Here is a 905,018-nt window from a genome sequence, read left to right as displayed (position 1 = left end):
GGCTACTCGATCCGCGCATCCGAATCGAAGATCAGCCGCTTGGAGTTGGGAAGGGTGAGCTTCAAGGCCAGAGACGTGGAGGACCTCCTGACGCTCTACGGGGTCACGGACACCACGGAGCGCGAGTCGCTGCTCGGACTGGTCCGGGAGGCCAACGCGACCGGCTGGTGGCACAGTTACGGCGACGTGCTGCCCGGCTGGTTCCAGACCTACATCGGCCTGGAGGGCGCCGCCTCGCTCATCCGGATCTACGAGGTGCAGTTCGTCCACGGCCTGTTGCAGACCGAGGCCTACGCCCACGCCGTCGTCAGCCGCGGCATGCCCGGCGCCACCGCTGCCGAGATCGACCGCCGCGTCGCCCTGCGGCTGGAGCGGCAGAAGGTCCTCGTCTCCGAGAACGCCCCGATCTTCCACGCCGTCCTCGACGAGGCCGCGCTGCGCCGCCCGTACGGCGACCGCGACGTCATGCGCGGCCAGTTGGAGCACCTCATCGAGGTCTCCCAGCGCCCCAACGTTCAGCTCCAGGTGATGCCCTTCTCCTTCGGCGGCCACGCGGGCGAGAGCGGAGCCTTCACCCTGCTCCGCTTCCCCGAGTCGGACCTGCAGGACATCGTCTATCTGGAACAGCTCACCAGTGCCCTCTACCTGGACAAGGACGAGGAAGTGGGGCAGTACGGGAGGGCGATGGAACGACTCCAGGCCGACTGCCCGGACGCCGACCGCACCCGGGATCTTCTGCGTGGACTGCTCCAACTGTCTTGATTCGCACGTAGTATGACGGCTGATCAGTGCATGATGACCGATCGGTCTCCGGTGCAGCGCACGGGTGCGCGCTCGCAGTAAGGGATGGCATGTCCATATTCAGCGACCTGGCTCACCAGTACATCGACGGCGAATGGCTGGCCGGTACCGGTTCGTGGGACATCATCGACGTCAACCCGTACAACGGGGAGAAGCTCGCGGCCATCACCGTGGCCACCGTCGAGCAGGTGGACCAGGCCTACCGCGGCGCCGAGCGCGCCCAGCGCGAGTGGGCCGCCACCAGCCCGTACCTGAGACGCGCGGTCCTGGAGCGCGCCCTGCGGATCACCGAGGAGCGCGAGAAGGAGATCGTCGAGGCGATGATCGACGAGCTCGGCGGGACCCGTCCCAAGGCCGAGTACGAGGTCTACCTCGCCAAGGAGTTCATCCGCGAGTCGATCCAGCTCGCCGTCCGGCCGGAGGGTCGGATCCTGGCCTCGCCGGTCGAGGGCAAGGAGAACCGCGTCCAGCGGCTCCCCGTCGGCGTCGTCACCGTGATCAGCCCCTTCAACTTCCCCTTCCTGGTCACCCTGAAGTCGGTCGCCCCGGCCCTGGCGCTGGGCAACGCGGTCGTCATCAAGCCCAACCAGAACGCCCCGGTCGTGGGCGGCGGGGTGATAGCCAAGATCTTCGAGGACGCGGGACTGCCCGCCGGCCTGCTGAACGTCCTGGTCACCGACATCGCCGAGATAGGCGACGCGCTCCTGACCCACCCCGTGCCCAAGGTGATCTCCTTCGCGGGATCGGACCGCGTCGGCCGGCACGTCGGCGCCGTCGCCGCCCGCCACTTCAAGCGGACGGTCCTGGAACTCAGCGGCAACAGCGCCCTCGTCGTCCTCGACGACGCCGACCTCGACTACGCGGTGGACGCGGCCGTCTTCAGCCGCTTCGTCTACCAGGGCCAGGTCTGCATGGCCGCCAACCGGATCCTGGTCGACGCGACCGTCGCGGACGAGTTCACCGAGAAGTTCACAGCCCGCGTGCGGAGCCTGAAGACCGGCGACCCCCACGACGCCGACACCCACATCGGCCCGCTGATCAACTCCTTCCAGGCCGACGCCCTGACCGCGCTCGTCGACCAGGCCGTGGAATCCGGGGCGCAGGCACTCGTACGGGGGTCTACGCGCGGCAACCTCGTCGAACCGACGGTGCTCGCCGGGATCCCCGAGGACTCCCCGCTGCTGGGCCAGGAGATCTTCGGCCCGGTGGCCCTGCTCGTGGTCTTCGACGGCGAGGACGAGGCCGTACGGCTGACCAACGCGACCCCGTACGGGCTCAGCGGCGCCGTGCACACCCGGGACGTGGAACGGGGCGTCCGCTTCGCCCAGCGGATCGAGACGGGCATGATGCACGTCAACGACTCCACGATCGGGGACGAGCCGCTGGCCGCCTTCGGCGGCGAGAAGGCCTCGGGCCTCGGACGGCTGAACGGCGAGGCCACGGTCGAGGCCTTCACCACGCAGAAGTGGATCTCCGTGCAGCACGGCCGGAGCCGCTTCCCGTTCTAGGGGTCCCGAAGGGCCCCTAAACTCAACCGGGCGTACGGCATGCGTTCCGGGGGAGACAGAGTTGAGCAACATACCGGAGACCGGCCGGACCCCTCGGGTCCAGAACCGTCTCGTCGTCATCCAGATCGTCGTCTTCTCCCTGCTGCTCACGCTGGGCGGACGCCTCTGGTACCTCCAGATCCGCAATGGCTCGGAGTACACGGACGAGGCGAAGAACAACCACGTCCAGCAGGTGGTCCAGCCCGCCGTGCGCGGCTCGATCCTCGACTCGCGCGGGGTGCCGCTCGCCGACAACGCGACCCACCTCGTGGTCTCCGCCAACCGCACCGAGCTGCTGACCATGAAGGACAAGGGCAAGTCCGTCCTGACCCGGCTCGCCGGCGTCCTGGGCCTGGACCCCCAGGAGGTCGTCGACAAGGTCCGGCTCTGCGACTCCAAGACCAAGCAGCCCTGCTGGAACGGCTCGCCCTACCAGCCGATCCCGGTCAGCGACGAGGCCACCACCGAGCAGGCCCTGCAGATCCGTGAGCACCCCGAGGACTTCCCGGGCATCACGGCCGAGGCGACCGCCCTGCGCCGCTACGCCGCCCCGGACCAGGCCAACACCTCCCAGGTGCTGGGCTACCTCTCGCCCGTCACCGACGAGGAGATCGCCAAGGCGAAGAAGTCCGACTCCCCGTACCTGCGCTCCGACCAGGTGGGCCGCTCCGGCCTGGAGCGCACCTACGACAAGGAGCTGCGCGGAAAGGCGGGCATCACCCGCTACGAGGTGGACAACCTCGGCCGGGTCATCGGGCAGGGCGAGACCGACCCGGCGAAGCCCGGCTCGAACATCGTGACCTCGATCGACTCCCGTGTGCAGGCGGTCGCGGAGCGCGAGCTGAACAACGCGATGATCGACGCCCGCAAGACGTTCGACGAGAACAACACCCGCCGGAACTACGAGGCCGACTCGGGCTCGGTCGTGGTGATGGAGACCAAGACCGGCCGGGTCGTGGCGATGGCCTCGAACCCGACCTACGACCCGAACGCCTGGGTGGGCGGCATCTCCGCGAAGGACTACGCCGGCCTGACCGACAAGAAGTCGAACTACCCGCTGCTGAACCGGGCGATCCAGGCCCAGGCGGCGCCCGGCTCCATCTTCAAGGTGGTCACCTCGACCGCCGCGGTCAACGCCGGGTACGCCTTCAACAACCGCTACCCCTGCCCCAGCTCGTACTCGGTCGGCAACCAGACCTTCACGAACTTCGAGTCGCAGGGCCACGGCGACATCACGATCGGCCGGGCCCTGGAGGTCTCCTGCGACACGGTCTACTACCTGATCGCGGACCAGGAGTGGAAGAAGGACGGCGGGATCAACCCGAAGAAGAACCCGAACGACTGGTTCTTCAAGACCGCCCACGAGTTCGGGCTGGGCAAGCGGACCGGCATCGACCTGCCGAACGAGGTGCCCGGCCGGATCCCCGACCGCAAGTGGAAGCAGGACTTCTTCGAGGCGAACAAGGACGCCTGGTGCCGCGACGGCAAGAAGAGCGGCAGCTTCGCCGAGAAGATCGCCTACGAGAACTGCCGCCAGGGCAACCAGCTGCGCGAGGGCGACGCCATCAACTACTCGATCGGGCAGGGCGACACCCTCGTCACCCCGCTCCAGATGGCCTCCGTCTACGCGGCCATCGCCAACGGCGGCACGCTGCACCAGCCCAGCGTCGGCAAGGCGGTCGTCAGCGCCGACGGGACGTCGGTCCAGGAGATTGCGCCCAAGGTGCAGGGCAAGCTGCCGATGGACGCCAAGACCCGCAACAACATCGACCAGGCCCTCGCCGGCGTGGCCACCAGCGGCAGCGCCGCCTGGCGCTTCGGCGGCTGGCCGCAGAAGCAGATCCCGATGCACGCCAAGACCGGCACGGCCGAGGTCCAGGGCAAGCAGACCACCTCGTGGTTCGCCTCCTACACCGAGGACTACGCGATCGTCATGACGATCTCGCAGGGCGGCACCGGCTCGGGTGCGTCGGGGCCGGCCGTCCGCAAGATCTACGAGGCGATGTACGGGCTCGACCCGACGGGCAGGCAGGACCTCGCCAAGGCCCTGCTCCCGCAGCCCGCCACGGCGCTGCCCGCGATTCGCCCGGACGGGGAAATCTCCCCGCACTGAGCGGCCATCTAGGACAGAGACTGACCGCAAGGCTCCGTAGCGTGTGGGTTGTCGGGGGGACGGGCTCCCCGGCACCCCACACAAAGGCGGTCGGTCATGGCTCAGATTTCCACCGAGGTCCTCGGCGACGAGCGCGGCACGCTCCTCGCCTTCGTCGAGGCCCAGCGCGCGGCGATCCGCGAAACGGTCCTCGGGCTCGACGAGGAGCAGGCGGCGAGCCGCCCCACCGTCAGCGAGCTCACCCTGTCCGGCGTGCTCAAGCACGTGGCCGAGGTCGAGCTGGGCTGGCTGCGGATGGCCCAGCAGGTCCCGAACGAGCGCCAGCGCACCGAGGAGACCTGGAACGAGGCCTTCCGGCTGGTCGAGGGCGAGTCGATCCCGTCCGTCCTGGCCTTCTGGGACGAGGTCCGGCAGGAGACGGAGGCCTTCGTCGCCGGCCTGCCGAGCCTGGACGACACCTTCCCGCTCCCGCCGGCGCCCTGGTTCCCGAAGAACGGCAAGGTCTCGATGCGCTGGATGCTGCTGCACCTGGTGGAGGAGTTCGCCCGGCACGCGGGCCACGCGGACATCGTCCGCGAATCCCTCGACGGCACCCGCGCCATGGGCTGACCATGCGGTGAGTAGCGTCTCTGATCAGCTTGATGATCCCGTGTCGGACACGGTGTCCGAGAGGATCTCCCATCGTGGAGGGGTGGCATGGGCGTGGAGGTGGAAGCCCGCGCCCAGTGCTGTGCCTCGTGGCCGGTGTCGGCTGGTGGTGGGTGTGCTGGTCGTTGTCACGTCCTGGTGCCGGTGGGCTGCGCGGGGCAGTCGGGGCCGGTCCGTGTGAGCGTGTCCCTCCGGACGCTTGCCCGCCGGGCCTTGGGGCCTGGTGGGGGAGGGTGCCCTGCGTCGCCTGGGCGCGGGGCTTGTTGCCTCGTGCCGGGTGGGTCCGGTCTTGGACCTGTCCCGACTGGTCTTTGGTGCGGACGGTGTGATGACCGCCGCTTTTTCGAGTGTGTCTACCACCGAGCGGATGACCATGGCGCCGTTGGCCCGTTCGGTCACGGTCTTCGCTTGGTGGGTGAGGCCGCGTGCGACGATGCGATTCCGCGCGCCCTGGTCGCGGTCCCCCTGGTATCCGCAGGAGCGGCAGACAGCCCACTTCCATCCCGGAGTGGTGGGCCGGTCCGGGGCCTTACGGTGCCACAGCGGTACGAGGCACCGCGGGCAGTGCTTGGAGGTGTTCTTCGCGGGCACCATGACCACACTGATGCCCACCTCGGCGGCGAGGTGTCGCATGCGGTCCACGATCTGCCCTCGTACCGTCTGGGACAGACGGGTGTTCATGGTGCGGCCCATGCCGCGTGCTTCCATCGACCGCAGGTCTTCGAGGTAGATGACACTGGCCCCGGCGGTGATGGCCTGGTCCACCGCCCATCGCGCCGCAGCCCGCGCCAGGGCATCGCCCAGGTTCGACCGTTTGTCGGAGATGCGTCGGATCTGGTCGGCCAGGACTGCGTGCCTGGCCGCCAAGGGGTGTTCGGTGTCGCTGCCGGTGAGCCGCTGGTAGCGATGGGCTTTCGCGTGCAGGAGTTCACTGTGGCGGCGGAGCAGGTGCTGTTTGGCAAGGACACCGGCCGCCCGGAACATGCCCCCGGCTCCGAGGGCGGTGATCGTGCCGTCATCGTGGAGACGGGCGGCCCCGGCACTGAGCAGGGTGTTCAGGCCCCAGTCCACGCCGAGCGCGACCGTATGCCCGGTGCGGGCGGTCCTGGGAACGGCGTGGGTGTAGGCGAGATCCGCTCGCACGCGGCCGCCCGTCACGCGCAGGGTGGGCAGGTGCAGCACCGCCGAGGCCGGAATCGTCGGCGGAAGCGAGATCGGGCAGGACACCCATGTCCAGTCCTTGTACGACTGCGGATCAGGCCGGGCCGGCAGTTGCAGCCGCAGCAATGCCCAGCCCGGATCACTCTCGTGCCGTTCGATGGTTGCCTGCTGCCCGTCACACGCCGACAACAGCAACATGTGAGCGGGTCGGGGGACGTCTTCCGCCTCGAACACATCGACCGGTAGTCGCCCGTGCTCTCGGACGAACACGGCGACCTGCCGGGTACGGCCCTTGATGACACTGGACGGCAGATGCTGGCCGCCGGGCGCGGCAGACCGAACGGCGTCCCACTCCTCGGGTGTGCGCTTGGACGGATCAGCAGGCCAGGTCGCGAGCACGGCGGCGGTCAGGTCGGCGCGCCACTTCGCCGACCGCAACGTGCGCCCGGCCGTCTCCTGGGCCATGCGAACGATCCGGTCGTTGACACGGATGCCGTCCAGGGTGGTGACGCTCCAACCGAGCCGGCGCAGAGCCATCCACGCGTTCGACGGCAGCGTCCGCCCGCCCGCGTCCTCACCGGATGCGAGGATGGGCCTTGACCCCGGATGTTGGACACCGGAGAGACTTGGATCTTGATGGTCCAGGAGAACGGAGTCCCCGTGGGGATGAAGCATTACCCCGCCGAGTTCAAGGCGGACGCGGTCGCGTTGTACCGGTCGAGGCCGGGGGCGACGATCAAGTCGGTCGCCGGTGATCTCGGGGTGAACACCGAGACGTTGCGGAACTGGATCCGGGCCGCCGACGGGCGCCGGCCCGGCGCCCACTCGACGCAGCCGGCCGCCGCGCTGGCCAGCGGTGACGACGTTCAGGCGGAGCTGGCCGCGGCCCGGAAGAGGATCCGCGAGCTGGAGGAAGAGCGCGACATTCTCCGCAAGGCGGCCCGATATTTCGCGACGGAGACGCGCTGGTGACCCGCTGCCAGTTCGTTGAGGATCACCAGCGCCGTCACGGCGTGAAGCGGCTCTGCGACATCCTCGGCCTCTCCCGCTCGAGCTTCTACTACTGGCGCCGCACCGCGGCAGCAAGGGCGGCCCGGCAGATCGCCGAGGCCGGGATCGCGGCCCGGATACGCAAGGCCCACCAGGAATCCGACGGCACTTACGGAGTCCCCAGGATCACCGCCGAGCTCCGTGACGAAGGCGGCCCGGCGGTCAACCACAAGCGGGTCGCCAGGATCATGCGGACCATCGGGCTCGAGGGAGTCCGCCTGCGCCGCCGGCACCGCACCACCCTCGCGGACCATGCGGCGCCGAAGGCACCAGATCTGATCGGCCGTGACTTCACCGCGTCCGAGGTGAACACGAAGTACGTCGGCGACATCACGTATCTGCCGGTGAGCGGCGCGAAGCCGCTCTACCTCGCGACCGTCATCGACCTCGCCTCACGCCGGCTGGCCGGATGGGCCATCGCTGACCACATGCGGACAGAACTCGTCACCGACGCCCTCGCGGCAGCCGAGCGGACCCGCGGGAGCATGGCCGGAGCAGTCATGCACACGGATCACGGCTCGCAATACACGAGTAGGGCCTTCGCTGAAATCTGCAGGTCAGCAGGGGTCCGGCAGAGCATGGGCGCGATCGGGTCCAGCGCGGACAACGCAGCCGCGGAAAGCTTCAACGCCGCCTTCAAGAGAGAAACGCTCCAAGGCCGCAAAGGCTGGTCGAACGAGCATGAAGCGCGACTCGACGCCTTCCGCTGGCTGACCCGATACAACACCCGCCGCCGGCACTCCCGCCTCGGCCAGCGATCTCCGATCGCCTACGAGAACGACCTCCAACCAGCAACAACTACCCTGACCCAAGCCGCATAGATGTGTTCAAAATCCGGGGTCAAGGCCCGATGTCGACGTCGGCGGTGTTCCAGTGCCCGGCCAGAAGCGCATCCACCATGCCGCACACCAGGTCAGCGGCCCAGCCGACCCGCTCAGCCAACACGGAGACGGGCAGTGGCTCACCGGTCCTCTCGTCAACTCCGATATGCAGAACGGCACGGGCGCAGGCGATGCGGGAAGTCTCGCCATTCGCGAGCAGTAGCTTCCGACTCAACGCCCACCCACCCCCTGTCTCCCGTGTGCTCTCATCCGATCAACGACTGTCTCGGTGCAAGGTCACTCATTCGACTCGTGAACTCATCTTCGGCACCCCGGCGCGGACGCCATGGGCAGACACACACGATCACTTTGGATACCCAAAGAACTGTGTGAGCCTGGCCCCATGTCAGCGATCCGGCTTCTTGTCCTCGGTGCGGTCCGCCAGCACGGGCGGGCCCATGGGTACCAGGTGCGCAACGACCTGGAGTACTGGGGCGCCCACGAGTGGTCGAACACCAAGCCCGGATCGATCTACCACGCGCTCAAGCAGATGGCGAAGCAGGGCGTCCTGCACGCTCACGAGGTGGCGCCGAGCGTGGCGGGCGGGCCCCCGCGCACCGAGTACGAGCTGACGGACGCCGGGCGCGAGGAGTACTTCCGGCTGCTGCGCGAGGCGCTCGCGGCGTACGACCAGAAGACGGACGTGCTGTCGGCGGCGATCGGCTTCATGGTCGACCTCCCGCGGGAGGAGGTCCTCGCGCTGCTCCGGGAGCGGCTGGCGAAGCTGGCGGGCTGGCGGTCGGCGGTGACCGAGTACTACACGCCGGAGGGCGGGCCGCAGGCGCTGGGCCACATCGGCGAGATCATGCACATGTGGGTCCACTCCGGGGACGCCGAGGCGGAGTGGACCCGGGGGCTGATCGCCCGGATCGAGGGGGGCGCGTACTCCTTCGCGGGCGAGGGCGGCGAACCGTTCGTGGGGGTCCTGGCGGACGGGCAGGAGAACCCGTACGCGACCGGGCCGGACCCGCGAGACATGTAATCAAGTTTGACTAGCCGGAGATCCGGGCATACGTTTGCCGCCCTGCTACTCAAATTTGACTAATCGAGGAGCGAAGTGATGGCGGCGATCTCCGCCGAAGGCGTCCACAAGCGGTACGGCGACAAGCCCGCCCTGGCCGGGCTCGACCTGGAGGTGGCACGCGGAACGGTGCACGCGGTGCTCGGCCCCAACGGAGCCGGCAAGACCACGGCGGTCCGCATCATGAGCACCCTGCTGCGGCACGACGAGGGCGCGGTGCGGGTGGCGGGCCACGACGTACGGACGGACGCGGCGGCCGTCCGCGCCCGGATCGGCCTGCTCGGCCAGCACGCGGCGCTCGACGAGGAACTGGCCGGGCGGCAGAACCTGGAGATGTTCGGGCGCCTGCACCACCTGGGCGCGCGGCGGGCCGGGCTGCGGGCCGACGAACTGCTGGAGCGGTTCGGCCTCGCGGACACCGGCCGCAAGCCCGTGAAGCAGTACAGCGGCGGCATGCGCCGCCGCCTCGACCTCGCGGCGTCCCTGATCACCGAGCCGGAGGTGCTCTTCCTGGACGAGCCGACCACCGGGCTCGATCCGCGCGGCCGCGCCGAGGTGTGGAACGCGGTCCGCTCACTGGTGGGCGGCGGCACGACGGTCCTGCTGACCACCCAGTACCTGGAGGAGGCCGACCAGCTGTCCGACCGCATCGCGCTGATCGACGCCGGGCGGGTGGCCGCCGAGGGCACGGCCGACGAGCTGAAGGCCCTCGTCGGGGCGGACCGGATCGTCGTCGTCCTGCGGGACGCGGCACGGCTCGGGCAGGCGGCGGCGCTGCTGCCGGACCCGTCCGTCGACCCCGACTCCCTGACGCTCAGCTTCCCGGTCCAGGACCGCATGGCGGGCCTGACCCTGACCCTGCGCGCGCTGGAGGAGGCCGGCATCGAGGCGGCGGACCTCTCGGTGCGGCGGCCCACGCTCGACGAGGTCTTCCTGCACCTGACCGACCGTACGAACACCGCGGAGGTGGCCGCATGAGCACCAGCACCAGCACCAGCACGGGCACGAGCACGGGCACGAGCACGGGCACGAGCACGGGCCTGGGCCCGCACACGGGCGTGAGCACGCACACTGGCGTCCCCTGGGTGCTCGTGGACTCCTGGACGATGACCCGGCGCGAACTCGCCCACTGGGCGCGCCAACCGGTCCAGATGGTCGTCGGACTGGTCTTCCCCGTGATGCTGCTGCTGATGTTCGGCTTCCTCGTCGGCGGCGGGCGCGGCATCGACGGCGAGTACGTCGAGTTCCTGGTGCCCGGGATGCTCGCGCTGACCATGGCCTTCGGACTGGAGGCGACGATGACGGCGGTCACCCAGGACCTGGGCAAGGGCGTCATCGACCGCTTCCGCGCCATGCCGATGTCCTCCTCGGCGGTCCTGGTCGGCCGCAGCGCGGCGGACATGCTCCAGTCGGCCGTGGGGCTCGCGGTCCTGGCGGGCGTCGGCCTCCTCCTCGGCTGGCGCTGGCACGGCTCACCCGCGGCCGCCCTGCTGGCCTTCGCACTGCTCCTGCTGCTGCGCTTCGCGATGCTGTGGATCGGGATCTGGCTCGGCATGGTCGCGGGCCGGCCCGAACTGGTGCAGGCGGTGCAGATCCTGGTGTGGCCGGTGGGCTTCCTCTCCAACGCCTTCGCCACGCCGCAGTCGATGCCGGGCTGGCTGGGGGCGGTGGTGGAATGGAACCCGATGTCGGCCACCGCGACGGCGGTCCGCGACCTGTTCGGCAACCCGGCGGCGGCGCCCCCGTCCTGGGCCTCCGACCATGCCGCACTGCTCGCCGTCGCCTGGCCGGTCCTGCTGCTGGCGGTCTTCTTCCCGCTGGCGGTGGCCCGGTTCCGCGGCCTCAGCCGTTAGGCGGACCCCGCCGGCGGCAGAGGCGGAAGAGGACTTGCACCTCACGCCGCGTGAGGGACCACAGTGAAGGGCGTACCCGAACAGAGGAGGGAAGCGATGGGCCACTCCGTGGGCCAGGTCGCCGGATTCGCCGGAGTGACGGTGCGCACCCTGCACCACTACGACGAGATCGGTCTGCTCTGCCCGAGCGGCCGCAGCCACGCGGGACACCGGCGGTACGACGACGCCGACCTGGACCGGCTGCAGCGGATCCTGTTCTACCGGGAGCTCGGCTTCCCCCTCGACGAGGTCGCGGTCCTGCTGGACGACCCGGAATCGGATCCGCGGGAGCATCTGCGCCGGCAGCACGCCCTGCTGACCGACCGGATCGACCGGCTCCAGCAGATGGCCAAGGCCGTTGAGCACGCCATGGAGGCGAAGAAGATGGGCATCAACCTCACACCCGAGGAGAAGTTCGAGGTCTTCGGGGACAGCGACCCCGAGCAGTACGCGCAGGAGGCCGAGCAGCGCTGGGGCGGCACCGACGCCTACGCCCAGTCGCAGCGCCGCGCGGCCTCGTACACGAAGGACGACTGGCAGCGGATCCAGGACGAGTCCGCCGGCTGGGGCAGCCGGTACGCGGCCCTCATGGAGGCCGGTGAGCCCGCGGAAGGCGAGCGGGCGATGGACCTGGCCGAGGAACACCGCCGGCACATCAGCACGTGGTTCTACGAGTGCCCGTACGAGATGCACACCTGCCTCGGCGAGATGTACGTCACGGACGAGCGGTTCACGGCGTTCTACGACGCCGTCAAGCCCGGCATGGCCGCGCATCTGCGGGACTCGATCACGGCCAACGCCGTACGCCACGTGTAGGCGCGGACGTCACGCACACGCCCCCTCCGGGCCCTGGAACCGGGCGGGGGTCGTGTGCGTTGATAATTGAGACCGCCCGCCCCCCGCACCCCCTCGATCCAGGAGAGCCCGGAACCCGTGGAAACGCTTGCGCTCGGCCCTGAGTGGCTCAGTCCGGACTATCTGATCTCGCACTTCGGCCTGATCGGCATCCTGGTCATCGTCTTCGCCGAGTCGGGGCTCTTCGCCTTCCTGCCGGGCGACTCGCTGCTGTTCACGGCAGGTCTGCTGGTCGCGGACGGGCAGTACATCAAGCAGCCGCTGTGGCTGGTCTGCACGCTGATCGTGGCCGCCGCCATCATCGGCGACCAGGTCGGCTACATGATCGGCAAGTTCTTCGGCCCGAAGCTCTTCAACCGGCCGAACTCCAAGCTCTTCAAGCGGGAGAACCTCGACAAGGCGCACGAGTTCATGGACCGGCACGGCCCGAAGGCCATCGTGCTCGCCCGGTTCGTGCCGATCATCCGCACCTTCGCCCCGATGGTCGCGGGCGCCGGCTCGATGAAGTACCGCACCTTCCTGACCTACAACGTCATCGGCGGCGTCGCCTGGGGCGCCGGTGTCACGGTCGCGGGCTACTGGCTCGGCCAGATCGAGTTCATCAAGACCAACGTCGAGCCGATCCTGGTGGGCATCGTCCTCATCTCGGTCATCCCGGTGGTCTTCGAGGTCCTCAAGGCCCGCAAGGAGAACAAGGCGAACAGGGCGACCGCCGGCCAGGCGCCCGCCGCGCCCGGCACGGTCGAGGACTCCGGCCCCCAGCGCGGCCGCCACGCCAAGCGCTGATTCAGCCTCGCCGGCGATTGAGGCGCGGGGTCCGGGGCGGAGCCCCGAATCGGTGAGCCGCGCTCGGCTACGCCCCGCAGGCACGCGAGAGCCTGCGGGGCGTACGCGTGCCCAAGCCGGTCAGAAGCCGCGGGTCCGCTTCGCCGCACGGCGCTTCGCGGCGCTCGCGGCTCCCGGGATCCGCATGAACAGCCGTGAGGTCTCCGACCCCAGGTTCACCCCGATCGCGATGGCCAGCGCGATGGCCGCGGCGTTCACCAGCGAGCCCAGCCCCTCGTTCAGCCGGTCCTCGGCGATCAGCAGCAGCCCGTAGTAGGTCGCCGAGCCGGGCAGCAGCGGGCCGATGGCGGCCGTCACGTACGGCAGCGCGGACGCGAAGCGGTAGCGCGAGAAGAGCTGCCCGAACAGCCCCACCAGCCCCGCCGCGACGGCCGTGGACGGCACGGGCGGGATGTTGCCCGCGTAGTGCATGGCCCCGAACGTCACCCACGCCACCGCGCCGTTCAGCGTCACGATCGCCACGGTGGAGCGCTCCTGCTGGAGCAGGATCGCGAAGGTGAACACCAGCACCATCGAGGCCGCGATCTGGATCAGCGGCCGCTCGGTGATCTCCAGGACCTCCTCCGGCTTCGGGGAGGCGTCGAACTGGAGCCCGATGTAGAGCACGACCAGCACGCCCATGATGATGCCGATGAAGAGGTACATGACCTCCAGCAGCCGGGCGGAGGCGGTGATGTAGAAGCCGGTCAGGCCGTCCTGCACGGCCGCGACCAGGGCCCGCCCGGGCAGCAGCGCGAAGAGCCCGCCGGTGATCACGGCGGAGGCCTTGACGTCGATCCCGGTCATGTTCAGCGCCACCCCGATCGCGGCCGGCGGCATCGCCGCGACCACGAACTGGTAGAACTCCGGCAGCCCGCGCCCGGCGCACAGCCATGCCAGCCGGTCGCCGAGGACCGCGCCGAGCGCCGCCGCGATGAAGACCAGCACTCCGCCGCCGACCAGGGTGGAGGCGGCGCCGGCGAGCAGCCCGGCGGCGGAGGTGAGCATCCAGCCGGGGTACGGGTGCCGGTTGCGGCGGATCTCGGCGAGGCGCCGGTAGGCCTCCTCCAGCGAGATGTCGATCTCGGGGGCGCTGATGTCGTCCACCAGCCGGTAGACGGCCGAGAGCCGGTTGTAGTCGGGGCCGCGGCGGCGCACGGTCCGGTTCGCCGAGACCGGATGGTCCACCAGCGAGGGCTGGTGGGTGATCGACAGCAGGGTGAAGGTGACGGTGGGCTCGCAGCGGTCCAGCCCGTAGGAGCGGGTCACCGCGAACATCGCGGCCTCCACGTCCTCGGCGCCCTCGCCGCCCGCGAGCAGCAGCTCGCCGATGCGCAGGGTCAGGTCGAGCACGCGGCCCACGGCGGGCCCGGCCTCGCTCGGCCGCTGCACGAGATCCGGTACGGGGCGCACGTCGACCGGCATGCGCAGCATCGTGCGCATGCGGTCCTGCCAGGGGGATTCCTTGGGCCCGCCGAGGGGGAAGTCCTGGCCGGGGGTGTAGGCGGGCGGGGAGTGCGCGGCGCTGTAGGTGGCCGGCATCGCGAAAGCCGATCCCTCAGGCTCGGGCTGCACCATCTCGGCGCCCGCCGGACGGACGAATTCCGAGGTGGGCTGGTCCTCCTCGGGAACCTCCGGCTCCATCCCGGGCGGGACTGAGAAGGCGCTGTGCGCCTCGTCGGACTGGGGCTTCCTGTCCTCGGCCCCGTCGGCCTCCGCCACGCGTCCTCCCGTCCGTGATCACCTGCCGTATCAGTATGCGGAACCGTTTCCTCCCCGGCGAAGGCAGGCCGCCGCGCCGTTCAGCCTCGCCGGCGTTTGAGGCGTGGGGTCTGGGGCGGAGCCCCAGGTCCGGGCGCAGCCCGGCTCCGCACACGACAGTGGGCGGCACCCCCGCGATGGAGTGCCGCCCACTGTCGAAGCCAAGGGCCCGGGGGATCCCCCCGACCCTGCCCACCGGCGGAGCCTAGTGGTGGCCGCCCTGCGCCTCCAGGCGCTTGTACGAGGCCTCGATCTCGGCCTCGGCCTCGGTGCGGCCGACCCAGTTCGCGCCCTCGACCGACTTGCCCGGCTCCAGGTCCTTGTAGACCTCGAAGAAGTGCTGGATCTCCAGGCGGTCGAACTCGGACACGTGGTGGATGTCGCGCAGGTGCTCGACACGCGGGTCGGAGGCCGGCACGCACAGCAGCTTGTCGTCGCCGCCCGCCTCGTCCGTCATGCGGAACATGCCGATGGCGCGGCACTTGATCAGGCAGCCCGGGAAGGTCGGCTCGTCAAGGATGACCAGCGCGTCCAGCGGGTCGCCGTCCTCGCCCAGGGTGTTCTCGACGAAGCCGTAGTCGGCCGGGTAGCTGGTCGAGGTGAAGAGGCGACGGTCCAGACGGATCCGGCCGGTCTCGTGGTCCACCTCGTACTTGTTCCGCGAACCCTTGGGGATCTCGATGGTGACGTCGAACTCCACGTCCTGCTCCTCCATGATCAGCTTCATTGCTTCGAGACTGCGTTGGTGCGACTGCATGCGCGTCCGGCCCAGCCCTGCCGGGTGGGGTGCCATGCTCGCGGCAAGACGCAGTGGTTAAGTGTCCCTCACGCATATGTGTGATCGCGAAAGGGGCTGGTCCGAGGTGCCATTGGACAAGACGTGGCAGCTCATCGCAGGTGCGGCCGTCGCCGGCCTCGCCCTGTCGGTGGCAGCGGTGGCCGCCGCCGGTCCGTGGGACTCCGGCCAGCGTAAGGCCGAGCGGGACAGCGCCGCCTCCTGGGGCCGTACGGGTGGCGCAGATCACGGCGCCGGACCCGGCTCGGGAGCCCTGCCGCAGGCCGCGCCCAGCGCCCCCGGCGTACTCGGCGCCATCGGCCCCGCCGCCCCGGGCAGGCAGCCGGCCGCCCCCGCCGCCTCCGGGAGCCTCGCCGCCGCGCTGAAGCCCCTCCTCGCCGACCCCGCGCTCGGCACCGTCCGTACCGCCTCCGTCGTCGACACCGCCACCGGACAGGTGCTCTACGAGACCGGGGCGCGGGACGCGATGACCCCCGCCTCCACCGTCAAGATCGCCACCGCCGCCGCGGCCCTGGCCGCCCTCGGGCCCGAGCACCGCATCAGGACCACCGTCGCGCCCGGCACCGCCCCCGGACACATCGTCCTGGTCGGCGGCGGCGACCCCTCCCTCACCGCCAAGGAGAAGAACCCCGCCGGATCCGGCGGCAGCCTCGTCGTCCTCGCCGCCGACACCGCCCAGGCCCTCAAGGCCGCCGGCACCGACACCGTGACCCTGGGCTACGACGACAGCCTCTACACCGGCCCGGCCCGCCACCCGATCGGCGTCAACCCCAACATCGCCCTCGTGACCGCCCTGACGGCCGACGAGGGCCGCAGGGGCGACTCCACCTCCGGACCCGCGGAACGCACCGAGGACCCCTCCAAGGACGCCGCCCGCACCTTCCGCACCCTGCTGACCGAACGCGGCATCAAGGTCACCGGCGAACCCGGCCGGGCCAAGACCGCCGCCGGCGCCCAGCCGCTGGCCGTCACCCTCTCCACCCCCGTGGCCGGACTCGTCGAGCGGATGCTCACCAACAGCGACAACGACATCGCCGAAGCCCTCGCCCGGCAGACCGCCCTCGCCTCCGGACAGCCCGCCAGCTTCGAAGGCGCCGAGAAGGCCGTCACCGCCAAGCTCGCCGCCCTCGGCGTCGACGTCACCGGCTCCCGCTTCGCCGACGGCAGCGGCCTCAACCGCGCCGACAAGATCAGCGCCGGCCTCCTGACCGGACTCCTCACCAAGGCCGCCGACCCGCAACGCCCGGAGCTGCGGCCCGTCCTCACCGGACTGCCCGTCGCCGGATTCACCGGAACCCTGCGCGCCCGCAACTCCGGCAGCTCCCCCGCCGCCGGCCTGGTCCGGGCCAAGACCGGCACCCTGACCGGCGTCAACTCCCTCTCCGGCACCGTCGTCGACTCCTCCGGCCGACTGCTCGCCTTCGCCTTCCTCACCGCCGGCACCCCCGGCCCCGAGGGAGCCGAGAAGGCCCTCGACAAGCTCGCCGCCGCCGTCGCGGCCGCCTCGTAGGGGGTCCGCGGGAGGGCTGGTCCACGTACGGTTGACGCATGACGAGCATCAGTGGTGCGGAGATGGTCGACTGGAACCTCGCGGTGGCGACCGCGACCCGGCTGGTGCGACCCGGCCCGGAGGTCACCCGGGACGAGGCCCGGGCCGTCGTCGCCGAGCTGCGCAGGCACGCCAGGACCTCGGAACGGCACGTACGCGAGTTCAGCCGCATGATCCCGGAAGGCTCCGCGGTCCCCGACACACCCGTCCTGGTCGTCGACCGGGCCGGCTGGGTCAAGGCCAACGTCGCCGGCTTCCGCGAACTGCTCCAACCGCTCCTCGGCAAGATGCAGGACCGCCGCGCCGGCGCCCCCGGCGGAGCCGTCCTCGGCGCCGTCGGCGGCAAGGTCACCGGCGTCGAGCTCGGCATGCTGCTGAGCTTCCTGGCCTCCCGCGTCCTCGGCCAGTACGAGACCTTCGCCCCGGTCTCCCGCGACCTGCCCGCCTCCGCCGCGGGCGGCCGCCTCCTGCTCGTCGCCCCCAACATCGTGCACGTCGAACGCGAGCTGGAGGTGAGCCCCCACGACTTCCGGCTCTGGGTCTGCCTCCACGAGGAGACGCACCGTACACAGTTCACGGCCGTCCCGTGGCTGCGCGACCACCTCGAAGGCGAAATCCAGACGTTTCTCGGCGCCACCGAAGTGGACCCGATGACCGTCCTCGAACGCATCCGGGAAGCCGCCCAGTCCTTCGTCGGCGCCCGCCCCGACGCCGAGCGCGGCGACGAGGGACGCTCCCTCGTCGAACTCGTCCAGACCCCCGAACAGCGCGAGATCCTGGGCCGCCTCACCGCCGTCATGTCCCTGCTGGAGGGCCACGCCGACTACGTCATGGACGGAGTCGGCCCCCAGGTCGTGCCCACCGTCGCCGAGATCCGCGAGAAGTTCCAGCAGCGCCGGGCCAGCGGGGCCGGCCGCCTCGACGCCGCCCTGCGCAAGCTGCTCGGCCTCGACGCCAAGCTGCGCCAGTACCGCGACGGCGAGCGCTTCGTGCGCGCCGTCGTCGGCCAGGTCGGCATGGACGGCTTCAACCGGGTCTGGACCTCGCCGAACACGCTGCCCACCCGGGCCGAGATCGCCAAGCCCGCCGACTGGGTCGCCCGGGTCCACAGCACGGGGCGCGAAGGGAGTGAAGAAAGGTGACCCAGGGGGCGTAAACATGTCTCACTGGGGGAAGCAGCGTCACCCGTCCGAGGGACCGTGGGCCGTGGAAGGGCGTGCGATGCTCGGGGAACGGCTCGGTTCTGTCACCATCGACGCACTCTGAGTGACATCCTCCCGTTCTGCGGGGGCAGCCGGACAACACCCCCAGCACGCACCCCGAAAGCCTCCGAGGCATCCGAGGCATCCGAACTCCATCGAAGGGCACCGGACATGGGTCCCCATCCTGCGGTCGCGGCGATACGCCTGGCGGTCCGCCGCGTACTCCACGACGTCCTCACCGACCTCACCGACCACTCCCGGACGCCGTCCGGGCGCGCCCCCCACGCCGACCCTCGCACCGACGGCGGCAGCCTGCCACTCGTCCTCGTCGCCTGCTCCGGCGGCGCCGACTCCATGGCCCTCGCCTCGGCCCTCGCCTTCGAAGCCCCCAAACTCGGCATCCGCGCCGGCGGCATCACCATCGACCACGGACTCCAGGCCGGCTCCGACCTGCGCGCCGCCGAGGTCGTCACCCGCATGACCGCACTCCGCCTCGACCCGGTGGAGTCCGTCGCCGTGCGCGTCGGCCGCGACGGCGGACCCGAGGCCGCCGCCCGCGACGCCCGCTACGGGGCCCTGGACGAGGCCGCAGACCGCCTCGGAGCCGCCGCCGTTCTCCTCGGCCACACCCGGGACGATCAAGCCGAAACCGTCCTGCTGGGCCTCGCCCGCGGCTCCGGCATCCGCTCCCTCTCCGGCATGGCGGAAGTCTCCGGCGGACCCGGCCGCAGCAACCGCTACCGCCGCCCCTTCCTCCAGCTCGACCGGCAGACCGCCCGCAAGGCCTGCATGGTCCAGTCCCTCCCCGTCTGGGACGACCCGCACAACATCGACCCCGCCTACACCCGCTCCCGGCTGCGCCACGAGGGACTGCCCGCCCTCGAGAAGGCGCTCGGCAAGGGAGTCGTCGAGGCACTCGCCCGCACCGCGCAGCTCTCCCGGGACGACGCCGACGCCCTGGACGCCTGGGCCGCCGACGCGGAAGCCGGTGTGCGCGACGAGGACGGACGCCTGGAGTGCGCCAAGCTGTACGCCCTGCCCCCGGCCGTCCGCCGCCGCGTACTGCGCAGGGCCGTGGTCGCGGCCGGTTCCCCCGCGGGCTCCCTCTTCGCCCGGCACATCGAAGAAGTCGACCGTCTCATCACCGGATGGCGCGGCCAGGGCGCCATCAACCTGCCCGGCCGCGTCGAGGCCCAGCGGCAGGGTGGCAGACTTGTCATCCGGCAGGGCTGATTGGTGCTGAAACACGGCTGAGTCCTCCGGGGCACCCCCGGAGCCCCGGCCGACAACGAAAGTGATGCGGGTGGACGAGAAGGACATGGGCAACGACCTCCAGTCGGTGCTCATCACCAAGGAAGAGATCGACGCGAAGCTGGCAGAGCTGGCCGCGAAGATCGACGCGGAGTACGCGGGCAAGGACCTGCTCATCGTCGGTGTGCTCAAGGGCGCCGTGATGGTGATGGCGGACCTGGCGCGCGCCTTGTCCACCCCGCTCACCATGGACTGGATGGCGGTGTCCTCGTACGGCGCCGGGACCCAGTCCTCCGGTGTGGTGCGGATCCTCAAGGACCTGGACACCGACATCAAGGACAAGCACGTCCTGATCGTCGAGGACATCATCGACTCCGGCCTGACGCTGTCCTGGCTGCTGTCGAACCTCGGCTCCCGCCAGCCGGCCTCCCTGGAGGTCGTCACGCTGCTGCGCAAGCCCGAGGCCGCGAAGGTCGCGATCGACGTGAAGTGGGTCGGCTTCGACATCCCGAACGAGTTCGTCGTCGGCTACGGCCTCGACTACGCGGAGAAGTACCGCAACCTGCCGTTCGTCGGCACGCTCGCCCCGCACGTCTACGGCGGCTGATCCGCCTGGCCCCCCGAGGCCCCCGGAGGGAAAGCACGGCACGCTCCGGGGAACCTGGGGGCGATTCCCGCCGTTGAAGCAGGGGAAGGCGGGTCTGTCAGCCGTCCCACGGGGCCGCGGGTGACAATTCAGAGGTACATTCCGAAGAACAGTCTTTACTCACAGCAGCATTTACCTACGGGCAGGAGGGACGGGGTGCCTGGCGCCCCGTATGGATGGACGTGAAGCGATACTTCCGTGGGCCGGTCATGTGGATCGTGCTGGCCGTCCTCGCCGTGGTCGTGTTGATGAATGTCGTCGGCTCCGGCGGCGGCTACAAGTCGGTGGACACCAGCGAGGTCATCAAGGCGATCAACACTGGCCAGGTGGAAACAGCGAAGCTGACCACCGGCGACAGCCAGATGATCAAGATCGAGCTGCGCGACGGCCAGAAGCTCGGCAAGCACGACGGCACCAAGTTCCAGGCCAACTACATCGGGGATCAGGGCGTCCAGCTCGCCCAGAACCTCCAGACCAAGTACGACGCCGGTCAGATCCCGGACGGGTACTCCGTCACTCCGGACAAGACCAGCCCGTTCCTGAGCGTGCTGCTCTCGCTCCTGCCCTTCGTCCTCATCGTCGTTGTCTTCCTGTTCCTGATGAACCAGATGCAGGGCGGCGGCTCCCGAGTCATGAACTTCGGGAAGTCCAAGGCCAAGCTCATCACCAAGGACACCCCGAAGACGACGTTCGCCGATGTCGCGGGCGCGGACGAGGCCGTCGAGGAACTCCACGAGATCAAGGAGTTCCTCCAGGAGCCGGCGAAGTTCCAGGCCGTCGGCGCCAAGATCCCCAAGGGCGTGCTGCTGTACGGCCCGCCCGGCACCGGAAAGACCCTGCTCGCGCGCGCCGTCGCGGGCGAGGCCGGTGTCCCCTTCTACTCGATCTCCGGATCCGACTTCGTCGAGATGTTCGTCGGCGTCGGTGCCTCGCGTGTCCGTGACCTGTTCGAACAGGCCAAGGCCAACGCGCCGGCGATCGTCTTCGTCGACGAGATCGACGCCGTCGGCCGGCACCGCGGTGCGGGTCTCGGCGGCGGTCACGACGAGCGCGAGCAGACCCTCAACCAGCTGCTGGTCGAGATGGACGGCTTCGACGTGAAGGGCGGGGTCATCCTGATCGCCGCCACGAACCGTCCCGACATCCTCGACCCGGCACTGCTGCGCCCGGGCCGCTTCGACCGGCAGATCGCGGTCGACCGCCCGGACATGCAGGGCCGTCTGGAGATCCTCAAGGTCCACCAGAAGGGCAAGCCGGTCGCTCCGGACGTCGACCTGGGCGCCGTCGCCCGCCGTACGCCCGGCTTCACGGGTGCCGACCTCTCCAACGTCCTGAACGAGGCCGCGCTCCTCACGGCCCGCTCGGACAAGAAGCTGGTCGACAACCACGCGCTGGACGAGGCGATCGACCGCGTCGTGGCGGGCCCGCAGAAGCGGACCCGGATCATGTCGGACCGGGAAAAGAAGATCACCGCGTACCACGAGGGCGGACACGCCCTGGTCGCGGCGGCCTCCCCGAACTCCGACCCGGTCCACAAGATCACGATCCTGTCCCGCGGCCGGGCCCTGGGCTACACCATGGTCCTGCCCGACGAGGACAAGTACTCGACCACGCGCAACGAGATGCTCGACCAGCTGGCGTACATGCTGGGCGGGCGCGCAGCCGAGGAGCTGGTCTTCCACGACCCGACCACGGGCGCGGCGAACGACATCGAGAAGGCCACCGCCACGGCGCGGGCCATGGTCACGCAGTACGGCATGACCGAGCGTCTCGGTGCGATCAAGTTCGGCGGCGACAACACCGAGCCGTTCCTGGGGCGCGAGATGTCGCACCCGCGGGACTACTCGGAAGAGGTCGCGGCGCTGGTCGACGAAGAGGTCAAGAAGCTCATCGAGACCGCGCACAACGAGGCCTGGGAGATCCTGGTCGAGAACCGTGACGTCCTCGACAACCTGGTCCTCGCGCTGCTGGAGAAGGAAACGCTGAACAAGGAGCAGATCGCCGAGATCTTCTCCACGATCGTGAAGCGCCCGGCCCGCCCCGCGTGGACCGGCTCCTCCCGCCGCACCCCCTCCACCCGTCCGCCGGTGCTCTCTCCCAAGGAGCTCCAGCTGACGAACTCGGCGAACGGCACCTCGGCGGTGTCGGTGGACAAGGCCCCCGAGGCCGCGCCGGAGGAGGTCACGGACTAGTCCGTGACCTGCTTCACCCGGAATGGAAGCCGCGCCCCCCAGGTTCTAGCCTGGGGGGCGCGGCACATTTGTACGACCGCGTGTGCGGACAGGAACGAGGATGAGATGACCGACCCGGTGACCTTGAACGGTGACGAGGGCACGATCGGCGAGTTCGACGAGAAGCGGGCCGAGGCGGCTGTTCGAGAGCTCCTGATCGCGGTCGGCGAGGACCCGGAACGCGAGGGGCTCCTGGAGACCCCGGCGCGCGTGGCGCGCGCGTACCGGGAGATTCTGGCGGGTCTGTGGCAGAAGCCCGAGGATGTTCTGACGACGGTGTTCGACCTGGGACATGACGAGCTTGTCCTGGTGAAGGACATTGAAATCGTAAGTTTGTGCGAACATCATCTGCTGCCGTTCCACGGAGTCGCCCACGTCGGCTACATTCCGGCGGAGAACGGCAAGATCACGGGCCTGTCGAAGCTGGCCCGCCTTGTGGACGTCTACGCCCGCCGACCGCAGGTGCAGGAACGTCTCACGACGCAGATAGCGGATTCCCTGATGGAGATCCTCGACGCGCGCGGCGCCATTGTGGTGATCGAGGCCGAGCACATGTGCATGTCGGTCCGCGGCATCCGCAAGCCGGGCGCCAAAACCACCACGTCCGCGGTCCGTGGCCAACTCCGTGCCACGGCCACCCGAGCCGAGGCGATGAGCCTCATCATGGCGCGCTAGCCGGATTGTCGGTGCTGTCCGCTTCGGTCCCCCTCCGTGACGCCATGGAGGGGGACCGACGACCTTGTACGACTTCGGGCTCGCACCTCACCCTGACTACCTGGTGAACGGGCACCTGATCCGCACCCCGTGGGAGGCCTGATCCCGAAAGAGCCGGCCTAGGTGTATTGCCCTAGGCGCGGGCCGGGGCTTCCGGGGTGTCGTCGTCCTCGGGGAGCTTGAGCACGTGCTCCAGGAAGAGGGCGGCGGCGATGACGGCCACGCCCGCCAGGACCGAGAAGCCGGCGTACCAGGCCTGGTCGCGGCGGGCGGGGACGTCGAGGGACTCGGTCAGCAGGAAGACGCCCACGCCGCCGTACATGCCCGCGACCAGCGCCGCCACCAACGCGCTCGCCTGGCCGAAGACCACCGCGCGCGCCGCCATCAGCGGCTCGACGCCCTTGGCCCCCGGGCGGCGCTCGCGCTGGGCCTTGAGGCGGGAGCGCATCGACAGGGCCGTGGCCAGCAGGACCGCCGCGATGACGCCCAGGACGATCGGCGCGGCCAGCGGGACGCCCGGCAGCGTGCCGTACGTGTTCCACAGGCGGGCGCCCGCCCAGGACAGGACCCCGGCGACCACGAAGATGCCCGCCAGGACCGCCGGCCTCAGTTGCTTCACTTGCCCGTTCCCCGCTTTCCGCGCCGATCAGTCAGGCAGTCCACAGGGTAACGACTACTCCGGGAGGTGGAGTTCCAGGTCGGGGCGCGGCGTGACGCCGCTCAGGCCGATTTCGGCCAGGAGGGCGTTGACCGGGCCGCGGCCGGGGATCTGGGCTTCCGGGTCGATGTCGTGCCAGGGGGCCAGCACGAAGGCGCGCTGGTGGGCGCGCGGGTGCGGGAGAGTGAGGACGGGGTCGTCGGAGACCCTGTCGGCGTACGCGACGATGTCCACGTCGATCGTGCGCGGGCCCCAGCGCTCCTCGCGGACGCGGTCGAAGGCCTCTTCGATGGCGTGGCCTCGCTCCAGGAGCGAGGAGGGGGGCAGCGTGGTCTTCACGGCGATGACCGCGTTGAGGTACGAGGGCTGCGAGCCGGGCGCGACGCCCCACGGCGCGGTCTCGTAGACGGGGGAGACGGCCTTGACCCGCAGGCCGGGGGTGTCGCCGAGGGCGTCGATGGCGCCCTGGAGGGTCTCCAGGCGGTTGCCGAGGTTCGCGCCGAGCGCGATGACGGCCCATTTCGGGTTGGACAGGGTGACGTCCGCCGCGTCGACCGTCTCGACGACGGAGGCGGGTACCGGCTGGACGGTGGGGTCGCTCGGTGCGTTCAATCCGTTGTTCATGCGCGGCTCCGGGTGATCGTGATGGTCACGTCGTCGAAGGGGACGGTGATGGGCGCGTCCGGCTTGTGGACGACGACCTCCACCTGTGCCACCGCTTCGTGCTTGAGGCACTGCTGGGCGATCCGCTCGGCCAGGGTTTCGATCAGGTCGACGGGCTCGCCCTGGACCACGTCGACGACTTCTTCCGCTACTACCCCGTAGTGCACGGTTTTCGCCAGGTCGTCTCCGGCCGCGGCGGGGCGGGTGTCGAGGTGCAGCACGAGGTCGACGATGAAGGTCTGGCCTTCCTCGCGTTCCCGGGGGAAGACGCCGTGGTGCCCGCGAGCCTTGAGGCCGCGCAGCGCGACACGATCCACGCGAATCACTCCTGCTTTCGTAGTGCTTCCGGCCCCCGGGGCTCCCCGGGGCCATGGGCCTACGCCGAGTGCGGTCGGCGTCGTCCGTCTTCGAATTTACCTGCGAAATACTCCGGGTCCCGCCGTCGGGGTCAGGAGCCGTCGTCCTCGTCGTCGTCGTCGGACTCCGTGAGCACGGGAGAACCGTGGTGGGACCACAGTCGCCAGCCCTCGGATGTGCGTCGGAACACATTCGTGGCGACGACCAGCTGGCCCACGAGCGGGCCGAGCTCTCCGCCGTCCTCGGCGGGGCCGCCGCTGAGGATGTTCTCCGTGCAGGTCACCAGGGCGGTGTCGGCTATGACGGCCACCTTGGTGTCGGTGAGGAAGAACTGGATGTAGTCCGTGTGGGACATGATCAGCGCGTACGAGCGCAGGACCTCGCCGCGGCCCGAGAGCACCGGCCAGCCGGGGTGCACGCAGGAGATCTCGTCCTCGAGCCAGAGCGCCGACAGAGCGTCGAAGTCCCCCCGCTCCATTGCCTCGTAGAAGGCCGTGTTGACCTCTTCGACCGCTTCGATGTCGGTTCTGCTCACGGTGCTCCTTGTCGGTCGTTGAGGATCAGAGTGCCCCTTCCACGGCGCGGGCCACCCGAACCGCGTCCGCGGTCGCCCGTACCTCGTGGACCCGTACGGCCCAGGCGCCCTGGTGGGCGGCGATCGCCGACACGGCGGCCGTGGCGGCGTCGCGTTCGCGGGCGGGCGGCGGGGTGGCGTCGTCCGTGCCGGCCAGGACGCGGCCGAGGAACCGCTTCCTCGACGCGGCGACCAGCAGCGGGAAGCCCAGGGCGCGGAGCTCGGGCAGGTGGGCGACCAGGGCCAGGTCGTGGTCGGCGTTCTTGGCGAAGCCGAGGCCGGGGTCGACGAGGAGCCGCTCGGGGGCGATCCCGCCGGCCACGACGGCGTCGATCCGAGCCCGGAGCTCGGTGGTGACCTCGGCGACCACGTCCTGGTAGACGGCGAGGCTGTTCATGCCGGCGCTGAAGCCGCGCCAGTGCATCACCACGAAGGGGACCTCGGCGGCGGCGACGGCGGGGATCATGGCGGGGTCGGCGAGGCCGCCGCTGACGTCGTTGACGAGGAGGGCGCCGGCTTCGACGGCCCGGGCGGCGACGGTCGCGCGCATGGTGTCGACGGAGACGGTGACGCCTTCGGAGGCGAGGCCGCGGACGACGGGGACGACCCGGCGCAGCTCTTCCTCCTCGTCGACGCGGGAGGCGCCGGGCCGGGTGGACTCGCCGCCGACGTCGACGAGGTCGGCGCCCTGTTCGACGAGTTCGAGGCCGCGCTTGACGGCCGCGGTGGTGTCGAACCAGCGGCCGCCGTCGGAGAAGGAGTCGGGGGTGACGTTGACGACGCCCATGACTCCGCAGCGGTTCCATTCCGGCAGACCTGCGACCTGACCCCTGCCGGTGGCTCCGCGGTTCGTGTTCATAGGTCCAAGGGTAGGGCTGACCTGGATACGGCAGGGCCCGTGCCCTGGCCGGTGCCCTGGCCGGGCGGTGCGGAGGGGTTGTGGCCCGGGGCGGCTTCCTGGGGCTCCGCCCCGGGCCCCGCGCCTCAATCGCCGGCGGGGCTGGAAGAACGGGGCGCTGCCCCGGGCCCCGCGCCTCAATCGCCGGCGGGGCTGAAAAGAGCGGGGCTCCGCCCCGGGCCCCGCGCCTCAAACGCCGGCGGGGCTGGAGGGGGGCGGGGCTGGAGGGGTGGCGGGGCTGGAGGTGGCCGGCGGGGCTGGAATTGCCCCGCCGGGGTTGGGTCAGGCCGCCTGGACTTCGCGTTCCGGCTGCTTCGGGACGGTCGTCATGCGGGTGTGCGTGCAGGTGCGGACCGGCTTGGGGCGGCGGCGGCTGGCGAAGAGCCGCGGGAGGGCCAGCGTCACGAAGCCCTCGGCCTGCATCGCGGCGAAGCCGATGCGGGGCAGGTCGCGGGTGGTGCGGAAGACCACGAAGCGGGGCTCCCAGCGGGGGCGGAACTTCGCGTTGAACTTGTAGAGCGACTCGATCTGGAACCAGCGGGAGAGGAAGACCAGCAGGTTGCGCCACATCCGCAGCACCGGGCCGGCGCCGATCTTCTCGCCGCGGGCGAGGGCCGAGCGGAACATCGCGAAGTTCAGGGAGACCTTCTCGATGCCGAGGGCGGGGGCGGCCTCCAGGGAGGCGACGATCAGCAGCTCGTTCATGCCGGGGTCGGCCCCGCGGTCGCGGCGCATGAGTTCCAGGGACATGCCGTCCTTGCCCCACGGCACGAAGTGCTGGATGGCCTTGAGGTCGCCGAAGGGGCTGGTGTCGCCCTCCTCGACCCGGTGGGCGGTGGCGATGTAGCAGTCGCCGTCGCCCGGGTCGCCGACCCGGCCCAGCGCCATCGAGAAGCCGCGCTCGGTGTCGGTGCCGCGCCAGGCCTCGGCCGCGCCGCTCACCTGTTCCAGCTCGGCCGCGGTGAGTTCGCTGACCCGGCGGACCTTGGTGGTGTATCCGTTGCGCTCGATGCGCTTCACCATCTGGCGGACATTGCGCATGGCGCGGCCCGAGAGGGAGAAGTCTTTGACATCGACAATCGCCTCGTCACCCAGTTCCAGGGCGTCGAGACCGGTCTCGCGGGTCCAGACCTCGCCGCCGGTCTCGCTGCAGCCCATGACGGCAGGGGTCCAGGAGTGGGCCTTGGCCTCCTCCATGAACCGCTCGATCGCGCCGGGCCAGGCCTCGACGTCGCCGATGGGGTCGCCGGAGGCGAGCATCACGCCGGAGACGACGCGGTAGGTGACGGCGGCCTTGCCGCTGGGGGAGAAGACGACGGCCTTGTCGCGGCGGAGCGCGAAGTGGCCGAGGGAGTCGCGGCCGCCGTGCTTGGTGAGCAGTTCGCGCAGCTTGGACTCGTCGTCGGGGGTGAGCCGGGCGGCCGGGTGCTCGGGGCGGAAGGCCAGGTAGATGGTGGTGAGCGCGGTCAGCATGCCGAGGGCGCCGAGGGAGTATCCGACGGTCCAGGACACCCGGCCGGCGTAGTCGACGGGTCCCTCGAAGCCGAAGAGGCCGTAGACGACGTGCGTGATCTGCTCGTACAGGCTCGGGTTGCCGACGACCTTGCCCGGGTGCACGTTGACGATGACCAGGCCCAGGCCGATGGAGCCGGCGCTCATCAGCACGAAGTTCGCGAGCGCCTTCCAGCGGCTGCGCGGGTCGGGCAGCGCCTTGAACTCCCTCTGGTGGCGCAGCAGCAGTGCGAGGAGCACCGCGGCGATGACCACGCCGATGACCGAGTGGCGGTACGTGAACTGCGCCGCCGCGCCCGCGGGCAGCAGGACAACGGCGGCCCGCCAGGCGCGCCGCTTGTGCCGCTTGAGGCCGTGGGCGAGCAGCAGGAGCAGTACGCCCGAGCTGATGGAGAGGGCTGCCGCGAACGGGCCCAGGGAACCGGGCAGGACTTCCGTCACCGCGTGGATCCGGCTGTGCCGGAAACGCGGGAAGACTCCTGCCGCGATGTCCAGAAGGCCGACGATCATGACGGCCGTACCTACCAGGCCGGGCACCGACTCCGGCTGTGGTCCTCGGAGGATTCGGCGGACCCTGCTCGGAACCTGTCCCGACTTATCGCCATCTATCCTGCTAGACATCGCTTCCCGTTGCTCCGCGAGAGATCAAGTGGCCGAAGGCCGCGACAGCCTCCGGTGTGTGGTGCGTCCCTTAGGACGACATCGACGAGGAGCGGGTTCACTCTTTCGCCGGAAAATTCGTCGGAAAAAAACTGTCCTGCCACCAGAAAGTCGACTGACTGCTCATGGGTCTCACGAGTACCACGGTTCTGGCGTTGGCCGTCCTGGCCGGTGTGCTGTTGTTCGCGGCCACCGTCTGGTTCTGGCCGAAGCTCTCGGGCCGCACCTGGCGCGCGTTCGTCGGCCGGGTCGCGCTCCTGCTGGCGACGCAGCTGGCGCTGTTCTCGGCTGTGGGTCTCGCGGCTAACAAGTCGTTCCTCTTCTATGGCTCCTGGGCCGACCTGCTCGGCCAGGAGACGTCCATGGGCAAGGTCGTCGACCACTCGATGAGCAGCAAGGACATCAAGGTCGTCGACAAGCAGAAGCTGGACGTGCCCGGTGGCGCCAAGCCCCAGGTCGGCGGTCAGATCCTGAAGGTTGCCATAACCGGGCAGAAGTCGAAGATAACGAGCCCCGGCTACGTGTGGCTCCCGCCGGAGTACTTCCAGCCGCAGCACAAGGACCAGAACTTTCCCGCCTCCATCGTCCTGACCGGCTACCCGGGCACCGCCGAGAACCTGATCAAAGGGCTCGACTACCCGATGAAGGCCTTCAGCCTGTCCAAGGCGGGCAAGATGAAGCCGATGATCCTGGTCATGATGCGCCCGACGATCGCGCCGCCGCGTGACACCGAGTGCGTCGATATACCCGGTGGCCCGCAGACCGAGACCTTCTTCGCCGAGGACCTCCCGCAGGCCATCACGGACACGTTCCGGGTCGGCAAGAAGCCCGAGAACATGGGCTTCATCGGCAACTCGACCGGTGGGTACTGCGCGCTGAAGATCGCCGCGCACTACCCGCAGACCTTCGGTGCCGCCGCGGGTCTGTCGGCGTACTACGAGGCTCCGGACGACCCGACGACCGGTGACCTGTTCCACGGGGACGACAAGCTGAAGAAGCGTGCGGACGTGCTGCACAGCATCGAGAACAAGAAGCCGACCGGTACGTCCTTCCTCGTCACCAGCAGCGAGAAGGGCGAGCCGAACTTCGCCGACACCAAGAAGTTCATCAAGAAGGTGCAGGGCCCGGACCGGGTCTCCTCCATCATCCTCGACAGCGGTGGCCACAACTTCAACACGTGGCGACGTGAGATCCCGCCGATGCTGATGTGGATGAGCGGCCGCATCGAGGCCTGACGGGCCGACGGCCCGGATCGTTCGTGCCCGGCGGGCGCGAGAGCACCCCGTGACCGGCCCTTCGGGGCCGGTCACCGCTCTTTCCGGGAACGGTCACCGTTCCTTCCGGGACCGGGCCGGCTACGCCTCCTGCAAGTGGGCCCGGCGCAGGGCCCGGTGGACGCTCTCGGGGGTCAGTACGCCGATCAGCGCGCCGGAGTCCGGATCCGTGACCCCGATCCGGCCCGAGTCCTCCTGCAGCAGCGCGGCGAGCGCCTCGCGCAGCGTCGCCCCCAGCTCCACCGCCGCCTGTGGGGCCTTGCCCTCCGCCGCCGCCAGGTCGGCCGTCCCGACCGTGGTGACCGCGAGCCGCTTGAGCCCGCGGTCGGCGCCGACGAAGGAGGCCACGTACGGGGTGGCCGGCGCCGCGAGCACCGCCGCAGGGCGGTCGAACTGCTCGATGGTGCCCGACCCGTAGACGGCGATGCGGTCGCCGAGCCGGATCGCCTCCTCCAGGTCGTGCGTGACCAGCAGGATCGTCTTGCGCACGGTCTTCTGCAGCGTGAGGAACTCGTTCTGCAGCCGCTCGCGCACCACCGGGTCCACCGCGCCGAACGGCTCGTCCATCAGCAGCACCGGCGGATCGGCGGCGAGCGCGCGGGCCACGCCGACGCGCTGGCGCTGCCCGCCCGAGAGCTGCTCCGGGTACCGGCCCCCGTACACGGCCGGATCCAGCCCCACCAGTTCGAGCAGTTCGGCCGCCCGCGCGCGGGCCTCGGCCTTCGGGGTGCCGAGCAGCTGCGGCACGGTCGCCGTGTTCTCCAGGACGGTCTTGTGGGGGAACAGCCCGACCTGCTGGATGACGTAGCCGATCCGGCGGCGCAGCCGGACCGGGTCGGTGGTCGCGATGTCCTCGCCGTTCAGCAGGATCCGGCCGGAGGTGGGGTCGATCAGCCGGTTGACCATCTTCATCGTGGTCGTCTTGCCGCAGCCGGACGGTCCCACGAGCGTGACCAGTTCGCCCTCCGCCACCTCGAAGGACAGGTCCTCGACGGCCGTCGTCCCGTCGGGGTAGCGCTTGGTCACATGCTCGAATCGGATCACGGGCCCCATCCTTCCGCACGGGCGCCGCGGTTTTGTGAAGGGCATGTTGCCCCTGTGCGAAGGAATCCGGCCATCGGGGGTGCGGCGGGTTAGGGTCGCTGGGCCGGGTGATCGTGAAGACGTCTGTTCGACGAAGTGGCGGGGGGTGAGATGCGTGGCGGGGCAGAACTGCCTGGTGGCGAACGACTGGATCTGCTGGGACTACGTGTCCTCCCGCTCCCAGGAACTGACCGACGCCACCCTCGAACACGTCTGGATCACGGGCGTGTCGGTCCTGATCGGCGTGGCCGTGTCCGTGCCGCTCGCCCTGCTGGCCCGCCGCGGCCGCGGCTGGGCGGCGCCCGTGCTGGCCTTCACCACCCTGCTCTACACGGTCCCCTCGCTGGCCATGTTCTCCCTGCTGCTGCCGGTCTTCGGGCTCTCGGCGGCGCTGGTGGTGACCGGGCTGGTGCTGTATTCGCTGACCATCCTGGTCCGCAACGTGCTGGCCGGGCTGGAGGCCGTCCCCGACGAGGTACGGGAGGCCGCGCGCGGCATGGGGTACGGCCCGGGGCGGCTGCTGTGGCAGGTCGAACTGCCGCTGGCGCTGCCCGCACTGCTCGCCGGTGTGCGGATCGCCACCGTCTCGACGGTCGCGCTGACCACGGTCGGCTCCATCGTCGGCAAGGGCGGCCTCGGCAACCTCATCGCCCCGGCCGTGAACACCTCCTTCAAGGCCCAGGTGCTCACCGCCTCCGTGCTGTGCGTCCTGCTGGCGCTCGTGGCGGACCTGCTGCTGCTCGGTCTGCAGCGGCTGCTCACGCCGTGGACCCGGGCCGGCGCCCGCCCGGCGGTTCCCGTGAAGGGGGCCTGAGGCCGTGGGCGTGATGGGAGAGGCCTGGGACTGGCTGGCGAACGGAGCCAACTGGTCGGGGGAGAGCGGTGTCTGGCACCGGCTGGGCGAGCACGTCTACGTCAGCGGGATCGCGCTCGCGATCGCCTGCGTGATCGCGCTGCCGATCGGCCTGTTCCTCGGCCATCTCGGCAAGGGCGGCGCCCTCGCGATCAATCTCTCCAACGCCGGCCGGGCCGTTCCGGTCTTCGCGGTGCTGGCGCTGTTCATGGTCTCCCCGCTGCGCAACGCCGGCTATCTGCCGACCATCATCGCGCTCGTGCTGTTCGCCGTTCCGCCGCTGCTGACGAACGCGTACGTCGGCATGCGCGAGGTGGACCGCTCGGTGGTGGAGGCGGCCCGGGGCATGGGCATGTCCGGCGGCCAGCTCTTCCTGCACGTCGAACTCCCGCTCGCGCGGACCCTGGTGATGACGGGGCTGCGCTCGGGCGCCGTGCAGGTCATCGCCACGGCGACGATCGCCGCCATGGTCGGCCAGGGCGGCCTCGGCCGGATCATCACCGCCGGCTTCAACACGTACAACACCCCGCAGGTCGTCGCGGGCGCCCTGCTGGTGGCCGCGCTGGCGCTGCTGGTGGAGGGCCTGCTGGTGGCGGCGGACCGGCTGCTGCCGCGGACGGCGGCGGCCCGCTGATTCCTGTCCATCGCCTCGATCGGAGTTCCCCATGACCAAGACCACGCGCGTCCTCGGCGCGTCGCTGGGCGCCCTCGCCCTGACGGTGTCGCTGGCCGCGTGCGGCGGCGACAGCCTGGAGAAGAGCAAGGACGGCGGGTCGTCCGCTCCGGCCGCGGAGGGCAAGGGCAGCCTGGTGATCGGCGCGGCCGGGTTCACCGAGTCCAACGTCCTGGCGGAGCTGTACGCGCAGGTCCTCAAGGACGCGGGGTACAGCACCTCGGTCAAGACGGTCAACAACCGCGAGCTGTACGAGCCTGCGCTGGAGAAGGGCGAGATCGACGTCGTCCCGGAGTACGCGGCCACGCTCGCGGAGTTCCTCAACGCCAAGGTGAACGGCACCAAGGCGCCGGAGGAGAAGCCGGTCGCGTCGAGCGACGTCGCGGCGACGGTGGCGGGCCTGGAGAAGCTCGCGGCCCCGCTCGGCCTGAAGGCGCTGGCCGCGGGCGGGGCGGTCGATCAGAACGCATTCGCGGTGACCGGGGAATTCGCCCGGAAGAACAACCTGAAGACGCTTTCCGATCTTGGGAAGTCCGGACTGAAGGTGAAGATCGCGGCGGGCGACGAATGCGCCGTCCGGCCGTTCTGCGCACCGGGGTTGACGGCAACATACGGAATTCAGGTTTCCGGTATTGACCCGAAGGGCGTCGGCACCCCGCAGGCCAAGCAGGCGGTCAAGGACGGCGTCGACCAGGTCGTGCTGACCACGACCACGGACGCCACGCTCGACAGCTACGGCCTGGTCCTGCTGGAGGACGACAAGAAGCTCCAGAACGCCGACAACGTACTGCCGGTGGTCAATGCCAAGGACGCGGGCGGCCCGGACATCGCGGCCGCGCTCGACAAGCTGACCAAGCTGCTCACGACGGCCGATCTGGTCGACCTGAACCGGAAGGTGGACGCGGAGCGCGCCAAGCCGGCGGACGTGGCGAAGGCGTACCTGGAGTCCAAGGGCCTTCTCAAGAAGTAGGCGTTACGGGGTGATACGGGAATGTGGGGTAACCGCCCGGGAACAGATTGCCGGGCGGGTATCCCACTCGACACCGCGCCCTGTAAATTTCGGGCCATGCCCCGTGGACGCCACCGCAATCCCGAACCTCTGCACCGGCTGCTCACGCCGACGGCCGTCGCCGGTGTCTCCGTCACCAGTGCCGGCGCGGCCTGGCTGCTGGCGGGCCCCGACGACGGCGTCGCGCTGAGGCTGCTCGTGGCCCTGACCGCGGCCGCCGGGATCGCCGGCGCCGTCATGATGCGGGCCTGGGACCGCTCGGCGGGCCGCCGCGTCGCGGAACTCGCGCGGGAGCGGGTCAAGGACGAGTGGAAGACGGACGAGCGGATAGCCGAGCTCGAATCCGATCTCGAAGAGGCCCGGATGCTGCGGGCCAGGCTCGACGCCAAGCTGCGCGCCAAGCGGGTCGAACTGGCGGGGCTGCGGGGCGAGCACGCGGCGCTGCTGCGGCGCTACGCGACCGCCGAGACCGAGCGCGCGAGCGCGCTGGAGGGCCGCCGGCTGCTGGCCATCGAGGCCTCCGCCGCTCCGGCGTCCGCGGCCGCGCCGAAGGAACTTCCGGCCGTCTCCGACGAGCGCACCTCGGCGGGTGCGCCCACCTCGCTCGGCTACGCCCGGGCCCATGCGGCTCTGGGGGCGCTGGCCCGCAAGCGGCGGTCGGAGCAGCGGGCGCTGCCCGCGGCGCCGCCGTCGGCGACCGACTCCGCTCCCTCCTCTGCTTCCGTTTCCGCTGCGGCTCCGGCGGTTTCCGCTCCGGCCTCCGCTCCCGCGGCCTCGCTCCCCGCGCGCCGTCCGGCCGCGGCGGTGGCCCCGTACGCGGCCCAGCGGCGTGCGGCCTCCCGCGTCGAGGGCGGCTTCGACTTCTTCGGCACCAAGAACGCGGCGCAGGCCCGCGCGGCCATCGAGGCGGTCCAGCACGAGGACCTGGCCGACGTGGTCGGCGCCGAGGCCCTCGCGGTCCACGAGGCGGAGTCCGGCCGGGCCGTCGCCGAGCCGGCGCCCGCCGAGGGTCCGGCCGAGATCGAGGCCGCCGCCGAGAACGGCGCGGTGGGCCAGGTCATCGACCTGACCGCCCATGACGAGACCGAGCCGATCGAGGTGGTCCGGCTCCGCACCGCGATCTCGTAGCGCGCGAGCGCCGCCGGGCGGGCCGGACGGGGATCCGGAGGCCTACGGGGCGTACGAGGCCACCAGCCGGGCCAGGTGGCGGCCCGCCACCAGGAGCGGGGTGCGGCTCTGCCCACGAGCGCCTCGCGATGTGTGCTGCCAGTGTCGAGCACGTCCTGTACACCGCCGCCGACTCGGGTGTGGACACCGGCATCCTGGCCGCGCACGCCGCGCTCTACCGCCGCGGGGTCGAGGCGGGCTTCGGCGCCGACAGCAGCTCGCGCCTGATCGGGATCCTGGGCGGCAAGTCCGCCGCCTAGTGCCGTGACCGGCAAGGTTCACCGGGTCACGGCCCCCGGCACGGCACCTCGCCGCGTTGTCGGACCGCGCAAGTACGTCCAGTACGAGCTGCGGCCCTCCGCCTTGCGATGCACCGCACCGGACGCCGCGCCCCGGCAAACCTTTCCGGCCACGGCACTAGGGCGAGGCGTGCGGTCAGAACAGCGGGAGCTGCCCGGGGAGTTCGGGCAGCACGAAGCCGTCCAGGGTGGGCGCGGAGGCGCCGAGGACCACCCGGGCCCGGGATCCCGGGCAGGAGACCAGGTCGCCGCGGTCCCGCCCGGCGGGAGGATCGTGGCGGGCGACCCGGCCGGCGGTGACGGCGCAGTCGCGGCCGCAGGCGGGGCAGGCCCGGCGGGGGGAGTGGGACATGCCGCCCAGTCTGCCCTGCCGCACCGACATCAGGCCGGCCGGGAGGCCAGCCACGCCTCGTGCGCCTTCTCCACCCGGGTCCACAGCGCCGCGCGGTCGGCCGGCGTCAGGTCGTCGAGCTCCCGCCCGAAGACCGTGGCCATGGTCGCGAAGAACTCCTCCGCCGACGCCAGTACGCGCTTGTCGCGGCCGCCGTCCGGGGCGGTGTGGACCAGCACCCTGCCGTGCAGCCGGTGGATGCCCCCGGTGTCGCGCCGCAGCATCACGAACGACTGCTGGAAGGGGGAGTCCGGGGCGGTCGACAGCCGCGCGTGCTCGTCCGCGAAGTCGGCCATGGCCGCGGGGGCCGAGCGGAAGTTCATCACCGGGAAGGGGGCGCCCTCGTGGTGGAAGGTCCAGCCCGCGTCGGGCCCGTCCGTGCTCCCCAGCGGCTTGAGGCTGTACCGGAAGCCCTGTTCGTACCCGCCCTCCAGCAGGGGCAGCGGCTCGTGCGGGCCGTCGCCCAGGCCGACGTCGACGAAGTAGGCCCGCCCGTCGACCCGTACGGTCAGGGTGAGGTGGTCGCCGCTCACGTCCCGCGCGTCCCGGTCCTCGCACACGCCCCCGACGTGGCGCGTCACGTCGTACCCGAGGTGCTCCAGCAGCGCCGCGAAGGCGCCGTTGAGGTGGAAGCAGTAGCCACCGCGCCCGGCGGCGAGGCGGCGCACGGACAGCTCGGGGTCGATGCCCGGCGGCCGGCCCAGCTGGATGTCGGTGTTCTCGAACGGGACCCGCTCCACATGGGCGCGATGGAGCGCGAACAGCCCTTCGGCCGAGGGGGATCCGGGGTCGGTGATACCGATGCGGCGCAGATAGTCGGTGTATATCCCAGAGATCATGCCGACACCCTAGATCCGCACCCGCCCGCCCGGCCCGGATTACTTGTCGATGTCGCCGACGACGAAGAACAGCGAGCCCAGGATCGCCACCATGTCCGCGACCAGCTGCCCCGGCAGCAGCACGGCCAGCGCCTGGATGTTGTTGTACGAGGCGCTGCGCAGCTTCAGCCGGTACGGGGTCTTCTCGCCCTTCGAGATGAGGTAGTAGCCGTTGATGCCGAGCGGGTTCTCGGTCCAGGCGTACGTGTGCCCCTCGGGCGCCTTGAGGACCTTGGGCAGCCGCTGGTTGACCGGGCCCGGCGGGAGGACGTCCATCCGGTCCAGGCAGGCCACGGCGAGGTCGAGCGCGTTGTGGGTCTGGTCCAGCAGGCACTCGAAGCGGGCCAGGCAGTCGCCCTCGGTGCGGGTGACCACCTTCAGGACGTCCTGGAGCTCGCCGTAGGCCAGGTACGGCTCGTCGCGGCGCAGGTCGAAGTCGACGCCGGAGGCGCGGGCGATCGGGCCGGAGACCCCGTACGCGTGCACGGCCTCGGCGGACAGCACCCCGACGCCGCGCGTGCGGCCGCGGAAGATCTCGTTCCCGTGGACCAGCTTGTCGTAGACGTCCATCCGGGTGCGGACGTCGGCGATCGCGGCGCGGGCCCGGCCGAGCCAGCCGGCCGGGAGGTCCTCCTTGAGGCCGCCGACGCGGTTGAACATGTAGTGCATGCGGCCGCCGGAGATCTCCTCCATGACGGCCTGGAGCTCCTCGCGTTCGCGGAACGCGTGGAAGATCGGGGTGATCCCGCCCAGTTCGAGCGGGTAGGAGCCGAGGAACATCAGGTGGTTCAGCACCCGGTTCAGCTCGGCCAGCAGCGTCCGCATCCACACGGCCCGCTCGGGGACCTCCATGCCGAGCATCCGCTCGACCGCCATGACCACGCCGAGCTCGTTGGAGAACGCGGACAGCCAGTCGTGGCGGTTCGCGAGCATCACGATCTGCCGGTAGTCGCGGGCCTCGAAGAGTTTCTCGGCACCGCGGTGCATGTAGCCGACCACCGGTTCGGCGCTGACGATCCGCTCGCCGTCCAGGACGAGGCGCAGGCGCAGCACGCCGTGCGTGGAAGGGTGCTGGGGGCCGATGTTGAGCACCATGTCGGTGCTCTCCGCCGCTCCGCCGATGCCGACCGTGGTCTCCGTCATGCGGGCATTGTCTCAGCCCTACGCTGAGGGCATGGATACGGGGACAACGGGTGAGACGGGCGGTCCCGCATGGGTGGGGCTGCCGGGCGGGCTGCTCGCTCTGCGGCGGCTGCTGCTGGTGATCTGGACGACGCTGTTCGGCGTGGTGACCGCCCTCGTGCTGGGGCTGACGGCCGGCCCGGCGTGGGCCGCCCTCGGGGCGCTCTGGTGGCTGGTCCTGGCCTGGGGCTGGGTGCTCCTCGGCCGGAACTGGCGGTCCTGGCGGTACGCCGAACGCGTCGACGACCTGCTGATCAGCCGGGGCGTGCTGTGGCGGGAGGAGACCGTGGTCCCGTACGGGCGGATGCAGCTGGTGGAGGTGGCCTCGGGCCCGCTGGAGCGGCGCTTCGGGCTGGCCTCCCTCCAGCTGCACACGGCGGCGGCCGCCACCGACGCCAAGATCCCCGGGCTGGTGCCGGCCGAGGCGGAGCGGCTGCGCGACCGCCTCACCGCGCTCGGCGAGGCAAGGTCGGCGGGCCTGTGAGCCCCGTCCCGGCGGCCGAAGACCCGCTGCCCCCCGCGCCCGCCGGCCCCGCCGATGCCCCGCCCGGAGGCTCGGCCGTGCCGGGCGGCGGAGGCGCGGGCAGGGCCGTCCTCATCGCCGGGCCCGACGCAGCCGAAGGGCGGCGCCTGCACCCCTTCACCCCGCTGCGCCGCGCCTGGGTGCCGATCGCCGCGACCGCCGGCGTGGTCGCCCAGCAGGGCGGCCGGGCCGGGGAATGGGTGGCGGACCTGTCCACCCTCCTGCGGGTGCTGGCACTGGCGGCCCTGATCCTCGTCTTCGGCCTGTACGGCTTCCTCAGCTGGTGGTTCACCCGCTACACCGTCACCGACACCGAACTGCGCATCCGCACCGGACTCCTCTTCCGCCGCACCGCGCACATCCGGCTCGAACGGCTCCAGGCCGTGGACGTCACCCGGCCGCTGCTGGCCCGGTTGACCGGCGTCGCCAGCCTGCGGCTGGACGTCATCGGCACCGAGGACAAGGACCAGCTGTCCTTCCTCGGCGAGAAGGAGGCCGTCGCCCTGCGCGCCGAGCTCCTCGCCCGGGCGGCGGGCTTCGCCCCCGAGGAGGCGGTGCGCCTCGGCGAAGCCCCCGAACGCGAGCTGCTGCGCGTGGGCCCCCGCGAGCTCGCCGTGTCGCTGCTGCTCAGCCTCGGCGTCTGGGCGGCGCTGGCCGGCGGGCTGATCGCGCCGGTGGTCGTGTGGTGGGTCAGCTCCAGCCCGTGGGCGGCCGTCGTCACCCTGCTCCCGATACTCGGCGCCGTCTGGGCGGGCAGCGTGGGCCGCTTCCTCACGGAGTACGACTGGCGGGTCGCCGAGTCCCCGGACGGGCTGCGTCTGGACCACGGCATGCTGGACCGGGCCCACGAGACCGTGCCGCCGGGGCGCGTGCAGACCGTACGGATCGTGGAGCCGCTGCTGTGGCGGCGGCGCGACCTGGTCCGCGTGGAGCTGGCCGTGGCCGGCTCGAAGAACGAGGTCCTGGTCCCGGTGGCCTCGCGGGCCGCCGCGTACGCCGTGATCGCCCGGGTGCTGCCCGGGGTGGACCTGGCGGCCCTGTCCTTCTCCGGCTCCCCGGACCGGGGGTCGCGCTGGGTGGTCCCGGTGTGGTGGAGGGGCTACGCGCTGGCCGTCTCCCCGGAGGTGTTCGCCGCCCGGCACGGCCGCCTGTGCCGCCGTACGGAGATCGTCCCGCACGCCAAGGTGCAGAGCGTCCGGCTCGCCCAGGGGCCGTGGGCCCGCGCCCGCGGCGTGGCCGACGTCCATGTGGACACCGGCGCGAACGGCACGGTCACGGCCCGCCTCCGGGCGGCCTCCGAGGCCGCGGACCTGCTGTGCGCCCAGGCGGCCCGCTCCCACACCTCCCGCGCGACGGCCCGCCCGGACCGCTGGATGACGCAGGACGGTGCCTAAGGGCCGGGGCCGTACGGGGGGCGAGGTACGGCACAAGAGGTAACTGCGTGATCACCATACGAGAACACAGGTCACTCCGGGCAGCGAAGGGGGCGACGGATCCTCGACCCCATCCGCACGCGCAACCCCAGGGAACAGCACCGCGGCCGCAGACCCCTGGTCAAGAACGGCGGCTTCGACCTCCTCGTGGCCGACTCGGCGGCCCTCGACGCGCTCGTGCCCACGCCGGGCCACGGCTGCGAGTTCGTCATCCGCTGACCCCGCCCGCGCGCGGCCGGCGTTCCCCTCGGGTCCGGGCAGCCCGGGGAACGCCGCCGTGCGGGGACTACGCGGCTCCGCCGCCGCCCGCGCGGACCAGGCCCGTCTCGTACGCCAGGACCACCACCTGGACCCGGTCGCGCAGCCCCAGCTTCGTCAGGATGCGGCCCACGTGGGTCTTCACCGTCGCCTCCGACAGGACCAGCCGGGCCGCGATCTCGCCGTTCGACAGACCCTGCGCCACCAGCAGCATGACCTCGCGCTCGCGCTCCGTCAGCCGCTCGATCTCCTTGTTCCGCGGCTCCTGCGTGGTCGTCGGCAGCATCGGCGCGAACCGGTCCAGCAGCCGCCGCGTCGTGGACGGGGCGACCACCGCGTCGCCGCTGTGCACGGAGCGGATCGCCCCGAGCAGTTCGGCCGGCGGGACGTCCTTCAGCATGAAGCCGCTCGCGCCCGCCTTCAGGCCCGAGAAGGCGTACTCGTCCAGGTCGAAGGTGGTCAGGATGATCACCTTCGGGTGCTCCGGGGGCTCGCAGATCCGCCGCGTCGCCTCGACCCCGTCGAGCCTCGGCATGCGGACGTCCATCAGCACCACGTCCACCTTCGTGGCCCGCAGCACCTCCAGCGCCTCCAGGCCGTCGCCCGCCTCGGCGACGACCTCCATGTCCGGCTGGGCGGCGAGCACCATCCGGAAGCCGGTGCGCAGCAGCACCTGGTCGTCGACCAGCATCACTCGGATGGACATCAGTTACCTCGTCCTCGTCATTTCTTCTTCAGGGGAAGCAGTGCGCTGATCCGGAAGCCGCCACCGGGCCGCGGTCCGGCGTCCAGGGTTCCGCCGACCATACCGATCCGCTCGCGCATGCCGATCAGCCCGTGCCCGGCGCCGTCCGCGCCGCCGTCCTCGTACAGCTCGTGGGCCGCGCCCCGGCCGTCGTCCTCGACCAGCAGGCCGAGCCCGTCGTCGAAGTAGACCAGCCGGACGCTGGCCGTCGCCTCCGGGCCGCCGTGCTTGCGGGTGTTGGTCAGCGCCTCCTGCACGATCCGGTACGCCGTCAGCTCGACGCCGCTGGGCAGCCGCCGCGGGGCGCCCTCGACCTCGAAGTCCACCGTGAGCCCCGCCGCCCGTACCTGTTCGACCAGGACCTCGATCTGCTCGACGTCGGGCTGCGGCACGTAGTCCTCGGACTCCTGCGGCTCGCCGGTGCGCAGGACGCCCAGCAGCCGGCGCATCTCGGCGAGGGCCTGGCGGCCGGTGCCGGAGATGGTCTGGAGGGCCTCCTTGGCCTGCTCGGGGGCCACGTCCATGACGTACGCGGCCCCGTCTGCCTGGACCACCATCACCGAGACGTTGTGCGCGACGACGTCGTGCAGCTCGCGGGCGATCCGGGCGCGCTCGGCGGCCACGGCCACCTTGGCCTGGGCCTCGCGCTGGTTCTCCAGCCGCTGGTTGCGCTCGACGAGCTGGGCGTAATAGGCCCGCCGGGTGCGCAGGGAGTCGCCCAGCACCCAGGCGAGGACGAAGGGGACGATCATGAAGACGGCGAAGAGGATGCTGTCGACGGCGTTGCTGCCCTTGTCCACGCCGAAGCGCAGGAAGTAGAGCGGCGCGGCGGCCAGCCCCCAGCCCAGCGCGGTGCGGGAGACCCAGCGCGGGACGTCGCTCGCGGCGACGGTGAAGAGGATCACGAACATGGCGAGGTCGTAGACCCCGGCGATGATCCCCACGCCCAGCTGGAAGACGCCCGCCCCGAGGGTCAGCCAGAACGTCCCCTGCGTCCACTTGCGGCGCAGGGCCACGGCCGCGCTCAGCGCGAGCACCACGGGGACGGCGGCGAGCTTGAGCGGCTTGCCGATGTCGGGCTCGCCCACGACGTTCAGCATCGACACCCCGAAGAAGAGGACAGCCCAGAAGCTGTCGACGCCCGTCGGGTGTCTGCGGAGGAAGTCGTAGAGGCGCTGCACGTAACCCAGAGTAGGGAACGGTGATAGGTGCTGGAGTCAACCACAGGTTCGAACCTGACACCGGGGGCGTACTCCCGAAGGTGGACGCTGAGCTTAGCCTTTGTGCGGTGAGCTCTCAGGGTGAAGGCGTGGATCCGGTGCGGTGGCGTGTGGCGATGGAGGCCGCGCTGTACGGGCCCGGCGGCTTCTACGTGCGTCCCGGCGGGCCGGGGCCCGCCGGGCACTTCCGCACCTCCGTGCACGCCTCTGCGCTGTACGCGGGGGCCGTGGCCCGGCTGCTGCGGTGGGTGGACGCGGAGCTGGGGCACCCCGAGGGGCTGGACCTGGTCGACGTGGGGGCCGGGCGGGGGGAGCTGCTGGCCGGGGTGCTCGCCGCGCTGGAGCCGGAGACGGCCGCGCGGGTGCGTCCGTACGCCGTGGAGCGGGCGGAGCGGCCCGCGGGCCTCGATCCGCGGATCCGCTGGGTCGCGGCGCCACCCGAACGGACCACGGGGCTGCTGTTCGCCAACGAGTGGCTGGACAACGTGCCGCTGGAGGTCGCCGAGGACGGGCGCTACGTCCTGGTCGCGCCGGACGGTACGGAGAGCCCGGGCGGGCCGCTGGAGGGAGCGGACCGGGCCTGGCTGGAGCGGTGGTGGCCCGGCGGCGGCCGGGCGGAGATCGGCCGGGAGCGCGACGAGGCCTGGACGGCGGCCGTACGGACCCTGGAGCGGGGGCTGGCGGTGGCGGTGGACTACGGCCACACCCGTGACACGAGGCCGCCGTACGGCACGCTGACGGGCTTTCGCGGGGGCCGGGAGGTTGCGCCGGTGCCCGACGGCAGCTGCGACGTCACCGCCCACGTGGCGCTGGACTCCTGCGCGGGGCCGGGGGCGGCGCTGCTGACCCAGCGCGAGGCGCTGAGCGCGCTCGGGGTCTCGGGCGGGCGGCCGCCGCTGGCCCTGGCGTCGGCCGATCCGGCGGCGTACGTGCGGGGGCTGGCCGTGGCGGGGGAGGCCGCCGAGCTGACCGCTCGCGGCGGGCTGGGGGACTTCCTGTGGCTCTGCCAGCCGGTGGGGATGCGGGTGGCGTGGCCGGGGGCGGCTGGCTGACGCGGGCCCCGGTGTGCGGAGCCCGGTGTGCGGAGCCCGGCTGCGCCGGGACCCGGGGCTCCGCCCCGGACCCCGCGCCTCAAACGCCGGCGGGGCTGAAAGAGCGCCTCGAACGCCGGCGGGGCTGGGAGAGCGCCTCGAACGTCGGCGGGGCTGGGAGAGCGACTGAAACGCCGAAGGGCGAGGCCGGGGTGCGGCCTCGCCCTTCGGGTCGGGGTTCGTTACTGGGTGACCTCGTGGCCGTGGCCCTCGTGCAGGCCGCCGCCGCTGCCCGTGCCCGGGTTGGCCGGCTTCGGGGTGACCGGCTGCGTCAGCGGGGCCAGGTCGAAGGCGTAGTGGCCGACCGCGTTCGCGATGACGTCGACGTTGATGTCGAGCGCCTTGTGGTCGATGTTGGTGATGTCGTCACCCTTGCCGTGGTAGTTCACGTCGTAGGCGACACCCGCCTGGCCACCGAACTTCGCGGCCTGCTCCGGCGTCTTGATGCCCTCGGCGCCCGTGAAGGTACCGCCGGACGGGATGCCCACCGCGATGAACGGGCCGTAGTCCGAGCGGCCGGAGAAGTCCGTGCCCTCGTGCGGGATCTTCTTCGAGTCGAGGAAGTCGGTGATCCCCCGCTCCAGCTGGGCGGAGCCCTCCGGGCCGGGGCCCGCGCCGGTCGCGTCCGAGTCGTCGCCGTCGTAGACGAAGTACGCGGCGTTCGGCGAGCCGATCATGTCGAAGTTCAGGTAGAGCTTGATCTGCTTCTTCTGCGCGTCCGTCAGACCGGCGACGTACGCCTCGGAGCCGAGCAGGCCGAACTCCTCCGCCGACCACCAGGCGAACTTGACCTTGTTCTTGATCTTCGACTGGTTGCTCGCGAGGCGCTGCGCGACCTGGAGGATGCCGGCCGAACCGGAGCCGTTGTCGTTGATGCCCGGGCCCGCCGCGACCGAGTCGAGGTGGGCGCCGAGGAACACGGTGTTGTTCTCGTCGCCGCCGCGGGTCTCCGCGATGACGTTGTACGTCTTGCGGTTCTCGCGCAGCTCGCGGATGTCGAGGGTGAGCTCGACCGGGCCGGCCGCGGCCTCGGCGGCGAGCTTCTCGCCCTCTTCCTGGGTGATGCCGCCGGTGGGGACCTTGCCCACGGTCGGGTCGCCCAGGGTGCCGTTCAGGGCGCCCGCGGTGTTGTTGTAGACGACCGCGCCGACCGCGCCGGCCGCGGCCGCGTTGGCCTGCTTGACCGCGAAGGCGCAGCCGCCGCGCTTGACCAGGGCGATCTTGCCGGTGAAGGTGCCCGAGGCGAAGTCGCCGGGCTCGCAGCCGTTGGTGCCGTCCGCGTCGACCGGGGCGACGGCGATCGGGGCCGTCACGCCGCCCTCGGGGGTGCTCGTCGTGTACGTCATCAGGTGGATCGGGACGTCGCGTCCGTTCGCGCCGTTCACCGTGAGCTTCTCGGCGATGGTCTCGACGTACACGAAGTCGAACTCGTTCTTCGTGACCTTGTAGCCGGCCGCCTTCATGACGGCTTCGATGTACTTGGCCGACTGCACGTGGCCCTTGGAACCGGCAGCGCGGTTGCCGTTGTTGTAATCGGCGATCGACTGCAGGACCTTGAGGTGGGTGAAGGCGCCCTTGCCGGTCGCGTCCTTGACCAGTTTCCTGGCCAGTGCGTCGCCGCGGGCGGCGTCGCTCTGAGGGCTGGTGGCGCCGGCCGGTCCGGCGAGCAGCAGCGGTGAGACGAGGGCCGCGGCTGCCAGGGCGGCGGTTGCTGCGGCTATACGACGTGAGGGCATGAAAATCCTTCCACGACAAAGGCGAGCAGGGTGGGGCGGAACAGGGCACAGCGAGGCACAGCAAGGCGCATCAGGGTGGAGCGGGGTGGAGCGGGCAAGCAGAAGGGGTGCGCGTCACGTGGGGAAACGGTGGACGCACGTTAGACAGCAAGTGGCCACGATGGCCAGAGTTTTCGCTGATTCCGGTTTATGAATTCCGCATATCGGTGAATCTGCACCGGTTGAAACCGGCCATCCGCCCGCCCGTTGGTCCTACCGGAGGATGCCCTCGATGAAGTCCGACCCGATGCGGGCGACTGCGGTCAGGTCCAACTGATGCTGGGCATAACGGCCTTGCCTTCGCGTATGCATCAGACCGGCCTTTTTCAGGACGGCCAGATGCCGTGACACCTCCGGCGCGCTGATCCCGTACGCGGTCGCCAGTTCGCTCGTCGTGTACGGGGCCCGGGCCAGACTCCGGCACAGCCTCATCCGCATCGGGTGCGCCAGTGCCTCCATCCGCAGCTGGAGCAGCTCCACCGAGCCCGGCGCGGAGGCCGGTTCGGGGGTGCCGAGCGGATAGTGGACCACCGGCCGCCAGCCCGGGGCGTGCAGCACGAGCAGGTGCGGCCAGCCGAAGTTGGTCGGCACGAAGACCAGACCGGTGCCTATTCGGTGGTCGGTCGCGCGCGTCGACCCCTGGGTCATCTTGTCGGCGGTGATGGTGGTGCGGCCCTCGTCGACGCTGAGCGCCGCCGAGACCTCCTTCAGCGCCGCCGGCAGCCCCTTGCGGCGCAGCACCTCGGTCTTGTGCCGGGCGTCGGCGCTCTGCCCGGCCCCGACGCGCCGCCACGTCTCGGCGAAGAAGGCCTCGTCGCAGTCCTCCAGGAGCCGGCGCATCCACACCCGTACGCCGGCGGTGTCGTCCAGCAGCCGTACGGAGAACTCCAGCTGGCGGGGGCCGCGGGCGGCGGCCGCCTCCAGCGCCTTGGCCCGGGCCGCCGGGTCGTGCAGCGGCGAGGGGTGGCCGCCCTCGTCGTAGAGCGCCGGCCAGCAGTGCTCCAGGGCGGCCGTCACGAACCGCTCGTCGTCCAGGCGGTCGAGGACGTCGAGCTCCTCGGCGAGCGTCGCGGCGGGCAGCCCGGTTCCGCCGGGGATCCCGGCGAAGGCCATGAAGATGTCGGAGAAGGAGCTCCGCCACATGAATTCGGCCTCCAGCAGGCGGTCCGCGAGACACGGATCGAGCGAGGCGGCGGTGGCGGTGGTCCAGGAGGTGAGCCGGGGGTGATGGGCGGGCTGGGAGAGCGCGTGCAGGGCCATGCAGAGCTCGGCGAGCGGGGACGGTGCGAAGGTGATCCGCTCGGTGGGCAGTCCGGCGATGTCGATGGTGACGCTCATCAGCCCATTCTGTCCGTGCGCGCAGGGCGGGGACGTCGGGGCCGGTCGTGCGGCGCCGCCGTACGAGTGGCCGCTGGCGGTCCGGCGCGGCCGCCGGACGAGTGATCACGGGCGGCGCGAAGGCGCTGGTGGAGCGGTCGATTGACGGGGAACGTCAACCGTCGTGCGCGGCGGGGCCGACGGGGTGAGGCTGGAGGCATGACCGCGATAGAGCAGTACCTCATCGACACCTGGCGGGCGTCCCAGCAGGGTGCCCCGATGCCTCCGCCGCCCGGGCGGGACGACCTCGCCGTGCTGCGCGAGGTCCGCTCGTACGAGCAGGCCCGGGCCGTCCTGGAGGGCCGCCCGGCCCGTCACCCCTGGCGCGCCGCCCTGCTCAGGATCCTGACCCGCCCCCGGGCGTGCTGACGGCGCGGGTCCGGGTCCGCCGCCCGGAGGGGGGACCCGGACACCTTCCGGCAGGAGAGCTGGTCGCACCGGTCACACCGGTCACACCGATGCGACCTGTACGACCGGTACGACCTAGGCGAAATTGGGCGCGTTGCGCTCGTACACCAGTCGCAGACCGATCAGGGTCAGCCACGGCTCGTGGTCGTCGATCACCGAGGACTCGCCCAGCACCATCGGGGCCAGCCCGCCGGTGGCGATGACCCGGATGTCGTCCGGGTCGCCGTTCGGCCCGGCCAGCTCCTTCGCCATACGGGCCACGACCCCGTCGACCTGCCCCGTGAAGCCGTAGACCACACCCGACTGCATCGCCTCGACCGTGGACTTCCCGATCACGTTCCGCGGCCGCGCCAGCTCGATCTTCCGCAGCTGCGCACCCCGTACGCCGAGTGCGTCCATCGAGATCTCGATGCCCGGGGAGATCACCCCGCCCACGTACTCGCCCTTCGCGGACACCGCGTCGAAGGTGGTCGCCGTACCGAGGTCGACCACGATCGCCGGGCCCCCGTAGAGCTCGACCACCGCGACCGCGTTCACGATGCGGTCCGCGCCGACCTCCTTCGGGTTGTCCATGAGGATCGGCACGCCCGTCTTGGTGCCCGGTTCCACGATCACCGCGGGCACGTCGCCGTAGTAGCGGCGGGTCACCTCGCGCAGCTCGTGGAGGACCGACGGCACCGCCGAGCAGATCGCGATGCCGTGGATCCCGTCGCCCAGCTCGCTGCCGAGCATCGGGTGCATGCCCATCAGCCCCTGCATCAGCACGGCCATCTCGTCGGCCGTGCGCTGCGGGTCGGTCGAGATGCGCCAGTGCTCGACGATCTCGTCACCGTCGAACAGGCCCAGGACCGTGTGGGTGTTGCCTACGTCGATGGTGAGGAGCACGCGTTACACCGCCTCGCGCAGATCGAGCCCGATGTCCAGGATCGGCGAGGAGTGGGTCAGCGCGCCGACCGCCAGGTAGTCCACGCCGGTCTCCGCGTACGCGCGCGCCGTGTCCAGGGTGAGGCGGCCGGAGGACTCCAGCACCGCGCGGCCGGCCACCAGGGCCACGGCCTGCGCGGTCTGCTCGACCGTGAAGTTGTCCAGCAGGATCAGGTCGGCGCCCGCCTCCAGGACCTCGCCGACCTGCTCCAGGGTGTCGACCTCGACCTCGATCGGGACCTCCGGGAAGGCCTCGCGCACGGCCTTGAAGGCCTGCGCGACACCGCCCGCCGCCACCACGTGGTTGTCCTTGACCAGCGCGGCGTCCGAGAGCGACATCCGGTGGTTGACGCCGCCGCCGCAGCGCACCGCGTACTTCTCCAGCGCGCGCAGGCCCGGCGTGGTCTTGCGGGTGTCGCGGACCTTGGCCTTCGTGCCGTCCAGCACGTCCGCCCAGCGGCGGGTGGCGGTCGCGATGCCGGACAGCCGGCACATGATGTTCAGCGCGCTGCGCTCCGCCGTGAGCAGGTCGCGGGTGCGCGAGCGCACCGACAGCAGCAGCTGCCCGGCCTCGACGGTGTCGCCGTCCTCCGCGTGCCGCTCCACCTCGAAGGCCTCCGTGCAGACCACGGAGAACACGGCCTCGGCGATGCGCAGACCGGCCACGACGCCGTCCTCGCGGGCGACGAAGTCGGCGATCGCCTCGGCCTCCTCGGGCACGGTGGCGACGGTGGTGACGTCCACGCCGCCGTCCAGGTCCTCGGAGAGCGCCATGTGGGCGATGTCCTCGACCTCGATGGGGTCCAGACCCGCGTCCGCGAGCAGCTGGGCGAGCGCCGGGTCGAGGCCGCTCTCCTCGCCGTCGCCGCAGGCGCAGTCGTCGCCGCAGCCGCCGTCGTTCTGGTCGATCAGGGGAAGTTCGGGGGTGCTCACGGTCACTGCTCCAGGCTCGGGGTGCTCAGGGGGTGCACGGACGGGAAGTCCGCGGAGTCGGTGGGGATGACGACCAGGGCCCGCTTCTCGGTCGCCGAGAGCCGCACGACGAGATGGCGGCGCCAGTCGGCATCGTCCCGGTCCGGGTGGTCCTCGCGCCAGTGGCAGCCGCGGGTCTCCTCGCGCCGCTGCGCGGCGGCGACCAGGACCCGTGCCACGCACAGCAGGTTCGTGGCCTCCCAGGTGTCCACGCCCGGCTCGGCGGTCTTGCCGTGCGCGTCCAGCTCGTTCAGGGCGGTGGCGTACAGCGCTTCGAGGGCCTCGGCCGCGGTGGCCAGCGATGCGGCGGAGCGCAGGACGCCCGCGCCGTCCGTCATGATCCGCTGGATCTCGTGCCGGGCCTCGGCGGGCTGCAGCGGGCCGGTCGCGGGGACCGGGACGACCGGGCCGTTGCCGCCGTAGCGCTGCGTGGCGATGTCGTCGGCGATCCGCTCGGCGAAGACCAGGCCCTCCAGCAGCGAGTTGGAGGCGAGCCGGTTCGCGCCGTGCACACCGGTGCAGGCGACCTCGCCGCAGGCGTACAGGCCGCGGACGGTGGTCCGCCCGTGCAGGTCGGTCCGTACGCCGCCGGACGCGTAGTGCGCGGCGGGCGCCACCGGGATGGGCTCGGTCACCGGGTCGATGCCGTGGGCCCGGCAGGCGGCGAGGATGGTCGGGAACCGCTGCTCCCACATCTGCGCGCCGAAGTGCCGGGCGTCCAGGTACATGTGCTGCGCGCCCTGCTCCTGCATGCGGCGCATGATGCCCTTGGCGACGATGTCGCGCGGGGCCAGCTCGGCGAGCTCGTGCTGGCCGACCATGAAGCGGACGCCGTCCCCGTCGACGAGGTACGCGCCCTCGCCCCGGACCGCCTCCGACACCAGCGGCTGCTGCCCCTCGGCCTCCGGGCCGAGGAAGAGCACCGTCGGGTGGAACTGCACGAATTCGAGGTCGGAGACCTCCGCGCCGGCGCGCAGCGCGAGCGCCACGCCGTCGCCGGTGGACACCGACGGGTTGGTGGTGGCGGAGAAGACCTGGCCCATGCCGCCGGTCGCGAGGATCACGGCGGGCGCGTGGACGGCGCCGACGCCGTCGTGCTGGCCCTCGCCCATGACGTGCAGCGTGACACCGGCCGTACGGCCCTGCGCGTCCTGGAGCAGGTCCAGTACGAGCGCGTTCTCGACGGTCTCGATGCCCGCGGCCTGGACGGCCTCGACGAGCGCCCGCGAGATCTCGGCACCGGTGGCGTCGCCGCCCGCGTGCGCGATCCGGCGGCGGTGGTGGCCGCCCTCGCGGGTCAGTTCTATCTCGCCGGTCTCGGCGGAGGTGTCGAAGACCGCGCCGGCGGCCATCAACCGCCGTACCGCGTCCGGGCCTTCGGTGACGAGCAGCCGTACGGCCTCCTCGTCGCACAGGCCCGCGCCCGCGACCAGCGTGTCGTCGAGGTGCTGCTCCGGGGTGTCGCCGTCGCCGAGGGCCGCGGCGATGCCGCCCTGGGCCCAGCGGGTGGAGCCGTCGTCGAGCCGGGCCTTGGTGACCACGACGGTACGGCGGCCCGCGGCGGCGCAGCGCAGCGCGGTGGTCAGGCCCGCCACGCCGGAACCGACGACCACGACGTCGGCGTCGAGGGACCAGCCGGGGGCCGGAGCGTGCAGCCGTATGCCGGTGCCCGCGGCCGTGTCTCCGCCGTCGCTTCCTGCGGGGCCTCTGCCTGGGGTGCTCACGAGTGTGCTCCGAATTCCAATGGGATGTTGTCGATCAGGCGGGTCGCTCCGACCTTCGCGGCGACGGCCAGCACGGCCTGCCCGCTGAAGCCGGGACCGGCCTCGGTGAAGTCCTGCGGGTCCACGAGCGCCAGGTAGTCCAGCACGAGCGGCGGCTCGTGGCGGCCCGCCTCCTCCAGGACGTGCAGCGCGGCGGCCCGTACGGCGTCCGGCAGCTCGGCCCGCGCCGCCGAGACGGCGTGCGCGTCGGCGGAGGCGCGGATCTCGCCCAGCCGGGCCAGGGCGGTGGCCCGCTCGTCGCTGGCCGGGGCGGCCTCGGCGCGGGCGCGCAGCGCCGCCTGCGCGGCGAGCCGGTCCTGCCCGGCGAACAGGGCGCGGGACAGGGCGAGCGCGGTGTGCCGCTCGGTGGGGGAGAGGTAGCGGTTGCGGGACGACAGGGCGAGCCCGTCCTCCTCGCGGACGGTCGGGACGCCGACCACCTCCACGGGGAAGTTCAGGTCGGTCACCATCCGCCGGATCAGGGCGAGTTGCTGCGCGTCCTTCTGGCCGAAGAGGGCCAGGTCGGGACGGGTCAGGTGGAGCAGCTTGGCGACGACGGTCAGCATCCCGTCGAAGTGGCCGGGGCGGGTGGCCCCTTCGAGGCGCTCGCCCATCGGGCCGGCGCTGATCCGCACCTGCGGGTCGCCGCCCGGGTAGACCTCGTCGACGGCGGGGGCGAACACCGCGTCGGCGCCCGCCTCTTCGGCGATTGCGAGGTCGGCGTCGAGGGTTCGGGGGTAGCGGTCGAGGTCCTCGTTCGCCCCGAACTGAAGGGGGTTGACGAAGACGGTGACGACGACCTGTCCCCCGGGTCCGGCCTGCTCGCGGGCGGTGCGGACCAGGGTGGCGTGGCCGTCGTGGAGGGCGCCCATGGTCATCACCACGGCCCGCCGGCCGGTCCGCGGCAGCCGGTGCAGCTCGTCGGCGGTGTGCAGCAGCTCGGTCACTGGGTGCCCCCGTCGGCGTCCGTGTCGGCGAGCACGCCGAGCAGGTCCTCGGCGAGTTCGGGCTTGAGCAGGCCGTGCGCGAGGGCCCGGTCGGCGGTGGTGCGGGCCATCGCCAGGTATCCGGCGACGGTGCCGGGCGCGTGCTTGCGCAGTTCCGAGACGTGCGCGGCGACCGTGCCGGCGTCGCCGCGGGCCACCGGCCCGGTCAGGGCGGCGTCCCCGGAGCGCAGGGCGTTGTCGAGGGCCGCGCCGAGCAGCGGGCCGAGCATCCGGTCGGGGTGTTCGACGCCTGCCTTGGCCAGCAGCTCCATCGACTGGGCGACCAGCGTGACCAGGTGGTTCGCACCGAGCGCGAGGGCCGCGTGGTAGAGCGGACGGTTCTCCTCCGCGATCCACTCGGGCTCCCCGCCCATCTCGATGACCAGGGCCTCGGCGGCGAGGCGCAGCTCCTGGGGGGCGGTGACGCCGAAGGAGCAGCCGGCCAGCCGCTGCACGTCGACCTCGGTACCGGTGAAGGTCATCGCCGGGTGCAGGGCCAGCGGCAGCGCGCCCGCGCGGCGCGCCGGGTCGAGCACGGCGGTCCCGTACCGGCCGGAGGTGTGCACGAGGAGCTGGCCGGGCCGGATCGCGCCGGTCTCGGCGAGGCCCTCCACGAGGGACGGCAGCGCGTCGTCGGGGACGGTGAGCAGGACCAGGTCGGCCCGTTCCAGCACCTGCGCGGGCGGTACGAGCGGCACGTCGGGCAGCATCCGCGCGGCGCGGCGCACGGATGCGTCCGAGACGCCGGAGACGGCGACGGGCCGGTGCCCGGCCTGCTGGAGCGCGCGGGCCAGCGCGGGGCCGACGCGCCCGGCTCCGACGACGCCGACGGCGAGGCGGGCAGGGCGTGGCTGCTGTGATGGATTCACGCGGGGAGGGCCTTCCGTTCCAGTCCGCGGGGGGTACCGGACGATACGCCGCCATGCTAGCTCCTGGGGCCATTGGCCGAACGGCGACGACGGGGACGAGGATCGGGCTCTATGAGTGACGACAGCGAGGAAACGGAACGTACGGAGCGGCTGGTCGCGGCCTGGCGAGGGGCGGGGCGCAGACTGTCCCGCAGCCTGCTGGAGCCGACGGTGGGGGAGCTGCTGGCCTCGCTCTCCGAGGCCCCGTACGACATGGACGGACCGGCCGACGTGTACGGCGACGGGGTCGTCGCGGCCCTGGAGCGCCGGGTCGCGGAACTGCTGGGCACGCAGGACGCGGCCTTCTTCCCCAGCGGGACGATGGCGCAGCAGATCGCGCTGCGGTGCTGGGCGGCGAGGACCGGGAACCCGGTGGTGGCCCTGCACCCGATGAGCCATCCGGAGCGGTGGGAGGGCGAGGCGCTGTCCACCGTCTCCGGGCTGCGGGTGGTGCACCCGACGACGGAGGCGCGCCAGCCGTCGCCCGCGGAGGTCGCCTCGCTCCGGGAGCCCTTCGGCACGCTGATGCTGGAGCTGCCCCTGCGGGACGCGGGCTTCCTCCTGCCGACCTGGGAGGAGCTGGAGGCGCTGGTCGACGCGGCCCGCGAGCGGGAGGCGGTGGTCCACTTCGACGGGGCCCGGCTGTGGGAGTCCACCGTCCACTTCGGACGCCCGCTGCCGGAGATCGCGGGGCTCGCGGACTCGGTGTACGTGTCCTTCTACAAGTCGCTCGGGGGCCTGAGCGGTGCGGCCCTGGCGGGGTCGCGGGACTTCGTGGAGGAGACCCGGGTCTGGCGCCACCGGTACGGGGGCCAGATCTTCCGGCAGTTCCCGCAGGCCCTGTCCGCGCTGGCCGGGCTGGAGCGGGAGCTGCCCCGGCTGCCGTCGTACGTGGCCCAGGCGCGGGTGGTGGCCGGGGCGCTGAGCTCGGCGTTCGCGCGGTCGGCGGTGCCGTGGGCCCGGATCCACCCGGAGGAGCCGCACACGCACCAGTTCCAGGTGTGGCTGCCGTACGACGCGGACCGCCTGACGGAGGCGGGTCTGCGGCAGGCGGAGGAGACGGGGACGGTCCTGTTCCGCCGGTGGTCCCCCGACGGGCCGCCGGGCCTCGCGGTGACGGAAGTCGAGATCACCGAGCCGGGCCTGTCCTGGACCGCCTCCGACGTGTCGCAGGCAGTAGCGGACTTCGTGACCCGCCTCGACCCCAGCCCCACCGACGCCTGAGGCACGGGACCCGGCCCGGAGCCCCGCTGTTTCAGCCTCGCCGGCGTCAGAGGCGCCCCGGGATCCGGGCGGAGCCCTGCACTTTCGGCCTCGCCGGCGTCAGGGCTCCGCCACGCGGTCCGGGTCGGAGCCCCGCTGTTTCAGCCTCGCCGGCGTTTGAGGCGCGGGGTCTGGGGCGGAGCCCCGGGAAACGGCGCGGCACCCATACGCACGGGCTTCGCCGCGAAACACCGAATTCCGGGAAAGCCACCGGCACGGGCCGACGACGGAGATACCGTCCTTCGACGACAATTACCGGCCACCGCGCCCGGAGGAGACACCATGACCACTCAGCCCGCGTGGCGGAAGTCCTCGTTCTGCGGTGAGGGCGACGCCTGCGTCTACGTCGCCACCGCCCCCGGCGCCCTCGTCAAGGTCGCCGACCGCGTCGACCCCGCCCACCTCGTGCTCGCCACGACCCACGCCGCATGGGCCGACTTCCTCCGCGCGGTCAAAGAGACCGGCTGAGGATCCGCCGCGCCGCGCCGCTCCCGCACACCCTCAGGGGGTTTTGTCCGATTAGCGCGTATCTTCGGCCCATGCCCACGCCCTACGGATCCCGCGGCGGCATGGCGTTCAGCGCGGCTGAGCTGCACGTGCTCAGGCGCCTCCTCGCCCACGCCCTTCAGTCCTCCCCGGCCCCTCTGACGGCCGCGGAGGTCCAGGACTGCCTGTGCCTCGCACAGTCGGTGGACGACGCGGTCCTGGAGGCGGGCCGGCTCAGAGCGTTCCTCCTCGAGGATCTCGCCCGCTACCGGGGCGCTCTGCCCGGCAGCCTCTCCGGCTACCTGGAGGTCCTCCGGGAAGCCCTGGCCGCGGGCTACGAACCGGCGCCCGACGACCTCGCCGCCCTGCGTGCGCTGCGCGCCAATCCGGCCGCGGCCTCGCTGCTGGAGCGGTCCCAGGCCGTCGCGGAGCGCTCCGTACGCCGGCGGCTGTCGACCGCCCCCGCGCCCCGGGCCCGGCTGCTGGCCCTGGCCGGAGGCAAGGAGGAGCCGCCGCGCCCGGCGCCGCAGCCCCGGCCCAGGCCCCAGGAGCAGCCGCGCCCCGATCGGCCGGTTCCGACTCCCGGCGAGGTGTTCCCGCCGCGCCGCAAACCCGCGCCGCCCCCGGCGGCCGGGCGGGCCCTGGGGTAGCTAGTCTGTGGTCATGGACTACGTCTCCGCGCTCGTGCCCCCCTTCGTCATGGCCGCGTTCTTCATCGCTCTCGTCGTGACGATCGTGAAGAGCCAGGGCGGCTCCAACAAGGCCAAGGAAGACGCGGCGGTCGACGCCGTGCTGGCCCGGGCGGAAGCCACCCAGCAGCAGAAGTAACCCCCCGGACGACGGGCGTGCGGCATACCGGCCGCACGCCCGATTTTGTTGCGCGTGGCCGAGCGAATAGTCGGGCAATTCCGCACAACCCGCACTATCGTGCTGTTGTGCCTCGCCCCTTGGGAGAACTCGAAGACGCCGTCATGACGCGGGTGTGGCAGTGGAACCGCCCGGTCACCGTTCGTGAAGTACTGGAAGACCTCCAGCAGGAACGGTCCATCGCGTACACCACGGTCATGACCGTTATGGACAATCTTCATCAGAAGGGCTGGGTCCGCCGGGAAGCCGAAGGCCGCGCCTATCGATATACGGCGGTCTCCACCCGCGCCGCCTACTCGGCCGCACTGATGAACGAGGCCTGGTCGACGAGCGACAGCCCCGCGGCCGCCCTCGTCGCCTTCTTCGGCATGATGTCCGCGGAACAGCGTGAAGCCCTCCGGGACGCCGTACGGGTCGTCCAGCACGACGACGAGTCCGGCGCCGACGCCGTCGCCGAAGCCCCTGCCGCAGCACCGGCAGCACCCGCAGTACCGGCAGCGCCCGCAGAAGCGCCCGCAGAAGCCCCCGCCGATGCCCCCGTCGAAGCCCCGGTTCCGGCGGAAGCCGAAGGGGACTCCGCCGAGCGCCCGCGGGAGCCGGGGCGATAGCGTCCGCAGCCATGGGAGAGTTTTCCACTGCACATGCAGAAACAGTGACGATCCGCCGTGCCCGCACCGGTGATGTTCCCGCGCTGCGCCGCCTCCTCGACCAGTACGTGCAGCAGCGGATCCTGCTCGACAAAGCCCCGGTCGTCCTTTACGAGGACATCCAGGAGTTCTGGGTCGCGGAACGCGACTCCGACGGCCAGGTGGTCGGCTGCGGCGCTCTCCACGTGATGTGGGAAGACCTCGCCGAAGTACGCACTCTCGCGGTCGACCGCGACTTGAAGGGCGCCGGCGTCGGTCATCAGGTGCTGGAGCAGTTGTTGCGCACCGCCCGCGCGCTCGGGGTGAGCCGGGTTTTCTGCCTGACCTTCGAAGTCGAGTTCTTCGCGAAGCACGGCTTCGTCGAGATCGGCGAGACCCCGGTCAAGACCGATGTGTACATGGAGCTCCTGCGTTCCTATGACGAGGGCGTCGCCGAGTTCCTCGGTCTCGAACGAGTGAAGCCGAACACCTTGGGCAACAGTCGGATGCTTCTGCACCTCTGATCGATGGCCTCAGCTTTTCCGGCGCTCCGCGCACCTGTGGCCTATGTCCGAATCGCGCACGTTTCCCGCCCCGTTGCGGTCTCGAACCTCTCCCCGGGGGTTTGTGTTTTCCAGGCAAAAGCGGTTTCCTTTCCGCGTACTGCTTTTCGATGAAAGGAAATCCCGGTGGCACAGAAGGTTCAGGTCCTTCTTGTCGACGACCTCGACGGTGGCGAGGCGGACGAGACGGTGACGTTCGCTCTGGATGGCAAGACCTACGAGATCGACCTCACCACCGCCAACGCTGAAAAGCTCCGCGGTCTGCTCGACCCGTACGCCAAGGGCGGCCGCCGCACCGGTGGCCGTGCCACCGCGGCCCGCGCCAAGGGCCGCGCCGCAGCGACGACCGGCAACCCGGACACGGCCGAGATCCGTGCGTGGGCCAAGGAGAACGGTTACAACGTGAACGACCGCGGCCGCGTCCCGGCCGACATCCGCGAGGCCTACGAGAAGGCCAAGGGCTGACGGACCCCGTTCGTACGCCGCTCCAGGCGGGCCCGGTGGCATTCCGTCGCGGCCGCCGAGACCAGGCGTACGAGATCGGGCCCGCGAGCGGGCCCGGCGGCCCGCCCGGGACCGGGCAGGGCCGGCAGTAGTGCCTCACACCCCTGCTCGGGGGGTCGCAGCCACACGGCGGCCCCCCGCGGGCTTTCTCCCAGGGGCGGCCCCGGGGGAGTGGGGGCGGTGATCCGGCCACCCGCACCCAGGGCGGTGAGATCGAGGGCGACCCCGCCCCATTCCAGCCAGTCGAGCAGCCCGTCCAGCTCCTCTGCGCTGCCCGCGGCCACCAGGAACCGCATCCGGCGCCCCATCAGCGCCACCGGGCCCGTGGCGACCGGCCTGCGCAGCAATGCCGCCCCCGCATCGGACGGCAGCTCCAGCACGTCGAAACGGATCCCGGTCACGAGCTGGGCGGGCGGCCCGCCCGTGACCGTCCAGCCGAGCACCCGCTCGTACCAGGAGGCGTACGCGTCCTCCTCGGGCGCGACGCGGGGCGACGGGACGGTCGGCAGGGCGGTTGCGGCCATGCCCTGAGCAACTTCGGAAAACGCCCCGGGGTTACGGCCGGAGTGACACACCGCACCCACTCGTATGCGGAACGTTGACGTCCGTGGCGGCCGAGTCCCACATTCGGGACGGAACTGTGTTCGCCCTTAGCTGAGGGAACCGGTGCCACCGGCATGGAGTGTCAGTGCTTACGGGTAAGACATTCCTAGTGGATCGGGGCCGACACGCTGTTTTGCCCGGCTTCCGTTCGCCATCGGCGTACACGCATGACGGGTATCTGCCTGGCCTGCGGGAACATCGTCTCGCACCATCGAGTTGGAGCAGTTGTCGGCTCTTCAAGCCGGTTTTCCCCGCCGATGCGGGGGTGAGCCGCGGACGGATGTCGGCAGTTGGAATGAGCTGTCCCGCCCCGCGGGACTAGCATGCGGAAGGACAGGGCGGGGACCGACCCCGAACTGCCCGACCGCTCTGAGGAGCGATAAACGATGTTCGAGAGGTTCACCGACCGCGCGCGGCGGGTTGTCGTCCTGGCTCAGGAAGAAGCCCGGATGCTCAACCACAACTACATCGGCACCGAGCACATCCTCCTGGGCTTGATCCACGAGGGTGAGGGTGTCGCCGCTAAGGCCCTGGAGAGCCTCGGGATTTCGCTCGAGGCTGTTCGCCAGCAGGTTGAGGAGATCATCGGACAGGGGCAGCAGGCCCCTTCCGGCCACATCCCCTTCACCCCGCGGGCGAAGAAGGTCCTGGAGCTTTCGCTCCGAGAGGCCCTCCAGCTCGGCCACAACTACATCGGCACCGAGCACATCCTGCTCGGCCTGATCCGCGAGGGCGAGGGCGTCGCCGCCCAGGTCCTCGTGAAGCTGGGCGCCGATCTCAACCGAGTCCGGCAGCAGGTCATCCAGCTGCTCTCCGGGTACACCGGGGGCGGCAAGGAGTCGGCCACGGCCGGCGGCCCGGCCGAGGGTACGCCCTCGACCTCCCTCGTCTTGGACCAGTTCGGCCGCAACCTCACCCAGGCTGCCCGCGAATCCAAGCTCGACCCGGTCATCGGGCGCGAGAAGGAGATCGAGCGGGTCATGCAGGTGCTGTCGCGCCGGACCAAGAACAACCCGGTCCTCATCGGCGAGCCCGGCGTCGGCAAGACCGCCGTCGTCGAGGGCCTGGCACAGGCGATCGTCAAGGGCGAGGTCCCCGAGACCCTCAAGGACAAGCACCTCTACACGCTTGACCTCGGCGCCCTGGTCGCCGGTTCCCGTTACCGCGGTGACTTCGAGGAGCGCCTGAAGAAGGTGCTCAAGGAGATCCGCACCCGCGGCGACATCATCCTGTTCATCGACGAGCTCCACACCCTCGTGGGTGCGGGCGCCGCCGAGGGCGCGATCGACGCCGCCAGCATCCTCAAGCCCATGCTGGCCCGTGGTGAGCTCCAGACCATCGGTGCCACGACGCTGGACGAGTACCGCAAGCACCTCGAGAAGGACGCGGCCCTCGAGCGCCGCTTCCAGCCGATCCAGGTGGCGGAGCCTTCCCTCCCCCACACGATCGAGATCCTCAAGGGCCTGCGCGACCGCTACGAGGCCCACCATCGCGTCTCCATCACGGACGAGGCCCTCGTCCAGGCGGCGACGCTGGCGGACCGGTACATCTCGGACCGCTTCCTCCCGGACAAGGCGATCGACCTGATCGACGAGGCCGGCTCCCGGATGCGCATCCGCCGGATGACCGCGCCGCCGGACCTCCGCGAGTTCGACGAGAAGATCGCGGCCGTGCGCCGCGACAAGGAGTCGGCCATCGACTCCCAGGACTTCGAGAAGGCGGCCTCTCTCCGCGACAAGGAGAAGCAGCTGCTCGCGGGGAAGACCAAGCGCGAGAAGGAATGGAAGGCCGGCGACATGGACGTCGTCGCCGAGGTCGACGGCGAGCTCATCGCCGAAGTCCTCGCGACCGCGACCGGCATTCCCGTCTTCAAGCTCACCGAGGAGGAGTCCTCGCGACTGCTCCGCATGGAGGACGAGCTCCACCGTCGGGTCATCGGCCAGAAGGACGCCATCAAGGCGCTCTCCCAGGCGATCCGCCGTACCCGTGCGGGTCTGAAGGACCCGAAGCGCCCGGGTGGCTCGTTCATCTTCGCCGGCCCGTCCGGTGTCGGTAAGACCGAGCTCTCGAAGACGCTCGCCGAATTCCTCTTCGGCGACGAGGACGCGCTGATCTCCCTCGACATGTCGGAGTTCAGCGAGAAGCACACGGTTTCCCGTCTCTTCGGTTCGCCCCCCGGCTACGTGGGCTACGAAGAGGGCGGCCAGCTCACCGAGAAGGTGCGCCGGAAGCCGTTCTCCGTCGTCCTGTTCGACGAGGTCGAGAAGGCCCACCCGGATATCTTCAATTCCCTTCTCCAGATCCTGGAGGACGGTCGTCTGACCGACTCCCAGGGCCGGGTCGTGGACTTCAAGAACACGGTCATCATCATGACGACCAACCTGGGTACCCGGGACATCTCGAAGGGCTTCAACCTCGGCTTCGCGGCCCAGGGCGACACCAAGACCGGCTACGACCGGATGAAGGCGAAGGTCAACGAAGAGCTCAAGCAGCACTTCCGGCCCGAGTTCCTCAACCGTGTCGACGACACGGTCGTCTTCCACCAGCTCACCGAGGAAGACATCATCCAGATCGTCGACCTGATGATCGCGAAGGTCGACGAGCGCCTCAAGGACCGCGACATGGGCATCGAGCTGAGCGGCGACGCGAAGCTCCTGCTCGCCAAGCGCGGCTACGACCCGATCCTGGGTGCCCGGCCGCTGCGCCGGACCATCCAGCGCGAGATCGAGGACATCCTGTCGGAGAAGATCCTCTTCGGCGAGCTGCGCCCCGGTCACATCGTGGTCGTCGGCAAGGAGGGTGAGGGCGAGGAAGCCAAGTTCACCTTCCGCGGCGAGGAGAAGTCGGCCCTGCCGGACCTCCCCCCGATCGAGGCCACGGGCTCCGGCCCGGACCTGTCGAAGGGTGCGTAACCCACTCGGTTAGGCAGCAGTACGAAGGGGCGGCCCGGAACCCACGAGGTTCCGGGCCGCCCCTTCGTCATGCCCGGGACGGCTCCGGACGGCTCCGAACGCCTCCGGACGGCCGGGACGGCTCCGGCGGATCCACCCGCCGATGGCCACGGACCGGCGGATCGAAGGTCCTGGGCGGGTCCAGGAACGGCTCGGGGCCGGTGACAAGCCGCACAGAACAAATCGGACGTACTAGGTGGATTCGTAGATCCAATGGGTCCTGGAAAGGGACCTTTGCCCCAGATGGGGGCCGTCAACAGGGCGCATCACACCGGACCGACTACGGCTTCGGGTAGTAAACGGGACGTTTGGGGAAGCTCTGGGGCGCGGGGTACCAAAGATGAGCCAACCCGGCACACGCCGCATCGTGCCGGGTCACTTCATGCCCGTGGCGGGCGTGAACCGCCCTTGTTCCCGGCCCCGGAGGTCTGCTTCATGTCCGCGAATCGCATCATCACCCGTCGTACCCGTCTTGCCGTCGGCGCAACCGCTCTCGGTGCGGTGCTGGCCCTGGGAGCCGGGACGACCGCCGCGTTCGCCGACACCACGCAGACCGCGTCCACCGCCTCGACGAAGGGCGGCCTCTGGGACAAGCCGCTCGACAAGTACACGCTGTCCGCGACCTTCGGCAAGGGCGGCAGCATGTGGTCGGCGAAGCACTCCGGCCAGGACTTCGCCGTCCCGACGGGCACCCCGGTCAAGGCCGCGGCCGCCGGCGTCGTCGTCAAGGCCGGCCCGAACGGCGGCGGCGACGGCCCCGCGTACGGCAACGCCATCGTGATCAAGCACGCGAGCGGCACGTACTCGCAGTACGCGCACCTCTCGAAGATCCAGGTCAAGATCGGCCAGAAGGTCAACGCGTCGCAGCGCATCGCCCTGTCGGGCAACACCGGCAACTCCAGCGGCCCGCACCTGCACTTCGAGATCCGCACCACCCCGAACTACGGCTCCGCCGTGAACCCGGTGGCCTTCCTCCGCAGCGCCGGCGTCACCATCTGACCCGTCCCGACCGGGCTGCTCAGCTGGTGAGCAGCCAGGCGTGGGTCGGCTTCGGCGACGAGCCGAGCTTGCCCTCCTTGTACGCGGCCGCCTGCTCCGGCGTGAAGGCCGTCTCGTAGATCCTGATGTTGTGCAGGGCGCCCTGCCAGGCCCCTGTCCAGATGTCGTGGTGCTTGGACCGGCCCAGCTGGAGCGGGCCGGGGGCCTGCCAGATGGGCCCCGCCGCCGTCTCGCCGGCCTTCTTGCCGTCCAGGTAGAGGGCGATGGTCTTCTTCTCGGCGTCGTAGGAGGCCATCAGCGTCGTGGCGGTCTTGAACACCGTGGGCCCCTCGGCGGTGACGGTCCTCGTGGTCGCCGCGGCGCCCTTGTCGCCCGTCTGCACGCGGAAGATCCAGGCCTGCTTGCCCTTCACCTCGTTCACGCCCAGCTCGAACGAGAACGACTCCCCGTCGCCCTGGCTGATGGCGATCCGCGAGCCCTTCGCACCGGAGCTGTAGACGCGGGCCACGACCGTGAAGCTCTTGGACACGTCCACGACCGGCTCGGCGGACTGTGCGTACGACTTCGCGGTGCCCTTCCCGATGATCTGGAACCGCTTGCCGAGCGGGTCGATCCGGAAGTCGGGGCCCAGCCGGATGCCCGTCTTGCCGTAGCTGTCGCGCAGGAGCGTCGCGTCGCCCTCGACGGTGGCGGAGTACGGCGCCGAGGACTTCGAGGCGCTGGGCGAGGGCGAGGCGGACGCCGCGGGCGCCGCGGCGTCGTCCGGCTTCGGCCGGTCACCGTCGCCCAGCAGGAAGAACGTTCCGCCGCCCGCCAGCAGCGCCAGTGCGGTCACCGCGCCGCCCAGCATCCACAGCCGCTTCCTGCGCCGCTCGTCGGCGGACCGGTCGGCCATGGCCTCCCAGTCCGGCTGCGGCGCCGGGGAGGTGGCGGGCCCGCCGGACGGGGACGGGGCCCACTCGCCGGGCTGCGGATAGCCGTAGCCGCCGTCGGGCGGGAATCCGTATCCGCCCTGCGCGGGCGGCCCCGGCGGGAATCCGTATCCGCCGCTTCCGGGGGAGGGCTCGGGCTGCGGGGTGATCGGGGGATTCGCGCCGTCGGTCATGCCACGGATGCTAGGTCACGGCCCCGGGGGCGGGTTCGGGCGGCCCGGTCCCGGTACGCCGCGCACTTCTGCGGCCCTGCGGGGCCGACCCGGCCAGACCCGCCCGGTTCAGCCCTGCGGCAGTTTGAGGACCGGGAAGCTGCCCGTCGCCGTCGGCGCGTGCTCCGGCAGCCACAGCACCGCCACCGCGCCCGCCGCCGCACCCTGGCGCTCCACGCCGCCCGGAGCCGCCACGTTGCGGAAGGTCAGCCGGGCGCCCAGCACCCGCGCCTGGCCCTCCGCGATGGTCAGCCCCAGCCCGTGACCCACGCCCGCGCGGTCCGTCGACCCGGTCCGGAACCGGCTCGGCCCCTCGCGCAGCAGCGCCTCCGGGAAGCCCGGACCGTGGTCCCGGACCCGTACGACCCGGCCCTCGACGTCGACCTGGACCGGCGGCTTCCCGTACCGCGCGGCATTGGCCAGCAGGTTTCCCAGGATCCGCTCCAGGCGCCGCGGGTCGGTGCTGACGATCTCGTCCGCCACGACCCGTACGGTCGCCTCGGGCATCAGCGACGTCACCCGCCGGCTCACGAACTCGCCCAGCGCCACGTCCTGCAGCTCCGCCCGCTCCGACGCGCTGTCCAGCCGGGCCACCTCCAGTACGTCCTCGACCAGGGCGCGCAGCGCCTGCGCCCGGTCCCGCACCAGCTCGGTCGGCCGCCCCGGGGGCAGCAGTTCCGCCGCGGTGAGCAGGCCCGTCACCGGTGTCCGCAGCTCGTGCGCGATGTCCGCGGTCACCCGCCGCTCGGCCTCCAGCCGCTGCTGGAGGGCGTCGGCCATGGCGTCCACGGCCCGCGCGAGGTCGTCCGTCTCGTCGCGGACGACGCCACCGACCGCGTCCCGGACGCGTACGTCGGGATCACCGTGCGCCACCCGCTGCGAGGCGGCCGCGGCCTTGCGCAGCCTGCTGGAGATCTGCCCGCCGATGAGCACGCCGAGCGCCGAACCGCCGATCACGGAGGCGAGGCCGCCGGTGACCAGCGCCCGGTCCAGGTCGGGGAGCAGATCGGTGCTCTCCCGGAACGGCGTGTGCAGCGACACCACCTGCCCGTTCCCGAGGGGTACGGCGGCCCACACCTCGGGCAGCGCCCCGTTCGGCCGCTCCTGGACGTAGGTTCCGCGACGGCCCGACTGCGCCTTGTGCCGCAGCTCGGAGGGCAGTTCGGGATCGTTGAGCTTGGCGCCCATGGGCGGCTTGCGGCCGGCCTCGGCATTGCGGGAGATGAACTGCACCCGCTCCAGCTGCACTTGGCGGGCGCTCTCCAGCATCGAGACGCGGGCAGCACTGTGCACCACCAGGCTCAGCGCGATCGTGACGAGGGCGCCCACGGCGGCGATGGCGAGCGTGATCTTCCACCGGATCCCCGTGCGGAGGGTGAACCGTCTCATGCTTTGAGCTTGTATCCGAAGCCCCGGACCGTCTCGATCCGGTCCTGTCCGATCTTGGTGCGCAGCCGCTGGACGTGGACGTCGACGACCCGGGTGTCGCCGCCCCAGTCGTAGTCCCAGACCCGCTCCAGCAGGCGGTCGCGCGACAGTACGGTGCCGGGCGCGGAGGAGAACTCCAGTAGCAGCCGCATCTCGGTCGGCGTCAGGGCCACGGCGGCGCCCGCCTTGCGCACCTCCATGCCCTCGGTGTCGACCTCCAGGTCGCCGAAGGAGAGCACCCCGCGCTCCCCGTCCGGACCGTCGTCCTGGCTGCCGGGGCCGCCGTTCTGCGGGCCGCCGGAGTGGTCGAAGCGGCGCAGCACGGCGCGGATCCGGGCGACGAGCACGGACCCGTCGAAGGGCTTGGTGACGTAGTCGTCGGCGCCCGCCTCCAGGCCCAGCACCACGTCGATGGAGTCGGCGCGCGCCGACAGCATGATCACGGGGACGGTGGACTCGTCGCGGATGCGGCGGCACAGGCTGACGCCGTCCATGCCCGGGACCATCACGTCGAGCAGGGCGATGTCGGGCCGGTCGGCGCGGAAGGACTCCAGGCCGGACAGGCCGTCGGGCATGGCCGTGACGACGAATCCGTCGCGTTCCAGCGCCAGGGTCGTGGCCTCACGGATGACGTCGTCGTCCTCCACGAACAGGACATGGGTCTCGGCCATGCGGAAGCCTCGCCTCGGTTCTTCTGTGCTCAGTTCTTCTGACTCGTGGCCGGGGCGGGCAGGGGACCGCCGTCGACCACGTTGCTGTACTCCGAGTGGACTCGGTCCTGCTCGGTGAACCTCTCCCCGTCCCAGCGGTACGTGATCACGTCCTCGCCCGACGGATAGGCGAGCGCGTCGCTCTTTCCGTAGACCTGCTTCGTGACCACCAGGTCGCCCCGGTCGATCTCCGCGTAGACGGGTGGCTGTTCGTCCGAGAACACATTCTCGTACTTCCCGCCGTCCGCGCGATACACGTAGGACCCGCGGCCCAGGGCATCGGCACAGGACAGGACGTTGACCACGATGTCGACGACGGGGCTGCCGGTGACCTTCCCGTAGCTCACGTCCACGGGGTACTCCTTGCCCGTGCAGGGCTTGAGTTCCCGCTTGATGTCGAGACTGACCTTGGGGTCGCCCATGATCAGCGCGACGGGGTCCACCTTCTTGAGCGGCCGGCCGGACGCGGAGGCGGAGCCCGACGGGGAGTCGTCGGGGGAGGGGCCGGTGGGCGCGGCCTTGGACACGGCCTCGGTGCGGGCCGGGCCGCCGTCGCGCAGGCCGGTGCCGCCGGTCGCGCACCCGACCGCGAACACGGCTGTGCCGACGAGGACGACCGTCCCCGCCGACACCAGGACCAGAGAACTACCGGTCAGACCTTGGCCGTTCAGGCCGCGCACCGCTCACGCCCCTCGTACTGCATGGTGTGGTCACCGCGTTCCAGCGCGCGCATGTCGAGGTCCCGGCTCTCCAGCTCCTGCCGGAGGCGGGCCAGTGCGCGGTGCAGGGTGCTCTTCACGGTTCCCGCCGACATTCCGAGCGCCGCGGCCGTCTCCTCGGTGCTCATCTGCTCCCAGTGTCGCAGCACGACCACACTGCGCTGCTTGGGCGCGAGCACCTTGAGGATGTCCATGAGCAGGGCGCGGTCGGCGCGCTGGTCGGAGCCGTCCTCGACGGAGGCGTCGGGAAGCTGCTCGGTGGGGACCTCTTCGAGCTTGCGGGCGCGCCACCACTCGGTCCGGGTGTTGATCATGACGCGGCGGAGGTAGGCGTCGGCCAGGGACTTGTCGGCGATGCCGTCCCAGCGGCCGTAGGTGCGTACGAGCGCGGTCTGCAGGAGGTCCTGGGCGTCGGTCGGGTCGGGGACCAGGCGCCGGGCGCTGCGCAGCAGCGCGTCCTGCCGAGTGCGTACGTACTCCTCGAATGCGAGTACCTCTCCGTGCGCCATCTCAGACCGCCTCCGTTCCGTGCCACCCCGTTGTCCTGCTGCCTTACGGATCTGAAGGTACGGAGGGGTTGTCACGGGCCTGTGCGGGCCAGCCTTCGGTGGGAGCACGGACACCCATAGGTTGTGTAACAGCGCCGTGAGCTGGGATTTCCCGGCCAGAAGCGGAATCCTCAAGTCACCCTCAAGCCCGCTCCCTGAGGGTGCGCACCGGCTCCGCGCGGTCGCCGGGCCGTCGCCGGGGGTAGTCGTCCGGGGGCAGTCGCCCGGCCGGCGCCCGGCCGTCCGCGGTCAGGTCTGCGGGAGCCGGTAGAGGCCTCCGTCGAGGGGTTCCACCAGGCCGTCGGAGACCAGCCCGTCCAGCGCGCGGGCCCGTTGCACCGGCTCGTCCCAGACCGTGTCGAGCACGGCCTGCGGAACGGCGCCCACCGCCTCGCGCAGCACGGCCAGGAGCTTGCCGCGCACCTGCCGGTCGGTCCCGGCGTACGTCTGCCCGCGCCGCGGCGGTCCCTCGTGCGGCGGCTTCCCGGCGAGGCGCCACGCGCACAGCCCGGCCACCGGGCAGCGGACGCAGTCGGGGCTCTTGGCGGTGCACACCAGCGCGCCGAGCTCCATCGAGGCCGCCGCCCAGCGCGCCGCGGTGTCCTCGTCCTCGGGCAGCAGGGCCCGGGCCAGGCGCCGCTCGGCGGCGGTGGTCGCGTTCGGCGGGTACTCGACGCCGGTGGCGGTGCGCGCGAAGACCCGCCGGACGTTGGTGTCGAGGACGGCGTGCCGCTGCCCGTACGCGAAGGAGGCCACGGCGGCCGCGGTGTACTCGCCGATCCCGGGCAGTGCGAGCAGCTGTGCGTGCTCCCGCGGTACGTCGCCCCCGTGCCGCTCCGTTATCGCGACGGCCGCGCCGTGCAGCCGCAGGGCCCGCCGCGGGTAGCCGAGCCGGCCCCAGGCCCGTACGGCCTCGCCGGGGGCCTCGGCGGCCAGGTCCGCGGGGCGGGGCCACCGGGCGAGCCACTGCTCGTACACCGGCTGGACCCGGCTGACGGGGGTCTGCTGGAGCATGAACTCGCTGACCATGACGCCCCAGGGGCCGGCCTCGGGGCGGCGCCAGGGCAGGTCGCGGGCGTGCTCTTCGAACCACGCGATGACGGGGGAGTGCAGCGCGTGCGAGGGGTCGGGGGACACGGCGGTGGCGGAAGCGGGGGATGCAGTCATGACAGACGGCATCCTGGCACGTTTCGGGCTTCCCGCGCGGGGCCCGGACCGGTGAACCGGACAACCGCGCGGGCTTCGCTCACCCGTATGGCGGTGACGTGTGGCCGGATCTCGACGTCCTGATTGCGCCCGCGGGATGATCATCGGCAAATCGAGTCTCTTGCGCGGCATGTGGGGCGGTGATCGGGCCGCGAACTCTCGTAAAGTTCCGTCCGTGGGATCTCTGCGCAATCCGGTCGGGCCGCTCCCCTCCTCCATCTACTGGCGACGGAGGGCTGTGCTGGCGTCCGTCGTCGCGCTCCTCGCACTCCTCGCCGTATGGACCGTCAGTTCCGGCGGGGGGAGGACGAGTACGAACGGAAAGGGCCAGAGCGGCCCCGATCCCGTCTCCTCGATCACCCCGGGTCCGGCCGGCACCGGCCCGGCGATCAGTGCCGCCCCCGGCGGGCGCACGGAGTCGGGCGGCGGCGGAAGCGCCGGGTCCGAGGGCGGAGCCGCCACGGGCGACGCAGGCAAGAACGGCGAACCGGGCGGCGAACCGGGCGGCGGCACGGGCGGCGGCACGGGCTCGGACGGCGGCTCCGGCGGCGCCGCGGGCGGCCCCGCGCAGGTCCCGGCGGACTCCCCGCTCCCCACGTGCGCGCCGGGTGCGCTGCAGTGGGAGGTCAAGAGCGCGAAGAACGAGTACGAGGCGAACGAGAAGCCCCGCCTCGAACTGGTCGCCCGCAACATCTCCGGAACCACCTGCAAGGTCGACCTCGGCCCGAAGCAGGCGGTCCTGACCATCCTCCAGGCGAGCAGCAGCAAGGCGGTGTGGTCCTCGGCGGACTGCCCGACGGGCGCGGGCAACACCTTCTTCCGCCTCCCCGCACAGGGCGAGACGAAGCACGCGCTGGACTGGGACCGCCGGTTCAGCGCGGCCGACCAGTGCCAGACGCCTCCGGCGGGGTCCGCGGCGCCCGACACGTACGTGGTCGAGGTCAAGGCCCCCGGCATGCCGGTCGCCCGCACCTCGTTCGTCCTCAAGCAGGACTGACGGAACACGCGCCTCAAACGCCGACGGGGCTGAGATATTCGGCCTCGCCGGCGTTTGAGGCGCGTGTTCCGGGGCGGAGCCCCGGCAGCGGCGCGCAAGCCGCAGAACCGTCGGGCGCCGCGGGCTAGACGTACCGCTCGAGGATCGAGGACTCCGCCAGGCGCGACAGCCCCTCGCGGACACTGCGCGCCCGGGCCTCGCCCACACCATCCACCGTCTGCAGGTCGTCGACGCTCGCGGCGAGCAGCTTCTGCAGCCCGCCGAAGTGCTCCACGAGCCGCTCGATGATCGCGCCCGGCAGCCTCGGCACCTTCGCCAGCAGGCGGTACCCGCGCGGCGACACCGCCGAGTCCAGGGTCTCGGGCGACCCCGTGTACCCCAGCGCCTTCGCCACGATCGCCAGTTCCAGCAGCTCCGGATGCGTCAGCGCGTCCAGCTCGGCCAAGGCCTCGTCCACCGTGCGGGAACGCTTCGCCGTCGGCTCCGGCACGTAGTCCCGGATGACCAGCTCCCGCTCCTGCTCGATCCCGACCGTCAGCTCGTCCAGCTGCAGCGACAGCAGTCGCCCGTCCGTGCCCAGTTCGACCACGTACTCGGCGATCTCGGTCGCGATCCGGCGGACCATTTCCAGCCGCTGCGCCACCGCCGTCACGTCGCGGACCGTGACCAGGTCCTCGATCTCCAGCGCCGACAGCGTGCCCGCGACCTCGTCGAGGCGCAGCTTGTACCGCTCCAGCGTGGCCAGTGCCTGGTTCGCCCGCGACAGGATCGCCCCGGACTCCTCCAAGACCCGCCGCTCCCCGTCCACGTACAGCGCGATCAGCCGCATGGACTGCGACACCGACACCACCGGGAAGCCGCACTGCTTCGAGACGCGGTCCGCCGTGCGGTGCCGCGTGCCCGTCTCCTCGGTGTGGATCGACGCGTCCGGCACCAGCTGCACGCCGGCCCGCAGGATCTTGGTGATGTCCTTGTCGATGATGAGCGCGCCGTCGAGCTTGCACAGCTCGCGCAGCCGGGTCGCGGTGAACTCCACGTCCAGGACGAAACCGCCGGTGCACATGGCCTCGACGGACTTGTCCATGCCGAGGACGATGAGCCCGCCGGTGTTGCCGCGGACGATCCGCTCCAAGCCGTCACGCAGCGGCTGACCAGGCGCGACCGCACTCAGCGAGGCGCGCATCATGGCCTCCTGCTTGGAGCTCGCGCCCGACTTGCCGGATGCTGCTGCCCCGTCCTTGGCTGCCACTGCACTCCTCGGGTCGCGGGTTGCGCCGCCTGCGTACGGCCGGGCGGACCATCCCGAAGTCTACCGGCGCGCGCTGCGGCCCCGCCGTTGCTTGGCCAGGTCCGCCCCGCGGGGCCCCGTACGGACCCCCTGACCAGGGGATCCGCCCGCTACTCGGCCGCCCGCTCCTTGGCCGGCGTACGGGACCGGCCGCGCGGCAGCACCCGCAGGGCGTCACCCATGTCGGCGACCTCCACGACCTTCATCCCGGCCGGCACCTTGCCCGGATCCGACGGCACCAGGGCGTGCGTGAAGCCGAGCCGGTGCGCCTCCGCGAGCCGCCGCTGTACGCCGGTCACCCGCCGCACCTCGCCGGCCAGGCCGACCTCGCCGATGGCCACGAGGTTCTTCGGGAGCGGGACGTCGCTGGCGGCGGAGGCCAGGGCGAGCGCGATCGCCAGGTCGGCGGCGGGCTCGGTGAGCTTCACCCCGCCCACCGTGGCGCTGTAGATGTCGCGCTTGCCGAGCGCGGTGATCCGGCCGCGCTGCTCCAGCACCGCCAGCATCATCGAGACGCGCGAGGTCTCCAGGCCGGAGGTCGTGCGCCGGGGGGAGGGGATCTGCGAGTCCACCGTCAGCGCCTGCACCTCGGCGACCAGCGGACGCTTCCCCTCCAGGGTCACGGTCAGGCAGGTCCCGGGAACGGCCTCGGCGCGCCGCGTCAGGAACAGCCCGCTCGGGTCGGCGAGCCCGGTGATCCCCTCGTCGTGCAGTTCGAAGCAGCCCACCTCGTCGGTGGCCCCGTACCGGTTCTTGATGCCGCGCACGAGCCGCAGCCGCGCGTGCCGGTCGCCCTCGAAGCTCAGCACCACGTCGACGAGGTGCTCCAGCAGCCGGGGCCCGGCGATCGCCCCGTCCTTGGTCACGTGGCCGACGAGGAGGGTGGACATCCCGCGTTCCTTGGAGGCCCGGATCAGGGCCCCGGCCACCTCGCGCACCTGGGCCATGCCGCCGGGCGCGCCGTCGATCTCGGGCGAGGCGATGGTCTGTACGGAGTCCAGGATGAGGAGGGAGGGCTTCACCGCGTCCAGGTGCCCGAGCACGGCCGACAGGTCCGTCTCGGCCGCGAGGTAGAGGTGGTCGCTCAGCGCCTTGATGCGGTCGGCGCGCAGCCGGACCTGGCTCGCCGACTCCTCGCCCGTGACGTACAGCGTGCGGTGCTCGTCGCTGGAGGCCTTGGCCGCCACGTCCAGCAGCAGGGTCGACTTCCCGACGCCGGGCTCGCCGGCGAGCAGCACCACGGCGCCGGGCACGAGCCCGCCGCCGAGGACGCGGTCCAGCTCGTCCACGCCGGTGCTGCGCGCGGTCGCCGTCCGTCCGTCGACCTGACCGATCGGCACCGCGGCCGTCGAGACCCGGCCGGCGGCGGTGGTCCGCACGGCGGGCGCGCCCATCTCCTCGACGGTGCCCCAGGCCTGGCACTCGGGACAGCGGCCGAGCCACTTCGCGGTGGTCCAGCCGCACTCGGTACAGCGGTAGGACGGCCGGTCCTTGGCGGATGAACGAGCAGTGCGGGCAGCCATGCCGTTCACCGTAGCCGCCCGCACCGACAGGACGGGCCGCGGTACCGCCGGCGGAGGCGGTCGTGGGCCGACCGGGCCGACCGTGGGCCCGCCGCGTCAGGGCCTTCGTCAGCGCATCACCGATCTGTTCACCCATCAGGGCTAAAAGTGGTGAAGGCTTCCAGGGCGTCACCGGCGCGCCGCCTACGGTCGCCAGGTGAACAGCAGCAACCAGGCACACTCCTCAGCGCACACCGGCGCACACCGGGCGCACGGGCGCACGACCTGCGAGCGGGAGCAGCCGCCCCCGTTCCGGCACGAGCCTTACCTGGACGGTCTGTTCACGTACTGCCTGTCGGTCCTGTGCGACCACGACACCGCGACCGACGTGCTCGGCGACGTCCTCGCCGTGGCCGAGCGGCATCCCGGCCGCTGTCCCGACGAGGGGGACCGGCGGGCCTGGCTCTACGCACTCGCCCGCTGGGGCTGCCTGCGCCGGCTGGGGGAGCAGCGGCGCGCCCGGCAGGGCGCGCATTCCGCCCGGCGTGCGCCGGAGCACACCGGGCGCGGCCGTGCGCCGGGTACCGACAGCGACCCCGACGGCGCCCCGGACGCCCATCGGCTCCTTGACGTGAGCGCCTACCGCCGTACCGAGCTGGCCCGGCTCGCCTGGCCGGAGGCCGCCGGGACCACGCCCGAGCAGCGCGAGGCCCTCGAACTGGCCGTCCGCCACCGCCTCGGCGTCCCCGAACTCGCTTCCGTCCTCGGCACCCCGCAGGCCGCCGCCCGGGAGCTCCTGTCCGGCGCCGCCTGCGAGGTGGAGCGCACCCGCACCGCCCTGGCCGTCGTGGAGACCGGCAGCTGCCCCACCGTCTCCCGGCTCACCGGGGACGACGACGGCGACGGCGGTGACGGCAACGTGCTGCTGTCCAGTACCCTGCGCGCCGAGCTCGTCCGCCACGTCGACGACTGCCCCCGGTGCCGCCGCGTCGCCGAACGCGTGGGCGCCGCCGCCCCCTGGCCCGGGTCCGGCGGGATCAACACCGCCGCGCTCCCGCTCGTACCCGCCCCCCGCACCGCCGTCCACGCGGCGATGCTCCGCTCCGGCCGGGTCCGCGGCCGGGGTCCCGGCCCGCGCTTCGACCGCACCGGCTTCCCGATGGACCCCAGGGACCGCGCGGCCCGCCGCGACCGGCTGCGCGCCCGGGCGGTGACCACCACCGTGGTCGCCACGGTCGTCGCCGCCCCCGTCCTGGCGCTGTGGGCGGCGTACCGCGGCGCGCCCAGCACGGGCGAGCCCGTCGGCGGGGACACCACCCGCATCTCCGCGAGCGAGTCCGAGCTCCCGACCGCGCGGACCGACGGCCACCCGCTGACCGCGTACGAGAACACCGGGAACACCGCCACGACCACCGGCGGCCCCGGCTTCGTCCACAGCAGCACCGACTCCGACGTCTCCGTCGAGGTGATCAGCACCGGCCCGCCCGCGACCCCCGACCACGCCGGCGCACCCGGCCGCCTCACCGTGGCGGCGTCCTCCCGCGGCTCCCTCACCCTGCTCACCCTCACCGCCTCCGGCGGCGCCCCGGTGGACTGGCGGCTCTGGTCCGACGCTCCCTGGCTGCGCGCGAGCCGGACCGCGGGCACGCTGGCCCCTGGAGAATCGGTCACCCTGCGGATCACAGTGGACCCCGAGGCCCAGCCGGTGGGCGCATGGTCGGCGCGGGTCGGGGTCGACCCGAGCGGTGCGGTCGTCTCCATCCAGGGCCGCGGCCGCCCCGCGTCGACGCCGGCGCCGTCCCCGGAGCCGACGCAGCCGGGTACACCGGACCCGTCCCCGGATCCGACGCAGCCGCCCACGCCGACCCCGACGGAGCCGACGATCCCGCCGCCGGACCCGACGCCCACGCCGACCCCGGCGCCGACGGACGGCTCAGGCGGAACGGTTTCCCCCGGCCCGGACCCCGGGCCGTCGGCTTCAACGGGCTAGCCGGTCAGACCGGGCCACCGGGCCACCGGGGTCGGCCGGTCAGGCCGGGGGCCCGTCAGGCCCGGTCAGGTCCGGTCAGCAGGCCCGGTCAGCCCGTCAGGCCGGGTCCGCCGGGTGCGGGGCCATCGGCAGCAGCGAGGCCAGCCGCGCCTCGCACAGCTTCGCGAGCGCCTCGTACCCCTCCTTGCCCATCAGCTCGGTCAGCTCGGCGCGGTACGACACGTACACCGGGTCCCCGGCGCCGTGCGCGGAGGTGGCCGACGTACACCACCAGTGCAGGTCGTGGCCGCCGGGACCCCAGCCGCGGCGGTCGTACTCGCCGATCGACACCTGCAGCACGCGGGTGTCGTCGGGCCGCTCGATCCAGTCGTACGTCCGCCGGATCGGCAGCTGCCAGCAGACGTCGGGCTTGGTCTCCAGCGGCTCCCGGCCCTCCTTCATCGCGAGGATGTGGAGCGAGCAGCCGGCCCCGGCGGGGAACCCCGGCCGGTTCAGGAAGATGCACGCGCCGTCCCAGCGGCGGGTCTGCTTCTCCCCGTCGTCGTCGTGCTGCGTCCACCCGCTCTCGCTGCCGACGTCGTGGAACTGCCACAGCTCGGGCGTCAGCCGGGCCACGTGCTGTGCGACCCGCTTCTCGTCGTCGTCGTCGGAGAAGTGCGCGCCGAGCGTGCAGCAGCCGTCGTCCGCCCGGCCCGCCTGGATGCCCTGGCAGCCCTGGCCGAAGATGCAGGTCCAGCGGGAGGTCAGCCAGGTCAGGTCGCAGCGGAAGACCTGCTCGTCGTCGGCGGGGTCGGGGAACTCCACCCAGGCCCGGGGGAAGTCGAGCCCCTTCTCGTCGGTCACGGCCTTGCTCCTGCCGCCTTTGGAGCCTTTGGAGCCTTTGGTGGTGCTCTTGCCCGTGTCCTTCTGCGACCGGGTCTTGTTGGCCTTCTTCGTATTTGGCACAAACCCAAGCCTAAGCGCCCCTTACGCAACCCCTGAGCGTTCCTCGCAGTAGCGTTTCCCCCTATGAGACTCGGTGTCCTTGATGTGGGTTCGAATACGGTCCATCTGCTGGTGGTGGACGCGCACCCCGGCGCGCGCCCGCAGCCGGCGCACTCGCACAAGGTGGAGATGCGGCTGGCGGAGCTGCTCGACGAGCGCGGCGCCGTCACCCCGGAGGGCGTCGAGCGCCTCGTCTCGGTGATCACGGACGCGGTGCAGTCCGCCGAGGACAAGGGGTGCGAGGACGTCCTGCCCTTCGCGACCAGTGCCGTGCGCGAGGCCACGAACGCGGACGAGGTCCTGGCGCGGGTCAAGGCCGAGACCGGCGTCGACCTGCCCGTGCTGAGCGGTGAGGACGAGGCCCGGCTCACCTTCCTGGCGGCGCGCCGGTGGTTCGGCTGGTCCGCGGGGAAGCTGCTGGTCCTGGACATCGGCGGCGGTTCGCTGGAGATCGCGTACGGCATGGACGAGGACCCGGACGCGGCCGTCTCGCTGCCGCTGGGCGCCGGCCGCCTCACGTCGGGCTGGCTCCCGGGCGACCCGCCGGACGTACTGGACGTCCGGGCGCTGCGCCGGCATGTGCGGGCGGAGATCGCCCGGACGGTGCGCGAGTTCAGCCGCTTCGGGGCCCCGGACCACGTGGTGGCGACGTCGAAGACCTTCAAGCAGCTGGCCCGCATCGCGGGCGCGGCCCGCTCCGGGGACGGCCTGTACGTGCAGCGGGACCTGACCCGCAAGTCCCTGGAGGAATGGGTCCCGCGCCTGGCCGCGATGACCACGGCCCAGCGCTCGGCCCTCCCGGGCGTCTCGGAGGGACGGGCGAACCAGCTCCTGGCGGGCGCGCTGGTCGCGGAGGGCGCGATGGACCTGTTCGGCGTGGACGAGCTGGAGATCTGTCCGTGGGCGCTGCGCGAGGGCGTGATCCTGCGCAGGCTGGACCACCTGCCGACGGAGGCGTAGGGGCGGGGGCGTCGGGGGCGTCGGGGGCGCCCCGCCGGCCGGGGATGTGGGCCGCCCCGCCCGGGTGCGGCGTCGGGCCCGTACCCTGTCCCCGTGGCAGAACCAGTCCGCATCCCGACCGCGAAAGTCGCCCTTTCCACCGCCTCCGTCTACCCGGAGTCCACGGCGACCGCCTTCGAGATCGCCGCGCGCCTCGGCTACGACGGCGTCGAGGTCATGGTCTGGACGGACCCGGTCAGCCAGGACGTGGACGCCCTGCGCAGGCTGTCGGACCACCACGGGGTGCCGATCCTGGCCGTCCACGCGCCGTGCCTCCTGATCACCCAGCGGGTCTGGTCCACCGACCCGTGGACCAAGCTCCAGCGCGCCCGGGCGGCGGCCGAGCGGCTCGGCGCGTCCACCGTCGTCGTGCACCCGCCGTTCCGGTGGCAGCGCCAGTACGCGCGGGACTTCGTCACCGGCATCTGGCGGATGGCGGACGAGACCGACGTCCGGTTCGCCGTGGAGAACATGTACCCGTGGCGCTACCGCGACCGCGAGATGCTCGCGTACGCCCCCGAGTGGGACGTCACCAAGGACGACTACCGCCACTTCACCGTCGACCTGTCGCACACCGCGACCGCCCGTACCGATGCCACCGCGATGATCGACCGGATGGGCGACCGGCTCGCGCACATCCACCTCGCCGACGGGAACGGATCGGCCAAGGACGAGCACCTGGTCCCGGGACGGGGTACGCAGCCCTGCGCCGAGCTGCTGGAGCGGCTCGCCCGGACGTCCTTCGACGGCCACGTGGTGATCGAGGTCAACACGCGGCGCGCGATGTCCTCCGCCGAGCGCGAGGCCGACCTCGCCGAGGCGCTGGCCTTCACCCGCCTGCACCTCGCCACCGCCGAGCGGAACGAGGCGCACCGGCCGTGACACAGGCGCAGCAGCCACGCCGCCGCGGGCCCGGCCGGCCCCGGCAGGACGAGGCCGAGGAAGGCCCCGGCACCCAGGAGCGGATCCGTCTCGCCGCCCGTGAGGTGTTCGCGGAGCGCGGGTACGACAAGACGTCCGTACGCGGCATCGCCAAGGTCGCCGGCGTGGACCCGGCGCTGGTGCACCACTACTTCGGCAGCAAGGACGATCTTTTCGCCGCGGCCATCGAGGTCAGCATGGAGCCCGCGCTGGTGGTCCCGGCGATCATCGGCGACGGACCCGAGGGCATCGGCGAGCGGCTGGCCCGGTACTTCCTCGGCGTCTGGGAGAACCCGGTCACCCGGGCCCCGCTGCTCGCCGTGATCCGGTCCGCCCTCACGCACGAGGCCGCCGCGAAGGTGCTGCGCGGGCTGGTGCTGCGGCGGGTCCTGGAGCGCGTCGCCGCGGATCTCGACGTCCCCGACCCGACCTTCCGCGCGGAACTCGCCGCCTCCCACATGGTCGGCATCGCGATCCTGCGCTACGTCGTCCAGGTCGAGCCCCTCGCGTCCGCGGACCCGGAGGCCATCGTGGCGCTCGTAGCCCCTACGCTGCAGCGGTACCTGACCGAGGAATGAGCCGCCCGTCCCGTCATGCGGACATCCCGTCCGGATCGCGGTCGGTGGGCGTAGCCTCGTATCTGAGCCATATCCGCAGTCGCGGCCGACCGTACGTAAAGCCGCACTCATGGGGAGTGAACCGCATGCCCGAGCTGAGGTCCCGCACCGTCACCCACGGCCGCAACATGGCGGGCGCACGCGCCCTTATGCGTGCGTCGGGCGTAGCGAGCGAGGACATCGGCAAGCCGATCATCGCGGTCGCCAACTCGTTCACCGAGTTCGTCCCCGGCCACACCCACCTGGCACCCGTCGGCCGGATCGTCTCCGACGCCATCCGCGAGGCCGGTGCGATCCCGCGCGAGTTCAACACCATCGCGGTCGACGACGGCATCGCCATGGGCCACGCCGGCATGCTGTACTCCCTGCCCTCCCGCGACCTGATCGCGGACTCGGTCGAGTACATGGTCGAGGCGCACTGCGCCGACGCGCTGATCTGCATCTCCAACTGCGACAAGATCACCCCCGGCATGCTCATGGCCGCCATGCGCCTGAACATCCCGGTCGTCTTCGTCTCCGGCGGCCCGATGGAGGCCGGCCAGGCCACCCTCGTCGACGGCACCGTCCGCAAGCTCGACCTGATCGACGCCATGGTCGACGCCTCCAACGAGAACGTCTCCGACGAGGACATCCTGCGGATCGAGGAGAACGCCTGTCCCACGTGCGGCTCCTGCAGCGGCATGTTCACGGCCAACTCGATGAACTGCCTCGCCGAGGCGATCGGCCTGGCCCTCCCCGGCAACGGCTCGGTCCTCGCCACGCACACGGCCCGCCGCGCGTTGTACGAGGACGCCGGCCGCACGATCGTCGAGATCACCAAGCGCCACTACGAGCAGGACGACCACTCCGTCCTGCCGCGCTCCATCGCCACCCGCGAGGCCTTCGAGAACGCCATGGCCCTCGACATCGCCATGGGCGGCTCGACGAACACGATCCTGCACCTGCTGGCCGCCGCGCAGGAGGCGGGCCTGGACTACGACCTCAAGGACATCGACGCGGTCTCGCGCCGCGTCCCGTGCCTGTCCAAGGTCGCGCCGAACGTGGCGCCCGGCGGCACGTACTACATGGAGGACATCCACCGGGCCGGCGGCATCCCCGCCATCCTCGGCGAGCTGCACCGCGGCGGACTGCTGAACAAGGACGTCACCTCGGTCCACTCCACCAACCTGGAGGACTGGCTGGCGGAGTGGGACGCCCGTTCCGGCACGGCCTCCGAGGTCGCCATGGAGCTGTGGCACGCGGCCCCCGGCTGCAAGCGCTCCGCCACCGCCTTCTCGCAGTCCGAGCGCTGGGAGACCCTCGACCTCGACGCCGAGGGCGGCTGCATCCGCTCGGTGCAGCACGCGTACTCCAAGGACGGCGGCCTCGCGGTCCTCAAGGGCAACATCGCGGTCGACGGCTGCGTCGTGAAGACGGCCGGCGTCGACGAGTCGATCTGGACCTTCGAGGGTCCGGCGGTCGTCTGCGAGTCGCAGGACGAGGCCGTCGACAAGATCCTCCGCAAGGAGATCAAGGCGGGCGACGTCGTCGTCATCCGCTACGAGGGCCCGCGCGGCGGCCCCGGCATGCAGGAGATGCTCTACCCGACCTCCTTCCTCAAGGGCCGCGGCCTCGGCAAGGTCTGCGCCCTGGTGACGGACGGCCGCTTCTCCGGCGGCACCTCGGGCCTGTCCATCGGCCACGCCTCGCCGGAGGCGGCGTCGGGCGGCACCATCGCGGTCGTCGAGGACGGCGACCGGATCCGCATCGACATCCCGAACCGCTCCATCGAGCTCCTGGTCGACGAGGCCACCCTGGCGGCCCGCCACGAGGCCCTCGGCGGCGTCTACGCCCCGAAGAACCGCGAGCGCAAGGTCTCCGCGGCCCTGCGCGCCTACGCCGCGATGGCCACGAGCGCCGACAAGGGCGCGGTCCGCGACGTCTCCCTCCTGGGCTGACCCACCCGCACATCCCCGCCGCCGCCCCCGCCCCTCTCAGGTGCGGGGGCGCCGCCGTTTCACCACCGGGCAGGATCCCCCGCATCGACGGCGAACACGACCCCATCGGGCGCACTCCCGAACACCCGCCCGCCGCCGACCACGGGGGCGGGCAGCGTCGCCGCATAGGTGTTCAGGCCGTCGGCCATCCGCGGCCTGGTCTGTCCCGCCATCCGCCCGGTGCCCGCGTCGACGGCCAGGAGCCTTCCGTCCGGCGCGGTCAGAAAGACCCGGCCGTCGGCGCACACCGGCCGCGAGGCCACCGCCACACCCGTCTCCAGCCGCCACTGCTCCTTGGCGGCGCCGACCGCCACCAGCGTGCCCGAGGTGCCGAACAGGTACACGACTTCGTCCTGACCCACCGTCGCCTCCGTGTCGTACAGAGGCGCCGTCAGCCCCACCCGCCGGATCGCGTGCGTCGCCAGGTCGGCCCGCACGACCGCGGTGGTCTTGGAGCCCGTGTCCTGATCCAGCAGGTACAGCCCGCCGCGCGCAACGCCCACCGGTCGCAGCCGCCCTGTCGCCCGGAACTGCCCGCGCACTGTTCCGGTTGTCGGGTCCACGGTGACCAGTTGTGTCGACCCGCCGCTGGCCTCGGGGGTCGCCACGTACAGTCCCGGCGCTCCGGAATCCTGCGTACCGGCCCACCACAGGGATCCGGCCCCACCGATCTGCCTGGTCCAGAGAGGCGCGCCGCTCGCCGCGTCCAGTGCGGTGACACTGCCGGTCGCTCCCACGAGCAGGACCTGCCGGTCCGCGGTCACCACCCGCGACCCGCCCGGCAGTTTCCGCTTCCACCGCTCCGCCCCCGTGACCGGGTCCAGCGCCTGGAGCGTTTCGCTGCCCGGCACCACCACGAGGACCTGCCCCCCGGCGTGCGCCGGCGCACTGTCGGTGGTCGTCCGGGCCGTCGGAGCGGTTGCCTCCACCGCCCAAACCGTCGAGCCGTCCATGGGGTCGAGCCGGGCCGCGGCGAGACCCGGCCCGGCGCAGTAGAGGGCCGCGGACTGCCAGGAGCAGGCCCCGATCCGGCTGCCGGTCCCGGGCTTCCCCAGAGGTACGGCCCATGGTGCGAAGCTCTTCTGCGGCGCCGGATCCGTCTGTGAGGCGGGCCGGCCGGGCGGCTCGGCCGCGGTCCCGAACTGCAGGTACCCACCGATCGCCGCGCCCGTGAGCAGCAGCCCGAGCCCCGCCCCGACGGCCACCCGAGCCCGGCGTCCGGCCGTCTTGGGCCCGGTGGCGATTCGTTCCCTCCGGTGGGTGATCTGCTCGACCTCGACCTCGGCCGGCTGCCGCGGTCGGGGGACGAATGCCTGGGTGTCCTCGCCGGTCGGGTACGCGACCGCCCGCATCTCGGCGATCAGTTCCTCGGCGGTGGGCCGCTCCGCCGGCTCCTTCGCCAGGCACCGCGCGACGAGCGGTGCGAGCTGCGGCGGCAGCCCGGTCAGATCGGGCTCGCTGTGCACCACCTGGTACGCCACCAGGTAGTGGCTGTCCGAGTCGAACGGCCCGCGCCCTGTCGCCGCGTGGACGAGGACCGCCCCCAGGGCGAAGACATCCGCGGCGGTGCCCACGTCCCGTGGCCGCTGGAACTGCTCGGGCGCCATGTACGGCGGCGTCCCGATCAGCTTGCCCGTCTCGGTCCGCAGGTCGCTGTCCGCCGGACGGGAGATGCCGAAGTCGATGACCCGCACCCCGTCCGGTGCCATCAGCACGTTGCTGGGCTTCAGATCCCGGTGCACCACACCCGCGCGGTGGATGTCTCGAAGGGCCTCGGCCAGCCCGGCGGCGAGCCTGGCCAGCTCAACGGGGGCCAGCACCCGTTCGCGCACCCGCTCGGCGAGCGTCGGGGCGTCGATGAACAGGGTGGCCATCCAGGGCCGCTCGGCATCGGGGTCGGCATCCACGACGGGCGCGGTGAACGCCCCGCTCACCCGCCGCGCCGCGGCGACCTCCTGCCGGAACCGGGCCCGGAACTCCGGATCCACCGCGTGCTCGGCGTGCACGATCTTGACGGCGAGTTTCAGCCCCGAGTCGGAGGTGGCCAGATGGACGACGCCCATTCCGCCGGAACCGAGCACTGATTCGAGCCGGTACTGCCCGGCGTACTCCGGAAAGCCCACGTAGTCCGCGCGCAGCGAATGCACCGCTCACCACCCCCGCCGGAGCCTAGTCGATGCCCCGTACGCATCTTCAAGGTCCTGCTACCCTGCGCGAGTTGCGCAGGGCAACGCCCATGGGGGGAGATTTCACATGTCGGTAGAGAACGATTCGGGCCAACTCCAGAGTCTGGCCGCCGGTTCCGGATACCCGACGTTCCCGGTCGCTCCCGGCTACCGGCTGAACGTCCGCAGCGGCCCCGGCACCAACTACTCGGTCATCGACGTCCTGCCGCTCGGCGCGACCGTCTCGATCCGCTGCCAGTGCGACGGCACCACCATCTCCGGCCCGTACGGCACGTCGGACATCTGGGACTGCATCGGCAACGGCCGGTTCGTCTCCGACGCGTACGTGAAGACCGGCAGCGACGGCTACGTGACCAACCAGTGCGGCTAGGCCGGACCCCGTCTGACACGTGAGACACGCCCGGCCCGGCCGGCCCGGCGGGGGATAATCGCTGTTGTGAGCGACGACCAGCGAGACCAGACCCCCGCCGAGCCGGCCGACCAGGCTCCGGCCCAGGCTCAGGCCCAGGCGCCGGTCCCCACCGGCCCCGAGCCCGAGCCGATCCCCTTCTTCGGCACCACCTGGGTGAACCACGACGGCGGCTACGCCCTGCGCCGCGTCGGCCTCGCCATCGGCTCGCTGGTCACCGCCATCGCCGCCGCCGTCCTGCTCCGCCTCTCCTACGAGGGCCTGGAGATCGGCAACGTCGGCCCCTTCCTCAGCATCTCCGTCGTCATCCTCTTCGCGATCGCCAGCTCCATCGCCTTCGTCAAGACCTGGGCGTCCTTCAGCAGCCGCCCCGCCCCGTCCTCCGACGAGGCCGCCCTCAAGGGCCTCAAGGTGATCGGTTTCATCGGCTCCCTCATCGCGTACTTCCTGCGCTGCCTCGGCGAGGCCCCGGGCGAGAAGCTCCGCCGCGCCGAGTACGAGCGCGCCAAGGCCGACTTCGCCCGCCGCCGCAGCACCCGTACGGGGAACCCGGCCGCCCGCCGCCCCAAGCGCAAGAAGTAGCTCGGGCCCGCCCCGAGCCTGGCCGATCCCGCCCCCGAGCCCGGCCGATCCGGCCCCGAACCCCAGCCGATCCCGACCCGGTCATTGACGCCCCGGCACAGCCAGGAGCATTATTCATCACATGATGAATAATGAGCCCGGCCGTGACCCGGCCCCCACCCCGGGCCACGCCGAGCCCACCGACCCCGCCCCGCCCGCCGTACACGCCCACGGCCTGACCGTCCGCCGCGGCACCGGACGCGCACCCCGCACCGTCATCGACGGCATCGCCTTCGACGTCCCCCGCGCCCGCATCACCGGCCTCCTCGGCCCCTCCGGCTGCGGAAAATCCACCCTCATGCGCGCCATCGTCGGCACCCAGGCCCACGTCACCGGCACCCTCGACGTCCTCGGCCGCCCCGCCGGCCACCCCGAGCTCCGCTCCCGCATCGGCTACGTCACCCAGGCGCCCTCCGTCTACGACGACCTCACCGTCCGGCAGAACCTCGACTACTTCGCCGCGATCCTCGACCCCGGCCGGGCAGCCGCCGACCGCCGCGCCCACGCCGTCCGGCAGGCCATCGCCGACGTCGACCTCACCACCCACACCGACGCCCTCGCCGGCAACCTCTCCGGAGGCCAGCGCAGCCGCGTCTCCCTCGCCGTCGCCCTGCTCGGGACCCCCGAGCTCCTCGTCCTCGACGAACCCACCGTCGGCCTCGACCCCGTCCTGCGCCGCGACCTGTGGAACCTCTTCCACGACATCGCCGCCACCCGCGGCGCGACGCTCCTCGTCTCCTCCCACGTCATGGACGAGGCCGAGCGCTGCCACGACCTGCTCCTCATGCGCGAGGGCCGCATCCTCGCCCAGGACACCCCCGACGCACTGCGCACCCGTACCCACTGCGCCACCGTCGAGGAGGGCTTCCTGCGCCTCGTCGACGAGGCCAACGCCCTCGCCGCCCAGGAGGCGACCCCGTGAACAGCGCCCGCACCACCGCCACCGCCACCCGCGTCCTGCGCCAGCTCCACCACGACCCGCGCTCCATCGCGCTGATGCTGCTGGTCCCCGTACTGATGCTCACGCTGCTGCGCTTCGTCTTCGACGGCAGCCCCCGCACCTTCGACGGCATCGGCGCGTCACTCCTCGGGATCTTCCCCCTCATCACCATGTTCCTGGTGACCTCCATCGCGACGCTGCGCGAACGCACCTCCGGCACCCTGGAACGCCTCCTGGCCATGCCCCTGGGCAAGGGCGACCTCATCGCCGGCTACGCCCTCGCCTTCGGCGCCGTCGCCGTCGTCCAGTCCCTCCTCGCCACCGGCCTCGCCCTCTGGTTCCTCGGCCTCGACGTCGTCGGCTCCCCCTGGCTCCTCCTCCTCGTGGCCCTCCTCGACGCCCTCCTCGGCACCGCACTCGGCCTCTTCGTCTCCGCCTTCGCGGCCTCCGAGTTCCAGGCCGTCCAGTTCATGCCGGCGGTGATCTTCCCCCAGCTGCTCCTCTGCGGCCTCTTCGCCGCCCGCGACACCATGCACCCGGTCCTCGAAGGCCTGTCCGACGTCATGCCCATGTCCTACGCCGTCGACGGCATGACCCAGGTCCTCACCCACACCGACATGACCGCCGACTTCGTCCGCGACGCCGTGATCGTCGCCGCCTGCGCCCTGCTCGTCCTCGCCCTCGGCGCGGCCACCCTCCCCCGCCGCACCCCCTGACCGCACTCCGGACACTGCCTCCCCCTTCATCGCCCGGGTGCGAGGATGAGGACGTATACGCAGCCCACGCGCACACAACAGTTCGGCGAGGTGAATCGGGCATGACCCAGACAGTCGCAGTCCTCGGTACCGGCAAGATCGGCGAGGCCCTGCTCAGCGGAATGATCCGCGGCGGCTGGCCCGCCTCGAAGCTCCTCGTCACGGCCCGCCGCGCCGACAGGGCCGAGGAGCTCCGCACCCGCTACGGGGTCGAGGCCGTCTCCAACGCCGAAGCCGCCAAGCGCGCCGACACCCTCATCCTGACCGTCAAGCCCCAGGACATGGCCAAGCTCCTCGACGAGCTCGCCCCGCACGTCCCCGCCGACCGCCTGGTCATCAGCGGCGCCGCCGGCATCCCCACCTCCTTCTTCGAGGAACGGCTCAGCCCCGGCACCCCCGTCGTGCGCGTCATGACGAACACCCCCGCCCTCGTCGACGAGGCCATGTCCGTCATCTCCGCCGGCAGCCACGCCACCGCCGAGCACCTCGCCCACACCGAGGAGATCTTCGGCGGCGTCGGCAAGACCCTGCGCGTCCCCGAGTCCCAGCAGGACGCGGCCACCGCCCTCTCCGGCTCCGGCCCCGCGTACTTCTACTTCCTCGTCGAGGCCATGACCGACGCCGGCATCCTCCTCGGCCTGCCCCGCGCCCAGGCCCACGACCTGATCGTCCAGGCCGCCATCGGCGCCGCCGTGATGCTCCGCGACAGCGGTGAGCACCCGGTCAAGCTCCGCGAGGCGGTCACCTCCCCGGCCGGTACGACGATCAACGCGATCGTGGAGCTGGAACGGCACGGCGTCCGCGCCGCCCTGATCGCCGCCCTCGAAGCGGCCCGCGACCGCAGCCGCGAGCTCGCCTCCGGCAACAGCTGAGACACCCGTACCGGTGGGGGCCCCGCAGCACGCGGGACCCCCACCCGTCACGGCTCCAGCAACCCGATGGCCCGGTACGCCCGGTCCACCACGGGCCGCGCCAGCTCCCGGGCCCGCCCCGCGCCCTCCCGCAGCACCTTGTCCACCTCCGCCGGATCGCCCGCCAGCTCGGCATGCCGCTCCTGCACCGGCCGCAACAGCTCGACCACCGCGTCGGCGACGTCCCGCTTCAGCGCCCCGTAGCCGCTGTACCCCTCGGCGAGCGCGGCCGGATCACCCCCGGAGCACGCCGCCAGGATGTCCAGCAGATTCGCGACGCCCGGCCGCGCCTCCCGGTCGTAGACCACCGCGCCGTCCCCGCTGTCCGTGACCGCCCGCATCACCTTCTTGCGCACGACCCCGGGCTCGTCGAGCAGATAGACGATCCCCGCCCCGCTCTCGTGGGACTTCCCCATCTTCGACGTCGGCTCCTGCAGGTCCATGACCCGCGCGGCCACCGCCGGATGCGTGGCCTTGGGCACGGCGAAGGTGTGCCCGTACCGCTGGTTGAAGCGCACCGCCAGATCCCGGGTCAGCTCGACGTGCTGCCGCTGATCCTCACCGACCGGCACCTCCTGGGTCCCGTACGCCAGGATGTCGGCGGCCATCAGCACGGGATAGGTGAGCAGCGACAGCCGCACCCCCTCCCCGGTGGCCTGCGCCTTCGCCGCCTTCTCCTTGTACTGGATCATCCGCCGCAGCTCGCCGTCGGCGGCGGTGCACTCCAGCAGGTACGCCAGCCGCGTGTGCTCGTCCACATGGCTCTGGACGAAAAGGGTGCAGCGCCGCGGGTCCAGCCCGGCGGCGAGCAGGAGCGTTGCCGCCTGCCGACTCAGCCTTCGTACGCGCGCCGGCTCGTGCTCGACGGTCAGCGCGTGCAGATCGACGACGCAGAACAGCGCCGAGTCCGGCTCCTGGTCGGCGGCGACCCACTGCCGTACGGCCCCCAGGTAGTTCCCCAGCGTCAGGTGCCCGGTCGGCTTGATCCCGCTGAAGATCCTTGTCATGTCCTGCTCTCCCTGTGTGTGAGTGGTGTCGAGGCCACCGCGTCGGCGACCGAGCCACTCCCGGGAGGGGAGAAACAAAAACGGCCGCCGAAGCGGCGGCCGTGAGCGCATGCGTGCTCGTGTGGAAGGTCGGCCGCCGTCAGGCGGCCCACCAGCGAAGGCTGAGCGTGAGCACATGCGTAGTCATGGGCCCCAGCGTAGACGGCCGGCGATGAGAACGGCATGGGTTTCGCGGACCCCGCGTGGCAGGTCAGCCGGGGGTTGACACAGGTGTGCCCGATCCGTAAGGTTCTTCGAGTTGTCCGAAGTGAGCGCCGACCCCGGTCGGTCCCCGGACAGCCATCCCGCACCACACATTCGAACGAACGACGCACTCCGTCGTCCCGTTTTCATGCGTATTTGCGAATGAGGAATCCGTGTCCGAGGACGCAGTCGCCGATTAGGTTCGGGGGCGAGGAATCCGCTACTGTCTCACTCGCCGAAGGGCCTAACAGCCCCGAAGCAAAGCCCGCTGACTGGGAGTCAGGCCCGAAAGGATCTGATAGAGTCGGAATCGCCGAAAAGGAAAGCGCGAAAGCGAATACCTGGAAAGCACCGAGGAAGTCGGACACGAAAGAGTCTGATAGAGTCGGAAACGCAAGAACAGAACGAAAGCCCGGAGGAAAGCCCGAGAGGGTGAGTACAAAGGAAGCGTCCGTTCCTTGAGAACTCAACAGCGTGCCAAAAATCAACGCCAAAAGTTGATACCCCGTCCATTTCGGTGGATGAGGTTCCTTTGAAAAAGACCTGCGGGGTCGTCTTCGGATGATGCTCGCAGGCAATTACACAGCGAGGACGTTGTGGCGCGTCGGTCTTATTCCGACCTGACGTGCCCGCTCTAAGTGATGTGTGCACCCGATTACGGGTAAACATTCATGGAGAGTTTGATCCTGGCTCAGGACGAACGCTGGCGGCGTGCTTAACACATGCAAGTCGAACGATGAAGCCCTTCGGGGTGGATTAGTGGCGAACGGGTGAGTAACACGTGGGCAATCTGCCCTTCACTCTGGGACAAGCCCTGGAAACGGGGTCTAATACCGGATACCACTCCTGCCCGCATGGGTAGGGGTTGAAAGCTCCGGCGGTGAAGGATGAGCCCGCGGCCTATCAGCTTGTTGGTGGGGTAATGGCCCACCAAGGCGACGACGGGTAGCCGGCCTGAGAGGGCGACCGGCCACACTGGGACTGAGACACGGCCCAGACTCCTACGGGAGGCAGCAGTGGGGAATATTGCACAATGGGCGAAAGCCTGATGCAGCGACGCCGCGTGAGGGATGACGGCCTTCGGGTTGTAAACCTCTTTCAGCAGGGAAGAAGCGAAAGTGACGGTACCTGCAGAAGAAGCGCCGGCTAACTACGTGCCAGCAGCCGCGGTAATACGTAGGGCGCAAGCGTTGTCCGGAATTATTGGGCGTAAAGAGCTCGTAGGCGGCTTGTCACGTCGGATGTGAAAGCCCGAGGCTTAACCTCGGGTCTGCATTCGATACGGGCTAGCTAGAGTGTGGTAGGGGAGATCGGAATTCCTGGTGTAGCGGTGAAATGCGCAGATATCAGGAGGAACACCGGTGGCGAAGGCGGATCTCTGGGCCATTACTGACGCTGAGGAGCGAAAGCGTGGGGAGCGAACAGGATTAGATACCCTGGTAGTCCACGCCGTAAACGTTGGGAACTAGGTGTTGGCGACATTCCACGTCGTCGGTGCCGCAGCTAACGCATTAAGTTCCCCGCCTGGGGAGTACGGCCGCAAGGCTAAAACTCAAAGGAATTGACGGGGGCCCGCACAAGCAGCGGAGCATGTGGCTTAATTCGACGCAACGCGAAGAACCTTACCAAGGCTTGACATATACCGGAAAGCATTAGAGATAGTGCCCCCCTTGTGGTCGGTATACAGGTGGTGCATGGCTGTCGTCAGCTCGTGTCGTGAGATGTTGGGTTAAGTCCCGCAACGAGCGCAACCCTTGTCCTGTGTTGCCAGCATGCCCTTCGGGGTGATGGGGACTCACAGGAGACCGCCGGGGTCAACTCGGAGGAAGGTGGGGACGACGTCAAGTCATCATGCCCCTTATGTCTTGGGCTGCACACGTGCTACAATGGCCGGTACAATGAGCTGCGATACCGTGAGGTGGAGCGAATCTCAAAAAGCCGGTCTCAGTTCGGATTGGGGTCTGCAACTCGACCCCATGAAGTCGGAGTTGCTAGTAATCGCAGATCAGCATTGCTGCGGTGAATACGTTCCCGGGCCTTGTACACACCGCCCGTCACGTCACGAAAGTCGGTAACACCCGAAGCCGGTGGCCCAACCCGTAAGGGAGGGAGCTGTCGAAGGTGGGACTGGCGATTGGGACGAAGTCGTAACAAGGTAGCCGTACCGGAAGGTGCGGCTGGATCACCTCCTTTCTAAGGAGCACAGTACCGATTGCAGACAAACGTTCTGCACGGTCAGCTCAGGGTGGAACGTTGATTAGTTGGCACGGTTTCTGAAACCTCCTGTGAGTACTGCTTCGGCGTGGAAAACAGCGATGGTGGACGGGATCGTGCCTGGCACGTTGTTGGGTCCTGAAGGTACGGCCGTAAGGTCATGTCTTCAGTGCCGGCCCCAGTGAACTCATCGGTTTGTCCGGTGGGGTGGTGGGTGGCTGGTCGTTGTTTGAGAACTACACAGTGGACGCGAGCATCTGTGGCCAAGTTTTTAAGGGCGCACGGTGGATGCCTTGGCACCAGGAACCGATGAAGGACGTGAGAGGCCGCGATAGGCCCCGGGGAGCTGCCAACTGAGCTTTGATCCGGGGGTGTCCGAATGGGGAAACCCGGCAGTCGTCATGGGCTGTCACCCACTGCTGAACACATAGGCAGTGTGGAGGGAACGCGGGGAAGTGAAACATCTCAGTACCCGCAGGAAGAGAAAACAACCGTGATTCCGGGAGTAGTGGCGAGCGAAACCGGATGAGGCCAAACCGTATGCGTGTGATACCCGGCAGGGGTTGCGCATGCGGGGTTGTGGGAATTCTTTTGATCGGTCTGCCGGCCGGTCGGCGAGTCAGAAACCGTTGATGTAGTCGAAGGACATGCGAAAGGTCCGGCGTAGAGGGTAAGACCCCCGTAGACGAAACATCAGCGGCTTGCTTAAGAATCTCCCAAGTAGCACGGGGCCCGAGAAATCCCGTGTGAATCTGGCGGGACCACCCGCTAAGCCTAAATATTCCCTGGTGACCGATAGCGGATAGTACCGTGAGGGAATGGTGAAAAGTACCGCGGGAGCGGAGTGAAATAGTACCTGAAACCGTGTGCCTACAAGCCGTGGGAGCGTCGCTGTATGTGCTTGCACATACAGTCGTGACTGCGTGCCTTTTGAAGAATGAGCCTGCGAGTTAGCGGTGTGTAGCGAGGTTAACCCGTGTGGGGAAGCCGTAGCGAAAGCGAGTCCGAATAGGGCGATTGAGTTGCACGCTCTAGACCCGAAGCGGAGTGATCTAGCCATGGGCAGGTTGAAGCGGAGGTAAGACTTCGTGGAGGACCGAACCCACCAGGGTTGAAAACCTGGGGGATGACCTGTGGTTAGGGGTGAAAGGCCAATCAAACTCCGTGATAGCTGGTTCTCCCCGAAATGCATTTAGGTGCAGCGTCACGTGTTTCTTGCCGGAGGTAGAGCACTGGATAGGCGATGGGCCCTACCGGGTTACTGACCTTAGCCAAACTCCGAATGCCGGTAAGTGAGAGCGTGGCAGTGAGACTGTGGGGGATAAGCTCCATGGTCGAGAGGGAAACAGCCCAGAGCATCGACTAAGGCCCCTAAGCGTACGCTAAGTGGGAAAGGATGTGGAGTCGCAGAGACAACCAGGAGGTTGGCTTAGAAGCAGCCACCCTTGAAAGAGTGCGTAATAGCTCACTGGTCAAGTGATTCCGCGCCGACAATGTAGCGGGGCTCAAGCGTACCGCCGAAGTCGTGTCATTGCAGCAATAGGGCCAACGCCCGCTGTGATGGGTAGGGGAGCGTCGTGTGCCGGGTGAAGCAGCAGCGGAAGCTAGTTGTGGACGGTTCACGAGTGAGAATGCAGGCATGAGTAGCGATACACACGTGAGAAACGTGTGCGCCGATTGACTAAGGGTTCCTGGGTCAAGCTGATCTGCCCAGGGTAAGTCGGGACCTAAGGCGAGGCCGACAGGCGTAGTCGATGGACAACCGGTTGATATTCCGGTACCCGCTTTGAAACGCCCAATATCGAATCCTCTAATGCTAAGGCCGTGAAGCCGTTCCGGAGCCTTCGGGCAAGGGAAAGTGGTGGAGCCGCCGATCCAAGGTGGTAGTAGGTAAGCGATGGGGTGACGCAGGAAGGTAGTCCAGCCCGGGCGGTGGTTGTCCCGGGGTAAGGGTGTAGGCCGAGGGGTAGGCAAATCCGTCCCTCATATAAGGCTGAGACCTGATGCCGAGCCGATTGTGGTGAAGTGGATGATCCTATGCTGTCGAGAAAAGCCTCTAGCGAGTTTCATGGCGGCCCGTACCCTAAACCGACTCAGGTGGTCAGGTAGAGAATACCGAGGCGTTCGGGTGAACTATGGTTAAGGAACTCGGCAAAATGCCCCCGTAACTTCGGGAGAAGGGGGGCCATCACTGGTGATCGGATTTACTCCGTGAGCTGGGGGTGGCCGCAGAGACCAGCGAGAAGCGACTGTTTACTAAAAACACAGGTCCGTGCGAAGCCGTAAGGCGATGTATACGGACTGACGCCTGCCCGGTGCTGGAACGTTAAGGGGACCGGTTAGTGCGCTTTCGGGCGTGCGAAGCTGAGAACTTAAGCGCCAGTAAACGGCGGTGGTAACTATAACCATCCTAAGGTAGCGAAATTCCTTGTCGGGTAAGTTCCGACCTGCACGAATGGCGTAACGACTTCTCGACTGTCTCAACCATAGGCCCGGTGAAATTGCACTACGAGTAAAGATGCTCGTTTCGCGCAGCAGGACGGAAAGACCCCGGGACCTTTACTATAGTTTGATATTGGTGTTCGGTTCGGCTTGTGTAGGATAGGTGGGAGACTTTGAAACCCCAACGCCAGTTGGGGTGGAGTCGTCGTTGAAATACCACTCTGGTCGTGCTGGATGTCTAACCTCGGTCCGTGATCCGGATCAGGGACAGTGTCTGATGGGTAGTTTAACTGGGGCGGTTGCCTCCCAAAGAGTAACGGAGGCGCCCAAAGGTTCCCTCAGCCTGGTTGGCAATCAGGTGTTGAGTGTAAGTGCACAAGGGAGCTTGACTGTGAGACCGACGGGTCGAGCAGGGACGAAAGTCGGGACTAGTGATCCGGCGGTGGCTTGTGGAAGCGCCGTCGCTCAACGGATAAAAGGTACCCCGGGGATAACAGGCTGATCTTCCCCAAGAGTCCATATCGACGGGATGGTTTGGCACCTCGATGTCGGCTCGTCGCATCCTGGGGCTGGAGTCGGTCCCAAGGGTTGGGCTGTTCGCCCATTAAAGCGGTACGCGAGCTGGGTTTAGAACGTCGTGAGACAGTTCGGTCCCTATCCGCTGTGCGCGTAGGAATATTGAGAAGGGCTGTCCCTAGTACGAGAGGACCGGGACGGACGAACCTCTGGTGTGCCAGTTGTCCTGCCAAGGGCATGGCTGGTTGGCTACGTTCGGGAGGGATAACCGCTGAAAGCATCTAAGCGGGAAGCCTGCTTCAAGATGAGTATTCCCACCTCCTTGAGAGGGTAAGGCTCCCAGTAGACGACTGGGTTGATAGGCCAGATGTGGAAGCCCGGTAACGGGTGAAGCTGACTGGTACTAATAGGCCGAGGGCTTGTCCTCAGTTGCTCGCGTCCACTGTGTTAGTTCTGAAATAACGAACAGCTGTGAAAACACCAGCGTTCAAATTTCATAGTGTTTCGGTGGTCATAGCGTTAGGGAAACGCCCGGTTACATTCCGAACCCGGAAGCTAAGCCTTTCAGCGCCGATGGTACTGCAGGGGGGACCCTGTGGGAGAGTAGGACGCCGCCGAACAATCATTGCGGGAAGCCCCGCACCAGACCCTTCGGGGTCCGGTGCGGGGCTTTTCTGCGTTCACCGGCAGATCGCGATCCAGGCCGCGATCCGCGCCGCGATCCGGATCGCGACCTGCCGGCCGGCGCGGGAGGGCCGGCGACACGGATGGCCGGGAGCGGGCACGGCGGAACCGCTCCGCATCCCTTTCCTCCGTAATGTGGAGCTATGGGCTACGACCTCGTCATCTTCGACAACGACGGCGTGCTGGTGGACAGCGAGCCGCTCGCCAACAGCATCCTCGCCGGGTACCTGACCGAGCTGGGGCACCCGACCACCTACGAGGAGTCGGTCCGCGACTACATGGGGTCCGCCGTGCACCGGGTGCACGACCTCGTCTCGGAGCGGACCGGGGAGCGGCTGCCGGCCGACTTCGACGAGACGCTGCACGCGCGGACCGTCGCCGGGTTCGAGCAGGAGCTGAAACCCGTACCCGGTGTGGAGGAGGTGCTGGGCGCGCTGACCGCTCAAGGGGTCGCGTACTGCCTGGCCTCCTCCGGGAGTCACGAGCGGATCAGGGTCGGGCACCGGGTGGCCGGACTCGACGGGTGGTTCGAAGAGGAGTGGATCTTCAGCGCTCAGGACGTGGGCCAGGGCAAGCCGTCTCCGGACCTGTACCTGCACGCGGCGCGGCAGATGGGCGTGGAGCCCGACCGCTGCGTGGTCATCGAGGACAGTCCGCTCGGCATCCGGGCCGCCGTCGCCGCGGGCATGGACGTGTACGCGTTCACGGCGATGCTGCCCGCCGACGAGCTCCCCGGGGCCACCGGGCACTTCGGGGACATGAAGCAGCTCACCGGGCTGCTCGGGCTGGAGGCCGGACTGGGTATGTGATCTCTCTACCCACGGGTAGCCCGTGGCCCTACGCTGACCCGCCATGACGGATGATGTGCGGCTGCGGCGGGGCCGCGGCGCTCTGGGGTTCAGCTTCTTCGTGCAGGGCGTCGCCTTCGCGCTGCTCGTGACCCGGATCCCGGCCATCCAGGACCGGTACGGGATATCCGACGGCCTGCTGCCGGCCTTCCTCGCCGCCGTGCCGATCCTCGCCGGTGCGGCGAGCGTGGCCACCGAGCACCTGGTGAAGCGGGTTGCTCCCAGCGTGGTGCTGCGGTGGGCGCAGCCCGTCGTGCTGCTCGCCCTGCTGGGCGTCGGGGCCGGCAGCCAGATGTGGCACGTGGCGGTGGCCCTGGGGGTGTTCGGGCTGTCGGTGGGTGCGCTGGACGCCTCGATGAACATGCTCGGGGTGAGCCTGCAGCGGGCGTACGGGCGCAGCATCATGCTGGGCTTTCACGCCGCGTACAGCCTCGGCGGGATCCTCGGGGCGTCGGCGGCGTGGGCCGGGGCGCACTGGCATCTGGGGCTGTTCGTCTCCTATCTGCCCGCCGTGGCCGTGCTGCTGCCCCTGGTCCTGCTGGGGAGCCGCCGCTACGTCGACCACCAGCAGGGCGAGGCGGTGGCCGAGAAGGGGCTGGGGGCCGGGGGGTTCAAGCTGCTGCTGCCGCTGTGCCTGGTGATGGCGTGCGCGTACATCGGGGACTCGACGGTGGCGAACTGGAGTGCCAAGTACCTCCAGGACGTGCTCGGAAGCTCGGAGCAGATGGCGACCGTCCCCTACAACGTCTACATGGTGACGACCCTCATCGGGCGGGCCGTCGGGGACCTGGGCGTGCGGCGCTTCGGGGCGGTGGCCGTGGTGCGGGGCGGGACGCTGGTCGCCGCCTGCGGGTTCGCCGTCGTGGCCGCGGCGCCGGGCGCGTGGGTGGGGATGCTGGGCTTCACGCTGCTGGGGATCGGGCTGTGCGTGATCGTGCCGCAGACCTTCGCCGCGGCGGGGCGCCTCTTCCCCGGCGCCTCCGACACGGCCGTCGCGCGGCTGAACATCTTCAACTACGTCGGCTTCCTGATCGGGTCGCCGCTCGTCGGGGGGATCGGTGACGCCTGGAGCTACCGGGGCGCGATGCTGGTGCCGATGGTGCTGGTCCTGGTGACACTGTTCTACGCCCGCTCGTTCGGCTCGGACGGCGCCCGATACGGTGTCGGGCATGAGCGGCCGCGGGTTGTTGATGTGGGACGAGGCGGTAACGAGGTATGACTTCGGACCGAGCCATCCGATGGACCCGGTGCGCCTGGCGCTGACCATGGGCCTGGTGCGGGCCTTCGGGCTGGACCGGGCCATGGAGGTGCGGGCGGCGCCGGTGGCCGGGGACTCCACCCTGCGGCTCGTCCACCGGGAGGACTACGTCGCCGCGGTGCGCGAGGTGTCCGCCGACCCGGGCGTCGCCGACGGGTCGTACGGGCTGGGCACCATGGACGATCCGGCCTTCCACGGGATGCACGAGGCGTCCGCGCTGATCGCAGGGCAGTCCGTGGCGGGCGCGGAGGCGCTCTGGCACGGTGAGGCGGAGCACGCCGTGAACTTCGCCGGCGGGCTGCACCACGCCATGCCGGGCGGCGCGGCCGGTTTCTGCGTGTACAACGACGCGTCGCTGGCCGTGGCGCGGCTGCTGGAGCTGGGGGCCGAGCGGGTCGCGTACGTGGATGTGGACGTGCACCACGGGGACGGCGTGCAGGCGGCCTTCTACGACGACCCGCGGGTGCTGACCATCTCCCTGCACGAGCATCCGCGGACGCTGTTCCCGCAGACCGGCTGGCCCGAGGAGACCGGAGGCCCGGCGGCGGAGGGGTCGGCGGTGAACATCGCGCTGCCCGCCGGGACCGGGGACGAGGGATGGCTGCGGGCCTTCCACGCCGTCGTGCCGGAGCTGCTGGCGGACTTCCGGCCGCAGGTGCTGGTGACCCAGCACGGGGCCGACACGCACTTCGAGGACCCGCTCGCGCACCTGGCGGTGTCGCTGGACGCCCAGCGGGCCGTCCAGGAGGCCTGCCACCGGCTCGCGCACGAGTACGCGGACGGGCGGTGGCTGGCGCTGGGCGGCGGCGGGTACGCGGTGGTGGACGTCGTACCGCGGTCGTGGACGCACCTGGTGGCGATCGCGGCGCACCGGCCGGTGGATCCGCAGACGGCGGTCCCGGCCTCGTGGCGGGACGAGGTGTACGCGCTGACGCGGCATTCGGCGCCGGCCCGGATGACGGACGGGCGGACTCCGCAGTGGCGGGAATGGGACGCGGGCTACGACCCGGCGGACCGTACGGATCAGGCCGTTCTGGCGACCCGGCGGGCGGTCTTCCCGCTGCGCGGCCTGCTGGCCTGAACCGGGCTGTTCCGGCCCCGCCGCGCACGCCCGCGGGGCCGGAACCGGCTCCTGATGCATCGTTACGCCAACGGTGGGGCTGTTCGCCGGAATTGATGACCCGCCAGGTGTGGTGCGGCAGCATCGGAGGGTGTTGAGCACCGGCGCGCTGCGTGCGCATCTGCTGGCCGCCCGGTTGGCCGGGCCCGTAGCCACCTCCCGGGAGGAGAGCCTGCGCAGTTACCGGCTGTTCGCGGCGCGCGACCCGCGGGTGATGCTGGGGCTCGATCCGGAGTGGGGCTGGGGCGAGGGTGACCTGCTGAGGCTGATGGCGGACAAGTGCGGGGTCTCGGCGGATCCGGCGCACGTCAGCGGGCCGGACGTGATCGATCCGGAGCGGACGGTGGCGGCGCTGGAGGCGTTCGCGGGGCGGCTGCGCGAGGCGGCGAGGGCGCGCTCGCCCGTGCTGTTCGGGACCGGCCACCCGCATCGGCTCCTGGGGTTCTACGCCGGTTTGGCCGAGGCGATGTCGGCGGCGGGATGTGTTGTCCTCACTCCGGCGCAGGGGGCGAGTGTCGACATGGCGACCCGGTTCGGCGTACGCACGTACACCATCGAATACGTACGGGGGGTCGCACTGGTGCGGGAACCCGGCGTGCAGGTGCCGGGGAGTGCCACCGGCGTGCACACCCATTCACCACTCCCGGTTCGGCTGGCGCTGGGGGCCCTCGCGGAGGCCGGCGGGCCGCTGCCGGACCTGGTGGTGGGGGATCACGGGTGGGTCTGCGGCGCAGGTCAGCTCGGCGTGGACGCGATCGGGCTGGCGGACACGGACGATCCCGCGCTGTTCGTCGGCGAGGCCGAGGGGCGGGTCGCGGTGGCCGTTCCGCTTGATGACGCGGTGCGAGCGGACTACTACCGACCGCTTACTCGCTATGTTCTCGGCCGGGCGAGTCTGACGGGGCGGCAGGAGTGGCCGTAGCTCCTCTTCCCCACTCGTATCACGCGCCCCTACTCTGGGGAGTGAGCGTGCGACGACGAGGAGTAACCGGAGGGGAAGCCGGTGCCCGTCATGCGCGGAAGGTCAAGGTGTGTCATGGCTGCTGGCGAGAGGCCTCTCAGCGAGGTTCAGTTCCTGACCGTGGCGGAGGTTGCCTCGGTGATGCGAGTGTCGAAGATGACCGTGTACCGGCTGGTGCACAACGGTCATCTGCCCGCAATCCGGGTGGGCCGGTCCTTCCGGGTCCCCGAGAACGCGGTTCACGAGTACCTCCGAGAGTCCTATGTGGGGGTGGAGTCGGCCTGAGACTGACGGACCCCGACGCCTTTGTAACCCCTGGGAAGCACTCGGATTACAGGCTCAGAGCTCGGGCGGGTAGGCTAGGCCGACGTAGGTCGTGTGGGCCCAGACGCCCCGCACCAGTGAAGAGAAGTGAGCGAGGGTAGTCGTGGGCTCTGTTATCAAGAAGCGGCGCAAGCGGATGGCTAAGAAGAAGCACCGCAAGCTGCTCAAGCGCACCCGCGTCCAGCGCCGTAACAAGAAGTAAACGGCAGCTGTACGTGTTTTCCGCAGCCCCTCCACCATCCTGGTGGAGGGGCTGCGGTGCAGCCGGGGGACTTCTTCGAGGGAGGCGCTGAGCTCGTGGGGAAGGTCGTACTCGTCACCGGGGCTGCCCGGCAGTTGGGCGGCCGCTTCGTGCGCCGCATCCAGCGTGACCCGGAAGTCGAGCGGGTGATCGCGGTCGACGCGGTGACACCGCCGCACCGGCTCGGATCGGCTGAGTTCGTCCGTACGGACATCAGGCAGTCGGCGATCGCCCGGGTGCTGGCCGAGCACGCCGTGGACACGGTGGTGCATCTGGCGGTCACCGGAGGCAGTGCAGGAACCGGCGGTGCGCACAGCACCGTCAAGGAAACGAACGTCATCGGGACGATGCAGCTCCTCGGAGCCTGCCAGAAGTCGCCGACCGTACGGCGGCTCGTGGTGAAGTCCAGTACGAGCGTGTACGGGGGCACTTCGCGCGATCCGGCCGTCTTCACCGAGACCACGGAGCCCAAATCACTGCCGGCGGGCGGCTTCGCCAAGGACGCCGCCGAGGTCGAGGGATACGTACGGGGCTTCGCGCGCAGGCGGCCGGACGTCGCGGTGTGCGTGCTGCGGTTCGCGAACATCCTGGGGCCCTTCGCGGACTCGGCGCTCGCCGAGTACTTCTCGATCCCCGTGATGCCGACCGTGCTGGGCTACGACCCGCGGCTGCAGTTCGTGCACGAGGACGACGTGCTCGAAGTCCTGCAGCTGGCGGCGCGGGAGCCCAGACGCGGGACGCTGAACAGCGGGACCTTCAACATCGCGGGTGACGGCGTGCTGCTGCTGTCGCAGTGCTCGCGGCGGCTGGGGCGGCCGACGCTGCCGCTGCTGCTGCCGGCGCTGACCTGGGTGGGCTCCGCGCTGCGGGCGGTCGGGGTCACCGACTTCTCGCCGGAGCAGATGAGGCTGCTCACGCACGGCCGGGTCGTGGAGACCACGCAGATGCGGGACGTGCTCGGCTTCGAACCGCTGTACACGACCGCCGAGACCTTCGCGGACTTCGCGCGGAGCCGGGGGAACGGTCTGCTGCCCCCGGAGCGGGTCGGGCGGGCCGTGGACCGGGTGGCGGCCATGCTGGACCCAGACGGGCCCAAGGACGACGTCGAGGCTGAAGGAGCGAAGCGATAGTGGCGGACGCCAAGGTCATTCCGTTCGACGAGGACCGGCCGCGCCGGCGGATGCCCCGCCGGGTGCGGGCGGTGGCCGCTCCCGAGCCGGTGGTGGAGCCGCCGGCGGCCCCGGAGCGTCCTGCGGCGGTGCCCGGCGACAGCTGGGACCGGAAGGTCGCGGGCGGGCTGGCGTTCCTGCGGCGGCGGATCACCGGGGAGTACGAGGTCGACGACTTCGGCTACGACAAGGAACTGACGGACCAGGTCCTGATGTCCCTGATGCGGCCGCTGTACGAGAAGTACTTCCGGGTCGAGGTCCGGGGCATCGAGAACATCCCGGCCGAGGGCGGCGCGCTGATCGTGGCGAACCACTCCGGGACGCTGCCGCTGGACGGGCTGATGCTCCAGGTCGCCGTTCACGACCACCACCCCGCGGAGCGGCACCTGCGCCTGCTGGCGGCCGACCTGGTGTTCATGCTGCCGGTGGTGAACGAGCTGGCGCGCAAGGCGGGACACACGCTGGCGTGCGCGGAGGACGCGCAGCGGCTGCTGGAGGCCGGGGAGCTGGTCGGTGTGATGCCGGAGGGCTTCAAGGGGATAGGGAAGCCGTTCGGAGACCGGTACAAGCTGCAGCGGTTCGGGCGGGGCGGGTTCGTGTCGACGGCGCTGCGGGCGGGGACGCCGATCGTGCCGTGCTCGATCGTGGGGGCGGAGGAGATCTACCCCATGGTCGGCAACGCGAAGACGCTGGCGCGGCTGCTGGGGATCCCGTACTTCCCGATCACGCCGACGTTTCCGTGGCTGGGGCCGCTCGGGGCGCTGCCGTTGCCGACGAAGTGGACGATCCAGTTCGGTGAGCCGATTCCCACCGGGGGGTATGCGGCGGAGGCGGCGGAGGATCCGATGCTGATGTTCAACCTGACGGATCAGGTGCGGGAGCAGATTCAGCACACGCTGTACAAGCTGCTCGTGCAGCGGCGGTCCGTGTTCTTCTGACCGTGAGCGGTCCGGGGGCTCTGCCCCCGGACCCCCGTCGCCTCAATCGCCGGCGGGGCTGATGCGGTGAGGCGGGGCTGAAGGGAAAGGGGCGGGGCTGCCGAGGCAGCCCCGCCCCTTTTTCCGTTCCGCTTTCTACTCCGCGTCCTCCGTGTCGAGGCCCAGGCCCGGGAGGAGGCCCGGGAGGAGCGGCGGGAGGGTGATGTCCGGCCCCGGGTTCTCCGGCGTGCCCGAGGAGGGCGGGGCCGACTGTCCCGTGGGCGGGTTGAGCAGGTCGCCCGTGCCGCCCAGGAGGCCGCCGCCGGCCGGTGGCCGGGTGCTGCCCGAGGGGGACGGCGCGGGGCTGCTGCCCGAGGGCGTGCCCGCGGCGGGAGCGGACTGCTGCGTCCCGCTGGGGGTGCCCGGCTTGGTGGAGGCGCCGGGCGAGGCGGTGCCGCCGCGGGTCTGCTCCGGTGGCTTGGGGAGCAGGCTCTGGAGCGGCGCCACGTCCTCGTCTATGGCCTGGAAGACCGACTCCACCTGGCCGCCCACGTCGGTGAGCTGCGCCGGGAGCCTCTCGCGGAGCTTGCCCCACGCGTCGCGGTGGGAGCGGGAGAACGACGACAGCGTCTGGATCGGGCCGAGCGAGCCGTCCCGTTCGTACGCGAGCTGGAGGAGGCGGTGGCCTTCCTCCGCGTCGTGCTTCACGCCCGCCAGTGCGCGGCGGATCTCGCCCAGGGATTCGTGGTCCAGGACGCCGGTCCGGCCCCGTTCCATCAGCCTGCGGGCTTCCGACAGGCGGTTCGAGGCCTGGTCGAGATAGAGCTCGCCCCGGTCCGAATCGTCGTCGGCCATCCCCAGCTTCAGGTCCTCCATGCCCCGCTTCACGGGGTAGAGGTGGTCACCGGGCAGGGCGTCGGAACTGGCAGCGGCCACTCCGCTGAAGGCCCCCGCGGCCACACCCACGGTGAGGCCGCCCGCTGCGATGCCCTTGGACCAGCGGGAGCGGGGCCGCAATTTCCGGAGCGGGGTCGCCCGGTGGGCGCCGCGGCCGGTCCGCTGTTCGGGCACCTGAGGGTCCGAGGCCGCACCACCCCCGGCCCTCTCCTCCAGCACCATGGTCTCCATGGCGGCAATGAGCTGGGCTCGTTGCACCACTTTGACCTCGGGGTCCAGCACTGGGCGCGGCATTCTTTCGCCGAGCACGCTCGCCAGGGCCAACAACCGGTCGTGGTCGGCAGGTTCGGCAGGTGCCTCGGACTGCTCGGCCGCCGGGTCCGGTTCCGAAAGCTCGGACGGGGTCCGATCCTCCAGGGCCTGGGCGAAGGCGTTCGCCCGCCGGTGCGGGGTTACGTTCGCGATCACTGGCGGCACCTCCTCTCGTCATGACGATCGACTCCCCAAGGTGTCCGGAAGGTTGCCTTCCTTGAGCACGTCCACACTTTCGAGTGAGCGGCTTCGGGCAAAGCGTGTCCACAGGGAGCCTGCATTCCGCACAACGAGCGTCGCGGCACTTGGGTTACGGACGAAGGATGATCGGACCACAGCGTCATCGAGGGGTCACCGAATGTGAGGTTGTGTTGTCTGGTCGGACCGTCAGCGGGCGTCGTCGGGAAGGAGGCGGGCCAGCGTGCGGACCGCCCGGTACTGGAGCGTCTTGATGGCGCCCTCGTTCTTCCCCATCACCCGGGCCGTCTCGGCGACCGAGAGGCCCTGCAGGAAGCGCAGGGTCACGCACTCCTGCTGCTGCGGATTGAGTTTCCGTACGGCCTCCAGCAGGGCCGCGTTGGAGAGGGACTCCAGGACGGAGTCCTCGGGGCTGCGCTCGACCTCGTTGGCGTCGAGCATCTCGCCGGTGGTGACCTCCAGCCGGAAGCGGCTGGACTTGAAGTGGTCCGCCACCAGGTTGCGGGCGATCGTCACGAGCCAGGCGCCGAAGTCGCGGCCCTGCCAGGTGAAGGTGGAGATCCGGCGCAGGGCGCGCAGGAAGGTCTCGCTGGTGAGATCCTCCGCCGTCGCCTTGCCGCCGACGCGGTAGTAGATGTACCGGTAGACCGTGTCGCTGTACTGGTCGTACAGGCGGCCGAAGGCCTCGGCCTCGCCCGCCTGGGCGCGTTCGACCAGGTCCATCATGCGGGCCTGGTCGCTGTCCGCGGTGGGGCGGCGGTGGGTGGCCTGGGTGCTCGTGCCGGCGGCGCCGTTCGAGCCCGAGGCCGCGCGGCCTCGTCTGCCCACCGTCGCGCCGCCGTCGGTCAGGGCATAGCAAGGACCGGCCGGGCCGAGGCCGGCCGGGACCGCGCCGGCGAGGGCGGGGGCGGCGTACGCGGTGGGGACGAAGCCGCGCAGGTGGTCGAGGACCGTTGCGCGCAGCTGAGCCAGGCCCGAGGCGTCAACCCCGACAGGTGGGTACACGGGACTCCCAGAGGCAGAGCTTCCATCACGTGCAGTGCGGGACCGTTCACCCGTCGTGGCGACAGATGGCCGGTGGCATGCGTTTGAGGAGAATAACGCTTCGTACAGGCAGCGCTACACCCAGTTGCTCAAATCACCGCTTCCGACACTTCTGTTGCGTGTCGAGGGCATATTCAGTCGCAGTTGGTGATCGATTCTTGATCGCTTGGGTACGCGGAATGGACGCTTCCGAGGGGCTCGCGACCGAGTCGGGCATGCGGGAGTGCCCCGCGGACGGGGGGTGGGGCTGGGGGAATGCCCCGGCTCGGCGGGGCGGAAACGCGGGGGAGGCCGCGCCGGGGGCGCACCGGACGGTTCCGGTGCTGGCGGAGGCCGGTGCGGGGCCCGGAGTTGTTACTTGCGGCGGCGGTGCAGGGCGATGGCCGCGGCCGCGCCGCCCGCGATCGCGCCGACCCCGGCGGCGGCCGGGACGCCGACCTTCACGGCCTTGCGACCGGTCCGATAGTCGCGCAGCCGCCAGTCGTTGGTCCGGGCATGCTTGCGCAGTTTTGTGTCGGGATTGATCGCGTACGGATGTCCGACCAGTGACAGCATCGGGATGTCGTTGTGCGAATCGCTGTACGCGGCGCAGCGTTCGAGATCCAGCCCCTCGGCGGTGGCCAGGGCGCGGACCGCCTCCGCCTTGGCGGGGCCGTGCAGGGGCTCGCCGACCAGGCGGCCGGTGTAGACGCCGTCGACGGACTCGGCGACGGTGCCCAGGGCCCCGGTCAGGCCGAGGCGGCGGGCGATGATCGTGGCCGTCTCCACGGGGGCGGCGGTGACCAGCCACACCTTCTGGCCGGCGTCGAGGTGGGCCTGGGCCAGGGCGCGGGTGCCCGGCCAGATCCGCTCGGCCATGTACTCGTCGTAGATCTCCTCGCCGATGGCCATCAGCTCGGAGACCTTGTGGCCCTTGACGATGGACAGGGCGCTGTCGCGGGCGTCCTGCATGTGCTCGGGGTCCTCGACCCCGGCGAGCCGGAACCAGGCCTGCTGCCAGGCGAAGCGGGCGAGCTCGCGGCGGCGGAAGAACTCGCGCTTGTAGAGGCCGCGGCCGAAGTGGAAGATCGCGGCGCCCTGCATGACGGTGTTGTCGAGGTCGAAGAAGGCGGCGGCGAGATCGTCGCCGGCGACCGGGAAGACCGGCTCGGCCGGTCGCGCTTCCGGTCGTTCCTCGAGGAGGGCCTCGGGTTCCGCTTCGGGTGCGGTGAGTGGTGGGGCCTCGGCCAACGCGGTCTTGCGGGCGGCCTCGGCCGAGGCCTCGCCCGCCAGCACGCTGCGTGCGGTGGCGGAGCGCCTACGAGGGGGGAGCCATCCGAGAGCGGCCATGACGCGAGCATAGCCACTGTGTTCGGGAGTTCCCGAACCGATGGGATGCGGAGGCGTGAACTCTTCGGGGCGGCGCTGTTACGCGAAGGCGCGGGAGAATGAGGGCATGAGCCCTTTGTTGCGCCGCAAGGAAAAGAAGCGTCCCGGTGAGCGGATGGTGACGCTCATCGGGAAGCCGGGGTGCCACCTGTGCGATGTCGCGGAGGAGGTCGTCGCGAAAGTGTGCGCCGAGACGGGTGCACAGTGGGAGAAGAAGGACATCTCGCAGGATGAGGAGCTCTACCGGCTGCACTGGGAGCAGATTCCGGTGGTGCTGGTGGACGGCGAGCAGCACACCTTCTGGAGGGTGAACCCGGACCGGCTCCGGCGGGCGTTGGAGGACTGACCCTCTTCCCGGTTACCATCATGGGCGATTTGTGGGGTCTGGGGGCGTATCTGTGAGGAGTGTGCACGGGTTTGCCCCCTTTCGGATTTGAACGGGTTCGGCGTGCCGTTGGTTCCGGCTCCGGGTGCCGAGGTTGCGTGACCCCGGTCACTTTGGTCGGACAAAGCGGACACAATCTTTGTGCACGCGTTCACAAAGGCATAGCCTGCTGTCGACGGGGCGGTCCTGGGACAAGAGGCCGCCTGCAGCCCCGCTCATCCCGCAGGAGCATCGTGGCAACTGGCCGAACTCACCGACCGGCGACCCGCAGCCGAGGTATTCCCGAGGCCACTGTCGCCCGGCTTCCGCTGTACTTGCGTGCCCTCACCGCGCTCTCCGAGCGATCGGTGCCCACGGTGTCCTCCGAGGAACTCGCGGCCGCCGCCGGAGTCAACTCCGCGAAGCTGCGCAAGGACTTCTCGTACCTGGGTTCCTACGGCACCCGCGGCGTCGGCTACGACGTCGAGTACCTCGTCTACCAGATCTCCCGCGAACTCGGCCTGACCCAGGACTGGCCGGTTGTCATCGTCGGAATCGGTAACCTCGGCGCCGCGCTCGCCAACTACGGCGGTTTCTCCGCGCGCGGGTTCCGCGTGGCCGCGCTGATCGACGCGGACCCGGCGATGGCCGGCAAGCCGGTCGCCGGCATGTCCGTGCAGCACACCGATGATCTGGAGAAGATCATCGAGGAGAACGGCGTCTCGATCGGTGTCATCGCGACGCCCGCCGGAGCGGCCCAGCAGGTCAGCGAGCGGCTGATCGCGGCCGGTGTCACCTCCATCCTGAACTTCGCCCCCACCGTGCTGTCCGTGCCCGAGGGCGTGGACGTGCGCAAGGTCGACCTCTCCATCGAGCTCCAGATCCTCGCCTTCCACGAGCAGCGCAAGGCCGGTGAGGAAGCGGCCGCCGCTGCCGCCGGCGGCTCCTCCGTGGGCGGCGCCGCACCCGCTGCGGCCGTGGTGCCGCCGGCCGGGCGGACCACCGCCGAGCAGCGCAAGGGCGGGCCCGAGGGCGACGTGCCGGCGGTGATGCCGGCATGAGTCTGCTCGTCGTAGGGCTGAGCCACCGCAGCGCACCCGTGAGCGTGCTGGAGCGGGCCTCGCTGTCCGCCGATGCCAAGGTGAAGCTGCTGCACGACACCCTCGCCGCCGAACCGGCGACCGAGGCGACCGTGCTGGCCACCTGCAACCGGATCGAGCTGTACGCGGACGTGGACAAGTTCCACGCCGGCGTCGCCGAGCTGTCCACGCTGCTCGCGCAGCACAGCGGCGTCGCGCTGGAGGAGCTCACCCCCTACCTGTACGTCCACTACGAGGACCGGGCGGTGCACCACCTGTTCTCGGTGGCGTGCGGGCTGGACTCGATGGTCGTCGGCGAGGGGCAGATCCTCGGCCAGATCAAGGACGCGCTGGCGCTGGGGCAGGAGCTCCACACCGCCGGCCGGCTGATCAACGATCTGTTCCAGCAGGCACTGCGGGTCGGCAAGCGGGCGCACTCCGAGACCGGGATCGACCGGGCCGGTCAGTCGCTGGTGACCTTCGGGCTGGAGCAGCTCGCGGTGCGGACGCCGGTGGCGGAGTGGGCCGCGGGCAAGCGGGCGCTCGTGATCGGGGCCGGGTCGATGTCGTCGCTGGCGGCGGCCACGCTGGCGCGGGTCGGCGTCGCCGAGATCGTGGTGGCGAACCGGACCGCCGAGCGGGCGGAGCGGCTGGCCGAGATTCTGGTTGCCTCGGGCACCGGGGTCGCGGCGGCGGCGATTCCCATGGCGGGGGTTGCCGATGAGCTGACACGAGTCGATCTTGTCGTGTCCTGCACCGGTGCGACGGGGCTCGTACTGACCGCCGATGACGTGCTGGCCGCCGTGTCCTGGGGCTCTGCCGGTGGGCTCGCGCCGGCTGGGCAGGAAGAGGCCGGGGCTGAGCCCCAGGCGGCCTCCCAGGGGCTCCGCCCCCGGACCCCCGCGCCTCAAACTCCCCCAGCTACCGCTGGGAGGGGCCCCCGGGCGGGGCTGGACTTGGCTCCGGCCGTCATCGCGCGGCTCGTCGCCGCAGCTCAAGGCGGGGGCCGGCTGGCCGATGCCGGGGCCGCGCGGACCATCAGTGCCGCCGTGGAGACCGACGGGTGCCCCGTGGGGCCCGACGGGCGGTCCGCGCTGACCGGGGTCGACGCCAACTCCCTCGAACTGCACGGGACCTGGGCCGACCAGGGCGAGGCCGCCGCACAGCGCCAGCCCCGCAAGAGCGCCCGTACGCACACCGACGCGACCGCCGTCCGGCTCGCGCTGCTCGACCTGGCCATGCCCAGGGACATCGACGCGGCCGTGCACCGGATCCCCGGCGTACGGCTCGTGGACATCGAGTCGCTCGCGGAGGCGTCCGCGGACGCCCCGATGGCGGCCGACGTGGACGCCGTACGCGGAATAGTCGCCGAGGAGGTCGCCGCCTTCGGGGCGGCGCAGCGGGCCGCGCACATCACGCCCACCGTCGTCGCCCTGCGGGCCATGGCGGCCGAGGTCGTGGCCATGGAAGTGGCGCGGCTCGACGGGCGGGTGCCCGACCTCGACGAACGGCAGCGCGCCGAGGTGACCCAGACCGTGCGCCGCGTCGTGGACAAGCTCCTCCACGCGCCGACCGTGCGCGTCAAGCAGCTCGCGAGCGAGCCCGGCGGCGCCGGGTACGCGGAAGCGCTGCGTGAACTCTTCGACCTCGACCCTCAGACGGTTGCTTCCGTCAGCCGGGCGGACGCGGCCGATCCGATGAACGACGACGACCCAGGACGGGCATCATGAACACACGTCCCGACCAGCCGCTGCGGCTCGGTACGCGGCGGAGCAAGCTGGCCATGTCCCAGTCGGGGCACGTCGCCGACGCGGTACGGGAGATCACCGGCCGGCCCGTCGAGCTCGTGGAGATCACGACCTACGGCGATGTGTCGCGCGAGCACCTCGCTCAGATCGGCGGGACGGGCGTGTTCGTCACCGCCCTGCGCGACGCGCTGACGCGGGGCGAGGTCGACTTCGCCGTGCACTCGCTGAAGGACCTGCCGACCACGCAGCCCGACGACCTCGTGATCGCGGCCATGCCGCGCCGCGAGGACGCGCGGGACGCGCTCGTCGCGCGGGACGGCCTGACCTTCGAGCAGCTGCCCGACGGTGCCCGCATCGGCACCGGATCGCCGCGGCGCACGGCCCAGCTCAACCACCTGGCGCTGTCGCTCGGCAAGCGGATCGAGACGGTGCCCATCCGCGGCAACGTCGACACCCGCATCGGCTTCGTCCGGGACGGCGAGCTCGACGCCGTCGTGCTGGCCGCCGCCGGTCTGAACCGGATCGGCCGCGGTGACGAGGCGACCGACCTGCTGTCCGTCGACAGCGTCCTGCCGGCTCCCGGCCAGGGCGCCCTGGCCGTGGAGTGCCTCGCGTCCGACACGGACCTCATCGCCGCGCTCAGCGAACTCGACGACCCGTACACCCGGGCCGCCGTGACCGCCGAGCGTTCCCTGCTCGCCGCCCTGGAGGCCGGTTGCAGCGCACCCGTGGGCGCGTTCGCCGACCTGCTGGCCGACGGACATGTTGTCAATGAAATGCGCCTGCGCGGCGTCGTCGGAACCCTCGACGGCACGACGCTGGTGCAGCTGTCCACCACCGGTCCCGTGCCCCAGTCGTACGACGACGCCATGTCTCTCGGCCGCGAACTCGCGGACGAGATGCTGGCCAAGGGCGCGGCCGGTCTTATGGGGGAGCGATCGCTTTGAACCCCTCAAGTCCGACCACCTCCGCTTTTCCGGCCGTCGCCGCCCACGGACGCGTCACCTTCCTCGGTGCCGGCCCCGGCGACCCGGGTCTGCTGACGCTGCGCGCCGTCGAGGCGCTCGCCGCCGCGGACGTACTGATCGCGGAGCCCGAGGTGCTCGAGGTCGTACGGACGCATGCGCGCGCGGGTGTCGACACGCCGCAGCTGACGATTGCTGACGAAGTGTCAGCAGCCGCCGGGGTCCCGGTGATCCGGGACGCGGCCAATCTTGTCATGGAGGCCGCACGCTCCGGCAGGCGGGTCGTGCGTGCCGTCACGGGCGACCCCGGGCTCGACGGCAACGCGGCCGAGGAAATGCTCGTCTGCGCCACCGCCGGCATCCCCTTCGAGGTGGTGCCCGGAATCGCGACCGCGGTGGGCGTGCCCGCGTACGCCGGCGTCCCGCTGCGCGACAAGCAGGGTGCGGACGTGCGGTTCGTCGACGCGCGGAGCGCCTCGGCGCGCTGCTGGACCGAGGTGGGGGCGAGCGACGGCATCCTCGTCGTCTCCGCGACGCTGGAGACGGTCCCGGCGGCCGCCGCCGAGCTGATCGGCGCCGGGCGCAAGCCCGACACCCCGCTGACCGTGACCGTCGCCGGCACCACCACGCGGCAGCGGACCTGGTCCGCGACGCTGGGCACGATCGCCCAGGTGTTCAAGCAGGGCAAGGTGCTCCCCTCGCCCGAGGGCGCACGGCCCGTCATAGCCGTGGTCGGTGAGCACAGTGCCGCCGCGCGGCGCGAGGAACTGGCCTGGTTCGAGTCGAAGCCGCTGTTCGGCTGGCGGGTCCTCGTACCGCGCACCAAGGAGCAGGCCGCCTCGCTCTCCGACCAGTTGCGTTCCTACGGCGCGGTGCCGCACGAGGTGCCGACCATCGCCGTGGAGCCGCCGCGCACCCCGCAGCAGATGGAGCGCGCGGTGAAGGGCCTGGTGACGGGCCGCTACGAGTGGATCGCCTTCACCTCGGTCAACGCGGTCAAGGCCGTCCGCGAGAAGTTCGAGGAGTACGGGCTCGACGCGCGTGCCTTCGCGGGCATCAAGGTCGCCGCGGTGGGCGAGCAGACCGCGGCCGCGCTCGTGGAGTTCGGCGTGAAGCCGGACCTGGTGCCGAGCGGTGAGCAGTCCGCGGCCGGACTGCTGGAGGACTGGCCGCCGTACGACCCGGTCTTCGACCCGATCGACCGGGTGTTCCTGCCGCGCGCCGACATCGCGACCGAGACGCTGGTCGCCGGGCTGATCGAGCTCGGGTGGGAGGTCGACGACGTCACGGCCTACCGGACCGTGCGCGCGTCGCCGCCGCCGGCGGACACCCGCGAGGCGATCAAGGGCGGCGGCTTCGACGCCGTTCTCTTCACGTCGTCGAGCACCGTGCGGAACCTGGTGGGCATCGCCGGCAAGCCGCACAACGTGACCGTCATCGCCTGTATCGGGCCGGCGACGGCCAAGACGGCGGAGGAGCACGGCCTGCGGGTCGACGTCCTCTCCCCGGAGCCGAGCGTGAGCAGGCTGGCGGAGGCGCTGGCCGAGTACGGTGCGGCGCGCCGCGAGGCGGCCAAGGAGGCCGGCGAGACGGTCTTCCGGCCGAGCGAGCGCAGGCCGGGCGCACGCAGGCGTCGTACGACGTGAGCGGATTAGGCGCCGGCCGGACACGGGCCGACGGAACGGACGAGGGGCCCGGTGCGAACGCACCGGGCCCTTTCCCGTACCCGGCCGGGGTGGTCGGCGCGGGCGCGCCTGGGGCGGGCTCTAGGCTTGTTGCGACTGCTGTCGAAGCTCGAAGAGGCGACTGAAGATGAGCGCGTACGGATCCTTCCCCGGTTCGCGGCCCCGCCGGCTGCGCACGACCCCGGCCATGCGGCGGATGGTCGCGGAATACCGGCTGCACCCCTCGGACCTGATCCTGCCGGCGTTCGTGCGCGAGGGCATCAGCGAGCCCCTGGCGATCTCGGCGATGCCGGGCGTGGTCCAGCACACCCGGGACACGCTGCGGAAGGCGGCCGTGGAGGCGGTCGAGGCGGGCGTCTCGGGGATCATGCTCTTCGGTGTCCCGGCGGACGAGAACAAGGATGCGCTGGGTACGGCGGGCACCGAGCCGGACGGGATCCTGCAGGTCGCGATCCGCGACGTGAAGGCCGAGGTCGGCGACGAGCTCGTCATCATGTCCGACCTCTGCCTGGACGAGTACACCGACCACGGCCACTGCGGGGTCCTGGACGAGCACGGGCGCGTCGACAACGACGCGACGCTGGAGCGGTACGCCGAGATGGCCCAGGTCCAGGCCGATGCCGGTGTCCATGTGGTCGGGCCCAGCGGGATGATGGACGGCCAGGTCGGCGTCGTCCGTGACGCGCTGGACGAGACCGGGCACGAGGACGTCTCGATCCTCGCCTACACGGCGAAGTACTCGTCCGCCTTCTACGGCCCCTTCCGGGAGGCCGTCGGCTCCTCCCTCCAGGGCGACCGCAAGACGTACCAGCAGGACCCGGCGAACGCCCGCGAGTCCCTGCGGGAGCTGGCCCTCGACCTGGAGGAGGGCGCGGACATGGTGATGGTCAAGCCGGCCGGTCCCTACCTCGACATCCTGTACCGGGTCGCGCAGGCGGTGGACGTGCCGGTGGCGGCGTACCAGATCAGCGGTGAGTTCGCGATGATCGAGGCGGCCGCGGAGAAGGGCTGGATCGAGCGGGACCGGGCGATCCTGGAGACCCTGCTGGGCATCAAGCGGGCGGGCGCGGACACGATCCTCACCTACTGGGCGACCGAGGTCGCGGGCTGGCTGCGCGAGACCCGCTGACGGCCGGCGGCCGGCGGCCGTCGATCTGCTCGCCTCGCTGACGCAGGAGTGGTTCTTCGAGGGCTTCCCGGTCCGGGCGCGGGCGGACCGCGACACGGTGCTGGCGGACGCCCGGACCGTGCTGGACCGGTTCGGCCCGCTCCCGATGGACGAAGGTGACTACGCCCTGGCCGCCGCGGAACCCGGCATGGAGGTCCACCCGCCCGAGCCCTTCTCCTACGGGGCGTGGTTCCAGCAGGTGGCGACGGGCCTGGCCGACGGCTGACCGCGGGGCGGGCGCCGGGTGGCTGCGCTGTGTTGCGGGGGTGTGCACCCAGTGCGACCGTGGTCGAGGGGGCGATGCCGACGGCCTTGCGGGCGGCGGCACTGCGGGCCGATACGCGGCTGAACCGCGCCCCACCCACCCCGGGACCTGCCCGTCGGTGGACCGGCGCGGCCACGAACCGGGGGAAGCGCACAGAGAGCGGGAAACCCGATGGCGAACGGATCCATGGACAGGCGCGCCTTCAGCGAGCCGCCCGAACAGCACGGCGGCAACGGCAACGGCATGGGCCACAGTGCGGAGTACACCGGCCGGTACGTGGTCGTGCTCGATCCGAGGGATCAGGAGAGCGGGCTGAACGCACTGCGTTCCTCCGCCGGCATCGCACCCGTGGAACGGGTCCGGGGAGCCGCGGCCGCGAACGTCACCGAACTCCTTGAGCGCCCGGACGTCTCGGTGCTCTTCGAGAACCTGTCCGTGGCCGTCGTCGAGGTGCCGCCCGACAAGCGCTTCGCACTGGTGACCACCGCCGAGGCGGAGAGCTCGATCCTCGCGGCCGAACCGGAGCGCTGGGTCTACGCTTCGCCGATCACCGCCCCGCAGCAGGCGCCGACCGACTTCTACCCGGCCTACCGCAGCGACGAGGACGTCGTCGCCCGGCATTCCCTGGCCGAGACGGCCGTGTCCCTGGGGCCGGCTCTGGACGAGCAGAGCGTGACCTGGGGCCTGCAGGTGATCAGGGCCAACGTCTCCGGCATGAGCGGACGCGGAGTGAAGGTCGCCGTCCTCGACACCGGCGTGGACACGGACCACCCGGACCTGGTCGGGTGCGTCGAGGAGACGGCCTCCTTCGTGCCCGGCCAGACGGTCGAGGACGCCCACGGCCACGGCACGCACTGCATCGGCACCGTCGCAGGTCCGGCCGACCCCCGGCAGGGGCCGCGCTACGGGGTGGCGTGCGACGCGCGCATCCTCGCCGGCAAGGTGCTCGCCAACAACGGCCGCGGTCCGGACGGCGGGATCCTGGCGGGCATCGAGTGGGCGATCGCCCGCGGCGCGAAGGTGATCTCCCTGTCGCTCGGCGCTCGCGTCCTGCCGGGTGCGATCTTCCCGCAGACGTACGAGATGCTGGCCGGAGTCGCGCTCGAAATGGGGACGGTGATCGTCGCGGCGGCGGGCAACAGCAGCCTGCGGCCCGGGCTGGTCTCCCCCGTCGAGCGGCCCGCCAACTGCCCCTCCATCCTTGCCGTGGGCTCGCTGGACAAGGCGATGAGGATGGCGCACGACTCCTGCGGAGGCATCAACGGCGAGGGCGGCGAGGTCAACATCGCGGCTCCCGGCGTGAGCGTGCGCTCGGCGGCGCCCGGCGGCGGTTACGCGACGATGTCGGGCACCAGCATGGCCACGCCGCACGTCGCGGGTGTCCTCGCACTGCTCGCCGAGGCGAACCCCGACGCCTCCGCGGCCGATCTGAAGGCCATGTTGCTGGCCGGCGCGCTCCCGCTGACGCACCCCGTACGGGACGTCGGTGCGGGCCTGCTCCAGGCCCCGTGAGCGAGGCCTCCGAGCCGGTCGGGGTCATCCTCGCGGTCGACCGCGGCCGGTTCGCGGAGGTGGTCGAGGCCCTGCGGCGGGCCGGCCTGACGGTCACGGGCGAGCAGCCGACCGTCGGTACGCTCTCCGGCACCGTCGCCGAGGACCGGATTCCGGCGCTGGCGGCGGTCGACGGGGTCCGGGCCGTCGACCGGGAGCAGATGAACCGGATCCCGCCGTCGTAGACCCGCCCGCAGGGCGCGTGTGCCCGGCTCGCGCCGGGTGCGGCGCGGGCGCACTCTGGAGGGAAGGGTGACCCCCTGGAGGTGATGCACCATGGCCACGCTCGTCGGATGGCATGTGGAGCTCGAATTCACCGAGGAGGGCCACCGCACCAGTGCGGCGGCCCTGGTCAGGCTCGGGGACGGCTCCGAGATCAAGGCGCGAGGCTATGCCTTGCGTCACCCCTCCGACCCGGAGCAGCTGAGGGTCGGGGAAGAGATCGCGGGCGCTCGCGCGCTCATGGATCTCGCGTCGCAGATGTTGCAGAAGGCCCACTCCGAGATCGACGAGGCGACGGGCCGTCATTCCTACCCGCTCAATCGCTGAGCGGGCGGGCTCACAGGCCCGCTGACGGGCTCCGACCGGAGCCCCTCAGCGGGTCCTGCCGCGAAACAGGACCGCCGCCAGGGTCACGGCCACGACCGTGATGCCCGCGCACCAGGTCAGGGCCACCCAGGGAGCGTTCCCCGCGGGCTGCGCCAGCAGCAGTGCGCGCAGGGACTCGATCACCGGGGTCAGCGGCTGGTGGTCGGCGAAGCCGTGGAGCCAGCCGGGCATGGTCTCGATGGGCACGAAGGCGCTGGACGGGTAGGGCAGGAACATCATCAGGAAGGTGAAACCGCCCGCCGCCTCAGGGGACTTGGCGAGCAGCCCGAGCACGGCGGCGAGCCACGAGATCGCCGTGATGTACGCGAGCAGCAGCCCGGCCGCGGCCAGGAAGGCGAGCGGGCCCGCCTGCGGCCGGAAGCCGATGGCCAGGGCGACGGCGAGGACCAGGGTGGTGGACAGCAGGTTGCGCAGCACGGAGGCGGTGACGTGCCCGGCGAGGATCGGGATGCCGCCGATGTCGAGGGTCCGGAAGCGGTCGATGACCCCGTTCTTCATGTCCTCGGTGACGCTGACGGCGGTGCTCGCCGCGCCGAAGCCCGCGCAGAGCAGCATGGCTCCCGGGACCACGTACGTCACGTACGCCGTGCCGGTGTCGATCGCACCGCCGAAGAAGTAGACGAAGATCAGCATCAGCATCACGGGCAGCATCAGCGCGGTGATCAGCGCGTCGGGCTGCCGCCGGCTGATGCGCAGGCTGCGGCCGGCCAGGGCGAGTGCGCTCACGGGTGCGGCGGTCATCGGTCGGCTCCCGTCAGGGTGAGGAACACGTCGTCGAGGGTGGCGCTGCGGACGGCGAAGCGGCCGACGACGGTGCGGTCCGGGTCGAGTTCGTCGAGCAGCGCCCGGACGTGGGCGGCGCTCCCGTCGGTGGGCAGGCCGAGGGTGAGCTCGTCGGGGGCGAGGTGGACGGCGCGCGGCGCGAGGGCTTCGTAGGCGGCGCTGGTGGTGAGGGTGAGGTCGAGCCGGTGTCCGGCGACGCGGGCCTTGAGCTCGGCCGGGGTGCCCTCGGCGGCGATGCGGCCGTCGGCGAGGACGGCGACGCGGTCGGCGAGCCGGTCGGCCTCCTCCAGGTACTGGGTGGTGAGCAGGACGGTCGTGCCGTCGGAGCGCAGTTCCCGCACGAGTTCCCACAGGTCCTGGCGGCTGCGCGGGTCGAGGCCGGTGGTCGGCTCGTCGAGGAAGATCACCTCGGGTCGGGAGACGAGGCTCGCGGCGAGGTCGAGGCGGCGGCGCATGCCGCCCGAGTACGTCTTGGCCGTGCGCGCGGCGGCCTCGGTGAGCCCGAAGCGGGCGAGGAGTTCGTCGGCGCGGGTCCGGGCCGTACGAGGGGAGAGCCCGCAGAGCCGGCCCATCATGCGGAGCATCTCGGCGCCGGTCTGGAGGTCGTCGACGGCCGCGAACTGCCCGGTGAGGCTGATGCGTTCACGGGCGCGGGTCCGCTCGGTGACGGTGTCGTGCCCGGCGACGCGGGCGCTGCCCGAGTCGGGGGTGGTGAGGGTGGCGAGGATCCGGACGGTGGTGGTCTTGCCGGCGCCGTTGGGGCCGAGGAGGGCGAGGACGCTGCCCCGGGGGACGGCGAGGTCGATGCCGTCGAGGACGCGGAGGTCGCCGTAGGACTTGGTCAGGGCGGTGGCGTGGATGCCGAGGTCGCGTGGGACGTGCGTGGTCATGGGGGAGGGTGCTCCCTTCCTCGCTTCTGCGTATGCCTTACGCTCTTCTGTGTAAGTAATACACAGAACTAGGATGGGGGTCAATCGAGGAGTGGGCGGTCATGGCGGACGAGGACAGCGGAACCGGGCTCCCGGCGAGCCTGGAGATGGCCTGGGGCCTGCGAGAGCGCCCCGGCAAGGGGCCGCGCCCCACGCTCACGCTGCCGCGCATCGTGGAGACGGCTGTGACGCTGGCCGCCGTTGAGGGGATGGACGCCGTCTCCATGGGCCGGGTGGCCAAGGAACTGGGCGTCTCGACGATGTCCCTCTACCGGTACGTCACGGCGAAGGAAGAGCTCTACATCCTGATGTCGGACGCGGGCGTCGGTGCCCCGCCGGCGCTGCCGCCGGAGGCGCAGGGGTGGAGCTGGCGCGAGCTGCTGACCCAGTGGGCGTACGCGCAGCGGGCCGTCCTGATGGCCAACTCCTGGATCCTGCGCATCCCGATCACCGGGGCGCCGGTCAGCCCGAACCAGCTGGCCTGGATGGAGCGCGGGCTGGCGGCGATGGCCGGCGCGGCCCTGACCGAGGGCGAGAAGCTCTCGACGATCATCCTGATCGGCGGCCTGGTCCGCAACGAGGCGACGATGGCGGCCGACATGATGGACGCCATCGTGAAGTCCGGTGTCTCACCGGACCAGGTCTTGGGCCGGTACCTGCGCACGCTGCGGCTGATGACGGGCCCGGACAGCCACCCGGCCGTGACGCGGCTGCTGGAGTCGGACGCGTTCACGGGCTCGGACGAGCCGGACTTCCAGTTCCGCTTCGGCCTGGACCGGATCCTGGACGGGCTGGCGGCGCTGGTCGCGGGGCGGGCGGGGCCGGCCGGGGCCTGAGGGGGCGGGAGGGACCGTCCACCGGCTCAGCCGATGCCAGCCCCCGGCAAGACCGCCGCCCTTGTGGTCACACGGGCGGCAGCAGGTCGCTCTCGCTGACGGTGTACGTCAGCGGGGGGTAGGTGAAGTCCGTTTCGTTGTTCTCGCGGCGCCGCAGTTGGTAGAACTCGCGCCTCTGCTCGTCGTCGGCCGCCGTGAGGCGCGCGCCCTGCGGGAGGTAGGCATGTCCGTCGCGAAACCGAACGAAGGTCTTCGACGTGCGAAACGTTACGCCCAGCCATTGGTTGTCCGCCGTCGGGACGGGCACGTCCAGCACGATCTTGTGCTTGAATCGCCGATTCAACTCGACAGAGAACGCGACAACACTGTGGTGGGTGAGGGAGATCTCGAACTTGTCGGCATCGGACCCCTTTGATTCGAAGATCAGCTTCCGCGGTGGGCTCGCTTCGGGATGTTGATAGCAGGAGAAGACGGCGATGAAGGACTCGTCGGCCAGATCGAGGGCCTGGTCGGAATGGCTGCCCATGGTTCTGTAGGCATTCGTGTAGCTCTCGACGAGGGCGTTGTTGAATCCGGTCGCAATCGCCGTATGTTCCTCAATCTGTTGCGCCAGCCGTTCGTGCACCGCGCGGAAACGCTGCGTCGGGCTGCTGTATTGAGTGGTGGTGCGTACGAGGGGCACACCCTCCGCCTCGTCGATCATGGTGAGTGTGGCACCCCGCCGGCCTTTTCCCACGTCTTCCAGACGAGCAGACGCGGACAGGTCCGCATAGAGATCCTGCTCGGTCGGCAACGAGTGCGAGATGATCTCGTCCGAGATCCTAGGCTCGGGGGGCAACGTAGTCTCCCGTGTTCATGCTGAAGAGAAACTTGTCGCCGTAGTCGATGAAGGACGAGGTCCTGTTCTCCTCGGCGTACAGTCTGCGCAGCTCGTCCATGCCCTCTGATGTGGGCGGCCCCAGCTCCACCAGGTCTTCCGCCACTTTGAGGAACGTCTGGCCGCCCTTGTGGACAGCTTCGGCGCTCGAACAGCGCACCACGTATCCCAGCCGGGTCGGGAGCATCTCGGCGCCCAGCGTCGAGGGCCGGATTTCGTGCGTATACAGACGGTTGGTGGACAGCGGCATGAAGAACACGGAGCCGGGATAGAGGGTCACGGCGAACTGCCGGGGAAGCGTAACCCCGTCGCGTTCCGGTTCTTTGAGGCGGAAGTGGAGTCTGGTCAGCCCGCTGGCGCGCTTCACACCGTAGTCGAAGGCGTCTTCGGCCATGGGATGCAGCTTGTCGAGCCCGTCATAGAAGGTGCAGAAGGCCATGATGCCGTTGACGGGCATGTCCTTGGTCTTGTCGGCGTGCGCCGATATCTTCGCCTTGGACTGCTTGCGCTCGGCCGTGGCCAGGGTGTTGTGGTAGATCTGCGCGAGCACATGATTCAGCGGCGCCTGGTTCCGGAATACGGTGGCGGCCTCGCGGTTCAGAGCCTCGACCATGCGCGTATCAGTCGGTCGAAATCCCTCGGTCGGCCCCGAGAGATTCGTGGAGCACCGGAGCAGGCGGAAATGCAGTTCGTCACCGTCTCGCGTGACGGGTGTCAGATAGATTCCGCTGCGATGAGCCGTTCCAGGCTTGGTGGACTCCGTCAGCGACTGGAAGTCGTGCTCCGCACGGATCCGTCCGAAGTGATCGGCGTCGAGGTCGAAGAAGCGGCGGTAGTACACCCCGGCGCCGTGCACCCGGACGGGAACTCGGCCGCCATCGACGAGGGTCCAACCCGTGTCGACGTCCTCGTGGTAACCGCGCGACAGCTCCCGGATGACGAACACTCGGTCCGCCGCATCCAGTTGGCGGCCGCTGATCCCGGACACGTCGCCACACAGGTAGACGGTCTTCTGCGTCAGGTCCGCCGAACCCAGCTCCTCCGGCGTGATCGTGGACCCGAAGAAGTCCCTGATCAAGTCATCGTCCTGCAACGCCGAGGGCGCAACCACGATGTTGCTCGCATCATCGATGCAGGCCTCTGTCAGCCCTGCCGGGTACATCGAACGGCACCTCCCCTTCATAGATCTTGATGCATTGAACCGCGGACCAGCCCTGGACGGCTCGCGGGCGCCGTCGGGCAGGAGCGCGTAGCGATTTGAGGCGCTCCGGGCTCCGCCCGGGCCTCTCCGACGCGCCGGTGGTCTCTTGCCGCCCGGCCCGTTCCTCTGGGGGGTTCCCGGCTGTCCTCGTATGTCCGTGGCGGGTCGGTCGGTCAAGGGTGGCCGCAGGCCATCGCGCAGCGACGCGAGGAACGAGCGCCCTTGAGGGACCGGCCCGCCACGGAGAGACGATGGGACTGACGGGAAACCCCCAGCACATCCCTGATGCCGCCCGGCGCAGACACGGTTCCCATGCCGCGGCTCCGGTTCGCGACACGCCTGACTCTGTCTGCCGCCGCTCACCGGGGCCTAGCGAGCAAGCCAGCCCGTCAGTGCCGCCCAGCTCGCCGGCGCGAGCGCCAGGATCGGCCCGTCCTGGACCTTCGAGTCCCGGACGTGGATGGCGCCCGGGCTGGTGGCGATTTCGACGCAGGCGTCGCCGTCGCCGCCGCTGTAGCTGGACTTGAGCCACTTCAGTTCGGCGCTCATAACTCTCCTAGCAGGCGGTTCAACAGGCCCTGTGTCTGGACGGTGTTGAGGGCCTGAGTCCGCAGCATCGCATATCGGCGAGCCATGATGCTGACCTCGTCGGGGTCTGAGATGAGCCTGCTGCCACGCTGACTCTCGGAGTATCCGAGGTGCTGGTGGGTGGGGGTTTCCAGGAGGATGAAGGGGCCGTCGAGGGCTGCGTGGGCGGTCTGATCCAGCGGCATCACTTGGATGGAAACGTCCGGAAGCTCCGTACAGGCGAGCAAGTGCCTTAGGAGTTCCTCGTGTACGTCTCGGCCGCCGATGCGGTGGCGGACGGCCGGCTCCCAGATGATGAAGCTCAGGGTCGGTGGTGTCTTGCGGTGGAGGATTTCCTGCCGTGCCATGCGGCGGGCGGTCAGATCCTCAATGGTTTCCTCGGGGTGCGCTGGGACGCGGCACTTGAAGAGGGCCCGGGCGTAGCCCTCGGTTTGGAGCAGCCCCGGCACGCGCTGGCCTTCGTACCAGGACAAGGTGATGGCGTTGAGCTCAAGGGTCAGGTATTCCTCGGCCCATGGCGGTGTCGTGTCGATGTCGGGTAGTTCCAGCGCTGCCACGGTCAGGAGGCCCGGCAGGTCCAAGTGCAAGTCCATCAGCTCGGCGACGTTCGGCATCAGGGCGCGGCGGCCTTGCTCGATGGAGGCAATGGTCTCCGCGTCCAGCCGGACCAGCTCTCCGAGCTGCTTCTGGGTCAGGTTCTTGGCGATGCGGGCCGCGGCCACCATCGCGCCGACCATCTTCATGGTCGTCGCGTTCGGCCGTACTCGTTTCCTCGGTGGCATGACTGCGAACTCCCCACCCACGCATGCGGAATACCCCGTGCGGACCCGTACTCATCAATGAGTACGGGTCGGCGCTCAGCCACACGCTAGTCACGCAACGCGACGATCGTCCCGTGAATCCAACTATTCAGGCGGCGCTCGTGCGCGATCGCCTCTACCTGCACTCACCCCGATCCATCGCAGCTGCGCGGCAGTTCACACGTGACACCTTGCGGGCGTGGGGCGTGGACGAACGCCAGGACGACATGTTGCTCTGCGTGAGCGAGCTGGCCACCAACGCCCTGCGGTACGGGGTTCCGCGCGGCCGCGGGTACCTGCTGCGGCTGTTCGGCTTCGAGGACGCGACCGTCCGGGTCGAGGTGCACGACAGCGGGCCCGGCTTTTCCCGGATCACCGGGCGCCCGCACGGTCACGGCCTGACGCTCGTGGCCGCGCTCTCCGACGACTGGGGGGCGCTGGCCCGGACGCCCGGGAAGGTCGTCTGGTGTGAGTTCCGCGGAGAGCGGACGGCCAGGCGGGCCGCCGCCCAGGCCGCGGTGAGGCAGAGCGGGGTGTAGAGCGCCAGGTTGAGGACGTAGAACGGGCTGTCCGGCGGGCTGTCGAGGAGCCCGGCCGCCCACCCCAGGCCCGCGACGCCCCGTACGGTCAGGCCGGCCGCGACCGCGGCGGTGACAGCGCGGGTCGCGCGGCCGCCGCGGCCGCGGGCGTGGGCGAGTACGGCGGCGGCCCCCGTCAGCAGCACGGCGGCCAGGGGGAGCACCGCGGCCGGTCCGAAGGAGGTGTCCAGGCCGAGGACGGCCAGGGACAGCGCCCGTTCGTCGGCGGCGGGCCAGGTCGCGCCCGTCGCCCAGTACAGGTGCAGCAGTCCGTCGGCCGCCAGCAGCCCGGCCAGCGCCGCCCCGGCACGCGTGTTCTTCATGTGAGCCCCCTTCTCGGTGGTGAACAACCCGGCACCGAGAAGGAGGAGGCCCACAGGCAGGACATTCCCTGTGGGCCCGGTCACATCAGGCGGGCTGCTCCGGGGCGGTCGCCGTGATCACCGAGAAGCCGCCGCCCTGGGAGTCGGCGAGGACGGCCATGCGGCCCGCCACCATGTCGAAGGCCGGGGCCAGGACACTGCCCCCGGCGCGTACGGCGGCCGCCTGGACCGCGTCCACGTCGTCGACGTGGAAGTACGGCATCCAGTGCGGCGGCACCCCGGGCGGCAGCTTGGCGAGGTCGATCATCCCGCCGACGGCACGGTCGCCGACCTTGAACTCGGTGTACTCCCCGGCGTCGGGCATCTCGGACCGGGCCGTGGTGACGGGGAGGATCGAGGTGTAGAAGGCGGCCGCGGCCGCGACGTCGCCGGTGCTGAGCTCGTTCCAGATCAGGGCGCCGTGCTCGTTGACGATGCCGGCGCCGTCGAAGGAGCCGGCCTGCCACAGGCCGACGACGGCGCCGGTGGGGTCGGTGATCACGGCCATCCGGCCGAGGTCCATGACGTCCATCGCGCCCATCATCACCGAGCCGCCCGCGTCGGTGACCGACTTGAGGGTGGAGTCGATGGAGTCGGTGGCCAGGTACGTGGTCCACGCGGTCGGCGGCATCGGGTCGGGCACGGTCCCGTCCGGGTTCATCGCCTTCATGATGCCGGCGACGGGCTTGCCCTTGAGGAGGCAGACGGAGTAGCCGCCCTGCTCGGCCGGGCCGATCTCGCCCTGCCAGCCGAAGAGGTCGCCGTAGAAGTCGAGGGCCGCCTGCTGGTCGGGGACCATCAGGTCGATCCAGCACGGGGTGCCGGGCTTGTAGGGGCCGTTCATGTCGGGCACGGATGCCTCCGCTTGGTGGATGGGGGAAGGACGCGCCGTCCCCTACCCGGCCCGTGCGGCCCGAATCGGGCCGTACGGGTGAAACCCGGTGTGCGTCAGCGGGCACCGCGCCGGAACGCGGAAGGCCCCGCCTCCGGAAGGAGACGGGGCCGCCGTACGGACGCGGTGCGTCAGAGCTTCTCGGGGGTCCGGATGCCCAGGAGAGACATGCCCTTCGACAGGGTGCGGGCCGTCAGGTCGCACAGGAAGAGACGGTTCTCGCCCACCACGAGCTCAGGCTCCGGCTTCACGACCGGGCACTGGTCGTAGAACGTCGTGAACAGCGAGGACAGCTGGTACAGGTACGCCGCCACCTTGTGCGGGGCGTGCTCCGCGGCCGCCTCGGCGATCAGCTCGCCGAAGTGGTCCAGGTGCAGGCCCAGCGCACGCTCGGCCGGAGCCAGCTCCAGCTCCGGGTGCGCGACCGGCTTGCGGTCGCCCGCCCTGCGCAGGATCGACTTGATCCGGGCGTACGCGTACTGCAGGTAGACGGACGTGTCGCCGTTCAGCGAGACCATCTGGTCCAGGTCGAACTTGTAGTCGCGGGCGGCCGAGGTCGACAGGTCGGCGTACTTCACCGCGCCGATGCCGACGTACCGGCCGTTCTCGACGATCTCCTCCTCGGTCAGGCCCACCTTCTCGGCCTTCTCGCGCACGACCGCCGTCGCCCGGTCCACCGCCTCGTCGAGCAGGTCCACGAGCCGTACGGTCTCGCCCTCACGGGTCTTGAACGGCTTGCCGTCCTTGCCGAGCACCGTGCCGAAGGCCAGCTGCACGGCCTTGACCCCGTCGCTCAGCCAGCCCGCCCGGCGCGCCGTCTCGAAGACCATCTTGAAGTGCAGGGACTGCCGCGCGTCCACCACGTAGATCAGCTCGGTCGCACCCAGATCGGCGACACGGTTGCGGATCGCCGACAGGTCGGTGGCCGCGTAGCCGAAGCCGCCGTCCGACTTCTGCACGATCAGCGGGGTCGGGTTGCCGTCCGGACCCTTGACGTCGTCGAAGAAGACGCAGAGCGCCCCGTTGGAACGGACGGCGACGCCCGACTCCTCCAGCAGCTTGCAGGTCTCCACCAGCATGTCGTTGTAGCCGGACTCGCCGACCACGTCCGGGTCCTGGATGTCCATGTCCAGCTTGTTGAAGACGGAGTAGAAGTAGATCTTCGACTCGTCCACGAACCGCTGCCACAGCGCGAGGGTCTCGGCGTCACCCGCCTGCAGGTCCACCACCCGCGCCCGGGCCCGCGTCTTGAACTCCTCGTCGGAGTCGAACAGCCCGCGCGAGGCCTTGTACAGCCGGTTGAGGTTGGACATGGCCTCCTCGCCGGAGACCTCCTCGTCGGACTTGTGGTCCAGCTCGTGCGGGTGCTCCATCAGGTACTGGATGAGCATGCCGAACTGGGTGCCCCAGTCGCCGATGTGGTGGCGGCGGACCACCGTCTCGCCCGTGAACTCCAGGATCTCCACCATCGCCGCACCGATCACGGCGGACCGCAGGTGACCGACGTGCATCTCCTTCGCGACGTTCGGCTGCGCGTAGTCGATCACCGTGGTGCCCGGGTTCGCCGCGAGCGGGACGCCCAGGCGGTCGTCGCCGGCCCGCGCCGCAAGGGTCTCGACGATCGCCCGGTCGGTGATCGTGATGTTGAGGAAGCCGGGACCGGAGACCTCGATCTCCCGGATCAGGTCACCCGTCGCGATGCCCTCGACCACGGTCGTCGCCAGCTCGCGCGGGTTGGCCTTCGCCTTCTTCGCGAGCGCCAGGATGCCGTTGGCCTGGAAATCGGCCCGGTCGCTTCGTCGCAGCAGCGGGTCGGCGCCACCGGCCTCCGGCAGAGCCGAGGCGAGGGCGTCCGCGACGCGCTGATTGACGGAAGAAGCGAGGGAAGGGACCGAGGCCATGAGCTGCCGTTCCTGTGAGGTTGTGCCGGTGGGTGCACTTGGTTGTTCCGACAAGTGCCGAGTATCCCACGCGGGGACCGCCCCTTTCGCGGGATATCAGGGGGCGGAGCAACCCCGGAGCGTCCTGTTCCGTCTGGGAGAATGGCTGAAGCCAGCATTCGAGATAGAAGGACGTGTCGTGGCTCAGAGCAGCACCGAGACCGACTGGGTCTCCCGTTTCGCGGACGAGGTCATCGCCGAGGCGGAGCGCCGAGCACCCGGCAAACCTGTCGTCGTCGCGTCCGGACTCTCCCCCTCCGGCCCGATCCACCTGGGCAACCTCCGCGAGGTCATGACCCCCCACCTGGTCGCGGACGAGATCCGCCGCCGGGGCATCGAGGTCCGCCACCTCATCTCCTGGGACGACTACGACCGGTACCGCAAGGTGCCCGCGGGCGTGCCCGGCATCGACGAGTCGTGGGCCCAGCACATCGGGCGCCCGCTGACCGCCGTGCCCGCCCCGGCCGGCTCCGCGCACCCGAACTGGGCCGAGCACTTCAAGGCCGTCTTCGTCGAGGCCCTGGCCGAGATGGGCGTCGAGTACGACCCGATCAGCCAGACCGAGCAGTACACCACCGGTGTCTACCGCGAGCAGGTCCTGTTCGCGATGAAGCACCGCGGCGACATCGACGCCGTCCTCGACCAGTACCGCACCAAGCAGAAGCCCGGCGGCAAGAAGCCCCAGCAGAAGCAGGTCGACGAGGCCGAGCTGGAGGCCGCGGAAGGCTCCGGCGCCGCCGCCGAGGACGACGGCAGCACCGGCGAGGGCGGGTACTTCCCGTACAAGCCGTACTGCGCCGAGTGCGGCAAGGACTTCACCAAGGTCACCTCGTACGACGACGAGACGACCGAGATGACCTACGTCTGCACCGAGGACGAGTTCACCGAAACGGTCAAGCTCAGCGAGTTCAACCGCGGCAAGCTCGTCTGGAAGGTCGACTGGCCCATGCGCTGGGCCTACGAGGGCGTGATCTTCGAGCCCTCCGGCGTCGACCACTCCTCGCCCGGCTCGTCCTTCCAGGTCGGCGGCCAGATCGTGCACATCTTCGGCGGCGAGCAGCCGATCGGACCGATGTACGCGTTCGTCGGCATCAGCGGCATGGCGAAGATGTCCTCGTCGAAGGGCGGGGTCCCCACCCCGGCCGACGCGCTGAAGATCATGGAGCCGCAGCTGCTGCGCTGGCTCTACGCGCGCCGCCGCCCCAACCAGTCCTTCAAGATCGCCTTCGACCAGGAGATCCAGCGGCTCTACGACGAGTGGGACAAGCTGGAGGCCAAGGTCGCCGACGGCTCCGTCCTGCCCGCCGACGCCGCCGCGCACACCCGCGCCGTGCGCACCGCCGCCGCCGAGCTGCCGCGCACCCCGCGGCCGATGCCGTACCGGACGCTCGCGTCCGTCGTCGACATCACCGCCGGACACGACGAGCAGACCCTGCGCATCCTGACCGACCTCGACCCGTCGCAGCCGCTCACCTCCCTCGACGAGGTACGGCCGCGCCTGGACCGCGCCGAGAACTGGATCACCACCCAGGTCCCGGCCGACCAGCGCACCCTCGTCCGCGACGAGCCCGACGCCGACCTGCTGTCGTCCCTGGACGACGAAGGCCGCGAGTCGCTGCGGCTGCTCCTGGACGGGCTGGACTCGCACTGGTCGCTCGACGGGCTGACCACGCTGGTCTACGGCGTCCCGAAGGTCATGGCCGGCCTGGAGCCCGACGCCAAGCCGACGCCGGAACTCAAGGTCGCGCAGCGCACCTTCTTCGCGCTGCTCTACCGGCTCCTCGTGACCCGGGAGACCGGGCCGCGACTGCCCACGCTGCTGCTGGCGGTGGGCGCGGACCGCGTGCGCAAGCTGCTCGCCGTCTGAGGACCCGCAGGCACGTGAAAGGGCCCGCACCCTTCGGGGGTGCGGGCCCTTTCCGCTGTCACGGAGCCGCTGTCACGGAGCCGCTGTCACGGAGCCGCTGTCCGGGGGCTGCCGTCGCCCGCCTACGCGATGTGCTCGGCCTCGCGGTCCTTGTTGTAGCGCAGCTTGAACGCCGGGATCATCCGGCGGAGCAGCGAACCGCTCCGCGGGTGGGTCACGCCGTAACCGTCCGAGAGGTGTATGTCGAGCGCCTCGACCGACGGGTAGTCCTGCTTCTCGTCGGACAACGCGCAGAACACCTTGTACGCGACCTCGGCGAACTCCGCCTCGTCGGGGGTCTCCGGGTCCGGACCCTCCTCCGGGGCCTGCGCGGCGCCCTGCACGTTCTGGGCGGCCTGGGCGGCCTGCTGGTCCTCCTCACGGCGGGGACCCGGGATCGGAACGTCCGGCTGCGCCTGCCGCTGCTCCTCCGGGCCCATCGGGGGCAGGACCGGCGTCGGCTCCAGACCCTCCACGTACTGAGGGTTGTAGCCGCCCTCGTACGCCGCCTGCGGAGCCAGCGGCGCGGCGAACCACGCGCTGTTGTGGGCCGCGGGCATCGCCGTCGGCTCCACCGCGAAGGGCGGCGGGGCGTGCGTGACGGCCGCGGCCGCCGCGGCCGCCGGGGACTGCACCACCGCAGCCTGCCCGTGGGCCGCGCCCTCGGGCTGCTGGGCCTGCAGCGCCTGCTGCTGGAGCTGCTCCTGGCGCTGCTGGGCGAACTCCGGCGCGGCCGCCGCGGCCGCCAGCGCCGGAGCACCCGCCACACCCTGCTGCGCCAGCGGAGGCAACACCGCCGGCTCGATCCCCGTCACCGCCAGCGCCTCCGGCGCCGTCTCCTTCAACGGCACACCGATCCGCGCCAGCTTCAGCGGCATCAGCGCCTCCACCGGCGCCTTCCGCCGCCAGGAGCGCCCGTACCGCGCCTGCAGACGGGCCTGGTAGATCAGCCGGTCCTGCTCCATGCCGACCGCCTGCTCGTAGGAGCGCAGCTCCCACAGCTTCATCCGCCGCCACAGCTTGAACGTCGGTATCGGCGACAGCAGCCACCGCGTGATGCGCACACCCTCCATGTGCCGGTCCGCGGTGATGTCCGCGATCCGGCCCACCGCGTGCCGCGCGGCCTCCACCGTCACCACGAACAGGAGCGGGATCACGGCGTGCATCCCGACACCCAGCGGGTCGGGCCACGAAGCCGCACCGTTGAAGGCGATCGTCGCCGCCGTCAGCAGCCACGCCGTCTGGCGCAGCAGCGGGAAGGGTATGCGCAGCCACGTCAGCAGCAGGTCCAGCGCCAGCAGCACGCAGATGCCCGCGTCGATGCCGATCGGGAACACCAGCGCGAAGCTGCCGAAGCCCTTCTGCTCGGCGAGGGTGCGCACCGCGGCGTACGAGCCCGCGAAACCGATCCCCGCGATGACCACGGCCCCCGCGACCACGACGCCGATGAGTATCCGGTGCGTACGAGTCAGCTGCATCGCGGCCACACGCGATCCCCTCCCCTTGTCGAGCACATACCGAGCGCCGAGTACCGGGCGCTGATGAGCGCCGAGCGCTTACCGAGCCTTTATGGACCTGCGGCAGGCACAGCGTACGGGTGACTGGATGTCAACGCCCCAGGAGGCCCCGCCCCCGACAACCCCTACTGCTGCGGCTGCGGCGACTGCGGCTGCTCCGCCGGCTGCTTGTTGGCCGCATCCACCGAGGCCACGGCCTCCTTCGCCGCCGTGATCGCGTCCTGCAGCAGCTTCGCCCGGTCCGGCGCACCGGCACCCTCGTACGCGGCACCGTTGTAGTCGAGCGTGATCACCACGTTCTGCGTACGCGCCACGATCGTCGTGTTGGAGAAGTCGACCTCCTTCTTCACGGTGTACGCGACCGACGTCCCCTGGTCGCCGATCCCGGCCGCCGCCTCCGCCTTCGGGTCCTGCGCACCCTCGGACGCCTTCGCCGCCTCGACCTGCTTGTTGTACTGCTCCTCGGCGCGCGCGTTGGCGGAGCCGAGCGAGGCGTGCGAGTCGTAGCGGAAGTAGGACAGCGAGAGCCAGCGGTACTGCGAGCCCTTCAGCCCGTCCTCGTCCAGACCGTTCCACGAGCAGCTGGCACGGCTCGTCAGGTCGTTCGACTTGGTCGCCGTACCGTTCTTGTCCTTCGCCTCCGGGACGAGCGCTTCTATCGTCGCCGTCTGGACCGCCTTGCACGGGTCCGGAAGCGTGGCGAACGCCGCCTTCTCCAGCGGGGCGGCGGACTTCGCGTTGGGCTTCGCCGACGAGGAGGCATCGGACTTCTTGCCGTCGTTCGAGCCCTTGTCCTTGCCCGAATCGGAGGAACACCCGGCGACGGTGAGGATCACCGGGACGGCTGCGCAGGCGAGAACGCGGGTGAGGCGCGAGGCTGATCGGTGCATGTTTCCTTCAGTGCGTTGTGAGGGTGTGTGCTTCGGACGCGGTACGCGGGACCCGGGCCACGGTAGCCCGATCGGGTGCCCGCCTGCTGTGCGCGCCGTCACCTCCGGCTGCGGCGCGCACCGCTCACGCGTTGAAACGCTCGACCAGAGCCTGCGCCAACTGCCGTGCCCTGTCCTGGGTTTCGGTACTCGGCGGGATCACGCCGGGCAGCGACGGCTGCACGCTGTACTCGACCGTGACGATGACGTTCGAGGTACGGAACACGATCCGCACGGTGCGCGCCTGCGCCGCGGTGGCCCCCGCCGGACTCAGCTTGTCCTCCAGGAAGGACTCGCTGCCGAGCCCCTCCAGGACGCGGGACCCGAGCTCGACCGGAGCCGACGGGCTCGCGCCGCCGGACGGAGCGCCGGAGGACGGCGCGCCCGGCGACGGCGCCCCGGGCGCCGGTGCTCCCGGCGACGGCGCCCCGGGCGCCGGTGCTCCCGGCGACGGCGCGCCGGCGGCCGGCGTCGGGGCGCCGGCCGGGGGAGCCGCGGGCGTGGGGCTCGCGGTCGGGCCGGGGAAGGGCAGGTGCGCGTCGGTGAGCCGGCGGACGTAGACCTGCCGGGCCTTGTCGTCGTCGCTGGTGGCGGCCCGGTCGTACGAGACCACGCGCTCGAAGCGGACCGCCAGCAGCCGCGTCTCCTCGGGCGTCTGCACCGTCCAGCGGCAGCCGACGTGCCGGTCGTTGTCGTACGAGGCGTCCGCGACGCCGGCGTACAGCTGGTCGCGCTGCTCGGGGGTGAGGGCCTCCGCGGCCGGGAGCATGGCCTTGAGCTTCTTGCTGTCGACGCCGGCCTTGCAGGGCGCGGGCAGACTGCGGTACTTCCCCGGTTGGGCGGGCGCGGCGGAGCTGCCGCCGGCCTTCGCGTCGCTGGTGCTGCCGCCGCTGCTCCCGCCGGTGCACCCGGTCAGGCCGGCCGCCCCGGCCGCGAGCGCGGCGAGCATCGCGATGCCTGGCAGGACTCGCCGTACCGCCTTGCGCTGCACGTCCACTGGCTCCCTTCGACCGCCGGGCACCCGGCGGATCAGGAAAATGCGTTGCCGCTGTCTGGGCGCGGCTGGACACAATGTCTATCGCACACGCTGGTGCCGGCGCCGGTCCTCTGTCGTATTTGGGATCAAGAGCGAGGCTTTTTGCGCATTCCGAGTTTTCTGTTGTTTTCGGGGGATTGATTCCGTATGTCGTATGTAGAGGTACCTGGGGCGAAGGTCCCGATCCGGATGTGGACCGACCCGTCGTCGGTCGAGGACGGCGCGATGCAGCAGCTCCGCAACGTCGCCACCCTCCCGTGGATCAAGGGCCTGGCCGTCATGCCGGACGTCCACTACGGCAAGGGCGCCACCGTCGGCTCGGTGATCGCCATGAAGGACGCGGTCTGCCCGGCGGCGGTGGGCGTGGACATCGGCTGCGGCATGTCGGCGGTGAAGACCTCCCTGACGGCGAACGACCTGCCGGGTGACCTGTCCAAGCTCCGCTCGAAGATCGAGCAGGCGATTCCGGTGGGGGCGGGGATGCACCGCGAGCCGGTGGACCCGGCGCGGCTGTACGGATTCACGGAGGCGGGCTTCGGGGACCTGTGGGAGCGCTTCGACTACGTCACGGATGCGGTGAAGTTCCGGCGTGACCGGGCTATGCGGCAATTGGGAAGCCTTGGCCAGGGGAATCACTTTTGCGAAGTTTGTATCGATATGTCCGGTTCGGTGTGGCTCATGCTGCATTCGGGGTCACGGAACATCGGTAACGAGCTGGCCGCCTTCCACATCGACGTGGCCCGAGGGCTCTCGCACAACCAGGGCCTCGTGGACCGGGACCTTGCGGTCTTCCTTGCGGCTACGCCGGAGATGGAGGCGTACCGCAACGATCTCTTCTGGGCTCAGGAGTACGCGAAGTACAACCGTGCCGTGATGATGAGCCTGTTCAAGGAGGTGTTCCGGAAAGAGTTCCGGAAGGCAAAGGTCTCCTTCGAGCAGGAGATCAGCTGCCACCACAACTACGTGGCGGAGGAGCGGTACGACGGCATGGACCTGCTGGTCACCCGCAAGGGCGCGATCCGCGCCGGCAGCGGTGACTACGGGATCATCCCGGGCTCGATGGGCACGGGCTCGTACATCGTGAAGGGCCTCGGCAACGAGAAGTCCTTCAACTCGGCCTCGCACGGCGCGGGCCGGAAGATGAGCCGTACGGCGGCGAAGAAGAAGTTCTCGGCGCGTGACCTGGCGGAGCAGACCAAGGGCGTGGAGTGCCGCAAGGACTCCGGCGTCGTGGACGAGATCCCGGGCGCGTACAAGTCGATCGAGCAGGTCATCGACCAGCAGACCGACCTCGTGCAGGTCGTGGCCAAGCTCAAGCAGGTCATCTGCATCAAGGGCTGAGGCCCGGGCGCAGTTGTCGGGGGAGCGGAGGGGCCCGGACCGATCGGTCCGGGCCCCTCCGCATTGCGCACGCTCAGTCCAGAAGCATGTCCACCGAGAGCTCGATGTTCACCCCGAGGTGGTCGGGAAGGGTGAGCGTCATGCCGCGCTTGAAGGTTCTGCGCATGTGGTAGGCCGTGCCGCGAGGATCCGTGTAGATCACGACTTCGTCGTGGTGTCGATCGGCGATGACGTAGACCGGGACGTCGGCCTTGGCGTAACTCTCCACCTTGGTACCGGTGTCGTCCGCCCAGTTCGAGGAAGTGACCTCCAGGATCAGGCGGAAGACGTCGTGCCGGTAGCAGTTCTTCACGACCTTGTGATCCAGGAAGTCCGCCTCGACGAGCGAGAAGTCCGGGATGGCGTAGTCGTCCTCGCCGGTGGGCAGCCAGATGCCGATGCCCTGGAGGAATTCCAGGCCCGCCTGTTCGGCCCCCGCCTCGTGGAAGGCCACGGTGAGCCGGGTCAGGGTCCGGGCGTGCCGCCCGTCGGCAGGTGGTGTCACGGTGAGCCTCCCCTGGAGAATCTCCACTCGGTGCCCGGGAAGCTCCCTGGAGAGTCGATCGGCGGCCTCCGCGATCGTGGTCTCGTGCTGTATCACGGCCATAGCTTCCTCCTTTTCGTGACTCACGCTTTCGGAGCGTAGCCGCGGCCGCCGACATTTCGCGTGGATTCACCCGTACGGGCCCGAGGGGTGGGTTCGAGGGCAACTTCCGCTCGCGGCAAGAGGGTTGAGGGGTCGAGTTGGTCTAGACCATGGTGTGCGGCATGGGGAGATCTCGCGTGCTTCTTGCCGCGTTCGCGTCGTTGTCGGTCGTGCTCGTGGGCGCCGGGTCCGCGCAGGCGGGGGTGGGGCTGCCGCCCGTCGTGTCGCATGTGCCGACGCAGGAGAAGGTCGTCTTCATCACGATCGACGACGGCTGGAACCACGATCCCGAAGCCGCCCGGATCCTGCGGGAGAAGCGGGTGCCGGCCTCGCTGTTCCTGCTGCCGGGGGCGGCCTCGTACGACACCGCGTACTTCACCGGCCTCGTCGGGCAGGGGCGGGTCACCGTGGAGAACCACACGGTCAACCACCCGGACCTGACCACGCTCGACGCGGCCGGCAAGGACGCCGAGGTGTGCGGGGCCGGGGAGCAGGTCGAGGCGGCCTTCGGGCGGGCGCCGAAGCTGCTGCGGCCGCCGTACGGGGCGGTGAACGACGAGGTGAGGCTTGCGGCCAAGGCGTGCGGGGTGAAGGCGCTGGTCACGTGGACGTACGACTTCACCACCTGGGGCGAGACGCCGCCCACGCCGCGGCTGAAGTCCGGGGACATCGTGCTGCTGCACTTCACGCCGACGCTGGCGGCGGACCTGCGGCGGGCGCTGGACGCGGCGAGGGCCGCCGGGCTGAAGCCGGCGGCCCTCATGCCGCACCTGCGGAGCTCAGGGGTGCTCTAGAGCTCGCGGTGGACCTTCGTGTTCGAGGCCTGGGCGCGGGGGCGGACCACCAGGAGGTCGATGTTGACGTGGCTGGGGCGGGTCACCGCCCAGGTGATGGTGTCGGCGACGTCGTCGGCGGACAGGGGCTCCGCGACGCCCGCGTAGACCTTCTCCGCCTTCTCCGCGTCGCCGCGGAACCGGGTCTTCGCGAACTCCTCGGTCTTGACCATGCCCGGGGCGATCTCGATGACGCGTACGGGCTGGCCGACGATCTCCAGGCGGAGGGTCTCTGCGAGGACGCGGGCGCCGTTCTTGGCGGCGACGTAGCCGGCGCCGCCCTCGTACGTGGAGTGGCCGGCGGTGGAGGAGAGGACCACGACCGTGCCGTCGCCGGAGGCGGTGAGGGCGGGGAGCAGGGCCTGGGTGACGTGGAGCGTGCCGATGACGTTGACCTCGTACATCGTGCGCCAGTCGGCGGGGTCGCCGGTGGCGACGGGCTCGGCCCCGAGGGCGCCGCCCGCGTTGTTGACGAGCACGTCGCAGCGGTCGAGGGAGGCCGCGAGGGCGTCGACGGCGGCGCGGTCGGTGACGTCGAGGGCGTGGGCGGCGGCGGAGTGGCCGGCCTCGGTGATCTCGGCGGCGAGGGCCTCGATGCGGTCCTTGCGGCGGGCGGTGAGGACGACGTGGTAGCCGGCTGCGGCGAGCTGCCGGGCGGTGGCCGCGCCGATGCCGCTGCTCGCGCCGGTGACTACGGCGGTTCGGGGGGCGGCCGTGCTCATGTGCGGGCTCCTCGGTCGTTCGGTCGTTCGTACGGGCGATTACCCGCCAGCATAGGCGTGGCTCAGCGGCCTCGCGGGGCGTACATGATCACGGCCATTCCGGCGAGGCAGACGAGGGCGCCGGCGACGTCCCAGCGGTCGGGGCGGTAGCCGTCGGCGACGACGCCCCAGGCGAGGGACCCGGCGACGAAGACTCCGCCGTAGGCGGCGAGGACGCGGGCGAAGTCGCCTTGGGGCTGGAGGGTGGCGACGAAGCCGTAGAGGCCGAGGGCGATGACCCCGGCGCCGATCCAGGCCCACCCCTTGTGCTCGCGGACGCCCTGCCAGACGAGCCAGGCGCCGCCGATCTCCAGGAGGGCGGCGAGGGAGAAGAGGGCGGCGGAGCGGGCGATCAGCATGGCTCAAAGGTACGCAGCGCAGATGGGGGTGGGCGCGCCCTCGTTCGTGTGATGGTCCGACCGGTCGGGGGTGTCGGTGGTTAGCCTCCGCGCGAAGACGCGAGGAGGTGGTGGCGGTGCGCCGTGGTGCCGTACGGAGTGTGGTGGTGGCGGGGTTGCTGGCGCTCGGCATGGGTACGCCCGCGGGGGCGTCGGGATCGGCGTGGGCGTCGGCGTCGGCCTGGGTGTCGGCGGGTGCCGGGCCGGAGGCCGATGTGGCGTACCACGGCCGGGTGTACCTGTCCGGGGAGCAGCTGCGGATCTGGCTGGTCCCGGAGAACGACGGGCCGGCCGCGCTGCCGAACGCGACGGTGCGGGTGCGGCTGTCGGCCGACCTGGCGGACCGGCAGGAGCTGGCGGGCGGCTGCGCGCGGGCCGGTCTGCGCGAGGTGGTGTGCGAGACGGGGCCGCTGCCGCTGCACGGGCGGGGCCGGCACATCGGGCTGGCGCTGGGGCTGCGGGAGCGGGCGTCGGAGGTGGTGGTGCGGGTGGACACGTGGTGGAACGGCGGTGCGACGGACCGGAACCACACGAACAACGAGCACGTCGTCCTGGCCCTGGACACGGGCGACGGCTACGCCTTCTAGGGGTGTCCGGCCGGGCCGGGCCGGGCCGGTTGTCCGGCAGGCCCGGTCTGGCCGGCAGGCCCGGTCTGCCCGGCCCGTCAGGCCGTGCCGAATTCGACGAGGGCCTCGTCGACGATGCGTTCCAGGCGGGCGTGGTGGGCGCCGCGCCAGTAGACGCGCTCGCATGCGGCGCACTGCGCGAACACGTCGTAGGAGCGGTGCGTGCCGTGTTCCAGGCGGTCGCCGACGCTGTCCTTGTCGGCTTCGTGGAGCGGGCCGTTGCAGGCGGTGCAGCGGGTCCACGGCGCGAGGGCCGGGGCGAACCTGCTGAGGACGTCGCGCAGTTGCTCGTCGGGGTTGTCGCTGTAGACGTACGCGCCGGCGAACAGTTCGCGGCGGCGCAGCAGGCCGCGGTCGCGGGAGAGCAGGACGCGCTGTTCTGTGGCGGAGCGGGTGGCGAGGGCGGGGTCGCCGATGTCCTCGTTCTCGTAGGCGGCGTCGACGCCGAGCAGGCGCAGGCGGCGGGCGAGGGTGCCGAGGTGGACGTCGAGGAGGAAGCGGAGCGGGGCGCCGGGCACCTGTTGGGGCCGGTCGACGCCGAACACCTCGACGCTCTGGCCGTCTTGGGGCACGTAGGAGACGGGCACCTCGTGGCCGTCGACGAGCAGGCGGCCGACTTCGGTGAGCGGGACGCCGGCCGATTCGACGACGTGGCCGAGGCTGGAGGCGCCGTCGGTCGGGGTCGGTACGCGTTCGGCGCGCCGGCTGGGCGGGGCGAAGAGGCGTAGTTCGGGGGCGAGGGTGAGCTGAATGCCGGGTCCGTTCACCTTGTCAGCATGCCATTGCCGGGGCGGTCGTCGCGGCCGATTTTACGAGGTCGTGGTGGCTTGGTCGAAGGTGTCGCGATGGGTGCTGACCTCGTCGAAGTGGTTCTCGGCCCACAGTTTCACGGAGGACAGGAGGCCGCCGAGGCTGCTGCCGAGGTCGGTGAGCCGGTAGTCGACGCGGACGGGGACGGTGGGGGTGACGGTGCGGGTGACGAGGCCGTCGCGTTCCAGGGAGCGGAGGGTCTGGGTGAGCATCTTCTGGCTGACGCCGGGGATCTTGCGGCCGAGGTCGCTGTAGCGCATGGAGCGGTCTTCGGCCTGGCCTAGGGCGCTGACGATGAGGCCGACCCACTTGTCGCTGATCCGGGCCAGGAGCTGTCCGGTGGGGCATTCCTTGAGGAAGGCGTCGTAGGCGAGCCGGGCTTCTTCGCGGCGCGCCGAGGCGGTGCTGGTGGCCATGGGTGCCCCACTTCCGGGTCGGGTACGCACTCCCGAGTGCGTACTTACGAAAAGAGAGTACCTCTCCCTAGGTTAGTACTCATCGCGAACGAGCGAACGAGCGAACGCGCGATACAGCGATTGAGCGAACGAACGGGAGAAGTGCGATGAGCGAGCAGACGCAGACGATGACGATGCTGGCGGCCGTGGTGACGGAGTTCGGCGGCCCGGAGCAGGTCGAGCTGGCCGAGGTCCTGGTGCCCCGCCCGGCGGCGGGCCAGGTGCGGGTCCGGGTCCGGGCCGCCGGGGTCAACCCGGTCGACGGCGCGGTCCGCGGCGGCGTCTTCGGCGGCGCCGGGCAGCGGATCGGCCTCGGCTGGGAGGTGGCCGGGGAGATCGACGCGGTCGGCGCGGACGTGACCGGCTGGAGCCGCGGCGACCGGGTGGTGGGGCTGCACCACGGGATGGTGAAGCCGCTGGGCACGCACGCCGAGTACGTGGTGCTCGACGCCACGGCCGTCGCGGCCGCGCCGACGACCGTGGACGCCGTGGCCGCGGCGGGGCTCCCGCTCGGCGGGCTGACCGCCGGGCGCGCGGTGGACCTGCTGGGGCTGGCACCCGGCTCCTCGGTGCTGATCACCGGGGCCGCGGGGGTGGTCGGCGGGCTCGCGGTCCAGCTCGCGGTGCGGGCCGGGCTGGTGGTGACGGCCCTGGCGGGCGAGCAGGACGAGGCCTTCGTACGCTCGCTGGGCGCGACCGGCTTCGTCCCGCGCGGCGCGGCTCCGGCCGGGCCGGTGGACGGGGTCCTGGACGCGGCCGTCCTGGGGGAGGCCGCGCTGGCCTTCGTCCGTGACGGCGGGGTCTACGTCGGCCTGATCCCGCACCACGCCCCGGCGGCGGAGCGCGGCATCCGGGTCGAGGAGCAGGAGGTCGAGGCGGACGGGGCGCACCTGGCCCGTCTGGTGTCCCTGGTCGACGCGGGCGCGCTCACCCTGCGCGTCTCGCAGACCTTCCCCCTCGGCGAGGCCGCGAAGGCGCACGCCCACCTCGGGACGCCGGGGGTCCGCGGCCGCATCATCCTGACGGCGTGACCCCGCCGTGCCGCACGGTGTCCACGCGGTAGCGCCAGTCGAAGCTCGGGTGGGACACCCCGGGCGGGTACTCGAAGTCGACTTCCCCGAGGCACTCGAAGCCGGCGCGCCGGCAGACCGCGTTGGACGCCGGGTGGTCGGTGCCCGGGAAGGCGTGGACGCTGTCGCGGGAGCCGTGGGCGCGCACGTAGGACAGCAGCTCCGTCAGTGCGGCCACGGCCAGCCCCCGCCCCTGGAACTCGGGCAGGACGCCCCAGCCGGCCTCGTAGACCGGCCGGCCCTGCCACTCCCGCTCCCAGAAGCCGACGGATCCCACGCTCGCGTCGGACCCGTCGGACCCGTCGGACCCGTCGGACCCGTCGGGGGCCTGGGCCTCCCACACGACCCGGAACATCCGCCCGGCGGCCGGCTCCCGCGCGCTCATGGCCTCGTACCGCCGCTGCCGGTCGGCGAGCTTCCCGGCGGGCTCGGGGCCGCCCAGGTGTGCGGTCATGACGGGCTCGTTCTTGCGCTCCAGCAGCCAGAAGTCGCCGTCGCTCCAGGGCTCCAGGCGTACGCGTGTCTCCATCGGGCCACGCTACGTCGGCGCGGCGGGCGCCGGGTTTCCTGGGGCTCCGCCCCAGACTCCCGCGCCTCAAACGCCGGCGGGGCTGGATTGGGGCTCCGGCCCCGCGCCTCAAATGCCGGCGGGGCTGGATTGGGGCTCCGGCCCAGGCCCCGCGCCTCAAATGCCGGCGGGGCTGGATTGGGGCTCCGGCCCAGGCCCCGCGCCTCAAATGCCGGCGGGGCTGGATTGGGGCTCCGGCCCAGGCCCCGCGCCTCAAATGCTGGCGGGGCTGAATTGGACCCCGCGCCACAATCGCCGGCGAGGCTGGAATTGCCGCCCGGCCCTCTTCAGCCGCGCTCTTCCTCCTCGGCCTCCATGCGCCGGATTCCCTCGTGGGTGAGGGTGACCATCGCGGGCGTGTTGCCCGGTTCCCAGTCGACGGTGATCAGGCCCTCGCCCGCGAGGTAGGTGCAGGCGGCGGCCAGGTCCTGTTCCGGTACGTGGAGGTCGCGCCTCAGCTGCGCCCCGGTGACGCCGAGGAGGCGGTTGCCTTCGACGGCTTCGTACAGGACCCGGAGCACCTGATCGCGGTAGGTCTTGCGTTCGCGCAGTGTGGCCATGACCGCGTCCTTGTCTGTTGCGGGGGTGGGCTTCCGGGTCCGTCGGGGCTCTCAGGTCTCGTCGGAGTGGGCGCCGGCGGGGGCCAGGCTGGCGGCCAGCCAGGGGCGGGCGGGGCCGGCGGGTGTTGCGGTGTCCACGGTGAGGTGGAGGCGGGTGTCGCCGTCGAGGCCGGGGTAGCTGCGCTGTTCCGCTCCGGCGAAGCAGCCGCGCAGGGCTTCCGCGACCGCGCGGGCGGCTTCGGGCGTGTGCGCGATGATCCGTACCTCGGCGTGCCCGAGCGATGGCAGGGTCTGGGTCTCGATGTACTTCACGTAGGCGTGTTCCCTTTCGGAGTGGGTGTGGAGACGGCGGGTGGGGGCGCCGTGGCGCCCCGCCCGCTGCCCCCGGTCGGAGGAAGGTCTCTGTTCCTCACCGGTCGGCACCTCTGCGGTGGGCTCGACGACCGGTGTCGTCCGGCAGACCGGGTGGTCTCGGCAGGGGGTCGCTGAAGCGGTAGGCGGTGATCCGCGCGTCGTGCTGGGCGTTGAGCAGGTGGATCCAGCGCATTCCGATGCCGATCGCGAGGATGATCACCGCGAGGAGGACGAGGGTCTCCACGGAGCTCACCTCCAGCCGTTTCCGGGCTGCGGGAGCGCGCTTCGTCCCATCACGTCCCCGAAGGGGGTCATGCACGCCCCGCCCTCGCCCTCCCAGATGGCCTCCCGGCGCACGGCGTCGCGGATGCCACGCCCGATGACGGCTTCGTTGGCCATCAGGGCGCCGGCGGTGAGGACGCTGCCCGGGATCGACGCGGCGGCCATCAGGCGGGCCGCGGCGGCGGGCGCGGTCTCGGGCGGGATGACGAGGAGGTCCCAGCGGCCCACCGTGAAGGAGAGCAGGATCAGCTGGTCGGGGTGCTGCTCGGCGAACCAGCCCACATGCAGCGTGCGCCCGTCCACGGCAACCTTGTGCGGGACCACGGGCCAGCGGGTGGGGTTCACCGTGACGCGGGTGATGCGGCCCCAGGGTTCCACCAAGGCGGCGGCGAGCGCGGGAAGCTCGGCTTCGAGGTCGCGGGAGCAGGGCCACCAGGCCCCGTCCAGCCGGCCGGCGAGGGTGGTCTTCGGCGTGAGGGAAACACGAGCCGGGAGGGTCGCGGCGAGGTCGCGGGGCCCGGTCCGGTCGAGGGTGGTGGTCATGGTGTGGACCTGCCCCCGGAATGCCCGTCGGCAGCCCGGTTTCTGGCGATCGCCGGAAATGACACCCGCGTGAAAGCGGGTGTGCGAAATACTCCCGGTGCTTTGACTGTACGCCTGTTCGGCCGACTATGACTGGCGTGACCAGGCATTTTCCGGCGGGCAGCGGACGGGTGCGGTGCGGAGGGCGGCGGCGCGGGCGGCGGGAGTACCGTGAAACGACGGGGCTCGCGCACGTCGCCGCAGCCACCGGCACCGGTGCCGACCTGCGATGCGGTACGGCCGCACGGTCCGCGCCGTCCGCGCCGACACCATGACGCGGGCCGCTCGGCTCCTCGTCGCCACCACACCAGAACCCGAGGACGACGGCGTCGCCGACCCGGCAGCCCGATCCGGCGGAAACCCGCTCTGCGTCCGGCGCGAATCACCGTGTATGACACGAGGGTCAAGGCCGATCGGGCGGCCCTGGCCGTGGCAATCTGCTCGCCGGCGCAAGGTTTGTGAAGCGGAGGTACACGCCCAGTGGGTGGCACGGTCAATCCCACCGTCAGCAGACGGCGACTGGGTCGGAGCTGCGTCGGCTCCGGGAGAGCAGCGGCATGACGACGCAGCAGGTGGCGGCGCGCCTGCTGATCTCCCAGCCCAAGATCAGTCTGATGGAGAACGGTCGCCGCCTCATCAAGCCGCGCGATGTGCGCGATCTCTGCGGGCTGTACGGAGTCCGGGATCAGCGGCGAGTTGACCATCTGATGCAGCTGGCCGGGGAATCGGGCCGGCAGGGCTGGTGGAACGCCTACGACGACATCTCGTACGGCGCCTACATCGGCCTGGAGGCCGAGGCGGCCGCGATCCGGTTCCACGCCCCCCTGGTGATCCCCGGCCTGCTGCAAACCCCCGCCTATGCGCGGGCGGTCATCGCAGGAACGATCCCTCACGCCACTGCCGAACAGGCCGCCACACGCCTCCAGGTGCGGCCGCGGCGCCAGGACCGGCTGTGCGCCCCGGGCAACCCGCTGCGCTTATGGGCCGTGCTGGACGAATCGGCGTTGCGGCGCGTCGTGGGCAGCCGCGAGGTCATGCGCGAGCAGCTGGACCATCTGACCGGCCTCGGCGCACGGCCGCACATCACCCTTCAGATTCTCCCCCACGACGCGGGTGCGCACCCGGGTGTCTCGGGACAGTTCTCGCTGCTCGAGTTCGCCGACGCCACCGATGCGAGCGTGGTCTATCAGGAGAGGTTCACCAGCGACCTCTATCTGGAGAAACGATCCGACGTGCGGCGTTACCGCGACATGTATGCGCACATGCAGGCCCGGGCGCTGAGCCCGGACATGACCCGGAATTTCATCGAGGAAGCCGGCAAGGCGTACGCGGGCACGGAGTTGCGACCAGACGCCTGAGCCCCTGGACGGCGTGTCCAGGGGCTCAGCCGCCGAACGGCGGACCGGATGTCCCTCTTCGCTTGATCGAGCTTTCAGTCCCTGCCGCCTACGAGTACGTCGCTGTCGGTGACGGGAGAGGGCGGGAGGGGCGGGAGGGGCGGGAGACGGTCACGGTTGCGACGGGCTAGTCCTGTCGGGTTGCCGCACCTCGCCGGGTCCTCTTCATGGCGAAGAAGGCCGAGCCGCCGATGAATGCCAGTGCGGCTGCAGTGGCGGCCGCGATGCCGGCCTCGCTGCCCGAGTCGGTCGTGCCGGTCGTGCCGGTCGTGGCGAGGGCCGGCGTCGCCGCCTTCGGCTGTTGGCCGGTGGCGGCGCTCACGTGGGCGAAGTTGACGCTCTTGGCGGTGTGGCCGGGAGCGAATTGACCCAGAGCATCGTCGAGGCCGCCGGGCAGGAAGTCGGCCCACGGGGGCTTGCCCTGGTCGGGGCCCTCAGGGCCCTCGTGGCCGTGGCCGGGCTTGCCGTGGTCGTGGTCGTGGTGACCGTGGCCGGGCTTGCCGTGGTCGTCGTCGCGACCGTGCTCGCCCTCGTCGTCGTGACCGTGACCGTGGTCGTGATCGCCGGAGTCACCCTTTTCGCCCTTGTCGCCTTGAGGCCCCTTGGGCCCTGCGGGTCCGGCGGGTCCGGCAGGTCCGGCAGGTCCGGCGGGGCCGGCAGGTCCGGCGGGTCCGGCGGGTCCTGCGGAACCGACGGGGCCGGGAGCGCCCGTCGGGCCGGGGGCACCGGGGCTGCCGTCAGGACCCGGGGCTCCGGGGGCTCCGGGGCTGCCGCTCGGGCCGGGGGCACCAGGGCTGCCGTCAGGGCCGGGGGCTCCGGGGGCTCCGGGGCTGCCGCTCGGGCCGGGGGCACCAGGGCTGCCGTCGGGGCCGGGGGCTCCGGGGGCTCCGGGGCTGCCGCTCGGGCCGGGGGCACCAGGGCTGCCGTCAGGACCGGGGGCTCCGGGAGCGCCGGGGCTGCCGCTCGGGCCGGGGGCTCCGGGGCTGCCGCTCGGGCCGGGTGCGCCGGTCGGGCCGGGGGAGCCGGTGGGGCCGGGCTCACCCGTCGGGCCAGGCGATCCCGTCGGTCCGGGAGACCCGGTCGGTCCGGGAGGTCCGGGCGGGCCGGCGGCGCAGGTCGGCACCGTAATGGTGTTGTTGTCCATCGTGACCGCGGCCTCACGCGCCAGGGCGCGGCCTTCGATCACGGCGCTGTTGTTCAGCGTGATGGACTGCATGGCCAGGATGGTGCCCTTGAACTGGGTGGTCGTGCCGAGGGTGGCGGAGCTGCCCACCTGCCAGAACACGTTGCAGGCATTTGCTCCGTTGATGAATTCCACGGAACTCGACGAAGCCGTGGTCAGGGTCGAGGGGATCCGGAAGATGAAGACGGAGTTGGGGTCGCCCTCGCCGTCGAGGGTGACCGTCCCGGTGAGTTGCAGGGACGGCGGGGTCGCCGGGGCCGTGTAGACGCCGGGCGCCAGCGTCAGTCCGCCGATCTCGTCCGAAGCGAGAATGGTCCCGGGCCCCCGGCCTGCCGCGTCGTCGTAGGCGACGACGAGGTCGGACTTCGCCTGAGCGGCGGCGGCGTTGGGGGCTACGCGGATCACTCCGTTGACGATGCCGGGCGGGAAGCCGGTCACCGATGTGCCCGGATAGAGCCCCAGGTCGCCGTTGATGACGGTGGGGTTCGTGTTGGTGACCGTCGAACCGGCCAGGACCCCGTAACTGGCGGTGGTCCCCAGCAACACGGGGGCTTCTGCGGCGTGGGCGAGGGTCGGGATCAGGGCGGCCGACGCCATGAGCGCTGCGGGGAGCAGTGCAAAGGCTCCCCGTTTGAGCAGATTGCGTTGAGGGCTTGCGTCGGGTGGAGCCGACCGGATGACATCCAATGCCATTGCAGGACCTTTCTTGTTGCTTCGGGTCCCGGACCTCCCGAAGGAGGATCCCGAGCTCCCGCGACGATGGCGACTCAGGGCTGCAAGTCCCCCTGCCCGCGCCGGCGCACAGGCTCCCCGTGAGCGGGGACCGAGAACGACTCCCTGCCCGAGGTAGTGATACGCCGTCAGATAGGCGGAGTCACGCATATTTCACAGGAATAGGCCGCAAATCAGAAAAAATGCTCTATGTGAGTGACGTGACGTCCGAGGACGTCCTGTGTCGCCCGCCCGTGCGAGTCCGTCGTGCCGTCCGGCTTCGGGCGGGACGTGACAGAGCCCGGCCGGGGTGACTGTGGACCGGCCGGGCTCTGGGTATGCGGGGCAGTGAGTGGTGCGCTGGTCAGAGGTTCTCGTCGTGCAGGTCCTCTTCGCGCAGCAGGTCGTCCTCGCGGCGGCGCGTGGTCTCCTTCCCGCCCTGTGTCCCGCCTTGCTTCTGTGCCTGCTCGCGGGACGGCTTGCCCGGCTGGGGGTGCGCGGGGTCTCCGGGGCGCTGGTGACTCTGTGCCTCGCGGCCCTTGCCCGGCTCCTGGTGCTTGTCCTGCTTACCGTCCATGACGGTCACTCCTTTTGGTGCGTGGGGTACGGATTCCTCCCGGAACACGCTGACACGCACCGTGACGCTCTGCATCGCCTCGGCCGGGAAAGCGCGGCGGACGGGTGACGCGACGCGCCCGGACCCCGTCAGGACGGCCCACGGGTGAGGAGAGGAAGGGACGGGTCAGGGCCAGACCAGGCAGTACGGCTGGTGGCCCGCCTCGTGGAGACGGTGGCTGAAATCCTGCCATTCGTGGAGCAGCTGGTAGACGTTGAAGGCGTCGCTCGGGCCGCCGCGGTCCGGGACCGTGGACCAGATGAAGGCGGCCGCGCCCACCGATTCCTCGCCGATTCCGCGCAGCGGGTCGACCACCGTCATCGGGAGCTTGACCACGGCGTAGTCGGGGTGGAGCACGACCAGCTCCAGCGGGGGCACCTTGTGCAGAGGTATGCCCTCGATGCCGGTCAGGACCATCGCGGCCACCGTCTCCGGCTTGATCTTGGTGAAGAGGCCGCCCATGCCGAGCTCGTCGCCGCCGAGCTCCTCCGGCCGCATCGTGACCGGGACCCGGGCGGCCGTGGCGCCGTCGGGGGCGCCGAAGTATTTGTACGTCACTCCCATACCGCGACCCTTGGGCAGGTCGCCCGACGGCGACGTGGGCTCCGGGACGGCGTCCGCCGCCTCCGTGGCCCGGCGGCGGTGCTTGCCCCGGCGGCGGGCCTCGCGGGCTTCGCGGGCGCGCTGCGGATCGAGGCCGTCCGTACCCTCGCCCGGTCCACCACCGCGTTGCATATCTCCACCCGACTGGTCTTGCTTGCCCCGGCCCCGCGGCCCCCGCCACGCAGCCTGATCATCATGGCAGTGACCTCCCCCGCGGCGACGCGGTGAAACGCCCGTCCGCAAGTCTGTCGCGGCCTCTGAGACCATGGCTCGTGTGAGCTACCCGTACCCGTATGAAGCCCCAGTTTCGCAGACGCTCTTCGAGCGCGCCTCCCTCGTGACCCCCGGCGGCGTGAACTCTCCCGTGCGCGCCTTCCGCGCCGTGGGCGGTACGCCCCGGTTCATGGTGTCCGGTACCGGTCCGTACCTGACCGATGCCGACGGTCGCGAGTACGTCGACCTCGTGTGCTCGTGGGGACCGATGATCCTCGGCCACGCGCACCCCGAGGTGATCGAGGCCGTCCAGGCGGCCGTCGCCCGCGGCACGTCCTTCGGCACGCCCGGCGAGGGCGAGGTGTTGCTGGGCGAGGAGATCGTCGCGCGGATCGAGCCCGTCGAGCAGGTGAGGCTCGTCTCGTCCGGGACGGAGGCCACCATGTCGGCGATCCGGCTGGCGCGGGGCTTCACCGGCCGCGCCAAGGTCGTGAAGTTCGCCGGGTGCTACCACGGTCACGTGGACGCGCTGCTGGCCGCCGCCGGTTCCGGGCTCGCGACCTTCGCGCTGCCGGACACGCCCGGCGTGACGGGTGCGCAGGCCGGCGACACGATCGTGCTCCCCTACAACGACCTCGAGGCGGTGCGGGCGGCCTTCGCCGCGCACCCGGGCGAGATCGCCTGTGTGATCACCGAGGCCGCGCCCGGCAACATGGGCGTCGTGACCCCCGCCGAGGGCTTCAACCAGGGGCTCGCGGACCTCTGCCGCGAGAACGGCGCGCTCTACATCTCCGACGAGGTCATGACCGGTTTCCGGACCTCCCGCGCCGGCTGGTACGGGGTCGACGGGGTCAAGCCGGACCTGATGACCTTCGGCAAGGTCATGGGCGGTGGCTTCCCCGCCGCCGCGTTCGGCGGCCGCGCCGACGTCATGGGCCACCTCGCGCCCGCCGGGCCCGTCTACCAGGCCGGCACGCTCTCCGGTAACCCGATCGCCACCGCCGCCGGCCTCGCGCAGCTGCGGCTGCTGGACCAGGCCGCGTACGAGAAGGTCGACGCGGTCTCGAAGGAGATCCAGGGTCTGGTCACGGGCGCGCTCGCCAAGGAGGGCGTGGCGCACCGGCTGCAGACCGCGTCCAACATGTTCTCCGTCTTCTTCACCGAGGACGAGGTGCGCAACTACGACGACGCCAAGAAGCAGGAGAGCTTCCGCTTCAACGGTTTCTTCCACTCGATGCTGGCGCAGGGCGTCTACCTGCCGCCGTCGGCGTTCGAGTCCTGGTTCGTGTCCACCGCCCACGACGAGAAGGCGATCGAGCGCATCGCGGCGGCCCTGCCCGCCGCCGCCCGAGCCGCCGCGGAGGCCACCGCGTGAGCAGCAGCGAGATCACCGTCGTGCACCTGGTGCGCCACGGCGAGGTGCACAACCCGGACGGGGTCCTGTACGGGCGCCGCGAGGGCTACCACCTCTCCGAGCTGGGCCGGCAGATGGCGGACCGGGTCGCCGAGCACCTCAAGGGCCGGGACATCTCCTACGTGGTGTCCTCCCCGCTGGAGCGGGCGCAGGAGACGGCGGAGCCGATCGCCAAGGCACACGGTCTGGACCTGGCGACCGACGCGCGGCTGCTGGAGGCGGAGAACGTCTTCGAGGGCAAGACCTTCGGCGTCGGCGACGGCGCGCTGCGCAAGCCCGGCAACTGGAAGCACCTGACGAACCCGTTCAAGCCGTCCTGGGGCGAGCCGTACGTCGAGCAGGTGGTCCGGATGATGAGCGCGGTGGAGGCCGCGCGCGATGCGGCCCGCGGCCACGAGGCGGTGGCGGTCAGCCACCAGCTGCCGATCTGGATCGTGCGGAGCTTCGCGGAGAAGCGCCGGCTGTGGCACGACCCGCGCCGCCGCCAGTGCACGCTCGCCTCGCTGACGTCCTTCACGTTCCAGGGCGACAAGCTGGTGTCGGTGGGCTACAGCGAGCCGGCCCGGGACCTGGTCCCGGCGCACCTCCTGGCCGGGGCGAAGCCGGTGAAGGGTGCGTCCAAGGCGTTCGGTGCCTGACGGCCCGTGAGTCCGCCGGCCCGTCCGCCGGCCCGGCACCTCCTTTTACCCCTTGATCGACACTCTGTTACGAACCGTTACGTCTTTACCTAAATAAATACAAGTTGCGCCGGGAATCACCGTTCCAGTGCTGCACAGCCCGTCAAATTATCCGTTTATGTGGGATTTGGCGAGGGCTTGCGGGTAACGACGGGGACGGTGACGGTGACATGCGTGACTTCAGTCGAAGGGGAGTGCTCGGGCTCGGTCTTGGGGCCGCCGCCGTGGTGGGGATCGCGGGCTGCGGCTCACCCGGCAAGACCGAGCCCGGCGCCCCCGGGCCGATCAAGAACCCCAGGCCCGGCGAGAAGCCGGCGCCCCGGGCCATCGGTGACGGCTCCACCGCCGACACCGGCCCGCAGCCGAACCAGCCGGCCCGGCCCGTGCCGCTCCAGCCGGGCGAGACCCCGCCGCAGTTCGTCGTCTTCAGCTGGGACGGCGCGGGGGAGATCGGCAACGGCCTCTTCCCGCGCTTCCTCAAGCTGGCCAGGGGCCACGGCGCGGCCATGACCTTCTTCCTCTCCGGCATCTATCTGCTGCCCGAGTCGAAGCGGGCCCTCTACCACCCGCCGAACAACCCCGTCGGGGCCTCGGACATCGGCTACCTCAAGGACGAGAACGTCCGCGCCACCCTCGGGTGCGTCCGCGAGGCCTGGCTCGACGGGCACGAGATAGGCACGCACTTCAACGGCCACTTCTGCGCGGGCTCCGGCTCCGTGGGCAGGTGGACCCCGGCCGACTGGCAGAGCGAGATCGACCAGGCCGTGTCGTTCGTCACCAACTGGCGCACGAACACCGGTTTCACCGACCTCGACCCGCTGCCCTTCGACTACCGCAAGGAACTGACCGGCGCCCGGACCCCCTGCCTCCTCGGCCGGGACGCCCTGCTGCCGACCGCCCAGCGGCTGGGCTGGCGCTACGACTCCAGCTCGCCCGGCGGCCTCCAGGTCTGGCCGGCGCGCAGGTCGGGCGTCTGGGACCTGCCGCTGCAGTCCCTGCCCTTCCCCGGGCACTCCTTCGAGGTGCTGTCGATGGACTACAACATCCTCGCCAACCAGTCGAAGAACACCACGAAGGGCGTCCCCGCCAACTACCCGGGCTGGCGCACCCAGGCCACGGGCACCTACCTCGGCGGCTTCCGGCGGGCCTACGAGACCAACCGCGCGCCGCTCTTCATCGGCAACCACTTCGAGGAGTGGAACGGCGGCATCTACATGGACGCCGTCGAGGAGGCACTCAAGGGCATGGCGGACAAAAGGGATGTACGGCTCGTATCCTTCCGGCAGTTCACCGACTGGCTGGACGTACAGGACCCCAAGGTGCTCGCCAGGCTGCGCGGTCTCGCCCCCGGCCAGGCACCGGCCGGCGGCTGGAACACGTACCTTGCCGCGGCCTGATCGTCACGGTCGCGGCCCGGCCATCGCCTGACCAGGGCATTGACATCCCCGCGGGGGGCGCGGTAGATCCGCGAATTGCTCATGCGAAACTTTTCACATGAGCCTTAGCCGCGCCCCCCGTCGCCGCTCGATCAGCGGCCGCGCCCTCCTGCTGACCGCGGCGACCGCCGCGGGCGTCATGACGCTGACGTCCTGCGGAGGGTCGGACGGCGGCAGCAAGTCCAGCAGCTCCGGCGGCAACTACGTCACGGGCCCCAGCGGCATCTCCCGGGTGGCCAAGGGGGAGCGGGACGAGGCCCCGAAGCTCGACGGCGAGACCCTCGACGGCGAGACCCTCGACACCACCACCCTCAAGGGCAAGGTCGTCGTCCTCAACGTCTGGGGCTCCTGGTGCCCGCCGTGCCGCGGCGAGGCCCCCAGCTTCGCGAAGGTCTCCAAGGAACTGGCCGACGCCGGCAAGGACGTCGCCTTCGTCGGCATCAACACCCGCGACACCAGCACGCAGAACGCGAAGGCCTTCGAGGAGACGTACGGGATCACCTACCCGAGCCTGTACGACCCCGCCGGGAAGCTGATGCTCCGCTTCCCCAAGGGCACGCTCAACCCGAACGCGATCCCCTCCACGATCATCATCGACAAGGAGGGCAGGATCGCCGCCCGCACCCTGGCCCCGGTGGGCGAGGACCACTTGCGCTCGATGATCGACCCGATCCTCGCGGAGCAGTGACCTCGTGGTCGAGTACGTACTCGCGGCCGAGGCGACCGGCGTGAACACCACCGTCCTGAACGGGGCGCTGCTGCTGGCGCTGCCCATCTCGGTCCTCGCCGGGCTGGTCTCCTTCTTCTCGCCCTGCGTGCTCCCGCTGGTCCCCGGCTACCTCTCCTACGTGACCGGCGTCAGCGGCGCCGACCTCGCCGAGGCCCGGCGCGGGCGGATGCTGGCGGGCGCGCTGCTGTTCATCGCCGGCTTCACCGCGGTCTTCGTCTCCACCGGCGCGCTCTTCGGCTACTTCGGCGAGACCCTCCGGGAGAACAACGAGATCATCTCCCGGGTCCTGGGCGGCCTGGTGATCGTTCTCGGCCTCTTCTTCATGGGCGCGATCCCGGGCCTGACGATGCGGGAGTTCCGCTTCCACAAGAAGCCGACGGCAGGCCTGGTCGGCGCCCCGCTGCTCGGCGTGCTCTTCGGCGTCGGCTGGACCCCCTGCATGGGCCCGACCCTCGCGGCCGTCACCACGCTCTCCCTCGACCAGGCGAGCGCCGGCCGGGGCGCGCTGCTGACCGTCGCCTACTGCCTCGGACTCGGTCTGCCGTTCGTGCTCACCGCGATCGCCTTCCGCAAGGCGCTCGGGGCATTCGGCTGGGTGAAGAAGCACTATGCATGGGTGATGCGCATCGGCGGAGGCATGCTGATCCTGACCGGTCTGCTGCTCGTCACAGGAATGTGGGCCAGCATCGTCAGCGACATGCAGAGCTGGACCCAAAGCTTCACGGTGGGGATCTGAGGACTACACGGACATGAGTACGACTGACAAGGCATCCACCGAGGCATCCACCGAGGCGTCCACGGATGCGTCCACGGACGCAGCCACGGACGCAGCCACGGACGCGTCCGAGGCCGCGGCCGGTGCCCAGCTCTCCACCGCCCCGCTGGAGGACAGCCCCACCGGGCCGGCCGTCGGCATCGGCGTGATCGGCTGGGTCCGCTGGTTCTGGCGGCAGCTCACCTCCATGCGGGTGGCGCTGATCCTGCTCTTCCTGCTGTCGCTGGGCGCCATCCCCGGCTCCCTGATCCCGCAGACCAACGTCGACGCGATGAAGGTGGCCTCCTGGAAGGAGGCCAACGCGGACTGGGTGACCGTCGCCGAGAAGCTCCAGCTCTTCGACGTCTACAGCTCGGTGTGGTTCTCCGCGATCTACCTGCTGCTGTTCATCTCGCTGATCGGCTGCATCGTGCCGCGCTCCTGGCAGTTCGTCGGCCAGCTCCGCGGCCGCCCGCCGGCCGCCCCCAGGCGGCTGGACCGGCTTCCCGCCCACACCACCTGGCGCACCGAGAAGACCCCGGACGAGGTCCTCGCGCACGCGAAGACGATGCTCGGCGGGGCCCGCTTCCGCACCGAGCGCGGCGAGGGCCACGTCGCGGCGGAGAAGGGCTACCTCCGCGAGGCCGGGAACCTGATCTTCCACGTCTCGCTGATCGTGATGCTGGTGGCCTTCGCCTGGGGCCAGTACTTCAAGTCCGAGGGCGGCAAGCTGGTCCTGCGCGGCACCGGCTTCTCGAACACGCTCACCCAGTACGACGACTTCAAGCCCGGCACGCTCTTCAACCCCGACGACCTGCCGCCGTTCAGCTTCACGCTGGACCGGTTCGACGCGACGTACGAGATGAGCGGACCGCAGCGGGGCACCCCGCGCGACTTCAAGGCGCACATCACCTTCTCCGACGGCGCCGACGGCACGCCGCAGAAGCGCGAGATCCAGGTCAACGAGCCCCTCGAAGTCGACGGCTCCAAGGTCTACCTGCTCGGCCACGGCTACGCGCCGATCCTCTCGGTGACCGACCCCACCGGCAAGGTGATCTTCAAGGACGCCGTGCCGATGCTCCCGCAGGACGCCAACCTCACCTCCGTCGGCGCCGTCAAGGTCACCGACGGCTACAAGGACAAGGACGGCAAGACGGAGCAGCTCGGCTTCACCGCCGTCTTCGTGCCGACGTACGCCGGCGACGGCCACGGCACGATGTTCTCGCAGTTCCCGGCCGCGCTCCAGCCGCGCCTCATGCTCAACGCCTGGCACGGCAGCCTCGGCGTGGACTCGGGCCTGCCGCAGAACGTGTACGTGCTCAAGACGGACAAGATGCAGTCCTTCAAGGACGAGTCCGGCGAGGTGTTCAAGCAGAAGCTCTCGCTCGGCGACACGATGACCCTGCCCAACGGCGCGGGCAGCGTGAAGTTCGAGGGCATCGAGCGGTGGGCCACCTTCTCCGTCACCCACCAGCCGGGCAGCGGCCTCGCCCTCGCGGGCGCGATCGCCGCCATCGCGGGCCTGGCCGGATCGCTGTTCATCCAGCGCCGCCGGATCTGGGTCCGCGCGGTGACCGGCAAGGACGGCGTGACCGTCGTCGAGATGGCGGGCCTGGGCCGCAGCGAGTCCACCAGGCTGCCGCAGGAGCTGGCGGACCTCGCCGCCACGCTGCACCGGCAGGCGCCGTCCGCGCCTGCCGCAATGGCCGAACCACGTGTCGAAGAAACCCCTGAAGGAGAGCGCGGATGACGCCGCTCGCAGCCGCAGCCAACGAGAATCTGGCTGAGATCAGCAACTACCTGATCTATTCGTCGATGGCGGTCTACACGCTCGCCTTCTTCGCGCACATCGCCGAGTGGACCTTCGGCAGCCGCAGCAAGGTGGCCCGTACGGCCGCCGCGCTGACCGGCGCCGGGGAGGCCGGGGCCACCGCCCCCGCCGTGCAGGTCCGCGGCAAGGGCGGCAGCACCGCCGTCCTCGACCAGCCGAAGGTCGTCACCCGCTCCGCCGCCGGCACCCGCGACGTGCCGGACGGCCCCGGCGCCGCCGGCGGCACCGTGCAGGGCGACCTGTACGGGCGGATCGCGATCTCGCTGACCGCGCTCGCCTTCCTCGTCGAGGCGGCCGGAGTCGTCGCCCGCGCGATGTCGGTGCAGCGGGCCCCCTGGGGCAACATGTACGAGTTCTCGATCACCTTCTCCACGGTGGCCGTCGGCGCGTACCTGGTGCTGCTCGCCCTGAAGAAGAACGTCCGCTGGATGGGCCTGATCCTGGTCACCACCGTCCTGCTGGACCTCGGCATCGCCGTCACCTGGCTCTACACCGACAGCGACCAGCTGGTCCCGGCCCTGCACTCGTACTGGCTGTGGATCCACGTCTCCACCGCGATCTTCTGCGGAGCCGTCTTCTACCTGGGCGCGGCCGGCACGGTCCTCTACCTGTTCCGCGACGCCTACGAGGGCAAGCTCGCAGGCGGCGGGAAGCCGGGGCGGTTCGCCTCGTCCGTCCTGGAGCGGATGCCCTCGGCGGCCTCGCTCGACAAGTTCTCCTACCGCATCAACGCGGCCGTCTTCCCGCTGTGGACCTTCACGATCATCGCGGGCGCGATCTGGGCGGGCGACGCCTGGGGCCGGTACTGGGGCTGGGACCCCAAGGAGGTCTGGTCCTTCGTGACCTGGGTGGCGTACGCCTGCTACCTGCACGCCCGCGCCACCGCCGGCTGGAAGGGCCGCAAGGCCGCGTACCTCGCGCTCTTCGCCTTCGCCTGCTGGATCTGGAACTACTACGGCGTGAACATCCTGCTCAGCGGCAAGCACTCGTACGCGGGCGTCTGACCGGCGGGAGTGGGACGCTGGTGGCATGTCCCTCGTGAGCCATGCCACCAGCGAGCGCCGCGGCGAGGACCAGTGGCTGCTGCGCTTCGAGCTCCACCTGCCCTGCGCCTACGCGGACCTCTGGCCCGCCCTGACCACGCAGGACGGGCTGCGCGGCTGGCTGGCCGCGGCGGACGTCCTGGAGCGCAGGCTCGGCGGGGCGGTCACCCTGCGCTGGCTGAACACCGGCACCGTGGCGACCGGGCGGGTCACCGCCTGGGACGTGGAGCGGGTCGCGGAGTACACGGTCAGCGAGCACGGGCGGATCCGCTTCCACCTGGAGGCGGTCGGGACCGACTCGACGGTGATCCGGTTCGTCAACGAGCGCGGCGGGCCGGAGCAGGTCCGCCTCGACTGCCTGGCCGGCTGGCACGAGCACTTCGAACTGCTGGAATCCGCGATGGCCGGGCGGCCGGCGGACTGGTCCGCCTGGACGGACACCCGCTGGGCCCGGCTGCGCGAGGCCTACGCGTCCTTCACCCGCGCGTAGGCGCGGCGGGAGCCGGGGCAGAGGCCGGGGCCGGGGAGCCGGAAGCGGAAGCGGAAGCGGACTCGGCGCCCGCCCCGGACACCACCCGGCCCGCGCCCGTCCGCCGGAGCCCCGGCAGGCTGACGGCCGCCGCCACCAGCGCCGCCGCGAAGGGGATCAGCAGCGCGGCCCGGTACCCGTCCAGCGGGACCGCGAAGGACGTCGTCACCGCCGTCACCGCCGACAGGCCGAGCGCCGCCCCGAACTGGAAGGCCGTGTAGAGCAGCCCGCCCGCGAGCCCCTGCTCCGCCTCCGCCACGCCCTCGGTGGCCACGATGGTCAGCGGCCCGTAGACCAGCGCGAAGGCGAGCCCCAGCAGGACCAGGCCCGGCAGCATCGCCAGGTACGTCCAGTCGGCGCCCAGCGGCAGGAAGAGCCCGTACGCCAGCGCCGCCAGCAGCAGCCCGCCGAAGATCAGCCGGCCGTTGCCGAACCGGGCGACCAGCTTCGGCACCACCGTCGGCGAGAGCACCGCGTCGATCCCGATCACGATCATCGCGAAGCTCGTCTGGAGCGTCGACCAGCCCCGCAGTTCCTGGAGGTAGAGCACCACCAGGAACTGGAAGCCGAAGAAGGCGCCCGCGAACAGCAGCCCTGCGGCGTTGGCCCGCCGCAGCGGCCCCGAGCGCAGGATCCCGAGACGGACCAGCGGCTCGGCCGCCCGCCGCTCGACCGCGGCGAACACCCCCAGCAGCACCAGCCCCGCCCCCACCGTGGCAGCCGTCCACCCGGCCCCGGCGTGCGCGGCCCGCTCGACGCCCAGCACCAGCAGCACCACGGCCGCGGTGACCAGCAGCCCGCCGGCCAGGTCCAGCCGCTGCCCGGACGCCCGCCGGGGCCGCGGCGACTTCGGTACGAGGGCCAGCGCACCCAGCAGGATCAGCGCGGCCAAGGCGACCGGGGCGAAGAACACCCAGCGCCAGCCGATCGAGGTCAGCAGCCCGCCGGCGACCAGGCCGATGGAGAACCCGCCGGCCGCGGTGCCCGAGTAGACGAGCAGCGCCTTGTCCCGCTGCGGGCCCTCGTCGAAGCCGGTGGTGATGATCGACAGGCCGGCCGGGGTCATGAAGGCCGCCGCGACCCCGGTGACGAACCGGGCGGCGATCAGCTGCCACCCCTCGGTGGCGAGTCCGCCGAGGCCGGAGAAGAGGAGGAAGACGGTGAGCCAGCCGATGAACATCTGCCGGCGCCCGAACAGGTCGGCGGCGCGGCCGCCCAGCAGCATGAAGCCGCCGTAGCCGAGGACGTAGGCACTCATCACCCACTGGAGTGCGCCGGTTTCGAGCCCGAGATCGGCGCGTATGGAGGGCAGGGCGACGTTCAGCATCGCGACGTCGATGCCTTCCAGGAAGATCGCGCCGCACAGCACGAGCAGCACGCCCAGGCGGCGCCCGCGGATTCTTGCTTCGGTCATGACGATGCCTCGCAGGAGCGGAAGAGGGGAGGGAGGTGGTCGTTGCCGGCTCAACCACCCTCGCCCGGTGCCCGGCTCGGAACAACGCCGAAGAAGACAACGTTCGTTCAGTCATGCTTACCGATCGCGACGAGCTGGACTGCTTCCTGATCCTCGCCGGGGAACTGCACTTCGGCCGGACCGCCGAGCGCATGCTGCTCTCCCGGGCCCGCGTCAGCCAGCTCGTCCAGCGCCTGGAGCGCCGGGTCGGCGCGCCGCTGTTCCTGCGCACCAGCCGCAGCGTCGCCCTCACCGCGCTGGGCCGGCAGCTGCGCGACGACCTCGAACCCCACCACCGCGCCATCGAGGCCGCCCTCGACCGGGCCGCCGCCACCGCCCGCGCCGCGGACGGCGTCCTGCACGTCGGCTTCACCACCCCGCCCGCCGGGGAGCTTGTCCTGAAGGCCGCCGAGTCCCTGCGCGCCACCCACCCGGGGCTCGCGGTCGAGGTGTGCGAGGTGCCGCTCTCCGATCCGTACGGGCAGTTGCGCAGGGGCGAGTTCGACGTGCAGTTCGCCGAGTTTCCGGTCCGGGAGGCCGACCTGGGGGAGGGGCCCGCGCTGCTCACCGAGGCCCGGGTGCTGGCCGTGGCCGCCGGGCACCCGCTGGCCGGGCGGGACTCCGTGTCCCTGGAGGAGCTGGCCGGGGTGCCGCTGCTGACCGTCGCCGGGGACCTGCCCCCGTACCGCCGTGAGGCCCAGAGCCCGGCGCGCACGCCGGCCGGGCGGCCCATCCGGCGCGGGCCGGAGGTGACGAACATGCAGGAGGCGCTGATGATGGTCGCCGCCGGCCAGGGCGCGCTGCTGACGTCGGCCCACACCTCGACGTACTACGCCCGCCCCGGCGTCGCCTACGTCCCCTTCGCGGACGCGGAGCCGGTCGGCTACGGCCTGGTGTGGCGCGCCGCCGACAACTCGGGCGCGGTGCGGGCCTTCGCGCGGGCGGCGTCCCAAGTCGCTGGCCGAAACGTTTCCGCCTGAGGCAGTCTTGAGATTCGTGATCACCCGAGAGCAAACCAAGAGACCTGACGCGGCGACGAGTTGGCGGTACGCGACCCTGCCCATCGGCATCGGAGCCGTCGCGGCCCTGGTGGGCGCTCTCCTGCTGCTGGTGCCCGTACGGACCGCCGACGCGGCCGCCCGCGCCTTCGCCGCCGCGGACACCTGCGCGCCCGGCCTGCCGCCGCGCGAGCGGGCGCAGTGCCTGAGTCCCGAACCGGCGACGGTCGAGCGCTACGGGCGGGGCGGGCGCGGGGACACGTACACGTACGTCGAGGTCGTGCTCGGCGACGGACGCACGCGCCACCTCGACCTGCAAGGGGCCGGCTTCCGCGTGGTGCCCGCGCAGGGCGACCCCGTGCGGCTGGTCAGCTGGCGCGGCGAGGTCCGGTACGTCGTGTACGGCTCCGGAGCCCCGCGCACCGCCTTCACCGACGCCGATCCCCACACCGCCTACGCGGTGCCGTTCGGCTGGGGAGCGTTCCTGCTGCTCTTCGGGCCCGTCCTGATCTGGATCGGCTCCTGGCAGCGGTGGCTGTCCCACCGCTCCCGGCGGGCCGCCCCCTGGCAGGTGATGGTGCCCTGCGTGACCCTGGGCCTTCTGAGCGTGGGCGTGCTGACCGCGGCCCTGGCCACGGACCTCCGGATCGGGCAGCTCCTGCGCGTGTGCGGCGCCGGCCTCGCGCTCGCCGCCGTCGTCATCGGGGCCGTCTGGATCTGCAAGGCGCTGCGCGGCGAGAGCGACACGGTCGAGGTGGAGCCGCGCCGCGACGACCGGGAGCACGTCTTCATCGCCCACGTCCTGGGGGACGACACCGGCTTCGGCCCGGGGCCCTACCTCGTGGTGGCCCCGGGGGTGCTCGCCTTCAGCGTCGACCCGACCGGTGCCTTCCGCCGTGCTCCGCTGCCCTCCGGGCTGGTGCTGGAGCAGGTCCGCCCCGTCTTCGCGTCGGACCCCGGAGCCATGGAGCTCTACGGCCGGTACGAGCCCACGTACCTGGTGGCGCAGTGCCGGGACGGGGAGCGCGAGGTGCTCATCGCGGTTCCCCGCAAGAAGATGCCGTGGCTCGTCGGCGCGCTCCCGAAGGCGGAGCGGCCCGCCGTGCCCGGCTAGTCCTTGTCCTCGTCCTTCTTGTCCTGCTTCTCCTGCTCGTCGCGCAGGGACTTCAGGAACTCCGGGTTGTCGTCGGGCGCGACCCACTGGGCCCGGCCCCGCGGGCGGCGCCCGCCGCCGCCGACGGCCGACCGCTTCTTGCCCGCGAACAGCCACACCACCGGCCCCACGATGGAGAAGAGCAGGATGATCAGCACCCAGACCGTCTTGGGCAGGTGCTTGACCTCTTCCTCCGGCGTGTTCAGGCAGTCGATGAAGGCGTAGATGGTCAGCGCGAGGATCAGGAGGAACGGCAGATAGCGCAGCACGGTGTGGGACCGACTCCCCGGCAGTGACGGGGGGCCCGGCTCGGGCCCCGGTGACACTCCCAGGGTAGTTGGTGACGGATACTGACCCCTATGGCTTACGACGATCTCCGCTCGCTGCTCCGGGCTCTGGAGCGGGAGGGCGACCTCAAGCGCATCAAGGCCGAAGTCGACCCGTACCTGGAGGTCGGGGAGATCGTCGACAGAGTGAACAAGGCGGGGGGCCCGGCGCTCCTCTTCGAGAACGTCAAGGGCTCGGCGATGCCGCTGGCCATGAACGTCTTCGGCACCGACCGCCGCCTTCTGAAGGCCCTCGGCCTCAAGTCGTACGCCGAGATCAGCGAGAAGATCGGCGGCCTGCTGAAGCCGGAGCTGCCGCAGGGCTTCATCGGGGTCCGCGAGGCCTTCGGCAAGCTCGGCTCGATGGTCCACGTGCCGCCGAAGAAGGTGAAGGGCGACTCCGCGCCCGTCCAGGAGGTCGTCCTCACCGGCGACGACGTCGACCTGGACCAGCTGCCGGCCCTCTTCACCTGGCCCAAGGACGGCGGCGACTTCTTCAACCTCGGCCTGACCCACACCAAGCACCCCGAGACCGGCGTGCGCAACCTCGGCCTCTACCGGCTCCAGCGCCACGACAAGCGCACCATCGGCATGCACTGGCAGATCCACAAGGACAGCCGCAACCACTACGCCGTCGCCGCGGCGAAGGGCGAGCGGCTGCCGGTCGCGATCGCCTTCGGCTGCCCGCCCGCCGTGACGTACGCCTCCACCGCGCCGCTGCCGGGTGACATCGACGAGTACCTCTTCGCCGGCTTCGTCGCGGGCAAGCGGATCGAGATGGTCGACTGCAAGACGGTCCCGCTCCAGGTCCCGGCCAACGCGGAGGTCGTGATCGAGGGCTGGCTGGAGCCCGGCGAGATGCTCCCGGAGGGTCCCTTCGGCGACCACACCGGCTTCTACACCCCGCAGGAGCCCTTCCCGGCCCTGAAGATCGACTGCGTGACGATGCGCAGGCGTCCGCTGATCCAGTCGATCGTGGTCGGCCGGCCGCCGACGGAGGACGGCCCGCTGGGCCGCGCGACGGAGCGGTTCTTCCTGCCCCTGCTGAAGATCATCGTCCCGGACATCGTGGACTACCACCTGCCCGAGTCGGGCGGCTTCCACAACTGCGCGATCGTCTCGATCGACAAGAAGTACCCGAAGCACGCACAGAAGGTCATGCACGCCATCTGGGGCGCGCACATGATGTCGCTGACCAAGCTGATCATCGTGGTGGACAAGGACTGCGACGTCCACGACCTGCACGAGGTGTCCTGGCGGGCGCTCGGCAACACGGACTACTCCCGCGACCTGACGGTCGTCGAGGGCCCGGTGGACCACCTCGACCACGCCTCGTACCAGCAGTTCTGGGGTGGCAAGGCGGGCATCGACGCCACGAAGAAGCTCCCCGAGGAGGGCTACACCCGCGACGGCGGCTGGCCCGACATGGTCGAGTCCGACCCGGCCACCGCCGCCCTGGTGGACCGACGCTGGAAGGAGTACGGCCTGTGAGCCCGATCGCAGTGAGCGGCCCGGAGCTCGTCATCGGCACCGGCACCGCGTACGTGGCCCTGGTGCGCCCGCAGATCGACCCCTCCGACCCGGGTGTCCGGCTGGCCGCCGAACAGGCGGGCGTGACGCCCGAGGAGTTCGTGGGCCCGGGCGACGTCTGGGCCGTGGTGTGGGAGCCGGAGGACGGCGAGGGCGGCGGCTTCGAGCTGCCCGGACTGCGCGACGCCGAAGCCGAGCACTTCTCGGAGCAGCTGGTGACCGCGCTGGGGTCCGGCGAGCCCTTCACGGTCGAGGCCGGGGCCGTGCTCCGCCTCGACGCCCGCCCGGTGGGTGACGGCTACGCCTTCTCGGCCCAGGTCACCCCGCCGGAGCCCGAGGAGGCGGACGTCCTGTCCGTGGAGATCCCCCCGGTCCCCACTCCCACCCTGCTGACCGACCTGGAAGCCTTCCGCGGGAGCCTGGCGTGATGACCACCGCCGAAGACGTCCGCGGTCCCGGCCCCGCGCCGGAGGCGAGCGGCAAGGTCAAGGCCTTCCTGCGGCTCGTGATGATCGAGCACTCGGTCTTCGCGCTGCCCTTCGCCTACATCGCGGCGCTCACCGCCATGTTCCAGCTCGACCGGAACGTGCACTGGGGCAAGCTGCTGCTCGTCACCGTCTGCATGGTGGGGCTGCGGACCTTCGCGATGGCGGCGAACCGGATCATCGACCGCGAGATCGACGCCCGCAACCCGCGCACGGCCGGCCGTGAGCTGGTCACCGGCGCGGTGTCGGTCCGCTCGGCCTGGACCGGCGCCGGGATCGCGCTCGTCGTCTTCCTCGGCTCGGCGGCGCTGCTGAACCCGCTCTGCCTGATGCTGGCGCCCGTCGCCGTCATCCCGATGGTGGTGTACCCGTACGGCAAGCGGTTCACGAACTTCCCGCACGCCATCCTGGGCCTGGCCCAGGCGATGGGCCCGGTCGGCGCCTGGCTGGCGATCACCGGCGAGTGGTCCTGGGACGCGGTGATCCTGGGCCTCGCGGTGGGCGTGTGGATCGGCGGCTTCGACCTGATCTTCGCCTGCCAGGACGTGGCCGCCGACCGCGCGGAGGGCGTCAAGTCCGTCCCGGCCCGCTTTGGTGTCCCGGCCGCCCTCTGGGGGGCGCGCGGCGCGCACGTCGTGACCACGGCCCTGCTGGCCTGGTACGCCCTCGCCACGGACGCGGGCGTGCTGTTCTGGGCCGGCCTGGTGCTCGTGGCCGTCGCCTTCCTCTACGAGCACACCATCGTGAAGCCGAACGACCTGTCCCGCCTCAACCGCGCCTTCTTCACGGTCAACGGCTTCATCGGCATCGCCCTCTTCGTGTGCGCGCTGCTGGACCTGTCGGTCCGGGGCCTGACCCTGTAGCTCGGTCGTGTGGGCGGGTCCGCATCCGACGGTCCGGAGTCCGACCTTCTCGCTACGGTGCGCCCTACCATCGAGTGCATGGACAGGGAGGCTGACGTGACCGTTTCGGAGATCGACCGCCTGCACTCACAGCTCAGCCGGTTCGAGGACATGTTCCCCGGGTACCGGACGGAGATTGTCGAGGGCGCCATCGTGATGAGTCCGGTCAAGCCTCACCACAACGAGACGATCTGGGAGGTGCGGGGCCTGCTGAAGCCGCAACTCTCACCGGAGTGGGGCTTCATTTCCGATGTCGCCGTCCCTTTCGACGAGATCAATGAGCTCTGCCCGGATCTCGCCCTCATCCCGGATGCCGAGCGGCGCAAGAACCTCAGTGCCTACTCACCCGATCTCATCGAGCTGGCTGTCGAGGTGGTCTCCCCGAGCAGCCGCCACAACGACTACGAGGTCAAGGACCGCGCCTACGCGCGCCGCGGCATCCCGCACTACCTGATCTTCGACCCCTACAAGGCGCACTGCATGACCCTGTGGAACCCCGGACCCGACGGCTACCGGGGACGGGACACCATCCCGTACGGCGGCGAGGTCACCGTCGAGACCGGCATCGGCAAGCTCGTGATCGACACCTCGGGTCTGCCGGTGGACCCCTCTGTGGACCCCTCCGCGGTCAGCTGAGCAGGGTCGGGGTCGGCTGCGGAGCAGCCGGGCGGCGGAGGTAGAGGGCGGTCAGCACACCCGCCACGAGTCCGATGAGGTGGGCGTACCAGCCCACGCCGGAGTCGGTGGGCAGGACGCCCAGGAAGATCGTGGAGCCCCACAGGGCGGCGACCACCACGCCGACCACCGCGTTCAGCGGCTTGCGTTCGACGAAGCCGCGGACCACCACGTAGCCGAAGAGGCCGAAGACCAGTCCGGAGGCGCCGGCCCCCAGGGTGTCGGGCGGGGCGACGAGCCAGCCCCCGATGCCGACCGCGAGCGTGATCAGGGCGCTCACGGCGAGGAGGCGGCGGATGCCGCCGAGCGCGGCGATGAAGCCGAAGACCAGCAGTGGCCAGCTGTTGGCCGCCACGTGGCCGAAGCCGAAGTGCAGGAACGGGTGGGCGATCACGCCTATCAGGTGATCCGGGTCGCGCGGGGTGATCCCGTACGGGTCGAGGGCGTTGCCGGTGGCCAGATCGACCGCCTCGATCAGCCACAGCAGGGCGATCCAGGCCAGCATCAGCTTTGCCGCCGCCTTGGCCCGCCCGGTCCGGGTCCAGGACAGATCCGCCGTCGTGCTCATCGTCGCCCCCTCGAAGCGTCCCTCCCCTGGAACGTCCGGACACCTTACCGAGTGCCCGCGGGGGGTGGCCGGATAGTCTCGGAGGTATGACTGAGCGCAAGCGCACCCCGTGGGTGGTCGGGGTTTCCGGGGCGTCCGGGACGCCGTACGCGGCGGCGGTGCTCCGCGGGCTGCTGGCCGCGGGCGAGAGCGTCGACCTGGTGGTGAGCCGGGCGTCGCGCCTCACCCTGCTGGACGAGACCGGGATCGCCTTCCGCGACGCGCACTGGCGCGAGGACCTCGCGGAGTGGCTGGCCCGTGGCGCCGACGGCAAACCGGGGACCTTCGAGGTCCCCGCGGGGGACGCGGACGTCCGCTTCTGGGGTGCCGGGGACCTGGCCGCCGGTCCGAGCTCGGGTTCGTACCCGGTCAAGGGGATGCTCATCGTCCCGGCGTCCACGGCCTGCGTGGCGGGGGTGGCGCTCGGACTGTCGAAGGACCTGCTCCAGCGCGTGGCGAGCGTGACGCTCAAGGAGCGGCGCCGGCTGGTGGTCGCGGTGCGGGAGACCCCGCTGAACGGTCAGACGCTGAAGCATCTGGTGGCGCTGGACGAGGCGGGCGCGATCGTGCTGCCCGCCTCTCCGGCGTTCTACGCGGGTGCGACGCACATCCAGGATCTGGTGGACTTCGTCGCGGGGCGGGTGCTGGACGCGGCAGAGGTGCCGCACCGGCTGTACCGCCGTTGGGAGGGGGAGTTGGGAGGATCCCGTTCTCCCCGGGGGGCAAGCCGCGGTGACTAGGCCTTCTTGGCGCCGAGCGGCTTGCGGAGCTTGTCGACGCGCTGGGCGGCGGCGGGCTGGTGGGCGCGGGATCGGTTGGCCAGCTCCTGGAGCTGTCGCATGTGTGCGTGGGCCATCTCGATCGTGAACACGGTGTACCACTCCTGAAGATCGTTATTGATCTGCTGAAAGAATTCGCAGGATGTTGACCCTGCGTGCCTTAGATTCTATACCTAGACTTGCAGGATCGCCGAATAATGGAAGGCTCCACGTAAATGGACACGGTGGACAGGCAGCTCATCCAGGCACTCCGGGAAAACGGTCGTGCCTCGTACGCGGAGCTGGGCCGTCTCGTGGGCCTCTCCGGCCCCAGCGTCACCGACCGCATCAACCGACTGGAGACGGCCGGCGTCATCACCGGCTACCGCGCGACGGTGGACTCGCGTTCGCTCGGCCTCGGCGTCACGGCCCTGATCGGACTCTCCATGTCCGACGCCGCGGACCACGAGGACGTGGCCCGGCGGCTGCGCGACCTCGCCGAGATCGAGGACTGCTGGTTCATCGCCGGCGACGACTCCTTCATGCTGAAGGTGCGCGCCAACGACGTGGACGGCCTGGAAAAGATCATCCGCAGGCTCTCCGGCACCAAGGGCGTCTCGCGCACCCGCACCACCATCGTGCTCTCCACCAAGTGGGAGAACCGGGTCGGGGAACTTCCCGAGGAAGCCTGAGAGTACGGTTGGTCAGGGTTCGCAGGACAGGCAGAGGCATCTAGAGGAGGCGACCGGTACATGGACGCTGGGCTCAAGCGTGAGCTGGAGGAGAAGGTCCGCTCCGGCGAGCGGCTGACCCGTGAGGACGGCATCGCCCTCTACGAGTCGGACGACCTGGCCTGGCTCGGTGGCCTCGCCCACGAGGTGCGCACGCGCAAGAACGGTGACGTCGTCCACTTCAACGTCAACCGTCACCTCAACATGACCAACGTGTGCACGGCCTCGTGCGCCTACTGCTCGTTCCAGCGCAAGCCGGGCGAGAAGGACGCGTACACGATGCGCATCGAGGAGGCCGTGCGCCTGGCCAAGGCCATGGAGAACGACAGCCTCACCGAGCTGCACATCGTCAACGGCCTGCACCCGAACCTGCCGTGGCGCTACTACCCGCGCTCGCTCTCGGAGCTGAAGAAGGCGCTGCCGAACGTCTCGCTGAAGGCGTTCACGGCGACCGAGATCCACCACTTCGAGACGATCTCCGGCATGTCGGCCTCCGACATCCTGGACGAGCTGATCGAGGCCGGCCTGGAGTCGCTCACCGGCGGCGGCGCGGAGATCTTCGACTGGGAGGTCCGCCAGCACATCGTCGACCACCGCACCCACTGGGAAGACTGGTCGCGCATCCACCGCCTCGCGCACTCGAAGGGCCTCAAGACCCCCTCGACGATGCTCTACGGGCACATCGAGGAGCCGCGCCACCGCGTGGACCACGTACTGCGGCTGCGCGAGCTCCAGGACGAGACCGGCGGCTTCCAGGTCTTCATCCCGCTGCGCTACCAGCACGACTTCGTGGACATGCAGGACGGCAAGGTGCGCAACAAGCTCCAGGCGCGCACGACGATGGCGACCGGCGCCGAGGCGCTGAAGACCTTCGCCGTCTCGCGACTGCTCTTCGACAACGTGCCGCACGTCAAGGTGTTCTGGGTGATGCACGGCGTGCAGACCGCCCAGCTCGCGCTGCAGCACGGTGCGGACGACATGGACGGCTCGGTCGTCGAGTACAAGATCACTCACGACGCGGACAACTACGGCACCCCGAACAAGCTGGGTCGTGAGGACCTGCTGGAGCTGATCCGGGAAGCGGGCTTCCGCCCGGTCGAGCGCAACACGCGCTACGAGATCATCCGCGAGTACCCCGGTCCGGACGCGAGCCTGCGCGAGACCCCGCAGGCGATGCGCGTCTGACCCGCTGTCCGATCCGCTCGGCACGTCGAACCCCGGCCCCCCGTCGACGAGGGCCGGGGTTCGGCTTTTTCTGGACGACCCGATCGGGTAATGGATAGGTTGACCCTATGCCCCTTACCTTCACCCTGGACCCGGTCATCGACCCCGCCCTGCGCGAGGGGATCCTCGACCTGTGGACCGACGTCTCCAACGCGGGCGGCGCCGTGGGCTTCGTGCCGCCGGTCACCTCCGACGACATCCGCCCCACGCTCGACCAGCAGCTCGCGGGCGTCGCCGACGGGCGCTGCCGGCTGCTCGTCGGGCACACCGGGGACGGCTCGGTCGCCGCGACCGCCTTCCTCACCCACAACACGCACCGGCTCCAGCTCCACTGGCTGTGGGCGTACACGGTGATGGTCCATCCGCGCCACCAGGGCAAGGGCTACGGGCGCGCGCTGATGGCCGCGACGGAGGCCGCGGCCCGCTCCGTCGAGGGCATCGACGCGATCCGGCTCGGCTGCCGCGGCGGCCACGGCCTGGAGTACTTCTACGCGGCCTGCGGCTACAAGGAGGTCGGCCGCGTCCCCGGCGCCATCCGGGTGGCCCCGGGCGACGACCGCGACGACATCACGATGCTGCTGCCGCTGCACTGACCGACCGGCGCCGGTGCGGGCACCCATACCGATGCCCGTGCCGATGCCCGTACCGATGCCCGTGCAGGCGGCCCGGCCGCGCGGGCCGACGCCGTACCCCGGAGGGCCGCGGCCGGGGCCCGGCGTGCTTCACTGGACGGGCACCAGCCGGCGCAGCCGACGTACGGCGTACGACCACGACGAGAGAGAAGGGGTCACCGTGTCCCTCAAGCCGAGCGCAACGATCCGCTACACCGCGATGCGCCTGGGCATCTTCGTCGGATGCCTCGTCGTCGTCGCGGGCCTCGTCCGGCTCCGCTGGGTGCCCGCCGGGCTCGGGGACGCCAACGCCGCCTGGGTCGTGCTGCTCGCCCTCGTGCTCTCCGCCCCGCTCTCCTACGTCCTCCTGCGCAAGCAGCGCGAAGAGATGTCCCAGCAGATCTCCGGTCGCGTCGCGGGCGCGAAGGAGAAGCTCGCCGCGAACCGCAGCCAGGAGGACCAGGCCGACGACGCGGCGCGCGTCTAGGACGGTCCCGGGCGTAACGCCCCAGTTGGCTTCATCACACATCGAACCGCCCCAGCACCGGGTAAATCCCCCGTGAACGCTGGGGCGGTCGTGTTTTCCGGGCCCGCGCAAGAGGGCCTCGCACGCCGCTGTCTCAAAGTGCCCCTTTGAGTTTCTCAAAGCAGAGGTGTTAGCGTGCTCAACATGTTGACCACAGTTGCGCACCCGATGTCCGCGAGCGTTCCGCTCGTGGCGCGCCTGCACGTCGACCTCTGCCGCCGCGCGTCCGCGGCCTGTTGCTGTTGAGCTGAATCGTTACAGCAGCGGTCCCGGCCGGCCCTTCCTGGCTGCTGCCGCACCGCATCACCCCGCAGAACTTCCCCCCTCGTCTTTGTGCGTCACCACCGGAGAGTGTCCGTGTCCGCGACCCCGCAGGCCCCCGCCAAGGCCTCGTTCAAGTTCCCCTTCTGGGCCCAGATCGTCGCCGGTCTCGCCCTCGGCGTCCTCTTCGGATGGATAGCCCGCAGCCAGGACATCAGCTGGCTCGCCACCACCCTGGAGAAGACCGGCGACCTCTTCGTCCAGCTGCTCAAGCTGGCCATCGCCCCGCTCGTCTTCTTCGCGATCCTGGTGTCGATCACCAACCTGCGGAAGGTGAACAACGCCGCGCGGCTCGCCACCCGCACGCTGCTCTGGTTCATGATCACCTCGCTGATCGCGGTCGGCATCGGCATCGGCATCGGCCTGCTGACCGACCCGGGTGCGGGCACCGGCCTCACCGCGGCCGACGGCAAGGAGCCGAAGAAGACCGGTTCCTGGATCGACTTCCTGACCGGGATCGTGCCGACGGACATCGTCACGCCGTTCACCGAGCTCAAGGTCCTCCAGATCGTCTTCCTGGCCGTCGTCGCCGGCATCGCCGCCCTCCAGCTGGGCGCCAAGGCCAAGCCGGTCCTCGACCTCGCCGAGTCCGCCCTGGAGCTGCTCCAGAAGGCCCTGTGGTGGGTCATCCGCCTCGCCCCGATCGGCACCATCGGCCTGATCGGCACCGCGATCGCCACGTACGGCTGGGACCTGATCGGCAAGTACGCGACCTTCACCGCCGACGTCTACATCGGCTGCGCCCTCGTGATGTTCGTGGTCTACCCGCTGCTGCTCGCGACGGTCGCCAAGGTCAACCCGCTCCAGTTCTTCAAGGGCGCCTGGCCCGCCATCCAGCTGGCCTTCGTCTCGCGCTCCTCGGTCGGCACCATGCCGGTCACCCAGAAGGTCACCGAGCGCCTCGGCGTCCCGAAGGAATACGCCTCCTTCGCCGTCCCGTTCGGCGCCACCACCAAGATGGACGGCTGCGCCGCGATCTACCCGGCGCTCGCCGCGATCTTCATCGCGCAGATCTTCGACGTGCAGCTGGGCATCAAGGAGTACCTGCTCATCGTCTTCGTGTCGGTCATCGGCTCGGCGGCCACGGCCGGTCTGACGGGCGCGACGGTCATGCTGACGCTGACCCTCTCCACCCTGGGCCTCCCGCTGGCGGGCGTGGGCCTGCTGCTGGCGATCGACCCGATCCTGGACATGATCCGCACGGCCACGAACGTGGCCGGGCAAGCCCTGGTCCCGGTCATCGTCTCGGCCCGCGAGGGAATCCTGGACAAGGAGGCCTACGCCTCCGCCTCGGCCTCCCCGCTGGACGACCCGGCCCCGTCGGCCGCCGCCGACGTCACGCCGCAGCCGGTCGCCGCGACCGCCTGATCCCGCCCGATCGCCGTACCGCCGCAGCCCCCGCCCCCGTCCGGGCGGGGGCTGCGGCGTTTCCGGCAGGTGCTGCCGCAGCGTCAGACCGTCTGCGCGCGGACGTACGCGACCGTCGCGAGCAGGAGCGGCAGGGCGAACCACCAGCGGCCCAGGGTCCGCCGGAACAGCGGGGTGATGGTGATCAGCAGCCCCAGGAGGCAGAAGCAGAGGGAGAGGCCGGCCACGAACCGGATCTCCTCGCGCACCCGGTCGTCGTAGGGGTCCGGCTGCATCGCCAGGGTGGCGTAGCAGAGGAACACCGCGGGGACGTAGACCAGGGCGAGCGGAACTCCGAGCACCCACTGCAGGCAGCCGCGGTCCTCGGGCCGGTCGATGTCCTCCCGGGGGAGCCTCAGCCGAGCGTCGCGCCACGCACCCACGCGATCACCCCCAGGACGAGCGGCGGGGCCAGCCACCACAGTCCCATGGCCCTGCGCACGCTCGGAAGGAGGGTGATGAGCAGGCCGAGCACGCTCAGGGACACGGCGAGGAAGCACATCGCGCCGACGTTCTCGTAGCCCTGGTGGTCCCAGTCGGCCTGCGGCCCGGCGAACAGGGCCAGGGACACGGCGGCGGCGTTCAGCAGGTGGATGATCCCGAGCGGAACACCCAGCACCCACCGCACGTATCCCCGGTCCCCGGGCACGTCGGTGTTGTCGCTCAGGTCCGTCATCGCATCGCGTTCCTTGCCTGCCCGAGGTTGTCGACGAACCGGTCGCCGTAGCCCTGGGCCTTGGGGAGGTCCCAGTAGGGCCCTCCGTTGTACCGGGCGGCGATCTCCCGCATCTGGGCCTCCGTCATCTGGTCGGCCGGGACGTCGGCGAGGCCGCTCTCCGCCTTGATCTGGGCCAGGAAGCCGGCCGCTATGAACGCATTCTGCTTGGGGTCCTGGAGCGCCTCTTCCACCAGGGTCCGCTGGTGGTCCGTGAGGTTCGCCGGGTCGTAGCCGAGCACTTCCGCGCCGCGTCGGAGCTGGATGGCGACCGGGCCGTACGAGGTCTCGTCGAGGCCCCCGCCGAGCCGCCACGGAAGGTTCTCGGGGATGACCGGGCTCAGTCCCCACGGGGCCGCGGCCTGTTCGCGGATGGTGCCGGTCACGTCGTCCATGAGCCCGGGCTGCCAGCCCCCGACCTCCTGCCAGGCCACGCCCGCGAGGAGTTCCTCCGGGAGGCCCGCGTTCTTGGCCGCCGCCCGCAGGAGCTCCTTGTTCTGGGAGATCCAGTCCGCGTGCATGCCGTCCGTGACCACCGGGATCCAGTAGTTGTCGGCGGCATCCGGCAGCCCCGACACCTGCATGCGGATGTCGCGCAGCTGCGGGGAGACCGGGGTGTCCGGGCCGACCGGCCCGGGCATCTCCCGCTTCCCGGCGCTGCCCGGCAGATGGGTCAGCGGGCTGGTGCGGGCCTCCAATGCCTCCCGGCGGATGTCCGCCATCGCCGCGTACAGGTCGGGCGGGCTCCCCCCGCCCTTGACCTTGAACTCCGGCAGCAGCTCGTACGCCTGCTTCAGCGCGTGCACGCACGTGCTGCGCGCCTCCTGCTCGACCGTCTTCGCCAGGTGGAAGTCACCGCCCGCGGCGTCGTGGAGCCGGTTCGCCTCGTCGCGGATGTCGTCCACGTCCATGGTGAGCTCGGCCAGGCCGTCGAGGAACCCGGTCGTGGCCCGCATGTCCTCCCACTGCCGCATCGGCTCGGCCTCCTGCGCCGTGCGGGTGATCGCGGTGCCCTTGGTCCCGATCAGCGTGGCGAGGGCGCGCTCCGAGCGCTTGCCGTTGTCGTAGTGGGTCTTCGCGGTGGTGAGGGCGAGGGCATACGCGTTCAGGGCGCTGGCCGCCTTGTCGTAGCCCTCGGCCATGTGGGTCACCAGCTGCCGGGCCTCGGCGAGGCGGCCGGTGTAGGTGTGGCTGCCGTCGCTCTGCCACTGCGTACCGGTCTCCGCACGCCGGGCGGGCCCCCCGACCTGGACGAGGAGGTCGCGCAGCCGGCGGAACTCCGCGGCGTTGCGCTCGACGAGCGGCGGATTGCACTCCTGCAGGAACTGGACGTCCTTGCGGTAACTCAAGCCGCTCACTTGGCCTCCGGCTTGACGTACGTGCCCTCGTCGACGATGGAGCGGAGGAAGGACGCTGCGGTCCCGTCGTCCACCTGGGCGAAGCTGGTGCCGGTGGTCTTCAGGCGGGTGGCCAGGCCCGCGAACAGGGCGACCGTGTCCTTGAACTGGTCGTCGGCGAACCGGGCGAAGCGGAGGGCTTCGTTCGCCACGTCGGCGTGGGCGCGGGGTGCCCGGGCCATGGTGCTCGCGTCGCCATCGGGGCGGCCCTCGTGCAGCAGCGCGGCGATCTCGATCAGGAGGTTCGCGTTGCCGTTGATGGAGGTGACCCCGGCCAGCAGGCTCCCCGCCGGGCCACCGCCACCCGCATCGGGCGCCACCTGGTTCAGCCGCATGCCGGGCGACTGCGATCCGGCGAGCGCAGCCGCCTTGTGCTGCGCCCACTCCGCGTCGAATGACATCTGGTTCCCCCCGACTTGATCCGGAAGTGCTGGCTGGATCATGTCCATGCTAATACGGGGAAATCGGCACCCCAGCCGTCAAGGGGGCTTTCACAGACGGATGGTGGAGCCGTTGCCGATCACGACACCTGCGCCACGAATCCGGCCCACGCCTCTGGGGCGAAGGTGATGTCGGGGCCGTGGAGAACCTTGGAGTCGCGGACGTGGATGGTGGCGGGGGTGTGGGCCACCTCGACGCAGTCGTTGATGTCGCCGCTGTCGCTGTAGCTGCTCTTGAACCACTCCAGCTCGGACTCGTGGATCATGTCTCTCCCAGCACTTGCTCGATGAATGCGACGGACTCCCGTGGCGTGAGAGCCTGGGACCGGATCATGGCATGGCATTGTTCAAGGACCCGGACCTGCCTCGGATCGGAGACGGGGCGGCCGCTGAACGCCCCTTCGGAGCGCCCTACCGCCGATCCGTCCGCGAACTTCAGCACGTGGATCAACCCACCCATTCCGGCGTGCTCTTCGAGATCGGTGGGCATGACCTGGATCGTCACGTGCCGCAGCTCGGCAACCTCCAACAGGCGTTCGAGTTGCCCACGCATCACCATTGTCCCCCCGATGCGGCGCCGCAGTGTCACCTCTTCCTGGACGAAGCACAGGGCGGGTGCGGGGCTGCGGTCGAAGATCGACCGGCGGGCCATCCGGGCGGCAAGACCACGCTCCACCTGCTCAGCGGTCTGCGGAGGCTGCCACATCTCGAACAGGGCCCGTGCGTAGTCGTCCGTCTGCAACAGGCCATGGATGTTGTGGCTGCCGTACGCCGACAGTTCGACGGCCCGGCCCTCCAGCTGCACGAGATCCCGGACCTTCTTCGGGTAGCGGACCTGTTCCATGTCGGCCTTCATCGCGGCGATCTTCCCGCCCGCCCCCAGCGCCTCGTCCGCCCTGTCCAGGTACTCGGGGCGGGGGATCCGCTTGCCCGCCTCCACCTTGCGGACGAGGTCCTCCCCGTACCCGACCGCCGTGCCGAAGTCCGCGGCCCGGATGCCCGCCTCCTCCCGCCAGGCCCGGAGCTGGCGGCCCAGCGCGGCCAGGACCGCCACTCCCTGCTCGTCCTCGGGATCGACGTCCCAGCCCGCGTCTTCCGCACCGTCAATGTCCACGCTCATGCGCGCCCGCCTTCGACGTACCGGATTTCTCAACGCCCTTTGCCCGCAGGTCTTGCAGGACAGCCGGGACAGCACCGGACAACGTCCGGACAAACGCCGGACGCAAGGGCGGTGTCGCTTCTCACGGTATGCACGGCCCGACACGCTCGGTCACGTGAACACTCAAATCTGTGACTCAGGGCACTGTTTCGGCGCCCAGCTCGCCGCCACCCCGCGCGGCGCCCGCCAGGCGCGGCAGCTCGCCGTCGAGAAGATCGCCGAGTGGGGTCTGCCGACGGAAGGACCGGCGCTCATCGTGGCCGAGCTGGCCGCCAACGCGGTGAGCCATGGCCGGGTGCCCGGGCGGGACTTCCGGATCGTGCTCACCCTGGCGGACGGGGTGCTGCGGATCGAGGTGGCCGATACGCGCGGCGACCGGATCCCGCGTATCCGCGACGCGGAAGGGGGCGCGGAGGGCGGGCGGGGCCTGGTGCTGGTCGATGCGCTCGCGGACCGCTGGGGCGTAAGGCAGGGGCCGGTTCCCTGCAAGGTGGTGTGGGCGGAGGTCTTCCTCGCCACCGGGTCGCGGGGAGCCGTGCTCCGGCGGGCTTAGACGCATAAAGACCCAAAGAACCGGGGGAAAGAACCAACCAACCCAACCAAACCCGGCCCGCGTCGCTCGGTCGGGTGAAACGTGCCAACTGGGCTGGATTTCACACCGGTTGGCGGGCATATGCTCGGCCCGACCACCTCAGACATGAGACGGCCCCCGGCGGGACGGCAATCCCGGGCGAGGGCCTGACCAACAAGGAAGTAGCACCTTCCCAATGGCTCTTCAGCAGCCTAGCGCGCCCTCGCGCGCAACGTCCCGTGTTCGATCCGGGACCGCCCGATCCGGTGTCATCCACGTCAACACACCGCACACGCGTCACTTCACCGTGGTCGGCAACCACCTGCTCCAGCACCCCGAGTTGTCGGCCATGGCGATCGGGGTCGCGGCGTACATCCAGTCGCTGCCGGACGGGGCCCCGGTCGGCATCAAGGCCCTCACCGAGCGGTTCCCGGAGGGGGAGGTCCGGGTCGCCGACGCCCTGCGGGAGCTGGAGCGGTACGGCTACCTGGAGCGGCGGCGCGAGCGGCTGGCGACCGGGCAGGTGGTGACCCGGACGTACTCGTACAACAGGCCGGGCGACGTCACCCCGGAGGACCCGCCTCCGCAACCTCCGCCACCTCCGCCTCGGCCGGGCCGGGAGCCTGCGCCCGAGCCCGTACCGGGGCCTGTACCGGGTCCCGTACCGCAGCCCGTAGCAGAGCCACAGCCTGAGCCGGACGTGCGGCCCGGGCCGGTGACGGCCCGCGCGCCCGATGTCCCGCCCGCGCCGCCGCGGCCACTGCACCCCGGCGCGGCCGATCTGCTCGCCGGGCTGCGGCGGTACGACCCCCGGCTCCTGCTGGCCGAACGGGACGTACGGCGGCTCGCGCCGGCCGTGTCGGACTGGCTGGAGCGCGGGGCGGAACCCGACGAGGTCGGGCGGGTCCTGACCGGGGGCCTCCCCGAGGACATGCACCGTCCCGCGTCCGTCCTGGCGTACCGGCTCACCGCGCTGATCCCACCGCACCTGCCACCCGCCCCGGCGGCCAGACCGGTCCGGCGCCCGGATCCCTTCCAGACCTGCGACGGCTGCGACCGGGCCTTCCGCGCCCCCGCCCCGGGCCGCTGCCGCGACTGTCCACCCGACCCCGAACGTGCGGCGAGGCCCGCTGCCTAGGGCAGGACGGCCGCGCCCCTCACCCCTGGCAGAGTCCGGCCCGATCGCACGCCGATGGGCCCGAGCCCCTCGGGGCCCGCCAGGTGGGCGAGTTCCTCGGTGGCTTCCGCAGGGAGGGCCTCGACGGCCGCCGTGAGCTGCGCGGCCAGGTCCGGGAAGGGGGCCCAGGCCGCGGCGGGCAGGGCGAGGGCGGCGAGGAGCAGGTCGCCCTCGTAGAAGTACGCGTCCAGCATCGGCTCTTCGAGGAGCAGCGCCACGGCGAGGGGGAGGACGTACGGAAGGGACACGTTCTGCGCGACGAGCGTGCGGAGGTCCGCCGGGGCCAGGGCGGACAGCGGCCGGCGGCGCAGTGCGTGGACCTTGGTGACGAGCGCCGTCGCGTGCGGCGGCGGGGCGGGCCACTGCGGGCCGTCCAGCTCGTCGAGGGTGCGGTCCAGGTGGAGGAGTCGCGGACGGTTCATACGGCCATTCTGGCCCTGTCCGGTGGAGGGCCGGTATGGCCCCGCGAGTGCCTCGGGTCCGCCGCAGGCCACGGGTGGGCGTGCGGCGGACGACGAGGTGGGGCCGGGGCCGCGGCTCAGGAGCCGGCGCGGACCGAGCCGGTGCTGGAACCGCTGGCGTCCCCGATGAAGCAGGTGACCTCGCGGTCGCCGAGGATCCAGGTGGTGGACTGGGGGTAGTAGTAGTACACCTCCAGCTTGTCCGAGAGCTTCGCGTCCTTGCCCACGTACGTGGTGAGCGCCGGGCCCGCGCACTTCTCCTCGACGATCGAGACGACCTTCTCCGTGCCCGGGTACGGTCCCTCCTCCAGCTCGAAGACGGAGTACGCCTCGCCCTGGTGGGCCTGCTCGCAGGGCACGATGCGCACGGAGAGGGAGGCCTGGCCGCCGTCCTTGTCCTCGTACTCCGCCAGGTTGTCGTCCGTGTTGAAGCAGTCGCCCAGGCGGATGTCGCTCACCTTGCTGGAGCCCGAGTCGGTGACCTGGCCGCTGGTGTCGCGCTTCGGCGACGGGCCGTCGCCCAGCGCTCCCGCGATTCCGAGGACCACCAAGACCGCGGTGAGCGCGAGGGTCACGCCGTGGATGACGATCGCCGCGACGGCGAAGCCCTTGCCCTTCTCGCCGCGGCTGCGGATCTGGGAGAGGGCGATGATGCCGAGGATCAGCGGGACCAGCGGCAGCGCGCAGACGATCGACATGACGAACGCCACGATGGCCAGCGCGTTGGTCTTCTGCGACTGCGGCGGCACGTGCCAGCCCTGCGGCCCGCCGGCGTACGGCTGCCCGGGGTCCCCCGGCTGCCCCGGCTGTCCGTACGGTCCCGGCTGTCCCGGCTGCCCGTACGGTCCGGGCTGTCCGGATTGCGGGTACGGCTCGGGGGACGACGGCGGCTGCGGCGGTATGGACATGCGCGTGGAGCTCCTTGCTCAGAGGGTGAGACACGATCAACAGCCGGGCGGTGACACCGCGGCCGCCGGGGCCCGGTCCGCGCGAGGCCGGCGACGGGCGGCAACGTGGCCGCTCCCGGTCCGGCGTGGTCCCGGACGCCTTCGGCGGGTGGCAGCCGGACCGCACCGACGCATGCATGCCGTTGGTGTGGTGCCGTCCCTACGCTACCTGCCGTGACCGACAGCCCGTGGACTGCCCGCCGGGGACCCCGCCACCTGCCACAACGCCCTTAGCCGACCGGCAGGATGCGTACGACGCGCCCCATGCCGCCCCATGCCGCCCCATGCCGGCCTATGGCGTTCTATGCCTCCTGCGTGCCTTACACGCTCTATGCGCGCTTACGCGGCCGGGCGGGCCGCGGCGGTCGCGCGGTGTTGGCTCGGGCGGGTTCCGTAGACGCGGTGGAAGGCCACGCTCAGCCCGAAGGCGCTCTTGTAGCCCACTTGTCGGGCGATCGATTCCACGGTGGCATCGGTGCGCGCCAGCAGGTCCGCCGCCAGTGCCAGGCGCCAGCCGGTCAGGTAGGCCATGGGCGGCTGGCCGACGAGGTCGCCGAAGCGGCGGGCGAACGTCGCGCGCGAGACACCGGCCTCCTCCGCGAGGGTCGTCACCGTCCACGGACGCGCGGGCCGGTCGTGGATCAGCCGCAGGGCCCGGCCCGCGACGGGGTCGCCGAGCGCTCGGTACCACCCGGGCGGATCGGCCTCCGGGCCGGCGAACCACTCCCGCAGGGTGGACAGCAGCAACAGGTCCAGGAGCCGGTCGAGGACGGCCTGCTGGCCGGGGTCGTCCCGGCCGACCTCGACGGCGGTGAGTTCCAGGATGGGGCCGGGCGTGCCGCCGCTGCGCACCACGAGCACCCGGGGGAGCGCGCTCAGCAGCCGTTCGGAGACGCGGCCGCCGACCTGGTAGCTGCCGGTGAGCATGACGGCCGAGCCGCCCCGGTCGTTCCCGCAGGTGCGCAGGCCCAGGACGACGTCCTCGCTGATCTCCTTGCCGTCGGCCGACGTGCAGTGGTCGGGGCCGACCACGTACAGCGGCGGCGTCCGCAGGTCGCCGTCGGCGGTGTCGGCGAGGGTGAACGGCTCCCGTCCCACCACGATGGCCACGTCGCCGGGGCCGAGCTCGACGGGCGGGGCGTCGTCGCCGGGGACGATCCAGCCCGAGCCCCGCAGCATGGTGACGAGGCTGAGCGGCGTCCTGTCGGCGAAGCGCACCGACCAGGGCGGGGTCAGGAGGTTCCGGCTGAACAGGGCGCCCTCGGACCTGACTTCGTACAGCAGACTCGCCAGCGCATCCATACGGCGAGCCTAGACGCTGAGACATGGAACTGAGCGGGTGGACCATTCCCCGGCTCACCTCCCCGCGGGTTGACTGGTCCGCATGACGAAGAAGACGACACAACCGATTCTGGTCCTCGGCGGCACGGGCAAGACGGGACGCCGGGTGGCCGCAGGCCTCCGGCAGCGCGGACACGAGGTCCGGGCGGCCTCGCGCAAGGGGCCGCACCGCTTCGACTGGAGTGACGAGAACACCTGGGAGCCGGTGCTGCGGGGGGCCGGTGCGGCCTACCTCGTGGACTCGCAGCTCGCCGACGCCGCGGAGTCGATGCGCTCCTTCGGCAGGCTGGCCGTGGACGCCGGGGTCGAGCGGCTGGTGCTGCTGTCGGCCCGCGACTGGGTGGTGCCGGCCGGCGAGGAGAAGCTTCCCTGCGAGCGCGCGGTACGGGAGTCCGGCGCCGCGTGGACGATCCTGAAGCCGGCCTGGTTCGCGCAGAACTTCAGCGAGGACCCGTTCTTCCGGGGGCAGCTTCTCGACGGCGAGGTCGTGATGTCGACCGGGGACGGCGTCGAGCCGTTCGTCGACACCGAGGACATCGCCGACGTCGCCGTGGCCGCCCTCACCGAGGACGGGCACGGCGGGCAGGCCTACGAGCTGTCCGGTCCGCGGCTGCTGAGCCTGGGCGCCGTGGTCGAGGAGATCGCCCGGGCCACCGGCCGGGACATCGCCTACCGTCCCGTCCCGGCGGACGAGTTCACGGCCTACGCCGCGCGCCAGGACCTGCCGGGGGACTACGCGGACCTGCTGAACATGCTCTACGGCTGGATCAGCGAGGGCCGCTTCGCCCAGCTCGCCGACGGCGTGCAGCGCGCGCTCGGCCGCGAACCGCGCGACTTCGCCGACTACGTCCGCACCACGGCGGCGACCGGGGTGTGGAACTGACCTGGTCGGCGCCCGGCCCGCCCGACGCTGCCCGCCCGACTCTGCCCGACTCCGCCCGGCGCTGCCCGCCCGACTCTGCCCGGCCCGAACTCCGTCCGGCCCGGCCCGACTTCGCCCAGGACGGGCCCGGCTCAGGCCCCCGGACGGGGCCGAGGCCGGGCCCGTCGGGGGGCGCGGCCTCGTGCGGTGGTGGCGTGGAGCGTCCGTGAAGAAGGGCTCCGGGGGCTGGTCGGGCAGCGTTACCGCTACGTAAATTACCGGCGGTAACGCTCGTGTCGACCCGAGGAGAGTGCGCGGTGGAAGCCGAGCTGAGGCTGGTCAAGCCCGTAGAGCCGGTCAAGACCATGATCGACGGGGTGGTGCGCGAAGTGCGGGTCCCCGCGCTCGTGGGGCCGCAGGGGCGGGGATCCCTCGCGGACATCCCGTTCGACAACGCCCGGGAGGCCCCGCGCGAGGCGGTGCTCGCCCGCAAGGAGCGGGACGGGAGCTGGCGCGACGTCACGGCCGCCGAGTTCGCCGCCGAGGTGCTCGCCGTCGCCAAGGGCCTGATCGCCGAGGGGCTGCGCGAGGGCGACCGGCTCGCGATCATGGCCCGTACGACCTACGAGTGGACCCTGCTCGACTTCGCCGGATGGGCCGCCGGGCTGGTCACCGTACCGATCTACCCGACCTCCTCCGCCCTCCAGGCGCGCTGGATCATCCAGGACTCCGGCGCTGTGGCCTGCGCCGTCGAGGACACGGCGCAGGCCCGGCTCATCAGCAACGAGCGGGCGAACCTGCCCTGGCTGGCGCACCTGTGGGAATTCGACACCGGCGCGATCGCCCGGCTGGTCCGGGCCGGGGAGCGGATACCCGAGGCGCTGGTGCACGCCCGCCGGGCCGCCCGCACCCCGGAATCCGTCGCCACCCTCATCTACACCTCGGGCACCACCGGGCAGCCCAAGGGGTGCGTGATCACCCACGCCAACTTCTTCGCCCAGGTGGACAACGCGGTGGAGCTGCTGCACCCCGTCTTCAAGTCCGTCAGCAAGGACCCGGCGTCCACCCTGCTGTTCCTGCCGCTCAGCCACGTCTTCGGGCGGATGGTGGCCGTCGGCTGCATGCGGGCCCGCGTCAAACTCGGGCACGCGCCCAGCATCAGTATCGAGGACCTCCTCGCCGACCTCGCCGGCTTCCGGCCGACCTTCCTCCTGGCCATTCCGTACGTGCTGGAGAAGGTCTACAACACCGCCCGGGCCACCGCGGAGAAGATGGGCCGGGCCTCCTCCTTCGACCGGGCCGCCCGCATCGCGCGGCGCTTCGGCGAGGTCGCCGAGGGCAAGGCCGCCGGACTCCTGCTGCGCGCCGGAAGGGCCCTGTACGACCCGCTCGTCTACCGGCGGATCCGGGCCGCGCTCGGCGGCCGCGTCCGCTACATCCTGAGCGGCGGGTCACCGCTGGGCCGGCGGCTCGCCGCCTTCTACACGGGCGCCGGCATCGAGGTCTTCGAGGGCTACGGACTCACGGAGACCACCGGCGCGAGCACCGTGACCCCGCCGCAGCGGCCCCGGCTCGGCACGGTGGGATGGCCGCTGCCGGGAACGGCCGTACGGATCGCGGACGACGGGGAGGTGCTGCTGGGCGGCGGGCACGTCTTCGCCGGCTACTGGAACAGCGGGCACGCCCTGCCGTACGGGAGCTGGCTGGCGACCGGCGACATCGGGGAGCTCGACGCCGACGGCTACCTCACGATCACCGGCCGCAAGAAGGACCTGATCATCACGTCCGGCGGCAAGAACGTGGCGCCCGCGCCGCTGGAGGACTGGCTGCGGGCCCACCCGCTGGTCGGCCAGTGCATGGTGCTCGGCGACAACCGGCCGTACATCACCGCGCTGATCACCCTGGAGCCCGACGGGCTGCAGCACTGGCGCCAGATGCACAAGAAGCAGGGCGTGCCGATCCGCGAGCTGGTGCGGGACGAGGCACTGCGGGCGGACCTGCAGAGGGCGGTGGACGAGGCGAACCGGCTGGTGTCACGGGCCGAGTCGATCCGCCGCTTCGCCGTCCTGCCGGTCGATTTCACCGAGGCGCGCGGCCACCTGACCCCGTCGCTCAAGCTCAAGCGGGCCGTGATCGCCCGCGACTACGCGGACCGGATCAACGAGCTCTACCGGGGGCCGCGCGAGGCGTGAGCCGGGGCGCGCGGGGCGCGCGGGCGGGGCCCAACGCCTGGTCACGGGCCGTGGCCACGGCCGGGGGGCGGGGTCGGGGGAGCGGGACTATGGTGGGCTGATGGGTCCGGGGGGCCACCCGAGGAGGGTGCTGTGCACCGTTCCCGCCGTTCCCACCGGTCCCGCCGTTCCCAGCGTTCCCGCGCCCGGACCGCCCTCGCCGCCTGGGCGCTGTTCCTGGCCTCGCTGGTGGCTGCCCCGGCCGTCCCGGCCGCCGCGCCCACGCCGCCGCCCACCCCGATACCCACGCCCGTCCCCACGCCCACCGGGGACGACCCCCTGGCACGGTTCCACGCGCAGCGCGTCCAGTGGAAGGACTGCCGCGACCGGCCCGTCCCCGCCGAGATGCAGTGCGCGACCGTCGACGTCCCGCGCGACTACGCGGCCCCGGGCAAGGGCACGGTCAAGGTGGCCCTGGCCCGCATCCCGGCCACCGACCGGAAGAACCGCATCGGCTCGCTGCTGCTGAACTTCGGCGGCCCCGGCGCCCCGGGCACCGCGAGCCTGGCCGACAGCGCCAAGTTCTTCGCCGACCTCGGCGAGCGGTACGACCTCATCGGCTTCGACCCGCGCGGGGTCGGCCACAGCGAGCCCGTCTCCTGCGGCGGACCCCAGCACGCCGACGCGGAGGCGATCCCCGACGCCGCCGCGCTGCTGGCGGCCCTGCGGTCCCTGGCCCGGCGCTGCGAGCTCGCCTCGGGCCCCGTCCTCCCGTACATCGGGACCGTGAACGTCTCCCGCGACATGGACGTGATCCGCCGCGTCCTCGGGGACGAGAAGCTCAACTACCTCGGCTTCTCCTACGGGGCCCGGCTCGGCGCCGTGTACGCGGCGCAGTTCCCCGGCAGCACCGGCCGGATGGTCCTCGACGGCGTCGACACCCTCACCGCGCCGCTGGCGGAGCGGGCCCTGGTCTCCACGCGTGCCCAGCAGCGGGCCCTGGACAACTTCCTGTCCTGGTGCGCGCACCAGCAGGACTGCGTCTACGGGACCAACACCCGCACCGCCAAGGAGAAGGTGGCCGCCCTGGTGACCCGGCTCGACGAGGAGCCGCTCGTCGGCGAGGACGGCACGTACCTGACCGGGCAGGTCGCCGCCGTCGCCATGGGCAACGCCCTGTACTCGCAGCAGCTGTGGCCCGCGCTCGCCGAGGCGCTGGCGTCGGCGGAGCGCGACAGGGATCCGGCGGGCCTGCTCCAGCTCAGCGGACCGCTGATCCCGCCGCCCGAGGACGAGGACCAGGGCGCCGGCCCCGGTACGGTGCCCGCCGACAACGCCCTGGCCGCGCTCGCCGCCGTGAACTGCGCGGACGACCCGGACCGCTCGCGCGACAAGGCCGACCCGGCGGTCGTCGAGCAGGAACTGCGGGACATGGAGGGCGAGTTCCTGAAGGCCTCGGAGATCTTCGGGCCGCGCCAGCTGATGACGGTGCTCGCCTGCTACGGGCGCCCCGCCGGAACCGACTTCATCCGCAGGATCAACCACCCGGGCGCCCCGCGGATGCTGCTGATCGGCACCCGCGGGGACCCGGCGACCCCGTACGAGTGGACGGAGGAGACGGCGGAGCGGCTCGGCTCGGCGGTGATCGTGGACCACAAGGGCGAGGGACACACCGCCTACGCGGCCTCGTCCTGCGTCAAGGAGTACGTGGACCACTTCCTGCTCGACGGACGGCTGCCGTCCGCGACCCGGTCCTGCCCCGCCGGGGGATGACCCGGCCGGCGACCGGGATCCCCCCGCCGGCGATCGCCCGCCGGCCGCCGGTGATCATGGACATGTTGACGCAGCGTGATGCGGGTAGGGTTGCTCCGCACCCAGGGTGCCCGGTCGCGCAGAACCCTGACGCGGAGCGGAAGTTGAGGTTCCGTCGACCCCGATGACCTGTCCGGGGCCCGCCCGAAGCGGGAAGCCTCCACCTGCCCATCGCGTCCACGCCGGGCCGGATGTCCGCCGGCGGGCGCGCTCACCACCACAAGCAAAGCGCACACCATGACTGTTCTTTCCTGTCGCGAAGTGACCAAGAGATTCCGGCGGCACTCCGTGCTGGACGGGATCAGCCTGAGCCTGGAGGCCGGTGAGATCGTCGGTCTCCTCGGCCTCAACGGCGCGGGCAAGACCACGCTGATGCGTTTGATGACCGGGCTCGCGCTGCCGAGCTCCGGTGAGATACGCCTGTTCGGGGAGCCGCTGCCGATGCGCCCCGCGCAGCTCGCCCGCATAGGCGCCGCACTCGACGCGCCGTCCTTCCCCCGCTGGCTCACCGGCCGGGCCGTCCTGCGCATGCTGCTCGAAAGCACGGGGCGCCCCGACGGCGGCCGTACGGGAGCGGTGCTCGACCGAGTGGGTCTCGCGCATGCGGCCGACAAGCGGGTCGGCACCTACTCCCAGGGCATGAGGCAGCGATTGGCCCTCGCCGCGGCCTTGTTGAAGCGGCCGGACCTGCTCATCCTCGACGAACCCACGAACGGCCTCGACCCGGAGGGGCTGCGGATGGTCCGCCGCGTCATCGCCGAGGAATCGGCCCGTGGAGCCGCCGTTCTGGTCTCCAGCCATCAACTCGACGAGATCCAGCGCATCTGCCACCGCGTGATCATGGTGGCGGACGGCCGCGTGGCGGCCGCCGGCACGCTGGAACAACTCGGCTACGACCCCCGCGGCGGACCCGACGCCTTCGAGGACTGGTTCTTCGGACTGGTCGGTCAGCGCGACGGGGGCTCCCGATGAGGCCGTTGATCCTCGGTGAGTACCGTCGGCTGTGCCGCCACCCCCTGGGGATGACGCTCGCCGTTCTCTTCGTGCTCGGATCCCTCTACTGCGCGGTCGGCAGCCAGAGCGCCGCGTCGGCGAGTCTCAAGAACGTCCGGTACAACATCGAGACGGTGGCGCAGGGGTGCGAAACGGAGCTGAACAGCCCCGAGCAGAAGGCCCGGTGCCGCAAGGACGTCCCCCACGAGCTGAAGGTTTTGCGGCAGTACGAGGTGACCTTCACCGCGTACGGCCTCCGGGCGGCCAACGGGCAGCACCCCGTCGCCTCGGTGGTCTGGACGATGAAGCTCGCGACGTCCATCCCGGGACTGACGCTGGTCGTCCTCGTGGCGGCGTTCTTCGTCGCGGGTGAGTGGAGCCGGGGAAGCATCGTGCCGCGCCTGCTCTACGAGGCCCGCCTCAGCCGCCTGCTGGCCGCCAAGGCGGCCGCGGTGTGGCTGTGGATGCTCACCCTGGTGGCCGTTTCGTCGGCCGTGACGGGGACCGTCGGCATGCTCTACACCCGCTCGGCGTTTCCGCTGCCGAGTCCCGGTGCGCTCGGTGAGGTCCTGGCCGAGACGGCCACGGTCCTCGTCGCGGGCGCCGCGGTGCTGGCGGGTGCCGCCGCCGGCGCCGTGGTCCTCGCCGCACTCGTCCGGCTGCCCCTGCGCACTTCGCTCGTGGGCCTGCTGCTCCTGCTGCTCGTGGTGCAGACCGCCGGCATGCCGGTCGTGGGTGCCTGGTTGCCCGGCGGAGCGCTGTCCGACCTCGTCGGATTCGGCGGGCTCGACAGCGTTTGGGACCACTTCTGGGTGTCGACCGCGCCCTCGACGGTGCCCGCAGCCCTGCGGGCCGTACCGACGCTCCTGGGCATCGCCCTGCTCTGGGCCTTCCTTCAGCGCCGTTCGCGGACGAGGGACCTGGTGTGAGCCGGGGCGCGGCGGGAGTGCGTGCGCGGTACCGGCGGAGCGTCGCCTGGAGGGGCGAGCTCCGCGCCCTCTGGGTACCCCCGGTGTACGTGACCGGCGCGTTGCTGGTCGCGGCCACGGCAGCCGCGGGTGCCGGGAAGTGGTGGGGCGGTGCGGTGTTCGGCCGCCAGCACCCGACGGTGGCCGCCCTGGTCGAACCCGCCTCCGCGCTGCGGGCCGCGGCGTGGCAGTCGGCCACCTTGGGCGGGCTCCTCCTCGCCACGGTGATCGTGACGATCGGAGTGGCGCAGTTCATCGAGAGCGGCACCTGGGGCGCCCTGCGGCTGTACGAACACCGCACGCACGTCCTGTACGGCCGCAGGCTCTGTGCCGCGCTCGGGTTCCTCGCCGTGGTGCAGGTGGTGAGCGGCCTGACCCTCTGGATCGTCATGCGGGGGATGGCCGCACTCCGGCCGACTCCGACGCTGCCGCCGAACGCCTTCGACACGGGGTCCCCGAGCGGCCTGCTCGACGCCGGACCGGCCGGCTGGGGCGAGGCGCTCGCCGCCATGGGCGGCGCCCTGCTGGTGCAGGCGCTGTACCTCTCGGTCGCGTGGTGTGCCGCGGCGCTCCTGCGCAACTCCATCGGCACCTTGGCGCTGGGGGTCGGTCCGTGGCTCGTGACCGCCCCCTTGCTGCTCCTCCCGATCGGCCCCTTCCTCCCGCACGCGTGGATCGCCAACCTGATGGCCCTCCCGGGTGAGGGGCAGTACCGCTTCTACTTCTGGGTCCAGGAATCGCCGCAGCCCTCGCCGGCGGTCGGCGCGGCCCTTGTCGCCGGCTGCATCGGGGCCCTCGCTCTGGCGGCTCACCTGCTGCTCCGCTCGGAGCGTGTGCTCCGGCCCGTCGACTAGGTCCGCGCGGGGGACCGGCGGTCTGCCCCGTCGGGGGGCGATCCCCCCGACCGGGCGGGCCGGATCAGCAGTTGGGGTGCGTGGGGCGGCCCGCGAAGCGGTCCGCCAGCCAGTTTCCTGCTTGCAAGGACTGTGTGATCACGCCGCTGACGTGCTCACCGATCCAGATGGTGTCGAACTCGACGTTCGCGCCCCGCGCGCACCAGTCGGAGCGCAGCCGGCGGCCCACCCCGTACGGGATCAGCTCGTCGCCGAGCGCGTGGTACTGGTACACGGGCGCGGCCGGGGCGGCGGCGCCGAGCCGGCTCTGGTTCAGCCTGGCCCGCCAGTCGGGCTGGTCGAGCGGGTTGCGCGTGGTCAGGTCGGAGATCCGCTTGAAGGAGCCGGCGATCGAGTTGATCGCCACGCAGTTCTCCTTCATGCCTGCGACCAGCACTTTCCCGGCCGGGTTGAGGTAGGAGTCCAGCTTCAGCTCGGGGAAGGCCGCGTCCTGGCCGGCCGCCGCCATGAAGATCAGCCCGGAGCCGAAGGAGCCGTTGTTGAAGTCGGCCACCTCTCGCAGGTCGCCGGGGACGCCGCCGGTCGCCGTGCCCTTCACCTGGAGCTCCGGGGCGTACGAGCCCTGCAGCTCGGCGGCCCAGCTGCTCGCCTGGCCGCCCTGCGAGTAGCCCATGATGCCGATCGGGGTGTCGGCCGGGAGGCCGGCTTCCGGGAGCCGGGTGGCGGCGCGCGCCGCGTCCAGGACGGCGTGCCCGGCGGAGGGGCCCACGGTGTAGGTGTGGACGCCCGGGGTGCCGAGGCCCTCGTAGTCGGTGACCACCACGGCCCAGCCGCGCAGGGTGAGCTGCTGGATGAGGTTGGCCTCCATGGCGGTGCCGTGCGGGAGGTTGGCGCTCGGCGCGCAGGAGTCGCCCATGCCGACCGTGCCGACGGCGTACGTGATCAGCGGGCGCGGGCCGGTGCGGCCGTCCTGCGGGACGACGACGGTGCCGGAGACGACGGTGGGGGCGCCGTCGGCGGTGGTGGAGCGGTAGTGGATCTTCCAGGCCTTGGTGCCGGTGGGCTGGCCGGGCAGCGGGTGGAAGGCGGACGGGGCGCTGGCGACGACATCGCCCGGGGCGCCGGCGTAGGCCGGGGCGGGGGCGGCGGTCGGGGCGGTCGAGGCGATGGCCGTGGGGGTCGTGGCCGGAGCGGCCGAGACGGCCAGGGCGGCCATCGTGGCGAGGGCGGTGCTTCGCAGACGCGTGGGGCTGAGGAAGGACACGGCGGCTCTCCCGGAAGGGTTGTTTTCCGTGCGGGGTGGGTGAAGTGAAGGTAGTGACCGACCGGTCGGGAGGTCGCTGACCGCGCAGCTCAGCTTTCCTGGCCCCGGTTCGCACGCCCCGGCCGGCGCGGCCGTTCATCCGGTTGCCGATAATCCGCGACAGATCGATTCTCGTTACCCTGGCAGGCATGACTGCCATGGCACCCACCCGCACCGAACCGGACCTGTCCTTCCTCCTGGACCACACCAGTCACGTCCTGCGGACCCGGATGAGCGCGCGGCTCGGCGAGATCGGGCTCACCCCGCGCATGCACTGCGTGCTCGTCCACGCCGTCGGGGAGGAGCGCACCCAGGCGCAGCTCGCCGAGATCGGCGACATGGACAAGACCACGATGGTGGTGACCGTCGACGCGCTGGAGAGGGCCGGCCTGGCCGAGCGCAGGCCGTCCAGCACCGACCGGCGGGCGCGGATCATCGCGGTCACCGATGAGGGGGCGGAGGTCGCGAAGGAGAGCCAGAAGATCGTCGATCGCGTCCATCAGGACGCCCTCGGGGCCCTGCCCGACGGTGAGCGCGAAGTGCTGCTCCGTGCGCTGAACCGCCTGGTCACGGGACATCTGGAGACGCCCGTGGAGGGCTCGCGGCCGGCCCGGCGGGCGCGCCAGAAGGGATAGGCGCCCGCGCTTCGAACCGTAGAAGATAGTCTGCAACGGAACTATCTGCTACGGTCTCTTCTGTTGCCTCCCGACGACAGGAGAGACCGCCGTGTCCGCCACTTCCGCACCGGCTTCCGCACCGGCTTCCGCACCCGCACCCGCGTCCACCCCCTCGCGCTCCCGCCGCCTCGCCCTCGGCGTCCTGGCCACCGGGATGCTGATGACGATCCTCGACGGCAGCATCGTGACCGTCGCCATGCCGGCCATCCAGAGCGACCTGGGCTTCACCCCGGTCGGGCTGAGCTGGGTCGTCAACGCCTACCTCATCGCCTTCGGCTCGCTCCTCCTCCTCGCCGGCCGCCTCGGCGACCTCATCGGCCGCAAGCGGATGTTCCTCGCCGGCACGGGAGTGTTCACCGCCGCCTCGCTCCTGGCCGGCGTCGCCACCTCCCCCGGCGTGCTGATCGCCGCCCGCTTCCTGCAGGGCGTCGGCAGCGCGATGGCCTCCGCCGTCAGCCTCGGCATCCTCGTCACGCTCTTCACGCAGCCGCGCGAACGGACCAAGGCCATCGCCGTGTTCAGCTTCACCGGCGCGGCCGGCGCCTCGATCGGGCAGGTCCTCGGCGGTGTGCTCACCGACGCCCTCACCTGGAACTGGATCTTCTTCATCAACCTGCCCATCGGCCTCGCGACCCTCCTCGCCGCACTCCGCGCCCTGCCCGCCGACCGCGGCCTCGGCCTGAAGGCCGGTGCGGACATCCTCGGCGCGCTGCTCGTCACCTCCGGCCTGATGCTCGGCATCTACGCGGTCGTCAAGATCGAGGAGTACGGGGCGGCCTCGCTCCACACGCTCGGCTCCGGCGCGCTCGCGCTCGCCCTGCTCGCCGGCTTCCTCGTCCGCCAGGCCACGGCGGCGAACCCGCTCATGCCCCTGCGGATCCTCCGCTCGCGCAGCGTCTCCGGCGCGAACCTGGTCCAGATGCTGATGGTCGCCGCCCTCTTCTCCTTCCAGATCCTCGTCGCGCTCTACCTGCAGAACGTGCTCGGCTACAGCGCCTCCGGGACCGGCCTCGCGATGCTGCCGGCCGCGGTCGTCATCGGGGTGGTGTCCCTGACCGTCTCCGCCCGGCTCATCGCCCGCTTCGGCGAGCGCAAGGTCCTCCTGACCGGCCTCGTGCTCCTGGTCGGCGTACTCGGTCTGCTGACCCGCGTGCCCGGCCGGGCCGAGCAGGCGCACTACGTCACCGACCTGCTCCCCGTGATGCTCCTCGCCGCCGGATTCGGCCTCGCCCTGCCCGCCCTGACCTCGCTGGGCATGTCCGGCGCGAAGGAGGAGGACGCGGGCCTCGCCTCCGGCCTCTTCAACACGACCCAGCAGATCGGCATGGCCCTCGGCATCGCGGTCCTCTCGACCCTCGCCGCCTCCCGCACCGAGTCCCTCACCGCGGCCGGCCGCCCCGTCTCCGAAGCCCTGACCGGCGGATACCACCTGGCCTTCGCGGTCGGCGCCGGCCTCCTCCTCGCCGCCCTGGCCGTCGCCTTCACGGTCCTGCGGCGCCCGCAGGACGCCCCCGTCGCGACCGCCGCGACCGCCGGACGGGAGCCCCGGCCGGCCGTCCTGTGACCGCGCGGAACGGCCGCGACCGCAGCCCGAGGCCGCCCCTGGAACACCGACGACGGTGTTCCAGGGGCGGCCTCGGTCCATCCCGGCGTCGCGGTCCGGCGTCGCGGTCCGGCCTCGGTGTCGCGTCAGGCGACGCCGTCACGGCGCCTGCGGGGCTCGGGCCGCATCGGGACGATCGCGCCGGTGGAGACGGGCACCGTCGAGCCGTGCAGCGCGGAGGCGCCGAGTGCGCTCGGGGCCACCCGGATGGCGCCCACGGCGATGGCGGCCTTGAGGAGGGCGAGGCGGTGGATGCTGGTCATGACGTTCTCCTTCACGGCGGGGGCGGGGTGGGGACGCGGTCCGCCGGCCGTTGATCGGTGTGACCTCGTATCTCCATTGGGCCCGGGCACGGGCCATCGCGTCACGACACTGCATCCCGGGTCTTGACAGCGCCGGGGCCGGATGCTCCCCAGGGGCGTCCAGGAGACCCCCTAGCCTCCGGAGGCGATCCGGTAGGCGCCCGGCGTCGTGCCCGTCCAGCGGCGGAACGCCCGGTGGAAGGCCGTGTCCTCCGAGAAGCCCAGCCGGGCCGCGAGCTCCGCGATCGGCTCCCCGCTCTCCGCCAGGCCCGCGATCGCCGCGTCCCGCCGCACGTGGTCCTTCAGCTGCTGGAAGGAGGTCCCCTCCTGCTGAAGCCTGCGCCGCAGCGTCGCCGGGGACACCGCGAGGCGCGCCGCCACCTCGCCGAGCGCGGGCAGCCGCGGCGACGTGCGCAGCCGCTGCGTCAGGGTGCGGCGTACCTGCTCCGCGACCGTCGTCCCGTACTCCGGACGCGACAGCAGGTCGAAGGGGGCCCGCCGGAGCATCGCGTCGAGCGCGGGCTCGTCCCGTACGAGCGGGGCGGTCAGCCAGTGCGCGTCGAAGGCGGCGCCCGTACGGTCCGCCCCGAAGCGGACCGGACAGGCGAAGAGGGTCTCGTACTCGTCCTCGTGCGGCGGCGGGGGATAGGCGAAGGCCGCGTACGCGAGCGGGATGCGCCGCCCCACCAGCCAGCTGCTCAGCCGGTGCCAGATGGCGAGCACGCACTCGGTGAGGAAGCGGTCCTCGTCCCGGGCGAAGTCGCCCAGCACCATGAACCGGGCCTCGGAGCCCGCGACTTCGAGCGCCAGCTCCGGCCCGCCGGGGAACAGCCCGTAGAAGGCGGCCGCGCGCTCCATGGCCGCGCCCAGATCGCGGCAGCCGAGCGAGGCGTGACACATCATCGCGAAGGTGCCGGGGCGGCTCGGGACCGGGCGCAGGGCGAGGAACTCGTCCTGCGTGGTCCGGTACAGCGCCCGGAACAGCCGGGCGAACTGCGCGGGCGTGATCCGCGCCCGGTCGTCGCCGAGCAGCAGCGGCGGGATCTGCGCCTCCTGGAGCAGCGGCACGGTGTCGATGCCGCCGGCGCGGGCCCCCGCGAGCAGGGCCCGTACATGGTGCACGGTGATCGTCCGCCTCCCCATGCGTCCGACGGTAGCCCTCCGGAGCGCAGGGCGATACGGACGCGGCGGGACGGGATGAGGCCGGGGTCCGGGCCGGGCGGGAGCCGGGAGCGGGAGGCGAGTGAGCGCTCGGGTCAGCGGTGCTGACGCTTCCGGTCATGCCGCTGCGGCGGTGCGGCTGCCTAGCGTCGGGGGGTCACCAACGCCGGGAGGGCATGCGATGGACGGTCGGCCGAGCACGCTGGCGGTGTTCACCCAGTGGACCGAGGAGCGGTACGGGCCGGAGACGGCCCTGCGGTTCCGGTCACCGGACGGGGGATGGCAGACCCGTACGTACGGGGAACTGGGCGCGGAGGCACGGGCCGTCGGGCGCGCCCTGCTCGGCCTGGGAGTGGCCGCCGGGGAACGGGTCGCCGTGGTGGCGGAGACCCGGCCGCAGTGGACGTACACGCACTTCGGGGTGCTGGCGGCGGGCGCGGTCCTCGTACCGGTGTACCCGACGGCGGGGGAGGAGGAGCTCGCCTGGGTCCTTTCGGACTCGGAGGCGGTGGTCGTGGTCTGCGACGACGCGCGGCAGGCGGCGCGGGTCGAGGCACTGCGGGCCCGACTGCCCGTACTGCGCGCGGTGGTGCTGATGGACGAGCTGCCCGCTCCGCTCCTGCCCCAGGACCCCGCCCTGGAGTCCGCGCTCCTCGCCCGGGCCGCGGCCGTGACCCCCGCGGCCGACGCCTCGATCGTCTACACCTCGGGCACGACGGGCCTGCCGAAGGGCTGTCGCCTCACCCACGGGAATCTGGGCGCGATCCAGGACGCCACCCTCCCGCTGATCAAGGGCGGCCCGGGGGACTCGACGTACCTCTATCTGCCGCTCGCCCACATGCTGGCCCAGCTGATCCAGATCACCACGCTGCTGGAGGGCGGGGAGTTGTGCTACTTCGGCGGCAGGATCGAGGACGTGCTCGCCGAGCTGTCGGAGGTCGCCCCGACCCATCTTCCCTCCGTGCCCCGGCTGTTCGAGAAACTGCATTCGGTGGTGCTCTCGCTGGCCGAGGCCCGCGAGGGCGGCCGGGAACGCTTCGAGGCCGCGGTGCGGGTGGGCGTGCTGGCGGCGGACGGCCGGCTGCCGGACGAGCTCCGGGAGGAGTACGAGGAGGCCGAGAAGTCGCTGTACGCCCTGGTCCGGGGCGCGTTCGGCGGCCGGCTGAAGTGGGCGCTCACGGGCGGCGCCCCGATCGCCCCGGCGACCCTGGACTTCCTGCGGGCCTGCGGGATCACCGTGTACGAGGGGTACGGGATGACGGAGTCGGGCGGCGTCATCTCCCTCAACCACCCGCAGGCGGTACGCCACGGGACGGTGGGCCGCCCCATCGCGGGCTGCGAGGTGCGGATCGCGCAGGACGGGGAGGTGCTGGCGCGCGGGCCGATGGTGTTCCCGGGCTATCACGCGAACGAGGCCGCCACCGCCGAGGCGCTGGACCCCGAGGGCTGGCTCCACACCGGCGACCTGGGCGAACTGGACGCCGACGGCTACCTCCGCATCACCGGCCGCAAGAAGGAACTGATCATCACGTCCGCCGGGAAGAACCTCACCCCGACGGAGGTCGAGTTCGCCGTCCAGCGCTCCCGCTACGTCTCCCGCGCGGTCCTGATCGGCGACCGCCGCCCGTACCCGGTCGCCCTGATCACCCTGGACACGGAGGAGATCACGGCCTGGGCGGGGCGGGAGGGCCTCGACCCGGGGCCCGACCCGGCCACGCACCCGGCGGTCCGTGCCCTGATCGACACGGTGGTCGCCGAGGCCAACGCCGCGGTCTCCCGCCCGGCCCGCATCCGCGCCTTCCACATCCTCGCGGAGGACTTCACGATCGCCGCGGGCACCCTGACCCCCACCCTGAAACTCCGCCGGGCGGCGGTCGCACAGCGCTACGCGCGCGAGATCGAGGGACTGTACGGGGAGTAGGAGGCGGGTCGCCCGCCCCCGCGGCAGCGGTGCGCGGCCCGCGGCACCCCTGCGCGGCCCGCGTTTCCCGCGTCGCGCCCCGCCCCCGTGGGTATCCGTCTGTCGGGGAGAGGGGGGCCGAAAGTGCGCGGTGCCGTGCGGAAGGCGGGGCGGAAGGCGGGGCGGGGGGCGGCCGGGGCGGCGTGCCTGGTGACCCTTGCGGTCGCCGGGTGGCTGACGTGGCTGCTGCCCGGGCCGCAGATCGCCGCCGTGCTCGGCTTCGGGCCCGTCGACGGGGTCGTCTCGATCTCCCGGTGCTACGACGCCACCGACGCCGAGGGCTACGCGACCGGCACCGACTGCACGGGCTGGTACACCTCCCGGCGGTCGCAGGAGCCGGCCCGCGAAATCGTCCTGGACACGGCCGCCGAGGAGTACCGGCCCGGCACCGAGGTGGAGGTCAGGACGACGAGGGGGAAGGCGTACGAGCTGTCGGGGAGCGCCGTCTTCAACTTCGGCACCGCCACCGGGGTGCTTCTCGTGCCGTTCCTGGCGCTGGCCGCCTGGCTGTTCGCCTGCGCCCGCCACGGCAGGGTCGAGGACGGCGAGGCGTACTTCCTCCTGGCCATGGCCGGTCTGGTCGCCGCCCTCGTACTGTCCGCGGTGGCGGGCCTGCTGGTCGGGATCGGCCTGTTCGTCTTCTGACCGCTCCCTGCGCCGCCGGGTACGGACCGCCCAGCCGCCCGACCGCTTACCGGAAGCGTTTCTTCGCGACCGCGGCGGGGGAGGGGGCGGGCGTCGAATTCCGAGAAGACAGGGGAGATCTTCTTGTTACCCGTGGTCCTTTCCGCGATGTTGTCCATGACGGTGGTACCGCCCGCGTCCGACGCCGGCGCGATGTACGAACTGCCCCTCCTGGCAGGCCACACCAGCAGCTCGGTCCAGGCGATGAACGACGCGGGAGACGTTGTCGGGCTCTCGCTGGACGCGAACGGCAACGGCTCCCTCGTACGGTGGGGCGCCGACGGTTCCCTCACCCCTCTGCAGGCCGTCGGCGGCGGTGCGGGGACCGCCGAGGCGGTCAAGATCGTCGATGGCGGCACCGTGGCCGGTTTCACCGCCACACCGGACGGCGTACGGCACGCCGCCCGATGGGACGCGGCAGGCGTCCTCACCCGGCTGGAGGAGCCGCCGGGCCATGTCCGCGGCGAGGCCCGGGACATCAACGGCTCCCGCGTCGCCGTGGGCCAGGTCTCGACCGACTCCACCACGCTCCCCGTCCGCTGGGGCGCCGACGGCCGGGCGACCGTACTGCGCCTGCCCCCGCGGGCGGACGGGGGCGCGGCCACCGCGATCAACGAGAGGGGAGAGATCACCGGCCACGTGTCCGTGCCCGGCGACAAGACCCGGTCCGTGCGCTGGGACCGTACGGGCCGCGTCCACGACCTCGGTTCGCTCGGCGGCTCGTACAGCGAGCCGTCCGCGATCAACGACCGCGGCACGGTGGTGGGTCGGGCGACCGACGAGAACGGGACGTGGAAGGCGGTCCGTGCCCCGCTCGGCAGGAAGCTGGGCGCGCTGCCGTCCCAGGACTTCAGCGCGCGTTCCGTGCAGCTCAACAACGCCGACGTCGTGGTCGCGACCGTCAAGGACCGCTCCTTGCGCTGGAGTACGACCAGCACCACGGAGCTCGCACTGCTGCGCGGCACGGGCCACACCTTCGTCCGGGGCATCAACGACGCGGGAACCAGCGTCGGCACCTCCGACGAGTTCGCCGTGACCTGGGACGCGCAGGGCCGGGTGACCGCGCTTCCCGTGCCCGCCGGCCTCGACGAGGCCGACCCGGTCGCCATCAACGCGGCCGGGAGCGTCGCGGGCAACGTGGGCAGCGCGGGGACCTGGCAGGTCCAGTGGCGGGCCGTCGTCTGGCGGTGACCGCCCGCGCCCCGCTCCCTTCTCCGTAACGGCCCCTGCCTGGCGGGCCCGCCCCGTGCGGTCCCGTCAGGCGGGCCGTGGGCGGGCCGGATTCCTGGCCCTGGCCGGTGGGTACGCAAGAGATGCTGCCGCGCTCCCCGGAACTCATCGCGCTTTCCGGATTTCCCGTCGGTGACGTGGGTCACACCGCCCCGTGTGCGGCGTGAGCGTGGCTGGTCAGAGGTGGTTGTGGCTGAAACCAGACCCAGTCGTGCCGCGTACGCCTCACACGGGAGCCCGGCCGCCGCACAGCACGGGCGGACGGAGCTCCCGGCCGTTCGGGCCCAGTTGTAAACGGGGAGTCATCGGGGTAATCCGGGCAGGGAGTTGGGCCGGTTGTCCGATCGGTCACGAGATCCCGGTGAAGCCGAGACGAATGGTGCGTCACATCTGCCGGGGGGACGGCAAGTCGCGTGCGAATACCTGATAGACAGTGGATATTCACGGCTGACCCGGCCGTATACCTTGGACGGCTCCTTGGGGGGATCGCCGCACTGTGAAGCCGCTTCACCGTCACCTCGTCAACACCTCGCGCAAGGTCCTGTGCACGGCCGCGCTCGCGGCCAGCCTGACCACTGCCGCGGTCGTGACCAATCCGTCGACCGCCGACGCGGGAGAGTCCGAGCCGACCCCGGACAGTCCGCAGGCCACTGACCGTGGTGACGCCCGACTGGACCTGCCCGACATCGTCGCCGACCCGCCGCCCGCGGGCGCCGGAGCCCAGGAGGGGGCCAGCGGGATACCCGCGACCGCCCTCGACGCCTACCACCGCGCCGAGCTGTCCGTGGCAGCCGCGCTCCCCGGCTGCAAGCTGCCCTGGCAGCTGCTCGCGGGCATCGGACGGGTCGAGTCCGTCCACGCCTCCGGCTACGGGCTCAAGGCCGACGGCTACACCGAGAAGCCGATCCGCGGCCCCCGGCTCGACGGCAACGGCTTCGCCGAGATCCGGGACACCGACAAGGGCGAGTGGGACGCGGACGCGGTGTACGACCGGGCCGTCGGCCCGATGCAGTTCATCCCGTCCACCTGGGCCACGTGGGGCGCCGACGGCAACGGCGACGCCAAGCGCGACCCGAACAACATCTACGACGCGGCGCTGGGTGCGGGCCTCTACCTGTGCGCGGGCGACCGGGACCTGTCGAACGCGGCCAAGCTCGACTCCGCGATCCTCAGCTACAACAACTCCCGCGAGTACGTGAACACCGTGCTCGGGTTCATGCGGCAGTACCAGAACGGCGGCGCCACCGAGGTGGCGAACCCGCCCGTCGGGAACTACCCGCCGCAGGAGTCGGGCACCCTGCCCACGCCGCAGACGCCGATCACCCCGACGCCGAACCCGAAGCCCACGCCGACGCCGACCCCGACGCCGACCCCGACGCCGACCCCCAAGCCGACTCCGACTCCGGAGAAGCCGGCCCCGCACCTCTCCGAGCTGACGGTGCTCGCCGGTCCGGGGCTCACTGCCGAGACCGGGGCGGCCTTCACCGTGGTTCCGCGGGTCAAGCTGGTCCTCAGCGACGGCAAGCCCGCCGCCGGCCGGGACGTGATCTTCGCGGTCGAGGACGACGCCACCGGCACCCGCTTCGGTTCCGAGAAGTCCGTGTCGGTCAAGACGGGCGCCGACGGCATCGCGTCCGCGCCCGCCCTGACGGCGGGCGCCAAGGCGGGCACCTTCACGCTCCGCGTCTCGGCCTACGACACCACGGCCAGGCTCACCCAGAACCTCGAGGGCAAGGTCACGGCTCCGGTCGCCGACCTGCTGTCCCGTCCGGACGGCTCGAAGCCGCTGGAGGCGGTCGCCGGCAAGAGCGTCACGGGCGTCGAGGTCCTCGCCACGGCCAAGGGCAAGGCGGTCGCCGTGTCCGGCGCCGTCGTCGGCCTGGGCGAGGAGAAGGACGGCAAGTGGGTCCCGGCGGACCCGGCGACCGCGAAGGGCCCGTACTTCAAGGACGAGACCGGCAAGAAGGTCTTCGGCCTCCCGCTGGCCACGACCGGCGCCGACGGCAGGATCGTCCTCCCGGAGCTCTTCACGGACGCCGACCTCGCCCCGGGCAAGTACCAGCTGCGCCTGACCACCCCGGAGGGCGTGACGCTGATCCTGTCGATCACCATCACGGCCCCCACCCCGGCCCCGGCCCCCGTCCCGACCCCGGACGCCCCGAAGTAGCCGGAGCAGTCAACGCGCGAACGCCCTGGGGCCCGCACCGTGCACACGGTGCGGGCCCCAGGGCGTTCCGGTCACCCCACCCGGGAGGGGAAAAAGGCAGGAGCCCTGCCGCTCTGCTCGCGCAGAGGGGACAGGGCTCCTTGGGTACTGCATTTCCAACCCGCGACAGGTTGGCCCAGGCGACTAGGCCGGGGTGACGTTCTCCGCCTGCGGGCCCTTCGGACCCTGCGTGACGTCGAAGTTCACCATCTGGTTCTCCTCGAGGGAGCGGAAGCCAGAGGCGTTGATCGCGGAGTAGTGGACGAAGACATCCGGGCCGCCGCCGTCCTGGGCGATGAAGCCGAAGCCCTTTTCAGCGTTGAACCACTTCACGGTTCCGGTAGCCATGAGCCCTCCTATGGGCCAAAGGGTCGCCCTGCTCCAGAACCTGCTAAGAAGTCTGAAAACTACAAAAGCCTGCGGGTCACATTCTCCGCAGGCCTCGTACTGCAAGGGAAACCAAACTGCAACTTGCGTCGAGCCTAGCACGCACCCTGCGGCCGAGACCAGAGGGAAAGATCACGTCACCCGGACGTTTGAGACCCGCCCGAAGGCTGACGCGGATGCGGGGGCTAGTCTCGCGATGTGGACGTCTACCGCAGCCGGCCCCGCGTCGGCCACATTCAGTTCCTGAACTGCCTGCCCCTCTACTGGGGGCTCGCCAGAACCGGCACACTGCTGGACCTGGAGCTGACCAAGGACTCCCCCGAGAAGCTCAGTGAGCGCCTCATCCAGGGGGACCTGGACATGGGCCCGATCACCCTCGTGGAGTTCCTCCGCAACGCCGACCAGCTCGTCGCCTTCCCCGACATCGCGGTCGGCTGCGACGGTCCGGTGATGTCCTGCGTGATCGTCTCGCAGGTGCCGCTGGAGCAGCTCGACGGAGCCCGCGTCGCCCTCGGGTCGACCTCTCGTACGTCCGTACGCCTCGCCCAGCTGCTGCTTTCCGAGCAGTACGGGGTCAGTCCCGACTACTACACCTGCCCGCCCGACCTGAGCGTGATGATGCAGGAGGCGGACGCGGCCGTACTGATCGGGGACGCCGCGCTGCGCGCATCCCTGCACGACGCGCCGCGCCTCGGGCTGACCGTGCACGACCTGGGGCACATGTGGAAGGAGTGGACCGGACTGCCGTTCGTCTTCGCCGTCTGGGCCGCCCGCAAGGACTACCTCGCCCGCGAGCCCGCCGTCGTGCGGCAGGTCCACGAGGCCTTCCTCGCCTCCCGCGACGTCTCCCTGGAGGAGGTCACCAAGGTCGCCGAGCAGGCGGCCCGCTGGGAGGCCTTCGACGCGGAGCTGCTGGAGCGGTACTTCACGACGCTCGACTTCCGCTTCGGTCCCGATCAGCTGGCCGGCGTACGGGAATTCGCACGCCGTACGGGACCGACGACGGGGTATCCGTCGGATGTCGCCGTGGAGCTCCTGAGCGCGGTGGTCCAGGAGTGCTGACCGGGTTTACCCCGAGGTAGCCGGACGGGCCGGACGGGCGAATGCGAAGTTTCCCGGGAATTCACGGCTTTTTGCATTTCCGATCGCGGAAGGGAAATGCAAAAGGGTGACGGGACACGCCCTCCCGGCCGGCACGCCCTAGGCTGCTGTCGGCCGGGTGGCACAAGGCGCCCGGCACCACGGGGAATTGGGGGACGCGATGCAGCCGCTCGAAGCCGGTGAGCCGCGGACCATCGGTGCGTACCGGCTGCTCGGCCGGCTCGGCGCGGGTGGGATGGGCCGGGTCTACCTGGGGCGCAGTGCGGGCGGCCGGACCGTCGCCGTCAAGATCGTGCACCCGCATTTCGCCTCCGACGAGGAGTTCCGGGCCCGCTTCCGCCGCGAGGTCGAGGCGGCCCGCCGGGTGGGCGGCGAGTGGACCGCGCCGGTGCTGGACGCGGATCCCGAGGCCCCGGTGCCGTGGGTGGCCACCGGGTACGTGGCCGGCCCCTCCCTGGACCGGGCGCTGGCCGCGCACGGGCCGCTCCCCGAGACCTCCGTACGGGCCATCGGCGCGGGGCTGGCCCGCGCCCTGGTGGCCGTGCACGGGCTGGGCCTCGTCCACCGGGACGTGAAGCCGTCGAACGTGATGCTCACGCTCGACGGGCCGCGGCTGATCGACTTCGGGATCGCGCGGGCCACGGACGGCACCGCCTCGCTCACCTCCACCGGGGTCTCCGTCGGCTCGCCCGGCTACATGTCGCCCGAGCAGATCCTCGGCAAGGGCATCACCGGGGCGGCCGACGTGTTCTCGCTCGGCGCGGTGCTGGCCTTCGCGGCGACCGGGAGGCCGCCCTTCACCGGGGACAACTCGGCCACCCTCCTCTACAAGGTGGTCCACGAGCCGCCCGAGCTCGGCGCGCTCCCGGCGGGTGCGCTGCGCGATCTGATCGAGGCCTGCCTGGCCAAGACGGCCGCCGACCGGCCGGCCCCCGAGGCGGTCGCGGCGGCCCTCGGCGGGGCGCTGGGCACCCCCGGCTGGCTTCCCGGGCCCCTGGTCGAGGAGGCCAGCCGGGCCGCGGTGGCGCTGCTGGACCTCGACGCCGACACCTCCGGGGGCGGCGCGGTCCAGGAGCAGCCTTCGGGCCCGGTGCCGTTCACCGCCGCCTCCCACGGAGGCCAGGCCGGCGCCGGCGCCGGCTTCGGGTCGCCCGACCCGTCCTACGGAGGCCAGGGCCTCGGCCCCGCACCCGCTCCGGCGGGCCCGTACGGCTTCCCCGGCACGGGCGCCGGGATGTTCGGGGCCCCGACCGAGACGGCGGGCGGCGGTGGCCCCTACGGCTCGCCGGCCCACACCGCCGGCGGCGAACTGCCCGGGCAGCGGACCGGCTCCGAGGCGCCGGGGCGGCAGGTCACCGTCGCCGCGGCGGGCCGCCGTTTCAGCTGCACGCTCGTCCTCGCCGCGGCGGCCGTGCTCGCCGTGCTGTCCGGCGGGCTGTACGGGATGGGGCTGCTGCCCGGCCAGGGCGAGAAGGAGCGCGACCTCGCGGACGGCGGCCCCCGCACCTCCGCCTCGGGCCCGGCCTCCCCGGCGCCGGACCGGACAGGGGACCCGGCCGCGACCCCTGCCCCCTCCGGCAGTGGCAGCGCCGCGCCCAAGGGGACCCGGGACGACGTCCCCAAGGAACTCGTCGGCACCTGGAAGGGCACGGTCACCACCGCCCGCCTCGGCCTGTCCACGGAGTTCGAGATCACCATCAAGGCCGGCAAGGTCGGCGAGGTCGTCGCCCGCGACAAGTCGGTCCTGGCGATCCTCGGCACCGACTGCAGCGGCGACTGGAAGCTCTCCTCCGCCACCGACCGCTCGGTGGTCCTGGACACCTCGGGCGGCCCCAACCCGGCACCCGGGGTCTGCTCCAACGGCTCCGCCGACGAGCGCTTCGCCCTCAACGCCGACGGGACCCTCCACTACAGGTCGGGCGACGGCCCGGCCGGAAACCCCGAAGGCGACCTCACCCGCAGCCCCTGAAATCCGTCGCCCGGCCCTGGCGTAGGCTGGATCGGTCCGGACCTTGACACAGACACACCGCCGAAAGGTGACTCACCGGTGACCGACCAGGCCGTTCTCCAGTCTGTCCTCGACCGCGCCGCCGCGGGGGGCCGGATCACCAGGGAAGAGGCACTCGACCTCTACCGCCACGCGCCGCTGCACGCGCTCGGCCAGGCGGCCGACGCGGTGCGCCGCCGCCGCTACGCCGGTACCGAGCACATCGCGACGTACATCATCGAGCGGAACATCAACTACACCAACGTGTGCGTCACGGCGTGCAAGTTCTGCGCCTTCTACGCGGCCCCCAAGGACGCGAAGAAGGGCTGGTCCCGCGACCTCGACGACATCCTGCGCCGCTGCGCGGAGACCGTCGAGCTCGGCGGCACGCAGATCATGTTCCAGGGCGGGCACCACCCGGACTACGGCGTCGAGTACTACGAGCACCACTTCTCCGCCATCAAGAAGGACTTCCCGCAGCTGGTCATCCACTCCCTCGGCGCGTCCGAGGTCGAGCACATGGCCCGCATCTCGGGGGTCTCCGCGGAGGAGGCCATCCAGCGCATCCACGCGGCGGGTCTCGACTCCTTCGCGGGCGCCGGCGCCGAACTGCTGCCGGAGCGGCCGCGCACGGCGATCGCCCCGCTCAAGGAGTCCGGCGAGCGCTGGCTGGAGATCATGGAGATCGCCCACAAGCTGGGCGTGGAGTCCACCTCCACCATGCTGATGGGCACCGGCGAGACCAACGCCGAGCGCATCGAGCACATCGCGATGATCCGGGACACCCAGGACCGCACGGGCGGCTTCCGCGCCTTCATCCCGTACACCTACCAGCCCGAGAACAACCGCCTCAAGGGCCGCACGCAGGCGACGATCTTCGAGTACCTGCGCATGATCGCGATCGCACGCCTGTTCCTCGACAACGTCGCCCACATCCAGGGCTCCTGGCTGACCGTCGGCAAGGAGGCGGGCCAGCTCTCGCTGCACTACGGCGCGGACGACCTCGGCTCGATCATGCTGGAGGAGAACGTCGTCTCCTCGGCGGGCGCCAAGCACCGCTCCAACCGCCAGGAGATCATCGACCTGATCCGCAAGGCGGGCCGCACCCCGGCGCAGCGCGCGACGACGTACGAGCACCTGCTGGTGCACGACGACCCGGCGAACGACCCGGCCGACGACCGCGTCGTCTCGCACATCTCCTCGACCGCCATCGAAGGCGGCACGGCGCACCCCGAGCTGAAGCTCATCTCCACGAACTGACGCGTCCGACACGATGCTGACGCTTCACTCCGCCGAACTCCTCCTCCCCGGGCCGGGGTTCGCACCCGTGCCGGGCGGCGCCGTCCTCGTCGAGGGTGACCGGATCGCCCGCGTGGGGCCGTACGAGGATCTCGCCGCGTCCCATCCGCACGCCCGGACCCGCCGCTGGCCCGGGGTGCTCACCCCCGGGCTGCTGGTGCGCGGGGCGGACGAGCTGCTGGAGCGGACGTACTACCCGGACGACCCGTACGAGGTCACCGAACTCGGCGGCGACCCGATCACCGGCGCGGACGCGCTGGACGCCCTGAGGATGACCGAGTCGCGGTGGGGCAACAGCGCCCGGCGGGGCACGCAGCGGCTGCTCGCCCGCGGGGTGGTGGCGGTGTGCGGCCGCTTCACGATCCCGGCGGTGCGCACGGCGGTGTCCCGCTCGGGGCTGACGATCCTGCCGCCGGCGGCATACGAAGGGCCGCCCAGCCTGGACCCCTTCGCGGGGCGGGACGCGGCCGAGGAGGCCTTCCACGGGGTCCTGGAGGCGGGCGTTCCGGCCCGCTTCGCGGTCTTCGCGGTGGCGGACGAGGCCGAGTTGCCGGCCCGGGGCGCGACCACCTGCGTGGCCACGGTCATCGGCGGGCGACTGCTGCACCGCCGTCGCTGAGCCCGCCGTCCGCGTCGCCGCGGCGGGTGTCCTCCCGGGCGAGGGCGGCCAGCAGACAGGCCTGCAGGCGGCTGATCCCGCCCAGCTTGGCCCGAATGTTGACCACGTGGAACTTGACCGTGCTGACGGACAGTTGCAGCTCGACGGCGAGTTCCCGGTTGGATGCTCCGGTGGCCAGGCACAGGAACACCGCCGACTCCTGCTCGGTCAGCAGTGCTTCGACCGGCAGGCCCTCGTGCGGCGTCGGCGGCCCGCCCGGTTCCTCGTACGAGGGGAACCACGTGGGGACGCTGAAGCTGACGACGCGCACGGTTCCCACTCCTCGATGGCCCCCGGTCGGCCCCATCGGTGGCCGCCCTCCGCCCTAGAGGACGTGTGGACCGGACAGGTAGGTTCCATTCGCGTCGAACGGCCAGGCATTGGACTTGCAACCGCCCAGGCCCTTGATCTGCTGCATCATCGCGGGTGCGGGCTTTCCGGGGCCCGGGCAGCTCTCGTGGCCGCGGCCGAGTTCGTGCCCGACCTCGTGGTTGACGATCAGCGCCCGGTACTCCTCCACGGAGCCGCTGAACTGGGGCGAACCCTCCTTCCAGCGCTTCAGGTTCACCACCACGGTGTGTCCGACCCGGCAGTTGGTCTCGCCGATCAGCTCAGGGGTGACCACGTCGCACAGGAAGTCGGTGGTCTTGGGCGTCGCGATCTTGACGGTGAAGTCCACCGGCTGGCCCGCTCCCACGAGCTGGAAGCCGTACTGCGGGTCCTTGGTCCAGCCGCGCGGGTCCCCGAGGATCGCCTCGACGGAGCGGGCGGCCGCTTCCGGGTCCACCCCGCTGCCCGCCTCGACCTCCAGCCGCCAGCGCCGGGTCGTGCCCTTGCCCTGCGCGCCGCCGGAGGCGGTCGACGCGGTGAAGGTGCCGGGCTTGCCGGGCGTCACGGGGGCGCCGGTGGACGGCGAGGGCGAGCCCGCGGGCTGCTGCGAGGGGGCGGCGGGGGACTGCGCGGCCTCGGGGGACTTCGCGCCGCCCTGCGGGAGCGGGTTCCCCGCGGCGTCGGTGCCCTCACCGTCCGGTGCGTCGGGCTGGGCGGCGGTCCGGCCCTTGGCGGCCGTGGTGGTCTCGTCCTCGGGCAGCAGCGCGTACGCGGTCGCCGAGACCGCGACCAGCGCCGCCGTGCCCATGAGGAGGGTGCGCCGAAGCCGTCTGCGCCGCTCGGCCCGGCGCCTGGCGCGCGGGCCGCTGCGGCGGGAGCGACCGGTTGTATGGCCTGCCGGCATCGTGAAGCTTCCTGTTCGTGGCGGCCACTGCCGGACCCGCCCGCGGTGGGGCTCCTGATCCGGTGGGTGACCCTCACCGGGCCGCACCCTGGCAGTCAACGCGGACGCGGGGCGGCGGCGTAACTGTCCTTCGGACCAGTTATACGGGGAGGCGCCGGCCCGCTACGGGGCGGGGTGCCGGTGGAGCCCCCGCAGTCGGGGGCGGCGCGGCCTGAGAGGATGGGGCCGTACCCGCCGATCCGCATCGCACACCGAGGGGCGAACGCCAGTGACAAGGGCTTCCCTGGACAAGCAGCCGCACGAAGTCGCCTCCATGTTCGACAGGGTCGCGGCGAACTACGACCTCACCAACGACGTCCTCTCCCTCGGCCAGGACAGGGTGTGGCGCAAGGAGGTCGCCAAGGCGGTCGGCGCGCGCCCCGGGCAGAAGGTCCTCGACCTGGCCGCAGGGACCGCGACCTCCTCGCTGCCCTTCGCCGCCGCCGGCGCGTACGTCGTCCCCTGCGACTTCTCCCTCGGCATGCTGCGGGAGGGCAAGAAGAAGCACTCCTGGCTGCCGCTGACCGCGGGCGACGCGACGAAGCTGCCGTTCAAGGACGACGTCTTCGACACCGTGACGATCTCCTTCGGCCTGCGCAACGTCCAGGACACCGAAGCGGCCCTGCGTGAGCTGTACCGGGTGACCAAGCCCGGCGGCCAGGTCGTCATCTGCGAGTTCTCGCAGCCCACCTGGGCGCCGTTCCGCACGGTCTACACCGAGTACCTGATGCGCGCCCTGCCGCCCGTGGCCCGCGCCGTGTCGTCCAACCCCGACGCGTACGTGTACCTCGCCGAATCCATCCGCGAATGGCCCGACCAGCCGGCGCTCGCCGCCCTGCTGCAGAAGGCCGGGTGGGGCAAGGTCGCCTGGCGCAACCTCAGCGGCGGCATCGTCGCGCTGCACCGGGGCACCAAGGACTGACCGCCGTGCCCGACGCTGCGCCCACGGACTACGGGCCCCTGCTGAAGCAGATCGCGGCCGACATCGCCCCGCTGGTGGGCAGCGGCACGCCCGCCGAGTACATCCCGGCACTCGCCGCGGTCGACCCGCGGCAGTTCGGGATGGCCATCGCCGACCTCGACGGCAACGTCTCCGGGGTGGGGGACTGGCAGGTGCCGTTCTCCGCCCAGTCCATCACCAAGGTCTTCGCGCTCGCCCTGGCCCTGGCCGAGGGCGGCGACAGCCTGTGGGAGCGGGTCGGCCGGGAACCGTCCGGCAACCCGTTCAACTCGCTCGTACAGCTGGAGTACGAAAACGGCATTCCACGCAATCCGTTCATCAATGCGGGCGCCCTCGTGGTCACCGACCGGCTCCAGACCCTCACCGGCGACGCGAGCAGCGAACTGCTGGAGTTCCTGCGGCAGGAGAGCCAGAACCCGGACATAGGGTTCGACGCCGAGGTCGCGGCCTCCGAGCAGGAGCACGGCGACCGCAACGCGGCCGTCGCCCACTTCATGGCCTCGTACGGGAACATCGACAACCCGGTGCCCGCGCTGCTGGAGCACTATTTCTGGCAGTGCTCCATCGAGATGACCTGCGCCGACCTGGCCCGCGCCGGGCGCTTCCTGGCCCGGCACGGGCTCCGCGCGGACGGCTCGCGGCTCCTGACGCGCAGCGAGGCGAAGCAGATCAACGCGGTGATGCTGACGTGCGGGACGTACGACGCGGCGGGCGAGTTCGCCTACCGCGTCGGTCTGCCGGGCAAGAGCGGGGTCGGCGGCGGGATTGTCGCGGTCGTCCCGGGCCAGTGCGTGCTGGCGGTGTGGAGCCCGGGCCTCGACGCCCGCGGCAACTCGGTCGCGGGCGTAGCCGCCCTGGACCGCTTCACGACCCTGACGGGCTTGTCGGTGTTCTAGGGGGGTACGGGTTCACGCGCGTGCGGGACTTCCACCCCCTCGGGCCCCTCTCCACGGCCGGTGGCTGCCCACCCGCCCCCTCCCCGCGGGTCGTGCTCCGGGTGGCGGGATCTCGGCGTCCGGCATCAGGTCGTGCGGCGGGGGCTTCGGGGGCCTGATTCCCTCACCCAGCATCAGGGATGGTTTGGGGGGTTCCCGTCAGTCTCATCGTCTCTCCGTGTCGGGCCGGTCCCTCAAGGGCGCTCCTTCGTCGCGTCGCTGCGCGATGGCCTGCGGCCACCCTTGACCGACCGTCCCGCCACGGAAATCCGAAGACCGACGGGAACCCCCCAAAGGAACGGGCCGGCGATTGCTGAGCCAAGACGGCCCGATCAGCGACCCCCGGGCAGGTCGGGGGTCGCGCGCCAAATCGCTACGCGCTCCTCACGTCTCGGCGTCCGCCGACCGTCTGGGGCTGGACATAGGCCGCCCACGGCCCTTGGGCGTGAGCAATCGGGGCGTCTGCCAGCCGCTTGGGGGAGGAAAAGCGCCGGACGACGGCTATTCCGATGTGTACCCGGGTCTGGCGGCGTGGAGGGTTGAGAGGGGCGGCAAATTGCCCCAATTGCCCTGGTCTGGACGTCCATTTGTGATGCCACCCCCGCGCTGACCGGGGTACACCTCGGCTGAGCCGAGCATTCGCCCCTCCACCCCCCTTCGACAGCCCTCATCAGCCCCGGACGGCTGCCAGTCGCCCTCGTCGAGGAGCGCGTAGCGATCTGTGGCGGCTTATGTCCGGCCACAGGCGGACTGCAGCCGCCATGAGGGCGGAGCGCGTAGCGATTTGAGGCGCCCCGGGCTCCGCCCGGGGGTCGCTGATCGGCCCGCCCCTGAATAGGCAATGGCCGGCCCGTTCCTTTGGGGGGTTCCCGTCGGTCTTCGGATTTCCGTGGCGGGTCGGTCGGTCAAGGGTGGCCGCAGGCCATCGCGCAGCGACGCGACGAAGGAGCGCCCTTGAGGGACCGGCCCGACACGGAGAGACGATGAGACTGACGGGAAACCCCCAAACCATCCCTGATGCTGAGTGAGGGAATCAGGCCCCCGAAGCCACCGCCCCCGGTCCGGATCCCGCCCGACCGGCTCCCGCCAAGGGGGCGGGTGGGCAACCACCGGCCGCGGAGAGGGCTCGAGGGGGTGAAAGTCCCGCACGCGCGTGAACCCGTACCCGCCCGTTCCTCAGCCCCGCGCGAGCGCCAGCTCGTAGCGGCGGGCGTGGCGGGTGCCACCGGGCAGCGGGAACCGCTCGGCAAGCGTCATGCCCAGCCGCTCCGCCACCGCGATCGAACGGGCGTTGGCATCGTCGATCATCGCCACCACATGCGGAACCCCCGCCCCCCGCACCCGTTCCAGCGTGGCCAGCGCAGCGGCATACGCGTAGCCCCGCCCCCACGCGGAACGCCCCAGCCGCCAGCCGATCTCGATCTCCCCGACCGGCCCCCACTCCTTCTCCCGCGGCCACGGCTGGGCCCCGGTGAAGCCGATCACCGCGCCCTCCGCGTCCAGCAGGGTCCACAGGCAGTAGCCGAGCTGCGCGTCGTGCATGCGCTGCCGCGCGGTGATCTCCTCGTACGCGGACAGCTCCGCGGGACCACCGAGGAACTCCATGACGTCGGGATCGGCGAAGACCGCGTGCCAGGCGTGCGCGTCCTCGTCAGTGGGCACGCGGAGCTGTACGGCGGGGAGCGGCCGGGTCGGCGAGGTGGTCACAGGAGGCAGCCCTTCGGTTCGCGATCTCTCTCGCTGCATAGACTGCACATGTCCGGTGCCGTTGGGCACCCTTTATCGAGCCTTCGGGAGACCCCGCAGTGACCGAGCTCCTCTCCGAACACTCCGCGGACGTGATCGTCGTCGGGGCCGGGCCCGCCGGCTCGACCACCGCCTACTACCTCGCCAAGGCCGGATTGGACGTCCTGCTGCTGGAGAAGACGGCGTTCCCGCGCGAGAAGGTCTGCGGCGACGGACTGACCCCGCGCGCCACCAAGCAGCTGGTGGCCATGGGCATCGACATCTCCGAAGAGGCCGGCTGGCTGCGGAACAAGGGTCTGCGGATCATCGGCGGCGGGCAGCGGCTCCAGCTGGACTGGCCGGAACTCGCCTCCTTCCCGGACTACGGACTGGTCCGCAAGCGCGACGACTTCGACGAGACCCTGGCCCGCCAGGCGCAGAAGGCCGGCGCCCGGCTGTACGAGCGCTGCACCGTCGGCGAGCCCGTACGCGACGCGCGCACCGGCCACATCACGGGCGTGCAGGCGAAGCTGGGCGAGGAGAAGACCCCGGTCACCTTCCACGCCCCGCTGGTCGTCGCGGCCGACGGCAACTCCTCCCGGCTGTCGCTGGCGATGGGCCTGCACCGGCGCGAGGACCGCCCGATGGGCGTCGCCGTGCGGACGTACTTCACCTCGCCGCGGCACGACGACGACTACCTGGAGTCCTGGCTGGAGCTGTGGGACCGGCGCGGCGCGCAGGACCGGCTGCTGCCCGGCTACGGCTGGATCTTCGGCATGGGCGACGGCACGTCCAACGTCGGCCTCGGCATCCTCAACTCCTCCTCCGCCTTCAAGGAGCTGGACTGGCGCGAGGTCCTCAAGGCCTGGTGCGCGTCCATGCCGGAGGACTGGGGCTACACCCCCGACAACATGACGCAGCCGATCCGCGGCGCGGCCCTGCCGATGGCCTTCAACCGGCAGCCGCACTACACCAAGGGCCTGCTGCTCGTCGGTGACGCGGGCGGGCTCGTCAACCCGTTCAACGGCGAGGGCATCGCGTACGCCATGGAGTCGGGCCGGGTCGCGGCCGACGTCATCGTGCAGGCGCACGCCCGGGCCACCCCGGCGCAGCGCGAGCTGGCGCTGCACAACTACCCGAAGGTGCTCAAGGAGACCTACGGGGGCTACTACACGCTGGGCCGCGCGTTCGTGAAGCTGATCGGCAACCCGAAGGTCATGAAGATCGCCGCGCAGCGCGGCCTGACCCACCCGGTGCTGATGAGGTTCACCCTGAAGATGCTGGCCAACCTGACCGACCCGACGGGCGGCGACGCGATGGACCGCATCATCAACGGCCTGTCGAAGGTGGCCCCGAAGGCCTGACCGCGCGCCGGCGGCGCCCTCACGGGCGCCGCCCGCTCGGCGCTTGCTCAGCCGGCTGCGCCCGCGCCCGTGCTGTTCGTGCCCGCGCCGCCCGTGCCCGCGTCGCGGTGCGTACCGGCCTCCGTACCGGCCTCCGTACCGGCCTCCGTACCGGCGTCCCCGTCCCGGTCCGCGCCCCCGTCCCCGTCCCGGTCCGGCCGGCCGTGCACCGTACGCACGCACCGGGCCAGCAGCACCAGTCCGCACAGCAGCAGCGCCCCCGAGGCGGTCCAGCCGAGCCCCAGCACGAGCGGGCTCTCCGGCTTCTGCCAGGGGCGGACGGTCGTCAGCAGCCAGCCGCCGACGGCGAGCAGGCCGAGGCCGAGCGCGGCCGGGACGGCGGTGGGGTCTGCGGCGCCGTCGTACGCGTACGGCTTCGGGTTCACGGGACCACCACCTCCGAGCGCGGGTCGGCTCTGACGTTCAGGCGCGCCGCCGCTATCTTCGCAGGGCCTCGGCCGGTTCGACACGGGCCGCCCGCCAGGCGGGATGCAGCCCGGCCAGCAGCCCTGTGACCAGGCCGACGAGCGGCGCCGCGGCCACGGTGACCGGATGGATCACCGGCGTCCAGTCCCGGGCGAGACAGACGCCGACCACGGTCAGCTCGCCCAGCGACGTGCCGACCAGGCCGCCGAGCGCCCCCAGGGCCGCGGACTCGGTGAGGAACTGCGCCGAGATGTGCCGGCCCCGCGCACCGAGCGCCCGGCGCAGCCCGATCTCGCCGGTCCGCTCCAGTACGGCGACCAGGGTGGTGTTGGCGATCCCGACGGCGCCGATGACCAGGCAGATCCCGGCGAGCAGCAGGAACAGCGCGCTCAGGTCGGAGGTGACGCCGGAGCGCAGCATCCGGGGGTCGGGCGGCGGCACGGCCTTGAGGTACTCGGGGTGGTCGGGGCGCAGCGCGAGCGGGGCGAGGTCGGCGACCTGGCGGGCGGCGCCGAGCTCGGTGGCGATCAGCATGGTCGCGCCGCCGGGTGCGGGTGGCCCCCACAGCTCCTGGGCGGTGGCCCGGGGCACGAGGACGGACAGCAGGTTCTCCGGCTTGCGCTCCACGTCGGCGATGATGCCCGCCACGGTGAAGGGCTCCTGGCCGATGTAGAGGGCGGGGCGGGTGGCCAGGGTGGTGATGCCGAGGCGTTCGGCGACCCCGCTGCCGATGAGCACGACGCGCTGTCGGCTCTGCTCGGCGAACTCGTCGTAGAGGCGGCCCTCCTGGAGGGTGGGCACGAGGGCGGCGACGGCCCCGGGAGAGGCGGCGACGACGGTGGTGCCGGTGGTGGTGTTGCCGCCGCCGGAGGGCAGGGCGCCGATCGTGGTCGTCGAGTCCAGCCGTACGGTCCACAGGACCCCGGCGTCTCGGATGCCCGCGACCGCGCGCAGCCGCTGTTCGGCGTCGGCGGGGAAGCCGGGTCCGGCGAACTCGTTCTGCTGGACGGCGACGTCCTCGACGGTCACCTCGGTGGCGGTGAGGACGTTGAACCGGCCGTCGATCTGGGAAGAGATGGTGGCGGTCAGACCGAGCACGGCCACGAAACTGCCGACGCCGAGCACGGTCCCGAGCGCGGTGAGCACGGCCCGGCCGGGGCGGCGCAGCATGCCCGCGACGGCCTCGGACAGGGCGTCCCGGACGGCCAGCCGGGTCGGTTCGACCGTCACGCGGTCACCTGCTCGCGCAGCCGTCCGTCGTGGACGGTGACGGTCCGGCGGCCGCGCGCGGCCACCTCGCTGTCGTGAGTGATCACCATCACGGTCATCCCCGCCGCGTGCAGTTCGTCCAGCAGAGTCAGTACGGAGGCGGCGTTGGCGGAGTCCAGATTGCCGGTCGGCTCGTCGCACAGCAGCAGCGAGGGCCGCCCGACGAGAGCGCGGGCGATGGCCACGCGCTGGCGCTCGCCGCCGGAGAGACGGCCGGGCACAGCCGTCGCCCGGTGGCCGAGGCGGACCTGTTCGAGGGCCTCGCGGGCCCGCGCGAGGCGCTCGGCGCGGGGGACCGAGGTGTAGAGCATGGCGAGGGCGACGTTCTCCAGGGCACTGCGGTGGGGCAGCAGGTGGAAGGACTGGAACACGAACCCGATGCGGCGGCCGCGCAGGGCGGTGCGGGCGTGGTCGGGCAGCTGCCCGGTGTCGATTCCGTCGAGGAGGTAGCGGCCGCCGGTGGGGGAGTCGAGGAGCCCCGCGACGTTGAGGAAGGTGGACTTCCCCGAGCCGGAGGGGCCGACGATGGTGACGAACTCGCCGCGCCGTACGGTCAGTTCGCAGGGCTTGAGTGCCTCGACGGGCGGCGGTCCGGGATAGGTGAGCGCGACCTCGCGGAACTCGATGACGGGGGTGTCCGGAGCGGCGGGCTCCGGGGTCCCGCCCGGTACGGGGCGGCGCGGGCGGGGGAACCTCACTTGGTGTTCCCCTTCGGGGCGGCGCCGATGACGACCCTGGTACCGGCGGCGAGGGAGTCGGCCTGGACGGGGGCGACGGCCACGTAGCCGTCGCCGCTCGTGCCGGTCCGGACCTCGATGCGCCGCTGGGTGCCGTCGGCGGCCACGGCGGTGACGACCGTCCGGCCCTCCGCGCTCGCGGAGACGGCGGTGACGGGAACCACGAGGGCCTCGCCGTCGGTGGCGGCGGACTCGATGGTCAGCCGGACGTCCTGGCCGGCGAAACCGGCGGGCAGCGGCTGGTCGGCGCGGACCACCATCCGGTAGCCGAGATCGGCGCCGGCGCTCTTGCCCTGGGAGCCGCCCTGGGAACTCCCCTGGGAACCGCCCTGGCCGTTCTGGTCGGGCTGTTGCCCGGTCGGCTGGCCGGTGGACCGCTCGGTGGCGACCAGTGCCACCTTGCCCCGGACGTCGGTGCCGGCGACCTCGGAGGAGACCACCACCGGCATGCCGGCGTGCAGCAGCTGCTTCTTGTCGTCCTTGAGGTAGGCCTCGACGACGAGTTCACCGGCGGACAGCGTGAGGATCGGCCCGGACGCGGCGGAGCCGATGCGGGCGCCGATGCTGCTGACCCGGGCGGGGAAGGAGCCGAGGAACACGGTCTCGGCGGCGGGGAGCATCGGCCCGTCGGCGGCCTCTGCGGCGGCCAGCTTGGCCCGGGCGTCGGTGAGTGCCTGCCGGGCGCGCGAGACGGTCCGGCCGGAGCCTCCGTCGGTGCCGGAGGTCTTCCCTCCGTCCGCGGTGCCCGTGGTGCCTGTGGTGCCTGTGGTGCCTGTGGTGCCCGCGGTACCCGTGGCGCCGGCGGCCGTGCCGCTGCCCGGCTTGCCCTCGGTACCCCCGGTCGCGGTACCGGGCTGAGCGGTGGCGCCGGAGGTCGTCGCCTTGCCTCCGCGGGAGCCCTCGGCATCCTCAAGGGCCCACTCGGCCGACCGTACGGCCTCCTGTGCGGCCTTGATTCCTTCCCCGCCGTCGGCCACGGCGGGCAGCGGGTCGTACCCGATGGCCCGGTAGCGGGCGGCAAGGGCGGCCTTGCTGCCCGGGCCGAAGAAGCCCTTGCGGTCGCTGCCGGTGCCGTGTCCGAGTTCGCGCAACGCATGCTGGAGCTGCGCCACGTCGTCGCCGGTGGCGCCCGGCTTCAGGTCGCGGTACACGGGCAGGGTCCCCTTGAGGGTGAACACGGGCCGCCCGGAGACCTCCGCCAGCAGCTGCCCGGCCGCGACCGTGTCCCCGGTCTTGAGCGGCAGCTTGGTCACGACGGGCGTGCCCGCGCCGTCGACGGAGCGGGGCTGCGGGGCCACCTCGACGCTCTGGTCGGCGACGACGGTCCCGCGCATGACGACCGTCTCGGCCAGTACGCGCCGCTCGACCTCGGCGGTGAGCGCCCCCTGCGCGGGCGGCCCGGTCTCGGCGGCGGCCTGCGCGGGGGATTTCACCAGCGTGGTGGCCAGCAGCCCGCCGACGGCCATGAGCGCGGCCCCGGCGACGATGCCCAGCACCACGCGCCGCCCCCGGGCGAGCGCGCCGGAGTCCGGCGCGTCCTTCCCTGCGGCAGCCGTGCCGCCCCGCCCGTCCTCGATCACGTCCTCCACGACGTCGCTCAGCTCACTCATCCGCCGAGCACGCCGTCGGACGCACCCTTGCCCCTGCACTTCGCCACGGCGTCGATGTGCCTCGTCCTGAGGTCGTCCTGCTGCTGGGGAGTGAGGTCGCCGGCCTGGGCGGTCACCGGGTCCGGCTCCGGGTACCAGGTGACGCCCGCGGCGCGCAGGCAGGCGGCCTCCTTCTGTGCGGCGGCCAGCGCCTCCGGCGAGGCGGGCTCGGGCTTGGACGCCGGCGGAAGCTTGTCTTCGCAGGCCTTCTGGGCCTCGGGCATCTTCTCCAAGCCCTGGGTCTTGTCCACGCGGGGCGTCCCGCTGTCCGTGTAGACGATCTTGATCCCCTGCCCCTTGAGGCAGTCGTAGTAGGCGATCTCCTGCGCGGTGGGCGGGGGGCTGTCGCTCGCCGAGGGCTCGCCGCCGCCCGAACAGGCTGTGAGTGCGAGAGACGCGGCGAGGAAAAGAGCGGTGGCGTGCTTGCGCATATGGGGGCTTCCCTCAGGGTGGGAATCTGGAATGAGGGCGTCCGCGAGATGGGCATGGGTGCGAACGCGGTTCGTGATCATAGGTAGAGAATCCCGGCTCGACAAGTTCCGCCCCCTGTAGCTGTTTTGACTGTTCATATCGTGAGAAGTGACTTGTGTGATGTCCTGACGTGCCGTTAAATCCCGGTGTGCATCAGGCGGTTGGCGCGAATCGCGATTACCCATCAGTAAGGAATGTGGCATGAACAAGAGCCTCCGGAAGCTCGGCATCACGGCCGTGCCCGCCGCACTCGCCGGCGCTGTGATCCTGGCGATGGCCGCTCCGGCCTCGGCGTCTCCGCGTGACGGTTACCTGGAACAGTTCGAGTTCGGGATGTACTGGGAGGCCGGCCGCAGCGGCTGCGTCTTCGACATCAACAACGACGACCCCAATTTCACCGACAACTACTTCGCGGGCCCGGCCGGCTGCGGTGGCCGGGGTCAGAACACCAACGACAACACGGAGTCCTATTGGAACCGTGACGCCTTCGGGTGGAACGTCTACACGGATGTGAACTGGAAGGGAATCAAGGGTTCCATTCCGATCGGTCACATCGGTGACGCGTCCTCCAATTTCAGGAACAAGATCAGCTCCTCGGACTTCTACGTTCAGTAGGTCCGTAGGCCAGTAGGAACGCCACCCCCGCACCGGAGGAACCTCCAGATGTTTCCCGCCCACCGCCGCAGGCCCACCGCGGCAGCCGCCCTGCTGGCAGCAGCCCTGCTGGCCGGGTGCGGGGGATCCGGCGACGCGAAGGGCGGGGGCGGCGGCGAACCCGCCCTCGGCCCCGTTGCCGTGAACCCCGCCACGGCCTCGATCTCGCTTCCGATGGACGCCTACACGGACTCGGACGCCGAGCGCGAGCGGATGGGTGACGCGCAGCGCCGGCTGACCGCCCAGTGCATGTCCCGCTACGGGTTCTCGTACGAGCAGCCGGCGGGCCCCGCCACAGGCGGCGCCTCGAAGGAGGACCGGCACCAGAACCTCTACGGCGTCGTCGATCCGGCGTATGCGGCGGCGTACGGGTACGCCCCCGACGCGGGGCGGCCGCGTGCGCCCAGGCCGCCGGTGCCGCAGCTGAGCGACAGCGCGTCCACGGTCCTGTTCGGCCAGCGCCCCGGGGACAAGGGGAAGGCCGACCCGGGTCCGGCCAGCGACGAGGAGGCCCAGAAGACGGACAGCGGTCTCACCGTCGGCGGGCAGCAGGTGCCGGCCGGTGGCTGCCAGCGGGAGGGATACCGCAAGCTCTACGCTCCCTCGAAGGACAGCGTGGACCTGCTCTTCACCTTCGGCCTCGCGTCGGAGGCGCACACCCGGGCCCAGGAGGACTCCAGGGTCGGGGCCGTGCTCAAGAAATGGTCGGACTGCATGGCCAAGGCCGGCTACAGCGGCGTCACATCGCCGTACGAGGTGGTCGAGAAGCTGGGACTCGGCAGCGACCAGGGCGGGGCCAGGGCGGTCGCGGTCGCGACCAAGGACGTGGCGTGCAAGCGCGAGGTCAATCTGGTCGGGGTCTGGGCGGCCGCCGAGGCGGCGTACCAGAAGGTGCTCGCAGAGGAGCATGCCGAGACCCTCGCCCTGTACAAGATGCAGCGCGACGCACGCCTCAAGCTGGCGGCTTCGCTCGTCTGACCGCGTGACCGAGTGACCCCGGCCCGCTCCGGTGGACCGCTCGGTGGCGACCAGCGCCCCCTTGCCCCGGACGTCGGTGCCGGCGAGCGCGGCCTTCCTGCCGACGCCGAAGACGCCCTTCGCGTCGGCGCCGGCGCCGACGCTCTGGCCGGCGACGACGGTCCCGCGCATCACCACCTCCCGGGCGAGCCCCCGCCGTTCGACCTCCGCGGTCAGCGCCCGCTGCGCCGGCGCCCGCTGCGCCGGCGGCCCGGTCTCCGCGGCCACCCGCGCCGTCCCGGTGTGATCCACGACGTGCTCCGGCTCGCCGCTCATCTCTCCTTCCGGCACTTCTTCAACGCCTCGACGTGATCGCGCTTGAGCGCGGACCACTGCTCGGGAGTGCCCTCGGTCCCGTCGACCTCGGCGGTGACCGGGTCCGGGTCCGGGTACCAGGCGACGCCCTCGGCCCGCAGGCACGCGGACTCCTCCCGCGCGGCGGCGAGCCGCGCGGGACCGGCCGGCCGGGCCTTCGGGGGCGGCGGCAGCAGCGGTCGGCAGGCCGCGTGCGCCTCTTCGTTCCAGGGCTTCGACTTGTCCACGCGCGGCGCCCCGTAATCCGTGTGCACGATCGCGACGCCCCGCCGCTTCAGGCAGTCGTGGTACGCGATTTCCTCGGCGGTGGGCGGCGGGCTGTCACTCGACTCGGGTTCGCCGTCACCGCCGCCGCACCCCGTCAGGGAAAGGCACAGGAGGAGCATGGGGGCCAAATGCCGAACGTGCACGACGGGGGTTCCCTTGCGGCATAGAAGTGGAATTCCCGCATCCGTGTGAAGGCGCGGAAGACGTGCCGCCAGATGGTAGGTATCCGAACTCGGCCGGGACAAGTCACCTTTCAGGCAATAGAAGTGACTGTCCGTCAGCTGAGAATGGTCTTGTACCCGGTTGTGGGCGCCCTGTTGAATCCCCGCCGGGCGGAAACGCGCCGTCCCGATTCGCTCCAACACTCCGATTTCACCAGAAGAGTGAGGTACGCGTGATGGACAACGCAATGCGCAAGCTGGCGTCGGGCTGTGTCGCCGCGGTCTCGGTGGGGGCCGTTCTGCTGGGGACCGCCGCTCCGGCGGCCGCCTGGGGGAGGGACGGATCGCTGGAGAACCAAGAGTTCGGTCTCTTCTACTGGCAGAACCAGTCCGGTTGCGTCTTCGATCTTGTCACCAACGACGTGAACTTCAACGACGACAAGTACCAGGGATCCTGCTCCGCCGGCGGGCAATGGATCAACGACACCACCGAGTCCTACTGGAACCGGGACATCTACGCCTGGAAGGTCGGCACCGACAAGGACCTGGGCGGAAACGTCGGAGAGATCCCGTCGAGCTACCGGGGCAATGCCTCGGCCAACTTCAAGAACAAGATCAGTTCGGCCAAGTACACCCTCCACCCGTAATTCGGCGGAAGGATTCCCACGCGATGCACATCGTCCGGCGCCGCCGGTCCTCCGCTCCGGCCGCCGTTCTGCTGGCGGCCGTGTTCCTGGCCGGCTGCGCCGGGGCCGGCGGCTCCGGTGGCGGTGAACCGGAGCTCGGTCCCGTCGAGGCCGATCCGGCGACGGCAGGGCTGTCCTTTCCCATGGACGCGTACACGGACACCGAGGCGGAGCGGATCCGGATGGGGCAGGTCCAGCAGACCCTGGTCTCCCGCTGCATGGCCCGGTACGGGTTCACCTACGAGCCCGTGCGGCCCGCCGAGCCTGCCGAGCCCACCGGTGGCGAGGGGGCGGGGGACCGGCACCGGTACCTCTTCGGTCTGGCCGATCCCGTGCGGGCGGCGGCCCACGGGTACGACAAGTCGGCCGGCTCGGGCACGTCGGCCAAGCCCGCGGCCCCGCAGCTGAGCGACAGCGCGTACGTCGTGATGAACGGCGAGCAGCCGGGCGCCCGGGGCGGCACGGCGCCCGACGCGGCCACCGAGGAGGAGGCCGCGCAGCTGGACAGCGGGCTGACGGCGGCCGGCCAGAAGGTGCCGGCCGGCGGGTGCGCGCGGGAGGGGTACCGCAAGCTGTACGCCCCGACCCGGGACAGCGTGGACCTGCTCTTCGTGTTCGGCCTGGCCTCGGAGGCGCACGACCGCTCGAAGCAGGACTCCCGGGTCGTCGACGTGCTGAAGAAGTGGTCGGCATGCATGGACAAGTCGGGATACGGCGGGATCCGAACGCCGTACGACGTCGTCGACAAGCTGGGCCTGGACGAGGACAAGGCGGGCCCGAAAGCCGTCACGGCGGCCAAGGCCGATGTCGCGTGCAAGCGACAGGTGAACCTGGTCGGCATCTGGGCCGCGGTGGAGAAGGCCTACCAGGAGCGGCTCGTCGACGAGCACGCCGAGACCCTCGCGCTCTACAAGAAGCAGCGCGAGGCCCGCTTCAAGCTGGCGGCGAGCCTCGCCTGAGACGGGCCGAAGGGCCGGTACTCCTCCCCCGAGCGGGGGAGTACCGGCCCTTCATGACGCTCAGACGCCTCAGAGAACGCGGACGCCTCAGAGAACGCGGACGCCTCAGAGGACGCGGACGGCGCCCGTCGGCTTGTCGTAGCTCAGGCTGCGCTCGACGATGCCCGTGCTGGGGTTCTGCGCGCCGACGAACTTGCCGCCGCCGACGTAGATGGCGACGTGGTACGCGCTGCCCTTGGAGCCCCAGTACAGGATGTCGCCGGGCTGCAGGGCGCTCAGGGACACCGACTTCCCGGCCGAGGACTGCGCCTGGGACATGCGCGGCAGCGAGATGCCGGCCTGGCGGTAGGCGGCCTGGACGAGGCCGGAGCAGTCGAAGGAGGACGGGCCGGTGCCGCCCATGACGTACGCCTTGCCGACCTGCGCGCGGGCGAAGTTGACGATGGCGGCGGCGGAACCGGTGGCCGGGGCGGTCACGGTGCCGGAGCCCTGGCTGCTGCCGGAGCCCTCGCCGGAGGACTTGGTGGCCAGGGTGGTGCGCTCGGAAGTGCGGTTGGCGCGCTCGGCCTCGGCCTTGCGGTCCGCCTCGGCCTTCGCCTTCTTCTCGGCGTCGGCCTTCTTCTGGGCCTCGTCCTTGGCCTGCTTCGCCTCGGCGGCGGCGCCGGTGCGGGCGCTCTCCTCCTGGGCGGTCAGTTCGCCTTCGACGGCGGCCAGACGGGTGTTCTCGGCGGCCGTGGTGACGGCGGAGGAGACCTCGGAGGCCAGATCCAGGTTGAGGACCGGCATTTCGAGCGTCGTCTCGGCCACAGGCTCGGCTGGGGACGCGCTCGCGGTGCCGGCCATGGCCAGGGTGCTGAGGACGCCACCGGCAACTCCGGCGCGGACCGCGAGCTTCGAGGCGCTGCGGCGGGGCTTCCGGTGGCTGGGTATGTGAGCGGTGTGGGACATGAGGACAACCGCTATCAGGGCGTCCGGGGTCCCTTCAAGAAACGTGGGGTGCGCCACAGTTGCGCGCGAACGGCGCTAACCGGGCGCGTCTGGCTTCTTATTGACGCCGTAACGGGCGAAACGGACAGGCCCTCACAAGGCTGTGATCATGGGGTTTCTCTAATAAGTCCGAATTGATCCACGACCTACCATCCCTCCGGACAGATGGCCAAGCCCTCTTTCGGAAGCATCGATTCAGAGTGGCGCAGGTCACAGAAGCGTCACGTCATGTGGACGCTGTGGTCTGTCCGTGACCTTCCTGTGAACCGGCCGTGTGGTTCGTGAACGGATGCACGTGCTCGCGGGGGCCTCCGCACCCTCGTCTGCCCCGCGTCCACCCCTGTACACAGGGGTTCCCTCGACCGGGCGACGCCGATCCCTTTACCACCACCGCTCCATGGTCGCCAATTTGCGTGCAAGGGGCATGTTTGATAGTGCGGTACGCCTTCTACCTGCGGTAACAGAGTCGGATGTCACCTTTGGTGATCATGTGGATGCTTCGCGTACGAAGATCACCACTCATCGGACTTCATGATCAATCGTCAGGTGGTGGAGATCACAAACTCGTTGTTGTAACCCGTGTCGCAGATCACAGAGGAGCAGGCATAAGATGCGCAGCAGTCCGGCTTGTGAACTGCCTCACATGTGCACGATCTTCGCGAGGCGGGGCACGCCCCCAGTCACCGCTGGGAGGCATCCCCGGCCGGCAGCGGTCCAACGGTCAAGGACGACTGGAAGGAGCGAGGAGCGTGAATCTGTACGCGCCCATCCTCGTGCTCGGCGCCCTCGGCGCAGGGTTTGCGATCTTCTCCGTGGTCATGGCCACGCTGATCGGCCCAAAACGGTACAACCGGGCAAAGCTTGAGGCCTACGAGTGCGGCATCGAGCCCACACCGATGCCGGCCGGCGGCGGCCGCTTCCCGATCAAGTACTACCTGACGGCGATGCTCTTCATCATCTTCGATATCGAGGTCGTCTTCCTCTACCCCTGGGCCGTCACCTTCGACTCCCTGGGGATCTTCGGGCTCGTCGAGATGCTGCTCTTCGTGCTCACCGTCTTCGTCGCCTACGCCTACGTGTGGCGCCGCGGCGGCCTGGAATGGGACTGAGGGGCTGAATTTTCCATGGGACTGGAAGAGAAGCTGCCGAGCGGCTTTCTGCTGACCACCGTCGAACAGGCCGCGGGCTGGGTGCGCAAGTCGTCGGTCTTCCCGGCGACGTTCGGCCTCGCCTGCTGTGCCATCGAGATGATGACCACCGGAGCGGGCCGGTACGACCTGGCCCGCTTCGGCATGGAGGTCTTCCGCGGCTCCCCGCGCCAGGCCGATCTGATGATCGTGGCCGGACGGGTCAGCCAGAAGATGGCGCCGGTACTGCGGCAGGTGTACGACCAGATGCCCGCTCCCAAATGGGTCATCTCCATGGGGGTTTGTGCATCTTCGGGCGGAATGTTCAACAACTACGCGATCGTCCAGGGCGTCGACCACATCGTTCCGGTGGACATCTACCTGCCGGGCTGCCCGCCGCGCCCCGAGATGCTGATGGACGCGATCCTCAAGCTCCACCAGAAGATCCAGGGCTCCAAGCTCGGCGTGAACCGGGAAGAGGCGGCCCGTGAGGCGGAGGAGGCGGCCCTCAAGGCCCTCCCCATCATCGAGATGAAGGGGCTGCTCCGGTGAGCGAGACCCAAGAGCCGGAGAACGGCACCAACGGCACGAACGGCACCCACGGCGGGAACGGCAGCAACTTCCCCGCGCCCCGCGCCCAGGGCCCCGAGGTCATCGGCGTCCGCAAGGGCATGTTCGGGGCCGCGGGCGGCGGGGACACCAGCGGCTACGGCGGGCTGGTGCGGACGATTGCCCTCCCGGGCCCGTCCGCTCGGCCCTACGGCTCGTACTTCGACGAGGTCGTGGACGAGCTGGAGGGCGCCTTGGAGGAGCAGGACCTGCTCCCTGCGAACGCGATCGAGAAGGTGGTCGTAGATCGGGGAGAGCTCACTCTCCACATCGCCCGCGAGCACCTCGTCCGGGTCGCGAGCACCCTGCGCGACGACCCGGCCCTGCGCTTCGAGCTCTGCACCGGCGTCTCCGGCGTGCACTTCCCCGACACTGCGCCGATTCACGACGTGGGCCGCGAGCTGCACGCCGTGTACCACCTGCGCTCGCTCACGCACGGCCGGATCCTGCGGCTGGAGGTGTCCGTCCCGGACAGCGACCCGCACGTCCCCTCGCTCGTCTCCGTCTACCCGACCAACGACTGGCACGAGCGCGAGACGTACGACTTCTTCGGCCTGATCTTCGACGGGCACCCGGCCCTCACCCGGATCATGATGCCGGACGACTGGCAGGGCTTCCCGCAGCGCAAGGACTACCCGCTCGGCGGCATCCCCATCGAGTACAAGGGCGCCCAGATCCCGGCTCCCGACCAGCGGAGGTCGTACAGCTGATGTCCACTTCGAATCACGCCTCCGCCGGCCACGCCGACGCCGGCCACGCCTCCGCGCGCGAGACGACCGAGGGCACCGTCTACACCGTCACCGGCGGCGACTGGGACGAGATCGTCCAGTCCGCGGCCAGGGCCGACGACGAGCGGATCGTCGTCAACATGGGCCCCCAGCACCCGTCCACCCACGGCGTGCTCCGCCTGATCCTGGAGATCGACGGCGAGACGGTCACCGAGGCCCGCTGCGGCATCGGCTACCTGCACACCGGCATCGAGAAGAACCTCGAATACCGGAACTGGACGCAGGGCACCACCTTCGTGACGCGCATGGACTACCTGACGCCGTTCTTCAACGAGACGGCGTACTGCCTGGGCGTCGAGAAGCTGCTCGGCATCACCGACCAGATCCCGGACCGAGCCACCGTCATCCGCGTCCTGCTGATGGAGCTCAACCGGCTCTCCTCCCACCTGGTGTGCATCGCCACCGGCGGCATGGAGCTGGGCGCGACCACGATCATGATCTACGGCTTCCGCGACCGCGAGCTGATCCTCGACATCTTCGAGCTGATCACCGGGCTGCGCATGAACCACGCGTTCGTCCGCCCCGGCGGCCTCGCGCAGGACCTGCCCCCGGGCGCCGTCGACCAGCTGCGCGAATTCCTCAAGACCATGAAGAAGAACCTGCCGGAGTACGACAAGCTCGCCACCGGCAACCCCATCTTCAAGGCCCGCATGCAGGACGTCGGCTACCTCGACCTCACCGGCTGCATGGCGCTCGGCGCCACCGGCCCGATCCTGCGCTCCGCCGGCCTGCCGCACGACCTGCGCAAGTCGGACCCGTACTGCGGCTACGAGAACTACGAGTTCGACGTGCCGACCACCGAGACCTGTGACTCCTACGGGCGGTTCCTCGTCCGCCTGGAGGAGATGCGCCAGTCGCTGCGCATCGTCGAGCAGTGCCTGGAGCGCCTGGAGCCGGGCCCGGTGATGGTCGCCGACAAGAAGATCGCCTGGCCCGCGCAGCTGGCGATGGGCCCCGACGGCCTCGGCAACTCGCTCGACCACATCAGGAACATCATGGGCACCTCCATGGAGGCCCTCATCCACCACTTCAAGCTGGTGACCGAGGGCTTCCGGGTACCGGCGGGGCAGGTGTACGCGGCCGTCGAGTCCCCCAAGGGCGAGCTCGGCGTGCACGTCGTCTCCGACGGCGGAACCCGCCCCTACCGGGTCCACTTCCGCGACCCGTCCTTCACCAACCTGCAGGCCATGGCCGCGATGTGCGAGGGCGGCCAGGTCGCCGACGTCATCGTCGCCGTCGCCTCCATCGACCCCGTGATGGGAGGCGTCGACCGATGACCGCCAGTCCTTCGAACCAAGGGGTCTCGCTGGGCATGCCCCAGCTGCCGGCCCCCGACTTTCCGGCGGAGGTACGCGAGCGCCTCGAAGCGGACGCCAGGGACGTCATCGCCCGCTACCCCGACAGCCGCTCCGCGCTGCTCCCGCTGCTGCACCTGTGCCAGTCGCAGGAGGGCTACGTCTCGCGCACCGGCGTCCGCTTCTGCGCCGAGGTGCTGGGCCTGACCACCGCCGAGGTCACGGCGGTGGCGACCTTCTACACGATGTACCGGCGCAAGCCCTCGGGCGACTACCAGGTCGGCGTCTGCACGAACACCCTGTGCGCGGTGATGGGCGGCGACGCCATCTTCGACGAGCTCAAGGAGCACCTCGGGGTCGGCAACAACGAGACCACCCCCGACGGCAAGGTCACCCTCGAACACATCGAGTGCAACGCGGCCTGCGACTTCGCCCCCGTGGTGATGGTCAACTGGGAGTTCTTCGACAACCAGACCCCCGAATCCGCCAAGGCCCTGGTCGACGACCTGCTGGCCGGCCGAGAGGTCTCGCCGACCCGGGGCGCTCCGCTGTGCACGTACAAGGAGACGGCCCGGATCCTGGCCGGGTTCCCGGACGAGCGCGAGGGAGCGGTCGAGGCGACCGGCGGCGCCGGTCCGGCCTCCCTGATCGGGCTGCGCATCGCCCGCGGCGAGTCCCCGCACGCCTCGATCGTGCACCCGCGGGGCGCGACCACCACCGAGGGAGGGGAGTGATGACCGTGTCCACCGAACTGAGCAAGAACGGCAGCCCGGAGAAGCTTCTCGCCCCCGTGCTGTCGGCCTTCTGGGACGAGCCGCAGTCGTGGACGCTGGAGACCTACCGGCGTCACGAGGGCTACGAGGGCCTGCGCAAGGCGCTCGCGATGACCCCGGACGACCTCATCGCGTACGTGAAGGACTCGGGTCTGCGCGGCCGCGGCGGCGCGGGCTTCCCCACCGGGATGAAGTGGCAGTTCATCCCGCAGGGCGACGGAAAGCCGCACTACCTCGTCGTGAACGCGGACGAGTCGGAGCCGGGAACCTGCAAGGACATCCCCCTCCTCTTCGCCAACCCGCACTCCCTCATCGAGGGAATGATCATCGCCTGCTACGCGATCCGTTCGCAGCACGCCTTCATCTACCTGCGCGGCGAGGTGGTGCCGGTCCTGCGGCGCCTGCACGAGGCGGTGCGCGAGGCGTACGAGGCCGGATATCTCGGCAAGGACATCCTCGGGAGCGGGCTCGACCTCGACATCACGGTGCACGCGGGAGCGGGCGCGTACATCTGCGGCGAGGAGACGGCGCTGCTCGACTCCCTCGAAGGCCGGCGCGGTCAGCCCCGGCTGCGTCCTCCCTTCCCTGCCGTCGAGGGGCTCTACGCGTGCCCCACTGTCGTCAACAACGTGGAGTCCATCGCGTCGGTTCCCGCGATCCTGAACAAGGGCAAGGACTGGTTCAAGGCGATGGGGACCGAGAAGTCCCCCGGCTTCACGCTGTATTCGCTCTCCGGGCACGTCGTCGGCCCCGGCCAGTACGAGGCCCCGCTCGGCATCACGCTGCGCCAGCTCCTCGACATGAGCGGGGGCATGCGGCCCGGGCACCGGCTGAAGTTCTGGACCCCGGGCGGCTCCTCCACCCCGATGTTCACGGACGAGCACCTCGACGTCCCGCTCGACTACGAGGGCGTGGGCGCGGCCGGCTCGATGCTCGGCACCAAGGCGCTCCAGTGCTTCGACGAGACGACCTGCGTGGTGCGGGCCGTGACCCGGTGGACGGAGTTCTACGCCCACGAGTCCTGCGGCAAGTGCACCCCCTGCCGCGAAGGCACCTACTGGCTGGTCCAGTTGCTCCGCGACATCGAGGCCGGCAAGGGCGTCATGTCCGACCTCGACAAGCTGAACGACATCGCCGACAACATCAACGGCAAGTCCTTCTGCGCACTGGGCGATGGCGCGGCCAGCCCGATCTTCTCCTCGCTCAAGTACTTCCGCGAGGAGTACGAGCAGCACATCACGGGCAAGGGCTGCCCCTTCGACCCCAGGAAGTCGACCCTCTGGGCCGACACGGAGGTGAACGCATGACCGTCACCACTACGGCCGCCTCCGGAGGAGACGCGGCCGGGCCGCACGGGACGTCCGAGAACATGGTCTCGCTGACCATCGACGGGGCCGAGCTGTCCGTGCCCAAGGGCACCCTCGTCATCCGGGCCGCGGAGCAGCTCGGCATCGAGATCCCCCGGTTCTGCGACCACCCCCTCCTCTCCCCGGTCGGCGCCTGCCGCCAGTGCATCGTCGAGGTCGAGGGCCAGCGCAAGCCGATGGCCTCCTGCACCATCACCTGCACCGACGGCATGGTCGTCAAGACCCAGCTGACGTCCGAGGTCGCCGACAAGGCCCAGCGCGGGGTGATGGAGCTGCTGCTCATCAACCACCCGCTGGACTGCCCGGTCTGTGACAAGGGCGGCGAGTGCCCGCTGCAGAACCAGGCGATGTCGCACGGCAACGCCGAATCGCGTTTCGAGGGCAAGAAGCGCACGTACGAGAAGCCGGTCCCGATCTCCACCCAGGTGCTGCTGGACCGCGAGCGGTGCGTGCTCTGCGCGCGCTGCACCCGCTTCTCCAACGAGATCGCCGGCGACCCGATGATCGAGCTGCTGGAGCGCGGCGCGCTGCAGCAGGTCGGCACCGGTGAGGGCGACCCCTTCGAGTCGTACTTCTCCGGCAACACCATCCAGATCTGCCCGGTCGGCGCCCTCACCTCGGCCGCCTACCGGTTCCGCTCCCGCCCCTTCGACCTCGTCTCCTCCCCGAGCGTGTGCGAGCACTGCGCGGGCGGCTGCGCGACCCGTACCGACCACCGGCGCGGCAAGGTGCTGCGGCGCCTCGCCGCCGAGGACCCCGAGGTCAATGAGGAGTGGGTCTGCGACAAGGGCCGCTTCGGGTTCCGCTACGCGCAGCGCCCGGACCGGCTGACCACCCCGCTCGTGCGCAACGCCGCCGGGGTGCTGGAGCCGGCGAGCTGGCCCGAGGCCCTGGAGGCCGCGGCTAACGGGCTCGCCGCCGCGCGCGGCCGGGCCGGGGTGCTCACCGGCGGCCGGCTCACCGTCGAGGACGCCTACGCGTACGCCAAGTTCGCCCGGGTCGTGCTGGACACCAACGACATCGACTTCCGGGCCCGCGTGCACAGCGCGGAGGAGGCCGAGTTCCTGGCCGCCACCGTGGCCGGCACCGGCAAGGACCTCGACGGCGAGGGGGTCACGTACACCTCGCTGGAGGCGGCGCCCACCGTGCTGCTCGTCGGCATCGAGGCGGAGGAGGAGGCCCCCGGCGTCTTCCTGCGGCTGCGCAAGGCCCACCGCAAGCACAAGCAGCGGACCTTCGCCCTGGCCCCCTTCGCCACCCGCGGCCTGGAGAAGACGGGCGGCACCCTGCTGGCCGCCGCCCCCGGCACCGAGCCCGAGTGGCTCGACGCGCTGGCCTCCCGGACCGGCCTGGAGGCGGGCGGCACCGAAGCCGCCGACGCGCTGCGCCGGCCCGGGGCCGTCATCGTCGTCGGGGAGCGCCTCGCCGGGGTGCCCGGCGCGCTGACCGCCGCCGTACGGGCCGCCGCCGCGACCGGGGCGAAGCTGGTGTGGATCCCGCGCCGCGCCGGGGAGCGGGCCGCGATCGAGGCGGGCGCGCTGCCGTCCCTGCTGCCGGGCGGCCGTCCGGCCACCGACCCGCGGGCGCGCGACGAGGTCGCCACCGCCTGGGGCCTGGACGAACTCCCGCACCGCTACGGCCGCGACACCGGCCAGATCGTCGAGGCGGCCGCGACCCGGGAGCTCTCGGCCCTGCTGGTCGCGGGCGTCGAGGTGACCGACCTGCCGGACCCGGACCGTGCGCGGACCGCCCTCCAGGAGGCCTTCGTGGTCTCCCTGGAACTGCGGGCCGGCGAGGTCACGGACCACGCGGACGTCGTCCTGCCGGTCGCCGCGGTCGCCGAGAAGGCGGGCGCGTTCATCAACTGGGAGGGCAGGGTCCGGCCGTTCGAGGCCGCGCTCAAGCCCGACCAGATGACCCGCCGGCTCGCCCCGGCCGACGCCCGCGTGCTGCACATGCTGGCCGACGCCGCCGACCGGCCGATCGCGCTGCCCGACGTACACGCCGTACGCCGGGAGATCGACGCGCTCGGCCCGTGGGCCGGGGAGCGCGCCGCCGGACAGGCGACGGACACCGTGCCGCTGCCCCGCCCGGGCGTCGGCGAGGCGGTCCTCGCGGGCCACCGGCTCCTGCTCGACCTCGGCCGGCTCCAGGAGGGCGACGACGCCCTGGCCGGCACCCGGCACGAGGCCAGTGCCCGGCTGTCGGCGGCCACAGCCGCCGAGACGGGCGTCAAGAACGGCGACGTCCTCGCGGTCACCGGCCCGGCCGGCACCGTGGAACTCCCGCTCCGGATCACCGAGATGCCCGACCGCGTGGTCTGGCTCCCGCTGAACTCCACCGGCTCCGGCGTCCTCGCCGACGCCGGAGCCCGCCCGGGCACCCTCGTACGCATCGGCCCGGCGCTCCCGGCCGGCGCCGGCGCCGCCCCCGCGGAGGTGGACGCGTGAACGCGGTACACGGTGACTTCGTCCAACTGGCCGCCGAGGACCTCTCCCTGTTCGGCCGGGACGTCTGGTGGCTCGTCGTCATCAAGGCGGTGTTCTGCTTCGCCTTCCTGATGGTGACCGTGCTGTTCTCCATCGTGTGGGAGCGCAAGGTCGTCGCCTGGATGCAGCTGCGCATCGGCCCGAACCGGCACGGCCCCTGGGGCATGCTCCAGTCGCTCGCCGACGGCGTGAAGCTGATGCTCAAGGAAGACCTGATCGTCAAGCGGGCCGACAAGGTGGTCTACGTCCTGGCCCCGATCATCGCGGCGATCCCGGCCTTCATGGCCATCGCGGTGATCCCCTTCGGGCCCGCGGGCAACGAGGTCTCCATCTTCGGCCAGCGCACCACGATGCAGCTGACCGACCTGCCCATCGCGATGCTCTACATCCTCGCGGTGGCCTCGGTCGGCATCTACGGCATCGTGCTGGCGGGCTGGTCCTCCGGCTCCACCTACCCGCTCCTCGGCGGCCTGCGCTCCTGCGCGCAGATGATCTCCTACGAGATCGCGATGGGCGCGGCCTTCGCCTCGGTCTTCCTCTACTCCGGGTCGATGTCGACCTCGGCGATCGTGGAGGCGCAGGCGGACCGCTGGTACATCATCCTGCTGCCGGTCTCCTTCATCATCTACGTCATCACGATGGTCGGCGAGACGAACCGCGCCCCCTTCGACATGCCGGAGTCCGAGGGCGACCTGGTCGGCGGCTTCAACACCGAGTACTCGTCCATCAAGTTCGCGCTGTTCATGCTCGCCGAGTACGTCAACATGGTCACCGTCTCGGCGGTCTCCGTCACCCTCTTCCTGGGCGGCTGGCGGGCCCCGGCGCCGATCTCGACGTACTGGGAGGGCGCGAACCACGGCTGGTGGCCGATGCTCTGGTTCGTCCTCAAGGTGCAGTTGCTGCTGTTCTTCTTCATCTGGCTGCGCGGCACGCTGCCACGCGTGCGCTACGACCAGCTGATGAAGCTCGGCTGGAAGGTCCTGATCCCGGTCTCCGTGGTCTGGCTGATGCTGGTCGCCACCGTCCGGGCGCTGCGCAACGAGGCGTACGACTTCAGCGAGATCGTCCTCTACGTCGGCGGCGCCGTCGTGGCGATCCTGCTGCTCTCCTTCGTCGCGGACCTCTTCCGCGACAAACGCGAGAAGGCGGCCGCCGCGGAGGCGGTGAAGGACGCCGAGGCCTTCGACCCGCTGGCGGGCGGGTTCCCCGTACCGCCCAAGCCCGGCCAGCACCTGGCACCCGTACCGCGCAGGCGGCCTCGCGGCGAGCGGGAGCTGATTGTCAGTGGCGGGTCGAATACTGACAGTGACCGAGAGGAGGGTGCTGAGAATGTCTGACGAGAAGTGGCAGAACCCGGTGGCCGGCTTCGGCGTGACCTTCAAGGCCATGTTCAAGAAGCGCCTCACCGAGCAGTACCCGGAGCAGCAGAAGACGACCGCCCCGCGCTTCCACGGACGGCACCAGCTCAACCGGCACCCCGACGGTCTGGAGAAGTGCATCGGGTGCGAGCTGTGCGCCTGGGCCTGTCCCGCCGACGCGATCTACGTGGAGGGCGCGGACAACACCGAGGAGGAGCGCTACTCCCCGGGCGAGCGGTACGGCGCCGTCTACCAGATCAACTACGCCCGCTGCATCCTGTGCGGGCTGTGCGTCGAGGCGTGCCCGACCAGGGCGCTGACCATGACGAACGAGTTCGAGCTGGCCGACGCCAGCCGCGAATCGCTCATCTACACCAAGGACCAGCTGCTGGCCGGCCTGACCGAGGGCATGGTCGAGGCACCGCACTCGGTCTTCCCCGGCATGGAGGACACGGACTACTACCAGGGCCGGGTGACGGGGGCCGCCCCGGGCACGGTCCGGCAGGTGGCCGTCTCCAAGGGCGAGGTGCCCGAGGGCGAAGCGGCCCCGGGGAACGGGCAGTCCGAGGAGGTGGGGGCATGAGCGCCATCGCCGCCTCCATGACCTCCACGGGAGAGGCGATCCAGTTCTGGATCCTCGGCACGGTCGCCGTCATCGGCGCCCTGGCCACGATCCTGATGAAGAAGTCCGTGCACAGCGCCCTCAGCCTGGCCGGGACGATGATCATCCTGGCCGTCTTCTACCTCGCCAACGGGGCGTACTTCCTGGGCGTCGTCCAGGTCATCGTCTACACCGGCGCGATCATGATGCTGTTCCTCTTCGTGGTCATGCTCGTCGGCGTCACCGCCGCCGACTCCCTGAAGGAGACCATCAAGGGACAGCGCTGGCTGGCCGTCCTGTGCGGGCTCGGCTTCGGCATCCTGCTGATCGCCGGCATCGGCCACGCCAACCTCACCCACTTCAACGGGCTCGGCCGGATCAACTCCGCCGGACACGTCGAGGGCCTGGCGCAGCTGATCTTCACCAAGTACGTCTTCGCCTTCGAGATCACCGGCGCGCTGCTGATCACCGCGGCCGTCGGCGCGATGGTGCTCACCCACCGCGAGCGCACCGAACGGGCCGCCACCCAGCGCGAGCTGGCCGAGAAGCGCGTCCGCGAGGGCGTGCAGCTCCCGCCGCTGCCCGCGCCCGGCGTCTACGCCCGGCACAACGCGGTGGACGTCCCCGGCCTGCTGCCGGACGGCACCCCGTCCGAGCTGACCGTCAGCCAGACGCTGCGCGCCCGCGGCCAGATCCGGGACGTCTCCAGCGAGGCGCTCGACGACCTCAAGGCCCTGGAGCAGCGTTCCTCGGAGCGCCTCGGCCGTGAGGAGGCCTCGAAGTGAATCCGGTCAACTACCTGTACCTGGCGTCCCTGCTGTTCACCATCGGTGCGGCCGGCGTGCTGATCCGCAAGAACGCGATCGTGCTGTTCATGTGCATCGAGCTGATGCTCAATGCCTGCAACCTCGCCCTCGTCGCGTTCTCCCGGATGCACGGCAACCTCGACGGCCAGATCATCGCGTTCTTCACGATGGTCGTCGCCGCCGCGGAGGTCGTCGTCGGCCTGGCGATCATCGTGTCGCTGTTCCGTACCCGCCACTCGGCCTCGGTCGACGACGCCAGCCTGATGAAGCTGTAAGGGGTCGCTGTGGAGAACCTGATTGCGCTGCTGATCGCAGCGCCCCTGCTCGGAGCGGTGGTGCTGCTGTGCGGCGGCCGGCGCCTCGACAAGGTCGGTCATTGGATCGGCACCGTGCTCGCGGCGGTCTCCTTCGGGATCGGCGTCGCCCTGTTCGCCGACCTGCTGGGCCGCAGTGCCGACGACCGGACCCTGCACCAGACCCTGTACACCTGGATCCCCGTCGAGGGCTTCCAGGCGGACATGGCCTTCCAGCTGGACCAGCTGTCGATGACCTTCGTCCTGCTGATCTCCGGGGTGGGCACGCTCATCCACGTGTACTCGATCGGGTACATGGAGCACGACGAGCGCCGCCGCCGCTTCTTCGGCTACCTGAACCTGTTCGTCGCGGCGATGCTGCTGCTGGTCCTCGCCGACAACTACCTGCTGCTGTACTTCGGATGGGAGGGCGTGGGCCTCGCCTCGTACCTCCTGATCGGCTTCTGGCAGCACAAGCCCAGCGCGGCCACGGCCGCGAAGAAGGCCTTCCTGGTCAACCGCGTCGGCGACATGGGCCTGTCGATCGCGATCATGCTGATGTTCACCACCTTCGGGACCTTCGCCTTCGGGCCGGTGCTGGGCGCGGTGGGCGAGGCGTCCGAAGGCACGCTGACGGCGATCGGCCTGATGCTGCTGCTGGCCGCCTGCGGCAAGTCGGCGCAGGTCCCGCTGCAGTCCTGGCTCGGTGACGCGATGGAGGGCCCGACCCCGGTCTCGGCCCTGATCCACGCGGCCACCATGGTGACGGCGGGCGTGTACCTGATCGTCCGCTCCGGCGCCATCTTCAACGCGGCGCCGGACGCCCAGCTGGTGGTCACCATCGTGGGTGCGGTCACGCTGCTCTTCGGTGCGATCGTCGGTTGCGCGAAGGACGACATCAAGAAGGCCCTGGCGGGCTCGACGATGTCGCAGATCGGCTACATGATCCTCGCCGCGGGCCTCGGCCCGATCGGCTACGTCTTCGCGATCATGCACCTGGTGACGCACGGCTTCTTCAAGGCGGGCCTCTTCCTCGGCGCCGGTTCCGTGATGCACGGGATGAACGACGAGGTCGACATGCGCAAGTACGGGGCGCTGCGGAAGTACATGCCGGTCACCTTCGTGACCTTCGGACTCGGGTACCTGGCCATCATCGGCTTCCCGGGCCTGTCGGGCTTCTTCTCCAAGGACCTGATCATCGAGGCGGCCTTCGCCAAGGGCGGCACCGAGGGCTGGATCCTCGGCGGGGTCACCCTGCTGGGCGCCGGCATCACCGCGTTCTACATGACCCGGGTCATGCTCCTCACCTTCTTCGGCGAGAAGCGCTGGCAGCCGGACGCGAAGAGCGGGGAGCTGCCCCACCCGCACGAGTCCCCGAAGTCGATGACCATCCCGATGATCATCCTGGCGTTCGGGTCGGTCTTCGCCGGCGGCTACTTCGCGATCGGCGAGCGGTTCGTGAAGTGGCTGGAGCCCGTCACCGGCTACGCGCACGGCCACCCGCCGGTCAGCGCCCTGACGGTGACGCTGGCCACCATGGTGGTCCTCGTCATCGGCGTCGGCATCGCCTGGGCGATGTACGGCCGCAGGCCCGTCCCGGTCATCGCCCCGCGCGGCTCGCTCGTCACCCGGGCGGCCCGGCAGGACCTGTACCAGGACGACTTCAACCACGTCGTGCTGGTGCGCGGCGGGGAGCACCTGACCCGCTCGCTCGTGTACGTCGACCACAGCCTGGTCGACGGGGTGGTCAACGGGACGGCCGCCTCGGTCGGCGGCCTCTCGGGCCGGCTGCGCAAGCTGCAGAACGGCTACGCCCGCAGCTACGCGGTCTCGATGTTCGGGGGCACGGTGGTCCTGATCGCCGCGACCCTGCTGATGAGGGCGGTGTGATATGAATTTCCCGCTTCTGACGGTGACGGCCGCGGTCCCCGCGGTCGGCGCGATCCTGACGGCGGCCGTCCCGGCAACCCGCAGGACCGCCGCCAAGTGGCTCGCACTGTTCTTCTCGCTGGCGACACTGGCCCTGGCCGTGCTCGTCGCGGTCCGCTTCGATCCCGGCGGCGACCGCTACCAGCTCACCGAATCCCGCTCCTGGATCGCCGACTTCGGCGTCCGCTACGAGCTGGGCGTGGACGGCATCGGCGTGGTCCTCATCGGGCTCACGGCGCTGCTCATCCCCTTCGTGATCGCGGCGGGCTGGCACGACGCCGACCCTCTGGAGACCAAGTCGTCGCGTTGGCGGCCGACGCAGGGTTTCTTCGCCCTGATCCTGCTGGTCGAGGCGATGGTGATCATCTCCTTCGAGGCCACCGACGTCTTCCTCTTCTACATCTTCTTCGAAGCCATGCTCATCCCGATGTACTTCCTCATCGGCGGCTTCGGGGACCGGGCCCACTCCGGATCCGATGAGAACGCGGCCGCGCAGCGCTCGTACGCGGCGGTCAAGTTCCTCCTCTACAACCTGGCCGGCGGCCTGATCATGCTGGCCGCCGTCATCGGCCTGTACGTGGTCGCCGGGAACTTCTCGCTCCAGGAGATCACCGCCGCGCGCGCCGCGGGCACGCTCGACATGGCGACCAACACCGAGCGGCTGCTGTTCCTCGGCTTCTTCTTCGCCTTCGCGGTGAAGGCCCCGCTGTGGCCCCTGCACACCTGGCTGCCGAACGCGATGGGCGAGTCCACCGCCCCGGTCGCCGTGCTGATCACCGCGGTCGTCGACAAGGTCGGCACCTTCGCGATGCTCCGCTTCTGCCTCGGGCTCTTCCCCGAGGCCAGCAAGTGGGCCACGCCGGTGATCCTCGTCCTGGCCCTGATCAGCATCATCTACGGCGCTCTGGTCGCGGTCGGTCAGCGGGACATCAAGCGGCTGGTCGCCTACGCCTCGATCTCGCACTTCGGCTTCATCATCCTGGGCATCTTCGCGATGACCTCCCAGGGCCAGTCCGGCGCCACCCTCTACATGGTCAACCACGGCCTGTCGACGGCGGCGCTGATGCTGGTGGCCGGCTTCCTGATCTCGCGGCGCGGCTCGCGGCTCATCGCCGACTACGGCGGAGTCCAGAAGGTGGCCCCGGTCCTCGCCGGCACCTTCCTGATCGGCGGCCTCGCCACTCTCTCGCTGCCGGGCCTCGCGCCCTTCGTCAGTGAATTCCTGGTCCTGGCCGGCACGTTCGCCCGGTACCCGGTCGTCGGCATCATCGCCACCACCGGCATCGTGCTGGCCGCGCTGTACACCCTGGTGCTCTACCAGCGCACGATGACCGGCCCCGTGAAGGAGGAGGTCCGAACGATGCCGGACCTGCGCCTGCGCGAGGTACTGGTGGTCGCCCCGCTGATCGCGCTGCTGATCGGACTGGGCGTCTACCCGAAGGTGCTCACCGACATCGTCAACCCGGCGGTGGAGTACACCATGTCGGACGTGAAGCAGACGGACCCGAAGCCCGAGGTCGACGTCGAAGCCAAGAACGGGGAGGCGGCGAAGTGAGCGCAGCGACTTCCGCCCACAGCCTGTGGACACTGGCGGCCGAGGCACCGGTCGACCGGATCCCGGCGCCGACCATCGAATACGCGCAGCTCGCGCCCACGCTGATCGTGGTGGGCGCGGCGGTGCTCGGGATCCTCGTGGAGGCCTTCGTGCCCCGCAAGGCCCGCTACTACGTACAGGTGTTCCTCACCCTCGCCGCGCTGGCCTCGGCCTTCGCCGCGGTCGTCGGCCTCGCGGCCGGCGGGTACGGGTCCACCAAGGCACAGGTCGCCGCGATGGGCGCCATCGCGGTGGACGGCCCGGCGCTCTTCCTGCAGGGCACCATCCTGCTGGCCTCGGTCGTCGCGGTCTTCACCTTCGCCGAGCGGCGGCTGGACCCCGCCGCGCACGGCAACCGCGTGGACTCCTTCGCCGCCCAGGCGGCGTCGGTCCCGGGCAGCGAGAGCGAGAAGGCCGCCGTCAAGGCGGGCTTCACCACCACCGAGGTCTTCCCGCTGGCCCTGTTCGCGATCGCGGGCATGCTGATCTTCCCGGCGGCCAACGACCTGCTGACGCTGTTCATCGCCCTTGAGGTCTTCTCCCTCCCGCTGTACCTGCTCTGCGCCCTCGCCCGCCGCCAGCGGCTGATGTCGCAGGAGGCCGCGGTGAAGTACTTCCTGCTGGGGGCCTTCTCCTCGGCCTTCCTCCTCTTCGGCATCGCCCTGCTCTACGGGTACGCGGGCTCGGTCTCGTACGCGGTGATCGCCGACGTGGTCGACGGCACGGTCGGGAAGATCGACCCGGCGCTGGCCTCCACCATGGGCAACGACGCGCTGCTGCTGATCGGCAGCGCGCTGATCCTGATGGGCCTGCTCTTCAAGGTCGGCGCGGTCCCCTTCCACATGTGGACCCCGGACGTCTACCAGGGCGCCCCGACGCCGGTCACCGGCTTCATGGCGGCGGCGACGAAGGTGGCCGCCTTTGGTGCCCTCCTGCGGCTCCTCTACGTGGTCCTGCCGGGGCTGCGCTGGGACTGGCGGCCGGTGATGTGGGCGGTGGCCATCGTCACGATGCTGGCGGGCGCGGTGATCGCCGTGACCCAGACGGACGTCAAGCGGCTGCTGGCGTACTCCTCGATCGCGCACGCGGGCTTCATCCTGGCCGGTGTGATCGCGACCTCGGCGGAGGGCGTCTCGTCCGTCCTGTTCTACCTGGGCGCGTACTCCTTCGTGACGATCGGCGCCTTCGCGGTGGTCACGCTGGTGCGCGACGCGGGCGGCGAGGCCACGCACCTGTCCAAGTGGGCGGGTCTGGGCCGGCGTTCGCCGCTGACGGCGGCCGTCTTCGCGGTGTTCCTGCTGGCCTTCGCCGGCATCCCGCTGACGTCGGGCTTCACGGGCAAGTTCGCCGTGTTCAAGGCGGCGGCGGAGGGGGGCGCGGGGGTGCTGGTCGTGGTCGGTGTCATCTCGTCCGCGATCGCCGCGTTCTTCTACATCCGGGTGATCGTCCTGATGTTCTTCAGCGAGCCGAAGGCCGACGGCCCGACGGTGGCCGTTCCCTCGCCGCTGACGATGACGACCATCGCGGTGGGCGTCGCGGTCACCCTGGTCCTGGGCCTGGCCCCGCAGTACTTCCTGGACCTGGCGGGACAGGCGAGCACGTTCGTCCGCTGACCGGTTCGCGCAACGGCCAAGGGCCCGGTCCCCTTCGGGGGAGCCGGGCCCTTGGCCGTGTGCGGGTCTACTCCGGTAGCCCCTTCGGTTTGATCGTGGTGAGGTCCAGGTCGATGGGGAAGGGGACCTCGACCTTCAGCCGGTCGTGGAAGATGCCCGTCGCGACGTAGACACGCGTGGCCGGTTCGAGTTCGAACACGTAGACGACTGCCCGGTCGTTCTTGTTCTCGACCCGCCAGTAGTGGGGGATTCCTGCCCGGGCGTACTTGGCCGGCTTGGTCTCGCGGTCCCGGGCGATCGAATCAGGAGAGACGACCTCGATGGCCAGCCGGACGGACGCGGCGGGGATCCGTGTCTGTTGCTGGGGGCCCCGGGCCAGTTCCTCATCGACGACGAGGACGTCCGGCTCGGGCCGGTTCAGTCGGTCGATGTCGACGGTGAACTCTCTCATCACTTCGAGTCCGCCCGGAACCAGTGATTCGAGTTGCCATTCGAAGAATCGCAGGGCTCGCATGTGGAAACGGGTTTGCGGACTCACGAAAATCAGGCTCCCGTCGATCAGCTCCGTGTGCGGAGGCAGGTTGGGAAGCCGGTCAAGGTCGTCGGCCGTCCACCCGCCCGCGGGCGGGACGGGCCAGCGCGGGGCGGGCTCCTGCTCGGGGGTCTCGGGATCGACGCTCATCGGTAGTGCTCCCATGTGCTGGAGTCTCGCGAGTCCGACCAGCGTATCGCCCGGGATTCCCGGAGAAGCCGCACTTATGGGTGAGTCATATGCGTGTGGCACTTGACCGCACGGCTCGCGCGGACTAGTGGCCGTGCGGGTGGGCGGCGGCCGGCTTGGCCGGGGTGGGGGCCTTCTTCGGGCAGGTCAGTGCCGGGTTCCAGTTGTGGAAGCGGCCGGCCGGGTTCTTCTTGTACGCCCACATGTGCAGGTCGTAGTGCTTGGGCATGCCCGACCAGTGGCCCGGCATGGGTCCGTCGAAGGGCAGCCCGAACATGCTCGGCCGGTCGTCGGCGGTCTTCAGGTCCTGGTCCCGGTCGGTGGACATCCACTCCACGGCCTCGAGCCTGCGACGGCCGTTGCGGTCCTTCTCCCTGCTGTAGAGGAGCGCGGTCGGCCTGGCGGGGTCCTTCGAACCCCAGTTGGCCTGCTTGACGTAGTGGTAGTTCATGGCGCCCACCCCGAACGGGTTGGTCATGCACTCCTCGCCGTGGGGGACGTACCCGTCCTTGAGGGCCTCCCGCTCGTCCGCGTACTTGGCCGTCGCCGCGATCGCCGTCGCCATGTCCCGCATGGCCCGCGGGTCGCGCGGGTCGGGCGCGGGCCCCTCGACCCCGTGCGCCGGGGCCACGGCGGTCAGGCCGAGCGACAGGGCGGCCGCGCAGGTGACGACGATCCTCAGGCTGCGTACGGTCATGGCGGCGGCTCCTCGCGGTGGGGGTACGGGGTACGGGTTCCCGATTCCAGTCGTCCGTCCACCATCCCGGCCCGTCCCGCCCGGCGCACGCGGCGCGCCTCCGAACGGGGCCTCGCCGCGCCTCAGGCGCGGGCCGCGTACGCCCGGACGTCCGCGTCGGGGTCGCCGACCGCCGCGGCGAGGGCCGCCCGGGCCTCCGCGGTGTCCCGGTGGGCCAGCAGGGCGAGGACCGCGGCCTTGCGGACATCGGCGTTGGCGTCGGCCAGCGCCCCGGCCAGCGCGCCGGCCAGGGCCGGTACGGCCGCCCCGGGCCCGGCCGCCCCGGGCCCGGCCGCCGCCAGCGCGGCGGCCGCCCCGGCCCGGACCTGCCAGGCGGCGTCCCCCAGCGCCGCGACCGCCGTGCGGGCGTACCCCTCGGGGCAGCCGGTCGAGGCCAGGGCCGCCAGGGCGGCGCCGCGCACCAGCGGGTCCGGGTCGCCCAGCAGCGGGTCCAGCGGGGCCGGGGCAGGGGCGTGCACCGAGGCCAGCCCCCTGGCGACCGCCACCCGGACCTCGCGGGCCGGGTCCGCCGCGGCCGTGGCCAGCTCCGGTACCGCGTCCACCGAGACCAGCGCGCGGACCGCGTGGATGCGGACCTCCGGGTCGGCGTCCGCCAGCGAGGCCGCGTACAGCCGTGCGTCGCCCAGGCGCAGGGCCCGCAGGGCTTCGAGCGAGGCCGAGCGCACCGCGGGGTCCGGCACGGCGAGCGCGGCGCGCAGCCCGGCCCCCAGCTCCGGCCCGCCCGGCAGGACCTCCACCAGCTCGCGCAGCGCGGCCGCGGCGGCCGCCCGTACGGCGGGAGCCGCATCGCCGAGGCGGGCGGCCAGTGCGGGCCCGGCCCCCGCGGGGACGGTCTCGCCGAGTGCGGCCACGGCCGCCGCCCGGACCGCGGGATCGGGGTCGTCCAGGTAGGGGCGCAGGAGGTCCAGGCCGGGTGACTCCTCCGCCAGGGCGAGCAGTTCGAGGATCCGCGGCGAAGCGTCCCGCAGCGGCCCGGCGGACGCCGCGCTTGCGGGTGCGGACCCGGGCGTCCCCGGGGCTGTCGTCCGCCCCGCCGGAGGCGACTGGCGGGGGCCCGCCGTGGACACCGGGACCAGGGCGACCTCGCCCAGGTGCCGCGAGGGGCCGCCGGCCGGGGCGAACCCGTCGACCGGCACCAGGTACGGCTCCACCGGCCGGGCCGTGAACTCCATCGCGCCCGAGACCGACTTGCGCAGGTCCAGGTGGTGCAGCCAGCCCGCGTCATCGCGCTCGGGGTGGTCGAGCCGCTCGTGGTAGAGGCCCCAGCGGGACTCCGTACGGGCCAGCGAGGCGCGGGCCGCCATCTCCGCGCAGTCCCGGATGAAGGACACCTCCGCGCACCGCATCAGCTCGTGCGCGGTGGTCGCGCCCATCTGCGCGATCTCGCCGGTCATCCGGTCGAAGGCCTCGACGGCGAGCGAGAGCTTCGCGCCCGTCTTCGGCGGAGCCACGTAGTCGTTGACGAACCGCCGCAGCTTGTACTCCACCTGCGGCTGCGGAGGCCCGTCCGGGTTGCGCAGGGGGCGGTAGACGAGCTCGTGGGCCGCCGACAGCTGGTCGGCCGGCAGCTCGCCCTCGTACGCCGTGTACCGGGCCGCGTCCGCGCCCGCCAGATCGCCGAAGACAAACGCCCCGATCATGTAGTTGTGCGGGACGGAGGCCAGGTCCCCGGCCGCGTACAGCCGCGGGACGGTGGTGCGGGCGTGGTCGTCGACGCGCACGCCCGAGGCCGAGTGGCCCCCGCACAGGCCGATCTCCGAGATGTGCATCTCGATGTCGTGCGTGCGGTAGTCGTGGCCCCGGCCCGCGTGGAAGGTCCCGCGCGTCGGCCGTTCCGTGGTGTGCAGGATCGATTCGAGGGAGGCCACCGACTCCTCCGGGAGGTGGCTGAGCTTCAGGTACACCGGGCCGCGGTCCGAGGCGAGTTCGGCCGCGAACTCCGCCATCATCTGCCCCGACCAGTAGTCGGAGTCCACGAACCGTTCGCCGTGCCGGTTGACCTGGTAGCCGCCGAAGGGGTTCGCGACGTACGCGCACGCCGGACCGTTGTAGTCCTTGATCAGCGGGTTGATCTGGAAGCACTCGATGCCGGTCAGCGCGGCGCCCGCGTGGTAGGCCATGGCGTAGCCGTCGCCCGCGTTGGTCGGGTTCTCGTACGTGCCGTAGAGGTAGCCGGAGGCGGGCAGTCCGAGGCGCCCGCACGGGCCGGTCGCCAGGACCACCGCCCCGGCGCGCACGGTCACGAAGGCGCCGGTGCGGGTGTTGAAGGCGGCCGCGCCGATCGCCCGGCCGTCCTCCGGCGAGGTCAGGACCCGGACCGGCATCACCCGGTTCTCGATCCGGATCCGCTCGCGCATCTCGCGGCGCCGCAGCTGCCGGTAGAGCACCTTCTTGACGTCCTTGCCCTCGGGCATGGGCAGCACGTACGAGCCCGAGCGGTGGACCTGGCGCACCGCGTACTCGCCGTGCTCGTCCTTCTCGAACTTCACCCCGTACGACTCCAGGCGCTGCACCATCGCGAAGCCGCGGGTCGCGGTCTGGCGGACCGTGGACTGGTCGACGACGCCGTCGTTGGCGCGGGTGATCTCGGCGACGTAGTCGTCGGGCTCGGCGCGGCCGGGGACGACGGCGTTGTTGACCCCGTCCATGCCCATGGCGAGCGCCCCGGAGTGGCGCACGTGCGCCTTCTCCAGGAGCAGGACCCGCGCGCCGCGCTCGGCGGCGGTCAGCGCCGCCATCGTGCCGGCCGTGCCGCCGCCGATGACGAGGACGTCGCAGGAGAGTTCCTCGGCGTCGCCGAGCGCGGGGATGTCCATGGCGCGGCCCTTCAGAGTGAGTTGATGATCTGCTTCCGGAGCCCGGCGGGCGACGCGTCGCGGTCCCGCGGGTGCGGTACGGGGACCACCTCTCCGGTACCGAGCAGCGCGACGCGGTCGCCGAGGAACAGCGCCTCGTCCACGTCGTGCGTGACGAACACGACGGTCGCGCCGGTGCCCGCGAGGACGTCCACGAGGAGGTCCTGCATCTCGGCGCGGGTCTGGGCGTCGAGCGCCCCGAAGGGTTCGTCCATCAGGACGGCGCGCGGGCGCGCGGCGAGGGCGCGGGCCAGCTGCACGCGCTGGCGCTGGCCGCCGGAGAGCTGGTGCGGGAGCCGGTGGGCGTGGCCGCCGAGCCCCACGCGCTCCAGCCACTCCTCGGCAACCCGCCGCCGCTCCGCGCGCGGCAGCCGGCGGGAGCGCCCGATGGCGAGGGGGAGTTCGACGTTGGCGCGGACGGTGCGCCAGGGGAGCAGGGCGTCGTCCTGGAACACCAGGGCGCGGTCGGCGTCCGGGCCGGTCAGCGGCCGCCCGTCCTGTTCGACCGTCCCGCCGAGCGGTGGCAGCAGCCCGGCCAGGGTGCGCAGCAGCGTGGACTTCCCGCAGCCGGACGGGCCCACGACGGTGAGCACCTCCCCGGCCTCGACCGTCAGGTCGACCCCGTCGAGCACCACGTTCCCGCGGTGGCCCAGCCGCACTCCGCGCAGCGCGAGGGTGGCGCCGGGTGTGTGGGTGGTCAGGGTGGTCAGGGTGGTCACTTCTGCGTCCCTCCGGTGGTCGCGCCCTGCGGGGAATCGGCTCCGCGCAGCGGCACCCGGGCCGGGCGGAAGGCTCCGGGTGCGGCGGCGCCGGCGGGGGACGACGACACGGCGGAACGGGGGAGCCAGGACGTCAGGCGGCGGCCCGTGCGCTCCACCGCCGTGGACGTCAGCCATCCCAGCGCGCCGATGGTGACCATGCCGACGAAGACGCCGGGGTAGTCGACCACCGTGTAGTCCTGCCACGTGCGGTAGCCGACCCCGTACTCGCCGGAGATCATCTCGGCCGAGATCACGCAGATCCACGACACCCCGATGCCGACCGACAGGCCCCCGAAGATGCCCGGCAGGGCCCCCGGCAGGACCACCGAGAACAACACCCGCGCCCGCCCGCCGCCCATCGTCAGGACGGCCTCCTCCCACACCGGCGTCAGCGCCCGCACCGCGTGCCGCGTCGAGACCAGCACCGGGAAGAAGGCGGCCGTGCAGGTGATGAACACGATCCCCTGCTCGTTGGAGGGGAACAGCAGGATCGCCACCGGGACCAGGGCGATGGCCGGGATCGGACGCAGGACCTCCAGCAGCGGTCCCAGCACGTCGGCCGCCGTCCGGGACCGGGCGATCGCCGTGCCCACCACCACGCCCAGGACGGCGGCGAGCGCGAAGCCCGCCACGATCCGGCGCAGGCTGGACACCAGGTCCTGCCAGTAGGGGGCGGTCCCGGCCCGCTCCGCGAACGTCGACGCCACCTCGCCCACCGTCGGGAACTGCTCGAAGCGCAGCCACACGTTCACGTCCAGCGAGGTCAGCGCCTGCCACAGCAGCAGGGCCGCGCCGAGCGAGGCCGCCCGCAGCAGCCAGCGGCCGCCCGTCATGACGCCAGCGCCCCGGCCTCGGCGAAGCTCACGATGCGCGCCCCGGAGCCCTGGTTCCGCTCCACGTACGACTTCGCGCCCGCGGCCGTGACGAAGGCGCGCAGCTCCGGCCCCTCGGCCACCCACACGGCCTTGTCCGCGAACCAGAGCGTGCCGGTCACCGCGTCCGGCACGTACGCAGCCCGGACGTCCGCGCCGCGTGCCGCCTTGAGCAGCTCGCGCGGGGAGTCGAAGGACTGCGTGCGGGTCTGCCCCTTGAGCCACAGCTCGGGGCGGGCGGCCGCCGCCTTCGGGTACTCCGGCACGCCGGCCGCCGCCCGCTTCAGGGGCTCGGGGTCGAGGAAGGCGTCCACGTCCACGTCGCCGACCAGCTTGGCCGCCTTCAGCACCGGCACGTCCTGCTTCAGCGCGTCGATCAGCTCCGGCCGCAGGGCCGGGTCGAAGGTCGCGATGCCGTTCGCGCCGTTGTAGAGGTACACCACCTCCGCCGGCAGGCCGGTCTCCTTGGCCACCGACTCGGCGGCCGCCACCGGCTCGGTCCTCAGCTGGTCGGTGGCCTTGCGCTGCGCCCGCAGGAAGGCGTCCAGTACGCCCGGCCGCTCCTTCGCGAACTTCTCGCGCACGGTCACCCCGTGGAAGGTCGGCAGGTCGAGCTCGGCCCCGTCGTACAGGGCCTTCGCCCGGCCCTCGAAGGCCAGTTGCCCCGGCCACGCCACGAACTGCGACAGGGCCGTCCGCGCTGCCCGCCTGGAGCGCGGACGCGCCCACGCTGGGCTGCTGGTTGAGCTTCTGGATACCGCTCTCCGGGTCGATCCCGGTCCGCTGCAGGGCCCGTACGAGGGTGCCGTCGGCCGCGGACCCGACACTGGTCGACACCTTCTTGCCGCGCAGGTCGGCCAGCGACTCCAGCTTCGAACCGGGCGCGGTGACCTCGGTGTTGAGACCGCCGCGCAGGTTGTAGCCGGTCACCGACACGAGGCGGGTGGGCTGCTTCAGCTCCTTGCCGCGCGCCGCGTTGAGGAGGAGCGGGAAGTCGCCCATCGAGCCGATGTCGATCTTCCCGGCGGTGATCTGGGCGGTGATCGGGGCGCCGGTCGCGTAGTCCTGCCAGTCGACCCGGTAGGTGACGCCGTCCTGCCTGCCGCGCTCCGCGAGCTCCTGCTCGAAGTAGCCGAGGGAGCGCAGGAGCGTGCCGGCGGTGACGGTGTTGATGGTCTTGGACTGGTAGCCGACGGTCACGGTGACCGTCTTGGAGCCCGCCGCCCCCGAGGCGTCCGCGCAGGCCGTGGCGAGCGGGGCGAGGAGCAGGGCGCGGGCGCGAGTGCCTTGGTACGCATGGGGGTGGGGCCTTTCACCGGAGCAGGTAGGGCATGTTGACGGTCACCGCGCCGGTGGGACAGCGGGCGGCGCACGGGCCGCAGTACCAGCACTCGTCCACGTGCATGTACGCCTTGCCGTCGTCCTCACGGATCGCGAGCGAGTCGAGCGGACACATGTCGACGCAGAGGGTGCAGCCGTCGATGCACAGGGACTCGTCGATGGTCACGGGCACGTCGCCGCGCTGGGGGACCACGGGCATGGCTGTCTCCAGGAAGGTGGGAACGTTCGGTGTCGGAGGGCTCAGAGCGAGCGGCGCAGCAGGCCGCTCATGGTGATCCGGTCGCCGCGGAAGCGGATGAACTCCAGGTCCACGGGCCGGCCGTCGCCCAGGTGGGTGAGCCGTTCCAGCATCAGGACGGCGGCCCCGCGCGGGGCCTGGAGGACGGCGGCGGAGTGCGCGTCGGCGTTGACGGCTTCGAGGGTGATCTCGGCGTGGCCGAGGGGCTGCCCGGTCAGCTGTTCCAGGAGCCGGAAGACGTCGGTGTTCTCCAGGTCGCAGCCCAGGAGTCCGGCGCCGATGTCCATCGGGACGTAGGTGAGGTCGAGGGAGAGCGGCAGGCCGTTCAGGCGGCGCAGCCGCTCGATGCAGAGCACGTCGGTGTGCTCGGGCAGGCCGAGGCGGCCGGCGACCGGGGCGGGGGCGCGGACGGGGCCGACCGTACGGACCTCGTTGGTCACCCGGCCGTGCTCGTTGAGGGTCTCGGCCAGGCCTTGCAGGCGGTCCAGGCCGTGCGGGTACTTCTCGCAGACGACGACGGTGCCGACGCCCGGGCGGCGCTCCACCAGCTGCTCGCCGCGCAGCAGGTCGAGGGCCTGGCGGACGGTGTTGCGGCCGGCCCCGTAATCGGCGGCGAGGTCGCCCTCCAGGGGGAGGACCCCGCCGGGGTAGCCGCCCGCCAGGATCTGGTGGCGCAGCAGGTCGGCGAGCGCTCGCGCCTGGTCCGCGCGCAGTCGCCGGCGGCGCGCGGCGGCGACCGGGACGGTGTGCGTGACGGTGCGTTCGGCTGGCATGGCAGGGAACGTACCGGGGACCCGGCGTCGGTGGTGTTGCCGCAGTGTTGCGCCACCTGACGACGCTTATGCAAGGCCCTGACCTGCGGTTTCGGCGGGGTGGCGGAAAGATCCGCCACCCCGCCGTCTGTGTTTGCCGCCGGCGTCGGCCTAGCGGGATCCCACAATGCGGCCGGTGACCTCGCCGAGGCCGACGCGCGTGCCGTCCGGGCCCGGGGCCCAGGCGGTGAGGGTGACGGTGTCCCCGTCCTCCAGGAAGGTGCGCTTGCCGTCGGCGAGGTCGATGGCGTCACGGCCGTTCCAGGTCAGCTCCAGGAGCGAGCCGCGCTGGCCGGTCTCCGGACCGCTGACGGTGCCCGAGCCGTAGACGTCGCCGGTGCGCAGGGAGGCGCCGTTGACGGTCATGTGCGCGAGCTGCTGGGCGGCGGTCCAGTACATCGACGCGAACGGCGGCTGCGCCACCTCCTGCCCGTTGATGGACACGGTGATGTGCAGGTCGAAGCCGCCGGGGCGGTCGAGCTCGGCGTCGTCCAGGTAGGGCAGGAGCGGGAAGTCACGGGCGGGCGGGGCGACGCGGGCGGCGTCCAGGGCCTCCAGCGGGGTGACCCAGGCGGAGACCGAGGTGGCGAAGGACTTGCCGAGGAAGGGGCCGAGCGGCACGTACTCCCAGGCCTGGATGTCGCGCGCCGACCAGTCGTTGAGCAGGAACAGTCCGAAGACGTGGTCCTCGAACGCGCCCAGCGGCACCGGGCTGCCCAGCTCGGACGGGGTGCCGACGACGAAGCCGACCTCGGCCTCGATGTCGAGCTTGACGGACGGGCCGAAGACGGGCGCCGGGTCGGCGGGTGCCTTGCGCTGCCCGGAGGGCCGTACGACGTCGGTCCCGGAGACCACGATCGTGCCGGAGCGGCCGTGGTAACCGATCGGGAGGTGCTTCCAGTTGGGTGTCAGCGCGTCGCCGTCGGGGCGGAAGATCCGGCCGACGTTGGTGGCGTGGTGCTCGCTCGCGTAGAAGTCGACGTAGTCGGCGACCTCGTACGGCAGGTGCAGCGTGACCTCGTCGAGCGGCAGCAGGTGCGGCTCGACCGTGGGGCGGTGGCCGGGGTCGGTCACCCAGGCGGTCAGCGCGCGGCGCACGTCGCGCCAGGCGGTGCGCCCGGCGGCCAGCAGCGGGTTGAGGGAGGACTGCCCGAGCAGCCCGGAGTACGGGGAACCGAGCGCGAGCGCGGCCGCCCCCGCGTCGAGCACGTGCCTGCCGATGCGCACGCCGATCCGGCGGCGGTCCTCGCCGGCGGTCGAGAAGACGCCGTAGGGGAGGTTGTGCGGCCCGAACGGGTCGCCCTCGGGGACATCGAGGGGGCTCTGCTGGGGCATGGGGTACTGCCTCGCTTTCGACGCGGTCCGGGGGTGTCCCGGGGGCTGGTTGACACGTTACGTGGCTGAAGGGGCCTGTGGGAGGCCGGATTCGGGCTCTATTTGTAGGACTTGTCCAAAGGGGTCCGTATCCTTGGCGCCGTGACTTCCGCCCCGCCTCCGGCCCTCCCCTATGCCTTGATCGCCACTGACCTGGACGGGACTCTGCTGCGCGCCGGGGACACCGTCTCGGCCCGCTCCCACGGGGCGCTCGCGACGGCCCGTGCGGCCGGCGCCCGACACATCATCGTCACCGGACGCCCCGTTCCACAGGTCCGACATGTCCTGGACGGTCTCGGCTATACGGGGCTCGCGGTGTGCGCGCAGGGCGCGCAGGTGTACGACGCGGCGCGCGGACGACTGCTGCACTCCGTCTCCATGGACCGGGAACTGGCCGAGGTGGCCCTCGGCAAGATCGAGGCGGAGGTCGGCGAGGTCTGGGCGGCGGTGAACCAGGAGGGGCTGGACGCGGAGATGCTGATGGGGCCGGGCTACCGGATGTGGCACCCGCACCTGCCGACGGTGCGGGTGCCGCGGCGGGCGGACCTGTGGTCGGCGCCGATCAACAAGGTGCTGCTGCAGCACCCCGAACTGGACGACGACGAGCTGACGCGGGTGGCGCGGGCGGTGGTCGGCGACCTGGTGAACGTCACGATGGCGGGGGAGCACACGGTGGAGCTCCAGCCGCCGGGCATCGACAAGGCGAGTGGGCTCGCGCGGGCGGCGGAGGTCCTGGGGGCGTCCCCCGGCGGGACGATCGCCTTCGGGGACATGCCGAACGACATCCCGATGTTCGCCTGGGCCGCGCACGGGGTGGCCATGGCCAACGCCCACCGCGAGCTGGTCGCGGTCGCGGACGAGCTGACGCTGTCGAACGAGGCGGACGGCATCGCGGTGGTCCTGGAACGGCTCTACGGCAATATCAGCCCCGCCGGCGTTTGAGGCGCGGGGTCCGGGGCGGAGCCCCGGGGCCGCCCGCCAGGGCGGTTCGGCCGGGCCCCACCGCCCGCCAGGGCGGCCCGGCTCAGCCCGCCGCGCGCGGCAGCCGGCGTTCCCACGTCCGGTGGAAGACCACCTCGCCCCCCTCACGGCACACCACCTCGTTCGACGTCAGGAAGCCGCCCTCGTCGCACCGGATCTCCGACCGGGTCTCCACCCGCGCGTCCCAGCCCAGCTCCGGCCGGTGGAGCCGGATCCGCCACTGCGACCACGTCCGCGCCGACAGCGCGTCGCCGTCCCGGATCTCGTACACCTCCTCCGCGTCCTCGCCGTACTCCAGGCCGTCCGGATACACCCGGGTGCCCCCGTACCGCGGGTCCACCTCCAGCCGCCACGCCCCGCGCGCGACGTCCCGTACGACCAGCCGTTCCGGGCGCGGTTCGTCCAGCGTGGCCGGGACGGCGACACCCAGCGGCGGCGCCTGCTCCGGCGGCTCGAAGACGATCCCCCCGTCCACGGCGGACGCGGCGGACGAGGACGACGCCGCCCGCACCGGAAGCGTCAGCGCGCTCCCCGCCGGATCCAGCGTCCAGCCCGCCTCGGACCCGGCCCGCGGCCAGATCCACGGCCAGTACGCGGAGGACACCGCGAGGCGGATCCGGTGCCCCGGCGGGAAGGCGTGGCCGATGCCGTTCAGCTCGAAGGTGACGTCCTCGTACGAGCCCACCGGCCACGGGACCGCCCGGTCCCGGCCCTGGCGGGCGGAGAGGTTCAGCGCGCCCCGCGTGACCAGCGTCGAGGAGCCGTCCGGGGCGACGTCGCACAGCCGGGCCACGACCTGCCCGTACGGCACGTCGAGCCGCAGCCGCAGGGTCACCGAGGGCCGGCCCAGGATCTCCACCGGCTCCTCGCGCCCCACCGGGAACTCGAAGCAGGCCGCCTTCGCGTCCTCCTCCCGCTGGTCCGGCGGCAGGTCGGCGTCGTTGCCGAAGGGGAGGAACCGGCCCGAGTCCAGCCCGGTGTGCTGCGGCGAGGCGACGGCCACCGGCGCGCCCTGGAGCACGTACGGCACGGGGATGACGGACGCCGAGGGCCAGGCCTTCTCGCCGACCCACCGCCCCGGGAGCTCCTCGTACACGGTCGCCGGCGGGTGCGCGTCGCTGATCCAGGCGCGGAGCAGCGGCTCGTCCATGACCCCGGTGTCCACGCCCTTCAGCCAGTGGTCCCACCAGCGCAGGGTCTCCTGGAGGAAGCCGATCGCCGGCCCTGGCGACAGCCCGCGGTCCGGGTACTGGTGCGACCAGGGCCCGATCAGACCCCGTACGCGCGCGGACGGCAGGTGTTCGACGAGCCGTAGCACCGTGTCCCGGTACGGGTCGTGCCAGCCGCCGACCGCGAGCACCGCCGCGCCGATCGCCGCGTAGTCCTCGCAGACGCTGCCGTGGCGCCAGTAGGCGTCGCGGGTCTGGTGCGACAGCCAGGTGTGGATGAGCGGTTCCACCGCCTCCAGCCGGTCCAGCCACTGCCGGCGCCAGCCGTCGCCGGCGAACAGCGGGTCCGGCGGCCGGGAGGCGAAGGCCAGCATGGTCGCCGCCCGCGCGTGCATGTCCACGGCCAGCACCGAGCCGCCCATGTAGTGGACGTCGTTGTCGAAGCGGTCGTCCGTGGAGCAGACGGTGACGACCGCCTTCAGCGGTTCGGGGGCCAGGGCGGCGATCTGGAGGGAGTTGAATCCGCCCCACGCGATCCCGAACATCCCCACCGCCCCCGTGCACCACGGCTGCGCCGCCAGCCACTCCACCACCGCGACCCCGTCGGCCAGCTCGCGGGCGTCGTACGCGTCGCCCGGACGGCCCCCGCTGCACCCGTGCCCGCGCACGTCCACCCGTACGGAGGCATAGCCGTGCCCGGCGTACCAGGGGTGGCGCTGCCAGTCGCGCGGCGCGGTCCGGTCGGTCAGCCGGTACGGGAGGTACTCCAGCAGCGCCGGGACCGGCTCGTCGGTCACCGGGCGCCAGATCCGGGCGTACAGCTCGACGCCGTCGGGCAGCGGGATCCGGACGTCCTCGTGGGTGGTCTCGTACGGGAACGCGGTACGGATGATCATGTGCGCACCACCTCGGTGAACTCAGTGGACGGGGTGCGTCGTGCGCCGCGGCCACGGCGCCGGCGCGATCACGGCCGTGGCGTGGCGGTCGCGGGCGATCAGGACGCCGCCCCAGAGCACGGACCGGTACGAACCGGGGATCCGGTCGGCGAGCCATCCGCCGGCGGACGCCACGAGGTAGACCATGGTTCCGTCGGCCGCCGAGACGGAGGCCGCGGGCTCGTCCATGCCGGTCGCAGTTCTGGACAAAACGTATGCTCCGTTTGATTCGGCTCCTCACGAACATACCGGTGCGCTTCGGACAGTGCGCGCGTGGTGGCCGGGAAGGCGCTCTCGGTGATCGAAAACAGACCCGATACGCTGGCTTGAGTGATGGCAGCGACACATCGACAATCCATGTGATCGTCAGCGTGATCGTCAGCAGACAGGAGTACCCCTCGTGACCGTCGTCGGGCCGTTCGGACTGAGCGTGCGGGACCAGGCTCTTGAGACCGATGTCCAGGCCGGACTGGCCGCCGTCGAGGCGGGTCTGCTGGAAGCCACCAAGAGCGAAGTCCCCTTCATCACCGAGGCCGCACAACACCTGGTCCGGGCCGGAGGCAAGCGGTTCCGGCCGCTGCTGGTGATGCTCGCGTCCCGTTTCGGCGATCCGTACGCGCCCGGAATCGTTCCGTCCGCCGTGGTGGTCGAACTCACCCACCTGGCCACGCTCTACCACGACGACGTCATGGACGAGGCGGACGTCCGGCGCGGCGTGGACAGCGCCAACACCCGCTGGGGCAACTCGGTGGCCGTCCTCACGGGTGACTTCCTGTTCGCCCGGGCCTCGCACATCCTGGCCGACCTCGGACCCGAGGCCGTCCGCATCCAGGCCGAGGCCTTCGAGCGGCTGGTGACGGGTCAGATCCTGGAGACGGCCGGTCCCCGCGACGGCCGCGACCCCGTCGCCCACTACCTCGACGTCATCGCCGGCAAGACCGGCTCGCTGATCGCGGTCTCCGGCCGCTTCGGCGCGCTCATGTCCGGCGCCGACGAGTCGGTCGTCGACATCCTCACCCAGTACGGCGAACGGCTCGGCACCGCCTTCCAGCTCGCCGACGACGTCCTCGACATCGCCTCCGACGCCCACGAGTCCGGCAAGACCCCGGGCACCGACCTGCGCGAGGGCATCCCGACGCTGCCCGTGCTGCGGCTGCGCGAGATGGCGGCCCAGGGCGGCGCCCCGGACGACCTGGAACTCGTACGCCTCCTGGACGGCGACCTGACCGACGACGCCCGGCACGCCGAGGTGCTCACCCGGCTGCGCGCGCACCCCGCCCTGGAGCAGGCCCGCCGCGACACCATCCGGTACGCGCAGGACGCGCGGGCCACGCTCGCGCCGCTGCCCGAGTGCTTCGCGAAGTCGGCGCTCGAAGAGCTCTGCGACGCGGTCGTGCACCGCGCCGGGTAGCAGCCGCCGTTGCGCAGCGGGCCCTTCGGCCCCACGACCCCTACGGGTCGGGGGAGGAGGGCCCGTTCCATGTCATCCCACGGTCGTACGCTCAATTGCGTCCGGGGACTGACGCCCCCGCGCCGCCGATTTGGTCAGATGGAGTCATCAACCCCACCAGATCGGGTGAGCGCGGCGACACGGGGGTCGCCGCCGTCGACACAGAGGGCAGGGCACTGACATGGCAGCGAACACGAAGACTTCTCGCAAGGTCGCCCGGTACGCCGTACCGGTTGCGGTGGCGGGTGTGGCCGCGGCGACCGTCGCGATGGTCCCGGCATTCGCCAACGCCGGCGGGCCCGACCTGCCCAAGGTGACGGCACAGCAGCTCGTCGAGAAGATCGCGGCTTCGGAGGTACAGCAGCTGTCGGGCACGGCCAGGATCAGCACGGACCTGGGCCTGCCGAAGATCGCGACCGGACTGCTCGGCGGTGGTGGCGTCGCGGGCGGCTCCGCCAACCCGGAGGACAAGGTCGCGCAGCTGGCGAACGGTACGCACACCCTGCGCGTCGCGGCCGACGGCCCGGACCGCCAGCGGCTGACGTTCCTCGACGGCAAGGACGAGTACAGCCTCATCCACAACGGCGACGACGTCTGGGGCTACGACTCCAAGTCGAACGAGGTCTTCCACGAGAAGAACCCCGAGGCGGGCAAGGGCAGCGGCAAGGACGGCAAGGACGCCGGCAAGGAGCACAAGACCGGCGACCGGCTGACCGCCTCGCCCCAGCAGATGGCCGAGGAGATCCTGAAGGCCGCCGGCACCACCACGGACGTCAGCGTGGGCGACACCGCGCAGGTCGCGGGGCGGGACGCCTACCAGCTGGTGCTCAAGCCCAAGCAGAGCGGCTCCACGGTCGGCTCGGTCCAGATAGCGGTGGACGCCAAGACCGGCGTGCCGCTGCGCGTGCAGCTGCTCTCCTCCCAGGGCGGCAAGCCGATCGTGGACGCCGGTTTCACCAAGGTGGACTTCGCCAAGCCGTCCGCCGACACCTTCGCCTTCACCCCGCCCAAGGGCGCCAAGCTGACCGAGGGCACGGACGGTGCGGCCAAGGGCGAGAAGGACGACGCGTTCAAGGCGCTGGAGTCCTTCCCGGGCCTGGACGGCCTGATGGGCGGGCCGAACGGCAAGGGCGACCTGAAGGTGCTCGGCGAGGGCTGGGCGACCATCGCGCGGATCGACTCGGGCGAGGGCAAGGGCCTCAAGGACCTGGAGAACGACAAGAACGCCCCGAAGGAGGCCAAGCAGTTCCTCGACTCCCTCGGGGACAAGGTCAGCGGGAAGTTCGGTGAGGGCCGCGTCCTGTCGACCCGCCTGGTCAACGCCCTGATCACGGACGACGGCAAGGTCTACGTCGGCGCGGTCACCAAGGACGCGCTGGTGAAGGCGGCCGACGCCAACAAGTAGTCAGTGGTCAGTGGTCGGTAGTCGGTAGTCGGTAGTCACGTCACGCGCCGCGGGCGCGCGCGCCGGAAGGGTGGGTCGGGGACTGTGTCCCTGCCCACCCTTCCGGCATTCCTGCTGTCCGTACAGCGCACTCGCTGTACGGTGTTGGGCATGTCGAGACACGTCACCATCCGCCTGGACGAGGACTTCCACGAACGCCTGAAGGCACGTGCGGCGGCTCTGGGGACGACGGTCACCGCGCTGATCACCGAGGTCACGGAACGCGAACTCGACGAGGACCGGAAGAACTTCCTGTCCGGCATAGAGGAATTCGCCGACCACTGGGGCTACTTCCAGGAGCGGTTCGGCAATTGAAGATCACCATGGAGTGGGCCTGGACCGCTCTGGCCCACCATCTCCCCTCCGATCCCGCCGTGTGGGATCCCTCCGGGGTGGCCGCCGCGGTCGCCCGACACCAGAACGACCTCGTCCTGGTACCCGAACAGCCCGCCCCGGACACCGCGTGGCGGGCCGCCGCGTTTCTGCACACCCTTGCGGTGTGCCCGGCGCTGGAATCCCCGATGAACGAGTTCTACGCGGCCGCCGCGACCCGCTCGTACCTGCGCGTGGCCGGGGCCAGACAGCTTCCCTCGCCCGAGGAGCTCGGCGATCTGGTCGAGGCGGCGAAGCTGGGCCGCGCGGACGTCGCGGCCGTGGCCGAGGAGCTGCGCGCCCGGATCCAGGAACCGCTGCCGGCGTCGCTGCAGGGCCGTACCGAGGACGGCTGAGCTCCGGCACGATCCGATCGGACCATGCCGGAGCCCGGGGTGGGGACCGGGGCGCGACTAGAAGGCGATCTTCCAGCTGTTGATGTAGCCGACGTCCTGCGCGGCCGCGTCCTTGACCCGGAGCTGCCAGACCCCGTTCGCGACCTCGCTGGAGGCGTTGACGGTGAACGACTGCACGAGGTTGTCGGCGCTGCCGCCACTGCGGTTGTGCAGGTTGTAGACCGTGCCGTCCGGAGCGAGCAGGTCGACCACCAGGTCACCGCGGTAGGTGTGGACGATGTTCACGTCGACCTTGGTGGTCGCGGGCGCGTTGCCCGTGACACCGGAGACCGTGATCGGCGAGGTCACCGCGGCCGCGGGGGAGTCCGGGATGGTCACGTCCGCGGTGTTCTCGAAGGACGGGCCGGGCGGGACCGGGGTGGAGGCGCCGAGGTTCCAGATCGCGTAGGCGACGGCGTCCGAGTTGCGGTCCAGGGCGGTGTCGCTGATGTTCGTCAGGCTGTCGCACGAGGAGTGGTAGCAGCGGTCGAAGGCCTGACCGGAGGTGCCGCCCCACTTCTGTACCTGCGCCGCCGTCTTCGTCCGGCTGGCGCCGGTGAACAGACCGCCGACGGGGATGCCCACGTTCTTGAAGGAGGCGTGGTCCGAGCGTCCGTCGCCCTCGGTCTCGATCTCCGTCGCGACGCCGATGCCGGCGTAGTAGTTCTTGAACGTCTGCTCGATGGTCGGGTCGTCGTCGTAGACGAAGTAGCCCGGGTTCGGCGAGCCGATCATGTCGAAGTTCAGGTACCCGGAGAACTTGGCGCGCTCGGCCGTCGGCAGGTTGTTGACGTAGTACTTCGACCCGATCAGGCCCAGCTCCTCCGCGCCCCACCAGCCGAAGCGCAGGTGCTTGGTGGGCTGCAGGCCGGCCCGGGAGACGGCGAGGGCCGTTTCGAGGACGGCCGCGCTGCCGGAGCCGTTGTCGTTGATGCCCGCACCCGACGTCACCGAGTCCAGGTGCGCGCCGGCCATCAGGACCGAGTTCGGGTCGCCGCCCGGCCAGTCGGCGATCAGGTTGTAGCCGGTGGCGCCGCTGGAGGTGAAGGTCTGCAGGGTGGTCGTGAAGCCGGCCGCGTCGAGCTTGGCCTTCACGTAGTCGATCGAGGCCTTGTACCCGGTCCTGCCGTGGGCGCGGTTGCCGCCGTTGTTCGCGGCGATCGTCGAGAACTGCGACAGGTGGGCCTTGACGTTGGCGAGCGGTATGTCGGGCGGGGTCGGCGCCGCGGCGACCGCCGTGGGGGCGGCGAGGGCGGTGGGGGCGGTGGCGGCGAACAGGCCCGCGACCGCGAACGCGGTCACGGCGGCAAGGCGCCGGGAGACGGACAGGCTCATGTGGGGGCTCCGGGATTCCGCGGGGATATGACGGAACGAGCGAGATAGAGCAGGTGAGCGTTAGTGCGTCAGTGCGAGCCTGATGTTCAGCGAGAGTGTGACTGTCCGTCAAGACCACAATTCGGTCAGGGTGGTTCGGAAAACGGACGATCCCCGGTACGGGGTGTCCGTACCGGGGATCGTGAGGGTGAGGGGTTTGCTGGTGCGCGCCCTGCCGGGCGGCCCGCCGCGGCGGTTACGCGGGCTCGCGGGCCGGCGGCGCCGCGACGACCGGCGCCGCGACGACCGGCGCCACTTCGAGCCTCGCCCGGGAGCGTCGCGCCGTACGCAGCGCTTCCCAGGTGAGGAGGGCCAGCGCGGCCCACACCAGGGAGAAGCCGGCCCAGCGCTCGGGCGGCATGGCCTCGTGGAAGTACAGGACGCCGAGCCCGAACTGGAACACCGGGGCCATGTACTGGAGCAGCCCGAGCGTGGACAGCGGGACCCGGATCGCCGCCATCCCGAAGAACACCAGCGGGATCGCGGTGACCAGGCCGGTCGCGGCCAGCAGGAGCGAGTGTCCGACGCCGTGCGTGGCGAAGGTGGACTGGCCCTGCGCGCTCAGCCACAGCACGTACCCGAGGGCCGGCAGGAACAGCACGGCCGTCTCGGCGGTCAGCGACTCCAGGCCGCCCATGTTGAGCTTCTTCTTGATCAGCCCGTACGTCGCGAAGGAGAAGGCCAGGATCAGCGAGATCCACGGCGGCCGCCCGTAGCCGATGGCGAGCACCAGCACGGCGCCGAAGCTCAGCCCGACCGCCACCCACTGCACGCGGCGCAGCCGCTCGCCGAGCACCAGCACGCCGATGGCGATGCTGACCAGGGGATTGATGAAGTAGCCGAGGCTCGCCTCGACGACGTGACCGTTGTTGACGGCCCAGATGTAGAGGCCCCAGTTCACGCTGATGATCAGGGCGGCGAGCGTGGTCAGGCCGAGCTTGCGGGGCTGGCGTGCCAGCTCCCGTATCCAGCCCCAGCGGCGCAGCGCGAGCAGCGCCAGGCCGACCACGGCCAGGGACCACACCATGCGGTGGGCGAGGATCTCGACCGCCCCGGAAGGCTTGAGGAGTGGCCAGAAGAGGGGCACGAGCCCCCACATCCCGTAAGCGCCGAATCCGTAGAGCAAACCCGTGCGCTGCTCGTTCTCTGCCTTCACGGGGGCCTCCTGTACGACTTCCAGCCAACTTCACGACGGTATCGTCGCGCGCGCCAGATGTCATGCCCGTAATCGGGAGATACTCATGACATCTTCGGGGGCTTGCGTGGCCGGACCCGCTGCGGTCAGGCCAGCGCAGCGCCGATCGCCTCGGCGACCGGGGTGGTCGGGCGCCCGATCAGCCGGGACAGGTCCCCGCTGGTGTGCGCCAGCCGGCCGCGGGCGATCGCGGCGTCCACGTCGACGAGGATGGCCGCGAAGTCCTCGGGGACCCCGGCGCCGGTGAGGATCGAAAGGTGCTCGTCCGCCGGGACCTCGGTGTACGCGATCTCCTTGCCGGACTGCGCCGACACCTCGGCCGTGTACTCCGTGAGGCTCCAGGCGGTGTCGCCGGAGAGCTCGTACACCCGGTTCAGGTGGCCCTCGGTGGTGAGCACCACGGCCGCGGCGGCCGCGTAGTCCGCCCGCGCCGCGGAGGCGACCCGGCCCTCGCCCGAGCTGGCCACGACCGCGCCGTGCCCGAGGACGGTGGGCAGGTTCCGCGTGTAGTTCTCGTGGTACCAGCCGTTGCGCAGGAAGGTGTACGGGATCCCGGAGTCGAGGATGGCCTGCTCGGTCGCGGTGTGCTCGGCGGCCAGGTCGAAGTCCGCCTCGGGGCCTCCCCGGATGCCGGTGTAGGCCAGCTGGGCCACGCCCGCCGCCTGCGCGGCGCCCAGTACGGCGGTGTGCTGCGCGACGCGCCGCCCGATCTCGTTGCCGGAGATCAGCAGGACCCGGTCGCCGGCCCGGAAGGCCGCGGCCAGGGCCGCGGGGTCGTCGTAGTCGGCGACGCGGACGTCGACGCCGCGTGCGGCCAGGTCGGCGGCCTTCTCCTCGTTGCGGACGACCACGGCGACGCGGTCGGCGGGGACCCGCTCCAGCAGCTCCTCGACGACGAGGCGCCCGAGGGCTCCGGTGGCGGCGGTGACGACGATGCTCATGGCTGCTCTTCTCGGTCGGCGACGCGATGTGATGCGATAGCGCCATCCTACGGTAAGCGCTAACTTTTCGAAAGTGTCCTGTGTTCCTGTGTCCCGTGCCCCGTGCCCCGTGCCCGTGTTCCCGTGTGCGCGGAGTGCCGGACCTCATGCCGAAGCCCGGATCCCCTCGGAGGATCCGGGCTTCGTCGCGGCGGTCGTGCGGACGCAGGTCAGCCGACGACGGTCCAGGTGTCGCTGCCGGACAGCAGCGCGCCGAGGTCGCCCTTGCCGCTGCGGTCGATGGCCGCTTCGAGCTGGTCCGCCATGAGCGTGTCGTAGACGGGCCGCTCGGCGCTGCGGAAGACACCGATGGGCGTGCGGTGCAGGGTGTCGGGGTCGGCCAGGCGGGAGAGCGCGAACGCGGTCGTGGGGCTGGCCGCCTTCGCGTCGTGGACCAGGACCCGCGCCTCGTTGTCCGCGGTGACCTCGACGACTTCCAGGTCCCCGGTGACCGGATTGCGCACGACGCCCTTGGCGTCGTCCACGCCGAAGCGGATCGGCCGGCCGTGCTCCAGCCGGATCACCGCCTCCTGCGCCTGCTTCTGGTCCTTGAGGACCTCGAAGGCGCCGTCGTTGAAGATGTTGCAGTTCTGGTAGATCTCGACGAGCGCCGTGCCCTGGTGGTCGGCCGCCTGGCGCAGGACCTCGGTGAGGTGCTTGCGGTCGGAGTCGACGGTGCGCGCGACGAACGAGGCCTCGGCGCCGATCGCCAGCGACACCGGGTTGAAGGGCGCGTCCAGCGAGCCCATCGGCGTCGACTTGGTGATCTTGCCGACCTCGGACGTGGGGGAGTACTGGCCCTTGGTCAGCCCGTAGATCCGGTTGTTGAAGAGGAGGATCTTGAGGTTGACGTTGCGGCGCAGCGCGTGGATCAGGTGGTTGCCGCCGATGGACAGCGCGTCGCCGTCGCCCGTGACGACCCAGACGGACAGGTCGCGGCGGGAGGTGGCGAGGCCGGTGGCGATGGCCGGGGCGCGGCCGTGGATCGAGTGCATCCCGTACGTGTTCATGTAGTACGGGAAGCGGGAGGAGCAGCCGATGCCGGAGACGAAGACGATGTTCTCCTTCGCCAGCCCGAGCTCGGGCATGAAGCCCTGCACGGCGGCGAGCACGGCGTAGTCACCGCAGCCCGGGCACCAGCGGACCTCCTGGTCCGACTTGAAGTCCTTCATCGACTGCTTGCTCTCGGCCTTGGGCACCAGCGAGAGCAGGGTGCGTGCCCCTTCGGACACCTCTTCGGTCACCTCAGTCATCGATGGCCTCCTTGAGGACCGTGGCGAGCTGCTCCGCCTTGAACGGCATTCCGTTGACCTGGTTGTACGACTGGGCGTCGACCAGGTACTTCGCCCGGATCAGGGTGGCGAGCTGCCCGAGGTTCATCTCCGGCACCACTACCTTCTCGTAACGCTTCAGGACCTCGCCGAGATTCCTGGGGAAGGGGTTGAGGTGGCGCAGGTGGGCCTGGGCGACGGGGAGCCCGGTGAGCCGCAGCCGGCGGACGGCGGCGGTGATGGGGCCGTAGGTGGACCCCCAGCCCAGGACCAGGGTGGTGGCGCCGTCCGGGTCGTCGACGTCGAGGTCCGGGACCCGGATGCCGTCGATCTTGGCCTGGCGGGTGCGGACCATGAGGTCGTGGTTGGCCGGGTCGTAGGAGATGTTGCCCGTGCCGTCCTGCTTCTCGATGCCGCCGATGCGGTGTTCGAGGCCGGGGGTGCCGGGGACGGCCCAGGGCCGGGCGAGGGTTTCCGGGTCCCGCTTGTAGGGCCAGAACACCTCGGTGCCGTCGGCCAGGGTGTGGTTCGCGCCGGCGGCGAACTTGACCTTCAGGTCGGGCAGGTCCGTGACCTCCGGGATCCGCCAGGGCTCGGACCCGTTGGCGAGGTAGCCGTCGGAGAGCAGGAAGACCGGGGTCCGGTAGGTGAGTGCGATCCGGGCCGCGTCGAGGGCGGCGTCGAAGCAGTCCGCCGGCGTCTTCGGGGCCACGATCGGGACGGGGGCCTCGCCGTTGCGGCCGAACATGGCCTGGAGGAGGTCCGCCTGCTCCGTCTTCGTCGGCAGGCCGGTGGAGGGGCCGCCGCGCTGGATGTCCACGATCAGCAGCGGGAGCTCCAGGGAGACCGCGAGACCGATCGTCTCCGACTTCAGCGCCACGCCGGGCCCGGAGGTCGTGGTCACCGCGAGCGCACCGCCGAAGGCGGCGCCGAGCGCCGCGCCGATGCCGGCGATCTCGTCCTCGGCCTGGAAGGTCCGCACGCCGAAGTTCTTGTGCTTCGAGAGCTCGTGCAGGATGTCCGAGGCGGGGGTGATCGGGTAGGAGCCCAGGTAGAGGGGCAGGTCGGCCTGCTGGCTCGCGGCGATGAGGCCGTAGGAGAGGGCCAGGTTCCCGGAGATGTTGCGGTAGGTGCCGGTGGGGAAGGCGCGGGTGGCCGGGGCGACCTCGTAGGAGACCGCGAAGTCCTCCGTCGTCTCGCCGAAGTTCCAACCGGCGCGGAAGGCGACGATGTTCGCCTCGGCGATGTCGGGCTTCTTCGCGAACTTCTGCCGCAGGAAGGTCTCGGTGCCCGCGGTGGGCCGGTGGTACATCCACGACAGCAGGCCCAGCGCGAACATGTTCTTGCTGCGCTCGGCCTCCTTGCGGGAGAGGCCGAAGTCCTTCAGCGCCTCGACCGTCAGGGTCGTCAGCGGCACCGGGTGGAGGTTGTACGCGGCCAGGGAGCCGTCCTCCAGCGGCGAGGTCTCGTAGCCGACCTTGGCCATGGGGCGCTTGGTGAACTCGTCGGTGTTGACGATGATCTCCGCGCCGCGCGGCACGTCGCCGATGTTCGCCTTCAGCGCGGCCGGGTTCATCGCGACCAGTACGTTCGGGGCGTCCCCGGGCGTGAGGATGTCGTGGTCGGCGAAGTGGAGCTGGAACGAGGACACACCGGGCAGGGTTCCGGCGGGGGCGCGGATCTCGGCGGGGAAGTTCGGCAGCGTCGACAGGTCGTTCCCGAACGACGCCGTCTCCGAGGTGAAGCGGTCACCGGTGAGCTGCATACCGTCACCGGAGTCGCCTGCGAATCGGATGATCACACGATCGAGGCGGCGGATTTCCTTGGGGCCCGGGCTCTCCGGGGCGCGCTGTCCACCGACAACCGCACCCCCGGCCCCGTCGGCCTGCTCGGCTGGACTGCTGACCTGGCTGGTCACTGAACTGGACCTCCTTCGAGGCGTGACACCCCCATAACCCACCCTACGTCGGTAGGGATCAGGTCCCCAGGAGCGACCACATTCTGGACCGTAGGACCGCCCCTTGAGACAGCCCGACCGGTATGCCATATCTGACAGAGTGTCAGTCGATCAAGATTTCAGATAGGTGAGAACGGCCAGTACACGCCGGTGATCCCCGTCACTCGGCGACAGGCCCAGTTTCATGAAGATGTTGCTGACGTGCTTCTCCACCGCTCCGTCACTCACGACCAGCTGCTTCGCCACGGCCGAATTGGTACGCCCCTCGGCCATCAGCCCGAGCACCTCGCGCTCGCGCGGGGTCAGACCCGCCAGGACGTCCTGCTTCCTGCTGCGGCCGAGCAGCTGCGCGACGACCTCCGGGTCCAGGGCCGTACCGCCCCGGGCCACCCGGACGACAGCGTCCAGGAATTCCCGTACCTCGGCCACCCGGTCCTTGAGCAGGTATCCCACCCCGGTGCTGGAACCGGCCAGCAGTTCGGTGGCGTACTGCTCCTCCACGTACTGAGACAGCACGAGCACGCCTATCCCGGGGTAGTCGCGGCGCAGCCGCACGGCCGCCCGCACGCCCTCGTCGGTATGGGTCGGCGGCATCCGCACGTCGGCCACCACCACATCCGGCAGCGCGTCCTCGGCCGCCAGCTCCGCCACCGTCTTGATCAGGGCTTCCGCGTCCCCGACGCCCGCCACGACGTCATGCCCCCGGTCGGTCAGCAACCGGGTCAGGCCCTCGCGCAGCAGCACTGAATCCTCGGCGATGACCACCCGCACCCTGTCGTCCACGATTCAGCAGCTCCCGCGTCCACTCGTTTCCCGCACTACCCGACTCAGCCAAGCATCCCAGCCTCAAGCCCCGCTGAAGGCAGAGCCGCGACAACAGGTGGGCGTACGGGGGGAGTTTTCGCATGTGGAACGTCGGACGCCGCAAGCGGCCGCCACGAAGGGATGCCGCAAACGGATGGTGCAAACGGGTGCAGCGGAGGGGGAGGCGTGCAGGGAGGGAGGCGCGCGCCGGGAGCCGCGCGCGCCGGAACGGACGAAGGGGCCGGCCCGCCGGCGGCCGCCCGCCGACCCGCCCGCCCCTCGAGCCGTCCATCCGTGGATCTACGAGATCTACGAGATCTACGAGATCTACGCGCGCCAGGGCAGCTCGGCGGTGACCGTCGTCCCGCCATCGGTGGGGGAGTCGACGACCAGTACCCCGTCCACGGCGTCCAGCCGCTCGGTCAGCCCCGCCAGCCCGGTCCCGGCCCCGGTACCGGGCCCCGTGCCGGCCCCGCCGCGGCCGTCGTCGGCGACCTGGATCAGCAGCCGGTCCCCGGACTTCCACACGTCCACCGAGGCCGACCGGGCCACGGCGTGCTTGCTGATGTTCTGCAGCAGCTCCGACACCGTGAAGTACGCGATCCCCTCGATCGCCGCCGCGGGCCGGGCCGGGAGGTCCACGGCCACCCGTACCGGCACCGCGCACCGCGAGGCCACCGAGGACAGCGCCGCGTCCAGTCCGCGGTCGGTCAGCACGGCCGGGTGGATCCCGCGGGCCAGGTCGCGCAGCTCCTGGAGGGCGATCTTCACCTCGCCGTGCGCCTCGTCCACCATGCGGGCGGCGGCCTGCGGGTCCTCGGCCAGCTTCTCCTTCGCCAGCCCCAGGTCCATGGCCAGCGCCACCAGCCGGGCCTGCGCCCCGTCGTGCAGATCGCGCTCGATGCGCCGCAGGTCGGCGGCCGCGGTGTCGACGACCACACCCCGGTCGGACTCCAGCTCGGTGACGCGGGTGGCCAGGCGGGACGGGCCGAGCAGTCCGCCGACCACGACCCGGTCGACGGTGGTCAGGGCCCGGATCACCCACGGGGTGGCGAGGGTGAGGAGCATTCCGGCGAGGCAGGTGAGGGTGATCGCCAGGGGCGAGTCGAGGTAGAAGGTGTACTCGCCGTTCTGGACGAGCTGCAGGCCGGGCTGGTCGGTGTAGGCCGGGAAGACCCAGAACCAGAGCGGGTACAGCAGGAGGGACCAGCCGGTCGCCCAGAACGTCAGTGCCAGGCAGAAACCGAACACTGCCCACGGGAAGTGGACCACGGAGTACAGCACGTGCCGCCAGGCGCTCCCGCTCTTGAGCAGCGCACCCATGGCGGCGAGGGCCCCGCCCTTCTCGGCCCGGATCGGCGCGGGATCGGCGATGTCCGCCCCGAGCAGCGCCCGCACCCGGGCCCGCTCCAGGTGACCGAACCCGCGGCACATGGCGAGCACGCCGGCGAGGACCGGAACGCCGAGGAAGGTGACGAGCAGTCCGGCGCCGAGGCTCACGCCGGTGATGGCGAGCGAGAAGTACAGCGTGCTCAGCGGCAGCCCGATCAGCAGGTACCCGAACTCCCGCCACGTCCGCCCCTCGACCGGAGCCCGCAGCACCGCCCCGACACCGCCTGCATTGCCCTTGCCGTTGCCGTTGCCCATGATCCCGACCCCACCCTTCCGGTCCTCCGCTACACCCCCACCCTGCCGCCCCCCACCCGGCCGAACCATGCGGCGAGTAGGCATCTCCACCGGGGGGTTAACCCCACCAAGCCCGCCAATCCACCCGGCCAAATCCAGCCCCGCCGGCGCTTGAGGCGCGGGACCCGGGGCGGCCCCACGAGGCGGCGGCGCCGCACCGGCCACGCGAACGGGACCCCCACCCACCCGGCAGGGGCCCCGCTCACCACCACGCACCGCAAGCCTCACCCCCGCCCCCGCCACGGCAGCTCCGCCGTGACCACGGTCCCCACCCCCTCCGGCGAGTCCACCACCAGCACCCCGTCCACCGCATCCAGCCGCTCGGCGAGCCCCGCCAGCCCGCTCCCCCCGGAGGTGGCCGCCCCGCCCCGACCGTCGTCCGACACCCGGATCAGCAGCCTCTGCCCCGCCCGCCACACCTCCACGCTCGCGCCCCGCGCCCCCGCCCCCGCGTGCTTGCTCACGTTCTGCAGCAGCTCGGACACCACGAAGTACGCGATCCCCTCGATCGCCTCCGCCGGTCGCACCTCCGGCAGGTCCACCGCCACCTTCACCGGCACCACGCACCGCGCCGCCACCGACGACAGCGCCGCGTCCAGCCCCCGGTCCGTCAGCACCGCCGGATGGATCCCGCGCGCGAGGTCCCGCAGCTCCTGGAGCGCGAGCTTCACCTCCCCGTGGGCCTCGTCGACCATCGCCGCCGCGCCCTCCGGGTCCTCCAGCAGCTTCTCCTTCGCCAGGCCCAGCCCCATCGCCAGCGCCACCAGCCGCGCCTGCGCCCCGTCGTGCAGGTCCCGCTCGATGCGCCGCAGGTCGGCCGCCGCCGTGTCGACCACGACGCCCCGGTCGGATTCCAGCTCCGCGATCCGCCGCTCCAGGTCGTCGGACGGCGACAGGAGCCCCCGCGCCATCGCCCGGTCCGCGTTCGCCATCAGGCGCACCAGGTACGGCAGCACCGGCCACAGCACGAACAGCCCGGCCAGGACTACCGTGAAGGTGAGTACCCCCCACGGCAGCCGGATGAGCTGGTAGAGCACCGTCCGCCAGGCGACCGGGTCCTTGATGCTCGTCCACAGCCAGGGGAAGAATCCGCCGGCCCGCTTCGGGCCGGGGAGCGGGGTCGGCTCGTCCACCCGCACGCCCAGCAGCCAGCGGGCGCGTGCCCGGTCCAGCCGTCCCAATTGCCGAGACAAATAGAGACCGCACGCGAGGAGCGGAAGTCCGATCGCGGTCACGGAAAGACCGCCCGTCCCGGCAACCATGACAACTGCGTAAACGAAACCGACGATCGCCACGGGCAGGTTGCTCACCAGAAAGGCGATCTCCCTCCACGTCGCGGCGCTGAATACGGCGCGTACCGGGGGAGGTCGATCATTGTCGGGGATGACGTGGCTCGTGGTCATGCGCCACAGCCTGTCAAGCGCGCCCCGCTCATGCCATGGGGTGGCCGGGGTGCTGTGAACGGGGGATAACCCCACCCCGTGTGAGGCAGGCCCTAGACTCCCGTCCGTACCAGATCGTCGACAGTGACCGAGGAGCGAGGAACGGACGTGCCCGAACCAACGGTATCGACCGTAACCGTGCTCACGGCGGACTACTTCCGGAGTTATTCGGTCGTCGGTCTGCTGGCCGCCCTCGGTGTGCTCTTCGTGGCCGTGGCGTTCGGCGCCGGCCGCCTGCTGCGGCCCGTGGTCCCGACTCACGAGAAGCTGCTGACGTACGAATGCGGTGTGGACCCCGTCGGCGAGGGCTGGGCGCACACCCAGGTCCGCTACTACGTCTACGCGTTCCTCTACGTCATCTTCGCCGTCGACTCGATCTTCCTGTTCCCGTGGGCGACGGTGTTCGCCGCCGCCGGTTACGGCGCCACGACGCTGGTGGAGATGTTCATCTTCCTGGGCTTCCTGGCCGTCGGCCTGCTCTATGCGTACAAGAAGGGCGTCCTCGAATGGACGTGACACCGGCTGTGACGCCGACCGAGGGCGTACTGCTCCCGGAGCCCAAGCGCCTCGGAGTCCTCTCCCGCCTGGCCCCGGAACCGATGAAGGTGGTCCTGAACTGGGGCCGCCGGTACAGCCTGTGGGTCTTCAACTTCGGCCTGGCCTGCTGCGCGATCGAGTTCATCGCCGCGTCCATGGCCCGCCACGACTTCATCCGCCTCGGCGTGATCCCGTTCGCGCCGGGGCCCCGCCAGGCAGACCTCATGATCGTCTCGGGCACCGTCACGGACAAGATGGCCCCGGCCGTCAAACGGCTCTACGAGCAGATGCCCGAGCCGAAGTACGTCATCTCCTTCGGCGCCTGCTCCAACTGCGGCGGCCCGTACTGGGACTCGTACTCGGTGACGAAGGGCGTCGACCAGATCATCCCCGTCGACGTCTACGTGCCCGGCTGCCCGCCGCGCCCGGAGGCGCTCCTCCAGGGCATCCTCAAGCTCCAGGAGAAGATCGCCCGCGAGTCGCTGGCCGAGCGCTACGCCGAGGGTCCGTCGGTCGCCCAGCTCACGAGCGGCCTGGTCACGCCCCCGGCCGCGCCCACTCCGGGGGCCGGCGCGTGAACCTCTACGACTCCCTCCCCGACGCGGCCCCGACGGTCTTCGGCGCCGAGGCCGTCGCCGACTTCTCGTACGACGTCCTCACGGTGGACGTGCCCGTCGGCAGCTGGATCTCCTCCCTCGAAATCGCCCGGGACAAGCTGGGCTGCACGTACTTCGACTGGCTGAGCGCGGTCGACGAGGCCGGCGCCGGCTTCCGGATCTGCGCGCACGTCGTCTCGCTGGAGAACCACCGCGTACGCCGCCTCCTGCTGCGCACGACCGTCCCGCACAGCGCCCCCTCCCTGCCGTCGGCGGTCGCCGTGTACGCGGGAGCCGAATGGCACGAACGCGAGACGTTCGAAATGTTCGGGATCGTCTTCACCGACCACCCGCACCTGGTCCCCCTCCTCCTGCCGGAGAACTTCGAGGGCCACCCGCTGCGCAAGGACTTCGTCCTGGCGGCGCGCGTCGCCAAGGCCTGGCCCGGCGCCAAGGAGCCGGGCGAGGGCGCGGACCCCGACGGCCCGAAGCGCCGCCAGATGCTCCCGCCGGGCGTCCCCGACCCCAACGACTGGGGCCCGATGAAGGGCCAGCTCCCGCCCGCTCCGGCCCGCCCGGCCCGTACCCCCCGCGCGGCAGGAGCGGCGGGCGCCGCCGCCCGCACCCCGCGCGAGGGCGCCCCGGTCCGCCGCACCCGCTCGGTCACGGAGGGCTCGGCCAGCCAGGCCGCAGCCACCCCGGAATCCCCGGCAACCCCGGAATCGCCGGCAACCGACGCCCCGCGCCCGCCCCGCCGCACCCGCTCGGTAACGGAGGGCTCGGCCAGCCAGGCCGCAGCCACCCCGGAATCCCCGGCAACCCCGGAATCCCCGGCAACCGACGCCCCGCGCCCGCCCCGCCGCACCCGCTCGGTAACGGACGGCTCGGCCAGCCAGGCCGCGGCCACCCCGGAATCCCCGGCAACCCCGGAGTCCCCGGCAACCCCGGAATCGCCGACAACGGACGCCCCGCGCCCGCCCCGCCGCACCCGCTCGGTAACGGAGGGCTCGGCCAGCCAGGCCGCGACAACCCCGGAGACCGAAGCCACAGCTCCGAAGCGACCGACCCCCCGCAGCACGGACGCCCCCTGGCACGACCCGAAGCCCGCCTTCGAGGCCCCGCCGGCCTCGGAGACTCCTGCGAAGGCGACGCCCGGCCCGCAGGCGGAGACCCCGCCGCCCGCGCCGGAGGCGCCCCCGCGCACCCCGAAGCCCGCCGCCGAGGACGCATCGGCCCCGGCGAAGCCGACGACGCCCGGCCCGCAGGCGACCCCGGCGAAGCCGAAGACCACCGGGCCCGCGGCGGAGACCCCGCAGACCGCGCCGGAGGCAAACGGGTCGGAGGCAAACGGGTCGGAGACCACCGGGCCCGAGGCCGAGACCCCGCAGACCCCGCCGGAGGCAAACACGCCGGAGGCGGCCCCCCGCGACCCCAAGACCAGCCCCACCCCCACCTCCACTCCCACCCCCACTCCCCCTCCCACCCCCGACAACGGAGGCGACGCGTGAACGACGTCCTCGACGTGGCCCTGCGGCTGATCGTCGTCTTCGCCGTCTTCCTCGTGCTCCCGCTCGTCGTCGGGCAGACCGAGCACAAGGTGATGGCCCACATGCAGGGCCGCCTCGGCCCCATGTACGCCGGCGGCTTCCACGGCTGGGCCCAGCTCGTCGCCGACGGTGTGAAGTTCGCGCAGAAGGAAGACATCGTCCCGGCCAACGCCGACCGCCGGATCTTCCAGCTCGCCCCCGCCGTCGCCCTCCTGCCGTACCTCCTCGTCCTCCTCGCCATCCCGATCGGCCCGGGCGAGGGCGCGGTCGGCCAGGTCATCGACGCGGGCGTGTTCTTCGTGCTCGCCGTCATGGGCGTCGGAGTCCTCGGCTCGCTCATGGCCGGCTGGGCCTCCGCGAACAAGTTCTCCCTGCTCGGGGGCCTGCGCACCGCCGCCCAGCTGCTCGCCTACGAGCTCCCCATGCTGCTCGCCGCCGCCTCCGTCGCGATGGCCGCCGGTACGGTCTCCCTCCCCGGCATCGTCGAGAGCTTCGAGTGGTGGTGGCTGCCCTGGCAGATCGTCGGCGCGCTCGTCTTCTTCACCGCCGGCCTCGCCGAACTGCAGCGGCCCCCCTTCGACATGCCCGTCGCCGACTCCGAGATCATCTTCGGCGCGTACACCGAGTACACGGGCCTGCGCTTCGCCCTCTTCCTGCTCGCCGAGTACGCCGGCATCGTCGTCCTCTGCGCCCTCACCACCGTCCTCTTCCTCGGCGGCTGGCAGGGCCCCTTCGGCGCCGACGGCCTCGGCTGGGTCTGGACCCTGCTCAAGACCGCGATCCTCGCCTTCGTCGTGATCTGGCTCCGCGTGAGCTACCCGCGCCTGCGCGAGGACCAGCTCCAGAAGCTTGCCTGGACCGCACTCATCCCGCTCGCGCTCGCGCAGATCGCGCTCACCGGCATCGTGAAGGTGGCGATCCAGTAATGCCCATCCCCGGATCCGGCCTCGCCAAGGGCCTGGCCGTCACCCTGCGCACGATGACGAAGCGCTCGCACACGGCCCAGTACCCCGACGTCCAGCCCGAACTCCCGCCCCGCTCCCGCGGCGTCATCGGCCTGTTCGAGGAGAACTGCACGGTCTGCATGCTCTGCGCCCGTGAGTGCCCCGACTGGTGCATCTACATCGACTCCCACAAGGAGACGGTGCCCGCGTCCACCCCCGGTGGCCGCGAGCGAAGCCGCAACGTCCTCGACCGCTTCGCCATCGACTTCTCCCTCTGCATGTACTGCGGCATCTGCATCGAGGTGTGCCCCTTCGACGCCCTCTTCTGGTCGCCGGAGTTCGAGTACGCGGAGACCGACATCCACGAGCTGACCCACGAGCGCGACAAGCTCCGCGAGTGGATGTGGACCGTCCCGGCCCCGCCCGCGCTGGACCCGGCCGCCGAGGAGCCCAAGGAGATCGCCGCCGCCCGCAAGGCAGTGGAGAAGGCCGAGGCCGCCGCGGCAGCCGCCGCCGCTGCCGAAGCCGCCGCCCCGGCCGCCGAGACCGAACCGCCGACCACCCCGACCCCGGAGGGAGACGCGTGACCCCCGCCGCCACCCTGGCCGCAGCCGCCGTCACCGGGCCAGGCTTCCTCTCCCCGACCGGCGTCGAGATCGCCTTCATCCTCGTCGGCCTCGCCACCCTCGGCGCGGCCCTCGTCACGGTCACCACCAAGCAGCTGGTGCACGCCGCCCTGTGGCTGGTCGTCGCGCTCGGGGGCATCGCCGTCGAGTACCTGCTGCTGACCGCGGAGTTCATCGCCTGGGTCCAGGTCCTCATCTACCTCGGTTCCGTGGTCGTCCTCCTCCTCTTCGGACTGATGCTCACCAAGGCGCCCATCGGCCGCTCCCCGGACGCGGACTCCGGCAACCGCCTGCTCGCGCTCGGCGTCGCCGTCGTCGCGGCCGTGGCGCTGGTCTGGGTCGTCGTCGACGCCTTCCGGACGACCTGGATCGACCTCGACGGACCCGTCCAGGGCTCCACGAAGGTCTCCGGCGAGATCCTCTTCCAGCACTGGGTGCTGCCCTTCGAGGCGCTCTCCGTCCTCCTCCTCGCAGCCCTGATCGGGGCCATCGTGCTGTCCCGCAGGAACGACCCCGCCGAAGCCGCCACCCCGGCCGGCCCCGGCGAGAAGAAGGGCCGGCGCTGATGCACCTCGCCTACCCCGCCGTGCTCGCGGCGCTCCTCTTCTGCACGGGCCTGTACGGAGTACTCGCCCGCCGCAACGCCATCCTGGTCCTGATGTCCGTCGAGCTGATGCTCAACGCCGTCAACCTCAACCTGGTGGCCTTCGACGTCTGGCTGCGCGACGCCCTGCACGCCGGCCAGGCCCTCACCCTCTTCACCATCGCCATCGCCGCCGCCGAGATCGGCATCGGTCTCGCGATCGTGCTGATGGTGTACCGCAACCGGGGCACCTCCGACGTCGACCGGCTGCGCGACACCGCCGAGGGCCACGAGCCCGCCGCGAACCACCAGAGCGAGGTCACCGCGTGAGCACCACGACCCTCGCCGTCCTCGTCCCGCTGCTGCCGTTCCTGGGCGCGGTCGCGGGACTGCTGTTCGGCCGCACCGCCCCCGGGTTCGTCCGGCCGCTCGCGATCCTGCCGACGCTCGGCGCCGCCGTACTGGCCGTGCTCGTCGCCTTCCGCCAGGGCGGCGGCCCGGCGATCAGCACCGCGACCGAGCTGACCCCGACCGGCTCGGTGCCGATCGACCTCTCGCTCTACATCGACGGCTTCGCCGCACTGGTCGCCATCCTGGTCGGGGTCGTCGCCACGTGCGTACAGCTCTACTCGACGGCGTACCTGCGTGAGGACCCGCGCTACCCGTCGTATGCCGCTCTCGTCTCACTGTTCACCTCCGCGATGCTGCTCGTCGTCTACTCCGGCGACCTGATGGTGCTGCTGGTCGGCTGGGAGGTCATGGGCATCTGCTCGTACTTCCTCGTCGGCCACTACTGGGAGACCGAAGCGGCCCGCTCCGCCTCCCTGAAGGCCTTCCTCGTCACCAAGCTCGGTGACGTCCCCTTCCTGATCGGCCTGTTCGCGCTCGCCACCGACGCCGGCTCCTTCCAGATCACGAAGATCCTGGGCACCGTCGCCACGGGCGGGCTCGACCACCCGACGCTCATCGCGCTGCTCCTGCTCGCCGGAGTCGCCGGCAAGTCCGCGCAGTTCCCGCTGCACACCTGGCTCCCCGACGCCATGGCGGGCCCCACCCCGGTCTCCGCGCTGATCCACGCCGCGACGATGGTCGCCGCCGGTGTCTACTTCATCGCCCGCCTCCTGCCCGTCTTCGCTGCCTCCCGCGCGGCCCTGGTGGTCATGGCCGTCCTGGCGGCCGTCACGATGATCGGCTCCGCCCTCGCCGCCCTCGCCCAGGACGACATCAAGCGGGTGCTCGCCTACTCCACGGTCGGCCAGCTCGGCTACATGACCGGCGCCCTGGCCGTCGGCGACCGCAGCGCCGCCGTCTTCCACCTCCTGTCCCACGGCGCCTTCAAGGCGCTCCTCTTCCTGGGCGCGGGCGTGATCATCCACGCCGCCGGTACGAACTCCCTGGCCGCCATGTCCCGGATGGACGGCCTGTCCAAGCGCATCCCCGACGCCTTCTGGACGATGACGCTCGCGCTCCTCGCGCTCGCCGCCATCCCGCCCTTCGCCGGCTTCTTCTCCAAGGAAGCCGTCCTCGTCGCCGCCGAGCAGACCGCGACCGGCCACTCGGAATTCGCTCCCAGCAGCGCCGGCTGGGTGGTGCTGGTCGCCGGCGTGCTGACCGCCCTGCTCACCGCCGCCTACGCCACCCGGCTGTGGCTGATGGCCTTCCGCGGCAGGGGCGCGGCCGTCCCCGACCACGGCAAGGAGCCCCTCGCCATGACCGGCGTGCTGTGGCTGCTCGCGATCCCGACGGTCGGCTTCGGCCTCGCGGCGGGCCCCCTCGCCGACTGGTTCGACGGCAGGGCGCTCACCCCGACCGTGGTCACCTCGGTCCTCGGCACGGGCGCCGCCGTCATCGGCGTGATGCTCACCTACGCCCTCTGGCAGCGCGCCACCGTGAAGGCCGCCGCCGGCGCCGCGGTCGGAGTACCCGCCTCCGTCGCCGCCGCCGAATCAGCCGCGGAAACCCCCGAGGTGGCCGAGGTGACCCACGATCACCCCGCCGTCCCGGCCGGATCCGCCCCCGACCCCGGCAGGGCGCTCCTCGGCCCGCTGCACCGCCACGCCGCCGACGGCTTCCACCTCGACGCCGTCTACGACCGGCTCTTCGTCCGCCCCGTCCGGGCGTCGGCGAGCCTGGTCCGCTTCCTCGACCGCGAGGTCGTGGACACGTACGTCCGCGGCGCGGGCACCGGCACCCGGCTGCTCGGCAGCCTCGTACGCCGCGCCCAGACCGGCAACGTGCAGAGCTACCTGAGCGCCCTGCTCGCCGGCGCCGTGGTCCTGGCGATCGCCACCGCCGTCCTCGCCAACGTCAACGCCGGATCGTGAGCCGTGAGTCAGCCGTGATTGATATCAGCCCGTCCGTGATGCAGTTCCTTCTGGCGTTCATCGTGGCCGCACCGCTCCTCGGCGCCGCCGCGGCCCTCCTGCCGGCCCCGCCCGGCCTCAAGGGCCGCAGCCCCGAGCAGGCCGTGCTCCGCCACGGCGTGACCGTGACCGGCGTGATCCTCGCCGCGGCGATCGCCCTCACCCTGGGCTTCGACCACGACGCCCCGTCCCGCTTCCAGGCGACGACGGACATCAGCTGGATCCCGGCGCTCGACGTCCGGATCCACCTCGGTGTCGACGGCATTTCGCTCCCCCTCCTCCTGATGACCGCGCTGCTGTTCTTCCTCTGCGCGCTCTACAGCTACTTCAAGTTCCCCGAGGGCCCCTCCCCGAAGGCCTTCGTCGCACTGCTCCTCGTCCTCGAGTCCGGCACCCTCGCGACCTTCGCCGTCCTCGACCTGCTGCTCTTCTTCCTCGCCTTCGAGATGGTCCTCATCCCGATGTACTTCCTCATCGCCCGCTGGGGCGGTGCTCAGCGGCAGGCCGCCGCCTGGAAGTTCATCCTCTACACGCTCCTCGGCTCCGTCGTCATGCTGCTCGGTCTGCTGCTGATCGGACTGAAGAGCGGCACATTCGACATGGTGGCACTCGCCTCTGACAACGGCCGCGAACTGTCCCACACCACCCAGCTGCTGGCCGTCCTCTCCATCGGCATCGGCCTCGCCGTGAAGACCCCGATGTGGCCCCTGCACAGCTGGCTGCCTGACGCCCACACCGCCGCGCCCACCGTCGGCTCCGTCCTGCTGGCCGGCGTCCTGCTCAAGATGGGCACGTACGGGTTCGTCCGCATCCTGCTCCCCGTCACCCCCGACGGAATGCAGACCTTCGCCCCCTACCTGGGCGCCTTCGCCGCCGTCGGCATCGTCTACGGATCGCTCGCCTGCCTCGCGCTGGCCCGGAAGGGGAACAAGGGCGACCTCAAGCGCCTCATCGCGTACTCCTCCGTCGGCCACATGGGCTTCGTCCTCCTCGGCATCGCGAGCATGACCCCCACCGGAGTCAACGGCGCGCTCTTCGCCAACATCGCCCACGGCCTGATCACCGGCCTCCTCTTCTTCCTGGTCGGGGCCCTCAAGGACCGCTACGGCACCGCCGACCTCGACACGCTCGCCGGAGCCACCGGCGCCGCCCTCTACGGCCGCGCCCCCCGCTTCGGCGCGTTCCTGGCCTTCGCCGCCGTCGCCTCCCTGGGCCTGCCGGGCCTGGCCGGCTTCTGGGGCGAGATGCTGGCCCTCTTCGGCGCGTTCGACCCGGCCGAGGGCCTGTCCCGCCCCGCGTTCCTCACGTACACGGCCGTCGGCGCCTTCGGTACCCTCCTCACCGCCGCCTACCTGCTGATCGTCGTACGGCGCGTCTGCATGGGAGACCCGAAAGCCGGTCCCGAGCTCGCCGTCGCGGACATCCAGCGCTACGAGTTCGCCGCCTGGACCCCGCTCGTCGCCCTCACCGTCCTCGCCGGCCTGTGGCCCGCGGTCCTCCTCGGCCTCACCGACCCGGCCGTTCAGAAGCTCCTCGCAGGAGGCAACTCATGACGGCCCTGACGGTCCTCTCCGCCGAGGCGCCCAGCCTCGTCCAGTCCGTCGACTGGCTCGCCATCGCGCCCGTCGTCATCACCGCCGCCGTCGGCCTCGGGGTCCTCGTCGCGGACCTCTTCGTGCCCGAGCGCAGCAAGCCGCTCCTCGGCTGGATCTCGGTGGCCGGCCTGGCCGCCGCGATCGCCACCCTGCTGCCGCTGCGCTCCGGCGACCGCAGCACCTTCTGCCTCACCGGCGACCCGGCGGCCTGCAGCTACGTCGCCGACCACTTCACGCTCGTCATCCAGTTCCTGGTGCTGGCCGGCGCCCTGGTCACCGCCCTGCTGTCGGTCATCCCCGTCCGCGAGACGCGCATGCCGGCCGGCGAGTACTGGTTCCTGCTGCTCTCCTCCGCGGCCGGCGCGGCCCTGCTGCCCGCCTCCCGCGACCTCGCCACCCTGATCGTCGCGCTCGAAGTCGCCTCGCTGCCCGCCTTCGCCCTCGTAGGCATGCGCCGCGGCGACCGGCTCTCCTCCGAGGCCGCCCTCAAGTTCTTCCTCTCCTCCGTCACCGCCACGGCCGTGTCGCTGCTGGGCGTCAGCTTCGTCTACGCCGCCACCGGCTCCCTGCACCTCACCCAGGTCGCCGACCGGCTCGAAGACGTCCCCGGGCAGCTCGACACCCTCGCCATGGCCGGTGTCGCGCTCGCCCTCGTCGGTTTCGCCTTCAAGGCCGCGGCCGTCCCCTTCCACTTCTGGGTCCCCGAGACCTACGTCGGCGCCCCGCTGCCCATCGCCGGCTACCTCTCGGTGACCGGCAAGGCGGTCGGCTTCGCCGGCCTCGTCGTCATCACGGTGATCGCCTTCCCGGCGTACTCCGACATCTGGGGCCCGGCCCTCGCCGTCCTCGCCGCCCTCACCATGACGGTGGGCAACGCCGGCGCCCTGCGCCAGTCCGCCGACCGCCCGAACAGCGCCGTACGGCTGCTGGCCTGGTCCTCGGTCGGCCAGGCCGGTTACGTGCTCGTCCCGATCGCCGCCGCCGCGTACACCGGTCGCGACCAGATCGGCTCCGCCGTCGCCTACGCCCTCATGTACGCCGTCGTGAACCTCGGCGCCTTCGCCGTGGCGGTGCTGGTCGCCCGCACGAAGCCGCTCCACCGGGTCAGCGACTACCGGGGCCTGTACGCCGAGCGCCCCCTGGCCGCCCTCTCGCTGGCCTTCTTCCTGCTCTGCCTGGCGGGCCTGCCGCCGGGCATCATCGGGCTCTTCGCCAAGGTCACCGTCTTCCGGTCCGCGGTCGACGCGGGCCTGGGCTGGCTGGCCGTGGTCATGGCGATCAACGTCGTCATCGCCTTGTACTACTACCTGCGGTGGACCGCACTCCTCTTCCGGGCGCCGGAAGGCGCCGAGGGCGCCGAGGCCGCTCAGGGCACCGAGGGCGCGGCGGCCCGTACGAAGGCCCCCTGGCCGGTGACGGCGGCCATCGTCCTCACCGCGACCGCGGCGGTCGTCCTCTCGGGCGCCCCGCAGCTGGTCCTGCGCTTCGCGTCGGGCAGCCTCTTCGCGCAGTAGCCCGCACGCGCTGCCCCGTACGCGTAACCCGTACACGTTGCCCGTACTCGTGACCCGTACGGAGTAACGCCCGCAGCAGCCGTCGGCAGCCCCGCCGCCGCCCCGCCGCCGCCCCGTCGCCCCTCCCGAGGGGGCGGCGGCGGGCGGCCGGCCCGGTGCGCCCTGGGAACCGGACGCCCTCACCTCGCGTTGACCAGTAAGGGAGGGTCCACTGGACCGTAGACCCTCAGATCCATGACGGGGCTCCCCTGCCGCACCACTTGGAGGGCGTACCGTGCACCGCCGGCACAACGGGCTCAAGACCGCCGTACTCCTCGGCGGGCTGTCCGCACTCATCATCCTCATCGGAAGCTTCTTCGGACGGGGCGGCCTGATCGTCGCCGTCCTCATCGCCCTCGGGACGAACGCCTACGCGTACTGGAACAGCGACAAGCTGGCTCTACGCGCGATGCGCGCCCGCCCCGTCAGCGAGTTCGAGGCTCCCCAGCTCTACCGCATGGTGCGCGAGCTCTCCACGTCCGCACGCCAGCCCATGCCACGCCTCTACATCTCGCCCACCGAGGCACCCAACGCCTTCGCCACCGGCCGCAACCCGCGCAACGCCGCGGTCTGCTGCACCGAGGGCATCCTGCGCATCCTCGACGAGCGCGAGCTGCGCGGGGTCATCGGCCACGAACTCAGCCACGTCTACAACCGCGACATCCTGATCTCGTCGGTCGCCGGAGCACTCGCCTCGGTGATCATGTTCCTGGTGAACTTCGCCTGGCTCATTCCGGTCGGTCGATCGAGCGACGACGAGGGCCCCGGCCTCTTCGGCATGCTGCTGATCATGATCCTGGGCCCGCTGGCCGCCTCCGTGATCCAGCTCGCCATCAGCCGCTCGCGCGAGTACGAGGCCGACGCGTCCGGCGCCCAGCTCACCGGCGACCCGCTCGCCCTGGCCAGCGCCCTGCGCAAGCTCGACGCGGGCACCAAGCAGCTCCCGCTGCCGCCGGAGCCGCGACTGGAGACGGCGAGCCACATGATGATCGCCAACCCGTTCCGTCCGGGAGAAGGCCTTTCTAAGATGTTCTCCACACACCCTCCGATGGCCGAGCGCATCGCCCGGCTCGAACAGATGGCAGGCCGCCGCCAGTGAAGACAATCCTGAACGTCATTTGGCTCATCCTCAGCGGTATATGGCTGTTCCTGGGCTACCTGCTCGCGGGCGTGCTGCTGTGCATCACCATCATCGGCATCCCCTTCGGCATCGCCGCCTTCCGCATCGCGGTCTACGCCCTCTGGCCCTTCGGCTACACCACCGTCGAGCGCCACGACGCGGGCGCCGGGTCCGCCATCGGCAACGTCCTGTGGCTGGTCCTGGCGGGCTGGTGGCTGGCCCTGGGCCACATCTTCACCGGCATCGCGCTCTGCATCACGCTCATCGGCATTCCCTTCGGCATCGCCAACTTCAAGATGGTCCCGCTCGCCCTGCTCCCGCTGGGCCGCGAAATCGTCCCGACGGACGCCCCGTTCGCCTCTCGGTGACCTCGTCGGCTTCCTGCGGGACAAAGGCGTCGTCGTAGTTGCGCACCCCGTCCTCGGCTGAGTTGTCCACAGGCTCGGGCGGCTGTCAGTGGGGTGCGTCACCATGAACGCATGAACGAGACCGAGCAGTTGCTGGAGCAAGTCGCAGACCGCGTGCGCAACTCCGCGCGCGGGCACGGAAGGGCCCTGCCGGCGCCGCTGGGCGGCGGGGAGATCGCCCGGGCCGAGGGCATACTCGGCTTCGCCCTGCCGCCGCTGCTCGCCGCGCTCTACACCCGCATCGGCGACGGCGGATTCGGCCCCGGGGGCGGTCTGCCGACGCTGCGTCAGGCCGTCCGGGAGTACGGGGAGCGGAGGTCCTCCGGGTGGCGATGGCCCGAGGGTGTCCTGCCGATAGCCGACTTCGGCTGTGGTGTGGTCGCCTGCGTGGACGGCCGCTCCGACACCGCCCAAGTCCTGCTCTTCGACCCGAATCCGGGGGAACCGGACCTCGCCTGGTCCATCGACGGCCCGAGCCTGGCGGGCTGGCTGCACGGCTGGCTCGACGGCACCGCCTGGTTCTGCGAAGAGTCCGTCCTGGGGGAGGAGTGCGACCTGGAGCCGGCGCCCTGGGCCGATTTCAGCTCCCGGATCTGAGCCGGCTCCGCACCCCGTAGGCCAGCGCGCCCAGCGCCAGCACCGCCGCCCCCGCCACCGCCGACGCGAGGGGCAGCGCACACGCCAGCACCACACAGCCGGACAGCCCGACCGCTGCCACGGCCCGCCCCTTGACACCTGAACCGAGAGTCCACGCGGAGGCGTTCGCGATCGCGTAGTAGGCGAGCACTCCGAAAGAGGAGAAACCGATCGCGCCCCGCAGATCCGCGGTGGCCGCGAGCACCGCCACGACCGCACCCACGGCCAGCTCGGCATGGTGCGGCACCTGATACCGGGGATGTACGGCGGCCAGCGCGCGCGGAAGATGGCCGTCCCGGGCCATCGCCAAGGCCGTCCGCGAAACCCCGAGCACGAGGGCCAGCAGCGAGCCCAGCGCGGCCAGGGCCGCGCCCACCCGGACGACCGGGGCCAGCTCCGGCCGGCCGGCCGCCCGAACCGCGTCGGCGAGCGGGGCCGCCGACCGCGCCAGCCCGTCGGCGCCGAGCACCGACAGCGCCGCCACCGCGACCGCGGCGTACACCAGCAGGGCGAGCCCCAGCGCGAGCGGCACCGCCCGCGGGATCGTCCGCGCCGGGTCGCGCACCTCCTCGCCCAGGGTGGTGATCCGGGCGTAGCCCGCGAAGGCGAAGAACAGCAGACCGGCGCCCTGCAACAACCCCACCGGACCCCAGTCCGAGCCCCCCAGCCGCCCCGGATCGGCCGCGCCGGAGGACAGGCACACCACGACCACCCCGGCCAGCACCGCCAGGACCACCGCCACGATCAGCCGGGCGATCCGGGCCGACTTCTGGACGCCGCCGTAGCTCGCGGCGGTCAGCGCCACCACCGCCGCGACGGCCACGGCATGCTGCTGCCCGGGCCACACGTACGCACCCACGGTGAGGGCCATCGCCGCACAGGACGCGGTCTTGCCCACCACGAATCCCCAGCCGGCCAGATACCCCCAGAAGGGGCCGAGCCGCTCGCGCCCGTAGACGTACGTGCCGCCGGAGGACGGGTACCGGGCGGCGAGCCGCGCAGAGGAATGCGCGTTGCAGTAGGCCACGAGCGCCGCCAGGGCCAGGGCGGCGAGGAGCGCGCCGCCCGCCGCGCCCGCCGCCGGGGCGAGGGCCGCGAAGATGCCGGCGCCGACCATCGCGCCGAGCCCGACGACGACGGCGTCGGACACTCCCAGGGTGCGCTTCAACTCGTCTTCCACGCGCGGAGGGTAGCCTGGCTAGATGACGCCCTCCCGGCCGGGGAGCGGCGTCCGGGTGCGCTCCCACCCCTCCAGGGCGGTCAGGCAGGCGTGGTCAAGGTGGCGCAGCCCGCTCAGGTCGAGTCGCACCGGCTTTCCGTGCGGCAGCGCGTCCAGCGCGTCGAGCAGCTTGGGCAGCCGCAGGAAGCTGGCGTTCCCCACGACCCGCACGCACAGTTCCTCGCCCTCCCACACCTCCTCGATGTGCACGTGGGAGGTCTCCCAGGCCGCCTTGGCGACGGCGAGCCCCAGCCCGGCCAGCACTCCCTCGAAGAGGTTGGTGACCACGATCGCGGAGGCCGTGGCCAGCAGCACCACCGCCTCGCCCCGGTGCGTCCGCCACAGCGCGGCCACCGCCTTGGCCGGCAGCAGCTTCCAGCCCGCGTGCAGCAGCACCCCGGCCAGCGCGGCCAGCGGCACGCTCTCCAGCACCTGGGGGAACGCCACGGCGAAGAGCAGCAGCCAGCCGCCGTGCAGCACCCTCGACGCCCGGGTGCGCGCCCCGGCCTCCACGTTGGCGGCGCTGCGAACGATCACGGCCGTCATCGGCAGCGCCCCGAGCAGCCCGCACACGCTGTTGCCGACGCCCTGGGCGATGAGCTCTTTGTCGTACTCCGTCCGCGGCCCGTCGTGCATCCGATCCACGGCGGCGGCACTGAACAGCGTCTCGGCCGAGGCGATCAGCGCCAGCGCGACCACGGTCCCGGCCGCGCCGACGGAGGCCAGCACCGCGAAGTCGCCCCAGGCGGGCGGGGACACGGCCGCCAAGACCCCCGTCACCCGCACCTTGTCGACCGGCAGCCGCAACAGGGCGGCCGCGGCGGTGGCGGCGGCCACCCCGACGAGCGCCCCGGGCACGATCCGCAGCCGGGCGGGCATCCGGCGCCAGGCGACCATGGCGGCGATGGTCCCGACCCCGAGCAGGACGGCGGCCCAGTCGGCCTGCGCCCCGAGCTCGTGCACCCCGCGCAGTTTCGCCAGAGTCTGTCCCGGAGCCTCCACGCCGCCCAGGGCGTACAGCTGCCCGCAGATCAGGACCAGCCCGATCCCGGCCAGCATGCCGTGCACGACGGCGACGGAGATCGCCCGGAACCAGCGCCCGAGCCGCAGCACCCCCATGCCCAGCTGCGCCACGCCCGCGGCCAGCACCAGCACCCCGAGCGCGGGCAGACCGTACGCCTGCACCGCCTCGTAGACGAGCACGGTCAGCCCGGCCGCGGGCCCGCTCACCTGGAGCGAGCTGCCGCGGAACCATCCGGTGACCAGACCGCCGACCACCCCGGTGACGATCCCCAGCTCGGCCGGCACCCCGGAAGCGACCGCCACCCCGACGCACAGGGGTAATGCGACCAGCGCGACGACGACGGACGCCCCGAAGTCATCGCGAAACGTGCCGGCCCCAGGCATGCGAGAACCTCCTGTCACGCGGTGATGTGATGTCCCCCAGCGTGCTGGGCGCACCCGACGCCGCCCAAGTACCCACAGGAGTCCGCGGTGGCGCGTGCGCCGCACACGCCCCGCTCACACACCCCGCAACCGCCGCGGCCCGGCGGTCGGTGAAGACCGCCGGGCCGGCGTGGTGGCAGGTCGCGGACCTGGGTCAGCGGTAGTTCACGAACTGGATCGCGAAGTCCAGGTCCTTGCCCTTGAGCAGCGCCTGGACCTCCTGCAGGTCGTCACGGCTCTTGGAGCTGACGCGCAGCTCCTCGCCCTGGACCTGGGCCTTGACGCCCTTGGGACCCTCGTCCCGGATGATCTTCGCGACCTTCTTGGCGTTCTCCTGGGAGATGCCCTCCTCGATCGTGGCGAAGATCTTGTACTCCTTGCCGGACAGCTGCGGCTCGCCGGCGTCCAGCGCCTTGAGCGAGATCCCGCGCTTGACCAGCTTGGTCTCGAACACGTCGAGGACGGCCTTGACGCGCTCCTCGGAGTTCGCCTCCATCAGGATCTTCTCGCCGGACCAGGCGATCGTGGCGCCGGTGCCCTTGAAGTCGTAGCGCTGCGAGAGCTCCTTGGCGGCCTGGTTGAGGGCGTTGTCGACCTCCTGCCGCTCGACCTTCGAGACGATGTCGAAACTGGAGTCGGCCATGTGCTGTGGCTCCTTGAAGTCGGTTGTGATCGCCCCGGAGGGCGCGGCCGGACGTCCCCGGCCCGCTCCGCAAAGCGTAGCCACCGCGCTCACCCGCAGCGCTGATCAATCCGGTGGCGAAGCATCCCCGGTCATCAGGTATCGTTTACGTCGTTGCCAGGGAGCGCCGCCGCGAGGCGGAAAAAATGGCAGCAGCTCTTGGCGGTGTGCCCGAGTGGCCAAAGGGAGCAGACTGTAAATCTGCCGGCTCAGCCTACCCAGGTTCGAACCCTGGCGCCGCCACGCGATGTGAGACCCCCGTTATTCGTAACGGGGGTCTTCTCGCATGTCCGTGTGACCCGCGGCGTGAAAAGTGCGGGGCCGGGGCGCACCGGGCCGACATCGGCCGCATCGTCGGTGGCTCCTGTTCGTTCACCGTGAGTGAAGTGGACATCTGACACGCGGGGGAAGGTCGGCGGCGGTGTGCTCATCGCCCTGCTCGGGGCAGGGATTCCGGCCCTGATGGGAGCGGCCCTGCACACGGACGTGGGGGAGCCGCACCAGGAGACCCGGCTGTACTTCGGCAGCGAACGCGCCGATGGCAGGGGCCTGGTGGGGGAGCAGGAGTTCATGCGGTTCCTGGACCGGGAGATCACCCCCGCCTTCCCCGAGGGGCTCACCCTCCACGACGGGTACGGCCAGTGGCGGGGCCAGGACGGCAAGATCGTCCGCGAGGCCTCGTACGAGGTGGTCCTGCTCTACCCCGAGAAGGAGGCCGGCGAGCGCAGTACGCGCATCGAGCGGATCCGGCAGGCGTACGAGGACCGGTACCAGCAGGATTCGGTCGGGCGGTCCGACGACAAGGTCAGCGCCGAGTTCTGAACCGCCGCCGCCCGCCGGGCCGTCAGTTGCCGGCCACGGCCTTGACGGCCACCTGGACCGGGGTGGAACCGGAGATCAGCTCCAGGGTCAGTCCCGCCGTCGCCGGGGTCTCGATCAGTTCGGCCAGTACCGCCGCCACGTCGTCGCGCGGGACGGCCCCGCGGCCCGTCTGCGCCTCCAGACGGACCAGGCCCGTCCCGGCGTCGTCGATCAGCGAGCCGGGGCGCAGCACCGTCCACTCCAGGCCCAGCCGGGTCCGTACGTGGTCGTCGGCCTCGCCCTTGGCCCGCAGGTAGAAGTCGAAGACCTCGTCGCCGTCGTGGTGCGCGTCCGCGCCCATCGAAGAGACCATCAGGAAGCGCCGTACGCGGGCCCGTTCGGCCGCGTCGGCGAGGAGCACCGCCGCGCCCCGGTCCACGGTGTCCTTGCGCCCGACGCCACTGCCGGGGCCCGCGCCGGCCGCGAACACCGCGACGTCCGCGCCCTGCAGGATCCCCGCCACGTGCTCGACCGTGGCCGACTCCAGATCGCAGAGCACCGGCTCGGCGCCGGCCTCCCTGAGGGCGTCGCCCTGTGCCGGATCGCGGATGATGCCCGCGACCTCGTACCCGCGCGCGGCGAGCAGGCGCTCCAGCCGCAGCGCGATCTGACCGTGTCCACCCGCGATGACGATGCGCATGTCCCGACCGTACGACGAGCCGGGCACGCACGCCCGCGAACGCACGGCGAACTTCAGGGTCCGGGCTCCGTACGGCCCTGCCGGGGCAGGTCCAGGGCCACCGCGACGGCGGAGTCGCAGTACTCCCGCACCGCGCTCGTACGGGCTACCACGCGCCCGCGGTGGATCACGATCCGGCTGTACGCGAGGGACAGCACGCCCGCGATCCGGTCCCCGCGCACGGCGAGCAGCTCCGCAGGGAAGCCGGCCTCCACCCGTACCTCCGGCAGGCCCATGGCCTCGCGGGCACAGGTGCTGACCGACGCGTAGGCCTCGCCCGCCCGGAGGCCGCCCTGGGAGGCCAGCAGGTACGCGGCCTCCAGCGGGTCGCCCCGGCCGACCGGGTTGCCGGCGTCCCGCAGCGCTCCGCTGCCGGCCGCGACCCGTACGCCCGCGGCCCGGAGCAGGCGTACCGGTGCGGTGCGCAGCCCGCGGCGTTCCAGGGCCGCGCAGTCGCCCTGGGGCAGGCAGGTCACCCGTACGCCGGCCGCGGCCAGCTGGTCGGCGGCGCGGGCCGCCGCGTCCATCGGGAGCCGGGCCAGGCCGCCGCAGGGGCCGATGCTCACCCCGGGGCGCAGCCCGCCGGCCATCGCCGCGAGCCGGGAGAGGCGGGCGGGGTCGTCACCGTCCGTGTGCAGGTCCACGGGGCAGCCATGCTCGTCGGCGAGTTCCAGGACGGCTTCGAGGAAGCCCGTCGGGTCCGGGTCCAGGTCCGGGCAGCCGCCGATCACGGAGGCGCCCATCTTGACCGCGTCCCGCAGCATGGCGAGCCCGTCCGCGCCGGCCACCCCGGTCAGCAGCCGGGGGACGGCCACGGCGGTGAGGTCGGTGAGCCCGCGCAGGGAGCGGCGGGCCTGGAGCACGGCCTCCATCGGGCCGAGGCCGTGCACGTCGCCGATCCGTACGTGGGAGCGCACGGCGGTGGCGCCGTGGCCGAGTTGGAGGAGGGCCGCCTCGGTGGCCCGGCGCTGGACCTCGTCGGGGGTGTAGGAGACGGGCCCCTCGCCGTCGGCGGTCAGCGCGGTGTCCCCGTGGGCGTGCGGCTCGGCGGGCGCGGGCAGCAGCAGGTAGCCGCTCAGGTCCACCCGGGACAGCGCGGGGGAGGGCAGGCTGCCCGCGGTGCCGACGGCCTGGATGCGGCCGCCGCCGAGACGGACGTCGACGGTACGGCCGTCGGTCAGGCGGGCCCCGGCGAGCAGCAGGGTGGTGGCCTCGGCGGCGGCCGCGTTGCCGTTGCCGCTGCGGGGGGATTGGGACGGCTGCTGCGGCTGGCTGTCGGACATCGCGCTCCTGCGGTGGCTCGGGCGGTTCCTGGAGCCGTGGCCGCGGCCCGCGGCCCAAGATCACGCAGCGTGCTCAGAGCCTAGGGTGCGGCGCACCCCGCTTCACGGAAGAGCGCAATAGTCGTACCGGTGTGGTGCCCGTACGCCGCGGCGCGCCCGAGCGCGCCGGCCGGTCCCGGTGGCTCCGATCGGCACGCATGGAGGTGTGAGCCCACACACATTTCGCCCGAGAAGCGGGTCGGAAGGGGCGCACGGGTTGATCGGGAAGGGTTGCCGAACCCCCTCGGAGCCCTGTCCCCGCAAAGGATTTGGGCGATCGGCAGGCAACCGTGTAATGTCTTCATCGCTCGCCCCAATAGCTCAGTCGGTAGAGCGTCTCCATGGTAAGGAGAAGGTCTGCGGTTCGATTCCGCATTGGGGCTCTGGTGAGAGAGGTTCCCCACCCTCGGGTGGGGAGCTGATCACATCAAAGCGGCGTAGCTCAGTCGGTAGAGCAAGCGGCTCATAATCGCTGTGTCACCGGTTCAAGTCCGGTCGCCGCTACACACAGTAGCCGATTGCGGGGTCGGTCTCCCGGTCGGCTACTCTTGTATGCGTTCATCCGTCCCAATTTCCGTCAAGGAGCACTCACGTGGCTGCCACCGACGTCCGCCCGAAGATCACGCTGGCCTGCGTGGAGTGCAAGGAGCGGAACTACATCACCAAGAAGAACCGGCGTAACAACCCGGACCGTCTTGAGATGAAGAAGCACTGCCCGCGTTGCAACTCGCACACCGCGCACCGCGAGACCCGCTGACCCCAGCGAAGTCTCGTTTAACAGGCACCGTCATGAGGTCGTCCCCTTCATTGGGGGCGGCCTTGTGTCGTTTCCGCACCTGTCTCTTCCGTCTTTGTTCTTGCGTCTTTCGTGTTCCTTCAGCAGGAGGTAGTGAGCATGGCTCTCGACCAGTCCTTCGTGGGGCGGAGCTACCCGCCCACCGATCCGTACGAGGTCGGCCGGGAGAAGATCCGCGAATTCGCGGTCGCGGTGGGTGACGCCAATCCCGTCTACACCGACCCCGAAGCCGCCAAGTCGTACGGCTACTCCGACGTGATCGCGCCGCCGACCTTTGTGTTTGCCATCACTTTCGCAGCGGCCGGCCAGGTCGTCGAGGACCCGCAGCTGGGCCTGGACTACAGCCGCGTCGTGCACGGCGACCAGAAGTTCGCGTACTCCCGCCCGGTGCGCGCCGGTGACCGGCTCTCGGTGACCTCCACCATCGAGGCCGTGAAGTCGCTCGCGGGCAACGACATCATCGACATCCGCGGCGAGGTCCACGACGAGACCGGCGAGCACGTGGTGACGGCGTGGACGAAGCTCGTCTCCCGCGCCCCCGAGGAGGCCTGACATGGCAGCGCAGATCCAGTACGCCGACGTCGAGGTCGGCACCGAGCTGCCGGCGGCGTCCTTCCCCGTGACGCGCGCCACGCTCGTCCGGTACGCGGGCGCCTCGGGCGACTTCAACCCGATCCACTGGAACGAGAAGTTCGCCAAGGAGGTCGGACTGCCGGACGTGATCGCGCACGGCATGTTCACCATGGCCGAGGCGATCCGTGTGGTCACCGACTGGGTGGGCGACCCGGGTGCGGTCGTCGAGTACGGCGTGCGCTTCACCAAGCCGGTCGTGGTCCCGAACGACGACCAGGGCGGCCTGATCGAGGTCACCGCCAAGGTCGCCGCCAAGCTGGACGACAACCGTGTCCGGGTCGACCTGACGGCGATGAGCGCCGGCCAGAAGGTCCTGGGCATGTCCCGCGCCGTGGTCGAGCTGGCCTGAGGCTGCCTGAACCGGCCTGAGGCTGCCTGGGGCTGTCTGACGCCGCCTGGGGCTTGCCCGGGGCGCGCGCGGAGGTGGGGTGGCGGGGCGGGGGCGTCCTGCCCTTTCGCCCCTCCACCCCTCCCTCCTGCGCCGCTCGGCCCTCGGTCCTTGGTCCTCGGCGCTCGGGGCTCGGCCCTCCTCCCGTTTCCGCCCGAGCCCCGGGTGTGCCCGCCCTTGCCTAGTTAGTGATTGAGTACTAACTTTGTTTCCATGGTGAGGATGAGTGCGGACGAGCGGCGTGAGAGCGTCATCCGCGCGGCGATGCACGAGTTCGCGCGCGGTGGTTACTACGGGACCTCCACCGACGCCATCGCCAAGCGGGTGGGGGTTTCGCAGCCGTACCTGTTCCGGCTCTTCCCCAACAAGCAGGCGATCTTCCTGGCCGCCTCCGAGCGCTGCCTGAAGGACACGCGGGAGGTCTTCGCCGACGCGGCCGAAGGGCTGCACGGCGAGGAGGCGCTGCACGCCATGGCCGCCGCGTACACCCGGTTGATCGCCGAGGACCCGGACAAGCTCCAGATGCAGCTCCAGGTCTACGTCACGGTGGCCGCGGCCGAAGCGGCCGGCGACCACGCGTTCGGCGAGGCCGTCCGCGCCGGCTGGATGGAGCTCTGGGACACCGCCCACCTGCCGCTGGGCGGCGACGCGAAGGAGACCACGACCTTCATGGCGTACGGGATGCTGATCAACACCCTTGCCGCCATGGGGTTCCCGCCCGGACACCGGGTCTGGGAGGGGCTCTACCCGTCGGCCCGGGCCAAGGGCCACCCGGAGAAGTGAGGGTGCGTGCGATCTGCCGGTGCATCCTCATGACCGTGCAAGTTAGTCAGCGATAACTAACAACTCGCAGGGGGAATCGTGCACACACAAGACTCGGACACCAGGCTCCGCGGGCCGGCCGTCTGGGCCCTCGTCCTCACCGGCACGGCCAGCTTCATGGCCGCACTCGACAACCTGGTCGTCACCACCGCCCTCCCCGCCATCCGCGAGGACCTCGGCGGCCGGCTGGAGGACCTGGAATGGACGGTGAACGCGTACACGCTCACCTTTGCCGTCCTCCTCATGTTCGGCGCCGCCCTCGGTGACCGCTTCGGCCGCCGCCGGCTCTTCATCGCCGGCCTCACCGTCTTCACCGGCGCCTCCGCCGCGGCCGCCCTCTCGCCCGGCATCGACGCGCTGATCGCGGCCCGCGCCGTGCAGGGCGTCGGCGCCGCGGTCATGATGCCGCTCACCCTCACCCTGCTCACCGCCGCCGTCCCGGCCGCCCGCCGCGGCATGGCCCTCGGCATCTTCAGCGCCGTCGGCGGCATCGCCGTCGCCAGTGGCCCCCTCATCGGCGGCAGCCTCACCGAGCACATCTCCTGGCAGTGGATCTTCTGGCTCAACGTCCCCATAGGCCTCGCCCTGATCCCGCTCGCCCGGCTGCGCCTCGCCGAGTCCACCGCCCCCGGGGCCCGCCTCGACCTCCCCGGCACCCTGCTCATCAGCGGCGGCCTCTTCGGCATCGTCTACGCCCTGGTCAACGCCAACGCCGAGGGCTGGACCAGCGCCCCCGTCCTCACCGGCCTGATCGTCGGCGCCGCGCTCGTCGGCGGCTTCATCCACCACGGCTTCCACAACGCCAACCCCATGCTCCCCATGCGGCTCTTCCGAAACCGCGGCTTCCTCGGGGTCAACCTGGCCGGCCTGCTGATGTTCCTCGGCATGTTCGGCTCGATCTTCCTGCTCAGCCAGTTCCTCCAGGGCGTCGCCGGCCACTCGCCCACCGAGGCCGGACTGCGCATGCTCCCCTGGACCGGCATGCCGATGATCGTCGCCCCGCTGGCCGGGATCCTCTCCGACCGCATCGGCGGCCGCCCCGTCGTCGTCGCCGGACTGGCCCTCCAGGCCCTCGGCCTCGGCTGGTTCGCGGCGATCCTGAGCACCGACGTCTCGTACGCGGCCCAGCTCCCGCCGCTGATCCTGAGCGGGATCGGCATGGCCCTCTACTTCGCCCCCGCCGCCAACGTTCTGATGTCCACGGTGTCGCCCGCCGACCAGGGCAAGGCCTCCGGCGCCAACAACGCCCTGCGCGAGGTCGGCGGAGCCCTCGGCGTCGCGGTCCTGGCCTCGGTCTTCTCCGCCCAGGGCGGCTTCGAATCCCCGCAGGCCTTCACCGACGGCACCATCCCCGCGCTGTGGATCGGCGCCGGCGCCGTCGCCCTGGCCGCCGCCTTCGCCCTGCTCCTGCCGCGCCGGGCGACGCCCTCCCCGCTCCCCGCCGCCGTCGGCGAGGCCGTCGCGGCGCCCGAGAAGGTGCCCGCCGCAGGCTGACGGGGCCGCCCGAGCCCGCCGCCTGACCTCGGCCGCCCGAGCCCGCCGGCTGCCCCCGCCGCCCGACCTCGCAGGCCGACCCCGCCGCCTGCCCTCGCCGCCCGACCCCGCTCGCCGGTGCGGCCCGCGTGGGGGCCGGCCGGGAGAACCGCAGCACCGCCCGCGCACGAAGATCCGTACGACTCATCGTGAAGGAGTGCCCGTCATGCCCGACATCCCCTGGTCCACGCCCACCGCACCGGCCCCCGACGCCGAGGTCTACGTCATGGCCTCCCGCTTCGAGACCGAGACCCTCGCCGGCGCCGTCAGGTTCTTCCTCAAGGCCCCCGGCATCATCGGCCAGATCCGCAAGGCCCCCGGCGCCCACGGCGTCGCCCTGCGGGCGCGCGTCTTCAGCCGCACCTTCCTCACCCTCTCCGCCTGGGAGGACCGGGACGCGCTGTACCGCTTCGCCCGCAGCGAGCCCCACCGTTCCAGCTCCCGCGCCGCCAGCGCGTACATGAGGGAATCGGCCTTCACCTTCTGGACCGCACGGGCCGGCGAACTGCCCCTCGGCTGGGCGGAGGCCGAGCGCCGCCTCGCCGAGCAGAAGACGGAGTACTGATTCCGCCGGCACGGGGGACGAGCGAGGACGGTCCGTGGCCCCGCAGGGATGCGAGGGGCACGGACCGTACTCTTGTCCACGTGCAGGAACTCCACGACGCCCCCCTCGCCCCGCTGACCACCTTCCGTCTCGGTGGTCCCGCCGCCCGCCTGGTCACCGCGACCACCGACGCCGAGGTGGTCGCCGCCGTGCGCGCCGCGGACGAGAGCGGCACCCCGCTCCTGATCATCGGCGGCGGCAGCAACCTGGTCATCGGCGACCAGGGCTTCGACGGCACCGCCCTGCGCATCGCGACCACCGGCTTCGACCTGGACGGGACGCGGCTGGAACTCGCCGCCGGCGAGAACTGGAGCGACGCCGTCGCCCGCACCGTCGAGACCGGCCTCGCCGGCATCGAGTGCCTCGCCGGGATCCCCGGCTCGGCCGGTGCCACGCCCATCCAGAACGTGGGGGCGTACGGCCAGGAGGTCTGCGACACCATCACCGAGGTCGTCGCCTACGACCGCACCACCGGCGAGACGGTCACCCTCGGCGCCGCCGAGTGCGCCTTCCGGTACCGCAACAGCACCTTCAAGGACCAGCCCGACCGCTACGTCGTGCTGCGCGTGCGCTTCGCCCTGGAGGACGCCGGCGGGCTCTCCGCGCCGATCAAGTACCCCGAGACCGCGCGCGCCCTCGGGGTCGAGGCCGGCGACCGGGTCCCCGCCGCCACCGCCCGCGAGACCGTGCTGCGCCTGCGCGCCGGCAAGGGCATGGTCCTGGACCCCGCCGACCACGACACCTGGTCGGCCGGCTCCTTCTTCCACAACCCGATCCTGACCGACGAGGCCTACAGCGCCTTCCTCGCCCGCGCCCAGGACCGCCTCGGCCCCGACACCGCCCCGCCCGCGTACCCCGCCGGCGACGGCCGTACGAAGACCAGCGCGGCCTGGCTGATCGACAAGGCCGGTTTCACCAAGGGCTACGGCGCCGGCCCCGCGCGCATCTCCACCAAGCACACCCTCGCGCTGACCAACCGCGGCGAGGCCACCACCGAGGACCTCCTCACCCTGGCTCGCGAGGTCGTCGCGGGCGTCCACGCGGCCTTCGGCGTCACCCTGGTCAACGAGCCGGTGACGGTCGGCGTCAGCATCTGAGGAGCCCCGGCCGCCCATGCTCTGTCCAAGGCACGGGGCCGGTACGGACCCCACCCGCCTCGTGGGTCGCACACTCAGCAGAGTCGTCGCGTCCTGGCACATCAGCGACGGGGAACGCTCCGAGGCGCCCCTCGACGTCTGGCTGATCGACAGCGTCGGCGACTCCATCCGGATCACCACCGGCTCCGACCAGTGCCTCATCGTCGAGTCGTCCGCGCCGCACGAGGCGTACGACATGGGGGAGTGGGGCCGCATCGAGGTCGGCGAGGACCTCGGCGACCACCCCTTCCTGCGGCACGTCGGCGAGACCGTCTCGTCGGTCGCCGAGTTCGCGCTGCCCGAGCAGGGCCGCACCCACCTGGAGATCGGCTTCCCGGACGGCGGCCGGGTGCGCGCCGACTGCTACGAGGGGGACCTGCGGCTCACCCGGTGAGCCAGTGGTCGATCCCGGACAGCAGCTTGGCCTGTACGTCCTCGGGCGCGGCCGAACCGCGCACCGACTGGCGGGCCAGCTCGGCGAGCTCCGCGTCCGTGAAGCCGTGGTGACGGCGGGCGATCTCGTACTGGGCCGCGAGCCGGGACCCGAACAGCAACGGGTCGTCCGCGCCCAGCGCCATCGGCACCCCGGCCTCGAAGAGAGTGCGCAGCGGCACGTCCTCGGGCCGCTCGTACACCCCGAGGGCGACGTTGGAGGCCGGGCAGACCTCGCAGGTGATCTGCCGGTCGGCGAGGCGCTTGAGCAGCCGGGGGTCCTCCGCGGCCCGCACGCCGTGCCCGATGCGGGCGGCGTGCAGGTCGTCGAGGCAGTCGCGGACCGAGGCCGGGCCGGTGAGCTCCCCGCCGTGCGGGGCCGCGAGGAGGCCGCCCTCGCGGGCGATGGCGAAGGCCCGGTCGAAGTCGCGGGCCATGCCGCGGCGTTCGTCGTTGGACAGGCCGAAGCCGACGACGCCGCGGTCGGCGTAGCGGACGGCCAGGCGGGCCAGGGTGCGGGCGTCGAGGGGGTGCTTCATGCGGTTCGCGGCGATGAGGACCCGCATCCCGAGGCCGGTCTCGCGGGAGGCCGCGTCGACGGCGTCGAGGATGATCTCGACGGCCGGGATCATCCCGCCGAGGAGGGGGGCGTAGGAGGTGGGATCCACCTGGATCTCCAGCCAGCCGCTGCCGTCGCGCACGTCCTCCTCCGCGGCCTCGCGGACCAGGCGGCGGATGTCGTCGGGCTCGCGCAGGCAGGAGCGGGCGGCGTCGTAGAGGCGCTGGAAGCGGAACCAGCCGCGCTCGTCGGTGGCGCGCAGCTTGGGGGGCTCCCCGGCGGTGAGGGCGTCGGGGAGGCGCACGCCGTACTTGTCGGCGAGCTCCAGGAGGGTCGATGGGCGCATCGACCCGGTGAAGTGCAGGTGGAGGTGGGCTTTCGGCAGAAGCGTGAGATCGCGTGCGTGCTCCATTTGTTGATCCTGCCGTACCGCTGCGCTTGGCGGGAGGGGGTTTTGCCTTTTGGGGGCTTGCCCGAACGCGAGAGCGGGCCGCCGGGGCCGCCGGGTGCCGCCCGGACCCCGCGCCTCAATCGCCGGCGGGGCTCAAAGATCGGGGCTCCGCCCCGGACCCCGCGCCTCAAACGCCGGCGGGGCTGAGAGGTTGGGGCTCCGCCCCGGACCCCGCGCCTCGATCGCCGGCGGGGATGAAAGAGCGGCGCCGCCCCGGACCCCGCGCCTCAAACGCCGGCGGGGATGAAAGAGCGGCGCCGCCCCGGACCCCGCGCCTCAAACGCCGGCGGGGCTGAGAGGTTGGGGCTCCGCCCCGGACCCCGCGCCTCGATCGCCGGCGGGGCTGAAAAAGCGGCCCCGCCCCGGACCCCGCGCCTCGATCGCCGGCGGGGCTGAAAAAGCGGCGCCGCCCCGGACCCCGCGCCTCAAACGCCGGCGGGGATGAAAGAGCGGCGCCGCCCCGACCGGGGTGGCGCCGCTCAGGGGGGTGTGGTCAGGCCTTGGCCTCGGCCAGGAGCTTCTGGATGCGGGAGACGCCCTCCACCAGGTCCTCGTCGCCCAGGGCGTAGGAGAGGCGCAGGTAGCCGGGGGTGCCGAAGGCCTCGCCGGGGACGACCGCGACCTCGACCTCGTCCAGGATCAGGGCGGCGAGCTCGACGGAGGACTGCGGGCGCTTGCCGCGGATCTCCTTGCCGATGAGCTCCTTGACCGACGGGTACGCGTAGAACGCGCCCTCGGGGGTCGGGCAGAAGACGCCGTCGATCTCGTTGAGCATCTTCACCATCGTCTGGCGGCGGCGGTCGAAGGCCTTGCGCATCTCCGCGACCGCGTCGAGGTTGCCCGAGACGGCGGCCAGCGCGGCGACCTGGGCCACGTTGGAGACGTTGGAGGTGGCGTGCGACTGCAGGTTGGTCGCCGCCTTGATGACGTCCTGCGGGGCGATGACCCAGCCCACGCGCCAGCCGGTCATCGCGTACGTCTTGGCGACGCCGTTGACGATGATGCACTTGTCGCGCAGGGCCGGGACCAGGACCGGCAGCGAGGTGAACTTGGCGTCGCCGTAGACGAGGTGCTCGTAGATCTCGTCCGTCAGCACCCACAGGCCGTGCTCGGCGGCCCACTCGCCGATCGTGCGGGCGTCGGCCTCGCTGTAGACCGAACCGGTCGGGTTGGACGGGGAGACGAAGAGGACGACCTTGGTGCGCTCGGTGCGCGCGGCCTCCAGCTGCTCGACGGAGACCCGGTAGCCGGTGGTCTCGTCGGCGACGACCTCGACCGGGACACCGCCGGCGAGACGGATCGACTCCGGGTAGGTGGTCCAGTACGGGGCCGGGACGATGACCTCGTCACCCGGGTCCAGGATGGCCGCGAAGGCCTCGTAGATCGCCTGCTTGCCGCCGTTGGTCACCAGGACCTGGGACGCGTCCACCTCGTAGCCGGAGTCGCGCAGCGTCTTGGCGGCGATCGCGGTCTTCAGCTCGGGCAGGCCGCCGGCCGGCGTGTAGCGGTGGTACTTGGGGTTGCGGCAGGCCTCGACCGCGGCCTCGACGATGTAGTCCGGGGTCGGGAAGTCGGGCTCGCCGGCGCCGAAGCCGATCACCGGGCGCCCTGCGGCCTTGAGGGCCTTGGCCTTGGCGTCGACTGCGAGGGTCGCGGACTCGGAAATGGCGCCGATACGGGCGGACACCCGGCGCTCGGAGGAAGGCGTTGCAGAGGTCATGCGAGCAATCGTCCCAGACGGTCAAGAAGCGCCGCACACCGTTTCAGTCAACGGACTGGTGCATGTCAGGTCGGGTGCTGTTCGACGACAGGGCGTGGTTCACGTACACTCACCTGTCGTTGGACCTCGCCAGCCGCTCAAAGCGTGAGCACTCCGTGCACTCGCTCGGATGCGGTAGGTTGGGGGACACAAAGGGTCGTAGCTCAATTGGTAGAGCACTGGTCTCCAAAACCAGCGGTTGGGGGTTCGAGTCCCTCCGGCCCTGCTCCACACTCCTTCTCGGATGTGTGTGCGCAGGTACGTACTTAGATGCAACGCCGTGCGGCGCAACCGGGCGCGGTACGGCCATGACCCGGATTCAGGTGAGAGACGTGACGGACGCCCTGGGCTCCATCGACATGCCTGACGCCGAGGACGAGACGCGCGAGAAGAAGGCCCGCAAGGGCGGCAAGCGCGGCAAGAAGGGTCCTCTGGGCCGGCTCGCGCTTTTCTACCGCCAGATTGTCGCGGAACTCCGCAAGGTTGTTTGGCCCACTCGCAACCAGCTCACGACGTACACCACCGTGGTGATTGTCTTCGTGGTCATCATGATCGGTCTGGTGACCGTGATTGACTATGGGTTCCAGGAAGCCATCAAGTTCGTCTTCGGCTGATCCCCGCGGAGGGCGGCGCCTTGATGGGTGCCGCCCGTTTTCGCATGTTCCACCACCTTTTGTATCCAGGAAGAAGCAGCCACCGTGTCTGACCCGAACCTGAACGTGAGCCACGACTCCGTCGAGTCCGTCGAGGACGAGCTCGACATCGTCGAGGCGGCAGACGCTGTGGACCCCGATGAGGCCGAGCACGCCGACGCCAAGGCGGGTGTCGCAGCCGAGGAGGCCGCGCTGCACGTCGAGGACGAGAGCGCGGCTGACGCCGAGATCGAGGACGACGCCGAGGTCGAAGAGGTCGCCGACGAGGCCGATGCCGACGTCGAGGTCACTGCCGAGGTCGACGAGGAGGCCGAAGAGGCCGCCGAGGTCGAGCCCGCGGAGCCCGTCGACCCGATCCAGGCCCTCCGCGAGGAGCTTCGCCTCCTGCCCGGCGAGTGGTACGTGATCCACACCTACGCCGGCTACGAGAAGCGCGTGAAGGCCAACCTGGAGCAGCGTGCCGTCTCGCTGAACGTCGAGGAGTTCATCTACCAGGCCGAGGTGCCCGAGGAAGAGATCGTCCAGATCAAGAATGGCGAGCGCAAGAACGTCCGGCAGAACAAGCTGCCCGGCTACGTTCTCGTCCGCATGGATCTGACGAACGAGTCCTGGGGCGTCGTCCGCAACACGCCTGGCGTCACCGGCTTCGTCGGCAACGCGTACGACCCGTACCCGCTGACGCTGGACGAGATCGTCAAGATGCTCGCCCCGGAGGCGCAGGAGAAGGCCGCCAAGGCCGCCGCGGAAGAGGCCGGTCTGCCCGCGCCCGCCGTCAAGCGGACGATCGAGGTGCTGGACTTCGAGGTCGGCGACTCGGTCACCGTCACCGACGGTCCGTTCGCGACGCTGCAGGCGACCATCAACGAGATCAACCCCGACTCGAAGAAGGTCAAGGGCCTCGTTGAGATCTTCGGCCGCGAGACCCCGGTCGAGCTGAGCTTCGACCAGATCCAGAAGAACTGATCCACTTCGCGTGGGTCACGGCTTCTGAGCCACAGCTTCCGGACAGGTCAGATCGCCCCGTAAAGGGCGGTCTGACCTGCTCGGTTTTCAGCCCCGCACCGATACCCGTTATCGTGGTGCGGTATGCCTCCATCCGGATGACCGGATTGGCGGCGAAAAACTCTCACTAGGACCCGGAGAGAGCAATGCCTCCCAAGAAGAAGAAGATCACGGGGCTCATCAAGCTCCAGATCAAGGCCGGTGCGGCCAACCCGGCTCCGCCGGTCGGCCCCGCGCTCGGTCAGCACGGCGTCAACATCATGGAGTTCTGCAAGGCCTACAACGCCGCGACCGAGTCGCAGCGTGGCATGGTCGTGCCGGTGGAGATCACGGTCTACGACGACCGTTCCTTCACCTTCATCACCAAGACTCCGCCGGCCGCGCGCCTCATCCTGAAGGCCGCAGGCATCGAGAAGGGCTCCGGCGAGCCGCACAAGACCAAGGTCGCCAAGCTCACCGGCGCCCAGGTCCGCGAGATCGCCGAGCTGAAGATGCCCGACCTGAACGCCAACGACGTCGATGCCGCGATGAAGATCATCGCCGGCACCGCGCGCTCGATGGGCGTCACGGTCGAAGGCTGATCCAGCCCCCCTCCAGCACCACCAGTGGTAGGACCAAGCGCTGGTCCGCACCACGACTCCACGCCTGAAACAACACAGGAGCAGAAGTGAAGCGCAGCAAGACTCTCCGCGCTGCGGACGCCAAGATCGACCGGGAGAAGCAGTACGCCCCGCTCGAGGCCGTCCGTCTCGCCAAGGAGACCTCCGCGACCAAGTTCGACAGCACCGTCGAGGTCGCCTTCCGCCTGGGTGTCGACCCGCGCAAGGCCGACCAGATGGTGCGTGGCACCGTGAACCTCCCGCACGGCACCGGCAAGACCGCCCGGGTCCTGGTCTTCGCGACCGGTGACCGTGCTGCGGCCGCGGAAGCCGCCGGCGCCGACATCGTCGGCGACGACGAGCTGATCAACGAGATCGCCAAGGGCAACCGCCTGAACGAGTTCGACGCCGTTGTGGCCACCCCGGACCTCATGGGCAAGGTCGGCCGCCTCGGCCGCGTGCTCGGTCCCCGTGGCCTCATGCCGAACCCGAAGACCGGCACCGTCACGATGGACGTCGCGAAGGCTGTCACCGAGATCAAGGGTGGCAAGATCGAGTTCCGCGTCGACAAGCACTCGAACCTGCACTTCATCATCGGCAAGGTCTCCTTCTCCGATGAGCAGCTGGTCGAGAACTACGGCGCGGCCCTGGACGAGATCCTCCGTCTGAAGCCGTCCGCCGCGAAGGGCCGCTACATCAAGAAGGCCGCCCTGAGCACCACCATGGGCCCCGGCATCCAGCTGGACTCCAACCGCACCCGGAACCTCCTCGTCGAGGAAGACCCGGCTGCTGTCTGAGCCTGACGGCTCGCTGAGTGGCTGAACGGGCCCTCCGCCCCCTTACCGGGGCGGAGGGCCCGTTTTCTTGTGCGCGCCGCGCGAATTCCCGTGTGCTGTGCGAGCCCTGTGCGATTAGTGTCAGAGGCTCGACGTAGGGTGATTGTCGGCAAAAGTCGCCGAGCCGGTCTGACCGACCGGCACAACGGGGTGGGGAAACACATGAACACGTACCGCAAGAAGACCGCCGGAGCCGTCCTGGCCGCCGTCCTGCTCGTGGGGGGCGCCACGGCGTGCGAGGACGGCAAGGACGCGAAGAAGGACAACGGGGCCCCCTCGGCCCCGTCCAAGGCGGCGGAGAAGCCGGCGGAGGTCACGCCGGCCGCGTACCTGCAGAAGACGAAGAAGAAGTCGGAGGAGATCACCTCCCTCCGCTACACGATGGTCGGCGACGCCGCGGGGCAGAAGGTCACCGGCGAGGTCTCCATGCGGCTCAAGCCCACCGTGGGCATGTCGATGACGATGGACTCCCCCGAGAAGCCGGGCGAGAAGGTCGGCATCCGCCTGATCGACGGCGCCATGTACATGGGCTCCGGGGACAAGTGGCTGAAGTTCGACCTCAAGACCCTGGCTCCGGAGCAGGCCAAGCAGCTGGACTCGCTCGGCTCGGCCCAGCAGGGCCAGAACCCGGGTGACTCGGCCGACAGCCTGAGCGCCGCCAAGGACCTCAAGAAGGTCGGCGAGGAGACCATCGACGGCCAGAAGACGACGCACCTCACCGGCACCGTCACGCTCGACGAGATGCGGGCCGCCAGCGCCTCCTCCGCTCCCGAGACCAAGGAGCGCCAGGAGAAGAACATCAAGGCGCTGGAGGACGAGGGCATCAAGAGCCTGGTCATGGACATCTGGATCGACGAGGCCGACCAGGCCAAGCAGGTCCGCACCCGGGGCACCGGCACCTCCGGCCCGATGGACATCACCATCAAGTTCCTGGACTTCAACAAGCCGGTCGAGATCACCGCGCCGCCGGCCGATCAGGTCATGGACCTGGGCGAGATGATGAAGGACTCCGAGGGCACCGCCTGACCGGCGCCGCACCACCGCAGTACACAGATCGGCACACGGGGGAGAACAAATGAACACGGCTGTCCTGACGCGGTTGTGCGTCGGTGCGGCGGGGGCCGCCCTGCTCATGGGCGGCCTCACGGCCTGCGGGGGCGGCAAGGCCGGCACGGGGGACGAGGGGAAGACGGACGGGGGCAAGGCCGCGCAGGCCGGGCAGACGCCCGCGGACGCGGTGAAGGCCTCGTACCTGAAGACCGTGCCGGCCAAGTTCGCCACGATGGACATGACCATCACCGGCAGCTCCGGCAAGCCGGAGCGGATCACGGGGACGAAGGGCTGGTACCCGGCGACCACGGCCATCCGGGACCAGGCCGAGGGCAGGGGCGATCAGATCCTGATCGGCGACGACATCTACACCCACAGCGACAAGCCGGTGCAGGGCAAGTCCTGGATGAAGATGAACCTGAACAAGGACGGCACGCCCCGGTACCGGCTCAACGACGACCCGGCCGAGTACCTCGCGCTGCTCCTGGGCCAGGACAAGCTCACGCTCGTCGGCGCGGAGCAGCCCGACGGTGTCGAGGCCCGGCACTTCAAGGGCAGCTTCACCAACGCGGACCTGGTCAAGGCGGACGAGGCCACCAAGGTGATGGAGGCGGCGAACCGCCAGTACCTCCGCGAGGCCGTGAAGGACGTCACGAGCCTGGAAGTGGACCTGTGGATCGGCAAGGACGGCTATCCCGTCCGCGTCGACACGGTACGGACGATCGGCGCGGGCACCACGACGGTCTCGGCGAAGTTCTCCGGTTACGGGACGGCCCAGCCGGTCGTCGCGCCGCCCGCGGACCAGGTGGCCGACTTCGACGCGGTCATGAAGGGCATCGAGGAGAGCCGAAAGGAGACCGAGCGGACGCTGGAGGAGGCCGACCAGACGCTGAAGGACGCCGGACTGGGAGGTTTGAAGCGGTCCTGAGGGCGATTTGCCTTGGGTCGGCCGCTTCACGTACGCTTCACCAGAAGCCAAAGACCGCTGGTCGTTGCCGTGCCCGCAAGGGTTCGGCGGCCGAAGGATCCGCTGAGTGCGGACGTCCTGCGCAGGTGTTCGTGGAGAAGCTCCCGGAGTGATTCGGTCGAGCTTACGCCCCGTGCGCTTGCGCCGGGGCGTTTCGTTTTGTTCAGCCCCTTCTGAGCGGTCCTCATCACCCGGAAGGAGGCCGACGCTCTATGGCAAGGCCCGACAAGGCTGCCGCGGTAGCCGAGCTCACGGACCAGTTCCAGAGCTCGAACGCCGCCGTGCTGACCGAGTACCGGGGTCTCACCGTCGCGCAGCTCAAGACGCTGCGTCGTTCGCTCGGTGAGAACGCCCAGTACGCCGTGGTGAAGAACACGCTGACCAAGATTGCGGCCAACCAGGCCGGGATCACCGCGCTGGACGAGCACTTCGCTGGTCCGACCGCGGTCGCCTTCATCACCGGTGACCCGGTGGAGTCGGCGAAGAGCCTGCGTGACTTCGCCAAGGACAACCCGAATCTCATCATCAAGGCGGGTGTCCTTGATGGCAAGGCGCTCACCGCCGATGAGATCAAGAAGCTTGCGGACCTCGAGTCCCGCGAGGTTCTGCTCAGCAAGCTGGCCGGCGCGTTCAAGGGCAAGCAGTCTCAGGCTGCCTCGCTCTTCCAGGCGCTGCCGTCGAAGTTCGTCCGCACCGCGGAAGCGCTTCGCGTCAAGCTCGCCGAGCAGGGCGGTGCCGAGTAATTCGGCTCGCGCACTGATCCACGCCGCCTAGTGCGTGGGTCGTAGCGGGCCGTTACGCCCGCCTCTATATACATCCGGCACCTGCCGAATTAGTGGAAGGATCGCCCATCATGGCGAAGCTCTCTCAGGACGACCTCCTCGCCCAGTTCGAGGAGATGACCCTCATCGAGCTCTCTGAGTTCGTGAAGGCCTTCGAGGAGAAGTTCGACGTCACCGCCGCCGCGGCCGTCGCCGTTGCCGCCACCGGTGGCGCCGGTGTCGCTGCTGCCGAGGTCGAGGAGCAGGACGAGTTCGACGTCATCCTCACCGGTGCCGGCGACAAGAAGATCCAGGTCATCAAGGTCGTGCGTGAGCTGACCTCCCTGGGCCTGAAGGAGGCCAAGGACCTCGTCGACGGCGCTCCGAAGCCGGTCCTCGAGAAGGTCGCCAAGGAGGCCGCTGACAAGGCCGCCGAGTCCCTCAAGGCTGCCGGCGCGGCTGTCGAGGTCAAGTAACACCTCTGGGGCCTCCCTGAGGCTCCTGCGAAGGGCGATCACCCGTAAGGGTGGTCGCCCTTCGGCGTACCCGCAGTGCCTGACTTGCCCTGGTCTCGTTGGGGAGTAGGGTGATCTTCGTTGCCTCGAGGCTGGGTCGAAAGATGATCCGCTCGGAGCAGGGGGCCTTGACGAACGGGACGTGGCGCGCAATTCTCAGACCCGTCGAGAGGTCGACCACCTCGATCCGAGATCTGAGGCATGGATCGACTACGAAGAGGGCAGTACTGATACGCGCTCTGTGTACGGGAGCCGCAGCGTTGGACGCGGTGTTGGATGAACACGGTGTCGGTTGAACGAGTTGGGGAAGGCCTGTTGCCGGTTTCCGGAAACCTGGTCTGGACATCAGTGAGCCAAGTGGCTACACTGACCCTTTGCGCTGCCTGTTAGCTGTCCCCTGCCCGTCGCCAGGGACATGCCCACGCTTGAGCACACTTGATTGAACCGCTCTGATCTGGCCTTTAAGCCGGATTTGGGGGGCTTGTCTTCTGTGTCTGCTGGGACCGGTACGCGCGTAGTGAGTCCGAGCCCTCGGAAGGACCCCCTCTTGGCCGCCTCGCGCAACGCCTCGACCAATACGAACAACGGTGCCAGCACCGCCCCGCTGCGCATCTCCTTTGCAAAGATCAAGGAGCCCCTCGAGGTTCCGAACCTCCTGGCGCTGCAGACCGAGAGCTTTGACTGGCTTCTCGGCAATGCTGCCTGGAAGTCTCGCGTCGAGTCGGCGCTTGAGAGTGGACAGGACGTCCCCACCAAGTCCGGTCTGGAAGAGATCTTCGAGGAGATCTCGCCGATCGAGGACTTCTCCGGGTCGATGTCGCTGACCTTCCGCGACCACCGTTTCGAGCCGGCGAAGAACTCTGTCGACGAGTGCAAGGACCGCGACTTCACGTACGCGGCTCCGCTGTTCGTTACTGCCGAGTTCACGAACAACGAGACCGGAGAGATCAAGTCTCAGACGGTCTTCATGGGCGACTTCCCGCTCATGACCAACAAGGGCACCTTCGTCATCAACGGCACCGAGCGTGTCGTCGTGTCGCAGCTTGTCCGCTCCCCTGGCGTCTACTTCGACTCCTCCATCGACAAGACGTCCGACAAGGACATCTTTGCCGCCAAGATCATCCCGTCCCGGGGTGCCTGGCTGGAGATGGAGATCGACAAGCGCGACATGGTCGGTGTCCGCATCGACCGCAAGCGCAAGCAGTCCGTCACCGTCCTCCTGAAGGCTCTCGGCTGGACCACCGAGCAGATCCTCGAGGAGTTCGGCGAGTACGAGTCCATGCGCGCCACCCTGGAGAAGGACCACACCCAGGGTCAGGACGACGCGCTGCTCGACATCTACCGCAAGCTGCGCCCGGGCGAGCCGCCGACCCGCGAGGCCGCTCAGACGCTGCTCGAGAACCTCTACTTCAACCCGAAGCGCTACGACCTCGCCAAGGTCGGCCGCTACAAGGTGAACAAGAAGCTCGGCGCCGACGAGCCGCTCGACGCCGGTGTGCTCACCACCGACGACGTCATCGCGACGATCAAGTACCTGGTCAAGCTGCACGCCGGCGAGACCGAGACGACCGGCGAGTCCGGCCGTTCGATCGTGGTCGAGACCGATGACATCGACCACTTCGGCAACCGTCGTCTGCGCAACGTCGGCGAGCTCATCCAGAACCAGGTCCGCACGGGTCTGGCTCGTATGGAGCGCGTCGTCCGCGAGCGCATGACGACCCAGGACGTCGAGGCGATCACGCCGCAGACCCTGATCAACATCCGGCCGGTCGTCGCCTCCATCAAGGAGTTCTTCGGCACCAGCCAGCTGTCCCAGTTCATGGACCAGAACAACCCGCTCTCGGGTCTGACCCACAAGCGCCGCCTGTCGGCGCTGGGCCCCGGCGGTCTGTCCCGTGAGCGGGCCGGCTTCGAGGTCCGTGACGTTCACCCGTCGCACTACGGCCGCATGTGCCCGATCGAGACCCCTGAAGGCCCGAACATCGGTCTGATCGGCTCGCTCGCCTCCTACGGCCGTGTCAACGCGTTCGGCTTCGTCGAGACCCCGTACCGCAAGGTCATCGACGGCGTCGTCACCGACGAGGTCGACTACCTGACGGCCGACGAGGAAGACCGCTTCGTCATCGCCCAGGCCAACGCCGGCCTGTCCGACGACATGCGCTTCACCGAGAACCGCGTGCTGGTGCGTCGTCGTGGCGGCGAGATCGACTACATCGCCGGCGACGACGTCGACTACATGGACGTCTCCCCGCGCCAGATGGTGTCCGTCGCGACCGCGATGATCCCCTTCCTGGAGCACGACGACGCCAACCGTGCCCTCATGGGCGCGAACATGATGCGCCAGGCCGTTCCGCTCATCAAGGCGGAGGCCCCGCTCGTCGGCACCGGCATGGAGTACCGCTGTGCGGTCGACGCCGGTGACTCGATCCGTGCGGAGAAGGACGGTGTCGTCCAAGAGGTCTCGGCCGACTACATCACCGCCGCCAACGACGATGGCACGTACACCACGTACCGCGTCGCCAAGTTCTCCCGCTCGAACCAGGGCACCTCGGTCAACCAGAAGGTCATCGTCAACGAGGGTGACCGGATCGTCGAGTCCCAGGTCCTCGCCGACGGACCGGCGACCGAAGAGGGCGAGATGGCCCTCGGCAAGAACCTGCTCGTCGCGTTCATGCCGTGGGAAGGTCACAACTACGAGGACGCGATCATCCTGTCGCAGCGCCTCGTGCAGGACGACGTCCTCTCCTCGATCCACATCGAGGAGCACGAGGTCGACGCCCGTGACACCAAGCTCGGCCCCGAGGAGATCACCCGGGACATCCCGAACGTCTCCGAGGAGGTCCTCGCGGACCTCGACGAGCGCGGCATCATCCGCATCGGTGCGGACGTCGTCGCCGGCGACATCCTGGTCGGCAAGGTCACGCCCAAGGGCGAGACCGAGCTGACCCCGGAGGAGCGCCTGCTCCGCGCGATCTTCGGTGAGAAGGCCCGCGAGGTGCGTGACACCTCGCTCAAGGTCCCTCACGGTGAGATCGGCAAGGTCATCGGTGTCCGCGTCTTCGACCGCGAGGAGGGCGACGAGCTTCCCCCGGGCGTGAACCAGCTGGTCCGCGTCTACGTCGCCCAGAAGCGCAAGATCACCGACGGTGACAAGCTCGCCGGCCGCCACGGCAACAAGGGTGTCATCTCCAAGATCCTTCCGATCGAGGACATGCCCTTCCTTGAGGACGGCACGCCGGTCGACATCATCCTGAACCCGCTGGGTGTCCCGTCCCGAATGAACCCGGGACAGGTCCTGGAGATCCACCTCGGCTGGCTCGCCAGCCGCGGCTGGGACGTCTCCGGGCTCGGCGAGGAGTGGGCCGAGCGTCTGAAGGTCATCGGTGCCGACCGTGTCGAGCCCGGTACCAACGTCGCCACCCCCGTGTTCGACGGTGCCCGCGAGGACGAGCTCGCCGGCCTCTTCGAGCACACCATCCCGAACCGCGACGGTGACCGCCTGGTCCTCCCGTCCGGCAAGGCGCGCCTGTTCGACGGCCGCTCCGGCGAGCCGTTCCCGGACCCGATCTCGATCGGGTACATGTACATCCTCAAGCTCCACCACCTGGTCGACGACAAGCTCCACGCTCGGTCGACCGGTCCGTACTCGATGATCACGCAGCAGCCGCTGGGTGGTAAGGCGCAGTTCGGTGGCCAGCGCTTCGGTGAGATGGAGGTGTGGGCGCTTGAGGCTTATGGCGCCGCTTACGCCCTCCAGGAGCTGCTGACCATCAAGTCCGACGACGTCACCGGCCGCGTGAAGGTCTACGAGGCCATCGTCAAGGGCGAGAACATCCCCGAGCCGGGCATTCCCGAGTCCTTCAAGGTGCTCATCAAGGAAATGCAGTCGCTCTGCCTCAACGTGGAGGTGCTGTCCTCGGACGGCATGTCCATCGAGATGCGCGACACCGACGAGGACGTCTTCCGCGCGGCGGAGGAGCTCGGTATCGACCTGTCCCGGCGCGAGCCGAGCAGCGTCGAAGAGGTCTGACGGGCCTGACGGGGGGCTCGCTCAAGAGCCCCCCGTCATCCCCGGGACCGTTCAGACCATGATTGAGACTCGACCCCGAAAGAGGGATTGACGCACAGTGCTCGACGTCAACTTCTTCGACGAGCTGCGGATCGGCCTTGCCACCGCGGACGACATCCGAACCTGGTCGCACGGCGAGGTCAAGAAGCCGGAGACCATCAACTACCGCACCCTCAAGCCCGAGAAGGACGGACTCTTCTGCGAGAAGATCTTCGGTCCGACCCGGGACTGGGAGTGCTACTGCGGCAAGTACAAGCGTGTCCGCTTCAAGGGCATCATCTGTGAGCGTTGTGGCGTCGAAGTCACGCGCGCCAAGGTGCGCCGTGAGCGGATGGGCCACATCGAGCTTGCCGCTCCCGTCACCCACATCTGGTACTTCAAGGGCGTCCCGTCGCGCCTCGGATACCTGCTGGACCTCGCGCCGAAGGACCTCGAGAAGGTCATCTACTTCGCCGCGTACATGATCACGTTCGTCGACGACGAGCGTCGCACCCGCGACCTCCCGTCCCTGGAGGCGCACGTCTCCGTCGAGCGCCAGCAGATCGAGAACCGCCGTGACGCGGACCTCGAAGGCCGGGCCAAGAAGCTCGAGACCGACCTGGGCGAGCTTGAGGCCGAGGGCGCGAAGGCCGACGTACGCCGCAAGGTGCGCGAAGGTGCCGAGCGCGAGATGAAGCAGCTGCGTGACCGCGCCCAGCGCGAGATCGACCGCCTCGACGAGGTGTGGGCCCGCTTCAAGAACCTCAAGGTCCAGGACCTGGAGGGCGACGAGCTCCTGTACCGCGAGCTGCGTGACCGCTTCGGCACGTACTTCGACGGCTGCATGGGCGCCGCCGCGCTGCAGAAGCGCCTGGAGTCCTTCGACCTCGAGGAGGAGGCCGAGCGCCTCCGCGAGATCATCCGTACCGGCAAGGGCCAGAAGAAGACCCGTGCGCTCAAGCGCCTCAAGGTCGTCTCCGCGTTCCTGCAGACCAGCAACAAGCCCAAGGGCATGGTTCTGGACTGCGTGCCGGTGATCCCGCCGGACCTGCGTCCGATGGTGCAGCTGGACGGTGGCCGCTTCGCGACCTCCGACCTGAACGACCTGTACCGCCGCGTGATCAACCGCAACAACCGTCTGAAGCGTCTCCTCGACCTCGGTGCCCCCGAGATCATCGTGAACAACGAGAAGCGCATGCTTCAGGAGGCCGTGGACGCCCTCTTCGACAACGGTCGTCGTGGTCGTCCGGTGACCGGTCCCGGCAACCGTCCCCTGAAGTCCCTCAGCGACATGCTGAAGGGCAAGCAGGGTCGATTCCGTCAGAACCTTCTCGGCAAGCGCGTGGACTACTCCGCGCGTTCCGTGATCGTCGTCGGTCCCCAGCTGAAGCTGCACCAGTGTGGTCTGCCCAAGGCCATGGCGCTGGAGCTCTTCAAGCCGTTCGTGATGAAGCGCCTGGTCGACCTGAACCACGCGCAGAACATCAAGTCGGCGAAGCGCATGGTCGAGCGCGGCCGCACGGTCGTGTACGACGTGCTCGAAGAGGTCATCGCCGAGCACCCGGTTCTGCTGAACCGTGCGCCCACGCTGCACCGCCTCGGCATCCAGGCCTTCGAGCCCCAGCTGGTCGAAGGCAAGGCCATCCAGATCCACCCGCTCGTCTGCACCGCGTTCAACGCGGACTTCGACGGTGACCAGATGGCCGTGCACCTGCCGCTCTCCGCGGAGGCACAGGCCGAGGCCCGCATCCTGATGCTGTCCTCGAACAACATCCTCAAGCCGGCCGACGGCCGTCCGGTCACGATGCCGACCCAGGACATGGTCCTCGGTCTGTTCTTCCTGACCACCGACGGTGAGCTCCGTGACACCAAGGGCGAGGGCCGCGCGTTCGGCTCCACGGCCGAGGCGACCATGGCGTTCGACAACGGCGAGCTCGCGCTCCAGTCGTCCGTCGACATCCGCTTCCCGGTGGGCACCATCCCGCCGCGCGGCTGGGTGCAGCCGGTCGCAGAAGAGGGCGAGCAGGAGTTCCAGCCGGGCGACAGCTTCCGTCTGAAGACGACCCTGGGTCGCGCGCTCTTCAACGAGCTGCTGCCCGAGGACTACCCGTTCGTCGACTACTCGGTGGGCAAGAAGCAGCTCTCCGAGATCGTCAACGACCTGGCGGAGCGCTACCCCAAGGTCATCGTGGCGGCGACGCTCGACAACCTGAAGGCGGCCGGCTTCCACTGGGCGACCCGTTCGGGCGTCACCGTGGCCATCTCCGACGTCGTCGTGCCCGAGGCCAAGAAGGCCATCGTCGCGGGCTACGAGGCGATGGACGAGAAGGTCCAGAAGCAGTACGAGCGCGGTCTGATCACCAAGGACGAGCGCACGCAGGAGCTCATCGCGATCTGGACCAAGGCGACCAACGAGGTTGCCGAGGCGATGAACGCGAACTTCCCCAAGACGAACCCCATCTTCATGATGGTTGACTCGGGTGCCCGAGGAAACATGATGCAGATGCGACAGATCGCCGGTATGCGTGGTCTGGTGTCGAACGCGAAGAACGAGACCATCCCGCGTCCGATCAAGGCGTCCTTCCGTGAGGGCCTCACCGTTCTGGAGTACTTCATCTCCACGCACGGTGCCCGTAAGGGTCTGGCGGACACCGCCCTGCGTACCGCCGACTCGGGTTACCTGACCCGTCGTCTGGTGGACGTCTCGCAGGACGTGATCATCCGCGAGGAGGACTGTGGCACCGAGCGCGGTCTGAAGCTGAAGATCGCCGTTCGCGGCGAGGACGGCGTGCTGCGCAAGGCCGACGACGTCGAGACCTCGATCTACGCCCGCATGCTGGCCGAGGACGTCGTCATCGACGGCAAGGTCATCGCGCCGGCCAACGTCGACCTCGGTGACGTGCTCATCGACGCCCTGGTCGCCAACGGCGTCGAGGAGGTCAAGACCCGTTCGGTCCTGACCTGTGAGTCCGCGGTCGGCACCTGTGCCTTCTGCTACGGACGCTCGCTCGCCACCGGCAAGCTGGTCGACATCGGTGAGGCGGTCGGCATCATCGCCGCCCAGTCCATCGGTGAGCCCGGTACCCAGCTGACGATGCGTACCTTCCACACCGGTGGTGTGGCCGGTGACGACATCACGCAGGGTCTGCCGCGTGTCGTCGAGCTCTTCGAGGCCCGTACCCCGAAGGGTGTCGCCCCGATCTCCGAGGCCGCCGGCCGCGTGCGGATCGAGGAGACCGAGAAGACGAAGAAGATCGTCATCACGCCCGACGACGGCAGCGACGAGACGGCGTTCCCGATCTCGAAGCGCGCCAAGGTCATCGTGCACGAGGGCGACCACGTCGAGGTGGGCCAGAAGCTCACCATGGGTGCCACCAACCCGCACGACGTGCTGCGCATCCTCGGCCAGCGTGCCGTCCAGGTCCACCTGGTCGGCGAAGTCCAGAAGGTCTACAACTCGCAGGGCGTGTCGATCCACGACAAGCACATCGAGATCATCATCCGGCAGATGCTGCGCCGCGTGACGATCATCGAGTCCGGCGACGCGGAGCTCCTGCCGGGCGAGCTGGTCGAGCGGTCGAAGTTCGAGACCGAGAACCGTCGTGTGGTCACCGAGGGCGGTCACCCCGCCTCCGGCCGTCCGCAGCTGATGGGTATCACCAAGGCCTCGCTGGCGACGGAATCCTGGCTGTCGGCCGCCTCCTTCCAGGAGACGACCCGAGTCCTGACGGATGCGGCGATCAACGCCAAGTCCGACAGCCTCATCGGCCTCAAGGAGAACGTCATCATCGGTAAGCTCATCCCGGCCGGTACGGGCCTCGCCCGCTACCGCAACATCCGGGTGGAGCCCACCGAGGAAGCCAAGGCCGCGATGTACTCGGCCGTCGGTTACGACGACATCGACTACTCGCCCTTCGGCACCGGCTCCGGCCAGGCTGTCCCGCTGGAGGACTACGACTACGGCCCGTACAACGGCTAAGAGCTCGTAAGAAGAAGCCCCCCGCTGCTCCGAGAGGAGCGGCGGGGGGCCTTTTCGTTTCCGCGGGGCCCAGCACGCCCCCCGCGGGGCCGTTTCGCCGAGGGGGGCCGCTTCGCCGAGCGCGGCCGGCCGCCGGGTCAGGCGCGCCGGCGGCGGAGTGTGGTGGCGGTGGAGGCGGTGAGGGCCATCAGGGCGAGGGCGGCGCCCGCCAGGCCCGGGGTGAGGCCCTTCGGGGTGAAGGTGCAGGAGACCTTGGTCGTGCCCGGGGTGAGGGGGAGGGAGACCAGGCCGTGGAAGCTCCGCACCGGGGCCGAGCACCGCCAGCCGGGGATGTCCGTCATCGCGAGGACGGCCGTGCCCGCGGCGCCCGGGGGGAGGGTGGCCTCGATGGTGTGGCCGCCCGTGCGGACCGAGGTGGCCCCGGTGGTGGTCAGGTGGCGGACGGCCTTGGCGAGCGCCGGGCGGTCCAGGCAGCCGAGCGGGTGGTTCCCGGCGTCCGCGCCCCGCGTCCGGGTCGACACGGTGACGTCGACCTTCCCCGAGGCCGGCACGGCGCCCAGGGGGGTCACCCCGGTCATCCGGTCCTCCAGCCGCTTCTCGGTGCCGCCGGCGCGGAGGGTGCCGTAGAGGGCGGGGGAGGACCAGTAGGCCTCGGAGCCGGGGGTGCACCGGGCCGCGTACCTCTGCTCGGTGGCGGTGCCCCCGCGGGTGACCCGGGGGACCTGGTAGACGGTGGCGCCCAGGACGTTCTCCTGGCGGGCGTAGACGCTGTCCGCGGGGTGGGGTGAGGTGTACGGGCCGGTGCGGACCGTGACCAGCGGGGGAGCCGGGAACTTCGAGGCCGTCCAGGTGTCCGGCGCGGTTCCGGGGCGGACCCGGGCTCCGATCGAGAAGATCGCGTCGAGTACCGGGTTGTCGGCGCCGAAGAAGGTCCGGCCGTCGTTCTTGAAGCCGTATCCGAGGGGCGCCAGGGCCCGGTAGGTGACCTCGGGGAGGTAGCTGCTGTAGTACTGCGGCCCTTCCGCCCGCAGGGCCAGGGCGTCGTTGTACGAGGTCTGGGGCGCCCCCGAGTCGGTCCGGTACGCGGGCCAGCCGTTCACCTCCCGGACGGCCTCGAAGTGGTTGCCGATCGACCGGTTCGAGGTGGCGATCGGCTTCGCCCAGCGCTCGCGGGCCCGGCGGGCGTCGGCGCTCGCCGCCGCGACCGTGGACTCGGCGAAGACGGTGCCGATCATCAGGGTGGCGGCCACCGGGATCAGGTACCGGCGCTTCTCGCCGAGCCGCAGCAGGACCAGGGCCAGCAGCGAGAGCGCCCCGCCGCCGAGGACGGCCGGCCAGGTCCAGCCGCCGAAGTCGTCGGTGCGGCGGAGCGCGAAGGTGGCCGCCACCAGCAGCGATGCGACCGCGGCCAGGTGCAGCGGGCGCGGCCGGTGGGCCAGCGCCAGCCAGGCGGTGATCACGAGCATCCCGCTGAAGACGAACGCCTCGCGGTACGGGTTGCCGTTCGGCACCGCCAGCCCGTGCCACACGTACTGGGTGGGCGGGAACTGGAAGGAGGCGGCCACGAGCAGGGTCGCGGCCCCCCACACCAGGCGGGTCCTCCGCGCGATGCGGGTGTTGAAGACGAAGGCGCCGGCCAGGATCAGGCCGAGCGAGGCGACGTAGAGCCGCGGGCGGCCGCCCCACAGGTGGGTGGCCGGGAGCATGCCCGCGAGGAAGATCTCGATCCGTACGGGGTCGAAGGCCGCGGCCCTGGTGGGCTGCGCGGCGCCGCTGGACAGGAACGACGGCAGGAGGAGGGGGAGGGTGAGCAGCAACCCGGTCCCCGCGGCCGTGGCGGCCCGCCACAGGGCGCGCAGCCGCTGCGCGCCGGTCATGTCGCGGGTGGCCATGCGGATGGCCAGCAGGACGCAGGCGGCCATCGTGGCCATCATCGCGGTGTAGAAGTTCCCGAACCAGGCGAGCGCGACCAGCAGGGCCACGCCCGGCCAGCGGCGGCCCTCCAGGCACCACTCGACGGCGATGCCGAGCATCGGGAGCGCGACCAGGCCCCACAGCCACATCGGGATGTACGAGCCGTCGCTGAGCGCCCAGCCGCACAGGCCGTACGCGGCTCCGAGCACGCCCCGCTGCCACCACGGGCCGGGGTGCAGCCTGCCGAGGTACACGGTCATCAGGGCGGCGGCGGTGCCCATGGTGATCGGGGTGATCGCGAAGACGGCGAGGTCGACGTGGGCCCGCGGGACGAGGACGGCCAGCCAGGAGAAGGGATTGCCCAGATAGGTGTGGTAGTCGGACAGGAACTGCTGTCCGAAGCCGCCGCGCCAGGTGAAGAGCATGTCGCCGGCGGCCTGCCCGTGGACCAGGTCCCACAGCCCGCGGTGGAAGGGCACGTACTGGTTGGCCTGGTCGTTCACGGCCCGGCCGGTGGCGCCGAAGGGGAAGGTTCCGCGTGCCACCCAGGCCGTGCAGAAGGCGGCCGAGGTGAGGAGCAACGCGAGCAGGGGACCGCGGAACGGTCCGGACCGGCGGGGGGCCGGTAGGCGGGCCGGGGCGGGGGGACGGGCGTCGACGGTGGTCGGCTCGGGTGCCAGGGTCCCCAATGTGCTGCTCCCTGCTGATCGACTCGCGGGCGCTCCGCGCTCGGGCAAGGTGTCAGTTTAGGGCGTTTGGGCGGGATGCCCCGCTCAACAGGCCGTCCCTGCGCGCCTGTTGTTTTGTTCGGAGACCGTCGCCCCGGCAGGCCGCGGCGGACCGCCGCGGCGGGGGCCGGTACAGGTGGACGCGTACGGCTTGCGCACGGTGTGTTTTCGTGCTGGGCATTTGTTTTGACCTACCTCTGTGAGGTAGGTACGCTCTGACCTTGTGCCTGGGGTGTGCCCTGGGCTCCCGCGTGTACACAAACCCCGCGGGGAGCCGAGGAAGACCACACCGCAATCTGCGCCTGCCTCACTTCGGTGAGAGCGTGCAGTGTTCGACACACCCGACCGCGTGGGTCGGGGGAGTTCCAGGTTAGTTTCACTACACGGCACACAGAAACCGGAGAAGTAGTGCCTACGATCCAGCAGCTGGTCCGTAAGGGCCGGCAGGACAAGGTCGAGAAGACAAAGACCCCCGCGCTTGAGGCTTCGCCCCAGCGTCGCGGCGTCTGCACGCGTGTGTTCACGACCACCCCGAAGAAGCCGAACTCGGCGCTGCGCAAGGTCGCGCGTGTGCGTCTGACCTCTGGCATCGAGGTCACCGCTTACATTCCGGGTGAGGGACACAACCTGCAGGAGCACTCGATCGTGCTCGTGCGTGGTGGCCGTGTGAAGGACCTGCCGGGTGTTCGTTACAAGATCATCCGCGGTGCGCTTGACACCCAGGCTGTCAAGAACCGCAAGCAGGCCCGCAGCCGCTACGGCGCCAAGAAGGAGAAGTAAGAATGCCTCGTAAGGGCCCCGCCCCGAAGCGCCCGGTCATCATCGACCCGGTCTACGCATCTCCTCTGGTGACGTCGCTCATCAACAAGATCCTCCTGAACGGCAAGCGCTCCACCGCCGAGCGCATCGTTTACGGCGCCATGGAAGGCCTCCGCGAGAAGACCGGCGCTGACCCGGTCATCACGCTGAAGCGCGCGCTGGAGAACGTCAAGCCGTCGCTCGAGGTCAAGTCCCGCCGTGTCGGTGGCGCCACCTACCAGGTGCCGATCGAGGTCAAGCCCGGTCGCGCCTCCACCCTCGCGCTGCGTTGGGTCGTGGGTTACTCCCGCGCCCGTCGTGAGAAGACCATGACCGAGCGCCTCATGAACGAGCTGCTCGACGCCTCCAACGGTCTTGGCGCTGCCGTCAAGAAGCGCGAGGACACGCACAAGATGGCCGAGTCCAACAAGGCCTTCGCGCACTACCGCTGGTAGTCCCAACCCACATCGAGACCGAGAGAAGACTGAGCCGATATGGCTACCACTTCGCTTGACCTGGCCAAGGTGCGCAACATCGGCATCATGGCCCACATCGACGCGGGCAAGACGACCACCACCGAGCGCATCCTGTTCTACACCGGTGTGTCTTACAAGATCGGTGAAGTCCACGACGGCGCTGCCACGATGGACTGGATGGAGCAGGAGCAGGAGCGCGGCATCACGATCACGTCCGCCGCGACGACCTGCCACTGGCCGCTCGAGGACGTCGACCACACCATCAACATCATCGACACCCCGGGTCACGTTGACTTCACGGTCGAGGTGGAGCGTTCGCTCCGCGTCCTCGACGGTGCCGTCACCGTGTTCGACGGTGTCGCCGGTGTGGAGCCGCAGTCCGAGACCGTTTGGCGTCAGGCGGACCGCTACGGCGTGCCGCGCATCTGCTTCGTCAACAAGCTCGACCGTACGGGCGCCGAGTTCCACCGCTGCGTCGACATGATCAAGGACCGCCTTGGCGCGGTTCCGATCGTCATGCAGCTCCCCATCGGTGCCGAGATGGACTTCCAGGGCGTTGTCGACCTGGTCACCATGAAGGCGTTCGTCTGGTCCGCCGAGGCGACCAAGGGCGAGATGTACGACATCGTCGACATCCCGGCCACGCACACCGAGGCTGCTGAAGAGTGGCGCGGCAAGCTGGTCGAGACCGTCGCCGAGAACGACGACGAGATCATGGAGCTCTTCCTGAACGGCGACGAGCCGTCCGTGGAGCAGCTGCACGCCGCCGTCCGTCGCATCATCCTCGGCTCCGGCAAGGGCAAGGGCGAGCCCACGATCACCGCGGTGTTCTGTGGCACGGCGTTCAAGAACAAGGGCGTTCAGCCCCTGCTCGACGCTGTCGTCCGCTACCTGCCGTCGCCGCTGGACATCGAGGCCATCGAGGGCCACGACGTCCGTGACGCCGAGGTCGTCGTGAAGCGCAAGCCTTCCGACGAGGAGCCCCTCGCGGCGCTGGCGTTCAAGATCATGCGCGACCCGCACCTCGGGAAGCTCACCTTCGTCCGGGTTTACTCGGGCCGCCTGGAGGCCGGCACTGCGGTGCTGAACTCCGTCAAGGGCAAGAAGGAGCGCATCGGCAAGATCTACCGCATGCACGCGAACAAGCGTGAAGAGATCGCCGCGGTCGGCGCCGGCGACATCGTCGCCGTCATGGGCCTGAAGCAGACCACCACCGGTGAGACGCTGTGTGACGACAAGGCACCCGTGATCCTGGAGTCCATGGACTTCCCGGCTCCGGTCATCCAGGTCGCCATCGAGCCCAAGTCCAAGGGTGACCAGGAGAAGCTGGGTGTCGCCATCCAGAGTCTCGCGGAGGAGGACCCCTCCTTCCACGTTCACTCGGACGAGGAGACCGGCCAGACCATCCTCGGCGGTATGGGCGAGCTGCACCTCGAGGTGCTGGTCGACCGTATGAAGCGCGAGTTCAAGGTCGAGGCCAACGTCGGCAAGCCGCAGGTCGCGTACCGCGAGACGATCCGCAAGACCGTCGAGCGTCACGACTACACCCACAAGAAGCAGACCGGTGGTACCGGTCAGTTCGCCAAGGTGCAGATCGCGATCGAGCCGATCACCGAGTCGGACGGCCCGGCGTACGAGTTCGTGAACAAGGTCACCGGTGGCCGCATCCCGAGGGAGTACATCCCCTCGGTCGACGCCGGTGCGCAGGAGGCCATGCAGTTCGGCATCCTCGCGGGCTACGAGATGACGGGCGTCCGCGTCATTCTTCTCGACGGTGGCTACCACGAGGTCGACTCCTCGGAGCTCGCCTTCAAGATCGCCGGTTCGCAGGCCTTCAAGGAGGCCGCGCGCAAGGCTTCGCCCGTACTGCTCGAGCCGATGATGTCCGTTGAGGTCACCACGCCCGAGGAGTCCATGGGTGACGTGATCGGCGACATCAACTCCCGCCGTGGCCAGATCCAGGCCATGGAGGAGCGTCACGGCGCTCGTCTCGTGAAGGGCCTCGTGCCGCTTTCGGAGATGTTCGGCTACGTCGGAGACCTCCGCAGCAAGACCTCGGGTCGCGCCAGCTACTCGATGCAGTTCGACTCCTACGCCGAGGTTCCCCGGAACGTCGCTGAGGAGATCATCGCGAAGGCCAAGGGCGAGTAACTCTTCCGAGTACACGCTTTAGGCTTGTCACCGGAGCCTCTGGGGCAACAGGAGTAACCCTCCGTTGCCCCGGGGGAACCGGCATTCCAGCAAAGATCACCTGGCGCCGATGAGTAAGGCGTACAGAACCACTCTCCAGGAGGACCCCGTGGCGAAGGCGAAGTTCGAGCGGACTAAGCCGCACGTCAACATCGGCACCATCGGTCACATTGACCACGGTAAGACGACCCTCACGGCCGCCATTACCAAGGTGCTGCACGACGCGTACCCGGACCTGAACGAGGCCTCGGCCTTCGACCAGATCGACAAGGCTCCTGAGGAGCGCCAGCGCGGTATCACCATCTCCATCGCGCACGTCGAGTACCAGACCGAGGCGCGTCACTACGCCCACGTCGACTGCCCGGGTCACGCGGACTACATCAAGAACATGATCACCGGTGCCGCGCAGATGGACGGCGCGATCCTCGTGGTCGCCGCCACCGACGGCCCGATGCCGCAGACCAAGGAGCACGTGCTCCTGGCCCGCCAGGTCGGCGTTCCCTACATCGTTGTCGCCCTGAACAAGGCCGACATGGTGGACGACGAGGAGATCCTGGAGCTCGTCGAGCTCGAGGTCCGTGAGCTGCTCTCCGAGTACGACTTCCCGGGCGACGACCTGCCGGTCGTCCGCGTCTCCGCGCTGAAGGCCCTCGAGGGCGACAAGGAGTGGGGCGAGAAGCTTCTCGGCCTCATGGCTGCCGTCGACGAGGCCATCCCGACCCCGCCGCGTGACACCGAGAAGCCGTTCCTCATGCCCGTCGAGGACGTCTTCACGATCACCGGTCGCGGTACGGTCGTCACCGGCCGTATCGAGCGTGGTGTCCTGAAGGTCAACGAGACCGTCGACATCATCGGCATCAAGGAAGAGAAGACCACCACCACGGTCACCGGTATCGAGATGTTCCGCAAGCTGCTCGACGAGGGCCAGGCGGGCGAGAACGTCGGTCTGCTCCTCCGTGGCATCAAGCGCGAGGACGTCGAGCGCGGCCAGGTCATCATCAAGCCGGGTTCGGTCACTCCCCACAAGGAGTTCGAGGCTCAGGCGTACATCCTGTCGAAGGACGAGGGTGGCCGTCACACCCCCTTCTTCAACAACTACCGCCCGCAGTTCTACTTCCGTACCACGGACGTCACGGGTGTCGTCACCCTGCCGGCCGGCACGGAGATGGTCATGCCGGGCGACAACACCGAGATGACGGTCGCGCTGATCCAGCCGGTCGCCATGGAGGAGGGCCTGAAGTTCGCCATCCGTGAGGGTGGTCGTACCGTGGGCGCCGGCCAGGTCACCAAGATCACGGCGTAGTTCGTGCTCTGACCTGGTAGCCCGGTCTCCGGGCACCAAGTCGCACTGAAGGGCCCCGGCCCATCGCTTCGGCGGTGGGGCGGGGCCCTTCGGCGTTGCCGGTCTCCGTCGCTGTCGACGCTGCCCGAGTATGAGCCCGGCCCGTACGCGGCCGGGTACGGAAGAGGGCCGCACCCCGGACGGGGTGCGGCCCTCTCGTACGGCGGTGGGGTCAGCTCACGCGCAGGGACTCGGTGAACTCGATGCAGGTGGCGTAGTCGGGCAGCAGCCCGGACGCGATGGCGTCGGCCAGCGACGGGGCGGCCTCGTCACGGGCGGACAGCTGCGGGACCTCGGCCGGCCACGCGATGCCCAGTTCCGGGTCCAGCGGGTGCACGCCGTGCTCGCCGGTCGGGTTGTACGCCTCCGAGCAGAGGTAGGACAGCGTGGCGTCGTCGCTCAGCGCGCAGAAGCCGTGGCCGAAGCCCTCGGGGATGTAGACCGCGCGGCGGTCCACGTCGTCGAGGAGGACGCCTTCCCACTCACCGAAGGTGGGGGAGCCGACCCGCAGGTCCACGACGACGTCGAGCGCGGCGCCGCGTACGCAGGTGATGTACTTCGCCTGGCCGCGCGGCACGTCGGCGAAGTGGACGCCGCGGACCACGCCCGCGGCGGAGACCGAGAGGTTCGCCTGCGCCAGGTTCAGCGGGTGGCCGACGACCTCGGCCAGCCGGTCGAAGCGGTACCACTCGGTGAACAGGCCGCGGGGGTCGCCGTGCAGCTGCGGGGTGACCTCGAAGGCGCCCGCGATGGAGAGCTCGCGGAACTTCATCGTGCGTTCTCCTCGTCGAGCAGCGTCAGCAGGTAGTCGCCGTAGCCGCTCTTCGTCAGCGGCTCGGCGAGCGCGCGCAGCTGCGCGGAGTCGATCAGGCCGGCCCGCCAGGCCGCCTCCTCGATGCAGCCGATCTTGAAGCCCTGACGCTCCTCGATCACGCGGACGAACTCGGAGGCCTGCACCATCGAGACGAAGGTGCCGGTGTCCAGCCAGGCGGTACCGCGGTCGAGGATGGTGACATTGAGCTCGCCGGCCTGGAGGTACGCGTCGTTGACGGCGGTGATCTCCAGCTCGCCGCGGGCGCTGGGCTTCAGGCCGCGGGCGATCTCGACGACCTGGTTGTCGTAGAAGTAGAGGCCCGGCACCGCGTAGCGGGACTTGGGCTTGACCGGCTTCTCCTCGATGGAGATGGCCTGGCCCTTCTCGTCGAACTCGACCACGCCGTACGCCGTGGGGTCCGCCACGGGGTACGCGAACACGCGGCCGCCCTTGGCGTCGGTGTGCTGGGCGAGGCGGGTGCCGAGGCCACTGCCGTGGAAGATGTTGTCGCCGAGGATGAGCGCGACGGACTCGTCGCCGATGAAGTCGGCGCCGAGGACGAACGCCTGGGCGATGCCCTCCGGACGCTCCTGGACGGCGTACTCCAGCCGCAGGCCGAACTGCGAACCGTCGCCGAGCAGTCGCTCGAACTGGTCGCGGTCTTCGGGGGTGGTGATGATCAGGATTTCGCTGATACCCGCCATCACCAGGGTGGAGAGGGGGTAATAGATCATCGGCTTGTCGAAGACGGGCAGCAGCTGCTTCGAAACGGCCCGGGTCAACGGCCAGAGTCGCGATCCGGTGCCACCGGCCAAAAGGATTCCACGCATGGGTGAACCCTATGCGAGAGGGTGCAGGGGAGCCGAGCCAAGGGAATGTGACGTTCGGCAGGCCGCTAGACTCTTCGTATTATGCGCATCCTCGTGACCGGCGGCGCCGGCTTCATCGGTTCAGAATTCGTCCGCCAGCAGCTCGGCGCAGATGCCTCGGCCCGGATCACGGTCTTCGACAAGCTGACCTACTCCGGCGTCGAAGCGAATCTGGCGCCGGTCGCGGATCACCCGGGATACACCTTCGTCAAGGGCGACATCTGCGACGCGGAGGCCGTCGACCAGGTCATGCCCGGCCACGACGTCGTCGTGCACTTCGCCGCCGAGTCCCACGTGGACCGCTCGATCGCCGGCGCGGGCCCGTTCGTGATGACCAACGTCGTGGGCACGCAGGTCCTGCTGGACTCCGCCCGCAAGCACGGCGTCGGCCGCTTCGTCCACATCTCCACCGACGAGGTCTACGGCTCGATCAGCGAGGGCTCCTGGACGGAGGAGTGGCCGCTGGTGCCCAACTCCCCGTACTCCGCCTCCAAGGCGTCGTCCGACCTGCTGGCGCTGGCCTACCACCGCACCCACGGCATGGACGTGGTGGTCACCCGCTGCTCCAACAACTACGGGCACTACCAGTTCCCGGAGAAGGTCATCCCGCTGTTCGTCTCCAACCTGATGGACGGCAAGAAGGTCCCGCTGTACGGCAACGGCGGCAACGTCCGCGACTGGCTGCACGTCTCCGACCACTGCCGCGGCATCGACCTGGCCATGCGCAAGGGCCGCGCCGGCGAGGTCTACAACATCGGCGGCGGCACCGAGCTCACCAACAAGGAGCTCACCGGCGTCCTGCTGGAGGCCGCCGGCCTCGGCTGGGACATGGTCGAGCCGGTCGAGGACCGCAAGGGCCACGACCTCCGCTACTCCATCGACATCAGCAAGATCGGCGCCGAGCTGGGCTACGCCCCGCAGGTCACCTTCGAGGACGGCATCAAGGCCACCATCGACTGGTACCGCGAGAACCGCGCCTGGTGGGAGCCGCTGAAGGCGAAGGCGGCCCTGCAGAAGTGAGCACGCACCCCGGGAACGCCTCCGCGCGGAGCTGGCTCGTCACCGGCGCCGCCGGGATGCTCGGCCAGGACGTCCTGACCGCGCTCAAGGACGCCGGCATCGAGGCCGTCGGCCTCGGACGCACGGACCTCGACATCACCGACCCGGCCGCGGTCCGCGCCGCCGTCGAAGGCGTCGCGGTGGTCGTCAACTGCGCCGCCTGGACCGACGTGGACGGCGCCGAGACCGCCGAGGAAGCCGCCACGGCCGTCAACGGCACCGCCGTGCGCGTCCTCGCGGAGGCCTGCGCCGCCGCCGGCGCGCGCCTGCTCCACATCTCCACCGACTACGTGCTGCCCGGCGACGCCTCCGAGCCGTACTCCGAGAACGCCGCGACCGGCCCGGTCAACGCCTACGGGCGCACCAAGCTGGTCGGCGAGCAGGCCGTCGCCGAGGTGCTGCCGCAGGACGGCTACGTCGTCCGCAGCGCCTGGCTGTACGGCGAGCACGGGCACAACTTCGTCGCCACCATGCTGAAGCTGGCCGCCGTGCGCGACTCCCTCGACGTCGTCGACGACCAGCACGGCCAGCCCACCTGGTCCTACGCGCTGGCCCGCCACCTGGTCGCGCTCGGCCGGGCCGCGCTCGACGGCAAGGCCCCGGCCGGCGTCTACCACGGCACGGCCGGCGGCCGGACCACCTGGATGGGGCTGGCGCGCGAGGCCTACCGGCTGAGCGGGCTCGACCCCGAGCGGATCCGGCCGACCACCTCCGACGCGTACGTCCGCCCGGCCGTCCGCCCCGCCTTCAGCGTGCTCGGGCACGACCGCTGGGCCGAGGCGGGCCTGCCCCCGCTGGCCGACTGGCACGTACAGCTGGCCGAGGCACTGACCGCCCCCGGCTTCACCGCACTGGCCGACCAGGCGCGGGACGGCCGAGCGGGATGAAAGCCCTGCTGAACAAGTTGAGCGCGGCGCTGCCGCCGGGCACCGTCGCGGTGGCCGGCGGCACCGTCGTGCTCGGCGCGGCCTCGTACGTCCACCTGGGCGTGGCCGGTCACAGCCTCGCCGGGTACGACACGGCGATGGCGAACGTCTCGGTGCTGTGGACGATCGTGATGTCCATCGGCATCGGCGTCTTCTTCCCCATCGAGCAGGAGCTCACCCGGATCGTCTCCGCCCGTGCGGTCCTCGGCCAGGGCGCCGCCCCGGTGCTCCGCCGGGCGACCGTGCTCACCGCGGGGATCCTCGGCGTGACCCTGCTCGTCCTGGGCCTCCTCGCGGGCCCGATCGCCGACCTGCTGTTCCAGGGCGACCGCGGTCTGGTGGCGGCGCTCGGCGGTGCCTTCACCGGCATGGCCGTCTGCTACCTCACCCGCGGTGTGCTGGCCGGCCTCGGCCGGTTCGGCGCGTACGGCGCCCAGCTCGCCGTCGACGGCGGCCTGCGCATCGTGCTCGCCGTCGGCTGCGCGGTGTTCGGGCTGCACTCCGCCCTCGCCTTCAGCCTGGTCCTGGCCATCGCGCCGATCGTGGCGACCCTCGTCACCCTGCCGGCGCTGCTGCGCGCCGTCGGGCCCGGCGAACCGATCGCCTGGCGGGAGCTGTACGGCGGACTGGGCCTGCTCGTCTGCGCGACCCTGCTGTCCCAGCTCGTCGTCAACGCCGCGGTGATGAGCACCAAGCTGCTGGCCCCCGACGACAGCGCCCTGATCGCGGCCCTGCTCAGCGCGCTGGTCCTGGCCCGGGTGCCGCTCTTCGTCTTCGGCTCGCTCCAGGCCTCGCTGCTCAGCGGCCTGACCGCCGCCTTCACGGCCGGCGACCGGGCCGCGTTCTGGGCGATGCTGCGCCGGATCGGCGTGGTCGTCGGAGCGCTCGGGCTGCTCGGCGGCGTGCCCGCCACGGTGCTCGGGCCCTGGCTGATCCAGGTGCTCTTCAAGGCCGAGCCGGTGCTGGGCAGTTTCGACTTCTTCCTGATGTCCGCGGGCACCGTGGCATACATGTTCGCGATGGTGCTCGGACAGGCCCTCATGGTATTCAAGCGGCACAACCTGCAGTTGCTCTGCTGGGCCCTCGGTACCGCGGTCCTGGTGGGCATCACCCTGATCCCGGGCGATGTGGCCGTGCGCGTGATCGTTGCCTACGCTCTCGGTTCCCTCGCCACCGTGCTCGCTATGCTGGCAGCCCTGAGGCTGAGCTTCCCCGGAGCCGCCGCGGCAGCCGGTGAAGGCCCCCGGCAGCTGGCCGACGCAAGCAGCCCGGGCGTGGGGGCTGTCGGGAAATGACCGTGCCGGCCCACGACGTCACACCGATCACCGAGCACTCGTTTGTGCCCCGTTCCGCTGGAGCTACCGTGTCCGAATACGACGATGTCTGGCTGGTCATACCGGCCTATAACGAGGGCCAGGTGATCGCCGACGTGGTCGAGGGGGCCCGCAAGACGTTCCCCAACATCGTCGTCGTCGACGACGGCAGCACCGACGACTCGGCCCGGCACATAGCCACGACCGGCGCCCACCTGGTGCGCCACCCGGTCAACCTTGGCCAGGGCGCGGCCCTGCAGACCGGCCTCACGTACGCGCTCGCCCAGCCCGGCGCCCGCTACTTCGCCACCTTCGACGCCGATGGTCAGCACCAGACCAAGGACGTCGAGACGATGGTCGCGGTGCTGCGCCGCGACGAGGCCGACGTGGTGCTCGGCTCCCGCTTCATCGAACAGAACGGCCAAGTGCCGTGGATCAAGCAGGTCGTGCTGCGCACGGCCGCCGCCGTCAGCCCGACCGCGCGCAAGCTCAAGCTCACCGACGCGCACAACGGCCTGCGCGTGCTGGGCCGTGAGGCCGCCGAGCAGCTGAACATCACCATGAACGGCATGGCCCACGCCTCCGAACTGGTCGGCTTCCTCGCCGGCTCCTCGCTGCGCGTCACCGAGGTGCCGGTGGACATCCTCTACACCGACTACTCACGCGCCAAGGGTCAGTCCCTGATCAACGGCGTCAACATCCTTTTTGACATTTCGCTGCGGGAGCGTGGGCGTCGATGAAGTACTTCTGGATTCAGCTGCTGCTGATCGTCGGCTCGGTGTCCATGGCACTGATGTTCATCCGGACCTGGGGCCAGGCGAAGAACCGTGCGTGGAAGCGCATAGCGTTCTCGGCCTTCGTCGTCGTCAACGTCTACGCGGTGCTCCGCCCGACGGACGTCACCTGGCTCGCCCAGCAGCTCGGCGTCGGTCGAGGCACCGACCTGGTGCTCTACGTGATGGTGCTCGCGATGGGCTTCCTCACGCTCAACACCTTCCTGCGCTTCCGCTCGCTGGAGAAGAAGATCACCGACCTGGCGCGGACGGTGGCCATCAACGAGGGCCTGCGGCACAACGACGAGCGCCTCGGGCAGGACGACCTCGCCGGCCCGGCCGCCGTCGGCGCTGCCGAGACCGTTGCCGTTCCCGCTCCTGCGTCCGCTCCCGCAGCCGACTCCGACTCCGTGAAGGCCTGAAGCTCCGTGGCGACCTTCGACTTTATGCTCCCCTACTACGGGGACGTGCAGCTGATGCAGGACGCCGTCCGCAGCATCCTGGCGCAGACGGACCCGGACTTCCGCCTCGTCGTGATCGACGACGGCAAGGAGCCGGACGTACCCGGCTGGTTCGAGCAGCTCGGTGACGACCGGGTGCACTACACGCGCAACGAGCAGAACGTCGGCATCACCAAGAACTTCCAGAAGTGCGTGCGGCTCTCCGAGGCCGACTACGTGGTCATCATGGGCTGCGACGACCTGCTGCACCCGCGCTACCTGGAGACCGTGCGCGGGATCATCGGCGCCCACCCGGGCGTCGGCATGGTCCAGCCCGGCGTCGAGGTGATCGACGGCGAGGGCCGGGTCACCCAGGGACTGGCGGACAACACCAAGCAGCGGCTCTACTCGCCGCGGGTCAAGGGCCGCCGGCTGATGGGCGGCGAGGAGCTGGCCGCCAGCGTGCTGCGCGGCAACTGGCTCTACTTCCCGTCCATCGCCTGGCGCGGCGAGGTGCTGCGCAAGGTGAACTTCCGGGACGACTACTCGGTGATCCAGGACCTCGCGCTCGTGATCGACCTGCTCGAAGGCGGTGAGGAGATGGTCATCGACAACTCCGCCACCGTCTTCCAGTACCGCCGGCACGCCGTCAGCGAATCGTCCGTCCAGGCCTTCTCCGGCACCCGCTTCGTGGAGGCCGAGCGGTACTTCTCCGCGGTGGCCGAGCGCATGGACGCCCGCGGCTGGCCGAAGGCGGCCCGCGCGGCGCGCTTCCACAGCGCCTCCCGCATGCACGCGCTCACCATGCTCCCCGGCGCACTGCGCCGCGGACACAAGGACGGCGCCCGCACCCTGGCGAAGCACGTGTTCACCTCCGGCCAGAACTGAGCCGACCCCCAAGAAACGGACTGACATGACACACCTGGCCCCCGAGGAGGTCGGTGAGGCCGGCGCCCTGGCGACGCGGCCCGCCGAGTCGGCGGAAGCAGCGAGCCGGCCGTCGCCCTCACGGGGCCGGGCATGGCTGTCCCGGAGGTGGGTGCTCCCGCTCGCCGAGGCCGTGGTCAGCCTGGTGGCCGCCCTCGGGTTCACGCTGCTGAGCACGTACATCAGCGTGAACCCGGTCGTCCGCCTCGGGCAGGTCAGCGGTCTCGCCAAGCTCCAGCAGTACGTGGCCGTACTCGGCCTGCCCCTGCTCGCGGTCCTGCTGTACACCGCCTACCGCGGCACGCTCCGCCGCCACCAGATGGCGAAGCGCCTGGTGTGCGCCGCGCTGGCGGGTCTCGCCACCGGCGTGGTGGCGGGCGGCGTGGTCGTCGCCCTGCGCGGCACGCCCTGGGGGCTCGGCGGCCAGGAGGGCGACCCGGGCGCCCTGATCGACATGGCCAACTCGTTCCTGCACGGGGAGGGCATGTCGGGCATCTACCCGCCCCTGTTCCCCGGCCTGATGGCCGTCTGGGCGAAGATCCGCTACGACGTCCCCGGCGGCACCGGGTTCGCGCTCAAGGACTTCCAGATCTTCTTCACGGCCGTCGCGGGCCCGCTGACGTACCTGGCCTGGCGGCTGCTGCTCCGTCCGTTCTGGGCGCTGCTGATCGCCGTGCCGTCGGCCGTGCTCTTCATCGACCCGATCCGTCCGTACAGCCACGCCAGCATGCTCGTCCTGCTGCCGCTGCTCGGCTGCGCCCTGCGCGAGATGCGCCGTGCCGGCGGGCGGCCGCTGCGCGGGACGCTGCTGCGCGGCGCGGTCCTCGGCCTCGTCTTCGGCGTGGTCTTCCTCTGGTACTCCGGCTGGTACGTGTGGGCCGCGCCCGGCGTGGGCCTGCTGGCGCTGTTCCTCTTCCCGTGGCGCGCCGGTGCGACGGTGGTCAAGCGGGCCGCCGCGTTCGTCGGTGTCACCCTGCTGACGGCCGGTCTCGTCGGCGCCCCGCTGATCTACCAGATGGCCCGGCTCCGTTCCCAGCACCCGGACCGCTACGGCTTCCTGGCCGTGTACGTGGACCCGGCGTACGTGCTGGGCTGGGTGTCGGACCGGTCCGGCACGCTGGAGTACCAGACCTGGCCGGCGGCCGGCGAGCTGGCGGGCCAGAGCGGCTTCGCCCTGCTGCTGCTGTTCGCCGTGGGCTTGGGCGTCGGCCTGGCGCTGCGCAACGTCATGGTCCTGACCGCCGCCGCCACCCTGGCCGGCGCCTGGCTGGCCCGCTTCTGGTTCGCCTCGCACATGGCGCGCGACCAGGCCGTGCAGCTCTACCCGCGCACCACCTGGATCATCATGTACTGCCTGATGATCCTGGCCGTCCTCGGCATGATGGCCGTGGTCTACCGGGGCTCCGGCTGGGCCGAGCGCACGCTGCGGCCGAGCGGCGCCGCACCGGGCGCCCGGGTCGTTCCCCGGCGGGTGGTCGCGCAGCTCGCGGCCGGCATGGTGTGCGCGATCGCGCTGTTCGCCACGATGGGCGCCTCCTGGTCGGCCAACCGGTACATGCCGCAGAACGACGAGATGTCGATGGGCATCGACGCCTACCGGGCCCACATCATCAAGAAGGCCGACGGCAGCTGCCCGCGCTACGCACCGACCGGCAACTGCCAGGACATCGTCACGAGGGAGTGGCGCCAGAACGCCGACCGCGGGTACATCTGGTGCGGCGGCATCAACCCCGTGAACTGGCCGGCCGTCTGCGGCCACAAGGCGCCGCCGGAGGAACTGCTGAAGATGGAGCAGAAGAAGAAGGAAGAAGAGGCGAAGAAGTAACCTTCGCCCCAATTGAGGGCCCCCGGCCCGCAGTTCGCTGCGGACCGGGGGCCCTTTCGTCACCGCACCCCGGCGCTCCCAAGACCGACCCCCCCTGTTCGAGCCGTCACCACCGGCCAGTAGCATCCGGCCGGTTAGCCATGACTTCTGACGGAGTCACAACAGGGGTTGGGGACAACTTGAAACTAGGTCGTGTGCGCGGGACGGCACTGGCCGCCGCGCTCGGTGTCGTGACGGTTCTCGGTATCCAGGGCGTCGCCAACGGCATCGACTCCTCCGACGAGGGCGAGGTTTCGCCGTACAGCGCCAGCGCCCGCGAGAAGGGTCCGGTCGAGGGGGAGCTGCACAAGCTCGCCCTGAAGCCCAAGGGCAAGGGCGAGGCCGTCCTCTCCCAGCAGGGCACCGAGCCCTTCGGGCTGCTCGGCGTCTCCTGGGCCGACCCCGAGGCCGACGTGAAGGGCAAGATCGAGGCCCGCACCCGCGACGCCGACAGCGGCAAGTGGTCGAAGTGGATCGTGCTGGAGCAGGCCGAGTCCGGCCTCGACGGCAAGCGCCCCGGCCTGCGCGGTTCCACCGAGCCCGTCTGGGTCGGTCCGTCCGACGGAGCCGAGGTACGGGTGGCCGGCGGCACCGAGCTGCCCGCCGGCATGGTCCTGAACCTGGTGGACCCGGGTGCCGGCGTCGCGAAGGCCAAGAAGAAGGGCGACCTGAGCCTCGGGCCGGCCGCCTTCGGCCTGCCCGCGGTCGACCCCGCGCCGACGACGCCGGGACCGGAATCGACCGCCCCGCGGCCGGACGTGGTCTCGCGCGTGCAGTGGGGCGCGGACGAGTCCCTGAACAACGAGGGCCCGGTCTACCTGCCCGGCGCGAAGATCAAGGCGCTCTTCGTCCACCACACGGCGGCCACCGCACCGTACGAGTGCTCCGAGTCCGCGGCCATCGTCCGCGGCCTGCACGTCTACCACGTACAGGGCAACGGCTGGCGCGACCTCGGCTACAACTTCCTCGTCGACAAGTGCGGCACCATCTTCGAGGGCCGCCAGGGCGGCGTGGACCAGCCCGTCCAGGGCGCGCACACCTACGGCTGGAACGCCGAGTCGACGAGCGTCTCCGTCCTCGGCGACTACACGAAGGCGGGTGCCTCGGCCGCCGCGCTCGACAGCATCTCCAAGGTCGCGGCGTACAAGCTGGGCCAGTACGACGGCGACATCAACGGCACGACGACGCTGACCGCCGGCGCCACCCAGACCAACTTCACCGGCAAGAGCTTCACCACCGGGCAGACGTACGAGTTCAAGACGCTCTCGGGTCACCGGGACGGCTACAACACCCAGTGCCCGGGCAACTCGCTCTACCCGCAGCTGGACGCGCTCCGCAAGACGGGTCCCGCGGCCCAGCTGAAGATCGCCTCGGTGAACGGGGCGCCGGTCACGCCGGGCGCCGGTCACCCCAGCGGCGCAGCCCTGACGGTCGACTGGACCACCAGCACGGTCAGCGGGCAGCTGAGCAAGTTCGAGGTGCTGGTCGACGGCGAGCCCGTCGCGGTCACGGACGCCTCGACCCGCAAGGCGACGGCGGTCGTGACCGACGGCAGCCACGAGGTCCGGGTCCGCGCGACCGCCCAGAACGGCAAGGTCTCCACGAGTCTCGCGGTCAAGGTCGACGCGGAGGTCAAGGGCGCCAAGTTCGTCCCCCTGGCCCCGAAGCGCCTGATGGACACCCGCGCGGGTCTCGGTGTCCGCCAGGGTCCGGTCGGTGCCGGTGAAGTGGTCACCCTGCCGGTGGCCGCCGCCACCGGTGGAACGCCCACCGCGGTGGTGCTGAACGTGACGGCGACGAACCCGACGCAGCCGAGCTTCGTGTCGGTGTTCCCGAGCGGTACGACCCGCTCCAGCGCGTCGAACCTGAACTTCACCCCGGGCAAGACGATCCCCAACCTGGTGGTCGTGCCGGTCATCAACGGGAGCGTCAGCTTCTTCAACAACCAGGGCTCCGTCGACCTGATAGCGGACATCACCGGTTACTTCACCTCGACCGGTGACGGCGCCACCCAGACCAACTTCGGCCCGAAGCGCCTGATGGACACCCGTGAGGGTCTCGGCGTCCCGAAGGGCCCGGTCGGCACCGGCGGCGTGGTCACCCTGCCCGTGGCGGGCGTCGACGGCGTCCCGGCCACCGGCGTCAAGGCCGTGGTGCTGAACGTGACGGCGACCAACCCGACGCAGCCGAGCTTCGTGTCGGTGTACCCGAGCGGTACGACCCGCTCCAGCGCGTCGAACCTGAACTTCACCCCGGGCCAGACGATCCCCAACCTGGTGGTCGTGCCCGTAGTGGACGGGAAGGTCAGCTTCTTCAACAACCAGGGCACCGTCGACCTCATAGCGGACATCACCGGCTACTTCTCGGACGGCGACGCGGGCGCCATGCACGCGAACTTCGGTCCGAAGCGCCTGATGGACACCCGTGCGGGCCTCGGTGTCCGCCAGGGTCCGGTCACCGGGGGCGGCGTGGTCACGCTGCCCGTGGCGGGCGTCGGCGGCATCCCGGCCACCGGGGTCAAGGCCGTGGTGCTGAACGTGACGGCGACCAACCCGACCGGGGCGAGCTTCGTGTCGGTCTTCCCGAGCGGTTCGACCCGTACGAGCGCGTCGAACCTGAACTTCACCGCCGGTCTCACGATCCCCAACCTGGTGGTCGTGCCCGTCGTGGACGGGAAGGTCAGCTTCTACAACAACTCGGGTTCCGTGGATCTCATCGCGGACATCACGGGGTACTTCAGCTAGTCGCGTGAACGCGTCTTTCCGCAGGTGAGGGGCTCCGCACCACAAGGTGCGGGGCCCCTCTCGCACGTTTCAACGGCACGATTCGCAGGGGGCAGGGGCATGGGGAACAACAGCAACGCCGGCGGCGGGACGGGTCCCTCCGACGAGGAGTGGGCCAGGTTCCAGGAGGAGGCCGCCGCGGGGACGGCCCCGGCGCCGCGGGAGCCGTCCGCACGGGCCCGGATGGTGACCGAGCGACTGCGCGACACGCAGGGCCAGGAGCCGCCGGGCTGGCGCACCGGGCCCGCACCGCGGGAGCGCAGGCGCCCGGGCCGGCTCAAGGCGGTCCTGGCCGTCGTCGCCATAGCCGGCCTCGCGCTGATCGCCGTACGGCCCGAGCTCGTGATCGACCGGATCACCGGCAAGGACGAGGCCCGGCAGGAGGCCCGCAAGGCCGGTCCGCTGCCCGCGGAGTCCGTACGCCCGACTGCGCCGCCGCCCCCGGTGGCCCCCGACCAGCCGACCGTGCAGGAACCCTTCCGCGGCTCCCCGGCCCTCCAGTGGGCCGACGGCGCCGCCGGGATCGAGGTTCCCGAGGCCACCGCCATGGGCGGGATGTCCAAGGAGCAGGTCGCGGACGCGCTGCAGAAGGCCAAGCAGTTCCTCGTCGCGGCCAACCTGGACCCGGCGACCCTGCGCGGGGAGCGGCCCGCCGCCGCCCTGGCGCTCCTGGACCCCCGGCAGCCGGAGATCCCGCAGCGGGTGGAGCAGTACCTGACGAAGCCCACCGAGGAGGACACCCCCGCGCTGCTCTTCACCCGCTTCGATCCGGCCAAGGTCAAGCCGGTCGGCGACGTCGTCAAGGTGCGCGGCAGCATGCGCGCGGAGCAGGGGGAGCCCGGTGAGCTGCGCGTGGTCACGGACTACACCTTCGTCCACCCCATGACGAAGGGGGGCACGAGCGTGCAGCGCACCATCGTGCGCCGGCAGGTCACCCTGAGCGTGCTCGACCCGGCGCGCTGGCAGGCCACCCGCGGCCGGCTCCAGCTGCACGCCTACCTCTCGGAGTGGTCGAACGTCGAGTGCAAGGCGGCCGACGGCTTCCTGCACCCGGACTTCCCGACGGACGCGCCGGCCGGGCCGGCGCCCACCGGCGCCGCCGTGGATCCGTACGACCGCAGCAGGGGCATCGAGGGCGAAGGATGCGGGACCGTCACCCGCTCCTGACCGGGGGATCGGCAGGGGATCGGCAGGGGATCGACCGGTGATCGACCGGTGATCGACCGGGGGAGAGGCCCCGTCCCGCAAAGTGTGCGGTGCGGTTTGACCACGGAGCGTGGCGGGGTATTCTCTTCCGCCCGATTGGCCAGGTACGTGCCTCGTATGGCAGACTACTCAAGTTGCTCGGCTGAGTGTCGATGCTGCGCGCCTCCCGCCGGGAGGACCGGAAGCGAGTCCCACAGTACTCGTCGTCCTTAATCTGCCTTTCGGGGCAGCAATGGGGGCGGACGTACGGGAATCTTCTGGGAAGTGTCAGCACGGTGCCCACCAGGCGCTCGGTGGGTGTTTCTCCCCCGAAACGCGGTCACAGGGACCGCACCCCCTTGGATGAGGGAATTTCCGTATGGGAATTTTCTGTAGAGGGAGTGCGACACGCCCGACCGCGTGGGTCGGAGGAGAGGCCGCGGGATCCGTCCCGCAGCCGACCGAGAGCCAGAGCGTTTCCACATACAGACAGGACTACGGAGTAGCCATGGCGGGACAGAAGATCCGCATCCGGCTCAAGGCCTACGACCACGAGGTCATCGATTCCTCGGCGAAGAAGATCGTCGAGACGGTGACGCGCACTGGTGCGTCGGTCGCGGGCCCGGTGCCGCTGCCCACTGAGAAGAACGTGTACTGCGTCATCAAGTCGCCGCACAAGTACAAGGACTCGCGCGAGCACTTCGAGATGCGCACGCACAAGCGCCTGATCGACATCCTCGACCCGACTCCCAAGACCGTTGACTCGCTGATGCGCCTGGACCTTCCGGCCGGCGTTGACATCGAGATCAAGCTCTGAGAGGCGTCGAGAAGATGGCAAAGCAGATCAAGGGCGTCCTGGGCGAGAAGCTCGGCATGACCCAGGTCTGGGACGAGAACAACCGTGTCGTCCCGGTGACCGTGGTCAAGGCCGGACCCTGCGTCGTTACCCAGGTCCGTACGAACGACATCGACGGCTACGAGTCGGTCCAGATCGCCTTCGGCGAGATCGACCCGCGCAAGGTGAACAAGCCCCTCAAGGGCCACTTCGCCAAGGCCGACGTGACCCCCCGCCGCCACCTGGTGGAGCTCCGCACCTCCGACGCCAGCGAGTACACGCTCGGCCAGGAGATCACTGCTGAGGTGTTCGAGTCCGGCGTCAAGGTTGACGTCACGGGCAACAGCAAGGGCAAGGGCTTCGCCGGTGTCATGAAGCGGCACAACTTCCGGGGCCTCGGCGCCGGTCACGGTGTGCAGCGCAAGCACCGCTCCCCCGGTTCGATCGGTGGCTGTGCCACCCCTGGGCGTGTCTTCAAGGGCATGCGCATGGCCGGTCGCATGGGTAACGAGCGTGTCACCACCCAGAACCTGACCATCCACGCGGTTGACGCGGAGAAGGGTCTGCTCCTCATCAAGGGTGCGGTCCCCGGTCCGAACGGCGGCCTCGTCCTGGTCCGTACCGCGGCCAAGGGGGCTTGAGGTAATGAGCACCATTGACATCCTTTCGCCGGCAGGCGACAAGGCCGGTACCGTCGAGCTCCCCGCGGAGATCTTCGACGCGAAGACCAGCGTTCCGCTGATCCACCAGGTCGTTGTCGCCCAGCTGGCAGCTGCCCGTCAGGGCACGCACAAGACCAAGCGTCGTGGCGAAGTCCGTGGTGGTGGCCGCAAGCCGTACCGCCAGAAGGGCACCGGCCGCGCGCGCCAGGGTTCGACCCGCGCTCCGCAGTTCGTCGGCGGTGGCGTCGTCCACGGCCCGCAGCCGCGTGACTACTCCCAGCGGACCCCGAAGAAGATGAAGGCCGCCGCCCTCCGCGGTGCCCTCTCGGACCGTGCGCGTCACTCCCGCATCCACGTCATCACCGGCGTGGTCGAGGGTGCCGCCTCCACGAAGGCCGCCAAGACGCTGTTCGGCAAGATCTCGGAGCGCAAGAACCTGCTCCTGGTCGTCGACCGCGCCGACGAGGCCGCGTGGCTGTCCGCCCGCAACCTGCCCCAGGTTCACATCCTGGAGCCGGGCCAGCTGAACACGTACGACGTGATCGTCTCTGACGACGTGGTCTTCACTCAGGCCGCTTTCGAGTCCTTCGTGTCTGGCCCCAAGGCCGATGAGACCGAAGGGAGCGACGCCTGATGTCTGAGGCGACCGTTACCAGCAAGACCTTCACCGACCCGCGCGACCTGCTGATCAAGCCGGTTGTCTCGGAGAAGAGCTACGCGCTGCTGGACGAGAACAAGTACACGTTCATCGTCGCGCCCGGCTCCAACAAGACCCAGATCAAGCAGGCCGTGGAAGCGGTCTTCGGGGTCAAGGTCACCGGGGTCAACACGATCAACCGTCAGGGTAAGCGCAAGCGCACCAAGACCGGTTTCGGCAAGCGCGCTGACACCAAGCGCGCCATCGTGACCCTCGCTGAGGGCGACCGAATCGACATCTTCGGCGGCCAGGCCTCCTAACGGAGGTCTAGTCGTCCGGAATCGGACGAGGACTGAGAAATGGGTATCCGCAAGTACAAGCCGACGACCCCGGGCCGTCGTGGCTCCAGCGTCGCCGACTTTGTCGAGATCACGCGGTCCACGCCGGAGAAGTCGCTGGTCCGCCCCCTGCACAGCAAGGGCGGCCGTAACAACACCGGTCGGATCACGGTTCGACACCAGGGTGGCGGCCACAAGCGCGCCTACCGTGTGATCGACTTCCGTCGTCACGACAAGGACGGCGTGCCGGCCAAGGTCGCGCACATCGAGTACGACCCCAACCGCACTGCGCGCATCGCGCTCCTGCACTACGCCGACGGTGAGAAGCGCTACATCATTGCGCCGAAGAACCTGAAGCAGGGCGACCGGATTGAGAACGGCCCCACGGCCGACATCAAGCCCGGTAACAACCTGGCGCTCCGCAACATCCCGGTCGGTACCACGATCCACGCGATCGAGCTCCGTCCCGGTGGCGGCGCCAAGTTCGCGCGCTCCGCTGGTGCCTCCGTGCAGCTGCTGGCGAAGGAGGGCACCATGGCCCACCTTCGTATGCCGTCCGGTGAGATCCGTCTCGTCGACGCGCGCTGCCGCGCCACGGTCGGCGAGGTCGGCAACGCCGAGCAGTCGAACATCAACTGGGGCAAGGCCGGCCGCATGCGCTGGAAGGGCGTTCGCCCGTCCGTCCGCGGTGTCGCGATGAACCCGGTTGACCACCCGCACGGTGGTGGTGAGGGCAAGACCAGTGGTGGTCGCCACCCGGTCTCCCCGTGGGGTCAGAAGGAGGGTCGTACTCGCTCGCCGAAGAAGGCTTCGAGCAAGTACATCGTCCGCCGCCGCAAGACGAACAAGAAGCGCTAGGAGCGGGTTTAGATGCCGCGCAGTCTCAAGAAGGGGCCCTTCGTCGACGACCACCTCGCAAAGAAGGTGGACGTCCAGAACGAAGCCGGCACCAAGAACGTCATCAAGACCTGGTCCCGTCGCTCGATGATCATCCCCAGCATGCTGGGTCACACCATCGCGGTGCACAACGGCAAGACCCACGTCCCGGTGTTCGTCACCGAGTCGATGGTCGGCCACAAGCTCGGCGAGTTCTCGCCGACTCGCACCTTCCGCGGCCACGTCAAGGACGACCGGAAGTCGAAGCGCCGCTAAAGGCGGGGTGGTTACGACTATGACTTACACCGAAGGGACAACCATGGAAGCCAGGGCCCAGGCGCGGTACATCCGCGTCACGCCCATGAAGGCCCGCCGAGTGGTGGACCTTATCCGTGGCATGGATGCCACGGAGGCTCAGGCGGTCCTGCGTTTCGCCCCGCAGGCCGCGAGCGTGCCGGTTGGCAAGGTGCTTGACAGCGCCATTGCCAATGCCGCACACAACTACAACCACCCGGACGCCTCCACGCTGGTCATCAGCGAGGCGTTCGTGGACGAGGGCCCGACCCTGAAGCGGTTCCGTCCGCGTGCGCAGGGCCGTGCCTACCGGATCCGCAAGCGGACCAGCCACATCACCGTGGTCGTCAGCAGCAAGGAAGGTTCCCGGTAATGGGCCAGAAGGTAAACCCGCACGGGTTCCGGCTCGGCATCACCACCGACTTCAAGTCGCGTTGGTACGCCGACAAGCTGTACAAGGACTACGTCAAGGAAGACGTCGCCATCCGCAGGATGATGACGTCCGGCATGGAGCGCGCCGGCATCTCGAAGGTTGAGATCGAGCGCACCCGTGACCGCGTGCGTGTGGACATCCACACCGCTCGTCCGGGCATCGTCATCGGCCGCCGTGGCGCCGAGGCCGACCGCATCCGCGGTGACCTCGAGAAGCTCACGGGCAAGCAGGTCCAGCTGAACATCCTCGAGGTCAAGAACCCCGAGGTCGACGCTCAGCTGGTTGCCCAGGCCGTTGCCGAGCAGCTCTCCTCCCGCGTCTCCTTCCGTCGCGCCATGCGTAAGAGCATGCAGGGCACGATGAAGGCCGGCGCCAAGGGCATCAAGATCCAGTGTGGCGGCCGTCTCGGCGGCGCCGAGATGTCCCGCTCCGAGTTCTACCGCGAGGGTCGTGTGCCGCTGCACACGCTGCGCGCGAACGTGGACTACGGCTTCTTCGAGGCCAAGACCACCTTCGGCCGTATCGGTGTGAAGGTCTGGATCTACAAGGGCGACGTCAAGAACATCGCCGAGGTTCGCGCCGAGAACGCTGCGGCCCGTGCGGGTAACCGCCCGGCCCGTGGCGCGCAGGGCGCTGGCGACCGTCCCGCCGGCCGTGGTGGCCGTGGTGGCGAGCGCGGCGGCCGTGGTGGCCGCAAGCCGCAGCAGGCTGCTGGTGTCGAGGCCCCCAAGGCCGACGCTCCCGCCGCCGCTCCGGCCGAGAGCACCGGAACGGAGGCCTGACCGACATGCTGATCCCTCGTAGGGTCAAGCACCGCAAGCAGCACCACCCGAAGCGCAGTGGCATGGCCAAGGGCGGTACTGAGGTCACGTTCGGCGAGTACGGCATCCAGGCGCTGACCCCGGCGTACGTGACGAACCGCCAGATCGAGGCGGCTCGTATTGCGATGACCCGCCACATCAAGCGTGGCGGCAAGGTCTGGATCAACATCTACCCGGACCGCCCGCTGACGAAGAAGCCGGCCGAAACCCGCATGGGTTCCGGTAAGGGTTCTCCCGAGTGGTGGATCGCCAACGTGCACCCGGGCCGGGTCATGTTCGAGCTGTCCTACCCGAACGAGAAGATTGCTCGTGAGGCGCTCACCCGCGCTGCTCACAAGCTTCCGATGAAGTGCCGGATTGTTCGGCGCGAGGCAGGTGAGTCGTGATGGCGACGGGAACCAAGGCGTCCGAGCTGCGTGAGCTCGGCAACGAGGAGCTCGTTGGCAAGCTGCGCGAGGCCAAGGAGGAGCTGTTCAAGCTCCGCTTCCAGGCGGCCACGGGTCAGCTGGAGAACAACGGCCGGCTCAAGTCCGTCCGTAAGGACATCGCTCGCATCTACACCCTGATGCACGAGCGTGAGCTCGGTATCGAGACGGTGGAGAGCGCCTGATGAGCGAGAAGAACGTGACTGAGAAGACCGAGCGCGGTTTCCGCAAGACCCGTGAGGGTCTGGTCGTCAGCGACAAGATGGACAAGACCGTCGTCGTCGCCGTCGAGGACCGCGTGAAGCACGCCCTGTACGGCAAGGTCATCCGCCGTACGAACAAGCTCAAGGCGCACGACGAGCAGAACGCTGCCGGCGTCGGCGACCGCGTCATCATCATGGAGACGCGTCCGCTGTCGGCGAGCAAGCGCTGGCGCATCGTCGAGATCCTCGAGAAGGCCAAGTAATTATCTGAGGGGTTTCCCTCAGATTCGTTCCGCCAGGCTCGGTGGGGGCCCAGCTCCTCGGAGTGAAGCCCCCGCCGGGAACCGGCAGACAAACAGGAGATACACGTGATCCAGCAGGAGTCGCGACTGCGTATCGCCGACAACACTGGTGCAAAGGAGATCCTTTGCATCCGTGTTCTCGGTGGTTCCGGTCGCCGCTACGCGGGCATCGGTGACGTCATCGTCGCCACCGTCAAGGATGCGATCCCCGGTGGCAACGTGAAGAAGGGTGACGTCGTCAAGGCGGTCATCGTTCGCACCGTCAAGGAGCGTCGCCGCCAGGACGGCTCGTACATCCGCTTCGACGAGAACGCCGCCGTCATTCTGAAGAACGACGGCGACCCTCGCGGCACCCGTATCTTCGGCCCGGTGGGCCGTGAGCTGCGCGAGAAGAAGTTCATGAAGATCATCTCGCTCGCGCCGGAGGTGCTGTAAGCATGAAGATCAAGAAGGGCGACCTGGTTCAGGTCATCACCGGTAAGGACAAGGGCAAGCAGGGCAAGGTCATCGTCGCCTTCCCCGCTGAGAACCGCGTCCTCGTCGAGGGTGTCAACCGGGTCAAGAAGCACACCAAGGCCGGCCAGACCGCTGGTGGCTCGCAGACCGGTGGCATCGTGATCACCGAGGCGCCGATCCACGTCAGCAACGTTCAGCTGGTTGTGGAGAAGGACGGCCAGAAGGTCGTTACCCGCGTCGGTTTCCGCTTCGATGACGAGGGCAACAAGATCCGCGTTGCCAAGCGGACGGGTGAGGACATCTGATGGCTACCACTCCGCGTCTCAAGACGAAGTACCGCGAGGACATCGCGGGCAAGCTGCGTGAGGAGTTCTCCTACGAGAACGTCATGCAGATCCCCGGTCTCGTGAAGATCGTGGTCAACATGGGTGTGGGCGACGCCGCCCGCGACTCCAAGCTGATCGACGGCGCCATCAAGGACCTGACGACGATCACCGGTCAGAAGCCGGCCGTCACGAAGGCCCGGAAGTCCATCGCGCAGTTCAAGCTGCGCGAGGGTCAGCCGATCGGCTGCCACGTCACCCTCCGTGGTGACCGCATGTGGGAGTTCCTGGACCGTACGCTGTCGCTCGCGCTGCCGCGTATCCGTGACTTCCGTGGTCTGTCGCCGAAGCAGTTCGACGGCCGTGGCAACTACACCTTCGGTCTCACGGAGCAGGTCATGTTCCACGAGATCGACCAGGACAAGATCGACCGTACCCGGGGTATGGACATCACCGTGGTCACCACGGCGACCAACGACGCTGAGGGCCGCGCGCTCCTTCGTCACCTCGGCTTCCCCTTCAAGGAGGCGTAAGCGAGATGGCGAAGAAGGCTCTCATCGCGAAGGCTGCCCGCAAGCCCAAGTTCGGTGTGCGTGCGTACACCCGCTGCCAGCGCTGCGGTCGCCCCCACTCCGTGTACCGCAAGTTCGGCCTGTGCCGCGTCTGCCTTCGTGAGATGGCTCACCGTGGCGAGCTGCCGGGCGTGACCAAGAGCTCCTGGTAATTCCCTCTCGTCCGCAAGGACTTGAGCGGTACCAGGCACTCTCGGTAAGCATCTGGACGGTGGGTGCCCGGCCGCGCATGCCTTAGGCTTGTGTGGTTGGGCGTCCACCGCCCATAACGACTTACTACGCCGTAGGTCCCCGCACCGCACCCGTCCCGCCACTGAGTGGGGAGAGGGATGGCGCATACAGGAAACCCCGGCGAGAGAGGCCGAAGGCCACTTCATGACCATGACTGACCCGATCGCAGACATGCTCACGCGTCTGCGTAACGCTAACTCGGCGTACCACGACACCGTGGTGATGCCGCACAGCAAGATCAAGTCGCACATCGCAGAGATCCTCAAGCAAGAGGGCTTCATCACCGGCTGGAAGGTCGAGGACGCCGAGGTCGGCAAGAACCTCGTCCTCGAGCTGAAGTTCGGGCCGAACCGTGAGCGCTCCATCGCGGGCATCAAGCGGATCTCGAAGCCCGGTCTGCGCGTGTACGCGAAGTCCACCAACCTGCCGAAGGTCCTCGGCGGCCTGGGCGTGGCGATCATCTCCACGTCCCACGGTCTCCTGACCGGCCAGCAGGCAGGCAAGAAGGGCGTAGGTGGGGAAGTCCTCGCCTACGTCTGGTAGTCGGGAACGGAGGAAAAGCAATGTCGCGAATCGGCAAGCTCCCCATCCAGGTTCCCGCCGGTGTGGACGTCACCATCGATGGCAGCACGGTCGCCGTGAAGGGCCCCAAGGGTTCCCTCTCGCACACCGTCAAGGCTCCCATCGCGGTCGTGAAGGGTGAGGACGGCGTTCTGAACGTCACCCGCCCCAACGACGAGCGTCAGAACAAGGCCCTGCACGGCCTGTCCCGCACGCTGGTGGCGAACATGATCACCGGTGTGACCACGGGATACGTCAAGGCTCTCGAGATCAGCGGTGTCGGTTACCGTGTCCTGGCGAAGGGCTCCAACCTGGAGTTCCAGCTGGGTTACAGCCACCCGATCCTGGTGGAGGCGCCCGAGGGCATCTCCTTCAAGGTCGAGTCGCCGACCAAGTTCTCGGTCGAGGGCATCGACAAGCAGAAGGTCGGCGAGGTCGCCGCCAACATCCGCAAGCTGCGGAAGCCCGACCCGTACAAGGCCAAGGGTGTCAAGTACGCCGGCGAAGTCATCCGCCGCAAGGTCGGAAAGGCTGGTAAGTAGCCATGGCATACGGTGTGAAGATCGCCAAGGGCGACGCGTACAAGCGTGCCGCCAAGGCCCGCCGCCACATCCGCATCCGCAAGAACGTCTCGGGTACGGCGGAGCGTCCGCGCCTCGTCGTGACGCGTTCCAACCGCAACATCGTTGCTCAGGTCATCGACGACCTCCAGGGTCACACCCTGGCGTCCGCGTCGACCCTGGACACCTCGATCCGCGGTGGCGAAGGCGACAAGAGCGCCCAGGCCCAGGCCGTCGGCGCACTCGTCGCTGAGCGTGCCAAGGCTGCGGGTGTCGAGACCGTCGTGTTCGACCGCGGTGGCAACCGATACGCCGGGCGCATTGCCGCTCTGGCTGACGCCGCCCGCGAAGCCGGGCTGAAGTTCTAAGCCCCGGTTCCGGGACTCACGGACGTAACAGAGAGAGGTAATCCAATGGCTGGACCCCAGCGCCGCGGAAGCGGTGCCGGTGGCGGCGAGCGGCGGGACCGGAAGGGTCGCGACGGTGGCCCTGCCGCCGAGAAGACCGCTTACGTTGAGCGCGTTGTCGCGATCAACCGCGTCGCCAAGGTTGTCAAGGGTGGTCGCCGCTTCAGCTTCACCGCGCTGGTCGTGGTGGGCGACGGTGACGGCACTGTAGGTGTCGGTTACGGCAAGGCCAAGGAAGTTCCCGCGGCCATCGCCAAGGGCGTCGAGGAAGCCAAGAAGAGCTTCTTCAAGGTCCCGCGCATCCAGGGCACGATTCCTCACCCGATCACGGGCGAGCGTGCCGCGGGCGTCGTGCTCCTGAAGCCGGCTTCCCCCGGTACCGGCGTTATCGCCGGTGGCCCGGTGCGCGCCGTTCTGGAGTGCGCCGGCGTTCACGACATCCTGTCGAAGTCGCTTGGCTCGTCCAACGCGATCAACATCGTGCACGCGACCGTGGCGGCCCTCAAGGGCCTGCAGCGTCCCGAGGAGATCGCGGCTCGCCGTGGTCTGCCGCTCGAGGACGTCGCCCCCGCGGCTCTCCTTCGTGCACGTGCTGCGGGAGCGGGTGCGTAATGGCCCGTCTCAAGATCACGCAGACGAAGTCGTACATCGGCAGCAAGCAGAACCACCGCGACACTCTGCGTTCGCTCGGGCTCAAGCGCCTGAACGACGTGGTCGTCAAGGAGGACCGCCCCGAGTTCCGCGGAATGGTGCAGACCGTCCGCCACCTCGTGACGGTTGAGGAGGTTGACTAACATGGCTGAGAACAGCCCGCTGAAGGCCCACAACCTCCGTCCCGCCCCCGGTGCCAAGACCGCGAAGACCCGTGTCGGTCGTGGTGAGGCGTCGAAGGGTAAGACGGCCGGTCGTGGTACGAAGGGCCAGAAGGCCCGCTACCAGATCCCGCAGCGCTTCGAGGGTGGGCAGATGCCCCTCCACATGCGCCTGCCGAAGCTCAAGGGCTTCAAGAACCCGTTCCGCACCGAGTTCCAGGTCGTGAACCTGGACAAGCTCGGCGCTCTCTACCCCGAGGGTGGAGAAGTCACGGTGGCCGACCTGGTCGCCAAGGGCGCGGTTCGCAAGAACAGCCTCGTCAAGGTCCTGGGCCAGGGCGAGCTCTCCGTGGCGCTGCAGGTTTCGGTTGACGCCGTTTCCGCCTCCGCCAAGGAGAAGATTGCCGCTGCCGGCGGCACTGTCACCGAGCTCGTCTAAGACGATTTCAGTGGCTGAATAGCTCGAAACCCGACCGGGGATGCCTCACATATGGGGCATCCCCGGTTGGTCGTTCCACGGAAGGCACACTCGCCGGTAAGGTGGCGTGCACCTTTGCTTTGTCGTATACGTCGATCCCTCAGACCGTCACCTCTGACGCAGTAGCGCGGGGGTCGCAGGAGGCACCGTGCTCACCGCGTTCGCCCGGGCGTTCAAGACGCCCGACCTGCGCAAGAAGCTGCTCTTCACGCTCGGCATCATCGTGCTGTTCCGGCTCGGGTCCCACATCCCGGTACCCGGCGTGAGCTATAAGAACGTACAGATCTGTGTTGAACAGGCAGGCAGCAGCAATGGGCTGTTCGGCCTCGTCAACATGTTCAGCGGCGGTGCGCTGCTGCAGATCACGATCTTTGCGCTCGGCATCATGCCGTACATCACGGCGAGCATCATTCTGCAGCTGCTGACCGTGGTCATCCCGAAGCTGGAGACCCTCAAAAAAGAGGGACAGTCCGGCACGGCGAAGATCACTCAGTACACGCGCTATCTGACGGTCGCGCTTGCGATCCTGCAGGGCACCGGCCTCGTCGCCACCGCCCGCACGGGGGCCCTGTTCCAGGGCTGCCAGGTCGCCAGCCAGATCGTCCCCGACCGGTCGATCTTCACCACGGTCGTCATGGTGGTCACCATGACCGCCGGCACCTGCGTCGTCATGTGGCTCGGTGAGCTCATCACCGACCGCGGCATCGGCAACGGCATGTCGATCCTTATGTTCATCTCGATCGCCGCCGGCTTCATCGGCGCCCTCTGGGCCATCAAGGAGCAGGGCAAGATCGCGGACGGCTGGGTCGAGTTCGGCGTGGTCATGCTTGTCGGTCTCGCCATGGTCGGCCTGGTGGTCTTCGTCGAGCAGGCGCAGCGCCGGATCCCGGTCCAGTACGCGAAGCGCATGATCGGCCGCCGCGCCTACGGTGGTACCTCGACCTACATCCCGCTCAAGGTGAACCAGGCGGGCATCATCCCCGTCATCTTCGCCTCGTCGCTGCTCTACATCCCGGCACTGGTCGTACAGTTCAGCGGTTCCACCGCGGGCTGGGCCACCTGGATCCAGAAGCACTTCGTCAAGGGCGACCACCCTTACTACATCGCGGTGTACTTCCTCCTGATCGTCTTCTTCGCGTTCTTCTACGTGGCGATCTCGTTCAACCCCGAGGAAGTTGCAGACAACATGAAGAAGTATGGTGGGTTCATCCCCGGCATCCGCGCCGGTCGACCCACCGCCGAGTACCTGAGCTACGTGCTCAACCGGATCACCTGGCCGGGGTCGCTGTACCTGGGTCTCATCGCTCTTGTGCCGACGATGGCGTTGGCCGGCTTCGGAGCGAACCAGAACTTCCCGTTCGGCGGGACGAGCATCCTGATCATCGTGGGTGTGGGTCTGGAAACCGTGAAGCAGATCGAGAGCCAGCTCCAGCAGCGTAATTACGAAGGGTTCCTCCGCTGATGCGAATCGTCCTCGTCGGACCGCCCGGTGCCGGGAAGGGAACGCAGGCCGCGTTCCTTGCCAAGAACCTGTCGATCCCGCACATCTCCACGGGCGACCTTTTCCGGGCCAACATCAGCCAGGGCACCGAGCTGGGCAAGCAGGCGAAGGCGTACATGGACGCCGGCGACCTGGTCCCCGACGAGGTGACCATCGGCATGGCGAAGGACCGGATGGAGCAGCCCGACGCCGTAGGCGGCTTCCTGCTCGACGGGTTCCCGCGCAACGTCTCGCAGGCCGAGGCGCTCGACGTGATGCTCCAGGCGGCGGGCATGAAGCTCGACGCCGTTCTCGACCTGGAGGTCGAGGAGGACGAGGTCGTCAAGCGGATCGCCGGTCGACGGATCTGCCGCAACGACTCCGCGCACGTCTTCCACGTGACGTACGCCCCGGCGAAGGCCGAGGGCGTCTGCGACACCTGCGGCGGCGAGCTGTACCAGCGCGGCGACGACTCGGAGGCCACGGTCCGCAACCGGCTGGAGGTCTACCACACGCAGACCGAGCCGATCATCGACTACTACAAGGCCCAGGGCCTGCTGGTGACCATCCCGGCCCTCGGTGAGGTCGCGGACGTCACCAAGCGCGCGATGGACGCCCTCAAGAAGTAGTAGACCCTTGTTGTGCAGGTACGGCCGCGGTGTCCCCAGGGCATCGCGGCCGTACTGTTGAGAAGACCCGTTTCGAAGCTGGAAGGCTGTTTCCCCATGGTCCAGATCAAGACCCCCGAGCAGATCGCGAAGATGCGCGAGGCGGGGCTGGTCGTCGCCGCGATCCACGCGGCGACCCGTGAGGCGGCCGTGCCGGGCGCCACGACGCGGGATCTGGACATGGTGGCCCGCAAGGTGATCGCGGACGCCGGGGCCAAGTCGAACTTCCTCGGCTACGGCGGCTTCCCCGCGACGATCTGCACCTCGGTGAACGAGGTCGTCGTCCACGGCATCCCGGACGACAAGACCGTCCTCAAGGACGGCGACATCATCTCGATCGACGCCGGCGCGATCGTGGACGGCTGGCACGGCGACGCCGCGTACACCGCCTTCGTGGGCACCGGGCACGCGCCCGAGCTCGTGGAGCTCTCCCGGGTGACCGAGGAGTCCATGTGGGCCGGCATCGCCGCCATGAAGCTCGGCAACCGCCTCGTGGACATCTCCAAGGCGATCGAGACGTACATCAAGCGCCAGCCCCGCCCCACCACCGGTGAGCACAGCCTCGGCAAGTTCGGGATCATCGAGGACTACGGCGGCCACGGCATCGGGTCCGAGATGCACATGGACCCCCACCTGCTGAACTACGTCTCGCGCAAGCGGGGCAAGGGCATCAAGCTGGTCCCGGGCGTCTGCCTGGCGATCGAGCCGATGGTCTCCCTGGGAACCGCCCAGACGGAGGTGCTGGCGGACGACTGGACGGTCATCACGACGGACGGCACCTGGTCCTCGCACTGGGAGCACTCCATCGCGCTGACGGAGGCCGGTCCCATCGTCCTGACCAGCCCGGACTGCGGCAAGGCGAAGCTGGCGGAGTACGGAGTCACCACGGCTCCGGACCCCCTCGGTTAATGATCTAGACTCTGGGGCAAACTTTCCGGATTCGTCTTTCTGGATGCCCTGACGTAGACTGACTCGTCGGCTCTCGTGCACTCCCATGCCTGCATGGCGTACTAGGCCGATCAAGGTAGCCGATTCGAAAGGCGAAGCGTGGCCAAGAAGCAAGGTGCCATCGAAATCGAGGGCACCGTGATCGAGTCCCTCCCGAACGCGATGTTCAAGGTGGAACTCCAGAACGGTCACAAGGTCCTCGCGCACATCAGCGGCAAGATGCGCATGCACTACATCCGCATCCTCCCTGATGACCGGGTCGTCGTGGAGCTGTCTCCGTACGACCTGACGCGTGGCCGGATCGTCTACCGATACAAGTAGATCTTGTCTTCACCCCCGTCTGGGCGTCTTGTCCCGGCGCGGGTGGTGGCACTGACCCGGAGAACCTCACCAACATGAAGGTCAAGCCGAGCGTCAAGAAGATCTGCGACAAGTGCAAGGTGATCCGCCGTCACGGTCGGGTCATGGTCATCTGCGACAACCTGCGCCACAAGCAGCGCCAGGGCTGACGCACGCCGACCGACCTGCCTTCCGCAGTTCTTCGCGCGACGTAAGAAAACGTACATACGCAGAACCCGCCCAGCCCTGAGAGGGGCCGGCGGTACCTCCGGCGGGGGCCGGGGACCCGGACGTACCACCACCCATCAGGTGTGGTCGGCGGTCGGGGACGGTTCTGCTGAAGACCCCCGAACACACAGGAGCCATTGAATGGCACGCGTTTCCGGTGTCGACATCCCGCGCGAAAAGCGCGTGGAGATCGCACTCACCTACGTCTTCGGTGTCGGGCGCACCCGGTCCAAGGAGATCCTTGCGGCCACGGGCGTGAACCCGAACACCCGCGTTCGTGACCTGGCCGAAGAGGACCTGGTCAAGATCCGCGAGTACGTGGACGCCAACCTCCGCACCGAGGGTGACCTCCGCCGCGAGATCCAGGCCGACATCCGCCGCAAGGTCGAGATCCAGTGCTACCAGGGCATCCGCCACCGTCGTGGCCTGCCCGTGCACGGTCAGCGCACCAGCACGAACGCCCGTACCCGCAAGGGTCCGCGTCGCGCGATCGCCGGTAAGAAGAAGCCGGGCAAGAAGTAGTCCTGTTCAGCGGTCTTGCGCTGTAGGACCGACCACCTCCCGTAGGAGAAATAGATGCCCCCCAAGGGTCGTCAGGGCGCTGCCAAGAAGGTGCGCCGCAAGGAAAAGAAGAACGTCGCTCACGGGCACGCCCACATCAAGAGCACGTTCAACAACACCATCGTCTCGATCACGGACCCCGCGGGCAACGTGATCTCCTGGGCCTCCGCCGGCCACGTCGGCTTCAAGGGCTCGCGCAAGTCCACCCCCTTCGCCGCGCAGATGGCCGCCGAGTCGGCCGCCCGCCGCGCGCAGGAGCACGGCATGCGCAAGGTTGACGTCTTCGTCAAGGGTCCGGGCTCCGGCCGCGAGACCGCGATCCGCTCCCTGCAGGCCACTGGCCTCGAGGTCGGCTCGATCCAGGACGTCACCCCCACCCCGCACAACGGCTGCCGCCCGCCGAAGCGCCGCCGCGTCTGACGCGACGGACGCACCTGTGCGTTCTTGAGTGTCCGGGCGGTACGAACCCCTCGCGGGGGACGTACCGCCCGTACCCTTGTAGTCCGCAGCTCCGGCTGCACCCCGTCGGGCGTCAAATAGTGGGCGTCCACGAATGAAGGAACACAGACATGCTTATCGCTCAGCGTCCTTCGCTGACCGAAGAGGTCGTCGACGAGTACCGCTCGCGGTTCGTGATCGAGCCGCTGGAGCCGGGCTTCGGCTACACCCTCGGTAACTCCCTGCGCCGTACGCTCCTGTCCTCGATCCCGGGTGCCGCTGTCACCAGCATCCGCGTGGACGGCGTCCTGCACGAGTTCACCACCGTGCCGGGCGTCAAGGAAGACGTCACCGACATCATCCTCAACATCAAGCAGCTGGTCGTCTCCTCGGAGCACGACGAGCCGGTCGTGATGTACCTGCGCAAGCAGGGTCCCGGCCTGGTCACCGCTGCCGACATCGCGCCCCCGGCCGGTGTCGAGGTGCACAACCCGGACCTGGTCCTCGCCACGCTCAACGGCAAGGGCAAGCTGGAGATGGAGCTGACCGTCGAGCGCGGTCGCGGCTACGTCTCCGCCGTCCAGAACAAGCAGCTGGGCCAGGAGATCGGTCGCATCCCGATCGACTCCATCTACAGCCCGGTCCTCAAGGTCACCTACAAGGTCGAGGCGACCCGTGTCGAGCAGCGCACCGACTTCGACAAGCTGATCGTCGACGTCGAGACCAAGCAGGCCATGCGCCCGCGCGACGCCATGGCGTCCGCCGGCAAGACCCTGGTCGAGCTGTTCGGTCTGGCGCGCGAGCTCAACATCGACGCCGAGGGCATCGACATGGGCCCGTCCCCGACGGACGCCGCCCTGGCCGCCGACCTGGCGCTGCCGATCGAGGAGCTCGAGCTCACCGTTCGGTCGTACAACTGCCTCAAGCGCGAGGGCATCCACTCCGTGGGTGAGCTCGTCGCCCGCTCCGAGGCCGACCTGCTCGACATCCGCAACTTCGGTGCGAAGTCGATCGACGAGGTCAAGGCGAAGCTGGCCGGCATGGGCCTGGCCCTCAAGGACAGCCCGCCCGGATTCGACCCGACCGCCGCCGCCGACGCCTTCGGCGCCGACGACGACGCGGACGCCGGTTTCGTCGAGACCGAGCAGTACTGATCCACCCCGCCGCCGGCGGTCCGGGCCTTCGGCCCAGGTCGCCGGCCGGGTTTGCCTGAACTTTCCCGCGGCATCCGCCTCGGGGGAACTGACACCGGTACCTGACACGGCCGGTGCAGATATGAAGGAGTATCACCATGCCGCGTCCCGCAAAGGGTGCCCGTCTGGGCGGCAGCGCCGCGCACGAGAAGCACCTCCTCGCGAACCTCGCGAAGGCGCTCTTCGAGCACGGCCGCATCACCACCACCGAGGCCAAGGCCCGTCGCCTGCGTCCCTACGCCGAGCGTCTGGTCACCAAGGCCAAGAAGGGCGACATCCACAACCGTCGCCTGGTGCTGCAGACGATCACGGACAAGAGCATCGTGCACACGCTGTTCACCGAGATCGCCCCGCGCTACGAGAACCGCCCCGGTGGTTACACGCGCATCACCAAGATCGGCAACCGTCGTGGCGACAACGCCCCGATGGCCGTGATCGAGCTGGTCGAGGCCCTTACGGTCGCCCAGCAGGCCACTGGTGAGGCCGAGGCCGCCACCAAGCGCGCGGTGAAGGAGGCGGAGGCCAAGGCCGAGGCCACCGAGACCCCCGCCGAGGAGACCAAGGAGGCCTGATCCCCCGGGATCACGCTTGCTTGATCGGCTCTGAACGGGCCCGCCCCTTCCCGGGGCGGGCCCGTTCTGCATTTCGGTGACTCTGAGAGGATCGGTCACGTGAGTGACGAGGTGGAGCCCGGGCACGTCCGGGTGCGGCTGGACCTGAGCTACGACGGCAAGGACTTCTCCGGCTGGGCGAAGCAGCGCGTGCTGCGGACCGTGCAGGGCGAGCTGGAGTCGGCCCTGCAGACCGTGATGCGGCTGTCCGAGCCGGTCGAGCTGACCGTGGCCGGGCGCACCGACGCGGGCGTGCACGCCCGCGGGCAGGTCGCGCAGTTCGACCTTACCGAGGAGGTGTGGGCCGAGCACCACGACAAGCTCCTGCGCCGCCTGGCGGGACGGCTGCCGCACGACGTGCGGGTGTGGAAGGTCGCCGAGGCCCCCGAGGGCTTCAACGCGCGCTTCTCGGCCATCTGGCGGCGCTACGCGTACCGCGTGGGCGACCACCAGGGCGGCGTCGACCCGCTGCGCCGCGGCCACGTGCTGTGGCACCAGTGGCCGCTCGACGTGGACGCCATGAACGAGGCCGCCGCCCCGCTGCTCGGCGAGCACGACTTCGCCGCGTACTGCAAGAAGCGCGAGGGCGCGACGACCATCCGCACGCTCCAGCAGCTCAGCTGGCAGCGCGCCGAGGACGGGATCGTCACCGCGACCGTCCGCGCCGACGCGTTCTGCCACAACATGGTCCGCTCGCTGGTGGGAGCCCTGCTGCACGTCGGCGACGGCCACCGGCCGACCGACTGGCCGGGCAAGGTGCTGGCCGCCGGCGTACGGGACTCCTCGGTGCACGTGGTCAAGCCGCACGGGCTGACCCTGGAGGAGGTCGGCTACCCCGCGGACGAGCTGCTGGCCGCCCGCAGCAAGGAAGCGCGCAACGTGCGGACCCTGCCGGGCGCCGGCTGCTGCTGACCGCCCCCGCGGGCGTCCGGCTAATCCGTTTGGGCGGATCGGCGCCGGACCGGGACAATGCCCGGCATGGGACATCTCGAAGCCAGCCACCTGGAGTACTACCTGCCCGACGGGCGGGTACTGCTCCCTGACGTCTCCTTCCGCGTGGGGGAGGGGTCGGTCGCCGCGCTCGTCGGGGCGAACGGGGCCGGCAAGACCACCCTGCTGAAGATGATCTCCGGCGAGCTCCAGCCGCACGGCGGCGGTATCACCGTCTCCGGCGGCCTCGGCGTGATGTCGCAGTTCGTGGGCTCGGTGCGGGACGAGACGACCGTACGGGACCTGCTGGTCTCGGTGGCCCAGCCGCGCATCCGGGAGGCCGCGAAGGCCGTGGACCGCGCCGAGCAGCTGATCCTGACGGTGGACGACGAGGCCGCCCAGATGGCCTACGCCCAGGCGCTGAGCGACTGGGCGGACGTCCAGGGGTACGAGGCGGAGACGCTGTGGGACGTCTGCACCATGGCCGCGCTGGCTATCCCGTACGACACCGCGCAGTTCCGCGAGGTGCGCACGCTGTCCGGCGGTGAGCAGAAGCGGCTCGTGCTTGAGGCGCTGCTGCGCGGGCCCGACGAGGTGCTGCTGCTCGACGAGCCGGACAACTATCTGGACGTCCCCGGCAAGCGCTGGCTGGAGGAACAGCTGAAGGCCACACGCAAGACGGTGCTCTTCGTCTCCCACGACCGGGAGCTGCTGACCCAGGCCGCCGAGAAGATCATCAGCCTGGAGGCGAGCCCGACGGGCTCCGACGTCTGGGTGCACGGCGCGGGCTTCGCCACCTACCACGACGCCCGCAAGGAGCGCTTCGCGCGCTTCGAGGAGCTCAAGCGGCGCTGGGACGAGGAGCACGCGCGGCTGAAGGCGCTGGTGCTGCGGCTGCGCAACCAGGCCGCGAGCAGCCCCGACATGGCCTCGCGGTACCGGGCGATGCAGACCCGCTTCCAGAAGTTCGAGGAGGCCGGCCCGCCGCCGGAGCCGCCGCGCGAGCAGGACATCAGGATGCGGCTCAAGGGCGGGCGGACCGGCGTGCGCGCCCTGACCGTGGAGAACCTGGAGCTGACCGGCCTGATGAAGCCCTTCTCCCTGGAGGTCTTCTACGGGGAGCGGGTCGCGGTCCTCGGCTCGAACGGATCGGGCAAGTCGCACTTCCTGCGCCTGATGGCGGGCGAGGACGTCAAGCACACGGGTACGTGGAAGCTGGGCGCGCGGGTGGTTCCCGGCCATTTCGCGCAGACCCACGCGCACCCGGAGCTGTTCGGGCGGACCCTCGTCGACATCCTGTGGACGGAGGCGGCCAAGCCGCTGGGGCAGGCGATGGGCGCTCTGCGCCGGTACGAGCTGGAGCGTCAGGGCGACCAGCCCTTCGAGAAGCTCTCCGGTGGCCAGCAGGCACGCTTCCAGATCCTGCTGCTGGAGCTGGCGGGGACCACGGCGCTGCTGCTGGACGAGCCGACGGACAACCTGGACCTGGAGTCCGCGGAGGCGCTCCAGGACGGCCTGGAGGCGTACGACGGCACTGTGCTGTGCGTCACGCACGACCGCTGGTTCGCGCGCACATTTGACCGTTACCTGGTCTTCGGTTCAGACGGTGTTGTGCGGGAGACTCAGGAACCCGTCTGGGACGAACGTAGAGTCGAACGCAAGCGCTAGGTAGGGGGAGACCGTCACCCCCTCGGTCGAGTGAGGGGCAGGCGTCGTGGGGCTGCGGCCTAGCATCTGGCTGATGAAGTGGGAGAACCAGATCACCGGGGACGAGCACACCGGGAGCGGGGCCGCCGGGAGCGCGGCCGCCGGGAGCGCGGCCGCCGGGGGCCGGCGCGCCGGGGGCCCGGCCTCCGGCAACCGGCTCGTCGACTGGCTGCTGCGGCCGGCGTCCCGGTCCTGGCAGGTCGTCTCCCTCGCGGTGCTCCTCGGGATCGCCGTCTCCACGAGCCTGCGGGCGAACTGGGGCTCGGACAACGCCTTCGTCGTCAAGGCCGCGGAGACGCTGCTGGCGGGCGGGTCCCCGTACGAGGACAAGCGCTTCCTGTACCTCCCGAGCGCCGTGCTCATGGCGGTTCCGGAGGCGATGCTGCCGCGGGAGGTCCTGCGGTGGGTGCTGCCCTTCGGGATGTCGGGGCTGCTGGGCGTCGGCTGGCTGGCGGCTCTGCGGATGTTCGCGGTGCCGCTGCGCTCGCGCTTCGCGGTCGGCGGTTTCGCGGTGTTCGCCCTCGCCTACAAGCCGTACGTGAACCTCGTGCTGATCGGCAACTGGACCGCCATCTCGGCGGCCGCGCTGCCGGTGGCGCTGCTGCTCGCGCACCGGCGGTCGTGGGGGTCGGCCGGGCTGGTGGTCGGGCTGGCGATCGCGTGCAAGCCGATGCTGGTGCCGATCGGGCTGCTCTTCCTGATCGCCCGGCGCTGGCGGGGGCTGGCCGCGGCCGTGCTGGTGCCGCTGGGGCTCTCGCTGGCCGGTGCGCTGGCGATGCCGAGCCCGACGCTGTTCTTCACCAAGACGCTGCCGTTCCTGCTCCAGGGGCAGGACGCATACGCCCTGCCGTGGGACGCCTCGCCGATCGCGGTGCTGCCGCGGCTGGGGGTGCCGGAGCCGCTGGCGGTGCTGGTCGCGTTCGCGGGGGCCGGGGCCGGTCTGTGGGCGGCCTGGGTGCGGTGGCGGCGGCCGGACGATGCCGACGGGGGCGAGCTGCGGCTGGTGGAGACGGCCTGCATGGTGATGCTCGCCGCATTCCTGGTCTCCCGGCCGTCCTTCGACCACTATCTGCTGGTGGTGCTTCCGCTGCTGCTCGCGTCGGCCGTGCGACCGGGCTCGATGCCCCGCTCGCCCTGGTTCTGGGCGGCCCTGGGGCCGCAGCTGGCGGGCGTCCCGTGGCCCAGGGAACTGGAGGCCAAGCGGCGCGCCTTCAAGGACTGCGCCACCCTGTGCGGACTCGCGTTTCTGCTGGCGCGTCGTGCACTGCGCTCCGGGCGGGTTACTCTGGAGCCCGTAACAACTACGGGGTCCCCACCCAGGACCGAACCGGAGTGCGCCGCGACGCCAGCAGAAACGGCATCGCGGACCGCGTTTTGACCCGTCCGGGTCTGCTTGGGTATCCTGCTGGTTTGTTATGCGTATTGGCTTTCTCATTCTCACGTGAAAGGGCCTTGCGCCGGTCCACCGGACCGATGACCAGCAGTTCACACGGGTTGCGTCCCCGTTGTGAATGAGGGCTGTCGTGATCGTCCGTGGTGACCCTGTCAGGACCTTCCCGTGGGGCTTGCGCCCTTGGGATACCACCACTGAAGAAGCGAAGGCATACGCGTGCGTACGTTCAGCCCCAAGCCCGGCGACATCTCGCGCCAGTGGCTCGTCATCGACGCCCAGGACGTTGTCCTCGGCCGTCTGGCGACCCAGGCCGCTGCCCTCCTGCGGGGTAAGCACAAGCCGACTTACGCCCCCCACATGGACATGGGCGACTTCGTCATCATCGTCAACGCCGACAAGGTTCACCTGTCCGGCAACAAGGCGACCCAGAAGATGGCGTACCGCCACTCCGGCTACCCGGGTGGTCTCCGCTCGGTGCGCTACGACGACCTCCTGGCGAACAACCCGGAGAAGGCCGTCGAGAAGGCCATCAAGGGCATGCTCCCCAAGAACACCCTGGGCCGTCAGATGCTGTCGAAGCTGAAGGTCTACTCGGGCGACCAGCACCCGCACGCTGCGCAGCAGCCGGTGCCGTTCGAGATCACCCAGGTCGCGCAGTAGTTCCGGCCACCCCCTAAGACGTAGAAAATTCTGAGGAGCATCGTGGCCGAGACCACCGCCGAGACGACCCCCGTCGACGAGTTCGAGGGCAACGTCGAGGAGTACACCAGCGAGTCTGAGGTCGTCGTCGAGGGCGACTACACCTCCGAGTCCCTTGCCGGTCGCTTCGGCGACCCCCAGCCGGCCGCCGGCCTGGGCCGTCGCAAGAACGCCATCGCCCGCGTCCGGATCGTTCCGGGCACCGGCAAGTGGAAGATCAACGGTCGCACCCTTGAGGACTACTTCCCCAACAAGGTGCACCAGCAGGAAGTCAACGAGCCGTTCAAGCTCCTTGAGCTCGACAACCGCTACGACGTCATCGCCCGCATCTCGGGTGGCGGCGTCTCCGGTCAGGCCGGCGCCCTGCGCCTCGGCGTGGCCCGTGCGCTGAACGAGGCGGACGTCGACAACAACCGCCCGGCGCTGAAGAAGGCCGGCTTCCTCTCCCGCGACGACCGTGCGGTCGAGCGCAAGAAGGCCGGTCTCAAGAAGGCCCGTAAGGCTCCGCAGTACAGCAAGCGTTAATCTGCGCCTGCTGTTCTGCAACGAAACCGCCCCGGCAGCACTCTCTGTGCTGCCGGGGCGGTTCGTTTACCGCCACAAGCGGCAAATACCTGTCACAAGCGGTCATACGCGAAGCGCAAACTCGGGAGGACAACAGTGGGACGACTCTTCGGGACGGACGGTGTACGCGGCGTTGCCAACGCGGATCTGACGGCGGAGCTCGCGCTCGGCCTCTCCGTGGCGGCTGCCCACGTACTGGCCGAGGCCGGCACCTTCGCCGGTCACCGGGCGACCGCCGTGGTCGGCCGGGATCCCCGTGCCTCCGGTGAATTCCTCGAGGCCGCGGTCGTGGCCGGCCTCGCGAGCGCGGGCGTGGACGTCCTGCGCGTCGGTGTGCTGCCCACCCCGGCGGTGGCGTATCTCACCGGTGCGCTGGGCGCCGACCTCGGCGTGATGCTCTCCGCCAGCCACAACGCCATGCCCGACAACGGCATCAAGTTCTTCGCGCGCGGTGGCCACAAGCTCGCCGACGAGCTGGAGGACCGCATCGAGTCCGTCTACGAGGAGCACCGCACCGGCGCCCCCTGGGACCGGCCCACCGGCTCCGGCGTCGGCCGCGTCTCCGACTACACCGAGGGCTTCGAGAAGTACGTCGGCCACCTCATCGGGGTCCTCCCCAACCGCCTCGACGGCCTGAAGGTCGTCCTGGACGAGGCGCACGGCGCGGCCGCCTTCGTCTCGCCCGAGGCCTTCGCCCGGGCCGGCGCGGAGATCATCACGATCGGCGCCGAGCCGGACGGCCTCAACATCAACGACGGCTGCGGCTCCACCCACCTCGGCCTGCTCAAGGCGGCCGTCGTCGAGCACGGCGCCGACTTCGGCATCGCGCACGACGGCGACGCGGACCGCTGCCTGGCCGTGGACGGCACCGGCGCGGAGGTCGACGGCGACCAGATCCTCGCGGTGCTGGCGCTGGCCATGCGCGAGGCCGGCCAGCTGCGCGAGAACACCGTGGTCGGCACCGTGATGTCCAACCTGGGCTTCAAGCTGGCCATGGAGGGCGAGGGCATCCAGGTCGTGCAGACCGGAGTCGGCGACCGGTACGTGCTGGAGTCGATGAAGGAGCACGGCTACGCGCTCGGCGGCGAGCAGTCCGGCCACGTGATCATCCTCGACCACGCGACGACCGGCGACGGCACGCTGACCGGCCTGCTGCTGGCGGCGCGGGTCGCGGCCACCGGCCGGTCCCTCGCCGAGCTGGCGGGCGTCATGCAGCGGCTGCCGCAGGTGCTGATCAACGTTCCCGACGTGGACAAGTCCCGCGTCACCACCTCCGCCGAGCTGGCCGCGGCGGTGGCCGACGCCGAGCGCGAGCTGGGCACCACCGGGCGCGTACTGCTCCGTCCGTCCGGCACGGAGCCGCTCGTACGGGTAATGGTCGAGGCCGCCGACATCGAGCAGGCCCGCGCGGTCGCCGGCCGGCTCGCGGACGTCGTGAAGGCGGCGCTGGGCTAGCCCACGTCCCACGCCCTAGATGTATTGCCCTGTGAGGTTGGGGACGCGGCTGGCGGGTGGTTTGCCTGCGAGCGCGGTGTGTCCGCGGTGGTGATTGTAGGTGTGCAGCCAGCCGGGGAAAGCGTCGCGTCGTTCCTGCTCTGACCGGTAGGGGCGGGCATAGGCCCATTCCTCCAGCAGGGTGCGGTTGAGGCGTTCGACTTTGCCGTTGGTCTGGGGCCGGTAGGGCCGGGTTCGCTTGTGGGTGATCCCGGCCGCCGCCAGGGTGTCGCGCCAGGCGTGGGACTTGTAGCAGGCGCCGTTGTCGGTCAGGACGCGTTCGACGGTGATCCCGCAGCCGGTGAAGAACGCCTGGGCCCGGGTCCAGAAGCCGGCGGCGGTCTCCTTCTTCTCGTCGGCCAGGATCTCGCTGTAGGCGAGGCGGGAGTGGTCGTCGACGGCGGTGTGGATGTAGCTGTAGCCCGTGCCGGACCTGGTCTTGCGGCCTGCCTGTCGGCCGAGAGCCCTGTGGCCGCCGCCGTCAGGGATGTTGCCGAGCTTCTTGATGTCGACGTGGACGAGTTCGCCGGGCTTGGGTCGTTCGTAGCGTCGTATGACGCGGCCGGTGGCCCGGTCCAGATGGGACAGGCGGGCCAGGCCGAACCGGGTCAGCACCCGGTGCACGGTTGAGGGCACCAGGCCGAGCAGGTGGGCGATGCGGGCGGGTCCCCACCTGCGCAGGACGCGGACCTTGATGATCCGGCGTTCGGTGCGGGTCGGGGTCCGGCGCGGGCTGTTGTGCGGGCGGGAAGACCGGTCGTGCATGCCCGCGTCGCCGAGCGTTCGGTAGCGGTCGGCCCACCGCTGGGCGGTCGTCGGGGAGACCTGGAAGCGTTCGGCTGCCCGGCGGTGGGTCCAGCCGTCCTCGACCACGCAGCGGGCAAGCCGCAGCCGTCCGGTCTCGGTCAGGGGTGCATTACGGTGGGGCATGAGGGCCTTCCGGTCGGTGTAGACGTCGCAATCCACACCAAACCCGGAAGGCCCTCACCCGTTCAAGATCCCCCAGCCGAGACCTGCATCACCCGTCCACAACCTCCCGGGGCATTACACCTAGAGCGGCCCGCCCGGCCCGCCCGGCCCGTGTGGCGCACCCGGCATCCGGATCATCCGGCTCTGCTGGGTGCGCCACAGCAGTTTCCAGGCGATGAGGGTGAGCGTGCCCGCGAGGATGATGCCGCCCAGGTTGAGCAGCAGCTGCAGGGCCGAGCCCCACATCTGCGCGAAGTCCCCGTAGCTGAGCGCCACCGCGGCATTGGCCCCCGCCGGCACGGTGGTCACCGAGATGGCCACGCCGACCAGCGCACCGGCCTTCGCCGACGTCAGCGACAGCATGCCGGCCACGCCGGCGAGCAGCGCCACGACGAAGGAGAACGGGTCGGGCTGCCAGATGAAGCTGGTGTTCGGCCGGGCGTTGTCGAGCATCCGCTCCTGGAACAGGCCGAGCGCGTCCATCACCAGGCTGAAGACCGTCGTCGCCACGATCGCCGCCGCGAAGCCGACCAGCAGCGCGAAGAGGGAGCGCACGGCGAGCCGGGGCGCGCGCTGCACCAGGCCCGTGCAGACGCCGGCGAGCGGGCCGAACTCCGGGCCGACCGCCATGGCGCCCACGATCAGGACCGCGTTGTCCAGGACCACACCGCAGGCCGCGATCATCGTCGCCACGATCATGAAGACGCTGTAGGTGATCGTGAGGGTGGACTCCTCGTGCGTCGACTCGGCGAGCTGCTCCCAGATCACCGCGTCGGCGGCCTCGCCGGGCGCCTCCTCCTCCGCGTCGTCGGCGCGCCGGGAGATCGACAGGTCGATGTTCTCGACGGCGATCGACCCGGTCTCGTGGATGCCGAGGGCGCGCATCTCCTGCAGCAGTTCGTCGGCCGACTCGCGGGCGACGTCGCACAGGACGAGATCGCCCTCGGGGTCGCGGGCGGCGCCGGTCAGGACGACCAGATGGGTGGTTCCGACCGTCTGGTCGACCAGAGCCACCACCTGCTCGGTCAGGTGGTGCGGGGTGATCATCCGCAGATGCAGCATTTCCGCACCCTAGCCAGGCGGCCCCTAGAGCTTGCGGAGGCTCAGCTTCTGCACCTTGTGGTCCGGTCCCTTGCGGACGACGAGGGTGGCCCGGCCGCGGGTGGGCGCCACGTTCTCCAGCAGGTTCGGCTTGTTGATCGTCCGCCACATCGTCTGCGCGTACTCCATGGCCTCCGCCTCGGAGACCTGGGTGTACTTGCGGAAGTAGGAGAAGGGGTTCTGGAAGGCGGTCTCGCGCAGCTTCCGGAAGCGGTTGAGGTACCAGCGCTCGATGTCCTCGGGGCGCGCGTCCACGTACACGCTGAAGTCGAAGTAGTCGGCGAGGGCGACGCGGGTGCGGCCGTCCGTGCCGGGGAGCGCCGGCTGGAGCACGTTGAGGCCCTCGACGATGAGGATGTCCGGGCGGCGTACGACGAGCTCGTCGCCCGGCACGATGTCGTAGATCAGGTGCGAGTAGACCGGCGCCCGCACCTCGTCCTTGCCGGCCTTGATGTCGGCGACGAAGCGGGTGAGCGCGCGGCGGTCGTAGGACTCCGGGAACCCCTTGCGGGAGGTGAGGCCTCGCCGCTGGAGCTCCTTCATCGGGTACAGGAACCCGTCGGTGGTGACCAGCTCCACGCGCGGGTGCTCGGGCCAGCGGGCGAGCAGCGCCTGCAGCAGGCGCGCCACCGTGGACTTGCCGACGGCGACCGAACCGGCGACCCCTATGACGAAGGGGGTGCCCTGCTGGGCGCCGTGGCCGTTGCCCGCGTCGCCGAGGAAGGTGTTGAGGGTGCCGCGGAGGTTGCTGGTGGCGCCCACGTAGAGGTTGAGGAGGCGGGAGAGCGGCAGGTAGACGTCGCGGACCTCGTCGAGGTCGATGACGTCACCGAGGCCGCGCAGCCGCTCCACCTCGACGGCGGTCAGCGGCAGCGGGGTGCGCTCGCGCAGGGCGCTCCACTCGGCGCGGGTGAGGTCGACGTACGGCGAGGCCTCGGGTCCCCTGCGGTGGGCGGGGCGCGTGGGATGCCCCTCCCGGCCCGCGCGCACCGTTGCGTCGTCCGGCGTGTTGCTTCGTGGCGGCGAAGTGATCACACCGCCATTGTCGGGGCTCCGGGGCGCTTGTGGGTGGTGTGGTCGGTCACGTGCGCGGGGGCCGAGGGCGCTGCGGGGCCCGGTTGTGGCGGGGCCGGTATCGATTCGGAGCAGGGGGAGTCTCGCCCTGGTCACGATCGGTGTCGCGCGGGGGGAATGCCGATCATCCGATCGGCCGGCCCGTAGATTGTGGATCACCGCAGCTCGGACGAACGTTTCGTGCTGCCCTGAACTCGTCGTGTTCCCTGGGGGGATCTTTCGTGCGCACCGCTCTCGTCCGTCGTACCGTCCTGACCGCGTCCGCGGTGTCCCTGGCCCTGCTGGCCACCGCCTGCGGCGGCGACAAGCCCGACACCAAGAAGGACGACAAGGCGTCGGCCGGCGCCCCGGCGCCTTCGACGGCCCCGGCCGCCAAGGGGAAGACGGACGCGGAGCTGACCGCCCTGCTGGTCACCCAGGCGGAAGCACCCGGGTACCTCGTGCAGGCCGAGGCCGCCGCCAAGCTGGGCGAGGTCGACAAGACCACGGTCTCCACCGACAAGCCCGAGTGCAAGGTCCTGGTCCAGAGCCAGTACCTGCAGAAGATCGGCACGCCGTCCGGCGTCGCGCGGACCGCCCTGGGCGCCAAGCCCAAGGAAGCGGGCCCGAACGCCTCGCCGGAGGAGAAGGCCGAGGCGATCAAGAACGCCATCGGCACCACCGTGACGATGGTCGGCCTCACCTCCTACGACGGCAAGGGCGCGGAGGAGCTGCTGGCCTCCGTCAAGACGGCGGGCCAGGCGTGCGGGGGCGGCTTCACCAGCACCTCCGAGGGGGAGACCACCAAGTACGCGAGCGTCCAGCGCGGCACCGGCGCACCCGTCACCTCCGGCGACGACTCCGCCAGCCTCGTGCTCACGGCGGACCTCGAGGACGGCGACAAGGCCACCATCCTCCTCACGGTCCTGCGCACCGGTTCCACGGTGGCCACCTTCAGTTCCCTCAGCCTGCTGGGGACGGCGGAGTCTCCGGTGACGCTGGTCGCCGCCCAGTCCAAGAAGCTCGGCTGACGGTCCGCCCGGCGCCCCGTTCGCACCTCTGTCAGCGCCGCCCTTGTCGGTAGGCATTCCCCTGGGGGGACCATCATCGTGCGCACCACGTTCGTCCGCCGTACCGTCCTGACGACCTCGGCCGTGTCGCTGGCGCTGCTCGTCACCGCGTGCGGCGCCGCCGAGAAGGCGGACGCGAAGGGCGACGCCGAGCCGTCCGCGTCGGCTCCGGCGTCGGCAGCATCGGCGGCGCCGACGGGCAAGGGGAAGACGGGCGCGGCGGTGGCCGGGCTCCTGCTGACGCAGGGAGACCTGCCGGACCACACCTTCTCGGACTTCAGCCTCGACGGGCCGGGCGGCCGCGACACCAGCACCAGCGACAAGCCCGAGTGCAAGGTGCTCGCCCAGCTGCAGACCTCCGTTCCGCTGGGTACGCCCACCGGGGCAGCGCGTACCTCGGTCCTCGCACCCACGCGCTCCTCCGCCACGGCCGTCACCCTCGCCTCGTACGCGGGCAAGGGCGCCGAGGAGACCTTCAGCGCCGTGAAGACGGCGAGCCGGACGTGCGCCGGCGGCTACCTCGCCGGCCATTACGGCGACACCCTTCAGATCACCAAGGTCAGCTCCGGTGCGTATGCGGCGGCCGGTGACGAGGCTCTCGCGCTCACCTTCGAGACCGACACCGGCGGCGAAGCGTTGCCGACCCTGGTGTTCGTCCGCAAGGGCGACACGGTGGCCGCCTTTTCGACGGCGAGCGACGCCCGCACCGTCGACCAGGGCAAGCCCGTCGTCGACGCGCAGGTCGCGAAGCTGGGCTGAGGCCCGTCCGGCCGTGCGTCGAACCCGCCCCGGCTCATTCGCCGGGGCGGGGTTTTCGTCTTGTTCGGGTGCGGGGCAGACGGCCAACTACGGCGTACGCTGCGGCCTATGTGCGGAATTGTGGGTTACGTGGGAGCGCAGTCGGCGCTCGATGTGGTCATCGCCGGACTCAAGCGCCTGGAGTACCGCGGGTACGACTCGGCCGGGGTCGCCGTACTCGCCGACGGGAGCCTGGCCTCCGTCAAGAAGGCCGGCAAGCTCGTCAATCTGGAGAAGGAGCTGGTCGGGCACCCCCTGCCGTCCGGTTCCACGGGACTCGGGCACACCCGGTGGGCGACCCACGGCGGGCCCACCGACGTCAACGCCCACCCCCACCTCGACAACTCGGGGCGGGTCGCGGTCGTGCACAACGGCATCATCGAGAACTTCGCCGAGCTCCGGGCCGAACTGGCCGAGCGCGGACACCGGCTGGAGTCCGAGACCGACACCGAGGTCGTGGCGCACCTGCTGGCGGAGCAGTTCTCGGCCACCGGCGACCTCGCGGAGTCCATGCGCCTGGTGTGCCGGCGCCTCCAGGGCGCGTTCACGCTCGTGGCCGTGCACGCCGACGAGCCCGACGTGGTGGTCGGCGCGCGCCGGAACTCGCCCCTGGTGGTGGGCGTCGGCGAGGGCGAGAACTTCCTCGCCTCGGACGTGGCCGCGTTCATCGCCCACACCCGGTCCGCGATCGAGCTGGGGCAGGACCAGGTCGTGGAACTGCGCCGCGAGGGCGTCTCGGTGACCAACTTCGACGGCTCGGACGCGACCGTGCGGGCGTACCACGTCGACTGGGACGCCTCGGCGGCCGAGAAGGGGGGCTACGACTACTTCATGCTCAAGGAGATCGCCGAGCAGCCGAAGGCCGTCGCCGACACCCTCCTGGGCCGGATCGACGCGAACGGCTCGCTGACCCTGGACGAGGTGCGCATCCCCGTCTCGGTGCTCCGGGAGGTCGACAAGGTCGTGATCGTGGCGTGCGGTACGGCGTACCACGCGGGCATGATCGCGAAGCTGGCCATCGAGCACTGGACCCGCATCCCGTGCGAGACGGAGCTGGCGAGCGAGTTCCGCTACCGCGACCCGATCCTGGACCAGCGGACGCTGGTGGTCGCGATCTCGCAGTCCGGCGAGACCATGGACACCCTGATGGCCCTGCGGCACGCGCGCGAGCAGGGGGCCAGGGTGCTGGCCGTCTGCAACACCAACGGCTCGACGATCCCGCGCGAATCGGACGCCGTGCTCTACACGCACGCCGGTCCGGAGGTGGCCGTCGCCTCCACCAAGGCGTTCCTGACGCAGCTGGTGGCCTGCTACCTCGTCGCGCTGTACCTCGGGCAGGTGCGCGGCACGAAGTGGGGCGACGAGATCGAGGCCGTGATCCGGGAGCTGTCGGACATCGCCGCCGCGGTGGACACCGTCCTGGAGACGATGGAGCCCGTACGGGAACTCGCGCGGTCCCTCGCCGACAAGAACACCGTGCTGTTCCTGGGGCGGCACGTCGGCTACCCGGTGGCGCTGGAGGGCGCGCTCAAGCTCAAGGAGCTGGCGTACATGCACGCCGAGGGCTTCGCGGCGGGCGAGCTCAAGCACGGGCCGATCGCGCTCATCGAGAAGGACCTGCCGGTGGTGGTCGTCGTCCCGTCGCCGCGCGGCCGGTCGGTGCTCCACGACAAGATCGTGTCGAACATCCAGGAGATCCGGGCGCGCGGGGCGCGGACCATCGTGATCGCGGAGGAGGGCGACGAGGCGGTCGTCCCGTACGCCGACCACCTGATCCGGATCCCGGCGACGCCGACCCTGCTCCAGCCGCTGGTGGCGACGGTGCCGCTGCAGGTGTTCGCGTGCGAGCTGGCGACCGCACGGGGCAACGAGGTGGACCAGCCGCGTAACCTCGCCAAGTCGGTCACCGTGGAGTGAGCGGAGCGAGCGGGCAGGTCATGGGGGTGTCGTTGTGATTATCGGCGTCGGAATCGACGTAGCGGAGATCGAGCGGTTCGAGGCGGCGCTGGAGCGCACGCCGGGCATGGCCCAACGGCTCTTCGTCGCCGACGAGTTGACGCTGCCGAGCGGTGAGCGGCGCGGGATCGCCTCGCTCGCCGCGCGGTTCGCCGCCAAGGAGGCGCTGGCCAAGGCCCTCGGCGCGCCCGGCGGCCTGCTGTGGACCGACGCCGAGGTGTACGTGGAGGACAGCGGACAGCCGCGGCTGCGGGTGTCGGGGACCGTGGAGGCGCGGGCGCTGGCGCTGGGCGTGAAGTCCTGGCACATCTCGCTCAGCCACGACGCCGGCGTCGCCTCCGCCGTGGTGATCGCCGAGGGTTAGGGCACGCCCCGAGGGCACGGCCCAAGGCCACGCCCCAAGAGCACGCCCCGAGGGCGCGTCGTCGGGCAGGCTGGGGCCATGCGTACTGCTTACAGCGTGGAGACCGTACGGGCCGCCGAGCGGGAGCTGATGGCCCGCCTGCCCGAAGGCGCCTTGATGCAGCGGGCGGCGGCCGGGCTGGCCGCCGTGTGCGCGGGACTGCTGGCGCGGCGCCGGCGGGTCTACGGCTCCCGCGTTGTGCTGCTCGTCGGCCCGGGGGACAACGGCGGCGACGCGCTGTACGCGGGCGCGCGGCTGGCGCGGCGCGGGGCCGCGGTGACGGCGGTGCCGATGGACCCCGAGCGGATGCACCCGGGCGGACGTGCGGCGCTGCTGGCCGCCGGGGGCCGGCTCGCACGATCCGTCCCGGAACGGGCGGACCTCGTACTGGACGGGCTGCTCGGGATCGGCGGGCGGGGCGGGCTGCGGCCCGCGGCGGCCGCGCTGGTGGAGCGGATCCCGCCGGGCGTCCCGGTGGTCGCCGTGGACCTGCCGAGCGGGGTGGACGCGGACACCGGGGAAGTGGCGGGGCCGGCCGTCACGGCCGAGGTGACGGTGACCTTCGGGGCGTACAAGCCCGGTCTGCTGATCGACCCCGGGGCCTCCCGGGCGGGCGCGGTGCACCTCGTGGACATCGGGCTGCGGCTGCCGGCGCCGGAGGTGGAGGCGCTGCAGCACGCCGACGTGGCCGGGCTGCTGCCGGAGCCGACGGCGTCGAGCGACAAGTACCGGCGGGGCGTGGTCGGGATCGTCGCGGGCTCCGCGCAGTACCCGGGGGCGGCGGTACTGGCCGTGGCGGGAGCCCTGCGCGGCGGTGCGGGCGCCGTGCGCTACGCGGGGCCTGCGGCGGAGGCCGTGCTCGCGCGCTACCCCGAGACGCTGATCGGGCGCGGCCGGGTGCAGGCGTGGGTGGTCGGCCCGGGGCTGGGCGAGGGGCGCGCCGGGGAGGTCGCGGACCTGCTGGCGGGGGACGTGCCGGTACTGGTCGACGCGGACGGGCTGCGCGGGCTGGACCCGGACGTGCTGCGGGCCCGGACGGCCCCGACCCTGCTGACCCCGCACGCGGGGGAGGCGGCGGCGCTGCTGGGGGTGTCGAGGGAGTCGGTGGAGGCGGGGCGGCTGGGCGCGGTGCGGGGGCTGGTGGAGCGGTACGGGGCGACGGTCCTGCTGAAGGGCTCGACGACGCTGGTCGCCTCCGGCGGTGGTGCCGTTCGGGTGAATCCGACGGGGACCGCGTGGCTGGCCACCGCGGGGAGCGGGGACGTGCTGTCCGGGCTGGCCGGGTCCCTGCTGGCGGGTGGGCTGTCCGGGGCGGATGCGGGGGCGGTGGGGGCGTACCTCCACGGCCTGGCGGCCAGGCGCACCGGCGGCCCGCTGCTGGCCCAGCAACTGGCCGAGTCCCTCCCGGCCGCCTGGCGCGACGCGTCCCGCCCCTGAAAGCCCGGGGCTCCGCCCCGCACCCCGCGCCTCAAACGTCGGCGAGGCTGAAGGATCGGGGCTCCGCCCCGGACCCCGCGCCTCAAACGCCGGCGGGGCTGGATTGGTGCGGCGGGGAGGAGGCTCCGCGCAGCGGCACCCCCGCGCCCCCGGAGGGGCCCCGCGGCCCGGTCCCGTAAGGCGCGCGGGGATTCTGAGAGACTGGGGGCGATGAACGAGACACCGACGCGCGTGTACGCCGAGATCGATCTTGACGCCGTACGCGAGAACGTGCGCGCACTGCGCGAGCGGGCACCCCGGGCCGAGTTGATGGCCGTGGTCAAGGCGGATGCCTACGGGCACGGAGCCCTGGCCTGCGCCAAGGCCGCCCAGGAGGCCGGCGCCACCTGGCTCGGCACCGCCACGCCCGACGAGGCCCTCGCCCTGCGCGCCGCAGGGGTCGAAGGCCGGATCCTGTGCTGGCTCTGGACCCCCGGCGGGCCCTGGCAGGAGGCCGTCGAGGCCGATCTGGACGTCTCCGTCAGCGGACTGTGGGCCCTCGACGAGGTCCGCAAGGCCGCCGGCGCGGCCGGCCGCACCGCGCGCATCCAGCTCAAGGCCGACACCGGCCTCGGCCGCAACGGCTGCCAGCCCGCCGACTGGGAGGCCCTGGTCGCCGCGGCCGTCGCCGCCCAGGCCGAGGGGACCGTCCGGGTCACCGGCGTCTGGTCGCACTTCGCCTGCGCCGACGAGCCCGGGCACCCCTCCATCCAGCTCCAGCTCGCCGCCTTCCGCGACATGCTCGCGCACGCCGAGAAGGAGGGCGTCGAGCCCGAGGTCCGGCACATGGCCAACTCGCCGGCCACCCTCACCCTCCCCGAGTCCCACTTCGACCTGGTGCGCCCCGGGCTGGCCCTCTACGGCGTCTCGCCCGCGCCCGAGCTCGGCACCCCGGCCGAGCTGGGCCTGCGGCCCGCCATGACCCTCAAGGCCTCCCTCGCGCTGGTCAAGACCGTCCCCGCCGGGCACGGGGTGAGCTACGGCCACCACTACGTCACCGACGCCGAGACGACCCTCGCCCTGATCCCGGCCGGCTACGCCGACGGCATCCCGCGGCACGCCTCCGGGCGCGGGCCCGTGCTCGTCGGCGGCAAGGTCCGCCACGTCGCCGGGCGCGTCGCCATGGACCAGTTCGTGGTCGACTTGGACGGAGACCACGCCCGCGTCGGTGACGAAGCCGTCATCTTCGGGGACGCGGAACGCGGTGAACCCACCGCCGAGGACTGGGCCCGAGCGGCGGACACGATCGCGTATGAGATCGTCACCCGTATCGGTGCACGAGTGCCCCGGGTGTACCTGGGCGGCTGAGCGGAGTGAGGGCGGCGGCGTGAGCGAGAACTGGCGCAAGGCCGGCTGGGCCGGAGCCGCCATCGGCGTGATAGCCGCGGGCGCGGCGGCCGGTGTCGCGGTGGAACGGATCACCGTCGGGCGCGGCATGCGGCGCGAGGCGCGGCTGGCCCTCGACGCCGCCGGGGACTACGGGTCCCTGCGCGGGACCGAGGGGACCTGCCGGGCCGAGGACGCCACCGAGCTCTACTACGAGGTCGACGAGCTGCCCGAGGACGGCAAGCGGCGGCGCCTGCGGCGCAAGGCCGAACCCCAGGCGACCGTCGTCTTCTGCCACGGCTACTGCCTCGGCCAGGACTCCTGGCACTTCCAGCGCGCCGCCCTGCGCGGAGTGGTCCGCGCCGTCTACTGGGACCAGCGCAGCCACGGCCGCAGCGCGCGCGGCCTCGCCCACGCGGACGGCGAGCCGCTGAGCATCGAGCAGCTCGGCCGCGACCTGAAGACCGTCATCGACGCCACCGCTCCCGAGGGCCCGCTGATCCTGGTGGGTCACTCGATGGGCGGTATGACCATCATGGCGTTCGCCGAGCAGTTCCCCGACCTCGTGCGCGACCGCGTGGTCGGTGTGGTCCTGGTCGGCACCTCCAGCGGCCGCCTCGGCGAGGTGACGTACGGGCTCCCCGCCGCCGGCGTGGGCGCCGTGCGGCGCATCCTGCCCGGCGTCCTCAAGGCGCTCGGCTCCCAGGTGGAGCTGGTGGAGAAGGGCCGCCGGGCCACCGCGGACCTGTTCGCCGGCATGATCAAGATGTACTCGTTCGGCTCCCGGGACGTGGATCCGGGCGTCGCGCGCTTCGCGGAGCGGCTCATCGAGGCCACCCCGATCGACGTGGTCGCCGAGTTCTACCCGGCCTTCCAGATCCACGACAAGACCGCTGCGCTCCAGCTCTTCGCGGACCTCCCGGTCACCGTCATCGCCGGGGACAAGGACATGATCACCCCGCCCGAGCACAGCGTCGCCATCAAGGAGGCGCTGCCCGGCGCCGACCTCGTGGTCCTGGAGTCCACCGGGCACCTCATGATGCTGGAGCGCCCGGAGACGGTGACCCGGCTGCTCACCGAGCTGCTGGCACGCACCGGCGCGGTCCCCGCAGCGACTAACGTTGGCGTGCATGGAAGAAGTACCGCTGGAAGCACAGCGCAGCCAGGCACCGGCACCTGAGGCCGAGACCGGCGCGGAGACCCGGATCACCATCGATTCCCCGGACGCGATGCAGGAGTTGGGCCGCAGGATCGCCGCTCTGCTGCGCCCCGGCGACCTCGTCCTGCTGACCGGCGAGCTGGGCGCGGGCAAGACGACGCTGACCCGCGGCCTGGGCGAGGGCCTGGGCGTGCGCGGGGCCGTGACCTCGCCGACCTTCGTGATCGCCCGCGTACACCCCTCGCTGACCGGCGGGCCGGCGCTGGTGCACGTGGACGCGTACCGCCTGGGCGGCGGGCTGGACGAGATGGAGGACCTGGACCTCGACGTCTCGCTGCCCGAGTCCGTGGTCGTCGTGGAGTGGGGCGACGGCAAGGTGGAGGAGCTCGCCGACGACCGGCTGCACGTGGTGATCGCGCGGGCGGTCGGCCACGAGGAGGTCCTGGACGACGTCCGTGAGGTGTCCGTGCGCGGGGTCGGGGCGCGCTGGGGCGCCGGGGCCGGGCTGGACGCCCTCGCAGGCGCGCTCTCGGAGTAAACGTACCGACAACTCGTCGGCAAGATATTGCGCTGGTGGCGGCGCTCGTGGTGACATGGTACCGAGAGTTTCTTAGGTATGCCTAAGTTCGGTGTGCCGGGGTCCAGGAGGCAGCCATGTCGGCACCAGCAGGAGCACAGCGCGATCCCCGCCCGTCCGTCGTCTCCATGCGGACGCTGCTCGCCGCCGGTGTGGCCGCCACCGCCGTCTCGACGCCGCCCGCACGGGAACACGCGGCGCCCGCGGGCGAGCCGCAGGACGACGGAAACGGCGGACACGGGGGCCGCGGCGGACACGACGGACGCGAAGAGGCCGCTCCGGAATCCGAAGCGGCCTAGCGGTCCTGCGGTTCTCCGATTCCCCGCTCGTCCGTACGGGGCGATCGGTCCGGGCCGACCCGTCGGCGGGGCGGCCCGCCGTCGCACGTACGGGTGAAGGACGGGCGCCGCCGTCAGGGAACGACGACGACCTTCGCGTTGATCGTCGCGAAGGCCCACATCGCGTCGCCGTCGGCGCGCGACATGCGGATGCCGCCGGTCTTCTTGTTCGGGTCGGGCTCCGGGGTGGTGCCGTCCAGCCGGGCACTGAAGCCGACCACGACGCCCTGCGCGCTGGCGAACCGTACGACGTGCTCGATCGGCACCCCGTCCGAGCCGGTGACCGATCCCGAGCGCGAGGTGACCGTGTAGCTGCCCGCCTTCGGGTGCACCGTGCTCGGCATGACCGGGAAGGACTTCGGCTCCTGCGCGGGGTCGCCCACCAGCCACACCCGCTTCTGGCCCACCGCGTACACGACGCGCACCCCGGTACCGGAGCCCTCGGGCACGGGCACCGGCTTCGCCTGGTCCTGCTTGACGGCTGCCTGGCTCGGAGCGGGGGCCGGTTCCTGCGCGACCGCCTTCGGGGGGTGCGCGGGCGCCGTGGCGGAGGCCTGGTAGCCGAGGAAGCCGATGGCGACGAGTGCCGCGGCGGTGAGCCCGGCCACGATTCCCGAGCTGCTGCGTGCCACCTTGCTCCACCTCTCCCCGCTGACTGGATACCTCGGTCGAAAGGTAGCAGCCACCCTGCTCTGCGACCGGCCGCAAGGGGCGCGGTCGCCGGAGTCGTAGGCTGTTCGCGTGCTCTTGCTCGCTGTAGATACCGCCACGCCCGCCGTCACCGTCGCCCTGCACGACGGCGAGTCCGTCGTCGCCGAGTCGAACCAGGTCGACGCCCGCCGCCACGGGGAGCTCCTGCTGCCCTCAGTGGACCAGGTCCTCGCCGAGGCCGGGCTGAAGCTCGAAGCCGTCACCGGCATCGTCGTCGGGGTCGGCCCCGGCCCCTACACCGGGCTGCGCGTCGGCCTCGTCACCGCCTCCACCTTCGCCGCCGTGCTGGGCGTGCCCGTGCACGGCCTGTGCACCCTCGACGGCCTCGCGTACGCCGCGGGGGCCGCCGGGATCGAGGGCCCCTTCACCGTCGCCACCGACGCACGGCGCAAGGAGGTCTACTGGGCGCGCTACGAGGACCCGCGCACGCGCGTCGGCGAGCCCGCCGTGGACCGCCCCGCCGACATCGCCGAGCAGGTCGCCGGGCTGCCCGCCGTGGGCCAGGGCGCGCTCCTGTACCCCGAGGTGTTCCCGGACGCCCGGGGCCCCGTGCACCAGTCCGCCGCCGCGCTGGCCTCGCTGGCCGCGGAACGACTGGCGGCCGGCCTGGAGTTCCTGCCTCCGACCCCGCTCTACCTGCGCAGGCCCGACGCGCAGGTGCCCAAGAACTACAAGGTGGTCACCCCGCAGTGACACCCCACACGCTGCGCGAGATGCGCTGGTGGGACATCGGGCCCGTGCTGGAACTGGAACACGAGCTGTTCCCCGAGGACGCCTGGTCCGCCGGGATGTTCTGGTCCGAACTGGCCCACGCCCGCGGCCCGCAGGCCACGCGCCGCTACATCGTGGCCGAGGACGCCTCGGGCCGGCTGGTGGGCTACGCCGGGCTGGCCGCCGCCGGCGACCTGGCCGACGTACAGACCATCGCGGCCGCCCGCGACCAGTGGGGGACCGGGCTCGGCGCCCGGCTCCTGACCGACCTGCTGCGCGCCGCCACCGCGTTCGAGTGCGCCGAGGTGCTGCTGGAGGTGCGCGTGGACAACACGCGCGCCCAGAAGCTCTACGAGCGCTTCGGCTTCGAGCCCATCGGCTTCCGGCGCGGCTACTACCAGCCGGGCAACGTCGACGCGCTCGTCATGCGACTGACCGACCCCGCACAAGCACGAACTGAGAGCAGTGAGAGCAATGGCTGACGAACCGCTCGTCCTCGGCATCGAGACGTCCTGCGACGAGACCGGCGTCGGCGTCGTCCGCGGCACCACCCTGCTCGCGGACGCGATCGCGTCGAGTGTCGACGAGCACGCGCGCTTCGGCGGCGTCGTGCCCGAGGTGGCCTCGCGGGCCCACCTGGAGGCGATGGTCCCCACCATCGACCGCGCCCTGAAGGAGGCCGGGGTCAGCCCCCGCGACCTCGACGGCATCGCGGTCACGGCCGGACCGGGCCTCGCGGGGGCGCTGCTGGTGGGCGTCTCGGCGGCCAAGGCGTACGCGTACGCGCTGGGCAAGCCGCTGTACGGGGTGAACCACCTGGCCTCCCACATCTGCGTGGACCAGCTGGAGCACGGGCCGCTGCCCGAGCCGACGATGGCGCTGCTGGTCTCCGGCGGGCACTCCTCGCTGCTCCTGGCCCCGGACATCACCTCCGACGTACGGCCGCTCGGCGCGACCATCGACGACGCGGCGGGCGAAGCCTTCGACAAGATCGCGCGCGTGCTCCAGCTGGGCTTCCCCGGCGGTCCGGTCATCGACCGGCTCGCGCGCGAGGGCGACCCGAAGGCGATCAACTTCCCGCGCGGGCTGACGGGGCCGCGCGACGCGGCGTACGACTTCTCCTTCTCCGGGCTGAAGACGGCGGTGGCCCGCTGGATCGAGGCGAAGCGGAAGGCCGGCGAGGAGGTGCCGGTGCGCGATGTGGCGGCGTCCTTCCAGGAGGCCGTGGTGGACGTGCTGACGCGCAAGGCGATCCGTGCGTGCAAGGACGAGGGTGTCGACCACCTGATGATCGGCGGCGGTGTGGCGGCCAATTCCCGGCTGCGCTCGCTGGCGCAGGAGCGGTGCGACGACGCGGGGATCATCCTGCGGGTGCCGCGGCCGAAGCTGTGCACCGACAACGGCGCGATGGTGGCGGCGCTGGGCGCGGAGATGGTCAAGCGGAACCGTCCGGCCTCGGACTGGGACCTGTCGGCGGACTCCTCGCTGCCGGTGACGGACCCGCACGTGCCGGGCGTTCAGGGGCACGGGGACGGGCACGGACATGGCCACGCCCACGCCCACGACCACGACCACGACCACGACCACGTGCACGAGCTGAGCAAGGACAACCTGTACTCATGAGCACCGTCGCGCTGATGTGGGAGGCCCGGGCCGCCGACGGCCGGGGCAACGAGCTGCTGGAGTGGGCCCGTTCCCAGGTCCTCGCCCGGGAGCCGGTGCGCCGCGAGGTGTTCCGGGCCCCGCAGGACCGGGTGCTCGTCATCACCTGGTGGGAGGCGGCCGAGGGGGTCGCGGCGGACCTCCCCGAACTGCCCGAGCCCGCGGCCGACTTGATCACGCGGGCGGTGCACCGCTGGCGGTTCGAGTCGGTGGAGGTCGACGGCGGCTGACGGGCTCCCGCCCGTGCCGGGACCGTCCCGAGCTGCGGCTATGGTCATGTGCATGCCTCGCCCTGACCTGCCGCCCCCGCCGCCCCCCGCGCACCTGCGCGCCTGGCTGGACGAGAGCGCCGTACGGGCCGACCGTGCGCGCTTCCTGCGGGACCTCGGTCAACGCAGCCTGGGCGTCGGGCGGTTGCTGGTGCTCTGGGCCGTCTCGGCGGTCTTCGCCCTCGGCTGGTCCTTCGTCGGCATGGCCCTGGTGGCCTTCGAGGCGGGCGACCCGGTCTCGTTCGTCCTCGGGGCGGTCTTCCTCGCCCTGGGCGCCGGTGTGCTGGTCCCGGCCGGGTTCTGGTTCACCTGGGGCGCCCGGCGGGACCGCGAGGTGCGCACGCTGCTGTACGCATGGGCCGAGGCGGGCCGCGACCCGGCGGCCGACTCCCACGTGCGCGCGCCCGGACGGAGCCTGACCTGGCTGCTGTCCTCCTTCGCACTGGGCGCGGCCGGGCTCTGGGTGACCTTCGGGGTCGCGCTGTCGGCCCGCCCGGGCGAGGAGACGTACGGCGAGGTCGCGTACTACATGGGCCTGGGCATGATCCTGTGGATCACCGCCCTCCTGGGCGCCGCCAAGGCGACCGCCCACTACCGCTGGGCGGTACGAGCCTTCGGCACGCGGTCCGGGGCGCCCGCGACGCCTGCCGCGCCCGCCGAGTAGCCGGCGGACGGGCCGCGGGAGGCGGGCCTGCCCGGGCGGCGGGCGCCGGGCCTGCCCGGGCGGCGGAAGCCGCGGCCGAGCGGCGCGGGCCGAACGGCGCGGGCCGGCGGCGCGGGCGAGCGGCGCGGGCCGCGCGGAGGATCACCGGCCGGGCGTCGCCGCAGGCGCTGCCGCCGGGGAGCCGATCAGCATCGAGGGGGCGCCCGCCACCCGGGTCAGGAAGACGGTCGCGGAGTTCGGCCCCTGCGGCTTGACCTTCCTGCGCAGTTCCTCCGGCTCGATCGCCGAGCCGCGCTTCTTCACGGTCAGGATGCCGACCCCGCGCTCGCGCAGCAGTGCCTTCAGCTTCTTCAGGCCGAACGGCAGCACGTCGGTGATCTCGTACGCGGTCGCGTACGGCGTCGCGCGCAGCTCGTCGGCGGTGATGTAGGCGATGGTCGGGTCGATGAGCCGGCCGTCCAGCTGCTCGGCGACCTCGGCGACGAGGTGGGCGCGGATGACGGCGCCGTCGGGCTCGTAGAGCCAGCGGCCGACCGGCCCGGCCTGCGGATCGGGCAGCGGATCGGTGGTGTGCAGCCCGCGCGGGCCGGGGAGCAGGGTGGCGCGCACGGTCCCGGGGGCGGTCCCGAACCACAGCACGGCCTCCTTGACGTCACCATGGTCGGAGATCCACTCCGCCTCGGCCTCCTCGGGCACGGCCTCGTGCGGGATCCCGGGGGCGATCTTGATGGCCGCGTACTTCGCCGTACGGGCCGTCTCCACGGCCCACGACAGCGGCGGCGAGTAGGACTCCGGGTCGAAGATCCGGCCGCGCCCGCCGCGGCGGGCCGGGTCGATGAAGACGGCGTCGTAGCCGGAGGTGTCCACCTCCGTCACGTCGGCCTCCCGGACCTCGATCAGGTCCGCCAGCCCCAGTACCTCGGCGTTGGCCCGCGCGACGGCGACCGTCAGCGGGTCGTGGTCCACAGCGAGCACCCGGATGCCGAGCCGGGCCAGGGCGAGGGCGTCGCCGCCGATGCCGCAGCACAGGTCGGCGAGGCTCCGTACGCCGAGGGCCGCGAGCCGCTCGGCCCGGTACGAGGCCACGGACGCGCGGGTGGCCATCTCGCCGCCGCCGGGCGTGAAGAACATCCGGAAGGCGTCCTCCGCGCCGAACTTCGCCACCGCGCGCTGCCGCAGCCGGGCCTGCCCGAGCGCGGCGGAGACCAGCCCGGCGGGGTGCTCGCGGCGCAGCCGGGTGGCGACGGCCAGCTCCTGGGCGGGGTCGTAGTCGCGGAGCGAGTCGAGGAGGGCGAGGCCCTCGGGGGTGAGGAGGGCGGCGAAGTCTTCGGGGGTCACGGGTCCATTGTCGGCGACGGGGTGGCCGCGGGCGGGCGGGGATGCGCGGGGAGGGGCGGCGCACGGGGAGGGGGCTTGCGGACGCGCCCGCGTCGAACCGTGTGGGCCAGTCGAAGGAAGGTGGGACCGCGTTCGCGGTGTCTTCCGGGAAGCCCGTGTGTCGGATGCCAGGATGCGCAGCTATGCAGCTAGTAAGACAAAAGGAACATCGCTCGCAACAGGGTCACCGGTACGCGGCGGGTCCGCGCGGCCGGTTCGGGGTGGCGGTGGCAGCCCTGCTCGTCGCATCCCTCGGAACGGCGTGTGGCTCCGGGGAGTCCGCGCGACCGGACAAGGCCGAGAAGGCGAAGGCCGCCAAGGCCGCGGAGGCCGGGGCGGCGGGTGCGCTCAGCGCTGCGGAGAAGGCCAAGACGGCCCAGCAGGCGCGCATCGCGGCGGCGAAGAAGTGGCGGCTGCTCAAGCCGCCGCTCACCGCCCCGGCGGCGCCGAAGGAGAAGCCCGAGATCGAGACGCGCGACGGCTTCGAGGTGTACGACCACGAAGAGGACGAGCTGCCCCCGGTCTTCACCACCATCCCGACCGAGGACAAGGTCGTCTTCCTGACGGTCGACGACGGCTCGGAGAAGGACCCCGAGTTCCTGCGGATGATGCAGGAGCTGAAGATCCCGTACACGGCCTTCCTCAGCGACTACCTCGTGCGGGACAACTACCCGTACTTCAAGCAGATGCAGGCCGCGGGCGTCACCCTGAACAACCACACGCTCAACCACCGCTACATGCCGGGCCTGTCGTACGAGAAGCAGCGTGAGGAGATCTGCGGCCAGCAGGACACGATCCAGAAGCAGTTCGGCAAGCGGCCGACGCTCTTCCGGCCGCCGTACGGCAACTACAACCACGACACGCTGCGCGCGGCGAAGTCCTGCGGCATCAAGGCGGTTCCGCTGTGGAACGCCGAGGCGTTCACGAACCGGATGGACTACCGAGAGTGGGACCGCGACCTGCACCCCGGTGACATCATCCTCACGCACTTCCGGGGCAAGGAAGACTGGAAGGGCACGATGCCTGACATGATCCGTCAGGTCATGAAGACCGTCACGGACAAGGGATATGCCGTGGCTCGCCTGGAGGACTATCTGTGAAGCACGCGCGCCGGTTGGTAGCCGGAACGCTGGCGGCCGGCGCGCTCGCGCTGTCCCTGACGGGGTGCGGGGACAGCGTGGACCCCATCGAACGCCTGGGCCGCAAGACGACTCAGGACCTGCAGGGGGCGGAGGGGGCGCAGGGGGCGGAGGGCTCGGACGCGTCGAAGGGCCCCAAGGACTCCAAGGACTCCAAGGACTCCAAGGACCCCAAGGGCGCCGGCCCCGCCTCCCCGGCGGGGACCGCGTCCCCGCCGGGGAGCCCGTCCGACGCGGCGTACAAGAAGTGGGGGCTGACGGCCCCCGTCGCCTACGCGCCGAAGCCCGCCCAGAAGCCCCAGATCCCGAAGGCGGGCCCGGGCAAGGTGCCGGTGATAGACCGAATACCCGTCCCGGCCGGGGAGAAGGTGGTCTTCCTGACCTTCGACGACGGCGCCGAGAAGGACCCCGAGTTCCTGAAGATGGCGGCCGACCTCAAGCTGCCGATCAGCATGTTCCTCACGGACAACGTGGCCTCGTCGGACTACGGGCACTTCGAGAAGCTCCGCGACAACGGCTCGGCGAGCACGATAAACAACCACACGCTGACGCACCCGAACCTCCGGACCCTGTCCTTCGAAGGGCAGAAGAAGGAGATATGCGGCCAGCAGGACCGCCTGGAGAAGCGCTTCGGCCAACGCCCGCCGTTTTTCCGCCCGCCCTTCGGCAACTACAACGACGACACCCTCCGGGCCGCCTCGGAGTGCGGAGTCTCGTCCCTGCTCCTGTGGCGGGTCTCGATGCAGATCAACAACTTCCAGTACGCCGAGGGCTCCGCCCTCCGCCCGGGCGACATCATCCTGGCCCACTTCCGCGGCCCGGGCGAGCTCAAGGGCGCGACGGAAACCCAGATGACGACGCGCATGCTCCAACGAATCCACGAGCAGGGCTACAGCATCGGCCGCCTGGAGGACTACCTGTAGCGCGGGGGTGCGGGGGTGCGGGGTTCGGGGATCTCGTACGGGACGGGTGGCTGCGACGGCACGAGCGGGGCTTCGGGTGGGCGGGATGCCCACCGGGGCGGGGCCGGGTCGTGCGGCGGGGCTTCGGGGGCCTGATTCCCTCACTCGGCATCAGGGATGGTTTGGGGGGTTCCCGTCAGTCTCATCGTCTCTCCGTGTCGGGCCGGTCCCTCAAGGGCGCTCCTTCGTCGCGTCGCTGCGCGATGGCCTGCGGCCACCCTTGACCGACCGACCCGCCACGGAAATCCGAAGACCGACGGGAACCCCCCAAAGGAACGGGCCGGCCATTCCTTATCCAGGGACGGGCCGATCAGCGACCCCGGGCCGAGCCCGGGGCGCACCAAATCGCTACGCGCTTCCCGCTCATGGCGGCTGCAGGCCGTCTGTGGCCGGACATAGGCCGCCACAGATCGCTACGCGCTTTTCCGCGATGGCGGCCGACGGCCGTTTGGGGCTGGCCAAGGCCGATTCGAGGGGTAGGAAGGGCGATCCGTCGGCCCAGCCGATGTGTACCCAGGCCAACCCCACGGCGGGATCCCACGCTCGCGCCCGAACATGGGCCATCGCGACAAAACGCCAGCTTATTCGGCTCCTTGCTCTCCCAGGCCCGAGTGCGCATCGGTATAGCCGGCATCAGTTGCTGTTCCTGCCTCAGGCGGACGGATCGACCGCACATCTCTTCGGATGGCTGATCGGACTCTCAATCCGCGGCCTCAATGTTGGTGACGCAAGTGGTGAATTCACGGCCGGACGCTCCACGGATGTAGGCCAGCTCCATCCAGCGGTCGAGGCCGGCGTCCGAGACGTTCTCGTTGATCACGGCCATCAGCTCACCCTCGACGCCGGAAGCGAGGTCGCGGACACGGCGGCGCGGGAGCCGGTGCGGCACGTATTCGTACTGCTCACTCATCGGGTGCCTCCTGCAGGGTGGCGAGGAAGCGCTCCCAGCCGACCAGCGCCCGGTCCAACAGATCCGCGCTGGGCTCACCTATGGCCGCCACCCTCCCCGAGGAGGCGTCTTCCGTGTCGACTCTGGACGCATCGCGGCACTGCTGCATGCAGATCACTCCCTGCTCGGGAGGCCGCATCGTGAACGGCCTCTCTAGAGATGTATCCACTACAGCCGAACGCTGCTTCATTCGTCAATACATCTCTAGAGATCTCGGTCGAAGTGGGACCTCAAGGCTGGTGCGTGCGGTGGCCTGCCTGTAGCCCTAGGGTGTCTAGAGAGGAGAAGGAGTGATCGGTTCATGACCAGCCAGGGCAGCACCCGCCAGCCGAAGTACCAGCGGATCGCTGACGAGCTGAGGACGGCTATCCAGGCGGGCGAATACGGCCCGGGCGACCGTCTGCCGGGCGAGAACGACCTCATGGCCACGTACGAGGTCGCCCGGATGACCGCACGTCAGGCCCTCGGCGTGCTGCAGAACGAAGGCCTCGCGGAGGCGCGGAAGGGTGCCGGCGTCTTCGTCCGGGCGTTCAGGCCCTTGCGTCGGCGCGGAATCCAGCGACTCGCGCACGAGCAGTGGGGATCGGGCCGCTCCATCTGGTCTGCAGATTCCGAGGATCGAGAGCTGGTCGTCGATCAGATCGAAGTGCGGGAAGAAGAAACGAACAGCCGCATCTCCGACGCCCTTGGTATTCCCGCAGGGACTCAGGTGTGGGCACGCAGCCGCCGCTTCGTGCTTGATGGCAAACCCGTGCTCGTCGCGACGTCGTACCTGCCGGCGGACGTCGTTGGGGACTCTGCCATCACCCAGGCCGACACCGGACCCGGCGGGACGTACGCGCGCCTGGCCGAGCTGGGGCATGCGCCCCTTCACTTCCGAGAGGAAATCCGGTCCCGGATGCCTTCAGCCGGAGAGGCCGAGCGGCTGGCGCTCTCCATGGGCACGCCTGTCATCCAGATCGTCCGTACCGCGTTCGCCGAGGGCGGGCGGGCCGTTGAGGTCAACGAGATGACGCTGGACTCCGCTTCCTACGTGCTGGAGTACGACTTCGACGCCTAGCCCCTTCCGGCAGACGCCGTCCTCCGTGGGTCAGTGTCTGGGCATTCCTTCTCGCCTCCCGAGTGTCGCGTCCATGCCTGCACGACTTTTCGACGTGAGCGGCGAAACGGCCATCCGCGTGCGGTCGATCCGGCCGTCTGAGGAAGGGGTCGATATTGCGCCGCGATTGCCCATGTTCGGGCGCGAGCGTGGGATCCCGCCGTGGGTTGACCTGGGTACACATCGGCTGAGTCGATGGATCGCCCTTCCCACCCCTCGAATCGGCCTTGGCCAGCCCCAGACGCATCGCAGACGCCGAGAGGTCCGCAGTACCTGTCGTGGGGTCGTTCCTGTTTGGCGGACGGGCTCTATGTGTTGGTCAGGCAGCGGTGGTTTCGTACTCTCCATCATGGACATCCCTCTCCGGTGCAACCCCAGATCTCGGGATGTCCGCCAAACCGAAGCAACCCCACTCGGCTGTTAGCCCATGGCATACGGCATCGTGACGGCGCGGCCCTGACTTCGAGGACCGCGCCTCGCTTCCTGTACCGCTCGCGCGCCGGTCGGGCGGGCGCTGCTAGCCCTGCTTGATCGCGGAGATGTCGAACTCCAGGACGATCTTGTCGCCGACCAGGACGCCGCCGCCTTCCAGGGCTGCGTTCCAGGTGACACCGAACTCCTTGCGGGAGATGGTCACCGAGCCTTCCAGACCGACGCGCAGGTTGCCGTAGGGGTCGACGGCATTGCCGGTGTACTCGAAGTCGATGGTGACCGGCTTGGTGGTGTCCTTGATGGTGAGGTCGCCGCTGACCCGGTATTCGGCGTCGGACTTCTGCTCTACCGCGGTGGTGCGGAAGGTGATGTCGGGGAAGTTCGGCACGTCCAGGAAATCGTTGGTGCGCAGGTGCTGGTCGCGCTGCTCGACGCCGGTGTCGATGCTCTGCGTCTTGATCACCACCTGGCCGGTGGACCCGGCCGGGTCGGCGCCGTCCAAGTGTGCGGTGCCCTCGAACTGGTGGAAGGCGCCGCGCACCTTGGTGACCATGGCGTGGCGGGCGACGAATCCGATCCGGGTGTGGGGCGGATCAAGGACGTAGTCCCCGGTGAGCTCGGGGAGCGAGACGGCCATGGTCAGGTACCTCCGTAGGGTCCGGATCCCGACGGCGGCCCGCCTGGATCATTCCCGAATCACGCTAGGGGGCAGCGACTCCCGACCTGGCCGAACGCGCATGGCCTCAGAGGATTGCACCCTGACAGGTGACTCTCGATCGCCGCCTTGCCGCTGTCTGCCTCACTCGCAGTGGACAGCCGGTGCCGATCCGAACATCCCCGTGACCTGGTGCTGTCAAAACTGCGGTTCTGGCTCAATTTCTGTGGAGCGGCCACGCCAGCTGATGGCTGAGCGTCGCAGGGCGCATTCGAAGTCGCCCGAAAATGAGCTACGACCGGGATGAGTGGGCTGACCGTTCGGTGCTGTGAATTAGGTCGTGCTCTGGCTGGTGCGGGACCTGGTCCAGCCTGGTCCACGGCTCCTACCTGCGGTTTCCCGCTGACGTGCCCAGTGCCGGACGAAGCGTCGTACTCCAGTAGCGCCCGTCTGGCCCGTGCTCTGGGGTGGCTGTCAGCCGTAGCACGGTGCGGCGCCTGGTTGAGGCCCTTCCTGAGCCGGTAGTGCCTGCGCCGCGGGTGGTCGGAGTCGATGAGTACGCCACACGCAAGGGCCGGAACCATGGCACCGTCCTCGTCGAGAATGGCGCCGTGGTCCACCGAATCGAAGCGCCCAGTCCCGACGATGCTGCATCCGTGGGCCGTATGCAGCTCACGGCCTGGCTCCAGACCTACCCCAACGAAGAAGCCGGCGTTGATGAGACGTGGATCCGCGAGCAGCGAGGGTCCGCGGTCACCACCGAGGGCATTGCGCAGCGGCGAGAGTTCATTGACGAGGTCGCACGCCACCCTGAACGGCTCTTCTGCCGTGTCGTCCGATCCGGGGCTGAGATCACTGGTGTCCTCTGTGGCCGCCGAGACGAACCAGTGACCCTCGGACCGATGTACCTGCTGAACGAAGCCCAAGGCCAGGGCATCGGCGGTCAGCTGATGGGTGAGTTCTTCCTATGGGCGGACGGAGCTCCCGTGCACCTGTGGGTGACTGAGTACAACGGGAGAGCGATCCGGTTTTACGAGCGCCACAGGTTCCAGCTCACGGGTGAGCGTGAGTTGTGGCGAGGCAGGTTGCCCAACGTGCGTATGGCGCGCGATCTCGTGCCGCATCTTGGGACCGCATGAGACGCGGGCGATACGCAGGGTGATCGACCACAGAACTTGAGCCAGAACCGGAATTCGTGAACAGAATCAGTCTCGGCTGGTCAGGCGCGTCAGATCGCTACGTGCTCCCCCATGAGGGCGTCCGACGGCCGCTTGGGGGAGGGAAAGCGCCGGACAACGGCTATTCCGATGTGTACCCGGGTCTGGCGGCGTGGAGGGTCAAAGAGACCGATAGATTGCAACAATTGCCCCGATCTGGACGTCCGTTTGTGATGCCACCTCCGCCCTGACCGGGGTACACCTCGGCTGAGCCGAGCGTCCGCCCCCTCATCAGCCCCAGACGGCCGTCAGCCGCCCTCTTCGGGGAGCATGTAGCGATCTGTGGCGGCCTATGTCCGGCCACAGACGGCCTGCAGCCGCCATCGGCGAGAAGCGCGTAGCGATTTGGTGCGCTACCCCCGACTTGCCCGGGGGGCGCTGATCGGCCCGTCCCTGAATTTGCAATGGCCGGCCCGTTCCTTTGGGGGGTTCCCGTCGGTCTTCGGATTTCCGTGGCGGGTCGGTCGGTCAAGGGTGGCCGAAGGCCATCGCGCAGCGACGCGACGAAGGAGCGCCCTTGAGGGACCGGCCCGACACGGAGAGACGATGAGACTGACGGGAAACCCCCAAACCATCCCTGATGCTGGGTGAGGGGATCAGGCCTCCCAAAGCCCCTCCCGCACGACCCCGCCCCGCCCCTCCCGCACGACCCCGCCCCGCCCCTCCCGCACGACCCCGCCCCGCCCCTCCCGCACGACCCCGCCCCGCCCCTCCCGCCCCTCCCGCCCCGCCCCGCCCCGCCCCGCCCCGCCCGCCCCCTACACCCGTACCGCCGGCGTGATCGTGGTTTCTGCTGGGCCGTGGGTGTCCGCCTCGCGTTGGCGTTCCGCGCTGTCGCTGATGCGCAGGAGGAGGGCGATCATGATCCAGTTGGCCAGGAGGGACGAGCCGCCCTTGGCCAGGAAGGGCAGGGCCTTGCCCGTCAGGGGGATCAGGCCCGTGACGCCGCCCGCGACCACGAAGACCTGCAGGGCCAGCGCCGCGGCCAGGCCCACCGCGAGCAGTTTGCCGAAGGGGTCGCGGGCGCCGAGCGCCATCCGCAGCCCCCGCTGCACGAGGAGCGCGTACAGGATCAGGACCGCCATGACCCCGGCCAGGCCGAGCTCCTCGCCCACCGTCGTGAGGATGAAGTCGCTGCGGCCGGCGAACTTGATCAGCTCCGGGTGGCCCATGCCGAGGCCGGTGCCGGACATGCCGCCCGTGCCGAAGCTGAACAGGGCCTGCGCCGACTGGTCCGAGGTGACGCCCGGGGGCGGGGTCGGCCAGTAGACGGAGAGCGGGTCGAGCCAGGCCGCCACGCGCGCCTTGACGTGCGGCTCCGTCGAGCCGACCACGAAGGCGCCGGCCGCGGCCATGAGCAGGCCGCAGATGATCCAGCTGGTGCGCTCGGTGGCGACGTACAGCATCACCACGAACACGCCGAAGAAGATCAGCGAGGTGCCGAGGTCGCGTTCGAAGACCAGCACCAGCATCGAGACGATCCACACCGTGATGATGGGGCCGAGCTGGCGCATCGGGGGCAGCCGCATGCCGAGGAACTTCCGGCCCGTCAGCGCGAGCGAGTCGCGGTGGATGACCAGGTAGCCGGCGAAGAAGATCGCGATCATGATCTTCACGAACTCGCCGGGCTGTACCGAGAAGCCGAAGAGGATGATCCACCGCTTGGCGCCGTACGTGTCCGCGCCGAAGAACGCCGGCGCGATCAGCAGCACCAGGGCGACGGCCATCGTGATGTAGATGAACCGTTGCAGCAGCCGGTGGTCGCGCAGCAGGGCCACCACCGCGATGCAGGCGCCGACGCCGACCACCGTCCACATCAGCTGGCCCGGGGCGTTCGCGTCCGAGTTCCACCGCTCGATGTAGCCCTGGTCGAGGCGGTGGATCAGTACCAGCCCCAGCCCGGTCAGCAGCATGGCGAGCGGGAAGACCAGCGGATCCGCGTAGGCCGCGAAGCGGCGCACGCCCAAGTGCCCCACCAGCGAGAGCAGGGTCATGCTGATGGTGAAGCCGGCGAGGTTGGGCGGCAGTCGGTCGTTCATGGCGAGGCCCGCGGCGGCGTGGCCGAAGACGGCGATGACGATGACGAAGACCAGGAGCAGCGCCTCGGTCCGCCGGCGGGCGCCCGCCGACGTCAGGGGCTTCAGCCCACGCACGGGATGCCGCCACCGTCCTTGGGGGTGCACGGGGAAGGCGAAGAGGGTGGGGAGGGCTGCGGAGGTGACGCCTCACCTGACGGCTCACGTGACGGCTCACGTGAAGCCTGGTGTGTCGCCGGAGGTGCGGACGCGGCGCCCCGTGTGCCCGACGTGCCCGGTGCGTCCGGGGTAGCGGAGGCTTTGAGTCCGATCTGCTCGGCAATGAGGCGCTTTATCTTCATATCATCAACGACGTTGAGGTCCTCCCCATGGTTCCTTCCGGAGCTCGGCGAGGTCGGTCGCGCGGCGCCTCCGGCGGCCGAGGAGGTCGCGTGTGAGCCCGGTCAGTGCGACGGCCGGGAACGCGAAGACGGTCAGGCCCAGGCCCATGGGGGACTCGATGCGCGGGATCGTGAACGATCCGTCAGAGGCGGTGAAGGAACCTCGGCAGATCGCCTCCCGCTCCCCGTCCGAGGACTCCTCCCAGGTGCACCGCTCCCGCCTGGAAGGTGCCCTCCACCCCCGTCGGCAGGGTCACCGGCCTCGGCGCGGCGGCCGAGAACAACCCAGGTATCGAAGGCGAGGCCGACGGCGACGGGGGCGGCGTGGTGCCGCCGCACGCCGGAGTTCGTCCTGGTCAGGTCCGGGAGAGTGCTGATCGCGAACGTCCGTGCGCCCGGGTTTTCGGGGTTTCCGGCCCGGTCCGCGCAACGCCCGGGGGTCGGGAATTGGCACTCCGCTTGACCGAGTGCTAATCGCCGGAATAGTCTCGCACCTGGCACTCACCCCTGGTGAGTGCCAACACAGCGACAGGCAGATCCGGCACCCGCGACGACGGATCGACCTGGTCGCCACCTCAGACAGTTAACCCCGGATCTCCGAAGGGGGAGGTCGGATCGTGACGACCGCCAGCTCCAAGGTTGCCATCAAGCCGCTCGAGGACCGCATTGTGGTCCAGCCGCTCGACGCCGAGCAGACCACGGCCTCTGGCCTGGTCATCCCGGACACCGCGAAGGAGAAGCCCCAGGAGGGCGTCGTCCTCGCGGTCGGTCCGGGTCGCTTCGAAGACGGCCAGCGTCTCCCGCTGGACGTCACCGTCGGCGACATCGTGCTGTACTCCAAGTACGGCGGCACCGAAGTGAAGTACAGCGGCGAGGAGTACCTCGTCCTCTCGGCTCGCGACGTGCTCGCGATCGTCGAGAAGTAATTCGCTTCCAGATTTGATTTGAGCTGCGCCCCTGGTCACCCTGCTGATGCCGGGCGGCGAGGGGCGTAGTTCGTTCTAGGCGGTGGAGGTCGCGGTGAGCGGCCGAGGATCGCAACGAGAGGACTGAACCGCTCCCATGCCGAAGATCCTGAAGTTCGACGAGGACGCCCGTCGCGCCCTCGAGCGCGGCGTCAACAAGCTTGCCGACACGGTCAAGGTGACGATCGGCCCCAAGGGCCGCAACGTCGTCATCGACAAGAAGTTCGGCGCCCCCACCATCACCAACGACGGTGTCACCATCGCCCGCGAGGTCGAGCTGGACGACCCGTACGAGAACCTGGGCGCGCAGCTCGTGAAGGAGGTGGCGACCAAGACCAACGACATCGCGGGTGACGGCACCACCACCGCCACCGTGCTGGCCCAGGCGCTGGTCCGCGAGGGTCTGCGCAACGTCGCCGCGGGTGCTTCCCCGGCCGCCCTGAAGAAGGGCATCGACGCCGCGGTCAAGGCCGTCTCCGAGGAGCTCCTCGCGACTGCCCGTCCGATCGAGGACAAGTCCGACATCGCCGCCGTGGCCGCGCTCTCCGCGCAGGACCAGCAGGTCGGCGAGCTCATCGCCGAGGCGATGGACAAGGTCGGCAAGGACGGTGTCATCACCGTCGAGGAGTCCAACACCTTCGGCCTGGAGCTGGAGTTCACCGAGGGCATGGCCTTCGACAAGGGCTACCTCTCCCCGTACATGGTCTCCGACCAGGAGCGTATGGAGGCCGTCCTCGACGACCCGTACATCCTGATCAACCAGGGCAAGATCTCCTCCATCCAGGATCTCCTGCCCCTGCTGGAGAAGGTCATCCAGGCCGGCGGCTCCCGCCCGCTGCTGATCATCGCCGAGGACGTCGAGGGCGAGGCGCTCTCCACCCTCGTCGTCAACAAGATCCGCGGCACCTTCAACGCGGTCGCCGTCAAGGCCCCGGGCTTCGGTGACCGTCGCAAGGCGATGCTGCAGGACATGGCCACCCTCACCGGTGCCACCGTCATCGCCGAGGAGGTCGGCCTCAAGCTCGACCAGGCCGGTCTGGACGTACTGGGCTCCGCCCGCCGCGTCACCATCTCCAAGGACGACACGACCATCGTCGACGGTGGCGGCAGCCACGAGGAAGTCGTCGGTCGCGTCAACCAGATCAAGGCCGAGATCGAGTCCACCGACTCGGACTGGGACCGCGAGAAGCTGCAGGAGCGGCTGGCGAAGCTCGCCGGCGGCGTCTGCGTCATCAAGGTCGGCGCCGCCACCGAGGTGGAGCTCAAGGAGAAGAAGCACCGTCTCGAGGACGCCATCTCGGCGACCCGCGCCGCGGTCGAGGAGGGCATCGTCTCCGGCGGTGGCTCCGCGCTCGTCCACGCCGTCAAGGTCCTCGAGGGCAACCTCGGCCTGTCGGGCGACGAGGCCACCGGTGTCGCGGTCGTGCGCCGCGCCGCCGTCGAGCCGCTGCGCTGGATCGCGGAGAACGCCGGCCTCGAGGGCTACGTCATCACCGCGAAGGTGGCCGAGCTCGACAAGGGCCAGGGCTTCAACGCCGCCACCGGCGAGTACGGCGACCTGGTCAAGGCCGGCGTCATCGACCCGGTGAAGGTCACCCGTTCCGCGCTGGAGAACGCCGCTTCCATCGCCTCCCTGCTGCTCACGACCGAGACCCTGGTCGTCGAGAAGCCGGCGGACGACGAGGGCGACGCCGGTCACGGCCACGGTCACGGCCACAGCCACTGATCGCGCACCGCGCTTGGAAGGCCCCGTTCCGCATCTGCGGAACGGGGCCTTCCCGTGTGTGTGGGGGCTACATCGCGCCCAGTTGGCGCATCAGGCCCATGGCGTCCATGTGCCACCAGCCCTCCGCGATCATTCCGTCCTCGCAGCGGAACGTCGTGGTGCCGGTCATGGTGCACTTCTTGCCGGTCGGCGCGATGCCCTGGAACTCGCCCTTGTGGGTTCCGGTCCAGCTCCACACCGTGGTGACGTAGTCGCCCTCGGCCAGCTGCGCGTCCGTGGTGAAGCTGTAGTCGAAGGCCTTGCGCCAGGCCGTGACGTCGTCGCGCATGACGGCCCGTCCGGTGACGGGCCCGTCCTTCATCATGTCGTGGTCGATGTACCGGGGCGTGAACACCTCCTCGATGACGTCGAGGTTCCCCTTCATGAGGCACTCGTCGAACATCCGGTTCACCATGTGCTTGTTGATGCTCTCGTCGCGGACCACGTCGAGGTTGGTGAAGGTCGGCATCCCCTCGCACAGGGCCACCATCTCCTGGAACATCTTGTCCGTCTCCGGGAGGTGAGAGTTCCTCATGGCCTCTTCGTACGAGGGAAATTCGACCACGTCCACGTAGTGGTTCTCGTTCTCGCGGTCCTTGCCCACGATGCTGTGGGTGACGGTGCGCTTGCCCTGGCTCTGCGAGACGTACCGGTCGAGCAGCTGGTTGAGGTCGTCCTGCCGACTGGTCTTGTAATCGATTATCTGTACGAATGTCATGGCGTCTCCCGGGCTGGATGGGACACGTCCATTTTAGGTAGACTTCACCCATTTCGCGGGTTTACCGGTGGGTTACTGGGGTCCGTACTTGCGGCCCGTACGCGAGGACACCCCGCCCAGCAGCCCGCGCGGCGTCAGCTTCACCACGCCCATCAGCGCCTTGTACCGCGGGTCCGGGACCGACACCGTCTTGCCCCGCGCCAGGTCGGCCAGGGCCGTGGCCACCAGCTTGTCGGCGTCCAGCCACATCCAGCCGGGGATGTTGTCCGTGCCCATGCCGGCGCGCTCGTGGAACTCCGTCCGGACGAAGCCGGGGCACAGCGCCATCAGCCGCACGCCCGACCCCGAGAGGTCCCGCGCCGCGCCCTGGGTGAACTGCACGACCCAGGCCTTGCTCGCCCCGTACGTACCGCGGGGCACGAACGCGGCCACCGAGGCCACGTTGATCACACCGCCGCGGCCGCGCGAGCGCATCGACCCGGTCGCCGCCGAGGTCAGCCGCAGGACCGCCTCGATGTGCACCTTCAGCATGGTCAGCTCGTCGGCCATGGACACTTCGAGGTAGCGCCCCTTGTTGCCGAAGCCCGCGTTGTTGACCAGCAGGTCGACCGGGTGCGTACGGTCGTCGAGGCGCCGCTCGACCGACGCGATGCCCTCGTCGGTGGAGAGGTCGGCCGCCAGCACCTCGGCCTCGATGCCGTGCAGGTCGTGCAGTTCGGTGGCCTGCTCGCCGAGCCGCTTGGTGTCGCGCGCCACCAGCACGAGGTTGTGTCCCCGGGCGGCGAGCCGCCGGGCGAAGGCGGCGCCGATGCCCGCCGTGGATCCCGTAATCAACGCAGTCGTCATAGGCGCAACCTAGCTCGCCCGGATCACGGCGCTACTTCGCCCCGGCCCCTGCCCCGTACTTCTCCACGTACTGGCGCACCCGCTCGTGGGCCTCCGGCTCCATCGCCGCGCCCGCCGCCAGGGTGCGCGGGAGCAGCGCGCGCTCGGTGGTGAAGGCGCGGAACCAGAGCTCCACCGTCACGTCGTGGTCCGGGCGGTGGACGATCTCGACGGGGTCGCCGGGCGAGACCGAGCCCTCCTCGATCACCCGCAGGTACGCACCCGGCCGCGCCTCCTGCGTGAAGCGCCTGACCCAGCCGCTCTCGCCCAGGACCCCCTGGAAGGTCCGGCACGGGATGCGGGCGGAGGCCACTTCGAGGAGGAGGTCCGCGCCGACCCGCCAGCGGTCGCCGAGCCGCGCGGTGTTCAGGTCGATGCCGGAGGTGGTGAAGTTCTCGCCGAAGAGCCCGCCGGGCAGCTCGCGGCCCAGCTCGCGCTCCCACAGGTCGAGGTCCTCGCGGGCGTACGCGTAGACGGCCTGGTGGTCGCCGCCGTGGTGGCGCCGGTTGCAGACGGCGTCGCCCTCCAGGCCGCTGCCCAGGCCGGTGGCCTTGGAGCCGGGGGCGAAGACCCGGACCGGTCCGGGGACCGGCAGCTTGCCGTGGCCGGTCAGCCCGCTTTCCGCGTCGGTGTAGTCGGAGGCCGTGGCGCGGCCTACGTTCACGGAGATCAGATGCATGGAGCCCATGCGGACACGCTAGCCGAGCGAGCCCAAAGCGTCACATTGATATTCACGCGGCAGTCAAAGCAGGCCTTATGCTCGAAGGGTGATCGAGGCACGTCATCTCCGAGTTCTGCGCGCTGTCGCCGGGACCGGTTCCTTCTCCGCCGCCGCGCGCGAGCTCGGCTGTACCCAGCCCGCCGTCTCCCAGCAGATGAAGGCGCTGGAGCAGTCGGCCGGCACCCCGCTGCTCATCCGCACCGGCCGCGAGATGCGGCTGACGCAGGCGGGCGAGGCGCTGGTCCGGCATGCCGCGGGGATCCTGGCCGGGCTGACCGCGGCCGAGGAGGAGGTCGCGGCCATCGCGGGGCTGCGCGCGGGCCGGGTCCGGCTCGTGTCCTTCCCCAGCGGCAGCTCCACGCTGGTGCCGACCGCGCTCGCGGCGATGCGCGCCGAGCACCCCGGGACCCGGATCTCGCTGGTCGAGGCCGAGCCGCCGCGCTCGGTGGAGATGCTGCGCGAGGGCGACTGCGACCTGGCGCTGGCCTTCCGCTACGGCGGGGCGGCCGGCTCCGCCGCGGAGTGGGACGACCTCGTGGTGCGGCCGCTGCTGACCGACCGGCTCGTCGGGCTGGTCCCGGACGGGCACCGGCTGGCGGGGGCGGAGCGCGTGGGCATGGCGGAGCTGGCCGACGAGCCCTGGATCGCGGGCTGCCCGCGCTGCCGCCGTCATCTGGTGGAGGTGTGCGAGAGCGCGGGCTTCACCCCGCGCATCGACTTCGCCACCGACGACTATCCGGCGGTGGTCGGTCTGGTCGGCGCGGGGCTGGGCGTCGCGGTGCTGCCGGAGCTCGCGGTGGAGTCCGTACGGGCCAAGGGCGTCAGCACGGTGGCCGTGGAACCGGCCGTCGAGCGGGAGATCGTCGCGCTGACCCTGCCCGACCTGGCCCGGGTGCCGGCCGTGGCCGCGACGATGGCCGAGCTGGAGCGGGCCGCCGCGCGCTGACCGTACGCACACGGCAGCGTGCGTACGGCCGAACGCGTGAATTGCGGGCCGGGCGGCGACACGCCCGGGCGTGCAGCTGATTCGAAGAAACGTTCCTTCCGGCGTTTCGTCGGGCTCTCAGTGCGGCGCGATCGGTCCGATCGCACTCGACGCGGGGATCAGGCGGTGCCGGGCGCGGCCCATCAGTTCCTCGCGCTCGTCCTCGGTGAGGCCGCCCCACACCCCGTAGGGCTCGCGGACGGCGAGTGCGTGCGCGGCGCATTCCGAACGCACCGGGCATCTCATGCAGACCTCTTTAGCCGAGGCCTCGCGCGCGCTCCTGGCCGCGCCCCGCTCGCCTTCCGGGTGGAAGAAGAGGGAGCTGTCGACCCCGCGGCAGGCAGCGAGCAGCTGCCAGTCCCAGAGGTCGGCGTTAGGTCCGGGGAGGCGGGAGAAATCTGCCATGGGTAGTCCTCTTGGTGCCGGTACTGAGGCGGATACGGTCCATGTCTCCAAGGGTCTCCACACCTACTGTCGGAGTAGATGTAAATATGACTCATTGGGAATCTAGCCTCAGACACGTGCCAAACGGAAGGAAAGCCGCCAAATAGGGCATAGCTCCAGATGGAGGACGGCTGGCTTGTGGCGTCGCCGCCGTGATCGCTTCCTCACGTAGAGTGCCGAAGGTGTCCGTCCGACCCGTAACTCTTTCGAGTGACCATCGTTGAGAGTGCGAAGGCGGTTGAACCAATAAGTTCTCGGACAGGTGTCCGGGGACATCGACCGCACAGGTGACGATACGTACCAGCCTGGAGGCTCAAGGTGACGCGCATCAGCAGCTGCGGAGGGCGGTCATGACATCCGTCCTCGTCTGCGACGACTCCCCGCTTGCCCGAGAGGCGCTCCGTCGCGCGGTTGCCACCGTGCCCGGCGTCGAGCGTGTGACGACGGCTGCCAACGGCGAGGAAGTCCTCCGCCGCTGGGGTGCCGACCGCTCCGACCTGATTCTGATGGATGTACGGATGCCCGGGCTCGGCGGTGTGGAGACGGTCCGCCGGCTGCTCTCGGCCGACCCCGGTGCCCGCATCATCATGCTGACGGTCGCCGAGGACCTGGACGGCGTGGCCCTCGCGGTCGCCGCCGGCGCCCGGGGCTATCTGCACAAGGACGCCTCGCGCGCCGAACTGCGGGCCACGGTCACCCAGGCCCTCGCCGACCCGACCTGGCGACTGGCCCCGCGCCGGCTGCGCTCCGCCGAGATGGGCGCCGCGCCCACGCTCACGGCGCGCGAGATCCAGGTGCTGGAGGGCATGAGCCACGGCCGGTCCAACGCGGAGATCGGGCGCGAGCTCTTCCTCTCCGAGGACACGGTCAAGACGCACGCCCGCAGGCTGTTCAAGAAGCTCGGCGCCTCGGACCGGGCGCACGCCGTGGCCCTCGGCTTCCGCTGGGGTCTGGTCCGCTGACCTCCGGGGCGTGGCCGGGCCCCGCCCGGTCCGCCGCAGACCGCGGACCGTCGAGAGCGGTCCCGTCCGCCACCGGCGGACGGGGCGGCGCGCCGCCCTCGTGACCTTCTCGTCGTCGGGTCAGCCCTGTCCCGCCGTACCCGGTGCGCACCCGGGGGTTGGCGGGGCACAATCCGGGGGACGTCTCGCTTCGTGCGCGATGCCGCATCCTTGAGGGTGTGGAGTCTCTCGGGGACTATTCGGCCGAGCGGGAGGGGAGGGTGCAGATGATGAGTTCCGGCGCACCCGCTCATAACGCTTCGATGCACAACAAGGGCCACGGTGCCGCGGATGCTCCGGCGCCAAGGCACCATGGATTGATGCGCGACGACGAGGCCCTGGGGTCACCCGCGGCCACAGGCCCCACCGGCGCCGCCAAAGGCGGTAGTGCCGGGGGCGTCAGCGCGCTCGTACGCCGGGCGGTGGAGGGCGACGAGCAGGCCACGCACGACCTGCTCGCCTTCGTGCACCCCCTCGCGATCCGCTACTGCCGCACCCGGCTGTCGCGGCTCCCGGGTGACGCTCGTCACTTCGTGGAGGACCTGGCGCAGGAGGTCTGCGTCGCCGTCCTGATGGCGCTGCCGCGCTACCGGGACACCGGGCGCCCCTTCGAGGCCTTCGTCTTCGCCATCGCCGCGCACAAGGTCGCCGACCTGCAGCGGGCCGCCATGCGGCACCCGGGCAGCACGGCGGTCCCGTCCGACGAGATGCCGGAGCGGCCCGACGACTCGCTGGGCCCGGAGGAGCGCGCGCTGCTCAGCAGCGACGCCGCCTGGGCCAAGAAGCTGCTCGCCAATCTTCCGGAGAACCAGCGCGAGCTCCTCGTCCTGCGGGTGGCCGTCGGGCTGACCGCCGAGGAGACCGGGCAGATGCTCGGCATGTCCCCCGGAGCCGTGCGCGTCGCCCAGCACCGGGCGCTCAGCCGGCTGCGCGCGCTCGCCGAGCAGTAGGCCGGGCGGTAGGCCGAGCAGGAGACGGCCCACCGGGTTCGGCGGCAGCCGTGGGTCACGTCGAGTTCGTAGGAAACGACGAATCTTCTGCTTGACCTTGGTCGTGGAATGAGACGCGTCGGGATCCCGTTAGCATGGACATCCGCGCTGAGCAAGACCATTTGGGAAGGTGTCATGACCGCCGACGGAGTGCCCGACAAATTCGCCACGCTCGGACTGACCTACGACGACGTGCTGCTGCTGCCGGGCGCGTCGGACATGTCGCCTGACGCGATCGATACCTCTTCCCTGATCTCGCGGAACGTCCGCGTGAACGTCCCCCTGCTGTCCGCCGCCATGGACAAGGTCACCGAGGCCCGCATGGCCATCGCCATGGCCCGTCAGGGCGGCGTCGGCGTCCTGCACCGCAACCTCTCCATCGCCGACCAGGCCAACCAGGTCGACCTGGTCAAGCGCTCCGAGTCCGGCATGGTCACCGACCCGATCACGGTGCACCCGGACGCGACGCTGCGCGAGGCCGACCAGCTCTGCGCGAAGTTCCGCATCTCCGGCGTCCCGGTCACCGACGCCGCCGGCAAGCTCCTCGGCATCGTCACCAACCGCGACATGGCCTTCGAGTCGGACCGCAGCCGCCAGGTGCGCGAGGTCATGACCCCGATGCCGCTGGTCACGGGCAAGGTCGGCATCTCCGGCGTGGACGCCATGGAGCTGCTGCGCCGCCACAAGATCGAAAAGCTTCCGCTGGTCGACGACGCGGGCATCCTCAAGGGCCTCATCACGGTCAAGGACTTCGTCAAGGCCGAGCAGTACCCGAACGCCGCCAAGGACAAGGGCGGCCGGCTGCTCGTCGGCGCGGCCGTCGGCGTCGCCGGTGACGCGTACGAGCGTGCCCAGGCCCTGATCGAGGCGGGCGCCGACTTCATCGTCGTCGACACCGCCCACGGCCACTCCCGCCTGGTCGGCGACATGGTCGCCAAGATCAAGTCGAACTCCACCGTCGACGTCATCGGCGGCAACGTCGCCACCCGCGACGGCGCCCAGGCGCTGATCGACGCCGGCTGCGACGGCATCAAGGTCGGCGTCGGACCCGGCTCCATCTGCACCACCCGCGTCGTCGCCGGCATCGGCGTCCCGCAGGTCACCGCGATCTACGAGGCCTCGCTCGCCGCCAAGGCGGCCGGCGTCCCGGTCATCGGCGACGGCGGTCTCCAGTACTCCGGCGACATCGCGAAGGCCCTGGTCGCGGGCGCCGACACGGTGATGCTCGGCTCGCTGCTCGCGGGCTGCGAGGAGTCCCCGGGCGAGCTGCTCTTCATCAACGGCAAGCAGTTCAAGTCGTACCGCGGCATGGGCTCGCTCGGCGCGATGCAGTCCCGCGGCGACCAGCGCTCCTTCTCCAAGGACCGCTACTTCCAGGAGGGCGTGGGCGGCGACGACAAGCTCATCCCCGAGGGCATCGAGGGCCAGGTCCCGTACCGCGGCCCGCTCTCCGCGGTCGTGCACCAGCTCGTCGGCGGCCTGCGCCAGTCGATGTTCTACGTCGGCGGCCGCACGGTCCCCGAGCTGCAGGACCGCGGCCGCTTCGTCCGGATCACCTCGGCGGGCCTCAAGGAGAGCCACCCGCACGACATCCAGATGACGGTCGAAGCCCCGAACTACTCCCGCAAGGGGTAACAGGGGTCAGCGCAGGAGGCGGGTCCGGGTTTCCGGGCCCGCCTCTCGCCGTTGCCGGGGGCCCCGCCCCCGGACCCCCGCGCCTCAAACTCCCCCAGCTACCGCTGGGAGGTGCCCCCTGGCGGGGCTGGAATCGGCGTCCGTACAGCGGTCATCGGAACGCGGCTCTCCGGCGTTCGGGGATACTGGACGGGCAGACCCAGAGGAAAGGCCACCACACGTGACTGAGATCGAGATCGGGCGCGGCAAGCGCGGCCGCAGGGCGTACGCGTTCGACGACATCGCCATCGTCCCGAGCCGGCGTACCCGGGACCCGAAGGAGGTCTCGATCGCCTGGCAGATCGACGCGTACCGCTTCGAGCTCCCCTTCCTGGCCGCCCCCATGGACTCGGTCGTCTCCCCGCAGACCGCGATCCGCATCGGCGAGCTCGGCGGCCTCGGCGTGCTGAACCTCGAAGGCCTGTGGACCCGGTACGAGGACCCGCAGCCGCTGCTCGACGAGATCACGGAGCTGGACGAGGAAGCGGCCACCCGCCGCCTCCAGGAGATCTACTCCGCGCCGATCCAGGCGGACCTGATCCGGCAGCGCATCAAGGAGGTGCGCGACTCCGGTGTCGTCACCGCCGCAGCGCTCTCCCCGCAGCGCACCGCCGAGTTCTCCAAGGCCGTCGTCGACGCGGGCGTGGACATCTTCGTGATCCGCGGCACCACCGTGTCGGCCGAGCACGTCTCGGGCGCGGCCGAGCCGCTGAACCTCAAGCAGTTCATCTACGAGCTCGACGTCCCGGTCATCGTGGGCGGCTGCGCCACCTACACGGCGGCCCTGCACCTGATGCGCACCGGCGCCGCGGGCGTCCTGGTCGGCTTCGGCGGCGGCGCCGCGCACACCACGCGCAACGTGCTCGGCATCCAGGTCCCGATGGCGACCGCCGTCGCGGACGTGGCCGCGGCCCGCCGCGACTACATGGACGAGTCCGGCGGCCGCTACGTGCACGTCATCGCCGACGGAGGCGTGGGCTGGTCGGGCGACATCCCGAAGGCCGTCGCCTGCGGCGCCGACGCCGTGATGATGGGCTCCCCGCTGGCCCGCGCCACCGACGCGCCCGGCCGGGGCAACCACTGGGGCATGGAGGCCGTCCACGAGGACGTGCCGCGCGGCAAGAAGGTCGACCTCGGCACGGTCGGCACCACCGAGGAGATCCTCACCGGCCCGTCGCACACCCCGGACGGCTCGATGAACATCTTCGGCGCGCTGCGCCGCTCGATGGCCACCACCGGCTACAGCGAGCTCAAGGAGTTCCAGCGGGTCGAGGTCACGATCGCGGACTCGCAGCACAGCCGCTGACCGGCTGCACGCACGCACGAACGCCGGAGGGCCGGCACCCCGAGCGGGGTGCCGGCCCTCCGGCGTGTGCGGGGCGCCCGTCAGGCGGCGGCCTTGCGGGCCGTCTGGAAGGCGGCGTACGCGCCGATCGCGAAGAAGCGGACCGAGATCGGGTCGAAGTTGTCCAGGCAGGACTGGTGGACCTCGGAATCCCCCAGGGATACGCACGCACAAAGGCCCAGGGGGACGTATGTGCGAGACAAGTGACGCCGAAGGCCAGTAGCCGTGTCGGACATCCACCGGGGGATTTTCCCGGCCCTCAGAGCCGGTGGGCCGCGCCCGCCGGGCTGGCGCCGCGGGTGTCCAGGAGGAGCTGCGCCTTCACGGCGAGGCCCTGCAGGTCGTAGGTGCGGTGGTGCTGGAGCAGGATCGTCAGGTCGGCGTTCGCGGCGGCCTCGTACAGCGATTCGGCGCGGGGTACCGGCTGGTCCCTGACGCGCCAGCCCGTGATGTACGGGTCGTGGTAGCTGATCAGTGCCCCCAGGTCGAGGAGGCGGCTGGCGATCTCGCGGGCCGGGGAGCCCTCCTGGTCGGCGAGGTCGGGCTTGTAGGTCACCCCGAGGAGCAGGACCCGGGCGCCGCGGGCGGACTTGCCGTGCTCGTTCAGCAGGGTGGCGGAACGCTGGATGACGTATTGCGGCATCCGGTTGTTGATCTCCTGCGCCAGGCCGACCATGCGCAGGGGGTGGCCGGGGGTGCGGGTGGTGTGGGGGAGGTAGTTCGGGTCGAGGGGCACGCCGTGGCCGCCGACGCCGGGGCCGGGACGGAAGGCCTGGAAGCCGTACGGCTTGGTCTCGGCGCAGCGGATGACGTCCCACAGGTCGACGCCGAGGTCGTGGCAGAGCACGGCCATCTCGTTCATCAGCGCGATGTTGACGTGGCGGTAGTTCGTTTCGAGGAGCTGCACGGTCTCGGCCTCGCGCAGGCCGCGGGCGCGGACCACCTTCTCGGTGAGGCGGGCGTAGAAGGCGTGCGCGGACTCCGTGCAGGCGGGGGTGAGGCCGCCGATCACCTTGGGGGTGTTGGAGATGCCGTGCGTCCGGTTGCCCGGGTCGTGGCGGCTGGGGGAGTAGGCCAGATGGAAGTCCCGTCCCGCCCGCAGTCCGGAGCCCGTTTCGAGGATCGGGCGGAGGTAGTCCTCGGTGACGCCCGGGTGGACGGCCGATTCGAGGATCACCGTCGTGTGGGGGCGCAGCCGGGCGGCGAGCGCCCGGCCGGCCTCGCCGACAGCGGAGAGGTCCAGTGCGCGGTCGGCGCCGAGCTGGGTGGGGGCGCAGATGACGGCCGTGCGGACCCGGCCGAGCTCGGCGGGGTTGGTGGTGACCCGGAAGCCGGCCGCCGACATGCGGCGGATCTCGGCGGCGGTGAGGGTGGAGTCCGTGACCGGACCGCTGTCGTAGCCGACCGTCTCGATCCCGGCGGCCACGGCCGCCTGGGCGAGAGGGAGGCCGAGATGGCCGAGTCCGATGACGGCGAGATCTGCGGGCATGGGGGTGCCGTCCCTTCCCTGACATGAGGGGGCTGCCGCGCAAGTCCTCCGGGGGGACAGGGGAGCTGGCGCAATGTCAGACTAGGCGTATATATGACAGAGATGTCGCATTCCGGGGTGATCGCCACCGTTGTGTTGTCCACAGGCGGTGGCTGATGTGGGTGCGGACGGTCAGAATCGTGGAACGGGGGCATGTGAGCGGGATCTCACCCGCACCAACGGGAGGCAGCCGTGAGGACAGCGACACTGGGGCCGGTGCAGCGGGCCGAGGCCCTCGCCCGGATGGCCGAGCGGGAACTGGACGTGCTGGTGGTGGGCGCGGGCGTGGTGGGCGCCGGTACCGCGCTCGACGCGGCGACCCGGGGCCTGTCGACCGGCCTGGTGGAGGCGCGGGACTGGGCTTCGGGCACCTCCAGCCGGTCGAGCAAGCTGATCCACGGCGGCCTGCGGTACCTGGAGATGCTCGACTTCGCCCTCGTGCGCGAGGCGCTGAAGGAGCGCGGCCTGCTGCTGGAGCGCCTCGCCCCGCACCTGGTGAAGCCGGTGCCGTTCCTGTACCCCTTGCAGCGCAAGGGCTGGGAACGGCTGTACGCCGGCTCGGGCGTCGCGCTGTACGACGCGATGTCGGTCTCCAGCGGACACGGGCGCGGCCTGCCGGTGCACCGGCACCTGTCGCGCAAGCGCGCGCTGCGGGTGGCACCGGCGCTGCGCAAGGACGCACTGGTGGGGGCCCTGCAGTACTACGACGCCCAGATGGACGACGCGCGGTACGTCACCACGCTGGTGCGGACGGCCGCGGCGTACGGGGCGCACTGCGCCAACCGGGCGAGGGTGGTCGGCTTCCTGCGCGAGGGGGAACGGGTGGTCGGCGCGCGCGTGCGGGACGTGGAGGGCGGCGGCGAGTACGACCTGCGCGCGAAGCAGGTGGTCAACGCGACGGGGGTGTGGACGGACGACACCCAGGCGCTGATCGGGGAGCGCGGGCAGTTCCACGTCCGGGCCTCGAAGGGCATCCACCTGGTCGTGCCGAAGGACCGGATCCATTCGAGCACCGGGCTGATCCTGCGGACCGAGAAGTCGGTGCTGTTCGTCATCCCGTGGGGCCGGCACTGGATCGTGGGGACCACGGACACCGACTGGGACCTCGACAAGGCGCACCCGGCGGCGTCGAGCGCGGACATCGACTACCTGCTGGAGCACGTGAACTCGGTGCTGGCGGTGCCGCTGACGCGCGACGACGTCCAGGGCGTGTACGCGGGCCTGCGGCCGCTGCTGGCCGGGGAGTCGGACGCGACGAGCAAGCTGTCGCGCGAGCACACGGTGGCGCACCCGGTTCCGGGGCTGGTGGTCGTCGCGGGCGGCAAGTACACGACGTACCGGGTGATGGCGAAGGACGCGGTCGACGAGGCGGTGCACGGCCTCGACCAGCGGGTGGCGGAGTGCGTGACGGAGGACGTGCCGCTGGTGGGGGCGGAGGGGTACCGGGCGCTGTGGAACGGGCGGGCGAGGATGGCGGCCCGGACCGGGCTCCATGTGGTGCGGGTGGAGCACCTGTTGAACCGGTTCGGCTCGCTGACGGAGGAACTGCTGGACCTGATCGCCGCCGATCCGGGGCTGCGGGAGCCGGTGTCCGGGGCGGACGACTACCTGCGGGCGGAGATCGTCTACGCGGCCTCGCACGAGGGGGCGCGGCACCTGGACGACGTGCTGACGCGGCGGACGCGGATCTCGATCGAGACCTTCGACCGGGGGACGCGGTGCGCACGGGAATGCGCGGACCTGATGGCTCCGGTGCTGGGGTGGGACAAGCAGCAGATCGAGAAGGAAGTGGAGCACTACGAGAAGCGGGTCCAGGCGGAGCGGGAATCGCAGCGTCAGCCGGACGACCAGACGGCGGACGCGGCGCGGCTGGGGGCGCCCGACATCGTTCCGTTGTAACTCCGGGATGCGGAAGGGGGAACCGCGGACCCGGGGCGCCCGTCCGTTGCGGAGTGAGGAACAATGAGGGTTCCGCCGGGGCGGGTTACAGCCGGCCCCGGCCGCCGGGTCGCTCAGCCGCTGGGGCAGGCGGAGCAGCGGCACGATCGCAGAGGGGACGCATGTCGAAGCCGGAGCACACCGAGTCACCTGCCGGGGCGCCTGCGGCGAAGCCTGACGATGCGACTGCGCCTGCGGCGAAGCCCGGGGTGGCGAAGCCGCGGTCGGGCAAGGCTGCGCCTGTGGCGAAGGCTGACGTGGCGGAGTCTGAGGCCGGGTCCGCTGCCGCGGGGGAGCCGGAGGGTGCGACTGCGCCTGCGGCGAAGCCGGGGGTGGTGAAGCCGCGGTTGGGCAAGGCTGCGCCTGTGGCGAAGGCTGACGTGGCGGAGTCTGAGGCCGCGGCGGAGCCTGACGATGCGAGTGCGCCTGCGGCGAAGCCGGGGGTGGTGAAGCCGCGGTTGGGCAAGGCTGCGCCTGTGGCGAAGGCTGACGACGCGAAGGCCGCGGCTGCGAAGCCCGGGTCCGGCAAGGGCGCGCCTGCGGCGGAGTCCGGGGATGCGAAGTCCGTGCCCCCGGCTGCGACTGAGGCGGAGCCCGAGGATGCGAAGCCCGGAGTGGGTAAGGCAGTACCTGCGGTGAAGGCTGACGACGCGAAGGCCGCGGCGGAGCCCGAGGACGCCAAGCCCGCGGCGGCGAAGCCGAAGAGCGCGCCCGCGAAGGCGGGTGAGGCCGTCGTCAATCCCGTGGTTGAGAAGGCGGATGCCATGGCGGCCGCCGTCAAGGCCGCCGCCGCGAAGGCGGCCGGGGATGGGCAGGACGAGGGACGGCTGCTGGCCGGGCGCTACCGGCTGGGGGCCGTGCTCGGCAAGGGCGGTATGGGTACCGTCTGGCGGGCACAGGACGAGACCCTGGGCCGGACGGTCGCCGTCAAGGAGCTCCGCTTCAACACCGGGGTCGACGAGGACGAGAAGCGACGCCTCATCACCCGTACCCTCCGCGAGGCCAAGGCCATCGCCCGGATCCGCAGCGGCGGCGCCGTCACCGTCTACGACGTCGTCGACGAGGACGCCCGGCCGTGGATCGTCATGGAGCTCATCGAAGGCCCCTCGCTTGCCGAGTTCATACGGGAGAACGGCCCCCTCACCCCGCACCGCGCGGCCGAGGTCGGACTCGCGGTCCTCGACGTCCTGCGCGCCGCGCACGGCCAGGGCATCCTGCACCGCGACGTGAAGCCCTCCAACGTGCTCATCGCCGGCAACGGCCGTGTCGTCCTCACCGACTTCGGCATCGCGCAGGTCGAGGGCGACCCCTCCGTCACCTCCACCGGCATGCTCGTCGGCGCCCCCTCCTACATCTCCCCCGAGCGGGCCCGCGGCCAGAAGCCCGGCCCGCCCGCCGACATGTGGTCGCTCGGCGGCCTGCTGTACGCCTCCGTCGAGGGAGTCCCCCCGTACGACAAGGGGTCCGCGCTCGCCACCCTCACCGCGGTGATGACCGAGCCGGTGGAGCCGCCGAAGAACGCCGGTCCGCTGGCCGAGGTCATCTACGGCCTCCTCGTCAAGGACCCGGCGCACCGCCTCGACGACGCCCGCGCCCGGGCGATGCTCAATGCCGTCCTCGCGGCGCCCGAACCCCAGAAGGCCCCCGTGGCGGCCCCGGCCGCCGAGGAGACCCGGCAGATATCGCTGGCGGACGCCAAGGAGGCCGCGGAGAAGGCGGCCGTGGAGAAGGCGGCCGAGAAGGCAGCCGAGAAGGCGGCCAAGAAGGAACGCGAGCGCCGCGAACGCGAGCAGCGCGACCGCGCCCGCGCCGCGCTGAAGGCGACCCGCAAGGCGGCGACGGCCGCGGCGGCCGCCACGGCCGTCTCGGCGGCGGAGCCGCCGAAGGCCAAGCCGGCCACCGTCGCGGCCCCGCTCACGGACGTCATGCAGCGGCGCACCATCGCGCTGGCGATCGCCGGCGTGGTCGTGGTGCTGGCGGTGGTCGGCTCGCTCATCGCCTACTCCGTCAGTGGCGACAACGACAAGGGTGCCAAGGACGAGGGCAAGGGCGGCCAGACGCCGAGCGCAACGGCCGGACAGACCTCGGGCGGGACCGCGCAGAGCCCCGCGCAGCCCACGCCGAACACCGGCGACACGGGCGGGAGCGGCAGCGGTGGCACCGGCAATGGCAACGCCACCGCCGGCGCCGCGGCCGGTACGGGCGGTCAGCCGGACCAGGGCCAGCAGAGCCCGGGTGTCGGCCAGGGACAGGGCGCCACGTCCGGGGGGGCCGGTGGCGCCCTCCCCGCGGGCTTCGCCCTGGTGCAGGACTTCGGTTTCCACTTCTCGATCGCCATGCCCGAGGGCTTCAAGCAGACCGGCATAGCGGGTGAGAACTCCGGCGTCATATACAGCCGTGACGGCGGTTTCCCGCGGATCCAGGTCGACTACACCGCCAAGCCCGGCAACGACGCCCGCGCCGCCTGGCTGGCATCGGTCGCGGGGACGTCGGCGAGCAGCAAGAACTACCGGCACATCCGGATCGACACGGTGGACTACAGGGGCTACCCGACCGTCGCGGACTGGGAGTTCGAGCGGGAGCAGAAGGGGATCAAGGTCCGGGTGCTCAACCGCGGTTTCAAGCTGGACGCGACGCACGGCTACGCCATCATGATCAGCTGCCCCGCCGACCAGTGGGACGGCGCGGAGTGCACGCAGATGCGCGACGTCGCCTTCCAGACCTTCCAGCCTCTCGGCTGACCTCGGGACGCGGGCGGCCCCGGCGACGTATCGTGTCAGCGGGGCCGTTGGGGGGCCCGCCGCACTCGGGGGAGGCGATGTGGAGGAGTACGCGGGCCGGATCCTGGCCAACCGCTACCGCCTGCCGCTGCCGCCGTCCGACGCGTACGAGCTGGTCGAGACCCGGGCCTTCGACACGCGCAGCGGTCAGGAAGTCTTGGTGCGGCAGGTGCCGTTGCCGGAGGTCGTGGACGCGGAGCTGATGGACGGGCCGCGGGCCGCCCCGGCGGCGGCGCGCCGCTCGCCCGCCGACCTGCCGGCCGTGCGGCGCGCGATCGAGGCGGCCCAGGCGGCGGCCTCGATTCCGGACCATCCCCGGCTCGACCAGGTCTTCGACGTGTTCGCCGAGGGCGAGTCGCTGTGGATAGTGAGCGAACTCGTCCCGGCCAGGCCGCTGGCCGCACTGATCGCCGACGAACCGCTGAGCCCCTACCGGGCGGCTGAGGTGGCGTCGGACGTGCTGACCGCGCTGCGGGTGCTGCACGCGCACGGCTGGACGCACCGGAACATCACCGTCCGGACGGTCCTGGTGTGCGAGGACGGGCGGGTCGTGCTGACCGGCCTGGCGGCGGGCGCGGCGGAGGAGGCCCTGTGCGGGTACGACCCCGTACCGAGCGCCGCGGACTTCGGCGCCGAGGCGGGGTGGGGCTCGACCCCGGCCGCGCCCCTGACTCCGACCCCGGCCCCGTCCGGCGGTGTTTCGTCCGGCGGTGTTCTCGACACCGGGTCAAGGAGCCAAGAGCTGGTCGCCGGGTACGAGTTCGGCCGTGGGCCGGAATCCGGTGACCCGGGCCCGGGGCCCGGCTCCGGGACGGCGCCCTCCCCGCCGGCGGTCGAGTACGCGCCGCTCGTGGCTCCCGGGTACGACACAGGGCCGCGGTACACCGATCACATCACCCCCGGACGTCCCGAGGACCGGCCCGAGGACAGGCCCGAGCTCCAGGCCGCCGCGCGGGCCGGGGCCATCGCCGCCTACCGGGCCGGGGCGCGGGCGGCCGCCGCCCGGGTCACCGAGCAGCGCAAGGCGGAGGCCGGGGCCGGGGCCGGTCCTGTGCCGGAGCGCAGGCCCGAGGGATCGACCCTCCCGCAGGGGTACTCGTACCCGTACGGCGGCCCGGAGACCGGCACCGCCGCCCCCTGGCACGGTGCGACCCCGCGCCGCCCGGCCCTTCCCGCCGCCCCTGCCCCGCAGGAGTCCGCCCCGCAGGAGTCCGTCGGGCAGCCGTCGGCGGAGCCGCAGCCGGACGGGCAGTCGGCCCCCTGGCAGCAGGGCGAATCGCAGCCGCAGGCAGAACCGCAGCCGGACGGGCAGCGGGCCCCCTGGCAGCAGGGCGAGCCGGCGGCGCGGGCCGTGTTGCCCGCCCAGCTGGCTCTGCCCCAGGGCTACCGTCAGGCCGAGGCCCCGGACCCCGCGGTCGCGCCCGCGGCGCTGCCCGGGCCCGGCCAGGGCCTCGGCCCAGGACCCGCGGGCCCGCAGCCCGGCCAGGGCCTCGGCCCAGGACCCGCGGGCCCGCAGCCCGGCCAGGGCCTCGGCCCAGGACCCGCGGGCCCGCAGCCCGGCCAGGGCCTCGGCCCAGGGCCCGTACCGGTGCAGCCCGACCGTTCGCACCCGGCACCACCGCAGCCGCCCCGCCTCGGCCCAGGGCCCGCGGGCTCGCAGCCCGGCCACGGCCCCGTACCGGTGCAGCCCGACCGTTCGCACCCGGCTCCGCCGCAGCCGAACGGTACCCGCGGGGCCTCCGCCGCAGGCGGGTGGACCGGCCCGCGGACCGGGCTGGACGCCGAGCGGGCCCGCCAGACGCGGATGGCCGTCGTCGGGGCCGTCACCGAGCGCTGGGCTCCCGAGCAGGCCGGCCCCGTGCACGGGCACTGGCAGCTCGCGCCGCCCGTCGGCCCCTCCACCGACCTCTGGGCGCTCGGCGCCCTGCTCTACCGGGCCGTGCAGGGGCACGCCCCGTACCCCGAGGACAGCGTCGCCGAGCTCGTCGAGATGGTCTGCGCAGAGCCGCCCGCCTTCGCGGAGGAGTGCGGCGCGCTGCGCCCGATCGTGGAGTCGCTGCTGCGCCAGGACCCCACGGAACGCCCCGACTTCGAGGAGCTCCGCGGCTGGCTGCGCTCGCTCGTACGGTCCGCGCCCGAGCCGGACGCCGGGTTCGGCATGCTCCCGATGGCGGAGGCGGACCCCGCGCGGCTGCCCGTCGTACGCCGCCGGGGCGAGATCCACGGCCGGCACCGCAATCCCTCGGCCCCCCGCAAGCCGCGCGCCCTCGGCCGGACCCTGCTCATCGGCATCCTGACCCTCCTCGCCGGGGCCGTCGCGTACGCGATGCTGTTCATGCCCCGGGCCGCCACGTCCGAGGAGCCGGGCGACGGCCGGGGGAGCACCGCGCAGGCACCGGCGAAGCCGAGCCCCTCCCAGGTCCCCACCGGCACGCCGGAGTCCAAGCCGGCGCCCCAGACGACCGCGCCCGCCGGGTCACAGGCCGCGCCCGCCCCCGCGCCGCCCGGCTACACCACCCAGCAGGACCCGGAGCACTTCGAGATCGTCGTGCCCGACGGCTGGGAGCGCCGCGGGATCAACGAGGCAGGTCAGGTGCGGTACACCGACGGGCAGTTCGTCCTGACCGTCGTCCCGGGCCGGGACAAGGTCGAGGGCAATCCGGACCCGGCGGGGTACCAGAAGGACAAGGAGCCGGAGCTGACCCCGTACCGCACGTCCACCTGGTCGACCGTCGGTGACGTCAAGACCACCAAGGTCGGCCAGCAGCTCCGTGCGACGGGCCGGTACACGTGGATCGACGGGACCGGTCGCAACGTCTACGCCCGCAACTTCGTCGTCGCGCTGGGGGGCAGCTACCACGTCGTCATGGTCACGGGCCCGGAGGACGAACAGTCCAAGGTCACGGAGGTCTTCGAGAAGGCCACGACGAGTTACAAATCGGGCGGCTGACCGCATCCTGACGACTGATCAGTACGGCGATTGCGTCACAGTGCCGTCTTTCGGCGGCCGCGCGGTTACGGCAGCCCCCGTGGGCTCCGTAATCTGGCCTGAAGTGCAGAGAGCGGCGGGGTTTCGTGGAACAGCAGACAGGTGGGGGCGCCGTGTTGGCGGGCCGGTACCGGCTCGTCGAGCCGATCGGCCGGGGCGGCATGGGCAAGGTGTGGCGCGCGCATGACGAGCTGCTCCACAGGACCGTCGCCGTCAAGGAACTGACGGCCGGTCTGTACGTCGCCCAGGCCGACCGGGACGTCATGCACGCCCGGACGCAGAAGGAGGCCCGGGCCGCGGCCCGGATCCAGCATCCGGCGGTCGTCACCGTCCACGACGTGCTGGAACACGACGACCGGCCGTGGATCGTCATGGAGTACATCGACGGGCCCTCCCTCGCGGAGGCGGCCAAGGCGGCCGGGCGGATCGAGCCGCGCGAGGCGGCCCGGATCGGCCTGCACGTGCTGGGCGCGCTGCGCGCCGCGCACGCGGTCGGCGTCCTGCACCGGGACGTGAAGCCGGGCAACGTGCTGCTCGCCAAGGACGGCCGGGTGCTGCTCACGGACTTCGGGATCGCTGCGATCGAGGGCGACTCGTCGATCACGCGGACCGGCGAGATCGTCGGCTCGATCGACTACCTGGCTCCGGAGCGGGTCACCGGCGGGTCGCCCGACCCGGCCTCCGACCTGTGGTCGCTCGGCGCCACCCTCTACACGGCGGTGGAGGCCCGCTCGCCGTTCCGCCGTACGTCGCCGATCTCCAGCCTGCAGGCCGTGGTGAACGACGAGCCGCCGGCGCTGCGCCAGGCCGGGGCCCTGGGGCCGGTGATCACAGCCCTGCTGCGCAAGGACCCCGCGGAGCGGCCCTCGGCCACGGAGGTCGAGCAGCTGCTGCTGGAGGCGATGGAGGGCCGGGAACCGAAGGCGGCGCAGGCGTACGTGCCCACGCGCGCGGTGACGTCGGAGGAGCTCGCCCCGGCGCAGGAGCAGCCAGACGATGCGGCCGCGCCGGCGGAGGTCGCACAGACGGCCCCGCTGCCGGAACCTCCGCAACCCGCGGCCACCGCGACCGCTCCGGTCACCCCGGCCGACCCGGCCCGGGGCTGGCTCAAGCGCGCCGCGGCCGTCGCCCTCGTGGCGGCGCTGCTCGGCGGCGGCGGCGTCTTCGGCGTGCTCAAGTACACCGGGGACGGGGACGGGGACACGGAGAAGGGCGGCGGCTCGGACAAGAACGCGAGCGCCCCCGACCAGCAGGATCCGGACCAGGCGGCCCCGCCGGCCGGCTGGACCAGGGTCACCGACCCCATCGGCGGTTTCACCCTGTTCGTCCCGGAGGGCTGGAGACGCAAGGCGAACGGCGACCAGATCGACTACACCCCGGACGACGGGAAGCACTTCATCCGGATCGCCGCCGATCCCAGCCCGGACTACAAGGACCCGTACGCGCACCTGCTGGACCTGGAGCAGCAGGTGCAGAAGCGGACGGACTACAAGAAGCACCAGCTGAACCAGAACACCTTCCAGGGCAGCACCAGGGCCGCCCTCTGGGACTTCAGCTGGACGGAGAAGGTGAGCCACCCCGGTCCGCGCAGGGCCAGGGAGCAGATGTACATCGCCCCGGACGAGACCGAGTACGCGATCTACATGTCGAGCCCGGTCGCCGATTGGGACACCACCCAACAGCAGTTCGACATCGTGCTCAGCGGCTGGGAGCCGCCCGCCAAGAAGCCCTGATCCCGGCATCCTGCCAGCGATCACTGGCGGAAATGGCAAAATCCGGTTACCGGCGGGTACCCAAAGCCTGTCCGGCGCAATACGCTCACCGGCATGACGGACTCGCAGGCCCCCGCCGCCCCCCTCCGGACCGCACCGCAGCCCACCAACCCGGTCGCCCCGGCCCCGGCCGGTGCCCGCACCGCCGCCGACGTGGTCACCCCCGACCTGGTCGCCCGGCTGACCCGCGGAGTGATCGGATCCGGTCGCACCGCCAATCACACCCCCTTCACCGGAGACCGGCTGGCGGAGCTCCCCGAGGCCACCCCGGAGGACGTGGCCGAGGCCTTCGAGCGGGCCCGCGCCGCCCAGCCCGCCTGGGCGGCCGTCCCCGTACGCAAGCGGGCGGCGGTCCTGCTGCGCTTCCACGACCTGGTGCTGGCCCGGCAGGCCGAGGTCCTCGACCTGATCCAGCTGGAGACCGGCAAGGCCCGCCTGCACGCCCACGAGGAGGTCCAGGCGGTCGCCGTCTCGGCCCGCCACTACGGCCGGAGGGCCCCCTGGTACCTGCGCCCCAAGGGCCACACCGGCGCGATGCCCACCCTCACCAAGGTCACCGAGCTGCGCCAGCCGCGCGGGGTCGTCGGCCAGATCGCCCCCTGGAACTACCCGCTGGAGCTCTCCGTCGGCGACGCCCTGCCCGCCTTCGTCTCCGGCAACGCGCTCGTCATGAAGCCCGACACCGAGACCGCGCTGACCGCCCTGTGGGCGCGCGACCTGCTGATCGAGGCCGGCCTGCCCGCCGAGGTCTTCCAGATCGTCCTCGGCGAGGGCCCCGTCGTCGGCCCCGAGGTGGTCCGGCACGCCGACTACGTCTCCTTCACCGGCTCCACCCGTACCGGCCGCGAGGTCGCCCGGGGCGCGGCCGACCGCCTCGTCGGGGTCTCCCTCGAACTCGGCGGCAAGAACGCCATGCTCGTCCTGCACGACGCCGACATCGAGAAGGCCGCCGCAGGCGCCGTCCGCGCCTGCTTCTCCTCCGCCGGCCAGCTCTGCATCTCCATCGAGCGGCTCTACGTCCACGCCTCGATCGCCGACGCGTTCGTGGCCCGCTTCGCCGCCCGTACGAAGGCGATGCGCCTGGGCAGCTCGCTCGCCTACGGCGCCGACATGGGCTCGCTGGTCGGCGAGCGCCAGCTGGAGACCGTACAGCGGCACGTGGACGAGGCCGTCGCCAAGGGCGCCACCCTCGTCGCCGGCGGCACCGCCCGCCCCGACATCGGCCCGCTCTTCTACGAGCCCACCATCCTCGACGGCGTCGAGGCGCCCATGGCGGTGTGCGGCGAGGAGACCTTCGGCCCGGTCGTCTCGATCTACCGCTTCACGGACGAGGACCAGGCGGTCGCCGAGGCCAACGCCACCGCCTACGGCCTGAACTCCAGCGTCTGGACCAAGGACGCCCGCCGCGGCCACTCCGTCGCCGCCCGCCTGCGCACCGGCACCGTCAACATCAACGAGGGATACGCCCCCGCCTACGGCAGCGCCCAGGCGCCCATGGGCGGCATGAAGGACTCCGGCCTCGGCCGCCGCCACGGCTCCGAGGGCATCCTCAAGTACACCGAGGCCCAGACCGTCGCCCACCAGCGGCTGCTCCCGATGGCGCCCTCGCTGGGCATGGACGACGAGAAGTACGCGGCGTTCATGACCCGCAGCCTCAAGGTCATGAAGGCTCTCCGACTGCGCTAAGGGGTATCCGTGTCGCACGACGACGCATCCGACGACACAGCCGACGCCACGTCCGACGCCACAGTCGACGCCACTGCCGACACCGCGTCCGACGCCGCGTACGACTACGACGTCATCGTCATCGGATCGGGCTTCGGAGGGTCGGTCTCGGCCCTCCGTCTCACCGAGAAGGGCTACCGGGTCGGCGTCCTGGAGGCAGGGCGCCGCTTCACCCGCGAGAGCCTGCCGAAGAACAGCTGGGACCTGCGCAACTACCTGTGGGCCCCGGCCCTCGGGCTGTACGGGATCCAGCGCATCCACCTGCTCGGCAACGTGATGGTGCTCGCGGGGGCCGGCGTGGGCGGCGGCTCGCTCAACTACGCCAACACCCTGTACGTCCCGCCCACCGCCTTCTTCGAGGACCGGCAGTGGGCGTCCATCACCGACTGGCGGGACGAACTCGCCCCCTACTACGACCAGGCCAAGCGGATGCTCGGGGTGCGCCTCAACCCGACCATGACCCCCTCCGACGTCCACCTCAAGGCGGCCGCCGAGAAGATGGGCGTGGCGGACTCCTTCCACATGGCCCCGGTCGGCGTCTTCTTCGGTGACGGCGACGACGCCGAGGCAGGCCCCAGGGCCCGGCCCGGCCAGGAGGTCCCCGACCCGTACTTCGGCGGCGCCGGCCCCGCCCGCAAGGCCTGCACCGAATGCGGCGAGTGCATGACCGGCTGCCGGCACGGCGCGAAGAACACCCTGAACGAGAACTACCTGCACCTCGCCGAACGCGCCGGCGCCGTCATCCACCCCATGACCACCGTCACCGCGCTCCGCGACCATCCCGAGGGCGGCTACCAAGTCCGCACCGTCCCCACCGACGGCCGCCGCCGCGGCCGGGCGAAGGTGCTGCGCGCCCGCCACGTGGTCGTCGCGGCCGGTACCTACGGCACCCAGACCCTGCTGCACGCGATGAAGGACCGCGGCGAGCTTCCGCGCCTCTCGGAGCGGCTCGGCGAGCTGACCCGGACCAACTCCGAAGCCATTGTCGGCGCCCAGACCGACGACCGCCGCTACCGCGGACGGCACGGCAGCGAGCGGCGGGCCGACTTCACCCGCGGCGTGGCGATCACCTCCTCCGTGCACCCCAACGCCGACACCCACATCGAGCCCGTCCGCTACGGCAAGGGCTCCAACGCCATGGGGTTCATGACCGTCCTGCAGGTCCCCTACAGCCGGCACCGGGTCCGCGCCTGGCTGGCCAGGACCGCGAAGCACCCGATGCAGCTGGCCCGTTCGCTGTCCAACCGGCGCTGGTCGGAGCGGACCATCATCGGCCTGGTCATGCAGTCGCTGGACAACTCGCTGACCACATACCGCAAGCCCGGCGGGCTCGGGAAGGGCCTGCTCACCGCCCGCCAGGGCCACGGCGCCCCGAACCCGGTCCAGATCGAGGAGGCCACGCAGGCCGCGAGCCTGCTGGCCGAGGAGATCAACGGCTTCGCGGGCAGCAACGTCGGCGAGCTGATGGGGACCCCGCTGACCGCGCACTTCCTGGGCGGCTGCCCGATCGGGGCGTCCGCGCAGGAGGGCGTGGTGGACCCGTACCACCGGCTCTACGGGCACCCGGGTATCTCGGTGGTGGACGGCTCGGCCGTCTCCGCGAACCTCGGGGTCAACCCGTCGCTGACCATCACGGCGCAAGCGGAACGGGCGATGTCGTACTGGCCGAACAAGGGCGAGGCGGACCCGCGGCCCGAGCAGGGGACGGCCTACGTCCGGCTGGAGGCGGTGGAGCCGGCCCGGCCCGCGGTCCCGAAAGAGGCCTTCGGCGCGCTGCGGCTGCCGTTCCTGGCGGTCCCGGAGATTCCGCCGCGCCAGGCCGCGGCCCCGCCCGTCGAGGCGAAGAAGCCGGAACCGGCCGGCTGACGGCGGTGGGCACCGCGCTCCCCCTCCGAGCGCGGTGCCCACCGCGGTACATACGTGACAGATGTTCAGCCTTGAAGGTTGTACCGGAATCCCCCCGGCCGGGCTGTGGTGTCGATCACACAGCGAAGTGTGCAACTGCGACTGACGCTCGAAGGTCAACGGCTGCATGAGAAAGCGCATCTCGTTGCTGGCTGCCTGTGGCCTCGTGGCCCTGGGGCTGTCCACCACTCCCGCACACGCAGCGGACCCCGTCTTCACCCTGGCCGGACCGGCCGGGATCGGCCTGCGCCCGCACCCCGGTCAGGGCGGTGAACCGCAGAAGACCTCCGTCGAGTTCCGACTCGTCAACGACTCCGGCAAGGCGTTCGGCCGCCAGAGCACCTTCACGATCGACCTGAGCCCGCTCAAGGGCGTCGCCGACGTCACGCTCGCCGGGCAGCAGGGCTCGGCCTGCACGCTCACCGCCGCGGCGGTGACCTGCAAGCGCCCCGCGCTGTGGGCCGGCGAGACCACCGTCGTGGACCTGGACGTCCGCGCCGCCAAGGACGTCAAGGCCGGCGTGGCCGCCGACCTGACGGTCACCGGCACGGCGGACGGCGCCACCTTCAAGTCCGCCACCACCAAGGTGCGGGTCGGCGGCCCCGACCTGGTGATGGAGCCGGCCCGCCTCAAGGCGGAGCAGAAGCCGGGCGACAAGCAGGCCCTGCCGGTCGTCTTCGCCAACGAGGGCACCGAGTCCGTCCATGGCGTGGTGCTCGAGGTGCGCACCACGCACGGCATCGGCCTGGTGGAGCAGTACGACAACTGCTCCTACTCCGAGGACGCGAGCGAGGACCGGTCGTGGAACAGCGGCTGGACCACGGTGCAGTGCCTGCTGGAGGGCGAGTACGAGGCGGGCGCGGTCTACGGCCTCGACGGCCCGCTGACCCTCAAGGCCGCCCCGCACGCCTTCCTCGACGGGCTGACCTACGCGGTCTACGCGAGCGGCGACCAGCCGAAGACCGGAAAGCTCGGCCGGCCCGCCAACGGCAAGAAGCTGACCGTGCAGAAGCGGGCCCCCAAGGCGTCCGCGTCCGTGCGGTCGGTGGACCTGGATCCCTGGAACAACGTCCAGGAGTTCGACTTCGCGACGAAGAACACCGCGGACCTCGTGGCCGCGCCGGTGTCCCTCAAGGGCAAGGCCGGCGAGACCGTGAAGGCCGACCTCGGCTTCCGCAACAAGGGCCCCGCGTGGATCGCGCACCTGCGCTCCGGTGAGGACGTCGCCCGCACGGACATCGTGATCCCGGCGGGCGCGAGGGTCACGAAGGTGCCGGCCGGCTGCAAGGGCGTCAACGCCGACGGCAGCGACCGCGAGCAGGCCCTGGGAGCGCCGCGCTACTTCTGCTCCACCGGCGACGTCGTGGGGGAGAGGGAGACGTTCTCCTACCCGTTCGAGCTGAAGATCGAGAAGGTCGTGACGGACGCCAAGGGCTCCGTCTCGGTCGGCCAGTGGACCCCGGGCGGCACCCAGGGCCAGCGGTGGGACCCGAACCACGCCAACGACAAGGCGTCCTTCGTGATCAACGCGAAGGGCGGCGGCACCACGCCGACGCCGACCACCTCGGCCACGCCGACCCCGACGGCCTCCGCCACGCCGACCCCGACAGCGACCGCCTCGGCCACGGCCGGCAGCGGCACCGACGCCAGGCCGAACGGCGGCCTCGCCTCCACCGGCACCTCCGCCGGGACGCTCGCGTTCGGCGGCGCGGTGCTGGTCGCCGCAGGCGGCGCCCTGGTCCTGGCCTTCCGCCGCAAGGCGGCCGGGCGCGCGTAACCCCGTAGGCGCAACCCGTAGGTGTCACTTCGCAGGCGTCACTTCGCAGGCGGTGCGAGCACGCAGAACGGCCGGCCCCGGGCGTCCCCAGGGCCGGCCGTCCTACGGGGTGACCGGGCTGCTGTCCCCTGCCGTCCGGTCACGCGAAGGAGCGAGGTCCCACGACGCACGCTCCACGGGGCGTGCGTCTCATCGCTCCCAGCGGAGCCACGCGTGGTGTTGCGGTTCCGCGGCTGGCTGCCGCGGACAACCTCACCAACGAAGGGCCCGGCGGGCCGGTCACGGTCCGGAAGAGTGACGAACGACCGTCACACGCGGCCCCGGCACAGCTCCAGCAGCGTCATGGCGAGGGCGGTGCCGGGCTTTCCGAGCGCGTCGCTCCAGTGCGAGAGCACCTCCATCTCGCGGGACAGGTGCACCCGGCGGCCGCCGGAGGCGATCCGGGCGTCCTGGATGACCGTCGAGACGGCCATCCGCTCCTGGATCAGGCCGATGATCCGGTCGTCGAGGGCGTCGATGCGCGTGCGGGAGCCGGCGATCAGCTGCTCGGGGGTGGTCGTGATCGTGCTCATGGTCGTGTCTCCTGTGGGTTGTGCCGACAGGAGCGGAAACGCCGGAGCGCCCCGGTCCTGTCGGACCGGGGCGCTCTGGGAAGTCAGCGGCTCAAGCGAGCATCACGAGGACCCATGGCGACCGGACCGGCCGGTGCCATAGGTAAAGAGGAAGCTCAGCTGCTTGCGCATGGAACGGATTATGGCCTTCCGTGCCCCTCCGGGCCAAGCCGATTCGGATGGTGAGACGAAGAGGCCCCTACGCCCCCCGTTAGAATCGACAAAACAGCCACCTCTTCCGCCGGAAGGCCGCCCCGTGCCAGAAGCACCCTCCGCCGCCCACGACAGCGCCCCGGACACGGTTCTCGTCGTCGACTTCGGCGCCCAGTACGCCCAGCTCATCGCCCGCCGCGTCCGCGAGGCACGGGTCTACAGCGAGATCGTGCCGAGCTCGATGCCCGTCGACGAGATGCTGGCCAAGAACCCCAAGGCGATCATCCTCTCCGGCGGTCCGTCCTCCGTGTACGAGGCCGGCGCTCCGCAGCTCGACCGTTCCCTGTTCGAGGCCGGCGTCCCCGTCTTCGGCATGTGCTACGGCTTCCAGCTGATGGCGACCACCCTCGGCGGTCAGGTCGACAACACCGGCGCCCGCGAGTACGGCCGCACCCCGCTGGACGTCTCCAAGCCCGGCTCCACCCTCTTCGAGGGCACCCCCGACAACCAGTCGGTGTGGATGTCCCACGGCGACGCCTGCTCCGCGGCACCCGAGGGCTTCACCGTCACCGCGTCGACGAACGTCGTCCCGGTCGCGGCCTTCGAGAACGACGAGAAGAAGCTGTACGGCGTGCAGTACCACCCCGAGGTGATGCACTCCACGCACGGCCAGCAGATCCTGGAGCACTTCCTCTACCGCGGCGCCGGCCTCGCCCCCACCTGGACCACCGGCAACATCGTCGAGGAGCAGGTCGCGGCCATCCGCGAGCAGGTCGGCGACAAGCGCGCCATCTGCGGCCTCTCCGGCGGCGTGGACTCCGCGGTCGCCGCGGCCCTCGTCCAGAAGGCCATCGGCTCGCAGCTGACCTGCGTCTACGTCGACCACGGCCTGATGCGCAAGGGCGAGACCGAGCAGGTCGAGAAGGACTTCGTCGCCGCCACCGGCGTGCAGCTGAAGGTCGTCGACGCGCAGGAGCGCTTCCTGAACGCGCTCGCCGGCGTCTCCGACCCGGAGACCAAGCGGAAGATCATCGGCCGCGAGTTCATCCGCGTCTTCGAGCAGGCCCAGGCCGAGATCATCGCCGAGGGCGGCGCGGACGTGGCCTTCCTGGTGCAGGGCACGCTGTACCCGGACGTCGTCGAGTCCGGCGGCGGCACCGGCACCGCGAACATCAAGTCCCACCACAACGTGGGCGGCCTCCCCGACGACATCGAGTTCGAGCTCGTCGAGCCGCTGCGCCAGCTGTTCAAGGACGAGGTCCGGATGGTCGGCCAGGAGCTCGGCCTGCCCGACGAGATCGTCCAGCGCCAGCCCTTCCCCGGCCCCGGCCTCGGCATCCGCATCGTCGGCGAGGTCACCAAGGACCGCCTGGACCTGCTGCGCGAGGCCGACGCCATCGCCCGCCACGAGCTCACCGCGGCCGGCCTGGACCGCGAGATCTGGCAGTGCCCGGTCGTCCTGCTCGCGGACGTCCGCAGCGTCGGCGTCCAGGGTGACGGCCGCACCTACGGCCACCCGATCGTGCTGCGCCCCGTCTCCTCCGAGGACGCGATGACCGCGGACTGGACGCGCATGCCGTACGAGGTCCTCGCGAAGATCTCGACCCGCATCACCAACGAGGTGCCGGAGGTGAACCGGGTGGTCCTCGACTGCACGAGCAAGCCCCCGGGCACCATCGAGTGGGAGTAGTCCCCACCCACCGCCTGACCGAAGCCGCCGCTCCCTCCGGAGCGGCGGCTTCGTCGCGTGTCTGGCCACTTCGCGGGGGCGCGGGTACCTTGCGCCGCGACCCGAAGGCGACCGTGAGGAGGGCCCATGCCGGATCGGCCCGCATCCGTACCCCTGCCCGTACCCCTGCCCGCATCCGTGCCCGCACCCGCATCCGTACCCGCACCCGCGCCCGCACCCGTGCCCGTGGAGCGGCTCGGCTTCGAGATGCCGCCCGTGCACGACACCGTCGAGGCGGCGCGCGCCCACCGCAAGGAGCGGCTCGCCGGGGCGCTGCGGCTGCTGGGGCGGCTGGGGTACGAGGACGGGGTGGCCGGGCAGATCACCGCGCGGGACCCCGAGTTCGAGGACTGCTACTGGGTGAACCCCTTCGGACGGGCCTTCGCCGCGCTCACCGCCGACGACCTGCTGCTGGTCGACGGGGACGGGCGGGTGGTCCGGGGAGGGCGCCGGGTCAACCAGCTGGCCTTCGCCGTGCACGCGGCGGTCCACCGGCGGCGCCCCGAGGTGGTGGCCGTGGTGCGCGCGCAGGCCCCGTACGGACGCGCGCTCGCGGCCCTCGGCGAACTGCTGGCCCCGGTCACCCAGGAGGCCTGCGCCTTCTACGAGGACCACGCGCTGCTGGACGAGTTCGCCGGGGAGGGGGACGCCGACGCCGCCCGGATCGCGCTCGCGCTCGGCCCGTACAAGGCGCTGATCCTGCGCAACCGGGGGCTGCTGACGGTCGGGGACTCGGTGGACGCCGCGGCCTGGTGGTTCATCGCGGCGGAGCGGGCGGCGCAGGTGCAGCTGATCGCCCGGTCGGCGGGCAAGCCGGTGCCGATCGAGCACCGGGCCGCGGTCGCCACCCGCGAGCGGTTCGGGTCCGATCTGGCCGCCTGGGTGAGCTACCAGCCGCTGGCCGACGAGGCGGCGCGGCCGGTGGCGTCAACATCATGAACCGTTAATCACCTGCTCTGACATCGTGCGCAATCCGGAGCACTGCCGCAGTGGTGCACAATTCGCTGGCATTGCACCGTAGTTCAGAGAGGCGGCACGCAGTGGCTGTCCAAGAGATGTCCCGAGGTACCCACACCACCGCCTGCGCCTGCGAGGAGTGCGCACGGGAAGGACACCGCCGCGCGGTCGCCGCGTTCCTGGAGAAGCGCGACGAGTTCGCCTCCGGGCAGGGCGTGCCGGCCGCCGTGGCCCACTCGCTCGGCGCCTCGCGGCAGTGGGTCTCCGACGAGCTGACCCTGTCGGCCCGTACCGTCGCCGACCGGGGCCGGGAGGCCGGGAACTCCTGGCTGTACCTGTTCTCGCGGCGGGCCGTGCTCGCCGTGTGGATCGCCGCAGGGGTCCTGCTGCTGGTCCAGGTGGCCGCCGCGCTCGGCACCGGCTGGTCCGCGGCGCGCACCGCCGGGCTGCTGGCCGCGCTGTCGCTGGCCGGGCTGCTCACGGTCGCGGCCCGCGCCCAGTCGGTGCGCGGCGGGCTGCTGGCCCCGCTGGTGGGCGAGGACAACCGGCTGTCCACGTCGAAGACGGTGCCGAGCGCCTGGGTGGTGCTGACGGCGTTCGCCACGCTGCTGCCCGCGCTGCGGCTGGCCGCCTCGACGCCCGGGCCCGAGCGGCAGGCGCTGTACGCGGGCTTCGCGCTGGACCGGGCGCTGCCGCTGCTGGCGGTGGTCTCGCTGACCTCGGCGGTGGCGGTGCTGGTGCGCCGGGTGGTCTCCGTACGGATCATGGGGCAGCGGCTGCAGAAGCTGCCCGCCGACCGGCCGCGCGGAGTGGACCTCCTGACGGACGACGCGGGCCGAGGGAGCTTCCCGGACGCGCAGTACGTCCTCGTGTCGACCGTGGTGCTGGCCTACGCGGCGGCTTCGCTGGCCCGCTTCCCGGACCGGCTGCCGCAGCTGCCCTGGGCGCTGGCCCTGCTCGTGGCGCTGTCGGCCGCGGTGTACCTGGCGGCGAAGTACGCGGAGGGCAGCCGCCCGCTCGTGCTGTCGGTGGTGCGCAGACGGGAGCCCGGGGACCTGGACGCGGCCGTCCGCCCCGGGGACGACATCGAGATCCGGGGCGTGGGCTTCGTGCCTCCCGGGGCGCAGACGCCGGAGATGCTGGCCCGGCTGGTGGTACGGATCGGGGCGGTGCACGTGCACGTTCCGCTCGTCCCGGTGGCGGGCGGGTTCACCAACCCCTCCGACGCCGTGCTGACCGTGCCGGTGCCGGCGGAAGTGGAACCCGGGCGCGTCGAGGTCCAGGTGGTCACGGCCGCCGGAGTGGAATCCAACCGCTGCACCATCGACGTGGCCGAGTGATCGGGGTACACATGTCGCGTGACCCGAACCGATGTTCTTGACGCCCGTGCCCCTCGCGACGCGGCGGGCCTGCGTGAGCTGGCATCCCGGCACGCGCTGCTGCCCCTGCGGATCTTCCTCGGCGTGACCTTCGTCTACGCCGGCCTGGACAAGCTGACCGACTCCGCCTTCCTCTCCGCCTCCGGCGAGGGCTCCATCGGCGACATGATGCGCGGGGTGCGCGACACGTCGGCCGTGCCCGCCCTGGTCGACATGTCGCTGAACTCGCCCGTCGGCTTCGCCGTCGCCATCGCCATCGGGGAGATCCTGGTCGGCCTCGGGGCCCTGGCCGGTCTGCTGACCCGTGTCGCGGCCGTCGGCGGGGCGCTGATCTCGCTCAGCCTGTGGCTCACGGTGTCGTGGGCGGTGACCCCGTACTACTACGGCAACGACCTGATCTACCTGGTGGCCTGGACCCCGCTGATCCTCGCGGGCGCGCCCTACCTGTCGCTGGACTCGCTGATCCGGTCGCGTCTGTCCCGGCGTACGGCGTAGGTCACCATCCCCACCAGCGCGGCGAGGGTGAGCCCGCCCACGGTGAGCGGGACGACCGCGAACCAGGGCAGGTCCGCCTCGCCGGTGTTGTCGAGCAGGTAGAGCACGCCCGCGCACAGCAGGACCAGTCCCGCGATCAGCCGTCCCGGCTGGAACTCATGACGCCGCACGGGCCACCTCCACCTGTCCCACACCCGCGCTGAGGTGCAGCTCGATCGTCCCGCCGGCCTCGGTGCCGGCGGGCGGCGGCAGGGTCTCCTGCCGGTTCTGCTCCCCGGCACCGGCCCGCTCGATCCGGCCCGCGTGGTCCCCGGGCAGCTGGATGTCGCCGAGCCGCCGGATGGTGACGTCCGCCTGCGCGGTGACCTCCCGGGGCAGGATCACCTTGAGCCGGCCCGCGTCGATGGAGGCCTCGACCGCCACGGAGGTGCCCTTCGACACGTCCAGGCGGCTCAGGTCCAGGGTGGCGAGCCCGGTGCCCGCCTCGTACACGGGCCGTACGTCGGCCACCGCGGCCGGACGCCAGGAGACCTCCCGCCAGTCGGTGCCGATCTCGCGGGGCAGCGCCGCCGCGCCCGCGAGCAGGCCCGAGGTGAACACGGCCAGCACGACCGTGCCGAAGCCGGTGCGCCCCAGCAGGGAGCTGACCGCGAGGCCCAGACCGAAGACGATCAGCGCGGCGGAGAGCCCGGCCTGCAGGGCCTCGCCCAGCGGCCGGCCCTCCCAGTCGGCGGCGGTCGCGACGACCCCGGCCAGCAGGGCCAGCAGGAAGACCCGGCCGCCGATGCCGCCGCGCCGGCGGACCGGGGCGGCGGCCGGCTTCGCGGCCGGCCGCGGGCCGTCGTCGGCCGCCACCGGGTCGGCGGCGTCGTCGGGCCCCCACAGGTATCCCGTCCCGCCGACCGGGCCGGTGGTGCCGTCCTTGACCAGCGGGTCCCGCCACCAGGAGGGGCCACCGGGGGTGGGCGGGGCCTTCGTCTCCGGCGGGGCGGGCGAGTGCACGGGCCGGTGGGCGGTACCGCCCTCGGCGGGGGCCTCGGCCTCGGGCGCGTGGGTGTGCCGGCGCCGCTGCGACCAGTACGAGGCCCCGCCCAGCGCCAGGATGACCAGGACCGAGAAGGCCGCCAGCCCGCCGTTGTCCAGCATCGACAGGAACAGCGCGCAGCCGACCAGGGCGGCGAACACCGCCGCCAGCGTGGCTCCCTCGATCCGGCCGGTCAGCAGCTTCTTCGCCTCGCTGTCGTCCTCGCCCTCCTGCGGGAGCAGCAGCCACGCGAAGCCGTAGAAGATCAGACCGACGCCTCCGGTGACCGCGAGGACACCGAGGACGATCCGGAAGACCACCGGGTCGAGTTCGAAGTACCGGCCCAGGCCGCCGCACACGCCCGCGAGGACCTTGTCGCGCTTGCTGCGGCGCAGGGGCGGCCGCGGATCGGCGGCCTCGGGGACCCCGGGGGCCCCGGGGTCCGCCGGAGGGGCTTCGTGTACTTCGGTCATGTGTCCATGGTGACGGGCCGCGGCGGCGTGCGGCACCGGGCCCGACCCTGGCGCAACCCTGATATCCCCCGGGCAGAAGTGGGGGGCTGCCCTGATGCCGGGCCGCCGCCGCGCATGTGACCCTTGGTGACATGCCCGTAGCCGCCGCTCCCCGTACCCCGCACGCATCCGAGGCCGACGAACCGCCGCAGCGCAAGCTCTACCGCAGCGCCGACGGCCGGATGCTCGGCGGCGTCGCGCGCGGTCTCGCCGGGCACCTCGGGCTGCCCGTGGGCTGGGTCCGGCTGGCGTTCCTCCTCCTCTTCATGTGGGGCGACGGACTCGGCGTGCTGCTGTACGCCGCGTTCTGGGTCTTCGTACCGCTCGGCGTCGGCGGCCGCGCCGGGCACCGCTCCTTCTTCGAGACCCTCCCCGACGGCAGCCGCCGGCTGCGCAAACCCGACCGCGGGCAGATCACCGCGCTGATCGCCCTGTTCATCGGCGCGGGCATCTTCATCTCCAAGGTCCAGCTCGGCGGCGCCTCCGGCCGGTACGTGTGGCCGACGCTGCTGGTCGGGGCCGGGGTCGTGCTCGTATGGCGGCAGGCCGACAACGCCCGCCGTGCCCACTGGTCCACGGCCGCCGGACGGCACGGACGCCTCTTCCAGGTCGCGCGAGCCCTGGCAGGCGTCGCCCTGGTCGGGGTGGGCCTGACCGTCTTCATCGTCGTACGGGGCTCCGCCGCACAGCTCGGCAACGTCCTCACCGCCACCCTCGCGGTCCTCGTCGGCGTGGCCCTGCTCGCCGGACCCTGGCTGATCCGGATGACCCAGGACCTGTCCGAGGAACGCCTGATGCGCATCCGCGCCCAGGAACGCGCCGAGGTCGCCGCCCACGTGCACGACTCGGTGCTGCACACCCTCACCCTGATCCAGCGCAACGCGGAGGACGCCGGAGAGGTGCGCCGCCTCGCGCGGGCGCAGGAACGCGAACTGCGGAACTGGCTCTACAAGCCCGAGGGCACCGGCAAGGACGAGGCGGAGGAGCCGGCCACCCTGGCGGAAGCCGTGAAGAAGACCGCCGCCGAGGTGGAGGACCACCACGGCGTCCCGATCGAGGTCGTGGTCGTCGGCGACTGCCCGCTCGACGAGCGGCTGGCGGCGCAGGTCCAGGCCGCGCGCGAGGCGATGGTCAACGCCGCCAAGTACGGTGGCGAGGGCGGGCCCGTACAGGTGTACGCGGAGGTGGAGGGGCAGACGGTGTTCGTGTCCGTACGGGACCGGGGACCGGGCTTCGACATCGACGCGGTACCGGACGACCGCATGGGCGTACGAGAATCGATCATCGGCCGGATGCAGCGCAACGGCGGGACCGCACGGCTGCGGTCCGCGCCCGACGGCGGCACGGAAGTCGAGCTGGAGATGGAGAGGGCGGCGAACACAGCATGACCGAGTCCGGAGAGAACGCAGGCGTGGGGGCGGCCAGGCAGGTCAGGGTGGTGCTCGTCGACGACCACAGGATGTTCCGCACGGGCGTGCAGGCCGAGATCGGCGAGACCGAACGCACCGGGGTCGAGGTCGTCGGCGAGGCGGCCGACGTCGACCAGGCCGTCACGGTCATCACCGCCACCCGGCCCGAGGTGGTCCTGCTCGACGTGCACCTGCCGGGCGGCGGCGGCGTCGAGGTGCTGCGGCGCTGCGCCCCGCTGATGGCGGCGGCCGAGAACCCGGTGCGGTTCCTGGCCCTGTCGGTGTCGGACGCGGCCGAGGACGTCATCGGGGTCATCCGGGGCGGTGCGCGCGGGTACGTCACCAAGACCATCACCGGCACCGACCTGGTGGACTCGATCTTCCGTGTGCAGGACGGGGACGCGGTCTTCTCGCCGCGGCTGGCGGGCTTCGTGCTCGACGCCTTCGCGTCGACGGACGCCCCGCCGGTGGACGAGGACCTGGACCGGCTCACCCAGCGCGAGCGCGAGGTGCTGCGGCTGATCGCGCGCGGGTACGCGTACAAGGAGATCGCCAAGCAGCTCTTCATCTCGGTGAAGACGGTGGAATCGCACGTCTCGGCGGTGCTCAGGAAGCTCCAGCTGTCGAACCGGCACGAACTGACGCGCTGGGCGACGGCCCGCCGCCTGGTGTGACGTCGGGCGCGTGACGCCGGCCGGGGGACGTCAGCGGACGTCAGGGGGGCGTGACCTGCGGTGTGACCCACACCGCAGGTCGACCTGGCAACCGGAAGCCGCGATGCCGCCCTCTAGGCTGGCGTGATGAGCTTGACCGGTACACCCTTCTTCGCGTTGGTGATCGCGCTGACCGCGATCGCCGTAATCCTTCCGCTGGCCGTGTGGAGCAAGGTGCGCGGCCCCGCCGTCGTACGCACCGCGCTGCGTGCCCTGATGGTGGTGTTCGCCCAGGTCACCGCCATCGCGGTGGTCTTCGTCGCCCTCAACAGGGCCGAGCACTTCTACGCCTCCTGGGGCGATCTGCTCGGCACCGGCACGTACGTCACGGCCGCGCCCGACCTCGGACCGGACGGGCTCGGCGGCAAGAAGGCCGCGGAGGCGCCGAAGGTGCGCCAGGAATTCCAGCCGGTGGAGGGCCTCGGCGGGCGGGTCCAGAAGACCGAGCTCGACGGCAAGATCTCCGGGGTCAAGGGCGACGTCCTGGTGTGGCTGCCGCCGCAGTACGACGACCCGGCCTACAAGGGCAAGAAGTTCCCGGTGGTCGAGCTGATCCCGGGCATACCGGGGACGGGGAAGTCCTGGTTCCAGGGGCTCAAGGTGCACGAGGTGCTGGAGCCGCTGATGAAGAGCGGCAAGGTGCAGCCGTTCATCCTGGTCTCGCCGCGCGCCATGCTGCTCGGCAACGCCGACACCGGCTGCGCCAACCTCCCCGGCAAGGTCAACGCCGACAGCTGGTTCAGCGTCGACGTCCGCAAGATGGTCGTCGACAACTTCCGGACCACGGACGAGGCCCGCAGCTGGGGCGTGGCCGGGTACTCGGCCGGCGCCTACTGCTCCGCCAAGCTGGCGATCGCCCACCCCGACCGCTACAGCGCGGCCGTCTCCCTGTCCGGCTACAACGACCCCGGCCAGGAGCCCTCCTCGCTCGTCGCGCAGGACCCGGAGCTGCGCCGCACCCACAACCTGCTGCACGTGCTCAAGACGCAGCCGACGCCGCCGCCCGTGTCGCTGTGGATGTCGGGCGCCGAGCAGGACGGCTACCTGTCCGGCATGGACGTCAAGGCCGCCGCGCTGTCGCCGACCTCGGTGCACGCGGAGAAGGTGGTCGGCGGCCACAACCTCGAATCGTGGTCCAAGCAACTGCCGCAGACCTTCGGCTGGCTGAGCGGCGTGGTCAAGGCGCCGTAGGGCGTCCGCTCCGGTCGGCGCGGGTCCGGTCCGCTCCGGTCGGCGCGAGTCCGGTCCGCTCCGGTCCGGCGTCTGCCGATCGGCGGATGCCCGCCGGGCCGGCCGGCCGCCGATCTCTGCCGATCGGTCGATGCGCCCGATACCCGCAGGCCGGGAGCCTGGTCCCAGGACGAATCCAAGGGGGCTCAGGGTCATGGCACATGCGGTGGAGAGCAGGAACGGGCAGGCGGAGGCGGCGGCGGAGACGGCGGCCGAGGCGGCGGTGCGCCGCCGGTGGTGGTCGGGCTGGCCGCACTGGGCCCCGTACGCGGCGGCCGTGTGGTCCCTCCTCTACGGAGCGGCCGGGCTGTACTGGGCGCTGGGCGGCGGCGGTTACCCGTTCGGGCCGGTCGCCCAGGACCGCTCCACGGCCTCCCTCCTCGAACCGAGCCGGGCCGCCGTCGTGGCGCCGGTGATCGCGGCGGTCGGCCTGGCGGGGGCGGTCTGCGGGGTGCTGATGGCCCGCCGCGGACAGCGACAGCACACGAGGGGCGTCCGGCGCGCGCTCCTGGCCCTCGGCTGGGCGCAGGCGCTCGCGCTCACGGTGGTCCTGCAGGACTACACGCTGATCGCCGTGGTCGCCTTCTCGCCGCTGCTCGTGGTGTTCGCCTTCACCGGGGTGCCCGGTCCGCAGGACGGCATCGGCGACATCCTCTACTGGCACCGGGACAACCTGCTCATCCTGTTCGTGGGCGGCGTGCTCTGGACCCTGGCCACGCTGGCCTACCAGCGGCGGACCCGCGGACTGTGCACGCACTGCGGGCGCGGCGGCAGGGCGGCCGCGTGGACCGCGCCGGCGTCGGCGGCCCGCTGGGGGCGCACGGCCGTACTGGTCGCCGTGCTGTCGAGCATCCCGTACGACGTGACGAGGGTGGCCTGGTTCTTCGGCCACCCGCTGGGCATCACCGACGCCTTCCTCAAGGACATGCAGGACACCCCGGGCATGCTCGGCATCGGACTCGGCCTGGCCGTCCTGTCGACCGCCGGGGGCGTGCTGACCCACGGACTCGTCGCGCGCTGGGGCGAGGTCTGGCCGCGGTGGGTGCCGTTCAAGGCGGGCAGGCCGGTCGGCCTCGCCACCGCGATCGTCCCGGCCCTGCTCGTGGCGGTGGTGCTCATCCCCGGCGGCCTCCAGATGATCCGCGGCGGGAACCATCCCTTCGGCTGGGGGACCAACTACCCCGCGATGCTCTGGGTGGTGTGGGGAGCCGCGCTGGGCGCCGCCACCCTGGCCTACTACCTCCGCCGGCGCGGGACGTGCGGGCACTGCGCGCGGACGTGACGGGGGAGCGGGGGAGGCGTGGAGGAAGCCGTGAAGGAGGCCGTGAAGGAAGCCGTGAGGGAAGCCGTGAGGGAAGCCGTGAGGGGGTCACGCGGGCCGGGAGGCGCCGGCCCAGGGCATCGAGTCGATCGGTGCCAGCCGGACCGTCGATCCGGGGCGCGGGGCGTGGATCATCTGGCCGTTGCCGATGTAGAGGCCCACGTGGGTCACGCCGGAGTAGAAGAACACCAGGTCGCCGGGGGCCAGTTGGTCGCGGGACACGCGCCGGCCGGCGTTGATCTGGGTGTAGGTGGTGCGGGGCAGGGAGACCCCGGCCGAGCGCCAGGCAGCCTGGGTCAGGCCCGAGCAGTCGAAGGAGGCGGGGCCCGTCGCGCCCCAGACGTACGGCTTGCCGATCGCCCCGTACGCGAAGGCCACGGCGCGGGCCGCGCGGGAACCGTCGGCGGGCGCCGGGGGCGCGCTGCCCTTCGGGGCGGCGGGTGCCGCTCCGGGGGCGGCTCCGGAAGCGGCTCCGGACGCGGCGCCGGGGGACTGGGCCTCGTAGGCGGCCCGCTCCTCCGCGGTGAGCTTGGCCAGCAGGCGCCTGGCGGTGTCGAGCTTGCCCTCGATGGTGGCCTTGTGGCCGGCGAGCTCCTCCTGCTGGGAGCGGAGGTCGGCGAGGCGTCCGGCGGCCTGCTCCCTCAGCCTCCCGACCTCGTCGAGCCGGCGGCGCACGGTGGTGATCCCGGCGGCGTTGCGGTCCCCGGCGCGGGCGATGAAGGAGGACTGGGCGAGGTACTCCTGCGGGTCGTCCGCCATCGCGAGCTGCACGGCGGTGCCCAGGGAGCCGCTGCGGTACTGGGAGGCGGCGAGCGTCCCGAGCGCGCTGCGGGCGGTGTTGAGCTGGTCGGTCTTGCGGGCGGTCTCCTCGCGCAGGCCGGTCAGCGCGCGCTCGGCCTCGTCGGCCTTCTCCTTCGCCCCGTTGTACCGCTCGGTCGCCGCCTCGGCCTCCTCGTAGAGCCGGTCCACCTCCGACTTGACCTGGGAGGGGGTGAGCCGGGGGTCGGCCTGGGAGGTGCCTTCGAAGGCGGTGGCGGTGGCAGCGCCCGCGAGGGCGAGGGTGGCGGCGGTCCGTACCGTGCCGCCGGAGAGCGGGCGCTGCCTGGGCTTTCGATGACTGGCCACGGGGGCCTCACGTCCTTCCTCTGCCGGTGCTTGGAGGAGGACGCTAGACCCGGAGGTAACGGGCCGATGACGAGATGATCGTAAGTGGCCTGATGTGACTGGAGGTGGCCGCTCGGGACCGGAATGGACCGGTCCGGTGCGGATCAGTGCCAGAGAACGGCGATGAAGATGTTGACCATGGTCAGCCCGCCCACCGCGCCGAACAGGGCCTTCTCCACCCGCTCCTCGTCGCGCTTGACGTAGACGAGGGCGAGGATCACGAAGAGGAGCGCGAGCTTCACGCCGACCTTGATGTTGTTGACGGGCGTGCCGTCCATCTCGTTGAAGCCGACGAGCAGTACGCCGGTGACGAGCATGGTGAGCGCACCGTGCAGCATGGCGGGCGTGAAGCGGGCCGTACCCGCACTCATCGCCTTCATCTGGGTCAGGAAGCCACCGAGGAGCGAGGCGATCCCGATGATGTGCAGGCCGACGAAGACATTGATGAGTACGTCCATGGCGTCGAGCGTACGGGGCGGTCGTACGGCGCCCGCGGGCGGGCGGCCCCCCGCGGAACCCCACCGGAATCTCCGTACGAGAGCTCCGCACGAAGGCTCCGCACGAAGGCTCTGTACGAGATCTGCGTACAGTGGCCTCCATGGCCGCCGCAGCTGAGCTCCCCCACCCCGCCGCCGACCGGATCGAACTGGTCGAGGTCCTGGCGGCGCTCGGACATCCCGTCCGCCTGGAGATCGTCCGCAGGCTCGCCTCCGGCGAGGAGGCATGCTGCGGAGAGGTCGTCCCGGACCTGCCCAGGTCGAGCGTCACGCACCACCTCCGGACGCTGCGCGAGAGCGGCGTGATCCGCCAGAGTCCCCGGGGCCGCAAGCTCCACCTCGTACTGCGGCGCGACGACCTGCAACGATGCTTCCCCGGCCTGCTGGAGATCGTGCTGGCCGACGCGTTCCCTCCGAGGGATTTTCCGGGGGCGGAACCGGCTGTCGGTCCCGCACCCTAGACTCGGAATGCGATGAGCAGCCTCTTTGACGACAGTTTCCTGGCGGACCTCACCCCCTCCGACGAGGTCCCGCCGCCGCCCGAGGATCACGCCGCCCCGGAAGCGGGCGCGGACGATCTGTTCGGGGGTCGGTTCGACGTGCCCATGAGCGGGGACGCGTACTACCGGGACGGCGCCCCCAGGCCCGTCATCGACCCGGCGACGCTCCTGGACGGGCTCAACGAGGAGCAGTGCGCGGCCGTGGTGCACGCGGGATCCCCGCTGCTCATCGTGGCCGGCGCCGGCTCCGGCAAGACCCGGGTGCTGACCCACCGCATCGGACACCTGCTGTCCGCGCGCAACGTCCACCCCGGCCAGATCCTCGCGATCACCTTCACCAACAAGGCCGCCGGCGAGATGAAGGAGCGCGTCGAGAGCCTGGTCGGCCCGCGCGCCAACGCCATGTGGGTCTCCACCTTCCACAGCGCGTGCGTGCGCATCCTGCGCCGCGAGTCCAAGCGGCTCGGCTTCACGTCCTCCTTCTCGATCTACGACGCGGCCGACTCGAAGCGCCTGATGGCGCTCGTCTGCCGCGACCTCGACCTGGACCCGAAGAAGTTCCCGCCGAAGTCCTTCACCGCCAAGATCTCGAACCTGAAGAACGAGCTGATCGACGAGGAAGCCTTCGCCGACCAGGCCGTCGACGGCTTCGAGAAGACGCTCGCCCAGGCGTACGCGATGTACCAGGGGCGGCTGCGCGAGGCCAACGCCCTCGACTTCGACGACATCATCATGACCACCGTCCACCTGCTCCAGGCCTTCCCGGACGTGGCCGAGCACTACCGGCGCCGCTTCCGGCACGTCCTGGTCGACGAGTACCAGGACACCAACCACGCGCAGTACACGCTGGTGCGCGAGCTGGTGGGCACCGGCTATCCGGACCTGCCCCCGGCCGAGCTGTGCGTGGTGGGTGACGCCGACCAGTCGATCTACGCCTTCCGCGGTGCGACCATCCGCAACATCCTCCAGTTCGAGGAGGACTACAAGGACGCGACGACGATCCTGCTGGAGCAGAACTACCGCTCGACGCAGACGATCCTCTCCGCCGCCAACGCCGTCATCGAGCGCAACGAGAACCGCCGCGCCAAGAACCTGTGGACCCAGGCCGGCACGGGCGCGGTCATCACCGGCTACGTCGCGGACACCGAGCACGACGAGGCGCAGTTCGTCGCCGACGAGATCGACCGGCTGACGGACGCGGGCGACGCCAAGGCGGGCGACGTCGCGATCTTCTACCGGACCAACGCGCAGTCGCGCGTGTTCGAGGAGATCTTCATCCGGGTCGGACTCCCCTACAAGGTCGTGGGCGGCGTCCGCTTCTACGAGCGCAAGGAGGTCCGCGACGTCCTCGCGTACCTGCGCGTCCTCGCGAACCCGGAGGACAACGTCCCGCTGCGGCGCATCCTGAACGTGCCCAAGCGCGGCATCGGCGAGCGCGCCGAGGCGATGATCGACGCCCTCGCGATGCGCGAGAAGATCACCTTCCCGCAGGCGCTGCGGCGCGTGGACGAGGCCTTCGGCATGGCCGCGCGCTCCACCAACGCGGTGAAGCGGTTCAACGTGCTGATGGAGGAGCTGCGCACGATCGTCGACTCGGGCGCCGGCCCGGCGGTGGTCCTCGAAGCGGTGCTGGAGCGCACGGGCTACCTCGCCGAGCTCCAGGCGTCGACCGACCCGCAGGACGAGACGCGCATCGAGAACCTGCAGGAGCTGGCGGCGGTGGCGCTGGAGTTCGAGCAGGCGCGCGAAGCCGCGGCGGCCGAGGCCGCCGAGACCGGGGCCCCGGCTCCCGGCCCCGGCACGCTGGCCGAGTTCCTGGAGCAGGTCGCGCTCGTCGCCGACTCCGACCAGATCCCGGACGAGGACACCGACGGCACGGGCGTCATCACGCTCATGACCCTGCACACCGCCAAGGGCCTCGAATTCCCGGTGGTGTTCCTGACCGGCATGGAGGACGGGGTCTTCCCGCACATGCGGGCGCTGGGCCAGACCAAGGAGCTGGAGGAGGAGCGCCGCCTCGCCTACGTCGGCATCACGCGGGCGCGCGAGCGGCTGTACCTGACCCGCTCCAGCATGCGCAGCGCGTGGGGAACGCCCTCGTACAACCCGCCGTCGCGGTTCCTCGAGGAGATTCCGGCGGAGTACCTCCAGTGGAAGCGGACGGGCGCGTCCCAGAAGCCGGCCGGGCCGATGCGCAGCTCGGGGTACGGGTCGTCCGGGTTGTCCGGTGCGGGGAAGACGACGTTCGGCACCTCGCCGGAGGCGTTCCTCTCCTCGTCGCGTACGAAGGCGGGCCCGTCCGGATTCGCGACGCGACGGGCTGCGGACAAGCCGGTCATCGCGCTGGCGGTCGGGGACCGGGTCACGCACGACCAGTTCGGGCTCGGCACCGTCATGGAGGTCAAGGGAGCGGGCGCGGACGCGCAGGCGACCGTCGACTTCGGGGACGACAAGCCCAAGCGGCTGCTGCTGCGTTACGCGCCGGTGCAGAAGCTCTGAGGCAGGCGGCAGGCGGCAGGCGGCAGGCGGCAGGTGGCCGCGGGGCCGGGCGGTTGCCCGGCTGCGTGGCCGCCGGGCTGTGTGGTTGCCGTGGCTGTGTGGCCGCCGGGGCCGCGCGCTCGCTGGGCTGAGTGGTCGCTGAGCCCCGCGGTCGCTGGGCCGCGGATTTACCTCGGGTCCAGGCCGTGGCTGCGGAGCCATGCCAGGGGGTCGATCGCGGACCCGCCGCCGGGCCGGACCTCGAAGTGGAGGTGCGGGCCAGTGGAGTTGCCGGAGTTGCCGGAGTACGCGATGACGTCGCCCGCCTTGACCTTGCCACCGCGGATCTTGGTGGAGCTGAGGTGGCAGTACCAGGTCTCGGTACCGTCGGGCGCGGTCACTATGGCCATGTTCCCGTAGGCGCTGTTGTACTGGGTGCGCACCGTGCCGTCGGTGGCCGCCATGACCGGGGTGCCGTAGGAGACCGGGAAGTCGATGCCGGTGTGCACGGACATCCACATGCCGCCGGACTGGCCGAAGTTGGCGCTGAGACCCTGCTGGGAGACGGGGAGGGCGAACTTGGGGCGGGCGGCCTCCTTGGCCGCGGCCTCCTCCGCCTTCTTCTTCTTCTCGTCTTCCTGGCGCTGGTGCAGGTCGATGCGCTCCTGCGTGCGGCTCGCGCGGTCCGCGAAGTCGCCCGCGTCGGCGCTGAGCGCGACCAGCTGGGTGTCGAGCTTGGTGTTCGCCGCGACCGGCTTCACCGAGGCCGGGTCGGGCGCGGCCATCGTGGTGGTGTCCTCGGCGGGCTTCTCCGCGCCGGCGAGTCCGCCGACGGACGCGGCCGCGACGCCCGCGACACCCATCACGCAGGCGGAGGGCACGGCCACGGTCAGCAGGGCGGAACGCTTCGCCGGATTGCGGCGACGGCTGCTGCTCGCCTTGGCGCCGCCCCTGCCGTTGCCCTTGGCGGCGGTCCGGCGCGCGGCGCGCGGAGCGGCGGTCACGGGCATGGCCTGCGTGGGGAGGTCGTGGACCTGGTGCAGCTCGTGGACATCGGGCAGTTCGAGGGCTTCGTGGAGGTCGTGGTCCTCGTAGACCTCGTGGCCCTCGGGCGTGTCGTCGGAGAGCACCTCGAAGACGGCGGTCTCGCTGTAGGTGTCGCCCGCGGTCGCGGTCTCGAACGCAGGCTCGTAGCCGGATTCGAACCCGTGCTGGATCCCGGAGTCGACGCCGACGGCCTGGGTCTCGTAGGCGTAGCCGACGGAGGTCGCCCCGTACGTGTACTCCTGCTGCGGCTGCTGCTGCGCCGGCTGCTGGTACTCGTACGTGTAGGCGGCCTCGGGCTGGGCCGGGGCCTGCGTGGCGGTGTTCCAGGCGGTGGCGTCGTAGGCGCCGGTCTCGGTGCCGATGGTGCCGTAGCCCGGCATCGCCCAGTGCCCGGTCTGCTCTGCGGAGGTGTCGTAGCCGAAGGAGGCCGGCTGGTGCTGGGCGTAACCGGAATAGTCCGTGCCCGGCGTGTTCCAGGCACTCGCGTCCCAGCTCCCGGTGGTGTCCTCGGGAACGCTCTGGGACGGGATCGTGGACAGGTAACCGTCCTGAGAGGACCACGCGGTGGTGTCGTACGCGCCGGTCTCGTAGGAGCCGTAGGCGGCGTAATTGACCCCCTGGCCCTGCGTTTCATAGGAAACGTAGGCCGAGTCACCAGCGAAAGCGGTGGTGGAAAGGCCGTCGTACCCGGCATCCGGGTACGGGCCCGACGAGGGGCGGTCGTTCACCAACTTCTCTTTCGCCTCGGCAGTGGGGCCTGGGTGGCCGGGAACTCGAAGTTCACCGGAGGAGAGCAGTGGCGTGACTGTACCCGTCGGTTACTCGCAACGACAATCTTCGCCGGGTTTCCAGATCCCCGGAACCGGGCATTCGGCCGCCTTTCGGTCGCCGAAAGACGCAGCCTTGGCCTTGAGTTCGAAATCCGTTCGACTGTTGGTCGTCTGGGGCTAGGCGACGGAGGCGGTGTCCGAGCTCGTGACGGCGGCGAGTCCGGGCCCGTCGAGGGCGCGCCGGACCGCTGCGATCACGGCGGGATGAGCGGGCAGCGCGAGGTGCCCGATACCGGTCACCTGCACGTTCTCCACGTGCAGATCAGGGTGCTCGATCCGCGCGGTTCCGACCGGAGTCATCAGCGTGTCGAACTCGCTCCAGAACGCCACGCACCGGGTGGTGCAGCCGGGCGCGGGCGCCGCCAGCTCGGCCAGTACCTCCGAGTCCGGGCGGATCTGCCGCACCAGCGGGTGCGCGTCCATGAAGGGGGCGACCCGGGTGCCGGAATGCGGGGTGCCGAGCGTGACCAGGGTCCGCACGCGCGTGTCGCCGCCCAGGCGCTGCACGTAATACCGGCCGACCAGGCCGCCCAGGCTGTGCCCGACCAGATCCACCCGCTCCTGTCCGGTGCGCTCGCACAGCTCCTCGACGCGCCGGGCGAGATGGCGCGCCGTGACGCGCAGGTCGACGGTGAAGGGCGAGTAGTTGTACGCCTCCACGTGCCGGCGGCCGTCCGCCCCGAGGGCGCGGCGCAGCAGGACGAAGACGGACCGGTTGTCGGAGAACCCGTGGAGGAGGAGGACGGGCGGCCGTGTCGCGGGGGGCCCGGAGACGACCTTCTCCTGGCACACTCCGGTGGGATACAGCAGGAGGTGCCCGCCGAGCACCACCACCTCGAGCGCGCCGGCCCGCAGCGCGGCGCCGGACAAGGGCATGGACATGGGTATGGACAGCCCCATCGACGGCCTCCCCTGAGCCTCTTGGGACCCGCGGCCGTTGCGTCACCGTGCCGTGCGGCTGTCGGCACGGTGGCGCAATGCCGTCCCACGTGTGATTTCCCCCTCGTGATGGACCGCGAAACGGCGGCGTGCGCGATGCTGTACTTAACGTTCGTTCACTCGGGAGGCAGTGCGATGGGTGTGACCGGTCCGATCCGTGTGGTGGTGGCCAAGCCGGGTCTCGACGGCCACGACCGCGGGGCCAAGGTGATCGCGCGGGCGCTGCGGGACGCGGGCATGGAGGTCATCTACACCGGCCTCCACCAGACCCCCGAGCAGATCGTGGACACCGCGATCCAGGAGGACGCCGACGCGATCGGCCTCTCGATCCTCTCCGGGGCCCACAACACGCTCTTCGCGCGTGTGCTGGAGCTCCTCAAGGAGCGCGACGCGGAGGACATCAAGGTCTTCGGCGGCGGCATCATCCCGGAGGACGACATCGCCCCCCTCAAGGAGAAGGGCGTGGCCGAAATCTTCACCCCGGGCGCGACGACGACGGCCATCGTGGACTGGGTCCGCGGGCACGTGCGCCAGTAGCCTGCGGCGCCAAGCGGCTCGTGTCCGGCTTTCGGCCTCGCCGGCGTTTGAGGCGCGGGTCAGGGCGGAGCCGGAGCCCGGGAAGCGGCGAATGGGAGGGGTGGGGGAGCAGCTCCGCGCAGCGGCGGCCCGCACCCGCACCCACACCCGCCCCCCGGGAGGGATCAGGCCGGAGCCAGGTCCGCCAGCTCCGCCAGCATCGCCTCGCGCAGCCGAAGCGTGGCCACCAGCCGCTGGAACGCCTCGGCCCAGTACGCGGCCGCGCCCGGAGCCGCGTCCGGCGGATCCTCCGCGGCCGCGGTCAGGGCCTCCAGCCGGCCGGCCTCCGCGGGATCGAGGCACCGTTCGGCCAGGCCCATCACCCCGCTGAAGCTCCACGGGTAGCTGCCCGCGTCCCGGGCGGTGTCCAGCGCGTCCACGACCGCCCGGCCCAGGGCCCCGGCCCACGGCACCACACACACCCCGAGCAGCTGGAACGCCTCCGAGAGCCCGTGGGCCCGTACGAACTGCGCGACCCACTGCGCCCGCTCGCCGTCCGGCAGGGTCTCCAGGAGCTTGGCCCGCTCCGCGAGCGACGCCGTGCCCGGGGCCGCCGCGGGCGGCGCCGACGCCGGGCCGAGCAGGGCCCGCGACCACCCCGCGTCGCGCTGGCGCACCGCGGCCCGGCACCACGCCGCGTGCAGTTCCTCCGTCCAGCCCTCGCCCTCGGCCACCGGCAGCGCCACTATCTCCGCCGGGCCGAGCCCGCCGAACCGCTCCCGCCAGCACGACAGCGGCGCCGCCTCCACGAGTTGGCCGAGCCACCAGGCCCGCTCCCCGCGTCCGGCGGGCGGCCGCTTGACCACCCCGTCGCGCAGCATCTCCGCATCGCACTCGGACGGCGGGGTCACCCCCTCCGGGCCCACGCAGGCCAGCGCGCGCTCCGCCATCCGTCCCGCCAGCGCCGATGTCGGCAGCGCCGACAGCAGCTCGGCGGCGGTCGCGCGGACATTGCGGCTGCGGTCACCGAGCGCCGCCTCCAGGAAGGGCTCGTCCCCCGGCGACAGCCCCACCCGCAGCGAATCGAGGAACATCAGCCGGTCCTCGGCCCGTTCGGTGGCCCAGGTCGTCGCCAGCAGCCGCGGCGCGGCCGCCGCCTCATGGGCCCGTACGGCGCCCAGCAGGGCCACCCGTTCAGCGAACAGCCCTTCCTGCCACAGCCGTTCCACCCCCGCCCGGTCCGTGACGTCCGGCAGCTCGCCGGCGCCGCCCACCCCGCCGCGCAGGGCGAAGCGCCAGTCCGGATTCATCCGGGCCAGCCACATCCCCCGCGTCCCGGCCAGGGACAGGGCCTGCGGACGCAGGTCCGTACGGGCCCGGGCCGCGTCCAGCAGCGCCGGTACCAGTGCGGCCGGCGCGCGGTAGCCGTGCCGGCCGGCCGCGGCCAGCCACTGGGGCAGCAGCTCCGTCAGATCCGGGGCGGTCCCGCGCCGCCCGCCGCCGTTGACCGCGCCGGTGCGGCCGGCCAGCAGCTGTGCGAGCCGGCGGCGGGCCGCCTCCGGTGGCGCCGGCCGGGGGTCCCGGGGCGCGGGCTGCGGGCGCGGGCCCGCCTCGGCCGGCCGCAGCCCGGCCCGGCGCCGTACGGTGTGCACGGCCGCCGCGTCCAGGAGCGCCTCGGGAGAGCCGGCCGGGCCCCCGCCCCGGCGCCGGCCGGTGCCCAGCAGTGCGGCGCCGACCAGCTCCTCCCACTCCCCGTACCCCTCGTCACCCTTGCCCATCGGGCCCCTCCCTCGTCGTTCGTCCTGCGTCGCGTGCCGTGGCTCCGGTCCCGTCCCCTCCACGGGACCGGAGCTGTCGATGCCCCCGTGCACCTGCGTTCAGCTGGCGTGGTTGTCGTTCATGCAAGCCCCCCGGCCTCTCGTCACCACAACGCCGGCGCCCCCGCGCCGCCGCATCTTCGTCGTGCCGCGCGGGCGCCCCCCGGCGCCGTGCGCGTCCCCTCCCCGCCGTCCCTGCGGGACGGCATACGGGCCCCCAGGCCCCCAGCGATTTCTCCTTGTGTTCCCGCCCCGCTGTGTTCCCGCCCCGCTCAGGCCAGGGCGACCGGCTCCGGCGCGTGCGGCTGCCAGGCCGTCAGCGGGGTGAATCCGCGGTGGCCGCATTCGCCGAACACCGTGACCGGGCCCCCGCCCGACAACGCGGCCAGCTGCCACAGACCCGCGCGGGAGCGGCTGCCGGCCCCGGTGAGGGGCACCGGCAGGGCGGAGGTGCCCTCCGCGTCCGCCAGTTGCCAGCCGAGCTCACCCGGTATCGGGACCACCGGGCCGAGCACCACCGGCCAGGACTCCAGCCACGGGTCCTCCCGCAGCGCCGCCCCATACGCCTCCAGGGCGGCCCCCGTGCTCACCCCGGCCGGAACCTCCGCGCACGGCACGGCCGCCGCGAACCTCTCCCCGAGATCCGCCCGCAGCCCCGCCGACCCGGGCCGGAAGCGCATCTCCGCCTCCAGCACCAGCCCCACCGGCAGCGCCAGCCCCGGCGGCCGCCCGGGCGGTCCGAAGTCCAGCACCATGGCGGGCCGCCCGCCCGCCAGCCCGCGCAGCCATATCCGGCGGGTGGTGAGCCGGCCGTCCGCGGACGCCGAGTCGTACTGGGCCAGGACCAGCCAGTGGTCCCGTACGGCCTCCCCCTCCCCGGAGGCCGGCAGTCCGACCCGGCTGCGCACCGTCGCCGCCAGCTGTTCAGGCAGCCCGGCCACCCCCAGCCAGGCCCGGTCCAGCAGGTGCAGCAGCGCCGCCTCCTCCAGCATCCGGGCGGGCCAGCCGGGGCCGCAACTGGGTATCGTCCCCAACTCCCGTACCCGCCCCGCCAGTCCGGGTGCCTGCGCGTCGACCATGCGGGCGGCCGTCTCCTCCCACGCCGCGTATCCCGCCTGCTCCTGGCCCGCGAGGCCGCTGTGCAACAGGTCGGCCAGCCGCTGCTCCAGCTCGGTGACGCCCGCGCCGATGCGTGCCGCCCGCCGCTCGGCCCGCCGCCGCGCCGCCTCCTCGTCCACCGGCCCGCCCGCCCCGGCGGCCGGCCGCGCGGCCTTCGCCGCCCGCTCCGACAGCCACGACGCGGCCCAGTCCGGTGCCTCGCCCGGCTCGCCGACCCCCTCGGCGGACCAGAGCAGCAGCAGTCCCAAGGCGTGCTTGCACGGGAACTTCCGGCTCGGGCAGGAGCACTTGTACGCCGGGCCCGTCAGGTCCACGACCGTCCGGTACGGCTTGCTCCCGCTGCCCTTGCACAACCCCCACACAGAACCGGAAGCGGAACCTCCGATCTGCAACCACGGCCCCGCCCCGCCGAGTCTGCCCCCTGCCTTGCGTGAGGCATCGTCAGGAGCCAGAGCCAGTACCTGTTCCGCCGTCCAGCGGACCCCGTGCTCAGTCATGTGAACCACCGTAGAGAACCCCACTGACAATCGCTCTGACCTGCAACGATGGCAGGAGCAGGGGGCGTTGTCAGTGGCGTGGTGCACCTTGGATGCAGCAGTCGGAAGCGGCTGCCGAGCATTGGAGGGGGACCATGACCACGCCCGCGAACAGCACTGGCGCCGAGGCGCTGCGACCGCACGCAGAAGACGCCTTCGCACACGAACTGAAAGCCCTGGCGGCCGCCGACGACCGGCCCCGCCCGACCCGCTGGAAGCTCTCCCCGTGGGCCGTCGCCACCTACCTGCTCGGCGGCACGCTCGACGACGGCACGGTGATCACACCCAAGTACGTGGGACCGCGCCGCATCGTCGAAGTCGCCGTCACCACCCTGGCCACCGACCGCGCCCTGCTCCTGCTCGGCGTCCCCGGCACCGCCAAGACCTGGGTGTCCGAACACCTCGCCGCCGCGGTCAGCGGCGACTCCACCCTCCTCGTCCAGGGCACCGCCGGCACGCCCGAGGAAGCCATCCGCTATGGCTGGAACTACGCCCGGCTGCTCGCCCACGGACCCAGCCGCGAGGCCCTCGTCCCCAGCCCCGTCATGCGAGCCATGGCCGACGGCATGACCGCCCGCGTCGAGGAGCTCACCCGCATCCCCGCCGACGTCCAGGACACCCTCATCACCGTCCTGTCCGAGAAGACGCTCCCGATACCGGAACTCGGCCAAGAGGTGCAGGCCGTGCGCGGCTTCAACCTCATCGCCACCGCCAACGACCGCGACCGCGGGGTCAATGAGCTCTCCAGCGCGCTGCGCCGCCGCTTCAACACCGTGGTGCTGCCGCTGCCCGCCACCGCCGACGCCGAGGTCGACATCGTCGCCCGCCGCGTCGACCAGATGGGCCGCGCCCTCGACCTGCCGGCCGCGCCCGAGGGCCTGGAGGAGATCCGCCGCGTCGTCACCGTCTTCCGCGAGCTGCGCGACGGCGTCACCGACGACGGCCGGACCAAGGTGAAGTCGCCCAGCGGCACCCTGTCCACCGCCGAGGCCATCTCCGTCGTCACCGGCGGCCTGGCCCTCGCCGCCCACTTCGGGGACGGCGTACTGCGCCCCTCCGACGTGGCCGCCGGGATCCTCGGCGCGGTCGTCCGCGACCCGGCCGCCGACAAGGTGGTCTGGCAGGAGTACCTGGAGGCCGTGGTCCGCGAGCGCGACGGCTGGAAGGACTTCTACCGGGCCTGCCGGGAGGTGACGGTATGAGCCCGAGCCCGAAGGGACCGCTGCTGCTGGGCGTACGGCACCACGGGCCCGGCTCGGCCCGCGCCGTGCGGGCCGCCCTGGAGGAGGCCGGGCCCGCGGCCGTGCTGATCGAGGGGCCGCCCGAGGGGGACGCGCTGCTCGTGCTGGCCGCCGACCCCGGGATGCGGCCGCCCGTGGCGCTGCTCGCGCACGCCGCGGACGACCCCGGCCGGGCCGCCTTCTGGCCGCTGGCGGACTTCTCCCCGGAATGGGTGGCGATCCGCTGGGCGCAGGAGGCCGGCGTACCGGTGCGGTTCATGGACCTGCCGGCCGCGCACTCGCTGGCCGTGGACGGGGCCGCCGACGGCGCCGCGGACGCGGACCACCGCGAGTCCGATGCGGTCAGGCTGGACCCGCTCGCCGTGCTGGCCGAGACCGCCGGGTACGACGACCCCGAGCGCTGGTGGGAGGACGTGGTCGAGCACCGGGGCGCCGGAGGCGTTCGGGAGGAGGTGCTCGGCGCGTTCGAGGCGCTCGGGGAGGCCATGGGAGCCCTGCGCGAGGCGTACGGCGACGGCGGCCACCACCGCGACCTGGTGCGCGAGGCGTACATGCGCCAGCGGATGCGCGCCGCCCGGCGCGAGTTCGGCGACGCGTACGCCGTCGTGTGCGGGGCCTGGCACGTCCCGGCGCTGCGGGCGAAGACCACCGTGGCCGCCGACAAGGCGCTGCTGACCGGCCTGCCGAAGGTCAAGGTGGAGACCACCTGGGTGCCCTGGACCCACCGCCGGCTCGCCCGGGCCGGCGGGTACGGCGCGGGGATCACCTCGCCCGGCTGGTACGCCCACCTCTTCTCGGCCGAGGACCGGCCCGTGGAGCGGTGGCTGACCAAGGTCGCCGGCCTGCTCCGCGCGGAGGACCGGCAGGTCTCCTCGGCGCACGTCATCGAAGCGGTCCGGCTGGCCGACACCCTGGCCGCGATGCGCGGAAGACCGCTGCCCGGCCTGACGGAGACCCTCGAAGCGGTCCGGGCGGTGATGTGCGACGGCTCCGACATACCGCTCGCGCTGATCGAGGACCGGCTCGTCGTCGGCGACGTGCTCGGCGAAGTCCCCGACGGGGCGCCCGTCGTCCCGCTCCAGCGGGACCTGACACGGCAGCAGCGCTCGCTGCGGCTCAAGGCCGAGGCACAGGACCGCGAGCTGGAACTCGACCTGCGCAAGGACACCGACACGGCGAAGTCCCTGCTGCTGCACCGGCTGCGGCTGCTCGGCATCGAATGGGGCACACCGACCGCCTCCCGGGGCAGCACCGGGACCTTCCGCGAGACCTGGCGGCTGCGGTGGGAGCCGGAGCTGTCGGTCCGGGTCGCCGAGGCCGGGATCTGGGGCACCACCGTCCTCGCGGCGGCCACCGCCAAGGCCGAGGCGGACGCGGCCGGATCCGCGGAGCTGGGCGAGGTGACGGAGCTGGCCGAGCGGTGCCTGCTGGCCGGACTGTCCGAGGCGCTGCCCGCCGTACTGCGGGCGCTCGCGGACCGGGCCGCGCTGGACACCGACGTGTCGCGGCTCGCCAAGGCCCTGCCGGCGCTGGCCCGTTCGCTGCGGTACGGAGACGTGCGGGGTACCGACGCGGCGGCGCTCGGCACCGTGGCGGCCGGGCTCGCCGAGCGGATCTGCGTGGCGCTGCCGCCGGCCTGCGCGGCCGGTATGGACGCCGACGCGGCGGCGGAGCTGCGCGGCCACGTCGACGGGGTGCACGGCGCGGTCACGCTGCTGGCCGACGCGGACGAGGGGCTGCGGGAGCGCTGGTCCGCGGTGCTGCGGACGCTGGCGGGCCGGGATACCGTGCCGGGCCTGATACGGGGCCGGGCGGTCCGGCTGCTCCTCGACGACGGGCGGCTGCCGGCGGAGGAGACGGCCCGGCTGATGGGGCTCGCGCTGTCCCCGGCGGTCGCGCCGGCCGATGCGGCGGGCTGGATCGAGGGCTTCGCGGGCGGGAGCTCGGGCGGGGGGACGCTGCTGGTCCACGACGACCGGCTGCTGGGGCTGATCGACACCTGGCTGGTGGGCGTGCCGGAGCGGGCGTTCACGGATGTGCTGCCCCTGCTGCGGCGGACCTTCGGGGCGTACGAGGCGGGGGTGAAGCGGACGTTGGGCGAGCTGGTGCGGAGGGGGCCGGGCGGGTCGGCGGCTGCCGGGGCCGGCTCCTCCGCGGGGTCGGCCGGCTTCGCGCCGGAGCTGGACCTGGTCCGGGCGGATGCGGTGGTGGGGCTGGTGCGGATGTTGCTTTTGGCTCCCGGCGGGGTCGCGGCGGCCTGAGGGGCCCCGTCCCGTGCCCGGGTGCGGCGCCGTTGCCGGGGGCGCTGCCCCCGGACCCCCGCGCCTCAAACGCCGGCGGGGCTGAAAGAGCGCCTCAAACGCCGGCGGGGCTGGATGGGGCCGGGCGGGGATGAGAGGGGCGGGCTGGGTGTTGAGGAGACGGCTGGGCTGGAACGGCCGGACTGGATGTCTGGTTCGGATGGATGTGGCCGGTGGTGAAGCCGGTGGAGGCGACCAGTGCAGGGGGATGGGCAGATGAGTGGGGCGGACATGACCGTGGACGTACGGCAGGGCGTCGGTGGAGCCGACGGGGGAGAGCGGTTGCGGCGGTGGCGGATGGTGCTCGGCGGGGGAGAGGCCGACGGCACCGGGTGTGCGCTGACAGGGCGGGACGCGGCGATGGACGCCGCGCTCGGCGCGCTGTACGGCGGGGGCGGTGACGCCGGGTCGCGCAGGACGTCGGGGGCGCGGTCGGCCGGGCTCGGCGGGTCCGCGCCGAACGTGGCCCGCTGGCTCGGGGACATCCGTACGTACTTCCCGAGCTCCGTGGTCCAGGTCATGCAGCGCGACGCGATCGAGCGGCTCGGCCTGGCCACCCTGCTGCTGGAGCCGGAGATGCTGGAGGCCGTCGAGCCCGACGTCCACCTGGTCGGCACGCTGCTCTCGCTGAACAAGGCGATGCCCGAGACGACCAAGGAGACGGCCCGCACGGTGGTCCGCAAGGTGGTCGAGCAGCTGGAGAAGAAGCTCGCGGCGCGGACCCGGGCGACCCTGACCGGCGCCCTCGACCGGTCCGCGCGGATCAGCCGCCCGCGCCACCACGACATCGACTGGAACCGCACGATCCGGGCCAACCTCAAGAACTACCTGCCCGAGTACCGCACCGTCGTGCCCGAGCGGCTGATCGGATACGGCCGGGCGGCGCAATCGGTGAAGAAGGAGGTGATCCTCTGCATCGACCAGTCGGGTTCGATGGCGGCCTCGGTCGTCTACGCCTCCGTCTTCGGCGCGGTCCTCGCCTCGATGCGCTCGATCGCCACCCGTCTGGTGGTCTTCGACACCGCGATCGTCGACCTGACCGACCAGCTCGACGACCCGGTCGACGTCCTCTTCGGCACCCAATTGGGCGGCGGCACCGACATCAACCGGGCCCTCGCCTACTGCCAGTCGAAGATCACCCGCCCTGCCGACACCGTCGTCGTCCTCATCAGTGACCTCTACGAGGGCGGTATACGCAACGAGATGCTCAAGCGGGTCGCCGCGATGAAGGGGGCGGGGGTCGAGTTCGTGACGCTGCTGGCGCTGTCCGACGAGGGCGCCCCGGCCTACGACCGCGAGCACGCCGCAGCCCTTGCGGCGCTTGGGGCGCCGGCCTTCGCCTGCACCCCCGACCTGTTCCCGGAGGTGATGGCCGCGGCCCTGGAGAAGCGGCCCCTGCCGACCCCCTGACGGCCCCCGCGCGGCCCGTCGCGTGAATCGGCGAATCACACGAACTTCCAGTTCAACCGTGAGGCGATCTGTGACAGGTATCACCGCTCAGGTGTGATCTGCGATTTAGGGACCTACGGCCCTCGGGGATAACCTGCGGGACGGACATGCCGCGTCCACGGTCACCGTGTGCGCCTTCCTTGTGACAGCGCCGTCACGTTGCCCTCCGCGGCACGCCCACGCAGATAGCAGACAACCGCGAATCACTGCGAATCTTTAAAAAAGACAAGGGACGGACGCGCGTGGACCTGTTCGAGTACCAGGCGAGGGACCTCTTCGCCAAGCACGGTGTACCGGTGCTGGCCGGTGAAGTCATCGACACGCCTGAGGCGGCTCGCGAGGCCACCGAGCGGCTGGGCGGCAAGTCGGTCGTCAAGGCGCAGGTGAAGGTCGGCGGCCGCGGCAAGGCCGGCGGCGTGAAGCTGGCCGCCACCCCGGACGAGGCCGTCGCCCGGGCGACGGACATCCTCGGCATGGACATCAAGGGCCACACGGTCCACAAGGTGATGATCGCCGAGACGGCTCCCGAGATCCTCGAGGAGTACTACGTCTCGTACCTCCTCGACCGCACCAACCGCACCTTCCTCGCCATGGCGTCGGTCGCGGGCGGCATGGACATCGAGCAGGTCGCCGAGGAGACCCCGGAGAAGCTCGCCAAGGTCCCGGTGAACGCCAACGAGGGCGTGACCATCGAGAAGGCCCGCGAGATCGTCGCGCTGGCGCAGTTCCCGGCCGAGGTCGCCGAGAAGGTCGCCGAGGTCCTCGTGACCCTGTGGGCGACCTTCATCGCCGAGGACGCGCTCCTCGTCGAGGTCAACCCGCTCGCGAAGGTCGCCAACGGCGACGTCATCGCGCTCGACGGCAAGGTCTCGCTCGACGAGAACGCCGAGTTCCGCCAGCCGGGTCACGAGGAGTTCGTGGACCACGCGGCCGCGAACCCGCTCGAGGCAGCCGCCAAGGCGAAGAACCTCAACTACGTCAAGCTCGACGGTGAGGTCGGCATCATCGGCAACGGCGCGGGTCTCGTCATGAGCACCCTCGACGTCGTCGCCTACGCCGGCGAGAACCACGGCGGCGTCAAGCCCGCCAACTTCCTGGACATCGGCGGTGGCGCCTCCGCCGCCGTCATGGCCAACGGTCTCGAGATCATCCTCGGCGACCCGGACGTCAAGTCCGTCTTCGTCAACGTCTTCGGTGGCATCACCGCGTGTGACGAGGTCGCCAACGGCATCGTCCAGGCGCTGCAGCTGCTCGAGGACAAGGGCGAGGCGGTCACCAAGCCGCTGGTCGTCCGTCTCGACGGCAACAACGCCGAGCTGGGTCGCAAGATCCTCTCGGACGCCAACCACCCGCTGGTCCAGCGCGTGGACACCATGGACGGCGCGGCCGACAAGGCCGCCGAGCTCGCGGCTGCGAAGTAAGGGCAGAGGTCACAGACTCACATGGCTATCTTCCTCAACAAGGACAGCAAGGTCATCGTCCAGGGCATGACCGGTGCCACGGGCATGAAGCACACCAAGCTGATGCTGGCTGACGGCACCAACATCGTCGGCGGCGTGAACCCGCGCAAGGCCGGCACCACCGTCGACTTCGACGGCACCGAGGTCCCGGTCTTCGGCTCCGTCGCCGAGGCGATGGAGAAGACGGGCGCCAACGTCTCCGTCCTCTTCGTCCCGCCGGCCTTCGCCAAGGCCGCCGTCGTCGAGGCCATCGACGCCGAGATCCCGCTGGCCGTCGTCATCACCGAGGGCATCGCGGTGCACGACTCCGCCGCCTTCTGGGCGTACGCGACCGCCAAGGGCAACAAGACCCGGATCATCGGCCCGAACTGCCCGGGTCTGATCACCCCCGGCCAGTCCAACGCCGGCATCATCCCGGGCGACATCACCAAGCCCGGCAAGATCGGTCTCGTGTCCAAGTCGGGCACGCTGACCTACCAGATGATGTACGAGCTGCGCGACATCGGCTTCACCTCCGCCGTCGGCATCGGTGGCGACCCGGTCATCGGCACCACGCACATCGACGCCCTGGAGGCCTTCGAGGCCGACCCGGAGACCGAGCTCATCGTCATGATCGGCGAGATCGGCGGCGACGCCGAGGAGCGTGCGGCGGACTTCATCGCGAAGAACGTCACCAAGCCGGTCGTCGGCTACGTCGCGGGCTTCACCGCCCCCGAGGGCAAGACCATGGGCCACGCGGGTGCCATCGTCTCCGGTTCCTCCGGTACCGCTCAGGCGAAGAAGGAGGCCCTCGAGGCCGCCGGCGTGAAGGTCGGCAAGACGCCGACCGAGACCGCGAAGCTGGCGCGCGAGATCCTGAACGCCGCTCAGTAAGCAGTCGCCGTACGGATGTCCGTACGCGTGCACGGATGTACGGGCGTGGCCCGCACCCCTCGGGGGGTGCGGGCCACGCCCGTTCTCATTCGGCCTTCGGGCTGATCCTGGCGGGCCCGGCGTCCGGGTCGGCCAGCAGTTTGTCGCGGAGCTGCCGGCTCCGGTCGGTGGGCTGTTGGGGGCCGCTCAGAGGGGGCACGCCGGAGACGCTCTGCCCGGGCGCCTCCACGGGCTCGTACTGCCGGGGCGCGGTCGCGGCCGTGTAGGCGGTCGAGGCGGCGATCACCGCGGTCAGCCCGAGGGTCGCGCGGGTCAGCAGCCGGGTGCGCCACTCGCCGCCGCCGCGGACGGCCGCCGCCGGACGCGGGTCGAGCGCGACGGCCGGCCGCAGTGCGGCCAGCAGTGCGCGCAGCACCGCGGACTGGTTCTCGGGCGGTACGTCGGCCAGTTCGGGGACCCGGTCGGCGAGGTCGCTGTGCGCGTGCAGGAGGCGGAGGCCGGCGGTGGGGGTGCTGGCCTCGGTCTCGGCCGCGGTGTCGGGGAGGTCGAGGCCGACGCCGTCGTAGAGCAGGACGGTACGGCGGTGGGCGGCGGGCAGCGCGAGCAGGGCGTCGAGCAGGATCCGGTCGGCGGGCTCGGCGGGGGGCCGGTCGGCGTGGCGGTGGGCGCGCCGGAACCGGTGCCAGGGGGAGAGGGCGTACTCGTACGCGGCCGCGCGCACCCAGCCCACCGGGTCCGGGTCGGAGGCCACCTCGGGCCAGCGGCCCCAGGCCTGGGTGAACGCCCGCTCCACGGCCTCCAGGGCCAGGTTCCGGCGGCCGGTGAGCAGGTAGGTCTGCCGGGCGAGGTCGGTGGCGGCGTGGGCGTAGAGGGCGTCGAAGGACTCGGCGGGGCCCCCTGCCAGCGCCTCTGCGGGTGCCTCTGCGGGTGCCCCTGCCGACGCCCCTGCCGGTGCCTCTGCCGGTGCCTCTGCGGGGGGCTCGGCGGCGGGCTCGGCGGTGGTTCCGGTTCCGGTCCCGGCCGCCGGTGCCGCGGACGCCTCCGGGGTCCCCGTACCGCAGCCTTCGGCTCCGGCCGTGACCGCCACGAGCACCGGGGCGCCTGCGGCGACCGCTACCGGGTCCGCTGCCTCGGCCTCCGCCTCGAGGGCGTCCGGCAGGGCCGGGAGGCCGGCCAGGAACTTCGTGTACGCCTCGCGCTTGCGGCCGCGCGGAGCCGTGCGGCCAGATTCCCAGGACCGGACCGTGTTCGCGGTGACGCCCACCGCCGCCGCGACCTCATCGTGCGTCAGCTCCGCTGCTTCGCGCAGTCTGCGGCGCTCGTTCGGGGCGGGCAGGCCTTCGACGCTTCGTGTCATGCCACACTCCCCGCGACCCGACAGTCCTGGGCGAAAAAGTACATAAACGTATATTGGGCGACACCACGGACATTCGCCTGTTACCCGCCCATAGCGCGTGTCGTTGGCACCATGGCGGGGTGACCCAAGTGACCGAACGCGGGACCTCGTTGCCGGCGGCCCCGCGAACCGGCGTGCGCCGCCGTTCGCCGGCCGCCGCCGCATGCGTGGTGGGCGGCGCCGTGGCGGCCGGACTCGGGCTCGGCTTCCTCGCCGTGCTCGTCATCGTGCTGTGGATCAGCTCCCCCTACCCCGACAGCGGCCCCGGCGGGGCGCTCCACCTCGCCGCCGGGCTGTGGCTGCTCGCCCACGGGACGGAGCTGGTGCGGTACGAGACCCTGTCCGGCGTCCCCGCACCCGTTGGTGTGACGCCCCTGCTCCTGATTGCGCTGCCCGTGCTGCTCGTGCGGCGGGCCGCGCGGCTGGGGGGCGCCTCCGAGGAGGACGAGGGGGTGCTGCCGGCCGGCGCCGTGTTCTCCGCCGTGCTGTGCGGATACCTCGCCGTCGGGGCCCTCGCCACGGTGTACGCCGCGGGCGGGCCCATGCCGGCCGACCCGATCAGCGCGGCCTGGCACATCCCGCTGGTCGCCGTGCTCGCTGCCGCCGGCGGGGTGTGGGAGGCCAGGGGGCGTCCGCTCGGACCGCTGCCGTCCTGGCTGCCGGGGGGCGTGCGCAGGGCGGTCGCGCGCCCTCGGTACGCGCTGGCGCTGCGAGCCGGGGCGGGCGGGGCCCTGGTGCTCCTCGGCGGTGGCGCGCTGCTCGTCGGCGCGTCGCTGGCGTGGCACGGTGCGGAGGCCCAGGCCTCGTTCCTGTCGCTGACCGGGGTGTGGTCGGGCCGGTTCGCGGTCCTGCTGCTCGCGCTCACGCTGATCCCCAACGCCATGGTCTGGGGGGCGGCCTACGCCCTCGGACCCGGCTTCGCCGTCGGCGCCGACGTGACGGCCACCCCGCTCGGCTTCGCGGGCGCGCCCGGACTGCCCCGCTTCCCGCTGCTGGCGGCGCTCCCGCCCGAGGGGGCCGGGACCCCGCTGACCTGGGCGGTCGCCGGCGTGCCGGTGGTCGCCGGGCTGGCGGTGGGCTGGTTCGCGGTACGCCGGGCGCGCGAGGTGTCGTACGGGGAGACCGCGCTCACGGCGGCCCTGGGCGCGCTGGTGTGCGGCGTGGCGATGACCGGGCTGGCGGCGGCCTCCGCGGGGCCGCTGGGCTCGCGGAGGCTGGCGGAGTTCGGGCCGGTGTGGTGGCAGACCGGAGCGGCGGCCTTCGCGTGGACGCTGGCGCTGGCCGTGCCGGTCGCGGTGGCGGTGCATGCGTGGCGCTACCGGCCGGCGAAGGGGCCGGCCGCCCCGGCCGGCCTGGGTGTGGACGATCCGGTGGACGACGGCTGGCACGACAGTGGGGTGCGGGAGGTTCGGTGGGCGGCGATGCGGAGGGTGGCGGGCACGCTGATCCCGGATATTTCGGGGGCGGAGCGGGTGGCGGTGCCTGAGCTGGTGCCTGAGCTGGTGCCTGAGCCGGTGCCTGAGCCGGTGCCTGAGCGGGGGCCGGAGGTGGTGGCGGAGCCGGTGCCGGAGTCGGTGGCGGAGGCTCCGGCCGGGCGGGGGCATCGGCCTGTGACCGTCGTGTCGGGGCTCGGGCTGGATCTGCGGCCGATCCTGATCTCGGCGAAGGCGGCCGAGGCGCCGGCGTTGGCTCCGCCCGTGGTCGGGGCGCGGGTGTTGGCCCGGCGGAGGCCGCCCGTCTAGGCCGTGTGCGTCTGCGGGCGCGGCTCCGCTGCCGGGGCTCCGCCCCGGACCCCGCGCCTCAATCGCCGGCGGGGCTGAAAGAGCGGGGCTCCGCCCCGGACCCCGCGCCTCAAACGCCGGCGGGGCTGAAGGATCGGGGCTCCGCCCCGGACCCCGCGCCTCAAACGCCGGCGGGGCTGGATGTGCCTGGCCGGGCTACTGGCGGACCTTCAGGATGTCGCCTACGAAGTTGTTCGGGAGGAGGGTGTTGCACTGGAGTTCCGCCGACTGCGTGAGGGCGTCGTCGCGGCAGACGTAGAAGTCCTTGTAGGCGAGCTGCAGGGCGTACGAGCTCATCGCGAGCAGGATCGCCAGCGAGGCCGTGACCAGGCCGCTCACCGCCGCCGTGCGCTGGGGGCGGGCCGCGGGGCCCAGGGCCGCCAGACCGCCCGGGGCGGCCGGAGCGTCCGGGGTGGTCGAGGCGGCCGCCGTGGCCGGCTTGCCGCGCAGGGCGCTGATTCCCCAGTACAGGGCGAGCGCCCCGAGCAGCAGGCCGACCGACGGGATCCCGAAGATCCCGAAGAAGAAGCCCCACATGCCGGCCAGCAGCGCGTAGCGGGCGCGGCGCTGGATCGGGTCCGTCGGGTCCCAGCGCGTGGGCCCCCGCCGGCCGTCCCCGTCCTTCGGGCCGTCCTCTTTACCGCCGTCACCACCGCTGCGCGGCTGCCACGGCTGGTCGGGCCGGCCTTCCGGGGGAGCCGCGAAGGGGTTGTCGTCGGTGGGGGAGTCGGGCTGACGGCGGTCCGGCATCGGGTGTGTTTCTTCCCCTGTGTCATGGACGTCCGAGGACGTCGTGGCGAGGTGAGGCCAGTTTGCGGCTTGTACGCCAGACGCTACCGCCCGCCCGTCCCCCCGTCCCTCGGGGGCCGTCCGGTGTGCCGGTATCGTTGCAGGCGGTCGGTGGCTTCGTAGGGTTCCCCGTATATCGGTACCCCGAAGTTTTGTATGACCACACAAAGACGAACACCGCAAATCCGCGAGAAAGGGCCTCCCATGGCCGCCTCCCGCCTGGTCGTGCTGGTCTCCGGTTCCGGCACCAACCTCCAGGCCCTGCTCGATGCCATCGACGCCCACCCCGGCGGATCCGAGGGCTTCGGCGCCGAAGTCGTCGCCGTGGGGGCCGACCGAGAGAACATCGCCGGCCTGGAGCGGGCGGAGAAGGCCGGGATCCCCACCTTCGTCTGCCCGGTCAAGGGCTACGGGAGCCGCGCGGAGTGGGACACGGCGCTCACCGAGGCGACCGATGCCCACGCGCCGGACCTCGTCGTGTCCGCCGGATTCATGAAGATCGTGGGCAAGGCGTTCATCGACCGTTTCGGCGGCCGGTTCATCAACACCCATCCCGCCCTCCTCCCCGCCTTCCCGGGCGCGCACGGCGTACGGGACGCGCTCGCCTACGGCGCGAAGGTCACCGGCTGCACGGTCCACTTCGTGGACAGCGGCGTGGACACCGGTCCGATCATCGCCCAGGGTGTGGTCGAGGTCAGGGACGAGGACGACGAAGCCGCTCTCCATGAGCGCATCAAGGAAGTCGAGCGCCAGCTGCTCGTCGATGTCGTGGGGCGCCTGGCCCGGCACGGCTACCGCATTGAGGGACGAAAGGTAACAATCCAGTGACCGCCGCAGACATCGCAGCGAGCAACGACCCGACCACGAACCAGCGGCCGATCCGGCGTGCGCTCATCAGCGTCTACGACAAGACGGGACTGGAAGAGCTGGCCCGCGGCCTGCACGAGGCGGGCGTCGCGCTCGTCTCCACCGGCTCCACCGCCTCGAAGATCGCCGCTGCCGGGGTGCCCGTCACCAAGGTCGAGGAGCTGACCGGCTTCCCCGAGTGCCTGGACGGCCGGGTCAAGACCCTGCACCCGCGCGTGCACGCCGGCATCCTCGCCGACCTGCGCCTGGAGGACCACCGCAACCAGCTCGCCGAGCTGGGCGTCGAGCCCTTCGACCTCGTGGTCGTCAACCTGTACCCCTTCCTGGCCACCGTCCAGTCGGGTGCCACCCCCGACGAGTGCGTCGAGCAGATCGACATCGGCGGTCCGTCGATGGTCCGCGCCGCCGCCAAGAACCACCCGTCGGTCGCCGTCGTCACCAGCCCCGGGCGCTACGCCGACGTCCTCGCCGCGGTTCAGGGCGGCGGCTTCGACCTCACCGCCCGCAAGCGGCTGGCGGCCGAGGCCTTCCAGCACACCGCCGCCTACGACGTGGCCGTCGCCTCCTGGTTCACGAACGCGTACGCCCCGGAAGCGCCCGAAGGCACCGAGGGCGCGCTGCCCGAGTTCCTCGCCGGCGCGTGGGAGCGCAAGTCCACCCTCCGCTACGGCGAGAACCCGCACCAGGCCGCCGCCCTCTACACGGACGGGCAGCCCGGAGGGATCGCCAACGCCGAGCAGCTGCACGGCAAGGAGATGTCCTTCAACAACTACGTGGACACCGAGGCCGCGCGCCGCGCCGCCTACGACCACGAAGAGCCCTGCGTCGCGATCATCAAGCACGCCAACCCGTGCGGCATCGCCGTCGGCGCGGACGTCGCCGCCGCGCACCGCAAGGCGCACGCCTGCGACCCGCTGTCGGCCTTCGGCGGCGTCATCGCCGTCAACCGCCCGGTGACCGTCGAGCTCGCCGAGCAGGTCGCGGAGATCTTCACCGAGGTCATCGCCGCCCCCGCCTACGAGGACGGCGCGGTCGAGATCCTGGCCAAGAAGAAGAACATCCGGGTCCTGAAGGTGGACGGCACCCCGCACCAGCCGGGTGACCTCAAGCCCGTCAGCGGCGGTGCGCTGCTCCAGCAGAGCGACCTCTTCCAGGCCGCGGGCGACGACCCGGCCAACTGGACCCTCGCCACCGGCGACGCCCTGTCCGAGGCCGAGCTCGCCGAGCTCGCCTTCGCGTGGAAGGCCTGCCGGGCCGTCAAGTCCAACGCGATCCTGCTCGCCAAGGACGGCGCCTCGGTCGGCGTCGGCATGGGGCAGGTCAACCGCGTCGACTCGGCGAAGCTCGCCGTCGAGCGGGCGGGCGCCGAGCGCGCGCAGGGCGCGTACGCCGCGTCCGACGCCTTCTTCCCCTTCCCGGACGGGCTGGAGATCCTGACGGCCGCCGGCATCAAGGCCGTGGTCCAGCCGGGCGGTTCGGTCCGCGACGAGCAGGTCGTCGAGGCCGCGCAGAAGGCCGGCGTGACGATGTACTTCACCGGGACCCGGCACTTCTTCCACTGAGTCCGGCTCCCCCCGACACGGCGAAGGCCGCGACCCGCACTGCGGGTCGCGGCCTTCGCCGTGTGCCTACGGACGGGTTCAGTACTGGGGGCGCCGGAAGTAGTCGCCGGCCTTGGCGAGGCCCACGATGATCCAGACGCCGAGTCCGACCATGACCACGTTGAGCAGCAGGGAGACGAAGACGCCGCCGACCGCCGTCTGCGAGCTGGCACCCAGCGCGACCAGGTTGACGAGCAGGCCCAGGCCGCTGAAGAGGGCGAGCAGCGAGCCGTAGACAATGCCGGAGGCGCGGACGCCGCCGCGGCCCTTGCCGAGCTTGGCGCCCGTAAGGATGGCCCACAGGGCGAAGGCCAGGGACACGGCGGTGATGACGAAGAGGAAGGCGCCCCCGAGTGCGAGTGCGTCGTCCGCCTCGCTGCTGCCGTACGAGTCGCTGGACTCCGAGAACGCGGCGGCGAACAGCGCGCCGCCGACGAGTACGAGGACCGCGCCCACGACCTGCAGGCCGCCCAGGATGAAGAGGATGACGCGGGCCGCCTTCACACCGCCCGGCATCTCCATCTGCGCGCCCGGGTACCCGCCCGGTCCGCCCGGGTACGCCGGCGGGGTCTGCTGCGGGTAGGCGTAGCCGCCCTGCGGCGGGACGCCCTGGGGTGCCTGCTGCGGGTAGCCGTAGCCGGGCTGGCCCTGCGGGGCCTGGGGCGGCTGCTGTCCGTACGGATTGTGCGGTTCGCCGAAACTCATCTTGGGGTGTTCCTCCGTGGAAGTGCGGGGACGCACGGCATGAGCGCGGAGGAATCCTGCACGGTGCGGTCCGCCCCCCGGCACTGCCCGCGGCACTCAGTCCTTTCATCGTGGTCCGGCGGGCACGGGATTGTCCAGCCGGTTGCCGCTACGGCCGGTCACTTGTTGTGCAAGTGCAATGAACCCTGTACACCTGTGAGCGCCTTGACTGGAACAGGGGCCACCTCATCCGGGAGAATGGGGGCATGACCGCCCAGATTCTCGATGGCAAGGCCACCGCAGCCGCGATCAAGTCCGAACTGACCGTCCGCGTGGCGGCCCTGAAGGCCCGGGGCATCACGCCCGGCCTCGGCACCCTGCTGGTCGGTGACGATCCGGGCAGCCGGTGGTACGTCAACGGCAAGCACAAGGACTGCGCCGAGGTCGGCATCGCCTCCATCCAGCGCGAACTGCCCGCGACGGCCTCCCAGGAGGACATCGAGGCGGTCGTCCGCGAACTCAACGCCAACCCGGAGTGCACGGGCTACATCGTCCAACTCCCGCTCCCCAAGGGCATCGACACCAACCGCGTCCTGGAGCTGATGGACCCGCTCAAGGACGCCGACGGCCTGCACCCCATGTCGCTGGGCCGGCTGGTGCTGAACGAGCCGGGCCCGCTGCCCTGCACCCCGTACGGGATCGTCGAGCTGCTGCGCCACCACGGCGTGGGGCTCAACGGCGCGCACGTCGTCGTCCTCGGCCGCGGGATCACCGTCGGGCGCTCCATCGGCCTGCTGCTGACCCGGAAGTCCGAGAACGCCACGGTGACGCTCTGCCACACCGGTACGCGCGACCTCTCCGGGCTGCTGCGCCAGGCCGACATCATCGTCGCGGCGGCGGGCGTCCCGCACCTGGTCAAGCCGGAGGACGTGAAGCGCGGCGCGGCCGTGCTCGACGTGGGCGTCAGCCGCGACGAGAGCGGGAAGATCGTCGGCGACGTGCACCCCGGTGTCGCCGAGGTGGCCGACTGGATCTCCCCGAACCCGGGTGGGGTCGGCCCGATGACCCGGGCACAGCTGCTCGTCAACGTCGTCGAGGCGGCGGAACGGACCACCAGTGAAGGCTGAACCGGACGCCGAGCACGCGGCCGACAACGGCGGGACCAAGGCGAACGGCACACCCGTCACGCCGCCCGGTCTGCCCGTCACGCCCGCGGTGCCCCTCGCGCCCGGCGCGGCCGGGTCCGAGGCGTCCAGGTCGCGCCGCTTCCCGCCCGTCACCCGGGACACCGCCCGCCCCGAGGGCAGCGGCCGGGCCGTCCCGGGGGCCGTGTCGACATCCGCCCGCCAGTGGCCGATGCTCAGCGTGCTCACCGCGACCGCGGTCGGGCTGCTGGTCACGGCCCTGGGGCAGCCCAGGGTCGGCTGCCTGATCATCGGCGTCGCCCTGATCGCCGCGTCGGTACTGCGGCGCGTGCTGCCCTCGGTGGGCATGCTCGCGGTGCGCTCCCGCTTCACAGACATGATCACGTACGGGCTGCTGGGCGTGGCGATCACGCTGCTGGCGCTGGTCATGGAGCCCGGCCCGTGGCTGGAGATCCCGTTCATGGAGAGCGCGGTCCGCTTCACCGTGCGGTGAGGACCGCAGGGGTCGCCGTGATGGCCGGCCGGGTCTCCGTGCCCGCCCGGACCGGCACGGCCAATGTCCGCCCCGGGCCCGGGGCGCGCGCGGCGCACGCGGCGCACGTGTACGTCACGGCGGTCGAGGGCCACCGAACGGGCCGGCTCCTCCTCGTCGAATTGAGGTCCCTGGAACCGGCCTTGCCCTGGAACGACGGGGTCCGTGTGCCATGCACCACAGGGACCCGGGGATTAGCCCGCCCCAGGGTCGGATAGCCTGACCGCGGATGTCTCTTCACGTCAAGATTTACTGGGGAGCGGCGTCCTCCAGCACATGGGGCAGGGACGCCCCACCGCCAGCTGTCTAACGGAGAAGGCCATGACCCGCACTCCCGTGAATGTCACCGTCACCGGCGCCGCCGGCCAGATCGGCTACGCGCTGCTCTTCCGCATCGCCTCCGGTCACCTGCTCGGCGCGGACGTGCCGGTCAAGCTCCGACTTCTGGAGATCCCCCAGGGCATGAAGGCCGCTGAGGGCACCGCCATGGAGCTCGACGACTGCGCCTTCCCGCTGCTCGCCGGCATCGACATCTTCGACGACCCGAACCAGGGCTTCGACGGTGCGAACGTCGCGCTGCTCGTGGGCGCCCGCCCGCGCACCAAGGGCATGGAGCGCGGCGACCTGCTCGCCGCCAACGGCGGCATCTTCAAGCCGCAGGGCCAGGCCATCAACGCGCACGCCGCGGACGACATCAAGGTCCTCGTCGTCGGCAACCCGGCCAACACCAACGCGCTCATCGCGCAGGCCGCCGCCCCGGACGTACCGGCCGAGCGCTTCACCGCGATGACCCGTCTGGACCACAACCGCGCGATCTCGCAGCTGGCCGCCAAGACCGGTGCCGCCGTCTCCGACATCAAGCGCCTGACGATCTGGGGCAACCACTCGGCGACCCAGTACCCGGACATCTTCCACGCGGAGATCGCCGGCAAGAACGCCGCCGAGGTCGTCAACGACGAGCTGTGGCTGGCCGACACCTTCATCCCGACCGTCGCCAAGCGCGGCGCCGCGATCATCGAGGCCCGTGGCGCGTCCTCGGCCGCCTCGGCCGCCAACGCCGCCATCGACCACGTGCACACGTGGGTCAACGGCACCGCCGAGGGCGACTGGACCTCGATGGGTATCCCGTCGGACGGCTCCTACGGCGTCCCGGCCGGCCTCATCTCGTCCTTCCCGGTCACCTGCAAGGACGGCAAGTACGAGATCGTCCAGGGCCTGGACGTCAACGCGTTCTCCCGCACCCGCATCGACGCCTCCGTCCAGGAGCTGGCGGAGGAGCGCGACGCGGTCCGTGAGCTCGGCCTGATCTGATCCGACGCGATCTGATCTGATCTGATCCGCTTTCCCCGAAGGCCTCGGCGCAGTGCGCGCCGGGGCCTTTCGGCATGATCGATGCCCTGGTCAGGCCTTGTTGTACATGCCGGGGGTGTAGTGGCCCGGCACCATGCGGGTGGCGACGCCGATGCGGTTCCAGACGTTGATCGTCGCGATGACGGCGAGGAGCTGGGCCAGCTCGCGCTCCTCGAAGTGCTTCGAGACCTTCTCGAACACCTCGTCGGGCACGAAACCGTCGGTCAGAACGGTGACGGCCTCGGTGAACTCGATCGCGGCGAGCTCCTTCTCGGTGTAGAAGTGCCGCGACTCCTCCCAGGCGCCCAGCTGCACGATCCGCTCGACGCTCTCACCGGCGGCGATCGCGTCCTTGGTGTGCATGTCGATGCAGAAGGCGCAGTGGTTGACCTGCGAGGCGCGGATCTTGACGAGCTCGACGAGGGAGGGCTCCAGACCCTTCTTGGCGGCGATCTCCAGGGCCAGGATGGCCTTGTAGGCCACGGGGGCGAGCTTCGCCATGTTCATGCGCGGGGCGTGCTCGGGGGCGTGTGCGTGCGAGTGGGGCTGCTGGTTCTCAGTGGTGGTCGTCATGTGTTCCAGCGTAGGAGGCAGGCGGCCCAGCGGTATGGTCCATATTCATGACGGATTCCTGGGCCACTTTCGGAGCGGACCTGCATCTGGACCTCTCCGCCGGGCGCGGGCTGCGGGCCGGGCTCACGGAGGCGCTGCGCGAGGCCGCGCGCAGCGGGCGGCTGGCGGCCGGGACCCGGCTGCCGTCCTCCCGCACCCTCGCCGCCGACCTGGGCATCGCGCGGAACACGGTCGCCGAGGCGTACGCCGAGCTCGTCGCCGAGGGCTGGCTCACGGCCCGCCAGGGCTCTGGCACGCGGGTCGCCGAACGGGCGCGCCTGCGCCGGCCCGCGGCGGCCGCCCGCATACGGCGCCCCGAGCGCGCGGGGCCCGCGTACAGCCTGCTGCCCGGCTCCCCGGACCTGGGCGGCTTCCCGCGCGCGGCCTGGCTGACGGCGGCCCGGCGGGCGCTGACCGACGCCCCGAACGAGGCCTTCGGGTACGGGATCGACCTGCGCGGCCGCGTCGAGCTGCGGCAGGCCCTGGCCGGCTACCTGGCGCGGGCGCGCGGGGTGTACGCGGACCCGGAGCGGATCGTGCTGTGCGCCGGCTTCCTGCACGGGCTGACGCTGCTGGCGGGGGTGCTGCGGGCGCGGCGGGTGCGGGAGGTGGCCGTGGAGGGGTACGGCCTCGACTTCCACCGGAACCTGCTGGTGCGGGCCGGGCTGCGGACGCGGCCGTTGGGCGTGGACGGGGAGGGGGCCCGTACGGGACAGCTGACCGCGGCGCAGGGCGCGGTGCTGCTGACCCCGGCGCACCAGTTCCCGACGGGCGCCGCCCTGACCCCGGCCCGGCGGGCGGCCGTGGTCGACTGGGCGCGGACCACGGACGGGCTGATCCTGGAGGACGACTACGACGGGGAGTTCCGCTACGACCGTCAGCCGGTGGGTGCGCTGCAGGGGCTGGACCCGGACCGGGTGGTGTACCTCGGCACGGCCAGCAAGTCGCTGGCGCCGGGGCTGCGGATGGGCTGGATGGTGGTGCCGCCGGGGCTGCTGGACGAGGTCCTGGCGGTCAAGGGCCCCAGCGACTGGGCCTCCAGCGCGCTGGAGCAGCTCACGCTGGCGGAGTTCATCACCTCCGGGGCGTACGACCGCCACGTGCGGGGGATGCGGCTGCGGTACCGGCGGCGGCGGGACGAGCTGGTGGCGGCGGTGGGCGACCGGGTCGCCGTCTCGGGGATCGCGGCGGGACTGCACGCGGTGCTGGACCTTCCCGAGGGGACGGAGCGCTCGGTGGTCCAGTCCGCGGCCTGGCAGGACCTCGCCCTGCACGGGCTGACCCGCTTCCGGCATCCGCAGGCCGAGCTGCCGCCGCGTGATGCGCTGGTCGTCGGCTACGGCACGCCGACGGACAGTGCGTGGGGCCCGGCCTTGGCGGCCCTGTCGGCGGCGCTCCCGTGAGGCGGGGTCTCCGGGCGCGGCCCCTCGTGCCGGGGATCCGCGCCGTACCCCGCGCCTCAATCGCCGGCGGGGCTGGGTTCGTGCGGCGGGGCTGGGGGTTCGTGCGGCGGGGCTGGGGGTTCGTGTAGTGGGGGTGGGGGTTCGCCGAAGCGGGCCAGGGCCAGGGAGCCGGCGAGGGCCACCGCGAAGCCGAGGACCGCCAGCCAGGCCAGGCCCTCACGGGTGCGGTCGCCGAGCCAGACCACGCCCACCACCGCCGGGCCGATCGTCTCGCCGAGCACCATGCCCGCCGTCGCCGCCGTCACCGAGCCGCGCGCCAGCGCCGAGGTGAGCAGCAGGAAGCCCGCGCCACCGCCCAGCAGGAGGGCGTACAGCGCGGGGTTGCGCAGGTCCCAGGGGGAGTCGATGAGCCGCACCGAGACCTCCACCACCCCGAAGCCCGTCCCGGAGGCCAGGCCCAGGACCAGCGCCCGCGGCCCGTCCGGGAGCCGGCCCGCCACCGCGCCGACCACCAGGACCAGCCCCGCCACCGCCAGCAGCCCCAGCTTCAGCGCGAGCGACCCGGTCCCCGTGCCCTCCTCCCCGGCGGCCAGCCCCAGCATCAGCAGCCCCGCGCACACCACCCACACCGCGGCCCACTCCGTCCGCGACAACCGCACCCGCAGCAGCCGCGCCGCGACCACCGCCGTCACCGCCAGGCTGGCGGCGAGCGCGGCCCCCACCGCGTAGATCGGGATGTGGCGCAGCGCGATGATCTGGAGCACGAAGCCGGCCCCGTCCAGGCCGAGCCCCAGCAGGTACCGCCACTGCCGCACGGCCCGCAGGAACAGCGCCGCGTCCACCCCGGACCCCGTGCCCGGCTCCGCCGCCCGCGCCGCGACCGCCTGCAGAACGGACGCCGTACCGAAACAGACCGCCGCACCGAGCGCACAAATCATCCCAATAACCACGAACTGACTCTAGGTCACGGATCTCACGGCGGCCGGATTCCATCGGCCGGGGCCCCCGCTCTACTCTGTCGGCAGTACGCCAGGCCCCAGGGGGAGCACACACATGGACAGCAGCAGCACCAATCAGCGCCGCATGCGCTCCGGCGCGGTCGCCCTCGGCGGGATGGGCCTGCTCGCGGCCACCCTCGTGGCCTGCGGCAGCAGCGACGAACCGGACCGGCGTTGCGCGTCCCGTTCCACGCTGGACCACTTGAACAGCAAGGAATGCAAGACCGGCGGCACCGGCGCCTACTACTACGGCGGCGCCGTCAAGGCGGGCAAGGTCTCCGGCGGCAGCTTCGACAAGTCCGCCGTGACCCGCGGCGGCCTCGGCGGCCACAGCAGCTCCGGCTCCAGCGGCGGCTGATCACCCCATGCAGCGGCACACCATCGAGCCCCGCCCCGACTGGCAGAAGACCGTCGAGGAACAGGGCCTGATCTATCCCCTCACCCGCTACCCCGACGACTCCCTGCGCCCCTACTGGGACGAGAGCGCGTACTACTCCTTCTCGCTCCCCGAGGTCGAGGCGCTGGAGAACGTCGTCGAGGAACTGCACGCCATGTGCCTGGCCGCGGCCGCGCACATCGTCGAGCACGACCGCTTCGCCGACCTCGGCATCACCGACCCCAAGCTCGCCGCGCTGATCGCCGAGTCCTGGCGCCGCCGCGCCGAACAGCCCTCCCTCTACGGCCGTTTCGACCTGCGCTACGACGGCACCGGCAGCCCGGCCAAGATGCTGGAGTACAACGCCGACACGCCCACCTCCCTCGTGGAGGCGGCCAGCCCGCAGTGGTTCTGGATGGAGGAGCGGTTCCCCGGCGCCGACCAGTGGAACTCCCTCCACGAGCGCCTCGTCGACGCCTGGCGCCGGCAGGCCGAGCTGCTGCCGCCCGGCCCGCTGCACTTCGCGCACTCCGAGACCGACGAGCTCGGCGAGGACCTGATGACGGTCGCCTACCTCCAGGAGACCGCCGAGCAGGCCGGCCTGGACACCCAGGCCCTGTCCGTCGAGCAGATCGGCTGGGACAGCCTCTCCGGCCGCTTCGTGGACGAGAAGCTCCGCTTCATCCGCAGCTGCTTCAAGCTCTACCCGTGGGAGTGGCTGGCCACGGACGAGTTCGGCCCGCAGGTCCTCGGCACCTACGACCACGGCGGCGGCTCCGGCACCACCTGCTGGATCGAGCCGCTGTGGAAGATGCTGCTGTCCAACAAGGCGCTGCTCGCGATCCTGTGGGAGCTCTTCCCGGAGCACCCGAACCTGCTGCCCGCCTACCTCGACGGCCCGCGCGAGCTGGCGGAGCCCGGCTCCGGCGGCTTCGTGTCCAAGCCGCTCCTCGGCCGTGAGGGCGCGGGGGTCACCCTGCACGAAACGGGCGGGGACGGCGAGCCGTTCGTACCGGAGGAGGGGGAGCGGTACTGCTTCCAGGGCCTGGCCCCGCTGCCCGACTTCGACGGCAACCGGGTGGTGCTCGGCGCATGGGTCGTCGAGGACGAGGCGGCGGGGCTCGGCATCCGCGAATCGGCGGGGCCGGTCACGGACGAGTACGCCCGCTTCCTGCCCCACGTCATCCTGTAGCCGCGGACGGTACCGGGGCTACGCGCCCAGCACCGACCTGAGCTGGTCCAGCCCCCAGTCCAGGTCCTCCTTGCTGATGACCAGCGGCGGGGCGAGCCGGATCGTCGACCCGTGGGTGTCCTTCACCAGGACCCCCAGCTCCATCAGCTTCTCGGAGATCTCCCGGCCCGTTCCGTGGGACGGTTCGATGTCGACGCCGGCCCACAGCCCGCGCCCCCGTACGGCGGTCACGGCGCCGCCGACGAGCAGGCCCAGCTCGCGGTGCAGGTGGTCGCCCAGTTCGGTGGCCCGCTGCTGGAACTCCCCGGTCCGGAGCATCGCGACGACCTCCAGGCCGACCGCGCAGGCGAGGGGGTTCCCGCCGAAAGTGGAGCCGTGCTGGCCGGGCTTGAACACGCCGAGCACGTCCCGGTCGGCGACCACGGCCGACACCGGCACCACGCCGCCGCCGAGCGCCTTGCCGAGGATGTAGACGTCCGGGACAACCCCCTCGTGCTCGCACGCGAAGGTCCTGCCGGTCCGCCCCAGCCCCGACTGGATCTCGTCCGCCATGAAGAGGACGTTCCGCTCGCGCGTCAGCTCCCGTACGCCGCTCAGGTATCCGGCGGGCGGCACCAGCACCCCCGCCTCGCCCTGGATCGGCTCCAGCAGCACGGCCACGGTGTTCTCGGTGACGGCGTGGGCCAGCGCGGTGAGGTCCCCGTACGGAACGATCTCGAAGCCCGGCGTGTACGGACCGAAGTGGTCGCGGGCGTCGTGGTCCGTCGAGAAGGAGACGATGGTCGTGGTCCGCCCGTGGAAGTTGTCCGCGGCGACCACGATCTTGGCGTGCCCGTCCGGGACGCCCTTGACCTCGTAGCCCCATTTGCGGGCGGTCTTCACCGCCGTCTCCACGGCCTCCGCGCCCGTGTTCATCGGCAGCACCATCTCCTTGCCGCACAGCGCGGCGAGTTCGGCGCAGAAATCGGCGAAGCGGTCGTGGTAAAAGGCGCGCGAGGTGAGGGTGACCCGTTCCAGCTGGGCCCGCGCGGCGTCGATCAGGCGGCGGTTGCCGTGCCCGAAGTTGAGGGCCGAGTACCCGGCGAGCATGTCGAGGTATCTGCGGCCCTCCACATCGGTCATCCACGCGCCGTCCGCGGAGGCGACGACCACGGGCAGCGGATGGTAGGTGTGTGCGCTGTGCGCGTCGGCGGTGCGGATGGCGTCAGTGGTAGTCGACACGGGGTCTCCGATCGTCCGTCTTGCCGGGTGAAGCGGTGACGAGGGTGGCGTCACCTTCTTATCGTCGCTCGTATCGCGGACGCAGAAACCTTCCGCGCGGCGCGCCCGCTAAGGTGGTCGGTACGCACGGCGACTGGCGTACGGAGAACCAACTCCGGGGGAGTCGTGCGCGCTCGACCGCACACAGGGCCGCTCGCCTGGGCCTCGCGGGGTACCGATCACATCGACCCCGGAGGAGCCCGCCATGTCCGCGCGCCGCCATCCCGCCCTTTCCGCGACCGATCCCGAACTGGCGTCCTTCGTCGCGGCGGAGGAAGTGCTCCAGGCACAGACCCTGCGCCTGATCCCCAGTGAGAACTACGTGTCCGCGGCCGTCCTCGAAGCCTCCGGCACCGTGCTGCAGAACAAGTACAGCGAGGGCTACCCCGGCCGCCGCTACTACGAGGGCCAGCAGAACATCGACCGCGTCGAGGCGCTGGCGATCGAGCGGGCGAAGGGCCTGTTCGGCGTCGACCACGCCAACGTCCAGCCGTACTCCGGCTCCCCGGCCAACCTGGCCGTGTACCTGGCCTTCGCGAAGCCGGGCGACACGGTGATGGGCATGGCCCTGCCGATGGGCGGGCACCTGACGCACGGCTGGGGCGTCTCGGCGACGGGCTCGTGGTTCCGCGGCGTGCAGTACGGCGTCAGCGCGGAGACGGGGCTCATCGACTACGACGCGGTGCGCGAGCTGGCCCTCGCCGAGCGGCCCAAGCTGATCTTCTGCGGCGGCACGGCCCTGCCGAGGACCATCGACTTCGCCGCCTTCGCGGAGATCGCGCGGGAGGCCGGCTCGATCCTGGTCGCGGACGTGGCCCACATCGCGGGCCTGATCGCGGGCGGCGCGCACCCGTCCCCGGCGGGCCACGTGGACGTCATCTCCACCACGACGCACAAGACCCTGCGCGGTCCGCGCGGCGCGATGCTGATGTGCCGGGAGGAGCACGCGAAGGCGATCGACAAGGCGGTCTTCCCGGGCCTCCAGGGCGGCCCGCACAACCAGACGACGGCCGGCATCGCGGTGGCGCTGCACGAGGCCGCGCAGCCGTCCTTCGTCACGTACGCCCACGCGGTCGTCGCCAACGCGAAGGCGCTGGCGGCGGCGCTGCTGGAGCGTGGCTTCGACCTGGTCTCGGGCGGTACGGACAACCACCTGATCCTGATGGACCTGACGGGCAAGGACGTGCCGGGCAAGGTCGCGGCGAAGGCGCTGGACCGGGCCGGGATCGTCGTGAACTACAACACGGTCCCGTTCGACCCGCGCAAGCCGTTCGATCCCTCGGGGGTGCGGATCGGTACGCCGTCGCTGACGTCGCGGGGCCTGGGGGTGGAGCACATGCCCGTCGTGGCGGCCTGGATCTCGCGCGCGGTCGACGCCGCGGCCAAGGGGGACGAGCAGGCCCTCGCCGTGGTCCGCGCGGAGGTCGCGGACCTCATGGCAGCCTTCCCGGCCCCGGGCCTCCCCCTGTCCTGACCCGCGGCACCGCTGCCGGGGCGCCGCCCCGGACCCCGCGCCTCAAACGCCGGCGGGGTTGGATCCTCCAGCCCGCCCGGCGTTTGAGGGCGGACCCGCGCCGGTGGCGGCCGCGAAGGCCCCGCGCAGCGGTTCACCCGGGGAAAGCGGTCGCTCGGCCGGGGCGGGATCCGGCCGCGCCGCTACCGCCCGGTACCCCGGCGCGGCACGGCCCGCACCCCCGCGACCCGGAAGGTTCCGGCCAGCGGAGGGCCCGAGCCCGCCCCCGCACCTGAGAGAATGAAGCCATGGCTTCTGATCGTCCTCGCGCGCTCTCCGGCATCCAGCCCACCTCCGGTTCGTTCCACCTCGGGAACTACCTCGGAGCCATTCGCCAGTACGTCGCCCTCCAGGAGACGCACGACGCGTTCTACATGGTCGTCGACCTGCACGCGATCACCATTCCGCAGGATCCGAAGGATCTGCGCGCGAACACCCGCCTCTCCGCCGCACAGCTGCTCGCCGCCGGCCTGGACCCCGAGCGCTGCACGCTCTTCATCCAGAGCCACGTGCCGGAGCACGCGCAGCTCGGCTGGGTCATGAACTGCATCACCGGTTTCGGCGAGGCCAGCCGGATGACCCAGTTCAAGGACAAGTCCGCCAAGGGCGGCGTGAACAACGCCACCGTCGGCCTGTTCACGTACCCGATCCTCCAGGTCGCCGACATCCTGCTCTACCAGGCGAACGCCGTCCCCGTCGGCGAGGACCAGCGCCAGCACATCGAGCTGACCCGCGACCTGGCCGAGCGCTTCAACCAGCGCTACGGCCAGACCTTCACCCTCCCCGCCGCGCACATCGTCAAGGAGGTCGCGAAGATCTACGACCTCCAGGACCCGGCGATCAAGATGTCGAAGTCCGCGTCGTCGCCCAAGGGCCTGATCAACCTCCTCGACGAGCCCAAGGTCACCGAGAAGAAGATCAAGAGCGCGGTCACCGACACCGAGGCCGAGGTCCGCTTCGACACCGAGAAGAAGCCCGGCGTCAGCAACCTGCTCACGATCTACTCCACCCTCACGGGCGAGACGATCGCCGAGCTGGAGACGAAGTACGAGGGCAAGGGCTACGGCGCGCTGAAGACCGACCTGGCCGGTGTGATGGTCGATTTCGTCACACCCTTCAAGCAGCGCACCCAGGAGTACCTGGACGACCCCGAGACGCTGGATTCCCTCCTGGCCAAGGGCGCGGAGAAGGCCCGCGCGGTCGCCGCCGAGACCCTCGCGCAGGCGTACGACCGGCTCGGTCTGGTGCCCGCCAAGCACTGACGAACGCAACTACGGACAGAGGGCTCTGGCACGAAAGGGGGTGCTGCCGCCACACTGGGGCGGCAGCAGTCCACATCGACAAGCGGAGGAGAGATACGTGGGGACCGTAACGCTCGGCGTTTCGATCGCGGTCCCGGAGCCGTACGGCAGCCAGCTCCAGGAGCTGCGCGCGGGCTTCGGGGACGCTGCCGCGCACGGCATCCCCACGCACGTCACCCTCGTACCGCCCACCGAGGTGGAGGCGGACCGGCTCCCGGCGATCCGCGCCCACCTCTGCGAGGTCGCGGCCGCCTTCCGGGCCTTCCGGATGCGGCTGGGCGGGACGGGAACCTTCCGCCCCCTCTCGCCTGTCGTCTTCGTTCAGATCGTCGAGGGCGTCGCGGGCTGCACCCGCCTCCAGGGCGAGGTCCGCGACCCCGCCGGGCCGCTCGACCGCGAGCTGGCCTTCCCGTACCACCCGCACGTCACGGTCGCCCACGGGATCTCCGAGGAGGCGATGGACCTGGCGTTCACGACCCTCGCCGAGTACGCCGCCGAGTGGGTCTGCGCGGGCTTCGCGCTCTACGAGCAGGGCTCGGACGGGGTCTGGCGCAAGCTGCGCGAGTACCCGTTCGGGACCGGACCCGCCGTCGTGCCGGCGCAGCCGGGCTGCCCGGCTGAAGCGGCTGAGGCGGCCGGAGCGGCCGGGGCGACCATACGGCCGTCCTGACGGAGCGGGCGCAGGGTCAGCCGGGCGGTGCGCCGGGCACGGAACCTCAGCCTTCGCAGGACCAGGGTGTGGAACGGGCGGCCCGTCGGGCGCGCTTCGCGAAAAGTCACAATCGAGGACCGTAGTCCCCAAAACCGACAATCCCGGCTATTTCCGGCGTCTCATTTACGGTGACTCCATGGACTGGCTGACGAAACTCCCGGTGATCGGTCCGTTGGCGGCCCGTCTGACCCGGACCCACGCGTGGCGTTCGTACGAACGCCTCGACCGCGTGCACTGGACCCGGCTCGCCGCCGCGATCACCTTCATCAGCTTCCTCGCGCTGTTCCCGCTGATCACCGTCGCCGCCGCGGTGGGCGCGGCGCTGCTCAGCGAGGAGCAGCTGGACCGGCTGGAGAAGAACCTCTCCGAACAGGTCCCGGGCATCTCCGACCAGCTCGACATCGACGGGCTCGTCGCGAACGCGGGCACGGTCGGCCTCGTCGCCGGCGCCCTCCTGCTCTTCACCGGCATCGGCTGGGTGGGCGCGATGCGGGACTGCCTGCGCGCGGTGTGGGACAAGGACGACGAGGACGACGGGAGCCCGTTCGTCCGCAAGGGCAAGGACGGGCTCGTCCTGCTCGGCCTCGGCGGGGCGGCCCTGGCCTCGGCCGTGGCCTCGATCCTGGGATCCAGCGCGGTCGGGAAGTCCGCCGACTGGCTGGGGATCCCGCGCGAGGGCGCGGGCGGCGCCCTGCTGCGCTCCCTCGCCTTCCTCGTCGGCGTCGTGGCCGCCTTCCTGCTGCTGCTCTACCTCCTGACCCTGCTCCCCGGCGTCGAACCGCCGCGCGGCCGCCTGATCCAGGCGGCCCTGATCGGCGCGGCGGGCTTCGAGCTGCTGAAACTGCTGCTGAGCGGCTACATGCGGGAGGTCGCCGCCAAGAGCATGTACGGGGCCTTCGGCGTGCCGATCGCCCTGCTGCTCTGGATCAACTTCACGGCGAAGCTGCTGCTCTACGTCTCGTCCTGGACGGCGACCCGCGACGACGGCGAGGGCGACGGCGGCGGAGCGGAGAACGGCGAGAACGGTGCGCCCGGCGACGGCGCGCACGAGCCGCCGCCGGGCGCACCGGAGCCTTCCGGCGCCCGGTGAAACGGCTTGAAATCGCAGGTGGGGGGCGCCGGAGACTCGTTCGGGTGAATCCACGGCCCGGCCCCGGGAGGGGTGGGTAGGCCTGCCACGGGGTTCCGTGCACGATGCAACGGGACCGATCGTCCGGGGCCCGGACGGGCGCCTGTCCGGCATCACCGTCGACCTGACCAACCCGTCCAGCCAGGCCGGCTGGTCCACCCAGCGCACCTTCTGACCGAACGAACGAACGAAGGGGCGGGGCCGGTCCGGGCCTGGACGGGCCGGTCCGGCCGGCCCCGTCCTACACCAGGTCCTCGCCCCGGCTCCGGCGGCCCCGGGGCCAACGGCGGTTGACCACGTAGGCGCCGCCCGCCAGCACGGCCAGCGCACCGCCCGCGACGCCCAGAGCGGTGCCGATGCCGCCGCCCGGCCCTCCGGCCGCCGACGGGTTGTTCTCGTGCGACTGGGCCGGGGAGCCGTGCGCGGAGGTGTCCGCGCTCTTCGGCGGCACCAGCTCACCCACCGGCTTGACCTTCCCGGCCGCCGTGAAGCCCCAGTCGAAGAGGGCGGCGGTCTCCTCGTAGACCGAGTTCGCGCCGCCCGCGCCCGGGTTCATCACCGTGACCAGCAGCTTGCGGGAGCCCTGCTGCGCGGCGCCGGTGAAGGTGGAGCCGGCCATGGTGGTGTTGCCGTTCTTCACCCCGGCGATGCCCTTGTACGGGGAGAGGCCGCCCGCGCCCGTCATCAGCCGGTTGGTGTTCGTGATCTCGAAGTGGTCCCGCGGCTTCCCGGCCTCCTGCTTGCCGGGGAACTTCGCGCTCACCGTGCCGCAGTACTCCCGGAAGTCCTGCTTCTGCAGCCCGGAGCGGGCGATGAGCGTCAGGTCGTACGCGCTCGACACCTGATCGGGGGCGTCGTAGCCGTCGGGGGACACGACGTGGGTGTCCAGCGCCTGGAGCTCCTCGGCGTGCGCCTGCATGTCCTTGACGGTCTTCTCGACGCCGCCGTTCATGGCCGAAAGCACGTGCACGGCGTCGTTTCCCGACCGCAGGAACACCCCGAGCCACAGGTCGTGGACGGAGTACTCCAGGTCCTCCTTGACCCCGACCAGGCTGCTGCCCGGGCCCACGCCCTCCATGTCCTGGTCGGTGACCTTGCGGACCTGCTCCTTGGGCAGCCCCGGCAGCAGGGTGTCCGCGAACAGCATCTTCATCGTGGAGGCCGGCGGCAGCCGCCAGTGCGCGTTGTGCGCCGCCAGGACCTCGCCGGACTCGGCGTCGGCGACGATCCACGACCGCCCGGTGAGGTTCGTCGGCAGGGCGGGGGCACCGGGCAGCAGGTTCACCTGCGTCCCCGGCTGCCCGAGCAGGGATCCGCCGACCGTGGACATCGAGGCGGGCGGCGCCGGCGCCGCCGGGGCCTGCGGCGCCTTGGCGGGGCCGCCCTTTCCGTCGGCCGGCGGGGTCGGCGCGGCGTGTGCGGGGGCCACCAGCATGGTGGGGACCAGCAACGCGGCGGATAGGACCGTCAGGGCGGTCGTCTTGGCAGACACGCAGGTGAAAGTACATCCCGATGAGCTGGATGATGTCGCGGACCGGCCAATTCGCGGCAACCACCCCCGGGACAGCCCACCCCGGCGCGTCCGTCCTGGGGACGAATCCGATACTGAAGGCATGAAACTGAGCCGTGCCGCCTCCTGGTTCCTGCTCGCCTTCGGAGTGTGGAGCTGGTTCATCTGGGTGTCTTTCGTCCGGAACCTGTGGAAGAACGGCAGTGGCCAGGCCTTCGATGCGGCGGGTGATCCCACTTCGTTCTTCTGGGTGCACCTGACGCTCGCGGTGATGTCCTTTCTCCTGGGGACGGCGGTCGGTGTGATCGGGTTGCGCGGGGTCCTGGCCCTGCGGCGCGGATCACGTACGGACAAGGGTGGCTCGGCATGACGATCCTGGTTTTCGCGCTGGTCGCGCTCGCGGTCTTCGCCCTGCTGGTCCTGGTCCACCGCTGGCTGTGGATCCGCCTGGTCCGCGACACCACCGCCCCCGGCGGCGTGACCCGCCGCATCGGCACGGCCTTGGCCATCGCCCTGCCCCTCCTCTCTGTGGCCGCCCTGACCACGGGCCGCGCCGGGGCGCCCTTCTGGCTGCAGCAGACGGTTGCCTGGCCCGGGTACCTCTGGCTCGCGGTGCTCTTGTACCTGACCCTGACGATGCTGCTCGCGGAGCCGATCCGCGCGCTGTTGCTCCGCCGTCTGGCCCACCGCGCCACCTCCGGAGCGGTGGACGGGCCTGCCGGGCCCGGCCCGGCGGACGCGGACACGGGCGCCGCGGTGGAGCCCGGCGCGGTGGTGGCCGCGGGCCGTGCGCCCGGCCCGCAGGGCCGCGCCCCCCTCGCCGAGCGCCCCTCGCGCGATGCCGCCGGCCCGCAGGGCCACGCCTCCCCGCAGGAGTCGGCCGCGGCCGCAACCGACGCGCCGGCCGGCACCGACGGGCCCGCCGCCGCAGACGGGCTCACCGCAGGCGTCGGTCTGACCCGGCGCCGGTTCGTCGCGCGCGCCGTCGGCGGGGCGGCCGCCGCCGTGGCCGTCGGGACCGTCGGCGCCGGGACGTACGGGGTCCTGCGCGGGCCGAGCGTGCGGCGGGTGCAGGTCCCCCTGGCCAAACTGCCGCGCGCGGCACACGGCTTCCGGATCGCCGTCGTCAGCGACGTCCACCTCGGCCCGGTGCTCGGCCGCGCCCACGCCCAGCGCATCGTCGACACCGTCAACCGGACCCAGCCCGACCTCATCGCCATCGTCGGCGACCTCGTCGACGGCAGCGTCCCGGACCTCGGGCCCTCGGCGGAGCCGCTGCGCGAGCTCACGGCCCGCCACGGCTCGTTCTTCGTCACCGGGAACCACGAGTACTTCTCCGGCGCCCAGCAGTGGATCGACCACGTCCGCGAACTGGGGCTGACCCCCCTGGAGAACGCCCGCCGCGCGCTCCCGCACTTCGACCTCGCCGGCGTCAACGACATCCAGGGGGAGCAGGAGGGGACCGGCCCCGACTTCCAGGCCGCCCTCGGCGACCGCGACCGGACGCGGGCCGCCGTACTCCTCGCCCACCAGCCCGTCGTCATCCACGACGCCGTCCGCCACGGCGTCGACCTCCAGCTCTCCGGCCACACCCACGGCGGCCAGCTCTGGCCCGGCAACTACCTCGCCGAGCTCGCCAACCCCACCGTCGCCGGCCTGGAGCGCTACGGCGACACCCAGCTCTACGTCTCCCGCGGGGCCGGCGCCTGGGGACCCCCGGTCCGGGTGGGGGCGCCGTCCGACATCACCGTCGTCGAACTCGCCTCATATCAGGCCTGACCCGCCCCGAGAAGGGTGAACGCGGGGACGAGTTCGACGTCCCCACGATCGGGTGGATCGCCGACTTCCCGCGCGGACGAGTTCCTCGCCCCGCTCGGAGGCGGCTGCGGCTGCGACTACGCGGGGTCCGGGTCGGGGTCCGAGGCCTTGCGCCGGGCCCCGGCCGTCGCCGTCTGCGCCATGCCCGGAAGGAAGTCCGCGAACAGCTCGTGCACTTCCCGCACCAGCGGCCGCAGCACCCGGAACCGGGCCAGCACGATGCCCCGCGTCGTCAGCTGCGCGCCGCGCTCGGCGAGCCGCCGCGTCTTCTCGCTGTTCGGGGAGCGGTCGAAGACCCAGTACAGGACCAGACCCATCTGCGAGAGCCACATCAGCTCGGGCAGTACGTCGACCAGCTCGGCCGGCACCTTGGTCTTCGCCCCCGCCAGCACCTCGCGGTGGATGTCGATCGCCGCCTGCCGCGCCGGCTCCGATTCCGGCGAGAACGGGCTGAGCGGACTCTCGGGGTCCGCCGCGTTCTTGAAGAACTGCGAGGCGAACTCGTGGTACGGGGCCGCGATGTCCATCCAGCTCGTCAGCACGCCCGCGAGCCGCTTCTGCAGATCGGTCTCGCTGTCCAGGATGGGTCGGACCGCCTTCTGATGGGCGGCGCCGATCCGGTCGTAGAACCCCTGGACCAGGTGTTCCTTCGACTCGAAGTAGTAGTAGGCGTTGCCGACCGAGACACCGGCCTCCTTCGCGATACCCCGCATCGTCGTCTTGTCGAAGCCGCGCTCCTGGAAGAGCCGGAGCGCGGTTTCGAGGATGAGCGTGCGGGTCTGCTCGCTCTTGGGAGCCTTCTGATCAGTCACGGTGTATGAGCCTATCGGGGGACGGAGCACTGGTCGTCACAGGCCGGTCCCTCGACGCCCTCGGGGTGGCCCTCGGTGCGCACGGCCTGCCGCCACGCGGAGGCCGTGTACATCGCCGCCCGGGCGAAGGGCCGACCGGCCGGGGTGGCCAGCCAGTTCGCCCTCGGCCGGTGTTCGACCAGTGCCCACAGGCAGACGATGAAGGCGTCCGTCCCGGTCCAGACCTGCCCCGAGTCCCCGACCACGGTGATCTCCCGGAGCGTCGACTCGTGGTCGAGCCTCGGGAACCGCCGCCGCGCCTCGTGGGACGCGGCGGGGACCAGGTCGAGCGGGACCAGCCGGCGCTGTGCGAGCAGCCAGTGCCGGATGTGCACGCAGAGCGGGCAGTTTGCGTCGTAGAGCACGGTCAGCTTCCGGACCGGCAACCCGGGCGCCACCGTTCAGGCCCCGGCCGGCGCGGTCCACCCCTGCGGGGCGACCGGCGGGGTCTGCTGGCGCTCCATGATTCCGCGGCGGCGCATCTTGTTCAGCACCCACACGTTGCCGAGGTGCATGAACCCGAGGACCAGCAGGACGACGCCGAGCTTGACCGAGAGCGCCTCGAAGAGGCCGCGGGCCGTTTCGATCTCCTCGCTCGACCGCAGGTAGAGGGTCACGAAGCCGATGTTCACGAGGTAGAAGCCGACCACGAGCAGCTGGTTCACGGCGTCCGCGAGCTTCTCGTTCCCCTGGAGGACGTCGCCGATGAAGACGCGGCCGTTACGGCTGAGCGTGCGGGCCACCCAGACGGTGAGCCCGATGCTGATGAGCAGGTAGATGACGTACGTGACCACGGTGAGGTCCATTGCCCCAGCCCCCTTGAACGCGTTCAATACTGCTGACAGGGATGACTGTAGGGCTTTTTTTGAACAGGTTCAAGCGAATGGCGGAACGGCCCCCGCGCATCCGGGTCCCGCCCCCGGAGCCCCGGTCCGCCGGTCCCGGTTCCCGGGCTCCGGGGCTGGGCCGGACGGCCCAATCGGGTCACCCCCGGGTGGTGACGCCCGGCGACAGGGGTGACCACGATGCGTTACACATAGCCACCGAGAGTGACTGCGACCTTCATTTGAAAGCGAGGCAGCCCATGTCGGTGGAGACGGCCCCAGGCACCCGGACCGCAACGGCTCAGCAGCATCAGGAACAGCTCAGTCTCAGTACGGCGGCGGCGCGCACCCTCGCGACGACGACCAAGTCCGAACCGCAGATGCAGGGCATCAGCTCCCGCTGGCTCCTGCGCAAACTGCCCTGGGTGCACACCCCCGGCGGCGTCTACCGGGTGAACCGGCGCCTCTCGTACGTGCTCGGGGACGGCCGCGTCGCCTTCGTCAAGAACGGCTCCAAGGTCCAGGTCATCCCGGCCGAGCTGACCGAACTGCCCCTCCTGCGCGGCTTCGACGACCAGCTCGCGCTCGGTGCGCTGGCCGAGCGCTTCGTGCAGAAGGAGTACCAGCCCGGCCAGGTCATCGTGCACGCCGGCAAGAAGGCCGACCACGTATACCTCATCGCCCACGGCAAGGTCGAGAAGGTCGGCCCGGGCAAGTACGGGGACGAGAACATCCTCGGCAGGCTCGGCGACGGCGACACCTTCGGCTGCCACACCCTGACCCGGTCCAAGGGCACCACCTGGGAGTTCACCGCCCGCGCGACGACCGCGGTCACCCTCCTCGCGCTCCCGGAAACGGCCTACCGGGCGGTCGCCGACCAGTACGAGCACCTGCGCGCGCACGTCGCGAGCCAGAACGGCAGCAGGAACGGCTTCAAGACCAACAAGGTGGGCGAGAAGCTCATCGAACTGAGCGCCGGCCACCACGGCGAGGCCGTGCTGCCGGGCGCCTTCGCCGACTACGAGCTCACGCCACGCGAGTACGAGCTGAGCGTGGCCCAGACCGTGCTGAAGGTCCACACCCGCGTCGCCGACCTCTACAACCAGCCGATGAACCAGACCCACCAGCAGCTGCGGCTCACCGTCCAGGAGCTCCGCGAGCGGCAGGAGTACGAGCTCGTCAACAACCCGGAATTCGGGCTGCTCCACAACACCGACTTCGACCAGCGCATCCAGACGCACTGCGGCCCGCCGACCCCGGACGACCTCGACGACCTGCTCAGCATGCGGCGCGGCACCCAGTACCTGTTCGCCCACCCCAAGGCCATCGCCGCCTTCGGCAAGGAGTGCAACAAGCGGGGGCTGAACCTCGGCCACGTCGAGGTCGACGGCCACCACATCCCGGCCTGGCGGGGCGTGCCGATCCTGCCCTGCGGGAAGATCCCGCTCACCGAGCAGCACACCTCCTCGATCATCGCCGTGCGGACGGGCGAGGACAACGAAGGAGTGATCGGGCTCTACCAGACCGGCCTGCCGGACGAGTACGAGCCGGGGCTCAACGTCCGCTTCATGGGGATCGACGAGCGCGCGATCATCTCGTACCTCGTCACCGCCTACTACTCGGCGGCCGTGCTGGTCCCGGACGCCATCGGCGTCCTGGAGAACGTGGAGGTCCGCCCGCGCGCGTGAACCCCGTCCGTGGCCCGGCCCGTCCCCTCGGCCCGTCCCTTCTTCGGCCCGACCGGACGCGGTGGATCAGGCCTGAGGGTCCTGCTCCTCCGCGGCGGGCTTCGGCTGCTTCTTGCGCGGTCGTCCCGCCTTCAGGAGCTGGTCCACGTCGAGGGTGACCTTCGCGCCCAGCGTGTCGGGCAGGGTCGCCAGTTCACCGGCCGCGTGAATGCGGTGGCTCGTGTACTCGCCCTCGACGGGGTCGGTCAGGACGTGCACCCGCTGGTGCTTGCGGTTGACGATGACGTAGACCGGGATCCGGGCCTGGGCGTAGGCCACGGCCTTGGCGCGCAGGTCGTTGTTGTAGTTCGACGAGGTCACTTCCAGGACCAGGCGGAAGGCCACCGGGTCGTAGCAGTTGAACTCGACCAGGTGGTCGTCGATGTCGGCGTCGACCACGGACAGGTCGGGGATGGCGTAGTCCTCGGACCCGTCGGGCAGCCAAAGGCCGATGCCCTGCACGACATGCGACTCGGGCCCATGCAGGCCTGCACTCAGAAAAGGCAGCATGAGTTCAGTGAGGACCAGGGCGTGCGGGACATCCGGCGGTGGGGTCACGGTGAGGATGCCTCCGATGATCTCGACGCGGTAGCCGGGGTTCTGCTCCATGAGCCTGTCGGCCTCCTCGAGGAGGGTCAGCGGACTCTCCTCGTCGGCGTACTCAGGGTGCTCGACGGGTGCTGTGGACATTCCGGGCCTCCCGTGGGCTGGGTCGAGAGCATCATCGTAGGACGGCGCGGCCCCTTCGCGCGGTATGCGGACGATTCACCGGAAGGAGCGGTTCAGGAACTCCAGCACCAGGCGGGTCGTCTCCTCCGGGCGCTCCAGCGACGGCAGGTGGCCCGCCCAGGGGAGCTCCCGGTGCTCGGCGCCCGGGACGAGGCGGGGAAGCTCGGCGGCGATCCGGCGGAAGTCGGGAAGGTCGTGGGCGCCGCCGAAGGCCAGCGTCGGGGCGGTGACCGAGGCCAGGTCGACGGGGGACTCGGGGAGTTCGTGGCTTTCGGTGACGGCCAGGGCGCCCTCGAAGTTCCGCAGCTGCATCGCGCGGACGAGGGCGTGCGCGTCGGCGTCGGCGTCCGGGCCGAGCCAGGTGCGGGCGTTGAACTCGGCGGCGCCGGCCAGGTCCCCCGCGTCGAGGAAGACGTCCTCGGCCGCGCCGAACTTCCGCAGTTCCGGGCTCGGTTCGTGCCCCGGCCGGCCGGGGCAGAGCAGGAGCAGCGAGGCCACCCGCTCGGGATGCAGCGCGGCGAGCGTCAGCGCGACCCGGCCGCCGTAGGAGCTCCCGACCAGGGCCGCCCGCTGCACACCGAGGTGGTCCAGCAGGTCCCGTACGTCGCCCACGTCGCTGTACGGGGACTCGGCGGCGGGGGAGTCCCCGCAGGTGCGGAAGTCGGGCCGGATCACCCGGAAGCCGGCCTCGGCCAGTGGGCGCCACTGCGGCTCCCACATGCGCCGGTCGCAGACGGAGGAGTGCAGCAGGACGACGGCGGGGCCGTCTGCCGGCCCGTCCACATCATGAGAAACGATCATCCGGTGATCTTCGCGGTTCGCGGGTCGCTCCGCCACCGTTTTCCGGGGCGGGCTCCCCGGGGTCGCCCGCCCGCCCCGCACCCTCAGAAGCTGAGCGACCGCGCGTAGTTGATCTGCGACATCACCCACGGGTAGGTGTTCGCGTCCACCGCCGGGATCATCGTGGAGTGGTGCCGGCCGCCGCTGGTGACCGTGATCTGGATGTAGCCGGTGGTCTTCTTCTCCTTCATCAGGAGGAAGAGCAGGCCGAGCAGGCAGAACAGGAAGAAGATGACCGCGAGCACGATCGCGTGGGCCGGGATCTTCTCCTCGGTGCGCGAGAAGTCGGTCGCGTTCCACATCGCGCCCCTGAGCGGCATCGTCCCCGACGGGGTGATGATCTGGTCCCCCGCGATGGTGATGTCGCCGAGGGACAGGCCGGCCCCGCCGACGGGGGCGGCGGAGTAGTCGACGGGGGCCGGAATGCCCGCGCCGCCGATGGTCGGCTGATAGGCCGGGGCCACCGGGTAGGGCTGCGGGTAGCCGTAACTGGCCTCTCCCGGGCCCCACTTGTAGCCCTCCGGGTCGGGCGTGCCGGGCTGGCCGCCCTGACTGGGGTCACTGGCGTACGGATTCGGCTGCTGCTCGCTCATACGGCCGATCCTTCCACAGGGACCCCCGCCCTGTACCCCCGGTCCCGTGCCCGGGGCCTCGCCGCGGCCGGCGGTGCGCCGGTCCGGCCCGGGTCGTTGTCAGTGGGCGCCCCTACGGTCGGAGGCATGGGAATGGTGACCTTCGTCGACGAGACGACCGCCGGAAGCCGGTGCGACGGCTGGGGACTTGAGATCGCCGAGGAGCGGCTCGCGCTGCGCGAGCTGATCCGGCGCAGGGTGTTCCAGGAGGTCGCGGAGTACCACGCGAAGCGGCCCGAGGTGTTCCAGGGGCTGGTGCGGCCGGAGGGCGCCGAGCGGACGCTCAACGGGTACGCGCTGCGGACCCCGCGCCGCATCGACCCGGAGAAGCAGACCGAGCTGGCGCTCCGGGCGTTCGAGCGCAACGGGTTCCTGGTCCTGGTGGGGGACCGTCAGGTGACCGAGCTGGACGCGGAGATATCGCTGCCGCCCGGCGTCGAGGTCACCTTCCTGAAGCTCGTCGCGCTGGTGGGTGGCTGATGACGCACGACTTCGAGGCCATGGCGGGCGAACTGGTCGTCAAGGTCGTGAGCCACTCGTTCCGGAACCCGGCGGTGCAGGAGCTGCTCGACGCCGTGCAGCGACTTGCCGACGCGGACCGCCGCCAGGTGGTCGCGGCCTTCGCCGACCGGTACCGCAGGGGGAGGGACACGGAGCCGGTCCAGCGCACCCTGCTGACCCTGATCGCGGTCGTCGGCCGCGGTCTGGACGGTCTTCCGCTGGCACAGGAGCGGACCGCCCGGCTCGATCGACTCTCCCGGTCCCACACCTGCTGGTACGCCGACCGCCACGAGGCCCTCGCTGATGCGGAGCTCGCCGCCGGGCAGGCGCTCGCTCCCGCCGTCGTCGCGACGATCCGGCGCAGCGCCATGAGCGCGTACCGCGACAGCACCCTCGTCGAGTTCGCCCGGCTGCTCACCGAACCCGTGCTCAACGTCGGCGAGGCGTGGGCGGAGCGGGCCATGGAGGACGAAGGCCGGCGGGAGCTGCTCGCGTACGCGCTGACCGCCAAGGCCGCCAAGCCCTCCGCCGCCTGGGAGAAGGGCGGCCGGGCGCTCGTCGACGGGCTCGGGGCCGACGCCGTGCGCGAGGCCGTGCTGCCGTGGCTCGCCCTCGTCGGGCGGCCCCGTACCTTCGAGCTGGAGCGGGAGGTGTACGAGCCGGACGTCAACAGCGCGTTCGACCCGTACAACGCCAACGCCCTGCGCGGCCTCGCCTGGCTGCTGTCCCTGCTCCCGCCGCACCCCGACACGGTGCGCGCCCTCGGCGCGCTCGTGGAGACCTCGCTGCGCAAGGCCGCCGGGCTCGGCCCGCGCAACCCCAAGGTGGCCAACGCCGCGGTCAACTCCCTGGCCCGCATGGAGGGTGAGGCCGCGCTCGCCGAACTCGCGCGGCTCGCGACCCGGGTGACGTACAAGGGCACCCTCAAGCTCGTCGAGGCGGCGCTGGAGACGAGGGCCGCTGCGCTCGGACTCAGCCGCGAGGAGATCGAGGAGCTGGCCGCTCCCGCGTACGGGCTGACGCAGGTGGGGAAGGCCGAGTTCCGTCTGGGGGAGGCCACCGCGCAGCTGGAGGTGCGCGGGAACCGGGCCGTGACGGTCTGGCGCAACGCCACGGGGAAGCAGGTCAAGTCCGCGCCCACCACGGTGCGGCGGAACCACGCCGAGGAACTCAGGGAACTCAAGGGCCTGGCCAAGGACATCGACAAGTCGCTGTCGGCGCAGTCGGAGCGGCTGGACCGGCAGTTCCTGGCCCGCCGCCGGTGGGCCTACGGGCCGTGGCGCGAGCGGTACCTCGACCACCCGCTGGTCGGCACCCTGGCCCGGCGGCTGATCTGGACCGTGGACGGGACGGCCGTCTGCTTCGCGGACGGGGCGCTGCGCACCCTCACCGGCGCCACCCTCACCGAGGGCGCCACCGTCGAGCTGTGGCACCCCGTCGGCCGGGAGCCCGCCGAGGTGCAGGCCTGGCGGGAGTGGCTGGAGCGGCACGCCGTGACCCAGCCCTTCAAGCAGGCGCACCGCGAGGTGTACCTGCTGACCGACGCCGAACGCAAGACGCGGAACTACTCCAACCGCTTCGCCGCACACATCCTGCGCCAGCACCAGTTCAACTCGCTGGCCGCCGCCCGGGGATGGAGCAACAGGCTCCGCCTCTGCGTCGACGACTCCGCCCCGCCCGCCACCCGCGAGCTTCCCCAGTGGGGACTGCGGGCCGAGTACTGGATCGAGGGCGAGGGCCAGGACTACGGGATCGACACCACCGAGGCGGGGACCTACCTGCGGCTGCGGACCGACCAGGTGCGCTTCTATCCGATCGACGCCCCCCAGAACCGGGCCGGCACGTACGGCGGCAGGTACGCGATGTGGCCGATACCCGGCCGCCGCCGCACCGTCGATCCGCTGCCGCTCAAGCGGATACCGGAGCTGGTGCTGAGCGAGGTGATGCGCGACGTCGACCTGTTCGTGGGCGTGGCCAGCGTCGGCAACGACCCGACCTGGTCCGACGGCGGGCCGCAGGGCCGCTTCCGCGAGTACTGGAACTCCTACGGCTTCGGCGAGCTGAACCAGAGCGCCGAGACCCGGCGGGTGCTGCTGGAGCGACTGGTGCCGCGGCTGGCCATCGCCGACCGGTGCACCGTCGAGGGCCGCTTCCTGCACGTGCGGGGCGAGCTGCACACGTACAAGATCCACCTGGGCTCGGGGAACATCCTGATGACCCCGAACGACCAGTACCTGTGCATCGTGCCAGGCGGTTCGGGCGGGGCGGGCGCCGCCGACCCCGGCTATCTGCCCTTCGAGGGGGACCGGACGCTGGCCGTCATCCTCTCCAAGGCGATGCTGCTCGCGAAGGACACGGAGATCACCGACCCGACGATCACCAGCCAGCTCCGCCGCTGACGCCGTGAGGGAACGACGAGGGCCCCGCCCCCGGACGAACCGGGGACGGGGCCCTCGTACAGACACGGACCAGAAGGTCAGAAGCGGCGCGTGATCAGCGCACGCTTGACTTCCTGGATCGCCTTCGTGACCTCGATGCCACGCGGGCACGCGTCGGTGCAGTTGAAGGTCGTGCGGCAGCGCCACACGCCGTCCTTGTCGTTCAGGATCTCCAGCCGCTGCTCGCCGGCCTCGTCACGCGAGTCGAAGATGAAGCGGTGCGCGTTGACGATCGCCGCCGGGCCGAAGTACTGGCCGTCGTTCCAGAACACCGGGCACGAGGACGTGCACGCGGCGCACAGGATGCACTTGGTGGTGTCGTCGAAGCGCTCGCGGTCCTCGGCGGACTGCAGGCGCTCGCGCGTCGGCTCGTTGCCCTTGGTGACCAGGAACGGCATGACGTCACGGAACGCCTGGAAGAAGGGCTCCATGTCGACGACAAGGTCCTTCATCACCGTGAGGCCCTTGATGGCCTCGACGGTGATCGGCTTCTCCGGGTTGATGTCCTTGATCAGCGTCTTGCAGGCGAGCCTGTTCTTGCCGTTGATCCGCATCGCGTCGGAGCCGCAGATGCCGTGCGCGCACGAGCGACGGAAGGTCAGCGTGCCGTCGAGGTCCCACTTGATCTTGTGGAGACCGTCGAGCACGCGCTCCTTCGGGTCGATCTCGACCTGGAAGTCCTGCCAGGTCGACTCCTCCGAGATCTCCGGGTTGAAGCGGCGGATCCGGAAGGTGACCGTGATGAACGGCGAGGCGGCGGCTGCCGCTTCCATCGTGTCCGTCTTGGACAGGGTCGGGGTGCCCATCAGTACTTACGCTCCATCGGCTGGTAGCGGGTGACGACGACAGGCTTGTAGTCCAGCCGGACGGAGTCCTTGCCGTCGGCGTCCACCTCGCGGTACGCCATGGTGTGGCGCATGAAGTTGACGTCGTCGCGGTTCGGGTAGTCCTCGCGGTAGTGACCGCCGCGGGACTCCTTGCGCGCCAGCGCGGACACGGCCATGACCTCGGCCAGATCGAGCAGGTTGCCCAGCTCGATGGCCTCCAGCAGGTCCGTGTTGAAGCGCTTGCCCTTGTCCTGGACGGACACGTTCTTGTAGCGCTCGCGCAGCTCCGCGATCTTCTCGACCGCGGTCTTGATGGTCTGCTCCGTACGGAACACCATCACGCACGCGTCCATCGTCTCCTGGAGCTCCAGACGCAGCTCGGCGACCCGCTCGTTGCCCGTGGAGTTGCGCAGGTGCTCGACGAGGTCGATGACCTGCTGCGCCGGGTTCTCCGGGAGTTCGACGTAGTCGTTCTCCTGCGAGTACCTGGCCGCGGCGATACCGGAGCGCTTGCCGAAGACGTTGATGTCCAGCAGAGAGTTGGTGCCCAGGCGGTTCGCGCCGTGCACCGACACGCACGCGACCTCGCCGGCCGCGTACAGGCCCGGGACGACGGTGGTGTTGTCGCTGAGGACCTCACCCTCGACGTTGGTCGGGATGCCGCCCATGGCGTAGTGCGCGGTGGGCTGGATCGGGATCGGGTCCGTGTAGGGCTCGATGCCCAGGTACGTACGCGCGAACTCGGTGATGTCCGGGAGCTTGGCGTCGAGCTGCTCCGGCGGGAGGTGCGTCAGGTCCAGGTACACGTGGTCACCGGCGGGACCGCAGCCGCGGCCCTCACGGATCTCGGTGTAGATGGAGCGCGAGACGACGTCACGGGACGCGAGGTCCTTCATGACCGGCGCGTACTTCTCCATGAAGCGCTCGCCGTCCTTGTTGCGGAGGATGCCGCCCTCACCGCGGGCGCCCTCCGTCAGCAGGATGCCCATGCGCCAGATGCCCGTCGGGTGGAACTGGAAGAACTCCATGTCCTCGAGCGGCAGGCCGCGGCGGTAGCAGGCCGCCTGGCCGTCACCCGTGAGGGTGTGCGCGTTGGAGGTCACCTTGAAGAACTTGCCGGTGCCGCCCGAGGCGTAGATGACGGCCTTCGCCTGGAACACGTGGATCTCGCCGGTGGCGAGCTCGTACGCGACCACACCGGCCGACTTCTTGACGCCGTCCTCCTCGACCAGGAGCTGGTCCAGGACGTAGAACTCGTTGAAGAACTCCACGCCCTCCTTGACGCAGTTCTGGTACAGCGTCTGGAGGATCATGTGACCGGTGCGGTCCGCGGCGTAGCAGGACCGGCGGACCGGCGCCTCGCCGTGGTTGCGCGAGTGGCCGCCGAAGCGGCGCTGGTCGATGGTGCCGTCCGGCGTGCGGTTGAACGGCAGGCCCATCTTCTCCAGGTCGAGGACCGCGTCGATGGCCTCCTTCGCCAGGATCTCGGCGGCGTCCTGGTCGACCAGGTAGTCACCGCCCTTGACCGTGTCGAAGGTGTGCCACTCCCAGTTGTCCTCTTCCACGTTGGCCAGCGCGGCGGCCATGCCGCCCTGCGCGGCGCCCGTGTGGGAGCGGGTGGGGTAGAGCTTCGTCAGCACCGCGGTGCGGCTGCGCTTCGTCGACTCGATGGCGGCGCGCATGCCCGCGCCGCCCGCGCCGACGATGACGGTGTCGTACTTGTGGATCTTCATTGGTTTCGCCTCAGCCCCGTTGCCTAGCGGATGTTCGGGTCGAAGGTGAAGATCACCAGCGTGCCCAGAAGGATGGTGAACACCGTGGCGGTGTAGAGCAGGCCCTTCAGCCACAGCCGCGTGTTGGCACGCTCCGCGTAGTCGTTGATGACGGTACGCAGGCCGTTGGCGCCGTGCAGCATGGCCAGCCACAGCATCAGCAGGTCCCAGACCTGCCAGAACGGGGACGCCCAGCGGCCGGCCACGAAGGCGAAGCCGATCTTGGAGACGCCGCCGTCCAGCACCAGCTGGATCAGCAGGTGGCCGATGACGAGGACGACGAGCACGATGCCCGAGAGGCGCATGAAGAGCCACGCGACCATCTCGAAGTTGCCGCGGGTCGAGCGGGGCGTTTTGCCCGTGCGCTTGCGCGGTGCCTCGATGTACGGCGCCGGGTTGTCGATGTCGTAGAGCGACAGACCCGATACGGACCCGCCGTCGCCCTTGGTCATGTCGACGGAAGAAGTGTCAGAAGACATGCGTGTCACTTCCCGAACAGTTCAAGGTAGGCGTGGCCCAGTACGGGGTACAGGGCCCCGACCATCAGCACGATCCAGATGCCCACGACCCACCAGAGCATCGTCTTCTGGTGGCGGGGGCCCTTGGACCAGAAGTCCACGGCGATGACACGAAGACCGTTGAGCGCGTGGAACAGGATGGCGGCGACGAGGCCGTACTCCAGCAGCGCGACGATCGGAGTCTTGTAGGTAGCCACGACATCGTCGTACGCCTCGGGAGAGACGCGGACGAGTGCGGTGTCGAGGACGTGTACGAACAGGAAGAAGAAGATGAGGACGCCGGTGACTCGATGAGCCACCCAGGACCACATTCCTTCCCGGCCGCGGTACAACGTTCCAGCCGGCACGGAAAACCCTCCGGAAGCGGGGCGGGGGCCAGCCGGCTTCTTTGTCGGTCGGGCCCGGCCGGGTACGGTCCTCCGGCCCCGGACATCGTAGCGACGCTTTGTCGGTTCCCTTGCGCGGGGGCCATCGGTGTGATCAAACAGGCACGTACGGACTATCCCACAGGGGCGAATAGCCCGATTTCCGCGCCAGACGGCCCATGCGGGGAGGTCAGCCAGCGTGTCAGATCCCAGAGCCTGGCCTGCGCGACACGGCGCAGCTCGTCCGCCGAGATCGAGCGCTCCTCGTCGACCTCGTGTCCCATCCGCCGCCGGATCGCCCCGAGCAGCTGGTCCGCCTGTTCCTCCGGCGGGTGGCCGTCGAGGCAGATGACGAAGGCGTGGCCGAACTTCCGTTCGTACTCGGCGTGGGCCGCGTCGAGCGCCAGCAGCGCCGCGTACGGTGCCCCGTGGTCCAGTTCCGCCGAGCACTCGGCGGCCAGCGCCTCGGTCAGGTCGGCCTGCGAGAGGTCGTACGAGGCCTCGTCCGCGGCGGCGAGCAGGGTGCCGGGATCCGGGTAGGGGCGGTGCGTGGCCACCCGGTGCGCCCAGCGCCGGCTGCCGCAGCACTGCAGCAGGGCGGCCTGGGCGGCTTCGGGGGACAGGGCGTTGAACCGCGCCAGTCCGGAGCCGTGTGAAGGATCGGAGCTGCCGCGGGCCTGTGCCGGAAGGTGGCTGGACAGCGGGGGGCTCCTCGGGACGCGGCGCGGGTGTCCCGCCACGCTATCGACGCAGGGCAGGGTGTGTCGTACCCATGCGGGGATTTCACCCGGAAGTGAGCCGAAAGGATGACGTGAGCGCGAAGGGCGGGCATGGTGGTGGCCCGGAAGGGGGAGGGCGACCGAGGCCGCCACCCCCCACAGGAGAGGCCCCGGCCGCCATCCGTCACGGGCTCGTGCGACAAGCCCGTACCCCTGTCAGCGCCCCGAGTGCGTTTTGTGTCACACCTCGCTCCGCACAGGATTGGTTGCGCGTTGTATCACTCGTGGACGAGAGGTGCTTGAAAGCCGTAACGTGCTGATTTGCGCCACACGTACAGGACAGTGAACGGGTTGGGGACTTTGCTGGGGGACGACGCGGAGCTGACCGCCGCGGTGCTCGCGGCACAGGACGGCGACGAGAACGCGTTCCGTGCTGTGTACCGCGCCGTGCACCCACGGCTGCTCGGTTACGTACGCACGCTCGTCGGAGACGGCGACGCGGAGGACGTGACCTCGGAAGCCTGGCTGCAGATCGCCCGCGACCTCGACTCCTTCACCGGAGACGCCGACCGCTTCCGCGGCTGGGCCGCCCGCGTCGCCCGCAACCGCGCCCTCGACCACATCCGCATGCGCGGCCGCCGCCCGGCCATCGGAGGCGACGACACCGAGCTGACCGGCTGGGCCGCCGAGTGCGACACCGCCGGCGCGGCGATGGAGTCCCTTTCCACCGGACGGACCATGGCGCTCATCGCGCAGCTTCCGCAGGACCAGGCCGAGGCCGTCGTCCTGCGGGTCGTGGTCGGGCTGGACGCCAAGAGCGCGGCCGAGACCCTCGGCAAGCGGCCCGGCGCCGTACGGACCGCCGCGCACCGCGGCTTGAAGAAGCTGGCCGAGCTGATCGGCGCCGAGGGCGCGGAGGCCGGGTTCGGGCCGGACCAGGGCACCGGCTCCGAGCCGGGCGGCCGGGTCGGCCATAATGCCGATGGCCGGCAGTGGGACGGCGGGGGCGGGAGGGATCTCGACGCCGTACCCGCGCAGCGTGGCCGAGGCGGGGGCTTCGTAGAACAAACCGGTGTGACGCATTCACGTTGGCGGACGCAGAAGGACATGTGATGGCCGACGAGCGCAACAGGTGGCTGGACGAAGCCGCGGCGGACAGACTGCTGCGCGGTGAACCGGCGGAACCTGTGGGGCCCGCCGCTGATCCGCGTGCCCGCATGCAGGCCGCCCGGCTGCGTGCCGCCCTGGACACCCTGGAATCCCTGGGAGCCGCGGCCGAGCCGTCGGCCGCGGGCGCGGAACTGCCAGGCGAGGCCGCGGCGGTGGCCGCCTTCCGCGCGGCGCACGGCGCCGCGGGTCCCGCGGTGGCCCGGCCCGGCGTCGCCGCATCCGGCGAACCCCTCGTCGGGCTCGTGGAAATCAGCCGCACCGCCCCCGCACGCGTGGCCCCCCGGCGCGGGCGGACCGTGAGCTTCGGCCTGGCCGCGGCCCTGGCGAGCGTCGCCGTCGGCGGCCTGGCCGCCGCCGCGGGCGCCGGGCTGCTGGAGCGGGCCCGGCACGACACCGCGGGACCCGGACCGGCGATGTCCGTCAGCGCCGGCGAGACCCCGGTACCGGGCACCGGCACGGGGGCACCGACCCTCACCCCGAAGCTGCTGTCCTCCCCGCCGCCGGACGGTTCGAGTCCGACGGCCGGCCCCGGCACGCCCCAGCCGCCGAGCGCGGACGGGCGAACGGCCCCCGGGACCGGAGGCAACGCGGGGACCTCGTCGGGCACCTCGACGACCGGCGGCTCGGACAAGGACGTTCAGGACGGCCAAAGCGGCGCGGGCAAGGACGGGGACCGGGACCGGGACACCTTCGGGCCCGGCGACGACGGCAGGGACCGCGAGCGCGAGCGGGAGCAGAACCGCCTCAAGGCCGTGAGCCTCTGCGAGGGGTACCGGACGGGCCGCCTCGACGACGACCGCCGCGAGCGGCTCTCGCGCCTGGCCGACGGGCTCACCCGCATCCCGGACTACTGCAAGTCGGTACTGGACGGGAACTCCGACGGCGGCGCGCGCGGCGACTCCCCGCTGCGGGACGGGCCGCTCAGGGCCACGACCCTGGAACGGGCGGTCCCGCTGGTCTCCGCGGCCCCGGGCACCGGCCGCTGATCCGCGTGCCGGCCGGTGTGCTCACCCGGCTGTAACACTTTTCGAACCGGTGGCGCAGTACATAACGAGCCGACTGGTCATCGGCCGCGCATGAGCCGGGGTTCCCCCCGTACCCCTGGGCTCTGCGCAACCGGCGCGGGCGGGGCACGTTCCCCCGGCCCTGCCCGCGCCCTTTACTTCGACCTCGTGGTCGCCTCGACCTCGTGCTCGCCTCGACCTCGTGGGACCGGATCGCGGTCCCACGTCATCCGGCCCGGCATCACCAGTAGACGACGACCTTGTCGCCGACGTTGACCTGGCCGAAGAGCGCCGACAGCTTGCCCTTGTCCCGGACGTTCACGCAGCCGTGCGAGGCGCCGTTGTAGCCGCGGGCCGCGAAGTCGGCCGAGTAGTGCACGGCCTGGCCGCCGCTGAAGAACATCGAGTACGGCATGGCCGTGTGGTAGAGCGTGGACGTCCAGTCCTTTTCCTTGCGGTCCACCTTGAACACGCCCTCGCGGGTCGGGGTGTTCTCCGAGCCGAAGCGCACGTCCATCGTCGAGATGACCTTGCCGTCGATCATCCAGGCGAGGGTGCGGCTCTCCTTGCTGATGCACATGACCCGGCCCTCCATGCAGCGCGGGTCCGGGGCGTCGACCTCGTTGACGGTCGGCGGGCGCAGCTCGGCGGCGGTGGGCTTCTTGCTGGCGCTCTGGATCTTCTTCCAGGTGGCCTCGTCGACCGAACCGGTCGCGTTCAGAGCGTTCTTCGACTGGAAGGACTTGACCGCGGCGGTCGTCTTGGAACCGTAGAAACCGGTCGGCGCGACCGACATCAGCTTGAGCTGCCGCAGGCGGGCCTGGAGCTCGCGCACCTGATCGGTGTCGTCGCCGTTGGCCATGATCTGCTTCACCGAGGGCGAAGGGGAGGCCGACGGCGAGGCCGAAGCGGAGGCAGAGGCCGACGGCGAGGCCTCGCCGGGCTTGTTGTCGGTGGTCGGAGAAGCTTCGGGGGAGGCGCCCGCCGTGGGCGAAGACGAAGCCGAGGAGGCGGAGCCGGCGGACTCCGTCTTCTGCGGCCCGCAGGCGGTCGCGGCGAGCGCGACGGCGGTTGCCACCCCGATCGTGCGGATTATGACTCTCTGGCGCTGCATTGCAGTCCCCCGGTTTCTACGTTGTGTATCTAGGTGATGCTTCGCCCGCATGGACAGTTGCACTGAGTCCCGGGATGTTGCGCCATTGTGACCAGCAGCCGTCCGCGGCCTTACGAAGCGATGCGCGGGCAAGGTTGTACCAGTCCCGGGCCCGGTGGCTCTACGTCCGTCTTGCGATGTCTGTGTCACGTCCGGCAAGGAAAGGCTTGAGCGCAGCTGGGTATATCTGGATTTCATCTCGAGCGACCTATATGCCTGGACGCTCTGGCGGTTGTGAGTCGAGACACCTTGGTACGGCGGGCCGCCTCGCGCTCATCCCGGCTGCCGGAAGGGCAGTCGTCAGGCGCGCCGCGCGCGTCAAGCCCACCACCGCAAGGTAGGAGGGAGTCTCATGGCTTCGGCCGGGAGATCACTTCAAGGAGGTCTTCGTCACATGGCACGTACCGAGAGCGGAATCCCGATCGAACCGGTCTACGGGCCCGGCGACCTGACGGGGTGGGACCCGGACGCCGAGCTGGGCGCGCCGGGCGACTTCCCCTACACTCGGGGGATTTATCCGAACATGTACACCGGCCGGCCGTGGACCATGCGGCAGTACGCCGGCTTCGGCACGGCCACCGAGTCCAACGCCCGCTACCGGCAGCTCATCGAGGGCGGCGGCACCGGGCTGTCCGTCGCCTTCGACCTGCCGACGCAGATGGGGCACGACTCCGACGCGCCCCTCGCGCACGGAGAGGTCGGCAAGGTGGGGGTCGCCGTCGACTCGGTCGACGACATGCGGACGCTGTTCGACGGGATCCCCCTGGACCGGGTCTCCACCTCCATGACGATCAACGCGCCCGCCGCGCTGCTCCTGCTCCTGTACCAGCTGGTTGCGGAGGAACAGGGCATCTCGGGCGCACAACTGACGGGGACGATCCAGAACGACGTGCTGAAGGAGTACATCGCGCGCGGGACGTACATCTTCCCGCCCGAGCCCTCGCTCCGGCTGACGGCCGACACCTTCCGCTACTGCCGGGCCGAGATCCCCCGGTGGAACACCATTTCCATCTCCGGCTACCACATGGCCGAGGCCGGGGCCTCGCCCGCGCAGGAGGTGGCCTTCACCCTCGCCGACGCCATCGCCTACGTCCGTACGGCGCTCGCGGCCGGGATGGCGGTCGACGAGTTCGCGCCCCGGCTCTCCTTCTTCTTCGTCGCCCGCACCACGCTGCTGGAGGAGGTCGCGAAGTTCCGTGCGGCCCGGCGGATCTGGGCCCGCGTCATGCGGGAGGAGTTCGGGGCCCGGGATCCGAAGTCGCTGATGCTGCGCTTCCACACCCAGACGGCCGGGGTCCAGCTCACGGCGCAGCAGCCGGAGCTGAACCTCGTACGGGTGGCCGTGCAGGCCCTCGCCGCGGTGCTCGGCGGCACGCAGTCGCTGCACACCAACTCCTTCGACGAGGCGATCGCGCTGCCGACGGAGAAGTCGGCCCGCCTCGCGCTGCGCACCCAGCAGGTCCTCGCGTACGAGACGGACGTGCCGCACACCGCGGACCCCTTCGCCGGGTCGTACGCGGTGGAGCGGATGACGGACGAGCTGGAGGAGCAGGTGCGCGGCCTGATGCGGCGGGTCGAGGACCTGGGCGGGGCGGTGGCCGCGATCGAGGCCGGCTTCCAGAAGGGCGAGATCGAGCGGAACGCCTACCGGATCGCGCAGGAGACCGAGAGCGGGGAGCGGGTGGTGGTCGGCGTCAACCGTTTCGCGCTGGAGCGGGAGGAGCCGTACGAGCCGCTGCGCGTGGACCCGGCCATCGAGGCGCGGCAGTGCGCGGCGCTCGCGCGGCTGCGGGCGGAGCGGGACGGGGAGGCGGTGACGGCGGGGCTCGCGGCCCTGCGGGAGGCGGCGGCCGGGACGGCGAACGTGCTGTACCCGATGAAGCAGGCGCTGCGGGCCCGGGCCACGGTGGGAGAGGTGTGCGGGACGCTGCGGGAGGTGTGGGGGACGTACGAGCCGAGCGGTTCCACATGGTGAAACCCACTGGACTGTCAGGTGTGTCCTCATGGGACACTCCTGCGCATGCTGGGTGTGACCGATCTTTCGACGTATCTCGCCGGCCTGGTGCTGATCATTCTGCTGCCGGGGCCGAACTCGCTCTACGTGCTGTCCGTCGCCGCCCGCCGCGGGGTGCGCACCGGATACAAGGCCGCCGCCGGGGTGTTCACCGGCGACGCCGTGCTGATGCTGCTGACCGCGGTGGGCGCCGGGGCGCTGCTCCGGGCGAGCCCGCTGGTGTTCACCGTGGTGAAGTTCCTCGGGGCCGGCTACCTGGCGTGGCTGGCCGTGGGGATGATGCGGGGCGCGTGGGCGCTGTGGCGCACGCGACGGGAGCGGACGGAGGCCGAGGCCGCCGCCCCCGCCGACCCGGGCGAGAGCGAGCGGCCCTACCGGCGGGCGCTGCTGATCAGCCTCCTCAACCCGAAGGCCATCCTCTTCCTGATGTCCTTCTTCGTGCAGTTCGTGGACCCGTCCTACGCCTACCCGGCGCTGTCGTTCCTGGTCCTGGGCGGTCTGCTGCAGGCCGGCAGCTTCCTCTACCTGACGCTGCTGATATTCGGCGGCACCCGTCTCGCGGCGGCCTTCCGCCGGCGCAAGCGGCTGTCGGCCGGGGCGACCTCGGCGGCCGGCGTGCTGTTCCTGGGCTTCGCGGCCAAGCTCGCCGTCAGCTGACGCCCGTCAGCCGAGGCCCGTGGGCTGAGGCGCCCCTCGGCTGAGGGACGCCTCAGCTGACCACCCGGCGCAGCCACGCCATCCGCCGTACGGCCCGGCGCACCGCCCGGCTGCGCGGCAGGAACGAGAGCTGCGCCGGAATGCCGCCCGGCAGGCCCAGCGAGGTCAGCCGGCGGCGGGTGAAGTACCGCCAGGTGCGGGGGGTCAGGTGCCGTGACAGGTAGGCCTCGGCCGCCGGCCGGTGCGCGGCCAGGATCTGCGGCTGCATCGTGAACCCGACCGCGGTGAGCAGCCCGGCCGGCTCCTCGCGGACCTGCTCGGGGGCCGGGGGCGTCCAGGCGCGGACCGCCTCCGCGTCCGCGAGGTCCGGGAGCAGGGCGTCGACCAGCGCCAGCGGGACGCGGTTGCTGTTCGGGTACGGGGTCAGGCGGGCCAGGACCGCCTCCGTGCCGGTCCGGGCCACGGGGAGCCCGTAGAGCGTGGCGGCCGTGAGCAGACCGGTGGAGAAGCAGCCGACGACCAGCGCCGGGCGAAGCCGCTGGTAGAGGGTCTCGGCCAGCACCGGGGCGGCGATCACGGTGAGGCGCGCACCGAGCCGCGCGGCCTCCTCCTGCGCCCGGCGGCAGTACGCGGCCGGGGCGCCGGGGTGCGGCTTGAAGACCAGATCGCGGTGGCCGAGGGCGTGCGCGCCCCGGACCATCGACACGTGCAGCTCCTCCTCCTCGGCCAGGCTCATCAGGTCGAGCGCCGAGAGGTACTGGCCCAGGAGGAGGGCGGGGGGCCGCGCCGGCTCGGGTCCCGACGCGGCGGGCCCGGGCGCTTTGGCGGGGTCGCCGGCCCCACCCGGCTCGGTGAGCGCGGTGCGTTCGGCGAGCTCCCCGGCCTCGGTGAGGTCGGCCAGCTCGGCGAGGACCTTGAGGAACGGCTCCGTCGGCACCAGCTCCACCCGCACCCCGAACTCCGTCAGGAGCAGCGGCTTCAGCCCCGGCACCAGGTCCAGGTGCAGCACCCGCCGCACGCGCATCCCGAGCTGTGGATCGAGCCGGAAGCGCGTGGGTCCGTAACTCATCAGCCCGTCGGCGTAGACGTCGACCGCCGCGCCCGGGAAGAGCCGGCACAGGGTCTGGGCCGGCGGCACCTGCAAGGACTCCACGATCAGCTCGACGCGGTCCTCGCCGAGGCCCCACAGCGCGCGCAGCTGCCGCTCCCAGATCGGGACGTCTTCGGCGCGCGGGGCCCAGCTGCTCGGGTGCTGGGGCTCGATGACCCGGTTCCAGTCGAGCACCTCGTCGAAGCGGCTGCGCAGGGCGGCGAAGCCCGGCATGTCCGCGAGCCCCGGGGTGACCTCGGCGGTGACGGCGTGGTTGCTGGTCAGCAGGATCCGGCGGCCGGCGGGCGGGAAGGCGTCCGCGTCGATGCCCGCCGCGAGGGTGGCCGCACCGTAGAGGGTGGAGGCCAGGAAGATCTGCGTGGGCATCAGGCGGTCGCTCCCGACGGGGTGCGGCGGCTGCCGCGCAGGCGGCGCAGCACGGTGGAGCGTTCGACGTCCATCGAGTCCAGGACCTGGTCCAGTACGTCCCGGGGCATGCGGCCGAGCGCGGCCGCGCTCATCGAGCGGAGTTTCCTGGCCACGGCCGGTTCAAACCTTTCGATGGATCCGAAATGGTGCGCGATAATTGCGCAATACGTGCGGACGGCTTTCGGGAGCAGCAGGCCGGATTCCCGGTCGGTGATGACGTCCGCCAACACTTGATCGAATGCGCGGATGAAATCGAGCTGCCGTTCGTCCTTGATCTGCGTCAGCGAGGTGGAAACCCCGCGCCGGTAGAAGATCCCCGGCAATCCGACCGCCGCGAAGGACTGCGCCTCCCGGTGCAGCCGCCAGATCCACGGCCGGTCCTCCGCCGTCCGCAGTCCGTCGGTGAAGTGCAGCAGCCCGCGGTCCAGCAGCCGCCGGTGGTACATGCCGGCCCAGGCGTACGGGTAGTCCACCGAGGTGGCCCGGTCGACGGGCAGGATCGCGGTGCGCGGGTCGGCGACCACCGACTGAGGACCGAAGGGGACGCGCTGCACGCTCCGCGACCTGCCGGTGCACCGCACATGGTCCGTGCGGACGAAATCGCAGTTCAGTGCCTCTATGGCGGCCAGTACCCGGGCCAGGTGGCCGGGGGCGAGCCAGTCGTCCCCGTCCAGGAAGGTCACGTACTCGCCGCGGGCCGCGTCCAGACCGGTGTTCCGCGCGGTGGCCAGGCCCCCGTTCCGCTCGTGTCTGAGGTGCACCGCCCCCGGCAGCTCGCGCGCCGCCCGCTCCAGCAGGTCGGGCGTCCCGTCCGTCGAACGGTCGTCGACGAGCAGGAACTCGAAATCCTCCCGTGCGTTGACTTCGAGACTCTTCAGGGCATCCGGTGCATATGTCTGCACGTTGTAGAACGGCACGACAACAGAGAGCTTGGGCACCTGCGAGACATTAGGGCGCCGCCCGGCATTCACTGTGGCCCGGATGAGGATTCCATGTGAACGGCGCGGGGCGGGCGAGTTAACCCGTACGCTTTCGCATTCAGTCGACACGTTGTTAACCCGCTGTTGTGCGTTCGTTGGGCCGATCACCGGAATTGCGGAATAGCTTCTGCCGCGTGCCAGAACGCAAACGCGTCGCCGTACTCGCCGATTCCGATACGCGATGGAAATGGGGCGCACTCACCGCCCGCCGTCTCGTACCCGACCACCAGCTCACCGGATACCTGCTGCGCGGCCGAGCCACACCCACCGCGCGCCAGCTCGGCGAGGTGGGGGTGCGGGCCGACCGGCTGTCAGAGGTGACCTGCGCCGAGTTCCTCGCCGAGATCGAGCGCGAGCGCTACGACGTCGTCGTCCTCGCGCTCGTCGGCGGGGCCGTCCAGGCCGTGCTGCACGGGGCCCGCGCCCTGTGGCCCGCCCCGGCGAAGCGCCCCGTACTCGTCACCGGCTACGTGGGCGTCGTATACGAGAAGCTCGCCGACGGGCTGCTGCTGCGACACGGGGCCGACCTCGTCCTCGCGAACTCCCGCCACGACGCGGAGCGTTTCCGCACGGTCTACGAAGGTGTCGGCGCGGACGCCGGCGCCGTCACCGAGACCGCGCTGCCCTTCCTGGGCGGGGCGCCGTACGAGCCGGTCGGGAGCCGGGCCCACACGGTGGTCTTCGCCGTCCAGCCCTCCGTCCCCGACAGCCGCGCCGACCGCGCCTACCTGCTGGAGCGGGCGGCCCGGCACGCGCGACTGCACCCGGAGCGCGAGGTGCTGATCAAGCTGCGCAGCAAGCCCGGGGAGCACACCACGCACCTGGAGGAGCAGCCCTACCAGCGGCTCGCGGAGCGGATCCCCGGCGGACTGCCCGCCAACTGCCGCCTGGTGTACGGGAACATGGGCGAGGTGCTGGACGGCACCGACCTGCTGGTCACCGTCTCCTCCACCGCCGCCCTGGAGTCCCTGCACCGTTCCATCCCCACGGCGGTCCTGACCGACCTCGGCATCCGCGAGGCCCTCGGCAACCACCACTTCCTGGGCTCCGGCTGCCTGGCCTCCTGGGACCAGCTCGACGCAGGGCTGCTCCCGGAGGGGGACGCGGACTGGCTGGCGGCCCAGGGAGTACGGGGTCCGGCCGCGGCCGCGCCGGCGCCGGTGCCGGTTGTGGCGGGCAAGGCCGCGCGGCAGGCGGCCGAACCGGGTCCGGCCGACGCCACGCCCGCTGCCCCCGGCGCTGCCGCGCCGGGGCCGTCCGCCGAGCCCGCCGCGGGCGACGACGCCTACGCCGTCGCCCGGGCGAAGGTCGCCGGGATGGTGGTGGCGGCCCGGCTGCCCTCGCCCGCGCCGTACTACACGCTCACCACCGCCCCCGGGTACCTGCCCGGGATCCTCGCCCGGCACCACCTCGCGCCCGACGGCACCCCGCTGCCCGGCGCGGTGCGCGCGGCGGCCGGGGAGTCCCGGCTGCGCCGCCGGCTCCGCGCCCACCTGCGCGAGGCCGCCCGCGGCGCGTACCGGCACGGTGTGCAGCGCGTGGCCCCGGTGATCCGCAGGATGGGGGAGCTGTGAGGGTCCTCGCCGTGGTCCCGGCCCGCGGCGGCTCCAAGGGAGTCCCCGGCAAGAACCTCGCCGAGGTCGCCGGCACCCCGCTGGTCGCCCGCGCCGTCCTGGCCTGCCGGGCCGCGCCGACCGTCACCGACGTGGTGGTCTCCACCGACTCCGCGGGGATCGCCGCCGCCGCCCGCGCCGCCGGTGCCGACGTGATCGCCCGCCCCACCGCGATCTCCGGCGACACCGCGAGCAGCGAGGCCGCCCTCCTGCACGCGCTCGCCGCCTTCGAGGAACTGCACTCCCTCACCGTGGACGTGGTCCTCCTCGTCCAGTGCACCAGCCCCTTCATCAGCGCCTCCGACGTCGAGTCCGTGGCCGCCGCCGTCGCCTCCGGCGCGGCCGACTCGGCCCTGACCGTGGCCCCCTTCCACGGTTTCCTCTGGCGGGACGGAGCCGACGGCTCCGGGACCGGGGTCAATCACGAGGCCTCGTACCGCCCCCGCCGCCAGGACCGGCCGCAGGACCTGCTGGAGACCGGCGCCGCCTACGCGATGGACGCCACCGGCTTCCGCAGCGCGCGCCACCGGTTCTTCGGCCGCACCCTGCCCGTCGTCACCGACCCCGCGCGGGTCCTGGAGATCGACGACCCGCACGACCTGGCCCGCGCCCAACTGCTCGCACCCCTGCTCGACCCGCGCCCCGACGCGCGTGCCGGCGCACCCTCCGCCCCCCACCCCGCACCACAGCCCGACCCACTCCTTGACCCGCAGCCCACACCCCGCACATCCCCGCACCGAAGGACGCCCCCTGCCATGACGACCTCCACTTCCGACTCGCGCCTGCGCACCTTCGGAGCGCGCACCGCGGGCCCCGGCCGCCCCGTCTACGTCGTCGGCGAGATCGGCATCAACCACAACGGCGACCTCGGCAACGCCTTCGCCCTCATCGACGCCGCCGCCGAAGCCGGCTGCGACGCCGTGAAGTTCCAGAAGCGCACCCCGGAGATCTGCACCCCGCGCGACCAGTGGGACATCGAACGCGACACCCCCTGGGGTCGGATGACCTACATCGACTACCGCCACAAGGTCGAGTTCGGCGAGGCCGAGTACCGCGCCATCGACGACCACTGCGCCAAGCGCGGCATCGACTGGTTCGCCTCCCCGTGGGACACCGAGGCCGTCGCCTTCCTGGAGAAGTTCGACGTCCCCGCCCACAAGGTGGCCTCCGCCTCCCTCACCGACGACGAGCTGCTGCGCGCGCTGCGCGCCACCGGCCGCACCGTCGTCCTGTCCACCGGGATGTCCACCCCGCAGCAGATCCGCCACGCGGTGGAGGTGCTCGGCAGCGCCAACATCCTTCTCTGCCACGCCACTTCGACGTACCCGGCCAAGGCCGAGGAGCTCAACCTGCGGGTGATCAACACCCTCCAGGAGGAGTACCCCAACGTCCCGATCGGCTACTCCGGCCACGAGACGGGCCTGCAGACCACCCTCGCCGCCGTCGCCCTCGGCGCCACCTTCGTCGAGCGCCACATCACCCTCGACCGCGCGATGTGGGGCTCCGACCAGGCCGCCTCCGTCGAGCCCGGCGGCCTCACCCGCCTGGTCCGCGACATCCGCACCATCGAGACCGCCCTCGGCGACGGGGTCAAGCGGGTCTACGAGTCCGAGCTGGGCCCCATGAAGAAGCTCCGCCGCGTCCGGGGCGAGCTGGCAGCCGTCTGACCTCCGGTCCGGCGCGTACGCGTTCCGCCCACCCACAAGGAGTACGTGGTGACCCCCTCCGCCTCCACCCTGGCGTTCGTCGAGAGCCCGGTCCAACTCCTGAACGTGCTGGAGTGGGCGTACGCGCCGGGCACCCCGGCGGGCCCTCGCCCGCAGGGACCGCAGCCGGACGGCGTCCCGAGCCTGGACGGCGTCCCGAGCCTGGACGGCGCCCCGAGCCTGGACGGCGTCCCGAGCCAGCGGGTGCGCCGCCCCGCCGCGACGGATCCCGGCCCGGCCGCATCCGGGGCTCCGGCCCCGGCCCCGGCCTCCGGCCCCGGCCCCCGTCCGGCGGGCGCGGTGCCCGCTCTGAGGATCGTCGTCCTGCCGCCCACCGACCCCATGTCCCGCGGCCAGCTGCGCCGGATGGCCGCACTGGCCCGGGACGAGGGGTACGAGGTCCAGTGGCAGGAGGCGCGCGGCAGCCGGTTCGCCCCGCTGAAGGCGCTGGCCGCGCTGGCGCGCGACGTGCGCGCCGCGCGCACGGTCGTCGTCGGCGACCCCTTCTCGCGCTACGTCCAGCTGCTGCTCACCCTCGTGCGGGCCGAGCAGCTCGTGGTGGTCGACGACGGGACCGCCACCATGGAGTTCATCGCCCAGACCGCCCGCGGCGAACGCCTCGTACGCTGGCACCGGGTCGGCGGCGGGGGGCTGCCCGGCCGCGTCCGCGAGCTGGCGTACGCGCCCGTCTCGGCGACCGCGCGCCGCCGCTTCACCCCGGCCGCCCGCCGCGCCCGCCGCGTCGAGGTCTTCAGCTCGATGCCGGTCACCGCCCACGGCGGGATGACGCTGCGGGTCAACGACTTCGCCTGGACCCGCGCCCGCTTCGGCCCGCCCCGCCTGACCAAGGGCACCGACCTGGTCGGGACCTCGCTGGTGGAGACCGGCGTGGTGGACCCGGCCCGCTATCTGGAGGCGGTGCGCGCGCTCACCCTGGAGCACGGGGCCACCCGCTACTTCGCGCACCGCCGGGAGTCCCCGGAGAAGCTGCGCGCGCTCAGCCGGGCGACCGGGCTGGAGATCGTCCGCCCCGACCTGCCGCTGGAGCTGATCGCCCGGCGCGGGCCGGTCGGCGCAACGATCGTCAGCTTTCCGTCCACGGTCGTCCACACGCTGCCCTACGCACTGACCGGTACCGGTGTGACGGTCGCCGTATGCGATGTCGACCCCGCCTGGCTCACCGGGTCCGCGTCCGCGCGCGCCCGCACCTTCCTCGCCGGGGTCACCGACACCGCCCGTGATGTGCGCAGACTGCCCGCTCAGGCGGCTCCTACGGCCGGATGAGCGCGCGAGTTTACCCCCGGTGGCCCCCGGTCATGCGCCAGAGGCCGGGTTTCTTTCCCCTAACGGCATGAACTTTTGCTGATCCCCGGCCAGTTGACCGGTCCGTGCGCCTACCCTTCAACGGGTGAACCAGTTGATGTCCCGCGAGTCCCAGACCGCCCAGCCCGCCGCGTCCGACCGGCCCGAGCTGCCCGGCAAACTTCCGGACCACCTGCGTGCCGAACTGATCGCCTTCCGCCGGGACTTGCACATGCACCCGGAGCTCGGGCACCAGGAATTCCGTACCACCGCGGCGATCAAGGCCCGGTTGGAGAAAGCCGGCCTGCGACCACGGGTGCTGAAGTCCGGCACGGGCCTGATCTGTGACGTCGGCACCTGGGACGGGGGCCGGCCGATGCTGGCCCTGCGCGCGGACATCGACGCCCTGCCCATCCCGGACGCCAAGACGCACGTCGCGTACCGCTCGACCTTCCCGGACCGCGCCCACGCCTGCGGCCACGACGTGCACACCGCGGTCGTCCTCGGCGCCGGCCTGGTCCTCGCCGAACTCGACCGCCAGGGCCTGCTGCCCCGCCCCGTGCGGCTGCTCTTCCAGCCGGCCGAGGAGGTGCTCCCGGGCGGGGCCACCGACGCCATCGAGTCCGGGGTCCTGGACGGCGTGGGCCGGATCGTCGCCGTGCACTGCGACCCCCGGGTCGACGCCGGTCGGATCGGTCTGCGGGCCGGCCCCATCACCTCCGCCTGCGACCGGCTGGAGGTCAGCCTCTCCGGCTCCGGCGGGCACACCGCGCGGCCGCACCTGACCACCGACCTGGTGACGGCGACCGCCCGCGTCGCCGTCGACGCCCCGGCCCTGCTGGCCCGCCGGATGGACGCCCGCTCGGGCATGTCGGTCACCTGGGGCCGGATCGAGGCCGGGCACGCCTGCAACGTCATCCCGATGCACGCCGAGCTGTCCGGGACCGTACGGTGCCTGGACCTGGATGCCTGGCACGAGGCGCCGGACATGATCCACGCGGCGATCGACGAGATCGCGACGATGCACGGGGCCAAGTTCGAGATCAACCACGTGCGCGGGGTGCCGCCGGTGGTCAACGACCCGGTGATCACCGAGCTGCTGCGCGAGGCGATGACGGTCCGCTGCGGCGCCGAGTCGGTCGAGGACACCGAGCAGAGCCTGGGCGGGGAGGACTTCTCCTGGTACCTGGAGCATGTCCCGGGCGCCATGGCCCGCCTGGGGGTCCGTACGCCCGGTGACACCGCCAAGCACGACCTGCACCGCGGGGACTTCGACGTGGACGAGTCCGCTATCGGCGTCGGCGTGGAGTTCTTCACGGCCACCGCGCTGCTCGACGGAGTCCGTACCGTGCCCGCCCGGTAGCCGCAGGGGCGAAGTCACTACAACATCGGCGGCTCTCCCGGCGGAGGTGCCCAGCCCTTGGTACGCAAGGGCTGGGCACAAAGGGAGTTACCAATCGGTCACTGTCTGGTTCACGACGATCCGATAACGACTCATGAACGGGCCTTTAACTGACATCTACGCGCGTTACGATCGCCGCGAAACCAGCGCCGGTCGTGGCGCTTCGGTCAGGTTTTGAAGGAGCCTCCCCTTGCGCCGGATCACCAGGATCGCCACCGTGGGCCTCGCGTCCGCGGCGCTGGCCCTCTCGGCCACCGCCTGTGGTGGAAAGAAGTCGTCGGACGCTGCCGCCTCCCCCTCGGAGTCGGGTCAGAAGACCGCCGCCATCGCGTACGACATCGGTGGCCGCGGCGACCAGTCGTTCAACGACGCCGCCTACGCCGGCCTGAAGAAGGCCGAAACCGACCTCAAGGTCAAGGGCGCCGAGGCGGAGCCCACCGACGGTGAGGGCGAGGCCGACAAGGTCCAGCGCCTCACCGAGCTTGCCCGCAAGGGCAACAACCCCGTCATCGGCGTCGGCTTCGCCTACGCCCCGGCCATCAAGAAGGTCGCGCCGAAGTTCCCGAACACCACGTTCGGCATCATCGACGACACCTCGGTGACCGGCCCGAACGTCGCCAACATGGTCTTCAACGAGGAGCAGGGCTCCTACCTGGCCGGCGTCGCCGCCGCCAAGGTGTCGAAGACCGGCACGGTCGGCTTCATCGGCGGTGTCGAGGTTCCGCTGATCAAGAAGTTCGAGGCGGGCTTCATCCAGGGCGTCAAGGACACCAACCCGAACGCCAAGGTGCTCTCCGCGTACCTCACCCAGCCGCCGAACTTCGACGGTTTCGCCAAGCCCGACCTCGGCAAGGCCGCTGCGCAGGGCCAGCTCGACGCCGGCGGCGCCGACGTCGTCTACGCCGCCGCGGGTCTGGCCGGCTCGGGTGCCATCGAGGCCGCTTCCGCCAAGGGCAAGTGGGCCATCGGTGTCGACTCCGACCAGTACAACCAGGCCGGTCTGGCGAAGTACAAGGACGCCATCCTGACCTCGGTCACCAAGGACGTCTCGGACTCCGTCTACGACCTGATCAAGTCCGTGGTCGACGGCAAGCCGACCACCGGTGAGATCCGCTACGGTCTGGACAAGGACGGCGTCGGCCTGGCCGACTCCAACCCGAAGTACAAGGAGATGACCGACGTCATCGCCGCGGTGGAGAAGGCCAAGGCCGACATCATCGCCAAGAAGATCGTCGTCAAGACCACGCCGTAAGGCCGTCTCTGACATGTAGTCCTGGTCTCCGGGGTCCGGGAAGCGGTCGTTATCGCTCCCGGGCCCCGAGCCACGTTCTGTGACCAAGCGGCCCCGTGGCCGCAAGTTTTCACTTCCGACAGTGCTACGCGCGTAGAAGCATCGTGGACGCGATACTTTCTCTCCCCGCCCTGTCCCCCCTGCCTTCCGCTCCTTCCGCGCCAAGGAGAGTGCGTCATCAACGCGTCCAGCCCGCCCCCCGCCGTAGAACTGCACGGCATCACCAAGCGCTTCCCCGGCGTCGTCGCCAACAAGGACATCGCGATCACCGTCCGCAAGGGCACGGTCCATGCCTTGATCGGCGAGAACGGCGCCGGAAAGTCGACCCTGATGAAGATCCTCTACGGCATGCAGAAGCCGGACGAGGGCACCATCGCCATCGACGGGGAGCAGGTCTCCTTCAGCAGCCCCGGCGACGCCATCGCCCGCGGCATCGGCATGGTGCACCAGCACTTCATGCTCGCCGACAACCTCACCGTCCTGGAGAACGTCGTCCTCGGCGGCGAGAAGCTCTACGGCATCGGCGCCAAGGCCCGTAAGAAGATCAAGGAGATCTCGGACGCGTACGGCCTCGGCGTACGCCCCGACGCCCTGGTCGAGGACCTCGGTGTCGCCGACCGCCAGCGCGTGGAGATCCTCAAGGTCCTCTACCGCGGCGCGAAGATCCTCATCCTCGACGAGCCGACCGCCGTGCTCGTGCCGCAGGAGGTGGACGCACTCTTCGACAACCTGCGCGAGCTCAAGGCCGAGGGCCTGACGGTCATCTTCATCTCGCACAAGCTGGGCGAGGTGCTGAAGGTCGCCGACGACATCACCGTCATCCGGCGCGGCACCACGGTCGGCACCGCCGACCCGAGGACCGCCACCACCAAGCAGCTCGCCGAGCTGATGGTCGGCGCGGAGCTGCCTTCGCCGGAGACCCGCGAGTCGACCGTCACGGACGTCCCGATGCTCAAGGTGGAGGGCCTGACCCTCGCCGCGAGCGACTCCGTCGTCGCCGAGCCGGAGGTCCTGGCGCCTGCGGTGCCCGTGGACTCCGCCATCTACGAGAAGGTCGCGGTAGGCCGTCTCCTGCTGGACGACATCACCTTCACGATCCACAAGGGCGAGATCCTCGGCATCGCCGGTGTCGAGGGCAACGGCCAGACCGAGCTGATCGAAGCCCTCATGGGCATGAACGCCGCCGACACGGGCGTGATCACGCTCGACGGCAAGGACATCACCAAGACCCCGGTGCGCAAGCGCCGCGAGGGCGGCATCGGGTACATCCCCGAGGACCGCCACCGCCACGGCCTGCTGCTGGAGTCCCCGCTCTGGGAGAACCGGATCCTCGGCCACGTCACCGAGGCGCCCAACTCCAAGAACGGCATCCTCGACCCGAAGGCGGCCCGCAAGGACACCGCGCGGATCGTGCGCGAGTACGACGTCCGCACCCCGGGCATCGAGGTCACCGCGGCCTCGCTCTCCGGCGGCAACCAGCAGAAGCTGATCGTCGGCCGCGAGATGAGCCACAACCCGAAGTTCCTCATCGCCGCCCACCCCACCCGCGGTGTGGACGTCGGTGCGCAGGCGCAGATCTGGGACGCGATCCGCGAGGCCCGCCGCGAAGGCCTGGCCGTACTGCTGATCTCCGCAGACCTGGACGAGCTCATCGGCCTGTCCGACACCCTGCGCGTGATCTACCGCGGCCGCCTGGTCGCGGACGCCGACCCCGCGACCGTGACCCCCGAGGAGCTGGGCACCGCCATGACGGGCGCCGCCTCGGGGCACCTGGAAGCAACCGACAACCACTCCGCCGCTGCCGACGGTGACACGACGGAGGACGAGGCCCGATGAAGAAATTCGACAAGGACCGGCTGCTGCTCGCCATTGCCGGGCCGGTGCTCGCCCTGGTGGCCGCCTTCGCGTTGACCATGATCGTGCTGGGAGCGACGGGCATCAACCCGATCGAGCCGCTGCGCCTCATGGTGGAGAACGGCAGCTACGAGGACATCCAGGTCCTGATCGTCAACCAGGCCGGCACGTACTACCTGGCAGCCCTGGCCGTCGCCATCGGCTTCCGCATGAACCTCTTCAACATCGGTGTCGACGGCCAGTACCGGCTCGCCGCGATGATCTCCGCCGTGGTCGGCGGCGCCGTCGCGCTGCCCGGCCCGCTGCACATCCTGCTGATCGTGGTCGTCGCGATGCTGACCGGTGCCTTCTGGGCCGGCATCGCGGGCGTCCTCAAGGCCAAGCGCGGCGTGAGCGAGGTCGTCTCCACGATCATGCTCAACGCCATCGCGACGAGCCTCATCGCCTGGCTGATCCTGCCGAAGAACCTCGGCGTCCAGGTGGAGGGTTCCAACGACCTGACGACGGGCGAGATCGCCCAGTCCGGCTGGTTCCCGGCCCTGTCCATGGGCGACTCGGGCGAGATCTACGGCTTCACCTTCGTGGCCTTCGCGCTCGGCATCGTCTACTGGTTCGTGCTCAACCGCACCCGCTTCGGCTTCGACCTGCGCGCCAGCGGCGCCAGCGAGTCCGCCGCCGCGGCCTCGGGTGTCGACTCCAAGAAGATGATCGTCACCGCGATGCTCATCTCCGGTGCCGTCGCCGGTCTGTCGGGCATGCCGGTGCTGCTCGGTGAGAGCCACACGTACACCCTCGTCTTCCCCGTGGGCGTCGGCTTCACCGGCATCACCATCGCCCTGCTCGGCCGCAACAGCCCCGTCGGCATCTTCTTCGCCGCACTCCTGATGGCCTTCATCGACAAGGCGTCCGCCGGCCTCGACACGGCCGGCTACGCCAAGGAGATCGGCACGATCATGAAGGGCCTGATCGTGATCGCGGTCGTCGTCTCGTACGAGCTCGTCCGTCGTTACGGCATCCGGCGCCAGCAGCAGAAGGTCGGCGAGGAGCTGGCCGCGGGCCACGCCATGAAGACCGAGAAGGAGGTCGCGGCGTGAGCGCCAGCACCGTTTCCACGAAGAAGGCGGCACCCGCCACGGGCGGCCGCCGCAAGCTCACCCTGCCCTGGATCCTGCTGATCATCGCGGGCGGCCTCGCGCTGATCTCGATGGTCCGCCTGATCAGCGGGGCCAACGACCTGACCTCCATCGGCCAGGTCTCCGGCGCCCTCTCCCTCGCGGTCCCGATCGGCCTCGCCGGCCTCGGCGGCCTGTGGGCCGAGCGCGCGGGCGTCGTCAACATCGGCCTCGAAGGCATGATGATCCTCGGCACCTGGTTCGGTGCCTGGGCGGGCTACCAGTGGGGCCCGTGGACCGGTGTGCTCGTCGGCATCGCCGGCGGCGCCGTCGGCGGCCTGCTGCACGCGATCATCACGGTCACCTTCAACGTCAACCACATCGTCTCCGGTGTGGCCATCAACATCCTGGCGCTGGGCTTCACCCAGTACCTGTCGAACTTCACGTTCGCCGAGGCGCCGGGCGGCTCCTCCAAGCAGTCGCCGCAGGTCGAGCCGATCTACAAGGTGACCGTGCCAGGTCTGTCCGACTGGATGGCCGACCTCCAGGGCAAGCACTGGTTCTTCGTCTCGGACCTCGCCGGCGTCATCGGCGGCCTGGTCACCGAGATCTCGCTGCTCACCATCGTGGCCCTGCTGCTGATCCCCGCCACCTGGTGGGTGCTGTGGCGGACCGCCTTCGGCCTGCGCCTGCGCTCCTGCGGTGAGAACCCGATCGCCGCCGAGTCGCTCGGCGTCAACGTCTACAAGTACAAGTACATCGCCGTGATCATCTCGGGCGCCCTCGCGGGCCTCGGCGGCGTGTACCTGTCCGAGGTCGCGAGCCCCATCTACCAGGAGGGCCAGACCGGCGGCCGCGGTTACATCGGTCTCGCCGCGATGATCTTCGGCAACTGGATGCCGGGCGGCATGGCGCTGGGCGCGGGCCTGTTCGGCTTCATCGACAGCCTCAAGCTGCGCGGTGGCGCCGAGAACGTCCACGCGATGCTGCTGCTGATCGCGATCCTGCTCGTGCTGGTCTGCGCCTGGCAGCTCTACAAGAAGAAGCACATCCAGGCCGGCATCTCGGCGGCCTTCGCCGCGCTGCTGTTCGTCTGGTACGCGCTGACCGACTCGGTGCCGAGCCAGTTCGTCGACGCGGCCCCGTACCTGACCACGCTGCTCGTGCTCGCCCTGTCGGCGCAGCGCCTGCGGATGCCGAAGGCGGACGGCATGCCGTACCGCAAGGGCCAGGGCAAGTGACCCCGGCCCACGCCGTGGACTGGGAAGCCCTGCGGACGGCCGCCCGGGACGCGATGTCCCGGGCGTACGCCCCGTACTCGGGCTTCTCCGTCGGGGTCGCCGCCCTTGTCGACGACGGCCGCACGGTCGTCGGCTGCAACGTGGAGAACGCGAGCTACGGACTCAGCCTGTGCGCCGAGTGCGGTCTGGTGTCCTCCCTCCAGGCCACGGGCGGCGGCCGCCTCACGCACTTCACGTGCGTCGACGGCCGGGGCGAGATCCTCGTCCCGTGCGGCCGCTGCCGCCAGCTGCTCTTCGAGTTCGGCGGACCGGACCTGCTGGTGGAGACCCCGAAGGGGATCCTCCCGCTGGCGGAGATGCTGCCCCAGGCCTTCGGGCCCGACCACCTGAGATAGCCGTGCCGACGGCCCTTCGCCCCCTGCCGGGCGGAGGGCCGTCGTCCTTCCGTTCCCCGAACCCCTCTCCTCCCTCTCTCTATGCGCGTAGAAGGAAGCACCTCATGGACGTCATCTCCGTCATCCGGACCAAGCGGGACCGCGGTGAGCTGAGCCCCGAGCAGATCGACTGGGTCATCGACGCGTACACGCGCGGTGTCGTCGCCGACGAGCAGATGTCGGCGCTGGCGATGGCCATCCTGCTGAACGGCATGAACCGCACCGAGATCGCCCGCTGGACCGCGGCGATGATCGCCTCCGGCGAGCGGATGAACTTCGACTCCCTCTCCCGCCCGACCGCCGACAAGCACTCCACCGGCGGCGTCGGCGACAAGATCACCCTCCCCCTGGCCCCGCTCGTCGCCGCGTGCGGCGCGGCCGTTCCGCAGCTGTCGGGCCGCGGGCTCGGCCACACCGGCGGCACCCTCGACAAGCTGGAGTCCATCCCCGGCTGGCGCGCGCTGCTGTCCAACGAGGAGATGCTGCACGTCCTGGACACCACCGGCGCGGTCATCTGCGCGGCGGGCGACGGGCTGGCCCCGGCGGACAAGAAGCTCTACGCGCTGCGCGACGTCACCGGCACCGTCGAGGCCATCCCGCTGATCGCCTCCTCGATCATGTCCAAGAAGATCGCCGAGGGGACGGGCTCGCTCGTCCTGGACGTCAAGGTCGGCACCGGCGCCTTCATGAAGAACATCGAGGACGCGCGCGAGCTGGCGCGGACCATGGTGGGCCTGGGCACCGACTCGGGCGTCAAGACCGTCGCGCTCCTCACGGACATGTCCACGCCGCTGGGCCTGACCGCCGGAAACGCGCTCGAAGTCCGCGAGTCGGTCGAGGTGCTGGCCGGCGGCGGCCCCGCCGACGTGGTCGAGCTGACCATCGCTCTGGCCAAGGAGATGCTGGACGCGGCGGGCATCAAGGACGCCGACCCGGCGAAGGCCCTGGCCGACGGCTCCGCGATGGACCACTGGCGCCGGATGATCGCGGCCCAGGGCGGCGACCCGGACGCGGCCCTGCCCGTGGCCCGTGAGCAGCACGTGGTCACCGCCTCGTCCTCGGGCGTCCTGACCCGTCTGGACGCGTACGCGGTGGGCGTCGGCGCCTGGCGCCTCGGCGCGGGCCGTGCCCGCAAGGAGGACCCGGTGCAGGCGGGCGCGGGCATCGAGCTCCACGCGAAGCCGGGTGACACCGTCACCGCCGGGCAGCCGCTGATGACCCTGCACACGGACACCCCGGAGAAGTTCGACTACGCGCTGTCCTCCCTGGAGGGCTGCTACGACGTCTCCCCGGCGGGCACGTCCTTCTCCGCCACGCCGATCGTGCTGGACCGCATCGCCTGATCCCAGGCCCCCCGTCCCGTCGGCGCGGCTCCCCGTCCGGAGCCGCGCCAGCGCCTTTTCCCGGGCCCGGCAGGGCTGCGCCGATGAGTTCGGGCGGGTGGGGGAGTCACCCCCTCGTGGAGATCGAACGACTTGTGCTGCCCGGCCCCGGACCGGCCGCCCCGCAGGACGCCGCGCTGCTGTGCGCGCGGCTGGCGCGGCTCTACGACGGCGGGGCGGGCGCGGTGGTCTGCGACGCCGCGGCGGTGACCACGCCCGGACTGGCCGACGTACAGGTGCTGGCCCGGCTGAGGCTGGCCGCGCGGGGGCGCGGGGGCTTCGCCGTCACCGGGGCCGGACCCGCCCTACGCGCCCTGCTGGACCTCGTAGGCCTCGTCGAGCTGCTCCGGGAGGCCGAAGAGGGGGAACCACCGGGCGGTGTCCAGGAAGGCGTTGAGTCCGACGATCTTGCCGTCTGAGATCTCCAGCACCTGGAGCGCCCACGGGGTGTGCCCCGGCCGCCCGTCCGCGCGCGGACGGTACTGGCCGAAGGCCGGCATGCCGTTCGCCGTCGTCGGGACCAGCCGGGAGCCCTTGCAGCCGATGCCCTGGTTCAGGTGCCAGGCCGCGATGTCCGCGTGGCCCCGGAGCCACAGGTCGAACGGCGGCATCGACAGCACCGCGTCCTCGTGCAGGAGCGTGGTCAGGCGCGTGATGTCGTAGGCCTCGAAGGCGGAGAGGTACTGCTCCAGCAGCTTGGCCTGGTCCTCGTCCAGCGGGTCCGCCGGGTCGCTCTCGCGCAGCCCGTGCCCGGCGAGCGTGGCCCGCGCCCGCTGCAGGGCGCTGTTCACCGACGCCACCGTGGTGTCCAGCAGCTGTGCGACCTCGTCCGCCTTCCACGCCAGCACCTCGCGCAGGATCAGCACGGCCCGCTGCTTCGCCGGCAGGTGCTGGAGTGCCGCGACGAACGCCAGCCGTACGGATTCCCTGGCCAGCGCCATCTCGGCCGGATCGGCGGTCTGCGGGAGGACCCGGCCGTCCGGGACGGGCTCCAGCCAGGTCACCTCGGGGCGCTCGTTGAGCACGGCGGAGGCCTGGTGCTGGGGGGCGGTCAGGTCCATCGGGCGGGCCCGCTTCTTCCCGGCGTTCAGTAGGTCCAGGCAGACGTTGGTGGCGATCCGGTACAGCCAGGACCGCAGCGAGGAACGGCCCTCGAACTTCTCGTGGCTGCGCCAGGCACGGATGTACGTGTCCTGCACCGCGTCCTCGGCGTCGAAGGAGGAGCCGAGCATCCGGTAGCAGTAGCCGGTGAGCTCGACCCGGTACCGGTCCATCGCCGCGTCGAGGTCCGTACTGATGGCGAGATCGCTCATGTCCGTCCATCCCCCTGGTCGTTCCCGATGCTTCGGAACCTACCGGAGGGGTCTGACAACGGCAGCCGCAAGCGCCGAGGCGTGGAACCCGGCGGCGGTCTGTCGGCATCAAGTATCTTGACGTCAAGATTCATGTGGGGCAGGCTTCCCCATGTATCTCGACATCGAGATACATGGGCGGGGGATGCGGAGGCCTGGGATGCGGCGGCGTGGCGGGGAGAACCGGAAGGCACGGCGGGGAGCACCCGGCCTGATCGCGCAGCTGCGCAGGCCGCCGGGCGGCCGCGACGCCCGGATCATGCTGCTCGCCCAGCTCCTGGACCGCGCGGGAACGGGCGTCTGGGCCGCGGCCTGCGTCCTCTACTTCACCTTCATCCTCGGACTCGACGCCGGACAGCTCGGCCTGCTGTTCGGCGCGGCCGGAGTGGCGGGCATCGCCGGATCACCGCTCGCGGGCCACCTGGCCGACCGCTTCCCGGTGCGCTCGCTGCTGATCGGCTGCCACCTGCTGCGCCTCGGGACCCTCTGCGCGCTGCTGGTGGTCACCGACTTCGACGTGCTGCTGGCCGTGGTCGCCGTCACCCACCTGGGAGACCGGGCGGCCAAGACGCTGGAGATGCTCTTCGCCACCCGGGTCGCGGGCGAGCAGCGCTCCACCTACCAGGCGCTGTCGAGGAGTTCGGCGAACGCCGGCTACGCGCTCGGCGCGGGCCTCGCCGCCATCGGCCTCGCCGTCGGGACGCGGGGCGCGTACCAGGTGCTGATCCTCGCCAACGCGCTGTCGTTCCTCGCGGCCGCGGTCCTCGTCTGGCGCACCCGGGAGCCGCGCGGCCGCGGCCTGCTGACCGCACCGCCCGGCGACGGGGCCGAGGACGCGGAGACGGACGCGCATACGGGGGACGGGGTGGACCCGGCGGCCGCGGCGGGTGCCGGTGCGGGCAAGGCTGGTCCGGCCGGGGCGAGTCCGTGGCGGGACCGCGGCTACCTCCGGTTCGTCCTGCTGGACATCCCGATGAACCTGGACGACTCGATCCTGGGCGTCGGCCTGCCGCTGTGGCTGGTGACGCAGACCAGCGCGCCGCACTCCCTGATCCCGGCCTTCCTGGTCATCAACACCGTGCTCGTCGTCGTCCTGCAGCTGCGCGTGTCGGCGAAGGTCCAAGGCCCCCGCCAGGCGGCCGACGCGGTCGCCCTGTACGGACTGACGACGCTCCTGTGCTGCGTCCTCCTGGCCACCGCCACCGCGGGCGGGGTCTGGGCCGCCTCGGCCGCCCTGCTCGCCGCGGCGGTGCTGGCCACCGCGGCGGAGCTGATGCGCTCGGTCAGCTCCTGGGAACTGGCGGTCTCCCTCGCGCCCCGGGAGGCGCGCGCCTCGTACCTCGGCGTGGCCGGCATGGCCCAGTCCGTCCAGAAGTCCGCCGGCCCGCTGCTGCTCACCGGCGCGGTGATGACGGCCGGCCCGGCGGGCTGGCTGGTCCTCGGGGCGGCGGTGGCGGGACTCTCCCTCGTGCAACGGCGTTCCGGCCTGCGGCGGTTGGACCTCCTGAGCGGGACACCGGCCCCCGCCCCGGCCTCCGCGTCCGCCTGAGGCTACGTGCCGGGCTTGCGGCCGTACACGTAGACGTCCTCGCCCTTGCCCAGCATGTTCCAGTACGCCTTGGCGTCGGCGGGCCGCATGTTCACGCAGCCGCCCGAACCGGGCGGGTTCCACATGCTCTTGGTGGTCGAGTGGAAGGCAATGCCTCCGTCGAAGAACTGCGAGTACGGCATCGAGACCTTGTAGATCGTCGACCAGTGGTTGATGCTCAGGTAGTAGATCTTCTTCAGGCCGGTCCGGGTCTCCGTGCCGTCCTTGCCGGTGCGGACCGGGACGGGGCCGTACTTCAGGGTGGCGCCGTCCTGGATCCAGCTGAGCTGCCGCGTCAGGTCGACGCAGGCGATCCGCCCCCGGTTCGTCGGGCAGGTGCCCGCCTTGTTCGGCGTCCTGCCCGCCGCGCGCTGGGCCAGCATCGTGTTCATCGTCTGCCACGTCAGCGGCCCGGCGTACCCCTGGGCCGGGGTGATCCCGTGGCTCGCCTGGAACGACCTGATGGCCGTGCAGTCGGCCGCGGACTGCCTCCCGTCCACGGGCCGTCCCAGGAACTGCTCCACCTGCCGCTGGTACGGCCCGGTGGTCAGGTAGCAGGAGGCGGCCTGCGCCGACCCGCCCCCCGCGACCACCATCGGCAGCGCCAGCGCCGCCGCCCCGCCCAGCACCACCGCCCGCCGCTTCGCGCGCATGCGCGTCGTCCGCGTCCCCATCAGGTCCTCCCCTGCTCGTACAGCGTCCGTTCTCCGTGTTGAATGCCCGGAAAACAAGCAGGGGTTGCCTATGGCGGGGGCGTAGTTTTCGTCAGCGCGCGCCCAGGGCCGACGCCGGCATCCGCCGCTGCGCACGGGCCGCGTGGCTCCCGTAGAGGGTGATCGACACGACGCCGAGCACCGCCAGCAGCGCGATGCCGACCGTGGCCGCCCACCCGGCCCCGTGGTAGGCGAGGGCGCCCAGGGTGCCGCCCGCGCTGGAGCCCAGGTAGTACGCCGACTGGTAGAGCGCGGAGGCCTGCGCCCGGCCCGTCTTCGCCGTCCGGCTCACCGCGGCCGAGGCCACCGCGTGCCCCGCGAAGAAGCCCGCCGTGATCAGGACCAGCCCGACCACGATCGCCGCCAGGGACTCGGACAGCGACAGCAGCAGCCCCAGCGCCGTGGTGGTCACGGCCAGGTACAGCGCGCCGCGCCGCCCCGTGCGGGCCACCAGCTTGCCCGCGGCCGCGGAGGAGACCGTACCGACCAGGTAGATCAGGAAGATCGACCCGACGACGCCCTGTCCGAGCGAGAACGGCTCGTCGACCAGGCGGTAGCCGATGACGGTGTAGACCGCGCCGAAGACCGTCATGAACAGCGCGCCGATCCCGTACAGGCGCAGCAGCAGAGGATCGCGCAGGTGGCCGGCGACGGTACTCCCCACCGCGCGCGGGTTCAGCGACGCCGGGCGGAAGAACCGCGCCCGGGGCAGCAGCACCAGGAAGGCTACCGCGCAGGCCAGCGACATCAGGGCGACGGCCGCCAGCCCGGCCCGCCAGCCCCACAGCTGAGCCGCCCAGCCGGTGACGAGACGGCCGCTCATGCCGCCGATGGAGTTGCCCGCCACGAACAGGCCGATCGCGGCCACCAGTGCCTTCGGCTTGACCTCCTCCGCCAGGTACGCCATCGCGGAGGCCGGGATCCCGGCGATCGCCGCACCCTGGACGGCGCGCAGCGCCACCAGCCACTCCAGGTTCGGCGCGAAGGGCACCAGCAGGCCGACGCCCACGGCCACCACCATCGAGCAGGTCATCATCCGGGTGCGGCCGAACCGCTCGGACAGCGCGCTGAGCGGCAGCACGAACAGGGCGAGGGCGCCGGTGGCCGCGGACACCGTCCAGCTGGCCTGGCCCGCCGTCACCCCGAAGCCGTCGGAGATCGCGGGCAGCAGTGCCTGGGTGGAGTAGAGGAGGGCGAAGGTCGCCAGTCCGGCGGCGAAGAGCGCGAGGCTCATCCGGCGGTAGCCGGGGCGGCCGGGGGAGAGAGCCTGGGGTTCCGGGAACGACGCGGTGGAGGCACCCAGGGTGGTGGGTGCCCCGGTATGAGCGGGAGACATGTATCGACCGTAGGCCCGTGTTTTTGATGCGTCCAATGCACAGAAACGCGATAATCGATCCACTCCTGCATCACCACAGCTCAGGGCGGCGTCTGTCAATGAACCGTTACGAAGAAGACATGGCCGTGACACGTCTGCTGGCCCCGCGCCTGGCGTACTTCGCCGCCGTCGCCCGGCACGAGCACGTCACCCGCGCCGCGCACGAACTCGGCGTCCCGCAGTCCACCCTGTCGCGGGCCATGGTCCGCCTCGAACAGGACCTGGGCGTCACGCTGTTCGCCCGCAAGGGCCGCACCGTCGCCCTCACCACCGCGGGCCGCACCTTCCTCGCCTCCGCCGAACAGGCCCTGGACGGGATCGCCCGCGCCGCCGAATCCGTCCAGCAGGACGCCGACCCGGCCTTCGGCAAGGTCGCGTTCGGATTCCTCCACACCCTCGGGTCCGAGACCGTACCCGGCCTGATCCGCGCCTTCCGGGCGGACCACCCGCGCGTGCGCTTCTCCCTGGTCCAGAACTACGGCGAGGCCATGCTGGAGAAGCTGCGCGCCGGCGAACTCGACCTCTGCCTCACCTCGCCCCTCCCGGACGCCCCCGACCTCGTCGCCCGCCGCCTCGACGAGCAGCGCCTGCGCCTGGTCGTCCCCGAGGACCACCGCCTCGCCGTCCGCAAGCGCATCCGCCTCGCCGAGGCCGCGGAGGAAACCTTCGTCACCCTCGAACCCGGCTACGGCCTGCGCCGCATCACCGACGACCTGTGCGCGGAGGCCGGCTTCATCCCGCGCGTCGCGTTCGAGGGCGAGGAGGCCGAAACCCTGCGCGGCCTCGTGGCCGCGGGCCTCGGCGTGGCCCTCCTGCCGCCCCCGGCCGTGGCCCGCCCCGGCGTGGTCGAGCTGACGGTCACCGCCCCGCGCGCCGTCCGCGAGATCGGCGTCGCCTGGCTCGACGGCCACCCCGACACCCCGCCGGTGGCGGAGTTCAAACGCTTCCTGCTCTCCCGCCGCGGCCGCCTGATCCCCGAACTGGAACCGCCCTCCGCGTGAGGGAGCCCCGGCGCCCGAAAGTGGTGGCCTCCTCCGACCGGTACGGCAGCCCGTAGTGGGCCGTACTAGGCCGGCCCGTGCGGATCCGCGGGCGCGGGGGACGGCGCGGGGGACGGCGTCGCGGGGGCCGGCGCCGCGGAGAGCAAGTAGCCGGCCTGGAAGCGGGACTTGGCTCCCACGGCCCGCATGATCTCCGCGATGTGGCGCTGGCAGGTGCGTTCCGACATGCCCAGCCGGCGTGCGATCACCTTGTCCTCCAGCCCCTCCGACAGCAGCCGGACGATCGTCTGCCGCAGCTCGTCCGAGATCGACCGCGCCGCATCCGGGCTGACCGTCGTCGAGAAGGGCTCCGCCCCCAGCCAGGACCGTTCGAAGGCCGACGTCATGAAGTGCACGACACTCGGCTCCCGCACCACCAGCGCCGCCCCGCTGCGGTCCGGTACGGCCATCAGCCCCGTGTGCTCGTCGAAGATCAGCATCCGCATCAGCCCGTCGCCCAGCGTCCGCACCTGCGCGCCCAGCGCCGTCACCCGCTCGACGTACGCCGCCGTGGGCCGCGAGTACCGCGCCGTGTGCTGGTAGATCGTCCGCATCCGGACCCCGCGCGTCAGCAGGGACTCGTCCCGCCCGATCGACTCCTCCAGCGCCTCCAGCGGCCGGCCCCCGCCGGGCTGCGAGGTCAGCAGCTCCCGCTCGCAGGCCGCGACCAGCTCCCCGATCAGCCCCCGTACCGCGCCGAGGTCGGTGACCAGCTCCAGACGGCCCGAGCCGCTCAGATCCCGGTGTGCGGTCCCCGCCTCGTACGCCGGCACCAGCGCCTCCAGCCGCCCCCGCAGCCGGTCCATCTCGTCGTGGGTCTCCCGGACGAGCAGGGCCAGCGGGGCCAGCGCCCGCGCCGCCGCCGCCCGGGGCGCGACCGCGCTCCACCGGTCCTGCCCGGTGCCCGGGGCCCGCTGGAGCAGGTGCGCGGCGGCCAGCTCGGTGATCGCGGCGGCCGCGCGCACGCCCAGGGCCTCGGTGGCCTCCGCCGCGTCGAAGGCGTGCCGCTCGACGGCGTACGCGTACAGGCGCCGGGCCGCCGGGGTCAGTTCCCCGACGGAACCGGCCGCTCCGGCTGCTCCGGCTGCTCCGGTCTCCTCGGCTGGCATAGGCGCATTCGTCCCTGCCTGGGAGGGTTTGTAAACCCCTCGTGTTCCCGCAAGGCGGCAAGACGACGCCTGTTCGGCCGCATCCGGCAGATGCCGAACAGGCACAGTGGTCTCACGGCGTGACGGGGGGACGCGGTGTGCGGCAGCGGACGGCCGGGAAGGGGCGGGGGCCCCGGCCGTCGTCCTGCCGGCCCCGCGGTCAGCCGTGGCGGCGGCCGGGGGCCCCGCCGTGCGGGAGCGGGCACCGTGGTGGTCGCGCCGGATCCATCGGTGCCATCCGACCGTGAGGGGGCGGAGCGGCGGGTACGAGAGGACCGGCGCGACCGCCGGCGGGCCCCCAACCCCCGAATCCCGAACCCCAAGTCTTCGGCCCTCAGCCGGGCGCCGGCTTCGCGTAGTCCGCGAAGCCGGTCCAGTCCAGCGTCACGCAGGCCTCGTCGCCCAGGACCCACGCGTTGTGCCCGGGAGGCACCCGCATGTAGTCGCCGGGGCCGAACTCGGTGCTCTCCCCGTCGTCCATGACGACCTTCATGCGGCCGCTCACCACGTACCCGGTGTGGTCGGCACGGCAGCTGTCCGTCCCGGCCAGCGGCTTGACGTGCTCCGACCACTTCCAGCCGGGCTCGAAGGTGGAGCGCGCCACCCCCGTGCCACCGGTCTCCAGCAGGTCCAGCCTGCCCTTGCCGTCGACGAACGGCCGAGTCTCGTCGGCCTGGTCGAAGCTCCTGGACACCAACCCGGTCATGATGCACCGCCTCCGGAGTGAAGCCCCGAGTACTCGCCTGCTCCTCTTCACCCTACGCGTCGGGCCCGTGACTCACCTCCGAAGGGACTTCCCGAAGCCCGAGGCCAGCGGCATCCGCAGACCCAGCGGCGGCGGGGCGGCCAGGGCGTCCGTCACCGGCCGCGAGTACCGTCCCGAGAACACCGCGCCCAGGACGAAGTCCACGGCCAGCGCCACCACTTCCGCCTGGTGCTCGCGCAGCCCGTGGCCGTCCGAGTGCACCTCGAAGCGGCAGGTCGAACGATTCGCCTTCTTCGCCCGCGCCGCCAGCAGGAAGGACGCCTCCGGGTCGCTGCGCGCGTCGTTGGTGCCGTGCACGATCAACACCTGCCGCCCCGACAGCTGTTTCACCGGTTCAGGGGAGTCCGCGTGCGCCGCTTCCCCTAAACAAGGGGCCATCACCAGAACGGAGTTGACGGCCCCGTGCCCCGCGGCGCGCAGCGCGGCCAGGCCTCCCTCGCCGTAGCCGGCCAGGCACACCGGCACGTCCCCGTACCGCCGCACCACCTCGTCCGCCGCCCACCGCGCCTGTTCCTCGCGGGAGGACCCGCCGCCGTGGATCACGGTGTGCGCGACCAGCCCCTCCGCCCCGCCCGCCCGGGCCAGCGCCCGCGCGAGCGGGCGCAGTGGACCGGGGGAGAATCTGGACGCCCCGGGAAGCAGGAGCACCACCCCGTTGACCGGGCTTTCCGTCGAACCCGAGCCGGTTCTCGCGCCGGCCGCCCGCCCCAGACGGGCCCCGCGCGCCGGCGGCGCATGCTGTGCCATGGCGGAACAGTCTCAGACCTTCAGGTGTACGCCATCCGTCCGCGCGGTCTCTGTTACATATCAACGCTCGCCGTCGACACCCTGCTCTACGCGCGTAGGAGTTAGAGTGCGCAGATGACGAGCGAGACCCCCAACCTGCCGACCCCGGATCAGATCCGACGCTCCCCGAAGGTGCTGCTGCACGATCACCTCGACGGTGGACTGCGCCCCGGGACCATCATCGAGCTGGCCCGCGAGGCCGGCTACGAGAGCCTCCCCGAGACCGACGCCGACAAGCTCGGCATCTGGTTCCGCGAAGCCGCCGACTCCGGCTCCCTTCCGCGTTACCTGGAGACCTTCGCCCACACCTGCGCGGTCATGCAGACGAAGGCGGCCCTCTTCCGGGTCGCCGCCGAGTGCGCCGAGGACCTGGCCGAGGACGGCGTCGTGTACGCCGAGATCCGTTACGCCCCGGAACAGCACCTGGAAGCCGGCCTGACCCTCGAAGAGGTCGTCGAGGCCGTGAACGACGGCTTCCGCGAGGGCGAGCGCCGCGCGAAGGCCAACGGCCACCGCATCCGCGTCGGCGCCCTGCTGACCGCGATGCGCCACGCGGCCCGTGCGCTGGAGATCGCGGAGCTGGCCAACCGCTACCGCGACAACGGCGTGGTCGGCTTCGACATCGCCGGCGCCGAGGCCGGGTTCCCTCCCACCCGCCACCTCGACGCCTTCGAGTACCTCAAGCGCGAGAACAACCACTTCACCATCCACGCCGGCGAGGCCTTCGGCCTGCCGTCGATCTGGCAGGCCCTGCAGTGGTGCGGCGCCGACCGCCTCGGCCACGGCGTGAAGATCATCGATGACATCGAGGTCGCCGAGGACGGCTCGGTCAAGCTGGGCCGCCTGGCCTCGTACGTCCGGGACAAGCGCATCCCCCTGGAGATGTGCCCGACGTCGAACCTGCAGACGGCCGCGGCCGCCTCGTACGCCGAGCACCCGATCGGTCTGCTGCGCAAGCTGCACTTCAGGCTCACGGTCAACACCGACAACCGCCTGATGAGCGGCACCAGCATGAGCCGCGAGTTCGAGCACCTGGTGGACACCTTCGGCTACACGCTCGACGACATGCAGTGGTTCACCGTCAATGCGATGAAGTCCGCGTTCATTCCTTTCGATGAACGACTGGCCATGATCAACGAGGTGATCAAGCCGGGTTATGCGGAGCTGAAGTCCGAGTGGCTGTTCCAGCAGACCGCCTCCACCAGTGGTTCCGTCTCGGTGTAGGCCATGGCATGACGTACTGAAAGCGCCCGGGAGAGGCAATTCCCGGGCGCTTTCTCGTATTTAATGATGTTTGCGGGCGGGGGTTTGAAGTGACTAGTTTGCGGAGCCGCTCAATTCCCCGTCGCAAGGATTCGTTTTCATGAAGCAGTCAGCTGCCAAGACCCTCGGTGTCGCCGCTCTCGGTGCCGCCTTCGCCGCCGTCGCCGCCGGTACCGCCTCCGCTGCCGTTCCGGCCGTCGGCCTCTCCGACGCGCTGGGCTCCGCCACCGGTCTCCTCCAGGGGGCCACCAGCCAGCAGCAGGTGGGCGCCGAGGGCCAGCAGTCGAGCGACCCGGCCGCCGCCCTCGGTCCCGTGACCGGCCTGCTCGGCGGTCTGCCGACCAGCGGGCTCGGCGTCGGCGGCTGATTCGTACGGGATCCGTACGCGTGCACACGTGGCGCACACCCATTCGAGCGGGTGGGCGCCACGTCGTGCCGTGTGCCACGATCACCACCAACTGCCCGCCGACGCTTTGGGTATGAGGTTTTCGGTCATGCGCATGAAGGCACGAGCGACGATGGTCGCGCTGGTCCCCGCCCTGGTTCTCGCGGCGGCGGGGTGCAGCAGCACCGACGCCCCCGCGACGGGCAAGGCCCCGGATCCCAAGGGCTCCGCGGCCGCCTCCGGCGCGCCCGGCGCCCCGGCGGCGTCCCCCGGATCGACGGGATCCGCGGCGCCGAAGACCGGTGGCAGCAGGCTGGAGCGGTCCGTGCTGGCCCAGGGCGACCTGGCCGGCTACCAGATCTCCGCCCAGGGCAAGAACCCGGGCGCCCCGGACGGTCAGCCCCAGGCCGACAAGAAGGCCTGTCAGCCGCTGGCCGACATCATGGGCGACAAGCCGGACCCGGCCGCCCGCGAGACGCTCAACCGCGGCATCGGCTCCCAGAAGCAGGTCGGGCTCGCCGTCTCCGCCTCCGTCAGCTCCTACGCCGAGAGCGACGCCAAGGCGCTGATCGCCCGGCTCAGGGCCGCCGTGGCCGCCTGCGGTACGGGCTTCTCCGCCACGGTCGAGAAGCAGACCGGCAGTTACCGCGACGTGCGCGCCGCCGATTACCGCACGAGCGGCGACGAGAGCGTCAGCTGGACCACGACCGCGGCCGCCCAGGGCGTCTCGGCACAGGTCCACCTGGTCGTGGTGCGCGAGGGCGACACCGTGGTGCGGCTGATGGCCCTCAATGTGGCGGCGGTCCAGCAGAAGGCCCAGGTGCCGCAGGAAGTAACCGACAAGCAGCTCGAAAAGGTCCAGAAGGCCGGCTGACCGGGTGCCCGGCCGGCCGGCCTCGCGGTCGGCGGCTACCAGGCGGCGGAGGCGGACTTCTCGTTCGGCAGCAGCAGCCACAGCGCGATGTAGACCAGGAACTGCGGGCCGGGCAGCAGGCACGAGACGACGAATATGGTGCGCATCGTGTTCGCGGAAATTCCGAAACGCCGTGCCAGTCCGGCGCAGACTCCGCCGATCCAACGGCCGTCACGGGGGCGGACCAAGGCGCTCATGAGGTGTCTCCTTCGTCGGGATCGCTTTCTTGCGATGTCTCAATACTCCCGCTGGACCGCCGACAGAACGTCGGTCCAGGGGCCGAGCCCGACCCTGGAAATCTTCGGGGTATCCCCCTGATAAACGGTGTGTGAGCGGCGCAGCCGGGCCCGCAGCGCCGGCACGACGGCCGCGTGCGCGAGCAGGACGCCGACCGTGTTGAGCAGGACCGAGTCCACGTCGACCACCTGGCCCGGGACGGCGGTCTGGAGCATCTCGATGCTCACGGAGACCAGGGCGCCCGCGGCTGCGGTCCGGGCCAGGGAGGACCACGCGGACAGCCTCGACAGCGCGATCCGTCCGCTGATCATCGGCAGCAGCACCCCGAGCGGGGCCAGCAGCGCCAGCCCCTCCCCGATCCGCCGGGCGGCCTCCAGCGGCCCGTAGGCGAGGTCCGCCCTGATCCCCTCCAGCGGGGACAGATTGGCGGCCGCGGCCCACGGCACGTCGAGCGGCCGAAGGGTCAGCCAGCCGACGACCACGAGGTGGGCGACGAGCAGGACCCCGGCGAGGAGTCGGAAACGGAGATGGATCGCGGTGGCGGTGGCGGCGCTGCCGCCGGCCTCATGACGCTGCACACCTGCGAGGACGCCTCACCCGGTGGCCACGGTTCCGCCCGTTCGGGGGGTGTGGCGGGGAGCACGTGGGCCCCGTCCCGCAGGTCAGGCCGGTCAGCCGGTGGCGAGCAGGACGATCAGGAACAGCGCGCCGGCCACGGCGGGCGCGATGATCTCGTACGACCAGCGCACGCGCACGCTGCCCTGGGCGCCGGCCCGCTCGGCGCCGCGTTCGGCCAGCCGCTGCAGCTCGTCCACGATCCGGTCGGCGCTGGCCCGCATCGGTTCGGACGGGGTGCGGGCGGCCGCGCCCGGGTCGCTCGGCTCGCGGCGGTCGAGCCGGTGCTGGGTGCTGAGGTGGCGCAGCTGCTGACGGTTCGCCTTCTTCCGCTCCCGCAGCGAGACGGGCACGGACCAGAGCTGGTACTTCGAGCCCTCGGCCAGCACCTCGGCCGAGTAGCCGGCGCGCACCGCGTCCACGGCCGCCCAGGGCAGCTCGATGATCCGGAAGGGGTTCCGCACGCGCAGCCGGTCGTCGTTGGCGAAGACGGCCGGGCGGATCGTGAACGCCACGATCAGCGGTACGGCGCACAGCGCCACCGCGGCCGCGATCCACGGGGTGTTCCCCGAGCCCCGCAGCAAGGCGTCGCCGCAGAGCCATGCGACCAGCGCGAGCAGCAGTACCCCCGAGATGACGCCCATGGTGGAGCGGTAGACCCGGTCGTCGTAGACCGGCTCGTCGGTCGGCTGCTGCTGGCTGCTCATGGGGTCGATTCTGCCCCACGCCGTCTCAGCCCACGAGATCGGCATACAAGATGATGTTGTCGGGCCGGTGGCCGTCCGTGATCTCGCCGCCGCAGGTGATCACGCGCAGCTCCGGACGCGTGGTGTCCCCGTAGACCTTGGCGGTCGGGAAGTCCTTCTTGTCCACCTGCTCCAGCTCGCGGACGCGGAAGACGGCGGTGGTGCCGTCCGCCCGGGAGACCGTGATGTCCTCGCCGGTGCGCACGCGCGAGACGTCCTTGAGCACGGCCGGGCCGCGCGCGGTGTCGAAGTGGCCGATCAGCACGGCCGGACCGGTCTCGCCGGGCGTCACGCCCTTGGTGTACCAGCCGATCTTGTCCCCGTCGGCCACGGAGGGCACCTCGACGGTGCCGTCGGCGGCCAGGCCGAGCTCCAGCACCGGCGAGGCGTCCACCCCGGCCGCGGGGATCCGTACGCGTACGGGCGCGGACGCGGGCAGCGGGGCGGCCTTCGCCGGGGCGGCGGGTGCGGTGGTGGGCGTGACGGAGGGCGGGGCGGGCGAGGCGGCGGCGGCCACGGGCGGTGCGGGCGCGGCGGCGCCGGCCGCACCGCAGCCGGTCAGGGCGGCCGTGAGGAGGACGGCGGCGAGCAGCGGGCGTACGCGGTGGGCCATGGGGGTGCTCCGGAGACGGGTGCGGCGGGCCGCCGGGACGGCGGCCCGCCGGGGGAGGGCAGGAGGTGGTGGGGTGTCAGCCCCGGGAGTCGCGGCGACGGCGCAGGTGCACGCTGGCGCCCAGGGCCCCGAAGGCGGCCATCAGGCCGACGCCGGCCGCCCAGGTGGCGGCCTTGTCGGTGTCCTCGGCCGCCGCGACCGGGAGTTCGGCGCCCGCGGCCACCGGGCCCTTCGGTACCACGGCCGTCTGGCCGACGGTCTGCGGCTTCGCCGGGGCGGGGGCGGGGGCCGTGGGCTTCACGACCGGCACGGTTCCGGTGAACTCGTAGCTCGGCTTGCACCCCTTGGGAAACGCGGGGAACGGGGCCCGGCCGATCTCGCTGTGGCCGCCCTGGGTCTTCCACTCGAAAACGGGTGTGGCGCTGCTGGGGTTCACGATCCGGGCGATGATGCCCTCCGAGTCGGGCAGCGCGGGGTGGGTGCGGTCCAGGGTGGTCCAGCCGCGATCGTCGCCGGAGTGGAAGAGGACCGCCTTCGGGCCGTTCTCGGTGACGTACAGCTCGGCCCGCACGCCCGCGCCCATGGGCTGCCCCTTCGGCCCCACCCTGCAGTCCGTGCTGGCCTGCCCCGCGGGGAGCGGGTAGGACTTGGTGCTCCCGTTCTTGGCGGTGACGACGAGCACGGGGTGGGCGGTCGCGGCCTTGGTGAGTTCGAGCGACAGGCCGTTGGCCGTGTCGTGGGGCAGCGTCCGGTCCAGCTTCGTCACGACCCGGACCATGTAGGTGTCGCCGGGCTTCCAGTCGGGGCCGACCGCGCGGATCCAGGCCTCCGGGCCCTCGGCCTTGTTGCGCAGCACCGCGACCAGGCCCTCGCCGATGTAGACGGGCTCGCCTTCGTAACGGTCGTTGTCGGAGGCCGCGACGGTCTGCCCTGCGGCGGTCTGAACCGCGGCGGTGGCCGGTGCGGCGAACGCGGAGCCGGCGGCCGGTATGAGCAGCGCGCCCGTGAGGGCGGCGGTGACGATCGAGGTGCGGAGGGCGAGGGCGGTACGCATAACGACTCCATGGGCGTGGTCGGCGAGAAGGCGGAGGAGAGTCGCATGCCGCGTCGAGTCTGTTCGGTCTCTTTCGGCCGGGTCAGGTGTGGCGGGCTGCTGAGTTCAAAGTTACGAATCTTGTTCGGCCGGAGGATCCGCCTCCTGTCATGGCCCTGTAACGGGCGAACGCGTGTCGGAATGGAAGTGCCGCTTCCCCGGCGGATCCGCCAGGGAAGCGGAAGGGGCCGAGGCGGCCCGTCGACACGGCCGGATCGGTCTGGCCCGGCGTCACGCTTTCGGCGTACCAGCCCATCCTGTCCCCGCCGGCCGCGCAGGGCACTTCGGCGGTGCCGTCGGCGGGCCGTGGCCGGTGGTCCGCGAACGCCCTGCGGCGGGCCACCGCGAAGGCGGCCCGCCGGAGGGAGGCGAGGGAGCGGGGCGGGGTCAGCGCCGGGCGTCCGCGCGGCGGCGGACCAGCAGGGCCGTTCCGAGGCCCGCGAGGATCGCGACGAGACCGGCGCCGGCCAGGGCGGTCGTGGAGTCGTCCCGGTCCTCGGTGAGCTCGGCGCCCGCGGCGACCCCGCCCTTGGGGACGACGGTCGTCTGGCCGGCCGTCTGCGCCTTCGGGGCGCTGCCGGTGCCGGTGGCGGCGGCCGCGGGGGCGGTGGGCCGGGCGGACGGCGTGGCCGACGGCTTCGGCGTCGGGGCCTCGTCCGTGAAGGAGTAGGTGAACGTGCAGCCCTTGGGGAGCTCCGGGAAGAGCGCGGTCTCGAAGGGGTCGGCCTGGCCGGGGGTCGCGTACTCGAAGGACGGGTCGGCCGAGCTCGGGTTCAGGATGCGGGCGACGGTCAGGTCGCCCTTCGCCAGCGCGGGGCCGGTACGGGTCAGCTTCTTGTAGGGATCCTTGGTGACCCCGTCCACCAGCTGCACCTGCGGCCCGTCGGGCGTCGTCGTCAGGTCGGCGACCAGCGTCCCGTCCAGACCGAGCCGCTTGGTCGAGGAGACGCACCGGGCGCCGTGGGTCCGGCCCGCCTCGGACAGCGGCATCGGGAAGGACTTGGTGACGCCGGCCTTGGTCACCGTGAGGACGGGGGCGGCCGAGTTCACCTTGGTGATCTCCACGTCCAGACCGTTCGCGGTGTCGGTGATGTTCATGCGGTCCAGCACGGTCAGGACGCGGAACATGTAGTTCTCGCCCGGCTTCCAGTCCGGTCCGACGACGCGGATCCAGGCCTCCGGGCCCTCCGCCTCGTGGCGCAGCACCGCGACCAGGCCCTCACCGATGTGGACCGGGGTGCCGGCGAAGCGGTCGGGGGCGTTCTCCGGGGCGACCGTCGCAGCCTGCGGGACGGTGGTCGTGGCGGCGTACGCGGCGCCCGCGGCGGGGGTGAGGAGCGCACCGGCGAGGACGGCGGTGGCGAGGGAGGCACGGAGGGCGGTACGCATAACGACTCCTGGAAGCAAGGTCTCGGAAGGTGGAGGAGAGCCGCATGCCGCGTTTTTCTCTTCGGGTTTTCGTCCGGGTGAGCTTCTGGCGGGCTGCTGGGAAGAAATCTATTGATCTTGTGCGGGTGGATGATCCGCCTCCTGTCATGGCCGCGTAACAGCAGGCGGAGGTGTCGATTCCGCAGCGAATCGGCGTGAATCGGGGGGAGGGGGTGACAGGTCGCTACGCGCGTAGATATGCTCATCTGGTGACCATGCCCACCACCCTCACCGCATTCGCTGACGTGACGACGTCCGACAGTGCGCTGCGCCGCTTCCTGCACGGGCTGCCCGGCGTCGACGCAGTCGGACTGGAGGCCCGCGCGGCCTCCCTCGGCACCCGTTCGATCAAGACGACGGCCAAGGCGTACGCCATCGACCTGGCCATCTCGATGATCGACCTGACGACGCTGGAAGGCGCGGACACCCCGGGCAAGGTCCGGGCGCTCTCCGCCAAGGCCGTCAACCCCGATCCGACCGACCGCACGACGCCCATGACCGCCGCGGTCTGCGTCTACCCCGACATGGTGGCCACCGCCAAGGCCGCGCTGAACGGCGCCGACGTCAAGATCGCCTCCGTCGCGACCGCCTTCCCGGCCGGCCGCGCCGCGCTGCCGATCAAGCTCGCGGACACCCGTGACGCCGTCGCCGCCGGCGCCGACGAGATCGACATGGTCATCGACCGTGGCGCCTTCCTCGCCGGCCGCTACCTGGAGACGTACGAGCTGATCAAGGCCATCAAGGAGGCCTGCGTCCGCCCCGACGGCACCGCGGCCCGCCTCAAGGTCATCTTCGAGACCGGCGAGCTGTCGACCTACGACAACATCCGCCGCGCCTCCTGGATCGGCATGCTCGCGGGCGCCGACTTCATCAAGACGTCGACCGGCAAGGTGGGCGTCAACGCCACCCCCGCGAACACGCTGCTCATGCTCGAGGCCGTACGCGACTTCCGCGCGCAGACTGGAATCCAGATCGGCGTGAAGCCGGCCGGCGGCATCCGCACCACCAAGGACGCGATCAAGTTCCTGGTCCTGGTCAACGAGACCGCAGGCGAGGACTGGCTGAGCAACCACTGGTTCCGCTTCGGCGCCTCCAGCCTGCTCAACGACCTGTTGATGCAGCGCCAGAAGCTGAGCACCGGCCGTTACTCCGGTCCCGACTACGTGACGGTGGACTGATCACCATGGCATCTGTATTCGAGTACGCACCGGCTCCCGAGTCCCGCTCGGTCGTCGACATCGCCCCCTCCTACGGGCTCTTCATCGACGGCGAGTTCACCGACGCCGCCGACGGCAAGGTCTTCAAGACCGTCTCGCCGAGCAGCGAAGAGGTCCTGGCCGAGATCGCCCAGGCGGGCGCCGCCGATGTCGACCGCGCCGTCAAGGCCGCCCGCAAGGCCTTCGAGAAGTGGTCCGCGCTGCCCGGCTCCGAGCGCGCCAAGTACCTCTTCCGCATCGCCCGGATCATCCAGGAGCGCAGCCGCGAGCTCGCCGTCCTGGAGACCCTGGACAACGGCAAGCCGATCAAGGAGACCCGCGACGCGGACCTCCCGCTGGTCGCCGCCCACTTCTTCTACTACGCGGGCTGGGCCGACAAGCTCGACCACGCGGGCTACGGCGCGAACCCGCGCCCGCTCGGCGTGGCCGGCCAGGTCATCCCGTGGAACTTCCCGCTCCTGATGCTCGCGTGGAAGATCGCCCCGGCGCTCGCCACCGGCAACACGGTCGTGCTGAAGCCCGCCGAGACGACCCCCCTCTCGGCGCTGTTCTTCGCGGACATCTGCCGCCAGGCGGGCCTGCCCAAGGGCGTCGTCAACATCCTCACCGGGTACGGCGACGCGGGCGCGGCCCTCGTCGAGCACCCGGACGTCAACAAGGTCGCCTTCACCGGCTCGACGGCCGTGGGCAAGAAGATCGCCCGCCACGTCGCCGGCACCGACAAGAAGGTCACCCTGGAGCTGGGCGGCAAGGGCGCCAACATCGTCTTCGACGACGCCCCCATCGACCAGGCCGTCGAGGGCATCGTCAACGGCATCTTCTTCAACCAGGGCCAGGTCTGCTGCGCGGGCTCCCGCCTCCTGGTCCAGGAGTCGATCCACGACGAGCTGCTGGACAGCCTCAAGCGCCGCCTGTCGACCCTCCGCCTCGGCGACCCGCTCGACAAGAACACCGACATCGGCGCGATCAACTCCGCCGAGCAGCTCGCCCGGATCACCGCGCTCGCGGAGACCGGCGAGGCCGAGGGCGCCGAGCGCTGGTCCCCGGCGTGCGAGCTGCCGTCCGCCGGCTACTGGTTCGCCCCGACGCTCTTCACCAACGTCACCCAGGCGCACACCGTCGCCCGCGACGAGATCTTCGGCCCGGTGCTGTCCGTGCTGACCTTCCGCACGCCCGACGAGGCCGTCGCCAAGGCCAACAACAGCCAGTACGGCCTGTCCGCCGGCATCTGGACGGAGAAGGGCTCGCGCATCCTCGCGGTCGCGAACCAGCTCCGCGCCGGAGTCGTCTGGGCCAACACGTTCAACAAGTTCGACCCGACCTCGCCCTTCGGCGGCTACAAGGAGTCGGGCTTCGGGCGCGAAGGCGGCCGTCACGGCCTGGAGGGCTACCTCGATGTCTGAGTCGTCGTCGACGCGTCTGAGCGTCTTCAAGACCTACAAGCTGTACGTCGGGGGCAAGTTCCCCCGCTCCGAGAGCGGCCGGGTGTACGAGGTGAGCGCCAAGACATCGGGCGGGGGCAAGGGCAAGTGGCTGGCCAACGCCCCCCTGTCCTCCCGCAAGGACGCGCGTGACGCGGTCGTCGCCGCGCGCAAGGCGTTCGGCGGCTGGTCGGGCGCCACCGCGTACAACCGCGGCCAGATCCTCTACCGCGTCGCCGAGATGCTGGAGGGCCGCCGGGAGCAGTTCGTCCGCGAGGTCGGCGAGGCCGAGGGCCTGTCCAAGCCGAAGGCCGCCGCCGTCGTGGACGCGACCATCGACCGCTGGGTCTGGTACGCGGGCTGGACCGACAAGATCGGCCAGATCGTGGGCGGGGCCAACCCGGTCGCGGGCCCGTTCTTCAACCTCTCCACCCCCGAGCCCACCGGCGTGGTCACCGTCGTGGCCCCCCAGGACTCGTCCTTCCTGGGCCTGGTCTCGGTGGTCGCCCCGGTCATCGCGACGGGCAACACCGTCGTCGTGATCGCCTCGGAGAAGTCCCCGCTCCCCGCCCTCTCCCTGGGCGAGGTGCTGGCCACCTCCGACCTGCCCGGCGGCGTGGTCAACATCCTGTCCGGCAAGGCCGGCGAGATGGGCCCGCACCTGGCGTCCCACCAGGACGTCAACGCGATCGACCTGGCCGGAGCCGATGCGGCGCTGGCCACGGAGCTGGAGATCGCGGCGGCCGACAACCTCAAGCGCGTCCTGCGTCCACAGCCTGTGGACGACTGGAGCACGGACCCGGGCACGTCGCGCATGACGGCGTTCCTGGAGACCAAGACGGTCTGGCACCCCACGGGGTCGCTGGGCGCGGGCGGCTCGTCCTACTAGGACCGGCCCCCTGCGAGACCGGCCCCGGCAGCGTCCCCCGCGCTGTCGGGGCCTTTTCGTGCCTACGGCCGGGGGAGCACCGGCCCGAGCAGCGAGGAGACGGCGGCGGTGGGCAGCTCGCCGACGGAGGGGCCCTGGGTCAGGATGCCGGTGACCATGCCGGTGCCGACGGACGGGAAGTCCGCGACCTTGGTGGCCACGCCGTTGTCCAACGGGTCCACGCCGGTGTGGGCGAGGGGGTTCACCTTGAGGTTCGCGATCGGGTCGGTGACCCCGGCCAGCGCCGCCGGGACATCGAGTTCGCTCGCCTGGGCGCCCCCCGCGGACAGCGCCAGCGCGGCGCCGGCCATCGAGAGGGTCAGGCCCGCGGTGCGGAGCCGGTTCGGTGCGGAAGGGGCTGCGTGACGTGCCATGGGGATCCCGCCTGTGGTCGTAGTCGCGTGCGCACGCAGCGTAGTTGAGGTGTGTTCCTGGACACCAACCGGTCACCGGGAGGATCCCCTACCCGGGGGAATGGTTCAGACTGGTGTCCCGTGAGCTCTTCCTCTCCTTCGCCGACCCGAGTCGTCCTGCTGACCGGTCCGTCGGGCTCCGGAAAATCTTCGCTGGCCGCCCGCTCAGGGCTGCCCGTGCTGCGCCTCGACGACTTCTACAAGGAGCACGAGGACCCCACCCTTCCGCTGGTCGACGGCAGCTCCGACATCGACTGGGACTCGCCGCTGTCCTGGGACGCGGACGCGGCGGTCGCCGCGATCGCGGAGCTGTGCGCGACGGGTCGGACCCGGGTGCCGGTCTACGACATCGCCACCTCCTCGCGGACCGGGACCGAGGCCCTGGACATCGCGCGGTCGCCGCGGACCCCGCTGTTCATCGCGGAGGGGATCTTCGCCGCCGACATAGCGGTGCGCTGCCAGGAGCTCGGGCTGCTGGCCGACGCGATCTGCCTGCGGGGCCGGCCGTCGACGACGTTCCGCCGGCGGCTGGTGCGGGACCTGCGGGAGGGCCGCAAGTCGGTCCTCTTCCTGCTGCGCAGGGGCTTTCGCCTGATGCGGGCCGAGCGGGGCATCGTGGCCCGGCACACCGCGCTGGGCGCGCACGCCTGCGGCCGCGACGAGGCCCTCGGCCGCCTGGCCGCCGCCGCGGCCGGCCGCCACCGCACCACGGCCCCCGCGTAGCAGGCCGCGCCGCTGCCGGGGCTCCGCCCCAGACCCCGCTCCTCAAACGCCGGAGGGGCTGGATTGTGCCGGCGGGGCCGGGTTCTTCAGCCCCGCCAGGGGGCACCTCCCAGCGGTAGCTGGGGGAGATCGAGGCGCGGGCGCGGAGCGCCGTAGGGGTGCTGGGGCCAAGCCCCGGCCGGCCCCGTGACCTGCTGAACCCGCGGACGCGAAAAGGCGGGATCAGGCGGACCCCCGGCCGCTTGATCCCGCCTCTTCCCCCCGCGACCCCCGCCCCACCCCCGTAGGACGGGCCCCCTGGCCCGATGGTCTGTGTGCGCCGCCGTCAGGCGACGAGCTCCTCGAAGGACTCCGCCTCGTCGCGGCCGAAGCTCAGCGCCTCGTCCTCCCGCAGGCGGCGCAGCGAGCGCCAGATGCTGGACTTCACCGTGCCGACGCTGATCCCGAGGATCTCGGCGATCTCCGGGTCCGTGCGGCCCTCGTAATAGCGCAGCACCAGCATCGTGCGCTGCGGCTCCGGGATCCGGGTCAGCGCCTGCCACAGCACCGCCCGCAGCTCCGTACCGCGCATCGCGTCCGTGTCGGAGGCCGTCTCCGGCAGCTCCTCCGTCGGGTACTCGTTCAGCTTCCGCCGGCGCCACGCGCTGATGTGCAGGTTGGTCATGGTGCGACGCAGGTAGCCGCCTACGGCCGCCTTGTCGCTGATCCGGTCCCAGGCGCGGTACGTGGAGAACAGCGCGCTCTGCAGCAGGTCCTCGGCCTCGTAGCGGTCGCCGGTGAGGTGGAAGGCCGTCGCGTACAGCGCGGCCCGCCGCTCCCGGACGTACGCGGTGAACTCCGCCTCGGACGTGGAGGAGGGGCTCTGCTGGGCGGGAACCGCCTGGTACTGGTTTGCGTCAATGGCTACGACGTGGGCCGGCCGGGGGCGGGCGACCGCCACCGTACGGACACCCGCCCGGCGGTTCACATCGTGCAGCCGCGTGACAACCGCGCTGGTGGTGGTGCTGTGCAGCGTGTTCATCTCGCGCCCCCCGTCGTGGAGTGTGTCTGCTTCGGTCCGTTGTCCGTTGTGCGTTGATAGAAGATTGCCCCGCCGACTTAACCGGGGTGTCCGTCGACTGTCACAGCCCTGTCACAGCGCCTTCCTGCAGGACGTCGGCGGGAGACCCGCAGGATCGTGTCCTCCCATCGGTCGAACTCCCGTCGGCCGATGGGACAGAATGAGCCCGTGCCTTTCCTGTTGCTGATCGAGGACGACGACGCCATCCGCACGGCCCTCGAACTCTCCCTGTCTCGCCAGGGCCACCGTGTGGCCACTGCGGCGACGGGCGAGGACGGCCTGAAACTGCTGCGCGAGCAGCGGCCGGATCTGATCGTGCTGGACGTCATGCTGCCCGGGATCGACGGTTTCGAGGTGTGCCGGAGGATCCGCCGCACCGATCAGCTGCCGATCATCCTGCTCACCGCGCGCAGCGATGACATCGACGTGGTGGTCGGCCTGGAGTCCGGGGCCGACGACTACGTGGTCAAGCCCGTCCAGGGCCGCGTCCTCGACGCCCGCATCCGTGCCGTACTGCGCCGCGGCGAGCGCGAGTCGAGCGATTCCGCGAGCTTCGGCTCCCTCGTCATCGACCGCGCCGCCATGACGGTGACGAAGAACGGCGAGGACCTCCAGCTCACCCCGACCGAGCTGCGGCTGCTGCTCGAACTGAGCCGCCGGCCCGGGCAGGCGCTGTCGCGCCAGCAGCTGCTGCGCCTGGTCTGGGAGCACGACTACCTCGGCGACTCGCGGCTCGTCGACGCCTGCGTGCAGCGGCTGCGCGCCAAGGTCGAGGACGTGCCGTCGTCGCCCACCCTGATCCGTACGGTCCGCGGCGTCGGCTACCGCCTGGACTCCCCGCAGTGATCCGGGCGTTGCTCGCGGGCCGGCGCTGGACCAGCCTGCGGCTGCGACTCCTCATGGTCTTCGCGCTGGTCGCGCTGACGGCCGCGGTCTCCGCGTCAGGGATCGCCTACTGGCTCAACCGGGAGGCGGTGCTCACCCGCACCCAGGACGCCGCCCTCGGCGACTTCCGGCAGGAGATGCAGAACCGTGCCGCCGCCCTGCCCGCCGAACCGACGGCGGAGGAGCTGCAGCGCACCGCAGAGCTGATGGCGGGCAGCAGCCCCGGGTACAGCGTGCTGCTGGTGCAGGCGGGCAAGGACGACCGCCTGCTCTTCGGCGCGGCCGGGCCCGACTCCTTCGGGCTGGCCGACGTACCGCAGTCCCTGCAGAAGGCGGTGAACGACCGTCAGAAGACGACCGCGGCGAACGACTCCGAGTACCACATGTACTGGCAGCGCACGAAGCCGCGCGGCAACCCGTACCTGGTCGGCGGGACGCGGATCGTGGGCGGCGGGCTGACCGGATACATGTACAAGTCGCTCGCGCAGGAGCGGGACGACCTGAACGCGCTCGCCTGGTCGCTGACGATCGCGACCGGCCTCGCGCTGCTCGGCTCCGCGCTGCTGGCGCAGGCCGCGGCCCGTACCGTGCTCAAGCCCGTGCAGCGGCTCGGGGACGCGGCGCGGCGGCTCGGCGAAGGCGAGCTGGACCACCGGCTGGAGGTGTCGGGCACGGACGAACTCGCCGACCTGTCGCACACCTTCAACAAGACGGCCGAGGCGCTGGAGAAGAAAGTCGCCGACATGAGCGCGCGCGAGGAGTCGAGCCGGCGCTTCGTCGCGGACATGTCGCACGAACTGCGGACGCCGCTGACCGCGCTGACGGCGGTGGCCGAGGTGCTGGAGGAAGAGGTCGACGACCTCGATCCGATGATCGCACCGGCGGTGGCGCTGGTCGTCAGCGAGACGCGGCGACTGAACGACCTGGTGGAGAACCTGATGGAGGTCACCCGCTTCGACGCGGGAACGGCCCGGCTGGTGCTGGACGACGTGAACGTCGCCGACCAGGTCACGTCCTGCATCGACGCGCGCGCCTGGCTCGACGCCGTCGAACTCGACGCCGAGCGGGACATCGTGGCCCGGCTCGACCCGCGCCGCCTCGACGTCATCCTCGCCAACCTCATCGGCAACGCGCTCAAGCACGGCGGCTCGCCGGTGCGGGTGTCGGTGACCGTGGACGGGGAGTGGCTGGTGATCGCGGTCCAGGACAACGGGCCGGGCATCCCCGAGGAGGTCCTGCCGCACGTCTTCGACCGGTTCTACAAGGCGAGCGCGTCGCGGCCGAAGTCCGACGGGAGCGGGCTGGGCCTGTCGATCGCCATGGAGAACGCGCACATCCACGGAGGCGACATCACCGCCGCCAACGGGCCGGGCGGCGGGGCGCTGTTCACGCTGCGGCTGCCGGTGGACGTGGGGAGGGTGATCGCGGGTGACGTGGATGCGTAGGGCTCTGCCGGTGGTGCCGGCGGTGGTGGTCCCGATCGTCGCGATCACGCTGCTCGCCACGTCGGGCTGCGGGATCAGGGCGACGACCGTGCCGGTGGACGTGGGCGCGGCGCCGTCGCGGGTGTCGTGCGACACCCCGGAGAAGCCGGGCACGCAGAACGGCGTGCAGGGCTTCCGGGCCACGCTGGAACTGGTCTGCGGATCGGAGCTGGTGGGCGTGGAGCGAGTGGTTCCGGTGCCCGAGAAGAAGCTCGTACGGGACCCCGTGGCCCTGGTTGCGCAGGCACTGCTCGAGGCGCTGGAGCGGACGCCGACCACGGAGGAGCGGGACGCCGGCTTCACGACCGGGGTGCCGGCCGGGCTGACGGCGGGCTCGCCGCGGGCCGGTGACCCGGCGGGCACGGTGCGGCTCAGCCGCAAGCCGGAGGACCTGCCGCCGGTGGCGCTGTCGCAGATCGTGTGCACGCTTGCCGGCAGCGAGGCGGTGTCGGCGGGGCCGGGGCCGGTGGTCCTGGGCGGGCCGGACGAGGATCCGCCGCGGGCGTGGGAGTGCACTGACGCTGTGCGCGCGCGGCCGGAGTCGGTGCCGACCCTGGGCGAAATCGTCCGCCCGACGTCCTCCTGACGCTCCGCTGCCGGGGCGCTGCCCCAGACCCCGCGCCTCAATCGCCGGCGGGGCTGAAAGATCGCCTCAAACGCCGGCGGGGCTGGATTTGCGCAGCCTCGGCTGCACATATCCAGCCCCTCCGGCGTTTGAGGCGCGTCCGGGCGGAGCCCGGGGGACGGCCCCGCAGGGGCCCGGATACGGCGACGGCCCCCTGGGCCGGACGGGGCTCAGGGGGCCGACGGGTGCGGGGGGCGCGTCGAAAAATCAGATGCCGGCCGCGGCCGCGAGGTCCTTCTTGATCGCGTCCAGGATCTCCTGGCCGCGCGCGCGGGCCGGGACGAGGTCGGAGGCCTCGGGAACCGGGACCACCACCTCCAGGTAGCACTTCAGCTTCGGCTCCGTGCCCGACGGGCGGACGATCACCCGGGCCTTGTAGTCGCCGTCCAGGTAGTAGCGCAGGCCGTCCGTCGGCGGCAGCGCGGCCGAGCCGACCGCGAGGTCCTCCGCCGAGACGACCCGCAGGCCCGCCAGCGACACCGGCGGCTCCGCCCGCAGCGCGGCCATCGCCGAGGCGATCACCGACAGGTCGGAGACGCGGACCGACAGCTGGTCCGTGGCGTGCAGGCCGTGGGCCATCGCCAGGTCGTCCAGCAGGTCGGTCAGGGTGCGGCCCTGCTCCTTGAGCACCGAGGCCAGCTCGGCCACCAGCAGGGCGGCGGTGACGCCGTCCTTGTCGCGGACGCCCTCGGGGTCCACGCAGTAGCCGAGCGCCTCCTCGTAGCCGTAGCGCAGGCCCTCGACGCGGGAGATCCACTTGAAGCCGGTGAGGGTCTCCTCGTAGCCGACGCCCGCCGCCTCCGCGATCCGGCCCAGGAGGCTGGAGGAGACGATGGACTCCGCGAAGACGCCCTGCGCGCCCTTGGCCACCAGGTGCTCCGCGAGCAGCGCGCCGACCTCGTCGCCGCGCAGCATCCGCCAGCCGGAGGGGGACGCGTCGTCCGGGACGGCCACCGCGCAGCGGTCGGCGTCCGGGTCGTTCGCGATCACGATGTCCGGGTTGACCTCGGCGGCCTTCACGAAGGCCAGGTCCATCGCGCCCGGCTCCTCCGGGTTGGGGAAGGCGACCGTCGGGAAGGCGGGGTCCGGCTCGGCCTGCTCGGCGACCAGGACCGGGGCCGGGAAGCCGGCCCGGGCGAAGGCCGCCATGACGACGTCCTTCCCGACGCCGTGCATGGCCGTGTAGACGGTCCGCACGCCCCGGGGGGACCCGGGAGTCAGGACGGCGTCCGTACGGGCCAGGTAGGCCTCCAGGACCTCGTCGCCGAGGTCCTCCCAGCCGGACTCCGGACGGGGGACCGAGGCGAGCGTGTCGACCCGGGCGATCTCCGCCGCGATCTCCCCGTCGGCCGGGGAGACGATCTGCGAGCCGTCGCCGAGGTAGACCTTGTAGCCGTTGTCCCGGGGAGGGTTGTGGCTCGCGGTCACCTCGACGCCGGCGACGGCACCCAGGTGCCTTATGGCGTACGCGAGGACGGGCGTCGGCAGCGGGCGGGGCAGGACGGCCGCGCGCAGTCCGGCGCCGGTCATGACGGCCGCGGTGTCGCGGGCGAAGTCCGCCGACTTGTAGCGGGCGTCGTAGCCGACGACGACCAGGCCGCCGGCGTGGCCCTGGGCCTTCAGGTAGGCCGCGAGGCCTGCCGCGGCCCGGATGACCACGCTGCGGTTCATCCGCATCGGGCCCGCACCGATCTCACCGCGCAGTCCGGCGGTGCCGAACTGCAGGGTGCCGGAGAAACGGTCCGCGAGTTCCGCGGTGTCGCCCGCCTCGACGAGCGCGGCGAGCTCGGCCGCCGTCTCGGGGTCGGGGTCCTCCGCCAGCCAGGCCTGGGCCCGGGTGATCAGGTCGTCCTGTTCCTGCACTGCTTCCGCCTTACCTCTCGTACGTCGATCAGATGCGGGCGAGGACCTGCGTCAGCAGCGTGCCCATGCGGGCGGCCGAGTCGCGGCCGGCCTGGAGGACCTCTTCGTGGTTCAGCGGCTCGCCGGACAGGCCCGCCGCCAGGTTGGTGACCAGGGAGATCCCGAGCACGTCGGCGCCGGCCTCACGGGCCGCGATGGCCTCCAGCACGGTGGACATGCCGACCAGGTCGGCGCCCATGACGCGGATCATGTTGATCTCGGCCGGGGTCTCGTAGTGCGGGCCGGGGAACTGGACGTAGACGCCCTCTTCCAGGCTCGGGTCGATCTCCTTGCACATCGCGCGCAGCGTGGGCGAGTACAGGTTCGTCAGGTCCACGAAGTTGGCGCCGACGATCGGCGAGGTGGCCGTCAGGTTGAGGTGGTCGCTGATCAGCACGGGCTGGCCGGGCTTCATGCCCTCGCGCAGGCCGCCACAGCCGTTGGTGAGGACCACGGTCTTGCAGCCGGCGGCGACGGCGGTGCGCACGCCGTGGGCGACGGCGGCGACGCCGCGGCCCTCGTAGTAGTGGGTCCGGCCGAGGAAGAGCAGCGCACGCTTGTCGCCGATCTTGTACGAGCGGATCTTGCCGCCGTGGCCCTCGACTGCGGGCGGCGGGAAGCCGGGCAGCTCGGTGACGGGGAACTCGAACTCGGGGGCGCCGAGCGCCTCCGCGGCGGGGGCCCAGCCGGAGCCCATGACGAGCGCGACATCGTGGGATTCGACGCCGGTCAGCTCGCGCAGGCGGGCGGCTGCGGCGTCGGCGGCGGCAAAGGGGTCGGTAACAGATGCGTTCACGCGGACGAGCGTAACCTCTTCCGGCCTACGCGCGTAGATGGCACAGCTCACGGTGTTCGGATCGTTGCCTTGTCGTTTCCGACCAAATGTCCCGGGCGGTGCGGGACGGGCCTGCGGGACGGGTGCGGCGCCGTGGCCGGGTCCGGCCCGGGACCCCGCGCCTGAGAGGCCGGCGCGGGTGGATCGGGCTCAGCAGGGGCGCTTGCGGAGTTCCATCACGTAGTCGTGCGGGGCGCCCGCGGACTCGGCGGCGTCGGCGAGCTCGCCCAGATAGCGGGCCGAGGGCAGGCCGCCCTCGTAGCCGTTCAGGACGTAGCACCAGGCGGCCTCTTCGCCGTCCAGGGTGTGGACCCGGATCCGCATGCGGCGGTAGATGTCGAGGCCGACGCCCTCCCAGCGGTCCATCGAGTCCTCGTCCAGCGGCGCGATGTCGTACAGGGCGACGAAGACCTGGTGGCGCGGCGCTTCCACGATGGTGGCGAGGGCGCCCTCCCAGCCCATCTGCTCGCCGCCGAAGGTCAGCCGCCAGTCGTTGATCCAGCCCGTTCCGCGCAGCGGCGAATGGGGGGCGCGGCGCGTCATCAGCCGCGGGTCGAGGTTGCCGGCGTACGCGGCGTAGAGCGACATGAGGTCGAGGGTACGGGAGGGGTGGCCGTCGCCGCGTGCCCGGCGGCCGTAACCCGGAAGGAGTCCCGTCGCGGGACCGGGCGCGAAGCACCTTGAAGCGTGCGGGACAATGGGGCACGGAATGCATCCCCCGGGGAGACCCCCCGGAACACGGCCGGGGCGGCAGCCGGCCGGGTAGACGTGAGGCGGACTTTTCGTGACCCGGATCGTGATCATCGGCGGCGGACCCGGCGGCTATGAGGCAGCGCTGGTAGGGGCCCAGCTCGGCGCGGAGGTGACCGTCGTGGACTGCGACGGTCTGGGCGGGGCCTCGGTCCTGACCGACTGCGTGCCGTCCAAGACCCTGATCGCGACCGCAGAGGTGATGACGACCTTCGACTCCTCGTACGAGGAGCTCGGCATCGTCGTCGCGGACGACACCCCGCACATCGAGCAGGCCGCGCGCGTCGTCGGCGTGGACCTCGGCAAGGTGAACCGGCGAGTCAAGCGCCTCGCACTCGCCCAGTCGCATGACATCACCGCCTCCGTCACCCGGGCCGGCGCCCGCGTGGTGCGCGGCCGCGGCAAGCTCGGCGGGCCGCAGGGCATCGACGGGACCCGGGACGTCATCGTCACCGCCGCCGACGGATCCGAGACGATCCTGACCGCGGACGCCGTGCTGATCGCCACAGGCGGCACCCCGCGCGAGATCCCGGACGCGATGCCCGACGGCGAGCGGATCCTGAACTGGACCCAGGTCTACGACCTCGACGAGCTCCCGGAGGAGCTGATCGTGGTCGGTTCCGGCGTCACCGGCGCCGAGTTCGCGGGTGCGTACCAGGCCCTCGGCTCCCGGGTGACCCTCGTGTCCTCCCGCGACCGCGTGCTGCCGGGCGAGGACCCCGACGCGGCCGCCGTGCTGGAGGACGTCTTCCGGCGCCGCGGCATGAACGTCGTCGGCCGCTCCCGCGCGGAGTCCGCCAAACGGGTGGGCGACCGGGTCGAGGTCACCCTCTCCGACGGGCGCGTCCTGACCGGAACGCACTGCCTGATGGCGGTCGGCGCGATCCCGAACACCAGGAACATGAACCTGGAGGAGTCCGGCGTCCGGCTCAAGGACTCCGGGCACATCTGGACCGACAAGGTGTCGAGGACCTCGGCGCCCGGCGTGTACGCCGCCGGTGACGTCACGGGCGTGTTCGCGCTCGCGTCGGTCGCGGCGATGCAGGGACGCATCGCGATGTACCACTTCCTCGGCGACGCGGTGGCCCCGCTGAACCTGAAGACGGTGTCCTCGAACGTCTTCACCGACCCCGAGATCGCCACCGTCGGCTACACCCAGGCGGACGTGGACGCCGGCAAGATCGACGCCCGCGTGGTGAAGCTCCCGCTGCTGCGCAACCCGCGCGCGAAGATGCAGGGCATCCGGGACGGCTTCGTGAAGATGTTCTGCCGCCCGGGCACCGGCATCGTCGTCGGCGGCGTGGTCGTCTCCCCGCGCGCGAGCGAGCTCATCCACCCCATCTCGATCGCCGTGGACAACAACCTGACGGTCGAGCAGATCGCAAACGCGTTCACCGTGTACCCCTCCCTGTCGGGCTCGATCGCCGAGGTGGCGCGCCAGCTGCACACGCGCAAGGCCGGCGAGGAAGGCTGAGTTCCGCTAACCGCCGCACTTCGTAAGGGGTTTGGGGCGGGGCGCTGTTCCGTGGGGAGACGTTCACCCAAGTCTCGTCCTGCGTATACCACTAGTCGCCCCGCCTTATGGACAACTTCGGTATTCCGGCGCAAAGAGCTGAAAGCAGACGGTCGTTGGGGTTACTGTCAGTTTCGTGTTCGCTGCAGAACGTCGCCAATTGATCCTCGAAATGGTGCGGGCCAACGGAGCGGTATCGCTCCGGGAGCTCGCCCGCGTCGTCCAGACCTCCGAAGTGACCGTACGGCGGGACGTGCGGGCACTGGAGGCAGAAGGACTCCTCGACCGCCGACACGGCGGTGCGGTCTTGCCGGGCGGTTTCACGCGGGAGTCCGGCTTTCCGCAAAAGTCCCATCTCGCGACGGCGGAGAAGACCGCCATTGCCGATGTCGCGGCCGGCCTCGTGGAAGAGGGCGAGGCCGTGGTCGTCGGCGCGGGCACCACGACGCAGGAGCTGGCCCGTCGGCTCGCCCGCGTGCCCGGACTGACCGTCGTCACCAACTCGCTGCTCGTCGCCCAGGCCCTGGCCCATGCGAACCGGGTGGAAGTGGTGATGACCGGCGGCACCCTGCGCGGGTCCAACTACGCCCTCGTGGGAAGCGGAGCCGAGCAGTCCCTCCAGGGGCTGCGGGTGTCCCGGGCCTTCCTGTCGGGGAGCGGTCTGACCGCCGAGCGCGGGCTGTCCACGTCCAACATGCTCTCCGCGAGCGTGGACCGGGCGCTGGTGCAGGCGGCGGCGGAGGTGGTGGTGCTGGCCGACCACACGAAGCTCGGCACCGACACCATGTTCCAGACCGTGCCGACCGACGTGATGACGCGGCTGGTGACGGACGAGCCGCCGCCGCACGACGACCGGGCGGCCACGGAGCTGCAGGCGCTGGCGGACCAGGGCGTGCAGATCACGGTGGCCGGCGGTGCGGTGGCCTCCGGCGGGGACGGCATGGTGGGGCGGCGGCCGCGCCGTGAGTCGCCGTTGCCGGTGCAGAGGCGGGGTGGGCCGACGGCCCAGTTGCGCAGTGCGCCCGGCGGGATGCTGGAGCAGCAGGCGGAGCGGGCGCGGGTCGCGGACATGCGGCGGCGCTAGCCCTGCGGGCCGGCCGCGGGGGCGCTGCCCCCGGCCCCCCGCGCCTCAAACGCCGGCGGGGCTGAAAGAGCGCCTCAGACGCCGGCGCGGCTGAAAGAACGGGGCTCCGCCCCGGACCCCGCGCCTCAAACGCCGGCGGGGCTGGATGAGGCCCGGCGGGGCTGGATGGGGCCCGGCGGGGCTGGATTGGTGTGGCTTGGCTGGGTGGTCCGGCCCGTTGGAATTGCGAAGGCCCCGACCGGTTCGTGAACCGGGCGGGGCCTTCGCATGTCCGAGGACGTCAGTCCTTGATCTCGCAGATGGCGGCGCCCGAGGTGACCGAGGCGCCTACTTCGGCGGCGAGGCCGACGACCGTGCCGGAGCGGTGCGCGTTGAGCGGCTGCTCCATCTTCATGGCCTCCAGGACCACGACCAGGTCGCCCTCGTTGACCTGCTGGCCCTCCTCGACCGCGACCTTGACGATCGTGCCCTGCATCGGGGACGCGAGGGTGTCGCCGGAGGCGGCCGGGCCGGTCTTCTTGGCCGCGCGGCGCTTCGGCTTGGCGCCGCCCGCGGCGGCCGTGCGGGCCAGGGTCATGCCCAGGGACGACGGCAGCGAGACCTCCAGGCGCTTGCCGCCGACCTCGACGACCACCGTCTCGCGGCCCGGCTCGTCCTCGGTGTCCTCGGCGGCGGGAGCCGCGAAGGCCGGGATGTCGTTGACGAACTCGGTCTCGATCCAGCGGGTGAAGATCGTGAAGGGGCTGCCGTCGGTCGGGGCGAACGCCGGGTCGGCGACGACCGCGCGGTGGAAGGGGATGGCCGTGGCCATGCCCTCGATCTCGAACTCGGCGAGCGCGCGGGCGGCCCGCTGGAGGGCCTGCTCGCGGGTGGCGCCGGTGACGATCAGCTTGGCCAGCAGGGAGTCCCAGGCCGGGCCGATGACCGAGCCGGACTCGACGCCCGCGTCCAGGCGGACGCCGGGGCCGGTCGGCGCGGAGAACTTGGTGACGGTGCCGGGCGCGGGCAGGAAGCCGCGGCCCGGGTCCTCGCCGTTGATGCGGAACTCGATCGAGTGACCGCGCAGGACCGGGTCGCCGTAGCCGAGCTCCTCGCCGTCGGCGATGCGGAACATCTCGCGGACCAGGTCGATGCCGGCGACCTCTTCGGTGACCGGGTGCTCGACCTGGAGGCGGGTGTTGACCTCGAGGAAGGAGATGAGGCCGTCGGCGGCGACGAGGAACTCGACGGTGCCGGCGCCGACGTAGCCGGCTTCCTTCAGGATGGCCTTGGAGGCGGCGTACAGCTCCGCGTTCTGAGCGTCGCTCAGGAACGGCGCCGGGGCCTCCTCCACGAGCTTCTGGTGGCGGCGCTGGAGCGAGCAGTCACGGGTCGACACGACGACGACGTTGCCGTGGGAGTCGGCCAGGCACTGGGTCTCGACGTGGCGGGGCTTGTCGAGGTAGCGCTCGACGAAGCACTCGCCGCGGCCGAAGGCGGCGACGGCCTCGCGGACGGCGGAGTCGTAGAGCTCCGGCACCTCTTCGAGGGTGCGGGCGACCTTCAGGCCGCGACCGCCACCGCCGAAGGCGGCCTTGATCGCGATCGGCAGGCCGTGCTCCTTGGCGAAGGCGACGACCTCGTCGGCCCCGGAGACCGGGTCCGCCGTACCGGCGACCAGCGGGGCACCGGCGCGCTGGGCGATGTGGCGGGCGGCCACCTTGTCGCCGAGGTCGCGGATGGCCTGCGGCGGCGGACCGATCCAGGTCAGGCCGGCGTCGATCACGGCCTGGGCGAATTCGGCGTTCTCGGAGAGGAAGCCGTATCCGGGATGGATGGCGTCCGCACCGGAGTCGGCTGCCGCCTGCAGGACCTTGGAGATGTCCAGGTAGCTGGCGGCCGGGGTGTCACCGCCCAACGCGAAAGCTTCGTCTGCCGCGCGGACGTGCAGAGCGTCCCGGTCCGGATCGGCGTAGACGGCTACGCTCGCGATCCCGGCGTCCCGGCAGGCCCGAGCAACGCGGACAGCGATTTCGCCACGGTTGGCGATGAGCACCTTGCGCACGATGGCTCCCTCCTTGAAACAAGCTGAGTTTAGGGACAGCCCACACGGCCTTTCGACCCTTCCCCGGTGGTGACCTTGCCCACACAGAGTGTGATGCGAGGCCCGCTCTACCGGAGAACCCTTGTGGCGCCCCAGGTCAGGGGGATCCCCGACTGCACAGTAACCCCGTCATGTATCCAAGGTCTCTGTCCCCCCGGTCAGCGGCCCCGGGTGATTCTTTGTCGAGTCCCTACGAACGGCCCACATTTTCTTTGCCGGGGTGCGAGGAGTTGTCCCCTTGTTTACTGATTGGCAGCACCGCCGTCCCACGGGGCGAACACGGGACAACACCGTACCCACAGCGTTGCGGCCCGCGACGGCCCAGGCGGGCGGCGAGGGCGCCGGGCGTGTCGTGCGGACGGGTCCGTCGAACCGGGGTGGACGGATCCCTTGCCCACCGCCCTACCCGTTAGTAGCCTCCAGGCGTCGAACAGGCTTGTGACGCGTGGGGGGTGGGGACGTCGTGCTGCGAAGACTCGTGGCCGGACTGGCCGCGATCGTGCTTGTCGCGGAGGCGGCCGTACTCGTGCTCGTGCACATCGTGCTGGGCACGACCACGGCGAACCAGTCGATGTCCATCGCGGGCAGCGATCCGGATGTCATGTCCAAGGCGACTTACGGCATGGGGGTGGGCATGGGCGCCTTCCTCGTGCTGTGCGCCGTGTTCGCCGCCATCGTCGCGCTCGGTGACCGGCCCCCGGGCCGCTTCGCCCGCATCGTGTTCGTCTCGGCCGCCGTCACCCACGGAGTGCTCGGCGTCCTCGCCGTCGTCCTGGTCGGCTGGCCCGCCTTCGCGGCGACGACGCTGATCCTGTGCCTCCTGGTCCTGATCCTGACGCTCTACGCTGCCCAGGACGATGGCGGCAGCGACGGCGGCGGGGACGCGCCGCAGCCCCCGGCGCCGCCGATCGGGGAGCTCAAGCCCACAGGTCCGTGATGGACACGTCCAGTTCGCCGAGCAGGGAGCGCAGCAGCGGCAGGGACAGCCCGATCACGTTGCCGTGATCCCCGTCGATGCCGTCGATGAACGGCGCCGACAGCCCGTCCAGGGTGAACGCCCCCGCCACGTGCAGCGGCTCGCCGCTCGCCACGTACGCCGCGACCTCCGCGTCCGACGGCTCGCCGAAGCGGACCGTCGTGGACGCCGTGGCCGACACCTGGCGGCCGTCCCTCGTGTCGATGACGCAGTGCCCGGTGCGCAGCACCCCGGCCCGTCCGCGCATCGCCTTCCAGCGCGCGATGGCCTCCTCGGCGTCCGCGGGCTTGCCCAGCGCCTCGCCGTCCAGGTCCAGCACCGAGTCGCAGCCGATCACCAGGGCGCCGACGGCCTCGTCCAGGCCCGCCACGACGGCCGCCTTCGCCTCGGCCAGCGCCAGGGCCAGGGCGGCCGGGTCGTCGTGGTTCAGGGTGTCCTCGTCGAAGCCGCTGACGATCACGTGCGGGGCGAGCCCGGCCTGCCGCAGCAGGTTCAGCCGGGCGGGGGAGGCGGAGGCGAGGACGAGCGCCCGCGTGTGCGAGGGCTGAGGCGTGGCAGTCATGGTGGCCATCGTAGGGGCGGCGCGGGACCCCTCGGGAGACGGTCCGCGAACGGCCCGGCGGGGCCCCGGGCGCGCCCGGGTGGCTAGAAGTGGCCCACGCCGAGGACGTACACCACCACGAGCATGGCGAGGGCGAGCACCACGGTCAGCCGCCGGATCATCGCCTGCGCGTCGCGCATGTCCTTGGGCGGCTCGTTCTTCGGGTCGGACCAGAGCATGGTCCGATCCTGTCCCCGGGGACGGGTGCGGCGCCTGAGTACGGGTACTCAGGCGCCACCGTCCGTTCCCGCCATCTTTGGCGGGGGCTTCCCCACGGCCCGGGGGCCGGGGGGGCGGCTTAACCCGGCCAGTACGTACGGCCCCACGCCCGCGGGCCCGGCTGCGGCAGCCGCCGCCGTGCCACCCGGGCCGGCGTCGACCACTCGTCCGTGACCGGCGGGGCGCCCGACGGTGCCGAGGCCAGCACCGCCGCGCGCGCTTGGACCACCGCCAGTGCGGCGGCCAGCTCCTCCGGGGTCGGGTTGCCCTTGACGACCTTGATCACCACAGAGACCTCCTGGAGGGCTAGAGGGGGATGTTGCCGTGCTTCTTCGGCGGCAGGGACTCCCGCTTGGTGCGCAGCTGCCGCAGCCCCTTCACCACGTGCGCCCGCGTCTCGGACGGCATGGTCACCGCGTCGATGTAACCGCGCTCGGCGGCCGTGTACGGGTTCAGCAGCGCGTCCTCGTACTCGGCGATGAGCCGGGCCCGTGTCTCCTCCACCTCCTCCGGAGCGGCCTCCGCGATGGTGCGCCGGTGCAGGATGTTCACCGCGCCCTGCGCGCCCATGACGGCGATCTGCGCGGTCGGCCAGGCCAGGTTCAGGTCCGCACCGAGGTGCTTGGAGCCCATGACGTCGTACGCGCCGCCGAAGGCCTTGCGGGTGATGACGGTGATCAGGGGAACGGTGGCCTCGGCGTACGCGTAGATCAGCTTCGCGCCGCGCCTGATGATTCCGTTGTACTCCTGGTCCGTGCCCGGCAGGAAGCCCGGCACGTCCACGAAGGTCAGCACCGGGATGTTGAAGGCGTCGCAGGTCCGGACGAACCGCGCCGCCTTCTCGGAGGCGTTGATGTCCAGACAGCCGGCGAACTGCATCGGCTGGTTGGCGACGATGCCCACCGGGTGGCCCTCGACCCGGCCGAAACCGGTGAGGATGTTCGGCGCGAAGAGCGACTGCGTCTCCAGGAACTCCGCGTCGTCCAGGACGTGCTCGATCACGGTGTGCATGTCGTACGGCTGGTTCGCGCTGTCGGGGATCAGCACGTCGAGCTCGCGGTCGGCGTCGGAGACCTCGGTGTCCGCCTCCTCCGGGAAGGCCGGCGGCTCGGAGAGGTTGTTCGACGGCAGGTACGCGAGGAGCGACTTCACGTACTCGATGGCGTCCTTCTCGTCGCCCGCCATGTGGTGCGCGACGCCGGACGTGCTGTTGTGCGTGCGCGCCCCGCCCAGCTCCTCGAAGCCGACGTCCTCGCCGGTGACCGTCTTGATGACGTCGGGGCCGGTGATGAACATGTGCGAGGTCTGGTCGACCATGACCGTGAAGTCGGTGATGGCCGGGGAGTACACGGCGCCGCCCGCGCAGGGCCCGACGATCAGGCTGATCTGCGGGATCACGCCCGAGGCGTGGACGTTGCGGCGGAAGATCTCGCCGTACATGCCCAGCGCGCTGACGCCCTCCTGGATGCGGGCGCCACCGGAGTCGTTGATGCCGACGAGCGGGCAGCCGGTCTTCAGCGCGAAGTCCATGACCTTCATGATCTTCTGGCCGTAGGTCTCGCCGAGGGCCCCGCCGAACACGGTGAAGTCCTGCGAGAACACGGCCACCGGGCGGCCGTCCACCGTGCCGTAGCCGGTGACGACGCCGTCGCCGTAGGGGCGGGTCTTCTCCAGCCCGAAGCTGGTGGAGCGGTGCCGGGCGAACTCGTCCAGCTCGACGAAGGAACCCTCGTCCAGCAGCAGGGCTACCCGCTCACGCGCCGTCAGCTTGCCCTTGGCGTGCTGCTTCTCCACGGCGCGCGCGGACCCGGCGTGGGTGGCCTCGTCGATGCGGCGCTGCAGATCCGCGATCTTGCCCGCGGTGGTGTGCATGTCGATCGGCTCTGACGGATGTGACATCGGGGTCGCGGCTCCCTGCGTGGTGTCAACTGCCTGGTCAATTGATTGACTACTGCTGGCTACTGGTGCGTAGCGTATCGGTGGGCATGGCGCTCGGCAGTGCGGCGTTTGACACACCTAACCTGGCTTGCATGACGCCATCAGATGCCTCAGCAGGTGCCTCCGCCGGTCGCTGGTCGAGCCTGGACCGTCCGCCCCTCAACGCCGCCGCGCTCCAGCGGGCCCTCGTCACCGGTGACGGGCTGTGGACCTCCCTGGAGGTGGTCGCCTCGACCGGGTCCACCAACACCGACCTCGCCGCCCGGGCGCCGCAGCTGCCCGAGGGGGCCGTGCTCGTCGCCGAGGAGCAGAGCGCCGGGCGCGGCCGGCTCGACCGGAGCTGGGTCGCGCCGGCCCGGTCCGGGCTGTTCTTCTCCGTCCTGCTCAAGCCGGGCGACGCGGTGCCGCAGGAGCGGTGGGGGTGGCTGACCCTGCTGGCCGGGGTGGCCACCGCGACCGGGCTCTCCCGGGCGGCGGGCGTGGACACCGCCCTCAAGTGGCCCAACGACCTGCTGGTCAGTGTGGACGGGGAGGAGCGCAAGACCGGCGGCATCCTCGCCGAGCGGGTCGAGGACGGCGTGGTCATCGGGATCGGGCTCAACGTCACGCTGACCGAGGACGAGCTGCCGGTGCCGGCCGCGGGATCCCTGGTGCTGGCCAAGGCCGCCGTGACCGACCGCGAGCGCCTGCTGAAGGCCGTACTGCGCTCCCTGGAGGAGTGGTACGGGAACTGGCGCGCGTCGGGCGGCGACCCCGCGGCCAGCGGTCTCCAGGAGACCTACGCGGCGGGCTGCGCCACCCTCGGCCGGCACGTCCGCGCGGAGCTCCCGGGCGGGCGCACCCTCACCGGAACGGCCGAAGCGGTCGACGCCGATGGCCGCCTGGTCATCCGTACGGCCGAAGGGCAGCACGAGGCCGTGGGCGCCGGGGACGTGGTCCACCTGCGTTCCGTGCACTGACGCGGCACTGACACGGAACCGGGGCGGTGCGGGCGCCGCGTGCGGCGCCCGTCGCGCGGCCCCGCCCCGGAGCCCGGTCCCCGGCCCGCGGGCGGGTCGGGAAGTGGGGAGGGGGAGTGAGCTACGGCACACCTGCCGTATGGTTTAGGCGATCCCGGTGCTCGTGGTGATCAACCGGTTCGGCAGGGCAGTGCGCACGGAATGGACAGGAGGCGGCCCTTGACCGTCGACGACCCTACGTCCGGCGCGTCCGCCGGCGCCGGGGGCTCCGCGTCCGGCCCGGTCACCCCGATCGGCCGCGACCAGCACACCCCGCACCACGAGGTCGATCACACGGCCCAGCCGACGGCGGATCCGCTCGCCATCCGGCTGGAGCAGCTGATCCTCGGCGCCGAGCGCCGCTACACGCCGTTCCAGGCCGCCCGGAGCGCCGGTGTGTCCATGGAGCTGGCCTCCCGTTTCTGGCGGGCCATGGGCTTCGCCGACATCGGGCAGGCCAAGGCGCTGACCGAGGCGGACGTGCTGGCCCTGCGCCGGCTCGCCGGTCTGGTGGAGGCCGGGCTGCTGTCCGAGCCGATGGCGGTGCAGGTGGCGCGGTCCACCGGCCAGACCACGGCGCGGCTGGCCGAATGGCAGATCGACTCGTTCCTGGAAGGGCTGACGGAGCCGCCGGAGCCGGGCATGACCCGTACGGAGGTCACGTACCCCCTGGTGGAGCTGCTGCTGCCCGAGCTGGAGGAGTTCCTCGTCTACGTGTGGCGGCGCCAGCTGGCGGCGGCCACCGGGCGCGTGGTGCAGGTGGCGGACGACGACGAGATGGTCGACCGGCGCCTCGCGGTGGGCTTCGCCGACCTGGTGGGCTTCACCCGCCTCACGCGGCGGCTGGAGGAGGAGGAGCTCGGCGAGCTGGTCGAGTCCTTCGAGACGACCGCGGCGGACCTGGTGGCCGCGCACGGCGGCCGGCTGATCAAGACGCTCGGCGACGAGGTGCTGTACTGCGCCGACGACGCGGCGACGGCGGCGGAGATCGCGCTGCGGCTCATCGAGACGATGGAGCTCGACGCGCAGATGCCCGAGCTGCGGGTCGGGATCGCCTTCGGCACGGTGACGACCCGGATGGGCGACGTCTTCGGGACGACGGTGAACCTGGCCAGCCGGCTGACGTCCATAGCCCCCAAGGACGCGGTGCTGGTGGACGGCGCGATGGCCGAGGAGCTGGCCCGGACCAAGGCCGCGCCGGTGTCGGAGAAGGAGGCGGAGACCGAGCCCGACGAGGGTGCGGCCTACCGCTTCGCGCTGCAGCCGATGTGGCAGCGGCCGGTGCGCGGGCTCGGAGTCGTGGAGCCCTGGTCCCTGACCCGCCGGAAGCCCAAGAACCCGGCCTGACCCGCCCCGGCAACGCGGCCCGACCCGCCCCGGCAGCACGGTCCGACCCGCCCCGGGAAGCCCGTCCGACCCGCCCCGGGAAGCCCGTCCGGCACGCCCCGGCAACCCCGCCCGACACGCCCCGGGCCCGTCACCGACGGGCCCGGGGTGCAGCCGTGCCCCGCGGCCTTGACCCGACGGCCTCCCCGCGCACTAGAGTGCGGTGATAACGGTCGTTAACCGGGAGGGTCGAAGGCATGTCTGAGCAGCGCTTCGGAGAGTTCGTCGCGGTACGTCGGGAAGGCGACGGGCATGTCGCGGAGCTGGCGATGGACCGCCCCAAGGCGATGAACGCGGTGTCGACGGAGATGGCCCGGTCCCTCGGCGCGGCCTGCGCCGCGCTGGCCGCGGACCCGTCGGTACGGGTGGTCGTGCTCACCTCCACCGCGGAGCGGGCCTTCTGCGTCGGGGCGGACCTCAAGGAGCGCAACTCGCTGTCGGACGCCGAGCTGGTGCGGCAGCGGCCGACCACGCGGGGCGCGTACGGCGGCGTGCTGGAGCTGCCGATGCCGACGGTCGCGGCCGTGCACGGCTTCGCGCTGGGCGGCGGCTTCGAGCTGGCCCTGGCCTGCGACGTGATCGTCGCCGACGAGACCGCCGTGGTCGGCCTGCCCGAGGTGTCGGTGGGCGTGATCCCGGGCGGCGGCGGCACGCAGCTGCTGCCGCGCCGGGTGGGTGCGGCGCGGGCCGCCGAGCTGATCTTCACGGCGCGCCGGGTGGAGGCGGCCGAGGCGCTGTCCCTGGGGCTGGTGGACTCGGTGGTCCCGGCCGGTCAGGACACGGCCGAGGCGCTGGCCCTGGCGGCGCGGATGGCGGCGAACTCCCCCGTGGGTCTGCGGGCGGCCAAGCGGGCGCTGCGGCTGGGGCACGGGATGGACCTGGCGGCCGGTCTGGAGATCGAGGACGCGGCCTGGCGGACGGTGGCCTTCTCCGGCGACCGGGCGGAGGGCGTGGCGGCGTTCAACGAGAAGCGCAAGCCGAACTGGCCGGGGGAGTAGGACTCCTCCGAGTGGGACTCCTCCGCGGAGCGGGCCTCCTCGGCCGCGGACTTCCCGGGGGCACCCCCCAGCGGCGTCGCGCGTACTAAATCGGACAAAACTCCCTAACCTGGGGTGATGGGAGTTGACGGGCGGCTGCGAGCCGTGGTGGGCCTCGCGCAGGCGATGGCCGCGGCGTGCGCGCCGCGGGACAGTGTGCGGGCGGCCGCGCGGGGTGCACGCCTGGCGCTGGACGGCTCGTTCGCCGCCATCTCCGCGTGGGAGCGGGAGCGCGGGCGCCTGCGGGTGCTCGTGAACGAGGGGGAGCGGCGGGCCGGGGAGGAGGAGTTCCCCGAGGACGAGTCCTATCCCGTGCACGACTTCCCCGAGATCACCGAGTTCCTGCACGAGCGGTGGGTGGGCGGCGGCGGCCCGCACGCCTGGGTCGAGAGCGCCGTCGGCGACCGGCCGGGGCGGCGCGGGGACGCCCTGCGCCGCCGCGGCCGCGGGACCTGCGTGGTCGCGCCCATCGTGCTCAGCGGGCGGGCCTGGGGCGAGCTGTACGTCGCCCGTGACGAGGGGCTGCCCGACTTCGACGAGGACGACGCGGAGTTCGCCACCGTGCTCGCCGCCGTGGTCGCGGCCGGCCTCGCGCAGAACGAGCGGCTGGAGGAGGCCCGGCGCCTCGCCTTCACCGACCCGCTGACCGGGCTCGCGAACCGGCGGGCGGTCGACATGCGGCTCGACGAGGCCCTGGAGGAGCACCGGCGGACCGGGGTGGTGGTGAGCCTCGTCGTCTGCGACCTGAACGGCCTCAAGAAGGTCAACGACACCCTCGGCCACGCCATGGGCGACCGGCTGCTGGAGCGGTTCGGGTCGGTGCTGAGCCTGTGCGGGGCCATGCTGCCCGGCGCGCTGGTGGCACGCCTCGGCGGCGACGAGTTCTGCCTGGTCGGGGTCGGGTCGACGGCCGACGAGGTCGTGCGGGTCACCGAGGAGGTGTGCACCCGGGCCGCCGAGCTGGAGCTGGGCGAGGGCGTGGCCTGCGGGGTGGCCTCCACGGGGGACCCGATCGGGCCGGTGAAGTCCTCCCGGCGGCTGTTCCGGCTGGCGGACGCGGCCCAGTACAAGGCGAAGGCCGCCCGCTCGGCCGAGCCGGTCGTGGCCGGGCGGGACACCGCGGTGGTCCGGCTCGCGGACGCCGCCGCCCAGGAGGCTCCGGGGGAGCGGCGCCGCTTCCGCGGGCGGCAGTGACCGCCCGCCCGCGGGCCCGCACCGTAAGGGGTCCACCGGCAGCGCGATCGTGACAGCGCCAGCTAGTGACAGGTAGCGATTCAATCCGTAGGGTGCTGAATATGGATATGCACACTGTCGTGGTGGGGACGTCCGGGACCACCGCCGAGGACGTCATCGCCGTTGCCCGCGGCAACGCACGGGTCGAGCTGTCCGGCGAGGCGCTCGACGCCCTGGCCCGCGCCCGCGAGATCGTCGACGCCCTCGCCGCCAAGCCCGAGCCCGTCTACGGGGTGTCCACCGGATTCGGCGCCCTCGCCTCCCGGCACATCAGTCCCGAGCTGCGCGCCCAGCTCCAGCGCAACATCGTCCGCTCGCACGCCGCCGGCATGGGCCCGCGCGTCGAGCGCGAGGTGGTCCGCGCGCTGATGTTCCTCCGGCTCAAGACCGTCGCCTCCGGGCACACCGGCGTACGGCCCTCCGTCGCCCAGACCATGGCCGACGTGCTGAACGCCGGGATCACCCCCGTCGTCCACGAGTACGGCTCCCTCGGCTGCTCCGGCGACCTCGCCCCGCTGTCCCACTGCGCGCTCGCGCTCATGGGCGAGGGCGACGCCGAGGGCCCGGACGGAACCGTCCGCCCCGCCGGAGAGCTGCTCGCCGAGGCCGGGATCACCCCCGTCGAGCTCCGCGAGAAGGAGGGCCTCGCCCTCCTCAACGGCACCGACGGCATGCTCGGCATGCTGGTCATGGCCCTGGCCGACCTCGCGAAGCTCTACACCTCGGCCGACATCACCGCCGCCCTGACCCTGGAGGCGCTGCTCGGCACCGAGAAGGTCCTCCAGCCCGAGCTGCACGCCATCCGCCCGCACCCCGGCCAGGGCGCCTCCGCCGCCAACATGGCCGCCGTGCTGAAGGGATCCGGGCTGACCGGGCACTTCCAGGAGGAGTCCGCCCCGCGCGTCCAGGACGCCTACTCCGTGCGCTGCGCCCCGCAGGTCGCCGGCGCCGGCCGCGACACCATGGCGCACGCCGCCCTGGTGGCCTCCCGCGAGCTGGCCGCCGCCGTCGACAACCCGGTGGTGCTGCCCGACGGGCGCGTGGAGTCCAACGGCAACTTCCACGGCGCCCCGGTCGCCTACGTGCTGGACTTCCTCGCCATCGCGGCCGCCGACCTCGGCTCCATCGCCGAGCGGCGCACCGACCGGCTGCTCGACAAGAACCGCTCGCACGGCCTGCCGCCGTTCCTCGCGGACGACGCCGGCGTCGACTCCGGCCTGATGATCGCCCAGTACACGCAGGCCGCCCTGGTCAGTGAGATGAAGCGGCTCGCGGTGCCGGCCTCGGCCGACTCGATCCCCTCCTCCGCCATGCAGGAGGACCACGTCTCGATGGGCTGGTCGGCCGCGCGCAAGCTGCGTACCGCCGTCGACAACCTGACGCGGATCATCGCCATCGAGCTGTACGCGGCCACCCGCGCCATCGAGCTGCGCCACGGGCTCACCCCGGCCCCGGCCAGCCGGGCCGCGATCGCGGCCGCCCGCGAGGCGGGCGTGCAGGGTCCCGGGCCGGATCGCTTCCTCGCCCCCGACCTGGCCGCCGCCGACGCGTTCGTCCGCACGGGCGGCCTGGTCGCCGCGGTGGAGCCGGTGACGGGTCCGCTCGCCTGACGGCGGGCACAGGCACGGTGAAGGGCCGCCCCGGGACCTGGTCCCGGGGCGGCCCTTCACCGTGTCCGGGCGTTCACGGGGAGTGGGAGCGGCGGACCGAGAAGACCACGAACCCGGCCCCGACACCGAGGCAGAGCGTGCCGCCGAGCAGGTACGGGGTGGTGTCGACGGAGCCGGTGTCGGCGAGCGAGAGGGGCTGTGCCCGTGGGGCCGTCCCCTCGGCCGTCCCCGTGCCGTCGGTGCGGTCCGTGCCGTCGGCGGACGCGTCCGCGGTGTTCGCGCCGGCGGGCACACCGGTACGGCTCTCCTCGGCCCCTGGTGCGGCGGCGCCCGCCGAGGGCACGAACCACAGGGCGGCGAGGAGGGTGGTCGCTCCGAGAGCGGTGAGCAGCGGTCGGCGTGCGGACACGGTGCGATCCCCCTTGTGGCAGCAGCGAATTGGCCGTGTGCGGTGATGCTACGGAAAGGGGCGGGTCGTGGGAAAGTCAGGGGTTCCGCGGGCTTACTCTCCGTCGTATGAACCCTACTGAGACATCACGTTATGTACGACTTCGAGTTGATTTGGTGCTGGAGGTGCCGGACGTCCAGGCACTCACGGGAGCCGCGCTCGCGCACATCAAGGCCGACGAGTTCATGCCGGACGAGGAGCGCGGCCACGCCGAGTCCGCCGTCCGGGAGGACGAGTCCGAGGCCCTCGCCTACCTGGTCGACCCCACCGACCTGGTCGCGGAGATCCCCGGCGTGGAACTCGCGCAGGCCTCCTGGAGCAGCGAACCGGTCGAATACGACCCCGAGTCGATGGAGTGGGACCTCGACGAGGAAGATGGGGACTTCGACGAAGAACCCGACAACGCCTGACCGTGCGGTTGCCCACATCCGAACGGAATGTGGAACCGGCCGGCGCCGTTAACGCGTTGTCAGGACGAGGCAGGGGGATGCTTCCCCCTGCCCGGCCAACCCCGGGACGGCAGCCCCGGGGCTTCCGGCAACGATGGAGTGGCGTGTGAGGACGGACAGCAAGCGGCGGAGAAGGTCCCTGGTGGCCATATCCGCCGTGCTCGGCGGTGTACTGGTGCTCTCCGCGTGCAGCGGCGGGGACGACGCGAAGCCGCAGGGCAACGGCGAGGCCAGCAAGTCCCAGGCGGAGGTCGACGCGGCGGCGGCCAAGGACACCTCGAAGGCGAAGATAACCATCACGCCGAAGGACGGCGCCACGAACGTCGGCCTCAACGACGCCGCGAACGTCGCCGTCAGTGACGGCACGCTCACCCAGGTCGAGCTGAAGAGCAGCGAGGGCACGGCCGTGGCCGGCGACATCGCCGCCGACGGCAAGAGCTGGAAGCCCAAGGCCGCGCTGAAGCGCTCCACCAAGTACGCCCTGTCGGCGACGGCCAAGGACGCCGACGGCAAGGAGGCGCACGAGAACGCCTCCTTCACCACGGTCTCCCCGGAGAACAGCTTCGTGGCCTCGTTCGTGCCGGAGGAGGGTCAGACCGTCGGCGTGGGCATGCCGGTCTCGATCACCTTCAACAAGGCGATCAAGGACAAGAAGGCCGTCCAGGCGGGCATCACGGTCTCCTCCAGCAGCGGCCAGGAGGTCGTCGGCCACTGGTTCAGCGCCCAGCGCCTGGACTTCCGCCCCGAGCAGTACTGGCAGGCGGGCTCCACCGTCACGCTGAAGCTGGCGCTGGAAGGCGTCCAGGGCGCGCCCGGCGTCCAGGGCGTCCAGAGCAAGACCGTCACCTTCAAGATCGGCCGCAGCCAGGTCTCCACGGTCGACGCGAAGTCGAAGAAGATGACGGTCACCCGGGACGGCGCGGTCCTCAAGACCATCCCGATCTCCGCGGGCGCTCCGGCCAACCCGACCTACAACGGTCAGATGGTGATCTCCGAGAAGTTCAAGGAGACCCGGATGAACGGCGCCACCGTCGGCTTCACGGACGACGACGGCAAGGGCGAGTACGACATCAAGGACGTGCCGCACGCCATGCGCCTGTCGAACTCCGGGACCTTCCTCCACGGAAACTACTGGGGCGCCGACTCGATCTTCGGCAGCGTCAACACCAGCCACGGCTGCGTGGGCCTGAACGACGTCAAGGGCGCGGGCGACCCGAACCAGCCGGCCGCCTGGTTCTACGACAACTCGCTCATCGGCGACGTCGTCACCGTGGTCAACTCCCCGGACAAGACCATCAAGCCGGACAACGGCCTCAACGGCTGGAACATGAACTGGGCGGAGTGGAAGGCCGGCTCGGCCGCCTGACACCGAGCACGAGCCGATGCCGCGCGGCGAACGCGGCAGCCGAACGGCGGGAACCCTCACGGGTCCCCGCCGTTCGGCGTTCCGCGTCCAGGGGCGGACCCGGGGCGGACCCGGGGCGGTCCGGGGCGGTCCGGGGGCGGGGGGCCGGGGCCGGGACGAGGGCGGCGGAACGGTGGCCGAAAACCCCTCAGTGGCGCGCCCGGGGCCGGTCTAGGGTCGTGGACATGATGATCAACGCCCTCGCCCTGCCCCCGTCCGACGTCGAGGTGGACGCCTGGCTGGCGGTCCTGACCTCCGCCGCGGCAGCCGATCTGCCGCAGCTGCCGCCGCCCTCCCGGGTGGAGGTCGCCGGACGGCTCCGCATCGTGCCGGCGCGCGGCCGGCCCGTGCTCTGGGCGGCCGGCGGGGACGCGGGCGTGGCGGCCCTCCTCCTGTTCACCGAGGAGGGCAACACGCACACCGCGTTCCTGGACGTCCTGGCCGTACGTCCCGGCGTACGGCGGCAGGGCGTGGGCACCGCCCTGTGGGAGCGGGTCCGCGAGGAACTGCTCGCGCAGGGCCGGACCTCGGTCGCGACCATGGTGGACCTCGGCGGCCCCGGCCAGGCCTTCGCGGAGTCGCTCGGCTTCGAGAACGTCCTGCCGATGGCCTGGTACGCACAGGAACTCCCCGCCGACGGGCCCGCGCAGGCCGCCCCGGCCACCCCCGGCTACGAACTCCTGACCTGGCACGGCCTGGTCCCCGACGCCTGGGCGCCGGCCGCCGCCGCGGCCCACGCGGCCATGGAGGACGCGCCGACCGGCGACATGGACGAGCGGGTCCAGACCTGGACGGCCGAGCGGCTGCACATCCTCCAGCAGCTGATCCTCGACCGGGGCGGCGAGATGACCACCGTCGCGGCCGTGACCCCGCAGGGCGAGGTCGCCGCGTACACGGAGATCGTCCTGCCGGATCCGGCGGGCACCGGCGCCGTCCAGTACGACACCGTGGTCGTCCCCGCCCACCGCGGCAACGGCCTCGGCCGGGCCGTCAAGCGGCACATGGCGGCGCAGGCCGTCGCACGCCACCCGCGGCTGCGCCGCATCGCCACCACGGTGGCCGACGAGAACACCCCCATGCGGGCGGTGAACGAATCCCTCGGCTACCGGCGGGAGCGCGGCGCGGGCATCTTCCAGCTCAAGCTGTAGCCGGGCCCGAGCTCGGGCCCGGGCCCGGGACGGCGGCCGCCGCCGGCCGCGCGGGCGTCCGCGCGGTCGCCGATACGGTCTCCGGTACGGCCGACCGGGCGTCCCAGGAGGCCAGCAGGCGCAGGGCGTCCGCCGAAGCGGAGCCCGGCGCCGCGTGGAAGGTGACCAGCGACTGCGCCGGGTCGTCCGGAAGCGTCAGCGTCTCGAAGGACAGGTGCATCTCCCCCACGAGCGGGTGCCGCAGGTACTTCACCCCGTGCGTCTTGTCCGCGACCGTGTGCGCCGCCCACAGCCGCCGGAACTCCTGGTTCTTCACCGACAGTTCCCCGACCAGCGCCGACAGCTGCTCGTCGTCCGGGTGCTGACCCGCGTACACCCGCAGGTTGCTGACCACCTCGCACGCCCGGCACTCCCACTCCCCGTACAGCTCCGCCGTCGCCGGGTCCAGGAACACCAGCCGCACCAGGTTCCGTTCCGCCGGCGGCAGCGTCCCGAAGTCCCCGAAGACCGCGGCCGCCAGCCGGTTCCAGCCGATGACGTCCTGCCGGTGCCCCACGAGGTACGCCGGTATGCCGTCCATCGCGTCCATCAGCGTCCGCAGCTCCGGCCGCACCTGCTGCGGGCGCCGGCTCTGGCGGCGCCTGCGCGCCTTCGGCCGGGCCAGGTCCTCCAGGTGCGCCCGCTCGGTGCCGTCCAGCCGCAGGGCCCGCGCGATGGCGTCCAGTACCTCCGCCGACACGTTGTGCCCGCCGTTCTGCTCCAGCCGCGTGTAGTACGCGACCGACACCCCCGCCAGCTGCGCCAGTTCCTCGCGGCGCAGTCCGGGCACGCGCCGGCGGCGCCCGTAGTCCCGCAGGCCCACGTCCTCGGGGCGCAGCCGTGCGCGGCGGGAGCGGAGGAACTCGCCCAGGCAGGCTCGCTGATCAAGCTGGTCCATGCCGCCAGTATCACCGGGCGGCGCGCCGCGGTGCGGGCGTCAGCCTGACCCCGCCAGGGGTAGGTTCGCCGGTCGTAGGCAACACAGGGGGATGGGTGGACGCCGGCCGGCCAGGCAGCGTGGGGACCACCGCAGACGTCACCGCTCAAGGAGCACCCCCATGTCCGTCACCCAGAGCACCCAGGGCACCCAGGGCACCCAGGGCACCCAGGGCACCCGGGTCGCCGCCTACGCCGCACCCGCCCCCCACGCCCCGCTGGAGCGCACCACCGTCCCGCGCCGCGCCGTCGGCGAGCACGACGTCCTCATCGAGATCAAGTACTCCGGCATCTGCCACTCCGACATCCACCAGGTGCGCGACGGCTGGGGCGAGGGCATCTACCCCATGGTCCCCGGCCACGAGATCACCGGTGTCGTCGCCGAAGTCGGCGCGGGCGTCACCAGGTTCGCCGTCGGGGACCGGGTCGGCGTCGGCTGCTTCGTCGACTCCTGCCGGGAGTGCGCGTACTGCCTGCGCGGCCAGGAGCAGTACTGCGTCCAGGGCATGACCGGCACCTACAACGCCCTCGACAGGAACGGCGAGCCCACGTACGGCGGTTACTCCACCCACCTCGTCGTCGACGAGAACTACACCGTCCGCATCCCCGACGGCCTCGCCCTCGACGCCGCGGCCCCGCTGCTGTGCGCCGGCATCACCCTCTACTCCCCGCTCCGGCACTGGGGAGCCGGCCCCGGCACGAAGGTCGCGGTCGTGGGCCTCGGCGGCCTCGGCCACATCGGGGTGAAGATCGCGGCGGCCCTGGGCGCGGAGGTCACCGTCCTGTCCCGGACCCTCGGCAAGCGGGAGGACGGCCTGAAGCTGGGCGCCACCCACTACCACGCGACGAGCGACGAGACCACCTTCGAGGAGCTGGCCGGCCGCTTCGACCTGATCCTGTCCACCGTCTCCGCCCCGCTCGGCCTGGACGCGTACCTGTCCCTGCTGAAGGTCGACGGCGCGCTCGTGAACGTCGGCGCGCCGGAGGAACCGGTCGCCCTCAACCTCTTCTCCGTCATCAACGGCCGCAGGACCCTGGCCGGATCGATGATCGGCGGCATCGCCGAAACCCAGGAGATGCTGGACTTCTGCGCCGAGCACGACCTGACCTCGGAGATCGAGCTGATCGGCGCCGACCGGATCAACGAGGCGTACGAACGCGTCCTGACGAGCGACGTCCGCTACCGCTTCGTCATCGACGCGTCGACGATCTGACCGGAGGAACCGGCCGCGAGGGCCCGGCAAGAGCGGTGTGGCCGGCCGGCCACCGGAGCGGCCGGAGCCGGGTCAGGCGGGCGGTCATTCCGCCGTTGCCACGCCGATCGGGCAGGAGACGCCCGTGCCGCCGATGCCGCAGTAGCCGCCCGGGTTCTTGTCCAGGTACTGCTGGTGGTGGGCTTCGGCAGGCCAGAAGGGGCGGTCCGCCGCCGGGAGGACGGCCGTGCTGATGCGGCCGTGGCCCGAGTAGGTCAGGACCTGCTGGTAGGCCGCGCGGGAGGCCTCCGCCGTCGCCTGCTGGGCGGGGGAGTGGGTATAGACCGCCGAGCGGTACTGTGTGCCGACGTCGTTGCCCTGGCGGAAGCCCTGGGTGGGGTCGTGGGACTCCCAGAACCGCTTGAGGAGCGCCTCGTACGAGACCCGGGTCGGGTCGAAGACCACGCGGACGACCTCGGCGTGGCCGGTCAGGGCCGAGCAGACCTCGTCGTAGGTGGGGTTCTCGGTGAAGCCGCCCTGGTAGCCGGCCAGCGTGGTCCACACCCCGGGGGTCTGCCAGAACACGCGCTCCGCGCCCCAGAAACAGCCCAGGCCGAAGTCGGCCACTTCGAGGTGCGCGGGATACGGACCGGACAGCGGGGTGCCCAGCACCGTGTGGCGCTCGGGCACGGCGAAGAGCGGCTCCGCGCGGCCCGGCAGGGCCTCCTCGCGGGTGGGGAGCTCGGGCGTGCGGCGGTACGAGAACATGTTTCGCCTCCTTGTGGGAGTCACAACGGAAAGGGGCGGGCCGGGATTCCCCCGGCCCGCCCCTCGCCGCACGGATCAGAGACCCGGCGTGGTCACGCCCACGGCCCAGTCGCGGGCGTACAGGTACCGCCGCTTCGGCGAACCCGCGTACGTCCACGGCAGGGCGCCGATGTACCCGTCGATGTGGCGGAACTGCTCGACCGCCTGCTCGTCGCGGTCCTGCCAGAACAGCAGGTACGCCAGTATGTGCCGGATGCGCGCCGCCCCGGGGTGATCGTCCCCGGCCGCCGCCAGGTCCAGCAGCGCGGCGTCCACCGCGGCGACGATCTCCGGCTCCTTGAAGTACGTCTCGGCCGCCAGGTCCTCCTCGTCCGTCTCCTGCTCGAAGTACGCGATCAGCGGCAGCAGCGTCAGCAGGTCGCCGGGCTTGCCGGCGGCCGCCGACTCCCGCGCGAAGGCGAGCGCCAGCTCGTGCGAGCCGCGCCACTTCCGGCACCAGTACTGCAGGCCGGCGATGTGGGACCACAGCACCTTCGGGTCGCGCTTGACGACCTGGTCCCACAGCTCCCGGTACTGCTCGTGCGAGTAGCCGAGGCCTTGCCCGATGGGCTGCTCCACGATGTACGGGGTCGGGTCCGCGGGGTCGGCGAGACGCTGGGCCGCGTGCGCGGCCTCCTGTGCCTTGAGCAGCAGTTCACGGAAGAGCCGGAACTGCTCCTGCGTGGTCCGGCTGCCCGACTGCCCGCCGCGCACGTTCCACGCCACCATGATCGCGGTGTCGGCGTCGACCAGGGCGGCCGTCGGGTCCGTGGGCCGCGCCGCGCGCCAGGCCAGCAGCCACGCGTCGTCGTCGGCGGCCGCCTCGGCCAGCGGGCGGACCCGCTCCATGCGCTCGTGCCAGTCCTGCCCGGCCGCCTCGATGTAGGCGGCCGCGGCCTCCCAGTCGCCCGACCGGGCGGCCTCCAGGACGGCGGTCCGCTCCGCCGGCACCGGCGCGGGGTTCTCGGTGTCGAGGTCCTCCTCCGCGACGAAGCCCAGTGCGACGACCGCCGCCGCCTTCTCGGCCTCCTGCCCGGCCTTGATGGCTTCCGTACCGGCGTTCAGCACCCCGATCTCCGCCTCCAGCCGCTTCGCCTTGCGGATGAGGTGGACGCCGCGCAGGAACTTGAAGGCACCGAACAGCAGCACGGCGCCGAGGATGTAGAGGCCGATCACGGGGCAAGCACCAGCTTTCGCAGCGGTTCGGTGTCGGACAGGTCGGCGACGGCCGCGTCCAGGGCCAGGTCCAGCTGGTCCTCGAAGCCGTCGGCCTGGTAGCGCAGGGCGGCCGAGTCGGACCAGGACAGCTGCCAGCGGGCGGCGCCGCGCGCCGTCAGCTCGACGGTGACCAGCTGGTTCAGGGCCCGCCGGACGACCGGGCGGGCGAACTCGCGGGCCGCGCGGCCGGTGGCGGCCGCCGCCTGCTCGGACTTCGGGAAGCGCTCCGCGATGCGCCAGCGCACGGCCGGGTCGGCATCGATCGCGTCGAGCAGGGCGGCGAGGCCGGGGCCGGCGCCCTCGGCGGCGAAGACCTCGCGGATCTCCTCCGCGCCCTTGCCGACGTACGCGGTCATGGACTCGTGGACGAGGTCCTCCCAGTCCACCCGCTTGAGCGCGAGGGCCTCCGGGGTGAGCACGACCTGCTCCAGCGCGGCCAGCGCCGCGTCCGCGTCGGCCAGCAGGGCCAGGGCCGGGCGGGCGGTCTGACCGGAGCGGCCGTCGTCGGGCAGGGCCTCGATGCGGGCCACGCGCTCGGCGAGCGCGGGGTGGGAGTCGTAGGGGGAGGTGGGCTCGGTCGACAGCTCGCGGCGCAGGTCGTCCAGATCGTCCGACCGGGCGTCCAGGAGCCGGCGCAGGCCGCCGAAGACCTCGCCGGGGCGGGGCAGCAGGCCCGCGCCGACGCCGAGGGTGGCGTACGAGCTCATGTAGAAGTCGTGCGCCGAGTCGAGGGCGTTCAGCTCGCGCAGCGCGGAGGCGGCGGAGTCGCGGCCGGCGATCCGGACCGAGGCGAGGTCGGCGGCGAGCTCCTGGCGGCGGGAGGTGGTGAGGGTGGCGCGCATGTAGAAGTTGCCGTAGGCCATGTAGATCTTGGCCATGGCGCGGTACATCGCGCCCTCCCCCGCGGTGTCGACGCCCTTGGCCTTCTTGCCCTTGGCGATCCGCTTCTCGTCCTTCTTCTCCTGCTTCGCGCGTTCCTTGGCGACCTTGTTGTCGGCGCGCTCGTGGAAGTACCCGATGGTGCGGATCAGCTGGGCGCGGCCGCGGGCGATCAGCGGGGTGAGGCGGGTGTCGAAGTTGGCGTAGTGGCCCATCTCGTGGGCGAGCACGGCGCGCAGCTGCATCTCGTCCAGACCCGTCATCAGCGGCAGGCCGAGGTAGAGGCGGCGGGTTCCGGAGCGCAGGCCCAGCAGCCCGGCGTCCTCGCCGACGGCCGCGTTCACCTCGTCGATCAGCACGATCTCGTCGGGGGCGCGGGTGCCGACCTGCTGCGCGATGTCGCGCACGGTCTGCCAGAGCAGGGGTTCCTGCGCCTCGGTGACGGTGACGCCGGCCGGCGGCTCGCCCTTCGGGGTGCGCAGCATGAACAGGCCGCGCACGATCGGGACGGCGAGGACGACGGAGACGATGAGGAGCTTGACGACGACCGGGCCGTGCAGCCAGGTGACGAGCGCGTAGTCGGCGCCCGCCAGGACGGCCAGCAGGATCACGCCGAGCAGGTAGAAGCCGGCGAGCAGGACGAGGGCGCGCAAGGCGCGCAGTGAAGCGCCCATATGGACAGATCCCCCCACGGGATGAAAGCGGTGCCGAAGTGTGGTGCGTGGCGGGATGCGAAGGCCGCCGCCTGCCGCATCATGCGGCCAGGTAGTCACTTACAGCAACTTTATTGGCCAGGGATCTCCCCTGGTCGGTGGGGGGTGCCCGTGGGGGGCCCATCGGGTGGGCCTGTGGGGTGGGCCTGTGGGGTGGGGGCGCTCCGGGAGGGTTACCCCGGGAGCGTCGCCGGCGACCCGCCGTTCGCCTCGTACCCCGCCACCGCCAGCGCCCGGTACACCGCGTACTGCGCCGCCGGGTCCGCCGCGGCCGACCACGGCAGCGCGCCCACGTACCCGTCCACGTGCCGCACCTGCTCCATCGCCTCCGCCCAGCGCTCCATGTTCACCAGGAACATCAGCAGCAGGTGCCGTACGTGCGCCAGCATCGGGTCGTCCTGCCGCGCCGTGTGCACCGCGTACAGCGCGCCCTCGACCGCCCGCGTCACCGCCTGGCTCTGGTAGAAACCGCTGCTCAGGACCAGGTCCGGCAGGTTCTCGTACAGCGAGAACAGTGGCAGCGCCGCCAGCAGGGAGCCCTGCGGGGCGCGCGCCGCGGCCGCGTGCGAGAACCCGTCCGCCTTCTCCCGCGAGCCGTGCCACTTCGCGCACCAGTAGTGCAGCGCCGCCAGGTGCGCGCCCATGTGCTCCGGAGCCCGGTCGATGACCTTCGCCCACAGCTCGTCGAACTCCGCCTCCGAGTACGCCAGACCCCGCGCGATCGCCAGCTCCGTGATGTACGGGACCGGATCCCCCGGCGACAGCAGCGCGGCCTTGCGGCACGCCTCCCGGGCCTCCTCCAGGATGATCCGGTGATCGTCGGACCCGACCCCGCCCGAGTGCCGCCACGCCTGCTGCACCAGCAGCTCCGCGTGCACCTGGGCGCCGCCCGCGTCCTTCTCCGCCTCCAGCCGCCAGGCCTTCAGCCACTGCGCGCCCGCACCGGGCTGCGCCACGAGCTCCAGCGCCGCCGCCCCGCCGAAGGCCTGCACGCGCTGCCAGCGCCGCTCGCCCTCCCGCGGGGTCCCGGCGAGCAGCTGCGAGGCCGCCTGCCACTGGCCGGTGCGCTGCACGTTGTCGAGGGCGTCCATCAGGTCCTGGTCGGGCCCGGGGACCCGGATGTCGAGCTCCTCCTGCCGGTCGAATCCGTAGTTCGCGGGGTCGGCGGCGTCAGGGCTGCCCGGGGCGACCAGACGGATGCCGCCGCGCCTGCGGCGGATGTACGGACCGACGATGAACACGATCATGAGCATCGCGAACACGAACCACAGAATCTCCATGCCTCCAGCGAACCAGACCGGGGGCCCGACAGGCCAATAGGGTGGCGGACCGCGGGCGGGCATAGCATCTGCCCATGAGCGACGACAGCCACGAGCACCAGAGCTTCGAGACCCGCGCGATCCACGCGGGCAATACGGCGGACCCGCAGACCGGTGCGGTCGTCCCCCCGATCTACCAGGTTTCCACCTACAAGCAGGACGGCGTCGGAGGACTCCGCGGCGGCTACGAGTACAGCCGCAGCGCCAACCCGACCCGCACCGCGCTGGAGGAGAACCTCGCGGCGCTGGAGGGCGGCCGGCGCGGGCTCGCCTTCGCGTCCGGCCTGGCCGCGGAGGACTGCCTGCTGCGCACGCTGCTCTCCCCGGGCGACCACGTGGTCATCCCGAACGACGCGTACGGCGGCACCTTCCGCCTCTTCGCGAAGGTCGTCTCCCGCTGGGGCGTGGAGTGGTCGGTGGCCGACACCTCCGACCCGGCTTCCGTGCGGGCGGCCCTCACCCCGAAGACGAAGGTCATCTGGGTCGAGACCCCCTCCAACCCGCTGCTCGGCATCACCGACATCGCCGTTGTCGCCGACATCGCGCGTTCGGCCGGCGCCAAGCTGGTCGTGGACAACACCTTCGCCTCGCCGTACCTCCAGCAGCCGCTGGCGCTGGGCGCGGACGTGGTCGTGCACTCGCTGACCAAGTACATGGGCGGGCACTCCGACGTGGTCGGCGGCGCGCTCGTCACCGCGGACGCGGAGCTGGGCGAGGAGCTGGCCTACCACCAGAACGCGATGGGCGCGGTGGCCGGGCCGTTCGACTCCTGGGTCGTGCTGCGGGGCATCAAGACCCTGGCCGTGCGGATGGACCGGCACGCGGAGAACGCCGGCAAGATCGTCGAGGTGCTCAAGCGCCACCCGAAGGTCACGAAGGTCCTCTACCCGGGCCTGCCCGAGCACCCGGGGCACGAGGTGGCGGCCAAGCAGATGCGGAACTTCGGCGGCATGGTCTCCTTCCAGGTCGCCGGTGGCGAGGAAGAGGCCGTCGCGGTCTGCGGCCGCACCAAGATCTTCACGCTGGCCGAGTCCCTGGGCGGCGTCGAGTCCCTCATCGAGCACCCGGGGCGCATGACGCACGCGTCGGTGGCCGGTTCGGCGCTGGAGGTTCCGGCGGACCTGATCCGGGTGTCGGTGGGCATCGAGAACGCGGACGACCTGATCGCAGACCTGACCCAGGCCCTGGGCTAGCCGCCCCCGCCCGGGCCCGGCCCCTCGCCGGGCTTGGCCCGGGCATTTCAGCCTCGCCGGCGTTTGAGCAGGGGGTACCTCCCAGCGGTAGCTGGGGGAGGGTCCGGGCGGAGCCCGGTGCCCGGCGGAGCCGGGTTCCCTGGGGCGCTGCCCCGGACCCCGCGCCTCAAGCGCCGGCGGGGCTGGATTGGGGCGCTGCCCCGGACCCCGCCTCAAGCGCCGGCGGGGCTGGGGTGGTGCTGGCGAGGCTGGGTTGTCCCTGGCGGAGCCGGGTTTCCTGGGGCGCTGCCCCGGACCCCGCGCCTCAAGCGCCGGCGGGGCTGGATTGGGGCGCTGCCCCGGACCCCGCGCCTCAAGCGCCGGCGGGGCTGGATTGGGGCGCTGCCCCGGACCCCGCGCCTCAAGCGCCGGCGGGGCTGGAGTGGGGCGCTGCCCCGGGCCTCGCGCCTCAAGCGCCGGCGGGGCTGGATCGGGGTGCTGCCCCGGCCCCGCGCCTCAAGCGCCGGCGGGGCTGAATTTGCCCGGCGGGGCTGCGATGGTGCCGGCGGGGCTGGATTGGGGCGCTACCCCGGGCCCCGCGCCCCGAACGTCGCCGACGCCGAAGTGGCCCGGCAGGGCTGAGACGGGCCGGGTGGGGCCGGGAACGGTCGGGTGGGGCTACCAGCCCTCCAGGGGTGGGGAGATGCCGCTTGGGGGTGTGGCCCAGGGGTGGGTCAGGGAGGCCCAGACCGTGAAGGCGACCGCCGCGGCGAAGAGCACCGCCCAGCCGAGCCGGCGCAGCGCCCGCCGACGCCGCAGCAGCCGATCCCCCCGCGCCGCCGCCCCCGCCGCCAGACCGGCCGGCACCACCGGGTACGGCCCCTCCAGCAGTCGCCTGACCTGGGATTCCTTCCGGTCCGGGATCCCGCTCACGCCGCCTCCTGGGCTCTCAGCGCGGCCACGGCCCGGTTGCACAGCACCCGTACCCGCTCGACCGGCAGCCCCAGCTGCGCCGCCGTGACCTCCTCCGCGACGCCCTCGTAGAGCCGCAGGACGAGCACGAGCCGTTCCAGCGGGCTCAGCCGTGCCAGCAGGCCGGTGTTCCCGTGGTGGCGCCAGCCGTTCCGGGCGAAGGCCGCGCACAGTTCCTGGCGGGTGAAGTCGTACGGGTCGTCCCCGCGCAGGCGGCGCCAGTTCGCGTACGTGCGGGCCAGCGCGCCCGCCAGCAGCCGGCGCGCCGCATCCGGTTCACCGGTCAGCAGCAGCGCGACGCGCAGGAGCCGGCCCGCCGCGCCCGCGACGAAGGCCTCGAACTCCGCGTAGGAGCCTGCCTGTTGATCAACCGCCCACATGCTTCACATAGTGCGGCCAGCGGGACCACCCAGGTCAAGAGGACGGACGGACTCCGCTCAGGACGCCGGACCCGCTTCGGCCACGGCCGACATCAGCTCCGACAGCGACAGGTTGAAGCGCGTCAGCAGCACGGTGAAGGACTCGCGCTCGTCCTCGCTCCAGCCCTCCGTCACACGGGCCATCAGCTCGCGCCGCGACGAGCGGACCTCCTCCAGCCGCGCCAGCCCCCGCGGGGACAGCGCGAGCACCACGGCACGCCCGTCCTCCGGGTGCGAGGTCCGCTTGACCAGACCGCTGTCGACCAGCGGCGCGACCTGCCGGGTCACCGTCGAGGAGTCGATTCCCATGCCGCCGGCGAGCGCCTTGACGCCCATCGGACCCTCCAGGTCGAGCCGGTTCAGCAGCAGGTAGGCGGCGCGGTCCATCGAGTTGCGGGCCTGGCCCACACCGCCCAGACGGGTCTGCTCCGCGCGGCGGGCGAAGACCGCCACCTGGTGCTGGAGCGCGTCGAGGAGACCGGCTCCGGCGGGCGCGTCGACCGCCGCGGGCAGATCGGAATTGGCCGGGATGGAAGGCATGGCCGTGGGCTCTCTTCGCGTGGGTCCGACAAGGATGGGGGACAGAGTACGCGGCCGTGCGGCGGCCCGTACGCCGCGTGCGAGAACTGGTACGGCCCGCCCGCGACACCGTCCCGCGGGCGTCCCGGATGGCGGGATTTCGCCCCTCCCGCGGCTCCGGGCCCGGCCGCCCGCGGGCTGCGAGACTGGCGGCATGAACTACCGCGTGCCCCAGCCCGTCCCGCAGGTCATCCTCGACGACATCCGGGGGGCCCAGAAGATGCTGTCCGGCGTCTCCCGGGTCACCGCGATGGAGGGCAGCCGGCACCTCTCCGCGCTCACCGGCTCCCCGGTCCACCTCAAGTGCGAGAACCTCCAGCGCACCGGCTCCTTCAAGCTGCGCGGCGCCTACGTCCGCATCGCGGGCCTGCGCCCCGAGCAGCGGGCCGCCGGCGTCGTGGCCGCCAGCGCGGGCAACCACGCCCAGGGCGTCGCGCTGGCCTCCTCCCTCCTCGGGGTCCGCTCCACCGTGTTCATGCCGCTCGGGGCGCCGCTGCCGAAGATCGCCGCGACCCAGGAGTACGGCGCCGAGGTGCGCATGCACGGCCACGTCGTGGACGAGACCCTCGCGGCCGCCCAGGACTACGCCGACCGCACCGGAGCGGTGTTCATCCACCCCTTCGACCACCGCGACATCATCGCCGGCCAGGGCACGGTGGGCCTGGAGATTCTGGAGCAGTGCCCCGAGGTGCGCACCATCCTCGTCGGGATCGGCGGCGGCGGCCTCGCGGCCGGCATCGCGGTCGCGGTCAAGGCGCTGCGGCCGGACGTGCGCGTCGTCGGCGTCCAGGCGGCGGGCGCGGCCGCGTACCCGCCCTCGCTCCTCGTGGGGCACCCGGTCTCGATCGACGACCCGAGCACGATGGCCGACGGAATCAAGGTCGGCCGCCCCGGAGACATCCCCTTCAAAATCATTGGCGAGCTGCTCGACGACGTGCGTACGGTCTCCGAGGACGCCCTTTCCAGCGCTCTGCTGCTGTGCCTGGAGCGGGCCAAACTGGTGGTCGAGCCGGCCGGGTGCAGCACGGTCGCGGCCCTGCTCAGCGAGCCCGAACTGTACGGCGGCGGCCCGGTGGTGGCGATCCTCTCCGGCGGCAACGTCGACCCGCTGCTGCTCCAGCGGATCCTGCGCCACGGCATGGCGGCGGCGGGCCGGTACCTGTCGCTGCGGCTGCGCGTGGCCGACCGGCCGGGCGCCCTGGCCGGGCTCCTGGGCGTGTTGTCAGTGGTGGATGCGAACGTATTGGACGTGAGCCACGTCCGCACCGACCCGCGGCTGGGGCTCACGGAGGTGGAGGTGGAGCTGCACCTGGAGACGAAGGGCCCGGAGCACTGCGCGGAGGTCGCGCGGTCGCTGCACGCCGCGGGATACAAGGTGATGAGCTGAACGTGCGTCACCCGTACGGCTGAGCGAGACCTGACCGGCGCCCCCGGGATTTGCGTAGAAAAGCCCTGAACACCCCCGATTCTGTTGAGCCCATTCACACTGGGAGAATCCATATGCCAGGCGCTATCTACGCCGAAGGTCTGGTCAAGACCTTCGGCGATGTACGGGCTCTGGACGGCGTGGACCTCGATGTCCCCGAAGGCACCGTCCTGGGTCTGCTCGGCCCGAACGGCGCGGGCAAGACCACGACCGTGCGCGTCCTGACCACCCTCCTCCGCCCCGACAGCGGCAAGGCCGTCGTCGCCGGCATCGACGTACTCAAGCACCCCAACGAGGTCCGGCGCGCCATCGGCCTGTCCGGCCAGTTCGCCGCCGTCGACGAATACCTGACCGGCCGCGAGAACCTCCAGATGGTCGGCCAGCTCTACCAGATGAAGGCCAAGGCCGCCAAAGCCCGCGCCGCCGAACTCCTCGACCGCTTCAACCTCTCCGACGCCGCCGACCGCACGGCCAAGACCTACTCCGGCGGCATGCGCAGGCGCCTCGACCTCGCGGCCGCCCTCGTCGTCAGCCCGCCCGTGATGTTCATGGACGAGCCGACCACCGGACTCGACCCCCGCAACCGCCAGCAGCTGTGGGGGATCATCCAGGAACTGGTCGCCGGCGGCACCACCCTGCTGCTCACCACCCAGTACCTGGAGGAGGCCGACCACCTCGCCCACGACATCTGCGTGGTCGACCACGGCAAGGTCATCGCCCGCGGCACCTCCGACCAGCTCAAGGCCCGCACCGGCGGCGAGCGCGTGGAGGTCGTCGTCCACGAACGGGACCACATCGCCACCGCGCGCGAGGTGCTCGCCGGCTTCGGCAAGGGCGAGACCACCGTCGAGGAGCACACCCGCAAGCTGACCGTGCCGGTGTCGGGCGGCGCCAAGCTGCTCGCCGAGGTCATCCGCGAACTGGACGGCCGGGGCATCGAGATCGACGACATAGGCCTGCGCCGCCCCACCCTCGACGACGTGTTCATCTCCCTGACCGGACACGCGGCCGAACGGGAGGCGGACGAGCACGGCGACGGCGCGGTCACCGACGGCGTGCGCGTCGGACCAGAGGCCAAGGGCCGCAAGGCGGCCCGGAAGGAGACGGCGAAGTGACCCTCACCTCCCCGCCCCCGCCCCCGGACGCCCCGCCGCACGCGGAACTCGACGCACCCCGCCCCCGCGGCGGCATCGTCCAGAGCGTCAACGACTCCCTGGTGATCGCCAAGCGCAACCTCATCCGGATGTCCCGGATCCCGGAGATGATCATCTTCGGCGTGATCCAGCCGGTCATGTTCGTCGTCCTCTTCAGCTACGTCTTCGGCGGCTCCATCAGCGTCGGCGGCAGCACCTCGCCCGCCGCCTACCGCGAGTTCCTGATGGCCGGCATCTTCGCCCAGACCGTCACCTTCGCCACCGCGGGCGCCGGCGCCGGCATCGCGGACGACATGCACAAGGGCCTGATCGACCGCTTCCGCTCCCTGCCCATGGCGCGCGGCGCGGTCCTCACCGGCCGCACCCTCGCCGACCTCGTCCAGACCGCGCTCACCGTGGTCGTCCTGGCCGTCGTGGCCCTGCTCGTCGGCTGGCGCACCCACACCACCCTGGGCGAGGTGCTCGCGGGCTTCGGCCTGCTGCTCCTGCTCGGCTACGCCTTCTCCTGGATCGGCGCGCTGATCGGCCTGTCGGTGCGCACTCCCGAGGCGGCCACCTCGGGCGGGCTGATCTGGCTCTTCCCGCTGACGTTCATCTCGAACGCCTTCGTCCCCTCCGAGAACATGCCGCCGTTCCTGCAGACCATCGCGGAGTGGAACCCCTTCAGCGCCACCGTCCAGGCGGCCCGGGAGCTCTTCGGCAACCTCCCGGAGGGCTATCCGGTCCCGGACGCCTGGCCGATGCAGCACCCGATCGCGGCGTCCATCCTCTGGTCGCTGCTGATCATCGTGGTCTTCCGGAGCCTCGCCGTCCGCAAGTACCGCTCGGCGACCGCGTAGGACCGGGGGGCCGTGGGTCCCGTATGCGGGCCCGTGGGCACGCCCGTACGCACGATGCCCGGCCGGGAGAACCCGGCCGGGCATCGTGCGAAAGGAAACGGTGACCGAGGGTGATCAGCCGGTAAAGGGCTTGACGTCCAGGATCTTGACCGAGGCCTTCTTGCCGTTCGGCAGCTCGTACTCGGCGTCCTCGCCGATCGCCTTGCCCAGCACTCCGCTGCCCAGCGGGGACTGCGGGGAGTACGTCTCGAAGTCCGCGGACGCGTACTCACGGGAGGCCAGCAGGAACTCCATGGTGTCGTCCTCGTCGCCGTCGAAGGCGATCTTGACGAGCGTGCCGGGGGCCACCACGCCGTCGGACGCGGGCGCGGTGCCGACCTTGGCGTTCTCCAGGAGCTGCGTGAGCTGGCGAACCCGGAGCTCCTGCTTGCCCTGCTCCTCCTTGGCCGCGTGGTAACCGCCGTTCTCGCGCAGGTCGCCCTCCTCGCGGGCGGCTGCGATCTTGGTGGCGATCTCCGTGCGGGCGGGACCAGAGAGGTAGTCCAGCTCCGCCTTCAGCTGGTCGTACGCCGCCTGGGTCAGCCAGGTGACGCTCTCGCTCGTCTGGGTCACGGGTGCTCCTCGTCGGTACAGGGGACTACAAAGCCGCCAGCGGCGGACGAAACCACGAGCCTAACAATTCGGGAAGAAAAGGGGGAGGACCCCGGAGGCTCATTGCCCCGTGGGCCGCGTCGCGAAGCCTCCGTGCGAGGCCTGTTTGCGGGGCCTCGGTGTGCGGGGCTCGCGTGGGCCTCCGTGTGCGGGGTTCAGCGCGTGGGGCTCGTCGTGCGGGGCCTCAGCGTGCGGCGACCGGCTGGCAGCCCACCAGCTCGATCGTCGTCGCCCGGCGGGTGGTCTTCACGGTGACGACCTCGTCCACGCGCCCCTCGGGCTGGGCGAAGGTGAAGTCCGCGCGGCCCACCTCGCCGTGCCCCTCGTCCTGGGAGCTCAGGGAGCAGACCCCGGTGACCGAGGCCTCCTTGCGGACCTCCAGGTGCACCTTCACCTCGGTGTCCGAAATCACCTGGAACTTGATCACCTCGGCGCTCACGCTCTGTCCCGAGATGTAACCCCAGCCGATCCAGCCGATCACGCTCAGCAGCAGGACGCCCAGCGCCGCCCCGATGATCTTGAGCTTGCGGTCCGCACGCTCGTCCGCCGACCGGCCGTACCGGCCCTCGGGCAGTCCCTCGCGCACCGCACTCATGATCGTTTCCTCTCGCCGGGGAGGGTGGGTCACCCCTGGAATTTTCCGTCCCCCAGTTCGGTCACTATAGGAGTCGACCGTCGCGCCGAATCGCAGAGGATCCTGTTTTGACCGAGCAGCTTCGACTGATGGCCGTCCATGCCCACCCCGACGACGAGTCCAGCAAGGGCGCGGCCACCATGGCCAAGTACGTGTCCGAGGGGGTCCCCGTGCTGGTCGTCACCTGCACCGGTGGCGAGCGCGGCTCTGTCCTGAACCCCAAGCTCCAGGGCGACAAGTACATCGAGGAGAACATCCACGAGGTCCGCGCCAAGGAGATGGAAGAAGCGCGCCAGATCCTCGGCATCGAGCAGGAATGGCTCGGCTACGTGGACTCCGGCCTCCCCGAGGGCGACCCGCTGCCCCCGCTGCCCGAGGGCTGCTTCGCGCTCGCGGACGTCGACGAGGCCGCCGGCGAACTGGTGAAGAAGATCCGCGCCTTCAAGCCGCAGGTCGTCACCACGTACGACGAGAACGGCGGCTACCCGCACCCCGACCACATCATGACCCACAAGATCTCGATGGCGGCCTTCGACGGCGCGGCCGACACCGAGAAGTACCCCGAGGCCGAGTTCGGCCCCGCCTACCAGCCGCAGAAGCTCTACTACAACCAGGGCTTCAACAAGCCGCGCACCATCGCCCTGCACGAGGCGCTGCTCGCCCGCGGCATGGAGTCCCCCTACGGCGAGTGGCTGGAGCGGTGGAAGGAGTTCGAGCGCAAGGAGCGGACCCTGACCACCCACGTGCCCTGCGCGGACTTCTTCGAGATCCGTGACAAGGCGCTCATCGCGCACGCCACGCAGATCGACCCGGACGGCGGCTGGTTCCGCGTCCCGATGGACGTCCAGAAGGAGGTCTGGCCCACCGAGGAGTACGAGCTGGCGAAGTCGCTCGTCGACACTTCCCTCCCCGAGTCCGACCTCTTCGAGGGCATCCGGGAGAATGCCTAGACATGAGCGCTACGCAGGCAGCACTGACCCAGCTCCTTCCGCTGGCGGGTGACACCTTCGACAAGAACAAGGTGACGCCCGGCATCCTGGGATTCATCGTGTTCGCGGCCCTCGCCATCGGCGTGTGGTTCCTGATGAAGTCCATGAACCGGCACATGGGCCGGGTGGACTTCCAGGAGGCCCCCGAGCCCGCGGCGGCCGCCCCGTCGCCGGAGCGGACCCCGTAGGACCGCGACCCGAGCCGCCGCCCCGCCCGTGAACGGTGCGGCGGCGGCCGCCTCCGCGCGGGCGGAACCCCCGGACGACGCCCGCCCGCCCCCGCCGCACGACGTCCAACCCCGTCTTCGCACCGTGCACACCGTGCGCGGAGCGAGGTTGTACGCCACCCGCGCGAGGGGCCGACGCAGCCGTCCCGGCCCTGACGCCCCGCTGGGGGCCAAGGGACTGCCGGGGCGCGCCGCCGGGCTGGGCTTGCGCCCGTTGTGGGCCCGCGGGCCCGGCGCCCCGCCAGGTCGGGCTCGCGCCCGCCGGCTCGGGCCGTGCCCGGTCAGGGGCGGGGGACGCCCATGATTTCCCGGGAGTGCAGGTTCGGGACCAGGCCGAGGCGCCATGCCTGCCAGCCCTCCGCCGGGTCTACGCCCCGGCCCAGGATCACCCCGTACGTCTCCAGGCAGTCCTCCAGCCGGCCGTCCCGCGCCGGATGCGGCGCCTGCGCCAGCCGGGCCAGTTCCGCCCGCGCCTCCTCCGGGCCCGACGCGGCCGCCGCGTCCGCGTACGGCAGCACCGTGCACCGCAGGAAGCGGGCCCAGTCCTCCCCGCGCCGGTCCCCGTACGAGATGAACAGCCGGACCGCCTCCTCGCACAGGCCCAGCGCCTGCGCGAGACGGCCGTTGCCCGCGTCGATCACCGCCAGCTCCAGGCACGTCCACGCCTCGCCGTGCGCCAGCCCGATCCGCCGGAAGTCCGCCCGCGCGTCCACCAGCAGCTGGCGGGCGAAGCCGGAGTTCTTCAGGTTGCCCGTCTGCGCCGCCCGCTGGTCCCGCGTCACCCGGCCCGAGTGGTGGCGGGCGTGCGCCAGCCCGTACACGTCCCGCATCCGCGAGAACATCGTCCGGGCTCGCTCCAGCCCCCGTACCGCCTCGTCGCGGTCGCCGCCCTCCTCCAGCGCCTGCCCCAGGTAGTACTGCGTCCACGCCTCGCCGCGCGCGTCCTCCGCCTCCCGGTGCCGGGCCAGCGCCTCCCGCAGCCGCTCCACCGCCGCACCCGGATCCCCGTCCACCACCCGGGCCCGGCCCAGCTGGGTCAACGCCCAGGCCTCGCCGCGGTCGTCGCGGGTCCGCCCGTACAGGTCCAGCGCGAGCCGCAGCTCCGCCTCCGCCCGCTCCACGTCCCCGAACCGCAGGTGCACCTGGCCCAGCTGGAAGTGCGCCCACGCCTCCCCGTGCACGCTCTCGCTCTCCCGGTGCAGGGCCAGCGAAGCCTCCAGCAGCCGCGTCGCCTCCGCCAGGTGCGCCCGGTCCCGCTCCACCGCCGCCAGCGCGTGCAGCCCCCACGCCCGGTCACCCGCCAGCTCCGGCGGCTCCTGCAGCACCAGCGCCTCACGGATCCGGACCGCCGCCTCCGGCAGATTGCCCTGGTGGTGCAAGGTGATGCCGAGCGAGACCAGGGCCATCGCCGCCCCCGCCTCCTGATGGGCCTCCATGTACTGGTCCACCACCGACGTCAGCGTCGTACGGGCCTTGTCCAGCTCGCCCAGCTGCCGCGCGGCGATACCCGTACGCCACTGCACCGACCGCACCAGCCGCCCCTGCTGCCCCAGCCCTTGCTGCCCCAGCCCCTTCTGCGCCGCCTCCACGGCCCGCGTCAGCTCGTCGATCTCACCGAGCCGGTACAGGTCCCCGCGCAGCAGACAGAAGTCGCACAGCGCGCCCAGCAGATCCAGCACCGCCTGCTGGTCCACGCCCTCCGAATGCCGCAGGGCCGCCGTGATGAAGCTCGACTCGTCGTCCAGCCAGCGCAGCGCCGCGTCCAGCGACGTGAAGCCGTGCCCGTCGAACTGGTTCGCACGCGTCGACATCTTCCCGTCGACCATCCGGATCACCGAGTCCGCGAGCTGCGCGTACGTGCGGATCAGCCGCTCGTGCGCCGCCGCGGCCCCCGCCCGGTCCTCGTCCGCCGCCGACCGCGCCGCCGCGTACGCGCGCACCGCGTCGTGCAGCCGGAACCGCCTGCCCCGCACCCGCTCGATCAGCCCGGCCTCCCACAGCTCCTCCAGCGTGCGCAGCGCCGCCTGCTCCGGTACGTCGGCCAGCGCGGCCGCCGCCGCGGCGCCGAGGGAGGCCCGCCCGGCCAGGGGCAGGCGCCGCAGCAGCTGCCGGGCCGGCTCGGCCAGCCGGGCATCGGCCGCGCGCAGGGCCGCCTCCACCGGGTGGGCCCCGCCCTCCAAGGCCCCGCCGACGCCGACCAGCGGCGCCAGCATCCGCAGGGCCAGCGGCAGCCCGCCGCCCACCTCCACCACGCCGGCCACGTCCCGTTCCACGCCCGCGGCCCCGTCCACGGCCCCGTCCACGGCCCCGTCCACGGCCCGGTCTCCGGCCGCGGAACCCTTCACGCCCGCGGCCCCGTTCGAACCACCGGCCCCGACGGCATCCGGCTCCCCGGCACCCGCCCGCGGCGCGGCCGCCCGGACCAGCTCCGCCGCCTCGTCCTCCGCCAGCCGCTCCACCGGCAACTGGTACACCCACGCCGCCAGGTCCGCGGGCAGTTCCAGCGGCTCCCGCGCCGTCACCAGCACCAGGCTCTCGGAACGCTCCGGAACCAGCATCCGCACCTGCGCCGCATCCACCGCGTCGTCCAGGAGCACCGTCACCGGCAGCCCCTGCAGGTGCTGGTGGTACAGCTCGCCGAGACGCCGCACCTGCTGCTCCGCCGACGCGCCCTCACGGAACAGCAACTGCTCGCGGGGCGCGCCCAGCCGGTTCATCAGGTGCAGCAGCGCCTCCCGCGTCGACAGCGGCGCCTCCCCCGACTCCCCGCCGAGGGAACCACCCCGCAGGTCCACCACGCACGCACCCCGGAACTGGTCCCGCAGCCCGTGCGCCGCCCGCAGCGCCAGCGCCGTACGGCCCACCCCCGGCTCGCCGTGCAGCACCACGACCACCGGCCGGGTCTCCGTACTGGCCCGGGCCGCCTGCACCCACTGCGCGATCCGCGTCAGCTCCGCCCGCCGCCCCGCGAACAGCCCGGCAGGATCGGGCAGTTGCCCGAATGACTGTTCCAACGCGCTGCGCCGCCGGGCCTCCGCGCTCCGGTCCGTGCCCCGCAGCGGGGCAACCGGCCGGGAGAGGGGCTGCGACATGGGCCGAGGCGCCCGCGCCGCCGCGGCCACCGCACGCTGCTGCTCCAGGAAAGGACGTATCCCGCGGACCTCCAGCGCCGACAGCCACTGCAGCTTGAGCTGCTCCGGACCACCGGGCCGCCCCAGCTCCCCGGCCCGCCGGTTCGCCGCCGGCAGGTGCAGGGCCGTCACCTTCGCCACCGTCGCCACCGCCCCGGCGATGCCCACGACCGCCCCCGCGGTCAGCGCCGTGCCGAACGCCACGCCCAGCGACAGGTCCGCCCCGACCGCCGTGGCCGCCGCCACCGCCGTCACCAGCGCCGCCGTGGACGTGTTGCCGCGCCGGAAGGCCTCACCGAGCGACTGGTCCCCGGCCGCCGCCTCGTCCAGGGCCCGTACGTACGCCTCGTACTCGGGCGCCGCACTCGCCGCGAGCGCGTCGAGGGCCTCCTTGCCCCGCGCCAGCAGCGCCGCCTGATCCCCGGCCGCACCCGCCCCCCGCCGGGCCGCCTCGTCCACGGCCCGAGTCAACAGCCGCTCGGCCTCCCCACGATGGCTGTCCCGCATCGGCATCCCCCTCAGAGAGCTCCGGCAACGTGCCCCAAGTGTCCTGCGGGACCTCTCCGAACGCGAGTGAATCTGAGCGGGTTCAGAGGGTTCTCGCGAGGAACTCCGGGACTTCAGCCCCGGGAGGAACCGTTGCTCATGCTCGCGGCGCGGAGGAATGGGACGGTTTCACTCGGTGGGGTGAAGCGCGGGGAACGTGTAGTGGGTGGTCGCACGGGTGTGTACGGTCGGTGACCGTGAAGCTGGTGGTCCAGGTGAAACTGTTGCCGACGCCGATGCAGGCGGAGGCGCTTGAGGTGACGCTGCATGCGTGCAATGAGGCCGCCACCTGGGTGAGTCGGGTTGCCTTCGAAGAGGGCGTCTACCGGAGCTTCGCCCTGCGCAAGCACACCTACGAGACGGTCAAGGAGCGGTGGGGTCTGGGCGCTCAGGCCGCTCAGCACGTCATCAAGAAGACCTGCGACGCCTACGCCGCCCTGAAGGCGAATCTGCGGGCGGGTAGGCATGGCAGGCCGGATTCGAAGCGTTATCGTCTGGCGGCCGGGAAGCCGTTGGCCTTCCGGAACGACGGTGGGCAGCCGTATGACGATCGGATGCTGTCCTGGCAGGTCGAGCAGCGCACAGTGTCGATCTGGACGGTGGCGGGGCGGGTCAAGGACGTGGCGTTCACCGGCTCGGTGGAACAACTGGCAACCCTGTCCCTATGCCGGCGGGGTGAGTCGGATCTGCTGTACCGGGACGGCATGTGGTTCCTCAGTGCCACCTGCGAGATCCCAGAAGCCGAGCCGAACACCGAGCCTCTGGACTTCCTCGGCGTCGATCTGGGGATCGTGAACATCGCCACCACCTCCGACGGCCGGATCATGGCCGGACGGCAGCTGAACCGGGTACGCGGAAGAGAACGCACCCTCCGGCAGAAGCTGCAGCGGAAGAACACCGCCTCCGCCAAACGCCGACTGAAGAAGCGGCGGAGTAAAGAGGCGCGGAGGGCAAAGGACATCAACCACAAGATCGCGAAGCGTGTGGTGGCCGAGGCAGAACGCACCGGTCGCGGAATCGCCCTGGAGGACCTCACGGGCATCCGCGAACGGGTACGGCTTCGCAAGCCCCAACGGGCCACCCATCACTCCTGGGCGTTCCACCAGCTCAGGAAGTTCATCGCGTACAAGGCCCTCAGGGCCGGCGTGCCGGTGGTGTACGTCGATCCGGCGTACACCTCCCGTACCTGCGCCGAATGCGGCCACATCGACAAGGCGAACCGAGTCTCACAATCACGGTTCGTATGCCGGTCCTGCGGATTCGTTGATCACGCAGACCGCAACGGCTCCCGCAACATCAGAGCCAGAGGCATGGAGTTGTGGCGACGCGGGGCCCAGTCATCGGCCCCTGCCGTACCCCGACCACGGGGTACGGCTGGACGCAAGCGTGACCTCACCGCCAGTGATGCCACGTTGTGCAAGCCGGGGAGCTGGTCCCGGGTGGTTGACAGGGAAGCGTTCACGAGCCCGGACCAGCGACCTGACCCCGATCCTGCGGCCGTGATCTGATCCCGTGCGGCAGGATGGCACCATGCCGAACCGCCTTGCGAACGAGACCTCTCCGTACCTGCTCCAGCACGCCGACAACCCTGTCGACTGGTGGCCGTGGTCGCCGGAAGCCTTCGCCGAGGCGCGGGAGCGGGGCGTGCCGATCCTGTTGAGTGTGGGATACAGCAGTTGTCACTGGTGTCATGTACTCGCGATCGAGAGCTTCGAGGACGAGTTGACGGCCGCCTACATGAACGAACACTTCGTCAACATCAAGGTGGACCGCGAGGAGCGCCCCGACGTCGACGCCGTCTACATGGAAGCCGTGCAGGCCGCCACCGGGCAGGGTGGGTGGCCCATGACCGTCTTCCTCACGGCCGATGCCGAGCCGTTCTACTTCGGGACCTACTTCCCGCCCGAGCCCCGGCACGGGATGCCCTCCTTCATGCAGGTGCTCGAAGGCGTGCGGACCGCCTGGGTGGGGCGGCCCGAGGAGGTTGCCGAGGTCGCGCGGCGGATCGTGCGGGACCTGGCCGGGCGGCAGCTGGACTACGGGAAGGCCGGGACCCCGGGGCCCGAAGTGCTCGCGCAGGCGTTGCTCGGGCTGACGCGGGAGTACGACGCCACGCGCGGCGGGTTCGGCGGGGCGCCGAAGTTCCCGCCGTCCATGGTGCTGGAGTTCCTGCTGCGCCACCACGCGCGCACCGGGTCCGAGGGTGCGTTGCAGATGGCCGCCGATACGTGCGAGGCCATGGCGCGGGGCGGCATCTACGACCAGCTCGGCGGCGGCTTCGCGCGGTACTCCGTGGACCGGGAGTGGGTCGTCCCGCACTTCGAGAAGATGCTCTATGACAATGCGCTGCTCTGCAGGGTGTACGCGCACCTGTGGCGGGTCACCGGTTCCGACCTCGCGCGTCGAGTCGCCCTGGAGACCGCCGACTTCATGGTCCGGGAGCTGCGGACCGAGCACGGTGGCTTCGCCTCCGCGCTCGACGCCGACAGTGAGGACCCGCTCAGCGGCGAGCACGTGGAAGGGGCGTACTACGCCTGGACGGCCGCCCAGCTGCGGGACGTGCTCGGGGAGGCCGACGGGGATCTGGCCGTCGCGTACTTCGGGGTGACCGAGGAGGGGACCTTCGAGCACGGGAAGTCCGTGCTGCAGCTGCCCCAGGACGGGCCCGTGGTGGAGGCGGGCCGGCTCGCCGGCATCAAGGAGCGGCTGCTGGCCGAGCGGGGCCGGCGGCCCGCGCCCGGGCGGGACGACAAGGTCGTCGCCGCGTGGAACGGGCTCGCCATCGCGGCGCTCGCCGAGTGCGGGGCGTACTTCGAGCGGCCGGACCTGGTGGAGCGGGCGACCGAGGCGGCCGATCTGCTGGTGCGCGTGCACATGGACGGCAGGGCGCGGCTCGCCAGGACCAGCAAGGACGGCCGGGTCGGCGCCAACGCGGGGGTGCTGGAGGACTACGGCGACGTGGCGGAGGGCTTCCTCGCGCTGGCGTCCGTGACCGGTGAGGGGGTGTGGCTGGAGTTCGCCGGCTTCCTCGTCGACCTGGTCCTGGACCGGTTCACCGCCGAGGACGGGTCGCTGTACGACACGGCGCACGACGCGGAGAAGCTGATCCGCCGGCCGCAGGATCCGACGGACACGGCCGCCCCGTCCGGGTGGACCGCCGCCGCGGGCGCGCTGCTCTCGTACGCCGCGCACACCGGGTCGGAGGCCCACCGTACGGCGGCCGAGCGGGCGCTCGGGGTGGTGCACGCGCTCGGTCCGCGCGTGCCGCGCTTCATCGGGCACGGGCTGTCGGTCGCCGAGGCGCTCCTCGACGGGCCCCGCGAGGTGGCGGTCGTCGGCCATCCGGAGGATCCGGTGCTGGCGGCGCTGCACCGCGCCGCGTTGCTGGGGACGGCTCCCGGGGCGGTGGTGGCGGTCGGTCTGCCGGGTGCGGCGAAGGGCGGTGAGGGTGAGTTCCCCCTTCTTGCCGAGCGCACTCTCGTACGCGACCTTCCGGCGGCGTACGTCTGTCGACATTTCGTCTGCGCGCGGCCTACGACCGATCCGGTCGAGCTGGCAGAGCAGTTGGGTGCGGTTCGCCCCTGAAACAGCCGGAGTAGCGTCAATTCCGGTTGTGTGCAGATCAGTTCGGCAATCAGTGATTTATCCATGGAGCGCCTGACTGTCATGTTCACTGCCTAGTCTCTTTCGGGAATCGCCGAGTTGGCGCACTGGGGGGTGCGCGCAAGGGGGAAGCGGAGGCGGCGGGCCGGGGGGCCCGCCGTGAGCCTCCGAGGGGGTTTGCTGATCGCCGCCGGGGGGCGGCGGGTCTGTGGGGGGCATTTTGTACACCTCTGTGTTCATTGTTGTCATTTCGCTGGCGCTCTTCTGGATGGCCGCGTTCACGCTCTGGTGGCAGATGCACGCGTGGCGGACTCCCGAGGTGCTCGCCTCCACGCGCTTCGACCGGCCCGACGGCGAGGGCCGCCTGGCCTTCTCGCTGCTGCTGCCCGCCCGCCACGAGCAGGCGGTCCTGGAGCACACCATCGACCGGCTCCTGGAGTCGAGCCACACCGACTACGAGATCATCGTGATCGTCGGGCACGACGACCCCGAGACCGCCGCCGTCGCCGAACGGGCCGCCGCCCGCGAGCCGGCCCGGGTCCGGGTCGTCGTCGACCACCACGAGACGAAGAACAAGCCGAAGGCCCTCAACACCGCCCTCCCGTCCTGCCGCGGTGACATCGTCGGGGTCTTCGACGCCGAGGACCAGGTCCACCCGGAGCTGCTCGCCCACGTCGACCACGCCTTCCGCTCCACCGGCGCCGACGTGGTCCAGGGCGGGGTCCAGCTCATCAACTTCCACTCCAGCTGGTACAGCCTGCGCAACTGCCTGGAGTACTTCTTCTGGTTCCGCTCCCGCCTGCACCTGCACGCCGAGAAGGGCTTCATCCCGCTGGGCGGCAACACCGTCTTCGTGCGCACCGAGGTGCTGCGCGAGGCCGGCGGCTGGGACCAGGACTGCCTCGCCGAGGACTGCGACCTCGGGGTGCGGCTGTCGTCGGTCGGCAAGAAGGTCGTCGTCGCCTACGACTCCGACATGGTCACGCGCGAGGAGACGCCCGGCTCGCTGGTGAGCCTGCTCAAGCAGCGCACGCGCTGGAACCAGGGGTTCCTGCAGGTGTACCGGAAGAAGGACTGGCAGCAGCTGCCCGGGCGCGGTCAGCGCTGGCTCGCCCGCTACACGCTGATGACGCCGTTCATGCAGGCCGCGTCGGGCGTGATCATCCCGCTCAACTTCGCCGTCGCCGTCTTCCTCGACGTGCCGGTCGGCATCGCGATCATCACCTTCCTCCCCATGATCACGGCGTTGGTGACGTTCGTCTTCGAGATCGTCGGTCTGCACGACTTCGGCCGCCAGTACGGGTTGCGCGTGCGCTTCGTGCACTACGTGAAGCTCGTCGTGGGCGGGCCGTTCTACCAGGTGATGCTCGCGGGCGCCGCGATCCGCGCCGTCTGGCGCGAGCAGCGCGGCCGCAACGAGTGGGAACTGACGAGCCACACCGGCGCCCACCTGACGACGGCGACCGCCGCGCCGGCCCTGACCGCTCCTACCGCCGCGACCGCCGTGAGCGCTGCCACCGCCGCGACCGCCGTGAGCCCTGCCACCGCCGCTCCCTCCGCCTCCACCGCGATCCGAGAGGACAGCCACCAGTGACCGCCACCCTGCCCACGGCCACTGATCCCCAGCCCCAGCCCCAGCCCCAGCCCCAGCCCCAGCCCCAGCCCCAGTCCCAGACCCTCACCGTTCCCGGCCGGCGCGGCCCCGTCGGCGGGCTCGGCGTCCGCCCGGCCGCCCCCGCCCGCCCGCTCGTGCGCTTCCGCTCCTCCCGCCCCGACCTGCTGCTGTGCGGCGCCCTGCTGCTCGTGATCGTGTGCGTCCAGGGCTGGAACATCACCAACTTCCCGACCCTGAGCGACGACGAGGGCACCTACCTCGCCCAGGCGTGGGCCGTCCAGCAGGGCGACGGCCTCGCCCACTACACGTACTGGTACGACCATCCGCCGCTCGGCTGGATCCAGGTCGCGGGCCTGACGTACCTGCCGTCCCTCTTCGTGCCCGACTGGATGACCGTCGCGCCCATGCGCTTCTCGATGCTCGCGGTCTCCGGCGTCAGCTCCGTGCTGATGTACGTCCTCGCGCGCCGGCTGTGGCTGCCGCGCTGGGCGGCGGGGCTCGCGATGGCCCTCTTCGGGCTGTCCCCGCTCTCGGTGGTCCTGCAGCGCGAGATCTTCCTCGACAACCTCGCCGTGATGTGGATCCTGCTGGCCTTCTGCCTGGCCGCGTCACCGAGCCGCCACCTGTGGCACCACTTCGGGTCCGGGCTGGCGGCCGCCACCGCCGTCCTGACCAAGGAGACGATGCTGGTGGTGCTTCCGGCGCTGCTGGTGACGATGTGGCGCCACAGCCACCGCGACACCCGCAAGTTCGCCGTCACCGGGGCCGTCACCGCCTGCGCGCTGATCGGACTGTCGTACCCGCTGTACGCCCTGCTCAACGGCGAGCTGCTGCCCGGCTCCGGCCACGTCTCGCTCATCGACGGCATCACGTATCAGATGGGCCGCGAGGGCTCCGGTTTCATCCTCACCCCCGGCTCCGGTTCGAACGGCGTGTTCCGGTCCTGGCTGTACTACGACACCGTGCTGCCGCTCGGCGGGCTGGCCGGCGCCGTCCTGCTGCTGGCCACCTACCGGTGGTCCGTCACCGCCCGCGCGCTGGCGGGCCCCGCGCTCGCCGCCGTCATCCTCGCCGTCGTCGCGATGCGGCCCTCCGGGTACCTCCCGGCGATGTACGTGATCCAGGCGCTGCCGTTCCTCGCCCTGGTGCTCGCCGGGGGCGCGGCCAGCATCACGCACGCGGTGCTGCGGCGCCGCCGCGGCCCCGGGGAGCGCCGGGTGCAGGTGTGGGCGCGCTGGGCGGTGCTCTGCGTCCTCGCCGCGTCCGCCGCGGTGTACGTGCTGCCGCGCTGGTACGACGGCAACCGCACGGCGCTCACGGTGGACGCGAACGCCCCGTACCGGCAGGCCGCGGCCTGGCTCGGCAGCGAGGTCGCCGATCCGGCGGGGACCCGGGTGCTGCTGGACGACGCGCTGTGGCTGGACGCCGTGCACCACGGTTTCGAGCCGGGGCTCGGTGCCATCTGGTTCTACAAGGCCGACCTCGACCCCGCCGTGACCAAGACCCTGCCGGGCGGCTGGCAGGACATCGACTACGTGGTCTCCTCGCCGACGGTGCGCCGCGACGCGGTGGACCTGCCCACGGTGAAGGCGGCGCTGGAGCATTCGACCGTGGTGGCCGTCTTCGGGTCGGGTGAGGACCGCATCGAGATACGCCGCACCGATCCCGCAGATCCCGCCGATCCCGCCGCCCCTGCCGATCCCGCCGCCCTTGCCGACCGCGCCGCGCGCGCCGACCGTACGAGTGGGAGCTGAGCCACCATGAGCGAGGAGCTGTGGTCCCTCCATGCCCCGGTCGATGCGGAGCTTGCCGCTCCGCAGGCGCTGACCGGCAGCGTCACCCTGATCATCCCGACCTTCAACGAGTCGGGGAACGTGGGGGAGTTGCTGCGCCGGCTCGGTGAGGCGCTCCCCGACCACCTGCCCTGCGAGGTGCTGTTCGTGGACGACTCCACGGACGACACCCCGGCCGTCATCGAGAAGGCCGCCGCCGATCACCCGTTCCCGGTGTCCGTCCTGCACCGGGAGGTCGCCGAGGGCGGTCTCGGCGGGGCCGTGGTCGAGGGGGTCAAGCGGGCGGACACCGACTGGATCGTCGTCATGGACGCCGATCTCCAGCACCCGCCGCACCTGGTGCCCGAACTCGTCGGCGAGGGCGAGCGCACGGGCGCGGACCTCGTCGTGGCCTCCCGCTACATCAGTGGCGGCAGCCGGGCCGGACTCGCCGGGAGCTACCGTATCGCCGTCTCCCGCGGTGCGACCTGGCTGACCAAGGGGCTCTTCCCGCGCGCGCTGCGCGGGATCAGCGACCCGATGAGCGGCTTCTTCGCGATGCGCCGCTCGGCGGTCACCGCGGAGGCCCTGAAGCCGCTCGGCTACAAGATCCTGCTGGAGCTGGCGGTGCGCTGCCGCCCCGGCAAGGTCGCCGAGGTGCCGTTCGTCTTCCAGGACCGCTACTCGGGGGAGTCGAAGTCCACCGCCCGCGAGGGCATGCGGTTCCTGGCCCACCTCGCCTCGCTGCGCTCCGCGACCCCGCTGGCCCGCATGGTCGGCTTCGGGCTGATCGGGCTCTCCGGTTTCGTCCCGAACCTGGCCGCGCTGTGGCTGCTCACCCGCGGCGGGATGCACTACCTCCCCGCCGAGATCATCGCCAACCAGGCGGGGGTCCTGTGGAACTTCCTCCTCATCGAGACCCTGCTCTTCCGTGACCGGCGCCGGCACCGGCACTGGGCGGACCGAGTCGGGCGTTTCGCCCTGCTGGCCAATGCGGACCTGCTGCTGCGCATCCCGCTGATCGCGGTGTTCGTGGCCAGGTTCGGGATGGAGGTGCTGCCGGCCACCGCTCTCGCGCTGGTCACCACCTTCGTCCTGCGGTTCGCGGCCACCGAGGCCCTGGTCTATCTGCCGCGCCGGTCGGACACCCCGCGCCGGTCGCCCACTCCGACCACCCCGGGCGCCCCGACCACGTCGGGACGCCACCCCAGGAGTTGAGCCGCACAGAAGGGATCCTTTCCATGCGTCTGACGATCCGGCGGAGGGCCGGGCGGCGTGCCGCCCTGCTCGCCGTCGGGGCGATGACCGCGGGCCTGCTGCTCACCGCACCGCAGCAGGCCACGGCCGGCCCGCCCAACCTCCTCTCCAATCCCGGCTTCGAGACCGCCGGCGCCGCCGGCGCCGACATGCCGTCCTGCTGGTCCAAGTCCGGCTGGGGCGACAACGACTTCACCTTCGCGACCGTCGCCGACGCGCACAGCGGCACCAAGGCGATGAAGGTCTCGCTCACCCGCCGCGTGGACGGCGACCGCAAGGCCCTGGTCACCGAGAACACCACCTGCGCGCCGACCGTCACGCCGGGCAGGCAGTACGACCTGTCCGCCTGGTACAAGTCGGACACCCCGGACGTGTCGGTGACGGTGTTCCGCCGCGACACGACGGCGGGCTGGCAGTACTGGACCGACCTGCAGAATCCGCCCGTGAGTGCCGCCTGGGCGCGTACGGAGGTCCGTACGCCCGCGGTCCCGCCCAACACCGACAAGATCGCGTGGGGTCTGTCGGTCTACGGGGTGGGCTCGCTCACCTCCGACGACTACGCGCTGGAGGAGGTGGGCGCGGTGCCGCCGCAGCCGGCCTGTTCGGGTACGGCGGAGGAGTGCGCCAAGGGCAAGTGGGAGGTGATCCCGGCCCAGAACCCGGTGCGTTCGATGCACGCCGTGGTGCTGAAGAACGGCAAGGTGCTGCTGATCGCCGGGTCGGGCAACGACATCTCCCAGTTCAACGCGGGCACCTTCACCTCGGCCGTCTACAACCCGGCGAACGGCTCCTTCAAGACGATCCCGACGCCGGTGGACATGTTCTGCGCGGGGCACGTGCAGCTGTCCGACGGCCGGGTGCTGGTGATGAGCGGCAACAAGGGGTACCCGTCGGCCGACGGCACGATCGGCTACCAGGGGCTGAAGGACTCGTACACCTTCGACCCGGCGACCGAGACGTACACGAAGACGAACGACATGAACGGCGGGCACTGGTACCCGTCCGCGACGGTCCTCGGCAACGGTGACGTGATCTCCTTCGGCGGGCTGAAGGAGGACTCCACGGGCAACGTGACCGCGGAGAAGTTCTCGGCGGCGCAGAACAAGTGGCTGCCGATGAACGAGGTCAACCAGACCTGGTCGTACTGGGGCCTGTACCCGTCGATGATCCTGATGCAGGACGGGCGGCTCTTCTACTCGGGCAGCCACACCTTCGGCAACGGCACCCCGGGCACCGGCGCCTCGATCTACGACTACGGCGCCAACACCATCACCGACGTGCCGGGCCTGCGCAACAAGGACGAGCGGGACGAGTCGGCGAGCGTGCTGCTGCCCCCGGCGCAGGACCAGCGGGTGCTGACCATCGGCGGCGGCAACAACGAGCGCAACCCGGCGGCCAACCGGCTCACCGACATCATCGACCTCAAGCAGCCCAGCCCCGCCTACACGGCCGGGCCGCCGATCCCGCAGGGCCTGGTCGACCAGGGCCAGGGCAAGCGGCCGCAGACCGGCGCCGAGGGCAAGATGTTCGTGTCGGCGGTGCTGCTGCCGGACGGCAAGGTGCTGGAGACCGGCGGCGGGCTGCACGACCGGGCCGACCCGGTCTTCGAGGCCTCCTTCTTCGACCCGACGACCAACACCTACCAGGCGGGCCTGGCCACCGACCCGATCCCGCGGACCTACCACTCGGCGTCCTTCCTGATGCCGGACGGCCGGGTCATGTCGGTCGGCGACAACCCGGGCAACGGCACCTACAACCACAGCGTGTCGATCTACACGCCGCCCTACCTCTTCAAGGGCGCCCGCCCGCAGATCGCCTCGGTGATCGACACGCAGTGGGTGTACGGGGACACGCAGCGGATCACGGTCAACCGGCCGGTCGTCAAGGCGGAGCTGATCCGTCCGGCGGCGGTCACGCACTCCTCGGACCCGAACCAGCGGTTCGTGGACCTGCCGATGACCGTCGACGGGAACAACATCGACCTCAACGTCACCAGCAACCCCAACCTGGCGCCGCCCGGCTGGTACATGCTCTTCGCGGTCGACGCGAACGGCGTCCCCTCGATCGCGACCTGGGTGCACCTGGGCGGACCGTCCGCGCTGGCGGCCGCCCAGGATCAGCCGTCCGCGCACGAGCATGCCTTCGCGGACAAGCTGGGGCCCGCGAAGAAGAACCCGGCCAAGCGGGACTCCGTCCCGGTCCCGCCGAGCGTGGCCGGCTGCGACCGGCACTACGGCACGGTCAACGTGTGCGTGCCGACCCGCTTCCCGGCCGAGGTGAAGGAGACGACGAAGGCCCGCTGCGACTGGCTGGCGTCCCACAAGTACCCGAAGCGACTGAAGGTCAACGGCAGCGATCCGCTGCGCCTGGACCCCGACCGCGACGGCTACGCCTGCTGAACCACGGGACACGGGAAGGGCCCGGCCGCCGCTCGCGGGAGCGGCGGCCGGGCCCTTCCCCGTTCTCTCAGTGCTGGTAGGCGGCGAGCGAGATGCCGACGTAGTGGGCCACGAAGGCCGCGAGGGTCAGGGAGTGGAAGACCTCGTGGAAGCCGAAGAAGCGGGGGGAGGGGTTCGGGCGCTTCATGCCGTAGATGACCCCGCCCACGCTGTAGAGGAGGCCGCCGACGATCACCAGGACGAGGACGGCGATGCCGCCGGTGCGCATGAAGTCGGGCAGGAAGAAGACCGCCGCCCAGCCCATGGCGATGTAGCAGGGGGTGTAGAGCCAGCGCGGTGCGCCGACCCAGAAGACGCGGAAGGCGATGCCGGCGGCGGCCGCGATCCACACCGCCCACAGCAGGGTCCGTCCGGTGGAGGACGGGAGCAGCAGGACGGTCAGCGGGGTGTAGGTGCCCGCGATGATCAGGAAGATGTTGGCGTGGTCGAGGCGCCGCAGGATGGCCTCGCCGCGCGGTCCCCAGGTCCCGCGGTGGTAGACCGCGCTCACGCCGAAGAGCAGGCAGGCGGTGAGGATGTAGATCCCGCAGGCCACGCGTGCCCGGGTGGAGTCGGTGAAGGCCATGAGGGCCAGGCCCGCGACGACCACGGCGGGGAACATCCCGGTGTGCAGCCAGCCGCGCATCAGCGGCTTGGCCTCCAGGGCGGCCTCGACGGTCTCGGCGACCTCGGTCGCCCGGGTTTTGACGGTCTCGGCGACATCGAGGGCCTCGGCCTTGACGGTCTCGGCGGCCTGCGCGACCTGTGCGGCCGGTGTGGCCCCGGCGGCCGGTGCGGCCTCGGCGGCCGGGACGGCGGCGGCGTCTGAAGTCATGCGCGCCATGCTACCTACGGGTCCGTAGGTTTCCGTTAGTGGTCTTTACGGAAGATTGACGGACGTGGCAATGCTCACGTGAGAGGCCCTCTGGACATATGCGCACATCCACCGGATGATCAGATGAGTGCGGTCGACACCGGATGAGCGGAGCGCGAAGCGTCCGGGTCGCAGCCCCCACGGGGCCTACACCAAACACACCCCTCAACAAGGAGCAATCGTGGCGCGCGACAACGCGGCTCCCACCATCCCGACGACTCACCAGGAGCTGATCTCCTGGGTGGACGAGATCGCAGCCCTCACCCAGCCGGACCGCGTCGTCTGGTGCGACGGCTCCGAGGGCGAGTACGAGCGCCTGTGCGAGGAGCTCGTCGCCAAGGGAACGTTCAAGAAGCTCGACGAGACAAAGCGCCCGAACTCGTACTACGCCGCCTCCGACCCCTCCGACGTCGCGCGCGTCGAGGACCGGACCTTCATCTGCTCCGAGAAGGAGGAGGACGCGGGCCCCACGAACCACTGGAAAGCCCCGGCCGAGATGAAGGAACTCTTCACCGGCACGGACGGCGACCAGGGGATCTTCCGCGGCTCCATGAAGGGCCGGACGATGTACGTCGTCCCGTTCTGCATGGGCCCCCTCGGCTCCGAGCTCTCCGCGATCGGCGTCGAGATCACCGACTCCGCCTACGTCGCGGTCGCCATGCGCACCATGACCCGCATGGGCAAGCCCGTCCTGGACGAGCTCGGCAGCGACGGCTTCTTCGTCAAGGCCGTCCACACCCTCGGCGCTCCGCTCGCCGAGGGCGAGGCCGACGTCCCGTGGCCGTGCAACACCACCAAGTACATCTCGCACTTCCCGGAGACCCGCGAGATCTGGTCCTACGGGTCCGGCTACGGCGGCAACGCCCTGCTCGGCAAGAAGTGCTACGCCCTGCGCATCGCGTCCGTCATGGCCCGCGACGAGGGCTGGCTCGCCGAGCACATGCTCATCCTCAAGCTCACCCCGCCGGCCGGCGAGGGCGAGGCGAAGTACATCGCCGCCGCCTTCCCGTCCGCCTGCGGCAAGACGAACCTCGCCATGCTGGAGCCCACGATCCCCGGCTGGACCGTCGAGACCGTCGGTGACGACATCGCCTGGATGCGCTTCGGCGAGGACGGTCGCCTGTACGCGATCAACCCCGAGGCCGGCTTCTTCGGCGTCGCGCCCGGCACCGGCGAGCACACCAACGCCAACGCCATGAAGACGATGTACGCGAACACCGTCTTCACCAACGTCGCGCTCACCCCGGACGGCTCCGACGTGTGGTGGGAGGGCATGACCGAAGAGGCGCCCGCCCACCTGATCGACTGGAAGGGCAACGCCTGGACCCCGGAGTCCGGGACCCCGGCGGCCCACCCCAACGCCCGCTTCGCCGTCCCGGCCTCCCAGTGCCCGACGATCGCCCCCGAGTGGGAGGACCCCAAGGGCGTCCCGATCTCCGCGATCCTCTTCGGCGGCCGCCGCGCCTCCGCCGTGCCGCTGGTCACCGAGTCCTTCGACTGGAACCACGGCGTCTTCATCGGCTCGAACATCGCCTCCGAGAAGACCGCCGCCGCCGAGGGCAAGGTCGGCGAGCTGCGCCGCGACCCCTTCGCCATGCTGCCGTTCTGCGGCTACAACATGGGCGACTACATGGCCCACTGGGTCAAGGTCGCCGCTGACAAGGACCAGGCGAAGCTCCCGAAGATCTACTACGTGAACTGGTTCCGCAAGAACGACGCGGGCAAGTTCGTGTGGCCGGGCTTCGGCGAGAACAGCCGCGTCCTGAAGTGGATCGTCGGCCGCCTCGACGGCACCGCCGAAGGCGTCGAGACCGCCATCGGCGTCCTGCCGGCCAAGGACTCCCTCGACCTCGAAGGCCTGGACCTCCCCGCCGAGGACCTCGACTTCCTCCTCACCGTCGACAAGGAGGTGTGGCGCGAGGAGGCCGCCCTGGTCCCCGAGCACCTCAACACCTACGGCGACCACACTCCGAAGGAGCTGTGGGACCAGTACCACGCGCTGGTCGAGCGCCTGGGCTGAGCCAGGCCGCGCCCTGAAGAAGGGCCGAAGAACGTGGGAGCCCCCGACCAAGCGGCGCCCACCGCAGTGGGATCCCCCGACCAAGCGGTTCCCACCGCAACACCGGCCCGGGTGCACGAACACCCGGGCCGGCAAAACGAGAGGGCGCCCGGCGGGATTTCCCGCCGGGCGCCTTCCCGCGTCCGCCGACCGCTGTTCCGCGCCCCGTCCCGCAGCCCCGTCCCGCAGCCCCGTTCCGCAGCCCCGTTCCGCGGACCGGTAACCGGCTCAGGACCGGCCGCGGTCCTCCAGGTAGGTCGTGTGCGTCTGCTGGCGCAGCGCCTCCGCCTCGCGGAGGGTCGCCGTCACGCGTTCCGCCTCCTCGAAGAGCGCCGCCAGCTGCCGCTCCAGCTGCTGCTCGGGGGACTCGCCGCCGGGCGAGAGCCGTGCCCACCACCGGGTCCGGTTGTAGGTGTCCACGCACTCCGGCACGTCCTGCCGCACCGCCCGGGACACCGTGTGCACCGACTCCGGATCGGCGGCCAGGACCTCCGCCACCCACCCCGGATCGAGCAGGGCCTCGTAGAACTCCAGGAGCTCGGCGAGCTTGCCCGCGGCGGCCGCCGGCAGCTCCACCTCCGCCAGGTACGCGCGCAGCCGCCCGAAGTCCTCCCGTACGACCCCGAGTTGCTCGGCGGGGTCCGGGTGGTGCGGCGGCGCCACCCGCTCCGGCGGTGCGATCAGCGCGCCCGCGCCGTACAGCCCGGCGACCACCAGCGGCCAGTACGCGCCCGCCACCCCGGCCAGGGTGAGGCCCAGCCCGGCCACCCCGCAAGCGGAGCCCGCCAGGTTCTTCTTCGACTCCAGGTAGCCGAGCACCCGGCCGCTGGCCCTACTGGTAGCCACGGATCTCCTCGAAGGCGCCGGCCAGCGAACCGCCCCCAGCTACCGCTGGGGGGACCCCCGTGCCGGTGGCGTCGAAGAGCCGCCCGCCGGTCAGCTCGGTGATGTGGGTGAGCTCCTTGCGGTCCGAGTCGCCGAACAGCACCGCGAAGACCGGCGTCTGCTTCTGCGCCTCGGGCAGAGCGGCGTAGAAGGAGTCGAAGTGCTTGGCCCCGACGCCCTCGGTGTTCTCGCCGTCCGTCATCAGCACGATCGAGGTGAACGCGTCCGCACCGCCCTTGCCCAGGTGCTGGTACGCCGCCTCCAGGCTGCCGTAGACCGCCGTGCCCCCCTCCGGCTCCAGCGCCTTCACGTCGCCCCGGATCGCGTCCAGGGCCGGCCCCGCGTTGCCGGGCTCGACGATGTGCGTCCGTACCTTCTTCACCTTGGACCCGAACGGCAGCAGGGTCACCTCCTCGCGGTCCCGGAACCGCTGTCCGGTCCCCGACGTTCCGGTGCCCGTCAGATCGGTGAGCGCCGACTTGAGCCGCCCGATGCGGTCCTCCTCGCTCATCGAACCCGAGGTGTCCAGGACGTACACCGTGCGCGAGGGCCGGCGCAGCTCGTTCTCGTACGAGGCCAGCAGGCCGTCGGCGACCGAGAGCGAGCCGGGGAACGGCAGCTCGCGCCGCTTTTCCGCGTCCAGCCCGGCGGCCGGCGCCACCCCGGCCGCGACCGGGCGGCGGAAGGTCTGCTCGGTGATCGCCTTCTGCGCCTCGGGGCCGCGCAGGTAGTCCGTCAGCGCCCGCCCCGCGTCGCGGGCCCCGGCCGGGGCCGAGGTCAGCAGGGTCAGCGGGTAGCCGGCGGTGACCACGCCGTCGCGCGGCCGGATCACCGTCAGCGGGGCCTTCGCGTCCTTCGCGTCCTTCGCGTCCCGGTTCATGGACAGCAGCACCGACTCGTAGTTCACCAGCGCGTCCACGTCCCCGCGCTTGCCGTACGCGGTCGCCAGCCAGCCGGATGACCCCGAGGTCAGCTTCTGCCCGGCGAAGAACTCCTTCAGCTTGGGCCGGGCCGTCTTCACGTCGGCGTCGCTCAGCGCAGCCTGCGCGCCCGACAGTCCCGACGCCACCGAGACCAGGGCGGAGAAACCGGAGTTGGAGCGCACCGGGTCGGTCATCCCGTACGTCAGCTTCCCGCCGGCCACCGCCTCGTGCACCGCCGACCAGGTCACCTCGCCGGGCTTCCAGCCGAGCCGGGCGAGCGCCTCCGGCTTCACGCCGATGGCCACCGGCGAGGACATCACCGGGGTCTCGCTGGACAGCTTCCCGGCGGCCTCGGGCCGCAGCCGCAGGTAGTCGTTGGAGGACAGCCAGATCGCGTCGTACTTGCCGTCGGCCTTCCCCGAGGCGATCTGCTCGACCGCGTCGAGCGTCCCGGACGCGGTCAGCTCGACGGTGACCCCGGTGGCCGCCTTCGCGGCCTTCAGCACGGCCTCCATGTCGGCGAGCTCACTGGACGCCAACACCCGCAGGGTGCCCTCCTTGTACACGGACTTCTCGGGCTTGGCCGCGCCTTCGGCGGTACAGGCGGTCACTGCAACGAGAACGATCAGCGCACCGATCCAGCCTCGCCGGCGGCCCCTTCCAGCCTCGCCGGCGATGGAGGCGCGGGTCCGGGCGGAGCCCGGCTGCCCCGCGCAGGCGGTGTGCCCGCCGGTCCACCGCCTCACTGGGCTCCTCCTTCGAGCGCGCTCGAAGTCCGCGTCCGCGCAAGGTACGCCGAGGCGGTCCGCAGCTCCCCGGCCAGCGACTCCACCGTCGCGGCCATGTTCTCCGTGGCCTGCACCTTGAAGGTGTCGATCGCGTCGAGCGTCTTGTAGATCTGCGCGAAGGCCGTCCGCAGCGTCTCCGCCCCCACCGCCGGATCGGCCGCGATCCGCTGGATCTCGCCGCTCTGCGTGGACAGCATCTCCGCATTGCCCCGGATCAGGTCCTCGGTGGTGCCCCTCAGGGCGTTGACCTGCTCGACCACCTTGCGCTGGTTGTCGAGCGCCGAGGCCAGCATCACGGCGATCCGCAGGGCCGAGACGGTGGTGGTGGCGGCCCGGTCGACGCCCTTGATGAGCTCGTCGTTGTTGCGCCGGACCACGTCCATCGCCAGGTAGCCCTGGGCGCAGACGGCCAGCTGTGTCAGCAGGTCCTGGTGCTTCTGCCGGACCGGGAAGAGCACGTCCGCGCGCATCGCGTCGGCGGCCCCCGGATCGGTGTGCTGCGCCTCGGCGACCCGCTGCTCGACGGCCGCGTCCAGGGCCTCGGTGAGGACCGCGTACTCCTGGAGCTTGCCCATGGTCTCCCACAGGCGCGAGCGCTCGGTGTGCAGGGCCGCGTTGTCGCGGCGCAGTTCGTCCTGGCCGCTGCGCAGCGAGCCCACGATCTTGTTGAGGACGGCCTGCGAGGAGGCGTACTTCGCCACGTGGTCGCGGAACCTGTTGCCGCCCGGCAGCTTCGCGAGCAGCTTGCGGGCCCCCTTGGCCGGCGTGTCCCGCGGGTCGAGGTCCTCGACGGTGCGGCGCAGTTCGACGAGGGAGCCGGCGACGCGGCCCTGGGCGTCGCCGGCGCCGTCGGAGCCGAGGGAGCGTACGGTCCGCTCCAGCATCCGGTTGGACTGCTGGGCGGCGCTGCGGATGTCGGCGGAGCCGAGTGCGGCGATCTCGCCGATGCGCTGGGCGAACTCGGGGGAGCGGGCGTCGATGGCGGCGAGCGAGCCGACGTACTCCCCGGCCCGGCGGGCCATCTCGTCGCGGACGCCGTCCTGGAGCGGGACCAGTCCGGCGGCCTGCTCCTTGCGGACGGGAGCGACGGGATCCGGCGCGCTGAGGACCAGCGGGGTGTCCTCGGGTGGTGTCAGTGTCATGGTGTGTCCCCCTGGCCCTTGGCGCGCTGGGCGAGCGTCATCAGGATCTTGACGGTGGGTGTGCCGACCTGGCGGATGCCGGTCAGACCCGCGTTGAGGTGGGCGGTGTGCGGGGCGGTCGCGGCGGTGAACTCGGCGACGCCGTCCTGCGGGCGGAAGCCGCGGTGCACGGCGAGTTCGCGCAGCCTCGGATCGGTGGCGAGGAGGGTGCCCAGCTCCTTCGCCTTCTCGTTCAGCGGGACGAAGGTGTGCGCCGTGTTCACGGTGGTGTCCGGGTAGAGGACCACCATGTCGCCGGGGTCCTGGTTCTGCAGCAGCAGGGCGGCCACCTGGGACTCGTACACCAGGATCAGCGGTTCGCCGCTGCCGCTGATGAAGGCCCGGAAGGGGTCGTCGGTGCTCTGTTCGAGGGCCCCCTGGACGGAGATCAGCTTGCGCATCAGGGGTGCGGTGCGCGCGATGGCGGCGTCGTCGGCGACCACGCTGTTGCCGTTCGCGACGTTGGAGGTGGCGGCCAGGAAGAGGGCGCCGGAGTTGGAGGAGGCCGGGTCGGTGGTCTTGATGAACACCGTGCCGGTCAGCTCCGCGTGGGCGGAGGAGCCGGACAGCTGCTGCCAGGTGCGGTCCTCGCCGGCGGCCTTGAGGAAGGGGCCCATGAGCAGGGTCCCGGAGCTCTTGCCGCTCATCTGGGCGAGGCCGTTGTCGGCCAGTACCCGGGCGGCGCCCGGTCGGGCGATGACGACGAGCGGGGAGTAGAAGGGCTTGGTCTCCTGGGCCCCCTTGACCCCGGCGGCCGCCGCGACCTCCTTGGCGGGTTCACTGCTGCTGGGGAAGGCGAAGTCGAAGTCCTTGAGGGCGAGTTGGTCCATCGCCCAGGAGCCCGAGGTCTCCGTCTTCACGGTGTAGCCCTTGGCTGCAAGGGCCTTGACGACGTCGGGGTCGCGGAAGAATTCGGACTTCTCCGAGCCGATGACGCCACGCACGGTCTTCGTTGCCGTGGTTTCTGGGTGATCCTGCCCCTGGAAGGCGACGACGTAGAGCACGCCGCCGATCAGGAGGAGGCCCAGGACGATTCCTAGGATGCGTCTCACGGGTGCAGCGTGCTCGCGGAAACCCACATTCCGCGCGGAGTTGAATGAACGTCAGGTGTCCAGGCGGTCCCACTTCGAAATGCTGTGTGAGCCCGCGGGTGCTGGTGGGAGGGGCGGCGGCCCGGGAGGATCGGGGCATGGGCGTGAGCGCGTTGAAGTGGCAGGGCTGGCTGGTCGGCCTGGTGACACTGGCCGGATTGCTGGTGTTCGCCCCGCTGGGCCTGTACGTGTGGGCGAGCGGCGGCGGACCGCAGGATGCGCCGCCCCGGGCGGCGGTGGAGGACGTTCGGGTCATCGGGTGCCGCATCGATCCGGCCAGCCGGCGCGTGGTGGCCGCGGTGCAGGCGGCGGGGCGGGCCGAGGGTGCGGGCGCGTACGTCGTCACGGTGGAGTTCCGCGACGGCGCTGAACCGGACCCGGGCCGGCGGGCCGCCCAGGCGCTGGTGAAGATCCCGGGCGTGGTCCCGGGCGCGACCGAGTACGGGGAGGCGGTCGGCCCGGTGTGGCCGGTGGCGACGGTGCCCTGGTGCGGGGTGGCCGGCGCGGAGTTCGCGCGGACCCCGTAGGGGCGTGTCGCCACCGGTCCTCACGGCGGGCCGGCGGGCCGGCGGGCCGGCGAGCGCTGTGGCGCGCTCAGCCGTTGCTGTTGACCTTGATGACGACGGTGCTGCACACCTTGTCGGCGAAGGTCTGCTTCTTGGCGTCCCACAGCGGCCACAGCCAGCCGACGTAGCAGGAGAAGCTGTCGAGGGCGTGCGCCAGCTTGCGGACGAAGGCCATGCCGAAGCCGAGCGTGCGGCCGTCGGCCTCGCGGTGCAGGCTGATGCCGACGATCTTCTTGCCCATCGACTGGCCGGTCTTGCCCTCCTTGTAGAGCTGGAAGAAGGACATGCCGATCGCGTACAGCACGCCGATGAGGAAGGGGACGCCGGGCTCGTCCGGGTTGTCGCTGGTGGCGAGGTCGATGAAGCCCAGCGCGTACATCGGGCCGGCGATGATCAGGCCGTCGAGCAGGGACGCACCCACGCGCAGACCCCAGTGGGCCAGCGGCGGCATGCCCGTGCCCGGCATGCCCGGCATCCCGGGCGGCGGGTACGCGCCGTACGGCGGCGGCGGGGTCTGCTGCTGCGGGTAGCCGTACTGCGGGACCGCGCCCTGCGGCGGCTGCTGCGGGTAGCCGTACTGCGGGGGCACGCCCTGGGGGGCCTGCTGCGGGTAGCCGGGCTGGCCCTGCGGGGGCTGCTGGCCGTAGGGGTTGTTCGGGTCGCCGAAGCTCATGGCGCTATCTCTCCAGGGTGCTGAAAGGGGGGACGAAGCGGCCTGGAGGAGATGGATCGTGTGAGCGGCCTCCCCCGTGCTGCCGCGATCTTTCGGCCACCATCGTGTTCGGAGCGCCGGGTTCTGTCCAATTCGCTGCCCGTGCCGAGGGCCGCGAAGGGGAGGGGAGAGGGCCGCGGGAGAGCCGCGGTAAAGCCGTGGGGGGCCGCAACGGGCCGCGGGGGAACGGCCGTAGGGCAACGGGCCGCGGCGGAACGGCCCGTAGGAGGTATGGCGCCCGGTCCGGAGCCTCCGCGGCCCCGGACCGGGGCCGTCTAGAGGGCGCCGGCCAGGTCCAGGGACTTCAGGGCGGCGGTGTGCGCGTCCATGCGCTCGGCGGCGAGGATCGCGACGGTGGTGTCGGCGCGGGACGCGGCGACGACGAGCGCGCGGGCGGCGAGGTCGTGCGCGCGCTGGTGCAGCGCGGCCAGGTCTCCGGCGGGGCGCTGCGGCGCCCGGGCGGGCTGGGATCCGCGCAGCCGTGTGACCTGGGCGGCGATCTCGGCGGCGGCCTCGTCGAGCCCGAGCTCGTCGGTGACGGCGAGGAGGGCCGCGAGGTGGCCGCCGAGCTGGATGTCCAGCGCTTCGCCGCGGCTGCTGTGGGGGTAGTCGGCGCGGTTGTCACCCATGAGGTGGACGACCGGCTTCGTGCGGATCGGCTCGTACATGAGGTGGCCTCCTGCGTGGTCAGGAGACCATCCTACATTGGATTGGTTCTAAAGTTGAGCTGGATCCTGTTTTTGGTCGTGCGGGCCCCGCCGGGCGTCCGCCGGCGAGGCCTCTCCGCGCGTCTACAGCTGGCTGTATCCGTCGAGGAAGTTCCCGATCCGCGTCACGGCGTCGGCCAGGTCCTTGGTGTTCGGCAGGGTCACGATCCGGAAGTGGTCGGGCTCGGGCCAGTTGAAGCCGGTGCCGTGCACCACCATGATCTTCTCGGCCCGCAGCAGGTCGAGGACCATCTGCCGGTCGTCCTTGATCTTGTAGACGGACGGGTCCAGCCGGGGGAAGGCGTACAGCGCGCCCTTCGGCTTCACGCAGGTGACGCCCGGGATCTGGGTGAGCAGGTCGTACGCGACGTTGCGCTGCTCCAGGATCCGTCCGCCGGGCAGGACCAGGTCCTCGATCGACTGCCGGCCGCCGAGCGCGGTGGCCACGGCGTACTGCGAGGGCATGTTGGCGCACAGGCGCATGTTCGCCAGGACCGTGAGGCCCTCGATGTAGGAGGAGGCGTGCTTCTTCGGACCGCAGACGGCCATCCAGCCGGCCCGGTAGCCGGCGACGCGGTAGTTCTTCGAGAGCCCGTTGAAGGTCAGCGTCAGCAGGTCCGGGGCGATGGCGGCGGTGTTGAAGTGCTTCGCGCCGTCGTAGAGGATCCGGTCGTAGATCTCGTCCGAGCAGACGATGAGGTTGTGGCGGCGCGCGATGTCCGTCAGCCCGCGCAGCATCGCCTCGTCGTAGACGGCGCCGGTCGGGTTGTTCGGGTTGATGATCACGATCGCCCGGGTGCGGTCGGTGACCTTGCGCTCGATGTCCGCGAGATCGGGCATCCAGTCGGCCTGCTCGTCGCAGCGGTAGTGCACGGCCGTGCCGCCGGCGAGGGAGACGGAAGCGGTCCACAGCGGGTAGTCCGGTGCGGGGACCAGAACCTCGTCGCCGTCGTCGAGCAGGGCCTGCATCGACATCTGGATCAGCTCGGAGACGCCGTTGCCGAGGTAGATGTCCTCGACGTCCAGGTCGATGCCCTTGGTCTGGTAGTGCTGCATGACCGCGCGCCGCGCGGACAGGAGCCCCTTCGCGTCACCGTAGCCGTGGGCGCTGCCCAGGTTGCGGAGCATGTCCTCAAGGATCTCCGGCGGGCACTCGAAGCCGAAGGCCGCGGGGTTGCCGGTGTTGAGCTTGAGGATGCGATGACCTGCTGCTTCGAGCCGCATCGCCTCTTCGAGCACGGGGCCGCGGATCTCGTAGCAGACATTGGCGAGTTTGGTTGACTGGATCACCTGCATGACGGGAGCTTACGGGCCCGGGTGCGGGCTTGGCGCGTCTTTTCGAAGAGAGCTCGAAGGGTGAAATGTCCCATTTCGGGCAATGGGTGGGTGGTGGCGCGATCCCCCCTTGGAATCCGGGGCCGGGCCGCCGTTCCGGCCTGCGGAATGGGTGGGGCCGGGGCGCGCGGGAAGTTTCTTCTGTTGTGCTCGTCACCATGTGGGGCTCAAGGGACTCGGGGGGCTCGGGGTGACTGAGTACGCCGCATGAGTACGCGCACTCATGCGGCCGGGCGGGCCCGCCGTGGAAGCTGGGTGCATGAACCAGGGCGAGTGGAAGCCGGCGGACCACCGGCGCGGCGTGGAACGCGTGGGCACGGTGATCGTGGCTGCCGCGGGCGCCCTCATGGCGGCAGGGGCGATCTTCTTGGGGCTGCACCTGCTGCCGTACCTGTACGGCGGCAACTGAGGGGCGCGAGGCAGTGGAGTTCACAGTCGGAGACATGGCGATCACCACGGTCGGCACGGACGGCGACGACCGGGCGATCGAGTTCCTGGTCAGGCCGGAAGGGGCCGTGGAGGAAGGGCACTTCGCGATCTTCCGTGAACACGATCAGGACTGGGAGGCGGCCCGCCTCAGCATCGACCCGCAGTCGGGCAGCGTCCCGGTGGCGGCGGTGGCCTGGGCGGTGGAGTTCGCCCGCGAGTACCTCTGAGGCGGGGCGGCCCGCAGCGGGGCGGAATCGGCGGGGCGGAATCGGCGGGGGTGCTCCGACGGGCCACGGCGCGCCTGGCCGGGTTCGGCTCGTCCTCGTTGTCAGTGGTCCCGCTTAGCGTGGGGGCATGAAGCCGCTCAGGATCATCGCCGGAGATGCGACAAGTCCCCAGGCCAAGGGGCCCAAAGTCATCGCCCATGTCTGCAATGACCTCGGCGGGTGGGGGAAGGGCTTCGTGGTGGCCGTTTCGAAGCGCTGGCCCGAGCCCGAGGCCGCGTACCGGACCTGGCACCGGGGGCGGAGCGGGAACGACTTCGGGCTGGGCGCCGTGCAGGTGGTGCGGGTCCAGCCCGATGTGTGGGTGGCCAACATGGTCGGCCAGCGCGGGATACGCACCGGCAGCGGGGGGCCGCCGATCCGCTACGACGCCGTGGAGCGCTGCCTCGCCGCGCTGGCCGGGCACGCCGTCGAGCTGGGGGCCAGTGTCCACATGCCGAGGATCGGGTGCGGACTCGCGGGCGGCACCTGGTCGCGCATCGAGCCGCTGATCACCGCGGCGTTGTGCGCGCGCGACGTGGAAGTGACCGTCTACGACCATGGATGAGCCGTCCTCGACCTCGCCCTGGCAGGACCACGAGCCGCCGTACGGGGAGCCGGTGCCCCGCAAGCCGCTGCACGGAGACCTCCTCGCGGCGAAGGCGCTGGTCTACGACCCGTGCGGGTTCGCGTGTTCGCGGCCGGTCCCGGAGGCGGAGAGCGCCGAGTACGGAGCGCACTCCTTCACGCTCGACGGCCTCTTCGTCCGGTTCCGTGTCGCCAGGACGACCCCGGCGAAGGCCGGCCAGTTCGTCACGGTGTGGAAGCGTTCCCCCGGCGGGCCGATCCGGCCCTTCGACGTGCAGGACCCCGTCGACCTCGTCGTCGTCAGCTCCCGGGACGCCGACGGCTTCGGGCAGTTCGTCTTTCCCCGGGACGTGCTCCGCAGGCGGGGCGTCTTCTCCGTGGACGGGGCCGGCGGCAAACGCGCCTTCCGCGTCTACCCGCCGTGGGTCGCGGTGGAGAGCCGCCAGGCCCGCGGGACGCAGGCGTGGCAGGCCGACCACTTCCTGCCGCTCAGCGAGGACGGCGGGGTCGACACCGCCCGCTGCCGCGCGCTCTATCACCCGTAGGCCCTGGTGGCGGCGCCGAGTCCGAGCGGCGCGGCCGTGGCACGATCGCGCCATGCAGTACCGGTACGCCACCGAGGCCGACGCGCCCGCCCTGGCCGAGCTCTTCGCCGCCAACCACCACGACGCCCTGACGGAGCGGCAGCGGGCGGAGCAGGGGTTCGTGCAGGGCCGCCTCGACGCCGGGGTCCTGCGCGCGATGGCCGGGGCGCGGGAGCTGCTGGTCGCGGACGACGGCGGTCGGATCGCCGGGCTCCTCGCCCTGTCCGTGCCCACGGCCGCCGCCGACCCGTCGCCGCCGGTCGCGGGCCTGCTCCAGGCGCAGGACGCCCTGGAGTGGGAGGGGCGCCCGCTGGGCGAGGTGCGGTGGATGCTCTACGGGCCGGTCGTGGTCGATGCCGCGTACCGGGGCCGCGGCGTGGCCCGGGCGCTGTTCACCATGGCCGTCGCGGCCGCGTCGGAGCGCGCCGACGCGGTGGTGGCCTTCATCGAAGCCGGGAACGTGCCGTCGTGGAGGGTGCACGTCGACGGCTTCGGCATGATCCCGCTCGGCGACTACGTCGTGGGCGGGCGCACGTACAGCGCGGTCGCCGCGCCGACCACCTAGCGGCGTTCCGTCCCGGTCCCGGTCCCCGTCCCCTGCTGCCCGCGCCCGCGCCCGCGGAGCGGCCGGGCCGGGCCGTACGCCCACGACACGCTCTAGGGGCGCTCCAGGATCACCAGGGGGATCTCGCGGGGGCGGGCGGCCGCCTGGTCGTCCTCGAAGAGGGGCCACAGGGCCGTCATCATGTCCCAGTACGTCTCCCGCTCCGCGCGCGTGGCCGTGCGTGCGGACGCCTTGAAGGAGGCGGAGCCGACCTGGAGGCGGACCTCCGGGTGGGCGGTGAGGTTGTCGTACCAGCGGGGGTGGTCCGGGGCGCCGTAGGCGGCGGCCAGGACGATGAAGCGGCCCGCGTCCTCGCCGTAGATCAGCGGGGTGCGGACCGTGCGGCCGGTGGAGCGGTCGACCGTGGTGAGCAGGAGGGTGGGGACTCCGTGCCAGAGGTGCCCGTCGGCGCCCGCGGTGGTCACGTACGAGCGGACGTGGTCGAGCCGTGGGCCGGGGCGCGGGTCCGTGGGGTGGTCCCAGTCGACGTCGAGTGCGTGCATTTACCTGTCCTTAGGGTTGTGTCCCCCTGGCGGCTAACGAGCATGAACGATTCTGGATGCGCACGACCCGTAGCGCACCTCCTCAGGTCTGGACCAAGCTCGTGGCATGGATCTGGAGCTGAGGCACCTCAAGATCGTCAGGGCCGTCGCCGACGCGGGAAGTCTGACCCGGGCCGCCACCGCCCTCGGTCTCGCACAGCCCGCGCTCAGTACGCAGCTGAAACGGATCGAGCGCGCGCTGGGCGGGGCGCTGTTCGTCCGCGGGCGGGAGGGCGTACGGGCCACCGCGCTCGGGGAGCTCGTGCTGGAACGGGCGCGGGTCCTGCTGCCCGCGGTGTGCGAGCTGCAGGAGGAGGCGCTGAGGTTCGCCCGGCAGGGGCCGCAGGGCTACCGGCTCGGCGGGACGCACGGGCCGCTGCTCGGCGGGCTCGTGGACCGGCTCGCCCACGAGGAACCGGGCGTACCGGTGACCACGTACACCTCCTGGTCCGAGAGGGAGATCGCCGGGAGCGTCGCCGACGGGCGCCTGGACTTCGCGCTCGTCGGGGTCTGCGGGGAGAGCGCGCCGCCCGGGCCGGGGCGTCTGGCCTGGATGGAGGTGGCGCGGGATCCGGTGCACGTGATGCTGGCCGAGGACCATCCGCTGGCCCTGGCTCCGCGCGGGGAGATCGAGCTGGCCGAGCTGGCCGCGGAGGCGTGGACGGACGTACCGGGCGACGGGTGCTTCGGCGACTGCTTCGCCGCGGCGTGTGTGCGGGCCGGTTTCACGCCGGCGTGCGTGTACGAGACCGACACCGCGTCCTGCGTGCACCTCGTGCAGGTGGGGCGGGCGGTCGGGCTGTGCCGGGCCACGTTTCCGGTGACGCCGGGGGTGGTCACGCGGCCGCTGGCCGGGAATCCGCTGGTGTGGCGGCATCTGCTGGGGTGGCATCCCGCGGGGCCGGCGGCGGGGCGGGCGGTGGAGGTGCTGGGGCATGCGGGGGCTGCGCATGCGGAGGCGTTGGTGAGGGCGGCGGGGGCGGGGGCCGTGCCGGTCGCCTGGCCGGCGGTGTAGCGGGTCGTCTGCGGCGCCGTCTCCCAGGGCTCCGCCCCGGACCCCGCGCCTCAAACGCCGGCGGGGCTGGATGATCGGGGCTCCGCCCCGGGCCCCGCGCCTCAAACGCCGGCGGGGCTGGATGATCGGGGCTCCGCCCCGGGCCCCGCGCCTCAAACGCCGGCGGGGCTGGATGATCGGGGCTCCGCCCCGGGCCCCGCGCCTCAAACGCCGGCGGGGCTGGATGATCGGGGCTCCGCCCCGGGCCCCGCGCCTCAATCGCCGGCGGGGCTGGATGATCGGGGCTCCGCCCCGGGCCCCGCGCCTCAATCGCCGGCGGGGCTGGATGATCGGGGCTCCGCCCCCCGCCCCGCGCCTCAAACGCCGGCGAGGCTGGAATGGGCCGGAGGGGCTGGAATGGGCCGGAGGGGCTGGATCGGGGTGCGGGTGGACGCCCCCGGCCTTGGTCGGGGGCGTCTGGGCAGCTTGGGGCGCTGGGCTGCTCAGGGCAGGTAGCGCTCGATGACCTGCGGGCCTTCCTTCTCGATCAGCTTGCGTGCCTTCTCGACCCGCTCCGGAGTCGGGTCGTGGCCGGTCGCCATCACGAGGTCCTCGGGGTCGTACGGCCGTTCCCCGCCCGTGAAGAGCCGGTCCGACCGTGTGGGCTGCTCGTCGGGTTCACTGACCATCGCGTACCTCCTACGGTTTCCCCTGGCCCCATAGTCCGGCCACCGTCCCATGAACGCACTTCGGCCGCCGCGAGGCCGCGGGCATACCACCGGGGGAGGGGCCAACTGGCAGCTCCCACAAGCCGGTTCGGATTTCTACGGTTTCCGCAGACCCCCACCGGAAACCGAGGAGATCCCCCATGCTCAAGCGACACGCCCGCGCGGCGTGTACCGCCCTGGCCGCCGCCGGGCTGCTGCTGGCCGGGACGAGCGGCGCCACCGCCGACTCCGCCCCGCCCGCCCCGGCCCCCGCCTCGGCGGCGACCACCCTGCGCACCGCCGACGCCCCGCCCGAGCTGCTCGCCGCCATGCAGCGCGACCTCGGCCTGACCCGCACGCAGGCCAAGGCGCGACTCGCCCACGAGGCCGAGGCCGGGGCCACCGCCGCCCGGCTCCGGGCCCGGCTCGGCGCCGCCTTCGCCGGGGCCTGGGTGGACGGGGCCGACGCCTCGACCCTCACCGTGGCCACCACCCAGGCCGCCGACACCGCCGCGATACGGGCCACCGGGGCCCGGGCGCAGCTGGTCACCCGCGCCCTGGCCGACCTCGACGGCGCCAGGGCCGCACTGGACCGGGCCGCCGGGCCGACGACCCCGGTCCGCTACGTCGACCCGCGCTCCAACACCCTGGTCGTCGAGGAGACCGAGGCGGGGGCGGCGGCGGCGCTGCTGGCCGCGACCGGCACCGACGCGGCCCTGGTCACGGTGGTCCGCACGGCCGAGGCCCCGCGTCCCCTCCACGACCTGCGGGGCGGGGACGCGTACTACATGAACGGCAGCGGCCGCTGCTCCGTGGGCTTCCCGGTCACCAAGGGGACCACGCACGGCTTCGCCACCGCCGGGCACTGCGGGCGCGCCGGAACCACCACCACCGGCTTCAACCGCGTGGCCCAGGGCACCTTCCAGGCCTCGGTCTTCCCCGGCAACGACATGGCCTGGGTGGCCGCGAACGCCCAGTGGACCGCGACCCCGTACGTGAAGGGCAGCGGGGGTGCGAACGTGCAGGTCACGGGCTCGGTCCTGCAGCCGGTCGGGGCCTCGGTGTGCCGTTCCGGCTCGACCACCGGCTGGCACTGCGGCACGATCCAGCAGCACAACACCAGCGTCACCTACCCCGAGGGCACCATCTCCGGCGTGACCCGTACGACGGTCTGCGCCGAGCCCGGCGACTCGGGGGGCTCCTACATCTCCGGGAGCCAGGCCCAGGGCGTGACCTCGGGCGGTTCCGGCAACTGCTCCAGCGGCGGGACCACCTTCTTCCAGCCGCTGAACCCGATCCTGTCGGCGTACGGACTGACCCTCAAGGTCAGCGGCAGCGACCCGGGCCCCGGTCCCGGCCCCGGCGAGCCCGAGCCGGGCGGCACCTGGAAGGCCGGCACCGTCTACGCGGCCGGCGCGACCGTCACCCACGGCGGCGCGACCTACCGCTGCGTCCAGGGGCACCAGGCCCAGACGGGCTGGGAGCCGCCGAACGTCCCGGCGCTCTGGCAGCGGGTCTGACGGACCCGCGCCAGGCCGGGAACCGGTGCCGTGACTGCCAAGGGGGGAGTCACGGCACCTTCGCGTGCGCGCGGATCACGGGTCACGGGTCACGGGTCACGGCTCGCGGATCACCGGTCAGACGAGGACCGCGGCCAGCGTGCCGAGCGCGCCGAAGACGGTCAGCAGGCCGCAGATCGCGAAGTTCACCGTCCGGTGTTCCCAGAAGACCGCGACGAACTCCCGGATGGTGGCGCTCGGCCAGTAGTACTTCGCCGTGGGAGAGCCCAGCACCTGCCCGTTGACGCCGGTCTTGCGTGCCAGCATCGCGGCCCGGAAGGCGTGGAAGTTGTTGGTGACCACCACGCACCGGTAGGCCGGATCGTGCGCCTCCATGATCTCCCGGCTGAAGCGCATGTTCTCCTCGGTCGTCGTGGAGCGGTCCTCCAGCACGATGTGCTCCACCGGCACGCCCTCCGCGATCAGCCAGTCCGCCATCGCCCGGGCCTCCGCGACCTTCTCGTCCGAACCCTTGCCGCCCGACACCAGCAGCAGCGGCGGCCGGCCGCCCCGGGCCAGCTGGCCCTCGTAGATCTGCTGCCCCTTGCGCAGGCGCGAGGCCAGCAGCGGCGGCACGCGGTCCCCGCCGCTCAGGCCCGAGCCCAGCATGACCACGTGGTCGACGTCGCCGCGCACCTTGATCCGCCCGTAGAGGAAGGCGTAGCCGAGGAAGCAGAAGAAGACGAAGGAGACGTAGCCGGCGACCACGGTGAGGGTTCCGGCGATGCCGCCCAGTACGGGGGAGCCGACCACGCCGACGAGGATCAGCAGCGCGATCAGCGCGAAGATCGCGAGGCCCGCGAGCATCGACAGCAGGTTGGCCGGCCGCAGCCCCTCCTTGCGGACCATGGTCACGCCGTTGCGGACGAGGAAGACGCCCAGTGCCAGGATGCCGAACGCGGGTGAGGCGAAGGCGAGGACGACGACCGTGACGGCCGCCCAGGTGGGCAGCTTGCCCACTTGGAGGAACAGGGCGGAGAACGCGCTGAGGAAGGTCAGCCCCAGGAGCACGGCGTTGCTGAAGCGGCGCCGGTCCTGTCTGACGCTTATGCAGAACGCGAGGAACAGCAGGGCGGCGAGGGCGAAGGCGACCATGCCGCCCATCGTAGGTGCCGGACCTACCGGTGATCGTGGCCGGTTCGGCGCACCGAGCGCCCGGCCAGCACGTCCGTGCGGCGCCCGTCGCGCATGACGAAGCGCCCGTCGATCAGGACGTGCGGGATGCCGGTCGGCAGCGTGCGCGGCTGCTCGTACGTGGACCCGGCCGCGACCGTGCCGGGGTCGAAGAGGACGAGGTCGGCGCGGTGGCCCACGCGGACCAGGCCCCGGTCGGGCAGGCGCAGCCGCGCCGCGGGCCGGCCGGCCAGGTGCGCCACGCACTCCTCCAGGGAGAGCAGGCCGAGTTCGCGGACGTAGTGGCCGAGGTAGTGCGGGAAGGTGCCGTAGGCGCGCGGGTGCGGCTTGGCGCCCTGGAGGATGCCGTCGGAGCCGCCGGTGTGGACGGGGTGGCGCATGATCGCCCGGACGTTCTCCTCGTGGCCGACGTGCTGGAGGACGGTCGGTGCGAGGCGGTCGTCCAGCAGGAGCCGCCGGGCGGTCTCCCAGCCGTCCAGGCGCGTGCCGACGTACGCGCCGAGGGCGGGATCGGCGACGCCCGAGATCTCGACCGTCGACCAGTCGACCGGGACCCCGTGGCAGCCGTCGGCGCCCTCGACCTCCAGCGCATGGCGGATCCGCCCGGCCTGGGCGTCGTCGCGCAGCCGGGCCAGGACCGCCTCCGGGCCGCCCTCGTTCGCCCAGCTGGGCAGCAGTGCGACGAGGGTGGTGCAGCCGGGGGTGTACGGGTAGCTGTCGAGGGTGATGTCGGCGCCCTCCGCCAGGGCCGCGTCGAGGAGGGCGAGCAACTCGGGGGCCCGGCCCTCGTTCTCGCCGAAGTTCATGGTGGCGTGCGCGAGGTGCAGGGCGCAGCCGGCCTCCCGGGTCAGCGCGACCATCTCGGCGTAGGCGGCGAGCGCGCCGTGGCCGTACGAGCGGTGGTGCGGGCAGTAGTAGCCGCCGTACTCCGCCACCACCCGGCAGAGCTCGGTCAGTTCGGCGCCGGAGGCGTACATGCCGGGGGTGTACGTGAGCCCGGAGGACATCCCGACGGCGCCCTGGGCCAGGCCGTCGGCGACGAGCTGCCGCATCCGGGCCAGCTCGGCCGCGGTCGCCGGGCGGTCGTCCCAGCCGAGGGCGAGGGCGCGGACCGTGCCCTGGGGGACGAGGTAGGCGGCGTTGACGGCGCAGCCCTGACCGCCGTGGGCGCCGTCCAGCCGGTCGAGGTACTCGCTGACCGTGCGCCAGTCGAAGTCGACGTCGTCGCCCGGGCCGTTCCAGCCGGCGATCGCGGCCCGCACCCCGGCGAGGGTCCGGTCGTCGGCCGGCGCGTACGACAGGCCGTCCTGGCCGAGGACTTCGAGGGTCACGCCCTGGGCGGCCTTCGCACTGTGGTCCGGGTCGCGGAGCAGGGCGAGGTCGCTGTGGGCGTGCATGTCGACGAAGCCGGGGGCCAGGGCGAGGCCGTGCGCGTCGAGGGTGCGGCGGCCGCCCGGGAGCGAGCCGATCTCGGCGATCCGTCCCTCGTGGACGCCGACGTCGGCGGTGTACGAGGGCCCGCCCGTCCCGTCGACGACGCGGGCCCCCCGGATGACCAGGTCCACCGGTCCGCTCTCAGAAGAAGGTGCGGACGTAGTCGGTGACGGTGCCGTCGGCCTCCACGACCGGGATCAGCGGCCACTTCTCGAAGATCGTGCAGGGGTGGGACATGCCGAGGGCCACCCAGTCGCCGACCTGGACGTCGTCGGCCGAGTCGGTCTCCAGCCAGGCGTGCTGGTCGGACAGCCTGACCACGCGGACGCCGGTGGCGGGGCGCTCGTCGCCGGTGAGCGCGTCGCGGACCAGTTCGGCCTCGGGCAGGCCCAGGTCGTAGGCGATGTCGCGCTTGCCGGCGTTGACGAAGGCCTGGGTGGGGGAGGGGCGCGAGACGACCTGCGTCCACAGGCGGAACGCGGGGCGCAGGACGCCCTCTTCGGGGTGGCGGTTGAAGGGGGTGAGGCGGGTATACCAGCCGTGGTCGTGGGAGACGTACGCGCCCGAGCGCAGCAGCTTGAGGGTGGGGCGGGAGAGCTCCGGCAGCTCGGCGAAGACGTCGGCGACGGCGTCGAACCAGGCCGAGCCGCCCGCGCTGACGACGATCTCCTCCAGGTCCGCGGCGAACCGGCCCGCCTTGTCGAACTCGACGGCGAGGGCGGTGAGCCGGCGCAGGTACGCGTGGACGCGGGCCGGGTCGGCGTCCGGGACCTCGGCCTCGTAGCCGCCCATGCCGACGAGGCGCAGGGTCGCGGTGGCGGCGACCGCGTCGGCGACGGCGCGGCAGTCGTCGTCGCTGCGGGCCCCGGTACGGGCTCCCTCGCCGGCGCCGAGCTCGACGACGACGTCGATGCGCACAGGCCGGCCCTGCAGGGCCCGGTCCATGAGCTGAACTCCGCGCACGGAGTCGACGTAGCAGACGAAGCGGAAGCCGGGGTCGGCGGCGAGCTCGTCGGCGACCCAGCGCAGGGCGGCGGGATCGACGAGCTCGTTGGCGAGGAAGATCCGCTGGATCCCGAAGGCGCGGTAGACGCGGGCCTGGTGGGGGACGGCGGCGGTGATGCCCCACGCGCCGTGGTCCAGCTGGCGGCGGAAGAGCTGCGGGGACATGCAGGTCTTGCCGTGCGGGGCGAAGGCGAGGTCGTGGCGGGCGGCGTAGGTGCCGAGGGCGGCGAGGTTGTGCTCCAGCGCGTCCGCGTCGAGGGTCAGGACGGGGGTGGTGAACCCGCCGCCGTACAGGTCCCGCCGCTCGGCGGCGAGCTGCCCGACGGTGAGGCCGCGGGTCTGGGCGTCCGGGGGCAGTCCCTTGAACCGGTGGTCGACCGGCTCGTCGGCGAGGTCCTTGACGGGGTCGCTGGCCATGCGGGTGCCTCCGGGGTTGCGTGGTGTGCAACGGTCATTGCGTATGCCGCTGCGTGCTGTCTAACATCCCGGGTGACGGGGGGTCAACGCCGCGGCCCCGCCTCAAACGCCGGAAGATCCAGCCCCGCCGGCGTTTGAGGCGCGGGGTCTGGGGCGGAGCCCCGGCAGCGGCGCGGCACCGGGGACGACGAGGGGGGCACGGGATGAGCCAGTCCGTGGAGCGGGCGCTCGCGGTGCTGCCGCTGCTCGCGAAGGGCGCCGCCGGCCTCGGCGCGGTCGCGGACGAGCTCGGCGTCCACAAGAGCACCGCCCTGCGCCTGCTCCGCACACTGGACGCGCACGGCTTCGTCTACCGCCAGTCCGACGGCCGCTACCGCCTCGGTGCCCAGCTCTTCGCCCTCGCCGCCGAGGCCATCGAGAACCTGGACGTCCGGGAGGTCGCGCACCCCCACCTCGCCGAGCTGAACGCGGCCACCGGTCACACCGTGCACCTCGCCCTGCACCAGGACGACGAGGTCGTGTACGTCGACAAGGTCGACAGCCGCTACCCGGTCCGCATGTACTCCCGCATCGGCAGGCCCGTGCCCCTCACCGTCGCCGCCGTCGCCAAGCTGCTCCTCGCCGACCTCCCCGAGGCAGAGCGCCGGGCCCTCGCCGACCGGATCGAGTACCCCCGCTACACCGCCCGCTCCACCCCGGACGCCGCGGCCTTCCTGCGCGAACTGGACCTCGTACGGGAGCAGGGCTGGGCCACCGACCTCGGCGGGCACGAGGAGTCGATCAACTGCCTCGGCGCGCCCGTGCACGGGCCGGACGGGCGGGTCGTCGCCGCGCTGTCCGTGTCCGCGCCCGGTGTGGTCCTCTCCGCCGAGAAACTTCTCGCACTGCTGCCGCAGGTCCTCCGTACCGCCGACGCCATCAGCCGGGACTATTCAGGAAGCCAGGACAGAACGTGACCGCAAGCACCGGGAAGACCGCCGTCACCCCCGACACCCACACCACCCCGCCCGCGCGCTTCTCGCACGGCGTGCGCAAGGGGAACATCCTCCAGGTCGCCGGCCAGGTCGGCTTCCTCCCGCACGTGGAGGGGCAGCCGCCCACCCCCGCCGGGCCGACGCTGCGCGAGCAGACCCTGCAGACGCTGGAGAACGTCCGGTCCGTCCTGGAGGCCGGGGGCGCGGGCTGGGACGACGTGATGATGATCCGCGTCTACCTCACGGACACCGCGCACTTCGCCGAGATGAACGGCATCTACAACACCTACTTCGAGGAGCAGGGCCTGAAGGAGGCTCCCGCCGCCCGCACGACCGTGTACGTCGGGCTGCCGGCCGGGCTGCTGATCGAGATCGACGCCCTCGCCGTCCTGGGCTGAGCCGACGGGAGCGCCGCCTGCCCCGCCTGCCGGGCCTGCCGGGCCCGCCGGGCCCGCCGGGCCTGCAGGGCCCGCGGCGCCCCGCCGGGCATGCGGGCGGGGCGCCCCCCTGGCGGCGGGGCGCCCCCTTCACACGTGCGCTACGAGCAGTACTGGGCTTCCTTGCCGATCGAGCGGTACATGCAGTCCGCGTTCTCCAGCAGCTGGAGCACCGCGTCCTTGTTGCGCGCGGTCTCGCGGTCGATCACCTCGTCCGGCGGGTAGAAGCCGCCCCCGCCGCTCTCCGGGTACATCTCGAAGGTGTAGGCGAAGATCTTCTGGTTGCCCCACAGCCAGTCGTCGATCGTTCCGTCGGTGATGTACAGGTCGCTCGACTGCTCCGGCGTGTAGCCGTTGCTCGACGCCATGTTGGTGCCGATCTTCTTGTACGCGGCGAGGTCGTCGGCGGTCAGGCCCGGGGCGGTGTCGTTGTAGGTGTAGCCGAAGGGCCACAGCACGAGCTCGCTGTACGTGTGGAAGTCGATGGCGGCCTTGATCTGCTGCTTGCCGCCGACCACCCGGCTGCGGACGAAGTCCGAGACGGCCTTCACCTCGGGCGAGGACTCGGCGGCCGGGCCGCGGTAGGTCTCGGAGCTCTTGCTGCTGCTGGAGCCGCCGCAGCAGCCCCACTTGTAGCCCCAGTTCCGGTTCTCGTCCGTACCGACGTAGGAGGATCCGGCGTTCGGCTGGCGGTTCTTGCGCCAGGAGCGGTAGCGGCCGGTGGCGATGTCGTACTCGCCGCCGTCCGGGTTGAGGTCCGGGACGATCCAGATCTCGCGGCCGTTGACCGCGTTGGTGACCCGGGCGTCGGTGCCGTGCTTGGAGGTGAACTCCTTGAGCAGGTACAGGGCCATCTCGACGGTCAGGTGCTCGCGCGCGTGCTGGTGGGCGGTGAAGAGCACCTCGGGCTCGGCCTCGTCCGTCGCGACGTTGTCGCTGATCTTGATGGCGAAGAGGTCCCGGCCCTCGTAGGACTTTCCGATCACCCGCTTGCTCGCGATCGAGGGGTACTGGGCGACGAGCTGGTTGATCTCCGCGGTCGCCTCGGCGTAGTTGTGGTACTTCGAGTCCGCCGAGGGGAAGTCCATCGGGCTCGCCGCCATGCCGGGCAGCGAGCGGTCTGGGGGCCCGGGCAGGGCGGTCAGCTTGTAGCCGAGCGCCTTCAGCTGCCTGGCCTGCAGGGTGTCGGCGCTGACCACGACCGTGTGGTCGTCCACCTCGTCGATCGAGACGCCCGTGCGGAGCAGGGCGGTGCGGTCCGCGGCGGTGGAGGGACCGTGGATCCGGTACTGGACGATGGCCTCGTCCTGGGTGGCGGTGGACGGCGTGGGCGGTGGTGACGCCGTGGCGCTCATGCCGTAGGCGGGTGCGCCCAGCGCGAGCGCCAGCAGGGCCGCCGTGAGGGTGACCCTTCGGCGGGTATGGAGCCGCATGCGTTCTCCTGGGTGGGGAGTGTGGGGGTAGCCGTGCGGACGCGCTCAGCGTCCTCTGGTGGCATGTCCCGGTCAAGAACCTGAGGTGTCGGGCCGAACCGATCCGGCCACCCCCACACGTACCGCTTACGGGAGTCCGTGGACCTTGGGACCCACCGAGTTCGACCAAGTACTACCCGCCTTGGCGTCCCAGTTGGTGGACCAGGTCATCGCGCCGCGTAGCCCCGGGTAGGTCTTCGACGGCTTGAAGGATCCGCAGTTCGTGCCCCTGGCCAGGCAGTCCAGGGCGTTGTTCACGATGGCCGGCGAGACGTAGCCGCTGCCCGCGCCGCTCGGGGAGGCCGGGACGCCGATGCCCACCTGGGAGGCGTCGAGGCCGCCCTCCAGCTGGATGCAGGCGAGTGCGGTGAGGAAGTCCACCGAGCCCTGGGAGTAGACCTTGCCGTCGCAGCCGTTCATCGAGCCGCTGTTGTAGTACTGCATGTTGACGACGGTGAGGATGTCCTTGATGTTGAGCGCCGTCTTGAAGTAGCCGCCCTGCGTGGACTGCATGTCGATCGTCTGCGGGGCCATGGTGATGACCAGCGACGGGCCCGCCTTCGCGGACAGCGAGCGCAGCGCCTGGGTCATGTAGGTGGGGTTGAGGCCGTTCTCCAGGTCGATGTCGATGCCGGTGAAGCCGTACTCCTGCATCAGGGCGTACGCCGAGTTCGCGAGGTTGTTCGCGGAGGCGGAGTCGTTGACCGTGATGGTCCCCTTCTCGCCGCCGACGGAGAGGATGACCGACTTGCCGGCCGCCTTCTTCGCCGCGATGTCGGCCTTGAACTGGGCGACGGTGTAACCGCCCAGGCCGGCCGAGTCGAGGTTGAAGGTGATGGCGCCGGGCGTGGTGGTGGCGTCGGCGAAGGAGACGGCGATGATGTCGTACTGCGCGGAGACGTCGGAGATCTTCTGGACGGTCGCGCCGTTGTTGAAGTTCTGCCAGTAGCCGGTCAGGGCGTGCTTGGGGACGGCCGGGTCGGGATTCGGGTTGCCGCCGCCGGTGGTCGTGCCCGTGACCGCCGCCGAGCGGGGGCCTTCGCCCGCCGCGTTGTACGCGCTCACCTGGAAGGAGTACGAGGTGGCGGCGGCGAGTCCGGTGATCTGCGCGGAGGCCCCGGACGCGGTCTGGACCCGGGCGCCGTCCTGATACACGTAATAGCCGGTGGCTCCGCTGACCGCGTTCCACGAAAGGGTGAGGCCGTTCGCGCTCTGGCCGGAAACGGCGGTCCCGCCCGGCGCGCCGGGGATCGACGGGCCGGGGTCGGTGCCGCCTCCGCCGTCCGGGCCGAAGACGCTGAACTCGTCGACGACGTAGGCCGGCTGTCCGTACCAGCCGTGCGTGTAGACGGTGACCTGGGTGGTGCTCGGGCCGGTGGAGAAGGTGGTGGACAGCTTCTGCCAGCCGGCGCCCGAACCGGGCGTCCAGGTGGACACGTCCTGGGTGCCGGTCCCCGTCGCGCCGAGGTACACGTAGCTGCCCTGGACCTGCGTGCTCAGCGTGTACGTCGAGTTCGGCTTGACCGTGACGGTCTGGCTGCAGCGGGCGTTGTCCTGACCCGCGGGAGTGCCCTTGAGGGCGCCGGCGCCGGAGTGGACCGGGGAGGAGACGGAGGCGCCGCTTCCGCCGGTACAGGACCAGTTGGCGAGACCCGACTCGAAGCCGCCGTTGCGGGCGACGTTGACGTCCACCGCCTGTGCGGTACCGGCGGCGAGGGCGGTCAGGGCGCCTGCGGTGAGGGTGGTGGCGCCCAGAAGGGCGAGGGAACGTATGCGGTTCACGTGGGCTCCGTGGGGGGAGGAAGGTGAAGGCGGGGGCAAGTGGGGTACCCCGGAGCCAAGTTGGTCCAGACCAATCCTTGTGTCAAGGGTCTTTGCGATGTGGCTTGAATGGGGCGACCGCGTGATCCCTGTTGTCCGGGTTTCCGGTCAGCTGTGACAGGTGCTCACGGCACGGGAATTTCCAAGCACCTGCCCGGTCGGCGATGACGCGGATATGGTGCTGGGGCAAGGGGGAAGGCGTCGATCGTTTGCGGTCGCGCAGCGTGTGCGCGTACCTGAAAGGCGTGCGCCGAGCACGCGAACCACTGGGGCGCACGGGGTGAATGTGGGGGAACGGGGGAATTCGCGTGCCGACCGCCATCGCTGTCACCAGCACCGATCTGGTACTTCCGGCCCCTGACCGGCACACGCCCGGGGCCGCCGTGCTGCATCCGCCCGAGCAGCTCGATCTGGAGGGCGCGCTCACCGAGACCGGCGCCCTGCTGGAGCGGCACGGCCACCTCGTGGCGCTCGTACCGCCCTGGCTTCCGCGCTCCACCGTCCAGCGGCTGCACACCGTACGGGCCATCCTGGAAACCGACCGGATCGCGCTCCTCGGCATCGACCTGCCGCCGCTGGGCACGGCCCTGCTGGCCCGTCAGCTGCGCCAGCTGAGCGTCTGCGACTTCAGCCCCGGAATCATCGCCTCCGCGGCCCGGCTGCTGTCCCACTACATCTACGCGGGCGCCCTGCTGGGCTCGGTCGCCAAGCTCGACCGGGTCCGGGTCCCGGTCGGACTGGGGGCGCACGCCCGGTCCTGGTCGCCGAGCGCGCAGTTCGCCGTACTCGCCCACCCGACGCCGCACCTGGCCAAGCTCGGCTCCTCGGGCGGTTCCTCCGGCGGGTCCCCGGGCAAGTCGCGCGGCGGGTCGCACGGCAAGCCGCAGGGCGGGCCGCACGGCGGGCCGGCGGTCATACCCCCCGGCCCCGGCTTCGCCACGCACCTCACCTTCGCCCGCGGCCAGCTCGCCTCCGACTGGGTCGCGGCCGAACTGGCCCCCGCCTGGCAGGTGCAGGGCGTCATGGAGAACCCGCTGCCCGCCGGCTCGCCCGGCTGGTGGGGCACCCAGAAGCTCGTCGAGTTCGCCGCCGGCATCCCCGACCTGTCCGTGCTCTACCAGCTGGTCGCCTCGGTCCGCCGCGAGGAATGCCGCTGGTGCGGCCTCGAACTCATCGGCGACCGCTGCGGCTTCTGCGCCGCGCCGCTGACCGCACCGCCCGCCGCACCGCCGCCCGCGAGCACGGCCCGCTCGAGACCCTGACCATCCCGAAGGCACCAACGAACGAAGAACGGCGAGGTTGTAAGGCCCATGAACTCACGCCAGCGCCGCGGCGTCATTCTGCTGCTCCTGTCGGTCCTGTGCGCCCTGGGGGCCTTCGCCGGAGTCCTCGTGGTGATCGGCGACGTCAATTCCAAGGTCGGGGCCGAGGTCGTCGCGTACCGCGCCAAGGGCGACATCGCGCCGTACAGCCCGCTGGCCGCCGGGCAGTTCGAGGAGGTCAGGATCCCCAAGCGGTGGCTGTCCGACACCGCCGTCACCGACCTCGGCGCCCTCAAGGACAAGATCGCGCTCACCACCCTGAAGAAGGGCTCGCTGCTCCAGGCGGACATGTTCGTCGACCGGCCGCAGCTCCAGCCCGGTGAACAGGAGATCGCCATCATGATCGACGCGGCGACGGGCGTGGCCGGCAAGATCACCTCCGGCGCCAAGGTCAACATCCTCGCCACCTTCAAGGGCGCCAAGGACACCGACCCGTCGCGGTCGGTGATCATCGTCGCCAACGCCCGGGTCCTGGGCGTCGGCAAGCTCACCGCCCTCGACAAGGACAGCGACCGCAAGGGTCCCGCCGAGGCCGTCCCGATCACCTTCGCCCTGAACACCAAGGACACCCAGCGCGTCGCCTACGCCGAGTCCTTCGCGGAGCACGTACGCCTGGCCCTGGTCGCCCCCGGAACCGACTCGGCGCCCAGCCCGAGCGACCGTACGTACACCCTCGACGGGGACAGGTGAGGCGCGCATGACCACCCGAATCCTCCCCGCGGCCGGCGACCCCGACGCCGCGCGGGCCCTCTCCACCCTCCTCAGCCAGCTCCCGTCGGCGGAGCCGGCCGCCCCCGTCCCCGACTCCACGACCCTGCTCGACACCCTGGCCCGCCTCGCCGGCGACTCCATCGACGAACTCCCCGAGGTCGTCCTCGTCCACGAGCGGATCGGCCCGGTGCCCGCACTGGAGCTCATCCGGGAGGTCGCCCTGCGCTTCCCGGCGGTGGGCGTCGTCCTGGTCTCCTCGGACGTCGGCCCGGCACTGTTCTCCGCCGCGATGGACTCGGGCGCGCGCGGCCTGATCGGCCTCCCGCTCTCCTACGAGGAACTCGCCGCCCGCGTCCAGGCCGCCGCCCAGTGGTCGGTGGGCGTACGCCGCCACCTGGGGCAGGGCGTCGCCGACGTCTTCACCGGCCCGGGCGGCCGGGTGGTCACGGTCACCGGAGCCAAGGGCGGGGTGGGCACCACCTTCACCGCCGTGCAGTTCGCGCTGGCCGCGGCCGCCTCGGGACGGCGCACCGCACTGGTCGACATGGACCTCCAGGCGGGCGACGTGGGCTCGTACCTCGACGTGCAGTTCCGGCGCTCCATCGCCGACCTCGCCGGGATCCAGGACATTTCCCCGCGGGTCCTCCAGGACGCCGTCTACGACGACCGCACGGGGTTGGCCCTGCTGCTCGCCCCGGCCGACGGCGAACGGGGCGAGGAGGTCGACGACCGGGCCGCCCGGCACATCGTCGGAGCCCTGCGCAGCCGCTACGAGCTCGTCGTCATCGACTGCGGCACCCAGGTGACCGGCGCGAACGCGGCGGCGGTGGAGATGGCGGACGTGGCGGTGCTGGTCGTCACCCCGGACGTGGTCGCGGTGCGGGCGGCGAAGCGGATGGTCCGGATGTGGGAACGCCTGCAGGTGCGCAAGGCGGAGGACACGACCGTGGTCGTCAACCGCTGGAGCAAGCACACGGAGATCCAGCCCGCCCTGATCGAGAAGATCACCAAGACCCGGGCCACCCGCACCCCGGTCCCCGCAGCCTTCAAGGAACTCCAGGCGGTGGTGGACGCGGGCCGGGTCCAGGACCTGGACAACCGCTCGACGGTGAAGCAGGCGCTGTGGACCCTGGCGGGCGAGCTGGGCCTGCTGTCGGCCCCGGACGCCGCCCCCTCCGGCCGCACCCCGGGCGCGGCCGTGGCGGTCCGCGCCGCGGGCCCGGTCTCCCGCCTGCGCCGCGGCCGGGAGGGCTGACGCGTGCCGTCGCGGAGACCCCGCCGCGGGGACCGGGGGCAGGTGGCGATCGAGTTCGTGGGCATGGTCCCGCTGATCCTGCTCCTGGTGGCGGCGGTGTGGCAGTGCGTCCTGATCGGCTACGCGTTCTCCCTGGCGGGGAACGCGGCGGACGAGGCGGCGCGGGCGGGGGCGGTGCACGGCGGTGCCGAGTGCGAGGCGGCGGCGGGGGAACACGTCGGGGAGGCGTGGGACATGAAGGCGGACTGCGGTCGTGCCGGCGACATCTACAAGGCGACCGTGAGGCTCAAGATCCCCGTCCTCTACCCCGGGCTCAACTTCGGAGGGATCACCGGCACGGCCGGCGCGGCGATGGAGAAGGAGGCGGAGTGACATGAGGCGACGCATCCGCTCCGACCGGGGCCAAGTGGCCCTGGAGTACATCGGCTTCGTGCCGATCCTGCTGTTCGTCGCACTGTGCGGGATCCAGCTGGGCTGGGTCGCGTACGCCGAGGAGCAGGCCGATACGGCGGCTCGTACCGCCGCGCGCGTGGAAGCCCGTAACGGGAAGGGCGGGGAGGCGGCAGGGCGGGCCGCGATCAGCAGCGGGCTGGGAGCCAGTGCCGAGTTCGACTGGGCCAAATCCGCCGATGCGGTCAGCGTCACCGTCACGCTCACCGCCAACTCCATCGTGCCCGGACTCGACGCGCACAAGGCGTCGGCCACGGCAGTCATGCCCAATGACGATCCGGACGACCCAGAGGAGACCGGACCATGAGCCTGCGTTCCCGGGTCAATACCCCAGACGACCGGCACAGCCCCCGCGAGGACGGCCGCCTGGTCTCCTCGTACCGCGCCAAGCTGCTGGAGGAGATCGACCTCGCCGAGATGTCCGCGCTCGCGCCCGCCGAGCGCCGGGCGCGGCTGGAACGCGTACTCGGCCACATCATCAGCCGTGAAGGGCCCGTCCTCTCCACGGTCGAGCGCGCGCAGCTGATCCGCCGGGTCGTCGACGAGGCCCTCGGGCTCGGCGTGCTCGAACCGCTTCTCGAAGACGCCTCGATCTCCGAGATCATGGTCAACGGCCCCGACCAGATCTTCGTCGAGCGCGCCGGCCGCGTCGAGCAGCTGCCCATCCGCTTCGCCTCGCACGAGCAGCTGATGCAGACCATCGAGCGCATCGTCTCCACGGTCAACCGTCGCGTGGACGAGGCGAATCCGATGGTCGACGCCCGCCTTCCCAGCGGCGAGCGCGTCAACGTCATCATCCCGCCGCTCTCCCTGACCGGCGCGACGCTCACGATCCGCCGCTTCCCGCGCGCCTTCACCCTGCACGAGATGATCGCCCTCGGCTCGCTCGACGAGCAGATGCTGCTCCTGCTCTCCGGTCTCGTCGCGTCGAAGATGAACGTGATCGTCTCGGGCGCCACCGGCACCGGCAAGACGACGCTCCTCAACGCGCTCTCCGGCCTGATCCCGGAGGGCGAGCGCATCATCACCATCGAGGACTCCGCCGAACTCCAGCTCCAGCAGGCGCACGTGATCCGCCTCGAATCACGCCCGGCGAACGTCGAGGGCAAGGGCCAGATCACCATCCGCGACCTCGTACGCAACTCACTGCGCATGCGCCCCGACCGCATCATCGTCGGCGAGGTCCGCGGCGGCGAGACCCTCGACATGCTCCAGGCGATGTCCACCGGTCACGACGGCTCCCTGGCCACCGTCCACGCCAACAGCTCCGCCGACGCGCTCATGCGCCTGCAGACCCTCGCCTCCATGTCGGAGGTCGAGATCCCCTTCGAAGCCCTCCAGGACCAGATCAACAGCGCGGTGAACGTCATCGTCCAGCTGACCCGCTTCGGTGACGGATCACGCCGCATCACGGAGATCTCCATCCTGGAATCGCACGGCCGCGAACCCTTCCGGATCACGACGGTCTGCCGCTTCGCCGCCCAGCCGATAGGGGCGGACGGGCGCGTGCACGGCTACTTCGAGTACTACCCGCTGCCGCGCCGGATCGCCGAGCGCCTCTACATGAACAACCAGCCCATCCCGCAGGCCTTCGGGGTCGCGCTGCCCGACGACCCCCTCACCACGCCGCACATCACCCGGACCGCCCTGTGAACCCACTGATCCTCCTCACCCTCGGCGCCACGCTGCTGGCCTGCGTGCTCGTCGTCGCCGGACTCCAGTCGTACGTGGCCGGGCGCGCCCAGAGGGCCGCCCTGATCGCGCGCCTCTCGGCGAGCGGTCTGCCCGAGCCCCAGGGCCGGCGGCGCCGCTTCCGGGGGGTCGACCGGCGGCTGCGCCGGACGAGGCTCGGCCGCCGCATCGAGCTGAAGCTGGCGACCACCGGCCTGGACCTCACACCGGGCGAGTTCTTCGTCTACATGCTGGGGTCGATCGCGGGCGTGTGGCTGATCGCGTCGTCCCTCCTCGCCCCGTTCTTCGGGCCGGTGGCGGGCGCCATCGGCGTCTGGGCGGCGAACGCCTTCCTCAACTGGCAGCGGGCGCGCCGTACGGAACGGTTCATCAACCAGCTCCCCGACCTGGCCCGCATCCTCGCCAACGCCACCCAGGCCGGGCTGGCCCTGCGTACGGCCATCGGCATCGCGGCGGAGGAACTGGAGGCCCCGGCGGGCGAGGAGCTCTCGCGCGTCGCCGACCGCCTCGCCGTGGGCCACTCCATCGAGGAGTCCCTGGGGGAGCTCACCGAACGCCTCCCCTCCCGGGAGCTGGTCGTCCTCGTCTCCACCCTCGTCCTGTCCGCCCGCGCGGGCGGCGCGATCGTGGACAGCCTGCGCAACCTCACGGTGACGCTGGAGCAGCGCAAGGAGACCCGTCGCGAGATCCGCACGCAGCTGTCCCAGGTGACGGTGACGGCGTACCTGGTGCCGTCCATCGGGCTCGGCTCGCTGCTGCTGGTCGACATGATGATGCCCGGCGCCCTGGACCGGATGACGGGCGCGTTCCTCGGCCAGACGGCCGTCCTCATCGCGCTCGGCCTCTTCGCCCTGGGCTTCCTCCTCATCCGCCGCCTGTCGAAGATCGACGTCTGAGGGGAGACGACGGACGATGACCGGACTGACCGGACTTCTTCTCGCACTCGCCGTGGCCCTTTCGGTCCTCGGCGCGTTCCACGGCATCCGCCTCTACCGCGCGGACGTGAAACTGCCCACGGACCTCGCGCTGGCCCTGGAGGTCGGCGCCACCCGCACGACGGCGGTCGGCTCCCTCGTCGACCGCATGGGCATCCGGTGGGCGCCGCTGGTCCTGAGCGCGATGGGCCCCACCCGGGTCGCCCGCAAGCGCCGCCAGATCGACATGGCGGGCAACCCTGCCGGCCTGACGATCGACCGGTACGCGGCCCGGCGGGCGGTGTACGGGGCCCTGGGCGCTGCCGGCGCTTTCTCCATGCTGATCAACGGCCAGCTGGTCGCGGCCCTGCTCATGGTGGCCTTCGGCCTGTTCTGGATCGAGGTCGGCCTGTGGTCGGCCATCCGGATCCGCCGCGACCACATCGAGCGGACCCTGCCCGACTTCCTGGACGTCCTCGCCGTGGTGGTGAGCGCGGGGCTCGGCTTCCGGCAGGCGCTGGACCGGGTGGCGGACAAGTACGAGGGCCCGTGGGCGGACGAGATCCGCATCACGCTCCAGCAGATGGACATGGGCGTCAGCCGCCGACAGGCCTTCGACGAGCTGCGCCGCCGCAACGACAGCGAGCAGGTCGCGCAGTTCGTGACGGCTCTCCAGCAGGGCGAGGAGCTCGGCTCCCCGATCGTGGACACGCTGATCGCGATCGCCGAGGACATGCGCCGTACGGACGCCCAGAACGCCCGCCGCCGTGCGGCCCGGGCCGTCCCGAAGGCGACGTTCGCGGTGACCATGTTCATGCTCCCGGGCACGCTGATCCTCCTCGTCTGCGGCTTCGTCTACGGCGCGAACGTCGACTTCGGCGCGCTGTTCGGGGGTGGCTGAGCCGTGGCCCGGCTGAGCGTGCTCATCGCCGACGGGAACCCGGTCATCAGAGCGGGCCTGGCGGCCATCCTGGGCACGGCCGGGGACGTCGACGTCACAGCGCAGGCGCAGGACGGGCGCGAGGCCCTGAGCCTGACGCGCCGGCACGCCCCGGACGTGATCCTGCTGGACGTCCGGATGCCGGGGGTGGACGGGATCTCGGCGCTGCCGCACCTGGTGCAGCTGGCTCCCGTACTGATGCTGACGTACAGCAGGGAAGCCGAAATCATCCGCGAGGCGCTGCTGTTGGGTGCGGGGGGCTACCTCGTGCACGGCGAGTTCACGACGGACGACCTGCTCCGAGCGGTCCGCGACGCCCCGCTGGGCCGCCCCCACTTCACGCCGACGGCGGCGAGCGCCCTCCTCGCGGAGCTCAGGTCCTCTTCGCATCCGCAACGAGCTGTGGCACAGTCTTCAGAGCGGATGCACAACTCTGTTGTCTTCGGGCTGAGTTCCCGGGAGGTGGAGATCATGGATCTGATCGCGTCCGGGATGAGCAACCAGCAGATCGCCGCCGCCTGCTTCATCAGCGAGAAGACGGTCAAGAACCACATCAACCGCATCTTCGCGAAGCTCCAGAGCGCGACGCGCAGCGAGGCGATAGCCCGCTGGCTGGGAACCGCCCGTCCAGGAGTGACCGGTCATGGGTAGACAGAGTGCGCAGTGGGTCCGTAATTGGGTCCCGGGACCCTTGGTCACGACTGGTGACTCGCCGTACCGTCCGCAGATCGACACCGGTACCGGCCCGGGAGGGAACCCCCATGTCACAGAACACGCTGCTGAAGGCCGCCGTGGAGGCGCGCATCAGGGTGAACGGCTGGGCGGACACGGCCACGACAAGGCTCCGCAGGCGCCACGCAGGAAACGACCGCGGCCAGACCGCGTTCGAATACCTGGGCATCATTTTGGTGGTCATCGTGATCATCGGCGCGATGATCGGTACCGGCATCGGAACATTGATCGTCGACAAGATCAAGGCGCAGGTTGGGCTGATCAAGGCCGGCTGACCGGGGCACTGGGCGTGAACGGGTCCAACGACCGTGGGCAGGCCTTTCCCATCTATGTCGTGCTCGTAGTGGGCGTGCTCTTCGCAGCTTTCGCGTTCTTCGTCGTTGGGCAAGCCGCCGTCACGCGCAGCGATGCACAAGGTGCGGCTGATGCGGCTGCATTGGCGGCCGCCCGAGAGGCCAGAGACGCAGCTTTGGTCGACCTCGATCTTGTCGCCTTGAAACCCGGTGACTGGGAGAAGCTCTTGAGGGGGGACCTCCTCAGTGGCAAAGGGGCCTGCGCTGCGGCCACGAGCTTCGCGGCCATGAACAACGCGGTGTCCGAATGCGAGCCGGCACCTCCTCGCTTCACCGTGTGGGTGACGACGAACCGGACGGTGGGGAGCTCTGTAGTCCCAGGCACCGAGAGCATGAAGGGCACAGCCAGCGCCACGGCTCTGATCGCACCGCGCTGCACCTTGGGGACAGGGCCCCGGCCGATGCCCAGTGAGACGTCCCCACCCGGCAGCGGTGGCGAGCCAACGCCTGACCAGATCAATTTCCAGTGCAAGGGGGGAGACCCCGTCCAGCTGGACCCTCTGAAACCTGGATCCCTGCGCGCGCTGGCCAGAAGCTTGTTCAGCGTGCGGTTGGTCGACTGACAGCGAATTGAGAGACAAGGAAACGGCGTACATGAGCATTCGGCACACGGTGAGGGTCCGCGGGGGAGCGGCCGCAGCAGTTGCGGTGGTGTTGGCGCTCGCGTTGGCCGGCTGTGGTGGTGGCAACGAGAAGCCGAAGGAATCGCCCGACTCCTCCGCGTCTCAGCCTCCGAGCGGCTCTTCGCCTTCGGTAGCGGCAGGCACCCAGAGTGCCGCCCCGCCCCAGGTTCTCGCCACGGTCAACGGTGAGAGCGGGGTGGTCCTGACGATCAACTCGGTGACCCGTGAGGCAGGGGGATTCGTGACGATCAATGGCCAGATCAAGAACACCTCCACTCAGCAGTTCGTGAAGACCTCAGCCTGGCGAGGGAACGAGCGGGACCTCAGTGGCAGTGGTGAGTCGGTGGCGGGCGCCACTCTTGTCGACAAGGCCGGCAAGAAGCGGTACTACGTGCTGCGGGACACCGACGGCCGGTGCCTCTGCACCACAGGCGTGGCGGCAATTGACGCGGGTGCGACCGTGCCCTTCTTCGCTCAGTTCCCCGCGCCGCCGACGAGCACCACAGAGGTGGAGTTCAGCCTCCCAACCTTCGCTTCGGCCGCCGTCAAGATCACTGGGTGACCCCATGACAAAACGCCACCGCACCGTCGCCGCTTCGACCGTCGTCGGACTTGTCATTGCTGGAGGACACTTCATCGGGGCCAGCACCGCGTACGCCGACGACGTCAAACCGTCCGTACCCCCCGGCACCGAGCCCTCCGCCTCCGCCCCCGTGACCATCGACTCCAACTCGCCCGGCCTGAAGATCCCGCAGGGTGGAACGCTCGCGCCCGTCAAGGTGCTCGACATCGCCGAGGTCGTCGAAGACCTCGGCGGGGAGCAGCGGCGGCAGGAGACGAACCAGACCGTCATGATGGCCCTGCAGTCGGAGGTGCTGTTCCCCGAGAACAGCGCAGTCTTCAACGCGCAGGCCGCCGCCCGCATCCAGGCCATCGCCAACGAGATCAACACGCAGAAGGCGACCCGCATCCGGGTCTTCGGCTTCACCGACGACCAGGGCAGCTACGAACACGGCAAGGAACTGTCCAAGCAGCGCGCCGACGCCGTGCAGGCCGAGCTGGCCAAGACCGTCACCAACCCCAGCGTCGTCTTCGACGTCCGCGGGTACAGCGAGGACTACCCGATCGCCGACAACAGCACCGAGGAAGGCCGCAAGAAGAACCGCCGCGTCGAGATCACCTTCCCCCGCACCGCAGCCGGAGGCTAGGGGCGGCGCCCACCGCGGTGACTACCCGGCACGACCACTCCGCAGCGCCCGGATGAGCCAGGCGTACACCGGGACGAGACCCGGCACCACCTGCCAGCCGTTGACGATCCACACCAGCCGCCAGTACCGGTCCACCCGCGGATCGTGCGCCTCTTCGAACCGTTCGGCCATCCAGTCCCGGAACTCCGCGTCAGGGGTGCGCCCGAACACCTCGGCGAAGCGCCGCACGAGGTCGTCGATGACGGGTGCGCCCCCATCGCCGAGCGGGTCGATGCCCGACTCCATGGCCTCGGCGACCTTCTGGCGGGTGAACTCCATCAGTTCCTCGCCCACCTCGCTCTCGATGTCGAGCGCGCGCCCGGCGGCCTGGCGCGGGGCCGCCCGCCGCATCCGGGCCCGGAAGTCCTCGTCGCCGACCAGCTCGGCGAGTTCCACCCACGCGGCGACCTGCTCGCTGGACGGATCGTCGGGGAGGTCGGGAGCGGCAGCGCGCACCATGGCCACCGCGGCCGGGTCGGCATCCACGGTGCCGAAGGTGCCCTCCACGAAATCGTCGATCAACCGCCGGCGTTCCTCGCCGGACAACTGCGTGAGCCTGTGCATGAGCTTGGTCTCCTCGGTACTGGACCCGCTTCCGGCCACGGCTCGCAGAACGCTCCGACGCAGTTGCAGCGCCCGGATCTGGACGTCCAGGGCATCGGCGTGCGCCGCGGCGACCTCCGGCACCGAGAGCTCGCGGTCCAGCACCCGCCGGATCGTGGCCAGGTCGATGCCCAGCTCGCGCAGTGTGCGGAGGAGTTCCAGACGGAGCAGTGCGTCGAGGTCGTAGAGCCGATAGCCGGCGGGACTTCGGGTGGTCGGCGCCACGACCCCCGAATCGGAGTAGAACCGGATGGTTCTCACGGGCAAGCCCGTCCGCCGGGAAAGCTCCCCGATCGAGTAGAGGGTGGTCGTCACGTCCATGGTCCCCACTCTGCTGTCTCCAGTCACTGGAGACTCAAGGCGGTCATCCCACGAGGCGGAGGGTCATGGAGGGTCATGGAGGGTCATGCCGTGTCCACGTCGTCGCCGATGGCACCGGCCGAGAGGAGCGAACGCCCGAGGTCTCCGGTGAGGATGCGGGGGTGTCGCCGCCACCACCACAGGTCGGGGCCGGGCAGCCGGTGGAACTGATCGAGCGCTTGGCCGTCGTCGTCGATGGTCGCGGCCTTGTACTGGTCGTCCAGGGCTTTGATCCGCGGGGTCCAGAGCTGGACGACGTGTTCGTCCAGCAGGAGCCACGCCTCGTGCAGCCAGTTCCGGCAGTAGAGGTCGTTGGAGTACACGTAGATGTGGTCGCTGTAGCCGCGCTCGATGGCGCGGATGAGGGCGGCCCACGCGTTCACCTGCTCATCGAGCGTGAATGCCGTCCGCCAGCCGCGCTGGTGCAGCAGCTCTCCCACCTCGCTTTCCGTAGCCACGGGCCTGAGGCTCTCATGCCCGTGGCGACGGAAACCGTCCGGGCCACCGCGATGCGCGCCGCCAACCGGGCCGCGCGGCTGTCGAAACGAATCGCCTAGCTGCCGGCCGCGGCGAGTGTGATCACCGTCGCTGCGACCATGGCCGCCTGCATGTCGCGGAGGGCGGCGCGGACGCTCTCGGCGGCCCACTGACCTGCGGCGATCTCCTTCATCCGCGAGGCGACCTGCTTGCGGTCGCCGTCGGGGAAGGCCAGCCGGTGCAGCTTGGCCGAGTGGATCAGCGCGATGAGGCCCGACGTCCGGGTGTCCGGCTCGACGCCGTCCAGCACCACGGCACGGAGCCGCTCCCGCAGTTCCCGTTCCACCGCGCCGTCGGCCTCGGGGTAGCGGCGTATCGGGAACAGCCCGAGTGCCTTGTGCTGCTCCTCCATGACCACCCCGCGCCGGCACAGGCTCTCCAGAACCGCGGCGACGGCCTTGGACTGGTCCTTCGTCAGCCACGCCGTCACCGGGCGCTTGGCGCGACCCGCCATCCAGCTCTCGATCAGCGCGATCCGACCGTCGAGCAGCGCGTCTCCGGTCGGAGCCGTGTCCACCAGCTCGAGGCGCTTGCCCGTGACGGAAACCCTCCCGGCGAGCACCAGGTCGAGCAGGATCCCACCGGCCACCGCCCACCCGGCGGCCTGCCGCTGCTTCGCCGATCCGGACTCGTCGTCCAGGGAGAGCAGCATGATCTCCTCGGCCAGCGTGACGGCCATACTCGCTACCCCCGAAACCCGCAGCGATCACTTTTGATCGCTTCCCCACTCATCAGACGCCCGGCTCCCAGAAGCAGTTCCCTTGCGCGCTCCCGCTGCCTTCCCCCGGCCTGCCTGCCGGTCTGCCGACCTACCGACTGGCTTGCTCCGAAGGGAGCGCCCTAGTCCTGCTCGCCCGAGCAGGGGCGCCGTGCTCCTCGCCCTCGCGGTGCCCCCGGCGAGGATCCCCTGGCGCCCGGCGGCCTGCGCGGCCGGCTGACCCTGCTGGTGTGACGTTCACCCCGGGCGGATAGCGGGCCGGCCGCCGGCCGGATACGGGGCGGTTGTCACCCACACGGAAAACGCTTGGACGGCGCGGACGGCATCGCGGGAGACTGCGACCTCCGTAAGCAAACGACTACGTAGGGTGGCCATGAAAGCGTCTCCATCACGAGGGGGTCCGCCAGGCAGAGGGCCGGTGGTCCTCGCACTCCGCTACTACGGGCGGGAGTTGGCGCGGCTGCGGTGGCTGACCGCGCCCGCCATGCTGATGCCCGCCATCGGCAACATCGGCATCAACTACATCGCCCCGCTGATCGTCGCGAAGCTGGTCGGGCGCATCGCGGGCGGCGCCGGGCTCGGCCTCGGCGCCTGCCTCCCGTACGTCCTGGGCTTCGCCGGTGTCCTGCTGCTCTCGGAAGCGGCGTGGCGCCTCGGCCTGCACTGCCTGAACCGGCTCGACGCCCTCGGCATCGAGCGGCTGTACATCGTCGGCATGGACGAGCTGTTCGCGAAGGACGCCGCGTTCTTCCACGACAACTTCGCCGGGTCGCTGACCAAGCGGGTGCTGAGCTTCGCCTCCCGCTTCGAGGAGTTCGTCGACGCGCTGACCTTCTCGGTCGTGGGCCGGTTCGTACCGCTGCTGTTCGGGTCGGTGGTGCTCTGGCGCTACGAACCGCTGCTCGTCGTGGCGCTCCTGGCGATGATCACGGTGACGGGGGTGTGCGTACTGCCCCTCATCCGGCGCCGCCAGGCGCTCGTCGCCCGGCGCGAGGAGGCGATCGCCCGGGTGTCGGGGCACGTCTCCGACAGTCTGATGAACATGGACACGGTCCGCGCGTTCGCCGCGGAGGAGCGCGAGGCGGCCGAGCACCGGTCCCGGGTCGCGCAGTCGCGCGCGCTCACGCTGCGGTCGTGGGACTACGGCAACCTGCGCATCGACACTCTGGTCGCACCGATGTCCGTCGTGACCAACGCGCTGGGCCTGCTGATCGCCGTCACGATCGCCGGGAGCGGCGGCGGGGGTGGGGGCGTGGGCGGAAGCGGGCACGGGGTGGAGGCGGTCGTGGTCGCGTTCACGTACTTCTCCAACGCCACCCGGATCATGTTCGAGTTCAACCAGATCTACCGCCGCCTGGAGAGCTCGATGACGGAGGCCGCGCAGTTCACGCAGCTGCTGCTGACGCCGGCGACCGTACTCGACCCGCACTCCCCCGAGCCGGTGCCGGAGCCGGACCGGGCCGGAGAGGTGCGCTTCGAGAAGGTGGGCTTCGCCCACGCGGGCGCGGAGCCGCTGTTCGAGGGGCTCGACCTGGACGTGCCCAGCGGGGCGAAGATCGGGCTGGTGGGCCGCTCCGGTGGCGGCAAGACCACGCTCACCCGGCTGCTGCTGCGGATGACGGACGTCGACGCGGGCCGGATCCTGATCGGGGGCCGGGACATCAGCAGGCTACGCCAGCGCGATCTGCGCGACCTGATGGCGTACGTCCCGCAGGACCCGGCGATGTTCCACCGCACCCTGCGGGAGAACATCGCGTTCGCCCGGCCCGGCGCCACCGAGGCCGAGATCCGGCGCGCGGCCGAGGCGGCGCACGTCACGGAGTTCGCCGACGCGCTGCCCGACGGCCTCGACACGATGGTCGGCGAGCGCGGGGTCAAGCTGTCGGGCGGGCAGCGCCAGCGGGTCGCGCTGGCCCGGGCGATCCTGCGCGACGCGCCGATCCTGCTGTTGGACGAGGCGACCAGCGCCCTGGACTCCGAGAGCGAGATCCTCGTACAGGAGGCGCTGTGGCGTCTCATGGAGGGGCGGACCGCCCTCGTGGTCGCGCACCGGCTGAGCACGGTGGCCCACATGGACCGGCTCGTCGTCCTCGACCGCGGCCGCATCGTCGAACAGGGCACGCACCACGAGCTGCTGGCCTGCGAGGGCACGTACGCGAAGCTGTGGCAGCACCAGTCGGGCGGATTCCTCGACGAGAGCCCCGCACCCCCCTCACCGCGGCAGGGGGATTCCTGGAGGTAGGCGGCGATCACGGCGAGGTCGTTGGCGATGGTGAGGATGTCGGCGGGGTTCGCGGTCGGGATGGCGGCGCCGTTGTACGCCGGTTCTTCTGTGATCAGAGTAAGTGCCGGCGCCGGACATACGTGGAGCAGGTGGCCGGCCTGACCGAGCCGAGACTGCGTACTTCGACGCCTGCCCGGTCGGCGATGAGAGCAGTCGCGGCGGAGCTCGGCGGCCGCCCAGGCCAGCGCCTGTGCACGAAGCTGCGGATCCATGGTCGGCGGACGGCCCTCCTGGGACAGTTGACGGCTCGGCCCGTGCCGACCCGGGCCCCTCGGATCCTCGGGATCGACGAGTTCGCGTTCCGCAAGGGCCGGACCTACGGCACCGTCCTCGTTGACGTCGAGCACTCCCGGCCGGTGGATGTGCTGCCGGATCGAGAGACCAGAACGGTCGCCACCTGGCTCCATGAGCACCCCGGTGCCGAGATCATCTGCCGAGACCGCTTGATGGCATTTACCAAGGCCATCAGGCAGGCCGCCCCGGAGGCGCTGGAGGTGGCAGATCGCTGGCACCTCCTCCAGAACCTCTCGACGGCCGTCGAGAAGACCTGTCGCCGGCACCGTGACTGCCTCCGGCGGCCAGCCGGGCCAGAGGCAAGCCCACTGGCCACACCGGAGACTCCGCTCCTGGCCCGGATCCGACAACGCCACGCAGAGGTCAACGAGCTCGCCGCCACCGGTCTGTCGCTGAACGCCATCGGCCGTCGTCTGCAGTTGGACCGCAAGACGGTCCGGCGCTATTGGAACAAGGACCTGGCAGGGCTTCTCGCCTCGGCGCAGGATCGAGGACATGGTGTCCTCGACCCATTCATGGAGCACGTGCAGCACCGGTTCCATGCGGGCTGCACCAGCTCCATGCAGCTCTACCGCGAGTTACTCGCCCTCGGCTACACCGGCGGATACCACGTTGTGCACCGCTACGTGGTGACCATCCGGAAAGGCATCGCGATCCCTGCCCCCTCGGCCACTCCCAGCCCTCGCGACATCACCTCATGGATCATGCGCCCCCAGGAGTCACTCAACACGTCCGACATTGCCCAGCTAGACGCTGTGCGGAGTGCCTGCCCGGAGATCGCCCAGGCCTGCGACCTCGCGCGGGAATTCACCGACATGCTTCGCCATCGTCGCGGCCACCTGCTGCGGGACTGGATTCAGAAGGCCGAGCTGGGCGGCCCGGATGCCGTCGGGATCTTCGCCGACTCCATCCGCCAGGACCTCCACGCCGTCACCGCGGGCCTCTCCCTGCCCTACAGCTCCGGCATCGTCGAGGGCCACGTCAACAGAATCAAAACGATCAAGCGACAGATGTACGGCAGAGCCTCATTCGCTCTGCTCAGGGCCCGCATCCTCCTCCAGCCGCAGTCGTAATCGCTGCGGAGGGGCGGTCGCCCCCGATCCTCGATCATGGGGGCTATGGAACAGTTTTCACCGGTGAGCATCCTCGCCCTTCGTCCTGCCCTTCCGCATCCGAAGGCGATCAGGAAGGGCGCGGGCATACGCCCGTTCATCGACGGCCGTGACGTGCTGGAGGAGATCCACCCGGACGGCGATTCGAGCTGCTACCAGGAGAAGTGGTTCGGTGCACCAGCAACGTGGCCGCTGCGGGCCGCCGACGAGCCTCGCCGGGTCGAGCTGTCGAACAACGGCTGCGACACCGGTTGCTGCGGAGGAGTATTCGTCACCATCCAACGCCGCGGTGGCCTTGTCGAGTGGACGAACTGGGAGAACACCAACGACAACCGGGTCCCGGTCCCACCCGAGATCCACTTCGACACTGCGCAGTACGACGCCGAACTGGCCCGGCTCGTGGCGGACCACAGTTGGGAGGAGCCCGTGGACACCGCCGCCCGCCTGCTGGCCCACCGGATCGCCGACTCCGACTGGTACGAGCGGTGGGACTGCCAGCCGTTCCCGAACGGCATCTCTGTTCAACAGCGGGATCCGTCTGCGGAAGTGTTCATGCCCTTCGTAACTAACCGGTCTGGCGGCGGCACGGCGTTCCGCTGGCACAAAATGCCGGTATCCGCGCAGGAACCCGTCGAGGACCAAGTGCGGCGCTTCGTCGAGCAGATCACAGCCACCGACCCCCGCAAGAGTGCAAAGGGCCCCTGACAACGGGCCGGGGATTCGCTCGCGGGAAACTTCAGACACGTCCCAGCACCTACTGCTGGTGCGCGACTGAGGGATCAGCGGGCTCGGTCGATGTTGCTCCAGGCGTAGTCATCACGGAAGAGCGGTCAGAACCAACTACGACGCTCAGTCACAACAGGCGGGGTGGACCCGGGAACGTCGACGAGGCCAGGAAATCGAACACGTGATGCAATAAGGAGATCTCTGTACGAGGAGCACTGCCATGGCCTCCCCTGTCTCCGCCCCGTCCAGACCTCAGCCCGCGTGTGCAGCAGACGCCCTCGCCGTGAACGCCGACCGATCGGAGACGGCGAGGCAGGTGCAAGGAGAGCGCCGTGTTCCGGCTGCGGGCGTAATACCCGACGGCCCGGCCGCATTGTCAGACCCCTTCTCTACTCTCTCCCGCCGCTTCGTCGCAGACGGCCGACGCCGCCAACGAGGAGGAGCCGGCGGACGCCGACGAGCAGCTGAGCCCGGAGGCGCGGCATGAGTTGAAGCTGCTGCGCGGGCGGCCCAGCGCCGGGACGACCAGATCGCCGCCGTCGTCCTGTGCTTCGTGGCCGAGGGGATGCCCCCACTACTGGGGCGCGGACGCACCCTGGCACGACGGGCTTCAGAGCCGGTGGGTGGAGTTCACACAACTCCACCGCCCTTCCCGGGAGGACCTCGCAGAAGACGTGCCTGTCTGGCTCCGCCTTGCGTTGTCCTGTCGCGCTCCGCGCCTGATGGTCAGGCTTCGGCTGCCGGGCCCGGGTAACTGCCGGTGGTGTGTGCGGCTGCAGCATTCAGTGAAGTGAGCGGCGGTGAGGTGTTCGGCCCGCCGGATGTGTCTGTGTCGTGAGCGCGTTCGCGGCGGCGGGTGGCCCACAGTACGGCGATCGCGTAGAGGAGCACCATGGGGACATCGATGGCCATGGCTACCCAGTCCATGTCGGCGGCGGTGCCGTCCGAGGCGAAAGCGCCGGCGAACGCGGCGGCGATGCTCATTCCCGCCAGGTTGTTGAGGACGTGCAGGGCGATGGCGGCTTCCAGTCCGCCGGTACGGATGGTCAGCCAGCCCGTCACCACGCCGAACACGAGGAGGTCGGCGAAGCCCCAGACGGTGCCCCACCCGTGGGCCGCGGCGAAGAGCAGCGCCTGGGGTGCGATCGCCACCCATGGTGAGCGGCACCAAGCGCCGACCGCCTGCAGCAGCCAGCCGCGGAACACGTACTCCTCGGCCGCGGACTGGAACGGCACCAGGATCCATACGGTCGCCAGACCGGTGAGGAACGTCGACGTGCCCGCCCACGCCAGGTCCTCGCTCTCGCCTGCCGGCGTTGGCGTCAGCGCCTGAACCGCGAGCATGAGGAGAACGAGGGGCAGAGCCAGCGCGAGGCATGTGGCCAGCCGGCGCCGGCGGAGCCGGCCGCCGACCGACGAGACGGTTCCCGCCGGGCGGTGTTGTACGCAGCGGGCGGCCAGCAGCACGGCGGGGGTCGCGACGGCTATGGCCAGCAGTGCCAGTGCGGTGTTGCCGATGTCGCCCCAGGTGGCCATGCCTTCGGAGTCGAGGGGGCGGTTTGCGAGCTCCCCCGCGATCTCGGTGGCGAAGGCCAGCACCATGATCATCACGGTGGTGCCCATGAGCACCACTGCCGTTCCGGCCAGCGGTCGCCACCAGCTGTGATTCCCGGTGGTCAGCGCCATCCGGTGAAACTCCAGGGGGCCGGGCCGCACGGGGTCAACGGGGAACGCCGGTGCCAAGCCGGGGGCCGTCGTGTTATTCGTCATGGCACCAGGATTCCCGCAGCTCACCGGCCGTTTTCGGCCCTGAGCGCGGCGGTGCAGCCCGGGATGTACGGCAGGCAGGCGGGAGTCCTGAAGTTGAGACGCGGGCAGCTGAAAACGGAGCCAAGCCTTCTACGAACCGTGCGACACGCCGGAAGCCGTGTTCGGCGGTTTGGCTGGAACGAAGTAACCACACGGGGATTTCGCAACCTAGGGACCGATTCCAGGAGACATCGAAGGCCTCTGATGCGGCGGAAACGATCCACTCGTGATCACGCCTGGGCTGTCAATCGTTTGAGTGCAATCACCGAACTGGGCTACGTTCCTGACACAGCCACACAGGCCCTGACCAGGCCAACTCACTCGCCCTAGACAGCCATTCGCACAGGGGGCGAAGCCAGGCGCGGTTGCGGGCCGAAAGTGTCCAAGCCGCCGGCTCGGCAACCAGAAACCTGGGCTCCACCCCCTATGCCTTGATACAGGGGAACAATAACGTGAATAGCAAAGCAATCCGCATCGGTGGGGCCACCGTTCTTGCGGCCCTGGCCTTCGGCCTCGGCGGCGGCGTCGCGAACGCCCACACCACCACCCCCGCTCCGGCGGTCACGGCCATCGCTCCGGCGGTGCAGGAGCAGCAGGTCCGGGATATCGCGCGGGCACTGCTGAACACGCCGATCGAGCTCAACGCGGCCGAGCGCGCCGAGCTGCAGGCCGTCGCGAACGGTGAGGCGGCCGCCGAGAACCGGTGGAACGCGATCAAGAAGATCGTCCAGAAGATCCCCGGCTTCGCCAAGGCCGCGGGCGGCACGTTCAGCGACTTCCAGAAGTGGTACAAGGCCCTCGACTGGAGGTGGAAGGCCCCTCTGATGGCAGCGGGCCTCGGCAGCGACCTCTACACCCTCTGGCAGCTGTTCCAGTGACACGCTGAGATGTGACTGACGGCGCGCCGCACCCCACCGGTGCGGCGCGCCCGCCGCATTCCCCGACGGTCCCCCGGCATGAAAGGTCGTCAGCCGTGAACAACTCCCTCGCCGCCGAGCACTCCAACGACACGCGGCAGACGCCGGCCTGGTCCCTGACAGTGGTACTCACCGGCGCAGCGTGCGCCGTGCTCCGCTTCGGCGGCGTCTGGTCCTGGTGGATTCTGCTCTGGGCCCCGCTGCTCGCCACCGCCGTCGGATTCATGGTCCACCAGTGGCGGGTGCTGGCGCGCAATCACTGGCGTATGGGGATCGTCGAATGGCTCATGCTCACCGTCGCCCACCTCGGCTGCGTCGCTGCAGCGGGGCTGCTCCTCGGGCTGTAGCGCCTCAGACATCGGGGACAGGGCCCAGTTCTAGGCGCTGAGCGGCTTCCGCTTGCTGGCCGCCTTCTTCGCGGTGGCCTACACGCTCTTCGCCGGGGTACGCTTCGCGGCCTTCTTGGCCGTGGGGAGGTCGTGGACCTCAGCGGGCGCCGCGTTCTCGCCGCGGGCGGCTTTGGCGTCCTGGACCGACTGCTGGAGCGCGGCCATCAGGTCGACGATCTTGCCCGCGATGACCGGCTCCGCGGCAGGCTCGATCCTGTGGCCGGCCTCCTTCGCCGCGATGACCGTCTCGACGGCCTCGCGGTAGGCGTCGCGCTGTTCGGCGAGCTCGAATCCGCCCGAGGCCAGTGCGGCGGCCAGCTCGACGGCAGCGTCGATCTCCTCGTCCGTGACGTCCACCGCCGCCGGGACCCGGGACCGCATCGGCTGGGCGGATCTCGTCAGGCCACCGCATCTGATGCAGGGCGATGACGTCGCCGACGGCCCGAAGGAGGCCCAGGCGCTTGCGATTGCGCATCGAATACCGGGCCACCGCGACCCGGCTGGAGCGCTCCAGGGCAGTAGTACGCGGTGCCGATCTGGACGGGGTCGGTGCTGGCGGCCGGCAAGAACCCGGCGAGCCCCGCCGTCGGCGACCACGTCCAGCCAGCCGAACTCGGCTATCCGCTGCAGCGCCGGAAAGAGTTCAACCTGTCCTCGGGACGACTCATCGTGCTGGGCCGGCCGGCCAGACCCCGGTGATGACACACGAGCCTTGCGTGCGAGCGAACATGTCCGCCGAGGCGAACGGGTCGGCAGGTGGCAAGCTCGGTAGCTTCTGGAAGAATAACCGGGTCCTGAACACCGAGAAGTTCGGCCTGGAGTTCACCCCCTGATCACAACGGCGCCTGGGCCCGGGCAGCAATCACACCCAGCATGAGCATGACGGCGTATCCGAGGCCGCACAGGCCGGCGAACACACCCGCACCGACGGCGAGACGCCGCCGCCAGGACCATTTCTGCTTCCGGGGAGCGACCTGGGCAAGGGAATCGTTCATCGTCCGGAGCTCTCCTTCCCCGTCCCGCGCATGGCGACCTGGATCGCTGCGCTCACCTGTCCGGCCGGGGTCGCCGGGGCCGGGCACTTCCGATCCGCTTGCCGTCAGCTCGTAGTGCGGCCGGCCGGTGCCGTGGACCGCGCAGCGGGTACTGGAGGCCGCGGCGTGGTGAACCGGGGCGGGCCCGGCCGGGCCCCGGCTCAGTCGGCCAGCAGGTGGTCGGCCTTGCCCGCCTTGATGTCCCGGATCAGCTGGCGCAGGGCGTCGCCGGTGTCGGTGAGGTACGCGGCCTCCGCGCCCGCGACGGCGATGTAGCTGTTGCCGTCCCCGTCCACGCCTATTCGGTAGCAGTTGTTCCCTTCGCCGCAGTACGGGTCTTCCCAGGTGACGTCGGCCATCTGTGACTCCTCAAAGATCACGGGCGATCGCGTGGATGAAGTCGCGGGAGGCGTCCTCGGACAGCGCGTGCTGGTCCATCCACTGGAGATGGGAACGGTACTTCGTGAGTTGCGGCTCGTCGTGGGTGAAATCCGGGCCGTGCGCCGAGTCCAGCTGCACCGTGTCGAGCAGGCGTACCGCGCCCTCGGCGTAGAGCATCGCGTGTCCGGCGCCGGGGAACGCCCCGGCCTCCACGGATAGCACGCGCAGCGTGATGATGTCCCGCTCCGACACCGCGCACAGGTACTCCAGCTGCTCCCGGGTGGCCCGGCGGCCGCCGAACTGCATGCGCAGGGCCGCCTCGTGCACGTACCCCGTGTACGGTCGGGCGCCGTCGCCTTCGAGTACCTGCTGGCGCCGCATGCGGTGGGCGACCCGCAGTTCGACCTCGGATGCCGGGAGTGCCGGGAGTACGGAGCCGAAGACGGCGCGGGCGTAGGCGCCCTGGTGCAGCAGCCCCGGCAGGTGCACCGTCTGTACGGTGTGGAGGCGCGTGGCGTGCCATTCCAGCTCGGAGACGTCCAGCAGCCCGGCCGGGATCGTTCCCCGGTACGCCTCCCACCAGCCGCGTTCCGGCGGTTGCGCCAGCACGGTCAGGCCGGCGATGTACGTCTCGTCCACCACGCCGCAATGGCTCGCGAGGGTGCGCAGCCGCTCCGCACTGACGGCCCGCAGGCCCTGCTCGATCGCGGACAGCTGTGAGCGGCTGACGTTGAGCACCCCGGCTGCCGACTCGGCGGAGACGTCCGCCGCGACGCGCATCCGGCGCAACTCCGCGCCCACGCGCTGCTGTCGTGCGGTCGGGGAAGTCCTGGCTGTCATGCCTGCAGTCTGCCGGTTGAGGAGCCCGCGGACGAAGGCGCAGCAATTTTTGCAATCAGGGGCACAATTGCGCCCGCATACCCTACGTCAGGTAATGCACCGCTCACGCAGGGGAGTTGAAGTGCATCGCCGCAGCATGCCTCGGGCCTCGGCGACGAGCCACGCTCCCCGTCCGCGTCAGCCATCCGTGCGTGTCGAACTCGCCGTAGTCACGTCCGACCTCAGGGAGTCCGCGATGTCCAGCCACCCCTTCACCGCCTGCCCCGTGTCCCCGCCCGAGCCCGTCGGGGACGAGCCGCCCGCGCTCGACGCGCTCGCGTGCAACCTCACCGTGCCCGGGGCCGCGTACAGCGCCCAGATCGCGCGGGCCGCCGTACGGTCCGTCCTGCACGCGTACCGGCTCGACCCGCTCGCGCCCGCAGCCGTGCAAGTCACCGGGGAACTGGTAGCCGCCGCATGGCACTTGGACCCCGGACGGAGTCTTTATCTGTCAGTCCGCTACCGGGACGACTCGCTCCGGCTGACCGTCTACGACGGCCACGCACCCCACGCGCACCCCCGCCTCGCCGCCCACTGCGAGGCCCGACGGCGCGCGGCGCTGCGCCTCATGGCCGCGGTGGTGCGCTCGTGCGGCGGGGCCTGAGGCTTCGGGGAGTCCCGCGAGCCCGGGGGTGGGACGCGCACCTGGGCGAGCCTGCCCCGGCACGGCGCCGCCGACTACCTGCGCGCCTGACCGGCACGCGGTGCACATCAACAAGCCGTCAAAAAGATCGCCCTTGACGCCCATCCACCTGCGCCTTCGGCCAGTATCTGATGGTTGCGCTATGGGTCGGTCGGGATGGGGGACGGGGATGTCGTTCGACGAGGAATGGGCTGCCGCAAAGGTGGGTGTGCGGCTGAACCAGGCCCCCGCGCCCGGCGGAGGCGGCGGGAATGCCGACCTCAGCGTCAGCCGTGACGATCTGGGCGCCATCGGCGGTGAGGCCTACCAACTGCACAGCCGCCTGACCAAGGACGGTCACCACGCCGACCGGACCACGGCCGACGCGGCCACCGCCCTAGTAGGCGCCCACTTCGAGACGGGAGCGGCTCTGCGGCAGGTGTGCGACACCTGGTCGCAGCAGGTCACCGCGTTGCTGGCCGCCTGTGCGCAGATCTCCAACCACCTCGACTACTCGGCAGCGGCGCACCAGAAGGACGATGACGACATCGCCGGGGCGCTGATGAGTGTCGCCGACCTCGACAAGCACTTCCGGTAGGGGTGGGGATCATGACGCTCGGATTCGACGATGTGCTGCACGCACCGCTCGGCAAGCTCAAGGACGCGGTGACCGACTGGTCCCAGATGGCCACCAAGCTGGAGGAACTCGGCAAACTCGCCCGCGACGGGATGAAGGCCAAGGCGGACAAGGCGGACTGGGCTGGTGTGAACGCCTCCGTCACCCAGCCGTTCATCGGCAAGACCGCCAAGGAGTTCGACGACGCAGTGCAGGCGGCCAAGGGCGTCCACCGAATTCTGGAGCAATCGCACACCACGTTCGAGAAGGCAAAGGCCAACCTCAAGCGCGTCGTCGACGAGGAGGCGCCGTCCCGCCAGGTGACGGTCGGCGCCGACGGCTCCGTACGCGCGAGCAGCCCCCTCTCGGAGAGTGTCGGACGGGCCGGTAGGAACGATCCGGACTACAAGGACCTGCTACGCAAGGAGCAGTCCAACGTCACCTACATTGCCAACCGGATCCGCATCGCCCTCGAGGAGGCCAACGAGGCCGACCAGGACATCGCCCGGACCCTGAGGGCGAACCTGGGCGACGACCCGCACAACTTCAGCGCCCCCAAGTACGCCAGCACGGATGCCATGAACGCCGACCGTGCCGTCACTCTCGCCCGCAAGGGCGACAAGATGACCGACCAGGAGCTGAAGGACCTCCAGAAGCTCCTGCACGAACATCGCGCGTCGCCGGAGTTCACGACCGCCTTCTACGAGGGACTGGGCGCCAAGCCGAGCCTCGCCTTCTTCGCCGACCTCACGATGAAGACCGAAGGTGACAGTAAAGTACGCACCGATTCCCTCAAGGCCCTCCAGCAGGACCTCGGTTTCTCCTTGGCCACGGCCACCGACCCGGACAATCCGACGCACCTGTCGGAGAAGTGGCAGACCGATCTACGCAAGGCCGGGGCCGGCACGATCGACGTCTATCCGTCCCGTAACGCCAGCTACAACCCGTACGGTTACCAGGTGCTCGGCAACATCCTGCGCTACGGCTCGTACGACCATCGCTTCCTCACCCCGGTCGCCGAGCATGCGGCCCAGATGCAGGCCCGCAACCCGGGCATCTGGAAGCACATGCCCCAGAACCAGCCGTACATCGGCATCAACCTGAACCCTGCCGGCACGGACGGCAGCTCCGGCTTCAACGCGATGACCGGCATCCTGGAGGCGTTGGGGCACAGCCCGGAGGCATCGAAGGATTTCTTCGACGGGAAGATGACCCCGTACTCGTCGGACGGCCAGAAGATGGACCGGGCGTACTTCGACCGCGAGTACAAGGGTGGCTTCAGCTACAGCCAGCTCGTCGAGTTCAACCTCAGGGAGACCGGTGACGGCATCGTCCTCGAAGGGCTGACAGGCCCGAAGGGGAAGACCGTCTACCCGGACTACTTCGAGATGCTCACCGACAAGAACCAGTGGTTCGACGACCGCTCGGCGACGCACCCGGAGATCGGCGACGGTGACGCACAGGAGGCCTGGAAGAAGGCCGCCGAGAAGGCGACGGCGGCCGGCCCGGACGCACTCGGCCACGCCCTGGAGTCGGCGGTCTCGGGCCGCGCGTACGACGACGTCCGTACGGACGTGAAGCCGCTGCCGCACTCGGAGGAGCAGGCGAACCTCATGCACCGGGTGGTGGAGAAGTTCGGCGGCGAGGGCAACGACCTCATCTCGGTCACCGGCGAGGACGACAAGAAGAAGTCCGGCGTCTTCATGCCGATGCGGGACAGCCTCGGCAACATGACGGCCGAGTACATGCGGGACTTCCAGAAGGCGATGGGGCCGGACGGCATCGAGACGTTCGGGGCGGATGCCGGCCTGCGAGACCTGGGCGGCTCAGAGCTCCCGAAGTTCCTCGGCAGTGTTGCCAGGGACCCGGATGCCTACGGTGCGATCATCAACGCCCAGCAGGCCACGACGGCCGATCTCCTGGGCGACGTGGCGAAGAAGTACGGCGAGGGCGGTCCACAGCACAACCTGGGCGACGCCCGCCATGAAGTGACCACGTATGCCGCCCCCGGAGGGGAGATCGCGGGCATCGCCTCGCAGGCCCGTGTGGACGCCGTGTACCGGGACGAGACCGCCGGGGACAGCGAGTTCAACCAGGGCCTTCAGGACGGGACCAAGTGGATCGAACGCGGCTTCGGCCTGGCGATCAAGCCGCTCGAGGCGTCGGTCGTGGGCGCTCCCGTTGCCTGGGTGATAGAGGACGTCAAGGAAAGCGTCACCAAGCACTACGAGCGTGACAGCGCGGCGGATGCCACGTCGGATGCGAACGATGTCCTTCAACGCCAGCGGCAGGCCACTGCTGAAGCTGCCCGGGAGGCCGCCGTGCTCGGGGCCAAGGAGGCCGGACTGTCCGAGGATGAGCAGAAGAAGTTCGGCGACACTGCCGCCGACCGCGTAAGGCTCGGATACGGCGACGGTCGCGACACGCAGAGCGGGTACCAGCCCCCTCCGCAGAAGAACGGTGGAAAGTCATGACCGAGGGACTGAGGCGGCGAGGCCGCCTCATCACGGCCCTCGGGGCGGTCGCGGTCCTGCTGGCAGGCGGGATCTGGTGGTGGACGAACAGAGTTCCGGTCGTCCAGGTGCCGGACCGGGTCTGTGGTGGCGCGATGTCCGGAAAGTCGGTCGCGGCGATCCTCCCGAAGAAGGGAGGAGAGTACGACGAAGAGTTCCAGCCCTTGTTCGATCCCCCCAGGGAGAAGCTGACGAGTTGGTGCTCAATGAAAGCCGCGAACAAGTCCATCTTGGCGAGCTACTCCTGGACCACCTCGACATCTGCCCCGGCCGAGTTCCTGGACGGAATGGGCACCCCCATACAGCTGGGTGAGGCGCCCGGCTATATGAATGCCCGGGAGGCGATGCTCTACCTGCCCTGCCGCGACCCATCGGCCGTGGAGTTTCCCCGGCTCGAGGTCTCCGTTTCGCGTTTGGCCGAGCGCGAAGTCGACCGTCAGCGCGACCCGGCCCTGATGGCCGAACTCGTCGCCGACGCGGCGCGCTACGCCGCTCAACAGCTGAATTGCGAAGTCGCCCCCCGCCTGCCCGCCGGGTCCCCGGTCATGGTTGCGGGAGCGGTCGGCTAGAGGGCGGTCGAACGCACGTGGGCGAGCCTGCCCCGGCGCGGGCGGCGACTGTCTCCGCCTCGGCCAAGCGGTCAGTGGGCGGTGACTTCAGCGGGCAGCGTGTAGACGTCCTCCGGTGTCACGATATTGGTGATCGCCTGGCCGAACAGCGTGCTCGGTTCCTCGCTCTCGGCGGTGATGTTGGTGTTGAGCAGGACGATCAGCGTGGCCTGGTCCTGCAGCAGGTAGGTGGTCAGGGACTGGTAGCCCGGTCGAAGGCGGCAAGCCCTACGGGGTCGCCGACGCCCGCCTGGATGTGGAAACCTTCACCAAGCCCGGCGCCACCATCGCCGGCCTGGCCACCGAGGCCCGCGCGGAGGCCGTCTACGAGCAGAAGACCGCCGGGGGCAGTGATTTCAACAAGGGCCTCCAGGACGGCACGAAGTGGACGGAGCGCGCCTTCGGCCTGGTGACCAAGCCGCTGGAGGCGTCGGTCGTGGGTGCTCCGGTCGCCTGGGTGATAGAGGACGCCAAGGAGAGCGTCACCAAACACTACGAGCGGGACAGCGCTGCGACGGCCGAGGAGAAAGCGAAATCTCTCCTGGACCAGCGACGCGAAGCCACCGCCCGCGCCGCCGCCGAGGCCGCGGTGGCTGGAGCCAAGCAGGCCGGCTTGTCCGAGGAAGAACAGAAGAAGTTCGGAGACGACGCGTACCACTCGGTGACAGGCGGCTACGAGCGCGGTAGGTCGACCCACAGCGGGTATCAGCCGCCGCCGTCCAAGGGGGGAGCCAAGTGATGCGTTCGCGCCACGGATATCGGGGCCGCCTCACCGTGGCTGCGGGAGCCGCGTTGGTCCTGATCGAGGCCGGGACCTGGTGGTGGACGAACAGAGTTCCCGTGGTCCGGGTTCCGGACCGGGCCTGCGGTGGTGCCCTCTCCGGGAATGCCGTCGCCGCGATCCTCCCCGAGAAGGGCGGGGAGTACCAGGAGACGCTCAGCTCCACGTTCGATCCGGGCGGAGACGATTCACTGAACATCTGGTGCTCCATGAGAGCAGCCGACAGGTCCGCTCTCGCCAGCTACACCTGGATCTCCCCGGGAGTGGCCGACGGGTTCGAAAACGGCACCCCCATCAAGCTGGGTGAGACGAAGGGCTACACGAGGGCCTTCATCGCCAGGCTCCTCGTTCCGTGTCTCAGCTCTGGACGCGAGCGGTATTCGTGGCTCATGGTCACAATCGAACGTTTCGCGAAGAACCCCAAGGACCCCGTCGAGGTCGACGACCAGCGCGACCCCGCCCTGATGGCCGAACTCGTTGCTGATGCCACGCGCCACGTCACCCAGCAGCTGAAGTGCGAAACCGCCTCAACGCTCCCCGCCGGCCCACCGGTCATCGGCGCGGACGCTGCCGGCTAACGAGGCGTCCAGCCGCCGTTGAGGATGACGTCGGCGCCGGTCATGTCGGAGGGCATGTCCGAGGCCAGGAGGAGCTGGACCGAAGCTACCTCGTCCGGACGGCCCAAACGACTGTGGAGCGGATGGGCTGAGCAATGGCTAGTCGGTCAGCAGGTGGTCGGCCTTGCCCGCCTTGATGTCCCGGATCAGCTGGCGCAGGGCGTCGCCGGTGTCGGTGAGGTACGCGGCCTCCGCGCCCGCGACGGCGATGTAGCTGTTGCCGTCCCCGTCCACGCCTATTCGGTAGCAGCTTGCCCCTTCGCCGCAGAACGGCTCTTCCCAGACGATGTCGGCCATCGGGTTCCCTCTCAGAGCTGACGGGCCAGGTGGTGGATGAAGTCCCGGGAGGCGTCCGGCTCCAGGCTGAGACGTTCCATCCAGTCCAGTTGGGCACGGTACTTGGACAGTTGGGCCTCCGTGTGCAGGAAGTCGGGGCCGTGTGTGCTGTCGACCTGCACGGTGTCGAGTCGGGGCACGGGGCCCTCCAGGTAGTTGACCGTCTGGCCGGCGCCGGGGAAGCCGCCTGCCTCGAAGGGCAGCACGCGGACAATGACGTTGTCCCGCTCGGCCACGTGGGCGAGGTGCTCCAGCTGTGCGCGAGCCACCTTGCGGCCGCCGAACTGCATGCGCAGTGCCGCTTCGTGTACGACCGCCACGTACTCCGGAGCCGATTCGCCCTCCAGTACCTGCTGGCGCTCCAGCCTGTGGGCCAACCGGAGGGCGATCTCTTTCTCGGGGAGGGCCGGTACGACGAACCGGAAGAGTGCGAGTGCGTGCTCGCTCGTCTGCAGCAGGCCCGGGATGTGGACCGAGTGCGCGCACCGCATGCGAGTGGCGTGGGATTCCAGCTCGGCGATGTCGAGTACGGCGGCGGACAGCGCGCCGCGGTAGCGCTCCCACCAACCGCGCTTGCTGGGTTGCGTCATGGCGACGAGAGCGTCGACGTACTCAGCATCCGCGCACTCGCAGTGGCAGGCGAGAGAACGCAGCCGCTCCTCGCTGATCGTGCGCACGCCCTTCTCGATGGCTGAGACCTTCGTGCGGTCGACACCGAGCAGACCTGCTGCGGATTCGGCGGACACGTCTGCTGCCAGCCGTATGCGGCGCAGCTCGGCGCCCAGTCGCTTCTGCCGTTCTGTCGGTGCGGTGCGTGGCGGCATGGATGCAGTGTGCCGTGCGGCCGCCCCTGAATCCACGAGGTGGGCAATTGTCTGCATCAAGGTGGCGAAAAGACCACCCATGCCCCTACATTGGGTAACGCACCGCTCACGCAGGGGAGTTGAAGTGCATCGCCGCAGCATGCCTCGGGCCTCGGCGACGAGCCACGCTCCCCGTCCGCGTCGGCCACCCGTGCGCGTCGAACTCGCCGTAGTCACCTTCGACCTCAGGGAGTCCGCGATGTCCAGCCACCCACCCTTCACCGTCTGCCCGGTGTCCCCGCCCGAGCGCGCCTGGGGCGAGCCGCCCCCGCTCGACACGCTCGCGTGCGGCCTCACCGTGCCCGGGGAGCCGCTCGGCGCCCAGGTCGCGCGGGCCGCCGTACGGGCCGTCCTGCACGCGTATCGGCTCGACCCCCTCGCACCCGCCGTCGTGCAAGTGGCCGGGGAACTGGTCGGGGCCGCCTGGAAGTTGGATCCCGGGCGGAGTCTGTACCTGTCCGTCCGTCACCGCGACGACTCGCTCCGCCTCATCGCCTACGACGGCCACGCGCCCCACGCGAACCCCCGCCTCGCCACCCACTGCGAGGCCCGGCGGCGCGCGGCGCTGCGCCTGATGGCCGCGGTGGTGCGCTCGTGCGGCGGCGCCTGGGGCTTCGGGGAGTCCCGCGAGCCCGGGGGTGGGACCCGCACCTGGGCGACCCTGCCCCGGCACGGCGCCGCCGATTACCTGCGCCCCTGACCAGCTGGCGCGTTGCCTCGGGAGTTCTCGTACGCGATGGCCGTTCAATCGTTCCGCGCGAGACGCCGAGGCACCTGAAGGGTCCCGCAAGTGCCTGATGGTTTGTCATGAGTGAGTCACAGACGGCCCATTGTCAGTTGCAGTTGCGACGTGAGTTGATAGAAATGAACATGCTGATGACCGTTCGTGAGTGCGGGGGTGTGGGATGAAGTTCGACATGGGGACGCAGGTTCTGTCGAACCTGATGTCGGGGTCGCGGGATTCGAATACGGATCTGGGGACGTTGATCAAGCAGCTGGTGGCTGCGGCGCAGCCGCTGGAGGGCAAGTTCCAGGGGCAGGGCAAGGTGGCGTTCGACTCGTTCAAGCTGCGTGCGGATGACATCGCGAAGGAGTTGAACGCTTCGCTGGCGGCGATCCTGGGTGGTCAGTCGGGGATGGAGCAGGCGTTCGGGTCGGGTGACCAGGAGCAGGGTGAGAACGCGCGTCAGCAGCAGGGGGCGGCGAACTTCGACGCGGCCCGCTTCTCGGGCCGCTGATCTTCGTCCGGGTCTTCTTCTGAGTCTTCGTTCTGGGTTTTCTTCACGGGGAGTGTGGTTGTGATGGGTACGGGTGGGACGGACCGTCGTGCGTATGACGTGGGTGCCTCGACGGAGGTGCAGGGCGGTATCAAGGCGGTGATCGGCCGGCTGGAGCAGGTGATCGCGGCGCGTGAGGGTCAGGTGTCGGCTGCGATGTCGGACTTCGCGGCGGATGGTGTGGCGGATGACTACCACGCCAAGGAGCTGCGCTGGAAGAACGCTTCGCAGGAGGTCAAGAACATCATCCGGCTGTTGAACTCGACGCTGGAGAAGAACGACGTCACGGCGCGGCAGACGCTGCAGCGGGCGAAGACCGCGGTCGACAACATCGGCTGAGTGGGCGGTTGACGTAGGACAGTTGGTTGGCTGTACGGGGGGTCGTTGATGACGTCGTGGGACATCAAGCCGCAGGGTGTGCAGGGGCAGTTGAAGACCGTCGGCGGGAATGCCGGTGAGCTGGAGAAGGCGTTGAACGCTCTGCTCACGGCCATGTCGCAGGCGGCGCAGGCCGCGGGGACGGCGGTGCCCGGTTCGCAGGCGGAGACGAAGCTACAGGGTCCGGTGCCGGTGGGGCAGCCTCATCTGTCTCAGAAGGCGATGGGGCCGGTGGCGGCCGCGCTGGGTGAGTATCTGACTGCGCGCAAGCCGGAGTTGAAGTCGATGGCCGAGCGGATCGAGGCGTGCATCCTCGGCGCGGTGAAGGCGACGAACGAGTACCTGGAAGGCGATCTGGAGCAGGCCAAGGCGGCTCAGGACGCGGCCAGGGCCGTGAATCTTGACGTCCTGCGTGAGAAGCCGGGGGGCAAGCAGTGAGCGGGGACGCGCCGGTCGATCCGGCTGAGGTGCCGGTCTTCACCGGGGATCTGGCGGTGCTGGACGCGCAGGTGAAGGCGATCTCGTCGGGCGGGGCGGCGGTCTCGACGGCGACGTCGGACGTCCACACCAGCTTCGGCGGGTTGCAGGCCTTCTATCAGGCGCCGGAGGCAGACCAGCTGTTCGCGACGACGAAGCCGGTGTCCGATCTGGGCCTGAAGCTGAGTTCCGACATGTGCACGATCGCGGGCGCGCTGGGCACGTACTCGCGTGACGCCGCGCCGGTCATCAAGAAGCTGGAGAATCTGAAGGCGGAAGCGCAGGCGTTCCGCACGAAGACGGACAAGGACGAGAAGTGGCGTGAAGACGGCGATCTGATCGACGAGAACCTCGAACGCCGCAACAAGATCGCCGAGGTGTGGGCCGAGTTCCACGACGTGGAGCGGGCCGCCCACGCCAAGATCGTCGCCCTGGTGGGCGGCAAGCCGCTCAAGGTGAACGACGGCTCCAACGGCGAGGGCATGTACGGCTACGACGCCGAGGCACTCAAGCAGGCCAAGTCCCTGCCGTGGGGTGACGCGGTGGAGGAGTCCATACCCGGCTGGCAGATTTGGGAGCACGCCTGGGAGTTCGGCAAGGGCGTCGTCGTCGACGGCGTCTGGGGCACCCTCAAGGGATTGGGCGGCCTCGTAGGCCTCCAGGGCTGGGACGTGTTCAAGCAGTCCTGGACCGGCCTCGCCAAGCTGGGCACGGGGCTTGCGATCATGTCGATCCCCGGCGCGGGTGCGCTCTTCCTCGCCGCCCCGGAGGACAAGCTGCCGTCCTGGCTTCGGGAATCGCGCACTGCGATGAAGGAGACCGGCAAGGCGCTCCTTGCCTGGGACCAGTGGGGCTCCAACCCGGGCCGCGCGGCGGGTGCGGTCACCTTCAACGTGGTGACCACGGTGTTCACCGGTGGTGCGGGCGGGGCGGTCTCGGGCGCGGGCAAGGCGGGTGCGGTGGCCAAGGCGCTGTCGTTCGCGGGCAAGGCGGGCCGGGCGATCGATCCGACGACGTACCTGTTCAAGGGCGCCGGCGCGGGCCTCTCCAAGATCGGCGATGTCATGGCCGGCCTCAAGGACATGGGCAAGTTCGAGATCCCGAAGATCGGCGACGGCGCCTTCGCCCTCCCCGAGGGTGCCCTCAAGCTCCCCGACGGAGCGATCCAGCTCCCCAAGGGCACCGCAATCCCGGACGGCGCGGTCAAACTCCCCGACGGCAACATCAAACTCCCCGAGGGCACCGCGACCCTGCCGCCCGGCACGGTCAAGCTGCCGGTGGACGGCCCGTCGCAGTTCATGGACCCCAAGGGCAACATCTACGACGGGGACGGCGCGATCACCCAGCACGCCAAGGACGCCCCGACGGGCAAGCCGGACGCGGGCGCGGACATCCCGCGCGTCGACCCCCCGAAGGTCGACGTTCCGTCCACGGCCAGGGTCCCGGAACTCGAACTGGCCGGCGTCGCCGCCCGCGGCGGAGACGACGTCATCCGCGTCGGCTCCGACATCTCGGACCCGGTCCGCGTCGCCGACCCCACCCCGACGGGTCGACCGGACCTGACCCCCACTGGTCGACCGGACCTGACCCCCACCGGCCGCGCCGGCGACCACACGCCGGGCGGCAACGCGTACGACCACGGCAACGGCCCTTCTGCGAGCCACGAGCCCCCGGCCGGCGGCGGCCGCACGGACGGCCCTGGTGGTACCGGTACCGGTACCGGTCACGGCGACGGCCCCGGTGCGGGTGGCCACACGGACGGCCCCTCCGGCGGCGGCCACACGGACACTCCGTCGGGCGGCGGCCACACGGACACCCCGTCGGGCGGCGGGCGCGGCGACAGCGGCGGAACCGGTCACGGAGACGGTCCCGGAGCCTCGGCTGGATCGGGCGAGCACCCCGTGCTCTCCGGCGCGTCCGAGCCTCGGCCGGACGGTGCTCGCTACGTCGAGGAGCCCACGCCCGAACACCAGGCGGCGGCACGGTACTACGACCAAGTCCGCGCCAACCCGGAATCCCTCGATATCCGGAGCATTTCGGATAACACCGGGATCAGTACGCAGGTCCTGGACCGGGTCCGCACCCATTTCTTCCTCACCGAGCACGTGGTGACCCAGGCTCCGGGAGCCCCGCGACTGGCGTACTTCACGCCGCGAAGCGACATAGCCGACCTCTGGAGGGGTGCCAGTGAGGGCACTCTGACCCGAGCCGAAGAGACGCTGTTCGAGCGCTACATCGGGCATGAGTTCACGGAAAGCCACTTCATCGAGGCGGGAATTCCCTACGTACGTGATGCGGAGCACCTCTGGGGTCGCTACGACAACGGAGGCGGAGACGCCGGGTTCTATCACGAATGGCCGGGAAGCTACCATGACGCCGGTGCGCACGAGCTCGCACTGAAGGAGAACAACGGCCGGTTCTCCCAGTGGCCTGGGCTGGGACTCGACCTTCCGAATATCGAACTGGCACCCGGTCTTGCGAACATCGGCGAAGTAACGGCGGCTCTCCTCCAGGAGCTGCGATCGAAGGGGATCGTGAAGTGAACGACCGGGCGGCGTCACTCGTGCTGGAGCGCCTTCGGGCAGTCGAATGGGACGGGGACTGGGACGACGTGTTCGCGCACGTCATGTCTCGTCGCCTGCTGATGCGCGAGTATCTCCGGCGGGCGGGGCTGTGGGCGCAGGCCTGCTCGGCCGAGACCATGTGGCCGTTCTTCGATGTCGTCGAGTACGTGGACCCTGATTTCTCGCTCAACGCGGAAGTCGCCGCACAGCTCCAGGAATTCCTGGGTGAGACCGTCGCCATCAACGCCGTCAAGCGGACCTGCACGGGTGCGGTGCGGCTGGCGGACTACCGGACGCGGCATCCGGAAGAGCTTCCGGACCTGCCCGACCTCTACGAGCCGCTCCTGCTCTTCTACGAGCGGGGCGGCGCGTTCCTCCAGGACAATGCCGGTCTCCTCGACCTGAACGGTGTGCAGATGCGCCCCGGAACTCTGCAGGGCCACGCCGGCGGTCCGATGCTGACCTCCCTCGATCATGTGGTCCTCGACGCCGTGGACGCCGAGGGGCGCATCACCTACTACACCGCGGCCGACCGGCAGGGTCCCCTGTTGCGGCGGCGTGTGGTGCGCACCGCGACGCACGACGAGGCCTTCGGCCGGGACAGCCTGCTCTGGGAGCCGACCGGCGCACTGCCCGCGTCCCCGGAGAAGGCCGCGGAGCTCGGGCTGGTGTGGCTGGACGAGATGGAGGCGGCCGCCCTCATCACGGCGGCCATCGCCGCCGCCAAGCGCTAGAACGGTTCCCGTACCAGCGCCACGGCGTGAACGGGGCGTGCCTGCGGGCGCGGGTACGGGAACCGTGAGGAAAGGGGCCGTCGGCGAGGCGCATGGGCACGTCCGGCGGCCGTCCATGCCGACCGTGAACGGCCGATTCGCTCGACGGCCTCCCCCCGCGAACAACTCGTCGCGGTAGAGCAGACGCTGAGCCATGTCCATGTCCATGTCCATGTCCACATCAGGATCGTCGACATCGATACGGTGCACAGAATCCATGGTGGAATCCAATTCGCGTCCCCGTCCGGCGAGTAGCTGCTACGGGATCTTGAGACCACGAGCAGCCCATGGCAGGCTCATGCCGCATGATCGATGAATTCGCGAAAGACAACCTGCACGGGAGACTGCGGCGGGACCGCAAGGCGCTGCTCTGGAAACTCGACGGCTTGTCCGAATACGACGCCCGCCGGCCTTTGACAGCGACCGGGACCAACCTCCTCGGCCTGGTCAAACACGTGGCCAGCGTCGAGGCCAGGTACTTCGGCGAGGTCTTCGACCGCCCTTCCCCGGAACCGCTGCCCCGGTGGCAGGACTCCAACGGCAGCGATCTGTGGGCGACCGAGGACGAGACCCGCGATCAGATCATCGGGTTCTACCGGCGCACGTGGGAACACTCGGACGCGACGATCGACGAGCTTCCCCTCGACGCCCCCGGCCACGTGCCGTGGTGGCCGGAGCCTTATCCCAACACGAACCTGTTCGCCGTCATGGTCCATGTCCTCGGCGAGTCCATCCGGCATGCCGGGCACGCCGATATCTTGCGCGAGGGCCTCGACGGCCGGACCGGGTTGCGCGCCGAACACGAGAAGCAGATCGACGAGGAAGCCCGTGCAGCCTACTGCGCGAAGATCGAGCAGGCCGCCAGGTCGGCCGCACCAATCAAGGCTTAGAGGTTGTCTCCTCGGCGATCGTCGACGCGGCCTCCGTTCGCGCCAAAAGGGGGATCGACCGGGCCGAACCCGGTCGATCGCGGCAAGGTCGCGCATCGCGCGGTGCGGCGTCGAGTCCGGCGAACGCCTCGGTCGGCCCCGCTGGAAGATCGAACGGTCGATCGCCTGGCTCTTCGGCTACCGCCGCCTCACCGTCCGATACGAACGACAAGAAGCTCGCGAAACTTGCCACGTGAGACAACCTCTTGGGTGAACGGAATTCGGGATGGAATAGTCGCCCCGCCTCAGCTGGACACGAGCCGTTCCGCGACCGCGCGTGCCCGCCGCGCCGGCTCCGGGCCCGGGTCCAGGGCCGCCACCACCGTCGCGCCCTCGACCAGGATCAGCAGCTGGTCCGCCAGGTCCTCGCGGTCCTGGCCGGCCAGCTCGGCCAGGAGGGACCGCAGCTCCGCCTTGTGGCGGCGTACGACGTCCAGGACCCCCGCCGGGCCGCCCGCGCCCAGTTCCCCGTACGCGTTCAGGAATGCGCAGCCCCGGAAGTCCGGCTCGGAGAACCAGTCCGCCAGCCAGTCGAAGACGGCGAGGACCGGGTCCGGGGCTCCCGTCGCCGCCGCGCGGAGGTCGGCTGTCCAGCGCTGGTCGCGGCGTTGCAGGTAGGCCGTGACCAGGGATTCCTTCGCCGGGAAGACCCGGTAGAGGCGCTTGAGGGGGACCCCGGACTCGGCACGGATGCGGTCCATGCCGACGGCCTGGATGCCGTCCGCGTAGAACAGTGCCTCCGCCGTGTCCAGAAGTCGGGTGCGGGCCTCTTCGTCGTCCATGTGGGCAGCGTAGTCCAGATTCCCCTTGCATGGAGAACGCACGTTCTCTATGTTGAGAATGTGCGTTCTCAACTCTCCGTTCTCCGTTCTCCGCGCTCGCCATCCGTCGCCCTGGGAAAGGGATACCTGTGACCACTGCCGCGACCGCCACCACCGCCGCCGTACGCCCGCCCCTGCCGCCCTTCACCGAGGAGTCCGCCCGCGCCAAGGTCCAAGCGGCCGAGGACGCCTGGAACAGCCGCGACCCCGAGCGCGTCTCCCTCGCGTACACCGAGGACTCGGTCTGGCGGAACCGCGACCGCTTCCTCACCGGCCGCGCCGAGATCCGCGCCTTCCTCGCCGAGAAGTGGGAGCGCGAGCTCGACTACCGCCTCCGCAAGGAGCTTTGGGCCTTCACCGGCAACCGCATCTCCGTCCGCTTCGAGTACGAGTGGCACGACGCCGCCGGGCAGTGGTTCCGCAGCCACGGCAACGAGCAGTGGGAGTTCGACGACAACGGCCTGATGAGGCGGCGCGAGGCCAGCATCAACGACGTCCCCATCGCCGCCGAGGGCCGCCGGCTCGTCTGACGTGCCGTCCGCGCCCGCCGTGCGAACCGTGTCGCGGCGGGCGGGGTTTTCCTTACATCTTGCTCCAGTTGGGGACATCGGCCGCCGTGCGCGCGGACCACCGCGCGCACGGCGCCCTCGCGCGTTCGCACCACGCGGCGGAGGCGCCCCCGAGCGGACCTGCCGGTCAGCCGCCGAACAGGGTGCCGAGCGGCGAGCAGGCGGAGTCGACCTCCGCCTTGCCGTAGCCCGTCCTGAACCTCAGTTCGTCCGGGCCCAACGATGCGACCGTCACGTTGATCAAGGACCGCCAGCGGCCTGCGACATCCGACGGGAATTCCCTCGAACTTTCCCAGGATCCTTCGGCTTCAGACGGTTCCTGGATCCGCAGGGTTCGCCTGTCCGAAGGGTCCGGAGAGACGAAGTGAACCTCCACTCCGCCTGCGCTCAGAGCCTTCCTGATGTCGCGTGCGAACCCCAGGATTTCGGTGGTGTGCTCCGGCGGGATTTCGGCCGCGGCGAATCGCTCTTCAGGGACGCTATGCACCTCTTTCGTCACCTGAAACACGATCTTGAACTGTTGTGCCGTCATCGTCGCGCTGGGCGTTTCGTTATTCCAGCTCATCGTGGTATGTCTTCCCTTCCCGCGGCGTGAAGGTGGTGCTGCGTGCAGGAGCCGGTCCTGTGCCCACTCGGCCGGGAGGTCCGGCTCCGGGCCGAGGCGAACGCCTCGCGGAGGGTGTCGTGACCGAGGCCGAACCGGTGGATCAGGAGGGCTCGTGGTGGGCCTGGGTGATGAGGTCCGTGGCGACCTCCAGGGCCGCCAGGCGGGTCTCCTCCGGGTCGCCCTCCACGTGCTGGAGGAACATCATGCCGGCGTGCAGTGTGAACAGCGCGCTGACGCAGCGCACTTGGTCCGTCAGCGGGCCGTCCTCGGTACGGAGGAGCTCCACCAGGGTGAAGAGCCGCTGCTTCACCGTCTCGCCGATGGTCAGCTCACGCGTCGTCGCCTGGTTCTCCTGCATGAACCGGTACAGCGAGGAGCCCGCCGCCATCACCTCGCTGTAGCGGCGCAGCACCTCGCGCTTGGTCTCCAGCGTGCGCGGCTGCTGCTCCGCCCACTCGATCAGCTCGTCGATGGGCCGCGTCACGTCCTCGAAGATGCTGATGATGATGTCTTCCTTGGTCTTGAAGTGGTAATACAGCGCCGCCTTCGTGACCCCCAGCCGCTCCGCGATCTCGCGCAGCGACGTCTTCTCGTACCCCTGCTCGGCGAAGAGCTCCAGTGCGACGTCCTGGATGCGCTGGCGCGTGTCACCACGGCGGCGCTGCGGACTGCTGCTGGACATGGCTCTCCCCAATTACTTACTTGACGCCCGGCTAGTTACGGGTCTACCGTCCCCATTGTAGTGAACTAGCCGGGCGGCAAGTAAGTGCCCGTGCGGGAGGAAGTGCCCGAAGCAGGGCCAGGGGAGTGGACATGGTCGACACAGTCAAGCCCGCGGCGACCTCGGGGGAGGTGAAGCCGCGCAGCGTGCGGGTCGTCCTCATGGCGCTGATGATCGCGATGCTGCTGGCCATGCTCGACAACATGATCATCGGCACCGCGATGCCCACGATCGTCGGCGAGCTCGGCGGCCTGGAGCACCTCTCGTGGGTCGTGACCGCCTACACGCTCGCGACCGCGGCCTCCACTCCCATCTGGGGCAAGATCGGCGACCTGTACGGGCGGAAGGGCTCCTTCCTCACCTCGATCGTCATCTTCCTGATCGGCTCCGCGCTCAGCGGAATGGCCCAGGACATGGGCCAGTTGATCGGCTTCCGCGCGATCCAGGGCCTCGGCGCCGGCGGTCTGATGGTCGGCGTCATGGCGATCATCGGCGACCTGATCCCGCCCCGTGAGCGCGGCAAGTACCAGGGCATGATGGCCGGCGTGATGGCCCTCGCCATGATCGGCGGCCCGCTGGTCGGCGGCACCATCACCGACCACATGGGCTGGCGCTGGTCCTTCTACATCAACCTGCCGCTGGGCGCCGTGGCCCTCGCCATGGTGACCGCGGTGCTGCACCTGCCCAAGAAGACGGAGCAGGGCGCCCGCCCGAAGATCGACTACCTGGGCGCGGCGCTGCTGACCGTCGCCATCACCTCCACCGTCCTCGTCACGACGTGGGGCGGCAGCGAGTACGCCTGGGGCTCGGGCGAGATCCTCGGCCTCATCGCCGTCGGCGTGCTGACGACCGCCGGCTTCCTCTATGTCGAGACCAAGGCCGCCGAGCCGATCATGCCGCTGCACATCTTCCGCAGCCGCAACTTCACCCTCATGTCCGTGATCGGCTTCCTGGTCGGCTTCGCGATGTTCGGCGGCGTGCTCTACCTCCCGCTGTTCCAGCAGTCGGTGCAGGGCGCCTCCGCCACCAACTCGGGCCTGCTCCTGCTGCCCATGCTGCTCTCGATGATGGCCGTCTCGCTGATCGCGGGCCGCGTCACCACCAACAGCGGCAAGTACAAGATCTTCCCGATCGTCGGCGGCGCGCTCATGGTCGTCGGACTGTTCCTGCTCGCCACGATGGACACCGGTACCTCCCGCCTCGTCTCGGGCGTCTACATGGCCGTCCTCGGCGCCGGACTCGGCTTCCTCATGCAGATCACCATGCTGGTCGCCCAGAACAGCGTCGACATGAAGGACATGGGCGTCGCCTCCTCCTCGGCGACCCTCTTCCGGACCCTCGGCGGCTCCTTCGGCGTGGCCCTGATGGGCTCCCTCTTCAACGCCCGGGTCACGGACACCATGTCCGAGCGCCTGGGCCCGGAGGCCGCCGAGGCCGCGAACTCCGCCCAGCTGGACGCCGCGAGCCTGGCCAAGCTGCCGGATGCGATGCGCGAGGCCTATCAGCACGCGGTGGCCGACGGCACGCACGCGGCGTTCCTGCTCGGCGCGGCCATCGCCGTACTGGGCTTCGCGGCCGCCTGGTTCGTCAAGGAGGTCCCACTCCGGGGCGCGGGCCCGGCCCCCGCTCCTTCCCCGGCCGACGACGCGGACAGCGCATCGGACAGCGCATCGGACAGCGCTTCGGGCGGTGCTTCGAACGGGGCTGCGGACGGTGCTTCCGGCGGCGCTTCGGGCGGCGGCAAGGCGGCCCCGGCCGCGCAGGAGTCCGTCGCGCGCTGACCCCTGCGCTGACCCCCGCACACTCAGGCCCGGCCCCGGTGGACGAACCTCCGCCGGGGCCGGGCCTTTTCGCGTCGCGCACGGGCCGCCAGGTCGGGGTTGGTGAACTTCCGGACACGGGACGGGACTTGGGGTCAGGGGGCGCACAGCAGGGACTTGCGCCGTTTCACCCGGGTATCGCCGGGGCAGGAATTCGGGGCGATCAAGGACCAAAGTCCCATCAGTACCATCAGTCCCATTGCGCGGAATTTATGGGGTATTCGGCTGGAACTCCTCGGCGGCGATGAACGTCCTGATCCACAGAACGCTCGCAAAGCGGATGGGGAGGACAGTTCATGGGATTCTCGACGCGCGTGAACAAGAAGGGCATCCGGGCCGGTGCGGCCGTCGTGGCCTCGGCCGCCGCCGTGGCGGCGACGGTGTGGGGGGTGGCGACCCTGGTGGAGCCGGGCAGCACCGCGGCCCGGCAGAACGTGGCCGGGCCGAAGGGCACCGACAACTCCGGCCGCGGCGACGGCGGTCAGCCGGCGCAGCCGCAGCAGCGGATACCCGAGGGCATAGCCCACGCATCGGAGGGCGGCGCGAACGCCGTCAACATCACCATCGACGACGGCCCCGACCCCCGCTGGACCCCGAAGATGCTGGAGATACTCCGCAAGCACGACGTCAAGGCGACCTTCTGCATGGTCGGGCCGCAGGCCAAGGCCCACCCCGACCTGGTCAAGAAGGTGGTCGCGGCCGGCCACCGGCTCTGCGACCACACCATGGACCACGACACGGCCATGGACAAGAAGCCCGTCGCCTACCAGGAGCGGCAGATCCTGGACGCGAAGAAGCTGATCGAGGAAGCCGCGGGCAGCGGCGCCAAGGTCGAGTACTACCGGGCCCCCGGCGGCGCGTTCACCCCCGACAGCCGGCGCATCGCCGCCGCGAACGGCATGCGTCCGCTCGGCTGGAACGTCGACACCAAGGACTTCGACAAGCCGGGTGCGGCCGCCATCGTCGACGCGGTGAAGCGCGAGATAGGCAACGGCCCGACGGTGCTCTTCCACGACGGCGGCGGCAACCGCGCCCAGACCGTCGAGGCCCTCGACCAGGTGCTGGCCTGGCTGGGGGAGCAGGGCCGGCCGACGGGCTTCCCGGTCCGCACCGCCCCCGACACGCCCTGAGCCCCCCCGCCCCTCCCTCCGGGTCTCCTCCCGGCCTGACCCCGCTGCCGTCGCCTGACACGCCGTCCGCCGGGCGAACGGGTGAGGGTCGACGACGCGGCCCGGTGCGCGTTGTTCCCTGGTCGGGCACGGGCGAACGCGCGCCCGACCGACCAGGAGGCTCCCGTGGCCATCGCCCCCGCCAAACTCTCCGACCCCGTGGTCGGCGCCCTCGTCAGCGCCGTCAACGCGCACGACAAGGACGCCTTCCTCGCGCTCCTGACCGCCGACGCGACCATGGCCGACGACGGCTCCGACCGCGACCTCCACGACTGGATCGACCGGGAGATCTTCGACTCCGGCGGCCACATGGACGTCCAGTCCGAGTCCGACGGCGGCCGCGCCCTGATCGTCAACTACCGCAACGACACCTGGGGAGAGATGCGCACCGCCTGGCGCTTCACGATCGCCCCCGGCGGCGGCCGGATCAGCCACTTCGAGACCGGCCAGGCCTGAGCCCCGGGGTCATACCGCCCGCGCCGCATCCAACACCGCCGCCGTCAGGCGCTCGTTCTCCGGCGCCGCCCCGCCCGGGAAGCCGAAACGGCGGCGCGTGTACCCGTACGCGACTCCGGTGACCGGATCGGCGAAGCCCTGCGCGCCCGCCGCACCGCTGTGCCCGAAGGCCCGCGGGCCCACCGCCGGCTGCTGCTTGAAGCCCAGCCCGAAGTGGTCCGGCTCCGCGGTCACGGCGTCCGGGCCCGGAGTGTGCAGCCTCGCGACCTCCGCCACCGTGTCCGCCTCCAGCAGCGGCGCCCGGCCGTCGAACGCGCCGATCGCCGCCGCGTACAGGCCCGCGATGCCGCGCGCCGATCCCATGCCGCCCGCCGAGGCCGGTCCGAGCTCCCGCGTCCTCGGGTGGTTGGCGTGGACGATCAGGTCCATCGGGGGTTCCCGGTGCGCGTTGAAGGCGACCGCCAGCAGGGCCGGCAGCGGCCCGCCGCCGGCCTGCGCCGCCCGCTGCCCGGGCGTCGGCAGCATCTCCAGCACCGGCTTCCAGCGGCCTTCCTCCGAGGCGGGCAGACCCAGGTACAGGTCCAGCCCGTACGGGGCGCGCACGCGCTCCTCGTAGACCTCCTGGACCGACCGGCCCGTCGCCCGGCGCACGACCTCGCCGGTCAGCGCGCCGATCACGAAGGCGTGGTAGCCGTACGCCGTACCGGGCTCCCAGAACGGCTTCTGCCGGGCCAGCCGCGACGCGATCAGGGCGTCGTCCGCGATCTCGTCGTAGTCGAAGCCCTCGTCGGTGTTGATCAGCCCGGACCGGTGGCTGATCAGCTGGCGCAGCGTCAGCCGCTCCTTGCCGTCCCCGGTGAACTCGGGCCAGTACGCCGGCACCGGGCGGTCCCAGTCCAGTACGCCGTCCTGCACGAGCAGCGCCACCACCAGGTGCGCCGCGCCCTTGGTGATCGAGTAGACCCCGCTCAGGGTCTCCCCGTCGGTGTCCTCGCCAGCCCACAGATCGACCACCCGGCGGCCCCGGTGGTGCACGGCCAGCTGGGCCTCGGGCGAATGCGGCTCGGCCGCCACGGCGGCCGCGAACTCCTCGCGCACCGGCTCCCAGCCCGCCGCCACCGTGCCGTCCACGGTGACGCCCACGTTCACACCTGCGTCCACGCCCATCGGATCCCCCGTCCGTCTCCTTGCCAAGTCTGCACCCGGAGAACGGAAGTTGATCATCGGCTATTCCGTGAACCGGGCGCTCCCGTACGGGTGAAAGCGCGCCCGGCGACGTTCCGGGCCGCCGCGGGGTCCCGTTGGTCCGGGCATGAAGCGCACCCGCATCGCCGCTCTCGCCCTGGCCACCGCCGCGGCGGCCCTCGTACCCGCCCTCGGCCTGCCGGCCACCGCCGCGGAGGGAACGTTCTACCTGCAGGATCCGGCAGGCGGCGAGAAGACCATGAAGTCGATGTGGACCAAGGACGAGATGCACAAGGTGGAGGGGCAGTTCCGCCTCCACCCAGGGGTCCAGTACAAGACGGTCACCCGCCCCGGCCCCTCGGGCGCACCGGACCAAGAGCGCCGGACCGGCGACCCCAAGACGCTGGCCTGGCTGCTCTCGTACGAGTTCGCCTGGTCGGTGTCGGACTCGACGGTCGTGAAGAAGGCGATGACGGTCAAGGAGGGCGAGCACCCGATCGTCGTGCGCGCCGTGCTGCGGACCGCGAAGGGGGCCGTTGCGGGAGAGGTGCGCGAGGAGCTGACGGGGAAGCCGCCGACCGGGCGCGAGAAGGTCGCGGGCGGCAAGCGGATCGCGTGCGACACGGGCGAGTACACCGTGGAGTGGTCGGTCACGCGCTCGGACTACGGGACGGTCGCGGGCACGCTGCGCTGGAACTCCAGCTGCGAGCAGTACCGGAAGGCGTTCGCCACGGACCACGGGCCGCAACGCTGACGCTGACGTGGGGGCCTGCCTGGGGCCCGCCCTGGGGTCCGGCCGCCCCGCGCACCTCGTGAGTGCTCGGCGGGCGACTGGGCCGCGGCCTTGGATCAAGTGCCGTAGAGGCCATGGTGCCGCACAGGGTGGTCTGCGGCATGGGGCGAAGGTCCCGTGTCGGGAAGGACTTTCAGTTCTTCTTCGAGGCTTCGCCGGCCTGGGCGGCGATGTCCTCCAGGACGGTCTTCGGGTCGCCGGCCGGCTCCACGGCGCGCCCGATGTTGCGCTTGATGGTGTCGCTGACGGACAGCCAGGACGGGTCGTTCACCGGGTAGAGCTGGGCGGTGTACAGCGCGCTCAGGAACAGCTGGTCGTTCTTGTCGAGGCCGCCGCCTGCCGGGGTGCGCGCGGCGGTGACGGTGGACGGCAGCAGGTGGTAGCGGCCGGCGAAGTCCGACAGGTTCTTGTCCTGGTAGACGAAGTCCAGGAACTTGCTGATCTCCGCGCGCTTGCCGTTCTGCTTGAACGCCATCATCCAGTCGGCCACGCCGACGGCCGGCGGGGTCTCCCCGGTGCCGAGGCTGTCCGCGACGGGCATGACGGCCGTGCCGACGCTGATGCCCTTGGCGCGCGCCTCGTGGGCGAGCGAGGGGTAGCCGTTGAGCATGCCGACCTCGCCCTGCAGGAAGGCGCCGAAGGCGTCCGCGCGGTTCAGCTGGGACGGCGCGGTGGGGCCGGTGAGCCCGGGAGCGACCAGCTCGTTCTTGACCCAGGTCCAGGTCGCGATGTTCTGCTCGGAGGCCAGGCTGTAGTTGCCGCTGCTGTCGGCGTAGCCGCCGCCGTTGCTGAGCTCCCAGATCATCGCCTCGGCGTGCGCCTCCTCCGGGCCCAGGGGAAGGGCGTACGGGTACTTCACGCCCTTGTCCTTGAGCGCCTTGGCGGCGGCCTTGAGGTCGGACCAGGTCTTCGGGGGCTCCTTGATGCCCGCCTTGGTGAAGAGCGCCTGGTTGTAGAAGAGGAGGCGGCTGCTCGCCACGAAGGGCAGGCCGTACAGCGTGTTGCCGACGGAGCCGGCATCGGCGAGCGGCGGAAGGAAATTCGCCTCGGCGGTGACCGAGAGGAGTTCGTCCGCGGGATACAGCTTGCCCTGGGCGGCGAAGTCCGAGTAAGAGCCCATGAGCGCGACATCCGGCGCCTTGCCGGCCTTCACCATGCGGGAGACCTCGCGGTCGATGTCGGCCCACGGCAGGAGCTTGACGTCGAGCTTGATGCCGGGGTTCTCCTTGGCGAAATCAGTCGCCATCTTGTCCCAGAACGGCTTGGAACTGGTGGCCGGGCTGTTGCCGTATTCGGCGGCGACCAGGTGCAGCGTACCGCTGTCACCTGCACCGTCTCCGGAGCCACCACATCCGGCCAGAGGTATCAGCAGACCGAGCACGACCGTGGTGGCGGCCGTGCCGAAGATTCTTCGTCGCACGGGTATATTCCCCTGAATTTCTTTTGAATCCCGTTATTACTCATGAGTTGCTCCGGGCTGGGTCTCCCCTCTACGGCCCGTTGGCCGGAATTCTCTCCCGAGGATGGGGTGGTTGATTACATTGGGGCCGTACTTGTGGTCAATGCTCCAAGTGGGGCTTTTCCGGATGGTGTTTTCCGATATGTGATCAACAAATCGGACGCGCGTAGACATGCCGAAAAGCCCGTTTCCGGTCACGGAACGGGCTGGGGGTGTGTGGGGTGGTGGGAATGTGGGTGCCGGGGCGTGGTCCGGCGGGTGCTAGTCGGCGAAGTCGCCGGCGTACGGGTCGGGCTCGCCCGTCTCCGGGTTGCGGCCCTCCTGCCAGCGGCGCTGGGCCTTGCGCCAGTGCACGAAGCTGAGGTGGCCGCCGTCCCAGAAGGTGATGCTGACGGGGCTCACGTCGAACTCGTCGGAGCAGAGCCGGTAGAGGAACTCGGCCATGCCGTACGGATACACCGCGAAGGAGTCGGCGGTGTGGCGCCCGCAGACCAGCACCGGCCAGCGGTCCGGGTCGGGGTCCGAGGTGAGCCAGCACAGGATGTCCGACCCGCCGGTGACGCCCCAGGCGATGATCGACTCCGGGTCCACGTCGAAGGCGGACCGGCCGCCCTCGGCCACCCAGGTCTGCCGGGCGTTCTCGGTCTCCTCGGCCATTCCGGCCGGGTCCCACTGGAGGCCGGGCTTGGGCAGCGGCAGCAGGATGCTGGCCTCGCCGTTGATGGAGCCCGCGCCGAAGCGGCCCATGAACGCGATGAAATCGGCCGGGAACCGGGTTCCCCAGGCCGCCTCGGCCGCCCGCCAGTCGATGTCCTCGTCGGCGCCGTGCGTCGCCGGCATGATCTGCTCCAGCGCCTTGATGCGCGCGTTCTCCGTCATGCCGCTCCCCTGATGCCCCAGCTCAACCGCCCCAACCTACTGCCGGGGAGGGGCCTCGCCTAGCTGGTGTCTCACCGGTCGGTCCGGGGCGGGTCCACCTGGACGGTGGTTCCGACCCGCAGCCCCCAGCCGGCCATGGCGCCGGCCGCGGCCTCCAGGACGTGGCGGGAGCGGAGGCGGGGCAGTCCGAGCCGGCCCGGGGGCATGGTGACCACGGCGAGCACGCGGAGGTTCCGGTCGAGGTACGCCACGTCGATCGCGAACCGCATGCGGAAGGTGTGCACGCTTCCCGCGGGGGTGAGGAGGAGTGCCCCCTCGATGGTGTCGCGGCCGAGGAGTCCGCGGGTTCTGGCCTTGTAGGAGGCGGCGACCTCCAGGGGGATGCGGTGTGCGTTGATGTGGAGGGTGTGGGGGCCGTCGGGCCGGTGTTCGGTGGGCGCCATGGCCGTCAGGGTAGGGGGGTGCGGGCGGGGGTGGGTGCGGGTGCCGCTGCGCGGAGCTGGTCCCCGCCCCGCCCTTTCTCCGTTTCCCGGGCGCTGCCCGGCCCCGCGCCTCAAACGCCGGCGAGGCTGGAAGAGCGGGGCTCCGCCCCGGACCCCGCGCCTCAAACGCCGGCGAGGCTTAAAGGGCGGGGCTCCGCCCCGGACCCCGCGCCTCAAACGCCGGCGGGGCTGGATGGGGCGGGGCTGGATGGGGTGGGTGGGGTGGGTGGGTGGGGGCGCCTCGAATGCCGGCCGGGCTCGATGAGGGCGGGCTACCTTCGCGGGATGGGTGTTCTTGTGGGGGTTCTTGCCGTCGGGTACGGGGTGGTGGGCGGGCTGTTGTTGCCTCGTGCCCTGTACCGGCTCTGCGTCGAGCCGGGGGAGCCCTGGCGTGAGTGCTGCCCGGAGGGGCACCCGGTGCGCGGCTGGCTCGGGCCGGCGCGCTGCCGGGTCCGGGTCCGGGTGGAGCAGGCCGCGCCGCCCCTGGCCCCCGCCGCGGATTCGGTGTCGTACGGGCGGCGCGGGGCGCCCCTGGCGGTGCTGACGGGCGGGGTCTGCGGGCTGCTCGCGATCGGGGTCGGCGCGCGGCCCGAGGTGGGGGCCTACGTGGCGCTCGCCCCGGTGCTCGTGCTGCTCGCGCTCGTCGACCGGGCCGTACAGCGGCTGCCCGACGTGCTGACCCTGCCGCTCGCCGCCGCGGCGGCCGCGCTGCTCGGGGTGGCCGCGCTCCTGCCCGGCGCCGCCGGGTCCTGGCGGCTCGCGCTGCTGGGCGGCGGCGCGCTCGGGGCGGCGTACCTGCTGCTCCATCTGATCAACCCGGCGGGCATGGGCTTCGGCGACGTCAAGCTGGCGCTCTCGCTGGGGGTCGCTCTTGGGTGGTACGGGTGGGGGGTATGGGCCGCGGGGGCCTTCCTGGGCCTCCTCTACGGGGCCCTGTACGGGCTGATCCTGGTGCTGTGCGGCCCCGATGCCCGTCGGCAGGGCTTCGCCTTCGGCCCCTTCATGGCGGCCGGAGCGCTCACCGGAGTGCTGCTGGGCGGTTTCGGAGCGTAATCATCTCGCGCCAATGCACGCATCACGCTTTACGAAGGGTTATGGTGGAACCCCCCCCTCGGGCCGGTCCGTATCCCCCCCACGGACCGGCCCGTTTTTCGTTTCTCGGCCCCTCAGCCGGCCGACGGGGCAAAGGCGCAGGTCAGCCGCGCTGGGCCCAGATGTTGGTGCCGGGGGTGGACACCGCGAAGGAGTCGATCTCCTTCAACTCGGCCTCGGAGAGCGGCGCAGCCGCCGGCGCGGCCACGTTCTCCTCCAGCTGCCGCACGCTCGAGGCGCCGATCAGCGCCGAGGTCATCCGGTCGTCGCGGAGCACCCACTTGAGCGCCAGCTGGGCGAGCGACTGGCCGCGGCGCGCCGCGATCTCGTTCAGGCCGGCCAGCCGGCGGAGCACCTCGTCCGACAGCAGGTCCGGGTTCAGGGACTTGCCCTGCGCGGCCCGCGAGTCCGCCGGGATGCCCTTCAGGTACTTGCCCGTCAGCATCCCCTGCGCGAGCGGCGCGAAGGAGATGCACCCCATGCCCGCGTCCTCCAGGGTGTCCAGCAGGCCGTCCTCCTCCGTCCAGCGGTTGATCATGGAGTACGAGGGCTGGTGGATGAGCGCGCGCACCCCCATCTCGCGCAGGATCCGCACCGCCTCGGCCGTCTGCTCCGCCGTGTAGGAGGAGACGCCCACGTACAGCGCCTTGCCCTGCTGGACCGCGGACGCGAGGGCGCCCATGGTCTCCTCCAGCGGGGTGTCCGGGTCGAAGCGGTGCGAGTAGAAGATGTCGACGTAGTCCACGCCCATCCGCTTCAGCGAGGCGTCGAGCGAGCCGAGCAGGTACTTGCGGCTGCCCCACTCGCCGTACGGCCCGGGGTGCATCAGGTAGCCGGCCTTGGTCGAGAGGATCAGCTCGTCGCGGTAGGACGCGAAGTCCTGCGAGAAGATCTTGCCGAAGTTCAGCTCGGCCGAGCCGGGCGGAGGGCCGTAGTTGTTCGCCAGGTCGAAGTGGGTCACGCCGAGGTCGAAGGCCCGGCGGAGGATCGCCCTCTGGGACTCCAGCGACTTGTCGTCGCCGAAGTTGTGCCAGAGGCCGAGGGAGATGGCGGGGAGCTTGAGGCCGCTGTGGCCGGTGCGCCGGTACTCCATGGAGTCGTACCGCGAGGGCTCTGCCCGATAGGGATTGGTATCAGTCACGTTGTCCTCCCTATCACGGACTTGTGACAGACCGAGTTGGGTGCCCGATCCCACCGCGCAGTAATGTGGCGCCCTCGGGGGAGGGACCGCATTTCGCACGGGGGCATTGCACGGAGGGGCTGGAAGATCGTGAAGCTGCGCGACCTGGTGTACAGGCTCTACGCACGCCGGGTGGAAGGCCGTCTCGACCATGACGAGGCGCCCAAGCACATCGGCGTGATCCTGGACGGGAACCGTCGCTGGGCGAAGGCGTCCGGAGGTACGACGGAGCAGGGCCACCAGGCCGGAGCCGACAAGATCTCCGAGATGCTGGGCTGGTGCACCGAGACGGACGTCGAGGTCGTCACCCTGTGGATGCTCTCCACCGACAACCTGGACCGGCCCGAGGTCGAGCTCCGCCCGCTGCTCAACATCATCGAGAACACCGTGCGGGGCCTCGCCGCGGACGGCCGCTGGCGCGTCCACCACGTCGGCAACCTCGACATCCTGCCCACCCGGACGCAGACGGTGCTCAAGGAGGCCGAGCAGGCCACGCACGACATCGACGGGATACTCGTCAACGTCGCCGTGGGCTACGGCGGCCGCCAGGAGATCGCCGACGCGGTCCGCTCGCTGCTGCTGGAGCACGCGCGCAAGGGCACCTCCTTCGAGGAGCTTGCCGAGATCCTCGACATCGACCACATCGCCGAGCACCTCTACACGCGCGGCCAGCCCGACCCGGACCTCGTGATCCGCACCAGCGGCGAGCAGCGACTGTCCGGATTCATGCTGTGGCAGAGCGCGCACTCCGAGTACTACTTCTGCGAGGTCTTCTGGCCGGCCTTCCGCAAGGTCGACTTCCTGCGGGCTCTGCGCGACTACGCGGCCCGCCACCGGCGCTACGGCACCTGACCTTCCGCGGGTCCGGGGGAGTGACGACAGGACACCCTCCCCCAGGACACCCATGGCGTCCCACGGGCCCCATGGGCACCCGTAGACCCGCAGGGCCCTCAAGACCCGCACGACCCCCCAGGCCCTGAGGACACCCCCTCAGCCTCGGCACGCCCTCCCCTCGAAGCCTTCACCAGGGATTCACCGAGCGTCCGTCATATGCCATGGCATGGCCTGGCCTGTTCGGGGAATATCCCTTTCAGGTCGATGCCCGATCCACGGGTGTCGAGTCTCAGCGGACGGCATGGGGTCGTCCGCCCGGGAGGCCCTTTGCACCAGGACGCACGTGCGGTTCGCACGGACGGAGTGGAGGGCCGGAAATCGGCCCTGGCATGGGTGCCGATGACCGGTCCGGTCTTCATGGCCCGACCTCTTCCGAGGGGGTACGTCCTTCCGTGGTGACCAGCACAAAGCGCCGCCTGCCCGACAGGCGGACCTACGTCCTCGACACCAGCGTCCTGCTGGCAGACCCCAACGCGATCTCCCGCTTCGACGAGCACGAGGTCGTGCTCCCGATCGTGGTGATCACCGAGCTGGAGGCAAAGAGGCACCATCCCGAACTCGGCTACTTCGCGCGCCAGGCCCTGCGCCTGCTCGACGACTTCCGGGTTCGCTACGGTCGCCTCGACGCCCCCATCCCGTTGGGCGATCTCGGCGGCACCCTGCGTGTCGAGCTCAACCACTCCGACCCTGGCGTCCTGCCCGCCGGCTTCCGACTGGGGGACAACGACTCGCGGATCCTCGCGGTCGCCCGCAACCTCCAGGCCGAGGGCTACGACGTCACGGTGGTCTCGAAGGATCTTCCACTGCGCATCAAGGCCTCCTCCGTGGGGCTGATCGCGGAGGAGTACCGCGCCGAGCTCGCCATCACCGATGCCGGCTGGACCGGCATGAGCGAGCTCGCCCTCTCCGGGGAGCAGGTGGACCTCCTCTACTCGGAGGACCGGCTCTACGTGCCGGAGGCCGCCGAACTGCCCGTGCACACCGGACTGGTCCTGCAGTCCGAGCGCGGCAAGGCCCTGGGCCGGGTCACGGCGGACGGCAACGTGAAGCTCGTACGGGGCGACCGCGAGGCCTTCGGGCTGCACGGCCGCAGCGCCGAGCAGCGCATCGCGCTGGACCTCCTCCTCGACCCCGAGATCGGGATCATCTCGATGGGCGGCCGGGCCGGCACCGGAAAGTCGGCACTGGCGCTCTGCGCGGGCCTGGAGGCGGTACTGGAACGGAGGCAGCATCAGAAGGTGATGGTCTTCCGGCCGCTGTACGCGGTGGGCGGGCAGGAACTCGGCTACCTGCCGGGTGACCAGGGCGAGAAGATGAGCCCCTGGGCACAGGCGGTCTTCGACACCCTCTCGTCGGTCGCCGGGCGCGAGGTCATCGAGGAGGTGCTGAACCGCGGGATGCTGGAAGTCCTGCCGCTCACGCACATCCGCGGCCGTTCGCTGCACGACGCCTTCGTGATCGTCGACGAGGCGCAGTCGCTGGAGCGCAACGTCCTGCTGACCGTTCTGTCCCGGGTCGGGGCCAACTCGCGGGTCGTTCTGACCCACGACGTCGCCCAGCGGGACAACCTGCGGGTCGGCCGGTACGACGGAGTGGTCGCCGTGGTCGAGAAGCTGAAGGGGCATCCGCTCTTCGCGCACGTGACGCTCACGCGTTCCGAGCGCTCCCCGATCGCCGCTCTGGTCACCGAGATGCTCGAAACCCTCTGACCCCGACGGCCTCCCCCGTTCGGAGGTCGAAACGGTCAAAAACCTCATAGCGGGAAGGTGAGTTGGCGCCGCCCGGCAAAGGCCCGAGAGCCTAGCCGGGCGGCGTCGCGCTGCACAGGCCTTTGGCGAAATCGACGGCGACATGCCAGGTGTGACCTTTCCCACGCAACGGAGAATTGCCTTGCGGTGTGGCGTTCCGGCAGAGTCTGGTTTCCGTCAGGCCCCGCATACGGCACACCTGTATCTCCCGTGAGATACGCGCAGCACCACAACTCCACAGTCGAATGCCGTATGCCGCCCGGAGCTTCACGCGGCAGCCCCCGCAAGGGAGTTGCCCACGGGCCCGCGCCTCCAGTGACCGTAGAACCACGGAGGCCAGAGTCGAGGGCACTTTTGCGCCCGCGCGGTCACTGCGGACGCTGCTGGAAGGACACCGTGTGAGCCGGATCTCGGTCCGGGGGTTCGCCGTGGCTTCGGCCACCGCGGTCACCACCGTCGGCGCAGTCGTGGGCGTTGCCACCGGCGACCCCACGAACGATCTCGAGACGACCGCGTCCGGCGCGACTCTCCTTGCAGACATCCCGGTCGGCGACCAGGCAGAGGTCCAGAGCGCGTCCCTGACGCAGCAGGCCGACACCATCGCCCACGCCGCGGACGCCGACGCCAAGCGTTCGGCCGAAGAGGCCGCCCGCGTCCAGGCCGCCGAGGACGCCAAGGCCAAGAAGGCCGAAGCGCAGAAGGCCGCGGACGAGAAGGCGAAGCAGGAGCGCGAGGCCAAGGAAGTGGCCAGCCGCTCCGCCGCCCGCGACGCCGGCGACTTCGCACCCCAGAGCTCCTACACGGTCGCTCAGGTCAAGGCCATCGCCCAGCAGATGGTCCCGGCCGACCAGTTCTCCTGCTTCTCGAAGATCATCAACCAGGAATCCACCTGGAACTACCTGGCCGTGAACAAGTCCTCGGGCGCTTACGGTCTGGTCCAGGCGCTGCCCGGTTCGAAGATGGCCTCGGCCGGCGCGGACTGGCGCACCAACCCCGCCACGCAGATCAAGTGGGGCCTGAACTACATGGAAGACCGCTACGGCGGCCCCTGCAGCGCCTGGAGCTTCCACCAGGCCAACGGCTGGTACTGACCGAGCCCCGGCCGCACCACCGCAGCACCGTTCAACCTCGGGGAGCCCCGCACCGTCCTACGGTGCGGGGCTCCCCGCGTGTACGGTCTTCGGGGTGTGCCCGTAGAACGGGGGCGGGGGAAGGAAAGCGACATGGCGAAGAGAGCAGGCTGGCTCGGCCGGCTCGGGAACAGGCTGAACCGGATGGAGGCGCGGCTCAACGAGCGGCGCGCCGAGGTGGAGGCCGAGACCAGCGGGAACCTGCCGGGTCCCGTCGCGCCCGGGCAGGCACCCGCCGCCCCCGGGCCGTCCGTTGCCCGGGCGACCGCCGCCGAACCGCCCGCCGCCGCGGGAGTCGCCACCGCGACGCACCACGACGCACAGGCCGCCCCCGCGCGCCCCGACCCGGCGAGCGTGATCCCCTGGGGGATGCGCGTCGCCGCCGAGGCCAGCTGGCGCCTGCTGCTCCTCGCGGGGATGCTCTGGGTGCTGATGAAGGTGATCAGCGAAGTCCGCCTGGTCGTCCTCGCCTTCGCCGCCGCCATGCTCGTCACGGCCATGCTGCAGCCCTTCGTCGTCCGGCTGCGCAGACTGGGCATGCCGCGCGGTCTGGCCACGGCCGGCACGGCGATCCTCGGCTTCGTGGTCATCGGACTCGTCGGCTGGTTCGTGGTCTGGCAGGTCATGGAGAACCTCGACGACCTCTCCGACCGGGTCCGCGACGGCATCAACGAACTCAAGCTCTGGGCGCTGGACAGTCCGTTCCACGTGACCGAGAAGCAGATCAACGACCTCGCGAAGAACCTCAGCGAGACCATCGGCACCAACACCGAGCAGATCACCTCCGCCGGCCTGCAAGGCGTGACGGTGCTCGTCGAGGTCCTCACGGGCATGCTGCTCGCGATGTTCTCCACGCTCTTCCTGCTCTACGACGGCAAGCGCATCTGGATCTGGGCGCTGGGCCTGGTCCCGGCCGACGCCCGCCCCGGTGTCGCCGGCGCCGGTCCGCGCGCCTGGCGCACGCTGACCGCGTACGTGCGCGGCACGGTCATCGTCGCCCTCATCGACGCCATCTTCATCGGCCTCGGCATCTACTTCCTGGACGTGCCGATGGCGGTGCCGCTGGCCGTCTTCATCTTCCTCTTCGCCTTCATCCCGCTGGTCGGTGCGGTGGTCTCGGGCGCCCTCGCGGTGGTCGTGGCGCTGGTGACCCAGGGCGTGTTCACCGCGCTGATGGTGCTGCTGGTGGTGCTGGCGGTGCAGCAGATCGAGGGGCACGTGCTCCAGCCCTTCATCCTGGGCCGGGCGGTACGGGTGCACCCGCTCGCGGTGGTGCTCGCTGTGGCAGCCGGCGGCATGATCGCGGGCATCGGCGGAGCGGTGGTCGCCGTCCCGCTGGTGGCCGTCACCAACACGGTGGTCGGATACCTGAGGGCGTACTCGCGCGAACAGCACCACCACGGAGCCGGAATGGTCGGTCCGGCGCCGCACGGGTCGACGGCCCTGGAACGGGTACCCGACGGCGAGACCAAGGGGCACAACGGGTCCTAGCGGGGCCCGGAGCGGCCGCCGGGGCGGTCCCGGCGGACCCGGAGCGGCAGCCCGGGCCCGAGCGGAATCCGCCGCCCGAGGGGCCTGCGTCCCGACGATCAAGGCTGCGATGATCGGGGACGTGCGCGGGCCGATGGCGGCGCTCAGGACAGAGGACCAGCTGGGGGCGGGGAAATGATCACTGATCCGGAGCTCGACGCGGAGTGGACGACCGAGCCGGCGCGGGAGCCGGCGGAACAGCTCGCTCCGCGCGAGCGGTCCACCGGGGGTGCGCGGCCGTGGCTGTGGGCGGTGGGCGGCGTCGTGGTGGCGTCGGCGCTCTGGGCCGGCGGGCTGTACGCCTTCGGGGACCGCCTGGCCGCGCCGCCGATCTCGTACCGGGCGGCGAAGAACCTCTGCGAGGACTTCCGGGCCAAGGCGCTGAGCGGGATCACCGGTGAACTGCACAAGGCGAGACCGAGGTACCAGGAGAACAGCCACCCGGCGGTGGACGCTGCGGTGTGCGAGCTGAACAACGTCGAGGGCACGCCGGACTTCACGGTGATCATGCACGTCAGCCTGCACAAGAAGACCGACCCCTCGGTCGAGTTCGACGTACCGCCGCTCAAGGCCATCGCCGTCAACGGGGACCTGCCCACGCAGGCGGTGCCGGGCCTCGGCGAGCGTGCCGTGCTGACCGTGGCGCCCAACTGGCCGGCTGTCTGGCTGGAGGTGCTGGATGGCGGTGCGGTGTTCACCGTCGAGGTGTTCGCCCCCTCCTACGAGGCGCGCAACGACCGCCCCGCCACGGACTCAACCGCGATCCAGTCGGCCGTGATCGAGGACATGCGCGACCTGATGGCAGCGCTCAAGAAATAGCGGCGCTCAAGAAACATGGGGGGCAGGATGATCGGCGAGCCTGAGCTCGACGGGCAGTGGGAGACGCAGCGGCCGGCCGAGATCGCGTCGGACGGTGAGCCGCGCGAGCGGTTACGGGGCTTGCCGTGGGGGTGGGTGCCGGTGGCCGTCGTGGCCACCTGCGCGGTGTGGGCGGGCGGGCTGTACGCCTTCGGGGACCGGCTGACGGAGCCGGAGATCCGCTACCGGGTCACGGAGAACCTGTGCGACCAGTTCGAGGCTCCGGCCCTGGCCGGGATGCTCGGCGCGCTGAGGGACTCGACCCCGCAGCCGGGCGGCCGGCACTCCGCGATGGACTGGGCGCAGTGCGGCCGCAACGGCGGAAACCCGCGCGAAGGTGACGGGCTCTCCCTCTCGGCCGTGGTCGAGCTGCACAAGAAGATCGATCCCGAGGCCGAGTTCGAAGTCGCCTCCAGGTACGGGCGGATGTACGGCGATCCCGACGGCCAGTGGAAGGCGGTACCCGGTCTCGGGGAGCAGGCGCTCGTGAGCAGTCCCGGGACCAGTGACGACCAGCTGAGGTTGCGGGTCCGTGACGGCGGAGCGGTGTTCGCTTTCGACGTGACGTTCTACAGGATGACTTCCGATGACCCCGACGTTCTGGCGAGGATCCGTCCCCGGCCCGACCGGGAAGACCTGACAGCGGCGCTGATCGAGGACGCGCGGGCGCTGATGTCGGCGTTGCGCAAGGACTGAGGACCGGGGGCAGAGATGATCACGGAGCCCGAGCTCGACGGGGAGTGGGACGACGGCCGCCCGGCCGGGACGGTGGAGGCTGACGCGCCCCCTGAGCCCGAACGGGGGCGGGCCCGGCCGTGGGGCCGGGCGCGGCCGTGGGCCTGGGCCCTGGGCGGGGCCCTCCTGGCGTCGGCGCTCTGGGCGGGGGCCCTGACCGCGCAGAATCGATTCGCCGATGCGTCGCCGCGGCTCGCGTACCGGTTCTCCGACAACCTGTGCAAGGAGGCGCCGCTGACCGCGCTGTCGAACGCGCTGGCCACGCTGGAACGGGACGCGCCCTCCTTCGGAGAGAGTCCCGCGCTGGACTGGGCCTACTGCTCCTACAGCACGGACTGGTCCGGCGAGGGCACGGCCTTCGGCGTCCGGCTGCTGGTCGAGCTGCACAAGAAGACCGACCCGCAGGCGGAGTTCGCCGCGGGGCCCGGACTCACCCCGGAGGTGAACCGCGGGGCCGAGCAGCTCGAATCGGTGCCCGGGCTCGGCGAGCGGGCCGTGCTCGCCGACTCCACCACGGGCCTGGGGCCGCGGCTCCAGGTGCTCGACGGCGGGACGGTCTTCACACTGTCGGTGGAGTGGTGGGGCGAGGACGGGGAGGCCGAACCCGACCAGGTCGCGATGAAGGCGGCCATGATCGAGGACGTGCGGGCCCTGATGACCACCCTGAGGAAGGGCTGAGCACGCGGGGACACCCGAAGCACGACGGGGCGACGCGCAGGGCCCCGCGGCCGTTTCCGGTCGCGGGGCCCTGCGCGTCGTACGCGGTGCTGCTACTCGGCGGCGAGCGCGGCCTCGGCGTCGAGGGTGACCGCGACGGCCTGGATCACCGAGGCGATCTTGAAGGCCTCCTGGATCGTCTCGCGGTCGACGCCCGCCTTGCGCAGGACCTGCTCGTGCGAGTCCAGGCACTGGCCGCAGCCGTTGATCGCGGAGACCGCGAGCGACCACAGCTCGAAGTCGATCTTCTCGACGCCCGGGTTGCCGATGACGTTCATCCGCAGGCCCGCGCGCAGGGTGCCGTACTCCGGGTCGGAGAGCAGGTGCCGGGTGCGGTAGAAGACGTTGTTCATCGCCATGATCGCGGCAGCGGACTTGGCGGCGGTGTACGCCTCCGGCGAGAGGTTCACCTTCGCCTCGGGCTCCAGCTCACGCAGGACGCGCGGGGAGCGGGCGGCGATCGCGCAGGACAGGACGGTGCCCCACAGCTGCTGCTGCGGGAGGTCGCTGTTCCCGATGACCGAACCGAGGTTCAGCTTCAGGTCCTTGGCGAAGTCCGGTATGGCCGACTTCAGGGAGTCGAGGGACATCCGTCACTCACCGGCCAGCAGCGCGCCGGCGTCGATGGTGCTGTCGCCCTTGTTCCAGTTGCAGGGGCACAGCTCGTCGGTCTGCAGGGCGTCGAGGACCCGCAGGACCTCCTTGGGGTTACGGCCCACGGAACCGGCGGTCACCATCGAGAACTGGATCTCGTTGTTCTGGTCCACGATGAAGACGGCGCGCATCGGCAGGCCGTCCTCGCCCAGGATGCCCAGCTCGGCCGACAGCTCGCGCTTGATGTCGGACATCATCGGGAAGGGCAGGTCACGCAGGTCGGCGTGGTCCTTGCGCCAGGCGTGGTGCACGTACTCGGAGTCGAGCGAGAAGCCGAGGACCTGCGCGTCGCGGTCGGCGAACTCCTCGTTCAGCTTGCCGAAGGCGGCGATCTCGGTCGGGCACACGAAGGTGAAGTCGAGCGGCCACGCGAAGATGACCTTCCACTTGCCCTCGTAGGTCTTGTGGTCGATCTGCGCGAACTCGGCGCCGGCCTCGAGCGAGACGCAGGCGGTCAGGTCGAAGGCGGGGAACTTGTCACCAACAGTGAGCACGCGCTCTCCTTGTGAAATGGAAAATTGCCCTTTTGGGGGTTTTCCGATGGGGTTGGACTGATCTCACATGCTGACACACCTGCATTGATTACAGAAATAGCTAGTCTTGTGATGGGTGATCGGAGGTACCTATCAGTGGCTGTAGGTAATAGGGGAGCGAAGCAACCGACGCTCGCACAGCTGCGCGCGTTCGCGGCGGTCGCCGAGCACCTGCACTTCCGGGACGCCGCCGCGGCCATCGGCATGAGCCAGCCGGCGCTGTCCGGAGCCGTCTCCGCGCTGGAGGAGGCGCTCGGCGTGCAGCTGCTGGAGCGCACCACCCGCAAGGTGCTGCTCTCCACGGCGGGCGAGCGGATCGCGGCCCGGGCACAGGTGGTGCTCGACGCCATGGGCGGGCTGCTGGAGGAGGCCGAGGCGGTACGGGCCCCCTTCACCGGGGTCCTGCGGCTCGGGGTGATCCCCACCGTGGCGCCGTACCTGCTGCCGACCGTGCTCGGGCTCTTCCACCGGCGCTACCCCGGGATGGACCTCCAGGTGCACGAGGAGCAGACCGCCTCGCTGCTGGAGGGGCTGGCCGCCGGGCGCCTGGACCTGCTCCTGCTGGCGGTGCCTCTCGGGGTGCCCGGGATCACCGAACTGCCGGTCTTCGACGAGGACTTCGTCCTGCTCGCGCCCCGGGAGCACGCGCTCGCCGGGCGCCGCGAGATCCCCCTCGAGGAACTGCGGGGACTGCAGCTGCTGTTGCTGGACGAAGGCCACTGCCTGCGGGACCAGGCCCTCGACATCTGCCGCGAGGCGGGGCGGACGACCGGGGCGGACGTCACGACGACCGCCGCCGGACTGTCCACCCTCGTACAACTGGTCGCCGGGGGACTGGGGGTGACGCTGTTGCCGCGCACCGCGCTGCGTCTGGAGACCGCCCGCAACGAGTACCTGTCCACCGGGTACTTCGCCGAGCCCGCCCCCTCGCGGCGGATCGCGCTGGCCATGCGCACCGGGACGGCCCGCCAGGAGGAGTTCCGGGCGATCGCCGCCGCGCTGCGCGAAGCCGTACGCCCGCTCCCGGTGTGGCCCACCGACTAGCGGGAAGGGCCGGGGGAGGCGGGAACGGGCGTACGGGGTCACGGGCGTACCGGGGCTGCGTGCGTAAGGGGCTGCGTGCGCGCGGGGCTCACTCCGTGCGCAGGCCGTCCGGGCGCATCAGCCGCAGCAGCGGCGGCAGGCTGAGCAGCGTCACCGCGGCGACCACGCCCGCACCGACCGCGGTCATCCCGAGGACCGACGGCCAGTCGATCCGGATCGGCTGGGCCGCCATCCGCATGAGGACGGTGCCCAGGCCCACGCCCGCCGCGGTCGCCAGCACCAGGCCCAGCACGATCGGCACGGCCGTCTGCCACAGCACCGACAGGCTCAGCGTCGAGCGCTTGGTGCCGAAGGCGACCAGGGAGGAGAGCAGCCGCCGGCGTTCGCGCAGCTGCTCCAGCTGGGAGACGAGCAGGCTCGCGCCGATCAGGACCAGCACGGCGGTGGCGCCGAAGAACAGCCCGATGCGGATCGAGGAGTAGCCGGCCAGCTCCGTGCTGACCCGCATCGTCGACGCCGTGGTGAACGGGTCGGCCTTGAAGGCCGCGTTGCGCGCCCGCTCCAGGCCGTTCCCGTCGGACTCGTCCACCTGCACGAAGATCTGCGCCATCCCGGCGGTGGCGGCGTCCTTCGGCGCGGCCGACGGGGTGACCAGCAGGCCGGTGCGCCGCTCCCCGGCGGGGTCCTCCCGGCTGGTGACCTGGCGGGCGTTCGCCGGGACGGTCCACTTCACGTGACGGGCACCGTCGGCCGGCTCGGGCCCGAATCCCCTGACGTTCCCGACGAACAGCTCGTCGCCGGGCTTCGCCGTGCCGTCGTAGGGAGCCATGGAGGGGGCGCCGGTCAGGACGAACGCGTCGCCGTCCGTGCAGGAGTCGAGCGTGGCGACTTCACCGAGCGCGTCGCACGTGCCGACGGTCACCTGGACCAGCTTCTCCTGCGCCGGCACCTCGCGGGCGGCCGACACGGAGGCCAGCGGGACGGCGCGGACGACGCCCGCGGAGGCGGAGATCCGCTGGGCGAGTTCGTCCATGCGGGCCTCGGAGCCGCGGTGCAGTATGACCGAGACGGCGGCCCGGCTGGGATCCTGTCCGGTCCTCCGGGTGTAGTCGCCCTCGACGCCCGCGAAGAGCATCTGGAGGGCGATGGCGCCCGCGACGGACACGGCGATGCCGTTGACCAGGCGGGCGGCCGGGCCGCTGTTGACCTGGAGCCGGCGCACGGCCAGCTGCCAGGAGACCGGGCCGCCGGTCATCCGGGCGACGAACCGCTCCAGCAGCCAGGGCAGCAGGGCCGTGATCCCGACCAGCAGCAGCACCACGCCGGCGCTGACCTGCCACTGGTTGAACTGGCCGTGGCCGCTGCCGCGGCCGCCCATGGGCACGAGCAGGCCGATGCTGATCACCGGGAGCAGCAGCCGCCACCAGATGCGCCGCCGGGCGGGTGCGGTCGTACGGACCACCCCCAGCGGCTCGATGACCACACCGCGCAGCGCGACCAGGGTCACGGCCACCGCCGCCGCGGGCACCGCGACGGCGACCAGGGCGGCCAGCCAGGGCGCCGGGTCGAGGTCGGAGGGGAAGACGCTGCGCTGCTGGAGGCTGAGGCTGCCGACCAGGGAGCGGCCGACGGCGAAGAAGCCGGCGCCCAGCACCAGCCCGACCAGAGAGCCGGCCAGCGCCTCGCCGGCCGCGATCCGGCGCACCATCCTGCTGTCGGCGCCGACGAGCCGCAGCGCGGCGAGCCGCCGGTCGCGCCGCTCCCCGCCGAAGCGGACGGCGGCGGCGATGAACACGGCGACGGGCGTCAGCAGGGCGACGAACGTCAGGACGACCATCAGCATGAGCACGGGGTCGAGGCGTTCGCGCTCCGCGTCGTAGCCGAAGCTGGTGATGCGCTCGACGCGGTAGTCCTCGGGGCCGTCCTTGCGCAGGGTGTCGCTGCCCAGGTAGAAGAGCAGCTCGCCGGGGCCGGTCAGCCCCGGGTCGCCGACGATCCCGCTGACCCGCGCGTCGAGCCGCTCGCGCAGCAGGGCGCCGTCGGAGGACTTCAGCAGCTCGTCCAGGGCGGGGGAGACGGCCATCTCGCCCGGGCCCGGGATCTTCTCCAGACCGGGCGGCAGCGGGGCGTCCGGGCCCTCGGCCCGCATCATGTGCCCCTCGATGTCCTTGTGGTGGTACGTCTGGCCGATGCGGGCGATCAGCAGGGTGTCGGGCCCGGGGGCGTCGGCCGTCCCGGAGCTCATGGTCGAGCGCGCGTCGCCGCGTTCGTAGCGCGCGGTGAGGGCGCCGGGGATCGCGGTGCTGATCAGCAGCAGCGCGACGCCGAGACCGACGCCGACACCGGTGAGCACGGTGCGGATCCACCCCTCGCGGCCGCCGCCGAAGGCGAAGCGGGCGCCCATGCCGAGGTCGCGGGCCCAGACCCGGAGCCGGCTCATACGATCCGCTCCATGTCGCGGGACTTGCCGTCGCGCACGACGATCTCGCGGTCGGAGTAGGCGGCCACGCGGGTCTCGTGCGTGACGAGCACGACGGCGGCGTTCGCGGACCGGGCGGCCTCCGTGAGCAGCTGCATGACCAGTTCGCCGTTGAGGGAGTCGAGGGCTCCGGTGGGCTCGTCGGCGAAGATCACCCGGGGCCGGGTGACGAGCGCGCGGGCGACGGCCACGCGCTGCCCCTGGCCGCCGGATATCTCCCCGGGCCGCTTGGCGCCGAGGTCCTCCACCTGGAGGCGCTCCATCCAGTGCAGGGCGGTGCGTTCGGCCTCCTTGCGCTTGACGCCGGTCAGGCGCAGCGGGAGGGCGACGTTCTCCACGCAGGTCAGCTCCGGTACGAGCTGCCCGAACTGGAAGACGAAGCCGAACTCGGTGCGGCGCAGTTCGCTGCGGTCGGCGTCGTTCATGGAGGCGAGCTCGCGGCCGGCGTAGCTGATGGAGCCGGAGTCCGGGGTGACGATGCCGGCGAGGCAGTGGAGCAGAGTGGACTTGCCGGAGCCGGAGGGGCCCATGACGGCGACGATCTCGCCGGGGTGGATGGAGAACTCGGCGCCGTCGAGGGCGTGGGTGGTCCCGTACGCCTTGCGCAGGTCCGTCGCGGAGAGGAGGGAGCCGGCCGGGGTCATCGGCGGACCTCCCGCGCGAGCTGGTCGAGGCGCGCCGCGGTGAGCTCCAGCCACCGCAGGTCCGCTTCGAGGTGGAAGAGGGCGTGGTCGCAGATCAGCTGGTCGGCGATGTCGCCCTTGCGCTTGCGCTGGGTGAGGATGCGCATGAGGCGCAGGTGTTCGGCGCGCTGGGTGTCCAGCAGCTCGTCGGCGCGGCGGCCGGTCAGCAGCGCGAGGACGACCTTCGTGTAGAGGGTCGAGTGGAGGTACGGCTCGGGCTTCTCGGGCTGCGCGAGCCAGGTCTCGACGTCGGTGATGCCGGCGTCGGTGATGGAGTACCGCTTGCGGTCGGGGCCGCCGCCGCTCTCGATGCCGTCGACTTCGACGAGGCCGTTCTTCAAGAGGCGGGACATGGTCGAGTAGACCTGGCCGTAGGCGAGGGGGCGGTCGTGGCCGAACCTCTCGTCGAAGGCGCGCTTGAGGTCGTAGCCGTGGCGTGGGCCGGCCTCCAGGAGGCCGAGGAGGGTGTGACCGATGGACATGGCAGTGACTATACATGGCGTGTATACGCGGGGTGTATAGCCGGGTGGGCTGGTGGTGCGGCGCCGTTGCCGGGGGCGCTGCCCCCGGACCCCCGCGCCTCAAACGCCGGCGGGGCTGAAAGATGGTGGTGGGTCAGTCCGTGGGTTTCGGGGGGCGGCCTCGGCGGGGGATGGGGCCGGGGGATGACGGGAGGCGGCCGGACTCGGCGAGGGCCCGGCGGAGCAGGAACTCGATCTGCGCGTTGGCGCTGCGCAGCTCCTCGCCCGCCCAGCGGGCCAGTGCGTCGTACACCTGCGGGTCGAGCCGCAGCAGCACCTGCTTGCGGGGCTGCCGCCCCGCGGGCTTCTCCTCGCCGCCGGGGGTCACTGGTAGAGGGTGCCCGCGTTGAGCACCGGCTGGGCGGCCCGGTCGCCGCACAGGACGACCATCAGGTTGGAGACCATGGCGGCCTTGCGCTCCGGGTCCAGGTCCACGATCTCCTGCTCCGCCAGGCGGGTCAGGGCCAGCTCGACCATGCCCACCGCGCCCTCGACGATCTGCTTGCGGGCCGCGACGACCGCGCCGGCCTGCTGGCGCTGGAGCATCGCGGAGGCGATCTCCGGGGCGTAGGCGAGGTGCGTGAAGCGGGACTCGATGATCTGCACCCCGGCCGCCTCCACCCGTGCGCGCAGTTCGACCGCGAGCTTCTCGGTGATCTCCTCGGCGTTCCCGCGCAGCGACAGGCCGCCCTCCTCGTGGGCGTCGTACGGGTACTCGATGGCGATGTGCCGGACCGCGGCCTCGGTCTGGGTCTCGACGAACTCCGTGAAGTCCTCGACCTCGAAGCTGGCCCGCGCGGTGTCCTCGACCCGCCACACCACGACCGCCGCCAGCTCGATCGGGTTGCCGTAGGCGTCGTTGACCTTCAGGACGGCCGTCTCGTGGTTGCGGACCCGGGTGGAGATCTTCTCGCGGGTGGTCAGCGGGTTGGCCCAGCGCAGTCCGTCGGTGCGGATGGTGCCCCGGTAGCGGCCGAAGAGCTGGACGACGCGGGCCTCGCCCGGCGCCACCGTGCTCAGCCCGGTCATGGCGACCAGGGCGGCGAGGTCCACGAGTACGCCGATCGCTATCAGGGTCACCTTGACCGCGACGGACGCCGACACCGCGCCGGCCGCGATCAGGCCCGCTCCGGCCAGCAGGCCGGCCAATCCGAGCGTCAGAGCGGTGCCGCCGCCCATGCTGCGCGCGGTGAACTCCCGTACTCCTGCTGGTGTGGCGATTTCGTTCGTCATGGTTTGCCCCGTTTCTTTGGTCGCAGCCGATCGGACCGCTTATCAAAGTGATATCACTTTTTTGCGCTATGGCAACCCTTCGGCTTAGGTGGGCGTCGGTTCCTGTGATGTGGGTGCTGATTCTCACGTCCGAATTGACCGCAAATGGTCAGAGTTAGCCAACCTTTGTCACAGCCTGCGGTGTTAGCTTTCTGAGCTGACGTCGGGGGGTAATCGAGCGGAGCGGGAGCGATGGGCCGAGCAGAAGCGCGTAAGGCGCAGCAGCAGCGCGGTGCGCGGCGTGCGCCGAGCGGACGCGCGAAGAGCACCAAGGGCAGCGGGAGCGCCGGCAAACGCACCGGCATACGTCGCTTCTTCACCTGGAAGAAGATCCTCGGGACGTTCCTCGGGCTGGCCCTGCTCCTCATGGCCGCGGCGATCGTCCTGTACTTCTCGGTGAACGAACCCACCGACCCGAACGAGCAGGCCACGCTCCAGAGCAACACCTACCGGTACTCCGACGGCTCGGTCATGGCCCGTACCGGCGAGATGAACCGCGAGCTCGTGCCGCTCGACAAGATCCCGCCCGAGGTCCGCACCGCGTTCATCGCCATCGAGAACAAGTCCTTCTACGAGGACCGCGGCATCGACGTGATGGGCGTGGCCCGAGGTCTGTTCAACACGGTCACCGGCAAGGGCAAGGCCGGCGGCTCGACGATCACTCAGCAGTACGTCAAGAACTACTACCTGACGCAGGACCAGTCCGCGACGCGCAAGGTCCGGGAGCTCATCATCTCCCTCAAGGTCGACCGGCGCATGGAGAAGGACGACATCCTCGTCGGCTACCTGAACACCAACTTCTACGGCCGCAACGCCTACGGCATCCAGGCCGCCGCCCAGGCCTTCTACGGCGTCGACGCCGACAAGCTCACCCTGGAGCAGGGCGCCTACCTGGCCGCCGTCATCCAGGCCCCCAGCCAGTACGACCTGGCGACCGCCGGCCCGAACGGCAAGCGGCTGGTCAACATCCGCTTCAACGCCGTCCTCGACAACATGGTCGAGATGGGCGAGCTGGACGCGGCCAAGCGCAAGACCATGACCCTTCCTGACCCCATCAAGCCCAAGCCCCGCCCGGGCATGGACGGTCAGAAGGGCTACCTGGTCCAGGCCGCCAACGACGAGCTGAACAAGCAGGGCATCACCGATGCCCATATCACCGCGGGCGGCTGGAACATCACGCTCAACGTCGACAAGGCGAAGCAGGCGGCGCTGGAGAAGGCGGTTCAGGACGAGCTGGAGTCCAAGCTCGACCGCAAGGACACCAAGGGCAGGCCCCAGGACCAGAGCGTCCAGGCCGGCGCGACCTCCGTGGACCCGAAGACCGGTGCCATCGTCGCGATGTACGGCGGTGTGGGCCTGGAGGAGAAGGCCGCGAGCAACGCCCTGCGCACCGACTACCAGCCGGGCTCGACCTTCAAGCCCATCGTGCTCGCCTCCGCCATGGAGAACGCGTCGAACACCCAGGACGGCAAGCCGATCACCCCGAACGCCCTCTACGACGGCACGAGCAAGCGCCAGGTCGTCGGCAGCAAGATCCCGTTCAACCCGCAGAACCAGGACAACACGAACTACGGCAATCCGATGATGTCGGTCCAGGAGGCGACCAACTTCTCGGTGAACTCCGTCTACGCGCAGATGATCGTGGACGTCAAGCCGCCCAACGTGAAGCAGACGGCCCTGGAACTCGGCATGCAGGACCGCGAGGGCTGGCCCGAGGACAAGCCGGCCATGGCGCTGGGCACCATGAGCGCGAACACCGTGGAGATGGCGGGCGTCTACGCCACCTTCGACAACCACGGCAAGAAGGTCACCCCGACCATCATCAAGAAGGCCGACCACAAGGACCGCAAGTTCACCCCTGAACCGGCCGTCGGCAGCCAGGCCATCAGCCGCAAGACCGCCGACACCGTCACCAAGGTGCTCACGGGCGTGGTCAACGACGAAGGCGGCTCCGGCAACAAGGTCCGGAGCAGTGCCTACGAGGCCGGCGGCAAGACCGGCACCACCGAGTCCAACGTGGCGGCCTGGTTCACCGGCTACACGCCGGAACTGGTCACGGTCGTCGCGATGTTCGGCGAGGACCCCAACACGCACAACCAGGTCACCCTGACCGGCACCGCCGGCCTGGGGCGCGCGGGCGGTTCCAGCTTCCCCGCCTCGATCTGGAAGGCGTACACCCTGGCCGCCCTCAAGGGCGGGACCGCGGGCAAGTTCCAGCTGACCGAGGCGGACATGGGCGCCGTGCAGACGCCGTCCCGCAGCGCCTCGCCGACGCCCACGGCGAGCCAGTCCTCCAGCGCGCCGGCGGCCAGCACCAGCCCGTCGCAGTCCCCGTCGCAGTCGCCGTCGCCCACCGCGACCAAGTCGGGCAGTTCGAGCCCGACCCCGTCGGGGTCGGTGTCGCCGTCGCCGACCAAGACCGGTGGCGGTCCCAAGCCGCCGGACCCGCCGCTGTTCGGCGGGAACGAGGAACGCTGACAGACCGCCGCCCCGCAGCCTTCGCGCTGCGGGGCGGCGGTTTTTTCGCAGGGCCGGGCCCCGTGTGTCTCAGGAGCCCGCGACCGCCGCCGCGATCCGGTCGCCGACGCCCTTGTCCACGGCTCGCCAGTACTGGACGGCGCGCTCCAGGACCGGGCCGCTGACCCCGTCCAGCAGGTGCCCGGAGACGTTCGAGACGAGCCGGTCGCGGGCCGCGTCGTCCAGTACCTCGCGGACCAGGGTGCCCGGCTGGCCCCAGTCGTCGTCCTCGCCGTGCAGGGAGTACGCGGCGCGGACCATCTCGCCCGCCGTGGCCCAGCCGGCCGGCTCGCCGAAGCGGACCGTGTCGGCCGCCGGGCCGCCGTACGAGTTGGGCGCGTAGGGGCGGGCCACGGCCGCGGCCTCGAAGCGCATCGGGCCGTCCTTCGCATACGAGGAGACCGGCGAGCGGGGCCGGTTCGGCGGGAGCTGGGTGTAGTTCGGCCCGATCCGGTACCGGTGCGTGTCCGGGTACGAGAACAGCCGGCCGAGCAGCATCTTGTCCGGGGACGGGCCGATGCCCGGGACCAGGTTCGAGGGCTCGAAGGCGGCCTGCTCGATGTGGACGAAGTAGTCCTCCGGGTTCTCGTTCAGGGTCATCCGGCCGACCTCGATCAGCGGGTGGTCGCCGTGCGGCCACACCTTGGTCAGGTCGAAGGGGTTGAACCGGTAGGTCGGCGCGTCCTCGAAGGGCATGACCTGGACGTGCAGGGTCCACGTCGGCGCCTCGCCGCGCGCGATGGACTCGTACAGGTCGCGGCGGTGGTAGTCCGGGTCCTCGCCCGCGATCCGGTCGGCGTCCGCCTGGGTGAGGAAGTCGATGCCCTGGTCGGTCTTGACGTGGTACTTCACCCAGAACTTCTCGCCGCCCGCGTTGACCCACAGGTAGGAGTGCGAGCCGTAGCCGTTCATGTGGCGGTAGCTCTTCGGGATGCCGCGGTCGCCCATCAGCCACGTCACCATGTGCGCGGACTCGGGGGACAGGGTCCAGAAGTCCCACTGCATGTCGTGGTCGCGCAGCCCGTTGTCGGGGCGGCGCTTCTGCGAGCGGATGAAGTCCTGGAACTTGCTGGGGTCCCGGACGAAGAAGATCGGGGTGTTGTTGCCGACCAGGTCGTAGTTGCCGTGGTCCGTGTAGAACTTCAGGGCGAAGCCGCGCGGGTCCCGCCAGGTGTCGGGGGAGCCCTGCTCACCCGCGACCGTCGAGAAACGGGCCAGCATCGCGGTCGTGCGGCCCGGCTGGAAGAGGTCGGCCCTGGTGAACTGGCTGACGTCGTTCGTCACCCGGAAGACACCGTATGCGCCCGCGCCCTTGGCGTGGACCACCCGCTCGGGGATCCTTCCCCAAGCTCTCAACTGCGTTCGAGCAGGGGAGACCCCATTCGGTTGAAGTGGGCCATCTTCTCGAGCAGGTAATGGTCCTGCAGCAGGATCGGGCCGTCGGGACTCACGGTGAGCGAGTGCTCGTCGCTCTCCACCGGGATCCCGGCGTTGTCCGTCGTACGGGGCGTCTGGCGTGCTTCCTGGGTCACGAGCGTCCTCCCCTGGGGGGTCGGTCGGGTCGCTACCCAGTCAACGCCGCTCGTTCGACCCCGGCAACGGGAGCTCGAACCAGACCACCTTTCCGCTGCTGAGCCGGGTCGCGCCCCAGCGGCGTGCCATCCGGTTGACCAGGAACAGGCCGCGGCCGCCCTCGTCGGTGTCCCGCGCCCGGCGCTGGCGGGGCAGCTGCGGGGAGTCGTCGCCAACCTCGCAGCGCAGCACGTCCGTCCGCAGCAGGCGCAGGGTCACGGGCCGCTCCGCGTACCGCACGGCATTGGTGACCACCTCGCTGACCAGCAGCTCCAGCGAGTCGCTCAGCTCCTCCAGACCCCATCGGGTCAGGGCGCGGCGGGCGAACCGGCGGGCCCGCCCCGGGGCGGTCTCCTCCGGGTCCAGGAACCAGTACGCGACGTCACTGGGCGCGATGCCGTCGAAACGGGCCGCGAGCAGCGCGATGTCGTCGTCCCGGTCGCCCGGGCCCAGCATGTCCAGGACGTCGTCGCACAGGGCCTCCAGCGGCGGCGGGTGGTCCAGGCCGGTCAGCTGGGCGGTGGTGGCCAGGCGCTCGCGGAGCTGCTCGATGCCGGTCCACACGTCCCGCAGCCGCGATTCCACCAGGCCGTCGGTGTAGAGCAGCAGGGTGGCCCCGGCGGGCGCGTCCAGCTCCACGGCCTCGAAGTCCACGCCGCCGACGCCGATGGGGGCGCCGGGCGGTACGCGGAGCACCTCGGCGCGGCCGCCCAAGTGCAGCAGCACCGGCGGCGGGTGGCCGGCGTTGGCGATGGTGATCCGGTGCGCGACGGGGTCGTAGACGGCGTACAGGCAGGTGGCCATGCGGTCGGAGCCGAGCCGCTGCGCCTGCTCGTCCAGGTGGTGCAGGACCTCGGCGGGCGGCAGGTCGAGCTGGGCGAGGGTCTGCGCGGTGGTGCGGAGCTGGCCCATGATCGCGGCGGAGGTCATGGAGTGGCCCATGACGTCGCCGACGACGAGCGCGACCCGGCTGCCGGGCAGCGGTATGGCGTCGTACCAGTCGCCGCCGACCCGCGCCGTCTCGGCGGCGGGCAGGTAGCGGGAGGCCAGGCGCACCCCGGTGGGCTGCGGGAGGCTGTCGGGCAGCATGGTGCGCTGGAGCTCGTCGGCGATGTACGCCTCGCGGCCGTACAGGACCGCCTTGTCGATGCCGAGCGCGGTGTGGGTGGCCAGCTGGGCGGCGACCAGGAGGTCGTTCTGCTCGAAGGCGGGACGCTCCGGGCTGCGCAGGAAGACGGCGGCGCCGATCACCCGGCGGCGGCCGCGCAGGGGCGCGAGGACGGCCCGGTTGCCGCGCGGCAGCGGATGGTCCACGCCGAGCAGCTCCGGCAGTGCGGCCTTGGCGGCGGCGGAGGACCCGAAGACGGGCCGTACGCCGCGCAGCACCTCGGCGAGCGCGCCGCCGGGCCGGATCTCGCACAGCTCGGCCGCGGGCAGGTCACCCTGCGGGCCGACCAGCGGCAGCTGGCTGAAGTCGAGCTCGCCGGTGGCCCCCGCGGCCCCGGCGAGGTCCATCCCCGCGCCGATGGTGGTGCTGCTGTCGGTGAGGTCGTCGATCGGCCGGAGCCGGTCGGTGCGCCGCAGCCTTAAAACGACCGGGCCGACGGGGCGTTCGTCGCCGACCGGGAGCGGGTCGCGCAGGTAGACGAGGATGGCGTCCGAGAAGGTCGGCACCGTGGCCCGGCACAGGCCGAGCACGATCTCGTCGAGGTCGATGCCCCGGGCGATGCGCCGGGTGGCGGCGCCGACGAAACGCAGCCGGTCGCCTTCGCGGCGCGCGGCGGTCGCCTCGGCGGCGCCCCCGACCGGTATGGCGGTCCCGCCGCCGTGCCGGCCCGCTCCGCCGCTCGCGCCGGCGTCGCCCTTGCCCTGCCCGTCGCCGTCCCCGGCCGGTGCGGCGTCCTCGCCGCGCGGGCGCGGTGTCTCGGTGGGACCGCCGAGCCCGGGCGTGCCCGGCCCGGGTGCGCCGGTCGCCGGTTCGCGGACGGTCGCGTCGTGCCGCGGGCGGGCCGAGCCGCGGCCCGGTTCCGCCGCGGCCGGTACCTCGCCCGGACCCGGCGCGGCCGCGTTGCGGCGGGGCCGGGGGAGCCCGGTACCGCCGCCCGGGGCGGCGCCTGCCGCGGAGCGGGCCGCGCGCACGTCGGAGGCCGCGGCGGCTGAGCCGCCTGGCTCCGCCGCGGCGCCGGCGGCATGCGTGCGTACGGCCTCGGCGGCGGCGATGGGCGCCTTGCCGTGGCCGGCCTCGTCCGTACCTCCGCCGGAGGCGACGGGCTGCGGGCCCTCCTGGGAGGTGGGGTACTCCGTCACGCGTGGAATTCCGTCCGTTTGCGCTCGATGTGCGCTGCACTCAACTCGGTCAGTCGCGGTATACCCGCTCAGCGGCCCGGGCACCATCGCCCCGAGGTTCCACCCCAAACTTCTCGGCCGGCCCTCCGGCCGGGAGCTGCCACCGGGCGGACCCCCGCCCCTCGCTGCCTCTCGTCCTGCGTCGACCTCCGGTCAAGTTCCGCTTGCGGACCGACACTTGAGCAGGTGCGTTGGTACCGCACCCTCCCGCGCGCGCGACCTCGTGGATGACGATCCTACGTTTGAACCCCGGGGGCGCATCAAGGGTCTCATGAGGTCATATGCGCCGGGGTGCGGTCCCAGTCCTCCGGCAGGACCGGAATCCGCCAGGCCGGATCAGGCCGCCAGTCCTGCCAGCCGGCGGAGAACGGAGCTCCCCATTCCTTGATCACCTCGACCGCCGTGAGCCCGGCCTCCCGTACCCGCCGCGCCTGCTGCCGGTCCATCAGGCCGGACCGCTGGGCCTGCGCGAACTCGTCCTCGTCCAGCCACTTCCAACTGCGGTCCGGGTACACGGCGATGTCGAGGAAGTGGTCCTCGGAGTCGACCCCGCCGGCCCACCGGGCCCGCGGCTCCTCCAGGTTCACGTACCAGTTCTTGAACTGCCAGCCGCGTCCCCAGAACAGCCACACCGACCAGGCGTCACCGGGCCGGGCCAGCTTCAGGACCCCGCCGCCGAACCAGCGCGACCGTGCGGTGGTCCGCGGCGCGGTGTAGCGGGTGGCGAGCGGCTCCTCGTGGACGGGCGTGCCGTCGGCGAGGACGGGCTTGACGCACTCGGTGCCGGGGGCCATCCAGACGGCCAGCAGCTCGTCGGTGTCCTGCACCACGGTCACGGGGCGGCAGATGTGCACCGGCCCCTTCAGCCCCGGGGCGTGGTCGCGGTAGCGCCAGAGGATCTGCTCCCCCGGTGCCCAGCGCATGCCCTGCGCGGGGTTCCGCCGCGCGCTCGGCGCCGCGCCGCTCCCGGGCTTGAAGGTACCTGTCATGCGCAGATCTTAGGGCGGGGGCCCGTACGCCCGCTGCGGTGCAGGTCACCAGGGGTCCCCCCGACGAAGTCAGGGGGCGGCTCCGGGGGCGATATTCGGCCGAATCCGGCCCTCGCCCGGGGTGGCTCCCGGTGGGTCAGGGGTGCGTCATGCCGAGGACGTCCAGTGCCGCGTCGAGCTGTTCCAGGGTGAGGTCGCCGCGGTCGACGTAGCCGGACTCCAGGACGACCTCCCTGATCGTCTTGCGCTCGGCGAGGGACCTCTTGGCGACCTTGGCGGCCTCCTCGTACCCGATGTAGCGGTTCAGCGGGGTCACCACGGAGGGCGAGGACTCGGCGTACTCCCTGGCCCGCGCCTCGTTGGCGGTGATCCCGTCGACCGTGCGGTCGGCCAGCAGGCGGCTCGCGCTGCCGAGCAGCCGGATCGATTCGAGCAGGTTCCGGGCCATCACCGGGAGCATCACGTTGAGCTCGAAATTGCCGGCCGCGCCCGCCACCGCGACGGTGGCATCGTTGCCCATGACCTGTGCGGCGACCATCAGAACGGCCTCCGGGACCACCGGATTGACCTTCCCCGGCATGATCGAGGATCCCGGCTGAAGATCCGGCAGATTGATTTCGGCCAATCCGGTGCGCGGCCCGGAAGCCATCCAGCGCAGATCGTTGGAGATCTTGGTGAGCGAGACGGCGACCGTACGGAGCATCCCAGAGGTCTCCACCAGCGCGTCCCGCGCCCCCTGGGCCTCGAAGTGGTCGCGCGCCTCGGTCAGCGGCAGTCCGGTGGCGGCCGCCACCCGGGCGATCACGGAAGCGGAGAAGCCGGGCGGGGTGTTGATCCCGGTGCCCACCGCCGTGCCGCCCAGCGGCAGCTCGGCGAGCCGGGGCAGGGCCGCCCGCAGCCGCTCGACGCCGTAGCGGACCTGGGCCGCGTACCCGCCGAACTCCTGGCCCAGGGTGACCGGCGTGGCGTCCATCAGATGGGTCCGCCCGGCCTTGACCACCAGCGCGAACTCGGCGGCCTTGCGCTCCAGCGCGGCGGCGAGGTGCTCCAGGGCCGGGATCAGCTCGCCGGTGACGGCGGCGGTGGCGGCGATGTGGATGGACGAGGGGAAGACGTCGTTGGAGCTCTGCGAGGCGTTGACGTGGTCGTTGGGGTGGACCTCCCGGCCGAGGCGCTCGGTGGCCAGGGTGGCGATCACCTCGTTGGCGTTCATGTTGGACGAGGTCCCCGAACCGGTCTGGAAGACGTCGACGGGGAAGTGGTCGTCCCAGCGGCCGTCCGCGACCTCGGCGGCGGCGGACCGGATCGCGTCGGCGACGTCCTGGTCCACGACGCCGAGCCGCGCGTTCACCTCGGCGGCGGCGGCCTTGATCCGGGCGAGGGCCTCGATGTGGGCGCGCTCCAACCGCTGCCCGGAGATGGGGAAGTTCTCCACCGCGCGCTGGGTCTGCGCACGCCACTTGGCGTGCAGGGGAACCCGTACGTCGCCCATGGAGTCGTGCTCGATCCGGTACGCATCGGCCTGCTGATGTTCGGTCATTTTCCCGGCCTCCTCAAAAAGTTGAGCAATTGTCTTGTTCGAAGTGTTCCCAAGTCCCCTACCGGCCAGTAAATACCGTGGGTAACACTGACATCCGGGGAGGCGTTCATGGCACGTGCCCGTACGAGACCCATGCTCAGATCTACCTTCGCCGCCGTCGCGGCGATCGCGGCCGCCCTGGGGGGCGTCACCGCCGTCACCCCCATGGCCCAGGCGGCGACCACCGCCGGGGCGGTCACCCCCCTCTCGCCCGAGCTGGAGGCCATCCGCGCCGCGGAGGCCGTCAAGATCTACGGCGACGCGGCCGTCCGCCCGCTGAACGAGCGCAAGACCGGCCTGATATCGCTCGGCGACAGCGAGATCTCGGGCGAGGGCGTCGGCAACTACGACCCCGCGACCAACACGCCGGACAACCAGTGCCACCGCTCGCCGGACTCGGCGATCCATCGCACCGGCATCCCGGCCGACCTCACCTTCAACGTCGCCTGCTCCGGCGGCTACACCGGCAACATCAGGATCGGCGGCAGCAAGCAGTACGCCGACGAGCTGGTGCAGAGCGACAGCCTGGCCATCAAGGCCCGCAACACGAAGATCAAGATGGTCCTGCTCGTCGCCGGGGCCAACGACGACCTGCAGTTCGGCCCCGTCATGACCGACTGCGTCACCCGCTGGATCCTCAGCCAGGGCACCTGCGAGCCCAAGTACGCCCCCGGCTGGCAGGCGCGCGTCGACGGCCTGAAGCCCAAGGTCGAGGCCACGGTCGCGGACCTCAAGACGGTCATGCGCGACGCCGGCTACGCCGACTCCGACTACAAGCTGGTCGTCATGGGCTACCCCAGCCCCATCGGCCCCGACTTCCACGACAACCCGAACTTCCCCGGCAAGCTGCCCGGCGGCTGCGCCGGCTACGACTCCGACGCCACCTGGGGCCGCAACTACGCGGTGCCCACCTTCGAGAAGGGCATGCGCGCGGCGGCCCTCGCCTCCGGCGCGATCTACCTGGACAACTCGCGGCTCTTCCACGGGCACGAGGTGTGCATGGAGGACACCTGGGCCCGCGGGCTCTACCTGGACCTCGGGGACCACTTCCCGTGGGACGAGAACACCGCCCGTCAGTCCTTCCACCCCAACTACCGCGGCCACGGCGCATTCGCGTCCTGCCTGACCCAGCTGTACGACTCCGGCCTGCGCGAGGCCTCCTGCGCCGACCCCGCGAGCACCGGGACGCCCGTACTGCAGGCCGGGGCCTGGGACGACAAGTTCACGCCCCTGAAGAACGGGGCGACCGGCAACTGCCTCGACTCCTTCGGCGGCTCCAGCGCCAATGAGACCAGGATCGTCGGCTGGGACTGCCACGGCGGCCGCAACCAGGGCTGGTGGTACGACTCCGCCCGCAAGTCCGTCCACATCGAGCTGACCCAGGACCGCTGCCTCGACGCCCCCGGCGCCAACTACGGCTCCGGCACCGGCCTGATCATCTGGAACTGCCACGGCGGCGCGAACCAGAAGTTCGTCCGCGACGGCGCAACCCTGCGCCCCGCGGCCGCCACGGGCATGTGCCTGACGGTGGCCGCCGCCCACGAGCCGCTGCGGCTGCAGACCTGCAACGGGTCCGCGAACCAGCGCTTCGTGTAACGGCCCCGCTGCTTCCACCGACCCCCCACGCCCGACCCCCCACGCCCGACCCCCACGCCCGGCCGGCGCACCCCGGCCGGGTGTCACATGTCGCGCAGCAGCTTGCGGACCTCCCGCGGCCGGTTGGTGATGAGCGTGTCCACCCCGAGCCGCACGCACAGCTCCACGTCCCGCGGCTCGTCCACGGTCCACACCCGTACCGACAGCCCCTTGGCCTTCAGCCGCCCCACCAGCCCCGGGTCCTGGCGCACGAGGTCGATGCCCGGGCCCGCGTGGGTCGCGTACGGCGGGCGCACCGGGCGCAGCCGCCGCTCGATCAGGTAGACGGCGGGCAGGCCGGGCGCGAGCCGGTGCAGCCGGGTCAGGGCGTTGCGGGAGAAGCTCATCACCTCGACCAGGCCGGCGGATCCGTCGGCCAGCCCGTACTCCTTGAGCATCCGGACCAGCTCGGCCTCCAGCCGCCCTCCCGCACGGGTCGGGTGCTTGGTCTCGACGGCGAGCCCGACCGGCCGGGGCGCGGCCAGCGCCTCCCGGAGCAGGTCCTCGAAGAGCAGCACCCGGGCGCCGCGGTGCTCCTCGCCCTTCCACCCGCCGAAGTCGAGGGCGCGCAGCTCCTCGTACGTCATCTCGGAGACGACCCCCCGCCCGTCGGAGGTCCGCTCCACGCGCCGGTCGTGCACGCAGACCAGCCGGTGGTCGGCGGTGAGCCGTACGTCGCATTCGAGCGCGTCGGCCCCGTCGGCGATGGCCTGCCGGTAGGCGGCGAGGGTGTGCTCGGGGTGCTCGTGGGAGGCCCCGCGGTGGGCCACCACCCGGACGGCGCGGGCGGTGCGGAGCTGCGGCTGCGTCATGCCCCAGACGTTATCCGGATGCGCGGGACGCCCCGCTACCGCATCCTGCCCGGATGGCCGAACAGCAGGTGTACGCGACCCTTCACCGCGAGCCGTGCGAGGAGTGCGTACAGGAGGAGTGCGTACAGGAGGACTGGCAGTTCATCCGGGACGGCGAGCTGCACTGGGCGGGGTACGAGCACTGTCCGCGGTACGAGGCCTACGCCTGCGACGACGGCCGGGGCGTACCGCCGCCGCGGGTCCGGGAGCGCATCGTGGCCCGCGAGGGCACGGTCCACCTGCCGGTCGGCGGGCCCGACGGGGTGCCGCTCGCGCTGCTGCGCCGGGTGTACGGGCTGAGCCTCGCCGAGGTGGCGGCCGCGCGGAAGACGGGATACCGGGCCACCCCCGTTGAGGCCCGGTACCTGCTGTCTCCGACGCAGTGACTACGACTTCGGTTGCGGGGCCAAGGGTGCCGGGGTCACCTTGAAGCCGCCCTTGGTGACCTCGGTGAAGGGGGCCGGGGCCATGCAGGTGCCCACCGTGCCCTCGGCGACCGTGCCGTCCGGCTTCACGTCGACGTTGGCGACGCCCCAGGAGAACCCGACGCGGTCCGGCTCGCCGCGCTGGCCGTCCTGGACGCTGATGCCGATCCGCCGGCCTTCCCAGCCGACGTTCGAGGTCTTGACCACGGCGGTGAGGGTGGCGGTCTTGCCGCCCGTGACCAGGCAGTCCACCTCCGCCTCGCCGGTGGCGGTGAAGCCGGACTCCGTGAAGTAGTGGGAGATGGTCACCCGGCCCCGAGCGTCCGTCGGCAGGCCCTTCTCGCCTCCCGGGGCCGGGAACGGCCTGGTCCACGGGGTCGACTCGGCGTCGACCGTGAAGCGGATGTCGTCCTTGGCGGAGTAGGGGTAGAAGATCGTGCCGCCCCCGTGCACGGAGGCGGGCTTCGCCGCGGCCTGCGCAGCCGGGGCGGCGGGGGCGGCGGGGGCGGCCGGGGCGGGGCCCGCCGCGACCAGGGTGGCCACGAGGGCGGCGGCGGTTCCGGCGAGGATGAGGGCGCGCTTGCGGTGCTTCATGGCGAACTCCCGTGTTCCAAGGGCTGTTTGGTTACGGGAAAAGCCTCGCCGGGAGCCCGCCGGCCTGCCATCTGCCGATGGGCGGATATGCCTGAGGGCCTCTCCCCCGAACGGGGGAGAGGCCCTCAGGCCGTCGCGCTACAGGCCCGGGCCGCGGACCGGGATGTGGGTGAACGTCGGCTCCGGGGCCGGATTCTGGAAGAAGTCGTTGCCCTTGTCGTCTACCACGATGAAGGCCGGGAAGTCCTCGACCTCGATCTTCCAGACCGCCTCCATGCCGAGCTCCTCGTACTCCAGGACCTCGACCTTCTTGATGCAGTCCTGGGCCAGGCGCGCCGCCGGGCCGCCGATCGAGCCCAGGTAGAAGCCGCCGTGCGTGCCGCACGCGTCCGTCACCTGCTGCGAGCGGTTGCCCTTGGCCAGCATGACCTTGGAGCCGCCCGCCGCCTGGAACTGCTCGACGTAGGAGTCCATGCGGCCGGCCGTGGTCGGGCCGAAGGAACCCGACGCGTAGCCCTCCGGGGTCTTCGCGGGGCCGGCGTAGTAGACCGGGTGGTCCTTCAGGTACTGCGGCATCTCCGCGCCCGAGTCCAGCAGCTCCTTGATCTTGGCGTGCGCGATGTCGCGCGCCACGACGAGCGGGCCGGTCAGCGAGAGCCGGGTCTTGACCGGGTGCTTGGTCAGGGTCGCCAGGATCTCGTCCATCGGCTGGTTCAGGTCGATGGAGACCACGTCCGCGGCCTCGTCGAGGTGCGAGTCCGTGGTGTCCGGCAGGAAGCGCGCCGGGTCCGTCTCCAGCTGCTCCAGGAAGACGCCCTCGGCGGTGATCTTCGCGGTGGCCTGGCGGTCGGCCGAGCAGGACACGGCGATGGCGACGGGCAGCGAGGCGCCGTGGCGCGGGAGGCGCACGACGCGCACGTCGTGGCAGAAGTACTTGCCGCCGAACTGCGCGCCGATGCCGATCTTCTGGGTCAGCTCGAAGACCTGCTGCTCCAGCGCCTCGTCGCGGAAGCCGTGGCCCAGGGGCGAGCCCTCGCGCGGCAGCTCGTCCAGGTAGTGCGCCGAGGCGTACTTCGCGGTCTTGAGCGCGTGCTCGGCGGAGGTGCCGCCGACGACGATCGCCAGGTGGTAGGGCGGGCAGGCCGCCGTACCGAGCGAGCGGATCTTCTCCTCCAGGAACTTCATCATGGAGGCCTCGTTGAGGACCGCCTTGGTCTCCTGGTAGAGGAAGGACTTGTTGGCCGAGCCGCCGCCCTTGGCCATGAAGAGGAACTTGTACGCGCCGCCGTCGGTCGCGTACAGCTCGATCTGCGCGGGCAGGTTCGAGCCGGTGTTCTTCTCCTCCCACATGGTGATCGGGGCCATCTGCGAGTAGCGCAGGTTGAGGCGGGTGTACGCGTCGTAGATGCCGCGGGAGAGGGCCGCCTCGTCACCGCCCTCGGTGAGCACGTTCTGGCCGCGCTTGCCCATGACGATCGCCGTGCCCGTGTCCTGGCACATCGGCAGGACGCCGGCCGCCGCGATGTTCGCGTTCTTCAGCAGGTCCAGGGCCACGAACTTGTCGTTCGAGGAGGCCTCGGGGTCGTCGATGATCCGGCGCAGCTGCGCGAGGTGCGCGGGGCGCAGGAAGTGCTGGATGTCGTGGATGGCCTCCTCGGCGAGCTTGCGCAGCGCCTCGGGCTCGACCTTGAGGAACGTACGGCCGTCCGCCTCGAAGGTGGACACGCCCTCGGCGGTCACCAGCCGGTAGGGGGTGGTGTCCTCGCCCAGGGGCAGCAGGTCGGTGTACGCGAACTCCGGCATTGGGGGCATTCCTCACTCGGCAGACAGCACTGACGACCAATTGGCAGTGCGGTCCACCAGCGTAGAACCTCCCGTCGGGGGCGTGTCTGTGAGGTAAGGCTCACTCGGTAGTATCGCGATCTATCGTGTCTCGCTATGCTGGGCGTCGTGGACCTGGAAAAGCACCCCGCCGCCCCCGCACCCGCCCCTGCCGAGCTGCGCGCCTCCGACGCCGACCGGGACCGGATCGCGCAGATCCTCAGCGACGCCCTCGCCGAAGGCCGGCTGACCGCCGAGGAGCATTCCGACCGCCTGGACTCGCTGTACGCCCTCAAGACGGTCGGCGAGCTGGAAGTGCTCGTACGGGATCTGCCCGCGCCCGGCGGCGTCCATGCGTCGCCCGCGTACCCGGGCCACGGCGCACCGGCCGGCGGCCCCGCGGAGACCATCGTCGCGGTGTGCAGCAGCTCCGCCCGCAAGGGCCGCTGGCGGCCCGGGGCGCACTCCCGCGCCATCTCGGTCATGGGCGACATCAACCTCGACCTCACCGAGGCGGTCTTCGAGCAGCAGGTCACCGAGATCAACGTGACCTGCATCCTGGGCAACGTGGAGGTCGTGGTCCCGGAGAACGTGACCCTGCGCGGCTACGGCAGCGGGGTCCTCGGCAATTTCGAGGTGCGCGGCGAGGGCCGCGGGGAGACCGACCCGCAGGCGCCGGTGGTGATCGTCCGGGGTTTCGCCCTGCTGGGCAACATCGAGGCGCGGCCCAAGAGGGGCGCTTTCCTGGTCGACCTGGCCCGCAAACTGCGCAAGCGCCTCGACGGCTGAAACCCGCCGGCGGGCGCGTGACGGCAGGGGGCACAGCAGGGTCTTGTTTCGGACGAACCCCGCTCGAGCCGTGGCACGCAGTGCATAGGGGGGCGTACAGCGGGTAGGGACAGGTGCGTCGTCTCTCGCTCACGTATACGTCGTCAGGAGTAGACCGTGCCGCATCCGCCGCATCAGTCCCTGCAGGTAGCCGCCGTGAAGAGCCTCCAGGGGCCTGGAGTGCGCCCGTCGGCCGTACCGAAGCCGCGGGTGCCTGCCAGGGCGGAAGACGGCCCATGGCACGCGGAGGCGGTGTGCCGCCGCGACGAGGCGGGACTCTTCTTCGCGCCCTCCAAGGAGCCGACCGCGGCCCGGCTCGCCCGCGAGGAGGCCGCCAAGCGCGTCTGCGCGCGCTGCCCCGTGATGGTCTCCTGCCGCGAGCACGCGCTGCTCCAACCCGAGCCGTACGGGGTCTGGGGCGGGCTCACCGCCGCCGAGCGCCGGGTGGTGCTGGCGCGGATGCGGCGCAGGGCCGCCGAGCTGCGCCAGGCCCCGGGGGCCGGGCCGATCGCCGCCGCGGGCTGAGCCGGTCGTCGTCGGGACGGAGCGGGGCGCTGCCGCGGGCTGAGCCGGTCGTCGGGGCGGAGCGGGTCGCTGCCGCGGGCTGAGGCGGTCGTGCCGCAGGCCGAGCCTGCCGCTGCCGCGGGCCGAGTGGGCCGCCGCCGGCCGAGCGGGTCGCCGGGCGGGCCGGGCCACGGTCCGGCGGGGTCTGCGAGGGCCTGCCGCCGCACACGAGACGGCCGGCCGCAGGCCGCGACGATCGCCGGGGCGCGGCGGATGCGTGCCGAATGCGCCGAGCCGTGTGGGCGTGGACCTGTTGCCGTACGGGTGCGTACGCGGACGTGCGAGAGGGGCGGCCCGCCGCACACGGACCGCCCCTCTTCGCGCTTCCGAGCCGGAGGCTACTGCGCGCGGTCGAAGTCGATCGCGCTGTAGGCGCGCAGCTTCGACAGGCGGTGGGTGGAGTCGATCTTCCGGATCGTGCCCGACTTCGAGCGCATGACCAGCGAGGACGTCGTCGCGGTCTCCGAGCGGTAGTGGACGCCGCGCAGCAGCTCGCCGTCGGTGATGCCGGTGGCGACGAAGAAGACGTTCTCGCCGGACACCAGGTCGTTGGTGTGCAGGACCCGGTCCAGGTCGTGGCCCGCGTCGAGGGCCTTCTGGCGCTCGGCCTCGTCCTTGGGCCACAGCTTGCCCTGGATGGTGCCGCCGAGGCACTTGATGGCGCACGCCGAGATGATGCCCTCGGGGGTGCCGCCGATGCCGAGCAGCAGGTCCACGCCGGTGCCCTCGCGCACCGCCATGACCGAGCCCGCGACGTCGCCGTCGGAGATGAACTTGATCCGGGCGCCGGTCTCGCGGATCTCCTTGACGATGCCCTCGTGGCGGGGGCGGTCCAGGATGATCACGGTGACGTCCTCGACGGCCATGTTCTTGGCCTTGGCGACGCGGCGGATGTTCACCGAGACCGGGGCGTTGATGTCGACGAAGTCGGCGGCCTCGGGGCCGGTGACCAGCTTCTCCATGTAGAAGACCGCGGACGGGTCGAACATGGTGCCGCGGTCGGCGGCGGCCAGGACGGCGATGGCGTTCGGCATGCCCTTGGCGTTCAGGGTGGTGCCGTCGATCGGGTCCACGGCGATGTCGACCTCGGCGCCGGTGCCGTCACCGACCCGCTCGCCGTTGAAGAGCATCGGGGCTTCGTCCTTCTCGCCCTCGCCGATGACGACGACGCCGTTCATCGACACGGTGGAGATCAGGGTCCGCATCGCGTTGACGGCGGCGCCGTCGGCGCCGAGCTTGTCGCCGCGCCCGACCCACCGGCCCGCGGCCATGGCGGCGGCCTCGGTGACCCGGACGAGTTCCAGGGCGAGGTTGCGGTCGGGGGCCTCCGGAGAGACCTCGAGCTGGGGCGGCAGGTTGTGCTCGGTCATCGGAGCGCACCTTTCTGTACGGCGACGGCCGGGAAGTGAGGGTGCTGGAACTCTATCGGTACGTCGACATATTGAGCAGGGCGGGTCACGTATGAGCGGAATATCGGTCAGCCGAATGTCCTGAGCGGACACCTTGCGGTCCTTGCGGGCATTCCAGCGTCCTCCCTGCGGCTCGCCGGCGCGACCCCGGCGGTGATCGCCCCCCTGCGATGCGGGACGATGGTCCCGTGGCAGGTATGAAAGGCAAGCAGACGGTTTGGGACATGGTCCGGTCGCTGGGGGTGATCGGCATCGTCGTCGCCGGGATCTACCTCTTCGTCCCCCATGACGAGAAGGCCGATCCGACGCACGCGGTCGACTACCGCGTGGAGACCATCACGGCCCGGCGCGCGGCCCCGTACCCGGTGGCCGCCCCCGTGGGCCTCCCGGAGCAGTGGCGTGCGACCTCGGTGACGTACGAGCGCAAGAACGCCGACGCCTGGCACCTGGGCTTCCTCGACCCCGACCGGCAGTACGTGGCGGTGGAGCAGTCCACGGACACCTCGGCCAAGTACCTCGCCCGGGTCACCCAGAAGGCGACGGCCACCGGGCAGACGCAGCAGGTCGGCGACACCGCCTGGGAGCGCTGGGACGGCGAGAAGTACGACGCCCTCGTGCGGCAGGGACAGGGCCACGTCACGGTCGTGACCGGGACGGCCCCCTTCGAGCAGCTCGCGGCGATGGCGGCGACGCTGGAGTTCAAGCAGGGCCGCTAGCGGCAGTGGTGGCTGCGCCTGTGGTTGTGGCTGCGGCCGTGGCGGAGGCCGCCGCGGCCGCTGCGCACGGGCGGCGAGCCGGCCCGGCCGTCACGGTGCGGTGCACGTGAAAAAGGGCCGTGCGCCCCGGGTTTCCGGGGCGCACGGCCCTTTTCACGTACGCGCTTCGGCCGATGGCCGGGTGCGCGCTCAGACGGTGGTGATGACCTCGTCGAAGGCCAGACGCGGGCCGCGCGGGTACCAGGCGTCCTCGCCCGGCTTGCCGATGTTCATGACGATCAGCGGGGTGTGGTCGTCGTCCAGGAACTCCTTCTGGAGGCCGGCGAAGTCCACACCGGTCATCGGGCCCGCGGCCAGACCGGCGGCGCGGATGCCGATGATGAAGTACGCGGCCTGGAGGGAGGCGTTCAGCACCGCGGACTGCTCGCGGGCCGGACGCTCGGAGTAGAAGAGCTCCTTGGCCTGCGGGAACGCCGGGAACAGCGCCGGGAGCTCCTCGTGGAACTCGTTGTCCGCGGAGAGGATCGCGACCAGCGGGGCGGTGGAGGTCTTGGGCTGGTTGCCCTCGGCCATGTGCTTCACCAGGCGCTCGCGGGCCTCGGCGGAGCGGACCAGGGTGATGCGCAGCGGGGTCTGGTTGAAGGCGGTGGGGCCGTACTTCACCAGGTCGTAGATCGCCTGGACCTGCTCCTCGGTGACCGGCTCGTCGGTGAACGTGTTGGCCGTGCGGGCCTCGCGGAACAGGAGGTCCTGGGCGGCGGAGTCGAGAACGAGAGACATCGGAAAGCCTTCCATGCGGAGGTGAAGCGATGTCACCGACTCTACGGCCGAAGTAGATGAATTTTCAACTAAACCCGTCCGGTGGTGAGCGGGATCACTCCTCGTCCTCGGCCGGTTCCCGCGCCGCCAGGGCCGAGTCCAGCCGGGCCCGCGCCCCCTCCAGCCAGTGCCGGCACACCTTCGCCAGCTCCTCGCCGCGCTCCCAGAGCGCGAGCGAGTCCTCCAGCGAGGTCCCGCCCGCCTCCAGCTTGCGGACGACCTCGATGAGCTCGTCGCGTGCCTGCTCGTACCCCAGCGCCGTCTCGGCCTCTGCCATTCCCTTTTCCACCCTGTGTGTGTCGTGCGGCCGACTGGTCGCGGCCGTGTGTCGCTATTCCGGAGCGACGGTCGAGGAAGACGCCTCCATGGAGGCGACCTGTTCGGAGGTGACCTGCACGGAGAAGGTGCCCTCCGCGACCCGTGCGCGCAGCACCTCGTCAGCCGAGACCTCCTGCGGGGAGCGCACCACATGGCCGTCGGCCCGCTGCAGTACGGCGTACCCGCGCTCCAGGGTCGCGGCCGGGGACAGCGCCACCACCCGGGCGAGAGTGTGGGCGAGCTCGGAGTCGGCCCGGTCCAGCAGGTGCCCCAGCGTGCGCCGGCTGCGTGCCAGCAGCGCGTCCAGCTCGTCCTCCCGGATCTCCACCATCCGCTGCGGGTGGACGAAGACCGGCCGGGCCAGGGCGTGCGCGAGCCCCCGCTCCTCCCGGTCGAGCAGCCCGCTCACCGCGCGCAGCCCCCGGGCCTGCAGCTGGCGTACGCGCTCCAGCTCCTCGCCCACGTCCGGGACCACCTTCTTCGCCGCGTCCGTGGGAGTGGAGGCCCGCACGTCCGCGACCAGGTCCAGCAGCGGGGAGTCGGGCTCGTGGCCGATCGCCGAGACCACCGGGGTGCGGGCGGCCGCGACCGTCCGTACAACCTCCTCGTCGGAGAAGGGCAGCAGGTCCTCGACGCTGCCGCCGCCGCGCGCCACGATGATCACGTCGACCTCGTCCAGGGCGTCGAGCTCCTTGACCGCCCGGACCACCTGGGGCACCGCGTTCACCCCCTGCACGGCGACGTTGCGCACCTCGAAGCGGACCGCAGGCCAGCGGCGCCGGGCGTTCTCCAGTACGTCGCGCTCGGCGGCCGAGGCCCGGCCCACCACCAGCCCGATCAGCTGCGGCAGGAAGGGCAGCGGCTTCTTGCGGTCCAGCGCGAAGAGCCCCTCGGCGGCCAGGGACCGCTTGAGCCGCTCCAGCCGGGCCAGGAGCTCCCCGATGCCGACCGGCCGTATCTCGGTGGCCCGCAGGGACAGCTGCCCGCGGGGGGCGTACCACTCCGGCTTGGCCAGCAGGACGACGCGTGCGCCCTCCGAGACCACGTCCGCGACCTCGTCGTAGACCTGGCGGAAGCAGGTCACGCTGACCGAGATGTCGTGCGACGGGTCGCGCAGCGTCAGGAAGACCACCCCCGCCCCCGGCCGCCGCGAGAGCTGGGTGATCTGCCCCTCCACCCACACCTGGCCGAGCCGCTCGATCCAGCCCCCGATGAGCCGGGACACCTGGCCTACCGGCAGCGGCGCCTCGGCCGACGTATTCAGACCCATGGACGCAGGCTATCCGGCCCGACTGACAGCGTCTCAGGCTCCGGTACCGGTGTCGGCCCCGGGAAGCCCGGCCGGACCACTGCCGGGGCCCTTGTCCGGGGTGCCGCGGGGTTCCCGACCGGGGCCGTCACCGGGCCTCGCGTCAGGGCCGCTGCCGGGCCCCTAGTGTCTGCCGCCGGGGCCCCGCGGGGTCGCCGCCGGGCCGCTCGTCCGGCCCACCTTGGGGCCCCTCGGGTCCGCCCCCGGGCCCCGCGGCCGGGCCGTCGCCGCCAGGACCCTCGGGGCGGCCGCGGCGCCCGCGCTGGGCGAAGAGCACCGCCAGGCCCGCCGCCAGCCAGACCGCGCCCACCAGCTGGGCCTCCCACGAGGCCTCGACGATCACCGCGACCGTCACCGCCGCGCCCAGCACCGGGATCACCAGGTGCTTCCACCAGTTCGGCGGGCCCTCCCGCCGCTTGACCACGAACCAGCCCACCACCGACGCGTGCAGCAGGGTGAAGGCCACCAGCGCCCCGACGTCCACGACGGACACCAGGTGGTCCAGCCCGTCGTCGCGCCGGGCCGCCCACACGGCGGCGATCAGCGTGATGACGGCCGCCACCAGCAGCGCGGGCCGCGGGGTCCCGTCCGAGGTCCGGGCGAGGGCGCGCGGCAGCCGCCGTTCCCGGGCCATCGCGAACACCAGCCGGCCGGCCGCCGCCTGCCCGGCCAGCGCCGCGAAGGCCGCCCCGATCGCCTTGCTGGCCGCCACCAGGTCGTGCAGCCAGGTGCCGACCGAGGATTCCACCGCGTTGTAGAAGGCCGGGCCCTGCCGCACCGGATCGGCCGCCAGCTCCGCCGCGGACACGGGCATCAGCAGCGCCGCCAGATAGCTCTGGGCGATGAACAGCACCCCGGCCAGCGCCAGGCAGAACAGCACCGCCCGCGCCACGCGCTCCGATCCCCCCGTCACCTCCTCGGCGAAGGAGGCGATCGCGTCGAAGCCGAGGTAGGAGAGGACCGCGACCGACACCGCGCCCAGCACCGCGGCGACGCTGAAGCCGAGCGAGCCGTCGCCGGTCAGCGGCGAGAGCCAGCCGCGCCGCGCCCCGTCCCGGACCAGGACGGTCACCGCGGCGACCAGGAAGACGAGGAGGACGAGGACCTCCATGGCCAGCACGGCGAAGCCCACGCGCGCTGCCGCCCGTACGCCCCACAGGTTCAGCAGGGTGGTGACCGCGACCGCGAGAGCCGTCCACACCCACCCGGAGACCTCCGGCACGAGCGCGTTCATCGCGATCCCCGAAAAGAGGTACGCGACCGCCGGGATCAGCAGGTAGTCGAGCATCGCCATCCACCCGGCGATCAGCCCGGGCCCCTCGCCCAGGCCCTTGCGGGCGTAGGTGAAGACCGAGCCGGCCTGCGGGGCGACCCGCACCATCTGGGCGTAGGAGAAGGCCGTGAAGGCCATCGCGACGGGCGCGGCGAGGTAGACGAGGGCGACGGCGCCGTGCGATTTGGCGTCCAGCGTGCCGAAGACCCCCACCGGCGCCATCGGCGCGATGAAGAGCAGCCCGTAGACGACCAGGTCCCGGAAGCCGAGAGTCCGCCGCAGCGCCGTGGGCGCCGCCCCACTGGAATCCGTCACGGACGCCATCCGTCCTCCGGGCGATGGGGGAGACAGGCTTTCGGGCAAGTGTGTGCAGTACGGGGGACGCCCGGCCTCCCGGAGACCCCCGTACGATGGAGCCCATGACTGCTGCCGCCCCCGCTCCTGCTTCCCGCCGTGTCCTGCTCGCCGCGCCCCGCGGCTACTGCGCGGGCGTGGACCGAGCCGTGATCGCCGTCGAGAAAGCCCTTGAGCAGTACGGTGCGCCGGTCTACGTCCGTCACGAGATCGTGCACAACAAGTACGTCGTCCAGACGCTGGAGAAGAAGGGCGCCATCTTCGTCGAGCGGACGGAGGAGGTCCCCGAGGGCTCCATCGTGATGTTCTCCGCGCACGGCGTGGCGCCGGTGGTGCACGAGGAGGCCGCGCGCGGCAAGCTCGCGACGATCGACGCGACCTGCCCGCTGGTCACCAAGGTGCACAAGGAAGCCATCCGGTACGCGAGCGAGGACTTCGACATCCTCCTCATCGGCCACGAGGGCCACGAGGAGGTCATCGGCACCTCCGGCGAGGCCCCGGACCACATCACGATCGTCGACGGCCCGGACGACGTCGCGGCCGTCCAGGTGCGCGACGAGTCGAAGGTCGTCTGGCTGTCGCAGACCACCCTCTCGGTCGACGAGACGATGGAGACGGTCGACGCGCTGAAGCAGAAGTTCCCGCTGCTGGTCTCGCCGCCGAGCGACGACATCTGCTACGCCACCTCCAACCGGCAGGCCGCGGTCAAGGTGATGGGCGCCGACTCCGACCTGGTCATCGTGGTCGGCTCGAAGAACTCCTCGAACTCGATCCGGCTGGTCGAGGTCGCGCTCGACGCGGGCGCGCGCGCCGCGTACCTGGTCGACTTCGCGAGCGAGATCGACGAGGCCTGGCTGGAGGGCGTCACCACCGTCGGCCTCACCTCGGGCGCCTCGGTGCCGGAGGTCCTGGTCGAGGAGGTCCTGGAGTGGCTCGCGGCGCGTGACTACGTCGACGTGGAGATCGTCAAGACCGCCGAGGAGTCGATCGTCTTCTCGCTGCCGAAGGAACTGCGACGCGACCTGCGCGCGGAGGCTGCCGAACTGGTCGCCGACAAGTAACTCGTTTCGTACGGTATGTCCATGCAGATCTTCGGCGTGGACATCGGCGGATCCGGGATCAAGGGCGCTCCCGTTGACCTGGAACGTGGCGACCTGACTCAGGAGCGCCACAAAGTACTGACACCGCAGCCGGCCACCCCCGACGGGGTGGCCGGCTGCGTCGTCGAGGTGGTGCGCCACTTCGGCTGGGACGGCCCGGTCGGGGTCACGTTCCCGGGCGTGGTCACGGGCGGCACCATCCGTACGGCGGCCAACATGGACGGCGCGTGGGTCGGCGCCGAAGCGGCGACGCTGCTGGCGCGCGAGCTGGGCGGCATGCCGGTCACGGTCCTGAACGACGCGGACGCGGCGGGGGTCGCGGAGATGACGTACGGGGCCGGGCGCGGGCGCGGCGGCACGGTCATCCTGCTCACGCTGGGGACGGGCATCGGCAGCGCCCTGTTCACGGACGGGCGGCTGGTCCCGAACAGCGAGCTCGGGCACCTGGAGCTGCACGGCCACGACGCGGAGACCCGGGCGTCGGTGAAGGCCAAGGAAGACGGGGAGCTCACGTGGGAGCGGTGGGCCCGCCGGGTCCAGAAGTACCTCGTGCACGTGGAGATGCTGTTCTCCCCGGACCTCTTCATCATCGGCGGTGGCGTCAGCCGCAAGCCGGAGAAGTTCCTGCCCCTGATCGAGGGCGTCCGGGCGGAGATCGTCCCGGCGAAGCTGCAGAACAACGCGGGCATCGTGGGGGCGGCGATGGCGGCGAGGCCGGCGAAGGGCTAGGGCTAGGGCTCGGGCTAGGGCTCGGGCGAGGGCTCGGGCTAGGGCTCGGGCGGGGCCGGCGCGGAGGGGAAGGCCGTACGCGGGAGGAAGTCGCGGGATGGGGCGGGAGCGGTTCCGGCGCGGTTCGGGGCAGCTCCGGGGGGTTCCGGGGCGGGTCGGGGGCGGTTCCGGGGCGGTCAGGTCACTGGGCGACGCCGCGCCGGGGCAGCCGCCGTCGGCCGATGAGCACGGCCTTGCGCACGACCGCGATCAGGGCCGCGACCAGCGTTCCCGCGTACAGCCAGCCGGCGTGCAGCGACAGAGCGGACACCAGCCCCATCAGCTGCCCGCCGAAGCCGCCGGAGCCGCCCGAGATGGGCCACACTCCGGCGGCGAAGGCGATGGGGACGCTGATCGGCGCGGTGATCAGGTCGGCCGGCCGCACCCAGAGGGCGGTGGCGGCCGCGACGGGCAGGAAGAGCAGCCCGTAGACGAAGATCGAGGAGCCGAAGAGCAGCCAGCAGATCCCGGCGACCAGCACCATGGCGGCGCACGCGAACAGCCCGCCGCCGAGCCCGGTCAGCCGGGGCCGGGGCATGCGCCGCGCGAGCGCGGGCCGCGGGGCGCCGCCGCCCTGGGCGGGCACCGCCGGGGCCCGGGTCCCCCTTCGCTGGGCCGGGGGTCGCTGCGGGTGAGGCGCCGGTCGCGTCCTGTATTGCTCCACGTCACCAAACTAGGCGGGAAGGCAGTCGTATCGGGCCCCGGACACGCGTACATCCACCGCCACTCATCGGAAAGTAAACTGTCCGACGGCCCACTCCCGGGCCGCCGCCCCCTCCAGCTACGGGAAGTCGCCAACGTGTCGCTCACGATCGGAATCGTCGGCCTGCCGAATGTCGGCAAGTCGACCCTGTTCAACGCCCTGACCAAGAACGACGTGCTGGCGGCCAACTACCCGTTCGCCACCATCGAGCCGAACGTCGGCGTCGTCGGCGTCCCGGACCAGCGCCTGGCCGTCCTCGCCGGCATCTTCGGATCGCAGCGGGTCCTCCCGGCGACGGTCGACTTCGTCGACATCGCGGGCATCGTGCGCGGCGCGTCGGAGGGTGAGGGCCTGGGCAACAAGTTCCTCGCGAACATCCGCGAGTCGGACGCCATCTGCCAGGTCATCCGCGCCTTCAAGGACGAGAACGTCGTCCACGTCGACGGCAAGGTCTCGCCGAAGGACGACATCGAGACGATCAACACCGAGCTGATCCTCGCCGACCTCCAGTCCATCGAGAAGGCGGTGCCGCGCCTGACGAAGGAGTCCCGCCTCCAGAAGGAGAAGGTCGCGGTCCTCGCCGCCGTCGAGAAGGCCCAGAAGATCCTCGAGGAGGGCCACACGCTCTTCTCCCGCGGGATCACGAAGGGCACGGAGCAGGGCGACCTCCTCCACGAGCTCCACCTCCTCACCACGAAGCCGTTCCTCTACGTCTTCAACGTGGACGAGGACGAGCTGACGGACGACGCCTTCAAGGCGGAGCAGTCCGCCCTGGTCGCCCCGGCCGAGGCCATCTTCCTGAACGCCAAGCTGGAGGCGGACCTCGTCGAGCTGGACGACGAGGAGGCCCTCGAGCTCCTCCAGTCGGTCGGCCAGGACGAGCCGGGCATGGCCACCCTGGGCCGCGTCGGCTTCACCACGCTGGGCCTGCAGACCTACCTGACGGCCGGCCCGAAGGAAACCCGCGCCTGGACGATCAAGCAGGGCGCGACCGCCCCCGAGGCGGCCGGCGTGATCCACACCGACTTCCAGCGCGGCTTCATCAAGGCCGAGGTCATCTCCTTCGCGGACCTGGTCGCCTGCGGCTCGGTCGCCGAGGCCCGCTCCAAGGGCAAGGCCCGCATGGAGGGCAAGGACTACGTCATGCAGGACGGCGACGTGGTCGAGTTCCGCTTCAACGTCTGAGCGGATGAAATAACACCACGTCGCTGACGTGGCACATATGCAGGTCAGAAGGGGTCGGACTCTGGCGAGTCCGGCCCCTTCGTTGTTACCGTGCTGGATGTTCTGACGTAGAGTCAGGGGCAATCAGGTCTCGTGAACGGTGGACCGGTGCCCCACGTGAACGACCCAGACCACCAGTTCCCCGTTGTCGATCGTGTAGACGACGCGGTAGTCGCCGACGCGCAGGCGCCGACGTTCGGGCTGGGACACCAGCGCGGTGCTGTTGAAGCCGAGAGGGTCGGTCTCCAACTCGGTCAGCTTGGCGAGGATGCGCAGCGCCATGTCGCGGGGGATCTTCCGAAGCTCGGCCTGCGCCTCGTGGTGGATAGTCGTTCGGCCCGCGCGAGGGTTCGTACCTGCTGCGCTTCCCGGCGAACGCCCGGCGGTTGCTCAAGGCGTACGAGAACGCGCTGGCGAACATCAACGTGTTGGAGCGCGAGCTGATCGATCCGGACTCGGCGGACGCGGGTGCGGGTGCCGCGTGAGGCTTGTCTTCGAGGATCAGGGCTGCGAGGGGGACGTCACGGCGCTGTCGGGTGGGCGCGGCGCCAGAAGACGGGGAGCCACCAGCAGAGCGCCGAGCGGTCGTCGGGCCACGGGACGTGGTCCTCGGCTTCCCAGTCCTCGAAGGAGTCGCGCGTCGGGTCGATGGGGCGCCAGGCGGGGTCGAGCGGCTCGTCCTCGGCCGGAGGGCGGACGTACTGCCGGCCGTGCTGGTCGCAGGCGCCGAAGTCCTGGTAGTTGAGCTGGGCCTCGATGAGGGAGACCTTGTTGGCGCCGCCGGGCATGGTCGGCCAGCGGAACTGGATCCCGTCGTCCTCCCAGAAGCAGACCGGGCAGATCGAGTAGGAGCCCGGCATGGCGTCCAGCACGCGGTGGCCGCAGCAGGGACAGGGGAAACGGCTGGTCATCAGCTCAGTCTTGCCCACGGGCGAACAGCGCGCTACGGAATTCGGATCCGTGGAGGGTGGTCCCGGTTCGGCGGCGCTGCCCGGACTCTGAGAGGTTCCGGGACGATGGCTACCGCTACCGCAGGGGGTGGCGTTCGTAGTCCCGCTCGGGTGCCGTGAAGCTCAGGCCGTTCTCGTCGAGTGCGTTGAAGACGGTGACGCGGCCCTGGCGGAAGACGAACGCGACGGCCACCATCCCCTGCGCCGCATCGTCGCCACGCCACTCCAGCAGCTCGATGTCCTGCAGCGCTTGGCCCTGGAGCGACGCCAGCTCCGGCACCGCATCGTGGCGCCAGCGCAGGTCGAACCCCGGCCAGTGGGCGGACCCGCGCGGCGCGAGGGTGTTCCAGCTCAGCGCGATGTCATCGAACTTCTGGTGCTGGATCTCGATCTGCTCCCCGCCGAAGTCGAGCAGCACGGGAGCGTCGGCGAACCACGCGTCCTCCTCGACGTCCCACAGCAGCCAGGCCCGTGTCAGGGTCCTCCCGGCGAGCGCGCGCAGGCGGTCGCCGTGGCCGGCGGTGATCGCGGCACGGCCGTGCAGCCACTGGGGGGCGTGGGTCTCGATGTCGAAGTCGAACACCCGAGCATTGTGCCGGGGGAGCGGCCCGGCGCCCGGACCGGCTACAGCCAGGGCGCCAGATCGAGTTCGGCCGGAGGGCTCGGCGGTGGGTCGACGCGGGTGCCCGCTTCCGCGGTCCTGGCCCAGCGGCGCAGCTCCAGGACGTAGCCGACCAGGAGCCTTCGCTGCTCTCGCTCGATCGTCAGCTCACGATCCATTCGATCGGTGATCGCGATGAAATCCGCCCGCCGGTTCGATGCGCGCGATTGCGACCACGTCAGTACGCCCACGACGAGTGCGGCACAAGCGGCGCCCCATGCTCCCCACTCCATGTCACGCCCTCCAGGGCCGCAGCTCGAGGACGGCGTCCCCCAGGCTCACCTCGTACCGCCCGTGGCGGAGTCGGCCGAGCCGGGTGCCGCTCACCCCCACCGTCGGGTCGGTCAAGGCCGTGGCGAGATCTTCAGGGTAGGGATAGCCGGTCCACTGCAGTTCCCAGTGGTCACCCGTCCCCCACAGCCTTCGCTGGACGCCTTCTCGGAAGGGGAGGCGTTCCTCTCGGAGATCTCCCGTCGACTGCCCGCAGCGCGGTGGTGTACTTCGAACCGCTCAGCGAAGCTGCGTTGCGCACGGCACGCTTGCGCGCACTGTCCTTTACCATCCCGGCCTCCAGGGCAGAGTGCGCTCCCGCCCACACCGGCCCCTGACAGGGAACGACGATGGCATGCGCGAGCCTGAGGCCCTTGTCCGTCACGACCGAGGCATGTGCGGGAGATGCGCCTAGGTCGGAGTTCGGCGCACGCATGCCGCCGATGACGGCAGCTTAACCCAAACGTGCTTGCGTACGTGGGTGGTTGGCGGTGCGGGTGGCTTTGAAGTGTCGCCCGATCGCCGGGGAAGTGTTTTGCAGTGCAAGGTAGTTGGTGACTATCTTGTACCGCATGACAAAGGGACTGGATGCGACCGGTGACCAGCGGCGCAGTCAGCTCCTGCGCGGGGTGCTCGACCTGTGTCTGCTGTCGCTGATCGCCGAACGGCCGCGGTACGGATTCGAGTTCGCCGAGGCGCTCGCCGACAGTGGGCTGGAGCTCGTCAGTGACGGCAGCATCTATCCGCTGCTCGCCCGGATGGAGCGGGCGGGGCTCGTCTCCTCGTACCGCGCCCCGTCGCCCAGCGGCGGGGCCCCGCGCAAGTACTACCGCCTGACCGAGGCGGGGCGCGCCGAACTGAGCGGGGGCCGGGCCGACTGGCAGGCCTTCGCCGGGCAGGTGGGCCGCATCCTGACCGGCACCGAATCCACGGGGGAAGCCACACCATGACGAACGCGCAGATACTCGCGGCCTGCCGCAGCAACTGGGAGTACCGGGGGGTCGACGACGCGTCCGTGCGCGAGATGCTCGACGAGCTCTCCGCGCACCTGGAGGACGCGGAGGCGGCCGGCCGTACGGCGCAGGACGTCGTCGGCCGGGACGTCCGGACGTTCGCCGCGTCCTGGGCGCGGGCGCGCGCCCCGCTCTCCCGCCGCGCGCTGCGCACGGTCTGCCTGAGCAGCCTCGCGCTCGGCAGTGTCCTGCTGATCTCGTACCTGCCCCGATGGACCACCGAGCTGGACGTGACGGCTCGCTTCATCGCCTTCTGGGTGGCCATCGGTGCGGTGACGGTCGCCTGGGAGCTGCGGCGGGGCAGCATGCGCATGCTTGAGAGCTGGGGGGTCGGCCTCGCCGTCGGCCTGCCCGTGATGGTGCTCGCCGACTGGCTGGTGGGTGACGGGGCGCTGTTCACGCTGCCGTTGTGGGTCGTGCCGTTCCTGCTGCTGCCCGGCCTGCCGTACGCCGTCGCCGACCTGCGTGCCAGGAAGAGTCGCCTTGATGGTGGTGTTGGTTGAGGAGGTGGCCCTGAGTCCACAGTCTGGTCAACTCTGGCTTGAGCAGCGGTATGCCCGCGCGCGTCCCGGGCCCGTCGCTCTTTGCGGACAGGGCCCGGGCCGGCGCCGCCGCCGGGGTCAGAGGCCGCGGACCGAGGCGATCGTGAAGGTGGTGGGGGTGCCCGAACCGGGGGACAAGGGGCCGCCCTTGTCGAACTGCGAGCGGACCACCAGCGTGCGGCCCGGAGTGTGGGCGAGGGTCGTGGGGATCTGCAGGGACGGGTCCGTGATCGTGCGGGTCAGCCGTCCGCGGGTGCCGTCCGCGGTGAGCCGCCAGCGGGTCAGCGTGTTGCTGACGTTGTGCGCCACGCGCAGGGTGCCGTCGGGGGAGAGGTCGAGGCCGTCGGCGGCCTTCAGGTCGCCGCCGGTGAGGGCGACGCGGCGGATGGCGCCCGTGCGCAGGTCGACGCGGTAGAGGTCGCCCGCCGTCATGTCGACGGTGAGGAGGTAGCGGCCCGCCCGGTCGGAGACGATGCCGTTGAGGTTGAAGGCGCCCGCCGGCCGTGGGCGCAGGGCCGGGGTGAGGTCGTAGGCCTCGGTCAGGACGCCGCTGCCGGCGGCCAGCTGCTCCGGGCCCACGCGGTAGATCACGCCGCGGATGCTGTCCGTCAGGTACGCGGCGCCGTCCGGGGTGAGGGTCAGGTCGTTGACGAAGTGGGCGGGGGCCCCGTCGGCCACCTCGAAGTGGGCCAGGCGGGCCCCGGTGGAGGTGTCGTAGACCGCGACGCCGGTGGTGGAGTCCGTGACCCACAGGCGGCCGAGGGCGTCGACCCGCAGGCCGTTCGCCGTGCGGCGGCCGTCGGTGCCGGAGGGGAGGAACACCTCCGCCTCGGGCCGGCCGGGGCGGGCCCGGTAGACGGTGCCGTCCGCGTACGAGCCGACGTAGACCGTACGGGTGCGGGGGTCCGTGGCGATGCCCTCGGGGTAGACCTTTGCGCCGGGTATCGCGAAGGCCGTGGATATCCGGGCGTCGGCCGCCGGGGCCTTCGCCTGTGCCGGAGCCGCTCCGAGGGTGAGGACCGCCGCCAGGGTCAGGGTCAGGGTCCCGGTCGCGGTCATGGGAACGGTCGGGGTCGTCGTCTTCTTTGCAGCGCGCAGCATCAGGTGCCCTCTACTGTGTGGGTGAAGGCGAATGTATGTTAGAGCTCTAATGCATGCAAGAGTCGTAGGATGCGGGGATGACGTCCATGGCCCCCGAGGAGCGCATCGGCTCGCACCTCAAGCGCGCTGAGCAGGCGCTTCTCGCTGCGAAGAACGCTGCGTGCAAGCCGGCCGCAGTAACGGTTCCGCAGTACGCCGCGCTCCTCTGGCTGGCCGAGAAGCCCGGCGTCTCCGCCGCCGCGCTCGCACGGCTGTGCGGGGTGACGCCGCCGACCATGAACACCGTGCTGAAGAACCTCCAGGAGCGCGGGCTCATCGAGCGGACCCCGCACGCATTGCACCGCAACGTGCTGGAGACCCGGCTCACGGACGAGGGGCGCGCGGCGATGGAGCTGGCGGACTCCGGGGCGGTGCGGGTGGAGCGGGCGCTCGCCGCCGCATTCACCGGGGAGGAGCGGGAGTTGCTCATCCGGCTGCTCGGGCGCTGCGCGGAGGTGCTCGACGCCCAGCGCTAGCTCCGCGCATCGCCCGGCGCCGGCCCCGCGCTGACCCCGCGCCGGCCCCGCGCGTTCCGCTGGGCTTCCCCTCATGTTTTTGCCGGCATTTGGAACTGTGCGGGGGATTCGCGCATCAGGACTAGGGGATGCCCAGCCGTTCTGCCCTCGGGGGCAGTCAAGACCGTTCGGAGCGAAGTTCGTGCACCAGTACCCGCAGCGCCCGCGGCCTGATGACCAGCCGTCGTACCAGGAGTACCCGCCCCAGGGCCAGGGCCAGGGCCACCACCAGCAGCAGCCGTACCAGGGGCAGCAGGGGCAGCAGCAGTATCAGGAGTACCAGGACTACCCGGGGCAGCCGCCGTACCAGCCGCAGCACCAGTACCAGCACTACGGCGAGCAGCCCCCGCACGCCGGGCCCCCCTCCGGCCCGCCCGGCACCGCCGAGCCCCCGCAGCCCAAGCGGTCCCGGCGCCGAATATGGATCAGCGCGGTGGTCGCCCTCGCGCTCCTGCTCGGCGGTGGCGGTTTCGCCGCCTGGAAGCTCGACTGGTTCTCCGGCAACGGCGAGGCCGTGAGCTTCGGCAAGACCCCGCCCCCGGCCAACGGGAAAACCGACCCGGCCGCACCGGCGACCGAGGCCAAGCCCTCCGGCGACCCGGACGTGCTCATGCCGACCGGCCCGAAGTCCGACTTCAAGCAGACGACCAAGCTCGACGACGGAACGATCATCGCCAAGACCCGCCTCGCGGGCGCGAAGTCCGGCTTCGAGGGCGACGTATGGGTGTGGGCGCCCAAGGAGTACGACGACCCGAAGTACGCCAAGAGCGGCTTCCCGGTCCTCATCGCGCTCCCCGGCGGCAACGGCTTCCCGGCCAACTACTGGTCCGACCGCAGCCTCGGCCTCCAGAAGGCCATCAGCGAGGGCGTCCAGGCCGGTACCAGCCTGCCGTTCGTCGTGATCATGCCGGTGCTCAACCCGGACAACAAGTACTACTACGACGGCTCCGACATCCCCGGCCAGGCCAAGATGGGCACGTGGATCGCCGAGGACGTCCCGGCCTTCGCCAAGGCCAACTTCCGTACGTACAAGTCCCGTGACGGCTGGGCCTTCATGGGCTCCTCGTCCGGCGCCTTCGTCGGCATGAAGACGGTCCTGCAGCACCCGGACAAGTTCAAGGCCGTGATCGCCAGCGGCGGCGAGATCGTCCCCGACTCCCCGCTCTGGAAGGGCCACCAGGCGGAGATGGACGCGAACAACCCCGAGAAGCTCGCCAAGAAGCTGATCGACGGCAAGGGCCCCGAGGTCTACATCAACTTCCAGATCGGCACGAAGGAGAGCGGGAGGGAGCGGATGACGAAGTTCCAGGAGCAGTACGGCAAGGGACCCGTCAAGACCACCATCCGCGACATCCAGAACGGCGAGCACAATGGCTGGCACTACGTCCGGGGAATGAAGGAAGGCTCACTGGAGTGGGTCAGCAAGGTCCTGAAGGCCCCGAAGCCCGACGCCGGCTGACCGGGCCGGTGAGGCGCACCGGCCGTCACGTGGTGCTCGCCACGTCCCGCCAGTCTCAGGCAACCCATCCCGTCGTTCATACCTCTGTAAGGGGTGTAAGGGGGACCGATCGGTCCGACCCGCGCTCCGAGGTGAGCGCCGGAGAAGGAACGGGACAAAACCGTGCAGCATGACCAGCAAGGCGACGGCAGCCCCATGACCCAGGGCAGCCGTCGCCCCCACCGCCTGCGCCTGCTTCTGATCAGCGGCGGGCTCGCGCTCACCCTCGCCGGGGGCGGCGCGGCGGCGTACAAGTTCGGCCTCTTCTCGGACATAGGGGATCCGGTCGCCTTCGGGAAGGTCCAGGACAAGACCGCGACGGCCGCCACCGCCGCCGAGGTTCCGCCGGAGGTGCTCATGCCCACCGGGCCGGCGGCCCAGTTCGTCCGCACCAACCGGCTGCCCGACGGCACGCAGATCGCCAAGACCACCCTCACGGGCAAGAAGTCCGGATTCACGGGCGACGTGTGGGTGTGGGTGCCCAAGGAGTACGACGACCCGAAGTACGCCAAGAGCGGCTTCCCGGTCCTGATCTCCCTGCCCGGCGGCCGCGGCTACCCGACGAACTACTGGGGGACGGGCCCCGGCCTCGGCCTCCAGAAGGCCGTGAGCGACGGGGCCCAGGCCGGGACGAGCCTGCCCTTCATCCTCGTCATGCCGGTGATCAACGGCGACACCAAGCACCACTTCGACGGCTCGGACATCCCCGGCCAGCCCAGGATGGGCACCTGGATGGCCGATGACGTCCCGGATTTCACGAAGGCCAATTTCCGCACCTTCACCTCCCGCGACGGCTGGGCTTTCATGGGCTCCTCCTCGGGCGGCTTCGGCGCCTTCAAGCACGTCCTGAAGCACCCCGACCGGTTCAAGGCGGCCATCGCGAGCGGGGTCGACATCGTCCCCGACTCCCCGCTGTGGCAGGGGAACACGCAGGCCATGGACGGGGACAACCCCGAGAAGCTTGCCGACAAGCTGATCAAGGCGGGCGGCCCGGACGTCTACGTCAACTTCCAGATCGGCACCGCGGAGACCGGCCGCGAGAAGGCCGAGAAGTTCATGAAGGAGTACGGCAAGGGCCCCGTGCACACCAGGCTGCAGGTGATCCAGGATGGTGAGCACAACGGAAAGTCCTACGTGCGCGGCATGAGGGAGGGCTCCCTGGAGTGGATCAGCAAGGTGATGAAGGCACCGACACCCGCCCCCGGCGTGCAGTGAGCACGGTGGTGAAGGGGGCATCCGCGGCCGCCGCCGCGGGGATCGCCGCGGTGTGCGCCGTCGCGTTCCTCAAGGCGCCGGGCGAGCGGCCCGTGCTCCCCTTCCCCACCGTCGGAGTGCTCATGGCGGGCGGCGAGCACTGGTGCACGGCGAGCGTCGTCGACAGCCCGAAGGGCAACGTCGTCGCCACCGCCGCGCACTGCGTGGCCCCCGCGGGCGAGGACGGGCAGCCGGGCGAGGTCGCCCACGACGGCCTGGCCATCGGCGAGCTCTCCTTCGCCCCGGCCTTCTCCGGCGAGGGCGCCGGCACCCAGCCGCTGGGGGTGTGGAAGGTCCGCTCGATCCACGTGGACGACCGCTGGACGAAGTGGGGCGAGGACACGGCCGACTTCGCCTTCCTCACCGTCGCGCCGGACGAGGACGGGCGCAGCCTGCAGGACGCCGTCGGCGGCGGCGCCGAGGCCCCGGAGCCCGAATGGACCTCCGGGTACCAGCGGGACGTGACCGTCGTCGGCTACCCGGAGTCCGAGCACAACCCGCAGAACAAGCCCGTCTCCTGCACGACGCAGACCCGCCACGACGAGGACGACCCCGACATGCTCTACATGAGCTGCGCGGGCTTCTGGACGGGGACCAGCGGCAGCCCCTGGATCGCCGACCGGGGCGGGCCCGAGCACGCCGGGCGGCTGATCGGCGTACTGAGCGGCGGGGACACGGACGTGGACTCCACGGCCGCGCTGTTCGACGAGCACGCGAAGGCGCTGTACGAGCGGGCGGCGCGGGGCTGAGCGGGCCAGCCCGAGCGGGGCTGCGCGGGCTGACCGCCCGGCCGCCTCCCGGCCCTCACCGCCCTCCCCGCCCTCACCTCTTCGTGCGCTCCGTGCTGACGATCACGCCGACCGCCGCCACGACGATCCCGCCGCCCACCACGATCGGCCAGGTCAGGGCCTCGTCGAGGATCAGCGCGCCGAGCGCGACGGCGACGACCGGATTGACGTACGCGTACGTGGACACCAGCGACAGCGGCGCGGCCTGGAGCAGCCACACGTACGCCGTGAATCCGACGAGCGAGCCGAACAGGACGAGGTAGCCGAGGGCCAGCCAGGAGGCGGTGGAGAAGGCCGCCGGGTCCAGGCCGCGCTGCTCGCCGCGCAGCAGGCCGACGACCACCGCGGCCGCTCCGCCGGCGAGCATCTGGTACGCGCTGCCCGTGAACGGGTTGCTCGGCAGCGTCAGCTTCGATGCGGAGAACGAGCCCAGCGACCACAGCACCGACGCCACCACCACCATCAGCACCCCCGACAGGCGCACCGCGCCGCTGAGCCCGGGACTGGTCAGCACCGCGAGCCCGGCCAGGCCGACCAGCACCCCGCCCAGCGTGCGCGGCGGGGGCCGGTCCCCGGTGCTCGCCCGCAGCACCACCACCCACATCGGCACCGCTGCCACCAGCAGGGCGGCCAGGCCGGACGGCACCGAGGTCTCGGCGAGGACGACCAGGCCGTTGCCGCCGAGGATCAGCAGCAGGCCGACGAGGGTCGCCGAGCCGAGCTGCGCACGGGTGGCGATGAGCGCGGCCGGCCCGTACCGCCAGGCGACGACGCCGGCCAGCAGCAGGCCGGCGGTGATGAAGCGGGCTCCGGCGGAGAGGAACGGCGGCATGGTCTCGACGACGATCCGGATGCCGAGGTAGGTCGATCCCCAGACGACGTAGACGAGGGCGAGGGCGGTCCACACCGCGCCGCTGATCTTGCCGCGCGGGGTGGCGGTGGCCTTGCCGTCCACCGGGGTCGAGGTGCTCATGCCGGGATCCTAAGGTCGTTGGCCCATGCAGGCTTCTGGGTGTCTCAGCCCTTGAGCAGGCTGTTCAGGTCGCCGTAGGGGAGGGAGTGCGCGAGCGCTCCGTAGGAGCCGGCGGAGATCAGCTCCTCGGCGGCGCGGCGGACCACGGCGTACGCGGCTTCGGCGACCCAGGAGCCGAGGCTGACGCGGGACACGCCGAGGGCGCCGAAGGCGGAGACGGACGGGGCGTCGGGGCCGAGGAGGATGTTGAGGGGGGCGTCGATGCCCTTGGCGAGCTCGGCGACCGTGTCCGGGTCGAGCACGCCGGGCACGAAGATGCCGGTGGCTCCCGCCCGGAGGTAGGCGACGGCGCGGGTCAGGGTCTCGTCGAGGCGGGTGGAGGGGTCGCCGATGCCCCTGAGGTGCGTGTCGATGCGGGCGTTGATGTAGAGCGGGACCCCGGCGGCGTCGGCCGCGGCGCGGGCCGCGGCCAGGCGCTCGACCTGCTCGGCGGGGTCGCGGTGGCCGTCCTCGATGTTGATGCCGACCGCGCCGGCGGCGAGGACCCCGGTGACGGTCTCGCCGACGGCGGCCGGGTCGGCGCCGAAGCCGCCCTCGATGTCGGCGGTGACGGGGACGGAGACGGCGGCGGCCACGCGGGCGATCAGATCGAGGGCCCGGTCGCGGGCGAGCGAGTCCCCGTCGGGGGAGCCGAGGGACCAGGCGACACCGGCGCTGGTGGTGGCGACGGCGGGGGCGCCGGTGGCCTCGACGATGCGGGCGCTGGCGACGTCCCAGGCGTTGGCGAGGGCGAGGGGGTTGGTGGGGGTGTGCAGGGCCGTGAACGCGGTGGCTTTGGCGGCGAGATCAACGTTGGTGGTCATGCGGCCAGTTCACCAGACCGGGCGGGCCCGGGCTCGCGGATTTCCGACATGTAGGTGGGCCCCCGCCCCACACCCCGCGCCTCAATCGCCGGCGGGGCTGAAAGATCGGGGCTCCGCCCCGGACCCCGCGCCTCAAACGCCGGCGGGGCTGGGGAGTGCCGGCGGTGCTGGGATGGGGGCGGCGGGGCTGAAAGATCGGGGCTCCGCCCCGGACCCCGCGCCTCAAACGCCGGCGGGGCTGGGAGAGTGCCGGCGGGGCTGGATAGGGCCGGCGGGGCTGGATAGGGGTGGAGTGCGGGCGCGGAGCGCCGTTCGTGAGGGGTGGGCGGGCGGCATCAGCCAAATCAAGCCCCGCCGGCGATTGAGGCGCGGGGTCTGGGGCAGAGCCCCAGCAGCGGTGGCGCAGGGGACCATGGCCTGGAGCCCCACCCGGGATCACGGCGCCGCGGGGCTGGGGGCGGAGCCCCAGTAGGGGATGGCCGCGATGGGGCTGTTGGTGAAGCCCCGGCAGGGGATTGCGCACCGCGGGACAGGGGCGGAGCCCCCTCGCGGTGGCGCAGAGGGGCTATGGGGCCAGGCCCGTTTTGGCTCCCGCGCCGCACAGGGGGATGACTGCCGTGCGGCCCTGCAAGGGGTCCGTCGGGGATGTCGGGCCCACCGCCGCCCAGCACGCCGCGGCCGTCGGTTCCACGAACAGGCCGCGCCGGGCCAGGTCCCGCTGGGCCTCGCGCAGCCGCTCGTCCGGGACCGTCAGGAACGTGCCGCCCGACTTGCGGACCGCCGCCAGGATCTGCCGGGCCCTCGGCGGCGCCGGGATCGCGATCCCCTCGGCCAGGGTGGGCCGTTGGACCACCGGGTCCGCGTCCTCCGCCCCGGCCGCGAACGCCGTGGCCAGCGGAGCCACCGCCTCCGCCTGGACCGCGATCAGGGCCGGCGGCTTGACCCCGCGCCGGGCCAGTTCCTCCACGGCCAGCGCGGCCCCGAGCAGCAGCGTGCCGTTGCCCACCGGGACCACCAGCACCTCCGGCAGCCGGCCGCCCAGTTCCTCCCACACCTCGTACACGTACGTCTTCGTCCCGTGCAGGAAGTACGGGTTGAAGACGTGGCTCGCGTAGAAGACGCCGGGCGCGTCCGCCTCCGTACGCGCCGCCCGCGCCGCCGCCTCGCGACCGCCCGGGACCACACGGACCGTCGCCCCATGTGCCCGCATCTGTTCGGTTTTCTTCTCCGATGTGCCTTCGGGCACGAAGATTTCACAATTCAGTCCGGCCCGTGCGCAGTACGCCGCCACCGACGTCCCCGCGTTGCCGCTGCTGTCCGCCACGACCCGCTCCGGAGCCAGCCGCCGGGCCAGCTCCACGAGCATCACGGCGCCCCGGTCCTTGAACGACAGCGTCGGCATCAGGAAGTCGAGTTTGGCGTGAACCCGCTCCGCCAGCGGGACCAGCGGAGTGTGCCCCTCCGCCAGGGAGACGGAGAACGCCCCCGGCAGGGGCAGCGCGGACGCGTACCGCCACAGCGAATTCGGCCCGGCCGCCGGTTCCAGCGCCGCGGTCGGGTCCGGCGTGAAATCGAGGTCCCAGGGTCCGCCGCACAGAGGGCACCCCCAAGGGGCAGTCCGGACGTCCGCGCGTGTACCGTCCTCTGAGCAGACGTAACCGGGGGGTGCTTGCGTCATGTGCGGAGCGCCTTTGCTCGTTCATGGCCGGTGTATGGCACGGATGTTACGCGTCCGTTGTCTTCTTGTGGGTCGCGCCGGAGGTGGGTCAACCTTTCGGTGGCGGCAGCCCGTTGGGCCATCTGCGTTGTCATGGCCACGCTTGATCGGCACCGCTACACCCCCCGCAATGCACCACCTAAGAGGAGGACCCGTCACATGCCAGTGATGCGTCACATACGCCGGAAGATTGCCGGCATCAGCGCGACCGCGGTCGTGGCCCTCGCGCTCGGCGCCGCCGCCGCGCTGCCCGCCTCGGCCGTCGACATCGGCGTGCGGGGCGCGATCCAGAACGCCGGTGCCCCCGGGTCCGTACCCGGCAGCTACATCGTGACCCTGAAGGACGCCGCCGCCCGCTCGACCGATCCGAGCGGCAAGGCCGTCGCCAAGCGCTACGGCGCGAAGATCGACCGGACCTACAGCGCGGCCCTCAACGGCTACTCGATCGAGGTCTCCGAGGCGCAGGCCAGGAAGCTCGCCGCCGACCCGGCGGTCAAGTCGGTCGTGCAGAACCGCACCTTCACGGTCAACGCCACCCAGCCGAACCCGCCGTCCTGGGGTCTGGACCGCGTCGACCAGCGCGCTCTGCCGCTCAACCAGAGCTACACCTACCCGGACCAGGCGGGCGAGGGCGTCACCGCGTACGTCATCGACACCGGTGTCCGCATCACGCACCAGGACTTCGGCGGCCGCGCCTCCTACGGCTACGACGCCATCGACAACGACAACACCGCCCAGGACGGCCACGGCCACGGCACGCACGTCGCCGGGACCGTCGCGGGCGGCAAGTACGGCGTGGCCAAGAAGGCCAAGATCGTCGGCGTCCGCGTACTCGACAACAACGGCTCCGGCACGACGGCCCAGGTCGTCGCGGGCATCGACTGGGTGACCGCGAACGCCGTCAAGCCGGCCGTGGCCAACATGTCGCTCGGCGGCGGCGCGGACTCCGCGCTCGACGCCGCGGTCCGCAACTCCATAGCCTCCGGCATCACCTACGCCGTGGCCGCGGGCAACGAGTCCACCAACGCCTCCACCAAGTCCCCGGCGCGCGTCACCGAGGCCATCACCGTCGGTGCCACCACCAGCGCCGACGCCAAGGCGAGCTACTCCAACTACGGCACCGTCCTCGACATCTTCGCGCCGGGGTCCTCCATCACCTCCGCGTGGAGTACGGGCGACACCGCCACGAACACGATCAACGGCACGTCGATGGCCTCGCCGCACGTCGCGGGCGCGGCCGCCGTCTACCTCTCGCAGAACCCGGCCAGCACCCCGGCCCAGGTGGCCACGGCCCTGGTGAACTCCTCCACCCCGGACGTGGTGACCAGCCCGGGCTCGGGTTCCCCGAACCGCCTGCTGTACGTCGGCGCCCAGGGCCCCGTCCCGCCGGGCAAGCGCTTCGAGAACACCGCCGACTACACGATCAACGACAACGCGACCGTCGAGTCCCCGATCACCGTCAGCGGTGTCGTCGGCAACGCCCCGGCGACGCTGAAGGTCCCGGTCGACATCAGGCACACGTACATCGGTGACCTCAAGGTCGACCTGGTCGCGCCCGACGGCACCGTGTACACCCTGCACAACCGGGCCAACGGCGGTACCGACAACATCATCAGGACCTTCACGGTGAACGCCTCCGCCGAGACGGCGAACGGCACCTGGAAGCTCCGCGTGAACGACAACGCGAACGCCGACACCGGGAAGACCGACTCCTGGGCGCTCCAGTTCTGACGGACCGGAGCCGCGTGAGCCGCGGGCACTGACCGCACCGCGGACAACGAGGACAACAGTGGGGGCGACCGACTCTTCGGTCGCCCCCACTGCGTACTATTCGCGCATTCGTTCGCGCATGCGTTCGCGTCCTGCGCGGTGCTCCTCGCGACGCCCCCGTGATGCCCCCTGCGTTGGAGTCCGCCTCCCGTGAGCACCCCGCCGAGTCCTCCCTCCGGACCGGGCCACACCTGGCCCCCGCCGTCCCCGCTGCCGGTGTGGGCGCCGCCGCCCGGCCACGGGCCGCAGCAGCCGGCGCTCAACGGCTTCGCGCTCGCCTCGCTCCTCGTCGGGCTGTTGTGCTTCCCGCCGCTCGGCATCGTCTTCGGCATCGTGGCCCTCGTACAGATCGCGAAGAAGCGGGAGCGGGGCAAGGCCCTGGCGATCGTGGGCCTGGCGGTGTCCGTGGCGATGACCGGCGCGCTGGTCTTCACGGCCGGCCGGGTCGCGACGGCCCTCGGCGACCGGTTCGACACGCTGAGCGCGCCGCCCGAGGTCGAGGGCGAACTCACGGACGTCGACGACCTGAAGGCGGGCGACTGCTTCAACGTGGAGGGCGCCGATCTGCTCGACGAGCGGCCCCTGATGTACAGGATCGACTGCGCGGAGGTGCACCACGGCGAGGTCGCCGCGACGAAGCGGCTCGACACGGTGGACGCCCCCGGATCGGACGAGGCCGACCGCGCGTCCGAGGAGACGTGCTGGCAGGCCCAGGACGCGTACGCGATGGACACGTGGGCGCTGCCCGACTACGCGGAGATGTTCTTCTACGCGCCCTCCCGCCAGTCGTGGCGCCAGGGGGACCGCGTCCTGCTCTGCGTGATCGGCACGACGGAGCAGGACTGGCGGGGCAGCCTGCGCAACGACTCCGGGATGCTGAAGCCGGAGCAGGCGGCCTTCCTGCGGGCCGCCAACACCGTCGACTTCGTCATGAGCAGGCCTCCCGAGGACGACGTGGAGGCGGCGCTGCAGGAACACCAGGCGTGGGCCCGTGAGGTGCACGCGGCGCTGGGCGAAGAGGTGAAGGTGCTCCAGGCGGACAAGGCCCGGCCCGGGATGGAGAAGGCCGTCCCGGCGCAGCTCAAGGAGATCGAGACGGCCCGCACGGCGTGGCAGCGCGCCTCCCAGGCGAAGACGCCGGCGGAGTTCGACCGGCAGTGGAGCCGGGCGCTGGGCGCGATGAGCGCGTCGACGGAGCAGGCGCTGCGCGGCGCGTACGGGCTTTCGATGGCGATCCCGGAGTGGCGGGAGGACGGCCGGACGGACCCGGAGGGCCCGGACGCCGGCCCGGGCGGAGGCCCCTCCTCCGAATCGGTGTGACCGTCGTCGGGGTAACGCGCGGTAACGGGTTTGGGTGACCTGGCTTCATCACTTCGGGTGAAACTCTGGCCCTTGCTTGCGGTCTACAACCGTCGGTTGCCAGGGTGTAGCTGTCTGTCAAGCTGATGGGAGTGGCCAGTGACTTTCGGTGAGCAGCCGGCCTATCTGCGCGTGGCCGGGGACCTGCGACGGAAGATCGTCGACGGTTCTCTGCCCCCGCACGCCCGGCTCCCCTCCCAGGCCCGTATCCGCGAGGAGTACGGCGTCTCCGACACCGTGGCCCTGGAGGCGCGCAAGGTCCTCATGGCGGAGGGGCTGGTCGAGGGCCGGTCCGGGTCCGGTACGTACGTACGGGAACAGCCGGTCCCGCGGCGGGTCGCCCGCTCCGGCTACCGCACCGGCGGCGCCTCGACGCCGTTCCGGCAGGAGCAGGCGGACGCGGGCGCGCGCGGCACGTGGGAGTCGAGCAGTGAGCAGACGGGCGCGCCCGCGGAGATCGCGACGCGGCTCGGCATCGAACCGGGCGAGCGGGTCATGCGGACGCGGTACGTGTTCCGTGACGCGGGGGAGACGATGATGCTGTCGACCTCGTGGGAGCCGCTCGCCGTGACCGGCCGGACTCCCGTGATGCTGCCGGAGGAGGGACCGCTGGGGGGCTCGGGGGTGGTCGACCGGATGGCCGCGATCGACGTCGTCGTGGACAACGTGGTGGAGGAGGTAGGCGCGCGGCCCGGCCTGGCGGAGGAGATCTTCCTCCTGGGCGGGGTCCCGGGGTACGTGGTGCTGGTGATCGGCCGCACCTACTTCGCCTCCGGACGCGCGGTGGAAACGGCCGACGTGGTGGTGCCGGCGGACCGCTACCGCCTGGCGTACCACCTACCGGTGCGGTAGCGGGCCCTCGATGCGGCTGCCGCCCCGGTGCGGTGGCCGCCGGGCGGTGGGTACGGGATGGGTGCGGTGGCTGCCGGGTGCGTGCGGCGCCGTTGCCGGGGCGCTGCCCCGGACCCCGCGCCTCAAACGCCGGCGGGGCTGAAGTGGGCGCCTCGAACGCCGGCGGGGATGAAGTGGGCAGGTTTCGGCGTGATGGTGATCGGCCGTGCCGGTCCTTTCCTCGCGTTCTTCGGGTGGTCCGGCCCGTGCGCCGGCGCCTTCGCTCCCTCCTCCGCGGCCGGACTCGCCCTCCCCCTGTGCCCGTTGATCGTCCGCCGGCGCCTCGGCGCGACCTGCACGGATGCGTCCCGCCGCGCGGTGACGGGGCGGGTGCGGCGGACGCGCCGGCGCCGTTCGCGCGCCCGCTCTGAACCGGCGCGCACGGCCCGCTCGTACACGTGGCCGGATGCGTACGCCCCCGAGGTACCTCTTCGTGAAAAACCGTATCCGCTGCGTAAAGGTCGGGCGTAAGCTCGGGCATATGCGCAATGCGGTTTCCCGGGCAGATACGTCGGCGGAGGGTGAAACGCGATGAACGACAGCGGTGCCCTGCTCCCGTGGCTGGTCATACGTCAGGACGACAACGGCAACCGCTACCGGGTGGGCCGGTACCCCACCCGGGCCGAGGCCCAGAAGGTCGTCGACAGTCTCGACGACCGAGGACACAAGCAGCTCTACTGGGTCGAGCGGATCGGTCAGACCGCCACGATGAACTGAGCGTCACAGCGCCTCGCGGCGCTGACATAGGCTCCGCCCATGACGGTACGAGTGGTCGTGGGCGGAGCCCTTTGTCATGAGGGGCGCCTGCTGGCCGCCCGCCGCAGTGCACCGCCTGAGCTCGCCGGACGCTGGGAGCTGCCGGGCGGGAAGGCCGAACCGGGTGAGTCCGTCCCCGAGGCGCTGGTGCGCGAACTGCGCGAGGAGCTCGGCGTGGAGACCGAGCCGCTGGAGCGGATCCCGGGGGAGTGGCCCCTCAAGCCCGGTCTCGTCCTGCACGTGTGGACCGCGCGGCTGCTCTCCGGAGTGCCCGCACCGCTGGAGGACCACGACGAACTGCGCTGGCTCGGGCCCGAGGAGCTGGAGTCGGTGGACTGGCTCGACCAGGACCGGCCGGCGGTCGCCGAGGCGGGACGCCGTCTGCGCGCACAGGTGACAGTCGAAGGGGATGCCGTCGGGGGCGTCGGGGGCGGCGGGGGCGCGTGACGCTCGCGTTCTAGGCCGTCCGCGCCACAGTGTGCCGGTGGGTGGGGGATCGAGTGGTACGACGCCTCAAATATCGGGTATGTCGCTATTAATCCCTATCTCGTCCCTCTTTCGTCCCAGACGAACCGGACTGGGGTCGCTGCTGGCCCGGGAAGTGATCGGCGTGATCGACACAGACGGCGAGTGTGCCGAGTGGGCCTTCCCTGCCGAACCCGGTGCCGTCCGCACCGCACGTCACGCCGTACGCGGCACCCTGCGCGACTGGGGTCTGGAAGCCGTCGGAGATGTGACCGTCCTGCTGGTCAGCGAGCTCGTCACCAATTCCCTGCGCTACGCCTCCGGCCCCATCGGCGTCCGCCTGCAACGGCGCAATCCAGCCGCCGACAGCGCCGCGGGCGGCCCCGCTCTGCTCGTGGAGGTTTCAGATCCGCTTCCGGATCCGCCCCGCGAGCGGTCCGCGAACCCGGACGACGAGAGGGGCCGCGGACTGCACCTCGTCGCCGTCTCCTCGCAGCGCTGGGGAACCCGCCACGGGAAATCGGGCAAGACAGTGTGGTTCGAATTGGCTCTTCCTGGTCAGTAACAAGGTGAACGGTGACGGGGAACCCCTCGGGGGCACCCCTCGGCGGCAGCTGGGGGAGGAGTCCGGGGGAGATCACACGACATGGCTCGAAATCATCGAGACCGTGCTGTGATCGTGAACGCCGTGCCGTCCGGGCCCGTGGTGCTGAATACTGCCGTCATGGCCGGTCCGGTTGCGGTGAGCTGGAGGGGACGGTCGCGTGAGCGAAATACCTGCGCAGGCACATCAGGCCAACGTGCCGCGCGAGACATGGCACGACGCCCTGTGGCACAGCAGTCCGCCTGGCTCGATATATGACTACATAAAGGTCGCTTCTTTCTCGATCGGGCCCGACGGCTACATCGACCAGTGGAGCCTGCGCGCCGAGGAACTGTTCGGACTGACGGCCGCCCAGACCGTGGGTCGCGACCCGGTCGACGCGTTCATGCCGCCCGAGCTGCGCCCCGACGCGCACCGGAAGGTCGCCGAGATCCTCGACGGCAAGGAGTGGACGGGCCTGATCCCCTTCCGGATCCCCGGCGGCGACGGCGCGCACGGTGTGGCCGAGATCTATGTGATGCCCACCCAGACCGAGACCGCCGAGCGGGCCGCACTGTGCGTCGTCGTCGACGTGCGCGCGCTGCGGCGGATCGAATCCGACCTCGCGGCTTCACAGGCCATATTCGGCCAATCTCCTTTCGGTTTCCTGCTCTTCGGGACGGACCTCACCGTGCAGCGGGCCAACCGCAGGTTCGCCAGCGTCTTCGGGGGCGCCGCCGAGGAGCACCGGGGCCGGACCGTGCACGACTACCTGCCGGCGCACGAGGCCGACCGGATGGCCGACGCCCTGCGCCGGGTACTGGACACCGGGGAGTCGGTCACCGACCTGCGGATCACCGGCGCCACCCCCGGCAGCCGGGAGAACCGGCACTGGTCCATCAACCTCTACCGCGTCCACGGCGGCAGCGGCCGCCCCATCGGCGTCGCCGGCATCGGCACCGACGTCACCCGCCGCCACCTCGCCGCCCGCGAGGCCGCCGGGGTCCGGCGCAACCTCGCCCTCCTCAACGAGGCCGGGCACCGCATCGGAAACTCCCTCGACCTGGAGACCACCGCCCGGGAGCTCCTCGACGTCACCGTCCCCGGCTTCTGCGACCTGGCCGCCGTCGACCTCTACCAGGGGCTGCTGCTCGGCGACGACGACCGGCCCGCCCGGCCGCAGGGCCCGGGAGTGCCCAGCCTGCCCGGCCAGGGCCCGGCGCGGACGCCCTCCGCGGCCCTGCGCCGGGTGGCCTTCTCCTCCGCCGTCTCGGACGCCCCGCTGTCCGGACCGGGCGCGCTGGTCTCCGTCGGCGACATCCACCGGTACCCGGCGGCCTCACCGGGCGCGCTCGCCCTGCGCACGGCCCGGCCGCGGCTGATCGAGGGCGGCGGACCGGAGGACCTCGTACAGTCCACGCTGGTCGTGCCGATGGTCGCCCACGACACGGTGGTCGGGCTCGCGCAGTTCTCCCGTACGAAGGGCAGCGAACCCTTCGGCGAGCGCGACCGGGCCGTGGCCGTGGAACTGGCCGCACGGGCCGCCGTCTGCATCGACAACGCGCGGCTGTACCGGCGCGAGCACGAGCGGGCCCTGATACTGCAGCGCAGCCTGCTGCCGCCCGGCGACCCGGAGGCGGCGGGCCTGGACATCGCCTGCCGGTACCTGCCCGGGAACGCGGCGACGGAGGTCGGCGGCGACTGGTTCGACGTCATCGAGCTGCCCGGGCACCGCACGGCGCTGGTCGTCGGCGACGTCATGGGCCGGGGGCTGCGGGCGGCCGTCGCCATGGGGGAACTGCGGACCGCCGTACGGACCCTCGCGCTGCTGGACCTCGAACCGGCGGAGGTGCTGACCGCGCTGGACGAGATCGCCCGGGGGCTCGGCGCCCCCGGCGGCTCCCAGCAGGCCTCGCGGGCGGCCCTGCACTCGCGCGACGCGGACCGCTCGGAGGTCTACCTCGCCACCTGCGTGTACGCGGTCTACGACCCGGTGACGCGGCGCTGCACGATCGCCAACGCGGGCCACATGCCGCCCGTGCTGGTCGAACCGCCGGACGAGGCCGGGAGGCCGAGGCCCGCGCTGCTGCTGGAGGTGCCGCCCGGGATGCCGCTGGGCGTGGGCGGGGAGCCCTTCGAGGAGGTCGAGGTGGATCTGCCCGAGGGCGCCCTGCTGGCCCTTTACACCGACGGGCTCGTGGAGTCCCGGGACCATCCGCTGGAGGAGGGCCTGCGCGGGCTGCGCGAGGCCCTCGCGGACCCGGTCCGCCCCCTGGAGGACGTCTGTGACCACGTGCTGAACACGCTCGACACCCGGCACGGCGAGGACGACATCGCCCTGCTGATGGCGCGCGTGCAGGGGCTGCCGGTGGACGCGGTCGGGGACTGGCAGCTGCCGCGCGAGGCCCGGTCGGTGGGGCGGGCGCGGGAGCTGGCCCGCACGAAGCTGCCGGCGTGGGGCCTGGAGGGGCTGCTGGACACCACGGAACTGCTGGTCAGCGAGCTCGTCACCAACGCGTTGCGGTACGGGGAGGGCGAGATCCGGCTGCGGCTGCTGCTGGACCGGACCCTGGTGTGCGAGGTGTGGGACGCGAACCTGGTGCAGCCGCGGCGGCGGCGGGCGCGGGACACGGACGAGGGCGGTCGGGGGTTGCAGCTGGTGGGCATGCTGTCGGCCGGGTGGGGCACTCGGCGGACCCACCGGGGCAAGACGGTGTGGTTCGAGCTGCCGTTGCCCGGTGCGGCGGTGGAGGCGGTCGCGGAGTTCACGGCGGAGCAACTGCTGAACATGTACGGCTGACCGCCGCCGCCCCGGGGCTCCGACCCGGACCCCGCGCCTCAAACGCCGGCGGGGCTGAAAGATCGCCTCAAACGCCGGCGGGGCTGGATTTTCCAGCCCCGCCCGGCGTTTGGCTACACGGCGTGATGTTGTTTGAGTGCCGCCAGGCGGGCCTCGATTTCCGAGGTCTTGCCCAGGTCGTCGAGGGACTCGAACTGCGCGTCCAGGGAGGACGCGGCCAGTTCCTGCTTGCCCAGCGCCATCGCCTCCTCCCGCCGCACCTTCTCCTCGAACCGGTTGAGGTCGCTCGTCGGGTCCATCACGTCGATGTTCTTCACCGCGTCCAGCATCGTGTTCTGCGCCTGCGCGGTCTTCGCCCGGGCCACCAGCTCGTCGCGCTTCGCCTGCAGCTCGGTCAGCTTGTTCTTCATCGAATCCAGGCCCGACTTGAGCTTGTCGACGACCGTCGTCTGGGCGGCGATCGTCGGCTCCGCCGTCTTCGCCTCCTTCTCCGACTGCATCTGCCGGCCCAGCGCCACCTTCGCGAGGTTGTCGAACCTGTCCGCCTCCGCCGTCGCCCCCGCCGCCCGCAGTTCGTCCGCCTTCCTGCTCGCCGCCAGGGCCTTGCCGCCCCACTCGGCGGCCGCCTCCACGTCCTCCTTGTGGTCCGCCTCCAGCATCCGGAGGTTGCCGATCGTCGTCGCGACGGCCTGCTCCGCCTCCGAGATGTTGTTCGTGTAGTCGCGGATCAGCTGGTCCAGCATCTTCTGCGGGTCCTCCGCCTGGTCCAGCAGCGCGTTGATGTTGGCCTTGGCGAGCTGGGTGACGCGGCCGAGGATGGTCTGCTTGCTCATGGTCGGTCTCTCCTGGTGAGGGCTGGTCGGTCGGTGCGGGGACCCGCGGTGCGGTTCAGAAGCGGCCGCCACCGCCCATGCGGCCGCGGGTCGCGCCGCCGCCGAAGGAACCGGGACCGCTGCCCCCGCCGCCCCCGAAGCCGCCTCCGAAGCCCCCGCCCCCGCCCCCGCCTCCGCCCCGGCCGAAGCCGCCCCCGCCCAGCCCGCCCCGCAGGATCTCGCCGAGGATGATCCCGCCGAGCACCGCGCCGCCCTGGCCGCCGCCCGCGCGCCTGCCCGCGTACGGGTCCTGGAACGCCCGTACGTCCTGCTCCGCCAGCTCCTGCGCCTGCCGCGCCAGCGCATCCGCCCGCTGGGCCTCCGCCAGCGCGCCCGCCGGGTCGGCCGTCGCCAGGGACACCGCCCGCTCCAGGTGCCGGCCCGCCTCCGCGAGCCGGGTGCGGGCCTGGCTGCCCACCGCGCCCCGGGTGGTGGTGATGTAGTCGGTCGCCGCGCCGATCGCGCTGCGCGCCGCGAGCATGGCCTGGTCGAGCAGGCTCGCCGCCCGCTGCCGGCCCGACTCCCGCTCCCGCGCCCCGGCCAGTGCCTCGTCGAGGGCCGCGTCGGCCTCCTCGACCCGCCGCAGGGCGTCGATCGGGTCGTACCGCCCGGTCGCCTCCTCCTGCCGTACGCCGGCCAGTACGGCCTCGGCCCGGCCGATCCGCCCGCGCAGATCCGCCGTCGAGGTGCCCTCCGCGGTGCCGGTGAGCAGCCCGCGGGCGTCCGCGAGGTCGGTCTCCGTCTCGGTCAGCGCGCCCGGCAGCTTCCCGGCCGCCTCCGCCAGCTCCTGCGCCCGCCGCTCCACCGCGTCCAGCAGGGTCGCCGCCTGGTCCACGGCGCCCTCGGCGGCCCGTACGCGCACGGCCGCCGTGCCGTTCTCGCCGGCGTCGAGGGCCGCGTGGGCCAGGCCCAGGTTGGTCGCCGTGAACAGCAGCCGGTCCTTGGCCTGTTCGGGGTTGGAGGCGACGGGCGCGGACGCGGAGTCCGCGTACCGCCGCGCCAGCGCGGTCAAGGTCGCCTCGGTGATGGTGGCGCGCCCGGTCAGGTCCAGGTAGCGCTCCTCCACGGTCGCCAGGGCCTGCGGGGCGTTCTTCTCCAGGTCCCGCAGCCGGTCGAAGGCCGCCGATTCGGCGTCGAGCCGCCGGTTCGCCTCGGTGCAGCGGGCGACGATCTCGTCCAGCATCCGGCGCCGGGTCGCGTCGTCCTCCGGGTAGGCGTCGTCGAGCTGCTGGCGCAGCCGGAAGGCGTGCGTCAGCTCGCCCTGCGCGTACTCCACGGCCGCGGTGAAGGGGCGGACCGCCTCGTCGCCGAACTGGGCGGAGGCGAAGCCGAGTTCCTCGGTGCTGGTGCGGACGGCGTCGTCGGTCTGCACCAGCAGGGTCTTGGCCCTGCCGTCCAGTTCCGGCAGGGCCAGTCGGTCCGGCGCCCCTTCGGGCCAGCCCGGTCCGGTCGTCGTGCCGCGGCCGGCGGCGCCCGCTCCCTTGCGCTTGCGGCGGGTGTACGCGTACGCCGCGAGCGCCCCGGCCGCACCCACCGCGACGACCGGGAGCACGAAGTCCCCGGCCCCGTCCGCTCCGCTCGCCCCGCCGCCGGGGTCGGCCGGGCCGGGGGTGATGGCCGGCACGGGAACGGGCTGCCCGCCGAGGACGGCGTTGTAGCCGTTCGCCGCGCCGATCGCGGCTCCCGCCCAGTCGTTCTGCTTCAGGGCCGGCTCGATGGCGGTCCGTGCGACGGCGGCCAGCTGCTGTTCGGTGAAACCGGAGTCGACGTCGGCCGAATAGGCGTACTGGCGGTCGCCGGTCGCCACCGCCAGCAGCAGGTCGTCCTGGCCGAGGCCGTTGCGCTGCGCGGTGGCGTCGGCCCAGCTCTGGGCGGAGCGCCCGGAGAAGTCCTGTACGTAGGCCACGAAGAGCTGGATCCGCCGGTCGGCGTACAGCTTGTCGAGCGCGGCGGCGACGGCGGGCCGTCGGTCGCCCAGCGCGCCGACGCGGTCGGTGATCTGGCCTTGCTGGGACAGGACGACGGGATCCTCGGCCCACGCGGGCTGCGCCCCGGGTACGGCCCAGCCGCCGACCGCCAGCAGCGCGGCGGAGAGGGCGAGCCCGGCCCGTACGAAGATCCTGCTTCGCGGCCTGCATCTCAGCGGAATCACATTTGGGAGATTATGGGGGCGTTTCCGGCTCCGCACCCGGAGTGATCACCAGTGACCTGCGCCGACCCCGGTCGTTGGCAGGTCATGCAGAAGATCATCTCTGCCGCCGCGCTCACCGTGGCCGCCCTCAGCCTCGCCGCGCCGGCCCACGCCGACAACGACAGCAACTTCGGCGGCGGGGTGAACGCGGCCAACAACTGGAACTTCACCGCGGCCGCCGTCTGCCTCCAGGAGGTGGCCGTGGTCCCCGTCCTCGGCGACTGGGTGGGCGACCACGCCAACAACTGCTCCAACGGCAACGTCATCGACCACTCCGGGCACTGAGGCACCGGCCCGCCGCCCCGGGCTCACGGCAGGGCGACCGCCGTGAGCCCGGGCAGCGGGGGCATGGTCCGCCGCGGACGGGCTATGCGGGATCGGAACGGCGCCGGATCCTGCTCCCCAGCCACACCAGCGGGTCGTACTTGCGGTCCACCGCCCGCTCCTTCAGCGGGATCAGCGCATTGTCGGTGATCTTGATGCCCTCGGGGCAGACCTCCGTGCAGCACTTGGTGATGTTGCAGTAGCCGAGCCCGTGCTCGTCCTGCGCGGTGCGCTTGCGGTCCAGGCCCGCCTCCGCGGCCGCGTCCAGCGGGTGCATGTCCAGCTCCGCCACCCGCATCAGGAAGCGCGGACCGGCGAAGGCGACCTTGTTCTCCTCGTGGTCACGCACCACGTGGCAGGTGTCCTGGCACAGGAAGCACTCGATGCACTTGCGGAACTCCTGGGAGCGCTCCACGTCGATCTGCTGCATCCGGTACGCGCCCGCGGGCACTCCCTCCGGCGGCACGAAGGCCGGGACCTCCCGCGCCTTGGCGTAGTTGAAGGACACGTCCGTCACCAGGTCGCGGACGACCGGGAAGGCCCGCAGCGGGGTGATCGTGATCGTCTCGGACGGATCGAAGGTCGACATGCGCGTCATGCACAGCAGCCGCGGCCGGCCGTTGATCTCCGCGCTGCACGAGCCGCACTTGCCCGCCTTGCAGTTCCAGCGCACCGCCAGGTCCGAGGCCTGGGTGGCCTGGAGCCGGTGGACGATGTCCAGGACCACCTCGCCGTCGTTCACCTCGACCGTGAAGTCCCGCAGTTCCCCGCCCTCCGCGTCGCCCCGCCAGACCCGGAAGCTCGCGTCGTACGTACTCATTCGTAGAGCTCCTCTTCGGCGAGGTACTTGACCAGCTCTTCCTTGTCGAACAGCGCGAGCAGGTCGGGGCGGATGGGTTCGGTGCGGGTCCGCACCAGGGCGATCCGGTCGGCCGCGGGGTCCGCCGGAGGCAGGTTTCCGCCGGAGTCGGTCACCGGCCGGCAGAGCAGGTTCACGGGGCGCCAGCTCCGCTCCATCGCCGGGCAGTCCTCGCGGGTGTGCCCGCCCCGGCTCTCGGTGCGCTCCAGGGCCGCGCGGGCCACGCACTCGCTGACCAGCAGCATGTTCCGCAGGTCCAGGGCGAGGTGCCAGCCCGGGTTGAACTGCCGGTGCCCCTCGACACCGGCCCGCGAGGCCCGCAGCCGCAGGGTCGCGAGCTTCTCCAGCGCCTCGGCCATCTCGCCCTCGCGCCGGATGATCCCGACGAGGTCGTTCATGGTCGTCTGGAGTTCCTGGTGCAGGGTGTACGGGTTCTCCGCGCCCTCGACGGCGTGGAAGGGGGCCAGCGCCTCCTCGGCCGCCGCGTCGATCTCGGCCTGGGAGACCTCCGGGCGCGGGCCGGGCACGGAGGCGAGTTCCGCCGCGTGCAGTCCGGCCCGCCGCCCGAAGACCAGCAGGTCGGACAGGGAGTTCCCGCCGAGCCGGTTCGAGCCGTGCATCCCGCCCGCGACCTCGCCCGCCGCGAACAGTCCCGGGACCCCGACGGTGGCCGCGGTCTCGGAGTCGACGGCGATTCCGCCCATCACGTAGTGGCAGGTCGGGCCCACCTCCATCGGCTCCGCGGTGATGTCCACGTCCGCCAGCTCCTTGAACTGGTGGTACATCGACGGGAGTCGCCGCTTGATCTTCTCGGCCGGCATCCGGGTGGACACGTCGAGGAAGACCCCGCCGTGCGGGGAGCCGCGGCCGGCCTTCACCTCGGAGTTGATGGCCCGCGCCACCTCGTCGCGCGGCAGCAGCTCGGGAGGACGCCGGTTGCGGTCCGGATCCTCGTACCAGCGGTCGCCCTCCTCCTCCGACTGGGCGTACTTCTCCTTGAAGACGTCGGGGATGTAGTCGAACATGAACCGCTTGCCCTCGGAGTTGCGCAGCACCCCGCCGTCACCGCGCACCGACTCGGTGACGAGGATGCCCTTCACCGACGGGGGCCAGACCATGCCGGTCGGGTGGAACTGCACGAACTCCATGTTCAGCAGGGGCGCGCCCGCGAGCAGGGCCAGCGCGTGACCGTCGCCCGTGTACTCCCAGGAGTTGGACGTGGTCTTGAAGGACTTGCCGATCCCGCCCGTCGCGAGGACGACCGCCGGGGCCTCCAGCACGAAGAAGCGGCCGGACTCGCGTTCGTAGCAGAAGGTCCCCGAGACCCGCTGCCCGTCGGGGGAGCCGCGGTCCTGCAAGACCCTGGTGACCGTGCACTCCTGGAAGACCTTGAGCCGGGCCTCGTAGTCCCCGTACTCCTTGAAGTCCTCCTGCTGGAGGGCGACGATCTTCTGCTGGAGGGTGCGGATCAGCTCCAGGCCGGTGCGGTCGCCGACGTGCGCGAGACGCGGGTACTCGTGCCCGCCGAAGTTGCGCTGCGAGATCTTCCCGTCGGGCGTGCGGTCGAAGAGCGCGCCCCAGGTCTCCAGCTCCCAGACCCGGTCCGGGGCCTCCTTCGCGTGGAGCTCCGCCATCCGCCACTGGTTGAGGAACTTGCCCCCGCGCATCGTGTCGCGGAAGTGCACCTGCCAGTTGTCGCCCTCGTTGACGTTGCCCATCGAGGCGGCGATCCCGCCCTCCGCCATCACCGTGTGGGCCTTGCCGAAGAGGGACTTGCAGATCACGGCCGTACGGGCACCGCGCTCGCGGGCCTCGATCGCGGCCCGCAGTCCGGCGCCGCCCGCGCCGACCACCACCACGTCCCACTGCTGCCGTTCCACTTGGGCCATCTCAGAAGATCCTCGGGTCGGTGAAGGCGCCGGTCGCCAGCAGGTACACGTAGAAGTCGCACAGGGCGACGCTGATCAGCGAGGCCCACGCCAGCAGCGCGTGGCGGTTGTTGAGCCGGCTGATCCAGCCCCAGAGCCGGTAGCGCACCGGGTGCTTCGAGAAGTGCTTGAGCCGGCCGCCCATGATGTGGCGGCAGGAGTGGCAGGACAGGGTGTAGGCCCAGATCAGCACGATGTTGATGAGGAACAACACCGTCCCGAGGCCCATGTGGCCCCACTCGTAGTGCTCGTCGCGGAAGGTGAGCAGGGTGTCGTACGACAGGATGAGCGCGACCGGGACCGCCGCGTAGAAGAAGTACCGGTGCACGTTCTGGAAGATCAGCGGGAAGCGGGTCTCGCCGGTGTACTTCGTGTGCGGTTCGGCGACGGCGCAGGCGGGCGGCGAGACCCAGAAGCCTCGGTAGTAGGCCTTGCGGTAGTAGTAGCAGGTCAGCCGGAAGCCGAGCGGGAAGATCAGGATGATCAGGGCGGGGGACAGGCCCCACCAGCTGCCGAAGATCTCCCAGTTGGGCCCGTCCTGCATGGGGACGCAGTTCTCCGCGAGACACGGGGAGTAGAAGGGCGAGACGTACGGGGCGGCGTAGTAGTCGGCGTTCGCGAAGGCCCGCCAGGTCGAGTAGATGACGAAGGCGAGCAGCCCGGCCGCGGTGGCGGCGGGGGCCAGCCACCACCGGTCGGTCCGCAGGTGCCGAACAGCGATCGCGGCCCGGGAGGGGTCGTGGACGCCGCCGGGCCGCTGCTGGGGTGGTTGTGTGCCTGTGGCCAAAGGGGACTCCGGGAGGAGTGATGAGGGGTGGCCCAGGAGGCCCGGCCGCTCGGCGGCCGGGCCAGATGGGGTGTGGGTGTGGTGCGGGTGGTGCGACGGGTGGGTGTCAGGGCGCCCGGCGGTCGCGGGCGCCCAGGCCCTCGTCGTCGGAGTCCGTCCACAGAGAGCTGTCGTACGGCGTGTCCGGCACCGTCACCATCCGGGACGGGTCCGGCGGGGACGCCGCTGCCGGCTTGCGTCGTGCGGCCTGCTGCTCCAGCCGCTCGACCTTGCGCGTCAGCTCGTCCAGGTTTCGCCGTACGGCACTCAGATCGTCTTGCAGGGACATGATTTGCCCTCACTTCCGCCAAGGTGCGGTGGCAACGCTCATGTGCGCCTGCGAGTGTCGCGCTTCCCGTCCCCCGTTGTGAAGGGACGTGCAGCGATTGCGGGCGCGCAGGCGTGAACTGTGCGCCCCTCCCTACCCCCATTCTCATCCCTCTTACGGGGAAACGCCCGTCCGCCGCGCAAGCGGGATTGGTCCGCACGGGTGGGGTTCGCGGCGTGGCGAGAGGCGGCTGCGAAGGGTGCGGCGGACCGTCGATTTCAGTGGGTTCCGGCAACCGGTGTGATCAGCTCCATATACCGCCGAACGTGATCATGCTTCCCCCACGCCCCGCCCCGGAGGTACCACCCATGTCCCAGAGAAGGCGCAGGTCCTTGGCGCTCCTGACCTCGGGAGTCCTCGCACTGCCGCTGCTCACGGGCTGCGGCGCGGGTGACGACGAGGGCGGTCCGGCCGCCGCAGGACAGGACATCGCCACGACGGCCCGCGAGAAGGTCGCCGACGGGGGTGTGCTGCGCTGGGCGGTGGACACCCTCCCGGACACCCTGAACACCTTCCAGGCCGACGCGGACGCCACCACGTCGAGGATCGCCGGGGCGGTGCTGCCGCAGTTGTTCGTGATGGACGCCAAGGGGCGGCCGGTGGCCAATCCCGACTACCTGGAGAAGGCCGAGGTCGTCGAGCGGGAGCCCAAGCAGGTTGTCCTGTACAAGCTCAACCAGCAGGCGGTGTGGAGCGACGGACGGGAGATCGGCGCCGCCGATTTCGTGGCGCAGTGGCGGGCCCTGAACGGCAAGGACACGGCGTACTGGACGGCGCGCAACGCCGGCTATGACCGGATCGAGAAGATCGAGAAGGGCAAGACCGACCTGGAGATCAGGGTCACCTTCGGCAAGCCGTACGCCGACTGGCGCTCCCTGTTCACCCCGCTCTACCCCAAGCAGGTCACCGGCACCCCGGACGCCTTCAACGAGGGCGCCCGCGGCACGCTGAAGGTCACCGCCGGACCCTTCAGCCTCGGGGCGATCGACAAGAAGACCGGCACCGCGGCCCTGACCCGCAATCCGCGCTGGTGGGGCCGGCCCGCCAAGCTGGACACGCTCGTCCTGACGGCGGTGCCGCGGGCCGAGCGCCCGGCGGCCCTGGCCGCCGGGAAGCTCGACCTGGCGGAGATCGACCGCGCCGGGGCCGACCGGATCGCACTGGCCCGCAGGGACGCGGCCCGCAAGAGCGGCGCGGGTTCGGGCTCGGGCGGGGCCCCGGCCCACGGCCCGGGGGCCTCGCTGACCCCGGCGCAGGCCACCCTGTCGTGGGCGATCGCCTTCGGAACGGACGAGGACAAGGCCGCGGCGGAGAAGGAGAGCCGCGACAAGCACGTCGCCTCCGTGAAGCGGTACGCCGACGAGCAGGCGGCCCTGCGGACCTTCACCGTCCGCAAGTCCCTGGAGCCCGCCTACACGCAGCTCGCCATGAACGGGACCTCCGGCCCGCTGGCGGACGAGCGGGTGCGCCGCGCGGTGGCCCGGGCCCTGGACCGCAAGGCGCTGGCCGAAAGCGTGCTGAAGCCGCTCGGCCTGCCCGCGAAGCCGGTCGGCAGCCACGTGGCCCTGGCCGGACAGCAGGCGTACGCCGACAACAGCGAGGCCCTCGGCGGCCAGGACACCCAGGCGGCCCAGGCCCTCCTCGCGGACGCGGGCTGGCGCCGGGGCGGCAAGCTCACGGAACCGGTCGGGGCCAAGGCCGGCCCGGAGAGCGCGCCGCAGGACGACTCGAAGACCCCGTCGGGCCCGGGCACCGGAAACGACGGCCTCTACATCGTGGGCCAGGACGACGAGGCCAACGGCGATGCGCTCCCGGCGACCGCGCCGCGCCCGCAGGCCGGCCCGGCGGGCAGCGCCGCGGACGGCGAGATCGTCGACGCCGACGCCTTCGCGCCGGGCGGCGGACCGGACCGTACCTCCCCGGTCCTGGCCCCCGCCCCCTTCGGCGCCCAGCAGCACGCCGCCCTCCTCGCCCAGGCCGCCCGGGCCGTGGCCGTCGACGACGGCAAGCGCAGCCCGGCCCGCGACGGCGACGAGGCCGACCCCGCCAAGGCCACCCCGGCTCCGGCCAAGCAGGCCACCCGCACCTCCGGCACCATGCTCGCCAAGGACGGCAAGCCGCTCACCCTGCGCTTCGTCCTCCCGGCCGGCCCCGGCTCGGAGTCCCTGCGCGCGGTCGGCGAGCGGATCGCCCAGATGCTCCGGAAGCTCGGCGTGAACACAGAGACGACCAAGGTGGCCGACGACAGCTTCTTCAAGGACCACATCGCCTCGGGCCAGTACGACCTGGCGCTCTACTCCTGGCCCGCGACCGCCTACCCGGCCACGGATGCCCGGCCCATCTTCGCGAAGCCGGAACCGGCCGCGGACGGCTCGCTGCTCGTCGAACAGAACTACACCCGGGTCGGCACCGACCACATCGACCAGCTGTTCGACCAGGCGCTCGGCGAGCTGGACGAGGCGCAGTCCCGTGAGCTGATCCGCAAGGCGGACGCCCGGATCTGGGCCGCCGCCGGCTCCATCCCCCTCTTCCAGCGCCCGGAGCTGGTCGCCGTCAAGCCGGGCCTGGTCAATGCCGGAGCCTTCGGCCTCGGCGCCCCCCGCTATCAGGACATCGGCTGGAAGAAGCCGCCGACCGCCAAGGACAAGAAGAAGTAGCCGGGGAGAAGAAGTGGTGACAAAGCGGTGCCTGTCAGGTTGACGCGAGGTCCGCAAGCTCAGATGTGACTCAAGTCCCTTGCCCGCCGGAATCCCGGCGGGCAAGGTCGTGCCATACCCATTGACCCGGCCGTTGACCGCATGATTACCGGCAGGATGGGCGGCCGAGTCACCCCGCTCCGCACTCGGTCGCGCTCATTCGTCCGGCCTCTTGACAGACCCCCCGGCAGGCGGTTCCCGCTGCGCGACGTACCATGGGGTAAGGCCGTGGCAGGTTTTCGCCCGGTCGAGGCGCGCGTGCCAGGCCGTACGCGACGCCATCCACGATCCCGGGAGAAGCGCCGAAGTGCCCACGCGCCACGACATCCGTAACGTCGCCATCGTCGCCCACGTCGACCATGGCAAGACGACCATCGTCGATGCCATGCTCAAGCAGGCCGGTGCCTTCGCCGCCCACCAGCACCTCGACGACCGCATGATGGACTCGAACGACCTGGAGCGTGAGAAGGGCATCACGATCCTCGCCAAGAACACGGCGGTGAAGTATCACCCCAAGGACGGCGGGGCCCCGATCACGATCAACATCATCGACACCCCCGGCCACGCCGACTTCGGTGGTGAGGTCGAGCGCGGTCTGTCGATGGTGGACGCCGTCGTTCTGCTGGTGGACGCCTCCGAGGGTCCGCTGCCCCAGACCCGCTTCGTCCTGCGCAAGGCCCTGCAGGCGAAGATGCCGGTCATCCTCTGCATCAACAAGACCGACCGCCCGGACTCCCGGATCGACGAGGTCGTCAACGAGACGTACGACCTCTTCCTGGACCTGGACGCGGACGAGGAGCAGATCGAGTTCCCGATCGTCTACGCCTGTGGCCGTGACGGCGTCGCGTCGCTGACCAAGCCCGAGGACGGCACCGTCCCGGCGGACAGCACGAACCTGGAGCCGTTCTTCTCCACCATCCTGGAGCACGTCCCGGCCCCGGTGTACGACGAGGAGGCCCCCCTCCAGGCCCACGTCACCAACCTGGACGCCGACAACTTCCTCGGCCGCATCGCGCTCGTCCGCGTCGAGCAGGGCGAGCTGCGCAAGGGCCAGACCGTCGCGTGGATCAAGCGTGACGGCTCGATGTCCAACGTCCGCATCACCGAGCTGATGATGACCGAGGCGCTCACCCGCAAGCCGGCCGAGGTGGCGGGCCCGGGTGACATCTGCGCGGTCGCCGGTTTCCCCGAGATCATGATCGGCGAGACCCTGGCCGACCCGGAGAACCCGATCGCGCTTCCGCTGATCTCGGTGGACGAGCCGGCGATCTCCATGACCATCGGTACGAACACCTCCCCGATGGTCGGCCGCGGCGGCAGCGGCAAGGGCGCGGACGCCAAGTCCGCGGTCAAGGACCGCAAGGTCACCGCCCGCCAGGTCAAGGACCGTCTGGACCGCGAGCTGGTCGGCAACGTCTCGCTCCGCGTCCTCGACACCGAGCGCCCCGACGCCTGGGAGGTCCAGGGCCGCGGTGAGCTCGCGCTCGCCATCCTGGTCGAGCAGATGCGCCGCGAGGGCTTCGAGCTGACCATCGGCAAGCCGCAGGTCGTCACGCAGGAGATCGACGGCAAGGTGCACGAGCCGGTCGAGCGCATGACCATCGACGTCCCCGAGGAGCACATGGGCGCGGTCACGCAGCTCATGGGCGTCCGCAAGGGCCGCATGGACAACATGTCGAACCACGGCTCCGGCTGGGTCCGCATGGAGTTCGTCGTCCCGTCGCGCGGTCTCATCGGCTTCCGTACGGAGTTCCTCACGGGCACGCGCGGTACCGGTATCGCCCACTCCATCCACGAGGGTCACGAGCCGTGGTTCGGCCCGCTGGTCACCCGTAACAACGGTTCGCTGGTCGCGGACCGCGCGGGCTCGGTCACGCCGTTCGCGATGATCAACCTGCAGGAGCGCGGCGTCCTGTTCACCGAACCCGGCACCGAGGTGTACGAGGGCATGATCGTCGGCGAGAACTCGCGCTCCGACGACATGGACGTGAACATCACCAAGGAGAAGAAGCTCACCAACATGCGTGCGGCTTCCGCGGACAACACCGAGAACGTGGTGCCGCCCCGCAAGCTCTCCCTGGAGCAGTCCCTGGAGTTCTGCCGCGACGACGAGTGCGTCGAGGTGACCCCGGAGGCCGTGCGCATCCGCAAGGTCGTCCTGGACCAGAAGGACCGCTCGCGCACCGCGTCGCGCGCCAAGTCCGGCAAGTAAGAACGCCCTTTGGGGTCGTCCCGCCCGGGTTTGCCCCGGGCCGGACGGCCCCGTTGCCGTAGGGGCGCACCGCCCTGGAAATGCAGCAGCCCCTCGTGTCGCGGAGTCCGTGATGCGAGGGGCTGTTCGCTTCTGTCAAGCGGATTTTTGCGTTCAGGTGTCCGCATACCGACCGTGACACTCCGGAAGATGAGCTAACCGTCCGTTTCGCACGTGTCTGTCTCCTATCCGTTTGTCCGGATTTCGGGTTTCTGACGCAGATCGATGTTGTGAAAACGAGACCACTTAAGTGTGGTTTACGGCCTGACCGTCCCTGAGGATGGCTCCATTGAGCTCGGGTCAATGGGTCACGCGCTGTGGGGAGCGCGCCGACTCACGAGCACACTATGGGCAGGAAAATTGCTCGCCGTCAGGGGTGTCGGCGAGGTTTTTTTGCCCCTCAAGTCGATCAGTGGACTCATGAGGAGGAAACCCATGCGCGGTGCCAAGAGCGCCAAGTGGGTCGTGGGCGCGGTTGTCGTCGCCCTGGCCGCTACTGCCTGTGGCGGCAGCGGTGACAGCAAGGACAAGGGCAGTTCTGCCGCCGGGGGCACGTTCCGGCTGGGCAGCACCGAGCCGGACACCATCGACCCGGGGCGCGCCCACGAGTCCACGGGCATCCTGCTGGCCAACGCCCTGTTCACCGGCCTGTACTCGAACACGCCGGACGGCCTGGCCGAGCCGGCGCTCGCCGAGTCGGCGAGCTCGGACGAGGGTTGCGCGTCCTGGACCTTCAAGATCAAGCCGGACACCAAGTTCTCCAACGGCGAGGTCGTGGACGCCGAGGCGTTCTCCCGTGGTTGGGCCCGTGCCGCTCACAAGGCCGCCGCGTCCGACGTGGCGTACCACTTCGCCGGCATCAAGGGCTACAAGGAGCTGCAGGACGGCTCCGCGAAGACCTTCGCCGGTGTCACCACCCCGGACCCGAACACCATCAAGGTGGACCTGGCCAAGGGTGACTGCGAGTTCGTCCTGAAGACGGCGCACGCCGCCTACAGCCCGGTCCCGAAGTCGGCCAAGGTCGGCGAGGAGGACAAGGCGTTCGGCGAGTCTCCCGTCGGCAACGGTCCGTTCAAGATGGACGGCACCTGGGAGCACAACAAGGCGATCAACCTCGTCCGCAACGACGGCTACGCGCTGACCAAGGCGTCGCTGGACCGCGTCGAGGTCACGCTGCTCAACGACAAGACCGCGCACCAGCTCGAGTACGACGGCTTCCAGGCCGGCACGTTCGACTACGCGCACATCCCCACGCCGATGCTCAAGGTCGCCGAGGCCAAGTTCAAGGCGCAGAACAAGTGGTTCGCCAAGGACACGAACGGCATGAACTTCGTTCTGCCGATCGGTGACAACGGCCCGACCGCGTCCAAGGACGCGCGTCTGGCGATCTCCTACGCGATCGACCGTCAGGCCATCGCCAAGGGTGTCTTCCAGGGCTTCCAGACCCCGTCGACCACCATCGTGCCGCCGGCGTTCCCGAAGGCGTACCAGAAGGACCTGTGCGTCTCCTGCATCAAGCAGGACCCCGCCAAGGCCAAGGAGCACGCCGAGAAGGCGGGCCTGAAGCCGGGCTCTGAGCTCAAGTTCAGCTTCAACACCGGTGCGGGCCACGAAGAGTGGGTCCAGGCCGTCGCGAAGCAGGTCGAGGACGTCCTCGGCGTCAAGGTCAAGCTGGACGGCAAGGACTTCCCGGGCATGCTCAAGGAGCAGCAGGGTGCCGCGGCCACCGGTGTCTACCGCTTCGCGTGGGGCGCGGACTACCCGACCCCGGAGAACTTCCTCTTCCCGCTCCTGCACTCGTCTTCCATGGCGAAGGACGCTGAGGGCAACGTGACCGGTGACAACCGTGCGCGTTACAACAACCCGGAGTTCGACAAGCTGATCGACACGGCCCGCGCCACCAAGGACGAGGCCGCTCGCATCAAGATGTACCAGCAGGCCGAGAAGATGGCCATGGACGACATGGCGCTCATCCCGACCTTCAACCGTTCCCAGTTCCGCCTGATGGCGACCGACAAGTTCAACGGTCTGGACGACATCAACTTCAACGAGGACCCGATCCTCGAGAAGATCTCGCTCAAGAAGTAATCGGTTCGGACGGTATATCCGTCAGGAGCGAACGTGCCGCGGCCCCCGGGTGACCGGTGGGCCGCGGCCCCGCTCGGCAGGCCGTTTTTACTTCGGCACCCCTCACATCCGCGGGCAATCCCCGCAGGCCGAGAGCCGATCCGTTCCTTGGGTCGGAGGCCGCTGCTCCCAGAAGCGGCCAGGTAGAGAGGCAAAACATGGGAAGGTACGTCGCCCGTCGCCTCGGGCAGATGGTCATAGTCCTCATCGGCGCGACCATGGTTCTGTTCGCGTGTCTGTTCGTACTCCCCGGTGACCCCGTGGGTTCGATCGCGGGCAGCGACAAGGCACGTGACCCCGCAGTGGTCGCGGAACTCAAGGCGCGTTACGGGCTCGACAAGTCGCTGCCCGAGCAGTATGTGAACTACGTCTCGAAGGTTGCGACCGGAGACCTCGGCGAGGACTTCGTGCAGCGCCGCGAGGTTTCCGACATCCTCGCCCCCAAGCTTCAGAACACGGCGAAGCTGGCCCTGCTGGCCATCGTTCTCGTCACCGTGTTCGGCATGGGCGTGGGCATCATCGCCGCGCTCTACAGATACAGCATTCTCGACATGGCCACGACATTTTTTACGACGATGGCCGTCGGATTCCCAACCTTCGTCATCGGCATGCTGCTCATGAAGTACTTCGCGGTGGAACTCCAGTGGTTCCCGCAGCTGGGCGGCGACAAGCTCATCGGCATGGTCCTTCCCGCAGTCACCCTCGCGATCACCGACATCGCCTTCGTCGCCCGCCTCACGCGCGGCACGATGCTCGAGGTGCTGCGCGCGGACTACGTGAAGACGGCCGTGGCCAAGGGACTTCCGCGCCGTCGCGTGCTGTTCAAGCACGTGCTGCGCAACTCGTCCATTCCCGTGGTGACCTACCTGGGCATTTCGTTCGGTGCACTCCTCGGTGGTGCGCTCATCACTGAGGCGATCTTCAACTGGGACGGTGTCGGTCTGGCACTGGTTCAGGCGATTCAGCAGCAGAACAACCCGATCGTGATCGGCGTCGTGACCTACAGCGTCGCCATCTTCGTCGTCCTCAGCCTCATCGTGGACCTGCTGTACGCGGCCCTCGACCCGCGTATCCGCCTCAGCTGACCGCCCCCAAGGAGGATTTCCTCATGTCTGAGCTCGCCACGAGCCCGGCGATCGGGGACGAGAACCCCGTGTCGTCCGTTTCGGCCCCGGCCGAACCCGCACCCAAGCAACTGAGCCAGTGGGGCGAGATCCGCCACCGCTACGTCCAGAACAAGCTGGCCGTCGTCGGCCTCTTCATCATCTGCCTGCTGTTCCTGACCGCGATCTTCGGCGACATGCTCGCGCCGTTCGACCCGACGGCTCAGGACCTCGAGAACACGCTCGCCGACCCCGACGGCACCCACTGGATGGGTACCGACGCCCTGGGCCGCGACATGTTCTCGCGCCTCATAGCCGGCACCCGCGTCGCCATGTTCGTCGGCCTCGCCTCGATCTTCTTCGCGGTGCTGATCGGTGTCGCCCTCGGCGCCATCGCCGGTTACTTCGCCGGCTTCGCCGACACCCTGGTCATGCGCGTCGCGGACGTCTTCCTCGCGTTCCCGCTGATGATCGGTGCCGTCGTCATCATCCTGGTCACCGGCCGCGGCATCACCCCGGTGATCATCTCGCTGGCGATCTTCTCCTGGGCCACCGTGTCCAGGCTCCTGCGCAGCTCGATCCTGTCGGTGCGCGAGATGGACTACGTCCACGCGGCCAAGGCGCTCGGCGCCAGCGGCTGGCGGGTCGTCCGCACGCACATCCTGCCCAACTCGCTGACCGCCGTGCTGGTCTACGCGACGTTCAACGTCGGCACCACGATCATCGGCGTGGCGGCGCTCTCCTTCCTCGGCGCCGGCGTCCCCGTCGACGTCCCGGAGTGGGGCAACATGCTGGCCGCCGGCCAGGCCTTCATCGGCGTCGAGGACCACCTCTGGGTGTACCCGAGCCTGTTCGTCGTCGTCACCGTGCTCGGCTTCGCCTTCGTCGGCGACGGCCTGCGTGACGCGCTCGACCCGAAGCTCCGGTAGGGCCGCCCGATGCCCCGAGACAACATCAGCAAGCAGGACGAAGGTGGCGGCGTGACGACGTCGGAGATTCTCAGCGTTGCGGAGACGGGCGGCGGGTCCGCCGTGCCGCTGCTGGAGGTGGACAACCTCCAGGTCGAGTTCAAGACCCGTGACGGGGTCGCCAAGGCCGTCAACGGCGTGAGCTACAGCGTCAGCTCCGGCGAGACCCTCGCCGTGCTCGGCGAGTCCGGCTCCGGCAAGTCCGTCACCGCTCAGGCGATCATGGGCATTCTCGACAGCCCGCCCGGACGGATCGCGGGCGGCGAGGTGCGCTTCCACGGCAAGGACATCCTCAAGATGTCCGACGAGGAGCGCCGCAAGCTCCGCGGCAACAAGATGGCGATGATCTTCCAGGACGCGCTGTCCTCCCTGAACCCGGTCTACTCGGTGGGCGACCAGCTCGGCGAGATGTTCCGGGTGCACCGGGGCGCGTCCAAGAAGGACGCGAAGGCCAAGGCCATCGAGCTCATGGACCGCGTGAAGATCCCCGCCGCCAAGGCGCGCGTGGGCGACTACCCGCACCAGTTCTCCGGCGGCATGCGCCAGCGCATCATGATCGCCATGGCGCTGGCCCTGGAGCCGGACCTGATCATCGCCGACGAGCCCACCACGGCGCTCGACGTGACCGTCCAGGCCCAGGTCATGGACCTGCTCGCGGAGCTCCAGCGCGAGATGAACATGGGCCTGATCCTGATCACCCACGACCTCGGCGTCGTCGCCGACGTCGCGGACAAGATCGCGGTCATGTACGCGGGCCGGATCGTCGAGACCGCTCCGGTCCACGAGATCTACAAGCGCCCGTCCCACCCGTACACCCGTGGCCTGCTCGACTCGATCCCGCGCCTGGACCAGAAGGGCCAGGAGCTCTACGCGATCAAGGGCCTGCCGCCCAACCTGCTCCGCATCCCCGCGGGCTGCGCCTTCAGCCCCCGCTGCCCCAAGGCGCAGGACATCTGCCGTACGGAGATTCCGGTACTGCACCCGGTCACCGAGCAGGACGGCACCGAACTGCCGGGCCGCGGCAGCGCGTGCCACTTCTGGAAGGAGCAGATCCATGGCTGAGCTCACCAAGAACGCCACCGAGCGCGAGCCGATCCTCCAGGTCCGTAACCTGGTCAAGCACTTCCCGCTGACCCAGGGAATCCTGTTCAAGAAGCAGGTCGGCGCGGTCAAGGCGGTCGACGGGATCTCCTTCGACCTCTACCAGGGCGAGACCCTCGGCATCGTCGGCGAGTCCGGCTGTGGCAAGTCCACGGTCGCCAAGCTCCTGATGAACCTCGAGCGCGCCACCGCGGGCGAGGTCCTGTACAAGGGCGAGGACATCAGCCGGCTGTCCGGCAAGGCCCTCAAGGCCGTGCGCCGCAACATCCAGATGGTGTTCCAGGACCCGTACACCTCGCTGAACCCGCGCATGACGGTCGGCGACATCATCGGCGAGCCCTTCGAGATCCACCCCGAGGTGGCTCCCAAGGGCGACCGGCGCCGCAAGGTCCAGGAGCTCCTGGACGTCGTGGGCCTGAACCCGGAGTACATCAACCGCTACCCGCACCAGTTCTCCGGCGGTCAGCGCCAGCGCATCGGCATCGCCCGCGGCCTGGCCCTGCAGCCCGAGATCATCATCTGCGACGAGCCGGTCTCCGCGCTCGACGTGTCGGTGCAGGCGCAGGTCATCAACCTGATGGAGAAGCTCCAGGACGAGTTCAACCTGTCCTACCTCTTCATCGCGCACGACCTGTCGATCGTCCGGCACATCTCGGACCGCGTGGGCGTCATGTACCTCGGCAAGATGGCCGAGATCGGCTCCGACGCCGAGATCTACGAGCACCCCACGCACCCGTACACGCAGGCGCTGCTGTCGGCCGTCCCGGTCCCCGACCCGGCCGCCCGCGAGGGCCGCGAGCGGATCATCCTCACCGGCGACGTGCCGTCCCCGGCCAACCCGCCGTCGGGCTGCCGCTTCCGCACCCGCTGCTGGAAGGCCCAGGACAAGTGCTCCACCGAGGAGCCGCTGCTGGCGATCCCGGAGCGCTTCAAGGGCCAGGACACCCTGGCCGCGCACAGCTCCGCGTGCCACTTCGCGGAGGAGAAGGCCATCCTGGCCGTCTGACCCACGCGCTGAGCACGACGGCCGGCCCCCGGTGCCCCACGGCACCGGGGGCCGGCCGTTTCGCGTGGCCGCGCGGAAATCCGTTGCGGCCGGGGGAGCCAGGATCGGAGAGTGAGGGGATGACCCTCACCGTACGGCCCGCCGGGCCCGGGGACGCGGCCGACATCTGCGCCCTGCTCAACGCCGTCGACATGATCGAGATCGGGCGTCCGGAGACCGACCTGGGCACCGTCGAGTCGGACCTCAACGCCCCCGACGTCGACCTGGCCACCGACTCCTGGCTCGCCTTCGAAGACGGGCGGCTCGTGGCCTACGCCCTCGTCTGGGCGGACTCCGGCCCGGGCCGGGTCGACGGCGACCACTACGTGCTGCCAGGCCACCGGGAGGCCGCCGCCCTGCTGCTGGACCACATGGAGGCACGGGCCCGCGAGATCACCGCCGGACCGGGCGTCCTGAGGCTCCAGCTCAACGTGAAGCCCACCCTCGACCTCTCCCTCCTCACCGGCCGCGGCTACCGCACCATCCGCCACTACCAGGTCATGACCCGCTCGTTGACCCCGGCAGGCGACCCGCCCCCGGCCCCGCCCGCCGGGCTCACCCTGCGCCACTGCGGCGACGACGAGGCCGACCGCCACCGGGCGCACGCCCTGGTCGAGGAGACCTTCGCCGCGCACTTCGGCCATGTGGACCGCCCGTACGAGTCCTGGCTCGACCACATCGACGGCCGCAAGCTCGACTGGTCCCTGGTGTGGATCGCGAGCCTGCCCGGCCACGGCGACGTGGGCGTGCTGCTCACCCGGGACGACCGTACGAGCATGGGCTGGGTCAGCCACATCGGCGTACGCAAGGACGTGCGCGGCCTCGGCCTCGGCGGCTTCCTGCTGCGCCACGGCTTCGCCGCCTACGCGGCGCGCGGCCGAGACACCATGGGCCTCGGCGTGGACACCCGCAACGAGACCGGCGCACTGGCGCTCTACGAGGCGCACGGCATGGGCCTGCACTACGCCGTCGACAGCTGGGAGCTGCCTTTGCACTCGCAGGAGTGACAGGCGCGTGACGCGCGGGTGCAATCGGTCCAACCATGCGTGTGTGGTCACCCACATAAGGTGACATTGGCCCCTAAGCGAGTCTTGGGACCAAGAGGAGGCACTCCATGCGCGGAGCCACCCACGCCAAGTGGGCCGCATGTGCGGTGGCCGTCGCCCTCGGGGCGACGGCCTGCGGCGGCGGAAGCGACAGCGGCGCGGACCGCGGCGACGCGGGGATCGTCAGCTCCTCGTGGGGTGACCCGCAGAACCCGCTGGAGCCGGCCAACACCAACGAGGTGCAGGGCGGCAAGGTCCTCGACATGCTCTTCCGTGGCCTCAAGCGCTACGACGCGAAGACCGGCGAGGCGGTGAACATGCTCGCCGAGAACATCGAGACGACCGACAGCCAGAACTTCACCATCACGCTGAAGGACGGCTGGAAGTTCAGCAACGACGAGCCCGTCACCGCCGCGTCCTTCGTGGACGCCTGGAACTACGGCGCGGACGTGCGCAACAAGCAGAACAACTCGCCCTTCTTCTCCGACATCGTCGGCTACGAGGACGTGCACCCCAAGTCCGGGGAACCCAAGGCCAAGACGATGTCCGGACTGGTCGTCAAGAACGACAAGACCTTCACCGTCGCGCTCAAGGACAAGTTCTCCACCTGGCCCGTGACCCTCGGCTACCAGGCCTTCTCCCCGCTTCCCAAGGCCTTCTTCACCGACCACGCGGCATGGCTGGACAAGCCCGTCGGCAACGGCCCGTACCTGGTGGACTCGTACACCAAGGGCACCGGCATGCAGCTGCGCAAGTGGGACGGGTACACCGGAGCGGACAAGGCGCAGAACGGCGGCGTGGACCTGAAGGTCTACACCGACAACAACACCGCCTACACCGACCTGATCTCCGGCAACCTCGACCTCGTCGACGACATCCCGGCCCAGCAGCTGAAGAACGTCAAGAACGACCTCGGCGACCGGTACATCAACCAGCCCGCCCTCATCATCCAGACCCTCACCTTCCCGCTGTACGACCCGCAGTGGAGCAAGGCCGGCATGGAGAAGGTCCGGCTGGGCATCTCACGGGCGATCAACCGCGACGAGATCACCAAGCAGATCTTCCGGGAGACCCGCACCCCCGCCAAGGACTGGACCTCGCCGGCCCTCGGCGAGAAGGGCGGCTTCTCGGAGACCCTCTGCGGCGACGCCTGCGTCTACGACCCGGCCGAGGCCAAGAAGCTCATCCAGGAGGGCGGCGGACTGCCCGGCGGCAAGGTCACGCTGACCTCCAACGTGGACACCGGTTCGCACCGCGACTGGATGGACGCCGTCTGCAACAGCGTCAACAACGCGCTGAGCGAGGGACCGGTCTGCACGGTCAACCCGATCGGCACCTTCGCCGACTTCCGGAACCAGCAGAGCAGCTACAAGCTGACCGGCCCGTTCCGCTCCGGCTGGCAGGCCGACTACCCGCTGATCCAGAACTTCCTGGAGCCGCTCTACTACACCGGGGCCTCCTCCAACTACGGGAAGTTCAGCAACCCGGACTTCGACCGCCTCGTCGACGAGGCGAACCGGGACAGCGACACGGCCAAGGCGACCGCGACCTTCCAGGAAGCGGAGAAGATCCTCGCCGAGCAGATGCCGTCGATCCCGCTCTGGTACCAGAACGGCAGCGCCGGCTACTCCGAGCGGATCTCGGACGTGGCGCTCAACCAGTTCAGCGTTCCGGTCTACGACCAGATCAGGGTCCTCTGACCCACTCCCGGATCCGGGCCCCACGCCCCGCGCGGGGCCCGCCGCGCCCCCTCGACGCGCGCCCCTCGACAGGCATGGAGCACTCCATGGGACGTTATGTGATCCGGCGGCTGCTCCAGATGATCCCGGTGTTCATCGGCAGCACCTTCCTGATCTTCTTCATGGTGTACGCGCTCGGTGACCCGGTCGCGGCCCTCTTCGGCGACAAGGCCCCCGACCCCGCCACCGCCGCCCGCATCCGCAAGGACCTCTACCTCGACCAGCCCCTGTGGAAGCAGTACCTCCACTACATGGGCCAGATCTTCCAGGGCGACTTCGGCACGGCCTTCAACGGACAGTCGGTCACCGAGCTGATGGCCAGTGCCTTCCCCGTCACCCTGCGCCTGACCATCGTCGCGATCGTCATCGAGGTCGTCGTCGGCATCACCCTCGGCGTGATCAGCGGCCTGCGCCGCGGCAAGTCCGTCGACACCTCCGTCCTGGTGATGACGCTCGTGGTCATCTCGGTGCCCACCTTCGTGACGGGCTATCTGCTCCAGTACCTCTTCGGCGTCAAATGGGGCTGGGTACGTCCCACCGTCTCCCCGGACGCCCCCTTCAGCGAGCTGATCCTGCCCGGCATCGTGCTCGCGCTGGTCTCCCTCGCCTACGTCACCCGCCTCTCGCGCACCTCCATCGCCGAGAACGTCAAGGCCGACTACGTGCGCACCGCCGTCGCCAAGGGCCTGCCCCGCCGCCGCGTCGTCACCCGCCACCTGCTGCGCAACTCGCTGATCCCGGTGGTCACCTTCATCGGCACCGACATCGGCGCGCTGATGGGCGGCGCCATCGTCACCGAACGGATCTTCAACATCCACGGCGTCGGCTACCAGCTCTACCAGGGCATCCTGCGCAACAACTCGCCCACGGTCGTCGGCTTCGTGACGATCCTCGTCATCGTCTTCCTGCTGGCGAACCTGCTCGTCGACCTGCTCTACGCGGTCCTGGACCCGAGGATCCGTTATGCCTGATCCCGAGCGCCCCGAAGGCCCCGGCGGCTACGACCCCGTCGGCCCGCGCCCGCGCGAGGCGATCTCTCCCACCGGCCAGGGCGGACCGATGGATCTCGCCCTGGACGAGGCCGAGAGCCTGGAGGGCGTCGAGAAGACCCGGGGCCCGGCCGGCGGCGCCGGCCCGGGGGAGAAGGCGCGCTCGCTGTGGTCCGACGCCTGGCACCAGCTGCGCCGCAACCCGGTCTTCGTCATCTCCTCGCTGATGATCCTCTTCCTGATCGTCATCTCGATCTGGCCCCAGCTCATCGCGAGCGGCGACCCCCTGCAGTGCGACCTGTCCAAATCGCAGCAGGGCTCTTCCCCCGGCCATCCCTTCGGCTACGACACGCAGGGCTGCGACGTGTACACCCGTACCGTCTACGGCGCCCGCGCCTCCATCACCGTGGGCATCTGCGCCACCCTCGGCGCCGCCCTGCTCGGCTCCGCGCTCGGCGGGCTCGCCGGCTTCTTCGGCAGCTGGGGCGACGCGCTGCTCTCCCGGGTCGCCGACATCTTCTTCGGCATCCCGGTGGTCCTCGGCGGCCTGGTCTTCCTGTCCGTCGTCACCAGCACCACCGTCTGGCCGGTGGTCGGCTTCATCGTGCTCCTGGGCTGGCCGCAGATCTCCCGCATCGCCCGCGGTTCGGTGATCACCGCCAAACAGAACGACTACGTCCACGCCGCCCGGGCCCTGGGCGCCGGCAACGGCCGGATGCTGCTGCGGCACGTGGCGCCCAACGCCGTCGCCCCCGTCATCGTGGTCGCCACGATCGCGCTCGGCACCTACATCTCCCTGGAGGCCACCCTGTCGTTCCTCGGCGTCGGCCTGCGCCCGCCCACCGTCTCCTGGGGCATCGACATCTCCAACGCGGCCTCGCAGATCCGCAACGCCCCGCACATGCTGCTCTGGCCGGCGGGCGCGCTGAGCCTGACCGTGCTCGCCTTCATCATGCTCGGCGACGCGGTGCGCGACGCCCTCGACCCCAAGCTGCGCTGAGGAGCCCCGCACATGCTGCTCGAAGTCCGCGACCTGCACGTGGAATTCAAGACGCGCGACGGCGTCGCGAAAGCGGTCAACGGAGTCGACTACTCGGTCGACGAGGGCGAGACGCTCGCCGTGCTCGGCGAGTCCGGCTCCGGCAAGTCGGTGACCGCCCAGGCCGTGATGGGGATCCTGGACATGCCGCCGGGCCGCATCGCGGGCGGCGAGATCCTCTTCAAGGGACGGGACCTGCTGAAGCTGAAGGAGGAGGAGCGGCGCAAGATCCGCGGCGCCGACATGGCGATGATCTTCCAGGACGCGCTCTCCTCCCTGAACCCGGTCCTGAGCGTGGGCGCGCAGCTCGGCGAGATGTACGAGGTCCACCGCGGGATGTCCCGCAAGGACGCCAAGGCCAAGGCCGTCGAGCTGATGGACCGGGTGAAGATCCCGGCGGCGAAGGACCGGGTGGGGGACTACCCGCACCAGTTCTCGGGCGGCATGCGCCAGCGCATCATGATCGCCATGGCGATGGCCCTGGAGCCCTCGCTGATCATCGCGGACGAGCCGACGACGGCCCTGGACGTCACGGTCCAGGCCCAGGTGATGGACCTGCTGGCCGAGCTCCAGCGCGAGCTGAACATGGGCCTCATCCTGATCACCCACGACCTCGGCGTGGTCGCGGACGTCGCCGACAAGATCGCCGTCATGTACGCGGGCCGGATCGTCGAGGCGGCCCCCGTCCACGAGATCTACAAGGCGCCCGCGCACCCGTACACGCGCGGTCTGCTGGACTCGATCCCGCGCCTGGACCAGAAGGGCCAGGAGCTGTACGCCATCAAGGGCCTGCCGCCGAACCTGGTGGCCATCCCGCCCGGCTGCGCCTTCAACCCGCGCTGCCCGATGGCGCAGCCGGTGTGCCGCACCGACGTCCCCCCGCTGTACCGGGTGACCGAGTCGCCCGTGGAGCGGACCAGCGCCTGCCACTTCTGGAAGGAGTGCCTCCATGGCTGAGTCCCTGCTGGAAGTGAAGGACCTGGTCAAGCATTACCCGCTGACCCGGGGCATCGTCTTCCGCAAGCAGGTCGGCGCGGTCAAGGCCGTCGACGGGGTCTCCTTCGACCTGCGCGCCGGCGAAACGCTGGGCATCGTCGGCGAGTCCGGCTGCGGGAAGTCGACCGTGGCCAAGATGCTGGTCAACCTGGAGCGGCCGACGTCAGGCACGATCTCGTACAAGGGCGAGGACATCACCAAGCTGTCGGGACGCGCCCTCAAGGCCGTGCGCCGCAACATCCAGATGGTGTTCCAGGACCCGTACACCTCGCTGAACCCGCGCATGACGGTCGGCGACATCATCGGCGAGCCGTACGAGATCCACCCCGAGGTCGCCCCGAAGGGGGACCGGCGCCGCAAGGTCCAGGAACTGCTCGACGTCGTCGGCCTGAACCCGGAGTACATCAACCGCTACCCGCACCAGTTCTCCGGCGGTCAGCGCCAGCGCATCGGCATCGCCCGCGGCCTGGCCCTGCAGCCCGAGATCATCGTCGCCGACGAGCCGGTCTCCGCGCTCGACGTCTCCGTCCAGGCGCAGGTCATCAACCTGCTGGACCGGTTGCAGAGCGACTTCGACCTGTCCTACGTCTTCATCGCGCACGACCTCTCGATCGTGCGGCACATCTCCGACCGGGTCGGCGTCATGTACCTGGGCCGGATCGTCGAGATCGGCACCGACACGCAGATCTACGACCACCCGACGCACCCGTACACCCAGGCGCTGCTCTCGGCCGTCCCGGTCCCCGACCCGGAGGCCCGTGCCCACCGCGAGCGGATCATCCTCTCCGGCGACGTGCCGTCCCCGGCCAACCCGCCGTCGGGCTGTCCCTTCCGCACCCGCTGCTGGAAGGCCGAGGCGCGCTGCGCGGCGGAGGTCCCGCTGCTCGCGGTCCCGCAGGTCTTCCCCTCCGGCCCGGCGGCGCACCCTTCGGCCTGCCACTTCGCGGCGGAGAAGCAGGTGGTCCCCCCATCGGCCCAGCCCCCGTCGCCTCCGCCGCCCCCGTCGCCGCCCCTTCCGCCGTCCCCGCCGGATCCGTTGACGAAGGATTAGCAGCCGACCGATCATTTCCGGCCACCGCGCGTATGTCCGGTGCGGGAAACGGCAGCCCGCCCCAACGCGGTTTACACGGGGGCAACTTGACCGTTTCTGCCCCGAGATCTGGGGCATGCAGCCTGGGTGCCGTGCGGCCGTGCGGGTGCCGACAGCCGGCCGGGGAGGCGCACAGCCCCTCCGGCCGGCCTCCCCGTGACCCCGCGCACGCGCGGCATGCGCCCCTCGTGCTGCCGGATTTCGATCGATGCGCTGGCACGGATAGTTATGATCCGTAGCGCACGGTGGGTATGACTCTCGCCGAGCACGAATACGCGTACCGATGTCCGCTCGACGTGGAGGTGAAACGCCGTGGCACTCTCGATCTCTGCCGTGGTGCTGCTGGCGATCATCGTCTTCCTGCTGGTCCGAAGGGCGGGCCTGAAGGCGGGACACGCGGTGGTCTGTGTGCTGCTCGGCTTCTACCTGGCGAGTTCCACCATCGCCCCGACCCTCAGCCAGCTCACCTCGAACGTGGCGAGCATGATCAGTGGCCTCAAGTTCTAGGTCGCCTCGTAGGCTAGCCCCATGAACGGTCTCCCCGCCCGTCGTCTGCTCCTCGTGCACGCGCACCCCGACGACGAGTCGATCAACAACGGCGCCACCATGGCCAAGTACGCGGCCGAGGGCGTCCACGTCGCGCTGGTGACCTGCACCCTGGGCGAGGAGGGTGAGGTCATCCCGCCCGGACTCGCCCACCTGGCGGCCGACCGCGACGACACCCTCGGCGCCCACCGCGTCGGCGAGCTCGCCGACGCCATGGCCGAACTGGGCGTCCGCGACCACCGGTTCCTCGGCGGCCCCGGCCGCTACCGGGACTCCGGGATGATGGGCGCCCCGCAGAACCACCGCCCGGAGGCCTTCTGGTCCGCCGAGGTGGACGAGGCCGCCGCGTACCTCGTGGAGGTGGTGCGCGAGCTGCGCCCGCAGGTCCTCGTCACGTACGACCCTGACGGCGGCTACGGGCACCCCGACCACATCCAGGCCCACCGGGTCGCCATGCGCGCCGCCGAACTGGCCGCGGAGACCGCCTACCGGCGCGACCTCGGCGAGCCCCACGCGGTCGGGAAGATCTACTGGAACCGCGTGCCCCGCTCGGTCGTCGAGGAGGGCTTCGCCAGGCTGCGCGCCGCGGAGGGCGCGCCCCCCTTCCCGGGGCTGGCCTCACCCGAGGACGTGCCGGGGGTCGTCGCCGACGAGCGGATCACCGCCGAGATCGACGCCGACGAGGCGTTCGCGGCGGCGAAGGCGGCCGCCATGCGGGCCCACGCCACCCAGATCGCCGTGGACGGGCCCTTCTTCGCCCTCTCCAACGACCTGGCGCAGCCGCTGTTCACCCGCGAGTACTACGAACTGGCCGAAGGCCGGCCGGGCGCCCCGGCGGGCAGCCGCGAACACGACCTCTTCGCGGGGGTGGAGGCATGAGCGGCAAGCTGACGGCGGGCCGGATCGCCGCCTGCCTGGGCCTGCTGGTCCTGGGCGCGCTCACCGGCGCGGCCGGCTGGCTGGTGGTGGACCTGTGGTTCCCCGGCGGCCTGCTGCTCGGACTGCTGGCCCTCTTCGGGCTGTTCCTCGGCGGCCGTATCGCCCTCGGGACCGGCCTCGGGGTGGGCGGGGCCGCGGCCGGCTGGTTCCTCGCGTACGTGATGCTCAGCCTCCCGCGTCCCGAGGGCGACTTCCTCCTCAGTTCGTCCGGAATCGGCATGTACGTCTACCTTTTGGGTGGAACCGTGCTCGCTGTGATGTGCGCCACGATGCGCGGTCCGCTGGATCGGCCGGTTTCAGCCGCGCGGCCTGCCAAGTGACGTGGTGTCGGACCCCGTAGGGAGATCGGCGCAGGGGGGCGCGAAGGGGCTCACTGGGTGCTTCAGGGGGGTTTGGCGGGCGCTATGAGGAACCCCTGATTCCCGGGCGTCAGTTGCGTGCGGGCGTCGGCAAGTATGGTGGACGGGCCGCCGAGCTGCCCGCGCACGGTATGACGGGCGGCGGAGCCAACCGGGAGAACCTGCCTTGAGTCGTGAAACCGACAGTTCGTCCTCCGGGCCCACGGGGCACGGTGGAGCCGCATACCCCTCGGGTACGCCGCCGTATGGAACCGGCCAGTACCCGTCCACGGCTGCGCCGACCGGGCCTGGCGCGGCGACCGCTCCGGAGGAGAACCCTGTGACCTCGAAGCCGTCCACGCCCGACTCCGACGGGCCCAAGACCGAGACCACCCTGACGACCCGGATCCGGATCAACATCCCGGGTTCGCGGCCGATCCCGCCTGTGGTCGTACGCAAGTCGATGGGCACCAACTCCGGCTCGGCCGGCACCGGGGCGCAGACCCCGCCGTCGCCGGAGCCGACGCCCGCGCCGCCGCTCGCGCAGCGCCCGGGGCCCCGGCCGACCCGGATCGAGGCCGAGCAGGAGCCGGCCCGGGCCCAGGGGCCGGCCGAAGCCGAGGAGGCGGCCAGCAACTGGTTCGCCCCCCGCAAGTCGCCCGCGGCCGACCCGGCGCAGACGCCGTCGGCCGCGGCCGCCCCGCCGCCCGCCCAGCGGCCCGCGCCCACTCCGCCGCCTCCGCCCGGGCCGGGCGCGGGCTTCGCGCCGCCGCCGCCGCACGCCCAGGCCCCGCCGATGGCGGAGTCCGCCTACGCGCCGCCGCGCATGCCGCAGCCGCCCGTGCCGGAGTACGGCCAGGGCTTCGCGCCCGCCCCCGCGGCGCCGATGCCCGGCGGCCCCGGCGTCGGATCGACCCAGGGCTTCCCGGCGTACGGGAACGACCAGGGTGACCTCGGCCCCTCCACCGAGGCGTTCCCCGTCTACGGCAGCCAGCCGGGCGGCCCCGCCGGCCCCACCGGCTTCGGGACCGGTCCCGTCGGCGGCCCCGTCGGCGGTCCCCCCGCCGCACACGAGCCGAGCTGGCCCGGCCCCGAGCTGGACGGCCCGCTGACGGCCCCGGTACCGACTCCGGTACCGACGCCCGCACCGGCCGCCCCCCGCCCCGCGCCCGCGCAGCAGAAGCCCGCGGCCAAGCCCGCCAAGAAGGGCCGCTCCAAGCTGGTCCTCCTCGGCGGCGGCATCGTGGCCCTGATCGGCGTCGCCTACGGCGCCGGGCTGCTCCTGAACCACTCCGACGTCCCCAAGGGCACCACCGTCCTCGACGTCGACATCAGCGGCAGCCGCGACGAGGCCGTGGCCAAGCTCCAGACGGCCTTCGCCACCCGCGCCGCCGCCCCGATCCAGCTCAGCGTCGGCGGCAAGCAGGTCGAGCTGAAGCCCGAGAAGGCCGGCCTGACGCTGGACAGCCAGACCACCGTCCGCAACGCGGCCGGCAGCGACTACAACCCCGTCACGGTCATCGGCTCGCTCCTCGGCAACGAGCGCGTCGCCGACCCCGTGATGCCGGTCGACGAGGAGAAGCTCCAGGTCGCGCTGCAGGAACTCGCGGGCACGGCGGGCTCGGTCACCGAGGGCACGATCAAGTTCGACACCGGCAAGGCCGTTGCGGTCCCCGGTACGCCCGGCACCACGCTCGACGTCGACGCCTCCGTCGCAAAGGTCACCCAGGCCTTCCGCGACCAGGTCGCCACCGGCAAGGCGGCCGTGGCCGAGCTGCCCACGGCGACCAAGGCGCCGGTCATCGACCAGGCGGAACTGGACCGGGCCATGAAGGAGTTCGCCGAGCCGGCGATGTCCGCCAACGCCACGGTCAAGGCGGGGGGCAAGGTCATCGCCTTCGGCAGCAAGTCCCTGCCCAAGATCCTCAGCATGCAGCCGGTGGAGGGCCGCCTCACGGAGAAGTTCGACCTGGAGGCGCTCAAGGCGATCTACGGGAACACCTTCGACGGAGTCCTGATCACCCGCGGCACCGGCGACAAGACGGCGGTCACCCCGCAGGACGTCGCCGGCGCCCTCGGCAAGGCCCTGCGCGGCAAGACCACGGCCGAGCGGACCGTCGTGATCGAAACCAACCCGAGCTAGGGCGTGTCTTCCGGATCTTGCCGGGCCCGCGCTGCCCGGCACCGCACCTCGCCGCGTTGTCGGGGCTCCCAAGTACGTCCAGTACGAGCGGAGCACCTCCGCCTTGCGATGCACGGCACCGGACAACGCGGGCTCGGCCGACAAGATCCGAAAGACACGCCCTAGCCGCCGGCGGGGCTGGTCATCCAGCCCCGCCGGCGTTTGAGGCGCGGGGTCCGCGGGGCGGAGCCCCGATCCCGTGAGCCGCGCCGGCGATCGAGGCGCGGCTTCGGGCGCTGCGCGGGAAGTCCCGCGCAGCGCGGCCCGTACGCCGGAGTCAGTTCAGCAGAGCGCGGGCGGAAACGGCCTCGGAGCGGATGCGGGCCGCCGCCTCGGCGTCGATCACCGACACCACGGCGGCGTACGCCTCCAGCTCCGCGGCCCCCTCCCGGAAGGAGCCCCGCTCCACCAGCAGCCGCGCCCGCTCGTACCGCAGCGCCGCCGGATGCGACGGCAGCAGCAGCGACAGCTCCAGCGCCCACAGGGCGACCCCCGAGTGCTCCGGGCGGGACGACGCCCACGCCCGGATGTTGCCCAGGATCCGCAGCACGATGTCCAGCGTCCTGGCCGGCGTACGCGGCCCCGACGCCAGCTCCGCGGGCCCGGCGCCCAAGGACGCGCCGCCCGCGAACGGGTCGACCACCACGCCCTCCTCGGGGTCCCCGAAGCCCACCACGAAGTGCCCCGGCAGCCCCAGCCCGTATACGGGGGCCCCGGCCCGCCGGGCGACCTCCAGCCACACCACCGACAGCAGGATCGGCAGCCCGCGCCGCCGCCGCAGCACCTCGTGCAGCAGCGAGGACGACAGCCGGTCGTAGTCCGCCGGCGTGCCGTGGAAGCCCAGGCGCCCGCCCAGCAGTTCCGTCACCGCCGAGGCCCAGGCCCGCCCGCCCCGCAGCCCGTACGGGAGCATCCCGGCCAGCCGGTCCAGCTCGATCTGCGCCCAGTCCATGGCGCGTTCGTCCAGGTCCGGGTCGGCCTCCGTGGCCAGCAGCAGGCACAGCAGCGCCAGGTCGGGGCGCTCCGCCCGCGCCTCCGCGGCGAACTGCTCCCGCCAGGCCGCCGAACTCACTGCGCCGCCCGGCGGTAGTGGTGGTACATGTGGTGCGTCGAGAAGCCCAGCCCGTCGTACAGCGCCAGCGCCCCCGCGTTGTCCGCCTCGACCTGCAGCCACGCCGCCGACGCGCCCTCCTCCAGCGCCCGCCGCGCCAGCGCGGCCATCACCGCCGTCGCCAGGCCCTCCCGCCGGTGCGCGGGATCCACCGTCACCGCCGCGAAGCCGGCCCACCGCCCGTCCACCACGCACCGCCCGACGGCCCGGCCCCCGGGCAGCGCCGCGAACCACACCGACGGGCCCTCGACCAGCATCCGCCGGGCCAGGTCCGGGTCGGAGACCTTCCCGTAGCGCCCGAGCCACTCCTCGTCCGGGACACGGGTCAGACGTACGGACTCGGCCGCAGGCGCGTCCACGTCGCCCACCGGCGCCAGCGCCCCGGTCCGTACCTCCGCCGACACCTCGGACACCCAGCCCCGCCGCTCCAGTTCCGCGCAGAGCAGCTCCTGCGTGCCGGCGGCCCCCGTGGCGGCCTGCACATAAGCCGGAAGTGCTCGCTCCGCGTACCAGGAGGTCACTCGCGCGAGTGCATCGTCCAGCGGTATCCCAGGGTCGCCGAGTGGCAACACGGAGTTGGCCCGCCGGGTGAATCCGGCGGCCGCCCGCAGCGTCCAGCCGCCCAGTTGCTCGCTCTCCAGCGGCTGCCACGAGCGCGCCGCGACCCTCACCAGCTCCTCGAAGGAGGCCGCGGGACCCCTCCGCCGCGCCGGCGCCGGAGGCACGATCTTGCCTGCCACCAGGGACGATTCCGCGATCCGGACGGACTGTCCGTTCTTCTTTGTGATCAGCAGCACACCCTCGTTCCAGGATGTGAGAACACCTACCGTGTCCGTGAACTCGGGTGATCCGCTCAGTCCGGCCTCCACCCGTCGTACAGAGACTCGTTTACCCACGTCAGCCGGGGTGATACGGACCTCCAGCAGTCCACCCGCAGTGATTTCCACAGCTCTGTCCGCCCCTCCTGTTCGGATCGTGCCCGGGAACGGAGATACTAGGTGCGGGCATCGACGACGCCGCGCTCCCGCGCGATATGGAAAGCCCTACCGAGGAGGAACGAGAGCGTGACCTACGTCATCGCGGAGCCTTGTGTCGACGTCAAGGACAAGGCATGCATCGAAGAGTGCCCCGTCGACTGCATCTACGAGGGCCAGCGGTCCTTGTACATCCACCCGGACGAGTGCGTCGACTGTGGTGCGTGTGAGCCGGTCTGCCCGGTCGAGGCCATCTTCTACGAGGACGACACTCCGGAAGAGTGGAAGGACTACTACAAGGCGAACGTCGAGTTCTTCGACGAGCTCGGTTCGCCCGGTGGTGCTTCCAAGCTGGGCCTGATCGAGCGCGATCACCCCTTCATCGCTGCGCTGCCCGCCGGCATCAACGGCGAGCACTGACCTTTCACGGCAGAGGCGCCCCTCGGTCCCGTACGGCCTTCCCGCCGCACGGGACCGAGGTGTTTTCCGACCCGTGCCCCGTGTGCCCCGCACCCCGCATCGCAACCAGCACTCAGAGAGAGCAGAGACCACCGTGGCCGCAGTATCCGACCGTCTTCCCGCCTTCCCCTGGGACAAGCTGGAGCCGTACAAGGCCACGGCGGCGGCCCACGCGGACGGCATCGTCGACCTGTCGGTCGGCACGCCCGTGGACCCGGTCCCGCAGCTGATCCAGCGCGCCCTGATCGAGGCCGCCGACTCCCCGGGCTACCCGACGGTGTGGGGCACGGTCGCCCTGCGCGACGCGGTCACGGGCTGGGTGCGCGGCCGCCTCGGCGCGAGCGCCGCCGGACACCGCAACGTCCTGCCGGTCGTCGGTTCCAAGGAACTGGTGGCCTGGCTGCCGACCCAGCTGGGCCTCGGCGCCGGCGACAAGGTCGCCTACCCCCGGCTCGCCTACCCGACGTACGAGGTCGGCGCGCGGCTGTGCGGCGCCGAGGCGGTCGTCTACGACGACCCGACGGAACTCGACCCGGCCGGCGTGAAGCTGCTGTGGCTCAACTCCCCGTCCAACCCCACCGGGAGGGTCATCCCGAAGGAAGACCTGATCCGGATCGTGGCCTGGGCGCGCGAGCACGGGATCCTGCTCTTCAGCGACGAGTGCTACCTGGAGCTGGGCTGGGAGGCCGAGCCCGTCTCCGTCCTCCACGACGACGTGTGCGGCGGTTCGTACGAGGGCATCGTCGCCGTCCACTCCCTCTCCAAGCGCTCCAACCTGGCGGGCTACCGGGCGGCCTTCGTCGCCGGTGACGCGGACGTGCTCGGCGAACTGCTGGAGATCCGCAAGCACGGCGGCATGATGACCCCCGCCCCGGTGCAGGCGGCCACCGTCGCGGCGCTCGGCGACGACGCGCACGTCGAGGAGCAGCGCGTGCGCTACGCGGCCCGCCGAGCGGCGCTGCGCACGGCCCTGGAGGCGCACGGCTTCCGGGTCGAGCACAGCGAGGCGAGCCTCTACCTGTGGGTGACGCGGGACGAGCCCTGCTGGGACACGGTCGCCCACCTCGCGGGCCTGGGCATCCTGGTCGCGCCGGGAGACTTCTACGGCGAGGCGGGCGCACGGTTCGTGCGCGTGGCCTTCACCGCCACCGACGAGCGCGTGGAGGCGGCGGTCAAGCGCCTCGGCTGATCCGCCGGAGGACCGGGAACAGCCCGAGGGGGCCGGGAGTTAGCACTCCCGGCCCCCTCGGTCGTCCCGCGGTGTCAGCCGCCCAGCGGCGCACCGCCGGGCAGTCCGCCCGGCAGGACGCTGCCCACGCTGCCCACGGGCAGCTCGGACACGGGGAGCTCGGACACGGGCAGCTCGGACACGGGCAGCCCGCCGAGCAGGCCTCCGGCCTTGCCCGCCACGTCGGCGGCGGGCGCCGGCAGGGTCTTGGCGGTCTCGCCCACGGTGTCCGTGGCCGTCTCGGCGGTCGCGGACGCGTCGGCGGCGTCCGGGGCGGTGAGGGCGCCCAGCTGCGGCACGGACTCCAGACCGGCGGCGTTGGCCGCGCCGGCCGCACCGACCACGGGAGCTGTCCCGGCTGCCAGGAGCAGCGCGGCACGGGCGATCCGACGGGTCAGGGGGAGGGACATGTTGCTCCTAAGCGGTAGCGGCTGAGTACGCCGTGAATAACCGCTCGTGGGGCGGGTGGAGTTGCGGTGCCGGTGGGTAAAGGATCGGTAACGCATCGTTTAATCGGCTTCCGCGACAACCGCATTGGATGCGCGCCCACCAGGGCTTCCGTCGATTTCCGACACCCGTGGCCGCCGAACCGATCACCCCCGCAGGAGTGATCACTCGTACACGCGCCCGTGCCCCGGGACGGGCCGTGGCCGATCAGCGGGCCATGAAGATCCGTACCTCGCCCGGCGCCGCGTTGTGGGGGTCCCCGTCGCCGTCCTTCGCCCCCGTGCCGCCCTTGTGCTGCCACCGGCCCCGGTCCTGGCCGGCGACCCAGCCGCGCTCGGCGTACGACACCCGGGAGATGCCCAGCTCCTTCGCGTTCGCCACAGCCCAGTGGGCCATCGCCCGGCTGCGGCGCGTCGCGGCCTCGCCGCCGTCCCGCTTCTCCACCAGGGTGATTTCGACCCCCTCGGCGCCCCGGCCGCCGCCGGCGTTGCGGCCGGCCTGGCCCGCCTGCCCGGCCTGGCCCGCCTGCGGGGCGAAGGTGTGCAGCCCGTCCTCGCCGAAGATCCGGACGAGATCGGCCCGTACCCTCACCGCGTCGCCCGGCCCCGTGGGCGCGGGCCCGCCGCAGTCCAGGGTGCCGCCGCCCGCGAAGGCCGCGGTCATCACGGTGGCGTCCGGCTCGTGCTTCGCGTACGCCTGCGGGAACCCGCTGCGCTGCACCTTCTGCGCGGCCACCGTCAGTGGCAGCCGCGAGTACCCCGGCACGTCGACGAGGTGGTCGTAGAAGATCCCGGCCGAGTAGACCGGGTCCGTGATCTGCTCCGGAGTGCCCCAGCCCTGCGAGGGCCGCTGCTGGAAGAGCCCCAGCGAGTCCCGGTCGCCGTGGTCGAGGTTGCGCAGCGAGGACTCCTGCATCGCCGTCGCCAGCGCGATGGTCACCGCCCGGTCCGGCAGGCCCTTGGCCACGCCGACGGCGGCTATCGTCGCCGCGTTCGCCGCCTGTTCCGGGGACATTTCATACGATCCGGAGGCTCCGTCGGCCCCGGCCGTGTCCGCACCGGCCACACAGAACGGGGCGCCGCCGCCGCCGTTCGAGGCGCGCTGGACGGCGAAGTAGCCGACCACCGCGAGGAGAACGAGCAGGCCGACGGCAGCGCGCAGCGGCCTGCGGCGACGAGGACGGGGATCACGGTTCTCGGACACGCGCCCACCGTACTTGAGGCATATGACGCGTCCACCGGCCGGACGCAGGAGGCTTTGCCGCAGCCCGGGGCATTAGGGTCAGTTCCATGTCCGAATCCGAGCTGGACCTCACCCTGGACGCCGCCGAGCTGACCGCCCGGCTCGTCGACATTCCGTCCGTGAGCGGCGACGAGAAGGTACTCGCCGACCTCGTGGAACACGCGTTGCGCGGCCTGCCGCACCTGACCGTGGACCGCTTCGGCAACAACGTCGTCGCCCGCACGGACCTCGGCCGCGCCGAGCGCGTCGTGCTCGCCGGCCACCTCGACACCGTGCCGATCGCCGACAACGTCCCCTCCCGCCTCGACGAGAACGACGTGCTGTGGGGCTGCGGGACGACCGACATGAAGTCCGGTGTCGCCGTGCAGCTGCGCATCGCCGCGACCGTGCCCGAGCCGAACCGGGACCTCACCTTCGTCTTCTACGACCAGGAGGAGGTCGCCGCCGACCTCAACGGCCTGGGCAAGGTCGCGGAAGCACACCCCGACTGGCTGACGGGCGACTTCGCCGTGCTGCTGGAGCCCTCCAACGCCGAGGTCGAAGGCGGCTGCCAGGGCACCCTGCGCGTGCTGCTCCGCACGGCCGGCGAACGCGCGCACTCCGCCCGCAGCTGGATGGGCTCCAACGCCATCCACTCGGCGAGCCCGATCCTGGCCACGCTCGCGGCGTACGAGCCCCGCAGGCCGGTCATCGACGGCCTGGAGTACCACGAGGGCCTCAACGCGGTCCGCATCGAGGGCGGCGTCGCCAACAACGTCATCCCCGACGCGTGCACGGTGACGGTCAACTTCCGCTACGCCCCGGACCGCAGCGAGGCCGAGGCACTGGCCCACGTACGGGAGGTGTTCGCGGACTGCGACATCGCCGAGTTCGTGGTCGACGACTCCTCCGGCGGGGCCCTGCCGGGCCTCTCCCACCCGGCGGCCGCGGCCTTCATGGAGGCCGTCGGCGGCCGGGCCATGCCGAAGTTCGGCTGGACGGACGTCTCCCGCTTCAGCGCGCTGGGCGTTCCGGCGGTCAATTACGGCCCCGGCGACGCGCTGCTGGCCCACAAGGTCGACGAGCGCGTCGAGACGAAGGCGATCCTGCACTGCGAGGAACGACTCCGTGCCTGGCTGACCTCCTGAATTCCGCTTCCCGTCACCTTTGTGCGCCTACCCTGATCCAACGATCAGCAGGAGGGAGCACATCATGGGCAACCCCGAAAGTTCCGCTCGTCGTCGGCCCGAGGAGCAGCAGCTCGGGCCGGTGCTGAGGAGGCGGAGCCAGATCAAGGCGGGCAGTACGACGGACCAGCGGCTGCTGGACTCCGCCGGGCCCTCCGAGTGGGTGCACACCGATCCCTGGCGGGTCCTGCGCATCCAGTCGGAGTTCATCGAGGGCTTCGGCACGCTCGCCGAGCTGCCGCCCGCGATCAGCGTGTTCGGATCCGCCCGTACTCCGGAGGGTTCGCCGGAGTACGACGCGGGCGTACGGATCGGAAGCGCGCTGGTCGACGCCGGCTTCGCGGTGATCACCGGCGGCGGTCCGGGCGCGATGGAGGCGGCCAACAAGGGCGCCCGCGAGGCCAACGGCGTCTCGGTCGGCCTCGGCATCGAGCTCCCCTTCGAGCAGGGGCTCAACCAGCACGTCGACCTCGGGCTGAACTTCCGGTACTTCTTCGTCCGCAAGACGATGTTCGTGAAGTACAGCCAGGGCTTCGTCGTCCTGCCGGGCGGCCTGGGCACGCTGGACGAGCTGTTCGAGGCGCTGACCCTGGTCCAGACGCAGAAGATCACCCGCTTCCCGATCGTGCTGTTCGGCACGGAGTACTGGAGCGGGCTGATCGACTGGCTGCGGAACACGGTGATCGCCCAGGGCAAGGCCTCGGAGAGGGACCTCTACCTGTTCCACGTCACGGACGACGTGGACGAGGCGATCGCGCTGGTGACGAAGGAAGTCGGGAAGTAGGTCCCGCCGCCCGCGGCCCGGGGCCGGCTCCCGCCGGCCCCGGGCCGCGGGCGCGGCGGGAACCCGGTGCGGGTCCGCCGGCGGCTCAGGCCAGGCCGCGGCGGGCGACGGCCGGGGGGCGCAGGCCCTGGATGGAGCGGACCATGTCCAGGATCTGGCGGGTCTCCGCGACCTCGTGGACGCGGTAGACCTGCGCGCCCAGCCAGGCCGAGACGGCCGTCGTGGCCAGGGTGCCCAGGAGACGCTCCTTGACCGGCTTGTCGAGGGTCTCGCCGACGAAGTCCTTGTTGGACAGGGAGACCAGGACCGGCCAGCCCGTCGCCGTCATCTCGTCCAGCCGGCGCGTGGCCTCCAGCGAGTGGCGGGTGTTCTTCCCGAAGTCGTGGCCCGGGTCGATCATGATGGCGTCCCGGCGGACGCCGAGCGCGGCCGCGCGTTCGGCGAGGCCGACCGTGACGCGCAGGATGTCCTCCATCACGTCCTCGTACGCGACCCGGTGCGGCCGGGTGCGCGGCTCCGCCTCGCCCGCGTGGGTGCACACCAGGCCGACGCCGTAGCGCGCCGCGACCTCCGCCAGTTTGGGGTCCACCCCGCCCCACGCGTCGTTCAGCAGGTCCGCCCCGGCCTCGCACACGGCCTCGCCGACCTCGTGCCGCCAGGTGTCCACGCTGATCACCACGTCCGGGTGGCGGCGCCTGACCTCGGCGACGAAGCCGACGGTGCGCCGGGCCTCCTCCGCCGCGTCCACGTGCTCGCCCGGGCCCGCCTTGACCCCGCCGATGTCGATGATCGCGGCGCCCTCGGCGATCGCGTGCTCGACCCGGTCCAGCGCCGGCTCGTCGCGGAACGTCGCGCCCTGGTCGTAGAAGGAGTCCGGCGTCCGGTTCACGATGGCCATGATCACCGGCTCGTGGGTGTCGAACTCGCGCCTGCCCAGTCGCAGCATCCTGCTCTTTCCTCCTTCGGCGGCCCTTGCGCCTCGCCTGCGACCTTAACCTGGTGGCCGGAGTCTCTCAGGGGAGTTGATCGTGTTCTTCTTCTTGATGATCGCGCTGGTCGTGGTCGTGGCAGCGGTCACCCTCGCGGTGATCGGCGGTGGCTCGGAGGCCGTCCTGCCGGAGGCGGAGCCGGACCGGGTGGCGGACGGGCTGCCGGAGACCCGGCCCGTCGTACGGGCGGACATCGACGCGCTGCGGCTGCCGGTCGCCCCGCGCGGGTACCGGATGGCCGAGGTGGACGACGTACTGGAGCGGCTCGCGGCGGAGCTGGCCGAGCGGGACGCGCGGATCGCGCAGCTGACGGCTGCCGCGGCGGCCGGGCCGGCCGCCCCGGAGGACGCGGCCGGGCACGTCGACCTCAGCAAGAGCGGTGAGCGGTGACCGTCCCGGCGGTCGGCCCGGTCGTGGGCTCCGACGGGAAGCCGCGCTGCCCGTGGGCGCTGTCCACCGAGGACTACGTGGCCTACCACGACACCGAGTGGGGCCGTCCGGTCCACGGCGACGACGCCCTGTACGAACGGCTGTGCCTGGAGGCCTTTCAGTCCGGGCTGAGCTGGCTGACGATCCTGCGGCGCCGGGAAGGGTTCCGCACGGCCTTCTCCGGCTTCGCGATCGCGGCGGTGGCGGAGTTCGACGAGCGGGACGCGGAGCGGCTGCTGGCCGACGAGGGGATCATCCGCAACCGGGCCAAGATCGAGGCGACCCTGGCCAACGCCAAGGTCCTCGCCGGGTGGGAGCCCGGCGAGCTGGACACGCTGATCTGGTCGCACGCCCCGGAGGAGCCCGGGCCGGCCCCGCGGACGGTCACCGAGGTCCCGGCGGTGACCCCGGAGTCCACCGCCCTCGCCAAGGCCCTGAAGAAGGCCGGCATCCGCTTCGTCGGCCCCACCACGGCCTACGCCCTGATGCAGGCCTGCGGGCTGGTCAACGACCACCTGGCCGCCTGCGTCTCCCGCGACCCGGCCTGACCCGGTCTGAGCCGGCCTGAGCCGGGCCACGGGGCTGCGCACGGGGCTGCCGCACGGGCCTCTGCACGGGCCCGTACAGAGGCCGGCGGCTCAGCTGCTCAGCGGCCGAGGTACTTCGGCGACTGCTTCGCCAGGAAGGCCTGGACGGCGATGCCGTGGTCCTCGGAGGCCCCCGCACGGGTCTGGAGGACGTCCTCGTGCTCCAGGGCCTGCGCGAGGGAGCGGGAGGCCCCGTAGGCCAGGGACTCCTTCAGCGCGGCGTACGCGACCGTCGGGCCGGCCGCCAGCGTGCGCGCCACGGCCTCGGCCTCGGCGTGCAGCGCGTCCGAGGGCACCAGGCGGTTGACGATGCCGAGCTCGTACGCCTCCTGGGCCTTGACCGACCGCGGGAAGAGCAGCAGGTCCGAGGCGCGGGAGGCGCCGATCAGGCGGGGGAGGGTCCACGAGACCCCGGAGTCGGCGGTGAGCGCCACCCCGGCGAACGAGGTGTTGAAGGAGGCGGTGTCGGCGACGACCCGGAAGTCCGCCGCCAGCGCGAAGCCGAAGCCCGCCCCGGCCGCGACGCCGTTCACCCCGGCCACCACGGGCTTGGGCATCTCGGTGAGCGCCCGCACGATCGGGTTGTAGTGCTCCTTGACCGTGTTCATGGTCAGCGAGGAGCCCGTCTCGCGGTCCGCCGCCAGGTTCCCGATGTGCTCCTTGAGGTCCTGGCCCACGCAGAAGGCCCGGTTGCCGGCCGCGGTCAGCAGGACGGCCCGTACCGCGGTGTCCTCGGCCGCCGCCAGGACCGCGTCGCGCAGGGCGACCTTGGCCTCGGTGTTCATGGCGTTCATCGCGTCCGGACGGTTGATCGTGATGGTCGCGAGTCCGTCGGTCACTTCGTAGAGCACGCTGTCGGCCATGGCAGGGGGTCCCCCTTCGTCGCGGGCTTGACTACCGGCCGGTACCGGCCGGTGCAAGGGTCAGCATGGCGGACCGGAAGCGATGCGGACATGTGATGTGCGTCAAAGAAAGCCGATGGCATTGCTGGGGAGCGGCGGCGCAGTATCGCAGGCGGATCCCCGAAATGAGTGGTTTTGGCCGAGCGCGTTGCCCAAGCGTTCCCGGGCGATGTTGGTCATCGGGTCCTGACATGCGGGATAATGGCTGGGAAGCAATGTGTTCGATGCCGGGTATTAGGCGCCTGAATGGGGCCGTCGGCTGACGATGAGCTGGTTTCAGGAAGGGGAACGAGCATGGCGGCCATGAAGCCGCGGACGGGCGACGGCCCGCTCGAGGTCACCAAGGAGGGGCGGGGCATCGTCATGCGCGTACCGCTCGAGGGCGGCGGTCGGCTTGTCGTCGAGCTGACCCCTGATGAGGCGGACGCCCTGGGTGACGCCCTGAAGAAGGTCGTCGGCTGACCTTCGGGGACGCCGACAGCACTTCCACCTTCTGCATTCTGCATTCTCTGCGCTGCCCCGACCGCGATCAGCGGCCGGGGCAGCGTTGTGTCGTGTTCGAGGACATGTTTCCCTCCGGAGCCCACGCCGTGACCTTCTCCCCGCCCGCGCCGCCCGCCTTCGCCGACTGCACGCCGCGCCAGAAGGCGGCCCGGGTCCTCTCGGACGTCCTGGCACCGGCGAACCTGGTGGTCGTCCTGCTCCTGCTCGTCGGATGGCGCAGCACCACGTCGTGGTCGGGCCTCGGGTGGGGGCTGCTCGCCGCCCTGTTCTGCGGCGTGGTCCCGATCGGCATCATCGCCCTCGGCGTCCGCCGCGGCGCGCTGACCGACCAGCACATACGGGTGCGGCGGCAGCGGGTCGTCCCGATGGCGCTGAGCCTGGTGTCCGTCGTCGCCGGGATCACCCTCCTGCACGTGCTCGGCGCCCCCCGGGACGTCTTCGCACTGGTCGTCGCGATGCTCGTGGGCCTCGTGTCGTCCCTGCTGGTCACGGTCGGGTGGCAGATATCCATCCACATGTCGGTGGCCGGCGGCACCGTGATGATCCTGGTGCTCGTCTTCGGCCCGCAGGTGCTGCCCGCGGCCCTGATCGCCGCCGCCGTCGGCTGGTCCCGCCTGGTGCTCGAGGCGCACACGGCGGCCCAGCTCCTCGCCGGCACCGCGCTGGGCGGCACGGCGGCCCTCACCTTCGCGCTCCTGAGCTGAGCCGCGGGACCACGGGGCCACTGATTACGGGATCGCGGGGCTACGGAACCACGCGCGGGGGATCGGCGGCCCGGGCCTCAGCGGCGCACGGCGCACAGCAGCCCGTCGCCCACCGGCAGCAGCGCGGCCTCCAGGGCCGGGCTCTCCCGGACGCTGCGCAGCAGCTCGCGGACGCGCAGCACCTCCACCGGCTGCGCCGCGGAGTCGACCGTACGGCCGTCGGAGAAGACCCCCTCGAAGCACACCAGCCCGCCGGGGCGCAGCAGACGCAACGATTCGGCGAGGTAGTCGAGCGACTCGGACGGGTCCCCGTCGCAGAAGACGAGGTCGTACCCGCCGTCGGCGAGGCGGGGCAGGACGTCGAGGGCGCGGCCGGGGATGAAGCGGGCGCGGTTGCCCGCGAAGCCGGCGGCGCGGAACGCCTGGCGGGCGAAGGCCTGCCGGTCCGCTTCGGGATCGACCGTGGTCAGGACCCCGTCCGGGCGCATTCCGTGCAGGAGGTGGATGCCGGAGACGCCGGTTCCGGTGCCGATCTCGGCGACCGCCTTGGCGTCCGCGGTGGCGGCCAGCAGGCGCAGCGCGGCCCCGGTGCCGGGGGAGACGGACCGCAGGCCCGCTTCCCTGGACCGGTCGCGGGCCCATCGCAGAGCGTCGTCCTCGGCGACAAACGCGTCGGCGAACGCCCAGCTCGTCTGCCGGTTGCCGGTAATGACCCTCTCCTGTCCCCATAGTTGGCGCAACGGTGACTGTATCCGCTGACGTCGGGAACCCGCAGATGGGACCGGGCGTTGTGAAGGGTGGAGGCGGGATAAGAAGGGCGGTGCCGGGCAGATCGACGGCCGGGACCGCTCCAGGGCCTAAGTCTCGCGTAAAGATACTGCAAAAACACTTATCCGGAGCTGACAGAGGGGGTGGCTATGGTAGGGACTCCACTGGACACCACCAGAGCCGACAGGGGAGGTGCGGCTGCGCCTGTGGATCGTCGGGGCGCGTTGAGACGCCTCTTCCGGTCGGCGGGTGAGCCGAAATCCGTGACCTACATTGCTGACCGCTTCCACACCGCAGACACCGCAACCACCGCGACCTTTGCCGCCGATGCGGGGTCCCAGGCGTGGACCCCTCCCTCCTGGGAGGAGATCGTCAGCACGCACAGCGCGCGGGTCTACCGCCTTGCCTACCGTCTGACGGGTAACCAGCACGATGCCGAGGACCTGACCCAAGAGGTCTTCGTCCGCGTCTTCCGCTCGCTGTCCACGTACACGCCCGGCACCTTCGAGGGCTGGCTCCACCGCATCACCACGAACCTCTTCCTGGACATGGTGCGCCGCAAGCAGCGGATCCGCTTCGACGCGCTCGCCGACGACGCCGCCGAGCGGCTGCCGAGCCGTGAGCCGTCCCCGCAGCAGGTCCTGCACGACACCCACTTCGACGCGGACGTGCAGCAGGCCCTGGACACCCTCGCCCCCGAGTTCCGTGCGGCCGTGGTGCTGTGCGACATCGAGGGCCTGTCCTACGAGGAGATCGCCGCCACCCTCGGCGTGAAGCTCGGCACCGTGCGCAGTCGTATCCACCGGGGCCGTTCGCACCTGCGCAAGGCGCTCAAGCACCGGTCCCCCGCGGCCCGTGCGGAGCAGCGTGCCCTGGCCGGTGTGTCGATGGGCGCGCCCGGTACCGGGGGAGAGGGCGGACCCGAGTGACCGCAGCCAGTCCGTCCCCCGCCGAACAGCACCTGGGCGACCGGCTCGCCGCCCTGGTGGACGGGGAGCTGAAGCACGACGCGCGCGAGCGGGTCCTGGCCCACCTGGCGACCTGTGCCAAGTGCAAGGCCGAGGCCGATGCCCAGCGCCGTCTGAAGACCATGTTCGTGGAGAGCGCGCCGCCGCCGCTGTCCGCCGGACTGCTGGCCCGGCTGCAGGGGCTGCCCGGAGGCGGCCTCGACGGCCCGTCAGGCCCCGCGGGACCGCCCGGCACCACGAGACCCGACCCCTTCGAGGCGTTCGCGTACGGGCTGCCGGTGGCCGCCAGGCCGCAGCAGCAGGGCTTCCGCATCCACGAGGTGGGCCGCCCGCGCCGCCGTTTCGCCTTCGTCGCCGCCGGAGCGGTGTCGCTGGCCGCGCTCGCGCTGGGCGGTGCGCTGCCGCTGGAGGCCGGGGACCCGAACGTCCGGGGTGATTCACCCGCCCCCGCCACCAGGACCGGTCCTGCCCTGCCCGTGTCCGACGCGGCGGTGCGCGACCGCATGCCCACCCCCGCGGCCGTCCCGACCCTCCTTTCGACGGTCGCGACCCCGCTCGCCACCCCGCTCCCGCCGCTCCACCCCACCCCGCCGAGCCCGGCGCGTCCCGTCTCCCTGCTGCGCTGACGCCGGACCTGGTTGAATCTGCGGCACATGCGCATAGGTACGCGGGGAGCGCCCATGGCCGACAGGCAGCAGACCGATCCGGCTCCGCAGTGGTGGAGCCGGCCCGAGGGCACGGCTGACGGCCGCCGCGAAGGGCTGCCCGGCCCGCGGCCCGAGGCCGGGGACCCGGCGGGCGGTGGCTCGCCGGCCGGCGAGCCTCACCTACCTGTCGAGGACGCGTCCCCGGACCAGGAGGCGACGGCCCGCGCGGTGCGGTACGACCCCTGGGGCGAGCAGCCGTTGCACGTCGTGGACCGGGGCAGGGACCGGCGCGGGTTCCGGCTGTGGCAGGTGGCCGCCCTCAGTGCGGGAACCGCCCTGCTCGCCGGCGGGATCGGCGGGTACCTCGGCGTGCTCGCCGAGCGGCAGAGCAGCACCCGCCTGGAGCTGCCCCAGTCCGCCGTCGCGGACCAGGGCCGGGCGCCCGAGAGCGTGGCCGGGATCGCGGCCACCGCGCTGCCCGGCGTGGTGACCCTCCACGTGCGGGGCGAGAAGGGCAGCGGGACGGGCACCGGCTTCGTGCTCGACCAGCAGGGGCACATCCTCACCAACAACCACGTGGTCGCCGACGCCCGGGAGATAGCGGTCACCTTCAGCACCGGCGAGAGCGTGACCGCCCAGCTGGTCGGCCGCGACTCCGGCTACGACCTGGCCGTGGTCAAGGTCAGCGGGGTACGGGGACTGCGGCCGCTGAGCCTGGGCAACTCCGAGAACGTGAAGGTCGGCGACCCGGTCGTGGCCATCGGCGCGCCCTTCGACCTCTCCAACACCGTCACCGCCGGCATCATCAGCGCCACCGGCCGGCCCGTCACCGCCGGCGGCGACAAGGGCGACGGCAGCGACATCAGCTACGTCGACGCGCTGCAGACCGACGCCCCCATCAACCCCGGGAACTCCGGCGGCCCGCTCCTCGACGCCAAGGCCCACGTGGTCGGCATCAACAGCGCCATCCGCGGGGCCGACAAGGACGACCCCACCCGGCAGGGCGGCTCCATCGGACTCGGCTTCGCCATCCCCATCAACCAGGGCAAGCGCGTCGCCGAGGAGCTCATCCGCACCGGCCGCGCGACGCACCCCGTCATCGGGGTCACCCTCGACATGGACTACACGGGCGACGGGGCCCGGGTCGGGGACAAGGGCGAGGACGGCAAGCCGGCCGTGGTCGCCGGCGGACCCGGCGCGCGGGCCGGGATCAAGCCCGGCGACGTGATCACCAAGGTCGACGGCCGGCGCGTGCGCGGCGGTGACGAGCTGATCATCAAGATCCGGGCCCACCGCCCCGGCGACCCGCTGACCTTGACGGTGCTCCGCGAGGGCCGGGAACGCACGCTGGAAGTGGTCCTCGGATCGGCGAACGGCTCATGAGCGGGGCATGACGGACGGGTGAAAGGGCGACGGAGACGGTACGCAGGTATGGGCCCGCGGACAACGCCGGGTACCGTGTGTCGGGGCCTGAAGTGAGAGACCGAGGAGCGGCAAGGTGTTCAACGACATAGGCGCACTCGAACTGGCCACGATCGTGGTGCTCGCCATCCTCGTCTTCGGCCCGGACAAGCTGCCCAAGGTCATTCAGGACGTCACCGGTGTCATCCGGAAGATCCGCGCGTTCTCGGACAGCGCGAAGCAGGACATCCGCTCCGAACTCGGCCCGGAGTTCAAGGACTTCGAGTTCGAGGACCTGAACCCGAAGACCTTCATCCGCAAGCAGCTGGGCGAGAACGAGGACCTCAAGGACATCCGCAACAGTTTCGATCTCCGCAAGGAACTCAACGACGTCGCCGACGCCGTGAACAACCCGGAGACCGAAGCCGCCCCGGCCGCCTCGCCCGCCGCCGTCACCGGCCCGGACCTGCTGAAGAAGCCCGCCGCCCCGGCCCAGGAGCAGCGCTCGCGCTTCGACGCCGACGCCACCTGAAACGCAGCCTGCCCGGCGATCAGGGGTCGGATGGCTATCCTCCATCTGTCCGGATCGCAGGACGCCCGAGGGAGGGGGTCCCCCCAGCACGGCGAGGGGGAGGGGCCGTTCCGGACCCCACGGAACGAGAGGCCGCCCACATGGAGACGACGAGCAGTAGCCGGGTAGGGGCGCAGACCGCCGAGGCACCCGCCTCCGCCGACGCACCCGCGCAGGAACCGGATACCAGCCCGCAGAGCAATACACAGCCACAGGAGCACACCGCGCCCGTACCGGCGGCCCGCCGGACGGCCGAGGGGTTCCTGGCGGCCGACTTCCCCTGGTACGGGCTGGACGGGGCCTTCACGGGCCCCCGCTGGCTCATGCAGGTCGGCACCGCCGCCGACGGAACGGTCGAGCACGGCTCCACCGGCCACGGCGACGAGCCCTCCGCCCGGGGCGAGATCGCCACCGGCGAGAAGGAGCGCTTCGCGGTGGTGATCACCGTGGCGAGCAACCCGCTGCGCCGCAGCGGCGACGGCACCGGCGTCCTGGAGGCCACCTCGGTCTCCTCGGCGGCCTGGCTGGCCGGCTCCGGGCTGCTGGCCTACAGCTGGCCCGGGCAGATGGACCACTCCCTGCGCGACGACTGGCTCGACCAGCAGACCGAGGCCGCCTGGGAACTCGCGGACGACCTTGCCGGCGAGGACTGGTCGACGCTGTCGCTGCCGGTGGACGGGGAGCCGACCCCGTTCCACTACCGCGAGTCGGAGTTCGGGTGGGTGCTGGCGGGCTCCACCGGGAGCGGCGTCCACCTGGGTGCGTACGGGCGGGGGATGAGCGCGTACGGGCTCGGCTTCTCGGCCATCGCGGACCTCGGCTCGTACGAGTGACGCGCCACGGGTGACCGGCTCCACGTGACCGGACACCTGTGACCGGCTCCGGCTCCGGGCCGCGGACACACGCGAAGGGCGCCGCTCGGTGAGCGGCGCCCTTCGCGTGTGTCCGTACGGTCAGAACTTGTTGCGCGGGGTGATGCCCAGGGACATGCCCGACAGGCCGCGGGCGCGGCCGCCCAGCTTGCCCGCGATGGCGCGCAGCGCCGCGCCGGCCGGGGAGTCCGGGTCGGACAGGACGACCGGGGTGCCGTCGTCGCCGCCCTCGCGCAGCCGCACGTCGATCGGGATGGAGCCCAGCACCGGCACGGACGCGCCGACCGTCTTGGTCAGCCCGTCCGCGACCTTCTGGCCGCCGCCCGAACCGAAGACGTCCACCATCTCGTCGCAGTGCGGGCACGGCAGGCCCGACATGTTCTCGACGACGCCGACGATCTTCTGGTGGGTCTGCACGGCGATCGAGCCGGCCCGCTCCGCCACCTCGGCCGCCGCCTGCTGCGGGGTGGTGACGACCAGGATCTCCGCGTTCGGCACCAGCTGGGCCACCGAGATCGCGATGTCGCCCGTGCCCGGCGGCAGGTCCAGCAGCAGCACGTCCAGGTCGCCCCAGAACACGTCCGCCAGGAACTGCTGGAGGGCCCGGTGCAGCATCGGTCCGCGCCACACGACCGGCGCGTTGCCCGGGGTGAACATGCCGATGGAGATGACCTTCACGCCGTGCGCGGACGGCGGCATGATCATGTTCTCGACCTGGGTGGGACGACCCTCGACACCCAGCATGCGTGGCACGCTGTGGCCGTAGATGTCCGCGTCGACCACACCGACCTTCAGGCCGTCCGCCGCCATCGCCGCGGCCAGGTTGACCGTGACCGAGGACTTGCCGACGCCGCCCTTGCCGGACGCGACCGCGTACACACGGGTCAGCGAGCCCGGCTTGGCGAAGGGCACCTCGCGCTCGGCGGTGCCGCCGCGCAGCGTGGCCGCCAGGTCCTTGCGCTGCTCGTCGCTCATCACGTCCAGCGTGACGGCGACCGAGGTGACGCCCGCGACCTTCTCCACGGCCTCGGTGACCAGCTTGGTGATGGTCTCGCGCATGGGACAGCCCGACACGGTCAGGTAGACCGTGACGGCGACCGCGCCGCCGTCACCGATCTCCACCGATTTGACCATCCCGAGCTCGGTGATCGGCCGGTGGATCTCGGGGTCGTTCACCGTCGCCAGAGCGTCCAGGATCGCGTCCTGCTCAGGCACGGCGGCGGAGCTTGTGTCGGTAGCCATGCCCCGATGGTACGGCTCGGTAGCAGGGCTCAGGGAAGCCTGTCAGCGGTCGCCTTCATCACGTTCCGCCGGGAATAGACGCCGCTCGTCCATCTCCTTGATCAGGTCCTGGAACTCGGACCTGATCCAGTCGCGCGTGGCGACCTCGCCCAGGCCCATCCGCAGGGCGGCGATCTCCCGGGTCAGGTACTCCGTGTCGGCGATGGAGCGCTCGTTCTGCTTGCGGTCCTGCTCCAGGTTGACCCGGTCGCGGTCGTCCTGCCGGTTCTGCGCGAGCAGGATCAGCGGCGCCGCGTAGGAGGCCTGGAGCGACAGCATCAGCGTCAGGAAGATGAACGGGTACTCGTCCCACCTCAGGTGGCCCGGCGCGAAGATGTTCCACAGCACCCAGACGATGATGACCAGGGTCATCCAGACGATGAACCGGCCCGTGCCCAGGAACCGCGCCACCCGTTCCGACAGCCGCCCGAAGGCCTCCGGGTCGTACTCGGGCAGCAGCGAGCGGCGCGGCGCCCGCGGCAGGTCCAGGCGCACCCGCGAGCGCGTCAGCGCGCTCGACCCGGTGCTCTGGGCGGACTTCCCCGCCCGCTCGGCGGCACGTTCCGCCGCCTCTGCCACCAGCCCGTGCTCACGGGCCTGCACCCGGGCCTGCTCGCGCCGCTCCCGGATCTGCTCACGGCGCCGCTCGCGCGCCTGCTCCCCGCGCCCCCGGTCGAAGCGCCCTCGCTCAGCTGCCACCCACGGCCTCCTCGGAATGGAACTCCGTCTCCCGCCAGTCGTCCGGCAGCAGGTGGTCCAGCACGTCGTCCACCGTGACCGCGCCCAGCAGCGAACCGCTCTCGTCGACCACCGGCACCGCCACCATGTTGTAGGCGGCGAGGTGGGTGGTCACCGCGGGCAGCGAGGCGTCCGGCCGCAGCGGCGGAAGGTCCGTGTCCACGATCGAGCTGACCAGGGTGAACGGCGGGTCCCGCAGCAGCCGCTGGAAGTGCACCGTGCCCAGGTACTTGCCCGTCGGCGTCTCGTCCGGCGGCCGGCACACGTACACCTGGGCCGCCAGCGCCGGCGACAGGTCCGCCTGCCGTACGCGGGCCAGCGCGTCCGCGACCGTCGCGTCCGGCCGCAGCACGATCGGCTCGGTGGTCATCAGACCGCCGGCGGTGTTCTCCTCGTAGGACAGCAGGCGGCGCACGTCGGCCGCGTCGTCCGGCTGCATCAGCGTCAGCAGCCGCTCCTTGTCGTCCTCCGGCAGCTCGGAGAGCAGGTCGGCCGCGTCGTCCGGGTCCATCGCCTCCAGGACGTCGGCGGCGCGCTCCTCCTTCAGCTTGCCGAGGATCTCCACCTGCTCGTCCTCGGGCAGCTCCTCCAGCACGTCGGCGAGCCGGTCGTCGTCGAGGGCGTTGGCCACCTCGGCACGGCGCTTCGGCGTCAGGTGGTGCAGCACGTTCGCCACGTCGGCCGGGCGCATCTGCTCGAAGGTGGCGACCAGGTTCTCGGCGCCCTGCCCGTGCTCCTCCAGCGAGAAGCCCGTCACCGCCGACCACTCCACGGTCAGGGTCTCGCCGCGTCGGCGCAGCGCCCCCGACTTGCCCTTCCGTACGAAGATGCGGTCGATCTCCCAGTCCCGGCGGGCCGGCAGCTGCTGGATGGCCACGTCGAGGACGGTGACCTCCTCGCTGCTCGCGACCAGCGTCACGCGCCGGTCGAGCAGTTCGCCCAGGACGAGCCGCTCGGTGGGGCGCTGCTCGAAGCGCCGCATGTTGACGACACCAGTGGTGATGACCTGCCCGGACTCCACGCCCGTGACCCGCGTCATCGGCAGGAAGATCCGGCGCCGGCTGACCACCTCGACCACCAGGCCGAGCAGCCGCGGCGGCCGTCCGCCGACGCGCAGCATCGCGACGAGGTCGCGGACCCGGCCGACCTGGTCGCCGTTGGGATCGAAGACGGGCACACCCGACAGATGCGAGACGAAGATCCGCGGGGCGCCTACAGCCATCCGAGCGCCTCCTAGAGCGTCAATCAACAGTCGTGCCGCCCCTCAGGCTAGCCCGTGCCCGCGGAAAGCGTCCTGGTGGGGCGGTCCGCCCGGGGCGCGGCGCGAGGCCCGCCGTCGGCCGGGGAGCGGTCGCGGGGCGCGGCGTACGGACGGGTACGCTGCCTGCTGCTCGCAGACGACCGACGAGAGGCACCTGCCCGTGACCGCCTACTTCCCTGCCGCGCGGCTGCGCCGGGCCGCGTTCATCGGTGTGCTGTGCGCGGGCCTGGCCGTCACCGGTACGGGCTGCGGGGACGACCCCGACGAGGGCACGAACGGCGTCGGCAAGCTCTCCGCCGACAAGATCGAGGAGAAGGCGAAGGCGGCCGCCACGGAGGCCGACTCGGTCCACCTGTCGGGCACGCTCGTGAGCGGCGGCAAGTCCTTCACCCTCGACATGCGCCTGAAGTCGGACGGCGGTTCCGGCGAGGTGAAGTCGCAGGACGACACCTTCCAGCTGCTGCGGGTGGGGGAGCAGCTGTACCTGAAGGCGAGCGCGGCGTTCTGGGGCCAGTCCGACTCGGCCGGCAAGCTCGGCGACAAGTACGTGAAGGTGCCCGAGGGCGACCCCTCCTACAAGCAGTTCCGCGGCTTCACCGACATGGACGTCCTGCTCGACGGGCTGCTCGGCCTGGAGGGCAAGCTCGCCAAGGGCTCCTACACCAAGGTCGGGCACACCCGCGCGGTCCAGGTCACGGCGAACGAGGGCAAGGGCGGCAAGCTCTCGGTGTCCCTGGAGGGGACCCCGTACCCGCTGCTCATGGAGCGCGCGGGCGGCGCCGGACGCGTGGAACTCGCCGAGTGGGGCAAGGAGTTCCCGCTCGACCCGCCCGCACAGGACCAGACGGTCGACTACGGGTCCCAGCTGCCGACGACCAAGAGCGGCGACCCGGCTCCGTCCCCTTCCAAGGGCTCCGGCCAGGGCGCCAACCCGAAGACGCCGTGACCGGTCGGGCCCGGCGGGGCCCGACCGGGACCCGCGGACGGCCCTGCCGCCCGCCGGAGGCTACGGGCGGGCGGCCTTCTTGCGCTTCAGCAGCAGCTTCGGCAGGCCCGCCGGGACGGCCCTGCGGGTCGTCGCCGGGGACGCCAGGGGGGCCGCGGCCAGCGAACCGTCCGGCAGCTGCGCCCGGACCGACTCCGGCTCCAGCCGCAGCAGCCGGCACTCCCGCGCCCACCGCTCGGTCATGTCCTCGGAGTCGGGCGCGTTCAGCCGCTTGCCCTTGAGCTCGGCGACCGCCGCCGCCCACTCCTCGCCGCGCGGCGGGAGCTCCCGTACCGTCGCGGTCCAGGCCACCAGCCGGCCGCCCTTGTCCTTGCTCCGCACGGTCACCTCGGCGGCCGCGCCGTCGGCCAGCCCCGGGAACGGCTGCTCGCCGGGCCCGTCGCCCAGCACGTGGGCCGCGCCGTCCACCCAGGCGTGCCACAGGGCGCGGTCGGCCCCGGCGCCGCGGACCCAGATCAGGCCGGACTTCTTGGTGGCCTCCTCGACGAGGGCCAGGTCGAGCGTGCTGAGAGTCATGCGGACAGGGTAGGGGGTCCGCACCCGGTCACGAGAGGGTGTCCTGACCGGCGGGACACCCCGCCGTTTCAGAGCCAGCCGTGGCGGCGCAGCGCCCGGTGGATGGTGAAGCAGATGCCGACGATCGAGGCCATCACCATCGGATAGCCGTACTTCCACTGGAGCTCGGGCATGTGCTCGAAGTTCATCCCGTACACCCCGCAGATCATCGTCGGCACGGCGATGATCGCCGCCCAGGACGTGATCTTGCGCATGTCCTCGTTCTGGGCGACCGTCGCCTGCGCGAGGTTGGCCTGGAGGATCGAGTTCAGCAGCTCGTCGAAGCCGACCACCTGCTCGTGCACCCGCGCCAGGTGGTCGGCGACGTCCCGGAAGTACTTCTGGATGTCCGGGTCCACCAGCCGCATCGGCCGCTCGCTCAGCAGCTCCATCGGACGCAGCAGCGGCGAGACCGCCCGCTTGAACTCCAGTACCTCGCGCTTGAGCTGGTAGATGCGGCCCGCGTCGCCGCCGCGTGTACTGCCCTTGGCGGGGGCCGCGAAGACGTCGCTCTCCACCTCGTCGATGTCGTCCTGCACCGCCGCCGCGACCGCGATGTACCCGTCGACGACGTGGTCGGCGATCGAGTGCAGGACCGCCGAGGGGCCCTTGGCGAGGAGGTCGGGGTCGTCCTGGAGACGGTGGCGCAGCCCCTTGAGGGAGCCCTGGCCGCCGTGCCGGACGGTGATGACGAAGTCGGGGCCGGTGAAACACATCACCTCGCCGGTCTCCACCACCTCGCTCGTGGAGGTCAGTTCGGCGTGTTCGACGTAGTGGATCGTCTTGAAGACGGTGAAGAGGGTGTCGTCGTAGCGCTCCAGCTTCGGCCGCTGGTGCGCGTGCACCGCGTCCTCCACGGCCAGCGGGTGCAGGCCGAACGTGGCGGCGATCCCCGCGAACTCGGCCTCGGTCGGCTCGTGCAGGCCGATCCACGCGAAACCGCCGTCCTCGCGGACCTTGCGGATCGCCTCACGGGGCGTCAGGCACGCGGGCCCCAGCATCCGCCGGCCGTCGCGGTACACCGCGCAGTCGACGACCGCGCTGCTCGCCGACGGATCACGGGTCGTGTCGTAGCCGGGCTGTGCGGGGGTGGACTTGCGCAGGGACGGGCGGACGGCCGCACGCAGGTAGGGCAGCATCGACATGGCAGGCTCCTTCGCACGCACGGCTGCGGACCGTACGGGTGGGAGACCCTCCACCACCGCGAGCGGGCAGGCTCGGACCAGGCGGAGGGAACAGGACGGGAGGACAACGTTCTGCCGTCGCTCTTCTACTGATCGGGAGATCAAACGGGGCGGGAAGCGCCCGTCACAGAAGCGGAAGAGCGATTGGTACTGCACGATCGACTTCGATCCATTGCAGCCCCACCTCCTCCGGCCGGTCCCCCGTGGGGGAGGTCCTGTCTCCGGGGCGTCAGGCATGCTTCGGCATGCGGCCCCGAACAGCTGTCAACACTATCAGCCGACGGATGGTCAAGACCCGCCCTTTACCCGGCTGATACGAGTTCTATGCTCGCTCCATGGCAGAAATTCTGGCCCTCGTCGAGGCCCGGCTGCGCACCGCGTTCGGTGAACCCGACGCACGCGCCGCCGTCACCTTCCTGGGCACCGACCGCATCGAGGTACTCCGTTTCGCCGAGGGCGACCTCGTGCGGTACGCGACCCTCGGGATGTCCGCACACCCGATGACCGATCCGACCGCCGTGGTCGCCGACCCCGTACGGGGCCCGCGCGCCGAGCTGGTGCTGACCGTCCGCGCAGGACTGGCGGCCACCGACAAACTGCTCAGGCCGCTCGCCGTACTGGCCGCCTCGCCCCAGGTCGAGGGGCTGATCGTGGCCCCCGGGGCCTCGCTGGACGTGGGCGATCCGCTCTGGGACGGGGCGCCGTTCAGCTCCGTCCTCGTGGCGGAACCGGGCGGTCTGGTGGAGGACCTGGAACTCGACGAGCCCATGGACCCGGTGCAGTTCCTCCCCCTCCTGCCGATGACGGCGAACGAGGCCGCCTGGAAGCGCGTGCACGGCGCGGCCGCCCTGCAGGAACGCTGGCTCGCGCGGGGGACGGACCTGCGGGACCCTTTGCGTACGGCCGTCGCATTGGACTGACCGACAGCCCGGACGGGTGACCGCGCCTTGACGGGGGCCCGGGCGGGGAGGAGCGTGGCTTCTTATGAGGGGTGAACCAAGTTGCCCGAAGTGCGGTGGCCGGGTCAGGGCGCCCGGACTCTTCTCCGACTCCTGGCAGTGCGCGGTGCACGGCACCGTCCACCCCTTGCAACCCGTCATTCCGCCCAGTGTCGAAGGCCTGAGCGTCGTGGTGCACCGGGCGCGGGTGCCCGTGTGGATGCCGTGGCCGCTGCCGGTGGGATGGCTGTTCACGGGGGTCGCGTCCGCCGGTGACGACCGCAGTGGCGGCCGGGCGACCGCCGTGGCCTGTTCGGGTCCCGGACCTCTGGGGGGCATCGGCGAGCTGTTGCTGATCGCGGAGGAACTGGGCGTCGGCATGGGCGCGCGGTTCGCGGGGATCGACGGCCTCGACCCCGGCTCGTCCATCAACGTGTCGGCGCCGCCCCACGCCAAGGTCGTCGCGGCGGGCCGCCCGACACCGCTCTGGCACGTCAACGGCGGCCCCGACGACCGGGCCGTCTTCGCCGGCGAGGCACGGGGCCTGTGGCTCTGGGCGATCGTCTGGCCGGAGCAGTCCGGCCTCCTGCTGTACGACGAGCTCGTCCTCACCGACCTCCGCGACGCGGGAGCCGAGGTCGAGCTCCTTCCGTGCGGGGCCCTGAGCCCGCGCATCCTGGGCCCGGACAGCCCTTAGGAGGGCGAAAGGGAACCCCTGCGCGGTTATCCTGGGGTGTCCCCCCGTCCCGTACGACCCATGGAGCCCGGCTGTGCGCATCGACCTGCACGCCCACTCCACGGCCTCCGACGGTACGGACACCCCCGCCGAGCTGATGCGCAACGCCGCCGGCGCCGGGCTGGACGTGGTCGCGCTGACCGACCACGACACCGTGCGCGGATACGGCGAGGCCCTCGCGGCCCTTCCCGCCGGACTGACGCTGGTGACCGGGGCCGAGCTGTCCTGCCGGCTCGACGGGGTCGGCGTGCACATGCTCGCGTACCTCTTCGACCCCGAGGAGCCCGAGCTCGCCCGCGAGCGGGAGCTCGTCCGCGACGACCGCACCCCGCGCGCACAGTCCATGGTCGGCAAGCTCCAGGCCCTCGGCGTGGACGTGACCTGGGAGCAGGTGGCCCGGATCGCCGGTGAGGGCTCGGTCGGGCGGCCGCACATCGCCACCGCCCTCGTCGAGCTGGGCGTCGTGTCCACCGTCTCGGACGCCTTCACGCCCGACTGGCTCGCCGACGGCGGCCGCGCGTACGCCGAGAAGCACGAGCTCGACCCGTTCGACGCCATCCGCCTGGTCAAGGCGGCCGGCGGCGTGACCGTCTTCGCGCACCCCGCCGCCGTCAAGCGCGGCCGGTGCGTGCCGGAGGCCGCGATAGCCGAGCTGGCGGCCGCGGGCCTCGACGGCATCGAGGTGGACCACATGGACCACGACGCCGACACCCGCGCGCGTCTGCGCGGCCTGGCGGGGGACCTCGGACTGCTCACCACCGGCTCCAGCGACTACCACGGCAGCCGCAAGACCTGCGGCCTCGGGGAGTACACGACCGACCCCGAGATCTACGGCGAGATCACGCGCCGCGCGACCGGGGCCTTCCCGGTGCCCGGCGCCGGCGGACGCGAGCGCTGAATCGGCCCGGTTTCCCCCGGGTCCGGACCGCTCCACCCGTCCCGCTCTTCTTCTTCGCGACACCCCTCTCTCCTGCAAGGCATCACTGTGTTTGATTTCGCCGTCTTCGGATCCCTTTTCCTCACGCTTTTTGTGATTATGGACCCCCCGGGGATCACGCCGATCTTCCTCGCCCTGACCTCCGGCCGCCCCGTCAAGGTGCAGCGGCGCATGGCCTGGCAGGCCGTCTGTGTGGCCTTCGGGGTCATCGCCGTCTTCGGTCTCTGCGGCCAGCAGATCCTGGACTACCTGCACGTCTCCGTCCCGGCGCTGATGATCGCCGGTGGTCTGCTGCTCCTGCTCATCGCGCTGGACCTGCTCACCGGAAAGACCGACGAGCCGAAGCAGACCAAGGACGTGAACGTCGCCCTGGTCCCGCTGGGCATGCCGCTGCTGGCCGGGCCCGGTGCGATCGTGTCCGTCATCCTGGCCGTGCAGAAGGTGGACGGCGCCGCCGGCCAGGTCTCCGTCTGGGCCGCGATCGTCGCCATGCACATCGTGCTGTGGATCACCATGCGCTACTCGCTGGTGATCATCCGGGTCATCAAGGACGGCGGCGTCGTCCTCGTGACGCGGCTCGCCGGCATGATGCTCTCGGCGATCGCCGTGCAGCAGATCATCAACGGCGTGCTCCAGGTCGTACAGGGAGCCTGACCGCCCGGCGCGCGACGCGCGAACGCCCCCGTACCGGTACCGGTGCGGGGGCGTCGACGTGTGTGCGGTGTGGTGTGGGACGCGTCAGCAGGACGCCGTCCCGGCCGGTCGGATCAGAATGCGCTGGCCGACAGACGCGGCGTGCTGCACGATCCCGTTGACGGAGGCCGCGTCCACGACGGTGCTGTCCACGGCGGATCCGTCGACGTCGTCCAGGCGCAGAATCTCGAAGCGCACGGGGCTTCTCCCTTCGTCGGTGTTTCTCCTTGCATGGGGTTCAACCGAGCGTAGGAGAGAAACATTCCCTACGCTAAAGAAATTTTTTCACTCGCTAACGACTATGCGGTGCAGGCGTCCCAGAACGCGGCCAGCGCACCAGCTGTGACCTGCGGATTCTCCGCGTTGGGGGAGTGCTCGGCGCCCTCCACGAGCACGCGCGACGCGCTCAAACGGTGCGCCATGTCATCCATCAGCGGCACGGGCCACGCGTAGTCCAGCTCTCCGGACAGCACCAGCTTCGGGAGCGGTACGGCCGCCAGCTCCTCCACCCGGTCCGGCTCGGAGATCAGCGCCCGGCCCGTGACGATCAGCTGCTCGGGCACGGTGGCCAGCCACCGGTCACGCAGGAAGTCCGCCAGCTCGGGGGAGTCCCCGGCCGCGTCCTGCGGATCGTGGGCCCGCATCGCCGCCCAGATCCCGGGCATGTCGCCGCCCATCGCCTCCAGCGCGGCCACGAGCAGCTTCGTACGTGCCTGCTGCCCCTCGGAGATCGCCGCCGGCCCGCTGCTCATCAGGGTGAGCGAGGCGAACGGCGACGGGTCGCGCAGCACCGCCGCGCGCGAGATCAGCCCGCCGAGCGAGTGGCCGACCAGGTGGACCGGGCCCGCCCCCAGCGCACGGGCCTGGGCGAGGACGTCGCGTGCCAGCTCCTCCAGCGCGTACGCCGACTCCTCGCGCGGGCCGGGGCTCTCGTACTGCCCGCGCCCGTCCACGGCGACCACCCGGTACCCGGCAGCGGCCAGCGGCTCCAGGAGGCCGATGAAGTCCTCCTTGCTGCCCGTGAAGCCGGGGACCAGCAGGGCGGTCCCGCGCAGCGGCTCACCGGCCTCCTGCACGGCGAACCCGCCGCGGTCGGTGGCGAGGAGGTACGCGCGGGCGGCGGACGGCAGGGTGAGGCACGGCGGCTTGCTCATGGCCCGAGGTTACCGGCCCGTAGGTTCCGGCACAGCCCGGGTACGCCGATGGCCCCGGCCCCCTCGGAAGGGGAGCGGGGCCATCGGCGTACGTGCCGGGTGCTACGCCTCGGGCGCGGCCGCGACCTTGCGGGTGCGGGTGCGCTTCGGCTTGGCCGGGGCCTCCTCGGCCACGGCGGCGGCCTCGGCGACCGGAGCGGCCGCGGCGACCTTGCGGGTGCGGGTGCGCTTCGGCTTCGCCGGAGCCTCCTCCGCCACCGCGACGGCCTCGGCGACGGCCGGAGCCGCCTCGACGACCTTGCGCGGACGGGTCCGGCGGGCCTTCACGGGCTCCACCGGGGGCGCCATCTGGAAGTCCGGCTCCGGAGCGGTCTCGACGACCCTGCGGACCCGGGCCCGGGGGGCCGTGACCGGCTCCAGGGGCGCAGCCGTCTGGAAGTCGGGCTCGGGAGCGGCCTCCGCCACCTTGCGGGTGCGGGTGCGCTTCGCCTTGACCGGAGCCTCCTCCGCCACGGCGACCGGAGCGGCCTCCACGACGGGAGCGGCCTGGACGACCGGTGCGGCCTCGACGACCGGAGCGGCCTGGACGGCCTCCACGGCCTGGGCCGGCACCGCAGCCACACGGGTGCGGCGGCGGCGCGGCCTGCGCGGCTCGTCGGCGGCCGGGGCCGCGGGGGCCTCGGGCGCGTCGACGGGGGTCACGGCTTCGGCGCCCTCGGCGAGCTCCGCCCCGCCCCGCGTACGGCGGCGCTGACGCGGCGTACGGGTACGGGCCGGACGCTCCTCGGTCACCACGGCGGCGGCGGCCGGACCGCGGCCGCCACGGGCACCGCGGCCGCCGGTCTCGCCCAGGTCCTCGACGTTCTCGGCCTTCAGGCCGGCCCGCGTGCGCTCGGCGCGCGGCAGGATGCCCTTGGTGCCGGCCGGGATGTTCAGCTGCTCGAACAGGTGCGGCGACGTGGAGTACGTCTCCAGCGGGTCGTGGAAGTCCAGCTCCAGCGCCTTGTTGATCAGCTGCCAGCGCGGGATGTCGTCCCAGTCGACCAGGGTGACGGCGATGCCCTTGTTGCCCGCGCGGCCGGTGCGGCCCACACGGTGCAGGAAGGTCTTCTCGTCCTCCGGCGTCTGGTAGTTGATGACGTGGGTCACACCCTCGACATCGATACCGCGCGCGGCGACGTCGGTGCACACCAGCACGTCGACCTTGCCGTTGCGGAAGGCGCGCAGCGCCTGCTCACGGGCGCCCTGGCCCAGGTCGCCGTGGACGGCGCCCGAGGCGAAGCCGCGCTTCTCCAGCTGCTCGGCGATGTCGGCCGCCGTGCGCTTGGTACGGCAGAAGATCATGGCCAGGCCGCGGCCCTCGGCCTGCAGGATGCGGGAGACGAGCTCCGGCTTGTCCATGTTGTGCGCACGGAAGACGTGCTGCGTGGTGTTGGCGACGGTCGCGCCCTCGCCGTCCTCGGAGACGGCGCGGATGTGGGTCGGCTGCGTCATGTACCGGCGGGCCAGGCCGATGACCGCGCCCGGCATGGTCGCCGAGAACAGCATCGTCTGGCGCTTCGGCGGCAGGTAGCTCATGATCCGCTCGACGTCGGGCAGGAAGCCCAGGTCGAGCATCTCGTCGGCCTCGTCCAGGACGAGCGCGCGGACGTGCGAGAGGTCGAGCTTCTTCTGGCCGGCCAGGTCGAGCAGGCGGCCCGGGGTGCCGACGATGATGTCGACGCCCTTCTTGAGCGCCTCGACCTGCGGCTCGTACGCGCGGCCGCCGTATATGGCGAGGACGCGGACGTTGCGGACCTTGCCCGCGGTCAGGAGGTCGTTGGTGACCTGGGTGCACAGCTCGCGGGTCGGAACCACCACGAGGGCCTGCGGGGCGTCGGTCAGCTGCTCGGGCTTGGCCCGGCCCGCCTCGACGTCCGCGGGGACGGTGACCCGCTCCAGCAGGGGAAGGCCGAAACCGAGCGTCTTGCCGGTACCGGTCTTGGCCTGGCCGATGACGTCCGTGCCGGAAAGGGCGACGGGGAGGGTCATCTCCTGGATCGGGAAGGGGGACACAATGCCGACGGCCTCAAGGGCTTCGGCCGTTTCGGGAAGGATCCCGAGGTCTCGGAACGTAGTCAGGGTGCTGCCTCTTCTGTGAGACGCGGCGCGAGGCGGCGAGGGGGGTCGTACCGTGCCGTGCTTGCAGTACTGCTACGTACGAAGCCGCGCGGGACCACTAGCCTTCGCTCAGGCGCATCTGCCGCTGAGGGGGCCCCTCGTAGGAGGCGGTGCGCATGAACGCACGCACCACACCGAGGGCGGTCGGTTGGAGCCGATCGGGCCACCGACCGGGCATCCTCATTCGGATGGCCCGCCGAGTGTTCGGCAGGCGCATTACCACTGTACCCCGGAATCGCGCAGGTGTGTCGGGTGAATTCACCGGGCGGACGCGTTTAGCTGGACAGCCGGTCAACCGCCGTGATGACTTGGAGCGGCATTCGGCGGGCTATTGTGCGGAGCATGTCGACCGTAGAAAACGCCTCGCCCGCCGACGACAGCGCGCCCGCCGGAGCCGCGGGCATCGCCTCCCAGGACTGGGCGACCGCCTCTGCCTCGCCGCAGTACCGGGCCGCCGTCGTGGACCTGCTCGGCGCACTCGCGTACGGCGAGCTCGCGGCCTTCGAGCGCCTCGCGGAGGACGCGAAGCTCGCGCCCACCCTGGACGACAAGGCCGAGCTCGCCGCGATGGCCTCCGCCGAGTTCCACCACTTCGAGCGGCTTCGGGACCGGCTCGCGGCGATCGAGGTCGAGCCCACCGCCGCCATGGAGCCCTTCGCCAAGGGCGTCGACGACTTCCACCGCCAGACCGCACCGTCGGACTGGCTGGAGGGCCTGGTGAAGGCGTACGTCGGCGACTCCATCGCCAGTGACTTCTACCGCGAGGTCGCCTCCCACCTGGACAACGACACCCGCGCGCTCGTGCTCGGTGTGCTCGACGACACCGGCCACGGCAACTTCGCCGTCGAGAAGGTGCGCGCCGCGATCGAGGCGGACCCGCGCTGCGGCGGCCGGCTCGCGCTGTGGGCCCGCCGGCTGATGGGCGAGGCCCTCTCGCAGGCCCAGCGCGTGGTCGCCGAGCGCGACGCGCTCTCGACCATGCTGGTCGGCGGCGTCGACGGGATGGCGGCGGGCTTCGACCTCGCGGCCGTCGGCGAGATGTTCACCCGGATCACCAAGGCGCACACCAAGCGGATGGCCGCCCTCGGCCTCGCTGCCTGATCGGACGGCTCCCCACGGAGCCGGTACGGCTCCACACGTCGGCCCCGGCGCGCTCCGTGCGCACCGGGGCCGACGTGCGTGGGTCAGGATCCGGGCCTCGGAGGCGGGTCTACAGCGGGTGAGCCCTCAGGGGGTCTCAGGGGGTGGCTCCTCAGGCGGTGAGCCCTCAGGCGGTGGGTCCCCGGGGGGGGCGGGTCCTTTGGGGTCAGCCCCGCGACGGGAGCGAAAACGGAGTCCTGTGGGACGGCCTGCGGGGCCCGGGGGCCGGACGGAGCAGCAGCGACAGGACCACCGCCGACACCAGCACCCCGCCGATGAGGGTCGCGGTCAGGGTGTTGTGCCCGGGGCCCAGCGCGAAGTGGGTGAGGTACGCCCCGAACAGCGCTCCCAGCACCCCGCTGACCAGCACCACTCTCATGGAAGGCAAGCGGCTCGCGAGCACTCGCGCGGCTGTTGCGGACAGGGCGAGGCCCAGCAGGGCGGAGCCGAGCACTTCCAGCAGCAGCATGAGGTCACTCCCATGTGTCAGGGCGAACCGTGTCACTGCCGTCCTACCCGAAGCGGAAGAAAGAGAAACGGCCCGGTGGGATCAACCACCGGGCCGTTTGCGACAGTTCTCAGAGCGCGCCGAAACCGACCTTGCGCACGCTCGGCTCGCCCAGGTCGACATACGACAGGCGGTCGGACGGCACCAGGACCTTGCGGCCCTTGTTGTCGGTGAGGCTCAGCAGCGGCGCGGTGCCGGACAGCGCGGCGGTGACGATGCGCTCCAGCTCCTCGGCGCTCAGGTCGCTCTCCAGCACGATCTCCCGGGGTGCGTGCTGCACGCCGATCTTGACCTCCACGGCTTTGTCCCTCCGACGATCCGGTTCGCGCGATCAGCCGCGCCGTACGCGGTCCACATTAGCCCGGAGAGGGGATGCGGACCGCGCGCACCGGACACGCTCGCAGCGAACAGAGAGCCGACGGGCCGCCGGCCGGGACTGCGTCGCTCAGGACTCCGTCGGTCCGGACTCCGAGCCGTGCAGCGGGAAACCGGCGATGCCGCGCCACGCGAGCGAGGTCAGCAGGCCCACGGCCGTGTCGCGGGCGACCGGGCTCTCGCTGGAGAGCCAGTAGCGGGCCACGACCTGCGAGACCCCGCCCAGGCCCACGGCCAGCAGCATCGACTCGTCCTTGGACAGGCCGGTGTCCTCGGCGATGACGTCGGAGATGGCCTCGGCGCACTGCATCGAGACGCGGTCGACGCGCTCGCGCACGGCCGGCTCGTTCGTCAGGTCGGACTCGAAGACCAGCCGGAAGGCGCCGCCCTCGTCCTCCACGTACGCGAAGTAGGCGTCCATGGTCGCGGCCACACGCAGCTTGTTGTCCGTCGTCGACGCGAGAGCGGTGCGCACGGCCAGCAACAGGGCCTCGCAGTGCTGGTCCAGCAGCGCCAGGTACAGGTCGAGCTTGCCCGGGAAGTGCTGGTACAGCACCGGCTTGCTCACCCCGGCACGCTCGGCGATGTCGTCCATCGCCGCCGCGTGGTAACCCTGCGCGACGAAGACCTCCTGGGCCGCGCCCAGCAGCTGGTTGCGTCGGGCTCGGCGCGGCAGTCGCGTGCCCCGCGGACGCGCTGCTTCGGTCTGCTCGATGGCTGTCACGCCGCCTCCCACTTTCTCTAAGAACACAGTGCGCTCTGCGCCGCGCCGCCATCGTACTTTTCGGTAACCGAATCTGGAGGGTTCAAGCCGAGTTTTCTCGCGGTACGGACGGCCCGACGGCGCTGGTCAGCGGTTTGGTCGGCGGTTTTGGTCAGCGGCCGGCCGGCGGTCGCCGGCGGGCTGTCGTCGACGGTCAGCGGTAGTCGTCCTCGTCGAGCGGCACCACCCGCGCCTGCTCGGCGGCATCGCCGTCCGCGGCCTCGCCCGCCTCCGCACCCGTGATCGGGTCGTCCTCGTCCGGCCGGAGATCGGCCAGCTGCTCCGCCACATCCGCCTCGGGCGCCTCAGGATCGAGGGTTTCCGGAAACGGCTCCCGGAAGGTGTCCGGCTCCGCAGGGTCGACAGTCATGCCGCTCCCCTCGCTTCCTTGTGTTCACTTACGAGCCTAGGAGGATCGCGGATGCAGCGCTATGCGGATCCCGACCCGCTTGTGTCTGTGACGGCGAACACAGGAAGTGGAACGTGATCGTCTCGTAACATTGCCTGCATGTCTTCGACCGAGCTGCCGGGCGTACGGTCCACCGCCGAGCTGTCCTCCCTGGTGGGAGCCGTCCGGGTGGCCGAGGGTGAGCAGCTGCGCACCGCCGTCCTGCCCGGGCTGGAACTGAACGTCCGGGTGCGCCCGCCCCTGCGGGCGGGGCTGGCGCCCGCGCTGTTCGTGCACGGACTCGGCGGTTCCTCGCAGAACTGGTCGGATCTGATGGCGCAGCTCGCGGACACCGTCGACGGGGAGGCCCTGGACCTGCCCGGCTTCGGCTGGTCCCCACCGCCCGCAGACCGGGACTACTCGGTCACGGCGTTCGCCCGCGCCGTCATCCGGCACCTCGACGCCGCCGGGCGCGGCCCGGTCCACCTCTTCGGGAACTCCCTCGGCGGCGCCGTCTCCACCCGGGTCGCGGCCGTCCGCCCCGACCTCGTGCGCACCCTGACGCTGGTCTCGCCCGCCCTGCCCGAACTGCGCGTGCAGAAGTCGGCGGTGCCGACCGCACTGCTCGCCGTACCCGGGGTGGCCGCGCTCTTCAGCCGGCTGACGCAGGGACTCAGCGCCGAACAGCGCACCCGCGGGGTGACGGACCTCTGTTACGGAGACCCCTCCCGGGTGACGTCCGAGGGATTCCGCAACGCCGTCGAGGAGATGGAGCGGCGGATGGCGCTGCCGTACTTCTGGGAGGCGATGACCCGCTCCTCGCGCGGGATCGTCGACGCCTATACGCTCGGCGGCCAGCACGGACTGTGGCGGCAGGCACAGCGGGTTCTCGCCCCGTCCCTGCTGGTCTACGGTGGCCGGGACCAACTCGTCTCGTACCGTATGGCGCACAAGGCGGCCGCCGCCTACCGGGGTTCGCGGCTGCTGTGTCTGCCGGAGGCCGGGCACGTGGCGATGATGGAGTACCCCGAGGTGGTGGCCGCAGCCTTCCGAGAGCTGCTGCGCGACACCGGAACGGGCGAGAACGACCGGGATACCGAAGACGGCAGAGGCTGAGGACCGTGGGACGACATAGTCGCAAGGCCCCTTCCGCTGCCCCCGTCCGTCCGCAGGCGGAACCCGCGCCGCCGCCGTACGCGGAACCCGCGCCGCCGCCGTACGCGGAACCCGCGCCGCTGCCGTACGAGGAACAGCACGTCGCGCGGTGGCCCGAACCCACCGTCACCCACCAGGGGTACGTGCCCCGGGACCTGCCCGTCGCCGACGGCGCGCGGGCCGGCGGCCACCCCCAGCAGTACGAGCCCGGCGGCGCCTGGGGAGCCGGCCCCGACTCCGTGTACGGGGACTGGCACGGCGTACCGCGTCGCGCCGGCGGCGCCACCGCGACCGCGACGGCGGGGGCGGCCCCCGCCGCGCTCCTGGACTCCGACACCCCGGCCTTCGGCACCCCCGCCGTGGGCTTCCCGCAGGTCACCCTGGCACCGCCGGCCCCGCGGACGGTCGTGCCCGAGCCCGCACCCGACCCGTTCACCTCCACCGGCTCGCACCGCAGGGTGCCCGGGCCGCGCAAGCCGATCGACCCCGTCGTCGAGCCGGCTCCCGGCTCCGGCTCCGGCCCCGGACGCGGGCTGAAGGTCCGTACGTACACCGGCATGGCCGCCGCGGCCGTCACCACCGTCCTCGCCGTCGTCGTCGCGGGCCAGGTGGCCACGGACGGCGACGGCGGCAAGACCGGCGCACTGGCCGCCAACGACGACGCCCGGTCCGACTCGGCCGCCTCCCGTTCGGACGAGCGCCCGACGCCCGACGTGCCCGCGGCCGCGCCCGCGGCGCCATCCGTCGCCCCGCCCCCGCCGGAGCTGACGTACGAGCAGAAGATGGCCCAGCAGCTGCCGATCGACGCGAAACTCGCCGGGCCCGGGACCTTCGACACCGTGCCCGGTGTCGCCAAGGCCCCCGGCAAGGGCAAGCTCGTGCGCTACCGGGTCGACGTCGAGAAGGGCCTGGAGTTGGACCCGCAGCTCTTCGCCGAGGCCGTCCACCGCACCCTCAACGACCCGCGCAGCTGGGCCCACGGCGGCGCGATGACCTTCGAGCGGGTGCCGGGCGGCGAGGCCGATTTCGTGATCACCCTGGCCAGCCCCGGGACCACCGGCGTCTGGTGCGCCAAGTCCGACCTCGACACCACCGTCGACAACGTCTCCTGCGACTCCGCGTCGACCGACCGGGTGATGATCAACGCGTTCCGCTGGGCGCAGGGGTCCGCGACCTACGGACCGGACCAGATGTTCGCCTACCGCCAGATGCTCATCAACCACGAGGTCGGCCACCGGCTCGGACACGGGCACGTGAACTGCCGCACGCCCGGCGCGCTCGCCCCGATCATGCAGCAGCAGACCAAGTCCCTCGACATCGGCGGCATCGAATGCAAGGCCAACCCGTGGGTGCACCCCGGCAGTTGATGCCGTGTGCCGCACCCCGGGGCCGAGCGCGCGTTGACAATCCGTCCGATCATCGGCAATGGTTCTCCGCATGTCGCACCACCACACCATGACCGCGAGCGCCGCCATTGAGCTGGCGCTGCTTGGTGTGACCGCGCACAGCGTGGCCGACATCTTCTGTCGCTGAGCCTGCCCGACCGCGCCGCGACCCTTTTCCGACCCTTCGCCGCGCCCGGGTGTACCCATGCCCGCAGGCGCGGCTTCCTCCTGTTCGGTGCCCTCCGGTACCGCCGTCGACCGCTGCCCCTCGCGTGGCCCTTCCCGTCTTTCCTTCACGCCGAGAGGTCGACTTTCCGATGCTTCGTCCGACGTTCCGCCAGTCCCACATATCGCGCCGCGTGGCCGCGGTCGCCGTCAGCCTCGTACTGGCCGGGGGCGCCGCGGCCTGCGGCCCCAAGGACGCCTCGGACAAGGCGGGTTCGGGTGACGCTTCCGGCGCCGCCGGAGGCGCTCCGCAGAAGGGCGGCACCCTGACCGTCCTCAACTCCGAGCCGCAGAGCGACTTCGACCCGGCCCGTCTCTACACCTCGGGCGGCGGAAACGTCCCCTCACTGGTGTTCCGCACGCTGACCACCCGCAACCGCGAGGCCGGGAAGCCCGGCGCCCAGGTCGTGCCCGACCTGGCCACCGACACCGGCAAGCCCAACGCCGACGCCACGGAGTGGACGTACACGCTCAAGGACGGGCTGAAGTACGAGGACGGCTCCCCGATCACCACCGCCGACATCAAGTACGGCATCGAGCGGTCCTTCGCCGCCGAACTGTCGGGCGGAGCCCCCTACCTGCGGGACTGGCTGGTCGGCGGGGAGACGTACGAGGGCCCGTACAAGGACGGCGGCAAGGGGCTCGACTCGATCGTCGTCCCCGACGCGAAGACGATCGTCTTCACACTGCGCAAGCCCGAGGGCGAATTCCCCTTCGTCGCCACCCAGACGCAGTTCGCACCCGTCCCCAAGGCCAAGGACACCGGGGCCAAGTACGAGGAGCACCCGGTCTCCTCCGGCCCCTACAAGGTCGTCAAGAACGACAACGACGGCGAGCACCTCACCCTGGAGCGCAACGAGCACTGGGACGAGAAGACCGACCCCGAGCGCAAGGCCTACCCGGACCGGATCGACGTCCGCTCCGGCCTCGACTCGGCCGTCATCAACCAGCGCCTGTCCACCAGCTCCGGCCCGGACGCGGCCGCCGTCACCACCGACACCAACCTGGGCCCGGCCGAGCTCGCCCAGATCGGCGACAACAAGGAGCTGGCGGGACGCGTCGGCACCGGCCACTTCGGCTACATCAACTACCTCGCCTTCAACCCGAAGGCGGCCCCCTTCGACAACCCGAAGGTGCGCCAGGCCGTCTCCCACGCGATCAACCGCACCAGCGTGATCAACGCGGCGGGCGGATCCGCGCTGGCCGAGCCCGCGACCACCTTCCTGCCCGAGCACGAGGCCTTCGGCTTCACCCCGTACGACCAATTCCCGGCGGGCAAGACCGGTGACCCGGCCAAGGCCAGGGAACTCCTGAAGGAGGCGGGCTTCCCCGACGGCCTCACCGTCACCCTGACCCACTCCACCGCGCAGAACCGCCAGACCAGCCCCGAAGTCGCCACCGCCGTACAGCAGGCGCTCGCCGCCGCCGGGATCACCGTCAAGCTGGAAGGCCTGGAGAACAACGCCTTCAACGAGAAGCGCTGGGACGCCGCGAACACCCCCGGCCTCTTCCTCTCCCGCTGGGGCGCCGACTGGCCGTCCGGCGGCCCCTTCCTCGCGCCGATCTTCGACGGCCGGCAGATCGTGGCCAAGGGCTCCAACTACAACCACGCGCAGCTCAACGACCCCGCCGTGAACACCGAGATCGACGAGATCGCCAAGCTGACCGACCTCAAGGAGGCCGGCAAGCGCTGGGGAGCCCTCGACAAGAAGATCGGTGAGCAGGCCCTCACCGTGCCGCTCTTCCACCCGGTCTACAAGCGGCTCGTCGGCAAGGACGTCAAGAACGTCGTGATCAGCGACTGGACGGGCGTCCTCGACATCTCGCAGGTCTCCGTCAAGTGAGCGTCATGGCCGAACGGCCGGTGCCCGCGGCGGTGCCCCCGCCCGGGGGCACCGCCCCGGGCGCGGGCACCGCGCGCCAGGTCTGGCGGCGCCTGCGCCGCCGCCCCGCGGCCTTGGCGGCCGCCGGCGTCCTGGCGCTGCTCGTCCTCCTCGCCCTCACCGCGCCGCTGCTCGCCCAGCTCACCGGCCAGGACCCGAACGCGTACCACGACGACCTCGTCGACTCCGCGCGCGGCGGCGTCCCGATCGGCTCCTTCGGCGGGATCTCCGCCGACCACTGGCTCGGCGTCGAGCCCGGCACCGGCCGCGACCTCTTCACCCGGCTCGTCTACGGCGCGCGGATCTCCCTGCTCGTCGCGCTCGGCGCCACCGCCGTGCAGATCCTCGTCGGCGTGTCCGCCGGACTCGCCGCCGCCCTCGGCAACCGCTTCGTGGGACAGCTCATCGGCCGGTTCACCGACGTGATGATCGCCCTGCCCATGCTGGTGCTCGGCATCGCCCTCACCGCCGTCGTCCCGCCCGACTTCCCGCGGCCGCTGCTGCTGATCCTGATCATCGGCCTGCTCGACTGGGGCGGCACCGCCCGCATGGTCCGTGCCCAGACCCTCGCCCTGCGCGACCTGGACTTCGTGGACGCCGCACGGCTCTCCGGCAACAGCACGCTGCGCATCGCCCGCCGCGAACTGCTGCCCTCACTGGCCGCGCCCGTCATCACCCTCGCCGCCGTCAAGGTCCCCACCGCCATGGTGGCCGAGGCCTCGCTGTCCTTCCTCGGCGTCGGCGTGAAACCGCCCACCCCCTCCTGGGGACAGATGCTGTCGAGCGCCCAGACCTGGTTCCGCGCCGACCCCGCCTACGTCCTGCTCCCCGCAGGGCTGCTCTTCGTCACCGTGCTCGCCTTCACCGTGCTCGGCGACGCCGTGCGCACGGCCCTCGACCCGCGCGAAGGCTCCCGCCTGCGGGTCGGCACCAGAAAGGAGCGCAAGGGGTGACCCTCCCCCAGCTACCGCCGGGGGTGCCCCTGGTGCTCAAACGGACCGGGGGCGCACTGCTCGTGCTGCTCACCCTGTCCGTCGTCGTCTACGCCCTCTTCTACCTCGCCCCCGGCGACCCCGCCCGCCTCGCCTGCGGGGAGCGCTGCAACCCGGCGCAGATCGCCCAGGTCCGCGAACAGCTCGGGCTGAACGAATCGGTGGTCGTGCAGTACCTGCACTTCCTCCAGGGGCTGCTGGCGGGCCGCGACCACTCCGGCGGCGCCGGGCTGGTCCTGCACTGCGACGCGCCCTGCCTGGGATTCTCGTACCAGAACGACCAGCAGGTCACCGAGCTGATCCTGGAGCGGCTGCCCGCCACCCTGTCGCTGGCGCTGGGCGCGCTGGTGATCTGGCTGGTGGTCGGCGTCGGCACCGGGCTGCTGTCCGCGCTGCGCCGCGGCGGGATCACCGAACGGGCGCTGACCGTCCTCACGCTCGCCGGGACCGGCACGCCCGTCTTCATCCTGGGGCTGCTGCTGCTCATGACCGTCTGCGCCTACCTCCAGTGGCTGCCGTTCCCGACGTACGTCCCGCTGGGCGAGGACCCCGAGCAGTGGGCCTGGAACCTGCTGCTGCCCTGGGTGACCCTCGGCCTCTTCGAGAGCGCCAAGTACGCCCGTCTCACCCGGAGTTCGACCCTGGAGACGCTTGCCGAGGACCACATCCGCACCTTCCGCGCCTACGGGGTGGGGGAACGGGCCGTCGTCACCCGGCACGCGGTGCGCGGAGCCGTGGCCCCCGTGATCGCGCTCAGCGCCGTGGACTTCGGCACGATGATCGGCGGCGCGGTGCTGACGGAGTCGCTGTTCGGGATCCCCGGCCTCGGCAAGACCCTCATCGACGGGGTGCGGGTCGTGGACCTGCCCGTCGTGGTCGGCGTCGTCCTGGCGATCGGGACGGCCGTGGTCCTCGCGGGCGCGATCGCCGACGTGTTGTACGCCGCTGCGGACCGAAGGGTGGCCCTCGCATGACCGAACCGCTGGTGGACGTCACCGGCCTCGTCGTCGACTTCCCGGTCGGCGGGGCGGGGGAGTACGTACGGGCCGTGGACGGGGTCTCCTTCACCCTGGAACCGGGACGCGCCCTGGGCATCGTGGGCGAGTCCGGCAGCGGCAAGTCCACCGTGGCCGCGGCCCTGCTGGGGCTGCACCGCGGTACGGGCGCCAGGCTGGGCGGCACCGTCCGGGTGGGCGGCATCGACGTGGGCGCGGCGCCGGCGGCGGAGCTGCGCCGGCTGCGGGGCGGGACCGCCGCGATGGTCTTCCAGGACCCGCTGAGCTCCCTGGACCCGTACTACGCCATCGGCGACCAGATCGCCGAGGTCCTCCGGGTCCACGCGGACGTCTCGCGGCGGGCCGCCCGGGCGCGGGCCGTCGAGGTACTGGACCGGGTGGGCATCCCCGACGCGGTACGCCGCTCCCGCGCGCGGCCGCACGAGTTCAGCGGCGGCATGCGGCAACGGGCCCTCATCGCGATGGCGCTGGCCTGCGAGCCGCGGCTGCTGATCGCCGACGAGCCGACCACCGCGCTGGACGTCACCGTCCAGGCGCAGATCCTGGACCTGCTGCACGACCTGCGGGTGGAGCGGGGGCTCGGGCTGCTGCTGGTCACCCACGACGTGGGGGTGGCGGCGGAGAGCGTGGACGAGCTGCTGGTCATGCGGGACGGCTCCGCCGTGGAGCGCGGGGCGGTGGGCGGGGTGCTGTCGGCGCCGGCCGCCCCGTATACCCAGGCCCTGCTGGCGGCGGTGCCGAGGCTGGACGCGCCGCGGGTCTCCCGGGCGCTGCCCGGACCCGCGCCTCAAACGCCGGCGGGGCTGAAAGATCGGGGCTCCGCCCCGGACCCCGCGCCTCAAACGCCGGCGGGGCTGGAGGGTGCGGCTGGGCTGGAGGGTGCGGCGGGGTTGGAGGGTGCGGCGGGGTTGGAGGAGTGGGGCTTCGCGCCTCGGACGCTGGTTGCCGGGCCGGGGGAGCCGGTGGTTGAAGCGTTTGGGCTGAGGCGGGAGTTCGGGCGGGGGAAGCGGCGGGTCGTCGCCGTGGCCGGGGTGTCGCTCGCCGTGCGTGCCGGGGAGACGCTCGGGATCGTCGGTGAGAGCGGCTCCGGCAAGAGCACGCTCGGGCGGATGCTCGTCGGACTGCTGGAGCCCGGGTCCGGGCAGGTCCGCCACGAGGGCGTCGAGGTCACCGGGATCGCGAGCGGCGTGCAGATGGTGTTCCAGGACCCGGTGTCCTCCCTCAACCCGCGCCGCTCCATCGGCGAGTCCATCGCCGACCCGCTGCGCGCGGCCGGGGAGCGGGACGACGCGGCCGTCCGGGCCCGGGTCCGGGAGCTGCTGCTCCGCGTCGGGCTGGAGGCCGAGCACTACGACCGCTACCCGCACGAGTTCAGCGGCGGCCAGCGCCAGCGGGTGGGCATCGCGCGGGCGCTCGCGCCCCGGCCCCGGCTGATCGTCTGCGATGAGCCGGTCTCCGCCCTCGACGTGACCACGCAGGCGCAGGTCACCGCACTGCTGGCCGAGCTCCAGCGGGAGCTGGGCATCGCGCTGGTCTTCATCGCGCACGACCTCGCGGTCGTCCGGCAGGTCAGCGACCGGGTCGCCGTCATGCGGGCCGGCGAGATCGTGGAGCAGGGCCCGGTGGACGAGGTCTACGACCGCCCGGCCCACGCCTACACCCGGCAGCTGCTGGCCGCCGTACCGGCTCTGGACCCCGGGCTGGCCGCCGAGCGCCGTTCGTCGCGCCAGGAGGTCCTCGCCTAGGGACGAGGTCCTCGCCTTGGGGACGCCGCTTCCCGAGGCAGTACTTCTAGCGTGCTCGAACGCGAACCGTACGGGAAAGTTACGACTCTTCACCCCTTCCGGTGGCGCGACGGACAACCGTCCGTCGCGCCTTCGGCATATCCGCTTGAGTTCTCCCGCGGCGGGTCGCCTGACCGAACGGCGACCGCCTGAACGGGAGATCGGGGGTGCCACTCGTGCGGATCGGACTGCTCACGGAAGGTGGTTATCCGTATGCGACGGGAGAGGCGAGGCTGTGGTGCGACCGGCTCGTGCGCGGGCTCCCGCAGCACGAGTTCGAGCTCTACGCACTGAGCCGCAGCGCCGAGCAGGAACGCGCACGGGTCCCTCTGCCCGAGCACGTCACCCAGGTCCGGACGGCCCCCCTGTGGGCCCCCGCCGACGACGGGCGGTCCTACTCCCGGCGCGAGCGCCGGCGGTTCGCGGACCGCTTCAAGGAGCTGGTCCGCGGGATCTGCGCCGGCGAGCCGGAACCCTTCGCCTCCGGGCTCTACGGGCTCGCCGAACTGGCCCGCGAGCAGGGCGGGCTGTACGCGGCCCTGCGCTCCGAGTCCGCGGTACGGGCGCTGGAGGCCGCCTGCCGGGCGCCGGGCGCGAGCCGCACCGTACAGGCGGCGCAGGTGACCGACCTGCTGGAATTCGTGGACGAACTGGAGCGCATGCTCCGGCCGTTGTCCCTCGACTGGTACGAGGAGCCCGGCGGGCTCGGCGCGGTCGACATCTCCCACGCGGCGGCGGGCGGGGTCGCGGCGCTCCCCGGACTGCTGGCCAAACGCTTCTTCGGAGTCCCGCTGCTGGTCACCGAGTACGGGGTCCAGCTCCGGGCCCACTACCTGGCCCAACTCGACGCACAGCACGCTGCGGAGACCCGTCCCGCCGTACGGGCCCTGCTCGCGGCCTTCCACCTGCGGCTGGCCGCCGAGATCTACGCCCGGGCCGACTTCCTGACCCCCGGGAACGCGCACGCCCGGCGCTGGCAGGAGCGGTGCGGGGCCACCCGCGAGCGGCTGCGCACGGTCTACCCGGGGATGGAGGCGGACCGATTCGCCACCGTCGGGGAGGCCGCGGACTGCGGGGACCCCGACACGCTCGTGTGGGTCGGCCGGATAGAGCCCGCCAAGGACCTCATCGCCCTGCTGCACGCCTTCGCCGAGGTCCGACGGGCCGCGCCCGAGACCCGGCTGCGTCTCTTCGCCACGGCCGTGGCGCCCGGCTACCTCGCCGACTGCCGGTCCCTGGCCGCGCAGCTCTTCCCCGACGAGGCCGCCGACTCCGTCACCGTCGGGGAGAGCCCGGTCACCTTCGAGGAGGTCGGCGGACCCGACGCCCCCTCGCCGGCCGAGGCGTACGGCGCCGGACGCGTCGTGGTGCTGTCCTCCGTGATCGAGGGCTTCCCGATCACCCTCGCCGAGGCGATGTTCTGCGGCCGGGCCACCGTCTCCACCGACGTGGGCGCGGTGTGCGAGGTCATCGGGGGCACCGGGCTCGTCGTCCCGCCGCGCAATCCGCGGGCGCTCGCCGAGGCGTGTCTGTCGCTGCTGCGGGATCCCGAGCGGGCGCAGCGGCTCGGCGCGGCTGCCCGGGCGCGGGCCCTGGAGCTCTTCACCGTCGAGCAGAACGTGGCCGCCTTCCAGGAGATCTACCTGCGGCTGCTCGCCAAGGGTTCCGTCCGGCCGGACGGGGAGGTCCCCTTCGCGCGGCCCCCGGAGGCGCGTGTGCCCGGGCACTGGACCAGCCCGACGTGGGCCCCGGCCCCGGACCCGACCCCGGAGGCCGCCGTATGACCACCGTCGACCCGGACACGGCAGCGCCACCGGCCGTTTCCCCCGCCTGGCCACTCGCTGCCGAGCCGCCGTCAGCCTCGGCGGCGTATTCAGCCTCGCCGGCGATGGAGGCGCGGGGTCCGGGGCAGAGCCCCGGCAGCGGCGCTGCACCCGTGATCCGGTCCTTCGGCTCGAGGTCCGGCGCGGCGCCGTTGCCGGGGGCGCTGCCCCCGGACCCCCGCGCCTCAAACGCCGGCGAGGCTGAACATGTCCCCGGTGGCGCTGAGTGTGCGGACCCCCGTGCGTCGAACGCCGGCGAGGCTGAACATGTCCCCGGCGGCGCCGAGTGTGCGGACCCCCGCGCCTCAAACGCCGGCGAGGCTGAACATGTCCCCGGCGCTGCTGAGTGTGCGGACCCCCGTGCGTTGAACGCCGGCGAGGCTGAGAATGCCCGAGGCAGCGCTGAGTGTGCGGGGCCTCGCGCGTCGAACGCCGGCGGGGCTGAGAGTGCCCGCGGTGGCGCTGAGTGTGCGGACCTCCGTGCGTCGAACGCCGGCGAGGCTGAGAATGGCCGCGGTGGCGCTGAGTGTGCGGGGCCCCGCGCGTCAAACGCCGAAGCCGAGGCCGAAGCCGAAGATGCCGAGCCTGAGAGTGTCCGGGGAGCGACGCCGCAGGCGGCCCGGCGGAGGGGTGGCGGGGATCCCGTCAAGGCGTTGCTGCACCGGCACCGGGAGCTGTGCGAGCGGGCCGTGGATCCGCTGGAGATCGCGGCCGGGCTGGAAGCCCACGGCATCACCGACCGTACCGCCGCCCGCTTCCGGCACCGGGACGTCTTCTCGCTCGCCGAGGAGCTGTACGCCCGGAGCCCGCGCGAGCAGGTTCCCGCCGCCGCGCCCACCCCGGTCCCGGCGGGGCCGTCGGCCTTCCGCGGCTTCGGTTACGCGCTGCTGCCCGGGGCACTCGCCTTCGGCGTGGCCGCCGCCGGGCAGGCGTGGGCCGGGCCCGCCGCCGTCGCCGCGACCGTCGCCGCCCTGGTGTGGCCCGGGCGGGCCGCAGGGGGCCGGTTCCCCTCCCTCGCGCACCTGCTCGCCGCGGCCGCCGTCGGCTGGGCCGCGTACCGGCACGGCGCCGCCCTCGCGGTCGGCCTCGCGCTGGCCGTCGCCCCCGGGCACCTGGTCGCCACCGCCTTCGCCGCCGGGGCCCGGGCGCGGCTCGACGGCAGCCGCGCCCTGGAGGACTTCGCGGACCGGACCCGGCCCCTGCTGATCGCGGCCGTCGCCGTGTTCACCGGGGCTGCCGCAGGGGCGGCCGCGCTCGCCGGGACACCGCTCCCGGTGGCCGTGCCGTTCGCCCTGCTGCTGTTCCTGACGCGGCTCCTGCTCCGGCACGCGGCCCACCGCGGACCCGTCTGCGCCGCCCTCGCCCTCGCCCTGGTCCCGGTCCCTGCGGCGGTCCTCGCCGCCGCGGCCGGACTCCTCGTCCACGCCGTCCTCGCCCTGTCCCGCGCATCGGCGCACGCGCGGCCCTGACGTCCCCGCGACCACCACCGACCTTCGGAGCCGACGCCGAATCGCTGTACCCGTACCCCGCCCCACCATCCATCCGCCCGTCCGCAAGGAGAAACAGACATGACCGGCCAGCCAACCAAACAAGGGGTCACGCGATGAGGGTGCTGCTGATCGGAGCCAACGGATACCTCGGCCGTTACGTCGCCGACCGGCTGCTCGCCGACCCCGCGGTCCAGCTCACCGCGCTCGGCCGCGGCGACGACGCCGACGTCCGCTTCGACCTCGCCACCGGCAGCCCCGGCGCGCTCACCCGCTTCCTCGACGCCGTCCACCCGGGCGTCGTCATCAACTGTGCCGGCGCCACCCGGGGCGGGGCCCGGGAGCTGACCCGGCACAACACCGTCGCCGTCGCGACGATCTGCGAGTCGCTGCGCCGCAGCGGCTGCGGCGCCCGGCTGGTGCAGCTCGGCTGCGCCGCCGAGTACGGGCCCAGCCAGCCCGGTTCGTCCACGGCCGAGGACGCCGTGCCGAGACCCGGCGGGCCGTACGGAGTCAGCAAACTGGCCGCCACCGAGCTGGTCCTGGGCTCCGGGCTGGACGCCGTCGTCCTGCGGATCTTCTCGCCCGTCGGGCCCGGCACCCCCGCCGGATCCCCGCTCGGCCGGCTCGCCGAGGCCATGCGCCGCGCGATGCAGTCGGGCGACGGCGAACTCAAGCTCAGCGGGCTCGGCGTGCAGCGCGACTTCGTGGACGTACGGGACGTGGCGCGCGCCGTGCACGCCGCCTCCCTGTCGGCCGCCCAGGGCGTCGTCAACATCGGCACCGGCCGCGCGGTCCGGCTGCGCGACGCGGCCGCCGTCCTGGCCCGGGTCGCCGGGTACGGAGGCGCCCTGCACGAGCTGGACGTACCGTACGGCGGACCGCAGCAGGGGCACGGACACCCGGGCCGCCCGGCCGGGATTGCCTCCATCGGGGCGCCCCGCTCCGAGGCCACCGCTGAGCAGATCGCCGCCGCAGCCCCCCAGCCGTACCCCTACCCCGACGGCTGCGGGGCCTGGCAGCAGGCCGACGTGCGCACCGCCCGCGACCGGCTCGGCTGGCGGCCGCGGATCAATCTGGAGGAATCGCTCGCAGACATCTGGATGGAGGCGGCGTGCCGCATCTGACCACCCCGCCGGGGGCCGTGACCGCCGCCGCGACCGAGGCGGGCCGCCTCGGCCTCGGCACCCCCGGCTACGCGCACCCGCTGCTCGCCCCCGTCGAATGGGCCGAGCTGACCCGCCCCGGCACCCCGCTGCACTGGGCCGTGCTCAACGTCACGGACGGCCCGGGCGGGCGGCCCGACCCGCACTGCACCGAGGCGGCCGCGAAGCTGCGCCGCGCGGGCGGCACGGTCCTCGGCCATCTCGCGATGCGGGGCGGATCGCGCTCCTTCGGGGAGCTGGTCTCCGACGCCCACCGCTTCCGCGACTGGTACGGGGTCGGCGGCTTCTACCTCGCCGAGGCCCCGGCCGACAAGGCGGAACTGGCCTCGGTGTGCCGGGTCGTCGACACCCTGCGCGGCCTGGGGCAGGACCTGCGGATCGTGCTCGGCCACGGCACGCACCCGTACGAGGGCTACGCGGAGGCGGCGGACCAGCTGGTCACCTTCTCCGGCACCTGGGTCGACTACCGCTGGTCGCAGGTGGCGGAGTGGACCGCGGAGTACCCGGCGGAGCGGTTCTGCCACCTCGTGCACGGGGTGCCGCGCACCCATCTCGAGGAGGCGATGCGGATCGCCCGCTGGCAGGGCGCGGGCACCATCTGGTTCACCGACCGGCGCGGGTCCGCGGACCGTGACCCATGGGCCTCGATGCCCGCGTACTGGGACGAAATCGTCTCAAGGATCGGGACAGGTGTCTTGGAATGAAGACGGGCGTGGCAGTGTTACGGAGAGAACCACCGTTAAGACGTCACCATCTACGGAGTCCCCGTGTCGCTGCCACCCCTGGTCGAGCCAGCTGCTGAGCTCACCGTTGACGAGGTCCGTCGGTACTCCCGCCACCTGATCATCCCCGATGTCGGGATGGACGGCCAGAAGCGCCTGAAGAACGCCAAGGTGCTGGCCGTGGGCGCGGGCGGCCTCGGCTCGCCCGCCCTCATGTACCTGGCCGCGGCCGGCGTCGGCACGCTGGGCATCGTGGAGTTCGACGAGGTCGACGAGTCGAACCTGCAGCGCCAGATCATCCACAGCCAGGCGGACATCGGCCGTTCCAAGGCCGAGTCGGCCCGCGACAGCGTGCTGGGCATCAACCCGTACGTGAACGTGGTCCTTCACGAAGAGCGGCTCGAAGCCGAGAACGTGATGGAGATCTTCAGCCAGTACGACCTCATCGTCGACGGCACGGACAACTTCGCCACCCGCTACCTGGTCAACGACGCCTGCGTGCTGCTGAACAAGCCGTACGTGTGGGGTTCGATCTACCGCTTCGACGGCCAGGCCTCGGTCTTCTGGTCGGAGCACGGTCCGTGCTACCGCTGCCTCTACCCGGAGCCGCCCCCGCCGGGCATGGTCCCGAGCTGTGCCGAGGGCGGCGTGCTGGGCGTGCTCTGCGCGTCCATCGGGTCCATCCAGGTCACCGAGGCCATCAAGGTCCTCACGGGCGTCGGCGAGCCGCTGGTCGGCCGCCTGATGATCTACGACGCCCTGGAGATGCAGTACCGCCAGGTCAAGGTCCGCAAGGACCCCGACTGCGCGGTCTGCGGTCCGAACGCGACCGTCACCGAGCTCATCGACTACGAGGCCTTCTGCGGCGTCGTGTCGGAGGAGGCCCAGGAGGCGGCCGCCGGTTCGACGATCACTCCCAAGCAGCTCAAGGAGTGGATCGACACCGACGAGCCCATCGAGATCATCGACGTCCGCGAGATCAACGAGTACGAGATCGTCTCGATCCCCGGCGCGAAGCTGATCCCCAAGGGCGAGTTCCTGATGGGCACCGCCCTCCAGGACCTGCCGCAGAACAAGCGCATCGTCTTGCACTGCAAGACGGGTGTCCGCAGTGCGGAAGTCCTCGCCGTCCTGAAGTCCGCGGGCTTCGCGGACGCGGTGCACGTCGGCGGCGGCGTCATCGGCTGGGTCCACCAGATCGAGCCCGAGAAGCCGGTCTACTAGCAGTCGCCCGAAGGGGCCGTACCCCGATCACGGGGTACGGCCCCTTCGGCGTTGCCCGGCCCTGCGGCGGCCCTGCGCGGCTCTGTTCAGCCCTGCAGCTCGGACGGCTCGGACGGCAGGGTCGGCGCGGTCGGATCGGACGGCGCGGCCGTGCAGACGGTGCCGGCGGCCGGGGGCTTGCCCTCGATCAGGTACGTGTTCACCGCCTCCTGCACGCACGGGTCGCCGCTGTTGTACGCGCCGTGGCCCTCGCCCTTGTACGTGAGCTCCACGCCCACACCGGGGCCGAGCCGCTCGACCATCTTGCGGGCGCCCTCGTACGGGGTGGCCGGGTCGCCCGTGTTGCCGATCACCAGGATCGGCTCGGATCCCGGCGCCGAGACGTCCGGGGTCTCCCAGGTGCCGGGGACCGGCCAGTCGGTGCAGCCCAGCATCCCCCAGCCGAGGAGGTCCCCGAAGACGGGCGAGGCCGCGCGGAAGGCCGGCAGCTTGGCCTTGGCCTGCTCCAGGGTGTAACGGTCTTTGCTGTCTCGGCAGTTGATGGCGATGTTGGCCGCGCCGAGGTTGCTGTAACGCCCTTGCTCGTCACGCCCGCTGAGCGAGTCCGACAGGGCCATCAGCAGTTGCCCCTGACCGCCCTGCGCCTCGTCGAGGCCCTGCTCCAGCAGCGGCCACAGCTCCTGCGAGTACAGGGCCAGGGCGATGCCGTTGGTCGCGAGGCTCTCGGTCAGCATCCGGTCTCCGATGCCCGGGATGGGCTTCGCGGCCAGGTCCTTCTGGAGCTTGATGATCCCGGCCTCGATCTCCTTGACGCTGCTGCCCTGGAGCGTGCACTCGTCGCCGCGGTCCACGCAGTCCTGGGAGAAGTTGTCCAGCGCGAGCTGGAAGCCCTTGGCCTGGCCCAGTGCCCCCTCCTCGGAGGTCTGGGTCGGGTCCACGACGGCGTCGAAGACGGCCCGTCCGACGTTCTTGGGGAAGAGGTGGGCGTAGACCCCGCCGAGTTCGGTGCCGTAGGAGATCCCGAAGTAGTTCAGCTTCTCGTCGCCGAGGGCCTGGCGGATGCGGTCCAGGTCGCGGGCGGCGTTCTCGGTGCCGACGTGGGGCAGGAGCTTGCCGGAGTTCTTCTCGCAGGCCTCGACGTACTCCTTGCCGGCGTCGGTGAAGGCCTTCTCCTCCTGCGGCGTGTCGGGGGAGGCGTCCTCGGCGTAGTACGCGTCCAGCTGCCGGTCGCTCGCGCACAGCACGGGGACGCTGGCGCCCACCCCGCGGGGGTCGAAGCTGACCAGGTCATACCGGGCGCGCAGGGCCTCGAACTCCTTGGCGGCGCTGGGGAGGGTGGCCATGCCGGAGTCTCCGGGGCCGCCGAAGTTGAAGACCAGGGAGCCGAGACGGTTCTTCTGGTCGCGCGCCTTGGCGCGGATCAGGGCGATCGGGATGGTCTCGCCCTCGGGCTTCGCGTAGTCGAGCGGGACGTCGAGCGTGGCGCACTGCCAGTCCTTGGGCGGGGCCTGGCCGCCGCCCTGGGCGGTGGTGGGAGCCTGGCACTCGCCCCACTTGAGCGGCTTGACCTCCGGGGTGCCGTCGGCCGCCGTCTTCTTCTCGTCGCCGTCGTCGGAGCAGGCGGCCGTGGTGAGGAGGGTGGCGGCGAGCGCGGCGGCGGCGGTGACCCGCCAGGCGTTTCTCGACATGCCCCCATCCTGTGCGCGCTTCCCCACCACCGCCCCCGCGCTGACCCATCCGGGGGTCCGCCGGCGCCTCCGTGCTTCGCCCGGCCGAGTCAGCCCCGCCGGCGTTTGAGGCGCGGGCGCGGAGCGCCGTAGGGGGTACGGACACCCCGCGGGCGCGGACCGGAACGCCCGGGCGGAACCCGGACACCCGCAGACCGAGCCGGAGGCTAGATGGCTTCCTTGCGCGTCAGGAAGTTGAACGAGATCCACCCCGGCAGCACCGGCAGCCAGAAGGTCATCAGCCGGAACAGCAGCACCGCCGAGATCGCGACCTCCTTGTCCAGCCCGGCCGCGATCAGCCCCAGGGTCAGCGTGGTCTCGACCGCGCCCATACCGCCCGGCGTCGGCGCCGCCGACCCCAGCGCGTTGCCCGCCAGGAACACCACCGCGATGCTCGCGTAGCTGATGGCCTCGCCGCCCCCGAACGCGCGGATCGACGCGTCCAGGCACATCACGAAACAGCCCGTCAGCAGCAGCATCCCGCCGATCCCGGTCATCAGCTTCTTCGGCCGCTGGAGCACGTCCAGCATGCGCGGCACCACGCCCGCGAACAGCGCCCGTACCCGCGTCACGATGAACTTCCGCATGAACGGGACCGCCGTCACCACCAGCACCAGCACCGCCACCGTCAGCAGCCCCGCGATGACCGCCCGGGACGGGGTCATCTCCGGGGTCTTCTCGGTCCCGGTCAGGTAGCCGAAGGACAGCAGCAGCAGGATGTGGCTGGCCAGCCCGAACAACTGGGAGGCGCCCACGCTCGCGACCGCCAGCCCCGGCCGGACCCCCGCCCGCTGCAGGAACCGCGTGTTCAGCGCGACACCGCCGACCGCCGCCGGGGCCACCAGCTTCACGAACGACCCGGCCACCTGCGCGACCACGGTCCGCAGGAACGACACCCGCTCGGGCACGAAGCCCAGCAGGCTCATCGCCGCCGCGAAGTAGCTCAGCGCCGAGAAGGCGAGCGCCGCCCCGACCCAGCCCCACTGCGCCTCGCCGATCACGGTCCCGAAGTCCACGTGGGCGAGCTGCGTGAGCAGGAAGTACGCACCGAACGCGCCCGCGATGAACGACACCAGCGTGCGCGGCCGGATCCGCTCCAGCCGGGCCGGCTCCACCGGCGCCTGCGGGCGGATCAGCAGCACCTGCTGGCGGATCTGGCTGAGCAGGTCCTCCTCGCGCGCCCCGTCCAGCGCGTCGTCCAGGGCCTTCTTCTCGGCCTTCCGGTCGGCGGCGGCCGAGGCGGAGACCGGAGTGGCGGAGGCCGCGGACTCCGCCTCGCGCGCCGCCTTCGCCGCGCGCGAGGATTCCAGTACGGCCTCGCGCTGCCGGTCGGCCCGCTCCCGGGCCAGCCTGCGCAGCGTCGCCCGGGTGGAACGGCTCAGCGCGATCGGCTGGAGCAGCGGCAGGCAGTCCGCCACGGTGTCGGGGCCGAGCACCGACACCGCCGAAGCCACCGACCGCTCCGCGCCGACCCGCAGGCCGAGCGTGGTCAGCAGCTGAGCGATGTCCATCCGGAGCACCAGATCGCCGGCGGCGATCTCGCCGCCCCGCAGGTCGGTGAGGATGACGTTGCCGGAACGATCCACCACCAGGGCGTCCCCGGTGAGCCTGCGGTGCGCGATCCGCCGCGACTGGAGGGCCCGTACCTGCTCCCAGGCGTTGCGGCTCAGCTCGTCGGTGATCTCCTCGTCGGGGAGCGAGTCCAGGGTCCGGCCGCCCAGGTGCTCGTAGACGAGCATCACCGCGTCCGGACCGAGTTCGGAGGTGGCGATCAGCTTCGGCGCGTTGGCCCCGGCCGCGATCGCCGCGTACGCGAGGAGCGCCTCCTGCTCCAGTGCCTGGCGCAGCGACTGCAGGCTGCGCCGGGTGGTGATGCCGCGCAGGGTGAGCCGGCGCCAGACCCGGTAGAAGAAGCCCTGGGCCTGCTGTTCGCGGTCGACGACGGTGACGTCGAGCGGCGGCCCGTCCTCCAGCGTGACGTGGTAGCGCCGGCCGCGGTCGCTGACCTCGGACGCCTCGGGGCCGTCGGGGGCCTCGGCGCGCATCGCGCTGACCGGCTGGAAGCCGACGCGGCGCAGTCCGGCGAGGAGGTTCTGCCCGGTGGGGCGCACGTTGGGCGAGCCGACGGCGTACAGGGTGCCGTACGCGACGCTCCAGCCGATCAGGACGGTGAGGATGATCGAGAACGGGGTGGTGTACCCGTTGACCAGCATGGTGAGGGCGTTGAGCAGCAGGACCACCCACAGCGCGACGCGCCAGTGGGGTCTGCGGGTCATGCCGACGGCGGTCATGTACGCGATGACGGGCGCGAGGTAGCCGTGCACCGGGTCGGTGAGGGCCCCGCCGCCCGCCGAACGGGTCAGGGCGTCCTGGATGGTGTCGGGGGCGGCCTGGGAGACCCACAGGTCGGTGGCGAGGGTCACGCCGTGCGCGAGGACGGCGGCGAGTACGCCGTCGGCGATGCGCAGGCCGTCGCGTTTGATGAGCCGCTCGATGGCGAAGGCGACGGGCAGCAGCAGCACCGCGATGCTGGACACGAGTGCGGCGACCTTGATCAACAGGTCCGGCGCCTGGCCGGTGCCCTTGTTGATGTCCTCCTCCAGGCCGACGGTGGTGCCGTGGGCGAAGGCGGCGACGGCGAGCACGACGGCGATGCCGAGGATGCCGACGAGCAGGCGGACGAGGTCGGAGGGGCGGTGCACGCGGGCGGCGAGCAGCGGTTCGTCGACCTCGACCTGGTCGGCGGCCGTGGGGGCGTGGCCGTGCGGGCCCTCCGCGCCGTCACCGTCACCGTTGTCACCGTTGCCGTTGCGGTTGGCTGCGCCTTCGGTGTCGCCGGCGGGGCGCCGGGGCTCCGGCGGTGTCTCCGGCCGGGTCTGCGGCAGGGTCTCCGCGTGGGGGTCGGGGCGGGAGTCCGGGCCGTCGTCAGGGCGTGCGTCGTCGTCCGCCGCCGCGCCGTCCGGAGGGCTCACACCCTGCTCCTTCGTCGTCACATCCGTCTCTTCTTGATCACGTATCACCAGTCACCGCCCGGAAGATGGTGGCACGGACCGGCGTGCCATCGGGGCAGCAGGGTGCGCGCCGGTCCGGAACCGAGACTTCCGCCGGTGGGCGGCCGGCGTACTGCACCATGTGCTGAATGAGTGAAGAGCTGCCCGCGTACGCGGAGCGCGTGCTGGAGGTGGTCGAGCGTATTCCGCCCGGCCGGGTGATGACGTACGGGGACGTCGCCGAGTGGCTCGGCGAGGGAGGACCGCGCCAAGTCGGGCGTGTCATGGCCCTGTACGGGGGAGCCGTGCCCTGGTGGCGCGTCGTACGGGCGGACGGACTGCCGCTGCCCGGCCACGAGCCGCGCGCCCTGGAGCACTACCGGGCCGAGTCCACGCCGCTGCGTCTGACGCCCGGAGTCGGCGGTGAGCCGCGGCTGGACATGCGGCGGGCGCGCTGGGACGGGGCCCCCGGACAGGACGGCACGCGCGACGAGGCTCACACCTGACAGCTTCGGCCATGCGCGGCTTGAGCGGGCGATCGGGCGACCGTGCGAACGCCCGTCCGGGGTACCCGGGTGGACTGCGCGGCGCCCGCCGGTTGCCGTAGCGTTGCCTCTTCGGCTTCCGCGGGAGCCGTCACGGCAGCACCGGCACACCGCGCGGACCCGGCGGCCCCCGCCGGAAACGCAGACCCAGCAACACCCGTAGACCCACCAGGACCGGCACCTCACGTGATCACCTCTTCCTCTTCCGACCGCACCGAGCGGCGGCGCACGCGGACCCCCGACGCGTACCGCCTCGTGCGCACCGGGCCGGAACGGGTGGATCCCCCTGTGCTGGACGCAGCGCAGCGGGCGGTGGTTGACCACGCCCGCGGACCGCTGCTCGTCCTGGCCGGACCGGGCACCGGGAAGACGACCACGCTGGTCGAGGCCGTCACCGCCCGGGTGGAAGCGGGCACGGACCCCGCCCGCATCCTCATCCTCACCTTCAGCCGCAAGGCGGCGGTGGAACTGCGCGACCGGGCCGCCCTGCGCCTCGGCGGCGCGCGGGCTCCGCAGGCCACCACCTTCCACTCCTTCTGCTACGGCCTGGTCCGCGCCCACCAGGACACCGACCTCTTCGCCGACCCGCTGCGACTGCTGTCCGGCCCCGAGCAGGACGTGATGGTCCGCACCCTCCTGGAGGGCCAGCGGCGCATCCGTTCCGTCCACTCCATCCGCTGGCCGGACGACCTGCGGGCCGCGCTGACCACGCGCGGGTTCGCCGACGAGGTCCGGGCCGTCCTCGCCCGCGCCCGCGAACTGGGCCTCGGCCCGCAGGCCCTCGCCTCGTTCGCCGACCGCATCGGGCGGCCGGACTGGAAGGCGGCGGCCGCGTTCCTCTCCGAGTACCTGGACGTCCTGGACATGCAGGGCACGCTGGACTACGCGGAACTCCTGCACCGGGCGGTGCTGCTCGCGGAACGCACCCCGTCCCTCGCCTCCGCCTACGACGCGATCTTCGTGGACGAGTACCAGGACACGGACGCCTCGCAGCTGCGGCTGCTGAAGGCCCTGACCGGGCCGGGCGGCACGCTCGTCGCCTTCGGCGACCCCGACCAGTCGATCTACGCCTTCCGCGGCGCCGACATCAACAACATCCTGGACTTCGAGTCCGCGTTCGCGGGTGCGGCGGTCACCGCCCTGACGGTGGGCCGCCGCTCCGGCGCGGCCCTGCTCGCAGCCACCCGCCTCCTCACGACCCGGATGCCGCTGCCCCGCCTCCCGGCGGCCGCGGTCCGCGCCCACCGCGAGCTGCGCGCCGCGCGGGAGGGCGGCCGGGTGGAGGTGTTCACCTACCCCACCGCCGGGGCCGAGCTGGACAACATCGCCGACATCCTGCGCCGGGCGCACCTGGAGGACGGCGTGCCCTGGCAGGACATGGCCGTCCTGGTCCGCGCCGGCGGCCGCACCCTCCCGGCGATGCGCCGCGCCCTGATCTCGGCGGGAGTCCCGGCCGAGACGGACGGCACGGACACGCCGCTGCGCCACGAACCGGCCGTCTCCCCCCTCCTGACGGCCCTCCGCATCACGGCCACGGCGGTAACGGCCACGGCCCCGGAGACCACGGCCCCGGAGACCCCGGCCGCGGACCCGACCGCCGACGCGGAGCCCGATGCCGCCGAGGCCCCGACCCCCGCCGCAGGCGACGCGGGTTTGAGGGCCGAGCCCGGCGTTCCCGACGACCCGGAGGGCGGCCGGGCCGACGGGGATGTCCCCGCCCCCGGCTCCGCGGAGGCGGCCCCGGCCGCAGGCCTGGCCGAGGCCGGTGCGGCTGACGCCGGCGGCGGTGAGGCGGGCGAGCTCGCGCGTGTCTTCGGGGCGGGTGGGCGGGAAACATCCGCTGACGCCGACGCCGACGCCGACGCCGACGCCGACGCCGACGCCGACGCCGACGCCGACGCCGACGCCGACGCCGACGCCGACGCCGACGCCGACGCCGACGCCGACGCCGACGCCGACGCCGACGCCGACGCAGGCGCAGGCGCAGGCGCAGGCGCAGGCGACCCCGGTCCGGAGGCCGAGCCCGGGAATCCTGCCGACCCTGCCGGAGGCATCACCGTCGAGGCGGCCCTCACCCTGCTCGGCTCCCCCCTCGGCGGGATGGACGCCGCCGACCTGCGGCGGCTCGGCCGCGCCTTGCGCGACGAGGAGCGCGCCGCGGGCGTCAAGGTCCCCGCGCCCTCCGACGTGCTGCTCGCCCGCGCCCTGGCCGAGCCGGAGCGCCTCACCGCGCACGACCCGGCGTACGCCCGTGGCGCCCAGCGCCTCGGCCTGCTCCTGCGCAAGGCCCGCGAGCTGCTCCAGGGCGGCGGCACCGCCGAGGAGGCCCTGTGGATCCTCTGGGACGGCACCCCCTGGCCCCAGCGCCTGGAGCGGAGCGCCCGCCGCGGCGGCGCCGCCGGCCGCAACGCCGACCGCGACCTCGACGCCGTCTGCGCCCTCTTCGACACCGCCGCCCGCGCCGAGGAACGCACCGGCGGCAGCGGCGCGCTCAACTTCCTCGAACAACTGGAGGCGGAGGACATCGCCGCCGACACGTTGACGGCCCGCGCCACCCGCTCCGACGCCGTCCGCCTGATGACCGCCCACCGCTCCAAGGGACTGGAGTGGTCCCTCGTCGTCGTCGCCGGCGTCCAGGAGGGCCTGTGGCCCGACCTCCGCCGCCGCGGCTCCCTCCTGGAGGCCGACCGCATCGGCCGCGACGGCCTCGCCGAGCCCCTCACCCCCGGCGCCCTCCTCGCCGAGGAACGCCGGCTCTTCTACGTCGCGGCCACCCGCGCCCGCGACCGCCTCGTCGTCACCGCCGTCAAGGCCCCCGCCGACGACGGCGACCAGCCCTCCCGCTTCCTCACCGAGCTCGGCGTCCCCCCGCGCGACATCACCGGCCGCCCCCGCCGCCCCCTCGCCGTCCCCGCGCTCGTCGCCGAGCTGCGCGCCACCACCGTCGACCCCGACGCCTCGCCCGCCCTGCGCGACGCGGCCGCCCGCCGCCTCGCCCGCCTCGCCGCGCTCACCGACGACGAGGACCGCCCGCTGGTCCCCGCCGCGCACCCGCAGCGCTGGTGGGGCCTGTACGAGCCCACCCGCAGCAGCGTCCCGCTCCGCGACCGGGACCGGCCCGTGGCCCTGTCCGGCAGCGCCCTGGAACAGCTCGCCAACACCTGCTCCCTGCAGTGGTTCCTCGGCCGCGAGGTCAAGGCCGACACCCCCTCCACCGCCGCCCAGGGCTTCGGCAACGTGGTCCACGTCCTCGCCGACGAGGTCGCCTCCGGCCGTACCCCCGCCGACCTGGCCGTCCTCATGGAACGCCTCGACTCCGTCTGGGACGCGCTCGCCTTCGACGCGCCCTGGAAGTCCCGCCAGGAGAAGGACAACGCCCGCGCCGCCCTGGAGCGCTTCCTGCGCTGGCACACCACCGACCGCGGGGGCCGGGAGGCCGTCGCCACGGAGCACGAGTTCGACGTCACGCTCGAAGCCGGCGACGTCGCCGTCCGCATCCGGGGCTCCATGGACCGGGTCGAGGCGGACCCGCAGGGGCGCGCGTACGTCGTCGACTTCAAGACCGGCAAGGCGTCGCCCACCAAGGCCGAGGTCGACCGGCACCCCCAGCTCGCCGTCTACCAGCTCGCCGTCCGCGAGGGCGCCGTCGACGAGGTCTTCGACGGCCTGCGCCCCGCGTCCGGCGGCGCCGAGCTCGTCCAGCTCCGCCAGGCCGCGCCCAAGAAGGAGGGCGGCGACGCGGTCCCGAAGATCCAGGCCCAGCAGCCCCTCGACGGGGAATGGGTCGGCGATCTCCTCGCCACCGCCGCCGGCCGGGTCCTGGACGAGCGCTTCGCCCCCGCCGCGGGCCGGCACTGCGACCACTGCTCCTTCCGCAGCTCGTGCACCGCCCGCCCGGAAGGCCGCCAGACCGTGGAGTGACCAGGACGACGGCGGAGGCGCCCGGCGGCGCGACCACGACGGTCGGGGCTGTCGGTGGGGGCGGCTAGCCTTTTTACGTGTCCGCGCGTCCGCCCGTCCTCACCGACCCCGAGCAGCTCAAGGAGCTCCTCGGGATCCCTTTCACGCCCGAGCAGATGGCCTGCGTCACCGCCCCGCCCGCCCCTCAGGTCGTCGTCGCGGGCGCGGGCTCCGGCAAGACCACCGTCATGGCCGCGCGTGTGGTCTGGCTCGTCGGCACCGGCGCGGTGGCGCCCGCCCAGGTGCTCGGCCTGACCTTCACCAACAAGGCCGCCGGTGAACTGTCCGAGCGCGTGCGCAAGGCCCTCGCGCGGGCCGGGATCACCGACCCGGACCCCTCCCCGGCCGACGCCGAGGAGGCCGGCGGCGAGCCCCGCATCTCGACGTACCACGCCTTCGCCGGGCAGCTCCTCAAGGACCACGGCCTGCGCATCGGCCTGGAGCCCAGCTCCCGCCTGCTCGCCGACGCCACCCGCTTCCAGCTCGCCGCGAAGGTGCTGCGCGAGGCCCCCGGCCCGTACCCCTCGCTCACCAAGTCCCTCCCCGACCTGGTCGGGGACCTCCTCGCGCTCGACGCGGAGCTGTCCGAGCACCTGGTCGAGCCGGACCGGCTGCGCCTGTACGACACCGGGCTGCTGGACGTGCTCGCCGGCACCCGGCTCACCAACGACGACCTGCGCAAGGTCCCCGAGGCCGTGCACGGCCGCCTCGAACTGCTGGAACTGGTCAGCCGCTACCGCGCCGCCAAACGTTCCCGCGACCTCTTCGACTTCAGCGACCAGATAGCCCTCTCCGCGCAGCTCGCCACCACCCGGCCCGAGGTGGGGGCGCTGCTGCGCGAGGAGTTCCGGGTGGTCCTGCTCGACGAGTACCAGGACACCTCCGTGGCACAGCGGCTGCTGCTGTCCGGCCTCTTCGGCGCGGGCTCCGGCCACGCCGTGACCGCCGTCGGCGACCCCTGCCAGGCCATCTACGGCTGGCGCGGGGCCTCCGTGGCCAACCTCGACGACTTCCCCGAGCACTTCCCGCACGCCGACGGCAGCCCCGCCACCCGGCTCTCCCTCAGTGAGAACCGGCGCAGCGGCGGCCGCCTGCTGGACCTGGCCAACGAGCTCGCCGCCCCGCTGCGCGCCATGCACCAGGGCGTGGAGGCGCTGCGCCCGGCGCCGGGCGCCGAGGGATCCGGCCAGGTCCGCTGCGCCCTGCTGGAGACCCACGCCCAGGAACTCGACTGGCTCGCCGACTCCGTCGCCCACCTGGTCCGCACCGGGACCGAGCCGCGTGAGATCGCCGTACTGTGCCGGTCGGCCGGGGACTTCGCACAGATCCAGGCCGTGCTGGTGGACCGGGACGTGCCGGTGGAGGTCGTCGGCCTGTCCGGGCTGCTGCACCTCCCCGAGGTCGCGGACCTCGTCGCCGTCTGCGAGGTCCTCCAGGACCCGGGCGCCAACGCCTCCCTCGTCCGGCTGCTCATCGGCCCGCGCTGGCGGATCGGCGCGCGCGACCTGGCCCTGCTGGGCCGCCGCGCGCGCCTGCTCGTGGGCCGGTCGCCGGCCGAGGCGGACCCGGACGAGCGGCTGGCGGCGGCCGTGGAGGGCGTGGACCCGGCGGAGATCATCTCGCTGGCCGACGCCCTGGAGACCTTCCTCGACGGCGCCGGAAAGGCCCCGGACGAGCTCCCGTTCTCGGCGGAGGCCCGGATCCGCTTCGCGCACCTCGCGCAGGAGCTGCGCGACCTGCGGCGGTCCCTCGCCGACCCGCTGATGGACGTCCTGCACCGGGTGCTGTCCGCGACCGGCCTCGAAGTGGAACTGTCCGCCTCCCCGCACGCGCTGGCGGCCCGCCGGCGCGAGACGCTGTCGAGCTTCATGGACGTGGCGGCCGGTTTCGCCGCGCTGGACGGCGAGGCCACGCTGCTGGCCTTCCTGGCGTTCCTGCGCACGGCCGCCCAGTACGAGAAGGGCCTGGACCACGCCCTGCCGGGCGGCGAGAACACCGTCAAGGTGCTCACCGCCCACAAGTCCAAGGGCCTGGAGTGGGACGTGGTGGTCGTCCCGGACCTGTGCGCGGGATCCTTCCCGAAGGAGAAGGCGCCGGAGGCCTGGACCTCGTACGCGAAGGTGCTCCCGTACGCCCTGCGCGGCGACGCCCCCACCCTGCCCGGGGACCCGGCCTGGACCTCCGCGGGCCTGAAGTCCTTCAAGGCCGCCCTCAAGGACCACAAGGCGGTGGAGGAGCTCCGCCTCGGCTACGTGACCTTCACCCGGCCGCGCTCCCTCCTGCTGGCCTCGGGCCACTGGTGGGGCCCGACCCAGAAGAAGCGCCGCGGCCCGTCGGAGTTCCTGCAGTCCCTGTACGAGCACTGCGCCGCCGGTTTCGGCGAGATCGAGGCCTGGGCGGACGAGCCCGACCCCGACGCCGGGAACCCGGCCCTGTCCGACGACGCCACCCAGGACCACTCCTGGCCCCTCCCGCTCGACCCGCATTCCCTCACCCTGCGCCGGGCGGCGGCCGCCCTGGTGGAGTCCTACCTGGCGACCCCGCCGCCGCCGGAGCAGGACGACGCCTACCTCTGGCCCCCGGACTGCGAGGACCCCTCCTACGACGACGAGCCCTGGCCCCCGGAGGAGCCCTGGCCCGCCGACCCGACGGAACCGTCCGGGACCGTGGCCCCGGACGGTTCCGTCGGCGAGCACGCACGCCTCCTGCCGGCCGAGGCGGCGGAGCCGGCCCCCGTCGCGGGGCAGGACGCCGGCCACCCCTGGGCCGACGAGGCCTGGGCGGGCACGCCCGCGGCGCCCGCCGCAGGCGTGCCCGCGCCCCGAGCCGCCGCCGCGGTTCCGGGAAGGGGCGGGGCGGGGGAGGACTCCGCCCCCGCCGACCCGCAGGACGACGACCTTTGCGCCGGGGCGGAGCCCGCCGTGCGGCGCGGCCGCGCACCGAAGCCGCCGGCCCGCCCAAAGGTCGCCGACCCGCAGGACGACGACCTTTGGCCGGAAGCGGCCCACTGGGCCGACGCCGACGCCGACGCCGATGCCGATGCCGATGCCGACGCCGGCGCCGATGCCGGCGCCGAGGGCCGGGGCGGAGCCCGCCGTGCGGCGCAGCCGCGCACCGCAGCCGCCGGCCCGCACGGTGACGACCCCTGGGCCGGCGAGGCCTGGGCCGCGGAGTCCCGGCCGGCCGCCCGGCCCGGCCACGGCGCAGCCGGGCTCGCCCCCGAGGACGCGCGCGCCGTCGCCTCCTGGGACCGGGACCTCGACGCCCTGGAGGGCGAGCTGCGCCGCGCCCGCGCGGCCGTCCGCGACGTCGAGCTGCCCGCCGCGCTCTCCGCCAGCCAGCTGCTCCGGCTCGCCGCCGACGAGCAGGGCTTCGTACGCGACCTCGCCCGCCCCATGCCCAAGCCCCCGCAGCCCGCCGCCCGCCAGGGCACCCGGTTCCACGCCTGGGTCGAGTCCCGCTTCGACGAGCTGCCGCTGCCGTTCCTCGACGTCCTCGACCCCGTCGCCGACCTCCCCGGCGCGGGCTCCGACCAGGAGATCGCCGACGAGGCCGACCTCGACTCCCTCAAGGCCGCCTTCGAGCGCAGCCCGTACGCGGACCGGCCCCCCCACCGCATGGAGGCCCCGGTCCAGCTCACCCTCGCCGGCCGCGTCATCCGCGGCCGGATCGACGCCGTCTACAAGAACCCCGACGGCTCGTACGAGATCGTCGACTGGAAGACCGGCCGGACCACCGAGGCCGACCCCCTCCAGCTCGCCGTCTACCGCGTGGCCTGGGCCGAGGCCACGGACACCCCGCTCAGCCGGGTCGCCGCCGTCTTCCTCCACGTCCGCAGCGGCCGCGTGATCCGGCCCCGCAACCTCCCCGACCGCACCCGCCTTGAGCGGATCCTCCAAGGCAAAACGGACACCGCCGGTGACCATCGGACGGACGGCTAGGCTCGGGGCATGAGCGACACCCCGCCGGACAACGTCGTCCGTACGTACATCGACACCCACCGCGCCGCCTTCCTCGACGACCTCGCCGAGTGGCTCCGCATCCCCTCCGTCTCGGCCCAGCCCGAGCACGCGGGCGACGTACGCCGCAGCGCCGAGTGGCTCGCGACGAAGCTCAAGGAGACCGGCTTCCCGGTCGCGGAGGTCTGGGAGACCGACGGGGCCCCCGCCGTCTTCGCGCACTGGCCGAGCGAGGACCCGGACGCCCCCACCGTCCTCGTGTACGGGCACCACGACGTGCAGCCCGCCGCCCTCGCCGACGGCTGGCACACCGACCCGTTCGAGCCGGTGGTCCAGGGCGGCCGCATGTACGCGCGCGGCGCCGCCGACGACAAGGGCCAGGTGTTCTTCCACACCCTCGGCGTACGGGCGCACCTGGCGGCCACCGGCGCCTCCGCCCCCGCCGTGCACCTCAAGCTGCTCGTCGAGGGCGAGGAGGAGTCCGGCTCCGTCCACTTCCGCGCGCTCGTCGAGGCCCGCGCCGCCGAGCTGGCCGCCGACGTGGTGATCGTCTCCGACACCGGCATGTGGTCCGAGACCACCCCCACCGTCTGCACCGGCATGCGCGGGGTCGCCGACTGCGAGATCGACTTCCACGGCCCGGACCAGGACATCCACTCCGGCGCCTTCGGCGGGGCCGTTCCCAATCCGGCCACCGCCGCCGCCCGCCTGGTCGCCGCCCTGCACGACGACGACGGGCGGGTCACGGTCCCCGGCTTCTACGACGGCATCACCGAGCTCACCGACGCGGAGCGCGCGCTCATCGCCGAGCTGCCCTTCGACGAGTCCGAGTGGCTGCGTACGGCCAAGTCCCACGCGGCCTCCGGCGAGGCCGGGTACTCCACCCTGGAGCGCGTCTGGGCCCGCCCGACCGCCGAGGTCAACGGCATCGGCGGCGGCTACCAGGGCCCCGGCGGCAAGACCATCGTGCCCGCCTCCGCCCACCTGAAGCTGTCGTTCCGCCTGGTGTCCGGACAGGACCCGTACGAGGTCGAGGCCGCCGTCCGGGACTGGGTCGCGGCACGCGTCCCCGACGGAATCCGGCACTCCATCACCTTCGGCGCACCGACCCGCCCGTGCCTGACCCCGCTGGACCACCCGGCCCTGCAGTCGGTCGTACGGTCCATGGGCCGCGCCTTCGGCCAGAAGGTCCGCTTCACCCGCGAGGGCGGCTCCGGACCCGCGGCCGACCTCCAGGACGTCCTGGACGCACCCGTCCTCTTCCTCGGCATCTCGGTACCGTCCGACGGCTGGCACGCGCCGAACGAGAAGGTCGAGCTGGACCTCCTGCTCAAGGGCGTCGAGACGGCCGCCTACCTCTGGGGAGACCTGGCCGACGCCCACCGCACACCCGCCTGACCCGACGCACACCGACGCACACCCGACGTACCGAGCCTGCCTGTCCCACCACCGGGGGAGTTGGAAGTACCCGTGAGCATCCATATCGAGCGGCCCCTCTCGCTCGCCGCGCCCAGCGGAATCGACCGTGCCGCGCACCACCGCCTCGACGAGGCTTGGCTCGCCGCCGCCTGGAGCCACCCGACGACCCGCGTCTTCGTCGTCTCCGGCGGCCAGGTGCTGATCGACGACACCCCCGACGGGGGCACCGGCATCGTGATGACCCCGGCCTTCGAGGCCCCGGTCACCGAGACCCACCGCTACTTCCTGGGCACCGACGAGGACGGCGTACGGTACTTCGCCCTGCAGAAGGACGCGCTGCCCGGCCGCATGGACCAGTCGGCCCGCCCGGCCGGCCTGCGCGAGGCCGGGCTGCTGCTGTCCCCGCGCGACGCCGGGCTGATGGTGCACGCGGTGGCGCTGGAGAACTGGCAGCGGATGCACCGCTTCTGCTCCCGCTGCGGCAAGCGAACGGTGGTCGCGGCCGCCGGGCACATCCGCCGCTGCCCGGGCTGCGGCGCCGAGCACTACCCGCGCACCGACCCGGCCGTGATCATGCTGGTCACGGACGAGCACGACCGCGCGCTGCTGGGCCGCCAGGTGCACTGGCCGGAAGGCCGCTTCTCCACGCTCGCCGGGTTCGTGGAGCCGGGCGAGTCGATCGAGCAGTCCGTCGTCCGCGAGGTGTGGGAGGAGGCGGGCGTCAGGGTCGGCCAGGTCGAGTACGTGGCCAGCCAGCCGTGGCCCTTCCCGTACAGCCTGATGCTGGGCTTCACGGCCCGCGCCACCACCTCCGAGATCACGGTGGACGGCGAGGAGATCCAGGAGGCCCGCTGGTTCTCCCGCGAGGAGCTGCGCGCGGCGTTCGCATCGGGCGCGGTGCTGCCGCCGTCGGGGATCTCCATCGCCGCCCGGCTGGTCGAGCTCTGGTACGGCGAGCCGCTGCCGAGGGGCGCGGCGTAACGTTCGTCACAGCAGAAGGCCCCCGCCGCGGCGGGGGCCTTTCTGGTGCTCGGGATGCTCCGAGGCGCTCGCTCAGACGGCGAGGGCCTGCTTGACCTGGGCCAGGCTCGGGTTCGTCATCACGGACTCGTTGCCGGCGGAGGACTTCACCAGCACGGTGGGAACCGTCTGGTTGCCGCCGTTGGCCTTCTCCACGAACGCGGCGGACGCGGGGTCGAGCTCGATGTTGATCTCGTTGTACGCGATGCCCTCCCGGTCCAGCTGCGTCTTCAGTCGACGGCAGTAGCCGCACCAGGTCGTGCTGTACATCGTGACGGTGCCCGTGTCCTGCATGCTGCGCTCCTTCGTGAGGCTGGGTGGTCCGACTACTCGAACGTACGTGGTTGCGCGGCCATTCCCGTACGGGCGCCCCCGCGCGGCCGGTGTGACCGATACGACGGATGCCCGGGGCCTGTGGACGAATTTCCCGCCCGCCCCACGAGACCTGGCAGCATGGCGGAGTGACAGCAGCAACGCACTCCTCATCCTTCTCCGCCGCCGGCGACTCGGCCGACGCGGTGCTCCTGGGCCTGGACCCGGAGCAGCGCGAGGTCGCGACGACCCTGCGCGGGCCGGTGTGCGTGCTGGCGGGCGCCGGTACCGGCAAGACCCGCGCGATCACCCACCGCATCGCCTACGGCGTCCGCTCCGGCCAGCTCATGCCGGCCAGCGTGCTGGCCGTCACCTTCACCAACCGCGCCGCCGGAGAGATGCGCGGCCGCCTGCGCACCCTCGGCGCGGGCGGTGTCCAGGCCCGGACCTTCCACTCCGCCGCCCTGCGCCAGCTCCAGTACTTCTGGCCCAAGGCGGTCGGCGGGGACGTGCCCCGGCTGCTGGAGCGCAAGATCCAGTTCGTCGCCGAGGCCGGCGCGCGCTGCCGCATCCGCCTCGACCGGGGCGAGCTGCGCGATGTCACCGGCGAGATCGAGTGGGCCAAGGTCACCCAGACGGTGCCCGCCGACTATCCGGTGGCGGCCCTCAAGTCGGGCCGCGAGGCACCCCGGGACATGGCCGAGATCGCCCAGATCTACGGGACGTACGAGCAGCTCAAGCGCGACCGCGGCATGATCGACTTCGAGGACGTGCTGCTGCTGACCGTCGGCATCCTCCAGGACCGCCACGACATCGCCGAGCAGATCCGCGCCCAGTACCAGCACTTCGTCGTCGACGAGTACCAGGACGTCAGCCCCCTCCAGCAGCGGCTGCTGGACCTCTGGCTCGGCGAGCGCGACAGCCTCTGCGTCGTCGGCGACGCCAGCCAGACGATCTACTCCTTCACCGGCGCCACCCCCGACCACCTGCTGAACTTCCGCACCCGCTACCCGCAGGCCACCGTGGTCAAGCTGATCCGCGACTACCGCTCCACGCCCCAGGTGGTCCACCTCGCCAACGGCCTCCTGAACCAGGCCAAGGGCCGCGCCGCCGAGCACCGGCTGGAGCTGGTCTCCCAGCGCGAGACCGGCCCCGATCCGGTCTATGCCGAGTACCCCGACGAGCCCGCCGAGGCCGAGGGTGTCGCCCACCGGATCCGGGACCTGATCGCCGCGGGCGTCCCGGCCGGCGAGATCGCCGTGCTCTACCGCATCAACGCCCAGTCCGAGGTCTACGAGCAGGCCCTCGCCGACGCCGGGGTCCCCTACCAGCTGCGCGGAGCCGAGCGGTTCTTCGAACGCCAGGAGGTCCAGAAGGCGACCCTCGCGCTGCGCGGAGCCGCCCGCTCCGGCGGGAACGACCCGCTGCTCGACGACGTCGTGGAACTGGGCTCCCAGGTCCGGGCCGTGCTCAGCTCCACCGGCTGGACCGCCGAGCCGCCCGCCGGCTCCGGGGCCGTGCGCGACCAGTGGGAATCCGTGGCCGCGCTGGTCCGGCTCGCCGAGGACTTCGCCCGGGCCCGGCCCGGGGCCACCCTGGCGGACCTCACGATCGAGCTGGAGGAGCGCAAGGCCGCCCAGCACGCCCCGACCGTCCAGGGCGTCACCCTGGCCTCGCTGCACGCGGCGAAGGGCCTGGAGTGGGACGCCGTGTTCCTCGTGGGCCTCACCGACGGCATGATGCCGATCACCTACGCGAAGACCGACGAGCAGGTCGAGGAGGAGCGCCGGCTGCTGTACGTCGGTGTCACCCGGGCGAGGCTCCACCTGGGCCTCTCCTGGGGCCTCTCCCGGGCTCCGGGCGGCCGGGCCTCCCGACGCCCCAGCCGCTTCCTGAACGGCCTGCGGCCGGGCTCCGTGGCCCCCGTGAGCGGTCCGGGCGCGGCGGCCGAGCGGGGGGCGCGCAAGCGCGGACGGCGCGGCCCGGTGCTGTGCCGGGTCTGCGGCAAGACGCTGACCGAGGCCGGCGAGCTGAAGCTGATGCGCTGCGAGGACTGTCCGTCCGACATGGACGAAGGCCTCTACGAGCGGCTGCGGGAGTGGCGCGCGGGCCAGTCGAAGGAGCAGGGGCTGCCCGCCTACTGCGTCTTCACGGACAAGACGCTGATGGCGATCGCGGAGGCGGCGCCCTGCGAGCCGGGGGAGCTCTCTATGATCTCCGGGGTGGGCGGCCGCAAGCTCGACCGGTACGGAGCCGAGGTCCTGGCCATCTGCGCAGGTCAAGAGCCCGGGTCAGTGGATCCTGACGACGCGTAGAAACTCGTCGGAAAAATAGTTTGCACATGCCCAGCGAAGACCCATAGGTTCTTAGCAACGGAAACGGTGGCTTCTCCAAAGCCCTGGATCCGTGCTGTACTTATCCGAATACGCATGGGACAGGCCCTCGGGCCGGGTCCCCGAGACGCCGAGAGGAGGCGAGACCAGTGACCAGCTTCATGACCTTCACCAAAATGACCGATCGCTCGGTCGACGCTTCCTGCCTGCTCGGTTCCGTCTCCCTTCTGGGTACCGGTGTGTCCGCGATTTCCGCCGACCGCCCCGCCCTGCTGGCGACCCTTCCGGTCAGTGAGCGCAATGAGCGACCGACCCTGGCACCGGTGGCAGTACTGGCAGCAGAAGCTCAGGCGCATGGCGGCTATGGCTTCGCAGCCGCAGCCGCAGCCGGTGCCGGAGCCAAGACGAAGCAGACGAAGCAGCAGCACCACCTGATGTGGGCCTTCCGTGGGCTCGAACCCTGGAGTGATCCAGTCTGATCGCATGATCAGGCCGGCGCCTTCAGGGCCGCGGAACCCCACCCGGGATCCGCGGCCCTTCTGTTTGTCCCCGATCGGGGACGACGGAGCGAAGGGGTCTCGGGACTGGCAGCACCAGTCGGTGTGATGGCAGCCCAGCCGAACCCGGCCGACCGGCCGGAACGACCAGCCGAACAAGACGAGGAAGAAACCACCGTGCAACTCGAAGCGCACGCCCCGTCCGTACCGCAGTCCCGAACGATCTCCCCGCCCGCAGTCCCGGAGGACCACACCTTGACCCCGCTCACCGCGCTGACCGCGCTCGACGACGCCATCGAGAACCTCGGCGTCCCGGTTCCCTGCCGTACCTTCGACCCCGAGGTCTTCTTCGCCGAGTCCCCGGCCGACGTCGAGTACGCCAAGTCGCTCTGCCGCACCTGCCCGCTGGTCGAGGCCTGCCTCGCCGGGGCGATCGAGCGCCGCGAGCCCTGGGGTGTCTGGGGTGGCGAGCTCTTCGTCCAGGGTGTCGTCGTCGCCCGCAAGCGGCCCCGTGGCCGTCCGCGCAAGAACCCGGTTGTCGCGGCATGACCGCCATCGGAACCATCGACCGCCCCCTGACGCACGACCCCTTGAAGCAGGCCCTCATGACCGCCCACACCACGAGCGAGCAGCCCCACGGCGCCGCCCACGCAGACTTCATCACCGCCGGCGCGATGACCTCGCGTCAGAACAGGACCCGCGAAATGCAACTCATCCCAGAAGCCCTGGCTCGTGCTCATATGGACGAGCTCATGCGTGAGGTGGACGTCGAGCGTCACGCCGTACGCCTGGTCGCCGCCCGCCGCATGCAGCGGCGTGCCGAGCGCGTCTCCATGCGCGCCCGCCGTGCGCTGGCCATGGCCGTCATGCACTAAGAGCTGAAAACAGCGTCCCCGGGGGGACCGGTCCGAACGGACCGGTCCCCCCGGTGCGTTGCGCGGGGCTGTCCACCCCGGACGGGGATATCGTCTGGAGGTGGACCAGCCGACTCCCCACCCCGCCCCGTCGGGATCCGAGGCCCAGCCCGTCGTCTGCGCGAGCTGTGGCACAGAAGCCCCCGACGGCGCCCCGCCCACCTGGACCTGTTCGGTGGAGAACGGGACCAGACAGTACTTCTGCGTCGACTGCGCGCGCGCCAATCTCCGGGCGATCGAAGGCAGGCTCGACTCGTCCTGGTGGTGACACCCCTACGGCGTCACTCGGCGGATGCGAACCCCGGCAGCCAGGCGTCCAGTTCGTCTCGCAGCCGCACCGTCGCGCCCAGCTGGCACAGCACCCCGATGGTGCTGAGCGTCACCCGGTGGATCAGCAGGTACGAGGGCGGCAGATTGATCTGCCGGCCCAACTGGTGCGCGGGGGAGCGGGGATCGGCGATCCGCGCGGCCTGTCCGCGCAGCCACGGCCGCGTGAAGGTGAACTCCTCGGCCTCGGCGGGCTCGATGATCGGCTTCAGGTAGTCCAGCACCGCGTCGGGGTCCAGATCGATGGACTCCTTCACGAACCCCTCGGTGCGCAGGTGCCCGTAGACCCCCTCGGCATCGCCGTCGAGCGTCATCCGCAGCGACCGGCCGATGGGCTTGGGCCAGCCGCCGGGCAGCCGGTCGACCGTGCCGAAGTCCAGGACGCCCAGCCTCATCCGGCCGTCCGCCCCCGGTATCAGCCGGAAGTTGCCCGGGTGCGGGTCCGCGTGCAGCAGGCCCGTGCGCGCGGGACCGGAGAAGAGGAACCGGGCCAGCAGCTGTCCGGCGCGGTCGCGCTCCTCCTGGGTCCCGTCCGCTATCACCTCCGACAGCGGGGTCCCCTCCATCCACTCGGTCACGAGCACCTCGTCGCCTTGGTGCACGACGTCCGGCACGACCACGTCCGGGTCGTCCACGAAGGCGTCCGAGTGCGTCCGCTGGGCCTCGGCCTCCAGCTCGTAGTCGAGCTCCTCCGAGACCCGGTCGCGCAACTCCTTGATCAGCGGCTTGATCTCCATGCCGGGGATCAGCGGACCCAGCAGCCCCGCGAACCGGCCCAGCTGCTTCAGATCCGACAGCAACGCCTCACCCGCACCCGGGTACTGGACCTTGACCGCCACCTGCCGGCCGTCGTGCCACACCGCCCGGTGCACCTGCCCGATCGAGGCGGCCGCGGCCGGCTTGTCCTCGAACTCCTCGAACAGGTCCCGCCAGTCCGCGCCGAGACGGTCCGACAGCACCTGGTGCACCGTCGCCGCGGGCAGCGGCGGGGCCGCCTCCTGGAGCTTGGTCAGCGCCGCCCGGTAGGGCCCGGCGACCTCCTCGGGCAGGGCCGACTCGAAGACCGACAGGGCCTGCCCGAACTTCATGGCACCACCCTTCAGCTCCCCGAGCGTGCGGAACAACTGCTCGGCGGTGCGCTGCTGGAGCTCGCGTGCCACGATCTCCGCCGACTTGCCCCCGATCCGCTTGCCCAGCCCCCAGGTGGCCCGGCCCGCGATGCCGAGCGGCAGCGCGGCCAGCTTGACGGTACGGGTGACCGCCTTCCGGGGAAGATCAGACATACGCCCCTCCATTTCCCAGACAGCTGCGCAGCAAGCGGCGGTTTCAGGAACCCTCCGACCCGACAGCCTCAACGCATCCTGTCATGGCCCTACTGGCCGGTCCGCTCCCGATCCTCCCCCGCGACCGGTCCGGCGTACTCGGGCGGGCCCGGACGTTCCGCGCTCGCGCCGCAGGGGCAGTCGGGGTGGGGGTGGACCGGGGTGGGTTCCCAGTGGAGGGCGGGCAGGGCCGTCTCCCAGCGGGCCGCGGTGGACGCGGGCAGCCGCCCGTCGAGGAAGGAGAGCGCGTGGGCCGCGGCCAGGCCGGCCACCGCCGTCGACAGGCCCAGGTCGCACGCGGCGCCCGTGCGCCGCCGGTGGGCGGAGCGCCACTGCACCAGCATCCTCGGCCAGGCCGCGTCCCGGTCCACCCGCTCGCGCTCCATGCACCCCGCGCACGCCGTCGCGCCCGGCAGTACCAGCGGCCCCACCAGCCCCGTCCCCTCCAACACCCCCGCGTACAGGTGCGGGACGCCCGTAGCGACCCAGTCGGCCGCGGTGTCCGGATCCGGGGCCCAGGCCTGCAGCCCGTCCCGCGGCGCGACCACCACCAGGGCCAGCCCCGGCTCCGGGCCCTCGTCCTCCGCGGTCCGCGGGCCGCGCCCCGGGGCCGACGCGCGCACCAGCTTCCCCGCGGCCTCGGCCCGCAGCCGGCCCACGCTCCCGGGATCCAGCCCGCCCGGGGCCACGTCCGCGGGCTCCACCCGGCCCCCGTCGAGCACGTCGACCCGGCCCACGCCGGCCCCGGCCAGGACCGCGGCGATGACGGCGCCCACCCGGCCGCTCCCGCGCACCCGCACCCGTATCACCCGGCGCGCGGCGACACCCCGTAAGTCCCCGCCCGGTTCCCGGTGGACCAGGGAGAGCGAGCCCAGATCGGGCCCCAGCCGCTCCACGGCCTCCGGATGCCTGCGCACGGCCTGGGCCCGCGGGCCGCCCGCCGTCGCGTCGTCGAGCAGACCCGCCCCGGCCAGCCGCCTGACCACCTCGTCGGCCCGGCCGTCCGGCAGGCCCATCCCCGAGGCCTCGGCCCGCAGCAGCTCCATCCCCCGTGTTCCGTCGATCCGGTCGATGAGCGCACCCGTCGCCGTGTCCACGGGGCCGAGCACCACCGCATGGGCGGGCGTCACCCCGAACTGCACCGTCTCCCGATCCCGCCAGGCCCGCGCCAGCGCCGGCTTCACCTTCGGATACATGTCCGGTCCCCCCTCGATTTCCCGTGCGGACTCGCGCCGCCTGTTTCCCGCTCTCCCGCAACACTGCCCGTCCGCCGGAAACGGTGCAGGAAATTGTCCACAGGTGAGAGGTATTAGGCATATGAGATGAAGGGAAATGGTGTTCCGGATATCGGCCGCGAATCGCCCGTGTTCGAGGGCCGGACGGTCGGGACTTCGGCCACCGGTACCGGGTACCGTCGTGGCGTGTCCGCCGACCCACCGCAGCGCGCCGTCGAAGTCCGCCGGAGCGCGCGCCGCCGCAGGACCGTATCCGCCTATCGCGAGGGTGACCGTACGGTCGTCCTCATCCCTGCCCGGATGTCCGAGGCGGAGGAGCAGCGCTGGGTGGGCGTCATGCTCGACAAGCTGGCCGCCCAGGAGAGCAAGCGCACCCTCGGGGACGCGGAACTCACCGAGCGCGCCGAGCGCCTGTCCGAGCAGTACTTCGACGGCCGGGCCCGCCCCCGCACGGTCCGCTGGGTCACCAACCAGAACACCCGCTGGGGCTCCTGCACCCCGGCCGAGGGCAGCATCCGGCTCTCGCACCGCCTCCAGGGGATGCCGGAGTACGTCATCGACTACGTCCTCCTGCACGAGCTGGCCCACCTCCTCGTGCCCGGCCACGGCCCCCGCTTCTGGGAACTGCTGGAGGCCTACCCGCGCACCGAGCGGGCCCGCGGGTACCTGGAGGGCGTGGTGGCGGCCGAGCGCCTCCCGAAAGTGCCCGCCGCCCGCGATGAATGAGCCCGGAACTCCGGCGTCCGCCGGTCGTGTCACCCAGTGTCTTTGTACCGGGTCGGTACCGACTTGGCCGGATGTCGGCAGATGCCGTTAGCCTGAGCGGCACGTATTCACAGTCGGGATGGGGGACGGTCGTTACGTATGGCCAGGGAATTCCAACGCGGCCACAAGGCCAAGATCAGTGATCTGACGGCGGGCACCGATCTGTACGTAGGCGTCCAGATCGCCGGGCCCGGACTCACCTTCGACATCAGCTGTTTCGGCCTCGACGCCAATGAGCAGTTGTCGGACGACCGTTACTTCGTCTTCTTCAATCAGCCGAAGTCGCCGGAAGAGTCCATTCAGCAACTCGGTGCGCAGTCGGGCGACACCGAATCCTTCCGGGTGACGCTGGATCGCATTCCGGCGTCCATCCACAAGCTGTCCTTCACCGCCACCATCGACGGCGCCGGACAGATGTCGCAGGTCGGCCCGGGTTACATCCGGATCGTCGCCGGCGGCGAAGAAGTCGTCCGGTACGCGTTCACCGGTGCGGAGTTCACCACCGAGCGGGCCGTGATGCTCGGCGACTTCTACCTCAAGGACGTGTGGCGCTTCGCCGCCGTCGGCCAGGGCTTCGACGGCGGGCTCGACGCGCTGCTGAAGAACTTCGGCGGCGAGGTCGCCGAGGAGGCGCAGCCGCAGCAGCAGGCCCCGGCCGCCGCCTCGCCCGGGTTCGGCGCGCCGCCGCAGGCGGCCGCACCGGCCCCGTCCTTCGGCGCCCCGGCTCCGGCCCCGCAGGCCCCGCAGGCACCGGCCCCCGCGCCGTCCTTCGGTGCGCCCGCGCCCGCCGCCGTGCCGCAGCCGCAGCAGTACCAGCAGCCCGCGGCTCCCGCTCCGGTGCACGCCGCGCCCACCATGGCCGCGCCGATCGCCCCGCAGGCCCCCGCGCCGTACGGCCAGCCGCCGCAGCCGCAGCAGCCCTCGTACGGCCAGGTCCCCGGTCAGGTTCCGGGACAGGTCCCCGGCCAGTACCCGGGCCAGGTCCCGCCGCCCGCCCCGGCGCCCTACGGGCAGCAGCCGGGCTACGGTCAGGTCCCCGGCCAGCCCCCGGGCCAGGTCCCGGGCCAGCAGCCCGGCTACGCGCCCCAGGCCGCGGCCCCGGCCGCCGGACTGGCCGCCGCGCTCCAGCCGTACAAGGAAGCCCCCACGGGCAGCCGCTGGACCCCGCAGAACCAGCAACTCATGCGGGTCGACCTCGCGATGGGCGGCCAGGCCGTCCTCGCACGCCAGGGCAGCATGGTGCTGTACCAGGGCAAGGTCGACTTCAGCTACAAGGGCGCGGGCTTCGCCGGACGCATCGTCGGCAACGCCACCGGCCAGGAGATGCAGCTCATGCGGTGCACCGGCCGCGGCCAGGTCTTCCTCGCCGAGGACGGCGCCCACCTGCACGCCATCGAGCTCCAGGGCGACGGAATCTGCGTCTCCGCCGAGGCCGTGCTCGCCTTCGACGAGTCGCTCCAGCACGAGATCCGCCGGATCGAGGGCCACGGCATTCCCGGCGGCGCCCTGTTCACCATGCAGTTCCAGGGCACCGGCACGGTCATCGTCAAGACGCACGGCGTCCCGGTGGTCCTGCCCGTCACCCCGACCACCTTCGCGGACAGCAACGCCATCGTCGCCTGGTCCTCCGCCGCGCAGGTGATCCTGTCCAGCCAGGTCCGGCTGCGGCGCAACGCCTACCCGGGCCACAGCGGGGAGACCGTGAACCTCCAGTTCCGCGGCGCTCCCGGCAATTTCATCGTCGTCCAGCCGTACGAGGTCTGAGGGAGCCCGACATGAACGCAATGAACCAGCAGCTCGCGGGCTTCGCCCCGACCCCCGTCACGGCCCGCATGGAGAACCACGGCCGGGCGATGCTCAAGGTCGCCATGCAGAGCGGCCAGGACCTCTTCGCCCGCACCGGCTCGATGGTCGCCTACGAGGGCTTCGTCCAGTACGAGCCCAACCCGCCGGCCGTCCGCCAGATGGCCTCGCAGTGGGCAACCGGCGAAGGCGCGCCCCTGATGAAGTGCACCGGCGACGGCCTGCTCTACCTGGCCGACTACGGCGCCGACGTCGTCGTCATCAACCTCAACAACGACTCGCTCTCGGTCAACGGCACCAACCTGCTCGCCTTCGACGCCCACCTCCAGTGGGGCGTCGAGCGGGTCAAGGGTCTCGCCAAGTTCGCCGGCCAGGGCCTGTTCAACGTGGAGATCGCGGGCACCGGCTGGGTCGCCCTGACCTCGCGCGGCACCCCGATCGTGGTCGACTGCGGCCGCGGCGAGGACGAGACGTACGTCGACCCGGACGCCCTCGTCGCCTGGTCGCCGAACCTCAAGGTCAAGGGCAAGCGCAGTTTCAAGGCCTCGTCGATGATCGGCCGGGGCAGCGGGGAGGCCTACCAGATGGCCTTCTCCGGCCAGGGCATCGTCGTAGTACAGCCCAGCGAGGACAGCACCGACCGGCTCCGGATCCGGGGCTGAGGGGGAGCGGACACATCATGCAGAGCGCACTTTTCGCCCACGCCGAGGCGCAGTCCCAGGAGCGGTACGCCATCCAGAACCCGCAGCTGCTGCGGGTCTCGCTGACCGGCTCCGACGACGTACTCGCCCGCAAGGGCGCGATGGTCGCCTACCAGGGCCTCATCGATTTCGACGGCGAGTACCAGAGCACCAGCCAGCGCAACGCCCGCCGCCGCACCGGCGAGGGCTTGGACCTCATGCGCTGTTCCGGGCAGGGCACGGTCTATCTGGCCAACCTCGCCCAGTACGTGCACGTCGTGGACGTGGACCAGGAAGGCCTCACGGTCGACAGCAGCTACGTGCTGGCCCTGGACTCCACCCTGCACACCGAGGTCATCGCGGTGGACAGCCAGTACGGGATCTCCGGTTCCGGCAAGTACCAGCTCAACATCACCGGCCGCGGCAAGGTCGCGCTGATGACCTCCGGGCAGCCGCTGATGATGCACGTGACGCCCGACAAGTACGTCAACGTCGACGCGGACGCGATCGTCGCCTGGTCGACCTCGCTGCGCGTGCAGATGCAGGCGCAGACGCACTCCAGCGGAGTCTGGCGGCGGCGCGGCAACACCGGCGAGGGCTGGGAGCTCAGCTTCCTCGGCACCGGCTTCGCGCTGGTGCAGCCCAGCGAGGTGCTGCCGCCGCAGAACGCCCAGGTCGGACAGGGCGCCGCGGCCCAGTTCGGCATGGGGCAGAACGGCGCACACGGGCAGAACCAGAACAACGCCTGGAACTGACGGTCACCTGCACGGTTTCCGGCACGGCGAAGGGGCGGCCCCGAGAGGGACCGCCCCTTCGCCGTGCCCGTGGCTCAGCCGCCGAGCCGCGCCAAGGTCGCCTCCATCAGCCGGACGACGGAGGTGTCGGCCACCGCCGCCACCTCCTCGTACGGGAACCAGCGCAGGTCCAGCGACTCCTCGCTGATCTCCGCCACCGCGTCGGCCGGAGCCAGCGCCGCGTACTGCACGTCCAGGTGCCAGTGGCACGGCGCGGGGATCGGATGCCGGTCCAGGCGCACCGGGCCGCCGGGCAGCACGCTCAGCCCCGACGCGATGCCCGACTCCTCGCGGGCCTCGCGCAGCGCCGCCGCGACCAGCGTGTCGTCGCCGGGCTCGCAGTGGCCGCCCATCTGCAGCCACAGGCCCAGCTTCTTGTGCAGGGTCAGCAGCACGCGCCGCGCCGCCGGGTCGATCACCAGCGCACTGGCGGTGACGTGCCCGGCCCGGCAGGGCTTGTAGACCCCGTCCGGGTGGGCGGCGAGGTGCTCCAGATAGGCGTCACGCAGCTCGGGCTGGTCCTCGTAGCCCTTCAGCACGAGAACCGCGTCGTCGTACAGGCTCACTTCTTCGCTTCGCCTTCGTCCGTGCCGGTGCCGGTGCCGGTGCCGTCGCCGTCGCCCGCGTCCCGCTGGTCGCGCTTCCGGGCGGCCTCGCCGAGCATCTTGTCGATCTCCGAGAAGTCCAGCTGCTCGCGGTGCACGAAGCCGTCCGGGTCGTCCAGGTCGGTGGCCGTCGGCAGCATGTCCGGGTGTTCCCACAGCCCGTCGCGGCCGTCCACACCCCGCGCGTCCGTGAGCGAGGCCCACAGCCGCGAGGCGTCGCGCAGCCGGCGCGGACGCAGCTCCAGACCGATCAGCGTCGCGAAGGTCTGCTCCGCAGGGCCGCCCGAGGCGCGCCGCCGCCGCATCGTCTCGCGCATCGCGTCCGCCGAGGTCAGCCGGGGCTTCGCGGCCTCGTGCACCACCGCGTCGACCCAGCCCTCGACCAGCGCGAGCGCCGTCTCCAGGCGGGCCAGGGCGGCCTTCTGCTCGGGGGTGTCCTGCGGCTGGAACATGCCGCCCTGCAGCGCTTCCTGCAGCTGCTCGGGGTTGGACGGGTCCAGCCGGCCGACCACGTCCTCCAGCTTCGAGGTGTCGACCGTGATGCCGCGGGCGTAGCCCTCGACCGCGCCGAACAGGTGCGAGCGCAGCCACGGCACGTGGGCGAAGAGCCGGGCGTGGGCCGCCTCGCGCAGGGCCAGGTACAGCCGCACCTCGTCCGGGGGCACGCTCAGGTCCTTGCCGAAGCTCTCGATGTTCAGCGGCAGCAGCGCGGCCTTGCCGGCCGGGCCCAGCGGCAGGCCGATGTCCGTGGAACCGACGACCTCGCCCGCGAGGGTGCCGACGGCCTGGCCGATCTGCTGGCCGAACATGGCCCCGCCCATGGAGCGCATCATCCCGAGCAGCGGGCCCGCCATGGCCTGCATCTCCTCGGGCAGGACGCTGCCCATGGCCGCACCGACCCGCTCGGCGACCGGGTCCACGAGCTCCTTCCACACCGGAAGGGTGGCCTCGACCCACTCCGCCCGGCTCCAGGCCACGGCCGTGGTGGCGCCCGAGGGCAGCGAGGTCACGCCGTCCAGCCAGTGGTCGGCGAGGCGCACGGCCTCCTCGACGGCGGACTTCTCGGCGATGCCGACGCTCGCGTCCTTCACGCCGTCCGCCGTGCCCTGGGCGACGGTCTGGCGGGCGATGTCCTTGGCCATGTCCCAGTTCACGGGACCGCCCTCGTAGCTGAGCATCTGGCCGAGCTGCTGGAAGGCCGCGCCCAGGTCGTTCGGGTTCATCGAACCGAACATCGCGGCGAACGGATTGTCCGCGCCACCGGGTCCGCCCGCACCGCCCGGCAGGCCCATGCCGGGGAACCCGAAGGGATTCGCCGGGCCGCCCTGACCGCCCTGGTTGCCCTTCTTCCTGCCTTCGTCGCCGTTGTCCGGCTCCTCCGGCGGGAGGCCGAATCCGAATGGGGTGTCGCTCACGGGTTTCCTCGGCTCGTAGGGCCGCCGGCGGGAGCCGACGGGCAATGGTCCGACAACACCACCCAGCGTAGACACCGGAGCCCGCATACGGGCTCGGTGCTCCGCCGACTCCTGGGCTGCGGCAGGATGGACATCACCTGGTGGGTACGCGTCACGGCGCGTCCCTACTGAAGACAACCGCTGGAGACGCCCGGTGAGTTCCCCAGATCCGCAGTTTCGCGCGACGCCCGACGACGAAGACCGCCCTGACCACGGTGACAGCGCCCAGAGCGTTCGCCGGCCGCGAAACCCGGCCGTGCGAGGCCCGGTGATCGCCGTGACCGGCGCCGCGTCGGGCGTCGGCGCGGCCCTGGTGAGCCGCCTGGCCGCCTCCGACGAGGTCAAGCAGGTCGTCGCCATCGACGAGCGGCGCGGGGACTGCGCGACCGCGCAGTGGCACGTCCTGGACGTACGGGACCCCGCGATCGCCGAGAAGCTGCGCGGCGCGGACGTCGTGGTCCACCTCGCCCTGGACCTCGATCTGGAGACCGACCCGGCCGCCCGTACGGCGTACAACGTGCGCGGGACCCAGACCGTCCTCACCGCGGCCGCCGCGGCGGGCGTGCACCGGGTCGTGCTCTGCACGTCGGCGATGGTCTACGGGGCCCTGCCGGACAATGACATCCCGCTGTCGGAGGACTCCGAGCTGCGGGCCACGGCCGAGGCAACCGGCGTCGGCGACCTGCTGGAGATCGAGCGCCTCGGCCGCCGGGCCCCGCGCGCGCACCCCGGCCTGAACGTCACCGTGATCCGTCCGGCGGTCCTGGTCGGCGGCACGGACACCGCACTGACCCGGTACTTCGAGTCCCCGCGCCTGCTGGTGGTGGCGGGATCCCGCCCGAAGTGGCAGTTCTGCCACGTGGAGGACCTGGTCAGCGCCCTGGAGTACGCGGCCCTGGAGAAGGTCGAGGGCGAGCTGGCCGTGGGCTGCGAGGGGTGGCTGGAGCAGGAGGAGGTCGAGGAGCTCAGCGGCATCCGCCGCATGGAGCTCCCGTCGGCGGTCGCGCTGGGCGCGGCGGCCCGGCTGCACCGGATCGGCCTGACGCCGTCCCCGGCCGGGGACCTCGCGTACACGATGCACCCGTGGGTGGTCAGCGTCAGCGGGCTGCACGCGGCGGGCTGGCGGCCGCGCTGGACGAACGAGGAGGTGCTCGCGGAGCTCCTCCAGGAGGTCGCGGGCCGTCATACGGTCGCGGGGCGCCGGCTGGGCCGCCGGGACGCCGCGACGGCCGCGGGTGCGGCGGGTGCGACGGTTGCGCTGCTGGGTGCGGCTGCGGCGGTGCGCCTGGCTCGGAAGCGGCGCGGGATCTGACCCTGCCGGGCCGGAGCACCCGGTCGCGTGCGGCGCCGTTGCCGGGGGCGCCGCCCCCGGACCCCCGCGCCTCAAACGCCGGCGGGGCTGAAATGAGCGGGGCTCCGCCCCGGACCCCGCGCCTCAAACGCCGGCGGGGCTGATTTGGTGCGGCGGGGCCGGAAGGGGTGGGGTTCGTAGGAGGGTCCCAAGGGATTGGGTGCGGCACGGGCGAATCTGCTATTTCGCCTCGTCAGCCGCTAGGGCACGATGAAGGCATGGCACCGCACTTCGATCACCCCGGCGAGCAGGCCGCGCAGGACCCGATCCGGCTGCTCCAGATCCGTGACACCCCGCTCTCGATCGACGAGGTCTTCCAGGCCGTCGGCGACGACGCGACGGGCGGCACGACGCTCTTCGTCGGCACGGTGCGCAACCACGACAGCGGGGCGGACGTCGACTCGCTCGGCTACTCCTGCCACCCGACGGCCGAGGCCGAGATGCGCCGGGTCGCCGAGCGCGTCGTGGCCAAGTACCCGGTCCGCGCCCTGGCCGCCGTGCACCGCGTGGGCGACCTGGCCGTCGGCGACCTGGCCGTCGTCGTCGCCGTCTCCTGCCCGCACCGCGGCGAGGCCTTCGAGGCCTGCCGGATGCTGATCGACGACCTCAAGCACGAGGTCCCGATCTGGAAGCACCAAACCTTCGCCGACGGCACCGAGGAGTGGGTCGGCGCCTGCTGAACCCCCGGTCGCTGTGCTCTCCCCGGATGGCGGTAACCTCGCACCCGTTCGGCCGCGCAACACGCCCTCGATTTGCGTAACCCCCCCACGGGCACGAGCGTTGAAGCCACCAACGAAACGTAGTTCGGGGTAGGGAGGCACGCCCATGGCGTCTTTGGCGTGGTTGCTGATTCCGCTGTTCGCGGCGGTCGGCGCGGGCATATGGGGCAGCTGGGCGGCACGCGACCGCACACAAGGTGACATATCCGAGCTCGCCGGCTACGCGCGGTTCCGTGAAGCCATGGCCCACGCCGATCAGACCAGGCCCAAGACCGAGGCGCACTCCGGCTCCGACGCCGTCTGAGGCGCCCGTCCCCTCCAGGCCCGCTCCCCCTCCGTGAGATTCCGCTGAGAGTTTCGCGTGCGGCGCCCGTACGGACCGGCCCCGAGGGCCGCCCGCCAGGGCCGTCCCGTACTGTCGGATCCATGCCACGCCGCACTGCGACGATGCTCGCTTCCACCCTGGTGCTGTTCGCGCTGCTCTGCGCAGGGGTGTTCATGAAGGTCCCGTACTCCGAGATGAGCCCGGGACCGACCGTGAACACGCTCGGGGATTCGCACGGCGAGCCCGTCCTGCACATCTCGGGGCGCCAGACGTACCCGACCAGCGGGCACCTCAACATGACGACGGTCCGCGTCACGGGCGCCGACTACGACATGAGCCTGGTGGAGGCCGTGTACGGCTGGGTGGCCGGCGACAACATCGTCGTGCCGCACGAGAACCTCTACCCGAACGGCAAGACGGACGCGGAATCCACCCAGGAGAACGCCGAGGAGTTCAGCCAGTCGCAGCAGAGCGCCAAGGTGGCAGCCCTGAAGCAGCTCGGCATCCCGGTCACCGCCCGGGTGATCGTCTCCTCCGTCGTGAAGTCCAGCCCCTCCGAGGGCCGGCTGCACGCCGGTGACGTGATCAAGGCCGTGGACGGCAGCCCGGTCACCGCCCCCGAGGACGTCGCCAAGCTCGTCACCAAGCACAAGCCGGGCGAACCGGTCGAGTTCACCATCGTGCCCGCCGCCGAGGCGGCCGAGGCCGCGAAGGCGAACCGCGAGCCCGCCGGCACCTCCAAGATCACGATCACCGCGGGCAAGGCGGAGGGCGACGGCCACGCCATCGTCGGCATCCGGGCGGGTACCGACCACGCCTTCCCGTTCACGATCGACATCAAGCTCGCCGACGTCGGCGGCCCGAGCGCCGGCCTGATGTTCGCCCTCGGTATCGTCGACAAGCTCACCCCGGGCGACCTGACCGGCGGCAAGTTCGTCGCGGGCACCGGCACCATCGACGACACGGGCAAGGTCGGACCCATCGGCGGCATCCAGATGAAGACCATCGGCGCCCGCCAGGCCGGGGCGGAGTACTTCCTGACGCCCGCGGACAACTGCGCCGCCGCGGCCGCCCACGTGCCCGACGGGCTGACCCTGGTGAAGGTCTCCACCATCGAGGACGCCGCGAAGTCGCTGGAGAAGATCAGCAAGGGGGACCCGGCCGGGCTGCCGCAGTGCAGCACCAAGCCCTGACCGGTCCGTCCCCCCGCTGAAGCCCTAGGAGAAGGTCGCGGCCAGGGCTTCCGCGAGCCCGGGCACCAGGCCGCCGCCGGTGAGGACCTCGGTCGAGGAGTCCTTCTCGCGCAGCCGTACGGCCGACTCGCGCGAGCCGTCGCGCAGCACGGCCACGGTGAGGCGGACCTCCTGCCGCTCCGGGTGCCCGGCGACCCACTTCGCCAGCTGCTTGTCGTTCAGCCCCTCCGGTACGGAGGCCTCCGCGGACGGCGGCAGCATCAGCCGCTCCACGGTCAGCGCGCAGCCGACGACGGCGTCCGGCCAGGCGATGGTGCCCAGGAACTTGTCGAGGGGGGTCCCGGCCGGGACCTCGTCCTGCTCGATCGGGGTCAGGGAGGACTTGCCGGCGTCGTCCTGGTCGAGGCCGAGCTGGCTCGCGAGACGCGGCTCCTGCTTCTTGAGCCGGGCGGTGTCGACCAGCGCGAACAGCCGCGCGGGCTTGTCCCAGCCGAGGCCGGCCGCGTACTCGTCGATCTCGAGACAGGCGCGGGTCAGCGGGCTGGCCGCCATGGGGGTGCCGGGGGAAGGCGAAACGTTGGACATGGGCAACATCCTGCCTCCTTTCCGCCCCATACCGGGAACTGACCGGAGCCTCAGTAAGTTGCATGAATGGGCTCTACGATCGGGGGTCCCGTTCAATACCAGACTCAGCGACTTTCGAGGTGGCCACCTTGGCTTTCCAGATGCCGGACCGCGGCGGAGGCCCTTCCGGGCCACGGATGAGAGTCGGCCGCCCGTCCCGGCGAGCCCGCACTCTCCTTATGACCTTGGGCGTGCTGGCCGTCCTGGCCATGCTCTTCATCATGTTCGCGGGGTTCTGGACGGACTGGCTCTGGTTCCGCTCCGTCAAGTACTCCACGGTCTTCACCACCACCCTGTGGACCAAGATCGGCCTCTTCGCCGTCTTCGGTCTGCTGATGACCGGTGCCGTCGGGTTCAACATCTGGCTGGCGCACCGGCTGCGGCCGCCGCTCAGCGCGATGTCGATGGAGCAGCAGAGCCTCGACCGCTACCGGATGAGCATCGCCCCTTACAAGAAGTGGCTGCTGCTGGGCATCGCCGTGCTCGTCGGCCTGATCGCGGGCGCCTCGGCGGCCGGTCAGTGGAAGACCTGGCTCATGTACGTGAACGGGGTGGCCTTCGGAACGAAGGACCCCCAGTTCAACATGGACGTGTCCTTCTACACCTTCGACCTGCCCTGGTACCGCTTCCTGCTCGGCTTCGGCTTCGCCGCGGTCGTGCTGTCGGTGATCGCCGCGGCCGTCGTGCACTACCTGTACGGCGGACTGCGCGTGACCAGCCCGGGCGCCCGGGCCACCGCCGCCGCGACCGGGCACCTGTCGGTGCTGCTCGGCCTCTTCGTCTCGCTCAAGGCGCTCGCGTACTGGCTCGACCGGTACGGGCTCGCCGTGAAGTCGAGTGATTTCAAGGCCGCCGACAACTGGACGGGCCTGCGGTACGTCGACGCCAACGCCTACCTGCCGGCGAAGACGATCCTCGTCGCCATCGCCGCGATCTGCGCCGTGCTGTTCTTCGCGACGCTGTGGCGCCGCACCTGGCAGCTGCCGGTCATCGGCTTCGGCCTGATGGTGCTCTCCGCGATCCTGATCGGCGGGCTCTACCCGGCGATCGTGCAGAAGTTCCAGGTCCAGCCGAACGAGCAGGCCAAGGAATCCCCGTACGTCCAGAAGAACATCAAGGCCACGCGCGACGCCTACGGGGTCGCCGGGTCCGAGGTGTCGGACTATCCGGGCTCCCCGCAGACGGAGGACCGCAGCAAGCTGCGGCCGGTGGCCGACTCCACGGCCAGCATCCGGCTCCTCGACCCGAACATCGTGTCGCCCGCGTTCCAGCAGCTCCAGCAGGTCAAGGGCTACTACGCCTTCCCGTCCACGCTCGCCGTGGACCGGTACAGCGGCCAGGACACGGTCATCGGGCTGCGCGAGCTGAACATCGGCGGCATCCCGAAGAACAACTGGATCAACGACCACTTCAAGTACACGCACGGCTACGGCGTGGTCGCGGCCAAGGGCACCACCGTCGGTGACCAGGGCGCCCCCGACTTCACCCAGTCCGACCTGCCCTCCAAGGGGATGTTCGGCACGGACTTCGAGCAGCGCATCTACTACGGCGAGCAGACGAAGCAGTACTCGATCGTCGGCGGGCCGCAGAAGGAGCTCGACTACTCCGACGACAAGGGCGAGAAGGAGACGAGCTACAAGGGCGACTCCGGCGTCAACCTCGACAACCCGCTCAACCGCGCCGCGTACGCGCTCTCCTTCAGCGAGCCGCAGATCCTGTACTCGGGCGCCATCGGCGAGGGCTCGCGGATCCTCTACAACCGCACGCCCAAGCAGCGCGTCGAGGCCGTCGCGCCCTGGCTGACCATCGACGGTGCGCCCTACCCGGCCGTCATCGGCAAGCGGGTCGTCTGGATCGTCGACGCCTACACGACGACCAACGGCTACCCGTACGCCTCGCGCACCACGCTGGGCCAGAGCACCGCCGACTCGCTGACCAACAGCCAGCGCGCGGTGGTGGCCCAGGAGAACCAGGTCAACTACATCCGCAACTCGGTGAAGGCCACCGTCGACGCGTACGACGGCTCGGTCAACCTGTACCAGTGGGACACCGAGGACCCGGTCCTGAAGACCTGGATGAAGGCGTTCCCGGGCACGGTGAAGTCGAAGAGCGAGATCTCCAAGCCGCTCATGGACCACCTCCGCTACCCGCAGGACCTCTTCAAGGTCCAGCGCGAGCTGCTGACCCGGTACCACGTCACCGACCCGCAGACCTTCCTCAGCGGCAGTGAGGCATGGGCGGTCCCGGACGACCCGACGACCAAGGCCGGCACGGCGGTTCCGCCGTACTACCTGTCGATGAAGATGCCGGGCCAGAAGGAGAAGGACCAGGTCTTCTCGCTCACCACGACGTTCACGCCGAACGAGCGGCCCAACCTGAGTGCCTTCATGGCGGTCAACGCCGATCCCGGGACCCCGGACTACGGCAAGATCCGCATTCTCAAGATGCCGACCAGCAAGCCGCCGGACGGCCCCGGTCAGGTCCAGAGCAAGTTCCAGTCCGAACCGAAGATCGCCGAGTCGATCCGCCTGCTGCGCGGTGGTGACTCGGAGATCGAGTACGGCAACCTGCTCGCCGTGCCGCTCGACGGCGGAATGCTCTACGTGGAGCCGGTGTACGTCCGCAGCTCCGGTCTGAAGTACCCGCTGCTGCGCAAGGTGCTCGTGACCTACGGGGGCCAGACCGCCTTCGAGGACACCCTGGAGAAGGCGCTGAACGTGGTCTTCGGGGCCGAGGCCCCGACCACGCCGGTGCCGCCGGACCAGCCGCCGGGCGAGGGCACCGTCACGCCCCCGACCAGCCAGGACCCGACGGTCAAGGCGGCCCTCGCCGACGCGCAGAAGGCCATCGAGGACGCCGAGAAGGCCCGGCAGGCCGGCGACTGGGCGGCCTTCGGCAAGGCCCAGGACGAGATCAAGGCGGCACTGAAGCGGGCGATCGAGGCGGAGGCCAAGACCACGGCACCCGCACCCGCGCCGGGCGGCTGATGATCAATGGGTAATGGCTCCGTCCCGCGTCGTGATACTGTGGTTTCACCGACGCGGGGTGGAGCAGCTCGGTAGCTCGCTGGGCTCATAACCCAGAGGTCGCAGGTTCAAATCCTGTCCCCGCTACTGAAGATGAAGGCCCGGATCCAATGGGATCCGGGCCTTCGTCATGTCCGGAGCGGACACGCGGTAGCTGAGGCGGGTGAGTTGTCGGTGGAGCGTGTTTGACTTACCCCACTGTGGGCATGTCGACAAAACGCTGTAGTGACCTCACTGGCTGCGACATACCAGGTGTACGCGGGTAGCAGGTGATGCGACGATGGGATTTATGGGGGACAGGTCAACTCTGCTGGAGACAGGGCGGTTTGTGAGGGCGGAGGCCGAGTCGGGCGCAGAGGCCCAGGGGGCGGCTCCGGTCGCCGACGCGCAGACCGCACTGACCGATGCGGACTTCTTGGACAAGCACAGCACGGAGGAGATGTTCGCCGAGACCGACCCGGCGAGCGACGCCGAGCTGGAAGCCCGCCACCGGGTGGCCGCCGACAAGGGCGACCCCGGTGCCATGAGCGTGCTCGGCGCGCTGCTGCTGCGCCGCGGCGACCTGGACGGGGCCGAGCCGTACCTGCGCGGGGCCACCGGCGAAGGGGACCGCGCCGCCGCCAACAACCTCGGCGTGCTGCTGCACCAGCGGGGTTACCCCGAAGAGGCCGCCGACTGGTGGCGGGTCGCCGCCGTGGCCGGATCCGCGCCGGCCGCGCACGCCCTGGGCCGCCACTTCCGCGAGCGCGGGGACGAGCCCGCCGCCGAGTACTGGATGCGGCAGGCGGCGGAGTCCGGCCATGCGCTGGGCGCGTACGGGCTGGCCGACCTGCTGGAGCACCGCGGGGACAAGGGTGTCGAGCGGTGGTTCCGCGCTGCCGCGGAACAGGGCCACCGCGAAGCCGCGTACCGGCTGGCGAGGCACCTGCGCAAGGGCGACCCCGCCGAGGCCGAGCAGTGGTACCGGCAGGCCGCCGCCCGCGGCCACCGCCGTGCCGCGCTGCACCTGGGCGCGCTCCTGGAGGCGCGCGGGGAGCTCAAGGAGGCCGGGCGCTGGTACCTGACGTCCGCCAAGCAGGGGGAGGCGCGCGCCGCGTGCGCGCTCGGCTTCCTGCTGCGCGATGCCGGCGACGAGGACAGCGCGGCCACGTGGTGGCACCGGGCGGCGCAGGACGGCGACGGCAACGCGGCGAACGCGCTGGGCGCGCTGCACGCCGCCCGCGGCGAGACCCAGACCGCGGAGCGCTGGTACCGGACCGCCATGGACGCGGGCGATCAAAACGGGGCGTACAACCTTGCTTTGCTGTGCGTCGCACAGGAGCGGACCGCGCAGGCCGAGCAGTGGTACCGGCGGGCGGCCTACGCCGGGCACCGTGAGGCGGCCAACGCGCTGGCCATCATGCTGCTCCAGGTCGGGGACGCGGCGGGCGCCGAGCCGTGGTTCTCGAAGGCGGCGGAGGCGGGCAGCGTCGACGCCGCGTTCAACCTCGGGATCCTCTTCGCCAGCCGGGACGAGGACCGGACGGCGCTGAAGTGGTACGAGCGGGCCGCGTCCGCCGGCCACACCGACGCGGCGCTGCAGGTCGGGATCGCGCTGGTGCGGGACGGGGAGGAGCGGGCCGCCGAGCGACACCTGCGGTGCGCGGCGGGCGGTGGCAGCGCGGAGGCGGCGTTCCGCCTGGCCGCGCTGCTGGAGTCGCTGGCTCCGCCGCCGGAGCCGGTGGCGCTGGGCGAGCCGGTGGGCGGCGCGCCGCGCACCGAGAGCGAGGAGTGGTACGAGCGGGCCGCCGAGCTGGGGCACCGCCGGGCCCAGGTGCGGGTCGGCATGCTGGCCGCCGCGCGGGGTGACCTGGCGGTCGCCGCGCGGTGGTACCGGGAGGCCGCCGAGGCCGGGTCCCGCAACGGGGCGTTCAACCTGGGGCTGCTGCTGGCCCGTGAGGGGAGCGAGCCGGAGGCCGCCCTGTGGTGGACCCGGGCGGCGGTGGCGGGGCACGGGCGTGCCGCGCTGCGGCTGGGGCTGCTCGCGGCGCGGCACGGGGACCTTGCGGAGGGGCAGAAGTGGTGCGTTCGGGCCATGGAGCTCGGGCCGGCGGAGGTTTCGGAGCGGGCGGCTCGGCTGCGGGAGGCGTTGGCGGAGGAGCTCTCGGCGTGATCCCTGGCGGGGGCTCCGCCGAGGTCCGCGGGTGCGGCGCCGTTGCCGGGGGCGCTGCCCCCGGACCCCCGCGCCTCAAACGCCGGCGGGGCTGAGAGAGCGGGGCTCCGCCCCGGACCCCGCGCCTCAAACGCCGGCGGGGCTGGATTTGGCCCGGCGAGGCTGGGGTGTGTGTGGCGAGGCTGGGTTGTGAGGGTGCGGGTCAGCGGTAGAGCCATGGCGTGGAGCGGGCGTAGACGTGGCGGAAGGCCAGGGGCATCAGTAGGTCGTTGACGCGGCGCTGCATCGTGCCCGGGGTCTTCGAGTCGCGGTTCGTCGCCGCGGCGCGGGTCATGCGCGTCACGCGCGGGCGGCGCAGGCGGGTGTACTCGGTCAGGGCCGCGCGGACGCCCGGGACCGTCGACACGCACCGCGCCAGGGCCACCGCGTCCTCGATCGCCATCGACGCGCCCTGCCCGGCGCCCACCGGGTGGGCCGCGTCGCCGATCAGTACGGTGCGGTCGTCGTGCCAGACGGGCACCTCCGCCAGCCGGTGCATCGGCATCGGGCGGTCGACGCGGGTCGCCGCGCGGATCAGGGACAGTGGCAGTTCCTCCTTGCCGTACAGCCCGGCCAGCAGGCCCCGGGTGACCTCCTCCGAGGCCGGGGGCTCCGGTGCGGGCACCTGGGCCGACCACCAGACCGTGCCGTCGGCCGCAGGGACGCAGAGGAACGCCCCGCGGAGCCCGAAGACGAAGTGGTAGGTGCCGGGGGTGAGGTGCACGCCCTCGGAGACTCCCGACACGCTGTAGAGACCCGCGTACCGCACCTGTGGCGCCGCCGGGTCCAACGCGGAGCGGGTCGCGGACCAGATGCCGTCGGCCGCCACCACCAGGTCCGCGTCCAGGTCCGCAGGGTCCACCCGCCGCCCCGTCTCGATCCGGGCCCCCGCCCGGACCGCCTCGGCGCGCAGGACCTCCACCAGCCGCCCGCGCAGCAGTGTCGTGCTGTGCAGGCCGTCCGAGGCGCGCCGGCCGCGGGGCACCTCCCCGAGGAGCTTGCCCGAGGCGGATCACATCCGCTGCAGGGCGACCGGGAACCCGGCGGCCTGGACCTCGGCGAGGCAGCCGAGCGAGTCCAGCCCGCGCAGCCCGTTGACGGCGAGGCTGAAGAACGAGCCCACCTGCCCCGCCGGGTCCTCGTACGCCTCGTGGACCGTGACCTCCGCGCCGGTCGCCCGGCGCAGGGCGATCGCGCTCGCCGCTCCGGCGACGCCGCCCCCGATGACTGACACACGCATGTCCGACCCCTCTCCCTCAATGAATCGCTGTTCGCTGAATAACTGTTCACTGAATTTTGATTCGGTGAAACTGGGTTCAGTATGATGAGGGCGCGAAGACGGCGTCAAGCGGAAACGGGGATCGCGGTGGGAGTGCGCAAGGAGCGGGCGGCCGGCACGGAGGCGGCGCTCAAGGAGGCGGCGCGGGCTCTCTTCCTGGAGCGCGGGTTCGCGCAGACGAAGATCACCGACATCACGAAGGCCGCCGGACGCTCCACCGGGTCGTTCTACGAGCACTTCGCCGGCAAGGACGAGCTGCTGAACGCGCTGCTCGCGGACATGGGGGCCCAGGTGGACGAGGCGGTCGGCGCCGGCGGGCACCCCCGTGAACACGACCTCGCCGACCCGGCGCAGCTGCGGACCCATGTGGCGGCCACGTGGAACGTCTTCCGGGACCATCTGCCCGTGGTGGTCGCGCTCTTCCAGAGGTCCATGACCGAGCCGCCCGGTTCGGGGCAGGTCTGGGGGCGGCTCCTGGAGGACACCGCGCCGCTGCGCGAGCACCTCGCGTACATGCGCGAACAGGGCCGGGAACTGCCGGGGGAGCCCGAGCTGATCGCGGCCGCGATGGGGGCGATGATCTCGATGCTCGGGTACGCCGCCATGACCGGCGGGGCCGGGCTCGACGACGGCGAAGTGGTGGACACGCTGACCGCTCTGCTGCACCGCGGACTGGCCGGTTAACCGATTTGCATCTGCCGGGGGCCTTCACGTAACGTTGGGTTTACCGACGCGGGGTGGAGCAGCTCGGTAGCTCGCTGGGCTCATAACCCAGAGGTCGCAGGTTCAAATCCTGTCCCCGCTACTGAAGCCTCAGGGCCCGGATCCCATGGATCCGGGCCCTGAGTCGTTTCCGGTTGCCAAGAGGTGAAGAGAAGGCTTCAAGAAGCAAGGGCCCGGATCCCATGGATCCGGGCCCTTCTCGTGTTCCGGGTCAGGCGCCCGCGCAGCTCGGGCAGACGCCGCGGTAGGTCACCTCGACCGCCGAGACGACGAAGCCGAAGCGCTCCGTGTCCGGCAGGTCGGCCAGCGGGTTGCCCGCCGGGTGGACGTCGCGGATCGCGCCGCACTGGGCGCAGACCAGGTGCTGGTGGGGCCGGTGGGCGTTCGGGTCGTACCGCTTGGCGCGGCGGTCCGTGGAGACTTCCAGGACCTCGCCGAGGGTGACGAGCTCGCCCAGCGTGTTGTAGACGGTCGCGCGGGAGATTTCGGGCAATTTGGCCACGGCGCGCGCGTGCACCTCATCGGCCGTCAGGTGCACGTGGTCACCGTCGAGCACCTCGGCCACGACGCGCCGCTGTGCCGTCATGCGCCAGCCGCGTCCGCGAAGTCGATCCAGCAGGTCACTCATGGGCACCAGCCTAACAGTGGGGATCCGGTGTAACTCCCGAACCGGTGTGGACTTGGATGCTTGCTTGACTTAGACAAAGTCCATCGTAGGATCGGTTACGGCAAACGCCAAGGACAGGACATGCAGGAATGACGCAGGAGGCGCACGTGACGCAGGGACCGCTCACCACGGAGGCAGGGGCGCCGGTCGCCGACAACCAGAACAGCGAGACCGCCGGCGTCGGAGGTCCCGTCCTGGTCCAGGACCAGCTCCTGCTGGAGAAGCTCGCGCACTTCAACCGCGAGCGCATCCCGGAGCGCGTGGTGCACGCCCGCGGCGCCGGTGCGTACGGCACCTTCACCCTGACCCGTGACGTCTCGCAGTGGACGCGCGCCAAGTTCCTGTCCGAGGTCGGCAAGGAGACCGAGACCTTCCTGCGCTTCTCCACCGTCGCGGGCAACCTCGGCAGCGCCGACGCCGTGCGCGACCCCCGCGGCTGGGCGCTGAAGTTCTACACCGAAGAGGGCAACTACGACCTCGTCGGCAACAACACCCCGGTGTTCTTCATCAAGGACGCCATCAAGTTCCCCGACTTCATCCACACCCAGAAGCGCGACCCGTACACGGGCTCGCAGGAGGCGGACAACGTCTGGGACTTCTGGGGTCTGTCGCCCGAGTCGACCCACCAGGTGACCTGGCTGTTCGGCGACCGCGGCATCCCGGCGTCCTACCGCCACATGAACGGCTACGGCTCGCACACGTTCCAGTGGAACAACGAGGCCGGCGAGGTCTTCTGGGTCAAGTACCACTTCAAGACCGACCAGGGCATCAAGAACCTCACCCAGGCCGAGGCCAACCGGCTCGCCGGCGAGGACCCCGACTCGCACCAGCGCGACCTGCGCGAGTCCATCGAGCGCGGCGACTTCCCGTCCTGGACCGTCCAGGTCCAGATCATGCCGGCGGCCGAGGCGGCCGAGTACCGCTTCAACCCGTTCGACCTCACCAAGGTGTGGCCGCACGAGGACTACCCGCCGATCGAGATCGGCAAGCTGGAGCTCAACCGCAACCCGGAGAACGTCTTCGCCGAGGTCGAGCAGTCGATCTTCTCCCCGGCGCACTTCGTCCCCGGCATCGGCCCCTCCCCGGACAAGATGCTCCAGGGCCGCCTCTTCGGCTACGGCGACGCCCACCGCTACCGCGTCGGCATCAACGCCGACCACCTGCCGGTGAACCGCCCGCACGCCACCGAGGCGCGCACCCACTCCCGCGACGGCCACCTGTACGACGGCCGCCACAAGGGCGCGAAGAACTACGAGCCGAACAGCTTCGGCGGGCCGCACCAGACGGACCGTCCGCTGTGGCAGCCCGTCGCGCTGACCGGCGGCACGGGCAACCACGCCGCCGCCGTGCACCGCGAGGACAACGACTTCGTCCAGGCCGGCAACCTCTACCGCCTCTACTCGGAGGACGAGAAGGCCCGTCTGGTCGAGAACCTGTCCGGCTTCATCGCCAAGGTCTCCCGTGACGACATCGTCGAGCGCGCGATCAACAACTTCCGCCAGGCGGACGGTGACTTCGGCAAGCGGCTCGAAGCCGCGGTCCAGGCCCTCCGCGGCTGATCCCCTCTGTGCGGCTGAACCGCCGCCGCTCTCGCGGAGGCGGTTGCCCGCCGTAGGGGCATCCGATTGACGGTCGCTCGCCGAATGAGGAGGGCCGGATTCCCGTCCAGGGGGTCCGGCCCTCCTCGCTGTTCAGCCGGCCAGCTGGGCCGTGCGCCGCCGGCCCGGTACCCAGCAGCGGATCACGTCGCGCACGGACACGATGCCCACCGGCCCGCCGTGCTCCAGCACGATCAGGTGCCGGAAGCCGCCGTGGACCATCGCCTCGGCGGCTTCCTGCACGGTGGCGTCGGGGGTACAGAACACGACGTTGTTGGTGGTGTGCGCGCCCACGGACTCCCGGTCGGGATCGTGGCCCGCGCCGATCGAGTTGAGGATGTCACGCTCGGTCAGGATGCCGATTCCGCTGTGCTCGGGGTCGAGGACGACGGCCGCGCCGACGCGCCGGCCGGACATCAGGCAGGCCGCCTGCCGGAGGGTGTGTGCGGGTCCGAGGGTGAGGATCACGGTGCTCATTGCGTCACGGACGAGCATGAAGAGAGCCACCTCCTGGGGTGAGCCCCCCGCTTGGGTGGGTGTACTCGTGAAGTCGCCACTAGAGAAACGCTTCACAAGCGCACAAGCGTGGGGAGTTTTAGATTCCCACGGATACGGGGGGCCAACAAGGAGGCGCGTAGGGAGCGCGTTCGGCGCGCGAGGGCGTCAGGCGCGCGGGCGCAGCAGGCCGAGCATCTCCTCGTGGAGCAGTCCGTTCGACGCCGCCGCGTTCCCGCCGTGCACGCCGTCCACCCCGTCCAGGCTGGTGAAGCGGCCGCCCGCCTCCTGGACCACCACCGCGATGGCGGCCATGTCCCACAGGTTCAACTCCGGCTCGGCGCACAGGTCCAGCGAGCCCTCCGCGACCATCATGTACGGCCAGAAGTCGCCGTAGCCGCGGGTGCGCCAGCAGGCGCGGGTCAGGTCCAGGAACCCGGGGAGCCGGCCCTGCTCCTCCCAGCCGCTCAGCGAGGAGTACGCGAACGAGGCGTCGCCCAGCCCGCCCACCTTCGACACGCCGATCGCGGTGGTCTCGCCGAGCGCCCCGCCCGCGTACGCGCCCGCGCCCTGCGCCGCCCACCAGCGCCGGCCCAGCGCCGGCGCGGACACCACGCCGACCACCGGGCGGAAGACGCCGTCGGCGCCCTCGGCCATCAGGGAGATCAGGGTCGCCCAGACGGGGACCCCGCGCACGTAGTTCTTCGTACCGTCGATCGGGTCCACGACCCAGCGGCGCGGGCCGCTGCCCTGCAGGCCGTACTCCTCGCCCAGGACCGCGTCGTCGGGCCGCGCGGCCGCGATCCCGGCCCGGATGATCTCCTCGGCGGCCTGGTCCGCCTCGCTCACCGGGGTCATGTCCGGCTTCGTCTCGACCTTCAGGTCGAGGGCGCGGAACCGCTCCATCGTGGCGGCGTCCGCCGCGTCGGCGAGCTCAAGGGCAAGGCGCAGGTCATCGTCATACTCGGGCATGTCCGAACAGTATCGAGACTCCCGGACCCCGACCAATGAGGTCCACAGTGCGGCCGGACGTGCCCCTTGACAGGGGAGGCGCCCTTGACAGGATCTGTCGCCCCGTCAACTCTGGCCGGAGAGCCGAGCGGGGAGGCGAAGATGCCGGCAGCCCGGGATTCCTTGCTGGAGGCGGCGGGAGCGGCCCTCTCGGCCCGCCCCTGGCCGTCCGTGCGGATGGTCGACGTGGCCGCCGCCGCCGGGGTCTCCCGGCAGACCCTCTACAACGAGTTCGGCGGCAAGGCGGGCCTGGGCCGCGCCCTGGTCCGGCGCGAGGCCGACCGCTACCTCGACGGGGTGGACCGGGCCCTGTCCACCCCGGCCCAGGCCGCCGAGCGGCTCGCCGCGGTCGCGGAGTGGACCGTACGGGCGGCCCGCGCGCATCCCCTCGTACGGGCCCTGCTCACCGGCAGCTGGGACGCGGGGCTGCCGGCCGCGGGCCGGCGGGCGCCGGGGCCCGGTGAGCTGGCCCGCGCCGTCCGCGACCGGGCGGCCGCCGCGCTCGCGCCGGGGGAGGGCCCGCAGCGGTGCGAACTCGCCGTCCGCCTCGCCCTCTCCTACGTGATCGCCCCGGGGGAGGAGCCGGGGCCGGGCGAGCTGCGCAGGCTCCTCAGTGCGCCGAACCGGACAGCTGGAGCCCGATGACCCCCAGGATGACCAGGGAGATCGAGACGAGCTTGAGGGTGGAGACCAGGTCGCCGAGGAAGACCATGCCGTAGATCGCCGTCCCGGCCGCACCGATGCCCGTCCACACCGCGTACGCCGGGCCGACGTCGAGCTTCTTGAGCGCCAGCGTCAGCAGACCGAAGCTGCCGAGCGCGAAGCACGCGAAGGCGACGGTCGGCCACAGCCGGGTGAATCCGTGGGAGAGCTTGAGGCAGACCGCGAAACCGGTCTCCAGGAGTCCCGCGACCACGACCAGCAGCCACGCCATGTCGAATGCCTCCCCGCGTCACGTGACGTCACGTCACTTGGTGCGATTATGCATTTATCCAGACAGGGCCACCGACAAACGCGGCCGGGCCCCGCAGAACGATCAGTCGCCTTCGCGCCGTTCCCGCGTCTCCAGCAGCCGTCGCAGCGAATACAGCCGCGCCGGGTCGGCGTGGCCGTCCTCCACCCACTTGTCGAGCGCGCAGTCCGGCTCGTCGTGGCTGCACGCGCGCGGGCACTCCTCCGTACCCGGCACCAGGTCCGGGAAGGCCAGGATCACCCGGGACGGGTCCACGTGGTGCAGGCCGAAGGAGCGCACGCCCGGGGTGTCGATGACCCAGCCCTCCATCCCCGGCAGGGGCAGGGCCAGCGCCGAGGTGGTGGTGTGCCGTCCGCGTCCGGTGACCGCGTTGACCACACCGGTCGCCCGCTTGCGGTCCGGCGCCACCAGGGAGTTGACCAGGGTGGTCTTGCCGACGCCCGAGTGCCCGACGAAGGCGGTGATCCGGCCCTCCAGGCGCTCGCGCACCTTGGCGGCCGCGTCGCCCGTGGCGAGCTCCTCGCGATTGGTCACCACGTAGTTCACGCCGAGCGTCGAGTAGATCTCCAGGATCTTGTCCGCGGAGGTCAGGTCGGACTTCGTGAGCACCAGCAGCGGCTCCAGCCCGGCGTCGTACGCCGCCACCAGGCAGCGGTCGATCATCCGGGGCCGCGGCTCCGGGTCGGCCAGGGCCGTGACGATGGCCAGCTGGTCCGCGTTGGCGACGACCACCCGCTCGTACGGGTCGTCGTCGTCGGCGGTGCGCCGCAGGACGGACTTGCGCTCCTCGATCCGCACGATCCGCGCCAGGGTGTCCTTCTTGCCGGACAGGTCGCCGACGATCCAGACCCGGTCGCCGACCACCGCCGCCTTGCGGCCCAGTTCCCTGGACTTCATCGCGTGGACCGTGCGGTTCTCGATCAGGCAGGTCAGCCTGCCGCGGTCGACCGTCAGGACGAAGCCCTCCGAGGCGTCCTCGTGCTTGGGCCGGATGCTCGTGCGTGGCCGGTTGCCCTTGGGGTTCGGGCGCTGGCGGATGTCGTCCTCGTCGGTGTGCTTGCCGTACCTGCGCATGACGTGCCCTACGCTCCCGCACCCGCTCCGGGCGTCCCGGAGCCACCGGCGTCCCCGGCGAGCATGTCCGTCCACATCTGCGGGAAGTCCGGCAGGGTCTTCGCGGTCGTCGCCACGTTCTCGATCTGCACGCCCTCCACCGCCAGGCCGATCACCGCGCCCGCGGTGGCCATCCGGTGGTCGTCGTACGTGTGGAACACGCCGCCGTGCATCCGGCGCGGCCGGATGCGCAGGCCGTCCTCGGTCTCGGTGACGTCGCCGCCGAGCGCGTTGATCTCCTTGGTCAGCGCGGCCAGCCGGTCCGTCTCGTGCAGCCGCAGGTGCGCGACACCGCGCAGCACCGACTCCGAGTCGGCCAGCGCGGCCACCGCCGCGATGCCCGGGGTGAGCTCGCCGACCTCGCCCAGGTCCACGTCGATGCCGTGGATCTTGCCGGTGCCGGTGAAGACCAGGCCCGCGTCGGTCAGCTCGCAGGAGCCGCCCATCTCGGTGAAGATCCGGCGCAGCGCGTCACCGGGCTGCGTGGTGCGGCGCGGCCAGTCGGGGATGGTGACCGTGCCGCCGGTGATCAGGGCCGCGGCCAGGAACGGCTGGGCGTTGGAGAGGTCCGGCTCCACGACCATGTCGCGGCCCAGCAGGGCACCGGGGGAGACCCGCCACACGTTCTTCTCGCCGCCGGCCTCGGGGGTGTCGACCTGGGCGCCCGCCGCGCGCAGCATCTCCACCGTCATCCGGATGTGCGGCATCGACGGCAGGTTGGTGCCGACGTGCCGGACCTCGACGCCCTGGTTGAAGCGCGGGGCGGAGAGCAGCAGCGCGGAGACGAACTGCGAGGAGTTGGTCGCGTCGATCTCGACCGTGCCGCCCTCCAGGGCCCCGCCGCCCTGGACGGTCAGGGGCAGCGCGCCCCGGCCGTCGTCGTCGATCCGGGCGCCGAGCGTGCGCAGGGCGCTGATGACCTGGCCGAGCGGGCGCTCGTAGGAGCGCGGGTCGCCGTCGAAGCGGATGTCCCCGTCGGCGAGGGTGGCGACGGGCGGCAGGAAGCGCATGACCGTGCCGGCGTTGCCGACGTCCACGGTCGTCGGTCCGTGCAGGGCCGCCGGGATGATCCGCCAGGCCTCGCCGCTCTCGCCGTCGCCGGCGGAGCTGGACGAGACGGTCTCCTCGATGCCGACGCCCATCGCGCGCAGCGCGTCGGACATCAGCTGGGAGTCGCGCGAGCGCAGCGGCCGGCGCACCCAGCCGGGCTCGGCGGCGAGCGCGGCGAGGACGAGGGCCCGGTTGGTGACCGATTTGGACCCCGGCACCGTGACGGTGGCGTGGACGGTCCCATCGGCGAGAGGTGCGGGCCAGAGGGCAGGGAGCGCGGGGGTCTCGGTCATGGCCCCCACTTTAGTGGCTTCGCCCGGACGCAGATCTTGATCGCTGTCCGGTCTCAGAGGGTGGTCAGAGGCCGAGCAGCCAGCGGCCGCCGCCGACCAGCGAGCACAGCGCGACGACGTGGAAGAAGAGCAGCCACACGACGGGGTGCAAGTGAGTGAGCCGGCCCAGCTGGTCGGCGTCGGAATCCGGTGCTCCGCCGTTCCTGCGCTTGGCCCCCAGCTCGAAGACCGGCCGGACACCGCCGAGCACCAGGAACCACACCACCAGGTACGCGAAGGCGGCCTGCACCTCGGCCGGGGCCAGCCAGGACACCAGCAGGAAGGTCCCGCCGGTCAGCACCACGGTCAGCGCCCCGTAGGCGTTCCGGATCATCACCAGCATCACGACCAGCAGGGCGGTGGCCGCCCACAGGAGCAGCGTGATCCGGTGCGCGGACAGCAGCGCCGCCCCGCCGAGCCCGAGCAGCGAGGGGGCCGTGTACCCGCCGGCGGCGGTCAGGATCATCCCGAGCCCGGTCGGCTTGCCGCGGCTGACGGTGACCCCGCTCGTGTCGGAGTGCAGCCGTATCCCGCTCAGCCGCCGCCCGGTCAGCAGCGCCAGCAGGCCGTGCCCGCCCTCGTGCGCGATGGTGATGGCGTTGCGCGACAGCCGCCACAGCGGGCGGGGTCCCACGGCGGCCAGCGCGACCACGCCGGTCACGATCACCAGCCACAGGTCGGGCGCGGTCTGTATGCCCGTGAGCCGGTCCCACAGGCCGGCCGTCGTGCTGCTGTCCATGAGTGGCGGACTCCTTGCGGTGGTGTTCCGGGGGCACCTCCCAGCGGTGGCTGGGGGGCGACATGGCAGTGTGACAGCCATGTGCGGACGGTATGCGGCGAGTCGTGGGCCCGAGGACCTCGTGGAGGCCTTCGGCATCGAGAAGTGGGAGCCGGAGGAGACCCTGGCCCCCGACTGGAACGTGGCGCCGACGAAGGAGGTCCACGTCGTCCTCGACCGTCCTCTGAAGGACGCTTCGCACTCCCGTCCGGTTCGCCAGCTGCGCACCCTGAAATGGGGCCTGGTCCCCTCCTGGGCCAAGGACCCCGACGGCGCCGCCCGGATGATCAACGCCCGGTCCGAGACCCTGCACGAGAAGCCGTCCTTCCGCCGCCCCTTCGCGCAGCGCCGCTGCATCGTCCCCGCCGACGGCTACTACGAGTGGGTCACCGCCCACGACGAGCGGCAGCTGGAGGTGGAGGGGAAGAAGAAGCGGGCCCGCAAGCAGCCCTACTTCGTACAGCCCTCCGACGGCTCCGTCTTCGCCATGGCCGGGATATACGAGTTCTGGCGCGACCGGACCCTGCCCGACGAGCACCCGCTCGCCTGGTGGGTCACCTGCTCCGTGATCACCACCGAGGCCGAGACCGGACCGCTGGGCGTGGCCCCGGCCGAGGGGCCGCGCTCGCTCGCCGAGATCCACCCGCGGATGCCGCTGATGCTGACCCCGGACCGCTGGGACGCCTGGCTGGATCCCGCGAACACCGACACCGAGGGCTCGCTGCGGGAGCTGCTGGCGCCGCCTCCGGGCGGGCTGATGCGGGCCTACCCGGTGTCCACCGCCGTGAGCAACGTGCGCAACAACGGGCCGGAGCTGCTGGCGGAGCTGGTCGCGCCAGAAGAGGGCACGCTGTTCTGACCCGTGCAGGATGGGGCGCATGAGCACCCGTACCCAGAGTGTCGACACCCCGGCGGGCGAGGCCCGCATCACCTGGCACACCGCCCCCGGGGCGAAGCTCGTCCTCGCCGTGAGCCACGGCGCCGGCGGCGGCATCGAGGCCCGCGACCTCCAGGCGCTGGCCGCCGCCCTGCCCGCCCGCGGGATCACCGTGGCGCTGGTCGAACAGCCCTGGCGGGTCGCCGGCAAGAAGGTCGCCGCCGCGCCCAAGGTGCTGGACGAGGGCTGGCGGGGACTGTGGCCGGCGCTCGCGAAGCCCGGACTGCCGGTGGTCGCCGGCGGGCGCAGCGCCGGGGCCCGGGTGGCCTGCCGGACCGCCGCGGAGCTGGGCGCCGCCGGAGTGCTGGCCCTCGCGTTCCCGCTGCACCCGCCGGGCCGGCCGGAGAAGTCCCGCGCCGGGGAGCTCACCGGGGCGGGCCGGCCCACCCTCGTGGTCCAGGGCGGCCGCGACCCCTTCGGGCGCCCCGAGGAGTTCCCGCCGCCGGGCGCGCAGGACCCGTACGAGCTCGTGGAGGTGGCTCACGGAGATCACGGCTTCGCGGTGCCGAAGAAGGCGGACACCACCCAGGAGGAGGCCCTGCGGACGATCACCGACGCGGTGGGGGAGTGGCTCGCCCGGCTCGCCGCGTGAGCGCGTCCGGCCACGTCCAGGCGAACGGCGGCGCACCCGCGCGGATGTGACCCGGATCACATCCGGGGACCGGTGGCCCGGCGAGGGCCGGAAACCCGCGGTGCGCCCGGGAATGCGCCGCCCGACCCTTCTGTTGTCTCGGATGTCGGTACGTACGGGAACTCGTCGGAGGAGAGGGAGCGCATGACCCAGGTCATCAGCCAGAACCGTCCGCAGGCCGCTGACCTGGACTGGACGGTGCTTCCGGGGCCCAAGCGCAGCACGCTTCGGGCGGCGGAGGGCCGGGAAGGTCGACTATTCTCCGATTCGAGCGGATCCGCTTTCGGAGCCGCCACGCTGTCGGAGGAGGTGGGTCCTGTCGCTGGGACCGACGAAGGCCACGCGGAGGAGACGACCCCGGAGCGCAACGCGCGCTTCGAGCGGGACGCCCTCGGCTACCTCGACCAGATGTATTCGGCCGCGCTGCGCATGACGCGCAACCCGGCTGACGCCGAGGACCTGGTCCAGGAGACGTACGCGAAGGCATACGCGTCCTTCCACCAGTTCCGCGAGGGCACCAACCTGAAGGCGTGGTTGTACCGCATTCTGACCAACACGTTCATCAACTCCTACCGCAAGAAGCAGCGCGAGCCCCAGCGCAGCGCCGCGGAGGAGATCGAGGACTGGCAGCTGGCGCGGGCCGAGTCGCACATGTCGACCGGACTGCGTTCCGCCGAGTCGCAGGCGCTGGACCACCTGCCCGACTCGGACGTGAAGGAAGCCCTGCAGGCCATTCCGGAGGAGTTCCGCATCGCGGTCTACCTTGCCGACGTAGAGGGCTTTGCGTACAAGGAGATCGCGGACATCATGGGTACACCCATCGGTACGGTCATGTCGCGACTGCACCGTGGCCGCCGTCAACTCCGCGGAATGCTGGAGGACTACGCCCGTGAGCGCGGGCTGGTTCCCGCGGGCGCGGGAGAGTCGAACGACCGGAAAGGCTCGGACTCATGAGTTGCGGAGAGCCGCACGAGACAGAGTGCTCTGAGGTCCTGGACCACCTGTACGAATTCCTCGACCATGAGATGCCCGACAGCGACTGCACGAAGTTCGAGACCCACTTCGGCGAGTGCAATCCCTGTCTGGAGAAGTACGGCCTGGAGAAGGCCGTGAAGAAGCTGGTCAAGCGCTGCTGCGGATCGGACGACGTGCCGACCGACCTGCGGTCGAAGGTCATGGGCCGGATCGAGCTGATCCGGTCCGGTCAGGCGGTGCCCGACCACGACGTCACCGCGGACAATCCCGCTCCCGGCTGACCGGGCCGGGCGAGGCATTGAACACACGCCCCCGGAAGGGCACTTCGTTCACCCGAATGTGCTAATCCGGGGGCGTCCGCATGGCGTAAAGCGAAAATGTGGCCCACCTCGCTCGGGGCCCCACTTATTCTCCCCCTTCGGTGCTGGTTCGATTCGGTACCCGGCTTCCACGGCCCAGGGGAGGAGAGCGCCATGCGGGAACTACCGCCGGGGGCGCGCGGATACATCCTGTGCGCCGTCCTCGCGGCACTCGCGTGCATCGCCCCGGCCCTCACCGATTCCGGTACGCCCTGGGAGGCCGCGGCCCTGCTCGCCGCGCTCTACCTCGGCTGCGAACTCGTCAAGATCTGCCCGCTGCCGGCCGGCCGGGTGCCCGAGGGCATCGGCTCCTTCTTCCCCGTGGTGCTCGCCGCCGTCTTCCTGCTGCCGCCCGCCGCCGCCGCGCTCGTGGCGCTGCCCGGGGGCTTCGCGGGGACCGTGGTCCAGCGGCCCGCCCGGGTGCGCCGGGTGTGGCACGGTGCACAGCAGTCCATAGCCGCCTGGGCCGCGGGCCGGACGTTCGGGCTGCTGCACGGCCCGGCCGCCCTCGGCGGAGGGCGCTCCGGCGGGTCCGGGCCTCCCGGGTGGGTGGCCGACTTCCCCTACGTGCTGCTTCCCGCGACGGCCGCGGCCGTCGCCTTCTGCCTGGTGCTCACCGCCCTCGACGGGGGCATCCTGGCCGCCGCCGAACGCCGGCCGGCCGCCACCGCCTGGCGCGGACAGCTCACCGGCTCCCTCGCCCCGCACTGCGTCCACGGCCTCGCCGGCCTGATGATGGCCGTCATGTGGCGCAGCCCGTACGGGCTCCCGGCCGCACTCCTCGTCCTGCTGCCGATGTACATCTCCTGCTGGGTCTTCGCCCAGTACCACCGCGAGCACGCCGCCCACCAGGCCACCATCCGCGCCCTCGTCCAGGCCGTCGACATCAAGGACCGCTACACGCGTGGCCACAGCGAACGGGTCGGCCAGGCCTCCGCGATGATCGCCCGCGAGCTGGGCATGGCCGAGGACCGGATGGAAGTGGTGCGGATCGCCGGGATCCTGCACGACGTCGGCAAGCTCGGCGTCCCCACCCGGCTGCTGCGCAAGGACGGGCCGCTCACGCCCGAGGAGCGCCGGATCATCGAGCTGCACCCCGAGTACGGGCACGAGATGGTGCGCGGCATCGGCTTCCTGGGAGAGGCCCGGTCCGCGATCCTGCACCACCACGAGCGGGTCGACGGCTCCGGCTACCCGTACGGGCTGACCGGCGAGCAGATCCCGGTCCTGGCCCGGGTGGTGGCGGTGGCCGACGCCTTCGACGCGATGACCTCGACCCGCTCCTACAGCCGGGCCCGGCCGGTGCCGACGGCGCTCGCCGAGCTGGAGCGGTGCGCGGGTGCCCAGTTCGACCCGGCGATGGTACGGGCCCTGACGGGCGCCATCGGGCGGCACGGCTGGCATCCGGTGGTCACCTCGGACGAGGACCTCCAAGTGATCAGCGGCTCCGCTCCCGCCGGGGTCGCAGAGACCGGGCGGCCGGCGCCGTCGGCCCTGGCGGGACTGCCGGCGCAGGGCCCCGGTCCGGCAGGCGAGACCGGCAGGCCCCTGCGCGACGCGGGCGACGCGGGCGGTGCCGGGGCGGGCGGATGAGGGCAGCGGCCGTGTGGACGGTGCGGGGAGCCGCGGCCGTGCTCACCGTCCTCGGCCTCGGCCACACCCTGTGGAACGGTGTCGTCGAGCCCGGCGCCGCCCTGGCCTTCGGCACCCTGATCGCCGTCGGGGAGCTCGCCCGACGGGACCACCGGGGCCCCGTCGACCGCCACCCCGCGCCGCTCGGCTCCGCCGGGGCCCTCGCCTACGCCCTGCTCGGCCAGAACGCCGGGCAGCCCACCCACCACGGGGTGCTCCAGGCCGTCGCGGTCGTCGTCGCGGCCGCCCTCGCCGGGATCGTGCCGCACGTCGCCCGCGGCCCGGCCGTCGACCACCTGTCCCGCCGGGTGCTCACCGTCGCCTTCGCCGCCGCCTGTTTCCAGCCGCTGTACAACTCCGGCCGGCTGGAGGAGCGGGTGGGCCAGGGCCCGTACCTCGTCCTCTTCCTGCTCTGCCTCCTCGGCCTCACCGCCCTGTGCGACGCCGTGCTCGCCGCCGCGCAGGCCGGGGCCCGCACGGGCTGGCCGTACGGGCCCCTGCTGCGCGACGAGCTGCGCGCCCAGCTCGGCATCGGCTCGGCGATCTGCGCCACCGGGGTCGTGATGGCGCTCGGCGCGGCCGTCGCGGGCCTGTGGGCCCTACCCGTCTTCAGCGTGCCCCTGCTGCTGACCCAGCTGTCCTTCCACCGGATCACCGCGATCCGCACCACCTACCGCCAGACGATCACCTCCCTGGCCCGCGCCACCGAGATCGCCGGCTACACCCGGCAGGGCCACTCGCGCCGGGTGGCGGCCCTGAGCTGCGCCGTAGGGCGGGAGCTGGGCCTGTCGGAGCGGGAGCTCACGGTGCTGGAGTACGCCGCCCTGATGCACGACATCGGGCAGCTCTCCCTCGTCGACCCGGTCCCGGACGGGGCCACCGCCGAACTGCCCGCCGCCGAGGCCCGCCGGATCGCCGGGCTGGGCGGGGAGGTGGCCCGGCAGACCGGGGTGCCCGCCGAGGTCGCCGTGGTGGTGGAGCGGCAGGCGGATCCGTATCGCCGGCAGCCCGCGCTGTCCCGCATCGTGCGTACGGTGAATGCGTACGACGACCTGGTCGGGGGAAGCCGTCACCCGGGCGGCTCACTGGCCGCCCTGGAACAGCTCCGGCTGGGGACGGGGCACGACTACCAGCCGGAGGTCGTGGAGTGCCTGGCAAGGGTTCTGGCCAGGGGCGGACGTGACAGAGTTGTTCCCGTCCCACCTGGGTAACCCATGGGTAATGAGCGGCCGTCCGAGCGGGCATGGTTGGATGCCAGTAAGAGGGACCGTGAGAGTGTCCGCAAGGCTGCACCGTAGGACCGGCAGGCGGGAATCGTGAGGATCTTCGGGAAGGTACGGCATCGGCCCTCCGCCTCGTGGCGGCAGGCCACCGACCGCGCGTTCACGCTGATCGGCGACGGGCGGTACGAGGACGCGGGCGCGCTCCTGACCAGAGCCGCGGACCTGGAGCCCTGGCTGTCCGAGTCCTGGTTCAATCTGGCGCTGCTGCACAAGTTCCGGCACGACTGGGAGCAGGCGCGGGCCGCCGGGCTGCGCGCGGTGGCCCTGCTGGACCGCGAGACGGGCGCCCCGGACTGGTGGAACGTGGGGATCGCCGCGACCGCCCTGCAGGACTGGCCGCTGGCCCGGCGGGCCTGGCAGGCGTACGGGCTGAAGGTGCCCGGAGACCCCCACGGCGCGGGCCCGGGCGGGAAGAACAGCGGCGAACCGGTCGGCATGGAGCTCGGCAGCGCCGCCGTGCGGCTCTCGCCGGAGGGCGAGGCCGAGGTGGTCTGGGGCCGCCGGCTGGACCCGGCCCGGCTGGAGGTCCTGTCGATCCCGCTGCCCTCCTCGGGGCGGCGCTGGGGCGAGGTCGTCCTGCACGACGGGGTTCCGCACGGCGAGCGGGTGACCGCGGCCGGCCCCTCCTATCCCGTGTTCGACGAGATCGAGCTGTGGGCGCCCTCCCCGGTCCCGACCTGGGTGGTGCTGCTGGAGGCGGCCACCGAGGCCGACCGCGACGCGCTGGAGCAGCTGGCCTCGGACGCGGGCTTCGCCGCCGAGGACTGGTCCTCGTCGGTGCGGCTGCTGTGCCGGACCTGCTCGGAGAGCGAGATGCCGAGCGACGAGGGCGACGGCGAGCACCTCGATCCGCACGACCACAGCGAGCCGGGGCATCCCGGACCGCTGGGGCACCGTACGGCCGGCTCCGGCTCCCTGTGGGTGCCCGAGCGCGAATGCGGCATCGCGGCGCCGGCCGGTCTGGTGCGCGGACTGCTCGACGGATGGGTCGCGGACAGCCCGGGCACCCGGGAGTGGCGGGATCTCGAAGAAGTCTGCTGAGTCGGGCCGTAGGCTGTACGGGCACATCGGTGGCCACCACGACCATCGGTGACCGGGACTTACGGAAGGCGTACGGCGGACATGGCGCAGCAGGAGAACGAGGTTGTCGAGGTCGTGAACGACGGGTACGTCGTGGACACGGAGGACTGTGCGGAGCGCGAGCTCGCCCACCGTGAGCGCGGTACGGCCCGCCCGATCACCGTCGTCGGCAACCCGGTCCTGCACCGGGAGTGCAAGGACGTCACCGAGTTCGGCGACGAGCTGGCGCAGCTGATCGACGACATGTTCGCCAGCCAGAAGGCCGCCGAGGGCGTGGGTCTGGCCGCGAACCAGATCGGCGTGGACGCCAAGGTCTTCGTCTACGACTGCCCGGACGACGACGGCAACCGCCACACCGGCGTCGTGGTCAACCCGAAGCTGGTCGAGCTGCCGGCCGGCGCGCGGGTGCTGGACGACTCGAACGAGGGCTGCCTGTCGGTCCCGACGGCGTACGCCTCGCTGGCCCGCCCGGACTACGCCGAGGTCGAGGGCCAGGACGCGCAGGGCAACCCGATCAAGGTGCGCGGCACTGGCTACTTCGCCCGCTGCCTGCAGCACGAGACCGACCACCTGTACGGCTACCTCTACATCGACCGCCTCTCGAAGCGGGACCGCAAGGACGCCCTGCGGCAGATGGAAGAGGGCACCCCGCGCTACGAGACCGTCCCGAACGCGTAGGACCCACCGGAGGATCAGGCGGCCTGCGGGCCCCGGAAGGTGCGCCGGAAGGAGTTCGGCGTGGTGCCCAGGGTCCGCAGGAAGTGGTGGCGCAGGGCGGCCGCGTTGCCGAAGCCGCAGCGGCCGGCGATCGCGTCGACCGTCTCGTCGGTGGACTCCAGCAGCTCCTGCGCCAGCAGGACCCGCTGGCGCAGCACCCACTTGTACGGCGTGGTGCCGGTCTCCTGGAGGAAGCGGCGGGCGAAGGTGCGCGGGGACATGTGCGCGCGCTCCGCGAGCTGCTCGACGGTGATCTCGTCCTCCAGGTGGCGGGCCATCCACTGGATCACCTCGCCCACCGTGTCGCAGACCGTGCGCGGCAGCGGCCGCTGGATGTACTGGGCCTGCCCGCCGTCCCGGTGCGGCGGTACGACCATCCGCCGCGCGATGGTGTTGGCCACCTCGGCGCCGTGCGCCTGGCGGATCACGTGCAGGCACGCGTCGATGCCCGAGGCGGTGCCGGCCGAGGTGATCACCGTGCCCTCGTCGACGTAGAGCACGTCCGGGTCGACCAGCGCCCGCGGGAAGCGCTGTGCCAGGGCCGGGGCGTGCATCCAGTGCGTGGTGCAGTGCCGGCCGTCCAGCAGCCCCGCGGCCCCGAGCGCGTAGGCACCGCTGCACACGCTGAGCACGCGCGCCCCCCGGTCCACGCCGCGGCGCAGGGCCGCCAGGAGGGGTTCGGGGTACGTGCGCGTGGCCGCGTTGCGGAAGGCGGGCACGCAGATCAGCTCGGCGCTCTCCAGCCGCTCCAGCCCGTGGGCGGGGGCGAACGCGAAACCGGTGCCGGCCATGGTCAGCGGGCCCTCCTCCGCCGCGCACACGGCGAAGTCGTACACCGGCAGACCGTGGTCGCTGCGGTCGATTCCGAAGACTTCGCAGAAGATCCCGAACTCGAAGGGGGCGACTTCGTCGAGGAGGGCCACGGCCACGTTGTTCAGCATGACCCCAGTGTGGCAGTAATTCGTTCTTTCATGACAGTCCTGCCACTGTCCGAGTTTTCTCCGCGGGGCGAGAGTAGAGCCATGAACACGTTCCTGAGCTACCTCGCCGTCCTTGCCATCGCCACGCTGCTGCTGGCCCCCAGCCTGTACGGGGCCCTGCGCGACCGTCGGATCGACCGGCAGCTGCGGGCCGTCGCGACCCGGCGCGTCTGGCTGCCGCGCCAGAAGGCGGGCGGCCTTCCGCCCACCGCCCGCCGGACCCGCGCCCGGCACGCCGCGATGCACTGGGGCCCCGTCGCGCACTGAGCTCGGGAAACCGCGCAAGCGCGCAACCGGGCAACCGGACGACCGCCCGACCAGGCGCCGAGAACGCGAGAAGCCGGGACGCGGTGGTGTACCGCATCCCGGCTTCGCGGCGTCACCGCGTCCCGACCTGGGACCCTAGAAGTCCTCGTCCAGGTCGACCGTGCCCTCGACCGCGACCTGGTAGGCCGACGGACGGCGCTCGAAGAAGTTGGTCAGCTCCTGGACGCCCTGCAGCTCCATGAAGGAGAACGGGTTCTGCGAGCCGTACACCGGGGCGAAGCCGAGACGGACCAGGCGCTGGTCCGCGACGCACTCCAGGTACTCGCGCATCGACTCGGTGTTCATGCCCGGCAGACCATCGCCGCACAGGTCCCGGCCGAACTGCAGCTCCGCCTCCACGGCCTCCTTCAGCATGTCGGTGACCTGCTGCTGGAGGGCGTCGTCGAAGAGCTCCGGCTCCTCCTTGCGGACCGTGTCCACGACCTCGAAGGCGAAGTTCATGTGCATGGTCTCGTCACGGAACACCCAGTTGGTGCCGGTGGCCAGACCGTGCAGCAGGCCGCGCGAGCGGAACCAGTACACGTACGCGAAGGCGCCGTAGAAGAACAGGCCCTCGATGCACGCGGCGAAGCAGATCAGGTTCAGCAGGAAGCGGCGGCGGTCGGCCTTCGTCTCCAGCCGGTCCAGCTTCTCGACCTCGTTGATCCACTTGAAGCAGAACTGGGCCTTCTCGCGGATGGACGGGATCTCCTCGACCGCGTCGAAGGCGGCCGAGCGGTCGTCCGGGTCGGGCAGGTAGGTGTCGAGCAGCGTCAGGTAGAACTGGACGTGCACGGCCTCCTCGAACAGCTGGCGCGACAGGTACAGGCGCGCCTCCGGGGAGTTGATGTGCTTGTAGAGCGTCAGCACCAGGTTGTTCGAGACGATCGAGTCACCCGTCGCGAAGAACGCGACCAGGCGGCCGATCATGTGCTGCTCGGCCGGCGTCAGCTTCGCCAGGTCGGCGACGTCCGAGTGGAGGTCGACCTCCTCGACGGTCCACGTGTTCTTGATCGCGTCCCGGTAGCGCTCGTAGAAGTCCGGGTAGCGCATCGGGCGGAGCGTGAGCTCGAAGCCCGGGTCCAGGAGGTTCTTGGTGTTGTTGGAGCTCATTACTGGCAGGCCTCGCAGGACTCGGGGTTCTCAAGGGAGCAGGCCAGCGCCTCGGCGTCGGCGACCGCCTGCGGCAGCTCGACGGGGGCGGCCGCCTGCGCGGCACGGGCGATCTTCGTCGCCGGGCGCGAGCGCAGGTAGTACGTGGTCTTCAGGCCCTGCTTCCAGGCGTACGCGTACATCGAGCTGAGCTTGCCGATGGTGGGCGTCTCCAGGAACAGGTTCAGCGACTGCGACTGGTCCAGGAACGGCGTACGGGCCGCCGCCATGTCGATCAGACCGCGCTGCGGGATCTCCCACGCCGTGCGGTACAGCTCGCGGACCTCGGCCGGGATCCAGCCGAAGCCCTGGACCGAGCCGGAGGCGTCGCGCAGCGCCTCACGGGTCTGGGTGTCCCACACGCCGAGCCGCTTCAGCTCCTCCACCAGGTAGCCGTTCACCTGGAGGAACTCGCCGCTGAGCGTCTCGCGCTTGAAGAGGTTGGAGACCTGCGGCTCGATGCACTCGTACACGCCGGCGATCGAGGCGATCGTCGCCGTCGGGGCGATGGCGAGGAGCAGGGAGTTGCGCATGCCGGTCTCGGCGACGCGGGCGCGCAGCGCGTCCCAGCGCTCCGGCCAGTTCAGCTCGACGTCGTAGTGGTCCGGGTGCAGGACGCCGCGGGCGGTGCGGGTCTGCTCCCAGGCCGGCAGCGGGCCGCTGCGCTCGGCGAGGTCGCACGAGGCCTCGTACGCGGCCAGCATGATGCGCTCGGAGAGCTTGGTGGACAGGGCCTTCGCCTCGGGGGAGTCGAAGGGCAGCTTCAGCTTGAAGAAGACGTCCTGGAGGCCCATCGCGCCCAGGCCCACCGGGCGCCAGCGGGCGTTGGAACGGCCGGCCTGCTCGGTCGGGTAGAAGTTGATGTCCACCACGCGGTCGAGGAAGGTGACGGCGGTGCGGACGGTCTCGTCGATCCGCTCCCAGTCGATCTCGCCGTCCACGACGAAGGCGCCCAGGTTGACCGAGCCGAGGTTGCAGACGGCGGTCTCGCCGTCGTTGGTGACCTCGATGATCTCGGTGCACAGGTTCGAGGAGTGCACGACCGTGCCCGGCTCGGCCGTCTGGTTCGCCGTGCGGTTGGAGGCGTCCTTGAAGGTCATCCAGCCCTGGCCGGTCTGCGCGAGGGTGCGCATCATCCGGCCGTACAGGTCGCGGGCGGGCATGGTCTTGCGGGCCAGGCCGTCCGCCTCGGCCTTGCGGTAGGCGGCGTCGAAGTCGTCGCCCCACAGGTCGACCAGCTCGGGCACGTCGGCCGGGGAGAACAGCGACCACTCGGCGTCGGCGTTCACGCGGCGCATGAACTCGTCCGGCACCCAGTGCGCCAGGTTCAGGTTGTGCGTACGGCGCTGGTCCTCACCGGTGTTGTCGCGGAGCTCCAGGAACTCCTCGATGTCCGCGTGCCAGGTCTCCAGGTAGACGGCGGCGGCGCCCTTGCGGCGGCCACCCTGGTTCACGGCGGCGACGGAGGCGTCGAGGGTCTTCAGGAACGGCACGATGCCGTTGGAGTGGCCGTTGGTGCCGCGGATCAGCGAACCGCGGGCGCGGATGCGGGAGTACGACAGGCCGATGCCGCCGGCGTGCTTGGAGAGCCGCGCGACCTGGTGGTAGCGGTCGTAGATCGAGTCCAGCTCGTCCAGCGGGGAGTCCAGCAGGTAGCAGGAGGACATCTGCGGGTGGCGGGTGCCGGAGTTGAAGAGCGTGGGGGACGACGGCAGGTAGTCGAGGCGGCTCATCAGCCGGTACAGCGAGGCCACTTCCTCGACGGCCTGGACGGACTCGTCCGCGGCGAGGCCACAGGCCACGCGCAGCATGAAGTACTGCGGGGTCTCGATGACCTGGCGGGTGATCGGGTGACGCAGCAGGTAGCGGCTGTGCAGGGTGCGCAGGCCGAAGAAGCCGAAGCGGTCGTCGGCGCCCTCGGCGAGGGTGAGCTCGACCAGCGAGTCCAGGCGGCTCGCGTGCGTCCGCACGAACTCGGCGGTGCGGTCGGCGATGAGGCCCTCGCGGTGGCCGACCTCGACGGAGGCGGAGAAGGAGGTGGAGCCCTGGCTCGCGGCCTCGTCGCGCACGGCCAGCGTCAGCAGCCGGGCGGCGAGCTTCGAGTACGCGGGGTCCTCGGAGATGAGACCGGCGGCGGCCTCGGTGGCCAGCCCCCGCAGTTCGGCCTCGTCGGCGGCGGAGCTGCGGCCGCGCAGCGCGGAGGCCGCGACCCGGCCGGGGTCGGTGTCGGGGAGGTCCGCCGTCAGTTCGGTGAGGGTACGCAGCAGCGTGGCCCCCGGGCCCTCGGTGTTGTCGCCAGAAACGGACTCGGCGCGCGGTGCGGAAGGCGCGATGGTCACGGCGGGAGCTCTCCCTCGCTCGGCCCGGTCATCGGCGGAGCGGGGCGCGAGCGGGCGCATGCGGGCGTGGCAGGAACGCGTACACCGCATGGCGTCCACCGGCCCAACCGCGAGGCCCGGACGTGTCGGCACCCGGTTCGGTCGAGCCGGGCGCGCTGTCGGCAGGTCATCGGACTTGGTGTCCGGTAGGCGGACACTTCATACCGTTGCGGGACAGTTCCGGATTCACACCGGATTCCCCTGCGGCGACAGCAGGCATGAGCATACATGTGGGGGCGGCCCGATGCGGTAGCCCCCACATGTAGTGTCGGCGTGGCTACAGCTTGAGTCGATAAGTCAGGAGTTCCAGGCCCTCGATCGGCTCCCAGTCCCGCTCGGGAGTCCGCACGAAGCCCAGTCGCGCGTAGAGCCGCTGAGCCCCCGCCATGCCGGGCTGGGTGGAGAGCACCATCGCCGTCACGCCTTCGATCGCCCGCGCCCGTTCGAGGCAGGCCCGCACCAGCGCCTCGCCGACGCCCCGGCCGCGCCCCGCGCGGGCCACCGCGAGCATCCGGAACTCGGCCTCGTCCGCGCCCGCGATGTCGGCCAGCGGGCTCCCGGGCGCGGCGAAGGTCACTCCGCCCAGCACCCGCCCGTCCTGCTCGGCGACGAGCACCTCGGCCCGGGCGGCCCGGCCGGCCACGTCGCGCAGCGTGTTCAGGTAGTCGTCGTTGTCGTTGAGGTCCAAGTGCCCGTCGCCGAGGTAGGCCTGGGCGGTGATCTCACCCAGCTCCGCGTACTCGGCGTGCCGTGCCGCCCTGATCACGATGTCCATGCGGTCGAGTGTGCAGGACGGGTGCCGGCGGGCGGCGCTATCGTCGGAAGGAGCACCGTCCAGGAAGGCGAGCGAGGCATGAACGTGATGACCGATCACCGTCCCCATATGCAGACCGAGGACTTCGAAGCCGTGGCACGGATAGCTGCCAGAGAGGTCGAAGGTCTGCGGCTGGAATTCATCGACGGGGTCATCAGGAGCAAGGCAGTGCCTGACGGAGATCACGACCGTATCGTTCTGTGGCTCGCACGCATCTGCATGCAGCACCGGCCCGAGTTGTGGCTTCACGTGGAGCGGGGGTTGGCTGTCGGGGACTACCGCTCGGGTCGCGCCCGTCCTGATGCGGCTCTCGCGCTCGATGATGCGTTCGTCGGCCAGGGAGAGTGGGCCGACCCCGCCCCGGTCCTGATGGTCGTCGAGGTTACCTCGTACGACACTGACACCGACCGGCGCGACCGCGTGGAGAAGCCCCTCGCCTACGCGCAGACTGGCATCCCTGTGTACCTGCTCATCGACCGGGAGGCGTGCGACGTGACCGTGTTCAGCGAGCCGGACGGCCGTCGATATGCGAACACCCGCACGGTGGAGTTCGGCAATAACGTTGAACTCCCCGACCCCGTTAACGTCACCCTCCAGACCGAGCCCCTGAAGGACTGGGTGCGCTGAACAGCCCGAAGGCCCCGCCGGAAGCATCCGGCGGGGCCTTCGGTGTGCGGGGCGGCTCAGCAGCAGCCGAAGCCCTCGCGGGGGTCCGCCTCGCGCGCGTCCGTACGGGCGTGCTCGAAGGCCCTGCGGCTCAGGACCTCCGCGTCCGGGTCGTGGGAGCGGGCGTGGGCGACGTACCGGTCGTACGCCGCCTCCCCCGAGAACTCCCGTACGTAGAACCGGGCCCTCCCCAGCGCACTGCGCAGGCGCGGCAGGCCGCTCATGAGGCCAGGGTCTCCTTGACCCGGCCGCCGCTCGCATCGAGTCCGGCCGCGGCGAGCTCCGCCCGCTCCTCCGCGGTCGGGATCAGTCCGGCCGGGGCGACGATCTTCGACTCGGTCCACGGGGTCTCCGTCAGGGTGACCGACTCGGGCTTGCGGACGGCCTTCCAGCAGGTCCGGGCCGCGTCGAGCAGCACGATGATGATCAGCAGCGCGAAGAGGGCCGACAGCACGCCGTCCACCGTGGCGTTGGTGACCACGGTGTGCATCTCGTCCATGTTCTTCGCGGGCTTGAGCACCTTCCCGGCGTCGATGCCCTCCTGGTAGGTGCTGCGCTGCGCGAAGAAACCGATCTTCGGGTTGTCGGAGAAGATCTTCTGGTAGCTCGCGGTGAGCGTCACGGCCACGTCCCACACCAGCGGAACGCCCGTCACCCACGCCCACTTGAGCCGGCCGGACTTGATCAGCAGGGTGGTGCAGACGGCCAGGGCGACCGCGGCGAGCAGCTGGTTCGCGATGCCGAAGAGCGGGAACAGCTGGTTGATGCCGCCCAGCGGGTCCTTGATGCCGACCCACAGGAAGTAGCCCCAGGCGCCGACGACGATCGCGCTGGCCAGCCAGACGCCCGGCTTCCAGCTGACGTCCTTGAACGGCTTGTGCAGGTTGCCGAGGGTGTCCTGGAGCATGAACCGGCCGACCCGGGTGCCCGCGTCGAGCGTGGTGAGGATGAACAACGCCTCGAACATGATGGCGAAGTGGTACCAGAAGGCCTTCATCCCGGCCCCGCCGATCACCGACGAGAAGATCTCCGACATTCCGAGTGCGAAGGTCGGCGCGCCGCCCGTACGGGACAGCAGGCTGGCCTCCTCCACGTCCTTCGCCGCCTGGGTCAGCGCCTCGGGCGAGATGGCGAAGCCGAAGTTGGTCACCGCCTGCGAGGCCGTTTCGACCGTGGTGCCGACGACGCCCGGGGGCGAGTTCACCGCGAAGAACAGACCCGGCTCGATGATGCAGGCCGCGATCACCGCCATCACGGCGACGAAGGACTCGGTCAGCATTGCGCCGTAGCCGATGACCCGGACCTGGGTCTCCTTCTGGATCATCTTCGGGGTGGTGCCCGAGGCGACCAGCGAGTGGAAGCCGGACAGGGCGCCGCAGGCGATGGTGATGAAGACGAACGGGAACATCGAGCCGGCGAAGACCGGGCCGTCGCCGCGCGAGGCGAAGTCGGTGACCGCGGGCATCTTCAGCATCGGCATCGCGATGACCACGCCCAGGGCGAGCAGCGCGATGGTGCCGATCTTCATGAAGGTGGAGAGGTAGTCGCGGGGCGCGAGCAGCATCCACACCGGCAGGACCGACGCGACGAAGCCGTACGCGACCATCCACAGGACCAGCGTCTCCTTCTCCAGCGTGAAGGTGCCCGCGAAGGAGGACTCGGCGACCCAGCCGCCCGCGACGATGGCGAGCAGCAGCAGCACGACGCCGATGGAGGAGACCTCGGTGACCCGGCCCGGCCGCAGCACGCGCAGGTAGAAGCCCATGAAGAGGGCGATCGGGATGGTCATGCCGATGGAGAAGACGCCCCAGGGGGAGTGCGCCAGGGCGTTGACGATGACCAGTGCCAGCACCGCCAGCAGGATGATCATGATGGCGAACACGGCGACCAGGGCGGCGGCTCCGCCGACGGGGCCGATCTCGTCCCGGGCCATCTGGCCGAGCGAACGGCCGTTGCGCCGGGTGGAGAAGAACAGCGTGACCATGTCCTGCACGGCGCCCGCGAAGATGACGCCCGCGACGATCCAGATGGTGCCGGGCAGGTATCCCATCTGCGCGGCGAGTACCGGTCCGACGAGCGGGCCGGCGCCGGCGACGGCGGCGAAGTGGTGGCCGAAGAGCACGCGCCGGTCGGTCGGGTGGAAGTCGACACCGTTGTCAAGGCGTTCGGCGGGGGTGGCCCGCGTCTTGTCCACCTTCAGGACGCGGTGTGCGATGAAGCGCGCGTAGAAGCGGTAGCCGATCGCGTACGAGCCCAGCGCCGCCGCGAGCAGCCAGGCGGCGGATACCTCCTCGCCGCGCGAGAGCGCCAGCACGCTCCAGCCGAGGGCGCCGACGAGTCCGACGAGCACCCACACGGCGATGGACTTAGGAGAAGGCGAGCCCGGCCCGGTGCCCGAACTCGCCGTGTTCCGTTGTGTCCCTGTTGCTTCCGGTTCAGGCATGATCCTCGTCCCGTCGTCGATCATCTGCGTAAGCGCAGGGAATCTACGGCGGATTGCCCGGTCAGCGTAAGACCCCGTTCGCATTCCGGTATGTGAAGAATTCCGGTAGACGGGGCCGAAGCCCGAGGTCGCGGGCCCGGGCCGACGCCCGGGGCGAGGCCCCGGGGGCCGGGGTCGGGGCTGAGGGGTGCGGTGAGGGCCGAGGGCCGGGGCCGGGTGTCAGACGGCGGGGCGCTTGAGCCGCGCGACGAACTTGTACCGGTCGCCGCGGTACACCGACCGCACCCACTCCACCGGTTCGCCGTCGGCGTCCAGGGAGTGCCGGGAGAGCATCAGCATCGGCAGCCCGACGTCCGTGCCGAGCAGGCCGGCCTCGCGCGGGTTGGCGAGCGAGGTCTCGATCGTCTCCTCGGCCTCGGCGAGGTGGACGTCGTACACCTCGGCGAGAGCGGTGTAGAGGGAGGTGTACTTGACCAGCGAACGGCGCAGCGCGGGGAAGCGCTTGGCCGAAAGGTGGGTGGTCTCGATGGCCATCGGCTCGCCGCTCGCCAGGCGCAGCCGCTCGATGCGCAGCACCCGTCCGCCGGTGGCGATCTTGAGCAGTCCGGCGAGGGTGTCGTCGGCCGTCACGTAGCCGATGTCGAGGAGCTGGGAGGTCGGCTCCAGTCCCTGGGCCCGCATGTCCTCGGTGTACGAGGTCAGTTGCAGGGCCTGGGAGACCTTGGGCTTGGCGACGAAGGTGCCTTTGCCCTGGATTCGCTCCAGCCGCCCCTCGACGACCAGTTCCTGGAGGGCCTGGCGGACGGTGGTGCGCGAGGTGTCGAATTCGGCCGCGAGCGTGCGCTCCGGCGGCACCGGGGTGCCAGGCGGCAGTGTCTCGGTCATGTCGAGCAAGTGCCGCTTGAGTCGGTAGTACTTGGGCACGCGCGCCGTGCGGGTCGCAGGCCCGCCCTCCGGCTCCGTGGTCGCCCCTTCGGTGGCCATCGCCGCCCGCCTTCCCGACTCCAGTTTCGCTGCCGTCACCGGCTCCTCCGATATGTGCGGTCACATCGTGACACGAGTGGGGGGACAGGCCTTCTCTCTCCCCAGGTGTCGGTCCGATAACGGACCGAGCACCCGCTCATTAGACCCTTGACACCCCTAAAGGTCTAGGCCAAGCTCCAGCTACTGGTCTAAACCAATATGGATCAGATCCCGGCCCCACGGCAGTACTTCGCGTATGTCACCGCGGCGGGCAAGGGAAGTGCAGGCAGGCATCCCTGAGGAGGGTGGCGTGAAGCGCAAGCTCATCGTGGCGGTCAGTGTCGCGGGCATGATGGCCGGAGTCGCTGCGTGCGGCAACGGCGGCGACGACAAGGCCAAGGCCGACGCGGGCCCCAAGGAGATCACCGTCTGGGTGATGGACGGCTCCGCGCCGAAGGCCTGGATCGACGAGGTCAACAAGGAGTTCTCGGCCAAGCACCCCGGTGTCACGGTCAAGGTCGAGGAGCAGAAGTGGACCGGCATCCAGGAGAAGGTCACCACGGCCCTCTCCGAGAACACCCCTCCGGACGTTCTTGAGCTCGGCAACACCCAGACCGCCGGCTACGCGGTCACCGGCGGCCTCGCCGACCTGAGCGGCGACAAGGCCAAGCTCGGTGCCGACGCCTGGCAGAAGAGCATGCTCGCCTCGGCCGAGGTCGACGGCAAGCTCTACTCCGCCCCGTGGTACGCCGCCAACCGCGTCGTCATCTACGACAAGAAGGCCTTCGCGAAGGCCGGCGTCACCCCGCCGACGACCCGCGACGAGTGGGTCGCCGGTCTGGAGAAGCTGAAGGCGGCCGACCCGGCCTCGCAGCCGATCTACCTCCCCGGCCAGAGCTGGTACGTCCTCGCCGGTCTCGTCTGGGACGAGGGCGGCGACCTCGCCGTCAAGGACGGCGCCAAGTGGAAGGGCGGACTGGGCACCCCGCAGGCCGCTTCCGCGATGGAGTTCTACAAGAAGCTCCAGTCCTTCTCCACCGCCCCCAAGGACAAGGACGAGGCCAACCCGCAGCAGTCCACCGACATCGTTCCCAAGGGCGGCGTCGCCTCCTGGATCGGTCTCGGCTGGGAGGCCGGCGGCGCTGAGAAGGCCCTGAAGGACGCGGGCAAGGAAGCCGACTTCGGCTACTTCCCGATCCCGGGCAAGACCGCGGACAAGACCAGCACGGTCTTCCTCGGCGGCTCGAACCTCGCCGTCGCCGAGCGCTCCAAGAACAAGGAGCTCGCCAAGGAGTGGCTGGCCCTCGCCGCAGGCAAGGACCAGATGACCAAGTACGCCGCCGAGACCAAGGGCGCGCTGCTGCCGAACCAGGCCGGCGCGAACTTCACCCCGGCCGCCGGCTCCTTCGCCGAGGCCATGGGCAAGGCCGGCGTCAACGGCAAGATCACTCCGGTCACCGCGGGCTGGGCGAACGTCGAGACCGAGCCGAACCCCATCAAGGAGTTCATGACCAAGGTCCTGAACGGTGAGGACGCCGCCAAGGCGGGCGCGGACGCGGACAAGGAAATCGCGAACCGCATCAACAAGTAGTCCCACCGCGCAGTACCCGCACCACCCAGCAGTGTGAACGCACCGGGGGCACGGCAGGCGCCAAGCCGCCTGCCGTGCCCCCGGACGCGCATTTGACTCCACAGTCAACCGCGAGGAAGCCACGCCATGACCGTGCACTCCCAGGGAGCGATGACCGCCGCTCCACAGGACGCACCACAGAAGTCCGCCGGACGGCCCGAGAAGTCCGCGTCCCCGACCGGCTCCGGTCCCAAGTCTCCTCGCGGGGGCAGAAAGTCGCTCCCCTCGGGGTGGCTGCCCTACCTGCTGGTCGGGCCCGCGGTGCTCGCCCTCGCGACACTGCTGCTGTATCCGCTGATCAAGAACGTGATCCTGTCCTTCCAGGACATCAACAAGATCGAGTTCATTCAGCGGAAGTACCCGTTCGCGGGATTCTCCAACTACACCGAGCTGATCGGTGACGCGGACTTCTGGACCGTGGTCGTCCGCAGCTTCGCCTTCACCATGGCCAACGTCGTTCTGATCATGGTGCTCGGCAGCCTCATCGGCATCCTGCTGAACCGGCTCGGCAAGAAGATGCGCCTGGTCCTGTCGATGGCGCTGGTGATGGCCTGGGCCATGCCGATCGTCGCCTCCGTGCAGGTCTTCAAGTGGCTGTTCGACGAGCAGTTCGGCGTCATGAACTGGGTGATGCGCACCGCCGGCTTCTCCGGCTACGAGCAGCACAACTGGATGCAGACCGGCCTCTCCACGCTGACGATCGTCACGATCCTCGTGGTCTGGGGCTCCATCCCCTTCGTCGCCCTCAACATGTACGCCGGCCTCACCACGGTCGGAGCCGAGCTGTACGAGGCAGCCCGGATGGACGGCGCCAACGGCTGGCAGACCTTCTGGAAGATCGTCTTCCCGAACCTCAAGCCGTTCTTCCTCGTCACCACGTTCCTCGAGGTGATCTGGGTCTTCAAGGCCTTCACCCAGGTCTACGCGATGAACAAGGGCGGCCCCGACCGCGCCTCCGAGATCCTCCCGGTCTTCGCCTACGTCGAGGGCCAGAGCCAGGCCCACTACGGTCTCGCCGCCGCGATCTCCGTCCTGACGATCCTGATCCTCGTGGTCGTCATGTCCTTCTACTTCCGCCTGATCCTGAAGCAGGAGGAGGAGCAGTGAGCACCACCACCACCGCGCCGAAGCCCGCGCAGCAGCTCCGCAAGCGCCGGCCGGTCCGCCCCGGAGCCGTGGCCAAGAACCTCGGCGCGCTCCTGCTGGCCCTGGTCTTCGTCTTCCCCGTGTACTGGATGTTCTCCTCGGCGCTCAAGCCGTCGAGCGAGATGCTCACCAAGGACCCGGTCTTCGTCTTCACCCCGACGCTGGACAACTTCACCAAGGCCACCGGGGTCGAGAACTTCTGGACGTACGTCACCAACAGCGTCCTGGTCACCGTCGGCGCCGTCGCGCTCGCCCTGCTCGTCGCCCTCGCCGCGAGCTTCGCCATCGCCCGGATGAGGTTCAAGGGCCGCAAGGGCCTGGTCCTCACCGTGATGATGGCCCAGATGGCCCCCTGGGAGGTCATGGTCATCGCGATGTACATGATCGCCCGCGACGGCGAGATGCTGAACAGCCTCCCGCTGCTCACCGCGATCTACTTCGTGATGATCCTCCCCTTCACCATCTGGACCCTGCGCGGCTTCATCGCCGCCGTCCCGGTGACCCTGGAGGAGGCGGCCCAGATCGACGGCTGCACCCGCGGCCAGGCCTTCCGCAAGGTGATCTTCCCCCTGCTGGCCCCCGGCCTGATGTCCACCTCGCTCTTCGGCTTCATCACGGCCTGGAACGAGTTCGCCATGGTCCTGATCCTCAACAAGGACAAGAGCGCGCAGACCCTGCCGCTGTGGCTGACCGAGTTCATGTCGGCCTTCGGCAACGACTGGGGCGCCACCATGGCCGCGTCCTCGCTCTTCGCGGTCCCGGTCCTGCTCATCTTCATCTTCCTCCAGCGCAAGGCCGTCGGCGGCATGACCGCCGGCGCAGTGAAGGGATAACGGCCGCCATGACTGTCCTTGCGCACCGCACCACGGCGTCCGACGGGAAGGACGCCCTGACCCAGGACGCCCTCGCGGTCCTCCAGCCCGGCTTCGAGGGCACCACCGCCCCCGCCTGGCTGCTCCGCCGGCTCGGCGAAGGCCTCACCGCCGTCGGCCTGTTCGGCCGCAACATCGCCTCGCCCGAGCAGCTCGCCGCGCTGACCGCGCAGCTGCGTACCGAGCGGGACGACGTCCTGGTCGCCATCGACGAGGAGGGCGGCGACGTCACCCGCCTGGAGGTCCGGGGCGGCTCGTCCTTCCCCGGCAACCTGGCCCTCGGCGCCGTCGACGACACCGGCCTCACCCGCGACGTCGCCCGCGAGCTGGGCCGCCGCCTCGCCGAGTGCGGGGTCAACCTCAACTGGGCCCCGTCCGCGGACGTCAACTCCAACCCGGACAACCCGGTGATCGGCGTACGGTCCTTCGGCGCCGACACCCACCTCGCCGCCCGGCACACCGCCGCCTACGTCGAGGGCCTCCAGGCCGCCGGGGTCGCCGCGTGCACCAAGCACTTCCCGGGCCACGGCGACACCAACGTCGACTCGCACCACGCCCTGCCGCGCATCGACGTGGACCTGGACACCCTCCAGGCCCGCGAACTCGTGCCCTTCAAGGCGGCCATCGAGGCCGGCACCAAGGCCGTGATGAGCGCGCACATCCTGGTGCCCGCCCTCGACCCGACCCGCCCGGCCACGCTCAGCCCGCAGATCCTGACCGGCCTGCTGCGCAAGGAGCTCGGCTACGAGGGCCTCATCGTCACCGACGGCATGGAGATGAACGCCATCGCCGGGACGTACGGGATCGAGCGCGGCTCGGTGCTGGCCATCGCGGCGGGTGCCGACGCGATCTGCGTCGGCGGCGGGCTCGCGGACGAGGCGACCGTACTGAGGCTGCGCGACGCGCTGGTGGCGGCCGTACGCGAGGGCGCGCTCCCCGAGGAGCGCCTCGCCGACGCCGCCGCCCGCGTCCGTGCGCTGGCCGCGTGGACCCGGGGGGTCCGGCCGGACGCGCGGCCGGAGGGGAGCCGCGCGTCCGGCATCGGCCTGACGGCCGCCCGCCGCGCAGTGGTCGTCACCGGCTCGCCGGAGCCGGTCGCGGCCCCGTACGTCGCGACGCTGACGCCGGTCGCGAACATCGCGGTCGGCGACGAGACGCCGTGGGGCGTGGCCGGCGAGCTGGCCGCACTCGTACCGGGGACCGCCTCGGGCCTCTACCCGGAGGGCGCCTCGGCCGGGGACATCCTGGCGGCGGCGGGGGAGCGGACCGTCGTCGCGGTGGTCCGCGACGCGCACCGGCACCCGTGGATGACGGAGGCCCTGGACGCGCTGGTCGCTGCGCGGCCGGACACGGTCGTGGTCGAGATGGGCCTGCCGATGGCTGCGCCGCGGGGTGCGGTGTACATCGCCACCCATGGCGCGTCGCGCGTCTGCGGCCGAGCCGCGGCGGAAGTCATTGCGGGGGCGTAGCCCTGCGGTTGCCGCTGCGGCGCCGCTGCTGGGGCTCCGCCCCAGACCCCGCGCCTCAAACGCCGGCGAGGCTGAAATATAGCCCCGCCGGCGTTTGAGGCGCGGGGTGCGGGGCGGAGCCCCGATCTTTGAGCCGCGCTTGGCGGACGGCATCGGCCAAATCCAGCCTCGCCGGCGTTTGAGGCGCGGGTCCGGGCAGCGCCCGGAAGGCCCCGCGCAGCGCATCCGCACCCGCACATGTCGAAGGGCCCGGTCCCCCAAGGGAGTCCGGGCCCTTCGGCGTGCCCGTGCGGCTACAGACCCTGCCAGGCGGGCTTGTTGGCGTACGTGTGCCGGAAGTAGTCCGCCAGCTTCAGCTTCGACGCGGCCGCCTCGTCCACGACGACGGTCGCATGCCGGTGCAGCTGCAGCGCAGACCCCGGGACCAGCGCGGACAGCGGCCCCTCGACGGTCTGCGCGACGGCCTCGGCCTTGCCCTCACCGGTGGCCAGGAGCACCAGGTGGCGGGCGTCGAGGATGGTGCCGATGCCCTGGGTGATGACGTGGTGCGGCACCTGGTCCAGGTCGTCGTCGAAGAAGCGCGCGTTGTCCACGCGGGTCTGCTCCGTCAGCGTCTTGATGCGGGTGCGGGAGGCGAGGGAGGAGCAGGGCTCGTTGAAGCCGATGTGGCCGTCCGTGCCGATGCCCAGCAGCTGGAGGTCGACGCCGCCGGCCTCGGCCAGGGCCCGGTCGTAGGCCTCGCACGCGCCGACGATGTCCTCGGCCGCACCGTCCGGGCCCATGAAGGAGGCCTCGGACAGGCCGAGGGGCTCGACGACCTCGCGGAGCACGACGGCGCGGTAGGACTCGGGGTGCCCGGCCGGCAGGCCGACGTACTCGTCGAGCTGGCAGATGCGGGCCTTGGAGGCGTCGACCCGGCCGGCCCTGACCTTGGCGGCGAGGGCCTCGTAGATGGGCAGCGGGGTAGAGCCGGTCGCCACGCCGAGCAGGGCGTCGGGCTTGCGGCGCACCAGGGCGGCCATGGCCTCCGCGATGAGCTCGCCGCCTGCCTTGGCGTCCGGGACGATGACAACTTCCACGCGGGGCCTGCCGATCTGGAGTGAGTGGTGTGGTATAGACCAATCTAGCAGAGGCCGGCGCGTGCGGCGGGGGTCTCGCCGCTATCCATGGTGGTCCTGATCCGGGCCCGCGGCCCGCCGGACGGCCGCCCGCCCGGACCGCGGTCAGGCCGCCATCCGACCGCCGAACCAGGAGTGGTTGTCATGGCCAGGCGCACCCCCTACGCCTTCGAGACCTGCACCGCCGGGGCGAGCGCCGCTCGCGCCGCCGGCATGGCCCGGCGGCGGCCACCGGGGCACGGCTCCCCGTCACGGGCCGCCGTCAGAGCAGCGCCAGTTGCAGGCCGCCCGTCGCGTCCAGGTGCTGGCCCGTGACCCAGCGGGAGTCCGCCGAGGCCAGGAAGGCCACCACGTCCGCCACCTCCTCCGGCGCGCCCACCCGGTGGAAGACGGACCGGGAGGCCATGTGGGCGCGGGTCGCCGGATCCGCGAGCAGGGCCGCGTTCAGGTCCGTCCCGGTGATGCCCGGGCCCACCGAGTTCACGGTGATCCCGCGCGGGGCCAGCTCGGCCGCCAGCGACCGGGTCAGCGCGTTCACCGCGCCCTTCGCCATGACCGTGGCCAGGATCGCGGGCAGCGCGATGTCCGGGGTGCCGGTCACGTTGACGATCCGGCCCCCGTCCCGCAGCCGCGCCAGCCCGTGCTTGATCACGAAGAACGGTGCCTTGGCGTTGAGCGCGTGCGCCCGGTCGTACGCCTCCTCGTCGGTCTGCTCGATTCCGGCGAAGGTCGCGCCCCCCGCGTTGTTCACGAGGATGTCCACGCCCTCGGTGTGCGCGGGATGGGCCGCGTACGCCGCCCAGAGCGCCTCTGCGTCGCCGGGCACCCCGAGTTCGGCCCCCAGGGTGAACGCCCGCCCGCCGGCCGCCTCGATCGCGGCCACGGTCTCCTTCGCCGCCGCCTCGTTGCGCCCGTAGTGCACCGCCACCAGTGCCCCGTCCCGCGCCAGCCGCTCCGCCACGGCCCGTCCGATGCCCCGGCTGCCGCCCGTGACCAGTGCCGTCTTTCCCTTGAGCACGCCCATGACGCGCCCCCCTTCGCCATTCGCTAGTGGTCGCTACAGAAAGGACCGTATCAGATTCCCTAGCGCCCGCTATAGAATCTGGGCATGGTGACCGGACAGCGCGGCAGACCCCGTTCCTTCGACCGCGACGCGGCCCTCGACAAGGCGATGACCGCCTTCTGGGAGCGCGGCTACGAGGCGACCTCGATCTCCGACCTGACCGCCTCGCTGGGGATCAGCGCGCCCAGCCTCTACGCGGCCTTCGGCGACAAGCGCACGCTCTTCGAGGAGGTCGTGGCGGTGTACGCGTGCCGGTACGGGGACTTCGCGGGCGTGGCGCTCGCCGAGGAGCCCACGGCCCGGGCGGCCGTCGAGCGCGTCCTGCGCGAGGCCGCCGAGATCTACACCGACCCGGCCCACCCGCGGGGCTGCATGGTGCTGAGTGCCGCGATCAACACCACCTCGGACGAGGTGGCGCAGGCGCTGCGCGAGCGGCGCAACGCCAGCCTGGAGGTGTTCGAGAGCCGGATCCGCGCGGACGTGGCCACCGGTGAGCTGCCCGCGGACACGGACGCGCGGGCGCTGGCCCGGTATGCGGGGGCCGTGGTGGCCGGGATGTCTCAGCAGTCGCGCGACGGGGCGAGCCGGGAGGAGCTGGAGGCGGTCGCGGAGCGGGCGCTGCTGGCCTGGCCGCCGGCCCGGCCGGTACGGAATTCCGCCTGAAGATTCCTCTGGGCCACGGTGCAGGACGGGACCCTCAGCCCATCCGGCACCGTAGCCCGGAGTACTAACGGCCGACAGGTGTGCGGTTCCCGACGGCCGGTGGGAGGTGCCTGCGCGGTCAGGGCAGAGCGCGCGGCTTACCTCGATCCGTCCTCCTGTGCGGGGAGGGCGGAAGCTTAAGTCATTGTGGACTAGACCATTCTGTTCTGTCCATCCAAGGACGGGGCCGGGAAACCCGTCACTTCCTCCAACAGTACGCGTCCTGCGCCCCTCCTGGATACTCCTGAGTACCGTCGTGCGCAAAGTCATGGCGCGTACCCGGGGTACGCTCGCAACGTGCCCTCCATGAACGACCTCGTACGCCAGCACACCGCTCTCAGTGAAACCGACCTGGAGTGGCTCCACCTGCTGGTCTCGGAGTGGCAGCTGCTCTCCGACCTGTCCTTCGCCGACCTCGTGCTGTGGGTGCCCACGCTCGACGGCACCCGGTACGTGTCGGTCGCCCAGATGCGCCCGAACACCGGCCCCACCTCGTACCAGGACGACATGGTCGGCCACCTGGTGCCGCGCGGCCGCCGCCCGCTGCTGGACGCCGCGCTCGACGAGGGCCGGATCGTGCGCGAGGGCGACCCGGAGTGGCGCGAGGAGGTGCCGGTCCGCGTCGAGTCGATCCCCGTCCGCCGCGAGGGGCGGGTACTGGGAGTGATCGCGCGCAACACCAACCTGCTCACTGTGCGTACACCGAGCCGGCTGGAGCTGACCTACCTCCAGTCCGCCTCCGACCTGGCCCAGATGATCGCGGCGGGCTCCTTCCCGTACCCCGGCCAGCAGGTCGACATGGACGCCTCCCCGCGCGTCGGCGACGGCCTGATCCGGCTCGACGCCGACGGCGTGGTCACGTACGCCTCCCCGAACGCGCTCTCCGCCTACCACCGGCTCGGCCTCGCTGCCGACCTGGTCGGCCAGCACTTGGGCAACACCACCGCCGAACTCGCCCCCTCCCGCGGCCCGGTGGACGAGGCGCTGGTCAAGCTGGCCAGCGGCTGGGCCCCGAGGGAGACCGAGGTCGACGGCAACGGCGGGGTCATCCAGCTGCGTGCCATCCCGCTCAAGCCGAAGGGGACCCGCATCGGGTCGCTGGTGCTCTGCCGCGACGTCACGGAACTGCGTCGTCGCGAACGTGAACTGATCACCAAGGACGCGACCATCCGGGAGATCCACCACCGGGTGAAGAACAACCTCCAGACCGTGGCCGCGCTGTTGCGGCTACAGGCCCGTCGGATGGATTCGCCGCAGGGCCGCGAGGCGCTCAACGAGGCCGTGCGCCGCGTCGGTTCGATCGCGATCGTGCACGAGACGCTGTCTCAGAACCTGGATGAGCGGGTCGAGTTCGACGAGATCGCCGACCGCGTGATCGCGATGGTCTCGGAGATCTCTCCCGGCAAGGTCGACTGCCGGCGCACCGGCCGCTTCGGGATCCTGGACGCGGAGGTCGCCACTCCGCTGTCGATGGTGCTGACCGAGATCCTGCAGAACGCCCTGGAGCACGCCTTCACCCAGGGCGAGCGGGGCACCGTGGAGGTGGCCGCGATCCGCGCCGGAACCGGCCGCAAGGACGGACGGCTGCTGATCACCGTGCTCGACGACGGCAGCGGTCTGCCCGAGGGCTTCGATCCCCAGCGGGCCGGCAATCTCGGACTGCAGATCGTACGGACCCTCGTGGAGGGCGAGCTCGGCGGCACCTTCGACATGGTCCGGGCCGAGCCGCGCGGCACCAAGGTCGTCCTCGACATCCCGTCCAGCCCGCAGAAGTAGCACCCGAGACGTCACTCAGCGTGACGAACGGCGTGTCGCGCCCGACCGGGCGGCACCGGACCCCGAACAGCACTGAGCCCCGGACCGAAGGATTCGGTCCGGGGCTCAAGAGCACCTTGCTGAGCGCTTATACGGTTACTACGCGCTGCGCGTCGAGGCTCGAAAGTCGTTGTCAGGCGCTGGCGTTGCGCGCCCGGTTGCGAGCGGCGCGGCGCTTCATGGCGCGGCGCTCGTCCTCGCTGAGACCGCCCCAGACGCCGGAGTCCTGACCGGACTCGAGCGCCCACTGCAGGCACTGCTCCATGACGGGGCAACGGCGGCAGACGGCCTTGGCTTCCTCGATCTGCAGCAGCGCAGGACCGGTGTTGCCGATGGGGAAGAAGAGTTCCGGGTCTTCCTCGCGGCAAACGGCGTTGTGACGCCAGTCCATGGCTGCTCCATCTCCTTGTATTGCGAACAGGTTGCTTGTGAATGTGAACGCTTTCACGAATCCCCCCGTGAGGGAAGCGCGACCGCCCAGTTGCCCGGGTGATCAGTCAGAGATTCGTGGAGGGGTTCTGGCGATCTGTGTGGGTGCCGGGTCCTGCGGGCTGTCCCGATCGCCATGAAGAGATTCGCAAACCTCGGACGGGGATACAACCCCTTCCGGAAAGTTTTTTTTGATTCGTCGGTGTCTACTAGGTCACAGCCCTACATCGTGAGGGTGGACCGGCGTGTAAACGTTCGAGTGAAAGGCCTTTTGGCCCTTCCGCTCACACAATCACACGCAGTGCCCGGCGTACGCCTGTGAACCGAACGCTGGTCCGCAGTCCGAGGTGGTCTCCGTCCATCTGGAACGGAAGGGGAACCTTGGAATGCAAGGTGAAGTCGGTCAGATCGTGTAGAGACACCGCATGCTTGCCGTGTGGACCCCGCTCAGGAGTGGAGGTCAGGAGCTGTGTCGCGTACCGGGCGACGGCCGGAGTTGACAAACGGTTCAGTGCCAATACGTCAAGCGCAGTATCGAACGACGCCTCCGGAGAGGCGTAAAGCGGACGATTCCCCAGATACGTCCACGGTGAGGTGTTGCACACTATCGACAGCACCAGATCCGTCACCGGGTCCGCGCCGGGGCGCTCCAGGGTGACCGTGCCGTGCCGGCGGTTCGGCTCTTCCCAGAACTGCCGCATCAGCTGTCGTACGTACAGCGCGTGCGTCGAACGCTTGCCGCGCTCCCGCTGCTGCTCGACCCGCCCCACGACTCCCGCGTCGAAGCCGAAGCCCGCGCAGAAGGTGAACCAGCGCGCCGGGACCGACTCGTCCTCCGTGCCCGGGGTGCCGGCCGCCAGACCCAGGCCCACCGTCCGCTCGCGCTGCTCGCGCAGCGCGTCGAGCAGCGCGCCGGTCGCCTCGACCGCATCGTTGGGCAGCCCCAGCGCGCGGGCGAACACATTGGTGGAGCCGCCGGGAACCACCGCCAGCCGGGGCAGCCGGTCCGGATCGGGCCCGTTGTGCAGGAGCCCGTTCACCACTTCGTTGACCGTGCCGTCGCCGCCGAGGGCGACGACGAGGTCGAGTCCCTCGTGCGCGGCCTTGCGCCCCAGGTCCCGGGCGTGCCCGCGGTACTCGGTCGTCACCGCCTCCAGCTTCATTTCGCTGGCCAGGGCATGGGTCAGGACATCGCGCGTGCGCGCACTGGTGGTCGTCGCTGCTGGGTTGGCCACGAGAAGTGCACGCATGAGCGCCAGACTACCCACCCCTTCCCGAGCCGACCCTACTGCCCGTCCCCTCCGGCGCCGGGGGTGCGCCGCTACCCTGCTGGAGTGAGTAAGAAGCAGCCTGCGCAGGCCCCCGTCCCCGCCGCCCCGCCGGCCGAGCTGCCCGGCCGGCTGACCGCCGCCGCCGCGCTCACCGCCCTGGAGGGCCTGGCGCTGGCCGGCCTCGGGGTCTACATGCTGTTCGTGGGCATCGCCGGTGATCCCGACTCCCCGCAGCAGGCCGAGACGGGCGGGATCACCCTGCTCGCGCTCGCCGCGCTGCCCCTGGTCGCGGCCCGCGGGCTGCGCCTGGGCCGCCGCTGGAGCCGCGGCCCGGCGCTGATCACCCAGCTGATGGCGATGCCCGTGGCCTGGACGCTCTACGGCACGGGCGGCGCGATGATCATTGCCGCCGTGGCGCTGGCGCTGGCCGCGGTGGCCGTCGTCGTGCTCCTGGTGAACCCGACGGCAACCGAGGCGCTCGGTATCGGGCCCGGGGAACAGGCCCGATAACCGGACGCCGCCTTCCGTCCACCCCTCGACCTACTCCTCGACGAGGAGCTTCTCGCGGAGCTGGGCCAGGGTGCGGGCCAGTAGCCGGGAGACGTGCATCTGGGAGATGCCGACCTCCTGGGCGATCTGGGACTGGGTCATGTTGCCGAAGAACCGGAGCAACAGGATCCGCTTCTCCCGCGGCGGCAGGCCCTCCAGCAGCGGCTTGAGGGACTCGCGGTACTCGACGCCCTCCAGGGCCTCGTCCTCCGAGCCCAGGGTGTCCGCGACCGCCGGAGACTCGTCGTCGGTGTCCGGGACGTCCAGCGACAGCGTGCTGTAGGCATTGGCCGATTCCAGCCCCTCCAGCACCTCCTCCTCGGAGATCCCCAGCCGTTCGGCCAGTTCGTGCACCGTGGGGGAGCGGCCGTGCTGCTGGGACAGTTCCGCCGTGGCCGTTGTCAGCGAGAGCCGCAGCTCCTGCAGGCGCCGGGGCACGCGTACCGCCCAGCCCTTGTCGCGGAAGTGGCGCTTGATCTCGCCGACCACCGTGGGCGTGGCGTACGTGGAGAACTCGACCCCGCGGTCGGGATCGAACCGGTCCACCGACTTGATGAGGCCGATCGTCGCGACCTGGGTCAGGTCGTCCAGCGGCTCACCGCGGTTGCGGAAGCGCCGCGCCAGGTGCTCGACGAGCGGCAGGTGCATCCGTACGAGCCGGTTGCGCAGCTCCGCCTTCTCCACCGACCCGTCGGGCATGGCCCGCAGCTCGATGAACAGGGCCCGCGCGCCGCTGCGGTCACGGGGATCCGGCAGCGCCGGGGTCACCGGGAACAGTGGCACCGCCGGGGCCGCCGGGACCGCTGCCGCGGCCTCCGGTGGCTGAGCCGGCTGTGCTTGGTCGTGCTGGTTCTCGCTCATAGGGCCCGCCCGTCGCTCCGCCGAGTCCAAAAAGCCGTCTTCCGCATCCGCGTCAGCCGGGTGCGGCCGGGCGTGCTGCTGCTCCGGGATGCCGCCGTCGACCTCGTGCCGTACCCGGGGCCGATCCCCGCCCCGCACCGGGATCTCCCCGCCGCTCACGCCGGGCCTGGTCCCGCGCCGCGCTGTTTGTAGAGGCTGATGCTCACCGTCCGGTTCTCCTCGACCGTGGCCTCGACCTTGCCGGCCAGGGCCGACAGGACCGTCCACGCGAACGTGTCACGCTCCGGCGCGCGCCCGTCGGTGGTCGGCGCCGAGACGGTCACCTCCAGCGAATCGTCGATCAGCCGGAAGACGCAGCTGAGGACGGAGCCCGGCACGGCCTGCTGGAGCAGGATCGCGCAGGCCTCGTCCACCGCGATGCGGAGGTCCTCGATCTCGTCGAGGGTGAAGTCCAAACGTGCCGCGAGACCGGCCGTGGCCGTTCGCAGCACCGACAGGTAGGCACCCGCAGCGGGCAGCCGGACTTCCACGAAGTCCTGAGTCCCGGGCTCGCCTGCGATCTGGGACACCCTCACCTCCAAGGTGGTACGAGCTCTGTTCGCCGGTGACGCTATCGCGATCCGGGCGATCGTGTCGCGGCACCCCTCGTGGCACCCGCTTCGAGCGCCCGGCCAGTCATGCCTCTGCCCAGTGACTGATGGTAAGCCCATGGGTACGCACAGTGGCTAGGGGTCTGCGGGGCCCAAATCGGGGGAGCCGGCGGAGGGTTGATCTACCCCGCTTCAGACGATCGAACCGTCGATGAAACACCATCGCCACGTCTCGCCCGGTTCGAAGCTCCGCATCACCGGATGCCCGGTCTCCCGGTGGTGTGCGGAGGCGTGCCGGAACGGGGAGGAATCGCAGCACCCCACGTGCCCGCAGTCCAGGCACATCCGCAGCTGCACGGGATGACTGCCGAGCGCCAGACATTCGGGGCAGGTCTGTCCGGACGGGACGGGCTCGGGGCGCGGCAGTTCGGCAACGTGAGTGCACTCGCTCATGATGGCCAGCGTACGGCCAGGGTGCGGAGCCATGACGATGGAGGATGGATCTTCGATGGAGGTATTGCCACTGGTGGCGCTCGTCGCGGGCAGCGCGGCCGTCGCGGGGCTGGCGCGCCGCACTCCGGTGCCCGCGCCGCTGCTGCTGGTCGCCGCCGGACTGATGGCCGCCTACGTGCCCGGTGTGCCGGAGTACGCCCTCGACCCGCACATCGTGCTGCCGCTGCTGCTGCCTCCGCTGCTCCACACGGCCGCCGTGGACAGTTCGTACCTGGACCTGCGGGCGAACATCCGGCCGATCGCCATGCTGTCGGTGGGCTACGTCCTCTTCGCGACGCTCGCCGTCGGGTACGCGGCGTACCTGCTGGTGCCGGGGCTGTCCGTGCCGGTGGCCCTGGTGCTGGGCGCGGTGATCGCGCCGCCCGACGCGGTCGCCGCCACCGCGATCGCCCGCAAGCTCCGCCTGCCGAACCGGATCACGACCATCCTGCAGGGCGAGTCCCTGGTGAACGACGCCACCGCGATCACCGCCTACAAGGTGGCGCTGGCGGCAGCGGTCGGGGTGAGCGCCGGCTGGGCGGGCGGGATCGCGGAGTTCCTGCTGGCCTCGGTGGGCGGGATCGGCGTGGGCCTGCTGCTGATGGTGCCGATCCACCAGCTGCGCAAGCGGATGAAGGACCCCCTGCTCCAGAACACCCTCTCGCTGCTGATCCCCTTCGTGGCGTACGCGGCGGCCGAACGGGTGCACGCCTCCGGGGTGCTGGCGGTGGTCGTGGTCGCGCTGTACATCGGGCACCGCAACTGGCAGGTCGACTTCGCCACCCGGCTGCAGGAGGAGGCCGTGTGGAAGATGGTCGCCTTCATCCTGGAGTCGGTGGTCTTCGCGCTGATCGGGCTCCAGCTGCCGGTGGTCCTGCAGGGGCTGGGGGAGTACGAGGGCCTGGACGCGGCCTGGTACGCGATCGCCGTGTTCCTCGCGGTGGTGGTGGCCCGGTTCCTGTGGGTGTTCCCGGCGACCTTCGTGCCGCGCTGGATGTCGCCGCGGATCCGGGCGCGGGAGTCGCCGACGGACTGGAAGGGCCCGGTGATCGTGGGGTGGGCCGGGATGCGCGGCGTGGTCTCGCTGGCCATCGCCTTCTCCGTGCCGATCTCGGTGCCGCACCGGAACCTGATCCTCTTCCTGACCTTCACGACGGTCATCGGGACGCTGGTGGTGCAGGGGCTGACGCTGCCGCCGCTGATCAGGGTGCTGAGGCTGCCGCCGAAGGACCAGCAGGCCGAGACCCTGGCGGAGGCGCAGGCGCAGAGCGAGGCCTCGCGGGCGGCGGAGGAACGGCTCGCGGAGCTGCTGGAGGAGCCCGAGAACAGCACGCTGCCGCCACCGCTGGCGGACCGGCTGCGCACGGTGCTGGACCGGCGGCGCAACGCGGTCTGGGAACGGCTGGGCGAGGTCAACGCGGTGACCGGCGAGTCGGCGGACGACGTGTACCGGCGCCTGGCGAGGGAGATGATCGAGGCCGAGCGGGAGGTCTTCGTCGCCCTGCGGGACGACCTGCGCATCGACGACGAGATGATGCGGGTCCTGCTGCGCAGACTGGACCTGGAGGAGGCGGCGGCCTACCGCGAGGAGACGTAGTCCCGTTCCGACCTTGTCGACAGGTCCAGGGCCGCCGTTGGCATCCGCCGGAGCCGGGGGCAAATCCAGCCCCGCCGGCGTTTGAGGCGCGGGGTCCGCGCGGCGGCGAGGGTGCCGGGCGCGGCGCTGCGCGCGGGGCTTCGCGGGCTGCGCCGTAGGCGGTCCGGGTGGGCGGCCTGGGCGAGCGGCTCGGGTGGGCGGCATCCGCGCCCGTGCGGTCAGGGCCGGCCGGTGATGACCGCGGCCAGGGTGGTGCCGCGCGGGAACGCGCCGGAGGCGGTGAGTTCGGTCAGGGCCCACAGGAGCTTGGCCACGTAGATCCGCTCCACCGGGAGCCCGTGGCGGGACTCGAAGCCCGCGGCGAAGGCCTCCAGCGCGGCCGGCACCCGCGCGTAGCCGCCGTGGTGGAAGCCCTCGGCCAGGTCCCACTCGCCGGCCGGGCCACCGAAGGCGGCCAGCTGGAGGGAACGTATCTCCGCGGCCAGGAAACCGCCCGCCAGGACCGGTACGCCGAGCGCCCGCTGTCCGGGGCCCAGCCCGGCCGCCAGCCCCGCCAGGGTCCCGCCGGTGCCGCAGGCCACCGCCACCACGTCGGCCGCGCCCCGCAGCTCGCGGCCGAGATCGGCGCAGCCGGTCAGCGCGAGGGCGTTGCTGCCGCCCTCGGGCACCACGTACGCCCCGTCCGCCCCGGCCCCGTCCAGCAGCCGCGCCAGCACCTCGGGCTCGGCCTTGCGGCGATAGTCCGACCGCGCCACGAAGTGCAGCCGCATCCCGTCGGCCGCGCACCGCGCGAGGGAGTCGTTGAGCGGCCGCCCGGCCAGCTCCTCGCCCCGCACGATGCCGACGGTGTCCATGCCGAGCAGCCGGCCGGCGGCCGCGGTGGCCCGCAGGTGGTTCGAGTACGCCCCGCCGAAGGTGACCAGGCGGTCGTGGCCCGCCTCCAGGGCGGCCCGCAGGTTCGGCGCGAGCTTGCGCCACTTGTTGCCGGGCAGCTCGGGATGGACGAGGTCGTCCCGCTTCAGCAGCAGCCGTACCCCGTGTGCCGTGAACCGTTCGTCCGCCGCCAAGGCGAGCGGGGACGGCGGACGCGGCAGCAGTTCGGGGTGGGTCACCAGGCCATTGTCCCTGGTGGGACGCTGTTACTTCAGGCGCTCGCCGATGCGTTCGCGCAGGGAGTGCATCGTGAAGCCCCTGGGGTCGGGCTTGCCGGGCTGCCATTCGAGGTGGCCGATCACCGAGCGGGCCGTCCAGGCGTGGACCCGGCACAGGGCCGCCGCCGCGCGGGTGACGGCGTCGAGCTGGACGGCCGGCCAGGGGTCTTCGCCGTCGCCGAGGTTCTCGCACTCGAAGCCGTAGAAGTGGCGGTTGCCGTCGGTGTTCGCCTGGTTGTCGGGCGGGAGCCGCTTCTCCGCGATGACCGCCGCCAGCACGTCGGAGTCACCGGAGCCCGCGTGGTTGGCGCGGCCGTAGCCGACCAGGTGGACGCGGCCGTCCTTGGCGATCACGCCGTGGCAGAGGGGTCCGGGCAGGGCGCTGTGGCCCTCGCGGCAGAGCTGGACGGTGTACGGGGTGCCGCGCGTGACGGTGTGGTGGATCATCACCCCGTGCACCGGGCCCCAGGGGCCCTTGTGGTTGCGGTTGTGGGTGCGCCAGGCGCCGACTTCGACGACGGTGAGTCCCTCGTTCCGCAATGCGCCGATGAACCGGTCCGCGGACATGGGTGCGGCCATGGCCGCCTCCTTCGTTGCGGTGCTCGACGGACACCCTGTGTGTCCGTCTCATCACTCAACGGTTTAGTGGAGGCGGCCCTTCCGCGACTAGTGCCTTCGTACGGCGAGCGAGCCGATTCGGACACGCGTCAGGCGGAGGCGAGCCACAGGTCCGGGCCGAACACCTCGTAGTGGATGTCGCGGGCCGGCACGCCCTTGGCGATCAGCTGCTCGCGCACGGCCCGCATGAAGGGGACCGGCCCGCAGAGGTAGGCCCGGGTGCCCGGGGCGACGGGGACGGCCGACAGGTCCATGCGGCCCCGGCCGTCTCCCGGCTCCGCCGCCTCCTCGTACCAGAACCGGGCCGAGGCGTCGGCCAGTTTGTGGGTCAGGGCCCGGTGGTCGCCCCGCAGTGGGTGGTCGGCGGGGGAGCGGTCGGCGTGCAGCACCGTCACCGGCGCGGAGTGCCCGGTGTCGGCCAGGTGCTCCAGCATCGAGAGCATCGGCGTGCAGCCGATGCCGGCCGAGGCGAGCAGGACCGGCGCGCCGGAGTCCTCCAGGACCAGGTCGCCGTACGGGGCCGAGACCCGCAGGGTGTCGCCCGCGTGGACCCGGGTGTGCAGGTGGTGGGAGACCTCGCCGTCGGGGCCGATGGCGGCCGGGCCGTGGACCCGCTTGACGGTGATCGCGCGGACCGGCGAGCCGGGGGAGGTGGTCAGGCTGTACTGGCGGATCTGGCGGGCCCCGTCGGGGAGTTCGACCTGCACGGAGACGTACTGGCCGGGCCGGTGCGCGGGTGCGGGGGCGCCGTCCGCGGGGGTCAGCCGGAAGGTGGTGCAGTCGGCGGTCTCCTCCACCCGGCCGGTGACGGTCCATTCGCGCCACACGTCCCCGGCGGTGACCCGCTGCTCGGCGTAGAGGCGCTCCTCCACGGCGATCAGGGCGCCCGCCATCAGCCAGTAGACCTCGTCCCAGGCCCGGGCGACCTCGGGGGTGACGGCCTCGCCGAGGATCTCCGTGATCGCCTCGAAGAGGTGCTGGTGGACGACCGCGTACTGCTCGCGGGTGATGCCGAGGCTGGCGTGCTTGTGGGCGATGCGGCCGAGCATCACGTCGGGGCGGGTGTCCGGGTGCTCGACGAGGTGGGTCGCGAAGGCGGCGATGGAGCCGGCGAGGGCTTGCTGCTGGAGGCCGGAGCTCTGGTTGCCCCGGTTGAACAGGTCGCGGATCAGCTCCGGGTGGGCGGCGAAGAGCTTGGTGTAGAAGAGCTCCGCTATGTCGCCGATGGCCGCGCCGACGGCGGGCAGGGTGGCTCGAACGGTCGCGGTCGACTTCTCGGACAGCATGCGGGACTCCTCGTGCGGTGAACGTGACTCTGTGAATTGGTAATTTAGATGCGTATTTTTGGTCGTGCGAGTCCGCCGTGGTGCGGACTTCTGTTCGAACCCCCTGCGGGGCTCGGTGTGGGCCGACCCGCGGGCAGCGGGAATCGGCCACTCGGCCCGGCGGTCAGGGCCCTGCGGCCCCCGTCGGTGCCCTGCTCGAAATCCCCAGCAGGAGCGGACCGGTGGGCGCCGCCACCAGGTCGTTCACCGTCAGCGGGTCCAGTGCGGCGAAGAAGGCCTCCTGGGCCCGGCGCAGGGCGCCGCGCAGGAGGCAGGCGCCGCGCAGCGGACAGGGCGTGGTGCCGTCGCAGTCCACGACGTCACCCTCCCCCTCCAGCTCGCGCACCACCGCGCCCACCGAGGCGGCACGCCCGGCGGAGGTCAGGGCGAGCCCGCCCCCGCGGCCGCGCCGTGCCTCGACCAGGCCGAGATGCTGCAGCCTGGCGACCACTTTCGCCGTGTGGGTGTACGGGACCTCCATGGTCGCCGCCACGTCGCGCGTGGTCGGGAGGTCCGTGTCCTCGACGGCCAGGCGCATCAGGACGCGCAGCGCCAGGTCGGTGAATCGGGTCAGCCGCATGCGCCCACCGTAGGAAATTTGCATCTGGTCTGCAAATTAAAACCCGCCCAAAGCGGTCGGCTGGCCGAAATGGGTGGGATGCCCGGGGTTCAGGGGGCGCGTGGGGAGGGAGGTGGACCCCAAAGAGTGCCCCACCCCCGGACGGAGTAGTCCCACCCTTTTGTGTAATGGTCCCACCACGTTCCGTGCTGAAAGGCTGCATCCCGCAGATCCATGGAGTGATCGAAAGGGAAACACATGTCGGTCCAGGCGGGTTCCGAGTCCGAGGCCCAGACGCCGCAGCGCAGTCTCGGGACGACGGCCGCGCGGAACTTGGCAACCACGACCAAGTCCGCGCCGCAGATGCAGGAGATCACCTCGCGGTGGCTCCTGAAGATGCTGCCGTGGGTGTCCGTGCAGGGCGGCACGTACCGCGTGAACCGCAGGCTGAGCTACTCCGTCGGCGACGGACGCGTGGAGTTCATCAAGACCGGCACCCAGGTCCAGGTGATCCCGGCCGAGCTCGGCGAACTCCCGCTGCTGCGCGAGTACGAGGACCTCGACGTCCTCGGCGAGCTCGCCCAGCGGTGCCGGCAGATCGACTTCGAGGCCGGCCAGGAGCTGACCTCCTTCGGCAGCGCCGCCGACCAGGTGTTCCTGCTCGCCCACGGCCGCATCGACCAGATCGGCCCGGGCCCCTACGGGGACGACGCCGTGCTGCAGACCGTCGCCGACGGCGCGTACTTCGGCGAGGACTCCCTCGTCGATGAAGAATCGATTTGGGAGTACACCGCCCGCGCCGCCACCTCCGGCACCGCGCTGACCCTGTCCCGGCAGGACTTCCAGCTGCTCGCCGACCGGGTCGAGTCGCTGCGCGAGCACGTGGACCGCGTACGGGCCCTGCCCGCCCAGCGCACCAACAAGTACGGCGAGGCCGCGATCGACCTCTCCGCCGGCCACCAGGGCGAGGCCGTCCTGCCGGGCACCTTCGTGGACTACGAGGCCCACCCGCGCGAGTACGAACTCTCGATTGCACAAACGGTCCTGCGCGTGCACACCCGCGTCGCCGACCTCTACAACCAGCCGATGAACCAGACCGAGCAGCAGTTGCGGCTCACGGTCGAGGCGCTGCGCGAGCGCCAGGAGCACGAGATGCTCAACAACCGCGACTTCGGCCTGCTCCACAACGCCGACTACGACCAGCGCATCCAGCCGCACGACGGCGCGCCCAGCCCCGACGACATGGACCAGCTGCTCAGCATGCGGCGCGGCTCCAAGTTCTTCCTGGCGCACCCCAAGGCGATCGCCGCCTTCGGCCGCGAGTGCAACAAGCGCGGGCTCTACCCGGAGTCGGTGGAGTTCCACGGCAACCGGGTGCCGTCCTGGCGCGGGGTGCCGATCTTCCCGAGCGGCAAGATCCCGATCAGCGACGCCCGCACCACGTCCATCCTGTGCATGCGCACCGGCGAGGAGGAGCAGGGGGTGATCGGCCTGCACCAGCCGGGCATCCCCGACGAGATCGAGCCGAGCCTGTCGGTCCGCTTCATGGGGATCAGCGAGCAGGCGATCATCTCGTACCTGGTCACCGCCTACTTCTCGGCCGCGGTGCTGGTGCCGGACGCGCTCGGCGTGCTGGAGAACGTCGAGATCGGCCGCTGGCGCTGAGTGCCGTGAATACGATCGCGACCGGCGAGGGCCACGAGGCCGCGGCCCTGCTGGAACGGACCAGGGAAGCCGTCGATCCGGAACTGCGGCGCACGGTCGAGAGCCTGCCCGGCTCGATGCGGCGCGTGGCGATGTACCACTTCGGCTGGGAGCACGAGGACGGTACGCCGGCCGCGGGCACCACCGGGAAGGCCATCCGGCCCGCCCTGGTCCTGGCCGCCGCCCAGGCCCTGCAGGGTCCGGGGGGCGGGCGGGCCGACGAGGCCGTACGGGCGGCGGCGGCCGTGGAGCTGGCGCACAATTTCACGCTGCTGCACGACGACGTGATCGACAAGGACGTCCGGCGGCGCGGCCGGGCCACCGCCTGGACCGTCTTCGGGATACCGGACGCGATCATCACGGGCGACGCCATGATGGCCCTCGCGCTGCGGCTGCTCGCGGAGGATCCGCATCCGGCCGCGGCGGCCGCCTCGTCCCGGCTCACGGCCTGCGTCATCGAGCTGTGCGCGGGCCAGCAGGCGGACTGCGCCTTCGAGCAGCGCCCGCACGTTCCGCTCGATGAGTGCATGGCCATGGCCACGGCCAAGACCGGGGCCCTGCTGGGCTGCGCCTGCGCGCTGGGCGCCCTGTACGCGGGGGCCGGGCCGGAGGAGGTCGACGCGATGGACGCCTTCGGCCGGGAGGCCGGGCTGGCGTTCCAGCTGATCGACGACCTGATCGGCATCTGGGGGGATCCGGGGCACACCGGCAAGCCCGCCGGGGCCGATCTGATCGCCCGCAAGAAGTCCCTCCCGGTCGTGGCCGCCCTCACCTCGGGCACCGCGGCGGGGGAGGAGCTAGCCGCCCTGTACGCGGGTCCCATGACCGGGGGCGACGTGCGCAGGGCCGCCGACGCGGTGGAGCGGGCCGGCGGGCGCGACTGGGCGCAGGCCCAGGCGGCGGACCGGATGGGACGGGCCGTCCAGCACCTGTCCCGTGCGGTGGCGGACCTCGGGGCGGCGGGCGGGCTGCTGTCGCTCGCGGAGTTCGTGACGCGCCGTACGAGGTGACCGCGCGCGGGGGCGGCGGATGCCCGGGGTGCGGGGGTACGGGGGTACGGGGGTACGGGGGAGGCCCGTTCCGGCATCGAGCGATGCCGGAACGGGCCTTACCGCATGTCCGCGCCAACTCTAGGATCACTCACGGTTGTTGACACGCGAGTGAAGGGTGTGACCAGTGGCGCTGGAGATACGTCAGGCGGATCAGTCGGACCGGGACGCGGTGGCTCGGCTGCTCGACGAGGCCTTCCGCACCGACCCGGTGAGCAGCTGGGTCTTCCCGGATCCGGAGCACCGGGCCGCGGTGCACGGGAAGTTCCTGGGCGTCTTCGTGGACGTGGCGCTGGCCGAGGGCCGGATCGACTACGCCGTGGACGGCTCTGCGGCCGCGCTGTGGCTGCGGATCCCGGCGGGCGAACCGGAGGGCGAGGACGAGATCCCCGCGAAGATGCGGGCGGTGGCCGACCCGGACAACGAGCGGTGCGAACTGGTCGGCCGGCTCACGGGTGCGGTGCACCCGACGGCGGAGGAGCACGAGTACCTGCTGATGATCGCGGTCGCCCCGGGCCGGCAGGGGGAGGGGCTGGGCAGCGAGCTGATGCGGCCGGTGCTGGAGCGCTGCGACCGCGAGGGCGTGCCGGCGTACCTGGAGGCGAGCAGTGAGCGCAGCAAGGGGCTGTACGAGCGGCTCGGCTGGGAGTTCACCGGCGAGGCGGTGCAGCTTCCGGACGGCCCGCTGATGTGGCCGATGTGGCGCAAGCCGCTGGGCTAGGCGCGCGGCGGGGCCGGACACACCGGGAGCGCGCGGGGGCTTGCGTAACCACTTCACCTGAAGTACTTTCCTCGATGTGCCCGGATGCGGGGACACTGTCGAACGGAAGAGAATCGCTTGCGCAAGCTCACGTACTTCATCGCCACGTCGGTCGACGGGTTCATCGGTGCCCCGGACGGCGACGGCGACTTCTTCTACACCCAGCTCGATGCCGAGTTCATCGAGTTCCTCACGACCGAGTACGCGGACACCGTCGCCCGCCTGGGGCGCGACCACCTCGGCATCGCCGACGCGCCGCTCTCGCGCTTCGACACGGTGCTGATGGGGCGGGCCACGTACGACGTCGGCTTCAAGCAGGGCGACACCAACCCCTACGGCCACCTGCGCCAGTACGTCGTCTCGCGCTCGCTCACCGCCGCGCCGGACCCGCAGGTGGAGCTGATCAGCGGGGACGTGGTGGCCCGGGTCCGCGAGCTCAAGGCCGAGGACGGGCTCGACATCTGGCTGTGCGGCGGGGCGGACCTCGCGGGGCAGCTGATCGACGAGATAGACGAGTTCATCGTCAAGACCTACCCGTTCTTCCTGGGCACCGGCATGCCCATGTCGCGGGCCGGATTCGGGCTGCGCACCCTGGAACTCACCGGGGCGAAGACCTTCGGCGGCGGCCAGACCGTCACCTCGTACGCCGTCAAGCGCTGACCCGCCGGCCGCTCGGCCTCCCAAACGCGCCGAACCGGCCTACCGTGGAGGTATGGCCGGTGAACAGCAGAAGCACGCGCACGAGAGGGTGGCCCCGCAGGCCGGGCACGAACAGAAGACGTGCCCGGCGTGCGGGCGCCCCGTCGACACGGTGGTCAGGCGGCGCAAGTCCCTCGGGGTCTTCATTCCGGTATGGGGCCGGGGTCCTTGCCGCAACCCTGACTGCCCCGACTACGCGGTGCCCGAGGAGCGGTGACTCAGCCCTTCGCGGCGAGGTCCTTCGTGTCCAGACCGGAGGCGAAGCCGTTGGCCCAGAGCTGGTTGACGCGCGCCCGCTCGGCGGAGTTCGGGGTGGCGTTCTGGCACGAGGTGCCAGGGCCGCCGCCCGACATCAGCTCGCTGCACGGGCCCGAGTAGTGGTCCGGCAGACCCAGCACGTGGCCGGTCTCGTGCGAGGTCACCCGGGTGGAGTTGTACTGCTGGTTCTGCCGGTAGTCGAGGAAGATGTAGCCCCGGCCGTGCCCGTCCGTGCTCGCGTACGAGCCACGTGAGTCATTGCCCTCGCGGTACGAGAAGTTCCCGCCGGAGGACACCTCCTGCAGCCTGACGTTGCTCACCGAGCTGTTCCAGATCTGCGTGGAGCGGGCTATCTGCGTGCGGAAGCTGGGCGCGTTGCGGGTGTTGTACGTGACGGTCACGGCCAGGGCGCCGGGGTTCGCGGCACGCTGCTCGGTGACCGAGCGCTGCACGGCCTCGAAGAAGGCGCGGTTGGCGGCCACGTTCTCCTGCGAGCCCTCGTACGCGGCGTAGCTTGCGGCATTGCCGACGGGGGCGGGGGCGGCGACGGCGGTGGGGACGACGCCGAGGCCGGCGGCCAGGCCGAGGCCGATGGTGGTGGCCAGAACGGCCTTACGGGAGTGGCGCATGTGGGGGAGCTCCTACTCGTCCGGTGCGGTGGGGGGTGGTCGTTCGGTACCGGAGTCTGCGGGAGCGGAAGTGCCCGGCGGATGATGTCACTCCCCGATAGCGCGGACCTATCGGGAAGATTTCGACAGCCCAACTCACATGAGAATGGCGTGATTCGGGGGGCTATCGGTGGCTGGTGCGGTCCACCGGGACCGGCCTACCCTCAGGTCATGGAGCTCGAGGTCAGGCACCTGCGCGCGCTGTGCGCCATCGCCGACGCCGGCAGCCTGCACAAGGCAGCCCGGCAACTCGGCGTGAGCCAGCCCTCCTTGACGACCCAGCTGCGCCGCATCGAACGGGCCCTGGACGGCGAGCTGTTCCTGCGCGAACGGACCGGATGCCGGCCCACCCCTTTCGGCCGGACCGTGCTGGGCCGGGCCCGTCCCCTGGTGGCCGAGATGGCCGCGCTGGTGGCGGAGGCCCGGGCGCTGGCCCACGGTCCGCGGCTGCGCATCGGCTCCACGGCCAGCCGGGCCCTGCCGGGATGGCTGCGGCGGCTGCACCGAAGGCTGCCGGACACCGAGACCTCGCTGGTGGTGGACGTCTCCGCCAACGCGCTGCTCAGGATGGTCGACGCGGGGCAGCTGGACGTGGCGTTCGTGCACGAGGTGGAGGGCAGCCCGCTGCGGGTGCCGGCCGGGCTGCAGATGCACGTGCTGATGGAGCGCGAGCCGCAGTTCGTGTCGATGTCCCGGGACCATCCCGCCGCCCGGCAGGCGGTGGTCTCCTTACGGGACCTCGCCGCCGACCGCTGGATGGTGGATCCCTCGGTCGACGGCGAGTGGGACGGCCTGCGGCGGGTCTTCGCCGGGGCCGGGCTCGACCCGCCGGTGCTGCACGCCGACTACCACACGGCGACCTCGCTGATCATCTCCGGCGAGGCGGTCGCGCCGTGCCAGCCGACGTCCGGGCCGCGCGAGGACATGGCGATCCGGCCGCTGTCGGGGGATCCGCTCGCGGTGCGGCTGCTGCTGGCGACTCGGCCGGGTGCGCACGCGGAGGTCTACGAGGACCTCCGCGACGCGTACCGCGAGGCCGCGCTGCGCACGCCGCCGTACCGTGCCTGGCTCCACCACCACGCGAGCCCCCTCCTGGAGGCGGCCTGAGGATCGGGGCTCCACTCCGGACCCCGCGCCTCAATCGCCGGCGGGGCTGAAAGGTCGCCTCAAACGCCGGCGGGGCTGGATGTGCACGGCGGGGCTTGATGTGCGTGGCGAGGTTGATGTGCCCGGTGGGGTTGATGTGCCTGGTGGGGTTGATGTGTCCGGCAGGGCCGGGAAATTCAGCCTCGCCGGCGTTTGAGGCGCAAGGTCTGGGGCGGAGCCCCAGGTTCTTGAGCCTCGCCGGCGATTGAGGCGCGGGTCCGGGCTTCGCGCGCGGCACCCGCCTCGGCTAGCGCTGCGTACGGGCTCGGTCGTACGCCAGGGACAGTGCCCCCTGGGCCGTCAGGCAGGCCCCCGCCGCCGCCCAGCCAGGGCTGCGCCGCCGCACGGCCCAGAGCATCAGCGGCGCCCCCGCGGCAAGCTGCACCGCACCCAGCTTCCGCGCCTTCGGCCCGCGGACCCACGGCCCCAGCGGCCCCTCCTCCACCGCGTCGAGCTCGGCCCGCACCGCATCGCGCCACCCGGCCCACTCCACCGTCTCGGCGCCGGCCGCCACCCGGGCCGCCGCCCGCAGCCGGTCGGCCGGTTCTCCCGGGCTCAGCCCGGCCGGCAGGGCCAGTCCGGCACGCGTCAGCAGGGCGATCAGCCCGAGCAGCCGGGTCTCGCCGTCACCGGCGCCGCCGACGGCGGGGTCGGCGGCAGGGTCGGTGCGGGTGAGCCGTTCCAGCTCCTCCAGGTCGAGCACGGGGTCCAGTCCGAGCCGCACCGCCAGGGTCCGCATGGCATCGGGCGCGCCGGCCGGCCTCCCGGCCGCGTCCCACTCGTAGGCGGCGGTGCGCCGGAACCCGCTCGACAGGGTGAATCCGGCCCGGCCGCCCTCCCACCACACGCTCAGCACCGGCCAGTTGGTGCCGAGCGCGATCGCCGAGCCCCATCCGGAGAGGACCTCGGCCACGCTCTCCTCGCCCGCGAGCCACGGTTTGACCTCGGGGACGAGCGCGCTCCACGTGCCCGCCGGCACGAGCAGCAGCCGTACGCGCAGCAGGTGCGCGGGAGGACGGGCGGCGAGGGGTTCGGCCCGGCAGAGGAGCATGCCGCCCGTCGCGGCCCTGGAGATTGACATGCGCACACAATAAGGCAAATCGCCCCCAAATGGCGGATTCGGGCAGCACGCTTGACTTCGCTTGACCGCGATATATCGTGTTATCCAGAAGACGCGATATGTTGCGTGCGTCGAGCCCGTCCGTGAACGCACGAGGAGGATCAGCACCATGGCAGAGCAGTCGTCCCAGCCGTCGCAGTCGACGTGGCACTTCGCCGCACCGCAGAAGCTCACCTTCGAGGAGCCGGTGACCGAGCTCCGCGTCCGCGTCGTGAGCGGCACGGTGAACGTGGTCGCCGCCGAAGAGGGGCCGGCCCGACTCGAAGTGACCGAGGTCGACGGACCGCCGCTGTACGTCGTGCAGGACGGCGGCACGCTCACCGTCTCCTACGAGGACCTGCCCTGGAACGGTTCCCAGGGCTTCAAGCAGTGGATCGAGGCCAAGCCCTGGAAGGCCTGGTCCGGTTCCGCCTCCGGCCGCAAGGCCTGGGAGCGTAGCGCCGCGTTCACCCTCACCGTGCCCGCCGCCACCCAGGTCCGCGTGGCCGCGGTCGACGCCACCGCCTTCGTCTCCGGCATCTCCGGCGGCACCGACGTCAACGGGGTCTCCGGCGACGCCACGCTCGTCGGACTGTCCGGCAGGGTCAAGGCGCACACCGTCTCCGGCAGCGTCGAGGCCCAGTCCGTCACCGGCGACCTCGGCTTCCACTCGGTGTCCGGCGGCCTGACGGTCGTCGACGGCGCGGGCGTGAGCGTACGGGCCGACTCGGTCAGCGGTGACATGCTCATCGACCTGGACCTCGGCCCGGCGGCCGAGCGTCCCGTGGACATCGCGCTGAACTCCGTCTCCGGCCAGGTCGCGATCCGCCTCCCGCATCCCGCCGACGCCCGCGTGGAGGCCAACACCGCCACCGGCGGCGTCTCCAACGCCTTCGAGGACCTGCGGGTCTCCGGCCAGCTGGGCGCCAAGCGGATCACCGGCACGCTCGGCACCGGTGCCGGCACCCTGCGGGCCACCACCGTCTCGGGCGCCATCGCGCTGCTGCGCCGCCCGCAGTCCGACGCGGACGCCCCCGCCCCCGCTCCCCTCGCGCTCGACAAGAAGGTGCTCTGACATGCCGCCCGTCTTCGCCCACGGCCGTCTCCGCCTCTACCTCCTCAAGCTGCTCGACGAGGCCCCGCGCCACGGGTACGAGGTGATCCGCCTGCTGGAGGAGCGCTTCCAGGGCCTGTACGCGCCCTCCGCGGGCACCGTGTACCCGCGCCTGGCCAAGCTGGAGGCCGAGGGCCTGGTCACGCACGCCACCGAGGGCGGGCGCAAGGTGTACTCGATCTCCGAGGCGGGCCGCGCCGAACTGGCCGACCGCAGCGGTGAACTGGCCGACCTGGAGCTGGAGATCCGCGACTCGGTCACCGAACTCGCCGCCGAGATCCGGAGCGATGTCCGGGGCGCCGCGGGTGACCTGCGGCGCGAGATGCGGGCGGCGGCGTCCGCGTCGGCGACGCCCGTGGGTGAGGACGAGTCCTGGAAGGCGGCCAAGGAGGAGCTGCGCAAGGCGCGGCAGGAGTGGAAGGAACAGGCGCGCCGGGCGAAGGACGAGAGCCGGCGGGCGCGTGAGGAGGCGCAGCAGGCACGCCGCCAGGCGAAGGAGGCGCAGGAGCGGGCGCGCGAGGAGGTCCAGCGGATCGCGGGGCAGCTGCAGGAGCAGTTCGCCAAGTCCGGCGGGGTTCTGGGGAGTCTGGCGGGGGCGTGGCTCGGTGGGGGTGTGCCGAGTGGGGCCGGGGCCGGGGCCGGGGCCGGGGCTGGGGCTGGGTCTGCCTCTGCGCCTGCGGCTGGGCGGGCGGGGGAATCGGATGCGGCTGCCGGCTGGGCCGAGGATCTGGCGCCCACCGGTGACCCGGCGCGTGACCTGGACCGGCTGCTGGACCGCTTCCGCGACGAGGTGCGGGATGCGGCGCGGGATCACGGGGTGAGTGCGGCTCAGGTGGCCGAGGCCCGTGGGCACCTTGCGGAGGCCGGGGCGCGGCTGGGGGCGGCGCTTCGGGCCAGGCCGTAGCCCGGGCTCGGCCCGGGCCCCGCGCCTCAATCGCCGGCGAGGCTCAAGGAACGGGGCTCCGCCCCGGACCCCGCGCCTCAATCGCCGGCGGGGCTGGAGTGGCCTGGCGGCGCTGGAGTGGGTTGGCGACGCTGGAGTGGGCCGGTGCGGGTGAGAGAGCGGGGCTCCGCCCCGGGCCCCGCGCCTCAATCGCCGGCGGGGCTGGAGTGGCCTGGCGACGCTGGAATGGCCTGGCGGTGCTGGAGTGGCTGCATGTCAGGTCTTGAGGGTGGATTCGGCCGTGGTGTAGGTGATGCCGTGGTCCGTCAGGACCTCTGAGACCGGGCCGGGGCGGGAGAGCAGGGCCAGGAGGAGGTGCAGGGTGCCGATGTGGTTGTCCTTGCGGCCCAGGGCGATGCGCAGGGACTGTTCCAGGACCTTCTTCGCGTCCTCGGTGAAGGGGACGTGATGGCTGCCGGCGCTGCCCGCCGGACGTTCCCGGCCCAGGGCCGAGCGGAGCGAGGAGCCCAGGGTCCGCCTGCGCGGGGCCGGGGCCGCGAGGGCGCCCTCGCCGTGGGTCTCCTCGATGCGGGAGACGATCTCCGTGAGGTCGATGCCGAGTCCGGCCAGCGCCTCCTCGTCCGCCCGGGACATGCCGCCCCGGCGGCGGGCTGCCGTGAGGTCGGCGGCGACCGCCGTGCGGTCCACGCCCAGGGGGTCCAGGGCCCCGAGGGCCAGCAGCGAGAGCAGCAGGTGTTCCTCGGTGACCGTGGCGGCCCCCGTCTGCCGGGCCTCGGCCACCGCACCCTTCACGGTCGACCGGGCGTCCCGGGTGAAGCGTTCGAACATCAGAGCCTCCCGTACTTCTTGTGCACGGCCTGCCGGCTGACGCCCAGCTCGGCCGCGATCTCCTGCCAGGACCACCCCTGCGCGCGGGCACTGCGTACCTGTACGGCCTCCAGCTGCTCCAGCAGCCTCCGGAGGGCCGCCACGGCACGCAGGCCCACGCGCGGGTCGCGGTCACCGGCCCGTTCGGCGAGATCGGTCGCTTCCGTCATGGTGTCAATGTAGGTTGACGCGGGAGGTGGCGTCAACCCCGGTTGACATCTACGGCTTGAGGACGATCTTGCCGAAGAGGTCGCCCGACGCGAGCTTCTCGAACCCCTCCCGCGCCCGGTCCAGCGGCAGCACCTCGTCGATGACCGGCCGCAGCCCGGTCGTGGCGCAGAACGACAGCAGGTCCTCCAGCTCGTCCTTCGAGCCCATCGTCGAGCCGACCACCTTCAGCTCCAGGAAGAAGATCCGGGTCAGCTCGGCGTGCGCCGGGCGGTCGCCGCTCGTCGCACCGGAGATCACCAGGGTGCCGCCGGGGCGCAGGGACTTCACCGAGTGGGACCAGGTGGCGGCGCCCACCGTCTCGATCACCGCGTCCACCCGCTGCGGCAGCCGCGCGCCCGGCTCGTACGCCTCGACCGCGCCCAGCTCCACGGCCCGCTTGCGCTTGGCCTCGTCGCGGCTGGTGGCGAAGACCCGCAGGCCCGCCGCCTTGCCGAGGGCGATCGCGGCGGTCGCGACACCCCCGCCGGCGCCCTGCACCAGGACGGAGTCCCCGGGGCGCACCCCGGCGTTGGTGAACAGCATCCGGTACGCGGTCAGCCAGGCCGTCGGGAGGCAGGCGGCCTCCTCGAAGGACAGCTCGGCGGGCTTGCGCAGGACGTTCCAGGCGGGGACGGTCACCTGCTCGGCGAAAGTGCCCTGGTAGCGCTCGGTCAGGATCGAGCGGGGCTCGTCCGGGCCGACCCCGTGGCCGCTCTGGCCGATCACGGAGTGCAGGACGACCTCGTTGCCGTCCTGGTCGATCCCGGCGGCGTCGCAGCCGAGGATCATCGGGAGTCTTTCCTCGCCGAGGCCCACCCCGCGCAGCGACCACAGGTCGTGGTGGTTGAGGGAGGCGGCCTTGACGTTCACGGTCACCCAGCCGGGCCGGGCCTCAGGGGCGGGGCGGTCGCCCAGCTCAAGGCCGTTCAGCGGCTGGTCACGGTCGATTCGGGCGGCGTAGGCAGCGAACATGCCGCGACGCTACCGCTCGGTAGGGCCGGGTTCCAGACCTTCCGGCGGCCGCGGCGGTGAGGCCTTCGTCGCACTGGGCGGGCAGACCGGGCCGCCGCGCGAAAGAGCGGAGGCCCGACCGGAAGGATCCGGTCGGGCCTCTGCTCGTACGCCTCGGGTCCGCGGTCAGACCAGGCGGGCCACGCCGTCCGCCTTGGCCGCGGCGGCGACGGCCGCGGAGACGGCCTCCGCGACGCGCTCGTCGAACGGCGACGGGATCACGTAGTCGGCGGCGAGCTCGTCACCCACGACGCCGGCGATGGCGTCGGCGGCGGCGATCTTCATGCCTTCGGTGATCCGGGTGGCGCGCACCTTGAGGGCACCCGCGAAGATGCCCGGGAACGCCAGCACGTTGTTGATCTGGTTCGGGAAGTCCGAACGGCCCGTGGCCACGACCGCCGCGTACTTGTGCGCGACGTCCGGGTGGACCTCCGGGTTCGGGTTGGCCATGGCGAAGACGAAGGCGTCCTTCGCCATCGAGGCCACCGCCTCCTCCGGGACCGTGCCGCCGGAGACGCCGATGAAGACGTCCGCGCCCGCGAGGGCCGACTCCAGCGAGCCGGTCTGGTTCGTCTTGTTCGTCAGGCCCGCGATCTCCGTCTTGACGTCCGTCAGGTCGGAGCGGTCCGCGGACACGACGCCCTTGCGGTCGGTGACGCAGACGTCGCCGATGCCCGCGTCCACGAGGATCTTGGCGATGGCGATGCCCGCCGCGCCCGCACCCGAGATCACGGCGCGCAGGTCGCCGAGGGTGCGACCCGTGAGCTTCGCCGCGTTGCGCAGCGCCGCCAGCGTGACGATGGCGGTGCCGTGCTGGTCGTCGTGGAAGATCGGGATGTCCAGCGCCTCCTGGAGGCGGCGCTCGATCTCGAAGCAGCGGGGGGCCGAGATGTCCTCGAGGTTCACCCCGCCGAAGGACGGGGCGAGGCGGATGACCGTCTCGATGATCTCGTCCGTGTCCTTGGTGGCGAGCGCGATCGGGACCGCGTCCACACCACCGAACTGCTTGAAGAGAATGGCCTTGCCCTCCATGACGGGGAGGGAGGCTTCCGGGCCGATGTCACCGAGTCCGAGCACGGCCGTGCCGTCGGTGACGACGGCGACCACGTTGGACTTCCAGGTGTACTCGTTCACCAGCTCCGGCTGCTCGGCGATGGCGCTGCACACCTTCGCCACGCCGGGCGTGTACGCGAGGGACAGGTCGTCCTTGTTCGTGACCGGTACCGTGGCCTGGATGGCCATCTTGCCGCCCCGGTGCAGCGCGAAAACCGCGTCCGGGTTGTTGTCCGTGACGCTGTCACTGCGAGGGTTGATGATCTCCGCTGCCACTGTGTGTGACCCCTTAAGTCCTTTGAATCGTTGAGGGTGGCCACTCCTGGTTAAGGGGTGGGCGGGCACCGCGTCCGTACTCCGCATCGACGGTTGGCCCGTCTCCGCGAAGGGGAGGTTCGTACGCGCGGGCGCGCCGCACGCGCGCCCTGAGCCCCGGATGAGGGGTGTAAGGATCTGTTCTACCCGAAGAACGCTCGCCCAGACGAGTCGATTCCCGCTCAACTGTAGGTCGCTTGCCCCGCTTTTGGCGAAAAGTCCAAACCTTGATGTCCGGCAGGCGAGACGAGCCGTAGAAACTCCGGCCAAAAGCCCTGGTCACGGCAGTATCTGCGGTCTCGAACCCCGTTCCCCGCAGTCCTGTTGGACTGCACAGGGGGCCCGTTATCCGATTTTGACCTGACGGGCACCCTGAATGTCTCAGTCCGAATGGCAAGATGCCGTAATCACACAAGGTCGCGACACTCGATGGTGCGTGTCCGACCGTTTTCGATGCTTTTCCACCAGCCGGAGGAACGAAGCCATGACCGCAAGCACCACCCGTCGTACGACCGCCGCCCGGTCCCGGATCGCCGCGGCCGGTGCGATCGCGGTCGCCGGCGCCCTGATCCTCACCGGCTGTGGTGACCAGACCGACAGCGGCACCAAGGCCCAGGACAAGACCAGCGACGCTCCGCTGTTCTCCAAGCTGCCCAAGAAGATCCAGGACGCCGGCGTCATCAAGGTCGGCACGGACGCCGCGTACGCCCCGATGGAGTACACCGAGGGCGGCAAGATCGTCGGTGTCGACCCCGACATCGCCGAGGCCCTGGGCAAGCAGCTCGGTGTGAAGTTCCAGTTCACCTCCGGCACCTTCGACGGTCTGATCACCTCCCTGGAGACCGGTCGCCAGGACGTCGCCATGTCGTCGATCACCGACAACAAGCGCCGCCAGGAAGGCCTGGACGAGAAGGGCGCGAAGATCGGCAAGGGCGTCGACTTCGTCGACTACTTCTCCTCCGGCGTCTCGCTCCTCGTCAAGAAGGGCAACCCGGACAACATCAAGTCGCTCGACGACCTGTGTGGCAAGACGGTCGCCGTGCAGCGCGGCACCATCTACGAGGACACCTTCAAGGCGCAGGCCGAGAAGTGCGGTGACAAGAAGCTCACCATCGAGGCGTTCGACACCGACGCCGAGGCCCAGACGCGCGTCAAGGCCGGCGGCGCCGTGGCCGACATGAACGACTACCCGGTCGCCGCGCACATCGCGAAGACCTCCGGTGGCGGCAACGACTTCGAGGTCGGCGGCCAGCAGACCGACGTCGGCCTCTTCGGCATCGCCGTCGCCAAGGAGAACACCCAGCTCCGCGACGCGCTGAAGGAAGCCCTCGACGCCATCATCAAGGACGGCTCCTACGCCAAGGTCCTCGAGAAGTGGGACGTCAAGGGAAGCGCTGTCCAGTCGGCCACTGTCAACGCCGGTCAGTGATCCGCGCGCACCACTGAAGGGCAGTCATAGTGACTGACAAGATCGACAAGGGTCCGGCCGCAACTCCGCCGGCCGGGCCCGGCGCCTCGGGCATCCCCTACGAGGCCATCAAGGCCATCCCCGTCCGCCACTACGGACGCTGGATCAGCGCCGTGCTCGTGGCCGTGATCCTGGGCTGGCTCGTCTACGCCTTCTCCCAGGGCAAGGTCATCTGGGCGACGGTCGGGGACAAGCTGTTCGACCCGTCCGTCCTCGACGGACTCTGGAACACCGTCGTCATCAGCGTGCTGTCGATGCTGCTGGGCCTCCTGCTCGGCATCCTCTTCGCCGTGATGCGGCTCTCGAACAACCCGGTCACGAGCTTCGTGTCCTGGCTCTACATCTGGTTCTTCCGCGGCACCCCGGTGTACGTCCAGCTGCTGGTCTGGTTCAGCCTCCCGCTGATCTTCCAGTACATCAACCTGGGTCCGATCTACAAGAACGAGACCGTCGACGTCATGACGCCGTTCATGGTCGCCCTCCTGGGCCTCGGCCTGAACGAGGGCGCCTACATGGCGGAGATCGTCCGGGCCGGCATCCAGTCCGTCGACGAGGGCCAGAGCGAGGCCTCGCACGCACTCGGCATGACCCGCACGCAGACCATGCGCCGCGTGGTGCTCCCGCAGGCGATGCGCGTGATCATCCCGCCGACGGGCAACGAGTTCATCAACATGCTGAAGACCTCGTCCCTGGTCTCGGCGGTGCAGTACACCGAACTGCTGCGCGCCAGCTCCAACATCGGCTCCACGGCCGGCGCGGTGATCGAGATGTACTTCGTCGCCTCCATCTGGTACCTGGCCCTGACCAGCGTCTTCAGTGTCGGCCAGTACTACCTGGAGCGCCGCTACGCCCGCGGCGCGCTGCGCAGCCTGCCTCCCACGCCGTTCCAGCGGCTGAAGGCAAACCTGAACATGTTCCGCCGTACGGAGGTGACGAAGTGACCGCCCAGCCGATGGTCAAGGCCGAAGGCGTCCACAAGTCCTACGGCGCCGCCCACATCCTGCGGGGCATCGACCTCGAGGTCGCCCCGCGCGAGGTCTTCTGCCTGGTCGGTCCGTCCGGCTCCGGCAAGTCGACCTTCCTGCGCTGCATCAACCACCTGGAGCGCATCAACGCCGGCCGGCTCTCGGTCGACGGCCAGCTGGTGGGGTACAAGCAGAAGGGCGACAAGCTCTACGAGCTGAAGGACAGCGAGGTCGCGGCCCAGCGCCGGGACATCGGCATGGTCTTCCAGCGCTTCAACCTCTTCCCGCACATGACGGCCATCGAGAACGTCATGGAAGCCCCCGTCATGGTCAAGGGCGAGTCCAAGGCGGTGGCGCGCGAGCGCGCCGTACGCCTCCTGGACCGCGTGGGCCTCGGCGACAAGGGCGGGAACTACCCCACCCAGCTCTCCGGCGGCCAGCAGCAGCGCGTGGCGATCGCCCGCGCGCTCGCCATGGAGCCGAAGCTGATGCTCTTCGACGAGCCCACCTCGGCGCTCGACCCGGAGCTGGTGGGCGACGTCCTCGACGTCATGCGGGACCTCGCCGAGTCGGGCATGACCATGATCGTGGTCACGCACGAGATGGGCTTCGCCCGCGAGGTCGGCGACAACCTCGTCTTCATGGACGGCGGTGTGGTCGTCGAGTCGGGCAACCCGCGCGACGTGCTGGGCAACCCGCAGCACGACCGCACGAAGGCGTTCCTCTCCAAGGTGCTGTAGTCGTACGCACCGGCGGACGGGTGAGGGGCGGTACGGGATTCCCGTGCCGCCCCTCTCGCATGCGCGTGCAGGTCCCTCCCCGTCCCCGGCGGGCGACTGCTTCTAAGTCCCTACTTCAGACCTAGGACCAGCGCGTCCGAGGGGGAGCGCCAGACGGTGCGGGCCTCTGCGAAGCCCGCTTCGCGGAGGGCGGCGGCGTGCCAGGCCTCGGAGGGGGTGTCGCCGTCCGCGTGCTCCCCGTAGATCTCGAAGCGCCGCTTCACCGGCTCGGCCAGCGTCGGGTCCGCGGCCGCCAGCGCCCACCACTCGCGCCAGTCCACCGCCCCGGCCGCCTTGGCCCGGTCCATGCCGGCGTGCCGGTGGGCGTGCTCGGCGGCGTCGATGCGCGGGGTGGCCGGGTCGGGCATGTGGTCGGCGTTCATGAACACCCCGCCCGGGGCCACCAGCGGCGCGAGCTGCCCGTACAGCACGGCCAGTTCCCTGCTCGGCAGCCAGTGCAGGGCGGTGGCCGTCAGGACCGCGTCGTAGGTGGCGTGGGGGAGGGTCGAACGCCAGTCGGGGTCCTTGAGGTCGGCGGTGACGAAGGTGACCCGCCCGTCGCCCGCGAAGTGGCCCTCGGCGATGGTGAGCAGCGCCGGGTCGAGATCGACGCCCGTGCTGGTGGCTCCCGGGAACCGCTTGAGCGCGCGGTCCGTGATACTTCCCGTACCGCACGCGAGATCCAGTACCCGGGGGGTGGGTCCCACCAGCGCCTCGACCATGTCCAGCATCACCCGGAACCGCTCCTCGCGGTCGGGCATGTACCACTCCTGCTGCCGGTCCCAGCTGTCCTGCCAGGCCTGCCAGTGACCGGTCCCGGCACCTGCGGCCGTTTCCTTCGGATCCGCCATCCCGAAGCCCTCCATGTAATACCCTCGAATACGTCCCAGTCGTTACCTGGACACTAATCCGCAGCCGTAAGGACAACAAGTGGAACTGGCCCATTACTCGGACTTCGCCGTGCGCCTGGTCAACACCGAGGAGCCGGCCCGCAACAAGGACGCGCTCACCTCGGTGGACGCCGTCCGCGCCCTGTTCGGCGAGAGCGCGCAGATGGCGCGCCGCGTCACGGACACCGACGTCACCCGCTTCCGCAACGTCCGGGGCCGGCTGCGCTCCGTCTTCGACGCCGCCGACGCCGGCGACCACGTCCTCGCGGTCGACCTGCTGAACTCGCTGCTCATGGAATTCCCCGTCAGCCCGCAGGTCTCCGGCCACGAGCTCATCGGCGACGACGGCCGCCCGGACTGGCACCTCCACCTCGCAGAGCACCCCTCGAACGCCTCTGCGGGCTACGCCGCCATGGCGGCCATGGGCCTGGCCTTCCACGTCACCGAGCACGGGCCCGAACGCCTGGGCCTGTGCCAGGCCGCGCCCTGCCGCAACGCCTACCTCGACACCTCCACCAACCGCTCGCGGCGCTACTGCTCCGACCGCTGCGCCACCCGGGCGAACGTGGCCGCCTACCGCGCCCGCAAGCGGCTGGAGGCCGAGCTGTCCGCCAACAGCGGGCGCAGCGCCGAGACCGCCCAGGAGAGCCGGGCCCTCAGCGAGCGCTGATCCTCCTCGCGCGGCCGAAAGCGCAGCACCGCCGTCGCCAGCACCAGCTCGGCGGGCACCGGCCCGTAGACGGTGCTGTCGCCGGTCTCGTTGTACGGGTTGTCGCCGAGCACCCACCAGCTGCCGCCCGGCCGCCGCTCCACCGCCCGCTTGACCACGAGCAGGTCCTGCTGGAACGGATGGCGCAGCACCACCACGTCACCCGGACGGACGGCGGCCCCGTACCGCACCAGCAGCCGGTCGCCGTTCAGCAGCGTGGGCACCATCGACGCCCCCGTCACCTCCACCACCTCGAAGCGCTTGCGCGGGCGCCCGTTCTCCACCATCCGTGTCCTCCTCGTCACACCCGCATGCTGCCCCACGGCCCCGTACATTCGCTCACCGGTCCGGCCGCGGCCCTGGACTTTTGTCCTAAGCCCATGGGGGCGCCCGCGAAATCCGGTTCCTCAGCGAGTAATCTCCCCCTTGAGAAGACGATCACGAGGAGGACAAACTCCATGCTTTCCCGCCTCTTCGCCCCCAAGGCGAAGGTCTCCGCCCACTGCGATCTTCCGTGCGGCGTGTACGACCCTGCCCAGGCCCGCATCGAGGCCGAGTCCGTCAAGGCCGTGCAGGAGAAGTACCAGGCCAACGACGACGCCGACTTCCGTGCGCGCGCCATCACCATCAAGGAGCAGCGCGCCGAGCTCGCCAAGCACCACGTCTCGGTGCTGTGGAGCGACTACTTCAAGCCGCCGCACTTTGAGAAGTACCCCCAGCTGCACACCCTGGTCAACGACACCCTGAAGGCCCTCTCGGCCGCCAAGGCGTCCAACGACCCGGCGACCGGCGCGAAGGCCCTCGAACTCATCGCCGAGATCGACCGCATCTTCTGGGAGACCAAGGCCGCCTGATCCGGCGCCTCGTACCCCTCCTCGCTCCTCCCTCACGGGCGGTCGCGAGGAACAGAACGGCCCGACCGCCCTCGTGGCGGCCGGGCCGTTCTGTTCACACGGACGTCCGTCGCGCCCGTGCGTCCATTCCGTGCCCCGGCGGCGGGAGTCGACCGGTGATTCCCGCGGGGTGGATTCCGTGAAATCGAGAGACGGAATTACTACGTCCGGTGCAGGGATTTCCGGCATTTCCGTACTTGCCGTGCGGCCCGTCGCCCCCTGCTCAGATCTAGCTCAACTCCTCATCCTTCAGGTCGTGTTCGTTGCTAGCCTGCGGCGTCTTCACGAACGTACCAAAGGGGTGGGTGTGTCGATTCTCCACACACGTGCACTCGCGGGGGCCATTGCCGCCGCAGTCACGTTGGGTTTATTGCCGACCGTGGCAGTAGCCGCAAATTCGGATGGAAAAATTCCGCTGCCCAAGCTGCAGCAGCCCAAGACCGTTCCCGTGACCAAGGCGAAAATCGGTGGCCCCCGGAAGGCCGACGCGGCTGCGGCGAACTCCTGGAAGGGAGGGCCGAAGGTCACATGGCCGAAGGCCGGGACCGCCGAGGTCGAACTGAGCGGTCTGAGAAAGGCGGGCGGCCTGCCGGTCTCGGTGGCGCCGCTGCCACCGGGCGCATGGGCCGGAGGTGTCCTCAGAGGGCCGGCCAGAGGCGCCGAGGCCGGTGCCGGCACGCCGGTCACCCTGCGGGTCGCGGTCGCTGACCGTGCCACGGCTCGCAAGGCGGGCGTCGACGGGCTCCTGTTGTCCGTGGGCCGCACGGACCGCGCTGCGAAGACCGGTCTCACCCAGGTCGAGGTCGACTACTCCGGCTTCCGCGGCGCGTACGGCGGCGACTGGGCCGGGCGGCTGCGGCTGGTGGAACTGCCGGCCTGCGCTCTGACGACTCCCGAGGAGTCCAGGTGCCAGGTCCGTACGCCGCTGCGGACGACGAACGACACGCGGGCCGGCACGCTGTCGGCCCCGGTCGGCATCGGCCCTTCGACCGTCATGGCGGCGGTGGCGGAGGAATCGGGCGGCAGCGGCGACTACAAGGCGACATCGCTGCAGTCCTCGGGTTCCTGGTCCACCGGCGAATCGATGGGCAGTTTCGCCTGGTCCCAGCCCATCGACGTACCGGCACTGCCCGGCGGGATGCAGCCCAAGGTCTCGCTGGACTACAACTCACAGTCCGTGGACGGACGGACGGCGGCCTCCAACAACCAGCCGTCCTGGATCGGCGACGGCTGGTCGTACGAACCGGGCTTCATCGAGCGGCGCTACAAGTCCTGCAACGACGACAAGACCGGCAGCACCAACACGACGCGTGTCGGTGACATGTGCTGGTACAACGACAACGCCACGCTGTCTCTCGGAGGCAGGTCCACCGAGCTCGTCTACGAGGCGGGCAAGGGATGGCACGAAGCCCGGGACACCGGCACGAAGGTCGAGAAGCTCACCGGCGCGTCCAACGGTGACCAGGGCACCGCAGGTGTCGACGGCGCGGGTGAGCACTGGAAGATCACCACGGCCGACGGCACCCAGTACTTCTTCGGCCTGAACCGGCTTCCCGGCTGGAAGGACAACGGCTCGGCGCCGGACGATCCGGTCACCAACTCGACGTGGACGATGCCGGTGTTCGGCAACCAGTCGGGTGAGCCGTGCCACAACGCCTCGTTCGCGAGCGGCTGGTGCCAGCAGGCCTGGCGGTGGCAGCTCGACTACGTCGTCGATCCGCACGACGCCGCCATGGCGTACTACTGGAAGACCGAGTCGAACAACTACGGGCGCAACGTCTCCGAGACCACCGGCAAGGCCACGGTCACGCCGTACACCCGCGGAGGCTGGCTCGACCACATCGACTACGGCCTGCGCAAGGACGCCGTCTACACCGGCAAGGCCATGGGCCAGGTCGCCTTCGGCGTCTCCGAGCGCTGCCTGACCAACTGCGGCACCTTCGACGAGGCCAACGCCAAGAACTGGCCGGACGTCCCGTTCGACCAGTACTGCAAAGACGGTGCCACCGAGTGCAAGAACCAGTTCTCGGCGACCTTCTGGTCACGCAAGCGGCTGACGTCGATCACCACCAAGCTGCTGACGGGGGGCACCTACCAGGACGTCGACACCTGGTCCCTGAACCAGGACTTCCCCGCCTCCGGTGACGGCATCTCCACACCGATGTGGCTCAAGTCCATCCAGCGCACGGGCAAGACCGGCGGCACCGCAACCCTGCCCGCCGTCACCTTCGCCGGCGAGCAGCGGCCCAACCGGGTCGACAAGACGGGCGACGGCCTCGCGCCCTTCATCAGGCTCCGGCTCCACCAGATCACCACCGAGACCGGCGCCACGATCGGCGTGGCCTACTCACAGCCCGACTGCACCCCGGGCGCCCTCCCGCCGGCCGACGCCTCGAACACCACCCGCTGCTACCAGGTGAAGTGGGCCTTCGAGGGCAACGACGCGAAACCGGACTGGTTCCACTCGTACGTCGTCACACAGGTCGTCGAGGGGGACAACCTGGCCGAGTCCCCGGACAAGGTCACCTCGTACTCCTACCTCGACGGCGCCGCCTGGGCCAAGAGCACCGACGAGTTCACCAAGGCCGAGGACCGCACGTATTCGGTCGCGCGGGGCTATGAACGGGTCCAGACCCGCACCGGCGCCGCCTCCGAAGCCCGGACACTGACGGAAAGCCGGTACTTCCGGGGCCTGGACGGCAAGGCGGTCAAGGACTCCGCGGGCGCGTCCGCCACGGACCGGGACGAATTCGCCGGGATGACCCGCGAGAAGATCACCTACAACGGCGACGACACCACCAAGCCCGTCACCGCGACCTCGTACACGCCGTGGCGCTCCTCCCTGGTCGCCAAGAGAACCCGTAGCGGCCTGCCGGACCTGGTCTCCTACAAGACCGGAGTGGAGAAGGAGTCGACCCGGACCACCGTCACGGGCGGCACCCGGACCAGTGAGGTCAGCCGTACCTTCGACGGTTACGGCATGGTCGAGAGCGAATCCTCGACCGGTGACACCGCGAAGACCGGTGACGAGACCTGCACCACCACCACGTACGCCCGGACCGGCGCCGGAGCCATCGCCGACAAGGCCGGCCGCGTGGAGAAGGTCGCCGTCACGTGCGGATCCGACGTCTCCCGTCCCGGTGACGTCATCGACGACGTCCGCACGTACTACGACGGAGGCGCGCTCGGTGCGGCACCGACGAAGGGCGACGTCACCAGGTCGGAGCGGATCAACGGTGCGGGCACCGGCTACGACGTCACCAGCAGCACCCCGGCGGCGGACTTCGACATCCACGGCCGCGGTCTGACCGTGGCGGACGCCTACGGCAAGGTCACCAGGACCGCGTACACGCCGGCCACGGGCGAGCCGCCGACCAGCGTGGTCGTGACCAACCCGCTCAACCACACCGCCACCACGGTCATGGACCCGCTGCGCGGCCTGCCCGTGAAGGTCACCGACGCCAACGGCAAGATCACGACCACGGCGTACGACGCGCTGGGCCGCATCACGAAGGTGTGGCTGCCGACCCGGTCCGCGACGGCCTATCCCGACTCGCCGAACAAGACGTTCGACTACCTGGTGCGCAACGACGGCCCGGTCGTCGTCACGACCAGGACCCTCGGGCACGATGCGACGTACCTGGCCGACCACGCCTTCTACGACGGTCTGCTGCGGCCGCGCCAGACCCAGCGGACCTCTCCCGACCGGGCGGGACGTCTGGTGACGGAGACCTTCTACGACACCCGCGGCCAGGCCTGGCGCTCCTCCGGCACCTTCTTCGCGACCGGTGCGGCCGAACCGGTTCTCGTCACCGGGCAGGAGCTCAACTACCCCGCGTCCACGGACACGGAGTACGACGGCGCCGGACGTGCCACGGCCGTGGTCGCGAAGCGCCTCGGCGACGAGACGAAGCGCACCACCACGGTGTACACCGGTGACACCACCACCGTGATCCCGCCGCAGGGCGGCACCGCGACCACCACGGTCGTGGACGCACTGGGCCGCACCGTCGAGCTGAGGCGCTACAGCGACGCGGCGCGCACGGCCTGGCAGTCGACGTTCTACGGCTTCGACAAGACCGGCCGGGCCGGCTCGGTCACCAATCCGTCCGGCGCGGAGTGGAAGTACACCTACGACGTCCGCGGCCGTCAGACCCGGGTCGACGACCCGGACAAGGGCGCCACCACGACGGTCTACGACAGTGGCGACCGGGCCACGGACGTGACCAGCGTCGGGCTCGGCACCACGCTGCACACCGACTACGACGAGCTCGGCCGTAAGACCGCTCTGAAGAAGGGCACGACCACGCTCGCCTCGTGGGCGTACGACACCGTGGCCAAGGGGCACCTGTCGAAGTCCACGCGCTGGGTCGGGGACAAGGCCTACGAATCGGCGGTCACCTCATACAACAGCCTCTACAAGCCCCTCGTCACCCAGCTGACGGTCCCCGACAGCGAGGGAGCGCTGGCGGGTGTCTACAAGTGGACGACCGCCTACAACGCCCACACCGGTCAGGTGATGTGGACCCAGCAGCCGGCCATCGGAGGTCTGCCCGCGGAACGGGTCACCAACTCGTACACGCCGGGCACCGGCCTGCTGAGCACGGTGAGCGCCGGCGGCGACTCGCTGGTCGCGGACATGACCTACGACCACTACGGCCGCAACACCCGCATGGAGCTGGGCGAATTCGGGCGGCAGGTGTGGAGGACGGCCGAGTACGACGAGCACACCGGCGGTCTGACCCGCAGCTACACCGACCGCGAGGTCGCACCGCAGCGGATCGAGGACACGAAGTACGGCTACGACCCGTCCGGCAACATCACCTCCATCGGCACGGCCTACGGCCAGGACGCCGGCCGCACCACCGACACCCAGTGCTTCGGTCTCGACCTGCTGGGCCGGGTGTCCGAGGCCTGGACGAACACCGGTGAGAAGTGCGCGAGCGGGCCCTCGGCCACGGCGGTCGGCGGCCAGGACGCGTACTGGACCTCGTACACGTACGACGTGACCGGCAACCGCAAGACCGAGACCCAGCACAAGACGGCCTCGGGCCCGGCCGCCGACACCCTTCGTACGTACGCGGCCCCGACCGCACGCAAGCACGACCTGCCCAAGGTCACGCAGACGGGCACCAACCCCCACGAGGAGGTCTTCACCTACGACGCCGCAGGCAACACCAGGACCCGCAAGATCGGTGCCGCGGCCCAGCAGACGCTGAACTGGAGCGACGACGGCCACCTGGCCTCGGTGGCCCAGGGGACGACCGAGCTCGCGAGCTACGTCTACGACACCGAGGGCCAACGACTGGTGGCCAGGGACGGCGACGGCTCGACGCTGTACCTTCCCGGCGGCACCGAACTGCACCTCGGCAAGACGGGCACGGTCACGGGCACGCGCTACTACTCGGCCGGAGCGCAGCTCATCGCACTGCGCACGGGCGCGAAGCTGGCCTTCACGCTCGCCGACCACCACGGCACGGGCACGACGCAGATCACGGCCGACGCGGCGCTCTCGGTCACCCGCCGCAAGACCACCATCTTCGGCGGCGACCGCGGCGCCCAGCCGTCGGGCTGGGCCGGTGACAAGGGCTTCGTCGGCGGCACGAACGACAAGGCGACAGGCCTGGTCCACATCGGCGCCCGCGAATACGACGCGGCCCTGGGCCGCTTCATCTCCGTCGACCCGCTGTTCGTGACCGACGACCCGCGCCAGCACAACGCGTACGGCTACGGCAACAACAACCCGGTGAGCCTGTCCGACCCGGCGGGCACGGAACTCGGCTCTCCGCCGAACTCCTGCCTGTACGACATCAAGTACTGCTCCACGAAGGAAATCATCGGCGATGACGGAGGTGGTGCGGGCGGTGGTTCGGGCGGTGGTTCGGGCGGTGGTTCGGGTGGTGGCTCAGGCGGGGGCTCGGGCGGTGGCTCGGGCGGTGGGGCCAACCGGGGTGGCCGCTCATGGACAGGGGGCCTCTTCTGCGACGGCTGTACCCCGATCACGACGCGGCTTCCCAAGGGTGTCGTGGTTCCGGACGGTGGGGATGAGGTCATCTGGACCGATACACAGATCATCGGCTGGGACGACTTCACCGACATGGACACCAGTGCGTACTACGAAGCAGTCGGAATGAAGCACGCCTTCAGCTACACCTACAGCGTCAACGCACAGGTCACAACGACGGAGCAGTACGCGAAGACGTTCGGCGCCAGCATCGATGTGGGCGGAGGGCTCAAGGGGAAGATCCCGCTCGTCGCCGAGGGCAAGCTCGACGTCAGCGTCGGTCTCAACGGTTCGTGGGCCTGGACCGACATCACGACGAAAATGAGGTCCGACACGCAGACCATGCAGAGTACGTGGGAGGCCGCCCCAGGAACCCGCACCGGCCTGTCCCCGAGCGGTGTGATGGTGGTGTACAGGTCAACGTACGGCCACAGGGACGGCCGTATCACGGACAAGGTCTGGAGCACATTCGACGTGACCGTCTGGAAGCCGGTGGTCTACTCGCAGATCCCGAGGAACAGGGTTGACTTCGGCGCGAAGCCCGCAAGTTGACCAGGCCGCTGATGAGACACGGTGTCCGCCTGGCCCTGGCGCCGCTCGTCCTGGGGCTGGTCGTCGGCTGCGCGTCCGGCGGCCCGGAAGGGGTGGCGCCCTCCGGGCCCGCCCCGAGCGTCTCGACGCCGGCCGGCCCGACGGCCCCGGTCAGCCCGACGGCCGACCTGAAGGCGGGTGTTCTTGCCAAGGCCATGGCCTCAGGTGAGACACCCACCGATGCGGGGATGTCCGACGTCGTGCTGAACAAGGGGTCCGGGACGTTCCTCTGGGAGACGGACAAGGGCCGGCTGTGTCTCGCGCAGGTGACCGGCTCCGGTTCTCCGCATGCGCGCATGTGCGGAGACCCGCTGGGGGCCACGCCGGAGCAGCCGGGCTCGCCGGTATCGCGGGCGTTCGGGCCGGGGACGGCCCCTGAGGGCTGGATGGTCGTGCTCCTCGCCGAGCACTCGCACCGGGTGACGTCCGTCCGTTTCAGGGGCGAGGAGGCGGACTGGAAGTTCGTCAGGACGCTGGCTCCGGCGCTGTCGGGGCGGGACGTGTACTACGTGCCACTGCGCGACGCTCCCACGGGCGATCTCGAATTGACCTTCGACGTGGGTGGACAGCAGAGGAAGGAGCTTCTCCGCTTCACGTAGCGGCGGGAATGAACGGCAGGAAGGCGGGGAGCCCCGGGCTCCCCGCCTTTCGTGTGCCGCGGTACGGGGGTGGGGGCGGGGGGCGCCTCCGGGAAGAGTGGAATTGCCGAGTCCTTTTTCTGGATTCCGGCATGTCCGTAAATGGCCTCCAGTCGCGCCGCACCTCTGCTCAGATTTCGCTCAACTCGCCGACGCCCGCGACATTTTCATTGTTAGCCTGCGGCGTCTTTGATGAGCGAATCAGGGGTGGGTGTGTCGATTTTCCGCATTCGTGCCCGCGCGGGGGCCGGAGCCGCCGCGGTCGCACGGGGTGCATTAGGCAAGAAACGGGATGGCGGGGCGCTCCCGGCGTCACCGGCCACGGACATCGGAAAACTGGAGTTTGCGTGACGACCGAAAAAGCCTCTTATGGCGATCCGGGCAGACGAAGAATTTCCCGGATCATCGCCGCGGTCCTGTCAATCGGAATAGCGGCTACCGGCTTGTGCGTCCTGGAGCCCGAGGTCAGCGCTGCGGCCGCCGCCGGCGCAGCGGCGGACCCGGTAGCGGACGGCTCCATGAGCGAGGAGGACTTCGCCCTCTCGAAGGCCAAGGAGACGGGGAAGCCGTACGAGTTGGCATCCGCGCGCACCGAGACCTCGGACACCTGGGCCCTGCCGAACGGCCGATGGTCGGTCAAGCGCCACGGGACGACCGTACGAGTGCTGCGTGCGGGCGCGTGGGTCGCGACCGACCCGACACTGCAGTTCGCGACGGACGGGAAGGTCGTGCCCAAGACGTCCGCCGTCTCGATGGCCTTCTCCGGCGGTGGCACGGGTGTCCTGCTGACCGGGGTGAAGGACGGCCGGACGCTGTCGCTGACGTGGGACAAGGCGCTTCCGAAGCCGACACTGGCCGCGAACGTGGCCACGTACACGAACGTGCTTCCGGATGTGGACCTGCAGCTGAAGGCCGAGGTCGAGGGCTTCTCTCAGCTGCTGGTGGTCAAGACCGCCGCGGCGGCACGGCATCCCGATCTGGCCACGCTCAAGTTCAAGCTCGGCACGGTGGGCCTGAACGTCTCCGCCGACCCGGCGACGGGGATGCTGAGTGCGGTCAACCCCGCCGGACAGAAGGTGTTCACCGCCTCCGCCCCCATGATGTGGGACTCCACGACCACGGGCGATCCCGCTCCGGCGGGTTCGGCAGGCGCGGGAGCCCTCGCCGCCGGCGAGGGGGCGGCCGGCGCGCCGTCGGACGTGTTCCTCATGCCGTCCGGGGCCAAGGACGCGCAGATGCCGACGACGGTCGCGGGCGACACGCTGGAGATCAAGCCGGATCAGGCCCTGCTGACCGCTGCCGGTACGAAGTACCCGGTGTACATCGACCCGTCGGTCGTGTGGGGTGACCGGCAGAACTGGTCCTGGGCGTACAGGAGCTGGCCGAACAACTCGTACTGGAACACCAAGGAGGACGTGCGGGTCGGTTACGAGAGCGACACCAACGGGCTCTCGCGTTCGTTCTTCCAGCTCAACACCGCCAACATCAAGGGCGTCCAGGTCAGCAAGTCCACCTTCCGCATCAGGGAGACCTGGTCCTGGTCCTGCACCCCCACCCCGGTCGAACTGTGGAGCACGGGCCCGATCTCGTCCGCGACCACCTGGAACCGCCAGCCGGGCAAGGGCACCAGGCTCGACACCGTCACCGCAGCCAAGGGACGCGCGGAGTGCGCGGCCGGCGAACTGGAATTCGATGCCACCGCGGCGGCCAGGGAGTCCGCGGCCAAGGGCTGGAACAGCGTGACGCTGGGCCTGTACGCCTCCAACGAGAGCGACAGGTACCAGTGGAAGCGGTTCGACCCCAAGACCATGACGCTGGAGACGGAGTACAACAATCCCCCCGCCACGCCTTCGGGTCTCGGCACCAGGCCCACGACCGGGTGCGCCTTCGGGGGAGCGATCGGCAACACCACCGTCAGCCTCTACGCCAACATCACCGATCCGGACGCGGGTGCCCTGTCCGCCCAGTTCCAGGTCTTCCGTGGCGACGCCATGGTCGCCGACGAATGGATCCCCGCCCTCAGGGACCGCGTCTCCACCGTGGCGATCCCCGACGCGAAGCTTCCCACCGGCAACTACACCTGGCGGGTGCGCGCGTACGACCAGAGCCTGTACTCCGGGTGGAGCGAAACGTGCTCGTTCAGCGTCGACCGTGACCGGCCGTCGAAGGCGCCGAGAATCAGCTCGACCGACTTCCCCGACGGTTCCCACGGGTGGCCCGCCACCACCGGGAAGGCCCGCACCCCCGGCTCCTTCACCCTCTCCGCCAACGGCGTGAGCGATGTGGTCTGGTACGGCTACTACACCGACTGGGATCCCGAGGTGAAGAGCATCACCAGGGTCGTTCCCGGCTTCTCGGCGACCATCAAGCTCACACCACCCAGCGCCGGACCGCACTTCGTCTACGCCGTCAGCCAGGACAAGGCCGGCAACCGGTCCGACACCACGGCCCACCTGTTCTACGCCGGCCGATCGGCGGCCCGGGACCAGGCCGGCGACCTCAACGGAGACGGCAACAGCGACATCTGGAGCAACGACTCATTCGGTTCACTGCTCACCTATGCCGGCCAGGGCAATGCGAAGTTCTCCACGACCAACGGAGGAGCGAAGTTCGGGACGCCGCGGACCACGGGTTCCGGTGACTGGGGTCAGGACGGCTACAACGACCTGATCACCCTGGAAGCCGACCCGGTCGCGAAGATCGACAGGCTGTGGTCCTACCCCAACAACGGCCTCGGTCGCGTCCGGCAGGACAGCCACAGAGAGATCAAGGTGGCCTGCACGGACGACGAGGCCGGATGCGGCGCCGACGGGGACGACCACTGGCAGGGAGCCTCCCAGATCGTCAACCCCGGTGATCTCAACGGTGACGGCCGGCCGGACCTGCTGGTGAAACAGGGCAAGCGGCTCTGGGCGTACTACGGCGACCGGAGCCACTATCTCGACACGCGCGGCGCGCCGGTACTCGTGGGAGGCGAGGACTGGGACAAGTACACCGTGATCACGCCCGGTGACGTCAACGGCGACAAGATCCCCGACCTGTGGCTGCGGGACAACGCCAGCGGCGACATCCTGCGCAGCCACGGCAAGGCGAGCGTGGACGGCGATGTCGTCGATCTCGCGACCTGGGGCACCCAGACCCGTACCAAGGTCGGCTCGGGCGTGACCCAGGCCGCCTACCCGCAGGTCGGCTCGGCGGGTGACGTCAACGGTGACGGCGTTCCCGACCTGTGGTCGCGCCTGGCCGACAACACCATGGTCGGCTGGAACGGTGTGGCCTCCGGCGGTACCACGGACTCCTTCTCCGCCCGCTACGAGATCGACGGCGTGCCCGGCTCGAAGATCGCTGCCGGCACGACGCTCGCCTCCGGCCAGGAGCTCACCTCCGGCAGCTCGAAGCTGGTCATGCAGGCGGACGGCAACCTGGTGCTCTACACCAAGGACGGCAAGCCGCTCTGGGCGACGGGAACCGGCAACAACCCGGGCGCCCGGGCGCGGATGCAGAGCGACGGCAACCTCGTCGTCTACGCAGCCAACGGCACCACGGCCCTGTGGAGCAGCAAGACCACCGTTCCCCACTCCTACGCCGTCCTGCACCCCCGCGGTGTCCTCGTGCTCTACAACGGCTCCGGCCAGAGCCTGTGGAGCAGCGGTTCGCAGAGCCGGCCCGACTACAACGGCGACGGCCATACCGACGTCCTCGCCCGCGACCCCAACGGCGACGTGTGGGTGTACCCGGGAACCGGCGGTACGGGCACCAGCACGCTCGGCAGCAGCTACCTCGTCGGCACCGGGTTCTGGCGCGACTCGTGGACGCACATGTACAGCACCGACCTGAACAACGACGGCCGCACGGACATCGTCGCGCGGACCAAGGAGGGCGAGCTCCACCTCTTCCCGGGCACCGGAGGGACCGGCACCGACTCGTTCAGCGGCCGGTACCTGATCGGCGTCGGCTGGAACGGCTACGACCTGGGCTTCGGCGACATCAACGGCGACGGCCGCACCGACGTCATCGCCCGTGACGGCGGCGGAGACCTGTGGGTCTACCCCCACAAGGGCGGAAGCGGCACGAGCACGCTCGGAGAGCGGACCTTCATCGGCAACGGGTTCTGGCCCGGCGGGTGGGAAACCCTGCGGTTCGCCGACTTCAACGGCGACTACAAGACGGACATCGTGGGCCGCACCGACCAGGGAGAGCTGCACCTCTTCCCCAACAGCACCGACAAGAACGGCACGATCAGCTTCGGCGGCCGTGCCCTCATCGGCACCGGCTGGTGGCCCGGGCAGTGGAACCCCCACGTCACCGACCTCAACAGTGACGGCGCCGCCGAGCAGGTCGGCATCCTGAACAACGGAGAGATCTACGACTACCTGCCGACCGGGCGCACCCTGATCGGCGTCGGCTGGAACTACTACGACGTCATTCTCTGACGCCGGACGGTCCAGCCCGGGTGGAGGTCCTGTTCACAGGGGCCTCCACCCTTCGGCGGTGCGGGTTCCGGCCTGTCGCGTGCCCGCACCGCTTCGAGCGCCTTACTCGTCGGCGTCGTCGTCCTCGTCGTCCAGGCGGGCCAGCCAGGTGGCCAGGCGTTCCACCGGGACCTCGAAGTCCGGGTTCAGGTCGACGAAGGTGCGCAGCTGCTCGGCGAGCCACTCGAAGGTGACCTCCTCCTCGCCGCGCCGCTTCTCCAGCTCCTCGATGCCGCGATCGGTGAAGTACAAGTCGGGCTCCGTGCCGTCTCGGGGGTGGTCATGGGGTGTTTTCCGCCAGGATAATCCGCCCGGCTCCGGAAGCCTCCCGCCTGCTGCCGCTCCCGAGCTAGCCTTGATGCGTCACGAGCGGGGGCCACGAGCGGGGGGGCGCGGATGACGGACGGGCGCACGACCGGTTCGGCGCGCGCCTTCGAGCTCCTGGAGCCCCTCGTCCAGGCGGCGACCGTACGCGTTCACGCCCCGCCGGGCGGGTATGACAACCCCGGCAGCCATCGGACCGGTCCCACGTGGGGGAGCGGTTTCTTCATCGCCCCCGGCTGGGTCCTGACGTGCGCGCACGTGGTCGGCGAAGGGGGTGCTGCGGTGCGTCTGACGGGGCGCGAGGTCGGCATCACCTTCTCGTCCGGAACGGGCGGGGCCACCGGCACGGTCTCCGGGCGCGTGGAGTGCGTACTGCCCGAGCGGCTGGAGGACCGGCGCCCCGGGCTCCGGGCGCTGTGGGACCTGCCCGACCTGGCGCTGATCCGGGTCCTGGCACCCGTGTCGCACGCCTGCGTGTGGCTCACCGACCGTTCCAGACCCCGCTTCGACGAGGTCGCCTACTTCGGCTGCACCGAGGACCTCGGCACCCCCGAGATCACCGGCCGCACCACCCGGCTGCGCGGCTCCGCCGGGAACGGCGCGGCCATCCGGCTCGGCGACGACGACGAGATCGAGCCCGGCATGTCCGGCGGGCCGGTGGTCGACCTGGCCCGCGGGGAGGTCGTCGGCGTGGTCAAGGCCCGGCGGCACACGGGCGGCGGCGGGCTCGCCGTCTCCATCGTGCAGCTGCGCACCCTCCCGATGCCCGGGCGGGGCCAGGCCGGGCTCTACCGGCGGGTCATGCAGGCCCACGACCTGCACCACTACGACCGGCACCTCAGCGACCTCGACAACCGCCGGACCTGGACGGACGTGCACGGCGAGCTCCCGGCGGAGGAGGGCGACCCGTACGGCGGCCGCGGGCGCCTCACCCCCGGCGAGCGCACCACCCTGTGCGGGCTGCTCGCCGAGCTGCCCCCGCCGGGCTCCTCCGAGGTCGTACGGGCCCTGGTCGAGGCGGCCCGCGGGGAGGAGCCGGATCCGCAGCCGCCGGCCCCGCTGAGCTGGCGCGACGGGCTGGGGCTGCTGCACGACCCGCCGGGCGGGACGGGCGAGGCCGCGGCGATGCTCCGGTACGCCACGGACGTGAGCGTCGCCGACTACCGCGAGCCGCCGACGCCGGGCGCGGACGAGGAGCTGTGGGACTGGATCCGGGCCACGGCCGAGCGGTTGTGGCGGCCGCTGCGGCGGGAGCTCGGCGAGCGCCACGAGCGGGGGCTCGCGGAGCGGGAGCGACGCCGGCGGGCCTCGGCCGGGCGGGCGGTGAACGGCCCGGCCCGGCGGGCCGGCGGGCTGCCGCCCGGGGCATCGGTGCTGCTGGAGGTGTGGGCGCACGGCTGGGAGGACCTCTACGACTGGCGGGTCTCCGTGCTGGTGGGCCCGGCGCAGCCGGGGCGGGTGACGCCGGTGGACTCGGGCGTACGGGCCACCCTGGCGGGTCTGCCGGAGGCGTTACGGGACCCGCTCGCGGAGGCCTTCCGGCGGTGCGACACCCACGAGGCGGCGGCCCTGCTCGAAGTGGCCCTGGCCCCGGAGCTGTTCGGGCTCGCCGTGGACGAATGGGCGGTGGTGGGCCGCGTACCGCTGGGGGTGCAGCGGCCGGTGGTGCTGCGTCACTCCAGCGGGGTGCGGGAGCACCCGGCGGACGGTGAGGACACCCGAGCGGGCGGCGAAGGCGGTCGGGCGGCCGCCCGGTGGGCCCGGGTGCAGGCGGGACCGCTGCAGGACGAACGGGCCGACTGCGCGCGGGGACGTCCGCGCACCCCCGCCACCGAATGGCTGTCGGGCCTGCCGGACAACACCGTGCCGGTGCACTGCCGGGCGGCGGACCAGGAGCCCACGCTGGGTTCGCTGCACGCGGTACGGGACGCCGGGTACGGGGTGGTCGTGACGCGGCGGCCCCCGCCGGATCCCGGGGTGTCGTGCGCGCCGTTCCACCGCGGGGTGCGGGAGGAACTGGCCGACGCGGGCGGGGCGGAGGTGCTGCCGCTGCGGTTGCAGGCGTTGCGGGGGCGGGCGTACGGGGCGGACCCCGACGCGTACTGGGCGGCCGGGACGGGACTGGTGTGGGAGGACCCGGCACGCCCCCTGCCGGACGACGAGCCGCTGCAGGGCGACCTGTGACGGCACGGCACCCCGGCGGACGAGAGGGAGGGAGCTCCATGAACGACGAGTGGCTCATTTACCGCGGGGGCGGTGAGCCCCATGACGGGATCGACGCCCTGCCCGACCCGCCGCCCTGGCGGGATTTCGACGGCGGGCCCGTGGCGGAGGCGGGCGGCCCGGCGGCGGTCGCCGACGGCAACGTGGCCCGGCGGCTCGGGGCGCACCGGCAGGCCGCGCAGCTGCACCGGCCGGAGCCCGAGGAGCTGGAGGCCATCAACGCGGCCCTGTACCTGCGGCGGCCGCTGCTCGTGACCGGCTTCCCCGGAACGGGCAAGTCCACCCTCGCGCACGCCGTCGCCCACGAGTTGAAGCTGGGGCGGGTGCTGCGCTGGCCGGTGGTGTCGCGGACCGTGCTGCAGGACGGGCTGTACCGGTACGACGCCCTCGCGCGGCTGCAGGACGTGCAGATCGCCGCGAGCGGAGGCGGCCCGCGCCGGGCTGGCGGCACGGGGTCGGGCCCTGGCCCGGGGTCGGACTCCGGCGCGGCTCCCGGCATCGGGAAGTACATCCGGCTCGGGCCGCTGGGCACCGCCCTGCTGCCCACCGGCAGGCCCCGCGTGCTCCTCATCGATGAGCTCGACAAGAGCGACATAGACCTGCCCAACGACCTGCTGAACGTGCTGGAGGAAGGGGAGTTCGCGCTCCCCGAGCTGGAGCGCGTCGCCGACACCGAGCCCGAGGTGCAGGTGCTCACCGACGACGGCACGAAGGTGACCGTCCGGGGCGGCCGGATCCGCTGCCGGGCCTTCCCCTTCATCATCCTGACCAGCAACGGCGAGCGGGACTTCCCCGCCGCCCTGCTCCGGCGCTGCATCCAGCTCAAGCTCGGCCAGCCCGGTGAGAAGCGGCTCGCCACCATGGTCCGCGCCCACCTCGGCGACGAGGCCGCCCGGCTCGGGGCGGACCTGATCCGGGAGTTCCTCAGCCGCTCCCAGTCCGAACTGGTCGCCGCCGACCAGCTGCTCAACGCCGTGTACCTGACCCACTACGCCGCCCCGCCCACCCGGGAGGACCTCGCGGACCTGCTCATCCAGCGCCTCGACCGCCCGAGGTGACGGCCCGTGGCATCCGCCGGAGCGCCCGGCGTCCGTGAACTGGCCGCGCTGCTGCGCGCCGCCGGACTCGACCCGTCCGCCGAGGAACTCGCCGACGCGCTGTGGCTGGCCGGGCACATCCGCGGGCCGGGACGGGCCGCGCCGGGTGCGCGGGGGCCGGACGGAACAGAGGCCGAGGATCCGGTCGGCGAGCCCCCCGAGCCCGCACGGGGGGAGGCGGAGGCCGAGGATCCCGTCAGGCTCTACGCGCCCGGCGCCCACCGCGCCGACGGGCTGGAGGGGGAACCGCCCGGGGAGTCGCCCGAGGAGTACGGAGTGCCCGTACGGGTGCCGGGAGCCGCGGCCCTGCCCCGCATCCTGGACATCCAGCGGGCCCTGCGGGCCCTTCAGCGGCACCGCCCGCCGGCCCCGCCCACCCGGCTGGTGATCGACGAGCCGGCCACCGCCGACGCCAGCGCCCGGGCCTTCGGGCTGGTCATCCCGGTGCTCCGGCGGGAGAGCCGGCGCGAGGCGACCGTCCGGCTGGTGATGGACGCGTCCCCGTCGATGGCCGTGTGGCAGGACATGTTCGAGGAACTGCGCTCCGTGTGCGAGCGGTTGGGGGCCTTCCGGGACGTCCAGGTGCACTACCTGCACCGCCTCGCGGACGGTACGGCGGCGCTCGGCCGCAGCCCCGTACCCGGCTCCGCGCTGCGCTCCGGGGACCAGCTGCGCGACCCGACCGGCCGGGCCCTGACCATGGTGGTCTCCGACTGCGCCGGGCCGCTGTGGCGCGAGGGCGCGGCGCAGCGGCTGCTGCACCGCTGGGCCGAGTGCACGCCCTGCATGGTCGTCCAGCCGCTGCCGCAGCGGCTCTGGGGCCGGAGCTGGCTGCCGACCGAGCGGGGCACGCTCGCCCGGCTGGAGGGCGGCGGGCAGAAGCTGAAATTCCGGTCGGACCGGCCGGTGTTGCCCGGGCGGCTCACCGGAGGGCTGACGGTGCCGGTGCTGCCGCCGAGCGCGACCGCCCTCGGGGCGTGGGCCCGGCTCGTCGCCGGGCTCGGCACCGGGCCCGTACCGGCGGAGGTGGGCCGGGTGCTGGCCGACCACCCGGCCGCGCCCCTGCCGCCGCCGCGTGCCGTACGGCCGCCGCGGGAGCTGGTCGCGCGGTTCCGGTCCTCGGCCGCGCCCCGGGCCGTACAGCTGGCGGTGTACCTGTCGGCGGCGCCGCTGACGCTGCCCGTGATGCGGCTGGTGCAGCGCACGATGCTGCCGGACTCGGAGCCGTCCGACCTGGCGGAAGTGCTGCTGAGCGGGCTGCTGCGGCGCAGCGGGCCGGGGCCGGGGCACTGGTACGAGTTCGTCCCCGGGGTGCAGGACGTGCTGCTGGGGCCGTTGGGGCGGGACGAGGCCGCGCTAGTGCTCAAACACTGCTCGGAGTACGTGCTGGCGCACTTCGGGCGGGACGTACGCAACTTCCCCGCGCTCGCGGTGTCGCAGCTGACGGGAGCGCCGCCGGCGGTGGCGGGCCCGGGGTCAGGGTCGGGTCCGGAGACGGGTCCGGAGACGGGGCCCGGTCCGGAGGACGCCGAGCGGGTGCCCGAGGGGCGGCTCCCGCAGGCCTTCGCACAGGTTTCGGCCAAGGTCGTACGGCGCTACCTGCCCGGGATGCCGCAGGACGGCCCGGCGGTGCGCAAGCCCGCCGCGGCCCCGTCGCCCGGCAGGGCCGGGGCGGTGCGCACGGCCCGCGACCGGCTCGCGGACGCGGATGCGGACGGGGACGGGGGCGCGCGGGCGCTGTACGAGGCGGTGGCGGTGCTGCGGCGCGCGGTGGCGGCCCCGGCAGGGCCCGCCGACCCCCCGGAGGAGGCGGAGGCCGAGCTGGCGGGGGCGCTGCTGCGGCTGTGGGCGGCCCAGCGGGAACCCGAGCTCCTCGCCGAGGCGGAGCGGGCGGTGACCGGGCTGCGGACGGCGACGGCGGGGGCGGTGCTCGGCCGGGTGCTGTACGAACGGGCGCTGGCCTCCGGCCCGGACGCGGAGCTGCTGGCCGCGGCCGACCGGGAGTTCGCGGCGGCGGGAGCCGCGGCGGACCCGGAACTGCGGCGGGACTGCGCGGTGCGGCGGGCCGAGACCCTGATCCGGCTGAGCGTGCTGCGCGACGACGCGGGCGCGCTCCGCGAGGCCCGCGCGGCCCTCGAACCGCTGGCGGGCCCCGCACCCGGCGGGGACGCCGCCCACGAACCGGAGGAGCGTGCCGAGCCGCACCCCGAGCTGCACCTGGCCCTGGGCCGCGTCCTGCTGGCCCTGCTGCCCCGTACCCCGGACGCGGCCGAGCGCACCGCCCTGGCCGAACAGGCCGCGGCCCGGCTGGCCGCGGCCTCGGCCGCCCCGCCCGCCGGCTCCGGCCGCGCGCAGGTGCGGGTGGAGCTGGCCGACGCGCTGCGGTACCTGCCCGGGCGGCTGGAGGAGGGCGCCGGGCAGCTGGCCGCGGCCCTGGAGGAGGCCGGCGGGGATCCGGAGCTTCGGGTGGCCGCCCTGGTGTGCCTGGCGCGGGTGCACCGGGAGCGGTACGCGCGGGACGGCGACCCGGTGGCGCTGGAGGACGCGGCCGAGGCGTACGGCAGGGCCCGGCGGCTGATCCCCCGGGACGGGGAGGCCTTCGGGGAACTGCTGCCCGAGTGGGGCGACGTACTCCTGGAACGGGCGCGGGCCACCGACGGGCGGCCGTTCACCGGGGCCGCCGTACGGATCCTGCGCGAGAGCCGGGTGGCCGTCCCGCAGTCCGACCCCGGCGCGGCGCACCGGCTGCTGCGGCTGGCCGCCGGTCTCCGGCTGCGGCACGCCTACGAGGGCGATCCGGTGGACCTGCGGGAGGCCGAGTACCTGCTGGAACTGGCCGTCCGGCACAGCCGCAGCCCGCTGGAACAGGCCCGCGCCTGGCGGGACCACGGCGACGTGCAGCGGGAGATCCACGGCCACACCCGGGCGGCGGACCGCCTCGACCGGGCGGCGGACTCCTACCGGCGGGCCTGGCGGGCCGCCCTGAAGGCCGACCGCCTGGCTCGCGAGGACGGCGTCGACGGTGGGGGCGGTGGGGACGGCGGGGGCGGCGGGGAACGAGGGGCACGAGGGGACCGCGGCGACCGTGAGGACCGTGCGGTCACCGCCCTTCAGCTGGCCGCCCGTGTACAGGAGTTGCGCGGGGAGGTGCTGGAGCGGCTCGCGCGGCCCCGGGCGGCGCTGGACGCGTACCGCTCCGCGCTGGAGCTGTGGACGCGGAGCGGCGAGGCAGTCGAGGACGGGGAGGACGGGCAGGACGCTGAGGACGGGCAGGGCGTGGGGGGCGTGGAGGGAGCGCAGGGCCCGGAGGGTACGCAGCGGCATGCCGAGGCGCTCCGCGCGAAGGTGCGGGCCCTGGAGGCCGGGCTCTGATGGCGGCGGCCAAGGGGGCCGGAACCGGATCCCGCGAGCGGAGTCCGCTGTTTCCGCCCCCGGGCCGGAGGGAAAGGGCAGTGGACCGTGCACCTGGTGTGCGACGCGACAGGGGGAAAAGCGGCACATGGTGACGAAACGTCAGGATGCTGCGGCGGCCCCGGGGTGCCCCGGACGGCTGCCGGATCTCTCCGGACTGGATCTGGCCGCACTGCGCGGGATCGACCATCCCGTGCTGGCCCAGGTGATCGAGGGCATGATCGAACGGGTCACCCACCCGGCCGAGATCCTCAACGCCTTCGACTCCAGCGTGGCCTGACCGCCCCGCCCGGTCGCCGCCTGGTCCGCGCCGGACCCCTGCCCGGTCCGCGCCGGACCCCTGCCCGGTCCGCGCCGGACCCCTGCCTGGTCCGCGCCGGACCCCCGCCCGGTCCGCGCCCGGTCCGCGCCCGGACTCCGCGCCCGTCCCCCCAAACCTGATCCACCCTGCCGCGAAAGCGGGTTGACCACTTTCCGCCGTTAGCCGGGACCGTCGGAAGGGCAGGGATGGACCGTCCGCCGGGGTGGCTCCCGGGGGTCACCCCGGACCGAGTCCGGGGGAGGCGGCAGGGGGAGGGGGTGCGGCGATGGGTCGAGCGTTCACGAGCGACTCCGTGCCGCCCGCGCCCGCTGGCCCCGGCCCTGGCCCAGGCGCAGGCCCCGGCCCTGGCCCAGGCGCAGGCGCAGGCCCCGGCCCTGGCCCAGGCGCAGGCCCCGGCCCAGGCGCAGGCCCAGACCCCGGCCCCAACCCAGGCTTAGGCCCCGGCCCCGACCCGCACCACGACCCCGCCGCGCTGCGCGAGCGCCACGCCCGGCACGCGCCCTGGCCCTACACCAGGCTCGACGTGGCCGCCGCGCGCGCCGCCGGGCACCGCCCCCACCCGGTACGGCAGTTCGTGCTCAAGACGCGCAGCCGCTGCAACCTCGCCTGCACCTACTGCTACGTCTACGAGATGGCCGACCAGGGCTGGCACGGCCAGCCGGCCGCCATGACCCCCGCCACCGCCGCCCGCGCCGCCGAGCGGATCGCCGAGCACGCCGCCGCCCACGACCTGCCCCGGGTCGACCTGGTCCTGCACGGCGGCGAACCTCTGCTCACCGCCCCCGCCGCCCTGGCCGCACCCGTCGACGCCGTACGGGCCGCCGTGGCCCGGGCCGCCCCGCGCACCCGGGTCACCGCCACCGTGCAGACCAACGGCACCCTGCTCACCCGCGGCCGCCTCGCCGCCCTGGCCGCCGCCGGGATACGCGTCGGCGTCAGCCTCGACGGAGGACTGCCCGCGCACAACGCCCGGCGCGTCGACCGCACCGGGCGGCCCGGCTTCGGCGCCGCCGCCCGCGGCTTACGGCTGCTGGCACGGCATCCGGACAGCTACGCCGGGGTGCTCTGCGTCGTCGACCTCGACCAAGACCCGGTGGAGACGTACGAGTCCCTGCTCGCCTTCGCCCCGCCGAGCATCGGGCTGCTGCTGCCGCTCGCCAACTGGAGCGCCCCGCCCCCCGGCCACCGACCGGGCCGGGCGCCGTACGCCGACTGGCTCCTCGCCGTCTTCGAGCGCTGGTGGCACGACGCGTCGCGACGCACCCGGATCCGGCTCTTCGAGGAGATCATCGCCCTGTTGCTCGGCCTGCCCGCCGCCACCGAGACCCTCGGGCTAGAGCCCGCCGCCACCGCCGTGATCGAGACCGACGGCTCCATCGAACAGGCCGATTCGCTGAAATCCGCGTACGAGGGCGCCGCCGCCACCGGGATGACCCTCGCCACCCACAGCTTCGACCAGCTCCTCGACCACCCCGGGTTCGCCGCCCGTCAGCTCGGGCGCGACGCCCTCGCCGCCGGATGCCGCGCCTGTGAACTGGTCGAGGTGTGCGGGGGCGGGCACTACCCGCACCGCTACCGCGCCGGCGAGGGCTTCCGGCAGCCGTCCGTCTACTGCGCCGACCTCCAGGTCCTGATCCGGCACATCGCCACCGCCGTCCGGCGGGCTACGCGGACGACCGCCGCCGAACCGGCCGCGCAGACGCCCACCGCCGTCCACCGCGCCGCGCGGGCCGCCACCGCCGCCCACCCCCCGGCGGCCGCCTCATGACCGACACCCTCGCCGCCTTCACCGTCCCGTCCCCCACCCTGCGCGCCCTCGCCTCCACCGAACCCTCCGCGGACGGCACCCGCCTCGTCCGCGCCGTACGCCGCTCCAAACGCCTGGTCCTGCTGCGCGCGGTCCTCGACGCCGCCCCCGGCGGCCGGTCCGGGGAGGCCGCCGACCACTGGGCCCTGCTGGAGGAGGCCGAGCGGCAGGACGCGGACGCCGTGCGCGACGTACTGCACTACCCGGCCACCGGAGTGTGGGCCGAGGAGACCCTGCGCCGGCTGCACGACCCGTACGGACCCCCGCCCGACCTCGGCCACCTCGGGGCCCTCGCCGTCGCCGCCGCGCTGCGCGCCGGGATCGCCTTCACCCACACCCTGCGTCCCCTGCACGGCCGGCTCGTCCTGCCCACCCTCGGACTGCTGCGCCCGGACCGCACCGGCCCGATCGCCCTCACCGCCCGCTCCTGGGACCCGGACGACCCCGCCACCCTGCCCCTGCACGCCCTGCCCGGCGGCCGGACCGCCCTCGACGACCTCGACCCGTACCGGGCGCCCGGGCCCGCGCAGCAGGCCCCCGTCCGCCCCGCCCGCCGGCTCACCCCCAAGGGCCACAAGCGGTGGGACACGCAGTGGTCCGGTGCGCTCACCCTGCTCCAGCGCTACGACACCGTCCGCGCGGAGGAGACCGTCCAGCTGCTGCGCTCCGTCGTCCCGCTGGGCGGCGGCTCGCGTTCCAACGGCGCCACCCTCCCCGCGGCCGCCGGCTCCGTCCTGGCCCGCGCCCAGGCCCCGCCCGCGCTGGCCGCCACCCTCGTCCACGAGGTCCAGCACGGCAAACTGACCGCCCTCGCCGACGTCCTGACCCTGCACACCGCCGACCACACGCCCCGCCACTGGGCTCCCTGGCGCAGCGACCCGCGCCCGCTGGAGGGCCTCCTGCACGGGGCCTACGCCCACCTGGCCCTGGCCGGCTACTGGCAGCGCGCCGCCCTCTACGGAGCCCGGGGCGCCTGGGCCCAGCACGCCCGGATCCGCGCCCAGGTGGCCGCCGTCCTGCCCACCCTGCGGGCGCACGAGCGACTGACCACCGCGGGGCGGGAGTTCACCGACGCGATGGCCGCCGCCGAACGGGCCATGGACGAACTGCCGCCGCCCGGCGACCAGCACACCGCGGCCCGCCGGGCCGTCGAGCGCGAGCGCCGCGCCTGGTGCGAGGCGCACCCCGAACTCGCGCCGTTCGCACCGGGCTGACGGACCGTCCGCTGCGGTACCTTTTCAACCCCGTCCACCGCCCGGAGCACAGGGAGACGGCCGCATGACCACCGGTAGCCGGCAGGACCGCGAATCGGCGGCGCAGCAGCCGCACCGGCCGCAGCGCTTCGTCATCAGCTTCGCCGGATTCAACCGCCCCTGGGCCGTGTGGATCGCCCACCGCCTGGAGGAGCACGGCCACCGCGTCTCCCTCCAGCGCTGGGACCCGCAGAGCAGCCCCGGCATCGCCCAGGCCCTCGACGACCTGGCCCGTTCCGGCAGCCGGGTCCTCCTCGTCCTCAGCGAGCGCTACTTCTCCGCCGGCACGCACGCCGACGAGGAGTGGAACACCGCCCTGCGCGCCGTCACCGACCGGCACCCCGACCGGTTCGCCGCGGTGTGCCTCACCGACGCCCCGCTGCCCAGCGCCGTCGCCGTGCTGGAGAAGACCGACCTGTGGGGCCTGGACTCCTACGAGGCCGAGTACCGGGTGCTGCGCCGCCTGGAGCTGCCCACCGACCGGATCGGCACCGAGACGGGCCGCCGCGGGCCCCGCTTCCCCAACGACCCGCCCGAGATCTGGGGCCGCGTCCCGCGCCGCAACCCGCGCTTCACCGGCCGCAACGACGTCATCGCCACCCTGCGCGAGGCGCTGACCGAGGCCCCGCCCGGCGCCTCCACGGTCACCCTGCTCGGGCTGTCCGGCGTCGGCAAGACCCAGGTCGCCACCGAGTACGCCTACCGCTTCGCCTCCGAGTACGACGTGGTGTGGTGGGTGCCCGCCGAGGACCGGCCCACCCTGCGCGAACGCCTCGCCGACCTGGCCCCCGCCCTCGGGCTGCCGCGCGGCGCCGGCAGCTACGGCGAGCAGATCCGGGCCGTCCTCGAAGCGCTGCGGCGCGGAACCCCGTACGGCCGCTGGCTGATGGTCTTCGACGGCTGCGACAACCCCGACGACCTGATCGACCTGCTGCCCTCGGGCGCGGGCGATGTGATCATCACCTCGCGCAACCGCGAGTGGGCCGCCCGGCACACCAGCCTGGTCGAGGTCCCCCTCTACGCCCGCCCCGAGTCGATCACCTTCATCCGCCGCCGGGCCCTGCGCCTCACCGCCGGCGAGGCCGACCAGCTCGCCGAGGCCCTGGGGGACTACCCGCTCGCCCTCGACCAGACCGCCGGCTGGCTCGCCGACTCCCCGCTGCCCGTGGGCGACTACCTGGCCCTGCTCCAGCGCCGGATGGACTCCCACGAGGCCGTGACCGTCTCCGACGACTACCCGCTGCCCTTCCCCACGGCCCTCGCCATACTGCTCAACAACGTCCGGGAGAACTTCCCCGACGCCCTCGCCCTGCTGCGGCTGTTCGTCTTCTTCGCCCCCGGACCGGTGCCGCTGCGGCTGCTGCGCGAATTCCCCGCCGACGACGTGCCCGAACAGCTCGCCGGGCTGATCAACGACCAGATCCGGTGGAACGCGGCCCTCAACAAACTCGTGCAGTTCTCCGTGGTCCGGCTGGAGTACTCGGACCTGGCCGTCGAGGACGGCGGCGGCGGACTGGAGACCGTACAGCTGCACCGCATGGTCCACGGCATCGTCCGCGAGAACCTCTCCGAGGAGGAGGCCGAACCGCTGGCCCGGGCCGTCCGCCAGGTCCTGGCCGCCGCCGACCCCGGCCGGCCCTCCGACTCCCGGCTGTGGCCCCGGTACGCCGAACTCATCCCGCACCTGGCCACCTCCGGCGTGCTCACCAGCAGCAACCCGCGCATCCAGAACTTCCTGCTGCACTGCCTGCGCTACCTGATCCTCGCCGGGGAGTACCGCACCTGCCTGCGGCTCTGCGAGGAGACCGACCTGATCTGGCGGGCCATGCTCGGCGAGGACCACCCCAAGGTCCGCGAGCTCAGCTACCAGTACGGCAACTCCCTGCGCAACCTCGGCCTGTTCCGCCGCGCCGAGGCCCTCACCAGGGCCGTGTCCGACCGGCTCACCGGGGAACGGGGCGACCAGGACCTGGAGAGCCTGCGCGCCACCAGCGCCTACGGCGGCGTCCTGCTGTGCATCGCCACGTTCGAACCGGCCCGGGAGATCTTCGAACACTGCCTGGCCACCTACCGCGAGCTGCTCGGCGAGGACGACTCCACCACCCTCGACGCCCAGAACAACCTCGCCGCCACCTACCGGCTGCTGGGCCGCTACCAGGACGCCTACGACCTCGACCTGGACACCCTGCGCCGCCGCGAGCGGGTCCTGATGCCCCTGCACATCTCCACCCTCGCCTCCGGCATCGCCTGCGCGATGGGGCTGCGGCTCATGGGCCGCTACCGGGAGGCCCAGACCCGGCAGGAACAGGGCGTCAAGCTCAACACCCAGGTGCTGGGGCTCGGCCACCCGCAGACCCTGCGCGCCGAGCACAACCTCGGCCTGTGCCTGCGCCGTTCCGGGGACATCCCCGGCGCGGGCCTGCGGCTGCGGACCGTGTGGGAACGGGCGACGCGGGTCTTCGGGGCCGACTACCCGTGGACGCTGATGGTCGCCTCCGACTACGCCACCTACCTGCGGGAGTACGGGGACATCGGCGAGGCCCGCCGGATCTCCGAGGACGTGGTCCGCGGCTACCAGTCGCAGCTCGGCCTCGCCCACCCGTACAGCATCGGCACCGTCGGCAACCTCGGCCTGGTGCTGCGCGCCCAGGGCGAGCGCGCGGAGGGCCTCTCCCTCGCGGAGCAGGCGCTGGTCGGCATGCGGGGCGCGCTCGGCGACCGGCACCCCTGGACGCTGGGCTGCGCCCTGAACGCCACCGGCCACCGCAACATCACGGGGCGCCTGGAGGACGCGCTGGACCTGAGCCGGGAGACGCTGCGCACGGCCGAGCAGGTACTGGGCCCGGACCACCCGATGACGCTGAGCGCCCAGATCGCACTGGCGGCCGATCTCCGGTCGGTACGGGAGTACGAGGAGGCGGCGAAACACGAGGACGCGGGCATCAAGGGCCTGACCCGCACCCTGGGCGCCCAACACGTCCACACGATCTCGGCGAAGCAACAGACGAGACCGTACTGGGACTTCGAGCCGCAGCCGTAGGGGGGGCGGGGGGAGGGGGGCGTACGGAGCCACGCGCGCGGGGCTTGTCGTGAGGCGGGTGCGGTACGGGACCCACGCGTGCGGGACCTTCACCCCCTCGGCCCCACCACTCGCGGTCGGCGGCTGCCCACCCGCCCCCCCAGGCGCGGCGGGGCATGGGGCGGGCGGTCCGGTGCGGCGGAGCCGGACAGCGCGGGGCTGGCTTCGGGGGCCTGATTCCCTCACCCGGTATCAGGGATGGTTTGGGGGTTTCCCGTCAGTCTCATCGTCTCTCCGTGTCGGGCCGGTCCGTCAAGGGCGCTCCTTCGTCGCGTCGCTGCGCGATGGCCTGCGGCCACCCTTGACCGACCGACCCGCCACGGAAATCCGAAGACCGACGGGAACCCCCCAAAGGAACGGGCCGGCCATTCCTTATCCAGGGACGGGCCGATCAGCGACCCCGGGCGGAGCCGGGGCGCGTCCGATCGCTACGCGCTTCTCACGTCTCAGCGTCCGCCGTCCGTCTCGGGCTGGTCAGGCGCGTCAGATCGCTACGCGCTCCTCAACGAGGGCGGCAGACGGCCGTCTGTGGCTGCGAGGTCCGGGGCGGTTGGGTCGGCCGGCTCGACGTTGTCGACTGCGGTGGTGAACTCGCGGCCGGACGCGGCTCGGATGTAGGCCAGCTCCCTCCAGTGCTGGTGGACGGAGTCCGAGACGTTCTCGTTGATCACGGCCATCAGCACGCCTTCGGCGCCGGACGCGACATCACGTACGCGGCGGCGCAGCAGGCGATGAGGGACGTATTCGTACCGTTCAGTCATCGGACGGCTCCTGGATGGAGGAGACGAAACGCTCCCAGCCGACGCGAGCCCGGTCGAGGAGCTCCTGGCTGAGCTCGGGCCTCTGGCTCGGCCATGGGCTGGCCGGGCAGCGGGCTGCGACCACATCGGCGCGTTCGCGGACGATCCGTCCCGTCCGGGTGTTGATGTCGTACACGCGAATAGTCATGGGCATGCGTACTCCCGCAGCTCAAGGGCGTTGTGAATTCGACGTGTCACCAGTGCACCGCCTGAGGGGGCGCCATGGGCTGCCGAGCGCCGGACGTTTGGGCGGACGTTTTCCCGCCCGTGTCTGGGGCCAGATCACTACGGTGAAGGCATGATTCGCGGCCGAGGGGAAGCGCATGGCGGGGCAGGTGACGGGCGGACTGGCACGGTTACGGCACGCCGTCGGCTACACGCAGGAGTCATTCGTCGAGGTGTTCCGGCAGGAAGCCGTCCGCCTCGGCATTGCTGCTGCGGTGAGCGTCCGGCAGCTGCGGCGGTGGGAGCGCGAGACACCCCCGCCGCTACCGCATCCGGGGCAGCAGGCCGTGCTCGAAGCCCTCTTCGGCGTACCGCTTCCCGAGATGGGGTTCGACATCCCTGCGCATCGAGTGACGGTTGCGGCGCCCATCAGCGACGCTGGAGAGGTGAAGAGGAGAACCTTCGTCGCGGACGCGGGCGCCCTCGCTGTAGCGGCCCTGATCCCGGCCGGACCAGGGCCCCGCATCGGTACGGCAGACCTTGGGCGGCTGAGAGAACGGCTGGACGGGCTGTATCAGACGGACCACACGGCGGGCAGCGTGCCCGCGGGGGCCGAGGCCGGGCGCATCGAGCAAGAGATTACGCGCGCCCTCGGGAGCGCCTTGTACACGCCCCGTGTCGGTCGGGAGCTGCAAACGATGCTCGCCGAGCTGCACGGGCATCATGCCTGGTACGGCTACGACGGCGGACGCATCGCTGAGGGCCGTGCCGCCTGCATGGAAGCCCTTGCCGCGGCGCAGCTCGTCGACGACCCGCTGCTACAGGTCTCGGTGCTGGAGACTCTGGTACTCCTCGCGGTCAAGGCCGACCGGTCGTGGGAAGCGGCGAGCGCGGTTGAGAAGGCCTACCAGCTTGCGAGCCGAGCGGGCGCGGGTCCGACGGTTCATCTTGTGATCGCGCTGCGAGATGCCAACGTCGCCACCCATGCCGGGGATCTGTCGGGCGCTCGTCGTGCCCTGACCCGGGCGGTCGGCCACATGGGTCGCGCGGACTCCGATGCGGACGTACCGAACTGGGCCCGGTTCGTCGGGCCCTTCGAGGTCGACTACGCAACGGCGGACATGTACGTGCGCGCTGGTCAGCCCAAGCGCGCCGCGCCGTTTCTGCGCGCGGCCTTGCGCGGTATCGGGGGTGGGCTGGCCAGGAACAGCGCTTCGTACCGCGTCAAGCTCGCCGACGTGCTGCTGGCCGCCGGGGAGGTTGACGAGGCATGCGCCGAAGTGAGCGGTGTACTGGATACCTGGGGTGGTATCGCGTCGCCCCGTCTTCTGGGCAAGGTGCGTGATTTCAAGAGGGCGGCCGGGGTAGTCGACAGCTCAACCGCCCGCGAGTGCGTGGTGCGCATTCACGAGACCGTATGAGAGGGCGTCCAGTGACTCAGCCTGAGGGAGTGTCGGTCGAGCAGCTCGACGGGCCGGCCGCCGCGGAGGCGGAGAACGCCTTCCGGCTGGTGTATGCCGAGGCGTTTGCCGAGCCGCCGTACGACGAGAACGAGAGCGACGTGTCAGCCGCGTTCCGCCGCTTCAGGTCGCAGACCCGTAAGGCCACCTTCCGGAGCGCCCTGGCGCGCAGCGCGGACGGACGGCCCGTCGGCATCGCGTACGGCTACCAGCTCGGGCCGCAGACGGGCTGGTGGGATCAGCTCACCGAGCCTGTGTCCGAAGAGATGCGGAGGGAGGACGGTCGGCGGACCTTCGGCCTGATGGAACTCGCCGTGCGTGCCCCGTGGCGCAGACAGGGGGTAGCCAGACGCCTGCACGACAGCCTGCTCGACGGCATCGACGCCGAGCGGGTGCTGCTCAACGTTCACCCGAAGAGTCCGGCGGCTGTGGCCGCCTATCGGGCTTGGGGGTACCGGAAGGTCGGCGACGCGCGGCCTTGGGGCGGCGCGGACCTGCATGACGTGATGCTGCTGGACCTCCGTTGACCGGCCCGCCCCGAACGGCCGGAAGGCCCGGCCCCCCAGAGGGGAGCCGGGCCTTCCGTGGTGCTGGGGTCGAAGGCTACGCCTCGAAGACCTCGTTCAGGAGGAGCTGCTGCTCCGCCTGGTGGCGCTTTGCGGAGCCCACCGCCGGGGACGAGCCGTGCGGGCGCGAGATGCGCCGCAGGCGCTCGCCCGCC

853 protein-coding genes, 6 tRNA genes, 3 rRNA genes, 12 pseudogenes and 2 riboswitches (2 of these 876 only partly in view) are annotated in these 905,018 nt (G+C 71.3%); of the genes and pseudogenes, 542 read left to right on the top strand and 332 right to left on the bottom strand.

What is annotated here, in order from left to right; translation table 11 throughout:
* The 4 genes and pseudogenes from OG534_RS16180 to OG534_RS16165 all read left to right on the top strand — a co-directional run.
* Positions 1-762 carry the 3' portion of a helix-turn-helix domain-containing protein gene (locus OG534_RS16180; RefSeq protein WP_326588762.1) on the top strand. Its footprint begins 117 nt before the window's first position, so the window shows 762 of its 879 coding nt (coding positions 118-879); the start codon falls outside the window, past its left edge; the stop codon is at positions 760-762.
* 89 nt (positions 763-851) lie between these two features.
* Entirely contained in the window at positions 852-2,309 is a 1,458-nt protein-coding gene (locus OG534_RS16175) for an aldehyde dehydrogenase family protein (protein WP_326588761.1), read from the top strand.
* Positions 2,310-2,370: 61 nt separating this feature from the next.
* Positions 2,371-4,449 (top strand): annotated as a pseudogene (mrdA, locus tag OG534_RS16170) (penicillin-binding protein 2); the annotation flags it as partial.
* Positions 4,450-4,557: 108 nt separating this feature from the next.
* Positions 4,558-5,070 (top strand): DinB family protein, encoded by a 513-nt coding sequence (locus tag OG534_RS16165; protein WP_326588760.1) that lies wholly within the window; start codon positions 4,558-4,560, stop codon positions 5,068-5,070.
* Positions 5,071-5,094: 24 nt separating this feature from the next.
* Here the strand turns inward: OG534_RS16165 and OG534_RS16160 are convergent, their stop codons facing one another.
* Entirely contained in the window at positions 5,095-6,807 is a 1,713-nt protein-coding gene (locus OG534_RS16160) for a zinc ribbon domain-containing protein (protein ID WP_326588759.1), read from the bottom strand.
* 123 nt (positions 6,808-6,930) lie between these two features.
* On the opposite strand from OG534_RS16160, the gene OG534_RS16155 reads away from it, so the two are divergent.
* The 6 genes and pseudogenes from OG534_RS16155 to OG534_RS16130 all read left to right on the top strand — a co-directional run.
* Positions 6,931-8,141 (top strand): IS3 family transposase gene (locus OG534_RS16155; RefSeq protein WP_326588758.1). Its coding sequence is split into 2 segments (ribosomal slippage): positions 6,931-7,222 and positions 7,222-8,141, totalling 1,212 coding nucleotides; the frame shifts between segments, so codons are not numbered across the junction.
* Between the two features lie 403 nt (positions 8,142-8,544).
* Positions 8,545-9,183, top strand: coding sequence for a PadR family transcriptional regulator (locus OG534_RS16150; RefSeq protein ID WP_326588757.1), 639 nt, complete (start codon positions 8,545-8,547; stop codon positions 9,181-9,183).
* 78 nt (positions 9,184-9,261) lie between these two features.
* A complete protein-coding gene (locus OG534_RS16145) occupies positions 9,262-10,200 on the top strand; it encodes an ATP-binding cassette domain-containing protein (protein WP_326588756.1) in 939 nt (312 codons plus the stop codon).
* Positions 10,201-10,328: 128 nt separating this feature from the next.
* Complete coding sequence (locus OG534_RS16140; RefSeq protein WP_326593659.1) at positions 10,329-11,075, top strand: ABC transporter permease; 747 nt, start codon at positions 10,329-10,331, stop codon at positions 11,073-11,075.
* Positions 11,076-11,171: 96 nt separating this feature from the next.
* Positions 11,172-11,930 (top strand): MerR family transcriptional regulator, encoded by a 759-nt coding sequence (locus OG534_RS16135; protein ID WP_326588755.1) that lies wholly within the window; start codon positions 11,172-11,174, stop codon positions 11,928-11,930.
* A gap of 117 nt (positions 11,931-12,047) precedes the next feature.
* Positions 12,048-12,701: pseudogene (locus OG534_RS16130) on the top strand (DedA family protein); the annotation flags it as partial.
* Between the two features lie 174 nt (positions 12,702-12,875).
* On the opposite strand, the gene OG534_RS16125 reads toward OG534_RS16130, so the two are convergent.
* A complete protein-coding gene (locus OG534_RS16125; protein WP_326588754.1) occupies positions 12,876-14,516 on the bottom strand; it encodes a threonine/serine ThrE exporter family protein in 1,641 nt (546 codons plus the stop codon).
* Between the two features lie 244 nt (positions 14,517-14,760).
* Positions 14,761-15,255: an inorganic diphosphatase gene (locus tag OG534_RS16120; protein WP_008742522.1), complete on the bottom strand. Its 495-nt coding sequence runs from the start codon at positions 15,253-15,255 to the stop codon at positions 14,761-14,763.
* Positions 15,256-15,418: 163 nt separating this feature from the next.
* On the opposite strand from OG534_RS16120, the gene dacB reads away from it, so the two are divergent.
* The 6 genes from dacB to folE all read left to right on the top strand — a co-directional run bounded on the left by dacB (position 15,419) and on the right by folE (position 22,905).
* Positions 15,419-16,861 carry a D-alanyl-D-alanine carboxypeptidase/D-alanyl-D-alanine endopeptidase gene (gene dacB, locus OG534_RS16115; RefSeq protein WP_326588753.1) on the top strand — a complete coding sequence of 481 codons (1,443 nt, stop codon included), beginning with the start codon at positions 15,419-15,421 and terminating at the stop codon, positions 16,859-16,861.
* A gap of 38 nt (positions 16,862-16,899) precedes the next feature.
* Positions 16,900-18,042: a zinc-dependent metalloprotease gene (locus OG534_RS16110; RefSeq protein ID WP_326588752.1), complete on the top strand. Its 1,143-nt coding sequence runs from the start codon at positions 16,900-16,902 to the stop codon at positions 18,040-18,042.
* A gap of 231 nt (positions 18,043-18,273) precedes the next feature.
* Entirely contained in the window at positions 18,274-19,335 is a 1,062-nt protein-coding gene (gene tilS / locus OG534_RS16105; protein ID WP_326588751.1) for a tRNA lysidine(34) synthetase TilS, read from the top strand.
* Between the two features lie 64 nt (positions 19,336-19,399).
* Complete coding sequence (gene hpt / locus OG534_RS16100) at positions 19,400-19,960, top strand: hypoxanthine phosphoribosyltransferase (RefSeq protein WP_030010907.1); 561 nt, start codon at positions 19,400-19,402, stop codon at positions 19,958-19,960.
* A 215-nt stretch (positions 19,961-20,175) separates the two neighbouring features.
* A complete protein-coding gene (gene ftsH / locus OG534_RS16095) occupies positions 20,176-22,191 on the top strand; it encodes an ATP-dependent zinc metalloprotease FtsH (RefSeq protein WP_326588750.1) in 2,016 nt (671 codons plus the stop codon).
* A 105-nt stretch (positions 22,192-22,296) separates the two neighbouring features.
* Positions 22,297-22,905, top strand: a complete 609-nt coding sequence (folE, locus tag OG534_RS16090; protein WP_326588749.1) for a GTP cyclohydrolase I FolE — start codon at positions 22,297-22,299, stop codon at positions 22,903-22,905.
* A 172-nt stretch (positions 22,906-23,077) separates the two neighbouring features.
* On the opposite strand, the gene OG534_RS16085 is transcribed toward folE, so the two are convergent.
* From OG534_RS16085 to OG534_RS16060, 6 genes are all read right to left on the bottom strand, one after another.
* On the bottom strand, positions 23,078-23,563 hold the full coding sequence (locus OG534_RS16085) for a DUF3180 domain-containing protein (RefSeq protein ID WP_326588748.1): 486 nt from the start codon (positions 23,561-23,563) through the stop codon (positions 23,078-23,080).
* A gap of 54 nt (positions 23,564-23,617) precedes the next feature.
* The gene (gene folK, locus OG534_RS16080; RefSeq protein WP_326588747.1) at positions 23,618-24,226 is read right to left on the bottom strand and encodes a 2-amino-4-hydroxy-6-hydroxymethyldihydropteridine diphosphokinase; all 609 of its coding nucleotides are present in this window, start codon (positions 24,224-24,226) and stop codon (positions 23,618-23,620) included.
* Positions 24,223-24,582, bottom strand: coding sequence for a dihydroneopterin aldolase (folB, locus tag OG534_RS16075; protein WP_030010912.1), 360 nt, complete (start codon positions 24,580-24,582; stop codon positions 24,223-24,225). Before folB ends, folK begins: the two co-directional genes overlap by 4 nt.
* Positions 24,583-24,713: 131 nt before the next feature.
* The gene (locus OG534_RS16070; RefSeq protein ID WP_326588746.1) at positions 24,714-25,157 is read right to left on the bottom strand and encodes a nuclear transport factor 2 family protein; all 444 of its coding nucleotides are present in this window, start codon (positions 25,155-25,157) and stop codon (positions 24,714-24,716) included.
* Positions 25,158-25,182: 25 nt separating this feature from the next.
* Positions 25,183-26,055, bottom strand: a complete 873-nt coding sequence (folP, locus tag OG534_RS16065) for a dihydropteroate synthase (protein WP_326588745.1) — start codon at positions 26,053-26,055, stop codon at positions 25,183-25,185.
* A 321-nt stretch (positions 26,056-26,376) separates the two neighbouring features.
* Positions 26,377-28,227: a phosphatidylglycerol lysyltransferase domain-containing protein gene (locus tag OG534_RS16060; protein ID WP_326588744.1), complete on the bottom strand. Its 1,851-nt coding sequence runs from the start codon at positions 28,225-28,227 to the stop codon at positions 26,377-26,379.
* Positions 28,228-28,391: 164 nt separating this feature from the next.
* Between OG534_RS16060 and OG534_RS16055 the strand changes: the two genes are divergently transcribed.
* On the top strand, positions 28,392-29,501 hold the full coding sequence (locus OG534_RS16055) for an alpha/beta hydrolase (protein ID WP_326588743.1): 1,110 nt from the start codon (positions 28,392-28,394) through the stop codon (positions 29,499-29,501).
* A gap of 120 nt (positions 29,502-29,621) precedes the next feature.
* Here OG534_RS16055 and OG534_RS16050 read toward each other — a convergent pair whose 3' ends face one another.
* The gene (locus tag OG534_RS16050) at positions 29,622-30,584 is read right to left on the bottom strand and encodes an ABC transporter ATP-binding protein (protein WP_326588742.1); all 963 of its coding nucleotides are present in this window, start codon (positions 30,582-30,584) and stop codon (positions 29,622-29,624) included.
* A 154-nt stretch (positions 30,585-30,738) separates the two neighbouring features.
* On the opposite strand from OG534_RS16050, the gene OG534_RS16045 reads away from it, so the two are divergent.
* The 5 genes from OG534_RS16045 (at position 30,739) to OG534_RS16025 (ending at position 34,585) form a co-directional block, all read left to right on the top strand.
* The gene (locus OG534_RS16045) at positions 30,739-31,437 is read left to right on the top strand and encodes an ABC transporter permease (RefSeq protein ID WP_326588741.1); all 699 of its coding nucleotides are present in this window, start codon (positions 30,739-30,741) and stop codon (positions 31,435-31,437) included.
* A 4-nt stretch (positions 31,438-31,441) separates the two neighbouring features.
* Positions 31,442-32,110, top strand: coding sequence for an ABC transporter permease (locus tag OG534_RS16040; protein WP_326588740.1), 669 nt, complete (start codon positions 31,442-31,444; stop codon positions 32,108-32,110).
* Positions 32,111-32,141: 31 nt separating this feature from the next.
* Complete coding sequence (locus tag OG534_RS16035; RefSeq protein WP_326588739.1) at positions 32,142-33,119, top strand: ABC transporter substrate-binding protein; 978 nt, start codon at positions 32,142-32,144, stop codon at positions 33,117-33,119.
* Between the two features lie 96 nt (positions 33,120-33,215).
* Complete coding sequence (locus OG534_RS16030) at positions 33,216-34,286, top strand: hypothetical protein (RefSeq protein WP_326588738.1); 1,071 nt, start codon at positions 33,216-33,218, stop codon at positions 34,284-34,286.
* Between the two features lie 32 nt (positions 34,287-34,318).
* Positions 34,319-34,585 carry an imine reductase family protein gene (locus tag OG534_RS16025; RefSeq protein ID WP_326593655.1) on the top strand — a complete coding sequence of 89 codons (267 nt, stop codon included), beginning with the start codon at positions 34,319-34,321 and terminating at the stop codon, positions 34,583-34,585.
* A gap of 175 nt (positions 34,586-34,760) precedes the next feature.
* Here the strand turns inward: OG534_RS16025 and OG534_RS16020 are convergent, their stop codons facing one another.
* Genes OG534_RS16020 through OG534_RS16010 form a run of 3 tightly spaced genes read right to left on the bottom strand, consistent with a single transcriptional unit; the run spans position 34,761 to position 37,036 of the window.
* A complete protein-coding gene (locus OG534_RS16020; protein WP_326588737.1) occupies positions 34,761-34,976 on the bottom strand; it encodes a hypothetical protein in 216 nt (71 codons plus the stop codon).
* A 29-nt stretch (positions 34,977-35,005) separates the two neighbouring features.
* Positions 35,006-35,854: an arylamine N-acetyltransferase family protein gene (locus OG534_RS16015; protein WP_326588736.1), complete on the bottom strand. Its 849-nt coding sequence runs from the start codon at positions 35,852-35,854 to the stop codon at positions 35,006-35,008.
* Positions 35,855-35,893: 39 nt separating this feature from the next.
* The gene (locus OG534_RS16010; protein ID WP_326588735.1) at positions 35,894-37,036 is read right to left on the bottom strand and encodes an NADH-quinone oxidoreductase subunit D; all 1,143 of its coding nucleotides are present in this window, start codon (positions 37,034-37,036) and stop codon (positions 35,894-35,896) included.
* A 31-nt stretch (positions 37,037-37,067) separates the two neighbouring features.
* Here OG534_RS16010 and OG534_RS16005 point away from each other — a divergent pair, with 31 nt between their 5' ends.
* Both OG534_RS16005 and OG534_RS16000 read left to right on the top strand, forming a co-directional pair.
* Positions 37,068-37,559 carry a PH domain-containing protein gene (locus OG534_RS16005; RefSeq protein ID WP_326588734.1) on the top strand — a complete coding sequence of 164 codons (492 nt, stop codon included), beginning with the start codon at positions 37,068-37,070 and terminating at the stop codon, positions 37,557-37,559.
* The gene (locus tag OG534_RS16000; protein WP_442807091.1) at positions 37,556-38,992 is read left to right on the top strand and encodes a PH domain-containing protein; all 1,437 of its coding nucleotides are present in this window, start codon (positions 37,556-37,558) and stop codon (positions 38,990-38,992) included. Before OG534_RS16005 ends, OG534_RS16000 begins: the two co-directional genes overlap by 4 nt.
* A 325-nt stretch (positions 38,993-39,317) precedes the next feature.
* Here OG534_RS16000 and OG534_RS15995 read toward each other — a convergent pair whose 3' ends face one another.
* Both OG534_RS15995 and OG534_RS15990 read right to left on the bottom strand, forming a co-directional pair.
* The gene (locus tag OG534_RS15995; protein WP_326588733.1) at positions 39,318-39,995 is read right to left on the bottom strand and encodes a response regulator transcription factor; all 678 of its coding nucleotides are present in this window, start codon (positions 39,993-39,995) and stop codon (positions 39,318-39,320) included.
* Between the two features lie 17 nt (positions 39,996-40,012).
* A complete protein-coding gene (locus OG534_RS15990; RefSeq protein WP_326588732.1) occupies positions 40,013-41,215 on the bottom strand; it encodes a sensor histidine kinase in 1,203 nt (400 codons plus the stop codon).
* 155 nt (positions 41,216-41,370) lie between these two features.
* On the opposite strand from OG534_RS15990, the gene OG534_RS15985 reads away from it, so the two are divergent.
* A complete protein-coding gene (locus OG534_RS15985; RefSeq protein ID WP_326593652.1) occupies positions 41,371-42,306 on the top strand; it encodes an SAM-dependent methyltransferase in 936 nt (311 codons plus the stop codon).
* A gap of 221 nt (positions 42,307-42,527) precedes the next feature.
* On the opposite strand, the gene OG534_RS15980 is transcribed toward OG534_RS15985, so the two are convergent.
* On the bottom strand, positions 42,528-44,081 hold the full coding sequence (locus tag OG534_RS15980) for a M28 family metallopeptidase (protein WP_326588731.1): 1,554 nt from the start codon (positions 44,079-44,081) through the stop codon (positions 42,528-42,530).
* A gap of 252 nt (positions 44,082-44,333) precedes the next feature.
* Entirely contained in the window at positions 44,334-45,458 is a 1,125-nt protein-coding gene (locus OG534_RS15975) for a DUF5937 family protein (protein ID WP_326588730.1), read from the bottom strand.
* A 198-nt stretch (positions 45,459-45,656) separates the two neighbouring features.
* Here OG534_RS15975 and OG534_RS15970 point away from each other — a divergent pair, with 198 nt between their 5' ends.
* The gene (locus OG534_RS15970; RefSeq protein ID WP_326588729.1) at positions 45,657-45,866 is read left to right on the top strand and encodes a hypothetical protein; all 210 of its coding nucleotides are present in this window, start codon (positions 45,657-45,659) and stop codon (positions 45,864-45,866) included.
* Positions 45,867-45,980: 114 nt separating this feature from the next.
* On the opposite strand, the gene OG534_RS15965 is transcribed toward OG534_RS15970, so the two are convergent.
* Genes OG534_RS15965 through OG534_RS15945 form a run of 5 tightly spaced genes read right to left on the bottom strand, consistent with a single transcriptional unit; the run spans position 45,981 to position 51,419 of the window.
* On the bottom strand, positions 45,981-46,790 hold the full coding sequence (locus tag OG534_RS15965; RefSeq protein ID WP_326588728.1) for a type III pantothenate kinase: 810 nt from the start codon (positions 46,788-46,790) through the stop codon (positions 45,981-45,983).
* A 3-nt stretch (positions 46,791-46,793) separates the two neighbouring features.
* Positions 46,794-47,762, bottom strand: a complete 969-nt coding sequence (gene nadC, locus OG534_RS15960) for a carboxylating nicotinate-nucleotide diphosphorylase (RefSeq protein ID WP_326588727.1) — start codon at positions 47,760-47,762, stop codon at positions 46,794-46,796.
* Positions 47,763-47,764: 2 nt separating this feature from the next.
* Entirely contained in the window at positions 47,765-49,525 is a 1,761-nt protein-coding gene (locus tag OG534_RS15955; RefSeq protein ID WP_326588726.1) for an L-aspartate oxidase, read from the bottom strand.
* On the bottom strand, positions 49,522-50,511 hold the full coding sequence (panC, locus tag OG534_RS15950) for a pantoate--beta-alanine ligase (RefSeq protein ID WP_326588725.1): 990 nt from the start codon (positions 50,509-50,511) through the stop codon (positions 49,522-49,524). The genes OG534_RS15955 and panC overlap by 4 nt, the downstream gene beginning before the upstream one ends.
* Positions 50,508-51,419, bottom strand: coding sequence for a Rossmann-like and DUF2520 domain-containing protein (locus OG534_RS15945; protein ID WP_326588724.1), 912 nt, complete (start codon positions 51,417-51,419; stop codon positions 50,508-50,510). The genes panC and OG534_RS15945 overlap by 4 nt, the downstream gene beginning before the upstream one ends.
* Positions 51,420-51,530: 111 nt before the next feature.
* On the opposite strand from OG534_RS15945, the gene OG534_RS15940 reads away from it, so the two are divergent.
* The 7 genes from OG534_RS15940 to OG534_RS15910 all read left to right on the top strand — a co-directional run bounded on the left by OG534_RS15940 (position 51,531) and on the right by OG534_RS15910 (position 55,728).
* Positions 51,531-52,682 (top strand): threonine aldolase family protein, encoded by a 1,152-nt coding sequence (locus OG534_RS15940; RefSeq protein WP_326588723.1) that lies wholly within the window; start codon positions 51,531-51,533, stop codon positions 52,680-52,682.
* 321 nt (positions 52,683-53,003) lie between these two features.
* Positions 53,004-53,189 (top strand): DUF397 domain-containing protein, encoded by a 186-nt coding sequence (locus OG534_RS15935; protein ID WP_326588722.1) that lies wholly within the window; start codon positions 53,004-53,006, stop codon positions 53,187-53,189.
* A 71-nt stretch (positions 53,190-53,260) separates the two neighbouring features.
* On the top strand, positions 53,261-53,857 hold the full coding sequence (locus OG534_RS15930; RefSeq protein WP_326588721.1) for a hypothetical protein: 597 nt from the start codon (positions 53,261-53,263) through the stop codon (positions 53,855-53,857).
* Between the two features lie 13 nt (positions 53,858-53,870).
* A complete protein-coding gene (locus tag OG534_RS15925; RefSeq protein ID WP_030727064.1) occupies positions 53,871-54,035 on the top strand; it encodes a hypothetical protein in 165 nt (54 codons plus the stop codon).
* Between the two features lie 119 nt (positions 54,036-54,154).
* Entirely contained in the window at positions 54,155-54,682 is a 528-nt protein-coding gene (locus OG534_RS15920) for a BlaI/MecI/CopY family transcriptional regulator (RefSeq protein WP_442807090.1), read from the top strand.
* Positions 54,683-54,693: 11 nt separating this feature from the next.
* Complete coding sequence (locus OG534_RS15915) at positions 54,694-55,224, top strand: amino-acid N-acetyltransferase (RefSeq protein ID WP_326588719.1); 531 nt, start codon at positions 54,694-54,696, stop codon at positions 55,222-55,224.
* 165 nt (positions 55,225-55,389) lie between these two features.
* Positions 55,390-55,728 (top strand): histone-like nucleoid-structuring protein Lsr2, encoded by a 339-nt coding sequence (locus OG534_RS15910; RefSeq protein WP_326588718.1) that lies wholly within the window; start codon positions 55,390-55,392, stop codon positions 55,726-55,728.
* Here OG534_RS15910 and OG534_RS15905 read toward each other — a convergent pair.
* Positions 55,707-56,291 carry an SCO3374 family protein gene (locus tag OG534_RS15905; RefSeq protein ID WP_326588717.1) on the bottom strand — a complete coding sequence of 195 codons (585 nt, stop codon included), beginning with the start codon at positions 56,289-56,291 and terminating at the stop codon, positions 55,707-55,709. The genes OG534_RS15910 and OG534_RS15905 overlap by 22 nt on opposite strands.
* A 465-nt stretch (positions 56,292-56,756) precedes the next feature.
* On the opposite strand from OG534_RS15905, the gene OG534_RS15900 reads away from it, so the two are divergent.
* Entirely contained in the window at positions 56,757-59,282 is a 2,526-nt protein-coding gene (locus OG534_RS15900) for an ATP-dependent Clp protease ATP-binding subunit (protein WP_030720519.1), read from the top strand.
* A gap of 474 nt (positions 59,283-59,756) precedes the next feature.
* Positions 59,757-60,320, top strand: a complete 564-nt coding sequence (locus OG534_RS15895; protein WP_326588716.1) for a M23 family metallopeptidase — start codon at positions 59,757-59,759, stop codon at positions 60,318-60,320.
* Positions 60,321-60,339: 19 nt separating this feature from the next.
* On the opposite strand, the gene OG534_RS15890 is transcribed toward OG534_RS15895, so the two are convergent.
* The 6 genes from OG534_RS15890 to OG534_RS15865 all read right to left on the bottom strand — a co-directional run bounded on the left by OG534_RS15890 (position 60,340) and on the right by OG534_RS15865 (position 66,036).
* Positions 60,340-61,425, bottom strand: coding sequence for a LamG-like jellyroll fold domain-containing protein (locus OG534_RS15890; RefSeq protein WP_326588715.1), 1,086 nt, complete (start codon positions 61,423-61,425; stop codon positions 60,340-60,342).
* 108 nt (positions 61,426-61,533) lie between these two features.
* Positions 61,534-62,853, bottom strand: coding sequence for a two-component system sensor histidine kinase CseC (gene cseC / locus OG534_RS15885; protein WP_326588714.1), 1,320 nt, complete (start codon positions 62,851-62,853; stop codon positions 61,534-61,536).
* On the bottom strand, positions 62,850-63,563 hold the full coding sequence (cseB, locus tag OG534_RS15880) for a two-component system response regulator CseB (RefSeq protein WP_326588713.1): 714 nt from the start codon (positions 63,561-63,563) through the stop codon (positions 62,850-62,852). The genes cseC and cseB overlap by 4 nt, the downstream gene beginning before the upstream one ends.
* A 29-nt stretch (positions 63,564-63,592) precedes the next feature.
* The gene (locus OG534_RS15875) at positions 63,593-64,282 is read right to left on the bottom strand and encodes a hypothetical protein (protein ID WP_398566148.1); all 690 of its coding nucleotides are present in this window, start codon (positions 64,280-64,282) and stop codon (positions 63,593-63,595) included.
* On the bottom strand, positions 64,270-64,830 hold the full coding sequence (locus tag OG534_RS15870; RefSeq protein WP_326588712.1) for a SigE family RNA polymerase sigma factor: 561 nt from the start codon (positions 64,828-64,830) through the stop codon (positions 64,270-64,272). Before OG534_RS15870 ends, OG534_RS15875 begins: the two co-directional genes overlap by 13 nt.
* Before the next feature lie 288 nt (positions 64,831-65,118).
* The gene (locus OG534_RS15865; RefSeq protein ID WP_326588711.1) at positions 65,119-66,036 is read right to left on the bottom strand and encodes an A/G-specific adenine glycosylase; all 918 of its coding nucleotides are present in this window, start codon (positions 66,034-66,036) and stop codon (positions 65,119-65,121) included.
* Between the two features lie 214 nt (positions 66,037-66,250).
* Between OG534_RS15865 and OG534_RS15860 the strand changes: the two genes are divergently transcribed.
* Complete coding sequence (locus OG534_RS15860) at positions 66,251-67,072, top strand: hypothetical protein (protein ID WP_326588710.1); 822 nt, start codon at positions 66,251-66,253, stop codon at positions 67,070-67,072.
* Between the two features lie 124 nt (positions 67,073-67,196).
* Here OG534_RS15860 and disA read toward each other — a convergent pair whose 3' ends face one another.
* Together disA and radA are read right to left on the bottom strand one after the other, a co-directional pair.
* Positions 67,197-68,321 carry a DNA integrity scanning diadenylate cyclase DisA gene (gene disA, locus OG534_RS15855; protein WP_326588709.1) on the bottom strand — a complete coding sequence of 375 codons (1,125 nt, stop codon included), beginning with the start codon at positions 68,319-68,321 and terminating at the stop codon, positions 67,197-67,199.
* A gap of 149 nt (positions 68,322-68,470) precedes the next feature.
* Positions 68,471-69,883, bottom strand: a complete 1,413-nt coding sequence (radA, locus tag OG534_RS15850; protein WP_326588708.1) for a DNA repair protein RadA — start codon at positions 69,881-69,883, stop codon at positions 68,471-68,473.
* 196 nt (positions 69,884-70,079) lie between these two features.
* Here radA and OG534_RS15845 point away from each other — a divergent pair, with 196 nt between their 5' ends.
* Complete coding sequence (locus tag OG534_RS15845) at positions 70,080-71,852, top strand: BACON domain-containing protein (RefSeq protein WP_326588707.1); 1,773 nt, start codon at positions 70,080-70,082, stop codon at positions 71,850-71,852.
* Positions 71,853-71,948: 96 nt separating this feature from the next.
* On the opposite strand, the gene OG534_RS15840 is transcribed toward OG534_RS15845, so the two are convergent.
* On the bottom strand, positions 71,949-72,695 hold the full coding sequence (locus OG534_RS15840) for a hypothetical protein (protein ID WP_398566160.1): 747 nt from the start codon (positions 72,693-72,695) through the stop codon (positions 71,949-71,951).
* Positions 72,696-72,860: 165 nt separating this feature from the next.
* On the opposite strand from OG534_RS15840, the gene OG534_RS15835 reads away from it, so the two are divergent.
* The 4 genes from OG534_RS15835 (at position 72,861) to ilvD (ending at position 77,310) form a co-directional block, all read left to right on the top strand.
* Positions 72,861-73,796 carry a Ppx/GppA phosphatase family protein gene (locus tag OG534_RS15835; protein WP_326588705.1) on the top strand — a complete coding sequence of 312 codons (936 nt, stop codon included), beginning with the start codon at positions 72,861-72,863 and terminating at the stop codon, positions 73,794-73,796.
* 93 nt (positions 73,797-73,889) lie between these two features.
* Positions 73,890-74,717, top strand: coding sequence for a sugar phosphate isomerase/epimerase family protein (locus OG534_RS15830; RefSeq protein WP_326588704.1), 828 nt, complete (start codon positions 73,890-73,892; stop codon positions 74,715-74,717).
* Positions 74,714-75,334 (top strand): TetR/AcrR family transcriptional regulator, encoded by a 621-nt coding sequence (locus OG534_RS15825; RefSeq protein WP_326588703.1) that lies wholly within the window; start codon positions 74,714-74,716, stop codon positions 75,332-75,334. The genes OG534_RS15830 and OG534_RS15825 overlap by 4 nt, the downstream gene beginning before the upstream one ends.
* Before the next feature lie 125 nt (positions 75,335-75,459).
* Positions 75,460-77,310, top strand: coding sequence for a dihydroxy-acid dehydratase (gene ilvD, locus OG534_RS15820; protein WP_326588702.1), 1,851 nt, complete (start codon positions 75,460-75,462; stop codon positions 77,308-77,310).
* 59 nt (positions 77,311-77,369) lie between these two features.
* Here the strand turns inward: ilvD and OG534_RS15815 are convergent, their stop codons facing one another.
* On the bottom strand, positions 77,370-79,496 hold the full coding sequence (locus OG534_RS15815; RefSeq protein WP_326588701.1) for a serine/threonine-protein kinase: 2,127 nt from the start codon (positions 79,494-79,496) through the stop codon (positions 77,370-77,372).
* A gap of 106 nt (positions 79,497-79,602) precedes the next feature.
* Between OG534_RS15815 and OG534_RS15810 the strand changes: the two genes are divergently transcribed.
* The 5 genes from OG534_RS15810 to proC all read left to right on the top strand — a co-directional run bounded on the left by OG534_RS15810 (position 79,603) and on the right by proC (position 83,132).
* Positions 79,603-79,905, top strand: coding sequence for an SH3 domain-containing protein (locus tag OG534_RS15810; protein WP_326588700.1), 303 nt, complete (start codon positions 79,603-79,605; stop codon positions 79,903-79,905).
* Between the two features lie 66 nt (positions 79,906-79,971).
* Positions 79,972-80,526, top strand: coding sequence for a hypothetical protein (locus tag OG534_RS15805; RefSeq protein ID WP_442807089.1), 555 nt, complete (start codon positions 79,972-79,974; stop codon positions 80,524-80,526).
* Positions 80,527-80,647: 121 nt separating this feature from the next.
* Positions 80,648-81,487: an ABC transporter ATP-binding protein gene (locus tag OG534_RS15800; RefSeq protein ID WP_326588699.1), complete on the top strand. Its 840-nt coding sequence runs from the start codon at positions 80,648-80,650 to the stop codon at positions 81,485-81,487.
* Positions 81,484-82,221, top strand: a complete 738-nt coding sequence (locus tag OG534_RS15795; RefSeq protein WP_326588698.1) for an ABC transporter permease — start codon at positions 81,484-81,486, stop codon at positions 82,219-82,221. Before OG534_RS15800 ends, OG534_RS15795 begins: the two co-directional genes overlap by 4 nt.
* 101 nt (positions 82,222-82,322) lie before the next feature.
* Positions 82,323-83,132: a pyrroline-5-carboxylate reductase gene (gene proC, locus OG534_RS15790; RefSeq protein WP_030720587.1), complete on the top strand. Its 810-nt coding sequence runs from the start codon at positions 82,323-82,325 to the stop codon at positions 83,130-83,132.
* A 47-nt stretch (positions 83,133-83,179) separates the two neighbouring features.
* On the opposite strand, the gene trpS (OG534_RS15785) is transcribed toward proC, so the two are convergent.
* Entirely contained in the window at positions 83,180-84,178 is a 999-nt protein-coding gene (gene trpS, locus OG534_RS15785) for a tryptophan--tRNA ligase (RefSeq protein ID WP_326588697.1), read from the bottom strand.
* A gap of 911 nt (positions 84,179-85,089) precedes the next feature.
* On the opposite strand from trpS (OG534_RS15785), the gene OG534_RS15780 reads away from it, so the two are divergent.
* The 11 genes from OG534_RS15780 to OG534_RS15730 all read left to right on the top strand — a co-directional run bounded on the left by OG534_RS15780 (position 85,090) and on the right by OG534_RS15730 (position 97,136).
* Positions 85,090-86,614, top strand: a 16S ribosomal RNA gene (locus tag OG534_RS15780).
* Positions 86,615-86,896: 282 nt separating this feature from the next.
* Positions 86,897-90,020, top strand: a 23S ribosomal RNA gene (locus OG534_RS15775).
* A gap of 76 nt (positions 90,021-90,096) precedes the next feature.
* Positions 90,097-90,213 (top strand): 5S ribosomal RNA (rrf, locus tag OG534_RS15770).
* Together the 16S, 23S and 5S rRNA genes form the textbook arrangement of a ribosomal RNA operon.
* Before the next feature lie 207 nt (positions 90,214-90,420).
* Positions 90,421-91,086: an HAD family hydrolase gene (locus tag OG534_RS15765; RefSeq protein WP_326588696.1), complete on the top strand. Its 666-nt coding sequence runs from the start codon at positions 90,421-90,423 to the stop codon at positions 91,084-91,086.
* 43 nt (positions 91,087-91,129) lie between these two features.
* Positions 91,130-92,344, top strand: a complete 1,215-nt coding sequence (locus OG534_RS15760; RefSeq protein ID WP_326588695.1) for an MFS transporter — start codon at positions 91,130-91,132, stop codon at positions 92,342-92,344.
* Positions 92,295-93,464, top strand: a complete 1,170-nt coding sequence (locus OG534_RS15755) for an acetoin utilization protein AcuC (protein WP_326588694.1) — start codon at positions 92,295-92,297, stop codon at positions 93,462-93,464. Before OG534_RS15760 ends, OG534_RS15755 begins: the two co-directional genes overlap by 50 nt.
* A 130-nt stretch (positions 93,465-93,594) precedes the next feature.
* Positions 93,595-94,425 (top strand): phosphatase, encoded by an 831-nt coding sequence (locus tag OG534_RS15750; RefSeq protein ID WP_326593647.1) that lies wholly within the window; start codon positions 93,595-93,597, stop codon positions 94,423-94,425.
* Between the two features lie 114 nt (positions 94,426-94,539).
* Positions 94,540-94,749 carry a helix-turn-helix domain-containing protein gene (locus OG534_RS15745; RefSeq protein ID WP_008738568.1) on the top strand — a complete coding sequence of 70 codons (210 nt, stop codon included), beginning with the start codon at positions 94,540-94,542 and terminating at the stop codon, positions 94,747-94,749.
* Between the two features lie 142 nt (positions 94,750-94,891).
* Positions 94,892-94,990, top strand: coding sequence for a 30S ribosomal protein bS22 (locus tag OG534_RS15740; RefSeq protein ID WP_003948845.1), 99 nt, complete (start codon positions 94,892-94,894; stop codon positions 94,988-94,990).
* A 95-nt stretch (positions 94,991-95,085) separates the two neighbouring features.
* On the top strand, positions 95,086-96,159 hold the full coding sequence (locus tag OG534_RS15735; RefSeq protein WP_326588693.1) for an NAD-dependent epimerase/dehydratase family protein: 1,074 nt from the start codon (positions 95,086-95,088) through the stop codon (positions 96,157-96,159).
* Entirely contained in the window at positions 96,159-97,136 is a 978-nt protein-coding gene (locus OG534_RS15730) for a lysophospholipid acyltransferase family protein (protein ID WP_326588692.1), read from the top strand. Before OG534_RS15735 ends, OG534_RS15730 begins: the two co-directional genes overlap by 1 nt.
* Before the next feature lie 135 nt (positions 97,137-97,271).
* On the opposite strand, the gene OG534_RS15725 is transcribed toward OG534_RS15730, so the two are convergent.
* The 3 genes from OG534_RS15725 to OG534_RS15715 all read right to left on the bottom strand — a co-directional run bounded on the left by OG534_RS15725 (position 97,272) and on the right by OG534_RS15715 (position 100,895).
* Positions 97,272-98,480 (bottom strand): DUF5667 domain-containing protein, encoded by a 1,209-nt coding sequence (locus OG534_RS15725; RefSeq protein ID WP_326588691.1) that lies wholly within the window; start codon positions 98,478-98,480, stop codon positions 97,272-97,274.
* 231 nt (positions 98,481-98,711) lie between these two features.
* Complete coding sequence (locus tag OG534_RS15720) at positions 98,712-99,527, bottom strand: ECF subfamily RNA polymerase sigma factor, BldN family (protein WP_326588690.1); 816 nt, start codon at positions 99,525-99,527, stop codon at positions 98,712-98,714.
* A 393-nt stretch (positions 99,528-99,920) separates the two neighbouring features.
* Positions 99,921-100,895, bottom strand: a complete 975-nt coding sequence (locus OG534_RS15715; RefSeq protein ID WP_326588689.1) for an HAD family hydrolase — start codon at positions 100,893-100,895, stop codon at positions 99,921-99,923.
* Positions 100,896-101,001: 106 nt separating this feature from the next.
* Here OG534_RS15715 and OG534_RS15710 point away from each other — a divergent pair, with 106 nt between their 5' ends.
* The 10 genes from OG534_RS15710 to OG534_RS15665 all read left to right on the top strand — a co-directional run bounded on the left by OG534_RS15710 (position 101,002) and on the right by OG534_RS15665 (position 110,308).
* Positions 101,002-101,280 (top strand): glutaredoxin family protein, encoded by a 279-nt coding sequence (locus tag OG534_RS15710; protein ID WP_326588688.1) that lies wholly within the window; start codon positions 101,002-101,004, stop codon positions 101,278-101,280.
* 272 nt (positions 101,281-101,552) lie between these two features.
* The gene (locus OG534_RS15705; RefSeq protein WP_326588687.1) at positions 101,553-102,359 is read left to right on the top strand and encodes a redox-sensing transcriptional repressor Rex; all 807 of its coding nucleotides are present in this window, start codon (positions 101,553-101,555) and stop codon (positions 102,357-102,359) included.
* Positions 102,356-104,107 carry a glutamyl-tRNA reductase gene (locus OG534_RS15700; protein WP_326588686.1) on the top strand — a complete coding sequence of 584 codons (1,752 nt, stop codon included), beginning with the start codon at positions 102,356-102,358 and terminating at the stop codon, positions 104,105-104,107. The genes OG534_RS15705 and OG534_RS15700 overlap by 4 nt, the downstream gene beginning before the upstream one ends.
* Positions 104,104-105,072: a hydroxymethylbilane synthase gene (hemC, locus tag OG534_RS15695; protein WP_326588685.1), complete on the top strand. Its 969-nt coding sequence runs from the start codon at positions 104,104-104,106 to the stop codon at positions 105,070-105,072. The genes OG534_RS15700 and hemC overlap by 4 nt, the downstream gene beginning before the upstream one ends.
* Positions 105,069-106,736, top strand: coding sequence for a bifunctional uroporphyrinogen-III C-methyltransferase/uroporphyrinogen-III synthase (locus OG534_RS15690; protein WP_326588684.1), 1,668 nt, complete (start codon positions 105,069-105,071; stop codon positions 106,734-106,736). The genes hemC and OG534_RS15690 overlap by 4 nt, the downstream gene beginning before the upstream one ends.
* Positions 106,737-106,902: 166 nt before the next feature.
* Positions 106,903-107,904, top strand: a complete 1,002-nt coding sequence (hemB, locus tag OG534_RS15685; protein ID WP_326588683.1) for a porphobilinogen synthase — start codon at positions 106,903-106,905, stop codon at positions 107,902-107,904.
* A 97-nt stretch (positions 107,905-108,001) separates the two neighbouring features.
* The gene (locus OG534_RS15680) at positions 108,002-108,169 is read left to right on the top strand and encodes a hypothetical protein (RefSeq protein ID WP_326588682.1); all 168 of its coding nucleotides are present in this window, start codon (positions 108,002-108,004) and stop codon (positions 108,167-108,169) included.
* 210 nt (positions 108,170-108,379) lie between these two features.
* Positions 108,380-109,720: a S8 family serine peptidase gene (locus OG534_RS15675; RefSeq protein WP_326588681.1), complete on the top strand. Its 1,341-nt coding sequence runs from the start codon at positions 108,380-108,382 to the stop codon at positions 109,718-109,720.
* Complete coding sequence (locus tag OG534_RS15670) at positions 109,717-109,944, top strand: hypothetical protein (RefSeq protein WP_326588680.1); 228 nt, start codon at positions 109,717-109,719, stop codon at positions 109,942-109,944. Before OG534_RS15675 ends, OG534_RS15670 begins: the two co-directional genes overlap by 4 nt.
* Before the next feature lie 91 nt (positions 109,945-110,035).
* The gene (locus OG534_RS15665) at positions 110,036-110,308 is read left to right on the top strand and encodes a DUF1876 domain-containing protein (protein WP_326588679.1); all 273 of its coding nucleotides are present in this window, start codon (positions 110,036-110,038) and stop codon (positions 110,306-110,308) included.
* Positions 110,309-110,353: 45 nt separating this feature from the next.
* Here the strand turns inward: OG534_RS15665 and OG534_RS15660 are convergent, their stop codons facing one another.
* Positions 110,354-111,109, bottom strand: coding sequence for an ABC transporter permease (locus OG534_RS15660; protein ID WP_326588678.1), 756 nt, complete (start codon positions 111,107-111,109; stop codon positions 110,354-110,356).
* Positions 111,106-112,041, bottom strand: coding sequence for an ABC transporter ATP-binding protein (locus OG534_RS15655; RefSeq protein WP_326588677.1), 936 nt, complete (start codon positions 112,039-112,041; stop codon positions 111,106-111,108). Before OG534_RS15655 ends, OG534_RS15660 begins: the two co-directional genes overlap by 4 nt.
* Before the next feature lie 101 nt (positions 112,042-112,142).
* Between OG534_RS15655 and OG534_RS15650 the strand changes: the two genes are divergently transcribed.
* Positions 112,143-112,916, top strand: a complete 774-nt coding sequence (locus OG534_RS15650; protein WP_326588676.1) for a TetR/AcrR family transcriptional regulator — start codon at positions 112,143-112,145, stop codon at positions 112,914-112,916.
* Positions 112,917-112,983: 67 nt separating this feature from the next.
* Here the strand turns inward: OG534_RS15650 and OG534_RS15645 are convergent, their stop codons facing one another.
* From OG534_RS15645 to OG534_RS15630, 4 genes are all read right to left on the bottom strand, one after another.
* Positions 112,984-113,709 carry a hypothetical protein gene (locus OG534_RS15645; protein ID WP_326588675.1) on the bottom strand — a complete coding sequence of 242 codons (726 nt, stop codon included), beginning with the start codon at positions 113,707-113,709 and terminating at the stop codon, positions 112,984-112,986.
* A gap of 28 nt (positions 113,710-113,737) precedes the next feature.
* On the bottom strand, positions 113,738-114,955 hold the full coding sequence (locus OG534_RS15640; protein ID WP_326588674.1) for a hypothetical protein: 1,218 nt from the start codon (positions 114,953-114,955) through the stop codon (positions 113,738-113,740).
* 408 nt (positions 114,956-115,363) lie between these two features.
* Positions 115,364-115,543: a DUF397 domain-containing protein gene (locus tag OG534_RS15635; protein WP_326588673.1), complete on the bottom strand. Its 180-nt coding sequence runs from the start codon at positions 115,541-115,543 to the stop codon at positions 115,364-115,366.
* Entirely contained in the window at positions 115,540-116,325 is a 786-nt protein-coding gene (locus tag OG534_RS15630) for a helix-turn-helix domain-containing protein (protein ID WP_326588672.1), read from the bottom strand. The genes OG534_RS15635 and OG534_RS15630 overlap by 4 nt, the downstream gene beginning before the upstream one ends.
* Positions 116,326-116,387: 62 nt before the next feature.
* Here OG534_RS15630 and OG534_RS15625 point away from each other — a divergent pair.
* Positions 116,388-116,786, top strand: a pseudogene (locus OG534_RS15625) (ATP-binding protein); the annotation flags it as partial.
* On the opposite strand, the gene OG534_RS15620 reads toward OG534_RS15625, so the two are convergent.
* The 3 genes from OG534_RS15620 to argS all read right to left on the bottom strand — a co-directional run bounded on the left by OG534_RS15620 (position 116,774) and on the right by argS (position 120,115).
* Complete coding sequence (locus OG534_RS15620) at positions 116,774-117,283, bottom strand: DUF3995 domain-containing protein (RefSeq protein ID WP_326588671.1); 510 nt, start codon at positions 117,281-117,283, stop codon at positions 116,774-116,776. The pseudogene OG534_RS15625 and the gene OG534_RS15620 overlap by 13 nt on opposite strands.
* A gap of 85 nt (positions 117,284-117,368) precedes the next feature.
* Entirely contained in the window at positions 117,369-118,166 is a 798-nt protein-coding gene (locus OG534_RS15615) for a VOC family protein (protein WP_326593646.1), read from the bottom strand.
* A gap of 179 nt (positions 118,167-118,345) precedes the next feature.
* The gene (gene argS, locus OG534_RS15610) at positions 118,346-120,115 is read right to left on the bottom strand and encodes an arginine--tRNA ligase (protein ID WP_326588670.1); all 1,770 of its coding nucleotides are present in this window, start codon (positions 120,113-120,115) and stop codon (positions 118,346-118,348) included.
* Between the two features lie 178 nt (positions 120,116-120,293).
* Here argS and lysS point away from each other — a divergent pair, with 178 nt between their 5' ends.
* On the top strand, positions 120,294-122,021 hold the full coding sequence (lysS, locus tag OG534_RS15605) for a lysine--tRNA ligase (RefSeq protein ID WP_326588669.1): 1,728 nt from the start codon (positions 120,294-120,296) through the stop codon (positions 122,019-122,021).
* Positions 122,022-122,143: 122 nt separating this feature from the next.
* Here lysS and OG534_RS15600 read toward each other — a convergent pair whose 3' ends face one another.
* From OG534_RS15600 to OG534_RS15590, 3 genes are all read right to left on the bottom strand, one after another.
* Positions 122,144-123,547 (bottom strand): DUF2637 domain-containing protein, encoded by a 1,404-nt coding sequence (locus OG534_RS15600; protein WP_326588668.1) that lies wholly within the window; start codon positions 123,545-123,547, stop codon positions 122,144-122,146.
* A 155-nt stretch (positions 123,548-123,702) separates the two neighbouring features.
* Positions 123,703-124,467, bottom strand: coding sequence for a DUF3558 domain-containing protein (locus OG534_RS15595; RefSeq protein ID WP_326588667.1), 765 nt, complete (start codon positions 124,465-124,467; stop codon positions 123,703-123,705).
* A 124-nt stretch (positions 124,468-124,591) separates the two neighbouring features.
* Positions 124,592-125,497: a DUF3558 domain-containing protein gene (locus OG534_RS15590; RefSeq protein ID WP_326588666.1), complete on the bottom strand. Its 906-nt coding sequence runs from the start codon at positions 125,495-125,497 to the stop codon at positions 124,592-124,594.
* Positions 125,498-125,689: 192 nt separating this feature from the next.
* On the opposite strand from OG534_RS15590, the gene OG534_RS15585 reads away from it, so the two are divergent.
* Positions 125,690-126,883 carry an RtcB family protein gene (locus OG534_RS15585; RefSeq protein ID WP_326588665.1) on the top strand — a complete coding sequence of 398 codons (1,194 nt, stop codon included), beginning with the start codon at positions 125,690-125,692 and terminating at the stop codon, positions 126,881-126,883.
* 73 nt (positions 126,884-126,956) lie between these two features.
* Here OG534_RS15585 and OG534_RS15580 read toward each other — a convergent pair whose 3' ends face one another.
* The gene (locus OG534_RS15580) at positions 126,957-127,529 is read right to left on the bottom strand and encodes a Uma2 family endonuclease (protein WP_326588664.1); all 573 of its coding nucleotides are present in this window, start codon (positions 127,527-127,529) and stop codon (positions 126,957-126,959) included.
* A 176-nt stretch (positions 127,530-127,705) separates the two neighbouring features.
* Here OG534_RS15580 and OG534_RS15575 point away from each other — a divergent pair, with 176 nt between their 5' ends.
* Complete coding sequence (locus OG534_RS15575) at positions 127,706-128,362, top strand: polysaccharide deacetylase family protein (RefSeq protein WP_326588663.1); 657 nt, start codon at positions 127,706-127,708, stop codon at positions 128,360-128,362.
* Here OG534_RS15575 and OG534_RS15570 read toward each other — a convergent pair.
* Together OG534_RS15570 and OG534_RS15565 are read right to left on the bottom strand one after the other, a co-directional pair.
* Positions 128,359-129,123 carry an SDR family oxidoreductase gene (locus OG534_RS15570; RefSeq protein WP_326588662.1) on the bottom strand — a complete coding sequence of 255 codons (765 nt, stop codon included), beginning with the start codon at positions 129,121-129,123 and terminating at the stop codon, positions 128,359-128,361. The genes OG534_RS15575 and OG534_RS15570 overlap by 4 nt on opposite strands.
* A 62-nt stretch (positions 129,124-129,185) precedes the next feature.
* Positions 129,186-129,521, bottom strand: coding sequence for a YnfA family protein (locus OG534_RS15565; protein WP_326588661.1), 336 nt, complete (start codon positions 129,519-129,521; stop codon positions 129,186-129,188).
* A gap of 116 nt (positions 129,522-129,637) precedes the next feature.
* On the opposite strand from OG534_RS15565, the gene OG534_RS15560 reads away from it, so the two are divergent.
* Complete coding sequence (locus tag OG534_RS15560; RefSeq protein WP_326588660.1) at positions 129,638-130,147, top strand: hypothetical protein; 510 nt, start codon at positions 129,638-129,640, stop codon at positions 130,145-130,147.
* 77 nt (positions 130,148-130,224) lie between these two features.
* Here OG534_RS15560 and OG534_RS15555 read toward each other — a convergent pair whose 3' ends face one another.
* Together OG534_RS15555 and OG534_RS15550 are read right to left on the bottom strand one after the other, a co-directional pair.
* On the bottom strand, positions 130,225-130,953 hold the full coding sequence (locus tag OG534_RS15555) for a Mut7-C RNAse domain-containing protein (RefSeq protein ID WP_326588659.1): 729 nt from the start codon (positions 130,951-130,953) through the stop codon (positions 130,225-130,227).
* Between the two features lie 42 nt (positions 130,954-130,995).
* The gene (locus tag OG534_RS15550; protein ID WP_326588658.1) at positions 130,996-131,412 is read right to left on the bottom strand and encodes a winged helix-turn-helix transcriptional regulator; all 417 of its coding nucleotides are present in this window, start codon (positions 131,410-131,412) and stop codon (positions 130,996-130,998) included.
* A gap of 173 nt (positions 131,413-131,585) precedes the next feature.
* Here OG534_RS15550 and OG534_RS15545 point away from each other — a divergent pair, with 173 nt between their 5' ends.
* On the top strand, positions 131,586-132,482 hold the full coding sequence (locus OG534_RS15545; protein ID WP_326593644.1) for an NADP-dependent oxidoreductase: 897 nt from the start codon (positions 131,586-131,588) through the stop codon (positions 132,480-132,482).
* Here the strand turns inward: OG534_RS15545 and OG534_RS15540 are convergent.
* The 5 genes from OG534_RS15540 to OG534_RS15520 form a co-directional block, all read right to left on the bottom strand.
* A complete protein-coding gene (locus OG534_RS15540; protein WP_326588657.1) occupies positions 132,466-133,050 on the bottom strand; it encodes a GNAT family N-acetyltransferase in 585 nt (194 codons plus the stop codon). The two genes, OG534_RS15545 and OG534_RS15540, sit on opposite strands and share 17 nt — an antisense overlap.
* Positions 133,051-133,376: 326 nt before the next feature.
* A complete protein-coding gene (locus OG534_RS15535) occupies positions 133,377-133,649 on the bottom strand; it encodes a hypothetical protein (RefSeq protein WP_326588656.1) in 273 nt (90 codons plus the stop codon).
* Between the two features lie 51 nt (positions 133,650-133,700).
* A complete protein-coding gene (locus OG534_RS15530; protein WP_326588655.1) occupies positions 133,701-133,961 on the bottom strand; it encodes a hypothetical protein in 261 nt (86 codons plus the stop codon).
* 97 nt (positions 133,962-134,058) lie between these two features.
* Entirely contained in the window at positions 134,059-134,247 is a 189-nt protein-coding gene (locus OG534_RS15525) for a hypothetical protein (protein ID WP_326588654.1), read from the bottom strand.
* A gap of 5 nt (positions 134,248-134,252) precedes the next feature.
* On the bottom strand, positions 134,253-134,828 hold the full coding sequence (locus OG534_RS15520; RefSeq protein ID WP_326588653.1) for a DUF5994 family protein: 576 nt from the start codon (positions 134,826-134,828) through the stop codon (positions 134,253-134,255).
* Between the two features lie 519 nt (positions 134,829-135,347).
* Here OG534_RS15520 and OG534_RS15515 point away from each other — a divergent pair.
* Positions 135,348-136,225: pseudogene (locus OG534_RS15515) on the top strand (helix-turn-helix domain-containing protein).
* Between the two features lie 166 nt (positions 136,226-136,391).
* On the opposite strand, the gene OG534_RS15510 reads toward OG534_RS15515, so the two are convergent.
* The 3 genes from OG534_RS15510 to OG534_RS15500 form a co-directional block, all read right to left on the bottom strand.
* Entirely contained in the window at positions 136,392-138,044 is a 1,653-nt protein-coding gene (locus OG534_RS15510) for an ice-binding family protein (RefSeq protein WP_326588651.1), read from the bottom strand.
* 478 nt (positions 138,045-138,522) lie between these two features.
* Positions 138,523-138,735 carry a hypothetical protein gene (locus OG534_RS15505; RefSeq protein WP_326588650.1) on the bottom strand — a complete coding sequence of 71 codons (213 nt, stop codon included), beginning with the start codon at positions 138,733-138,735 and terminating at the stop codon, positions 138,523-138,525.
* 165 nt (positions 138,736-138,900) lie between these two features.
* On the bottom strand, positions 138,901-139,509 hold the full coding sequence (locus OG534_RS15500; protein WP_326588649.1) for a hypothetical protein: 609 nt from the start codon (positions 139,507-139,509) through the stop codon (positions 138,901-138,903).
* Between the two features lie 133 nt (positions 139,510-139,642).
* Between OG534_RS15500 and hemL the strand changes: the two genes are divergently transcribed.
* The 8 genes from hemL (at position 139,643) to OG534_RS15460 (ending at position 147,965) form a co-directional block, all read left to right on the top strand.
* Entirely contained in the window at positions 139,643-140,965 is a 1,323-nt protein-coding gene (gene hemL, locus OG534_RS15495; protein ID WP_326588648.1) for a glutamate-1-semialdehyde 2,1-aminomutase, read from the top strand.
* Complete coding sequence (locus OG534_RS15490; RefSeq protein WP_326588647.1) at positions 140,962-141,642, top strand: histidine phosphatase family protein; 681 nt, start codon at positions 140,962-140,964, stop codon at positions 141,640-141,642. Before hemL ends, OG534_RS15490 begins: the two co-directional genes overlap by 4 nt.
* Before the next feature lie 209 nt (positions 141,643-141,851).
* Positions 141,852-143,078: a hypothetical protein gene (locus OG534_RS15485; protein ID WP_326588646.1), complete on the top strand. Its 1,227-nt coding sequence runs from the start codon at positions 141,852-141,854 to the stop codon at positions 143,076-143,078.
* A 97-nt stretch (positions 143,079-143,175) separates the two neighbouring features.
* Positions 143,176-143,805, top strand: coding sequence for a TlpA family protein disulfide reductase (locus OG534_RS15480; protein WP_326588645.1), 630 nt, complete (start codon positions 143,176-143,178; stop codon positions 143,803-143,805).
* 4 nt (positions 143,806-143,809) lie between these two features.
* The gene (locus OG534_RS15475) at positions 143,810-144,583 is read left to right on the top strand and encodes a cytochrome c biogenesis CcdA family protein (RefSeq protein ID WP_326588644.1); all 774 of its coding nucleotides are present in this window, start codon (positions 143,810-143,812) and stop codon (positions 144,581-144,583) included.
* A gap of 13 nt (positions 144,584-144,596) precedes the next feature.
* Positions 144,597-146,351, top strand: a complete 1,755-nt coding sequence (gene resB, locus OG534_RS15470; RefSeq protein ID WP_326588643.1) for a cytochrome c biogenesis protein ResB — start codon at positions 144,597-144,599, stop codon at positions 146,349-146,351.
* Positions 146,348-147,436, top strand: a complete 1,089-nt coding sequence (ccsB, locus tag OG534_RS15465; RefSeq protein ID WP_326588642.1) for a c-type cytochrome biogenesis protein CcsB — start codon at positions 146,348-146,350, stop codon at positions 147,434-147,436. The genes resB and ccsB overlap by 4 nt, the downstream gene beginning before the upstream one ends.
* Before the next feature lie 25 nt (positions 147,437-147,461).
* Positions 147,462-147,965, top strand: coding sequence for an SRPBCC domain-containing protein (locus OG534_RS15460; RefSeq protein WP_326588641.1), 504 nt, complete (start codon positions 147,462-147,464; stop codon positions 147,963-147,965).
* On the opposite strand, the gene OG534_RS15455 is transcribed toward OG534_RS15460, so the two are convergent.
* The gene (locus OG534_RS15455; protein WP_326588640.1) at positions 147,952-149,418 is read right to left on the bottom strand and encodes an MFS transporter; all 1,467 of its coding nucleotides are present in this window, start codon (positions 149,416-149,418) and stop codon (positions 147,952-147,954) included. The genes OG534_RS15460 and OG534_RS15455 overlap by 14 nt on opposite strands.
* 113 nt (positions 149,419-149,531) lie before the next feature.
* On the opposite strand from OG534_RS15455, the gene OG534_RS15450 reads away from it, so the two are divergent.
* Together OG534_RS15450 and OG534_RS15445 are read left to right on the top strand one after the other, a co-directional pair.
* Complete coding sequence (locus tag OG534_RS15450; RefSeq protein WP_326588639.1) at positions 149,532-150,437, top strand: LysR family transcriptional regulator; 906 nt, start codon at positions 149,532-149,534, stop codon at positions 150,435-150,437.
* Between the two features lie 16 nt (positions 150,438-150,453).
* Entirely contained in the window at positions 150,454-151,569 is a 1,116-nt protein-coding gene (locus OG534_RS15445; RefSeq protein WP_326588638.1) for a hypothetical protein, read from the top strand.
* Here the strand turns inward: OG534_RS15445 and OG534_RS15440 are convergent.
* Positions 151,566-151,877, bottom strand: a complete 312-nt coding sequence (locus tag OG534_RS15440; protein ID WP_326588637.1) for a PLD nuclease N-terminal domain-containing protein — start codon at positions 151,875-151,877, stop codon at positions 151,566-151,568. The genes OG534_RS15445 and OG534_RS15440 overlap by 4 nt on opposite strands.
* Before the next feature lie 90 nt (positions 151,878-151,967).
* On the opposite strand from OG534_RS15440, the gene OG534_RS15435 reads away from it, so the two are divergent.
* The 4 genes from OG534_RS15435 to OG534_RS15420 all read left to right on the top strand — a co-directional run bounded on the left by OG534_RS15435 (position 151,968) and on the right by OG534_RS15420 (position 155,487).
* Positions 151,968-153,425 (top strand): menaquinone biosynthesis decarboxylase, encoded by a 1,458-nt coding sequence (locus OG534_RS15435; protein WP_202200264.1) that lies wholly within the window; start codon positions 151,968-151,970, stop codon positions 153,423-153,425.
* Positions 153,422-153,892, top strand: coding sequence for a hypothetical protein (locus tag OG534_RS15430; RefSeq protein WP_326588636.1), 471 nt, complete (start codon positions 153,422-153,424; stop codon positions 153,890-153,892). The genes OG534_RS15435 and OG534_RS15430 overlap by 4 nt, the downstream gene beginning before the upstream one ends.
* On the top strand, positions 153,892-154,812 hold the full coding sequence (gene mqnP, locus OG534_RS15425; RefSeq protein ID WP_326588635.1) for a menaquinone biosynthesis prenyltransferase MqnP: 921 nt from the start codon (positions 153,892-153,894) through the stop codon (positions 154,810-154,812). The genes OG534_RS15430 and mqnP overlap by 1 nt, the downstream gene beginning before the upstream one ends.
* 78 nt (positions 154,813-154,890) lie before the next feature.
* Complete coding sequence (locus tag OG534_RS15420) at positions 154,891-155,487, top strand: Uma2 family endonuclease (protein ID WP_326588634.1); 597 nt, start codon at positions 154,891-154,893, stop codon at positions 155,485-155,487.
* Here OG534_RS15420 and OG534_RS15415 read toward each other — a convergent pair.
* Positions 155,480-156,094 (bottom strand): rhomboid family intramembrane serine protease, encoded by a 615-nt coding sequence (locus tag OG534_RS15415; protein WP_326588633.1) that lies wholly within the window; start codon positions 156,092-156,094, stop codon positions 155,480-155,482. The two genes, OG534_RS15420 and OG534_RS15415, sit on opposite strands and share 8 nt — an antisense overlap.
* Positions 156,095-156,180: 86 nt before the next feature.
* Here OG534_RS15415 and OG534_RS15410 point away from each other — a divergent pair, with 86 nt between their 5' ends.
* Positions 156,181-156,873 (top strand): UbiX family flavin prenyltransferase, encoded by a 693-nt coding sequence (locus OG534_RS15410; RefSeq protein ID WP_326588632.1) that lies wholly within the window; start codon positions 156,181-156,183, stop codon positions 156,871-156,873.
* On the opposite strand, the gene OG534_RS15405 is transcribed toward OG534_RS15410, so the two are convergent.
* Positions 156,870-157,004, bottom strand: a complete 135-nt coding sequence (locus tag OG534_RS15405; protein ID WP_326594044.1) for a hypothetical protein — start codon at positions 157,002-157,004, stop codon at positions 156,870-156,872. The two genes, OG534_RS15410 and OG534_RS15405, sit on opposite strands and share 4 nt — an antisense overlap.
* A 123-nt stretch (positions 157,005-157,127) precedes the next feature.
* On the opposite strand from OG534_RS15405, the gene OG534_RS15400 reads away from it, so the two are divergent.
* The 5 genes from OG534_RS15400 (at position 157,128) to OG534_RS15380 (ending at position 161,672) form a co-directional block, all read left to right on the top strand.
* Positions 157,128-157,583, top strand: coding sequence for an Lrp/AsnC family transcriptional regulator (locus OG534_RS15400; protein WP_030388096.1), 456 nt, complete (start codon positions 157,128-157,130; stop codon positions 157,581-157,583).
* Positions 157,584-157,643: 60 nt separating this feature from the next.
* On the top strand, positions 157,644-158,807 hold the full coding sequence (mqnE, locus tag OG534_RS15395; protein ID WP_326588631.1) for an aminofutalosine synthase MqnE: 1,164 nt from the start codon (positions 157,644-157,646) through the stop codon (positions 158,805-158,807).
* Between the two features lie 107 nt (positions 158,808-158,914).
* Positions 158,915-159,439, top strand: coding sequence for a GNAT family N-acetyltransferase (locus OG534_RS15390; protein WP_326588630.1), 525 nt, complete (start codon positions 158,915-158,917; stop codon positions 159,437-159,439).
* A 124-nt stretch (positions 159,440-159,563) separates the two neighbouring features.
* Positions 159,564-159,944, top strand: a complete 381-nt coding sequence (locus OG534_RS15385) for a DUF4229 domain-containing protein (protein ID WP_326588629.1) — start codon at positions 159,564-159,566, stop codon at positions 159,942-159,944.
* Between the two features lie 390 nt (positions 159,945-160,334).
* Entirely contained in the window at positions 160,335-161,672 is a 1,338-nt protein-coding gene (locus tag OG534_RS15380; protein ID WP_326588628.1) for a dicarboxylate/amino acid:cation symporter, read from the top strand.
* An 83-nt stretch (positions 161,673-161,755) separates the two neighbouring features.
* Here OG534_RS15380 and OG534_RS15375 read toward each other — a convergent pair whose 3' ends face one another.
* The 6 genes from OG534_RS15375 to OG534_RS15350 form a co-directional block, all read right to left on the bottom strand.
* Positions 161,756-162,094, bottom strand: a complete 339-nt coding sequence (locus OG534_RS15375; protein ID WP_326588627.1) for a hypothetical protein — start codon at positions 162,092-162,094, stop codon at positions 161,756-161,758.
* Entirely contained in the window at positions 162,067-162,387 is a 321-nt protein-coding gene (locus OG534_RS15370) for a hypothetical protein (RefSeq protein WP_326588626.1), read from the bottom strand. The genes OG534_RS15375 and OG534_RS15370 overlap by 28 nt, the downstream gene beginning before the upstream one ends.
* On the bottom strand, positions 162,384-163,784 hold the full coding sequence (locus tag OG534_RS15365; protein WP_326588625.1) for a hypothetical protein: 1,401 nt from the start codon (positions 163,782-163,784) through the stop codon (positions 162,384-162,386). The genes OG534_RS15370 and OG534_RS15365 overlap by 4 nt, the downstream gene beginning before the upstream one ends.
* A complete protein-coding gene (locus tag OG534_RS15360) occupies positions 163,781-164,224 on the bottom strand; it encodes a hypothetical protein (RefSeq protein WP_326588624.1) in 444 nt (147 codons plus the stop codon). The genes OG534_RS15365 and OG534_RS15360 overlap by 4 nt, the downstream gene beginning before the upstream one ends.
* Positions 164,225-164,343: 119 nt before the next feature.
* Complete coding sequence (locus tag OG534_RS15355) at positions 164,344-164,529, bottom strand: DUF397 domain-containing protein (protein ID WP_326588623.1); 186 nt, start codon at positions 164,527-164,529, stop codon at positions 164,344-164,346.
* Entirely contained in the window at positions 164,526-165,383 is an 858-nt protein-coding gene (locus OG534_RS15350; RefSeq protein WP_326588622.1) for a helix-turn-helix domain-containing protein, read from the bottom strand. Before OG534_RS15350 ends, OG534_RS15355 begins: the two co-directional genes overlap by 4 nt.
* Before the next feature lie 154 nt (positions 165,384-165,537).
* Between OG534_RS15350 and OG534_RS15345 the strand changes: the two genes are divergently transcribed.
* The gene (locus OG534_RS15345) at positions 165,538-165,975 is read left to right on the top strand and encodes an ATP-binding protein (RefSeq protein WP_326588621.1); all 438 of its coding nucleotides are present in this window, start codon (positions 165,538-165,540) and stop codon (positions 165,973-165,975) included.
* A 325-nt stretch (positions 165,976-166,300) separates the two neighbouring features.
* The gene (locus OG534_RS15340; protein ID WP_326588620.1) at positions 166,301-167,131 is read left to right on the top strand and encodes a helix-turn-helix domain-containing protein; all 831 of its coding nucleotides are present in this window, start codon (positions 166,301-166,303) and stop codon (positions 167,129-167,131) included.
* Here OG534_RS15340 and OG534_RS15335 read toward each other — a convergent pair.
* The 3 genes from OG534_RS15335 to OG534_RS15325 all read right to left on the bottom strand — a co-directional run bounded on the left by OG534_RS15335 (position 167,128) and on the right by OG534_RS15325 (position 169,880).
* Entirely contained in the window at positions 167,128-167,592 is a 465-nt protein-coding gene (locus tag OG534_RS15335) for a contact-dependent growth inhibition system immunity protein (RefSeq protein WP_326588619.1), read from the bottom strand. The genes OG534_RS15340 and OG534_RS15335 overlap by 4 nt on opposite strands.
* A gap of 116 nt (positions 167,593-167,708) precedes the next feature.
* Positions 167,709-168,539 (bottom strand): DUF4190 domain-containing protein, encoded by an 831-nt coding sequence (locus OG534_RS15330; RefSeq protein ID WP_326588618.1) that lies wholly within the window; start codon positions 168,537-168,539, stop codon positions 167,709-167,711.
* 378 nt (positions 168,540-168,917) lie between these two features.
* Positions 168,918-169,880, bottom strand: a complete 963-nt coding sequence (locus tag OG534_RS15325) for an AraC family transcriptional regulator (protein ID WP_326588617.1) — start codon at positions 169,878-169,880, stop codon at positions 168,918-168,920.
* Positions 169,881-169,962: 82 nt separating this feature from the next.
* Between OG534_RS15325 and OG534_RS15320 the strand changes: the two genes are divergently transcribed.
* From OG534_RS15320 to OG534_RS15295, 6 genes are all read left to right on the top strand, one after another.
* The gene (locus tag OG534_RS15320; RefSeq protein WP_326588616.1) at positions 169,963-170,802 is read left to right on the top strand and encodes an NmrA family NAD(P)-binding protein; all 840 of its coding nucleotides are present in this window, start codon (positions 169,963-169,965) and stop codon (positions 170,800-170,802) included.
* A 344-nt stretch (positions 170,803-171,146) separates the two neighbouring features.
* A complete protein-coding gene (locus OG534_RS15315) occupies positions 171,147-172,973 on the top strand; it encodes an AMP-dependent synthetase/ligase (RefSeq protein ID WP_326593642.1) in 1,827 nt (608 codons plus the stop codon).
* Between the two features lie 132 nt (positions 172,974-173,105).
* On the top strand, positions 173,106-174,725 hold the full coding sequence (locus OG534_RS15310; RefSeq protein ID WP_326588615.1) for an alpha/beta hydrolase: 1,620 nt from the start codon (positions 173,106-173,108) through the stop codon (positions 174,723-174,725).
* Positions 174,726-175,025: 300 nt separating this feature from the next.
* A complete protein-coding gene (locus OG534_RS15305) occupies positions 175,026-175,736 on the top strand; it encodes an ABC transporter ATP-binding protein (protein WP_326588614.1) in 711 nt (236 codons plus the stop codon).
* Positions 175,737-175,786: 50 nt separating this feature from the next.
* Positions 175,787-176,686 (top strand): hypothetical protein, encoded by a 900-nt coding sequence (locus OG534_RS15300; RefSeq protein WP_326588613.1) that lies wholly within the window; start codon positions 175,787-175,789, stop codon positions 176,684-176,686.
* Between the two features lie 89 nt (positions 176,687-176,775).
* The gene (locus OG534_RS15295; protein WP_326588612.1) at positions 176,776-177,579 is read left to right on the top strand and encodes a hypothetical protein; all 804 of its coding nucleotides are present in this window, start codon (positions 176,776-176,778) and stop codon (positions 177,577-177,579) included.
* Positions 177,580-177,643: 64 nt separating this feature from the next.
* Here OG534_RS15295 and OG534_RS15290 read toward each other — a convergent pair whose 3' ends face one another.
* Positions 177,644-178,795 carry a lipase family protein gene (locus OG534_RS15290; RefSeq protein WP_326593640.1) on the bottom strand — a complete coding sequence of 384 codons (1,152 nt, stop codon included), beginning with the start codon at positions 178,793-178,795 and terminating at the stop codon, positions 177,644-177,646.
* Between the two features lie 236 nt (positions 178,796-179,031).
* On the opposite strand from OG534_RS15290, the gene OG534_RS15285 reads away from it, so the two are divergent.
* Together OG534_RS15285 and OG534_RS15280 are read left to right on the top strand one after the other, a co-directional pair.
* The gene (locus OG534_RS15285) at positions 179,032-179,517 is read left to right on the top strand and encodes a MarR family winged helix-turn-helix transcriptional regulator (protein ID WP_326588611.1); all 486 of its coding nucleotides are present in this window, start codon (positions 179,032-179,034) and stop codon (positions 179,515-179,517) included.
* A gap of 196 nt (positions 179,518-179,713) precedes the next feature.
* Positions 179,714-181,123 carry an MFS transporter gene (locus OG534_RS15280; protein ID WP_326593638.1) on the top strand — a complete coding sequence of 470 codons (1,410 nt, stop codon included), beginning with the start codon at positions 179,714-179,716 and terminating at the stop codon, positions 181,121-181,123.
* 125 nt (positions 181,124-181,248) lie between these two features.
* Here OG534_RS15280 and OG534_RS15275 read toward each other — a convergent pair whose 3' ends face one another.
* Positions 181,249-181,425: a hypothetical protein gene (locus tag OG534_RS15275; RefSeq protein WP_326588610.1), complete on the bottom strand. Its 177-nt coding sequence runs from the start codon at positions 181,423-181,425 to the stop codon at positions 181,249-181,251.
* 171 nt (positions 181,426-181,596) lie between these two features.
* A complete protein-coding gene (locus OG534_RS15270; protein ID WP_326588609.1) occupies positions 181,597-182,607 on the bottom strand; it encodes an AraC family transcriptional regulator in 1,011 nt (336 codons plus the stop codon).
* A 199-nt stretch (positions 182,608-182,806) separates the two neighbouring features.
* Here OG534_RS15270 and OG534_RS15265 point away from each other — a divergent pair, with 199 nt between their 5' ends.
* The 4 genes from OG534_RS15265 to OG534_RS15250 all read left to right on the top strand — a co-directional run bounded on the left by OG534_RS15265 (position 182,807) and on the right by OG534_RS15250 (position 188,666).
* Positions 182,807-184,546, top strand: a complete 1,740-nt coding sequence (locus tag OG534_RS15265) for an AMP-dependent synthetase/ligase (protein WP_326588608.1) — start codon at positions 182,807-182,809, stop codon at positions 184,544-184,546.
* Between the two features lie 189 nt (positions 184,547-184,735).
* Positions 184,736-185,230 (top strand): hypothetical protein, encoded by a 495-nt coding sequence (locus OG534_RS15260; protein WP_326588607.1) that lies wholly within the window; start codon positions 184,736-184,738, stop codon positions 185,228-185,230.
* Between the two features lie 156 nt (positions 185,231-185,386).
* Complete coding sequence (locus OG534_RS15255) at positions 185,387-186,460, top strand: hypothetical protein (RefSeq protein WP_326588606.1); 1,074 nt, start codon at positions 185,387-185,389, stop codon at positions 186,458-186,460.
* Positions 186,461-186,995: 535 nt separating this feature from the next.
* Positions 186,996-188,666 (top strand): lytic transglycosylase domain-containing protein, encoded by a 1,671-nt coding sequence (locus OG534_RS15250; protein WP_326588605.1) that lies wholly within the window; start codon positions 186,996-186,998, stop codon positions 188,664-188,666.
* Between the two features lie 183 nt (positions 188,667-188,849).
* Here the strand turns inward: OG534_RS15250 and OG534_RS15245 are convergent, their stop codons facing one another.
* Positions 188,850-189,053 carry a cold-shock protein gene (locus OG534_RS15245; protein WP_030162033.1) on the bottom strand — a complete coding sequence of 68 codons (204 nt, stop codon included), beginning with the start codon at positions 189,051-189,053 and terminating at the stop codon, positions 188,850-188,852.
* Between the two features lie 237 nt (positions 189,054-189,290).
* On the opposite strand from OG534_RS15245, the gene OG534_RS15240 reads away from it, so the two are divergent.
* From OG534_RS15240 to OG534_RS15225, 4 genes are all read left to right on the top strand, one after another.
* Positions 189,291-190,154 (top strand): menaquinone biosynthetic enzyme MqnA/MqnD family protein, encoded by an 864-nt coding sequence (locus tag OG534_RS15240; protein ID WP_326588604.1) that lies wholly within the window; start codon positions 189,291-189,293, stop codon positions 190,152-190,154.
* A gap of 199 nt (positions 190,155-190,353) precedes the next feature.
* A complete protein-coding gene (locus OG534_RS15235) occupies positions 190,354-192,162 on the top strand; it encodes a serine/threonine-protein kinase (RefSeq protein WP_326588603.1) in 1,809 nt (602 codons plus the stop codon).
* 78 nt (positions 192,163-192,240) lie between these two features.
* On the top strand, positions 192,241-193,440 hold the full coding sequence (gene mqnC / locus OG534_RS15230) for a cyclic dehypoxanthinyl futalosine synthase (RefSeq protein ID WP_326588602.1): 1,200 nt from the start codon (positions 192,241-192,243) through the stop codon (positions 193,438-193,440).
* Between the two features lie 13 nt (positions 193,441-193,453).
* Entirely contained in the window at positions 193,454-194,098 is a 645-nt protein-coding gene (locus OG534_RS15225) for an imidazolonepropionase-like domain-containing protein (protein ID WP_326588601.1), read from the top strand.
* On the opposite strand, the gene OG534_RS15220 is transcribed toward OG534_RS15225, so the two are convergent.
* Together OG534_RS15220 and OG534_RS15215 are read right to left on the bottom strand one after the other, a co-directional pair.
* A complete protein-coding gene (locus OG534_RS15220) occupies positions 194,064-194,408 on the bottom strand; it encodes a response regulator transcription factor (protein WP_326588600.1) in 345 nt (114 codons plus the stop codon). The genes OG534_RS15225 and OG534_RS15220 overlap by 35 nt on opposite strands.
* Before the next feature lie 54 nt (positions 194,409-194,462).
* Positions 194,463-195,275, bottom strand: coding sequence for a DUF3152 domain-containing protein (locus tag OG534_RS15215; protein ID WP_326588599.1), 813 nt, complete (start codon positions 195,273-195,275; stop codon positions 194,463-194,465).
* Between the two features lie 364 nt (positions 195,276-195,639).
* Between OG534_RS15215 and OG534_RS15210 the strand changes: the two genes are divergently transcribed.
* Together OG534_RS15210 and OG534_RS15205 are read left to right on the top strand one after the other, a co-directional pair.
* On the top strand, positions 195,640-196,332 hold the full coding sequence (locus tag OG534_RS15210; protein WP_326588598.1) for a demethylmenaquinone methyltransferase: 693 nt from the start codon (positions 195,640-195,642) through the stop codon (positions 196,330-196,332).
* Positions 196,333-196,370: 38 nt separating this feature from the next.
* Positions 196,371-197,267 (top strand): glutaminase, encoded by an 897-nt coding sequence (locus OG534_RS15205; RefSeq protein ID WP_442807229.1) that lies wholly within the window; start codon positions 196,371-196,373, stop codon positions 197,265-197,267.
* Between the two features lie 1,215 nt (positions 197,268-198,482).
* Here OG534_RS15205 and OG534_RS15200 read toward each other — a convergent pair.
* Entirely contained in the window at positions 198,483-199,013 is a 531-nt protein-coding gene (locus OG534_RS15200; RefSeq protein WP_326588596.1) for a GNAT family N-acetyltransferase, read from the bottom strand.
* A 98-nt stretch (positions 199,014-199,111) separates the two neighbouring features.
* Here OG534_RS15200 and OG534_RS15195 point away from each other — a divergent pair, with 98 nt between their 5' ends.
* A complete protein-coding gene (locus tag OG534_RS15195; RefSeq protein ID WP_326588595.1) occupies positions 199,112-200,395 on the top strand; it encodes a geranylgeranyl reductase family protein in 1,284 nt (427 codons plus the stop codon).
* Positions 200,396-200,442: 47 nt separating this feature from the next.
* On the opposite strand, the gene OG534_RS15190 is transcribed toward OG534_RS15195, so the two are convergent.
* From OG534_RS15190 to OG534_RS15170, 5 genes are read right to left on the bottom strand one after another with little or no spacing between them, the layout of a single operon-like run.
* Entirely contained in the window at positions 200,443-200,820 is a 378-nt protein-coding gene (locus OG534_RS15190) for a hypothetical protein (protein ID WP_326588594.1), read from the bottom strand.
* 52 nt (positions 200,821-200,872) lie between these two features.
* Entirely contained in the window at positions 200,873-202,090 is a 1,218-nt protein-coding gene (locus OG534_RS15185; RefSeq protein WP_398563463.1) for an ABC transporter permease, read from the bottom strand.
* Positions 202,087-202,827, bottom strand: a complete 741-nt coding sequence (locus OG534_RS15180) for an ABC transporter ATP-binding protein (RefSeq protein WP_442807088.1) — start codon at positions 202,825-202,827, stop codon at positions 202,087-202,089. The genes OG534_RS15185 and OG534_RS15180 overlap by 4 nt, the downstream gene beginning before the upstream one ends.
* Entirely contained in the window at positions 202,824-204,476 is a 1,653-nt protein-coding gene (locus OG534_RS15175; RefSeq protein WP_326588593.1) for a peptidoglycan-binding protein, read from the bottom strand. Before OG534_RS15175 ends, OG534_RS15180 begins: the two co-directional genes overlap by 4 nt.
* Entirely contained in the window at positions 204,473-204,946 is a 474-nt protein-coding gene (locus OG534_RS15170; protein ID WP_326588592.1) for a hypothetical protein, read from the bottom strand. Before OG534_RS15170 ends, OG534_RS15175 begins: the two co-directional genes overlap by 4 nt.
* 241 nt (positions 204,947-205,187) lie before the next feature.
* On the opposite strand from OG534_RS15170, the gene OG534_RS15165 reads away from it, so the two are divergent.
* From OG534_RS15165 to OG534_RS15155, 3 genes are read left to right on the top strand one after another with little or no spacing between them, the layout of a single operon-like run.
* The gene (locus OG534_RS15165) at positions 205,188-205,601 is read left to right on the top strand and encodes a peptidase inhibitor family I36 protein (protein ID WP_326588591.1); all 414 of its coding nucleotides are present in this window, start codon (positions 205,188-205,190) and stop codon (positions 205,599-205,601) included.
* Between the two features lie 48 nt (positions 205,602-205,649).
* Entirely contained in the window at positions 205,650-206,618 is a 969-nt protein-coding gene (locus tag OG534_RS15160) for a hypothetical protein (protein WP_326588590.1), read from the top strand.
* A gap of 43 nt (positions 206,619-206,661) precedes the next feature.
* Positions 206,662-206,904, top strand: coding sequence for a hypothetical protein (locus OG534_RS15155; protein ID WP_326588589.1), 243 nt, complete (start codon positions 206,662-206,664; stop codon positions 206,902-206,904).
* 25 nt (positions 206,905-206,929) lie between these two features.
* Here the strand turns inward: OG534_RS15155 and OG534_RS15150 are convergent, their stop codons facing one another.
* Positions 206,930-207,367 (bottom strand): hypothetical protein, encoded by a 438-nt coding sequence (locus tag OG534_RS15150; protein ID WP_326588588.1) that lies wholly within the window; start codon positions 207,365-207,367, stop codon positions 206,930-206,932.
* A gap of 269 nt (positions 207,368-207,636) precedes the next feature.
* Between OG534_RS15150 and OG534_RS15145 the strand changes: the two genes are divergently transcribed.
* Both OG534_RS15145 and OG534_RS15140 read left to right on the top strand, forming a co-directional pair.
* Entirely contained in the window at positions 207,637-208,047 is a 411-nt protein-coding gene (locus OG534_RS15145; protein WP_326588587.1) for a hypothetical protein, read from the top strand.
* Positions 208,048-208,070: 23 nt separating this feature from the next.
* Positions 208,071-209,045, top strand: a complete 975-nt coding sequence (locus OG534_RS15140) for a hypothetical protein (protein WP_326588586.1) — start codon at positions 208,071-208,073, stop codon at positions 209,043-209,045.
* A 105-nt stretch (positions 209,046-209,150) separates the two neighbouring features.
* Here the strand turns inward: OG534_RS15140 and OG534_RS15135 are convergent, their stop codons facing one another.
* On the bottom strand, positions 209,151-209,993 hold the full coding sequence (locus OG534_RS15135; protein ID WP_326588585.1) for a C40 family peptidase: 843 nt from the start codon (positions 209,991-209,993) through the stop codon (positions 209,151-209,153).
* A 788-nt stretch (positions 209,994-210,781) separates the two neighbouring features.
* Between OG534_RS15135 and OG534_RS15130 the strand changes: the two genes are divergently transcribed.
* Genes OG534_RS15130 through nuoN form a run of 14 tightly spaced genes read left to right on the top strand, consistent with a single transcriptional unit; the run spans position 210,782 to position 226,674 of the window.
* Complete coding sequence (locus tag OG534_RS15130) at positions 210,782-211,141, top strand: NADH-quinone oxidoreductase subunit A (RefSeq protein ID WP_326588584.1); 360 nt, start codon at positions 210,782-210,784, stop codon at positions 211,139-211,141.
* Positions 211,142-211,156: 15 nt separating this feature from the next.
* The gene (locus OG534_RS15125; protein WP_030010012.1) at positions 211,157-211,711 is read left to right on the top strand and encodes a NuoB/complex I 20 kDa subunit family protein; all 555 of its coding nucleotides are present in this window, start codon (positions 211,157-211,159) and stop codon (positions 211,709-211,711) included.
* Entirely contained in the window at positions 211,708-212,478 is a 771-nt protein-coding gene (locus OG534_RS15120; protein ID WP_326588583.1) for an NADH-quinone oxidoreductase subunit C, read from the top strand. Before OG534_RS15125 ends, OG534_RS15120 begins: the two co-directional genes overlap by 4 nt.
* On the top strand, positions 212,478-213,833 hold the full coding sequence (locus OG534_RS15115; protein ID WP_326588582.1) for an NADH-quinone oxidoreductase subunit D: 1,356 nt from the start codon (positions 212,478-212,480) through the stop codon (positions 213,831-213,833). The genes OG534_RS15120 and OG534_RS15115 overlap by 1 nt, the downstream gene beginning before the upstream one ends.
* Complete coding sequence (gene nuoE / locus OG534_RS15110; RefSeq protein ID WP_326588581.1) at positions 213,830-214,585, top strand: NADH-quinone oxidoreductase subunit NuoE; 756 nt, start codon at positions 213,830-213,832, stop codon at positions 214,583-214,585. The genes OG534_RS15115 and nuoE overlap by 4 nt, the downstream gene beginning before the upstream one ends.
* A complete protein-coding gene (gene nuoF, locus OG534_RS15105) occupies positions 214,585-215,931 on the top strand; it encodes an NADH-quinone oxidoreductase subunit NuoF (RefSeq protein ID WP_326588580.1) in 1,347 nt (448 codons plus the stop codon). The genes nuoE and nuoF overlap by 1 nt, the downstream gene beginning before the upstream one ends.
* The gene (locus OG534_RS15100; RefSeq protein WP_326588579.1) at positions 215,928-218,441 is read left to right on the top strand and encodes an NADH-quinone oxidoreductase subunit G; all 2,514 of its coding nucleotides are present in this window, start codon (positions 215,928-215,930) and stop codon (positions 218,439-218,441) included. The genes nuoF and OG534_RS15100 overlap by 4 nt, the downstream gene beginning before the upstream one ends.
* A complete protein-coding gene (gene nuoH, locus OG534_RS15095; RefSeq protein ID WP_326588578.1) occupies positions 218,438-219,817 on the top strand; it encodes an NADH-quinone oxidoreductase subunit NuoH in 1,380 nt (459 codons plus the stop codon). The genes OG534_RS15100 and nuoH overlap by 4 nt, the downstream gene beginning before the upstream one ends.
* Positions 219,810-220,421, top strand: coding sequence for an NADH-quinone oxidoreductase subunit NuoI (gene nuoI / locus OG534_RS15090; RefSeq protein ID WP_326588577.1), 612 nt, complete (start codon positions 219,810-219,812; stop codon positions 220,419-220,421). Before nuoH ends, nuoI begins: the two co-directional genes overlap by 8 nt.
* Entirely contained in the window at positions 220,418-221,224 is an 807-nt protein-coding gene (locus OG534_RS15085; RefSeq protein ID WP_326588576.1) for an NADH-quinone oxidoreductase subunit J, read from the top strand. The genes nuoI and OG534_RS15085 overlap by 4 nt, the downstream gene beginning before the upstream one ends.
* Positions 221,221-221,520, top strand: a complete 300-nt coding sequence (gene nuoK / locus OG534_RS15080) for an NADH-quinone oxidoreductase subunit NuoK (RefSeq protein ID WP_326588575.1) — start codon at positions 221,221-221,223, stop codon at positions 221,518-221,520. The genes OG534_RS15085 and nuoK (OG534_RS15080) overlap by 4 nt, the downstream gene beginning before the upstream one ends.
* Before the next feature lie 9 nt (positions 221,521-221,529).
* Positions 221,530-223,428, top strand: coding sequence for an NADH-quinone oxidoreductase subunit L (nuoL, locus tag OG534_RS15075; protein WP_326588574.1), 1,899 nt, complete (start codon positions 221,530-221,532; stop codon positions 223,426-223,428).
* 1 nt (position 223,429) lies between these two features.
* Positions 223,430-225,022 carry an NADH-quinone oxidoreductase subunit M gene (locus OG534_RS15070; RefSeq protein WP_326588573.1) on the top strand — a complete coding sequence of 531 codons (1,593 nt, stop codon included), beginning with the start codon at positions 223,430-223,432 and terminating at the stop codon, positions 225,020-225,022.
* Positions 225,019-226,674 carry an NADH-quinone oxidoreductase subunit NuoN gene (gene nuoN / locus OG534_RS15065; protein WP_326588572.1) on the top strand — a complete coding sequence of 552 codons (1,656 nt, stop codon included), beginning with the start codon at positions 225,019-225,021 and terminating at the stop codon, positions 226,672-226,674. The genes OG534_RS15070 and nuoN overlap by 4 nt, the downstream gene beginning before the upstream one ends.
* Positions 226,675-226,741: 67 nt before the next feature.
* Here the strand turns inward: nuoN and OG534_RS15060 are convergent, their stop codons facing one another.
* The 9 genes and pseudogenes from OG534_RS15060 to fahA form a co-directional block, all read right to left on the bottom strand.
* Positions 226,742-227,356: a Uma2 family endonuclease gene (locus OG534_RS15060; RefSeq protein WP_326588571.1), complete on the bottom strand. Its 615-nt coding sequence runs from the start codon at positions 227,354-227,356 to the stop codon at positions 226,742-226,744.
* Positions 227,357-227,480: 124 nt separating this feature from the next.
* Positions 227,481-228,092, bottom strand: a complete 612-nt coding sequence (locus OG534_RS15055) for a hypothetical protein (RefSeq protein ID WP_326588570.1) — start codon at positions 228,090-228,092, stop codon at positions 227,481-227,483.
* A 122-nt stretch (positions 228,093-228,214) separates the two neighbouring features.
* On the bottom strand, positions 228,215-230,968 hold the full coding sequence (locus OG534_RS15050) for a fumarate reductase/succinate dehydrogenase flavoprotein subunit (RefSeq protein WP_326588569.1): 2,754 nt from the start codon (positions 230,966-230,968) through the stop codon (positions 228,215-228,217).
* 11 nt (positions 230,969-230,979) lie between these two features.
* Entirely contained in the window at positions 230,980-231,717 is a 738-nt protein-coding gene (locus OG534_RS15045; RefSeq protein WP_442807228.1) for an ABC transporter ATP-binding protein, read from the bottom strand.
* Positions 231,718-231,722: 5 nt separating this feature from the next.
* Positions 231,723-232,601 (bottom strand): ABC transporter permease, encoded by an 879-nt coding sequence (locus tag OG534_RS15040; protein ID WP_326588568.1) that lies wholly within the window; start codon positions 232,599-232,601, stop codon positions 231,723-231,725.
* Positions 232,598-233,909: pseudogene (locus OG534_RS15035) on the bottom strand (ABC transporter substrate-binding protein). Before OG534_RS15035 ends, OG534_RS15040 begins: the two are co-directional and overlap by 4 nt.
* A 43-nt stretch (positions 233,910-233,952) precedes the next feature.
* Positions 233,953-234,180, bottom strand: a complete 228-nt coding sequence (locus OG534_RS15030; RefSeq protein WP_109778462.1) for a 4Fe-4S dicluster domain-containing protein — start codon at positions 234,178-234,180, stop codon at positions 233,953-233,955.
* A 41-nt stretch (positions 234,181-234,221) separates the two neighbouring features.
* Positions 234,222-234,992, bottom strand: a complete 771-nt coding sequence (locus tag OG534_RS15025) for a GntR family transcriptional regulator (RefSeq protein ID WP_326588567.1) — start codon at positions 234,990-234,992, stop codon at positions 234,222-234,224.
* 150 nt (positions 234,993-235,142) lie between these two features.
* On the bottom strand, positions 235,143-236,366 hold the full coding sequence (gene fahA / locus OG534_RS15020; RefSeq protein WP_326588566.1) for a fumarylacetoacetase: 1,224 nt from the start codon (positions 236,364-236,366) through the stop codon (positions 235,143-235,145).
* Between the two features lie 141 nt (positions 236,367-236,507).
* On the opposite strand from fahA, the gene OG534_RS15015 reads away from it, so the two are divergent.
* Complete coding sequence (locus OG534_RS15015) at positions 236,508-237,347, top strand: HAD family hydrolase (protein ID WP_326588565.1); 840 nt, start codon at positions 236,508-236,510, stop codon at positions 237,345-237,347.
* An 82-nt stretch (positions 237,348-237,429) separates the two neighbouring features.
* On the opposite strand, the gene OG534_RS15010 is transcribed toward OG534_RS15015, so the two are convergent.
* Both OG534_RS15010 and OG534_RS15005 read right to left on the bottom strand, forming a co-directional pair.
* Positions 237,430-239,451, bottom strand: a complete 2,022-nt coding sequence (locus tag OG534_RS15010; RefSeq protein WP_326588564.1) for a CocE/NonD family hydrolase — start codon at positions 239,449-239,451, stop codon at positions 237,430-237,432.
* A gap of 69 nt (positions 239,452-239,520) precedes the next feature.
* Positions 239,521-239,682: pseudogene (locus tag OG534_RS15005) on the bottom strand (peptide MFS transporter); the annotation flags it as partial.
* 208 nt (positions 239,683-239,890) lie between these two features.
* Between OG534_RS15005 and OG534_RS15000 the strand changes: the two are divergent.
* The 4 genes from OG534_RS15000 to OG534_RS14985 all read left to right on the top strand — a co-directional run bounded on the left by OG534_RS15000 (position 239,891) and on the right by OG534_RS14985 (position 243,112).
* Entirely contained in the window at positions 239,891-240,901 is a 1,011-nt protein-coding gene (locus tag OG534_RS15000; protein WP_326588563.1) for a polyprenyl synthetase family protein, read from the top strand.
* Positions 240,902-241,121: 220 nt separating this feature from the next.
* Positions 241,122-242,345 carry a LolA family protein gene (locus OG534_RS14995; RefSeq protein ID WP_326588562.1) on the top strand — a complete coding sequence of 408 codons (1,224 nt, stop codon included), beginning with the start codon at positions 241,122-241,124 and terminating at the stop codon, positions 242,343-242,345.
* Between the two features lie 150 nt (positions 242,346-242,495).
* A complete protein-coding gene (locus OG534_RS14990; RefSeq protein ID WP_326588561.1) occupies positions 242,496-242,699 on the top strand; it encodes a hypothetical protein in 204 nt (67 codons plus the stop codon).
* Entirely contained in the window at positions 242,696-243,112 is a 417-nt protein-coding gene (locus OG534_RS14985) for a hypothetical protein (RefSeq protein WP_326588560.1), read from the top strand. Before OG534_RS14990 ends, OG534_RS14985 begins: the two co-directional genes overlap by 4 nt.
* Before the next feature lie 57 nt (positions 243,113-243,169).
* On the opposite strand, the gene OG534_RS14980 is transcribed toward OG534_RS14985, so the two are convergent.
* From OG534_RS14980 to OG534_RS14945, 8 genes are all read right to left on the bottom strand, one after another.
* Positions 243,170-244,486, bottom strand: a complete 1,317-nt coding sequence (locus OG534_RS14980) for a M28 family metallopeptidase (RefSeq protein ID WP_326588559.1) — start codon at positions 244,484-244,486, stop codon at positions 243,170-243,172.
* Positions 244,487-244,721: 235 nt separating this feature from the next.
* Positions 244,722-245,681, bottom strand: a complete 960-nt coding sequence (rarD, locus tag OG534_RS14975; RefSeq protein WP_326588558.1) for an EamA family transporter RarD — start codon at positions 245,679-245,681, stop codon at positions 244,722-244,724.
* 125 nt (positions 245,682-245,806) lie between these two features.
* Entirely contained in the window at positions 245,807-246,661 is an 855-nt protein-coding gene (locus OG534_RS14970; RefSeq protein WP_326588557.1) for an NmrA family NAD(P)-binding protein, read from the bottom strand.
* Between the two features lie 209 nt (positions 246,662-246,870).
* Complete coding sequence (locus OG534_RS14965) at positions 246,871-247,953, bottom strand: 2-oxoacid:ferredoxin oxidoreductase subunit beta (RefSeq protein ID WP_326588556.1); 1,083 nt, start codon at positions 247,951-247,953, stop codon at positions 246,871-246,873.
* Entirely contained in the window at positions 247,946-249,889 is a 1,944-nt protein-coding gene (locus OG534_RS14960) for a 2-oxoacid:acceptor oxidoreductase subunit alpha (protein WP_326588555.1), read from the bottom strand. The genes OG534_RS14965 and OG534_RS14960 overlap by 8 nt, the downstream gene beginning before the upstream one ends.
* Positions 249,890-250,039: 150 nt before the next feature.
* Positions 250,040-250,699 carry a response regulator transcription factor gene (locus OG534_RS14955; RefSeq protein WP_326593630.1) on the bottom strand — a complete coding sequence of 220 codons (660 nt, stop codon included), beginning with the start codon at positions 250,697-250,699 and terminating at the stop codon, positions 250,040-250,042.
* A gap of 360 nt (positions 250,700-251,059) precedes the next feature.
* Complete coding sequence (locus tag OG534_RS14950) at positions 251,060-252,379, bottom strand: sensor histidine kinase (RefSeq protein ID WP_326588554.1); 1,320 nt, start codon at positions 252,377-252,379, stop codon at positions 251,060-251,062.
* 263 nt (positions 252,380-252,642) lie between these two features.
* On the bottom strand, positions 252,643-253,821 hold the full coding sequence (locus OG534_RS14945) for a sensor histidine kinase (protein ID WP_326588553.1): 1,179 nt from the start codon (positions 253,819-253,821) through the stop codon (positions 252,643-252,645).
* A gap of 147 nt (positions 253,822-253,968) precedes the next feature.
* Here OG534_RS14945 and OG534_RS14940 point away from each other — a divergent pair, with 147 nt between their 5' ends.
* The 13 genes from OG534_RS14940 (at position 253,969) to OG534_RS14880 (ending at position 266,328) form a co-directional block, all read left to right on the top strand.
* Positions 253,969-254,376 carry an NADH-quinone oxidoreductase subunit A gene (locus OG534_RS14940; RefSeq protein WP_326588552.1) on the top strand — a complete coding sequence of 136 codons (408 nt, stop codon included), beginning with the start codon at positions 253,969-253,971 and terminating at the stop codon, positions 254,374-254,376.
* The gene (locus OG534_RS14935) at positions 254,367-254,975 is read left to right on the top strand and encodes an NADH-quinone oxidoreductase subunit B (protein ID WP_326588551.1); all 609 of its coding nucleotides are present in this window, start codon (positions 254,367-254,369) and stop codon (positions 254,973-254,975) included. The genes OG534_RS14940 and OG534_RS14935 overlap by 10 nt, the downstream gene beginning before the upstream one ends.
* Positions 254,972-256,501: an NADH-quinone oxidoreductase subunit C gene (locus tag OG534_RS14930; RefSeq protein ID WP_326588550.1), complete on the top strand. Its 1,530-nt coding sequence runs from the start codon at positions 254,972-254,974 to the stop codon at positions 256,499-256,501. The genes OG534_RS14935 and OG534_RS14930 overlap by 4 nt, the downstream gene beginning before the upstream one ends.
* A complete protein-coding gene (locus OG534_RS14925) occupies positions 256,498-257,466 on the top strand; it encodes a complex I subunit 1/NuoH family protein (protein WP_326588549.1) in 969 nt (322 codons plus the stop codon). Before OG534_RS14930 ends, OG534_RS14925 begins: the two co-directional genes overlap by 4 nt.
* Complete coding sequence (locus tag OG534_RS14920; RefSeq protein ID WP_326588548.1) at positions 257,466-258,071, top strand: NuoI/complex I 23 kDa subunit family protein; 606 nt, start codon at positions 257,466-257,468, stop codon at positions 258,069-258,071. The genes OG534_RS14925 and OG534_RS14920 overlap by 1 nt, the downstream gene beginning before the upstream one ends.
* On the top strand, positions 258,068-258,676 hold the full coding sequence (locus tag OG534_RS14915; RefSeq protein WP_326588547.1) for an NADH-quinone oxidoreductase subunit J family protein: 609 nt from the start codon (positions 258,068-258,070) through the stop codon (positions 258,674-258,676). The genes OG534_RS14920 and OG534_RS14915 overlap by 4 nt, the downstream gene beginning before the upstream one ends.
* The gene (nuoK, locus tag OG534_RS14910) at positions 258,676-259,023 is read left to right on the top strand and encodes an NADH-quinone oxidoreductase subunit NuoK (RefSeq protein WP_326588546.1); all 348 of its coding nucleotides are present in this window, start codon (positions 258,676-258,678) and stop codon (positions 259,021-259,023) included. The genes OG534_RS14915 and nuoK (OG534_RS14910) overlap by 1 nt, the downstream gene beginning before the upstream one ends.
* Entirely contained in the window at positions 259,020-261,017 is a 1,998-nt protein-coding gene (locus OG534_RS14905) for an NADH-quinone oxidoreductase subunit 5 family protein (RefSeq protein WP_326588545.1), read from the top strand. The genes nuoK (OG534_RS14910) and OG534_RS14905 overlap by 4 nt, the downstream gene beginning before the upstream one ends.
* A 38-nt stretch (positions 261,018-261,055) precedes the next feature.
* On the top strand, positions 261,056-262,609 hold the full coding sequence (locus OG534_RS14900; RefSeq protein WP_326593627.1) for a complex I subunit 4 family protein: 1,554 nt from the start codon (positions 261,056-261,058) through the stop codon (positions 262,607-262,609).
* Complete coding sequence (locus OG534_RS14895) at positions 262,606-264,165, top strand: NADH-quinone oxidoreductase subunit N (protein ID WP_326588544.1); 1,560 nt, start codon at positions 262,606-262,608, stop codon at positions 264,163-264,165. The genes OG534_RS14900 and OG534_RS14895 overlap by 4 nt, the downstream gene beginning before the upstream one ends.
* Before the next feature lie 274 nt (positions 264,166-264,439).
* Positions 264,440-265,303: a zinc metalloprotease HtpX gene (gene htpX, locus OG534_RS14890; RefSeq protein ID WP_326588543.1), complete on the top strand. Its 864-nt coding sequence runs from the start codon at positions 264,440-264,442 to the stop codon at positions 265,301-265,303.
* Positions 265,300-265,692, top strand: a complete 393-nt coding sequence (locus tag OG534_RS14885) for a YccF domain-containing protein (RefSeq protein ID WP_326588542.1) — start codon at positions 265,300-265,302, stop codon at positions 265,690-265,692. The genes htpX and OG534_RS14885 overlap by 4 nt, the downstream gene beginning before the upstream one ends.
* A gap of 111 nt (positions 265,693-265,803) precedes the next feature.
* Positions 265,804-266,328, top strand: coding sequence for an SMI1/KNR4 family protein (locus OG534_RS14880; RefSeq protein WP_326588541.1), 525 nt, complete (start codon positions 265,804-265,806; stop codon positions 266,326-266,328).
* Here OG534_RS14880 and OG534_RS14875 read toward each other — a convergent pair.
* From OG534_RS14875 to OG534_RS14865, 3 genes are all read right to left on the bottom strand, one after another.
* Positions 266,312-267,547: an APC family permease gene (locus tag OG534_RS14875; protein ID WP_326588540.1), complete on the bottom strand. Its 1,236-nt coding sequence runs from the start codon at positions 267,545-267,547 to the stop codon at positions 266,312-266,314. The two genes, OG534_RS14880 and OG534_RS14875, sit on opposite strands and share 17 nt — an antisense overlap.
* An 18-nt stretch (positions 267,548-267,565) precedes the next feature.
* Positions 267,566-268,993, bottom strand: coding sequence for a SulP family inorganic anion transporter (locus OG534_RS14870; protein WP_326588539.1), 1,428 nt, complete (start codon positions 268,991-268,993; stop codon positions 267,566-267,568).
* 193 nt (positions 268,994-269,186) lie between these two features.
* Entirely contained in the window at positions 269,187-269,675 is a 489-nt protein-coding gene (locus tag OG534_RS14865) for a YajQ family cyclic di-GMP-binding protein (RefSeq protein WP_030009008.1), read from the bottom strand.
* A 200-nt stretch (positions 269,676-269,875) separates the two neighbouring features.
* Here OG534_RS14865 and OG534_RS14860 point away from each other — a divergent pair.
* Both OG534_RS14860 and OG534_RS14855 read left to right on the top strand, forming a co-directional pair.
* Positions 269,876-269,957 (top strand) — tRNA-Tyr (locus tag OG534_RS14860).
* Positions 269,958-270,095: 138 nt separating this feature from the next.
* Entirely contained in the window at positions 270,096-270,536 is a 441-nt protein-coding gene (locus OG534_RS14855; RefSeq protein WP_326588538.1) for a DUF3574 domain-containing protein, read from the top strand.
* A gap of 22 nt (positions 270,537-270,558) precedes the next feature.
* Here the strand turns inward: OG534_RS14855 and OG534_RS14850 are convergent, their stop codons facing one another.
* A complete protein-coding gene (locus OG534_RS14850) occupies positions 270,559-271,215 on the bottom strand; it encodes an SDR family oxidoreductase (RefSeq protein ID WP_326588537.1) in 657 nt (218 codons plus the stop codon).
* 53 nt (positions 271,216-271,268) lie between these two features.
* On the bottom strand, positions 271,269-272,537 hold the full coding sequence (locus tag OG534_RS14845; protein ID WP_326588536.1) for an amidohydrolase family protein: 1,269 nt from the start codon (positions 272,535-272,537) through the stop codon (positions 271,269-271,271).
* A 349-nt stretch (positions 272,538-272,886) separates the two neighbouring features.
* Between OG534_RS14845 and OG534_RS14840 the strand changes: the two genes are divergently transcribed.
* The 10 genes from OG534_RS14840 to OG534_RS14795 all read left to right on the top strand — a co-directional run bounded on the left by OG534_RS14840 (position 272,887) and on the right by OG534_RS14795 (position 278,882).
* Positions 272,887-272,959 (top strand) — tRNA-Thr (locus OG534_RS14840).
* Between the two features lie 48 nt (positions 272,960-273,007).
* Positions 273,008-273,080: transfer RNA gene (locus tag OG534_RS14835), tRNA-Met, on the top strand.
* An 88-nt stretch (positions 273,081-273,168) separates the two neighbouring features.
* On the top strand, positions 273,169-273,333 hold the full coding sequence (gene rpmG, locus OG534_RS14830) for a 50S ribosomal protein L33 (protein ID WP_003956487.1): 165 nt from the start codon (positions 273,169-273,171) through the stop codon (positions 273,331-273,333).
* A 138-nt stretch (positions 273,334-273,471) separates the two neighbouring features.
* Positions 273,472-273,924, top strand: coding sequence for a MaoC family dehydratase N-terminal domain-containing protein (locus OG534_RS14825; protein ID WP_326588535.1), 453 nt, complete (start codon positions 273,472-273,474; stop codon positions 273,922-273,924).
* A 1-nt stretch (position 273,925) separates the two neighbouring features.
* Entirely contained in the window at positions 273,926-274,354 is a 429-nt protein-coding gene (locus OG534_RS14820; RefSeq protein WP_326588534.1) for a MaoC family dehydratase, read from the top strand.
* Between the two features lie 252 nt (positions 274,355-274,606).
* On the top strand, positions 274,607-275,176 hold the full coding sequence (locus tag OG534_RS14815) for a TetR/AcrR family transcriptional regulator (RefSeq protein ID WP_326588533.1): 570 nt from the start codon (positions 274,607-274,609) through the stop codon (positions 275,174-275,176).
* 78 nt (positions 275,177-275,254) lie between these two features.
* Positions 275,255-276,709 carry an MFS transporter gene (locus OG534_RS14810; RefSeq protein ID WP_326588532.1) on the top strand — a complete coding sequence of 485 codons (1,455 nt, stop codon included), beginning with the start codon at positions 275,255-275,257 and terminating at the stop codon, positions 276,707-276,709.
* A gap of 205 nt (positions 276,710-276,914) precedes the next feature.
* Positions 276,915-277,313, top strand: a complete 399-nt coding sequence (locus tag OG534_RS14805) for a DUF3291 domain-containing protein (RefSeq protein ID WP_326588531.1) — start codon at positions 276,915-276,917, stop codon at positions 277,311-277,313.
* Positions 277,313-278,449 (top strand): UDP-N-acetylmuramate dehydrogenase, encoded by a 1,137-nt coding sequence (locus tag OG534_RS14800; protein ID WP_326593625.1) that lies wholly within the window; start codon positions 277,313-277,315, stop codon positions 278,447-278,449. Before OG534_RS14805 ends, OG534_RS14800 begins: the two co-directional genes overlap by 1 nt.
* A gap of 61 nt (positions 278,450-278,510) precedes the next feature.
* Positions 278,511-278,882, top strand: a complete 372-nt coding sequence (locus OG534_RS14795) for a hypothetical protein (RefSeq protein WP_326588530.1) — start codon at positions 278,511-278,513, stop codon at positions 278,880-278,882.
* On the opposite strand, the gene OG534_RS14790 is transcribed toward OG534_RS14795, so the two are convergent.
* Both OG534_RS14790 and OG534_RS14785 read right to left on the bottom strand, forming a co-directional pair.
* Positions 278,872-279,891, bottom strand: a complete 1,020-nt coding sequence (locus OG534_RS14790) for an adenosine deaminase (RefSeq protein WP_326588529.1) — start codon at positions 279,889-279,891, stop codon at positions 278,872-278,874. The two genes, OG534_RS14795 and OG534_RS14790, sit on opposite strands and share 11 nt — an antisense overlap.
* A 532-nt stretch (positions 279,892-280,423) precedes the next feature.
* Positions 280,424-281,650, bottom strand: coding sequence for a pyridoxal phosphate-dependent aminotransferase (locus OG534_RS14785; protein WP_326588528.1), 1,227 nt, complete (start codon positions 281,648-281,650; stop codon positions 280,424-280,426).
* Between the two features lie 192 nt (positions 281,651-281,842).
* Here OG534_RS14785 and OG534_RS14780 point away from each other — a divergent pair.
* The 11 genes from OG534_RS14780 (at position 281,843) to OG534_RS14730 (ending at position 296,099) form a co-directional block, all read left to right on the top strand.
* Positions 281,843-281,915, top strand: a tRNA-Trp gene (locus OG534_RS14780).
* A gap of 106 nt (positions 281,916-282,021) precedes the next feature.
* Positions 282,022-282,303 (top strand): preprotein translocase subunit SecE, encoded by a 282-nt coding sequence (gene secE, locus OG534_RS14775; protein ID WP_030825982.1) that lies wholly within the window; start codon positions 282,022-282,024, stop codon positions 282,301-282,303.
* Positions 282,304-282,387: 84 nt separating this feature from the next.
* On the top strand, positions 282,388-283,305 hold the full coding sequence (nusG, locus tag OG534_RS14770) for a transcription termination/antitermination protein NusG (protein WP_326588527.1): 918 nt from the start codon (positions 282,388-282,390) through the stop codon (positions 283,303-283,305).
* Between the two features lie 185 nt (positions 283,306-283,490).
* Positions 283,491-283,925: a 50S ribosomal protein L11 gene (rplK, locus tag OG534_RS14765; RefSeq protein ID WP_266934889.1), complete on the top strand. Its 435-nt coding sequence runs from the start codon at positions 283,491-283,493 to the stop codon at positions 283,923-283,925.
* A gap of 86 nt (positions 283,926-284,011) precedes the next feature.
* Positions 284,012-284,740, top strand: a complete 729-nt coding sequence (rplA, locus tag OG534_RS14760) for a 50S ribosomal protein L1 (protein ID WP_266996557.1) — start codon at positions 284,012-284,014, stop codon at positions 284,738-284,740.
* Between the two features lie 201 nt (positions 284,741-284,941).
* Positions 284,942-285,805, top strand: a complete 864-nt coding sequence (locus OG534_RS14755; protein ID WP_326588526.1) for an LppX_LprAFG lipoprotein — start codon at positions 284,942-284,944, stop codon at positions 285,803-285,805.
* A gap of 49 nt (positions 285,806-285,854) precedes the next feature.
* The gene (locus OG534_RS14750) at positions 285,855-286,757 is read left to right on the top strand and encodes a hypothetical protein (RefSeq protein WP_326588525.1); all 903 of its coding nucleotides are present in this window, start codon (positions 285,855-285,857) and stop codon (positions 286,755-286,757) included.
* A gap of 251 nt (positions 286,758-287,008) precedes the next feature.
* Entirely contained in the window at positions 287,009-287,539 is a 531-nt protein-coding gene (rplJ, locus tag OG534_RS14745; protein WP_030710304.1) for a 50S ribosomal protein L10, read from the top strand.
* A 110-nt stretch (positions 287,540-287,649) separates the two neighbouring features.
* A complete protein-coding gene (gene rplL, locus OG534_RS14740; protein ID WP_326588524.1) occupies positions 287,650-288,033 on the top strand; it encodes a 50S ribosomal protein L7/L12 in 384 nt (127 codons plus the stop codon).
* A 586-nt stretch (positions 288,034-288,619) separates the two neighbouring features.
* Positions 288,620-292,102, top strand: a complete 3,483-nt coding sequence (rpoB, locus tag OG534_RS14735; RefSeq protein WP_326588523.1) for a DNA-directed RNA polymerase subunit beta — start codon at positions 288,620-288,622, stop codon at positions 292,100-292,102.
* 97 nt (positions 292,103-292,199) lie between these two features.
* Complete coding sequence (locus OG534_RS14730) at positions 292,200-296,099, top strand: DNA-directed RNA polymerase subunit beta' (RefSeq protein WP_326588522.1); 3,900 nt, start codon at positions 292,200-292,202, stop codon at positions 296,097-296,099.
* 137 nt (positions 296,100-296,236) lie between these two features.
* Here OG534_RS14730 and OG534_RS14725 read toward each other — a convergent pair whose 3' ends face one another.
* Positions 296,237-298,702, bottom strand: a complete 2,466-nt coding sequence (locus OG534_RS14725; protein ID WP_326588521.1) for a YfhO family protein — start codon at positions 298,700-298,702, stop codon at positions 296,237-296,239.
* Between the two features lie 447 nt (positions 298,703-299,149).
* Between OG534_RS14725 and rpsL the strand changes: the two genes are divergently transcribed.
* From rpsL to tuf, 4 genes are all read left to right on the top strand, one after another.
* Positions 299,150-299,521, top strand: coding sequence for a 30S ribosomal protein S12 (rpsL, locus tag OG534_RS14720; RefSeq protein ID WP_007265893.1), 372 nt, complete (start codon positions 299,150-299,152; stop codon positions 299,519-299,521).
* Positions 299,522-299,523: 2 nt separating this feature from the next.
* Positions 299,524-299,994, top strand: coding sequence for a 30S ribosomal protein S7 (gene rpsG / locus OG534_RS14715; protein WP_326588520.1), 471 nt, complete (start codon positions 299,524-299,526; stop codon positions 299,992-299,994).
* 39 nt (positions 299,995-300,033) lie between these two features.
* Positions 300,034-302,166 (top strand): elongation factor G, encoded by a 2,133-nt coding sequence (gene fusA / locus OG534_RS14710; protein WP_326588519.1) that lies wholly within the window; start codon positions 300,034-300,036, stop codon positions 302,164-302,166.
* 148 nt (positions 302,167-302,314) lie between these two features.
* On the top strand, positions 302,315-303,508 hold the full coding sequence (gene tuf / locus OG534_RS14705) for an elongation factor Tu (protein ID WP_257554813.1): 1,194 nt from the start codon (positions 302,315-302,317) through the stop codon (positions 303,506-303,508).
* Positions 303,509-303,719: 211 nt separating this feature from the next.
* Here tuf and rfbC read toward each other — a convergent pair whose 3' ends face one another.
* Both rfbC and rfbA read right to left on the bottom strand, forming a co-directional pair.
* Positions 303,720-304,319 (bottom strand): dTDP-4-dehydrorhamnose 3,5-epimerase, encoded by a 600-nt coding sequence (gene rfbC / locus OG534_RS14700; RefSeq protein ID WP_326588518.1) that lies wholly within the window; start codon positions 304,317-304,319, stop codon positions 303,720-303,722.
* Positions 304,316-305,191, bottom strand: a complete 876-nt coding sequence (gene rfbA / locus OG534_RS14695; RefSeq protein WP_326588517.1) for a glucose-1-phosphate thymidylyltransferase RfbA — start codon at positions 305,189-305,191, stop codon at positions 304,316-304,318. Before rfbA ends, rfbC begins: the two co-directional genes overlap by 4 nt.
* Positions 305,192-305,272: 81 nt before the next feature.
* Here rfbA and rfbB point away from each other — a divergent pair, with 81 nt between their 5' ends.
* From rfbB to glmM, 45 genes are all read left to right on the top strand, one after another.
* Entirely contained in the window at positions 305,273-306,250 is a 978-nt protein-coding gene (gene rfbB, locus OG534_RS14690; RefSeq protein ID WP_326588516.1) for a dTDP-glucose 4,6-dehydratase, read from the top strand.
* A 56-nt stretch (positions 306,251-306,306) separates the two neighbouring features.
* Positions 306,307-307,176, top strand: a complete 870-nt coding sequence (gene rfbD / locus OG534_RS14685) for a dTDP-4-dehydrorhamnose reductase (RefSeq protein WP_326593622.1) — start codon at positions 306,307-306,309, stop codon at positions 307,174-307,176.
* Positions 307,173-308,510 (top strand): hypothetical protein, encoded by a 1,338-nt coding sequence (locus OG534_RS14680; protein ID WP_326588515.1) that lies wholly within the window; start codon positions 307,173-307,175, stop codon positions 308,508-308,510. The genes rfbD and OG534_RS14680 overlap by 4 nt, the downstream gene beginning before the upstream one ends.
* A gap of 68 nt (positions 308,511-308,578) precedes the next feature.
* Positions 308,579-309,268, top strand: coding sequence for a glycosyltransferase family 2 protein (locus OG534_RS14675; protein ID WP_326588514.1), 690 nt, complete (start codon positions 308,579-308,581; stop codon positions 309,266-309,268).
* On the top strand, positions 309,265-309,723 hold the full coding sequence (locus OG534_RS14670) for a DUF2304 domain-containing protein (RefSeq protein WP_326588513.1): 459 nt from the start codon (positions 309,265-309,267) through the stop codon (positions 309,721-309,723). Before OG534_RS14675 ends, OG534_RS14670 begins: the two co-directional genes overlap by 4 nt.
* 6 nt (positions 309,724-309,729) lie before the next feature.
* Positions 309,730-310,629, top strand: coding sequence for a glycosyltransferase family 2 protein (locus OG534_RS14665; RefSeq protein WP_326588512.1), 900 nt, complete (start codon positions 309,730-309,732; stop codon positions 310,627-310,629).
* 25 nt (positions 310,630-310,654) lie between these two features.
* On the top strand, positions 310,655-312,493 hold the full coding sequence (locus OG534_RS14660; RefSeq protein WP_326588511.1) for a hypothetical protein: 1,839 nt from the start codon (positions 310,655-310,657) through the stop codon (positions 312,491-312,493).
* A gap of 194 nt (positions 312,494-312,687) precedes the next feature.
* Positions 312,688-315,276, top strand: a complete 2,589-nt coding sequence (locus OG534_RS14655; protein ID WP_326588510.1) for an N-acetylmuramoyl-L-alanine amidase — start codon at positions 312,688-312,690, stop codon at positions 315,274-315,276.
* Between the two features lie 99 nt (positions 315,277-315,375).
* Entirely contained in the window at positions 315,376-316,482 is a 1,107-nt protein-coding gene (locus OG534_RS14650; protein WP_326588509.1) for a hypothetical protein, read from the top strand.
* Positions 316,483-317,008: 526 nt separating this feature from the next.
* Positions 317,009-317,317, top strand: a complete 309-nt coding sequence (rpsJ, locus tag OG534_RS14645; protein WP_003948644.1) for a 30S ribosomal protein S10 — start codon at positions 317,009-317,011, stop codon at positions 317,315-317,317.
* Positions 317,318-317,331: 14 nt separating this feature from the next.
* Positions 317,332-317,976: a 50S ribosomal protein L3 gene (rplC, locus tag OG534_RS14640; RefSeq protein WP_007265899.1), complete on the top strand. Its 645-nt coding sequence runs from the start codon at positions 317,332-317,334 to the stop codon at positions 317,974-317,976.
* A 4-nt stretch (positions 317,977-317,980) separates the two neighbouring features.
* On the top strand, positions 317,981-318,631 hold the full coding sequence (gene rplD / locus OG534_RS14635; protein WP_030725940.1) for a 50S ribosomal protein L4: 651 nt from the start codon (positions 317,981-317,983) through the stop codon (positions 318,629-318,631).
* A complete protein-coding gene (gene rplW, locus OG534_RS14630; protein WP_030154694.1) occupies positions 318,631-318,954 on the top strand; it encodes a 50S ribosomal protein L23 in 324 nt (107 codons plus the stop codon). Before rplD ends, rplW begins: the two co-directional genes overlap by 1 nt.
* Positions 318,955-318,993: 39 nt before the next feature.
* Positions 318,994-319,830, top strand: a complete 837-nt coding sequence (rplB, locus tag OG534_RS14625; RefSeq protein ID WP_112447748.1) for a 50S ribosomal protein L2 — start codon at positions 318,994-318,996, stop codon at positions 319,828-319,830.
* A 12-nt stretch (positions 319,831-319,842) separates the two neighbouring features.
* Entirely contained in the window at positions 319,843-320,124 is a 282-nt protein-coding gene (gene rpsS, locus OG534_RS14620; protein WP_326588508.1) for a 30S ribosomal protein S19, read from the top strand.
* 43 nt (positions 320,125-320,167) lie between these two features.
* Positions 320,168-320,515 carry a 50S ribosomal protein L22 gene (gene rplV / locus OG534_RS14615; RefSeq protein ID WP_037792011.1) on the top strand — a complete coding sequence of 116 codons (348 nt, stop codon included), beginning with the start codon at positions 320,168-320,170 and terminating at the stop codon, positions 320,513-320,515.
* Positions 320,515-321,357 carry a 30S ribosomal protein S3 gene (gene rpsC, locus OG534_RS14610; protein WP_214946846.1) on the top strand — a complete coding sequence of 281 codons (843 nt, stop codon included), beginning with the start codon at positions 320,515-320,517 and terminating at the stop codon, positions 321,355-321,357. The genes rplV and rpsC overlap by 1 nt, the downstream gene beginning before the upstream one ends.
* A gap of 5 nt (positions 321,358-321,362) precedes the next feature.
* Positions 321,363-321,782 carry a 50S ribosomal protein L16 gene (gene rplP / locus OG534_RS14605; RefSeq protein ID WP_008739704.1) on the top strand — a complete coding sequence of 140 codons (420 nt, stop codon included), beginning with the start codon at positions 321,363-321,365 and terminating at the stop codon, positions 321,780-321,782.
* The gene (gene rpmC, locus OG534_RS14600) at positions 321,782-322,006 is read left to right on the top strand and encodes a 50S ribosomal protein L29 (protein ID WP_008739703.1); all 225 of its coding nucleotides are present in this window, start codon (positions 321,782-321,784) and stop codon (positions 322,004-322,006) included. The genes rplP and rpmC overlap by 1 nt, the downstream gene beginning before the upstream one ends.
* Positions 322,006-322,287 (top strand): 30S ribosomal protein S17, encoded by a 282-nt coding sequence (gene rpsQ / locus OG534_RS14595; RefSeq protein ID WP_326588507.1) that lies wholly within the window; start codon positions 322,006-322,008, stop codon positions 322,285-322,287. The genes rpmC and rpsQ overlap by 1 nt, the downstream gene beginning before the upstream one ends.
* A gap of 105 nt (positions 322,288-322,392) precedes the next feature.
* Positions 322,393-322,761: a 50S ribosomal protein L14 gene (rplN, locus tag OG534_RS14590; RefSeq protein ID WP_008739701.1), complete on the top strand. Its 369-nt coding sequence runs from the start codon at positions 322,393-322,395 to the stop codon at positions 322,759-322,761.
* A 2-nt stretch (positions 322,762-322,763) separates the two neighbouring features.
* Complete coding sequence (gene rplX, locus OG534_RS14585) at positions 322,764-323,087, top strand: 50S ribosomal protein L24 (protein WP_073912889.1); 324 nt, start codon at positions 322,764-322,766, stop codon at positions 323,085-323,087.
* A complete protein-coding gene (rplE, locus tag OG534_RS14580; RefSeq protein ID WP_030008469.1) occupies positions 323,087-323,638 on the top strand; it encodes a 50S ribosomal protein L5 in 552 nt (183 codons plus the stop codon). The genes rplX and rplE overlap by 1 nt, the downstream gene beginning before the upstream one ends.
* A gap of 5 nt (positions 323,639-323,643) precedes the next feature.
* Positions 323,644-323,829, top strand: coding sequence for a type Z 30S ribosomal protein S14 (locus tag OG534_RS14575; protein WP_003956452.1), 186 nt, complete (start codon positions 323,644-323,646; stop codon positions 323,827-323,829).
* 223 nt (positions 323,830-324,052) lie between these two features.
* Entirely contained in the window at positions 324,053-324,451 is a 399-nt protein-coding gene (rpsH, locus tag OG534_RS14570; protein WP_007265911.1) for a 30S ribosomal protein S8, read from the top strand.
* A gap of 20 nt (positions 324,452-324,471) precedes the next feature.
* Positions 324,472-325,011, top strand: coding sequence for a 50S ribosomal protein L6 (gene rplF, locus OG534_RS14565; protein ID WP_030388858.1), 540 nt, complete (start codon positions 324,472-324,474; stop codon positions 325,009-325,011).
* Between the two features lie 2 nt (positions 325,012-325,013).
* A complete protein-coding gene (gene rplR / locus OG534_RS14560) occupies positions 325,014-325,397 on the top strand; it encodes a 50S ribosomal protein L18 (protein WP_008739696.1) in 384 nt (127 codons plus the stop codon).
* Between the two features lie 45 nt (positions 325,398-325,442).
* Entirely contained in the window at positions 325,443-326,048 is a 606-nt protein-coding gene (gene rpsE / locus OG534_RS14555) for a 30S ribosomal protein S5 (RefSeq protein ID WP_214946843.1), read from the top strand.
* Positions 326,048-326,230, top strand: a complete 183-nt coding sequence (gene rpmD / locus OG534_RS14550; protein ID WP_053682614.1) for a 50S ribosomal protein L30 — start codon at positions 326,048-326,050, stop codon at positions 326,228-326,230. Before rpsE ends, rpmD begins: the two co-directional genes overlap by 1 nt.
* A 1-nt stretch (position 326,231) precedes the next feature.
* Positions 326,232-326,687: a 50S ribosomal protein L15 gene (gene rplO / locus OG534_RS14545; RefSeq protein ID WP_008739693.1), complete on the top strand. Its 456-nt coding sequence runs from the start codon at positions 326,232-326,234 to the stop codon at positions 326,685-326,687.
* 187 nt (positions 326,688-326,874) lie between these two features.
* Positions 326,875-328,188 carry a preprotein translocase subunit SecY gene (secY, locus tag OG534_RS14540; RefSeq protein ID WP_326588506.1) on the top strand — a complete coding sequence of 438 codons (1,314 nt, stop codon included), beginning with the start codon at positions 326,875-326,877 and terminating at the stop codon, positions 328,186-328,188.
* Entirely contained in the window at positions 328,188-328,835 is a 648-nt protein-coding gene (locus OG534_RS14535; RefSeq protein ID WP_326588505.1) for an adenylate kinase, read from the top strand. Before secY ends, OG534_RS14535 begins: the two co-directional genes overlap by 1 nt.
* Before the next feature lie 96 nt (positions 328,836-328,931).
* Positions 328,932-329,783 carry a type I methionyl aminopeptidase gene (gene map, locus OG534_RS14530; RefSeq protein WP_326588504.1) on the top strand — a complete coding sequence of 284 codons (852 nt, stop codon included), beginning with the start codon at positions 328,932-328,934 and terminating at the stop codon, positions 329,781-329,783.
* 138 nt (positions 329,784-329,921) lie between these two features.
* The gene (gene infA, locus OG534_RS14525; protein WP_003956442.1) at positions 329,922-330,143 is read left to right on the top strand and encodes a translation initiation factor IF-1; all 222 of its coding nucleotides are present in this window, start codon (positions 329,922-329,924) and stop codon (positions 330,141-330,143) included.
* A 74-nt stretch (positions 330,144-330,217) separates the two neighbouring features.
* Positions 330,218-330,331 carry a 50S ribosomal protein L36 gene (gene rpmJ, locus OG534_RS14520; RefSeq protein WP_003956441.1) on the top strand — a complete coding sequence of 38 codons (114 nt, stop codon included), beginning with the start codon at positions 330,218-330,220 and terminating at the stop codon, positions 330,329-330,331.
* A 199-nt stretch (positions 330,332-330,530) separates the two neighbouring features.
* Positions 330,531-330,911, top strand: coding sequence for a 30S ribosomal protein S13 (rpsM, locus tag OG534_RS14515; RefSeq protein WP_150518306.1), 381 nt, complete (start codon positions 330,531-330,533; stop codon positions 330,909-330,911).
* A gap of 54 nt (positions 330,912-330,965) precedes the next feature.
* Entirely contained in the window at positions 330,966-331,370 is a 405-nt protein-coding gene (gene rpsK, locus OG534_RS14510; RefSeq protein WP_006376016.1) for a 30S ribosomal protein S11, read from the top strand.
* A 149-nt stretch (positions 331,371-331,519) separates the two neighbouring features.
* Entirely contained in the window at positions 331,520-332,542 is a 1,023-nt protein-coding gene (locus OG534_RS14505) for a DNA-directed RNA polymerase subunit alpha (protein ID WP_008739666.1), read from the top strand.
* 137 nt (positions 332,543-332,679) lie between these two features.
* Positions 332,680-333,153, top strand: a complete 474-nt coding sequence (gene rplQ / locus OG534_RS14500) for a 50S ribosomal protein L17 (protein ID WP_319733898.1) — start codon at positions 332,680-332,682, stop codon at positions 333,151-333,153.
* A gap of 99 nt (positions 333,154-333,252) precedes the next feature.
* Positions 333,253-334,104: a tRNA pseudouridine(38-40) synthase TruA gene (gene truA / locus OG534_RS14495; protein WP_326588503.1), complete on the top strand. Its 852-nt coding sequence runs from the start codon at positions 333,253-333,255 to the stop codon at positions 334,102-334,104.
* Between the two features lie 57 nt (positions 334,105-334,161).
* Positions 334,162-335,790: an ABC-F family ATP-binding cassette domain-containing protein gene (locus OG534_RS14490; RefSeq protein WP_030725917.1), complete on the top strand. Its 1,629-nt coding sequence runs from the start codon at positions 334,162-334,164 to the stop codon at positions 335,788-335,790.
* Between the two features lie 73 nt (positions 335,791-335,863).
* The gene (locus tag OG534_RS14485) at positions 335,864-337,207 is read left to right on the top strand and encodes a glycosyltransferase family 87 protein (RefSeq protein ID WP_326588502.1); all 1,344 of its coding nucleotides are present in this window, start codon (positions 335,864-335,866) and stop codon (positions 337,205-337,207) included.
* Between the two features lie 231 nt (positions 337,208-337,438).
* Positions 337,439-337,882, top strand: a complete 444-nt coding sequence (gene rplM / locus OG534_RS14480) for a 50S ribosomal protein L13 (RefSeq protein ID WP_073912858.1) — start codon at positions 337,439-337,441, stop codon at positions 337,880-337,882.
* A gap of 42 nt (positions 337,883-337,924) precedes the next feature.
* Positions 337,925-338,446, top strand: coding sequence for a 30S ribosomal protein S9 (gene rpsI / locus OG534_RS14475; protein ID WP_326588501.1), 522 nt, complete (start codon positions 337,925-337,927; stop codon positions 338,444-338,446).
* Positions 338,447-338,581: 135 nt separating this feature from the next.
* Complete coding sequence (glmM, locus tag OG534_RS14470) at positions 338,582-339,940, top strand: phosphoglucosamine mutase (RefSeq protein ID WP_326588500.1); 1,359 nt, start codon at positions 338,582-338,584, stop codon at positions 339,938-339,940.
* 15 nt (positions 339,941-339,955) lie between these two features.
* Here glmM and OG534_RS14465 read toward each other — a convergent pair whose 3' ends face one another.
* From OG534_RS14465 to coaA, 3 genes are all read right to left on the bottom strand, one after another.
* Positions 339,956-340,909, bottom strand: coding sequence for an IS481 family transposase (locus OG534_RS14465; protein WP_326588499.1), 954 nt, complete (start codon positions 340,907-340,909; stop codon positions 339,956-339,958).
* 120 nt (positions 340,910-341,029) lie between these two features.
* Complete coding sequence (locus OG534_RS14460) at positions 341,030-342,010, bottom strand: DUF389 domain-containing protein (RefSeq protein WP_326588498.1); 981 nt, start codon at positions 342,008-342,010, stop codon at positions 341,030-341,032.
* Between the two features lie 24 nt (positions 342,011-342,034).
* Positions 342,035-343,039 (bottom strand): type I pantothenate kinase, encoded by a 1,005-nt coding sequence (gene coaA / locus OG534_RS14455; RefSeq protein ID WP_326593610.1) that lies wholly within the window; start codon positions 343,037-343,039, stop codon positions 342,035-342,037.
* A gap of 305 nt (positions 343,040-343,344) precedes the next feature.
* Here coaA and OG534_RS14450 point away from each other — a divergent pair, with 305 nt between their 5' ends.
* The 9 genes from OG534_RS14450 to OG534_RS14410 all read left to right on the top strand — a co-directional run bounded on the left by OG534_RS14450 (position 343,345) and on the right by OG534_RS14410 (position 352,166).
* Positions 343,345-344,133, top strand: a complete 789-nt coding sequence (locus tag OG534_RS14450; protein ID WP_326588497.1) for a hypothetical protein — start codon at positions 343,345-343,347, stop codon at positions 344,131-344,133.
* 78 nt (positions 344,134-344,211) lie between these two features.
* The gene (locus OG534_RS14445; RefSeq protein ID WP_326588496.1) at positions 344,212-344,931 is read left to right on the top strand and encodes a hypothetical protein; all 720 of its coding nucleotides are present in this window, start codon (positions 344,212-344,214) and stop codon (positions 344,929-344,931) included.
* Positions 344,932-345,039: 108 nt separating this feature from the next.
* Positions 345,040-346,887: a glutamine--fructose-6-phosphate transaminase (isomerizing) gene (glmS, locus tag OG534_RS14440; RefSeq protein WP_326588495.1), complete on the top strand. Its 1,848-nt coding sequence runs from the start codon at positions 345,040-345,042 to the stop codon at positions 346,885-346,887.
* A 34-nt stretch (positions 346,888-346,921) separates the two neighbouring features.
* Entirely contained in the window at positions 346,922-347,290 is a 369-nt protein-coding gene (locus OG534_RS14435) for a holo-ACP synthase (protein ID WP_326588494.1), read from the top strand.
* 78 nt (positions 347,291-347,368) lie between these two features.
* Positions 347,369-348,766 (top strand): NAD(P)H-hydrate dehydratase, encoded by a 1,398-nt coding sequence (locus OG534_RS14430; protein WP_326588493.1) that lies wholly within the window; start codon positions 347,369-347,371, stop codon positions 348,764-348,766.
* Positions 348,767-348,976: 210 nt separating this feature from the next.
* Positions 348,977-350,113, top strand: coding sequence for an alanine racemase (gene alr, locus OG534_RS14425; protein ID WP_326588492.1), 1,137 nt, complete (start codon positions 348,977-348,979; stop codon positions 350,111-350,113).
* A complete protein-coding gene (locus OG534_RS14420; RefSeq protein WP_442807087.1) occupies positions 350,058-351,311 on the top strand; it encodes an alpha/beta fold hydrolase in 1,254 nt (417 codons plus the stop codon). The genes alr and OG534_RS14420 overlap by 56 nt, the downstream gene beginning before the upstream one ends.
* The gene (tsaE, locus tag OG534_RS14415) at positions 351,262-351,828 is read left to right on the top strand and encodes a tRNA (adenosine(37)-N6)-threonylcarbamoyltransferase complex ATPase subunit type 1 TsaE (RefSeq protein ID WP_326588490.1); all 567 of its coding nucleotides are present in this window, start codon (positions 351,262-351,264) and stop codon (positions 351,826-351,828) included. The genes OG534_RS14420 and tsaE overlap by 50 nt, the downstream gene beginning before the upstream one ends.
* A gap of 116 nt (positions 351,829-351,944) precedes the next feature.
* A complete protein-coding gene (locus OG534_RS14410) occupies positions 351,945-352,166 on the top strand; it encodes a hypothetical protein (protein ID WP_326588489.1) in 222 nt (73 codons plus the stop codon).
* A gap of 113 nt (positions 352,167-352,279) precedes the next feature.
* Here OG534_RS14410 and OG534_RS14405 read toward each other — a convergent pair whose 3' ends face one another.
* On the bottom strand, positions 352,280-352,837 hold the full coding sequence (locus tag OG534_RS14405) for a hypothetical protein (protein WP_326588488.1): 558 nt from the start codon (positions 352,835-352,837) through the stop codon (positions 352,280-352,282).
* Between the two features lie 109 nt (positions 352,838-352,946).
* On the opposite strand from OG534_RS14405, the gene tsaB reads away from it, so the two are divergent.
* Genes tsaB through OG534_RS14380 form a run of 5 tightly spaced genes read left to right on the top strand, consistent with a single transcriptional unit; the run spans position 352,947 to position 356,222 of the window.
* Entirely contained in the window at positions 352,947-353,609 is a 663-nt protein-coding gene (tsaB, locus tag OG534_RS14400) for a tRNA (adenosine(37)-N6)-threonylcarbamoyltransferase complex dimerization subunit type 1 TsaB (protein ID WP_326588487.1), read from the top strand.
* Positions 353,610-353,629: 20 nt separating this feature from the next.
* Positions 353,630-354,109 carry a ribosomal protein S18-alanine N-acetyltransferase gene (gene rimI / locus OG534_RS14395; RefSeq protein WP_326593608.1) on the top strand — a complete coding sequence of 160 codons (480 nt, stop codon included), beginning with the start codon at positions 353,630-353,632 and terminating at the stop codon, positions 354,107-354,109.
* Positions 354,102-355,250, top strand: a complete 1,149-nt coding sequence (tsaD, locus tag OG534_RS14390) for a tRNA (adenosine(37)-N6)-threonylcarbamoyltransferase complex transferase subunit TsaD (RefSeq protein ID WP_326588486.1) — start codon at positions 354,102-354,104, stop codon at positions 355,248-355,250. The genes rimI and tsaD overlap by 8 nt, the downstream gene beginning before the upstream one ends.
* Positions 355,247-355,519: a hypothetical protein gene (locus OG534_RS14385; protein WP_326588485.1), complete on the top strand. Its 273-nt coding sequence runs from the start codon at positions 355,247-355,249 to the stop codon at positions 355,517-355,519. The genes tsaD and OG534_RS14385 overlap by 4 nt, the downstream gene beginning before the upstream one ends.
* A gap of 52 nt (positions 355,520-355,571) precedes the next feature.
* Positions 355,572-356,222 carry a hypothetical protein gene (locus tag OG534_RS14380; protein WP_326588484.1) on the top strand — a complete coding sequence of 217 codons (651 nt, stop codon included), beginning with the start codon at positions 355,572-355,574 and terminating at the stop codon, positions 356,220-356,222.
* Positions 356,223-356,363: 141 nt separating this feature from the next.
* Here the strand turns inward: OG534_RS14380 and OG534_RS14375 are convergent, their stop codons facing one another.
* Complete coding sequence (locus OG534_RS14375) at positions 356,364-357,560, bottom strand: THUMP-like domain-containing protein (RefSeq protein WP_326588483.1); 1,197 nt, start codon at positions 357,558-357,560, stop codon at positions 356,364-356,366.
* 182 nt (positions 357,561-357,742) lie between these two features.
* On the opposite strand from OG534_RS14375, the gene OG534_RS14370 reads away from it, so the two are divergent.
* Positions 357,743-358,699: a polysaccharide deacetylase family protein gene (locus OG534_RS14370; protein WP_442807086.1), complete on the top strand. Its 957-nt coding sequence runs from the start codon at positions 357,743-357,745 to the stop codon at positions 358,697-358,699.
* On the top strand, positions 358,696-359,661 hold the full coding sequence (locus tag OG534_RS14365; RefSeq protein WP_326588481.1) for a polysaccharide deacetylase family protein: 966 nt from the start codon (positions 358,696-358,698) through the stop codon (positions 359,659-359,661). The genes OG534_RS14370 and OG534_RS14365 overlap by 4 nt, the downstream gene beginning before the upstream one ends.
* Positions 359,662-360,400: 739 nt before the next feature.
* Here OG534_RS14365 and OG534_RS14360 read toward each other — a convergent pair.
* Complete coding sequence (locus OG534_RS14360) at positions 360,401-360,610, bottom strand: hypothetical protein (RefSeq protein ID WP_326588480.1); 210 nt, start codon at positions 360,608-360,610, stop codon at positions 360,401-360,403.
* The gene (locus OG534_RS14355; RefSeq protein WP_326588479.1) at positions 360,603-360,758 is read right to left on the bottom strand and encodes a hypothetical protein; all 156 of its coding nucleotides are present in this window, start codon (positions 360,756-360,758) and stop codon (positions 360,603-360,605) included. Before OG534_RS14355 ends, OG534_RS14360 begins: the two co-directional genes overlap by 8 nt.
* A 192-nt stretch (positions 360,759-360,950) precedes the next feature.
* Here OG534_RS14355 and OG534_RS14350 point away from each other — a divergent pair, with 192 nt between their 5' ends.
* Positions 360,951-361,709 carry a GntR family transcriptional regulator gene (locus OG534_RS14350; RefSeq protein ID WP_326588478.1) on the top strand — a complete coding sequence of 253 codons (759 nt, stop codon included), beginning with the start codon at positions 360,951-360,953 and terminating at the stop codon, positions 361,707-361,709.
* A gap of 556 nt (positions 361,710-362,265) precedes the next feature.
* Here OG534_RS14350 and OG534_RS14345 read toward each other — a convergent pair.
* Positions 362,266-362,817 (bottom strand): YceI family protein, encoded by a 552-nt coding sequence (locus OG534_RS14345; RefSeq protein WP_326588477.1) that lies wholly within the window; start codon positions 362,815-362,817, stop codon positions 362,266-362,268.
* Positions 362,818-363,446: 629 nt separating this feature from the next.
* Between OG534_RS14345 and OG534_RS14340 the strand changes: the two genes are divergently transcribed.
* Positions 363,447-363,974: a GNAT family N-acetyltransferase gene (locus OG534_RS14340; RefSeq protein WP_326588476.1), complete on the top strand. Its 528-nt coding sequence runs from the start codon at positions 363,447-363,449 to the stop codon at positions 363,972-363,974.
* An 836-nt stretch (positions 363,975-364,810) separates the two neighbouring features.
* On the opposite strand, the gene OG534_RS14335 is transcribed toward OG534_RS14340, so the two are convergent.
* The gene (locus OG534_RS14335; RefSeq protein WP_326588475.1) at positions 364,811-366,205 is read right to left on the bottom strand and encodes an FtsW/RodA/SpoVE family cell cycle protein; all 1,395 of its coding nucleotides are present in this window, start codon (positions 366,203-366,205) and stop codon (positions 364,811-364,813) included.
* A gap of 880 nt (positions 366,206-367,085) precedes the next feature.
* Between OG534_RS14335 and groES the strand changes: the two genes are divergently transcribed.
* Both groES and groL read left to right on the top strand, forming a co-directional pair.
* Positions 367,086-367,394 (top strand): co-chaperone GroES, encoded by a 309-nt coding sequence (groES, locus tag OG534_RS14330; protein ID WP_030011064.1) that lies wholly within the window; start codon positions 367,086-367,088, stop codon positions 367,392-367,394.
* A 136-nt stretch (positions 367,395-367,530) separates the two neighbouring features.
* Positions 367,531-369,159, top strand: coding sequence for a chaperonin GroEL (gene groL / locus OG534_RS14325; protein ID WP_326588474.1), 1,629 nt, complete (start codon positions 367,531-367,533; stop codon positions 369,157-369,159).
* Between the two features lie 67 nt (positions 369,160-369,226).
* Here groL and OG534_RS14320 read toward each other — a convergent pair whose 3' ends face one another.
* The 3 genes from OG534_RS14320 to OG534_RS14310 form a co-directional block, all read right to left on the bottom strand.
* Positions 369,227-369,916 carry an ester cyclase gene (locus tag OG534_RS14320; RefSeq protein ID WP_326588473.1) on the bottom strand — a complete coding sequence of 230 codons (690 nt, stop codon included), beginning with the start codon at positions 369,914-369,916 and terminating at the stop codon, positions 369,227-369,229.
* Between the two features lie 72 nt (positions 369,917-369,988).
* Positions 369,989-370,762, bottom strand: coding sequence for an SDR family NAD(P)-dependent oxidoreductase (locus tag OG534_RS14315; protein ID WP_326588472.1), 774 nt, complete (start codon positions 370,760-370,762; stop codon positions 369,989-369,991).
* 31 nt (positions 370,763-370,793) lie between these two features.
* Positions 370,794-371,480 carry an MOSC domain-containing protein gene (locus tag OG534_RS14310; protein WP_326593607.1) on the bottom strand — a complete coding sequence of 229 codons (687 nt, stop codon included), beginning with the start codon at positions 371,478-371,480 and terminating at the stop codon, positions 370,794-370,796.
* An 88-nt stretch (positions 371,481-371,568) separates the two neighbouring features.
* Between OG534_RS14310 and OG534_RS14305 the strand changes: the two genes are divergently transcribed.
* The gene (locus OG534_RS14305; RefSeq protein ID WP_326588471.1) at positions 371,569-372,468 is read left to right on the top strand and encodes a LysR family transcriptional regulator; all 900 of its coding nucleotides are present in this window, start codon (positions 371,569-371,571) and stop codon (positions 372,466-372,468) included.
* Between the two features lie 117 nt (positions 372,469-372,585).
* Here the strand turns inward: OG534_RS14305 and OG534_RS14300 are convergent, their stop codons facing one another.
* On the bottom strand, positions 372,586-372,912 hold the full coding sequence (locus tag OG534_RS14300; RefSeq protein WP_030027725.1) for a WhiB family transcriptional regulator: 327 nt from the start codon (positions 372,910-372,912) through the stop codon (positions 372,586-372,588).
* Between the two features lie 389 nt (positions 372,913-373,301).
* Here OG534_RS14300 and OG534_RS14295 point away from each other — a divergent pair, with 389 nt between their 5' ends.
* The 4 genes from OG534_RS14295 (at position 373,302) to OG534_RS14280 (ending at position 377,921) form a co-directional block, all read left to right on the top strand.
* Complete coding sequence (locus tag OG534_RS14295; RefSeq protein WP_003948568.1) at positions 373,302-373,913, top strand: response regulator transcription factor; 612 nt, start codon at positions 373,302-373,304, stop codon at positions 373,911-373,913.
* 359 nt (positions 373,914-374,272) lie between these two features.
* Positions 374,273-374,902: a sigma-70 family RNA polymerase sigma factor gene (locus OG534_RS14290; protein ID WP_030389108.1), complete on the top strand. Its 630-nt coding sequence runs from the start codon at positions 374,273-374,275 to the stop codon at positions 374,900-374,902.
* Positions 374,903-375,076: 174 nt separating this feature from the next.
* Positions 375,077-376,576 (top strand): IMP dehydrogenase, encoded by a 1,500-nt coding sequence (guaB, locus tag OG534_RS14285; protein WP_326588470.1) that lies wholly within the window; start codon positions 375,077-375,079, stop codon positions 376,574-376,576.
* A 220-nt stretch (positions 376,577-376,796) separates the two neighbouring features.
* Complete coding sequence (locus OG534_RS14280; protein WP_053176996.1) at positions 376,797-377,921, top strand: GuaB3 family IMP dehydrogenase-related protein; 1,125 nt, start codon at positions 376,797-376,799, stop codon at positions 377,919-377,921.
* Between the two features lie 80 nt (positions 377,922-378,001).
* On the opposite strand, the gene OG534_RS14275 is transcribed toward OG534_RS14280, so the two are convergent.
* Positions 378,002-378,163 (bottom strand): hypothetical protein, encoded by a 162-nt coding sequence (locus OG534_RS14275; protein ID WP_326588469.1) that lies wholly within the window; start codon positions 378,161-378,163, stop codon positions 378,002-378,004.
* A 56-nt stretch (positions 378,164-378,219) separates the two neighbouring features.
* A complete protein-coding gene (locus OG534_RS14270; RefSeq protein WP_326588468.1) occupies positions 378,220-379,449 on the bottom strand; it encodes a nucleotide sugar dehydrogenase in 1,230 nt (409 codons plus the stop codon).
* A 231-nt stretch (positions 379,450-379,680) separates the two neighbouring features.
* On the opposite strand from OG534_RS14270, the gene OG534_RS14265 reads away from it, so the two are divergent.
* From OG534_RS14265 to OG534_RS14235, 7 genes are all read left to right on the top strand, one after another.
* On the top strand, positions 379,681-381,387 hold the full coding sequence (locus OG534_RS14265) for a glycerol-3-phosphate dehydrogenase/oxidase (RefSeq protein WP_326588467.1): 1,707 nt from the start codon (positions 379,681-379,683) through the stop codon (positions 381,385-381,387).
* 161 nt (positions 381,388-381,548) lie between these two features.
* The gene (locus OG534_RS14260) at positions 381,549-384,167 is read left to right on the top strand and encodes a serine/threonine-protein kinase (protein WP_326588466.1); all 2,619 of its coding nucleotides are present in this window, start codon (positions 381,549-381,551) and stop codon (positions 384,165-384,167) included.
* A 79-nt stretch (positions 384,168-384,246) separates the two neighbouring features.
* Positions 384,247-387,156, top strand: coding sequence for a protein kinase (locus OG534_RS14255; RefSeq protein WP_326588465.1), 2,910 nt, complete (start codon positions 384,247-384,249; stop codon positions 387,154-387,156).
* Between the two features lie 125 nt (positions 387,157-387,281).
* Complete coding sequence (locus OG534_RS14250) at positions 387,282-388,928, top strand: protein kinase domain-containing protein (protein WP_326588464.1); 1,647 nt, start codon at positions 387,282-387,284, stop codon at positions 388,926-388,928.
* 93 nt (positions 388,929-389,021) lie between these two features.
* Positions 389,022-390,653 (top strand): succinic semialdehyde dehydrogenase, encoded by a 1,632-nt coding sequence (locus tag OG534_RS14245; protein WP_326588463.1) that lies wholly within the window; start codon positions 389,022-389,024, stop codon positions 390,651-390,653.
* Between the two features lie 114 nt (positions 390,654-390,767).
* On the top strand, positions 390,768-392,558 hold the full coding sequence (locus tag OG534_RS14240) for a GMC family oxidoreductase (protein ID WP_326593605.1): 1,791 nt from the start codon (positions 390,768-390,770) through the stop codon (positions 392,556-392,558).
* Positions 392,559-392,724: 166 nt separating this feature from the next.
* Positions 392,725-394,374, top strand: coding sequence for a peptidase (locus OG534_RS14235; protein WP_326588462.1), 1,650 nt, complete (start codon positions 392,725-392,727; stop codon positions 394,372-394,374).
* A gap of 308 nt (positions 394,375-394,682) precedes the next feature.
* Here OG534_RS14235 and OG534_RS14230 read toward each other — a convergent pair whose 3' ends face one another.
* Complete coding sequence (locus OG534_RS14230; RefSeq protein ID WP_326588461.1) at positions 394,683-394,946, bottom strand: chorismate mutase; 264 nt, start codon at positions 394,944-394,946, stop codon at positions 394,683-394,685.
* 295 nt (positions 394,947-395,241) lie between these two features.
* On the opposite strand from OG534_RS14230, the gene guaA reads away from it, so the two are divergent.
* From guaA to OG534_RS14210, 4 genes are all read left to right on the top strand, one after another.
* Positions 395,242-396,828 carry a glutamine-hydrolyzing GMP synthase gene (gene guaA / locus OG534_RS14225; protein WP_326588460.1) on the top strand — a complete coding sequence of 529 codons (1,587 nt, stop codon included), beginning with the start codon at positions 395,242-395,244 and terminating at the stop codon, positions 396,826-396,828.
* Positions 396,829-396,954: 126 nt separating this feature from the next.
* Complete coding sequence (locus OG534_RS14220; RefSeq protein WP_442807085.1) at positions 396,955-397,806, top strand: class II aldolase/adducin family protein; 852 nt, start codon at positions 396,955-396,957, stop codon at positions 397,804-397,806.
* 101 nt (positions 397,807-397,907) lie between these two features.
* Positions 397,908-399,164, top strand: a complete 1,257-nt coding sequence (locus OG534_RS14215) for a hypothetical protein (RefSeq protein ID WP_326588459.1) — start codon at positions 397,908-397,910, stop codon at positions 399,162-399,164.
* A gap of 18 nt (positions 399,165-399,182) precedes the next feature.
* A complete protein-coding gene (locus OG534_RS14210; protein ID WP_326588458.1) occupies positions 399,183-399,698 on the top strand; it encodes a TQO small subunit DoxD in 516 nt (171 codons plus the stop codon).
* Here OG534_RS14210 and OG534_RS14205 read toward each other — a convergent pair.
* A complete protein-coding gene (locus OG534_RS14205; RefSeq protein ID WP_326588457.1) occupies positions 399,644-399,868 on the bottom strand; it encodes a hypothetical protein in 225 nt (74 codons plus the stop codon). The genes OG534_RS14210 and OG534_RS14205 overlap by 55 nt on opposite strands.
* Complete coding sequence (locus tag OG534_RS14200) at positions 399,855-401,195, bottom strand: PspC domain-containing protein (protein ID WP_326588456.1); 1,341 nt, start codon at positions 401,193-401,195, stop codon at positions 399,855-399,857. Before OG534_RS14200 ends, OG534_RS14205 begins: the two co-directional genes overlap by 14 nt.
* Before the next feature lie 131 nt (positions 401,196-401,326).
* On the opposite strand from OG534_RS14200, the gene OG534_RS14195 reads away from it, so the two are divergent.
* The 4 genes from OG534_RS14195 to OG534_RS14180 all read left to right on the top strand — a co-directional run bounded on the left by OG534_RS14195 (position 401,327) and on the right by OG534_RS14180 (position 405,868).
* Positions 401,327-402,622 (top strand): PspC domain-containing protein, encoded by a 1,296-nt coding sequence (locus OG534_RS14195; protein ID WP_326588455.1) that lies wholly within the window; start codon positions 401,327-401,329, stop codon positions 402,620-402,622.
* A complete protein-coding gene (locus OG534_RS14190) occupies positions 402,619-403,317 on the top strand; it encodes a response regulator transcription factor (RefSeq protein ID WP_326588454.1) in 699 nt (232 codons plus the stop codon). Before OG534_RS14195 ends, OG534_RS14190 begins: the two co-directional genes overlap by 4 nt.
* A 126-nt stretch (positions 403,318-403,443) precedes the next feature.
* Positions 403,444-404,547, top strand: coding sequence for an alpha/beta hydrolase (locus OG534_RS14185; RefSeq protein WP_326588453.1), 1,104 nt, complete (start codon positions 403,444-403,446; stop codon positions 404,545-404,547).
* Positions 404,548-404,740: 193 nt separating this feature from the next.
* Positions 404,741-405,868, top strand: a complete 1,128-nt coding sequence (locus OG534_RS14180) for an NYN domain-containing protein (protein WP_326588452.1) — start codon at positions 404,741-404,743, stop codon at positions 405,866-405,868.
* 87 nt (positions 405,869-405,955) lie between these two features.
* Here OG534_RS14180 and OG534_RS14175 read toward each other — a convergent pair whose 3' ends face one another.
* Complete coding sequence (locus tag OG534_RS14175; protein ID WP_326588451.1) at positions 405,956-407,032, bottom strand: C40 family peptidase; 1,077 nt, start codon at positions 407,030-407,032, stop codon at positions 405,956-405,958.
* Between the two features lie 143 nt (positions 407,033-407,175).
* Positions 407,176-407,529, bottom strand: a complete 354-nt coding sequence (locus tag OG534_RS14170) for a hypothetical protein (protein WP_326588450.1) — start codon at positions 407,527-407,529, stop codon at positions 407,176-407,178.
* A 140-nt stretch (positions 407,530-407,669) separates the two neighbouring features.
* Here OG534_RS14170 and OG534_RS14165 point away from each other — a divergent pair, with 140 nt between their 5' ends.
* On the top strand, positions 407,670-408,029 hold the full coding sequence (locus OG534_RS14165) for an ArsR/SmtB family transcription factor (RefSeq protein ID WP_326588449.1): 360 nt from the start codon (positions 407,670-407,672) through the stop codon (positions 408,027-408,029).
* A gap of 12 nt (positions 408,030-408,041) precedes the next feature.
* Positions 408,042-410,567, top strand: coding sequence for a DNA helicase PcrA (pcrA, locus tag OG534_RS14160; protein WP_326588448.1), 2,526 nt, complete (start codon positions 408,042-408,044; stop codon positions 410,565-410,567).
* A gap of 167 nt (positions 410,568-410,734) precedes the next feature.
* Here the strand turns inward: pcrA and OG534_RS14155 are convergent, their stop codons facing one another.
* A complete protein-coding gene (locus OG534_RS14155) occupies positions 410,735-412,321 on the bottom strand; it encodes a M23 family metallopeptidase (RefSeq protein ID WP_326588447.1) in 1,587 nt (528 codons plus the stop codon).
* Between the two features lie 219 nt (positions 412,322-412,540).
* Positions 412,541-413,323: an esterase/lipase family protein gene (locus tag OG534_RS14150; RefSeq protein WP_326588446.1), complete on the bottom strand. Its 783-nt coding sequence runs from the start codon at positions 413,321-413,323 to the stop codon at positions 412,541-412,543.
* A gap of 174 nt (positions 413,324-413,497) precedes the next feature.
* On the opposite strand from OG534_RS14150, the gene OG534_RS14145 reads away from it, so the two are divergent.
* On the top strand, positions 413,498-413,899 hold the full coding sequence (locus OG534_RS14145; RefSeq protein ID WP_030389136.1) for a cobalamin B12-binding domain-containing protein: 402 nt from the start codon (positions 413,498-413,500) through the stop codon (positions 413,897-413,899).
* 164 nt (positions 413,900-414,063) lie between these two features.
* Here the strand turns inward: OG534_RS14145 and OG534_RS14140 are convergent, their stop codons facing one another.
* Both OG534_RS14140 and OG534_RS14135 read right to left on the bottom strand, forming a co-directional pair.
* Positions 414,064-415,656 carry a DUF5691 domain-containing protein gene (locus tag OG534_RS14140; RefSeq protein WP_326588445.1) on the bottom strand — a complete coding sequence of 531 codons (1,593 nt, stop codon included), beginning with the start codon at positions 415,654-415,656 and terminating at the stop codon, positions 414,064-414,066.
* A gap of 311 nt (positions 415,657-415,967) precedes the next feature.
* Complete coding sequence (locus OG534_RS14135; protein ID WP_326588444.1) at positions 415,968-417,311, bottom strand: SWIM zinc finger family protein; 1,344 nt, start codon at positions 417,309-417,311, stop codon at positions 415,968-415,970.
* Between the two features lie 134 nt (positions 417,312-417,445).
* Between OG534_RS14135 and OG534_RS14130 the strand changes: the two genes are divergently transcribed.
* The 5 genes from OG534_RS14130 (at position 417,446) to sucD (ending at position 424,673) form a co-directional block, all read left to right on the top strand.
* Positions 417,446-418,552, top strand: a complete 1,107-nt coding sequence (locus OG534_RS14130; protein WP_326588443.1) for an ATP-binding protein — start codon at positions 417,446-417,448, stop codon at positions 418,550-418,552.
* Positions 418,549-420,852 carry a DUF5682 family protein gene (locus tag OG534_RS14125; protein ID WP_326588442.1) on the top strand — a complete coding sequence of 768 codons (2,304 nt, stop codon included), beginning with the start codon at positions 418,549-418,551 and terminating at the stop codon, positions 420,850-420,852. The genes OG534_RS14130 and OG534_RS14125 overlap by 4 nt, the downstream gene beginning before the upstream one ends.
* Before the next feature lie 255 nt (positions 420,853-421,107).
* A complete protein-coding gene (locus tag OG534_RS14120; protein ID WP_326588441.1) occupies positions 421,108-422,301 on the top strand; it encodes a VWA domain-containing protein in 1,194 nt (397 codons plus the stop codon).
* A gap of 281 nt (positions 422,302-422,582) precedes the next feature.
* Complete coding sequence (gene sucC / locus OG534_RS14115) at positions 422,583-423,761, top strand: ADP-forming succinate--CoA ligase subunit beta (protein ID WP_250744077.1); 1,179 nt, start codon at positions 422,583-422,585, stop codon at positions 423,759-423,761.
* A gap of 21 nt (positions 423,762-423,782) precedes the next feature.
* Positions 423,783-424,673: a succinate--CoA ligase subunit alpha gene (gene sucD / locus OG534_RS14110; protein ID WP_030710487.1), complete on the top strand. Its 891-nt coding sequence runs from the start codon at positions 423,783-423,785 to the stop codon at positions 424,671-424,673.
* A gap of 85 nt (positions 424,674-424,758) precedes the next feature.
* Here sucD and OG534_RS14105 read toward each other — a convergent pair whose 3' ends face one another.
* Positions 424,759-426,030, bottom strand: coding sequence for a helix-turn-helix domain-containing protein (locus tag OG534_RS14105; RefSeq protein ID WP_326588440.1), 1,272 nt, complete (start codon positions 426,028-426,030; stop codon positions 424,759-424,761).
* Positions 426,031-426,149: 119 nt separating this feature from the next.
* Here OG534_RS14105 and OG534_RS14100 point away from each other — a divergent pair, with 119 nt between their 5' ends.
* Positions 426,150-427,811, top strand: coding sequence for a cell division protein PerM (locus OG534_RS14100; RefSeq protein WP_326588439.1), 1,662 nt, complete (start codon positions 426,150-426,152; stop codon positions 427,809-427,811).
* A 195-nt stretch (positions 427,812-428,006) separates the two neighbouring features.
* Here the strand turns inward: OG534_RS14100 and OG534_RS14095 are convergent, their stop codons facing one another.
* On the bottom strand, positions 428,007-428,600 hold the full coding sequence (locus OG534_RS14095) for a hypothetical protein (RefSeq protein ID WP_442807084.1): 594 nt from the start codon (positions 428,598-428,600) through the stop codon (positions 428,007-428,009).
* A 243-nt stretch (positions 428,601-428,843) separates the two neighbouring features.
* Here OG534_RS14095 and purN point away from each other — a divergent pair, with 243 nt between their 5' ends.
* Positions 428,844-429,467 (top strand): phosphoribosylglycinamide formyltransferase, encoded by a 624-nt coding sequence (gene purN, locus OG534_RS14090; RefSeq protein ID WP_326588437.1) that lies wholly within the window; start codon positions 428,844-428,846, stop codon positions 429,465-429,467.
* Entirely contained in the window at positions 429,464-431,068 is a 1,605-nt protein-coding gene (gene purH, locus OG534_RS14085; RefSeq protein WP_326588436.1) for a bifunctional phosphoribosylaminoimidazolecarboxamide formyltransferase/IMP cyclohydrolase, read from the top strand. The genes purN and purH overlap by 4 nt, the downstream gene beginning before the upstream one ends.
* A 78-nt stretch (positions 431,069-431,146) precedes the next feature.
* Here purH and OG534_RS14080 read toward each other — a convergent pair whose 3' ends face one another.
* Positions 431,147-431,812: a hypothetical protein gene (locus tag OG534_RS14080; RefSeq protein ID WP_326588435.1), complete on the bottom strand. Its 666-nt coding sequence runs from the start codon at positions 431,810-431,812 to the stop codon at positions 431,147-431,149.
* Positions 431,813-432,057: 245 nt separating this feature from the next.
* Here OG534_RS14080 and OG534_RS14075 point away from each other — a divergent pair, with 245 nt between their 5' ends.
* The 3 genes from OG534_RS14075 (at position 432,058) to OG534_RS14065 (ending at position 434,779) form a co-directional block, all read left to right on the top strand.
* On the top strand, positions 432,058-432,918 hold the full coding sequence (locus OG534_RS14075) for a bifunctional methylenetetrahydrofolate dehydrogenase/methenyltetrahydrofolate cyclohydrolase (protein WP_326588434.1): 861 nt from the start codon (positions 432,058-432,060) through the stop codon (positions 432,916-432,918).
* Complete coding sequence (locus tag OG534_RS14070; RefSeq protein WP_326588433.1) at positions 432,908-433,429, top strand: DUF3017 domain-containing protein; 522 nt, start codon at positions 432,908-432,910, stop codon at positions 433,427-433,429. Before OG534_RS14075 ends, OG534_RS14070 begins: the two co-directional genes overlap by 11 nt.
* A gap of 360 nt (positions 433,430-433,789) precedes the next feature.
* Entirely contained in the window at positions 433,790-434,779 is a 990-nt protein-coding gene (locus tag OG534_RS14065; protein WP_326588432.1) for a malate dehydrogenase, read from the top strand.
* 90 nt (positions 434,780-434,869) lie between these two features.
* Here the strand turns inward: OG534_RS14065 and OG534_RS14060 are convergent, their stop codons facing one another.
* Positions 434,870-435,391 (bottom strand): carboxymuconolactone decarboxylase family protein, encoded by a 522-nt coding sequence (locus OG534_RS14060; RefSeq protein ID WP_326588431.1) that lies wholly within the window; start codon positions 435,389-435,391, stop codon positions 434,870-434,872.
* Between the two features lie 47 nt (positions 435,392-435,438).
* Between OG534_RS14060 and pdxR the strand changes: the two genes are divergently transcribed.
* Positions 435,439-436,833 (top strand): MocR-like pyridoxine biosynthesis transcription factor PdxR, encoded by a 1,395-nt coding sequence (gene pdxR, locus OG534_RS14055; RefSeq protein ID WP_326588430.1) that lies wholly within the window; start codon positions 435,439-435,441, stop codon positions 436,831-436,833.
* A gap of 56 nt (positions 436,834-436,889) precedes the next feature.
* Here the strand turns inward: pdxR and OG534_RS14050 are convergent, their stop codons facing one another.
* A complete protein-coding gene (locus OG534_RS14050; RefSeq protein WP_326588429.1) occupies positions 436,890-437,771 on the bottom strand; it encodes a hypothetical protein in 882 nt (293 codons plus the stop codon).
* Between the two features lie 115 nt (positions 437,772-437,886).
* Between OG534_RS14050 and OG534_RS14045 the strand changes: the two genes are divergently transcribed.
* Both OG534_RS14045 and OG534_RS14040 read left to right on the top strand, forming a co-directional pair.
* Positions 437,887-438,189 (top strand): hypothetical protein, encoded by a 303-nt coding sequence (locus OG534_RS14045; RefSeq protein ID WP_326588428.1) that lies wholly within the window; start codon positions 437,887-437,889, stop codon positions 438,187-438,189.
* 7 nt (positions 438,190-438,196) lie between these two features.
* Positions 438,197-439,399: a glutathionylspermidine synthase family protein gene (locus tag OG534_RS14040; protein ID WP_326588427.1), complete on the top strand. Its 1,203-nt coding sequence runs from the start codon at positions 438,197-438,199 to the stop codon at positions 439,397-439,399.
* Positions 439,400-439,417: 18 nt separating this feature from the next.
* On the opposite strand, the gene rocD is transcribed toward OG534_RS14040, so the two are convergent.
* Entirely contained in the window at positions 439,418-440,620 is a 1,203-nt protein-coding gene (rocD, locus tag OG534_RS14035; RefSeq protein ID WP_326588426.1) for an ornithine--oxo-acid transaminase, read from the bottom strand.
* A 119-nt stretch (positions 440,621-440,739) separates the two neighbouring features.
* Positions 440,740-440,830, top strand: a riboswitch (ZMP/ZTP riboswitch).
* Between the two features lie 34 nt (positions 440,831-440,864).
* Between rocD and glyA the strand changes: the two genes are divergently transcribed.
* The 4 genes from glyA to OG534_RS14015 all read left to right on the top strand — a co-directional run bounded on the left by glyA (position 440,865) and on the right by OG534_RS14015 (position 445,275).
* Positions 440,865-442,133, top strand: coding sequence for a serine hydroxymethyltransferase (gene glyA / locus OG534_RS14030; protein WP_326588425.1), 1,269 nt, complete (start codon positions 440,865-440,867; stop codon positions 442,131-442,133).
* A 287-nt stretch (positions 442,134-442,420) separates the two neighbouring features.
* Positions 442,421-443,434: a tryptophan--tRNA ligase gene (trpS, locus tag OG534_RS14025; RefSeq protein ID WP_326588424.1), complete on the top strand. Its 1,014-nt coding sequence runs from the start codon at positions 442,421-442,423 to the stop codon at positions 443,432-443,434.
* A 97-nt stretch (positions 443,435-443,531) separates the two neighbouring features.
* Positions 443,532-444,143, top strand: coding sequence for a 2'-5' RNA ligase family protein (locus tag OG534_RS14020; protein ID WP_326588423.1), 612 nt, complete (start codon positions 443,532-443,534; stop codon positions 444,141-444,143).
* Between the two features lie 178 nt (positions 444,144-444,321).
* Entirely contained in the window at positions 444,322-445,275 is a 954-nt protein-coding gene (locus OG534_RS14015; protein ID WP_326588422.1) for a YihY/virulence factor BrkB family protein, read from the top strand.
* Positions 445,276-445,555: 280 nt separating this feature from the next.
* On the opposite strand, the gene OG534_RS14010 is transcribed toward OG534_RS14015, so the two are convergent.
* Complete coding sequence (locus OG534_RS14010; RefSeq protein ID WP_326588421.1) at positions 445,556-446,806, bottom strand: D-alanyl-D-alanine carboxypeptidase family protein; 1,251 nt, start codon at positions 446,804-446,806, stop codon at positions 445,556-445,558.
* A 121-nt stretch (positions 446,807-446,927) separates the two neighbouring features.
* Here OG534_RS14010 and OG534_RS14005 point away from each other — a divergent pair, with 121 nt between their 5' ends.
* Both OG534_RS14005 and OG534_RS14000 read left to right on the top strand, forming a co-directional pair.
* Complete coding sequence (locus OG534_RS14005; protein ID WP_326588420.1) at positions 446,928-447,194, top strand: SCO4848 family membrane protein; 267 nt, start codon at positions 446,928-446,930, stop codon at positions 447,192-447,194.
* Positions 447,191-448,603: a metallophosphoesterase gene (locus OG534_RS14000; RefSeq protein WP_326588419.1), complete on the top strand. Its 1,413-nt coding sequence runs from the start codon at positions 447,191-447,193 to the stop codon at positions 448,601-448,603. The genes OG534_RS14005 and OG534_RS14000 overlap by 4 nt, the downstream gene beginning before the upstream one ends.
* A gap of 116 nt (positions 448,604-448,719) precedes the next feature.
* Here OG534_RS14000 and OG534_RS13995 read toward each other — a convergent pair whose 3' ends face one another.
* Genes OG534_RS13995 through OG534_RS13985 form a run of 3 tightly spaced genes read right to left on the bottom strand, consistent with a single transcriptional unit; the run spans position 448,720 to position 450,299 of the window.
* Positions 448,720-449,454, bottom strand: coding sequence for a TetR/AcrR family transcriptional regulator (locus OG534_RS13995; protein WP_326588418.1), 735 nt, complete (start codon positions 449,452-449,454; stop codon positions 448,720-448,722).
* An 11-nt stretch (positions 449,455-449,465) separates the two neighbouring features.
* Positions 449,466-449,891 carry a thiol-disulfide oxidoreductase DCC family protein gene (locus OG534_RS13990; RefSeq protein ID WP_385158300.1) on the bottom strand — a complete coding sequence of 142 codons (426 nt, stop codon included), beginning with the start codon at positions 449,889-449,891 and terminating at the stop codon, positions 449,466-449,468.
* Positions 449,892-449,894: 3 nt separating this feature from the next.
* The gene (locus OG534_RS13985; protein ID WP_326588416.1) at positions 449,895-450,299 is read right to left on the bottom strand and encodes a hypothetical protein; all 405 of its coding nucleotides are present in this window, start codon (positions 450,297-450,299) and stop codon (positions 449,895-449,897) included.
* 278 nt (positions 450,300-450,577) lie between these two features.
* Between OG534_RS13985 and OG534_RS13980 the strand changes: the two genes are divergently transcribed.
* Entirely contained in the window at positions 450,578-452,005 is a 1,428-nt protein-coding gene (locus OG534_RS13980; protein ID WP_326588415.1) for a family 2B encapsulin nanocompartment shell protein, read from the top strand.
* 66 nt (positions 452,006-452,071) lie between these two features.
* Here the strand turns inward: OG534_RS13980 and OG534_RS13975 are convergent, their stop codons facing one another.
* The 3 genes from OG534_RS13975 to OG534_RS13965 all read right to left on the bottom strand — a co-directional run bounded on the left by OG534_RS13975 (position 452,072) and on the right by OG534_RS13965 (position 454,206).
* Entirely contained in the window at positions 452,072-452,734 is a 663-nt protein-coding gene (locus tag OG534_RS13975) for a Uma2 family endonuclease (RefSeq protein ID WP_326588414.1), read from the bottom strand.
* A gap of 75 nt (positions 452,735-452,809) precedes the next feature.
* Positions 452,810-453,574 (bottom strand): alpha/beta fold hydrolase, encoded by a 765-nt coding sequence (locus tag OG534_RS13970; RefSeq protein WP_326588413.1) that lies wholly within the window; start codon positions 453,572-453,574, stop codon positions 452,810-452,812.
* Between the two features lie 83 nt (positions 453,575-453,657).
* Positions 453,658-454,206 (bottom strand): hypothetical protein, encoded by a 549-nt coding sequence (locus OG534_RS13965; RefSeq protein ID WP_326588412.1) that lies wholly within the window; start codon positions 454,204-454,206, stop codon positions 453,658-453,660.
* A gap of 126 nt (positions 454,207-454,332) precedes the next feature.
* On the opposite strand from OG534_RS13965, the gene OG534_RS13960 reads away from it, so the two are divergent.
* Together OG534_RS13960 and OG534_RS13955 are read left to right on the top strand one after the other, a co-directional pair.
* Positions 454,333-454,725 (top strand): hypothetical protein, encoded by a 393-nt coding sequence (locus tag OG534_RS13960; protein WP_326588411.1) that lies wholly within the window; start codon positions 454,333-454,335, stop codon positions 454,723-454,725.
* Positions 454,725-457,145 (top strand): DUF4132 domain-containing protein, encoded by a 2,421-nt coding sequence (locus OG534_RS13955; protein WP_326588410.1) that lies wholly within the window; start codon positions 454,725-454,727, stop codon positions 457,143-457,145. Before OG534_RS13960 ends, OG534_RS13955 begins: the two co-directional genes overlap by 1 nt.
* 77 nt (positions 457,146-457,222) lie before the next feature.
* Here the strand turns inward: OG534_RS13955 and OG534_RS13950 are convergent, their stop codons facing one another.
* From OG534_RS13950 to OG534_RS13930, 5 genes are all read right to left on the bottom strand, one after another.
* The gene (locus OG534_RS13950; protein ID WP_326588409.1) at positions 457,223-457,990 is read right to left on the bottom strand and encodes a succinate dehydrogenase iron-sulfur subunit; all 768 of its coding nucleotides are present in this window, start codon (positions 457,988-457,990) and stop codon (positions 457,223-457,225) included.
* Positions 457,990-459,744 (bottom strand): succinate dehydrogenase flavoprotein subunit, encoded by a 1,755-nt coding sequence (sdhA, locus tag OG534_RS13945; RefSeq protein WP_326588408.1) that lies wholly within the window; start codon positions 459,742-459,744, stop codon positions 457,990-457,992. The genes OG534_RS13950 and sdhA overlap by 1 nt, the downstream gene beginning before the upstream one ends.
* Before the next feature lie 23 nt (positions 459,745-459,767).
* Positions 459,768-460,262, bottom strand: coding sequence for a succinate dehydrogenase hydrophobic membrane anchor subunit (locus OG534_RS13940; RefSeq protein WP_326588407.1), 495 nt, complete (start codon positions 460,260-460,262; stop codon positions 459,768-459,770).
* A 5-nt stretch (positions 460,263-460,267) separates the two neighbouring features.
* The gene (gene sdhC, locus OG534_RS13935) at positions 460,268-460,648 is read right to left on the bottom strand and encodes a succinate dehydrogenase, cytochrome b556 subunit (protein ID WP_326588406.1); all 381 of its coding nucleotides are present in this window, start codon (positions 460,646-460,648) and stop codon (positions 460,268-460,270) included.
* A gap of 152 nt (positions 460,649-460,800) precedes the next feature.
* Positions 460,801-461,406 carry a 2-oxo-4-hydroxy-4-carboxy-5-ureidoimidazoline decarboxylase gene (locus OG534_RS13930; protein WP_398564860.1) on the bottom strand — a complete coding sequence of 202 codons (606 nt, stop codon included), beginning with the start codon at positions 461,404-461,406 and terminating at the stop codon, positions 460,801-460,803.
* A gap of 339 nt (positions 461,407-461,745) precedes the next feature.
* Between OG534_RS13930 and OG534_RS13925 the strand changes: the two genes are divergently transcribed.
* Both OG534_RS13925 and OG534_RS13920 read left to right on the top strand, forming a co-directional pair.
* Positions 461,746-462,498, top strand: coding sequence for an RNA polymerase sigma factor (locus OG534_RS13925; protein ID WP_326593602.1), 753 nt, complete (start codon positions 461,746-461,748; stop codon positions 462,496-462,498).
* Positions 462,498-463,541, top strand: coding sequence for a hypothetical protein (locus tag OG534_RS13920; RefSeq protein WP_326588405.1), 1,044 nt, complete (start codon positions 462,498-462,500; stop codon positions 463,539-463,541). Before OG534_RS13925 ends, OG534_RS13920 begins: the two co-directional genes overlap by 1 nt.
* A 259-nt stretch (positions 463,542-463,800) precedes the next feature.
* On the opposite strand, the gene OG534_RS13915 is transcribed toward OG534_RS13920, so the two are convergent.
* Positions 463,801-464,673 (bottom strand): L,D-transpeptidase family protein, encoded by an 873-nt coding sequence (locus OG534_RS13915; protein ID WP_398564862.1) that lies wholly within the window; start codon positions 464,671-464,673, stop codon positions 463,801-463,803.
* 433 nt (positions 464,674-465,106) lie between these two features.
* On the opposite strand from OG534_RS13915, the gene OG534_RS13910 reads away from it, so the two are divergent.
* Together OG534_RS13910 and leuE are read left to right on the top strand one after the other, a co-directional pair.
* On the top strand, positions 465,107-466,687 hold the full coding sequence (locus OG534_RS13910) for an acyl-CoA mutase large subunit family protein (RefSeq protein ID WP_326588403.1): 1,581 nt from the start codon (positions 465,107-465,109) through the stop codon (positions 466,685-466,687).
* A 45-nt stretch (positions 466,688-466,732) separates the two neighbouring features.
* Positions 466,733-467,383, top strand: coding sequence for a leucine efflux protein LeuE (gene leuE / locus OG534_RS13905; RefSeq protein WP_326588402.1), 651 nt, complete (start codon positions 466,733-466,735; stop codon positions 467,381-467,383).
* Between the two features lie 52 nt (positions 467,384-467,435).
* On the opposite strand, the gene OG534_RS13900 is transcribed toward leuE, so the two are convergent.
* Both OG534_RS13900 and OG534_RS13895 read right to left on the bottom strand, forming a co-directional pair.
* On the bottom strand, positions 467,436-468,860 hold the full coding sequence (locus OG534_RS13900; protein WP_326588401.1) for a polysialyltransferase family glycosyltransferase: 1,425 nt from the start codon (positions 468,858-468,860) through the stop codon (positions 467,436-467,438).
* A complete protein-coding gene (locus tag OG534_RS13895) occupies positions 468,860-469,840 on the bottom strand; it encodes a glycosyltransferase family 2 protein (protein WP_326588400.1) in 981 nt (326 codons plus the stop codon). Before OG534_RS13895 ends, OG534_RS13900 begins: the two co-directional genes overlap by 1 nt.
* Positions 469,841-470,016: 176 nt before the next feature.
* Between OG534_RS13895 and OG534_RS13890 the strand changes: the two genes are divergently transcribed.
* The 12 genes and pseudogenes from OG534_RS13890 (at position 470,017) to OG534_RS13835 (ending at position 483,638) form a co-directional block, all read left to right on the top strand.
* Positions 470,017-471,456: a DUF6716 putative glycosyltransferase gene (locus OG534_RS13890; RefSeq protein ID WP_326588399.1), complete on the top strand. Its 1,440-nt coding sequence runs from the start codon at positions 470,017-470,019 to the stop codon at positions 471,454-471,456.
* Positions 471,453-471,824 (top strand): annotated as a pseudogene (locus OG534_RS13885) (cytidylyltransferase domain-containing protein); the annotation flags it as partial. The gene OG534_RS13890 and the pseudogene OG534_RS13885, both read left to right, overlap by 4 nt.
* A gap of 426 nt (positions 471,825-472,250) precedes the next feature.
* The gene (locus tag OG534_RS13880) at positions 472,251-473,162 is read left to right on the top strand and encodes an N-acetylneuraminate synthase family protein (protein WP_326593601.1); all 912 of its coding nucleotides are present in this window, start codon (positions 472,251-472,253) and stop codon (positions 473,160-473,162) included.
* Between the two features lie 48 nt (positions 473,163-473,210).
* Positions 473,211-474,485, top strand: a complete 1,275-nt coding sequence (locus OG534_RS13875) for a hypothetical protein (protein WP_326588398.1) — start codon at positions 473,211-473,213, stop codon at positions 474,483-474,485.
* Between the two features lie 136 nt (positions 474,486-474,621).
* Complete coding sequence (locus OG534_RS13870) at positions 474,622-475,866, top strand: amidohydrolase (RefSeq protein ID WP_326593600.1); 1,245 nt, start codon at positions 474,622-474,624, stop codon at positions 475,864-475,866.
* Positions 475,867-476,095: 229 nt separating this feature from the next.
* Positions 476,096-477,157 carry a BMP family lipoprotein gene (locus OG534_RS13865; RefSeq protein WP_326588397.1) on the top strand — a complete coding sequence of 354 codons (1,062 nt, stop codon included), beginning with the start codon at positions 476,096-476,098 and terminating at the stop codon, positions 477,155-477,157.
* 216 nt (positions 477,158-477,373) lie between these two features.
* Positions 477,374-479,032, top strand: coding sequence for an ABC transporter ATP-binding protein (locus tag OG534_RS13860; protein WP_326593599.1), 1,659 nt, complete (start codon positions 477,374-477,376; stop codon positions 479,030-479,032).
* Entirely contained in the window at positions 479,029-480,144 is a 1,116-nt protein-coding gene (locus tag OG534_RS13855) for an ABC transporter permease (RefSeq protein ID WP_326588396.1), read from the top strand. The genes OG534_RS13860 and OG534_RS13855 overlap by 4 nt, the downstream gene beginning before the upstream one ends.
* Positions 480,141-481,403, top strand: coding sequence for an ABC transporter permease (locus OG534_RS13850; RefSeq protein WP_326588395.1), 1,263 nt, complete (start codon positions 480,141-480,143; stop codon positions 481,401-481,403). Before OG534_RS13855 ends, OG534_RS13850 begins: the two co-directional genes overlap by 4 nt.
* Positions 481,400-481,798 (top strand): cytidine deaminase, encoded by a 399-nt coding sequence (locus tag OG534_RS13845; RefSeq protein WP_319724002.1) that lies wholly within the window; start codon positions 481,400-481,402, stop codon positions 481,796-481,798. The genes OG534_RS13850 and OG534_RS13845 overlap by 4 nt, the downstream gene beginning before the upstream one ends.
* 104 nt (positions 481,799-481,902) lie before the next feature.
* Positions 481,903-483,180 carry a thymidine phosphorylase gene (locus tag OG534_RS13840; RefSeq protein ID WP_326588394.1) on the top strand — a complete coding sequence of 426 codons (1,278 nt, stop codon included), beginning with the start codon at positions 481,903-481,905 and terminating at the stop codon, positions 483,178-483,180.
* A 116-nt stretch (positions 483,181-483,296) separates the two neighbouring features.
* Complete coding sequence (locus OG534_RS13835) at positions 483,297-483,638, top strand: STAS domain-containing protein (protein ID WP_326588393.1); 342 nt, start codon at positions 483,297-483,299, stop codon at positions 483,636-483,638.
* Here OG534_RS13835 and OG534_RS13830 read toward each other — a convergent pair.
* A complete protein-coding gene (locus OG534_RS13830; protein WP_326588392.1) occupies positions 483,525-484,532 on the bottom strand; it encodes a sigma-70 family RNA polymerase sigma factor in 1,008 nt (335 codons plus the stop codon). The two genes, OG534_RS13835 and OG534_RS13830, sit on opposite strands and share 114 nt — an antisense overlap.
* Positions 484,533-484,731: 199 nt before the next feature.
* Here OG534_RS13830 and OG534_RS13825 point away from each other — a divergent pair, with 199 nt between their 5' ends.
* Positions 484,732-486,120 (top strand): MFS transporter, encoded by a 1,389-nt coding sequence (locus OG534_RS13825; protein ID WP_326588391.1) that lies wholly within the window; start codon positions 484,732-484,734, stop codon positions 486,118-486,120.
* 2 nt (positions 486,121-486,122) lie between these two features.
* Here OG534_RS13825 and OG534_RS13820 read toward each other — a convergent pair whose 3' ends face one another.
* Complete coding sequence (locus OG534_RS13820) at positions 486,123-486,812, bottom strand: L,D-transpeptidase family protein (RefSeq protein WP_326593598.1); 690 nt, start codon at positions 486,810-486,812, stop codon at positions 486,123-486,125.
* Between the two features lie 112 nt (positions 486,813-486,924).
* Complete coding sequence (locus tag OG534_RS13815) at positions 486,925-488,208, bottom strand: MFS transporter (protein ID WP_326588390.1); 1,284 nt, start codon at positions 488,206-488,208, stop codon at positions 486,925-486,927.
* A 98-nt stretch (positions 488,209-488,306) separates the two neighbouring features.
* On the opposite strand from OG534_RS13815, the gene OG534_RS13810 reads away from it, so the two are divergent.
* Positions 488,307-489,248 carry a LysR family transcriptional regulator gene (locus OG534_RS13810; protein WP_326588389.1) on the top strand — a complete coding sequence of 314 codons (942 nt, stop codon included), beginning with the start codon at positions 488,307-488,309 and terminating at the stop codon, positions 489,246-489,248.
* 65 nt (positions 489,249-489,313) lie between these two features.
* Here the strand turns inward: OG534_RS13810 and OG534_RS13805 are convergent, their stop codons facing one another.
* The 3 genes from OG534_RS13805 to OG534_RS13795 all read right to left on the bottom strand — a co-directional run bounded on the left by OG534_RS13805 (position 489,314) and on the right by OG534_RS13795 (position 491,948).
* The gene (locus tag OG534_RS13805; protein WP_326588388.1) at positions 489,314-490,396 is read right to left on the bottom strand and encodes a helix-turn-helix transcriptional regulator; all 1,083 of its coding nucleotides are present in this window, start codon (positions 490,394-490,396) and stop codon (positions 489,314-489,316) included.
* Between the two features lie 373 nt (positions 490,397-490,769).
* Positions 490,770-491,141, bottom strand: a complete 372-nt coding sequence (locus OG534_RS13800) for a cupin domain-containing protein (protein ID WP_326588387.1) — start codon at positions 491,139-491,141, stop codon at positions 490,770-490,772.
* 72 nt (positions 491,142-491,213) lie between these two features.
* Positions 491,214-491,948, bottom strand: coding sequence for an alpha/beta hydrolase (locus tag OG534_RS13795; protein WP_326588386.1), 735 nt, complete (start codon positions 491,946-491,948; stop codon positions 491,214-491,216).
* Positions 491,949-492,062: 114 nt separating this feature from the next.
* On the opposite strand from OG534_RS13795, the gene OG534_RS13790 reads away from it, so the two are divergent.
* The 3 genes from OG534_RS13790 to OG534_RS13780 all read left to right on the top strand — a co-directional run bounded on the left by OG534_RS13790 (position 492,063) and on the right by OG534_RS13780 (position 494,509).
* Positions 492,063-493,211, top strand: coding sequence for an adenosine deaminase (locus OG534_RS13790; protein WP_326588385.1), 1,149 nt, complete (start codon positions 492,063-492,065; stop codon positions 493,209-493,211).
* Positions 493,212-493,350: 139 nt separating this feature from the next.
* A complete protein-coding gene (locus tag OG534_RS13785) occupies positions 493,351-493,617 on the top strand; it encodes a hypothetical protein (RefSeq protein ID WP_326588384.1) in 267 nt (88 codons plus the stop codon).
* A gap of 133 nt (positions 493,618-493,750) precedes the next feature.
* Positions 493,751-494,509, top strand: a complete 759-nt coding sequence (locus tag OG534_RS13780; RefSeq protein ID WP_326588383.1) for a hypothetical protein — start codon at positions 493,751-493,753, stop codon at positions 494,507-494,509.
* A 35-nt stretch (positions 494,510-494,544) separates the two neighbouring features.
* Here OG534_RS13780 and OG534_RS13775 read toward each other — a convergent pair whose 3' ends face one another.
* The 6 genes from OG534_RS13775 to OG534_RS13750 all read right to left on the bottom strand — a co-directional run bounded on the left by OG534_RS13775 (position 494,545) and on the right by OG534_RS13750 (position 499,241).
* The gene (locus OG534_RS13775) at positions 494,545-494,745 is read right to left on the bottom strand and encodes a PspC domain-containing protein (RefSeq protein ID WP_326588382.1); all 201 of its coding nucleotides are present in this window, start codon (positions 494,743-494,745) and stop codon (positions 494,545-494,547) included.
* Between the two features lie 39 nt (positions 494,746-494,784).
* Complete coding sequence (locus OG534_RS13770; protein WP_326588381.1) at positions 494,785-495,363, bottom strand: VanZ family protein; 579 nt, start codon at positions 495,361-495,363, stop codon at positions 494,785-494,787.
* A 93-nt stretch (positions 495,364-495,456) separates the two neighbouring features.
* Positions 495,457-496,107 carry a PH domain-containing protein gene (locus OG534_RS13765; RefSeq protein WP_326588380.1) on the bottom strand — a complete coding sequence of 217 codons (651 nt, stop codon included), beginning with the start codon at positions 496,105-496,107 and terminating at the stop codon, positions 495,457-495,459.
* Positions 496,108-496,132: 25 nt separating this feature from the next.
* Positions 496,133-496,759 (bottom strand): class F sortase, encoded by a 627-nt coding sequence (locus OG534_RS13760; RefSeq protein ID WP_326588379.1) that lies wholly within the window; start codon positions 496,757-496,759, stop codon positions 496,133-496,135.
* 76 nt (positions 496,760-496,835) lie between these two features.
* A complete protein-coding gene (locus OG534_RS13755) occupies positions 496,836-497,813 on the bottom strand; it encodes a hypothetical protein (protein WP_326588378.1) in 978 nt (325 codons plus the stop codon).
* 426 nt (positions 497,814-498,239) lie between these two features.
* Positions 498,240-499,241: a hypothetical protein gene (locus OG534_RS13750; protein ID WP_326588377.1), complete on the bottom strand. Its 1,002-nt coding sequence runs from the start codon at positions 499,239-499,241 to the stop codon at positions 498,240-498,242.
* A 254-nt stretch (positions 499,242-499,495) separates the two neighbouring features.
* Here OG534_RS13750 and deoC point away from each other — a divergent pair, with 254 nt between their 5' ends.
* From deoC to OG534_RS13735, 3 genes are read left to right on the top strand one after another with little or no spacing between them, the layout of a single operon-like run.
* Positions 499,496-500,458: a deoxyribose-phosphate aldolase gene (gene deoC, locus OG534_RS13745; protein WP_326593596.1), complete on the top strand. Its 963-nt coding sequence runs from the start codon at positions 499,496-499,498 to the stop codon at positions 500,456-500,458.
* Positions 500,459-500,463: 5 nt separating this feature from the next.
* Positions 500,464-501,900 (top strand): aldehyde dehydrogenase family protein, encoded by a 1,437-nt coding sequence (locus OG534_RS13740; RefSeq protein ID WP_326588376.1) that lies wholly within the window; start codon positions 500,464-500,466, stop codon positions 501,898-501,900.
* Positions 501,893-502,807, top strand: coding sequence for an aldehyde dehydrogenase family protein (locus tag OG534_RS13735; RefSeq protein ID WP_326588375.1), 915 nt, complete (start codon positions 501,893-501,895; stop codon positions 502,805-502,807). Before OG534_RS13740 ends, OG534_RS13735 begins: the two co-directional genes overlap by 8 nt.
* Before the next feature lie 62 nt (positions 502,808-502,869).
* On the opposite strand, the gene OG534_RS13730 is transcribed toward OG534_RS13735, so the two are convergent.
* Positions 502,870-503,220, bottom strand: a complete 351-nt coding sequence (locus OG534_RS13730) for a hypothetical protein (protein ID WP_326588374.1) — start codon at positions 503,218-503,220, stop codon at positions 502,870-502,872.
* Positions 503,221-503,271: 51 nt separating this feature from the next.
* On the opposite strand from OG534_RS13730, the gene OG534_RS13725 reads away from it, so the two are divergent.
* Entirely contained in the window at positions 503,272-503,982 is a 711-nt protein-coding gene (locus tag OG534_RS13725) for a uridine kinase family protein (protein ID WP_326588373.1), read from the top strand.
* A 325-nt stretch (positions 503,983-504,307) separates the two neighbouring features.
* Here OG534_RS13725 and OG534_RS13720 read toward each other — a convergent pair whose 3' ends face one another.
* Positions 504,308-505,003: a SigE family RNA polymerase sigma factor gene (locus OG534_RS13720; protein WP_326588372.1), complete on the bottom strand. Its 696-nt coding sequence runs from the start codon at positions 505,001-505,003 to the stop codon at positions 504,308-504,310.
* A 207-nt stretch (positions 505,004-505,210) separates the two neighbouring features.
* On the opposite strand from OG534_RS13720, the gene afsQ1 reads away from it, so the two are divergent.
* From afsQ1 to OG534_RS13705, 3 genes are read left to right on the top strand one after another with little or no spacing between them, the layout of a single operon-like run.
* The gene (afsQ1, locus tag OG534_RS13715) at positions 505,211-505,888 is read left to right on the top strand and encodes a two-component system response regulator AfsQ1 (protein ID WP_063754818.1); all 678 of its coding nucleotides are present in this window, start codon (positions 505,211-505,213) and stop codon (positions 505,886-505,888) included.
* Between the two features lie 53 nt (positions 505,889-505,941).
* The gene (locus tag OG534_RS13710) at positions 505,942-507,372 is read left to right on the top strand and encodes a sensor histidine kinase (RefSeq protein ID WP_326593594.1); all 1,431 of its coding nucleotides are present in this window, start codon (positions 505,942-505,944) and stop codon (positions 507,370-507,372) included.
* On the top strand, positions 507,365-507,997 hold the full coding sequence (locus OG534_RS13705; protein ID WP_326588371.1) for a hypothetical protein: 633 nt from the start codon (positions 507,365-507,367) through the stop codon (positions 507,995-507,997). The genes OG534_RS13710 and OG534_RS13705 overlap by 8 nt, the downstream gene beginning before the upstream one ends.
* Positions 507,998-508,243: 246 nt before the next feature.
* Here OG534_RS13705 and OG534_RS13700 read toward each other — a convergent pair whose 3' ends face one another.
* The 3 genes from OG534_RS13700 to OG534_RS13690 form a co-directional block, all read right to left on the bottom strand.
* A complete protein-coding gene (locus OG534_RS13700; RefSeq protein WP_326588370.1) occupies positions 508,244-509,899 on the bottom strand; it encodes a phospho-sugar mutase in 1,656 nt (551 codons plus the stop codon).
* Positions 509,900-509,927: 28 nt separating this feature from the next.
* Positions 509,928-510,734: a purine-nucleoside phosphorylase gene (locus OG534_RS13695; RefSeq protein WP_326588369.1), complete on the bottom strand. Its 807-nt coding sequence runs from the start codon at positions 510,732-510,734 to the stop codon at positions 509,928-509,930.
* Positions 510,735-510,923: 189 nt separating this feature from the next.
* On the bottom strand, positions 510,924-511,361 hold the full coding sequence (locus OG534_RS13690; RefSeq protein WP_030290800.1) for a gamma-glutamylcyclotransferase: 438 nt from the start codon (positions 511,359-511,361) through the stop codon (positions 510,924-510,926).
* Between the two features lie 196 nt (positions 511,362-511,557).
* Between OG534_RS13690 and OG534_RS13685 the strand changes: the two genes are divergently transcribed.
* Both OG534_RS13685 and OG534_RS13680 read left to right on the top strand, forming a co-directional pair.
* A complete protein-coding gene (locus OG534_RS13685; protein ID WP_326588368.1) occupies positions 511,558-512,997 on the top strand; it encodes an NAD(P)H-quinone dehydrogenase in 1,440 nt (479 codons plus the stop codon).
* 175 nt (positions 512,998-513,172) lie between these two features.
* Positions 513,173-514,120 (top strand): DeoR/GlpR family DNA-binding transcription regulator, encoded by a 948-nt coding sequence (locus tag OG534_RS13680; RefSeq protein ID WP_326588367.1) that lies wholly within the window; start codon positions 513,173-513,175, stop codon positions 514,118-514,120.
* 280 nt (positions 514,121-514,400) lie between these two features.
* Here the strand turns inward: OG534_RS13680 and OG534_RS13675 are convergent, their stop codons facing one another.
* Entirely contained in the window at positions 514,401-516,164 is a 1,764-nt protein-coding gene (locus tag OG534_RS13675) for an acetyl/propionyl/methylcrotonyl-CoA carboxylase subunit alpha (protein ID WP_326588366.1), read from the bottom strand.
* A gap of 502 nt (positions 516,165-516,666) precedes the next feature.
* On the opposite strand from OG534_RS13675, the gene OG534_RS13670 reads away from it, so the two are divergent.
* Positions 516,667-517,140: a hypothetical protein gene (locus OG534_RS13670; protein ID WP_326588365.1), complete on the top strand. Its 474-nt coding sequence runs from the start codon at positions 516,667-516,669 to the stop codon at positions 517,138-517,140.
* On the opposite strand, the gene OG534_RS13665 is transcribed toward OG534_RS13670, so the two are convergent.
* From OG534_RS13665 to OG534_RS13650, 4 genes are all read right to left on the bottom strand, one after another.
* Positions 517,121-517,750 (bottom strand): nucleoside triphosphate pyrophosphatase, encoded by a 630-nt coding sequence (locus OG534_RS13665; RefSeq protein ID WP_442807083.1) that lies wholly within the window; start codon positions 517,748-517,750, stop codon positions 517,121-517,123. The genes OG534_RS13670 and OG534_RS13665 overlap by 20 nt on opposite strands.
* A gap of 74 nt (positions 517,751-517,824) precedes the next feature.
* A complete protein-coding gene (mmpB, locus tag OG534_RS13660) occupies positions 517,825-517,959 on the bottom strand; it encodes a morphogenic membrane protein MmpB (protein ID WP_266353118.1) in 135 nt (44 codons plus the stop codon).
* A gap of 119 nt (positions 517,960-518,078) precedes the next feature.
* The gene (locus OG534_RS13655; RefSeq protein ID WP_326588363.1) at positions 518,079-518,288 is read right to left on the bottom strand and encodes an acyl-CoA carboxylase epsilon subunit; all 210 of its coding nucleotides are present in this window, start codon (positions 518,286-518,288) and stop codon (positions 518,079-518,081) included.
* A 17-nt stretch (positions 518,289-518,305) separates the two neighbouring features.
* Positions 518,306-519,898: an acyl-CoA carboxylase subunit beta gene (locus OG534_RS13650; RefSeq protein WP_326588362.1), complete on the bottom strand. Its 1,593-nt coding sequence runs from the start codon at positions 519,896-519,898 to the stop codon at positions 518,306-518,308.
* Between the two features lie 131 nt (positions 519,899-520,029).
* Between OG534_RS13650 and OG534_RS13645 the strand changes: the two genes are divergently transcribed.
* The 5 genes from OG534_RS13645 (at position 520,030) to hutH (ending at position 526,201) form a co-directional block, all read left to right on the top strand.
* Positions 520,030-520,896 (top strand): biotin--[acetyl-CoA-carboxylase] ligase, encoded by an 867-nt coding sequence (locus tag OG534_RS13645; RefSeq protein WP_326588361.1) that lies wholly within the window; start codon positions 520,030-520,032, stop codon positions 520,894-520,896.
* Positions 520,897-521,115: 219 nt separating this feature from the next.
* Positions 521,116-522,282, top strand: coding sequence for an adenylate/guanylate cyclase domain-containing protein (locus OG534_RS13640; RefSeq protein WP_398564885.1), 1,167 nt, complete (start codon positions 521,116-521,118; stop codon positions 522,280-522,282).
* Positions 522,283-522,518: 236 nt separating this feature from the next.
* Complete coding sequence (locus OG534_RS13635) at positions 522,519-523,319, top strand: enoyl-CoA hydratase/isomerase family protein (protein WP_326588360.1); 801 nt, start codon at positions 522,519-522,521, stop codon at positions 523,317-523,319.
* Positions 523,320-523,436: 117 nt separating this feature from the next.
* Positions 523,437-524,552: a GGDEF domain-containing protein gene (locus OG534_RS13630; protein ID WP_326588359.1), complete on the top strand. Its 1,116-nt coding sequence runs from the start codon at positions 523,437-523,439 to the stop codon at positions 524,550-524,552.
* A 107-nt stretch (positions 524,553-524,659) separates the two neighbouring features.
* Positions 524,660-526,201: a histidine ammonia-lyase gene (gene hutH / locus OG534_RS13625; protein WP_326593592.1), complete on the top strand. Its 1,542-nt coding sequence runs from the start codon at positions 524,660-524,662 to the stop codon at positions 526,199-526,201.
* A 73-nt stretch (positions 526,202-526,274) separates the two neighbouring features.
* On the opposite strand, the gene OG534_RS13620 is transcribed toward hutH, so the two are convergent.
* Positions 526,275-526,610, bottom strand: a complete 336-nt coding sequence (locus OG534_RS13620; RefSeq protein WP_326588358.1) for a hypothetical protein — start codon at positions 526,608-526,610, stop codon at positions 526,275-526,277.
* 155 nt (positions 526,611-526,765) lie between these two features.
* Between OG534_RS13620 and OG534_RS13615 the strand changes: the two genes are divergently transcribed.
* From OG534_RS13615 to OG534_RS13605, 3 genes are all read left to right on the top strand, one after another.
* A complete protein-coding gene (locus OG534_RS13615) occupies positions 526,766-527,059 on the top strand; it encodes a hypothetical protein (RefSeq protein ID WP_326588357.1) in 294 nt (97 codons plus the stop codon).
* A gap of 133 nt (positions 527,060-527,192) precedes the next feature.
* Positions 527,193-528,464: a L,D-transpeptidase gene (locus OG534_RS13610; protein ID WP_326588356.1), complete on the top strand. Its 1,272-nt coding sequence runs from the start codon at positions 527,193-527,195 to the stop codon at positions 528,462-528,464.
* A gap of 224 nt (positions 528,465-528,688) precedes the next feature.
* Positions 528,689-529,651 (top strand): GNAT family N-acetyltransferase, encoded by a 963-nt coding sequence (locus tag OG534_RS13605; RefSeq protein WP_326588355.1) that lies wholly within the window; start codon positions 528,689-528,691, stop codon positions 529,649-529,651.
* Here OG534_RS13605 and OG534_RS13600 read toward each other — a convergent pair.
* Positions 529,641-530,588 (bottom strand): helix-turn-helix domain-containing protein, encoded by a 948-nt coding sequence (locus OG534_RS13600; protein WP_326588354.1) that lies wholly within the window; start codon positions 530,586-530,588, stop codon positions 529,641-529,643. The two genes, OG534_RS13605 and OG534_RS13600, sit on opposite strands and share 11 nt — an antisense overlap.
* Before the next feature lie 160 nt (positions 530,589-530,748).
* On the opposite strand from OG534_RS13600, the gene OG534_RS13595 reads away from it, so the two are divergent.
* Positions 530,749-531,840 (top strand): NAD(P)-dependent alcohol dehydrogenase, encoded by a 1,092-nt coding sequence (locus tag OG534_RS13595; RefSeq protein ID WP_326588353.1) that lies wholly within the window; start codon positions 530,749-530,751, stop codon positions 531,838-531,840.
* A gap of 84 nt (positions 531,841-531,924) precedes the next feature.
* On the opposite strand, the gene msrA is transcribed toward OG534_RS13595, so the two are convergent.
* From msrA to OG534_RS13575, 4 genes are all read right to left on the bottom strand, one after another.
* A complete protein-coding gene (gene msrA, locus OG534_RS13590; RefSeq protein WP_326588352.1) occupies positions 531,925-532,587 on the bottom strand; it encodes a peptide-methionine (S)-S-oxide reductase MsrA in 663 nt (220 codons plus the stop codon).
* 75 nt (positions 532,588-532,662) lie between these two features.
* The gene (locus OG534_RS13585; protein ID WP_326588351.1) at positions 532,663-533,802 is read right to left on the bottom strand and encodes a hypothetical protein; all 1,140 of its coding nucleotides are present in this window, start codon (positions 533,800-533,802) and stop codon (positions 532,663-532,665) included.
* On the bottom strand, positions 533,799-535,397 hold the full coding sequence (locus OG534_RS13580) for a M48 family metallopeptidase (RefSeq protein ID WP_326588350.1): 1,599 nt from the start codon (positions 535,395-535,397) through the stop codon (positions 533,799-533,801). Before OG534_RS13580 ends, OG534_RS13585 begins: the two co-directional genes overlap by 4 nt.
* A 212-nt stretch (positions 535,398-535,609) precedes the next feature.
* Positions 535,610-536,716: a hypothetical protein gene (locus tag OG534_RS13575; protein WP_326588349.1), complete on the bottom strand. Its 1,107-nt coding sequence runs from the start codon at positions 536,714-536,716 to the stop codon at positions 535,610-535,612.
* A 74-nt stretch (positions 536,717-536,790) separates the two neighbouring features.
* Here OG534_RS13575 and OG534_RS13570 point away from each other — a divergent pair, with 74 nt between their 5' ends.
* A complete protein-coding gene (locus OG534_RS13570) occupies positions 536,791-537,948 on the top strand; it encodes a cystathionine gamma-synthase (RefSeq protein WP_326588348.1) in 1,158 nt (385 codons plus the stop codon).
* Between the two features lie 657 nt (positions 537,949-538,605).
* Here OG534_RS13570 and OG534_RS13565 read toward each other — a convergent pair.
* The 3 genes from OG534_RS13565 to OG534_RS13555 are packed head-to-tail and all read right to left on the bottom strand — an operon-like array spanning position 538,606 to position 539,858.
* Complete coding sequence (locus OG534_RS13565) at positions 538,606-538,860, bottom strand: hypothetical protein (RefSeq protein WP_326588347.1); 255 nt, start codon at positions 538,858-538,860, stop codon at positions 538,606-538,608.
* Positions 538,857-539,279 (bottom strand): sigma factor-like helix-turn-helix DNA-binding protein, encoded by a 423-nt coding sequence (locus OG534_RS13560; RefSeq protein ID WP_326588346.1) that lies wholly within the window; start codon positions 539,277-539,279, stop codon positions 538,857-538,859. The genes OG534_RS13565 and OG534_RS13560 overlap by 4 nt, the downstream gene beginning before the upstream one ends.
* Before the next feature lie 57 nt (positions 539,280-539,336).
* Positions 539,337-539,858: a MarR family winged helix-turn-helix transcriptional regulator gene (locus tag OG534_RS13555; RefSeq protein WP_326588345.1), complete on the bottom strand. Its 522-nt coding sequence runs from the start codon at positions 539,856-539,858 to the stop codon at positions 539,337-539,339.
* 193 nt (positions 539,859-540,051) lie between these two features.
* Here OG534_RS13555 and ilvA point away from each other — a divergent pair, with 193 nt between their 5' ends.
* The 3 genes from ilvA to OG534_RS13540 all read left to right on the top strand — a co-directional run bounded on the left by ilvA (position 540,052) and on the right by OG534_RS13540 (position 543,316).
* Positions 540,052-541,284, top strand: a complete 1,233-nt coding sequence (gene ilvA / locus OG534_RS13550) for a threonine ammonia-lyase (RefSeq protein WP_326588344.1) — start codon at positions 540,052-540,054, stop codon at positions 541,282-541,284.
* 113 nt (positions 541,285-541,397) lie between these two features.
* Positions 541,398-542,438 carry an ATP-binding cassette domain-containing protein gene (locus OG534_RS13545; protein ID WP_326588343.1) on the top strand — a complete coding sequence of 347 codons (1,041 nt, stop codon included), beginning with the start codon at positions 541,398-541,400 and terminating at the stop codon, positions 542,436-542,438.
* Positions 542,435-543,316 (top strand): ABC transporter permease, encoded by an 882-nt coding sequence (locus OG534_RS13540; RefSeq protein WP_326588342.1) that lies wholly within the window; start codon positions 542,435-542,437, stop codon positions 543,314-543,316. Before OG534_RS13545 ends, OG534_RS13540 begins: the two co-directional genes overlap by 4 nt.
* A gap of 114 nt (positions 543,317-543,430) precedes the next feature.
* Here OG534_RS13540 and greA read toward each other — a convergent pair whose 3' ends face one another.
* Entirely contained in the window at positions 543,431-543,928 is a 498-nt protein-coding gene (gene greA / locus OG534_RS13535; RefSeq protein ID WP_326588341.1) for a transcription elongation factor GreA, read from the bottom strand.
* A 223-nt stretch (positions 543,929-544,151) separates the two neighbouring features.
* Complete coding sequence (locus OG534_RS13530; RefSeq protein WP_326588340.1) at positions 544,152-544,562, bottom strand: DUF4307 domain-containing protein; 411 nt, start codon at positions 544,560-544,562, stop codon at positions 544,152-544,154.
* 107 nt (positions 544,563-544,669) lie between these two features.
* Here OG534_RS13530 and mca point away from each other — a divergent pair, with 107 nt between their 5' ends.
* Together mca and OG534_RS13520 are read left to right on the top strand one after the other, a co-directional pair.
* Positions 544,670-545,551 carry a mycothiol conjugate amidase Mca gene (gene mca / locus OG534_RS13525; RefSeq protein ID WP_326588339.1) on the top strand — a complete coding sequence of 294 codons (882 nt, stop codon included), beginning with the start codon at positions 544,670-544,672 and terminating at the stop codon, positions 545,549-545,551.
* A 2-nt stretch (positions 545,552-545,553) separates the two neighbouring features.
* A complete protein-coding gene (locus tag OG534_RS13520; protein ID WP_326588338.1) occupies positions 545,554-545,778 on the top strand; it encodes a hypothetical protein in 225 nt (74 codons plus the stop codon).
* A gap of 320 nt (positions 545,779-546,098) precedes the next feature.
* On the opposite strand, the gene OG534_RS13515 is transcribed toward OG534_RS13520, so the two are convergent.
* Positions 546,099-549,455: a tetratricopeptide repeat protein gene (locus OG534_RS13515; RefSeq protein ID WP_326588337.1), complete on the bottom strand. Its 3,357-nt coding sequence runs from the start codon at positions 549,453-549,455 to the stop codon at positions 546,099-546,101.
* A 236-nt stretch (positions 549,456-549,691) separates the two neighbouring features.
* Between OG534_RS13515 and OG534_RS13510 the strand changes: the two genes are divergently transcribed.
* From OG534_RS13510 to OG534_RS13485, 6 genes are all read left to right on the top strand, one after another.
* Entirely contained in the window at positions 549,692-551,002 is a 1,311-nt protein-coding gene (locus OG534_RS13510; RefSeq protein ID WP_326588336.1) for an RNA-guided endonuclease InsQ/TnpB family protein, read from the top strand.
* Between the two features lie 22 nt (positions 551,003-551,024).
* On the top strand, positions 551,025-553,079 hold the full coding sequence (locus tag OG534_RS13505) for a thioredoxin domain-containing protein (protein WP_326588335.1): 2,055 nt from the start codon (positions 551,025-551,027) through the stop codon (positions 553,077-553,079).
* 238 nt (positions 553,080-553,317) lie between these two features.
* Complete coding sequence (locus tag OG534_RS13500; protein WP_326588334.1) at positions 553,318-554,691, top strand: glycosyltransferase; 1,374 nt, start codon at positions 553,318-553,320, stop codon at positions 554,689-554,691.
* Positions 554,688-556,466, top strand: a complete 1,779-nt coding sequence (locus OG534_RS13495; protein ID WP_442807082.1) for an ArnT family glycosyltransferase — start codon at positions 554,688-554,690, stop codon at positions 556,464-556,466. The genes OG534_RS13500 and OG534_RS13495 overlap by 4 nt, the downstream gene beginning before the upstream one ends.
* Positions 556,467-556,472: 6 nt before the next feature.
* Positions 556,473-557,702 (top strand): glycosyltransferase family 2 protein, encoded by a 1,230-nt coding sequence (locus OG534_RS13490; RefSeq protein WP_326588333.1) that lies wholly within the window; start codon positions 556,473-556,475, stop codon positions 557,700-557,702.
* 23 nt (positions 557,703-557,725) lie between these two features.
* Positions 557,726-560,140 carry a galactose oxidase-like domain-containing protein gene (locus OG534_RS13485; protein ID WP_326588332.1) on the top strand — a complete coding sequence of 805 codons (2,415 nt, stop codon included), beginning with the start codon at positions 557,726-557,728 and terminating at the stop codon, positions 560,138-560,140.
* A 67-nt stretch (positions 560,141-560,207) separates the two neighbouring features.
* Here the strand turns inward: OG534_RS13485 and trhA are convergent, their stop codons facing one another.
* Positions 560,208-560,825, bottom strand: coding sequence for a PAQR family membrane homeostasis protein TrhA (gene trhA, locus OG534_RS13480; protein WP_326593588.1), 618 nt, complete (start codon positions 560,823-560,825; stop codon positions 560,208-560,210).
* A 409-nt stretch (positions 560,826-561,234) separates the two neighbouring features.
* On the opposite strand from trhA, the gene OG534_RS13475 reads away from it, so the two are divergent.
* Positions 561,235-563,073: a phosphoenolpyruvate carboxykinase (GTP) gene (locus OG534_RS13475; RefSeq protein WP_326588331.1), complete on the top strand. Its 1,839-nt coding sequence runs from the start codon at positions 561,235-561,237 to the stop codon at positions 563,071-563,073.
* Between the two features lie 267 nt (positions 563,074-563,340).
* Here the strand turns inward: OG534_RS13475 and OG534_RS13470 are convergent, their stop codons facing one another.
* From OG534_RS13470 to OG534_RS13455, 4 genes are all read right to left on the bottom strand, one after another.
* Complete coding sequence (locus tag OG534_RS13470; RefSeq protein ID WP_326588330.1) at positions 563,341-563,958, bottom strand: hypothetical protein; 618 nt, start codon at positions 563,956-563,958, stop codon at positions 563,341-563,343.
* Entirely contained in the window at positions 563,945-565,597 is a 1,653-nt protein-coding gene (locus tag OG534_RS13465) for a substrate-binding and vWA domain-containing protein (RefSeq protein ID WP_442807226.1), read from the bottom strand. Before OG534_RS13465 ends, OG534_RS13470 begins: the two co-directional genes overlap by 14 nt.
* 65 nt (positions 565,598-565,662) lie before the next feature.
* Positions 565,663-566,850 (bottom strand): toxic anion resistance protein, encoded by a 1,188-nt coding sequence (locus OG534_RS13460; RefSeq protein WP_326588329.1) that lies wholly within the window; start codon positions 566,848-566,850, stop codon positions 565,663-565,665.
* Positions 566,847-567,941, bottom strand: coding sequence for a substrate-binding domain-containing protein (locus tag OG534_RS13455; protein WP_326588328.1), 1,095 nt, complete (start codon positions 567,939-567,941; stop codon positions 566,847-566,849). Before OG534_RS13455 ends, OG534_RS13460 begins: the two co-directional genes overlap by 4 nt.
* A 143-nt stretch (positions 567,942-568,084) precedes the next feature.
* On the opposite strand from OG534_RS13455, the gene OG534_RS13450 reads away from it, so the two are divergent.
* Positions 568,085-568,507: a hypothetical protein gene (locus OG534_RS13450; RefSeq protein ID WP_326588327.1), complete on the top strand. Its 423-nt coding sequence runs from the start codon at positions 568,085-568,087 to the stop codon at positions 568,505-568,507.
* 67 nt (positions 568,508-568,574) lie between these two features.
* Here OG534_RS13450 and OG534_RS13445 read toward each other — a convergent pair whose 3' ends face one another.
* The 3 genes from OG534_RS13445 to OG534_RS13435 all read right to left on the bottom strand — a co-directional run bounded on the left by OG534_RS13445 (position 568,575) and on the right by OG534_RS13435 (position 571,261).
* The gene (locus OG534_RS13445; RefSeq protein ID WP_326588326.1) at positions 568,575-569,219 is read right to left on the bottom strand and encodes an RDD family protein; all 645 of its coding nucleotides are present in this window, start codon (positions 569,217-569,219) and stop codon (positions 568,575-568,577) included.
* A 314-nt stretch (positions 569,220-569,533) separates the two neighbouring features.
* Positions 569,534-569,926, bottom strand: a complete 393-nt coding sequence (locus OG534_RS13440) for an SCO4983 family protein (RefSeq protein WP_326588325.1) — start codon at positions 569,924-569,926, stop codon at positions 569,534-569,536.
* Positions 569,927-570,049: 123 nt separating this feature from the next.
* Positions 570,050-571,261: a pyridoxal phosphate-dependent aminotransferase gene (locus OG534_RS13435; protein ID WP_326588324.1), complete on the bottom strand. Its 1,212-nt coding sequence runs from the start codon at positions 571,259-571,261 to the stop codon at positions 570,050-570,052.
* A 298-nt stretch (positions 571,262-571,559) separates the two neighbouring features.
* On the opposite strand from OG534_RS13435, the gene OG534_RS13430 reads away from it, so the two are divergent.
* The 5 genes from OG534_RS13430 (at position 571,560) to OG534_RS13410 (ending at position 573,729) form a co-directional block, all read left to right on the top strand.
* Positions 571,560-571,709 (top strand): hypothetical protein, encoded by a 150-nt coding sequence (locus tag OG534_RS13430; RefSeq protein WP_326588323.1) that lies wholly within the window; start codon positions 571,560-571,562, stop codon positions 571,707-571,709.
* 34 nt (positions 571,710-571,743) lie between these two features.
* A complete protein-coding gene (locus OG534_RS13425) occupies positions 571,744-571,956 on the top strand; it encodes a hypothetical protein (protein WP_326588322.1) in 213 nt (70 codons plus the stop codon).
* A 127-nt stretch (positions 571,957-572,083) separates the two neighbouring features.
* Positions 572,084-572,560: a macro domain-containing protein gene (locus tag OG534_RS13420; RefSeq protein WP_326588321.1), complete on the top strand. Its 477-nt coding sequence runs from the start codon at positions 572,084-572,086 to the stop codon at positions 572,558-572,560.
* A complete protein-coding gene (locus tag OG534_RS13415) occupies positions 572,553-573,125 on the top strand; it encodes a MepB family protein (RefSeq protein ID WP_326588320.1) in 573 nt (190 codons plus the stop codon). Before OG534_RS13420 ends, OG534_RS13415 begins: the two co-directional genes overlap by 8 nt.
* 52 nt (positions 573,126-573,177) lie before the next feature.
* Positions 573,178-573,729: a GNAT family N-acetyltransferase gene (locus tag OG534_RS13410; RefSeq protein ID WP_326588319.1), complete on the top strand. Its 552-nt coding sequence runs from the start codon at positions 573,178-573,180 to the stop codon at positions 573,727-573,729.
* A 92-nt stretch (positions 573,730-573,821) separates the two neighbouring features.
* Here the strand turns inward: OG534_RS13410 and OG534_RS13405 are convergent, their stop codons facing one another.
* The gene (locus OG534_RS13405; RefSeq protein ID WP_326588318.1) at positions 573,822-574,271 is read right to left on the bottom strand and encodes a nitroreductase/quinone reductase family protein; all 450 of its coding nucleotides are present in this window, start codon (positions 574,269-574,271) and stop codon (positions 573,822-573,824) included.
* 106 nt (positions 574,272-574,377) lie between these two features.
* On the opposite strand from OG534_RS13405, the gene OG534_RS13400 reads away from it, so the two are divergent.
* Positions 574,378-575,325, top strand: a complete 948-nt coding sequence (locus tag OG534_RS13400) for a LysR family transcriptional regulator (RefSeq protein WP_326588317.1) — start codon at positions 574,378-574,380, stop codon at positions 575,323-575,325.
* A 482-nt stretch (positions 575,326-575,807) separates the two neighbouring features.
* On the opposite strand, the gene OG534_RS13395 is transcribed toward OG534_RS13400, so the two are convergent.
* Entirely contained in the window at positions 575,808-575,993 is a 186-nt protein-coding gene (locus OG534_RS13395) for a hypothetical protein (RefSeq protein WP_030034983.1), read from the bottom strand.
* 179 nt (positions 575,994-576,172) lie between these two features.
* Here OG534_RS13395 and OG534_RS13390 point away from each other — a divergent pair, with 179 nt between their 5' ends.
* A complete protein-coding gene (locus OG534_RS13390) occupies positions 576,173-577,531 on the top strand; it encodes a carbohydrate-binding protein (protein WP_326588316.1) in 1,359 nt (452 codons plus the stop codon).
* 117 nt (positions 577,532-577,648) lie between these two features.
* Here OG534_RS13390 and OG534_RS13385 read toward each other — a convergent pair whose 3' ends face one another.
* Genes OG534_RS13385 through OG534_RS13375 form a run of 3 tightly spaced genes read right to left on the bottom strand, consistent with a single transcriptional unit; the run spans position 577,649 to position 581,560 of the window.
* Positions 577,649-578,665, bottom strand: coding sequence for a YdcF family protein (locus OG534_RS13385; RefSeq protein WP_326588315.1), 1,017 nt, complete (start codon positions 578,663-578,665; stop codon positions 577,649-577,651).
* Positions 578,666-578,688: 23 nt separating this feature from the next.
* Entirely contained in the window at positions 578,689-580,269 is a 1,581-nt protein-coding gene (locus OG534_RS13380; protein WP_326588314.1) for an N-acyl-D-amino-acid deacylase family protein, read from the bottom strand.
* 10 nt (positions 580,270-580,279) lie between these two features.
* Positions 580,280-581,560 carry an alanine racemase gene (locus tag OG534_RS13375; protein ID WP_326588313.1) on the bottom strand — a complete coding sequence of 427 codons (1,281 nt, stop codon included), beginning with the start codon at positions 581,558-581,560 and terminating at the stop codon, positions 580,280-580,282.
* Between the two features lie 203 nt (positions 581,561-581,763).
* On the opposite strand from OG534_RS13375, the gene OG534_RS13370 reads away from it, so the two are divergent.
* On the top strand, positions 581,764-582,516 hold the full coding sequence (locus OG534_RS13370) for an IclR family transcriptional regulator (RefSeq protein ID WP_326588312.1): 753 nt from the start codon (positions 581,764-581,766) through the stop codon (positions 582,514-582,516).
* The gene (locus OG534_RS13365; protein ID WP_326588311.1) at positions 582,513-582,932 is read left to right on the top strand and encodes a RidA family protein; all 420 of its coding nucleotides are present in this window, start codon (positions 582,513-582,515) and stop codon (positions 582,930-582,932) included. Before OG534_RS13370 ends, OG534_RS13365 begins: the two co-directional genes overlap by 4 nt.
* A gap of 140 nt (positions 582,933-583,072) precedes the next feature.
* Here the strand turns inward: OG534_RS13365 and OG534_RS13360 are convergent, their stop codons facing one another.
* Positions 583,073-584,404 carry a M14 family metallopeptidase gene (locus OG534_RS13360; RefSeq protein ID WP_326588310.1) on the bottom strand — a complete coding sequence of 444 codons (1,332 nt, stop codon included), beginning with the start codon at positions 584,402-584,404 and terminating at the stop codon, positions 583,073-583,075.
* Between the two features lie 126 nt (positions 584,405-584,530).
* Complete coding sequence (locus OG534_RS13355) at positions 584,531-586,225, bottom strand: chitinase (protein WP_326588309.1); 1,695 nt, start codon at positions 586,223-586,225, stop codon at positions 584,531-584,533.
* A gap of 347 nt (positions 586,226-586,572) precedes the next feature.
* On the opposite strand from OG534_RS13355, the gene OG534_RS13350 reads away from it, so the two are divergent.
* The 13 genes from OG534_RS13350 to OG534_RS13290 all read left to right on the top strand — a co-directional run bounded on the left by OG534_RS13350 (position 586,573) and on the right by OG534_RS13290 (position 596,464).
* Positions 586,573-587,526, top strand: coding sequence for a hypothetical protein (locus OG534_RS13350; protein ID WP_442807081.1), 954 nt, complete (start codon positions 586,573-586,575; stop codon positions 587,524-587,526).
* Between the two features lie 48 nt (positions 587,527-587,574).
* Positions 587,575-588,276, top strand: coding sequence for a Flp pilus assembly protein CpaB (gene cpaB / locus OG534_RS13345; RefSeq protein WP_326588307.1), 702 nt, complete (start codon positions 587,575-587,577; stop codon positions 588,274-588,276).
* 7 nt (positions 588,277-588,283) lie between these two features.
* The gene (locus OG534_RS13340) at positions 588,284-589,552 is read left to right on the top strand and encodes an AAA family ATPase (protein WP_326588306.1); all 1,269 of its coding nucleotides are present in this window, start codon (positions 588,284-588,286) and stop codon (positions 589,550-589,552) included.
* 42 nt (positions 589,553-589,594) lie between these two features.
* Positions 589,595-589,924 carry a TadE/TadG family type IV pilus assembly protein gene (locus tag OG534_RS13335; protein ID WP_326588305.1) on the top strand — a complete coding sequence of 110 codons (330 nt, stop codon included), beginning with the start codon at positions 589,595-589,597 and terminating at the stop codon, positions 589,922-589,924.
* Position 589,925: 1 nt separating this feature from the next.
* Positions 589,926-590,309, top strand: coding sequence for a TadE/TadG family type IV pilus assembly protein (locus OG534_RS13330; protein WP_326588304.1), 384 nt, complete (start codon positions 589,926-589,928; stop codon positions 590,307-590,309).
* Entirely contained in the window at positions 590,306-591,655 is a 1,350-nt protein-coding gene (locus tag OG534_RS13325; protein WP_326588303.1) for a CpaF family protein, read from the top strand. Before OG534_RS13330 ends, OG534_RS13325 begins: the two co-directional genes overlap by 4 nt.
* On the top strand, positions 591,652-592,590 hold the full coding sequence (locus OG534_RS13320; protein WP_326588302.1) for a type II secretion system F family protein: 939 nt from the start codon (positions 591,652-591,654) through the stop codon (positions 592,588-592,590). Before OG534_RS13325 ends, OG534_RS13320 begins: the two co-directional genes overlap by 4 nt.
* 16 nt (positions 592,591-592,606) lie before the next feature.
* Positions 592,607-593,509: a DUF5936 domain-containing protein gene (locus OG534_RS13315; protein WP_326588301.1), complete on the top strand. Its 903-nt coding sequence runs from the start codon at positions 592,607-592,609 to the stop codon at positions 593,507-593,509.
* 3 nt (positions 593,510-593,512) lie between these two features.
* Entirely contained in the window at positions 593,513-594,199 is a 687-nt protein-coding gene (locus tag OG534_RS13310) for a response regulator transcription factor (protein WP_326588300.1), read from the top strand.
* Positions 594,200-594,309: 110 nt separating this feature from the next.
* On the top strand, positions 594,310-594,555 hold the full coding sequence (locus tag OG534_RS13305) for a hypothetical protein (protein WP_326588299.1): 246 nt from the start codon (positions 594,310-594,312) through the stop codon (positions 594,553-594,555).
* Positions 594,556-594,569: 14 nt separating this feature from the next.
* Positions 594,570-595,196: a pilus assembly protein TadG-related protein gene (locus OG534_RS13300; RefSeq protein ID WP_326588298.1), complete on the top strand. Its 627-nt coding sequence runs from the start codon at positions 594,570-594,572 to the stop codon at positions 595,194-595,196.
* A gap of 31 nt (positions 595,197-595,227) precedes the next feature.
* Positions 595,228-595,818 carry a hypothetical protein gene (locus OG534_RS13295; RefSeq protein ID WP_326588297.1) on the top strand — a complete coding sequence of 197 codons (591 nt, stop codon included), beginning with the start codon at positions 595,228-595,230 and terminating at the stop codon, positions 595,816-595,818.
* A 4-nt stretch (positions 595,819-595,822) separates the two neighbouring features.
* A complete protein-coding gene (locus OG534_RS13290) occupies positions 595,823-596,464 on the top strand; it encodes an OmpA family protein (protein ID WP_326588296.1) in 642 nt (213 codons plus the stop codon).
* Between the two features lie 21 nt (positions 596,465-596,485).
* Here the strand turns inward: OG534_RS13290 and OG534_RS13285 are convergent, their stop codons facing one another.
* The 3 genes from OG534_RS13285 to OG534_RS13275 form a co-directional block, all read right to left on the bottom strand.
* Positions 596,486-597,427 (bottom strand): helix-turn-helix domain-containing protein, encoded by a 942-nt coding sequence (locus OG534_RS13285; protein WP_326588295.1) that lies wholly within the window; start codon positions 597,425-597,427, stop codon positions 596,486-596,488.
* A gap of 83 nt (positions 597,428-597,510) precedes the next feature.
* Positions 597,511-597,924 (bottom strand): hypothetical protein, encoded by a 414-nt coding sequence (locus OG534_RS13280; RefSeq protein ID WP_326588294.1) that lies wholly within the window; start codon positions 597,922-597,924, stop codon positions 597,511-597,513.
* Positions 597,925-598,019: 95 nt separating this feature from the next.
* Positions 598,020-598,682: a GOLPH3/VPS74 family protein gene (locus tag OG534_RS13275; protein WP_326588293.1), complete on the bottom strand. Its 663-nt coding sequence runs from the start codon at positions 598,680-598,682 to the stop codon at positions 598,020-598,022.
* 412 nt (positions 598,683-599,094) lie between these two features.
* On the opposite strand from OG534_RS13275, the gene OG534_RS13270 reads away from it, so the two are divergent.
* From OG534_RS13270 to OG534_RS13260, 3 genes are read left to right on the top strand one after another with little or no spacing between them, the layout of a single operon-like run.
* Positions 599,095-600,963 (top strand): ABC transporter ATP-binding protein, encoded by a 1,869-nt coding sequence (locus OG534_RS13270; RefSeq protein ID WP_326588292.1) that lies wholly within the window; start codon positions 599,095-599,097, stop codon positions 600,961-600,963.
* Positions 600,885-602,372 carry an ISL3 family transposase gene (locus tag OG534_RS13265; protein ID WP_326588291.1) on the top strand — a complete coding sequence of 496 codons (1,488 nt, stop codon included), beginning with the start codon at positions 600,885-600,887 and terminating at the stop codon, positions 602,370-602,372. Before OG534_RS13270 ends, OG534_RS13265 begins: the two co-directional genes overlap by 79 nt.
* A 45-nt stretch (positions 602,373-602,417) precedes the next feature.
* The gene (locus tag OG534_RS13260) at positions 602,418-603,116 is read left to right on the top strand and encodes a hypothetical protein (RefSeq protein ID WP_326588290.1); all 699 of its coding nucleotides are present in this window, start codon (positions 602,418-602,420) and stop codon (positions 603,114-603,116) included.
* Between the two features lie 747 nt (positions 603,117-603,863).
* Here the strand turns inward: OG534_RS13260 and OG534_RS13255 are convergent.
* Positions 603,864-604,907 (bottom strand): CPBP family intramembrane glutamic endopeptidase, encoded by a 1,044-nt coding sequence (locus tag OG534_RS13255; RefSeq protein WP_326588289.1) that lies wholly within the window; start codon positions 604,905-604,907, stop codon positions 603,864-603,866.
* Positions 604,908-605,398: 491 nt separating this feature from the next.
* On the opposite strand from OG534_RS13255, the gene OG534_RS13250 reads away from it, so the two are divergent.
* On the top strand, positions 605,399-605,824 hold the full coding sequence (locus OG534_RS13250) for a hypothetical protein (protein WP_326588288.1): 426 nt from the start codon (positions 605,399-605,401) through the stop codon (positions 605,822-605,824).
* A 95-nt stretch (positions 605,825-605,919) separates the two neighbouring features.
* Positions 605,920-606,210, top strand: coding sequence for a hypothetical protein (locus OG534_RS13245; RefSeq protein ID WP_326588287.1), 291 nt, complete (start codon positions 605,920-605,922; stop codon positions 606,208-606,210).
* A gap of 78 nt (positions 606,211-606,288) precedes the next feature.
* Here the strand turns inward: OG534_RS13245 and OG534_RS13240 are convergent, their stop codons facing one another.
* A complete protein-coding gene (locus OG534_RS13240; RefSeq protein ID WP_326588286.1) occupies positions 606,289-606,633 on the bottom strand; it encodes a hypothetical protein in 345 nt (114 codons plus the stop codon).
* 13 nt (positions 606,634-606,646) lie between these two features.
* Positions 606,647-606,766: pseudogene (locus OG534_RS38685) on the bottom strand (Ku protein); the annotation flags it as partial.
* Positions 606,767-606,780: 14 nt separating this feature from the next.
* Between OG534_RS38685 and OG534_RS13235 the strand changes: the two are divergent.
* Together OG534_RS13235 and OG534_RS13230 are read left to right on the top strand one after the other, a co-directional pair.
* Positions 606,781-606,951 (top strand): hypothetical protein, encoded by a 171-nt coding sequence (locus OG534_RS13235; protein ID WP_326588285.1) that lies wholly within the window; start codon positions 606,781-606,783, stop codon positions 606,949-606,951.
* Positions 606,951-607,085 (top strand): hypothetical protein, encoded by a 135-nt coding sequence (locus OG534_RS13230; RefSeq protein ID WP_326588284.1) that lies wholly within the window; start codon positions 606,951-606,953, stop codon positions 607,083-607,085. Before OG534_RS13235 ends, OG534_RS13230 begins: the two co-directional genes overlap by 1 nt.
* Here the strand turns inward: OG534_RS13230 and OG534_RS13225 are convergent, their stop codons facing one another.
* From OG534_RS13225 to OG534_RS13215, 3 genes are all read right to left on the bottom strand, one after another.
* Positions 607,086-607,247 (bottom strand): hypothetical protein, encoded by a 162-nt coding sequence (locus OG534_RS13225; RefSeq protein WP_326588283.1) that lies wholly within the window; start codon positions 607,245-607,247, stop codon positions 607,086-607,088.
* Between the two features lie 200 nt (positions 607,248-607,447).
* Positions 607,448-607,645: a hypothetical protein gene (locus OG534_RS13220; RefSeq protein WP_326588282.1), complete on the bottom strand. Its 198-nt coding sequence runs from the start codon at positions 607,643-607,645 to the stop codon at positions 607,448-607,450.
* 10 nt (positions 607,646-607,655) lie between these two features.
* The gene (locus OG534_RS13215) at positions 607,656-608,507 is read right to left on the bottom strand and encodes a helix-turn-helix domain-containing protein (protein WP_326588281.1); all 852 of its coding nucleotides are present in this window, start codon (positions 608,505-608,507) and stop codon (positions 607,656-607,658) included.
* 235 nt (positions 608,508-608,742) lie between these two features.
* On the opposite strand from OG534_RS13215, the gene OG534_RS13210 reads away from it, so the two are divergent.
* The 6 genes from OG534_RS13210 (at position 608,743) to OG534_RS13185 (ending at position 614,264) form a co-directional block, all read left to right on the top strand.
* The gene (locus tag OG534_RS13210) at positions 608,743-609,150 is read left to right on the top strand and encodes an ATP-binding protein (RefSeq protein ID WP_326588280.1); all 408 of its coding nucleotides are present in this window, start codon (positions 608,743-608,745) and stop codon (positions 609,148-609,150) included.
* A gap of 208 nt (positions 609,151-609,358) precedes the next feature.
* On the top strand, positions 609,359-609,766 hold the full coding sequence (locus tag OG534_RS13205) for a hypothetical protein (RefSeq protein ID WP_326588279.1): 408 nt from the start codon (positions 609,359-609,361) through the stop codon (positions 609,764-609,766).
* 11 nt (positions 609,767-609,777) lie between these two features.
* Positions 609,778-612,258: a hypothetical protein gene (locus OG534_RS13200; protein ID WP_326588278.1), complete on the top strand. Its 2,481-nt coding sequence runs from the start codon at positions 609,778-609,780 to the stop codon at positions 612,256-612,258.
* On the top strand, positions 612,255-612,866 hold the full coding sequence (locus OG534_RS13195) for a hypothetical protein (RefSeq protein ID WP_326588277.1): 612 nt from the start codon (positions 612,255-612,257) through the stop codon (positions 612,864-612,866). The genes OG534_RS13200 and OG534_RS13195 overlap by 4 nt, the downstream gene beginning before the upstream one ends.
* A 295-nt stretch (positions 612,867-613,161) precedes the next feature.
* Positions 613,162-613,644, top strand: coding sequence for a hypothetical protein (locus OG534_RS13190; protein WP_326588276.1), 483 nt, complete (start codon positions 613,162-613,164; stop codon positions 613,642-613,644).
* A 53-nt stretch (positions 613,645-613,697) separates the two neighbouring features.
* On the top strand, positions 613,698-614,264 hold the full coding sequence (locus OG534_RS13185; RefSeq protein ID WP_326588275.1) for a hypothetical protein: 567 nt from the start codon (positions 613,698-613,700) through the stop codon (positions 614,262-614,264).
* Here OG534_RS13185 and OG534_RS38680 read toward each other — a convergent pair.
* The 3 genes and pseudogenes from OG534_RS38680 to OG534_RS13175 form a co-directional block, all read right to left on the bottom strand.
* Positions 614,261-614,380 (bottom strand): annotated as a pseudogene (locus OG534_RS38680) (SDR family NAD(P)-dependent oxidoreductase); the annotation flags it as partial. The gene OG534_RS13185 and the pseudogene OG534_RS38680 overlap by 4 nt on opposite strands.
* A gap of 22 nt (positions 614,381-614,402) precedes the next feature.
* Entirely contained in the window at positions 614,403-614,600 is a 198-nt protein-coding gene (locus OG534_RS13180) for a hypothetical protein (protein ID WP_326588274.1), read from the bottom strand.
* Positions 614,601-614,611: 11 nt separating this feature from the next.
* On the bottom strand, positions 614,612-615,463 hold the full coding sequence (locus tag OG534_RS13175) for a helix-turn-helix domain-containing protein (RefSeq protein ID WP_326588273.1): 852 nt from the start codon (positions 615,461-615,463) through the stop codon (positions 614,612-614,614).
* Between the two features lie 238 nt (positions 615,464-615,701).
* On the opposite strand from OG534_RS13175, the gene OG534_RS13170 reads away from it, so the two are divergent.
* From OG534_RS13170 to OG534_RS13135, 8 genes and pseudogenes are all read left to right on the top strand, one after another.
* The gene (locus OG534_RS13170; protein WP_326588272.1) at positions 615,702-616,202 is read left to right on the top strand and encodes an ATP-binding protein; all 501 of its coding nucleotides are present in this window, start codon (positions 615,702-615,704) and stop codon (positions 616,200-616,202) included.
* Between the two features lie 205 nt (positions 616,203-616,407).
* Positions 616,408-616,740, top strand: a complete 333-nt coding sequence (locus tag OG534_RS13165) for a hypothetical protein (protein WP_326588271.1) — start codon at positions 616,408-616,410, stop codon at positions 616,738-616,740.
* A 63-nt stretch (positions 616,741-616,803) separates the two neighbouring features.
* Positions 616,804-617,118: a pore-forming ESAT-6 family protein gene (locus tag OG534_RS13160; protein WP_326588270.1), complete on the top strand. Its 315-nt coding sequence runs from the start codon at positions 616,804-616,806 to the stop codon at positions 617,116-617,118.
* A 48-nt stretch (positions 617,119-617,166) separates the two neighbouring features.
* Positions 617,167-617,595: a DUF6507 family protein gene (locus OG534_RS13155; protein WP_326588269.1), complete on the top strand. Its 429-nt coding sequence runs from the start codon at positions 617,167-617,169 to the stop codon at positions 617,593-617,595.
* Positions 617,592-620,177, top strand: coding sequence for a hypothetical protein (locus OG534_RS13150; protein WP_326588268.1), 2,586 nt, complete (start codon positions 617,592-617,594; stop codon positions 620,175-620,177). Before OG534_RS13155 ends, OG534_RS13150 begins: the two co-directional genes overlap by 4 nt.
* Positions 620,174-620,932, top strand: a complete 759-nt coding sequence (locus OG534_RS13145; protein ID WP_326588267.1) for a hypothetical protein — start codon at positions 620,174-620,176, stop codon at positions 620,930-620,932. The genes OG534_RS13150 and OG534_RS13145 overlap by 4 nt, the downstream gene beginning before the upstream one ends.
* 344 nt (positions 620,933-621,276) lie before the next feature.
* Entirely contained in the window at positions 621,277-621,861 is a 585-nt protein-coding gene (locus OG534_RS13140; protein ID WP_326588266.1) for a DinB family protein, read from the top strand.
* Between the two features lie 91 nt (positions 621,862-621,952).
* Positions 621,953-622,072, top strand: a pseudogene (locus tag OG534_RS13135) (IS5/IS1182 family transposase); the annotation flags it as partial.
* Between the two features lie 73 nt (positions 622,073-622,145).
* On the opposite strand, the gene OG534_RS13130 reads toward OG534_RS13135, so the two are convergent.
* On the bottom strand, positions 622,146-622,682 hold the full coding sequence (locus tag OG534_RS13130; protein ID WP_326588265.1) for a TetR/AcrR family transcriptional regulator: 537 nt from the start codon (positions 622,680-622,682) through the stop codon (positions 622,146-622,148).
* 128 nt (positions 622,683-622,810) lie between these two features.
* On the opposite strand from OG534_RS13130, the gene OG534_RS13125 reads away from it, so the two are divergent.
* Positions 622,811-623,251: a nuclear transport factor 2 family protein gene (locus OG534_RS13125; RefSeq protein ID WP_326588264.1), complete on the top strand. Its 441-nt coding sequence runs from the start codon at positions 622,811-622,813 to the stop codon at positions 623,249-623,251.
* Positions 623,252-623,417: 166 nt separating this feature from the next.
* On the opposite strand, the gene OG534_RS13120 is transcribed toward OG534_RS13125, so the two are convergent.
* Together OG534_RS13120 and OG534_RS13115 are read right to left on the bottom strand one after the other, a co-directional pair.
* Positions 623,418-623,855, bottom strand: coding sequence for a hypothetical protein (locus OG534_RS13120; protein WP_326588263.1), 438 nt, complete (start codon positions 623,853-623,855; stop codon positions 623,418-623,420).
* 142 nt (positions 623,856-623,997) lie between these two features.
* Entirely contained in the window at positions 623,998-624,579 is a 582-nt protein-coding gene (locus OG534_RS13115) for a TetR/AcrR family transcriptional regulator (RefSeq protein WP_326588262.1), read from the bottom strand.
* Positions 624,580-624,710: 131 nt separating this feature from the next.
* On the opposite strand from OG534_RS13115, the gene OG534_RS13110 reads away from it, so the two are divergent.
* The 3 genes from OG534_RS13110 to OG534_RS13100 all read left to right on the top strand — a co-directional run bounded on the left by OG534_RS13110 (position 624,711) and on the right by OG534_RS13100 (position 628,063).
* On the top strand, positions 624,711-626,399 hold the full coding sequence (locus OG534_RS13110) for an MDR family MFS transporter (protein WP_326588261.1): 1,689 nt from the start codon (positions 624,711-624,713) through the stop codon (positions 626,397-626,399).
* A 335-nt stretch (positions 626,400-626,734) separates the two neighbouring features.
* Positions 626,735-627,568 carry a polysaccharide deacetylase family protein gene (locus OG534_RS13105; protein ID WP_326588260.1) on the top strand — a complete coding sequence of 278 codons (834 nt, stop codon included), beginning with the start codon at positions 626,735-626,737 and terminating at the stop codon, positions 627,566-627,568.
* A 165-nt stretch (positions 627,569-627,733) separates the two neighbouring features.
* A complete protein-coding gene (locus OG534_RS13100) occupies positions 627,734-628,063 on the top strand; it encodes a nuclear transport factor 2 family protein (RefSeq protein WP_326588259.1) in 330 nt (109 codons plus the stop codon).
* A gap of 9 nt (positions 628,064-628,072) precedes the next feature.
* Here OG534_RS13100 and OG534_RS13095 read toward each other — a convergent pair whose 3' ends face one another.
* Complete coding sequence (locus OG534_RS13095) at positions 628,073-629,224, bottom strand: serine hydrolase domain-containing protein (RefSeq protein WP_326588258.1); 1,152 nt, start codon at positions 629,222-629,224, stop codon at positions 628,073-628,075.
* Between the two features lie 151 nt (positions 629,225-629,375).
* Here OG534_RS13095 and OG534_RS13090 point away from each other — a divergent pair, with 151 nt between their 5' ends.
* Positions 629,376-630,002, top strand: coding sequence for a hypothetical protein (locus OG534_RS13090; RefSeq protein ID WP_326588257.1), 627 nt, complete (start codon positions 629,376-629,378; stop codon positions 630,000-630,002).
* A 172-nt stretch (positions 630,003-630,174) separates the two neighbouring features.
* On the opposite strand, the gene OG534_RS13085 is transcribed toward OG534_RS13090, so the two are convergent.
* From OG534_RS13085 to OG534_RS13075, 3 genes are all read right to left on the bottom strand, one after another.
* Positions 630,175-631,461 (bottom strand): extracellular solute-binding protein, encoded by a 1,287-nt coding sequence (locus tag OG534_RS13085; protein WP_326588256.1) that lies wholly within the window; start codon positions 631,459-631,461, stop codon positions 630,175-630,177.
* Positions 631,462-631,761: 300 nt separating this feature from the next.
* Complete coding sequence (locus OG534_RS13080; protein WP_326588255.1) at positions 631,762-632,379, bottom strand: SMI1/KNR4 family protein; 618 nt, start codon at positions 632,377-632,379, stop codon at positions 631,762-631,764.
* A 71-nt stretch (positions 632,380-632,450) separates the two neighbouring features.
* Positions 632,451-632,822, bottom strand: coding sequence for a DUF192 domain-containing protein (locus OG534_RS13075; protein WP_326588254.1), 372 nt, complete (start codon positions 632,820-632,822; stop codon positions 632,451-632,453).
* 324 nt (positions 632,823-633,146) lie between these two features.
* Here OG534_RS13075 and OG534_RS13070 point away from each other — a divergent pair, with 324 nt between their 5' ends.
* Positions 633,147-633,914 (top strand): A24 family peptidase, encoded by a 768-nt coding sequence (locus OG534_RS13070; protein ID WP_326588253.1) that lies wholly within the window; start codon positions 633,147-633,149, stop codon positions 633,912-633,914.
* 142 nt (positions 633,915-634,056) lie between these two features.
* Here the strand turns inward: OG534_RS13070 and mgrA are convergent, their stop codons facing one another.
* Positions 634,057-635,094, bottom strand: a complete 1,038-nt coding sequence (gene mgrA, locus OG534_RS13065) for an L-glyceraldehyde 3-phosphate reductase (RefSeq protein ID WP_326588252.1) — start codon at positions 635,092-635,094, stop codon at positions 634,057-634,059.
* 129 nt (positions 635,095-635,223) lie between these two features.
* Here mgrA and OG534_RS13060 point away from each other — a divergent pair, with 129 nt between their 5' ends.
* The 7 genes from OG534_RS13060 to OG534_RS13030 all read left to right on the top strand — a co-directional run bounded on the left by OG534_RS13060 (position 635,224) and on the right by OG534_RS13030 (position 642,706).
* Entirely contained in the window at positions 635,224-635,985 is a 762-nt protein-coding gene (locus OG534_RS13060) for an isoprenyl transferase (protein WP_326588251.1), read from the top strand.
* 434 nt (positions 635,986-636,419) lie between these two features.
* Entirely contained in the window at positions 636,420-637,736 is a 1,317-nt protein-coding gene (locus OG534_RS13055) for a PhoH family protein (RefSeq protein ID WP_326588250.1), read from the top strand.
* 437 nt (positions 637,737-638,173) lie between these two features.
* A complete protein-coding gene (locus tag OG534_RS13050) occupies positions 638,174-638,866 on the top strand; it encodes a transglycosylase SLT domain-containing protein (protein WP_326588249.1) in 693 nt (230 codons plus the stop codon).
* A 132-nt stretch (positions 638,867-638,998) separates the two neighbouring features.
* Positions 638,999-640,396, top strand: a complete 1,398-nt coding sequence (locus OG534_RS13045; RefSeq protein WP_326588248.1) for an AI-2E family transporter — start codon at positions 638,999-639,001, stop codon at positions 640,394-640,396.
* A 174-nt stretch (positions 640,397-640,570) separates the two neighbouring features.
* Entirely contained in the window at positions 640,571-641,254 is a 684-nt protein-coding gene (locus OG534_RS13040) for a hypothetical protein (RefSeq protein WP_326588247.1), read from the top strand.
* Positions 641,255-641,281: 27 nt separating this feature from the next.
* A complete protein-coding gene (locus tag OG534_RS13035) occupies positions 641,282-641,989 on the top strand; it encodes a hypothetical protein (protein WP_326588246.1) in 708 nt (235 codons plus the stop codon).
* 15 nt (positions 641,990-642,004) lie between these two features.
* Positions 642,005-642,706 (top strand): hypothetical protein, encoded by a 702-nt coding sequence (locus OG534_RS13030; RefSeq protein WP_326588245.1) that lies wholly within the window; start codon positions 642,005-642,007, stop codon positions 642,704-642,706.
* Between the two features lie 92 nt (positions 642,707-642,798).
* Here OG534_RS13030 and OG534_RS13025 read toward each other — a convergent pair whose 3' ends face one another.
* Both OG534_RS13025 and OG534_RS13020 read right to left on the bottom strand, forming a co-directional pair.
* Complete coding sequence (locus OG534_RS13025) at positions 642,799-643,335, bottom strand: alkyl hydroperoxide reductase (protein WP_326588244.1); 537 nt, start codon at positions 643,333-643,335, stop codon at positions 642,799-642,801.
* Between the two features lie 3 nt (positions 643,336-643,338).
* Complete coding sequence (locus OG534_RS13020) at positions 643,339-643,893, bottom strand: peroxiredoxin (RefSeq protein ID WP_326588243.1); 555 nt, start codon at positions 643,891-643,893, stop codon at positions 643,339-643,341.
* A 135-nt stretch (positions 643,894-644,028) separates the two neighbouring features.
* Between OG534_RS13020 and OG534_RS13015 the strand changes: the two genes are divergently transcribed.
* Entirely contained in the window at positions 644,029-644,976 is a 948-nt protein-coding gene (locus OG534_RS13015) for a hydrogen peroxide-inducible genes activator (protein WP_442807080.1), read from the top strand.
* 88 nt (positions 644,977-645,064) lie between these two features.
* Here OG534_RS13015 and OG534_RS13010 read toward each other — a convergent pair whose 3' ends face one another.
* The 5 genes from OG534_RS13010 to OG534_RS12990 all read right to left on the bottom strand — a co-directional run bounded on the left by OG534_RS13010 (position 645,065) and on the right by OG534_RS12990 (position 649,892).
* Positions 645,065-647,416, bottom strand: coding sequence for an FtsX-like permease family protein (locus tag OG534_RS13010; RefSeq protein ID WP_326588241.1), 2,352 nt, complete (start codon positions 647,414-647,416; stop codon positions 645,065-645,067).
* Complete coding sequence (locus tag OG534_RS13005) at positions 647,413-648,099, bottom strand: ABC transporter ATP-binding protein (protein WP_326588240.1); 687 nt, start codon at positions 648,097-648,099, stop codon at positions 647,413-647,415. Before OG534_RS13005 ends, OG534_RS13010 begins: the two co-directional genes overlap by 4 nt.
* The gene (locus OG534_RS13000) at positions 648,096-648,620 is read right to left on the bottom strand and encodes a PadR family transcriptional regulator (protein ID WP_326588239.1); all 525 of its coding nucleotides are present in this window, start codon (positions 648,618-648,620) and stop codon (positions 648,096-648,098) included. Before OG534_RS13000 ends, OG534_RS13005 begins: the two co-directional genes overlap by 4 nt.
* 133 nt (positions 648,621-648,753) lie before the next feature.
* Positions 648,754-648,987: a hypothetical protein gene (locus OG534_RS12995; protein ID WP_326588238.1), complete on the bottom strand. Its 234-nt coding sequence runs from the start codon at positions 648,985-648,987 to the stop codon at positions 648,754-648,756.
* The gene (locus tag OG534_RS12990) at positions 648,984-649,892 is read right to left on the bottom strand and encodes an SPFH domain-containing protein (protein ID WP_326588237.1); all 909 of its coding nucleotides are present in this window, start codon (positions 649,890-649,892) and stop codon (positions 648,984-648,986) included. Before OG534_RS12990 ends, OG534_RS12995 begins: the two co-directional genes overlap by 4 nt.
* A 231-nt stretch (positions 649,893-650,123) precedes the next feature.
* On the opposite strand from OG534_RS12990, the gene OG534_RS12985 reads away from it, so the two are divergent.
* On the top strand, positions 650,124-652,409 hold the full coding sequence (locus tag OG534_RS12985) for a transglycosylase domain-containing protein (RefSeq protein ID WP_326588236.1): 2,286 nt from the start codon (positions 650,124-650,126) through the stop codon (positions 652,407-652,409).
* Positions 652,410-652,478: 69 nt separating this feature from the next.
* On the opposite strand, the pseudogene OG534_RS12980 reads toward OG534_RS12985, so the two are convergent.
* The 4 genes and pseudogenes from OG534_RS12980 to OG534_RS12965 form a co-directional block, all read right to left on the bottom strand.
* Positions 652,479-653,980: pseudogene (locus OG534_RS12980) on the bottom strand (catalase).
* 40 nt (positions 653,981-654,020) lie between these two features.
* A complete protein-coding gene (locus OG534_RS12975) occupies positions 654,021-656,327 on the bottom strand; it encodes a SpoIIE family protein phosphatase (protein WP_326588235.1) in 2,307 nt (768 codons plus the stop codon).
* A 308-nt stretch (positions 656,328-656,635) separates the two neighbouring features.
* Positions 656,636-657,289 (bottom strand): cytidylyl-2-hydroxypropylphosphonate hydrolase, encoded by a 654-nt coding sequence (gene fomD, locus OG534_RS12970; RefSeq protein WP_326593586.1) that lies wholly within the window; start codon positions 657,287-657,289, stop codon positions 656,636-656,638.
* Positions 657,290-657,491: 202 nt separating this feature from the next.
* Positions 657,492-658,895, bottom strand: a complete 1,404-nt coding sequence (locus OG534_RS12965; protein ID WP_326588234.1) for a class II fumarate hydratase — start codon at positions 658,893-658,895, stop codon at positions 657,492-657,494.
* A 108-nt stretch (positions 658,896-659,003) separates the two neighbouring features.
* On the opposite strand from OG534_RS12965, the gene OG534_RS12960 reads away from it, so the two are divergent.
* Positions 659,004-660,530, top strand: a complete 1,527-nt coding sequence (locus tag OG534_RS12960) for a ricin-type beta-trefoil lectin domain protein (protein WP_326588233.1) — start codon at positions 659,004-659,006, stop codon at positions 660,528-660,530.
* 83 nt (positions 660,531-660,613) lie between these two features.
* Here the strand turns inward: OG534_RS12960 and OG534_RS12955 are convergent, their stop codons facing one another.
* Positions 660,614-661,381, bottom strand: a complete 768-nt coding sequence (locus OG534_RS12955; protein ID WP_326588232.1) for a glycerophosphodiester phosphodiesterase — start codon at positions 661,379-661,381, stop codon at positions 660,614-660,616.
* Positions 661,382-661,434: 53 nt separating this feature from the next.
* Between OG534_RS12955 and OG534_RS12950 the strand changes: the two genes are divergently transcribed.
* Positions 661,435-661,806 (top strand): hypothetical protein, encoded by a 372-nt coding sequence (locus tag OG534_RS12950; protein ID WP_326588231.1) that lies wholly within the window; start codon positions 661,435-661,437, stop codon positions 661,804-661,806.
* On the opposite strand, the gene OG534_RS12945 is transcribed toward OG534_RS12950, so the two are convergent.
* Positions 661,807-662,439 carry a hypothetical protein gene (locus OG534_RS12945; protein WP_326588230.1) on the bottom strand — a complete coding sequence of 211 codons (633 nt, stop codon included), beginning with the start codon at positions 662,437-662,439 and terminating at the stop codon, positions 661,807-661,809.
* Between the two features lie 138 nt (positions 662,440-662,577).
* The gene (locus tag OG534_RS12940; protein ID WP_326588229.1) at positions 662,578-664,242 is read right to left on the bottom strand and encodes a fumarate hydratase; all 1,665 of its coding nucleotides are present in this window, start codon (positions 664,240-664,242) and stop codon (positions 662,578-662,580) included.
* A gap of 147 nt (positions 664,243-664,389) precedes the next feature.
* Here OG534_RS12940 and OG534_RS12935 point away from each other — a divergent pair, with 147 nt between their 5' ends.
* Both OG534_RS12935 and OG534_RS12930 read left to right on the top strand, forming a co-directional pair.
* Positions 664,390-665,049: a DUF1707 SHOCT-like domain-containing protein gene (locus tag OG534_RS12935; RefSeq protein ID WP_326588228.1), complete on the top strand. Its 660-nt coding sequence runs from the start codon at positions 664,390-664,392 to the stop codon at positions 665,047-665,049.
* Positions 665,050-665,205: 156 nt separating this feature from the next.
* Positions 665,206-665,613 (top strand): WhiB family transcriptional regulator, encoded by a 408-nt coding sequence (locus OG534_RS12930; protein WP_374775628.1) that lies wholly within the window; start codon positions 665,206-665,208, stop codon positions 665,611-665,613.
* A 377-nt stretch (positions 665,614-665,990) separates the two neighbouring features.
* On the opposite strand, the gene glpX is transcribed toward OG534_RS12930, so the two are convergent.
* Positions 665,991-667,022 carry a class II fructose-bisphosphatase gene (glpX, locus tag OG534_RS12925; RefSeq protein ID WP_326588226.1) on the bottom strand — a complete coding sequence of 344 codons (1,032 nt, stop codon included), beginning with the start codon at positions 667,020-667,022 and terminating at the stop codon, positions 665,991-665,993.
* A 236-nt stretch (positions 667,023-667,258) separates the two neighbouring features.
* On the opposite strand from glpX, the gene OG534_RS12920 reads away from it, so the two are divergent.
* Positions 667,259-667,777, top strand: a complete 519-nt coding sequence (locus OG534_RS12920; RefSeq protein ID WP_326593585.1) for a DUF4245 domain-containing protein — start codon at positions 667,259-667,261, stop codon at positions 667,775-667,777.
* 189 nt (positions 667,778-667,966) lie between these two features.
* Here the strand turns inward: OG534_RS12920 and OG534_RS12915 are convergent, their stop codons facing one another.
* The 4 genes from OG534_RS12915 to OG534_RS12900 all read right to left on the bottom strand — a co-directional run bounded on the left by OG534_RS12915 (position 667,967) and on the right by OG534_RS12900 (position 671,820).
* Positions 667,967-668,557: a malonic semialdehyde reductase gene (locus OG534_RS12915; RefSeq protein WP_326588225.1), complete on the bottom strand. Its 591-nt coding sequence runs from the start codon at positions 668,555-668,557 to the stop codon at positions 667,967-667,969.
* Between the two features lie 94 nt (positions 668,558-668,651).
* Positions 668,652-668,873 (bottom strand): exodeoxyribonuclease VII small subunit, encoded by a 222-nt coding sequence (locus OG534_RS12910; RefSeq protein ID WP_326588224.1) that lies wholly within the window; start codon positions 668,871-668,873, stop codon positions 668,652-668,654.
* Between the two features lie 54 nt (positions 668,874-668,927).
* Positions 668,928-670,184: an exodeoxyribonuclease VII large subunit gene (xseA, locus tag OG534_RS12905; RefSeq protein ID WP_326588223.1), complete on the bottom strand. Its 1,257-nt coding sequence runs from the start codon at positions 670,182-670,184 to the stop codon at positions 668,928-668,930.
* Positions 670,185-670,326: 142 nt separating this feature from the next.
* A complete protein-coding gene (locus tag OG534_RS12900) occupies positions 670,327-671,820 on the bottom strand; it encodes an APC family permease (RefSeq protein ID WP_326588222.1) in 1,494 nt (497 codons plus the stop codon).
* An 86-nt stretch (positions 671,821-671,906) separates the two neighbouring features.
* On the opposite strand from OG534_RS12900, the gene OG534_RS12895 reads away from it, so the two are divergent.
* Positions 671,907-672,911: a 4-hydroxy-3-methylbut-2-enyl diphosphate reductase gene (locus OG534_RS12895; RefSeq protein WP_326588221.1), complete on the top strand. Its 1,005-nt coding sequence runs from the start codon at positions 671,907-671,909 to the stop codon at positions 672,909-672,911.
* Between the two features lie 21 nt (positions 672,912-672,932).
* Positions 672,933-673,679, top strand: a complete 747-nt coding sequence (gene ppgK, locus OG534_RS12890; RefSeq protein WP_326588220.1) for a polyphosphate--glucose phosphotransferase — start codon at positions 672,933-672,935, stop codon at positions 673,677-673,679.
* A gap of 181 nt (positions 673,680-673,860) precedes the next feature.
* Here ppgK and OG534_RS12885 read toward each other — a convergent pair whose 3' ends face one another.
* Positions 673,861-674,256: a DUF6542 domain-containing protein gene (locus OG534_RS12885; RefSeq protein WP_326593583.1), complete on the bottom strand. Its 396-nt coding sequence runs from the start codon at positions 674,254-674,256 to the stop codon at positions 673,861-673,863.
* Positions 674,257-674,517: 261 nt separating this feature from the next.
* Between OG534_RS12885 and ychF the strand changes: the two genes are divergently transcribed.
* Complete coding sequence (ychF, locus tag OG534_RS12880; protein WP_326588219.1) at positions 674,518-675,606, top strand: redox-regulated ATPase YchF; 1,089 nt, start codon at positions 674,518-674,520, stop codon at positions 675,604-675,606.
* Positions 675,607-675,729: 123 nt separating this feature from the next.
* Here the strand turns inward: ychF and OG534_RS12875 are convergent, their stop codons facing one another.
* Positions 675,730-675,972 carry a type II toxin-antitoxin system RelE family toxin gene (locus OG534_RS12875; RefSeq protein ID WP_326593581.1) on the bottom strand — a complete coding sequence of 81 codons (243 nt, stop codon included), beginning with the start codon at positions 675,970-675,972 and terminating at the stop codon, positions 675,730-675,732.
* A gap of 14 nt (positions 675,973-675,986) precedes the next feature.
* On the opposite strand from OG534_RS12875, the pseudogene OG534_RS12870 reads away from it, so the two are divergent.
* Positions 675,987-676,130 (top strand): annotated as a pseudogene (locus tag OG534_RS12870) (type II toxin-antitoxin system prevent-host-death family antitoxin); the annotation flags it as partial.
* A 36-nt stretch (positions 676,131-676,166) separates the two neighbouring features.
* Here the strand turns inward: OG534_RS12870 and OG534_RS12865 are convergent.
* From OG534_RS12865 to OG534_RS12855, 3 genes are all read right to left on the bottom strand, one after another.
* Positions 676,167-676,556: a CPCC family cysteine-rich protein gene (locus OG534_RS12865; protein WP_326588218.1), complete on the bottom strand. Its 390-nt coding sequence runs from the start codon at positions 676,554-676,556 to the stop codon at positions 676,167-676,169.
* 115 nt (positions 676,557-676,671) lie between these two features.
* A complete protein-coding gene (locus OG534_RS12860) occupies positions 676,672-677,178 on the bottom strand; it encodes a hypothetical protein (protein WP_326588217.1) in 507 nt (168 codons plus the stop codon).
* Positions 677,179-677,219: 41 nt separating this feature from the next.
* On the bottom strand, positions 677,220-677,375 hold the full coding sequence (locus OG534_RS12855; RefSeq protein ID WP_326588216.1) for a hypothetical protein: 156 nt from the start codon (positions 677,373-677,375) through the stop codon (positions 677,220-677,222).
* 723 nt (positions 677,376-678,098) lie between these two features.
* On the opposite strand from OG534_RS12855, the gene OG534_RS12850 reads away from it, so the two are divergent.
* Both OG534_RS12850 and OG534_RS12845 read left to right on the top strand, forming a co-directional pair.
* Entirely contained in the window at positions 678,099-678,476 is a 378-nt protein-coding gene (locus tag OG534_RS12850) for a PadR family transcriptional regulator (RefSeq protein ID WP_326588215.1), read from the top strand.
* Positions 678,473-679,042, top strand: coding sequence for a hypothetical protein (locus OG534_RS12845; protein WP_326588214.1), 570 nt, complete (start codon positions 678,473-678,475; stop codon positions 679,040-679,042). The genes OG534_RS12850 and OG534_RS12845 overlap by 4 nt, the downstream gene beginning before the upstream one ends.
* Positions 679,043-679,159: 117 nt before the next feature.
* On the opposite strand, the gene OG534_RS12840 is transcribed toward OG534_RS12845, so the two are convergent.
* Positions 679,160-680,182, bottom strand: coding sequence for an SMP-30/gluconolactonase/LRE family protein (locus OG534_RS12840; protein ID WP_326588213.1), 1,023 nt, complete (start codon positions 680,180-680,182; stop codon positions 679,160-679,162).
* 77 nt (positions 680,183-680,259) lie between these two features.
* Between OG534_RS12840 and OG534_RS12835 the strand changes: the two genes are divergently transcribed.
* From OG534_RS12835 to OG534_RS12820, 4 genes are all read left to right on the top strand, one after another.
* Positions 680,260-680,697, top strand: a complete 438-nt coding sequence (locus OG534_RS12835) for a MarR family winged helix-turn-helix transcriptional regulator (RefSeq protein WP_326588212.1) — start codon at positions 680,260-680,262, stop codon at positions 680,695-680,697.
* Between the two features lie 181 nt (positions 680,698-680,878).
* The gene (locus tag OG534_RS12830; RefSeq protein WP_442807079.1) at positions 680,879-682,195 is read left to right on the top strand and encodes an alpha/beta hydrolase; all 1,317 of its coding nucleotides are present in this window, start codon (positions 680,879-680,881) and stop codon (positions 682,193-682,195) included.
* Between the two features lie 162 nt (positions 682,196-682,357).
* Positions 682,358-683,449 carry an alpha/beta hydrolase gene (locus OG534_RS12825; RefSeq protein ID WP_326588211.1) on the top strand — a complete coding sequence of 364 codons (1,092 nt, stop codon included), beginning with the start codon at positions 682,358-682,360 and terminating at the stop codon, positions 683,447-683,449.
* Positions 683,450-683,457: 8 nt separating this feature from the next.
* Positions 683,458-684,237 (top strand): trypsin-like serine peptidase, encoded by a 780-nt coding sequence (locus OG534_RS12820; RefSeq protein WP_326588210.1) that lies wholly within the window; start codon positions 683,458-683,460, stop codon positions 684,235-684,237.
* 73 nt (positions 684,238-684,310) lie between these two features.
* Here OG534_RS12820 and OG534_RS12815 read toward each other — a convergent pair whose 3' ends face one another.
* The 3 genes from OG534_RS12815 to OG534_RS12805 form a co-directional block, all read right to left on the bottom strand.
* Positions 684,311-685,249, bottom strand: coding sequence for an EamA family transporter (locus OG534_RS12815; protein WP_326588209.1), 939 nt, complete (start codon positions 685,247-685,249; stop codon positions 684,311-684,313).
* Positions 685,250-685,293: 44 nt separating this feature from the next.
* Positions 685,294-686,112: an isocitrate lyase/PEP mutase family protein gene (locus OG534_RS12810; protein ID WP_326588208.1), complete on the bottom strand. Its 819-nt coding sequence runs from the start codon at positions 686,110-686,112 to the stop codon at positions 685,294-685,296.
* 565 nt (positions 686,113-686,677) lie between these two features.
* On the bottom strand, positions 686,678-687,790 hold the full coding sequence (locus OG534_RS12805) for a threonine synthase (RefSeq protein WP_326588207.1): 1,113 nt from the start codon (positions 687,788-687,790) through the stop codon (positions 686,678-686,680).
* 198 nt (positions 687,791-687,988) lie between these two features.
* Between OG534_RS12805 and OG534_RS12800 the strand changes: the two genes are divergently transcribed.
* The 7 genes from OG534_RS12800 to OG534_RS12770 all read left to right on the top strand — a co-directional run bounded on the left by OG534_RS12800 (position 687,989) and on the right by OG534_RS12770 (position 696,453).
* Positions 687,989-689,560 (top strand): S8 family peptidase, encoded by a 1,572-nt coding sequence (locus OG534_RS12800; RefSeq protein ID WP_326588206.1) that lies wholly within the window; start codon positions 687,989-687,991, stop codon positions 689,558-689,560.
* 189 nt (positions 689,561-689,749) lie between these two features.
* The gene (locus OG534_RS12795) at positions 689,750-690,919 is read left to right on the top strand and encodes a DUF4190 domain-containing protein (protein WP_326588205.1); all 1,170 of its coding nucleotides are present in this window, start codon (positions 689,750-689,752) and stop codon (positions 690,917-690,919) included.
* 138 nt (positions 690,920-691,057) lie between these two features.
* Positions 691,058-691,810 carry a GntR family transcriptional regulator gene (locus tag OG534_RS12790; protein ID WP_326588204.1) on the top strand — a complete coding sequence of 251 codons (753 nt, stop codon included), beginning with the start codon at positions 691,058-691,060 and terminating at the stop codon, positions 691,808-691,810.
* Positions 691,811-692,380: 570 nt separating this feature from the next.
* The gene (locus OG534_RS12785; RefSeq protein ID WP_031144291.1) at positions 692,381-692,566 is read left to right on the top strand and encodes an SPOR domain-containing protein; all 186 of its coding nucleotides are present in this window, start codon (positions 692,381-692,383) and stop codon (positions 692,564-692,566) included.
* Positions 692,567-692,605: 39 nt separating this feature from the next.
* Positions 692,606-693,052: a (deoxy)nucleoside triphosphate pyrophosphohydrolase gene (locus OG534_RS12780; protein ID WP_326588203.1), complete on the top strand. Its 447-nt coding sequence runs from the start codon at positions 692,606-692,608 to the stop codon at positions 693,050-693,052.
* Positions 693,053-693,206: 154 nt separating this feature from the next.
* Positions 693,207-693,635 carry an ATP-binding protein gene (locus tag OG534_RS12775; RefSeq protein WP_326588202.1) on the top strand — a complete coding sequence of 143 codons (429 nt, stop codon included), beginning with the start codon at positions 693,207-693,209 and terminating at the stop codon, positions 693,633-693,635.
* Positions 693,636-693,843: 208 nt separating this feature from the next.
* Entirely contained in the window at positions 693,844-696,453 is a 2,610-nt protein-coding gene (locus tag OG534_RS12770; protein WP_326593579.1) for a SpoIIE family protein phosphatase, read from the top strand.
* Between the two features lie 113 nt (positions 696,454-696,566).
* Here the strand turns inward: OG534_RS12770 and OG534_RS12765 are convergent, their stop codons facing one another.
* Positions 696,567-697,286 carry a PspA/IM30 family protein gene (locus OG534_RS12765; RefSeq protein WP_326588201.1) on the bottom strand — a complete coding sequence of 240 codons (720 nt, stop codon included), beginning with the start codon at positions 697,284-697,286 and terminating at the stop codon, positions 696,567-696,569.
* A gap of 55 nt (positions 697,287-697,341) precedes the next feature.
* Positions 697,342-699,477 (bottom strand): TPM domain-containing protein, encoded by a 2,136-nt coding sequence (locus OG534_RS12760; protein WP_442807078.1) that lies wholly within the window; start codon positions 699,475-699,477, stop codon positions 697,342-697,344.
* 84 nt (positions 699,478-699,561) lie between these two features.
* Between OG534_RS12760 and OG534_RS12755 the strand changes: the two genes are divergently transcribed.
* Positions 699,562-699,801: a hypothetical protein gene (locus OG534_RS12755; protein ID WP_326593577.1), complete on the top strand. Its 240-nt coding sequence runs from the start codon at positions 699,562-699,564 to the stop codon at positions 699,799-699,801.
* Positions 699,802-699,883: 82 nt separating this feature from the next.
* On the opposite strand, the gene OG534_RS12750 is transcribed toward OG534_RS12755, so the two are convergent.
* The 4 genes from OG534_RS12750 to OG534_RS12735 form a co-directional block, all read right to left on the bottom strand.
* Positions 699,884-700,660, bottom strand: coding sequence for a succinate dehydrogenase/fumarate reductase iron-sulfur subunit (locus tag OG534_RS12750; RefSeq protein WP_326588200.1), 777 nt, complete (start codon positions 700,658-700,660; stop codon positions 699,884-699,886).
* Entirely contained in the window at positions 700,657-702,588 is a 1,932-nt protein-coding gene (locus OG534_RS12745) for a fumarate reductase/succinate dehydrogenase flavoprotein subunit (protein WP_326588199.1), read from the bottom strand. Before OG534_RS12745 ends, OG534_RS12750 begins: the two co-directional genes overlap by 4 nt.
* Position 702,589: 1 nt before the next feature.
* A complete protein-coding gene (locus OG534_RS12740; protein ID WP_326588198.1) occupies positions 702,590-703,414 on the bottom strand; it encodes a hypothetical protein in 825 nt (274 codons plus the stop codon).
* A gap of 106 nt (positions 703,415-703,520) precedes the next feature.
* Entirely contained in the window at positions 703,521-703,742 is a 222-nt protein-coding gene (locus OG534_RS12735; protein ID WP_326588197.1) for a hypothetical protein, read from the bottom strand.
* 347 nt (positions 703,743-704,089) lie between these two features.
* Here OG534_RS12735 and OG534_RS12730 point away from each other — a divergent pair, with 347 nt between their 5' ends.
* The 17 genes from OG534_RS12730 (at position 704,090) to OG534_RS12650 (ending at position 725,937) form a co-directional block, all read left to right on the top strand.
* Positions 704,090-706,438 carry an ABC transporter family substrate-binding protein gene (locus OG534_RS12730; protein WP_326588196.1) on the top strand — a complete coding sequence of 783 codons (2,349 nt, stop codon included), beginning with the start codon at positions 704,090-704,092 and terminating at the stop codon, positions 706,436-706,438.
* Between the two features lie 346 nt (positions 706,439-706,784).
* A complete protein-coding gene (gene typA, locus OG534_RS12725) occupies positions 706,785-708,689 on the top strand; it encodes a translational GTPase TypA (protein ID WP_326588195.1) in 1,905 nt (634 codons plus the stop codon).
* A gap of 474 nt (positions 708,690-709,163) precedes the next feature.
* Complete coding sequence (locus tag OG534_RS12720; protein WP_326588194.1) at positions 709,164-710,816, top strand: peptide ABC transporter substrate-binding protein; 1,653 nt, start codon at positions 709,164-709,166, stop codon at positions 710,814-710,816.
* Positions 710,817-711,046: 230 nt separating this feature from the next.
* Complete coding sequence (locus OG534_RS12715; protein WP_442807077.1) at positions 711,047-711,940, top strand: ABC transporter permease; 894 nt, start codon at positions 711,047-711,049, stop codon at positions 711,938-711,940.
* Between the two features lie 23 nt (positions 711,941-711,963).
* Complete coding sequence (locus OG534_RS12710; RefSeq protein ID WP_326588192.1) at positions 711,964-712,887, top strand: ABC transporter permease; 924 nt, start codon at positions 711,964-711,966, stop codon at positions 712,885-712,887.
* Positions 712,888-712,896: 9 nt separating this feature from the next.
* The gene (locus tag OG534_RS12705; RefSeq protein WP_326588191.1) at positions 712,897-713,988 is read left to right on the top strand and encodes an ABC transporter ATP-binding protein; all 1,092 of its coding nucleotides are present in this window, start codon (positions 712,897-712,899) and stop codon (positions 713,986-713,988) included.
* On the top strand, positions 713,981-715,033 hold the full coding sequence (locus OG534_RS12700; protein WP_326588190.1) for an ABC transporter ATP-binding protein: 1,053 nt from the start codon (positions 713,981-713,983) through the stop codon (positions 715,031-715,033). The genes OG534_RS12705 and OG534_RS12700 overlap by 8 nt, the downstream gene beginning before the upstream one ends.
* 119 nt (positions 715,034-715,152) lie before the next feature.
* Complete coding sequence (locus OG534_RS12695) at positions 715,153-716,079, top strand: GNAT family N-acetyltransferase (protein WP_326588189.1); 927 nt, start codon at positions 715,153-715,155, stop codon at positions 716,077-716,079.
* A gap of 107 nt (positions 716,080-716,186) precedes the next feature.
* Positions 716,187-717,818 carry a peptide ABC transporter substrate-binding protein gene (locus OG534_RS12690; RefSeq protein WP_326588188.1) on the top strand — a complete coding sequence of 544 codons (1,632 nt, stop codon included), beginning with the start codon at positions 716,187-716,189 and terminating at the stop codon, positions 717,816-717,818.
* Between the two features lie 86 nt (positions 717,819-717,904).
* Positions 717,905-718,828 (top strand): ABC transporter permease, encoded by a 924-nt coding sequence (locus tag OG534_RS12685; protein ID WP_326588187.1) that lies wholly within the window; start codon positions 717,905-717,907, stop codon positions 718,826-718,828.
* 88 nt (positions 718,829-718,916) lie between these two features.
* The gene (locus OG534_RS12680; protein ID WP_326593576.1) at positions 718,917-719,846 is read left to right on the top strand and encodes an ABC transporter permease; all 930 of its coding nucleotides are present in this window, start codon (positions 718,917-718,919) and stop codon (positions 719,844-719,846) included.
* A gap of 12 nt (positions 719,847-719,858) precedes the next feature.
* Positions 719,859-720,842 carry an ABC transporter ATP-binding protein gene (locus OG534_RS12675; RefSeq protein ID WP_326588186.1) on the top strand — a complete coding sequence of 328 codons (984 nt, stop codon included), beginning with the start codon at positions 719,859-719,861 and terminating at the stop codon, positions 720,840-720,842.
* Positions 720,835-721,932, top strand: a complete 1,098-nt coding sequence (locus OG534_RS12670) for an ABC transporter ATP-binding protein (RefSeq protein ID WP_326588185.1) — start codon at positions 720,835-720,837, stop codon at positions 721,930-721,932. Before OG534_RS12675 ends, OG534_RS12670 begins: the two co-directional genes overlap by 8 nt.
* A gap of 351 nt (positions 721,933-722,283) precedes the next feature.
* The gene (locus tag OG534_RS12665; protein ID WP_030012369.1) at positions 722,284-722,478 is read left to right on the top strand and encodes a hypothetical protein; all 195 of its coding nucleotides are present in this window, start codon (positions 722,284-722,286) and stop codon (positions 722,476-722,478) included.
* A 21-nt stretch (positions 722,479-722,499) separates the two neighbouring features.
* On the top strand, positions 722,500-723,396 hold the full coding sequence (gene mshB, locus OG534_RS12660) for an N-acetyl-1-D-myo-inositol-2-amino-2-deoxy-alpha-D-glucopyranoside deacetylase (protein ID WP_326588184.1): 897 nt from the start codon (positions 722,500-722,502) through the stop codon (positions 723,394-723,396).
* Positions 723,393-723,776, top strand: a complete 384-nt coding sequence (locus OG534_RS12655) for a DUF6113 family protein (RefSeq protein ID WP_326588183.1) — start codon at positions 723,393-723,395, stop codon at positions 723,774-723,776. The genes mshB and OG534_RS12655 overlap by 4 nt, the downstream gene beginning before the upstream one ends.
* Before the next feature lie 358 nt (positions 723,777-724,134).
* A complete protein-coding gene (locus tag OG534_RS12650) occupies positions 724,135-725,937 on the top strand; it encodes a peptidoglycan binding domain-containing protein (RefSeq protein ID WP_326588182.1) in 1,803 nt (600 codons plus the stop codon).
* A 316-nt stretch (positions 725,938-726,253) separates the two neighbouring features.
* On the opposite strand, the gene OG534_RS12645 is transcribed toward OG534_RS12650, so the two are convergent.
* Together OG534_RS12645 and OG534_RS12640 are read right to left on the bottom strand one after the other, a co-directional pair.
* Positions 726,254-727,048 carry a transglutaminase-like domain-containing protein gene (locus OG534_RS12645; RefSeq protein ID WP_326588181.1) on the bottom strand — a complete coding sequence of 265 codons (795 nt, stop codon included), beginning with the start codon at positions 727,046-727,048 and terminating at the stop codon, positions 726,254-726,256.
* Positions 727,045-728,034, bottom strand: a complete 990-nt coding sequence (locus OG534_RS12640) for a GNAT family N-acetyltransferase (RefSeq protein WP_326588180.1) — start codon at positions 728,032-728,034, stop codon at positions 727,045-727,047. Before OG534_RS12640 ends, OG534_RS12645 begins: the two co-directional genes overlap by 4 nt.
* A gap of 117 nt (positions 728,035-728,151) precedes the next feature.
* Between OG534_RS12640 and fdxA the strand changes: the two genes are divergently transcribed.
* Positions 728,152-728,481 (top strand): ferredoxin, encoded by a 330-nt coding sequence (gene fdxA, locus OG534_RS12635; protein ID WP_030713714.1) that lies wholly within the window; start codon positions 728,152-728,154, stop codon positions 728,479-728,481.
* A 133-nt stretch (positions 728,482-728,614) separates the two neighbouring features.
* A complete protein-coding gene (dapC, locus tag OG534_RS12630; protein WP_326588179.1) occupies positions 728,615-729,709 on the top strand; it encodes a succinyldiaminopimelate transaminase in 1,095 nt (364 codons plus the stop codon).
* A gap of 74 nt (positions 729,710-729,783) precedes the next feature.
* Here dapC and OG534_RS12625 read toward each other — a convergent pair whose 3' ends face one another.
* Positions 729,784-730,158, bottom strand: coding sequence for an ATP-binding protein (locus tag OG534_RS12625; protein WP_326588178.1), 375 nt, complete (start codon positions 730,156-730,158; stop codon positions 729,784-729,786).
* 244 nt (positions 730,159-730,402) lie between these two features.
* A complete protein-coding gene (locus OG534_RS12620) occupies positions 730,403-731,398 on the bottom strand; it encodes a hypothetical protein (protein ID WP_326588177.1) in 996 nt (331 codons plus the stop codon).
* Between the two features lie 86 nt (positions 731,399-731,484).
* Here OG534_RS12620 and dapE point away from each other — a divergent pair, with 86 nt between their 5' ends.
* Entirely contained in the window at positions 731,485-732,564 is a 1,080-nt protein-coding gene (dapE, locus tag OG534_RS12615) for a succinyl-diaminopimelate desuccinylase (RefSeq protein ID WP_326588176.1), read from the top strand.
* A gap of 64 nt (positions 732,565-732,628) precedes the next feature.
* Positions 732,629-733,387 (top strand): TIGR00730 family Rossman fold protein, encoded by a 759-nt coding sequence (locus OG534_RS12610; protein WP_326588175.1) that lies wholly within the window; start codon positions 732,629-732,631, stop codon positions 733,385-733,387.
* Between the two features lie 85 nt (positions 733,388-733,472).
* Here the strand turns inward: OG534_RS12610 and folP (OG534_RS12605) are convergent, their stop codons facing one another.
* The gene (gene folP / locus OG534_RS12605; protein WP_326588174.1) at positions 733,473-734,333 is read right to left on the bottom strand and encodes a dihydropteroate synthase; all 861 of its coding nucleotides are present in this window, start codon (positions 734,331-734,333) and stop codon (positions 733,473-733,475) included.
* A 76-nt stretch (positions 734,334-734,409) separates the two neighbouring features.
* Between folP (OG534_RS12605) and OG534_RS12600 the strand changes: the two genes are divergently transcribed.
* Positions 734,410-734,766: a DivIVA domain-containing protein gene (locus OG534_RS12600; RefSeq protein ID WP_326588173.1), complete on the top strand. Its 357-nt coding sequence runs from the start codon at positions 734,410-734,412 to the stop codon at positions 734,764-734,766.
* Positions 734,763-735,353: a DNA-3-methyladenine glycosylase I gene (locus tag OG534_RS12595; RefSeq protein ID WP_326588172.1), complete on the top strand. Its 591-nt coding sequence runs from the start codon at positions 734,763-734,765 to the stop codon at positions 735,351-735,353. Before OG534_RS12600 ends, OG534_RS12595 begins: the two co-directional genes overlap by 4 nt.
* A 98-nt stretch (positions 735,354-735,451) precedes the next feature.
* Here OG534_RS12595 and OG534_RS12590 read toward each other — a convergent pair whose 3' ends face one another.
* Entirely contained in the window at positions 735,452-736,255 is an 804-nt protein-coding gene (locus tag OG534_RS12590) for an enoyl-CoA hydratase/isomerase family protein (RefSeq protein ID WP_326588171.1), read from the bottom strand.
* A 333-nt stretch (positions 736,256-736,588) separates the two neighbouring features.
* On the opposite strand from OG534_RS12590, the gene OG534_RS12585 reads away from it, so the two are divergent.
* Both OG534_RS12585 and OG534_RS12580 read left to right on the top strand, forming a co-directional pair.
* Positions 736,589-736,756 (top strand): DUF3117 domain-containing protein, encoded by a 168-nt coding sequence (locus OG534_RS12585; protein ID WP_003966491.1) that lies wholly within the window; start codon positions 736,589-736,591, stop codon positions 736,754-736,756.
* Between the two features lie 92 nt (positions 736,757-736,848).
* Positions 736,849-737,502, top strand: a complete 654-nt coding sequence (locus OG534_RS12580; protein WP_326588170.1) for a hypothetical protein — start codon at positions 736,849-736,851, stop codon at positions 737,500-737,502.
* A gap of 77 nt (positions 737,503-737,579) precedes the next feature.
* Here the strand turns inward: OG534_RS12580 and OG534_RS12575 are convergent, their stop codons facing one another.
* Positions 737,580-738,242, bottom strand: a complete 663-nt coding sequence (locus tag OG534_RS12575) for an O-methyltransferase (protein ID WP_030385883.1) — start codon at positions 738,240-738,242, stop codon at positions 737,580-737,582.
* Positions 738,243-738,419: 177 nt separating this feature from the next.
* Here OG534_RS12575 and sigE point away from each other — a divergent pair, with 177 nt between their 5' ends.
* The 5 genes from sigE (at position 738,420) to OG534_RS12550 (ending at position 742,690) form a co-directional block, all read left to right on the top strand.
* Complete coding sequence (gene sigE, locus OG534_RS12570) at positions 738,420-739,199, top strand: RNA polymerase sigma factor SigE (protein WP_326588169.1); 780 nt, start codon at positions 738,420-738,422, stop codon at positions 739,197-739,199.
* Positions 739,196-739,864: a zf-HC2 domain-containing protein gene (locus OG534_RS12565; RefSeq protein ID WP_326588168.1), complete on the top strand. Its 669-nt coding sequence runs from the start codon at positions 739,196-739,198 to the stop codon at positions 739,862-739,864. The genes sigE and OG534_RS12565 overlap by 4 nt, the downstream gene beginning before the upstream one ends.
* Before the next feature lie 54 nt (positions 739,865-739,918).
* Complete coding sequence (locus tag OG534_RS12560; RefSeq protein ID WP_326588167.1) at positions 739,919-741,268, top strand: S1C family serine protease; 1,350 nt, start codon at positions 739,919-739,921, stop codon at positions 741,266-741,268.
* A gap of 115 nt (positions 741,269-741,383) precedes the next feature.
* Positions 741,384-741,818 carry a sec-independent translocase gene (locus tag OG534_RS12555; protein WP_326588166.1) on the top strand — a complete coding sequence of 145 codons (435 nt, stop codon included), beginning with the start codon at positions 741,384-741,386 and terminating at the stop codon, positions 741,816-741,818.
* Between the two features lie 140 nt (positions 741,819-741,958).
* Positions 741,959-742,690: a hypothetical protein gene (locus OG534_RS12550; RefSeq protein ID WP_326588165.1), complete on the top strand. Its 732-nt coding sequence runs from the start codon at positions 741,959-741,961 to the stop codon at positions 742,688-742,690.
* A 120-nt stretch (positions 742,691-742,810) separates the two neighbouring features.
* Here the strand turns inward: OG534_RS12550 and OG534_RS12545 are convergent, their stop codons facing one another.
* The 3 genes from OG534_RS12545 to OG534_RS12535 all read right to left on the bottom strand — a co-directional run bounded on the left by OG534_RS12545 (position 742,811) and on the right by OG534_RS12535 (position 745,970).
* Positions 742,811-743,971, bottom strand: a complete 1,161-nt coding sequence (locus tag OG534_RS12545; protein ID WP_398561622.1) for an Mrp/NBP35 family ATP-binding protein — start codon at positions 743,969-743,971, stop codon at positions 742,811-742,813.
* A 42-nt stretch (positions 743,972-744,013) separates the two neighbouring features.
* Positions 744,014-744,520, bottom strand: a complete 507-nt coding sequence (locus tag OG534_RS12540) for a DUF1003 domain-containing protein (protein ID WP_326593574.1) — start codon at positions 744,518-744,520, stop codon at positions 744,014-744,016.
* Positions 744,521-744,698: 178 nt separating this feature from the next.
* Entirely contained in the window at positions 744,699-745,970 is a 1,272-nt protein-coding gene (locus tag OG534_RS12535) for a magnesium transporter MgtE N-terminal domain-containing protein (protein WP_326588164.1), read from the bottom strand.
* A 199-nt stretch (positions 745,971-746,169) separates the two neighbouring features.
* Between OG534_RS12535 and OG534_RS12530 the strand changes: the two genes are divergently transcribed.
* Positions 746,170-746,955 carry a hypothetical protein gene (locus OG534_RS12530; RefSeq protein ID WP_326588163.1) on the top strand — a complete coding sequence of 262 codons (786 nt, stop codon included), beginning with the start codon at positions 746,170-746,172 and terminating at the stop codon, positions 746,953-746,955.
* Positions 746,956-747,015: 60 nt separating this feature from the next.
* Here OG534_RS12530 and OG534_RS12525 read toward each other — a convergent pair whose 3' ends face one another.
* Positions 747,016-747,531 (bottom strand): hypothetical protein, encoded by a 516-nt coding sequence (locus OG534_RS12525; RefSeq protein ID WP_326588162.1) that lies wholly within the window; start codon positions 747,529-747,531, stop codon positions 747,016-747,018.
* A gap of 68 nt (positions 747,532-747,599) precedes the next feature.
* Entirely contained in the window at positions 747,600-748,715 is a 1,116-nt protein-coding gene (locus OG534_RS12520) for a magnesium and cobalt transport protein CorA (RefSeq protein ID WP_326588161.1), read from the bottom strand.
* A 374-nt stretch (positions 748,716-749,089) separates the two neighbouring features.
* On the opposite strand from OG534_RS12520, the gene OG534_RS12515 reads away from it, so the two are divergent.
* The 4 genes from OG534_RS12515 to OG534_RS12500 all read left to right on the top strand — a co-directional run bounded on the left by OG534_RS12515 (position 749,090) and on the right by OG534_RS12500 (position 752,019).
* Positions 749,090-749,674 (top strand): suppressor of fused domain protein, encoded by a 585-nt coding sequence (locus tag OG534_RS12515; RefSeq protein WP_326588160.1) that lies wholly within the window; start codon positions 749,090-749,092, stop codon positions 749,672-749,674.
* A gap of 64 nt (positions 749,675-749,738) precedes the next feature.
* Positions 749,739-750,389 carry a DUF6758 family protein gene (locus tag OG534_RS12510; protein WP_326588159.1) on the top strand — a complete coding sequence of 217 codons (651 nt, stop codon included), beginning with the start codon at positions 749,739-749,741 and terminating at the stop codon, positions 750,387-750,389.
* 73 nt (positions 750,390-750,462) lie between these two features.
* Entirely contained in the window at positions 750,463-751,326 is an 864-nt protein-coding gene (locus tag OG534_RS12505; protein ID WP_326588158.1) for a PHP domain-containing protein, read from the top strand.
* 87 nt (positions 751,327-751,413) lie between these two features.
* A complete protein-coding gene (locus OG534_RS12500) occupies positions 751,414-752,019 on the top strand; it encodes a MarC family protein (protein WP_326588157.1) in 606 nt (201 codons plus the stop codon).
* 84 nt (positions 752,020-752,103) lie between these two features.
* Here the strand turns inward: OG534_RS12500 and OG534_RS12495 are convergent, their stop codons facing one another.
* The 3 genes from OG534_RS12495 to OG534_RS12485 all read right to left on the bottom strand — a co-directional run bounded on the left by OG534_RS12495 (position 752,104) and on the right by OG534_RS12485 (position 755,243).
* Positions 752,104-752,256, bottom strand: coding sequence for a hypothetical protein (locus tag OG534_RS12495; protein ID WP_326588156.1), 153 nt, complete (start codon positions 752,254-752,256; stop codon positions 752,104-752,106).
* A gap of 101 nt (positions 752,257-752,357) precedes the next feature.
* Positions 752,358-753,212, bottom strand: coding sequence for an alpha/beta fold hydrolase (locus OG534_RS12490; RefSeq protein ID WP_326588155.1), 855 nt, complete (start codon positions 753,210-753,212; stop codon positions 752,358-752,360).
* Between the two features lie 102 nt (positions 753,213-753,314).
* Positions 753,315-755,243: a DEAD/DEAH box helicase gene (locus tag OG534_RS12485; protein ID WP_442807076.1), complete on the bottom strand. Its 1,929-nt coding sequence runs from the start codon at positions 755,241-755,243 to the stop codon at positions 753,315-753,317.
* A 471-nt stretch (positions 755,244-755,714) separates the two neighbouring features.
* On the opposite strand from OG534_RS12485, the gene OG534_RS12480 reads away from it, so the two are divergent.
* Positions 755,715-756,473, top strand: coding sequence for a ferritin-like fold-containing protein (locus tag OG534_RS12480; RefSeq protein WP_319724811.1), 759 nt, complete (start codon positions 755,715-755,717; stop codon positions 756,471-756,473).
* Positions 756,474-756,678: 205 nt separating this feature from the next.
* Here OG534_RS12480 and OG534_RS12475 read toward each other — a convergent pair whose 3' ends face one another.
* The 4 genes from OG534_RS12475 to OG534_RS12460 form a co-directional block, all read right to left on the bottom strand.
* Positions 756,679-756,981, bottom strand: coding sequence for a hypothetical protein (locus OG534_RS12475; RefSeq protein ID WP_385164889.1), 303 nt, complete (start codon positions 756,979-756,981; stop codon positions 756,679-756,681).
* A 109-nt stretch (positions 756,982-757,090) separates the two neighbouring features.
* A complete protein-coding gene (locus OG534_RS12470) occupies positions 757,091-757,318 on the bottom strand; it encodes a DUF3107 domain-containing protein (RefSeq protein WP_326588154.1) in 228 nt (75 codons plus the stop codon).
* A 147-nt stretch (positions 757,319-757,465) separates the two neighbouring features.
* Positions 757,466-758,119, bottom strand: coding sequence for a TetR/AcrR family transcriptional regulator (locus OG534_RS12465; protein ID WP_326588153.1), 654 nt, complete (start codon positions 758,117-758,119; stop codon positions 757,466-757,468).
* Between the two features lie 193 nt (positions 758,120-758,312).
* Entirely contained in the window at positions 758,313-758,528 is a 216-nt protein-coding gene (locus tag OG534_RS12460) for a hypothetical protein (RefSeq protein WP_326588152.1), read from the bottom strand.
* A 138-nt stretch (positions 758,529-758,666) separates the two neighbouring features.
* Between OG534_RS12460 and OG534_RS12455 the strand changes: the two genes are divergently transcribed.
* From OG534_RS12455 to moeZ, 12 genes are all read left to right on the top strand, one after another.
* The gene (locus OG534_RS12455) at positions 758,667-759,662 is read left to right on the top strand and encodes an alpha/beta fold hydrolase (protein WP_326588151.1); all 996 of its coding nucleotides are present in this window, start codon (positions 758,667-758,669) and stop codon (positions 759,660-759,662) included.
* A gap of 5 nt (positions 759,663-759,667) precedes the next feature.
* The gene (locus OG534_RS12450) at positions 759,668-761,068 is read left to right on the top strand and encodes a DUF3152 domain-containing protein (RefSeq protein WP_326588150.1); all 1,401 of its coding nucleotides are present in this window, start codon (positions 759,668-759,670) and stop codon (positions 761,066-761,068) included.
* 70 nt (positions 761,069-761,138) lie between these two features.
* Positions 761,139-761,234 (top strand): Ms4533A family Cys-rich leader peptide, encoded by a 96-nt coding sequence (locus OG534_RS12445; RefSeq protein WP_314243733.1) that lies wholly within the window; start codon positions 761,139-761,141, stop codon positions 761,232-761,234.
* A 169-nt stretch (positions 761,235-761,403) separates the two neighbouring features.
* On the top strand, positions 761,404-763,155 hold the full coding sequence (locus OG534_RS12440; protein WP_326588149.1) for an ABC transporter substrate-binding protein: 1,752 nt from the start codon (positions 761,404-761,406) through the stop codon (positions 763,153-763,155).
* 5 nt (positions 763,156-763,160) lie between these two features.
* The gene (locus OG534_RS12435; protein WP_326588148.1) at positions 763,161-764,147 is read left to right on the top strand and encodes an ABC transporter permease; all 987 of its coding nucleotides are present in this window, start codon (positions 763,161-763,163) and stop codon (positions 764,145-764,147) included.
* Complete coding sequence (locus OG534_RS12430) at positions 764,144-765,160, top strand: ABC transporter permease (protein WP_326588147.1); 1,017 nt, start codon at positions 764,144-764,146, stop codon at positions 765,158-765,160. Before OG534_RS12435 ends, OG534_RS12430 begins: the two co-directional genes overlap by 4 nt.
* On the top strand, positions 765,157-766,947 hold the full coding sequence (locus OG534_RS12425; protein WP_326588146.1) for an ABC transporter ATP-binding protein: 1,791 nt from the start codon (positions 765,157-765,159) through the stop codon (positions 766,945-766,947). Before OG534_RS12430 ends, OG534_RS12425 begins: the two co-directional genes overlap by 4 nt.
* A 215-nt stretch (positions 766,948-767,162) precedes the next feature.
* A complete protein-coding gene (gene pelF / locus OG534_RS12420) occupies positions 767,163-768,770 on the top strand; it encodes a GT4 family glycosyltransferase PelF (protein ID WP_326593571.1) in 1,608 nt (535 codons plus the stop codon).
* A gap of 692 nt (positions 768,771-769,462) precedes the next feature.
* Entirely contained in the window at positions 769,463-770,278 is an 816-nt protein-coding gene (locus tag OG534_RS12415) for a hypothetical protein (RefSeq protein WP_326588145.1), read from the top strand.
* 134 nt (positions 770,279-770,412) lie between these two features.
* Positions 770,413-771,423 carry an NAD-dependent epimerase/dehydratase gene (locus OG534_RS12410; RefSeq protein WP_326588144.1) on the top strand — a complete coding sequence of 337 codons (1,011 nt, stop codon included), beginning with the start codon at positions 770,413-770,415 and terminating at the stop codon, positions 771,421-771,423.
* Positions 771,411-772,166 carry a spherulation-specific family 4 protein gene (locus tag OG534_RS12405; RefSeq protein ID WP_326588143.1) on the top strand — a complete coding sequence of 252 codons (756 nt, stop codon included), beginning with the start codon at positions 771,411-771,413 and terminating at the stop codon, positions 772,164-772,166. Before OG534_RS12410 ends, OG534_RS12405 begins: the two co-directional genes overlap by 13 nt.
* 63 nt (positions 772,167-772,229) lie before the next feature.
* Positions 772,230-773,408, top strand: coding sequence for an adenylyltransferase/sulfurtransferase MoeZ (gene moeZ, locus OG534_RS12400; RefSeq protein WP_326588142.1), 1,179 nt, complete (start codon positions 772,230-772,232; stop codon positions 773,406-773,408).
* An 86-nt stretch (positions 773,409-773,494) separates the two neighbouring features.
* Here moeZ and OG534_RS12395 read toward each other — a convergent pair whose 3' ends face one another.
* On the bottom strand, positions 773,495-775,096 hold the full coding sequence (locus OG534_RS12395) for an alpha/beta hydrolase (protein WP_326588141.1): 1,602 nt from the start codon (positions 775,094-775,096) through the stop codon (positions 773,495-773,497).
* A gap of 206 nt (positions 775,097-775,302) precedes the next feature.
* The gene (locus tag OG534_RS12390; protein ID WP_326588140.1) at positions 775,303-778,155 is read right to left on the bottom strand and encodes a lysylphosphatidylglycerol synthase transmembrane domain-containing protein; all 2,853 of its coding nucleotides are present in this window, start codon (positions 778,153-778,155) and stop codon (positions 775,303-775,305) included.
* A gap of 119 nt (positions 778,156-778,274) precedes the next feature.
* Between OG534_RS12390 and OG534_RS12385 the strand changes: the two genes are divergently transcribed.
* The 5 genes from OG534_RS12385 (at position 778,275) to nudC (ending at position 788,989) form a co-directional block, all read left to right on the top strand.
* Positions 778,275-778,631, top strand: coding sequence for an MGMT family protein (locus tag OG534_RS12385; RefSeq protein WP_326588139.1), 357 nt, complete (start codon positions 778,275-778,277; stop codon positions 778,629-778,631).
* 228 nt (positions 778,632-778,859) lie between these two features.
* The gene (locus OG534_RS12380; RefSeq protein WP_442807225.1) at positions 778,860-782,591 is read left to right on the top strand and encodes an ATP-dependent helicase; all 3,732 of its coding nucleotides are present in this window, start codon (positions 778,860-778,862) and stop codon (positions 782,589-782,591) included.
* A gap of 77 nt (positions 782,592-782,668) precedes the next feature.
* A complete protein-coding gene (locus OG534_RS12375; RefSeq protein ID WP_326588137.1) occupies positions 782,669-786,571 on the top strand; it encodes an ATP-dependent DNA helicase in 3,903 nt (1,300 codons plus the stop codon).
* A 9-nt stretch (positions 786,572-786,580) separates the two neighbouring features.
* A complete protein-coding gene (locus OG534_RS12370; RefSeq protein ID WP_326588136.1) occupies positions 786,581-787,987 on the top strand; it encodes a dipeptidase in 1,407 nt (468 codons plus the stop codon).
* Positions 787,988-788,047: 60 nt separating this feature from the next.
* The gene (gene nudC / locus OG534_RS12365; RefSeq protein ID WP_326588135.1) at positions 788,048-788,989 is read left to right on the top strand and encodes an NAD(+) diphosphatase; all 942 of its coding nucleotides are present in this window, start codon (positions 788,048-788,050) and stop codon (positions 788,987-788,989) included.
* Between the two features lie 72 nt (positions 788,990-789,061).
* Here the strand turns inward: nudC and OG534_RS12360 are convergent, their stop codons facing one another.
* Complete coding sequence (locus OG534_RS12360) at positions 789,062-789,322, bottom strand: mycoredoxin (RefSeq protein WP_326588134.1); 261 nt, start codon at positions 789,320-789,322, stop codon at positions 789,062-789,064.
* Between the two features lie 107 nt (positions 789,323-789,429).
* On the opposite strand from OG534_RS12360, the gene OG534_RS12355 reads away from it, so the two are divergent.
* From OG534_RS12355 to OG534_RS12335, 5 genes are all read left to right on the top strand, one after another.
* Positions 789,430-791,655, top strand: coding sequence for an ATP-dependent DNA helicase UvrD2 (locus tag OG534_RS12355; protein ID WP_326588133.1), 2,226 nt, complete (start codon positions 789,430-789,432; stop codon positions 791,653-791,655).
* A gap of 167 nt (positions 791,656-791,822) precedes the next feature.
* Positions 791,823-792,152, top strand: a complete 330-nt coding sequence (locus OG534_RS12350) for a hypothetical protein (RefSeq protein ID WP_442807075.1) — start codon at positions 791,823-791,825, stop codon at positions 792,150-792,152.
* Positions 792,153-792,347: 195 nt separating this feature from the next.
* Positions 792,348-792,719, top strand: coding sequence for a WhiB family transcriptional regulator (locus OG534_RS12345; RefSeq protein WP_326588132.1), 372 nt, complete (start codon positions 792,348-792,350; stop codon positions 792,717-792,719).
* Positions 792,716-793,045 (top strand): hypothetical protein, encoded by a 330-nt coding sequence (locus OG534_RS12340; RefSeq protein ID WP_030385926.1) that lies wholly within the window; start codon positions 792,716-792,718, stop codon positions 793,043-793,045. Before OG534_RS12345 ends, OG534_RS12340 begins: the two co-directional genes overlap by 4 nt.
* A gap of 100 nt (positions 793,046-793,145) precedes the next feature.
* Positions 793,146-793,352: a hypothetical protein gene (locus OG534_RS12335; RefSeq protein WP_326588131.1), complete on the top strand. Its 207-nt coding sequence runs from the start codon at positions 793,146-793,148 to the stop codon at positions 793,350-793,352.
* 13 nt (positions 793,353-793,365) lie between these two features.
* On the opposite strand, the gene OG534_RS12330 is transcribed toward OG534_RS12335, so the two are convergent.
* Both OG534_RS12330 and OG534_RS12325 read right to left on the bottom strand, forming a co-directional pair.
* A complete protein-coding gene (locus tag OG534_RS12330) occupies positions 793,366-794,694 on the bottom strand; it encodes an ABC1 kinase family protein (RefSeq protein WP_326588130.1) in 1,329 nt (442 codons plus the stop codon).
* An 89-nt stretch (positions 794,695-794,783) separates the two neighbouring features.
* Positions 794,784-795,929, bottom strand: coding sequence for a ThiF family adenylyltransferase (locus OG534_RS12325; protein WP_326588129.1), 1,146 nt, complete (start codon positions 795,927-795,929; stop codon positions 794,784-794,786).
* 126 nt (positions 795,930-796,055) lie between these two features.
* On the opposite strand from OG534_RS12325, the gene OG534_RS12320 reads away from it, so the two are divergent.
* From OG534_RS12320 to OG534_RS12305, 4 genes are all read left to right on the top strand, one after another.
* On the top strand, positions 796,056-796,694 hold the full coding sequence (locus OG534_RS12320) for a M48 metallopeptidase family protein (RefSeq protein ID WP_442807074.1): 639 nt from the start codon (positions 796,056-796,058) through the stop codon (positions 796,692-796,694).
* A 138-nt stretch (positions 796,695-796,832) separates the two neighbouring features.
* Positions 796,833-798,497, top strand: coding sequence for a TerD family protein (locus OG534_RS12315; RefSeq protein WP_326588127.1), 1,665 nt, complete (start codon positions 796,833-796,835; stop codon positions 798,495-798,497).
* A 20-nt stretch (positions 798,498-798,517) separates the two neighbouring features.
* The gene (locus OG534_RS12310) at positions 798,518-799,198 is read left to right on the top strand and encodes an AIM24 family protein (protein ID WP_326593569.1); all 681 of its coding nucleotides are present in this window, start codon (positions 798,518-798,520) and stop codon (positions 799,196-799,198) included.
* 17 nt (positions 799,199-799,215) lie between these two features.
* Entirely contained in the window at positions 799,216-799,971 is a 756-nt protein-coding gene (locus OG534_RS12305; RefSeq protein ID WP_326588126.1) for an AIM24 family protein, read from the top strand.
* A gap of 74 nt (positions 799,972-800,045) precedes the next feature.
* Here the strand turns inward: OG534_RS12305 and OG534_RS12300 are convergent, their stop codons facing one another.
* Together OG534_RS12300 and OG534_RS12295 are read right to left on the bottom strand one after the other, a co-directional pair.
* Positions 800,046-800,576 carry an NUDIX hydrolase gene (locus OG534_RS12300; RefSeq protein WP_326588125.1) on the bottom strand — a complete coding sequence of 177 codons (531 nt, stop codon included), beginning with the start codon at positions 800,574-800,576 and terminating at the stop codon, positions 800,046-800,048.
* Complete coding sequence (locus OG534_RS12295) at positions 800,573-802,030, bottom strand: zinc-dependent metalloprotease (protein WP_326588124.1); 1,458 nt, start codon at positions 802,028-802,030, stop codon at positions 800,573-800,575. The genes OG534_RS12300 and OG534_RS12295 overlap by 4 nt, the downstream gene beginning before the upstream one ends.
* Positions 802,031-802,223: 193 nt before the next feature.
* On the opposite strand from OG534_RS12295, the gene OG534_RS12290 reads away from it, so the two are divergent.
* From OG534_RS12290 to OG534_RS12275, 4 genes are all read left to right on the top strand, one after another.
* Positions 802,224-803,381, top strand: coding sequence for an SDR family oxidoreductase (locus tag OG534_RS12290; protein ID WP_326588123.1), 1,158 nt, complete (start codon positions 802,224-802,226; stop codon positions 803,379-803,381).
* Positions 803,382-803,638: 257 nt separating this feature from the next.
* Positions 803,639-804,100 carry a molybdenum cofactor biosynthesis protein MoaE gene (locus OG534_RS12285; RefSeq protein ID WP_326588122.1) on the top strand — a complete coding sequence of 154 codons (462 nt, stop codon included), beginning with the start codon at positions 803,639-803,641 and terminating at the stop codon, positions 804,098-804,100.
* Positions 804,101-804,245: 145 nt separating this feature from the next.
* Entirely contained in the window at positions 804,246-804,443 is a 198-nt protein-coding gene (locus OG534_RS12280) for a hypothetical protein (RefSeq protein ID WP_326588121.1), read from the top strand.
* Between the two features lie 122 nt (positions 804,444-804,565).
* A complete protein-coding gene (locus OG534_RS12275; RefSeq protein WP_326588120.1) occupies positions 804,566-805,657 on the top strand; it encodes a YlbL family protein in 1,092 nt (363 codons plus the stop codon).
* A gap of 24 nt (positions 805,658-805,681) precedes the next feature.
* On the opposite strand, the gene OG534_RS12270 is transcribed toward OG534_RS12275, so the two are convergent.
* Positions 805,682-806,251: a PPA1309 family protein gene (locus tag OG534_RS12270; RefSeq protein WP_326588119.1), complete on the bottom strand. Its 570-nt coding sequence runs from the start codon at positions 806,249-806,251 to the stop codon at positions 805,682-805,684.
* A 131-nt stretch (positions 806,252-806,382) separates the two neighbouring features.
* Here OG534_RS12270 and OG534_RS12265 point away from each other — a divergent pair, with 131 nt between their 5' ends.
* The 3 genes from OG534_RS12265 to OG534_RS12255 all read left to right on the top strand — a co-directional run bounded on the left by OG534_RS12265 (position 806,383) and on the right by OG534_RS12255 (position 811,459).
* On the top strand, positions 806,383-809,268 hold the full coding sequence (locus OG534_RS12265) for a UPF0182 family membrane protein (protein WP_326593568.1): 2,886 nt from the start codon (positions 806,383-806,385) through the stop codon (positions 809,266-809,268).
* Between the two features lie 52 nt (positions 809,269-809,320).
* Positions 809,321-809,394, top strand: a tRNA-Met gene (locus tag OG534_RS12260).
* Between the two features lie 202 nt (positions 809,395-809,596).
* Positions 809,597-811,459 (top strand): tetratricopeptide repeat protein, encoded by a 1,863-nt coding sequence (locus tag OG534_RS12255; protein ID WP_435813571.1) that lies wholly within the window; start codon positions 809,597-809,599, stop codon positions 811,457-811,459.
* 202 nt (positions 811,460-811,661) lie between these two features.
* Here the strand turns inward: OG534_RS12255 and OG534_RS12250 are convergent, their stop codons facing one another.
* The gene (locus OG534_RS12250) at positions 811,662-812,483 is read right to left on the bottom strand and encodes an NAD(P)/FAD-dependent oxidoreductase (RefSeq protein ID WP_326588117.1); all 822 of its coding nucleotides are present in this window, start codon (positions 812,481-812,483) and stop codon (positions 811,662-811,664) included.
* Between the two features lie 27 nt (positions 812,484-812,510).
* Positions 812,511-812,738: an FAD-dependent oxidoreductase gene (locus OG534_RS12245; protein WP_326588116.1), complete on the bottom strand. Its 228-nt coding sequence runs from the start codon at positions 812,736-812,738 to the stop codon at positions 812,511-812,513.
* A gap of 126 nt (positions 812,739-812,864) precedes the next feature.
* Here OG534_RS12245 and OG534_RS12240 point away from each other — a divergent pair, with 126 nt between their 5' ends.
* On the top strand, positions 812,865-813,461 hold the full coding sequence (locus tag OG534_RS12240) for a TetR/AcrR family transcriptional regulator (protein ID WP_326588115.1): 597 nt from the start codon (positions 812,865-812,867) through the stop codon (positions 813,459-813,461).
* Positions 813,462-813,508: 47 nt separating this feature from the next.
* Positions 813,509-813,582, top strand: a tRNA-Met gene (locus OG534_RS12235).
* A gap of 129 nt (positions 813,583-813,711) precedes the next feature.
* On the opposite strand, the gene OG534_RS12230 is transcribed toward OG534_RS12235, so the two are convergent.
* Positions 813,712-814,128, bottom strand: a complete 417-nt coding sequence (locus tag OG534_RS12230; protein WP_326588114.1) for a Fur family transcriptional regulator — start codon at positions 814,126-814,128, stop codon at positions 813,712-813,714.
* Between the two features lie 128 nt (positions 814,129-814,256).
* On the opposite strand from OG534_RS12230, the gene OG534_RS12225 reads away from it, so the two are divergent.
* On the top strand, positions 814,257-815,726 hold the full coding sequence (locus OG534_RS12225; protein ID WP_326588113.1) for a catalase: 1,470 nt from the start codon (positions 814,257-814,259) through the stop codon (positions 815,724-815,726).
* A gap of 132 nt (positions 815,727-815,858) precedes the next feature.
* Here the strand turns inward: OG534_RS12225 and OG534_RS12220 are convergent, their stop codons facing one another.
* Together OG534_RS12220 and hisN are read right to left on the bottom strand one after the other, a co-directional pair.
* The gene (locus tag OG534_RS12220) at positions 815,859-816,260 is read right to left on the bottom strand and encodes a CBS domain-containing protein (RefSeq protein ID WP_326588112.1); all 402 of its coding nucleotides are present in this window, start codon (positions 816,258-816,260) and stop codon (positions 815,859-815,861) included.
* A 168-nt stretch (positions 816,261-816,428) separates the two neighbouring features.
* On the bottom strand, positions 816,429-817,232 hold the full coding sequence (gene hisN / locus OG534_RS12215) for a histidinol-phosphatase (RefSeq protein WP_326588111.1): 804 nt from the start codon (positions 817,230-817,232) through the stop codon (positions 816,429-816,431).
* 141 nt (positions 817,233-817,373) lie between these two features.
* On the opposite strand from hisN, the gene OG534_RS12210 reads away from it, so the two are divergent.
* The gene (locus tag OG534_RS12210) at positions 817,374-817,916 is read left to right on the top strand and encodes a TetR/AcrR family transcriptional regulator (protein ID WP_326588110.1); all 543 of its coding nucleotides are present in this window, start codon (positions 817,374-817,376) and stop codon (positions 817,914-817,916) included.
* Here the strand turns inward: OG534_RS12210 and OG534_RS12205 are convergent.
* From OG534_RS12205 to OG534_RS12190, 4 genes are all read right to left on the bottom strand, one after another.
* On the bottom strand, positions 817,882-818,205 hold the full coding sequence (locus tag OG534_RS12205; RefSeq protein WP_030011402.1) for a DMT family transporter: 324 nt from the start codon (positions 818,203-818,205) through the stop codon (positions 817,882-817,884). The two genes, OG534_RS12210 and OG534_RS12205, sit on opposite strands and share 35 nt — an antisense overlap.
* A 102-nt stretch (positions 818,206-818,307) precedes the next feature.
* On the bottom strand, positions 818,308-819,318 hold the full coding sequence (gene rsgA, locus OG534_RS12200; protein ID WP_326588109.1) for a ribosome small subunit-dependent GTPase A: 1,011 nt from the start codon (positions 819,316-819,318) through the stop codon (positions 818,308-818,310).
* A gap of 8 nt (positions 819,319-819,326) precedes the next feature.
* Positions 819,327-820,700 carry a 3-phosphoshikimate 1-carboxyvinyltransferase gene (gene aroA, locus OG534_RS12195; protein WP_326588108.1) on the bottom strand — a complete coding sequence of 458 codons (1,374 nt, stop codon included), beginning with the start codon at positions 820,698-820,700 and terminating at the stop codon, positions 819,327-819,329.
* A 64-nt stretch (positions 820,701-820,764) separates the two neighbouring features.
* A complete protein-coding gene (locus tag OG534_RS12190; protein ID WP_326588107.1) occupies positions 820,765-821,478 on the bottom strand; it encodes a M50 family metallopeptidase in 714 nt (237 codons plus the stop codon).
* A 79-nt stretch (positions 821,479-821,557) separates the two neighbouring features.
* Between OG534_RS12190 and OG534_RS12185 the strand changes: the two genes are divergently transcribed.
* From OG534_RS12185 to def, 8 genes are all read left to right on the top strand, one after another.
* A complete protein-coding gene (locus OG534_RS12185; protein ID WP_326588106.1) occupies positions 821,558-822,376 on the top strand; it encodes an SOS response-associated peptidase in 819 nt (272 codons plus the stop codon).
* Between the two features lie 19 nt (positions 822,377-822,395).
* Positions 822,396-823,046 (top strand): alpha/beta hydrolase family protein, encoded by a 651-nt coding sequence (locus tag OG534_RS12180; protein ID WP_326588105.1) that lies wholly within the window; start codon positions 822,396-822,398, stop codon positions 823,044-823,046.
* Positions 823,047-823,394: 348 nt separating this feature from the next.
* Positions 823,395-824,039: a sigma-70 family RNA polymerase sigma factor gene (locus OG534_RS12175; protein ID WP_326593567.1), complete on the top strand. Its 645-nt coding sequence runs from the start codon at positions 823,395-823,397 to the stop codon at positions 824,037-824,039.
* On the top strand, positions 824,036-824,341 hold the full coding sequence (gene rsrA, locus OG534_RS12170) for a mycothiol system anti-sigma-R factor (RefSeq protein ID WP_326588104.1): 306 nt from the start codon (positions 824,036-824,038) through the stop codon (positions 824,339-824,341). The genes OG534_RS12175 and rsrA overlap by 4 nt, the downstream gene beginning before the upstream one ends.
* Before the next feature lie 192 nt (positions 824,342-824,533).
* The gene (locus tag OG534_RS12165; protein ID WP_326588103.1) at positions 824,534-826,012 is read left to right on the top strand and encodes an HD-GYP domain-containing protein; all 1,479 of its coding nucleotides are present in this window, start codon (positions 824,534-824,536) and stop codon (positions 826,010-826,012) included.
* The gene (locus OG534_RS12160; RefSeq protein WP_326588102.1) at positions 826,009-827,262 is read left to right on the top strand and encodes an HD-GYP domain-containing protein; all 1,254 of its coding nucleotides are present in this window, start codon (positions 826,009-826,011) and stop codon (positions 827,260-827,262) included. The genes OG534_RS12165 and OG534_RS12160 overlap by 4 nt, the downstream gene beginning before the upstream one ends.
* A 105-nt stretch (positions 827,263-827,367) precedes the next feature.
* The gene (locus OG534_RS12155) at positions 827,368-828,375 is read left to right on the top strand and encodes a tetratricopeptide repeat protein (RefSeq protein WP_326588101.1); all 1,008 of its coding nucleotides are present in this window, start codon (positions 827,368-827,370) and stop codon (positions 828,373-828,375) included.
* An 81-nt stretch (positions 828,376-828,456) separates the two neighbouring features.
* Complete coding sequence (gene def / locus OG534_RS12150) at positions 828,457-829,092, top strand: peptide deformylase (protein ID WP_326588100.1); 636 nt, start codon at positions 828,457-828,459, stop codon at positions 829,090-829,092.
* Between the two features lie 14 nt (positions 829,093-829,106).
* On the opposite strand, the gene OG534_RS12145 is transcribed toward def, so the two are convergent.
* A complete protein-coding gene (locus OG534_RS12145) occupies positions 829,107-830,072 on the bottom strand; it encodes a helix-turn-helix domain-containing protein (RefSeq protein WP_326588099.1) in 966 nt (321 codons plus the stop codon).
* Between the two features lie 81 nt (positions 830,073-830,153).
* On the opposite strand from OG534_RS12145, the gene OG534_RS12140 reads away from it, so the two are divergent.
* The gene (locus OG534_RS12140) at positions 830,154-830,378 is read left to right on the top strand and encodes a hypothetical protein (RefSeq protein ID WP_326588098.1); all 225 of its coding nucleotides are present in this window, start codon (positions 830,154-830,156) and stop codon (positions 830,376-830,378) included.
* 135 nt (positions 830,379-830,513) lie between these two features.
* Here the strand turns inward: OG534_RS12140 and OG534_RS12135 are convergent, their stop codons facing one another.
* The 3 genes from OG534_RS12135 to OG534_RS12125 all read right to left on the bottom strand — a co-directional run bounded on the left by OG534_RS12135 (position 830,514) and on the right by OG534_RS12125 (position 834,722).
* The gene (locus OG534_RS12135) at positions 830,514-831,530 is read right to left on the bottom strand and encodes a ribonucleotide-diphosphate reductase subunit beta (protein ID WP_326588097.1); all 1,017 of its coding nucleotides are present in this window, start codon (positions 831,528-831,530) and stop codon (positions 830,514-830,516) included.
* The gene (locus OG534_RS12130; RefSeq protein ID WP_326588096.1) at positions 831,530-833,908 is read right to left on the bottom strand and encodes a ribonucleoside-diphosphate reductase subunit alpha; all 2,379 of its coding nucleotides are present in this window, start codon (positions 833,906-833,908) and stop codon (positions 831,530-831,532) included. Before OG534_RS12130 ends, OG534_RS12135 begins: the two co-directional genes overlap by 1 nt.
* 143 nt (positions 833,909-834,051) lie before the next feature.
* Positions 834,052-834,173, bottom strand: a riboswitch (cobalamin riboswitch).
* A 51-nt stretch (positions 834,174-834,224) separates the two neighbouring features.
* On the bottom strand, positions 834,225-834,722 hold the full coding sequence (locus OG534_RS12125) for a GNAT family N-acetyltransferase (protein WP_326588095.1): 498 nt from the start codon (positions 834,720-834,722) through the stop codon (positions 834,225-834,227).
* A 78-nt stretch (positions 834,723-834,800) separates the two neighbouring features.
* On the opposite strand from OG534_RS12125, the gene OG534_RS12120 reads away from it, so the two are divergent.
* Positions 834,801-835,388 carry a Uma2 family endonuclease gene (locus OG534_RS12120; protein ID WP_326588094.1) on the top strand — a complete coding sequence of 196 codons (588 nt, stop codon included), beginning with the start codon at positions 834,801-834,803 and terminating at the stop codon, positions 835,386-835,388.
* Positions 835,389-835,444: 56 nt separating this feature from the next.
* On the opposite strand, the gene OG534_RS12115 is transcribed toward OG534_RS12120, so the two are convergent.
* The 3 genes from OG534_RS12115 to OG534_RS12105 all read right to left on the bottom strand — a co-directional run bounded on the left by OG534_RS12115 (position 835,445) and on the right by OG534_RS12105 (position 838,854).
* Positions 835,445-835,651, bottom strand: coding sequence for a YbdD/YjiX family protein (locus tag OG534_RS12115; protein WP_326588093.1), 207 nt, complete (start codon positions 835,649-835,651; stop codon positions 835,445-835,447).
* Positions 835,648-837,870 (bottom strand): carbon starvation CstA family protein, encoded by a 2,223-nt coding sequence (locus OG534_RS12110; RefSeq protein ID WP_326593566.1) that lies wholly within the window; start codon positions 837,868-837,870, stop codon positions 835,648-835,650. The genes OG534_RS12115 and OG534_RS12110 overlap by 4 nt, the downstream gene beginning before the upstream one ends.
* A gap of 219 nt (positions 837,871-838,089) precedes the next feature.
* Positions 838,090-838,854: a GntR family transcriptional regulator gene (locus OG534_RS12105; RefSeq protein WP_326588092.1), complete on the bottom strand. Its 765-nt coding sequence runs from the start codon at positions 838,852-838,854 to the stop codon at positions 838,090-838,092.
* A 289-nt stretch (positions 838,855-839,143) separates the two neighbouring features.
* On the opposite strand from OG534_RS12105, the gene OG534_RS12100 reads away from it, so the two are divergent.
* From OG534_RS12100 to OG534_RS12085, 4 genes are all read left to right on the top strand, one after another.
* Entirely contained in the window at positions 839,144-840,424 is a 1,281-nt protein-coding gene (locus OG534_RS12100; RefSeq protein ID WP_326588091.1) for an extracellular solute-binding protein, read from the top strand.
* A gap of 126 nt (positions 840,425-840,550) precedes the next feature.
* A complete protein-coding gene (locus OG534_RS12095; protein WP_326588090.1) occupies positions 840,551-841,570 on the top strand; it encodes a carbohydrate ABC transporter permease in 1,020 nt (339 codons plus the stop codon).
* Positions 841,567-842,442 carry a carbohydrate ABC transporter permease gene (locus OG534_RS12090; RefSeq protein WP_326588089.1) on the top strand — a complete coding sequence of 292 codons (876 nt, stop codon included), beginning with the start codon at positions 841,567-841,569 and terminating at the stop codon, positions 842,440-842,442. The genes OG534_RS12095 and OG534_RS12090 overlap by 4 nt, the downstream gene beginning before the upstream one ends.
* An 8-nt stretch (positions 842,443-842,450) precedes the next feature.
* Positions 842,451-843,950 (top strand): glycoside hydrolase family 3 protein, encoded by a 1,500-nt coding sequence (locus OG534_RS12085; protein WP_326588088.1) that lies wholly within the window; start codon positions 842,451-842,453, stop codon positions 843,948-843,950.
* 293 nt (positions 843,951-844,243) lie between these two features.
* Here OG534_RS12085 and nagB read toward each other — a convergent pair whose 3' ends face one another.
* Both nagB and OG534_RS12075 read right to left on the bottom strand, forming a co-directional pair.
* The gene (gene nagB / locus OG534_RS12080; RefSeq protein ID WP_326588087.1) at positions 844,244-845,029 is read right to left on the bottom strand and encodes a glucosamine-6-phosphate deaminase; all 786 of its coding nucleotides are present in this window, start codon (positions 845,027-845,029) and stop codon (positions 844,244-844,246) included.
* Positions 845,030-845,330: 301 nt separating this feature from the next.
* On the bottom strand, positions 845,331-846,092 hold the full coding sequence (locus OG534_RS12075; RefSeq protein WP_326588086.1) for an SDR family oxidoreductase: 762 nt from the start codon (positions 846,090-846,092) through the stop codon (positions 845,331-845,333).
* Between the two features lie 84 nt (positions 846,093-846,176).
* Here OG534_RS12075 and OG534_RS12070 point away from each other — a divergent pair, with 84 nt between their 5' ends.
* Both OG534_RS12070 and OG534_RS12065 read left to right on the top strand, forming a co-directional pair.
* Positions 846,177-846,794 (top strand): TetR/AcrR family transcriptional regulator, encoded by a 618-nt coding sequence (locus OG534_RS12070; protein ID WP_326588085.1) that lies wholly within the window; start codon positions 846,177-846,179, stop codon positions 846,792-846,794.
* Between the two features lie 345 nt (positions 846,795-847,139).
* Entirely contained in the window at positions 847,140-848,609 is a 1,470-nt protein-coding gene (locus tag OG534_RS12065; RefSeq protein ID WP_326593565.1) for a sensor histidine kinase, read from the top strand.
* A gap of 172 nt (positions 848,610-848,781) precedes the next feature.
* Here the strand turns inward: OG534_RS12065 and OG534_RS12060 are convergent, their stop codons facing one another.
* Together OG534_RS12060 and OG534_RS12055 are read right to left on the bottom strand one after the other, a co-directional pair.
* Positions 848,782-849,039, bottom strand: a complete 258-nt coding sequence (locus OG534_RS12060) for a WhiB family transcriptional regulator (RefSeq protein ID WP_003953983.1) — start codon at positions 849,037-849,039, stop codon at positions 848,782-848,784.
* Between the two features lie 322 nt (positions 849,040-849,361).
* Positions 849,362-850,327 carry a diacylglycerol/lipid kinase family protein gene (locus OG534_RS12055; protein WP_326588084.1) on the bottom strand — a complete coding sequence of 322 codons (966 nt, stop codon included), beginning with the start codon at positions 850,325-850,327 and terminating at the stop codon, positions 849,362-849,364.
* Positions 850,328-850,411: 84 nt separating this feature from the next.
* Here OG534_RS12055 and OG534_RS12050 point away from each other — a divergent pair, with 84 nt between their 5' ends.
* A complete protein-coding gene (locus OG534_RS12050) occupies positions 850,412-850,858 on the top strand; it encodes a hypothetical protein (RefSeq protein ID WP_326588083.1) in 447 nt (148 codons plus the stop codon).
* 30 nt (positions 850,859-850,888) lie between these two features.
* Here the strand turns inward: OG534_RS12050 and OG534_RS12045 are convergent, their stop codons facing one another.
* From OG534_RS12045 to OG534_RS12035, 3 genes are all read right to left on the bottom strand, one after another.
* Positions 850,889-851,902 (bottom strand): RNA polymerase sigma factor SigF, encoded by a 1,014-nt coding sequence (locus OG534_RS12045; RefSeq protein ID WP_398561935.1) that lies wholly within the window; start codon positions 851,900-851,902, stop codon positions 850,889-850,891.
* Between the two features lie 11 nt (positions 851,903-851,913).
* On the bottom strand, positions 851,914-852,327 hold the full coding sequence (locus OG534_RS12040; RefSeq protein ID WP_030012703.1) for an anti-sigma regulatory factor: 414 nt from the start codon (positions 852,325-852,327) through the stop codon (positions 851,914-851,916).
* A 213-nt stretch (positions 852,328-852,540) separates the two neighbouring features.
* Positions 852,541-852,801, bottom strand: a complete 261-nt coding sequence (locus tag OG534_RS12035; RefSeq protein WP_326588081.1) for a UBP-type zinc finger domain-containing protein — start codon at positions 852,799-852,801, stop codon at positions 852,541-852,543.
* A gap of 55 nt (positions 852,802-852,856) precedes the next feature.
* Here OG534_RS12035 and OG534_RS12030 point away from each other — a divergent pair, with 55 nt between their 5' ends.
* Positions 852,857-854,437 (top strand): Na+/H+ antiporter, encoded by a 1,581-nt coding sequence (locus tag OG534_RS12030; protein ID WP_326588080.1) that lies wholly within the window; start codon positions 852,857-852,859, stop codon positions 854,435-854,437.
* Positions 854,438-854,655: 218 nt separating this feature from the next.
* On the opposite strand, the gene OG534_RS12025 is transcribed toward OG534_RS12030, so the two are convergent.
* The 4 genes from OG534_RS12025 to OG534_RS12010 all read right to left on the bottom strand — a co-directional run bounded on the left by OG534_RS12025 (position 854,656) and on the right by OG534_RS12010 (position 858,111).
* Positions 854,656-855,549 (bottom strand): 1-aminocyclopropane-1-carboxylate deaminase/D-cysteine desulfhydrase, encoded by an 894-nt coding sequence (locus tag OG534_RS12025; RefSeq protein WP_326588079.1) that lies wholly within the window; start codon positions 855,547-855,549, stop codon positions 854,656-854,658.
* A gap of 27 nt (positions 855,550-855,576) precedes the next feature.
* Positions 855,577-856,167 carry an N-acetylmuramoyl-L-alanine amidase gene (locus OG534_RS12020; protein ID WP_326588078.1) on the bottom strand — a complete coding sequence of 197 codons (591 nt, stop codon included), beginning with the start codon at positions 856,165-856,167 and terminating at the stop codon, positions 855,577-855,579.
* Between the two features lie 128 nt (positions 856,168-856,295).
* Positions 856,296-857,492 (bottom strand): globin domain-containing protein, encoded by a 1,197-nt coding sequence (locus OG534_RS12015; RefSeq protein WP_326588077.1) that lies wholly within the window; start codon positions 857,490-857,492, stop codon positions 856,296-856,298.
* 163 nt (positions 857,493-857,655) lie between these two features.
* The gene (locus tag OG534_RS12010) at positions 857,656-858,111 is read right to left on the bottom strand and encodes an RrF2 family transcriptional regulator (RefSeq protein ID WP_326588076.1); all 456 of its coding nucleotides are present in this window, start codon (positions 858,109-858,111) and stop codon (positions 857,656-857,658) included.
* A gap of 237 nt (positions 858,112-858,348) precedes the next feature.
* On the opposite strand from OG534_RS12010, the gene OG534_RS12005 reads away from it, so the two are divergent.
* The 5 genes from OG534_RS12005 to OG534_RS11985 all read left to right on the top strand — a co-directional run bounded on the left by OG534_RS12005 (position 858,349) and on the right by OG534_RS11985 (position 862,519).
* Positions 858,349-859,755, top strand: coding sequence for a family 2B encapsulin nanocompartment shell protein (locus OG534_RS12005; RefSeq protein ID WP_326588075.1), 1,407 nt, complete (start codon positions 858,349-858,351; stop codon positions 859,753-859,755).
* The gene (locus tag OG534_RS12000) at positions 859,752-860,804 is read left to right on the top strand and encodes a family 2 encapsulin nanocompartment cargo protein polyprenyl transferase (protein WP_398561937.1); all 1,053 of its coding nucleotides are present in this window, start codon (positions 859,752-859,754) and stop codon (positions 860,802-860,804) included. Before OG534_RS12005 ends, OG534_RS12000 begins: the two co-directional genes overlap by 4 nt.
* 166 nt (positions 860,805-860,970) lie before the next feature.
* Positions 860,971-861,564: a GNAT family N-acetyltransferase gene (locus tag OG534_RS11995; protein WP_326588074.1), complete on the top strand. Its 594-nt coding sequence runs from the start codon at positions 860,971-860,973 to the stop codon at positions 861,562-861,564.
* 117 nt (positions 861,565-861,681) lie between these two features.
* Positions 861,682-862,263, top strand: coding sequence for a dihydrofolate reductase family protein (locus tag OG534_RS11990; protein ID WP_326588073.1), 582 nt, complete (start codon positions 861,682-861,684; stop codon positions 862,261-862,263).
* A 52-nt stretch (positions 862,264-862,315) separates the two neighbouring features.
* On the top strand, positions 862,316-862,519 hold the full coding sequence (locus OG534_RS11985) for a hypothetical protein (protein WP_326588072.1): 204 nt from the start codon (positions 862,316-862,318) through the stop codon (positions 862,517-862,519).
* A 1-nt stretch (position 862,520) separates the two neighbouring features.
* Here OG534_RS11985 and snpA read toward each other — a convergent pair whose 3' ends face one another.
* A complete protein-coding gene (gene snpA, locus OG534_RS11980; RefSeq protein WP_326588071.1) occupies positions 862,521-863,189 on the bottom strand; it encodes a snapalysin in 669 nt (222 codons plus the stop codon).
* Between the two features lie 210 nt (positions 863,190-863,399).
* On the opposite strand from snpA, the gene OG534_RS11975 reads away from it, so the two are divergent.
* Complete coding sequence (locus OG534_RS11975; protein WP_326588070.1) at positions 863,400-864,335, top strand: LysR family transcriptional regulator; 936 nt, start codon at positions 863,400-863,402, stop codon at positions 864,333-864,335.
* A gap of 286 nt (positions 864,336-864,621) precedes the next feature.
* On the opposite strand, the gene OG534_RS11970 is transcribed toward OG534_RS11975, so the two are convergent.
* A complete protein-coding gene (locus OG534_RS11970; protein ID WP_326593563.1) occupies positions 864,622-865,449 on the bottom strand; it encodes a hypothetical protein in 828 nt (275 codons plus the stop codon).
* 154 nt (positions 865,450-865,603) lie between these two features.
* Here OG534_RS11970 and OG534_RS11965 point away from each other — a divergent pair, with 154 nt between their 5' ends.
* On the top strand, positions 865,604-866,548 hold the full coding sequence (locus OG534_RS11965; RefSeq protein WP_326588069.1) for a DUF4097 family beta strand repeat-containing protein: 945 nt from the start codon (positions 865,604-865,606) through the stop codon (positions 866,546-866,548).
* 1 nt (position 866,549) lies between these two features.
* Positions 866,550-867,491 (top strand): helix-turn-helix transcriptional regulator, encoded by a 942-nt coding sequence (locus tag OG534_RS11960; RefSeq protein ID WP_326588068.1) that lies wholly within the window; start codon positions 866,550-866,552, stop codon positions 867,489-867,491.
* Positions 867,492-867,746: 255 nt separating this feature from the next.
* Here the strand turns inward: OG534_RS11960 and OG534_RS11955 are convergent, their stop codons facing one another.
* The 4 genes from OG534_RS11955 to OG534_RS11940 all read right to left on the bottom strand — a co-directional run bounded on the left by OG534_RS11955 (position 867,747) and on the right by OG534_RS11940 (position 870,908).
* The gene (locus tag OG534_RS11955; protein WP_326588067.1) at positions 867,747-868,319 is read right to left on the bottom strand and encodes a Clp protease N-terminal domain-containing protein; all 573 of its coding nucleotides are present in this window, start codon (positions 868,317-868,319) and stop codon (positions 867,747-867,749) included.
* The gene (locus OG534_RS11950; protein ID WP_030013034.1) at positions 868,319-868,528 is read right to left on the bottom strand and encodes a helix-turn-helix domain-containing protein; all 210 of its coding nucleotides are present in this window, start codon (positions 868,526-868,528) and stop codon (positions 868,319-868,321) included. Before OG534_RS11950 ends, OG534_RS11955 begins: the two co-directional genes overlap by 1 nt.
* A 49-nt stretch (positions 868,529-868,577) precedes the next feature.
* On the bottom strand, positions 868,578-869,540 hold the full coding sequence (locus OG534_RS11945; protein WP_326588066.1) for a zinc-binding dehydrogenase: 963 nt from the start codon (positions 869,538-869,540) through the stop codon (positions 868,578-868,580).
* Positions 869,541-869,705: 165 nt separating this feature from the next.
* Positions 869,706-870,908 (bottom strand): NAD(P)-dependent malic enzyme, encoded by a 1,203-nt coding sequence (locus OG534_RS11940; RefSeq protein ID WP_442807073.1) that lies wholly within the window; start codon positions 870,906-870,908, stop codon positions 869,706-869,708.
* 523 nt (positions 870,909-871,431) lie between these two features.
* Between OG534_RS11940 and OG534_RS11935 the strand changes: the two genes are divergently transcribed.
* Genes OG534_RS11935 through OG534_RS11925 form a run of 3 tightly spaced genes read left to right on the top strand, consistent with a single transcriptional unit; the run spans position 871,432 to position 874,120 of the window.
* Positions 871,432-872,376 carry an ABC transporter substrate-binding protein gene (locus OG534_RS11935; RefSeq protein ID WP_326588065.1) on the top strand — a complete coding sequence of 315 codons (945 nt, stop codon included), beginning with the start codon at positions 871,432-871,434 and terminating at the stop codon, positions 872,374-872,376.
* A gap of 29 nt (positions 872,377-872,405) precedes the next feature.
* Positions 872,406-873,356 carry an amino acid ABC transporter permease gene (locus OG534_RS11930; protein WP_326588064.1) on the top strand — a complete coding sequence of 317 codons (951 nt, stop codon included), beginning with the start codon at positions 872,406-872,408 and terminating at the stop codon, positions 873,354-873,356.
* Between the two features lie 11 nt (positions 873,357-873,367).
* Entirely contained in the window at positions 873,368-874,120 is a 753-nt protein-coding gene (locus OG534_RS11925; protein ID WP_326593562.1) for an amino acid ABC transporter ATP-binding protein, read from the top strand.
* A 110-nt stretch (positions 874,121-874,230) separates the two neighbouring features.
* Here OG534_RS11925 and OG534_RS11920 read toward each other — a convergent pair whose 3' ends face one another.
* Complete coding sequence (locus OG534_RS11920) at positions 874,231-875,025, bottom strand: class I SAM-dependent methyltransferase (protein ID WP_442807071.1); 795 nt, start codon at positions 875,023-875,025, stop codon at positions 874,231-874,233.
* A 64-nt stretch (positions 875,026-875,089) separates the two neighbouring features.
* Here OG534_RS11920 and OG534_RS11915 point away from each other — a divergent pair, with 64 nt between their 5' ends.
* A complete protein-coding gene (locus OG534_RS11915; RefSeq protein WP_326588062.1) occupies positions 875,090-875,719 on the top strand; it encodes a CGNR zinc finger domain-containing protein in 630 nt (209 codons plus the stop codon).
* Here the strand turns inward: OG534_RS11915 and sodX are convergent.
* Positions 875,623-876,045 carry a nickel-type superoxide dismutase maturation protease gene (sodX, locus tag OG534_RS11910; RefSeq protein ID WP_326588061.1) on the bottom strand — a complete coding sequence of 141 codons (423 nt, stop codon included), beginning with the start codon at positions 876,043-876,045 and terminating at the stop codon, positions 875,623-875,625. The two genes, OG534_RS11915 and sodX, sit on opposite strands and share 97 nt — an antisense overlap.
* Positions 876,046-876,216: 171 nt before the next feature.
* Between sodX and sodN the strand changes: the two genes are divergently transcribed.
* The 4 genes from sodN (at position 876,217) to OG534_RS11890 (ending at position 888,317) form a co-directional block, all read left to right on the top strand.
* Positions 876,217-876,612 (top strand): superoxide dismutase, Ni, encoded by a 396-nt coding sequence (gene sodN, locus OG534_RS11905; RefSeq protein ID WP_030709803.1) that lies wholly within the window; start codon positions 876,217-876,219, stop codon positions 876,610-876,612.
* 487 nt (positions 876,613-877,099) lie between these two features.
* Positions 877,100-883,207 (top strand): RHS repeat-associated core domain-containing protein, encoded by a 6,108-nt coding sequence (locus OG534_RS11900; protein ID WP_326588060.1) that lies wholly within the window; start codon positions 877,100-877,102, stop codon positions 883,205-883,207.
* An 11-nt stretch (positions 883,208-883,218) separates the two neighbouring features.
* Positions 883,219-883,845 (top strand): hypothetical protein, encoded by a 627-nt coding sequence (locus OG534_RS11895; RefSeq protein WP_326588059.1) that lies wholly within the window; start codon positions 883,219-883,221, stop codon positions 883,843-883,845.
* Between the two features lie 557 nt (positions 883,846-884,402).
* Positions 884,403-888,317, top strand: coding sequence for an FG-GAP-like repeat-containing protein (locus tag OG534_RS11890; RefSeq protein ID WP_326588058.1), 3,915 nt, complete (start codon positions 884,403-884,405; stop codon positions 888,315-888,317).
* Between the two features lie 102 nt (positions 888,318-888,419).
* Here OG534_RS11890 and OG534_RS11885 read toward each other — a convergent pair whose 3' ends face one another.
* Entirely contained in the window at positions 888,420-888,608 is a 189-nt protein-coding gene (locus tag OG534_RS11885) for a DUF6104 family protein (RefSeq protein WP_030709801.1), read from the bottom strand.
* 144 nt (positions 888,609-888,752) lie between these two features.
* On the opposite strand from OG534_RS11885, the gene OG534_RS11880 reads away from it, so the two are divergent.
* The 7 genes from OG534_RS11880 to fxsT all read left to right on the top strand — a co-directional run bounded on the left by OG534_RS11880 (position 888,753) and on the right by fxsT (position 901,833).
* Entirely contained in the window at positions 888,753-890,864 is a 2,112-nt protein-coding gene (locus tag OG534_RS11880; RefSeq protein WP_326588057.1) for a VMAP-C domain-containing protein, read from the top strand.
* A 38-nt stretch (positions 890,865-890,902) separates the two neighbouring features.
* Positions 890,903-891,961, top strand: a complete 1,059-nt coding sequence (locus OG534_RS11875; protein WP_326588056.1) for an AAA family ATPase — start codon at positions 890,903-890,905, stop codon at positions 891,959-891,961.
* A gap of 6 nt (positions 891,962-891,967) precedes the next feature.
* Complete coding sequence (locus OG534_RS11870) at positions 891,968-895,372, top strand: SAV_2336 N-terminal domain-related protein (protein ID WP_326588055.1); 3,405 nt, start codon at positions 891,968-891,970, stop codon at positions 895,370-895,372.
* 127 nt (positions 895,373-895,499) lie between these two features.
* Positions 895,500-895,691 carry an FxSxx-COOH cyclophane-containing RiPP peptide gene (gene fxsA / locus OG534_RS11865; RefSeq protein ID WP_326588054.1) on the top strand — a complete coding sequence of 64 codons (192 nt, stop codon included), beginning with the start codon at positions 895,500-895,502 and terminating at the stop codon, positions 895,689-895,691.
* 565 nt (positions 895,692-896,256) lie between these two features.
* Positions 896,257-897,501, top strand: coding sequence for an FxsB family cyclophane-forming radical SAM/SPASM peptide maturase (locus OG534_RS11860; RefSeq protein ID WP_326588053.1), 1,245 nt, complete (start codon positions 896,257-896,259; stop codon positions 897,499-897,501).
* Positions 897,498-898,754 (top strand): HEXXH motif domain-containing protein, encoded by a 1,257-nt coding sequence (locus OG534_RS11855; RefSeq protein ID WP_326588052.1) that lies wholly within the window; start codon positions 897,498-897,500, stop codon positions 898,752-898,754. The genes OG534_RS11860 and OG534_RS11855 overlap by 4 nt, the downstream gene beginning before the upstream one ends.
* A gap of 64 nt (positions 898,755-898,818) precedes the next feature.
* Positions 898,819-901,833: an FxSxx-COOH system tetratricopeptide repeat protein gene (gene fxsT, locus OG534_RS11850; RefSeq protein WP_326588051.1), complete on the top strand. Its 3,015-nt coding sequence runs from the start codon at positions 898,819-898,821 to the stop codon at positions 901,831-901,833.
* A 530-nt stretch (positions 901,834-902,363) separates the two neighbouring features.
* Here the strand turns inward: fxsT and OG534_RS11845 are convergent.
* Together OG534_RS11845 and OG534_RS11840 are read right to left on the bottom strand one after the other, a co-directional pair.
* Complete coding sequence (locus OG534_RS11845; protein ID WP_326588050.1) at positions 902,364-902,633, bottom strand: hypothetical protein; 270 nt, start codon at positions 902,631-902,633, stop codon at positions 902,364-902,366.
* A complete protein-coding gene (locus tag OG534_RS11840) occupies positions 902,626-902,820 on the bottom strand; it encodes a hypothetical protein (RefSeq protein WP_326588049.1) in 195 nt (64 codons plus the stop codon). The genes OG534_RS11845 and OG534_RS11840 overlap by 8 nt, the downstream gene beginning before the upstream one ends.
* A gap of 175 nt (positions 902,821-902,995) precedes the next feature.
* On the opposite strand from OG534_RS11840, the gene OG534_RS11835 reads away from it, so the two are divergent.
* Together OG534_RS11835 and OG534_RS11830 are read left to right on the top strand one after the other, a co-directional pair.
* Positions 902,996-904,258, top strand: a complete 1,263-nt coding sequence (locus OG534_RS11835; RefSeq protein ID WP_326588048.1) for a hypothetical protein — start codon at positions 902,996-902,998, stop codon at positions 904,256-904,258.
* Positions 904,255-904,824 (top strand): GNAT family N-acetyltransferase, encoded by a 570-nt coding sequence (locus tag OG534_RS11830; protein ID WP_442807070.1) that lies wholly within the window; start codon positions 904,255-904,257, stop codon positions 904,822-904,824. Before OG534_RS11835 ends, OG534_RS11830 begins: the two co-directional genes overlap by 4 nt.
* A gap of 76 nt (positions 904,825-904,900) precedes the next feature.
* Here OG534_RS11830 and OG534_RS11825 read toward each other — a convergent pair whose 3' ends face one another.
* Positions 904,901-905,018 carry the final stretch of a multifunctional oxoglutarate decarboxylase/oxoglutarate dehydrogenase thiamine pyrophosphate-binding subunit/dihydrolipoyllysine-residue succinyltransferase subunit gene (locus OG534_RS11825; RefSeq protein WP_326588046.1) on the bottom strand. 3,752 nt of this gene lie beyond the right edge of the window, so only the last 118 of its 3,870 coding nucleotides appear in the window; the start codon falls outside the window, past its right edge; it ends in the stop codon at positions 904,901-904,903.

Source organism: Streptomyces sp. NBC_01294, from assembly GCF_035917235.1.
Lineage (GTDB): Bacteria > Actinomycetota > Actinomycetes > Streptomycetales > Streptomycetaceae > Streptomyces > Streptomyces caledonius.
The sequence above is the reverse complement of the archived record's forward strand: the minus strand, read 5'-3'. Positions and strand labels throughout refer to the sequence as shown.

Excerpts from the sequence above, each read along its gene's own strand:
- OG534_RS16175 (WP_326588761.1), top strand. The coding sequence starts at position 852 with ATGTCCATATTCAGCGACCTGGCTCACCAGTACATCGACGGCGAATGG.
- OG534_RS16165 (WP_326588760.1), top strand. The coding sequence starts at position 4,558 with ATGGCTCAGATTTCCACCGAGGTCCTCGGCGACGAGCGCGGCACGCTC.
- OG534_RS16160 (WP_326588759.1), bottom strand. The coding sequence starts at position 6,807 with ATGGCTCTGCGCCGGCTCGGTTGGAGCGTCACCACCCTGGACGGCATC.
- OG534_RS16150 (WP_326588757.1), top strand. The coding sequence starts at position 8,545 with ATGTCAGCGATCCGGCTTCTTGTCCTCGGTGCGGTCCGCCAGCACGGG.
- OG534_RS16145 (WP_326588756.1), top strand. The coding sequence starts at position 9,262 with ATGGCGGCGATCTCCGCCGAAGGCGTCCACAAGCGGTACGGCGACAAG.
- OG534_RS16140 (WP_326593659.1), top strand. The coding sequence starts at position 10,329 with ATGACCCGGCGCGAACTCGCCCACTGGGCGCGCCAACCGGTCCAGATG.
- OG534_RS16135 (WP_326588755.1), top strand. The coding sequence starts at position 11,172 with ATGGGCCACTCCGTGGGCCAGGTCGCCGGATTCGCCGGAGTGACGGTG.
- OG534_RS16110 (WP_326588752.1), top strand. The coding sequence starts at position 16,900 with ATGACGAGCATCAGTGGTGCGGAGATGGTCGACTGGAACCTCGCGGTG.
- tilS (WP_326588751.1), top strand. The coding sequence starts at position 18,274 with ATGGGTCCCCATCCTGCGGTCGCGGCGATACGCCTGGCGGTCCGCCGC.
- hpt (WP_030010907.1), top strand. The coding sequence starts at position 19,400 with ATGCGGGTGGACGAGAAGGACATGGGCAACGACCTCCAGTCGGTGCTC.
- ftsH (WP_326588750.1), top strand. The coding sequence starts at position 20,176 with ATGGACGTGAAGCGATACTTCCGTGGGCCGGTCATGTGGATCGTGCTG.
- folE (WP_326588749.1), top strand. The coding sequence starts at position 22,297 with ATGACCGACCCGGTGACCTTGAACGGTGACGAGGGCACGATCGGCGAG.
- folK (WP_326588747.1), bottom strand. The coding sequence starts at position 24,226 with ATGAACAACGGATTGAACGCACCGAGCGACCCCACCGTCCAGCCGGTA.
- folP (WP_326588745.1), bottom strand. The coding sequence starts at position 26,055 with ATGAACACGAACCGCGGAGCCACCGGCAGGGGTCAGGTCGCAGGTCTG.
- OG534_RS16060 (WP_326588744.1), bottom strand. The coding sequence starts at position 28,227 with ATGTCTAGCAGGATAGATGGCGATAAGTCGGGACAGGTTCCGAGCAGG.
- OG534_RS16055 (WP_326588743.1), top strand. The coding sequence starts at position 28,392 with ATGGGTCTCACGAGTACCACGGTTCTGGCGTTGGCCGTCCTGGCCGGT.
- OG534_RS16035 (WP_326588739.1), top strand. The coding sequence starts at position 32,142 with ATGACCAAGACCACGCGCGTCCTCGGCGCGTCGCTGGGCGCCCTCGCC.
- OG534_RS16030 (WP_326588738.1), top strand. The coding sequence starts at position 33,216 with ATGCCCCGTGGACGCCACCGCAATCCCGAACCTCTGCACCGGCTGCTC.
- OG534_RS16020 (WP_326588737.1), bottom strand. The coding sequence starts at position 34,976 with ATGTCCCACTCCCCCCGCCGGGCCTGCCCCGCCTGCGGCCGCGACTGC.
- OG534_RS16015 (WP_326588736.1), bottom strand. The coding sequence starts at position 35,854 with ATGATCTCTGGGATATACACCGACTATCTGCGCCGCATCGGTATCACC.
- OG534_RS16010 (WP_326588735.1), bottom strand. The coding sequence starts at position 37,036 with ATGACGGAGACCACGGTCGGCATCGGCGGAGCGGCGGAGAGCACCGAC.
- OG534_RS16005 (WP_326588734.1), top strand. The coding sequence starts at position 37,068 with ATGGATACGGGGACAACGGGTGAGACGGGCGGTCCCGCATGGGTGGGG.
- OG534_RS15995 (WP_326588733.1), bottom strand. The coding sequence starts at position 39,995 with ATGTCCATCCGAGTGATGCTGGTCGACGACCAGGTGCTGCTGCGCACC.
- OG534_RS15985 (WP_326593652.1), top strand. The coding sequence starts at position 41,371 with ATGGAGGCCGCGCTGTACGGGCCCGGCGGCTTCTACGTGCGTCCCGGC.
- OG534_RS15980 (WP_326588731.1), bottom strand. The coding sequence starts at position 44,081 with ATGCCCTCACGTCGTATAGCCGCAGCAACCGCCGCCCTGGCAGCCGCG.
- OG534_RS15975 (WP_326588730.1), bottom strand. The coding sequence starts at position 45,458 with ATGAGCGTCACCATCGACATCGCCGGACTGCCCACCGAGCGGATCACC.
- OG534_RS15970 (WP_326588729.1), top strand. The coding sequence starts at position 45,657 with ATGACCGCGATAGAGCAGTACCTCATCGACACCTGGCGGGCGTCCCAG.
- OG534_RS15940 (WP_326588723.1), top strand. The coding sequence starts at position 51,531 with ATGAGTGACGACAGCGAGGAAACGGAACGTACGGAGCGGCTGGTCGCG.
- OG534_RS15935 (WP_326588722.1), top strand. The coding sequence starts at position 53,004 with ATGACCACTCAGCCCGCGTGGCGGAAGTCCTCGTTCTGCGGTGAGGGC.
- OG534_RS15930 (WP_326588721.1), top strand. The coding sequence starts at position 53,261 with ATGCCCACGCCCTACGGATCCCGCGGCGGCATGGCGTTCAGCGCGGCT.
- OG534_RS15925 (WP_030727064.1), top strand. The coding sequence starts at position 53,871 with ATGGACTACGTCTCCGCGCTCGTGCCCCCCTTCGTCATGGCCGCGTTC.
- OG534_RS15915 (WP_326588719.1), top strand. The coding sequence starts at position 54,694 with ATGGGAGAGTTTTCCACTGCACATGCAGAAACAGTGACGATCCGCCGT.
- OG534_RS15905 (WP_326588717.1), bottom strand. The coding sequence starts at position 56,291 with ATGGCCGCAACCGCCCTGCCGACCGTCCCGTCGCCCCGCGTCGCGCCC.
- OG534_RS15900 (WP_030720519.1), top strand. The coding sequence starts at position 56,757 with ATGTTCGAGAGGTTCACCGACCGCGCGCGGCGGGTTGTCGTCCTGGCT.
- OG534_RS15895 (WP_326588716.1), top strand. The coding sequence starts at position 59,757 with ATGTCCGCGAATCGCATCATCACCCGTCGTACCCGTCTTGCCGTCGGC.
- OG534_RS15890 (WP_326588715.1), bottom strand. The coding sequence starts at position 61,425 with ATGACCGACGGCGCGAATCCCCCGATCACCCCGCAGCCCGAGCCCTCC.
- cseC (WP_326588714.1), bottom strand. The coding sequence starts at position 62,853 with ATGAGACGGTTCACCCTCCGCACGGGGATCCGGTGGAAGATCACGCTC.
- cseB (WP_326588713.1), bottom strand. The coding sequence starts at position 63,563 with ATGGCCGAGACCCATGTCCTGTTCGTGGAGGACGACGACGTCATCCGT.
- OG534_RS15870 (WP_326588712.1), bottom strand. The coding sequence starts at position 64,830 with ATGGCGCACGGAGAGGTACTCGCATTCGAGGAGTACGTACGCACTCGG.
- OG534_RS15865 (WP_326588711.1), bottom strand. The coding sequence starts at position 66,036 with ATGACTGCATCCCCCGCTTCCGCCACCGCCGTGTCCCCCGACCCCTCG.
- radA (WP_326588708.1), bottom strand. The coding sequence starts at position 69,883 with ATGGCTGCCCGCACTGCTCGTTCATCCGCCAAGGACCGGCCGTCCTAC.
- OG534_RS15835 (WP_326588705.1), top strand. The coding sequence starts at position 72,861 with ATGAGACTCGGTGTCCTTGATGTGGGTTCGAATACGGTCCATCTGCTG.
- ilvD (WP_326588702.1), top strand. The coding sequence starts at position 75,460 with ATGCCCGAGCTGAGGTCCCGCACCGTCACCCACGGCCGCAACATGGCG.
- OG534_RS15810 (WP_326588700.1), top strand. The coding sequence starts at position 79,603 with ATGTCGGTAGAGAACGATTCGGGCCAACTCCAGAGTCTGGCCGCCGGT.
- OG534_RS15800 (WP_326588699.1), top strand. The coding sequence starts at position 80,648 with ATGATGAATAATGAGCCCGGCCGTGACCCGGCCCCCACCCCGGGCCAC.
- proC (WP_030720587.1), top strand. The coding sequence starts at position 82,323 with ATGACCCAGACAGTCGCAGTCCTCGGTACCGGCAAGATCGGCGAGGCC.
- trpS (WP_326588697.1), bottom strand. The coding sequence starts at position 84,178 with ATGACAAGGATCTTCAGCGGGATCAAGCCGACCGGGCACCTGACGCTG.
- OG534_RS15765 (WP_326588696.1), top strand. The coding sequence starts at position 90,421 with ATGGGCTACGACCTCGTCATCTTCGACAACGACGGCGTGCTGGTGGAC.
- OG534_RS15760 (WP_326588695.1), top strand. The coding sequence starts at position 91,130 with ATGACGGATGATGTGCGGCTGCGGCGGGGCCGCGGCGCTCTGGGGTTC.
- OG534_RS15755 (WP_326588694.1), top strand. The coding sequence starts at position 92,295 with ATGAGCGGCCGCGGGTTGTTGATGTGGGACGAGGCGGTAACGAGGTAT.
- OG534_RS15745 (WP_008738568.1), top strand. The coding sequence starts at position 94,540 with ATGGCTGCTGGCGAGAGGCCTCTCAGCGAGGTTCAGTTCCTGACCGTG.
- OG534_RS15715 (WP_326588689.1), bottom strand. The coding sequence starts at position 100,895 with ATGGCCGCTCTCGGATGGCTCCCCCCTCGTAGGCGCTCCGCCACCGCA.
- OG534_RS15710 (WP_326588688.1), top strand. The coding sequence starts at position 101,002 with ATGAGCCCTTTGTTGCGCCGCAAGGAAAAGAAGCGTCCCGGTGAGCGG.
- OG534_RS15700 (WP_326588686.1), top strand. The coding sequence starts at position 102,356 with ATGAGTCTGCTCGTCGTAGGGCTGAGCCACCGCAGCGCACCCGTGAGC.
- hemC (WP_326588685.1), top strand. The coding sequence starts at position 104,104 with ATGAACACACGTCCCGACCAGCCGCTGCGGCTCGGTACGCGGCGGAGC.
- hemB (WP_326588683.1), top strand. The coding sequence starts at position 106,903 with ATGAGCGCGTACGGATCCTTCCCCGGTTCGCGGCCCCGCCGGCTGCGC.
- OG534_RS15675 (WP_326588681.1), top strand. The coding sequence starts at position 108,380 with ATGGCGAACGGATCCATGGACAGGCGCGCCTTCAGCGAGCCGCCCGAA.
- OG534_RS15665 (WP_326588679.1), top strand. The coding sequence starts at position 110,036 with ATGGCCACGCTCGTCGGATGGCATGTGGAGCTCGAATTCACCGAGGAG.
- OG534_RS15660 (WP_326588678.1), bottom strand. The coding sequence starts at position 111,109 with ATGACCGCCGCACCCGTGAGCGCACTCGCCCTGGCCGGCCGCAGCCTG.
- OG534_RS15655 (WP_326588677.1), bottom strand. The coding sequence starts at position 112,041 with ATGACCACGCACGTCCCACGCGACCTCGGCATCCACGCCACCGCCCTG.
- OG534_RS15650 (WP_326588676.1), top strand. The coding sequence starts at position 112,143 with ATGGCGGACGAGGACAGCGGAACCGGGCTCCCGGCGAGCCTGGAGATG.
- OG534_RS15640 (WP_326588674.1), bottom strand. The coding sequence starts at position 114,955 with ATGTACCCGGCAGGGCTGACAGAGGCCTGCATCGATGATGCGAGCAAC.
- OG534_RS15635 (WP_326588673.1), bottom strand. The coding sequence starts at position 115,543 with ATGAGCGCCGAACTGAAGTGGCTCAAGTCCAGCTACAGCGGCGGCGAC.
- OG534_RS15630 (WP_326588672.1), bottom strand. The coding sequence starts at position 116,325 with ATGAAGATGGTCGGCGCGATGGTGGCCGCGGCCCGCATCGCCAAGAAC.
- OG534_RS15620 (WP_326588671.1), bottom strand. The coding sequence starts at position 117,283 with ATGAAGAACACGCGTGCCGGGGCGGCGCTGGCCGGGCTGCTGGCGGCC.
- OG534_RS15615 (WP_326593646.1), bottom strand. The coding sequence starts at position 118,166 with ATGAACGGCCCCTACAAGCCCGGCACCCCGTGCTGGATCGACCTGATG.
- argS (WP_326588670.1), bottom strand. The coding sequence starts at position 120,115 with ATGGCCTCGGTCCCTTCCCTCGCTTCTTCCGTCAATCAGCGCGTCGCG.
- OG534_RS15595 (WP_326588667.1), bottom strand. The coding sequence starts at position 124,467 with ATGCACCGATCAGCCTCGCGCCTCACCCGCGTTCTCGCCTGCGCAGCC.
- OG534_RS15585 (WP_326588665.1), top strand. The coding sequence starts at position 125,690 with ATGTCGTATGTAGAGGTACCTGGGGCGAAGGTCCCGATCCGGATGTGG.
- OG534_RS15580 (WP_326588664.1), bottom strand. The coding sequence starts at position 127,529 with ATGGCCGTGATACAGCACGAGACCACGATCGCGGAGGCCGCCGATCGA.
- OG534_RS15570 (WP_326588662.1), bottom strand. The coding sequence starts at position 129,123 with ATGAGCACGGCCGCCCCCCGAACCGCCGTAGTCACCGGCGCGAGCAGC.
- OG534_RS15565 (WP_326588661.1), bottom strand. The coding sequence starts at position 129,521 with ATGCTGATCGCCCGCTCCGCCGCCCTCTTCTCCCTCGCCGCCCTCCTG.
- OG534_RS15550 (WP_326588658.1), bottom strand. The coding sequence starts at position 131,412 with ATGGCCACCAGCACCGCCTCGGCGCGCCGCGAAGAAGCCCGGCTCGCC.
- OG534_RS15545 (WP_326593644.1), top strand. The coding sequence starts at position 131,586 with ATGCTGGCGGCCGTGGTGACGGAGTTCGGCGGCCCGGAGCAGGTCGAG.
- OG534_RS15540 (WP_326588657.1), bottom strand. The coding sequence starts at position 133,050 with ATGGAGACACGCGTACGCCTGGAGCCCTGGAGCGACGGCGACTTCTGG.
- OG534_RS15535 (WP_326588656.1), bottom strand. The coding sequence starts at position 133,649 with ATGGCCACACTGCGCGAACGCAAGACCTACCGCGATCAGGTGCTCCGG.
- OG534_RS15520 (WP_326588653.1), bottom strand. The coding sequence starts at position 134,828 with ATGACCACCACCCTCGACCGGACCGGGCCCCGCGACCTCGCCGCGACC.
- OG534_RS15510 (WP_326588651.1), bottom strand. The coding sequence starts at position 138,044 with ATGGCGTCGGCCGCCCTGATCCCGACCCTCGCCCACGCCGCAGAAGCC.
- OG534_RS15505 (WP_326588650.1), bottom strand. The coding sequence starts at position 138,735 with ATGGACGGTAAGCAGGACAAGCACCAGGAGCCGGGCAAGGGCCGCGAG.
- OG534_RS15500 (WP_326588649.1), bottom strand. The coding sequence starts at position 139,509 with ATGCAACGCGGTGGTGGACCGGGCGAGGGTACGGACGGCCTCGATCCG.
- hemL (WP_326588648.1), top strand. The coding sequence starts at position 139,643 with ATGGCTCGTGTGAGCTACCCGTACCCGTATGAAGCCCCAGTTTCGCAG.
- OG534_RS15485 (WP_326588646.1), top strand. The coding sequence starts at position 141,852 with ATGCGTGACTTCAGTCGAAGGGGAGTGCTCGGGCTCGGTCTTGGGGCC.
- OG534_RS15480 (WP_326588645.1), top strand. The coding sequence starts at position 143,176 with ATGAGCCTTAGCCGCGCCCCCCGTCGCCGCTCGATCAGCGGCCGCGCC.
- resB (WP_326588643.1), top strand. The coding sequence starts at position 144,597 with ATGAGTACGACTGACAAGGCATCCACCGAGGCATCCACCGAGGCGTCC.
- ccsB (WP_326588642.1), top strand. The coding sequence starts at position 146,348 with ATGACGCCGCTCGCAGCCGCAGCCAACGAGAATCTGGCTGAGATCAGC.
- OG534_RS15460 (WP_326588641.1), top strand. The coding sequence starts at position 147,462 with ATGTCCCTCGTGAGCCATGCCACCAGCGAGCGCCGCGGCGAGGACCAG.
- OG534_RS15455 (WP_326588640.1), bottom strand. The coding sequence starts at position 149,418 with ATGACCGAAGCAAGAATCCGCGGGCGCCGCCTGGGCGTGCTGCTCGTG.
- OG534_RS15450 (WP_326588639.1), top strand. The coding sequence starts at position 149,532 with ATGCTTACCGATCGCGACGAGCTGGACTGCTTCCTGATCCTCGCCGGG.
- OG534_RS15435 (WP_202200264.1), top strand. The coding sequence starts at position 151,968 with ATGGCTTACGACGATCTCCGCTCGCTGCTCCGGGCTCTGGAGCGGGAG.
- mqnP (WP_326588635.1), top strand. The coding sequence starts at position 153,892 with ATGACCACCGCCGAAGACGTCCGCGGTCCCGGCCCCGCGCCGGAGGCG.
- OG534_RS15420 (WP_326588634.1), top strand. The coding sequence starts at position 154,891 with ATGGACAGGGAGGCTGACGTGACCGTTTCGGAGATCGACCGCCTGCAC.
- OG534_RS15415 (WP_326588633.1), bottom strand. The coding sequence starts at position 156,094 with ATGAGCACGACGGCGGATCTGTCCTGGACCCGGACCGGGCGGGCCAAG.
- OG534_RS15410 (WP_326588632.1), top strand. The coding sequence starts at position 156,181 with ATGACTGAGCGCAAGCGCACCCCGTGGGTGGTCGGGGTTTCCGGGGCG.
- OG534_RS15400 (WP_030388096.1), top strand. The coding sequence starts at position 157,128 with ATGGACACGGTGGACAGGCAGCTCATCCAGGCACTCCGGGAAAACGGT.
- mqnE (WP_326588631.1), top strand. The coding sequence starts at position 157,644 with ATGGACGCTGGGCTCAAGCGTGAGCTGGAGGAGAAGGTCCGCTCCGGC.
- OG534_RS15390 (WP_326588630.1), top strand. The coding sequence starts at position 158,915 with ATGCCCCTTACCTTCACCCTGGACCCGGTCATCGACCCCGCCCTGCGC.
- OG534_RS15370 (WP_326588626.1), bottom strand. The coding sequence starts at position 162,387 with ATGACGGACCTGAGCGACAACACCGACGTGCCCGGGGACCGGGGATAC.
- OG534_RS15360 (WP_326588624.1), bottom strand. The coding sequence starts at position 164,224 with ATGTCATTCGACGCGGAGTGGGCGCAGCACAAGGCGGCTGCGCTCGCC.
- OG534_RS15355 (WP_326588623.1), bottom strand. The coding sequence starts at position 164,529 with ATGATCCACGAGTCCGAGCTGGAGTGGTTCAAGAGCAGCTACAGCGAC.
- OG534_RS15350 (WP_326588622.1), bottom strand. The coding sequence starts at position 165,383 with ATGAGCGTGGACATTGACGGTGCGGAAGACGCGGGCTGGGACGTCGAT.
- OG534_RS15335 (WP_326588619.1), bottom strand. The coding sequence starts at position 167,592 with ATGAACCGTCCGCGACTCCTCCACCTGGACCGCACCCTCGACGAGCTG.
- OG534_RS15330 (WP_326588618.1), bottom strand. The coding sequence starts at position 168,539 with ATGTCCATACCGCCGCAGCCGCCGTCGTCCCCCGAGCCGTACCCGCAA.
- OG534_RS15325 (WP_326588617.1), bottom strand. The coding sequence starts at position 169,880 with ATGGATGCGCTGGCGAGTCTGCTGTACGAAGTCAGGTCCGAGGGCGCC.
- OG534_RS15320 (WP_326588616.1), top strand. The coding sequence starts at position 169,963 with ATGACGAAGAAGACGACACAACCGATTCTGGTCCTCGGCGGCACGGGC.
- OG534_RS15315 (WP_326593642.1), top strand. The coding sequence starts at position 171,147 with ATGATCGACGGGGTGGTGCGCGAAGTGCGGGTCCCCGCGCTCGTGGGG.
- OG534_RS15300 (WP_326588613.1), top strand. The coding sequence starts at position 175,787 with ATGACGCTCGCCGTTCTCTTCGTGCTCGGATCCCTCTACTGCGCGGTC.
- OG534_RS15290 (WP_326593640.1), bottom strand. The coding sequence starts at position 178,795 with ATGGCCGCCCTGGCCGTCTCGGCCGCTCCGGCCACGACCCCCACGGCC.
- OG534_RS15285 (WP_326588611.1), top strand. The coding sequence starts at position 179,032 with ATGACTGCCATGGCACCCACCCGCACCGAACCGGACCTGTCCTTCCTC.
- OG534_RS15280 (WP_326593638.1), top strand. The coding sequence starts at position 179,714 with ATGCTGATGACGATCCTCGACGGCAGCATCGTGACCGTCGCCATGCCG.
- OG534_RS15275 (WP_326588610.1), bottom strand. The coding sequence starts at position 181,425 with ATGACCAGCATCCACCGCCTCGCCCTCCTCAAGGCCGCCATCGCCGTG.
- OG534_RS15270 (WP_326588609.1), bottom strand. The coding sequence starts at position 182,607 with ATGGGGAGGCGGACGATCACCGTGCACCATGTACGGGCCCTGCTCGCG.
- OG534_RS15265 (WP_326588608.1), top strand. The coding sequence starts at position 182,807 with ATGGACGGTCGGCCGAGCACGCTGGCGGTGTTCACCCAGTGGACCGAG.
- OG534_RS15255 (WP_326588606.1), top strand. The coding sequence starts at position 185,387 with ATGACGGTGGTACCGCCCGCGTCCGACGCCGGCGCGATGTACGAACTG.
- OG534_RS15245 (WP_030162033.1), bottom strand. The coding sequence starts at position 189,053 with ATGGCTACCGGAACCGTGAAGTGGTTCAACGCTGAAAAGGGCTTCGGC.
- OG534_RS15235 (WP_326588603.1), top strand. The coding sequence starts at position 190,354 with ATGCAGCCGCTCGAAGCCGGTGAGCCGCGGACCATCGGTGCGTACCGG.
- OG534_RS15225 (WP_326588601.1), top strand. The coding sequence starts at position 193,454 with ATGCTGACGCTTCACTCCGCCGAACTCCTCCTCCCCGGGCCGGGGTTC.
- OG534_RS15215 (WP_326588599.1), bottom strand. The coding sequence starts at position 195,275 with ATGGGCACGGCGGCGCTGGTCGCGGTCTCGGCGACCGCGTACGCGCTG.
- OG534_RS15175 (WP_326588593.1), bottom strand. The coding sequence starts at position 204,476 with ATGAGTGAGCTGAGCGACGTCGTGGAGGACGTGATCGAGGACGGGCGG.
- OG534_RS15170 (WP_326588592.1), bottom strand. The coding sequence starts at position 204,946 with ATGCGCAAGCACGCCACCGCTCTTTTCCTCGCCGCGTCTCTCGCACTC.
- OG534_RS15165 (WP_326588591.1), top strand. The coding sequence starts at position 205,188 with ATGAACAAGAGCCTCCGGAAGCTCGGCATCACGGCCGTGCCCGCCGCA.
- OG534_RS15160 (WP_326588590.1), top strand. The coding sequence starts at position 205,650 with ATGTTTCCCGCCCACCGCCGCAGGCCCACCGCGGCAGCCGCCCTGCTG.
- OG534_RS15145 (WP_326588587.1), top strand. The coding sequence starts at position 207,637 with ATGGACAACGCAATGCGCAAGCTGGCGTCGGGCTGTGTCGCCGCGGTC.
- OG534_RS15140 (WP_326588586.1), top strand. The coding sequence starts at position 208,071 with ATGCACATCGTCCGGCGCCGCCGGTCCTCCGCTCCGGCCGCCGTTCTG.
- OG534_RS15135 (WP_326588585.1), bottom strand. The coding sequence starts at position 209,993 with ATGTCCCACACCGCTCACATACCCAGCCACCGGAAGCCCCGCCGCAGC.
- OG534_RS15125 (WP_030010012.1), top strand. The coding sequence starts at position 211,157 with ATGGGACTGGAAGAGAAGCTGCCGAGCGGCTTTCTGCTGACCACCGTC.
- OG534_RS15115 (WP_326588582.1), top strand. The coding sequence starts at position 212,478 with ATGTCCACTTCGAATCACGCCTCCGCCGGCCACGCCGACGCCGGCCAC.
- nuoE (WP_326588581.1), top strand. The coding sequence starts at position 213,830 with ATGACCGCCAGTCCTTCGAACCAAGGGGTCTCGCTGGGCATGCCCCAG.
- nuoF (WP_326588580.1), top strand. The coding sequence starts at position 214,585 with ATGACCGTGTCCACCGAACTGAGCAAGAACGGCAGCCCGGAGAAGCTT.
- OG534_RS15100 (WP_326588579.1), top strand. The coding sequence starts at position 215,928 with ATGACCGTCACCACTACGGCCGCCTCCGGAGGAGACGCGGCCGGGCCG.
- nuoI (WP_326588577.1), top strand. The coding sequence starts at position 219,810 with ATGTCTGACGAGAAGTGGCAGAACCCGGTGGCCGGCTTCGGCGTGACC.
- OG534_RS15085 (WP_326588576.1), top strand. The coding sequence starts at position 220,418 with ATGAGCGCCATCGCCGCCTCCATGACCTCCACGGGAGAGGCGATCCAG.
- OG534_RS15070 (WP_326588573.1), top strand. The coding sequence starts at position 223,430 with ATGAATTTCCCGCTTCTGACGGTGACGGCCGCGGTCCCCGCGGTCGGC.
- OG534_RS15060 (WP_326588571.1), bottom strand. The coding sequence starts at position 227,356 with ATGAGCGTCGATCCCGAGACCCCCGAGCAGGAGCCCGCCCCGCGCTGG.
- OG534_RS15055 (WP_326588570.1), bottom strand. The coding sequence starts at position 228,092 with ATGACCGTACGCAGCCTGAGGATCGTCGTCACCTGCGCGGCCGCCCTG.
- OG534_RS15050 (WP_326588569.1), bottom strand. The coding sequence starts at position 230,968 with ATGGACATCCCCGCGCTCGGCGACGCCGAGGAACTCTCCTGCGACGTC.
- OG534_RS15040 (WP_326588568.1), bottom strand. The coding sequence starts at position 232,601 with ATGACGGGCGGCCGCTGGCTGCTGCGGGCGGCCTCGCTCGGCGCGGCC.
- OG534_RS15030 (WP_109778462.1), bottom strand. The coding sequence starts at position 234,180 with ATGCCCGTGGTCCCCCAGCGCGGCGACGTGCCCGTGACCATCGACGAG.
- OG534_RS15025 (WP_326588567.1), bottom strand. The coding sequence starts at position 234,992 with ATGCCAGCCGAACGCACCGTCACGCACACCGTCCCGGTCGCCGCCGCG.
- fahA (WP_326588566.1), bottom strand. The coding sequence starts at position 236,366 with ATGCCCCAGCAGAGCCCCCTCGATGTCCCCGAGGGCGACCCGTTCGGG.
- OG534_RS15010 (WP_326588564.1), bottom strand. The coding sequence starts at position 239,451 with ATGATCATCCGTACCGCGTTCCCGTACGAGACCACCCACGAGGACGTC.
- OG534_RS14995 (WP_326588562.1), top strand. The coding sequence starts at position 241,122 with ATGGCAGCGAACACGAAGACTTCTCGCAAGGTCGCCCGGTACGCCGTA.
- OG534_RS14990 (WP_326588561.1), top strand. The coding sequence starts at position 242,496 with ATGTCGAGACACGTCACCATCCGCCTGGACGAGGACTTCCACGAACGC.
- OG534_RS14980 (WP_326588559.1), bottom strand. The coding sequence starts at position 244,486 with ATGAGCCTGTCCGTCTCCCGGCGCCTTGCCGCCGTGACCGCGTTCGCG.
- OG534_RS14970 (WP_326588557.1), bottom strand. The coding sequence starts at position 246,661 with ATGAGCATCGTCGTCACCGCCGCCACCGGAGCCCTCGGGCGCCTCGTC.
- OG534_RS14965 (WP_326588556.1), bottom strand. The coding sequence starts at position 247,953 with ATGACTGAGGTGACCGAAGAGGTGTCCGAAGGGGCACGCACCCTGCTC.
- OG534_RS14950 (WP_326588554.1), bottom strand. The coding sequence starts at position 252,379 with ATGGGCAACGGCAACGGCAAGGGCAATGCAGGCGGTGTCGGGGCGGTG.
- OG534_RS14945 (WP_326588553.1), bottom strand. The coding sequence starts at position 253,821 with ATGACCACGAGCCACGTCATCCCCGACAATGATCGACCTCCCCCGGTA.
- OG534_RS14935 (WP_326588551.1), top strand. The coding sequence starts at position 254,367 with ATGGACGTGACACCGGCTGTGACGCCGACCGAGGGCGTACTGCTCCCG.
- OG534_RS14920 (WP_326588548.1), top strand. The coding sequence starts at position 257,466 with ATGCCCATCCCCGGATCCGGCCTCGCCAAGGGCCTGGCCGTCACCCTG.
- nuoK (WP_326588546.1), top strand. The coding sequence starts at position 258,676 with ATGCACCTCGCCTACCCCGCCGTGCTCGCGGCGCTCCTCTTCTGCACG.
- OG534_RS14900 (WP_326593627.1), top strand. The coding sequence starts at position 261,056 with ATGCAGTTCCTTCTGGCGTTCATCGTGGCCGCACCGCTCCTCGGCGCC.
- OG534_RS14895 (WP_326588544.1), top strand. The coding sequence starts at position 262,606 with ATGACGGCCCTGACGGTCCTCTCCGCCGAGGCGCCCAGCCTCGTCCAG.
- OG534_RS14880 (WP_326588541.1), top strand. The coding sequence starts at position 265,804 with ATGAACGAGACCGAGCAGTTGCTGGAGCAAGTCGCAGACCGCGTGCGC.
- OG534_RS14870 (WP_326588539.1), bottom strand. The coding sequence starts at position 268,993 with ATGCCTGGGGCCGGCACGTTTCGCGATGACTTCGGGGCGTCCGTCGTC.
- OG534_RS14865 (WP_030009008.1), bottom strand. The coding sequence starts at position 269,675 with ATGGCCGACTCCAGTTTCGACATCGTCTCGAAGGTCGAGCGGCAGGAG.
- OG534_RS14850 (WP_326588537.1), bottom strand. The coding sequence starts at position 271,215 with ATGCGCATCGTCATCGCGGGTGGACACGGTCAGATCGCGCTGCGGCTG.
- OG534_RS14845 (WP_326588536.1), bottom strand. The coding sequence starts at position 272,537 with ATGTCCGACAGCCAGCCGCAGCAGCCGTCCCAATCCCCCCGCAGCGGC.
- OG534_RS14825 (WP_326588535.1), top strand. The coding sequence starts at position 273,472 with ATGGCTCTCGACCAGTCCTTCGTGGGGCGGAGCTACCCGCCCACCGAT.
- OG534_RS14820 (WP_326588534.1), top strand. The coding sequence starts at position 273,926 with ATGGCAGCGCAGATCCAGTACGCCGACGTCGAGGTCGGCACCGAGCTG.
- OG534_RS14815 (WP_326588533.1), top strand. The coding sequence starts at position 274,607 with ATGGTGAGGATGAGTGCGGACGAGCGGCGTGAGAGCGTCATCCGCGCG.
- OG534_RS14805 (WP_326588531.1), top strand. The coding sequence starts at position 276,915 with ATGCCCGACATCCCCTGGTCCACGCCCACCGCACCGGCCCCCGACGCC.
- OG534_RS14790 (WP_326588529.1), bottom strand. The coding sequence starts at position 279,891 with ATGGAGCACGCACGCGATCTCACGCTTCTGCCGAAAGCCCACCTCCAC.
- OG534_RS14785 (WP_326588528.1), bottom strand. The coding sequence starts at position 281,650 with ATGACCTCTGCAACGCCTTCCTCCGAGCGCCGGGTGTCCGCCCGTATC.
- rplK (WP_266934889.1), top strand. The coding sequence starts at position 283,491 with ATGCCTCCCAAGAAGAAGAAGATCACGGGGCTCATCAAGCTCCAGATC.
- OG534_RS14755 (WP_326588526.1), top strand. The coding sequence starts at position 284,942 with ATGAACACGTACCGCAAGAAGACCGCCGGAGCCGTCCTGGCCGCCGTC.
- OG534_RS14750 (WP_326588525.1), top strand. The coding sequence starts at position 285,855 with ATGAACACGGCTGTCCTGACGCGGTTGTGCGTCGGTGCGGCGGGGGCC.
- rplJ (WP_030710304.1), top strand. The coding sequence starts at position 287,009 with ATGGCAAGGCCCGACAAGGCTGCCGCGGTAGCCGAGCTCACGGACCAG.
- rplL (WP_326588524.1), top strand. The coding sequence starts at position 287,650 with ATGGCGAAGCTCTCTCAGGACGACCTCCTCGCCCAGTTCGAGGAGATG.
- rpsG (WP_326588520.1), top strand. The coding sequence starts at position 299,524 with ATGCCTCGTAAGGGCCCCGCCCCGAAGCGCCCGGTCATCATCGACCCG.
- fusA (WP_326588519.1), top strand. The coding sequence starts at position 300,034 with ATGGCTACCACTTCGCTTGACCTGGCCAAGGTGCGCAACATCGGCATC.
- rfbC (WP_326588518.1), bottom strand. The coding sequence starts at position 304,319 with ATGAAGTTCCGCGAGCTCTCCATCGCGGGCGCCTTCGAGGTCACCCCG.
- rfbA (WP_326588517.1), bottom strand. The coding sequence starts at position 305,191 with ATGCGTGGAATCCTTTTGGCCGGTGGCACCGGATCGCGACTCTGGCCG.
- rfbB (WP_326588516.1), top strand. The coding sequence starts at position 305,273 with ATGCGCATCCTCGTGACCGGCGGCGCCGGCTTCATCGGTTCAGAATTC.
- rfbD (WP_326593622.1), top strand. The coding sequence starts at position 306,307 with ATGCTCGGCCAGGACGTCCTGACCGCGCTCAAGGACGCCGGCATCGAG.
- OG534_RS14680 (WP_326588515.1), top strand. The coding sequence starts at position 307,173 with ATGAAAGCCCTGCTGAACAAGTTGAGCGCGGCGCTGCCGCCGGGCACC.
- OG534_RS14670 (WP_326588513.1), top strand. The coding sequence starts at position 309,265 with ATGAAGTACTTCTGGATTCAGCTGCTGCTGATCGTCGGCTCGGTGTCC.
- OG534_RS14660 (WP_326588511.1), top strand. The coding sequence starts at position 310,655 with ATGACACACCTGGCCCCCGAGGAGGTCGGTGAGGCCGGCGCCCTGGCG.
- OG534_RS14650 (WP_326588509.1), top strand. The coding sequence starts at position 315,376 with ATGGGGAACAACAGCAACGCCGGCGGCGGGACGGGTCCCTCCGACGAG.
- rpsJ (WP_003948644.1), top strand. The coding sequence starts at position 317,009 with ATGGCGGGACAGAAGATCCGCATCCGGCTCAAGGCCTACGACCACGAG.
- rplC (WP_007265899.1), top strand. The coding sequence starts at position 317,332 with ATGGCAAAGCAGATCAAGGGCGTCCTGGGCGAGAAGCTCGGCATGACC.
- rplD (WP_030725940.1), top strand. The coding sequence starts at position 317,981 with ATGAGCACCATTGACATCCTTTCGCCGGCAGGCGACAAGGCCGGTACC.
- rplW (WP_030154694.1), top strand. The coding sequence starts at position 318,631 with ATGTCTGAGGCGACCGTTACCAGCAAGACCTTCACCGACCCGCGCGAC.
- rplB (WP_112447748.1), top strand. The coding sequence starts at position 318,994 with ATGGGTATCCGCAAGTACAAGCCGACGACCCCGGGCCGTCGTGGCTCC.
- rpsS (WP_326588508.1), top strand. The coding sequence starts at position 319,843 with ATGCCGCGCAGTCTCAAGAAGGGGCCCTTCGTCGACGACCACCTCGCA.
- rplV (WP_037792011.1), top strand. The coding sequence starts at position 320,168 with ATGGAAGCCAGGGCCCAGGCGCGGTACATCCGCGTCACGCCCATGAAG.
- rpsC (WP_214946846.1), top strand. The coding sequence starts at position 320,515 with ATGGGCCAGAAGGTAAACCCGCACGGGTTCCGGCTCGGCATCACCACC.
- rplP (WP_008739704.1), top strand. The coding sequence starts at position 321,363 with ATGCTGATCCCTCGTAGGGTCAAGCACCGCAAGCAGCACCACCCGAAG.
- rpmC (WP_008739703.1), top strand. The coding sequence starts at position 321,782 with ATGGCGACGGGAACCAAGGCGTCCGAGCTGCGTGAGCTCGGCAACGAG.
- rpsQ (WP_326588507.1), top strand. The coding sequence starts at position 322,006 with ATGAGCGAGAAGAACGTGACTGAGAAGACCGAGCGCGGTTTCCGCAAG.
- rplX (WP_073912889.1), top strand. The coding sequence starts at position 322,764 with ATGAAGATCAAGAAGGGCGACCTGGTTCAGGTCATCACCGGTAAGGAC.
- rplE (WP_030008469.1), top strand. The coding sequence starts at position 323,087 with ATGGCTACCACTCCGCGTCTCAAGACGAAGTACCGCGAGGACATCGCG.
- OG534_RS14575 (WP_003956452.1), top strand. The coding sequence starts at position 323,644 with ATGGCGAAGAAGGCTCTCATCGCGAAGGCTGCCCGCAAGCCCAAGTTC.
- rpsH (WP_007265911.1), top strand. The coding sequence starts at position 324,053 with ATGACCATGACTGACCCGATCGCAGACATGCTCACGCGTCTGCGTAAC.
- rplF (WP_030388858.1), top strand. The coding sequence starts at position 324,472 with ATGTCGCGAATCGGCAAGCTCCCCATCCAGGTTCCCGCCGGTGTGGAC.
- rplR (WP_008739696.1), top strand. The coding sequence starts at position 325,014 with ATGGCATACGGTGTGAAGATCGCCAAGGGCGACGCGTACAAGCGTGCC.
- rpsE (WP_214946843.1), top strand. The coding sequence starts at position 325,443 with ATGGCTGGACCCCAGCGCCGCGGAAGCGGTGCCGGTGGCGGCGAGCGG.
- rpmD (WP_053682614.1), top strand. The coding sequence starts at position 326,048 with ATGGCCCGTCTCAAGATCACGCAGACGAAGTCGTACATCGGCAGCAAG.
- rplO (WP_008739693.1), top strand. The coding sequence starts at position 326,232 with ATGGCTGAGAACAGCCCGCTGAAGGCCCACAACCTCCGTCCCGCCCCC.
- OG534_RS14535 (WP_326588505.1), top strand. The coding sequence starts at position 328,188 with ATGCGAATCGTCCTCGTCGGACCGCCCGGTGCCGGGAAGGGAACGCAG.
- map (WP_326588504.1), top strand. The coding sequence starts at position 328,932 with ATGGTCCAGATCAAGACCCCCGAGCAGATCGCGAAGATGCGCGAGGCG.
- rpmJ (WP_003956441.1), top strand. The coding sequence starts at position 330,218 with ATGAAGGTCAAGCCGAGCGTCAAGAAGATCTGCGACAAGTGCAAGGTG.
- rpsM (WP_150518306.1), top strand. The coding sequence starts at position 330,531 with ATGGCACGCGTTTCCGGTGTCGACATCCCGCGCGAAAAGCGCGTGGAG.
- rpsK (WP_006376016.1), top strand. The coding sequence starts at position 330,966 with ATGCCCCCCAAGGGTCGTCAGGGCGCTGCCAAGAAGGTGCGCCGCAAG.
- OG534_RS14505 (WP_008739666.1), top strand. The coding sequence starts at position 331,520 with ATGCTTATCGCTCAGCGTCCTTCGCTGACCGAAGAGGTCGTCGACGAG.
- rplQ (WP_319733898.1), top strand. The coding sequence starts at position 332,680 with ATGCCGCGTCCCGCAAAGGGTGCCCGTCTGGGCGGCAGCGCCGCGCAC.
- OG534_RS14490 (WP_030725917.1), top strand. The coding sequence starts at position 334,162 with ATGCCCGGCATGGGACATCTCGAAGCCAGCCACCTGGAGTACTACCTG.
- OG534_RS14485 (WP_326588502.1), top strand. The coding sequence starts at position 335,864 with ATGAAGTGGGAGAACCAGATCACCGGGGACGAGCACACCGGGAGCGGG.
- OG534_RS14465 (WP_326588499.1), bottom strand. The coding sequence starts at position 340,909 with ATGCCCCACCGTAATGCACCCCTGACCGAGACCGGACGGCTGCGGCTT.
- OG534_RS14460 (WP_326588498.1), bottom strand. The coding sequence starts at position 342,010 with ATGCTGCATCTGCGGATGATCACCCCGCACCACCTGACCGAGCAGGTG.
- glmS (WP_326588495.1), top strand. The coding sequence starts at position 345,040 with ATGTGCGGAATTGTGGGTTACGTGGGAGCGCAGTCGGCGCTCGATGTG.
- OG534_RS14430 (WP_326588493.1), top strand. The coding sequence starts at position 347,369 with ATGCGTACTGCTTACAGCGTGGAGACCGTACGGGCCGCCGAGCGGGAG.
- alr (WP_326588492.1), top strand. The coding sequence starts at position 348,977 with ATGAACGAGACACCGACGCGCGTGTACGCCGAGATCGATCTTGACGCC.
- OG534_RS14420 (WP_442807087.1), top strand. The coding sequence starts at position 350,058 with ATGAGATCGTCACCCGTATCGGTGCACGAGTGCCCCGGGTGTACCTGG.
- tsaE (WP_326588490.1), top strand. The coding sequence starts at position 351,262 with ATGGAAGAAGTACCGCTGGAAGCACAGCGCAGCCAGGCACCGGCACCT.
- OG534_RS14410 (WP_326588489.1), top strand. The coding sequence starts at position 351,945 with ATGTCGGCACCAGCAGGAGCACAGCGCGATCCCCGCCCGTCCGTCGTC.
- rimI (WP_326593608.1), top strand. The coding sequence starts at position 353,630 with ATGCGCTGGTGGGACATCGGGCCCGTGCTGGAACTGGAACACGAGCTG.
- tsaD (WP_326588486.1), top strand. The coding sequence starts at position 354,102 with ATGGCTGACGAACCGCTCGTCCTCGGCATCGAGACGTCCTGCGACGAG.
- OG534_RS14385 (WP_326588485.1), top strand. The coding sequence starts at position 355,247 with ATGAGCACCGTCGCGCTGATGTGGGAGGCCCGGGCCGCCGACGGCCGG.
- OG534_RS14380 (WP_326588484.1), top strand. The coding sequence starts at position 355,572 with ATGCCTCGCCCTGACCTGCCGCCCCCGCCGCCCCCCGCGCACCTGCGC.
- OG534_RS14370 (WP_442807086.1), top strand. The coding sequence starts at position 357,743 with ATGCAGCTAGTAAGACAAAAGGAACATCGCTCGCAACAGGGTCACCGG.
- OG534_RS14360 (WP_326588480.1), bottom strand. The coding sequence starts at position 360,610 with ATGAGTGAGCAGTACGAATACGTGCCGCACCGGCTCCCGCGCCGCCGT.
- OG534_RS14355 (WP_326588479.1), bottom strand. The coding sequence starts at position 360,758 with ATGCAGCAGTGCCGCGATGCGTCCAGAGTCGACACGGAAGACGCCTCC.
- OG534_RS14350 (WP_326588478.1), top strand. The coding sequence starts at position 360,951 with ATGACCAGCCAGGGCAGCACCCGCCAGCCGAAGTACCAGCGGATCGCT.
- OG534_RS14345 (WP_326588477.1), bottom strand. The coding sequence starts at position 362,817 with ATGGCCGTCTCGCTCCCCGAGCTCACCGGGGACTACGTCCTTGATCCG.
- groL (WP_326588474.1), top strand. The coding sequence starts at position 367,531 with ATGCCGAAGATCCTGAAGTTCGACGAGGACGCCCGTCGCGCCCTCGAG.
- OG534_RS14320 (WP_326588473.1), bottom strand. The coding sequence starts at position 369,916 with ATGACATTCGTACAGATAATCGATTACAAGACCAGTCGGCAGGACGAC.
- OG534_RS14315 (WP_326588472.1), bottom strand. The coding sequence starts at position 370,762 with ATGACGACTGCGTTGATTACGGGATCCACGGCGGGCATCGGCGCCGCC.
- OG534_RS14310 (WP_326593607.1), bottom strand. The coding sequence starts at position 371,480 with ATGCATCTGATCTCCGTGAACGTAGGCCGCGCCACGGCCTCCGACTAC.
- OG534_RS14300 (WP_030027725.1), bottom strand. The coding sequence starts at position 372,912 with ATGGCAGATTTCTCCCGCCTCCCCGGACCTAACGCCGACCTCTGGGAC.
- OG534_RS14295 (WP_003948568.1), top strand. The coding sequence starts at position 373,302 with ATGACATCCGTCCTCGTCTGCGACGACTCCCCGCTTGCCCGAGAGGCG.
- OG534_RS14290 (WP_030389108.1), top strand. The coding sequence starts at position 374,273 with ATGCGCGACGACGAGGCCCTGGGGTCACCCGCGGCCACAGGCCCCACC.
- guaB (WP_326588470.1), top strand. The coding sequence starts at position 375,077 with ATGACCGCCGACGGAGTGCCCGACAAATTCGCCACGCTCGGACTGACC.
- OG534_RS14270 (WP_326588468.1), bottom strand. The coding sequence starts at position 379,449 with ATGCCCGCAGATCTCGCCGTCATCGGACTCGGCCATCTCGGCCTCCCT.
- OG534_RS14260 (WP_326588466.1), top strand. The coding sequence starts at position 381,549 with ATGTCGAAGCCGGAGCACACCGAGTCACCTGCCGGGGCGCCTGCGGCG.
- OG534_RS14245 (WP_326588463.1), top strand. The coding sequence starts at position 389,022 with ATGACGGACTCGCAGGCCCCCGCCGCCCCCCTCCGGACCGCACCGCAG.
- OG534_RS14235 (WP_326588462.1), top strand. The coding sequence starts at position 392,725 with ATGAGAAAGCGCATCTCGTTGCTGGCTGCCTGTGGCCTCGTGGCCCTG.
- OG534_RS14230 (WP_326588461.1), bottom strand. The coding sequence starts at position 394,946 with ATGAGCACGATCACGACCACCCCCGAGCAGCTGATCGCCGGCTCCCGC.
- OG534_RS14220 (WP_442807085.1), top strand. The coding sequence starts at position 396,955 with ATGCCGGATCGGCCCGCATCCGTACCCCTGCCCGTACCCCTGCCCGCA.
- OG534_RS14200 (WP_326588456.1), bottom strand. The coding sequence starts at position 401,195 with ATGACCGAAGTACACGAAGCCCCTCCGGCGGACCCCGGGGCCCCCGGG.
- OG534_RS14195 (WP_326588455.1), top strand. The coding sequence starts at position 401,327 with ATGCCCGTAGCCGCCGCTCCCCGTACCCCGCACGCATCCGAGGCCGAC.
- OG534_RS14190 (WP_326588454.1), top strand. The coding sequence starts at position 402,619 with ATGACCGAGTCCGGAGAGAACGCAGGCGTGGGGGCGGCCAGGCAGGTC.
- OG534_RS14185 (WP_326588453.1), top strand. The coding sequence starts at position 403,444 with ATGAGCTTGACCGGTACACCCTTCTTCGCGTTGGTGATCGCGCTGACC.
- OG534_RS14180 (WP_326588452.1), top strand. The coding sequence starts at position 404,741 with ATGGCACATGCGGTGGAGAGCAGGAACGGGCAGGCGGAGGCGGCGGCG.
- OG534_RS14170 (WP_326588450.1), bottom strand. The coding sequence starts at position 407,529 with ATGGACGTACTCATCAATGTCTTCGTCGGCCTGCACATCATCGGGATC.
- OG534_RS14165 (WP_326588449.1), top strand. The coding sequence starts at position 407,670 with ATGGCCGCCGCAGCTGAGCTCCCCCACCCCGCCGCCGACCGGATCGAA.
- pcrA (WP_326588448.1), top strand. The coding sequence starts at position 408,042 with ATGAGCAGCCTCTTTGACGACAGTTTCCTGGCGGACCTCACCCCCTCC.
- OG534_RS14150 (WP_326588446.1), bottom strand. The coding sequence starts at position 413,323 with ATGGGGCTGTCCATACCCATGTCCATGCCCTTGTCCGGCGCCGCGCTG.
- OG534_RS14145 (WP_030389136.1), top strand. The coding sequence starts at position 413,498 with ATGGGTGTGACCGGTCCGATCCGTGTGGTGGTGGCCAAGCCGGGTCTC.
- OG534_RS14140 (WP_326588445.1), bottom strand. The coding sequence starts at position 415,656 with ATGGGCAAGGGTGACGAGGGGTACGGGGAGTGGGAGGAGCTGGTCGGC.
- OG534_RS14135 (WP_326588444.1), bottom strand. The coding sequence starts at position 417,311 with ATGACTGAGCACGGGGTCCGCTGGACGGCGGAACAGGTACTGGCTCTG.
- OG534_RS14130 (WP_326588443.1), top strand. The coding sequence starts at position 417,446 with ATGACCACGCCCGCGAACAGCACTGGCGCCGAGGCGCTGCGACCGCAC.
- OG534_RS14125 (WP_326588442.1), top strand. The coding sequence starts at position 418,549 with ATGAGCCCGAGCCCGAAGGGACCGCTGCTGCTGGGCGTACGGCACCAC.
- OG534_RS14120 (WP_326588441.1), top strand. The coding sequence starts at position 421,108 with ATGAGTGGGGCGGACATGACCGTGGACGTACGGCAGGGCGTCGGTGGA.
- sucD (WP_030710487.1), top strand. The coding sequence starts at position 423,783 with ATGGCTATCTTCCTCAACAAGGACAGCAAGGTCATCGTCCAGGGCATG.
- OG534_RS14105 (WP_326588440.1), bottom strand. The coding sequence starts at position 426,030 with ATGACACGAAGCGTCGAAGGCCTGCCCGCCCCGAACGAGCGCCGCAGA.
- OG534_RS14095 (WP_442807084.1), bottom strand. The coding sequence starts at position 428,600 with ATGCCGGACCGCCGTCAGCCCGACTCCCCCACCGACGACAACCCCTTC.
- purN (WP_326588437.1), top strand. The coding sequence starts at position 428,844 with ATGGCCGCCTCCCGCCTGGTCGTGCTGGTCTCCGGTTCCGGCACCAAC.
- OG534_RS14080 (WP_326588435.1), bottom strand. The coding sequence starts at position 431,812 with ATGAGTTTCGGCGAACCGCACAATCCGTACGGACAGCAGCCGCCCCAG.
- OG534_RS14075 (WP_326588434.1), top strand. The coding sequence starts at position 432,058 with ATGACCGCCCAGATTCTCGATGGCAAGGCCACCGCAGCCGCGATCAAG.
- OG534_RS14065 (WP_326588432.1), top strand. The coding sequence starts at position 433,790 with ATGACCCGCACTCCCGTGAATGTCACCGTCACCGGCGCCGCCGGCCAG.
- OG534_RS14060 (WP_326588431.1), bottom strand. The coding sequence starts at position 435,391 with ATGACGACCACCACTGAGAACCAGCAGCCCCACTCGCACGCACACGCC.
- pdxR (WP_326588430.1), top strand. The coding sequence starts at position 435,439 with ATGACGGATTCCTGGGCCACTTTCGGAGCGGACCTGCATCTGGACCTC.
- OG534_RS14050 (WP_326588429.1), bottom strand. The coding sequence starts at position 437,771 with ATGATTTGTGCGCTCGGTGCGGCGGTCTGTTTCGGTACGGCGTCCGTT.
- OG534_RS14045 (WP_326588428.1), top strand. The coding sequence starts at position 437,887 with ATGGACAGCAGCAGCACCAATCAGCGCCGCATGCGCTCCGGCGCGGTC.
- OG534_RS14040 (WP_326588427.1), top strand. The coding sequence starts at position 438,197 with ATGCAGCGGCACACCATCGAGCCCCGCCCCGACTGGCAGAAGACCGTC.
- glyA (WP_326588425.1), top strand. The coding sequence starts at position 440,865 with ATGTCCGCGCGCCGCCATCCCGCCCTTTCCGCGACCGATCCCGAACTG.
- trpS (WP_326588424.1), top strand. The coding sequence starts at position 442,421 with ATGGCTTCTGATCGTCCTCGCGCGCTCTCCGGCATCCAGCCCACCTCC.
- OG534_RS14015 (WP_326588422.1), top strand. The coding sequence starts at position 444,322 with ATGGACTGGCTGACGAAACTCCCGGTGATCGGTCCGTTGGCGGCCCGT.
- OG534_RS14005 (WP_326588420.1), top strand. The coding sequence starts at position 446,928 with ATGAAACTGAGCCGTGCCGCCTCCTGGTTCCTGCTCGCCTTCGGAGTG.
- OG534_RS14000 (WP_326588419.1), top strand. The coding sequence starts at position 447,191 with ATGACGATCCTGGTTTTCGCGCTGGTCGCGCTCGCGGTCTTCGCCCTG.
- OG534_RS13985 (WP_326588416.1), bottom strand. The coding sequence starts at position 450,299 with ATGGACCTCACCGTGGTCACGTACGTCATCTACCTGCTCATCAGCATC.
- OG534_RS13980 (WP_326588415.1), top strand. The coding sequence starts at position 450,578 with ATGTCGGTGGAGACGGCCCCAGGCACCCGGACCGCAACGGCTCAGCAG.
- OG534_RS13975 (WP_326588414.1), bottom strand. The coding sequence starts at position 452,734 with ATGTCCACAGCACCCGTCGAGCACCCTGAGTACGCCGACGAGGAGAGT.
- OG534_RS13970 (WP_326588413.1), bottom strand. The coding sequence starts at position 453,574 with ATGATCGTTTCTCATGATGTGGACGGGCCGGCAGACGGCCCCGCCGTC.
- OG534_RS13965 (WP_326588412.1), bottom strand. The coding sequence starts at position 454,206 with ATGAGCGAGCAGCAGCCGAATCCGTACGCCAGTGACCCCAGTCAGGGC.
- OG534_RS13960 (WP_326588411.1), top strand. The coding sequence starts at position 454,333 with ATGGGAATGGTGACCTTCGTCGACGAGACGACCGCCGGAAGCCGGTGC.
- OG534_RS13955 (WP_326588410.1), top strand. The coding sequence starts at position 454,725 with ATGACGCACGACTTCGAGGCCATGGCGGGCGAACTGGTCGTCAAGGTC.
- OG534_RS13950 (WP_326588409.1), bottom strand. The coding sequence starts at position 457,990 with ATGGGCACCCCGACCCTGTCCAAGACGGACACGATGGAAGCGGCAGCC.
- sdhA (WP_326588408.1), bottom strand. The coding sequence starts at position 459,744 with ATGAAGATCCACAAGTACGACACCGTCATCGTCGGCGCGGGCGGCGCG.
- OG534_RS13940 (WP_326588407.1), bottom strand. The coding sequence starts at position 460,262 with ATGTCTTCTGACACTTCTTCCGTCGACATGACCAAGGGCGACGGCGGG.
- OG534_RS13920 (WP_326588405.1), top strand. The coding sequence starts at position 462,498 with ATGGCCGACGAGCGCAACAGGTGGCTGGACGAAGCCGCGGCGGACAGA.
- OG534_RS13915 (WP_398564862.1), bottom strand. The coding sequence starts at position 464,673 with ATGCAGCGCCAGAGAGTCATAATCCGCACGATCGGGGTGGCAACCGCC.
- OG534_RS13910 (WP_326588403.1), top strand. The coding sequence starts at position 465,107 with ATGGCACGTACCGAGAGCGGAATCCCGATCGAACCGGTCTACGGGCCC.
- leuE (WP_326588402.1), top strand. The coding sequence starts at position 466,733 with ATGCTGGGTGTGACCGATCTTTCGACGTATCTCGCCGGCCTGGTGCTG.
- OG534_RS13900 (WP_326588401.1), bottom strand. The coding sequence starts at position 468,860 with ATGCCCACGCAGATCTTCCTGGCCTCCACCCTCTACGGTGCGGCCACC.
- OG534_RS13880 (WP_326593601.1), top strand. The coding sequence starts at position 472,251 with ATGACGACCTCCACTTCCGACTCGCGCCTGCGCACCTTCGGAGCGCGC.
- OG534_RS13870 (WP_326593600.1), top strand. The coding sequence starts at position 474,622 with ATGTCCCGCGAGTCCCAGACCGCCCAGCCCGCCGCGTCCGACCGGCCC.
- OG534_RS13855 (WP_326588396.1), top strand. The coding sequence starts at position 479,029 with ATGAAGAAATTCGACAAGGACCGGCTGCTGCTCGCCATTGCCGGGCCG.
- OG534_RS13840 (WP_326588394.1), top strand. The coding sequence starts at position 481,903 with ATGGACGTCATCTCCGTCATCCGGACCAAGCGGGACCGCGGTGAGCTG.
- OG534_RS13830 (WP_326588392.1), bottom strand. The coding sequence starts at position 484,532 with ATGAGCGATCTCGCCATCAGTACGGACCTCGACGCGGCGATGGACCGG.
- OG534_RS13825 (WP_326588391.1), top strand. The coding sequence starts at position 484,732 with ATGCGGCGGCGTGGCGGGGAGAACCGGAAGGCACGGCGGGGAGCACCC.
- OG534_RS13820 (WP_326593598.1), bottom strand. The coding sequence starts at position 486,812 with ATGCGCGCGAAGCGGCGGGCGGTGGTGCTGGGCGGGGCGGCGGCGCTG.
- OG534_RS13815 (WP_326588390.1), bottom strand. The coding sequence starts at position 488,208 with ATGTCTCCCGCTCATACCGGGGCACCCACCACCCTGGGTGCCTCCACC.
- OG534_RS13810 (WP_326588389.1), top strand. The coding sequence starts at position 488,307 with ATGAACCGTTACGAAGAAGACATGGCCGTGACACGTCTGCTGGCCCCG.
- OG534_RS13805 (WP_326588388.1), bottom strand. The coding sequence starts at position 490,396 with ATGCCAGCCGAGGAGACCGGAGCAGCCGGAGCAGCCGGAGCGGCCGGT.
- OG534_RS13800 (WP_326588387.1), bottom strand. The coding sequence starts at position 491,141 with ATGACCGGGTTGGTGTCCAGGAGCTTCGACCAGGCCGACGAGACTCGG.
- OG534_RS13795 (WP_326588386.1), bottom strand. The coding sequence starts at position 491,948 with ATGGCACAGCATGCGCCGCCGGCGCGCGGGGCCCGTCTGGGGCGGGCG.
- OG534_RS13790 (WP_326588385.1), top strand. The coding sequence starts at position 492,063 with ATGACGAGCGAGACCCCCAACCTGCCGACCCCGGATCAGATCCGACGC.
- OG534_RS13785 (WP_326588384.1), top strand. The coding sequence starts at position 493,351 with ATGAAGCAGTCAGCTGCCAAGACCCTCGGTGTCGCCGCTCTCGGTGCC.
- OG534_RS13780 (WP_326588383.1), top strand. The coding sequence starts at position 493,751 with ATGAAGGCACGAGCGACGATGGTCGCGCTGGTCCCCGCCCTGGTTCTC.
- OG534_RS13775 (WP_326588382.1), bottom strand. The coding sequence starts at position 494,745 with ATGAGCGCCTTGGTCCGCCCCCGTGACGGCCGTTGGATCGGCGGAGTC.
- OG534_RS13765 (WP_326588380.1), bottom strand. The coding sequence starts at position 496,107 with ATGAGCAGCCAGCAGCAGCCGACCGACGAGCCGGTCTACGACGACCGG.
- OG534_RS13760 (WP_326588379.1), bottom strand. The coding sequence starts at position 496,759 with ATGGCCCACCGCGTACGCCCGCTGCTCGCCGCCGTCCTCCTCACGGCC.
- OG534_RS13755 (WP_326588378.1), bottom strand. The coding sequence starts at position 497,813 with ATGCGTACCGCCCTCGCCCTCCGCACCTCGATCGTCACCGCCGCCCTC.
- OG534_RS13750 (WP_326588377.1), bottom strand. The coding sequence starts at position 499,241 with ATGCGTACCGCCCTCCGTGCCTCCCTCGCCACCGCCGTCCTCGCCGGT.
- deoC (WP_326593596.1), top strand. The coding sequence starts at position 499,496 with ATGCCCACCACCCTCACCGCATTCGCTGACGTGACGACGTCCGACAGT.
- OG534_RS13740 (WP_326588376.1), top strand. The coding sequence starts at position 500,464 with ATGGCATCTGTATTCGAGTACGCACCGGCTCCCGAGTCCCGCTCGGTC.
- OG534_RS13735 (WP_326588375.1), top strand. The coding sequence starts at position 501,893 with ATGTCTGAGTCGTCGTCGACGCGTCTGAGCGTCTTCAAGACCTACAAG.
- OG534_RS13730 (WP_326588374.1), bottom strand. The coding sequence starts at position 503,220 with ATGGCACGTCACGCAGCCCCTTCCGCACCGAACCGGCTCCGCACCGCG.
- OG534_RS13720 (WP_326588372.1), bottom strand. The coding sequence starts at position 505,003 with ATGAACACGCTGCACAGCACCACCACCAGCGCGGTTGTCACGCGGCTG.
- OG534_RS13710 (WP_326593594.1), top strand. The coding sequence starts at position 505,942 with ATGGTCTTCGCGCTGGTCGCGCTGACGGCCGCGGTCTCCGCGTCAGGG.
- OG534_RS13705 (WP_326588371.1), top strand. The coding sequence starts at position 507,365 with ATGCGTAGGGCTCTGCCGGTGGTGCCGGCGGTGGTGGTCCCGATCGTC.
- OG534_RS13690 (WP_030290800.1), bottom strand. The coding sequence starts at position 511,361 with ATGTCGCTCTACGCCGCGTACGCCGGCAACCTCGACCCGCGGCTGATG.
- OG534_RS13665 (WP_442807083.1), bottom strand. The coding sequence starts at position 517,750 with ATGGCCACCATGACTGCCACGCCTCAGCCCTCGCACACGCGGGCGCTC.
- mmpB (WP_266353118.1), bottom strand. The coding sequence starts at position 517,959 with ATGCTCTGGTCCGACCCGAAGAACGAGCCGCCCAAGGACATGCGCGAC.
- OG534_RS13650 (WP_326588362.1), bottom strand. The coding sequence starts at position 519,898 with ATGTCACATCCGTCAGAGCCGATCGACATGCACACCACCGCGGGCAAG.
- OG534_RS13645 (WP_326588361.1), top strand. The coding sequence starts at position 520,030 with ATGACGCCATCAGATGCCTCAGCAGGTGCCTCCGCCGGTCGCTGGTCG.
- OG534_RS13635 (WP_326588360.1), top strand. The coding sequence starts at position 522,519 with ATGTCTGAGCAGCGCTTCGGAGAGTTCGTCGCGGTACGTCGGGAAGGC.
- OG534_RS13630 (WP_326588359.1), top strand. The coding sequence starts at position 523,437 with ATGGGAGTTGACGGGCGGCTGCGAGCCGTGGTGGGCCTCGCGCAGGCG.
- hutH (WP_326593592.1), top strand. The coding sequence starts at position 524,660 with ATGCACACTGTCGTGGTGGGGACGTCCGGGACCACCGCCGAGGACGTC.
- OG534_RS13610 (WP_326588356.1), top strand. The coding sequence starts at position 527,193 with ATGGAGTGGCGTGTGAGGACGGACAGCAAGCGGCGGAGAAGGTCCCTG.
- OG534_RS13605 (WP_326588355.1), top strand. The coding sequence starts at position 528,689 with ATGATGATCAACGCCCTCGCCCTGCCCCCGTCCGACGTCGAGGTGGAC.
- OG534_RS13600 (WP_326588354.1), bottom strand. The coding sequence starts at position 530,588 with ATGGACCAGCTTGATCAGCGAGCCTGCCTGGGCGAGTTCCTCCGCTCC.
- OG534_RS13595 (WP_326588353.1), top strand. The coding sequence starts at position 530,749 with ATGTCCGTCACCCAGAGCACCCAGGGCACCCAGGGCACCCAGGGCACC.
- msrA (WP_326588352.1), bottom strand. The coding sequence starts at position 532,587 with ATGTTCTCGTACCGCCGCACGCCCGAGCTCCCCACCCGCGAGGAGGCC.
- OG534_RS13580 (WP_326588350.1), bottom strand. The coding sequence starts at position 535,397 with ATGGGCGCTTCACTGCGCGCCTTGCGCGCCCTCGTCCTGCTCGCCGGC.
- OG534_RS13575 (WP_326588349.1), bottom strand. The coding sequence starts at position 536,716 with ATGGAGATTCTGTGGTTCGTGTTCGCGATGCTCATGATCGTGTTCATC.
- OG534_RS13570 (WP_326588348.1), top strand. The coding sequence starts at position 536,791 with ATGAGCGACGACAGCCACGAGCACCAGAGCTTCGAGACCCGCGCGATC.
- OG534_RS13560 (WP_326588346.1), bottom strand. The coding sequence starts at position 539,279 with ATGTGGGCGGTTGATCAACAGGCAGGCTCCTACGCGGAGTTCGAGGCC.
- OG534_RS13555 (WP_326588345.1), bottom strand. The coding sequence starts at position 539,858 with ATGCCTTCCATCCCGGCCAATTCCGATCTGCCCGCGGCGGTCGACGCG.
- ilvA (WP_326588344.1), top strand. The coding sequence starts at position 540,052 with ATGAACTACCGCGTGCCCCAGCCCGTCCCGCAGGTCATCCTCGACGAC.
- OG534_RS13545 (WP_326588343.1), top strand. The coding sequence starts at position 541,398 with ATGCCAGGCGCTATCTACGCCGAAGGTCTGGTCAAGACCTTCGGCGAT.
- OG534_RS13530 (WP_326588340.1), bottom strand. The coding sequence starts at position 544,562 with ATGAGTGCGGTGCGCGAGGGACTGCCCGAGGGCCGGTACGGCCGGTCG.
- OG534_RS13520 (WP_326588338.1), top strand. The coding sequence starts at position 545,554 with ATGAGCGCTACGCAGGCAGCACTGACCCAGCTCCTTCCGCTGGCGGGT.
- OG534_RS13515 (WP_326588337.1), bottom strand. The coding sequence starts at position 549,455 with ATGCGGGACAGCCATCGTGGGGAGGCCGAGCGGCTGTTGACTCGGGCC.
- OG534_RS13505 (WP_326588335.1), top strand. The coding sequence starts at position 551,025 with ATGCCGAACCGCCTTGCGAACGAGACCTCTCCGTACCTGCTCCAGCAC.
- OG534_RS13490 (WP_326588333.1), top strand. The coding sequence starts at position 556,473 with ATGAGCGAGGAGCTGTGGTCCCTCCATGCCCCGGTCGATGCGGAGCTT.
- OG534_RS13485 (WP_326588332.1), top strand. The coding sequence starts at position 557,726 with ATGCGTCTGACGATCCGGCGGAGGGCCGGGCGGCGTGCCGCCCTGCTC.
- trhA (WP_326593588.1), bottom strand. The coding sequence starts at position 560,825 with ATGCGCGGCTGGCTGCACACCGGGATGTTCCCCGCCGTGGTCGTCGCG.
- OG534_RS13460 (WP_326588329.1), bottom strand. The coding sequence starts at position 566,850 with ATGACACTGACACCACCCGAGGACACCCCGCTGGTCCTCAGCGCGCCG.
- OG534_RS13445 (WP_326588326.1), bottom strand. The coding sequence starts at position 569,219 with ATGAGCTTCGGCGACCCGAACAACCCCTACGGCCAGCAGCCCCCGCAG.
- OG534_RS13440 (WP_326588325.1), bottom strand. The coding sequence starts at position 569,926 with ATGTACGAGCCGATCCGCACGAAGCCGGTCGTCCACCTCATGGGTGAC.
- OG534_RS13435 (WP_326588324.1), bottom strand. The coding sequence starts at position 571,261 with ATGCAGGTGATCCAGTCAACCAAACTCGCCAATGTCTGCTACGAGATC.
- OG534_RS13430 (WP_326588323.1), top strand. The coding sequence starts at position 571,560 with ATGAACCAGGGCGAGTGGAAGCCGGCGGACCACCGGCGCGGCGTGGAA.
- OG534_RS13425 (WP_326588322.1), top strand. The coding sequence starts at position 571,744 with ATGGCGATCACCACGGTCGGCACGGACGGCGACGACCGGGCGATCGAG.
- OG534_RS13420 (WP_326588321.1), top strand. The coding sequence starts at position 572,084 with ATGAAGCCGCTCAGGATCATCGCCGGAGATGCGACAAGTCCCCAGGCC.
- OG534_RS13415 (WP_326588320.1), top strand. The coding sequence starts at position 572,553 with ATGGATGAGCCGTCCTCGACCTCGCCCTGGCAGGACCACGAGCCGCCG.
- OG534_RS13410 (WP_326588319.1), top strand. The coding sequence starts at position 573,178 with ATGCAGTACCGGTACGCCACCGAGGCCGACGCGCCCGCCCTGGCCGAG.
- OG534_RS13405 (WP_326588318.1), bottom strand. The coding sequence starts at position 574,271 with ATGCACGCACTCGACGTCGACTGGGACCACCCCACGGACCCGCGCCCC.
- OG534_RS13400 (WP_326588317.1), top strand. The coding sequence starts at position 574,378 with ATGGATCTGGAGCTGAGGCACCTCAAGATCGTCAGGGCCGTCGCCGAC.
- OG534_RS13395 (WP_030034983.1), bottom strand. The coding sequence starts at position 575,993 with ATGGTCAGTGAACCCGACGAGCAGCCCACACGGTCGGACCGGCTCTTC.
- OG534_RS13390 (WP_326588316.1), top strand. The coding sequence starts at position 576,173 with ATGCTCAAGCGACACGCCCGCGCGGCGTGTACCGCCCTGGCCGCCGCC.
- OG534_RS13385 (WP_326588315.1), bottom strand. The coding sequence starts at position 578,665 with ATGGTCGCCTTCGCCCTCGCCGCCCTGCTGTTCCTCGCGTTCTGCATA.
- OG534_RS13375 (WP_326588313.1), bottom strand. The coding sequence starts at position 581,560 with ATGGCCAGCGACCCCGTCAAGGACCTCGCCGACGAGCCGGTCGACCAC.
- OG534_RS13370 (WP_326588312.1), top strand. The coding sequence starts at position 581,764 with ATGAGCCAGTCCGTGGAGCGGGCGCTCGCGGTGCTGCCGCTGCTCGCG.
- OG534_RS13360 (WP_326588310.1), bottom strand. The coding sequence starts at position 584,404 with ATGCGGCTCCATACCCGCCGAAGGGTCACCCTCACGGCGGCCCTGCTG.
- cpaB (WP_326588307.1), top strand. The coding sequence starts at position 587,575 with ATGAACTCACGCCAGCGCCGCGGCGTCATTCTGCTGCTCCTGTCGGTC.
- OG534_RS13340 (WP_326588306.1), top strand. The coding sequence starts at position 588,284 with ATGACCACCCGAATCCTCCCCGCGGCCGGCGACCCCGACGCCGCGCGG.
- OG534_RS13330 (WP_326588304.1), top strand. The coding sequence starts at position 589,926 with ATGAGGCGACGCATCCGCTCCGACCGGGGCCAAGTGGCCCTGGAGTAC.
- OG534_RS13325 (WP_326588303.1), top strand. The coding sequence starts at position 590,306 with ATGAGCCTGCGTTCCCGGGTCAATACCCCAGACGACCGGCACAGCCCC.
- OG534_RS13315 (WP_326588301.1), top strand. The coding sequence starts at position 592,607 with ATGACCGGACTGACCGGACTTCTTCTCGCACTCGCCGTGGCCCTTTCG.
- OG534_RS13305 (WP_326588299.1), top strand. The coding sequence starts at position 594,310 with ATGTCACAGAACACGCTGCTGAAGGCCGCCGTGGAGGCGCGCATCAGG.
- OG534_RS13295 (WP_326588297.1), top strand. The coding sequence starts at position 595,228 with ATGAGCATTCGGCACACGGTGAGGGTCCGCGGGGGAGCGGCCGCAGCA.
- OG534_RS13290 (WP_326588296.1), top strand. The coding sequence starts at position 595,823 with ATGACAAAACGCCACCGCACCGTCGCCGCTTCGACCGTCGTCGGACTT.
- OG534_RS13285 (WP_326588295.1), bottom strand. The coding sequence starts at position 597,427 with ATGGACGTGACGACCACCCTCTACTCGATCGGGGAGCTTTCCCGGCGG.
- OG534_RS13275 (WP_326588293.1), bottom strand. The coding sequence starts at position 598,682 with ATGGCCGTCACGCTGGCCGAGGAGATCATGCTGCTCTCCCTGGACGAC.
- OG534_RS13270 (WP_326588292.1), top strand. The coding sequence starts at position 599,095 with ATGAAAGCGTCTCCATCACGAGGGGGTCCGCCAGGCAGAGGGCCGGTG.
- OG534_RS13260 (WP_326588290.1), top strand. The coding sequence starts at position 602,418 with ATGGAACAGTTTTCACCGGTGAGCATCCTCGCCCTTCGTCCTGCCCTT.
- OG534_RS13255 (WP_326588289.1), bottom strand. The coding sequence starts at position 604,907 with ATGACGAATAACACGACGGCCCCCGGCTTGGCACCGGCGTTCCCCGTT.
- OG534_RS13240 (WP_326588286.1), bottom strand. The coding sequence starts at position 606,633 with ATGCGGTCCCGGGTCCCGGCGGCGGTGGACGTCACGGACGAGGAGATC.
- OG534_RS13230 (WP_326588284.1), top strand. The coding sequence starts at position 606,951 with ATGACACACGAGCCTTGCGTGCGAGCGAACATGTCCGCCGAGGCGAAC.
- OG534_RS13225 (WP_326588283.1), bottom strand. The coding sequence starts at position 607,247 with ATGAACGATTCCCTTGCCCAGGTCGCTCCCCGGAAGCAGAAATGGTCC.
- OG534_RS13220 (WP_326588282.1), bottom strand. The coding sequence starts at position 607,645 with ATGGCCGACGTCACCTGGGAAGACCCGTACTGCGGCGAAGGGAACAAC.
- OG534_RS13215 (WP_326588281.1), bottom strand. The coding sequence starts at position 608,507 with ATGACAGCCAGGACTTCCCCGACCGCACGACAGCAGCGCGTGGGCGCG.
- OG534_RS13210 (WP_326588280.1), top strand. The coding sequence starts at position 608,743 with ATGTCCAGCCACCCCTTCACCGCCTGCCCCGTGTCCCCGCCCGAGCCC.
- OG534_RS13205 (WP_326588279.1), top strand. The coding sequence starts at position 609,359 with ATGTCGTTCGACGAGGAATGGGCTGCCGCAAAGGTGGGTGTGCGGCTG.
- OG534_RS13200 (WP_326588278.1), top strand. The coding sequence starts at position 609,778 with ATGACGCTCGGATTCGACGATGTGCTGCACGCACCGCTCGGCAAGCTC.
- OG534_RS13195 (WP_326588277.1), top strand. The coding sequence starts at position 612,255 with ATGACCGAGGGACTGAGGCGGCGAGGCCGCCTCATCACGGCCCTCGGG.
- OG534_RS13180 (WP_326588274.1), bottom strand. The coding sequence starts at position 614,600 with ATGGCCGACATCGTCTGGGAAGAGCCGTTCTGCGGCGAAGGGGCAAGC.
- OG534_RS13175 (WP_326588273.1), bottom strand. The coding sequence starts at position 615,463 with ATGCCGCCACGCACCGCACCGACAGAACGGCAGAAGCGACTGGGCGCC.
- OG534_RS13170 (WP_326588272.1), top strand. The coding sequence starts at position 615,702 with ATGTCCAGCCACCCACCCTTCACCGTCTGCCCGGTGTCCCCGCCCGAG.
- OG534_RS13165 (WP_326588271.1), top strand. The coding sequence starts at position 616,408 with ATGAAGTTCGACATGGGGACGCAGGTTCTGTCGAACCTGATGTCGGGG.
- OG534_RS13160 (WP_326588270.1), top strand. The coding sequence starts at position 616,804 with ATGGGTACGGGTGGGACGGACCGTCGTGCGTATGACGTGGGTGCCTCG.
- OG534_RS13155 (WP_326588269.1), top strand. The coding sequence starts at position 617,167 with ATGACGTCGTGGGACATCAAGCCGCAGGGTGTGCAGGGGCAGTTGAAG.
- OG534_RS13140 (WP_326588266.1), top strand. The coding sequence starts at position 621,277 with ATGATCGATGAATTCGCGAAAGACAACCTGCACGGGAGACTGCGGCGG.
- OG534_RS13130 (WP_326588265.1), bottom strand. The coding sequence starts at position 622,682 with ATGGACGACGAAGAGGCCCGCACCCGACTTCTGGACACGGCGGAGGCA.
- OG534_RS13120 (WP_326588263.1), bottom strand. The coding sequence starts at position 623,855 with ATGAGCTGGAATAACGAAACGCCCAGCGCGACGATGACGGCACAACAG.
- OG534_RS13115 (WP_326588262.1), bottom strand. The coding sequence starts at position 624,579 with ATGTCCAGCAGCAGTCCGCAGCGCCGCCGTGGTGACACGCGCCAGCGC.
- OG534_RS13110 (WP_326588261.1), top strand. The coding sequence starts at position 624,711 with ATGGTCGACACAGTCAAGCCCGCGGCGACCTCGGGGGAGGTGAAGCCG.
- OG534_RS13105 (WP_326588260.1), top strand. The coding sequence starts at position 626,735 with ATGGGATTCTCGACGCGCGTGAACAAGAAGGGCATCCGGGCCGGTGCG.
- OG534_RS13090 (WP_326588257.1), top strand. The coding sequence starts at position 629,376 with ATGAAGCGCACCCGCATCGCCGCTCTCGCCCTGGCCACCGCCGCGGCG.
- OG534_RS13080 (WP_326588255.1), bottom strand. The coding sequence starts at position 632,379 with ATGACGGAGAACGCGCGCATCAAGGCGCTGGAGCAGATCATGCCGGCG.
- OG534_RS13075 (WP_326588254.1), bottom strand. The coding sequence starts at position 632,822 with ATGGCGCCCACCGAACACCGGCCCGACGGCCCCCACACCCTCCACATC.
- OG534_RS13070 (WP_326588253.1), top strand. The coding sequence starts at position 633,147 with ATGGGTGTTCTTGTGGGGGTTCTTGCCGTCGGGTACGGGGTGGTGGGC.
- OG534_RS13045 (WP_326588248.1), top strand. The coding sequence starts at position 638,999 with ATGGCGAAGAGAGCAGGCTGGCTCGGCCGGCTCGGGAACAGGCTGAAC.
- OG534_RS13040 (WP_326588247.1), top strand. The coding sequence starts at position 640,571 with ATGATCACTGATCCGGAGCTCGACGCGGAGTGGACGACCGAGCCGGCG.
- OG534_RS13035 (WP_326588246.1), top strand. The coding sequence starts at position 641,282 with ATGATCGGCGAGCCTGAGCTCGACGGGCAGTGGGAGACGCAGCGGCCG.
- OG534_RS13030 (WP_326588245.1), top strand. The coding sequence starts at position 642,005 with ATGATCACGGAGCCCGAGCTCGACGGGGAGTGGGACGACGGCCGCCCG.
- OG534_RS13025 (WP_326588244.1), bottom strand. The coding sequence starts at position 643,335 with ATGTCCCTCGACTCCCTGAAGTCGGCCATACCGGACTTCGCCAAGGAC.
- OG534_RS13010 (WP_326588241.1), bottom strand. The coding sequence starts at position 647,416 with ATGAGCCGGCTCCGGGTCTGGGCCCGCGACCTCGGCATGGGCGCCCGC.
- OG534_RS13005 (WP_326588240.1), bottom strand. The coding sequence starts at position 648,099 with ATGACCCCGGCCGGCTCCCTCCTCTCCGCGACGGACCTGCGCAAGGCG.
- OG534_RS13000 (WP_326588239.1), bottom strand. The coding sequence starts at position 648,620 with ATGTCCATCGGTCACACCCTCCTCGGCCTCCTGGAGGCCGGCCCACGC.
- OG534_RS12990 (WP_326588237.1), bottom strand. The coding sequence starts at position 649,892 with ATGACGAACGAAATCGCCACACCAGCAGGAGTACGGGAGTTCACCGCG.
- OG534_RS12985 (WP_326588236.1), top strand. The coding sequence starts at position 650,124 with ATGGGCCGAGCAGAAGCGCGTAAGGCGCAGCAGCAGCGCGGTGCGCGG.
- fomD (WP_326593586.1), bottom strand. The coding sequence starts at position 657,289 with ATGCGCTGGGCACCGGGGGAGCAGATCCTCTGGCGCTACCGCGACCAC.
- OG534_RS12965 (WP_326588234.1), bottom strand. The coding sequence starts at position 658,895 with ATGACCGAACATCAGCAGGCCGATGCGTACCGGATCGAGCACGACTCC.
- OG534_RS12960 (WP_326588233.1), top strand. The coding sequence starts at position 659,004 with ATGGCACGTGCCCGTACGAGACCCATGCTCAGATCTACCTTCGCCGCC.
- OG534_RS12955 (WP_326588232.1), bottom strand. The coding sequence starts at position 661,381 with ATGACGCAGCCGCAGCTCCGCACCGCCCGCGCCGTCCGGGTGGTGGCC.
- OG534_RS12950 (WP_326588231.1), top strand. The coding sequence starts at position 661,435 with ATGGCCGAACAGCAGGTGTACGCGACCCTTCACCGCGAGCCGTGCGAG.
- OG534_RS12945 (WP_326588230.1), bottom strand. The coding sequence starts at position 662,439 with ATGAAGCACCGCAAGCGCGCCCTCATCCTCGCCGGAACCGCCGCCGCC.
- OG534_RS12940 (WP_326588229.1), bottom strand. The coding sequence starts at position 664,242 with ATGCCGGAGTTCGCGTACACCGACCTGCTGCCCCTGGGCGAGGACACC.
- glpX (WP_326588226.1), bottom strand. The coding sequence starts at position 667,022 with ATGACCGAGCACAACCTGCCGCCCCAGCTCGAGGTCTCTCCGGAGGCC.
- OG534_RS12920 (WP_326593585.1), top strand. The coding sequence starts at position 667,259 with ATGAAAGGCAAGCAGACGGTTTGGGACATGGTCCGGTCGCTGGGGGTG.
- OG534_RS12915 (WP_326588225.1), bottom strand. The coding sequence starts at position 668,557 with ATGTCTCTCGTTCTCGACTCCGCCGCCCAGGACCTCCTGTTCCGCGAG.
- OG534_RS12910 (WP_326588224.1), bottom strand. The coding sequence starts at position 668,873 with ATGGCAGAGGCCGAGACGGCGCTGGGGTACGAGCAGGCACGCGACGAG.
- xseA (WP_326588223.1), bottom strand. The coding sequence starts at position 670,184 with ATGGGTCTGAATACGTCGGCCGAGGCGCCGCTGCCGGTAGGCCAGGTG.
- OG534_RS12900 (WP_326588222.1), bottom strand. The coding sequence starts at position 671,820 with ATGGCGTCCGTGACGGATTCCAGTGGGGCGGCGCCCACGGCGCTGCGG.
- OG534_RS12895 (WP_326588221.1), top strand. The coding sequence starts at position 671,907 with ATGGAGCCCATGACTGCTGCCGCCCCCGCTCCTGCTTCCCGCCGTGTC.
- ppgK (WP_326588220.1), top strand. The coding sequence starts at position 672,933 with ATGCAGATCTTCGGCGTGGACATCGGCGGATCCGGGATCAAGGGCGCT.
- OG534_RS12885 (WP_326593583.1), bottom strand. The coding sequence starts at position 674,256 with ATGCCCCGGCCCCGGCTGACCGGGCTCGGCGGCGGGCTGTTCGCGTGC.
- OG534_RS12865 (WP_326588218.1), bottom strand. The coding sequence starts at position 676,556 with ATGACCAGCCGTTTCCCCTGTCCCTGCTGCGGCCACCGCGTGCTGGAC.
- OG534_RS12855 (WP_326588216.1), bottom strand. The coding sequence starts at position 677,375 with ATGGATCGTGAGCTGACGATCGAGCGAGAGCAGCGAAGGCTCCTGGTC.
- OG534_RS12850 (WP_326588215.1), top strand. The coding sequence starts at position 678,099 with ATGACAAAGGGACTGGATGCGACCGGTGACCAGCGGCGCAGTCAGCTC.
- OG534_RS12845 (WP_326588214.1), top strand. The coding sequence starts at position 678,473 with ATGACGAACGCGCAGATACTCGCGGCCTGCCGCAGCAACTGGGAGTAC.
- OG534_RS12840 (WP_326588213.1), bottom strand. The coding sequence starts at position 680,182 with ATGCTGCGCGCTGCAAAGAAGACGACGACCCCGACCGTTCCCATGACC.
- OG534_RS12835 (WP_326588212.1), top strand. The coding sequence starts at position 680,260 with ATGACGTCCATGGCCCCCGAGGAGCGCATCGGCTCGCACCTCAAGCGC.
- OG534_RS12815 (WP_326588209.1), bottom strand. The coding sequence starts at position 685,249 with ATGAGCACCTCGACCCCGGTGGACGGCAAGGCCACCGCCACCCCGCGC.
- OG534_RS12810 (WP_326588208.1), bottom strand. The coding sequence starts at position 686,112 with ATGACCACCAACGTTGATCTCGCCGCCAAAGCCACCGCGTTCACGGCC.
- OG534_RS12805 (WP_326588207.1), bottom strand. The coding sequence starts at position 687,790 with ATGACGCAAGCACCCCCCGGTTACGTCTGCTCAGAGGACGGTACACGC.
- OG534_RS12800 (WP_326588206.1), top strand. The coding sequence starts at position 687,989 with ATGCCAGTGATGCGTCACATACGCCGGAAGATTGCCGGCATCAGCGCG.
- OG534_RS12785 (WP_031144291.1), top strand. The coding sequence starts at position 692,381 with ATGAACGACAGCGGTGCCCTGCTCCCGTGGCTGGTCATACGTCAGGAC.
- OG534_RS12780 (WP_326588203.1), top strand. The coding sequence starts at position 692,606 with ATGACGGTACGAGTGGTCGTGGGCGGAGCCCTTTGTCATGAGGGGCGC.
- OG534_RS12765 (WP_326588201.1), bottom strand. The coding sequence starts at position 697,286 with ATGAGCAAGCAGACCATCCTCGGCCGCGTCACCCAGCTCGCCAAGGCC.
- OG534_RS12755 (WP_326593577.1), top strand. The coding sequence starts at position 699,562 with ATGCAGAAGATCATCTCTGCCGCCGCGCTCACCGTGGCCGCCCTCAGC.
- OG534_RS12750 (WP_326588200.1), bottom strand. The coding sequence starts at position 700,660 with ATGAGTACGTACGACGCGAGCTTCCGGGTCTGGCGGGGCGACGCGGAG.
- OG534_RS12745 (WP_326588199.1), bottom strand. The coding sequence starts at position 702,588 with ATGGCCCAAGTGGAACGGCAGCAGTGGGACGTGGTGGTGGTCGGCGCG.
- OG534_RS12735 (WP_326588197.1), bottom strand. The coding sequence starts at position 703,742 with ATGTCCCTGCAAGACGATCTGAGTGCCGTACGGCGAAACCTGGACGAG.
- OG534_RS12730 (WP_326588196.1), top strand. The coding sequence starts at position 704,090 with ATGTCCCAGAGAAGGCGCAGGTCCTTGGCGCTCCTGACCTCGGGAGTC.
- OG534_RS12720 (WP_326588194.1), top strand. The coding sequence starts at position 709,164 with ATGCGCGGTGCCAAGAGCGCCAAGTGGGTCGTGGGCGCGGTTGTCGTC.
- OG534_RS12715 (WP_442807077.1), top strand. The coding sequence starts at position 711,047 with ATGGTCATAGTCCTCATCGGCGCGACCATGGTTCTGTTCGCGTGTCTG.
- OG534_RS12710 (WP_326588192.1), top strand. The coding sequence starts at position 711,964 with ATGTCTGAGCTCGCCACGAGCCCGGCGATCGGGGACGAGAACCCCGTG.
- OG534_RS12705 (WP_326588191.1), top strand. The coding sequence starts at position 712,897 with ATGCCCCGAGACAACATCAGCAAGCAGGACGAAGGTGGCGGCGTGACG.
- OG534_RS12700 (WP_326588190.1), top strand. The coding sequence starts at position 713,981 with ATGGCTGAGCTCACCAAGAACGCCACCGAGCGCGAGCCGATCCTCCAG.
- OG534_RS12695 (WP_326588189.1), top strand. The coding sequence starts at position 715,153 with ATGACCCTCACCGTACGGCCCGCCGGGCCCGGGGACGCGGCCGACATC.
- OG534_RS12690 (WP_326588188.1), top strand. The coding sequence starts at position 716,187 with ATGCGCGGAGCCACCCACGCCAAGTGGGCCGCATGTGCGGTGGCCGTC.
- OG534_RS12685 (WP_326588187.1), top strand. The coding sequence starts at position 717,905 with ATGGGACGTTATGTGATCCGGCGGCTGCTCCAGATGATCCCGGTGTTC.
- OG534_RS12680 (WP_326593576.1), top strand. The coding sequence starts at position 718,917 with ATGGATCTCGCCCTGGACGAGGCCGAGAGCCTGGAGGGCGTCGAGAAG.
- OG534_RS12675 (WP_326588186.1), top strand. The coding sequence starts at position 719,859 with ATGCTGCTCGAAGTCCGCGACCTGCACGTGGAATTCAAGACGCGCGAC.
- OG534_RS12670 (WP_326588185.1), top strand. The coding sequence starts at position 720,835 with ATGGCTGAGTCCCTGCTGGAAGTGAAGGACCTGGTCAAGCATTACCCG.
- mshB (WP_326588184.1), top strand. The coding sequence starts at position 722,500 with ATGAACGGTCTCCCCGCCCGTCGTCTGCTCCTCGTGCACGCGCACCCC.
- OG534_RS12655 (WP_326588183.1), top strand. The coding sequence starts at position 723,393 with ATGAGCGGCAAGCTGACGGCGGGCCGGATCGCCGCCTGCCTGGGCCTG.
- OG534_RS12625 (WP_326588178.1), bottom strand. The coding sequence starts at position 730,158 with ATGTCCCTCCCCCTGACCCGTCGGATCGCCCGTGCCGCGCTGCTCCTG.
- dapE (WP_326588176.1), top strand. The coding sequence starts at position 731,485 with ATGTCCGAATCCGAGCTGGACCTCACCCTGGACGCCGCCGAGCTGACC.
- OG534_RS12610 (WP_326588175.1), top strand. The coding sequence starts at position 732,629 with ATGGGCAACCCCGAAAGTTCCGCTCGTCGTCGGCCCGAGGAGCAGCAG.
- folP (WP_326588174.1), bottom strand. The coding sequence starts at position 734,333 with ATGCTGCGACTGGGCAGGCGCGAGTTCGACACCCACGAGCCGGTGATC.
- OG534_RS12590 (WP_326588171.1), bottom strand. The coding sequence starts at position 736,255 with ATGGCCGACAGCGTGCTCTACGAAGTGACCGACGGACTCGCGACCATC.
- OG534_RS12585 (WP_003966491.1), top strand. The coding sequence starts at position 736,589 with ATGGCGGCCATGAAGCCGCGGACGGGCGACGGCCCGCTCGAGGTCACC.
- sigE (WP_326588169.1), top strand. The coding sequence starts at position 738,420 with ATGGTAGGGACTCCACTGGACACCACCAGAGCCGACAGGGGAGGTGCG.
- OG534_RS12560 (WP_326588167.1), top strand. The coding sequence starts at position 739,919 with ATGGCCGACAGGCAGCAGACCGATCCGGCTCCGCAGTGGTGGAGCCGG.
- OG534_RS12550 (WP_326588165.1), top strand. The coding sequence starts at position 741,959 with ATGGAGACGACGAGCAGTAGCCGGGTAGGGGCGCAGACCGCCGAGGCA.
- OG534_RS12545 (WP_398561622.1), bottom strand. The coding sequence starts at position 743,971 with ATGGCTACCGACACAAGCTCCGCCGCCGTGCCTGAGCAGGACGCGATC.
- OG534_RS12535 (WP_326588164.1), bottom strand. The coding sequence starts at position 745,970 with ATGGCTGTAGGCGCCCCGCGGATCTTCGTCTCGCATCTGTCGGGTGTG.
- OG534_RS12525 (WP_326588162.1), bottom strand. The coding sequence starts at position 747,531 with ATGACTCTCAGCACGCTCGACCTGGCCCTCGTCGAGGAGGCCACCAAG.
- OG534_RS12520 (WP_326588161.1), bottom strand. The coding sequence starts at position 748,715 with ATGTCGATGCTGCCCTACCTGCGTGCGGCCGTCCGCCCGTCCCTGCGC.
- OG534_RS12515 (WP_326588160.1), top strand. The coding sequence starts at position 749,090 with ATGGCAGAAATTCTGGCCCTCGTCGAGGCCCGGCTGCGCACCGCGTTC.
- OG534_RS12510 (WP_326588159.1), top strand. The coding sequence starts at position 749,739 with ATGAGGGGTGAACCAAGTTGCCCGAAGTGCGGTGGCCGGGTCAGGGCG.
- OG534_RS12490 (WP_326588155.1), bottom strand. The coding sequence starts at position 753,212 with ATGAGCAAGCCGCCGTGCCTCACCCTGCCGTCCGCCGCCCGCGCGTAC.
- OG534_RS12485 (WP_442807076.1), bottom strand. The coding sequence starts at position 755,243 with ATGACCCTCCCCGTCGCCCTTTCCGGCACGGACGTCATCGGCCAGGCC.
- OG534_RS12480 (WP_319724811.1), top strand. The coding sequence starts at position 755,715 with ATGTCGACCGTAGAAAACGCCTCGCCCGCCGACGACAGCGCGCCCGCC.
- OG534_RS12475 (WP_385164889.1), bottom strand. The coding sequence starts at position 756,981 with ATGCTGCTGCTGGAAGTGCTCGGCTCCGCCCTGCTGGGCCTCGCCCTG.
- OG534_RS12460 (WP_326588152.1), bottom strand. The coding sequence starts at position 758,528 with ATGACTGTCGACCCTGCGGAGCCGGACACCTTCCGGGAGCCGTTTCCG.
- OG534_RS12455 (WP_326588151.1), top strand. The coding sequence starts at position 758,667 with ATGTCTTCGACCGAGCTGCCGGGCGTACGGTCCACCGCCGAGCTGTCC.
- OG534_RS12445 (WP_314243733.1), top strand. The coding sequence starts at position 761,139 with ATGTCGCACCACCACACCATGACCGCGAGCGCCGCCATTGAGCTGGCG.
- OG534_RS12440 (WP_326588149.1), top strand. The coding sequence starts at position 761,404 with ATGCTTCGTCCGACGTTCCGCCAGTCCCACATATCGCGCCGCGTGGCC.
- OG534_RS12435 (WP_326588148.1), top strand. The coding sequence starts at position 763,161 with ATGGCCGAACGGCCGGTGCCCGCGGCGGTGCCCCCGCCCGGGGGCACC.
- OG534_RS12425 (WP_326588146.1), top strand. The coding sequence starts at position 765,157 with ATGACCGAACCGCTGGTGGACGTCACCGGCCTCGTCGTCGACTTCCCG.
- OG534_RS12410 (WP_326588144.1), top strand. The coding sequence starts at position 770,413 with ATGAGGGTGCTGCTGATCGGAGCCAACGGATACCTCGGCCGTTACGTC.
- OG534_RS12395 (WP_326588141.1), bottom strand. The coding sequence starts at position 775,096 with ATGTCGAGAAACGCCTGGCGGGTCACCGCCGCCGCCGCGCTCGCCGCC.
- OG534_RS12385 (WP_326588139.1), top strand. The coding sequence starts at position 778,275 with ATGAGTGAAGAGCTGCCCGCGTACGCGGAGCGCGTGCTGGAGGTGGTC.
- OG534_RS12370 (WP_326588136.1), top strand. The coding sequence starts at position 786,581 with ATGAGCGACACCCCGCCGGACAACGTCGTCCGTACGTACATCGACACC.
- OG534_RS12360 (WP_326588134.1), bottom strand. The coding sequence starts at position 789,322 with ATGCAGGACACGGGCACCGTCACGATGTACAGCACGACCTGGTGCGGC.
- OG534_RS12355 (WP_326588133.1), top strand. The coding sequence starts at position 789,430 with ATGCCCGGGGCCTGTGGACGAATTTCCCGCCCGCCCCACGAGACCTGG.
- OG534_RS12340 (WP_030385926.1), top strand. The coding sequence starts at position 792,716 with ATGACCGCCATCGGAACCATCGACCGCCCCCTGACGCACGACCCCTTG.
- OG534_RS12330 (WP_326588130.1), bottom strand. The coding sequence starts at position 794,694 with ATGTCTGATCTTCCCCGGAAGGCGGTCACCCGTACCGTCAAGCTGGCC.
- OG534_RS12325 (WP_326588129.1), bottom strand. The coding sequence starts at position 795,929 with ATGTATCCGAAGGTGAAGCCGGCGCTGGCGCGGGCCTGGCGGGATCGG.
- OG534_RS12320 (WP_442807074.1), top strand. The coding sequence starts at position 796,056 with ATGAAGGGAAATGGTGTTCCGGATATCGGCCGCGAATCGCCCGTGTTC.
- OG534_RS12315 (WP_326588127.1), top strand. The coding sequence starts at position 796,833 with ATGGCCAGGGAATTCCAACGCGGCCACAAGGCCAAGATCAGTGATCTG.
- OG534_RS12310 (WP_326593569.1), top strand. The coding sequence starts at position 798,518 with ATGAACCAGCAGCTCGCGGGCTTCGCCCCGACCCCCGTCACGGCCCGC.
- OG534_RS12305 (WP_326588126.1), top strand. The coding sequence starts at position 799,216 with ATGCAGAGCGCACTTTTCGCCCACGCCGAGGCGCAGTCCCAGGAGCGG.
- OG534_RS12285 (WP_326588122.1), top strand. The coding sequence starts at position 803,639 with ATGGCACCGCACTTCGATCACCCCGGCGAGCAGGCCGCGCAGGACCCG.
- OG534_RS12280 (WP_326588121.1), top strand. The coding sequence starts at position 804,246 with ATGGCGTCTTTGGCGTGGTTGCTGATTCCGCTGTTCGCGGCGGTCGGC.
- OG534_RS12275 (WP_326588120.1), top strand. The coding sequence starts at position 804,566 with ATGCCACGCCGCACTGCGACGATGCTCGCTTCCACCCTGGTGCTGTTC.
- OG534_RS12270 (WP_326588119.1), bottom strand. The coding sequence starts at position 806,251 with ATGTTGCCCATGTCCAACGTTTCGCCTTCCCCCGGCACCCCCATGGCG.
- OG534_RS12265 (WP_326593568.1), top strand. The coding sequence starts at position 806,383 with ATGCCGGACCGCGGCGGAGGCCCTTCCGGGCCACGGATGAGAGTCGGC.
- OG534_RS12255 (WP_435813571.1), top strand. The coding sequence starts at position 809,597 with ATGGGGGACAGGTCAACTCTGCTGGAGACAGGGCGGTTTGTGAGGGCG.
- OG534_RS12245 (WP_326588116.1), bottom strand. The coding sequence starts at position 812,738 with ATGCGTGTGTCAGTCATCGGGGGCGGCGTCGCCGGAGCGGCGAGCGCG.
- OG534_RS12230 (WP_326588114.1), bottom strand. The coding sequence starts at position 814,128 with ATGAGTGACCTGCTGGATCGACTTCGCGGACGCGGCTGGCGCATGACG.
- OG534_RS12225 (WP_326588113.1), top strand. The coding sequence starts at position 814,257 with ATGACGCAGGAGGCGCACGTGACGCAGGGACCGCTCACCACGGAGGCA.
- OG534_RS12220 (WP_326588112.1), bottom strand. The coding sequence starts at position 816,260 with ATGCTCGTCCGTGACGCAATGAGCACCGTGATCCTCACCCTCGGACCC.
- hisN (WP_326588111.1), bottom strand. The coding sequence starts at position 817,232 with ATGCCCGAGTATGACGATGACCTGCGCCTTGCCCTTGAGCTCGCCGAC.
- OG534_RS12210 (WP_326588110.1), top strand. The coding sequence starts at position 817,374 with ATGCCGGCAGCCCGGGATTCCTTGCTGGAGGCGGCGGGAGCGGCCCTC.
- OG534_RS12205 (WP_030011402.1), bottom strand. The coding sequence starts at position 818,205 with ATGGCGTGGCTGCTGGTCGTGGTCGCGGGACTCCTGGAGACCGGTTTC.
- rsgA (WP_326588109.1), bottom strand. The coding sequence starts at position 819,318 with ATGCGCAGGTACGGCAAGCACACCGACGAGGACGACATCCGCCAGCGC.
- aroA (WP_326588108.1), bottom strand. The coding sequence starts at position 820,700 with ATGACCGAGACCCCCGCGCTCCCTGCCCTCTGGCCCGCACCTCTCGCC.
- OG534_RS12190 (WP_326588107.1), bottom strand. The coding sequence starts at position 821,478 with ATGGACAGCAGCACGACGGCCGGCCTGTGGGACCGGCTCACGGGCATA.
- OG534_RS12185 (WP_326588106.1), top strand. The coding sequence starts at position 821,558 with ATGTGCGGACGGTATGCGGCGAGTCGTGGGCCCGAGGACCTCGTGGAG.
- OG534_RS12180 (WP_326588105.1), top strand. The coding sequence starts at position 822,396 with ATGAGCACCCGTACCCAGAGTGTCGACACCCCGGCGGGCGAGGCCCGC.
- rsrA (WP_326588104.1), top strand. The coding sequence starts at position 824,036 with ATGAGTTGCGGAGAGCCGCACGAGACAGAGTGCTCTGAGGTCCTGGAC.
- OG534_RS12165 (WP_326588103.1), top strand. The coding sequence starts at position 824,534 with ATGCGGGAACTACCGCCGGGGGCGCGCGGATACATCCTGTGCGCCGTC.
- OG534_RS12160 (WP_326588102.1), top strand. The coding sequence starts at position 826,009 with ATGAGGGCAGCGGCCGTGTGGACGGTGCGGGGAGCCGCGGCCGTGCTC.
- def (WP_326588100.1), top strand. The coding sequence starts at position 828,457 with ATGGCGCAGCAGGAGAACGAGGTTGTCGAGGTCGTGAACGACGGGTAC.
- OG534_RS12145 (WP_326588099.1), bottom strand. The coding sequence starts at position 830,072 with ATGCTGAACAACGTGGCCGTGGCCCTCCTCGACGAAGTCGCCCCCTTC.
- OG534_RS12140 (WP_326588098.1), top strand. The coding sequence starts at position 830,154 with ATGAACACGTTCCTGAGCTACCTCGCCGTCCTTGCCATCGCCACGCTG.
- OG534_RS12135 (WP_326588097.1), bottom strand. The coding sequence starts at position 831,530 with ATGAGCTCCAACAACACCAAGAACCTCCTGGACCCGGGCTTCGAGCTC.
- OG534_RS12125 (WP_326588095.1), bottom strand. The coding sequence starts at position 834,722 with ATGGACATCGTGATCAGGGCGGCACGGCACGCCGAGTACGCGGAGCTG.
- OG534_RS12120 (WP_326588094.1), top strand. The coding sequence starts at position 834,801 with ATGAACGTGATGACCGATCACCGTCCCCATATGCAGACCGAGGACTTC.
- OG534_RS12115 (WP_326588093.1), bottom strand. The coding sequence starts at position 835,651 with ATGAGCGGCCTGCCGCGCCTGCGCAGTGCGCTGGGGAGGGCCCGGTTC.
- OG534_RS12110 (WP_326593566.1), bottom strand. The coding sequence starts at position 837,870 with ATGCCTGAACCGGAAGCAACAGGGACACAACGGAACACGGCGAGTTCG.
- OG534_RS12105 (WP_326588092.1), bottom strand. The coding sequence starts at position 838,854 with ATGGCCACCGAAGGGGCGACCACGGAGCCGGAGGGCGGGCCTGCGACC.
- OG534_RS12095 (WP_326588090.1), top strand. The coding sequence starts at position 840,551 with ATGACCGTGCACTCCCAGGGAGCGATGACCGCCGCTCCACAGGACGCA.
- OG534_RS12085 (WP_326588088.1), top strand. The coding sequence starts at position 842,451 with ATGACTGTCCTTGCGCACCGCACCACGGCGTCCGACGGGAAGGACGCC.
- OG534_RS12075 (WP_326588086.1), bottom strand. The coding sequence starts at position 846,092 with ATGGGCGTGCTCAAGGGAAAGACGGCACTGGTCACGGGCGGCAGCCGG.
- OG534_RS12070 (WP_326588085.1), top strand. The coding sequence starts at position 846,177 with ATGGTGACCGGACAGCGCGGCAGACCCCGTTCCTTCGACCGCGACGCG.
- OG534_RS12065 (WP_326593565.1), top strand. The coding sequence starts at position 847,140 with ATGAACGACCTCGTACGCCAGCACACCGCTCTCAGTGAAACCGACCTG.
- OG534_RS12060 (WP_003953983.1), bottom strand. The coding sequence starts at position 849,039 with ATGGACTGGCGTCACAACGCCGTTTGCCGCGAGGAAGACCCGGAACTC.
- OG534_RS12055 (WP_326588084.1), bottom strand. The coding sequence starts at position 850,327 with ATGCGTGCACTTCTCGTGGCCAACCCAGCAGCGACGACCACCAGTGCG.
- OG534_RS12035 (WP_326588081.1), bottom strand. The coding sequence starts at position 852,801 with ATGAGCGAGTGCACTCACGTTGCCGAACTGCCGCGCCCCGAGCCCGTC.
- OG534_RS12030 (WP_326588080.1), top strand. The coding sequence starts at position 852,857 with ATGGAGGTATTGCCACTGGTGGCGCTCGTCGCGGGCAGCGCGGCCGTC.
- OG534_RS12020 (WP_326588078.1), bottom strand. The coding sequence starts at position 856,167 with ATGGCCGCACCCATGTCCGCGGACCGGTTCATCGGCGCATTGCGGAAC.
- OG534_RS12015 (WP_326588077.1), bottom strand. The coding sequence starts at position 857,492 with ATGCTGTCCGAGAAGTCGACCGCGACCGTTCGAGCCACCCTGCCCGCC.
- OG534_RS12010 (WP_326588076.1), bottom strand. The coding sequence starts at position 858,111 with ATGCGGCTGACCCGATTCACCGACCTGGCGCTGCGCGTCCTGATGCGC.
- OG534_RS12005 (WP_326588075.1), top strand. The coding sequence starts at position 858,349 with ATGTCGGTCCAGGCGGGTTCCGAGTCCGAGGCCCAGACGCCGCAGCGC.
- OG534_RS11985 (WP_326588072.1), top strand. The coding sequence starts at position 862,316 with ATGGCCGGTGAACAGCAGAAGCACGCGCACGAGAGGGTGGCCCCGCAG.
- snpA (WP_326588071.1), bottom strand. The coding sequence starts at position 863,189 with ATGCGCCACTCCCGTAAGGCCGTTCTGGCCACCACCATCGGCCTCGGC.
- OG534_RS11975 (WP_326588070.1), top strand. The coding sequence starts at position 863,400 with ATGGAGCTCGAGGTCAGGCACCTGCGCGCGCTGTGCGCCATCGCCGAC.
- OG534_RS11965 (WP_326588069.1), top strand. The coding sequence starts at position 865,604 with ATGGCAGAGCAGTCGTCCCAGCCGTCGCAGTCGACGTGGCACTTCGCC.
- OG534_RS11960 (WP_326588068.1), top strand. The coding sequence starts at position 866,550 with ATGCCGCCCGTCTTCGCCCACGGCCGTCTCCGCCTCTACCTCCTCAAG.
- OG534_RS11955 (WP_326588067.1), bottom strand. The coding sequence starts at position 868,319 with ATGTTCGAACGCTTCACCCGGGACGCCCGGTCGACCGTGAAGGGTGCG.
- OG534_RS11950 (WP_030013034.1), bottom strand. The coding sequence starts at position 868,528 with ATGACGGAAGCGACCGATCTCGCCGAACGGGCCGGTGACCGCGACCCG.
- OG534_RS11945 (WP_326588066.1), bottom strand. The coding sequence starts at position 869,540 with ATGTTCGCTGCCTACGCCGCCCGAATCGACCGTGACCAGCCGCTGAAC.
- OG534_RS11935 (WP_326588065.1), top strand. The coding sequence starts at position 871,432 with ATGACCGCAAGCACCACCCGTCGTACGACCGCCGCCCGGTCCCGGATC.
- OG534_RS11925 (WP_326593562.1), top strand. The coding sequence starts at position 873,368 with ATGGTCAAGGCCGAAGGCGTCCACAAGTCCTACGGCGCCGCCCACATC.
- OG534_RS11920 (WP_442807071.1), bottom strand. The coding sequence starts at position 875,025 with ATGGAGGGCTTCGGGATGGCGGATCCGAAGGAAACGGCCGCAGGTGCC.
- sodX (WP_326588061.1), bottom strand. The coding sequence starts at position 876,045 with ATGGTGGAGAACGGGCGCCCGCGCAAGCGCTTCGAGGTGGTGGAGGTG.
- sodN (WP_030709803.1), top strand. The coding sequence starts at position 876,217 with ATGCTTTCCCGCCTCTTCGCCCCCAAGGCGAAGGTCTCCGCCCACTGC.
- OG534_RS11895 (WP_326588059.1), top strand. The coding sequence starts at position 883,219 with ATGAGACACGGTGTCCGCCTGGCCCTGGCGCCGCTCGTCCTGGGGCTG.
- OG534_RS11890 (WP_326588058.1), top strand. The coding sequence starts at position 884,403 with ATGAGCGAGGAGGACTTCGCCCTCTCGAAGGCCAAGGAGACGGGGAAG.
- OG534_RS11880 (WP_326588057.1), top strand. The coding sequence starts at position 888,753 with ATGACGGACGGGCGCACGACCGGTTCGGCGCGCGCCTTCGAGCTCCTG.
- OG534_RS11875 (WP_326588056.1), top strand. The coding sequence starts at position 890,903 with ATGAACGACGAGTGGCTCATTTACCGCGGGGGCGGTGAGCCCCATGAC.
- fxsA (WP_326588054.1), top strand. The coding sequence starts at position 895,500 with ATGGTGACGAAACGTCAGGATGCTGCGGCGGCCCCGGGGTGCCCCGGA.
- OG534_RS11855 (WP_326588052.1), top strand. The coding sequence starts at position 897,498 with ATGACCGACACCCTCGCCGCCTTCACCGTCCCGTCCCCCACCCTGCGC.
- fxsT (WP_326588051.1), top strand. The coding sequence starts at position 898,819 with ATGACCACCGGTAGCCGGCAGGACCGCGAATCGGCGGCGCAGCAGCCG.
- OG534_RS11845 (WP_326588050.1), bottom strand. The coding sequence starts at position 902,633 with ATGACTGAACGGTACGAATACGTCCCTCATCGCCTGCTGCGCCGCCGC.
- OG534_RS11840 (WP_326588049.1), bottom strand. The coding sequence starts at position 902,820 with ATGACTATTCGCGTGTACGACATCAACACCCGGACGGGACGGATCGTC.
- OG534_RS11835 (WP_326588048.1), top strand. The coding sequence starts at position 902,996 with ATGGCGGGGCAGGTGACGGGCGGACTGGCACGGTTACGGCACGCCGTC.
- OG534_RS11830 (WP_442807070.1), top strand. The coding sequence starts at position 904,255 with ATGAGAGGGCGTCCAGTGACTCAGCCTGAGGGAGTGTCGGTCGAGCAG.